Source organism: Bythopirellula polymerisocia (genome assembly GCF_007860015.1).
In the GTDB taxonomy this organism is placed as follows: domain Bacteria; phylum Planctomycetota; class Planctomycetia; order Pirellulales; family Lacipirellulaceae; genus Bythopirellula; species Bythopirellula polymerisocia.
On the sequence record NZ_SJPS01000001.1, the window covers coordinates 692056 to 1550100 of the forward strand.

Genomic DNA, 858045 nt, shown 5'->3' on the forward strand with positions numbered 1-858045 from the left:
CATCCGGAGACAAAAGTATGTAGATTGGATCGCTGTCGTTGATTAGGTCAGGTTGGTTCGGATCGGCTGGGGTCGCAGATAGTCGGAACTGCAAGACGTGAATCTCGTTTGACGGATGGCCGTCAATCGAGTAGTTGACCAAGATATCTGCGATACCAGTTTGTGGAACCGAGGGGCTAATCAACAGGCTGCCGAGTGTGTCGGAGGTGACAGTGGTCCCCGCCTCGATGCGAATTACCTCCCCTGGATCAAGAGGCTGGAGGTTTGGGATGGTTTCTGGAGCAGGCATCAATGGGGGATTGAGCCACTGTTTGACGCTGAGGAGTTCTAGAACAACTTCATGGTCCTTCAACGTGACAAATGCGGTCCCAATTTGAATTTCGAAATCAGGAAGGAAGGAGGTCGCTATATCGCCTAATTCAACAGACGTGTAGTTTTTCCAATGATCGTGGATGGAGTTGGTGTAAGGGCGCGTGGCGGGAGCTCCGTCTGACATGCCCGAATTGATACCCTGGACCTGTAACTTACCATTCACGACTTCAATTAAGAATCGGCGGCCCTCGTGTCCTCGGGCCTGTTGCGTAAAAGCGAACTGCTCCGAGAAAAGGACAACAAGTGCGAGTAAGCTCAGTAACGTGAATTCTCGATTCATATAATCGCTTGTGTTGATCGAATCAAAGTTGCAGGTTGCATGATTAAAGGTGGCTAGCTATTAAATTTGTCGGAAGAGCGTGGGCTCCTTCACCTTTATTATAGCTGGCCGCAAATAATCTGTGCCTCTTTTTGATGATATCTTACATGTGAATTCAAGAATCAGAACCTCTCCAATCACCTGCTCTGATGGCTCTCAAATGCGAACACTTGCAGAGTTCCTGAGGTGCTTGGATAGGCCCTAAGTAAATCATCGTCAGATGTTGCCATCCATTTTTGAAACAAATTTACATCGTTGTTCTTTTTCAGGCCCCAGGCCCAATAGCTGATTCTCTCTAAAGTATCGCTAGTTGTAAGTCACACCGAAAGAGATCAGAATAGAGGTCAAAGTATCTCACCTCTCTGTCCGGGCCGTCTGATCGAATACTATCATTCCCGTCCCTTTTCTTTCAGTTTTTGAGGAATTGCGTCTATGTTTCCTACTCGATCTAGTTTTATCCTACTGTCGTTTCTTTTGCTCTTGTCTGTTTTGATCAATAGTGAACATACATCTGCCGAAGCCAATAACTCTGGACAAGACAGCGAGGGCACCAGTAAGGATACTCTTGAAGAACGAGAATTTTCACCCACCCTCGATGGCAAGTGGATTGGCCAGGGCATTTCCTATGGTCCATATCGTGAAGAGGAGTCGCCGGATGGTCTTCAGCCTACTCGCGAAGAACTGATCGAGGATTTGGCCATGCTTGCTCAGCATTGGAATTTGCTGCGAATGTACGGGGCGGGTGAAGCAGCAGAAGAAGTGCTAAAAATCATTCACGAAAAAAAGCTTCCACTGAAAGTGATGATCGGTGCCTGGATAGTTCCGGAAGTTGAAGCAGCCAATCCGTTATTGGCAGAAGTTTCGAACAAGCGGGAGGTGGCTGAGGCCATTCGTTTGGCAAACGCGTATCCGGATGAGGTTATTGCTGTGAGTATTGGCAATGAAACGCAAGTGTTTTGGTCTGATCACAAGACAAGCCCCGAAGTATTAATCCGCTATCTTCGGGAGGTTCGATCTGCAACAAGCGTGCCAGTAACGACGGCAGACGACTTCAATTTTTGGAATAAACCCGAAAGTAAACAAATTGCCGATGAAGTTGATTTCATCGTCACACACATCCACGCGATGTGGGCAGGGCTGCAATTGCCTCAGGCGATGGAGTGGACTGAGAAGGTCTATGATGAGGTCAAAGAAAACTATCCTCAAAAAATGGTGGTGATTGGTGAGGCAGGTTGGGCAACTCAGGTTCATGATGAAGGTGAGCAAGCAAAGCTTATCAAGGGAAAAGCGGGAGAAGCGGAGCAGCGAGAGTATTACCGTCAGTTCACTGACTGGGCTCGCGATCAAAAGATTTGTACATTCTACTTCGAGGCTTTTGATGAACCCTGGAAGGGTGGACCCCATCCGAACGAAGTAGAGAAACACTGGGGGCTTTATGGTGTTGATCGTGAGCCAAAGAAGGCCATGACTGGTACTGGCAAATAAAACTGTTTGTGTCCGATGGTCCCTCGAAGTCTGTCACTTCTCAAACAACGACACTTAGGAATAAAACGGTGCCCGAAATTTCTACTTCAACTCGCTCGGATTCAGCAATGGGTAAGTTTGTCCAAATCGACGGACAAGACTTTTACCAAATTGAAAACTACGACATGATGCCTCCGTTTCTCATGAGTATAGTGAGCGTTGGCGATCTATGGATGTATGTTTCTTCCGCTGGAGGTCTCACAGCAGGGCGTGTGTCCGCAGAAAACAGTTTGTTTCCCTATCAAACAGTCGACTTGTTGCACGACTGTCAATCTTACACGGGTCCAGTCACCCTCATACGACATCGCGAAGGGGATCGGCACTCTTTCTGGCAGCCGTTTGATAAAAGTCTCACGGATAGCTCCGGGGCAGGGCGTAAGTTGAGCAAGCATGTTGTGGGGGATCAATTGATCTTTCAGGAATCGAACGAACGCTTGGGTCTCACTTTCCGTTCGAGTTGGAGAACTTCCACGCAGTTTGGTTTTGTGCGGACGGCAATACTGGAAAACAATGGCACCGACGAAATAGAGATCGAGCTGGTAGATGGATTGCAGAACTTGAGTCCAAGTGGCGTTCCACTTTCCACTTATCAGCGGGCAAGTTGCCTGGTGGACGCGTATAAGCATAACGAGTTTGAAGAAGCAACCGGCTTAGGAATTTACAGTTTGACGTCGCAGATTCTGGATCGGGCGGAAGCTGCCGAAGTGTTGCGGGCGACTACCGTCTGGTGTCGAGGCCTACCAGAATTCAAGGTATTTCTTTCGCAAAAAGGGCTTCATTCATTTATGGCTGGGGGTAAGCCAGCCCCGGAATCGCTTTGCACTGGCCAGCGCGGAAACTATTTCACGTTTTCAAGCATCAAATTGGCACCTGGTGAGTCGCGCCGCTGGTACCAAGTGGCAGACGTTGGCCGCGACCATCAAAAGGTAGCCGAGATTCGACGACTTCTCCTTGATGAATTGCATCTTGAGGAGGCTTTGGAACGGGCTATCGAGCAAGATCACCAGAATTTGCTACGCAATATTGCCAGCGCGGATGGTTTGCAGGCGACGGGTAGTCAACTCGCCTCGGCTCATCACGTTGCAAATGTATTGTTCAATAACATGCGTGGCGGGGTCTTTGCGGCAAATTACTCGATAGAATCACACGATTTCTTGGAGTTCGTTACGTCGAGAAATCGTCGCACCAGAGATGCTGTACAATCTTTTTTTCGTGCGTTGCCGGAGAAGATTGAGTCTACAGAATTGCTGAAACTCGCGCGTAAGGAACAGAATACGGATCTGGTTCGTCTCACTCTAGAATACTTGCCACTCACGTTTGGTCGACGTCATGGGGACCCCAGTCGCCCTTGGAACATGTTTGAGATCTGCGTGCAGAACGAAGATGGATCCTGCATCTACAACTACCAAGGCAATTGGCGAGACATTTTCCAAAACTGGGAGGCGCTCGCCAGGAGCTTTCCTGCGTTCCTGCCAAACATGATCGCCAAGTTTGTGAACGCATCAACAATCGACGGGTATAACCCCTATCGTATCTCACGTGATGGCATTGATTGGGAAGCGCCGGATCCAGAAGATCCCTGGAGTAACATCGGATACTGGGGCGATCATCAGATCATTTATTTGACGCGATTGTTGGAGGCGTTGGAGCAAGTTTATCCAGGTCAAGTCGGACGGCTTCTTGAGGAACAGATCTTTTGCTATGCCAATGTTCCTTATCGGATTCGATCCTACGAGGATATTGTCGCAAATAGTTGCGACACCATCGACTATGACCGATATACGGCCCAAGAGATCGAGCGGCGAGTAGAAAAAGTAGGTGCAGACGGTAAGTTGGTTCTCGATTCACAAGGTGAGGTTTACTATGTGAACTTGATAGAAAAACTACTGGTTCCCGTGTTAGCGAAGCTCTCAAATTTTGCCGTAGACGGGGGCATATGGCTCAACACGCAGCGACCCGAATGGAACGACGCCAATAATGCACTCGTAGGGAATGGCCTCTCGATGGTGACGGTTTGCTACTTGCGCCGTCATCTGAATTTGCTCATTGAATTGATTCGAGAGATCGGTGACCGGCGACTTTCGATTTCCATAGAACTCGAACAGTGGTTTCGTAGTATCCGAAATCTCCTGCAAGAGAATCGTTCTTTGCTCCATGAATCAACCGTCACCGAGGAGACTCGAGGTCGCATTTTGAGAGAGGCGGGGCAAGCATTCTCAGACTATCGCCTGAAGGTTTACGATGAGGGTTTTTCGGGTAAGCATACGATTGGAAGTACGGAACTTGTGGAATTCTTCCGATTGGCTATTGAGTATTTGGATCACTCGATTCGAGCCAATCGTCGTGCAGATTGCTTGTACCATGCCTACAACTTGCTTGAATTGCGTGCCGGAGATGAGGCGGTTGGGGTGAGCCATCTCTATGAAATGCTCGAAGGTCAGGTGTCGGCTCTGAGCAGTGGCGTGCTCGATGCAGCCCAGGCAGTCGAGCTGATCGATGCGATGTTCGAAAGCAAACTTTTCCGACAAGATCAATCTAGTTTTATGCTCTACCCTTATCGGAACCTGGGAGGATTCTTGCTCCGAAACAGCATTACTGAGCAGCGGGTGAACTCAGTGCCGCTGCTTCAGGAATTAGCAAGTGCAGGAGAAGACTCGATTATCGTCCGCGATGTATTTAACGAGTACCATTTCTCCGCTGCGATCCAGAGGGAAGCCGATTTGACAAATTGTCTTGATAAGCTGGCTCAAGACCCAAGGTGGGCAAACTCGGTATCTCGCGATCGCAAGGAAGTGATGGCGGTGTTTGAAGAGGTGTTTTCCCATAAGACCTACACGGGTCGTTCAGGAACTATGTATGGCTATGAAGGATTAGGTTGCATCTATTGGCACATGGTATCGAAACTCTTGCTCGCTGTTCAAGAAAATGTGTTCACCGCTGTCGACCGTCAGGCATCGAAAATAGTCATTGATGCATTAGCAGATGCCTACTATTTGGTGCGCGCGGGCCTGAGTTCCGACAAGACTCCCAGCCAGTATGGCGCATTCCCTACAGATCCCTACTCGCATACGCCTATGCACAGTGGCGCCCAACAGCCAGGCATGACCGGGCAAGTCAAAGAAGAGGTACTCACCCGTCAGGGGGAATTAGGCATCCGGCTTCTAGATGGTCGGCTCCATTTTGAGCCAGCGCTGCTTCGTCGGCGCGAATTCGCAGAGGAGGCAAAAGAATTTCATTACTTTGATCTCGCCGGGAATGCCCAGAAGTTGGAGGTGGCTCCCCGGACCTTGGCATTCACTGTCTGCCAGGTTCCTGTTGTGTACGCTTTGACCGATGCGGCGTATTCGATGGAGGTGCACTTATCAGATGGCACGAAGGTGTCCTCTCAACAAGAATATTTGAATGCCGAATTGAGCTCGAAGCTGTTTCAGCGGACAGGTGAAATTACGCAGATCGACGTTCAAGTTCCTAAGCAGTTAGTGCTTCGTGCCTGAGAATTGAGCGCTGAAGAAGAATTCGCTTAGACGGAGAGAATATCTTCGCCCGTAAGCTCGTCGGGTTTTCCTCTGCGTCGTTCTAACTCCGCGCGAATCTCGTAGGCCCTTGCTTCGGTGATCTCGTAAGTCGAAATGATCCAAATTGCGATAGCCGAGCTTATCAAGGGAACCCCGACATCGAAAATCCTCAAAAGCAGCAATGTGCCTCCAGATTGAGATTCCTTCAATGCCACATCGAACCCGGATATTTCCAGCATGATCCCCGTCAGGAGTCCCGCCAGGGCCATTCCCACCTTGACCATCCACCAATAGATCGCGCCAAACACACCTTCACGGCGCTGTTTACTTTCGAGTTCGTCATAGTCGCATACGTCAGCTACCATCGAACCCATCAGCGTAAAGAGTGAACCCGTGCCGAAGGCAACAAAGGGGCACGAAGCAAGCAGCCAATAGGGATGTTCAGGGTTGTAGCCGATCCATTTCATGGCGTAGCCAACCAGGGATAGGGAGATCGTAATCAAAAAAGTTTCACGTTTTCCGATCTTGGTTGAGATCCAGGCCGTCAGCGGTATGACGACCAACGTGCTAACAGCAGTAAGGGTTCCAAACCAGCCAAACAAGTTGCCTGCCTGTTCATTGTCTCCAAGAAACACGTAATAAATGATGACATATAAGGAAAACGAAGCCCCTAGCTGGTAGCCATTGAAAACCAGAAAGGTTGCCGAGCAGAGCTTGGCAAAAGGGCGGCACTTGAGTGCTGTGCCAATGCCCTGGAGAAAGTCTTTGGTGTGACCCCAGAATCCTTGGACCTTAAGCAAACCATCATCTATTTTACTTTCCCCAGGTATAGAAACGATTTTCTCTCGACAGAAGATTGCGGGGAAAATTCCCAGCAGGCAAATCGCCCCACCCACCCACAGTGCGAGGACACGGGCTCCATGTACGGTATTGTCGAACAGGTCGCTTGCCATGATTGCATAGAACCACGGAACCCCTAGCCAGGCGAGTTGTCCGACCGTATTGGCAAATGCTTGCAGGCGAGTTCGCTCGTGATAATCGGGCGTCATTTCAAAGCCAAAGGCAACGAATGGAGTTGCGTAGATCGTATAGGCAAGAAAATAAAGAATTGAAGCGGTCAGAAACGTCCAAAAATAGAAGCTCTCCGAATGTCCGGGAGGAAGTTGCCACATTGCAGCGAAGACAATGCCGGCAAGAATAGCCCCAGCGAAAATGTAGGGCCGACGCCTGCCCCAACGAGTCATCGTGTGGTCCGAGATATATCCCATCATCGGATCGGACAAGGCATCAAAGATGCGCGGGGCGAAGCCAATGATGCCGACAAGCACCGGGCTCATACCAAGTCCCAGATTAAGGATCACCACCATGGCCGGTAGAGCGGCAGCCTGCAAATTATTGACAAGCATCCCGATGGAATAGGCAGATTTCTGGACTAGAGAAATCCGATCCGCCTGAGGTGTCTCATGATGTTCTATCTGTCTCAATAGTGACCTCAGCTGTGTCCCCAGTTTGGGACTGAATGAGTCTTGTGATAATCGCCGGGTTGAGTCCTCAGTCTCGAATAACGAGCCATTAGGACAGTTGATTTGACAAAGAGGGGGGTTCGTTTATGATGATAGTGACAAGGAAACAGTTTCAGAATATTTACAGGATAGTACTACAGTGCCCACCATTCGACAAGTTGCCGAGCATGCAAATGTGTCTATTGCGACCGTTTCTAGGGTAATTAACAACAGTCCTGCAGTTACTCGGGAGGTTCGCAACAAGGTATTGGAGTCTGTAAACCGCTGTGGTTACGTCCCTAATGTTTCGCGGCGGAGCACTTCTTTTTTGGGCCTGATCTACACAGGCCCGTTTGCTTTGGGCTCCACTTACGACATGGCACTTGTCGAGGGAATGGGGCAGGCCATGAAAGGGGTTGATCTCGACTTGGTGATCCTCGATCCCACCCGGGATCGAGGGTCAGACGAAACCTATACCCAATACTTTCTGCGCAAGGGTATTCGGGGGGTGATACTCAGATCGACGGTGGAAGGGCGCGATGTGTGCCGCGAAATTGCCGAAGAAAACTTCCCTGCAATTGTTGTTGGCGACCATTTTGACCACCCGAAACTAAATTTCGTCTACGCAGATTCCTACACCACCAGCAAGCAGGCGATTGAGCATCTAGTCTCGCTAGGGCATCAAAGGATCGCGTTGGCATCCAATGAGTTCGACGACGGTGACCACGTCGACAGACATCGAGCCTATGTGGAAGTTTTGGCAGAAAATGGAATTCCCCTAGAAAATAGCCTTGTTTTTCGCATTCCCGCGCATCGGCCCGATGGAGCACAATTGCTCCGAAGCATGATGAGTGTGCCAAACCCACCCACGGCAGTGTACATCACCGATCCTTCGGTAGCCGTTGGTCTTCTGAGTGAAGCACACAGCATGCGAATCGAAATTCCTCGCGAATTATCTGTAGTTGGGTTTGATGACCGGGACATGCGCGACTTTGTTTACCCAAAAATGACCTCGGTCTGTCAGAATGCCAAGCAACTAGGTTCCGAGGCCTTTATCCAACTTGCTAGTATGGTAGAGGCGGGGATGAGCCAGCGATCGGCAAATCGGATCGCCAGTTGTTGGTTTGAGATCAATGGGACCACGGGGCGTGTTCCCCAAGAGTTAACACGAGTGCTACCAGACGGTACAAGGCTCAGGCTCGATTCAGCTTGAAAAGTGCCAAGAATCGACTTTTCCACCAACCAGAAAAAAATTCCAAACTTGCTTGACAGAGGGGTTACAACGATTATACTGAAACTGTACCTGAAACAGTTACAAGAAACGGCTCTTCCCTAGGTTCCCGCAGGCAGCATTCTACTCAGCGCTTTTTCAATAACCGCTGCGTAGAATAGAAGCTAGTAAAGAGGTGTTTGCCGGAGGCTGGGAACAGCTTTCGGTTGGTTTGTGGTTTCCTCAGTGACTGAGGGCCTTATCAATTCTTTTTTTGGAGGGAAGTGCTCATGACTCGATTTAAATTACTCGCCTGTTGCGCCATTGCAGCCGTAGCTGCTTTGGGAACTCAGGCTCAAGCGGCCACAGTGACCGTTAGCAAATCAACTGCGCCTTGGCTCGGCTACATGAATTGGACTGACATAGACAACTCACCTGCTGATGACGGCGGTGGCGGCTGGGGCGTTGCGGATCTGGTAGCCACGTTCGACGATGGCGCGGGCACGCTCACGCTATCACCCAATCAGATCGGCGACCCTAATCCTTACTGGTATCCTGATGGGACCGCCGCACCGGGTGGAAAGATCATGCAAGCTAACCTTTACCAAGAAGTGACCGGAGCCTTGGCTGGCCAGACTGTTACGTTTGAAGGCAATGTTCTCTCCGACACGACGTCTGCTGACTACAGTGCTCGAATTTTTGTGAGTGACTTCGCTCCTGACTACTCATCCCGTGTAGATTCGTTTTTCGACATCACCACGGCCGGTCCCTTCAGCGTTAGCCTAGCCACAATTAATGATGCAGCCCGGCACGTCCAATATGGCTTCCAGTTCATTGGCCAAAACATTTTTCCAGACGCGGGCAATGCTCAGTTGCTTGCCGCTGCTGGTAGTGTGGTGATCGGGACGGTTCCTGAGCCTGCTTCGCTGACGCTTGTTGGTCTTTGTGGTTTGGCGTTGGTTGGTATTCGTCGTCGAAGCCTGTAGTAGATATAGATGCTCGCGTTTGCCCGTCCACGGGCGGGCAAACGCTGCTTAGTTTGCCAGGGATGGCCTGGAAATTAGAACAGATAGTTCACTTAGAACGCAATAACTACGTATTCCGTGCTATGCGTTTTCCCTTGAGAAGGGGCTAGATGGCTGCGAAGTTAGTCACGCTTGGACTGGTTGGGACTCCCAACTTTCTAGGTGAACACCTTGAGTCCTGACATGAGAAGGTTCGACTAAAACGCTGCCTGGGCAGCTAGCCTTTTCACTTGCTTCAATCTGGTCCTGATGTTGCCAGTCAATCAGCATCTCACAGATTCTTCTTTATTCAATTGGGAAAATAACGATGAAATATACTTTGAAAATCTTGATGATCGGTTGTGCCGTTTGGGCCTCGTCACTCCAGGCTAACGCACAAGTCACGGTAGACGTAGACATGGGCAAGAACTGGCTTGGCTACATGAATGTATCGGAGCTGCCAGAAAACGGCGGTGCTTTCGTGTTTGGCAGCCCCTGGGGTACCGATGATTTGGTCGCCAAGTTTTCTACTTCACCTTCCAAACTAACTTTGACCCCCAATACCATCGGCGATCCGAACGAATTTTGGTATCAGAATACGACTGGTACCGCACCGGATCCCTTAAACCCTGGTGGTCCCGGTCAGGCAGGAAACAAGACCATGGAAGCCAATATGTATGTCGAGGAAACCGACACCTACGCCGGTCAAACTGTTACGTTTGAGGGTTCGATTATTTCGAATACTTTATCCTCCGTATTGGGTACATATGGTGACTATTTGACCAAAGTGTTCATCAAAGATTTTGCTCCAGATTATTCCAGTTTTAATGTTTCTGAAGAAATCATCGATGAGGGTACGACTTCCTTCAGCATTAATCTGTTGACCGATTCAGGTCTTGGTCGCCATGTGCAATACGGCTTCGCAACGACGGGTGCAAACGTCTGGGTTACTGACGTCGGGAATTTTGGCACCGTTGAGATCGCTGCTGTGGGTTCAGTAGCTATACCAGGTGACTTCGATGGCGACGGCGACGTGGATGGCCACGACTTTCTGGTATGGCAACGTGACTTGAACGTCGGCACTTTGTCTGAATGGCAAGACAACTACGGCGCGCCTCCGCTCGCGGCGAGTCTCAGTGCAGTGCCTGAGCCTAGTACGTGTGTAATTGGTTTACTTCTGGCTCTTGGCGCTTCCAGCATGGGAAGTCGTCGGCGCACCTGCTCCTAAGCAACTCACTTTCCCGTTTTTTGTCTAAGGATCGAGGATAATGATGGCCTGGAAAACCGCTAGCAACGCAAGCGGATTCACCTTAGTAGAGCTCTTGGTCGTAATCCCCATCGTCGACGAGTTGGTGGCTTTGTCAGATTTTCCGTTATTAAGTGTAATGTCAATTTGACCCTACGCATCCCAGAGTTGGGTACGATCTTCTTGGCTGGAAGCAATGGGGTTGTCTACGGTCGTGGGTGGCCGTCGTAGTTGTAATATTTTCCTGTTTCAAAACGAAAGAGCTTTGCTTTGGCGTTGTGGGGCTCAATATCTTTACTTGAAAGGAAGGGACCCTTAATTCTATTTGGGGCAGATGTATTAGAGATGTGCGTTGCTTGCTTTTTGTATTTGGCAAAAAAGTTTTTGCCGGGGGGACGACGCAACACTTGTGAATATTTTTTTGGAGAGTTTCTAATGACTAGACTAAGAATAAATTTGACCGCTTTGTTGAGCTTGATGCTCATCTCCAACATGGCTTTGGAGAGTTCGGCTCTCGAACTGGCTGTAAACGGAGGATTTGAAACCGGAACTTTTAACGACGGGAGTCCAGAGGCGAGTTGGCAACAGTTTCCGGGTGGTGGAATCCAGTCGATCGTTAGTCCAGGCAACGGCAGCACTTTTGCGGCAAACCTAAATGTCCCCGTCCGCAGTCAAACAGACCCCCCTGTCGACAATTTGATCAAGAATGCCAATCTTGGAATCGGAATCGTCACGCCTGGCCAGGATATTACCATCAAATGGGATATGCGCGGTTCGCTCACTGGCGCCGGTGGCGTTGTGTTTGTTGAGCTATTCTCCGAGTTGGACGGCGGCGGCGTATCCAAACAAGAGATCTATACCAATGCGCCGATATTTCCCACTGCAGATTGGCAATCCTTTATCTGGAACACCACTCTGGGTCCTGATGTCGCCGGTGGCGTGACACTGCAACTGAAGGCCAGTTGCGGACCTGTCGAGGGTTGTGGTGTTGATGCTTACTTCGACAATGTGTCAATCTCGGTTATTCCCGAACCCGCCTCTGTCGCACTGCTTGGATTGGCTGGACTGGCACTGGTGGGGAGTCGTCGCAGACGCAATGGTTGATCCTTGTTCTTCAGCGATCACCGTGATCGTTGAGTGAGGATCGCATGAGAAATTGACTCTCGGGTGCATGGCGGGCCTTTTCCCGCCATGCCCTGGCGAGTCGGAAATTCGTTTTTATTTACGATAATAGCTGATAAGATTGGCACAAAAAGTTTCTGGGGCAGCGATGCTAGTCGAAAAGCCCGAACAAATTGACCTTTCTGAACGTAATACGTCAATGGAATCCTGAATTAGCAGCAATTTTTTGAGTCGGCGGAATTGGAAGTCGTTCCCTTCCCGACTCTAAACGACGGAATTACTAGTCAAGACTTATACGCATTTCTGAAATTGAATATCTAAAGGTGAGGGACATGAGATTAACAAAGCCATTTCTGCCACAATTAACTACTATTGCGCTCTGTTGCTTTGTTGTCGCAGAAACCACCTCGCTGCATGGGCAAGTCCTCTTGCTCGACAATTTTGATGACACAAGTGGCCCAGCCGCTGCTCAAGGCGATGGTATCGTCGATATCTCCAAGTTTCGGGCACCATTCGGTGGGTTTGTTGGTGCCGGCGATTTCGCGGGTCGCACACAGTTCCGTTTTACTCTCCCCTCCGAAAACGTCCCCGCTGGCGTAGCCGGCAGCACAGATGGCAAAGTCGCCGTGCTGAACCTGGACACGTTTGACTCCGTGACATCGACTCCTGGCACTTCTTTCTTAGGTACGGACCTGATTACCAAACAGAATTTTGCCCGTGGAGGAGGTTTGCGTATGACTACGCGCATGCGTGTCGATGCCTCAACCGCGGCTCAAGGGGGGATCGTAGCCGCACCCTTCCTCTATGACGTCTCCCGAGGAGTTTCTCCTAATCTAGTCCGCGACGAGATCGATCACGAGTTGTTGACTAATGAATCAGTGAGTGGTACTCCGAATCGAACCTTCACCAATGTATGGAATGATGGACCTTTTACCGGACCAGGTTCTGGAGGATCTCCCCAGTTCATCAACAACCCTAGCGGATTCGATATCACAAAGTTCCACGACTATCGCACGGATTGGACTCCTAGCAGTGTGAAATACTACATTGATGGAGCACTGGTGCGCACGGAAACGACCGTAATACCAGACGATCCGATGCGAGCACACGTCAATTTCTGGGTGCCCGACTCGGGTTTTGTTCAAGCCTACGATGGCTCTTTCGTGCCGGCTGCGACATCCGGGTCAAACACCAATTTTAAACTGGAACTCGACCGACTCCAAGTTGAGCGGTTCAACACGACAACGAGTGCCAATTTACTGGCAGATGCACGTTTTGAAGATGGTACTTCGATTACTTTTCCACCTCCTGTCGGTATCACACCGGCTAATCATGTGGGTGCTTGGATAAGATTCAACAACGCTTTTGTTGACAGCTCCGACGCACAGGGGGTTCCCAGTATCGACGATGGTTTTGAAGCTGCAAAGGTATACACTCCCGGTGCGAATAATGCCTCCGGCTTCTGGCAGAATGTTGCTGCGTCGCCTGGAGAAGAATTCGAAGCCTCTGTGTTCGCTTACGCTCCTAGTTCCGATCCTATCCTAGGCTCTGATAATTTCACGAACATCACTCTTCAGTTTTTGAATTCGGCTGGGGCAGTGCTTGATTCTGTCAATTTCAGCCCGGGTCGGAACCAACAGGACACTCCCATATACGACGGTCGGGATGCAGACATGATTCAAGATGAATGGGTTCAGTACACCGTAGACGCTCTCGCTCCAGCCGATACGGCATTGGTTCGAATGAACCTGTTGTTTAATTCTACGCTCGGACAGGGAGGTGCAGTTTGGTTTGACAATGCCTCTCTAGTGAAACTTACAAGTAATGCCCCAACCTTGAGTGGAGATTTCGACGGAGACGGTGACGTCGATGGACGTGACTTCCTCGTTTGGCAGCGAAATACTGCCGTGGGCAACCTCGCGGATTGGCAAGCCAATTACGGCACCCCGCTGGTTGCTGCCGTGTCAGCTGTGCCAGAGCCTGGTACCTGTGTATTGGGATTACTCTTGGCTCTAGGTGCTGGTAGCTTGGGGCGTCGTCGGCGAACTTGCTGCTAGCTTTTTAAACGTACTTTCAAACTTGTCCCATGGAGTTTTGTAATGTCCAGGAATCCCGCTGGCCGAGTTCGCGGCTTCACTTTGGTTGAACTGTTGGTGGTGATCGCCATCATTGGCGTGTTAGTGGCCTTGCTACTCCCTGCCGTGCAAGCGGCGCGCGAAGCGGCACGGCGGATGTCTTGTGCGAACAACGTGAAAAATGTGGCTCTGGCGATTCATAATTTTCACGATTCCCAGAAGCATCTGCCTTTCGGCATCAACTACAACACGAATTTCGGTAGAGAGATTTATCGAAATCCGGGTGGCGATGTCCCTGCCGCAGTCTCCAAATACGTGGCCGGCAAGAATACGAACGGCAAGGGGTGGATCGTGGATGTCCTCCCCCAGCTTGAGCAACAAGCCATGTACGATGGCATGAAGCCTGGTTTTGATCCGTCTAATGCCGACAATCGATTTGTCGTCACCGCGACCAACGGTCGCGGCATGGGGCGGCCTGAAATTCGCCAATTCATGGAGCGGCAATTGCCAGTGCTGACTTGTCCCTCAGACCCTTCGGCCGCGCCTCGTGAGGGCAACTTCCATTGGGAGCCTGCTTTGACTGCAGTCACGAGTTATAAAGGAGTAGCTGGTGATACAGCCTTGGGTAATGTGTTTGGTGCAGGCGGTTTGTGGAGCAATCCCCAGTGGGGCAGTATTCCCGATTGTTTCGAGACCTTGGGTTGCAATGGGCTGTTCTGGAAAATGAGTTACTATGATCCGATTGAATTTAAGCGCATCAGCGATGGACTCAGTAACACGCTAATGATTGGCGAGTCGGTTGCGGACCAGGATCTACACTCCGCCGCCTATTTCTCTGATGGCGATTGGGCCGTTTGCAATATGCAGTTAAATTACTTTCAGCCGGGCGATTTGTCAGATATTCGTACCAATTGGTACGACGTCCGCGGATTCCGTAGTCTGCACCCTGGAGGGGTGCATTTTGCGATGGCAGACTCCTCGGTGCAGTTTTTTAACGAAGGAATCGATCACAACGTTTATCGGGCGTTGTCTACTAAGGACGGTGGTGAAGTGGTGTCTCTCGACAATTAGTTGATTTGTCTCATAATGGAGGACATGCCGTTTCACATCGTGAAGCTAGAAGTACGGCACTCATCCTGCGGGCAAATGGGAGAATCACTTGTCATGAATCGATCTTACAGTTGCTGTGAACAAGAACCTGGATTGAGGATTTCCGTCCTAGGGTGGGGGTTGTCTCTCTTGTTTTTGGTTGGTTGTGGCGGCAAACCTGCTAGCGTGTCTGGCATTGTCACGATGGATGGTAAACCGCTCGACAAGGGAATGGTTGGCTTCGCACCGGTGAGTGGCGGGATGCGTGCGGCAGGAAAAATCCAGAGCGACGGGAGTTACACACTAAGTACGAACCGAGACTCTGGGCTTGAAACGGGTGATTACAAAGCGACCGTAGTTTCCCGTGAGCCGGGTGTCGAGCCTCCTCAAGGAGGTCCCCCCATGCCAGGCCCTTACATCACCCCGCGTAAATATGCGATCGACAGTACTTCGGGCCTGCAATTCAATGTTGAAAAGGGTAACAACACAATTGACATCGAACTTTCATCTGAAGGGTTAGATGACGGTGCGGCGAAGCGTCGAAAGCGCTGAGAGAACTCTGCTCAAAGTTCTTATCTCTGCGATTCGATCAAATGATAATCCGAGATGAGGCCTCTGGTGATATTTTCCGCTAGCGTTACTATCGAAGCTTGGCAAACTAATCGATTGAGATTGTCACTTATTGCAGTGCTAACTGCAGTAAGTTTCTCAGCGGTTCATGCTGCCCCTCCTGGTTGGGATCTCACCTGGAGCGACGAATTTGATGGTTCGTCGCTCGACACGACCAAGTGGGATCCGATTTACTGGAACACGCCCCACAACAACGAGCAGCAAGCCTATCGACCTGAGCGGGCCACGGTCTCCGGGGGCAACCTCGTGCTCACGGCCGACCATGCCAACAACGGCGGGAAAGATTACACCTCGGGTAAAGTCGAAAGTAAAATCGCCAACCAGTATGGCCGCTGGGAAATTCGAGCCAAGTTGCCCGGCACCCAAGGAACTTGGCCAGCCATCTGGTTATTGCCTGATACGAATACCTACCCTTGGCCTACCCAAGGGGAAATCGACATCATGGAGAATCGCGGCAACCAGCCGAATCTCACGAGTAGTGCGTTTCATTACGGGCAACAATGGCCGAACAACCAATTCAGGTACGACGAGCAGATCACTTCTCAGCTTGGTCAACTGGACGATTACCACAATGATTTCCACACCTATGCAGTGGAATGGGATAGCAAAAAAATCCGATTTTTTGTGGATGAGGTAAACTATTTCACACTCTATGACCAGGATGTGAATGGGTACATCAGCAATCAAGCTCCGATGGAGGTGAATCTCAATGTAGCCGTCGGGGGCGACTTTTTGGGAGGTGCCCAACCGAACGGTTCGAGTGTTTGGCCGCAGCAGATGCTGGTCGATTATGTGCGGGTTTATGAAAAGAGCCAAACGACTCAGAATATCCTCTTCAAGAATGGCGGATTCGAAGACAATGGCGGCTCCTTAGCTGGCTGGAGCACTTTTGGAAATAACTTGCAGCCCAATCCCAACGTTCAGGTTCACGACGAAGCAGTGGACGAGGGGGTCGCTGCCTTGAAACTGTTTGGGCAGTTCAATAACCAAACGAACTACTCTGGCGTCACCCAGGGAATATCGGTTTCACCCGGAGATTCTCTTTCTGCTATGCTCAGCACCTACATCAGTTCGGCTGATAGTATCGCGGGATCGCAGAATCAGTTGGAAATGAAGTTTGATTACTACAAATCGTTTGATGCAAAGTATGGCAGCGGTGAGTATCTGAGTTCGAAATCGATTGTGATTGCCAACGGTTCCACAGTAAATGATGCCTGGCTGGATCATGTGCTGACGGATACAGTTCCCGCCCAAGCGGTAGAAGCCCGTCTCTCGTTGGTCTTTACCCAGCCCAACAATCAAGGTGGTGCAGTTCACATTGATGACGTGAGTTTCATGAATCTGAGCCTTACTCCCAGCGGCGATTTTGATGGTGACGGCGATGTGGATGGACACGACTTCCTCGTTTGGCAAAGAGATCCCAATGTCGGCAGTTTGTCCAACTGGCAAAACAGCGTCGGCACACCTCTAACCGCCAATTTAGGCGTAGTGCCAGAGCCTAGTACATGTGTGCTTGGATTTCTTCTGGCTTTCGCTGTTTCGAGCATTGGACGCCGGCGAAATACTCGCTGCCAAGCAATCCTTGTCACTTCTTTCTAATGACGAGAGATGGATATGTCCGGAACCCCTACTGACCACATAAGTGGCTTGCCTTAGTGGAGTTGCTGGTTGAGATAGCTACTATCGGAGTGTGGGTGGCTCTGTTTCTGCCTGCGGTTCAGGCAGTCCGTGAAGAGCAGCAACGTGCTCAGTGTTTCAACAATTTGCGACAAATCGGGATGGGCTGACTCAACTTTGAGTCCTCGACAAAAAGCTTTTCCCACTGCAGGTGGTGCTGTAGAATAGTGTCTTAATCAAGCGGAATTGTGAAGACTGGCTTATGGCTACGAAGGCGCAAGTTGGATGCGTCAAATATTGCCGTGCCTCGATCAGCAAAACCTACAAGATCAACGAAGGGCGATGGGGGTGCGAACGCCGGTTTTATTGAATCAGGTGAATTTCCTGGTTGGATTCTCAGACATGCAACGACGTGAGGTTGACGAGGTTGAATACGGCGATCTTTGGGCTGGTATTACATCTCCTCAGCAGCCCAACAGACGTGGCTCTTTTTAACTATAGTACCTCTGACTTCATTTCCTTTTTTGATTGATTAGATCGAGATCTTCGCAATATGAGCAACCTCCTATATTACTCGTCGTTTTATCTGCGCTACCGTAATGTGGGACGGATCATCGTTCTGGTTTTCTGTATTTGTGCCTTAGTCGATTCTTCTGCTATCGGTGTCCCGCCTGGCTGGGAACTCGTTTGGAGCGATGAGTTTGAAGGAACATCTGTCGATACGTCCAAGTGGGACATCATCGATTGGACTACTCCGCACAACAACGAACGACAGGCCTACCATCCTGATCAGGTCACAGTGTCGCAAGGCAATCTGGTGCTGACGGCAACTGACGTCCCCTATGGCAAAAAGGCGTATCGCTCCGGCAAGGTCGAGAGCAAATGGACCAATCAGTATGGACGATGGGAGGTACGCGCCAAATTACCGAGAACAAAAGGCACATGGCCCGCCATTTGGCTGCTGCCAGATCCGCATCAAACCCCTTGGCCGTCCCAAGGAGAGATTGACATCATGGAGCAGCGGGGCGACAAACCCATGATAATAACTAGCGCTTATCATTGGGGGCCAAGCCCTCGCGAACGCAAGTTTTTAACTAAAAAACACGAACTCTCCCCAGCGGATCGACTCGTTGACTTTGCCGATGGGTTTCACACATACGCTGTGGAATGGGACGATCAAGAGCTTCGATTCTTTGTCGACGACGTCCACCACTACTCGATAAGCAATGAAGATACCAACGGATTTCTAAAGAGCCAATCTGCGCCTGCGGAAGTTCTGCTGAATGTTGCGGTGGGCGGCGATTATGTCGGCAAAGCCCAGCCAGACGAAACAAGCGTCTGGCCACAACAGATGCTGGTAGATTTCGTGCGGGTCTATGTGCAATGAGCGAGGACGTGCACACGCGTGTTATATAGTCAATAAGACGTCCAATTAGCATAAAGTCAACGGCTAGCGCATAATATGGAAGCAATCAATTCCAGAGTCGTTGCCGACGGAGATGTGAAGGGTGGCGATTAGTTTTCCTGGGAACATGATTACGAAATGAACGACGCAACGTCCGTTTCCGATAGAGATTTCGACCACGACGGCGTGGTAGGCGCAAACGATCTGGCTATCTGGAATTCCAATTTCGGCGTCCCGGTTGTGGCTGCCGACAAAGTGGTTCCTGAGCCGACCTCGATGGTGCAAATAGTTGTTATCAGTTGGCAATTCATTGCGTCTCGCATGAGATTTTCGATTTCACAATCAAATTGCTGTAGCATTCTAGTAAAGTAACAATCAGAGAACAGAACAGAGATGATCGGCAAAATACGTACTGACCAGAATCGTCGCTTGCAGATGGAAACTCTTGAACCACGCTGCATGCTGGCTGGTGATACCTATCTGGTTAATTTTCAATTTGATGAAGTACTCACTCCAACACGCTATATGCGTGATGTGGGTACCCTCTTTGGTGATCAAGGGAACGGGCAATTCTACGGCTGGTCCAGTGATCACACCGACACGTCGCGGGATCGAGGTATCAATCTCGACCAGCGGCTCGATACGCTGATTCATTTTCATCAGAATCAGAACTGGGAATTCGCGCTCCCCAATGGAAATTACGAAGTTACGGTATCGATTGGTGATCCGGAATTTGCTAGTGATTACACGCTCAATGTTGAGGGGGTGAATTACTGGAATAGCTTGGCTTTAGGTACGAATGATTTCCGCCAACAAAGCCAGCAAATCTCGGTTTCTGACGGCCGACTTACTATCGACCAAGGTGCAGCGGGTGAGAAGGCAACTCGCATCAACTTTGTCCACATTGTCGGACTTCCCAGCGGGCCCAACACGGCTCCTTCGGCCCCAACGATTACCGAGCCCCAGACACCTGGGCAGATCGTCAACTCCGCCGATGTTCACATGGAAGCTATCGCCTTTTTTGATGGAGATGGCGATCTGCACAAATCGTCTGACTGGGAAATATGGCAGACCAATGGCTCGCCGCAGGTCGTTTGGCAAACTCTAGGTATTCAGGGTGTGGAACGGCTCCATACCCACCTTGGAGACGGTGTTTTTGTTAACTCTCATGCAGGAAGAACGGATTTACTTCCCAGCTCAAGCTTCGAACTTCGAGTCCGTTTTCGGGACGATGCCGGGTCGGTGAGCAGCTACGCAACGCGAGCCTTCCAAACCGGGGCGGCGTCGACGACATTTCCTTTGGAGTTGTCGGATGTGGCAGTCTCTCCAGCACCCGTTTGGAAGGATGCCGATTCTCCGGTCAATGTGTTACTTCCGAGCGCCAGTCCCAATCAGTCAGAATTGCGGGTTGAAACGGAATCGGGATCGTTGCTTTTGAAGATCGCTGGCAACAATGGCATCATAAATACAGTTACGAATCCTCCCTCTTTGGGTCAACACTCCAGCGTCCGCGTGGTAGTCGTGGCGGGCTCTAATGGCCTGTCACTTGATAGCACGAATCTTGATATTAGCGATACCAGTGGTCTCTCCCACACTCTCTTCTTGCCACAGATCAGCCTCGCCGCGAATGCCCGCTTAGATCTGTGGGTTTCCAGTGATGGGTCGACTTTCTACGGGACATCTGGCCAGACAGAACCAGATTTTTCCACTCTCGCACGCGCCAGTGAGACTGCCGTCAGTGTACCCTTCACTTCTTTAAGGCCCGGTTATGAAATCGATGAGGTCGCTGGAGGATTGCAACTCCCCACGAACATTGCATTCGTTCCCAATCCAGGACCCAATCCAAGCGATCCTTATTTCTATGTCACGGAGTTGTATGGCACGATTAAGGTCGTGTCGCGCAACTTTGCCGTGAGCGACTACGCGACGAATTTACTGAACTTCAATCCGACTGGTTCGTTTCCAGGCTCCGGCGAACAGGGTCTTACAGGTATTGTCGTTGATCCCATCTCAGGCGATGTATTTGTCACCCGAGTCACTGCCACGAATCCAGCCGATCCCAATGGTGCCCATCATCCCCAGGTGGTGCGATTCACGAGCAACGATGGCGGGCGAACCGCCGCGACTACCACCGTTATCCGCGACATGGTTGGCGAAAGCCAAGGCCAGTCCCATCAAATCTCGAATTTAACGATTGGTCCCGCTGATGGCTTGCTCTATGTGCACAATGGAGATGGATTCGATGCGAGCACCGCATTAAATCTCGATTCATATCGTGGAAAAATCTTGCGGATGAATCTCGATGGTACGGCACCAACCAACAATCCCTTTTACAACGCCGGCAATGGCATCAATGCTCGTGACTATGTGTATGCTTATGGGGTTCGCAATCCGTTCGGAGGTGCCTGGCGGGCTGCCGACGGCGAACATTATGAAGTCGAGAACGGACCTGGCACAGACCGCTTAGCTAGAATTCTTCGTGGCAATAGTTACGGCTGGAATGGCTCCGATGCCTCTATGACGATCAAGGCCATCTATAACTGGTCACCTGCCACTGCCCCGGTGAATATCACCTTTGTCCAAAACGAAACCTTTGGCGGCAGCCAATTTCCCTTGTCAGTGAGAGATCGCGCCTTCGTCAGTGAGTCGGGGCCGACCTATGCCCAGGGACCGCAAAGCAATGGCAAGCGAATTGTCGATTTCGTCATCGATCTCAATGGGGGGCTTGTCCAAGGGCCATCAACGTTTGTCACTTACACCGGCAATGGTCGCGCCACGGTCGTCGGACTCTCTGCCGGACCTGATGGGCTCTACTTCACCGAACTCTACAAAGATCTCGACGCTGCTACGCCGATTGCTGCGGGAGCAAGAGTCTTTCGGGTCCGCTACGTTGACCAGAACCCGGGGGACTATGACTACGACGGAGATACGGACGGACGTGACTTTCTGCAGATGCAGAGGTCGTTTGGTTCAACATCTGACCTCTCCGCCGATGGGAATCGCGACCGCATCGTGGAGGGGGGTGATCTAGCAGTCTGGCAAAGCGGCTATGGCACTATTGCCATGAGCGAGAGCGTAGTGGATACGTCTCTTGCCTCCGTCGTGTCCGAAGATCCAGCCAGTAGTTCAGTTTCGGTAGACACGATGAGTCCAGTGGTAGTGGCGAGCTTGGCCAGTGAGGGGACTCCCGCCGTTGTGACGAGTCTTGGAAAGTCAAGTTACGTTGAGTTTAGCACGGTCTCCGAGCAGGGAGGGGACCAAGCAGTGGCCGTCGATCAAGCCCTCGAGCAACTCTACCCGATTGATGCAGCATTAGACTTTATAGATGAAGGCAGCGTTGCATTCACGTCAGAGAATGGCGATGCCGCGTCCGAACAGGAATGGGATGAGGTTTGGGGCGGCGATCTTGAGACCGATCTCTAGGTTTTTAGAGAATCAGCTTCGGAACGCGTCGATAGCCTTCCTAAATCATCACGTCCTCAGCGAATAAATGTAGCAACTCTTTTCGGCACTGAGATACTTTTAAGTTCGTGGCAGCTGGGGGTCGATGACGGAAGATACGTCGGCAACTATTTTCCCCGCATTCGAAAGTAGTCCCTAATTCCATGCTAGCTCTGCGCCCATTCCTCTTGTTTCTGTTAATCGGGCTGCACCTGGCCTGTCCTGTGCGTGGTCAAGGATTTTTCCGGCTTCCGTTTGCGGATTCGGGGGAGGCAGACTTTGAGGGCGAGATTGAAACCGACCGCGACTCCTTTACCCCAGCCACCACAACTGCCGGCGCTGGGCTCGCGATCCTCGAGGCGGCTTATTCTTTCATCGACAACCGCTCCGTACCCGAGACGCATAGCTATCCCGAACTGCTTGTGCGGCGGGGCGTGGGAGACTGGTTTGAATTGCGATTGGGCTGGAACTATGAAGTGGGTGGGGCTGGAAGCCCTGTTTCCGGCAATGTGCCCAGCGACTTCGGCGAGGAATCAGAGTTGGAACGAGCGTCTCGTGTGCTATATGGCTTCAAGGCTCGCATGACAGAACAGGATGAGTGGATTCCTGAAAGTGCTGTAATTCTACAAGGATTCACTCCCACTAGCGGCGAAGCAAATAACACGGATGTGTCTGCAACCTACGTCTTCGGTTGGACATTGCCTTGTGAAGCGGTTTGGGACTCGGCTGTTCGCTATAGTACCGGCAGTCAGGACGAAGACGATTTCAATGTTTGGGCTCCATCAACTGTGATAAAAATCCCTTTCGGTGAAAGCTGGAAGGCGCATGCCGAGTACTTCGCCGTATTCACCGAAGGTCGCTCGGACGAGAGTTCGCAGCACTTCTTCAGTCCAGGTGCACATTATCTGATCACTTCGAATCTCGAAGTGGGTGTCCGCGTCGGTTGGGGGCTCAATGATCAGGCTCCAAACTTCTTCTCCAACGCCGGCATGGGCTGGCGGTACTAGGAAATGGTTGGGTGAATCGTCTCTGGAAACGGGTCCCAACACTCGGTCAGTCTCTATAGAAAGATTGTGCTTGTATCCTTTCTGATGACTTTTTGGATTCTCGAGATTACCCTGGCACCACCATCCACTCAATCCAATGAGACCGGAGATTGCTCGTCAGTATGAAATTTCGATTATCGCTTCGGAATAGCGCCCTTGGTGTGCGAATCTTCTGTCGTGCTTATTGCTAGCGATGAGAAAAGATAAGCAAGTCCAGGGACACCGATTAGAAAGAACATTGGCAATGAAATGTTCGTCATGAATCCAAGTACCGCCGCGGCTGCCAAGCCAATCAATCCACCTATGGCTTGCCACTTCCACGCAACCAGATAGCCCATGAACATGAGTGCGATACAAGTGAAGCTCAAGCGGTCGTGAAAGCTCAACGGACCAAATTGCCGTTCTGCACCCGGAACCAAGTGCGCAATAAGCATGAATAGAAAGAATCCGAGAAAAAGAAGGCTAAGAATTCTTCCTGCCCACCGAAACCAAATAGCGACACGGGATTGCATAGCAGTACCTCCAAGGCTGATATTTCGCATTTGCAATATGTTGTTCGTCCATTGCCTGAAGATATTTGTTGTAATCACAATAATTCTTACCGACCGCTTTGCACCTCTGCAGGGGGGGGACAAAACCGACTCCAAGTCGGCCCATGGTTGGCGTGCATGTATGCGCATAGTTCACATTAAACCGAAAAGTGAGGTCGACAGTGGCTCAGTCTGGATGCTTACACTGCTATACGTGATGCATTTCCAATTCGACCGGAGGTTGTGCGCACGGCCGCGATTCCGCAACTCCGCAAACTTGGGCTCTAAAGATTTCTCCCGAGTCTCTGTAGAATGTCCCAAAGCAACCACGCACCAATCGGAGCGAGAAGGCGGAGAGTGGTGAGAGAAAGCCGTTACTCCTCGTCTGAACACGTGAGAATCCCATCGGAGAGCCAATCGTGAATCGATTTTATTTAAAGGCACCAATCACCGGCGTACTGCTCTTGATACTCTTTGGCAACGATGTTGCGGCCGCCGAATGGGTTGAAGTGGCCCGACCGCCGAACTTTGTTTCGGCTCAAGAGTGGGGTTCGCAGCCCGATCCCATCCCCGAGGCTCGGAAGCATCAACCCAAGTACGTCACTCTGCATCATGCTGGTGTGCTGTGGACCGTTGACCGCGATCCTGTCGAATTCATTCGCAACATGCAGTTGTGGGGCAAACGACGGCCAGAGATCGAACAGCCGCCGCGGAATACCTATTGGCCTGACTTGCCCTACCATTTTCTGATTGCGCCCGATGGGAGAATCTTTGAGGGCCGGTCGCTCGATTATGAACCTGAGTCGAATACCAACTACGAATTGGCAGGTCATCTAGGCGTCGAGCTGATGGGCAATTTCGAAGAGCAGCGTCCGAGTCTAGAGCAGGTCGAGTCGGCTGTCAGACTGGTCGCCTGGCTCGTGGCAAAGTACGACTTACATTTGGAGGCGATCAGCACCCACAGTCTCGTCGCAAAGGGGCAAACCAGCTGTCCCGGCCGCGACTTCTCTCGCTACTTCGAAGGCTCCCCGTGGCAATTCAAGAGTTGGGTCACCCAAGTGTTGCTGGGTAAAGATCCCCAAATTGATCTAGGACAACCTCTGGAGAATGGCCCAACTGAGCTCATCACGGAAACAAAGCCGAGAGACAAGTGAACTCCAATAGCCGATTCATGCACAGCTCGCTCATAACTACGCAAGGAACTCACTCAAGACTGTCTATCATCGCTCGATAGCAGAAGAATTGCAAAAAATCTCCACTCGTTGGACACGAGGAGAGGGAGTCGAAGCTGTTACAATAGAGGGCCAAACTCGGCCTGAAACGGTTTCAGGCACTTCTCTGTCGGAAACAATAGATTGATTTTTCTTCACTCAAGTGGGGTTCGAATATGTCTGCCTTTCGTGTCTGCCTGGCTACTTCCTTTGTCCTGTTGTTTGCATTCTGTTCGACTGCTTTTGCAGAGACTGTGTTTAACGTCCGTGATCTTGGTGCCGAGGGTAATGGGGTGATGCTGGATACCGATGCCGTACAGAAAGCGTTCGACGCATGCGGCAAGGCCGGCGGTGGCACGGTGCTCCTGCCGGCGGGAACCTACTTGTGCAAGCCACTCACCATTCGCACCAACACAACTCTGCGACTGGAAAAGGGTGCGACGCTCAAGGCCACCGACGATCCGGCTGATTATGCCCGCACGGACAAACCGGGCGAATTCAATCACTTTTTCACTGGCAAGGATTTAGAGAATGTCACGATTGAAGGCGAGGGCACGATCGATGGATCGGGCCAGAAGTGGTGGATCGAGGCCGAAGAGGCTCGCCAGAAGAAATCCGGCTATACGCTCCCCCGACCGAACTTGATTGTGCTCACTCGAGTAAAGAATCTCGCGGTCCGTGGCGTGACGATTCAAAACGCGCCGAAATTTCACTTCGTTCCGACGGAGTGTGAGAATGTAATCGTTGAGGACGCGAAATTCTTTGCACCCGAACGCGCCCCCAACACCGACGCGATCGATCCCAGCATGTGCCGAAATGTAAGGATCCGGCGATGCTACATTGACGTGGGGGATGACAACGTGGCGGTCAAGAGCGGCAAACCTCATCCAGACCGCGAGTTCGCTGCGGACACGTTACTCGTGGAGGACTGCACAATAAAACATGGGCATGGCATTTCGATCGGCAGTGAGATCGTGGGTGGCGTGAAGGATGTCGTCGTGCGGAACTGCACCTTCGAGGGGACCGACAATGGTATCCGGATCAAGACCGACCGCAAGAAGGGGGGGCCAGTAACGAACATGCTCTACGAAAATATTACCATGAAGGATGTCGCGGGGGCGATCACAATCACTTGCTACTACCCTAAGATCCCGCCGATCGAACAACCTAAGCCGGTCACCAAGACGACGCCGGAATACAGCAACATTACGATTCGCAATCTGACGGCCACAAGCACCAAAGACGCCGGGTTCATCGTGGGCCTACCTGAGAGCCCGATCAAGAACGTGCTGCTCGAGAATGTGAAGATCACCTCAGCTCGCGAGGGCCTTGAGATTCGGCACGTCGAGGGCATCGAATTGGTGAACGTCGAGATCATACCCACCAAGGGTGAACCACTGATTGTGAACGACGTGGAGATTGAAGAGTAGTCTCCGATTTGCCATTCGCAGGCTGGTAAATCATGTCACTTATTTTGCTTTTGGAATTATGGTAGCTTAACTCCAGCAATCAGAGGTGAGGTATTCATTCTTTGTCATAATTCTAGCTAAGGTGAACATGCCCGACCCAGTGACATCACAGCTATGTTTAGTGACTGGCGGAACGGGGCTCATTGGTAGTCATCTGGTGCAAAGGCTGCGGGCGGCAGGTAGCCCTGTGCGTGCTCTGGTTCGGTCCGGTGGCAACACAGCCTGGTTGGAGAATCTTGATGTTGAATTGGCTCAAGGTGACCTTTGTGATCCACAAAGTTTGATTCGTGCCGTGAAAGGTGCTTCGACCGTGTTCCATTGTGGCGGGCTCGTATCCGACTGGGGAGCACGTTCGGAATTTCACGCGACGAATGTGATCGGGACAAGAAACATCGCGCGGGCCGCAGCGAAGGAAAAAATTCATTGCTTCGTGCATCTCAGTTCCGCATCCGTGTATGGCTACCCTACCAAGGGTCGGATCTCTGAACACGCACCACTTCGATCGCGGCGGATCCCTTATATTGAGTCGAAAATTTTAGCCGAGCAGGAGGTGTGGGACGCCGTCCGCAGGGACGGATTGAAAGCAACCATGCTCCGCCCCGTGATGGTCTTTGGGCCACGATGTCAAAACTATGTTGGCGAGGTAGTACGTCATTTGGCCGCAGGTTCCATGCTACTTCTGGATGATGGTCGGCACGTAGCCGGGCTGGCCTATGTCGAAAACGTGGTGGATGCCATCCTGCAGGCTGCCGCGACACCTGCCGCTTTGAATCAGGCAATGAACGTCTGCGACGATTTGCCGGTTACCTGGAAGGACTACATCGACGCGTTGGCTGACGGCATAGGTGCCCAGAGAGTACGATTCTCGTTGCCAACTCGGGTTGCGTACCCAGTGTCGATGGCCATGGAAGGGGCTGCTAGGGTATTTTGCCGAAGGCAGCGCCCTTTGCTTACTCGCCTGGCCGTATTGGAATTAGGGCAGCCTCAAGTTTACGATATTGGCCTCGCCCGACAGCTTCTCGGATACACCCCTCGCTTGCCTTACCACGAAGCCATGCAAACAACACTCGAATGGGTCAAGCAAAACCAGTGAGCATTGAAATCCAACTCGTTGAGACGAATCAACAACGGCGAGAATTCGTTAGGCTCGCTCGGCGTATCAATTCCGATCAGTCTCTTTGGGTTCCTAATCTGGAGCGGGAGTGCTTAGCAGAAATCACACCTGGCAAGAATCCATTTTACGAACATGCTGAAGCACAACTCTTTCTGGCCTATCGCCAGGGTCAAGCGGTTGGTCGTATTGCTGCAATCGAGAATCGAAGACATAACGAGCACTGGCAAGACAAGGTAGGATTCTTTGGACACTACGAAGCGATCGACGATCTTGAAGTCAGCAAGTCCCTTTTTTCAGTCGCTGAGCAGTGGTTGCGTGATCACGGACTCGACAACATGCGCGGACCAACCAATCCGTCGATGAATGCAAGCGTCGGCTTTCTCTCCGAGGGTTATGAATACTCGCCTACTATTCCGATGCCGTACACCCCCCCTTACTACTTGCGCCATGCAGAAGCATACGGCCTGAAATCAGCAATTGAAGTCCTAGTCTACGGCTTTAAATTTGAAGAGCATTCCCAGTCTGAAAAAGATCGTACGTGGCAGCGAGTGCAACGATTGAGCCAACGTGTTCAGCAGCGTGCAAAGGTTCAGGTTCGCACCGTACGGATGGACCGGTTGGATGAGGAACTCGACATCGTGCGTTCTCTTTGCAACGTCTCCTTGAGTGACAATTGGGGCTTTGTTCCCATGAGTTCCAGCGAACTACGCGCAGCTCGTGACGAGTTAAAGAATTTTGTCGACCCCAGAATGTTTCTTTTTGCTGAGATTGAGGGCCAGCCACAAGCCGTCTTTATCGGCTGCCCGGACTACAACGAAGTGCTGAAGAAGATGGATGGCCGACTCTTTCCCACGGGCTGGTGGACCTATCTCCGCCATCGCCGTCGAATTCAAAAGCACGTCATCTATGTGTATGCAGCCACCACTAAAGCCTATGCTGTTGGCGCCGGTGTAGTGCTCTACGAGAAGTTCTTTGGTGAATGCCTAAGTCGTGGTATCACACACTTGGAGACAGGCTACGTGCTGGACTCCAACACAAAAATGCGTAACTCGATTGAAAACTTCGGAGCAGAAGTTTGGAAACGCTATCAGTTATATGAGAAGCCGCTCCCTTGATGAATGCGTAGGAGGCCTCTTAGAAGCAAAACGCCAGGAGATAGAATTCCCAGCCGGTCAAGGTGCTGATGAAAAGCTGTAGGCCAAGCAACACGAGCCAGAAAACGTAAGTGGCTCCGAATTCGCAAGGCACGGGGGGTGAAGGAATCTTGCGGAGCGCATTGATCAGCAACACGAGCCACATCGTGGCAGTTATCGTCAGGAATGCGAGGTGGATGGTAAGTGTCATGTAGGTGATGCGAGGTATGGCATCCGCTTCTTCGCCAACAAGCGTCCGCCAGTCGTAGGAAAAGAATTCAAACGCAAATAATCCGACGGCAACTGCAAACATCGCCGTGACCACTAACTGCAACCGTTTGTGAGCTTGATACTCGTGCCCCACTAGCAGCAACGCTAAGCTGTGTATGTAGAGAGGAATGACAAGTAGCTCTAAGAGAAACGCTACGTCGTAGATCAACGAAGCCCGCGATCCGAGGAAGCCGTCAATGCCGTGATATCCCATAGTCCACTCGATACAAGTCCACCAGAACAGTTCAGAAGATCACATCGACCTAACCTAGATTTTGCAACTATAACAAACGGTGGTAGCTTTTACCAGAGTTGCCAATCTTCCAGGTTAATGGAAAAACAGGGTGCGAAGAGCTGTCAGGATGACGATTCGTCATCAAACTCAGGCAAGAAATCAAATATGAATCGGAATTGTCATGGAGGCACTATGCATAGAAACTCCACATCAAGAGAGATGGTTCAAAGATCCAGGTGATTCTCAACATCCGAAAAGAATTGAAGCTAGATTCTGTTCGTATTGCCTCCGACTCTCCTTGTACTCCCACTGATCCTTGGCACTATTACCTTGCAGCCAAGGGGGCACGTGACTCTTTGGACTGTTGCTATTGATCACATAAGAAGCCGAAGAGAAGGCTAGCGTAGGCCTCCAGGGGCACTTAAATTTGCAAAAAGTTGACACAATACAAACGGGTAGATGAGTTAAGATTACCCCGATTCCTGATGTGCTTAAAATGTTACATCTCTTCCGTAAACCAAAACGTCATTGGGTTCGACGGCCGAATGCGGCAATCAGGACGGAGACTGATCGATTCCAGGGTAGATCACCCGGTAAGCAGAGCACTTTCGCGGCGACAAACTAATTGAACTCTATTATTGAATACTCTTCATGCATAATGCGACTCCCATAATCTCTGGAAGTATATTACTACGAGTTCTCGCAATCGGAGCATCGACGTTTTACTTGGTTTCGGCCGGAGCGATCGTAGTAGCGGATGACGGGGCGCTCGAGGGTCGCCGACATCGCATAGTTGTGTCCAGCGATATCGGAGGGACCGATCCGGATGATGTTCAGTCCATGGTTCATCTGCTCATCTACGCGGACAGTCTTGACATTGAAGGCTTGGTCTCTTCGCCATACGGTCAGGGACGCAAGGAGCACATTATGCAAGTCATTGATGCGTACGGACACGATCTTCCGAACCTCAAAACATATTCCGACAAGTATCCCACTCCTGATGCGCTACGTGCCCTCTGCAAACAAGGTGCCATCGATACACCAGGCGATTCCGGTGTCGGCGAGTCTACCGAAGGATCCGATTGGATCATCCAGTGTGCGAAGCGGGAAGATTCACGACCTCTGAATGTGCTAGTCTGGGGAGGCATCGATGACCTGGCACAGGCGCTACGCGACGCGCCGGAAATCCTGCCAAAGCTACGGGTCTATTTCATCGGTGGACCGAATAAAAAGTGGAGTGTCGATGCCTACAACTATATCGAGCAGAACCATCCCTACCTCTGGATCATCGAGGCGAATGCGACCTATCGCGGTTGGTTCGTTGGGGGCAACCAGAAAGGTGAGTGGAACAACAAAGAATTCGTAGCCAAGCACATTGCAGAGCATGGCGCGCTCGGTGATTTTTTTGTAAACGCCAAGGACGACATCAAGATGGGCGACACGCCGTCGGTGGCTCGTTTGCTGCACGGCACACCCGAAGATCCATCTCAACCCGGGTGGGGCGGCAAATACGTGCCGATCTGGGATGGGCGAAAGACAATCTTCGATCGATTAACTACCGAAGCGGACACAGCAGAAGTGTTCGGAGTGACCGAATTCGCACTCCCAAAACCTGATGACTTTTCCGCTCAGAACACTGCCTCGATGATCTTCGACGGCGGCGTGCCGGCTTCCAAAGGAGTGATCGAAGGAGACGTTCTGCGATTCCGTTTTTCACCCCGCGACGCGAAGGTCTGGTCGTATGTGATCAAGAGTGATTTCGCCGGACTTGACGGAAAGTCGGGTAAGTTTGAGGCTGTCTCGCCACCGATCACACGGACAGGCCGACGATCCACAGTCCATCCGAACTGGTGGATTGACGATCCAGATCCTGCGGTGGCCGAGGGAGTTCATCCCGGCGCCAAAAGCGTGAACCGATGGCGAGAGGATTTCCTCCGCGACTTCGCCGGGCGAATGGATCGCTGCCAGTCAGCTCGGAGCGGGGATGTGGCCGCTAGACGATCGCGTCCCATGAGGTGGGGCAGCGACTATCTCAAGCGTTCGCCAGATTGGTATAAGTCTGCCGAGGCGCAAGCCATCGCGGAGAACGTCTTGCTCTATCAATCAACCGAAGGGGCTTGGCCAAAGAACGTTGACATGAATTCTCCTGCCACGCCTGAAGTGCTCGCCCAAGTGGTGGCGGACGGCAAGGCGAACACCATCGACAACGACGGCACGACGGTGCCGATGCGATTCCTGGCATTGATGGCTGATGCGACCAACCAGGAGAAATACAAAAAGTCATTCGTGCGTGGCCTCGATTATCTGTTCGCAGCACAGTACGACAACGGCGGTTGGCCTCAGTTCTTTCCACTGCGTCCTCGTGGTTATTACTCCCATATCACTTACAATGATGATGCGATGATGTCGGTGATGTTCCTACTCCGCGAAGTCGCAGCAGGCCAAGCCCCTTACACATTTGTCGACGAGGGTCGCCGGGACAAAGCTGCTGAAGCCGTGAGACGCGGCATTGACTGTATCCTGAAGACGCAAATTAAGCAGGATGGCAAGCTTACCGTCTGGTGTGCTCAGCATGACGAGGTGACGCTGGCTCCCGCCTGGGCCCGCAACTATGAACCCCCCACTTTGTCCGGTTCGGAAAGCGTCGGCATTGTGCGCTTCCTCATGGATATCGAGGATCCCACGCCGGACGAGGTCGCCGCGATCGAGGGCGCGGTGGCATGGTTTGAGGCTGTGGCTATTCATGGCTTGCGTTACCAACATATTAGGACTGCCGAGGGACTCCCCGACGGCGTCGTGGTGGTCGATCCTTCCGCCGGACCGCTTTGGGCACGCTTTTACGAAATTGGTTCGAATCGCCCCGTATTCACCGGCCGCGATAGGGTCATTCACTACTCGCTGGACGAAATAGAGCGAGAACGGCGCGGCGGCTACGCTTTCTACGGCAACTGGGCTGCCTCCCTACTTGCCAAGGACTACCCGCGCTGGCAAGCCAAGCATAAAACCTCTACGTCACCATAGGCATAGCAAATCGGAAAAACAACTTATAGCTATGTCACGCAAACGTGGAGGCTCTCGACATCGACCAAGCGTCATCGGGAGTCAATCTCCGTCATTCGGTCGCCCAGTGGACGCGGAACCTCTCCTTCAATCCGTCTCCCTCGTATGCGACACAAAGACACTCGGTGGCTGGTGAGAATCGCGCGGCATTTGACCGATAGTCCCAGAAAGTCGCAGTGCATGGGAAACGTCATCAAACGCCGCCAAGGCAATCACACCCCCAATCGCACATTCCAAGCCCAGTACCGGGATCTCCGCTTGATGGCGCTAACGCAGAACGTCATGATCCTGTTATGCTTGGAAGTTTTCTACTGAGCCGCACATAGTCCTTTGTCGCAGTCCCGGTTGTGCTAAGTTGCGAAATACCTTTGCAATTCGTGCGTTGACAATCTCAGCAATCGCATTGCTGGGCGGGCTACTGGCATGGTCGTATGCAACGGACGGGATTGTCCGGGTGCTGCTGAATTCAGGGGCCACTGCGGACGAGAAGGTCGAATCGCTGCGTGCGTTCTTTGATCGTTTTGGCGTAGCCGCACCGCTGGCCTATGTGGGCTTTGTGACGGCAGAAGTAGTGGTCGCGCCCATTCCAGGAACGATGCTGTATGCGCCGGGCGGCGTGATCTTTGGAGGCTTCTGGGGTGGGCTATTGTCGCTGACCGGCAACGTGATTGGGGCTGGCATCGCCTGTCTGTTGATGCGTGCTTTCCTTGGAGAACGCGCCGAGACGTATCTGGCACGCTCATCCCTCGCACCCTACGAGGCTAAAATTACCCAACGAGGCGCATGGGTGATTTTCCTGCTGCGAGTGAACCCGCTCACTTCCTCGGACCTCGTTTCGTACGCGGCCGGTTTAACGCAATTGTCGGTCTGGAAGGTGATGCTGGCCACGCTCGCCGGAATGGCGCCCTTGTGCTTTGCACAGGCCTTTATGGCGGAAGGGCTTCTGACCGCCTTCCCACTCTTGATCTTTCCGCTCCTTTCGGTATGTGCAGTCTACGCACTGGTCGTATTATGGGTGTTGAGCAAATTGATGAAGAAATCAACCGACGATCCGAGCCGCCTCGATTGACAAACTCGGGCCGCTGATATCGACCGGTGCGTTCAATTGGCGGGCAATGTGCACCAATTGTACTTTCCGTAGCCGACCAGGCGCGGGCTTTGGCAGGGCTACCCAACCCGGAGGTTGCCGCTTATCCGTCGCCCCTTTCGGCTACTACCAACGAAACCAGCGTGGTAGCGCCTGGGCAGCGTGCAACTGGCTCAAGTGGGCAAACTGCGTCACAGCCTGCAGCATCGCCTTCCGGGAAGCTGGCGGGCCAGAAACGCCTAAACCCTCGCCGCAGCAAGGGTTTAGGCAATCAAAGTCAAAGTGAGTCGTCAGTTGTCACAGGCGACTTATAGTGGAGGCGGCGGGAATTGAACCCGCGTCCCGACATAGCTCCACGCAAGCTTCTACGTGTGTAGCCGACTGATTTAATTTCACTTGCGGGTCACCCAGTCGACCAGGTTACCTGCTTGCTAGCCAAGAACTTTTTTAACTGCGAACGTACCCGGCAGTGACTCGCAGCGGTTCGGATTTAGTGACGGACGTCCAGGCCAATCCGACTTCAGCCTCTAGTCCGGGCGCCTTTATTTAGGCAGCCAAAGCGTAATTGCCATTGGCAATTGACATTGTGATCAGCTTTTTACGTGGCCCACTGATCAACCACGACACGCGACTTACGCTTCATCTACCCGGTCGAACCCAGTTCGCCCCCGTGCGGTAAAGACGCAAGAACTCATTATAGATCGGATGTCCCCGCAAGGAAAGCGAGTGAATTTGGCCAGATAGGGGGAATCCTAGGTTGGCCGTGTGCTGACTTGTCGGTGCCAGATTAGAATACTCGCATTGAATACTCGGGGTTGAGGTGTTTTACAATGAGCGTATTAATTCTGTGTTTGTTGCTCGGTGTAGTGTCGGGGATGCGGACATTGAGTGGGCCGACGGCGGTGAGCTGGTTTGCTTATCTCGGTTGGCTCGAGGTGGGAGGAACTTGGTTTGAGTTTTTGGCCAAGGCTGCAACTCGTTGGATTTTGAGCGTGTTGGCAATCGGCGAGCTGATTGCTGATCAATTGCCGTCGGCACCGAATCGCACCGACCCTCCTCTGCTTGTGGCGAGACTGATTTCAGGTGGATTCACGGGGGGAGTCGTGGGGGCCAGCAAGGGACTGCTCTGGCAGGGAATCGTAGCGGGGGTGATCGGCGCAATTACGGGGACGTTCGGTGGTCTGCGGTTGAGGTTCCGCCTGGCGAAGTATTTTGGGAAAGATACTCCTGCCGCGTGCCTGGAAGATTTGCTCGTCTACGGCGGAGCGACACTGATAGGTTTTATGTTGCGATAACTCACATAGGTGGAGTCTCTATGCGAGAGCCCGCAACTTGGTCATGTTGGTCAACTTGGCAATTTGGCCGCGTATTTTTTCACGGCCAGGTTGGCACAGTGGGGGTTAATGGTTGGTGGTCGGAAAGGAATGATGAATTGAAGGTAGCCACGAAAAGCACGAGAAGACGCAAAAAAAATTGCAGCCAACTCAATTCCCTCCCTTTTTGTGAATTCTTGTGTTTCTTGTGGCCATTACTTGTTCTGTTGATTCCCACCCTAGCAAATTGGGTGGCACATTTTCTACAAGACAGTTAGGGAAGGAATTTGCCACAGAGAACCCAGCGCGGCACCTAGCCGCAACCAAACATCAAGGAACAGGAGGTAACGAAGCTAACAGAGAGAATGAAAGTAATGAAGAAAGAAACACTTATCTTCACTAAATAGGTTAGCGCTGATTAGCGTAGATCAGCGTTCCTATTTCTACCTTTTCCATTCCCTCCGTTCTCTCTGTAACCTCATGTTCAATAAATTCATGCAAGCTGAGAAGATTTTTATCATTGGTAACACGGAGAGCACGGAGGAGAGGATGGGGGACAGGGGCTGGGTGATTTGTGATTGGTGATTGGTGAGTGGTGATTGGTGATTGGTGAGAGAAGCCGATCATTCGCGCGCAGGCTGAGCGCTGGAGATACTTTTGGTTTTTGTCATTTTTAGAAACGCGTTTATTTATTAAAAAACCCCCTCCCGCGCCGCCGGTCCGAATTGCTTCAACTCGTTGGTGGCTTGCGAGTTACGCGCACCGCGGCAACTCAGATAAAGGGGAGTTTTGCAAAACAAAACTCTCCGTGCGCGCTGTTGGTTCGGTTCAGTAAACACTCTCGGTCGTACTTCGGTATTCATGGAAACGACTCCTTGGGTTGGGGACGGGGAGTCTCCGCAAGGTAGGATGGTGCGCTTGCACCCATCTATTAAACAAGGCGTTTGACCCCCGACTCGCAGTTTACCCAACAGGGTGGCCCAATTTCTACAAAAAAGTTGGGGAAGGAATTTGCCACAGAGGACACGGAGCAAAGGGCGTTGCGGAGACTGTTATTTTTTTTCGAGTCCTAATGGATATTCGGAGTCGCGGGCGTGAGACACTTTGCAGTCCTAATCGTCATCCCATGGATTGATGAGTAGGACGCCAGTTGGCTCAAAATAGGCGACGTTGCGCGTATCGATGAGGGTTCTCAAAGCTCAATCTCTCCGCCGGGAGATGGGTCTCGCTCTAAATTGACACCTTCGAGGCTCGGGCCGTGCAGAATGAGTTCTTTGAGGCTGGGTAGGTTCCCCTTCAGGCGCTGGTACTCGTCGCCATCCAATACAACGTAATGGCGATTGCGGCGGGTGATGATTTGAGCCTGGTGCTGAGCCAAATTGAGCACCTCGCTAAGCTTGCTCTTGGCATCGGCAATGTTCCATTTGGATGCGGGCATGGAGGTCTCCATGACAAGTTAAACTGGTCAACTTATGGCTTTTATCGAGGGAAAAGTAAAAAAGTGTCTGTTTGTAGGCGTGTTGGGTAGGGCCTCGATGCGGTTTTTCAGAGTGGATTCTCACTTGCAATAGCCCCTCTTGGGTACACGACTAATGCGATTCTCTCTCGCAGCCGATTGAGTCTTTTAAGGATTGAAGTTTAATAAATAAGTCATCATTGCCACTCTTAGTGGCAATTTCTTGGCCTTTCCTGATTAAGCTACACTTTTTTAGGCTGTCTAGTTGTCCGAAAGACTCGGTCAAAAGGAGTGCAATTTTTACTTTGTCGGGTGGCGCGCCGGGCAGCTCGATGGCATTTTTATAGTCGGCAATTGCCTGCTGATGGTTTCCTCCTTGAAAGTATGTGATACCTCGGTTGATTAGGGCGTGTGCAACATGTTGTGGCAGAGTGCCTGCAGGTCGATGGCAGTTGTGTAATCAGCAATCTCCTGTTCGAGGTCTCCACTCAGGCCAGAGCAGATGCCGCGGTTTAGAAGTGCTATTCCCACTCTATCAGACGGCGAGCCTGGCAGGTCAATAACTATGGAGTAGTCAGCAATAGCCTTCGCATAGTCTCCGCTGTGTGCATTTACGATGCCTCTATTTACGAGGACTTGTGCCAATAGTTCTGGGGGAACGTCGGGCAGTTTAGTGATGCTGGTGTAGTCATCAAGCTCCTGCTTAGATTCTCCCTTCTCAGAGTAGAGAAGTCCACGGCTAAAGTAGGCTTGCGCAATTAGTGTGGGTGGAGCGACTTTCAAATCAATGAGGTCTGTGAAGTCGGCTATTGCATGTTCTAAGTATCCCCTCTGCATGTATGCGGTACCGCGTTGGAGGAACGATAAAGCCACTTGATCGGACGGCGCGCCTGGCAAATCAATGGCTCTTGTGCAGTCGTTGATCGCCTGGTCAAGGTTCCCGATTAGAAGGTTGTTGATACCTCGTTTGACGAGGGCTGCTGCAACTTGCTTGGTTGGCGCGCCTGGCAGAGTGATAGTACTTTGAAAGTCAGCCATTGCCCTCTCAAGGTCACCTCTTTGTCCGTATGTGGTACCGCGACTGACAAGTGCCTGCGACACTTGGTCAGGCGGCGCGCCTGGCAGCGCGATAGCACTTTCAAAGTCGGCTATTTCCTTCTTATGGTCACCTCTCAGACCGTATGCGAGACCGCGATTAACGAGTGCTTGCGCTATTTGTTCTGGTGTTGCGCCGGGCATTTCGATCACATTGTTGTAGTCGGATATAGCCTGATCATAGTTCCCAATCAGACCGTAAGTGTGACCGCGACTCACAAGGGCTTGTGCCACCTGCTTAGGTGGTCCGTCTGGTAGTTCGATGGCACGTTTGTAATCGGCGATCGCCTTGTCGTAGTGTCCATTCTGTTTGTATAGGGCGCCTCGAATGACGAGGGCTTCTACCAATTTGTCGTGCGGTGCGTTAGGCAGATCGAGGACGCAACTGAAGTCGACTATTGATTTGTCAATCTCCCCTATCTTTCCGTAAGCGATTCCTCGGTTGAAGAATGCTTTAACCAAAGTTTCTACAGGCAAGTTCGGCAAGGTAATGGCACTGGAGTAATCGGAAATCGCTTGGTCATAATTGCTTTTATGTGCGTATGTGCTGCCGCGATTTATGAGAGCTTGTGCCAAATGGTCAGTTTGGGAGTTAGGTAACTCTATGATACTACTGAAGTCCGCTATTGCGAGCCTATGGTCATCCCTTTGTACATATAAGAGCCCGCGATTGAGGAGGGATTGAGCAACATGTTCAAGAGGTGCATTTGGAAGCTCTATGCAACTTGTGTAATCTTTATTAGCCTGATCGAAGTCACCTTTTTGGAAGAATTCCAAACCGCGATTATATAAAGCTGATGCTACTTGCTCAGTTGGCGAGTTTGATAGATTGATGGCTTTTGTGTAGTCAGCAATTGCTTTCATACAGTCTCCCTCTCGAGCGTGTGCGACGCCGCGATAAACGAAAGCTCTTGCTACTTGCTCGGAGGACGCACTTGGCAGGGCGATCACCTTGCCATAGTCGGCGATCTCATTCCTATAGTCTCCTATCTGACCAAAGGTTATACCGCGGTTGACGAGGGCACTGGCCACGTGATAATCCGGCACATTAGTCAATTCGATGGCACTTGTGTAGTCATTGAGGGCCTGACCATAGTTTTCTTGCTGTACATAGGCGGTGCCACGGTTGTCGAAGGCTTGAGCCACTAGTTCGGGTGGAGCGTTGGGCATTTCAATTGCACAGGTGTAATCATCGATTGCGTTCTCATAGTCGCACCTTTGAAAAAACGCTATGCCCCGAGCAATTAGGGCTTGTGTTGCAGCCCTATTCAAAATCGCATCTTTTGGGCATTCCATACGAAATGCATTAACACGGTCGATAAGATTCTGCCCCAATTCATCTAGTCCTGCTTTGACAATTGGATAGACAGCAGAAGCGACTAGGATTGAATATTGAACTGATTGAGCTGCAGCTAGTCTATCCGAGACTAAGTAAGGTACCCCATCATGAAGCGGGAAATCGTTCAGAGCACGGAGGATAAAAAGTTCAGTAGTTGGAAGGGATTCATTCCATGCTGCGATGACGAGCCTGGCAGTTTGTTCGCGAAGGACATCTTGATTTGACGCATTCATGTCTAGGCGTCCGACCAATCTCTCCAGAACCAACCACTCTCCTAGCATGTCTGGAATGAATGGCGATATCTCGTCCTCTTCCCTTGAAGGACCGAACGACGTCATTTGGTGCAACCATTTATCGTTGCGCGCTTCTGTTTCTGGCAGTTGCACCCCTTCAGAAGCTAGCTGTTGAGATTCATACGAAGGGCAGCCACGACGGATCGTAGCATACGCCAGCAGATTGACATGTGTGTCGTCGATACCGACTTTACGCCAGGAGTCGATTTCTCGCTGCACAATTGTCTTAACTAAATCCACAGTCGACCAATTGCGAATGCGTTCAATACTCCCTCCGTGAACAATTGCTTCGCCTGCAACCGCAGCAAGAAGTGGGTTACCATTGGTATCAATATCGCGGTACAATCGAAGCACTGGATCGACGGACTGCATAAGGCCGTAGTCAGAAAAAACTTCACTAAAAATGCGGCCGACTTGCTCTTCCTTGAGACCTGAGCATGCAAAAGGTGGTTGGTAACGGCAATCATTGAGGTCAATAAGATCGCCACTACTTATGGCACTTTGGAATTCTCTGTACCATAGATCAAGTTTTTCATCGGCAGATCGCTCCAACAATAATAACCTCAAGTGGCCACGTATGTTGGCCGGGTGTTGAAACAATTGAAGGATTCCTTCGCGAACAGACGCAGCTCTTTCAGATACGTAATCGATGACCACTAGAGTAGGTTTGTCAATTTTCCACTTGTCCCAGGAATTAAAATCGTCTGCTCTGTCCCAAAATCCAGCCCGATATCCTAGTTGAATTGCCTGTAGGCATAGCTCCAAAGCAAGGCGGCTCTTGCCGATACCCGCGGGACCAGTCCACAACCACCATGAGAGATCGTGTTCAGCCTCATTTTTAGGGCGTAAGAAGGCATGCAAAAGCTCGATTTCTGATTGGCGGCCCAACAGGGATACTCGTCGACTGCCGTGGAACAGACGTCGCGAGGCCGGACCTTCAAGTGTGTACGCACGCAAGGGCAGTGACAAACGTGGATAAAAGAGACTATCACACAAGTCTTTCATAAACTGCCGATGCGAACTTGCGAGTTTCTCGCCTAATTGCTGCAGCAGTTTCTCGTTGTTCTGGTCGACTGAGATTAGCAGTTTACTTAGACCACCTGCGTCACTGAGGAGGGTGGCCGACATTCTTTGGCATAGTAAATCATTGGATGCGACAAGTTGTTCCAATTTCTTCTCAAGCTCAGCAAACCCAAGGTCATGATCTTTGATATCTTGCTGCAGGGCTTTGTATAGCAGTACTAGCGGATTTTCAGCAGCACCGACACCATCGGTGGGGAGTCCTGAGACTCGAATTAACTCTTGTATATCGCCCCGACCCGATAAGCCTCGCAAAGCATTGAGTTTTTCTTCCAACTGCTTCTCGTCGGACCTTTCCGTAGTTCGCTGGAAAAGAAGTGCCAGCAATGCAAGAGCAGCGTAACTTCCATATAGTTGTGGATCGCTAGACAATTGAGCTATAGTTGCCGTTCCACCTATGATGCTGAAAATGTCGGCAAACAATTTTGAGATCAGTTTCTTCATTTCTTACCTGATTGAGAAACTACTAGGCTTCGGTGGCCTCTAATTCTCGTAGGATGTATGGAATTAATTTCTACTCCAAGCGGGGTTTGAATTCCGACATAATAGTACCACCTCGTGCTCTGGCGAGCTACGTATAGACGTTTTCTACTGTAGTGCTAACTCTGTCTGGCAAATTGAAGATCCATTACAAGAACTGGTGCTCCCATGTTGCCTTCGCAAGTTCTGAAGCACTTGATCCTCCGGGTAGTGGTAACTAGCAATTATGGAGACTTTCCAGATGTATCGAGCTCGGGAATCAAGTCTTTTGCATTTTTTGTCCTGATCCTAAGTAAGCGCCACAATCTGCAATTTGGTTATTGCGAACAACGTATTGTGTTGACCTCAATCTTGAATAATTTCTCCGGCAATGTTGTTAAAGGCCTGTTCAACACTTACTCGGCATTCGGCGATCGTCCTGGTTCCAGCGAAGCGTAGTATGGTTGTGATACTCATGTAGAAACAAATCTACTATGACACGGATCAGAAGAGAAATTTGGACGCAGCTCAATTCAGAACTGGTTTGCACTTGTCGTTGCTGGCGCTCTTCTGCGTTTGAACTCGCTCATGTTGATGCCTTGGGATTCTACTGCAGGAGATCGCGAGAAGCTGGTAGCCATTCGACAGATTTCGGGTTGAGTTGGTGCAGAAGATTAGCAGGCACATTCCCTGTGCCGATGGCCGTGTCGTCACTAAGTTTCGGCTCACGGAGTGAGCTTATTACTTTTCATGACGGTGTGGCGGCAGTCGGAGAATTCGTTGCTGAATGACTTTGTCGCAATCGCGGAATGAGTTTTGGCAGAGGGGGCGTTCGATGTGGGGGAGGAGTTGGCACTTGGGTTCGCGGCGCATGTGGGAGACGACAGAAAGGACAGGCATTTTTCGCTTAAGGAATTATTTCAGCGATTTTTCAATATGTTCTCTAGCAAGCTTTTTAGGCAATTGAGACTGTCTCGATTTGGAGAGAACTCGATTCGATGCCGCAAGCTTGATTGCCGTAGAGAATTGTTGGTTACAAGAGCCCTCTCCAAGTACTGGTCTTCTCGCTTAAACGTCGGGTTTGTGTTATTTATCACTGCCGTATGTGAAAAAGTGGTCATCCCTTTACCCAATTCCGGTAAACTTGACCCGGGGTTTCTCCGTGTCGTATGATTGAACAGAGGAGAACACGCTATGAGCATTCATGTAGAAATCCCCGAACCGCTGGCCGAGAAGGTCCAGGACGCTGCCCGATCGCTGGCGACTTCGCCACAGCACTACGTTCTCGACGCCATCACCAAAACGTTGGCTGAGAATGCGGTTGTCCCCAGCAATGAGCAGAACGATCCGCTCCTAGGGTTGTTTTCTGACCAGGCCGACCTCATCGATACGATTGTCGAAGAGGCGATGGACCGCCGTCGTTCCGCTCCCCTAAGAGCCCCTTGTGAATAGATCTCTACTGGATACCGACATCTTTTCGGAAGTCCTTAAAAACAAGGATGCTCGTGTCCGTGATCAGGCCATGCAGTACCGAAAGCTGTTCGGTCGCTACAGCATCTCAGCGCTAACGGTCACTGAAATTATCGCTGGCTTTTCCAAGGCAAACTCCCCAAGAGAACTCGCCGCATTTCGGGCCGCTTTAGGTGGAGTGGAAGTCTTGCCGCTAGGCCGTGACGCAGCGGACCTGGCTGGAGAGATTTTGGGGGCCTTGGCGAGAACGGGGCAACCGATCGGGGCGACCGATCCCCTGATTGCCGCCGTCGCGATTAGCAACAATCTGGTACTTGTCACGGGTAACACAAAACACTTCGAGCGAGTTCAGGCCCTTGGTTTTCAGTTACAACTCGCCAATTGGCGAGTTGAGTAACATTGCAATCCTTCTTGTCTCTCTTGACCGTGGATCAATCCATCGATGGATCTTCGGTTCAGACAGAGCCACCGATTCGGAGAGCACTTGATTTGCTGATGCAGGCTCAATTGCCCGAAAGTCTTTTGGAACCTTTGTCCAAGTGCTTCGACTTCGATTGTGCCAGTTCCATTTGTTTCAATAGTGGATCGTTGGAAACTGATGGTAGTTTCTTCGAGTGCCTGCGTGGATGATTTTCAGAGATAGAGCGACTAGCTAAAACTTCTTGGCTTGGGCCACTACTGAGCAAGTCAACAGTCGCACCCGGCGGGGGGACGCTGGGAAAAGAATATCATTCCAAAGAGCACCAGCATTACCCCTGCTTTCGGTTCGGGAATCAAGCGAAGCGTGATCAGACCCGCGGCAGAGTCTGTACTTTCACCGTCTGGATTTGGGGAGGAGTATATCTCTGCGAAAAGCTGATAACTTCCCGCCGACAGAAACGCACCGTCGATCAAGACTATGGGCAAACTATCAGACACTCGCGTGAGGATAACTCCAACGCTTGGCTCAGGAATATAGAGTCTGGAATCACTGTTCGTACTAAAGCTAATGGCCGCGGAAGCCGAAACACTGGCAGAATAATTCGATCCAGGTCGTGTAAACGCCGTTGCCAGTGTGTCCAGTTGAACTCCCAGCGTGGGGCCCAAGGGACTTTGATAGAAATCGGCAGACACGACGCCTGATGCAAGATAATCTTCCCCAATACCAACACTAAAAGACGCAATAGCGTTGTAAAAACCAAACTCCGTTTCCGAGAACGAGTCCATATCCTCGCCAGCAACCGCCTCACTTTCCAAAAGTACCGAATCGACGGCAACGCCACCGCTGGCAGAGTGAGGCGTTGAAATGGTCAGAACTATCACACTAACGAAGGCAAGCAAGATGCGGCGCAAGATGCGAATCATAGTACTTTCTCCAGTGGCGGACTTCGCTGAGGGACCCCGGGGAACGACGCATCATTATTTTCAGGAGGCTGCTGGGAATCGCCGGACATCATATGAAACCATCTATACGGGCGAGACTCGATTTTAATTGTGTGCTTAGTGGGAAGCAAGGAATTTTTGGGTGGTGCGTGGCCGAAGATGGACGGAAAGGACACGCATTTTTCTCTTAAGGAATTATTTCAGCGAGTTTTCAACATGTTCTCTAGCAAGCTTTTTAGGCAATTGAGATTGTCTCGATTTGGAGAGAACATGATTTAATGGCGCAGCCTCAAATACCGTATAGGCTTATTGGCCAATAAGTGTGAAACATTTGGCCAAGTGCTTCACCTTCAATTGTGCCTGTCCCATTACCCTCGCACGGCCCTGAACGGCCGGGGAGGGGTTTTGGGACTATCGGTATTGGGATAGGTTCTAAGTCAGAAGATGTCCCTAAAAAAGCGCGGAACCTGATTCCGCTGGGGGCGGAACGTCTCCGGTGGCATTTTCGGCGCGCTTGCGTTTCTTCGTTTCTTGATCCTCCTTCTTCACACGGGTGTAGTCGAGGTAGTGCAAATTGGCTTGGATGTTATCCGTATTGCTGTAGACATAGCTCAAGAAAAATTCCGTGATCGTTGCTTTGCGAGCCTTCAGCTCTTCCGCCAAGCGCAGAACCAGTTGCAACTTTTTCGCATTGTCCTCCTCAAATGCCTTCCACCATTTTCGGGCGGAACCCGTTGTGTTGTCCCAGCCGATCGTTTTCCTAACTTCTTCCAGCATGACGCGGATTCGATCCTCACTCCAGTTGCTGACATCCATGAAACCTTTCTCTTCAGTGCCGCCTGAGTTAGCAGCCTGCTTCACCTGTTTAAACTTTGGCATAGGCAACTGCCTACTCCGCAATCGTTCGTGACCCGTGATTGCTCGGGTAGCGCGCAGGAGGGCAGCAATCGGGCGCAGCTCATAGGATTTCTGCAAATAGGCCTGAAATGAGAGCGATCCGAACATCAAAGTGGCCGGTAGACCAAAGAGAGGGTGCGTGTAGTTTGGAGACCGAATCGACGCCGAAGAAAGTAGCGGTCGAGAGCAGAAAGAGGAATTCTCTCCTTCGTAGCAAGGAAGCGAGACCATTTGTTCACCACTCGCATGGGAAAAACAGTCGGCATCGCTAGCAGGGCCACCTGGGAGAACGATCTTGTTGGAAAAATTGTCCATCAGCGCCCGACAACTGGGACCGTACGCAAGTTCCAGCGAAGAGATGGTCTGCACACCCGCTACGATCCCGATTCCGCGGGAACGCATAGTCATCAACCGTTCCGGCGAAAGCAAATATCCCAAGGACGGCATGTCGTCGTAAAAGATCGTAGCTTCCACCTTTCGATTCGCCGATCGCTCGGCCGTGTTGATGAGTTCGTCCGTCACACTGAGCGCCAACATCTGGTACAGCACCCGCTGGGTTTCGAGACTCGTTTCCGGCATTTCGATATGCAGGCAGACGGGCTCCTTGAAGAGTCGATCCAATTTCAAATCGTCTCGCGACATCACCCGCATCGCGCTTTCCGAAAGAAACGAGGTTAGGGCCCCGATGATCGACGCCAACACCGTCTCGGCATTACCGGAACTGCCGGTCAGAAAATTCGCCAGTTGGCGAGAACTTGGATTTCGGTGTCCGCGCAGCTCGATTAGCAATTCGTGGAAGGAAAGTGAAAAAAGATTGAACATCGCGGGAAAAGAACGGTACCCAGCATCCCAGGCCCCTTTGAGCGCCGTCTTAATCCACTGGGTCCAGAACTCGGAATCGCGGGAAAGGGAGTTCTTTACCGAGTCGGCAAAGCGGCTGATCCGTGCGAAGGCCTCGTTTTTATCCTTGGTAGCAAGGGGATTCCAACCCACACTCCGCCAGGAATTGTTGAGATTCACCACCACCAGACGTTTGTTGGTCTGCCGGCACAGCTCCGCGATGGGGCCGTAATCCGATGACTTCAAGGAGAACGTGATCACACTCTGGTGTGGGTCAGAAATCGCGGAATAACGCAACGGATCAATGACCTGCGTATTCTTGCCCGCACCGGTGACACCCAAGACCATCGTATGCGTTGCCCGCTCCTGCGTTTGTAACACGAGGTCTACTCCGTAGATCGGCTCACGGGAGAGGGGGTCACTGGGCTGGGTATTCAGAAGGGGAATCGTCGCAGGGAGCAGAATAGCACCAGGTTCTGCAGGGGACGTATAAGCCGAAATATCGGCCGGCGTAGGGTGCCGGGTCCCCGAATAATATCGGCAATAGTCTTTCGGAGGGACCTCCGACTGTGATTGGGACCGCATCACATTCGGGTCCGTGGGGTCGAAAAATAATTCGTCGTTGGAAATCGCTTGTTCACAATTCGGCTCGTTACTAAACAGTGTCATCGTAGTCTCGGCTTTCCGTAATGAAGACAAATAGTTGAGTGAAAATGCAGCCGTACCACGACTGCGAACTCAATGAAGACAGCTCCGTCCGCCACTGATGCGTGTCATAAAGGGACACCGCCCTGATAAAAATCAGGAAGTGGCCATAGAAAATCTCCCCATCACCTACCATGGAGCGAGGATGAGATTTTTGCAAGCGAATTGTTTTTGGAATCCAAAAGTTTTTTAAATTCAAAAATTGTTGCGAGAAAAACCGAACTGCGGCCGAATTCTGCGGCGGCAATCGAAGTATCCAAAATTTCGATCTTCGCAGCGACAGAATCGGTCCCTTGAATGTTGTCGACTGAGTCGACTCGTGTGGACAACGTGTGTGTGGATTGGTGATTGGTGATTCGTGATTCGTGATTCGTGATTGGTGAGTGGTGAGTGGTGAGAGGTTAGAGGTTAGCGATTGGAGACAACGCGCTCTGCTGCGCTCGTCCCAATTGAATTTCCGCTTATCTCAACTCAATTGTCCCAAGCTTCAAATATCAAATCGGTCAAACCAGTCTCTGATTCCTCCTGCTCTAAGTATCTTGGCTGCACATCATTTGAAGCTGAAGAAAAATTACACGCTGCGGTAGGAAGATAGTCACTACGGGCGAAATAGGCATCTCTGGGAAGCTCAGCGGGAGTCAGTTCGTCGATCAAGTATTCACCATCTTCTGCCGGACTATCGAACATCGCCAGAGTGAGAGCCGCATTCAACGCAGCAGCCATGGAAGTTGGCTTGGCTTCCAATACCTCAAGTGCTGCGGAAAGCGGCGGCAAGACGATGATGCTACCATAACTCACCTGCCAGGCCGCTAAGTCGCTCGCGTCGGCGTCGCCGTCGTAGTCGCTGTCTCCACCACTGGCCGCTGGCCCGACTGCTGCGAAGGACCGTTGCCAACTCAAGAAGTCCCTCCCGTCGACTCGTATGTCGTTATTGAAATCTGCCGAGGGGGGGCCTTGGGCTTCGTAGCTGCCGATGTCAATCCGCGGCATGGAGGGTACGCCGGTAAGAATTCCTATGGCCACACGGGTGAAAGGATTGCCGCGTTGATCAAATTCGTTCGCGTCGAAAAGAATCGATGGGTCACCCGCATCAATCGCCGGACTACCTGGCAACAGGGCGTGTGTTTTTGTGGGACCGCCGTTGTTGGCCAGGGGGCCGAGGAGCGGGTCGTCGACTCCCTCGATGTCGCCTGATCCTCCGATCGTGTCGCCTGAGCCGAGCAGATTGTAATTGCCAGTAAACGAGGAAAAGAATTTTGCGAGATTGCCGGGCGAACCGTCTTGCCAATTACCGGAAACAATTGTGTTGTGGAGCATTAAGTTGTAGAACCTAGCAGCAATGCCACCGCCGTCATCGCCCGCCGAGTTCTCGGTGATCGTGGTGTGGGTGATGTATAGGAGCGGTGCTTGGCTGAAGATACCGCCTCCCTCGCGTGGTGTCGAATTGCCGCTGATGGTGCTATTGATAATCGTATTCTCGGTGAAGAAATCCTGCGAATCTCGAAGCTGTACCCCACCCCCATCGTCACCCGCGACATTTCCACTGATGGTGCTATTCGCTACGTGCAGTTCGCCAAGACTCGAGATGCCACCTCCGTCTCCAATGGGAGGAAGTGCGGAGTTTTGGTGAATCGTGCTTTGAGACACGATCAGCGTACTCCGCTGGCCCAGCGTGTAGTCCGCACCCGCGCCGTTGCTGATCCCGCCTCCGCTACCAAAGGCACTGTTGAAGCTCACGGTGCTAGCCATGAGTTGAAACGTGCCGTAGCGATGCTGAATCCCTCCACCGGTAACCGCAGCGTTGCCCGTGACCACGCTGTTGAGCAGGGTGACGTTTTCGCGGCTGCGGATTCCACCGCCGGTTCCTCCCAGATCGGTTTGGGCCGGATCGCCGCCAGTGATGGTCAGTCCTTCGACCATGACCTCGATGTTGTGGTTCGCATCTCCGTCGTCGATATTCAACACCCGAAAACCGTCGAGCGTCTTGAACGTGTTGTCGGTACCGTTGCCGGCGTCGATCGTGAGCAGTTCCGGGCCATCGCCGGTAATGGTGAGATCAGAGGTAATCAGTAGTTCACCATTTTGAAGCAGAATGCTTTCGGGGCCGTCGTGGCCGAAGTCGAAACGGATCTCGTCGGCGATATCGTTGCTCACAAAGCCGTCGATCGTGGTGCCGGGGTTGTTGGCGATCGCGATTGCTTCGCGCAGACTAAGTTGGCCGTCACCCGCGAGGTTGGCCAGGGTATCGTCAAGATTATTCTGGACCGTCAAGACGGCCAGCATTCGGCGGTCTTCAAGCGGTTCGACGCGCAAGCGGCGTTCGTTTGAAGTGCGACGAGAACTCTTGCATCCTTGTTTCATTTGGAGTTCTCTCAATAGGCTACTGAGTTTGGGATTGGAAAAGTTGATTTTGAGACGCATGCGTCGATTGGGAGTTGCTATTCTGGCTATTTTAATCCAATATCGCGATGAAAATCACGTGAATTTCTCCTAGTCAATTAATTTCCTCCGTTTGGGACGAAAACACGGCAATATTCTCTGAGGCAACTCGCATGAACTGGGAAAAACTCATCCCCTCGGCATTCATCGTTTTCTTTCCCTTGTTCTGGATTGGCATCTGCTTTGCCCTCTCTTGGATGGGGGGCTGGGGCAGGTTGGCTCGGGAGTATCGCGAACATGAGTCTCACGACTCCCAGCCGATTCGCACGGCGTGGATGCGGTCGGGGAGATTTGGCTGGGTGAATTACAACTCGTGTTTGAACATTGGGATTCATGACGCGGGTTTGCGATTGTCGGTGCTTTTTCCTTTTCGTGTGGGGCATCCGCCGTTGTTTATTCCTTGGGGTGCGATGGCGAGTGCTCGTCAGAAACGCATTTTTTTCTTCCGGTTCTTGGAAATCCAAGTAGGCGAGCCAGAGCCGGTGACGGTGTTGTTGCCGGAGTGGGTGGGGGAGTATTTGGAGTTGTGAGTGGTTGGTTGTTAGTTGTTAGTTGTTGGAGACGACGCGCTCTGCTGCGCTGGGGCTCCGGAAGCGCGGCTAACTAGAAGAATATGTCGCGGCGATCAAAACTGTGCTTCGTCGCCGGGGTGCGGAAAAGGGAACACGCATCTCAAGTCCGGTTTGGTAACATTTACCATCGCAATAACTTAAGTCAATTGAGTCGGACGGGAATGTCGTTTAAATTCAAAAATTGAAGTTAGATTTCCTTCGTTGTTAAGCCAACGTGCCATCCCCCCTCCTTCTAAACCACTATTCATCTCGGAAATTACTTATGTGCCGTCAACTGGTTGCAATCATCGTTCACTTATTCTTTGTTGTGTTGTCGTTCGACAGCTTGGCGGCAGCTGCTACTTCCGAGTCGTCTCAACCGAACATCGTCTTGATCGTCGCAGACGATCTTGGTTGGAACTGCGTGGGCTATCACAATCAACAGTATCAGACACCGAATATTGATCGAATTGTCAGCGAGGGTGTTGAGCTCAATCGATTCTATGTCGCTCCCATGTGTTCGCCGACCAGGGCAGGTTTGATGACTGGTCGATACCCTATTCGGTTCGGTTGCGCCAGGTCCGTTATTCCACCGTACCGCGATTTCGGCTTGCCGGTGAGCGAGTTGACTTTGCCGGAGAGGTTGGCCGATCTGGGCTATCAGAACCGTGGCACTTTCGGCAAATGGCACCTTGGTCATCGGCGTGCGAAGTGGCATCCGCTGAACCAGGGATTCACGCACTTCCACGGACATTACAATGGCGCGATTGACTACTTCCAATTGACTCGCGAGGGAGTGCGTGATTGGCATGTGAACGATCAACCCTCGGATCAGCAAGGGTATTCGACTCGCTTGATAGCGGAGGCGGCCTCCGAATGGATTGCCGAGTCGGCCTCTGCCGATTCGCCTTACTTCTGCTACGTCCCGTTCAACGCTCCCCATGGTCCACTTCAGGCTCCAGAAGAAACGATCGCCAATTTCGCTCGGGCGAACCAAGATCGTGTGTCTGCCAAAAGGCGAACAAACAACAAGAAGCTGGCAACCTTGAAAGCCATGATCTTAGAAATGGACGAGGGAATTGGACGTATTCTGCAGACTGTCGAAGAAAGCGGTGAATCGGATAACACCCTCGTGTGGTTCTTGAGCGACAATGGCGGTGTCGGCTCCTTGCCAAAATTGAACAAACCACTCCGGGGTAGCAAGCTGACTGTCTACGAAGGGGGAATTCGTGTACCCGCCTGTGTCCGCTGGCCGAGCAAGTTTCCGGCCGGTGGTCGAAATGATCGCGTTTGCGGCTACATCGACGTGATGCCTACCCTCGTCGACGCGGCTAGCGGCTCGATTACAGTGGTTCCTGGTCGCCCCATCGATGGCATCTCCTTGCTGGCAAGTCTCGAATCGTCGGAAGCCAACAGCACGGCTTCGACGAAAGACGATCGACCATGGTATTCGTACCATGGTCAATCCAGTGAAGATGAGGAATATCTGGCGGTTACCGCCGATGGTTGGAAGTTGACGGTCGTCGGTCCGCGTTTGATCGCAGAGCGACAGCTCCAAGAAGACCACCATCGTATCGAGTTGTTCCAACTCGCCAGCGATCCGTACGAAACTACGAATGTCGCGAGCCAGCATCCGTCCCGAGTGGAAGAACTTGGCCGAATGTTGATTCAGCATCGTGCACTTCAGCCCCTCGACGGTGTACCGACCTATGAAGTTGGACGCGAAGGGTTCATTCCTCCTCCGAACTGGCAGCTTGATTTTTCTCAACCGGATGCTTTGGTCGGATCATATAAGAATGAAAGCGAATGATGGAGATGGGAGGTTGGGGCAGGTTGGCTCCGCAGTTTCGCGATGACGGGGTTCACACTTCCCAGCCGATTCGTTCGGCCTGGATGCGGTCGATCAGATTTGGCTATAGGACTACCGCCCTCGCCCTTCATCCTCGCAAGCTCGGCGGGCTCGTTTGCTTCCACCGTTGTTTATTGTTTGGGGTGCGGTGGCGAGTGCTGTTCTTTCGATTCCTGCAAATCCAACTAAGCGACCCGGCGACGGTGTTGTTGCAGGTGGGGGATATGGGGAGCCTCGCTTAGCGATGCGGCGGCAGTCGGAGACCGCGTTGCTGAAGGGTTTCGTCACATTGGCGGAATAATTCCTGGCAGCTGGCGCGCTCGATGTGGGGTAGTATCAAACACTTGGGCTCGCGGCACATGTGGGCGACCAGTTCGGTGGGGGAGAGGTCCGATGCTTGGGGCCAATAGTGGTTCGCGTCTTCCAAGGTGGAGGCACCGAACACAACCGTATTCACCTCGGCCCAGATGCAGGCGGACATGCACATCGGACACGGCTCGCACGTGCTGTAAAGAATATGGCCCTGGAGCGAAAGTCGGCCGAGCTTGGTGGTGGCCAGGCGAATGGCGTTCATCTCGGCATGATTGGTCGGATCGGAATATTGGATGACGGTGTCGTAGGCCTGGGCCACCAATCGGCCGCTGGTGAGGTCGTAGATCGACGAGCCGAAGGGGGACGGAAACTCGGTTGCCAGCGAGGTCGAGGTGAATTCGACAAGAGCCGCCATGCGTTCACGGTGTTGGAGATCATCCGACGAGGTCATGGAAGGTGTTCTTCGGGTTGGTGGTATTGGTCACTGGTGGTGAGTGGTGGAAGACGACGCGCTCTGCTGCGCTGGGGCTACGCATCGCGGCCAACAAGAAGAATATGTCGCGGGGATCAAAACTGCGCTTCGTTGCCGGAGGGGAGCGTCACGCGGGGGGCGTCGGGGCCGTCGATTTGTTGGAGGTTTTTGAGTGGCTGTTCGCGCAAGCGGAGGAACTTGAAACCCACCAGGCGCGCTTTGCCCGCGGCGTCGTTGGCGGCGTTCTCCTTGGTTGAGCGCGCGATGTACTCTTCGATTGGCTCTTCGCGTACCTGCGGCGGAGTGGAATGGATCAGGTGTACCTCGCCATTTAGGCCGTGGGCGATCAGACCTACATGACCCACGTATGCGCTGCCGCCAGAGACTTCGTTGGGCGGCGCGTCTGGCTTGAAGGTCGCCCGGACTACGTTCACGAAGTCGCCGTCCTGCAGGTCGTTCTTCGCCTCGTCGATCTCGGCATACGGCAAATAGATGTCCTCATGCTTTTCGACGGGTACATCCACCTGCAACTGGTATCGATTCTTGAAAAACCGGGCACGATCGATGGTTTCGCTGAACTTCACGGCTTGGTCACCTGCAAGTTGCGCAGTGATGTCCTCCACGAGCCAGCGATTCGAGATATTCCAATCGGCCTCGGTATAGTGATTGCGGGTGGTGACGCCCAGGTGGCCGTCGCGGTAGCGAATGCGTTGCAGCATCTTCATAAAACTGGGCCAGTTCTGCGACAAGGCCATTGCGTAAGTGTGCTCAGCGAAGACCACGCAGTCGCTCTTTCCCAGACAGTAAATGGGCTGGGGGTCATAGGGTTCGAACGGCATTTCGCCCAGCAAATAAATCTCATACGGCTGCCCGATGTTTTTGCGGGCCAGGCGCAGAATTCGCTGACGAAGGTCCGGTTCGGTGGCGCTCAAAAATCTCAGGTAAGCATCGACCTCTGTCTCGGTGAACTCGTGCAACGGCTTGTCCAGCAGCTGGGCGATTTGTTCCGGCTCAAGGCCTAGTTGCTGGCAGGCTGCGGTTTGCTCATTCGTCAAAGCGGCAGAGGCGCTGCTGAGCGTAGTGCTGAACAGCCCCACGCTCGACACGAACAGAGCCAAGATAAGAAACGGTGCTTTCATGGTTGGCTTCATGGTTTTGTTCTCCGCGTGAGATGGTTGGCAGCTCTTGCATTCCCATCACCATCTGGAGTGCTTATGGTGAACTAAAGAAAATGGTACTCTCCTATTCAGCGTACCGCGATGTGACTTTCAGGGCCAGCTTAACCGTTTTTTTGGGGGCTGAAACGTAGTGACAATTCGAGCTTTTCAAAGCACTTCTCCCCAACTTGGGGCAAGAGTTTACGTTGATCCGGCAGCCACCGTCATTGGCGATGTGACGCTCGGCAATGATGTGAGTGTGTGGCCCGGAGCGGTAATTCGCGGGGACTTGCTGCCGATCAAGGTTGGGCATCGCTCGAATGTGCAGGACAATGCCGTGCTGCACACGACGCATAAGAGCAAGTACAACCTTGATGGTTGGGCACTTACGATTGGGGAGGACGTGGTGATCGGCCATCGAGCAGTGCTGCATGGCTGCAGGGTGGGAGATCGCGTGCTTATTGGGATTGGGTCGATTGTTAATGACGGCGCCGTGGTCGAGGACGAAGTGATCGTCGGAGCAGGGTGCCTGGTGCCGCCGGGGAAGGTGCTGGAAAGTGGCTTCGTTTACGTGGGGAATCCCTGCAGGCAGTTGCGGCCAATCACAGACGCTGAGCGGGAATTCTTTACTTATTCCCCGGCGAATTATGTGCGGCTGAAGGATCAGTATCTGGGGGAAGGTCATATGTCAGCGCGGAGTTGACTCGCTCCGCTGGTGCCTCGTAAGACTCGGCAGGCGCGTCGCGGCTAACGGATCTTGGCTTGCGGTCGACAGATTGTGCAGCGAGGTTCTCTTGCATCGTATCCTCGACGACGCGATCAATAATTTCTTTGCGGCTTTCACCTTTGGTATCTTGCAGTCGCTGGTAGGTGTAGGCGCCAAAGATAATTGTCAGCAGCGAACCTCCGGCGATGAGCAGGTAGGGCGCCCAGGTGGCAAATCGCTCCAGATATTGATGATGTTGTTTCGTTTGGTGCACGCTAATGAGTGCCCGTCCGAGTGCTTCGTGGGCGAGCTGTTCTTTGGCGGCAATTAGTTTCTCCTGCGCTGTGACATGAGCGGTTGGTTGAGAGTGGAGTGTTGAGGGTTGAGTGTTAGGATGCCATTGATTGGTGGGGACAGGTCGCAGTGCTTGGGGGTCTTTGACGAAGCCCAAGTGTTCGACGACGGTCGCACCACGGAGTTCCCATTTGTGGATGAGAGCCTTGAAACCCTTATGGGTTTGGAGGGCCTGATCGAAGGCGTCGGCTTGGAAGGCGATGGCGAGGCTGTTCGTTTTTCGGTCCGAGCCGTAGGCAAAACGTCCCAGGAGGGTGCCGGAGTAGTTTTGCAGTTCCCCCACTTCAGCCGTGGTGGGTTGATTGCCACGCGGAAAGAGTAAATAGCGATATTCGCTCATGGAAGCGTCTCCTGTCTCGGCCAACGGCATCCCCCCCGCAGGCGTGTGCCAGGAACACTTGGTAGTGTACCTGAAATGCGTGGAGGGATGCAATCAAAATGTCGGGACGCTAAGCCGCAATCGGCGGACGGCGAAGTAGGGGGCACATGGTGGCCAGCAGTGCCAGCAGCATGGTGCTAGGTTCGGGGACGGCAGCGAAGAATACTCTGCCTCCGGTTGAAGTACGGGAACCTACCTGTCTCTGCCAAGCGAGGAAGTCGCGTCCATCGAAGTCGCCATCACCATCGGCATCGGCTGCTCCGTCAGTTTTTGCTAGGGGGGCGTTATAGAGTTTTTGCCAGGCCACAAGGTCTTTGCCGTCTACGACGCCGTCTTTGTTGAAGTCGGAGTTGAGGCTTGGATCCAATCCGAATTGGGTCACTCGGAAAGTGACGTGGTCGGGGAAGTACAAGAGCTGCCCCGCAAAGTCGATTCCGTCCGGGGCTTTGAGTACGAGGGAGTCAAAGATGCCGCTGATCGGATCAACGAACGAAAACTTGCCGAGGCCGGTGGCGGTGAGGAAATCGAATTGGGCGCCAAGTGTTGGGACAAACCCAGGCATGAGTTCGATGGCGAGCTTGCCGCCGAGACTGGCGGTCCTGGTGCTGAGTACATCGAAGCCACTTCCTGGGTTCAAGCCGGCGAGTTGGATGTGGAGCGATCCTTCGGCGGATTGTTGAAATTGCCCACTGGGAACTCGCATTATACCGATAGGACTTCCCGGCGAAACGAAGCCTGCATTGATGACTTGAGCCATCGACAAGGAGCCATTGCCGACAATGTTGCCTGTGTTCATGAGCTTGTCACCTCGCACGGTAGAATTGGTAGCGAGATCCAGGGAACCGGCCATAGTCCAAGTATCCGTGGAGGCGAGATCGACATTCAAGGTGGCTCCTGTTTCGAGGACAATGCGTCCGCGATATTCTTGTGGATTGCCGCCGCGTACGATACTGTTGGGAGTCAGATCAAGCCGTTTTCCAGCGCGGACGGTCGTGCCATGGTTGGGACTATCAACTCCCCAGAGATAGGAATTGGGATTGATCGTGCTATTGCCGTCCACCACCAAGTCACCCACTTGATTAATTGTCGCAGTACCAGTGAGTTGGCCTCCAGACATTGTGGTCTGCTTGGGGAGGTAAAGGCTGGAGACTGATGCGGTGACGACTCCACCGGTGCGAACCTGGAGGGGAACATTAAGTGCGAAAGTGGTATGGTTGAAAACAATCGCATTGGTGGTCTGTGTGCCGAGGGTCGCGTCGAGAAAGCTGGTCTGGCTGGCAACATTGGTGTCGTTGAAGTTGAAAGACATGGCCAGTTTGCCATCGAACACTGGAGGAAGGTCTCCTACAACCGGGTTGGGCATGGCGACGTTGGTTGCACCGGCAATGGCGAGCGTGCCGAGACCGGTGAAGTTGCCTCCGCGAAGTGTGGTGGGACCGGCAAGAATCAGCGTGTCTTGTACGGTAGGAAGATTTACGGATGCGGGGCTGTTGAGAATCAGCGGTGCGGAGATCAGGGACTTGCCCGTGACATCGACATTGCCGCCGACGATGACCTCGGCCCCAGTGAGAGTGGCTAAGCGATTTTCATCGTCTCCACCCCGCAGGGAGAGATTGCCCATCATTTTCCAGGGTTGGTTGAACGACATCGTGCGAGTCTCGGCCACAGCAGCCCTACCGTTGAAATCATCGGTGAGTTTGCCAATGACCGATAGATTTCCCAGATTGGCGGTGATCTGCCCTTGTTCCGAACCGTTGCCGTCGAGATCAAGTCGGGCTCCGCCGAGCGTGAGCGTGCCACCGAAGCCGAAGAGCAGGAAGGTACCACCATTGATTTGACCATTATTCACGAGTGTCCCACCGACGAGGGTTGTGCCGGCACCCATGAGCGTGCCTTGACTTTCGATCGTGAGATCACGATCAACGTTCACTAGGCCCGCCGAATTGTAAATATTGACGACACCTTGGTTGATCAACAGATTGTTGGTTTGGAACGAAGACACATTGCCGTTGAGGTTTCCGACGTTCAAATCACCTCGTGTGCCATTCTGGCCAATATTGGTATCTCTAAAAACTTGAAGCTTTTGGCCTTTGACATGCAAAGATGAGGCATCGTTGATCGTTAGTGTTCTTGCTGTGGACTGTCCCGTCTCTTGCACAACGAGTCCGCCGTAGCGGATAAAGACTTCGTTATCGTAATCGGGGATGGCTCCGCCGATCCAGTTGAGGGTGCTATGCCAACTATTGGACTGGGCACCGAGAAAATCGACACGAGGAACATCAAAAGACTGAAAGTGCCGTGTTGTAAATCCGCCGTGACCATCGGGAACGACGACTATCGATTCGTCCCAAGTTCCCAGAATATCTGTTGCCGACGGGAGTCGGCGAATGCTCGTGTTGATCGAGCCGAACATGAGCGACTGCGAAACGCCGGCGTGGTAACCGTCGGATTCATTGACAGACAGATTTAAGCCACCAATCGTAGCTGGGGAAAAGTCGTAATCATCATCGAATCCACTGAAATTATAGCCTAGCATGTGCCCCATTTCGTGGAGCACGACCGAAAGGAGATCGTGCTTGCCGAGGGAGGCGGGCGAGGTAGCCACCCCACTGAAACCAGCTTCCAAAAGAGCCGGCGGGCTACCACCGTAAGCCCTGTCGGCAGCAAGAGGACTTAAATCACGTACCAGCGTCGATTGCATATCGAACTCACTATTGTCAAACGGCGTCGGATCAAAGAACCAGTCGCGCCAATTACCATTGGAGTCCTTGGTGTCAAAGACTAGATCGCGGCTGTCGAGCAACCAACCCGGCTGATGTTGTCCGAGCGTGCCGCCATCGATGTCTTCCCAGCGAAGATCGAACGAGTAATTTTGATCGTCCAGTATGTAGTCACCCCAAATGGCCCCCGCCGCGGCGACGATCGCTTTGAGCTTGGAGCCATCCGGATCAAAGGGTGGCGGGCTCCCTCCCCCGTAATTCATGGAGATAGTAATAGCTTGGGCATTAGGTGTCGAGAACGCCAAGCAAGTCAGGGTGATGACCACTGCCAAGCGGTACCAAGACACGTTGCTCAGGCTGGCAATATGGCGCGAAAACTGGCGGGTGGCAAGTTGGAGGGTAGGGCGGAACATGGGATTTCTCCTGGCACAGGGGGGGGGAAGGGCATAGCTCTCCCCAATTAAGCGGAGAAAGCCTGGAGAGTGTTACAAATGTTTCGTTTCCGCCGAATTGGCCTTGGCTGATGAACATGTTAGATTGGGAATACGGCCAAATCTAATCTCATAGCACTCTCTAAGGATTGCGTCCGATGCGAACTACTACTCGTCGATATTTCTTGCAACAAGGGGCTTTGGTTGGCGGGGCGCTCGCGCTTGGTTCTCGGGCGTTAGGCGCGACAAGCGCCAACGAGCAAGTTAATCTGGGGATTGTCGGGCTGGGATGGCGCGGTGGTCAGCTTATTGATGCCTTCGGCCAAGTCCCTGGCGTAAAGATCGCAGCCATTTGTGATCCAGATAGTGCGCTGGTGGATGAGTGGTCTGCGAAGGTACCCGATGCCCAAACGTTTTCGGATCTTCGCGGCCTGCTTGATCTGGCTGAGCTTGACGCCGTAGCGATTGCGACTTGCAACCACTGGCACTGTCTGGCGGCGTTGTGGGCAATGGAAGCCGGCAAGCATGTGTATGTCGAGAAGCCACTCTGCAATGCCCATTGGGAAGGAGTGCAGGTCGTCAACGCGACGGACAAATATCAGAAGATCTGCCAGATCGGCACGCAACAACGCTCCGCGCCGATGCAGGCTGAGATCAAGCAAATTCTCCATGAAGACAAACTACTAGGACCAATCGAGTGGGTTCGAGTGAATCGCTACGGAGTTCGGGCATCCATTGGCAAGCGAGATACGCCGCTTGCGCCTCCAGCGACGCTCGACTACAACGTGTGGCTCGGTCCTGCGGCGGATCAGCCAATCTATCGCGACAATTGGCATTACGACTGGCACTGGGATTGGAACACCGGGGCCGGCGAGATGGGCAACTGGGGCGTGCACCTTTTAGATGATGTACGGAACAATGTATTCCGAGATTCTGTTGCGTTCCCTCAACGCGTGGTTGCAGCAGGAGGTCGGTTCGGCTGGCATGATGCAGGGAACACTCCCAACGTTCACTTTGCGCTGCTGGATACAGGCACGATCCCCGTGGTGATTGCCTTGACTAACCTTCCCGAGAAAGCCGGGAGTGAATCGTCGCCAAAATGCCCCGGCCCGGGGAGTGGCTACATCGCCTACTGCGAGGGAGGACGTTTGGAAGGTCAGCGGGGAAGTGCCAAGGTGTTTGATGCCGAGGGGAAACTCATCAAAGACATCGAGAGTCCCGATGGCATGGTTTTGCATCAGAAGAATTTTATTGATGCCGTTCGCAACCATTCGCCGGGCTCGCTCAACGCGCCGGTCAAAGAGGGTCACCACTCAACCGCCTGGTGCAACATGGCAAACTATGCCTACCGAGCTGCCCAGGAATCTGCAGCTAGTGGCCCGACCAATCCCACAAAAGCTATCGAACGACTTGGTGCGGGAGCTGGGCTTACTGCCTCGGCCGCGACGATTTTGGAACAGCTCAGTCGTGTGGCGGCCAATAACGAACCGGGTACAAGCGTCGAGGAATTCTCTCTGGGTCCTGTGTTAACCTTCGACGGCGAGAGCGAGCAGTTCACAGGTGCTCATGCAGAGACGGCCAATCAATACTTACGAACGATGGGTCGCGGGGAGTTTATGGTGAAGGAAGTTTGAGATTGAGCATCCAATTAGTAGGTGCAACCTAGTTTCCTAAGTTCAACTTTCGCAGTAATTCGTAACAAAATTGCCAGCATCCGGCGATCTTTGAGCGCCTCAATTCGCAAACACCGAGCGTAAGGGGAACTGATCCAAGACGAGCGGCCATTCTGAGCCCTTTGCCAATAGACCTGAAGTTGAGCGAACCATCTGCGGCGACTCGACCGAGACATCCCTTCTCTCCCGGGGCGTGGGTTGACGAGTTTGCTCGCAGTATGATCGCAAGGAGAAGAGAATGCTAAAAGAATGGGCTGTCGAAGGCGAGATCCGCTCCGCCTCATGAATCTCGGCCGCCGCAACGTACCAAAGGAAATCTACACGCCACAGCTTACTGTCTTGGTTAGATGATTCCCGCCACCAGCGAGACATTTTGCCCGCCGAAGCCAAAGCTGTTCGAGGCACTGACATCGCACTTCGCTTCTCGTGCCACGTTGGGGATGTAGTCCAGATCGCACTCGGGGTCGGGCGTTTCGTAGTTGATTGTTGGCGGCAAGACCTTGTGCTTCATCGCCATTAGACAGATGATCAACTCCGTCGCCCCGGCGGCGGCGATCAAATGGCCCGTCATGCTTTTGGTACTTGAGACGGGGAGCTTGTCGGCATGCTCGCCGAACACCTGGCGAATGGCCAGAGATTCCACGCGGTCGTTTACCGCCGTACTAGTGCCGTGGGCGTTGATGTAGTCGACGTCGGTTGGATCCTTGCCCGCATCTTTGAGCGCCATCTTTAGGCAACTGATCCCCCCGCGTCCTTCCGGGTGGGTATCGGTGATGCGAAACGCGTCGGCCGTCGTGCCGTAACCTAGCAGTTCGCCGTAGATCGGTGCACCGCGCTTGCGGGCATGTTCGTATTCTTCGAGCACGACCATCGCCCCCCCTTCGCCGAGCACAAAGCCATCGCGGTTTTTATCGAAGGGACGCGATGCCCGCTCGGGCTCGTCGTTCCGCTCGCTCAGCGCGGTGAGCAAGTTGAAACCTGTCACGCCAAAGGGATGAATCATGCTATGGGCTCCGCCCGAAAGCATCACGTCCGCCTCGCCACTTCGAATAATCTCGGTCGCTTCACCGATGGCCTGACTGCTGGCAGCACAGGCGGTGAGACAATTCACGTTGGGTCCCTGAGCGTCGAACATCCCTGCCAGGTAGCCAACGGGCATGTTGGGTTCCTGCTCCAGTTCGGCCTGCGGGTCGAGAATCTTCAGTCCCTCGGTGACAAAGGCATGCATATCGAGATCGCCGCCCTGCACGGCGGCGGTCATCATCTGCGAAAAATTGAAGAAGTCCTGGCTCCCCTCGCCGGCACCCAGGTAGACGCCAAACCGCGTCGGTTCGACCGTTCCCAGTACGCCCGACTCCGCCATGGCCTGCTGGGCAGCACCAGCCGCAAAACATGTATGCCGACTGCGGTCAGCCCATTCAGCAGCATCGAGCCCGACGTCCGCCACTGACCAATCCTTCACCTCGGCAGAGATCTTCGTGGGGAAACTGCTCGCATCAAAGATCGTGGTGCGACCCACACCACTCTTGCCAGCCATCAGATTCGCCCACAGCGAGTCGACCGTGGTTCCCAAAGGTGTAACACAACCAACCCCAGTGATAACAACGCGACGACGCATGATGAATGTCTCCAAGGAGATGCTTTCAATGTCATTCCCGCGCAGGCAGGGATCTAGTTCTTCCGGAGGCCAAATGGATTCCCGCCTGCGCGGGAATGACGAATCTTGTCAACTCAACACCAGCTAAACCACGGCCGATGTTTCCACCAGCGGATATTCTGCTTCGCGGATTCGCGTGCCATCTTGACGGACGCCAACTTCAAACACGCCTACCAACTGAAGCCAATGCCGGAGATCGCGCGGGCGGAACAGTGGAACCCCGCCAGTGACGTCGTTCGATTCATCCAGTCGGGCGAAAAACAATTGCGCCTCGGCGTGCAACCGCTCTCCGACGCGGGCTGTTGCGGAGACTACTGCCCCATCCCGACGCAGGCTGTCGACGGTCACGCGGTAGGTAAGTGTCTCGCCATTGCGCACATACGAATGAAAGCTCACCTTCGCCAGCTTGGCCAGCACGACCAGTTCCGAGAAACCGTAGTGCTCGCTCACGAGCAACCCACCCGCCTGAGCAATTCCCTCAGTCACCAGCGAATTGGGCATGATCGGATATCCGACAATGTGCTCGTGCATATGAGGCTCGGCTAGCGACACCCCCTTTACCGCCACGGCATGGGAGTCGCAGACGAACTCGGTGAATCGATCTATCCAAAACCAACGCATAGTGTTGTTCCAAAAGGGATGGACTGTCCAGGGTCGGGACGACCCGGCTCGCTACGCGGCCAATTTGTGCTCCACAAAATTGCACATGTCTTGCACAGTAAGCTCTTGGGCCAAGTTCTGCACGATCGGATTCGACTCAAACTTCGATAGATCGGCAAACGGCATCCGCTCTTTCAGCTTAGCGACTCCCTCGGCATTGACCTTGCCGTCCTGCACGTAGTCGACATTCGTGAGAATGTCCTCGGGAAACAACTCGCCCCGCTCGATCTTGATATCAAAAGCTTTTTCCAGCCGAAACACGATATCCAAAAAGTCGATCGACTCCGCATCCAAGTCTCCTTGAAGCGTCGCTTGGGGCGTAACTTCGTCATCATCGACCCCCAAGGCATCGACCAACGCTTCTCGCACTTTGTCAAAAATTTCTTCGCTACTTGGCATGGCTAAACAATCCTCCGCAAAAATGGTTGGTATATGTGGTCCGTTGTCAGTGGTCGGTTGCAACTGACAACCGAAAACTCTCTTTCCTATTATGTTGGTATTACCGTTGTGTTCAAACTTCGGGTTAGCAGCTTCTCGGTCCCTCGTTGATATTCGATCAGACGGGCATCGAAATCAGCCTGTTCAGGGTCGGTGTCGGCAAGATTAAACCGCTCGATGACAAGTCGACCGCTCACCGAGGATTTGCCCTCCACTTCCCCCTTGAACTTAAAGCTGGCAAAACGCTCGTCCTTTTTCGTCTGTTGGACTCGAATCGTGAGGGTGTGGCCGGGGGCAACAAAGTCGGCATATTTCACCGCGCTCGCCTCATGGAGCACGATGATGCTGTGCGCATAGTTCTCACTCAGCCTGAGAAACCACACACAAGCCTGCGTGGCCGCCTCGAGCATAAACACGCCCGGCAACACAGGAAACTCAGGAAAATGATCTGCGAGATACTCTTCCGAGAGCGTCACATTTTTCACTGCCGTCAATTCAGCATCGGGCTCAAAGGAGGTGATCCGATCGAGTAGCCAAAAACGCATAGGCTGGTGCCCCGCAGACGGACAATGAGTCTGGTAGATGTGTTGATTTGGGTTAATTGGGAAAACAGCGAACTGGCGATTATAGCTGGACTTCTCCACGCCGACAACGCCCCAGCGCACCCCCTTCAAGTCCCCCTTTTCAAGCTACTTCGGCAGTTCGCACCACGTAGGCAAACTCTACCGTCTAGCACTAACTTCTAACCTTCAGCCTCTCTACTTCACTCACGCGTCAGATTCTGGATCAGTCCCCGCGCCTGATCCACCAGGGGCTGTAATTCCCGGTTGTCCTTATATGAGGAGACGATGCCGTCTAGAACACGTCGGGCCTGAAACAGATCGCCCGCCTGGATTAGTGACTTGGACAATGCCAACTGATCTCGCACGAAGTCAACTTGGCTCTTACCGCTTACAGGGTCCGATTTCAGATTCGTGATCCGCTGACGGGCCAATCCCGCAAATGCCCGGTCGTAGTCATCGTCGCTGTTCTTGAACATCGACACGAGCGCGTCGTACCGCTGCCAGGCTGTGATCCGATCTCCTTGCTTCTCAAATCCCCATGCCTCTGTGTAAAGCCTCTCGGCTTCGCTTTCGGCAGGCCGACCCAGTCGGTCATTATTCTTCGCGCGGGTCTGCGCTCGATACATCAAGTAGCGGTCTTCAAAGGCCTCGATTTCGTCGGCATACTTCGTGCCCGGATACTGCTCCAAGAGGGGCTTGAGATACTGCTCTTCGGCCCGCTTCCAGTCGACCGGGCTCTCGGACTCCATAAAAGGTTTTGCCCCTGCAAACAAAGCGTCTTCATCCGCAGGCATCAGCGACCACACCGCCCCCGCCAACAACAGCAACAAACATATCCCCAGGAACCAGGCACGCTCATAAAAGGGACTTGTGTCCCGCTTCTTACGACGAAAGCCTTTCGACAGTCGTCGCAATTCCTGCCGGTCGCCGCCAACTTGCAATACACCCGACTTGCCCGCGAGCGCATCCTGTGTAGCCCCCACACCGGCAGCCACTTTCTGCATGGCAGAAACTATCGCACGATGCGCTTCGTCCGCCGACGAGAGACGATCAGCCCGTTTTACTTCCAGCAATTTAGCGACCAACGCATCCAACCAGACCGGGCAATCGAGCACCTTGGAAGCGATCCGCGGTGCAGGACTATTTCGTCGAGCCTGGATTAATTCAGAGGGAGTATTCGCTGCCCAGGGTAATTCTCCCGACAGACATTCATAGAGGATCACGCCAACACTAAACAAATCGCACGGAGGGAGCGTCGCGGATTGCTTCCCGCGGAATACTTCGGGTGCCAGATAAGGGGCCACCTCCATCGGGCAGCGCAGTCCCAGCACTTCATCCCGATCCACCCACACACAATCAAAACCAGCCAACTTCACCCCACCACCCTCCGGTAGCAAGACGCGACTGGGCGTGAGCCGTTGATGAACAAATCCATGCTGATGGGCATGCCTGAGGCCCTCTAAAATCCCGTCGGCATGCTCGACCGCGAGTTCCCAGGGCAACTTGCCGCGCCGTTCCAATAGATCTCGTAGCGATTCACCGGAGACCAACTCGAGCGCTAGATAGGGCTGGCCTTCTTCGATCGCGCCCCCCAGATAGCGGATGATCCCCGGATGCACAAGCTTCTGCAGTCGTTTCACATCGGAGGCAAACATGTTGCCCCCCATCAACTTCCCTACAAGGTTGGCGGAAAGTAACTTGACCGCCATCGAGGTCTTCCGCTCCAGATGCAATCCGCGCAGAACATTGGCCTCACCTCGCGGGTCGAGGGTTTCTTCCAACACAAAAGGACCAATTCGCGAGCGCTGCATCGGCTACAGGGTTTGAGGGAGGAATTGTCGTGGTAACCCCCTCCATTGTAATTGAACGGATGGTCCACAGCGAGGTGGATTCACTACCCCTCCTAGCCGTCGCCGCAAGCAGGCGGTTGAACCAAGTAAACTCTAATTACACTCTGCTTGAAGCAGGCTACAAATCCATCGGCATGACACGCACGTTGCGAAACGCCACGGCACCGTGATCCAGTTGTAGCATGAGCTCTGCTTTGGCAACTTCGGGCAAGGGCGTGGATGCGTTGCCGGTGGGCGAGTCGACTTCGACATTCTGATGAATTGTCTGACCGTTGAGTATCACGGAGATGAACTCGGCGTTCTTGATTTTCTTGCCAGCACTATCAAAACGAGGTGCCTGGAACACGATCTCCAAGGTCTGCCACTCGCCAGCAGGTTTGGCCGCGTTTTCCCGTGGCGGCACACCCTCGTCGATATAATTCAAACCTTTGCCATCCTCTCGAAACAACCAGTGCGGATAAATGCCACCACACTCTTTGGCCGTCGGTTTTTCCTTGTCGTGACTATCGTAAAGCTGAATTTCGTAACGCCCCTGCAGCTTGACGCCCGAGTTACTTCCATTGCCAATCAAGAATTCTAGCTGGACCTTGCAATCGCCGAATTTCTGCTTGCTGAGCAAGTTGTTCCCTTCACCAAATGGGGATTTCGAGAGAGCCGCGAGCACTCCCTCACCAGGAAGGGCCGTTAGCTTCTGTGAATTCGGTATCAACTGCACATCACCACACGAAGTCACGTTCTCACCGATTGCGGCAATCCCTTTTGGACCTTTGTCGCCAACGAGTTCGATCCATTGTCCGGCTTCCTCTGATTTCACTGGATACGCTGGAATGACAGAAAGTATTAGCAGACTCAAAACAAAACAGTTTCTAGGCTTCATATGATGATATCTCTTTTTGAATAGCAAGGAGTCAGTAATTCTTTAGTCAATCGTTTTGCCCTAAGCACACTTCGCGGCATCCTTTTCATTGTAATCTTCCCGCTGCACTTACGGCGAGGCGGACAATACTGAGATTATTGAAGCTGTTCTCGCCAGGTACCAATTTAAGATCCCCAACTCTCAATCCCTGCCATACTTCGGTTTTTCGCTGTTTGCACCAATTCGAAATGCGGTAGAAATCAGATTTTCACTCAGCTGGCTGAAACCCTGTTACGATAAGGATCACGGATCCGTAAAACCATTCGTAGCTTGAGTCAGTTTCAGGCTCGACTCGTATGTTGCAGATCCTATAGAAAAGTACTGATTCTGAAGAGCTAATTCTCTTATTCCCTTCTCGATTAAGTCCTGGAAATCAAATTGTGAGAGTGATGTGAGTTCGACCCGATAGGGACCAAAATTTACCGCGGTCGGCAAGGTGCTGGAGTAGTACGGCGCCGCTCTTCGCTATGTGGCTCATAGCCAAGACTGGCGACTTGAGTTCACCGGCATGGTATGTCATGATCGTCGCTATCGTGTCGCTTCTATTCTATTCACACTCCCGTTACACCCACGGGTCAGCAGTCACTAATTATGACGGCTGATCCCTGAATACTCGATTCGAACATTAGGCATCGCTGTCCGAATATAGATGCCTGCGATTGGTTGTTGCAACCGTCACCGTGAGTTATGTACCATGCCGAGAGCAGTTTTTGTGTTTTCTTTACGTTCCATTTGAGGATCCACAGAAAAACTTGTAATGAACACGCCCTACACACTCCAGCTCGATCAGATCGACCGCAGCAAAGTTGCAATCTGCGGTGGGAAGGGGTCATCGTTGGGCGAGTTGGTCCGCGTGGGGGTGCGCGTGCCGACTGGTTTCGTCGTGACTCGCTCGGCATTTGATTCGTTCATGACTGCTGCCGATCCAGATCGACGCGTTCCTCGCTGGTTGGCCGAAGTCGACTCTGGAGGAACATCAGTAGCAGTCGCGGCAGAGGCGATTGCCGAACTACTCGGCGAAGCGGAAATTCCTGAAGAAATCCTCGCTGCTATCGAGAGCGGTGCCAAGAATCTCAATATCGAGAGTGTTTCTGTACGCTCGAGCGCAACCTGCGAAGACGGGACTTCCAACGCCTGGGCTGGTCAACTCGATACGTTCCTGGACGTTGCGCCCGAAGACATCGCGTCACAAGTGCAGGCCTGTTGGATGTCGATCTTTCGTGCGCCGGCGTTGGCATACGGAGCAGCTCATGGCTACGGTGCCGGCGAATTCGGCGTGGCGGTTGTTGTTCAAGAAATGATTTCGAGCGAAGTCTCTGGCATAGGTTTCTCGGTCCATCCTGTCACTCAAGAACCCGACGTGCGGCTCATTGAGGCCTGCTTCGGACTGGGTGAAGCGATTGTTTCGGGCAAGATCGTACCTGACCAGTACGTAGTGAAACGCGGTGCACAGGAAATCATGGAGAGTTCTCAAGGTGGACAGCGCCAGGGCCTCTTTCTGAATCATGGCGAACCTGAACCACAGTGGCGCGAGTTGGGATCCCGCGGTTCCGAGCCTAAATTGACCGATGCGCAGGTTCTTGAATACGCACGACTCTTGGATCGAATCGAGGATCACTATGGTTTTCCCGTCGATACCGAGTGGGCCTTGACGGGGGACGAGTTTCATTTATTGCAGGCCCGTCCCATCACGACACTCGCCCAGGAATACCGCGAAGAAATCGTCGACCATGCGGAACCTTGGATGTCCATTGTGCGGCGGCCGCTTCCACTGCTTGAGGCGTCGATCATTGGCTATTGGCTCGACAGTCGGCATGCGGGGCACGATTTCGGATTTCACTGCGACCGATTTCTTGCGATTCAAGATAGTGCCGACTTGACCACAATGTTTCCGCCAAAGAAGAGCTTCGAGGCGGCACTCGAGCATATCCGCCATCTCGATCGCACGGATCGAGGCAAGTTAGTCGCCTTCTTGGAACGCGGACGAAAAATCTACCAGCGTGGCTTTGAGCAAATCGAGCAAGGAGAAACCTTCAGGGATCTAGACGACGCGATCGAACACTTTATCGAAGTGGGACGCTACACAACAAGTCTTCCTTCAGCTACGTTGATCGCCTTGGAACAAGGCCATATTGACGACCCACAAGTCCGCGAGATCGCTGAGGAACTTCGCTCGCATTCGCTGTATCCTCGGTACTTGAGCAAGCTGATCGAACCAATCGTCCAGGAATTGATGCTCCGCCTCGGTTTTAGCGAGCCTGACCGCGCCCCCGAATTAGTAACCTGGCGCGAGTTACATCAAAAAAGCATCAATCGAGAGACCCTGGAAGATCGCCTTGAGAAAGTTCGTGCTGGTCAGAGATTCGTCCATCAAATTTTGGGCGACGAGGAGCGGCTCAACTTTGTCACTGAAACCGGATACTTACTCATGCGCGAGATGGGCCACCGGCAGATCTTTCCGCCGGACGACCCCAATCAAATCTCTGGTCAGACTGCTTGGCCTGGTATCCATCGTGGCCGTGCGCGGGTCGTGCTAACCTCCGAGCCAGAAGGGATCGAACTCAATGACGGCGAGGTACTCGTCTCGATCCAATCAAACCCCAACCTCATGCCACTACTGCGCCACGCAGGCGCAATCGTCACCGACGACGGTGGTGTTGCCTGCCACGCGGGGATCATCTGCCGAGAACTCAAGATTCCAACCATAATCGGCACCGGCCGGGCAACGTCAACGATTTGCGAGGGAGACCTAGTCGAGGTAGATGCAATTAACCAAGTTGTTCGGATCATTGAACGCGCGGAAAACAAATAGCTTTAAGTCAGCTCGCGGAGCTCAGGTTGTTCAGTATCTACGAAAGGATTCAATAAGATTATCTGTCTCAACTATTCCAACGTAATCAATAGATCCCCCGCCTCGACCTGGCTGCCCGTACCAACATGTACGGAGGCAATCTTGCCAGCGGTTTCGGCGGCGATTGTGGTTTCCATTTTCATCGCTTCTAGCGTCATCAGTTTTTGACCCTGCGTGATTTCATCCCCCGAGTCAACCGCCACTAATACCACCATGCCCGGCATGGCCGAGCCGATCTGTTTGGCATTATTGGGATCGGCTTTGGGTGTGGTCTCGCCCTTTGATTCCAGCGAATGATCCTTCACCGTCACGTCGCGCGGATGGCCATTGAGCTCAAAGAATACGCTGCGGGTGCCGTCGGCATGGGGATCGCCGATCGTGAGAAACTTGATAATCAGTGTCTTGCCCGGCTCGATCTCGACTGTGATCTCTTCTCCCGCCTCCATGCCGTGTAGGAACACAGGAGTCGGCAACAAACTTGTGTCGGAGTATTGATCCCCATGCTGGGCAAACTGCTCGAATACTTGCGGATACATTAGATAAGCGACAATCTCTTGTCGCGATGGCTCGTGGCCGAGCATTTTAGCGACTTTTTCTTGCGTATCTTTCATATCAGCAGGAGGCAGGCTCTCGCCGGGGCGACCTTCCAAAGGTTTTTCGTCTCGCAAAATGCGGTCCCGCACCTTCGTAGGAAATCCACCCTCCACTTGCCCCATCCGTCCGCTCAAGAGATCGAGCACGGAACGAGGGAATGCCAACTCACGGTCGCTCTCCATCAACTCCGCACAGCTCATATCGTGAGCAACTAGAAACAGCGCCATGTCACCCACTGCTTTCGAGGTGGGGGTCACCTTAACGATGTCGCCAAAAAGTCTGTTCACATCGGCATATACTTTGCAGATTTTCGACCACTGAGAAGCGAGCCCCAGCGCATGGGCCTGCTGAAAAAGATTCGTGTACTGCCCGCCAGGCATTTCATGTTGATAGAGGTCGGCACCGGCGGCTAGCGTGGGACTTTCAAACACCGAGTAGAATTCGCGTGTTTCACGCCAGTATTCTGAGATCGCATCCAGTGCAGCCGAGTTGAGCTTTGATGCTCGCGGCGTGAATCGCAACCCCTCGACCATCGTGTTGAGATTGGGCTGCGATGTGCCACCCGACATCGCTGCAAGCGCCCCGTCAGCAATGTCGAGTCCCACTTCGGCCGCATTGAGAATCGACGAAGCCTGCATCCCCCCAGTGTCGTGCGTGTGAAAATGTATCGGGAGATCGACCTCATCCCGCAGCGCCTTTACCAGCACCTTAGCCGCATGCGGTTTGCAAAGTCCGGCCATGTCTTTGATGGCCAGAATGTGCGCCCCCATTTTTTCCAATTCTTTGGCAAGCTTAACATAATACTTGAGGTCGTGCTTCGCGCGGTCTGGGTCGAGGATGTCTCCTGTATAGCAGATCGCCGCCTCGCAAATCGCGTCAGTCTTCTGCACCGCTTCCATGGCGACACGCATGTTGGGGGTCCAATTGAGCGCGTCGAAAATTCGAAACACGTCGATTCCCGCATCCGCTGCCTCGCGAACACACAACTCAACGACATTATCTGGGTAATTCGCATACCCCATCGCACTTGAAGCCCTTAGCAACATCTGAAACAGGATGTTCGGAATCTTCTCGCGCAGCAACTCAAGCCGTTTCCAAGGGGATTCCTTCAGAAATCGCATCGAAGTGTCGAAGGTCGCCCCACCCCACATTTCGATCGAAAATAACTCGGGCAAAAGCCGCGCGTATGCCTCGGCAATCTGACACAGGTCGTAAGTGCGAAACCGCGTAGCCAGCAAAGATTGGTGGGCATCCCGCATGGTCGTGTCGGTCCACAACAAGGGTTGCTCGTCCTTCACCCAGCGGGTAAATCCAGTGACGCCTAGTTTCTTGAGTCGATCGCGTGTTCCCGTCGGAATTTGTCCCTCGGCCAACTCGGGTAAGACCACTGGCGCTCGCCGTACCGTTGCCGGTTTGCGAGCAACCGTTGAGTTGCCGTTGACGACTACTTCGCCAATGTATTGCAAGAGCCGCGTCGCCCGATCTCGTCGCTGCACAAAATCAAATAACCCCGGCGTGTCATCAATAAATCGCGTGGTGCACTCGCCCGCTAAAAAATTAGGGTCGGTCACCAGGCGAATCAAAAACGGGATATTCGTCTTCACTCCCCGCACGCGAAATTCCTGCAAGCTCCGCTCCGACCGCCTTGCAGCGTCCACAAACGTCCTTCCCCAGGTAGATACCTTTACCAACAACGAATCGTAAAACGGATACACCACCGCCCCGGAAAATGCCGTCCCCGCATCCAGTCGAACCCCCATCCCACCTGCCGAGCGATAGTGAGTGAGCCTTCCATAATCTGGCATAAACCGATTCGACGGATTCTCGGTCGTCACGCGACATTGCACGGCAAATCCCGTCGTCTTGATGTCCTGCTGAGAAGGAAGACCGACCGCCTCGGAATCTAGCCTTTCACCTTGTGCGATGAGGATCTGCGACCGCACCACGTCGATGCCAGTCACCTCTTCGGTGACAGTGTGCTCGACTTGAATCCGCGGATTCACCTCGATGAAATACAGTTCGTGCGTGTCGGCATCGACCAGAAACTCGACCGTCCCTGCGTTGTCATATTTCACGGCCCGACCAATCTCCAGTGCTGCCTCACACAGTGCGTTGCGAACCTTGGTCGGCAGATTCGGCGCGGGGGCAATCTCTACCACCTTCTGATGCCGCCGCTGTACCGAGCAATCCCGTTCAAAGAGATGCACCAAGTTACCATGCCGATCCCCCAGCAGTTGCACCTCGATGTGCCGGGCACGCTGGATGTACTTTTCGACGAAAATCTCTGGACTGCCAAACGCCGTGAGGCTCTCGCGGCGGGCCGCCTCGAATGAACTCTCAAACTCCTTGGGATCAGTCACCACCCGCATCCCTCGGCCACCACCACCATGGGCTGCTTTCAAGATTATGGGGAATCCCAGCTTGGTTGCAGTCGCTAAACCATCCGCCGCCTCGACGATCGGCTCGGCACTTCCACCCAACACCGGCACACCCACCTTGGTCGCCAACTTACGCGCCTCTAGCTTGTCTCCCAGATTCTCCAGCAGATCAACCCGCGGACCAACAAATGTGATGTCCGCATCGGCACACGCCCGAGCGAAATCAGGATTCTCTGAGAGAAAGCCATATCCCGGATGAACCGCGTCAATATCATGCGATTTGGCCAGTTCAATGACCCCCGGGATATTCAGATATGCCTGGAGCGGCTTCCCCTCTTCACCGATCAGATAGGCCTCATCGGCCTTGAATCGGTGCAGCGCATAGCGATCTTCATGCGAGTACATCGCTACCGTGCGGATACCCAACTCGTGGGCACTGCGAAAAACGCGAATGGCAATCTCGCTGCGATTAGCAGCCAGCAGACGGCGGATGGGTTTCATATGTTTCTCAAAACTGTCGGTTAACTCTTGCTACAGGGCCAAGTGAGTAGCCTGGATTTTGTTCCATCGCTGTGATCTGTGCTTGCCGACTATTGCGCCCAGGTACCACAACCGAAAGCGCTGTCCCCGGGGTCCCTTGGTTGGGATACAACACAACTTCCCACAAGCTAAACATTCCCGCCGTGTAAGCCTGCAATTGAAGTTGCAGCTTCTGAAATTGAGCTGTTTGCTCAGCGCTCTGCTGAAAAGCCTGCGCTTGCGACTGGAGGTATAAAGCCGACTCTTGTTGGTCTTCATACTTCTGGGCGGAAGCGGCCCAGCGATCCCAGCCCGGCTTCAGCGCTAACAATGCCTTCTCACTAAACAGAAAAAACGGTACCGCATAATGATTCCCATTGGACAGCTCCATGAGAACTCCCTCAGTGGTAAAAGTCTGTGGCGCGCCACGGACTCGTCTGAGCCAGTCAAATAATCCAGCCCTATCGGTAATATCACGCTCGGTAAAATGTGCTGCCACTAGGGGTGCAATCTTTTGATAGACCTCGGGAAGATTTTCGAACTTGACGTCGTTAACAAAGATCGTACCCCGGGCCATGCGAAACGTGACATCACGCCGCATGTAATCGACTACCTTACCGATGACCTTCAGGCCATTCCGCATTTCCCAGACTTGATCTCCCTTGCCCGCTTTCTCCAGAGCAATCTTGGCCTCTTCCGACTTGGCATACTCTTGATCCTTTTCGGAAAGCTGCTCCATATCGACACCAACCAGTGTCTTGTCAGTTTTCTGTATCACCACGTCCGCACCATCGAAGGCAACCAGATCCCCTTCCAGGGAGTAGTTTCCCGACTTGTCGGTCCACACCCGCGCATCCGCGTTCAGCCCAAACCATGTCGCAGCGAGTACCATTGAAATCATGAACCGAAGCATCGTAAACTCCCAAGCAAAAACTTGTGCCGACCAAACAACCCCCGACAGTCTTGCCAGTATAGCGGACCGACTCCCGAGTTCCACTGCCAGCAACGCCCTGGGATTGCAATCCCAGGGCGTTGGCAATTGTTCGTGAAAATGCTTATCCTTATGTTAGAACCCTCCAAGGCAAACTTTCCCATGAAATCCCCCGTCATTGTCGATTGCTGCCGCACCCCTATTGGCCGCTCCCACGCGGAGAAAGGGGTCTTTCGTCAGGTCCGTTCCGACGATCTCGCCGTCGCCGTCGTCCAAGCAATTGTCGAACGTACCGGAATAGACCCCGCCGAGATCGAAGACCTCGTCCTTGGCAATACCCAGCAGCAGCGTGAACAAGGCTTCAACATCGGCCGGATCGTCGGACTCATTGCTGGCCTGCCGAGCAGCGTCCCTGGGGCCACGATTAATCGCCTTTGCGGCAGCAGCCTGCAAGCAATCAACCAAGCCTCCCATTCGATCATCGCCGGGGGGGAAGACGTGCAAATCGTCGGCGGACTCGAACACATGCAGCATATTCCCATGGACGCAGGCGTCGATTTCAATCCCAAGCTCTTCCACGCCACGAGCAAGGGCGCTCTGCACATGGGCTACACGGCCGAGTTTCTTGCCCAGTCACAATCCATAAGCCGCGAGTCCCAGGATGAATTCGCTCTGGCAAGTCACAAAAAAGCAGCCGCCGCCACTGAGGCCGGTGAGTTTGCGAGCGAAATCATCCCCGTCTGGGGACTCGACGAAGCCGGCAACCGCGAGCTAGTTACCGCCGATCAGTGCATTCGCCCCGACACGAGTCTTGAGGCACTCGCCGCCTTGAAACCTGCCTTCATGCCCGGCATCGGCACCGTCACCGCCGGTAACAGTTCCCCACTCAATGACGGCGCCGCGGCACTGTTGATAATGAGCGAAGAGAAAGCCAAGTCACTCGGTCTGAAACCTTTGGTGCGAGTCCTTTCCACCGCCGTCGCCGGTGTCGATCCCGCCGTGATGGGTACTGGCCCTGTCCCTGCAACCAAGAAAGCCTTAAAGCGTGCCGGCCTCAAGCTCAATGACATCGACCTAGTGGAACTCAACGAAGCTTTCGCCGCCCAAGCGCTCGCTTGCATGCAGATGCTCGAATTCGACGCGGCAAAAGTGAATGTGCGTGGCGGTGCCATTGCCATTGGCCATCCCTTAGGCGCCAGCGGCGCCCGCATCTCCACCACGCTTATCCACACCATGATTGATCGAGGAGCCACCCTCGGGCTCGCCACCATGTGCATCGGCATCGGCCAAGGCATCGCGACGGTGTTTGAACGTGTGTAGTGAAACGTGACTTACACTCGCACTCAAAGCCCAGGGATTGTAAACCCTGGGCGTTGAGTTGTCTCACATTTCAGAATCTCAGTGATCCGAGTAAACCCGTGTGCTCTCTTCCTTCGTGATTGGGTCGCGAATTTCGTCCGTCGTTACCTGCACGCGTAGCCGCTGATCCCCAGCTTGCACGCCCTGTGCTGTGATCCTGAATGTCGCCTCCGCTTTCGGTCCTAGCGACGGAATCGGCGCGAACACCACGCGGTCACCTTGTACGCTCGTTTGCGTATTGCCGTTTCCAGAAATCGCTCGCAAGCCCGCGGGCATGATCGCTATCACTTGCACATTGGCCGCCGCCTTGGATCCCTGGTTCATGACGCGAATTTCATAGTTCGCCTCACCACCGACCTCAATCGGGTCATCACGATCGATCACTTCAAACATAAGTGCCGCGATTCCCTCGACCGTCACTTCTTTCACGGTCTGATCCGTCAACCCATCGCGGGCTTTCGTGCTGATCTGCAGCGTGTGCTGCCCAGGTTCGACCGGAAGCGCCACCAACTCAACCATCCCGCGCTCATTCGCCGGCAACTCCGCTAGGCTCCAGAACACGCTGTGCTGTGCCGCGTCATACTCACCCAGATTGTTCGCACTCACAAACTGCAAACCCTTTGGCAAGTGGGTCACCAACTGAATCTCTTTCGCAGGGGCGGTCCCCGGATTGTCGATACTCACCTGATACGTCGCCGGACGCTCCAGGAATCTCCGTTCCGGCCCTTCGACCGTGAGTCGCAACTCGGGGGCAATCACCTCGAAATCGCAACTCGCCTCAACCGATAAACCCGCTTCTGCCCGGGCCGTCATCGTGTTTGTTATCCTTCCCGCCTGCTCAGCTGTTAGCACCAACTCCAACCGCCGCGACTCGCCAGGAGCCAGGATTCCCATTTCAAATTCCAACGCCGGCCCTGCCTCGTGGCTCACTCCGGCAGGCACCGTTTCGAGCAGCATTACCCCACTCGCCGCACCACTGCCAGGATTACTCACTTCAATCTGTACCAGGTGCTTTTCACCCACATGTACCTGCGGCGGCGAGGTGAGTCGCAGTGCCAATTCCGGTTTTGTGCAACGTGCCTTGGCCGATGCCTGGGCGGCTAGCGTCACCGTGGCGACACTTCCTAACTCACCCTCCTCAGCAGGAATCAATTCCATCTCGACCGTCCGTTGTTCGCCAACAGACAACGTCCCCAAGTCCCACACGACCTTAGATCCCGAGACTGAAGCTCGAGGTGCCGTGCCGACCAGTTCCGTACCGAGCGGAACCTCATCATGGATCTGTACATTCTGCGCCGTCCGCTGTCCGGTGTTCTGCACCCGAATTGCAAACGTGCAGCGTTTACCAACTTGAATCTCCGGCGGGGCAAGTTTCTGAATCGTTAGCGAAGGACTCTGAGTTCCTTCGAGTAGTTTCTCGCCAGGTCGACCTGTCCCTGGTTGTGTCGCTAACCCCGGCGTCGGCGTCATCCCCGTTGTCGAGAGATCGACGCTGCTCTTTTGCGGAGCAGCCGGTGTCGGATACTCCGATTCATTTTCCATAATCTCAAACCCGGGAGTTGGCCCACGCGGAGGAGCATCGGCCGTCCGCATGTCTACCGCCGGCGGTAGACTCGGCATCGGCTGAGCCGCCTCATACCGACCCGCGCTCACTGGTGTGGCTTGTGTCTGAGCAGCGGCCGCAAACGGGTTATTCCCCTGCGGCAATCCCACCGGAGCACTTTGCACAGCAGCAGGCGTTGGTTCTAAAGGACGCGCCTGTTCCAGCGCTGCCGAGAGCGGATTCTGCTGTGCCTGAGCCGGTGCACCCGCGTCAAACGCGGCCTGTGCATCGACTTCTTCAAAGGCAGCCACGGTGGCAACTTCCTGACTAGCCCTCAGCGGATTCGAATCAGGCCCCTGTCCGCGCGTCACATCCTCTGCGACTGGTTCCGGCTCAAGCGGCGGCAATTGTGGCTCGCTAGAATAGCTCGCATATCGATCCCCCAACTCACTGGCTTGGGGAGTTGCAATCTGAAACTTTTCTGTAGGATGCGATTCTTCACTTGGGGTTCCGGTAGGAATATCCGCCGAACCAAAAAGCTGCTGAGCCTGTTGATTCAATTGCGGTGGCTCGGGCTTCTCTGCCGCAAAAAGATTCTTTAGTTCATCCGTAGCCGTCGGCGCACTTCGCGTTGTCACTCGTTCCGCCGCATCAGTTGAGGACCAATACCAAAATCCTCCACCACAACCGGCGGCAACCACCAGAACTGCCGTGGCAGGCAGCCAAAGGCGACGAATCAAAGAACGGCGAACAACAGTTGTTTCCATGGGAGAACCCCGAATTGAAGCAGGCGTGATTCAAAAAGATTGCGGAGGAATGCCGAGCCAGCGCACACCGCCAGACTCGCGCGGCAAAGATGTAGCAAAACCAAGCCCCAACGCAAACCCCAATGCGCAATTTTGCTAGCAAACAATCGCTTCAATCAGGCCAGCCGGATCTAACGAGGCAGAGTGGAGCGAGTTCCCCTCGCTGTAAACACCGCCGCACATCCCACCACCTCAACCGACACCTCTGCAAACCGCTCGGTGAGCTCTTTCTCCAGCCACTCCAGAGTGTCTTGTGTATTCGAAAAGATCCCCTGGCTGTTGTACGACTTCATGAACCGCTTCGCCAGAAAATTCCGCGGCACATCGCCCTGCAGTAGCGTCGCACCAAACAAGACAGCATTCGGGTTCATCACCGCTAGCAGATTGTCGAAGACGACTGCTTTCGATTCCATCGTCCCCGGCAGGCAATGCAACAAGTAGTTGATGCCGACTGAATCAAACTTAGTTATTTCGGCAACGATCTCCGTGGGGGGATGTTCTAACACATTGTATCTGTATACTTCGGGCCGATACCGGGAGATCCTCTGCGAAGCATACGCCAAGGCATCTGCATTGAGATCCAACAGAGCGATCCGCGGTTCACTTTCCGTAAACCGACAGCGATCAAGAAAGTAGCCTGTCCCGACGCCAACATCCAGATGATTGCCCGTGACATACCGATCGTAGTGCTCCAGCAACCGCCACGTCGGACACCGCCAGACAAATCGATTCGACACCCCTAGCACGAACCAGTCATACAACGCGAGCGTCCGCCGAGTATAGACAGCCTGCCCCGCTTCAACTTGCTCCTGACTAACGCCCATTCAGATATATTAATCTCGATGCCAGGCTACCGCCATAATTACTTTAGGTGCCTCTCATGCTTCGGCCGTTGAACCTTCAATGACTTGCGTTGCAAAACTCTCATAGGCCCCACCAATTTGTTTCGCCATCGAGTCAGGAAACGCGTGAAATTTGTCTGTCGCCAAAGCATCGATAATTGCATCCGCGACGAGCGAGGGTGGCTCTGCGACCTCGTCGAGGCCTGCATTGCTTGCCATATCCGTTGCGATCGGACCCGGATGAACGCTGACGACTTGGATCCCATCATCGCTCAACATCGTCTTGAGGGCCTGAGTGATCGAATAGGCAGCGGCTTTTGAAGCCGCATAAGTTGCGAAATCTGGAAAGCTCCTCAGAGACGCAACCGAATTCAGTTGCACGAAGCCTCCGCCACCATTTTTCTTCAGAACCGGCGCAAATGCCTGGGCTACGCGTATCAACCCGTAAACGTTCACATTCATTTCGAATTTCAGTGCGTCCACAGCATCCTCAGCGAGTGGTGATGCTACGCGCAGCACGCCGGCATTGTTGACCACCAGCGTCACGTCACTGGCAGCTTTGGCCGCGGCTTCGATAGATTCGGGCTTCTCCAGATCAAACTCGATCGGCACAACTCGACCTCCGTATTCACTGACTAATTCATCCGCAGAGGAAGGCTTGCGCACCGCGGCATAAACTTTCGCTGCCCCGCGATCCAGCAATCCCTCGACGATCGCTTTGCCAATCCCGCGATTAGCACCGGTAACCAGGGCGACGCTGTCTTTAATTTGGTAGCTCATATTTAATCCTTTGAGTATTTCTTGTTCAGGAGTGGGTCGATGACCTCGGATCTCCAAAGCCTAGCTGGTCTCTAATATGAATTCTTACCAAATCACTGTGAAAAGAAAGTAGTGACTGACTTTTGAAAAATTCGACCACTTTGATGGTTCTGGCCATCCGTTTTAGTCTCTCAAGAACCAATCGGACAATGTTGTGTCTAATTGGTAAATAAGGCCGAAATCTGCTGATTGACAGCTGAAACCTCTCGCTTCTGACTTACTATCGGAGAGTTGACCGAGTGAGTAGAGAGAAGGTACATTCTCTATCGTTCCGAATAGCAAACGGCAACACATTCGGAGCGAATTCCAAGGCTCAGCGGTCGTTTATCCTGTGCTCGTTGCACGTCGTTGAGCGCAGACTGTGTTCGCAGCTGACGGCTACGCAATTACCGTAGGAACAAAGGAATGGAATTCGCAGTACACAGAATCGAGGGTCAGTTCTGCTGATTTGCGTTCGTTCTGCGCAGTTGCGCTACAGAATTGAGCGATTTCTGCGCGCATATCGGGCAGCTGAGCCGCTTTTTTCACTTCAAAAGAACGTCATTCCATGTCAATGTCATTGGATATCAGAAACTCGTTGGGCATAACTTCTAAGTCGGATGTGAACGATATCGCATCAATTCGCCCACAGCTGCTTCAGTATATTAATCTGCAACTCATCGCCAGCGGGCTACCCGATGCCGCGGATTCGAGTGACATCCGATTTGTCGAGATGGCACATGGGCTCCTCGACAAGCATCGGGCGCAAAGACGCTTGTTGTCCGATCATCGCTGCCCTGTAGACACACGCATTGAGTCTTTCCTTGAAAAGTATCTGGCCGACCTAAGTCTGCTTGAACCGATTCGTTTGCCTCATCACACGTTGATCGTAGATCGACACGGAATGGCTCGCGAATTAGCCTTGCCAGCTGATTGCGACGAATACCATTCGGATATTATTCAGTCGTTTCGGGTACGAAACGGAGTCCTGCATAATCCAAGGCATGACAAGAGAACCACCCAGGGTACCTTTCACGTCGCAGAAGGTGGATTGCCAATTCCTTATGAAAAGCGGGCTGTTCCCAAACACGTATTTGCGGAGTTGCTACGACGCGCCTTTCAACCCCCTGACGAATTGCTCCGCCTTCCGTTCACATCTCAGCAAGAAAACCAAGCGAGTTGCTTCGTATCGCTGTTGCTACGACCAATCGTTTGTCCCGAAGTCGTAGGAGTCACACCCGCCAAGTCGATGGAAGTCCGATTCTTTGCTCCAGGCTCGCTGGTCAGCAATCTTGATTTTGTCGAGTCCATCTTCGGAAATGCTGGTGATCCGTATGTTCCAGAGAACGACGCCGGATTGGATGTCCAACATTGGACCGGCCACACCGGTGCGGTGATTCTCGCGCCGCATCTTGAGACGCTTACGAAGCAGGAAGTCGGCCTACCTCACGTCGACGATGCGACCGATCGACAGCGCCGGGACGACATGTGTTGGCGCGATAAAAATGAACTTTACAACGGTGGTCAACCGTTTAAGCTGACTTGCCGCGATGCGTCAGGAGTTATCGTCACGCTGATCTCGGACAACTATTTTGGCTACTGCAAAAAAGAGGTGAAAACTCAGATAAGCTATGCGGCCAATCTTGCGGGCAACTACGAAGAAGAACATGCTGGCGGTGCGATCGCGTTTGCCAGCTACAATTTGGGTGACGAGTTTCAATTCAACAGCATTCGTTACAACGGTCGAACGTTTGCCGATGTAGTCAAAGACTATGGTTCACGGATCGAGGTACACAAGGAAGGTTTTGCTGAAGATCGAGAATACCCAGATCTAATCTATGTTCGCGAAGACGCTCGCGCCGACATCCTTCGTCAGCAAATCATCTGGGAGCACAAGGGCGCCGAGCATTCGATTCCCCTGCTGCCTGGCAAAGTGTATATGGGACCCTCCGGGTATCGGCTGCGAATGGAAAAGCATCCGGCGGCGCCGAGTTGGCGACTCATCGGCACCATAGGTGAGGGGGTTTTGTGCCACAAGCCTTGCACCGTCAGCGGTGGCGGAAAGAGCGAGATCAGCAAATCGATCCGCGACTACATGCACTTTGGCCCGTTCTTCGTTGCCGACATCGACGAAGATGCCAAGCTGGTCAACGACATCTTTGCTCGCAACTATCAAAACCGCTGGAAAGTCCCGCGCGACTATACACAAGTCCCGACTCGTGGCGTACTGGATCCGAAACGTTCGGTTGGCAGTGTTATCAAACTGTTGACCCCTTCACCCGATTACACCGAGGAGTACAACAACTGGCTCAAGTCTATCCCGGCTCATGTCTACGCGATGGTCTTCATCATAAAGCGTTTCTATCGGGCAGAATGGGGCGACCAATGGCAGGATCACTTTGGCGTGGACGTGATCAATGGAGAGAGTGGTCATGAGCTGAAATACCACGGCCGCAGTCTCGTCGCATCGTACTTGAAGGTTGGACTCATTGAGCCGCAAGCCTGGCGAACCTTCAAACTGCGACAGGATTTCATCGCTTCGGAGAAGATGCAAGCCGAAGATGACATTACCGCTTCGGTGGTTGTTCCCGCCGATCGACTCCGATATCTTGCTGCAGGCAGTGAAGCGGAAAGCTACAAGTTCGTCGCCAACTGTGAATATCGTTTCTTTCAACGCCCCGACGATGCAATCCATCGTGGACTCGACAAGCAAGCCGAATTCGATCTCTCACAGCCGGGAAATTTCATTTCAAACTTCGAACCGCTCACTCTCAACCAAGTCTCCGAGATGGCGAAATACGTCGTCGATTTCGACGCTTTCAGCCAGCCGATGCAAGACCTTCTGACCGGTATGCAGCAGCAGAAAGACGGTTATGTGGTTTGCTCGGCGAACCCGCGACAAGTGGATGGCAAGCCGACCCGCAATCCACGCTACTTACAAATCCGACCCGACTTGGTGCATCCTATCGACGGCTACGTAGCCAAGATGGGGACGCGACTTTACCGGGCCGTACCCGACAATGAACCCGTCTATATGCCCGTTGGAGCGGTCTTGATGGGGCGTCGCAATAATCCGCCCGATCGTGCCCAGGGAATTCGGGGGCTGGCCGTCTATAATCCGATCCATTACCAGGAACTACCCGAATTGTTCATGGACTTGATCACGTCGCTGACGGGTCGCAGTCCTTCGACGACCGGATTCGGCAGCGAGGGCGCGCTCACCAAAGGACCATTCAACTCGCTGCGCATGACTTCCGATCTCAACGCGGCCCTCGTGAGCTTTATCCTGACGGGACTGGGCGGATTTTCGACCGCTGCTGGGCACATCGGCCCGAACGTACGCGTCGACCACGATATTAGTCTGCTGATCCCCGAAGTGTGGTGTCGAATGACTGCCGAGGAACGCACCCCCGAGTACTTGATCAATAAGAGGCTTCTCGAACCCGTAGAAGATTTCCAGCACAACGGCCAAACGATACCCGCCGGAAGGTTGGGTTATCGCATTACCGATCGATTCGTCCGCTGGTTCTTCGCCCGCGTGTTTGATAATCCCAACAAGCTGTTTGATGAATCCATATTGCGTCCCGAGCTGCAAGACCTCGATGCTTTTGCCGACGGAGTGCTTTACATCACCGATGCCCAGCAGCAAGTGGCCCAGCAGTATCTCGACGACGGCTCGATCGAAGACGCATGCCCCCCCTTGCGAGCCTTGTTGTTAATCATGGCCCAAGGTTCGTTCGAAGGCAAAACCGAACGCGACCCTGAAATCCGCGAGATGTTCACGCTCAAATCGCTCCTGGAGAGCGACTGGTATCAGAAGCGATTGGAGGCACGCCAACACCGTGATATCAAGCTTTGGTCCAGGCATGTCGACTACCTGAGAAACTTCAATGCGAATCCGCACAACATCGAAGTCGTGAATCGCATGGACCTCACGTCTCGAGAATCAATTGCAAAGGCAGAGCTCGAAAAAGTAAAGGCATCCACCTACGTCACTTCGCTAATCGGTGCAATCGGCGCGGATTCGTTTGGTTCAGCGAGTTGACGTCTTGAAATCACAAGCTGTGACCTCAAGTCCGACCCGTATCACCAAAGGTTAGAGATCACAATCTGTGATCTCCAATACCCCAACGGGGTTTCACACCGTAGCCCAGGGTTGCACCATAGTGAGTTCCACGTACCTTGCTGATACCCTGGGTAGCGATCACAAACAAAAAATTCGTCCGAGAAGTCGGCTTCGTGTCCCGCGAAACCATTGCCGAGGACGAAACTGGCCATGGTATTTCGCCAAAATTGTGCACTATCCTCCGAGATTCTGTGTACCCAGCCACAAAGCGGCGATCGTCAATAGCCGGGCGGCGTAAGCCCATGGAACGCATTTCCCCAATCATACCCAGCACTGAAAGCGCGGCAGTTGGCACAGCTAGGTTGCCACTGGTAGCTTGCCCCTTCCTTCAAGTCTTGCCAAGATTAAGCATGCTCTTTTGGCTGCGCGTCATCATTTCTAGTTTCAGCTTGGCACTGTGCATCTTGTTCTCAGTGTTGTGGGTGCGTAGCTATTTTTATAGCGACTTTGCCAACAGGCAAACGGCCTATACTATTTTGAGACTTACCAGTTCCCGGGGTGTGATTCGCGGCGAATTCTATGGATGTAAGTCACGCATCTACACAGGTACGTCCACGGTTTATCAGTTCCGAACTCGTAAAGCATCACACGCTGGAGGTGGACCAACCAAGGGATTCCTCGGCATTTTATGGAAGCCCGGCGATAAAAGTGCGTGGGGAGGTAACGAGTACATCGAGTTCAGTTTCCCTCCTTGGGCCTTCGCGTTAGCAACGGGCCTCTCGGCATTCCTTGTTCACCCGAAGCCACCTATGCAGTACAGTCTACGAGATCTTATGCTGCTCGTAACATTTCTAGGGCTCATGCTCGGAGCAATAACCAGCCTGATCAATGCAAGCGGCTTGGCCACTTATTAGAGGAATGACGAAAAATGACTTCGGCATTCCAGTCTTGCCCGCTGCTGGCTACTACTGCTGGGCAAGCCAGAAGTAACAGGCGTGGAAGAAATGTAGCTATTGAGCCTCTTCTCCCTTATGCCTGTCTTATCAGCTCCTTCGTGCATTGATGCCCATATTATCGACCGATCCTATTCTTGACGGATACGTTTATGTATTATCGTCGAATATCACATGATGCCTATTCAGGGTAACTATTGAGCGTCGTAGAAATCTTTCGAGGTGCGGCATGGCAGTTTTCAAGACTTGGGTTAAAAACATCTTTCGAGAAATAGCGGATCCTGATAGGGATGTTGAAATAACTGAATTGGCTCAGTTGATACAAGGAGGCCTTGCCAAGCACAAACGATCATTTGTGTTAACTGAGGTGTTGGGTGATCGATCTTTCAAGCAGAGTCATTTGGATGAGGCAAGACTATCTGTCTATGAGAAATATCTTGCGCGAGCTTGGGCAGATGGTCGCATGGAAGCTTCGGAAAAGGAAATCTTAAACTGGGTGGCTAAGTGTCTGGAGTTGCCCAAATCTATGCTTAAGAAGGCTAACCTAGAAGCTGCCCGTCCCAGGTTTGCGGAAGCATTAGCAATCGCAATGGATGATTGCGTTATTTCAAGCGAAGAAGAATCGCATTTGCATTGGATTGCAAAAACTGCAGGATACTCTTTGCACGAGTTTATGATGGAGTTCTTTCGGACAGAGGGCGAACAGTTTCTTAATGGTGTGTTTGCGGCTTCAATCGAAGCAGAACAATCGGCTATCGATTCATTGGACGAGTTGATTGCCACTGCTGCAAAGCTTGGACTCCCACAGGAGATTGTATTGAAAACTATTCAGCCTCAAGCTGTACGATACATTGAACATACACTTGCTGATGCAAAGCAGGATGAAATACTAGGGCTCGAAGAAGAGCAATTGTTGAATCAGTTGTTAAAAAGATTTGTTCTTCCTAAAGAAGTGAAGTCGTATATTTCTAGCGAGCTCCAAGAGTTCCATCTCTTGTCGGAGTTGAAGCGAGGCAAGCTTCCTTCACTGAAGCAACCTTCTGGGGTAAGCTTAAAAGCTGGCGAGCTCGTACATTTTCATGATGGTGCGACATGGGAACGATTGCGGCTGTTGAAGAGTGGGCCTTCAACTGACGTCCACAAAGGATTCCTAACAATTTCTGATTCAAGAATGCTATTCAGTTCCTCGACTCGTTCTGAATCTTTCTCATATGGGAGCATTGTAAGCTATGACTTGCCTGGGTCGGTCATCAAGCTTCAATTGCGGGGAAGGCCTATGCAACGCTTTGTAATTCAAAACGGCAGTAAATCGCCTTCAGCAATATTTGAATGTGCATTACGCATGGCAAATCAATTACTTACGAATCAGGATGAAAAAAGGCGTACTCGCCATATTCCTAGGGATATTCGGCAGCGAGTTTGGCAGCGCTATAGTGGGCACTGTGCAGAATGCAATGCAACTGAATATTTGGAATTTGACCATGTCGTTCCTGTGGCCAAAGGGGGCAGTAACTCTGACGCGAACGTTCAACTACTTTGCCGTAATTGCAATTTGAAGAAATCGGATTTGATTTGAATATGGATTGACGATGGTCAGAAAACTTGGGTGGCGGTAAATTCGATCGGCGGCATCCAGCTATCAGCCTGCTCAAATGTAAAGAAATCTATTGGACTAAACATGACCGAACCCCAACCCCCCGCCATCAAACTCACTTCCGCCGCCATGGACGAACTCCGTGAGGCGAAGGACATCCTCGAACATCAAGGGCTCGCCGAACGGCTTACTGAGCTGGTGGGGGCACCGATCACGGCGTCGATGAAGTTGCTGCCTGATTCGGCCGAGCGGCTCATCTACAGTGCTGTGGAAAAATCGCTGCAGAAGGGGCTCGATCTGGCCGTCACCTCGTTGGGCAAAGACGACAACCTAGCCACGAAACCGCGTCTGTTATCGCACAAGGTTTTGGCGGGACTCAGCGGTGCGGCCGGTGGATCGCTGGGTGGTCTGACCATGGGGGCGGAACTACCCGTCTCTACTCTGCTGATTCTCCGCAGCGTGGCCGACATTGCCCGCAGCCAAGGGGAAGACTTGAGTCAACTTGAGCCCCGCCTGGCCTGTCTGGAGGTGCTCGCACTGGCTCCTGGCCCAGCAGTTAAGACAAGCGAAGAGACTGCCGCGGAGGACGACAACACCGACATTGGATACCTGGCCGTGCGGATCGCGATGGGCAAGCAGATCTCCGACGCCACGAAGTACGTTGCCCAACACGGGTTGGCCAACCGTGCCGCTCCGCCCTTGGTGCAACTGTTGAACATGATCGGCAAGCGGTTTGGCCTGATAGTGAGCGAGAAGATGGCCGCCCAAGCGATCCCCGTGATCGGAGCCGTGGGCGGGGCATTGATCAACACCTACTTCATCGGCCACTTCCAAGACATCGCGCGGGCCCATTTTACTATTCGCCGCCTGGAGCGCACCTACGGTTCATCGGCAGTCACCGAGGCCTATCGCCGGCTGGTGTGATGATTATACATAAGCCAGCCACTGCCATACCTGAATTACCTGGATAGCCCGCAGAAGGCATTGGAATTGCGGGTTCTGGAAACCAGTGTGCTACAAATTGGTCAGTGCGGAGGCACTCGCTTCGGCAGGATTTCTGCGACGAGATGGAGCTTGCCGCCGCTCACGCCAATCAGGCTCACTGACTTCGATGGGATGCGACTCCCTTTCGGATAACTCATGGTGCCTGTCACTCCATCAAATTGCCGGATGTCAGCCAAAGCTCGGCGAACCTCTTCAGGATCGGCGCTCTTCGCCCGCTCGATTGATTCCATCAGGAGACGCGCGGCATCATACCCCAGAGCCGCAAACGCATCCGGAACTGAGTCGGGATACGCTTCGACATACTGCCTGCGAAAAGCGATTACCCGAGGATTCTGGTTGTCCTCGCCGAGATACGCATGAGTCGTGAAATAGACTTCGTCAACATCGGAACTTTTGTTCCACAGGCCTTCCGAGTCGAACGAGTCGCCTCCGATGATGGGGCAAGTCAAACCCGCGTCGCGAATCATGCTTATGGCCGTGCGAATATCATGGGGAGACTCCGCGGCGAGGAAGACGACATCCGCGTCGGGCAGATCGTCAAGGGACTGCTTCAAATCAGTGGAGGTGAAACTCCGCTGCGCAACGACCTCTCCTCCCAGCTGTTTGAATCGTGCCTGAAAGTATCCTTGCAGCAGTCGTGTATACGTCTGCGACGAATCGAACAGAACCAGCGCACTGCGGGCAGATCGATCCTTATGGGCCCATTCTGCTGCTGCACTGGCTTGAACGTTGTCTCCAAAGCAGGCTAGAAACAGGTATTCGGGTACTTGTGCGGGTAACTGCGGGGACGTGGCACCCGAGGTCAGAAAGACCCGCTTGCTACGGGCTGCCAATGGCGCTGCAGCCAACACAAGGTCCGTGTCCGAGAGACCGAACAATGCGACTGGCTCAGGAGTCGCATCAAGTAATTCGGACGTCTTGACTTTGACGACCTCTGCCTTGCTTTGACCGTCTCTAATCTCTAGCACGACGGGTCGACCGAGCACGCCGCCATTTCGATTGGCCTGTTCAACAGCGAGCCGAGCACCTTGAGACGAAGGAATGTCCAAGCCAGCTTGTGTCCCGCTGCTGTTGTATAAAGCTCCCAGGACAAGCGACTCATCCGCATAACAATGTGAATTGAATGGGACCGCCACACCGATCACTCCGCTCAAGAACAACGCTGGAAGCAAACCTAAAGAAAGTCGAAAAAACATGTGTTATCTCTCCGTTGGATACTCTTTGATTCCCCGTCACTGGGACCAATCAGCCTGCACCGCAACAATCACTACCAACTAGCGACTGGTTTTCTGTACCCGTCGTCGACTTACAAGTACCAACGCTCCAACTAACATTGAGATCTCGCTGCTTGGCTCCGGCACACTCGTCAAAGCATCGGTAAGCGGGACACTAGCCCCGTGCTGGATCTGCCAGATCAGAAAATCGTGGCCGTCGCTGTCACCATCATCATCGGCATCCGCCGATGCATCAGACCCATACGCCATTTGCCAATCTATCAGATCCTCCCCATCGACATCGCCGTCGTCGTCGAAATCCGCGGCCAAACTACCTGCTGGGATCTCTGCGACAGCCGAGACCAATAACTCGTAGTCTCCAGCCACGTCAGTTCCCTCCGGTTTCATGGCCGGTCGAATTTCAATGAAGTATTCGCCCGAGTAAGGCAAAACCACGTCAAACAGAATACTGTCTGTGCTCTCGAATTGGTCGTCGTTCAAGGCAGCCATCCCCACCACCGAGGCCGCAGGATAAGGCAGCGGTGCGAGGGTCGAGTCGAGTAGCTCAAGGTGAGGATCCACCGGATCGGTAAATCGACCATCCCCCAGCGAAAGTATCTCCGAAATAACTTCCACGGTCACCTTCGCCCCCGCCGGTCCAAAGAAGGAGTAATAGTCAACGTCGACAGTTTCCATGGCCGACTTGTCTTCCAGTCTTCCGACGACGACGCCAGCAAAGCCTGGAAACATCTCGGGACCGTTGGCCGGATCATATGGCGATGCTGGATTGATCCCAAAGGGATCGGGGGGGCGAGTTGTATTGGGTAGTGACAACGGCATTATTGGAATAGCAGGTGTTCCAGCACTGGGTCCGTCTGGTACATCTCCGCCAGGATAATCCGCCTCAAACGACAGTAGGGGATTATCCCCGATTTCATCCTCGATTTTGTTGATCATCAGTTTGACAGCCGAGCGAGGACTGATCCACGACGGTGTGATCAAGTTCTCCGCGCTGAGTGCCACTGCCGAATTGAGCCCCATGATGTGAAACGAGGCTGCCGTTCCCGTCCCGCCCAGATAAGTCGGTACATACTTGTCCCCCGATACACCAATCCCACTGCCAATCGGTGTGAACGAATCGTGATGTCTCAACCCGAAGGAGTGCCCCAATTCATGGGCGGCTAGATTAGCAGTCGCCATCGCGATGTTGGGGCTGGTGAGTAGTTCTACCTCAGTCCAAGCACCCCCACCGAATTCTGGAGCGCGGGGCAGTCCGACAAACGACTTGAGCAACTTCACCGGATGAATCGTGACATCGTCGTCATCGTCCAGATTGCGGAAGTCAATCTTCTCAGCATGCCCCAGCCCTGCATTCACTTTGACCAACGTCGAGGTAAACGGTGGGGGAGCCGTATCCAAGAAATCGATCCCAAAAGCGCCTCCCAGGGGATCAGCTGGAGAGGTGCGAAATATCTCGTGCAAAATCCCCAGGACCATACCGCGCTCAGCGGGGCTGTATTCGTAGTCATCTTCTTCGCCAGGAATCTCCGGGGTAGTGAAGGTGTCGAAGTCGACCCAGACGGTTTGCAATCCCTGAACATGCCCCACGGCAAGAAACAGAGACAGACTAAAAAAAGAAACGCTTCTGGATAAGAGTGTCCGCATGACAATTCACCTCCCATGCTTCGCAGTTCGAGCAGAATGAACCCAGGTCGCCCCTCCCCTTCTTGGCCAAGTCAATCGCCGTTCCGCAGCAATCGCCAATGGTGCGATTGCAGATTCTTCCCTCACACTAATATACCCGGATAGCTCGCAGCTCAAGTGTTTACTTGCAATCTTTCGCCAATTGTGCGAAAAAACGCTGTTCGGTAAAGACAATCCGCGGCAGGTTTCCTCTAGTAGATTCGCCCTCAGTATGATTTGGTCGACGGAAGTTCACCAATGCAGAACATGGTGCCTGCATTTAACGCGCGTATCCACTTCGGGGTAGGTAGTGTGCGGCAAGTTAAACTAGGGCGCCCCGAAACTGCGGACTGTGGAATCAAACACGTACCGCGGAAAGATCGACGATTCCACTTGTCATCGCGACGGAATGACGCCGGCAGTAGTTCGCGTGGGCCGTTTGCCAGCCGAAAGTACCATACCACCAAGCACCAACAGCAGCGCAGTCTGTGGCTCGGGGAATGGATTCGTAGCTGCTCCGAGTGAGGCACTGCCATAGTTCTCTTGCCAATCCCCCAGATTCCCCACGTTTGGGTTGCGTTGCCAGGCGAGAAAATCACGGCCATCGACATCGCCGTCGTAGTCAAAGTCTCCAGCGGGCGAAACCGCCGCGAGGATCGAAGCGTGCATCAGAGCTGAGAGATGTTCCACATTGGCAAACTGCGATCGGTCAGTGGCAAACGTGAAGACCAAGCCATGGCTTTGATCAATCCAGCTGTGGAAGCCCCTCGCGCCAGCAGCGAGGGCGTCCACTGGTTGGCCGGTTTCGGCCAGTTGATCGAGCCACACTCCAATTCCATAGCGGTTGTTGTCGGAAGGACTGTTGATGATCGGTTGATCGTCGGTTGTCTGGCGGGTGAGCATTTCGTCGACCGATTCCTGCGCGAGGATGCGGATGCCCGACTGACGATCGACGCCATCATTGAGCAGCATATCCATGAACGTGGAGAAATCGGAAGCCGTTGATCGGGCTCCCCCTGCTATACGCGGGTTCAGATCGCTTGCGATATAGAACGAGGTATTCGACATGTTCAGCGGTGTCGCAATTCGCTCCGCAAACAAGTCGATCCACCTCCCTCCCGCGGCAACTTCCGCAGCCGCACCCGCGGCTTGCATCGACAAGCCTCCGTAGGAAAAAGCCGAACCAGGAGGGCCGTAGGCCAGGGGATTTCTGGCGATAAGTCGAGCGCTATGACGGAGCGTAATCAGAGGATTGCTCAAAATGCCAGGAGAGCTTTCGTCGCCAGCGATACCTGAAGCATGGCTGAACGCTTGCCGGATAGTAATGTCAGAAAGATCTCCTTCGTTGTACTCAGAGAGAAACATACCAAGGTGACTGTCGAGCGAAAAACCATATTGGGTATTTTCTGCTAGTGCCATGATGAGCGCACCGCTCAAAGTCTTTGTACTGCTGTCGACGGCCGCCACACGATTGAGGGACCAGTCCCCAAAGGACTGGTGGTAGATTAGTTCCCCGTGCTGCAACAGGCGAATGTCGAATCCACTCACGGGCGCGGCAACGTTTTCTCCAAGAAGTGCCCCACTGGCCAAAGAAGTCAGTTCTGCAAAATCGTACGCACAGACAAAGGGACACATCGCCAGTGTCAGAACAACATGAGAGAGGACGTATTTCATACGAAGCAACACAGCACTTGACCAATGCAAGGAAAGAAAGCCAATAGCCACTGTAGGAAACCCCGGCTTTGCCTGAAAGTTCTGCATATTACTATCAGAGAATGTAAGGTGACGAAGTTGCATGCCTAGAGCAGCGTGGAGCTAGCACTTAGGTTTAACTGCTTGTGCCGAATGCGCGCGACCTAAGCCATAAATCTCAAACACTCTATCAGGAGCTACCGCGCTTGGCTGCCTCATCCCCATCGTAGCGATCATCACGGAGCACGTGCGAAAGGTTCAATTGGACAACGAATTGAAACGCGACTTGGTTACCCAGGGGAGGACACCGGAAGAGATCCTGGAGATGACTTCGGAGCGAGGGCCCTGGTGGGCGAGGCGGGCGAATTAGTCGCTACTGCTTTGTCAGCCTTGTGAATTGGGGGTTCTGAGATCAAACCATCATACCCGTGCCAATCTGCTGTACTTGGTCAGGGCTGCGGTCGGCGGAAGTGCCCTCCGGCAGTAAGCGAAGGTGCGGTCGAGTCATGTTCGCTTTTGAACGGTATCAAGCAATGCAGAATACTTGTTCTATCATCAATCTCCAGAATCACTGGGTTCATCCCATAACATCAGCTGCGATGCGAACGATTCTATGACAGCACCGCCGTCTTCAGCTGGTTCCAACTCAAAGCCCGCCTCGGCTAAATAAGATTTCTGCTCTTCGTCGATCTGGCCATTGTCAGCAACAGCTCGCCACCATTGCAAATGCGGCCAGTCACGACGAACCGTCTTCAGTGATGTGGCGACTGTTCGACCATTAGTACCAGGTGCGAATCCAGCGCGATTGGCAATAGATGTTAAGGTTGCAAGCTTTTCCGCTTTCTTGAGTTCCCAAAGGATTTCGGCGATAGCTTGAGCACGAGTCGACGCAACTGACATGAATCACTTCTGACGGTTAATGGTAAAAGCTCTTTATTTTGGGAACCTGTTGTTTCCTGTCTACAATGGCTTCCGATTGCAAGGGTCTTGTAGAAAACGGATGATTCAATTTCATGTGTATGTTTGGACGGAAACGGCACATGGCACCTTCCTCCTGCTAGTATAACTCTACACTATCTAGCCTTCACTGCGTTCTTCGATTTGAGCACGCTTATCTAACGAGGTTGATGTGACCTCAAGCATTTAGGCTGCAACCCAAAACAGCACATCACGATGCGCTTTGTCGGGTAGCTCTCTTCCGTTTCGCATCGCGGGTGTACACCTTGCCTACAGATAGCTAAGACTATCTGGCTGCCAAAGGGGCTCCCGCAGCCCTGCTAGAGCTTGGACTTGTCAATCAGGTGCACCGCTTGGCGGTTTCGCAGACTGCCGTAACATCTCCAAGCAATGGCAACTCCAGAAACACGGAGAGCCGACGATAACCCGCCGGCTCCCTGGTCTTCGGACATATTCCACTAGGTGTATTGCTACTTGATACGTTTAACTACCTTAGGAAACGGTCACGTTCTCGGCACAAGGACCTTTAGGGCCTCTACCTTCGTTAAAGGTAACTTGTTGTCCTTCGCGGAGTTGGTCGTAGCTAGTTCCCTCGACACTATTCGAGTGAAAAAACAAATCCTTGTCGCTACCGACGTCAATAAAACCGAATCCTTTGTCCGTCAATTTCTTGATAGTTCCTTCAGCCATTAAAATGAATCCCAAAAAAAGTGATGCTTTTAGTCTTCTCACATAACACGAGACAAGACCTTCGTTAGCATAATATTGTATCGTCTTAAGCCATTTCAGATATGTTTAAATGTAAAATGTCCGCATTAAAAGAAAAATAGTTCCTGCTCAGGGGGTTTTTCGCAGGCAAAATCGCAGATTTTCTACAAACACTCAACGAGCGGCGGGAAATCTGCCCGCCTCTAGATAGGGCAGACGGTTTTTTTGGGAGAAACCGAGCCGTAGCGAGGTACTATGCCGCATTCCTTTGCGTGGATACTGCGACAGCCATAGGAATCGGTACTCTAGCCAGGCAATATGGCGTTGTGGTAGACCTCCTGCACGTCATCGCAGTCGTTAAGAAGGTTGAGAAATTTCTCGAACATCGGGAGATCATCCGCGGTGATTTCGATGCGAGTGAGTGGCAAGAAGGTTATTTCTGAGACTTCCAGTTCGATTGCTGGCAGCGCCTCTTGCAGCGCTTGCCTGGCCTTGTCGAATTCAGTGGGTGGGGCGAAGAGAGTCACTTTGCCCTCCTCGCACTCCACATCGCTGACATCGACATCGGCAGTCAACATAGCTTCCAGGATTGAATCGCCATCGTCTCCCGCGAAGGAGAACACGGCAAGGTTTTCAAACGCGTGGGCGACGGAGCCCGGCGTGCCGATCTTGGCGCCGGCTTTGGTAAAGCAGTTGCGAACGTCGGTGATTGTGCGATTGTTGTTATCGGTCAAACAGTCCACGATGACTGAACAGCCACCGGGTCCAAATCCTTCGTAGCGGGCTGATGAAAAGTCCTCGCCGCCGACGCCATTGGCTTTTTCGATTGCCTTTTCGATGACGTGGGCCGGCACCTGATCGCGTTTGGCTTTGTCGATGAGGCTGCGTAAAGCGAGGTTGCTCGCCGGATCGCCGCCGCCATTTTTAGCTACGACGTAGATTTGCTTGCCATACTTGGAATAGATTTTTGTCTTTTGGCCAGCCGTCTTGGCCATCGACACTTTGCGAACTTCAAAACTTCTACCCATGGAATGTGTCTCGTTATGGATTTCGCGTTGAGTGGTCTATAGGTTTTGGTTGCCGAGCTGGACTCTTGTTGAAGTCCTCCCCGGCAGAGAAGACCTACAGCGATTGGGTATTCTTTAATTTACTTCCAAACTTCCAGAAATCTCCAGCCATTCTTCCTCGAGTTGGGCCAACTCGTTGGTGATGGTGGAAAGCTGGTCGTGGGTTTTTTGGGCTTCGGCGGCGTCGGTGATCTTCATCAGGCGAGCGTTTAGTTCCTTCTTCTCCTCGTCCAGCTTGGCGATTTTTCTTTCGACGCTGCGGAGTTGTTTTTGGAGTTCGCGTTCTTCTTTGCCGCCCACTGGGCGCGGCCCTGTTGTTGCACCCGCAGGGGGTTTGCCGCGGACGACGTGCTCTGCCCTTAAGCCGGCATCGAGTTCCTTCTGAACCCGGTAGACGTAGTCTTCGAAACTCGCGGGGTAGCTGGCCACGCGGCCGTCGCGGACTTCAATCACGGCAGTGGCGACGCGCTGCATGAAATAGCGATCGTGACTGGTGAAGATTACGGTGCCCCGATAGCGGCAGAGGGCGTCGGCCAAGGCTTCGACGGTTTCCACATCGAGGTGATTGCCCGGTTCGTCGAGCACCAGCACATTGTGTTGCTGGAGGAGCAAACCGGCTAGGACCAGGCGAGCCCGTTCGCCTCCGCTGAGAACGTTGATTTTCTTTTCGATCATATCGCCGCTGAAAAGAAAGCTGCCAGCGACGTCTTTGATCTGCTGCATCACCGTGCCGGGGGCCGCCTGGTTGTAAAGGTAGTCTTCGACGGTCTGATTCTTTGGTAGCGTGGTGTAGACATGCTGGGCATAAACGCCGACTTGGCATCCGTAACCCCATTTGAGCGAACCGGCAAGCGGCTTTAGCGACCCGCAAACGGTGCGGAGAAACGTGGTCTTCCCTTGGCCATTGTCACCCACGACGCCGACGCGCGTGCCGTGTTCGACTTCGAGTTGCACCTCAGTGGCAACCTCGTTGTCGGGGTACCCGATCGCAAGTTGCTCGGTTCGCAGGGCGGTTCCTTGGCGAACTTCCGATTCGGGGAAGCTGAACCGCACGGTCGCTTCCTGGCCTTGGACTTCGACGAGTTCGAGCCGCTCGAGCTGCTTAGCTTTGCTGCGGGCCTGACTGGCCGTGTTGGCGTTGGCACGGTTTTTGTTGATGAAGGTTTCGAGTTGCTTGCGTTTCGTGAGTGTGGCGGCATTCACGCGCAGATCGTGCTCGCGACGCTCGGCGAGGTTTTCCAAGTAGGAATCGACATCGCCGGGAAACATGGTGAGTTTCCCGCGGGAAAGTTCCAGCGTCTGGGTGCAGGTCCGCTTGAGGAATGACCGATCGTGAGACACGACCAGGCACCCAGCAGGAAAGCTCCGCAGGAAACCTTCCAGCAACAATTGAGTACGGAGATCAAGGAAGTTGGTCGGTTCGTCGAGAATCAGGAGATTGGGATCGTGAAGCAGTAGGGCGGCGAGTTTCACGCGGGTTTGCCAACCGCCGGAAAGCTGCCTCACGGGCTGGTCGAGCATCGAGTCGGGGATCTGAAACTGCCAGGCGATTTCACCGCAGCGCCACTCGGGTTGGCCGCTGTCGCGCTGGAGGAAGCCAATAACCGTTTCACCGTCGAGAAATGGATCGTGTTGCCGTAGGTAGCCGAGCCGAAGTTTGCGACCGCGGACCAGTTCACCCGAATCGAGTTCCTCCTCTCCCAGCAAGACGCGGCAGAGGGTGCTCTTGCCAGCGCCGTTGCGACCGATGAGGCCGACCTTCTCATCGTCGGGAAGTGCGCAGCTAGTCCCGTCGAGCAATTCTTGATGCCCGTACCGTTTGAAGGCGTTTTGAAGTTGAAGAACGACGGGCATGGGAGAGGGGCTGGGAGTTGGAGGCTGGGATTCGAGGGCTGGGGACTGGCAGGTGGGCAATTAACCGCGACGCGATGCATCGCGTGGATTCGAGCCACGATCCATGAACCAATTCCATGCCGCGACCACTGCTAAAACTACACAGCATACCATACAGAGCGCCGCAAACCAGTCGCCTTGGGAAGCATAGAAGCTCGGATAGACTGGAAGCGAAGTGCTATCTTGAGGGATGTCCAGATCCACCAGTAGGAATTCTGGTTTTTGCCGCAGGCTGAGGGCGACGATGTGGCCGAAGTCATCGACGTGCGCTGAGAGGCCACCATTGGCGGTGATCAACACGGGGGTTCGCATTTCCACGGCTCGAAAAACGCTGCACGCCAGATGCATATCGAGCTCACTGGAGCCCCAATACCAGGCATCGTTAGTCAGGTTGATTAAGATGTCAGGACGCACATATTCGACCTCCATGAGGTGTTCAAATTGCTGACGAATCAAATGTGGTACGACCGTCTCGTAGCAAATGTTGGGGGAGTAGACTACCTCGCCGACGGTCATCGCCACTGGACGCTTGCCAGATTCGGCTCCGCCCGACAGGGGGGTCAGTTGATACAGCACCGGGAACCAGTCGGCAAATGGGATGAACTCACCAAACGGGACCAAGTGCATCTTGTCGTAGATGGCGAGGGTCTCGCCGAACTTGTCGACGAGCACCGACGAATTGAAGCCGCGATAGGAGAGCGTCTCTTCATCGCCTGGGGCAACTTCGACACGGTCGATCCCCACCAGCACGGCGCAGCCGAGTTGCTTGGTGAGTTCGGTCAGGATTTCCTGCGCGGCGGTAAAATGCGATTCATGGACTAATTCGCTCTGTGGTTGATTCCCCTCCTCGGCCATCCAAAGTGTTTGGCGAAATGCCGTCTCTGGCCAGACGACCAGATCGACTGCGCGACCATCCCGCTCACGCGAGGTCTTAACAGCATCGAGCGAGAGCTTCCAATACTCGTCCATGATGGATTGCTGCTTGGCTGGATCACTCTTCCAATCGGCGAGCGTATTCCCCTGGATCAGGGCGATACGCTGTTGAACCACCGGAGACTTGGTTTGAAGTGCAAGATCAAGTTGCTTCTGATGGCCATAGACAATGGTCCCGGCTAGCAGGGCAAGAGCAGAGCTTCCATAAATCAACTTTTCTTTTCGAGAGCTGGAGATGATCTCCGTCACACATGCAGCGATGAAGATAATCAAAAATGTAACGCCATACTCGCCCACGAGATCGGCGATCTGAATTACCCGGGGCGATTGATACTGGGTATGGGCGAGCGACCCCATGAGGAAACCGGTCAAGAAGTGCGCCCGGATGTAATCGAGCCCAGTCCATACAACGGGAGCGATGATCGCCAGGGGGATTTTTAACTGATGCAATCCGATACGAGACAAGGCTACAAACAGCGAGAGGTAAATGCCCAGATAACCAGCCAGGGCAAGTAAAGCAAGATGGTTGAGCGGGTGTGGTAGGCGAATCCAATGTACTGCCAGCAGCCAAAAGACCATTCCAGAGAGCCACAACTTCCAATAAGGCCGCCGGCCAGGAAGCGTCTCGGTGCGAACCAGCAGCAACCAGGGGACGGGTGCGATCCACGCCAGCCAACTCCAACTCACTGGCGGAAAGGCCAACCAGCAGAGCACACTGCCGGCAATGCCCAACCCTAGTGTTGATAGACGATCCGTGAGTCGCGCGGGTAGGTGGGCCGAGTTGATGGAAGCAGAATTCATGCTTTCCAAACTACGAATCGCGGCCACTTTTGAACAGAGCAGGCCAACGGGTTCGCAGGTGAGCTACGAAGAACCCACGGGCAGGGCTATAATACTGACATGACATTTGCCAGCCAGAATGAACCATGTTCTTCGCATTATTCACCGCGTTATCGGCTCGGCTGGTTGGGATGCGTCGTTCTGGCATGTAGTGGCTGCTGGGAGGAGATTCACTACATCCCGAGCAAATCGCCAATTGCTCAATCAGCAGAAACTGAATCCGAGGCAGCTGCAGAGCAAGATCACCCAACCGTTCCAGCACCCACGAGCGACGAGCTTTTTGGCGATAACTCAGAACCGGAAACTCTCTCCGAAGAGCCCAGGGAATCATTACAGGATGCGATTGATACTGAGAGCGTACCGTCGGCTGAAACTCCGCTTGATGAGCCGCAATTGGCAGAATCTCACCCTGAACAGCCAACTGATGAGCCCGCAAGTGACTTGTTTGGTGAAGAGGAAGCCTCAACCTCTGCGGACCCCGTAGATAAGTTGGACTCTGAAGAATCAGAACCAACTGAACTTGAGTGGGGGGAAGTCTTGCGTCCTTCTCGCACAGCCTTGGCTGCTTGGAAGATGTGCAGTCACTGGAGCTACGCCGCGGCTATCTATGCCAAAGGATTGGGAGTGGAACAGTACGGAGACTCGCTTCAGCACGCCAACAACGCGGCTGAGATACTTGAGATGGAGCTTCCGGAGTTTCCCCATTCTGAGAAGGACGACCTGCAAGCGGCGGTGATCGACTACCTCATCCATGCGGGTCGTATGCAATTGGCCGACCAACTAGCAGATACTCGCTCGCCCGAGTATGCAGCCTTGGCAGAATTGGCGATCAAGTCGCATGTGCTGCTTTTGGTTTACACTCCCAAGAGCCAGCACTTAGAGCCGATTGTGTTAGCAATTCGGCGAGCTGCCGAGGATTCGACGCTGCCACCCTCACTTTGGGAAGAATTCGTCAAACTCCTAGAACAGAGAGCTCCCTACTCGGCTGTCAAAGCTGCCGTCCTGAAGCTTCATCAACAGGTGGGCGACTACTTAGGCGGTTCCCTCGAATAGGATCGGATTCTATTTGCCGTAGCAATTGTGACGGTTAGCGAAACCCTCTGATGCCAATCCGGCACAAGTTTACTTCCTCTTTGCTACTTCTTCGCTTTGCGCGCCCTTACCGTAACCTAAATTTGATCAGCATTGGTTGCGTCTGAATGAACCTTCTATTTCGAGGTGTAAAAGAAACATGTCAGAACCAAATCGCAAAAAGACTTTTGTAGATCCTCAGGTGCAAGGTGCGCTGGTTCGTCGGCTTATAATGCACTGGATAGGATTCTTTGTTCTCGCGTCGCTTGTTGCTTTTGTCTTGCAAGTTTTGAGTGACCCGTTTCAACCAATCTCAGACCATTTGCAGCAAGTATGGTGGACACAAGGCCCTTTCTTGTTGGCGGCTTTGTTTCTCTTGCCGGTCTTTGTACTTGACACCATTAAACTTAGCCATCGCTTTGTGGGCCCCATCAATCGCCTGCAGTGCACGATTCGCAGTATTGCTGATGGGAATATGCCTACCAAATTGAAGTTTCGCGACTTTGATTTTTGGCAAAGTCTGGCAGATGACTTTAATCAAATGATCGATCGGCTTCGTTCCGATGGCAATTCTTGTGAGGAAGCTGCCGACGAAGATGAGCCAGCCGCTGTTTGATCGACTTTCTAGAATAATAATTGTCGTTGGAGAACGATCTGATGCGAAGTTTTCGAAGGAACCACAGTCAGTCATTGCGATCGGGCGTGGCAGCGGCAGAATTCGCTGTCTGTTTTCCCGTGGTTGTGTTGATTGTCTTGGCAACAATTGAAGCCTGTACGATGGTGTTCTTGAAACAATCGCTCACAGTGGCCGCCTACGAAGGTGCGAGGACCGCGATTTCACTCAATGCGACTACTGCCCAGGCGGAGCAGAGTGCGCAACAGATACTCACGGAGAGGCGAGTCCGAGGAGGAACTGTCTCGATGACGCCATCGAACCTAGCAGGAGTCAACGCAGGAGAATATATAGAGGTCGAGGTGTCTGCCCCAGCCACGCTCAATTCCGTTGTGCCAATTACCTTCTATCGTGGTCGCAATCTTAAAGCGTCGGCCACGATGATGAGGGAGTTTTAGTTTCTAGCTTTTCAAGGAAAATAAACCATGCGAATCTCAAATTCTAGCCGCAGAATGCAGCGTTCTGCAGGTCGCGCCGGTGCCATGTTAGTGCTGATTGCCGTGACGCTTCCAATTATAGTTATTATGGCTGCATTTGCCCTGAATGTTGCCTGGATGCAATTGGTACGTACTGAACTGCGAACTGCAACGGACGCATCGTCGCGGGCAGCGGCAAAGACCCTTTCTTTGCAGCAAGACGTTACTGCTGCCCGAGCGGAGGCAAAGGTTGCAGCCCGACGTAACCAGGTTGCTAATGCGCCCTTGCGAGTACGGAACCGCGAAATTGAATTTGGCATGTCCCGTCAGCCATCACCTGGCTCTCGTTTCGTGTTCACACCAGGTGGTGCAGCCTTGAATTCGGTTCGTGTAACTGGGAATCGCACGGCGACTTCACGTGGAGGACCCGTCGATCTATTCCTTGGTGGCGTGTTGGGTGTGAATACGTTTGAACCCATTATCACTGCCACTTCTACTCAGCTGGATCGCGATATTTGCCTGGTTGTGGACCGGTCGGGTTCGATGATGCGGAATGTCGTTGGCGGAGGTACGCCAGGACCCAACTGCGGTCCCCCCAATCCGTTGTTGAGCCGTTTTGGTGGTCTCAACACGGCTGTCGCAGGTTTTGTAGACGAGCTCGAGCAAACTCCACAGGAAGAGCAATGTGCCCTGGTCAGCTATTCCAGCAACGGAAGCGAATGCGGCATCACGTTCACGACCTCGGACATCAATTCAGATTTGGTCTACAATTATCAGCCCATAAGGGATGAGATGAATCGGCTGAGCAGCCGACCGGTCAAAGGGTTTACGAACATCTCGGCGGGAATCGACAACGGAGTCCGTGTGCTGACCGGCGCGCGTGCGCGGCCTTTCGCATTACGCTCGATCGTATTGCTCACCGACGGCATCCAAAATCGGGGTCGAGAAGCTGTACTTGCTGCCAACGATGCAGCAGCACAGAACATCGTGATCAATACAGTCACTTTCAGTGACGAGGCTGATTTCGCCCGAATGCGAGCCGTGGCGAATGCCACTGGAGGCAAGCACTACCACGCCCCCGACGCTGCAGCGCTGGAAGCCATCTTCCGCGAGATCGCATCAACCCTCCCCGTGCTGATTACGGATTGATACATCGAGAAAGACATTTATGAATAAAACCACGTTCCGCCTAAACGCTCGCCAACGACGTTCATCAAACCGCTGCGGTGCGGCTTCGGTTGAATTTGCCATCGTTGCATCTGTATTCTTTGTAGTACTCTCGGCGTCGTTTGAATTCGTGCGGCTCAATGTGATTCGCCACACGGCAGACAATGCCGCTTATGAAGCAGCACGCGATGCAATGGTACCTGGGGCTACCGCGGCAGAAGCGATCGCGAAGGCCAACTCGATTCTCAACGTTGTTGGCACTCGCGGGGCAAGGGTAACGATCACGCCCCCCGTCTTGAATCCTGACATCCCTGATGTCAAAGTAAGGATCGATATCCCTTTGAGCATAAACGGCTGGATAACGCCTAATTTCACGAGCGGTAAGACTCTCACAGTGCAATCGACACTCAAGAAAGAGCGTGTTCCTCAGTAGCTTTTCTGAGAGCGTGGTCGCTTGGTCTGCATCAGTTCCTCAATTGTTCCTTTTTGGGTCTCGAATCTCGTTTAGCTTCTTGGGCCTACGACAAAATTGCGGGTTAGCAGGTTGTCGTATCTGACAGAGGATTTGTAAGCCGATACGACTAGCCATCTACTTTATTTAACGGCGGTCGTTTTCACCTCCGCACTTCGGCAACGGTCTAAATTGGAGGCGGGTGGTCCAGCCGCTGCAAGTTGTAGAGGCCCCAAATTGACGGCGGTGGCGAGACCGCTGCGTCAACGAACTTCGACTTCTACCCTCAGGTCTGCATACCATCACTAGTCAAAAAATGGCGATTTGCCTTCAGTGAGATCACTTGAGAGCCGCATTTTCTGGCTTGGCATATGCGGCTTTTCTGAGATTTCAGTACCTCCTCAAGCTAAATCCACCGTGCCGATTGCGAGCCCCAGCTGATTTCCTATCATCGCACTGCAAAGGTGGGTGCCGGGTCTTGGGGACTCTGGTATATTAGGTAGTTTTCAGATAACGGCGGCGTGTCCATTGCCCGCATTACGCAAGCTGAGACCAAACCTAGAAGAACCACCTCATGGCCCGAACCGCAACGCTTAGTCTGCTCCTGTTTTTGGTTTTCGCCACGCCCGCCTATCCCCAGGCTTCGAAGCTCAACCGGGCGGTGCGAACCGCTGAGAACCTTGAGCCATCGATTCCTCTGTTGGAGCAAGCACGCGAGACCGAAAGGAAACTCGCTGAGCTTCGGCGAACGACCGGCAAACGGCCCAACATCGTGTGGATTATTGTTGACGACATGGGGTACGGAGACCCGGGCTGCTATGGAGGAGGCAATGCGGTTGGGGCCGACACGCCGGTCATGGATCGCCTCGCTCGCGAAGGCTTGCGTCTGACCTCCTGCTACTCGCAGCACACTTGCACTCCAACTCGCTCCGCCATCCTTACCGGAAGGCTACCAGTTCGGACCGGGCTTATCCGTCCGATTCTCGCCGGTGATACGCTGACTGTGAATCCGTGGGATGGCGAGACTAGCGTCGCCAAAATTCTTGGTGAGGCGGGTTACTACAGCCTGCTTACCGGCAAATGGCATATTGGCGAGGGGGAAGGGATGCGGCCGCACGAGGTCGGCTTCGACGAGTATTACGGCTATCTGCCGGCACAGAAGGAGATAACACAAGCTTTAGACACTCGTCGCTATCCCGACCTCACTCTCGATGCGGACAAACTTGAACGCTACGAGTCCATCGGAGCGGAGCACGCCCTCATTCACGGCTTCAGCATGGGCGATACAAAGACAGTCTCGACCGTTAAGTCCCTCGAAGAGATGGGCGCCGCGGACGAGCAACTCGTTGATTTCTCTGTAGAAAGAATCATGGAGTTTGCAAAGGGAGAAAAACCGTTCTTCCTTGAGCACTGCTTCATGAAAGTGCACACGGACAACTTCGCCAATCCTAAGTACAAGGGTCTCAGTGCAAGTAAGTACGCATACAAGGACAGTCTGTGTGAAGTCGACCTACTGATTGGCCGACTCGTGAAAGCTTTGGACGATGCTGGGGTGCTTGAGAATACCTTTGTGTTTGTCACATCCGACAACGGCCCGCAGATGGATGCCTGGCCAGATGCCGGTTATACCCCGTTTCGTGGAGCGAAAGGGACTACGTGGGAAGGTGGAGTCCGCGTCCCAGGTATCGCCTACTGGAAGGGCATGATATCGCCGGGTCGGGTAAGCGATGGCGTCTTTGACCTGATGGACCTGTTCAACACGGCGGTCCACCTCGCTGGGGCAGACGCTGAGTTGCCGCGTGAAGTGTATATCGACGGCATCGACCAAACGGCTTTCCTGTTGCACGACGAAGGGGAGTCTAACCGCGAATGTGTCTTCTTCTGGTGGAAGAGCGAGCTGACAGCCTTGCGGATGCGTGAATACAAGTGGCACCAAAAGGTATTGCTGCCACAGTCGACCTTTATGCATATCGACATGGCGGTGTTACAGGACGTTGGCACCGCTCCGTGGCTCTTCAACTTGTACATCGACCCGAAGGAAGAGTTGCCCGTTGGACATCGTCGCAACGCGTGGCTGGCGTCACTCGGGGCAGAGGCGAAAGCCCACCTCATGACCTTCAAGAAGTATCCGCCGAAAAAAGTTGGACTCTAACGAAGAATAGACCTCGCAATGAAACTGCATCGCCATCGATTTATTGTGCTCTCCGCCTACCTGGGACTACTTGCTATTCTGTCGCCTGCTCATGGGCAGCCTCAATACAGTACGGTATTGCCGTTCCCGCCAGCGCCTACTGCCAGCGAGGCAGGTGAGACCATCCTCGACTCGACGATGGAATGGCGTGAACAACCGCAGCGGCTTGGTCCCGATGCCCCCAACATCCTCATTGTGCTGATAGACGACGTCGGCTTCGCTCAGAACGATACCTTTGGTGGAGAGATTCACACGCCGACCCTATCCCGACTATTGAACGAAGGAATTTGCTACAACCGATTTCATACCACTTCTATTTGCTCCCCGACTCGGGCAGCTCTGTTGACTGGCCGCAACCATCATCGTGTCGGAAATGGCACGATTGCTGAGCGAGCATCAGACTTCGACGGCTACACGGGCGTTATCCCCAAGACTTCGGCTACCATCGCCGAAGTACTGCATCATTACGGCTACCGGTCAGCAGCCTTCGGCAAGTGGCACAACACGCCTGCAAACCAGACGACCGCGATGGGGCCATTCGACCGCTGGCCGACCGGTCATGGATTCGATTATTTCTATGGCTTCCTGGCTGGCGAAACGTCGCAGTACGAACCGCGGCTCTACGAAAACCTGAACCCCGTGGAGCCGCCGCACGACGAAGAGTATCACCTCACCGAGGACATGGCCGACAAGGCTATCGCTTGGCTGAAGCAACATCAGGCGTTCTCGCCCGATAAGCCGTTCTTCATGTACTGGGCACCTGGTGCCGCCCACGGTCCGCATCATGTGTTCGCGGAGTGGGCCGACAAATACAAAGGAAAATTCGACGACGGTTGGGACGCCTATCGCAAGCGGGTCTTCAAGCGGCAGAAAGAGTTGGGCTGGATTCCAGCCGACACGAAGCTGACGCCTCGGCCAGACTCCCTCGCGTCATGGGAGAGCATTCCTGAGTCGCAACGAGCCTTTCAGCGACGATTGATGGAAGTGTTCGCAGGATTTGTTGAGCACACGGATGCCCAAGTCGGCAAGCTGATAGACGGACTCGAAGAGCTTGGGGTACGCGATAACACCATTGTGCTTTACATCTGGGGAGACAACGGGGCAAGTGCCGAGGGACAGCAAGGCAGTATCAGCGAGCTGCTGGCACAGAACAACATCCCAAACACGGTCGAGCAGCAGATGGAGGCACTCGAACAACTCGGTGGCCTTGAAGCGCTCGGCTCAGCGAAGACCGACAACATGTATCACGCTGGTTGGGCGTGGGCAGGTGATACGCCACTGCGTTCGACGAAGTTGGTCGCCGCACACTTCGGCGGGACACGGAATCCGCTTGTCATTTCTTGGCCAAAGGGCATCCAACCGGACGAGACGCCTCGCTCGCAGTTCCACCACGTCAACGATGTCGTGCCAACTCTCTACGATATCATCGGCATCAAGCAGCCCACACAGGTGAACGGCTTTGAACAAGACCCCATCGACGGCGTGAGCATGGCGTACACGTTCGCCAATGCCCACCCGAAAGGTCAAAAGAAGACGCAGTACTTCGAGAATAACGCTAGCCGAGGTATATACCACGACGGCTGGTTCGCCTGCACTTTCGGACCGTTCCTGCCGTGGGACACGCCCAGCACGGGCGAGCGGCTCGCAGCGTGGAACCCGTCGCAAGAGGTCTGGGAGCTGTACGACCTGACCGAGGACTTCTCACAGGCTACTGACCTAGCAGACGAGGAACCGCAGCGGCTTGCTGAGATGAAGAAGTTGTTCCTGGCCGAGGCTAAGGCGAACAAGGCACTGCCTATCGGCGGTGGACTTTGGACACGGTTTCATCCCGAGGACGTGATCTCCACTCCTTACAGGTCGTGGCGATTCGACGCGACCACCCGGCGCATGCCCGAGTTTACCGCTCCGGGACTTGGCAAGAAGAGCAACGTAGTCACCGTCAAAGTTGAAGTCGACGAGAATGCCTCGGGCGTACTCTACGCACTTGGCGGCGGCTCGGGTGGTCTGACGCTCTACATGGACCAGGGGAAGCTGGTCTACGAATACAACATGCTCCTCATCGAACGTTATCGAGCCGAAGCTGCAAAGCCGCTACCGGCAGGCGAACACTCGATTGAGGTCATTACGGCCCTGGTCCGACCCGGTGCTCCCGCCACCGTCGTCATCAACGTCGACGGTGAGGAGGTGGCTCGTACTAACGTCAAAAGGACTGTTCCGGCTGCCTTCACCGCCAGCGAGACATTCGACGTGGGCGTTGACCTTGGCTCCCCGGTCTCACGCGATTACGCGAAGCGGAGGCCTTTTGAGTTCAATGGTGTCATCAAGGAAGTAACCGTTGCGCTAGAATGACCCGTAAGCAATAAATCGTGCGCTACGGACACCCGAAGGTTCCCTGCGGCTGTCACACCACCGCTTGCAGTTGCGCGGTCAGCTAATTTGCCGCGGATGCATCACCCGCTGTAGGAAAGGGTCGAATGCTAACTTACATAGGTGTACATAGAATCTGTTAGAAACGACGGTACAGTTAACCCCCTCGGATTAATACCCAGACTAAGTTTTCGTCGCGATTGCCGATTCACTCTACCTCTACCTCTGACTGAGGACTCCCATCAGTCAATCTCGCAATCTTGGCCAGGGCTCTTCGCCTGCAACAATCGCTCAACTTCTTCGACGCTCATCCCGCGATCGATCATCTCGCGCTTAAAGTCCAGCTCTTGGCGGTAACATGCGAACTTGCGGATCTGATTGAATAGGCTCGTAATGATCCCTGTGCCGAAGACAATTACCAACATGAGAAGGACAAAATTGAACGGGACGGGCAGCAGATGGACGAACTCTTGGATTGTATTCATGGCAGTTGCTAGATATCTCGATCTGGCGAAAAGGAGAGGTGGGCCAATTCCTGTGATTTATCCGCACATGGGGCGATTCGTCGTAATGTAGCCGATCTTGGCCAAAAATCTTCAAAATCGACAAAACTACTCAGCCCGTAATTCCCTTAAATCACTGCTCAATTCTTGGGCGTTCCCTGCCCGCGGTTGATTGACTCGCCACCCTAAACCATTTACTGTAAAGGTGTTGGCGAGCGTTTTCTGTTTGCTTGTGTCTTCACCTGTTGGAAGACATAGGGGCAAATCCCGCCCGACGTAGTCGCCTCAGTATCTGGAGTGCATTTTGTCAGCGAAACCCTGGGGTGGTGTATTTGATGGGGCAACCGATCCCCGCGTTGAGAAGTTCACCGAAAGCGTGAGCTTCGACCACCGATTGTACGCCCAAGATGTCCGCGGTTCGATCGCTCATGCCAACATGTTGGCAGCTGTCGGCGTACTCACCCCTGTAGAAGCCAAGCAGATATCGGTCGGCCTGGAAGAGATCGGCGGGGAAATCGCCGCCGGCACCTTCGCCTTTCGCCAGGATCTCGAAGATGTCCACATGAACATCGAACGAGCTCTCATTGACCGCATAGGCGATGTAGGCCGCAAGCTCCACACGGGCAGGAGCCGCAACGATCAGGTGTCGACCGATTTTCGGCTCTGGATTCGTGACACGATTGACCAGATCGATGCACTGCTAACGGACTTGCAACGCGCTTTCGTCCAACGATGTGGCCGTGACGAAGGGGTGATCCTGCCAGGTTACACTCATCTGCAGCGGGCCCAGCCGGTGCTGGCAAACCACTATTGGCTTGCCTATTGCGAAAAGCTGCAACGAGACCGCAGCCGACTTGCAGACTGCCGAGGCCGAGTTAACCAACTTCCGCTGGGAACGGCTGCTTTGGCGGGGACCACAATTGCTATTGATCGGCAGATGGTCGCTGACTCACTCGGTTTCGAGGGAGTCGTCGCCAACAGCCTCGACAGCTCCAGTGACCGAGATTTTGCGATCGAGTTCGCCTTTGTCCTCACCATGATCGCCGAGCATTTAAGTACTTGGGCCGAGGAGTGGATTCTTTGGTCGACGTGCGAGTTCAACTTTCTGCAGCTTCCTCAGGCATACTGCACCGGCTCATCGATCATGCCCCAAAAAATAAATCCCGATGTACTGGAACTTACCCGCGGCAAGACTGCTCGCGTGGTGGGCAACTTGCAGGCACTGTTGGTGCTGGTGAAGGGCTTGCCGCTGGCCTACAACCGCGACCTGCAAGAAGACAAAGAACGGGTATTCGACTCCGCAGACACGGTAAGTGCTTGCCTGGAGCTGGCGGCAGCTGTCGTCGCGGGTGCCGAACTGAATCGAGAGGCGATTTCCTCGCGGCTTGAACATGGTTACCTCGATGCAACTACACTCATGGAATACCTGATTGGTCATGGGGTTCCTCAGCGTTCAGCCCATGAAATCATCGGTCGTTTGGTGGCTAGTGCCATGAAGCAGCGTATGCCATTGGCCGAGTTGCCACTGGCTGAGTTTCAACAGGCTCATAGTGCTTTGGATGAAAAGGTCTTCAATGTGTTGGGTGTCGAGCATGCCATCGCCGCGTTCCAAAGCGTAGGATCAACCGCCCCACCGAAGGTCGCCGAACAAGTTGCTTCATGGAGAAACCACTTAGGATGTTGAATCAGGAGACTGCACATTGCGTTGAAGCAATGGGACGCGGAGGAGCGCAGATTCGAAAGGATTCGTTTAGGAATGCTTTTTGATGCACAACCGTGAAATTGAACTGGATACCGTAGTATGAATCCTTACTGCATAATTCGTGACCTTCTTCCCAATCCGCGTTTACGTGCGGCCTCGTTGCTGCTCTGCGCACTCATGTCCCTACCAGCATCTGGCCAGGAACAGAGTGCGATACTCACCGAAGCGGCCAGCCGCAGCCCTGCGGTGGCTGCCATACTCGATATCCCACGCGAGAAGCCGGCCGATGCCATGTCGGTAGTTCTCACTTTGATCGATCTGGGTGAGTCTAGCGCCGCTGCTGAAGTCTTCAAGCCGCTCGCAGCGGAGAAACTTACTCCCGAAGAGATGGCCGAGATTGCCAACCAACTTGGAACTGCTCGACTGCTGTCCTTGGCTACTAAGGCTGAAGACAAGCAGATCCCCGGGGCACGAGTATTTGCACAGAAATGTATGGATGCGGCGGCAAAGGAAGCTCGAAAGCCTGAGAATCTCGATCGCTTGATTGGTGATTTGGGCAGCGATAGTGCCGAAACTCGGCAAGCCGCTCGCCACGACCTGGCAGTGATTGGCTTCCCCGCTGCCGAGGCTAGCATGCATGCCCTGGCAACTTCGACCGACAAAGAAACGCGAACCCAGTTGCTGCTGGCACTCGCTGAAATGCGGCCATTGGTGAATCCTCTTATTGTGGCAGCGCTGGCGGAAGGGGAAGGACAATTCCGACGCGACGTTGCCGAACTTGCCGGCCATTTGCAGCTATTAGAGGCGATTCCCTGGCTGGCGACGTTGGCCGCCGGAGGAGATCAGAACTCCGAAGTAGTCGCTACCGCTCAAGCTGCATTAGTGAAAATGGGCTTATCGCTCCCCGATCAAAACGACGCGGTAGCCGTCGTGAGACGAGGGGTAGAACGACTGGAGGCGGGAATCCCTGCCGATGAGATCTCTGTCGATTCGGACCTGTGGTGGTCGTATGACCCTGAAAAGCAACGCATATCGAGTCGACAACTTTCCCCAGCTTTGCTCCGTTCTCTGGCACTTGTTCGGATCAGTCAAAACTTCCTGGCACTTGCTACTGCATCGGTGGAAGATCGCCAGTTAGCGATTGTCTCAGCGATTGAAGCGTCAGGCCTCCTTGGTGAAGCGCCTCCCGAGGAAGTCATGGAACTGGTAAAGGGGCTCACCACTGAAGAACTTAACTCGATCCTGGCCCTGGCGCTGAAGTCAGATCGAGGTGCGGCGGCCATCACCATCTGTTCTCAATTGGGTGACCGGGGCGATCTTGCAGCCCTGACATCTTTCGATGGGCTCCCCACTCCCTTGGCCCGGGCGGTGAACGATCCGAACCTTGAAGTTCAATTCGCCGCCCTGGCTGCGATCATGAAGATCAATCCGCGGCAATCGTTTGCCGGAGCCAGTGCAGTGCCAGCGGCACTTTGGCGATTCGTATCGAGCTCGGGCACGCCCCAGGCCGTGGTAGGGGCTCCGACTGCCGCTCATGCAGATGACTGGGCCGGTGCATTGCGTGGTATGGGCTACGACGCGACGCCGGTATTCACAGGGATTGAGGTCGTTAAGCAGGCTTTGGCATCCCCCCGCCTGGAACTACTGTTGGTGGATAGTGATATCGGCAAGCCGCTCTTGCGGGAAGTGCTTTACCAAATTCGTACCCACTCGCGACTGGCACACGTCCCCGTTGCAGTACTCGCAGGCAATGAAGACCTGGCACTAGCAGCTGAAATAGCTGAGAAGGACAAGTACCTGCTAGCCGTATCTCGTCCGCATGGGGCAGATGCTATGAAATCGCTCGTTAATCGCCTCACCGTGTTGGGCGATCATCAATTCACTGCTGAGGCACGGACCCAGCAATCCACGCAGGCCCTCGAATGGCTCGCGATGCTCATGAAGGACAACGCTCCTTACGATGAGCTACTCCGATACGCAGATAGCTTGGAGAACTCTGTCTATCGTGCAGAACTTGCAGCGCCATCGCTGGAAGCACTCGCCGTCGCGGGTACTGCCGGTAGCCAGCAAACCCTCGCAGCTTTTGCCAGCCAACCCACCCAACCGATTGAGCTGCGTCGCCAGGCAGCAAAGGCCTTTTCAGAGAGTTTCGAGCGATTCGGCTGCCTGCTGACCGCCGAGCAAATCGCGGCGCAATACGACCGCTATAACGCTAGCGAAACCGCCGATCCCGACACACAACAAGTGCTCGGCGAAATACTTGACACGATCGAGAAGAAGAAACGAGGTGAGTAAGCGCATTGGTGAGTGATCCCAATTGCAACTGACCACTGACTACTGACACCCCCCCCCATGAATCCCCCCCCAACCAGTCTCGATCTCAACGCCAACCCGGGCCCCCTCCGGGGCATCATCGGCTCGGGGTCCGCCATGGCCGAGGTGTTCCGGGTGACTCGGCAAGTGGCCCAGTCGCAGGCTTCGGTGCTGCTTTTGGGTGAAACTGGTACGGGCAAGGAGCTGATTGCCCATGCGCTTCATGAGCTCAGCAAGCGGCGCGAGCGCTCGTTTGTCCGTGTCAATTGCGGTGCATTAAGCGAAAACCTGCTCGAAAGCGAGTTATTTGGGCATGTCCGGGGCGCATTCACCGGGGCGATTGACAATCGGACTGGCCGATTCGAAGCAGCCCACAAAGGAACGATTTTCCTGGATGAGATCAATTCCACCACGCCCCACTTGCAGGTCAAACTGCTTCGCGTCTTGCAAGAACGCGAATTCGAACGGGTCGGCGACACGAAGACCTTACAAGTGGATTGCCGTGTGATTGCAGCCAGCAATCGTGACCTGCTCTCGCTGGCAGAGGAGGGCCTGTTCCGCGAGGATTTGTACTACCGCCTAAATGTCGTGCCGGTCTATCTCCCACCTCTGCGGGAGCGTCCCGAGGATATCCCCGAACTCGTCACGCACTTTCTCAATATCTATAATGAACAAAACGACCGCTACGTGGTCCACATCGACCCCCGAGCTATGGAGGCCATGCAAAAATACACTTGGCCCGGTAACGTACGAGAATTGCAAAACTACGTAGAACGTGCGGTCGTGATGGCCGAGGGAGACGAGTTGACCATCGACCTGTTGCCATCGATTGTTGTGACCGGAAGGGCTCCTCGCACTTTGGGGAATCGACCACTGGATTTCCAATCCCTGACAGAGGAATTGGTACAGGTGGGAGTCAACGGTGCCAGCGACACGGCGGAAGACCTACACAGTCGGATCGTAGATCACGTCGAGCGAGAGGTCATCGCCCAAGTGATGACTATTTGCGATAACGTGCAAATCAAGGCGGCAGCCCGTTTGGGGATCAACCGCAACACGCTGCATAAGAAACTCAAACAATATGGCTTAGAAGTGGAGGGGTAAGTGATGGAAGGTATCCAATAAGCTGAGAGCTAAGAGTCTAGAGCCAGAATTAGAAATATTATGCTCTGGCTCTTGACTCTAGCCTTTCCGCTCTCGACTACATCCCACCCTCATGGACTCTGGCATCAACATCATCTGTTTCTCGGCAAGCTATGCCGTAGCGCTTGCGCTGGAAATTGCGCGGCTATGGGTCAAGATCCCTTACAGTCGAGCACTAGAAATATTTTCCGTCAGTGCCGGAATCGTCGCTCAAACTTGGTATCTGGGGCACCGCGTTGCTAGACAACCCTCTGCGCCACTTTCTAGCCAACAGGATTGGTTTTTGCTAGCCGCGTGGGTATTGGCAGTGGTGTATCTGGCAGCAAAGTTTTACTACCCAGAAAAATCGCTGGGGCTTTTTCAATTGCCTGGTATCTTGGCTTTGATTGGTGCCTCAGTTCTGGCATCCACGCGACCACTGGCTCCAGAAGAAGCCCCCCGCGTATGGGGCCTCGCACATGGCGTGTTTCTCCTCTTAGGAACGGTTGCCGTGATCGTAGGTTTTTTTGCCGGAATCATGTATTTGCTGCACAGCCACCGATTGAAACGCAAATTGCCGCCGACGGCCGGATTTCGTCTCCCCAGTTTGGAATGGCTCGAGCGGGCTAACGGTCGTTCGCTAGGAATCGCCACCTTGATGATGTGCGGCGGGCTACTGACCGGAGTGGTCGCCCGACTTGCTCAGCAAGGATCGACTCGCAATTTCTCCTGGAGTGATCCCGTGGTGGCGAGCCTCACGGCCATGACGGTTTGGTTGGTAGCCTGCGAGGCATTTCGCATACTTTACCCGGCCGCTCGCCGTGGCCGAAAAGTGGCCTACCTGACCGTAGCCGCGTTCGTTTTCCTGGTATTCGTATTGGCCGCCGTGGTCTGGGGAGATCGTTTCCATACTCAGTCAGCAATTACCTCTCAGAGCGACAGCCTGGCCGCCAGATGCATGACTTCCCCACCGCCTGGAGGTGTGGCATGAAACTCCGCATGGTGGGCTGCAGTCATAACCAAGCCTCGATTGAGATCCGGCAACGTTTAGCTTTTGACTCCAAGCAAGCGGCAGAGGCCTTAGTTCAATGGCGCAAGGATCTCCCCGAGACTGAGTTTGTCCTACTCTCAACCTGCAATCGGGTAGAACTCTACGCTGCAGGGTCTCAGGAGACACCTCGAACCGAGGAACTCGTCACCGCGTTAGCTCAGTTTCATCGGCTCGCTCCGGGCGAACTCAACGAGCGGATTATTTCGCTCACCGACCAACAGGTGGCAGGCCATTTGCTGCGAGTCGCGGCCAGTCTCGACAGTATGGTAGTAGGCGAACCGCAGATCCTCTCGCAAGTCAAGGAGGCCTACCGAATCGCGCAAACCAATCAGGTCGCGGGACCGCGACTTCATGATCTCTTTCAGGCAGCCCTCCGCACAGCAAAACGAGTTACTGGAGAGACAGCCCTGCATCGCCATCGAGTGAGCATTCCGAGTGTGGCAATTGCCGAGCTAGCCAACTGCGTGTTCGAGTCGTTCGACGACAAGCAGGTCCTAATTGCAGGGGCAGGGGATATGGCCGAGGAAACGCTCCGCTATCTGCGGGAAGTTGGCAACCCCCATATCCACGTAGTCAATCGCAGTCCGGAGCGAGGCCGAGAACTGGCCGCGAAATGGAAGGGAACTTTTCACCCCTGGGAGGAATTGTTCAAACAGCTCGCATTGGCAGACTTGGCGATCAGCACAACCAGCGCTACTGAGCCGATTATGTCGGCTGCCGAGTTCTCTGAACAAATAGCTCCCCTCCGCCACCAAAGGCCACTGGTTATTCTCGACCTTGCAGTCCCTCGCGATTTCGACTCTGCCATTGGGAGCGAATTGGGCGTGTATCTCTACTGTATTGACGATCTGGAGCGAGCCTGCCAGCGCAATCGCGCGGCTCGCGCGGCGGAACTCCCTGCCGCCGAACGAATCGTACGTGAAGAGACCGCTCGATTTATAGCTGACTCTCACCTGCGCGCCACAGCCCCGGTAATCTCTGGCTTGCGAGAAGGGCTTCATCGCCCCAAAGAAGCTGAACTGGAGCGTCTTTTTAACAAACTGCCAGAGCTTGACGGCCGATCTCGTGAGGAAATACGCCAGTTTGCGGATCGTCTAGTTAACAAGCTCCTACATCCACCACTCGAGTCCTTACGCGACGCTTCTAGAAACGGCACTCATCACGGGCTATTGGATGCGCTGCGCCGCCTGTTCAAGCTGGAAGACTGAATCTAGCCATCGATAGACCCAGCGCGGCCAAAGGCCGAAACCAGAATATGGAACAGGAGGAAACGAAGGTTACAGAGAAAAGAGGGAACCTATTGAGTGGAACAATAACCTTCGCTGATCTTCACTAATCTGATTAGTGCAGATTGCAGATTAGTGACGATTTGTTTTGCACTCTACTTTTTAAAAATCTTCGTTCTCTGGGTAATCTCCTGCTCAATTAATTCGCGCACACTGAGAAGATTTGAATCGTTAGTAGCACGGATGAAACAAAGATATTGCGAAAGATGGATTCTTATCCGTGTTAATCCGTGGCTAATTAAATTGCATGTGCGAGTGAGGAATCTTTATTCCTCCTCTTCATCCTCGTACTCGTATTCGAATTCTTCATCAGATTCGAGATCGTCGTCCTCGTATTCTTCTTCGTCGTCTTCTTCCTCGTCGGCGTCCTCATCGACTTCTTCCCACTCGTCTTCGTCATATTCTTCGTCGACTTCCTCTTCGCCATCTTCTTCGGCGTCCTCCTCGTCAGCGTCTTCGTACTCGTATTCATACTCGTACTCTTCGTCGTCGGCGTCCTCGTCATCGGCATCTTCGTCCTCGTATTCCTCGTCGGAATTCGAGATCGGATTCAAATAACGATCGACCAGATCAAAGTGGTCTTCCTCGACTAGAACTGAGACACTCGCTGCCTCGGCGAACACGCTTGATTTTGAGGAATCAATAAGCTGCACGATTTTGCTCCTTCAACTTCTCATGATTCTGAAGATTTAAAATGCTTCGGTAGGTTTGTAACGCAATAAGAATCGGGTCCAAGTTTAGCGATGCCAACCGCAACCGGTCAACAAAGAAACGTCTAGGTTTGATATCGCAAAAGGACAGAAAACGAGGTTATGGCGAGTGGCGGCCAATTCCGCAAGATTAGCCTTCCGCCCCGATGCCTTGCATTTGATCGATTGGTGGGAGTTGTTCCAAGCGTCGAAGCCCAAAAACGCGTAAAAAATTCTTTGTTGTTCCATACAGGAAGGGCCGCCCGAGGTCCTCCGAACGCCCGACAATACGCAATAAATCGCGTTCCATCAATACTTTCAGGATTTCTCCGCATTGGACACCCCGAATAGCCTCGACTTCCGCTCGAACCACCGGCTGGCGATAGGCCACGACCGCCAAAGTCTCCAAAGCAGGTGGAGAAAGCCTCATTTCCTCGCCCTCACCGTGCAGCCGCCGGAGCCAATCCGCCACGGCAGGCCTGGTAAGCAATTGAACCCCACCCGCCAGCTCTACGACCTGGATGGCACTGGTTCGTTCTTCGTAACTGCGTGCCAGGATCTTCAGCAGGGTACGTGCTTCCGTACCATCGGCAAGTCGGGCCAAAATCGCCAGTTTTCTTGTCGAGACGGGCTCGCGAGAGATAAACAGAACCGCTTCCAGACGGGCTATCTTGGCAAAGTCGTCGTCGGGAGAACCCCCTTCACTTGCGTTCCCAGGTCGTCTGAAGTCGCGCAAGACACCGAAAAGTGGCGTTGTATGGTGCACTCTTCCGATGAGGTCCGGGCGATATCGCGTTGCCGTGCTTCGTAGCAACCTCCCCAACGGTCTTGAAGGAGTTCTCATGGCCGACAGTTTCCTCGGATTTTAGGCCGGGCTCAACGCCATTGAGTGGAAGAGTGGGCGGCATCGAGTTGGACGTTTTGCCAGGAAGTCACTTCGCCGACAACCTGTCGGACTGCAGCCACGGGATCAGCCTCAATGGCATCGAATTCGCGAGACATGAGGCCTTCTGATCCAAAGGGAATCGAGCAATGGAATCGATAGAGGTTTCCCTCGGATCCCCAATGTGCCAACGCATAGTCAGCGGCTCCCAATTTGCGGAGCAGCGAAAAATGGGGTTCCAATTGCCCTGCCAAATCATCTGTCGCAGCCATTTTGGGCTGCGCCACAGGGAGAGTTGCCGACACTAGAGAAATAGGGGAGGAAGGTGGGGCGGAAACGTTCACTTGCGGGGTTTCGTGCTGCCCGCGGATCGATTCGTCGCTCTGCTGTCGGAAAGGTGCTTCTTCAAAACGGGGGGCTGCTTTGTCTTGATCCCAGGCCTGTTTGACCGGCAACTGATGTTGCCATCCCATCGCCTCGCGGGCAACATCCACAAAGCGATCGACCACCTTTTGGGCTCCCGTAGGAAGTGGCCCGTAATAGATCCAGGCCGCCGGCAGACCTACCAGTGTAACGAGCATCACTGTCGCCCTAAATAATGCCGTCATGACAACACTTCCTTAAGTTCAATTCATTTTGATGGAGGGCCGTGAATCCATTCTTTGGTCCTCCTCTGCCAATCGTAGCTCTTAAGGAAAACTAGCAGCAATGGCAATCGGGAACGGCCCACGCTAGCAAGACGATTGAACAGGAGGTCACGGAGATAACCGGGTGAGGGAAAGGATTGTTGACCGCTAAGGTTCGCGAATAAGCGCTGCTGGGGTGTGAGAATTGAGCGGCGAGCCAAACCTGGCTTCCTCCGTCATTTCTGTGACTGGATCGTGTTTGATGTTGTCCCGGCCCGTCGTTAGCGTAAATTAGCGCCTATCAGCGGTTAAACCAAAAATTGCTAGCAGCTTAGAGACTTTCCCAAGTGAGCAAACCTAACCACCCTCAGCGAACCCTACTTGCCCTGGCAATGTTGGCAGTCCGCGTGGCCCTGGCGGCTGGGTTTCTTTCGGCGGTGGCAGATCGATTTGGGTACTGGGGACCACCGGGCGCGGAAGGGATCGCCTGGGGGAATATTGAAAACTACGAAAGCTATGTTGGGCTACTCAATTGGTTCTTGCCTCCGGCGCTGATTTCCCCCGTCGGCTGGATGGCAACCATTGCAGAAATCGTGATCGCCTGCGGCTTCTTGTTTGGCTGGCAGTTACGCTGGTTCGCCTTGGCGGCGGCTCTGCTGTTGACCATCTTTGCCACGGCCATGTGTGCCGCGCTGGGCCCCAAGCCATCGCTGGACTACTCGGTGCTCTCGGCAGCGAGCGCAGCGTTTCTGTTGTTCGCAGTAACGAGAGGAGAGTTTGTGGCGTCTCGGGGAGCGTGAATAAAAAGCCACTCGGGTGCCACTGACTTGGCCAGTGTGTTTTGTTGCCTACATCTTGCAGTTGGCTTTTAGGGAAAATTATCCCAACTTCAAACCGGCTAGTTTTGACGAAAACTTACAATAAGAGCTTTTGTTTTGGCCTCTCAGGTTAAGAAACGTCTGTTCCAGTTCAAAAAGCAAGGAACTGGCGGAAGAGAAGAGCACTGGCGAAGCCAGTGGCGCCCCGCGATATCAGTTGATCAAGTCCAGGCCAGCCAAATACTGCACCAGTGTGAGCATATGGTACTTGGTTTAGTCAGTTTTCTCTGGCCGATCTTGATTCAACGAAACCTGCAGAAGTGAATCCTCTTTGGCAGCCGTAACAAATTCCTGTTCAGTAACCTCCTGGCCGCTGACAAAGTATCTCGGATATCCAGCTTGCATCTTTCCCTTGAGATCTAACATGCGAGATACCCCATGCAACTTATCTTCATGTAAGTAGGCCGATGACCGCAGGGTTTTGTTCGACCAGTACTGGATTGCCCATCCTTCTCTCAAGCCTTTTGTATAGTTCGTAATTGATCGCCCAGCAGCGTCTTCAGCATCACCACTGAAAATCGCCATTGTTACCTCTGGGCCATCTACTTTCCCGTCTATAAATGGGATCTTTCTATTTCTCGAATGGAATTCTGGAAGTTCATATTCTTGCAAGACTCCATTGCCTTGCTTAATAACCGACTGGCCCAGTAGCTTTCCCTTGTCATTCCAGAACTTAAACGTTCCATCGGGTACTCCCATACGATAGGGTCTCTCAGAGAACAACGTTCCATTTTCGTGGTATTGGCGCCACACACCGTGCAATACTCCTTTACGATATAACTTTTCCTCTGCAACTTTCCCGTTCTGATAGAAACGCCTTTCACCAATCTTCCTCTCATCCTGCTCCTGGTAGCCTCCCATCGAAATACCAACATAGCTTCCGCTAGTCAATTCATAAGGAGGAAGGGTTGGTTCGGGAGGTTTTTCAAAATAGTACAGGCGCCGTTCGGTAATTTCTCCATCCGGAGGCATAGGGACCGCCTGCTCGTACGCATTGTTTGAAAGAGAGATTTTATAAAGATCACTCTGCTGAGCATCAATGCCCCGTGCTTCAAATGAATGACATAACACTAGAAGCGGTATAACCAACCAACGCATGCAATCGTTCCTTAAGTTATTGCAAAGAACAAAAAGAAAAAGAGGAGAAAAGGGTCAGAACTGCTCTGTAGAAAACCTTTCTTCTGAGAATCTTCAGATTGTGCTTAACCACTCTCAGCATGATTTCTCGATGCTGCGACCAGTATCTTCGCGCACGAAGTGCTGAGTCAAGCATTTGTTTAATCATGCTGTTTACGGTTTCTACTTGCCATCGTTGTCCATATTTCTGTTTGTCAAAGCGGGTTGCCATGACGCGTCGCCAATAGCCTTTTGGCTTCTTGGTTGTCGAGCGGCCCCGTTTGGGTGGAATCAACGGAGGAGAAAAAGGGGCCGAACTATTTATGAAAAATTGTTCTGCCCCTTTTTCCTTTCAAGCCATTATAGCAGTTACTCGGAGGGAAAGCTTTCAGCTAATCAGTTTCAGTTTTCTCAGCCCTTTCAAGTACCGCAATGAAGAAGACTACCGCCCCCTTGGGGCTGGTTGGTAAAGAGTTAGGCCCCAGGGATTGACATCCCTGGCTATTAACTGGCACCACTTCGTGGTTGGGAGACAAGCGATGTATCCTCGAGAGAACAACACCGGGATTTTAGTGTAGTTACGGGTTCTAGCAGTCGAAAAGTTTGGACCGTGGCTGGAAGCCTCCCTCGAGCAGGCGGAAATCCGTCTCGGCGAGGGCGCCACGGCTCGCTTCCAACAGACGAGCTAACTTGCAACTCGTTCAGTGGCGACAAACTGGAGCTGCACACCTAATGCTGCCAGTACATCCGAGAGGCTCTCAAGGGTTGGGTTGCCATCTTCTGACATGAGCTTGTAGAGCGTGTCTCTAGTAAGTTGAGTTTCGGCGGCGAGCTTGCTCATACCTCCTCTAGCTTTTGCCACGTCGCGAAGCCCAAGCAAAAACACTTCTGGCCCTTCCTCAACGCAGGCAGTGAGATAGGCGGCAGCCTCTGTCGGATCAGTGAGGTCTTCGCGTAGTGACTCTTCGTAGTCTCGTGATCTAGGCATCTGAATCCTCTTCTCTGCGGGCCTGGTAGTCAGCCCAATAATGTTTCGCTGTTTCTATTTCTGAATCTTGTTTGCGTTTGTCGCCCCCCAGAAGCAGGACGACCACTTCATCGCCATCCCTGCCATAATAGAGGCGATACCCAGGACCGTAATCGATAAGAACTTCACAGACTCCGTTTCCAACCGACTTGAAGTCGCCGAAATTACCAAGTCGAATACGCGCGATTCGGGTCCGGACCTTCTGCCGTGCCCGGGGGTCGCGAAGCTTGCGAAGCCAACTTTCAAAAGGGCGTTTACCGTCAGTGGTTTCGAAAACCCGCACATGCTGTGGTTTAGCCTCCATCCTCTCAAGTGTATATCATAATATACACTGCGTCAAATCTCTGGACAAACTATGCACTCCAACGCTGATGGACTAGGGGAGGCACTCTTTTACCGCCCCCAAAACGTCTACAATTGCAGGGATGACCGACTCCATCTATCTCGACCACAATGCTTCCGCGCCGATGCTGCCGCAGGTTGCTGACGCGATTCGTGAGGCCTCGCTTCGGTTTGGTGCCAATCCGGCGAGCCAGCACCGTGCCGGCCAAGATGCCCGTCGAGCCCTTGAAAATGCCCGAGAGCGGATTGCCGAGCTGCTTGGCGGCAAAACAACGGGCATGGACGCGGATCGCTTGATCTTCACCAGCGGCGGTACCGAGGCAAACAATCTGGTCCTCGCTGGAATGCTCGCTAGCCTGGCCCCCGGCCACCTGATTACCTCTGCGATCGAGCATCCTGCCATTCTGGAACCCGTCTCTCAACTGGAAAGCCGGGGGTGGCGAGTGACTCGCATCGGGGTCGACGGCGATGGAGTGGTGCGGGTCGACGAACTCCGCGAGGCCTTGTGCCCTGAGACGCGGCTGGTGAGCATCATGGCTGCCAACAATGAAACGGGCGTGTTACAGCCACTCTCACAGATTGCCGAAGCATGCCTGGAGCATGCCGTAGCTCTGCATACGGATGCCGCACAATTGGCGGGAAAACTTCCGGCGGAATTTTCTCAGCGTAGTCTCACGGCCCTGAGTTGTGCAGCGCACAAGTTCCACGGTCCCGTGGGGATCGGGGCGTTGTTGGTGCGGCACGATGTGCAGGTTGCCCCTCAAATGTGGGGAGGACATCAGCAAGCGGGGGTGCGGCCAGGAACGGAAATGGTTGCGCTGGCCGTGGGGATGCAAGTTGCGATGGAGGCTTGGCACCAGGATGCCGAAGGACGACTTGAGCGGATGAAGAAATTTCAAATGCACTTCGAAGAACAAATCGTAGCGGTCATTGAGTCCGCAACGGTGATCGGCAAGCTGGCTCGGCGACTTCCTAATACTTCCAACATTGCCTTTCCTGACATAGACCGACAACCATTCTTTCTTGCTCTCGATCAGGCCGGAGTTGCTTGTTCAACCGGCTCAGCCTGCGCCAGTGGCTCTAGTGAAGCGTCCCCGGTACTTGAGGCAATGGGACTAAAAAAGGAGCTCGTCGAGTCTGCTTTGCGATTCAGTTGGGGGGCCACGACAGTAGCTGCTGAAATAGACGAGGCGTGTCGCCGTATCATCAAGGCACACAAACACTTACAACGCTGAACAAACTGGCATAAAATCGCCTGTGGTACTCCCGGGTGAGAGGTAATTCGGATAGAATCAGGGCTTGTTATTTAGAGCCCTGAAATCGATGGCAGGGGAGCTAATTTCCTTGCCCGTCGGTATCCCCAAAACCGCCTATCCGGACGGAGCCATGCAGGTCGACGAAGTATTGCGAATCGATTTGCCTCCAGTTGAAACTGGGGCGGGAATCACTCTGGGCGAATCCTTTGCGGGTGATACTCTCGGCCAAGGAAACTGCTTTGTAGCTGGCCCCGAGAATCGCTTGCCAATCCTCGCACTTGAACATTTGCTTACTGGCGAGACGGACTTTGATTCCAATAATTGGGCATCCCCTCTAGTGCTTGTTGGCCCTGCCGGGAGTGGCAAGAGCTTGCTCGTGCGAGGCATCGTTCGCCGTTGGCAACCCTTGTTAGGCGAGGACTGTCTCGCTTACCTATCAGCCATTGATTTCGCACGCACTCTGCAAACTGCTCGCAGCGAAGGGGACCTTGCCAGTTTTAGAATTCGCCTGCGGACTCTTAAGCTCCTGGTCTTGGAAGATATTCACAAACTTCCCCCAGCAATCGCGATCCAACATGAGCTGCGTGATTTACTTGATATTTACGACGAGAGCGGCGCTACCATTCTCTGCACTTCTCGTGTCCCTCCGACAGCCCAGCAACAGCTCGAATCAGGACTCCGCGATCGGCTCGCCGGCTCATTGGTACTCTGGCTCAACCATCCGGGGACCGAGGCACGATTGGAACTTTTGAAGTTAGTTGCTGTGGAGAGAGAAACCACGATCAACGAGCGTCAACTTCGTACCTTAGCTGAGTCGGTCACTGGGCCTGCGGACCATTTGCTTCGCTCCCTACGGGAATGGGAAGTTGCCCCTCAGGTTGGTGCAAATCCCGCCAATTGCCGGACACCTCCCTCAGCCAAAGAAGTCGTTGCCGTCGTTGCCCGGTATTTCAATCTGACCCAAGCTGCTTTAAAAGGCCCGGCTCGGCGAAAAACCTTGGTTTTTGCCCGTGCTATTGTGGTCTACCTGCTACGGACGCTCACACCCATAAGCTATGTCGACATTGGCCGAGCACTCGGTAACCGTGACCATACGACGATTATGCATGCGATGACCTCGATTCAAAAGTCGCTAGCCCGTGATTCTCAAACGCAAACGATCTTGGAGGACTTACGCCGTATCCTGCTCGCTGTGTGAATTGTCACCAAAGTTGAATCGCGATGTTCAAACCACGCTGCAAGTGACCGACGGTGGATAACTTGGCTATTTCATGTCAACAACATTATGGTTTTAATCTCAGTTTCAAACGCGTCCCTACGAAACTGCCAGCGTACTTAGTTTACTAACAATTACTAGACAATTACCCAACAACATAGCAACCAGTTTTCCACTATAAGGCTTATTTGATTTTATCCCTGTTTTTCTATGTTTAGGCGCTCTTTGCTACGTGTTGTTGACATCAATCCCGCATACATTACTACTGCTACTTATATTTAACTTAATAGTAAGAGAATCACACTCAGGAGGTTTGCGGTGAGTACGGTAATAGAAAACTCGTCCCAAGTTGAGGCTCCGCGCTCAAGCGGAAATGGTGGTAATTCAATGAAGATTTCATGTGATCGCGAACAACTATTGCATGCGTTTCAAACCGTGGCATCGGTCGCGCCAAGCAGAAGTCCCAAACCGATCCTTCAGAACGTCAAGTTGGAAGTCACGGCTGAAAAGGTGACGCTCTTGGCTACTGATTTGGAGGTTGGTATTCGCCATGATGTAGAGGGAGTGGATATTCAGCTGCCCGGTGCTGCCGTATTGTCGGTTGCAAGGTTTGGATCAATTCTCCGAGAAAGTACCGACCAGACTTTGCATCTGGAGTGTGACAATACAGGGATCATTATTCGAGGTGAACGCAGTCAGTTTCGCCTCCCAGCTGAGAATCCCGCAGAATTCCCGCAGGTCACCAAGTTCGAAGAGGAGAATTTCTATGAAGTCCCTGCGAGACTGTTGCGAGAATTGATTCGGCGCACGGTGTTTGCCACAGACAGTGAGAGCAGTCGTTATGCCTTGGGTGGAGTGAAATTGGAATTTGAGGAAGCGGCGGTAACGGCCATTGGTACCGACGGCCGAAGGCTTGCCAAGATGACAGGGCCAGTCGTCAAAACTGGTCAGCCTCATGATGCCGATCAAACCACGATCGTTCCGACTCGAGCAATGAATCTCATTGAGCGAGCAGTGGCCCCCAGTGATGCCGAAGTGAAGATAGCCTTAAAAGGAAACGAGTTTCTAATTCACAGCCCGCGGGCGACGATTTCAGCCCGTCTTTTGGAAGGTCGGTTTCCCGATTGGAGAAAGGTGTTTCCTGATGGAGGTGGACAAGGTCTGTCCATCGAACTAGCCGTCGGAGGGACACTCTCTGCCGTACGACAAGCAGCAATTGTCACCAGTGAGGAGAGCCGGGGAGTCGATTTCACTTTTGGGGATGGAATGCTCGTACTTTCCGGTCGCGCTGCTGAGGTTGGTCAGTCCCGAATCGAGCTTCCTATTGGCTACGATGGCGAGGAAATGACGGTGACTCTCGATCCGAGATTCGTAACTGATTTTCTCAAGGTGCTCGATGCCGATAAGACCTTTTCATTTGAAGTCAAGGATGCAGAAAGTGCCGCCGTGTGCAAGACCGACGATGGCTATGGTTATGTGATCATGCCTCTCTCTCGGGACCGTTAAGCCCAGGCCGAAAAGAAGAAGTCGGAATCATACGCAATGACAATCAAAGCGGAGGAAATCTCGGCACAACAAGATGCCTGGAAGGATTTTGAGACGCATCGAGTTGCCGAGCAAAAACGATTATCATTTCAGCGACCCAGGAAGGTAGGGAATGTCCTTGCTCAGTTGGTGAGTCTCCGTGGTTATGCACAGATTCGCATCTCAGCTGAGCAGGAAGTGGCTTGGCAGGCAGTAGTCGGTCCTGAACTCTCAAGCATAACGCAGTTTTCGAAGTTGCGTGGCGGAACAATGAATGTCACCGTGGCCAACTCGCTATTGATGCAGGAACTCATATTTCGCAAAGAGGAACTCCTGACACGATTGCAAGCAGAACTTCCCGCCGCAGGGATCCGGCACCTACGGTTTAAAGTGGGAAAGATCATCAGTCCCCAAAGCGAAACAAAAAAGATGGATGGCTCTACTTGAATCCGTGAGTAACCACCAATTTGGAAAGAGAGTGTATTGGCCGGTAGGCAACGTTTATCAAATTCAAGTTTTCTCCCGCGACTCCAATCTCCTTTCTCAACGACGTTCTCAACCGAAATAACAAACCAGATGTCAAACGAAGAATCCAGTCAAAAGAAAAAGGCCAACGCCGAATACGGCCAATCCGACCTCGAACATTTAAGCGACTTGGAGCATGTTCGAGAGCGGCCCAGCATGTACATCGGCGATACGTCTAATCGCGGCCTACACCACTTGGTGTACGAGGTTGTCGACAATTCAATCGACGAAGCGATGGCCAACTATGCCACCGAAGTTCGAGTGTTTATCAATCCCGATGGCTCCGTCACGGTAGAGGATGATGGACGCGGAATACCGGTCGAAAAACACAATCAACTTTCCGAGCAAATGGATCGCGACGTGTCGACCCTCGAAGGGGTGATGACCGTGCTCAAGTTTGGCGGAAAATTCAGCAAGGGTGCCTATCAGACGTCGGGTGGACTGCATGGCGTGGGTGTCACGGTGGTCAATTTTCTCTCGGAGTGGTGCGAGGTCGAAGTCTGCCGCGACGGACATGTTTACCATCAGGAGTACGAGCGGGGGATTCCGAAAGGAGATGTTCGGCGCGTTGGCACGAGCGACCGGCGGGGCACCAAATCAACCTTCAAACCGGATCCGCAGATTTTTTCCGTCACGAAGTTTGTGTACTCCACTCTGGCGAAACGCCTGCAAGAGTTGGCGTTCCTGAACCGGGGCGTGAAGATTTCTATCACCGACATGCGCACCGACGAAGCCGATACTTTTCAGTATGAACAGGGTATTCAGGAGTTTGTCGTCTGGCTCAATCGAGCCAGCGAAGCGGTTCATCAGGAGGTACTGTACGTCGAAGGCGAAAGCGAAGGGGTCACGGTCGAAATCGCTTTGCAATACTCCGGCGAGTACACCGAGAACGTGCATTCCTATGTGAACAATATCACCACGACTGAAGGGGGGACGCATCTCTCCGGTTTCCGCACGGCACTGACTCGTTCCCTCAATGCCTACGGCAAGAAGCAGAATCTGTTCAAGGACCTGGTCCCCTCGGGTGACGATGTGCGCGAAGGTCTCACGGCGGTGATTAGCGTTCGCGTACCTCACCCGCAGTTTGAGGGCCAGACCAAAACCAAACTGGGTAACAGTGAGGTCGAAGGAATAGTCAATTCGTTATTTGGCGACTACCTGAGCAAGTTCCTCGAAGAGAATCCCAAGACCGCCAAGCAAATGATCCTCAAAGTCATTTTGGCCGCTGAGGCCCGGGAAAGTGCCCGAAAGGCGCGGCAACTGATCCGCGAACGGAAAGGGGCACTCGCTGGTGGCGGACTCCCAGGTAAACTACGCGACTGCTCAAGCAAGGATGTTGATAAATGCGAACTGTACCTCGTGGAAGGTGATTCGGCAGGTGGTAGCGCCGAGGGTGGCCGCCTACGAGAGTATCAGGCGATCCTGCCTCTGCGAGGCAAGATTATCAACGCCTATAAAAGCCGCGAAGACAAGGTGCTTGCCAACGAAGAGGTCCGCAGCATGATCTCTGCCGTAGGCATCGGCATTGGCGAAGATCAAGATCTCAGCAAGCGTCGCTACGGCCGCATCGTGATCATGACTGATGCCGACGTGGATGGATCCCACATCCGCACATTGCTACTGACGTTTTTCTATCGGCAAATGTACGAACTGATAGCCCAAGGGCACGTCTATGTCGCTCAACCCCCTCTCTTCCGTGTCCGTAAGGGCAAGGAAGTGAACTATGTGCAGACTGACGAAGAAATGAAGACACAACTATTGGAACTCGGCCTTAGTGACTGTGTCTTCGATGCGGGTAACGGGGAGTTGGTTGAAGGCGAGCGCATGGAGAAGCTTTGCCGCACTCTCGCGGCGATGGAAGAATCGATCGTGGCCCTGGAGCGGCGCGGGATCAGCCTTAAGGCCCATGCAGTTCGCCAAGACCCTGCTACGCTGGAACTGCCGATCTTTCACGTGTTTCTCGGGATTAATGAACATTGGTTCAACAACCGTGCCGCACTGGAAGCATTTGTCGAAGAACAGGAGAAAGCGACAGGCAAAGAGGTGCAACTCGATGGAGGAACGACTCCCCCCGAGGAAGTTGCGGAGACCAATGGTCACATCGCTCCGAGGTTGCGAATCGTCGAACTCCACGAGGTTCGCACAATTAATACGCTTCTCAAGGACCTCTCGCAGCTTGGTTTCGAGATTGATTCGCTAATTCCTGAGGATCGAACAGGCCTGGAGGGTTCTCGCTACATGCTTCGCCGTGGCGAAAACGAAACCGGTTTGGACGATCTCCGCGGCTTGCCAGCAGCCATTCGGGCAGCGGGGGAGAAAGGTTTGCAAATCACTCGTTTTAAGGGCTTGGGCGAAATGAACGCCGAGGAACTCCGCGAGACAACGCTCGACCCCGTTAACCGCACGCTCTTGCAAGTAAGAATGGAAGATGCCGGCAGCGCTGACGAGTTGTTCCGCGTACTCATGGGCGACAACGTCGAGCCTCGCCGCGAATTCATTCAGAAGCATGCCCTGGATGTGAAGAATCTGGATGTTTGATCAAGGTCCCAAAGATAAAGCCCCGACCAAGGGGGATGGTCGGGGCTGGGTCGGAAATCTAGTGTGGGAGGTGTTTAGATTTCCAACGCGATCTTCTCTTCTTGGGCGGCTATGCGTAGCTTGCTCAAAGCCCGGGCTTCGATCTGGCGGATACGTTCCTTGGTGACACCCAACTCTTCGCCAACTTGCTTCAGGGTTTGGGGTTCCTTGGTGTGGTCCAATCCAAACCGACCGACGATTATCTGGCGCTCTCGTTCGTCGAGTCGATTGAGGACCCGTTGGATCTTCGAGACGCGATCCTGTTGAAGCGTCTCCTCGATCATGGGATTCGCCCGCTTTTCCTGCGTTACGTCGAACAGTTCGTCGTAGCTGGTGCGGAAACGGTCGCGTTGACGATACTCGCCGGGGATCGTGCGGGCGAAGTTCTTCATGATCGCCCAGCTGGCATAGGTGCTGAACTTATTGCCACGAGCAAAGTCAAATTTCTCCACCGCTCGCAACAGCGACAAGTTGCCATCGCTCACGAGTTCGAAGAAATTCTGATCAGGCTTTACATGCCGCTTGGCGATGGAAACGACGAGCCGCAAATTGCAGCGGGCGATCTGATTCTTCAGGTCGACGATTTGCTCGTGTAGTTCTTCGATATCGTCCATCAAGGAGGACTTGGGTCGCTCGAAATCAAGGCTGTCGCGGAGCTTGTTTGCCTTGTACTTCAGGTAGTTGTACTTGCGGAACAAGTGCTGCTCCTGTTCGCGGGTTAGGAGTTGCATTTCGTACAGGCTGGCCAAGTAAGGAGGCAAGCCCGACGGACGCCGTGCTTTTCGCACGGCGGTTTCAGCTTCTGGCATCGGTCCCAAGCAAGCGTTATCGGCACCCTTGCGAGCGAAGCGCGGGTTATCAATGAAGTCCAGTGGCAACTCTTTGATTCGTTCGGCCCGCATATCGTTGATGACCCGATAGACGGTGGTCTTCGTCCGATTGTAGTCGCGGCAAAGCTTTTCGACGGAAACGCCACGGCGATAAGCGCGAAAGATGTTTTTCTTCTGCACATCGGTGAGTGGGCCGCTGCCGGCGGGGAAAATGGCATCATCAGGATTGTCGGTATCGAAATTCCGCAGGGCAGCGCGGATCGTTTCCACGCTACGTCCGGTTCGCTCAGCCAATTGGCGAGAGATTTCTCCCTGGCCTTGCCCGGATTGGGCCATTTCGCGTGCTCGCTGAATGAATTCCTCGCGCTGGTCGTCGGAGAGTTGGCTAAAACGCGCTCCCCGTTCGACCCGTTCAGCGTTGTTCTTGACGAAACGGTCGACGCTGCTGCGCAGGAAACCGACCCGTTTGCGACCATCGAACACTAAGCGGCGACTCACCAAACCCAGGGCCCGCCAGCGCGAGATCGTTTTGGTCGAGACGTTAAATTGCTTGGCGAGTTCTTCAACGGTGAAGACTTGTTCGCCAACGGCGTCGGCTGCAAGTTCGACCATGTCGGAGATGTCTTCCACCAAAAAGCGGAGATCGTTGAGCAGGTCTGAGCCCGAAATCTTGCGATTGCCAGCCTCAGGTATTGGACGACCGTCGATTTGCGACAGGACTTCTGCCGCAGGATAAGATGACTCAGCTTCGATGCTGGCAATGAGTTTTTCGGCAGTTTCTATACGCGTAAGTAGATCGCCGCGCGACGCCTGCTGTTGGCTGTCGCGATACCAGCGAATTACGGGACTTTTGTAATCAGTATGCATGGGTCCACCTCTTCTCGGAGCGGGAGCGCGTGCGTGATGCACTTTGATGTGGTGTTCCGTGCGAATCTTTCGCCCACAACGTCTCAAATGGGCTGTTTTCAGCCCCCTCTGTTTCTCTTCTTCTAGAATCTCGACCAGTCGCTAGCAATGTTGACGGTCGCCAAGATATTGCTAACCCTTTCTGGCCTACAGGTTGTACGCATATTAGTGGTTTTGGGTCGATAGAAAGTTCATCTACCGATAGATAAAAACCTCCCTTAGGGAGCCAATCGAGCAATGTAAGTGTCTGGAACTAAAGTACTTGCGGAAAAATTGGAAATTCTACAAATTCGTCTAACTCGGGAGTCGGAAGGTAAATTTCTGGCAGTTGCCAACCACTCTGGAGCATTTACGGGCATGGGACGGACTAGCAACTGTCCAGACAGCAGTCAGCAACAGGCTCCAGAACCCGAAAATGTTCTGTTCTTAGCCTGGAATCACCGATACACTCCGCTCTTCTTACCCCGTTCTGGTTGTCGAAGATTAACGAGGTCGCTCCTATGCACGCTGCTTTTTCCCTACTTGTAACGATGTCAATCGCCATCCAGGCGATATCCTTAAAGGCCGAGGAGTCGGCTACCTATCTTCTCAAATCCGAGATCCCAGCGGACAGTACGGCCGAGGTAACTGTCAAACTGGAGGTTGGAGGCGACATGCTCGTCACCGGCGAGACGGAAGTGAAAGAACTACCCCTGAAAGTGCTGGGGCACTTTACTTATCGCGAGAAGATCGTGGCCTGGACGGGAGATCCGCTGCAGCCTGCCCGATCAGTGCGGCAATATGACCGCGCGGAGGCCCACATTGAGGTGGACGATCGATCGAGCGACCGGAAATTGCCCGACGAGTTGCTGCTAGCGGAGATTCGTGGCGGGGAAATCACGCTCGCCGGTACGGCGAATGTCCTTACTCGCGAGCAGTACGATCTGGTGAACATTGTCGCCAATTCGCTCGCTATTGACCGCTTGCTGCCTGGCAAGGAGATGGCGGAGGGAGAAAGCTGGGAGCACGACAAAGAGACCATGCAGACGCTATTGGCGATGGACCACCTGGCCGTCTGCGATGTTTCGAGCGTGGCAACCAAACTTACCAATCGCGAAGTGCAGATTCGGATGGCGGGGACAGTGGATGGAACGGTGGATGGCGCGCCGACAGAGATGGAATTGCGAGGAGCGTACCTGTTTCACCTGGATAAGAAGAGGATCACGGGTTTCAATCTGGCAATCAAGGAATCCCGCAAGACTACCGAAATTGTCCCGGGACTGGACGTAGTGGCGAAGGTCTTTGTCACCGTGAATCCGCGGGCCAAGTCGTTTAGCGTGCCTAAGGATCTCGCGGCAATTGCCAGCCGAACCGATCGCCCCTTGGAGCGGAAGCTGGTTTATCAGTCGCCGACGAGCGGGTTTAGCTTCGAATATGACCCCGCTTGGTATGTGACGGCAGAGGAGCGGGACCTGTTCTCCTTTCGCTATTTGCACGACCATCAGTTGGCTGCGCATTGCAATGTAAATGTCCTACCGCCGCGGAGTGAAGGACGGCAGACGAAACTCGATGAGTTTGAACGAGACGTCCGCGAGGCGCTGGGCGATAAGCTTGAAACGGTCTCGGCGTCCACTGAGTGGGAGACTCCGCTCGGGTATCACTGCCTGGGGGTGATCGCCAACGGGACGGTAAAGGACGTGCCGATCGAGTGGCGACATTATCTGGTAGCGGCGAACGATTGCCCGCGGCTCTCTCTGGGGGTGACGTTGGAGCAGTCACAGGGCGCAAAATTTGCCGACGCGGAACGGCAGATGATCGACTCGCTCAAGCTGGAACCGACAGACAAGAGCACCGCCACGGAGACGGCAACCAAAGCGGGGACCAAGTCTCGCTAGTGTTGTTTTCTCGATTTGCGCAGCCTGGAGAACTCTCAACCCCAAAATTGTGCCGACTTTGTTTTGAAAAACACGCGGCCAAATCGACCAATATGACCAAGTTCAGATACGGGTAGGAACTATTGGTAAGGAGAAAAGCGATTCTGGCTAATAGCTTTTTCCTAACCAGCCAAACGATCGATACGATTGGTTACCATCGATTCGACAAACTCGTTTGACGCGCAGTGATACTGCATCACGTAGGCATCTTCGGGAGAGTCTTCGTAATAAGAACGCAGGACATTGGTGGCTTTAAAGCCGACCTGCTTGAAGAACAGCTGTGCCGTGAGGTTGGTCTCACGGACTTCGAGTGTGATTCTGGTGCGGCGCTGACTCGAAAGTTTACCTTCGAGTTTCTCTGCCATCTGCCTACCGATGCCACGCATGCGCATGCCACCTGCCACTGCGAAGTTGAGAATGTGGAGCCGAGTCTTGTGCAGCTCATAAATCATGAAGCCGACAACCCGTTCCCCTTGCTCGGCGACCATGCCGATGCAATTGCGTTGCCGCAAGCAACGGATAAAGTCTTCCTCGAACCAGGGAAACTCAAAGCTTTCACGTTCGATGGATAGTACCTCGGGCATATCGCGGCGAATCATCCAGCGGATATGAACACGAAGCTGCTGTTTTTGATCTTGGCTCATCGCGGCTTCCTTCCCTGTCAGCCTGTCGGAACTCAGATTTTGCTGATTGAGTTGTGTGCTGGCACCATCATGCGGCACCGTTTCCAGGGCTTTCAAGTACGCGATCCAACCACAGAACCTGCCCAGCCAACCTTCGGAAGGCTTCCCTTCCTGGGGTGTCGAAACATCGCTCCTGGTATCGCGACCATCCTGCCGCATAATTCCACCGCCGCATCGTGCTTCAAGATTAGGACTTCTCGACGAGTGGAAAAGGAAATTACCAAAAGCCCACGAATCTGCCAAGCGCGAATCTGAAGGGTTGACCCACTCTGCTATAGAAACCGCTAGCGAAGTGGACAAATTCGCTTTTTGGTGTCTCCACAGGATTGCCAGGCACCACCGGTTGTAAGGGTTGGCCCGATGGGAGTAGCTAGTCCAAAAAAGAACTACCCGAAGACTCGTGTGTGTGTGTCAACTGGCGTCTTAGACTCGAACGATGGGGTAAAGTTTGTCGAGGACTTGCGCCCACAAAGCCTTGGACAGTCGGGTTCGCCAAACATGCTGGGCCTGTCTTCGCATCCTTCCATATCTTCCCATTTTGCCCCCTAGCTAGATCCCCTATTTTGTCGCCATGACCACGCCCCTGGAATCTGCCACCGAGCCAACAAGCCAGAGCAATTCCGACGAGATTGCCCGGCGTGAATTTCGACTCTTCAAATGGGGTACCCTCCTAGCCTTGGCACTGGGATGCGCTTGGCCACTGACGCTCAATTTGGTGGATCCCGATCTCTGGGGACACGTGCAATATGCCCAGGACTGGCTCGCTGAGGGCCAATTGCCACGCACCGCTTCTCACACCTTCACGGCCGAGGGCTATCGGTGGATCAATCACGAAAACCTTGCCGAACTCGCCCTGGCTTTTGGACATGAACATCTGGGTGGAACGGGCATGTTGGTCGCCAAGTGCCTGGTGGGCATGGCAGTAGTACTGTCGATGGTTTGGATCGCCGTTTGCCGAGGTACAAATCCGTACATGGCATGGGTTTGGATGCTGGTGGTGACAACGAACTTGCAACCATTCTTTCTGCTTCGCCCGCAGCTGCTGAGCTTCGTGTACTGTGCACTCGTGCTAGTAATCCTGGACCGCGCATTTTGCCACTGGCATGAGCAGCGTACCGTTCGCTGGCCGGTGGTGTGGATGCTTCCTGTTGTGGTGGCCCTCTGGGTGAACTCGCACGGTGGCTTCCTGGCCGGGGTGGCAATCATCGGCGCATATCTGGGTGGAAGGATTTTAGAATTAATCATCAATCGTAAAAATGTCGCATGGTCGAAGGCGGGTCACCTCGCATTGGTGGGAGTGGCATGCCTCGCAGCAACCTTGGTGAATCCCTATGGCCTGGAGTTGCACCGTTGGCTGGCGACATCGCTCACCCAGCCTCGACCTGAAATCACCGAGTGGCTTGCCCCCCATCCAAGTGACCCCGTGTTCTGGCCGTGGCTAGCGATGCTTGGAATCGCGGGTGGAAGTCTCCTGGCAACCTCCAAGCGCCGTGATTGGGTCGAAGTGGTCATCCTGCTATTGGTTGTTTGGCAGTCGGCTATGCACCTGCGACATGTCGCATTTGTCTCACTGCTGTGTGGCTATTGGATTGCACCCCATTTTCAATCTGCCATGGGTTGCCTATTGCCAAGCGAGAGTACCAACGGCGGAAAGTTTGCACTCAGTCCCTGGATGAGGCGCAGCGCAGTGATTGCACTCTTGGTAGTGATCGCACTGCAAAGTTTCGCACTCGACGAACGGCTCAAACGTTTCCCTGTTGACCGTGGACTTTATCCAGTTGATGCGATTCAATTCATGGCCGACCGGCACTTGGATGGCAAGCTGGTAGCGTCTTTCAATTGGGCCCAATATGCGATTGCCGCCCTCGCTCCAGACGTGACGCTCGCCTTTGATGGTCGCTACGATACCTGCTATCCGACCGAAGTGGTCGACATGCATTTCGATTTCTTGCTGGGAGAGGCGAACGGCAAACGCTGGCGAGGACCTGATTCGGGACCGATCGATGGCAGGCGAGTACTCAAGTACGGCGAGCCCGAATTAGTGCTCATCGATCGACTTTACGAACATCCGCGCTCCATCATGCGGGCCGAGGGAGAGAAGGAGAATCCCGATTGGGTGCTCCTCTACCGCGACCGCGTTGCAGAAATCTGGGGCCGTAGTTATCGCTTCGATGACCCCACGAGCCCTGACTACATGCCTCTGAGTCAGAGGGTGCAAGACCCCAGCCCCCGCGAAGGCGAAGTTCCCTGGCCCGCGCTGCCGATTCGTAGTGAAAGCAATCAACTCGCCAGTGAGAACCCGCAAGCCGTCCAATCCGACGTCCAACTTTAAGTAGAATTGCCATGGCCAACATGCTAGAAACACTCACGCCGATCTCAACGGAACAACAAAGTATTGTTGAATCCACCCCGCAGTTACCCACGAGCGACACCGAGTATCTGGAGCGGATGGAAGCCACCCTGGCAGAGGCAGAAGACTCCTTGGCTTCAGCGGAGTGCGTTCCACTACCTCCTGCAAGTAACACACGGAAAAACACCTCGCTGGCTGTCTCGGTGGTGATTCCTGTCTACAACGAACGCGATACGATTATCGAGATCGTCCGCCGAGTGCAAGCCACCCAGATGCACTCTGAGATCATCATCGTCGACGACTATAGTCTCGATGGTACGCGGACTTTACTGTTAGAACTTGCCCAGGAACCCGGTATCCAAGTCTTGTTTCAAGGTTACAATCGAGGCAAAGGTGCCGCTTTACGGACCGCTTTTGCAGCGGCAAGTGGAGATGTGATTCTCATCCAGGATGCCGATCTGGAATACGATCCGAGTGACTATGCGAAACTCCTCAAGCCCTTAGAACTTGGCACCGCAAACGTGGTCTATGGTTCGCGTTTTTTGGCCAACGCCGAGCAAGACCCCTCGCGTCTGCATCGCTGGGGAAACTGGCTACTAACAGCACTCTCAAATCGGCTCACCGGCCAGAAGCTCACCGATATGGAGACTTGCTACAAGGTCTTCCGCAGAGAGTTGCTCGAGCGCATCTCTCTTGAGCAAAACCGCTTTGGCTTCGAACCAGAATTCACCGCCAAGCTCTCCAAAGCCGGCGAGCAGATCATGGAAGTCCCCATCCGCTACGACTCGCGCAGCTACGACTCCGGAAAAAAGATCGGCCTCCGCGACGGGATCAGCGCTCTGTGGTGTATTGTGCGGTATGGGTGGTAGGCGCGTAGGCCGGAACAAGCCCTGCGCAGTTCCGGCACTGCGATGCGTGTTGTGGCACGATGCCGGAACTCATCTTACTTAGTCCGGCCTCTATCAATCCGCACTTATTCAACGGTAAGTGGAACACTTAAATCGACTTGAGTCGGTGCCAAACATTGCCGCTCGTTGCAGGCTTGGTAGTGGACTGCGCAGTCAATGGATTGCTCTCCCTTGGCAGCCTTTTGGGTGATCTCAATCATGCGTGTGAAAAGTGCCCTGTCCGCGAATACAGCATGGCCATCGGGCGAAACCGAGCGGGCAGTTTTGGGCACTTGCCAATCACCAACAGCCTCGATGCCTTCAGGCAGTTGCAGTTCAAGCCGCGTGGCAATCTCACGCGGCTTGGCATCCAGTGAGCGAATTTCCCACAGGGGAGCGATATCGAGTTCGACCATGACTTCTGTTCTCTTCCCAACTTCGGCGTGCTCACTCTTCATCCTAAGGGTCGCAGATACATGCTTGTCCTCAGTGTGACGGGTGCGTGGCACACTGGCAGTCTTAGTCGTCTTGCTTTCGGGTTCGTCTTTGCGGAGAAACACCCAGACATGGCCATGTGAAATCGCGAGATCGAAGGCACTGTCCTCCTCGCCTCGTGTTCTTGCCAGGTAGTGACGCATCTGTTTCGCCCATTCAGCTTCGTCTGCCTCCATCGCTTTATATTCCTGGCTTTCCTTCAGCTCCGTGTAGGCCTTCGACCACGCCTCGTCCGCTTCTTCGGAGTAAATCTCGTCGCCCGCATAGCGCTCCTGAAAATCTTCACGAAGTGTTTTCATTTTGTCCGCGAAGACCTGAGCAATCTCCGCTCGCTCGGAAACTAGTTGCTGGACTTCGTCCTTTTCGCTGTCGGAAAGATCTTTTCTCAAGTCGTAAGCAGAATAGAAATCGCCCACCAACAGATCAAGTTTCCCATCGGCATTGAAGTCGGCTACTTCAACTTGCGATCGAATACCCGGCACAATGTCGTCCTCGCTCCAAAGCAAGTTGTCATACCCCTCACCACGACATTTTTCGACTAGGAGTTCACCCGCGGCAAACTCGGGGGCTTCCTTTGTGCCAATGTTGCGGAACCAGGTGACACTCCCATCGTCGCTCCCCGCCACGATATCCCACACTCCATCCCCATCCCAATCGGCTACTACGGGACAGCAATGGGCCTCCACCTTCAAGGGTTCGTCACCGACCTGGATAGTTTCGTTCTCCGCCGCAAAGCTAAACTCAGTGGGAGTCCCTTCATTCCTGCGGAGCTTGAGATGCCCGTCGAAGCAGCCGATCAGCAGATCAAAGTCTCCGTCCGCATCCCAATCAACCGGTGTGAAAAAACTACCGAAAGATTGGTAATTCTGCTGCTGCTCCGGCGAACTCCGGACCGGTACGCCTGCCTTGTCAAGCAATTCCTCGCGGGCAGCCAACTTGTGTTCCGGCAAACCCCGAAAGAGATAGCAATGCCCCGGGTCATAGGAGTTGCTGATCATATCGCGGATGCCATCGCCATCGAGATCAGCAAAGCGGGCCTGGCAACCGATGCAACAATAGATGCGTACATTCGCATCTTCATCCCCCGCCTGAATGAGTCCCGCGTCCGTATACTCGGGGTTTGAAGCGGTTCCCACATTTTTGTAGAGGTGAAACTTGCCACTAAAGTCGCCGACGATGAGGTCCTGTAAACCATCGCCGTCCACATCCTCGACGCAAGGGCTGCTGTGGCCCCATGCCTCACCGGTGTCGATCACTTTGCCATCGGCTGAAAGCCGTACCGGCTGTTCAAGCTCGCCAGCCAGCAAAGCAAAACTGCTGCTCAAGAAGACCACTAGAAGAAACACACCTCGACGAATAACCATGCTACAGTCCTCCACGGCAGAGTAGTTTTCGCATACCGGTTGCCCTCCACAACGGGACGGATCGACTTCAATGTTGCGATAATCGGTTTTGGGCAGAGCAGTATCTTCCTGTTTCGAGACGAGATTCGCTCAGGAAGTTCCATTATCCTTGCGAAATGTGGATAAAGCCAATGCCGGTGTTTCAAAACCCCCTTGCGAATATCGCAGAGCTGCTGCAGTTATTATCGGCAGCACTTCTTGTACTTCTTCCCACTCCCACACGGGCAAGGATCGTTGCGGCCAATCCTTTCGCCCCGGGAAACGGTTGTCTCAGGCGCTGACACGTTGTTAGATGGCAACGAGCTATTATTGTACGCCTCCACAAATTCAGCCATCTCTGTTTCCGATGTCATGTCGTAACCGGCATCCATTCCAGACATGAAAAACGATTTGGCCATTCCAAAATTCTTGGGGTCAGACAATTCTGATTTTAGCCTTCCCACGACTCCTTCCGTATTCAGCCATTCGATGATCGATTTCGCGTCTGGAACCTCAAACGCGCGATCCAGGTATTCCCAAAACTTCGTGAGTTCAAAGACAATTGAATCTGCCGCCTCCGGTTCGGTTGAGACTTTGCGAGGAACATACTCAAAAACGAACTCGGTGAGACTGGCAACCGTCATCATGTCGATGGTTTCGCCGAGGTAGTTGAGTCCGAATTCAAGCAGCAATCGAAACCATCCCAGCTCGCCATCACTATCGATTACCTGTTGAGCCTCGTTTGAATTGGAAAAGAGGTCCCACGCGCGCTCGTAGTAGGCTTGCTCGGCATCCTCATCTATTTCGCCAAACATAAAGATTGGTTGAGTAGAAAAAATGCCGATTCCCACTTCCTTGGTAAGATCCTCCAGTGAGTTGTAAGGGTCTCTGGGCATCTCCAGCCCAAGGCTTTCTACTCCCAGCGCTTGCCGGACATCCTCCCATTTTCCCATCATGCCAATGTCGAGAAAGTCATTGGCGAAAGCTCGCTCAATAGCTTCGGCAGCGTCAACGGCTCGTAGATCAACTAATTCAACAAGCACCGTCGTATTGAATTGAATACTATCCTCGGTGGAGTCCGCCATCATCTCGGTCAAGTAAGCAGTAATTTGATTCCGAGCTTCCTCATGATACTTGGCCACGCAACGCAACCCTCTTACCGCGATCGAGCGAACGAACTCCTGCGTGCCTGCATCTTGGGCAACGAGAACCAACGGTTCGATGGCAGGTTCTCCGATCTTTCCAAAGACATGTGGCAATTCTTCCGATACCCAGTCGTCGAATTCGTCGTCCAATTCACACAGCATGTCGATCAGCGGTTGAACAGCTGCAGCGGACTTTAAGTCGGCTAATGTTCTCCATGCGGTGACGGGCAGCAAATCGATGCCATCCAAGTCACGATCAAGTCCACTTTCGCTGCTTAGCCACTCCGGATCACTCCATTTACGGACGATGTCAATCAGCTGAGGAATATCCTCGCCGGAAGCACGACACGCAGTGATGTAGTATCCTTCCTGTTCTTCCCAGTCGAAATAATTGCGGGGACTTCTCGCATTGCACAAACGTTCTACGATCGACGTTTCTTGTTGGCTGGTCATAGGACAATTCACCTCCTGGGCAACCCTTTTTCCACCCTCGTTCTAATCAGTTCCAGCGTCTTGAACAACCAGAATTTTGGCTTCGAACCAGAATTCACCGCCAAGCTCTCCAAAGCCGGCGAGCACATCATGGAAGTCCCCATCCGCCACGACTCGGGCAAAAAAATCGGTCTTCGCGACGGCCTCAGCGCGCTGTGGTGCATCGCGCGGTATGGGTGGTAAGCGCGTAGGCCGGAACAAGCCGTGCGCAGTTCCGGCACTGCACTCGAACCACTAACCCCCAACAACCCACCACCCGCCACGCACCACTAGCCACCTCCATCAATCATAAATCATAAATCTACCCGTCTCCCCAACCCCCCGTTCCCAGCCCCAACTCCATCTGACTCGCGCCTAGCGCCTAACAACTAGCCTCTAATTTGTCCCGTCTTTCCCGCGCAGGCGGGAAACCTCTGCAATTCTTTGATTTGCGAAGAGGGGGTATTAATACTCACTAACGAACCTCCCACAACATCTCAGATTGCCGATATTTCCCAGATAAAGATTTCTGGGAGATTAAAACATCATACCTGTGTCGGGCTGAGGCGGGCTAACGTTGACAGCCACATAGACTTTCTGCCTAGCCTAGTTGCCTACGCGTCGAGGGTGTTATGAGATATAATAATAAGTCATGATCACGGACGACCCTACGCCAACATATCGAGGCTACCGGCGGCAGGCACTATACGCCTTGTTTCGCTTGTTCGATGATGGTCTACCCGAAGGGTCTGTGATTCAGCCCGAGGGGAACGAAGATCTCGCAGTTTTCGACGCTGCCGGGTCGCTCGTCGAGATCGTTCAGGTGAAGGACCACAGCGACAACCTCGCTGCGTCGAGCTTCAAGCCGTCATTCTATGAGCGGATCGCCCCACACTGTGCCGCTGGTTCGTCGACGATCGTTCGCATTGCATCTTTCGGGCCGATTGGTCCCGACCTTCAGAACGCCGTCTCTGGAGACGCCACCGCGCAGGCACGGGTCTTGAAGACGTTAACCAAAACTCGGACACGCGAGCAAAAGCTGGCCGATGGGAAGACAAAGACGCATACCATTCCAGGGCTACCGCAAGCTGACGCCAAGAACATAATCGACCACGTCGAGCTTACTCCGGTCGCCGAAGATGTGTTAACGGGCGCAGTTGTCAGTGCGCTGACAAAGACCATCACAGGAGTCGATGCCCAACACGCATTCGACTTCTTAATGTGGTGGTTACTCACTTCTTCTGAATCGCAGTTGAGAATTGACAGAAGCAGAGCCATAGCCAAGGTTGGACGTATCGGCAAGTTTTTGTCGCAGCGTGCCGCTTACCACGATGAGTGGTACACATCTATCGTTCCAATCGGTCCCTCAGATAACGCTGGTGGCGACAAACGCGTTCTTGCTGAGGAGTACTATCGGGGTGGACGCGTTCGATTTGACCACATTCATTCGGACCTCGACGTCCCACGCGACCGCTTCTTAAGGGAGATTCACACTGCCTTCACTCGTCAAAACGTCGTCGTTGTCCACAGCGCATCCGGGCAAGGAAAGACAACGCTCGCCTACCGGTATGTAAAGGAATTCGCCCCCTCAGACTTTCGTCTAGAGGTTCTGACTTCATCGAACCTGAAACACGCACGGCGGCTCGCTCTGGCACTAATAGGCCATGCCGAAACAGTTGAAGTCCCCACCTTGGTTTATCTCGATGTGAGGCCTGGCGACAGCTACTGGTCCGAGGTCGTTCGTGAACTTGCGTCTGTCGTCGGAATTCGAGTTCTAGTCACAATCCGCGAGGAAGATTGGACCCGTGCACGAATTAGTCCTGCCGACTTTTCGTTTGCCGAGGTCCCACTGTCTTTTGAGAAAGAAGAAGCCGAGCCGATTTACCGTCGATTGGAAGCACTCGCAGACCCATCACGTCACCTTGATTTCGACGACGCTTGGAATCAGTTTGGCGTGAGGAAGACACTATTTGAGTTTGCCTACTACATCACACAGGAAGAGTCGCTCGCAGACCGGATATCGTCACAAATCGAAGCACTGCAAGACGCGGTAATCCGTGGCGAAAGAGGTGAGAGCGAACTGGAATTGCTACGGCTTGTGGCTGTCGCCTCGGCCTATGAGGCCCGGCTGGACCTTGCGAAACTTCTCGATTGCTGCGAACTCGTTGCTCCGCAACGCACGATTGAACGCTTTAACGACGAGTACTTGATTCGCGTCTCAGAGGAAGGTAGTCATGTCGAGGGGTTTCATTCGATTCGTAGCGAGATTATCGCAAACAAGCTGACCGACCCCGCTGCATGCCCTTGGGCCGAAGCGGCTTCTCGGGCTTTGCCGCTGATCGTCGAAGACGACTTGGAGAGCTTTCTGCTCTGCGCCTTCTCCCGCAATCCCGATTCGTCCAAAGTCCTGACTGCTGCCTTGGATGAGTTTCGACCCAAGACGTGGATAGGCGTTCATGGAGTAGCAGCATCGCTCATGTGGAACGGGATCAAGGAATACAGTGAGCAAAACATTGAGCTTCTCGATGAAGTTGTCCAGAAAGTGAGTTCCGGCTGGTATGCCATCCTCGACTGGGATTTGGGGCAGGTGCTGGGAAAGGAGGGGTTTCGGCTGTTCGAGAGCCTTGAGCACATTTCGGACGAAGCTGCCAAGGCGGCTGACTATGCACGCTCCGTGAAGGTAAGGCAGTCCGACAAGGGCAATGTATTCTTGGGCCTGCGTAACTGGCTGAGCAGTTTTACCAAGCCGCCGTCACCTCCCGAAGATATGCAAAACCTCATCGCAATGGGGGAACTTGTGTTTTGGCTTGGGCATTTGCAGATCGAATCTTCACTCTGCGAAGCGATCACCGGAGATGTCATCGACACGGCGCTCAACGAACTTCACGTGTACTTGCTTGGAGAGTTCATTCGTGGCATCCGAACGTGCGACCCTGAAACGTATTGCGAGTGGCTCAAGTCACATCGCGAGGACTTGGTCACCCACTTACGGAGTGAAGCGGCCATCGCCGAGTTGGATGAAACCGACGATGCTGTGGTAGCTCACTACGCAATTGACATCGATCGACAGTCGACGGTACTTCGCACGCGTGGGAATCGGTCTAGGGCCTCCGAAGCAACCATTCACGATTTGACAATTGAGCGAGTGGAGTTGCTAAGCAACCTATTTGCAGGAAAGAAGCGATACGGTGCAGTTGGTTACGGACACCGTATGTCGCTTGTTACACAGTCTTCAGACGAAGCAGAAAAACCAGGAGTATTAGCCAAGAATCTGCACGCGACATGGCCACCGCGATTCAATGCCTTAGCACGCGGCCATGTAGAACGCAGGTTTCGGCCTAATAGCTGGGCAGATTACTTCCAATCACTTCAAAAAATGCGAGAGAGTGTATTGGCTGCGATAGTGGACTTGCGACAAGCGATCCCATCATTGGCGAAGCCGCCGCCAGCGGGCGGCGGCGTTGCGCTTCAAAACCCCACCAAATGGGACAAATGCCGAAAGGAACTCAATGGGCAGTTTTTGCTCCCAAAAGTGGCTGTCGATGAATGGGGGTTCGTGACCGAAACCTCATCAGGGGACGCCACCGATTCTCGAAGTGAGCGATACTCTGGATCACAACGATTTTCACCGGTACGGAAAGCAGTAAGCGAATACACACGAACAGTTGGAAACTTCATGTCCCAGGTGCTGGACTGCATGGTCCTCGTGCCGTATTTGAGAAATGCCGAATCACAATCGGCCAAGAACAATCTACTGGCGAAGGCGTCGACACTAGGAATCAACGAACACTCGATTCGTCTCTCAGTGATCAATGGCGTCGACGCATGCGCCGCCGTGGACCAGCTACAAAGAGCAACACGAACGGTCTTTGGAGATGCCAAACTCCCCGGTGCAGATTCGGTATTCTGTGAGCGTGAACGCAGGGCGATCATGACAACAATCACCGCATGGTGCATCTTCATCGACGGTATTCCGGCAGAAAACGGCGGGAAATCAAATAAGAGATCACGCCCAAGGAAGATCAAACCCCGGAAACCCACCGGCGTTGGCGACTTGCTCGTGCAAACGAGAAACCGATTAAAGAATTCGCTTCAAGCACTCCGCAAAGAAGGTATTGAGGCACGCATCTTGTCCGAAACCGTACCGTGGAATGGCATGCCTACTCTATGGATTTCTTATAACACAAACCATCCGCTTGCAACGCTGAACGCCGTGGAGAGGATGTGGCATCAACTGGTCGGCGCATTTCGGCCAGATCGAGAGAAGATTGTGAGAGTGAAAGCATTCGACTTGCTCTGGTCAGCGATTATTCTAGTTCCTCTTGTGGGGGGAAAGAGCTTGGAACGTCAGGTGCTACCACATTTCAAGGCGGTGACTTACTCGGAGCCACCTGACCTTCAAGAGAGTCCATGGCGGCTGCAACCAGAGAACACTCCAGAAGACGTTTGGCCTCGGCTGGGACTAGAGCACTGGGATGCGCAACCAAGTTGGGCACAGTTTGATCATTTCGCGGCGGCCTACGGGCTGTTGTTTCATCATGTTGATCACATGGCGGATTTTAACCGGCTGCCGGACGATCTCGACGAATTGGGCTTGTCGATACTCCAGTCATTTCTCGACCACGAAACAACCCGTGCCCAGCCGGTATTGCAAGAAGTGTTCGACACTTGCGCCGAAGTTCTGAACGCCTTCCCCGAAATCGACGATGTGGTTATCGAAGTCAGACCGAATATCCACCTGTGCATGCAGCTGATTGTGGACATGAAGGACGCGATCATGCCGACAGCGGACTTCCACGAACAAGCCAAGCTGTCCATCGAAGAAGTCGTCGATTGGCGGGACAGGCTATTTGCGGGCATGCAGCAATTTGGGGTTGCACGGTACCTGTGGATCAGCGATTCGCTAGGATTCGGAGCGTGGAACGGTTAGTTGCAGGAGACTCAATATTCCAACACCGCTTGTCTTAATGATCCGAATCGGTCACCAAGGAAACAACAGCGAAATCGGATATTTCCAAACTGCGATCAAGTGGACCACCCGCTTGCGATTGATAATGCGGCCAATTGCATGAAGTGAAAAAGTCTTCAGCAGCTGTAAGGTACCTCAGCCGTAAACTCCAAAGCCAGCTAAGTCTCTCTTTCGACCAAAAGTTCTTTGACACACTGATTAATCTTGTGGCGGAAGTCGTTGGAATACGACATTCCAACGACTTGGCCATTTTCTTCGTTGAATTCAAGCCAGTCACTCTTGTGCCCCATTAACGTTATGGTTTTCCATTTGCCATCCGGCAGAATTACTTGGACAAAGTTACAGGTCCATTCTGTCTTTAATGGTGGACGGGGACACGTACTTTCCTCTTCAGCCGTGAGGAATCGATAAACTGGGGGTACCTTAAAAATGGACTCCTGCGGAATCGGCTTGTCCGCTGGTTCTTGCATAGCGATTGTCCGAATCACTAAGAGGTCATCGAAATACTCATATCGAAATAGAAGGAAAGGGTAGTCATATAAACTGAAGTTTTTGTGATCGTCACTGACCCATCCTCGCCAAAATACATAAAGGACATTTAGCTTGATGAACTCACCGTGCGAAGCTACTGCCAATTCATATCCACCACCGAACGCCTCGTCTAAACTCTCTCGGGCAAACTGCTCCATCGTCAGAAAATCCCCGATCGTCGACGTCCCATGCAGCACTGCTTGTACCGCCAAGTTTGGATCGGACTCTATGTTCGGCGGATCTTGATAGACCTGTTTCAGGTAATCAATCAGCAATTCTCGGCCTGATCCAATAACGAACGCTTTTCCGATGGTTGGCGTGAGTATCTGATCAGAAGCAAGCCCAAATGAATCTGCCATAATTGACGCTGAGGATTCTCCCAAAGACAAGTCTTCCGCATAGGAGACAAAGCCAGCAAACCGAATCTCGCTCCAAGTGGACGCGGACTGCATATTAATGTATTCCCTAAGACGCTGTGCATCGAAATAATCATGCTCACAACGCAGCCGTAGCTCGCCAACAAAATCCATTGCCGTAGTGCGCTTACCTGCCCATCCAATGACCAAATTGTCCGCAACAATCGCAATTTTCTGACATAGTCCTATTGGGCCCTGATAACCCGACGGCGCATTCCTGAACGCAACCTCTACCGAAGGCAGGGTTGTCACCCTATCAGGCTCAACTGGTCCCGATAGCAATAGGTCAGCCAGTATAAGCGGATGACCGGCAATTCGGAGCGCTGCGACGGCAGTCATGACATTGCGCTTGCAATATGTCGTTTAAAAATTGTAATTGTCTTAATCTTGATGAAAATCGCAAGGTCAGCCGCAACCTGGTGGCTATGATTTGACAGGCTACCAATCCCTACAAGAAACCTTCAGCGGACACTTCGAGCCTCGCAGATACGATTGATTCGCCAATCTGTCCAGGCCGCAAACGCCGACCCTGATTCTGGCGATGCACCACCCCATTTTGGACACATCGCAGTATCTCTACTTTCTCACGTGAGAGAAAAATAGCTAATCTGTGGAGGATCGTTTATAGCAGTTAGTGGTTGGAGAGTGTGGGGCTAGGATTCGGGGGAATGGGGGGACGGGTAGATTTATGATTTATGAATGATGATTGATGGAGGAAGCTAGCGGTGCGTGGCGAGTGGCCATTTATCACTCATCAATAACTTTCCCTGTCCCCTTTCCTCCGCGTACTCCGCGACTCAGCGGTGATCAATCTTCCTTCCTATCCCTCTGACTGGCGGCTAGCAACCAGCGACTCGCGCCGTGCCGCTCAGAAGAAAGCGGTTAGTCATTAGTCGTTAGCAATTAGCCAGACCCCAGTCCCCAGATCCCCGTCCCTTCTTCTCTGACTAGCGCCTAGTAACTAGCGCCTCGCGCCTTCCTTGCCGTGGCCCAAAAATCGTTGTGGAATTCCACTTCCTGATCGCGATAATGGGACTTGCCACATAACAGGGGTCGATCATTGACAATCGGTTCTTTTCGAATCGCTCGCGCAGCGATGAGGTGAGAAATCCGTCTTTGCAGAAGAGAGAGTTTTGTAACGAGGAGCCGGAGTTTTGTTTTACAAAACTCACAAAACTCTCAAGCGTCGGTTGCGACGTAAGTCTTGATCTGCAAAGGATTTGAAGCGAACGACGCCACTAAAAAAAGAAGGGGTTTTGTTTTGTAAAAAAAGTTTTTTACTAAATGGCCGCGACAAAACCCCCGTTACGGTGCGCAGGATCGAACAAGGAGGATGGCGCTGCGCAACCATAGTAGGCGTGGAAATGGAGTGGGGTAATGAAGGAATGGAAGGAATTGGGGAATAGAGAGGAAGAGCTGAAAACCAATGACTATTGACTAATTGCTAATGACTCAAAGTGAAAACAGTTGCTGACCCAGTAGCTTGAATCCGCGGTGTTTGCTGCTTCAGGCTTATTAGCTATTAGCTATTAGCTGTTGGCATTTAGCCAGAAAAAAGGCGAAACTGCGGCGATCTCTGGCTAATAGCTAACGGCTAACAGCTTTCACTCTGAGTAATGACTAACAGCTAATAGCCCCTCTCAGATGTACCACATCGGGTCGGCCTCAACGGCGGCGCGGTCCAACAGATCAGCGAGCGTGATCGCTTCGAGCCGTTCACGCTGAACGGCAGTCAGTTCGGCACAGACTTCCAAGAGCACGGGGGCCAACGGAGAGGCATTTGCTGCCGAAGTGGTCGAATCGGTCGAACCTTCGACGACATCCAAGAGTTCTGCCAGCGTCACCTCTTGCGGAGGCTGAGTGAGTTGGTAGCCGCCACAAGCGCCGCGCGTGCTATTGACTAATCCGGCGCGCTTAAGTTGATGGAGAATTTGCACCAAAAACTGCGCGGGGATGCCATGCCGCTCGGCAATCAACCGATGCTGCACCGGCTCACCGGTGGCATAGTGCTGGGCCAATTCGAGCATGGCCAGGCAAGCGTATTCTGTTTTGGCGTTGAGGTTCATGGCAAGTTACGAGTTACGAGTTACGAGTTGCGAGTACTCAGAACTCGTAACTCAAAGCTCGAAACTCATTTAGATTCCACTACCGTCGGATTCTTGAATCGTGTGCAGGCCGCATTCGGTTTTGCCGGTGCCACTCCAGCGACCAGCCCGATCATCGGTTTCTCCTTGGCCGATGGCGCGGGTGCAGGGCCAGCAACCAATGCTGGGGTAGCCCTGGTCGTGCAGCGGATTGTAGAGCACGTCTTCCGCCAGGATGCGATTCCAGATGTCGCTCTTAGACCAATTGGCCAGCGGGCTGACCTTCACGAGGTTGAATTTCTTGTCCCAACCCACAATTGCAGCTTGTGCCCGGTCGGCACTCTGGTCGCGGCGGATGCCACTCATCCAAGCGTGTTTGCCTTCTGAGGCTTGTCGCAATACTTTGATCTTGCGATCGAAGCAGCACTGGTTCGGATCGGTCTTGTAGAGAGGCCCTCCGTGCAATGCCTCGTATTCTGGAACTGACAATTCGGGCTGGAGCATGTCGACTTCGATGCCGTACTTCTCCGCAATGCGGTCACGCAAGTCGAGTGTCTGTTGGAACTGGTAGCCTGTGTCGAGATTGAAAACATATGTCTCGGGCGCCACCTTGGCGAGCATCGACAAGATCACGCACCCTTCCGGGCCGAATGCGGTGGCCATGGTAAGGTAGGGGGCGAACCGTTCGTGGGCCCAAGTGATGATCTCTTCAGGGGTTGCCGACTCCAGACTCGCACTGGCGGCGGACAACTCGGCCAGCAACTCGGGAGTCGGTTCCAATTGCTGCGGCGCCCGGGGAACTGAGATTCTCTGTCGCGAGTCTCGTGGGGAGGAAGTCATCGTGGGCATGGCGCGGGGTTCCTTGGCAGGCCAGCGGAATGGTGGGGAAATCGCTCGAACGCTGTAATCATAACTAAGTTGGTCAACTAAGTCAAGTATACGACTCTTTGCCTCTATTTCGGCGATTTATGAACGTGGGAACCAGCCAATCTGCTGAGAAGCCATCGGTAGGAGTGCTAGCACTGACTTCTTGGAGACTAGGTTAGACAACAGTCCAGTGTGAAAATATGCCGATTGTATGAGTTATAGGGCTCGCCATGCCTCAAGGTTTGGCGGCCTGATTTGCCACTCAACTTGCGAGGAGAGACTGCATGTACCGCTATCCAAATACTCTTGCACAACTTACTTATTGCACGATGGTGGGAATTCTGTGTGCAGGCCTAAATGTTCATCTGGCAACAAATTCGCAAGCCCAAGTGAATCAGGCATCTTATCAAACGCCTGCCGCAGCCTATTTCAGTTCCGGGCAGGGCTACTATCGTCAAGCAACAGTGCCTCAGCAAGCAGTGGCAACCCAAGTGGTTCAGTTGAATGGCAACAAGCCGTTTCAGAATATCCAGCGAGGACCCACCGTGAGTCCCTACCTGTCACTCGACATGCCAGAAACAAGCACAAGCCTGCCCAATTACTATGCCTACGTGAGGCCGCAACTTCAGCAACGGGAAACGAACGAAGTGCAGGCCGAAGAGATTCGCCGCCTGAGACAACAGGTTCGCATGAGTGGTGGGCGTGGGAGCATCTCCAAAAACACCAATGAAGGAATGCCAACGACAGGGAGCAGCTCACAATTCTTGAATCTCGGCAGCTATTTTCCTGGGCAGTAAGCGACCTACGAAACCAATTGCAATGAAGCCCCGGCAAGACTGTCGGGGCTTTTTTTGCGCGCTTTTTGCTTGTTCGCGAATTGTGGTAGAATCTAGTCACACTTCAGCACAAGACTCTCATTCACGAAGGAACTCCTTGCCATGTTACGTTCCACGAACCTCGTTTGCTTTATAGTCTTCCTGTGCTGTAGTCTGCCGACCTCTGCCGACGAACCCGCCGTGAAAGACTCGCAGGCAGAGAGGGAATCTGATCTAGCAAGTTCACTCTCTGGCGCCACCCTGGTCGGCAACTTCACAATCACCGGCCAGGAGCAACTTGCTCTGAAACCAGAGCGTTATGAACTGACAAGTGTCAAACACCTGGAGGGCGACAACTGGCTCTTCGTCGCCCGAATTCAATACGGGGACCACGATGTGACCCTGCCGATTGCGCTTCCCATCCTTTGGGCCGGAGACACGCCGGTAATTACTGTCGACAACATCGGCTTCCCCGGCCTGGGTACCTACTCTGCCCGAGTAATGATCTACGACGACCACTACGCCGGTTTCTGGAGTGGTGCCGATCACGGCGGACACTTGTTCGGGGTGGTGGAGCGGGGGGATGCTACGCCGCCAGCGGCGGAGTAGGTCAATTCTATTCGCTCCCTGGGTGATAACTTCTCACGGCGGCTTTTCGGACTTGCTGTTTGGTAAATAGCTCGGGTTTCATCTGTTGCGTGGAGAGTAGCTTCGCCTGATCAAAGTAGTGCAGTGAAGCGGGGTCGCCGCTGGTACCAAAGGGGACGAGGCTTGTGCCTTTGACACCTTCGGGCGAAAAGTCCCAGGCTGCCAGGTACGATGTTCCGACGATTCCGTAGCGTTTGCGTTGAGAGATGACCCAGGGGATCTCCAGGCTGGGGGTGTAGTACTGCGTAAAAATAACTCCCATCGGCCCGTGGCCTCCGAGCGAAGTGAGGCTCGGCGCTGAATCGGTGAAACGAACGTCGGTGAGGTCGCCGATTCGTGGAGGGCGTTGGCTGCGATAGAGATCACCGTAGGGTACTTGCCAAGTTCCGTGCAGACTCTGCAAGCGGTCGGCTGCGCGGACCAGTGCTTCGAGTTGTTTCTCGGGCTTGCCAACGTAGATCCTGCGGAGTTCTTCGCCGGGATAGGTGAAGCCATAGAGTTGTTCGTACCACTCATGGCAGAGCGTGGCGGCAGTCGAGTCCGCCGTGATCCGTGCATCCCAAGCCAAGAGGTTTTCGAGATAGGGCCGAATTCGTTTCGCAAGCTGCGGGTTCTCATGGGCCAAATCTTCCAGTTGCAATGCGTACTTAGGAAGTTCATGGCGAGCCCAGTAGACCTCGGTATCAAACGCGGCCTGCTGCCAATCTTCGAACGTGACGTCGCTCATGCCTCGCAGAAGTTCCAGTGAACGCAGCGACCTGAGGGTGCGGCGGTCGGCATCGCCAACCATGTAGGCGGGAATGCTCTCGCGGTCTGGATTCTGGCCGTCGGTGACTTCGAAAGGGGTCGAGTTGCAGTTCTGCAAGAACCCGGCTCCCGGATTGAGCACCTGGGGCAATTCATCCAGGCCGTGGTTGCCGAGCCATTCGGTGGCCGGGTTGCTTCCCTCCACTGGCTGCGACCAGTCGAAGCGTGGATTGCGACGTGGCACTCGGCCCGTGTAGACAAACCAGGTATTGCCATCGCAGTCGGCATAGAGCACGTTCATATACAGCACCTGCAACGACCCCAAAGCACTACGGAAATCAGCCAGATTGCGAGACTTAATCATGCGTAGCGACTGCCGCAGGGGGACGACTTCAAACAGCCCTGCAATCTGAGCGGAGAGCATTGTTTTCCCTCCATTGGGGAGTTCTTCCTCCTCTGTCACAATCGGCCCGTGATGCGTCTTGCGAAACGTAAACTGTCGCGATTCCCAGCCGTGCGATTTGCGCACACGGATCGTGTCTTGCCATTCTTCGGCCTGTCGCCAGCCGCCGTCGTATTCGTAGGCGAGAGGGTTCTCGGGATCGGAGAAACGTATCCGCCAGGTGTCGGCGATATCGGGTTGATTGGTGACCAGTGTCCAGCCGAGCCGATCATTGTGACCCATCGCCAATACAGGACTCCCATAGAAGCCGGCACCGGTAAAATTCCAAGGCTCTCCGCCTCCCGTTCCATCACACATGAGATGGGCTTCGAGCATCTGGGCGAAACCGAACCACGGCATGTGGGGATTGGCCAACAGCAGAGGGTTTCCCGACTTCGTGCGACTGCCGCTCAAGACCCAGCCATTCGAGCCTGTCGCCGCCCAGATCTGCGGATTGCGGCGAGGCATGTAGTCGTCGTTCAAGCCGGTGAAGCGGAAGGTCAACTCCAGTGCGATGTGCCGATAGTAGGCTAACACGTGCCAGGGTTCGAAATGCCGAATCAGTCGTGGCTGCACTTCGGGGTGCTGGGCAAGATAGTGATTGATCCCCGCGACGAAGGCTGCATACAACCGTTGCGAAAGCGCATCGAGTGCTGCGAAGTCCCGCTGGCTGGAACGGACGATCTCGAAGCCGCGATTCAACAGATCCGAATTGATACCCTTCGGACCGACGACCTCGGAGTAACGACCGAGGGCGAGAATGTAGGAGTCTTCAAGCTGCCAAAAGTAGTCTTCTGCTTGGGCATAGCCGTAACCGAAGATGACGCTTTCATCCGTTGCACCGATTATATGCGGAACGCCAAACTGGTCGCGGTGGATGGTGACCTCAGCGGCAAGTGCGTCGGGATCGAGGTTTAGTGAGGCAGTTTCCTTTGCTCTCGCTGTAACTATTAGAGTGAACCACAGTCCCACGAGTAAGACTCGGCTGAGTCGACAAAGGAGAAATGTAGCGGTTGATTGCGGCATAGGTGGGGAACCATTCATAGCTGAGCTGAGGTTCCATCTTACCCACAGTCATAACTGATTGCTAACTGCCCGCGAGTGCCTCAAGCTCATTGCCGACGATGCGGTAGCGAATCCACTCACCCTGCGGTTTCGCTCCAAGGGAATCGTAGAACTCGATTGCAGGCGTGTTCCAATCGAGCACCGACCACTCGAACCGGCCCCCGCCACGCTGGACTGTGATGCGGGCAACTTCAGCGAGCAATTGTTTGCCAACTCCCCGACCTCGGAAGGCAGGTCGCACATAAACGTCTTCCAGATAAATCCCCTCCTTTGCGAGGAAGGTAGAATATGTGGTGAAAAACAAGGCAAAGCCAACAGGCTGATCGTCCAATTCAGCAATCAAGACTTCACTCGCCGAATTGGGAGAGAATATCGATTCCCGCAACGAGTCCGGCGTCGCCACCACTTCATGGGAAAGTTTCTCATACTCCGCCAATTCGGAGATCAGCGTGTAGATAAGTTCGGCATCCCCTGCGACGCCGGGGCGGATGTGGAGTTTGTGCATGCTCGGATCAATCACTTATTGTAACTTGTTAGAAGCGGCCCGCGACTCACACGAATGGACGCGAAGATAAATTCATTCGTAGCTCAACTTGGTCATGTTGGTCAACTTGGTGGGTAGGGAAAAGCTGTTAGCGGTTAGCCGTTAGTGGTTAGCCGGAATTATTTTAGCTGAATCCCGAAGTCTGTCTGGTAACCAACCGAATGTGGGCGTCCGCCTCTCTGGGTTTTTGTCTTTTTATCAGCCACCTTTCGCAAAAACTCCTGGCTGATTTTCTCATTGGCAGGGAAAAACTCGGTGAATCTGATCCCGGGCGGGGGAGTTTTTTCTCCAATCCGGATTTTTTATTAAATAACTACCCTCATTTTGCGCGACTCGTCTGCAGAATTGATCGAGAATTACAGTGCCAAACCGTGACCGGCTCGCGCACAATGAAGGTAATTAACGTAAACAAAATACTCAGAGTGAAATCTGAGTCCGCCAAGCATGCTGAAAACTTCCGTATTTTCAGGTGCTTGGATAACAGCCTGCACTCTGAGTAGTTTGAAAATTTGTTTTGCGTGCGATTCCAAATTATCAATGAGCTGGCATGGTCTGCCGTGGAGAATTGCAAAGTCGAAAACTTAGCCAATCTAAAAAAATGGCCACAGAGAACCCAGCGAAGCTACAAGCCGCAACCACAATTATTCTGAACATGAGGAAACGGAGGCAACAGAGATAAATAATAGGCATGAATAAAGGAACAATCATCCTCGCTTATCTTCGCCTTTATAATTCGCGTCAGTTGGGGAAAATTATTAGGCCAACCTTTTTTTTGCTCTCCGTTTTCTTTGTGACCTCTTGTTCAATTAATTTGCGTAAGTTACGAAGATTTGTATCGTTAGTAGCACAGAGCACAGAAAACAAGGAATTCTCTGTGCTTTCGGTGTCCTCTGTGGCTATGCTATCTTTGGGTTTTCTGGCTTTGCGGTTTTCAGACAGGGTCTGCCGTGGAACCATTATCGCGAATCGGGTGGCACATTTTCTACAAGAAAGTTGGGGGGAGTTGCGAGCCGTGAGAAATGGGTGATTGATGATTGGCTCGCGTGCGCTACGCTGCCGAATCGTTACAAACCACTAACCACTTCTTCCCACTTCTTCGCAGATCCTCGGCGACACCGTGTCTGTGAGAGAAGAACATGGACCTTCCGGAGCAGGCGACCGTCGAGGGACTGCGAGTTGCGCAGAACCCATCAATCCTCGCTCGCTTCTGCGAATCGTAGCGGGGGTTTTGTCGCAGTCATTTCGTAGAAAACTTTTTTTCCCAAAACAAAACCCCCTCCATTTCTGCGAGCCCGAGTCGCTTCAACTCATTGGCAGGCAACGTCTTACCTAGCAGTCGGTTGTTGATGTTATTAGGAGTTTTGTAAAACAAAACTCGACTCTCCCGCGACAAAAATCCCTGTGCTTCGCGTCCTCGAAGTGCTGACGACAACCGACGGATCCGTAGCCGCGTCGCTGGTCTTGGGGCAACAATAATTCCATTTGATTTTCAAGGAACTTGCCTAGCGGTGGGCAAGATCCATTGTATTAAACAGGGTGGCACAATTTCTAGTAAAAAGGGGTGAGTGGCGAGAGGGGGGAAGCTGCAAGTCGGAACGAGTAACCTAGCGCGGCACCTTGCCGCAATCAAAATCCATGGAACAGGAGGTAACCAAGCTAACAGTGAGAATGAAAGCAATGAAGAAAGGAACACCTTATCTTCGCCAATCTTCACTAATTTGGATTAGCGCTGATTAGTGTAGATTATTGTTCCACGCTACTTTCTTATACCTCCGTTTTCTCTGCAATCTCATGTTCAATATATTTATGCAAGCTGAGAAGATTTGTATCGTTTGGAATACGCGTTCCGGCAATTCATGACGGAATGGAAGACTCTCGCAGAGACGCAAAGGCGGAGGAAATGGGGCTGGGAGTCGGGGCTGGGATTCGGGGGCTGGGAGTCAGGGAAAAGCTACGTGCCCCGACGCGATGGAAGAGTACGATAGGGCACGTCTTCTCCCTGGGTGTCGGTCCCCATCGCCTGAGTTGATTCAAGAGGTTGCATAGCATTGTTCCATCAAGAGTTTGCGTGGTCTTACGGGCATGGTTGCCAATACTACAGCCTGCCACCCAACGGTCAAGAATAAGACTTTCGACTACTTAGAATTCTTTCGGCAAGGCTCCTGTAAGTAGCGGCGGGCGATAAAACCGTTCCTGTAAGAGTCTGTCAAGTTAGAAAAGAAAAAGCGGTTTCCTTCCAGGTTGCTGCGTACAACTAGTGGTTTGCATATCTTGAACCTAGCGGCACGCGGTGTTCGCAGCCCGGCGGGCTGGCCCACCGGCCCCTTGAGCGCAAGGAACGGGGCCTATCACGCAGGAAATGGCTTGAAAATAGAGCAACCAGCCGATAAGGTCATACGGTTACGACGATGGACCGTCTAAGCGTTAGACCGCACATTTGCCCGCCCTTCGCAGGTGATAAACGGAAACTTCTTTAACTAGGCTAGGAGTCGATAACTTAGCTTTTCGAAAGTGGGCCGACTATGTACCGAATCCATTTCGCGTCGTTCGTTTTTATTCTTGGCAGCGTGTTTATAGCTTCGCCGTTAGAGGCCTGTTCCCGCGTGCTGTGGAATGACAACGGTCATGCCGTGCTGGTTGGCAGGAACATGGATTGGTTCGAAGACATCCAGAGCAACATTTGGTTTCTCCCTCGGGGCATGGAGCGCAGCGGGCTGACGGCGATCAACCCGCTTACATGGATCAGCAAGTACGGGAGCGTCGTGATCACCGCGTACGACGCAGGCACCGCAGACGGGATCAACGAGAAGGGCCTGGCGGTGCACATGCTTTACCTGCCCGAGACATCGGTTGGCGAACGCGACGAGAGCGTGCCGGGCCTGAGTATCACCATGTGGCCGCAGTATTATCTAGACAACTTCGCCACTGTGAAGGAAGCGGTCGAGGAGATGGAGAATGAGCCTTTCCAGTTGCGGATGGCAAGCCACGAGGGCAGCGGCAAGGCCGCGACGATCCATCTGGCAATGGATGATCCGTCCGGCGACTCGGTAGTCTTTGAATGCATCAACGGTGAGATCAAGGTGTACCACAGCCGCGAGCACACGGTGATGACCAACCAGCCGACATTCGACAAACAATTGGAGAACCTGCGGCAGTACCGAGGATTTGGCGGAGATCAAAAGTTGCCCGGCACTCACGAACCGGGTGACCGCTTTGCCCGCGGGGCCTACTACGTGCAGCACTTGCCGAAGCCGAAATCGGATCGGGAGGCGGTGGCCGCATTGATGAGCGTGATGCGCAACGTGTCGGCCCCGTTCGGCATCGCCGACCCTGAGCGTCCGAACGTCTCGACCACGATCTGGCGTACGGTGACGGACCTGTCCAACCGCGTCCTCTATTACGATTCGGTATTTAGTGGGCAGGTGTTCTGGATCGACGTGAAGAAGATCAATTTCGACGAGGATCAACCGGTCCGCAAACTCACGGTCATTGACAACTTCGACTTGATGGGCGAGGTGTCGGATGAGGGGGAAGAGGCCGAGATGTTTGAGTTTATTGGGCCGCAAGAATAAGAGGCGGCCTAACAACCGGAAGCAGTTGAACGGCGACTCCCATGGAAAGAAAAAGAGTTCAGAACTATTTTCCGTGTTTTGTCACTTTCTTCGGCCTACCGCGCATTCGAATTGACAAATCGAGGTCCAGTTTCTTGGCCAGCCTCTTGACACAAGCTTCGTTCCCTTTAGGAAGTCCCGTCCTATTCGAGGAACTATTTGATTGGGTAGTGCCTTCTCAAGAGGTGCCCTGAGTTGCTCGGCCCACTTCCACTGGCGAGTCTTTCCGTAAGGCGACAATTCTTCATGGGTGATCAACCGGTCCACTAACGGATCTTATTGCCCGAGGCCATGCACAAGATAACTCTACCAAGGATACTCACCCACTTGGGAAACCAATTTCGCTCTCAGGACCGACATGCTCTTTGGCCTCTGGTAAATTCACCTGGTCCAAGTGCCGTTGACGATCTCGTGCATCGCCAAGAAGCAACTCTCCCCTGAAGGAGAACTCTGGATGGCTGTCGGAGTCCTTACGCGGCAACAAAATAGAATGCGGCACAAAAAGCAATCCTGTTTCAAATGCCGATGGCAACGTGTTGACGGCAAAGCTTGGAAAAAACTTAGCCTCCAATGTCTTTCCATACAATCGCAAATAGCTATTTGCAACCCTGGCTAATGCCTGAAGGACTTTAGAAATAGTAAGCGTCCCTGGACCGGAACAACCGATCCAGGGACGCCGAAGCCATTCACCACAGCGAGATGCTGTGTGCCGCTAGTGGTTGAACTTTCTTGGATTAGTCTTCTCTAGCAAGTAGGCAGGGGTTGGTGAAGACTGGTTAGAACGATACCTCATCCTTGGTGCCGAGTAGCTATTACTGCTATTCATCTGTGGCTCGTAAGAATAGCTTCGGTTGGACTGCTTGGAATTCTGTGCAGTGGCCGGCTCATCGGACTTTGTTGGGTTGCAACCGCAAGGACTTTGCACGTCTTTTTCCTGCGCGGGATCGTAGGAGTAGCTGCGCGACTCGCTCGGTGTTTGGGCTACTTCCGCTGGTGTCGATTCCGACTGGACAACCACTGGCGCGGAAGCTCGGTAGGAACGAGACCGCATCACCATTTGACTCGAGCTCTTCGACGGCTGATTCCAGGCCTTGTAGTTGTAGTCCGCAAAATCAGCCCTCAAGCTAGCACTGGAAATCAGTCCAATAAATAAAGCTAAAAACATCTGTGACTTAAACGAATTACTCATCGTATTCCGCCTTTCAAAAAAAGTGACAGTAAATGGCAACCCTGAGAGCGTTGCCGGAAAACATTCTTTTAAGAACAGTTGCTTAAGATCTCCGACAAAACAAAGTGTCGAAAGATCGAACAGACTACCACCAGAGAGCACTCCACACTTGTGGTGTGACTAATGCTCAGCAGTCACCCGGCTACCATGAATTCCGAATTATGGGGAATTCAAAATTGACCGAGCAGTCCGCGTCAATTTGGCGCAGCGTGCAAGAAGTGCGCTGCGCTGGAGAGATTCAGATGACCAAGCGTCGAAAAACAATGACGCAGTCCACAGGTTGAGGACCCGAATCGAGATCGGCAAAGTGAGTTGTCTTCTTCCAAGGTACCGAACTCGGCGTAAGAAAAGATAACCAAGCAGTTGCAGCTTCGATTTCCTCTTCTTCTAGCTGGGAATCGCTTGAAATAGCAGGCACCATGACAACAGCAATCGTGTTAGTGCAGCTATGGGAATCCATATCTTCTTGATTCCCTGGGTGGGTGCTATTTCCCAAGGCATTGCGAAAGCTTGTCTCTGTTGTCTTGCAGCAAAAGGACGCCAAATGCTTGCTTTTGCTACAGCTACTTTTGCAGGTACATGCTGCTTTACTTAAGTCCCGCGAGTTGCAGCATTGACATTGGCAAACCGCTTCAAAGTTCACAGTGCAGCCACAGCCAACAACATAATTGCAATTGAGCAGTGCAAGCGGCATCATTGCCCAGACGACAAGTGTCGGAAAACGACTACGAACAACTCGCGATATCCTGCGAACATTCATGAAACATCAACCAGATATGAAACGGAGGCGAACAACCTGATAGAATTATAGGATGCAATACCATCCCATCCGTTCTGCAACTACGAATTTGTATGTTATTCGTTCGTCTGGGAGGAGCCCTATAAGTGAATTAGACCAATGATTTCGCCTAAGACAATCCCAGTTAGCAGCCTGTTGTAAGCTTTAAGCGATATTTCCGATTAAATTCTCGCGCGCCAGCTAAAGACAACCCGATCGGGGGGGTTCAAGATTGGACCGTTACTAAAAGCTGTTGTTGGAGAACAGCTAAAAAGCGTTTCAGCCACCTGTGCTAGGATCAAGACGATCACGTTTTAGAGACGACCGCCATTGACGATCTAATTCCCCAGTGTTCGCGATCTCATAGCACTGCTGTAAGGCAGAATCATAGCCGCGGTTACTGGCCTCTTCCATAAACTCTAAAAATCGATGGGGACCATTCTTTTTGACAAGATATTCTGCCAAAGATACGCTTTGTCCATAAAATACCCCGAAGCGATCTGGTGGGGGATAAGCTTCCATCGTCATGATGGCAATTGCCGGAAATGTAGTGCTATTGTCAATCGCTGCGTAGAGATCCTGCCGGTGACGACATAATTTGGTAGCAGAGTCAGCAAGAGTAGCTACTCCCTCGTCGGCCCAGCGCGGCAAGGATTTAGCTTTGAACCGTTCTTTCAGCACGATATGCGTTAGTTCATGGGGTAAAGCCGCAGACAGAAACTCCGTGTTCGCGTCTAATAAATCAATCCGCCGAGAAGTTATTACGTTGCCTTCGACGTTGACAAGCGATGAGCCCACCGTTCGCTCACTTCCCAGCCCAACCGCGGCTACGTAACTTCGCTGAGTCTCATGGAGAACAATTAGGCACCGGGGATTCCAAGGCTGGGATTCAACCCTAGCAAGCCACTTCTTACTAAGGGCATTCTTTAACGCTTCTGCATGCCGAGCAAGATGCTGAGCCCTCTTCTGCGAGTGATCGCAACAAATCCTAAAGTTGGTCGTCTCGACGAAGAAGAACCTCCCGTGAGAATAACTTCGCTCCACGACCGGAAGATTTGGGCAGTTGCACTCCCTGCCACAAGTACTCTGCGCCTGGACCAATGAATTCCCCGCAGAGAGAACGAGGATTGCAAAGAGAATCCTGAGAATTAGACCGACTTTCGGCTGCATTATTAATTTCCGCCTGGAACACGATTGCAAGGAGTTGAGAATCGCTCTTTGCAAGCTGCGTGCCGTGCGGATGGCAGCCTATCGGTTTCGTCTCCGTGATCAAGCCTTAAGCCTATACTTCAATAGGAGTTACAAATTACAGAGATACTTGCTCGCATTCCAACTTTTGGTCGTTGGTAGATGCCATTTGCCCGGCTTGCAGGCAATGGATGCCCTTGCCGTCAGCAGTGATATTAAGAGCAAGGAGTAGTTATTACTTCCCAAATCTTCCCCTACTCTCTAAAGAATTGAAAATGATCGAAACTGCTACGAATTTTGCGTAGCTCCTCCTCGCTCAGCGTTTCGTATATCGCTGATTCCAATTGGGAAGAGCCGGAATCGAACGAAATGAAGGCGGTCTCGAAAGCAGTTCGGGAAAACGATACCGGCGATACAACGAACCGTTGTACAGATTCACTGTGATGCGATCCAGATATACACAGTGGCTTATGTTCTTTTATTCAGAACCCAAACTGAAAGAAAAAGAGGTCCGTGAAGCGGTTCCACTCATGGCCCGGGACACTCCCTCCTTAAACAGCTAAAGGTTCTCGGCTCAGCTGCTAGCCGCCCGTGGAAGCAGGCTCTCAACCGGCAGGTCTAATGTCCATCGCGGGCGCTGCCGGTCAACCGCAGCCGGTGGCTTGGCGATTGCCTCTTCAGGCCGGTTTGATGTTGTGGTTCATGCGGAAAAGATTCGATGGATCGTATTTCTTCTTGATCTCCACCAGCCGGTTGTAGGTGGACCCGTAGGCAGACGCGATGCGGTCGGTTTCATCCTCGGTAAGGAAGTTGATGTACGCACCGTTGCCGGCAAACGGCTTAGTCTTTGCAAAGAATTCCTGCGCCCAGGCGATGCAACGTTCGTCGTCAGCGGCGGATTCCCAACGGCCATGCACGTTGAGCACGTACTTGGCGTCCCGGCTCGAATACGCCATCGCCTCTGGCGCGATGCGGTTTGTCTGACCACCAATCGCGGCAATGAAGATCTCGCAATGCGGCGACGGCATCGTGCCGGCGTACTCGATCAGGGCATCGATCGCGCCCTCGCTCAGTTGGTCGAAGTTGTGCGACTTCCAGTAATTGCGCGACCCCGGCGTGAGGAGCGGGTCGAAGGCTTGCTGCCACGCGGCAAAAGGCATCACGCCAATGTGTTCGCCAAGTGGTGTGGCGAATTTGCGGATCGGTGAAATGAGTTCCTCGCCCACGGCGGGGTCGCCCAAATAGCAAAGCGGCAGCACGACGACCTGTTCTCCGTGAACGTTTTCCGGGAGGAATGGCAGCGGCGGCGCCTTTCGAGTAACCATCCAGACGCTGAGTTCCTCAGGTGCTGTTTCGGTGAAACGAGCAAACTGAGTGATCACGGATTTAGCCTGATCAAAAGGAAAGACAAACATGCCGCTCAGCAGTTCCGGTCCCACCGGATGGAGTTGGAATTCGAACCGGGTGACTACGCCGAAATTCCCTCCTCCACCACGCAACCCCCAGAAAAGATCCGCGTTTTCCGTTTCACTTGCACGCACTTCCCGACCATCTGCCAGGACGACGTCCGCCGCTGTTAGGTTGTCCACCGTCATACCGAGTTTTCGGCTCAGCCAGCCGAAGCCGCCGCCGAGCGTCAGGCCCGCCACGCCCGTGGTCGAATTAATGCCCAGCGGCGTAGCGAGGCCATGTGCCAGCGCCGGACCATCAAACTCAGCAAGGGTGCAGCCGGGCTCAACCGTCGCCCGGCGGTTCTCCGTGTCAATCTCGACACTCTTCATCAGCGATAGATCGATCATCATCCCGCCATCGCAGATCGCATTGCCCGCGATATTGTGACCGCCCCCACGAACGGAGACGAGCTGGTCTTGATCGCGCGCGAAATTGACAGCCTGAACAATGTCTTGCGGAGTCGAACAGCGGGCAATCAGCGACGGCTGGCGATCGATCATCGCATTCCAGATCTGACGCACCTCGTGGTAGTCCGCGTGGTCGGGAAGGACCAACTGACCATGGAAGTGAGCTTTGAACTCGTCTATATCGACTCTTTGCAGTTGCTTCATGGCTTACTCCATTTCTGATCGCCTCTGAATCGTTCGGATAGCGGGTTGACCCTCCCAGATCAAGCTTTCAACCCGGGGACGCTATTTTCCATAACGAGCATCGCCGGTCAATCGTAGCCGCTGGTTACCCCCGCTGCCGAAGCCACCGCAAAGTCGCTTCCCAGAGTGTTGGTGCGTATGCCGAGACCGGTTCACCGGCCAGCCAGCGTTCGATATCCTCCGCCAACGCGGCCGCAGATGGATATCGGCCTCCGCGATCGGGAGACATTGCCTTGATGCAAATCGCTTCTAGCGGCGCTGGAAGCCAAGGGCAATGCTCCCGCGGTCTGGCAAAAGATTGCTCCTTGATTTTTTGGATCACGCCGCTCACGGAGTTTTCTTCGTGAGGTAGTCGACCTGTCAGCACTTGATAGAGCGTCACTCCCAGGCTATAGATGTCCGTTTGTGGGCTAAGGTCATCCGTCTGGCCGGCGGCCTGCTCGGGGCTCATGTAAGCTGGGGTGCCAATTGGGGTACCCTTCAAGGTGGGAGATAATCCCTCGCAGGCAGAAGCGATTTCCTGATACACGACCTGTTCGCCACCACCGAGCACCTTGGCCAACCCCCAATCGACCACCAACGTCTCGCCATATTTGCCGAGCATGATGTTCCCTGGCTTGAGATCTCGGTGCAGAATGCCGCGACTATGGGCGTAGTCCATCGTGTGACAAACATCGACGATGCGACCCACGAGTTTCCTCAATTCCAAGATACGTTGACCACGAGTAGAATCTTGCACAGAAAACTTATCATGGAAACGCCTCACGACTTCTTGCAGACTTTCCCCTTCAATAAAACGCATCGCGTAGTAGGGCCGACCCGAAGCATCAAAGCCCAAAGCGTACACGGGCACAATCCCAGGATGCTCCAGCCGCCCCGTGACCTGGGCCTCGAGCAGGAACCGAGACCGAGCGGCAACATCGTCGGCATAGCGGGTCTTGATCTGTTTCAAAGCGACCATGCGACCGAGTTGTTGATCTTGGGCAATAGAGACTTCGCCCAATCCTCCTTCGGCGTAAGAGCTGACAACATTAAAACGTTCGTCGTTTTTGCCACCGACGATAGGGGCTGGGAGGGCTGAAGTACGATCGAGCTCACTGTCAGTGTCGGAGTACTCACTACTATCTTCAGTAGAAGCTCCGTGTGGGTTGAGCAAACTTCCTCTGAACGGGGGTGGTACGGTTTGCCACATTGAAGCGGTTTCTAGTCCACAAGCGGCTAGCCGCGCGGCAACCTGTTCGGCAAGTTCACGATGCTGGGCCTCGGTGAGAATCCCGTGCTCCCGCAACAGCGGCATGAGAGATGTGGTCGGGGTCTCGATCCAGTCCTGCAATACGTCAATGAGTGAATGAAGACCGACCAACTTGCTTTCCATGGCTATCAGGCAAACAACCAGATCGTGCTGTCGGTCGGACATGGACATAGACAAGCTTGGATCGAGCATTATTCAGAAGTCCGTTGAGACGCTCCGCAACTATTCCAGAATAACCGCTTTCGGCATTAAATGGTAGCTGGAGAGTTGGGTTGCGGCCTTCGGTGGGTTGCGAGGAAGGGCTTCGCAGCCTAAGATGTGATCTTATTCACTGCTGCTACTTGGGAGCCTCCGCACAATGATCACCGTCGGAATGAACTATCACGTTATTGAAGGAAAGCAGGCAGATTTTGAAGAAAAATTTGCTGGCGTCATTGGTGCCCTTAATGCAGCCGAAGGACATACTCAGTCGACACTTTGGAAGGACGTCAGCGACCAGGCATCGTATCTAATCACCAGTGAGTGGTCAGATGAAAAGGCATTTCAGACTTTTATTCAGAGTGACGCTTTCCGATCCGTTACGAATTGGGGGAAAGAACAAATCCTCTCGGGCAGGCCGCAACATAAAATCTACAAGAACTAAACATCTCGCTGTTCTTCGCGGTTAACCACCTTGTTGCAGCAACAGACTGCTAGCATCTTGCACCAAAGATTCTGAGCTATTCTAGGTGGAGCAATCCCGGTAAAATTGCACTTCTGACTGCCAGGCACCAAGGAATGGATCTCCTTTTCAGCTGTTCAAGAAGAACTGCCGCCGGGCGTTGGTGGATTAGCGAGTGGACGGGGTAAGGTGCCTTCGTCGACAGTCGTGTCGCAATGTGAACGCGATGCGCGCTGCATAGTGTCGTGCCCGCTGCGCTCAAGTTTCTAGATAAGGAGATCCGGTTATGCTTGTATTGTCACGAGGACCCCAAGACAAAATTGTTTTTCCCAACCTCGGCATCACGGTCGAGATCCTGCGTGTCGATGGCCATCGCGTGCGGGTGGGCGTGGATGCACCCAAAGACATTCGCATTTTGCGTCATGAATTGACCGACACTCTCAATGGCGAATTGCAGAGCGAAGCCAAGCTCAAAGCGGATTCGGCAAGAATCCACGATTTTCGAAATCGGCTCAATAGTGCACAACTTTCGCTGAGCTTGATGGAGAAGCAACTTGATCGAGGAATGCATGAAGATGCGTTAGCTTCGCTGCACACAGCAATCCACGAAATCGACTTACTCGACGGCAACGCTGCCGTATCCTGCAAGAATGGTTCTGCTGAAGAAGCCGAAGCGCGGGCAAACCCTGTACCCCGTGCATTGCTAGTAGAAGACGATTCCAATGAGTGCGAGCTGCTGGCAGGTTATCTGCGAATGAGTGGCTACGAAGTTGAAACCGCTCAGGACGGATTGCAGGCTATGGTGCAACTTGCCAGGCGAGATCGGCCCGATGTGGTTCTTCTAGACATGCACATGCCCCGCATGGATGGACCAAAAACGGTCAAATCGATCCGTTTGAATCCTGACTATCGTGGGGTTAAGGTGTTCGCTGTAACAGGCTCCCAACCGGAAGAAATGGATGTGGAGATAGGCCCTCGCGGAGTGGATCGCTGGTTCCTCAAACCGATCCGGCCACAAGAATTGGTCGATTCGCTGAACGATGAACTTCTTTGTGCAGCAAAAGTCCATTGACAATTGCTGTGTAGACTTGTTTTTCTCATCACAGGTTTGTGGATTCCTTCGCCTAACCTGATTTTGAATCGTTCATAGCAACATGGGGGGCAATTATGGAAAGTCGGTGCCGTGTGTGTCTGACAAGATACGGTTTCGCCGTACTGGCAACGTTAGCGGCAACATGGGCCCGCGAATCGTTAGACTATCTGCTGGATGATCGGATGCCATTTGGCCTCTATTTTCTCTCGGTGATGCTCACTGTCTGGGTAGCAGGTGTTGGTCCCGCAATCCTTTCACTCTTCTTTGGCGTCTTCGCGGCCGCGAAGTGGGTCATCGATCCACCTTATAGCTTTCTTGTTACGAACCACGCGGATCAACTGGCACTGGTCATCTATGCGGTTGTAGGAAGTGCTGCAATCGCGATTTATTGGCGTTCCGACAGCCGCCAAATCGCCGTCAATCTACAGTCTGCAGCCAATGCCGAGTTAACTGAGCGACTCCGGGCAGCAGACCGCAAAAAAGATAATTGGCTGGCACTCTTGGCCCACGAATTGCGAAATCCCCTGGCCCCAATTCGCTCTGGGATCGATCTCTTGGATCGTGAAACGCTGAAGTCCGAACAAGTGCGCGAAATTCGCCTGACGATGCGTCGCCAAACCGAGCAGCTCTTGCGGATTGTAGAAGATTTGCTCGATGTCTCTCGATACTCACGAGGTCAACTTCGCCTGGAATGCAAGCCGGTCGATCTGCGTGACATTGTCAAACAAGCGATCGAGATGGTTGCACCCTCGATCGATGAACAAAAGCATGATCTGAAATTTGTACGTTGCTGCCAACCCTTGGTTGTCAATGGAGACTCGACTCGACTGATCCAAGTCGTTTCGAATTTACTTTCCAACGCAGCCAAATACACACCGCGCGGTGGTCGGATTCAAATCCTTTTGGATGGCGATTCTGAATCCGCAAAGGTGTGCATCATCGACAATGGGATTGGGATCGCCAAGGAAATGCAAGAAAGTGTTTTTGATCTTTTTGCCCAAGCAGAATCTCCACGAAACCGCGACCGCCAGGGCCTGGGGATTGGTCTAGCGCTAGTAAAGTCACTCGTCAAAATGCATGATGGTCTCGTAACTCTGGCTAGCGATGGCCCGGGAAAAGGGAGTCAATTCTGCGTCTCTCTACCCAGGCAACCTGCTGAGACATTAATCGAAGTCGAACCTGCTCAGCTCACACACCAATTATCCGATTCTGATTCTTTGGAAGGTTCGACTATATTGCTCATCGATGACAATCAAGAGGCGGTCCATACCCTGGAAGCCCTGCTGTCGCTGGATGGTTGCCGGACCTATGCCGCTTACGATGGACCAGCGGGACTGGAAGCGATGACAGTCGTGCAACCCGATTTCATATTGCTCGACATCGGCATGCCTGGGATGGATGGTTACGAAGTCGTGCGGAGAATTCGCAAGGAAGCCTCCTTGCCGCGACCCATCGTTGTTGCCATTTCGGGATGGGGAAGCGATGAAGATCGCCAGCGCGCATTGGAAGCAGGCTTCGATGACCATTTAGCCAAACCCGTCGACTATGCAGAACTCATGGCGCTACTGCTAGATAAAGCTCGTACGCGAGATGAAGCGAAAGCAGCTCCTGAAAGACGCAAGCCGATTCCAATAATTGCGGGGTCGGGAAGAACCAAGGCGAAGTAAATTACAAGCTGTCGCTGGATTACGCGGGTAGGAAATTTGTGATGAGACGAAGGGATTCTATTCACCCCGCAACTGGAGCGGTGGTGATGCTGATAGCTTGGATCACTCTTACCCCTTGCTTCGGCCAGTCGGTCGTACTAGAGTCCGCCCAATTGGGTACCACGGGTCGCATCGGTGGGACGACCATCACTAGCAGCCAATTCGTCGGCTGGCGATTTGAAACAAGTGTTCCCGTGGCTGTCGAGCAAGTGGGGGGGCACATGCTGGTGATTCCAGATCTACAGGGAGATATTTTCGCGTCGCTGGTAAGGCTATCATCTATCGACACTTTTCCCGCAGGATCGCCTTTTAATGGGGTGGAAGTCATGGCAACTACGACCTTCCGCCCAAACTTTCCCAGCGATGAATTCCTAACACCGCTGATAGCAACATTGATTCCCGGCAGTTATGCGTTGGTGTTTGGGTCGGGAATGTTTGGGGCAACGGGAGGAGCAGCCTTGCACAATGGGCCCGACCAAGTCGATATTCCCCCGACGAATTCTTCCTCCTATATATTTTGGGGCGTTGCGTCCCCCGGACAACCACCTCTATGGAGGACGAATTTAGCCTCAAACATGCGTTTTGTAGTCACGGGCCAAGAGACGGCATTCACCGCCGATTTTGAAGGAGATGGAGACGTGGACGGCGCTGATCGCGCGATCTGGCAAGGGGCTTATGGTATGAATAACCTAGGCGATGCCGACGGAGATGGCGACTCCGATGGCGCAGACTTTCTTGCCTGGCAACGGCAATTCACGGGCTCTGGTGCTGCTATGGGTTCACAATTGCCCCACCTTCGAGAGACCCCAGTCAGTACCGTCTTGCCCGAACCGGGGGCATTCACACTGTTTGCCACGTTCGCAATTGCTTTCGCAGCAAGACGTTGCGCAAAGTGTAGCGTTCTTCTGAGTAGCCAGATATAATCGCAGTTGCCTGCTCAAGCTTCCCTTACCGCATTCGCGACTGTATTCCGCAGCAGTCTGGGAAACTTTCATCACTAGTTTGTTGGGAGGGGAGTCGCGATGGGTGTTTCTTTTCGGGGCGTTCTGCGCCAAACATTGCTCTCGGTTTCTTTGTTGTTTTCTATTCAGGTATTTACGCACGCAGCTACTCGAACTTGGATCGGTGGCAATGTCGACTGGGTTGACAACGGCAGTACAGCCAACTGGAACCCAGCCGACGAACCTGACTCGGACGACGAAGCGATCTTTAACACGGCAAACTCTGTTAACCTCGGCTCGAACAACTCCATATTGGCACTCACGATGTCGGGCGGCATCGATCTCTTCACCAACGGTAATGACCTGACCGTCGATGGTCTGGTGCAGCTAACAGGCGGCGGGACAAACTTGTTTATCGGCGATAGCAGCTCCGAACTAAACGCCGATGATGTAACCATTAACTCCGGTGGCACCGTGGAACTTACGGGAGGAACGCTCATACTTGATGAAGAGTCCGGTACGTCACTCTTAGACATTAATACGGGAGGTACTCTCTCGGGTCATGGCACGATTACTTTTGCAGATACACCTATCCTCGCAACTACTCTCTTGACGAACGACGGTACTTTGACAGCCCTCTCTCGCGGACTTTTCATTTTCGATCCCCCCCCAGTTGGCACCTTACAAATCAACGACTCCAGCCTAGGAGGACGCATTGACCTCGACGGCTCTGGAACGGCAGGCATTGTAAACGTAAATCGCAATCAGACACTCGATCTCAATGTGCCACTGTCAGACACCTTCAGCGGTACTATGAACCTGTTCCAGAATTCAACGTTCGATTCGGTGGCCGCGTGGACGCTCGATGCAGGGGCGCTCAACGCGAACAACGGCGCCACTGGCGGCATACCAGCCGTACCGGCCGGCAAGTCGACCATCGCCGGCGGCAACTTCACACAGACCGGTGGCACCCTCAACGTCGTCGATGATGATGGGGTTTTGCAGTTCGACAGCGTCTATAGTATGAGCGGTGGAACCCTCGTCAACAATGGCCTGTTGATCTTCAATAACACTGCCACGATCTCCGCGCTAGCCAACATCACGATGCCCACCACGTCCTCGAGTATTTCGGTGGAGGCAGGTCGCACGGTGACCATCTCCAATAACAACTTCGACCTCGATGGAAGTAATGCGTTGACCAATGCAATCACGGTTAACGACGGCGCATTGCTGCAAATTGGGACTACCGATTACGACCCCGACGCCGTGACCAATCGCTACGACGGCACAATCAACCTCAACGGTGGCGACTTGCTACTCAGCATCACAGACCCCGAATTCGTGATGGACGGCATCCTCAACATGAGTCGCGTCAATTCCGAAATTCCCAGCTATAGCGGTGTCGCGATCGACATTGGCAACGATGTCGGCATACTGGACGCCGAACTCAACATCAGCGGCATCGGCATATCGCAGATTGGGGCCCAGATTGACTTCAATTCCGATGCCAAAGTGAATGTCGCATTTGGCGCAGTCTTGCAGTTTGTCACCAGTACGACCGTGAATTTCGATACTGTTAACGGTGTCAACAACGCCAGTTTCTCCGGCGCAGGCACGATGCAATTTAACGGCACCGTCAATGTAAACGAGGCGGTCACACTTAACATGGTCGGCGGCGAGGTCGACCTCGACGGTAACGATCTGACTGGTGAAGTCATCAACATCGATGCACCATTGGTCATCAATGTGGCAACGTTTGGAAACTTCGGACGTCTCAACAGCGGCGGGGGAATTAACACGCTTGATATCAACGCCCGTACCGCGGGCACAACGGGAAAGCTGACTGTCAACCTCGACAATCCTGCAAACAAGTGGGCACTCAATTCTCAAGGTGTGATGAATCTCTCAGCACCTAATGGCGGTGCGACAATGCTTGACGGCAGCGAAGTTGACCTCAACGGGACAGTGAATGCGCTAGGCGGTGCAGGTGTCAGCGCCCGAGTCAATATTGAGGGCACAATTAACATCGCCGCGGCAAGTTCTTTTACCCTACAAGGAGGGAATTTTGCCAATGTGAATCGACTCTCGGGGGGAACAATCAACGGTCCCGGCTCGCTCAGCGCGTCGTCCGGCCATGAGCTGCAGGGTTTTGGCGTCATCAATGCGAAAATCGAATTCAGCGGCGCGGCCAGCCTCCGCGCAGACGATGGCACGCTAATGATCAATGGCACGATCTTAGACGTCGATACGCTTGGCACAGTCGACGCCGACGGTATCCTCAATGTCGCCAACCCCTGGTTTTCAAACGTCGCCGACCATGTCGTCCTCAAGGACGGCGAACTTAAAGGGGGAACAATAACCAATAATAACAGCTTTGGCATCACAGGCCACGGACTCCTTTCGTCCCGAGTGATCAACAGATCAAAGATCGTCGCGACCGACGGGACGCTCGTCGTCGAGACCGCTGCGAACGACAATGACTGGGACGGGGATTTCAATTCGGGCGACCTGGCCGCTACCGGCGGCAGCACTTTGGAGGTGCGCGATAATATGACGTTCGACTTCACGGGCAATGTAACTGCAACGGGCGGTAGCCGCGTCTTCTCCAACGGTTTCGCCCTGGACTTCAATTCTGGCTCGACGCTCCAGCTTCAAGGCTCGAGTTACGAATCGACGAACTCGACCGACATCGGCGGAATACTAACGACGCTGGTCGGCGGCACCGAATCTAAACTTAAGGTAGCGGTGAACAACTTTCTCACGTTCCAACCGACTAGCGTCACAACCTTGGGGCAGAACCTGCGTCTCGAAAACAACAACATCCGCATCAATGCCGGCGCCACTTTCAGCGGTGCCGGAGCGATCATCATCACGGACAGTAGCCATTTGATTCCCGACAATTCCGCGAACATCAACGCCTTGCTTGTCAACGAAGGTACGATTCGTGTCGCGGGATTCGATGTGGTCGGGGCCGCCACGGTGAAAGACTACCAACAAATGCAGTCCGGTGAATTGTTCGTTGAACTCACGGGCACACTACTCAACCAGTTCGACCGCTTGGCTGTCACGGGTCAGGCGCTGCTCGATGGCTATCTCAACATCGATATCGACGGACCCTTCGTACCCGCGCTGGGTAACACCTTCAACATTCTAACTGCCTCGTCGGGAGTGTTTGGCACATTCAACCAAGTCGACATCTCGGGCATGCCTGCCGGGCTCACCTTTCATCTCAACTATCTTGCAAACGCGGTACAGTTGCAGGTGGTAAGCACGCCCTTCTTCTCGGCTGACTTTGATCACGACGGTGACGTGGATGCCACCGACCTCACCATCTGGAAAGGGGCCTACGGTCTCAACCAACTCGGCGATGCCGATGGAGATAATGACTCCGATGGACACGACTTCCTCTTGTGGCAACGACAATTCGGCAGTGCTCCCCTCGTGGCGGCGGCGACGGCCGTCCCGGAACCGGGGGCGATTCTATTGATGCTTGCGGGAGTGTTGCTTGCAGGTGTTCGCAGATTCTAGCCAATCCAAGGCATTCTTCGAAAGTAATTGGCTCGTGGAGTAAAATTATTGACACCCCTCATTGGCCGCTGGATAATGAGGCCGCTCATGGCCTCCTTCGCCTGCGTGAGCGACACGTGAATCGCTTGCGGAAGGACTGGGTGAGTGAGAGGGCGATTTTCTTTGTTGTCCTAGTAATCTGAAATGTTACGGCTCTCTGCCGCAGCAAGTTACTCTCTAAACCCTTGGGCGAACATTACCAGAAGCACTGAGCTTGTTAGAACTCTACTCCACACACATCATCTTGTGAACTATAGAAAGAGAACCACCATGTGGCCGAAACTATTGCTTCTATCGATATCGATTACGGCGGTCTTGGCATTCAATTCTGAACCGGCAGCGTCGGTTGATAAATTGTGGATCAATCCTGGAACAGACTTTTGGTTCCTGCCCGGCAACTGGTCTCCCGGCGGCGTCCCCCCCGATATTGATAAAACTGTGGCTATCAACAACGGAGGCACTGCAGTTGAACATGGCCCACAAAGTTATGCGAAAAGCGCTACTTTGGGTCAGAATTTGGGAGATTCAGGTTTCATTTCGGTAATCAATGGCGGCTTTCCTGGAGAACTGTATCCCGGTGTTTTAGAAGTTGGATTGCTCGGGACAGGTGGAGTAACGGTCACGCAAGACGGCTTGATCGAAGCCTCCACGACCACACTCGGCGTTGGAGCAACTGGCGTTGGCACGATGGTCGTTGAGGGCTTTGGCCGTTTTCAAACGCCTAGTGGCGCTAATTTTTTTCCGTTAGTCATTGGCCAAGAGGGAATGGGCTTATTTGAAGTCAAAGATTTTGCGACAGCCCAAACGGGGTCAGTTACACTGGGGAAACTTGCCGGGAGCGATGGCACGGCGACGTTAGGAGGAGCGATTGCGACTTCCTGGACCATCGAAGGCCCGCTGGTCATTGGCGAAGCTGGAACTGGAGATTTTCGCTATACTTCCGGCCAACTAACGGTTGCCAAGGTTTTCAACCTCCCTCAACCCATACCTCAACCCATCACAATTGGTGCCCAAGGAGTTTTGCGGATGGGACTTGGCGCGGGCTTCAATGGTAGTGGTCTTTTAACCTCGGGCATCGACAACTATGGAACCCTTGAGTTCAACTACAATAGCCCCAGCACCTACACTCTCAACGCTCCTCTCACAGGAAGCGGCGACATCCTGAAAGATGGCACTGGAGTCACGATCCTATCAAATTATGCGTCTGGATTCACTGGGCCTATGACAGTCAACGCAGGAATTCTGCGACTAAAGGACACAAGCGTCAATCTCGGCGGCAACAGTATCCGCGCAAACTCAGGTGCGTACATGGACTACGAAAATGCAACCGTAAGAAACGCCGTCATGCGCGGCACGGGAGTCCATTACATCGTTCCCGGAGCTACTAGTCGCCTTTTTTCTGTCAGCACGCTTCCTAGTTCATTTATTTACCAAGATGGCATCGCTGAATTTGACAATGTCACACTCGGCGGATTTCTGCAGAGCAATAATGTCGCCAGCCTCGACGGTGGTTGGAATACATCCAGCGGGCAAATTGAGATCAATAGCGATATGAATATACAAGATTTTACCTCAGACGGCGTCATCCTAGTCAACAATGGAGCCACTCTGAACAACACTGTGAGCAATCTTACTGCCGGAGGTGGTAGCCGCACGACGATTGCTTCCGGAGGGACGCTGAACATACTTGGCGCCACCGCGATGGAACTCAACGGGGCATTGCTGGTAAACAATGGCGACATCACCGGCACCGTAAACGTGAACTACGGCTCGCTTGCCAAGGGCTCCGGGAACTACGACATCGTGAACGTCAATACCGGAGGCATCTACTCCCCGGGAAACAGTCCGGGAACGGTGACAGCAGCGTCACTTTCCTTCGACAACACGAGCTCCGTGGGCAGTTCTAGGTTGCTGATTGAGTTGGGTGGTGTTGCTCAAGGAACTCAGTATGATCACGTCAATGTAACAGGTTTGCTGTCGCTGGGTGGAGAACTCGATATATCACTGTTGCCGGGATTCAGTCCCAGCGCCGGCAGCTCGTTTGACATTCTCGATTGGGGCACTCTCAATGGCACCTTCAGCATACTCACCCTTCCCTCTCTCGGCGCGGGGTTGAGTTGGAACACGTCTCAACTCTACTCCACCGGTGTCCTCTCCGTAGCATCAGCTCTCTCCGCTGACTTCGATCACGACGGCGACGTCGATGGCCACGATTTTCTCGTGTGGCAGCGGGGAGGGTCACCTAACGGAATCAACAGCGGCGACTTGGCTCTCTGGCAGGGACAATATGACACTCCCCTCACAGCACCAGCGACGGCCGTGCCGGAGCCTGCGTGCGTTAGTCTATTAGCATTCGTTGCAATATATGTCTGCCGTCGCTTTCGATAGTTTGCTTCTGTTTAGTACGTGTCTATAATGCCGCTGGTACAGGTTGTGCCGAAGCGACGGCTTTCACTCCAGGGTACTTATGCGGATCCCATTATTCTTCGCACTTCCAGCACTTGTATTCCCATTGTTGCTGGCAGCACTCTTTGCCAGCGTCTCTACTTCACTTGCAGAGACCGCAGAGCAGAAAATCACCGAAGAAACTACTGGGGTGGCCGTTGTCGAATTGTTTACCTCTCAGGGTTGCAGTAGCTGTCCCCCCGCCGATCAGTTGCTGACTGCACTCTCTTCACTCAATACGGAACATCAGATGCCGGTGTACTGTCTGTCGTTTCACGTTGACTATTGGAACTCACTCGGCTGGAGTGATCCCTACAGTTCTAAGCAGTCCTCGAAACGCCAGCACCGTTATGCCACCGTTCTTGAAACCAATCGGACTTACACGCCGCAGATGATTGTCAACGGAGCAGAAGAGTTTGTTGGGTCAAATGCCGAGCGGGCCAAGGCGGCGCTCAAATCGGCATTGAGCAAACAGGCGACAGCCACGATCAATCTCCGCACACACTCTCAATCAGATGAACCGCAATTGACGGTCGAATTTGCAGTCACGGGCGACGAAGAGCAAGAAATACTAAACATCGCCCTGGTTCAAGCTGCTGCTCAGAATGAAGTTCCCCAAGGAGAGAATTCAGGGAAGACCTTGTCGCATGTCAACGTGGTTCGTGGTTTTCAAACTCTGGATTTGGACACGCAGCAAGGAAAAGCCTTTTTCGCGTTGCCGGTCAACACAGGATCGTCAGAATACCTCATCATTGCTTATGTTCAGAATCGCGATACGGGCCAGATCACTGGTGCCAATTCTACAGCCGTAGATCTTCAATAGAATCTTCACCGCAATCGGATCTGTCCGAAGAGATTCTCATTGGTTATCCCCACAAATTAGCTTGTAGCCGGGAAGGCTGTGGAATCTATATTGCTTCGCTAGTGATAGCGTGTGATAATTGAGGTCAGGCTGAAGTATTGGGGGACTGCGCTTGATTTTCAAGAAAGCTCATCACTTATCTTCTCAGGGTTGATAAAGTAATCCCTGAGATAGTCACTGGCTAGAAAGTGCGCAGAGTATTGCAAACCTTTACTCAGATCATTGGGAGTTGTCCATGAAACATCCGGAACTTGCCCGCGACATTATGGTCAGCCGCTTGGTGACGCTGCGTCCCGAGTTGCACGTCTTCAAAGGGATAGCCCACCTGCTGAAACGCAATATCACTGGCGCGCCGGTCGTCGATCCCCAAGGAAGTTATCTCGGAGTCTTCTCCGAAAAATGTTGTATGAGCGTGTTAACTTTGACCGCCCGGCTAGCATGTGAAGATGAGAAAAATATTGCTCGCAATCTCCACGCGAAAGACATCATGGTCACTCAACTGATCACGCTGTCACCCGAAATGGATGTCTTCGATGCCATAGGGATGTTACTGAAGAATCACATCTCGGGAGCCCCGGTCATTGATCGCGACCAAAACTTCCTCGGCATCTTCTCAGAAAAGACCAGCATGCAGGTGCTGATTTCCTCGGGTTACGAACAATTGCCCACGACGCGTGTGGACGCTTTCATGAACGAAGAATCACAACGCGTGATCGACGAGGATATGGATCTCCTTTCCATTGCCCAGATTTTTCTGGACACGCCTTACCGTCGCCTCGAGGTTGTACGCGACGGGCGCCTTTTGGGCCAGATCAGCCGTCGAGATGTGTTGCAAGCCCAACATCATCTTTCGATGTTTGTTGGCGATCCCGACGACAACCTCACGAAGAACAACTGGATGATTCACCGGAGCGATGACGGATCGGCGGCCTCCGAGGAATCGATACCTTCTCCTGAGGTGGGTTCCTTCATGGACCAAAAGGCGCGCACCATCAGCGAAGAGACTGATTTCTTGCAAATTGCTCGCATCTTTCTGGACACCCCGTATCGACGACTCCCCGTCTTGCGCGATCGAGAACTGGTCGGCCAGATCAGTCGGCGTGATATCTTAAACGCTGCCCACGACCTGCTGGCTATTCCACGTCCCAAGCAGGAAACGACGCTGCTATATCTCAGCTCAATCATCGAGCGAAATGATGCTCCTATAGATTGAGCGGGGTCATCGGGGTCCTTATTCAGGCACCTATAATCTTATTCTCTCAATTCTGAGTACAGATTGTTGACTCCGGTTCGGCCGGAGTAGACCATAGAACTATCGTGTCTCACTGGCACGTTGTGTCTGCGGGTTACGTTTTATCACTGTTGAGGTGCATCCATGTGGTCAATTTGTTTCGGCAGGTTTGGATTTGTTTGGCAAAGAGTTACTGCTCTTAGTATTGCTGTCCTGCTGTTAAGCGCTCCACTACATGCCTCGGTCGCCACAGTTGGTAACGTTACGCCGGTGCCACCAGTTGGCGGCGGCGCCGTCGCTGGACCATTTACGATCGGCAATACAAGTTTGGGTTCCGTGATCGTTAATGGAGGTACTGCAATCACGAATACAAGTGCTGCAATACTAGGTGATGGTGCGAATGGAATTGGTGGCGTTACGCTCGATGGATTTGGATCGAATTGGTCGCTTGTTTCTGGTGGTGCCGATCTCACCATTGCAGACGCGGGGATTGGTTCGCTTTTTGTTACGAATAATGCCGTACTCAATGTCAATGACGATACCTTCCTCGGCGTAAGTGCCAACAGCATGGGCCGGGGACGCGTGACCGATCTTGGTTCGGTATGGAACAACGGCGACGACATGACGATTGGCGGAAGTGGCTTGGGCATCATGGAAGTCCTCAATGGCGGGCAACTCATATCGGACGCTGCCAACGTGGGGGCGAATGCCACTGGCGAAGGTCGAGTGACTGTTGCAGGGGATCTCTCCCGTTGGCAGCTCGCTGGATCTACGATCGGTTCCTCTGGATTCGGAAGTGTTACGGTCTCTGACGCTGGACGCATTTTCAGTAGCTCGTCAGTGACGTTGGCAAATTCTGCCTCTAGTCGTGCTGAGGTTCTCGTGGATGGAACTAGCTCGCAATGGAATATCTCTGGATCAATGTCATCTAATTCGGGAGACGCCCAGGTAACGATTTCCAACGGAGGGAGAATCACGACATCGAACCCGTCGACGATCTCGACCACTGGTCGCGTCAAGCTTGAAGGTGGTCGGTGGGATTACTCTTCAAACGACACGAATGCAATCTCCTTGTTTGGTCTTCTTGAAGGGAGCGGCACGCTCGACATGCCCGGCGTATCAATGGGACTTTCCGGCGGGGTTCGCGGCCGACTCCACACCTCAACGGGTGATCATTTGCTCCTGACCGGACTTCTCGCTAACACGGGGGTCGTAGATCTCGACGGGGGTGAACTAGAAATTCGCGGTACGATGGCGAACAATTTCAGCACCACTGCCCGCAATGGGGCAGTACTCCGCGTTGGTAGCACAGGCCTTACCAACAATGGCAACGCTCAGATATCGATCACCGGCGGCACGGTCGATGTGTTCGGAACAGTCAACAATCTGGTCAATGCCGAGATCGCAGTGGTCGGCGGCGCGACCGGCGTCTTCCACGATGCCGTGACCAACAACGGCACGATCTTCGTTTCCCCTGGGAGCGAAATTGTCATGCTTCAAGATCTGAACTTCTCGGCAAGTTCAGCACTGAACATTACCCTAGCAGATGCGGCGGAAACCCAGCCGACCGACGGCTTCGGACAAGCAACTACGCCGGGTGCCGCAACACTGGCCGGCACACTAAACGTCTCGTTGGCCGCAGGCTATGCCCCGTCACTAGGTGATTCATTCCAAATCCTCTCCGCAGGGAGCGGTCGCTCTGGAATGTTTACCACGGAAAATCTCCCCACGCTCACCACAGGACTCAATTGGGACACCGAGTATAGCTCCAACGCCCTCACGCTCCAGGTCATTGCCGCCAGTCTCCCCGGCGATTTTGATTTCGACGGGGACGTCGATGGCCGGGACTTTCTTGTGTGGCAACGAAACACGAGCGTCGGCAATTTGAGCGACTGGCAAGCCAACTACGGCACACCACTCACGGCTGCTGCCACGGCCGTTCCGGAGCCGAATGTGCTCGTATTGCTCCTTTGTTCCATAGTGTTTCTTCCCGCAGTCAGGCGATCGAGGGCTGGCGTAAGCAGAATTTAGTAGGAATTTGGCTGCGGTCATGTTAACATCGGGCCAATCCAGTGCTGCTGCCGACTACATCGGAGTCGCCAGTTCTCATGCCATGCTTTTGATAGTTCAAAGGAGTTCTCACAGCGAAAAGGCCGTGCTGGGTTCATCAACTAATCCATTGCTCGTTGGCCGCAAAGTGCGTTTCGCGCTACTCCATTGATTTTCACCAAGAAACTGAAGAAAGGTCGCGCCATGAACCGCTGTCGCACGTTCATCGTCAATTCTCGTTACTACTTGTTCCTGCTTTCAATTATTGCAACGCTTTGCGTTGTGATCCTCTCGTGGTCCGCTCCGGCTCGAGGCCAGTCGGCCTACTTCTCGCTGGAGGGCGACATTAATGTGCCGCTTGACGAGTACGATGCGTTGTTCGATCTGACGCGCACTGTTGGCAGCGGCGAGGACCTGCGGTTCCGCGCTTATACGCAGGTGGGCGGAGTGAACAGCGCGGGTGATGTGATCCCCAGTTCGGGCTTCGACGCGCAACTATCTTTGTTCGATAGTGCCAACGCGCTCCGCGGACAGGATCTTACGTCTGCTGGTCCAGACGCACTGCTGTCTTGGCCAGGCATCACGGTCTTCGGGACCCCACTGAACCCCAACCCGCTCCCGGCGGACAATTACCGTCTCAACCTTCTTGCCGGCCCATCCGGACCACCGGCGGGCCCGTTTGCGGTGGATCTGATCGGCCCGGCGGACGCGATTGTTTTCACAGGCGGCACGCCCGTCAATAACGCAACGCTTACTTCGCTGAAATTCGGCAGCACGGGAGGCGGAACGGCGACTTACCGGCTCACGGCAGACGTGAACAACACGGGTACCCTCGAATCACAAGCCGGTGGAGTGATCGAGGGGAACGGCGCCAACGGGTTGGGATTCAGTACTGGAGCCCGAGGGCGCACAATCACTTCATCTAGTGAACTCCTGTCAAGTGTTGGTTCTCTTTGGAATCTGAGAGGCGGCACGGGAGCGCAATTTGCTAATGGTGGAAGCGGCGGGGCAATCGTCGTGGAGGGTGGGATTGCCGTACTCGCGGGCGATGGGGACCTGCGAGGTGGAACACAAGGTCCCGGATCTTCTAGCTCGGCAGGAGGAGTGGGGGGGTCGATCAGTCTATCAAACAGCGACGTTACCATCTCGGGCGCATTTGACCTCAGTGGGAGCCGTTTCAGCGCGGGAGGATCCGTTTCGGTCGCCACCGGCACGGCCGTTTTGTCGGGCGACTTTGTTCAGGTCGGTGGTGTCGGAACTCAGCAAAGAGTGGCCGGCGTGGGCGGATCGCTGACGGTCTCTGGTGGAACCGTCGATCTGTCCGGCACGTTCGACTTGACGGGTGGCCGGGGTGGGAATGCCGGAGCTACCGGAGGGGATGCGGCCCAGGGGGGAAATGTCTCTATCTCTGGAGGGCTCGCCACCCTTACCGGGTCCGTCACTCTCGATGGGGGTGTGGGTGGCAATGCGAACACTTCCGGAGGCGATGGCGGGCAAGGCGGAACCGTGTCGGTCTCTGCCGGTGAGTTCCTATTGCATGGAGGAAACGTCTCCCTGGCTGGTGGTGTTGGCGGCAGCGCATTTTTTCCCGGCACTACCGGCGCCAACGGCAGCGTCAATGTCACCGGCGGTACGTTCTCGCTTAATAGTGGGGAAATACTGGGTCGAACCGGAGCTGCCTCGGCCGATCCACTCACGCTTAGCAACGCCTCGCTGAATGTTTCGGATACGGGCTTAGTCCAGGTCCTGAATGACTTGACGATGAGCAACGGCGCAGCGCTCAACGTGACAGCGGGCGGTCTCGTCGACGCTACGCCGGCACAGTCTGCGGCCGGCGTGGCCGGGACCAGCGGCAAAACGCTGAAATCTAACGGCCAGATCACCAACACCGACGGTTCGATCCGCTACGACGGTGCCGACGGCGGACTCATCCCCCCCGGCCTTTTCAGCTCCGGTGGGATTGGCGGCGACGGCGGGATGCTTACTGCGACCGGCGGCGGCATCACACTCGGCGGGATCGGCTCGATGAGCTTCGACGGCGGTGACGGCGGCGGCCTGGGCGCCTGCTGCGACAACTACGGCGGCACCGGCGGCGCAGGTGGCACCCTCAACCTCAGCAGTACCACCGTGATCCTTGACGCTCAGAGCAGCCTAAAGGCCAATGGCGGCGACGGCGGCGGCGGTGACACTTTCGGCGACGGCATCGGCGGCTTGGGTGGCACGATCCAGCTCAACAGCGGGTCGATCACCCAGAACGGCTCGTCCGTGGTGCTGCTCAATGGCGGCAACGCCGGCCTGGGCTCCGGCTCACCCGGCAATGTCGGCGGCGATGGCGGCACGTTGAATGTGCTTGGCGGCAGCTACACAATTGCCGATACCGCCACGCTCGACCTGCGGGGCGGGCTGGGTACCGGCGGCAACGCCGATGGCGCTCACGGCCTGATCGACGTCACGAGTGGGACGTTCGCCATGAACGGCGGGGAGGTTTTTACCGGCACGATCCAGCACCCCGGCACGGGCAATTTCAATTTCAATGGCGGACAACTCACCGTGGAAACGTTTAATGGCGTGCTTGTTCAGGATGGTGGCACGCTCTTGATCGGTGGCTCGCCAGGAACAATGACCGTCTCGCAGGACTACATGATCAACGCCGGTTCCCTTGAGATCGAACTCTTTGCCGGTGGAGTTACACCCACGGCGGGTGTCGACTTCGATCAACTCACGGCAGACACCGCCTCCCTGGGCGGTACTTTGGAACTTGTGATCGATAGTGGCTACACGCCAAGTCTCGGGCACACGTTTCCCATTCTCACCACGACCGGTGGAGTGACGGGTACCTTTGCCAATGTCAATGGCGCTTATTTGGGCGCCGGACTCGGATTCGACGTGCAGTACAACGCTAACGATGTGACGCTTGAAGTCATCAACGTTCTCCTTGGCGACTTCGACGTCGACGGCGATGTCGATGGCCACGACTTCCTTGTCTGGCAGCGGAATCCCTCGGTGGGGAATTTGTCTGATTGGCAAACGAACTATGGTGTAGCACTATCTCTCGCAGCAGCAAGCACCGCCGTGCCAGAGCCGACGTCTATGGCTTTGCTCACCGCAATGGCTTGCTTACTCGGGTGGCGAGGCAGAGATTATTCGTCGCTGAGAGAGGAACCGTCACCGTGAAGTCCACGGTGAAAGCGGAGCCACCGGGCCAGGAGCTCTGCTCGGCTGCTAACCATGTAGTGGCGATAGATCTGCTTGACGTATTGATGCACCGTTTCCGGACTGATGCCCAGCCGACTGGCGACCTGTCTTTCGCTGTCCCCCTCAAGTAGACAATGGAGTGTTTGTTGTACGCGCCGTGGCAGTAGAGCTTCTTGAGGTTCGTCCGGCCCGGCAAGGGCCTTGCCGACCAACCGTCCGATTTCACCCTGAGTGAACTCCAATAGTTTGCGTTCACGCTCGCCAAATTGTTGTTCGCCGATCGGACGATGGATTGTTACAGCGGACGCAATGTTCCACGGTTGAGGACGATAGAACGATGCCAACGAAGCATCCACGCCAGCAAGTCGCATGTAGTTTTGGTACTCGGGTGAATGGTACCACTCGCGGTCGGTAGCAACTTCTTGCCGAGTGCAGGTGATCAGCTTGCCTGGACGAGATGCAAAACTACGAAACGAAGCGGCAGAAATCATCCCCTCGGTCATGAAGGAGCGCCACATCAGGTGCTGATGTTCGCTGGCGAAGCCTAGCTCAAGATTGTCATGCAACTGCGGCGGACCGTCTGCACTGACCATCCGCCAGGTACCACCGACAATCACAGGAGCACCCACGATCTTGCGCAGCGCCTGCAAATAGTGTCGCCGCCACGCAATCGGGTCCGGGCCAAGTTCACGACACTCGCCGATGAGACGAGAGATAGCGCGGATCTCGGATAGTCGCAGTCTCTCAGATCGGGCCATGGCCTCACTCTGAAAAAGTGTTTAATTGAGGCGGAATTCGACACTCACAAATCAGGGGTTTTTCCTCAGAACTCCTCTCAGTCTATCACGATCCGTTCAGTGAAAACAGCTTTTTTTCAGGATTGCGCTGGTCCGAATCCCCGATTCCGGGGATTTGCAATTTGAAGCTAGATAATTCACACTGATAGGGTGAAATAGAACACTCATCGCTTCGACAAGGAGCCATGCCCGCCAGGGGTCTCAATGACCATCTACATCTGGGCCTAATCAGGGGGAGACTACCGATGTATCGTAATCACATTCTCTTGACCATTTATTCCTACATACTAGGGGGATCTAGTCATGACTCGTCGGTCTAACGAGTTTCAAGCTGCGCTGTACTACGTCACAATATTTCTTTGCTCTTCAGACATCGGCTTGCAAAATTTACGAGCTGATACCTTTGAATGGACAAACCCGGCTAGCGGTACTTTTACAACGGCAGGAAATTGGTCCAACATCACCGGAGTTGATCCTCCCCCACCCAATGTGGGCGACACCGCGCTATTTAACGAAGCTGGTACGTACACAGTCTTGCTCAATTCCGACGCAGCGATCGACCTGCTCGACATCGACGCTGGCACTATTAAGTTCGTCTCCAACGGTGGGACACACACTTATAACATGTTGACCGGAGACGCAGACGTCATAATCAATGGTGCAGACATCACACTGGACGCCACAAATTTCAACGTCGGCGATGATTTGTCCGTTCTCAAAACGTCAGCGCCTATGATGGTGCAAGGGGGAAGTGATATCACGGTGGGCGATGTAACAAGTATTGCCACAGCCGCAGGAGATGCCCAAGTGGTATTCGACGCATCAACTTTCGACTTTGGCGGACTGGTCCGGATGGGACTCTCCGGCTTTGACGCAACGCTGACTCTCCAAAACAGTTCCGTGGGAAACATTGGGGGTGACCTCGATTTTGCCCGCTCGGGCACGCTTGGATCTGGTGGCTTTCTGAACGTCAATTCGGGATCAACGCTCACGACCAATGGCCGAGTCCTTTTAGGCGACATTACTGCTAACGGAACCCCTAATTACAACACCTTTATCACAGTCGACGGGATGGAATCGACTTTTACGATGAACGGTGCGAACCTTCTGCGAGTTGGCGATTCGCAGTTCGACAATGTGAATGCTGAACTCAGAGTGCGCAATAACGGTACTTTTACCACCGGCACCGACAGCACGATTGTGCAGCGAACGGGGTTGTTAACCATAGAATCAGGTGGCACGTTCAACGCTGAGGGATCACTCTCTGCGACACAAGGCGCCACCATCACCATCAACGACGGCGTTCTAAACGCAAGCGCTGGGCTAGACATCTCCGATGGATTGCTCGATTTTCAATCGGGGACGATTACCCTCGATGGGCCGAGCGCGTCGTTTAACAGTGGCTTTATCGCTGATCTAGTTATTGGAGAAACTGGCGCCGGCGTTCTTGAACTGCTCAATGGCGCTGCGGGGAGCGCGCAGCGCGCCAATCTTGTCATCGGACGTACCCCTCAAGGTGGCCGTCTCACGCTCGATGGGGGATCGACTTTTACTACGGATGACGGTTTTGGGGCGACCGGGATCATCCTCATCGGAGACAGTAGCCCCTTTCAAAGTGGTACTCTCGAAGTACTTGGAGGCAGCAGTTTCCTGCCAGTAGGTTTTCGCGCATCTGGCAATAGTCAAATCACGATTGACGACACTGGGAGCAACATGACTGCAACCTCGTTTATTTTGGAACAATCCGTCGATGTAATGGTCAGCAACGGAGGAGTTCTCGGCTTGGACATCTTTGGCTCCGCTTCCATCGAAGACACGGCAACACTGATCGCTACTGGCGGCGCAACAATTGAGGGCGCTGCAACGGTCCAGGTCTTAGGTACTTCAACAACCAACCCAGCGCGCGTACACATCTTAGATGGGTCAAAATGGACACCGCTACCGATCGGGCCGGATACTGATTTTTCTCTTTTTCTAGGTGATAACAGCAACACGGCAGGAGAACTACTAGTCGATGGTGCTGGCTCAATTGTTGATACGGGGACGGTGGGGACACTGGCCATTGCGCAATCCTCGAATTCAACTGCGAAAGCTACGATCTCTAGCGGGGCAGTGGCCATGACCAATTCCCTCGCTGTTGGTTCTGCTGCCGGAGCCGTGGGAACGCTAATCATCGACGCTGGTACACTTACTGTGGCTGACGCTGCAGAATTCGGTGTGACTCTTTCACAGCAAGAGGGCGTGGTGGAGCGTGGTACTTCGGTGGTTACCATCACCAATGGGGGATCGTTACGCGTCCAAGGAGGCTTTGGCGTAGGGAGCGGCTCAACATTCAACCTCATCGGAGGCGAGATTCGAGTCAATAATCTCGACGACATCGAAGGCAATCTCGGTACGGTCAACTGGACCAGCGGCACACTTCGATCCGACAGCTCAACGACGCTCACTCCGCTGATCATGCAAATGTTTCTGCCTGATGCGCGTTTGAAGTTTGGACAGACGCTGCGGGTCGACAACTCGCTGACATTGATGTCTCCACTGGAGCTAGATGGTGGCACGCTGGTTATGGACGGGCTCAATAATGGGTCGCTGCTGCAACTCACTTCGGGCACATTCCATTGGACCGACAGCGAATTGGTGATCGGCAATGGGGAATCGCTCGGCGACACTCTTAATCTTGGCTCCGATCTCACTGTAGAGGTTGATGGGGACCTCACCGTCTTTGGGTTCGTGAGCGGAGATGGAACCATCGACGCAAGTTTAGCAGTGGTCTCCGGTGGAGAAGTCGCTGTTGCCAGCGGAGACACGCTAGCGGTACTCGGTAGCACGAATTCCAATCGCGGTCAAATCACCCTCTCAGGAGGCCAACTCAATATTGCAGGCACGCTTTCCAACATCGCCGGACTAGGATTGGTGATCGGCAACGGCACACTGCGCGCCGATGGAGGGATCTCAAATTCTTCCACGATGGCCTTCAGCTCCACGGCCAATATCATTGGCGACGTCATGAACAATGCTTCCGGTAGCATCATATCCTCCGGCGGCACGACTACGTTTTTCGACGACGTGACGAACAACGGCACCATCCGCACTAATCAGAATAGTTTTACCGTCTATTACGGCAGCTATTCAGGTGCTGGCGACACGGGCACCGGCACGGTCATCATGGAAGGAGATCTCAAGCCGGGCAGTAGCCCGGGAATCATGGACTTCGGCGGGAATCTGTCGTTTGGCCCCGCTGCGGGACTGGAAATCGAAATCGGCGGGATGATCGCAGGGAGCCAGTTCGATCAGGTAACTATTACCGATATCGCGTCACTGGGCGGCACGCTCGATGTATCGCTAATTAACAGCTTCATGCCTAGCATCGGAGACACGTTTGAAATCATCACTGCTTCAAGTGTGCTCGACACATTCTCTATCGAGAATCTCCCCGCGATTGGTGGGCTCTTATGGAACGTCAACTACGGCGCAACCAACGTCGTGCTGGAAGTCCTCTCCCCCTTCACCGCCGACTTCGATCAAGACGGCGACGTCGATGGCCGCGACTTTTTTGTGTGGCAACGAGGCGGATCACCCAATGGAACGAGTAGTGGCGATCTCGCATTATGGCAGTCGCAGTATGGGAGTGTATTGCCTCTAGTAGCTGCGGCTAACGTTGTACCTGAACCTAGTTCAGTACTCTTGTTAACCTTCTTCACATTAATTCCTTGCATGCGACGTGCAACGGGGCGATACTTGGATGTGGAACAGGTTGAGACGAGCAACCATTTATTCCTATCATACTAGGGAGATCTAGTCATGACGCGTCAATGTGAGTTGTTACACGTTCGTGCTTTCTCTTACTCAGTCCTCTGTGCACTGAGTTTCTCGCTGCTGACGAACTCGGCATCTGGACAAGGCGTCTCACGTAGTTGGATCGGCGGCGGGGCGACCGACAACTGGTTCGACTCGGCAAACTGGAGCCCGGGAGCGGTGCCCGATCCCGCCGATTTCTTGGTCATTTCCTTTATGGATGTTGCCGGGCTCAACACCAATAACGTGGACATCGCCAACGGTGGGCGAATTGAAGTCAGTACCGCTTCGGTCGTGACAATTAACTTTCTTAATATCGGCCTGGATGGCGAGGGAACTCTCGACATGTCGGCCGGCACGCTGACAACGGATACCACTGCCATCGCAGGCGACGGCAACTCCTTCGGCACGGCAAATATCACAGGCAGCGCTTCGTTGTGGAACATTACCGACAGCACTTCCAGCGACCTAGTTGTCGGATCAGTCGGTGAGGGGCGTCTGAATCTCACGAATGGCGCAGTAGTGAATGTTGCAGATGATGGCACTATTGGCAGCAGCGCGTCAGGCACGGGTATAGTCGATGTTTCGGGCACCGCCACGTCTCTCAGCTTCACGGGGTCAAGCAGCAATTTGATCGTCGGTAGTAGCGGTCGCGGCACGCTCAATATTTTTAACGGTGCCACCGTTTCGAACGTCAGCTCCACGATTGCTAGTATTTCGAATTCCTTAGCCACGGTGACGGTCGATTCGGCTGGCACCTGGACGAATACGAGTAGCATGACCGTCGGTAATTTAGGCACCGGCACGCTGGCAATCCGGGGCGGTGGCGTGGTGACCTCCACGAGTATCGGGACTATCGGCAACTCATCCACTGGAGTCGGCCGCGTGTGGGTCGAAGGCACCGACTCCCTTTGGGATCTCACTTCGACGCTCGAAGTTGGTAACTTTGGCCGCGGGGAAATGGAGATAAACGGTGGTGGTCGTGTCGAAAACACGAATGGCACAATTGCCGATGAAGTTGGCAGTATCGGCAGCGTGAGCGTTCGTGGAAACGGCTCGATCTGGACCAACAGCGGCACACTACAAGTGGGAGACTTGGGTGATGCTACACTCTTGATCACCGATGGCGGGACAGTTGAGAATACGTCCGGCGATATTGGAGACCGAGCCGGCTCCATCGGAATCGTTAATGTGGAAGGCTTCGGTTCGACGTGGACCAACTCCTCAGCTGCGAACATTGGATATTCTGGTGACGGCACGCTGAATATCGCGGGTGGCGCGACGGTAACCAACACCGCCGCCAATCTCGGGTTCGCCAGCGGCAGCAGCGGAACTGTCAATGTCTCGGGAGGTGGTAGCCACTGGAATAGCACCAGTTCTGTGCGAGTGGGCGTGAGTGGCTCCGGAACATTGAACATCTCAGGGGGCGCCACCGTATCCAGTACGCTAGTTGGAATCGGCGTCGTGGGCGGAGGCGACGTATCCATTGATGGCGCTGGATCCCGATGGATTGCCACCAGCAACGGTACTTCTACTGTTGGTGAGGATGGCAACGCTTCCTTGCAGATTACGTCTGGTGGGTCTTTTGAAACCCCTGGTGATCTGATCGTTGCGAAAAATGATGCGTCGACGAGCAATTTGACGGTCACCGGCAACGGTTCGCGCCTGGATTTGGGATTCGTCTTCTCGCTGGGCAATGTTGGTGGGACGGCTACCGGTTCTGCTACGATCGGCACTGGAGCCGAAGCCAACATCGGGCTAGTAACGGTCATCCAGAATACAAATAGCTCGCTCACCATTGACGGTGGTTCGCTCACGACCCCTTCGCTGATTAACAACAACGGTGGTACGTTTACCTTCAAGAGTGGCACGGTCACCATCGACGGTGGGGCGTACAGCCCTGGCGCACTCACGCTGAATGGCGTTGCCGGCACCGCGACCCTCAACCTGCAAGGGAGTGGTTCTGCGACGATCGGCGAACCAATCTACATCGGCACCACCGGTGATGCTGTTCTCAACATTACCGACGGATATAGCCTATCGACCGGCGACGCGGTGACCATCGGCGCCTTTGGTGAAATAAAACTCGACGGCGGCACGCTCTCGGCCGATGACTTTGACAACACCAGCGGCGGCACGTTCAATTTCACAAGTGGTACACTTGTGGCCACTGGATTCGTGACAGTAAGTAGTGGCCTTACCATCCCCTCCGATGGCACGCTCACCGGCAGCCCGAATGTTAACACGAAAGTCAATGGCTTAACTGGTTCGACCATTACCGCCACAGGTAACATGTTGCTCGGCGATGGAGCTAGCTTTCTCGGCTTCGTTCATCAAGGCACACTGAATGTGGGCAACAGAGCCGTTAATCTACGTTCCGCGGGCTTCGCACAACTCGGTGCGCTGACGACACTTTCTGGTGGATCGATCACCGCGGCCAATGGAATCACACTCGGCGGTGGTGACGTCCTCACGGGAGATGGCACCCTCAATGCGAAGATTGCGGCCGGGATCGGCTCGATCATCTATGCCCCTGGCGGCGATCTCACCCTGGGCGACCCCAATGCCTTCGACGGTTTCGTATCGGCTGGCAACATGACGGTCGATGCCGACAGCATCATCTTGCTCGACCGCAACCAGGCCCAACTCGGCGCGCTAACTACTGTTATCGGCGGTGGCAAAGTTGTAGCGGCCAACGGTGTAGTACTCGACTTTGCAAGTGCCATCACCGGCGATGGTGAAATCGAAACGCCCAATGATCCGCTTCGTCCGACGATTATCAACGGCACGGTCGAAGGCACTAGTTCCAACCTGAACATTGGCTTCAACGGCTATGTGAAAGGAGTTGGCATGTTGAATAATGTGTATTTCACCGGCACCCATGCCCCCGGCCTGAGCCCCACGGAGCTATCTGTCGGTAATCTGACTTACGCCAACTCCGCCACCTTGGAGATTGAACTAGGAGGTCTCGTGGCTGGCAGCGGCCACGACCAGATCAATAGCGACGGCACCGTCACACTCAATGGCACGCTCGACGTGTCTCTCCTCAACAATTTCATGCCTTCTATCGGTGATACGTTTGAGATTATCACCGCGACGATCGTGGTTGATATGTTCTCGGTCGAATCTCTCCCCGCGATTGGTGGGCTCTTATGGAATGTCAACTACAGCGCGACCAATGTCGTGCTCGAAGTACTCTCCCCGTTTACCGCCGACTTTGATCAAGACGGCGACGTTGATGGGCACGATTTTCTCGTCTGGCAGCGCGACCCAAATGTCGGAAGTTTGACTGATTGGCAAGCGCAATATGGTGGTGCCCTGCCTCTAACTGCTAGCGCGACTTCCGTGCCAGAACCGGGGACTTTGACGAGCTTGCTGTGGGGATTACTAGCGTTGAGTAGTTATTGCTCTCAATTTACGAGGCGAAGACGGGTTCATGGATAAAGAATTTCTCTCGATGCTTCCCACTCATCGAAATAGAGATTGTGCCCATCGATTTCAATCTCGCCACGCTGAAAGTCGTTCGGCTCACTACGGAAGCTTTGTTTGGGTGGCTCGAGTGGGCCTGCATAGTCGAGGTTAACGATCATGCGATAGGGGTCCATGTGGCCGCAGAAGAAGTCCTGCACTCTTGGGTCCTCATGCTGCTTCACTCCGTAGGAGGCATCGGCGGGGAGCCAACCCCAGGGTTCGAGATAGAATTCTGACCAGTCGTGGATGTTCGAGTCGTTGGGTTTGGTTTGCCAACCAGACTGCCAACGGGCGGGGATTCCGGCAGCGCGACACAAGGTGATGAACGTCATCCCTTGGACACCGCAGTCACCGCGACGGGCCCCAAGGCCTTTTGCCGATAGATTGGGGATCGTGCTGTATTCTATTTCAGCACACCAAGGGATGTTTGCCGACACCCAGCGGAAGATTCGGCGAGTCTGTTCAAGTGGGTTGGTCTCGTCGCCAATGATTTCCTTGGCGAGCGCCGCCACTTCTGGTGTGATGACAATATGCGGCGGGCGCTGGGAGGTGTACTCGCGGTAGAGTGTACCCGTGGTGTCGTAGGGCTCGACGTCCTTGGGATCTAACGTGGGAACATATGCATTGGTGACGAATTCGAACTCCTCCCAAAAAGTGAGTGTCGCCTCAGAATCATCGACAACATGTTCCAAATAAACAGTGCGGTGTGCCTTGCCGTTGGGAGAGATCTGCCCCTCGCCCGGGCCACAATCTAGTAGTTTTACGTCACGCTGTTGACGATACTCTTGAGGGAACGGCAGCCAGCACGATACTTTCGCGCCTCTGCGTAAGCGTGGATGTCCCGCAGGCACCGTTAGTTCATACCGAATGCGATGTTTGACAGGATGAATCTCGGGGTCTTCTGCTTGGTTCGCTTCTTCCACAAGCTCAGCAACATGCTCGACGATCGGGAACTTCTGTGGTGATTCCGGCTGCGAAACTCTGCGATCGCGGGCTTCTGTGTTGATGCGGAATAAATTGGAGATCGCTCGGCTGAAATACCTCACTTCGCCATCGATCAGGCGATGATCCAGGTCCCCTGCGTCACGCCACCGCGCGAGGTCGGCGGGAGAGATATCGGGAATTGTCTCTCGAAGTTCTTCAAGGATTTCGTCCTCTTCGAGATTGAAATCGATAGGTATCCTCCGCAAGATCTCCGCTTGAATTGCTGGCTCATCGGAAACGGGTTCATCCGGGGCGGCAATTGTTGATCGCAATTTCTTTTGAGCTTCCCCAAGTGCTCCCTCTGCAACCAAACCATCTATCTCTTCTCGCTGAGCAGTGGCCGCGAGTGGGTGGAGCTCAGGGGCATTGAAGATCATTTCGCCATCGACAATCGTCGCCAGCACGCGAGCTGCCCGTAACGCAGTCGGTGGTATGCTAGTAACATCACGATCGACTATCACAAAGTCGGCAAGCTTCCCCGGCTCTAGTGATCCGAGCTGCGATTCTTGGAAACCTGCATAAGCCGCATCAAGCGTGTAAGCCCGCAACGCTTCTTTGACAGTGATCGTTTCTCCGGGAGTCCAGCCGTCGGGGTGCTTGCCGTCGAGCGTACTCCTTGTTACGGCCGCGTAGATGCCTTCAATTGGAGTTGGTGGGGCGACAAACCAATCGCTGCCAAAGGCCAGGCGAGCGCCGCTTTTCAAGAATGACCGACAAGGATAAGTCGTCTCGCTCCGGATCGTCCCAATCACACTGTCGGCCCAGCGTCCATCATCGATAATGTGATAGGGCTGCATACTTGCGATCACCTCTTGCTCGCCAAACCATCGTACGTCGGTGTGGGCAATATGCTGAGCGTGCTCGATGCGAAACCGACGGTCGCGCGGGCCATTCTCTGCAGCAACTTGCTTGTACACGTCGAGTTGAATCCTATTCGCACGGTCACCGATGGCATGCACCATCACCTGTAGTCCCGCTTTGTCAGCAGCACGTGTCCATTTGAGTAAGTCCGATTGCGAATTGACTAGCAGACCGCGTGACTTTGGTGTATCGGAATAGGGTTCGAGAAAGGCCGCCGTGTGGGAACCTAGCGAACCATCGACGTAACCTTTCAAACCACCTATCTTGAGTCGATCGTCACCACGGCCAATCTTGGCAATGCGATTGGCCAGTTCCTGCCACTCACTCAAAGGGGTGCAAGCATAAACTCGAACTTTGAGTTGACCCTGTTGGTGGGCGATTTGGAATGCTTCAACATCTTCCCATGTGCCCATGTGATGAACCGAAGTAACGCCTTGTGCCGCAAGGTGAGCGACCGCCGCCTGGATAGCTTGAAGTTGCTGTTTGGCAGTCGGAGCAGGTATCTCGCGACTGATAACGTCCATCGAGTTGTCTTTGAAGATGCCCGTGAGGCGACCTTGGTCATCTCGCACTGCTTCGCCGCCAGCCACATCAGCGAATGAGTCATCAATGCCCGCCTCACGCAGTGCAGCAGAATTAGCCAGCGCCATGTGTCCGTCGAGTCGCGGAAGCCACACGGGATGGTTTGGCGTAACGGCGTCGATCCACGCTCGATCGGGCAAAGCACGATCGGCTGAAGATTCGCCCCACAAAGTATGGTCCCAGTCGCCACCAGTAATCCAAGTCCCCCGCGGAACGGTCCGAGCGAATGCAGCAATCCGTTCCACAAATTCTTCGCGGGTTCTTGCATCGCGAAGTTGGACCGATGTCAGATGGAATCCTGCATCAATGAGGTGGATATGCGAGTCGATCCAACCCGGTGTAATCAAAGCAGGCCGCACGTCGAATGATCGAGCGTCTGGACCAGTGACTTGCTGTACCTCAGAGAGTGAGCCCACTGCGACGATTTGATTCCCTTTTACCGCTATGGCTTCGGCCCAAGGTTGTTTCTGATTCGCAGTCCACACATGGCCCTGCCAGATAGTCAGGGGATCTTGCTCTGTCGACCGTGCATGGCCAGCAAAGCTGATCGCCGTGATAAAAGCAATGATCGTTTGCAGGAGTCTACGAGAAATAACGAGCATAATCGCCGGTGCGCCTCGCTGAGGTTTCACAGGAAAGGAGATGGTAATCCTACAACACTCGTGGCCAAAAAAACCAGTGCTAGGCCTGGGGCTAGTCAGCCATTCACTTTCCATTCTTGCAATTCTTCCTATCATACATGATATCGAGTAGCCCAAAGACTTAGCTGAGATTAAGCATGCAATTCCGGATAATAAAGTTTAGTGCCTGTCTGATATTGGTAAGTTTGGGTGTCGCCACTCCCCTAATGCTTCATGCTCAAGCACCCCCCAATCCTAATTATGTTCGTCAGCAACTTTATCCTTCCTATCAGGATTTCAAGAACGATCTGTTGGCGAAGGTAGGCATTGCAGATCCCACCCAGCGGACTGCCGAGCTAAATAGTCTGTGGAGTAACTTAAAGACCGCAGGCCAGGTGCCTTATGCCCAGGACGGCAAGGTAGCGTTTCTCTATCGTGGAAATTCGAGCACCGTTGCCTGGCCCGGTGACTTCAATAGTTGGAATCCTTCGGCGAGCTGGCAGGGGACTCAATTCGCCGGAACCGACATGTGGATCTTGGAAAAGACATTTCCCAATGATGCGCGGCTGGATTACAAAGTGGTGCTCAATGGTTCAAACTGGATTCTTGATCCCGCGAACCCACTGCAAATGTGGAGTGGTTTTGGACCGAACAATGAACTACGCATGCCGGAATACATTTTCCCGCAGGAAACGGTCCGCGTAGCAGGTGTGCCGCAGGGCACGCTCACCAACAACATCACCACATTCAGCACAAAACTCGGGTACAGCGTCAACCATCGCGTCTACACCCCAGCAGGCTACGCGAGCCAATCGTTGAGCGACTTGCCAGTGGTGTATGTCACGGATGGACACGAATACCTGGCCGACCACATGGGGAGCATGGTTGTGGTGCTCGACAATTTGATTGCTTCCGGCGCCTTGCAGCCGACCATGGCCGTGTTTATTGATCCCCGTGATCCCACGAGTGGACAGAACCGCCGTGCCGAACAATACACTGGTAATGCAAGTTTCGCCGGCTTCGTTGCGGATGAGCTGGTACCGATGATAGACGCAGCCTATCGAACGCAAGCTCAACCTGCAGGACGTACCATCCTGGGCACCTCCTTGGGTGGTGTCAATTCAGCTTACTTCGGCGCAACCCGCTCTGACGTCTTCCAGCATATAGCCATCCAATCGCCAGCTAGTTTTTCGAATATTTTTAACCTTTACGCCACTCAATCGCTCCAGGACAAAGTCGATCTCTTTATCACAGCAGGGACCATCGGCGATGGGAGTGGTGGAACTACATTCACGAATCTACTTAAGACCCACAGCTACGACTATTCGTTTCTCCAAACGAGCGAAGGCCATTCATGGGGCAACTGGCGAGGTCTGTTGGATGATATCCTTATTGATTTGGTGGGCCCCACTGCAAGTGGAGATTTTGATCACGATGGCGACGTGGACGGCCGTGACTTTCTGGAGTGGCAACGCAAACTGAGCGCAGGCAGCTTAAGTGACTGGCAGACTCAGTATGGCAGTAATTTACCACTTACTGCAGTTGGCATTGCCATTCCAGAGCCAACAACAGCTGTTCTCAGCTTGATTGCAACAGCAAGCCATTTCCTGAGTCGGCGAAACAATCGACACTGATTGTTCGAACACTGCTTACTCTTCCAGATGAGGATCGCCGATTGCCTTAAGGTACTCGGCCAGTTGCGATTGCAGGTCCAAGAATTCCTGCCACTGATCTAGGGAGAGAATCACGTTTTGATTCTTGTCTTCCACCGTGGCTCCTCGAACGATACCTCGTGCGCGAAGGTGTAAGTATTCCAGAAGTTCAGAAAGTTGTGCAGCCTGGCCAGCAGTCAAGGAATCAGGCAGGTCGGGTGGCTCGGGGATATGCAGTGTCCCCTGCATTTCCTCTGAAGCGCCGAGTCGCAGTTCAAAGCTTAGCGATTCGGAACTCGATGCGGCAACCAAGTCACTGGTGGGAAATTTCTCTTTGCTACACAAGCCGTCGCTGCGAAGCTCGCTAAGCCGCCCGGCAATCTCGTCGCGCGTTCCATAGAGCAAAACCGAGCGACCGACAGCAATTACGTCACCATAACGGAGAATCCTCAAGTGGGTATCCTCACCGTTCACTCGCGTCCCGTTGGTGCTTTCGAGATCTGTCAGCACCAATTTGCTTTGATCTTCCTGGATCTTGATGTGGAACCGGCTGATCCGCTCATCATTGAGCTGGACCGAGTTGCCCTCCTCACGACCAATCGTGATGGGTGGCTCCAGGTTTCCATAAACCTGGCCACGGTCGGCACCGTCTAGAACTCTCAATGTCACGGTTGCCATGACCGATTTTTCGCCTCTTTCATTCTGTCGAATAGCTAAGAAACACTCCAAAAAGAACGTGTTTCTTCAGTTTTCCTTATAACACGCCACCGGTCAGGGAGCAAGTATTTTCCTATTCCACGCAGAATGCCTGCACAAATATGCAAGCTTCTGACTATTCATCTTTCCCGCACAGGCGGGAATTACGGTCGGGAGGGAGCTTTGCCGACATTTAGTCTGCTCTCTAGAATGGACTCTTCATAAACTCGAACTTTGGGGACACCTGCTCATGCGGATTGCGTATCTTGATTGTGCCAGTGGGATCAGCGGCGACATGATGCTTGGGGCGCTGGTGGATGCTGGCGTAGACCTGGCCAAGGTGCAAGCCGGGATTGACTCCCTGGGGCTCCCCAGTTGCAAACTGGTCGTTGAGGAAGTAAAAAAATGCGGCTTTCGTGCTTTGCAACTCCGGGTCGAACACGAGCCTGAGCATGCTCATCGACACCTGCATCACATCGAGGCCATGATTGAGCAGAGCACGCTATCTGAATCTCAGCGATCACTTGCCCAAAAGATTTTCATGCGGTTGGCCGAGGCTGAAGCGAAGGTTCACGGCACGACGATCCAAAAAGTGCACTTTCACGAAGTGGGCGCAGTGGACTCGATTGCCGACATCGTTGGCTCTGCCATCGCCTGGGACCTGCTAGGGGTGGAAAAGATTGTGAGTTCGCCGATTCCCACGGGAACAGGTTTTGTTGAGATTGCCCATGGGAGGTGTGCAATTCCTGCCCCAGCCACGGGTGAATTGCTCCGCGGCATTCCGCTCGCTGCAAGTACAGTCGATGGGGAACTTACAACACCAACGGGCGCAGCGATTGTCGCCGCCATGGTCCAACAGTTTGGCCCCTTGCCAGCTATGACCGTGCAATCGATTGGCTATGGCGCCGGCCAAAAAGATTTTCAACATCCCAATCTACTACGGTTGATCGTCGGCGAAACGATATCGTCCGACGCATCACTTCCCACGGATACCATCGTTTTACTCGAAACCAATTTGGACGACATTACCGGTGAGGCACTCGGGCACTGCAGTGAACTGTTGTGGCAAGCCGGTGCTTTGGACGTGGCGCTGATAGCCATTCAAATGAAGAAAGGCCGGCCAGGGGTTCTATTACAGGTACAATGCCGAGAAACGGACGCGGAGAAACTCGCCGTGATCGTGTTCCGCGAAACCACGACGCTTGGCCTGCGGCGATCAAAGATCGAGCGGCTCACATTACCCCGCGAGTCAGTGCAGGTGCAGACCACGTGGGGCGCAGTCGCCGGAATTGTGGCCATATTACCCGATGGATCGAGACGTTTTTCACCCGAGTACGGATCATGCCACCAAATTGCCGATAAGAATAAGGTAGCTCTGTCTGCCGTGGACGAAGCTGCTCGGCGGGCCTTTGCCGCAACGCAAGATAACTAATCCTGCTGGGAATGACTAAGTCGGATATTCCAATGTCATTTTTTTTCGCCAGTACACCGATCGCAGTCTTCATGTTCCTGGTGGGGTGTGCACTTCTGGTGGCGGTTTTGCTCAAAAGGTCTTACCGTTACTTCGGCAAATCTAAACGCTCGACGGTTATTACTGGGCTAGAACATCTTCCGCGACCCAAGTCAACCTGGGATGGAACCTACCGCGATGCGGGGGCAGCCGTCGATCGCCAGGAAGTCGAGATGGCCGAGATGGCCCGCGACCTCTCCGGGCAGCTCACCACCAAGATGATCGTCCTAGAGCAATTAATCTCCGATAGCCAGAAGCAGATCGACCGCATGGAAGAACTACTTAAAGAGATGGAATCGGCAGGAGAGAAGCAGCGAACCTGATTCTGTCAGCATCCCTGGTTTTTTCTTACATGCTCTACCGATTTGGTGAGCAGTTGCTTGAGTATTTTGCGATCGACATCGTCTAGCCGATTGACATAAAGACAACACTTACCAGTCTTATGCTTTCCTAGTTTCTTTAGAATGGAAGCCACGGGTTCAAACCCCGACATCATATAGATCGACAAACTGTGTTTCCGGGGTGAGAATCCGACGAGAAACCAATCTCCTTCTCGTCCGCTCGCGTACTTGTAGTGGTAAGTGCCAAAACCGACGATCGCATCGCCCCACATTTTGGACTTCTCCCCTGTGACCTCTTTCATTAGGTCGATTAGTTCATTGCAGTCGGCACGTTGCTGCTCGTCGGCAATTGCCTTTACAAATCGGGGGACACTCGCGTTGTTTTGCTTCGTTTTGAGTTCAGACATGACTGACGCTCGGTAGGGGTACTACTCGTATGGCCGATACACCGCGGATTTTTACCGGCCTACAGTTTCACGACTCAATCAATCCGTATCCTCGGCATCCTTCAGAATCTTGGTCGCCTTTTCGACATCCTCTTCCAAGACCTGCAGTTGTACGCCTCCTGAAGTCATCAGCGGGAGGCCGGCGTAGTCGTCTGCATTGATGAGGGCATTGATTCCGTAGGTCTCCAGCAGAGACTTGAGGAATTCGGCTTCTTCTTGCGTAGCACAGGACTTGATAGAGACTGATTCGGACATGATGCCCCTCTAGAATGGTTTACTCGGTTCTTAGAAGTCGATGGACTGTGCACCACTTTCCTCAGGCGTGGATTTCGGATTACTCTGGTCGTTGTTATCCGCGATGTTCTGCCGTTCGCGCCAGGGCTGTTTCTTTTGATAGCTTGCTAGTTCTTTTGCAAGCTGCTCGTCGTTTTCGGGGTCGTGCATGTTGACTGCCTTTTGCGACCACTCGACGGCCGTATCAAAATTGCCGGATTCGGCAAAAGCAGCGGCCAAGGTACTGAGGATATGTGGCATTTGATACTCAGTTAGTTCACACGCCTTGGTGGCCAACTCCACCGCTCGATCGCCGTTGCGGACTTCCGCTTCTGGCGAGGTGGCCAACACCCATGCAAGATTATTCAAGAGGGCTGCGTCCTCGGGGTCGACCTTCAAGGCCTTCTCAAAATCCTCTATAGCCTCGGCGTGATTCCCAATATTCAAATTGGCGTCCCCGCGGCTCCGCAGCGCCAGAGCGTTTTCGGGGTCCATCAACAAAACGTCGTCGTAGGCCGAGATCGCCTTCTGCGGCTGCTTAGCAACGAGGTAATACAGAGCCAATTGCATTTTCAGCTCGGGTTGATTGGGAACAGTGCGTGAGAGTTGTTCGATCTCCTCGATCGCTTCGTCGAGTCGATTGAGTTGGGCCAGGGCCTCGCCGCGGAGACGGTGAGCGGCCACTCGGTGGATGGGCTCAACCTGCTCACTTGCCAACACCGCATCGGCGTCCGCCAACGCTTCTTCCAACTGGCCGTTGTTGAGATACGCCTCTGCACGATGCACCAAGGGCATTACGATTCCCGGTTGGAGCTCAAGCACCTTAGTAAATTCATCGATCGCCTTGGCGTAATCCTTCTGCTCGCGGTAAATCTCGCCTCGATTTTGATAGGGGCCAGGAGATTGGGGAGCAATTTTGGTCGCTTCGTCAAAGCTTTCGATTGCCTGGTCGGGCTTGTCCAACTGACGAAAAAGTTCTCCCTGCAATATGAGGGCATTGGCGTGCTCGGGGGTGTCCTCGAGAATCTCATTGACTGCTGCCAGTGCTTCGTCAAACTTCTGACGATTGCGCAAGAACACGATCCGCAGCAAACCGTAGTTTTCGTTCTCTGGATCGAGCTTAATGGCCTCGTCGAAGTCTGCCAACGCCTTTTCTTCGTCCGTCTGAACCTGTCCCCGCAAAAAATACGCCTCGGCCCGTTGGGCATCATTGATGTCCGCAGTTTCTAGATACTTTCCCAATAGCCGACGCGATTCGTGGGGATCTCCACCAGGCAGCGCCATCAAGCGGCCCAACATCAAGTTGGCTTCTGGGGGGGGATTGTCGTAGGCCAGAACACGCCGCAAGTCGGAGATGATCAGCCGCAAGATTTGCTTGATGCGGTCATCGCCGATCGAGTTCGAATTGACCACCTGCATCAGAGCCGAGGCACGCTCCATCAGAGCGTCCGAAATCATCTGCTCGGCCAACTCCGCTTCCTCGACCTCCAGCCCTTTGTCGAGCGAGAGTTGTAGTCGATCGATGACTTGACTCAAATCGGGGAGACCTTCGACCGTGACCCGCATGCGCAAGGCCTCATCGAGATCCGCCTGCCCGGCACTTTCAGCCCAGGCATTCGGCGATACGGAAACGCTGCCCAGGGCAATCAAACAAGAGACCATCACCGCAAACCAAGGCATTAGCCGAAGTTTCATCATATCAACCTTTAAAACTTATATTTGTCACAAGGGAACGAGGGATTCCTCAAGAAACCGCCTTCGCCCCTTAATTATTACGTGTGGCGGCATTTCTGGCCACGTGGGATGTTGAGAAGCTCAGAAATCTGCGAAACCCTGCCTGTTTCCTGGCGCCAGTCCCTCTTGCACCCGGTATGCCTGTTGTGCGGGGGCATTCTGGACTAAAATCCGTCCCTTTAACCTCAAACTCATTGGCAACCGCCAAGCCCCATAATCCTTCGAGATAACTTGCCATGGAAGCTGGAATCGTCGGTCTGCCGAACGTCGGGAAATCGACCTTATTCAATGCGTTAACTGCTGCGGGAATTGCTAGCGAAAACTATCCCTTCTGCACGATCGAACCCAATGTGGGGGCTGTCGCTGTGCCCGATGCGAGGCTGGCCCGCATCGAGAAGCATATCCCCACCCAGAAAATTGTGCCGGCCGTGCTCAAACTGGTGGACATTGCAGGTATCGTCCGGGGTGCATCTGAAGGAGAGGGACTAGGCAATCAGTTTCTCTCTCACATCCGCGCCGTCGACGCAATTCTGCATGTGGTTCGCTGTTTTGAAGAGTCCGACGTGATTCACGTCGAGGGCAGCGTCGACCCAATCCGCGATGTGGAAACCATCGACACGGAACTAATGCTGGCTGACTTGCAGTCGGTCGAGTCGATGACCGAGCGGGCCACACGTACGGCACGCACAGGCGACAAAGACGCCAAGCTGCGGCTGGAAGTGCTAGCTGAATGTCAGAAGCTCTTGGCCGAAGGAAAACCCGCACGCGGTCTTGTCTATGAAGAGGCGAACCTTGCTAAAGCCTTCAAAGAATTGCAACTCTTGACTGCCAAGCAGGTTCTCTACGTAGCTAACGTCGATGAGGAAGATCTATTGGGAACCGGAAAACATGTTATGGCACTTCGCGAACGGGCTACTGCTGAAGGGGGAGCCGTCGTTCCGGTTTGTGCACGATTGGAAGCAGAGCTCAGCGAACTCGACTCGGCCGAACGGGCCGAAATGCTCGAAAGCCTCGGCCTGAGCGAGCCGGCTTTGGCATCTCTGGCTCGTGCAGCCTACCAACTTTTGGGCCTGCAGAGTTTCTTCACCGCCGGCGAAAAAGAAATCCGCGCTTGGACGATCCCTGCGGGTGCCACAGCCCCGCAAGCCGCGGGGGTTATTCACACCGATTTCGAGCGAGGATTTATTCGCTGCGAAACCTACTCAGTCGACGACCTCGATCAATACGGCAGCGAAAAAGCAATCCGCGACGCCGGCAAAATGCGTATCGAAGGAAAGGGGTACATCATGCGCGACAGCGATGTATGTCATTTCTTGTTTAATGTGTGAAAACCCAGTTGGGCTGGTCGCTTAAGTGACCAGTCCGAGTGACTCAGACTCAATCAATTGGTATCATGTTTTCAAGAGGGAAAGTATGTCATTGGAATACAAAGTGTTTATTCGGAGTTTAGTTTTTGTCGCGATCGTCTGCTTCGCCTCCCTTATTTGGTCCCAAGAATCTCAGCCCCTCATCTACCCTAAGCTTCTAAAGCCCGGGGACACGATCATGTTTGTCGCTCCTGCGGGGGAGCTTGATCGAGAACGAATGACGCTCGCCAAGAAGCGACTTGAAGAGCGGGGCTATCTTGTCAAAATGCGCGAAGATCTGTTTGCCAAGGATGGCTATTTGGCTGGGAGTGATGAGCGACGTGCCGAAGAATTAATGCAAGCTTTTCGCGATCCCGAAGTCGATGCCATATTTCCGGGGACAGGCGGCTATGGAGTCATGCGAATACTTGCACAACTTGATTACGACGTGATTCGTCAGAACCCAAAGCTGTTGATTGGTTTTAGTGACATCACTGGTCTACACGCGGCGTTGAATCGTCAGTCTGGATTGGTAACTTACCACAGTCCCAATCCGATGTGGGGGCTGGGCAGCCAAGACAATTTGCAACCTTTTTCCTCCAAGTATTTCTTTCGAGCGGTTGAGGAGGGTCCTGAAAGTCAGCAGGATTACACCATTGAAATTCCTGCAGATGTTCCTCAACCTATTTCATTGGGGACGGGAACAGCCCGCGGACGACTCACTGGAGGCAATCTATCTTTGATCGCCGCTTTGGAAGGAACTCCTTATGCCGTTGATACGCAGGATGCCATTTTATTGATTGAAGATGTGAGCGAAGCTCCCTACCGAATCGACCGCATGCTGCGGCAATTGCAGCTTGCTGGAAAATTGCAGCCGCTTCGCGGTGCTATTCTAGGGCAGTTCACAAAGACCGAAGAACGCGAGAAAAATGAGGTCAAGAACCCTCGCTATTCTGCTGAGGGTGTTCTCAGACAGTATTTCGAGCCACTGGGTATTCCCGTGTTGATGAATTTCCCCATCGGACACCACGAAATGAATTGCACATTACCCTTGGGGGGTGAAGTCGAGATCAATGCGGACAAGGGTACGTTGCGTGTGATCGGTAGCAATCAACACCTCGAAACTCCGAACGGTTAACCAAACAATTCGGTGATCACTTCCCCTCCATCGACTAACTTGATGGGGCGGCCCACACGGCTAATATTTTCCTCATCGGGGTCGATGTTGAGCGTGTGATAAATCGAACGAAAGAAGTCCGTGATCAGCACAGGACGCTCGGTCACCTTCGTGCCGGCATCGTTGGTCGCTCCGATGACTTGCCCGCCGCGAACGCCTCCTCCAGCAAGTACAGCATTGAATGCCCGTGGGAAATGATCCCTCCCTGCACGAGGATTGATCTTGGGGGTGCGGCCAAATTCGCCGAGCCACACGACCAGTGTCTTATCCAACATGCCTCGCTGCTTGAGATCACCGATGAGCGCAGCCATCGGCTGATCGATCTGGCCTGTCAACTCGCGGGTGCGATTGAAGCCGTCGAGGTGTGTGTCCCAACCGTTGGAAACCACCTCAACAAACGTCACTCCTTGTTCCACCAGCCGCCGGGCCATCATGCAACCCGCGGCGAACTCGCCCTGACCATAGCTTTCGCGAAGTGAAGCCGGTTCCTTCTCCAGGTCAAACGCATCCATTCCGGGACTCATGATCATGTCTGAAGCACTCTCGACCAGCTTTCGATGGTCGGCAACTATCTCCGAGCCACCGCTCACGGCAAAAGTGTTCTCCAAGGAATCAAGGAGCCTGAGGCGTCGGTGGTACCGCCCGCTGTCGGAGAGTGGCTTAGTGTTGTCTGGTGGACGATTGGCGGATCGCAACACGAGCGGATCATAATCAACCCCTAGGAAACCGCCACCGCCGGAGTTGGCAAGTCGACCGCCGATGCGCACGAAATTCGGGAGTTGGTTGGCAGCGTTGCCAATCTGATGGGCCACATTCGATCCCAGTGAGGGGAAGTTCACCCCTCCCATAGGCAAATAACCATGATGCAATAAGTACGTTGCCCGTTGATGATTTCCCTCTTTGCTCGTCATCGAGCGAACAATCGCCAAGTCGTCCATCACCCGTGCACAATACGGCAAGTTTTCGGCGATCTGAATCCCCGAAACACTGGTGCCGATGGCCTTGGTTTCACCGCCATTGTCATGGTTCGGTTTGGGGCTGAAGGTTTCGAATTGTGACGGGCCCCCCTGCATCCAAAGCAAGATGCACGCCATACCCTGCGAACGCATTTGATCGGCAGAAGCAGCGATTGCGTCGGTCCAACTCCAGGAACCTGCAGCCAAGCTTGCCGCAGCGATGTTGCGTAGAAAATCACGTCGCCGAATTACACGTCCCTGCCGAGTAGCAACGTTAGTCAAGTGCTGTAGTGAGGTTGTGTTCATGGCGATTGCTCTCTATCTCCGGTGCTGAAACTCAGCAGAATTCACCAGCGACCAGGCCAAGTCTTCAAATGCCACCTCGCGTTTCATTCCCTCTTGGCGAAGTGCCTTCACAATTTCGAGTTCCTCAGAAGTGGGCACCCTGCCTAGGCAACGTAGAAATAACTCCGTGGTAAGTTCTTCGTCCTGCTTAATCTCACGAATCAACTCTGGCAAGACACTCCCCTTCTTACCGCGGAACAGGAGATTCACATCCATTGAATTCATCAGTGCCAAGACTTGGGGAATCGACGACACCGCTTCCTCCCGGTTGATACTCGGGTCATAGGCAAAGGCCTCTGCGAATCGACCCCGTGGAGCCGCCTGCGGACGCTGGGGTCTCCGACCTCGAGGAGGATTCTCCTCTGGTGCGTTAAATGCTGAAAGCAGGGCATTATAGAGTTGATCGCTCCGCAAACGTTGGGGCACGTTCGCAACGAACGGCGTGCCGTCCGTCTCGCGCCGTGGTCGCGATTCTCTCTGATAAGCCTCAGTTTGGCAGATCGTCTTCATGAGCCACTTCAGATCGTAGCCACTCTCCTTGAACTTGCGACTCAGCAGCTTCACCGCAGTAGGAGCGACAGTCGTGCGGTCGGGACCAATATCGTCCACGCTCGGATAGAAGCCTTCTCCCACCAACTCCGCCCACATCCTATTCACCAGTGCCGTCGCAAACCATTCGTTCTCAGTCAACCACTGGGCCAACTGCAATCGACGGGCGGAGTCGCTAGTCCCCCAAGGGACCTTCGCGCTGGTTAGGAAAAATTTCGGCTCCATCTGGGTACCCGGTGCTTGCGGGTCTTCAAGATCGGGCATTTTATGTTCGGCGGTTGGGAATCGCTCATTCTTGGGCGGTTTGCGACCAAAGCGATCAGTGCCAATCACTTCAAAACTTCGACTCGTGAGGTCGCGTACCGGCCGAACCGCAATTCGCGGAAAAAAGGCCGCCAGTTCGTGGAACTGCTCGCGCTTCCAGCGATCATAGGGATGGTCGTGGCACTGGGCGCATTGAATTTGGATGCCCAAGAAAATCCGTGAGACCTCGGCAGTCGTCTCCTCCGTCATGCCATCTTGAGCCATCATGATGGCTGTTCCGCCATTCTCGCGCACATCACCGTGCGCGGTAATGAATTCAGTAGCAATCTCGCTCCAAGGGCGGCCCTCGTTCAGCCATTCCGTAAGATCGGTCTCCATAGTCCCGGCAGCAATTTCAGCGCGTTCATCGACCGCGCGAAAAAAAACGACGTCTCGCCAATAGCGGGCCCAATTTTGTCCAAAATGTGGATCGGCCAACAGGCGTGCTACCAATGTCTCGCGCTTATCTTCGGCTGGATCGAGTACGAAGGACGTCACTTCCTCTGGTGAGGGAATGTCTCCCACCACATCGAGCCAAGCCCGACGCACGAACGTATAGTCGTCGGTTCGAGGAGCCAACTCCGTCTCCTCATCAAAGACATCGTTCTGAATCGCTTGATCAATCCGCTTCGCGAGTCGCCCCGGAGATTCTGCCTTTGCGAGGGGAGCCCAAAGCAAAAGCAGCAACATGAATAGATCGACACGCAACATGAGAAAACCTAGAGAGCTGGTAGGAATCGCTACTTCCAATACTAACCCCGTTCACAGGATTGGGTATCGCAGTCAGGCAGGAAAGGCTGAAATTCTGCCGAATTCATAGAAAAAGCCAGTCCCACACAAGTGAGACTGGCTGGCTGATTTTCTGAAGTCTTTACAGATTTACCGTTTCGAGAACTGGGTTCCACGACGAGCACCGTGCAGACCAGGCTTTTTGCGCTCCTTCATACGGGAATCGCGAGACAGGAAGTTCCTCTCTCGTAACTTTGGCTCTAGGTCGCTGTCGTGCTTCATCAGGGCACGAGCTATCCCCTGCATGCAGGCTCCCGCTTGGCCAGTCGTACCACCCCCGTGGACGCGGATAGTCACATCCACACCGTCGCGAACCTCGCAATGATCCAAAGGTGCGAGGACCGCGTTACGATCCTGCGGCACACGAAAGAATTCGTCCAACTCGCGACTGTTGATGGTGATCTTGCCGCTACCTGCGCGAACTCGAACCCGAGCAACCGAGGTCTTGCGACGTCCAGTACCCAGGGCTTCTTCGACAACTGCTGCCATAAATGATTTCCTTGAATTCGATGAAACGTTCCGCGATTAGTGGACCGTTATGCTTTGATTGCCAATTCAGTTGGTTCGGGTTGCTGAGCCGTGTGGGGATGTTCGGTGCCAGCATAAACCTTCAGCTTGCTTAGCATGTTGCGAGCAAGCTTATTCTTGGGGAGCATCCGGCGGACAGCTTCTTCAAGAATCAGTGCTGGATTCTTTTCGAGCCGAACACCCGCGCTCACGGTCCGCTGCCGGGTGTAGCCCGTGTACCAAGCGTACTTCTTGTTTTCCCACTTCTTACCGGTGAAGGCAATTTTCTCCGCATTCACCACTACGACGTAATCGCCCGTGTCAACATGCGGAGTATAGGTGGGCCGATGTTTCCCCATGAGAATCATGGCGATCTCAGAAGCCAGCCGTCCAACAATCTTGTCGGTTGCATCCACCAGCAACCACTTTTGCTCGACCTCGCCGGTTTTGGCCATGTAAGTTTTTGTCTGCACTTGAATTCTCGCCACTTAGTTTTTCGTAAGTCGTTGTATTTCGTAGATCGTACCAGTCGGCTTGCCTGAGCAAAACCTCCTGCGGTTTAGAACCCACTAATTTACAGCGGAATCGATATGCAGACAAGGGTGAGAAACGATATCTAGACGCATCAGCAAGAGTAACCAACCAAAGGCACAAGAAGGCCTATTAGGCTATTTTTTCCGCATTCTCCCCCGCCCCATCCACAGGGCCAAGGCCCATAGGCCGAGGAATCCCCCGGTGGTGGCGGCCACGACCCATAATTTGCGGCGGTCGTGGCCAGGGTTTCCTCCCGCTGGGGCCTGGTAAGCTCCCCATGCCAGCAACAAGCCCCAGACTGCCAACGCGCCGGCTATAAGAATCAGTGGCAACCAGCGGTAATTGGGTTTCTCGGCCATCTGACTTTCAGGCTTCTGTGGGTTTAGCGCAAAGTTATCACTGTCTTGCGCGGTCTGCTAGGCACAATAAAGCGAACCGCGTATCGTAGGAGAAATTAAACAAGTCCCCCGTCATTCTCACGCACGAACTCCCTTTCGGCCAGGAGTAATTTCCCATGATCATCGGCGTCCCCAAGGAAATCAAACTAGACGAGTATCGCGTAGCGATGCTCCCCGTAGGTGTGGAAGAACTTACCCGTCGTGGCCATAAGGTGCTCATCGAGCAAGGTGCCGGGCTTGGGTCAGGTCTTGCCGATCATGATTACCTGGAAAACGGTTGCGAGATGGTAGACGAAGCCGCGGAAATCTTTGCGCGTGCCGACATGATCGTGAAGGTCAAAGAACCGATGCCAGCGGAATGGTCCCTGATTCGCCCGGGACAGATTGTCTTCACTTATTTCCACTTCGCCGCCGATCGGGAATTGACCGAGGCTATCCTGGCAACCAATTGCACGGCCGTGGCCTACGAAACGCTTGCCGACGACCAGGGACGGCTCCCACTGTTAACCCCCATGAGCGAAGTTGCGGGGCGCATGAGCATCCAGGAAGGGGCCAAGTATCTCGAACGCCCGCAGATGGGCCGTGGCATCTTGCTAGGCGGTGTCCCCGGCGTGGCGCCAGCTTGGATCACTGTGCTTGGAGGTGGCGTCGTCGGCGCGAACGCCGCGAAGATTGCTGCAGGCTTTCATGCCAATGTTTCCATTCTCGACATCAACATGGACCGCCTCCGCTACCTCGACGATGTGATGCCCCCCAATGTGGATGTCCTTTTCAGCGACCGCCACACGATTCGAAAACAACTGGAGCGTGCCGACTTGGTTGTCGGTGCCGTACTTATCCCCGGCGCCAAGGCGCCACGGCTCGTCGAACGCGAAGACCTCAAACGGATGCAACCCGGAAGCGTGATCATCGATGTCGCGATTGACCAGGGAGGATGCATCGAAACCTCCAAACCCACGTCCCACAGCAATCCCACCTACATCGTCGACGACGTACTCCATTACTGTGTGACCAACATGCCGGGGGCGGTCGGTCGCACTAGCACCTATGCCCTCTGCAATGTAACACTCCCCTACGTGATCCAAATCGCTCAACAAGGAATTGACACTGCCGCTCAGGCCTCCAAGCCAATCGCTCGAGCCATCAACATGCAGGCAGGGAAGGTTACCAACCAAGCCGTCGCCGAGACATTTGAACTCCCCTGTGCAGACTTGTTTGCGAAGAAATAATTAGAATCCGAGTTATTTCGTTTCTGTCATCCCAATAGAATGCATCTGCGTAGATCCGCCCAATCAGCGTTCATCAGCGTCTAATTTCTTCTCATCAAACATGACCCAACCAATCCCCACGCTCCACTGGCAAGGCGACATCGAAGGAACGCTTGTCCTGCTGGATCAAAAACTTCTCCCCACCAAAACCGAGCTGGTCGTTTGCACAAACGTGGATGAAGTCTGGATTGCGATCCAGGAACTGAGCGTGCGCGGTGCCCCGGCAATCGGCATTGCGGCAGCCTACGGCGTTTGCCTCGGTGCACAAGTTGCCCTCGACACTGAATTGCAACCCATGCAGTCTCGCATTCGCCAGGTCTGCGACTACCTCGCCGAAAGTCGCCCCACAGCAGTCAATCTCACCTGGGCACTCGCGAGGATGCGCACTGTCGCTGAGCAAGCCAGTGACTGCAATCCGCGCGAGCTGGCGGAAGCACTGTTAGCCGAGGCCCGCGCGATCCATGCCGAAGACGCCCAGATGTGCGCCGACATCGGGCGACACGGTGCCGACCTGCTAGCGGAATTACCGGTCGGAGCGGGCATTCTCACTCACTGCAACGCCGGCGCCTTGGCGACCGGAGGCCAGGGAACTGCTCTCTCGGTCATTTTCGAACTCGCCAATCGCGACAAACATCCCCGTGTGTGGGTCGACGAAACCCGTCCGCTCCTGCAAGGAGCACGCCTCACCACATGGGAATTGATGCAGCGCGACATCGAGTGTACCCTCATTTGCGATTCCGCGGCCGCCCATGTAATGGCTGCCGGGCAGGTTCAGTTGGTCATCACCGGCGCCGACCGCATCGCGGCCAACGGCGATGCCGCCAACAAGATCGGCACCTATGGAGTGGCCGTCCACGCAAGGTCGCATGGTATCCCTTTTTACATCGCAGCCCCGACCAGCACATTCGATCTATCGATCGCCAACGGCAGTCAGATCCCCATCGAACAACGAAGTGGCCAAGAAGTGGTCCAAGGTTTTGGCACCGCAACCGCCCCGACAGGCGTAGCCGTCTACAATCCCGCTTTTGACATGACCCCCGCCGAACTGATCTCGGGTATTATTACGGAACTGGGAGTCATTCTGTCCCCCACTCAAGAACGCATAGCTCCAATAGTTCATCCAGGAGGAAAGAAATAGAACACAGATGAACGCTTGAATTGCGGATTCACGCGGATCGATGCGTAGAATTTCAATGCCATCCGCGCTGATCCGCTAAATCCGCGTTTCTCCGCGTCTAATTTCTTACTGAACCATGAGCAAAACTAATCTGACCTCTTCCGAAAACCCTTCCATCGGCGAATATCTCATCCGCCGTTTGCAAGACTACGGCGTCGCCGACGTCTTCGGCATCCCCGGCGACTACATCCTCTCGTTCTACACTATGCTCGAAGAGGGACCACTGAACACCATTGGTTGCACCCGCGAGGACTGCGCAGGTTTTGCTGCCGATGCCTATGCCCGCGTACACGGCATGGGTGCCTTGTGCGTCACCTACTGCGTCGGCGGCCTCAGTGTTTGCAACTCGATCGCGGGGGCCTATGCCGAGAAATCCCCCGTCGTGATGATCACTGGCTCCCCCGGCATGCGGGAGCGGATTCACAACCCGCTGCTGCACCATATGGTCCGCAACTTCCGTACGCAATACGACGTGTTTGAGAAACTCTGCGTTGCCGGCACCGAACTCAACGATCCGCTCACCGCCTTCCGCGAGATCGATCGCGTGCTGGCCGCCTGCGATCGTTTCAAGCGGCCGGTCTACATCGAGATCCCCCGAGACATGGTGCATGTCCGCCCCGAAGCGCAGTTGTCGCTGGAGGTGAAACCACCCCAGAGTGATAGCCGTGCGCTGGCCGAGGCTGTCGAAGAAGCCGCCCGGAGAATCGAAACGGCCCGGCAACCAGTGTTCCTGCTGGGTGTGGAAATCCATCGCTTCGGCCTCCAAGCCGAGGTGCTACAACTGGCCGAGGCTTCGGGCATCCCTATGACAGCTACGATGCTAGGCAAAGGAGTCGTCGCCGAAACGCATCCCCTCTACATGGGTCTCTACGAAGGTGCCCTCGGTCGTGAGGAAGTCACCAAGTACGTCGAATCGAGCGATTGCGTTGTCATGCTCGGCACGTTCATGACCGATATCAATCTGGGAATCTACACCGCCGAGTTGAGCATCTCCGACTGCATCTACGCCACCAGCGAGCAACTCCGCATTCGCCACCACCACTATCACGACGTCCGCCTGCAAGATTTCTTGCATGAATTGGCGGAGCGAGGTCTCCAAGTAAAACAGCCGCTCCCACCCGCACCAACCGACTGGAACAAAGACCCCTTCGTACTCTCTGCCGAAGCACCCGTCACCATAACTCGGCTGATCGACCGGCTTGACGAACAACTCGACGACAAGACAATCGTCGTAGCCGACATCGGCGACGCCCTATTTGCATCGACTGAACTCACAACCCACGGCCACACGGAATTCCTCAGCCCCGCCTACTACACTTCGATGGGATTCGCAGTTCCCGCCTCCCTCGGTGCTCAAGTCGCGCGGCCGGAAGCCCGCGTGATAGCCATCGTCGGTGACGGCGCATTCCAAATGACCGGCATGGAGTTTTCCAGTCTTGTAAGCCGGCACATGCCGGTAATCGTGATCGTGCTGAACAACGGCGGCTACGGCACCGAACGCCTTCTTCACCCCGGCCAGTACGAATTCAACAACATCCCCTCTTGGCAATACGACCAACTCCCCGCGCTGTTAGGGGGCGGCACGGGCTACCAAGTCCACACCGAAGCGGATTTCGATCAGGCCCTCAACGCGGCTTGGAAAGACAAATCCGGCCCAAGCATCTTCAACGTGCATCTGGACCCCAACGATTGCAGCCAGGCCCTCACGAGACTTGCGGAGCGTATGAGCCAGACCGTGGTGCAAAAATAGGTCTACTCACTCAAATTTATTGAGTAGCCGCGATCTCCCGCATCGCCGGAAGATTCAGGATGGTGGATGTTCATCTTGGCCGAAATTTAATCACCACGACTGTCAATACACCTCTTTCGCCGCACCACAGTGCTCACAGGCTGGCAAAAGCCCGTGCCGGATCGCTCCACAGTTTTCACACTTCTCATAAAGTGTGGTTGCACAAGCAGGGCAGGTATACGGCTCGTCGGCCACATTGGCAATCGGTTGCGACCGCTTGCGGAGACTTCTCGGCGACCACGACATGAACTTGAGTGGTCCACGGCGAATCGGAAACTGGCACACGGGGCAAAAAAAGGATTCGTAGGCTTCGCGCGACTGTTTGAGTCGCGCATCTCGACTGGGCTCCGCCACCATTTTTAACAACCGTGCGAGCAGAAAACCAATCACTACCAGCGACGACAAGATGAGCACATACTTGAAATACTCAGCAGGGAAGTATTCGTGCATCACCAGGAACACTTTCGCCAGCAAGGCCAGGTCCAGCGCGCAGATCATCGCCACGTACTTGTCATTGCGATACTTGGCGAACAGGATCCCACCCAGAATTAACAGCGGCGTCAACACACCTATCTTGATCGCCGCCAGCCGCCAGTCGTGCTTCCGCTGGAGTTGTGAAAACTCTTCTCTGATGGGCTTCCAAGCAGTATCGAGTCGCTGGCGATAAAGTCGTTGCTGCTCTTCGAGATCCGCTAACTTCTCCTGCAATGAGGAGTGTGATTCATTGAAGGCTTGATCCTGCTTTTGATTCTCCAGAAACAACTGCTGGCTCTCAGCTAACGCATTCTGTTGTTCCTCAGGGAGAGTGGTCTTCTGCTCGATGCTGATCCGCAGCAATTCAAGCAACTGACTTAAGGTCTTTTGCGAACTGGCCGTGCTATCCCGAAGCAATCTCTGGCGGCGCTCAACATTGGCGATCTGACGCTTAACTTCCGTGATCGACGATTCGATTTCTTCCCCGCTGGAACGCAAACCTTGATCGAGGCGTGCCGCTTCGAATTCGTTCCAATCAGGCCCAGGCAGGCGGCCAATATCTCGCAGCACAAAACCTAACAGCCAGTAGATCAACAGCGTTAGCAAAACAGTGAATGCCCCAATCAGCACTCGCTGCCACCAGGTCCCTCGCCGCTCGATCTGTTTGGTATTCGTTTGTGCCATGGAAACCTTGCTTTCATGAGAAGCCGGCCGCAACCGCATCGCCCGCAATCTGCGCCGAGCAGAGAAAAAAGTCCACTATCCAGAGCCCACTACGTGGTCGGTTAACGGCAATCTGCTTTCAGCAGGTTCGCCCATCTGCCCTGCAATTGACGCTCCAGCTTGGGGCGTGAGAACGCCCTCTTACCCAAGAAGACCCTCAAGTCGCTCAACCCGGCGTCAGCACAATCCGATACCGAGCCTTCCCTGCTTCCAAGTGCTCCATCGCAGCGTTGAGTTCGCTCATGGGGAACGTTTCGATCAGGGGTTTTATCGTGTGGCGGGCGCAGAAGTCAATCATTTCTTTCGCCCGCACGATGCCGCCTGTCGGTGAACCGCCGATTGATCGCTGGCCCAGGATCAGGGGGAACACGGTTGCGGTGATTTTTTCCGCTGCACCTACCAGGTGCAGTTTGCCTCCCGGTCGGAGCGTGTTGATGTAGGCGTCCCAGTCGAGCGGGGCGTTGACTGTCACCAGTACCATGTCAAAACTCCCCGCGGCTGCGGCGAGGGCTTCCGAATCGCGCGAGTTCAGAAAGTGGTGGGCACCCATCTGGCGGGCTTCCTCTTCTTTGTCCGGCGAGGTCGAGAGTGCAGTCACCTCGCAACCCCACGCACGGGCGAATTTCAGCGCCATGTGGCCGAGTCCACCGATGCCGACCACCGCGACGCGTGCCGTGGGAAGAATGTTGTTTTCGACGAACGGATCGAAGACCGTGAGTCCACCGCAAAAAAGCGGGCCGCAGTCGACCGAGTCGAGTCCCTCAGGAATGGGAATCGTCCAGGCAGCTTGGGCTCTAACACGATCAGCAAACCCGCCATGCCGACCGACGATGGTGCCTTGCGCTTGGAGACAGCGATTCTGGTAGCCGGAGAGACATTGATCGCAATGCAAACAGGAGGCCGATGTCCAACCGACGCCAACCCGTTGGCCAACTTCGAGACCTTCGACTCCTTCTCCCAATGCCACAATCCGCCCGGCAACTTCATGGCCACCGACGAATGGGTAGGAAGTCATCCCCCACTCGTTCTTCTTCATGCTGAGGTCGCTGTGACAGATGCCACAATACTCGACCTCCACCTCCACCTCGTCGTACCCCAACGGACCGGGATCAAATTCAAAAGCTTCCCAGTCAGCCTCCGGCGAACTCGCAGCAAATCCATGAAACATGGCAGAACTCCTCTTGAGTGGTAGGCGGGACAATCATTGAGCAATGCGGAACGTAGATTTTCGCGAATAAGCTACCACTAGGCAAGTCCCGCTCGCACCATGGGTGAAGAACTGCATGGGAGCTGAAGCCGTGCGAATATGACCAACGTAGATTCTCAATAACCAACTTGGGCAGGGAACCGAAGCCAATAGATCATTGGTCATTGCTCATTGGACCTTGGTCATTTACCAAATGTTCCTTCTTGAAGCCTGCCTCACACCGGCTTCACCGCATACACTTTGACACTTGCTGCGTAGTCATTGACGTTGTACTTGGTCAGAAGTTCTCCAAGCCGCTGGTGTAAATCAGTGGTGCAACAAGAAACCACGGGCAGGCCGTCACCCATCGCCGGAGAGCAACACGCCGCTTGATTTTCGACTTTGGCGTAAGCGTTCAAGTCGCTTCCAGTGTCGATAACCTGTACAGCATCGAATCCGGCAGCAGCCAACCCTCCCTTGTAATCCTCAATAGGAATCGCCCCGGCGATGCAACCGACGTAGGCCATAATGTCGTTTCCAAGTTCCGGCGGTAGGTCCGCCTTGAGAGCAATATCGCTCACGGCCAACCTGCCACCCGGTTTCAGCACCCGAGCAATCTCCCGAAAGACCGTTGGCTTGTCGGGTGCCAGATTAATCACACAATTGCTGATCACACAATCAACCGAACTATCAGGAAGCGGCAGGTTGTCGATCGTCGCTTGGTGAAACTCAACGTTTCGTACGTCGGACTTCTCCGCGTTCCGGCGGGCCAATTCTAGCATTTCCGGAGTCATGTCGATTCCAATCGCCTTACCGGTTGGCCCCACTTTCTTCGCGGCAAGGAAAACGTCCAATCCACCGCCACAACCTAAATCGACAACCGTTTCCCCCAGCCGTAGTGTGGCAAACGCAGTGGGGTTACCACACGAGAGACCCATGTTGGCTTCGGCTGGGATTGATCCTAATTCATCAGGCGAGTAGCCGAAGGCCTCGGCGACGGCCCTGACCCCGTCATGGTCGGTGGAAAGTCCGCTTTGAGCGACGCTGCCATATTTTGTTCGGACGGTGTCTTGTACGTTCATTCTGTTTCCTTCAGCCAATCGATCATACGCGTTTCAATTTTGTCCCGCACCGTGCGAAACTTCTCTGCGGTACACTTGCAACACTTCGATAATTTTACTATTATAGAAATATGGAAGTCAAGACCGCAGTTACCGCTTTGACCGCTTTGGCCCAAGAATCTCGCCTACGAGTTTTTCGTTTGCTAGTGCGGGCTGGCTCCGATGGCCAGCCGGCTGGAGAAATTGCCGACAGCTTGGACATTCCGCCCGCTACACTGACGTTCCACCTCAAAGAACTCAGCCACGCCGGCTTGATCGACTCAACACGCGAAGGACGGTCGATTCGATACTCGATTCGAGAGCAAGGCGTCTGCGAGCTACTAACCTACCTCTTGCAAGATTGCTGCAACGGCCAGCCAGAACTCTGCGGTTCCAAACGCAAAAAGTGACCTGTGCTTCTAGCGGATTATTTTTTTTCGGAGTACGCAAAATAGTGCCACGCATCCTCGCAACGCGTCCCGTACCCGCGAGCGGCTGTGTAGCAAAGAATCGTTCGTCGCCGTATTTGAAGAGTGTGACTTTAACGATTGGCTGATCCGGATGCTCCGCGACTACCGCTGTCATAAGGTGATCCGCATCCAACCGGAAGAGCGAAAAAGCAGAGGACCGAACGGCGAGACGCAGCAGCACTGCGCGAACTGCTCTGGGTCAACCTGCAGCGCCTGTTGGCAGGCAAGCCCGTCCGCGGCCTCCGGCAGGTGGATAGCTAAACCTCACTTGCAGTGTTTTGCAGAAGTGCGTCCCTTGCTCCCCCCTTCAAGCTGCTCGAACTCTTTCAACGCGTCCCGACTGTGGGCCCGAGCAAAGTGAATGCCGGCAAATAGAAGTGCCGCGCCCGAAAGCACGATCGTGGAATCCATTTGCTGCTGGCGGTCCGTAGCCAGTGGGGCTTCGATTGCCGAGGGTCCCTGCCGCCACTTCTCTTCTTCCCACTCGGCAAATACTACATCGCGGGCGGCTTCGTGATCCTCCTGCGTAATGTTGGAACTCTTCTCGTGATCAACACGCACAGTTGCCGCCAGTTTTTCAGCGGGGATCTGCCTCGAAGGAATATCCGCGCGGTGAGTTGGCTGGGTGGCATTCCGCTCAGTTGGAACATTCGCAGCCCCGTGAGACTCGTTTGCGTTGGTGGACTTCGCAGGATCTGACGCCCGCTCGGCATCCGACTCACCTAACATTCCCAGTTCGTCGAATTGAGAAACATGCCCGGCGCTCCTGGAGGCGAGTGGGCTCGTAGAAGCAACCTCGAAAGCCATCTCGCGTCCCTGGGCCGGGGCATAATCATGGATCGCGGCCTTCGTTTCTCCTCGAAGTGGTTCTGTAGGATTTGTAGCCAGGATCTCCTGCGACTCACGGCCCGGCAACTGCTCGAAAGAGGGGTCAAAGAGGCGTGCTATTTGGATGTGTCCTCCGTCAGGCTGATTGGATGGATTCAACTCCAGTGGTGCAATTGGGATCACCTGCTGCAATCCGCCGCCAAGCACACTCTCGTTGCGAGAAGTGCCGGAAAGGAGATTTGCTCCTTTCTGTTCTGAAGCATCGACCTCGGTTTTTTGGAAGTTCTGATTGTTCAAAACCAGCCCCGTACCATTCGTCACCGCATTGTCGGGAAGACTTAAACCTTCATTATCGATAACCCCCCGAGATACGTCATAATATCCCTGCCCAGCATTCAGCGTAATCAACCCTCCTTCCAGAGGAGTAATACTTTCGAATGAAAATACAGGCCTGGATGTAGAAAGAGTGAGCCGCTCTTCCATCCGCTCAAACAAAAGGGCACGGCGAGATGCTGGTCGAGGTAAATTCGGACCATGACCTCGGTCAAAGAATCGCATTATTCGTTGAGGAAAACTCATAGCTGCTCCTCCTGGGAAGCAGAAATAGATTCAGGCAGGGGGTGTTGACGGCGAAGCCGTTCGATGTCGGCGCCCGCAAGCTGAGCCGCCTCGAAGGTTTTCAACGCCTCGGACATGACCCGTGCTTGTTCTCCAGGCTCATCTCCAAGTTGCTCTGCCGCCTCGGCCAACTCACAAGCGATATGGTAGAGGTGTTCCCCCTCGGCGGGCCACAAGTTCCGCCGCTGCAGAGCTGCTGAAGCAGCCTCTGCCGGACGGCCTGCAGTTCGGAGAGTTCTTCCATAATTGAAATAATGTTTGCTCAGGAATTCGCGAAACTCGCGCTGTGCGGGATTCTCTTCCAATGCAATCCGCTGCTCGGCAATCGCTGCTTCGTAATTGGCAAGCGCACTGGGCAAATCCCCCGCAAGTTCGGCCACCATCGCTCTGTTGTTCAACACCCCAGCGAGCGAACTGCGGTAGCGAACATCATGCGGAAAATCGCCCACCAACTCGGCGAGAATCTCCTGGGCATGATCGTATGCGGCGACTGCCATGGCAGTCTCCTCACGGCGGGCACACGATTGCCCTAGATTGTTCCAAGTGAGAGCCAAATCGTTACGATATTGCACGACACCAGCAAACTGCCTCACAAGTTGTTCCTGAATCTCGATGGCCTGGCGATATTTTTTAACGGCTGTCGTGTCTTCGCCCAAGTGCCCCAGAATGGCCCCCAGATTGTTGTAGCACAGTGCCAAATCGCTTCGCCAACTGGCGTGTGACGTAGGATTCGTTTCAGTTTGATCGACAAGTTCTTCGAGCAATACCTGTGCCTGCTCACAAGATGTGCGCGAGGCCTTCCAATCCGTCTCTTGTTCGACGAAGCTGCGATTATTCAAGGCGAGCGCCAGATCATGTTTGGCATTCGTATCCTCAGGCGATTGGGTAGCGATACTATCCAATTTCTCAATCGCCGCCGTGAAGGAACGCCGAGCAGAGGGCAAATCCCCCCGCAGCCGCTCGAGAAACCCTTGATTGGTGAGCATCTCAGCCAGCAATCGCCTGCTTGCCCGATCACTCGGCTCGGCCGACAAGATACTGTTCTGCAACCCGATTGCCGCGGTGTAATGCTCACGTGCCAATTCGAGGTCTCCTCGTGCAGACGTGAGCAAGGCCAGGTTGTTCAAACAGGTTGCCCGCTCTTGTTGAAACTCCTGCAGACTGGGACTTGCTTCGCTCAATCCTGAAAACAGTTCGTGCGCAGTACGAAACGACTCTTCGGCACGCAGCCGATCACCCAGTCGACTCGCAATCGTGCCGACCTGAAAATGTGTCGCCGCCAGTTGTTGCTTCAGCGCAGGATCATCGGTCGCACGAGCGATGAATTTTTCATAATAAGCCAGTGTATCACCCAGCACCGCCTGCCGCAGCGGCTCACTCCCGGGCAGCAAGGCCAGTTCTCGTGAAAACTGATTGCCAAATCGGTCCACCACTTGCCGCGCCTGCTGGAGATTTTCTTCGGCAGACTGCAAGGCCGCCTGCGTGCGACCCTGTTCGCGCACCAACAATAATGCGGAGGTCGTCGATACCGCAGCAAGTACGACCAGAAAAATGGCAGCCAGCGAAACCAACACTCGATGTCGGCGAATCCACTTCGCCGAGCGATCTCTCAGAGTGGGCCGCCGCGCCAGCGTCGGCTTACCTTCCAAAAATCGCGACAAATCTTCGGCAAGTTTTTCTGCCGACGCGTATCGATCTTCGCGTGATTTGGTCATCGCCCCCAAGACGATCGTTTCCAAATCATGGGGTATCCCAGCATTGATTACCCGCGGAGGAATCGGCTCCTTTTCAGAAATCGCTCGCAATACCTCTTGGCGATCCTCGCCAGGACACGCAGGCTGCAACGTGAGCAGTTCATACAACGTCGCGCCGAGCGAATAGATATCCGTCCGCGCATCGACAACCAGTTGTATCCCGCCTGCCTGCTCGGGACTCATATAACGCAGCGTGCCGACTACGTCGCCGGTCATCGTTACGCCGGGATTGTTAGCAATTCGGGCCAGCCCAAAATCGGTGATCCACAGTTTCTGTTGATCGTCCAGCAGCAAATTCGAGGGCTTGATATCGCGGTGAATCACTCCACATTGATGAGCATGGTGCAACGCCGTAGCCGCTTGTATCCCTAGCCGCGCAATTGCCTCGCAATACTCTGTATGGCTCCCCGTGTGTCGAGAGGAAAGCAAGGGGTGGGCCGATGGTTCGGTCGTTTGGGCCACGAGCGTGGATACGGCATGGCCCGCTCGCTCTGAGCTGGAAGACTCCTCTTCATAACGCAAAGCACGGACTACCTGATCGAGCGACCGCCCCGCAATGAATTGCATCGCGTAGAAATGAACTCCCCGCTCCTCGCCGACTGCAAACACGGGCACGATGTTCGGATGATGCAACTGGGCCGCCGCCTGGGCCTCGTTCTGAAAACGAGCAAGTTGTTTGTGATCCCACATCGCCGCGAAGGGCAACACCTTGAGGGCGACTTTCCGATGCAGAGAAATTTGCATCGCCTCATACACAATCCCCATCCCGCCACGGCCGATCTCCGCGCCAAGTTCGAAATCACCAAGCCGCTTCGCCCCAACCGGGGACGGTTCGCCTGCAAAAGGGGCCGTCGAATTTGCGCCAACTTTTTTGGCCGGCTTGGCAGCACGCACACCTTGAGTGGCTTCGTGTAGCATCTCCACACTGGCAGCAAACGCACGAATGTCATCCGCCAGTCGGGGATGCTCCGCCGCTAATATCCCCACATCCAAAGGTGCGCCTTCTTCGAGCGATGCCAAATAGCGATCCAACACGTCGGCAAGTTCCCGATCGTCGAGGACGCATGGATTCAAAGTTTGAGAGGGTTCACTAATCATTGGTAGCTGTTGGCTATTGGCAAAGAACTGATAGCTAACGACTAATTGCTTCTTTACTCGTTCATTTTTTCTCGCAGGCAACGAATCGCTCTCACCCACAACATTCGTGTGGCTCCGGTCTTCCGCTGCATCCGCCGGGCTACTTCGTCAAATGGTAGCGCCTCGATGTGGCGTAACACGATCACTTCTCGGTAGTCAGGTGGCAACGCGGCAATCTGGTTGGCCAGGTCCAACTCTTGTTCCTGGCGCTGGTAGTTCATGCTGGGGGAACTCCCGGGATCGGACAGTATCGCATCGAGCCGCGCGGTCGACTGCTCCAGTGAACTGGCCAGCACCTCCAGCGACACCTCACGGCGCACGGTCCGTTTGGCGGTGAGCACATGCTGCTCGACTACCCGATGGAGATTGTTGACCAGAATCATGCGGAGCCACGCACAGAATTCTCCGATCGACTGACCACGAAACTGGTCAAAATCGCGATTCGCCTCCAAGAAAGTCTCCTGCACCACATCCGAAGGACTCACGCGTTGCTGCAAGCACCGCTCCAACTGGGCTACGACCAGCAACTTCAAGTAGTTGCGATACACCGAGAGCAACTCCCCAAAGCAGTCACGCTCACCCGCAAGTGCTTGCGACAACAAGAGTTGTGGATTGGTGCTAGAGCAATCAGTCATATAAATCCCCTCAGTGGCCCGCATTGGAGCTAACCTCCCTAATGTAGGCAGAAACCGGGGAGAAGTGTCACGGGGAAAATGATAAATTTTTTGAAAGCCCCCGCTCTCACCTCAGAAAGGCAGTCGCCGGATCTTATTTTCGCCAAACCTCTTGCTAGCATAGGAACAGCTCAATAATAACTTCGGCATTTTTCGGTACATCCTGGGTTCGTTTTGAACAGTAGGAAAGGGAGACAACAGAGGGCAATTACTCCGTTTCCTCTGTCTTCTCACTCACTCTAAGTTAGCTCTGGGGAGGATCAACCTCGACAGACCATCGGTTAGCTTCCTAGCCGATTAATCGGCAGAATCGCAGGAATTTCCCCGGAAAGGGCGAGGCATGCCAAGCCCCATTTCTAGCGGCGGTTTGGCACACCGCCGCGTGGTGGAGATCACTATATTTACCGCAATGTCATCAACCTCGCCGGGGCTGGCTGCGTCCCCTAGATGCGTTTTTACAAGTTCGTTTAGAATCCCTGTAGCGGAATTAGTAAATCTGTAAACGTCATGACTAGCTCAAACGCGCATCAAAAAGGGAGGGGCGAATAAGCTATCCGTCCCTCCCGGACTATTTACAAAATAACCAGGAGAACTACTCTCTAGCTGTGACGACGGCGAAAGAGCAGGCCGCAAGTACTCATCCCCAGCAAGGCAATTGTGGCCGGCTCGGGAATCCGTGTGATGCTGGCGTTGTCAACCCAGTAAAAGCCGGGCTGCGTATTGTTACGCGTCACATCGCGCCCACCAATATTGAAAGCGACGATCATGAAGTCGCCGGTGGCAGTGAAAATTCCGTCGGCAGGACCCGATGACGGTGCAGTAAGAATGCTTGTCCAATCAAATGGATGCGAATAAACATCATTGCCTCCGTCAGTTGCGACTTTGTATTGAATGTTGGTATCAATGGGTTCGGTTAAAACGCCGGTGTTGTTGAACTCAACTGCGACTTCAGCCCAATTGCGACCGGAACCACCGTTTAACAGGTCTCCCTTCCAGTCGGCATCCAGCTTGTACTGAGCACCATTCGAAACAGGAACAGCCTGCCAAAGATAGTTTCCATTGGAGCTATTCGTTGAGTCGACTCGATCCAGCTTCGCTGAGCCAGATGGAATACCCTCTGACCCGTCGTAAGCGATCGTTGTCGGGGCGCTAGGTGTAGCGGTCCAACTCGACAAGTCAGTGGCGAAATCACCGTTGGTCAAGAGGTTGGCCTGGGCGCTACTAGCCGCAACCAACAGACTGACGCCTGAAAAAAGAATTGTTTTAAAACACAACTTCATGAGTCTACCTCCAAAATCTGAGCGAAAAGAAACGAGACGAGCAAAACCTGCAAGACAGACCCCACTCCCAACATCTGTGAAACATGGTTAATATGGCCAAAACGCTGCTCAGAAGTCAAAGCTTTTGCCGAGTTATGCGGAAATTATAGCTGCAAGTGCGTTATACGAGAACTTTTAATAGAAGTTGCCCCGATTGCGCCACTGCAGCCAGTCGTAGATGAATTAAATCAGCCCTCCACTTTTGATTAGACAGCTACTTGATCTTGAGATAGACCACGACTCCAGATGGAAGTCGTATCGCCCCCTGAGGCTACTTCTTTTTGCTGTTAATGCCCCGATGGACTTAACGCTTTCTAAGCATAACAAATCCCAATCCTGCGATACCCAGCAATAGGAGGGTGCTTGGTTCAGGGATTTGTACAGCGGTTAGGGCCAACTCGAATAAATCCTTAGATGCGGTGGTGTGAGCACACGCCAGCCTGCACGTTGCGGTGAATGGAGTGGCCCTTACGGCGAGGAATTCGCACTAGATAACTAGGCATCTACCACAACCAGGTAGAGTCGCTCACGGTGAACGTGAGCGGTAACTTGCGAAGGAATGTGTTGGGAGCAATCGCCATTGAAAAGAACGATCGCAACTTCCCGTAGCGGCAACGATGACCAAGCCAGATCAAATTCAGTAAATTTGCACAAGACCATCAACGAATTAACAAAACAGGCGAGTACGCAAACCACTACTTGTACGCAGCAACCTGGAAGGAAACCACTTTTTTCTTTTCTAACTTGACAGACTCTTACAGGAAAGGCTTTATCGTCCGACGACAGTTAACTTGTGTTAGCGGTTCATTCCGATGTTGTTTGTGAAACGACGAATCCCTGTGATATCAGCTCAAGTCGTATGAACAGTTAGTGCATGTCGGCGGCGGCCTTGAATTGGAAAAACAAGTGCAGATAAAGTTAAGTAGACTATCAGCACTAGCCCAGACGGCTCCGGCACAACGTACGTGAACTTTGTAGCTGGAAAATTGTAGTAACCAACTGATCCCTGCACGGCGTTAAATCCCGACCGACCAACGCTATTGCCTCTTCCGTTGGAAACCCTGTCGGCATCCACCGTAATCTCGCCCTGACTAAATTCGTGGCTTGTATGCCTTAGCGTCACAAGCAGGTCGCCCCCAGTGTATTTGTAGAAAGTGGTAAACGGAATATCAAAGAACGCGTTCGGTCCAGGAAAAGTGGTTATGGGTAAGCTGCCGGCTTGAATTTCGAGGGGGCCAGAACGTACGGTTACAACATCTAAACCAATGTTACTCGCAAATGTTGTGCTCAACGTGGAAATGGTGCGCGGTGAACTGCTTAGTTGTAGGTTCCATTTAGCAATTGAAACCGTATTAGTCGGTGGAGTCAAATTGAAATGCTGGGGCCGAAATCCAATACTTGTAAGCTCGCTGCCAACCGGAACGTCTGCGAAATCAGATTTTGGTAATAGCCACTGAAAAGTCAAATCACCACTAGATATACCTTGACTTCCGTGGAATGGTCCCGCTGAACCGACCGGGCCTTGAGAAATTAGAAAATCGTTGGGAGAAACGACTGACTGAGATAAAGCTAAAGCAGCAGAGCCAAAAAAAAACGTCGAAACCGTCAGGAAGCTGTAGATTTTCATTAGCTACCTGCCTTTCAAAGACTGTTAGAACACCAAAACGGCTGTGAGTGTTACGGTAGTATTATAACCAGCATTTTTCGAGCTTCAAGCATGTGCTCAGCCGGCTCCAGTCTAGAATCGAGAACAGGAAAACTCCATCTTCCCAACAATGGATGCATCTTCGTGGATGGCACTCCGGCAGAGTCCTGAAACTGCGTCGGCTTTATCGACCGCCGCTACCAACGGCACTTCTCAGAATCAGGCAATCTGTGCCACAGCTCTCGGTGGGAATATGTGTACGTTAGGTCGACTCGATTTTCGGAAAGTGCTCGCATTCTGTACTTCACTAATCTCCCGTTTGAAACCCAGTGGGTGGCAAACGCCAAGACTTCTCCGTCCCAAGTAACGTCATAGACCTCGGCCTCCTCGTTATCGCTTGGGTCCACGACTTTAACCGCAACTAGCACTTCCTCCCACGTAACAGCAATGACAACGTCGGTACCATGTTCATCCGCATTGTGCCAGCTTCCGGCGAGCATACGGCGTAAGTCATCAGGTGCGGGTGAATCGGATTCTGACATGAGGTTTACTCAGACAATAGAGTTGCAGACGTCGTGAGTGAGAAGTAAACATTTTCTTCCGCTCGGTTTGATTCTAGCTTTGCTGTCATGAGTTGGCAAAAGCAGTTCATTTCCAGCTACTAAACCAGCGTCGTTACTTTGCCCCGACACTGGAATCGGTAATTCCGAAAACGCGTCGGGAAATTCAAAAGGGTCGGGAGTCTTTTTGGGAGAGTTCGAAGGGGCCGGGAGTCTTATCCTTGAACGTTGGGTGGCAGGCTGTTGTATTGGCAACCATGCCCGGAAGACCACGCTAAATCTTGCCGGAACAATGCTTTGCAACCTCTTGAATCAACTCAGGCGATGGGGACCGACACCCGAGGAGAAGACGTGCCCTTTTGTTCTCTTCTAACGCGTCGGGGCACGTAGCGCCCCCCCAACTCCCAGCCCCCGACTCCCAGCCCCATTTCCTCCGCCTTTGCGTCTCTGCGAGAGTCTTCCATTCCGTCATGAATTGCCGGAACGCGTATTCCAAACGATACAACTCTTCTCAGCTTGCATAAATTTATTGAACATGAGATTGCAGAGAAAACGGAGGTATAAGAAAGTAGCGTGGAACACTAATCTTCGCTAATCGGCGCTAATCCAAATTAGTGAAGATTAGCGAAGATAAGTGTTTCTTTCTTCATTACTTTCATTCGCTCTGTTAGCTTCGTTGCCTCCTGTTCCATGAATTTTGGTTGCGGCAAGGTGCCGCGCTAGGTTACTAGTTCCGACTGCCAGCTTTCCCCCTCTCGCCACCCACCACTTTTTACTAGAAATTGTGCCACCCTGTTTAATAGAATGGATCTTGCCCACCTCTAGGCAAGTTCCTTGAAAATCAAATGGAATTATTGTTGCCCCAAGACCGGCGACGCGGCTAGGGATCCGTCGGTTGCCGTCAGCACTTCGAGGAGGCGAAGCACAGGGAGTTTTGTGGCGGGGGAGTCGAGTTTTGTTTTACAAAACTCCCAAAAACATCAACAGCCGACTGCTACGTAAAACGTTGTCTGCCAATGAGTTGAAGCGACTCGGGCTCGCAGAAAAGGAGGGGGTTTAGTTTTGGAAAAAAAGTTTTCTACGAAATGACCGCGAAAAAACCCCGCTATGATGCGCAGAAGCGAGCAACGATTGATGGGTTCTGCGCAACTTGGGCCCGCAGGGGGAACACCTTAGGTGGATGGAAAGAAGTTCCAGCTCGGCAAGCTGGACCTACAGAGAGGAGTTCACTCGCCTAGGTACCATTTTTGTTGCCGCGTGAGGGCTTCGACGGCCATCCAGAGTTCTCCTTCGGGGGAGAGTTGCTTCTTGGCGCTGCACGAGATCGTCAGCGGCACGTGGATCAGGTGATTGTGCCAGAGGCCGATGAGCATGTCGGTCTTGCCTGACATGCCGGCGTGTGCGGCGGAGCGGGCTAGCTTTTCGCAGAGCAGGCTGTCTGCCGCGTCGGCAGGGACGCTCCGGATGTGGTAACTGGGGTCGAAGTACTTCACACTCACCGGACTGCTGACTTCGGTGCTGTGAGACTTGATCGCTTCGGCCAGGAACGGCCCGATGTCTCTTAACCGTAAGTTGCCCGAAGCGTCGAACTCGGCGGGGCATTCGTCAAGCCAGTGCTGCCCTGCCCCTTCGGCAACGACAACGACGGCATGTTCACGAGCCTTGAGACGGCGCTGGAGAGCGGCCAGGAAACCGTGCTCACCGTAGAGTGCCATCGGAACTTCGGGGATCAGGGCGAAATCTGCAACGCCGCTGGCCAAGGTCGCCGAAGCCGCGATAAAGCCCGCATGACGGCCCATTAGTTTTACTAATCCCACGCCATTGAGTACGGACCTGGCCTCGACATGGGCGCGGTCGATCACCTTTTCTGCCTCGGAAACAGCCGTTGCATAGCCGAAAGTGCGATAGCAGTACTTGATGTCGTTGTCGATAGTCTTGGGTATGCCGACCACGGAGATCGAGAGTTTGCGGCGAGCGATCTCGAGAGCGATCTGATGTGCCCCGCGTTGCGTGCCGTCGCCTCCTACACAGAACAAGATATTGATGCCGCGGCTGACTAGAAAGTCGACCGTCTCCTTGGCCTCTTGATGACCTCGCGAAGTGCCGAGGATCGTGCCACCTTTGTGGTGGATATCATCGACCAGCTCTGCGGTAAGCTCGATCGGGGGACGTCCCACGGTTGGATTCAGACCGTGATAACCGTAACGAATCCCCAACACGTTCTGGATACCGTAGTTGAGGAGCAGTTCCATGACCAAACTACGGATGACGTTGTTGATGCCGGGACAGAGTCCGCCACAGGTGACTATCGCTGCTGTCGTATCCGCGGGATGGAAAAAAATCTCGCGCCGCGCACCGGCCATCTCAAAGGAAAGATCGCAGTGTTTCTCGCCGAATTTGAACCGAGGTTCGTAAAACAGATGCGTATCGTCTTCCACGAAATCACCGATGTCGTCCCCTGGTACGGTGGAGAGGGGCAAGGGAGATATCTGGGACGGTTCACCAAGTGAGGTGATGCTCAGTTGTTGTTGAGTAAGATCGGGTGTTTCGGGCATGTTGAAAGTAGATAAGTGGTTAGTGGTTAGGGATACTAGGTAAACAACTGACTCCGGACAACAGTCAACGAACATACATTAGCTTTTTAGCCAACCTTGCTCGCGGTACCAGGCGGCGGTTTCGTTGAAACGTTGTTCAAGGGGAGCAGCGGGAGCATATCCCACGTCGTGGCGCAGTTTTTCGTCGGTGCATTCCCAGCCACTCGCGACGGCTTCGTGGACTTTGTCCCAATTGAAAATGCTTGGCCTGCGCCGCACTTGGCCAATTCCTTCCATCACTCCTCCGACGATCCAGAACATCGTCTTGGGGAGGGGGAGCACAATCACTCGCTTGTCTAATCCAGCTGCGGCGAGTCGGCCGAATTCGCTGTAGGTGATCGTGCGACCAGAGGTGATGCAGTACACACCCGTCGAATGATCAGCAGTAGGCTGCATTCGCGTTCCACTCTCGGACAGTTGAACCAAGGCTGTACACAGATCGGCCACATGCACGATCGACATCGGCATTGAACGCAGGCCGGGGACCGCATGGAGTCGAGTCATGCAGATGCTCTGAAATAGTTTAAGACTATTGCGATCTCCTGGTCCAAAGACCACCGGAGGTCGAATAATGGTCAGCGGGACGCGGTCGGATAGTTTGCTGGCTTCGTGCTCGGCTGCGAGTTTGCTCTCGCCATAGGCCGAGACCGGGACGTCCGGATCTGTTTCGCACCTAGGAGTGCCTGGCGTACTTGGGCCACCTGCCGCGAGAGAGCTGACCATCACGACAGTGGGTGGACTTGCTTGTTCGGCACAGGCTTCCATCACGGTGCGTGTGCCGACGACATTGTCCTCGTAGAATTCTTGCCGGTTGAGTGCGGCCACGCGCCCAGCAACATGAAAGACGACATCGACCCCGGAGACTGCTTCAACGAGTGTTTCGAGAACCTGGAGCGATCCGGTCACAATTTCGGCGTCCCGTTCTACGAGGTGGACGGCGCGAGTCGGATCACGCACCAAAGTCCGCACCGACCAACCGAGTTTGCGCAGCGCGAACACCAGATTTGAGCCGACAAATCCCGTTGCTCCGGTGACCAGCGCTTTGTTCATGCTGCATCCGCTTCATAGTAGTTCAGGCCAATTCGTCCAGTCAGGTCAACATAGCAAAATTGCGATAGATTGTGCGGGCGTCAAGGTCAACTTGGGGATTCTCAGCACTACAAACGATTCGGGTTTGCCAATTCTGCGCAATTTTTGGGAAGAGGTGCGAACTGAGGGTCGAGAACAAGGTTTCCCTAGTCGAAAAGTATCTATTGATATGTCTGCCATGAAGTACATAAAAAGGGGAAATCAGATTGGCGAGTAGCCTCATTTTTTCGCATATTTTTGTGTTCTTTGTGGCAATCATCAATATCCATTGTTCTCAGCGTGCCCTCCTGTTCATTACTTTCGAGAGAGTCAGAGGCTGCAAGCACAATTCTTTCCTTGACCAGTTCACAGCGTCGCGATTACAGTGGCAGTTCTTCCCGATCCTTCTTGCTACACCCTCACCCGTTTCCCCAATACGGCCATGCCACACCTGGAAGTGATTCCTGTTTCCAACCGGCACGAACGGAAGCTGTTTTTCAATTTCCCGTGGGATTTGTATCGGGACGACCCCCATTGGGTTCCTCCACTGCGGCTTGTGCAGAAGGAACTGCTCAATTACAAGTATCATCCCTTCTACGATACGGCTGAGATCCAGACCTTTGTTGCCCTCCGGGACGGCGTGCCGTGTGGGCGGATCGCCGCTTTCGTGAATCACGCGCACAATCGTTGGTACGACGAACAGCGAGGCTTTTTCGGATTCTTTGAAACGGTTGAGGATGAAGAGGTTGTCGGTCGGCTGTTCGACGCGGGTCGGGCCTGGTTTGCCAAACGCGGCATCGAAGCGATTCGCGGGCCGATGAATCCGTCGCTCAACTACGAATGCGGGTTGTTGATTGACGGTTTCAACGAAGGGCCGTGGTTCATGATGACCTACAACAAGCCGTATTATGGTCGTCTGATCGAGAACTATGGTTTTCGCAAGGCTCAGGATTCCTACGCTTTTTGGGGCCATGTCGACATGCTCGAAGAAGTCTCTAAGCGTCTGTATTCGTTGAGCCACATCTTGCTTGATCGTTTTGAACTTAAGTGCCGACGGATGGATACGCGGCGATTTAGCGAAGACGTGAATACGTTCTTGGATATCTATAACCGGTCGCTTGTTTCGACCTGGGGTTTTGTGCCCATGTCTAAAGGGGAAGTAAAAAAACAGGCTGCCGGACTCAAGCAAATGATTGTCCCCGAACTTACGACAATCGCCGAGATTGATGGCAAGCCGGTCGGCACGATGTTTGGCTTGTTGGATTACAACCCACGAGTCAAAGAGATCGATGGTAAATTGTTCCCCTTCGGTTTCTTGAAGTTGTTGCGAAAACGCAAAGAACTGACTCGCGTACGGCTCATCAGTACGAATGTACTCCCCGAGTACCAAAGCTGGGGCATCGGCATCGCCCTGGTCGCCCGCCTCGTCCCCGACGCCCTGGCCTGGGGCATCAAAGAAGCGGAGTTCTCTTGGGTGTTGGAGAGCAACGACCTCTCCTACAAGACGCTCAAAAAAGGAGGGGCGAAAGTCACCAAGCAATACCGCTTCTACGACTATGGGCCCAAAGATACGACGCGTAACGCGAAGTTTATGGTGCAGGAGTGAGTTAGCCGCGCCGCGATGGCGAGTCTTGCTCGGCGGAGCGAAGCGAGTCAGAATCGATGCTGCGGACGCGCTCCTCTACGTTGTCGTTCCGAGTCGCGGCTAAACGTTAGTTCCTAGGTGGGAGCAGGTCTTCGACGGCGCTAGTGAGGGTTGTTACTCCGGTGCGGAGGCTGGGGTTGATAGTGGGGTAGTACTTGGCTGAATGGAGCGAGGGTACGCTTCCGTTTGCTTTGTACTCGTCGAGACGTTCTTGATCGACGGTGCCAAGGCTCATCATTTGGATGGGTACGCCGGCACGGCCGTAGCGACCAAAGTCTTCGCCACCCATGGTCGGCTCCATGACTTCAACGTTGTCTTCGCCCAACGAGTCGTGGAGAACTGGTCGGAGCCGAGCGGTCAAATCGGGGTCGTTGAAGAGCGCTGGCGTTCCTTCGGATTGTTCGACGATCGGCTCGGGTGCGCCGGCACTTTCGGCAGCAGCTAGTGCCTTCCGGCGGATTGAATCCGCGACTTGAGCACGGGTCTCGTCGGAATAGGTTCGGACGGTAAGCTGCAGTTTACACTCGTCGGGGATGATGTTGTGCTTCGTCCCGCCGTGGATAGAGCCGACGGTAATGACGACGGGTTCAGTCGGTTTGATCTCGCGGCTGACGATGGTTTGCAGGTCGAGCACCAACTTGGCCGCGATTACTACGGGGTCGATGGTTTGATGGGGCCAGGCACCGTGACCACCGCGGCCGCGGATCGTGATGTCGACGCTGTCAACGTTAGCTTGGGTATAGCCACTGCCGATGCCGAGCTTGCCGGCGGGCCGTTCAGCGGCAACGTGCAGAGCCAGCGCGAATTCGGGGCGGGGGAACTTCGTCAGCAGCCCATCGGCGATCATGGCTTTGGCCCCGGCACCACGTTCCTCGGCAGGTTGAAAGATGGCAACTAGAGTGCCTTGCCACAAGTCGCGGTGGGTGGCCAGATAGTCGAGTGTCGCGAGCAGCACAGTCAAATGCATGTCGTGACCGCAAGCATGCATTACGCCGACCGTCACGCCGCGCTGGTCTGTGGTGCGAACCTGTGAAGCGTAAGGCAGGCCGGTTTCTTCAGCCACCGGCAGGGCATCCATGTCGGCCCGTAAGAGGAGTGTTGGGCCATTGCCATTCTTGAGTACCGCGACGACCCCGTGTCCGCCGATGTGCTCAGTAACTTCAAACCCAAAACCGCGAACGGTCGCCGCCATCTTGGCTGCGGTCTTTTCTTCCTCGAAAGACAACTCTGGTGTGGCATGCAATTCTTTGTATAACGCAGAATAGTCTGCAAGGTTTTCATCCAACCACTCGCCAATCGCCGGCGTTGTATTTGCTGAGACCGGCAAGCAGATAGACTGTCCCACGATCAGCACGATTAGAAATAAGAGGGGAAATTTTTTGACATTCATAGGTTGCATTCTCTTTCACTCCGCATTTTCTAGTATCCGGGTTGCGATGGATTCAGATTGTGCAGGGCAAGCCCCTCGGGTACTCCAACCTTTTCTAACTCGGTGCGCAATATCCGCAGGCCCTCTTTGAAGCGGTGGACTTCAAAGACCAGCAGGTGTTCGGTGGTCGTTGCTTGGGGATCGACTTGCCTGAGATGATTGGAATAGATCCCGGCCTTGGCGAGACGCAGCGCGGAGCGCAAGGGATTGATGTATTTTGCGCGGACCTCCTCTGCAGAGAGAGTCGAGCAGAATGATATGCCGACTTTGTCCATAGTGGAGTAGAGGTTAGTGGCTAAAGGGCAGAGGTTAGTGGCCATTAGGGCTTCTCGAACTTACAATAGGTCAGTATATCGGGTTGTCCCTACTCCAGGCAGGCTGTTTTTTCAAAGGTAAAGTCATCATGCTCCGCTCGTTGGCAGTTGCGTTCGTAGTTTTCGGATACACATTTAATTTGGTTCAGGCGCAGGTCGCGCAAGAAGTGCCTGCTGCCACGAAGGATTCGGCCACGCAACTGGAGAAATGCGAGTTGGGTCACGCCACACCGGTCCATCGATTTGGAAAGGTGTATCTCGCCGGTCAGCCGACCGAGGAGGATTTGCTGGAGCTCAAAGCGGATGGCATGCGGACGATCATCAATCTCCGCCCTGATAAGGAACTCCCTTGGAATGAAGGGGCAGCGGTTAAGCGGGCTGGTATGAAATATGTCCATGTGCCTTTCCGCGGCGAAGAGCAACTTACGAGCACGGTGTTCGACCAAGTGCTCGGCGCTCTGCGAGACGAGGAGAGTGGGACGACTCTGCTGCATTGTGGCTCGGCCAATCGTGTGGGTGCAATCTGGTATGCCCATCGGGTGCTCGATGACGAACTTGATCCCGTCACAGCCGAGCTTGAAGCAAAGCAAGTGGGATTGCGCGACGCGGCTTATCTTGAGAAGGCCAAGGAGTATGTCGAGACGCAGAACAGGAAGAAACAACCTGCCGTTGTGAATGAGTGACGAACTTTTGTTACTCAAACAATTGGATAAGTGGAGCGTTAGCCGGCAACATGTCGTTCGACATGTAGTCGCAAGCCGCCACGCGGGCGGATGGCGGTGTGGGGCTCAACTTCGACTGGACCTTGATCGGCGGAGAGGGTCATGCCAAAGTTGCGCAATACTGTGGCAACGATGAGCGTCATCTCCAAGAGCGCGAGGCGCTCGCCGATGCAGCGATGGGGTCCCAGGCCAAAAGGGTAGTAAGCGTGCTGCGGAATTTCGGCGATCCGACCTGAAGTGAATCGCTCTGGGTCAAACTTTAGCGGGTCGGCAAACCAGCGAGCGCTGCGGTGGGTGACCCAGGGGGCGAGGTAAATCCAACTCTTGCGAGGTACATGGTAGCCCATGAGTTGTGTATCAATGGTCGCCTCGCGAAGCATCAACAACCACGCTGGGGGATACAAACGCAGCGATTCCTGGATCACACGGCGGATCAAAGTGAGCTGTTCGAAATCTTCGTAGCAAGCCGAGCGACTGCTTAGCACGTACTGTGCTTCGGCAGTGGCTTGTTCGGCAATCTCTGGATTCTGAGCCAGCAGATACCAAGTCCAGGCTAGACCTGAGGCGGTCGTGTCGTACCCGGCGACAAAGAGGGTCGTGATTTCGTCGCAGACCTGTTGGTCAGTCATTTGACCGCCGTCCCCTTCGGTATCGACAGCTGTGAGCAACATCGAGAGCATATCACCACGATCTATGCTGCCCGACTGGCGGCGAATTTCCACCACGCGGCGGATCATGCCGTGCAAAGCTCGCAGAGCATGGCGCTTTTTGCGTTTTGAGGGGAGTGGAAACCAATCGGGCAACTGCAACGGGCTGCCGAGTTCTACCACGAGACGCTCCGACAGATATTCCACCTGCTCGGCCAATTCACGCGAGTCGGCGGCCATGTCGACCTCAAACATCGTCTCGGCGATAGTTTCGAGCGTGAGACAGGTCATCTCGTCGCAGATTTCAAGATCACCCGAGTCAGGCCAGCGGGCGATCATCTGATCAGTTCGCCGCGAGGTCACCTCTGCATAGCGGGCCATGCGATCCGCGCTAAATCCCTTTTGCACAAGTCGTCGCTGCCGCAGCCAGAAATCCCCTTCGGTGGTGATGATCCCTTCGCCGTCGATCTTGCGGACAGCATTGCGGGTGCGCGGTTCCTTGCGAAAGGTGCGGCTCCCCGCGACTAGCACTTCGTGAATCGCATCGGGCCCCGCAGCGATAAAGGCATGTTGCGGTCCAAACTGTAGATGCACAAGCGGACCGTACTCACGGACCATCTCGGTGGTAAAGGCGAGCGGATCGCGCGAGAATCGCCGAGCGAGTTTTAACCCTAAGAGTCCAGCGGGGGGGCCAGGGGCGTGGAGTTGGGTAGTCATTACGATCAATCACCAAGATCCAGTGAAACAGCAACTTCGCAGGAAAAGGGCAGAATAGACTTATTTGGCTGACAACGCCAATGGGGCCAAAAAGTGAAGAATTCAATACTTAATTGACTTGACAGAAATCTACTTGTTAGAATCGCGTCAGTCCGCTTGGCGTGACAGATGCTTTGACTTCCGGCCAACTAGATTCAGGGGCATTTTTTCGGTCTCACAACTCAGGAGTAGTCTAATGAAACGATCTCACTTTGTGTTTGCCGCGCTGTTAAGTATGGGCCTCTTGTCGAGTAGCTCTTCCGCCGGCAATGCTTGGTTCAGTTTGAACCTGGAATTCAACAACTCCGCCGATTTTAATTCAGGTGGTACTTGGACCGCGGTGGCAAAAGCAGATGAGCGGGGCTTTTCTGCTATCGTGCTCAATTTTGTCTCTAGCTCTCTCAACTTCGATCCATTAACAGGCTTTCTGACTCCGGCAGGCTTTGAAGTGGAACAGTCCGCCATATTTGGTGGAACTCGGCTCGAAATTGTAGAGGGAGATGACCTTATTGATCCCACGTTAGATGTCGGCGTAATTGGAGGAAGTTTTCCCTCCTCGTACGTGGATGATCCGGGGCTGATAGTATTCGGCTCAAATGCGGATTTGGGTACTTTCACTGGTGGAGTCCAGTTGGCGACCGGCAGCTTTGAACCTGGTGATATTCCTACCTGGATTGCTCCTGGAACCAACCTTGGGAATGATACGAATGCACTGCTCTTTACGGGGCAATCTCCACCTAATCATGTGATTGAACCTGCAGTTTTCGTCACCGTCCGTTACGTCGTCCCCGAACCCGGTACATTGCTGCTTGTCGGTTTGAGCTTGATCGGCCTCGTAGTGCGACGCAAGTAGACACGAATCAAGAATATCTTGTGGGCAAGCTGCGATTTCGACATAGCAACGAGCAAGAGCTGTGTTGGGTTTAATGATCCATATTAGTCGCTGGTCAACCGAGAGGAATTCCCAATGGTTGGCCCGGATCATATCCTACGACATAGAAAGTTTACCATTGTTGGCAAGCAATTCCAGGATTTCATTGACGCACTGTTCTGACGACAACTTATCGGTCCTCAATACCAACGTGGCGTCCTGTGGCAAATCGTAAGTAGAAGTTACTCCCGGGAAATTGCTGATTTCACCACGATCCGCAGAGACGTACCGACCGGAACTATCACGTTGGCGGCAAATTTCTACGGGTGCATCTAGGTGGATGTGCACTAAGCGATCCGGGCCAATCAATTGTTTCGCGCGAGTGCGAACATCTTGATGCGGAGCAACGAACGCGGCAATACAGATCAAGCCTGAATCGTTCAGGATTTTGGCTATTTCGGCAGCACGGCGTAGGTTTTCGGAACGCTCTTCGGCCGAGAACCCGAGGTCTCGGCTGATACCGAAACGCATATTCTGCCCATCGAGTACAACACAAGTCTTGCCTGATGAGAATAGCAGTCGCTCCAATTCTAGTGCGATCGTCGATTTGCCTGAACCACTCAAACCCGTCAGCAATATGGTGATTGGTTGTTGGTTGTAGCGAACCGCCCGTTGGGTTTCAGGGACATGGCTAATCGCTCGTTGAAGATGGATCCCCTGGGGCTTGTCATCCCAGTGTTCGGCGGGACTGCTTTCACCCTCGGTATCAAAAAAGAGCCCCGCTGCCACGGTCTCATTTGTGATTCGATCGACAAGAATGAAGGCTCCTGTCTGACGATTGTGCCGATAGTCGTCGACCATGATCGGATCGTGAAGTGTAAGCTGGCAACGTCCGATCTCGTTGAGTCGCAAGGAGAGACTGGCAGAGCGATGGAGCGTATTGACATCGATCTGGTAACGAACTTCATGAACTTCCGCAGATGTCTTGCGTGTAGTGTGCTTCATGAAATATGACTTGCCCGTGGCGAGCGGTTGCTCCGACATCCAGACCAAAAGCGCCTCAATCTCGCGGCGGACTTGAGGCCGATTGCCCGGGCGGACGATCATGTCGCCCCGAGCAACATCGATTTCATCTTCTAAAGTGATCGTCACTGAAAGAGGCGCCTCCGCCTCCTTCAGATCCCCATTGTGCGTGACGATGCGTTTTATGCGACTTGTCTTTTGAGAGGGCAGAACTACGACTTCATCGCCAACTCGTATTCTTCCCGAAGCGATCGAACCACTGAACCCGCGAAAAGTCGCATCCGGTCGATTGACCCATTGAACGGGAAACCGCAGGTCTCGTGTATTGGAGTCCGAACCGATGTAAATATTTTCCAAGAGGTGCAGCAACGAACCATCTTCGTACCAGAGGGTGTTCGCACTCGGCTGAACAACATTGTCTCCTTTCAGAGCCGACAAGGGGACAAAACGAATGTCGGGGACATCAAGGCTAGAGGCAAACTCTTTGAAGTCTTCGCAGATAGACTCGAAGACCGAGCGATCGAAATCGACCAGATCCATCTTGTTAACGGCCAGAACGACATGGCGGATGCCCAATAGCGAGACAATGAAGGCATGTCTCTTGGTCTGGGTAAGGATCCCTTTGCTTGCGTCAACCAGAATGAGGGCAAGATCAGCAGTGGAGGCCCCAGTTGCCATGTTGCGTGTAAACTGTTCGTGCCCTGGTGTGTCGGCGATGATGAACTTACGCTTGGCGGTCGTGAAATACCGATAAGCGACATCAATGGTAATACCTTGCTGACGCTCGTCTTCGAGTCCATCTAAGAGCAGAGCCGTATCGAACTCGTCATCCGTCGTGCCATGCTTGTTTGTATCGCGGCGAAGTGCGTCAAGTTGGTCGTCGTGGAGCGCCCCTGCTTCAAGTAAGAGCCGCCCGATCAACGTACTCTTGCCATCGTCCACACTACCGCATGTGATAAACCGAAGCATCTCCTTATCGGTTAAAGCAGCCAATAAATCGGGAGTTTCGGATTTAGGTTGGGGCATAGCATCAGTTGCAGACATCACGATTTCCTGGTCGGGCAGAGTGGCTTAGGCGGTAAATTGTTTGATTTGAAGGGACTGAGATAGGATTAGAAGTAACCATCTCGCTTCTTGCGCTCCATGGCCGCCGCTTCGTCGCGGTCGATGGCTCGGCCCTGACGTTCAGACCAGCGCGTGGTCAACACTTCATGGACAACGTCCTCGATAGAAGTGGCCTCAGATTCGACGGCACCAGTGACTGGATAGCAGCCTAGTGTGCGAAATCGCACCTGTTTCATCTCGGGGGATTCCCCCTCTTGGAGCATCATGCGGTCGTCGTCAACGACAATCAAATCACCGTTCCGCTCGACGACAGGCCGTGGCTTTGCCAAGTAAAGGGGAACTATCGGAATCTTTTCCTGCCAGATGTATTGCCAAACATCGAGTTCAGTCCAGTTTGACAGGGGAAACACCCGCAAACACTCGTCAGATTTTTTCCAAGTGTTATACAAGTTCCACAACTCAGGACGTTGATTTCGTGGATCCCAGCGATGTTGGCGATCTCGAAATGAAAAAACTCTTTCCTTCGCTCGAGAGCGCTCTTCGTCGCGTCTCCCGCCGCCGATTGCAGCGTCAAACCGGTATTTGGTCAGAGCTTCCTTCAAAGGCTGTGTCCGCATCACGTCGGTGTAAACTTTACTTCCATGATCGAAAGGATTGATTCCCGCTTCCACACCAGCCTGATTGATATAGGCAATCACGTTTAGGCCAAGTTTCTGCCGAGCGTACTGCTCCCGGAATTCGATCATCTCCCGAAACTCCCATGTTGAATCGATATGCAACAAGGGAAAAGGAGGTTTACTAGGGTAAAATGCTTTGAGGGCTAGTTGCAGGATTACCGAAGAATCCTTACCGATCGAGTAGAGTATCGCGGGATTGTCAAACTCGGCTGCCACTTCGCGGAGGATATGAATACTTTCCGCTTCTAACTTCTCTAGGTTCGAGCCGCTACGGAGACTTGGTAATTGGTCCTCCTCTTGCTCTATTGCGGTAGGAATTGGGGTAGAGTACGACATGAAAATCCCATCGAAAATTTGAGTATCCGAGTGCAACTTGTACGCTAGTTCAGGAGTGGCTGAAATTGATCTAGAGCGGGATCATAGGCGAGAAACAATCCACTTTCGGCTCTGTAGAACAGTCCTGAAATCGCCAATTCTTCGCAATTGACCCTGGAGGCAATCACCGGGATTTCTGCTAGCTGTTGAAACTGAGATACGAAACGCTTTTGAGATTCCTGGGACTGGGATTGAAAGTGCTTGACTCCTGAGATAACGGAACTGAAATCTCCATTCCCTCCTGTGCTAGAAGAAACACCTTTTCTGCATGCCCATCTAGACATTGAGTGACCAACAAATACTATTGAACTTAGGTCCAGCTTATGCAAAGCCCTTTCAATCTCTTGAGCAAGAGATTGCCCATCCTGATTCAGGGAATCCTCAGATATCGGCAACAGGGCTGCCGATTCATTGGAGAGAGATTCCCGCAGGCATCGAATCAGGTAGGGATCGTCGAGTGCAATGACCAAGGTTTCAATTGATGCGGAGCTGTTATCCAGTATCTCGAAACGCGAGTCAACGAAAATGCTCTCAGGCGCATGGGCTCTTGTAGTGATCATGGCTAGATATCCGTTTGTTAAGTGAATAATATTGTTGCTAAATTTACAAAGTCTTGTCGAAAACCAAGTCTTGCCATTAGGCGACTAGAAATGCCTCGTTGTTGACAGGCAATGCGACCCACTCTTGCTTTTCGGTGCAGCGAAAATGGGTGTTGTCTTCGATGGCTACCAGTTGCAGCCAGCCATTGACTACCAAATTCTGCAATAGTTCATGTTTGGCAAGGATGGCTTCGATGGCTGAACGAGGCGCAGCCAAGATGGCCAGTAAACGGAGCGGGTGGTGCTGGTAGGACTTGCCATCGTGAACGGATTGCCAAGGCAACCCGGTCATCAGGTCACCCCCGTTACCCGAGAATATGCCGAATTGCCCGACCACATTGTGAATGGCTTTGCTACCGCTACCGAAGTGACGGGGATCGACGGTGGATGCGTAGTATTGCATGTTGATCCAGTGCGCGACGACTAAGGGCGCCGTCATGATCTGCTCTAGCACCTTGCACTCGGGGTCGTATTGAGAATCGTAACTATGGAGAAAGGAACGGCCCTCGAGTGATGCGGCTTGGGTGTACGCTCGGGGTGCTGCGATAAAGGCGGCATTACCAGCCAGGCCCCATTCGGGTCGGATTTCCGACCAATCACGGGCTCGTTGAAGCAAGTTACTTTCGGTTGAGCCAGCCAAACGGGGGATTCGTTCCCGTCGCGTTTGCAGGGTAGCCAGTTTGGCATTCTCCAAGAGTGTCTCAAGATCAGCCTGGTGAGTCGAGGGAACGTCCTGCACTTCAAAGAATTGCAGGTCATCCGTGGTGGTATTGTGTAGGGCAGCCATGAAGTGAACGTCGCTGGGAATATCGATACCCCGTTCGGTAAGCGACTGTCGAATGTAATTCTGATTGAGCAACATGGCAGCAAATCTCGCATTCGCTTCACCCGAGTGGCCACCACATGCACCGCAGTCGAGTCCGGCCTGGAGGGGATTGTTTTCTGTTCGACTACCGTGGCCACAGAACACGACGAGTTTGGCAAAGTTTTCCACCAAACCTAAACCTCGCAAAATTCCCTCTGCTAAATCGGTCTGTACGGAAGTTGTGATTCCTTGTTGGTTCAGACCTCGGAGAGTGGGTCGAAGCAGGTGTTTATCGCATGCCTCCACCCCGTCGTTGCGGCCGCTCGGGGTTGGATTCGTACCCATCAAGTGGCGAAAGAGTTTGGCTACGTAGAACAGTCCCGTGGTCTCTACAAAAGCGAAACAGCTTACTGCCGAGGATTGAAATTCCTTCCAAGCTTTTCGCAAAGACCGGATGGACATTTTCTTTGCCATTGCTTGATTGACGGCATCATCTCCTACGCACAATTCCTCGTGCAATTGGAATTTAGGGGAGATCAAGGCTGGGACCTGTCCGGTGCCCTTTTGTTCTCCAAATGGGACGAATTCGATTGGCAACCCAAAGAATCCTGCAAAGCCGAAGGTCTCCAGGTTCTCGCCAGCAATTTCCAAGTTTCGCCGATAACATTCTGATCGCACATCAATGCAAAATACCAATTGAGCCAGCTTGCTACTCTGTTCAGGCACTGAGGGAAGTGAGGATTGTTCCAACAAGGAATTCTCCCCCTTGCAAGCAAGTTTGCCCAAAAGATCTCGTCGATACGCGATTTCAGTACCTCGCAGCAGCAAGAATCTCATCAGTGCGTGCCGTGAGATGCATCGATCGTTGTTCTTCGATAGTACATTGGTTGTTGAGGAGGCATTCCAGTCTATTTCAACATCGCACTTTTCAAAGATTGCGTACTCATACGTTAAGCGGATTGCGAGGAGCCCCGCAAAATCTTCACAGGTTGTTCCATTGTTGGACGCTTCTCGTGCCTTAAAGCTTGTCCAGGAACTCCAACCAAGTATCGAGTAACACTGACTCAATAGGTACTTTTCATAAAGCTCCGAAGGGATCTGAAGGCGGTTAAGCAACCAGGCGATCGCTAATTCAGGGGACTTGGGGAGCTTCCGCACGAGCGATCGGAATCCGCCGATTCCAAGGATTTCAATAGACCGATCATGGCTGGCAATTGAACGCCAAGCGTCATACAGAGGAAGGTCTTTCCAAGGGCTCGGCCAGAGAGACTGCCCCTGATCGTAGTGGGACGCGCAGTGTTTCGAGATCTCCTCATTCGTTAAGCTTGCCCAATTAGAACCAGTCGAGCTGTCTAGGATCGACGTAATCGTTCCAAGGAAAGACGAAGTCACATCCGATTCAAGGTCAGAAGAGTTCTTTAGAACACCTTGGGGACTTTTTCCATGCAAGAGCGCTAACACTTCCTGCATAGTGAGTGACTCAGAGCCAGCAATTCCGTCGGCCACCAGTTCGTCGATAGCGGCTTCGAGATCCTCGTGGGTTAGGTGTCCGTCCTCAAATTGTTGCCGGTAGTACGTGACGTCCATCAACAACTCAGCTTCAGAAAAGCTCTTCAATGCTTGTCTGGCAGTTAAGAACTTTTGGTCCGCATAGCCCTGATAAGGATTGACAGCCACATAATCTTTGAGCGGCCAGACTGGGGCAATCTTCCCCTGAACACTGTCAAGAATATGCTTCAAGGAGCAAGGTAACTCGATTGCTGGGCTAGTAGAACTTGCCCCTACTTTACTCTTGGTTTGGAGGACTTGCGATGTCGGAAGGGGTGTTGATAGAGCAGTCATAGTTATGTCATCTCATCAATGTTAATCGAAATTGTTTGGAAGCTTTTCAAAAGTCGATCAGGAATTTCACTATAAATTATTGGTTCTTGTTGTCGCGAGGCGGCGCGTGAGGGTGTCTAGATAAAAGCCATTGGAAGCATGCACGTAAAGCGGGGCAAACCATACTTGTCCACGACCACTAACAAGTAGCCAGTGCACTCCGAAGAGCAAGCAGAACCCGGCGGCAATAGTTGGTCCAACGAACGACCAAGGCCCAGGCGTAAGCACCTCTGGCAAGCTGCTTGCGATCATTTTGTCTACCGCGAGGTAACTTAAGACATAGAACATGCTCAAGCCAGCGATTCCGAGGATTGCAATGCCAGTGGTGCGTAGGGATCTTGCAGATAGGACTCGCCAGCCCCAAGTGGTCAGGGCAAGGCAGAGAATAAGAGCCAACACAGGCCCCCCAGGCTTCTCAGTGATATTCAACCCTATTGCCATCGTAATTGCTGCCAAGCTGCCTACAGTCGTTAGCGTAGCAATGACCAGCAAGACAACTCCCCAAATCAGACCAGGCACTTTTTGATTCACGCCACGCGTAGCCTGAGATTGCTGTAAAACGCTCCCGCTACTCAAGAACGCATGGGCCTTGTAGAGCGAATGGGCGAGAATGTGAAGCATTGCTGCGGAGAACGCACCCAAACCACACTGCAACATCATGAATCCCATCTGGGCGATCGTGGAAAACGCAAGTGCTCGTTTCACACTCGGTTGAGTCAACATAACGATACTTCCCAGGCATGCTGTAGTGGCTCCGATCACAGCCAAAGTGCTCATCGCACTCGATGAGTGCGAAATCAAAGGGCTCATCCGAATCACCAGGTATCCACCTGCATTGACGATACCAGCATGCATCAACGCTGAGACCGGGGTGGGGGTTTCCATAGTTTGTGGCAGCCAGGTATGAAAAGGGAATTGTGCAGACTTGGTCACAGCTCCCAGACAAAGCAGCCAGGCGATAGCCACCAGTGCAGTAGATGATTCTTCAGAAACTGCGCTCGGAGCCCTCAAAACTGAAAATATTTCTGACAATTCAAAAGTACCGAAAGTCGCAAAGACCAGGTACAAGGCAGAAATTAAGAACACATCTCCAAGGCGGCTTATCGCAAATTTGGTCCAAGCGGCTCGTTGCGCTGCGGCTCTTTCCGGATAATGCAACAACAAATGATGAAGGCCGGTACTTGTCAAAACCCAAGCAACGACAAACAGCAAGAGATTTCCTGAGACAACCATCATGGAAACAGCCCCAAGTGTGAGCGCGAACCAGCGAAAGTAGCTTCCTTGGTTCACTTCTCCATCGAGATAGCGTACCGAATATTGGCAGACCACTAATCCAATAAAGCTAACCATTAAGTACATCAGTGCACTGATCCCGTCGAAGTGCAAGCTGAGCATAAAATGCTTGCCTCCACCTCCATCAATGAGAGTCCAGCTCCAAGAACCTTGGATTGCCCACCATGCAGTCGAGGCAACCGCCGAAAGGAATAGTAGTCCAGCGAGCAGGAGTACGATTTGACGAAAACGAGCGACCTGTTGGTTCGCGAATTGCGAAGGGACCAGACCGCTCAATAAGAGCAGCGATAGGGGGGCGAAAATCAGTAGGGCGTAGGTAGGTATCACAGCGAAATCTCCTGAAAACGACATGTATAACACGAATATTAATACCTGACATTTGTATCGTCAATTGCAAGTCGTTAATTTAATGAGGTTTTTTTGGCAAATTGCCACAAAGACTGAAAAACTCGGTAAATCTAGGTCATTTATTTCGCGAATTATTTTTCCTGCTCGTTGTGGTATGCTATTGGTTTGTGAGTTGACGTTGCCTCCCCGGCCGTCAAATCCCTTGTGAGGCATCAAACATGGCTAAGACCAAAGCGAAAAAGCCCGATAGACATCTGACCAGCAAGACACCCTCGAATACTCCGCAAGCGCATCACGAGGGAGAAACGTCGCATGGCTGGACTTTTCTGACAAATCATTCACACGTGCTGATTTTGCTGGATACCAATTCCGAATTGGTTCTTCGAGAAGTAGCCGCGCGAGTTGGGATCACTGAGAGGGCCGTTCAGCGTATTGTGCATGATTTGGAGGAGGGAGGATTCATAGAGATCGAACGAGTGGGCCGCAAGAATCGCTACGTTGTCCATAAAGATCAACCACTGCGCCACTCGATTGAGGCACACCGCAAGATTGGTGATTTGCTCAAATTAGTATCCGGCAAGTAAATCTGTGTGCCAGGAGACTTAGGCAAGATTGCTCCAATTTGATCTTATCTGGACGTGGAAAGCATTCCCAGAAACGCTGGGACCACGATCGTGCGTACGACGAAGGTGTCGAGCAGGATTCCTAGCGTGAGGGCGAACCCCAGTTCGATCATGCCATTGAGCTCACTGGTAGTCATGGAGACGAACGTGCCTGCCATGATGATGCCACAACTTGTGATAATTCCTCCGGTTTGGATCACTGCTCGCCGCAATCCCGCGCGAAGCTCCCCCCCGCGCTGCTCTTCGATGACGCGGCTTACCAGATAGATATTGTAATCCTGACCCACGGCAACCAAGAGTACAAACAAAAACAAGGGTACCTTCCAGTCGAGTCCGACATAGCCCTCCCCACGCAACATGGTGAACAGCAGATCGATAATGCCAATCGTAACTAAGTAACTCATGACAACGGTCACGATAAGAAACACGCAAACCATTGGTTTGCGAAGCAGGAGGATGATCACAACCAGAACTGCAAAGGTGACCAATAGTTGAATTCGAGTTCGGTCCGCGAGCGTGACCTGCTCGAGATCACGAATTCCTACCGTTGGGCCAGCCAATGCAAATCTAGCATCATGCCATGGTGATTGATTATCGCTAGCGATCTCTTGCAGTTTCCGTTCCACTGCGCTGCAACTGGCCACAGCCTCAGGTGAAAAAGGTTGCGCATCCAAAATAAGAAATAACCGCGTAACACGGCCAGCCAGCCCGGGTGCCTGAGAGACGAATACTGCCTGGGTGAGGGGGCTGCCCTTTGCCGCCAGCGCCAGCAAACCTTCGCTAGAAAACAGGCTCACTGACCCCGGCGGATCTCCCAGCGGCTGATAGAGGCTGCGCACTTTTTCGACGCCCGGTAGATCGTAGAGCGGTTTGGCAAGCTCAGCGATAGTCAATTGGCCATCCACCGAGTCCAGATTTCCAGATGGCAACTCAGCGAGTACCACCAGGGGACCGATTTCACCCGGGGGGAAGTACCGTTTCAACATATCAGTTCCATGGCGAGAGGTGCGTTCTGCTGGAAGTTCTCCGAGCAAGTCGTAGGTTACGTTCACATTCCAGCCAATCCAGGCAAATGGTATGGCTAATAGCAGGCTGACGGCGAGAACCGTCCGAGGCCGGGAAAGCACTGCATCGGCTAAGCGACCCCAAAAGATTTGCCAATAGTTATCCGGGTCCGATTCACTGCCTCGTTCGATGCCACTCCCCAATCGCGTCGCCAAGAGTCCCGGAACGAAGGTCAAGCAGGCCAATAGAGTGACCGCCAGGCAAATTGCAATCGTGGGTCCGCTGTAAGAAAACTTGCCAAACTCTGCGAATCCCATCATCGCCAAACCAACGATTGTGGTTAGGGCACTGGCCACCAATGCAGTGCCAACGTGTTGCATGGCACCAGTCAGAGAGTCTCGCAAAGAAAGTCCCGCAGAGCGGTGTTCGCGGAAGCGGGCTGTTAGAAACAAACAGTAGTCGGTGCCCGATCCAAACAGAATGACGATGACAAAAATCTTGGTAGTTGTAAAAACGTGAACTTCAGGCCATGCGTTTGGATGGTGTTGACTCCAAGCGGCCAAGATAGCCAAGAGATCAATTGAAACGGTAGTCGCAACTCCAATCGCCAACATGGGAACAAGTACCAACCTTGGAGAGCGGTAAATCAACAGGAGCGCGGCTGCCACCAATGCAATGGTTGTAGTATGAATGTTTTGAACGCTTTCCGCGGCCGCACTCAACATGTCCCCACCTATCGCTGCCGATCCAGTGATGCCGATCTCCAGGCCTGTAGGAGTAATGTTCGAGGCATCTTCCACGATCTGCTTTGTTCGACGAAGCAACTCAATATTTTGGGTCGCCATGAATTCGTTGGTAAGCCGTACGACGACCCTCACTGCCTGATCCGATTTACTTCGCAAGGATGAGCCAATAGCAGGTGTTTTCTCGTTCCAAACATCGACGAAATTCTCCCCCAAGGCCTCGCCAATTTTATTTCCCAACAATATGGCAAATTCTCGGTCATCATGCGTCAACTCTCCATCATGCCTAGCGACAACCAGGACAAATTGGCTCTTGGAAACGTCCGATGGGAACGCAGCTGAATTGAGTTTCTCGCCTTGTGCGATGGCCGTGTTGGAGGGCAATTGCTCCAGATCACCGTCGCGGGCTACCGACGACCATTCAGGAGAAAACACACGCAACAGACAGACTGCCAGAATCCAGGCGGCAATGACCCACCAGTGATGGTCGTAGATACCTCGCCCTAGAGCTGCGAATCGCTGCTGCAAATCCATTTTTTGTGCCCAGAGGTTTCCGATCGGATGCCAGATTCTGTTTATGCTCTAAAGTTCGCTTTCGCAGAGCATAACATATGCTTATGCAAGTCTACAGCAAGTCATTCAGCCTGCGCGGCACCGTTATCCGGCATCTTCGCGGTGAGGGGGAGGGAAACAAAAAAAGCGGCGTCGAACCCATTCATAGGTTCGACGCCGCTCTGGGTCTTTCTAAGAAATCCGCCGGAATATCAGTTTTCTGTTGCGGCAGGCAAACGCTTGGCTTTACTCGGTCCGCTCTGAATCCGAGTTATGCGGCGATCTGCCTTGAATGGCATGCCATTGACCACGCAACCAATAAGCCGGATACCCAGGCTCTTGAGTAGCTCGGATGCCTGATAAATACTTTTCACTCCGCTATGGTCTCGCAGCACAGTGAGAATCGCACCATCGATGTATTGGCCGATCGACAAAGAATCAGAGAGTCCTAGGACAGGGGCACCATCAATAATCACGAAATCGAATTCACTGCGTAGTTTCTCAAAGATCGGTTGCAATTGACCGGCCGCTAAGGCATGGATGGAATCCATATCGCATTGTCCAGCCGTCATCATCCAGAGCCCTTCCGTACTCGTGGGGCGAATGGCGTCAGTGATTTCAATCTCAGATCGTAGGAGTTCACTCACACCATCATCCAATGGCATGCCAAATAATTTGTGCAGTGATGGATCACGGAGGTCACCGTCGATTAACAGAGTTCGCCGTCCGGCTCGAGTCAGACTCAGAGCCAGATGACTGGCCACTGTGGTTGAACCCTCCATGGAAGAGGGACTGGCCACCAACACGATTTGTCGTGGACGTGAGGTCGAATCGTGCATCAGGGTAGCACGTACATTGTCAATCGACTCAGAAAGCTGAGCTGCCGTGGTGCTACCCGGTGACATCGATTTGCGCGATGCGACGGACGGTAGAACACCTAACACGCGAATTCCCAGTCCTTCGTCGACATCCTCTGGGGAATTCAATTTGCGTCTGCGGAATTCCAAGAGTGCAACTCCGTAACAGGTCAGAAAAAACGCGCCCAGTCCGCCGATTCCGACAATTGCATAGCGCTGGTAGACGTTGATTTTTTCCGATGCAAAGGCTTTCTGCATCACCTTGATCCGCTCGCCAGAAGTATCGTCGCCAATCCTCCAGCCACGCAGCCGCCAATCCATCTGTTGTTCAATTTCCTTAAGCTGCTCGACTTCGGCCTGCAGCATGGCGAGTTCACCATTTTCTTGCCCCAGGGCCTCGATCTCCTCCTTCTTGAGGTCTAGCTCGTTCTGCAGTTCAGCTAGCGACTGTTCGAGGGCCTTTCGACGCATCAGATATTCCGTCATCACCAACTGCATCGCATCATTGGGGGCGTTTTTATATTGCTTTATGAGCTCGCTTTCCATCTCTGAGCGATATTGTTGTTCCGCAGCTGATACACTCTGAATACTTTGCTGCAATCGCCTGATTTCAGGGGAGGTTGGCCCTTTGGTCATCGATTGTAATTGGCGAATTTGCTGCGAAAGGGCGTATTTCTCTTGTTGGTAGCCCAACAATGTAGGGTCTTTGTCCAATTCCTCAGCGACTGCCTGCTTCATCGCTGCGGGACTCTGGATCGAGCGAGTTTGCAGTTCACGGTTGACTTCCAGATTGACCAACTCCTCCTTTGCATCGAACATTCTCTGCTGGATAGTTCCAATATCACGAATGAGCATGTTCAATTCCGCTGGAGCATTGGGCGAACTTACACCTTTAAATTCCTGCTGGAGCGTCTGCATTTTGTCAATTTTCTCTCGCAGTTCTTCCCGAAGTTGCTTGTGCAATTTCTCCATGGCAGTGTGTGCCTCTGTTTTACTAATGCGCTCCGCAGTAACCACCTCATCTTGATAGGCATCGACGACCGCATCGATGATCAGCTTCATTTCCTCGGGGTCTTCCTCCCCTTCATAGCTGATCATAAGAATCTTACTTTCACCAGGAAATGAAGCTTTCAATTCATCGTTCAACCAAACCAGCTCATCTGGGCGATTTGATACGACGGCGTTGGTCTCCGCGACGTCTCGACGGGTAAGGGCAGCTGTCAAGACATACTGGCTTTTTAGCAATGTGAGCTGAGTTTGCTGGAAGATTTCAAACTCTTTCGGATTCATCGGGCGAGGCTTGTCGTCCAGGATGTTCTCCGCTTCCTGATCCTCCAGCTGCAGGTAGGAAACCACTTGCGATGAAAGGGGGAAAAGCCACATCAACAACAATCCGGCCAGAATCGCTCCCAAGGTTCCTAGCAACAGAGCTGCTAGCCAGCGCCGTCTTAGACAGTTAAGGATCCAGGTTTGATTGAGCGGACCGCTGAGAATCTCTGGCCCGCGGGGCTGCATTCCTGGAAATGCTCCAGCACCGGGGACCGCATAAGGAGCACCGGCGGGCACCATAGAATGTGTCGGCTCATGATCGACGGTCATTGGAGGATACATAACCTCAGAACCATTAAATCCAGAATCTTGTTTCATCGAAAACCTCTTTGAAAATGCTCGATTCACGCGAAGGCCGTCCACTACGACTTATTCGCAAAATCTTGAGAACGCTAATTTAATCGGGCCAGTCTTAGCTGAGAAAAGGGGAAGGCATTTCAGCGACTGGTGTTCCCTTCTCCGACATCACCTCTGCCTTGAGGAAATGAGGGATTTCCGTTGTGACTCTTGCTCGCAACTACCGGGCCAAATCCTGGGCCTGGAATGATTTACCTGGGGAAACGCAAATAACTGGCTTTCAATCCAACTGCCACGTTTACTATTTTCACCGCCATAAGGCCTCAGGGCAACATGCAGCCCTCTGTGCCAGGGCTATCCAGCGATCAAGCATCAGCCATGTGCCGCACTAAAACTCGCATAATCGTCGGATTCCATAGGAATGGTCAATTTGGAAAGTAGCGTCAATTCGATCCACAAAAAGCCTAGCGCAATTGGCATCATGGCCAATCCAGCCCAATTGTGGATGTAATGGTGTACTGCATCATTATCCGGAAAAGCAAGATAGAGCAGAGCCGTCAGAGTGATGCGGATCACATTCGTTGCCAGGGCAACTGGGATCGCAAATACGAGGATCGTCAACCGATCCCACCATGGACGATCGATAATCATCGCCAGAGCCACGGACAATGCCCCGAAAATCGTTCCCATCCGCAAACCGCTGCACGCATCCGCTACCTCCAAAGGAAGCTTTTCGATGATGATATGACTTCCTTCACGAAGTGCAGGGACCCCCAGCAACTGCAACGTCCAGGTGCTGAACATCGCTGCCAGATTTTGCAGTTTGAGTAGCACAGTGTTTTCAAGAGCAGAGGGCAACGGAAACATGAAGATCAAAAAGGCCAGTGGAGGACCGGCCCACCGCAACATGTCATATCCGCCTACGATCAAAGTGATCGCCAGTAGGGCGCCTATGAAGCTCATCCGATCAAGCGGATTCATGTCGTAATAGGATGCATAGAGACGCATCAACAGGCAAACTAGCAGAACCCCCACTCCAATCCATCGTTCCATGCTTGGAACCGCAGTAAGAGGCTTGCGGCGATACCAGAACAAGCCAGCTGCAATCAAAGGGATGATGTATCCATGGGAATACAACCCATCTGACCAGGAGTGCGCTGTGAACGACAGCATGTTGCCGTACCCCAGCGTCAGCAGCAACACCAGGACACCGAAACAGACCCAAGCAGCTTGCTCCTGGGAATGACTCAGATGCTCTGAATGTTCAGAATTCTCAAAAGTAGAAAACGGGTGAGTCTGGCTGGCCATAAAATAATGATTCCGCGATTAACAAGAGATCACTGAAGATCTTTGAACTCAGTACATTCAAACAAGGGAGAACTTCTCATCCGCGCAACTTCTTTGCAAACAATCATACGCAACGGCAAAAAGTTGGCTCCGGGAGCGACCTGTTTCGTGAGATTCGTTCAAACCCAACCGTCATCTTGCGGGATGCAACCTGTCAATTAGGTCAGAACAGTGGCCCGTGCCATGAACCCCGAACATAGGTGCCTAGACATTGAGGATAAGCGCGAACCAAAAAACTGTCAAACGAATAGCCCCTCCACCTTGCTTCAGAACCTATTAATAGCCAATGACTTAGGTCGGTGATAGCAGTTCTGAGGAACGTAACGATTGCTGGAAGATTGAGGAAATCCTCCCGATATTTCGCGTAGGGACGAACTCCCCCACCGCTCCGCGGTCCTGCTCCCATTCTCTTTCGCATTCCCTCCCCTGCCGTCATTCCCACTCAGGCGGAAACCCATGTCCTCCACTCCGCATTTCCCATATTCAGCAATCCGCATACTCTATTGCGAATATTTCCTTTCCTCGCCCCAACGGGGCATTGCGTAAGTGGCCAAGCGGCATTAGCTCAATTGCACTCACGCGAGGTATTTTTCTAGTACATTTGGGTACGTCTGGGCACGGGAATTGTTCAGTGACATGAACCTAGTTGGCCTGGTTACAGAAATTTCGCCAGCACTTCTTCAGGGGCGCGGCTGTAGGTACTCGGTTCCATAGAGCAACTTGCGCGACCCTGGCTAAGACTTCGCATTGCGCTGGAATAGCCGAAGAGTCTTTCGAGTGGGGCCTCAGCGTGAATGACGGTTCGGCCGGAGCGGGCTTCTTGATCATGGATGATTGCACGGCGTTGTTGGAGATCGCCAATGAGGTCCCCCACGTGATCGTCAGGAGTGGAAACCTCTATTCGCATGATTGGCTCCAAGAGGACGATCCCTGCCTCGCGGAGTGCTGCGTCGAAAGCAAGACTGGCTGCGGTGCGGAAAGCGATTTCGCTGCTGGCGGTCTCGTGGACTTCGCCTCCGAGGAGAGTTGCTTTCACTCGCATCAGGGGGAAGCCCAGCAATCCACCCCCTTGGGCAGCATTCTCCAACTCTTCGAGTACGACAGTGAGGAACTCCGACGGCAGGCCATGATCGAGCGAGTTGGTAACGACCGGAGTACCTGTTGGCGAATTGAACGGTTCTACTCGCAGCCGCACACCAGCGATGTGCTGCACGCCGTTCATCAACCGATTGCACTCGCCCAGCACTTCGGCCTTGTGATCAATTGTCTCCCGGTAACTCACACGGGGATTATGGACTTTTACATTGAGTTTGAAATCTCGTTGCAAACGGTGTTGAATCACCTCCAGATGCAATTCGCCCATGCCGCTGATAAGGGTTTGGCCTGTTTCGTCGTTCTCGTTTGCGGCAAAAGTCGGATCCTGCTTGCGGAGCATAACGAGGGCGTCGGAGAGCTTTTTCTTGTCGGCGGTGCTTTCGGGCTCGATCGCCATCGAGATAACCGTCTCGGGAAACTCGATAGATTCAAGAATGATTGGTGCGCGTGTATCACACAACGTATCCCCCGTGACCGAGTCGCGAAGGCCAATGACTCCCACGATGTCGCCTGCCTGAGTGGATTCGAGTTGTTCTTCTTTCTTACTGGCATGGATTCGCCAGAGTTGGGAGACATTTTCTTTTTTGTCTCGTGTAGCATTGAGTACTCGGCTATTTCCCTTGAGGACACCTGAGTAGACCCGCACCCAGGAGAGGTCGCCCGTCTTAAAAGGAAGCACCTTGAACACCAGCCCACAGAACGGTTCGTCAGGGTCTGGTTTGCGACTCACCTTGATAGGCGGGGCTTCGCTCTTGGTTTGCGACTTGCGGTGGTGTTCCGAGTTACCCGAGGGATCGATGCCCTCCACCGGCGGAACTTCGGCCGGATTGGGCAGGTAAGCGGCCACCGCATCCAGGAGCGGCTGTACGCCGATGCCATGCAGGGCTGATCCACATAGCACTGGCTGAATCTGCAAATGAACCGTCGCATCTCGGAGCACCTTGCGGAGCAGATCCACCGGGACCGGCTCTTCCGCCAGGGCAAGCTCCATGAGTTGATCGCTAAAGTTGGAAAGCTCGCTCAGCAAATCTTCGCGCCACATGGATGCTGTATCTGCTACTTCCTCGGGGATTTCGTCTACAACGATCTGACGGCCTTCTTTCCCTTCTGGAAAAGAGAGCATCTTCATCGTCACCAAGTCGATGATCCCGCGAAAGGGATCGGATACATGGGCAGGGCCCAAACCGACGGGAATTTGAATCGCCACGGGCCGGGCATGAAGCCGTTGACGGATATCATTGAATACAGCCTCGAAGTCGGCCCCTTCACGGTCGAGCTTATTAATGAACGCCAGTCGCGCGACCTTGTATTTGTCGGCCTGCCGCCAAACGGTTTCACTTTGGGCCTCGACCCCTTCGCGGGCACTGAAGACAATGACCGCCCCGTCGAGCACGCGCAGGCTCCGCTCAACTTCCGCTGTGAAATCGACGTGACCAGGGGTGTCGATAAGATTGACCAGCACGTCGTTCCAAGGAAACGCAACGCAGGCCGAATAGATCGTGATTCCCCGCTCTGCCTCCTCGGCATCGTCGTCGGTGGTCGTCGTGCCGCGATCGACTTCCCCAGCGCGATGTTTTGCCCCACTGCAAAACAACATCCGCTCGGTGACGGTCGTCTTCCCGGCATCGATATGGGCGATGATCCCAATGTTGCGAATTTTTGAGAGAGGGGTGGTCATAAGCTTCAGAATCATCCGCGCACAAAAAAGGCCAGGGGACTGGGAACAGATTCCACAGAATCCGATCCCGGGCCTCTGACCCCGGCAAGCTCAAAATCACCAACCGAAATGGGCAAAAGCTTTGTTGGCATCGGCCATGCGGTGAACATTCTCTCGTTTCGTCATGGCGGCGCCTTCACGATTGTAGGCAGCTACCAATTCATCGGCCAACTTTTGTGCCGCAGGGCGGCCCTTCTTGTCGCGCACGGCTGACAAAATCCAGCGAAATGACAACGATTGTTGCCGTGTACGACCCACCTGCATAGGGACCTGATAGGCGGCACCACCGACTCGCTTCGAGCGAACTTCGATGGCAGGCTTTACGTTTTCCACTGCCTGGGTGAACACATCGATGGGTTCCTCACCAGGAACTCGCTCGCGAATAATCTCAAGGGCATCATAGAACACGCCTTGGGCAACACTCCGTTTGCCATCGTGCATAATGCTATTGATGAACTTTCCTGCAAGAAGCGAACCGTACAATGGATCGGGCTTCAGTTGTTTGCGGCTGGCAGTAATTCGGGGCATGTCGGGTTAGCTGACAACTATCGGCTGTCAGCTCTCAGCTTATTTTTTTTTGATAAACCAGCAAACAGCTATGAGCTGAGAGCTGACGGCTAACTTAACTCTTCTTCGCACCATAAAGGCTGCGAGATTGCTTGCGACCAACGACGCCCAGGGTATCCAAGGCACCGCGCACCACGTGGTAACGGACACCAGGCAAATCACGAACCCGTCCACCTCGCACCAGAACGATACTATGCTCTTGCAAACTGTGGCCTTCGCCGGGGATGTAAACCGTGACTTCCTTGCCGTTGGAAAGACGCACGCGGGTGATCTTCCGCAGGGCGGAATTCGGCTTCTTCGGTGTCATCGTACGCACTTGCAAACAAACGCCACGCTTCTGCGGGCACTGCTGCAAAACCGGCGACTTACTGAACTTGCGTTTTTGCTTGCGGCTTTTGCGAACGAGTTGGTTAATTGTGGGCATCGACAAGCCTTCTAAAGGGGCTGACTAAAATATGTAGTGAACCAATCAATCTAACGTACCTGCTCTAACTGTCAACCGTCCGTGGCGTAAGCTTCCGCTCTAGCAGCCAGGATGGCTGCCCCACGAATTCCAGGCCTATTCTTCCTCCTGAATCTCGGTCGGTTTCGGTTCACCGTAGCCGGCCATCGGATCATCGTCATCCAGCGGACCGGTGTAGGGTGTGCCAGTTGTCGGCACATTGGAACTAGGAGCTGGTTCTTCCTGGGTGCCCAGCAATGCATCGAGTCCTGAAGGAGCCTCGGTCTGGTAGACAGGTTCGCTCGGAATGGCTTCCCGATTCTCGCCGTTGGCTGGGGTTGTACCGCCTCCTCGAGATTGCAGGGCAGACTCCAAGAGGGGGAAGGAACGCTCAAGTACGCGCTCTTTCTCGGCAGCCAATGCTTCGAGAGCCTCTGGATGAATTCGCACTTCAGATTCCTGGACCGTATGAAAACCAGTTCCGGCAGGGATCAGGTGGCCCAGAATGACATTCTCCTTGAGACCGACCAAGTAATCTGTCCGACCAGCCAACGCTGCCTCGGTAAGCACCTTGGTCGTCTCTTGGAAACTCGCTGCAGAAATGAAACTGCTGCTCTGCACCGACGCCTTGGTGATACCCAATAGCTGAGTGCTGGCCGTGGCCATTTTTGGTTTGACACCCTTGGCCAAATCACCCCCTAAGGCCTCGATCTGGGCGTTCGCCTGTTCAAGGACATCCTTCGGTACGATCGCACCTTCAGAGTATTCGCTGTCACCCTGATGAGAAATCCGCAGGCACTTCGAAATCGCATCGTTGGCCTGGCGGAAATCGAACTTGTCGATCACGCTGCCGGGCAGTAAATCCGTATCGCCGGGAGATTCCACTCGCACTTTGCGAAGCATTTGCGAGACAATAATCTCAATGTGCTTATCATTGATCTCTACACGCTGGCTACGATAAACATTCTGAATTTCACGAGTAAGATATTGATGTACGGCTTCTTCACCGGAAATCCGTAGAATATCGTGCGGCACTAAAGGTCCATCGACCAATGCTTCACCAGCACGAACCTGGTCACCAGCATGAACTCGCAAATGCTTGCTATGAGTGACTAAGTGCTCACGCTCGATGCCAGTTTCGCTGCGTACGATGATTGATCGCTTACCACGTTTTTTCTCGCCAAGTATTTCGACCGTGCCATCGATTTCGGCGATGACCGCCGGATCGCGTGGCTTGCGGGCTTCGAAAATCTCGGTCACGCGAGGCAGACCACCCGTGATATCCTGCGTACCCGACGCTTCACGTGGAGTTTTGGCCACCAGGGTTCCAGGAGAGATGACCTGACCTTCGTCGACTTCCAAGTGAGCCCGCTCTGGCATGTAGTAAAAGTCGAGAATTTTTCCATCTGTAGGATCTTCGACTACTACTTGCGGGTGCAGGTCGCCCTTATGTTCCATGATAACGAAGCGTTTTTTACCGCTCGGATCAAGCTCGCCGCGGATAGTTTCCCCTTCGACTAGATCCTCAAAACGGATTTTACCACCTGTCTCCGCCAAAATCGGGATACTGTGTGGGTCCCATTCGCAAAGTGTTGCGCCTGCCTCGACTGTGTCGTTTTCCTTAATGCGGATCACTGCACCAGCAGGGATCTCATATTTCTCGACCTCGCGGCCTCGTTCGTCGACCAGCGCAATTTCGCCATTGCGGGCAAGTACTACCAAATTACCCGCGTCATTGGTCACAGCCTTAAGTCTGGCAAACTTGGCGATACCACCCTTCTTCACTTTGATATCACTATCTTCAACATCACGCTGACCCACACCACCGATGTGGAAGGTACGCATCGTGAGTTGAGTACCCGGTTCACCAATGCTCTGCGCGGCGATGATACCCACCGCCATTCCCTCTTCGACCATCGAACCGGTCGACAGGTCCATGCCGTAGCACAATCGACAGACACCCAGATTGGCGTCGCAAGTCATCGGGCTGCGAACCTGAATCTTCTCCAGACCTAGCTGCTCGATCTTACGTGCGATGTCCGAAGTGATCATTTCGCTTTCCGCTACGATCACTTCGTCGGTAATCGGGTTGACGATATTCGATCGACTAACACGACCCTTAATCGAATCGGCCAGACTCACTTCCACTTTCTCGCCGCGATAGAGGATTCCCTTGGTGATACCCTGGGTCGTACTGCAATCGTGGCAAGTGACTACCACATTCTGAGCCACGTCGGCCAGTTTACGGGTTAAGTAACCACTGTCGGCTGTCTTGAGGGCCGTATCGGCCAGACCCTTACGTGCACCATGCGTGCTACTGAAGTATTCGAGCACCGTGAGGCCTTCGCGGAAGTTGGCTTTGATAGGAGTTTCGATGATCTTGCCGGAGGGCTTAGCCATCAAACCACGCATACCACCCAATTGCCGCATCTGCTCGACACCACCACGGGCACCAGAGTGAGCCATCAAGAAGATCGGATTGACGTATCCGTCTGTGCGGAAGTCACTCTCCAAGCCGGCCATCATTTCCGCCGTGATTTGCTCACGAGCATGAGTCCACGCATCAAGCACCTGGTTGTACCGCTCGACCTCGGTGATTACACCGCGCTGGAAGAGCTTATTGAACTTGAGCACCGATTTTTCGGCATCGGCGATGATCCGTCCCTTGGAATCCGGCGTAATTAAATCGTCAGTGCCGAAGGAGAGTCCGCTTAGAGTCGCCTGACGGAACCCAAGTTGATTCATGTCGTCCAGTAATTCGATCGTGGCTCGGCGACCGACGAACTCATAGCAGTCGGAAATTACCTTGGCTAATTCGCTCGACCGCATGGAAACGTTGTAGTATGGCATGCCTCGCGGGAGGATCATGTTAAAAATCACACGACCAACCGTCGTATCAATCCGGGCACCATAGGCGTTTTCATTGCCACGCTCCTCGCGCAAGCAACGATACTGTGGCAACCGGACTTTAATCGCGGCGTGTGTCCCAACCTTACCCGATGAATAGGCGGTTTCCACTTCCTCCAATGAACTGAAAATCATGCCATCGCCTTTGCAGTCAGGCACGGACATCGTGAGATAATAGCTTCCCATCACCACGTCCTGAGACGGGCTAATAATCGGCGCACCATTCGACGGGCTGAAGATGTTGTGAGTACTCATCATCAGTGTGTGGGCTTCCACTTGCGCCTCGATCGAGAGTGGCAAATGGACCGCCATTTGATCCCCGTCGAAGTCGGCATTGAACCCCTTACATACCAACGGATGTAACGTGATAGCGTTCCCTTCAACCAAGGTCGGCTCAAAAGCCTGAATCCCCATGCGGTGAAGCGTGGGAGCACGATTCAAGAGAACCGGGTGATTTGTGATCACCTCTTCGAGAATATCCCATACCTCGTCGTCTTTGCGCTCGAGCATTTTCTTCGCCGACTTGATTGTGTCGGCATGCCCCAACTCTTTTAGGCGACGTATAATGAATGGCTGGAAAAGTTCCAGAGCGATCTTCTTGGGAAGTCCACATTGATGCAACTTGAGCCGTGGACCTACTACAATCACACTGCGGGCTGAATAATCGACCCGCTTGCCCAGCAGGTTCTCGCGGAAGCGACCCTGCTTTCCTTTAATCATGTCCGTGAGCGACTTGAGCGGACGATTGCTTGAACCCAGCACAGGTCGCTTGCAGCGGTTGTTGTCGAAGAGGGAGTCGACCGATTGTTGGAGCATTCGTTTTTCGTTACGAATGATTACTTCGGGGGCATTGAGGTCCACCAGTTTCTTCAACCGATTGTTGCGGTTAATGATGCGCCGATAGAGATCATTTAGATCACTCGTCGCAAAATTGCCACTGTCCAGCAGCACCAACGGGCGCAGGTCGGGAGGGATCACTGGAATCACGTCCAATACCATCCACTCCGGCTTGTTATCGCTATCGCGAATCGCTTCGACGGTCTTCAGGCGATTAATCAGGTCCTTGGCTTTTTGCTTAGAGCCCGTTTCCTTTAAATCAATACGCAATTGAGCTGATAGCTTTACCAGATCAAGAGCGCCTAGCAATTTGCGAATCGCTTCGGCGCCCATATCGGCATCAAAAGTTTCGCCATACTGCTCTCGAGCTGTCCGATATTCTTCCTCGGTAAGCAACTGCTGCGGTTTGAGCGGTGTATCACCAGGATCGACCACCACGTAATCCTGAAAGTAGACTACTTTTTCCAGACTGGAGGTCTTCATTGCCAGTAAGCTGCCTAGGCGACTGGGCATGGCTTTGAAGAACCAGATATGCACGATTGGAGCGGCCAACTCGATGTGGCCCATTCGCTTACGACGTACACGACTATGAGTGACTTTAACGCCACAGCGGTCACAGATCATGCCTTTGTATTTCATGCCGCGGTACTTGCCGCAGGCGCATTCCCAGTCCTTTTCGGGACCAAAAATCCGTTCACAGAACAAGCCATCCTTCTCAGGACGATAAGTACGATAGTTGATCGTCTCCGGCTTCTTCACCTCGCCAAACGACCAACTGCGAATATCGTGGGGGCGAGCCAGGCTGATCTTCACGGAACCGTAATCATTAACACGGTCGTAATTCGAGCTCTCTAAAACACTCATATTTATCCTCTGGCATTAACCGTCTTGTAGGAACTTAAAACGGGTCTGAGTGGAATCTTCTAGTAATCGCAAGTTGAACAAATGCCTACGGCACCTGATCCTAATGCAACTCTTTCCTACAACTGCTGACGTTTTTCCAATTGCATATTGAGACCAAGTCCTCGGATCTCGTTGGTTAACACATCAAAACTCGCCGGGGTGCCGGCTTGCAAGGTGTTTTCACCTTTGACCATCGATTCGTAAATCTTCGTTCGGCCTTCGACGTCGTCGCTCTTGACGGTGAGCAGTTCCTGCAGGATGTAAGCCGCTCCATAGGCCTCAAGAGCCCACACTTCCATTTCGCCGAATCGCTGTCCACCGAAGCGAGCCTTACCACCCAGCGGCTGCTGTGTGATGAGCGAGTAGGGTCCTGTGCTACGGGCATGCACCTTGTCGTCCACCAAGTGATGGAGCTTGAGCATGTAGATATAACCGACAGTGGTCTCTTGCTCGAATCGTTCACCCGAGCGACCATCAAACAGCTTGGTCTTGCCGTGGCGTGGCAGGCCAGCTTCCTGAAGACAATCGTTAATCTGCTCTTCGGTCGCTCCATCGAACACAGGAGTAACAGCGCGGAAGCCTAATTTAGCCCCCGCCCAACCGAGATGTGTCTCCAAAATCTGGCCCACATTCATACGGCTCGGCACACCCAACGGGTTTAACATGATCTGAATCGGTGTACCGTCTTCCAGGAAGGGCATATCTTCGATCGGCAGAATCTTTGAGATCACACCCTTGTTCCCATGGCGACCGGCCATCTTATCACCGACGGAGATCACCCGTTTCGTGGCGATGTATACCTTCACCATTTGCAGCACACCGCTTCGGAGTTCATCACCTCGCTTCATCGAGTTGAGTTTGCGATCACGCTCATCAATGGCTTCCTCGACTGCAGGCCACATGGTCTTGTAAACCTTCTCGACATCCTTAAGCCGCTGCGGACTGCGAATCTCTATCGCATCCAGCCGGAAGCGGTTGGCCAGATCAGCAATGAATTGCGGCTCTTGATTGTGAATCTGCTCGTTGCCTTCCTCATCGGTGAGCTTCTTTTGCAGGATCTTCTCGATCTCCTCTACCATCTCGATGAACTTGGCGGCGATCGCCTCATTCCCTTCCTTTTCGGCAGACTTGAGCGATTTCTCAAACAACTTGCGTTCTTCCTCAGCGAGACTCATTCTGCGAGAAAACTTCTGAGTATCGATTACGATTCCTTCAATGCCGGATGAGACCTCCAGCGAATCGTTCTTCACATCTTCACCAGCTCGACCGAAGATTGCGTGTAGGAGTTTTTCCTCAGGAGTCAGCTCAGTCTTGGACTTCGGCGATACCTTACCAACAAGAATATCGCCAGGTTCTACATAGGTACCGATTTGCACGATGCCGTTCTCGTCGAGATTGCGGAGTGCTTTCTCACTGACATTCGGAATATCACGAGTAAACTCTTCGCGGCCGAGCTTTGTTTCGCGAATTTCAACATCGAACTCCTCGATATGAATCGAAGTATAAGTATCGTTGCGAACCAGTTCTTCGCTGATGATGATCGCGTCTTCGAAGTTGTAGCCTTCGTAAGACATGAAGGCGACAAGTACGTTTCGACCCAGAGCCAACTCGCCCTTAAACGTCGCGGCACCATCAGCAATGACGTCACCTTTTTCCACTTTATCGCCAACAAGAACTAAAGGCTTCTGGTTTTGACACGTCCGCTCATTGAGCCCAACGAATTTACGCATGTGATGAACTTCAGGGCCAATCTCGATGCGATCGGCATCGACATAGGTGACCGAGCCCTTGTGTCCCGCTCGCACAAGCATACCAGAGTGGCGAGCCACATCGTTCTCCAAGCCGGTGCCGACGATCGGCGGATCAGCTAGCAAGAGCGGCACAGCTTGGCGCTGCATGTTGGAACCCATCAACGCACGGTTGGCGTCATCGTGTTCCAGGAAGGGAATCAAACCAGCCGAGACACCAATCATTTGGCTTGGAGCCACGTCCGTGTATTCGATCTTATCGATGGGCACGAGAACAAAGTCGGATTTGTACCGAGCCACCACCGTGTCACCCTGAATCATGCCGTCTTTGACAGGTACGTCAGCCGAGGCCACATAGGCGTCAGATTCCTGATCTGCTCTGAGCCAGACGACTTCATCCGTGAGCTTGCCACTCTTTACTTTTCGGTAGGGAGTAATCAAGAACCCGTACTCGTCTACCGAGGCATACATCGCCAGACTGGAAATCAAACCAATGTTAGTACCTTCCGGTGTTTCAATCGGACAAATACGGCCATAGTGAGAAATATGTACGTCGCGCACTTCGAAACCGGCACGTTTGCGATTCAAACCACCTGGACCTAACGCCGAAAGGCGTCGCTCGTGAGTCAGCATCGAAAGCGGATTAGTCTGGTCGACTACCTGCGAGAGTTCTCCGCGTCCGAAGAAATAATCGATTGCCGCTGAGATGCTCTTGGGATTAATCAGGCTCCGCGGTGTGATGTCATCGGCGTCTTTGAGGCTCATCCGCTCTTGCACAGTGCGACGTAGCTTAAGAAACCCTTTGCGGATTTCGTCGCAAGCGAGTTCGTCAATGGTCCGTAGACGTCGATTGCCCAGGTGGTCAATATCGTCGATCTCGGCCGATTTATCCCCACCCGTCAGACCCAACAAGTATTGGATCGCCGCCAATAAGTCTTCAGGACGAAGCACCATATCGCTCTCGGGAACGTTGATTCCAAGCTTCCGATTCATGCGGAATCGGCCCACGCGACCCAAGCGATAGCGATTGGAATCAAAGAACTTCTCAGTAAATAGTTGGCGAGCCTTTTCTAGTTGCGGCGGATTGCCTGGTCGCAAGCGTTGATAGATTCTTAAGAGGGCTTCCTCGTGGCTGGACGTATTATCGTCAGCCATCGCATTCAAGAGATGCGGGGAGCTCGGCAGTGCCATCACCTCGACGCTCTTCACGCCCGAAGTGCAAATCACCTCCGCAATATTCTTGGTGATCCGCTGGCAGCCTTCGATGATGATTTCGCCAGCTCGTTCACTTCCCACAGGGTAAATAATGTCACCTACGGCAATCTGACCTTCAATCTTGGCAGCACTACGACCATCTACAATCTTTTGCTTGGTGGTCTCATAAAACTTCTTCAGGATTTCAGCATCAAGACTGAGCTCTGGGCTCATGGCACGCAGAAGCGTCACGGCCGAGAACTTCCCGCTCTGGTCGATCCGCACCGTGATACTGTCTTTCTTGGTGGTATTAAGCTCAATCCAGCTACCACGCTCAGGAATCACTCTGCAACTATGAAGACGGCGATCACCTGCATCTAATTCCGAGACGAAATCAATACCAGGGCTGCGATGCAACTGGCTCACTACGACCCGTTCAGCCCCATTGATGATAAATTCACCTCCGCCGAGCATGATGGGTAAGTCGCCCAAATAAACTTCTTCTTCGACGGGCTGATCTTTCACCAAACGGAGCCAGATTCGGAACGGACGCCCATAGGTTAGGCGCAATTGCCGACACTCGGCAGGTTCGTAGCGAGGCTTGCCGAGATCGTAGCGGAGATACTCCAGACGAATTGTCTTGTCGTAACTCTCGATCGGAAAGATTTCGCGCAGCACACTTTCCAGGCCATCGTCTTTGCGCACAATCGTAGAAGTTCCGTCGTATTGCAGGAACCGCGCGTAAGATTCTGTCTGAATTTTGGTGAGGTCAGGGATGTCGTAGCCGATGCGGGCACTGCCAAAGGCGCGGACGGAATCGGTCTGCAAGCGTCGTTGGGCCGGGACTGCCATAGGGCGGGCTGCTCCGATATCACGAGTGACTATGAAACCAGCGTCAATTACCCACCACACCACCGACGAGCGGTAGGTGGGTCAAATGACGCCGAGCAAAACCAAGGGAACCGCATTGCGGCGCTTTTAGGCAGAAGCAGTAACGGACAACTTTATGTGTCATTGCTACCAGTTCATCCTTTGGTACCAGGAATTCTTTATGGGGAATTCGCGCAGAACGAACTGCCCAAGGTTCACCCGCTAGGAGATAAGCCTGGGCAATTCTCAATGCGAACGAATTATTTGATCGCAACGGTTGCGCCAGCGCCTTCCAACTCGGTCTTGACCTTCTCGGCATCTTCCTTGGAAACGCCTTCTTTGACCTTGCTGGGTGCGGCTTCGACCAGATCCTTGGCCTCCTTGAGGCCTAGCCCGGTCGCACTGCGCACTACTTTGATAACGGCAATCTTGTTGCCGCCAACAGCTTCGAGAACGACGTCGAATTCGGTCTTCTCTTCGGCTGCGGCCGCACCGCCACCACCATCACCAGCGGCTGCCATAACCACGCCACCACCGGAAGCGGGCTCAATGCCATAGGTGTCCTTCAAGTAGTCGCTCAATTCCTTGGCTTCTTTTAGGGTTAGTGCGACAATCTTGTCGCCCATTTCTTTGGTCGCTGCAGAAAATTCTGCTACTGCTGCATCACTCATTTCAATCTATCCTTTCTCGCTATAGGGGGCCCGTCGGCCCAAAAAATTCGCTGACTTGTTGTGAACGGTAAAAACTGTCGGGGAGATTGGGATCGCGTCAAACGCTCGACGAAACCTACTCCTCACTCTTCTGCTTGATCTGACTGGCTAGCTTCGCACCTGGACTGAGAAGCTGGGCGGATAGTGTTGCACCTGGACTCAGGATTTGACCCATCAAAATACTGAGCTGTTCCTCGCGACTTGGCCATTTACTGACGCTTTTTACGTCGTCGGCGGTCAACTTCGCTCCATCCATCACACCCCCCTTGGGGGCAAATGGCTTGAATTTGGCATCCTCTGCCAGGCGCGTAACTTCCTTGGCCAGAGAGACGACATCTTCGCCCCCCCAAACCATCGCCAATGTCCCTTCGGAACCCTCAAAGGCCGGAGCCAACGAGGTACCTTCCGTGGCCCGGCGGGCAAGGCTGTTTTTGACTACGAGCAAATGCATATTCTTCTGCCGAAGTTGCTTCCGTAGTTCAACATTGCTATTCGCTTCCATGCCCACGACGTCAACCAACAATGCATCCGTGACGCCGTCGAAACGGCTCTTCAATTCGTCGGTGATTAAGTTCTTTACATACTTGCTCATGGCACTTCGACTTATCTTTTATCTTGGAAAGGCTATATGGCGGGGGAGCGGTGAACGGGATTGAACCTAAACTGCTATTGGCACGCTGGGGCTCATCGTACCGCTAATGTGCGCGGACCTTACATAGGTCCCTTTTGACGATGAGGGCTTCAGATTTAGTATCGTATTGACGAAGGCTTGAATATTGTCGACTAGTTTCTCTGCCTCGAAGTCCAGCTTACCAACGATAGCTTGGACGTTGCCGCCCTTGTCGTTGCGAAACTCGACCTTACCCGCTTTGTACTCACCAATCGTTTTGGCAACATCAGGGGTCACCGTTCCGGCACGCGGCGAAGGCATCAAACCTCTCGGACCTAAAACCCGCCCTAGGGGACCAACGACTTTCATCATGTCAGGCGTAGCGATGCAGACATCGAAGTCCGTCCAGCCACCAAGGATCTTTTTGGCCAACTCATCGTCACCCACTTCGTCAGCTCCGGCCTCACGAGCTGCATCCGCTGCTGGGCCCTTGGCAAAGACGATGACTCGCTGAACCTTGCCAATACCGTGAGGCAAGACGATCGAACCCCGAACGATCTGATCGGCCTGGGTATGATCGACTCCTAACCGCATGGCGATCTCTACGGATTGCACGAACTTGGTGCCATCGAATTTCTTCAGGGCATCCACAGCTTCTGCGATGGGCAACGCCGTCTGAGGACGTTTTTCGATTAGGCTTTTCATTCGTTTTGCTAGTTTTGGCATAATTAATTTCGCTTAAATTGGTTTGGAACCGCCCGCTTAAGCGGGCTGGGCCGGTTAACCTTCTACTTCAAGACCCATACTGCGGGCTGTGCCGGCAATCATCTGGACGGCACTATCCAAGTCGCTAGCGTTCAGGTCATTCATTTTTGTGTTAGCAATCTCTTCCATCTGGGCACGAGTCACTTTGCCCACCTTGATCTTGTGAGGCACACCCGACCCCTTGGCCAATCCAACAGCCTTCTTGAGCAAAACCGCAGCTGGCGGACTTTTGGTAATAAAATCAAAGGAGCGGTCGTTGTAGACATTGACCACCACTGGAATCATCATTCCACCGGCTTCTCTGGTCTTGTCATTGAATGCCTGGACGAACTGGCCCAAATTCACGCCATACTTACCCAAAGAAGTACCAACCGGGGGAGCAGGGGTCGCCTGACCACCAGGAATTTGAAATTTGGCGGTGCCTACTAATTGTTTTGCCATGATTTACTCGTTTAGGTTCTTACTGCTCGCTGAAGCGATCAGTCCGCTATATGTTTTCTACTTGCCAGTATTCCAGTTCGACAGGAGTACTGCGGCCGAAAATGTTGATCATCACGTTGATTCGACCGTTCTGTTCGTCGATGGTATTTACATCTCCCTCGAAACTCTCGAACGTTCCATCTTTGATCTTTACCCGATCGCCAATCTTGAAGTTGATGTTCAGTTTTGGAGACTCTTCGACTTCTTCCTCATCCTTGGTGATGATACGGGCCACTTCGTGAGGCAGCATGGGAGATGGCTTCCCGGCTGAACCAGTGAAATCGCCAATCCCAGCGGTCTCGCGAACTGCAAACCAAGTGTCATCATTGATGCACATATGCACAACGATGTAGCCCGGATAGAGCTTCCGCTCGACAACCTTTTTCTTACCCCCTTTAAACTCCGTGACTTTCTCGGTGGGAACCACTACTTCGCCGAAGTAGCGATCCAATCCCTCGATGGCTATCTTCCGCTGAAGTGCTTCGGCAATAGAACGCTCTCGATTGCTTTGCACCTTGAGAATATACCAATCCATAACGACTGGACCCGTGTCAGGCTTCTTCGGCAGCAAGGCCCGCTTTATCGGGTCGAGTTCTTCTTCGGGCTCCTTCTTAGGTGGGCTCTTGATAACAGCGGGCTCTTCAACTTCGTCAACTTCTGGCTCATCAACTTCAGTCTGCTCCGAGGAGGCGTCTTCTATCTCTTGCTCTTCGTCATCTGTGGCCGTAGCCGTATCCTGGGCTTCGAGGGTCTCTTCCTCGGCTAGCTGAGAGTCAGTGAGTTTTTCGTTTTCATCGCTCACGCGAATTCCCCTGAAGCTGTATAGAACTACGACCGCCATGGTCGATTCATGCAGTTAAAAAATCAAACCAGCGATGGTTCTCAAAATCGCGTCGTACATAAATAAGAGCCCCGCCAAAAAGAAGATCACCGCGATTACCACCATCGAAGCCCGCCACAACTCGCTGCGGCCAGGCCACGACACCTTATTCATTTCCGCTTCTACGGAGATCAAAAAATCTGCAAATTTCGGCAGATTGACAATTCGAAAGCTGATCCACGAACCAACAGCCAAGACCACCAACGGGATCACGTATCGACCCATGTTGTCGATGGATGCCGAGTTGAGCTTCCAAGCCGCGGCGGCAAACGCCAGCGCAATGGCCGCAAAAGTGACCTGCCGGGCGATCCTGCCCTGGCTCCGCTTGTAACGCGAAGCGTTGAACATTCCTGAGATTAACTCTGCCACTTTAGATTTCCCAACGAGCTGCGAGCCTTACGAACCACGAGCCATTACAAATACGACCCACGACTAGTTAAACTCGAAACTTACGACTTCCTGTATGCAGGGGCGGCGGGAATCGAACTCGCAACCCCCGGTTTTGGAGACCGGTGCTCTGCCAATTGAGCTACACCCCTATGCGGGAGAGTGGGTAGGTGAGTATGTGAGTAAGTAGCAATATCGTTAGGATATCATCAAGCTACCTAGTCACCTACTCACCTACTCACTTACTCACCTATTCTAAAATTTTTGTTACCACGCCGGAGCCTACCGTCTTGCCACCTTCACGGATGGCGAAACGCACTCCGTCGTCCATGGCGATCGGCTTGCCCAACTCGACACTGATTCGCACATTGTCGCCCGGCATACACATCTCAACATCACCGACCAAGTTGGCTGCCCCGGTGACATCCGTCGTCCGGAAGTAGAACTGTGGTCGGTAACCGCTGAAGAACGGCGTGTGACGACCCCCTTCTTCTTTGCTCAAGACATAAACTTCAGCCTCGAACTTAGTGTGAGGAGTAATACTTCCTGGCTTGGCCAACACCTGACCACGCTGGATGTCTTCTCGCTTCACACCACGAAGCAGGCAGCCGACATTGTCGCCAGCCATCCCGTGATCCATCGTCTTGTTGAATGCCTCGACGCCGGTGCAGGTCGTCTTCGTGGGAGCAGCGGTCAAACCGATGATCTCGACTTCTTCACCAACCTTGACCATCCCACGCTCGATACGACCCGTAGCAACCGTTCCACGACCTTCGATCGAGAATACGTCTTCGATGGCCATCAGGAATGGCTTGTCGGTTTCACGAACTGGCTCGGGAATATAAGCATCAATTGCTTCCATCAACTCCGTGATGCACTTGGATGCCTCAGGGTCGGCTGGATTGTCATAGGCAGCCTTTGCGGCACCCTTGACTACAGGGACCTCGTCGCCAGGGAAACCGTACATCGTCAGCAATTCGCGGACTTCCAATTCAACCAACTCAAGCAATTCCTCGTCGTCGACAAGATCGCACTTGTTGAGGAACACCACAATCCGTGGCACGCCCACCTGACGAGCCAACAGAATGTGCTCACGAGTTTGAGGCATCGGGCCGTCGGCGGCCGACACGACCAGGATCGCACCGTCCATCTGGGCGGCACCAGTGATCATATTCTTAATAAAGTCAGCATGGCCCGGACAATCGATGTGGGCATAGTGACGATTCGGAGTTTCATATTCGACGTGCGAAACGGCAATTGTCACCGTTTTTGTTTCGTCGCGGACAGTACCCCCCTTGGCGATATCGGCATAGGACTTCGTCTTAGCGAGCCCCTTGGCCGCCTGAACTGCCAGGATGGCTCCTGTCGTGGTTGTCTTGCCGTGATCGATGTGACCGATCGTACCAACGTTCACATGGGGCTTGGTACGTGCAAATGTATCCTTAGCCATTTTTCTCCCTAACTAAAATACTAGGTCGTTTGTTTCTAGGACAAAAAAGGTGTTGCTAACCAACCCTTACGCAAAAAATTACTTACACAAAGCTGCTGATGAGACTCGAACTCATGACCTCTTCCTTACCAAGGAAGTGCTCTACCAACTGAGCTACAGCAGCGGTTTTGAGCTATTGGCTATTAGCCGTTAGCTATTAGCCATTTGCCGTTAGCTCAGTTGAACCTTCGTTTCTAGGTCTCCAAATTTATTTTTATCCAAAATCTAATCACCAACAGCTAATAGCTCTATTTCAAAGCGGGTGAAGGGAATCGAACCCTCGTCATCAGCTTGGAAGGCTGTTGCTCTACCATTGAGCTACACCCGCCCAAGGCAAATCCCAATGCTCGAATGACCAATGACCAACAAACTTTCGGTTTATCATTTGGTCATTGGTCATTGGGGCCTTGGTCATTTCCTTCAAAATGGGGAGTGCAGGATTCGAACCTGCGAAGGCAGAGCCAGCAGATTTACAGTCTGCCCCGTTTGACCGCTTCGGTAACTCCCCCGATCTGCCAACTACTAGCCCACCAACTGCACCTATCTACTACTGAAACTTTGCCACATCGCCTGAACAACGCAGTTCAAACCGGAGACTCGTCACCCCGCTTCTAACCACCCACAAACCACAATCCCACACGCCAACCAACTGTACGAGCTAGCGGAGGGAATTGAACCCACAACCTGCTGATTACAAATCAGCTGCTCTGCCAATTGAGCTACGCTAGCCTGGCTTGGTGAAACTTTCGCGAATCAACTAATATAGCCGGGCTGAAATGCCTGACAAGCCGACAAGGGCGAATTTCGCGCCAAAAGTCCCCTCTCGGGACATCTCCCCCCTAGTTCCAGGGAATTAGACACCTAAGAGCCCCGGCAAGGTTCCCCCAAATTGACATTTTCCGGGAAATTGGTTAGCGACGTCGGCCGACCAAGAGGCACGTTCCGGTGAAAAGACCGAAGCAAAGCCCCATTGAGACAGGCTCAGGAACAGCTGAAGCCGCAGCAGTCAGCGGCGCGCCATAGTTTGCCTGCCAGTCTGTCAGGTCTCCCGCACTCAACGGGGCCGGTGATCCTCCGCGCTGCCAAATCAAGAAGTCGCGGCCATCGACGTCGCCATCGAAATCGAAATCGCCTGGGAGGGCAGCCGCGATGCGGAGTACCGCGCTGGTTACGTTGTAATCCACGACCGCAGTCAGCCCCGCGCCCAAGCCCGTAATATCGATTAGGTCGAACGTGCCCGAGATATTCAGGCCAGTCATAAACGCGAATGTGTTGCCCAAAGCGGGCGCGAAGCCGAAATCGACGTCGAGCACGCCGTCGATTAGGGCCGTACCATTGACGCTGAGCCGGTCGAACTCGTTGAGACCCGTGCCGTTGACGTCGAGATTGTAAGTAGAAGAATTGCGGAGGTCGAGGTCCTGCACGGTGGCGGTGCCGTCACTGCTGGCGACGCCTATGTTGATCTGCCCTTCGTTGATAACTACAGTTGAGACGACCGCACCATCGTTGAGCTGTAAATTATTATTGCCCGCGGAATTTGTGAGCGAGCCGGGCCCGGAAATCGAGGCCCCATTGGTTACGATGACATCTCCGGTAGTCTCCAGGTCAGCATTGAGAATAGTCTGCGAAGCCGTGTCAAAGGCCCAGACGGCGGCCCCCGTCATCACAACCTGACTATCGGCGTTCACAGTGAGATCGCCGTCGAAGGTGTGAGTAAAGTTGGACTGGAAGGTACCGCCGTTAAGGTTTAGATCGCCGGTGTTCTCAAAGACAAGTTCGCGACCGACGACTTCAAAAGTACGGCCAGCGTCAACATTGGCATCGCCGCCGAAAGGGTCGGCGGTGTTGAAGTTTTGAAGCCGCAGGTTGCCGGTTTGCGCCTGAAGAATGCCGGCCTCTGCGCCCGTGCCGTCAAGATCGGTCAGGGCGTTGTTGATGTTAAGCGTACCACCCTGGGCAAGAATGCTATTGTCGTTTGTGACGCGGCTGGTGACGGTGCCGTTGCCGCGCAGGTTGCGAACGTCGAGAGTGATCAGGCCGGTCCCCTGGAGTGTACCGTTGTCGAGACTAATGCCGTTGGAGGTCACGGAGCTAGCCAGGCTGGTGTCGAGCTGAAGCGTGCCGCTGTTGGCGCGGAGGGTACCCATATCGGTGATGGAACCGTTGACTTCGAGGGTGCCGCCATTGGCGATGAGTTCGGCACTGCCGCCGAACGTGATATCCGTGTTGATAATACCATTACCACGCAATGCGATGTCGTTATCGGCACGGAGTACACCGTTGGCGTTACCGCTAATAGTGCCGCCACTGATTGTGTTTGGGTCGCCAATCGTACCGCCACTGAGGCGGAGTCCTTCATCAGCGCCGCCGCCCGTGAGGTTCACCGTGCCGCCGATGTCCAGGCGGGCATCCACACGGCCGTCACCCACGACGTTCAGCGTCCCGTTCATGTTTAAGTCGGACCCGGTCAGGAAAGTGTTGACCGAGAAGTTGCCGTTGTAGTTGATGATGCCGGTAGGGATGACTGTCCATTCTGCGTTTGCGTTATCAAGGTTTATAGCAAGAGTCGCGGTGTCGGAAATGTTCAGTTCGCTAGTCGATGCCGGTAAGACCGTAGTGAACCCATAATCCTCGACCGTCGCGGCATTGATTGTCAGATTTGCATTGATGTCATTGTCGCCAGCAGTGAGCAATACGAGACCACCGTTACCGGACAACGCACCGTCCAGAGCGACAGTACCGCCAGTCATATTGAGGGTGGTAGCCTCCGCGAAGTCGGCCCCGACGATGCGCAAAGTACCCTGCCCGGTGAACTCGGCGTTGTTACCGCCAGCATTGGAGAGGAAGAGGGTGTTTGCGTTGGTGATATTGAGGGTAGCGCCGGCAGCGACATTGACGTCCGCATCTGAGTTGAACGTGACAGGAGCGCCGATATTCAGTGTGCCGGAATTGATGTTGACGTCGGCATTGAGCGTTTCGAGATCGTCGCCAATGAGAACACGGTCACCGAAGAGGTTGCCGCCACCGTTGGAGTTGATTGCGCCATCCATGAACCATTCGTTGGCTGCGTTGTTAACATTAATAGTACCGCCAGTAAAGTTCATCGCTAGGTCGAAAACTTCGGCACCAGCGGTTTCAATAGTCGTGACGTTGAGGTCCAGGCTACCGCCGGGGGCGAGAGTGACATTGCCACCGTCGAGGTCGATAGTAGTTACATTAATCGCCGAAGTTCCGGTGACGGTCAGTCCAGAGTGTAACAGGTCGCTGCCTGCGACACCGGAAACGTCGCCACCATTGAGGGTGAGCAGGGTGTTGACGTCGGCAACTCCATTGACGGTATTGATATTTAGCACCGCACCTTCGTTGAGAGTGGTGGCAGTGTTAATGTCGCCCATAGCACCGGTGATGTTGATGATGCCGCCGCTGTCGACGACCAACGCGGAGCCGGAAAGCAGAGCGGGCGTACCCGCGGCTGCCGTGTCGTTGAGTGTGAGGACGCCTGCAGCTCCCAGGTTCCATGTGCCGTCGGCGACGGTGACCTGAAGTGTGCCGGCATCGTTGACAGTTATGGGGTTGTTGTTGAAAGTGTCGTTGCCAACGTCGATGTTGGTGACGTTGAGTGTGAGCGAGCCAGTGGTATTGATTACGGTGTTGCCCTGATCCCAGTCGTAGGTGGCGACAGAAATTACAGTGTCGCCGGTGACAGTAGAGTTGCCATTCTGAGTGATGCGCCCAGTGCCAAGGACGCTCGCGGGGCCTATCCAAGTAGTCGCGCCGTTGAGAGTGAGTGTGCCGTTGACCGTGACGTTGGTGTTATTGAGGAACGTCTGAGTGCCATCGAGTTGAGCAGTTGCCCCGGCGTCAACAACGAGATTGGCACCCGCGACAAACTCGGTGTCGGCGTTGGCGTCGAAGGTGCCGGCATTGACGTTGAGCGTGCCATTGAGTTGCATCCGCGAGCCGTTGAGGGTCGAGGTCCCTGGGCCGTTAACATCGAAGCTATCACCGCTGCCGAAGGTCCATTCGCCGTCGGCTACAGTAACATCCAACTCGCCTCCGTTCATGGCGATCCCCCCGTCGTAGGAGTCGTTGCCGTCAAAGCTAGTGAGGTCCAGGTCTAGATTGCCGAGAGAGTTGATGGTGGTGAGGTTGGTCGCGCCTCCGCCGCCATCCCAGTTAAAGTCGGCATCGTCGATATTGACGATCGAGTTGACGATCAATTCGGTGTTGGTATTGCCGATCTGGAAGTCGACGCCGGCTCCGATAGTGGTCGTCGAATCGAACTGAATTTTTCCCTGGGTGAGATTGATGATTCCCCCAGTGGCAGTGAAGGCGGCCGTGTCAATGATGAGGTGATCGGCTGTGTTGTCGAGATTAATGTCGCCGCCGGACATTGTGATGAGCTGGCCAGTGAGGGTGGCGGGGCCAGCGGTCTGGCCGACGAGGAACCCGGCTTGAGTATTGACATTCATCGTGCCGGCGAACTCCCAGGCCAAGGACGAGTCGAACGTCGACTTACGACTGAGGTTGATCGTGTCGTTGAAAGTGTCGGCCATCATCACATCGAGGTCGAGCGTACCGGCAGGAAGCAGGTTGACGATATTGGGCGTGCCGTTGTCGAAATCCACCCGAGCGTCGGTGTCGGCCGCAGTGATCTGAAGAGTTGCGGCTTGATCAGTGAGAAGACCTATGCCGTCGAAGGTATAGCCCGCATTGAGGATGCCCGTTCCGGACATGTTTAGTAGTGTCGTGTTCGCACCGACGGACTGATCGAGTTGGATGTTGCCATAGCCGGTAAGTGTGCCGGCGAGGTCAAATACACCGTTGTCGACCTGGAGCCTTCCGCCGAGCATTAGCACCGTGGCGCCTGCATTGAGGTCAAGCGTGTTCGTATCAAAAGAGATGAAGGTCTGGGTCGCACGGGGTTTGATCAGCAGGGTCGAGCCCGCGCCTGTGATTGTGGTAGCGGTGGAGACAAAAGTATTAAACTCGCCCGTATCCAGATCGTTGCCGTTGATGATTGTCAGCGAGTTCATCGAGTCGTTGACATCCATCGTGGTGCGCGTCCCCTCGGTGCCGATGATGTTGCCTAGAGTTACGTCGTCGCCAACCAGCGGCACGCCCGGAGGGGTCCAGTTATTGGCAGTGTTCCAGGTGCTGTTGCTGGCGGAGTTCCACGATTTGGCAACCGCGTGGACGGATTTCTCATCTTCGACACACACGCCTAGAATGACAATTGCGGCCAAGAACAAGCGGACTGGATTTAAGCGAGACATTTCAAAAGTCCTCCAAGTGGGCGTCTCCGTGCAGGCCAAGGAGACGCAAGTTTCGTATCAATTGAGAAGAACTGGTGCAAATAGTTTTTTAGTTCCAAGTCGCCTTCCTAGAGACGTTCGCAGCAGCAATTCTTAAAAGCAAAGCAATAACGAGAGGCATAGTCTTTCAAGATAAATGCGTGGATAGTTTCAAGCGCAGAAAACTCGGATCTATTACCCGGAAAAATGAGATCGTAAGCCAGCAGTAAGAAAACGGCCTGAAAAAGGGCCACCAATATAATGGCTTGGAACATGAACTCTCCCCCCGGTCGGTTCACTTTACTGCCGAGAACAAAATAACAAGGTCGCAATCGATGGCGAATCCTTGTCCAACGTGTTAAGCGGCGTGCTCTAAAGTTGAAAAATGAGCAGGCGGTTCCGAATGTAACCCGGATCTAACACAATGCAAGAAAAAAACTTATCGTTTTGAGATGCGTATGCTGGGGAGAATAGGAAATAAGAAGAGTTCTTGATTTCAATCGCTGCTATTATTAAAGTCACTTATGCAGTGTGGTTTTAAAACACTATATGCATTGATCGCAATTAACTGCGAAACGATTGTATCTTAAGGCGTTGAAATGCCCTGCGTTTAGGTGATAATCTCATGCGCACAAAAGATACAACAGAGATCATCAGGAGCGCGCAAGTGCTGGGTTCCGGCACGGCAGCCTGCGCAGCTACCAATGGCACACCACTGCCATACTGCCGCTGCCAGATAAGAAAATCACGACCATCGACGTCGCTGTCGTCGTCGGCGTCGCCTTGCATATGGGTGCTACCTGTGGCGTAATTCGCTTGCCAGCGATTGAGATCATCGCCATCCACGTCCCCATCCTCTTCGAAGTCGCCGGCGAGCGGGGCGATGAATTGATAGGCGATTGTCTGCGGAGTAGAAATATCGAGCCAATTAAATCCTGAAGGGAGAGGGGGCAGATTAATCTGGGAAAAATTCCCGGTGATCGTGCCGGCGGTGTCTACGAGTGTGAAAACATCTCCATTCGTGGGAAAGTAGCCGGGAAGGAATGAGACGTTCAATTTTGTACTTCCAGGGGTGATCATGAACACATTGGCAGGATCGGTAGAAAACAATTGATCGTACTCCAGGCCGGGGGTCGTGCCGCAGAGTTCCAAATTCAATTGACCGAAAAAGCTGATCTCATAGGTCCCCTCCAGCGGAACTTGAGCAGTCCCGCCTGGATCGCCAGGCGAATGGATATTCGTAATGTTGACATTCTTCATTGTTCCGGAGCCACCCACAGGACCATTGAAATTCATGCGCACACTCACAGAGGCACCCTCGACTCGCCCGTTGTTGATAAAGGTGCCCGGTCCATTCACGCGGGAGGAACTGACGTTGCCGGCCGCTGTGCGGCGGAGAACATGGCCAGAACCAAGCGTCGCAGTAAAGCCAGCGGCGATGTTGAAGTCCGCGCCTAGAAGCGAGTCGAGGACAATTTCTCCAGTGCCGCTGATTTCCACGTTGTCATCCACACCCAAGCGACTGGAGACCGTGATCGTATTATTATTGACCAAGAATGTGCCGCCTAGGTTGAGCAGATTATTGCCGGTCAAAACCTCAATAGGAGCGTTGCTGATAACATCTTCTAGGCGTGCGGCGTTCCCGCTAGCAACTAACTTTCCGCCGCTGGCGGCTTCCAATCGTCCACCATGAATAACCGAACTTCCCTGGAGATGAATCACACCACCGTTGGCCAGAAGAACGCCATTCGTATCGTTTTGAGTAATTGTCGAGCCGAGGACGCCAATCGTGGCACCAGCGTCGGCACGGATCGTGCTATTGTTGGTTTTCGCGTAACCATTCATGAGCAACTCAGTGCCGCCGCTGAGAGGCTCAGCAATGATGAGACCATCATTGACGATTGCGCCTTGAATTTGCCCAACGCCGCGGATCGTTTGATTCGGTCCAAAAGTACCGACTGTACTTGCATGTGAGGTGATCGTCGCTCCAAGCCCTGGAGAATTCATAATGACTTCGCCTGTCCCATCAAGCGTGCCCGTTTCTTCGAACTTCAATTGCAAGCCACTCACATTGTCCCGGTTGATCAGTATCGTGCCATTGTTGGTAAATCCACCTCCTTTGACGAGCAGATTGCCAGTCGCTCAGCTGCCAGAGATGAGATTGAATTGTCCATCAAGCTCCTCGACGCTATCGAAAGTCAGCGCATTTCCGGTCGTCTGAAAGGCGCCGCCATTCACTGATTTCAGCGTGCCCCCCGTAATCGTGATGTTGTTCACAATAACCGTGCTGGTATCGGCAATAAGCTGCCCAGTACTTCCCTGGGTGATGTTCACTCCAAGTCTCAGTGTAGCCGTGGGCGAGGACTGAATGACGCCATGATTGGTCTTCGCGCCGTCCCTGATCAGCAGCTCGGCAGTCGAATCGCCGTTGGCCTCCGAAGCGGTAATCGTGCCAAAGTTAATCAGGCTCATGGGGATTTGACCCTCTCCACGAATGGTGTGGCCGGCCATTTGCGTAACAGGATTGCTTTTATTGATGTTGTTCAGACGTGCGTCATCGGAGATTGCACCCAGTACGATCTCGCCGCTGCCATCGATGGTGCCCCCTGCGGTGCCGAAGGTAAGCGTTGCCAGGTCGGTGGAGTTGTCGCTGTTGACGGTAATGATGCCGTTATTTGTGAGCGTAGTGCCATTGATCGTGAGAGTGTTGCCGCCAGGGATTTCGATTTCGCCGCCAGCAAGTACTTCTAAAGTCAGCGCATTGGCCGAGATCACATCGACGATCGTCGGAGCCGGTGCCCCTACAATTGCATCCGTTGAGCTAATGGGAATACCGTTGGACCAATTCTCCGCAACGTTCCAACCTTGGGGTTTGACAATATCATCTCCCTGCCAGGTTGTTTGACCCTTGGCTAGCGCGGGCAATAGTGAGATGAGACAATAGAATGAGATCGTTATTACAAGGTATTGCTGGCGCTTCATAGATAAAGCCCTCCAGATGTAAGCGAACAATTGGCGCGAAAAAGTCTTCCAAATGATTTAGTAATGTGAGGGCATTCTTTGCAAGAAAAACTTGCGCAATCCCTTCTCGGCGATGAAAAAAACAGCATCAGGCAGAAGAAAAGGACTACTCTTGAAGTTGGTTCTGGCACAACACTTGAAACTGCAAGCGAAGATACCCCTAAACCCAACTGCCGCTGCCAGCGGAGGAAGTCGCGGCCATCAACGTCGCCGTCGTCATCCGCATCGCCTTGCATGTGAGTGTTACCGGTGCCATAGCCCGCTTGCCAGTTGGTGAGGTCTTCGCCATCAACCTTACCATCTTCATTGAAATCGGCGTCGAAGAATTTTACGGAATTTAGTTCCAGCACGACTTTCAGTGGATCACTATAGTCAACCGGCTTCCAAGTCAGCGTTCGCCCGAAACCTAGAGAGGGGAATATCGAATTAAAAAACGTCCCCGTGATGGCACTAGTCGATTGGATGATCGTAAAACGGTCACCAGCGGTTGGCACATAAGCATTACCCAAGTCTACTGCGCTCACATCCAGCACCCCTCCCAAAGCAACCGTCCCCGTCGAATCAAGCAGGTCGTGCTCCGTACCGGCGGAGAGGCCGCCGATTTCGATTTCCAGCCGGGCCTGATTGTTGCCGTTGATTGTGTAGCTTCCTTCGAGAGGCACAGTTCCGACGCCGTTGCCAGGGGCATGGACACCGATGTCAAACGTGCCGCGATCGATGAGAACATTCTCAAGTACGCCGGTCCCTTCCAATCGAGTACGAATCCTTACCGGCTCCGCAGGTGAAGTTCCTTCGATGCGGCCGTTATTGACGAACTTACCTGAACCCAAGAGTTGACCGGCACCGCTTACCGTATGGCCGGCCGCTTGGGTGATGGTGTTTCCGTTGGGACGAATCACCGCCGGAAAGTTCGAGTTCTGCTCGTTGAGCACGACTTGGCCAGTGCCTCCCAGGTTCAGGTTGCTGTCGACTTGCAAGGTTGACGTGGAGACGAGGGCGTTGCTATTGAGCGTGACTGTGCCGTTGTTGGTGATGCTGCTGCCAGCTACGCGCAGCGTCCTTCCGGCGGAAACATTGACGGCGCTCCCCGCGGCGATCGTCAGATCACTGAGGGTCGGGGCATTGGTATCGACTGCAATCACCCCACTGCCGAGAGTTTGTAATGTTCCTCCTGTGATCGACTGGGAATCCAGCTCGACCCTGCCGCCATCGGCAGCCGAGATCACGCCACTCGCCGATTGGGTCGTATTGGAAGTGTTCGCCTGAAACCGTAATGTTGCGCCCGACGCGGCTTCCATCAAACCCTGGTTGGTCTGCGATGCATTAATCGTTAAGATATTTCCGTTTTGCACCTCGGCTTGGATCGTGCCTTGGTTGATGATTGGTGAACCGATAACCCCAGATCCGCGAATGGTATGATCGGCCCCATGAGTAAATTCTGCGGGAAAACCGGGAAACACCCCAATTAGAGTGTTCGCATTGCCCCCCACGAGAATAATTTCACCCGCTCCATCTAGAGTACCCGGAGAATTGAATCCGAATTGGGCCACGCCACTTCCCTGACCATCGAGCGTGATGCTGGAATTGTTGGTGACTCCTGCACTATTGCTGCGGAGGACACCACTGCCAACTGTATGGATAATGTTAATTGGTGCATTGATGGTCACGCCCGCGAGTGTTACGGCATTGTTGCCGTCGACGAGTTCGAAGGAGCCTCCTCCTACCGTTTCAAGGGAGCCCCCCGAAATCGAAGTTGCACTGAGCGTGATATTATCCGTATCGGCAAAAAGCTTGCCGCCGATTCCTTGAGAATATGTCACGCTGGTAAGCGCGATGGATGCGCCACTCGACGAGCGGAGATCACCGTTATTAATGAACGTTGAGTTGGTTATCCGAAGCACCCCAGAAGAATTTCCACTGGTTTCATCTGCTTGCACGAGACCGTTATTGATCCACCCTAGCGACAGCGATCCCTCGCCGCGAATGGTGTGACCGGCGGCGTTGGTCACGGCCACTGCAGGCGTGCTACCACCGATGAGTGTGGCATTCGACCCAGGTAAGTTGTCGCTATTTTTTAGCACCACCTCGCCGCTACCTGAAAGTGTGGTGGAGCTGCCGAGATTGAAACTTGATACAATCGATGATCCATCGCCAACGTTGATCGTGCCTGTGTTGTCGACGTCGCCTTGGGGTTGCAGTGTGCCGGTGGTGATGTCAATCATGCCGGTGTTGGTCAACTTGTTGAATATCTCTACGTCAGTAACTTCAGGATTTCCACCGACTATGGCGTCATCGGCAGGCTGCGGTTGCATGCTGGGGTTCCAGTTATTGTCCACATTCCAGAGGCCGCTCCCTCCAACCCAAGTCCTCGTAATCGCAATACTGCAGCTTGCGAAGCTTCCCATCCAAACGACGATAACAAGAATAATGAACCTACGGCGCAGCAACATCACAGGTGTCTTCCCAAAAAGAGCATAATGCCAGAAACACGCACCCCCCCATTGTGGGAATCCTGCATCTGCGATGCAAGAATTATTTCGCGCAATGAGCCAATTCACCCTAATACCCCTCCAGAGAGGTAGGGGGGAGCTTTTTCCCAGATTAACTTTCCGGGATCAGGAGAGTCGGAAATGTAAGAGACTGGAGGTACTAGATTCGCCGACGCTGAGTGCGCGTAAGAATCGCGGCAGCCATCAGCAGTAAAATAGAACCACTCGGCTCGGGTACTGCCGTGGCAGCGGACAAACTGCCGCCTGCACCATAGTTATTCCGCCAATCCGCCAGATTGCCGATACTGGGGTTTCTCTGCCACGCAAGAAAATCGTGACCGTCGACGTCGCCATCTCCGTCGAAATCGCCCGAAGTTCCTAAACCCAAGACCTTCAACACAACGCTATCGGCCAGATAATCTACTCCCCACTGGAAGCCCGCTGGGAGCATGAGATTGGAGAACTCGCCATTAACGCCATCCGCTCCTGTCGTGAGAAATGTAAACATGTTGCCGACCACAGGCGCAAATCCGTTAAGCGAGACTTGTAATGTGCCGTTGAGGAAGGCAAAGCGATCCACGTCTAACACGTCAAACTGCCCCGCGCCTGTGCCACCGAGTTCAATTGCCAATGTCCCGTCCACTAGGTTGGAAAAATCACCTATGATCTCCATTTTGCCAACGCCATTACCTGGCTCGACGCGACCGGAGAGATTCCGCACGACACCAGTAATTGGACCCGAACCAACAAACACACTGCCATTTCCACGGAGCGTGCCACCCTCAATGTTGACGAACTGGGCATCGAGTCTCGTACCACTCCCATTGAGAGAGATCGTGCCACCTTGCTCGATGAGCGTCTCGCCGAAAGAGGTTAGTTTTCCCGAGCCGCTAAGTTGAAAACTCATCTGCTTACCAGGCCCGGCAGCGACGATGAATTGATTCACCGTAGAACTCGTGGTGAGGATCACCTGCTGACTGGGAATAGCCGAATTACGCAAGTCGGCTACCCACATCTGATTCGGCACTCCATTGGCTGTCCAGTTGGCAGCGGTCACAAAGCTCGTCGAAGCCAGGGTGCTAGTCCAGTTGTGCGTCTCGGTGACGGGATTGCTAATGTAAAGGCTCGGCCCAACGCCCCCCTGGCCAATCGAGGGGTTGATGTCGATCACTAGATCACGGCCTGTGAACAGATGCATGCCAAGAATGCCATCGATGATGTTGCCCGGATCATTGGGATTGGTGACGTCCAAGACTGCAATCGGAACGTGGTGCATTGTAAACGTTCCACCCACAGTATCGATGTTCAATTCGTCGAGATAAAAGCCGGGAATACCAGCAGAAACACCCCCCGAACCTTCCACCTCAAGCACGAAATCGGGCGTGTCCAGAATCGGGTCGAATCCGAGGCGTGCCGCTGTGATTTCGCTCACGACGGTTAAGTCCGCCCCCGTGTCGAACAGGAACTCTTTGTCTTGAATGGATTTGGCACCTCGGAACAGATCCACGTCGATATACAAGCCGCCGTTCTCGACAATGGTTGGTGACAGGGGATTTTCATGAAAATCAAAATTACCGCCAAAAATGTCGAGATTCTGAATGTACAGCGGCCCCGCGATGAACGACGAGCCCGGCCGCAATTTCAACGGGGCGCGTCGGGTGATGTTGCCTCCACCGATCCCCAAGTCGCTGAACTCCACTTCAGGCGTACGAACCGTACGGTCCCCCAGATGAAATATCTGCGGCTCACTGTTCTTGATCGTGATGGCATGTTGAGCTGCCATCGGTAGACCCAGAATGTTTGGTAACTTCCACTCCGTCGGCGCACTCAAGGTGGCAACACTCGACTGCCCGCGTAAGTTTGCAGCAGGTTTCTTAGTTATTGTTGAGCCTGAGGCAGTGAAGTCCTTAAGTCCTCCCGCAAAGATCGCCAGCGGATCATTAATCTCAAGATCGATCAGTCCTGTAGCCCCGCCAATCTGTTGGATGTTAGTGCCATCGAAGCCATTGCCATCAATGTCGAACCCACTAGGTCCAGCAGCCTTGGAAGTAAGGATGTGAGTCGCCGCACCGGTATCGAGTAGTGCAAGATCGTAATAGGGCACACCAGTACCGACGGGAGGCGTTCCAAAGAGGGGGTCGCCGACAATCGAATTCTCACTATCGGCCAAAAAGAAGGTGCCGGTAAGATCCGTACTGGCGTTCTTGAATTCGTCGGTGAGACCAATGCCCACGAACGGGATAAACCCCCCTAGAGGAACCGCGGCAGTAACTGCCTGCTGAGCCAACAGAACAAGGATGGCCAATGTACTTGGGAGGTGGCGAAGTGTCATCGCAAGGATCCTTTGCCGAATCATTCCGAGTCGGCATTTCGAGGTTGAGCCGCACGAATACAAGGTGCGGGGGAAGTCCGGCGAGAGGCACATTTGACGCGCAACGAGTCTCCCCGCGTAACCAACAACAGAATGCTGGCCGCTTGCCTTGCGGTGGATTTCGCACAATTCCGTGCGATTAGATTCTCTGCTCCCGTCCCTTCAGGCTAAACGGACGTGTCCTCCCGGTCAAGCAGACGGTATCGAACAGGCCGGCATCCGGTTCCAAAATCAGCCAAAATCAGCCACGAAACCGCTCTCCAGCCAAACCTTTCACATGCCCCGTTAGTCGCGACGCGGCTTCCGAGTCTCACGAGGCGGAGCGGAGCGCGTACCCCAGAAGAAGTCGGACGTTATCGATCGAGAGCGTCTCCCTCTAACCCCTCCTGCGTTTGGGAAACCGAACTGCGACTACTAGGATTGACAACAAACTCATTGCAGCTGCGGTTGGTTCGGGGATGTTGGTAAAAGCCATGCCGGCGGGGCGAGTGAGCGAGGGGCCGACATTCGTAAGATTGCCATTCGTGAGGTTGATCTTGTAGAGGCTGTAGCCAAACCCCAAGCCGTGCATAATGCCCGTCGCGGGATCGACAGCGATATCCTCCATCCGGGTAAGATTCAGAGTCGCGACAAAGTTGGCGGCACCACTGAGCGTGCTGACCGACATCAAATCTTTGTCATTGGCAATTCCAAAAAGATTGCCTTGCGAATCAAAACCAAGTGCTCTCTCAACCGAGATGGTTGTGGGCCCCACGAGTTTTAGTACACCGGTGGTCTTGTTGATGACATACAGATCGGTCGAGGTCGCTCCATAAAACGATCCCGTGAGGGGATCGATTGCCAATGCCCTCACGGGAGAATTAGATAGGAGAGGAATATTTGAGACCAGTTGACTCGTAAATGGATTAATCGAGACAAGCTGAGTGGTCGTGAAACTTGTTGTAACAGCCCAGACTAAATTGGGTTCTCTAAGAGGATCCGAAGCCATGTCATCGGCGCCGGCCGTTTGCGGAGTTACGAGTGTGCTTCCCGCTGAGACGGCTCCGGTAGCCAAATCGATTGGTACCAATGTCAACGTCGAACGGCTCCCCGAGTCGACTCCCCAAAGTTGCGAGGCCTTCAACAGAGAATTTGAAGATATTATCCACGAAAGACAGATCGACAGCTCCAAGCAACGACTCATGAAAAGGTCTCCTTCAAGGAAAAGCACTAAGAGCGCGTCGAGATATTGAACTGTTGCCCCCATGCTATCAGACGCCTTGACTAATGTCGATTCGATGAGAAAAAGGGGAGCATCGACAACGTGGTGGGCGGTTTAGACAAGCACCATTATGTATTCTTCTCCCTTCTCACCATCTACGCCCGAATACTCGCCGTCGCAAGCATTGATAAACCCACATTTTTTCAAGACGCGGATCGAGGCGGCGTTGTGCTTTGCTACATGGGCATGGAGTGGACGTTTTGGGACCTTTGTCAGGAACAATTATAATGCTGCACTGGCAATGCCCTTTCCCCAATACTCCTTACCCAACCAATAGCCGACGTTGCATTCGTCTGATTGCTCCCAACTGACAATGTTGCCCGCCACGTCTCCATTGAAAACGATGGTCTGGAGGTTAGTTGTTTCCTCGCCCATCCCTTTCTCCCAATGTGACATGAAAGCTTGGTAGTTGCGAGCTGGAATAGCCGCCATGTGAGTTGCTTCCTCATCAAGCTGTTGCTGGTAGAAAATGCTGAGGTCGCTTTCATAAACATTGCGTATCGAGACGTTGTATTCCATTGTGCTTATCGGCTTGCTTAATCATGTGATACTTAACGATTCTGTGTGGGTAGCCTTTACGTTCGTACTCAACTTGGTAGCCCCGCGATTGATACAGTTCTGGCGTTTGGAAGCTAAATGTCTCTAGACAAAAGTATGTGCAGCCGTGGCGTTTTGCGTGTTCCTCAAACGCCATCAAGAGCTGACTACCAATACCTTGCCTGCGGTGGGAAGGTGCAACCCAAAGCTGTTGCAACTCACAACACGCTCCCCAACGGCGCCCTATCGCCCCACCTACCACGGAACCTGAGCCAGACCTGGCGAAACACGAGATAGGCTGAACCTCGTGCAGCGGCGCAGCCGCATCGTTAGCTTCGCCAATACCACTGTCGATGATCGCAGAGACTTCCTGAGGACAACCGTCATGCGTACTGAGAGAGATCATGTTCGCAATATCCCCTGAGAGTTGGATTCGCTATTAGGTACAACACTATGTTGATAAGTCAACTAGTCTTTGTGGTCAATGAATTCTCACCATCTCAGATCAGATTCATGGACTGATACACTTTGTGCTTCTAGGATCGCTCCCCCCCACTCCCAATCGTAGGGTGGGTGGTTCTGTCGGCACAGGAAGCGAACAATTCCTACCAGCATTGCCGCCGACAGGTTCACCCACATTCTGCGTTAAACTAAAAAAGTGGGTAAACCTGCTGGCAAGAACATACGTCACCGAGCCAAACTTCCTCGCGCCAGCAGAACTACCCACCCTACTAGAAAACGTCTCGTCCCCCGTCCAACAGCCACCTATCTCCCAACCATATATTCCCGTTATAATCCCGGTCCTACCCAAAAAACACTTCCCTCCTACCGATCTCGCCTACCTTGGACTACTTGGTTTCACACTTCAACGAGCAGCCGATCCTTGCGCTGGCGGCTCTGATTGCCGTCGGCACTCTGCTGGGACGTTTCCAATGTTGGGGCATCTCACTGGGTGCCTCGGGCGTACTCTTTGTCGCCATGGCCATGGGACACTGGGGCGTTCGCTTACCAGAGGTCTTCACCGATTTGGGAGTCGTGCTATTCACCTACACCATCGGCCTGCAGGCAGGACCCCATTTCCTGCGCACGGTGCGACGCTACGGCCTGTCGTATTTGATCCTCGCTTTGTTCACCTTGGGAGTCGCATGGCTGGCCGCCTTTGCCTCGGCCAAACTACTGGGCATCGATCCGTCGCTGGCCACCGGTATCTACGCCGGCGCGCTCACCTCCACTCCTGGCTTGGCAGCTTCCCTACAAACCCTGAAGGATCCAACCATCTCGGTCGGCTACGGCGTGGCCTATCCGTTGGGAGTCATCGGCGTAGTGTTGTTCGTCCAGGTAGCACCCCGACTACTGAAAATCAATTGGCAAGAAGAGATCCAACGCTCGGATGCAGGCAACGGCCAGCCAGACATCGAGTTGGCATGGCTGCGGATCACCAATCCCCAGATTGAAGGCAAAACGATCGGCCAAGTCGAGGCGACCTCGATGTCGGGAGCCGTCATTTCGCGCGTGATCGATACCTATTTGGCCATGCCTCCCCAAGCGAGCACCCGTTTGTGCCTCGACCAACATGTGCGAGTCGTCGGCACGGAAGAGGAAATCAAGAAGCTGGAATTGCTCCTGGGTCCTCGTGAGGACGCGTTCCAAGAACCTCGTTCCGTAATTTCGTCTGCCACCTTGATCGTGACCGAAGAGAACATTTGCGGCAAAAGTCTCGAACAACTCCAGTTTCGCGAGCGCTACGGCTTAACGATCTCGCGCATCTGGCGCGACGACTTTGAGTTTGTGCCCCGGGCCCACGCGACGCTTGAATTTGGCGACGAAGTGCGGCTGGTGGGCGATGAGGCAGACCTGACACGGATCGAACCGGTTCTCGGGCACAAGGCCCAGCGACTCAACGAAACCCAGTTTCTGCCTTTCGCCATCGGGCTGCTGGCCGGTGTGGTGCTGGGTAACCTTCCCATCAGCCTGTCGCCGACAATCTCCTTTCAACTCGGTATGGCCGGCGGCCCATTGACTGCCGGTTTGTTGGTAGGGCATTTCGGCAGAATCTCGAAAATGAATTTCCGCATGCCGGTCGCCGCCCGGCGGTTCGTCAATGACTTGGGCCTGATCTTGTTCCTGGGTGGTGCAGGCTCCGAGGCAGGCGCAAGCTTCTGGCAGGTGGTGCAAAGTCAGGGGGGAAGTCTTCTGCTGGCCTCCGCCATCGTGACCATAGCACCCTTGGCCGCCGCCTGGGGATTGGCACGGCACGTGTTCGGTTGGGATGCCCTCAATTGCCTCGGCGCCGTTTGCGGCGCAATGACCAGCACTCCGGGCCTGGGGGCCGTCACCCGCGTCGCCGATTCCTCCGCACCCTCCACCGCCTATGTCGCCGTCTACCCAGTGGCCCTGCTGGCTGTTACCTTCCTGGCACCCTTGCTGGGAACTTTGCTGTAGCTGCATCGTGCCTCGTATGCTCAAGCGTTTGCGCACAGCTCCCGACCTCTAAAAAAGCGAGAGCAGTCACCGACGCGGCTCGGCAAGATGCCGTTCTTTCACTAGGACGATGTGAACTCAGACACGGCAGCTAGGCCATTGTCAGCCGACTTGTTAGCTACGTGGGCAGCCAATTGGACACGAAAAAACACTACTGCATATGCTTGATACGAAAAGTCATCCACGAAAAGAATGCTACTAAGCACACAAGGATCATCAGCAATTTAATTGTATCACCATAGAGCTTTTGCCAATCGATTGTTGAGCTGGTTTCGCTAACCACTTCCTGTGCCGCATATGGGAATGGTGCGGTGGGCTGCTGAACCTTAATATGAGTATCTGTTTTGATGTAGGTTCTATTGACATATGCCCAGGAGACTAGACAAGTGGCGGTCATGACGACGAGAACTGACACGAGCCGAAAACGAAACCAAGGAACTTTTGAGCCTATCATTGCGATTGCCTCAAAGTAAACCGCTTTTGCTAACTTGACAGACTCTTACAGGAATGACTTTATCAACCGCCGCCAGAAAAAAAGTTTCGCAACTCCCCTCGGAAAATGTAATGCGATTTAGTGTCCTCGACTCTCACACGAGCAACTCGCGCACTACCTGCCCGTGAACGTCTGTAAGCCGGAAATCTCGTCCCGCGTAACGGTAGGTCAGTCGCTCGTGGTCGAAGCCCAGGCAGTGGAGCATTGTGGCGTGCAGGTCGTGAACGTGCATCGGTTTCTCTTCCACCTTGAAACCAAACTCATCGGTCGAGCCATGCACGTAACCACCGCGAATACCACCGCCGGCCATCCACACCGTAAACCCATGGTGGTTGTGATCGCGACCATTCATCTTTCCTGCATTGGCACCCTCTTTGGGAAGTTCCACTACCGGTGTCCGGCCAAACTCGCCCCCCCACAAAACGAGCGTTTCGTCCAATAGCCCGCGCTGTTTGAGATCTGCCAACAGGGCGCCAATCGCCTGATCGCACTCACCCGCCAACTTGCGATGCAGAATCGCAATGTCATCATGATTGTCCCAAGGTTGGCCGTGACCGTGCCAGATCTGAACAAATCTCACGCCTCGCTCAACCAGGCGACGGGCAATCAACATTTGCCGACCTTGAACCCCCGGGCCATACATATCTCGAATGTGTTGTGACTCGCGGGTGACATCAAACGCATCCGTGGCTTCCATCTGCATGCGATACGCCAACTCGAATGAATTAATCTGCGCTTCCAGCTGCGAGTCGTGCTGCCGATGTGCAGCATGGCGCTCATTGAGTTCAAAGAGCAGATCGAGTTGCCGCCGTTGGTCCGACGGGGCGGTCCTTTTGTTTTCGATATTTTCTATCAGCCGATCAATCGTCACATGTTGTGTATCGATGTGTGTCGCCTGATAAACACCTGGCAAGAATCCGGCTTGCCAGTTTTGCGATTCTTGAATTGGGTATCCCCCCGGGCAGAGTGACACGAATGCAGGCAAGTTCTGATTCGCGCTCCCCAGGCCATACGTCACCCAAGACCCAACGCTAGGCCGGATCAAGCGTCCGTCGCCACAATTCATCAGCATCAACGACGGCTCATGATTAGGCACATCGGCATACATCGAACGCACCACCGAGATGTCGTCGATGCACTGGGAAACTTGCGGAAATAACTCGCTCACCTCGATGCCGCTTTGGCCATATCGGTTGAAACGAAAAGGCGAGGGCAACACGCCCCCTGTCGGCCGCTCTGTTCCGAGATTTTTGTACGGCAACGGCTTGCCAGCAAACTTATCGAGAATCGGCTTCGGGTCAAATGTGTCCAGATGCGAGGGCCCGCCATTCATAAACAAATGGATGACATGCTTAGCTTTCCCGGGGAAGTGCGGCGTTCGGGTCGCCAACTGATCCGCTGCCGCAAGAGCAGAATCACTCTGCAGCCCACTGAGCATCAACCCCCCCATGCCCATTCCGCACTTTGCGAAAAAGTCACGGCGAGATACGACAGGCAGCGAACGCATTGTCATGACAACCTCAGTCGATAAACAGGAATTCGTTCGAAACCAACAACACTTGGGCCAATTGCATCCAGAGATCGAGCGGCTCAGGTCGCGGACCCCGAAAATCTTGCTGCGACGACCACTTTTGCCAGCCAGTAGAGGACTCCAATGCCAGCGACACTTTCCATTGAAATGAATCCCAGCCCGCGTTCCCGCGGCAACCCACCACAAAATCGATCGTCTCACCGCTCTCAACCACAGGCAACTCGACCTCGGTCAGTTGTGCACCCTGCTCGACAATCCAACTGGCAATTACTCCCTGCCGAGAAGAAACGATCGAAGCCTCGATGCCATCTCCATTTTCACTCGGGCGCGCCAGCTCGCCTGTGATCACCATCTTACCCGCCTCAGGCGCAGTCCACCGCCGAATCGAACAGCAATCCGTTCTATTGCCAGGGTGCCCCCCCTCCGGTGTCACCGACAGGTGCCCGAACCCCTTCTCGGGATACTCGATTTGCGCCTGCCAGCGATTCTCGACGAAGTAATTGAGCGGCTCGATTTTCACCGTTGCTCGCTCATTGGAAAAGCTAATTTGCCCGTAGCCAAAACTCCATTCGTCCTTCGGCAACGGATTGGGGCTGCCCCGCTTGAGGAATTCGCGCGCCTGCTCCAATTCCTTGGCACTAGGTTCCCGAGCAAATACCCGGCGATAAAGCTCCGCTACTCGATCATCTGATCCTTCTGTAGCGAGCAGCGCCACCAAATCCCGTGCGACCACTTGAATCATAGGGTTGTTTAGTAAAAACAGTGCCTGCTGCGGCACCAGCGTATGCGGTCGCTCCGGAGAATGCGCATCGGGGCTGGCAAAGTCGAATGATCGAAAAACCCCAGGAAGATTCTGCCGATCAATATGGGCATAAAGGGTCCGACGCGTCCCTCCTTCTTCGGTATCGATCCGCTCCGATTCACCACCAATCCGCTTGTCCAGTCGACCCGACACGGCGAGCAACCCATCGCGAAGTGCTTCGAAGTCACGTCTGCGCCGATTCATCCGACCCCACAAGAGATTCTCCGGGTCGGCTACGAGAAGTTCTGGTGTGGCCTGCGATGACTGGCGATAGGTACTCGAAGTCACCAACTCACGTACCAGCCACTTGAGCGACCAGCCGCTCTCCACAAAATCCACGGCTAACAAATCCAGCACTGCTTGCTGCCGAGGTGCTTCGCTGCGGAGTCCAAAATCGCTCGGCGTGCGGACAAGCTGTTCACCAAACAGATGCCCCCACACCCGATTCACGAACACCCGTGCAGTCAGCGGATTCTCTGGACTGACGATCGCTCGCGCGAGTTCTAATCGCCCACTGCCAGCTTTCACAGTTTGCGCTGAAACCGTGAAAAACTTGGGAAATCCCCGCGGTACGGGTTTGCTACGATTCTGCGCGTTCCCGCGGATGAACACACCCACGTTTTGCGGCGCCGCTTTGTCCGCAAGTCGTAAGGGCAGATCTTCGTCTTGGACTTCCTCCGAGCTCTCAAACATGCCGTACAAGGCATAGTAATCCTCGTCGGTGATCGGATCGAACTTGTGGTCGTGGCACCTTGCACAGGCGACCGTCATTCCCATCATCCCCCGGAACACCACATCGATCCTGTCCGCGACGATGTCATGCGGGTTGTTGATAAACCTTCTCCCAAGGGTAACGAATCCCTGCGCCGCCAGGTGATGTCGGTCTTCATCCCCTTGGATCATCGAATCGGCCGCGATCTGATACATCAGAAACTTATCAATTGGCATGTTGTCGTTGAACGCACCAACCACCCAGTCACGATACTTATAGGCGTGAGGAAATATTCGATCTTCCTTGAATACGTACCCCTTCGTGTCGGCAAACCGCGCCACGTCCAACCAATGCCGCGCCCAGCGCTCGCCAAACTGCGGCGACTCGAGCAGCTTGTCGACCAACTTGCGATCTGCCTCCTGCGATTTGTCTTCCTCAAACGCCTGCACCTCTTCCCAACTCGGCGGCAAACCTACCAGATCAAAATACAACCGGCGAATAAACTCCCCCCGCGTGGCTTGCGGCGCAGGCGATAATCCAGCCGAGTTCAACTCTGCCAGGATGAGCTTGTCGATCGCATTGGTCGCCCACTTATCTGCATCACTCTCAGTCACATCAGGTCGAACCGGCGGCTTAAACGCCCAATGCGACGCCGCGCGTGAAGAAATCGTCTCCAGCGAAGCCGCACTCCCCTCCCGCGGATCAGGTGCGCCCAACTCAATCCACCGCCTAAAGTCGGCTATCACCTCCTCAGGCAACTTCCCCCCAGGCGGCATCTGCAATTCAGGATCGTCATATTGCAATGCGCGCAGCAAACGACTCCCCGCAGGATCACTCGGCACAATCACCGCCCCCGATCGTCCCCCGCGCAGAACCGCCGCGCGATTATCCAGCGTGAGCTCTCCCTCGATCTCGTCAGCCTCCACCGAGTGGCACTCGTAACACGACTCGACAAGCACTGGCCGAATCCGAGTCTCAAACAACTCAATGCCGTCGGAAGACTCCTCGCCGTTTGCCCAGAGCCGCGTGAATAGCGCTAGAGAAAGAACAAACAGAATTCGTGCATTCACCCGAAACATTCAAAGTTCGCCCACGAGGAAGATAGAACCTGCGTCGCTCCAATTCTAAACCAATCCCCACACTCCTGCAAACTTGCTCTTACTGGCTTCGGCAGCGGGGGTAGCCGTACTGCAACTCGAAACACGTTCATCGCCTTCTTTGTCAATGGTCTGAGATGCTCTCTCTTATTGCGAAGATCGGCTGGGATTCTTTGACCATTCACCAAACCGAACTAATCAGTAACCGCCATGCTCAACTCCTCAACCGTGTGGACGATCACGAAGATATTCAAGACGTGATTCTGAAGAGCAGTGATCTTGCCAGTTGTGAACTGTCACATGACTAGGGCTAGACGTCGGCTGTAAATCCCTCCTTCTCTTCCTCTTCAATTTCGTCAAAAACTTTCTCAATGAACTCCAGGTCTTCGTCCGACATCGTGAGACTTTGCCTATACTGTAGAGCCTCAGGGTCTACAACATATTCGAAATCTCCGTGATGTTCCTTCACTACTTCCACGATAGATGCGACATCTGTCCGAAAAAACTCTTTCCTTGGATTCGTTTTGTTGACCTGTTGTTTAACAAAACTATGATGTAAGGCATTTTCCAATGAAGGTGCGTTGTTGCAAGATATCATCATGTGAATGTCATAGGGAAATGGCACAGAAGCATCGCCAAGTTCCTTAACGCGATCCTGGGGTGTCAGTCTTCGAGTCATTCCAATTTTAAAGACACCTTCGCCAAACGAACCAATATTCGAGATTACATAGACATATCCGGACTTAAGACAATGTCCATACTTTCAATACTGGGAACCTCTTTTTTATCTTGATACCTGCTCATGAATTGCAGCATGCCATCGACGTGATCCCAAGCTCGGATAGCAGTGGCGACGGCATCTTGGTAGTTGCCAAGTTTCGCTTCCTTGCGTGCCTGTTTCACCAGCGCAACATGCTTGCTGTAGTCGGCTTCTAGTTCAGCTTTTTTTGCCATCTCACAACTGCAATAGAACGTTTTGAAAAAGCTTCGATATCTTGCATCTTGCAAAAACCCCAGTATAGATAGGAAAAGTGAGCCATGCCATAAGAGAAGGAGTTTAGGGAGTAAAGTTTAAAGGGCATGAATTCAATGCTGTACGGTCGATTCCAACATTTGCACCCTGAAGAATTTCGTCAGAAAGTGTGCTCAAGATAAGACGAGAACTTCTGAATTCGTTACCTTCTACGGAATCAGTAATGATGCCCAGAGAAAATTCGTTGGATGCTGTACTCCTGACGTTTCATGTGAGTCGTGCTGCCCTTATTTGAGCCAAGTAGAAAGGGCAGTTAGGCTCGTGTCCTAGTAGTGTGCCGGTTTGGCACTTTCGGGGTACAGGCTTCCAGCCTGTAATGGCAGCTCCACGATTTTTGTTCAAACTGACCCATATCTCGCATACTTCCGGCCCTTGAACCTTCCCCCCACTTCGGGCTACGATAGAGCGATTTTACACAGGTTTTTGAATCCATGCCGTGCGATGAATTGCATCGCGGCTAAAGCTTTCAACCACGATAGAGCCGTGCCACGAAGAGACGATATCCACCGTATTTTGATTATTGGTTCAGGGCCGATTGTGATTGGTCAGGCTTGCGAGTTTGACTATTCAGGGACTCAGGCCTGCAAGGCCCTTCGTGAGGAAGGGTATGAGGTGATCCTGGTCAACTCAAACCCTGCCACGATCATGACCGATCCTTCCACGGCCGACCGCACTTACATTGAACCGCTCACCTGGGAGATGGTCGCTAAGGTGATCGAGGCCGAGCGGCCCGATGCGCTGTTGCCAACACTCGGTGGACAGACAGCGCTCAACTTGGCAATAGCACTCGAGAAGCATGGCGTGCTGGAAAAGCACGGAGTCGAAATGATCGGCGCCAATGCTGACGTAATCGACAAGGCTGAAAGTCGTGAACGGTTTAAGCAGGCGATGGCCAAGATCGGTCTGGAGGTATGTCGCGGCAAGACGATTCAAAACATTGACGATGCCCGCGAGTGGGTGAAGGACATCGGCCTGCCGGCTGTCGTTCGGCCCAGCTTCACGATGGGAGGGAGCGGGTCAGCCATCGCGTACAATCGACAGGAATATGACGAACTCGTTCGCCGCGGACTCGATCAATCTCCCACCAATGAAGTGCTGATAGAACAGTCGATCATCGGTTGGAAGGAATTCGAGATGGAGGTAATGCGAGACGTAGATGACAACGTCGTGATCATCTGTGCGATCGAAAACTTTGATCCGATGGGGGTTCATACGGGGGATTCGATCACAGTAGCACCCGCGCAAACTCTTTCGGATAAGGAATACCAGCGGATGCGGGACGCCAGTTTGGCCGTAATCCGTGAGATCGGTGTTGAGACGGGGGGTTCGAACATCCAGTTTGCCATTCATCCTCAGACCGGGCAGATGATCGTCATCGAGATGAATCCTCGGGTGAGCCGATCCAGTGCTTTGGCATCCAAGGCAACTGGTTTTCCGATCGCAAAGATTGCCGCGAAACTGGCTGTTGGATATCTGCTTCATGAACTGCCAAACGACATCACCCGCAAGACGACCGCCTGCTTTGAACCAACGATCGACTATGTGGTAACGAAGATTCCACGATTTGCCTTCGAAAAATTCCCCGAGGCAGACGACACACTCACCACGCAGATGAAGAGCGTGGGCGAGACGATGGCCATCGGCAGCACATTTAAGGAATCGTTCCAGAAAGCACTGCGTGGGCTGGAAGTTGGCAGTTTCGGTTTCGGATGTGATGGCACGGACCTGTGGGGCACCGACCGGCAGCCAACCGAGGAAGAGATCAAAGAAAAACTATCCCGTCCTGGTCCGCAGCGGGTGTGGTATCTTCGCTACGCGCTAAAGAGTGGCATGACCCCTGCGCGGATCTACGAACTGACAAATATCGATCCCTGGTTTCTCGATAACCTGGCTGAAATCGTTGAGACCGAAGAGCGAATCCGCAGCGTCGGAGGCTGGGACGATCTCTCGCCGGACCTACTGCGAACCGCCAAGCGGCAAGGATTTTCGGATCGGCAATTGGCAATCATGCTCAGCAGTACCCAGATCGAGGTCAGGCAGCGCAGGATTGATTTGGGGATCGTCGCCACTTTCAAGTCAGTCGATACGTGCGCCGCCGAGTTTGAGGCCTACACTCCTTATTACTATTCGACGTATGAGACAGAAGACGAGATTCCCTCCAAGCAGATAAGAGCTGAGAGTCGAGAATCGAGGGCCAGAATTTTGGATCCATTGCCTGGCTCTCCGCTATCGAAACCCGAATCTCGTCCATTGACGGTCATGATCCTCGGTGGCGGTCCGAACCGCATAGGCCAGGGGATCGAGTTTGACTATTGCTGCTGCCATGCCAGCTTTGCTATGCGTGAATTGGGCATCGAATCGGTGATGGTCAACTCGAACCCGGAAACTGTCAGCACAGACTATGATACGAGCGATCTGCTGTTCTTTGAACCGCTCACCGTTGAGGATGTGCTCAACATCTGTGATCGCGTCGAGCCGGATGGGGTCATTGTGCAATTCGGTGGGCAGACGCCTTTGAATCTGGCCCGTGCTTTGAAGTCCGCTGGAGTGCCGATCATTGGCACTAGCGTCGAGGCGATCGAGGCTGCAGAGGATCGTGAAAAGTTCCAGCAACTCTTGGAACGGCTCGATCTCAAGCAACCTGCCAACGGGATCGCTCGTACGATGGATCAGGCCCGCCGAGTCGCGACAAAGATTGGCTATCCACTGTTGGTACGCCCAAGTTTCGTGCTTGGCGGCCGGGCGATGGAAATCTGCTACGACCAGCAGCAACTCGAAAAGTTCACTGCCGAGGCGTTCGTTGTTGCCCAGGGCCAGCCAGTTTTGTTGGACCGATTTTTGGAAGGGGCGACTGAAGTGGATGTCGACGCGATCTGCGATGGTCGCGACGTGATTGTCCCCGGGATCATGGAACACATCGAAGAGGCAGGCATCCATTCCGGCGACTCGGCTTGCGCGATTCCGCCGTACAGTTTGCCAGGACCTGTGGTGAAAGAAATCCGCGAAGCAACCGCTGCTCTTGCCCGTGAGCTAAAGGTCGTCGGCTTGATGAACGTGCAGTTCGCAGTGAGGTGGGAGGAAAGTGACGAGTTGCTAGGCGCGAGTATCGAGGCGAGGGAATCCGAGATTAACTCGAATCTCGAATCTCGAATCTCGCGCCCCGTTCTTTACGTGATCGAAGTCAATCCCCGCGCGAGTCGCACGGTGCCTTTTGTCGCTAAGGCGACGGGAATGCCAGTTGCCAAGATTGCCGCCAAAGTAATGGCAGGCGTCTCGCTGGCTGAGCAAGGGATCACCGAAGACCCTGTGCCCAGCCATGTCTCGGTGAAAGAGAGTGTGTTGCCATTTATCAAGTTCGCCGGCGTAGACATTGTGCTCGGCCCCGAAATGCGCTCCACCGGCGAGGTAATGGGAATTAGCCCGCGGTTCAGCATGGCGTTTGCCAAGAGCCAGCTCGCGGCCGGTACGGTGCTTCCTATTGAAGGGAATGTATTTGTGAGTGTCGCCGATCGCGGAAAACCCCAGGCGATCGATCTCGCTCGCCGACTACATGAGATGGGGTATTCGCTGCTGGCAACTGAAGGAACTGCCCGGGTGCTGAGCGACGCAGGTATTCCCTCGCAACCGGTTAAAAAAATACGCGAAGGGCATCCCAACTTACTTGATTATCTGGCCAACGATGACGTAGCCCTTGTGATGAACACCCCTCGTGGTAAAGGCGCCCGCACCGACGAGGGCAAAATTCGCGCCGCCGCGGTCCAGGCTGGCGTCCCCTGTCTCACCACTATTGAAGCCGCCACAGCCGCAATCGCCGCACTCGAAGCACTACGCGAAGAAGAAATGCAAGTCGAGGCGCTGCAGGATCGATTCGAGACTGTGAGTCGGTAGTAGGTTCGATAAAGTCATTTTCCGCGAAGTTACTGTAGCTCATGTTACTTGCCAGGGCCAACCACTTTTCCACAGTAGGAATGTTGCGGCGCGAGGGGAGAAGAAACGGTGGCTAGCACCATTCCGCTCATGAGGGAGAAGGCGCTAGACTCTGGTTGTTAGGCGCGAGTCAGTGGAGAAGGGACTGGGATCTGGCTGATCTCCAATTCCTGGCGGCAGTTGTCAATGAAAACCAGGATACTGAAATTCGCGAGCTAGTGAGTGGAGAACAACTCGCTGGGATTATTGCGTTAGTACTTCGGATAGTCCTGGCGTCGCGGCGGCGACTTCCCTCAAGCGGGTTATCGCGCGGACGTACCGAATACTGGCAGCTTTGGGTTCGATTCCCAGAACTTCTGCAACTTCGTTGTTGGTCAGTTCTTCGAAGTGTCGTAACTCGAGTACTTCTTGATCGCTTGGTTTCAAGGACTCGATGGCTGCATGGAGCATGCTATTTCTTTCCGAGCGGAGGACCGCGTGGCTCGGGGAGGTTCTTCTTTGGCGTGCTGAGGCCAAGTGAAAACTTGCGAGAGAAACAGCGTAGTCTTGTTTCACTGTTTCACGTCTTGCATCTCGTTGTTGAGCTCCCACATGTCGGCGATGAACGTCGATTAGCGTTTGTCCTACGATCATTCGCAGCCAGACGAATGGGGAGAAATGTCTTTGCTCGGAATAATGAACAAGCCGCAGGGAAGCAGCGATGTAGGCTTCCTGGAGAATATCATCAGGATCAACTCGGCCAGCCATGCAGGGATCGAGCCGCAAATGGACGATTCTCCAGAGTCGCTGACGATGCAAGGCAAGTAGTTTCGCCAAGGCTTCGCGATCTCCGTTCAGTAATTGCTCGCTGAAATCGCGCAGATTGTCTACGTCGGGAGTCATGCTGCTGCTAACTGGTATAAGTGTTTTGCGAGGCCAGCAATTCTTCCCGGGCCGCAACTATTTGAGATTATAGCCGGACCAATCGCCGTCGGCGAATTGGGAAAAAATATTTGCCGGTGACCTGTAGATTGTTCCGCAGGCAATCCGTTTAAGAACATGAACGACGAATCTATTCCGGGGCAGGAAGGAGGGTTCATGATTATTTAACACTGTTGAAGTGTGCTGTGGCTGACGTACGGGAGAGGCACCGTGCGATTGGCTTGGATTACTAGCTTTTCTTTTCAACACCGGAACTAGAGGAGAGTAGCGATGAAAACCGAGAAAAATTGGAATATTGAGCGACTTGAGGAGAGAAATCTTATGGCGGCCGACATCGGGTTTGATCGAGGCCATCTGCTTCCTCCACCCCCACGCACCGAGTTCGGGCCGCCAGCAATCGTCGGTCAGGCGAGCCCCCAGATAATCGCACGAGACACTTCGCAAACTGAAACTAACCGAAGGGAATCACGCGAAAGCAATGGGAGCGAGCTTATCATTCCATCTTCGCCTGCCGAATCTCGATCTATCGACGGGGCGGGGAACAATTTGGAAAACCCTGAACTGGGAATCGCTGGCAGCCAGCTCCTGCGTGTAGCGGGATCCGATTATGCCGATGGTATTTCGGAACTTGCAGGTGAAGACCGACCAAGTGCCCGCGAGGTCAGTAATGCACTTGCTAAGCAAGATCCCGATGCATCTGGCAATGAACGTCAATTGTCGGCGTTTGTGTATGTGTGGGGCCAATTCCTGGATCACGACATTGATCTGAGCTTGTCGGGCGATTCCGAATCCGCCTTTGTCGAAGTCCCCACGGACGATCCCTACTTTGATCCCGATGGAACGGGGAGCCAGTTTATCCCATTTATGCGATCACTGTTCGACACTTCGACAGGTGACAGTGTGGACAATCCGCGCGAGCAAATAAATGCAATTACTGCGTATGTCGACGGTTCTCAAGTGTATGGTTCGGACCAGGCAACCGCCGATAGTTTGCGAACGTTCGTAGGAGGGAAGCTGCTGACCAGCGAGGGTGATTTGCTGCCAATGGATGAGTATGGGAACTTTTTGGCGGGCGACATTCGCGCGAGTGAGAATATCGAACTTACCTCGATGCAAACGCTCTTTGTGCGCGAGCACAACTGGTGGGCCGAGCAGATTGCTCTGCAGAACCCTAGTCTCTCGGACGAGGAGATTTATCAGCAAGCGCGAGCAATTGTCATCGCTGAAATTCAAGTCATTACCTACGAGGAATTCCTGCCGGCGCTTTTAGGAGAAAACGCCATTCCGGACTATGAAGGTTACGACCCGAGCGTGAATCCGGGAATTGCGAATGAATTCTCCACCGCCGCGTACCGACTTGGCCACAGCTTACTAAACGACGACATCGAGTTCTTTGGCAACGATGGCCGGGCCGTCCGTGACGAGATAGAACTTGCCGAAGCGTTCTTCAATCCAGGCCTGCTACAGGAGACGGGCATCGACGCGATCCTGAAGTACTCTGCCTCGTCGCAGTCTCAGGAAATCGACAATCAGATTGTCGACAGTGTCCGTAACTTTCTGTTCGGTGAGCCAGGGGAAGGGGGATTGGACCTGGCGTCGCTCAACATTCAGCGCGGCAGAGACCACGGCCTGGCAGACTACAATTCGGTCCGCGAAGCTTATGGCCTCGACCGAGTGAGCAGCTTTTTGGAGATTACGTCGGACGTTGAGTTGCAGCAAACTCTTGCTGATCTTTACATGACCGTGGACGATATTGACCTGTGGGTCGGTGCGCTGGCCGAAGATCACGTGGAAGGTAGCAGTGTCGGAGAACTAACCCGGGCGATTGTGGTGGATCAGTTTACACGACTACGCGATGGCGATCGATTCTGGTACGAAAACAGTTTCAGCACAGGGGACGTCAGTCAATTGAAGCTCACGACACTGTCCGATGTTATCCAGAGAAACACGACCGTCACGAATTTGCAGGACAATGTGTTCTTCATGTCTGCCACCGTGAGTGGGACTGTGTTTGCCGATGGCAACAGGGCCGGTTCGCAACGAACTGGTGAGCAAGGTCTGGCTGGAGTTGCTGTTGAGCTATTGGACGACGAAGGCTCTGTGGTAGATTCGACGACTACAGACTCGCGGGGACACTACTCCTTTGGCAACTTCCTGGAAACAGGTGATTATCAGGTTCGCGTTCTGCGACCAACCGCCAGTGGAACGGTAGCTGAGACGACCGATGTGTTGATCTCTGTTGGAGGTCAGGTTGCAAAGAACCTAGATTTTGGTGTCGACGGCAGGATGCAGGGCAAAGTTGGACATCTGCGACACGAGAGGCAATCTCGACCAGGCCCACGCGAATTGGCGTTCGAGAGGCCTTCTGGAAACGAGTTGGATAGTGTGATCGAGGAACTAGCAAGAGACTCGATCAAACAAGCTCGAAGAAAACCCAGATAATTAAAAAAAGAGTTGCGTATTCGCACACTGTGAATGAGGACGCAACCTGCATGAAAAGGAGCTAGTGATGCGAATACGCAATCTCTGTTTGTCTGCGAGCTTTCTGGCCGTGAACCTGCTCGCGATGTTTGCATTTGCTCAGTGAAATCATTTCGGACCCCCGCCGTTGAGAGAACATACAATCACTCAGGCAGGCAAACTGCACTTGGTGCCGGCGACCGTGCAATCGCCAGGCACCAATGAGGTATCAATCGAGATCGCAGGAGATTATCGTGTGATCCGGGCCAATGGCATTCCCGATCATCAAACCGGACGTTTCCCCAATCGGGGAAACCCCAATCGAATAGCTGAGCAATCGTACTCCTATCGGGTCCCTGCAAAACCGGAAATCGCCCAGCGCGTGACGCCGGCTGCTGGTCAGAGTTTCGGTATTGCCGTCAATGGAATTCCGTTCGATCCGGGCGCGGCCGAGGTGTATCGGGGCAATCCTCGGGGAGGTTGGCATTATGAGCCACTCTCCGGCGCGGTTCCACTAGGCATCGACGCCAATCATGCCCACGTCCAGCCGACTGGTGCTTATCACTATCACGGCTTGCCAGTAGACTTGCTGAAAGTGCTTAAGGTTGACGGTTCGTCGCATTCTTCAATCGTCGGTTGGGCGGCAGATGGGTTTCCGATCTATGCAATCTACGGTTTCGCCAATCCCGATGACAACAAGTCCCAGGTGAAGGGGCTCAAGTCCAGTTATCGCCTCAAAGAAGGAACGAGGCCTGGTGGCAACCTGCCCGACGGCAAGTACGACGGCACCTTCGTCGCGGACTATGTTTTCGAAGAAGGACTTGGTGATCTTGACGAGTGTAACGGTCGTGTTTGCATCACGCCCGAGTACCCCGAGGGAACCTATGCCTACTTCTTAACAGAAGATTGGCCGGTGATTCCGCGCAATTACCGAGGGACTCCGTCTCCGGATTTTCGCAGAGGAGGTCGTCCTCCACGGCACAGTCCTCCACGTTGAGGGTTGCATGTGAGTGCGTGAGGAACCTGCCGGCTGATAGCGTCGCATCATTTAATGTAATTGCGATCCCTTTTCTTGTTTTGAGCGTAAAGGGGTTCTATCGACTCGGGTTGCCAGCCATGCCGGACGGGATTAGGTTTACGGGTCGACCTTGTCACTGGTAAAAGGAGTTTTTCATGCGATTCCCTTTTCTTCTGTTGGGGTACTTTCTTCTATTCACAGCGACGCTCTTCGCACAGTCCAAAGACAGTGAGCCCCTCGGTGCTCAATCGCTCGAAGAATTGATTGCCCAGGAATATGAACGAATCTTGGAATCTTACCAGGATCTGACGTTTGAGCAGCTACAAGAACGCTTGGAGCTCATAGCCAGCGGTGATAATCCTCTCTCCTTCGATCCAGGGGAAGCAAAATATTACGATGTTATCCGTCAGGGACTCAAGATGACGGAAGAAGAGCAGACACGATTTAAAGATAACGGCTTGGTGGTTGTCGACCCCCTACAGCGGCACAGTTTCGGGTCGGCTTACTACCAGATCTACGCATCGGACTTGCCAGTCTTGGTGACAACCGATTCGGTTCTGCACGCCTGGCATCGATCCTATGACAATTTGCTGCAGAGGATTGAATACAGTTTCTTGATGCCAACGATTGCGGACCTGCTCAAAGATTGTCACGAGCAATTAGCCACACAGGTGCAAGATGGCAAAGAAATAACGGCGAGTTACCAAGACGTCGATCTCTACCTGACAGTCGCTCGCAATCTATTGGCAGGTGCAGTAAGTCAGGAGTGGGGAGTCAAGTTAGTTGTGCCGACCAAATTCGAACAGGATGGAGAAGCTCTTTCTAGGTTGGAAGACATCGATTCGTTAAGACTGCAGGTCCAGACCGAGCCATACTTCACAGAGATCTATGGAGGAAAGCGCTACGTCGACTATTCGCAGTTTCAGCCACGTGGTCACTACTCAGAATCGGCTCCGTTGGGCTCTCAGCTGTCTCACTATTTTCGCTGCATGATGTGGTTAGGACGAGCCGATTGTGGATTCAACGTGTTGCCCGTAGATCCGGTAGCCGGCATTGAAGTTGATTGGCGGCGCGAACTGCTGGATGCCGCTCTGCTTAGCGAACTGGTACGCGACTCAGGCAACGTCGAACGCCTGAATTCTATTTGTCGTTTCATTGAGTTGCTGACAGGAGAAAGCGACAACCTGACCGTGTCCCAGATGCTGGCTTTGCTAGAGAGCGAGAAAAACACGACGGCCGACACGTTGTTAGGAGAAGATGGACGGCAATTGGAGCAGTTTGCTGCGGCACTTGAGGGTTCTGGTCAGGCTCGCCAGCGAATCCGGTCTCAGTCGATCGTTTCAAATCCGAACGACACGCACAAGGTTCTCCCTCCATCGCTGTTTCAGGTGTTCGGTCAGACGTTTGCAGTTGACTCGATGTTGCTTTCGCACTCGGTTTTCGACTCAATTATTTTTAAAGGAGAAAAACAAGAAAGGATGATGCCAACTAGCTAGGACGTGGCTGCTGCGCTCGGAAACAACCATGCCCTGTGGCTGCTCGAACCCGAACTGCGAAAGTGGAAGTATAGTGCGAACTTGATGGCCTCGCGTGGCTTCGTTGATCAGTTGGCTCCAAGTTTTTGGAAAGGGAATGTTTATCACCGTTGGCTGGACACTTTGCGAACGCTGGATGATCTACCAGAGAAGGGATTCCTTCCTGAAGTGATGCAGGGATCCGTTTGGCGCGACAAACAACTGCAAACGCAGCTTGCTTCGTGGTCTGAATTGCGTCATGACAACGTGCTCTATACTAAGCAGTCGTACACAGGTGTTCCCATGTGTGAATACCCTGATGGATTTGTCGAACCTTACCCCGCGATTTACCGGAAGTTGGGCGAAATGGCGAGCACGACTGCGGATCGAATCGAAGCATTGGAGATGCAGCATGAAATTGCCAACCAGCGGGAAAGTTATCAGCGTACTAAGCAGCAGCAAGTCCGTTTTTTGGCACGCTTTGCTGGGGTCATGAATCAACTCGAGGCGATCTCGATTCAAGAGCTTGCTGGTGAGCCGATGACAGACGCGCAGCGGCTATTCATTGAAACGACCATCGATCGACGCGGCACACTCCCGTACGGTTCTGGGGGCAAGCCCCATTACGACGGCTGGTATTGCGAATTACTCTATGACGAGAAGGATCCCTCCTTGTGGGACCCAATCATCGCCGACGTGCATACCAATCCGAGGGATCACAAGGCGATCCAAGTGGGGGTGGGGGATGTCAATTTTGCCGTTCTTGCCGTGGACAATGAGAGCGATGTGGCGGCGTATGTGGGCCCCGTCTACTCATTCTATGAATTCAATCAACCTGCTGAAGAGCGGATGACCGACAAACAATGGCAACTTCAAATCTCAACTGGTCAAGTACCACCACGACCCGACTGGACGAATTCCTTCGCGGCCTCGCCGACCAAACGCGACTACGGCGGGTTTTTTGTGCGCAGCGAAGGGGATTATTGGGTGGTGTCGGACTCCTTGAGCGCGAGCCAGCTCCAAGGACCGCCCAACAGCGACGATCACGTTGCCGTAGTATTCCGCGGTAGTCCTCCAGACTCACGCCTTGAGGTAAAGGCTTCTGATGAAGGACTACAAGAGCTTTTGAGCAAGTTGGACGAACATGGCTCACCAGCGCGATTTGGAATTACACTCGGTTCTGTGACTTTGAAAGGGCTCAAATCATTGGTCGACGTGAAATCACTGGCCTGGATCGATGCCACCGGCAGCGAAATTGCGGAAGTAGACATTGAGAATTTCCGTAGGCTTCGCCCGGATGTTGATGTGCTGCGTCGGGAATTGGAGTTGGAAACGATTGCCGTCTGCCGAGAGATCAAGGGATTGCAGCAATTCGAGGAAGACACTTCCGGCAAGCTTAAGCCGGGTCAGCCGCTGTTGCTCTACTTGGAACCAAAGAATTTGACCAGGAGTTCCAGGAGATTCGATATGGTGATGGAATTGAAGGTCACATTATGGCTAGTCAACGAACCCAACTCCCTCGTGGCCCATCAGATTACTGAACCACTCGAGCTACAAAACTTCCAACCAGGAGATCTCAAATATGCCACTTTGAGTCTCGTTATCCCGGAATCGCTAAAAAGAGGAACCTACAAGTTGGTTGTGGAGATTGAGGACGTGGCTGCCCGGCCCTCGTGCATAGCTTCGGAAGAAATCGTGCTAGAGTATTGATCCGGCAGACATTTTTTTACGACAGGTTCGCCGCATTATGCTGTTGGCGGAAAGCTATGATGAGCTTTCGCGATTTGGGCCGAGCAAATTCTTTTTCTCTACGGAGTTGTCTGACTCAAGTAGCTCACACGGTGAATTGATGCCAGCAGCATGTCGAGCCATCTCGCTAGGTCGTTTATCCATTGTGAAAAAGTGAAAGGCCCTGCTGGTTAGGCCAGGTTAAAAGAAAACACGGGCCAGAACTATTTTCCGTGTTTTGTCACTTTCTTCGGCCTCCTGTGCGGTGGAATCGCCAGGTCGAGATCCAGTTTCTTGGCCATTCGTTTGACCCAAGCTTCGTTCCCGTAAGGAAGTCCTGTCCTATTCGAGCGACGTATTTGATTGAGTAGCGCCTCCTCAAGAGGTGCCTGGACCTGCTTGGAGAATTCAATACAGTCGGGAGTCGCTGTTTGACTCCGGTGAAAAGTTCCAGACTACGATGACAAACTTGAGCTACAGACCCTGGAGGTTCATCTGGCCAAGCATTTATGAGTGTAGAAAGATGGTGAGAACTTCCAGTTCAGAATCCAAATGGATTGTCGTCGTTTGGTTCGGCAGAGAAGGGACTCTCTTCTGCGTCGTCCGCGGCGGGCTGGTCCATCGGGGGTTGATCGTCTGCGGGGGCCTCTTCGGCAAATGGGCTTGTACCCTCTTCTTGTGTTTCGTCTCCTCCCGCTTCGGCCGCGGTTTCGCGATGCATTGTCGGTTCGACCGCGCCGATTTCCCGCAGACACTGCACGAGGCCCCGGCTATCCACTAGATAGATGCGGTCTGATTGCTCGTTGAACACCGCCTGGAATCTCCCTGGACCGGGCAGGGTGCCAACGTATTGACCCGTCTCTTTGTTGATTACCACTAGTCGTCCCCTTCCGTCGAGTCCATAAACGTTCTTCGTCCCTTGAGCCGCGAAATGGGTGACATCGGGGATACTCCACAGCTCCTTCCCACTCACTGCATCGAGGGCATGCAGCATCGGTTCGCTCGACGCGACATAAAGTCGCTCACCTACTACGCCCGGCCGACCCGTGCCGGGGAAGCCCATCGAATAACGCCATTTCTCCTGGCCGTTGAGCAACTTGAAACAATGAACATTGCCATCTTCGACAGCTACATACAACAAATTAAAACCTTCGGTCGGTGGGGCGACGGCAATGGAATTCGTCTGTATGCGATAGAGCACATGGGGTGACGTCGACTGCCCCACGTATAAATAGCCACGCGAAGTTGGCCAAGAGACGAGATCACCACTAACGGTTGGAGCATGGAAAATTCGTCCGACGGATTGGAAATACCACGTCGGCTTTTTGGGATCGTCGAGTTGATAGCTTTCAATGCGACCGCTCAAAAAAGGAACATAAGCATCCGTGTCGCTCAGCGCGGGTGCCGCGGCTGGGGCACTCCCCAGGGGCTGGCTCCATAACAGTCGTCCGTTCGCGCGATCCAGTGCGTACAGCGAGGCCCCGCTCACCAGCGCGACGTAGTTCTGACTGGCCGCCGGACCAAACGCTGGCTGATCGAGTGGGCCGGCTTGAGTCGCCCACAAGGTTTCGCCCGTCTCAGCATTGAAAGACTGAACCAGTCCCCCGTTGCTGGCTGCCAGCAAATTATCCTGGTACAAAACCCAATTCGTCACGCGATGCCGTGAAACATCAACCCGCGCTTGCGCAAACCATACTCGCTCAAGTCCCAGTGGAGCCGCCTCGGCATAACTCACCAACGAACTGGCCCGGGACTCCTGTGGAGCGCAGAAAAGGGCGATTCCGACTATCCAACTTCCTAGGAGCACAATACTCAGGAGGGAGGAGTTGGGGAAATCTTGGTGCCGTCTCGTCAATGCATGCATTACAAAAGCTACTTTCATCACAATTGTGCCGGTGTAGCCGAAAGTTCGCGGCAGGCGAAGGGGACCGTTCGGCAACGATTCCATTCTAATCACACCTGTAGCCAATGCCAAAATATTTAGAACTTCGAATTTGGCTGATTTCGTCGTTAATCTGGGGGTTTTGGCGCCTAGACCACGGCCCGGGGGGTCCCTTACCATAGAGGCGCGACTGGGAGCCCGGATTAGAGCCTGTACTTTCTTTTTCCAAGGATTGTCACAGATCGCACACGAATTTTAGTGAAATAGTATCGTGACAAAATCGGTTCGCGCCTCCAGGAATTGGGAACAACAAGCGAGTACTTACACCTCTCCGTCCCTTTTCCGCCGCACCTTAATATCGCTCTTATTTTCCTGTAATAATCGGTCACCTCACCCTTGATTGTCCCCCACTGTGAAGCCAACTTCCCCTCAATCCGAAGCCCAATCCCTCTCCTTGCTGGAGGAAATGGTCGGCTATCTCAATTTCTCCTCGGGAACTAGTGATCCAAAGTTTCTCAAGAATCTCAACGCATATTTTCGCTCCCAGGCCTGCGAGTCCGGATCCTGTGATCCGTTGGAAAAGCTCAATAATGACCTGAAGCAAACCATGGGCCGACTTCGCGCCTCGGGGGGAGCCTTCGCCGATACGGCCCAGGCAGAAGCTGTCGTCACTATCCTCTCGGACCACTTTCTCCCAGCCTACAGACAGTTCCATCAAGACCTGCTGTTTCATCAAGAACCGAGTGAATTGTGTCAACCTTTTTTCCTTGGTCGCGCCTATGAGGCCATCTTGAGCCAAGGTACTCCTTGGAACGAAGTCGACCGGATAGTCGCCGGCGCTTTGCAGCAAATCAACGATTTTGTCGGATATCGCCCAGTGGCAACCCTTGAGTCGGGATGCCCCTCTGAACCCTATCCCCATGAGTTCTTCAGGCCGATTCCCCTCTATATCCGTGGTGCCGGAGTAGCAGTTGGCAAATACGAAAGAATCATAGAACACGCATTAAATATCTTGGCCAACACCGACGAGGACCTACTCGCGCGAGCTTGGTTTGATTTGGATCGATTGGAAGAAATCGCCCTCGACTCGCGGGCCTATGATTTCGACCACCCCGTGAACCGACGTCCCAACTACCACTTCGGTCAGTGGGACCCACACCACATTACGAGCGCAGGATACTACAGTCGTTTTGTGTTGCAGCAGGTGACGTTGGACGGACTGCTCTCACGCTGCGAAAACCATCTTTACTCGAACGATTGCTCTCAAGAGGAATGCGAACTCGAAGCCGCTTCGGTCCTGGCCGGCACCATGTTGATGGCCGCCGGCACGAGCGGTGATGGACCAAGTCGCCATGATTCGACCGTCACCCTCTCGACCCTCTTGCCGCACATCGCCGCCTACCGAGATGCATTTTACGAAAAGCTTGTCTCACAGATCGAGGGTCACCACGGTGAGCGATTGCGTGCTGAATCTCAGTATTTTCACCAACCCTTTGGCGCCGCTCGGCAGTATTTGAACCAAGAATTGGCTCGTCGCCGTGCATTGCAAATGCAGCGGGTCCACCTCGCCTACTTGTATGCCCGACTGGGTTACCCCGATGCGGCTCAGCGTCAGGCGGACTCGGTTCGAGTTCCGGCTGCCCGCATGTTGAGCGAAATCTACTGCCGTCTGACCGCTGGCCACGATGCGATCGACAACGGAGAGCTTGCCCGCACCGCTGAAAACTTACATGAAATAGTCGCGATCACCCATCGCGCAATCGAGTGCGGAGCCTTGGTGGATCCGTGGAATGTAGTGGGATTTGCAGGTAACTTCAGCTTGTTCCCTGCCTTGGAGAATAGCGTTCACGATTGGCGTGTCGATGAACTCATCGAGCTGGTGGAACAAGTACTCGACCTCACGGCGCGAGCGTGGAGTGAGTCGGCCGCCATCGACGACTCGGAGATGGAGAAGACTTTCTCTTCAATGCTAGCGAGTCTTACAGAATGGTGGGACCAGTTTGCGACCTACTCGGTGGAAGGAGTCAATCGCCTGGTGGCTAAGGAAATCGAGGTCTCAGCCAATTTGGTGGCTGGTGCGCTCAACGCCTGGCACAAAGCCGGTGCTGCTGCGGGAGACATCGGTTTCTGGCGGATGTTCGTCGATCAGTTCGATAATTCCAAAGCATTCGAGCTGGTAATCGAAGCACTCCTCGATCACGGTGACACCGTCGCAGCGATGGCGTTGATGATGCAATGGGTCAGCCAGAAAGATCGCACACCGCTCGAAGAGGGCGAAAGTTCGTTCCGCAGACTTGCCTTCCGTTGGCTCGCCACCGTTGAAGAAGTGCAAAGTGAATCAGGGGAGGATCGCTGGCCGGAAGTTGCCCGCTTCTTCGCCTATCTCGAAGCCAACGCCGAGGAGTATTGGAACGTTCCTTCGTTGCTGCTCGATGGAGATTTGGGTGACCTCTTTGATGACCTCAATGACGTGGACTACTTTGAAGACGAAGACGACGAGCTTGATGATGACGAGGAAGAAGACGAAGAGGAGCAACTCTTCGGTGCTGCCTACGAAGAGATGGTCTACCGAGATACAACCGACGATGGCAACGAAGGCGAAATCTACGACGAGGCCATCGACTACGAAGAATCCGAGTGGGAATACGAGGTCCAGCGACTCGATCAACGACTCTACTTCCTTTCGACGGTCGCCAATCTCTGGAAGCACGCCACTATCGTCTGGGGCCGCTCGGTAAACGATCAACCCGATGCCAATGGAACCGCTCCCTCCCAAATCTTCCAGCAATGGCTCACTCAGGGGGGGACCAACTACAGCAAGCTGATCGAACTGCTGGAGACTGTCCACCGCTTCCAATTTGCCCTCCCCACAGGATCACACGATTCGTTGATGGAATACGATCGGCTCCGCACCACCAAGGAATCCTTGATTCAGCAAATCATCACCACCTCCGTCGAGTTAGCGGATGCGGCCCGCTTGTTGGCAGCGACAGTCGGGGTCTCCGCTCTCAATTCAGTCGAATCGCTTGCTGAACCTATCGATCTTCCATCGGTCCAAGTACTGCAGTCGGTCCTCGCTGGCGATCCTGCAGGTGTCCGCGCCGAATGGGATGTTTTTGCCGCCGCGCTGGCGAGCCAACCACTTTTGTATGTACCTCATTCCCGCGGGGGCGAACCACGGCAAATCGTCAACACCCGCTGCCTGCAACACCTGCTTAACGATCTTCTGGGTTGGTTGCCCCAATTGGGCTTGATCCGTGAAACCTGTCAGTTGCTCCAGATTGCTCAAGACATGGAAAGCAACCACCCCGTCGGACAGGGAGCCGTCACTGAATTTGATCGGCTCTTTGAAAATGGCTATCAAGCCATCGTCCGCTCGATGATTGCATCTGCCGAAGTCTGGGACGACGCGTCGGCCGACGAAGAATCACAACACGCCGACCATCTGCTCATCGACGCTATGCAACTGTTGACCGAACAGCAATTGGACCGCTGGCTCCAACACAGCCGCACACTTCGTTTGAGTGTAGTCGAAAAGCTCGCCGAAAAGCCCGACTGGGAGCGGTTTGTCGCCTTTATCAAGCGGTTTGGCCGTGACCTATTTGATATGAGCCTGATGAGCAGTCTCGGCAACCTGCGTGGCATTCTGCACCAGGGAGTCGACACTTGGCTCGAATGTCTGGAAGAGAACCCCGATGCAGAAGACGAGATTCGTCTCCTCAGGGAAATCGACGACTCCTATCCCCGCAACGAGGCTGTCGAATTTCTCACCATCGCGCTCGAGGCCGTCGTAGAGAATTACCGTGTCTACCGAGACTATAACACCACGACCACTCAGTCCGATCACGGTGAACAGCTCTACATGCTCGTGGATTTCTTGCGCCTTCGCGCCACCTACGACCGCGTCGCCTGGAACCTGAAGCCGGTCATCTGGGCCCACGAGATTCTGATTCGCAATCGTCGTCTGCTCGCCGCCGAGATTTGGTGCCAGGCATTTGCCGAACGCACCACCGAGGCCGCCGATGCCCACATCGCCCGCTTGGAGCAACTAAGCCAAGAGTATGGGATGCGACTAGCCACAATCGCCGACCGCATCGCCGAGCGATTTGTCCGGCCGTTGCTGATAGACCGCGTGAAAGCCCTCGTCGAACCCGCCCTCACCGCCGAAGGCTCTGAACGCCAGGAAGCCTTCGACGCGCTGGAACGCGAGATCGCTAGCCTCGCCGAGGAACCCAGCGGCGCCGGACTCGATCTCCCCGATTGGCTCTCCGCCATGGAGGACGAAGTCACCGCCGCCCGCTCTCAGTACAACCACCAATCCCTCTCCGAGCGCCTCAACAACCGCATCGGCCAAGTCTGTCTCACTTGGGACGAACTGCTTCAGCAATTGGGCGAAGAGGGGCAAGAGCAAGAAGCATAGCCATTTCACTCGTCCGTGGTGCAAGCTTCCAGCCTGTAATGACTGCCAAGATGGCTGCCCCCGTTGCCACGCGGATCGAAAATTGCCATACTGACCACTAGTAGACGGGTGTTCATACTCTGTACCCCCAAAACTTCTCGCAGGAATACGCACGGAGGATTCCAGTCATGGCAAATACACTCGATCAGATGGAAGCCAACCTCGCCAACGGCGATTTGCCGTTCCAGCTCACTTTAGAGTTGACGGTTTCCGACCCAGATACGATTCGCGAACTGGCAAAGTACGACGAAGGGGAACCCCGCGACGAATTCGCACTCGAAGCCCTCAAGATCGGCGTGCTAACCCTCCGCCGGGCCTCGGCCTCGATCGACAGCGAATTCATCAAACACGAAACCAATCGCCTGCTCGAAAACCTGCAAAAACAATTCCAGTCCCACGCAGAATCCTCCAAGCAACGGATCGAAGACTCACTCGGCAAATACTTCAATCCGCAGGATGGCCACTTTACTCAGCGCGTGAAACAACTCGCATCGGCAGATGGAGAAGTGGGACGTATGATTCGTTCGCTCGTCGACGGTAACGACTCCCATTTGGCCAAGACAATGTTAACCCACATCGGCGAGACCAGTCCGCTGATGAAACATCTCAGCCCCGATCAATCGCAAGGGTTGCTCGCGGTCCTACACACAAAAGTTGAGTCGCAACTTGCCTCGCAACGTGAGAAAATCTTGAAAGAATTCTCGCTCGATAACCCCGAGGGAGCTCTCTGCCGACTGGTGAGCGAAGTCACCGGCAAGCATGGCGATTTCACGCGGGACATGAAAGGCAAGATCGACGAAGTCGTCAAGGAATTCTCGCTCAACGACGAGAATTCATCTCTGAGCCGGCTGGTAAAAAAAGTCAACACAGCTCAAGAAACGATTACCCAGGAATTCTCGCTGGACAATGATCAGTCCTCGCTGAGAAAAATGCAAACACACCTGGAGACGATTCTAGGCGCCCACATCAAATCCGCTGCCGATTTCCAAGAAGAGGTGAAAGTCGCACTTGGCAAGTTGATCACCAAACGTGAGACCGAAGCCCGGTCGACGTTGCATGGCGGTACCTTTGAAGATGCTGTGCTGGAATTCGTGTCCAGAGATGGTCACCCGCGCGGAGAAACCGTCGAAGGGACGGGCTCTTGCGTCGGGAGGATCAAGAACTGCAAGGTCGGCGATGTGGTTGTAGAACTTGGCTGCGACAGTGCCGCAGCGGGAGCAAAGATTGTAATCGAGGCCAAAGAGGACGCCAGTTACACCATCGCCAAATCCCGAGAAGAAATCGAACAAGCTCGCAAAAATCGGGACGCGCAGCTCGGCATATTCATCTTTTCGCAGCGAACCGCCCCAGCCCACTGTGATTCATTTCGACGGTATGGAAGCGATTTGCTAGTCGTCTGGGACGCAGAAGATCCTACGACCGACGCCAACTTGAAGGCCGCCCTCGAAGTCGCCCGGGCCCTCTGCATTCGTGCCCGTCAAGCAACGGAGAAGAAAGTCGATTTCACCACCATCGACAAGGCGATTCTCGATATCGAAAAGCGTGTGCAGAACCTCGACGAGATTCGCAAGTCTACGGAAACTATTCGCAATGCCAATGAAAAAATCTTCGACCGAGTGCGAATTGATGGGGAAGCACTCGACAAACAACTCGGCATACTGAAGGAATGCCTCGGCGACCTCAAGGAAAACCTGGGATCGGAAATTCCGAGCAAACCACTCCTCACACCCGGGAAGTAAGCGACGCATGCACCTCGGCAACCGTCGCCTTATTGATCGTTTCTGCTTCGCCCTTAGCCACCAGCGCAAAATCGGCTAACCGATTCACTTGCCGAGGCACGCCTCCCGAGAGCCGGTGAATCTCCGCGAGGGCCGCTTCATCAAACACTGGCTGCTCGGCACCAGCCTCCACTAGAGCCAGTTGTAGGTATCCAACCGTATCCGCCTCTTCCCACGGTTCGAGATCGATGCGCAGATCGACCAGTTCCATCAAGCGTTTGCCAAGTCGATGTCGCTCGTCGGTATTTGCCGAGAGCACGATCGTCAGATTGCCCACTTGCTCGGGTGGGAGTTGCACCAATCGCACTAACTGCGTGAACATGTCCGCTCCCGCCTGATCGACATCATCTAATAGCAGCACTACTCGCTCGTCCTGCAGCCGGTTTTGTCTGAGTCGCTCCTGCCAACGCCGTTCGAGTCGCAGCGGTTCGTCTCCCGCTCGAGGGCAGGCCCGCAGTCCCAAGGCCAGCTGCCAATGAAACTCGCGCACCGACATCCCAAGCAGATTCAACCGCGCCACCGACCAGTTTTCACTTTGGCGTTCTTGGTCAAATAGCTCCAAGAGCATCGATTTCCCACCACCCGACTGCCCCAGCACCAGGCCCAGCCGTAGGCCGTTGTGAACCAGAAAACGCATCCTCGCCAGTGCTTCCTGCTGCGGCAATCCCGCGAAAAACACCGTCTCAGCATGCCCGGTCGAAAAGGGCAATTTCTCCAGTCTCCAGGCTTGCATCAATAGGTGTCCCTTGAGAGATATAATGATAGTCGCCTTTCACTCCGTGAAAGTAGCGCTACTTTCGCAGAGCGAAAGGCGACTATAATGCCGACTCACTCATGTTCCATCGGTTCATTCCAGTAACGATCTTTCGCTTGCATCGCCGCCAAACCTCAACTGCTAGCACCGCTGGCATATCCCCATGAAAGATCGCTACTTTTCTGACACCCCGATCACCGGCACTTCGGTCACTCTCCAGGGGAATGAGGCCCATCATCTGCTGCACGTGATGCGAGCGAAACCGGGCACTGAGCTTACCGTGTTCGACGGGCAGGGGGGCGAATGGTCCGCAGTAGTCGTGCGACTGGGTCGCACCGAGGTTGAACTCGCGTTGGGTGAACACGACCCGATCGAACGCGAAACGGCCTTCGAGATCACGCTCGCCGTACCCCTCCCCAAAGGGGACCGCCAGCGCTGGCTCATCGAAAAAGCTGTCGAATTAGGTGTCGCGCGGCTGCTGCCCCTCACCACCGAGCGCAGCACCAAGAGCGCCGCCGAAGCACCCGCCAAACTAACTCGCTACGTCATCGAAGCCAGCAAACAATGCGGCCGCAATTGCCTCATGCAAATCGAGCAACCGCAATCTTGGCCAGAACTGGCCGCTAGCGTCATAGCGCCATCACGCATCCTGGCCCATCCTGGAAGCAAGCCGCTCTCAGAAATTAAAAGTACTGGTCCCGTGCTGATAGCCATCGGCCCTGAAGGGGGTTTTACCGACGGCGAAGAAGCTGAGGCCGTGGAGAATGGCTGGCAAGTGGTGGGCTTGGGAGAGCGCATCCTAAGAATAGAAACCGCCGCTTTGGCACTGGTTTCGCTTTGGGGGATACGATAGAGGTTGGGTATTCTCCAAAAAAGTCAATCGACCCCAGTTTCTCAAGACTCAGCGAATTAACACAAGGAGGTGTGCCCTCAAATGGCGTTTGATTGCGCCCAAATCATTCTGCAGATCACCCGTTCAATAAAAATCCCAGTTATTCGCATACCATCTTTCGCCAGGGTACCGCGAAGCCAGCTCAGTCTTGTAAAGTTGCAAGAACTCATCGAACTTATTCCGTCCAGCCGGATGCTTCTTCAAGTGCTTTGAATTCTCGATGCCTAATTCCCTAGCTAGACGCTCGGCATACAAATCGGTTCCTACTGGATCGCGATCAGGAGCCCGTTTGTCATCTCGAATAGGTGGGAAATACTCGATATTGTTGAAGAAGTTGATTGCCATCGCTGAGGCAACAGCAAGCTGCTCATCACCATTGGCTACTATTTCAGTTAAGGTTTTCTCCGTATCCTTGGCAGCAGTAGTCTCTTCCAAGACGCTCAAGGCTCGTATCGCAGCAAGTTGCTTCTCTGGCGGCGAAGTTTCTGTTAGTTTTTTCTTCAGCTCTGCTATGACTTGAGGGGCATTTGCTTCGGAAGTGGCATGCAAAGCCCGGCGGGCAGCTATTCTAACGGATTCTTGATCGTGAAAAAGCAGCGGGACTAACTCGGGTGTCTCTGGAAGAGCCTCTCCCAAAATTGGACGAGGATACAGCGACTTCAAGGCAATGAGTGCTGTATGAATTACGTCGATATTGGAATCTGTGAGTGCTTCACGAAGGGCAGGAAAGGTTCGTGGATCTTTGCTAGATGCCAGACTTAATGGCAACGTTGCTAAGGCGACACTGCGAAAGTCGCTGTTGATGTCTCGAGTCATTGCAAACAAGATGTCGGCGGCACCGTTGTACTGGCTCAACAAACGCCTTGCCAACCTACGATACACTTTAGGAGTGGTCCGCAATCGATCTTTGAGTATCGGCAGCCAAAAGTCGGCATTGATCGCGCGATGTTGAGATACTAAGCATTCGCTAACCGCTTCAAATAATGCGCTTTCCGGCGTGTCATCTCCATACGAACGCGCATTGTATTGACCGATCATATCCAAGATTTCTTCAGCGGCCTCCTGAGCTTTTCCAGTTCGGCCAAAGGCAGCCATTGCTTTGACGCTTTCTATTCGCTTCTCCGTGCTAAGTTCCGTTCTCCATGCTGTTCTCCACTCCTCAAACGTCTTGCCGTCGTAGAGGAGGGTATTATCTGCAGGTACGGCCTCTTTGGATTCGCTTGATGAGACTTGTTTTTTCTTTGGACCTTTGGTTTGCTCTATGGAGTCGAGTTGCAAACGCAAACGATCCGTTGCCACTCTATCTTCTCCATAGGTGGCTGGTTCTCCGTTTACATCGCGTGTTTTTACGATTGGTCGAACCACATAAAACTTTATTGGTGTGAGCTGATCAATGTCATCTCTCTTAAGAATCTCATTCACTTGATAAAGCGACTCGGTCGGCCAAGCGTGGAGTCCAACTAGAATATCGCCCTGTACTGGGAATAGACCCGGGAATCCTTGCCCCATTGTTTGAGATGAAACCCGCAACCCCCCTTGATACCCCAGGGCTTTCACACGCTTCAATTCTTCCTCGCTGAGTTTCTCCAATTCAATTCCCAATATCTTGTAAGCCACATCCGCGGCGCGCTGTTCTTCGAGCGTGGGAAACAGCGGATTCGATTTCTCCTCCGTGCCCTCGGTGTCCTCTGTGGTTAATTCTTCTGAATCGGAGTCGGGGACGACCAGGCTCGCCTCGGTGGTTGCGCCGGGGGCGACGAGGCCCACGGCGAGCACCAGGGACAAGATGCCCGTGGCGACGGCGACGAGTGTTTTGCGTGAGACCAACATCGGTTCGTCCTCCAGTTTGAGAATGCGGCGGATTCGGCCCGCGAGGGGGTGCTCAGACATGGCGACTGAAGTCGCCAAGCCGCCATGTGGATTAGTAGATGCGAGTGCCAATAAGAGTTCTGCATATGCTTGCGGTTTCGCGGTATAGGCGACCACCACGGCATCGCAGCAATCCTCCCGATCGCGGCGAACCCAGCGGCTCGCGATCCACACTGCCGGGTGAAAAAACAAGAGCGACTCGACAGTGCGCTGCGTAAGATTCACCAGGTTGTCCCAGCGGCGCACGTGGGCCAGTTCATGCAACAGCACCATTTCGAGTTCGGCCTGCGACCAGCCGACTAGTGCCGCCGGTGGCAGCAAAATCAGTGGCCGCACGATCCCCACCAACAGCGGCGTGGCGACTCGATCGCAGACTGCCACTCCCACCCGGCGACCGACGGAGAGTGCTTGCCGTAGTGTTTCGCACGTTTTCAGTACGGATTCGCTTTCGAGCGGCTGGCTCGACTTGCGCAATCGCTCGGCTCCTACTAATCCACTGGCGAGCAGCAAGAACGTGAGCGGGGTCCCTGCGATCCAGATCCAGGGAAGATACTCCACCGCTCCCGTTAGCAGCGATGCGACCCCGCCGCGACCTGGAGCGTAGGGAAAAGGATTCGACTCTGTAAAAGAGTTCGGGTTGACTTCGGGGAGCAGAGCTTGTTTTTCGGCGATGGTCGGCGCAGAGGTGAGTTCGATGTGTGCGGCGAGTGGAGTGCGACTTTGGTCGGGGGCCGACCACTGCTGCGCAGCGGTGCTCGCGACCCGGCTAGCTGTCCATGCTCCGATTGCTAGGGGCATCAGCGCCAGAACCGCGAAGACGGCAAGCGAGGTGGTGTAGCGAAGCGTGGGGCTTGCCGCACGTAATGCGAATCGCAGCGCAACGCCCACCAGCACGACTGCTGTCCCCGCCGCTAGAAAATAAATCATGGTCCAACCGACGACGTGCCATCCTTGCTGCCATAAGAGCGTGTTCATGATGAGACCTTTCGTTTGGGTTGGGCGTCGATGAGAGTGCGTAACTCAGCCAGTTGCTTGGCGGACAATTGCCCCCCCTCGACCAGATGTGCCGCCAATCGCTCTGCCGAGCCATCGAATACCCCGTGCACCAGTTTGCGAACCATGCCGCGGGCCGTAGTTTGCTGGCTGACCGCCGCCGACCAAAGCGCACCCCGTGCAGCCCCGGTCCGCTTGACGAGCTTCTTGTCGAGCATGACGCGGAGCATCGTGGCGACGGTGGTGGTCGCCACCTCGCGCTCGGTACGGAGTTGTTCGCACAGATTGCTGAGTGATGAAGGTCCTTCGGCCCAAAGAATTCGCAAGATTTCGAGTTCACCATCGGTCGGATGAGGTGATGCGGGGCGTGGCATGAGAGTGCTCTGTTCTTTGATTGTTGCCGTGCGTCGCGGCTGCTGCGACTAATTCTAAAGAATTAGAATAATGTGTCAAGCATATTTTTAAGAAACTTGCCAGGCGAGCCGCGAGCGTCAGCGACCGGAGTCCATCGCGTCGATAAGAAATAGAACACAGATGAACGCTGATTTAGCGGATTTCCGCAGATCAAAAAGAATCGTTCTTACCAAAGCGATCCGTTTAGATCCGCTAAATCAGCGTTCATCCGCGGCCTATTTCTTCAAGTCACACATGATTCTTTACGGCGGAATAGAAAGGATCACCCCGCTCAGCATGTTCTAACAGAAGGGCGGTCGGTTCAAACCTGGCACCCAGGTGCTGAAACGCCGCGAGCTTCTCGACAATCGCTACGGCACCGAGCGTGTCGGCCCAGAAGAACAGGCCTCCCTTGAACGGAGGGAACCCGATGCCGTAGATCAGCCCCAAGTCCACATCGCGGACATCCGCCACGATGTCATCCTCGACCACGCGCGTTGCTTCAAGGAGCATCGGCAGGAATAGGCAGTCCGTGAGATCGTCCTCGCACTTCCCCGAGGAAAACTTCCCGATGATCTCCTCAGCCTCCGCGCTGGGCTGCGGCTTCGTGCGTCCCTTGCCGTCGGTGGTGTAATCAAAAAATCCCTTGCCGGCTTTTTTGCCGATTCGGCCAGCTTCGACCATCGCGGGGAGAATCTTTGATGGCACGACCCGATCGGGAAACGCCTGCTGCATCACCTTCCCCGCGTGCAGAGCGATATCTAGTCCCACGGTGTCGTACAACTCAATCGGCCCCATCGGCATGCCGAACGACTTGGCCGCTCTGTCGACGGCCTTGATCGATGCGCCTGACTCTAATAGCAACAGCGCCTCGTTCATGTAGGGTAGCAACACCCGGTTCACCAAGAAGCCCGGGCCATCCTGCACCACGATCGGCGACTTGCCAATGACCTTGGCATACGCCACGGCCGTAGCAATCGTGTCGCCGGAGGTTTGCTTGCCGCTGATGACCTCCACCAGCGGCATTTGCCTCACGGGATTGAAGAAATGCAACCCGCAAAACCGCTCGGGATGTTCTAGCCCGTGGGCCAGTTCAGTGATCGGAATCGTCGAGGTATTGGAACAGAGAATCGCCTCAGGGCCAAGTTGCGGTTCGAGCTTGAAGTAAAGCTTGCGTTTGGCTTCGGCATTTTCGTAGATCGCCTCGATGACAATGTCAGCCGTCGCAATCTCCGCATCGCTTTCCGTGCCGTTGAGCAAGGGCAAGAATTCGATTGCACGCTTGGCATCGGACTCGCGAGTCTCTTTGTTGTAGCTCACTTCCGTGATGACGCCTTGCACACCGCGCGTGACTGCCTCGGTGGAAGTGTCTCCCAATGCAACGGGAATCCTCCTTTTGATATTGGCCGCGGCAATCCCCTGACCCATCACTCCAGCACCGACCACAGCAGCAGATTGAATCTCGCGTGGCTCGGAACCCGGCGGCCCACTCACCTTTTTGTTGTGATCCTGCAGGAAAAACACGTTGAGCAGCGCCCGATTTTCCGGTGAGCCAAACAATTCTGCGAACCCCTGGGCTTCCATCTGGCAAGCAGTCTCCAGATCGACCCCCGCCCCGCCGAGCATCACTTCCAGCGCCGCCATTGGTGCGGGATAGTGCCCCTTGGTCTTCCCCTGGATGTACGCGCTCGCCGTGGCACCGAGAAAAGCCAACTCGGTATCGCTGATTGAAATAGGTGCCGACCAAAGTTCGCGATCTCGCAGATACTCTTTTGATTCCTGTTCACTCCGCACGAGTGCGATGGCCGATTCCAACAGCCGATCCGCCGGCGCTGAAATCGCCAGCCCCATCGCTTCGGCCGCGGCGGTGTTGACGTTCTCTCCGCTGGTGACCAATTCCACGGCGTTCGAGAGACCAACGATGCGTGGTGTGCGAGCCGTCCCTCCCCAACCGGGAAAGAGCCCCAATTTCACTTCGGGAAACCCAAAGCTCGCTTTTGGGTCGCGGGCCATGACTCGGCGGTCGCACCAAACGGCCAACTCCGAACCACCTCCCAAGCAGAGGCCATTGATCGCAGCCACCGTCACGAATGGGCACCGCGTTAAACGACCGAACAGTGTATGCCCTTCGCGGGAAAGTTTGACGGTGTTCTCATCAGGCTCGTCGATGTTGGCAACGAATTCATGGAGATTGGCTCCGGCGATAAAATTACCAGGCTTGGTGGATTGAATTACCAGCCCAGCGAGACCGCCGCGTGCCTCCAACTCATCAAGCAACAACGAAAAATTAGCTAATACCCCCTGTGCCAAGATATTAACCTTCTTGGTAGGATCATTGATCGTGATCACCGCCACGTCATCGGCGGGGAAGTCAAGCGAGAGAATCGATTGCTCAGACATCGGGCTATCTCAGAATGGATTACGTAATGGGGAGGATTTTTTAGCCACAAAAAGCACTAAAAGACACAAAAAGGGAGATGCTTAGTTTGCCGAAGTCACGCAATTCCTGTTGTGCATTTTTGTGCTTTTTGTGGCAACATAGATGCCCCTCTGTGGCTCGGCGCTCACTGCTTTGAATCCGATCTGCGAAACTGCGGATGATCTGCGATTCTATCGATTCAAGTTTTTGCAGGGTGCGCAAATCTTTTTCAGCATGAATCAAAGAGGGGAAATTAGACGCGGACAAACGCAGATTTAGCGGATGAAGCGCGGATTATAAACAGACCCCTGCTTCGGGAATCCGTGTAAATCCGTCCAATCAGCGTTTGTCCGCGTCTAAATTCTTCCTTTTTCCAATATTCGTTGAGCTGATTGACTCCTGCTCCGTGGACTCAGTTTACTCATGTTCAAAAATTGGCTGCGGCTACGGGCCGCGCTGGGTTCATCCGCGGCCTATTTCGAATTCCATTCTACCCTTTTCTGCTAGGGATTGGCATCCATATCTATGGCCGTTTTCTCAGGTGGCTCGGGCTTGCCATTGATGATTTTCGCAGGGTCGATCGCGGCCTCGATCTCCCTCAGAATTACTTGCATGGCGGGGCGATTGTAATAGTAGTCGTCCAAGCGGATTTTTCCCTTGCCCCCTTCCCCTTGATAAGTGACAAACGCAATTCCCTTCGCTTGCCATTTTTTTTTGTCGAGCGACGTGATCTGACTGAACTTGGCCTGCTGTCCTCCCTTGGTCCGCAGTTGCTTGCCGTCACTTTCCACCCAGCGACCAAGCATGAAAACGAGCCGACTTAAGAATCCCAGTCCGATCAGCCCTGCACCACCGGCGTAGAAAAACTGTTCGTTGATGTCGACGACCGCCAGGGGTTTGCCCGTCTCGGGATTGAGCGGGTTATCGGTCGGCCAGCCCTTCTCAGCCGCCCGTTTCTTCCAGGATTCGCTCAATTGCAGCTCACCGAGTTTATTTCCTTTGTCGTCCAGGTCGTCCTTATGTTCCTCAAAGAATTCGATGCGATCCAATCCGCGCTCCCGCTTCGCTGGGTAGCCGACCAGCCCGTCATAGAGAAACCACAGACCGCCAAACACGCAAACCACCCCGACGATGCCGAGACGAACAAGATAGTTGGGGCTGACATTTGCACGCGTTGCCATGGGTCCACTCTCCGCAGAATAAGCTGTTAGCCAGTAGCCGTTAGTCGTTAGCCAGAGAAGGAGGCTCTGGCTCAACACTGATTTGGAAGCTGAAAACTGCATTGTAACTTCGCAGCCCCAGAACCATAGCACCGAAAGCCCTTGCGAAACTTGTGGAAGCTCGGTTCATGTACCGATTGTAGCGGCAGGGAGGAATTTCCCTCGTGCCGCCAATCCCCTGCAGGGCTGCAAAATGACTTACCGGCTGCCCCGCAGGCGGATCAAACCGGCGAGTATTGTGCCGGTCACCCACAACGCAATTGTCGGCTCGGGGACTGCTGCGATTGCACCCAGCGAGCTGGTTCCGTACTGCGAGCGCCAATTGCCCAAGCCACTCTCACTCAAGGGAGGAATCGAATCGCCGCGTTGCCATACCTAGAAGTCCCGGCCATCCACGTCGCCGTCGTTATCAAAGTCGGCTGAGGGCGACGGTCCATAGAGAAACTGCACGCCAGCCACGTCGTCGGGGTCGGGAATGCGATTGACAGGGGCCTTGCCGTCATGGTCCGGATCGTAATAACTGCAGAGACTGCCATCGAATCCGGAGTCGACGTATCCGCACATCAATCCGTTGGGCAGGTCCGAGTGAGCCAACCCCAGCGCGTGCCCCAATTCGTGGGCCACTAGCCCCTCAAAATCGTTGCGGTAAAATCCGCCACCGGCGGGATACAAGTCGTACAACTCCCCTTCGGCCTCGGGTGCCACGTAGAAAGAAATATCGGGCTTGTTGTTGAAGATTACATCCGCTTCGAGCGTCGTGTCACCATTGGGGGGAGGAGCAAATCCTACCGCCGCCGAAAACCCATCGATTTCAAATGCGCCGATGCGGATGTCGCCCAGTACCTGTCCCGTCGCGTAGGGTGCCGAGAAAGGTGTGCCATCGTCGACCCCCACGTAGACGAACTCGATGTCAGCGACCGATGACCAATGGTCAAACGCGGACTGGATCATCGCCAAGGCTGCTGCTTCTCCCCCCACCTGATTAAATACGGCCGTGAGGTCCGACGTCCCTTGTATGTACGACGGAGCGGATGCGTCGAGACCGGTACCAGTCGGCATCAGACTCCAGGTGATGGTACCTCCAGGAGATCCTGGTGTGAAAATATCACCCCATTTTTGATAGTAATCCGTTTCATCGTCCCAGGGATAGGGACCATACAAGTTGTAAGCGTAAACTGAAGAATGACACGCCGCGAGAAGCACGCCAGACAAAATGAACGCAGATAAAAACCGCATGATGTTGCTACCCACAAATACTCGAACCTAACCGTCCAATAGTGAGCAATAGGCCAAACGACCGGCATTATAGCTGGAAACTGGCGACAAGCCAAATTCTCTGTCTACTTCTCCCAATATCTACTAAGATCGATCGAATACTGAATTAGCACCCTTCAACTTCCAATTGCACCCCCACTATGCACCACGAACCCGCCGACTCCTCTTCGAAAAAGTTCTGGTGGTTTGCCGGGTTCGCTCTCTGCCTGCCATTGGCGTGGTTTCTGTACCAACTGTTCGGCCCCAACGACGAGATCATCGTCTCGCCCGAGACCACGGTCATCACCGAGCCACTCCGCCGGGACGGGCTCCCCGACTATGCCCGCTACTTTTATGAACTGGGCCACGAGGGCGTCACGCCCGAGAACAATGGAGCCGTTGAATTCTGGCAAGCGATGTGGCCCGGCGACTTGGATCCTAACGATTGGCAGGCAATGTGTGATGCGCTGGGAATGGAAATTCCTGCGGAAGATAGTGGGCTTGAGCCACCCTATTCTCGCAAGTTGCAAAAAGAGATTGCTGTTCAACTGACAGAGCATTACAAAAAAACGTTAGAAAGCCCTGCCCTCGAGGATCTCACGAGAGACGAAACGCAAAGCTTTATCCAACAGACGTTGGCTGACGAGGCCATTGGTGAGGCCATGGAACATCCGTGGCGAACCGAACAACTGCCGGCTATGGGAGAATGGATACAGCGCTATGAAAAGCAACTTGATCTGTTGGTGGAAGCATCGAACAAGCCCAAGTATTGGTCCCCATCGCCATCACTCTTGGGAAATAACTTTTCGGGGCTGATCACAGTGTTGCTGCCTGGCATTCAGAACATGCGAAATGCCGCAAGAGGTCTCAACGCCAGGGCCATGTGGAACCTGGGCGAAGGACGTAACGAAGCGGCCTGGGCCGACCTGCTGGCCTGCCATCGCCTGGCCCGCTTTCTCTCTCAAGACCCGACACTTGTCGGACAACTGGTCGCAATTGCCATCGACGGCATTACATGCCCTAAAACGGTCATACTCCTGCATGCCAGCAACACCGATGCACAATCGGCCCGGCAGATCCTTCGCGAGCTGACTGAGATGGGTCCCGCGAGCAACATTGTCAGGAGTTTAGACACTGGCGAACGCCTCATGTTTACTGACCTTATAATAGGATTGGCCACCCAGCGGGACACTCTCTCTTCATTAACGGGGGCTGGCCCCGGGCAGGTCAGTTTTGACCCCCTGACGCTCGTGAGTATCGATTGGAACTATGTACTGCGAGAAGGCAATCGCTGGTACGATCAGTTGGTCGCTGCCGCACGCAAGCCGACACGAGCTGAACGGAAAGCAGCCTTCGACCAATTCGATGCAGATGTAAATCAAACTGCTACCAGATCCAGTAACCCTTTTCGTCTCCTCGGCGGAGTGGTTAGCACCAAGGGTCGTAGCCAAATTCTTGCCGACACCATGGCGGGTTTGATGCTTCCCGCCCTTGATGCAGCCTATCAGGCCGAAGTGCGAGGACTGGTTCTGTTGGAACTCACCCGCGTCGCAGCGGCATTGGCAGTCTACCGCGCCGAGCACGGCGAATATCCCGAGCAACTCGCCGCGTTGGTCCCTGATGTTTTGCCTGAAATGCCTCTCGACCTCTATTCCGACGAACCCTTCAAGTACGAACGCAAACCCGATGGTGGGTATCTACTTTACAGCGTCTTTACAAATGGAAAAGACGACGGAGGACTCAGTTACGACGGAGAAATCGTCGCCGGCGAATGGGTGTCGAAACAAGCAGACCTCGATTACCTCAACAGCGACGTCGTTTTTCGCGTCCCCGTCCCCGACTTCAAGCTCCCGGACTTTCCTGTCGAAGAGGATACCGTAGCGAATCCAGTTGAGTAGCGACGCAGTTAGCGAGTTGACAGAGTGTCGTTTATAACCTACACTTAAACTGAATGGGTGTGAAGGAGCAACGAATCCGAGTTTATCGTACGCGAGTTGGCAAGCGCCCGTTTTCGCTGTGGCTCGAAAAACTCCGTGACCGTAGAGCTCAGCAGCGTATCGATGCTAGGCTTGCTCGAATTGCATTGGGTAATTTTGGGGATTGTAAATCCGTAGGTGATGGTGTTCTAGAACTACGCATCGACTACGGTCCTGGGTACCGATTCTACTTAGGCAGAGATGGAGACGAGGTAGTGATCTTGTTGATCGGTGGTGATAAACAGAGCCAGACAAAAGATATCTCTCTGGCAAAAGACTATTGGGCTGACTACAAAGTTCGCAAACAGGAAGAAACAAATGGCGCTAACCAGTGATTACCATGAGGAGCTATTAGAGCGGCTCAGTGATCCTGACTATGCCGCAGGTTATCTCTCGGCGTGTGCTGCAGGAGGTCAGGAGGAATTTCTTCTCGGGCTTCGCAACGTTACTGAGGCACTTGGCGGTGTAGGACAACTAGCTTCGACGACTGATCTCAATCGGCAGGGACTATACGACATGCTCTCTGAAGAGGGGAATCCGAGGCTTTCAAGTCTCTTCTCAGTCCTCAATGCTTTCGGGATGCAGTTGAGTTGCGTTCCAACACACGAATCCAACTAGTGCCTTTTTACACAGGACGACAATCCCCTTTTGCTCCGCGAAAGTGGCGCAACTTTTGCGGAGCAAAAGGGGACAAATCACAATAGCCCTTCCAGGTGAATAGCCACGCACTCGGCAAGTACGGGTGGGTTGTAACCTCCTTCGAGGGTACTCACTATCCGCCCCGCGGCGTAAGAGTCGGCAATCGCCATCGCTGCGGCGGTTAGCCACGCAAAATCCTCGACTTCCAGTCCCAGCGAACCGATGGGGTCGCTGCGATGTGCATCAAAGCCCGCACTCACAAGCACCAACTGTGGACGCATGCGGGCTGCGAAATCCTCTAACTCTCGCATGACCGCCTCGCGATAAGCACGTTGCGAAATGCCAAACTCCAACGGTACATTGCGCGTCGTGCCCAGTCCTGCGCCGGTGCCCGTCTCATCCGAGTCACCGGTCCCCGGATAAAATGGCCAGCGATGGACCGAGAAAAAACCGACACGCGGTTCGTCATAGAATATTGCCTGCGTGCCGTTGCCGTGGTGTACGTCCCAATCGACGATGAGCACCCGCTCGATCCCCTGATTGAGTGCCGACTGTGCTGCGAGGGCGATGTTATTGAAAAGGCAAAAACCCATCGCCGTCTCGCGCAGGGCATGGTGCCCTGGTGGCCGCACCAGGCAAAGCGCTCGTCGATCTTCCCCGCTCAGCACTCGTGTGGTCGCATCACATACCGCCCCAACGGCAAGCCGTGCCACGTCAAACGACTCCGGTCCCACTACCGTATCCGCGTCGGCACGACCGCCCCCCGTTTTTGCTAGTTGCTCCAGAGAGCGAATCATCGTCTCCTGGTGCACCGACTCAAGCACTTCGTCTTCCGCCGGGAGCCACTGAGGCAATGTGCAGCGTTCCGTCAGGCCATCTGCCCCCAAGTGCCCAAGGATATGTTCCAAGCGTTCGGCACACTCGGGATGGTTTCCCGTATGGTGCTGCAAGAACCGCGGTGAAGTATAAAGTAGGACCATCGTGTCTCATCCCGTTAGCCGGCAGTGTCCCACTGCCGAATACTGTGTTTTCTACGAGGCACTTGGCAGCGGGACGCTGCCGGCTAACGCCAGCTTGACATTTCTGATTCACTCTGTGTAGTGTGGAAATAGCTAAAGCCTTTTCAGACAAGACGTTGGGACGATTCAACTGGTCTTAAATCAGGACCTAGTTTGGCGAACCGCTGGTGGGACTCTACAATGGAAGTACAGGGACTCACGGCTTGCAAGCCGAGGCTTATCAGAGGCATTTTCATATAAGGAACAGGGCCATGTGCGCTGTCTGCGGTAGGGGCGTTTCCCAAAAATTACGTTGGTGTCTGTTGGGGCTGATTGCACTGGCGGTTCTGGCTCGGTACTTCTCCGGTTCATCCCTGTATGCGCAGGAAGCCGTCGAGGGTCGATACGACACCCTACCGGCCAAGCTCAGCGCCCGCGAGGCCAGTCGAATCTATCCGGCTGTCAATCAAGGTCTTCGCAAATCCGCAGGATTCGGTGCAGATCAACAAGCGGTCGACGACTATCTGGCCAAGTACTATCTGCCGAAGATGACCAGTGATCTTCCCGAAGACTTAGCTGAACTGGCCAAGAATCGTGAGAAGTTTTTCAAGAACTTTATAGGAATGGCCTCGAACTCAAATTCGAAGCAGCACCTGGTCGATCTCGGGTTCAAGTTTTCGCGATATGCTGCGCGAGGGAATATGCATCCTGCTGTCCGTTACAACGCAGTCCTCATGCTGGGAGATCTCGATCAGCAACCGCCTACCAATACCACGCCCCCGGTTCCGCTAGCAACTGCGACTGTCGAGCTGTTGGAGTTGGTTGAACAAGCCGAGTTCAACGACGTGCCAGTGCCGGAATCGGTGAAGCTGGGAGCGCTCATCGGCTTAGAGCGTCATGCACGTTACGGGATCGACCCCAAACAGAAGGATCGTTTGACCAAGGCGATGCTCGCGATACTGGCCAATCGCGAGCCACCCGAAGACGTCGAGAAGGATGTGCATGGCTGGGTTCTCACGCTTGCGGCTCAGGTCTTGGCCAACCAGTATGCGCAGGATCCTACCCAAGAAGTTCAGGATGCCCTCACGAGTCTCATCTCCGACGAAGAAATGGGGCTCGATGATCGCTGCAAAGTCGCCGCCCTGTTGAAGAGAGTTGACTACAGCAAAGCGGCAGGAGTTGATTCAGCAGCCACTGTGCCGGCCCTAGGTCAACTGTCGCTCGATGTGGTCTCGTCAGGTGCGAAAAAGGCGCGCAAGTATCAGAAGGAACTCCTCGGTGGAGGCGGCTTTGCACAACCCGGCGGCTTCGGTGGTGGTTATGGAGGAGGCGGTCGTGGTGGATACGGTGGTGAAGGTGGCTATGGCGGGGGCGGTGGTTATGGCGGGGAATTCGGCGGCGGCCGTGGCGGTTTCGGCGGTGGCACCTTAGAAGATACTGGACCCAAATTCGAGCGCCGGCAGCTCATGGCCCGCTTAGTAGACATACGCTCCGGCAGCGGTTCCATTTACAAGGGACTTCAAGACGCTGAGAAGGTCCAGATGGAATCACTCATCGACGAGATGAAGCCAACCTTCGCCGTATTCGAGGACAAGGATGCCGTAGAAGTCAAAGTCACTCAAGCCGTGATCGATCTCGAAACCCGACTCAAAACGCTGCTAGCCACTTGGAAACTGCCTGCCAACGACGAACCCGCCAAAGAAGCAAGCGATGACGACTTTGCAGGATGATGTGCGCCGAAATTATGACGAATCGCTGCACAGGGCTACTTCGTGACTATTGAGTCCAGCCATTCTGATTAATGAGGATTCCTAAACCCTCAAGCCTGCACGCGCACTCTTTGGGGCACTCGCGCGCTGGCGATCATCAAACAGGCCACTAGCACGACCAAATAGAAGACATCGCCGGCAAGCATCGATCTGTAAAACGGCAACGCCGCGATGTAGCAAGCAGTGAGTCCGGCAATCGACTTCTCATACATCCCGGTCGAGGCCCAATGGACGAAGTTAGTCACGACAAAAAATGCTGTGGCGGGTAACACACCACCAAGCACGCCGAGACCTACGCGCTGCCAGCCATCGGCATGGCGAGCCATTCGACCCAAGAAGAGCGGCACGAGCATCATCATGTGCACTGACACTTGAACGGCGACACTCTCATGTGCCGGCAGAATAATGTCGGAGACTGCCAAGATACCCACCGGCAACAAGATCGCTGCCAATAATGAACGAAAGTAGTACCCACCAATAACAGTCACTGCCGCCAGCGGGGTAAAATTCCAGTCTGGCTGCGCCCAACGACCGGCCACTCCAATAGCCAACAAGAGTCCAAAGACACTCAACTCACGAAGGGTTTCTCGATTATTCATGGGGATTGAATCCTCTTAACGCAGCGATCAGCCATATGCAATCTTGGGAACTGAGGAAACTGAGTGCTTGAAAGGTCTTTTTTGCGACCTTTTTCCGTTCTCTCCGTTTCCTTCCGTTCAAACAATTCGTATGACTTCTGATGGGGAATGGTAAAACTATTTAACCGCATTCTACTTCTCTTCCGCCGCATCCGTAAACCGCCAACGGACTAACTCACCTTGTGCGACCTTTTGCACGCAAAAACTTGCGGTTGCAGGCACGCCAGCGACCTCGTAGAGCCAATTCCTGGCGTTTACCCCTTCGTTCTTTAGGCCGTCGATTTCGGTAAGCAACCCGCTCTCCCCCGTGCCAATCTGGGAAAAATGGATGCCCGGGCGATAATTGCTGGCCTCCCGCATCACATCGGCCACGGTCATTTCTGCTTGCCAGGGCAGGGCCTCGAATCGCCGTTTCGAACCGTTGCCGAAATCGATCTCCAGCCGAACCGTTTCGCCCGTCGGTTGCACGGAGGGAGTCCAAGCAACCGCCATCGAACCAGCATCGCCGTTTGAAGCCGTGAGCCCAAACCGATTCGAGAGAACAACTCCCGCCAGAACCAGGAGCAACAGGAGCGGAAATATCCACGGTATGCTGGTACTGCAGCAGGACGAGTCGTCGGGACCTTGAGGCGATGTTTCCATGCCCTGCACGATACCCGCTCCACAGATTGTCGTCGACCGTGCTCCGAAACCCCCTCCCAGGTAGTCCAGGGAAGGGGTCTGAAGAGATTCTTCGATTCGAACTAATTGCGTAAGACATCGAGCGCCGGGGCGCCCAATTTTTTATCTCATGCAGAAATGCAAGTAGCCACAAGAAACACGAAAAGTCACCAAGAAGAACTAAAATAACCCAGCTGCTTGCCTTGTGCTTTCTTGTGTTTATCGTGGCCATCAACTCCCCTTGAGCTTTTAGCGCAGATCAATGTCGGAAGTGGCGAGTCCCGGTGAAGATCATCGGCAGACCATACTCATTGCAGGCGGCAATGACCTCGGCATCTCGGCGGGAACCGCCGGGCTGGATGATGGCGGCGATCCCAGCGTTGGCCGCCTCTTGGATAGAATCCTCGAAGGGGAAAAAGGCATCGGAGGCCAGCACGCTCCCCTGGCAACGCTTTCCCGCCTTGCGGATCGCGATTTCTACCGAGTCGACGCGACTCATCTGACCCGCTCCTACGCCCAAGAGCGATTTGTCTTTGGTTAGCACGATGGCATTAGACTTCACAAACCGGCACACGGCCCAGGCAAACTCCAGGTCTGCCTGCAACTCAGCGGAGGGTTTGGCCTCCGTCAAAACCTGCCAGGCGGAAGTCTCGTCAGGCAAGTCGTCGGCAGTTTGACAAAGCATGCCGCCATCAATCTGGCGAAAAACCTGGGCTCCCATTCCTGGAAGGAAGGTGCCCGTCTTGAGCAGCCGCACGTTTGCCTTCCACTTGGGTTTGGTGGTGAGTACCTCCAAGGCTTCAGGCGTGAAATCCGGGGCGACAATCGCCTCGACAAATCGGCCTGGTTCGGCGAGGAACTCCGCCATGGGCCCGTCCACGGGCACATTCACTCCCAGGACAGATCCGAAAGCGCTCAAGGGATCCCCGTCCCAGGCTTTGCTCGCAGCTTCGGCAAGGGTTTCAGCCGTGGCCGCCCCGCAAGGATTGTTATGCTTCAATACGGCTACCCCGGGTTGGGGCAGCGAACGGGCGATTGCCAGGGCGGCATCCAGGTCGAGCAGATTGTTGTAAGACAGTTCCTTTCCGTTGAGTTGCTCGGCGTTGACCAGACTCTCTGTCGGGGCAGACGGGAAAGCATAAAGCGCCGCCGACTGATGGGGGTTCTCGCCGTAGCGAAGAGTGTCGCGCCGCTGCAGTTCCAGACGGACCTGCGGTGGATAGTCATCGACTCCGGCAGCCACTGAATTGAGTTTCACGAAATAGCCTGCAATGGCTGTGTCGTACTCGGCAGTTCGAGCAAAGGCCGCACCCGCAAGTTGGCGACGTGTTTCCAGGGTCGTAGTTCCTTGATCGCGAATCTCGGCAAGGATCGCGCCGTATTGTTCCGGGTTGGTGGCCAACGTGACAAACGCATGGTTCTTGGCCGCGGAGCGCACCATGGAGGGGCCGCCGATGTCGATCTGCTCAATCGCTTCGGAAGGGGTGACTCCGGGGCGGGCGATAGTTTCTTCAAACGGATAGAGATTCACCACCACCAGCTCAAATGTGGCGATGCCGTGTTCGGCGAGGGAAGCCATATCCGAAGGGTTGTCATGGCGACACAGCAGACCCCCATGCACCTTGGGATGCAGGGTCTTTACCCGACCGTCCATCATTTCCGGAAAGCCAGTGTAGTCGGCTACGTCGCGCACCTGGATGCCTGCCGATTCAAGATGCTTGCGCGTCCCCCCCGTGCTAAAGATTTCGATATCCAGAGCGACTAATTCGCGGATAAACTCGCTGAGTCCTTGCTTGTCGCTAACACTGACCAGGGCACGTTTGATGGGGGGAGAAATGGGCATAATGAAACCGAAATTAATGGCTATTTGATTCGAGAATTGGCATATTTAGCCAAATAAGTCTCTCTCCGATTTGTCTGGGGGGACGCCACGATAGCACTTCCGGGCAGGCCTTTCAATGAACCACCAGCCCACGTCTCACGTATTAGGGTTCAGTAGTTGCCGGTTGCTGGATAAGCCGGCGAGTTCTTGGCAGGATGCTCTTTTCCATTGCGAAGTGAAGTGCTGAAAGTCTTCCCCTACAAGCGGTAGGGTCGGTTGATTCGCTACCTTGCGATCAAACGCCATTGCCGTACTCACAGTTCCAATCGGAGACCTAGTGGTACTGCCGGACGGACTGTGAGGGTTGCAGGGGGAAGTACTCGAAAAGTGTTAAGAAACACCGCAACGAGTTTTTGACTAGCGCTATTCAGTGGCCTATATTCCCTTAGGCGGCAATTTTTGACCGAATCTGCTGCCGGTGCGCATCCACTCCATCCCCCCAGGATAGGTGGATCAGACAGGGACCGCTGAGCACACGTTTCAGTACGGACGACGCGACTCCCCCCAGACAGATTACGAGCATCACATGCAGATTCGCCACAATCTTGAGCTTCAAAATCTCGAGATTCATCCCTCGAAGGAATCCACTGAAAGTCGCGGCAACTGGTCGCGACGGATGGCCGCCACATTGGTCGCCGTATTCTTCTTTGCGGGTTCTTTGCTGGTTAGCCCGGCAACTGCCCAGGTTTCCCGTGGCGGCGAACCCGTCACGATCGTACCTAAGGCCCTGCCCGCCAATTCGATCAGTTCAGTTCTCGACCGTGGTAGGCAATTGGAGACAAATCGTCGCTGGGGCGAGGCCTTGAGCCACTATGAAGATGCCTTGCGAGAGCACCGGGACAACGAAACCCTTCAGCAGCACCATGACTTGGCCAAGCTGCATTACAGTGTCGAGCGTCGGTACCACGACCATAGCTTCCTGCAATCGATATCGACCCTCAATCGGGATCAAGCCCTCTCGCTCTATGCAGAGCTGCTGCAGAAAACCAATAGCCACTACGTTGCCAATCCTCCTTGGCGCAAACTCAGTGTCCGGGGAGCTTCTGCCATCGATCTGGCTCTGACCGACCCAGGCTTTCTCGCAGCCAATAACGTACAACTTTCCAGCGACCAACTCGCCCAGCTTCGTAAAGAGATTTATCAGTTACTTGGCCAACGTTCTCTCCAGAGTTCCCGAGACTTGATCACTTTTGCGACCGAAGTGTCGCGTCTTGCCGAGGTGCGGGCTGGACTGACTCCCACGGCGACAGTGCTTGAGTTTGTCACAGCTGCGGCTGAGGGACTCGATGACTATTCCTCGTTCCTGACTGCTGACCAGTTGCGTGAAACGTACTCGCAAATCGAAGGCAACTTTGTCGGTCTGGGTGTTGAACTAAAGGCCGAAAATGGGGCTCTGCTCATTGTGCGTGTCATCCCCGGCAGCCCAGCTGAGCGTGCAGGCATTCTCGATCAGGACCGCATCGTTGCAGTTGATGGCAAGTCGACTGCCGAACTCTCCACGGATGAGGCCGCCTCGATGCTCACTGGCGTCGAGGGATCCTTTGTGCGTGTGACGGTCTACTCGCCCAGCAAAGAACCTCGCGTGTTAAACATCCGTCGTGAACACGTCAATGTGCCCAGTCTAGAGAATCCCAAGATCGTCGATACCGACTTTGGCATCGCATACGTTCGCGTTCCAGCGTTCCAAAAGACGACCAGCCGCGACCTGGAAACTGCCCTCTGGGATCTGCATCGACAAGGAATGCGGTCACTCATTCTCGACTTGCGTGGAAACCCTGGCGGGCTTCTCACGGCCTCGGTCGAATTGGCAGACAAATTCCTTACGGAAGGCAACATCGTTTCCACTCGTGGTCGTAGCCCTCAAGAGGATTTCAACTACACGGCTCACTATGGCGGGACCTGGAGAGTTCCGCTGGTGGTGTTGATCGATGGCGACAGCGCTAGTGCGAGCGAGATCTTTGCAGCAGCAATCAAAGACAACAACCGGGGAACTATCGTCGGCAGTACCTCATTCGGCAAGGGATCTGTACAGGGCATATTCCCGTTGGGATTTGCCGGAGCGGGCATTCGGCTCACCACCGCGAAGTTCTATTCCCCCAACGGCACTCCCATCAGCTATCGTGGCGTCGAACCTCATGAGAAGGTTCAGGTCGTGGCCAAGCCGGTACTGGAACGCATCGATCTGGCAAACCAGGAAAAGAGCGATTTAGTACTCCAGGCAGGGATTCAGGCGGCACGAAGCCGTCTCGCAACCCCCGTTGCCCGGCCATCGACCGTCCGTTAGCCGTTGACGATTCAGGTCAATTGGCAAATACTGACGGTTTCCTTCCGCGCAGAATGGCTCAACCGCTGCTTGTAATCGACCAGATGCGCTTCCTCCATGGCACTTGTTGCAATCTCATGCCCTATAAAAAAGAAGAAGACGACGATCTATTTGAAGATGACTTTGAATTCGTGGACGAGGAGGATTCCGATGTTGAAGATGAGGAAGACTCGGATATCGAAGAAAAGTCAGACCTAGAAGATGCAAAGCCTGCTAAGAAAGGTCGCCCAAAAGGCCGAAAGCAAACTGCTCCTAAGGCTGAAAAGGCACCCCGCAAACGCGCCAAGAAATCTGAGGCGGTCGCCGAAGAAACCCCCGTGGAAGCGGAAGTGGACGAAGCAGTCGAGGAAGAGGTTGCCGAGGTCCCCGCTGGTCCCCCAGCAGATCACGTTGTCCATGTCTATGAATTCCGCAAGTTCAAGCGAACGATCCAGCGCGACTTTACCAGCGACGAGGCGGATGGTTTTGCCAAAGAGTACAACCGCACTTCATCCAACCATAGCCGCTGGGCCGTGTCGAGCAACAAAGATTCCAAGCCGACACCCACCATCTAAAGGCTTAATAATGGCCAGCGATTGGGGATCTGCGTAGAATTCCTGCGAACAAGCGCCTTTTGACTGCCGTAATGAGACTTGTCGTTGCAGCCGGTATGGCCGCATCAATCGGAACTGTGCCATCGATAAAAAGGTGGAGACTGTTCTTGTTTCTACCCTACATGCGCACAGGTCGCGTGGTACGTTAATGTGGGTCGCTATTTTGAGGTATTGAGTGCGGACTGTAGGCCTGCGCTCCCTCGGGAAAGACCGAAACGAACTTCTAAGAATCGAGGTAGGATCGCATGAGTGCTTTGAAATACAGCTTGAGAATGGTTGTCGTTGTGGCGCTGGTCACCTTATTTGCCCCCGCGGTCAGGTCCCAAGAAATCGGCGCTCGCAATCCCGATGCCATGGCTGCCTATGAAGAGGGCATGAAATTACTTGAAGCTGAAAACTGGGACGATGCAATCGCAGCATTTACCACAGCCATTGGCATCGACAACACTTTTGCCGAAGCCTTCTTTGGTCGGGGTGAAGCACTTCGAAACTTGGAAGATTATCAGGCAGCTTTGGATAACTACAAGCAGGCTACCAATATCGATCCCAAGTCAGCCAAGGCCTACAACGGCCAGGCCATCTGCGAAAAAGAATTAGGTCTGATCGACTTAGCATTCAACGATTTCAACAATGCCATCGAACTCGATCGGCGGGACCCCGAGATCGCCGCCAATCTGGGTGAGTTGTTGGTCAATAGAGACCCAGCCAGTGCACTACGGGTACTCGACAAGGCAGCGGAACTCGACCCTGAGAACGCAGAAGTCTTCCGCAATCGGGGCCTCGCCCACGCTCAATTGCGTCAGTTCGATGAAGCGAACGCCGACCTGGCAAAAGCGATCGAACTGAAAGATGACGACTTCGAAACGTATGCGATGCAGGCCAACATCTTTCTCTTCCAGGACGAGAAGGAGTTAATCCCGAAAGCGATCGATGCCTTGACAAATGCAATCAAGTATTACGAGCCCGAAGAAAGCTCCGATCCCAAGTCGTACGTCCAAGGCTATCTACTGCGAAGCGATGCTCGACTGAAGATGGCATCCGATGAGGATACCCCGGAAGACAAACGCGAAGAACTTTACCAGCAAGTAATTGATGATGCCGATGCGGTGCTCTCGGAAATGCCGGACACCTTCCCCTCCTCAGGACAAGCCCTTTATCGCAAAGGGGTAGCACTCCGCATGCAGGGATTATATGGGGAAGCGATCAAGGCCTTTACGGATGCGCTGCAACAGATCCCGCCAGGCGAGTCGGCCCCCTATATCACGAATGCCTATCTGAAGCGCGGCATGTGTTGGTTTTCTCAAGGGGAGAATCGCCTTGCCCGGGGTGACTTCTTGCTAGCCGCTGCATCCGACTATACGGATCCATTGCCTCACTTGTGGACCGGCTATACCTTCGCCGAAGAGGGAGATTATCGCTCTGCGATCGAAAGCTACGGAGAAGCCATCAACAAGAACCCCACCTTTTCACTCCCTTATGTCAACCGTGGTTTGGCCTATGTAGCTTTGGACGAATACCAACGCGCTGCCGACAATTTCAACGAAGCCATTCGAGTCGAGCCCACAACCTCCGATCATTTTGCCAAACGAGGTTACGCCTACATGTTGATGGAGGAGTACGATAAGGCATTTGACTCGTTTAATCTTTCTTCCTTGTATGATGAAAACAACCCTGAAGCATTTGAAGCTGCTGCTCAAACCCTTCGGTCTTTAGGACGTAACGCTCTGGCTGAGAAGTATGAGCAGCGTGCTCAAGAATTGAAAGAGAAGCCTGCCCAGCAGTTACAAGATAAAACAAACTAACACGGCCGTTAATCAGCATACTGCAGGCCGGTGAACGCAGTCCCGTTCGCCGGCCTGTTTCGTTTGCGGAGTGATTGGGACGGACATCACCCTCAAGAATAAATGTGTTTGGATCGAATTGATGTTGGCAGGCTAGATCACACTCAACAGCCGAAACCCTATGGAATTACTTTTACCTGTCATTTCATTGCCAGTCGTTTTGGCCTTCTCGTTGATCATTATCCGAGTGGGGACGATGGCGCTCATGCTAACGGGCCTGTCTCATGAATCGGCCCGATTTCAGTCTCATTCTGCATTTACTGGAGTTGGCTTCACCACCAGTGAGGCAGAGTCAATCACTATGCATCCGGTACGTCGCCATATTGTGATGGCGCTCATGATTGCAGGAAACGTGGGCATTGCCACGGCCATCAGCTTCTTCATGCTCTTCTTGCTCAGCGCCAAACAGACAGGTTATCAGAATATTGGAACAGGTCTGGTTTTGTTGTTCGTGAGCCTGGCAGCTTTGTGGTTGTTGGCTAGCAGCCGGTGGGTAGAGAACAAGCTAAATCGAGTCATTGCATTGGCAATCACCAATCTTTCCCATCTCGATATCAAGGACTATGTATCGCTTCTAGAGTTGTCGAAGGGCTTCTCGGTCACCGAACTCACTATAGAGTCAGGGGACTGGGTAGCGGGCAAGACTCTCGCCAGCCTGGGTCTCGCACGTGAAGGCATCCTGGTCCTAGGAATCAAGCGGGAGAATGGCTCTTACGTAGGCGCACCATCCGGCGATAGCCACATTCACCCAAACGATACCATTGTCGCCTATGGGCCCCTCAAGCGGCTTCAGGAGCTTGCTACACGCCGTGCAGACGAAGCTGGCAACGCAGCCCACACCTTGGCCGCACAGGCCTATGACGAGTACCTTGCGAAGCTGAAAATCGAGGATCCGAACGTATGATCCTTGGCCCCTACATATCGTAGTACAAACAGAATTCGTAAGGATGCGGACGCAAAGCCAGGGCCTCGACTTCGTTCTTCTGTTTGTAGGTGATCCAAGTGTTTATCACATCCTGAGTAAACACGTCGCCTCGCAGGAGGAACTCATGATCTCGCGACAACGCGGCCAACGCTTCGCCTAAGGATCCGGGGGTGCTAGGCACCTTGGCCAGTTCCTCAGGTTCCAAGTCGTAAATGTCTTTGTCCAGCGGTTCACCTGGATGGATCTTGTTCTGAATCCCGTCAATCACAGCCATCATCAAGGCGGAGAATGCCAGATAGGGATTGGAACTCGGATCGGGGCAGCGGAACTCGATCCGCTTCGCCTTGGGGCTGGGGCTGTACATCGGGATTCGACAGGCTGCCGAGCGATTACGCTGAGAATAAGCCAAGTTGACAGGTGCCTCATAGCCGGGCACCAAGCGTTTGTAGCTGTTGGTAGTGGGATTGGTGAAGGCCAAGATGGCAGGGGCATGGGTCAATATTCCGCCAATCGCATAGATCGCCTCGTCACTTAAGCCCGCGTAGCCACCACCGGCAAAGAGAGGTTGTCCACCCTTCCATAGCGAGATGTGGGTATGCATACCCGACCCATTGTCGCCGTAGAGGGGCTTGGGCATGAAAGTGACGGACTTATTGTGCTTCCATGCGACATTCTTAATGATGTACTTGAAGAGGCACATGTCGTCGGCCATTTGCACCAAGTCGTTGTATTTGAGATCGATTTCCGATTGCCCAGCGGTGGCCACTTCATGATGCTGGGCTTCCACGTCCAAGCCACACTCGATCATCGTCATCATCATTTCATTGCGGAGATTCATCAGTTGATCCGCCGGCGGCACCGGAAAGTAGCCTTCCTTGTGGCGCAATTTGTAGCCCAGGTTGGGGCCATCCCCGGCGCGCTTCATGTCCGTGCCCCGATTCCATTGCGCCTCGTTGCTATCGATAAAGAAATAGCTATGCTGCGGCGCCTGATCGAAGCGGATGTCGTCAAACACGAAGAATTCGGCCTCGGGGCCGATGTAGCAAGTATCGGCGATGCCGGTGCTCTTGAGGTAGTTCACCGCCTTGCGAGCTACGTTGCGGGGATCGCGGGTGTAGTCCTCGCGGGTGATGGGGTCCTGGATATTGCAGATCATGCAGAGGGTCGTGATCTCAGTAAATGGATCGATGAACGCCGTCTCGGCCTGTGGCACAAGCAGCATGTCGCTTTCGTTGATCGCTTGCCAACCCCGGATGCTCGAGCCATCGAATCCCAAGCCGTCCTCAAATATTTCTTCTTCGAGCTTCTCGACAGGAATCGTAAAATGCTGCCACAGGCCCGGAAAATCCATGAACCGCAGATCGACTGCACGTACCCCACGTTCGCGGCAGAGAGCCAAGACATCTTGAGGCGTTAACATGCGTGTCCCCTTTACTGAAAGAGAAGAATTGATTCGGCTCCTACCACTTGAGTGACACGATACAATAGAAAACCCCTCCTGGCCAGCGGTGGCCAAAAGGGGTCTTCAAGAGCTTAGCGGCCATCAACGGGCCGACGGTTAGGAACGTAGAGTCGCCAGAATCTCACGAACCACCTTATAGGGATCGGCATTGGAAGCTGGACGGCGATCTTCCAAGTAACCCTTCCAGCCATTCTGCACGGTGCCGATTGGAATTCGGATCGATGAACCTCGATCGCTAACTCCGTAGGAGAATTTCTCTATCGACTGCGTTTCGTGCAAACCGGTCAGGCGCTGATCGTTGTCCGACCCGTAAGAAGCGATGTGCTGCTTATGACGTGCGCTGAACTTTTCGCAGATTCCTTTGATTAGTTCCTCGCCACCCTTATCACGAATCGGAGTGGTGGAGAAATTGGTGTGCATACCGCTGCCGTTCCAGTCCCCTTTGATCGGCTTGGGATGAAGTTCGATATTTACATGGTGCTTTTCACCAGCACGATGCAACAGGAAGCGGCTCAACCACAGGTCATCGCAGGCCTGCTTGGCACCCTTACCAAAGAGTTGGTATTCCCACTGGCCTTTCATCACTTCGGCATTGATCCCCGTGACAGACAGACCCGCTTCGAGACAGGCATCCAGATGCTCCTCAACAATATCGCGGCCGACACAGTTCATGATACCAACCGAACAGTAGTAAGGTCCCTGGGGACCAGGATATCCATCGACGGGGAAGCCTAGTGGCTTGCCATTCTTCATGATGGTGTATTCCTGCTCAAAGCCAAGCCACAGATCAGGATCGTCCTCGAAAGTGCCACGCCCATTGGAAGGATGAACCGAACCATCCGCATTGAGCACTTCGCACATCACCAAGGAGGCATTCTTGCGGCTCGGATCTTTGATCATCCGGACTGGCTTGAGCAAGCAATCTGAGCTGTGCCCCTCGGCCTGTTGGGTGCTACTGCCGTCGAACGACCAACCTGGGCAGTCCTCAGGTTTCTTTGGTTCGCTATCGACGATCTTGGTCTTGCTACGAATGTTGGGCTCGGGCTTGTAGCCGTCGAGCCAGATGTACTCTAACTTGTAACTCATCTTTAATAACGCTCCTCAAATGGTTTGGATGCAAACTTGTGATGCGCTTCCTTGCAGAAGTGTGTTGTCGCTCCTTGGTCGCCCCTCGCTATGCTGTGCCACGTGCCCGTAGCCGCTTAGCCGACAACAACTTGATATCGCCTCGACAGACAGTGAATTTCTCCACTGCCGCCGTCAAATGGGAAATGCCGGTTCCAGACCGTGTCCGCAATCCATCGACAAGCCCATATCCTAGAAAGATTGGTGCCTGACCGCTAGACGCCGACAACGGGTTTGAAACCGAACTGGAACCACGCTGCAGCTCTGCACCCCTGGGAAAGGAGTGCGTGCCAAAAAAGCAAGAAATCCGCCTTTGTTCTACCACCCTCTCCCGGATTTCTGCGAACGAGACAGGGCACTCAGAGGGAGAGCAATCTGGGTGCCAATCTCATCAAAAAGTGGTGGTATTTTCTCTAAGCAGTTATATGGCATATACTTAAACCTCCATGCCTGATTCCCAAGTATTTTTCGCGAGCCCATTTGTTGCACGACCAGGATGCATCGAATGCCTGATCGCTGGGCACTACGAACTGTTTAGTTTGCGGTGTATAGTCCTGGCTGCCCTCAATTGTCGCCCATAATCCCATCGTCATCTCATCCGCACCTATCCTATCATAGCAAGATGACCGAACTGCCGACCCCTCCTCAACGCAAACTGAATTTCTTGCCGACTTCGGCCAACTTCAAGCTGCTGGAACCCTTGGGGGTCGGCACCGTGGGAGTGGTTTATCGTGCCGAGAGCCCTGACATAAGCGAGCCCGTGGCGGTCAAGCTCCTCCACCCGACGATTGCGCATGATGAGAATATCGTGGATCGCTTCCAACGAGAAATCGTCATTATGGAACGGCTCAACCATCCGCACATTGTCCGCAACTACGGTGGTGGCATGATGGATGGTCAATATTTCTATGCCATGCAACTCTTGGAAAGTGGCACGCTGAAAGACCGCATCAAGAAGTTTGGCCCGCTCCCTTGGCCACAAGCAGCGGCTTTCGCTGCACAAATCGCTTCGGCCTTACAGCATGCCCACAACCACGGCATCATTCACCGCGATCTCAAAACCAGCAATCTCTTCTTCAACAAGGAAGGAAAGCTGCTGCTAGGAGATTTCGGTATTGCCCGCGATACCCACGATGCCGACATTACCGGCGTAGGAATCACAGTCGGCACATACGCCTACATGTCACCCGAACAAATCTGTGGTGACAAGGAAATCACTGGCAAGGCTGACCTCTATTCCCTGGGTTGTGTCATGATGGAGATGCTAACTGGCCAGCCCCCCTTCATGGGAGCCAATTTTGCCCAAGTCTGGGGCCAGCATCTCAACGATAAACCTCCAGGAATCCGAGAGCGTGGTATCGAGTGCCCGGAATGGCTGGAGAAAATCGTCCTCCAACTTCTAGAAAAAGACCCCGAGCGCCGCCCCTTTAATGCCCGGGCTGTGCAAGGCAATTTGAAGGATCACCTGATCGAAGAATTTGGTCCGGACCTATCGCATCTCACACGGGACTTACCGCCACTGGAAGATGTTCAATCACCCGAAAGTCCCTCCAGTAGCCGCATCGTTTTCGTGATATTGCTCTTGGCCGCCTTAGTCGCCGCCGCCGTAGTCCTCGGCAAGTAAATTCGTTAGCCGCGATGGGCCTGCCGATTTTAGCGAGGTGGAGCGGAGCGAGTAATATCCGCTACCTTGAGGGGTAGTAGGAGTGAACCGCCATGAGTAGCTCTCCTGAGGATCTGTAACCAATGCCGTTTTCAGTCAGGGCCATTGTTACTGGGCCCTTCAGCGTCGCCTCTATCGTACGGGACGTGGCAATCTCGATCGCCACACTGCCCGTGGCTACCACATGCAGTGGTGCTTCCGAATTCCCAGCGGTTGCGATCCTCGCTGTAAACACAGCACACTCCCTGCCATCCGCGGTTCGCAATTCGTCAAGCCGGAGTTCAAATTTTCTAACGTCTCCCATCTTGCTGAAACCCATCATATCGGCGGCTATCTCGAGAGGGACATTCAGGGTATCACCGATTTGAATTTGCCGAGCAAGCAAGAACTCGGCCAGTGGATTCGGCTTACCAAAATTCTCCATACTTTTGAGGACGACTTCGAATTCCTCCCGAGTTGGAATCGCCCCTGCGGAATCCGTGATAATCAATTGGTCCTGGTCTCGGACAATCATATAACTCTTGCCTTCGACCACTTGAGCACTCTCTTGGTCGGGCTGAGGGTTTTCGGGCGACATCTGCCGAGCAAGCGGGTAGAAGACCTTCGCTCGGAGCGCCTGGCCACCGGTGACTTCGAGTACTTCGATTTCCCGTTCTTGGCGACTCCGCATCGCCGTTTTGCTGTCGCTGGCAACCTGACCTGCTTGTTCGATCACTGTGCGAAGCTCAAGTTCCATTCCAACTCGCTGCACTACCCGATCACCTACTCGAGTCGGTTGCTGGGAGAACGTGATATGCTTGCTGAGTGCTGTGTCCTTAGTCGTTGAAATTTTTTCTGTGTGCGTCGCTTGCTGAACCGATGGCTCGGCGGAAGACATGCCGTGTGATGAAAGCGCCAACGCAAGCGACGAGAGATAAAGATGCAGTGTGTATCGCATAGCACGTGTCCTGATGAGTCGTAACCCGCGTAACTTAGGCGAGTCTTTCCGAAACTGGAATGGCGACCGCGTCGCTCAGGTTTTCGAGTCTCGGAGAGACTCAATTTCAGTGCGAAGAGTCTTGCAACTCTCCATGGAGGTCAACATCGATTCGTCAGCTAGCATTGGCCGGAATCAGGGCATCGAGCGCCCGCCAGGCGATTTGCCAAGAAGAGGTTCCTTGGTCGTAGGTTTCCCACCACTGGAGCAGCATCTTGGCCAGTTCGCTCTGATTGTCCCGCTCCAAACACCAGCACTCTAATGCCCGCTGGACAGTAGTAACGTCACAAGTCGCCCATTCCACGCCCTCAGCCGCAGCAAGAACCGCTGGGATCGTCGCCAACTGTGCCAGCCGATCCAGTCGATCTCCGGCGACCGCATCGGCATAGATCGGCGCGTCGACTTGGAGCTGCGCCAGTAGCCACCCCAGTCTCAGAGCTTCAGGTAAATCTAGATGAGGGTTAGTTAACACCCCTTCAATGACCACTCGATTGAAGCGAGGATACGCACAACCATATCCTCCTACAAACGGGGCCACGAGCACCACTTCAGCCGTCTCGGCGACGAAGGATTCTTCGGTCGATCGAGCCAGCTGCCTCAGCAAACCCGGTCCACGGGCCTCCCACTGCTCGTGCAAGGGGCGTGCTCGCAGGGCTAACTCGTCGACCAACTCTGGCCGCTCGGCAAGGGCGCGCGTTTCCAGGCCACTAATGGCCGCAGACAGGACGCTGAGTCGCTGTTCAGTCGCTGCAGTTTGGCCGTATATGCGAGAGAGGACGATTTCTGATAATTGGCGATTGTTCTCGTACTCCGGAGCCAGGCAAACCAGCATTTCGAGGATTTTGGTCACTTCCAGGCCACAATCCTTGATGCTTTCCACAAGGCAATCGCCCGGTTCTTGCAGAATCTCTGCAAGCGAATTGTTGACGGCAGGCAGTCCCTTCACGGCGGACAGTACGGCGTACAAAGAACTGGCTGAAAGATCGGCCTTCCAACGGAGATTCGTGTTGGTCATGGGCCAATAGTGCGCGCAGTGCTTTCATCACGTCAAGAGTGTTTTGCTTCACATTGTGGAGAGCATAGATCTCGCCGCCAGACGGGGTGGAGCAAATTTCTCACATCTATCCTCTAACCAATATCTACTACTCAATTTCGCCCTGGTGAGCTTGTGGAACCGTTGCTATGATCCCCGCCCCGTTGCCGACTCGTCGGTGCTCCGATAGCAGACCTCTGTGGAAACTCGCTCCGCACCTGCCCAAAAAGAGACCATCCTTATGCAACTTTCGATGAGACTTTTGACCCTCACTTTGTTGATTTGCTCCGTGCCTACGGTCAGCGGCCAGACGCAACTGCCGAGCACTGCAGCTACCGTACCGCAGCAGTTCCCTGCAGAGCAACCGACTGCTTTGGGAGGTTTGCAACAACCGAGCCAGTTGCCAACCACTACCCTTGAGCAAACGCAGGCGGTTGGCGCACCACTAGCACAAGTTACTTCAGTCCCCGCCCAGCAACCTCCGGGTGCCATAGCCCCCACGGAGCAAGCAGCGTTTGGCCCACCTTTCCAACTCGATGCGGTCGAACAGCAATTCGTCGACCAGATACTGCAGATGTGGGAAAATGCGGGGGCGAATATCAAGACCTACGATTGCCGGTTCGAACGCTGGGAGTACGATCCAGTCTTCGGTCCATCAAACGACCCCATGATCAAGTGTACGGGACAACTCACTTATGCAAAGCCTGACAAGGGGAGCTTCAAGATCGAAGATATCCAACGGTACGTGCAAAAGGACCCCGAAAAGCCGGGGGAGTACGTCCTACAGAAAGAGGAAGTGGGCGAACATTGGGTCTGCGATGGCAAGGCGATCTACGAATACAAACACGACAAGAAGCAGCTCGTCGTGCAACCGCTGCCTGAGGAAATGCGGGGCAAATCGATCGTCGATGGTCCGCTTCCCTTTCTATTCGGCGCCGAGGCTGCCAAGCTGAAGGCTCGCTACTGGATCCGCAGTCGCCAGGGCAACGCAGCAGAAATCTGGCTCGAAGCCTACCCTCGCACCCAAGCCGATGCCGCAAACTATCACCATGTCGACGTCATGCTCGAACGCAAAACGATGATGCCTAAGGCGATTCAAGTCCACATGCCCAATGGCAGTAGTCGAGCCGTATACATGTTTGAAAAACCCTCAGTCAACGGCGCGCTGAATCAACTGTTCGGAGCACTGTTCAACTCGCCTCGGACCCCGCTCGGCTGGACCCGAGTTGTAGAAGAATTACCCACGGCTCCGCAGGCAGCCCAATCTTCAGACACTCAGTTGAAGTGATACGAGAATCTTTAGCCCAGTATCTCGCGATACACCTGTGCAACACTCCCCGCCATCGCGCTGGCTGAGAAATTAGCACTGTGTTGACTGCGAGCATGTCGGCATAGCGATTCGTAATCGAATGGACTGTCATCTCGGACGATTTCGCCAATCGCGGCGGCGAGTCCTGTAGCATTGCCGGGCTCCACGAGCAATCCGTCCACTCCCTGCCGCACCGCGCTGGGTATGCCTTCAACCGCACTCGCCACTACAGGCACTCCGGCTGCTAAGGCCTCCAGCACCACCATCGGCAGGCCCTCACCAAACAAGCTGGGCAGTACGAAGAGATCGACTTTGCGGAGCTCTGCGTGGATATCGCTCACAAAGCCGGTCCAGGTAATCAGACCAGTGATGCCAAGTTTTTCTGCTATTCCCATGACTTCACACTGGTAGCCATGTGTTTCGAAGGGGCCGATGGCTCGGAGGCGTACGTCATGGCCGTCGGCTCGCAGCAAGTCGAGGGCTTCGAGCAGGACTTCAATTCCTTTGCGCGGCCGAAAGAGGGCTGCCATCCCGAGTGTCCACTGACCGGTGGGTCGAGTGCGGCTGAATTCCTCCACTCCAGGTACCCCGTTTGGGACATAAGAGATTTTTTGCGGAGCGAAGCCTTGCGAGATCATCAACTCTTGGAGGCTCGGTGATACGGTTATGAGGCGCGATGCACGTCTTAGCAGCCAATGTTCCAACTTGGCGTTAACCACGTTCTGCAGCCATCTTGTTGAATCTTTACCAGTGGGACTGTGGACATGATAGACCAGTGGCACATCGGCCAGTCGGGCTGCAATAGCTCCGGCGAGCAGAGACCGTGGTGTGTGGGCGTGGACGAGGGCGTAGTCTTCCTGGCGAATCAGCTCGGCAAGCTTGCGACCGCATTGCCAGTCAAATCTGCTCCGCATGGGGGTCCGATAGAGCTGTGTGGTCCGCGACATGCGCACCTCAGGAAACCGATCCGGCTTCACACATGCAAATGTTACGTCGTAGCCAAACTGAGGAAGCTCTTGGGCGAGCAAGTCCTGCACCCTCTCGGCCCCCGAATAGTGCTCGCCATTAATGACGTGCAGTACGCGCTGGGTAGAGACGGCCGGTGCAAACGGCTCATCAGGGGGTGCAAATAGAGTTTCCGTCATACGGAAAGTCTAGGTCACATGCACCAGGTGCGATTATGCCGATTCTAGGGAGCAGATACGTCAAACGCCCAGGGGGTTGCAACCCCCTGGGCGTTGGCGGTGTTTACAAATCTTCCATGTGGTTTTACGCCGGTTGCAGTTCGCGTTTGCGATCGGCGATGATATCCGTCTGGATGTTTCCGGGTACAGGAGAATACTTGCACAGTTCCATGGTGAACGTGCCTTGACCCTGGGTTTGACTTCGCAGGTCTGTCGAGTACCCAAACGTTTCAGCTAGGGGTATCTCGGCGATGATCTTGCAGATGCCGTTCTGCGTATCTGTCGAGACCACCATCCCGCGCTTGCTGGAAATCTGTCCCACCACAGGGCCTTGGAAGGACTCGGGGCACTCGATTTCTGTTAGCATGATCGGCTCGAGCAGCACAGGCTTCATTCGCTGGAAATTCTCGCGGAAACATTCCTGTGCGGTGAGCATGAAGGCCATGTCGGAGGAGTCAACATCATGGTAGGAGCCTTCGACCAACTCGATTTTGATCCCCACAACCGGATAGCCAGCCAACGGCCCCTTATCCGTCATGTTGCGGAAACCTTTTTCGATTGCCGGGATAAAGTTTTTGGGGATCTTGCCACCGGTAACTTTATCGACGAAGAGAAATTCCTTCCCTTCTGCGGCTTCCCGATCTTCGTCGGTCATGGGGCTGATCGTTCCCACGATGTGACCGTATTGACCGGAACCACCTGTCTGTTTCTTCCGTTTGTGGTCGTAAGCGAAGGGGACTGTGCCGCTCTCACGGTAGCTCACCTTGGGGGCACCAACTTCGACATCCACGCCGTATTCGCGGCGGATGCGTTCAACATAAATCTCCAAGTGCAATTCGCCCATGCCCGCGATACACGTCTCACCGGTTTCTTCATCTGTTGCAACTTGGAAGGTTGGGTCTTCTTTACGGAACCGTTGAAGGGCTTTTCCAAGTTTATCGGCGTTATCACGCGATAGGGGATTGATCGACATCTTGATCACAGGTGCAGCGACGAACATGCTTTCCAATGTGCAATAATTCGGCTGCGAGCAGTAGGTATCACCACTCGCGCAGTCAATTCCCATGATCGCCACGATATCGCCCGCCTCGGCCTTGTCGATTTCCTCGCGCTTGTCACTGTGCATTTTCACGATGCGACTGAAGCGTTCTTTCTTGCCTGTACGCTGATTGTAGTACTGCTCACCTTTTGCCACGGTGCCTTGATAAACGCGGGTATAAGTAAGTTGGCCATATTCGTCGTCGACGATCTTGAAGGCCATGCCCACGAACGGATCCTTGGGGTCGCTGGTCAGAGGGATTTTCTTGCCTTCCTCGGTTGGATCCAGGGCCACGAACTGGCGATCGAGCGGTGAGGGGAGATATCGATTGACCGCGTCAAGCAGCGGCTGGACGGATTTGTTCTTGAAGGCAGAGCCCATGTAGACCGGCGTGAAGCCTTGGTTGATCGTCGCGTCACGGATAATCTTGTGAATCAGCTCTTGGGGAACTTCTTCTTCCGAGAGCAACAGTTCCATCAGCTCGTCGCTATACATCGAGAGCGACTCAAGGAGATGATGCCGACCCGCTTCGGCAGCTTCTTGCAGTTCCGCGGGGATCGGCTCTTCTCGCACGATTTCGCCATTGGCCCCGTCGTTGTAGACGGCCTTCATGGTGATGAAATCGACAACACCCTTGAAATTATCTTCTTTGCCAATTGGCAGTTGCATAGCCACCGCGTCGGCGCCGAGTTTATTGCGAACCTGCTTAACGACAGAATCCGGATTGGCTCCCGTGCGGTCCATCTTGTTGATGAAGGCCAGTCGAGGGACGGAGTAACGCTTCATCTGGCGATCGACAGTCATCGATTGCGACTGGACGCCACCCACCGAGCAAAGCACAAGTACGGCGCCGTCGAGCACGCGAAGGCTTCGTTCCACTTCGACCGTAAAATCGACGTGGCCTGGCGTATCGATCAGGTTGATGTCGACCCCTTGCCACTTTACCGAGGTTGCAGCACTGGTGATGGTAATGCCGCGCTCCTTCTCGAGCTCCATGTGATCCATGGTCGCACCATCCCCACCTCCGCGCACGTCCTCAATTTTGTGGATGCGGCCAGCATAGAACAGAATGCGCTCGCTGAGGGTAGTCTTACCCGAGTCAATGTGCGCTGAAATACCGATGTTTCTTACTTTGCGAAGGTCCATAAACTTGCCTCAACCAAACGATCAACGATCCCATCAAACAACAAATAGTGCGCCTTTACCACTTGGTACAACCAAGCAGCAAGATACGGAGGAACGACCCGGAAGGCGACAGCCCTCCAGGCTAACACTCAGAATTCCAACAAGGGCGGATTTACGTCACCCTGTCGCTAGGCGGGGTAAACTGCTATTTTGCCGTTATTGTTCTCTGATAGCTAGTGCAAATGCGTTTTTTACGGGTAATAGTTGCCGTCCTCCGCTGGACAGTTGTACGCCCCGTTAGCGCATAAGATTAGGCATCGCGGGCAATCGAGAAAATACCGATTTTCGATTCTCGCCAAATCCTGTCCTTTTCTGGCACGAGGGGACACGAACAACTTGGTCAAAATGTCCTTCACACATCCTTAATCACAGCGTTAAGTGCTTTGCTTGCCGTCAGATACGCATCAGGGTCGAATCGAACTAAAGTCAAAGGGATGCTGGCATGGCAACGGACAATCCTGAACCCGCGAAGCAAGTGGCGGCTCCGCTTCCTCCTGGCTGGCTCTCCCGTTGGCCAGCAGTTACTTTTCTGTTCCCGTTTGCTGTTTTCATGCTGATAGGGAGCCTGGAACCGACCCCGCCCAAACCTATCAGCAACAATGGTCTAATCGAGGAGACCTCCGTCGAGAATCCGTTGGACCAAGTGCTGGAAGCCCCAGAGGCCGACGAATACTCTTCGAACGAAGTCGGCTTGATCCCCAAAATCCCGTACACATATTACCCGTGGGTCTACTCGCTAAAGATTGCCCTGACAGCAGTTGCGATGGTGCTCGTCTGGCCAGGTTACCGCACATTTCCCTGGCAAGTGACTTGGCTGAGCGTCGCCGTGGGAGTCGTCGGAGTCGTGCTATGGGTCCTGCTGTGCCACTTGCGACTCGAACCCAGCATCATCGGCCCGCTGGACCGTTTCCTGGGTGGTTTCATTCCAGGCCGAGAGCCGGGTGACACACCCACGATTGGCCTGCTTGGTATTCTGGGAACTGGTGAGCGGAGTGCTTTCAATCCACTGGAACAGATGGCCAACCAACCTGCTGCTGCCTGGGCCTTCCTATTAGTCCGCTTTATTGGTTTGGCTTTAATCGTGCCAGTGATAGAAGAATTCTTCCTCCGCGGCTTCTTGATGCGATTCGTCATGCACCAACAGTGGTGGCAAGTCCCATTCGGTGAGGTCGATGGTACAGCGTTGTTGGTCGGCACACTGGTCCCAATGATGATGCATCCTGGCGAATTGCTGGCCGCGGCAGTTTGGTTCAGCATGGTCACATGGCTCATGCTTCGCACACGCAACATCTGGGACTGCGTGGTCGCGCACGGTGTGACGAACCTGCTGCTGGGAATCTACGTCGTGCTTTTCGACCAGTGGCAATTGATGTAGAGAGAGTGAGTAATTTGGAGACTACTTGCACACCCAATTTTCGCTATAATCTGTGTTCGATGTTGCTAAAAATATTCCCTCAAAACTAGTATGTCCACTACTAACACCTCCGATTCGTCGCTCATTCCGCCGCGGTTTCTGTTTCGCTTTACGGTTGAAGTGCATCACTGCGAACCTTTGTGGAGTACTGCAGGAGTTGTGCTCAATGAGAAGTATTCGCTTCCCGTGCTTGCTCAGCTCGACGGCCAGCGGCAGTTGGCCGAAATGCGCATGGCTTGGAGTTCGCAGGGTCTAGCCTGGTGGGTCCGCGTGGAAGGTAAGAGTCAACTCCCCTGGTGTCGAGATTCACGCTTAGAGGACAGCGATGGATTGCAAGTCTGGGTTGACACCCGCGCGACTATGAACGTGCATCGAGCAAGCCGGTTTTGCCATCGTTACGTCTTTCTGCCACGCGGGGGAGGCCACTCCGCCGAAGAGCCTGTTGCGGACCAGCTACTGATCAACCGGGCCCGCGAGAACGCCCGGCCAATTCGCCCCCGTGAATTGCAGGTAAAAGCGAAGGTTACCAAAACGGGTTACGAGATGTCGGCTTTTGCTCCTCTGGTTGCATTGTACGGTTTCGATCCCGTCGGTTCGCCCCGTTTGGGATTTACCTACGCGTTGCTTGATCGCGAACAAGGACTGCAAACCTTCGCGGCCGGCACCGAGTTTCCCTATGAGGAAGACCCAAGCTGTTGGGCTGAAGTGCTGTTGGTGGAATAAATCTAGCTGAGAACACGATCTAGTTTTATTATCCGACTTTCCTAACGCGACAATATGTCGCGTCGCTGCTTGCTTCGCTATTAAGCATTATTGTCGGCACTCTTAATACGGCAAACCACAGCCTGAGATGCCTCTCTAGATGCTCATCTTTCTATATTTTCACATCTGCCTTCTCAGTTAGTTCGTAGCTACTGCTGGATATGCGTACTGATGTGCGCTCAACTTGCATGGTAGCAACTTGTATTTTCATCTTTGTTGGATTTAGAAAGTAGAGAGGTTCTAATGATGAGGTTATTCCGATTTTCACTCGCAACTCTAGGCATCGTGTTGATGGCGATGGGGTCGGCTCAAGCCAGCCATACGCTCGGATATTTGTTTGATGATGCCCCTGGTTCGTCGACGGCCGTCGCAGACGGAGGATCAGCTGGTTCTGCACCGGCGCTAAATATCGTCGGTCCTGCCGTCATAGGTGCGGATGGATCCGGCGTCTCCGGCAAACCGGGAGACAGGGCGCTCGACAATCGGGCAGCTAATGGCATGGGTGGGACCACCAATAGTTCAGGCGGACGTGGCACTCATGCCGCCGATTTCGAAGCCATTGACGGGCTATTGAAGTTTACCATCGCTGGCTGGTTCAAGACCGATGGCGCCGCTCCATTGGGTGGCAATGCTGTGTTGTATGCGAATCGCTCAGGAGTCGCAGGGGTAAGTCTTCATGGCGACCCCAACACACCCGGCAATCTGGTTCTGGCAGTCGACAATGGCAGCAATAGCTCAACAGGTTTCGGTGCAACGCAAGATTGGGTGAATTTCGCTGTGACATACGACGGAACTGTTTTGCAACCTGGCCCGAATGTATTCTTCTACGCGGGTAGCAAAACAACGCCTCTTGCTTTGGTAGGCTCCGGAACCAACACCAACGGCTCAGGGAACGACCCGGCTTCCAACGAAACCGCGCCCTTAAGTCTTGGCTCACGAGTGTTGTTTGGCGCAGTTGACGCCGACCCCTTTGATGGATTGCTGGATAATTTCCGCGTGTGGGATGAGGTCGTCCCGCTCAGCGCGCTCGAAGGCATTCGCGTGAATGATGCTGGCGTGCCAGAGCCCTCAACCCTCATGTTGGTTGCGATGAGCGTTGTACCAATGCTGGCTAGGCGCCGATGCAGGATCTGATTTAAAGCGAAAAATTCTAGCCCGGGTTGTCGACCACTTGAACCAATACTACTTGCCACAGTAGTCGATGATCCGGGCGATTTCGCTTTTGAGATCGGCCCGCTGAACGATGCGGTCGATGTAGCCGTGTTCTAAGAGAAATTCGCTGGTCTGGAATCCCTTAGGCAGCTCGATGCGGATAGTGGCCTTAATGGTGCGTGGTCCGGCGAAACCGATGAGCGCCTTGGGCTCGGCGAAGATGATGTCTCCCAGCGAGGCGAAACTCGCAGCAACGCCACCCATCGTGGGATTGGTGAGCACGGAGATAAACAACCCCTGGGCTTCATCGTATCGGGCCAGTGCGGCAGAAACTTTTGCCATCTGCATGAGAGAAAAAATACCCTCGTGCATCCGTGCTCCCCCGCCCGAGCCACTAATGATGATCAAGGGCAAACGCTCGGAGGTCGCTCGTTCGACAAGGCGCGTGAGCTTCTCTCCCACGACTGATCCCATGCTTCCCATGATGAACGCCGAGTCGGTAACCCCAAAAGCAACCCGCCGAGCACGAACCATACCGCTGCCGGTGAGTGCAGCATCACGTAGCCCCGTCCGTTTTTGCTCGGCGACGATCCGCTCGCTATATTTCTTTTTATCCGTGAAACCCAGTGGATCCGTGGGGGAGAGATCGGCATCCCATTCTTCGAAAGTTCCGGCGTCGAGCACCGTATTGATCCGGTCACGTGCTCCGAGATACATGTGAAAGCCACACTCGGGACAGACGTTCATCAGTCGCTCGCATTCTTTGCGGAAGATCATCGCTCCACAATCTTCGCAACTGAGCCACAAACCGCTCGGTACGCCACGTTTCTCCCGCGCCGGCTTTGCCTGTTCTTTCGACATTTTAGTTTCGCCGGTTGCCATACTGGCAGGTTCTCGGTCAATGCCAGGGGAAAAATTCGGACCATGACCCAGTCAAAATATACAATGCGATGCTATCATGCTGGGTGCTAGTGGCCAGTATACCAACGGTGGCTACGTCCAGCCATGCCGCCGGGTCGGGGAATGCCTATTCTTCAATCGGAGTGCTGTTGGCTATGGCTAGGGGTTGGGAACCAGGTATCAATTCCCAAGCGGGACAGGATTGGCAGCAACACTGCCACAGGTTGCCGAAGTCCGCGTCCCTCAGCAGATGAACGAGTACGCTCGCCAGAGGCTCTGGCAATACAAGTGCGATGGTTCCTTCCTTGTGCTTCTTTGACAATTTGGCTAGCACATCTTGCAGCCTTTCTTTGGCAGCTTGCAGAGTTTCGCCCTCGGGGGGACAAACTGACTCTGGGTTCTCCAACCATTTGCGGTATACCTTCGGTTGTTTGCTTTTCACGTCGGCTACAAGCATTCCTTGCCACAAGCCTAGGTTGAGATTCTTGAGATTCTTATTCGACTTCACTTTCTGATGCAAAAACTCCGCGACCAATTCGGCTGTTTCCTGAGTAGCTGTGCCTGGCCCCGCATAGATCGCCGCCACAGCATGCTGGCCCAATTGCTCGGAGAGGGAGGCAACCTGAAGCTTCCCTTCCTCATTAAGAGGAAGATCGATGGTTCCTTGGATCCGACCTTGGGTGTCGTAATCCGTCTGACCAGCGCGAATAAGTAGGATGTCTAACATAGTTAATACACGATTCAATGTAAGTGGAATCCAGATTCTCTCTACGGTTTGACTTGAGCCAATCGCTGCAATTCCTTCAAGCTCGCCGCGTAATCGGACGTGCGAAAAATGGCCGAGCCTGCGACAAACATCTCGGCCCCGGCAGCAGCACAAGTGGCAATCGTCCCGGGGCCAACGCCTCCATCTACTTCTACGAGCACCTCAGGAGGAAGCATTGCACGCAAATCTCGAACTTTGCTCAGCACGCTTTCATCAAATTCTTGACCACCGTAACCCGGCATCACCGTCATGGCGAGCACATAATCACAGGCGTCGAGAAATGGGGCGATTGCAGATATAGGCGTAGGAGGATTCAGAACCAGGCCTGCTGCCGCCCCCAAAGAACGGATCTCGTCGAGCACAGGTCGCGGATCTTCTACCGCTTCGATGTGAATCGATATTAGGCTTGCTCCGGACGCAACGAACTGCTGAATGTATTGCCCGGGGTTCGAAATCATTAAATGCACATCCAACGGCAACTCAGTGACGCGACGTACCGCTTCGACGATCGTGAATCCGTAAGTGATGTTGGGAACAAAATGTCCGTCCATGATGTCCAGATGTAAGGCTCGCGCACCGGCATTTTCCACCGCTCTAATCTCGCGTTCCAAGTTGCCAAAATCGCAAAGCAGCATCGACGGCAGAATCACCGGTCGTGTAGCGCGCAACTGGGCAAACGTTTGTCCGTTACTCATAGGGTTTAGCGATAGAGTGAGTCGGCGGGATCAGACTTCGTGCAAATCGGATAGGTTTACAATTTGGCCGACAGTGGGGGGGACGCTCTGACAGGGGCCAGATTCTATCAATCTACGCTGGCGTTCTCTACAGGGATAGTTGGGAAGGGATTGGGCTGATTCTCATTAACTGTTTGCCCACAACGACTTACGACAAATTCTGCCGACCAAGAAATCCACAGCTTGGGGCTTGGCTACCCCCCATTTCAGTTGTCATCCAGGTCTTCGCTCTGTGGCAGTTCCGCAGGCGAACGGATATTCAGCAACTGATTGAATCGCTCTGTTGTGCGATACACAGGGTTTGAACTGGTCTCAGCGGGGCGTTCCAACTTCAGCAGTCCCCGGCGAATCAATTGATTCAAAAGGACCGTGCTGCGCGAACCCCGCACCTTCGCAACATCTTCGGCGCTCACCGGCTGGCGGTAGGCAACGATCGATAGCACTTCAATCGTCTGAGGCGACAATCTCACTTGCTTGGTATTGCCGCTCATCCGCTGCCGAACGGTCTCGAACTCCGCACGGAGCTGCATGCGATAGCCGGCACCTTCACTCACGATTTTGTAGCTACAGCCAGAATTCGCATAGATTTCATTGAGTTCCTGAATCAGTGAATCCACTTCCTGAGGAGAGACGTCCCGGATATGTGCCGCCATCGATCGGTTGCTCATGGGGCTGCCATCCTCCTGCCCAACGAACAGCATTCCTTCAACAATCATCCGCGGCGAGAGGACCTGCTTTTCGCGAGCGTCGGCCGATTCTGATTGGTGCACCTCATCGAGCGACTGAGCTAACTCGCGATTGGCGACCTCTGGGTCCGCCGGTTCGCCGGAGTCCGGAGCAGTCAATCGGGCAAACGCGGCAGAGAGTCGCTGGAGCGAAAACCGGCCCGCGGCATCTTCTGCATCCGTCACTTTGCCAGCAACGTTCTTACCTGAATCAGTCTTTGAGGATTTGGTCATCACTGGAAATGATAGAAGTCTCTGAGTTCGAGCGACAATAGCGTTCTGGCGTCTACTGCTAGCAGTCGAGTCTGGCCTCGACACGCGGAAACGGCCTGGGTTAAAAAACCGATGTTTTTCCAGGCAATTTCCCCCGCAAAGTTTGAAACTCGTATGAATCTTTTCTTACTCGCCCAGGTTGCCCCCGCCGCCGCAAGTGAACCCGTCAAGAAGCTGAACGCAACGGAAAAAGCGCTTCAGCAATTCTGGTTGGATTTCTGGAGCATGGACTGGAAGCTCATCGACGCAAGCGAGTGGCTTTTCGTTGCCAAGTATTACGGTCTCCGCGCGATGTTTGTCGTGGTGCTGATGATTCTGGCATGGACTCTCTCGGGTTGGCTCTCTAGTGGAGTGCGACGTGGGCTCACTCGCGTCAGATTTGATGAGACACTTACCAAGTTCATCTCCAAACTAGTTCGGTGGGGGGTCTTGCTGCTCACGGGCCTGACCTGCTTAAGTTACTTCGGAGTGGAAACCACCAGCTTTGCTGCCCTGATCGGAGCCGCAGGTCTGGCTATTGGCCTCGCGTTTCAGGGGACCCTCTCCAATTTTGCTGCGGGAGCGATGCTGCTGATTTTTCGTCCCTACAAAGTGAGTGACACGGTGAATATTGCTGGTCACTTGGGAAAAGTTAACGAAATCGCCTTATTCACGACTGAGATCGATACTTTCGACGGCCGACGTGTCATCATTCCCAATAGCTCGATCTTCGGTGCCGTCATCGAGAACATCACCTACCACCGCTCGCGTCGAGTCGATATTGAGGTCGGTACCGAGTATTCTGCCGACATCGACCAGACCCGCCAGGCCTTGGAGCGTGCCGTGGCGGTCGTTCCTCAGGGACTAAAAGACCCCCCACCAGCTGCGGTCCTTCTGGGACTGGGCGCTTCAAGCGTCAATTGGTCCGTACGCGTCTGGGCCAATCGCGAAGACTTCGGCGACGCGAAACAGGCCCTCATTCGAGCAATAAAAATGGAGCTCGACCGCTCGCAGATTGGCATCCCCTTTCCACAGATGGATGTCCATATCCAATCGGCCAATGGCAGTGAACAGGCGGCCTGACTTGAAGCTGAGACATTTGGGAGTTAGCTTAACGGCTGGCCAAGTCGATACGTCTTCAGCCCGTGCCGTGAGTTTTTCATGGATGTTCGCAATCTGAATTCCGTGCCCGCATTTTCCACCAAGGATGGTTCGGAGATCCGTGAGCTACTGGCCCATCGCAATTCGTGCATCGTGAACCAAAGCCTGGCCGAAGCGAGGCTTCCGGTTGGCGGCAGCACGGACCCGCATTACCACCCCTTGTGCGAGGAAATCTACTTTCTGCTAGAAGGAACGGCCAAAATGCAAGTAGAGGATAACGTGCAAGACGTAGGCCCCGGGGACGCGATTGCTATCCCGCCCGGGGAACGCCACCAAATCACCAACACGGGAAGCGGCACACTACGTTTTCTTTGCTGTTGCGCCCCCGCCTACGAACACGAAGACACGATCATGGTCGACGATTGGCCCAAGTAGTACGCAACACCTCCAGGCGCTTACCGACGACTAACCACCAACCACTAGCCACCAACCACCCAATCACGATGCCAAACTTCCGCACTGAACGAGACACAATGGGCGAGATGCAAGTTCCCGCCGAGGCCTTGTATGGCGCTTCCACTGCCCGCGCTGTCGATAATTTCCCAATCTCTTTCGAACCGGTTCCGGCAGCGATGATTCATGCTTTCGGGCATCTCAAGGCCGCTTGTGCTGAGGCTAATCGCCAACTCGGCAAGCTTGATGCCAAGCGGGCCGACGCGATCATCGCTGCGTCTGACGAGGTAGCCGAGGGAAAGTACGACCAACAATTCCCGGTCGATATCTACCAGACCGGCTCCGGCACTTCGACCAACATGAACGCCAACGAAGTGATCGCCAACCTGGCCAACGAAAAGCTGGGTTTCGGCGTCGGCGCCAAGGGGACCGAAGGGGCCGTCCATCCCAACGATCATGTGAACATGGGCCAATCCTCGAACGACACTTTTCCTACCGCGATGCACATCGCTGCCGCCAGTGCGATCAAAAAAAACTTGATCCCTAACCTGGAGCGTCTCCAGTTGGCCCTCGCCGAGAAGGCTTCCAAGTGGGACACAATCGTGAAGATTGGTCGCACCCATTTGATGGATGCCACCCCGATCCGCGTCGGCCAGGTCTTTGGCGGCTACGCGGCTCAGGCTGAGTATGCCGTCGTCCGTGCCAAGCAGGCCTTGAATCTCCGCACCAACCTCGAGATCGGCGGCACCGCCGTCGGCACGGGCATCAACACTCATCCGGAGTTTGCCGCCAAGGTGTGCGCGGCACTGGGAAAACGACTCGGCATCGATTTCGAAGAGGCGGCCAACCATCCCGAGGCTCAAGCCGCTAAGGATGCCTTTGTCAGCGCCCACGGCGAACTCAAAACGATCGCCGTCTCGCTGACCAAAATTGCCAACGACATTCGTCTCTTGGGTTCCGGCCCGCGTTGCAGCATCTTTGAGTTGTCGCTCCCTGCCACGCAACCAGGTTCATCGATCATGCCGGGCAAGGTGAATCCTGTCATTTGCGAAGCGGTAATCCAGGTCGCCTGCCGCGTGATTGGCAACGATGCCACGGTGACCACCGCCGGATTGGGGGGCGTGGGATCGCTGTTTGAGCTGAATGTCGCCATGCCGGTGATGATCGACGCCTTCCTGGAATCGACCAAGCTGCTAGCCAACTCGGCAGGCGTGTTCGTGGACAAGCTCGTGAAGGACCTGGAAGTGAACGAAGAACGTTGCCGCGAGTTGATCGACCAATCGCTGATGATGGTCACGTCGCTCGCGCCGGTGGTGGGCTACGAACAAGCGGCCACCCTGGCCAAGGACGCCTTCAAACTCAATACCACCATCCGCCAGTTGTGCCTCGACCGCAAGATTCTCCCCGCGGCAGAACTCGACAAGGCGCTCGACCCCGACAGCATGACCCGACCGTCGGTGTGAGTAGTGAGCAATCGGCCTGATGTACATTCGCGGGGCAACCGCGAGTTGCGTAAACCCAACAATCGTTGCTCGCTTCTGCGCATCGTAGCGGGGTTTTTGTCGCGGTCATTTCGTAGAAAACTTTTTTTACAAAACAAAACCCCCTCCATTTCTGCGAGCCCGATTCGCTTCAACTCATTGGCAGGCAACGTCTTACGTAGCAGTCGGCTGTTGATGTTTTTGGGAGTTTTGTAAAACAAAACTCGACTCTCCCGCGACAAAACTCCCTGTGCTTCGCGTCCTCGAAGTGCTGACGACAACCGACGAATCTCTAGCCGCGTCGCCGGTCTGGGGGCAACAATAATTCCATTTGATTTTCAAGGAACTTGCCTAGTGGTGGGCAAGACCCATTGTATTAAACAGGGTGGCACAATTTCTAGTAAAAAGTGGTGAGTGGCGAGAGGGGGGAAGCTGCAAGTCGGAACGAGAAACCTAACGCGGCACCTTGCCGCAATCATAATTCATGGAACAGGAGGCAACGAAGCTAACAGAGCGAATGAAAGTAATGAAGAAAGAAACACTTATCTTCGCTAATCTTCACTAATTTGGATTAGCGCTGATTAGCGTAGATTAGTGTTCCACGCTACTTTCTTATACCTCCGTTTTCTCGGTTATCTCCTGTCCAATATATTTGCGCACGTCGAGAAGACTTGAATCGTAAGTAGCACGACTGGACATGGATAAGATTATCCGAACTTGTCGCCTTTCGCTCCGCGAAAGTAGCGCTTCTTTCGCGGAGCGAAAGGCGACTAGGTTCCGTTCCCTCCGTTTTCACTGCAACCTCAGGTTCAATAAATTGATGCAAGCTGAGAAGATTTGTATCGTTTGGAATACGCGTTCCGGCAATTCATGACGGAATGGAAGACTCTCGCAAAGGGGCAAAGGAGGAGGAAATGGGGCTGGGATTCGGGGGCTGGGAGTTGGGGGGGCGCTACGTGCCCCGACGCGTTAGAAGAGAACAAAAGGGCAAGTCTTCTCCTCGGGTGTCGGTCCCCATCGCCTGAGTTGATTCAAGACGATGCATAGCATTGTTCCAGCAAGATTTTGCTTGGTCTTCCGAGCATAGTTGCCAAAACAACAGCCTGCCACCCACCGGTCAGGAATAAGACTCCCGATTACTTAGAATTCTCTCAACAAGGCTCTGTAAGTAGCGGCGGACGATAAAACCTCCGCCGAACTTGGGCAGGTGTAGCGAAAATGCACAAGTCGATGAAGCTGACGCGTCGAACGGAATAGGTTGTTCTTGCTACATCCATGACTGGGGATATAATCCAGTTCCGTCGCTCTTTACACATCTCATTAACATCAATTCTACATGTTCAGGTATGTATTTACGATTCGAGCCTGAGACTGTGGACCCGAATTCGAATTACATCTGGTCAGTCTTCGGTGCTTTGGGGCACCTACTAGAGACAGGCACATTGACAGACTATGAATTCTCTCGACTGCAAGAGTTAGACGACTGGTTCACTACGAACTTACAAGAGCCAACGAGGTTGGCACGTTCACGGAAAAACGATGCAGAAAAAAAAGCTGTCTGTTGGTTCAAGGCTGACGCATCGGAATGCATAGCTAATTTGCGTGAAATTGTTTCGGTACTAAACAATCACGACCTTACGATTCGTATGTTGAAAAGCACAAATCCAGGCTATGTCGTATACGAAGACAAGTATCAAATCGCAGCCATACCATTTCACAAGACGTAGAACGCCGTGCGAAACGGCCTTCCACCAATGGCTTCGAAGTGAACCACCCAAGTAGCGGCGGTCGATAAAGCCGCGGAACTTAGGTAGGTGGTGCGAAACTGCTCAAGTCGATGAAGCCGAGGCAGATTCGGAATCTGCCTTTGTGGAGGTGAATTGACAGCTCGCCTACATAGGCAATCAATACCTTCAATGACGATTCTCGGTACAATGGGAGCAGCCCCACGATTGGCAAAGGATGGGGCACAGCCCCCATCGCATTGTCGCTCATCACTTCGAAAGGTAAATTTTCATTATCCTAAAGGGAATTAGCATGTCAGCAAAAAATCGATTTCTGACAATCGCACTGGCTAGCCTGGTATTCGGATTTTGTTCAACCAATACTTGCCGAGCGATTGAAACTAACAGCAAAAGGCTCGAAGAAGTACGTGAAGGTTCGAATATCGCTGCCCCGAATCAAACACCGACTCAAAAGGGTCTATCTTCCCAGCAGATTCTCAAAAGGGTTGGCCATACATATTCAGAGTGCAAGGAATATCAGGACTCGGGAAAATCGATAACCGAATTTACAAGGGAAGACGGCTCAAGATGGAGCCACAACACAGTGTTTCGCACTGCAATGCGTAGAGGCAACGATACACTAGAGTATAGATTCGCGTATCGGAAAAACTACTTTGGGAAGAACTTCTCAGATGAAACAATCCTTTGGCATGATGGCCACTGCACGATGGTCAGCGACGAAGAACCAGCAAACTTTAAAAAAGAAGAGTCCTTGGGTAGGGCGACGGCTGGTCTCACAGGAATATCTTCAGGCACGGCACACTACATCCCGGTTCTCCTTATGCCACAATTAATTAGAGGACGGAAGTTGACCGAATTTTCAGCACATCGACCTCCAAAACAAGAGAAACTTGGAAAGAATATTTGCTATCGACTAGATGGTCTTTATGCAAACGATAAGATTTCACTTTGGATTGAGAAAGATACCTTTCTAATCTTGAAAATTGTCACGGGCAATGGCGAGCCTACCATACAGACTATCACGTACATTCCAAAAATAGATGAGAAGATACCCGACAGATTCTTTGGTAAACATGTCAAGGGTGAATGGGAAGAAATCGAACCCATTGCCCCTAAGGAAAAGCCGGTCGCTAAGATGCGTATTATCGACACCCGACCGGAATCTATTTTGGCAGACGACATCAGAGAAGACGTTGACTACGCCTATCTCTGTGACAAATACGTCTGCAAGATTTCAGCACCTCCCCATAAAAGTGACATTAGTCGTAGGGAGTTAGTAATCTCGAATGTTAAATCCGACGCACATAATCTGGCAGCAACCTATCCCGATAAAAGAATGCTTACCATCTTGGAAATACTCTCAGAGATTTCCGAGAGTTTTGCACATAAAGCCGAAATCAACCCCAATAAAATCGATGTCAACAAGAGCATCGAACTCCCACCGTTGAAGTTGAGCGGTATCTACGCAGCCGAAGTCCTGGTTACAATGGAGTTTGTTTTCGACATCGAGCTGAGCAAGTCAGAGTTTAAAAACCATTCCAAGAATGCAACTCCGACTCAGCTTTTTGAATTGGTGGAAAAGCACATTCAATAACCGACCAACTTAGGAAATTGGCTTTACACAACTAGAGTCAGAGTAAAGCACCGAAGTCGCGGCAGAGTGCCAAACCCCGGAACTTAGCCGCAACGCCACCCCCCAAATGGGGCTTTGGTAGCGGCGGACGATAAAAACCGAAGCAGTTTTGGCAAGTTGCCTTGGCTAAGCCAATAATTTCCTTGTAGATGCGATTTGCCAACGAACGTTTCATTGTCGACGCAGAAAGCTAAACAATCCACCAGCCGTTGAACCCTTATTTGAACCACGATTCTTCTCATGCAAATCCTTCTGGCGTTGATACTCATGAGTGTCGAGAACCAAGTATGAACTTACCTCGTCCCAGGCCACAGCAGAATGTGCACCTCGTGCCCAGGAAACTGATGATGTAGCAGCTTCACCAACAACAAATAGCCTTCCTGCTTGCATTTCAAAGCAAGGAGAGGTAATTGAGCCTAAAACGTTTGCTGATTGCCAACTTCTAGAATAAAACGTAACCGTCTTTCCGACGAAGCTTGGCAGGACCTCAGGAATTGGTTCCATGTAGTTGATTTGGGTTCGAGTTGACTATGATTTGAATTCTGTCCGACGCACTGCGGCAAAACGTTTGGACACGCGGAAAAGACCGCTCATTTGCTGCCTAGACAGATTGTATCCTGTCCGCCTTGTATTGGCAAAAATGCCCGTTTTCTCCCCCAACACCCACCTAGCGGCGGCGTGCCAATCCTCCGCCAGTGACTGCTCTGGTGCTTGACAGTAAATAAGCACTCTCGTCGATGGTCTTAATCTTACCTCGTCGCCCAGAGACTCAAGCCCTTGACTTGCATGGCGACATTCATCGTGCCGGGGACTTCCCAGCCGAAATTCATGCTGCCCAGGTGGTAGTCCTGCATGTCGCGGGAGTCGGTCAAGTAGCCTAGCTCCCAGGCCTTGGTGAGGGCCTCTTTCATGAGCGGGAGCAGATCCACGTCGATGGTGATCCATCGGCCATCCTGGGCTGATTGATCGGTGAAATGGTTGCTGTCTGGCCTGAATATGAACTTGCCAGTCCCTTTCTTGTGCTTCGTGCTGAAGTCTATTGCCGCGCGTTGCGGATTGTGACGATAGCGCGTGTCGTAGATCGGCACGCCAAACCAGAGGAAATCGCGAAACCCGGCCGATTGGGGGTTTTGGTTCTGCACGGTGATGTAGAACACGAATTGAGCCGTGTGGCGCTCGGCGTCCCAACCCTCCGGGCGGTGCCATTCCTCTTGAATAAGTCGGTAGGAAAAACGAAACGGCACGCTGGCAATCTCTGTCAAGGACGGATGGGCCAGCAATTGTCGCTCTACGAGCAGGTGTGGCCAAGCGGCACCCCGCTCTGGTGCCTTGCCGTCGTACTCGGTCATCCCCTCCAATCCGAGGGTGATCGTCCCCCCCGCGGGGTCGCTGAAGTCGAACTCCACGGACTTCGCCTCATGGGCGTACCGCATCAACCCTGGAGAGATATTGGATTGAGCCAAATCGAAACGGCTGTGCCACTGCGCGAGTCCCCAGACGGGTTCTCCCTGATTGGCAAGCGGAGCCAACTTGCCCGTCTCTCGCTTCATGCCGGGCTTAGGTGACCAAACGACAAACCCGCGCTGGAAGTCGTTGTCGTCAATCAGGGCGATCTCGACTTCGTCCTCGGCATTGGCAAGTTGGCATGAAAACCCAAACGAAAACGAAACACTAACCAAAGCTGTTAGCAGTAAGTGCGGCATAACATTGTTCAAGCGCAATTTTGTAGTAGAAGCCAAAAAGCGAAGGAATTAGGCGCGGACAAGCGCAGATTAAGCGGATTGACGCGGATCATTCAAGACATCTATTTCTTCTGAAATCCGCGCACATCCGCGTTTATCTGTGGTCTATTTCTTCTGTCTGCTGCGGATCCGTTGCCCCCATGGATTTCTCCTTCTTTTGCCAATACTCGAGAAACTCTGCGACAGGCATTCCCACCGGCGTTGCTCCCTCGCGGTGCTCCGCAATTGAGCGTCCAAAATAGTGGCTGATCCAACCTTCGACTCGATCATCCGTCTGCTGGATAAAACGGTCCAGCTCTTCCAACGAGCAACTCAAGGGAAAGGTTTCTTCCACGACCAAAGGCTTGCCAATGTCGTAGACGGCCAGGGCTTCTACCGTTTTTTCAACTTCGCCTGTCTTGGGATAAAAATGCACGCTCACAAAATCGAGATGGCGGGCAACTTCGGGCGAGTAAAAGACCGGCTTGGCTCCCGGAAATACTTGTGCCCAGGGGATAACTCCGACAGTGATTAAATGCTCGGTGTCGTGTTTTCGAATCGCGCTGACCATCTGCTTGACCCAAGCCTCGGCAATGGCTCTCGGTTCTCGCTCCCCCAGATCGTTGCTGATCCGCTGCACAAAATACATCCCTTCCAGTTCGCCCAACAACCAGGGGTGCTCCCCCTCTTTTGCATTACCGACGACGGGCTCGTTGATGAGGTCGTAACAGAACACCGCCGGATGACCAGCACATGTCTTGGCGATGGCCTCCCAAAAAGTCGCTTGAACCTGCCAGCGGTCTTTCTCCGATAAGTCATCGTACCAAGGAGGCACTTCCGCTAGGTGATAACAGCTTAGTCCGGTCAGATCGAGATACAGACCAACTTCTTGGGCAAGATCCAAGGTGCGTCTGAGTCGCTCTAATTCTGCAGCATCCACTTGCTGCGGAGTCTTCATGTAGGTGCCCAGTTGAAGATGCAGCCGAACGACATTTGCGCCTAGCTTGCGCATTTCACGAAAATCCTTTTCCACGCGCGGCCAATCGTCTTCCCAGTACTCTTCGACGATCCTCCCGAAATCGCCGACGTAGTTAAACCCCCAGGGGGAAAATCGCTTGCCCGATTCTCCGAATACAAATTGCCCGTCGACAATGCGAATTGGCACCAGGGAGGCCGATTTCTCGGCTGCTGATTCTGCGAACCCTGGCTGAATAGTGCTCAAGGCAATTGCGAACAGATAGGTTGATCTCAGACCCAGTTCCCTCGTAGCTCGCATCGCATTTCTCCTTCTGCCGACCATGGGCAGACGCAAAACAGACTCCCGAGACTGTCGCCCAATTTCTCGTTGTAGATTCATCCCTTCCATGCTAGCACCGATCTGACATTCAGTTAACTAGAAGATGGGCTATCTACTCGGACATTTCCGATTCTTTTGAGTGTTTCGATTGCAGTGACTTTGATGCGGCAGTCGATACCAATGACCGAGGCGCTGTAGGTTCAGTCGCTCCGTTAGATCATTGGCTCTGCAAAGTCCTCCAACTTGCGGTTCGGAAATCATGAAAATTTCACTTCTCTCTTGTCTCAATCATACATTTTGCGGAATTGCATGCCTCGTCGGTGCTGCCACTGCTGGCGCTGACGACAATTCTTTCAAGTTTGTAGGAGATGATACGGCTGCCGTTGTTGAATCGTCGGCCCACACTGCCGACAAAGGGGAAGCCTTCGTCTTCGTGGAAGAAGCTGCCGCAACGCCGATCTCGGTTTCGCCGCCTATTCAAGACAACTCATGGACGATTGCTTCGTCGGAAAAACCGGCCAACAAAACAGCTCCAAGTTCTCGTGGGGATATTAAGCTCGTCAGTGATGAATCGTATCGACCGGCCCTATTTAATAGCGAAGCTGATCCGGAAGTGACTCGCTCTGGAATGCCAAAACAGGCGATTCCGAGGACCGCCATGAGAACCGTCGCGAGGCCTCGGACTGCTATAAAGCTCCAGGTTTCGAAGCCAACTCCACTCGATACAGTGGGGCAACTGCTCGTCAATGCTCATGCGGCATCCCAGATAGCAGCCACCACGACCGACTTTTCAGAAGTCATCGATATTGGCGTAGAAGCGATTCGCCTGGGTGCCAAGGGTGAAAACAAGCAGTATGCAAACCAGCTCATTTCGTGGGCCTTGAATCGGCGCGGACAACTCTATTCTGGTGATGGCAAGAGCGATTTGGCGGATGCCGATTTCCAGGAAGCACTTAAGTTCGATCGCAAGAACTGGCGTGCTCTGCACAATCGTGGCGTCTCCTATGCCGAGTCGGGCCAGTTTGCCGAGGCCTTTGATGATTTCAATCTTGTGCTTGAGTTAAATCCCTTGTTTGCCAAGGCATACACTAATCGGGCCACGTTGTTTGTGCAGGCCGGCGACCTTAACAGCGCCGAGCAAGACTACAAGCAAGCCTGCCGCCTGGATAGCAAACTTTCGTCGGCTCGCTTGGGTCTCGCACGGGTGTGTCACATCGGTGGCCGCTGGGAAGAAGCTTACACCCATTTCACAGCCGCAGCGAAGCTTGATCCCGAGAATGCAGGTATCCTCTGCAGTCGGGGAGATCTTCTCGCCGACATGGGCCATTACGCCGAAGCGCTGGCCGACTATGCCGAGGCAATCGAGATCAAACCCAGCTTTGCCCATGCTTATCGCAACGGAGCGTGGCTACTAGCCACCTGTCCTGATGAGAACTTCCGCGATCCAGAAAACGCTGTGCTAGGCGCGCGTCAAGCTTTGGAATTTGAATACGGCGACAAACATGTCGCACTGGACACCCTTGCCGCAGCGCTGGCCAACGCTGGTGACTACGACGAAGCAATTAAAACTCTCGAAGCGGCCGTTGAAACAGCTCCTTCAGCGCTCCGCAACGATTACGTGACGCGGATCAAAATGTACGAGTCTCGCACTCCCTATCGCACGCAGCCGGTGGCGATCGTTTCGCAGGCCTTCTACGAAGACGAGTGAGCGGCGCTTATTCCGGACCAAAGTGTTGGTCCGGCTAAGGTGATAGCGGAGCCGACAAACTCTTCTCAAACAGCAGCCGCTGTTGGGGCTGTTCATGTTCGACGAACCATTCTACGGGCGGCAGGTCGAGTTCTTCTGCTGCCAGGGCTTGGGCGATGCGGCCGTACACATGGCATGGCCAGCGGACTAGACGTGTGTGGACCAACAGCGGGGGCACAGCAAATTGCTCAGCCAAGCGATTGCGAACCGCGCATGCGGCCGTTTCGGTGTCGACCCAGCCTTGTTGTTGGACCACTTCCCGATATGCGGCCGATGCGGCTGAGAGTACTGGAGCGGCGGGGAGTAACATTGAAAGGGAAAACCGCTCGCAATCTCGCAGAAGTTGGGGCCAATCCTCGGTCTGTTGCAGACTCAAGAACCAATCAGATGGAAGGGGTTGGTCCGGTTCGATCCACAAGGCCCGTGGAGCGACACAGCGAGCCAGCAATTCTCGGTAAGAGGCGAGCGGTCGCGAATCGGCCACGATGCGATCCACGAGTAGCGTGGTTTCACCTGATCCCATCACCACACATGCCTGAACGCTAAAATTAGGAATCAAACCCGGGACGATTTCCAATCGTACACTCATCTGATTTTCAAATACTGCCTCGACATCAACCGGTGCGACAACGAATTGCGACTCGCGCCGTCCAAGCAATTTGCGCACTCGCCATTCAGCCGCAAGTTCCGTGAGCGCAGGATAGCGAGAAAGTTCACGGGCAGCCGAGGCAGTGTCATTGGCATTGCAATCATCGGAGGAGGAATCTCTTGCTCCGATGAATTCAGCTAGCTCCCGAATCGCAGCGTGGTCGAGCGCAGAAGCGCGGTCAGTGGTCCACCACCAACTCAGCACACCAGGAGTGGATTGAGTAGCACTACCTTTGGTCGAAAAAGAGTTCCTCGCGGATAGAAAAAACTCTTCGCAGAAAGGCGAACTCGCTACCAATCCTAAAACGTCGGCAACCGCGGAAAGCGTTACTTGGCGGTGCCAGGGAGTTCGCATGCCATGTTCGATGGCACTGACTGTCGAGGCGCGTTCATCCACAAGCTCCGCGAATGTTCGCAGGCCCAAGCCAGCACGACGGCGCAATTGACCAAGGAGTTGTCCGAACGGAGTCATCTTGAAGTCGTATTCCTTATCAGGATGCCACGATCGCAATCCTTTGGCGATGAGCGAAGGTTGAAAGTCCTTCCATGATACCGATTTTGGCCCCCGATGGCAGCCTCCCAACCCTCGGGAGTGTTAGTTGGAGTCTGTCAATTATGCTGACTAGACACACGAGCGGCACTGAGGGTGTTGATCAGCAGCATGACTCGCGTTAGAGGTCCCACACCGCCGGGAACAGGCGTAATGTGCCCTGCCACCTTGCTGACCGCATCGAAGTCAACATCGCCGACTAACCCTGCATCGGTGCGGTTAATACCCACATCAACGACGACAGCCCCGGGACGCACCATGTCGGCCGTAATGAAGTTCGGCTTGCCGATGGCGACGACCAGGATATCGGCTAACCGAGTCACCTCCGGCAAATTCTGAGTACGACTATGACAGAGTGTAACCGTCGCATCGGCCCCCTTTTGAGCAAGCATGATCGATAGTGGTTTGCCGACGATGTCGCTCCGACCAACAACGACGACATGCTTGCCGGCAATTGGGATATTATTGCGCTTTAGCAATTCAACTACGCCGTGAGGCGTACAGGGGAGAAACACCGGGCGACCCTGTACCAGTCTGCCAACGTTCTCCGGGTGAAATGCATCAACATCTTTAGTCGGGGCTATCGCCTCGAGCACTTGCTCGGTGTTGATGTGCTTCGGCAGAGGCAATTGCACAAGGATACCATGTACTTGTGAGTCGATATTGAGCTTGGCGATAAGCGAGAGTAGTTCCGACTGGGAAGTTTCCGCAGGCAATCGATGAAGTATGCTCTCAATCCCGACCTCAGCACAATCTCGCCGCTTGTTGCGAACGTACACGTCACTGGCCGGATCATCTCCCACCAACACGGCGGCTAGTGTGGGAGTGACTTTCGTTTCGGCAGCGAATCTAGTCACTTGCTCGGCCAACTCAGTGCGGATTTGCTTGGCAAGCTTCTTGCCGTCAAGGATTTGTGCGGTCATGGCAAAGGGGGGGAGTAACGGGGCATGGGGGTGAAGCTCGCCTATTCTAACCCGCCGCGGCAGCTGTGATGAGCCCCCAACCCATTCTGCTGTCTAGCCATGCCAGACTCCATAAAACTGCGCAGGCGTAAATTGCGGCTACCACGTCATCCGCCATGATTCCCCATCCTGCGGGACAGGATTCCACTTGCCTAGCTGGTGGGGGTTTGCTGATATCGAACAGCCGAAATAAGAACCATCCCGCTAGTAGAACTCGCCAGTTGCCAATCCCCGTGCCCAGGAAAACAATGGGCAATGCAGCGATTTCGTCTAGAACGATTTCCGGGGGATCTTTTCTGCCGAGTAGCCCAGCGGCGTGATTGCAGATCACCACGGAGACCCCGAGAATTACCAGAATGGCTGCGCATTGCCAGCCAGTTGAGGGCAGATGGGCTAGCGCCCAGGCCAGTGGGATGCCCCACAGTCCCCCCATGGTTCCTGGAGCAGGGCTAGCGCAGCCCACACCCAAACCCGTGGCTACCCAAACTGAGACGCGATTTTGGAGCGAGAATTCACTTCTATTTGTTTGACTCATGTCGGGCATCCTAGACCTAGTTTCTTGCCGATTCAACTCCCTCGACAGACCGGGTCACCGAGTGTCAATATGGTCGAAACCCATTCGAGCGAGTATCATGTAATCTTCTGGGGCTTTGACTGAAATGGGCAAACTGTACCAAGCAGGCGAACGAATATCCTGATGAGTGACGAAAAGAGCAATAAACCGGGTGCTGGCAGCAAGAAACTTGGTGCCGTCGGCGAGAAATTAAGCGCTGTCGAGCATATCAAGCAGGCGAGCAATTACCTTCTTGAGCCGATTCCCCAGGAACTGGTCGATGGCACGGACCATTTCGGCAAAGAGAGCCTGCAACTTCTCAAGCACCACGGCACCTATCAGCAAGACAATCGCGACGACCGCTCCAAAGAAGGTAAGACTTACAGCTTCATGGTTCGTACGGCCGTGCCAGGTGGCATCCTCTCCAGCGAACAACTGCTGGCCGAGATTGACCTGGGTGACGATGTGGGCAATAGCACACTCCGCATCACAACTCGCCAGGGGTTGCAGCTGCATGGGGTGCTCAAGAAGGATTTGAAGCAAACGATTCGCCGCATCAACGAATCGAAACTCACGACCATTGCGGCCTGCGGCGACGTGAAGCGAAACGTGATGTGCTCGCCTTGCCCCTACAAGGGAGACCCCGTTTACGACCAGATGCAGGATTTGGCCGAGCGGCTGGCGATTCATCTCACTCCGCGAACTACTGCCTACTACGAACTATGGCTCACTGACGAATCTACGGGAGAGAAACGTCTTGCGGGTGGCTCGAACGGCCAGGAAATAGAGCCGATCTATGGCCCCACTTATTTGCCGCGTAAATTCAAGTTCGGCATTGCACTCCCTGGAGATAACAGTGCCGATATTTATTCGCAAGACGTAGGCTTAATGGCAATCTGCGAGCATTGGCGGATCGTTGGTTACAACGTGCTGGTGGGAGGCGGCTTTGGCGTCACACCCAGCGCCAAAAAAACTTTCCCTGCGGTTGCTCAGGCAATGTGCTTCGTCAGCCCGACACAGGCGATCGACGTCGCCACGGCTATTGTCAAAGTGCAACGTGATTTCGGCAATCGGGCAGATCGCAAGGTCGCCCGCATGAAATACTTGATCCACAATTGGGGTCTCGACCGTTTTAGGCAAAAGGTCGAGGAATACTACGGCGCAAAACTGCAGGATCCGCGACCGATCGAAGTGCACGGCTTCAATGATGGGATGGGATGGCAGGCCCAAGGGGACGGGCAGTGGTTTTATGGGCTCAACGTTGAGAATGGGCGAATCAAGGACGAGGGGAGTTTCCGCCTCAAGTCTGCATTGCGTGAAATCTGCAGCACCATGGCGCCGCCATTGCGACTCACTCCCCACCAGAGCATAATCTTTTGCGATCTGACTGAGAAAGATCGGCCCAAACTCTTTGAAATCCTCCGCCGGCATGGCGTCCCACTGAGCGAAGAAATCTCCAATGCTCGGCGCTGGTCGATGGCTTGCCCGGCGCTGCCCACTTGTGGCTTAGCGATCACTGAGAGCGAACGGGTCCTCCCTGGCATCATCGACCAGTTAGAAGCCGAATTGGCCAAATTGGACCTGAAGGATGAAGTCTTCACCTTCCGCATGACTGGGTGCCCCAATGGCTGCGCGCGGCCTTACAACTCCGACATCGGCCTGGTAGGCAAGACCGCCGGCAAGTACACGATCTTTCTGGGAGGACGTGTCTGCGGAGATCGGCTTAATTTCATCTATAAGGATTTGGTCCCCGAAGAAGATGTGATCCCCGACCTGGTCAATGTTTTCCGCCACTTCAAAGAGGCCCGCGAGCCCGATGAGTCATTTGGCGACTTCTGTCATCGGCAGGGTGCCGAAAAACTCTTGGCCGCTTGCGACAGCGTGGCAAACTAATTAAGTTTACGAGGCATTCTTCCCCGTCTCAATACAACCTAGCCGCGATGCAACACATCGCCGGTCCCTACTTCAAAAGGTGAACTATGGAATGGCTCTTTGAACGCATGATCGAAGCTGCCGCTTGGGTGGCTTTCATCCTGGGACTCGTGTTTCTTTGCGAAGCAGTCTGGATGCTTGTCCAATGGTTTATCAATCGGGCCGGTGAAGACAGCACCTCCTTTCTGGTGAACAGCGGTCAGGCTGCTGCCGCGTTTGTCGCTTCCGCTCTGGCTTTGGGTGCCCTCGCCTGCATCGATCGCTACGTATTCGACATCGACGATCCAAAGTAGCTTTATGTCGAAACGACAGCCCACCAGTACGGCACCAGCAGAAAATGAGTGCCACTTACTGACGCTGACGCTCACTTCACTTATTGCTGGCGCAGGGGCAGGATTCATCGGAGCACTCTTTCGCCTGTCTCTGGTGCAAGCCGAGCTTTTTCGGGACTGGGCCATTACCTACTTTCAGGGGTTTGGACCAAGTGGGTTACTGCTCATTGTCGCCGCTTGTGCCGCGGCAACCGCCTTTGCGGCGTGGCTCGTGCGACGGTTTTCTCCAGAAGCTTCGGGTAGCGGCATCCCCCATGTGGAAGCCGTATTAAATGAAGGAATATCCCCGGCGGGGGCAAAGCTCATTCCAGTCAAGTTCATCGGCGGGCTACTGGCGATTGGCTCTGGCCTAGCGCTGGGCCGCGAGGGACCAACTGTGCAAATGGGGGCCACCATCTCTCACCTGCTGGGTAGAAAGTTGGGACTCAGTTCATCCGACAACCGAGCATTGCTCGCCGCAGGTGCAGGTGCGGGACTGGCCACGGCATTCAACGCTCCCATTGCCGGCGCAGTGTTCGTATTAGAAGAGTTAGTTCGCAGGTTTGATACCAGAATTACGATTGCGACCTTCGGTGCATCGGCGGGAGCCATCACCGTAGCGCGATTGCTGATTGGGGACCGCCCTGATTTTGAGGTAGAAATATTACCCTTTCCGACAACACTTGCGGTTGCCGCTTCCGTGGTGCTGGGCGCTGTTTTAGGAGTTGTCGGCGTCGCGTACAATCGAGCAATACTGGGAGCAATTGCGGTGAGCGAACGGTTTGAGAAATGGCCCGTCGTGCTGCAGTCTTTACTTATCGGTGCTGCGGTAGGCCTGATTGCCTGGTACGCGCCTCATCTCGTGGGTGGCGGTGATCCGATCACCCAAAACGCGCTGACCCTGAAAACCGTGGCTGTCATGCTGCCTGTGGCGTTTCTCTTCCGTTTTGGCCTCGGAGCCATATCCTATGCTGCTGCAACGCCAGGTGGTTTATTTGCGCCAATGCTGGTGCTCGGCGCTCAGGCAGGACTGATGTTCGGCAATGCGTGCCAAGTGTGGCTTCCAGCAGTCGGGTCGAATCCTACTACATTTGCCGTGACCGCAATGGCAGCATTTTTCACAGCCGTGGTGCGTGCCCCCCTAACAGGAATCATCCTGGTGATCGAACTGACAGGGAGCTACACCCAGCTGTTGCCCATGCTCGCGGCCTGTCTGGCGGCAATGGTGGTCCCCACACTTTGGCATGACCCGCCAATCTACGATTCGCTGAAATCTAGCTCTGAATAGCGACAAGAACTATCGTAGCAAGTGGTCATTTTCATTGATATCTCACGGGTCCCTCGACCAGTCGGCGGATTTCTGCCCGCCGCGCCAGTCTTCGCCTATGGTGGCCCATCGCCAGATAGCAGGCCTGTGCTCGGCGACCCTTCCTCCAAGCAGCCTTCGTGCGGCGGTTGAGTTGCGACCCGTCTGCCAGCAACTTTATCTTTGCAATCGATTCCTGCAATAAGTCTTGCACGAAGCTGACGAATTCTTCTTTCCAACCTGGGAGATATTTATCCATGTATACAAGTGTTCCTCTGACAAATACGAATCTTCTCCAAACCGTTTTGGAACATGAATTGTAGACTGCCACGTAGAAAGGGCAAACTTCGCTACTTTTGCGAATCCGGCAGAATTGCGGTAACCTGTCGAGTGGAATCACCAACCTCCAACGGTTAAATAAGGCTCTCCCATGGTTAAACCAATCACCCCTGAAAACACCCGTCTCGGCTGGATTGGCACCGGCGTGATGGGGCAGAGCATGTGTAGCCATCTTCTGAGAGCTGGCTACAAGGTGACGGTGTTCAATCGCACCCGCGCCAAGGTAGACCCACTCTTGAAACTCGGTGCCACATGGGCAGAGTCGCCCCGAGCAGTTGCTCAAACGAGTGACATTGTGTTTTCGATCGTGGGTTTTCCTTCAGATGTCGAAGAAGTGCTGCTTGGTGAGCATGGCGCACTGGCCGGTAGTTCGCCTGGATCCGTTCTGGTGGACATGACTACCAGTCGCCCCAGCTTGGCGATTGAGATCGCTGAGCAAGCTGAGCGCCGCGAAGTCTTCAGCATAGATGCTCCCATTTCTGGTGGAGATGTCGGGGCACGCAACGGCACATTGTCGATCATGATCGGTGGTGACCGTCCAACCGTTGAAGCTTTGACGCCTTGCTGGGAGATTCTGGGTTCGACCTGGGTCTGGCAAGGAGGCCCCGGCGCGGGCCAACACACCAAGATGGTCAACCAAATTCTAATCGGCGGCAACATGGTAGGAGTTTGCGAAGCACTGCTCTATGCCTACCGAGCAGGCCTCGACCTGGAGAGCGTCATGCAGTCGGTCGCCTCGGGGGCCGCAGGGAGTTGGTCACTATCGAATTTGGGACCACGAATCATCGCCGGCAATTTCGACCCCGGATTCTTCGTCGAGCATTTTGTGAAAGACATGGGCATCGCGCTGGCGGAGGCCGAAAGAATGGGTTTGAAGCTACCAGGACTCTCGCTCGCGAATGAGCTCTATGGCAAGCTCATCGAGCAAGGCCACGCTCGCAGTGGAACCCACGCCCTGATGCTTGCGCTCGCCGAAATGAGCGGCGTTGATTGGTCGCAACGAAATGAGTGAACCAAAATTTGCACTGCAGGGGAATTTTATCGCGGTTATTTTGACGAAAGCTAACCAGGAGTGAGTAGCAATCACCAACCTTTTGACGAAGTGGTTCAATTCGTTGTATACTGAATACCAATGGAGAACCAGCAATGAAACAGATTGAAATCTCTGATGAAGCGTACCAGACCCTGACGAAATATCATGGTGACGTGAAGGCATATGTAGAGAACCTGGCCGTCGAAGCCCGCGAAGTCGAGTTTGTGCAAGAAGGAATTGACGCCTATAACGCGGGTGATTGTAGGCCGCTCACAGAATTTGGCGGGGAACTTCAAGAACGCTTTGGCATTAACACTCCCAAGGCATGAATAGCCGCGTCATCATCACTGGCCCGGCCGAAAACGATATCCTTTCCAATCACCTTTGGTGGGCTGACAACCATTAGCCAGAGCAAGCCCTTCGATGGCTAGAGGGAATGTATGCGGCGATGTTCAAGTTGGCCTCCACGGCCGAGACGCATCCCCTGGCAACCGAAAAAGCGTTACGTAAGGCAGGCATTCAGCAAGTAAGTTATGGTCTCGGTCGCAGGCCAACTCATCGGATCATTTACGCCGTCGATCGCGGCAATGTGGTCATCTACCGCATCCGGGCGTTCAAGCAGGATAAAATCGATTTGGGCGATCTAGATTAGATTGGCTTTATGCGTTCGAAAAAGACCATCGGTGAAAGACAGGGTAGGACTATTTTCCCGTAAATCGTTCTGACCCCGTTTGCCGCTAGCCAGCGAGCTCTACGGCAAACTCTTCGAGCAAGACCACGCTCGCAGTGGAACCCACGCCCTGATGCTCGCGCTCGCCGAAATGGCCAGCGTCGATTGGGTACATCGAAATGAGAACTAGCCTTCGACCGAAGCTGATGGTCCTCAAGCCCTTGCTAGCAATCCTTGTCTCTTGACTCAGCCGCCGAGCCTTCCTACAGTCCACACGCCAATTACTGTTCCAAACACACTTGAGCTGGCTCTTATGCCTGCAACCGCCGCAAAACCTGAAGCTGCCTCTCAATGCGGTGCTTTGAAAGGCACGCTCCCGCCAAGGATGAAGGTACTTCATGTCACCTCTCGCCACCGCAATGGTGACTGGTTGGCAGAGGCCTTTGCTGCCGATAGTGCAACGCAAATCATGCTTGAAGAAGTGGTTGGAGCCACGGCCGCCCTTATCAGACTCCGCGATGAAGTTTTTGATGCCGTGATTGTAAGTCACGAACCACCAGTCCTGGATGCCTTGGACCTGGTCGAGGGATTGCGGGGTGGTGGTCACGAGGAGCCGATGATCTTACTTGGTTCGCAGCCACCGCAGGAACTCGACGCACTCTGCTACGAGGTCGGGGCTGACGACTACTGCTGTGTCGCTGAGACCACCGTCCGCGGTCTGTTGTGGAAGTTCGCCCGTGCGATCCAGCGACATCAACTCCAACGAGAAAACAGACGCTTGGTTCAGGCCGACCGCCAACGACTCAAACAAGAACACCTCGAAGCGCAGCGACTTCTCGAACAACAGCGACTCTTAATCACCGACCTGGAAGTTCTAAAGAACCCCACAAGCTCCTCTACTCCGGCGGACGAGCTACCTGAGATCGACGACTGCCTTGCCAAGGCGGCCAGTTCTAAAATTAAAGCTCCGCTGGACTTGTCAGAATCGCTGGTTACACATTACCGCGAATTGCTACGGACCTACGTTATCATGGGTGTAGGCAACCTAGCCAGCGAGATGGCCGAACTGTGTGAATTACTCGCCACCTCGGAGGTTTCTGCTCAGAGGGCGTTGCATTTGCACGTTACCGTACTGGAAGAATTGGTGCAGGGTCTCGGTGCCCGCAGTGCCCGCCATGTGATGAATCGGGCCGATCTTTTGGTGTTAGAGGTGATGGGCTATCTCGCCGACGGCTATCGACAGCGCTATTTCGAGCGTCGCAATCCTCCCCGTCAACAGACCCTCCCCGGCTTTCAGGCAGCCGCATGATTGAGCAGATTTGCCAATATGCGTGAGTTTGCTATTCTGTCATCCCGATGGGAGCCGCACTATCCTGCAGGGAAAAATCGGCGACCAGTGGCGTCTGACTAGCGACTTCAACACGAATTGAGAGCGTGTGATGATAAATCCCAGATTCCTCAAGTCGTGCGTCTCCTTTAGGAATGACAAGTACTTCACACTCCAGCGAAACTTCTGAATAGACCCCATCCCCATGAACGACTCACAAACCACGATTGCCGATCTTCGCGAACTCGTTCGCCAGTTTGTTGACGAACGCGATTGGCAGCAATTTCACTCCCCCAAGAATCTGGCAATGGCTTTGGCAATCGAGGCTGCCGAACTGATGGAGCATTTCCAGTGGATAGATCTTTCCACATCTCGTGAAGTCTCCGCTGATGAAGATAAACTCACTGCCGTCGGCGAAGAGTTAGCTGATGTTTTGAGTTACACACTTGCCTTGGCGAACTCGTTGGGAATTGACATTGCAACCGCTCACCGGCGCAAAATGCTCATGAACGCGGAAAAATATCCTGCCGATGAATTCCGCGGCAGATTCGGCGACAAGAAATCATTGGCGGATTGAGAGCCCCGATGACGACTCGCCCTACGATTGCCGTCGTTGGTGCCAGCGCTCGCGCGGCAGCGTTTTCACTATTGCGAGCTGGATTTCAGGCAGTTACGGCGGATCTGTTTGCCGATGCTGATCTCAGGCGGGCCTGTCCAGCCGAGCGCGTGACAAACTATCCGCACGACTTAGCTGATTACCTGGCACGGACCGAGTGTGATGGTTGGATTTACACGGGAGCCCTAGAAAACTATCCGGACCTGGTTGATCAAATGGCAGCCATGCGACCGCTCCGAGGGAATTCTGGTTCGGTTCTGCGTGCCATTCGCAACCTTCTTCTTTTGCAAGCAACTCTTAAGGATGTCGGGCTTGATTTCCCTGAAACTTTCGCTTGCAGTGGCCAATCACCTGGAGCAGGCGATTGGCTCCACAAGACAGGCCTGGGTGCTAGTGGCAGCGGCGTATGCGAATTCGATTCCCTCAACTTGCCAACAGAAGGTTATTGGCAAAGGCGCATTTCAGGTGTTTCATGTTCCGCAATATACTTGGCTTCATCACAAACCTGCAAACTGCTCGGCATCACGCGCCAACTCGTCGGCGAGCAGTGGACTGGCGCGCGTCAGTTCCAATACTGCGGCACCATTGCCCCCTGGGAGCTTCCCAGTCAGGCAGTTGCTCAACTTCATCGCATTGGGGATGTTGTCTCGAAAGAATTCGAACTCCGCGATTTATTTGGAGTCGATTTCGTATTTGACGGTAAAGTAGTGTGGCCCGTGGAGGTAAATCCCCGCACAACCGCCGCAGTGGAAGCGGTCGAGCGCGCGACAGAATCACAACTACTCTGCGGCAAAGCCATCCTCTATGCCAAGTACCCTCTAGCGATTTCGCCAACCAGCAGTGACCGACTTCTTCACCGCTGCGGTACCCTTGAACATCCTCGCCTAGCCGACATCCCCAATGCTCACGCAGAGGTTGCACCCGGCGAACCAATGCTTACAGTACTCGTGGATGGTGTTTCAGTAGCCGATGTTGAGTCGAAGTTGCGCCAGCAGGTTGCCAAGCTCGAAATTGAACTTTATGGTTGCATGACACAATAAGGAAATTTTCCCATGCGAATTGGCGTTGTTAGCGATACTCACGCTCATGTGGCTAACACACAGGCCGCAATCAATCTGCTTGAAAGCTTAGCAGTCGAGCGAGTTCTCCACTGCGGTGATGTTTGCTCGACGGTGGTCGCGAAGCTCTTTATCAGTTGGCCAACCGACTTTGTCTTCGGCAATTGCGACTACGATCGCGAGGAGTTAGCCGACGCTATTTCCAGCGTAGGCCAAACTTGTCACGCAGTGTTTGGTGACCTTGAAATCGCCGGACGCCGAATTGCCCTGCTACACAGTGACGACCATCGCAAGTTTTTGGAGGTTACACAAGGCGGCATCTACGATCTGGTCTGCTACGGACACACACACGTCGCCAAGATTGAGCAGATCGGTCCCACGTTGGTACTGAATCCTGGAGCCCTCTACCGGGCAAATCCTCACTCCCTGGCAGTGGTGGACCTGGAGACGATGGTCGCAGAGATTATAAATCTGTAGTTCTTCGAAGCCGACGATGCATGTCTTTAGCCGCGACGCGCCCAACGAGTTCTGCTCGGCAGAGCGGAGCGTTTGAGTTTAGTTCCCCCATAAAAAGACCCGGGCGACGCAGGGGGGTGCGCCGACCGGGTGGTCGCAGGAGACTATCATCATCCCTAGTCATGCCAGGGTAAGGTGCTTAATAGCAGAACTCGAAACCGCTCTGCAATCCATGCAGGAAGAGCGAGCCATTACAGTTGATGTAGCCAATCTGTCCAAGGCTAGTGAAGGCCCCAGGAACCTGATTGGCTGTCAGAGCAACACCGGTGACACCCAACGCACGGTAACCTGCATAGAACCGACAGTTGCACGAACATTGGTAGCTGGCACCTAGGCGAAGTTCGCCCAAGAAGGCGACCTCATCCGTGTCCGAGGAAGAAACGAAAGGTTCTCCAGTTGGATTAACAATTGGAGTACTTCCACCAATCGGGAAATTCATCCATTGATTCACTTCAATGTGATTGGCGTAGATACCAGCATTTGTACCGCACTGCAAGGCAAACCGACCACTGCAACCCATGTAGTACAGGCCATTGGAGCCGATTTGGAAACCGATCAAGTTGTTGTCAGCCTCGACGTTGTAACCTAAGTAGCCAAAGGTGCCGTCCGTCATCCATTCAAAGTCGCTACGGTAATAGAGATCCTCATCGAACCGCATGTAACGGAAACCAATCATTGAGGTCAGTTGACAGCGAGGCCCACAAAAGTTGCCTCCACAGCCGCCGCAGCCGGCACTACAGGCCCCACCACCGCAAGAATCATTCAGCCCACAGCTCATGCATCCCCCACCCATCAATGGCAACCGGAGTAGATTCAACTCCAGATTCTGGGCTGAGAAGCTATTGCTGGCCGTTAATTGGCGAATTTCGATGTCTTGAGGGGTCGTATTGTCAGTCGTCGGTGGACCATAGTCAAAATAATCATTTACGGGGCGGCCGTTGTAGACCAGACCTCGGAAATCCATCATGCCGTAAGTTCGGGAGCCATCACCAGAAACATCAGTAATCGTGGCCGTTTCAGTTTCCTCAGCCAGACCCCAGTAGGCCGCTTCCCAAGCGAGTGGGCCACAGCTGCAACCGCAATCACCACAGCCACCGTACCCACCACAGCCACCACAGGCACTACAGGTCGCACCGAAGCGGAATTCAGCACCCCCTTGAATGTTAGTGTCGAGATCAGCCGAAGTCATCACGATTTCTGTATCGGTAGGATAGTAGCCAACACCGGGCGTCGTGGTCACGAAAGCAAGTGGCGAATTGCTGCAGTTCACACGATCCATGAGCAATCCATAAACGCCGCCGAACCAATGACAGCGAGGTCCACAAGGATTGCAGCATCCGTATGAAACGTCGCCCGCGCAATTGTAGGGACTACAGCCGCCATTAAGGGTGTCGTAATTAACGCCACAGTTTCCCGTTGCGCATCCAGCGGTGTAGCTCTCATAGCTAGGATTCGCTTCAGGTTGGGGTTGAGGAGCAGCCTGGGCGCTGGCTACCCGATAGCCGGGCTGCATCGGTGCCGACTGGGCAGCAGGCTGCGGAGCCCGCTGCATTGGACCAGGAGGAACTGATTCCATGTAGGAAGGCGTCTTAGCACCACTTGGCTGAGGAACCATCGCTGTGTATTGCGGAACATTAGTCTGTTGGGATGGTTGTGAGGAATAGCCGTAAGGCGCGTACTGCTGTGCTACAGCGCTTCCAGTTGAGACGGCCAGGACCGCAGCCAACACGGCCAGCCCTTTCAAATTGATAGCCGAGAGTTTCATTCGCTTGTCTCCTTTGCGATTTATCGAATCCCAAATCCGTTTGGGCCCAAGTCCTTTTGGGGGAACGTGCAGAGCGGCTTGCCGTTAATTGATGACGGCAAGCTTCGACTGGACAGTCGGCGGACAAGTAGTCTCCGCCCTACATTCCAATCGACCGATACAGGCGGAAAAGTTCGAAATTGAAATGGGCTGCACAAAGGAATTTTTGTGCACAAGAGGTGCGACCGGCGCAATCGTTAAACTCTAACAGGTAGACTTTCCCAAGCCGGCAAAGTTTACCTAATCGGCATCAGGAAACCAGTGAGCCGGGGCGTCCCGACCTCGGTCCTGCCACAGAGAGGTCATAAGCGACATCTGTAAGAAAGCCTGGGAATTGTAATCCCAAGGCGTTGCCGATTCACTTAAGCCGCTCGCTGCAGATTCAGGAGCGTTGACCTCTGCCCGGCTGATAGAGCTAGCATCTCATCTGCCAATGCAAGGTAATCCGCGGCGCCTGCCGACTGAGGGGAGTATTTAAAGATCGATTGGCCGAAACTTGGGGCCTCCGCCAAGCGAATATTGCGGCGAATGCGGGTCTCAAATAGATGCACTTCTTGCCAGATGCCCGGCTTACTGCGGGCATCTTGAAAGAATGCTTCTACATCTGCGGATACTTCGGCAGCAAGACGCGTACCTGAGTCGAAGAGGCAAAAGAGAACCCCGGCAAGCCGCAGTCGATCGTTGAGTCGCTGTGCAACCAGGTTGATCGTTTGGAGCAATTTGCTCAAACCGTGCAATGCCAGAAAATGTGGCTGCAAGGGAAGAAACACGTCATCGACGGCCGAAAGCGCGTTGATCGTCAAGATACCCAATGAAGGGGGGCAATCGATAAGCACATAATCAAATTCCTCGCAGGTGTCGGCCAGTTTGTCGCGCAGAATCAACTCGCGGCCAACCACTCCCGCCAGCTCCACTTCGGCGGCTGCTAAATCGATGTGTGAAGAAGCTACGCTCAGATTCGCACCAGCCTCTTGCCAAATGTCTTTAAGCTTCACGTCGCTCGTGAGCAAATCATAAACGGTCTGACGATCTGGTTCTGGCGCGAGTCCTAGATGCAGAGAAGCATGGGCCTGAGGATCCATGTCGATCAACCCGACGCGCAGGCCTCGATCAGCCAGCGCAGCACTCAGATTGACTGCTGTGGTGGTTTTGCCAACGCCCCCTTTTTGGTTGATGATCGCTATCGATCTCATGGCATGCATCCTCAAATGAACTTGCTCAAAATTGGAGGCGGAGTATAGAAGCTCGCCAACTGTGCTTACAGATCATTCTGACTGGCTGCTAGCATCGAACAATTTTGCGCTCGCGAAGTATTTGTGCAACGTTTCTGCCATGGGACGGCAATTTACCGCTCGGGGATGACTATCTTCCAGGAGCCCAACCACGGAGAAGTCTTCAGATAAGAGCAAGCGGGCCTGTTGTCCCTCATTGCTGAATAGCAGACACCAGCCCCAGTTGGGCGACTCAACCTCAGTGGTCCAGTCGAAATTGCTATCTGTCAGCATTGAGTTCCTAAGATGGACCATACCCGGCACATCGGTGACATCGTGGATGTTGACCAGTGCAACTCGCTCGTTGCCGACGTCCAGCGACTCGGTAGGAGCGCCTGCGCCCTCCTCGGGCTTCGTTGCCAATGTCATCGCAGTAACCTGTGAGGGCCGGGCGATCAGTTCGGCTGCTGTGGGTCCCCAAAACTCCGTGCTGCGGTGGGCCGACTCAAAGCGATACCACCAGGAAGCGACCCCCAATGCCAGGGCCACCACGGCGAGCAAAGAGACGAGTTTCGTTCCAGAAGTCATGGCTGAACTCATATAATCCCCAGATTTTCCTGAATCGAGTCGGCCACTTTCAACAAGACTTTCCCGCGCCGCAAGGGTCAGTATACTAACACCATTGTAATAAATGTGTTGCGCTTTTGCACACGAGTCCGACCCCCGGAAGGAAACCCATAGTCCATGGCTGACAAGTTCGATCCCTATCGCGAAGCATTGGTGGTAGAAACCTCCACGATCTGGCCGGAAAACAACGAGATTGATCCCGAGCGTCAATATCATCTCTCGGCCGCGTTGCATGCGCACCCTGAAGAGGCCAGCAATCTGGAATACGTCCGCGTCCACTCCGGTTTTTGTCGCACGATTCATGTTACCGAAGAAGACATCGAACGGGCGTCGGCGTTGGTCGGTTAAGATTCTGCGCTGAGGCGTACTGAGATGTTAGGACTACTAAATCATTTCCGCGAATCTTAGCGCCTCCACGTAGTCTGCGTTTAACAACCAAAGGATCTATCGTGACCCAGCCCCTTCTGATCACCCGCGTCAATCTTGACCAACGGAGCTACGACATCCAGATTGGCAGCGGCAACCTTGCAGCCCTTTCGCCCTTCCTGCGAGATCGCTGCCAAGGCTCCCATGTCGTGATTATCACCGATGATCAAGTTGATCCATTGTATGCCGACAAACTAGGTGATCAACTTGCCGAGGACGAATGGGAAGTCCATGTGCTGGTCATCGATGCTGGCGAGCAATCGAAGAGCGTCGAAAACGCTCAAGAGTTGTGGGAGACGATGCTCGAAGAAGGAACCGACCGCAAGAGCATCGTGCTAGCCATCGGAGGAGGAGTCGTGGGCGATCTGGCAGGCTTCGCGGCGGCTTCGTTTGCCCGCGGCTTACAGTTCTTCCAAGTGCCGACCACACTTTTGGCCCAAGTCGACAGCTCCGTGGGGGGGAAGGTAGGGATCAATCTTCCAGGCGCGAAAAACATGGTGGGTGCTTTTTGGCAACCGCGCGGGGTACTCATCGATGTCGATGTGCTTAGCACGCTACCTGACCGCGAATACCGTGCAGGTTTGGCAGAAGTAGTAAAGTACGGAGTCATTCTCGATGCTGAATTTTTCGCATATCTCGAGCAGAACATAGCCCCCATCAATGCCCGCGATGCTGCCGTACTCACCCGAGTGATCGAACGCTGCTGTCGCCTGAAGGCCGACGTCGTCGAACAGGACGAGTGCGAAATCACCGGCCTGCGGGCCATTCTGAACTACGGCCACACCTTTGCCCATGCCTTCGAGGCGGCTGGCGAATATGGCTTGCTACTTCACGGAGAAGCGGTCGCGATCGGTATGGAATGCGCTGCCCGACTGGCCCACAGCATGGGCCGCATCGACGAAGAGTTCTTGCGTCGCCAAACTGCACTACTCACGGCACTCTATCTACCCACCGCGGTCCCCGATTTCGACTGTGACGAACTAGTAAGAATCATGCGCCGTGACAAAAAAGTCGAAGAAGGTCGCTTACGCTTCGTGCTGCCAACCAAGTTAGGCCACGTGGAACTGGTCAAAGATGTGCGAGTAGACGACGTTTTGAAAGCACTGAAGGATTAAGATGTGAACGAATCGAGTAACTTGAGTTTCAGCGAGGAGTGTGTGATGTGAAGCCATGCCAAAAGTGCGCACGGCGAAAGTCATCGATTCGTCAGAGAACAGTCTCAATTTGCAGAAGATGTAACACAGGCTGTTTCTCATCCACATGCTAGAAATCTAGCTCGCACCTACTGCGGCGTAAACCTTACCATTCTTCAGCAACCAATCCATTTCTTGTCGTTCCGCACGTTCCTTGACTTCTTTCAAAAATGAGACCGTTTCTGACTCGTAGCAGGGTTCACTGCGATCCTCTGATGGAACTACCATTTCAACTTCGACAGCGACAACCAGTTTGTCGGTCTGAATGAGACGGGTCCGTTTTATTCGCTCACCGCTAATTCTCATAGCTAATCCAGCTCGAAGAAATGTATCGTCACAAGTTTTGCAACACTCGCTTCTCTCAGGTGGGACCAAACCGCCTTGAATTCAGTGCCATCCGGGAGAGTCTCACGAACTTCAACAGCAGGATTCGGTTTCCTGCTGGGTTGTTCAGTAATTAATTCTCCGTCCTGGAGTCCTGCGACTGCCTGCCACTCCATTATACCACGTTCCTCTAATCTTTCTGCGGCATGTTGTCCGACCAAATAATGATCTTCAGAAACAAGTCGCCGAATCTCATCAAAAAGAAGGCCCATTTCTAGGTCCCGCCCTTCGCTCGCTGTCGCTCCTTCCACCATCCTTCGCTGATTTTGATTAACGCAGTGCAGTCTTCTAAATTCGGGCGAAAGATCGTGAGCAGCAATAGCGGCAAGAACCAGGCGATGAAGACGCCACCGTCGTAGGCATGCCAGAATTGGGCGCCAACCATGATAGCCGCTGAGCAAGAAAGCAGCGTAGCCAGACTCTTATGAAAAGGCCAGATCGTAAAACTGAATGAGAGCGCCACGAATGCGGCTAGCACCGGATAGCGGAACACGGGATTCCAAAACCGCCAGATTCCTTGCAAGTTGGCCGTGGTCGGGAGTCGCAGGCCGAACATCTGCAAGAGGTGATCAAGAAATCGTTGCGTGTCGGTCGCCGTAAACGCCAGCGTCAGTACCAAGATGCCAATCATCAGCACCACTCCGGTGACAAATCGCTTAATTCCGCGGTTCCAATAAAAACTGCACCACAGCGGAATTAGAAAAGCTGGATAGTAGATCGTGCCTGATGCCAGGCCGATCATCATCCCTGCTATGAGCGGCCGACGATAAAGCACGACCGCCCAAACCAACAGTGCTGCCGGCATGGCGTGTTCAACACTTCCTGTCCACAGCGCTGTGTAGGGGAGCAACAAATAGGTTGTCGCTGCTGAGATACCCATGGTTATGTTTTCAAAATGCAAATAACCAATGAGCACCATCCCGACGACAATCAACACATGAGAAAGAATCGCCATGAAGCGGGCCGTGGCTTCCTGGATGATCCGCTCGCGACGATCAAGCTCTTTCGTCGTTGGAAGTTCGGCTTGAGGTGTGGCACCGATAAGCGTCTGAGTTGAAATCCGCGGCAAGCGATAGAGCAGAAAAAATCCTGGCCCATCGGTAGCGAAACTATCTTGTTCTTCACCGGTAGTTTCCTCGATGCGAACCTCCTCCGTTTGTCGCGCCGGAAGCAAGTCTTCCATGTTCGGTTCGCCGGTGACCACATTGGCCATTAGAAAGAACAATAATGAGCTCCCCATAAAGAGCAGTCCGGCAGCGTTGAGGTTGGGATCCAACAGTGGCCTTCGGACCATCGCATTGTCGATGAGAAGTCTCGTGAGTAGCAACAGTTCCACTGTCAACAGCCACAGGAACCCAAGGTACTCTATTTGGAATGCGTTCTCGGCAACGCCTTTGTTTTCCCAAGACCACTGAACCAACAGCAATCCTGGAGCCAGCAAGATCAACAGAAACAAATCAAGATTTCGCACGCTGAAAACGCGATTGAACTTAAAGTAAAGTGCCAACATCAGGAGCGACGAGAGATAGGCCCAACTTGTGGGATTGACGCGCTCGTAGTGGAAAAGAATTTCTGGCATGCGGTTTATGTAGACAGGTGCCGAAGGCCTCAGGCAATGACCTCACGGGCGAGGAATCTACCTAGTTTAACAGGAACAGCTCAAGCAGGGAATGACCGTTCAAGCCACAGAATCGGTAGAAGCTAACACACCAATCATTCCACGACACGGATACCCAGCCGCACTCGAGCAGTTTCGGCCCAAGGACTTTCGGGAGACAATTCTAGAAATCTCCGCCAATGTTGCTCCGCGGTGGTTGATTCATCGATCCGGTCAAGCACCCCCGCCAGATGGTAATGTACGTCGGCATAATCAGGATGAAAGCTCAGTGCACCCTGCAAAGCAGCCACCGCCAACTCAAGTTCGTTGTTCTCTGACAAGACACAACCGAGCATCGCCCGGGCTTCGACAAACTCTTCGTCCAACTCTACGGCCATGTAAAACCGTTCCCGAGCTGCCCCCAAATCTCGCATTTGATAGAGCACATCGGCCAATGCAAAATTCACGTCCGCTGAAGGACCGTCGACCACCAGCATCATTCGGTAAGTTTCTACCGCCTGCGCAAGTTCACCCTGTTCCTCCCAAGCCAGCGCGGCACGCTGTAATTCGGTCAAGTGTAGGTCGCTAGCAGCGGCTTTTTGCGAAATAGTTTCGGCTGCATCCTCAGTCGAATTCCGTCCCAGAGAAAGTACATTCGGCTCGCCAAGGGCCTCTGTGTTGTTCGCTACTGGCTGTGCGTCGAAATCAATAAGCAACTGCCCGCCGGGCTCGCTCAGGTCGTCTCCACGTCGCAAGATCAGCTTGCGACCCGCCACAACCAACGCCGGGTTAGCCAGAGGGCGTTCGTCCCCAGGCAGGTATCGCTGCAACTCATGAAGCTGGCGATCGATGGATCTAAGCGAACAACCGGCATGCAGGAGAGCCGCCAGTAGCCGGGCGATCGTGACCTCGGTGAAATCAAAGTAAGCTAACCGACGTACCGAGTGACACTCCACAAGGATCCCCTGACGCTGCCAGCGACGAATCGTAGCAACCGGCACGCTTACCAGCTCAGCAAGCATCGCTGAAGTGTACCAACGAGCCACACTAGTCGACGTGTCCGCTTCTGCGCCAGCGAGCGATAAGTGGGGTGAGTGAGCCATCCGGGGAGAACCTACATACACAGGTCAAAAGGTCTGTCCAATCGATCTGCAGTTTCTGGCTCTGAGACACATCTGTCAACACTTGCTCACGATTCCCGCTCAGGCGGGAGAACAAGGACACGCCTAAAATCTAGGCCTCTACCTGTGTGGGAATGAAGCAAAGACCAATGTCATAGTTCCATCATTCCTCATGAGATTCACTCGTCGTTTGCCACAACCAACTGCAATTCGGTTGATTCTTCGACGACGGCGGTAGCGTCCGTTTCTGGTTGAGGCTCGAGTGGAGCAGGGGATGGTGCCGGCGTGGTTGGCTCGACAATGCTGCCGCCACAGGGAACCTTGACCATGATCGTACGAGGAACTCGAATGGTGTAAGTCACGGGAACTTTCTTGCAGACGGTTCGAGGAACCTGCACGGTTTCCTGCTGCTCAACCATTCGGCATACACGCACCTGGAAGGGTTCGACACGTTCTTCTTGCACGAAGCGACAAACCGTCACAGGTACCTGGCGGACACGCTCTTCCTGCACGAATTTACATACTTGAATAGGAACTTGCTTTTCGACCCGCTCCACTACCTGGCGACACGTGGTCACCGGCACCATGCGCACCTGCTCTTCTTGGACGGTCCGGCAAACCTGAACGGGCACCTTGCGAACAACTTCCTCAGGAACCTGGCGACAAACCTGGACGGGTACCCTTTCGACTACTTCTTCGGGACACATCGTGGTCACGGGTACTTGCTGGGCAACGACGTTCGGTTTCCAGACTCGATTGACGACTTGCTGTGGAGGGGTCTGGATGTTGGCCCAGACTAGACCAGGACGTTGCACTTGGATCTGGCCCGTTACTGGATTAGCCACTTGCGTGGCAGGCATCCAGGTAAGGCCGCGCCGCACGAGTTGACCGGGTACGGTGGACACCTGATCCACAAAGCAGCCCTGGTCGGCAAAGCGTGTTTCCATCCGCGTCACAGGTCGCATCACAGTAACGCGGCGTTCTTGCTCAACGGTTTCCGTCACGGGTCGCATCACCGTAAATCGTTCTTCACGCTCGGCAGTCTCCCATACCTGGCGCTGAACGGTAAATCGTTCTTCACGCTGACTGGTTTCGGTAACATTGCGGACCTGATTGTAGCTGGCGTCCCGCATCTGCGTCTCATAGACGGGGCGTGAAACCATGTAACGCTCTTCGCGAATGTTTGTCTCCGTCACGGGACGCGTCACCGTGTAGCGGCGCTCGCGCTGCTGGGTTTCCCAGACAGGAATCTTGCGCACTACTTGCCGTTCTTCGAAAAGCGTCGCTGTCTCAAGCCGAAACGCAGTCACCTGTTTTTCTTCAAACACGGTCTGACACTGCAAGGTGAATGCCGGCTGACAGCACATGTCGCACTGCGCAGATGCGGAGTTCGCCTGACAACAGATTGAAGTAACAACAGACAGCGCTAAACAAATGTGGCGATTCATGCCAAGTATCCTGATTCAATTTGTGGAAAAGAAACGATTTCCGAAGCCGCGTGCGCTTCTAGACTAACAAGACCCTCTAATACAGTGTTGCGGACAAACTGCGCCGAGGCAAATAATTCTTCTCAAGTATTGACTTGCTAGCACCGACAATGTTGCAAAAAAACAACATGCAGAGAAGCTAGCGAGCATTTGCCCTTTCATTAAATGTGTCCAGGAATCTTGCCACCAGCAATGGGTGAAATGACCAGAAGCACGAAAAGCGAAAACCGAACATTTCGCAGTCGCTACAACCGGCAAAGTTTGAAGCGCGACTGAGCTACTTGGCCGCGCCGTGGCAGGTCCAACATCAAACGAGACAGCTACTCGAAGGATCGGAGCACGTTCGACTTGCCCCACCCTATTACCTCAGCGCACTACGCGGATTGTGAAACATGAGCCGCGACACTTCTTCATTAGTGAGACCGATCTCACGCCGCAGGTTGGATTCCAGTTGAGGCATCGTCGCCGACGAGCCTGCCAAGTGAGAACGATCCGCTGACCAAGTGGCACCTTGCTCGTCGACAACGACTGACTGATCGCCTAGTTGATACTTACCAGGACCTAAACCTGCAGCACTGATGGCGTCGGTGACGACAATAGCGCGCTTCAGACCTGTTACTTTGAGGTAGTTTCCCAGGGCAGGCCAAGGGACATGCACACCATCAGCGATGAAGCTAATCCAGAGTTGGTCAGCACGACTCAGAACACGTTGAATGATGTTGTCGTGCCGCGGCAATTCCAACGGGCAGCCGTTGCCCAGGTGCGTAAACATAGTGAGTCCCGCGTCAATCGCGGCATCAAGCTCATCGAGTGACGGATTGCAATGCCCTGCCGCGACGCATATTCCCTGCGCTGCCAACATGCGGGTGACAGCCATGTCTGCATCTTGTTCTGGGGCTAGTGTGACGATTCGCACGAGCCCCTCGGCAGCGTCTAACAGGCGCTGCATGGCATCGACATTTGCTGGACGTACTGCCGAGGCAGGATGGGTTCCAACATAACCAGGCTCTGGAAGAATAAACGGCCCCTCAACATGAAATCCCCAAATGACACTCTGAGAGAACGGATCGGCTGCCCGCAGAGTCGCCAGGCGACTCAGGCGGCTAGCCATTCGCTCGATGTCGTCGGTGATGATCGTTGCCAGTATTCCTGCGATGCCATCCGCCGCTAGATGTTCACAAGCTTGATGCAGCGACTCGGCAGTAAGCTGGTCACTATTGAAGTCGACCCCCTGATAGCCATTGACTTGCAAGTCGATATAACGACCTTGTCGATCGCTCATCAGAGGAGCCGTCATGACCGATTCTCTAGCAAACTAGCTGAGGGGGGATCCAGGTACAGCCTGGCGTTGCTGTGCTCTTGAAGAATGGAAGCAGGCACCTGATTCGTAACGGGTCCTTCGACGACATCGCGCACCGCCTGGGCTTTGCGCTCATCGGGAACACTGCAGATGATATGCCGCGACTTCATGATCTGCCGAATTGACATGCTGATCGCCTCGCGCGGCACTGCGTCGAGTGAGTCGAACCAGCCTTCGCCCAATTGTTGGCGACGACAATCTTCGTCCAGCTCAACGATCAAGTACGGTTCTTCCGTCTCGAAGTCTGCAGGGGGATCGTTAAACGCCAAATGCCCATTCTCGCCGATGCCCACGAAAGCAACGTCGATGGGCTGGGCACGAATGAGTTTGCTGAGTCGCTCACACTCCGCTGGCACATCGCCCGACCCGTCAAGTCCTTCTCCATTCACATAGTGAAAATCTTTGATCGGTACTTGATCGACGAATCGCTCCTTCAGATAGCCACGGAACGATGCTGGATGAGTCATTGGCAATCCGAGGTATTCATCCAAATGAAATCCAGTGACCCGTGTCCAGTCAATGTCTGGCTGGGCCACCAGGGCTGCGAGAGTATCAAATTGTGAAGCCCCCGTAGCGACAATGATCGACGCCTGCCCTTGTTCAGCCAGAACCTGCCGGAGAATCGTAGCGCCCTCCTCGGCAGACTGACGACCAAGCTCCTCTTTACTGGAACAGATAATGATTTTCATTTGGTCTTTCTCATTGCGGCAATGGTCACAAAGTGTCTTAACGAATCAGTTCGAAAGTATCCCCAGTACCTCTTGGGCACGATCCACCAATTGTGGAGGGACTTGCTCAGATTGCTCGGCTGCTTCATCGATCAAATTTTGCACCGCAGAACTTAACTGGGACAAGTCCGCAGCGGGATTCTTGTCGTGTATCACGACCGCTGCGTCCAACGCGTTCTTGATAATCGTATTGCGTTTGCGAAGCTGCGCTTGGGGGAGGGAGTCTTTCGTCGTCACAGCGAGCGATTTCAGGTCGACCATTTCTGCCACTGCTGCCACGGCCAACACATTCCCGTGACGTGCCAGCGCGAGGGCAGCATTGTAGCGGGCATCGGCGTGCAGGTCATCGACGAGAGTTTCTAGTTCCGTATCGAGCCGAGGATCAGAATCATTGGACAAGGTGATAACTCCCAGTGCATAGGCCGTCTGGGAACGAATCGCGTCGTTCTGGTCGTTACTCAGCTCAACAAACGTATCGACAAATTGTTTGTCTTGAATCTCGCGGGGAGGATCCTGCATGCGAAAATCTTCCGCCAGGATCGCCAGCGAATTGATCGCCGACCCGCGGACATAGGTATCAGGATCCTCACGGGCCGCCCGTAAGAGTACCTCGACACCGTCGTCTACATGGAATTCTCCCAAGGCCGAGCAGAGAAAGCTGCGGAGTTTAACCGAGCCATCGTCGGCGTTGCCTGATGTGATTTCCTCGTCGAGCAACTGTGCCAGTTGGCTTGCCAAATCAGAATTGTTCTTGAGCTCGGGATTCTGCTGCTCGTTACGCAGGGCGTTGGCCAATTCAAAGGCTTCCTGCCAACGGTTTTGGCTTGAGCTCCGCAAGGTAGCGACAATTTTTGCCGGATCTCGCTCTCCCGTATTGGCCAGTGAGGTCACAAGCATCCCCAACAGGACGACCGCCAGTACAATCACAGCCGGGATGACAAACAACTGCAGAATGAAGCCGGCACTGGGAGGCTCGACGGGAGGAAGCAGTTCGTCGGCGTTGAGAGGTCCCAAGGGGGTAGGTCCGGGAGGGTCGGGCGAATTCGCGAAGGAAGATTGAGGTGGGTTGGAAGACATGACAAACCATGGGATGATGACGCGCTAGTAATCCACGTAGAATATCCCATCTCAGCACATTGCCGCAACCAACAACTCCTTTCTTTGACTATCCGCCATGCAGAAACTGGAACTCACCCTGCCGACTGCCGCGGAAAATCTGGCCCTCGACGAGGCTCTGCTCGCCGCCTGCGAAGCGGGTGAGATCACAGACGGGGTATTACGTCTGTGGGAGCCGGCCCGGCATTTTGTCGTACTAGGCCGATCTAGCGATCCGGAGGTAGAGGTCAATTTGGCAGCGTGTTGTCAGAAAAGAATACCGGTGCTCCGGCGGGCGAGTGGTGGAGGGACCATTGTCGCCGGGCCAGGCTGTCTTATGGTGGCCGTCGTGCTGAGTTACGCAAAATATCCTGAATTGAGGTCTATTGACTGCGCGCACTGTTTTGTGTTGCAACGCATCAGGGATTGCCTCACGTTACTTGTGCCGGGGATCCAAGTCGTTGGCACGAGCGATCTGGCAGTCGGGACTTCAGAATCTCAACTGCAAAAGTTCTCGGGCAACGCCCTGCGCGCCAAGCGGACCCATCTGCTCTATCATGGTACGTTGCTGTACGATTTCGATCTCGATCAATTAACTCAGCTTCTAGCGGCTCCGACTCGCGAGCCCGACTACCGTGCTTGCAGACATCATCGCGAATTCGTAACAAATCTCCCACTGAGTTGTGCTCAACTTGTTGCCGCCCTGACGACAGGCTGGCAGGCGACAGAATCTCTCGCCAACTGGCCTGAAGAACGCACCCAAAAAATCCGCCAAGAAAAATATGCAAATGATCCGAAGTGGGTCATAACAAATTGACTGAAGCACAAAGTACAATTCCATGCATCGCCGACCACTTTTGGAACTCCTGGACCGTTACACGGCTCGCTATCCCGACGAGACCGAAGTTGTCGCGCGGATTCGCCACTTCGTGGAAAGCTCTCCAGACTGTTTTGAGCGAACCTGCCGACCAGGGCACATCACCGGTTCCGCATGGATCTTGTCGCACGACGGCCAGAAGTGTTTGCTGGTCCATCACGCCAAGCTCGATCGCTGGCTGCAACCGGGAGGGCATTCAGATGGCGAGACTGCCGTTGAAGACGTGGCACTGCGAGAAGCCTGTGAGGAGACTGGACTGAACAGTCTCGTATTGCCGCACACAAAAGGCGAACTCGTACCACTGGATCTAGACGTACACCTGATTCCGGCCCGATATGATGCCGCGGGCAACCTGATCGAAGATGCCCACGAACACCACGACGTACGGTTTCTTCTTCTGGCAGAAGCCAATCAGCAGATCACCGTCAGCGAAGAATCCCACGACGTGGGTTGGTTTACTCATGGCGAAGTCTCGCAACTGACCGAGGAGGAAAGCGTCCTACGGATGCTCCGCAAGGCGGGGCCTTTTGATTGACTCTTTCACTGCTTTTCAGCCAGCCTCAGAACTGTTAGTTTACTCTTTTTACATTACATACGGCGGAAACAGGAATCACTGCCATGTCTACCGGTTACGGACTTACCCAGATCCCCCGCGACGAACTCCCAGAAGGAAAGGTCCTCTGCGAGTACTGCACGGCCAAGTGCTGCCGTTATTTTGCCCTGCCGATCGAGACACCTGAGAGTTTCAAGGATCTTGAATACATCCGCTGGTACCTGCTCCACGAACGGGCAAGTGTCTTCAAAGAGGACGATGATTGGTATCTGTTGGTGCATACCGTCTGCAAGCATCTGCAAGAGAACAATATGTGCGGCATCTACGAAACCCGTCCACAGATTTGTCGCGATTACACGACCAAGAATTGCGAATACGAAAGCGATTGGACCTATGAGTTCTACCTCGAGACGGCCGAGCAGGTGTTCGATTACACCGAGGCAGTGATCCAAAAGAAGGGCCAAAGTATCCGCAGCCGAAAACCCGAACTATTGGCAGTCTTGTAGAAGAAATCAGCCATGGACATCCGCCCAATCAGCGTTCATCCGTGTTCTAATTCTATGATTGCCGTCCATGCCTGATAAAATTCAACCACGCACACTAAAAGGGTTTCGGGATTATTTGCCCGCGGCGATGATTCCGCGCGAGTGGCTCGTAGACACAGCCCGGAGGGTGTATCGCTCTTACGGGTTCAGTCCCATTGATACACCGGCACTGGAGTATCTGGAGATTCTAACTGGCAAGGGGAGTGACGAGACCGACAAGCAGCTTTATCGGTTTGCTGATCACGGTGGGCGGGATGTTGGTTTGCGATTTGACCTCACGGTCCCCCTAGCCCGTTTCGCTGCCCAGCACATTCAGGAATTAGGGACTCCCTTCAAACGCTATCACATCGCCAACGTCTGGCGGGGTGAAAATACCCAGCGAGGACGCTACCGGGAATTCATGCAGTGCGATTTCGACACGATCGGCACCGAGTCGATCTCTGCCGACATTGAAATGGTGCTGGTGGTTCATGATCTTTTCTCTGCGATCGGGATCGAGCAATTCACGATTCACGGGAACAACCGCCGGGTGCTCAATGGACTATTAGAAAAGCTGGGGCTCGTCGAACAATCGACCTCCGTCCTACGGGCCCTGGATAAATTGGCCAAAGCGGGGGCAGAAGTGGTTGCACAGGAGTTGGCAACTACAGCGGGTGCTAGTGACTCTCAGGTCCGCGACATCATGAAATTGGCTTCGCTCTCAGGAGATAACAATCAAATTCTCGCACAGCTTGAGCCGCTACTCTCCGGCAGCGAAACAGGAGAGCGGGGCCTTACAGAACTTTCCGAGATAAGCAATGCAATCGCGGCTGTCGGCGTCCCCAGCGAGCGATTTCGTATCGATGTCGGTATTGCTCGCGGACTTGACTACTACACCGGTACCGTGCTGGAAACTTTTCTTGATGATCTGCCGGGAATCGGGAGTGTCTGCAGCGGCGGGCGCTACGACAATCTCGCGGAAGTCTACACGAAAGAACATCTCCCTGGGGTGGGGGCCTCCCTGGGTCTCGACCGACTGTTGTCCGCTTTGGAAGAGCTAGGAACTCTCGAAAAAACATCGACCCCCGCACCGGTGTTCCTGCCCTTCTTCGATGCCGACCGCCGCAACGAGTATCTTCGACTCGCAGCCCAATTGCGCGCAGCCGGCATCGGCGTAGAATTTTTCCCCGAGCCCAAGAAACTCGGCAAGCAACTCCAATTTGCCGACCGACGCGGATTTCGTGTGGCGCTGATCATGGGAGCTGACGAGTTCGCCGCCGGCCAATGCCAAGTCAAAGACCTTTCTTCGGGGGGAAGTACTACGGCGTCGACATCAGACGATGCTGCCGCGGTGATTGCAGAAATACTGCAAATTCTCAAAGCATAGTCTCCTTCTTATTGGGGGCTTATTGGGGGATTTGTGTATCAACACAAACTCGTGGAAAACGTAGAATAGATTGAGACGCAGATATCGCGGAGGCGCAGAGGAATTACGGAGAATGTTGCGATTCAATTCTTTTCTGAGAGGTTCTGCGCCTCAGCGACCCCTGCGTTTAATCTTTCATTAATTCATCACAAGCTGTACTTCAATCCCATGGCCAAGCGCAACAACCACTACGAACTTGCTTTTGAGGGGTACCTGCGCGAGCAGCGGGTGGCCTATGTGGCGGTCGACGAACAGCGGCGGAGTCTCATTGCCCAGGGGTCACTCAAGAATCTCGATTATATCGTCTCACCATCGGATAATGTCTCTCTGCTTGTCGATATTAAGGGACGTCAATTCCCCTCCGGGCAAAAACACAAACAATATTGGCGCAATTGGTCTACGTGGGATGATCTGGTGAGCATGGCCCGCTGGCAAGAAAAGCTGGGAACAGCCAGCCTGGCACTCTTAGTATTCGCTTACGAAATCGTTGGGAGCCGCTCACCCCTCGATCCCGAAAAGCTGTTCCATTTTCGCCAGCGAAGCTATGCCTTCCTGGGTGTGCGGGTGGCCGACTACATCCACTTTTCCCGGCAATTATCCGCCAAATGGCAAACCGTGAGCATGTCGACACCCCTATTTCGTCAGGCGGCATTTCCCTTGGATACGATCCTGGGGTCTGCAACCAGCGAGACTTTAGTTGAGCCTGTTGGCGTCGCTGGTGCGAGTGGTTAAGATAGAGATTGATTCAACGCGGACCGTTCTCTGCAACTCTCAAGAAAGAAAACATATGGCCTGGGCGATCGTACTCTTGTGCTTTGTACTCGGTTCATTCAGTGCCCTGCGTCCCAGCGGTCGAACTCTGGATTTCCGCCGCGTGAAGAGCGAAGATTAACTCCCCGCACAATACCAGGGATGGGATTTGTCCGGTGGAACCCATTGTGATTGCAGAGTGCGCCGAGACGCAGAATTTCGCAGTGAATATCGCAATTGCTCGCTACAGATATCTTCTCTGAGCCTCCGCGAACTCTGAGTTGAAAAACTCTAAGCCGCACATTGCTCGGTTGTAGCAGCTGAAATCCCAAAGAATCCGGCCAGTGCCGTGATGACCTGATTCTGTTCTTCAAGTGTTAGTTCGCCATAGATGGGCAGACTAAGCACTTCCAGACAGGCCTGCTCGGTCACCGGCAAGCTGCCTTGTTTGTAGCCGAGGAAGGAAAAGCATTCTTGCAAGTGCAATGGGATCGGATAGTACACGGCTGAGCCGATTTGTTGTGCCGCGAGATGCTGTTGCACCGCGTCGCGCTGACCGTTCCGAATCCGCACAGTGAATTGATTCCACACCGAAGTGCAGGCCGGGGCTACTGTTGGGAGTGCCACGCAGGCATTGAGCCCGGACTGGAGGAACTCACTCTCGTATCGCTCCGCATTGCGTCTACGGCCATTTGTCCAGTCGTCAAGACGCTTGAGTTTTACGTTGAGTGCGGCTGCTTGCAGCGAGTCGAGGCGACTATTGAGTCCCACCTGTGCATGGTGGTAGCGCGGATGCTGGCCGTGATCGCGGAGTATTCGCAGCTGACTAGCCAGAAGTTCATCATTGGTAGTAATCATCCCACCATCGCCAATGCCGCCAAGATTTTTGGTCGGATAGAACGAGAAGCAACCCATGGTTCCCATCGAACCCGCCCGGCGTCCATCAAACTCCGCTCCAATTGCCTGGGCTGCATCTTCGATCACAGGGAGATTCCCTGCGTCGATTGCTATTTCCTGGAGGGCCTTCATGTCGGCGCATTGACCAAACAGATGCACCGGCAAGATTGCTTTGGTACGTGACGATATCTTGCGTGCTACGTCGCCTGGATCAATATTGAATGTGGAGGGGAGTATGTCTGCAAACACGGGTGTCGCACCGAGTCGTGTGACAGCGCTGGCCGTGGCAAAGAAGGTGAAACTCGGAAGGACTACTTCGTCCCCCGGGCCGATTCCCAGCGTCATTAGTGCCAGTAGCAGCGCATCACTTCCTGACGCACAGCCGACTGCATGACTTACACCGCAATAGTGTGCCATGGCGTCCTCGAACTGTTGGCAGGCCGGCCCATGGACAAACGACCCACTGGCACACACTTGAGCCAATGCGGCCTGAATTTCCACCTGAAGGGGAGCATTCTGTCGATTCACATCGAGCAGCGGGACTGGGATGCAAGGAACAGGTTGGGATGCCATAGGTTCTCCTCAACAGCAGGGCGATATCCGAACGGAATCGAATAAATCAGTCGCGAGAGAATAGGTAGAAAACTGCGGCCGAGCAAGCTCAGTTGGCGGCCGCACGGCCGAGTTTCTTCGAGAATCGGATTCATTGAACTAGGCAGCGTTGCCTAACGCCCTTGCAGCATCGCCACGCGGAGGTCGGCATCAGCCGGATTGTCTGAGAGCCAAATCCCAAATACGGCCTGCTTGAATTCCAGACCGGGGATCTCCCCCTTCAGCTGACCGTTCTTGACAACGATTACGCCACGACCAGGAAGATAGGCGATTTCAAACACGTCCCCCTTGGCAATCTGATCCGCAAAGCATTGGCGAAACGCGTTAATTTGAGATTCAATGGCTGCCGTGCGGCCACCGGTTGAGTTCTGAAATCCTTCATTGATTGAGACAACCAGTTTTTCCTGACTCACCAGGCCCGACGTGATCTGCAAGCGAATCGCCATCGGTTGATCCGCCGCTTGGATGGCAGCTGCATTGCGATTGGGCTCAGTTAGATAAAGTCCCCCCACATACAACTGCATCAGGTATTTGGTGCGAGCACCACCGCCATTGAGCATCAACGGCGTTCCACCGACGTCAATGCGGTCGGGTAGCGGCGCGGCAGAGGCAAGATTGCATAGCAGCGAGCAGAAGAGACCGACGACCATCCAAATGCTTTTTCTGTTCATGACAATGTTCCTGACGAAGTTGACCCCAAACGGACCAAAGGATTTCTAGCGAAGAATCGGCAGTGATTCAGACTGCCGGCATAAGTGCAGCGTGCCGAATGCTAGAGACAAGTCTGCCGCTGGCCAAGCCCGATGCCGCGCAGACAGCATGAGCAATTGCTAGCATGGAAGCGAATAGAAACGATTTGCGTTTCAAGTACGGATAACTAGCCAATCGTGAGATTGTCAATCAAGCGAGTAGTGCCCAAACGGGCAGCCAGGGCCACCACCGTAGGGCCGGTGATTTTTTTGACGGGGGTAACCGTCCCGGCCGCGACGAAGGCAATGTAGTCCACCTTCGTAATGTCGGCCTCGGCAAGGGACAATCGCATGTGGCCGGTGAGGGTGGCCACGTCACATTCTCCCGCTTGATAAAGTGACTCTGCCAATTGAAGCGATTTGTAGAGCCCGGCTGCCTGCTGTCGCTCAATAGGCGTGAGATACGCATTGCGAGAACTCATTGCTAAGCCATCTAGCTCGCGGACAGTGGGACAGTCTATAACAGCAATTGCGAGATCGAAATCCTTCACCATCTGCTGGACTACCAACACCTGCTGATAGTCTTTGCGCCCGAAATAGGCCCGGTTAGCAGGTATGATGTTGAATAGCTTCAGCACGACAGTGGCAACGCCGCGGAAGTGGCCTGGGCGGATGGTGCCCTCTAATGACTCGGCAAGCGAGCCGACTTCAACGTAGGTTTCGTGTCCGGGTCGGTAGATCGCTGAGGCACTCGGGGCAAACACCATCGGACATCCTCGCTCGGCCAAAAGTGAGCAGTCTCTGTCCAAAGTACGAGGATAGCGATCTTCGTCTTCACCGGGGCCAAATTGAGTTGGATTCACAAAAATACTCACGACCGTACGATCACACTCTGCCAGGGAAGCGTCGACGAGTCGCAAGTGGCCTTCATGCAGCGCACCCATTGTCGGCACCAGTCCCACCGTCTCACCGGCCGCTTGGGCAGACAGCACGGTGCTACGTGCATCGGCAATGTTCGTCACCACTTCGACTTTGGAGGTTTTCATTTCTAACCCAAACCGAAAATCCTGGATAAGGTAGCCCGCAAAACACGAAAGAAGACTTCGTTCATCTCCGAATCCAACTATTCTATTCAAGGATCAATTTGAAGAAACAATCCTAGAAAACAGTCTTTCTCGCGAACATTCGCGTGTTTAGCAGACAAATCTCTTTTCACATTGAGAATCAAACAATTTTGTCTTCCTCGAATTCAATCCGACAAGGCCGCTTGAATTGCTGCCACGGCCTCGTCGACGACAATTTCGGGATTGGCAGCAGTGATTTTAGCAAGGGGCCCCAAACTCGGGCGATGTATTAACTCGTGAAACTCTTGACATTCGATTTGTGCCTTCCCCCCCCCAATACGTTCATTGAATGACTCACTCGGTGTTGGATCGACGGCGATTACTAATGCAGGCTGGACGCAAGCCATCAGATGCCTCGACTGCTCAGCAGGATGCCAGAATCCGCTAATCACCGGAGTCAATGACATTTTCGTCTCACGATCTGATGTTTTCAAACGCGTAAGCAATTCCAAGTGTTTCTGCCATTCTACCGCTGACACGAGTCGCGAGTTATCCTTCTGACAAGCGATTGGGAAAAAATCTTCCAGTCGTAAGGCGTTGAGTCGCTGGCACAATTGACCGGCCAACCGATCAGCATGTTGATGATCAGCAGCTGCAAGTGCCACATAGCGGGGTGCTGTACGGAGGTGATCTAGGAGAGCCGCAATGGTCCAACCTGAACCGGTTACTACCATGTGGCCGGCGATTTCGGCAGCAGGGGCTAGGACAAAGCGACGAAACGTCATTCGTGGATGCGGAATCACGAGTTGGGGTGTGTCGATGGACACTCGGCCATAGAGCAATAGGTCGATGTCTAGCGAGCGTGCTGCCCAGCGAATCTTGCGCTCTCGGCCATGTTGTGCTTCGATCGCCTGAAAATGGTCGGCCAATTCCTGGGCTTCCAAGCCTGTGTCGAGTACCACGGCCCCGTTGAGAAAACTTTGCTGATCGGCAGGGCCTCCCACGGGGGAAGTATCGTGCCAGTTGCTCCGCGTAATCAAACGCGTGCGTGGCAATTCGGCAAGTCCGCCGAGGGCCTCTTGCAATGTGCCTTCGCGATTTCCCAGATTGGCGCCTAAAGCCAGCAAACATCGAGGCATAGGAGTTCCCCTCGAGGAATTGAATGCAGATCGCTCGAAATCTGCATCTTACATCGACAGCAGTGCCGCTCGCATCCGATTCTCACGAATCGCCAATTAACTTGCTAAATGTACAATTCAGTTGATATAGCTCTCATTAAAGAACAAGGGCCTCGGACAATCTGTCCCAGGCCCTTGTTCTCGCATCCGTGCAACCAAAAAAATCGGGGGGGACCTCCGAATCACGAACTGCGTTCGTCGACTGTCGCTCCAGTCGATCGCCGCCCCCCGGATTTATCAACTCAATATTTCAACTCGCTAGCGCATCGACTCCGAACAATCCAACAGTATTCTGTGAGTAATCGAAACTCGATTAACCACTGCGCGGATTAACACACACGCCGCCTGAAGATAACTGCCCTTCAAACCACGCCATGACAAATCACATGCGTGATTGAGTTCCCCACTCAAAACTAAAATAGACAAACAGACTTTCGCTAAGGCTGTTCAATTGAATACAAACTTCACAAACCTTTCTTAACCGAAAGCTAATGTTGCGAACTTCAGTGAAATTGTCAAGCAACTTAATTGCATCAGATAATTTTTCTTCCTTTCCACTATTTTTGCAAGTACCACAAGTTGATTGCGTAGCACTTGACAACCTTGAATCGTATCGTTCCGCCAACATGGAATTGCTCGCAGAACTTCTAACCACCCGCAAGAACTGCTACACTCGAAATGCAGAAAAAACACCCTCTTGGCGTCGCATTATTCATCCCATGCAATCCATATAATAGGTCCATGAAACTCGGAGTGTTTAAAGTTCTGCCAAGCCTGACCGAAGTTTGGCATCCTACATCTTGTTGTGCGGATTCCTTCCTCCCCATGAAATGTTGATCCTATGCCAAGCGCGACAATAACAGATTTTGCCCAACTACGAATCGCTGCGTTAGAGAGCCGCCGCTGTACGGAAATGGCGCAACTTATCAAGAAACACAATGGGATTCCGCTTGTCAGCCCTTCACTGAGAGAAGTTGCCGTAGCAGAGCAACGCCCCGTCATCGAGTTTGCCAATCATCTCATTACGGGACAAATCGATGCGGTCTTGTTTCTCACTGGTGTGGGCATTCGGCAGATGCTCGATCACATTGAACGGCACGTGGATCGGCAGCGAGTTCTCGATGCGCTCTGCGATGTAAAGACCATAGTCCGCGGACCAAAGCCGTTGGCTGTACTTCGCGAGCTGGGAATCACACCCTCGTTGCAAGTTCCAGAGCCAAACACTTGGCGGGAAGTTTTGGCCACTCTTGACGCACATCTGCCGGTTGCCAACCTTGTCGTTGCCGTTCAAGAGTATGGTGTACCAAATGTAAGTTTGATCGCCGGGCTTGAAGCACGCGGTGCGCGAGTTGTGCCGGTGCAAGTCTATCGCTGGGCTCTGCCTGAGGATGTAGGACCGCTTGAAGAGAATGTTCGACGCATTGCATCAGCTGAAGTGGATGCATGTCTGTTTACTTCCGCACAGCAAGCGATTCATCTTTTCGAGGTTGCCGAAGGCTTGCAGCTCGCAAGCGAACTACACCAAGGTCTGCGGCGCACGGTTGTTGCTTCGATTGGCCCGACTACCAGCGAGATGCTTCGCAAGCTTTCGATTGCAGTGGACTTCGAGCCCTCACATGGAAAGATGGGACAACTCGTGAGCGAATTGGCGACGGTCGCCAACTCACTCGTCATGCGCAAGCGCACCGTCCATGACAAGATCGTAGCCCTTTCGACCCCTCCTGCAATTGATGGAAAAACGCCTGCCTGGTACGAAAGTCCCTTTATGAAGGCCTGTCGACGCGAACCGGTCCCTCATACACCGATCTGGCTGATGCGACAAGCAGGCCGCTACATGGAAGAATATCGTGCAGTGCGAGCGAAGATGAGCTTTCTCGAATTGTGCAAGAACCCGGCACTCTGCAGCGAAGTGATGTGTACGGCAGTCGAGCGATTGGGGGTGGATGCCGCGATTATTTTTTCAGATCTGCTCCCGATCCTGGAACCGATGGGGATGGAACTGGAGTTCACGGCCGGTGATGGTCCAAAGATCGACAATCCCTTGCGAGAGGCGACCGACGTAGACCGTGTGATAGAACTCGAGAATGTCGACTCGCTGGGGTTCGTGATGGAAACCGTCGCATGCACTCGGCGCGACTTGCCCGAGGAAATTCCTGTGATTGGTTTTGCAGGGGCACCGTTTACCTTGGCCAGCTATGCCATCGAAGGAGGAGGCAGCCGCAGTTTTCTGCATACCAAGACACTCATGTACCGTGAGAGCGCGGCCTGGCACGAACTGATGCAACGATTGAGTCGCTCGATTGTGTTATATCTCAATGCCCAGATTTCCGCAGGAGCACAGGCAGTGCAGTTATTTGATAGTTGGGTCGGATGCTTGTCCCCTGCCGACTATCGCACTTATGTGCTGCCACATGTGCGGTCGATCGTCGAAGGACTCGCACCAACTGCGCCCCTCATCCACTTTGCCACCGGCAACCCGGCGCTCTTGCCCTTGATGGCGGAAGCAGGAGGTGACGTGATCGGAGTCGATTGGCGGATCGATCTCGCCGATGCGTGGCAGACCGTGGGCTACGATCGTGCCTTACAAGGGAATCTCGATCCGCTGGTATTGATGGCCGACCGCGACACGATTCGTTCACGCGCACAAGAAGTCCTGCAAGCCGCCGGAACGCGACCCGGGCACATCTTCAATCTGGGGCATGGCGTGATGCCACAGACACCAGTGGACAATGTGAAATACTTGGTGGACTTCGTCCACGAAGCAACTAGCACATGAGGTGGGCAGTAACCACACTACTCCGCTACACCGACAATGTTCCTGAAAAGGGGATCGTTCCGTAGAGGATCAAAGTCCGTTTCGGCAGCTATAAAGTCTCGGAAATTGCCATCGATGTTCAGTGCACGGGTCAAGCACCGGAGCGACTGGCGACGATCGCGCGCAAGGCTCCAGTAGCAGGCGAGATTGTAGTGCAGGATCGCTTCACCGGGTTCGATCTCAACCGCTTGTTCCAAGGCATCGATCGCCCTGGGGACATCGCCGATCCGTTTGTAGCACCAGCCCAATGCCATCCACACATGGATATCGTCGGGAATCAACTCCAAAGATCGCTTCAGAGGAAAGATGGCCTCGCGGTACTGGCGCAATTCTCGCAACGATTCCCCGAGCAGGTAGCATCCGCGGGCATCGGCGTGAACGATCTTGCCTCGGCGCTGCAGCGAATGGAGCGCGTGCTCCGGCAGACCAAGTTCCAGGTAACCCTCCGCCTCCCGGCGGGTGCGCAATAAACGTTCTCGAAGCAAATAGGTAGTCATGGGGAGAATGACTCGGTCCAAAGATCAGTTGATAAGAAAAAAAAGAGTAGTTATTAGATTTTACCCTCAAAAACGCGCGACGCAAAATAAATTTTGAAAATTGCGTCGCAACTGATTGATTCAAGAAAGAGCAACGCAGCTTTCGTGAGTTAACGGACGTTAACGATTGGATGGAGGGGGTAAAGGGCGCGGGGGGGGTGATCGTTGTGGAATGCCCTTTGCAAAAGCGGAGTACTGGGGGACTTCTGCCGTTCGTGAATTAACAGAAATTTGGTGGGCAGGTCGAACGTTCTCTGTTATAATAGATCAATCAAGTAGACGAGCTGCACTTAGCACCTGTAACAAGCAGAGAACTTAGCCGTAACAACACCAACATCGGCCAATCGATGTACTTCTCCGCTCGTTGATAACGCTTGGCAAATCGAGCGTCTGGCGCGTATTCAGCAACGTACTGAATTTGAAAGCCGGCACGCAGAGCTGCCATCACAAGACTGCTTATGGAATGGGCGATGCTTCCTGGTTGGACAATCTCGCCGGAAGAAGGATCGGTAAAACGGGCCTGGCTACCCCTCAGGAACATCGCCGGGTGCATTGCCGATACGACAGCGCGTCCATCCGGTTTCAAGATCCGCTTTGCCTCTGCGAAGAACGCTTCGAGATCGCGGAGGTGTTCGAGCACCAAACCGCTTGCTACAAGATCGAATGTTGCCGATTCAAATGGCAATGCTAAATGCAAGTCATGGCGGAGGAATTCTACCCTGTCCGCGAATGGTTTCTGCCTTGCCTCGGCGAGCATTCCCTCGGAGAAATCCACTGCAGTAACCAGGGCACCATTTTCTGCCAGCCACAGCGCATGTCGACCGGTGCCACAACCCAAGTCCAGAACTGCCAATCCACTCACGTCACCCACAGCCCGGCGAAAGATAGGTTCCTCAAGTGCCTGAAGTGGGTTGGCATCGTGGTCGTAAACCTCAGCCCAACGATCATAACCCGCGCTTACATGGCTGAGGTCATCGTACACGGCTAGGCAACCTTTTTAATCGCGTCGCCGGTGCGGATGGTGCCCGCTTTGATTATGCGGGCATTGATACCCCGTAAGTGAAGACGCTTTCCCTCGGGAGAGTTCACGAACTTGGTCGCAGCGGGGCCGTAGCGTTGGGCGAATTTCTTGCAGCCGGTGTGTGGTTCGGAGGTGACTTCCAGCACGGCCGAGCCGATGGCTAGCTGCGAACCTACGGGGAGGTTCTCGTCGCTCAGATCGAAGTCGACGTAAAGTTGATCCCCAGCGAGTTGCCAACGTTCACGGTCCTGCGCCAAAAGCGAGATCACATGGCTATTCATGATGTTGATCTGCGTGTCGGGATGGGCTGGGCCGCCCTTGTAATCGCCGCGCGCGAGCCAGCTATCGCCGAGCAAACCCCGTGCGGGGTCGACTTCCGCTTCGAACAGCATTTGTCGCTGGTCGACATCGGGTCGGCATACGATCATCTCCAACACTCCATCGTCGTCGGGGGACTGGCGGATGAAATCGAGTTGGGACTCCATTTCGTCGAGGGTGAGGTGTAATGTTTGGTGCATGTTAAGAATCTCCTGATCATGAACGGGGTCCGACCAACGCTGCGCGTCGGTGCCCGCGACCTGGCTAGCTAAGATATAGGACATCGTTGGCAACTTTGGGTTCACCTTTTGAAGTTCTTTCCCATCAAACGACGGAGCAGGGCGATTTGGCCGGCGTGGACTAGCTCATGCTGAGGGCTGTATTCAATTGCCCCCAGGCGAGTTTCAAAAGCAGGGTGGGGAGATTCGAGGGGAATGTTCAACTCCTCATCGGTCTTGTCGGCGATCTCGCTCAGGACCTGAGCGTGGACTGCGTCGAAGATACGCTGAATTGAGTCCAGAGGTGGATTGTTTTCTATGCCGGCCTGGGGTGCCGAGCCAATGCGGTAATTTTCGAAAAAGTCCTGCGGGATGATCGCGTCGTCGGACTCTTTGCGACCTCGAACTCGCAATAGGCAGAGACTGTATTGCGAACTGGCGAGATGGGCCACTTGCCAAGCGATGTGAGTGACGAAGCCGGGCGGGGTCCAGAACCACTCTTCATCCGTGAGCTCAGTGAGGAATTGCTTGGTGTAGTTTCGAGAAAACTGGATTCGCTCGATAGCTGTTTCGAGTCGATTGCGGGACATGGGCATACTCCTGACTGGGCTATTTTACTATCAGAGGCGAATCCCATTATCCATTTTGATTAGAACACTGCAATCAGCGCAGACCACTATGTTCAGCGCAAAGGGGCAGCCCGCTGCGTAGACGCAACGGGCTGCTGTAGTAGTTTTCGGTTCCGGTCTGGTTCTTACGCGCCTGGCCGACGAAAGTATTGGTAGGCGGAGAGCACTTCGTACAAGTCACGTGAGATCGTGATGTCGTCGACTTCAAAATCGCTGAGCCAGGTGCGCTCGCTCATCACGGCGTCGACAATTAAGGGCAAGACTTCACCGAACGAGACAGTGACGCTGTCATCTCCGGCTTCATTCTTGGTTGCCACAGGAATGTCGTTCTCGACAGGACCACGGTAAATCTTCAGATGGGTATTCATAAACGAGGGTTCCTTCCCAGCGCATGAGGACAGATTGGTGGGCGCAGGCATCCTGCCGCGCACATTCTCAGTGGCGCCCCCCGGTCCGTACACCGAGTATCGACGGCGCGGCTGGATGAACTTGGACCCATTTTGAAGAAAACAACGATTTTTCCGACAGTGACTGCTAGCAGGCCTGCGGAAAGATTGCCGTGGGGTAGCCATCTTGGCTGCTAACGTAGAAATACGCATGACAGCATGTAAGGCTGCCCCACAAAGGGGTTGCCAGGAGTGCGATTCGGGGGGAAGATCGGCAATTCACGTAAGCGATAATCTCGCCAGCATAGCTAGCATTGTCCCAGCAAAGAGAATCATGGACTTCAAAGAACGACTTCAAAAAGCGACCGAGCGGGGTCAGCAAGCTCGCGATGAAAAAGCACGGGCCGAAGCGGCCAAGGCAATGAGCGAGGAAGAGTGTCGCCGTATTCACAGCGGCTATCGCTTGGAATTGACGGACCACATCGAGAGTTGCCTCAAGCAATTGGCAGACCAATTCCCTGGTTTTAGCTTTTCGCCGGTGGCCGACGACAAGGGTTGGGGGGCAGCGCTAAGTCGGGATGATTTGTCGCTCAGCGGGGGAAAACGAGACAACCTTTTTAGTCGGATCACGATCACTGTCGCTCCGCACAATCAGTACCATGTGCTCTCGATCGAAGCCCGCGGCGCGATCCGCAATAAGGAGAGCTTTACCCGCAGCCATTATCAACTGCTCAAAGACGTCGATCTGGACCACTTCCGGCAACTCATCGAGCACTGGGTTCTGGAGTACGCCGAACAGTATGCGGGGGAATAACGGATATTAGTCTTTCCCAGTGTGAAACCCGAAGTACGAAACTTAGCAACACCCCTAGGTCATGAAAGGAGCTTAAGAGAATGTGTCGTAAATACGATCCCGCAGTTATCTTTGTCATTGCCTGTCTGGTTGCTTCTTCAGTCTTTGCCCAGCAACCGGAGTTTCCCACTCCTCAGCCGGAACATGGCTGGCTCAAGCAGTTCACAGGCCATTGGACGACCTCGTCCAAGACCGTTGCCGCGCCAGAGATGCCCGCGATGGAGTGCTCGGGGTCAATGGAATCACGAGAGATCGGAGGCTTCTGGGTCGCCAACGAATTGGAAGGTGACATCGACGAGATCAATTTTACTAGCGTGCAGATACTTGGGTACGATCCAGCGAAAAAAAAATACATCGGCACGTGGACGGATTCTATGACCGACCATCTCTGGATTTATGAAGGAACTGTCGATGCGTCTGGCAAGAAGCTCTCTCTAATTGCCGAAGGTCCGGACATGATGCAATCTGGAAAACTGGCGAAATACCGCGACAGCTATGAATTCAAATCTCCGGATGTCATTGTTGCTACGTCGGAGGTGATGAACGACAAAGGAGAGTGGATCACGTTCATGAGCGGCGAAATGAAGCGGAAATAAGCACCTGCTGTAGATTCAATTCCGGGCGAGATCAACTTATGCTTCGGCTAGGGCGAGTTCCCGTAGCGCGTCGAGACATTCACAAACGATCTCGGGAGTGGTGTCGCGCCAGCCCTCGCGGCGCTGGGCGATGATCGCCAGCTTGAATTGCTCGAACGCGTCGGCTAAGTCGTCGGGCAAGAGTTCGACGTCAACATTGAGGCGAGTACGTTTCGCCTGTGGTTTCGCAGGAGCGGGCTCGATGTCTTTGGCTGGTATGGAGTCTTCTTCGGTTTGATTGTTGTGGGTGGGTTCTTCGGTGGCGAGTGATTTAACGCTGGTAGATTTTGGGGAGGCTGTTGGCGCGTCGGTGCTGGCCACTTCTTGCAGGCCCGCTGAAGCGGGGGCCGTCGTCGGGGATTCGAACTCGGAGTTTTCTTCTAGTTCCTGGCGCTGTTCGGTTTCGGGGGTCCCTAGGGTTTCCCAGCGCTTGCCGCGCATCTGTGAGACAGACCACTCGTTTTGAATTGCACCTTCGAGCCACATGGGGGCATCGTCCCAATCGAGGGCGGCCTGAAAATGGCTCCAAAAGAGTCCTGGGTATTGGTCCCATTCTTCGCCGAAACGCTGGGAGACCCGTCGCAGGCGACCGACGTGTTGACTCGTGACGCCACCCACGAGTTGGGCCCAGGCCTCGTCGGAATAGTCGGTCACGGCGGCACCCTCGGTCATGAGGGCTTCGCGCCAGTCGCAAATGATGCGTCCCTTTTCCCAGTTGGTAGTACTGACCAGCCGATTCCACTGGCCGACAAACTGCTCGGCAAGCGGACTGTTTTCGGTAGCGATCGTTTCGTCTGAGGTGTTATCTTGCTTTGTAGCCATCGGCCGAGATTCCTTTCGAGAATTGGTTCGCAGAGAGAGTGTTTGCTATCTCCGGGGGGCGGATTCTAGCATGGTCACTCCCTCCCTCACCAGCATTGAGAAGCGATTCTCAAGCAAGTTTTTTGCATTGAGGAATCTGTTTGGCCAGAAAATCGTTACGGCTCGCAGAATTTAACTTGGAGCGTACCAAGAAGAGATCAGTACTACTGCCAATCGACGGGCCAGCGATGGGGAAAACCTGTCGGCAAGGTTTTAAACAGTCGGCGGGTGTTCGTCAGAGACGAAATCGCAATTCTTGTGGGCACCGTCGCAGAAGGGTTTGTTCTCCGAGTGGCCGCAACGACAGAGGGCAATCGACGGTTTCTCAGGGTTGAGCGTGAAGGCATTTCCCTGGGAATCGAACAGCTCAAAAGGACCTTCGACGAGAAATGGACCATTGGGACGCATACGAATCTTAACTTCAGCCATAGGACTCTCAACCTTTCGAGACACGAGGAACAACGGGGAGGATTCAAGATACTCGAAAAACGCCCAACGGAGAAGTTCCTACTTCTTAGCCTCGCTCGGATGAAGCAGAAATAGCATGCGGACCTGCTGTGGGAGGTCGGCGTCTTTTTTCGCAAGTTTGCGATTTTGATCGGCTATTTGATCTCGCATCGCAAAATTATAGGCCTGGTTGCGGCGGGTTTGGACTTCGTTTTCGAGTTGTTTCAATTCTGTGGGGGCCTGATCAGCACGGAGGCGGGTGGCCCAGGCTTGTTGTTGCGGGCCCTCTGAAGCCGTGCCCGTCGGAGACTGCTCTGGGGTGGAGTCAAGTGAATTGAGTGCGGCGATCACGCCTTGCTGTGCGGGAGTGACAACATAGATTTGCCCCGATGCTTTGCTGCGAGCTGGTTTTTCATATTGCCGAAATCGATCGAGTTGCTGAGTGGGTTGTTCTCCGCCGGTTGGTGCAGTTGGTTCGTCAATGGTGACCGACTCAATGGACTCGTTATCCTGATTGCAGGCAAGAAGAATCTGGGCGATCTGCTCAGGATGGGCCTCGACGAGTACCATTTCGGCATCGGTTGATTGGCGGTCGCTCTCAGCAGCATTGCCGCCATATCCACCGCTCTGCGACTCAGCGAACAAGCTAGAATCCTGAAAAGTTGCTTTACCTTCTTTCCTAGCTGCAAGGCCATCAGTGGACTCTTCTACGAGTTGAACGCCGTTAGAAATGAGGAGACGATCAAAGTATTCAGCCCCTGATTTCACGTCTGGACATGTGAGATGCACGAGTCCAACATTCGAATCCACAGACGCTAAGCTGCCGGCAACGCGCCCAGGGCTTGCTGGTTCAGATTGTGCAGCCGCGTCCAATGCAAGGTCGGACTTTATATCCAATGACTCACCGCTCGACGAAGCGTCAAACTTTTCAGATGCCGCCTCATCCTGGGGAGAGGTCTCAGCCAGCAAGCCTATTGAACCGGGTTTGTCAGCTTCGCGCATCGCTTCAATTGTCCCTACCGCTGGGACTGATCTCTGACTTGCCTCGCGCTTCCCTTTCGCCAAGTGGTCTTCAATCTTGGGATTCTGAACCTGGGCGACTTCCAACTGATCTTCTTTCACCTCGGTCTGGTAGATCATGAGCATCACTAAGGCCGCCGTGGCGAGCAGGGGCCAAAGCAGCCGGCGTGGCATACTTAAATCGCTAGGGGGCAATGTGGACGTTGGTCTGTCGAGTTGATCGAGGACGTCGGCACGCAAGTCTCCGTCCACCTTGGCACGAGGCAAGGATCGAACCTTGGCGGAGACTTCCTTCAACTCGGCGACCAACTGCCGAGCCTGCGGATTCTCGGCCAAGCGGGCTTCGACCAGAGCGCGCTCTTCGGCAGTAAGCTCGCCATCGACGTAGGCGCTCAGCAGGGAGTCGTCGAATTCAGGTTGGTTTTTAGGTTCTGACATAATTAATTAGCCACAGAGGGCACAGAGATCACAGAGAGATTCGTTTTACTCCATCGGTTAATCGTTTCTCATCGAAGTTGATAAGTAGACCTCGTTTCAGTCCCGTTGCCCTCAAGTAAGATAGTATTTGTGCCATGGCGACTTCGGGTAGTTGGCTCAGTGACTTGATTTCCAAAATGACCTCATTCTCCACAAGTAAATCCAAGCGTTGCCCTTTGATAGCGATGCCTTTATATAAAACTTCGACAGCTATTTGTCTTTCACAGTTCAAACCTTGTAAATGTAGTTCATGACACAAAGCTTCTTCATAGATTGATTCTAAAAAGTCCTGGCCCTAATACTCGATGAACCTCAATCGCAGCTCCAATGATCTTCTCAGTCAACAAGTCCGACATTATCTTCTCATCATCTCTGTGCCCTCTGTGATCTCTGTGGCTCCTATCCCTTTTGCTTGGATTCGCTAATCAATACAACTTCGAGAAGTTCTTTCATTTGCATACGGGCACGGAACAGGCGGCTGCGGACGGTGCCAACAGGTAATTCTAAGATCTCGGCAATCGTCTCGTAGGAGAAGTCGTCCATCTCGCGGAGGACCAAGATCTGGCGATGCTCGTCGCTGAGTTCCACCAAAGCCGCCTGCACCAATTCGGCTTGCTCGGCACGGAGCATGTCTTGCTCTGGCGACTCGCCATGGTCGACCGGTTCTTCTCCGACGTTGGTTTTCATGGTATCGATCGAAACTTCCTCGCGGTGGCGTTTCGTTCGCCGCTTGTATGAGCAGGCCAGATTCAGTGCCACGCGGTACATCCAAGTATAAAACTGAGACGACCCGCGAAACGTATCGATCTTGGTGTACGCCTGGATAAAGGCATCCTGGAGTACCTCGCGGGCGTCGTCGGAGCTCCCCAGCACACGTAGCAACGTATTGAACAACCGCTCCTGATGCCGCTCGACCAGCGTGCCGAAGGCCTGACGGTCGCCCCCCTGGGTGGCCGCTACCAACTCGGCATCGCTTGGCGCCTCCTCAACACGGACTTGATCAACGCTAGGTTGTCTCTGAGTCACACTCTCGCCTAAAGGTTTGACGCCTGGTGGAGGCTAATAGTTCCCGAACGAGCAAATCTGCTACTATTGAAGCATGGAACCGCTCGACTGGATAGATGAAGAGCTTGGCAGGCGGCAGCAAGCAGGGCTGCTGCGCACGCTACCCCCTCCTTTGAGTACGGCAGGGGCGTTGGTTGAGGTCGCCGGAAAATCGATCATCAATTTTGCCTCGAACGACTATCTGGGGCTCGCTGCCGATGCGCGACTCTCCCAGGCGGCGATGGATAGTTTCTCGGAGCAGGGAGTCGGGCGGGGGGCCAGCCCGCTGGTGAGTGGCCGTTCGGTGGTTCACGAGGCCCTGGAGAAACGACTGGCAGAATTTTTCGCCACCGAGTCGGCCTTGTTGTTTCCCACCAGCTTTGCCGCCAATGCGGGAATCATCCCGGCATTGGTCGATGAAGGAGATGCGATCTACGGCGATGCAAAGAATCACGCCAGTATCATCGACGGCTGTCGACTCTCCCGGGCCGAACGGCACATCTATCCCCATGTCGACGTAGATGCATTGGCAGCCCTTCTGGCGAAGGGAAAGAAATATCGGCGTCGACTTATAGTGACCGACACCCTGTTCAGCATGGACGGCGACTTGGCACCGTTGCCGCAGATCGCCGAGTTGGCCCATAAACACGACGCGATGCTGATGGTGGACGAAGCCCATGCCGTGGGCGTGTTCGGTGCAAATGGTCGCGGGGTAGTCGAGCATTTTTCGGAGACGCATCCAGAATTGCTGGCGCGTGTGCACGTCCGCGTCGGTTCGTTTGGCAAGGCGCTGGGAGCAGCGGGAGGATTTGTTTGTGGCTCAGCGGCGCTTGTGCAGTGGCTGGCCAATGTCGCGAGGACGTATGTGTTCTCGACAGCTCATCCGGCCGCGGTGAGCGCTGCCGCGTTGCTGGCGCTCGATTTGGTGGACCGCGAACCAGCAAGGCGCCAGGGACTGCTCTACAGGGCAGCTCAATTGCGAAAACGACTCAACGCGGCTGGATGGGATACAGGCCGCAGCGACAGTCAGATCATCCCGGTGATTCTCGGTTCGGCTGAGCGGACGATGCAGATTTCCACACAACTGCGAGAACGGGGCATCTGGGCACCGGGGATTCGCCCCCCATCAGTCCCGGCGGGACAATCGCTACTGCGGCTGGGTTTCACCGCGGGGCATACCGAGGAAATGGTGGAGCGGCTGATACAGGGTTTGGGCGACATTGGGATGGAATCCGGGTCGGTTGTTCCGGATATGCCGAAATGACGTAAGTTCCCCCTCAGTAAAAACTTGACGGTGGCCAATCGGGTACTTAGGATCGAGATAAGGGGACTTTTTGTACTTTTAGCGTCCCCCCCAGGAACATAGAACCGCTCGATCAATCGGATCGACGAGGAGACTCACTTGGCACTCGTACTACAAATCTTATTAGCGATCGTCCTGATCCTGGGATTGGTGTCGGTGTTCTTAAGTGCGAAGAATTGGCATTGGAGCCAATTCGTACTGATCTTGTTTATCATGCTCACCTCAGTGGGCTTCTTGTTTCTCGCTGCCGAGACGATGCGGATCCATCGTGGCTTGCGGGCAAAGCTCCCGGGGATGGAAGAACAACTGGCCCGGCTTGAACAACAAAACGCAGCCTTGCTGCGAGGGATTGAAGACGATGCTGGCATAATTCAGTTGGAACATCGGCTGCAAATGATCACCCGCGAACGGGGACGTGCCTGGCGACAAGTAGCGCCGACAGGTGGATTGGACCAACAAGGAAGAATCGAAGTCGCAATTCCCAATCCCAAACCCCATGGTTTGGATGCCGTTACGATTGTCTATCTCTTTGAATCAGGAAATGCCAATCCGGGCAGTCCCAGTGATGGTCGCCAGTATCTGGGTGAATTCAAAGTCGTCGAGTCACGCGATACGGGGGTTGTCTTGGAACCAATGCAACTTCTGGATCAACGCACGGGAGAACGACTCGCACGAAGCGAAGGGCCATGGAGTCTGTATGAGGCCATGCCATCCGATCAGTACAAGACGTTTGCCGGCATGGACGAAGCCGAATTACGCAAGCGGCTTCCGGCGTCCATCGTCGAAGAGTACTTGCGGCATCGTACACCAGCCACCCCGGACGATGATCCCCGCGATGTCATTGGTTTCGATGAGAACGACGTGCGGCTAGGTCCCAATGAAATGGGCAAGGCCGTGAAGAAACTCTACAACAGACCATTGCAGGATTACTCCTATCTTTTTTCTGAGCTGTCGCGTCAAAAGGCAGTAATGTTGGCCAAACGTGATGCACTCATCGAAGACAATGCAAAATGGACCGCCGCGTTGGCTAGTGCCGAGAAACTTACTGAGTTTCGTGAGAATGAAATTAAGCTCCTCCAGGAAGATCTGGCGGGAATGAAACGCGACCGTGAGGCGATTCAGAAGCATCTCAAGGATGTGAACCTCTCTCTAAAGAACGCTCGCGATTTGATCGCTAGCCTGCTGGCTGAGAACAGCTCGCTGGCCATTCAACTTGGTACCAGGGTCCAAGAGTTGCAGGATATCATCAATGGCACAGTGCCTGCGGCTGCTGCGATTGCCGTACCTTAGTTCGCTAGCAGAATTCAGAATCTCGGACTTGTGGACTTAACCGTCATCCCCGCGCAGGCGGGGGATCCAGTAGGCGGCATATCCTGTCGGGGTTCCCGCCTGCGCGGGAATGACTTCAACTTTCTTGCCGTAGTCTCGAAGCCCTCCGTAAGCTACGATAACTGCATGGGACTCTACGACCGAGACTATGCTCACGAACCTCAGCAGGGAGTGCAACTTCGCCTCCCAAGTTCGATTACCAATAGGATCATTCTGATCACGATTGGCTGTTATCTATTGCAGCTATTTCTTGGCCCCAAGTTTACCGACACTTTTGAATTGGGCCCGCGCTGGTTCGAGAGGCCTTGGAACGCTTACCGTCTGCTGACCTATGGTTTTCTCCACGATCCCAATTCGCTCTGGCATATTGGGTTCAACATGTTTGCCCTATGGAGTTTTGGTAATCAGGTTGAGCGAGTCTATGGCAGAGAGCGGTTTGTGTGGCTCTACTTGACGGCGATTGTGGTTGCGGGCCTGATCTGGTCGCTCACCGAGGCCAGCATGGGTAGGGTCCAAGGGAGAGTCATGGGGGCTTCGGGGGGCGTGGTGGCCGTCGTGATTCTGTTTGCATTTAAGTTTCCGCATGCCAAGGGAATGGTGTTTCCGATCCCCATTCCGATTCCAATGTGGGTGCTGGCGATTGGGTTGGTGCTGCTCGACCTGCAGGGTGCCATGTCGCGCGGGGGGGATATCGCCTTCACCGCCCACTTAGGTGGTGCCCTGTACGGTTGGTTTTTCTTCCTGACTGAGTGGACGCCTGCATCCCTGTTCGGTCGTCTGTTTGGTAGCTTGCCAAAGATGAAGCGACCCCCTCTGCGGGTTCACGAACCGGACGAAGAGAATGCTACCGACATCGAAGTGGATCGAATCCTGCAAAAGATACAAGCTTCGGGTCGTGAAAGTCTCAACTGGCGCGAGCGTCGAATTCTGGAAAAGGCTAGCCGCGAATATCAGAACCGCCGCAATTTGTGAGCAGGTTTTTCGCGCGAAAGGAATCGCACCGTCATGGCTCGACAGCACAAGAAAATGCTTTGGCTCCTAGCAGCCCTTCTCCCGCTGCCACTGGCTTACACTTTTCATACTGTTGAGCGCGAGCCGACTTCCCGGTCCAATGCTGCTGCAAAGAACGGGGTGCGCAAACAAAGTGAGAGCGGCATGGCGCTGCTGCCCGAGGGTGTGTTTTTGATGGGCTCGCCTCGGCCTGGACCAGCCGACCAGCGTCCCGTGCATCGAGTCGGATTGAAATCCTTTAGGCTCGACATCACCCTCGTGACGAATCGCGAGTTCGAAAATTTTATCGACGAAACCGGCTATTTGACCACTGCTGAGAAACGAGGCTGGTCGCTCTTGTTTGATCGCAAAAGCGGTAGGTGGGATGAAGCAGCAGGAGTTTGCTGGCGACATCCTACCGGTGCCAATAGTTCGCTGGTAGGTAAAGATGATTACCCTGTGGTGCATGTGAGTTGGTTTGATGCGATGGCTTACGCCACCTGGGCAGGCAAGCGACTCTCTAGCGAAGCGGAATATGAATACGCTGCACGCGGCGGGCTCAGTGATGCACCATTCCCTTGGGGGCGTGAACTAACCCCGGAAAATCAAATGCAGGCCAACTACTGGCAGGGCAAATTCCCGCTGACCAACCTCGGGCAGGATGGTTTCCTAGGCGTGGCACCAGTCAAATCCTTTCCAGCCAACCGCTTTGGCCTGTTCGACATCGCAGGTAATGTCGCATGTTGGTGTGCGGACTGGTATGGGGCTGACTCCTACGGGAGCGGTGGGGCGAGATCCGGTAGCGGTCCCGATACGGGGACTGAGCGCGTCCTGCGAGGGGGGAGTTGGATCTCTCAAAGCGAGAAGGGGGGAGGACTCCAAGTCAGCGATCGGGATCATGCCCCTCCCACGGCCACCAACGATTATGTCGGTTTTCGATGTGCCAGAGATGGGAAACCACTGGTTAAGTAATCCTGCTCCATACGGTTCTACTCGGTACGGTTATAATGGTGCCTAAACATTTGTTTGCGCTTTGAATCTCGATCTCCTCAGTAGGAATAGGAAAATGCCAGAACCTCAAACGATTCTTATCACAGGTGCCTCCGGGCTGATCGGCTCGGCGTTGACCAAAGCTTTTGAAGCCGATGGTCACAAAGTAGTACGCGCGGTCCGAGAGCAAGTTCAGAATCCTGAACAAGAGATTCACTGGTCTCCGGTTCTGGGCGAGATCGATCAACAGGCTCTGGAGGGTGTCGATGCGGTGGTGCATCTGGCCGGTGCGAACATCGCGGGAAAGCGATGGACTGCTGACTACAAGCGAAGGATCCTAGAAAGTCGCACCCAAGGAACGCACCTAATTAGTGACACGATTGCTAAGTTGGAATGCAAACCCCGAGTGTTTCTGTGTGCCTCGGCGATCGGTTACTACGGTGACCGAGGTTCGGCAGAGTTGGACGAATCGAGCGCTCCAGGCGACGATTTTCTTTCCGAGGTTTGTTTACAGTGGGAACGTGCTTCCCAACCGGCTAAGGATGCCGGCATCCGCACGGTGAATACGCGAATCGGCGTAGTGCTGAGTCCCGATGGCGGAGCGTTAAAGTCAATGTTGTTTCCTTTCAAGATGGGTGCCGGTGGAGTAATCGGCGATGGCAAGCAAACCATGAGCTGGATCGCGCTGGACGACGTGGTGGCCGCAATGCAGTTTTTGCTCACACAGGATTCGATTTCAGGCCCTGTGAACCTTGTTTCACCACAGCCAGCCACCAATCGCGAGTTCACCAAGACTCTCGGGAAGGTACTGGGCCGACCAACTATTCTACCAATGCCGGCTTTCGCCGCCCGTCTGGCTTTTGGCGAAATGGCCGACGCGCTTCTGCTCTCTAGCACTCGCGTTGTCCCCGAACGGCTGCTTGCGGGGGGATTTTCCTTCAAGTATCCCCAACTAGACAAGGCACTAGAGCACTTGTTGAATTGAGCATCCTAAGATGTTTATCCTGGGCTGTAATGCCACAGTGCTTGTAAAGCTGTTGCAGGCAAGTTACCATTCAGATGCGTGGTGCTAACTGAGCCTCTTCTGCCACAACGCTGGTGCTTGAGGAGCCATACTGCGCCGCTCGATCTTCTTTTCACCTCTCGTTCTCACTTTTCCAGGGGGAGCATGGCAATGTCTACTGACGAATTCATGAAGCATCAATATCTCACATTGCGAGCCGAAATTAGCGAATCCAAATCGCGAATTTTTTGGTTGGTCATCATTGGAGTAGCACTCGTGCTTGTGTCAGGCTATCTGGCTGCTGAGCATCCCTCGGCATTCGCAAATGCTGCGATTCCCTTCTTGTTGCTGGGTCTCATGATGTCCTTCATCGCCGAGGACAATAACATCAGCCGGGCAGGGCGGTATATTCGCGAACATGTCGAGCCCCATATCAAAGACTTGACCTGTTGGGAGCATTGGCTCGAGCGACATCCCGAGTTCCGCGAAGTGGATCATTCGTTTGTCATTGGGTTCAGTATGTTGTTTTTCTGTTTCTTTGCGATTTCAACGTCGTTGACTTTGGTGTATTTGGACCGACAGATGTACTCGATGTTGAAGGTAGGAAGTGCAGGCGTTGCCTATCTGTTGGCCGCTTTATGTGTGTTGGTGGTTTTTGTTCGTCATTTGCGAGCGGGAAATCCCAAGCAGAATCCATCGACCGAGCAATCTCCCTCGTCGGAGGATTATGCGGGCTGATCGGGGGTGCATCAGCGCTTTCCGCAGTCCCTCACTCTTGAAGTCACATGAACGCCCCTGGGTTGCAACCCGGGGGCGTTCATGTCATTGGTAGCCGGATTTCATGCCAGCAATGCCAGCGGATATCTCCATTTCGGCAGACTTTTTTCTTTATTCGCAACAAATGTTGCAGGCGGAATTATCCGCAAGGTCGATAAGGGAGGAAGCGGAGCTGCGCGATAGGCGTAGACGCAATGGTCTTAGACCAAATCCGACCAACTAGAAATTAGATTGGGCAGAACGAAACGCCTTCGTGGCACAATGGTGCTGGCGAAGGGTTACACGCTGAGGAGGAGCGTTCTATGCGAGGGGGCTATTCGATGAAGAGATTTACCAACAAAGCCACGCGACTAGCGGAGCTGTCGCTCCCGATGTTGTTGCTGGCGGGTTCTGCATATGCTGAGCCGAATCTCCCGGATTACGAGCAACTTGCCGAAAGGCCTGCTGTCGAGAAGTCCATTCTAGTTGCCAAAGGGAAGTTCACCGAAGAGGAGTCTGCCCCCAAGCCTGCGAAGACGCGCAAGCGGAGGCGGCTTGAGCCCATTGCCAATGTCTCCGAATACGAACCAGAACTAGCAGAGCCTCGCGACGACGACGAATTTGAATCGGATTTCACTTCTGAGCGAATCTCTCAGCCTGAAAAATTGCGGAACACTATCACTGCCGATTCGATTGATGCCAATACGGATGAGCTTGCCGTCGAAGAGCCTGATGAGGAAATTGCCGTTGAAGAATTGGTGGGCCTTGAGGCGGTTACGTTCCACGGCATTACTCCGGGTGTTTCTCTCCGCAGTGAAGTGCTTGCCGATTGGGGAGATCCCGCGTCCGGCGACACGGAGGCCGCGACGCTCCACTATCAATTCGAAGGACTTCACTCGGTCGATGCTACCTTCGCCAAGGACCGCTTAAAGTCTATTGCCATCGGCCTGGACAAGCCCTTACCGACGAGCGAGATGATCGCGAGCTTGCAGCTCGAAGGGTGCCGTCCGGTCACCGTGAGTGACGCCAAGAAGTCGGTATTTGCGCAGGTATATCCTGAACGAGGAGTGGTGCTTACTTTGTCGAGCGGTGCTGGAATGGTCGTCGCATCGGATGAAGGGACAGAAACACTCGAGGAGCAAGTCAGCGACGTGCTACTCGAAACAATCAACCCAGCAGCCTTCTTGCTGCGTGCTAAAGAAACTGCCCGCGGGAATCTATCTCAGAGCATTGCCGACTTGGAACAGGTGGCGCTGATGGATCGTGGTTCTGCCGAAGCCAGACGACGGTTGTCGGACTACTATCTATCGGTGGGCAAAGCGATAACGGCTGAGCGTTATGCTGCCGAGGCCGTGGACCTAGAACCCAACAATCATCCTAACCGACTGCAATGGGTAAAATGCCTGAGCCAGTTAGCTCGCTACGATCAGGCCGTGGATCAAGCCAAGAAGGTTCTTGAGTCCTCGGATGTCAAGCCGATGGATAAGGCGCGTGCTTTTGAAGAAATGGCGCAGTTGGCCTCACTCGGTTCGAGTGACGTTTCCCAGCGTGCGATTCCGCTGCACACGAAAGCGATCGAAATCGCCGACAAGCTGGCCAATAGCGACAACACAGATTTGCGCCACGCAGCACAGTGTTTGTTGATCGATGCCCATCTGGCGATTGCTACACAGATTGCCCAAGGCAATTTCCAAGACAAGAACCGTGCCGTTCCTCAATGGATCGAAAGGGCATCGGGTTTGACTGAGGCCTTGATCGACGAAGATTCTGCTTATCTTCCGCGACGGTTGCAAGTCTCTGTGAGTGCCCTGGCTGCTGCCACGAATTTAGACAAACCGATCAATCCCAACTTGTGGATTGAGGAAGCGGAACAGACTGTAACGTTACTCGAAACAGAGATATCGGATCGCCTCACTTGCAGCCAATTCGATTGGCAATTGGGGTTGGCCTACCTGCATGCTGCCGACATCGAACATGTCCGTAGCCAGGCTGCATCAGCCAAGCGATTTGGCAAAATGGCTGAGGAAAAGCTGAGCGAACTGTCCCGGCAACGCGACGAATTGCCAGATACGGGTTACACCATGGGCCGACTCTATTTCCAAATCGGCGCTGTCTATGCAATTCACGAAGACGACCATGAAGCCGCATGCCAATGGTACAACCAGGCAGCTGAATTGCTACTTAACCCCGTACCTGTTACGACGCTTGCCGTGCCACAGCAGCATGGTGACGCTTTGGTGAGTATGGGTGTGTCTTACTGGCGCACCAATGAACAAGATCGGGCCGTGGAACTGACGCTTGCCGGAGTGGACTTAATCGAACAGGCAGTTGATAGCGGGCTCCTAAGTTCAGTTTCGCTTGCCATACCCTACGAAAACCTCTCGGCTATGTACCAAGCCTTGGGCAAGGAAGAACCCGCGAGCCGATATCAGCAATTGGCTCGCAAGATCAGTAGCGGCCGGAACTTGGATAGTTCGCCCAAGTAGAAACTTTCAGCGAGATCGGCTAGGATGATGTTTCGGTGAGAGTCATCCATTGATCTGCGGGAGTTTTATCTGATATGTCTAACTTCGATCCCGCGAAGTATGGCCAGGCGTTTGCGGACGTGATCTCAGGCGCGGGTTTGATGCCACTCGATCATGGCATTGCGAATCGTGAAGTCCGCCCCTTGCTTTCTGCCCTCACCGCTGAGAAGGCATTTGCTCATTCCTCAGTCTCTGATGCCGAAATGGCTCGCTGTTGTTTGTCGGGTATTTGGCTTCTGTACAATTATCTTGACGAGTCCCATACGATTAGTCAGGGGATAAATACCCCTTCGGGGAGTTATTGGCATGGGATCATGCATCGCCGAGAAGGGGATTATTCCAATGCCAAGTATTGGATGCGGCGGGCAGGTGACCATCCGGTCTTCTCCGAGATGGCGGCAAATGATCAGGCCGCGGGTTGGGATCCATTTCTGTTTGTCGATGAGTGTGAACAGGCCGTTCGCGGTGGTCGACCAGAGGAGGTTGCTACCCTGTGTGCCCAGCAGCAACTGGAATGGCAATTCTTGTTCGATTTCTGCTACGGGCGAGCAGTAGGTAATTAGCCAGTTTCCCAGCCATTTGGTTCCAGGCCCTTGAAACCAGCCCTCAAAAGTCGATACTGGGGAGAGGCAATTACTGAATTTCACCACCCCCATATTTACATACGAAGGGCCTCACCATGTCACGCACTGGAGCAGTTACGTTCAAAGGCAATCCCCTTACCTTGGCCGGTAAAGAAGTCGAAGTTGGCAAAGCAGCACCCGAATTCAAGCTGCATTACTTTGAAGGAGGCATGAAGGAGATTACTTTGGCCGATGTCAAAGGAAAGCCTACTATTCTCAGTGTCGTTCCCTCGCTCGATACGCCCGTCTGCCAAACACAAACCAAGAAGTTTAACGAAACTCTGGGCGAGCTGGGCGATCGAATCAATGCCCTAACGGTGAGTCTAGACTTGCCCTTTGCAATGAATCGTTTCTGTGGTGCCGAGAGTATCACGAATATCCGTCCCGCCAGCGATTATCAAGATCGCAATTTCGGTAACAACTTCGGGACGCTGATCGAGGAACTGAAGATCATGAGCCGAGCGATCTTTGTACTCGATGCCGATGGCACGGTAGTGTACGCCGAGTATGTCCCCGAGGTTGCCAGCGAGCCAAACTATGATGCCGCCATGGAAGCCCTTCAGAGTCAATTGCAAGCGGCTTAGTTCTGCACTCGCCTTACGTAGCCGGAGGCATGCCTGCCTCTGGGAATACGCGGAATTCTACCCGGAGGGCGTGGCCCTCCGGCTAAGATGGTTTCGTAGTTTAGGATTGCGATGGGAACTTCAAAATGTTTGGTAGCCGAGGCGATAGGCACATTTTTTCTGTGCTTTGCCGGGATTGCGACGATCCTCTCCACCCAGGAACCACTCAATAGTGGGGCGGGGCTCGTGGGGATCGCGCTGGCGCATGGGCTGGCTTTGTCAATCGGTGTGAGCGCCTTTGGGGGAATCAGCGGGGGGCATCTAAATCCAGCAGTGACGATTGGTTTGTTGGTCACTGGGCGCATTACGCCTCCCCTAGCTGTGCAGTACATCCTCGCGCAACTCGCGGGAGCTGTCGTTGCAGCTTGGGCTTGTCTTGCGTTCTTCCCTGCCGCGGCAGTTGAATCGGCCAAACTGGGAATTCCGCTTCCCGGCGTGATGCCCGGCCCCGATGTGGCTTGGCCGACGGTTGGCATTATTCTCGGAGTGGAATTCGTGCTTACGTTCCTCCTGATGACGGCCGTCTTCGGCACGGCGGTGGATGAGCGTGGCCAGGTGGTTAATATCGGCGGCTTTGCCATCGGGCTGACGGTAACGTTTGATATTCTCGCCGCAGGCGCCATCACGGGAGCCTCAATGAATCCGGCCCGTTCATTTGGCCCGGCATTTATCTACAAGATAATGGGTGGCGAGGGTGGTGCTGACGCATTTGCATTGCATTGGTGTTACTGGTTGGCTCCTGTTGCGGGTGCTGTAGTAGCAGCTTTGGTTTACGACAAACTTTTATTGGGAAATGAGAAAAATGGGTAGGTTTCTGGCAATCGTGATTGCACTCGTCGTGGTCGCGCTATTGATTAACAATTGGCAATCGGAACGGAAACCGACGACGAAATCTGAGGAAGACGCCCCTGTAGTTGCACCTGCAGCAAAGGCTCCTGCTACCGTTGCTCCCAAGAAGCTTGCCGAACTCAATGAAAAAGTGGCAGAGGCCGCGAGCGGGGCAGCACCAAAGAAACTCGCCGCGCTGAAAGAAACCGTCAAGGAATCTGTAGAAGCGAAAGTGCAGCCGACGGCGGAGGCCGCTTCAGCAGCCAAGGTTTCAAAGCCTGAGCCGAATCCCCAGTCCGCTACGAAGCCAGAACCCAAAGCAGAGTCAAAACCTAAGCCCCAGCCCAGCACGAATCCTGAAACCGTGAAACTCGGCGATGGCGCTCTCCTAGGCGGTATCCCCGGCGAAGGGGATCTGACTGTCGAACAGATCGAAACCTGGATTGCCGATCCTAAGAACAGCGTGGTGGTGGAGCCTGAACTCCCTCTGGGTCTTGCCGCCGGTGCCGCGGGAATTGTAGGACTCGAAGAGAATCCTCTTACTCGCGCGAAGATCGAGTTGGGTCGACAGTTGTATTTTGATACCCGACTTTCCGTTGACGATTCGATAAGTTGTGCCAGCTGCCACGATCCAGAACTTGGTTACGCTAAAAACACTCGTTTTGGAGTGGGTGTAAGAAAACAAGAGGGTAACCGAAACTCTCCAGTGGCTTACAATCGCATCCTTAGCGGGGCGCAATTCTGGGATGGTCGCGCTGCTTCGCTGGAAGATCAGGCGATTGGACCAATGGCCAATCCCATCGAAATGGGTAGTACCCATGAAGTTGTGATCCAGACTATCTCCAAGATCCCTGGCTATAAAAAACAGTTCGAGGTTATTTTTGAAGACGGCGCGACGATTGAAAACGCTGGCAAAGCGATTGCCAGTTTTGAGCGTACCCTGGTGACGGGGCCCGCACCGTGGGACTACTACCAGGAGCTACAGAATTTCGAACGGGCCTATGCAGCCGACATCGAAGATCTCGACGCCCTTCAGGAAGAGGACGAAGAACTCTACGACGAATACATGGAGCTAAAGAAGGCGAGTGAGGCCAATCCCATTAGTGAGTCAGCCATTCGTGGCGGCGAACTTTTCTTCAGCGACAAGTCTGGCTGCACCGCCTGCCATGTGGGGGCCAATTTCACCGATGAGAAGTATCACAATCTCGGCGTGGGAATGGATGCCGACGAGCCGGACTTGGGGCGATATGAGGTGACGAAAGAAGATGTCGATCGCGGGGCATTCAAGACGCCGACCGTTCGCAATATCGCGTTCTCTGGCCCCTACATGCACGATGGTTCACAGGAGACACTCGAAGAAGTCGTCGAATGGTACGCCAAGGGGGGGCACCCGAATCCTTACTTAAGCGAGAAAGTCAAAAAGCTTGATCTCACAGACCAGGATAAGGCCGACTTAGTGGCGTTTATGAAGGAAGGGCTGACTGGGTCTTTCCCACCTGTCGAGCAAGGTCGCCTGCCGAAGTGAGAAATGGGGGGAATCTGGGAATAGGGGAATGGAAGGAAGTGGGGAATGGGAGGAATGTGAATTTCCCTCATTCCCCAATTCCTTACATTCCTCCTATTTCTTTACTTCCCTTTCTTCCACAACGTGGGAATCGATCACTTTTGCATCGACCACGGTTGAATTGCCGCGCACAGTATCTTCACCGGTGCCATCCCACATGTTGACCGATTGCACGCGGACATTTTTCGCGATCCAGTGGCGGACCCCCTTCATCACCAGGGAGCGGAAAGGCGGAATCAAAAGCGCCAATCCAAAACAGTCAGTGAGAATGCCCGGGGTGATCAAGAGCAGCCCGGCGACCAGGATCAATGCCCCATCGCCCAAAGCCTTAGCGGGCAGCATCCCCTGTTGCATCTCGCTCTGCAAACGATTGAGCGCTTGAAAGCCTTGCCAACGGGCCAATGCCGCTCCGGCAATTCCCGTAGCCAAGACGACGGCAATCGTGGTCCAGAAACCGAAGACACCGCTCAATTGGACCAGGAGCCAAAGCTCGGTCAGGGGGAGCAGCGTGAATAGTAGTACGAGTTGGAGCATGATGTCTTTATGGTAGAGGGTAGGGGGGGAGAATAGTAGTGCTTGCGAAAATGTCAGCCTGAGGGAGCCTTGGCTTCCGATGAATCTAGTTTTTCATATGTGCGATCCAGATCCCTCGGTCGCCAAGGCTCCCTCGGGATGACATACTCACCTTGACTTCCATGGCATGTGCGCATGTATACTATACGGCATGGCGCACGAACCACACCAATCACCCAAGATTCGCGGACGCGGGGCGGGGATTCAACCGGCCAATCCTTATCTCTCGGTTTCGCAGGAGACCGACTGGGAGCATGTTGCCGAGGATGAAGACTATCTGGCTGAGTTGGGGCGGCCGCGGACCGTTTGTTTGCCGGATGAGTCGCAGTCGATCATCAGCGAAAATGATAGCCCGGATATTCCCTTTCGTTTCAGCGTGAATCCCTATCGCGGCTGTGCCCATGGGTGCAGCTATTGCTACGCAAGACCTACGCACGAGTATCTAGGCTTCTCGGCTGGAGTCGACTTTGAAACGAAGGTCATGGTCAAGTATCGCGCTGCGGAACTCCTGCGAAATTGGCTCGCGCGACCTGCCTGGCGACCTGAGCCGATTATGTTTTCGGGAGTCACCGATTGCTATCAGCCCGTCGAGCGAGAGTTTCGTCTGACGCGATCCTGCCTGGAGGTAGTGCTCGAAGCGAACCAGCCCGTGAATCTCATCACGAAGAATGCACTCGTGCTGCGGGACTTGGATCTCTTGAGCGAACTCGCGGCGAGGAATTTGGTTCGGGTGGCGGTGAGCATCACCAGCCTCGACCAAGGACTCACCCGGGTGATGGAGCCCCGCACTAGCAGCCCGGCGGCTCGATTGGCAGCCGTCGAAAAGCTCTCGGCGGCGGGCATCTCGACATTCGTCATGGCAGCGCCGATTATTCCCGGCCTCAACGACAGCGAACTTCCCACTATTCTGAAATCAGCCAGCGAAGCTGGTGCCCGGGGGGCGTCGTTTGTCCTGCTCAGGCTCCCAACAACAGTCCGACCCGTGTTCTTCGAGTGGTTAGAGCGCGAGCTTCCCGATCAGGCGGAAAAAATTAAGAATCGAATTCGTTCGACTCGCAATGGTCGCACCAACAGTGCCCACTTTGGCGAGCGAATGCGAGGGACCGGGGAGATTGCCGATCAGATCGCGCAGACATTCCGTGTCTTCGCGGCCAAGTACGGGTTGGCGGGTAGACTGCCACCGCTCGATTGTAGCCAATTCCGTCCTCCGCGCACTGAAAATGGACAGATGTCGTTGTTCTAGGCAGGGGCACCCGTCATGTTTCCCATTTGGGATTGAAGGCGTAAAATACATGCATGAATGAAAAGCAATCACGCGCTGGATTTCCCGCTTGGGCCGCACCGGGTATTGGCTTGGTGGTCGGTACGTTCCTGGCCTACACCACCCTACTTCAGAATGAGCCACTCTCACCTTTGCCACCACTGACCACGCTGGCGCTTGGGGCGGGGATTGGCTGTGCGGCTGGCGGGCTAGTCGGCCTCGGCGAATGTCTGCGACGTTAATGCTGCGGAAAGCACCGCGCTGACGAAGGCACCGATGTCAGGTTCCTGAGATGCGCGCGGGCCGGCAACATTTAATCGCTCGACTTGGTGCTCGAGAATGAATTCTGCGATTCGCTCTCCCGCTTCGCTGACCGACGGGGTCTCTTCCTGAGCGATGTGTAGGCACGGTTTCCCTTCGCGATCGGCAACCGCGAGGGTAAGTGCCGACCCGCCGGTGGCTTGTGCTTGAGCAGTGATTACCAAAGTGGCATCCGAGTCGCGGACATTCCAGCGGGTCCGCTGGTCGTATTTTGGACTGGACGTTTCTTGCAGATCGTATTGCAAGTCGAGGGGACCATCCTCGGCGCGTCTGCCGCGCGGGCACCAACCAGCGTGGTCTAATCCCAACCGGATGGCGAAATCGAGCGCTGCACGGTCGGCTCCCGTTTGTCCGCCCGAGACGATGGTGAGAGGCAATTCCATGTTATTGTCGCAACCCATCGGGGACACCATCGGGGAAGTATTTCTTAATGGCTGCATCGATGTAGGCGACACGATTGGCAGGTTTAGGGTGCGTGCTTAAGAACTCTGGCGGGCTTGCGCCACCAGCCGCCTCATCGAGAATACGCATGACCCCTTCCATGGCACGAGGATCGTAGCCAGCCTGATAGGTGAGCTTCACTCCCCAGTCGTCAGACTCTAGTTCCGCCTCGCGCCCATATTTCATGAAGATCGCCGAGGAGACCATCTGGGCCATTTGTGCGCTCTGCTGATTTCCACCCAGCACTCCGATCGCTCCTGCCAAGCCTTGAAACAAACCCTGCCGGGCCATCTGCTTGTTTCCATGTCGCGAGATGACATGGCCGATCTCATGCCCCAAAACACCCGCGAGCTGACCTTCGGTTTCCAGGGCACGATAGAGGGCCTCGGTAATGAAGACCTGACCACCGGGAAGTGCAAAGGCGTTGACTGTTTTGGGATCGGCGAGCAATGTGAATTGAAATGCCTTTTCATAAGGATTGTGGCGATTCGCATCGGGATGTGCTTTGTTGTATTCGTCGAGTTGACGATCAAGCCCTTCCAACAGCCGCCAACCGACTTGTTGCACTTGTTGCTGGGCGGCGACATTGCGAGAGGGGCCGCCATGCATGCTGACCATTTCCGGTTTGGCCTGAAGTCCCAATTGGATTTCGTCCCCTTCGTCTGCCATTGCAACTTTTTCGACCTCACCGGTGACTTCGTTCAGGTCTCCCGGTTTAGTGACGTAGCTGATGAAAGCAAACGCCGCGATGGCCAGGGCGATTAATAAGCGGATCTTGAATGAGCTGCCGGATCCCCCTCTTCCCCTTGAACCCCCAAACATCGGTCGTCGATCCTGACCATAGTTGGCAGCTCGGCGTTGCTGCTGGGGAAAGGGAAAACGCATGGACGTAGTTCGAGACATGGTTTCAACTCGCACAAGAAATGGGTGGTTAACGAGCGTTCACTATAGCAAAAAAGGATCGTCTGAAAACCCAATGCCCTGGGATTAGCAACGCCCAGGAATTGCCATCCCTGGCCGTTATTTACGGCAGACAATTTATCAGTGCCACCACCGCTAGCGCGGTGGCCAAGAGGGGCTCGTCTTCCTTCATCAGCGGGCTAACGGTGTTCATGAAACTGCCGTCTTCGCGCTGGTGTTTCAAAACGGTGGCAGCAAGGGCTGCGCGATCTTCGGCAGGAAAACTGAGTGATCGATACACTTCGGCCCGCGCGGCGTAATGGTAGAACTCGATCGCTTCTCCCCAGGGTTCGGGGTGGTCGGTTGGCACCCCTTGAGGGTAGTCGATATTTGTATGTTTTTTGAGCCATTCGACCGCGGCGGTCACACGCTCGTCATCCTTCGGCACTCCCGCCGCAAGCAGGGCAAGGATGCCATCGCAGGTGGCAGTGGCGTAGCTCCGCCAACAGTTGGCATTGTCGTCAAAGCGGCCCTTGTTGGCAGCCAGCACCACGGGGGAAAAATAAAATCCACCGTCGAAAGGGATTTCTGTGGGCCGCGTCACACCCTCTGGAACTGGTTGCAAAGAGAAGGTTTCAGGGTGCTTTTGCATGACTGCCAGAAATCGGCATGCCTTATCACCACGCGCAGAACTCCCGTCGTTGGTGTAGGGCAATCCCAGTGACCGAAATACTGCGTCAATCGCACGGCGTGTATGTGCCAAGTCCATGTGACCAGGCTCACCTGCTTGCTTTGCCTTATCAAAACCCCACCCACCGTAAGTCGGCATCCCAACATGAAATCCGCTCGCCTCGTCGAACTGAGCGTTGCGAAGAAACTGGCCCATCTTGATGAGATGGCGGTTTAATTCAGCTTTTTCTTCAGTACTCGCTTCGTAGCCAAGGCGTTGCATGCGAGCAATCGCCATCACCGCATAAGCCGTACTGTAGACCGGGTATTCGAGAATGTCTGGATCGCTCCGGCCGAGTGCCCCTTCGTCGTCGAGATGGGAGACAATAAGCCGCACCGCCCGCAGCGCCTTTTCGGCTTCATCGCTGGAAAGCGAGTCGCTGCTCTCCAGTAGCGTGTGCAGGACAAACGGCGTGAGGGCCTGTCCAGAGCGCAACACTGCATACTGCTCACTCCGCCAGGAACCATCTGCGTGTTGTTGGCTCCAGAGATAATCAACCGCACTGGAAAGGGCTTGTTGCGGCACTTTTTTTTCTGCAGCTTCAAGCAAACTCGGTGTCATCAACACTAAGAGAATGAGCAGTGTGCGAATCATGCTTGCAACTCGGAGTGAAAAGTGAACGCCCAGGGATTCCAATCCCTGGGCGTTGGGCTTGGTAAAAAGAAACACTACTTCCCCGCGTCGGCCATATGGTGGCTGTTGGTGCGGCGGGCCATGTCGCTCAGGAACTCGGCATCATTCTCGGTCGTGAGGCATTGCACTACGGCTGCCGTGCAGAACACAGGGCTGGTGATGCAGTGGTGGCCACTCCAGGAGCCATCGCCGTTTTGCACTTTTTCCAGTCGCGTGGCCATCTTGCCGTTCCAGGCTTGGAACTTTTCCTTGGCGGCGATCACTAGCGACTCGCTGGTCATCAAGTAACTGAGATATTCCTCGCCGCCGTTGTTACCAAACCCGCTCAGCAGTTTTTCGTCACCGAGACGATCAATCTGGGCCGCGTTCTGTTCGGCAGCTTCAGCCAATTTACGAGCAGCACCTCCAGTAACACCGGCGATTCGCAAGGAACTTTCATCCACAGGAGCACTGGCAGCCAGTTTGCCCTCGGCTTTCGCTTTGTAGACACGCGACTGGGCTTCCTGGGCATCGGCGGCATTGGCACGAAGCGAACCGTTGAAGGCATACAATTCGACACCAGCCGCAGCGGAAGCGTCGGCCTTGCCACTCTTCGAGTCGAAGTTTCCCTTTTGATAGTTGCGGGCCTTTTCCAGCACGTCTTTGTCAATCTCCTTACCATTGGCCGCGGCGATTTCCAGTGCCGAGCAAGACAGTGACGATTGCAACACGGGCGCCCAACCGCCACCCTGGCCCCAACTGCCGTCGGCTTGCTGCGACACCTGCAGTTTGGCGAGGCACTTGTCGATGGCAGAATCAACTCGCTTGTGCATCGCTTCGTCCTGTTCGACCAACGGCAACATGCGAGAGAGATACTGCGACGTCATGGCCGTATCAACGTAACGGCCCAGCTTGATCTGCGGCTGGGTTCCTTCGATGTCGGTGATCAACGGGCCTTCGATTTTTGATTTTTCGACGGCCGTTAGTAGATACTCCAGGCCGCGCTTAGCTTGCGATTGGTAGAGTCCCTCTACGGGCGTATGACCAGCCCGCATTAAGGAGAGCAAAGTGAAAGCAGTCGTGGCAGGATCGGTCTGGACAACGTGCGGATCGATGATGCTCTGCTGAGCATGCGAACCACCCCCCCAGCCGCCGTCGTTGTGTTGGGCTGCGATCAGCCAAGCAATTCCCTTTTGCAGGAAATCAGGGAGATTGCCGGGAGTCATCGGTTGGGGCTCTGGCTTGGGTTCGTTCTCAGCGACAATCTGATCGACGACTTGACTGGTGGCCGCTGCAGCTGGGTCTTCAGCGGCAGGCTTGGCAAAAAGCAAACACGTTGAATTTGCTGCTAGAACAACCAGCGCAGCAGCACATGTTCGGGAAAAATTCATGACGGGGCTCCTCTCATTTTGGGAACTACGGGACGGAAAAGTGTGCCGACGCGGGTCGGTTACAGCTTTCGACGCAGCCCATGGGGAAAGAGTTCCCCAAATTTTTTCACGATGCAGCTAGAGACTGGATAGCTCAAGAAAACTGCGTAGAACGATGAATCCGACGCGTTCTCGGAATTTCAGTTTTTGACGGCGGATTGGCGTGCCGCCTCTAACAACACAGTTTCGCTGCGAACTCGCAGATTTTGTCGAAAGAGAGCAGAAAAGGTACAATACGCGATGCTGATTGATTGCCTTTGAACAATTTTTGTTTGCAAAGAAACTTGCCAAATGAGTCGGCTGGCTACCCTTGTCAGTATATCAAGTAGCACTAGGTTACTTATGCAACTAATTTCACGTTTGAAACAAATCAACAGGCGTGACATGTTCCTGAAAGCTCTCTTCGCGATTGCAATCGCCGAAGGTATCGGTCTAGCTTACCTACTAATCTGGTACGCCAGGCTTATGGGTTGGTTAGTGCCGATGGCCATGGTCTTCGGGTTAATATTGCCTCTTCTGGCCGAATGGAAAGTACGGTCATTAGCATTGCGTTTTGCTCAATGTCGATTCCGATTTGGTTTACGGAGCCTACTAACGACCTTTGCGATTGCAAGCGTTTTTTTGTGGTTCACTACTTTCGCTATTCACGGACTAAAATATCGCGAAAGACGTGCCGTGCGAAATCTGGAGGCAGCTGGTGCAGAAATTGACTTTGTGGGAATGACTTCCTCATGGAGTGAATCAATCTGGATGGCTTTGATGTTAGGGTCAGACTCCAAAGTACGGCAGTTTCATGTCCGATATAGAGATGTTGCTCCTGGTACTCTTCAACTTCTACTCCAATTGCCAGAAGTCGTCGATTTGCGTGTCGGGGGTTCACGATTGAGCGACTCAGACCTGCGTATCATAAGTCAGTTACAAAACCTACGGCGTCTGAGTGTCGGAAATTGGAATAGCACGCAGATCTCCGACAATGGCGTCAAATGGCTTAGCAGTCTATCGAATCTTCATCACCTGCACCTTAACGCACCGGGAATTACTGACGCTGGAATAGAACACCTCTCAGGTCTAAGCAATCTCCAATCACTTAGTCTTACGAATACTGGTGTCACGGATGCTGCCCTACCGCAAATCTGTCGTCTTAGGTCGCTCCGTACTTTGGGATTGATGGCACCGGGCATCACGAACACCAGTATGTCAAAATTACAATCTCTACCTGAACTTCTGGCCTTGGACATCCGAGGTGCAAGCATTTCTGATGCGGGTCTAGATGATATAGCGAAATGCGAGCACATAAACACGCTCTACATTTCCAAGTCTCAAGTATCCAAATCCGGGCCTATAACTCCAAAAGGCGTGCAAGAGTTGCGGAGACGGCTGCCCGATTTACGTATACGAAATTGAACTATCGCCAACATAGGTGGGTATAAGCCGTACCTCATCACCGAGGCGATGTTTAGGCTAACATGGGCAAGCGGTTTTTCATCGACCCGTGTTTTATACGGACCTTTTGCAACTAGCATCAGTGAAACAACAACGCACCTTCGCCCTTAGCGAACAATCCTGTTCCTATGGTCTTCAGACCCCACTTTGGGTGTGGGGTATTGTTGTTGCGATCGCCGTTTTCGCCCGCGCGGAGCGAACATCGCCTGCACGGCGGCGATTCCTTCCAGCAGCCGATCCACTTCCTCGGGTCGGTTGTAGAGATAGAAACTCGCCCGGGTGCTGGCTGAGAGGCCCAGCAGTCTGTGTAGCGGCTGGGTGCAATGATGACCGGCTCGCACGGCGACGCCAAAACGGTCGTTGAGCACTTGGGCGAATTCATGGGCGTGGATTTTCTCGAAAGCAAAACTCACTAAGCTGGTGCGAAACTCGGGTGCAGGACCGAGGATCCGCAGTCCCTCGATCTGGCTCAATTGCTCATATGCGTAATCGACTAATGCCTGCTCGTGGCGATGTATAGCGTCGAGCCCTACGGCTTGCAAATAATCGATGGCTGCCGACATGGCGATGGCGGGGACGATGGGGGGCGTGCCTGCTTCGAACTTGGCCGGCAACTCGGCAGGGGTAAACCCGTCGAGCCGCACTTCGTTGATCATACTTCCGCCACCCAAGAACGGTGGCATCGCATCGAGCAATGCTTCCTTGCCATAAAGGATGCCGACTCCCGAGGGGCCGAGCATCTTGTGTCCGCTGAATGCCAGGAAGTCACAGTCCCAGGCGGCGACATCGGTAACCATATGTGGTACGCTCTGCGCGGCATCGACCAACACCAGAGCCCCCACGGCGTGGGCCTGGGCGATGATTTCAGCAATGGGGTTCACGGTCCCTAGTGTGTTCGAGACGCTGGTGACGGCCACGAGTTTCGTACGATCGCTCAAAAGTTTTGCGAACGCATCCATGTCGAGTCGACCATCTTCGGTGATTGGCACATGTTTAAGCGTAGCACCCGTCTTGGCTGCGACCTGCTGCCAGGGAACCAAATTTGAGTGGTGCTCCATGACGGTGGTCAGGATTTCGTCACCGGGACGGAGATTGGTCTCACCCCAACTGCGGGCGACCAGATTGATTGAGCCGGTAGTTCCTTGCGTGAAAATAACTTCATGTGAGTTGGCAGCCCCGATGAAGCGAGCCACCTTTTCACGGGCTTCTTCGTATTGCTCGGTGCTGCGTTCGCTGAGTGTATGAATGCCTCGGTGGACATTCGCATAGTCATGTTCGTAGACCCGGGCGATCATGTCGATCACCTGTCGGGGACGTTGTGTGCTGGCGGCATTATCGAGAAACACCAGAGGATGTCCGTCTAGCACATCGTCATTGAGAATAGGAAAATCTGCGCGGAGCGATTCGGGCAGCAGGGCCGACGCGTCGATGGAAGCCAGTGCACTCATGTTTTGTCAGACCTTTCGACGGGGGCATGCACCGCCGATTGCAGTACCTTCCACGAAAGCAGGCAGCACTTCTGCCGATTGGGAGTGAGCCGTGGTCCGTAGAGTTCCAGCATGTCCGCTGCAGAGAACTGTTTGATATCGTCGACCGTTTTCCCCTGGAGTTTCTCGAGGAGCATCGAGGCCGAGGCTTGGCTGATGACACAACCTTCGCCGTTGAAATAGGCATCGACGATTTTTCCCGCTTCATCCAGTTGCAACTCGATCCGCACCACGTCCCCGCACAAAGGATTCTTGTCCTCGTGAGCATGTGTGGCAGCGGGGAGCGTGCCGCGATGAAACGGGTCCTCGTAGTGATCGAGGATATGGTCCTGATAGAGTTCTTCTTCGGAGGGCATGGGGGGGAATGTTAGATTTATGATGTCTGATTGCTGATGGGAAGTTGCTCTACCATCTACCTTCCCACATCTAACATTGAACTTCTAGTGCTACCACGGTTTATCCCGCAGGATTTCGGTGGCGGCATTGCGGCCGCAGGCGCCCATGACGCCTCCTCCGGGATGGCTGGCGGCACCGCAGAGATACAGGCCAGGGACGGGCGTGCGGTGGTCGGCCCAGCCTGCGACGGGGCGGAAGCAGTAGAGCTGGTGCATTGGCATGGCGCCCTGCATGATGTTGCCGCCGGTGATGCCGAAAGTGCGTTCTAAATCGAGGGGCGTGAGAATCTGGCGGTGTTCAATTGCGCTGGGAATGTTGGGGGCGTACTGGGCGAGTGTCTCGACGCAACGGTCGCCGAAGGATTCTTTGATATCGTCCCAATTCCCATCGACAAGTTTGTAGGGAGCAAACTGCACGAACATCGAGAGGATATGCTTTCCCGGCGGGGCAATCGAAGAATCGACGCTGGTGGCCATCGTGCATTCGAGAATTGGGTGCTCACTGGGCCGACCGTACTTGGCATCGTCATAGGCGCGTTCCAAGTAATCGAGCGACGGGCCGATGTGCATCGTGCCGTGATGATGGGGCCCTACGCCGTCGCCGGGGATGCAGGTGAATCGGGGAGGCTCGCTGAGTGCGAGGTTTACTTTGGCTGAGGCCGAAGAATAATCGATCCGTGCGACCGCCTCGCGAAATTCCTCGGGCAACACGTCGGGAGCCAACAGTCGCTCGAAGGTGAGATGGGCGTCGACACTCGAAGCCACCACTCTTGCGGAAAGCTGCGAACCGTCTTCGAGTCCCACGCCGCATGTACCATGTTTATCTGTGTGGATGGCATGAACGGGTGCCTCGCGACGGATTTCGGCTCCAAGATCGACACACGCAGCAGCGATGGCATCGGACAGGGCTCCCATCCCACCCTGCACATAGCCCCAGACACCCCGCGCGCCGCCGGCCTCACCCATCACATGGTGCAATAGGACGTAGGCACTGCCAGGCGAACTGATGGAAGTAAACGCCCCAATGATCGCATCTGTGGCCAGGGTAGCGCGCAATACATCGGATTCGAACCAGCGTTCGAGGATCGGCCGCGCTGCTCCCGTGAGCAACTCTACCGCCTCTGGCAGGTCGGCACCAAGCGACTTGATGGCGTTGTGCATGTCGAGCACCTTCTTGCCATCGCGGAGGCGTTTGCCGATGCCGATCTTGCGCCAGGACTTGGGCAGTGGCAAAGGATCGGGGGCTGCCTCGCCGAGCACCGGTTCCAAAGTTGCGGCAACACGCTCCAGCAATGCCTCGTAACGCGGATAGGCTGCCGCGTCGCGCATGCTGAACTTGCCGATTTCGCGTTGGTTGAGTGCGGCGTCAGGTCCCATCAACAAACTGCGCCCATCGGGTAACGGCGTGAACGAAGAAGGGCTCCGCGGCAAGATATTAAGCCCGTATTCCTTGAGCCGCAATTCACGCAAGATTTGCGTTTGAAACAGGCTGATCACATAGGCGGCAGTCGAAACCTTGTAACCGGGCCAGAGTTCTTCGGTCGAAGCGCAACCACCAAGCACATGGCGGCGCTCTAGGACACACACCTTGCGGCCTGCTTTAGCGAGATAAGCCGCCGTAACCAATCCATTGTGCCCCCCGCCGATGATGATGCAGTCATACGATCCGTGTTTGGCCATCGTGTACCTTCCATGCCGATGAATGAATTCGTCGAATCCGAATTGTACAGAAGCTGAGAGCCTAGAGTCGAGAGCCAACGAGCCAGATGATTGGCTCTCGACTCTAGACTTTCAGCTTTAGATTAGACTCCCAATACTTTGGCGGTGGCGAGCCACATGAGTTCTCCCGCACCGGGGACAATCCCTTCGTCCATACGGACGGAAGCGACGGAGCCCTTGGCAAACCGCAGGCTGGCGCCCGAGTCACCTACCAGGGCAGCGGTGAGCCAACCAACATCGGGGGCGTGACCGACCCAACAGACCGATTCACATTCGGAGTCTCGAGACCATTTCAGCAGGGCTTCGAAACTGCTGCCGGGCTCCAAGGCATCCAATGGCACCACGTCCGGCTTCTGGGAAGTGTATTCGGCAATAATCTCGGCCGTCTGCGCGCAGCGAGTATAGGGGCTGGTTGCCACAAGCTCAGGTGCGAATCCTCGTTCGGCGAGCGTCTGCACGACCTGCATGTAGCGTTCGGCCCCCTCGGGTTCCAGTTCGCGCTGCGAATCATCGGGCCAACGGGGGTCGCCGAATTCATAGGCCCAGGCGTGTCGTGCGATGAAGATGTTCATGGGTGGTGAGTAGGTGAGTGTGTGAGTGAGTGCTATCGTTCGCGCCAGAGGTCGGTGTCTTTGATGTCTAGCTGGTTTTGTCGATCTGCGATGGCAGCCTTGAATCGCTTGGCATCCAGCGGGTAACCAGCCGTCGGTTTCAGGCCGGGGACTTGTCGACACCAGTAATCATTAAATGCCCGCATGGCGAGTTCACGGTGGTATTTGGCAGTCATCGAAGCGAGTGCCACGGGGAGTTCAGCTTCTCCTTTGGTGCGGAAACGAATCTCGGTCCGCGATTCGTTCGGCCCCCAGGCATAGTGACTCACCGGTCCACTCTCGGCAAGTGTGTCGATCCACTGGTCGGGAAAATAATGTTGCAATAGGGCAAGGTAGCGATTGCGGCTGCCGTGCTTATCGCAAGTGATGAAGAGGGATCTGGGAGCTTGGGGCGGGGGGGTGGGGAGAGAGTCGACAACTTCGCGCACCAAGCCGATCGATACGTGTGACAATGCGGCGCCTTTGGTGCCGAAGTGGGTGATGAGCTCGTTGAACTCGCGGGGGAAGACCATGCGAGTTTGAAGGGTGTGGAGGCGTGCACCCGCGAACCCGCAAGCGGAGGTGAAGCGTGTGGACAGTTCGCTGATTTCGTCTGCGCTCGTATCGATTGGCAGCAGACAATCGTAATCCGCGTACCACGGAACCTCCGGTGTGTACCGTCCAACGAGCGCCACCCAGTTAGCCGACACGGTTCCACTGCCGTTCAAAGCGACTAACACGCCGCGTTCTAGTTGTCGGAGTCCCGAGCCGGGTTTGTAGAGCTGCTTGGAGTCGGCGATGGCGAGATGGGTGGTAGAATGAGAGGGCGAGACGATCTCTGCTAGGCGCGAGTAGAGGTCAAATTCAGTCGCACTCCGCTTACGCACGACGGCTAAAACGTTGCCAGTTTTCTGCTCTCGCCACTCGAAACTCGAAACTCGGAACTCGTCCTCCACCCACCATGCGGACGCAGCCACGACAAGGGGTCCCAGGTTCGGTCCGTATCCCGCTTCGTCGATGCCGATGAGCCAAGTCATGGGGGTGAGTATAGCGGGTGGCGAGCGTTGTTAGAAGTTGCCCAGCGATGCTACGCATCGCTAGTAATCACTTGAATCTTAATAATCCATAATTCGTCGGGTCAGGCTCGCCAACCAAGGGACGCGCGAGGCTTTGCGTTTTTTTCCCCGGCACGAACCGCTCGATCCCAATCGCCCAGGTGTCTCCAATCTCCGGCGGAGTGGCCGTGAGTTCGCTCCAGGGGATGGCGACTTCAATCGTCCATGTCTTTTCATCACCTCCCGCTGCCACGAACCACTGCGGGTTCCAAGAGTGGTCCTGCCAGCAGGCATCGTTCGTCCAGCCGCGATGGTCGATTGTCAGATCAAAATACGTGGTGTAGTCGCGATCCATGTCCAGCAGAATGCTGACCCGATCGTGCGAGGTAAGGTCGGTGTCGTAAGTGCGGGGCCGATCGTCAGTAGAGTAACTGAGAGCAGGGTCTTTTTCGCATCGTACAGCGAAGTAGAAATACTCTTCATCGCGTGTGAAGAGGAATTCAGAACTCGGAGTCTCGAACTTGACGAACTCTTGCTGCCACATTGGCTCATCAAACGTTCCGTCGAGGTGTGGCTTTTCTGCACTAAAGCGGCAGTCGGCCAAAGGTACGGGCGGCTTCGGGCGCCCTGGCTCGGTGAGCCAACGTTCGATGCTGCCGCAGAGTTGCCACGCTTCACCAGGAGCACGAAGAGAAAGCGACTCAAGATATTTTTCCGCAACCGCGGGGATTGAACGCTTGCGTTCGGCAATCGCCCAGGGAACCCGAACCTGAGGCTCGCTATGCAGAAGAGGGCGCGTTTGGGCAATGTGCTGAGTTATTTGCACCGCGCGCGTAAATCGCTGAAAGTCGAGGCTTTTCTCATAGCTGGTTGCTGTGGCCGGCTCGACGGAGCTGTCGGTCTGAGGGGACACTTCGCTGGGGACTTCCACCGCAATAGCTTGCGCGACTGCCGGTGTGATTTGATGATAAGCATGGGCAGCTTCTCCACTGGCATAGTACTGTACGAGCCAGACTAGCGCTGCATCCACGAGTGGATCGCTCGGATAGCGACGGGCCATGAGTTCCAACGTGGCAGCCTTCAGATCAAGTTGCCCTGCCTTCTGAAAGTGAGTCGCCAGTTCGTAGAGCAATGCGGCAGCCGCTGTGGGATCCATGTCGGTAAGCATTTGTCCCACCTGGCCCAGTAGTGCCGGATTGCCTCCGCTGGCACGGAAGATGTTTCGCAGGTTACGGCGTTTTTCAATGAGCCGTTGTTGGGATTGTGCAGCAAGCGATATGTCCTGTGAAGATAGTGCTCGACGGCTGGCGGAGCCGGGAGTCGCGCCAAGTCCTGCCACGAGGTCGTCAATTTGTGCCGTGGGTTCTCCCGCGAGACTCGCCAAGAGGCGAAACTCGTCGGCGATTTCCGGCGGAGAGAATTCTCGGGAGAGCAAACTCCTGGCGGCAATGCTGGAGTCGGCTAGCGAAGTTCCAGCTATGGTTTCTTCGGACTGCACACGATGAGTGCCGCGCATGTCGGGAGGAAGCAGGGCGTAAATGCGGCTTACTTGCCAAGGAGTGAGGGCCAACTGCTCGCTGAGTGAAAGGAAGTGGTTTTCATCGGCGGCTTGTGTTACTGCTATTTCTGCCGCTGCGGCAATCCGTTTGCCAAGCCCTGTGCTTGCTTCATGTGCGTCGGGAACGATGAGGACCAGCGGTTGCCAAGTGCGAAGCAGTCGGACAATTTCAGCTGCGAGACGGGTGTCGAGATCTTCGTGTTCATTGCTCGGGAACTGCCAGGCATGCGTGACGGCATTGCCACCGAGAAAAGTGATCGCTTCGTCAATGCGCGCAGTGGCGGAGAGTTGATCGAATCGAAAATCATCCCGGGGGGGAGTGAGCAGGTGGACTATCGTGCGATAGCCATCACACTTGGCGAGTTTGGCCAAGGCGGCCAGAGGCAGCTCGCGCTCGTTTTCCAAAATCATCAACACAGCGGATCGCTCAGCCTCACCACGCTGAGTCTGCCAGGTTTGGCCGCCGTCAGAGGTGTGTAAAATGGCACCGAAATCTCCGACAGCCCAGCCGTGCGATTCATCCGCAAACGTCAGCTGGTTGAGCGGCGTGCAGCTTCCCGTGGCATATCCTTGCCATGAGTCCCCCGCATCAGGGGAATGCAACACGACGCTTCCCGGGGAGCCAGCGATCCAGACGTTCTCTCCCATGGTCGCTACGCTGCGCCACTGGATGTGATTTGCAATCTCCTCGGGAAGAATACTTATTGCTTCCCAATTGGCCCCGCGATCGGTGGTGTGCTCGATCATTCCTGCCTCGCCGACCATCCAGCCAATCCCATCGGCCGAGAGTCTTACTGCATGGGCATTGCGGGTTGTTTGCTGATCGAGGGTGATCGGCACCGCATCGCCTGCGACGAGACGGGCCATTTGGCCGCCAGGTCCCACGATGATTCCTTGTCTCTGGTCGACGAAATCGCCGCCCCACCAAACCGAAGGTACTCCGACACCCAGGGGACGCCAGTTGCGTCCGCCGTCATCCGAGGCAAACAAACCTAGCGGTTCTCCTCCCGAGCCGTGCCCCCAAGCCACGCCGTGCTGGGGGTCGAAGAACTTCACTCGTTCCAACGCAGGGACAAACGCCAACAGCTTTTTCCAAGTTTTCCCTCCATCGGTCGTGCGGAGAACAATTCCCTGGGTTGTCCAGAGATACGGCTGGGTGGCCCCTCCTACGGCCCAGCCGAGTTGGCGGTCGAGAAACCACACGCCGCTCAAGCGCACATCGACATGCGACGATTGCTGGTGCCAATGCGCTCCGCCGTCGGTGGTGTGCCAAATGCAACCATGTGCTCCGACTGCCCAGCCGTACTGGGCATCAACGAAGTGAGTATCGAACAGCGATGCATCTTCAACCAACGGCGCGGACACCGCATCCATTGCTCCAGGCGTTATCTCTGGAGGCAACGCTTCTTGTGCCGCCAAGTCGGAAGCACACGTTAGCGATAGCCATGTGCATAGCAATAGTAGGATGGCGCGAATCATGGGCTTCCTGTGCCGCGTGATAAGTCTGGTGGGGAGTTTATTATTAACGAAATCTTTGTGGAGGCCTAGCGCAACGTTTTTTGGCTGATCTTGTCGATTTGCCGCATGGTGCGGGATATGCCGCCGCCCCCCTCACGGGGGCCTTTTTTGACCTATATTTTCGATATCGAGTCAGAGCACAGATTACCTGCGCGAATGCTCCAACTTCTTATGCAAGCAGTCTCCTGTTGGACACCATGCACATGCCCCAATGCATTTCAAGCCTGCCGCCTAGTGAGCCGGATACGGCAACGATGGAGCGATTCGTCCTGCATGCGAAATCGTTGTACAGCCTTCCTGTCGTTGCGGCGGAGGTACTCGAACTCACTGCCAGTTCAGAAGTAGATACCGTAGCCCTCAATGCATGTATCGAGCGAGATCCCGCACTCACTGTACGCCTCCTGCGCGTGGTCAATAGTTCGCTCTTTGGATTGAGTCATCCGGTGAGCGATCTGAACCAAGCGATTACGATGCTGGGGATCAAACCACTCAAGCTGCTAGTACTTGGCTTCAGCCTTCCCGAAAGCCTGTTTGCGAATCTTGCGAGAGAGCAACTCGAGTCGTATTGGTCGACGACCTTGATTAGGGCGGTATCTGCGCGGGAAATCAGTGAGCATTGGTTTCAGCGCTCTGGGGACGAGGCCTTCTTGGCTGGCTTACTGCAAGACATTGGCATCTTAGCGCTCATCGGGCAGTTTCGTGACAAGTACACTCACCTGATGTCGCGCGCGATTGAAAAGCAAGTTGATCTCACGCAGATCGAAACCGAGACTTTGGGTTTCGATCACCTCGCCTTGAGTGCCGCTTTGCTCGATCATTGGAACATGCCTACCCAGCTGGGGAGGTCCATTACAAATATTCGCAAGGGGCAGATTCACGCAAGTGGGGAGACCTCGACAGATCATCTAACCCGCGTCCTGCAACTGGCCAGCTTGCTGGGAGAATTGGTGGGGCGCCATCGCTTGAGTGTTTTGCCCGAATTGCTGGAGTTAGGGGGAGCCTACTGTGAACTTGATAAGTCGCAATTGACAAAACTAGTCGCCGAATTGCAGCCCAAGGTGGAACTTCTTGCAGAAGTTCTCTCTCTCGAATTGCCCGAAAGTCGTGAGTATACGGAGATTCTGGTCGCTGCCCATGGTCAGATTTCGGCGCTTGTCGATGAGGACGAGGAGTCTTTGAATGAATTCGCGCTCTGTGAGAATGACGTCAACTCCCAAGTGCGCAAGGAAGCCAACCGATTAAAAATCGCTGTAAATGCATTTCTACGTAGCGCTCCTGCGAAGGTATCCTCACTCGTGCTCAAGGTTGAAGTAGAATCGCCGGAAGAATCGGAAAACCATTCTACAGGAGAGTTGCCGTTCGAGCTGTTTTCCTTTGACAGAACCTTTGAACAGCGACTGGTGGTTGCACTGGGAAAATGTCGCTCGCAACGGCAGGCTTTGAGCGTCGTCATGCTGGAAGTCTCTACAGACAATCAAGAGGGTGAATCGAACGAATCGCTCCTGAGCAGACTAATGGATACGGCCTGTCGAGTGGAATTCTGCTCCCCTCTAGAAGTAGAAGTGAGTTCTCCGACTCGGCGAGTTTTAGTTTTGGGAGAATGCGATCGCCAGGAGGCCGTTCACATGGCGAGAGGTGCGATCCAATCTATCGAGGCGACCTTCCAGCGGCACAAAGACCGTAGGGAAGAGACTCGAATTCGCGTCAGCGGGGGAGTTGCCAGTGTTTTCATGCCGTCGAAGAATTTTGAGCCATCGCGCCTGTTGCAAACGGCGGATCGTTGCTTGGCTGGGGCACGCACCTGCGGCACAAGTTCCGTCAAAAGTCTCGAAATCTACTGATTTCTCTGTACGTTGCAATTCAAAAGGGCTTTGCCTCAGTACTGCCAAGGGTGTAAGATTCCCCGATGAAGAGTGAGGCCCCCGAATCCCCCCCGTCCCAGCAGCCTGCACCAGCCCAGTCGCCCGAGTCTCCCCAGACGGTAACTCAGAGCACTGGACCGCGTGGCGATCCGGCTAAGACTGGGATGGCGCCGGCTGAAGATCCGTTTCATGATCCGGCGGTCGCCCATCTGCCAGAGCTAACGGTCTCGGACCTGCATTTTCGTCCCCAACGCCGCACGCTGTTGCCGCTCTTGTTGTTCTTAGCGACTTGCGCTTCGACCTTTTGGGTCGGCGTTACTCATTGGGAACCACTTGAACCACGCTATATCGGCACTTATGCCGCCATGGCCCGGATCATCCAGACCAACTGGGTGACGGGGGTTCAATATATGGTCTCCGTGTTGGCGATCCTGCTCACCCACGAGATGGGGCATTTTCTGCAAACGGTCAAGAATCGCATCCCGGCAAGCTATCCCCTCTGTATTCCCATCCCCTTCAACGCTATTGGCACGATGGGAGCCGTGATTGGCATGGATGGGATGCGCGCCGATCGACGGCAGATTTTCGATATCGGCATCGCCGGTCCACTGGCGGGATTGGTGGTAGCGATCCCCGTCTTATGGTGGGGAATCACCGACTTGGATCTCACGCGGATTCCCCAGCACGGCGAGTTTCAACTCTACCTCCCCTGGATAGCACAGTGGATGCTTGAGCGAGCACATCCCCAGTGGGCAGGCCGCGAGTGGGTAGCACTTTCGCAGCTTAATCCTTACTTCATGGCCGGCTGGGTCGGCATGCTGATTACCGGGTTGAACATGATGCCAATCAGCCAACTCGACGGCGGTCACACGATCTATGCACTTTTTCTTGAAAAAGCACACACCCTGGCCAAGTGGTTCGTCTCACTGGCGATTTTCTACGTGGTCACCAATCTCAATCACGCCGTGATGTGGACCCCAATGCTGGTTCTCGTAATCTTCATGGGCATTCAACACCCGCCTACGGCCAACGACAAAGTCCCCCTGGGCCGCGTCCGCTGGGCCATTGGCATTGCCTCCCTGGCGATCCCGCTTATCTGTTTTCCGCTTCAGGGGTTTCGACAATAATCTGTGGCAATGTTGCAGCAGGGACCTCGTAGGACCAAACCTGAAAAGAACGAATCTGATTCTCGCCGAAAGTGGTCGTAAGCGCCACGTCTGCGGCGTCACGCCCTCGGGCCATTAATATCCGCCCAATACGCGGCGTATTGTTGCGAGCATCGAAGGCATGCCACTGCCCTCCAAGATACACCTCGAACCAGGCACTGAAATCCATCGGACTAGGCTGTGAAGGCACGCCCAAGTCTCCCAAATAGCCTGTACAGTAACGCGCAGGAATGTTTAGACAGCGGCAAAACGTGATCGCTAAGTGCATGTAGTCGCGGCATACTCCAACCTGCTCGCGATACGCTTCCAACGCAGTACGATTCGCACGAGCTTGCAGGTAATCGAATCGAATGTGATTGTGTACGTAGTCGCACACCGCTTGCACGAGTGACCAACCGGCCGGCAAATGTCCGAACAGTGACCATGCAGTATCGCGGAGCTCGCTATCGACCTCACAATATCGGCTGGCAAGCAGAAACAGAAGCACGTCGTTTGGTAACTCTTGCACGCTATGCTGCAAAGCCTGGGGAACTTGGAAGTCGGGTTGCCCGTCATCCTCAATCAAGGCATCGGTGCGAAAGGACACATAGCCGGCAGTTACAACCGTTCTACCGCACAGGTTCCCATGCAGATCGAAATACTCGCATATATCTGCCTTTGGCATGACTCTCAAAGATTCGAGCCTGCGAATAGTGGAGGTTCGCGACGGATGGACGTACCCCATCAACACGACAGCGGTCGGCTTGGCAAACTCAAAAGCGGCTTCAAAACCGGCGCGAATAATCATGATCTTGCAATGTCATTTCTCCGCCAGAGAGAACGGGATCTAGCCCGCAGGAACAATTCAGCCTCGAGGACGAGGGACGAAATCGATGCATTGTTAAACGCCCATTCTCTTTGTTCTGAGAAGCCTTGGCAATCGTCAATGGCTGTGAAGCAGTCCCGAACCAGACAAAACTTTCATTGAAGAGCGCCGCACCCCAAAATAAATGTAAAATAGACTTGACATTCACTGTGTCAAGTCTATCATACATTCATTGGCGAACTTTCAATCCTATTCTCGCTTGGTCGGAGGTTGTTATGAATGCTATGGAAAAGGTGGCGTGGACCGAGTTGACGGTCTCGTTGGCGGCGCTTGTTGTGGTAGCGTGTCTCTATCCTTGGTTGGGCAACGGTGCTACCGGAGCATTTGGGCTCTTGGGGATTCTTGGGTTTAGTGTCATTTTCTTGCGACGACGCGGACAAACAGTCATTGTCGATGAGCGTGACCGTGACATTGCACAGCGAGCGACTATGCTTGGCTTACATGGTGCTTGGATGACACTCATGATGACCTTAGTAATCCTCGTGTTATGGAATAGTTATAACGACAGAGATGCTGTTTCGATCAGCCTACTGAACTGGCTGATCTGGATCCAATTCGCGATATGCTTTGCGGTTAAGGGTTTGGTTGCCGTCACAGCGTATCGAAGGCAGCAGCATGCCTCGTAAGTCGGAACCTCAACTAACGAACTCCGTGCGCGAGTTGCGTACCGAGTCAGCAATGACTCAGCAAGATCTGGCAGATCAGGTGGGCGTGACTAGGCAGACTATTGTGGCCTTGGAAGGGGGGGCCTACACACCCTCGCTGACTTTGGCTTTGCGAATCGCCCGCACCTTTGGCAAGAGGGTGGAGCAAGTGTTCCAGCTTGACGAGTAGTCAAGAGGGTCGGGAAGACATCGTCGCTAGAAGTTCGCCCGAAGTACTCCTGTAGTTTGTGGATCGAACTCCAGTTCGACGATTTTCTTCCCGGGAGGGGCGAAGCGGACGCGGAACTGCTTGGTCGCATAGTCTCGGCCGTTCGCACACTTTTTGAAGGAGTAAGCCATTGTGATTTCTCCTTTCGCCTCGATCTGCGACTCAATTCGCGCTGACAGCATACCGTAAGCAGTAGGGAGGTTGTTTAGCTCGATGTGTTTCCCTTGCTCGAACCAGGCACTGGGAACGGTTGGCAGAATGACGAGCCCGCCATCGGGGAGGCCGCCGTCGGTGCGAGTTTCAGTCACCAGAGCATCTCGAATCAGCCACAATGCCTGGCCCGCGCCGGCACCCAGGGGTTCCGTGAAGGAGATGTGCCCCTCGAGATATCGTTGGGCATCGTACATGCCAAAACTCCACGGGGACTCGCGGACGAGTCGTTCATAAGCGGCTCGGTCGAGACGATCGGGGAACAGCCCCGCCACTTCTGGGATGGTATAGCCGTTGCGACTGGCGGCGTGGAGGAAATACGCCTCCAGAGCAGCCAACGCCTGCGGCCGATAACTCGGGTCGAGAGCCGAGGCATTGAGAAGATAGCCGATGATCCCCCCTGCGTAGGCCACGTCCAGGCCGTTGTAAAATCGAGGCAGGCTTGCCCAGAGTCCACCGTGGTGCTGCATGTACTCAAACACGTCACGATCGGGAGACGCCATGGGATCAGCACCGCACATCTGCAACTGAAGCAACGATGGGGCAAAGAGATTCCAATAGTTTCCTAGTCGTGTGTCGGTGAGAGCCTCATAGGGGCCTTCATGCTTTCCGTTCAGGGAAGGCAATTCGAGTGCCAAGGGGAGGAACACATCCTTAGCGTCTTCTAGAGCTACCTCGCCCATGACCTCGTCGATTCTGTTGCGGAGATCTTTTGCTTCTTGACGCAGCTTGTTCGCAACTTCGCGATAGGAATCGCCGCCAAGATGCGCTAATACGTCCGCCGTCTCGACGATGCCTTTCCAGCAGATGGCTGTGGCATAGAGACTTGTCGCTGGGTCACGGATGTCGCCCCCGTAGATGTGCGGTGGTAGCAATCCGCAAGTCAGCGGAGATCGCTCTTCCTGATCTTCACGTCGAACTCTGCTGGTCCACTCCGCGCACTCGATCATTGCCGGCGCGACCCGGGTGAGCCACTCGGGGTCATTGGTCAGTCGAGCCACGACCGCGGCAGCCCAAGGTGCGGCTCCATTGCGAGACTGGTGGTGGACATTTGATTTATCGAGATTCTGTGGCTGTAACATGATTTCGGCTTGGCGTTGGGCTTCCCTGCCACGGCCCCATTGGGCAAGAGCCACGACCGGCCAAGCCTCTTCGATGCCAAAGTAGTATTGATAGAAATAGGCACCGTAACTGAGTCGGTCACGTCCCTGGTAGTTCACGCGTGTGATCGATTCGATCTGAGCTTGCCAAGCATCGACGCGATCTTGCCATTGACTTGAAGGGAGCTTAACTTGCGCACCTTGAGCAAGGATTTGTTCCCACTGGCGCTGAAACTCGGCTTCAGCGCTCGCGTAATCAGAAAGGGGAGTGGAGTTTACATCAAATGGCATCCCGACTTGGGGAGTCGCTAGTTCAACGCGACCCTGCTTGTCAGGAGTGAAGACCAGCAACATCTCCAGTGGTCCGCACTTTTCAAGCGTGAAATCTTGTCGCGATTCGAGCACGACTCGATCCCATGCATCAATTAGCTGCCGTCCTTGCTGGCGATAGCTGGGTTCCAAGGAAAAAAAGGGGATGGGCGTGCGTTCGCGATTCTTGTTGTCCCAGAAGTGGGCATTCGGTCGGCGTCCTACTCCTAGGGCAAGACGAGTTTCAGGAGGTGCATTCTCAATTTGAAATTGCACAAAGAGAATCGGTTTTGTGCCGCTCGCTAGATTGTAGGAAAACATCGCCTGACGAACGGTCGCCCCTTCGTGTGACCATGCCAGATTCCACTCTGGCAGCAGGCGACCAGAGGCAGACTTCGAGAAACTAGTAGCTGCAGACAGCGGCGCGGGACGAATCAATCGATCGCCCTGTTTTATCACTGGGGCAAACCAGTGATCTTCCTTGCCACCCTCGTCAAGATCTCGCCTCGTCCAGGTGGTCAACCATTGGCCATTCTGATAGGCGAAGGCAGGACTTGCATCGTGCGGCGAGGCGAGCAGTACCTTCTGAAAGTCGAGCGGCAAACCGGCGGAGGCAAGTTGGTCCCAAGTCAATTCTTGAGCGAGTCCGTCAGGAATAATCGGATCGCTGAGGCTGGCTTGCTGAGTGGCAATTTCAGTTTCGCTGAGCGAGAGGTCGTTTACATCTGGCGGCAAGCACGCAAAGAAGTCACCTGTTTCTTCGACTTCCACCTTCGGAGTTTCTCGAAGGAGGGATTCCTCGACAACCAGGATTTGATCCCCAAAGGCATCACGACTCATGTCGGTAGAAAGATTCACGATCTTGCCGCGATACGGCGCAGGCAGTTGCCAGGGTATCGCTCGCAACTCCTGAAATGGTGCGATAGCGATTTCAGTTCCCTTTGTGACGGCGATATCGGAACTGTTGTCATCCTTAACACTATCCGGTTCATATGAGTGATCACCGAATCTGAGAAAATGTATTAACCCATCAGCGGGAACTTCCAAAGTAGCCGTGCCATTTTCAAGTGGCAATCGTGTGATCTCCTCAGCAAATGTAGTAGCTTCAACTGCTATAAACAGCAGGGACCAAATAAAAATTCGCAGTGACATGGATAGTAGCCCCTCTGCAAGTCATCAGCCAATAGACAAAATCACCGTTTCAGACAACCATCGTATTGGCTTTCAACTTCCTGACCTAGACCCTAAAATGACTCCCTTTCTTATCACGGCGATCGATTGCTGCTAACTTAAGGACGCTCCATATTGATTCAGACACTAAGTGCGATCGGGATACTCGTTTCGCTTGTCACGTGTGCGATGGGCCAGGGACTGGATGATCACTACAAGCTTGGCCCCGATTCTCTGCCTCAAGAAGGTGTGCCGCAGGGGGAAATCAACGGTCCGCATGCGATTCCGAGCAAAGCCTTTCCTGGCACTCAGCATACCTATTGGGTCTACGTGCCTGCTCAATATAAGGACGATGTGCCGGCGAGCCTTATGGTATTCCAGGATGGGCAGGCATTTATCAATGATGAGGGTCAGCTTCGCGCTCGTCACGTGCTTGATAACCTGATCCATCGCCGAGAGATTCCGGTCATGATTGCCGTGTTTATCAATCCGGGTCGGACCACTGAACAACCCGAGCCAAATCCGAAAGAGTGGGGAGATAAAACTACCAACCGCCCTGAGGAATACAACTCGCTCGATGACCGTTATGCCCGTGTGATCATCGATGAACTCATGCCTGAGCTTGCGAAGTCGTACAACATCGCTCCCGAGGCCGAACGGCACGGTATTGGCGGCGTGAGCTCCGGAGCCATCGCCGCGTTCACGGTCGCTTGGGAAAGACCCGACGAATTCAGCAAGGTGCTCAGCATCGTCGGGAGTTTTACCAATATCCGGGGCGGGCACGTTTATCCAGAGAAGGTCCGCGAGAGCGACAAGAAACCTATCCGCGTATTCTTTCAAGATGGCCGCAATGACAACCGCGGAACACGTCATGGGACAGTCGATTACGATCCCACCTGGGACTGGTTCCTACAAAATGTGCGGCTAGTTGAAGCGATGACGGAAAAGGGTTACGACATCAATTACTCGTGGGGCATCGGCCTACACGGTTCGGCTCAAGGTGGGGCGATGCTCCCCGAAATGATGCGCTGGCTCTGGCGAGATCATGGCGTGTCGACCGACCCCAACGATACCATTGAGCGAAGCTTCAATAAACCATAGCGAACTCCGCTTCTTGACTATAGCGAAACCGCAATCTTGGCTCCGCGATAAAGAATCTCTGATGAGGATTTGGGTTTTACGGTGAGCTGAGGAGGCTGCTCTCCACGAGCAAGAACAACCAGTGCATCACCTGCTTCCAGCATGCAGTCGAGCGCTGGATCGACCTCAACTTCTCCCTCCTGGCGTTGGACTGCCACAATGAGGAACTTGTGGTCCACGGTCGAAGTGATATCCCCGACGGGATGGCCAGCCAGCAGATTGCTCACCGCTACTTCATGGATTTGCAAACCGATCTGCGATAATTCGTGTTGCAGTTGCTCGTTTTTCTCAGGATCGGCCAACAATTCTTCCCGGCTGGGATGGGTTATGAGTTGAGCCATCCGCCTCCCCCCAATCACAGCAGGAGATACCACATGGGTGGCACCACTGCGGAGCAGCTTTTTCTCTGTGGCTGGGTGTTCTGCACGAGCGATGATTTCGACTTCGGGATTGAGGACCCTCGCGGTGAGGGTGATAAACACATTGGCGGCATCGTCCGGCAGTACGGTGGCCAGCACAGAGGCGTGCTGCACCCCAGCACTCAGTAAAACATCATCTTCGGTAGCGTTCCCTTGCAACACGAGACAATGCATTTGTTCCGCAGCAGTGAGCTTCTCATCATCTTGATCGATCACTACAAACGGCTTTCCTGCAGCCTGCAAATTCTTCACCAGGATGCTGCCAGCCCTGCCAAATCCACAGACAATGGCGTGATCGCGTAATTCTTCGATACCTTTGGTCATGCGACGATTGTTGAGTGCGCGATTAATTTCACCTTCCATTAACATTTGTACCAATCCTCCGCCCGTATATATTGCCGAACCGTAGCCGAACACGATGAGCAAAATGGTCATTAACCGCAATTGCGGTGTCTCGATGGGATGGACTTCACCATAACCCACGCCGAAGATCGTGATGGTTACCATGTAAATGGCATCCATCACGTTCCAGCCGACAATCACATAGCCAATGGTCGCAAACAGGCACGTCAACAAAAAAAACGTGATGCCTTCAGCAAGTCGACGAATGGATGGGGACACTGCGCAGCACCGTTCGTAATGAACCGCCTCAAAGGTCGGGATCTTAGGCTACTTGATGAACAGCATCTCCTGGTAGGTCGGCAGCGGCCAGAGGTCGTCGGCTACCCAGCCTTCCAGCAAATCGGCATATTTTCGCACCGTGGCCATGGCTGGAAGCACATCACCAGCAAAATACTTGGCATGGTCCAAAGTGCTTTGCTCGTCGGGGTCCGTCAGGCTTTTCTCCAAGACGGCAACACTATCTTGCAAACCTTTGACCAGTTCAGTGATTTTCTCCAGCGTATCGGTATCAAACTCAATACCCACCGCTGCCAGATTTGCACAGGTCGACGCAAGTTGGCTTTGGTACCTTACAGCTGCTGGGAAGATCAGCGTCTTGGCCATTTCAACTGTGAGCTTGGCCTCGACGGAGATCGTCAAACAATACTGCTCGAGATAGGTTTCAAGACGGCTTTCAAGTTCACGCTCACTGAGAACGCCGTACTTGGTAAAGATCTCTTTAACCCCAGGGCCTTCGAGTTCGGGAAGAGCGTCGACAGTCGTTTTCAGATTCAGCAGACCTCGCTTCTCCGCTTCGGCGTGCCAGGCGTCAGAGTAGCCGTCGCCATTGAAGATGATCGGCTCGCACTCGGTGATCAATTCGGTGAGCAGCGATTGCAATGCACCGTGCAACTTACTGGGATCATCGCCGATCGCTTTTTCGAGCTTGGTAGCACAATAATCGAGGGACTCGGCAATGATTGTGTTCATCACGACCAAAGGACCCGCGATCGACTGGTTGGAGCCTACCGCGCGGAACTCGAAGCGGTTGCCCGTGAAAGCGAAGGGACTGGTGCGGTTGCGATCACCGGCATCCTTGGGCAGCGGAGGCAGCACGTCGACTCCAACGCTCAAGGTTCCTTTGGCGATCGAGGAATTTGCCCCGCCCCCTTTGATCTGCTCGAAGACATCGGTGAGCTGATCGCCAAGGAAAATCGAAATAATCGCTGGCGGGGCTTCATTCGCACCCAAGCGATGGTCGTTTCCTGCGGTTGCCACCGAAGCCCGAAGCAAACCTTGATTCAGATAGACGGCCCGAATGACGGCCGCGCAGAATACCAGGAACTGGGCGTTTTCATGGGGAGTCTCGCCAGGATCCAAAAGGTTTCCTTGTGAAGAACTACCGAGCGACCAGTTCACATGTTTGCCGGAACCATTTACCCCGGCGAAAGGCTTTTCGTGAGTCAAACAAGCCATGCCGTATTTCTCGGCGACCCGCTTTAAGGTGGTCATCAACAATTGCTGATGATCCGTTGCGAGGTTAGCCGACTCGAACATGGGTGCAATTTCAAACTGGCCCGGGGCCACTTCGTTGTGCCGCGTCTTGATTGGAATGCCTAACTTCAAGAGCTCACGCTCCGAATCAAGCATGAAGGCCAGCACGCGCTCAGGAATCGCCCCAAAGTAGTGATCGTCAAATTCCTGTCCCTTGGGGGGAGTCGCTCCAAAAAGCGAACGCCCCGCCGTGAACAAATCAGGTCGAGCAAAATAGAAATGACGATCTACCAGGAAGTATTCCTGCTCCGGTCCGGCAGTCGAAGCGACAAATGAATCGTCAGCGTGACCAAAAAGCTTCAGAATTCGCTGGGCCTGCGCATTCAGCGCTTGCATGGAACGCAATACGGGCGTTTTCTTGTCAAGCGCTTCACCCGTCCAAGAAACGAAAGCCGTGGGAATGCAGAGCGTCGTTCCGTTGGGATTCTCCAAAATGTATGCAGGACTGGTTACATCCCAAATCGTGTAACCACGAGCCTCGAAGGTTTGCCGAATACCTCCCGTGGGGAAACTCGACCCATCGGGTTCTCCCTGAATAAGTTGCTTGCCCGAGAACTCGGTTACCGCGCCGCCATTACCATCCGGCGAGAGAAAGCTATCGTGCTTTTCAGCCGTTGCTCCGGTAAGTGGATAGAACACATGAGCGTAGTGCGTGGCACCTTTTTCGATCGCCCAATCCTTCATCGCCGAGGCAACAACATCGGCAATCGCAGGGTCGAGCTTCTCGCCAGCTTCGATGGTTTTGATCAAGGACTTATAGATCGGCTTCGGCAGTCGATCTTTCATCACCGACTTGCTAAAGACGTTTTGGCCAAAGAGTACGTGAGCCGGCGTGTTGGTAAAATCAAGCGGGGGTGAAAGTGGTTGATAGTTTGTTACCGCAGCGATGGCGGCCATGCGAGGCGACCTGCCGCCCGTGGACTCTCCCCCGCCGCCACCGACAGCTCCAAAACTTTTTCGATCTTCAGACGCAACGGACGGGTCTGCATAGCTCAACGTACTCATGGCACCACCTTTCCTTACCATTGGGACCCGCGAGTGCTGGCCCACAAGTTTCTATGTGCAGTAATGACTGGGAACCTCTGCCCACAAGGCAGAGGTTCTCCCAGTCTATTAGTGCCGCTCCGTGGCAAGTCGGGGACGAGCGAGATCCGTGCTCATCGGTTTTTTCCAATTCCCTTATCATCCGTTAGGACGACTGACAAACAGCTTTACGCAACGAAATCTTGAAGTGATGCCACATTGCAATGCAACGGCTGCACACAATGTGATCACCGCAATTGGCGATCAAACACCTTTTGTGCATCAATTTCATTCCAAATGCACAAACGTCGGTGGAGAGCAAAACTCATGCCAGGATGAATTTTTGCAATTGCAAATCGTGGCATGCGAACGGCTTTACTCCAGTATTGACTGGAGATTTTGCATCGAAATACTCGGAAACGAACGTGGCAATGAGACTATGATTTCGCTCGTCGACCCTGAGCGACTTGCGTAATTAAGATAGGACTGGTTCCGCGAGCTCCCCTATTTTCACGGCCTCATTTTGAGTGGCTCATGAAAGAGCTTCCCAAGCCACCCATTTGGCCGTAGCTTTGCCTATTCACCTAAACTCCCCACCGAGATTGGATCTCATGCGAAGTACTTCCACTGTGATCTTGATTGGCGTTGCCTTCATGGCGACCGCAGCAACCGTCTATGCCGCTGGAATCAGTACCGTCGCTGTAGCAGACGATGCAGGCGACCCGTCTCGACATTTGGTACTCATGATCGTCTACGCGACAGTGGCCTTGTTCTTTTCTTCGCTCTGTTCGGTTGCCGAGGCGGTACTATTGAGTGTGACTCCTTCTTACATCGCGAATCTCAAAACGACCTCTCCTACCATCGCAGCGCGGCTCGGCAAAGTGAAGCGAAACATCGACCGTTCGCTCGCCGCGATTCTCACGCTGAACACCATTGCCCATACCGTCGGGGCAGGGGGAGCTGGTGCTGAGGCGGCGGCTTACTTCGGCGCTAAGTACGTCGGCGTGGCGATGGCAGTGCTCACATTGCTGATCCTGTTTGTCTCAGAGATCATTCCCAAAACCATTGGCGCTCTTTATTGGCGTAATCTAGCCTCAGTGACAGCGCGGTTCGTGCAACAGTTGACTTGGATTCTGTACCCACTTCTCTTGATCTCCGATTTGCTTACGAGGCTCATCACTCGCGGGAAAGCGGTCCATGCGATCAGTCGCGACGAAATCGCCGCCATGGCCGAGTTGGGCATGGCAGCCGGGCAACTCGACGAAAACGAGTCGCGCATCCTCAAAAACGTGTTCCGCTTGCCGGGCCTCCAGGTCTCCGACATTATGACCCCTCGGACAGTCTTATTCGCCCTGCAGCAGGACCTCACATCTCGTGAAGTAATCACAGCTCACCCGAGCATGGCTTTTTCACGAATACCGATCTTTGCCGCCCATCGAGATGAGGTGACCGGCTTTGTTCTCAAAAGCGATCTCTATGCCAACATAGTCAACAACAGTGGGGAAGCAAAACTCCGTGACCTTAAACGCGGAATTAGTAGTGTGCCCGATCAAATGCCACTCAACGTTGCGCTAGAGAAAATGCTCACCAGCCGAGAACATATCTTACTGGTCGTTGACGAGCATGGAGGCTTGGACGGAATCGTTACACTTGAAGACTTGGTTGAGACGCTCATCGGAATTGAGATCGTCGACGAAGGGGATCAGATCGACGACATGCGCCGACTGGCCCGACAGAAATGGCGCGAACGTATGGAGCGACTAGGAATCGATCTTGCCAGTTTTGATGCGAAGTCTGATGAGTAGCCGGCAATCGCAGAGTGCGATTGGATCAGATTGCGAAAATCTTCCAGTCACGCGACCAACGAGGTGCCAATTCAAACTGGAATAGGCGAGCACACTACTCCTGCAGATCATAACAATAATCCGATTAGACTAGCTAAGCCTCCCACTGGCGCAAGGGCCGATCACGGAGGCGATTCGCTTCGCTATCATTTGGGAACGATTCCGACTGTGGATCGAATTTGAGCTTGCGCTGAAGCACCCAAGCGATCGCGGCAGCGTGCGACGCTACGTGCGAATGACGCATGATCCGGCTACTGGCATTCGGTTCCTTGCGAGACCGCATGCAGTCAAGGAAATTGCGAGTGTGTAGTGTCGCATCGATGCCTCGCATTCGTTTCTTTGTCGGGGGCAGTTCCGCTTCCAACGCTTCGGTCGAGGCGACGATTTCTCCCTCGTCTCCGGTTTCAACTGAGCCCCGCTCCCCTTCGAAACGTACCGGGCAAGTCCCCAGCCGCGTGATAAAGTGTGGCTCGCGTTTTCCGAACGGTTTCGCCAGAAAGTCGAGCGACGCTTCCACGCCATTGGTATAGCGGCAAATGATTTTGTCCTTCATCGGTTCATATTCGATGGGGTTCGTATCGTCGCTGTCGTTGGCCCATTGGCACAGGTCCAACGTGTGAGCGGCCCAATCGAGTAAGGCGCCGCCCGAATCAAAATCCCACTCCTTCCGCCACTTACCTTCGATATAAGAGGAGTTATACGGTCGCCACGGCGCGGGACCCAGCCAGAGATTCCAATCCAGCACCTCGGGATCAATTTTTTCTTGGGAGAGCCAACAGTTTTGCAGAGATGGTTCGTAGACCGATGCGTGCAGCGTATGCAGCTTGCCAAGTTTTCCGCTGCGAGCAAGTTCCACGGCGGTTTGAAAGTTCGGCACGCTACGGCGCTGTGTGCCCGCTTGGAAAACCCGCCCAGTCGCGCGGATTGTATCGTCGAGCTGTTGGCACAAGGCAATCGTCAGACCACATGGCTTTTCACAATAGATATCCTTGCCTGCCTCGGCAGCGAGCATCGATGCAGTGGCGTGCCAGCGATCGCCGGTGGCGATGAGTACCGCGTCGATATCTTGACGATCTAGCATCTCACGAAAGTCGCGATAGGTCTGACATTCGGTATTGCCGTAGTGCTTATCGACCGCTTGCTTGCCTTCATCACGATGTTTCTTCCACACGTCGGTCACGGCGACACACTGCGCATCATCGTGGCTGAGCATCGAGGAGAGCACGTAGGTACAGCGAGGGCCGTAGCCGATCACGCCGTAGCGGATGCGATCGTTGGCCCCAATCGGCGGTTTACTTCCCGCAGTCTGGGCCACCGCCATTCCTGCTGCTAACGAAGTCGCCGCGACAGTGGTGGCTGTATTCAGAATAAATTCACGCCGCGTTTTGTGTGTGAGTTTCTTCATTGAGTGTTCCTTGGAAATTAATAGACAAGTTGAACAAAGGACATTCTGGTTGTTACTCCCTTAGATCATCAGAAAAGGTGAAGTGAGACATCAAATCTCTTGCTATGGAAGGAGATGAACCATTCTACCAAAAGAGTCTGGCCAAGCCAGTCTTGCCTGGCAAGGTTACTCGCCACACACAAACTCGATTCGTCCCTTATCTTCTGGCCAAGTAGCTAGGCTTCACTCTTCGATGACTTGTCCGAATGCAATATCGTGACCATCGAGATCTTGGATGCCGAATTCTTTGACCCCATAGGGTTTCAGGTGGAGGGTGTAATCGATTTGTGCCCCACTTTTTTGGTACTGGGCGTAGAGCGTTTCGACATTGTCGACCCAGAAATATGCGTCCCACATTTTGTCGACAACCTGCCAATTGGGAACAAGCTTTGTGCCGGGATCAACTTGACTCAACATCACTGTCAAGTTGTCCCGCCGCACCATGCAGAAATTCGCCGGCTCGCCCCAAAACCGATCATAGGAAAAGCCCAGCTTCTCACGGTAATAGTTTGCGGCCGCAACCACATCGCACACAAGCAACACCGGTGCGACGCTTAACAAGTTTGCCATGGGTTGTTCTCCGAGTGAAGTCGCTGATGTGATTTCGTAGGATGGGTGCATGCACCCATCCTACCTCAGAACACTACAGCGGGAAAGAAGAGCGGGAATAGAGGTTGTAAGTTAGAAAAACGGTTCACCTCGACGTCAGCACTTCAAGCATCCCGCGGCAGAATTCCGGCAGGTCGTCGGGTTTGCGGCTGGAGACGAAGTGGCGATCGACCACCACTGCGTCGTCTTCCCAAATCGCGTCGGCGTTGACCAGGTCGTCTTTGATGCCGAGCGAGCCGGTGACGCGCACTCCCTGGTACACGCCGGCCGAGATTGGAATCCAACCGCCATGGCAGATGGCGGCGATCAGTTTGCACGCTGCGTCGAATTGGCGCACCAAGTCGAGCACCTTCGCATCGCGACGGAGCTTGTCGGGCATGAATCCACCCGGCACCAACAGACCATCGAACCGGTCTGCTTGCATGTCGGCGATCGCGGCATCGGAAGTGCATGGATAGCCGTTCTTCCCTCGGTAAAGAGTTTCGGCCTCCGGTCCCGCCACCACTACCTCGGCACCTGCTTCAATCAGGCGTAGCTTGGGATACCACAGTTCTAGGTCTTCGTAGATGTCTCCTACGAATGCCAGGATACGTGTTCCAGAGAGTGGTCGGTCCATGAAATGCTCTCCTGTTGAGTCGTCGCAGACGCTGCAATGTTATAGAAAACTGACTCAGAAATGGCTTGGACTTAGCCTTTGAGATTTCGGGAATGAGCGCCGAATCGAACAAGCAATTCCTAACACGACTATTATCAAGAGAAGGCTGCCAGGTTCGGGCACGGCAGCTAGTAAAGTTGTAGCGGTCGGTTGGTAGGTTCGTTGCCAAGCGAGAAAATCTGCACCGTCAACGTCGCCATCGCCGTCTGCGTCACCCCGGTCAAACGATGCTCCGGAAGCAGTGCCGAAATGAGCCTGCCATTGGTGCATATCCTCTTCATCGACGTCGCCATCGTAGTCGAAATCTCCGAGAGCAGCCAACAAGCTACCATCGGGATTGTGTGCCACGCCATCCAAGTAAACCTGTGCATTACCGGCCCCAGCAAATTGGATGGAATCAATCGTGACCGTGGCGCCGTCTAGCATGCCGTTGGCACCGCCGGCCCAGGCGTCCCATTGGTTATCGTCGGACAAGTCCCATTCATACAAGTGCCAAGTGCCGTCGGCGATAACATCTTGGCCCAAGCCGCGTTCGATCGTTGAAGTCAGGTCGTCTAGGGCCAGGTAGACGGTCACACCGGAATCATTGGTCATGAGCCATAATCCAACATAGCCATCGGATACGAAGGGAAGGTTGGTTGCAGGATTGGCGGCGGGAGAACCGTTGCCCGAGACATGCCGCAGGAACCAACCGTTAGGATCGCCGACGACATCGATTTCCTGTGACGCAAAGCCTTCATGGGCATGAGTAGTCACCCGCTGGGCATCAGTGCCGGGGAGCAGGCCAAAATTTGATCCTGAAAAATTCGTTCCCCATTTGAAGAATCCCTCGCCGTTCTCAAATTCCTCGATATGGGTGACACGTCCAAAGGGTCCTTCAGAACCTGGGGCTAAAGTGATCCGCAATTGTTCGAGTTGGGCTTGAGTTCCTTCAAACACGTCGCCGTCGACGTTGCCCGTGACTCCCGGAACGCTCCAAGAGTCGGTCCATTGCCAGAAAAGCCAGTCGCCGAACAGGGGGGTATCGCTCGCAACCGGCGGATTACTCGTGCCGGTTCCTTTCCACCAAGCCTCCCACAATTCGTGCTGAGCTGCAACGCTGGAAGTGTAGCGCGTGTTAGCACCTGACTTGCTCGTGTAAATGATTGGTCGTGAGCCAAGTGTCGCATTGATTGTATCGGAGAAGATTTGCACCCAGTTCGAAATAAAAGTCTTCTCGAGTGCGCTGCTGCTGAAGTCAGGCAAGTTTTCCACGTCGGCAACCGGTGGTAAGTAACTTCCCGTTTGATAGTAGGGCACGATGGCGTCCAAGAAGTCATTCGCCTCACTTACCGCATCGAGGTAAGGGGTCGTGCCTGGCAAGAAGGGACTGCCGACGTAGCTCGTGAATGGGTCTCCGTCGTAGCTTGCAACACGGCAGAAATGATAGGGACCTATGATCACACCGGCTGCGGCGGCACCTTGCATATTCTCTGTATAGCGGGGATCCACATAATTGACGCCGTCAGTAGCCTTGATGAAGGCAAATTCGACGCCGGCATTCTAGACAGAGTTCCAGTTAATCGAACCTTGCCATCTCGAAACGTCGATCCCCGAGATAAAGGGTTTCGCGAACAGAGTCGTGGTTGTTAGTGCCGTCAATAAGAACCCGATAAACCCAGTAGACATATTCCGCATTTTGTGATCCCTAGTCGGAGGCCGGGCTGCCGAAGCATGACAGCGCGTGAGTTTTCATTCTGAATCAGAATCTCAGATATTGCAAACCAATCGAGACTTTCCCGGGAAAGTCTGCGCTGGGGCGTGAAACTTTCCCGCAGCAGGGAGAAATCTTGCGATAATTGAGCAATTGAAGGAGGAGAATCCATGACTAGAGTCCTTTTGAGATACTCTTGCTTTTAGACTCAAAACCTGTTCTGACACCAAGTCTGATGACGATGAAACTGGAGGCGATTGCAGTTGAACTTTCGTGCTAGCACGCCAATCTATTGAGAGTTGCAAGTTGGAGGGAGGTAGAATGTTTTGCTCAGAGTGTGGCGCGCGAGCCATGGGGAAGTTTTGTTCGGCGTGTGGAGTGAAGTTGTCGAAGACCGAGTCGACAGTGGAGGAAACGGTCGAGCTACCAATCGACTGGTCTGATGTGATTGATTACGAAACTCTCCTAGAAATTCCTGAAATTCGATCTCGTATCGCTCGCAACGCATCCCAATCAAAGAAGTCACTCTCTGGCGAAGATTTTCTCGACATGTATGGTAATGCTCTGGGGAAGCTTGCCGGACTGCCCATCAAGCTGCCGATGGCGAGTCTTGCTCATTTCGCCCAATCGACCTACGCAAAGTTGGGGGTGAAGACGGGCAAAGCAAGATCCCAGTTTGTGGCCCAACCGACGGGCATAGTGTTGGTCACAATTCTCTGTTACTTGGCGCGCACCGGCCGGACACTTCGCGGAGTGCATCAGCTCGCTGACGGCTGCGTAATTGTCGCCGCTCTCCCTTCGGACATGTTAGCACTCGAAGGAGATTTGATTCTCACTGTGGGCCGCAGCCAGGGAGGCACGCAAGTCGAAGCCAAGACCGAGATCCCCGGCCAGATGTTCGACTGGGGAAAAAGCACTCGCTGTTTGGAATCTCTTTTCAGCGAGTTAGTGTCCGCCGCCGCGTGATGGCAAGAGCGAACGAATTGCCATTCCTATTCATACTCTGCGGAAATATTTGTCAGAAGTTCCGTAATATCGCTGGAAAGTCCGGGCGATTGAGATCAAATCGTCGATCCACGAGATATTGAGCCAGATTGGCGTAGTTTCAGAGCAACCATCGAGGCGACTTGGATATCGACGTAGACGTTGGTGGAGCGAAGTTTCTCACGATCCAACGTACCAACTCCGCGCTCATCCCGCTTTCCTGGTAATTCCTTGCTTGCGGCAAGCAACCGTGGCATAATGGCGATCAGCTTGCCTGCTCGTGTCTTCTAGTTTCTTCACTCACTACGGAGCGACCATGCGCTTGCCATGTCTCCGCGCCCTCTTGTTTCCAGTCTTCGTCTTACTGGGTGAACCGCTTCCCTTGCTCCTTCCCACTGCGTCTGCGGACACGTTTGAATGGACCAATGCCACGGGGGGCAAGTTCGGTTTGGCTTCCAATTGGAGCAATCCCGCGCCGCTGGTCTTTGGCCCGCCAGGTGTTGGTGACAACGCCGAGTTTAATCTTGCTGATAGTTACGATGTCACGTTCACACAGAACGAGGCCAGTGACGAGCTATTCGTCACGGACGGATTCGTACGTTTCCTGAGCGACTCGACATCATCACATGTTTATTAACTCAGCAGCGACGGCGGCAACACCGACGCGGACATCGACATCCGCGGCGGCGGCAGCTTGCAGATCGGCAACGCCGGCAATCCGATTGCGATCACTTCCAGCGACGCGATCCTGTTTGTGGGTGTCAGCAGCGCCGGGATGCTCACGGTCGTGGGCGCGAACTCCTCGGTCGTTGCCGCGGGGAGTAGTCGCACGCATCCGATTGGCGCCGTCGGCGGCACCGGCACGCTCATTGTCAGCGACGATGCGTCGGTGCGTTTCGGCAGCCTCATCGAATCGCAGGCCACGCTCGACGTGGGTGTTTCCAACTCCAATGGCTCCCACGGCACGGTGCTGGTCGAGTCAGACAGTCTGCTACGCACCGGCAATTTGAGCATCGGCACACGCACCTCGACGGCTACCGGACTGGTCATAATTGATGGCACTGATTCGAGTATCATCGCACACGCCACCACCACCATCGGCAGCACCTCCGGCGGCACGGGTACGCTCAACGTCAATCCCGGCGCTGTGCTGCAGACCGACACGCTTGACTTACGCAGCACCGGCACGCTCAACGTCGACAACGCCACGGTTGAATTGCTGGGCGCGATGACGATGGCCGCCGGCAGCACGTTTCTCCTGGACGATGGCGTGGTGAATGTCCGTGGCGGGCTGGATAATTCCGGTGGCGGCACGATCGACTTTCGCGATGGTTCACTCACCATCACCGATGGGGCGTTCGTGCCAGGCGCTGGTCCATCGCCGAATTTCATTCTCAACGCGGCGGGCGGGTTCATGCTGCCGACGCTCACACTCGGCACCGGCGTTACCTCGGAAATTGGGCAATTGACCATCGGTCAGACTAATTCTGCTTATCTGAAAATCATCGACGGTGCGACGGTAACCAGCCAGATATCCACGTTGGGTTTCAACTCGGGTTTTGGCCAAGTTGATTTGGTGGGCACTGACTCGAGTTGGTCCGCAACGGACTCATTGACCATCGGCAACATGAGCAGTCAAGGCATCGTCAATGTCACCGACGGCGCGACACTCTCCACCGTTGACAGCGACTTGGGACTTTTCGGCGACAGCGGGGGAACGGTCAACATCACTGGCGCAAATTCATCGTGGACCGACACCGGAGAGATGCGCGTCGGCGTGTTGGGAGAGGGAGCGCTCAACATCACCGGCGGCATCGTCAATAGCGACCGCACGTTGGTCGGCCGTAGCACGGGCGGCATAGGAACCGTCGAGATCGCCGGTAGCGGTGCCCAATTTAACAGCGGGACAAGTCTTTCGGTCGGCCATTTCGGCAACGGCACTCTGGAGGTCCGCGCCTCCGGCGAAGTCAACACGCCGCTGCTACATGTCGGCGAGCGAACGGGTTCGACCGGCGTGGTCGATGTTTCGGGATTTGGCACTGACTTAAACGTGACTGGCAACCTCAATGTCGGCGGAGACAATTCGTCAGCCGGCGCGATGGGAACGCTCGACATCCACCAAGGGGGTGATGTCAGCGTCGGCGACACTCTCACCGTATGGCCCAGCGGCACCGTCAACCTTGCGGATTCCGGCAGCGAACTCATCGCCGACGGGATCGATCACACCCACGGCGGTGCATTCAATTTCAACTCGGGAACGCTTGCGGTCGGCCAGTTCACGGGTGAGCTTACCAACTCCGCGGGGCTCATGACCGTCGGCAACACTCCTGGCGCTGTCGGAACAACAGTCGTCACCGGCGAATACAAGCAACTGGCGGGTGCCACACTCCGGTTCGAGGTAGGCAACCTTGCTACGCTTGATCACGATCAACTGCAAGTGACCGACTCGATCGATTTGGATGGTGTGATCGACATCGTAGCCATCGCAGGATTTCAGCCGCGCGCCGGCGACGAGTACGTGCTAATTATCTCGGGCGGACTGATTTTCAATTTTCCGACGGTCAACAGTCCTGATTTGCCGGGTGACCTGTTCTCGTCGACTGTATTAACCGGAGGCGCAAGTAACGATCTTATTTATACAATCTACACTCCCTACACCGCCGACTTCGACGGCGACGGCGATGTCGACGCCGATGATTTAATGGACCCCATCAAAGGCTGGCAAGCACGCTATGGCGCTGATTTGGACGGCCGTAATTTCCTCGACTGGCAACGCCAATTCGGCAGCGGTGTGGGAGCCGTGTCGTCGAGTCTTTTCGCAGATTCCGCGGCCGCGGCGATCCCCGAACCTTCAACCACACTTCTAGCATGCGTGTTACTCCTTGGAGTCACGCCGCCGAATCGAAGTGTTCTTTCACTCTTGAGACCAACATCATGAAAGCACGACTCTTACTCACCACATGGATAGCACTCTCCGCCACAACTTCTCAGGCAGATGTTTTTGAGTGGGCAATCCCAGGCACCAAAGCTTATAACAACTCCGCTAGTTGGACCGACGTCACCCCGCCGACCACGCTCGGCACGCCTGGCGTCGGCGATGTGGCAGTGCACAACGTGGGCGGCACATACGCCGTGGTATTCAACCAGGATGAATTCAGCGACGAGGTGTTCGTCGAAGCGGGTAGCGTTTCGTTCATTAGCAATAACTCAACGGCAAGGACCTACTCGATCTCCACCGACGGCGGCAGCAGCGATGTGGACATCGACATTAGTGGTGGCGATTTGCAGATCGGTGCCGTGGGCACACCGGTGCATGTGTTCGGGCTGGATGCGATCGTGTTCGTCGGCGTCGGCGCGGGCTTGGACGATACGCTTTCAATCGTCGGCAGTGGCTCGGTGCTCACAGCTGGCGGGACCAGCCGCACGCATCCGATTGGCGCCACCGGCGGCGATGGCACCTTAGAAATTTCCAACCAAGGCGTTGCTGACTTCGGCGGAACGCTGGACATCGGTGTTTCCAATAGCGGCGCCAGCGATGGTGTGATGAACGTCGAGAGCGGCGGCCTCGTCTTCGCGGGAAATCTATCCATCGGCACACGTACTTCCACTGCGACGGGCGTGGTGACCGTCAATGGCAGTACGTCGGAAATCTCGGTCACGGATGTAACAACAATCGGCAGCAGCAGCGGCGGCATCGGCACGCTAAACATCCAGAGCAACGGTACATTTTCCACCGGCACGGGCACCACGACCATCAACGCCACCGGGACGCTCAACCTCAACGCCGGCACGTTCGACGCGCAGGGCGATGTCGATGTCGACGGCGGCACGATTGCCGCGACCACGGATACGTTATTCGTCGCCAGCGGCAAGACACTGACCGCCACTAACAACGCCACGCTTAACCTTTCCGGGAACTACGACATCAACGGAGGCGCGACTTGGAGGGTCGAGAGCGGTAGCACACTCGATGCCAACCGTCTCGATGTCGGCGTTTTAGGAAGCGACGGTACGTTGGTCGTGGACAACGCGACCGTAGCTGCAACAGCAGGCTCTGCCTTATGGGGCTTCAACGGCAGCACAGCCATTGTGACGCTAAGCAACGCGGCGCAAGGAACCTTCGGCTCGGTGTTTCTGGCGGATTCGACTAGTGATGATTCAGAGGCCCAGGTTGCGATCGAGACCGGCGCCGATTTCCAAGCGGGGGACATTAGGATGGCTAGCGTAGACAGCGGCGCGGCCGGCACGCTCACCGTCGACGGCAACGGTTCAACCGTCACGCAGACCGGCGCGTCTACGCTCACCGTCGGTAGCACCTTGGGTACCGGTTCGGCGACGATCAACCTCGACAACAACGGGCTGTTCATCACCGGCACGGGCACGACCACCATCAACGCCACCGGTACGCTCAACCTCGACGGCGGTACATTCGATGCCCGGGGCAATGTCAATATCGATGGCGGCATGATCGACGTGACCACGGGCACATTGACCGTCGCTAGCGGCAAGACGCTGACCGCCACGAACAACGCCACGCTTACCCTTTCCGGGAACTACATCATCAACGGAGACGCGACTTGGAGAGTCGAGAGCGGAAGCACTCTGGATGCTTTCGCTATCGACATCGGCAGTTTCGGAGGTGACGGCACGTTGGTCGTGGACAACGCGACCGTAGCTGCAACAGGAGGCGCATTCTGGGGCTTCTTCGACAATACGGCCAATGTGACGCTACGCAACGCGGCGCAGGGAACATTCGGCCAGCTGCGACTGGCCGATACGAACTCAGATTTCTCAGTGGCCCAGGTGACGATCGAAACCGGCGCCGATCTCCAAGCAGCGGATATCATCATGGCCGGCGCAAACAGTGGTGCGACCGGCACGCTCACCATCGACGGCAGTGGCTCGACCCTCACACAGACCGGCGCGTCGACGCTGATCTTGGGAAGCCCGACGGGAACCGGTTCGGCAACGGTGAATGTGCAGAACGGCGGCACACTCACCACCGGCTCGGGTACGACCACACTCGACGCCACCGGCACGATCAACCTCAGCGGCGGCACCCTCAGCGCGACAACCATCGACCACACCAACGGTGGCGATTTTAATTTCACCGGCGGCACGCTCAGCGTCGAAACTTTTCAAGGCGATTTACTGAACCAAGGCGGCATGCTCGCCCCCGGCGCGTCGGCCGGATCGACGACCATCGTCGGCGACTACACGCAGCAAACCGGCGCCACGCTCGCAATAGAAATCGGCGGCACCGCGGCCGTCACGGAGTTCGACTTCGTCAGCGTCAGCGGCGACGTGCTACTCGACGGATTGCTGGAACTCTCACTCATCGACGGCTTTGTGCCTGTTGCGGCCAACACATTTACCGTGCTCACCGCCGGCACACTCACCGGCTTTTTCGACAACGCCACGCCCGGCGCACGGCTCGACACGGCGGGCGGCGAGGGTTCATTCCTGGTGAACATCGATTTCGGCGCCGACCAAATCGTACTCAGCAATTTCCTCTCTTCACTCACCGGCGATTTCGACAACGACAGCGATGTCGATGGCCGCGACTTTCTCGTCTGGCAGCGGGGTGGATCTCCCAATGGCACGAGCAGCGGCGACTTGGCTTTATGGCATGGGCAGTATGGCTCGTCGACACTTTCCGCTTCTGCCACGGCTGTGCCTGAGCCGGGCACTCTCCCATTTTGGCTCATAATCGGATGTTTGCTGTTTAGTAGAAACTTGCTAATCCATTAGATGTTCTTTGGCAGGCTATGCAGCAGGTCTTTTCGTGGACCTAGTTTGTGTTTGCTCCCTTGGAAATGGTCGGCTACAATCTAGTCTGATTCTTCTTTTTTAGGGACAACTTGCCCATGAAGTCTTCTCTGTGCAGCGCGCTGGTAAGCGCATTTGTTGCTGTTACCCTTCTTTCGTCAAGCAGCCTTGCCGTAGAGGCTGAATGGATTGGGAGTCCGACTGGCAATTGGAGCGATCCCGCAAATTGGTCAGCCGGGGTCGTACCGAACACGAATACGACTGATACGCTCATTGACGCGGATTCGCAACAGGACAGCGTCGTGGCGCTGGATCAGAATGCGACCATTCGTAATCTGATTGTCAATGCTGGCGATGCACTTAATCTGGACTCAAGCCGCGTGTTGACGGCGAACTCGGTGACCGTCGTTGGAGAACTCAATCTTGCCACGACATCGCAATTGAGAGTTAGCCAAACTGTTCTTATTGAACCCACGGCAACACTAACTCTCGCTGATGTTGGAGCCCAAATCTCTCGGCTAGGTAGCGCACCATTTGTGCAGATTTGGAATCAAGGACGCTTCGAGGGAGCAGGCGGATTTCTGGCCAATGAATTTCGATACGCCTGGATCAATGACGGGTCAGTGGCAGCTAATGTGCCTGGAAAGGATTTGCAGATTAAGCTGCTCGGCACCAACAGCAGGGGAGTGCATTTCAATCAAGGGGAGTTGCTCGCGGAGAACGGCGGTACTTTGAGAGTCACTGGATCTGGCAATCCTTTTTTTACACCTCTGGAGAATAACAACGGCGTGGTGGAAGCACGCGGCGATTCCACTGTTCGTATCGGTACTATTCGCCTCGTGGGAGGACGTGTGTTCACGTCTAGTGTGGGAGGTACCAATGAGGGATTGGTCAGCATGAGTAGTACCATACTGGAGAATGTCACTATAGAAGGCAACATTGAACTCGGTTCCGTTACCTTCAGTGACCGGGTGACAAATAACACCCATGTCCATTCAGGCGGAGGGGGATACTTTGTGGAAGGCTATGCCACGATTTCTGGTAATGGATCACTCGACCTAAATGGTGGCGCATTTAACATTCCTGGCACGAATTTCGGTGGCATATTTGTCGGCACCCCGGGGTTTGTGAACGACGTAAACCATACAATTCGCGGTCCCGGCAAGATCAATTTACCTGGTATCTCCACCCGACTCGCCTTCGATAATCGGGGATTGCTGGAGACTGCTGAAGGTACCTTACAGATTAATTTACTCACTACCAACTCTTCTGCCGTCACGGGATCGTCAATCAATTCCGGCCAGATGAGGGCTCATTCTGGAGGAACGATTGAGATTTTAGGGGCGAACCTCAAAGACACTCTCATGAACTCAAGTGGATCGCTACTGGGTCAGGTTGAAGCAGGTGTAGATTCGACGGTTGAACTCGGAAATATGACGTTGCGCGGGGGCATTCTTCGTAGTGTTGCTCCCACAATGGGTGGTCTCGGACAACCTGGCAAGGTCATCACCAGCGGTACTCTCAGTGCAACATTGGAAGACGTTCGTTTGGAAGGAAAGATTGGGGACACTCCCACCAATAGCAATTGGTATCTCGCTAGCGCGATCGAAAACACCGGCATTTTGACCGGCAGAATCACGATTACCAAGCCAACGATTCTCAAGGGAGCCGGCGAAATCAAGCTCGATCCATCTGGTTGGATAGGTGGTTTACAGACGTCCTCTGGCTTCTATGATCCATTGATTAACGAGGACAATTTGATTAATGGTGAGGGCAGCCTGGGAAACCTGGCGTTCGTGAACAGGGGGATCGTGCAAGCCGACGTTGCAAACCGTACTCTTGAAATTTCTGAAAACGCTGCCCCCTCTTCATTTCCTCCACAGCCGGTCTATAACAGTGGCGAGATGAAAGCCGTCAATGGTGGGAAGCTATCTCTCGGAGCAGAAATAGTGAATTATGAAGGCAGCAATCTAGGCACAATTCACGCGGGGGATGGCTCAGAGGTAACAATTGCCCAAGTGAATGGAGGAATACTCAGTACTGCAGGGTCGGGAAGAATTGTCTTAACGCCAGATTCTTTTACGACACAGTTTCTTAACAGCGTTCACAATCAGGGGTTGATTCAGATAAGCACGCCGTTCCTTGTTCGTGGATGGGTCGTGAATGACGGTACCATAGTTCAAAGTGTGGGCACTGCATATTTTGGTGAACCTTTCTTGGAACTCACTGGGAACGGAGTTTGGCAAACAGGAAGTACTTCTCCTTCAATTCAAATAGGGCAATCCCCAGCGTCATTCGCGACAACTGTCTTCACCAACAGTGCTAGTCATACGATTCAGGGCGGTGGAAGAATTAATGTGGGTCCCGGCAGCCGTTTCATCAACCGGGGCATACTGATCGCAAATGGCAACTCAACGCTCACATTATCAATCAGCCAGGGCGCGGTAATGCAGCAACTAGGTTCCTTGATCGTTGAAAACGCACAAACGATAGAAGTTCAGGTCAATGACGACCGCTTTGTGAATCAGGGGATCATGGACGTGGCTGGAACTTTTCGACTCAAGCGGATGGATCTCGATGCGATAGAATTTAGAAATACCGCGGGGGCGGAATTGCATCTAAATTCTATATTCGAAGTCTCTCAACAGTGGTCCAACTCCGGCAGCATCAATATTTGGAATCAGGCAGGCGCACTCATCGAAGGTCATGGAAACATGAACCTCTATCGCCCCAATACAACCCAGGTAACTCTGTTTCGCAATTCGGGTACCTTGCGGCCACGCGGAGACGAGAATCAAACTGGCAAGCTCACAATTGCAGGCAACTTCCAACAAGATTCAACAGGAGTGTTGGAAATCGAATTGGGTGGAGCACTAGATAGCAATGATTTCAGTGCTTTGCAAGTTACCAATGGACAAGCCGTTCTGGGGGGAAGTTTGGACATCGCCCTGGTAAACGGGTTTGACCCGATGGTCGGCGACAGCTTTGAACTATTCACCAACGTTGGCGGCAATGTTCTAGGGAGTTTCGACATATTGCACGTACCGGCACTTCCCGGCCGCTGGTGGTCCCTCGACTATCTCACCGACAAGGTTTTGCTCAACGTCAACGCCATCACGGCCGATTTTAACCTCGACGGTTACGTCGACGGCCGCGATCTCTCCGAATGGCAAACTGCTTATCAGGCAGGTACCTCAGCAGCCGATGCCGATGCAGACGGCGACAGCGATGGGCGAGATTTTCTCGCCTGGCAGCAGCAGTTCGGCAGCGGAATCCCTCCTACGAATGCTCTGGCAGTACCGGAGCCGGGGAGTGGGTTGCTTCTGGTGGGTCTGTTGGTGTGTTGTCCTTGGTACGGTCACCGATGTCGGAAATCTCGTTGACAGGCAAGCATAATTCGTCGCGTATCGTTGTGTCGGAACAGAGGAATGTAGCACGTTGCGTGTTTTCCTGACGCAAAGCCCCCTGATAAGCTCTCGATTGTTTACATTGGCTACTCTGCATTTTATCATTGAATCCATGCGGCAAAGACTTTGGCAGATCGGTATCAGGGGGACCCGTTTGGGGCTCATGCGTGTTTGCAGTTGGAGTTTGCTCTGGGGGTTGCTGTACTCGAACTTGGCGGTCGCAGATATTGCGATCACGCTTTCTCCTTATGATTTCGAATACTCCTCGTATAGTGGCTACAGGCTCGACGTCCCCTGGTTTTTGCCCAAGGCCCAGGACATCACAATCAGGTTTGTCGGAGGGGCATTCTTGCGCACGACGGCAGAATCACATTTTGATTTTGACATCTCGAATTTTGGTCGCAATGAAAAGGCAGACCGCACGTTTGGGATCCTTGATGCCGACGGGAACGTGCTCATGTCGGATTCCGTCTATGACAATACGATTGCCTCCTATTCCGAAGGGCACACCTTGACGGTTCCCGCAGGCACGGACGTCTTTGGTTTGTTTTTCTCGGTGGATCCCGATCTGCAAATCGGACGTAGCGATACCGAAGTGCAGTTCCGCATACCACCCAGCGCACTCTTGATTCCTGCTCTGGCTGGCGACTTCAACTTCGATGGGCGGGTGGACGACATCGATCTGGAGTGGTGGCTTAACGCCAATCCTCTCTACTGGGATGGGGATGCCGACGGGGATCGAGACACGGATGGCCGCGACTTTCTTATCTGGCAGCGGCAGAACGGTCAGGGAACGGCGCCCACTAATTCGATTGCCGTACCGGAGCCGGGCAGTACTGTGCTACTGTCACTCTTGTTGGTCTGCATCAGTAGACGAATCGTTGGGAATCTTGCTGGATAATCTTTTTATCAGTTTCTCGGTGCCGCGACCCAGTTGCTCGCAGACTTCAACCGCCTCGCCGAAGTTGGCTGGGAGTGGCTCGACTTGGTCGGCAGCGAAAATCGCAACTTTGCCTGCCCAGGGATCGGGGGAACCGGGCAGGTAAACCGTGGCAACTCCAAGATCGTCGCTCCGCTCAGTCTCGAACGCGATTCGTTTCACGTTTTCATAGTGTACCAGGACCGGTTTCATCTTCGCCCTGGCATGATCGCCACCGATGCTGTCGGCCATCTGATCCTTGAGGATCGCGTATTTGGGAAATAGGAATAACACCTTCTTTTCAAATGCCTCGGATAGCCTGCGACTCAGCGAGATCCGGGCAAGCACCCCCGCACCAAAGCAAAGCAAGAGCAACACGCAAACCGCCAAGAATATCAGCAGCGCAATTCCACCGGCACTCTTCAATGCGTCGGGAAGGATTGTGCCGAGGGATTCCGCGATCGACATCACAATCGGCACGACTTGGCCAATGAGCGCGCCGACGAAGACCAGTGGCAATAAGAAGAGCAATCCACCAATGGCGGTCGTTCGAAGAACACGCAGGATCCCGTTTGACTTGTTTAGGAGCGGCTTTGTTTCCATATCGAATCAGTTTCTACGTTGGAGTGCACGCTTTGGCGCGTGTACTGGCAAGCTAAAGCTTGAACGCGATCAACACCTTCAAGGCAGTTTGCTCAGGTTACATAAGTATGGCCTCACTCTCGGGCACAGGAAAAGGGCAGAATGGTTTTGCCACGGTGAAGTTCAGTAGGAGACTTGGGGCCAGTGCTTTGTCAAACTTGAAAATGCGGGTCGTTCATGTGGGCCGCTGGCGCTAGCCACGGGATTTTCAGAAGCAACCCGACGCTAGCGCATTCGGCTCACCCCAAAAATCAAGTCTGACAAAGCGCTAGCCTCCTTGGTACGATGTTAGTATCTTAGAAGTATTGGTTCGGCGTTGGCGAGTAATAACTCTTTCCCCGAAACAATTGCTTTGTCATCGTTCTTTATGCCATGAAAGGGGAAGCATGACAGAACTCGATCGACGACACTTTCTTGCAGCATCCGCAGGTGCGGCCACGTTGGCAACCACGATGGCACCTCAGGTGGCCCGAGCTGCCGATGCCATTCCCCCGCCACCGCAGATGCCGATCGGGAAAACGGGCATCGTCATGTCTCGCGTTGGTTAGGGAACCGGTATGCATGGTGGAAATCGACAGTCGGATCATACTCGAAAAGGATTTGAGAATTTTGTAGCTCTCATGAACCACGCCTACGATCGTGGGGTGACGTTTTTCGACCTAGCAGATTTGTATGGTTCGCATGTCTATTTCCGCGAAGCATTGAAAACGATCCCTCGTGACAAAGTTTCGATCCTCACGAAGATCTGGACACGCTACGATGGGGGCTGCACACCCGACGCGCCTGACTTTTGCAAGCAGATCGCAAAGACAACGCTCGATCGCTTCTGCCATGAAATTGCGACCGATCATTTGGATATTGTCCTCTTGCATTGCATGATGACTCCGAACTGGACGGAGCAGTTGTCGCCCTACATGGAGGCGCTCGACGACGCGAAAAAGCAAGGTCAAGTTCGAGCGGTTGGTGTCTCGTGTCATGATCTCGAAGCAGTGGTCACGGCTGCCAGTTCTCCCTGGGTCGACGTGATTTTGGCGAGAATCAATCCGTTTGGAGCCAAGATGGATGGCAAGCTGGAGGAGGTCGTTCCAGTGTTAACAATGGCTCGTCAGAATGGCAAAGCGATCCTGGGTATGAAGATCTACGGCGAAGGCACTCTAGTGGACAAGAAGGAACAATGCATCCAGTTCGCACAGGAAAACGGTTTGCTCGACGCGATGACCGTAGGCGCCGAGACCCCTGCGCAGATGGATGAAACTCTGCAACTAATCGCGAAGTACCCAGCGACGAAACTCATAGGCTGAAAGTTGATTTGGCTGATTCTAGAGCTCATTCTTCTTTCCTAATATCGGTCTTTCATATTGAGGAGTAAGCCCCACTCTGTTTTTATTACTTCCAGGATTGCGAAGAGAAAGTCCGATCTGACCTCGACAATGGAGGTTCGACGTCGAGTTCCCAGATACCCTTACAAAAAATCAACCATAGTTAAACGGAGTTTTCTTGCCATGCAACACTTTCGCCGCGGCTCGATTCTATTTTGCATCGTTGTTGTCGTTTCCAGCATCGTTCGTGGCGATAATACGGCCCCGCCGCAAGAGTCCTCTGAAACCGTGGTGAGTATGGCTTTCGGTTGGCCCTTTCTCGACCCCGCTTCGATGGAGACACGTGGCGGCACGACGCAGGGGAGTAAGGTCACGTTAGACGAGGCGCCGAGCGAGGCCTGGCAGGAACTACAGCAACCTACTCTTGCGAAGCGAGAACGAGACCGCCAGGCCATTCTGGCGATGGCGGGATCCTACCGAGTCAGTTTTCAGTTCATCGAATCGATGGGCTTTGCTGAGGATTACTCTCCGAGTCGCCCCTACTTTTCCTGGGCAACCGAGCATGTGCGCGTGCTCGAGGAGACCCCAACTTTTGTCAGTCTGCAACATACGCTGGTCATGTATTTCGCAGACGAAGAAATGGGCGGGCCAATGGTTACAAAGCACTGGCGGCAGGATTGGACTTATGAGGACCGTGACCTCCATGTCTATCGAGGCAATTCGATTTGGGAGCGGTTGCAACTCGACGAGGAAGAAGCCGCCGGAGCCTGGTCGCAAGCCGTGTTTCAAGTTGACGATTCGCCTCGGTACGAAGCTTTTGGTCGCTGGGAGCACGAGGATGGTTTTTCGCGCTGGACGAGCAACGACGCCTGGCGACCGCTGCCGCGTCGTGAGTTCTCAGTGCGTAACGATTACAATGTGTTGGGTGGGACGCATGCGATCACCATCACGCCGACAGGCTGGGTGCATCTCCAGGAAAATTGTAAGCTACAAGTTGGCGACGAATCTGAGCCACCACGATGTCTCGCCTGCGAGCTAGGGATCAATCGCTATGAGCGGATCGCTGAACCCAAAGTGCAAGAACCGGCAGACGCGTATTGGGCAAAGACTGGAGACTACTGGAAAGAAGTGCGTAGCGCTTGGGAAGAAGTCTTTCGCAAACGCGATCGATTCCAACTCAAGAAAGCAGCGAACGGCAAGAAACTCTACGAAGAGCACTTTGGATACGCAGCAGAGATCGAAGAATCGGGCGAATACGATACCCAGAGTGGTCAGACCCATGCTCAGGAAACGATCGAGAATTTTCTAGTGACGCCGTGAACGATGCCATTAGTGCAAAGGGTAGACAGGATCGAGTTCTACGAGTTCCGGCATTTGCGGCAAGAGTCGAGAGCTGAGAGTCGAGTGCCAGAATGATGGCTCTGGACTCTCGACTCATTGTTCTCGACTAAGGCGTTGTCGGAAATCGTTTTCCTCACTCCGGCCTACGAAAAGCAATCGAACATCGCGTGCTCTAGGGCGCTAACAACAACCGCCCCGGATTGGCGAGATAGCGTTTCACGTCGTTCAAGAATCGAGCTGCAGCTGCGCCATCCACTACGCGATGGTCGTAGGTAATAGAGAGGGGCATGATCAGTCGCGGTTCGAGCTGCTCTTTGACATACATGGGCAGTGTGCGACTGCGGCCGACTAACAAAATCGCGACCTCGGGGGGATTGATAATCGGCGTTGAGTAGGTGCCGCCGACGGCGCCCAGGTTGCTGATCGTAAAGGTACCCCCGCGTAAATCCTCGATAGCAAACGTCCCTTCGCGGGCTGCCGTTGCCATCGCGGCCATCTCTCGCGCGATCTGAGGGATACTCTTGCGATCGGCGTCACGAAGGACGGGTACAATCAGACCTTTCTCGGTATCGACAGCGATCCCGATATTCACGTATTCCTTGTAGATGATTTCGTCGCCCGACTCACTCACCGAGGCATTGACTATCGGGTGTTGGCGGAGAGCTGTCGCTATCGCCTTCACTAGAAACGGCATCGACGTGAGTTTGACCCCTTGCGAGGCGTAGTCATCCTTGCTGTCTTTGCGGATTCGCTCCAGTTCGGTCACATCGACATCGTCAAAGTTCGTGAGCTGAGGGATCGTCGAATAGGATGCGAACATGTTGCGGGCGATTGTCTGCCGCAGCCGCGACATTTTCTCCCGTCGCACGGCGCCGTGGCTGTCGCTGTCCGGTGTGCCGGGGGGGGTCACTCCCTGCGACACACTCGACGCTGCCTGGGCATTGCTTGCGCGGACATGGACGCGGACATCCTCCTCGGTGATGCGGCTTCCGCTCGCCGGTCGCACGCGTCGCAAATCGACACCCAACTCGCGGGCTAAGCGGCGCACTGCTGGTCCCGCTGCAGAGGGAGCGTGGCCATCACCTGCCGTGGCAGGGATTTCCTTGGTGGGTGAGGGTTTGACGACTGCCTTTGGTGTTGGCTCGGGTTCGACAATGGCTGGAACATCGTCTGTCGGTGCGGGAGGAATGGCTGCTTCTGAAGTCTCTGGTTGGGATTTCGCTTCCGCTCTTGGCTTCGGCTTTTCCTCTGCAGGCTTCTCAGCGGGTTCTGGTGAAGGCTTTCCGTTGGAAGCACCCTCTGCGGCTTCAATCTCCAGGATTGGCGCACCAACCTCGATCGTATCTCCCTCCGAAACCAGGAGTTTGATGACCTTGCCCGCTTCAGGGCTGGGGATCGGCATGGTCGCCTTGTCGGTCTCCACCTCGATGAGGTCTTGATCAACCGTGACCGTGTCACCGGCTGCCACCAGGATCGAAAGCACATCGCCGGATTCAATTTTCTCGCCCAAATGGGGCAGTTTTATTTGTGTTGCCATTGAGTTAGTCGTTGGGCGTTAGTTGTTAGTAGTTTGTCATAGGACATTTTTACTTGCTCATTCGTTCTCTCTACGCATACAGTGCCGAGGGTTTCTCGGGATCGATCTTCAAGTCTTTGATAACTCCTGCCAGCTTTTTCTTGTCGAACTTGTCTCGCTCGCTCAGTTGCGTGAGGGCAGCGAGGGTGATGCACTCGGCGTCGACTTCAAAGTGGCGCCGCAAGGCCTCACGGGATTCGCTGCGACCCATGCCGTCGGTCCCTAAGGCGAAGAGGCCGCCGGGAATCCACGGGTTCAGCTGCTCGGCCAAAATCCGCATATAATCGCTGGCAGCGATCACGGGGCCTTCGACCTCGGCGATTTGCTGCTCCAGATAGGAGACTCGCGGTTTCTTGCCTGGGTTGAGCATGTTCCAGCGCTGACATTCCTGCGCGTCACGGCGCAGCTGGGTATAACTGGTCACACTCCACACATCACTGGAGACACCATACTTCTCGGCCAGGATGCCGGCAGCCCGCAGCGTTTCATTGAGTATCGGGCCGCTGCCGAATAGTTGGACCTTTGCTTTGGCTTTCCCTTCCGTTTCATTACTCGCACAACGGTACATGCCACGAATGATCCCTTCCTCGCACCCTGCGGGCATCTCGGGCATCAGATAGTTTTCGTTCTCGAGCGTGATGTAATAAATGGCCTGCTCATTATCCTCGTACATACGTTTGAGGCCATCGAAGATGATGACCGCCGTCTCGTAGGCGTATGCAGGGTCGTAGGCCCGCACCGTTGGGAAGGCCATCGCGTTCACCAGGCTGTGACCATCCTGATGCTGGAGGCCTTCACCGTTGAGGGTCGTGCGGCCTGCTGTGCCTCCGAGCATGAAACCCTTGGCCCGCATGTCGGCGGCGGCCCAGACGAGGTCACCGATCCGCTGGAATCCGAACATTGAATAATAGATGAACATGGGAATCATGTTCACCCCGTGCGAGGCGTAAGCTGTACCTGCCGCGTTGAACGAGGACATGCTCCCCGCTTCGGTGATCCCTTCTTCGAGTAGTTGCCCGTCCTTAGCTTCTTTGTAGTAAGCCACCTGATCGGAATCGACAGGATCGTAGAGCTGACCCAGATGGGAATAGATTCCCACTTGGCGAAACAAACCTTCCATGCCGAACGTGCGAGATTCATCGGGGACGATCGGCACGATGTTCTTACCTATCTCTTTATCTCGGAGCAAATCTCCAAGCAAGCGAACGAAGCCCATCGTGGTGGACATCTCTTTGCCAGGGCCCTTGCTTACGAGCTTGGCCATCGTCTTTTCGTAGCCGGACAGGCGGGGGACCTTCAAGGTGATTGGCTCAGTACTACGACTCGGAACGAAGCCTCCCAATTCTTCCCGGCGGGCACGCAGATATCTCATCTCGGGGCTGTCCGCCGGAGGTTTGTAGAAAGGCGCCTCGGCAACCCGCTCGTCAGAAATGGGTATTCCAAATCGCGTGCGGAATTCGCGGAGTTCTTCTTCGTTGAGCTTCTTTTGATTATGGGTGATGTTGCGGCCTTCGCCCCCTTCGCCCAGACCGTACCCCTTGATGGTCTTGGCGATCACTACGGTTGGCTTGCCATTTCGCTGACAGGCTAGTTGGTAAGCGGCAAACACTTTCTCAGGATCATGCCCGCCACGGCGCATCTTGCTGAGTTTCTCGTCGGAATAATTCTTCACCATTTCCAGCAGTTCAGGATACTTGCCGAAGAAATCCTTCCGGATGAAATCACCTGGCGAGACGACGTACTTCTGGTATTGGCCATCGACTACTTCCATCATCCGTTGGGCGAGCAGACCGGTTTCGTCATCCTCCAAGAGAGGATCCCAGTCGTTGCCCCAAATGACCTTGATGACGTTCCAACCTGCACCGCGGAAAGCCCCTTCAAGCTCTTGGATGATCTTGCCGTTGCCGCGCACTGGTCCATCGAGCCGTTGCAGATTGCAGTTGATGACGAAGACGAGTCCATCCAGGTGTTCACGGGCAGCAAGTGTGATTGCGCCCAACGATTCCGGCTCATCGCATTCGCCATCTCCAAGAAACGCCCAAACACGCTTTTGAGAGCAATCCTTGATCCCGCGATCGGTCAGGTATTCGTTGAAGCGTGCCTGATAGATTGCCATGATCGGCCCGAGGCCCATCGAGACGGTGGGGAACTCCCAGAAGTTGGGCATCAGCCACGGGTGGGGATAGGAAGAGAGTCCACCACCTTCACCCAACTCACGACGGAAGTTAACGAGGTTCTGTTCAGTAATACGACCTTCCATGAATGCGCGGGCATACATGCCAGGTGCCGCATGACCTTGGAAATAAACCTGATCGCCCCCGAATCCATCTTCGCCACGACCGCGGATGAAGTGATTCAGGGCGACCTCGTAGAGGGTTGCCGACGAAGCGTAAGTCGAAATATGACCACCAGGCGAAGCGGGATCGCGATTCGCACGTGTGACCATTGCCATTGCGTTCCAGCGAATAAAGCTTTTGATACGCCGCTCCATTTCGCGGTTACCTGGGTAAGGAGGCTGCTTCTCACGCGAAATGGTGTTGTAGTAGGGAGTCGTGGCGGTGAAGGGTAAATCGACCCCGTTGCGGTGGGCCGTCTGCTCCAAGGCGGCGAGTAATTGCTGAAGCCGTTCCGGTCCTTTGCTTTCCAGCACATAGTCCAGCGACTCGAGCCATTCTGCGGTCTCGGCCGGGTCGATGTCATTAGGAATTGGCGACTTGATCAGTTCAGCTTTAGTATTGGCCATTAAACGGGTTCCTAACGGATTAGTTTGCCTCGCGTCTGAAATTAAGAAATTAGACGCGGATTGACGCGGATCGACTGGATTTCCGCGGATTAATTCTATTGAATATTCGTGATTTGTTTTGACTCAATCCAACCAATTGTATCACTACCTGCTCTCAAGGAAATTTTCATCTGCGTCCATCCGCCGAATCCGCGTTTATCAGCGTTCTATTTCTTCATGAATCTTCGGTTTTCTTTCGTTTAGGTCGATAGACTTCCGTGGCGGTGCCCAAGTAGACTTCTCCGGCGAATGCAACGGTTTCACTCAATGTCGGGTGAGGATGGATCGATTCGGCCACGTCGCGCATGGTGCAACCCATCTCGATGGCCACGACCGCCTCGGCGATCAACTCGCCAGCACCGGTGCCCACGATACCGCAGCCAAGTACCCGGTCGGTCTCTGGGTCAACGAGCCACTTGGTCAGTCCATCGGTCTTGCCAATGGCAATGGCTCGGCCACTTGCTTGCCAGGGGTATTGTGCGATTTCTACTTTGATGCCGTCGCGCTTGGCTTCGTCGGCAGTCAGACCCGCCCAAGCAATTTCTGGCTCGGTGAACACAACCGCGGGGATCGCTGCTTTGTCAAAGGCAGCCGGTTCGCCGGCAAGTACCTCGGCTGCGACCTTACCTTCGTGAGAAGCCTTGTGGGCGAGCATCGGATCGCCCGCCACATCGCCAATGGCGAGGATGTGGGGGTCGGAAGTTTCCTGGCGGTCGTTCACTTCGACAAAACCGCGCTTGTTGATTGTTACCTTAGTATTCTCCAGCCCCAGGCCCGTCGACACGGGTCGGCGACCGACTGATACCAGCACGCGGTCGAAGGTGAGTGTCTCTTTCCCGTCGGCGCCTTCTACCTGCACTTCGACTTGTTTGCCAGTGTCTTCAAGGCCCAGCACCTTGGTCTCCAGGTAGATCTTGGCAAACAGTTTTTCGAGACGCTTGTGGAGTGGTTTGACCAGATCGCGATCTGCACCAGGGAGCAAACCATCCAAAAGCTCCACCACGGTTACCTTACTCCCTAACTCGGCGTAGACGGTGCCCATCTCCAGGCCAATATATCCGCCACCAATCACTAGCAGTGACTTGGGAACCTCTTCCAATTTGAGAGCGCCGGTCGAGTCCATCACTCGCGGCGAACCGATGCTGAACATCTTGGGCATTGCAGGAACCGAGCCGGTCGCCAAGATGCAATGGTCGAAGGTGATTCGTTGACTCTCGTAAGTTTCGGGGTTCCCACCTTCGAGTTGGAGGGTTTGTGAATCGACGAAGATACCACGGGCATTGACGACTCGCACGTTCCGCCGCTTGGCCAGTTGGGCAAGTCCGCCAGTAAGAGTGTCGATGACCTTTTCTTTGCGGGCCCGCATCGTGTCGACATCGAGCTTCATCTTGCCGAAGCTGACGCCCCACTCGCCCATGTCGCGGGCCTCGCTGATCACCTTGGCCACATGCAGCAGTGCCTTGGAAGGGATACACCCGCGTAGCAGACAAGTTCCCCCCAGTCGAGAATCAGCCTCGACAATCGTGACCTGCATACCCAGGTCGGCGGCCATGAAGGCCGCAGCATATCCCCCAGGACCACCCCCTAATACGACAACTTGCGAGTGCATCAAACCGTTTTCCAATGAACCAATTAGGACTTGCCAATGCGAGGCAGAGAAACCCCCAGTTTACCCGAACAAACCGTTCTCACAATGCCTAAGCAAGAGGCTGCGGACACTGTGAAACACGTGAAATCTCGACCTTGCGCTGCTGCACATGAGTTAAGGAGAAAGCTTTTCAACGGTTCCACACATGAAAGAGGTTCTAGGATTTAATGCTATGCCGCATGCCGTCGAACTTAAGAAGTATATCATTGCTGGTGGCAGCGGTTTTCTGGGTGTCTCACTGGCGCATCATCTTGCCAAATACGGCGCTTCGGTCACGATCCTCTCTCGAAGTGAGCCCAAAGTTGCCGGTCCTTGGCAGCACGTCACGTGGGACGCCAGAACACAAGGGTCATGGCAAAACCAGTTGAACGAAGCCGACGGCTTAATCAACCTTACGGGTCGCAACGTCAACTGTATCAAGACACCAGACCACCAGGACGAGATTCTGCGTTCTCGAGTGGAAGCAACACGGATCTTAGGCGTGGCGCTGCGGACCGTCGATACACCTCCTCCTGTGTGGGTGCAAATGAGCACGGCACACATTTACGGAGATCCGCCGCGGGCAATGTGCACGGAAGATTCCCCCTGTGGATACGGACTAGCACCATTTGTAGGGAAGGCGTGGGAAGAAGCATTTCACGCGAGCCTCTTGCCCTCGCAGCGAGGCGTCCTCCTGAGAACCAGTTTCGTGCTGGGCCGCAATCGCGGAGCAGGTGGCGGCGCTCTCGCGACGCTTGGTATGCTCGCTCGACTAGGCCTGGGAGGCAAAGTCGGTAGTGGGTCGCAAGGAATGAGTTGGATTCATGAAGCAGACATGAATCAACTTTTCGAACGTGCTCTGACTGACGGCAACATGCAGGGAACCTACATCGCTTCGTCGCCACACCCAGTTTCACAAATAGAATTCATGCGAGAGCTGCGTCGCGATGTTCGGATGCCCATCGGACTGCCTGCCTTTGAGTGGATGGTGCGAATAGGTGCGCGATGGCTGCTACGCACCGACCCAGAACTTGCGCTCTACGGGCGATTTGTGATTTCCAAACGCCTTGCAGAGGAAGGGTTCGAGTTTCAGTACGCAAGGCTTCGGGAATCGCTTGATGATCTGCTCGGGAATAGAAAGAAATGAGCGGCACTCTCGGCTCTACTAACAAGACCGGTCTTCACGTCGTTTGAAATTGATTGAAACCGCTAAGCAAGCGGGGGCGCGATGAAACAATCTATTGCGATTTCTTGGCAAGCATCTGCGCCCCACCGCACTGTGTGTTGAACTTTTTTGGCTCTCCGGAACTGTGAGGGATAAGTTTTCGCGAAAACGTTAGTGCTGTAAATAAAAGCGGGAAATATAGCGAAATGAAAGCGAATTTCTAATTTAGTTAGACAAAAATGACTGCAAAGCTCATCAATAGCCAAGGGAACGAATAGAATCACTTCCATAAGGAGCACGCCTCATGTCGCGGCGACTTACCTGGCTATTGACCGCCATCAGTTGGTTTTCTCTTTGCATGGACGCAGTGCGAGCGAAGGATGAGAATCCTTCAGGAATTGCCGAGCAGCGTTTAGTCACCTTGCCGGTGCAATGTGTCAATGAGACGGGCTAACCCGTACCTGGTGTCGAATTAAGTCCTTGGGCGTTGAGAAGCTCGCAAGGGCACGGAATGTGGAACGTTGAGCGGACAGGCTACGAACTGCCTGCCAAGGGGGTGTCCGATGCCAATGGCATGGTCGAGGTCCAATACCCGTATTGTGCCAACACCAAGGAGCATGTCCTCACGACCCAGTTGACTCTGTCAGTGGACCATCCTGACTATGTGTTCGAGAGCTACCACGATGTCAATGTGCCATATGAAGCAGATGAGCCACATCAGATAGAGCTCAAGCCAGGAGTCACCTTCGAGATCGAGCCGATTGAGAATGGCAAACCTGCCGGCTTGGAGGATCTTCATTGTATCTGGTCGGATGGGCGAAGCTGGCTGTCAGATTTGAAACCAACGTTATCTCCGAATGGGACCCTGATAATCCCGCCGCTTCCCGAAGGGAAAAACCAAGTGATGGTGGTTCGTCTTGAGGGCGAGCATGCGACCCATTTCAGCCGGATCGAGACGGTGGAGGGAAAAGCCGGCGAGACAGTTAAGTGTCGCCTGGAGTTGTTGCCAGCCGTGCGCGTCACTGGCCGATTGAGTGACGACGTCCGTCGGCCGATTCACCATGGACGGGTCTGTGTCTCATCGCTGCCTGCGAACCATCATATTCATAGTGTCGAGTGGGGAACTTGGGCCGCGATTTCTGAAGATGGAACCTTTGTGATTGAACGCTGGCCAAGAACTGAAGCCATGCAGGTGATCGCATTGGCGGACGGCTACGTTGCCCGATCCGGCAGCCCTCCAGCAGGGATTGAGCCGCGGGACCCTGATTTCTACGATCGCCCCCAAGTCTTCCTGGGCGAGCAGTTGTCGCAGGAGTTGCTTGTCGAAATGGAGCCGATGGTAAAGTGTGAAATTGATGTTGTAGATCATCGAGAACAGTCTGTACTCGGTGCCATAATAAATTCCTATCCCAATGTCGGCTGGTGGAATTCCGGTTCACAGATTTATTGTGCTACTCTAGCCCGCAGTGAGCGAATGATTTTAACAAAAGATTTCTTTTCATTTTTGGAGAAGAATGGTCCCGAGCCATTTGAAGCCGTGACTGACTCAAAAGGACACGCCACGATGTTTCTCCCCGAAGGCAAAGAAGACCTTCGAGTGAGTCACGAGCATTTCGAATTACCTGTCAACCGAGGCAGTCGAGAGCAGGAGGTGACTCTGAAGCAGGGCGAGACGACCCATGCGCGACTCGAATTGCAACCCAAAGGGCAAGAGTTTCTCGGCGAATGGGACAAACTCGCTGGAGTGCTCTTTGGCTGCACCGGGGAAGAATGCCGTCGTCTGCTTGCCGACGACGGTTTTCGCAATCGCATCGAAAAGGTCCGTGAGCAATATTCTGAAAGTGACGACCCCACCGACCCGGCCTTGCTGACAAACGCCTACTCGATGATCTCCGACGCCTTTCAAGAACTGGGCGACAAGGAAGAGGCCCGTCTTTGGCAACGCAAAGCCAAAGAACAGGCCAAGAAGATCGAAGGGGAATGACCAGCAAGTGTCCCTTTGCTCATTACTCAACTTATCGCGTGGAGATCAACCAAGAGGTTTGGACAGAAACAGTGCACCGCCAGCGTCGGCAACATGAACCGTTTGGGCGAACCCGAATTTGTCGTAGATCGCACGAGCCTTGGAGTTGTTTTCCTGAACTTCGAGCGTCAGCTTGCAGCAACCGGTTTTTCGTGCTTCGCGTTCTACTGCATCGAGCAGCGCTCGGCCGACACCCTGGCCGCGTACTTCTGCGTCGACATAGAAGTCGTGTACGTTAATGAGTGGCCTAGCAGCAAATGTCGAGAATCCGCGAAAGCAAACCGCAATCCCACAGGGCCGAGAGCCTCGTGTCGCTAGAAAAATCAATGTGGTCGGGTGCCCCGCCAACCCGCTGACTAGATTGGATCGAGCATAATCCGAGAGGGGCTTTCCATTACCCATGGGATCGGCGGAGTAGGCGTCCAACATTGCTACTACCGCTCGCTGGTGCTCATCGTTGGTCAAGTCAGCTTTGAAGATTTCGAATTCGGTCATGTGAGAGGGAGTTTTCTGGAGAAGTCCTTTGTGGGTACAACTCTTTCGGTATCGCGTTGACCAGGTGGACATCGAGTCCGTCATTTTCGCCGTTTGAGCTGTTTAACTTCCTTTCGCAAACGCCGAATTTCTTGCTCTTGTAATTCTTGAATCATCTCTGTTTGTTCTTTGATGACCTCATTTTGTCGAGCTATTGTCTTCATAGCGCTCTTCATTCCCAGGGGATCAAATCCTGTGGACATCGCGGCGAAGTTCTCGCTGATGGAAACCAATTCATTGCCAAAGCTAGATAAGATTCTCTGCAGCGTTTCACCGGATCGCTCCAAAGCAACGCTCCCCTTATGGAAATCATTGGCTGCGCGAACCATTTCTCCGCCAATCAATGTCGTCAAAGGACTTTCTTGGGGATCCTGCGAGTTGTTTTCTAATGAAGTTGATTCGCTGTAAGTTGACTGACAAAACATCGTAACAATTGCGAGGGCGAAGAAAAGCATACGAGGAGGCATGGCTAGGTGCTCGTTCATTTACGAGGTAAATAATCGATGAGAATTGAGGGAGAAACCGAGTGGGTAGACGTTGCTCCTGCAGTCAAGTTTAATCACTCGCCAAAGATTAGCAAATGACTGTTTTGCACGGATGTGCTTTCACATGTACAACATGTCCGCTGGTTACACCAATGGATCGACGCAGCAGCCGAGTAGTGATAGGCTGATAAAAAATTCGCCACTATGCGATTAAAACTTTTCACAGTGCTGAGGGCCTATCCATGCCGCGCAATATCGTACTCGCCGCATCGTTTCCGACCACGGCGGACCGGCTTTTTGACATGTATCTCGATCCAGCAGAGCACGCCGCGTTCACGGGCTCGCCGGTTGTCATCGGGCACACCCCCGGCAGTGCGTTCAGTGCTTTTGAGGGGATGCTTTCGGGCAAGCTGCTCCACGTTGAACCGAAACATCTCCTGGTGCAAACCTGGCGCTCTTGTAATTGGCCTGCCAATGCAATCGACTCCGTTCTCACCATATCGTTCTGGCCACAGGGGGACGGTGCGCGGATCGAGTTGGTCCACGTCAACGTGCCTGACGAAGACTTCGCCGGGGCCAGCCAAGGCTGGGAGAAGTATTACTGGACTCCCTGGCGAGAGTATCTCGGTGCGTCGTGATAAAATCCCGGACTATACCCCTAGGAATCTTGACTTTGCATTCGATCTGCGGCCCGCTGCCTTGAGTTAGTCAATCCCTTCCGATCCAAGTTTGAAACTTCAGCATGGCGAATGCCCTCACCACCCTCCACCCATGCCAATACGATTGGTTGCCGGAGAAGATATGTCATCAAGGATCGGCGTTGCCGGTCGAACCGGTACTGCAAAATTGATTATCAATTGGCTCTGATCATTGAGTGATGTGAAAACATTGTCGGCCTCGGAATGAGTGCATTCTAGACACAGGAAATCAGTCGTGGAATTTCTGCGCTCAGTTTGCGTCAGGAAACCAGGTGAGTACTCTAACGCGTTTTCAGTTCCTAGCTTGAATCCTACGAAGTTCAGCCAGGGGGTATGAAGCACCTCCATAAGAAGTTGTGTTTTGGAGAAGTCGTTTTCGACAGTCTTCGTCTCAGGAATAAATTCCTTAGCCATCGAAGGCGTGACAAATAAAATAAAAGTCGCAAACAGCAGGAATATCAATCGGGCCAAATTATTTGTTAGGGAGAACATGGTTTTAGATCCTCAAGATACGGCGCCTATTTATGTTTTGATTGATTGAAGTGCTTCATCATTTCAGCGAAGCCATAATTTTGGATGACCTGATCATTTATGCATGCGCTGCAATCCATTCCTGCAGATCGTGTGGGGTATCGTCTGCCCGCAGCACGGGTGCAGGGAAAATCTCATCGATATCTCGCATGCGATCGGCTAGCTCTGCGACCGAATCCAATACCATGCCGGGGCAGTAGGCGTAATTCTTGAGATCGCTCCGGCGCGTGCCTCCTGAGAGTACTAGCACTGTGCGGTACCCCATTTGTACAGCTCCCAGGATGTCCGTCTCCATCGTGTCACCGATCATGATTGTCTGCGACGTCGTGAGTCCTAACTCCTTGCGGGCGATCCGCAGCATCACGGGACTTGGCTTCCCCAGAGTAAATGCTTTCTTGCCAGTAGCGGTCTCAAGATAAGCGAGCGTCGCACCACAACCGGGCCGAGTGCCAGACTGCGTGGGGCAATTCGGATCGAGATTTGTGCCGATCAGCTTCGCCCCGCCGAGGATTAGATCGACGGCGTGTTCAAGCATCTCCAACGTGATGGTTCTCGCTTCGCCAACCACCACATAATCGGGCGACCGGTCGACCACTGCAAAGCCATTTTCATGCAAGGCCTGCAGGAGCCCCCCTTCGCCGATCACATAGGCCGTGCCATGTGGCTTCTGTCGGGCAAGAAAGCGGGCCGTCGCCATGGCACAGGTAAAGACGTGGTGTTCGTCGATATCGATGCCCATCCGCACCAGCTTGATTGCCACATCGCGGCGGGTTCGTTGGCTGTTGTTTGTGAGAAAAAGGAAAGGGATGTGTTCTTCAAGCAGTCGCTCGATAAACTCTTTCGCACCGGGTATCAGTTCCGATCCTCGATAGATCACGCCATCCATGTCTACGAGAAAACCAAGCGAGGGACGCATATTACTATCCTTATGAAGAGGTCATTTTTTTGAAGCCGACTCGCAGCAACGTATCCGACACTCTAACTAGGAATCTGGCATTGGAGGTGGGTAGTTCCGTGGTGGGACCAAAGCTAGAAAGCAAATGGTATGCCACCTCTCCCGCTGAGATCAGAGCCACCACAGATGCAGCGACGATTCAGATGAAATCTAATGAAAAGCAACGTAAGTTACTTCCGATTTTTCGCAGAGGAACTGCTATCAGAACGCAAAAAGTGGGCAGGGAGTGAATGGTATTTAGGCAGAAATCTTCCACCAGCTTACGCAACCCGGCTCGCCTTGGGCTTCCTGGCAGACCACTCGCTCAGACTTCGAAACACGACAAAGAACGTCGGCACAAACAAGAGCGAGAAGAACGTCGCCGCAATCATGCCGCCGACGACGGCGTTACCCACGGCCTGGCGGCTGGCTGCACCGGCACCACTAGAGACCAACAGAGGTAGGAAACCTAAGATCGACGAAAACGCTGTCATCAAGATTGCGCGGAAGCGTAGGCGGGCAGCTTGAGTGGCCGCCTCGCTGATATCCTGTCCTTTTTTGCGGAGTTCGCTGGCAAATTCCACGATCAAGATCGCGTTCTTGCTGGCCAACGCGACCAACAATACTACCCCGATCTGCGTATAGACGTTGTTGTCGGCGTGCCGCATGAAGAGCACGATCACCACCCCTAAGGCGGCCAAAGGGACCACAGAGATGACTGCCGCAGGGCTGGTCCAGCTTTCGTACTGCGCCGCCAATACTAAGAATACAAACACAACCGCCAGCGCGAAAATAAAATACTGTTCGTTGCCGACTTGCTTTTCCTGGTAAGACATGCCGGTCCATTCATAACCCATCGAAGGAGGCAGCGTCTTGTCAGCCATCTGCTCGACCAATTGCAGTGCCTGGCCCGAGCTGAACCCCGGGGCAGCTTCACCATTGATCTGGGCGCTGGGATAGAGATTGTATCGCTGAATCACCTGCGGGCCGAGTGTGTCCTCAACCTTTACGAAAGTCCCCAGAGGAAGCATGTCGCCATTTTGATTGCGAACATCAAGCTTCTTGATCGCGTTGGCATCCAAGCGAAATTGGTGATCTGCCTGTAAGCGGACTTGATAGGTCCGCCCAAACTGATTGAAATCGTTCACGTAGGTCGAACCAAGATATGCCTGCAACGTGTTGAACACCGACGTGAGTGGTACACCGAGTGTTTTGACTTTCGTGCGGTCGATGTCGACAAATAACTGCGGCACCGATGCGCGGAAGGTCGTGTTCACTGCCTGGAGACCCGTCTGGCCGTTACCGGCCTCCACCAATTCTCGAGCCACAGTCTGCAACTGTTCAAGCCCCGCATTCCCACGATCCTGCAACTGCAACTGGAAACCACCGGCGTTGCCCAAGCCATCGATTGCCGGCGGAACGAAGGCGATCACAAATGCGTCGCGAATCCTGCGAAACTCCCCACGCAGGCGATTCACAATGGCATCCTGGCTCAGCTCTGGTGTGGTCCGCTCGTCCCAGGGTTCGTAGACCACAGCCACCATGCCATTGTTCGATCCATTCGTATTACTCAGAATCGAGAACCCTGTGATCATCACCCAGTCTGCGACCCCCGGAGTCTCTTTGAGAATCGTGTTAATGTGATCCATCACCTCTTGGGTACGACCGATGGCCGCCGCGTCGGGCAACTGCACATTCACAAAGGCGTAGCCCTGATCTTCGGTAGGGAGAAATCCCGTCGGCAGACGGCTAAAGCCCCAACCGGTGAGTGCTACTAGTCCGCCAAAAACCATCAACGACACAGCTAAGCGGCGGACAATGCTTACACCCACTGCGCCATACACACTGGCGATGCGTTCGAACACATTATTAAAAGCGCGGAATAAGAAGTTTCGCTTTTCCGGTGCAGGTCGCATGAGAATCGCACACAGTGCGGGGCTCATCGTCAAAGCGTTGATCGAACTGATGACCACAGCCGCTGAGATCGTGAGCGAAAATTGCCGATAAAGCTGCCCCGTAATGCCCCCCATGAAAGCGGTAGGTACAAACACTGCCAGCAACACGAGTGTGGTAGCGATCACCGGCCCAGTGATTTCTTCCATCGCTGCCAGGGCAGCCTCTTTGGAAGTCATCCCCTTATCAATATTCGCGGCGGTGCTTTCTACCACCACAATCGCGTCGTCGACCACAATGCCGATGGCCAGGACGATGCCGAATAGTGTAAGCATGTTGATAGAAAAACCCATCGCCGCCATGAAGGCAAACGCCCCGATCAGCGAGACTGGAATCGCAGCACAAGGAATCAGCGTAGCCCGCCAATCTTGGAGGAAGATGTAAATCACCAGAACCACTAATACCACGGCGATAAAGAGAGTCTCATAAACTTCGGCGATCGAGGCATGCACAAAACGGGTCGTGTCGAATGGCACGGCATATTTCATCCCCGCCGGGAAACTTTTGCTCAACCGGTCTAGGGTCGCTTCAATCTTTGCAGCCACCTCAAGCCCATTGGCCCCTGGTAATTGGTAAACGGCAATCGTCGCGCAGGGATCACCATTGAAGCTGGACTGCCAGTTGTAGCTCTTGGCACCCCGTTCTACGCGGGCCACATCGCGGACTCGAATAATCCGCCCCCCAGGGGATGCCTTAACGATCAAATCCTCAAACTCACTGACTTCCGATAGCCGTCCCTTGGTGTTAACCACCAACTGAAAAGCAATATCATCCGGCGTGGGAGGTTCGCCTATGCGACCGGCAGCAACTTGTACATTTTGTTCTTGAATTGCCTTGACGACGTCTTCGGTAGTCAATTGTCGGGCCTTGAGTCGCTCGGGGTCGAGCCATACACGCATACTGTATTCTTCAGCCCCAAAAACCTTAATCGATCCCACCCCAGGGATGCGACTCAATTCATCATTGATGTTGATCTTCACATAGTTGCTCAGGTACAAAGCATCAATTCGAGGATCGGTCGACGAAAAGGCGATAAACTGCAAAATACTCGTGGATTGCTTCTTGGTCGTGACTCCTTGTCGACGCACTTCTTCGGGAAGCTTTGGCGTAGCAATCGCCACCCGGTTCTGCACAAGCACGGTCGCCATGTCGATGTCTGTGCCGATATTAAACGTCACGTTCAGCGCATAAGATCCGTCATCCGCCGAAGTAGACGACATATAGATCATCCCCTCAACACCGTTGACTTCCTGTTCAATTGGGGCCGCGACGGTCTCGGCCAATACCTGGGCATTAGCGCCCGGATAGAAACAGGTCACCTGTACCGTAGGGGGGGCAATCTCAGGAAATTTTGCAACGGGTAGCCCAAGCTGCGCAACCGCGCCTGCGATCATGATCACGATCGAGATCACACTGGCAAAAATTGGTCGATTTATAAAGAATCGCGAAATCATGGGCTGGTGGCAGTCCCTTCTTCCGCAGGACTCGTGGGCTTGGATTGCTCGACCGGTGTTACCACCGCTCCAGGTCGTGACATTTGGATCCCTTCGACGACGACCCGATCCTTTGGCGTCAATTCACCACCGCTCACGATTTGCATTTTATTGTGTTTTCCGCCCAAGCTGACGCGTTTCATCTCTACTTCGTTCTTATCATTGATCACTAAGAGATAAGCACCACCTTGATCACGGCCCACAGCAGTTTCGCTCACTAGCAAAGCAGGCTTCTTCTGCATAGGGATACTAATCCGCACGAACGCACCAGGAGAGATTAATTCGTCGGGGTTGTCGAATCGTGCACGCACAAGAAACGTCCCCGTACTTTCGTCGAGCGCCAAGTCCGCAAAATCGATTATTCCTTTATGCGGATAGCCCTCCTCATCTCCGAGGCCTAGCATCACGGATCGCGCCTCCCCACCAGAATTGGTGCTTGACATACTGCGATCCTGAGCGATCCGTTCGCGATTGAAACGGAGAAAATCTTGCTCGCTCACCGTGAAATATGCGTATATCGGATCGGTCCGCACGACCGTAGTCAGTAGCTTGGTGCTAGGGGTACCTACTAGACTCCCCACGTCGAAGTTCTTTTGTCCCACGCGCCCGGCAATCGGTGAATGGATTTCAGTGTAGCTTAAGTTCAATTCTGCCTTGGTGACCTCGGCCTCGGCGGCGGCGATTTCCGCTTCAGAGGAGGCTATGGCTGCCTGGGCCGATTCAACGGCCGCATCAGCGGTCATCACGGCCGTGCGCCGCATATCGATCTCTGCTTCGGTGACCGCCCCGGGAGAGCGGGATTGTGCATCCTCGACGCGGCGGAGCTGGGTCTTCATGTTCGCTAGTTCGGCGTCGGCTCGAGATAACTCGGCCTGGGAACTTTTTCGACGAGCCTGAGCCAATGACAGACTCGCCTTGGCTTGGGCTAGGACCGCAGCAAAAGGTTTCGGATCAATCCGCGCAAGCAATTGATCCTGCTTAACATCTGCGCCATCTTCAAATTCAATTGCATCTAAAAAACCTTCGACACGGGCCAGGATTTCGACCGATTCGAAAGCCTTGGTCGTGCCGGTGTAGTCGCGGGTTTCGACGATCTCTTCCGCGACAGGATGTGCAACGGTCACCTTCGGCGGTGGTGGAGGAACATAGGTATTATTGCTGCTGCTGCAACCGCCAGCTATCAACAACGTCAAGCAATTGCCCCAGATGGAGAGGGATCTGCTTGACGAAACCTGATACCAACTTGGAAAAAGCATCTTTCTACTCCCCTCAGGACCCACTTTTTGGCGGGGACGCGGCTGGATGGATTAAGACGATTGGATGGACCACAGGCGCAGTCCACTCGCAATAGTATAGTGCGCAGTAGCACTAGGTCCCGTCAATCTGGCAGTGAAATCCCATAAATAACCTGGCGCAGCCATCCTTGTGCCACACCATTCGTATCTTCACCAAGGTGGCATTTCAACATGAACTCTGTTAGGTTACTAGCTCGTCGCGGGCCATCACTTGAGGGAGGTGTAACATGCGTCCTAAGACTTATCTCGCCAATCTGCTGGCAACACTGAATTTCGTCTCATTCTGTCTTCAACCGGGATTTGCCGATCCGCCCGACTTGCTCCGCTCTTATCGGTTCGTACCTCGCTTGAGCACTTTACATCAAACGGGAGGATTCGCAGGATTCGATTTTCGTTTGCCGATTTTCGGAGACTACGATTTCATCACCGGTTATCGAGGGGGAGAGGGTCCCATTCCTTCGCTTGATCCTTATGCTCAGTTTGCCAACGTTGCAGCCCAGGCAGGCCATCCTGCCTCGGCCTCGATCTTTCCGGCAGTGGATATTGATCAGGCGTTGAATCTCTCAGGTTTGGACGGGAAACCAATTTTTCACGGACCGGATGGCCTGACTGTGTACCACTTTAGTGGCGACGACGGCAGCGGCGACTTTCCCGCAAAAGTCAACTTGCACGTCGCCACGCTCGGGCGCTGGATGTTCATGCGAGGTGGTACAACGCCCCCCTGTTGCGATTTCTTTCAGTACGACATCAAAGCGATATCGAGACAGAATCCCTATGGCGACTTCGACGGTGATGGGGACGTCGGTGCCGCCGATCTCGCCACGTGGCAAACAGGACTCGACGAGGCTGGCAAATCGCTCAGCGGTCGCGACTTCCTCACTTGGCAGCGATCCTATGGCGAGATAGCGCCCTCGATAGGAGATTTCGATGCCATGCTCGATGCGGCTTTGGTTGCGAGCAGCAGTTCAGTACTGTCCTCAATTCCCGAGCCAGCAAGTCTGGTATTGCTCGTAGGTTTCGCAGTTTGTCTTGGCACGGGCCGGCGGTTCTCTTAGAAGCGTACCCAGATTTATCGGGGTTTTTTGCGCAGCCGGTAATAGGTCTGGACATTTATGTCGGATGACCTTCGAGTTTCATGCACTTCTGGTGCTCCGATGGTAAGATAAGGAGTTGAGATCCATCACCAGACAATCCGCCTCCTGATAAGCTTGACCAATGTCCGACGAAGCGAAACCCCCCCTAGAGTCACTCCAGACCAACGATGACCGTTATGCTGCGACGCTGCTATTCGAGCCGGATGAATGTATCTCGCGGCAAGAGCAGGATATCGCGCTCGCCGCAGAGCTCTTGAATTCTGGCATCGTCAACGATCGTGAAATCACCGCCGCGGTTTCAGATTGGTCCATGCACGGCAGCCTCTCACTGGAGAAGCATCTTGAAAATCGAGGCCTTCTGAAAGCCGAGCAACTCGGAACTCTGAAAGAAAGAGCTGCCAAACGAGTGGATCGTGCCCGCCAGAGTATCGCGGGTGGATCGGAGATGCCCGCGGCAGGCCAGAGTCTGCTGTTAGCCACCCTCGAGCGGCTCGACGGTTCGGGCCGGGTAGCAAAACTCTTGGGCGTGACGGTTGCCGCCCGCGCCGGTGATCATGATGCCCGAGCGATGCAGGGTCGCTATGAAATCATCCGCAAGCTTGGTCAAGGAGGACTCGGCCGTGTTTGGCTCGCCCGGGATGTGAATCTCAATCGCCATGTAGCTCTCAAGGAAATCAGTCACGCGGCGGGAGCGTCTGAGAAAGTCGTCGAACGATTTAAGCACGAGGCCGAGATCACGGGCCGACTGGACCATCCGAGCATCGTGCCGATCTATCAACTCGGCGAAGACCTGGAGACGGGACGCGCGTTCTACACGATGCGTTTTCTCGGCCGAACGACCCTGCAGGATTCGATCAGCGAGTATCATGAGCGGCGCGAAGAAGGTGATGAGGATCCGATGCTGCTCCGACGACTATTGAGCGCATTCGTGAACGTTTGCCACGCCATCGGCCACGCGCATTCTCGAAAGGTAATCCACCGAGACCTGAAACCCGAAAACGTTGTCATCGACAGCTTTGGGCAGGTGATCGTCATTGACTGGGGATTAGCCAAGGTGATTGACGATGCCTCGGTCGAAAGTGTTATGGATTCTGTAACTGTCGGGAGTGCCGATCGCACGAGCGAAGGACAAGTTCTCGGCACGCCTCTGTACATGGCTCCGGAGCAAGCGGCTGGTCGACTTGATGAACTAGATCACCGCACCGATATTTATGGTCTGGGTTCGATACTGTTTTCGATCGTCACTGGCTACGCCCCGCACGAGAGGACGCAGAAAGCCTCGATCGATTCGGGGGTTGGCGCGCGGGGGATGATTAGTGTTATTGCCAGCGGAGTGACCCCTTCCGCCCGAGAGGCCCACCCTAATGCCGACCCCGCGCTGGATGCCATTTGCCGCAAAGCGATGGCCCGCCGCAGGTATGCCCGCTATCAAAATGCGACAGACCTAGCCGAAGATGTTCAGCGCTGGATGGCCGGCGAGCCGGTGACCGCTTACCAAGAAACTTCCTGGCAACGGGTGAACCGATGGGTTTCTCAGCATCAACGTCTGACGCAGTCACTCGTGGCGGCGGCCATGGTTGTCTTGGTCGCACTTACGACACTTGCCATGGCAGCACGCCAGAATCATTTGTCAGAGTTGCACAACCGGTTTTCCGAAATGGAGGGGGATGTTCGCGAAGTCTCGCTGCAATTGCAGTCTATAGCTCAGGAAATGTCGGAAGACACTCGCTTCCTTGCTTCTTTGCCGCCGATTCAGGGCATCGTCAATGCAACCAGTGGCGTGGAAGGAGAGGACGAAGAAGTTTGGCGCGGTCGGTTGGAAACGATTTTTGTCGGTATGCTTGGCTCAAGTCCAGATTACCTGGCGCTCACCTTTGAGCAGAAGCAAGGGGAAGGTACCTCGGATATCGTTCGCGTCGAACGCAGTCCAGCCGATCCCACGCTGATTCGCATTCTGCCGGAGAGCCGACGTCAAACCGTCGAGAATGATGATCTTATGACTGCAGTCGCAAACCTTGAACCGGGGGATGTGAAATTTACTCTTGAAGATCGCGCTCGCCATGCTAATGTCGCGGCCAACCTGGACCGCTTCTCCGCCGCCACGCCCGTGTATGGTGACGTTTCAGGTGAGTGCTTCGGCATGACGGTAATTGAGACAAACATCTCGAAAAGAATTAAAGAAGTGTTACTCGGCCTGGGCGCCGTTGACTGTGAAATGTTCATAGCAGATGGTTCCGGCGAACTCTGGGCATCAGTTAATCCCGGGCGGGGAGTACATATGGCACATCCTGGACAGAGGATCCCCAATTTGCCTCCGCAGGTTGCAGAGCATTTGGCCGTGAAAGGGGAGCCGTTCGACGTGCAGAGCGAAGACGAATACGTCGCCGAACGGTTCTACGTCGATCCAACCGGGAGAGGCGTCACGATTTTTGCCAGGCTGCCGGAGGATGAGTAGGCATCTCTCGGCTCTCAATGCTCGAACATCTTAAGACCCACGATCCCCGCTGCGATCAGGCCCACGCTCACCATTCGGGCCGCAGTGGCAGGTTCCGAGAACGCGGCGATGCCGACCGCGAAGGTGCCGATGGCGCCGATTCCCGTCCAGACTGCGTAGGCGGTTCCCATCGGAATACTTCGCTGGGCGATGAGCAGAAATAAACCGCTCAGCGCCATGCAGGCGATTGCCAACGTGAGCGGCAATGGGCGGACACCTTGCTCGTTCCAGCCCAGCTTCAGGCCTAGTGGCCAGCCTATCTCGAACACCCCCGCTACGATCAGACAGAGCCACGCCATTGGGTTACCTTTGATTTGTTGTCTTCAGCTACCATTTCAGCAGTTTGAAAAGTCGGTTAGCGTGACATTCTACTCCAGACAACCTCAGGCGCCAGTGAGGAAGCATTTTTTGCGGGTTCTTTGGTCTGCCAACCGTGCCGCTTGACCTCAACAGCCTAATAGTGTACATATGTGTATTATTGTCAAGGGGCGGTTTGTACACACTTTCTGGTAGGCCCGGTTATGTACTCGACACAACCCGAAACTCAATTGCTGGGGCTGCGGCAATTGCCAGGAAAACTGTTGCCGGGGGCGAATATCCGGCGGCTGATGGTTCGGCTCGATATGACACTACAAGATGTGGTGGCGGCCACGGGGCTTGATGAGCGGACCCTGCGAAGCATGTTGCAGGGGTCCACGCGACCCCATGCCCGTACTCTTCACAAATTGGCCCATGGCCTGGGGGTCGCCACCGATGAACTGTTTCAAGATCCATTCGGAAACGGACACGCTGCCTTCGACCGCGCCACCAACCCTCTCGTCGCGGAGGTAATCGACAACCACCCCGAGATGTTCGACGACTGGCACAGCGCCGACTATGAAGAATTGTTCAGCCGGATGGCGGTCGGTGGTGAACTGACCGAGGAAGGAACGTTGGCCGCGGCCATCGCGATGAATGCTCGTCGTGAGTTGCAATACCAGGTATCGGTCATCCTGGAAACCCGCGAGGCCGACTTGCTGCGAGAGTTTGTGGGAATGTTGTTTCGGCGGGTAACGGTTGAGTCTTGAGTTGCGAGGCGAGAGTTTCGAGTGAAGAGAAAACTCGCAACTCATAACTCTTCTCTCAGGTCATCCCTTCCGAACGAACTTCAAACGGCTCGTACCCGTTCAACTTCTCGTCGCACCAATCGACCGTTTGCTCTAGCCGACTCACCAACTCCGCCCAGGTGACATCTTCGCTGCCGAATTGGTAGCCCGCACTGGGATCGGTGTGCATGTCCGCCAGTTGCGCTAGTGTCAACGTGCGAATGGTTCGAATCTGTTCAACGTCGCTCGGCATAGTGGAGACTCCAATAATATCCCTCTCGCCAGTGCACTGGCGACAGGGGACCTGAGAAGGAAATTAGACACGGATGTAAGCTGATTCGGCGGATCAACGCGGATTTCAAGACCTGTAGTATTGATCAGCGAAAATCCGCACGATCAGCGTTCATCCGTGTTCCATTCTTTTCATGCCTACCCCGTACACTTCACCACGAAGCGAGGGTTCAACACGGCCGCCGCACCGCGTTCGCTTGCTTTGAAACGTAGTACGATGTCGTTGTTGAAATCCGCCTCGCTGTTGACCGGGGCCTGGGTGACGGTAATCGGCCAGTTCTCCATGTAGGCAAACGCCTTCGCCAGATCGCCGATGAACCAAACCTTCCTCGCGTCGGCAGCAGCCTCCCCGGAGGCGATCAGCCGACGATACGCCAGGCGACTTTCCTCGACCCGGTATTTGCCCAGGGGGTTGCTGGCCCGCGTGGTCGTTGCTGAACCGCTGGCGGTGTACTCGATCTCCGCCGCTTTGAACACACGATGGGCCGCGTGTCGATACGCCGGCATCACCAGCACGGTGGAGCCCCGCACGAGGACCGGCTCGCCGGTATTCGGATCGAGGATCTCCGCGAACAACTGCTCGGCCGCGTCGACGTTGGTCCAATCTTCCAGTTCGTTGCTCGCCAAGGTGTTTACCCACGGACTACTCGTCTGATAGGTGTTGTAACTCGTGCCATTGGACTTGTAGTTGTTGGTCGCGCCGATCACGAGATCCAGCAGTCGCTTCTCCTTGTTGAGGCCAAGAATCTCGCCGACCTCTGCCGCCCGACTGAGTACCAAGTGCGTGCGGTCGAAGAAGATCGCCTCCTTGGTCACCGGCACGATGAATCCTCGTTTGGCGGTTGCCGGTGTCTCGATGTATTCCTCGCCGAAACCGAGATTCGGATACGGCATGCCAGGTCCGACTTCGTCGATGTTGTCGGCAACCCGTGCGATGCCAGGGATCTTTTCTCCGTCGAGTCTCGTGGGGATCGTCTGCACCAACTTCGACACCACGAATGCTTCCTGTGTGTAGGCATCGAGGATTTTTGAATACACGACTTGGCCGGTGATGTTCAGAAACGCCGTGACATCTACGCCATCGGATGCTTCCATCACGCTCACGTTTCCGCTCGAACGCGGATCGAGCATCCGCAACCATTGCCGACCGTCGGGCACCAACGCCTCGGCCAGATCGCGAAGCGAAAAGTCCTCGGCCGTGAGATGCCGATCCCGCAGGGCCTCGGACAAGTGGTTCACCGTGCGCGTCGCACCGTCCAATTCATATCGTCGTTTGAGTTCTCGATAGTTGAGTGACACGATTCATGTCTCCTGTTTATTGTTGGTTATTAAATGTTTCTATTGGCGAGCTGGGGCGTTCTCGCCCCCGGTCTACGCCGCCACTTGCGGGCCGCCCTTGGTCAGGGTGCTCACCACATCGACCAGCACTTTGGTCGCGGCGGGGGAAACCCGTTTCATGCAGCGGCCGATCGCCAGGTTGGCACTCGCCACGCCGTCGACGACTTGGGCATCGAGGGTTCCTGACCCTGCGTCATTGCCGCCGACAAGGTCTCCCACATCGAAGGTTGCCGACGCACAGTCGAACTCGAACACGCCCGAGGTGGCGATCCGAATCGCATCGGTTGCACCGACGGGCGAACATTGCATCGCAATGCCGAGGAACTCATCGTGAAAGGCCTCCTGAGTGGCGGCGGTGGTTCCCTGGTTGGATAGAGAGGTGACTGGCAACACTTCGCCACCACTGAGCATCAACAGATCGCCAATTTCGACCGAGACTGCCGTCCCGACAGGCAACATGATTGGATTCGTATCCCCATAACGCCAACGCATCGTATTCGCCATTTTGAAAGTCTCCTTTGAGTAAGTTTGCTTTTCATGGAAAGCCGTGAGGTTGCAATCCCACGGCGTTGCTTCTCTCAGTTCTGGTTAGTTTTCAGTGACCGTGCAAAATCTTTTGGGTTTGCTTCTTTCATGCGACCCGACTCGACGAGTGCCAACTGGTCTCGAGATCGGGGCCCAGTTGCCACGTCGAGGCGCTGTTCCAGCAGGGCGATTCGCGCGGCAAGTTGCTCATGCAGCGTCCGTGCTTCTGCGACGGTAGGTTCCTCGATCTCGGCCAAGAGATCGGGCCGATGCAGCCGCAGTGTTTCGAGCGTCAGTGCATCCCACTGGAACTTGGCCGGCGTTCCTTCGGAGTCGGCTTCCTGCTGTTCAAACAAGCCCTCGGTCGTTGCCGGGTCGGCCACCAAATCGACACTCTGCACACGCGTTATTTCTTCGACGACGAGTCCGCCATCGGTCCGGGTGACGCGGGCTTGCACATTGTGCGAGAAGCCGACGTTGCGCGGATTGTGCTCAGCATCCCACACCAGTTGCTCGGCCAAAGCATGCCGTGGATTGAAATGCAGATTGCCGAACAACCCTTCGCCGGCGCGAAACTCGACGCCGCGAATGATGCCGATGCGATCTTGATAGTCTCTCGGTGCAAGTGGCCCTTCCTTCGGGTGATTCACATTCACCCGCGCCTCTTCATACAGCGACACCGCCTGCGAGAGTGCCAATTCACGATATTGCCGCCCGTTGCGGGAGCTGAGCCCGATGAGCTTCACCCCCGTAAGCACTCCCACCGTGGGATCCACTCGCAAGGCGATTCCCCGCGAATCGCTGTATTCCTGCAAGTTTTCGACATGATTGTCAGTTGTTGGCTCGATCGTCGTCATGATTGGTCTCCGTGATTGCACAAAAAAAGCCCCGAGCGAAACACGATGTGTGTCTCGATCGGGGCTGGAACACGATACCACCGTGAAAGGTAGCCCTGTTAGATACCCGGAATAGGCGCTAGGCGCTCGTTGCTAGGAGCTAGTCCGAGGTGAATTGAGCGAGTCGATTCTCTCTGGCTAGCGCCTATCGCCTCGCAATTAGCGCCTCACTTCACCATCCTCTCCACCGTGACCCGTGCGTATTGGATATGTCCATCCTGCACGGTGATCGTCACGCTGGCCGAGCCATGAAACCCGGCAACACAGGCATTAGAGATCAACTTCTCAAACTCAGCCTGAGCCTGTTGTCGTCGGTCGTTGCTCTGGGAGGTGCATTTTGTTCTCGTCATGCGTGTGAATCTAGCAGATTCGCAGGACGTTTTCAGCAACGAATTTTGTGCCAATTGTGAGAAGGCGCGAGTTATGAGTTTCGAGGCGCGAGAAGCATGTAGGATGGGTGCTTGCACCCATCTTCTCCTTACCACAAATCTATGGGTGCGAGCACCCATCCTACAAATCTGGAAGGGCATCAAAATACAAAGCAACACCATCGCCGACGGCACCGCAGTTGAAACTGCCGAAAGTGGAACTGTACAGGAGTTTGACCGCCATCTGCGTTTGCTGTCCCGCCTGAATATCCCTTGTACAAATGGATTACCCTCAGATTGACCAGGAACAAATCCCTCTGGTTGCAATTATTGCATCAGCCGGTTAGACCCGGCTATAATAGTCTTAAGACTTTTAGTCGTAAGTTCTATTTGAGTGCTTCCTATCTCTTTAACCATTTGATGAGAACTAGGGAATTGGAGAGCAACCATGCAACGCAGTCTATTGATTTGTGCTGTCATCATGTTGGCTGTGTCTTGCACAGTCCCTTTGCAAGCGGACGATTTGCAACTCACTCTAGACATGCGAAATGCCTCTCGTCCCAACGCCTTCGCCGGTGGCACGTGGGAGCTATACGCGCGTGTAATTGACACTGGCGTTGGCGTTGACGGCAGCACCGGCATTGCCGGGCTGCGGGCGCTTTTGGACAACATTGATCCCGCGGGGATCACTTTCAATCCTGGTATAAATCCCAATGGCGCGGCGACTGTCCAGGTCCTTAGTGGCGACCCGCAAGGAACCGTGGAAATTGTGTACCGTCAGGATCTGTCTCAAACTACGCTGGCCAGTGTGGGAGTTCCTCCAGTCTTCGCCCCCAATAGAGACGTCCTGATAGCTTCTGGCTCCTGGCCCGCGGGTCTTCGTCCTGTTTTTGGCAACGATGGATCTGATTTAAGCAGTGGTGATGTTTTGGGTGGAGACGGAAATTCTGCGGTGGCAGCAGACAATGTTTTTACTTCAGTCGTTACGCTAGGCGACTTAAATAGATCTGGCTCCATTTCGGGTGCAGACATCGGCCTTTTCGTAGAGCAGTTACCCGGTATGCCGTTTCCACCTTCCTATAACCCTGCCGCCGACATTAATCAGACGGGGACAGTTTCCAATTCGGACATCGGTGGATTTGTTGGCATCCTTGCCGGTCCTCTCACAGCAGCTTCAACTGGAGTTCCCGAGCCAGACACAATAGGCCTGTTGTTGATCAGTGGCTTGGGCTTACTGCTGCGACGTAAGGTAAGAACTGACTAAAAAGTGAGGGGTGAAGTACCGGTGAAGGTTCAGGAGTGAGCAAACGCATCTCATCGAAATAATCAATTACTTTGCTTTGTGTCCTCCGTTGCCTCCTGTCCAATACGAACTCTTTCGCCCGGAGGCAGGTGTGCCTCCGGTTAAGGCAATTTGAGATCGAACCAATAAGTACCATCCCTACGCCATGTCCGGCAAGCCGAATGGTGCTCGGTAGGTCTTAGTCAACAGGCTATTCGCTTCATCGCTATCAACGAATCGCTCGGTCGTGGGATCGAAATCTAGTCGGCCAGCTACTTGTTCTGCAATATCACCCAGGTGTACCAGTGCGCAACTCCGATGGGCAACCTCGGGTGGAGCCTGCGTCGGTGTGCGGTTGCGCACGGCGTTGAGGAAGTTGGCCATGTGTTCGGCGTAACCCCGTTGTCCGCGCAGTTCTTTTCCTTCGGTTGGCCCCGGCACTTGTTTCTTACCGAGAAACACACTGAATGCTCCCCGGCGTGAAAACACCATGTAGCCTTCTGTGCCATAGAAGACGTTGCCGTTGTCAAAACCATACAGTCCGTACTCCGTAAACGGATAGCATTCGTAGAGGAGCAATCGTCCGTCGGGATACTCGAACGCTACGTTCATGTTGTCGGGATACTCGCTGTAGTGACCTTGCAAGGTCCGTCTGCCGCGCGCGGTGATCTGCCGGGGGAGCGTGTCGATGCCGAGCCCCCAGGTGGCCATGTCGAGGTCGTGGATCCCATCGTCACCAATTTCGCCATTCGCATAGTCGCGGAATCTCCGCCAGGTGCCATGAAACCGCAGCGGATTGAACGGGCGACTGGGTGCTGGACCCAACCAACGGTCGTAGTCGACGCCCGATGGTGGATCGGAATCGGGCACGGGTTTTTCGATTGAACGCTTTTCAGCCGTCCAAGCCCGTGCAACTTTCACGTCGCCTAGGATTCCCTCTTGGAGAAGCCGTCCCGCTTTTTCCGTGACGGGGCTGCTCCGCATTTGACTTCCCTGCTGAACCACGCGGCCATACTTGTTCGCCGCGGCGATGATCCGTGGGCCTTCGTCATAGACGTGTGAGATTGGCTTTTCAATGTAGACATCTTTCCCGGCTTGCATTGCACGGAGCGCAATCGGTGCGTGCCAGTGGTGCGGCGTGGCAATGATACAAGCGTCCACTTGGTCATCTTCGAGAACATCTTCATACCGACTCGTTTGCTTAATCGCTGTCGATTGAAACCCGGAAACCGCCCGGGCCGCTGCGTCGATCTGCTGCGGATCGACATCACACAGCCATTCGAGCAAAACATTTTCACGGCGCTCAGCGAGCCCCTGCAGATGGAGGAGCATAATATTGCCGCAGCCGATGATACCTAGCCGCACTTTCGATGATTGCTCCCCAGCGAAGACATGCACCCCTCCGAGTGCCGAGGCCGCTGCTAAGACAACCCCAGCCTCGGCAGATTGTTTGAGAAAATCACGGCGGGGTGTTTGTTTGCTCATCACTGGGATCCTCTTAAAGATAAGTCAGCACGAAATCAGCAACACCTTGTTTGTCCCATTGATTCTATGCGATGCGAGAGGAGTTTAGCGCCTTCAACAATGTGGCTGCCATGACTCACCTGAAAGCTTGTGTCACAAGACTCAAAGATTCACGCCCCAGAGGCAGGTATGCCTCCGGCATCGCTGTCGCCGCAGCAGAGATCGGGGATCGCAACTCCCCCCCCAATTATGCTTGTTTAGCACAAGGCTGTCCAACCAAATTCGCCCTCATTTGGTGCGGGGACAATACGGAGCAAAAGGCGACCGTTTTGGACATCGCTTGTGAGCGGCACGGCGCTAGCCGCCGGTAGTGTTGAATAACCGGTGGATAGCGCCATGCCGCTCACGGTATTTACCCATTTGTTGGGTTTGGCAAAGCGTCAGCGGCTAACAACTAACGCCTCAAATCTCGCGACTTCTTCCAAAACTTTCTTGTAGAAATTGTGCCACCCACTCTGCTACGCTGCGGGTGTTGATGAGGTATCGAACGTAAGCCCGACCAGGGTATTTCACGAGCCCGTCGCTGGAAACCAGTTTTCCGGTGGCGGGCTTTTTTCGTTAGCAATTTTTTACCACAGAGGGCACAGAGATCACGGAGGGGGGAATTATCGCATTACTCTGTGCTCTCTGTGTCCTCTGTGACTCAAATCTATTTGGGATATCGATGGTGAAACTTCAAAAGCAAAAACTGGTGCGGCTCAGTGAAACAGCGTCGCAGATTTGGAACGGCGATCTACTCTTGTTTCGCGGAAGCGGCTTGATCGCGCGGCTGATTGGCACGGCGGGGCGGAGTCCTTATACCCATGCGGCGCGGGCCATCTGGTGGGGGGATACGCTCTTTTGCTGTGAGGTGCGGGAACTCAAGGGGGGTCGGGCGGTGACGCTCGCGAGCCAGGTTCGCAAGTTCCCCGGGCGGATCGATGTGTTCGCCACCAACCCCGACAACCGCTGGGCCGAGTACGACCGCCACGGGGCAATTCAACACATGCTGCAACTCACGGGGTGTGACTACGGCTACGCGGGTCTGCTCGAGGCGGCCCTGTTGCATGTTCCACTGTGGCGAATCCTTGTGCGACCGGCGACGGATGATGCCGAGGTCACGCGACGGCCGCCGTTTTGCTCGGAGGCGTGCGCAATGGCGGACCGCATTGGGGGCCGCGTCGATCCCGTGCCGCATCTGGCTGACCGCATCACCGAGCCGGCCGACCTGGCCCGTAGTTCGTTCTATCGTTACCGCTTTACTCTGGAGGGAGTTTGAGATGTATCTCCTGCTCGCAGTGTTGATAACGCTATGCAGTCAATGTCATGCCGAGTCGGTTCCCCAAGAAGCCCTCTGCCGCGTGACGAACAAGCTCGGCAGGTTTACCAACGTCGGCAGTGGCACGCTGATCGACACCAGCGGCGCGCAAGGGTTGGTGCTTACGTGTGCCCATCTGTTTGCCGAAGGTGCGGGCGAAATCGTTGTCGAGTTTCCTGGGGTGAAATCGCATGGGGCTCGATTGGTAGACCTGGACCGAGATGCTGATCTGGCAGCGGTGGTGATTGCTAATCCGGCGAACACGAGTGCCGCTGTCGAATTCGAATTGAACGAGAGTGACCAATTGAGCGCCTGCGGTTTCGGACCACGGGGCGAATATCGCTGTGGGACCGGCCCGATGGTGGGAGAAGCCAACTCCGCCGGGCAGCAGAGCATTCTCATTGGCGATGCGATCCGCTCGGGCGACTCCGGCGGCGGTGTGTTCGATAGCCAGGGGCGACTGGTTGCCGTCGTCTGGGGCGAAGCGGCGGGGATCACCTACGCCAGTTCGGGGCCGCCGTTGCGTCGGTTTCTCGATCGCGTACTGGGACGGCGAACAGCAACAGTTTATGCGTGCCCGAATGGGATTTGTCCGCGGTCGGTGCCGCAAAGTCCCGCGCAGGATCCGCGACCACCTGAGCCCCGGCAACCGCAATTGCCAGACGTTGAGAAGGATCAGTTTGATTCGCTGGTGGAGCGGGTTGACCGGTTGGAATCAGAAAACAATTCGCGGCATGAGTCGCTTGTGGAACGAGTCGCGGAACTCGCCAAAGCAAGTGGCACCGGTCGCGCTGCCGAGGCTGTGACAAGTCTGCTCGGCATCAGCGGAACAACCGGCTGGGGAGTAATCGCAGCTGGCACCGTCGGTGGCTGGCTCATTGGGCGACTTTGGAAACGACGCGGCGCGGGAGGTCGCCGCGATGAACCCTTTCGCAACAAGTGAGCCATCTGGGAAGGAGAACACCGCCGCAGCGGACGACATGTTTCGCGCGGAGTACCAACCGATCGAACGCGATGAGCGTGAGACTCAAGAACTTTTACAACTTTCACGACTCGAGGGACGTGACCCGCTACAAGATGCAGTTGCAGGACGCCTTGCACTCGACCGGCTCGACGCGGCTGCCGACAGTGACGCTGACCCGGCCCGCGCCAAGTGGGCCGACGAGCTAAGACGAGAACTCCGCGAACGATTCAACGACATCGCGCCAACGAAGTTTGAACTGGGGAAATAGTATCGAGTCACGTGTTTCGAGTTGCGAGTTAGAAAAATGCGATAACACTTTTCTCGCAACTCGAAACCCGTAACTCGTAACTTACTCCCAGATGTCAGACCATTTTCACTGACAATTTATCCAACCAAAAAGGAGAATTCTTATGCCTGCTGGAGACCCTGGAAAAGAACAATTCCGTCGTGCGATTTCCGAGTTTCGAAACCTGCACATCGTGGCGGCACTCGGACCACTGTTCGACTTTCGTAGCGAGGTCGTCTCGAACGATGAGTTCGGCGTCCGAGGAGGTTTGGATGAAACGACCAAGAATCACTATGTCGAGCACCTGCTGGCCAGTGATCGAATGCGGCGGCGAGTGACTTACAATCCCGACAAAAAACCGCTTGGCGAGTTGATCGAGAATGCAACCGACACCAAGCTCACCTTGCTGGGGTCAACCAGCCCCTTCGGCGGCGATGAAGTGCAGGAGGCCCCCGGTGGCTTAATCGCGCTTCCCTGGGCGCTCGATGGATCGGACCCAAACATCCCGCTGGCGAGCCAGCTCAACTTCCGCAGTCAGAATGCGCTCATTCTGCTCGGAGCCGTGGATCGTGCAATTGTGAATTGGAGCCGCTTGGAGAGTCGTTTCCGCAGCACGTTTATCTACGTGAAGGATTCGATGCGGATGTATGGCAGCTACGTGCAGATCTTGGAATACCTCAACGCGTTTGCCGGTGATGCCAACCGCGTCGACATGGCTGCCGGGGTGCGACCCACCGAAGAACCGCTCGGCCCGACCGATTCGCCAAACCTGAGAAGTGAATCGACGGGTGTTGATTCGCGGACATAAAAGTGCGGAGGAAATTAGACGCGGATGAACGCAGATAAAGCAGATTGTCGCGGATTCGACATCGCAATGATCCGCGAACATCCACACGATCAGCGTTCATCCGCGTTCCATTCTTCCATAACAAGTGAAATCTGTTGAATGAGATCTGTGCCATGAACGATGTCGCACGCAAACAACTCGGTTGGCCGGCCGCAGCGACGTTGATCGCGGCGTTGGTGTCGGCATCGTTGGCATTGGCCCTCGCGCAAGCGCAGCAAGAACCAACCGCCGAAAGTCAGTTCGCCTCGGCCCGGGAGATTGGCGAAGTGAAAGCTGGCCTCAAGGCATTGGAACGCACCACCGAGCAATTGCGTACCGACATCCGCGAACTCCGCGAGTTGGTTGGCCGCTTAATCAACGAACGTTAGCCGCGACGCGCCCGCCGAGTAGTGCTCGGCAGAGCGGAGCGCGTGATTGAGGGACCCCATTATGCAAATCCGTGACCGTATCAAAGAACTCCGTCGCGTGCGGGCAAGCGAGCTCGTGCCGAACCCGTGGAACTGGCGGACCCATCCCGTGCCACAACGAAATGCCATGCGCGGCATCCTTGCAGAAGTCGGTTTTGCCGACGCGCTGCTCGCACGTGAACTCCCCGACGGGCGGCTGGAAATTATCGACGGCCACCTGCGGGCCGAGACGACGCCCGATGCCCTGGTGCCGGTGTTAGTACTCGACGTCGATGAGGACGAGGCCAGAAAGATTTTGCTCACGCACGATCCACTTACGTCACTCGCAGAGTTCGATGACGAGCAACTCCACGATTTGATCGAGGCCTGCCAATTCAAGAATCCGCAGTTAACGGCGATGGTTGCTCAGCTTGAAGCAGAAATAGAACAGGCGACGCAAGACTTAGCCGCGCCAACAGAGCGGCCCGAACCGCCGATCCCCACCGCTTACCAAGTCGTGGTGGAATGCGACAGCGAAACACAACAACAAGAAGTCTATGAGCAGATGCACGGGCAAGGATTCCGTTGCCGGGTGGTGACACTGTGAGGTAGTCGCTAGTTGTTGGGCACTAGGCGCTAGTATGAATTTGGTTGACTAGCGCCTAGCGTCTAGTAGCTAGCCCCTCAGTGAGGACTAAAACTAATGAGTAAACGCGAAATCCAAGTTTCCTGCCCCGTTCCTTCCTCTTTCCGTGTGCAGCAGGTGGCAGGGATGTTTGATGTGCCGCTGGGGGAGAAATGCACCGAGCGGTTTTCGGTGCAACTGCCGGGGCGGGAAGAGGACTGGGACGTGGGTCTCATCGTCGGCCCCTCAGGGAGCGGCAAGAGCACCGTCGCGCGGGAATGTTTTGGTGACGTACTCGCCGGCGCTGCCGACTGGCAAGCGGACAAAGCCGTCGTCGATTGCTTTGGCGAGTTGCCCATGCGGCAAGTTGTCGAGCTATTCACTGCCGTGGGATTCAGTTCGCCTCCGTCCTGGGTGAAGCCGTATCAGGTGCTTAGCACAGGGCAACGATTTCGGTGTGATCTGGCGAGGGCGTTGGGGAGAAGTTTCGAGGCGCGAGTTCCGAGTTGCGAGAACAAGGAATCTTCATCACTCGCAACTCATAACTCGAAGCACGCGCCTATCCTCGCCTTCGACGAATTTACCAGTGTTGTTGATCGTACGGTGGCTAAGGCTTGTTCGATGGCGATTGCCAAGGGGATTCGACGCGGGAACATTCCGTGCCGGTTCGTGGCGGTGACTTGCCACTACGATGTGGCTGAGTGGCTCGAGGCGGATTGGGTGTTGGACATGGCCACGGGTCGGCTAGAACGGAGGCGGCTTCGGCGGCCATCTATCCAACTGGAAATCTATCGCTGCCAGTTGGCTGCTTGGCAACTGTTTGCGCGACATCACTATCTGAGCGGCAAACTCGCACGGAGCGCCCGTTGTTATCTGGCCCTCTGGAATGGCGAGCCGGTTACTTTTTGTGCAACGTTGCCGATCATTGCCCAGAAAAACCATCGCCGCTTCACGCGGATAGTGACGCTCCCCGATTTTCAAGGGATGGGCATCGGCATGCGGGTCGTTGCGGCGGTTGCAGAGTTGCATCGGCAAGCAGGATTGCGAATCAATGTCACGAGCAGCCACCCGGCTTTGATTCGGCATTGCAAATACTCGCCGCAGTGGAAAACAGTGAGTGTCCGCAAAGCCGGCGCGCGGAGGCGACAATCGGCGCGGTTCCAGGATTATCGCAGTGCCATCGGCCGCGCAGTGGTGTCGTTCGAGTTTGTGGGGGAAAGCAATGAGTAGGCCGGAACAAGCCGTGCGCAGTTCCGGCATGGCGTAGTGAATCCGGCATGAATTGCCGGAACTCGTGTTACTCGTTCCGGCCTACAAGGTGAAACCATGGACGACACCCAGATCAACGACAGCGACAAGCGGGCCTTGCGGACGATGCTTTTCGTGGGGTGCGATCGTGAGATGGCGGCCAAGGTGTTGGGGTGGACCGCTGAGAAATTGCGCAAGGCGTTGGAGAGTGATACCGAGTTCGCCAACGAGCTGCTGCAAGCCGAGGGGCAGGCCGAGTTCCACCACATGCGGGTTCTGCACAACGCAGCCAAAGACGAGAAGCATTGGCGGGTGGCAGCCTGGTGGCTGGAACGCCGGGCAAAACGACGCTACGGCCGCCGCTCGCAACGAGACCTGACCGACACTCAATTGGAGGATTTCATTGAGAATCTCGCCCGGATCATCCAGTCAGAAGTCACGCAGGACGAAGATCGCCAGCGGTTATTAGAAAAGATGGCGGAGTTTTTGCGTGGCGAGAGCCAAGAAATCACCGAGCCGAGCCCATGACCGATCCCGAGGAAAATCTGAAAACCGAGTTGAAAAGTAACTCGGCGAAGTCTCTTCGAGCGTTGTTTGCAGACTTGTATCGAGCCATCACGCGAGGTAGTCGGCGAGAACTGCATTTATCAAAGATGTCCACGCTCGCCTGGGGACGCACCTTTCTCGTCAGTCACTTTTCGTGTGCTCCCTCGAAGATGCACTGCTGGTTGGGTGAGCATCTCGACACGCTGCACGAGGAGCGGGGATTTAAGATCAATGTGATCGGCCCTCGCGGCGGGGCCAAGTCGACGATCGCCACGTTGGCCTACGTGTTGCGGGCAGCGCTGGAAGGATGGGAGCCTTATATCTGGGTCGTGTCCGACACCCGCTCCCAGGCGTATGGCCACCTGGACAACATCAAGCAGGAACTGCTCACGAACCCACACCTTGCCGACGAATATCCAGAGGCGATCGCCGGCGGGTGCAACTACAAGACCGAGAAGATCAGGCTGAAGCATGGCGCCGTGATCGAGGCCTACGGCACGGGGCAACGACTGCGCGGTCGCCGAGTCGGCGCGAATCGTCCCTCGCTGATTGTATGCGACGATTTGCAGAACGATGGGCACATGCAGTCGGCTTACCTGCGCGAGACGAGCAGCTCCTGGTTCCATGGCTCGCTCTTGAAGGCAGGAGACAAACACACGAACATTCTCAACCTCGCAACGGCACTGCATCGCGATGCCCTGGCGATGCAACTTGATCGCACACCGGGTTGGCTCTCCGCCAAGTTTCGCGCGATCGAGCGCTGGCCGGACAACATGGAATTGTGGGCCAGTTGGGAACGCATCTATGCGGACGTTTCCCGACCTGATGCGGGGCGTGCCGCCTGGAATTTCTTTCAGAAGAATCGCCGAGCGCTCGAAGCCGGCGCGGAACTCCTGTGGCCAGCGCGGGAGGATCTCTACACGCTGATGAAAATGCGAGTCCAGGAGGGGCACGCCACTTTCGAGCGCGAAAAGCAGAGTTCCCCCATCGATCCCGCGCGGTGTGAATGGCCGGCGGAGTATTTTGGGGACCACATTTGGTGCCGCGACTGGCCTGCCGACTTGCAGTTCAAGACGATCGCTCTCGACCCGAGCAAAGGCCGCGACTCGCGGCACGGCGATTACTCGGCTTTGGTCGTGCTGGGGATCGACCGCTGGGGCGTGCTGTATGTCGAGGCCGATCTCGCCCGGCGACCGACTCCTGAGATCGTGGCCAGCGGCGTGGCGCTCTGTCGGCGGCATCAAGCCGATGCCTTCGGAGTCGAAGCGAATCAGTTTCAGGAACTCTTGTGCGATGAGTTCGTCGCAGAGTTTGCGCGGCAGGGAATCCATTGGTGCGTTCCCGCGGCAATTCATAACCATGTGAACAAACAGGTACGCATTCGCCGCTTGGGGCCGTATCTCGCGCAGCGGAAAGTGCGGTTCCTGCAAGGCAGTCCCAGTACGCAGTTGTTGGTGGATCAGTTACGCGATTTTCCCCTCGGCACCCACGACGACGGCCCGGATGCATTGGAGATGGCGCTGCGCCTGGCGGAAGAGTGGCACGGTGGAGAACGGCGCAACGACGGTTTGGGGAGCCGGCTGCGCGTCGACATGTAGGATGGGTGCTTGCACCCATGAATTTGGAGATGGAGAAGATGGGTGCAAGCACCCATCCTACGAAACATTGAACAACACAACTTCACAACCTTAAAGGAGAAAACCCATGTCAAACACCACCCGCTTGGAACGTCGCCTTACCGAAGCCTGCGACGCTCTGTGGGATCTGTTTGTCGATCCGCGCGACGCCTATCTCGACGACACCGGCCAATGGTGGGACAGTGTCGCCACCAACGGCCACGCAGGCCCCGGTGTCAGCGTGCCGTTTGCGACTGAAGCACAACTGGCCGACATTCGCAATCAGGTCCGCCATCTCGCTGCGACGAACGAGTTCGCCATCAATGGCATCGAAAACCGAGTGAGCTATCTCGTCGGCACGGGCCACGTCTATCGGGCGTGCGTTCGCAAAGGATCGCACGCCAGTGGCGAATTGGAAACCGACGTTCAGGCCGTCATCGACGAATTTCTCGAAGTGAACCATTGGCAATCACGGCAACAAGAGATTGTGCGGCGATTAGACCGGGATGGCGAGGCTTTCCTGCGATACTTCGTCGATTCGCACGGCATAACCCGTGTGCGGTTTGTCGAGCCCGCTCAAGTGGCGACGCCGCGTGAACTGCAGAATGTCCCCGAGGCAAGCTTTGGCATTCACACTGAGCCGCACGACGTGGAGTCGGTGCTGGGTTACTACCTTGATGGCCAGCCGATCGACGCGGCGATGATTCAGCATCGCAAGGCGAATGTCGATGCCAATGTGAAACGGGGTCTGCCGCTCTATTACCCCGTACGCAAGAATCTGCGGCGAATCGACAAACTGCTCCGCAACATGAGCGTGGTGGCCGAGATCCAGTCGGCCATCGCCCTGATTCGCAAGCATCGAGGTGCGTCGCGCAGCGGCGTGGAGCAGTTCGTCGCCGATCAGAGTCAGACAACTTCCGCCGGCAGTCGCACGCGGCAACTGTCGCACTACGCCCCGGGAACGATCCTCGATGCGCCGGCGGGCTTGGAGTACGATTTCCCCGCCGCAGGGATTGACGCGAGCAATTTTGTCGCCGTGTTGCAGGCCGAACTCCGCGCGGTCGCCGCCCGGCTGGTAATGCCAGAGTTCATGTTCACCTCCGACGCGTCGAACTCGAACTACGCTTCGACGCTGGTGGCCGAAGGCCCCGCAGTAAAGATGTTCCAGCGTCTGCAAGCCGGCCTAGAAACCGACGACCGCGACGTGATGTGGCGGGCTGTTGAAAACGCTGCCTTGGCAGGACGATTACCGAACGACATTCGCCGTCTGGTCGACATCCAGATCACCCCTCCATCTTTGGAAGTTCGCAACCATTTGCAGCATTGCCAAGTCGAAAAGATCGCTTTCGAGAAAGGCATCCTTTCGCCGCAAACTTGGAGCCTGAAGCTGGGGCTTGATTACGACCAGGAGCAAAAGAACTTGGCGATGCATCAGGAAGAAATTGTAGGCTGGAACGAGCGGTAGTGCTGTTCCGGCAGACCATATGGGTTGATCGTTCATGCCGGAACTGCGCACGGCTTGTTCCGGCCTACGGGGAGGTTGTCCCGGTCCAACCCCCCGCAGTCAGCCGCTGAAGATTAATCACCCACTCGGGAGTGTCTCGCAGGTACGCCGTGAGGTATTTGCGGCGGCTGAAATAGTAGTAGGCATTCGCGCCTTGATAGATGATGCTCAGCACGATGACGCTGCCATACACGCCGACCACCACGAGCTTGTAGACCCCTTCCAACTCAGCTCCCGAACCCAACACCTCGCGGAGTTCGGGGTTGGCTTGCAACTCTGCCGCGAAGGAACTCGGACCCGTGAGGCCAGTCACAAGCATCCACACGCAGTAGACTATTATCAAGGCCAAGAACCCAAGCTGGTTCCAGCCGAGTAGCGTTGGCCCACGGGGATCGAACTTTAATAGCAGTCGCCGTCCGCGAAACTCGTTATACGCGACGATCGCCAAGCCGATCGCGACGAACAAACCCGAAAGGCTCCCGAAGGCAAAGGGAATCGAACACGCTCCCAGAATGCCAGTCGACCAGGCATTGAACTTGGCCACGCCCGCCGCACTGCGAATCTTTCGCGCTCGCTGACTAGCGTTGGCGACTTCCTGCTGCTGCGAATTGCTCAGCGGCTGACCTTGGCCGACGGTGGCTTCTGCAATGCTCATGAATCGTTCCTGGTGTGAGAGGGGCGCGATGACACGGATTTGCACGCCCTGTCTAATTATAGAGCGCATTCACAGGCCAGAACGAGCCGTAGTCCGCCGCGACGGATTCCGGCATGATTTGTTTGACACCATGGCCACAGCACGGCACTGGCCGCAACCAAAATAGCAAACAGGTGAATGGGTGACTGCTCAGATGTTTATGGAAGAAATAGAACACGGATAAACGCGGATTGGGCAGATTTGCGCGGATCAGATTGCTTGCCTTGGTAGGAATCAGCGAGAATCTGCCTAATCGGCGTTTATCCGCGTCTAATTTCCTCCCTCTGTGATTCATCCCCTTTTTTGAAAATTGGATGCGTGCCGGAACTACGCACGGCTTGTTCCGGCCTACGGGTTGATGGGCCTTGATTGCACTTTATGGGCGGGTTGATTCTAATAGGGTTCCTCATCCAAGAGACTCCTGCGAAAGTGGTGTTCAATGCACTCCCGAATCTTTGTCTTGATAGCTTGTGTGGCGATTCTTTCAATAACCTACAGAATTCATGCCGAACCGCTTCCCACGGCTGCGCCGGAAGACGTCGGCATGTCGAGCGAAAAGCTTGCCAAGATTGGTGAGGTCATGCGTTTGCGTGTTACCTATGGTCAACTCGTCGGCGGGTCGGTGCTGGTATCGCGGCGGGGCAAGGTGGTCTACTTCGAACCGTTTGGCTTGATGGATGCCGAAGCTGACAAACCCTGGCAAGCGGATACGATTGCGCGGATCTATTCCATGACCAAGGGCATCACGACGGCTGCCGCGCTGATGCTCGTTGATGAAGGAAAGCTCGCACTCGATGATCCTGTGGAGAAGTATCTACCCGAGTTGGCGGATCGCACCGTGTACGATCCCACGGGGAACCGTCCTGCGAAATCGCCTATGACAATTCGGCAGTTGATGACGCACACCTCGGGGTTGGTCTATGGCAATGCGGAAGGGACGCCTGTCGAACGGCTGTTCGCTGAGACGAATCCCTTGGACTACGAAGGGACGCTGCAGGATTTGATCGACAAGCTGGCCGGTCTGCCGCTCGCCTTTGATCCCGGCACGGATTGGCACTATGGCCTGTCGACCGACGTCTTGGGTGCAGTCGTGGAACGCGTGTCGGGAAAGACACTCGCAGAGTTTTTCCAGGAGCGAATCTTTGAGCCGCTCCAGATGGTCGACACCGGGTTCCAAGTGCCCCAGGAGAAGCTAGACCGATTTGCCGTGTGTTATGAGCAGAAAGATGGCAAGTGGATCGTGGAAGATGATCCTGCGACGAGCCGCTACTCGCGCCCTGCCACGTTTTTGTCTGGCGGGGGAGGTCTCGTCTCAACGGCTGCGGACTACTGGCGGTTCTTCAACATGATTGCTGTCGGCGGTGAGGCCGAGGGAAAGCGAGTTCTCAAACCTGAAACTGTAGCGCTGATGAGCCACAATCAACTCGATGACAAGAGCGGTTGGGTCGCAGATCCCGGTTCAGGTTTCGGGCTGGGCTTTCGCGTGGTTTGTGAACCGATCCCCGCTGATGATCGGCAGCTCTTAGGCGAATATGGCTGGGGTGGCCGCGCGAGTACGCAGTATTGGTCAAACCCGCGCGAAGAATTTACCGTGGTCACCCTCGAACAGACCTTGCCATATAGGGACAGCACCTTCGTCGTAGTAAACCCGCTGGTGTATGAGGCGATAGTCGATGCGGAATAACCCAGCGCGGCCAGTGGACGCAACCAACACGATTGAAGTAGAAATAGAACGCGGATGAACGCGGATTAGACGGATAGACGCAGATCAAAGCGATTCAGCACACATGCACCAAAGACAATTGGCTGTGTTCTCGCAAGGATTAGGAATGACAGAAAATGCAAAATTCGTGAATTGGCTGCTGGGGTTAGTAGGAGGGGTCATTGGCGGAGTCTTGGGCTACTTTGCTTTCTTTCTCATGGTTCGGCAGGGTCTGTACGCCATGGTATTGCCAGGGGCACTCCTGGGGCTCGGCTGCGGATTGCTGTCAGGGTTTCACTCCAACACATTGGGGGTCCTCTGCGGTGTCGTGGCGGTATTGTTTGGATTCTTTATCGAGTGGCAGTTTGCCCCTTTTAGTAGCGACGACAGTTTTGCCTACTTCATCACGCATGTGCACTCGCTTAAGCCAATGACACTCGTCATGATTGCCATAGGTGGGCTCTTCGGTTTTTGGTTTGGCAAGGGCCGCGCTGGAGGCGTTTGGTTGCGGCGCGGCAAAAAGTGATTCAGATGAGAAGTAGGATGGAAATGTTTGTTGCAAGATACTCATGGTGAAAAAGCGAACCACTCCCGATAAGAAAAAAAGTTCGCCGCGATCCACCGCTGGCACTGAACGGTACACGATCCATCTGATTTCCGGCTCGACGGGCGATCTGCTTTTTCGACTCGCCTCGGTGGCGGAGACGCAGTTTTCAGGGATCGAGTTTGAGATCCTCTCGCACCCCCTGGCAGACACACACGAAAAATTGGAACGGGTACTGCAAGGAATCGCCGGTCCCCGCGCGATCGTGATTCATGGACTTCCCGATGCGAGCTCCAAGCAATTTGTACGGTCGTATTGTGTACGCCAGCTCCTGCCCCACTTTGATGCGACCGGGCCATTGTTTGATTTCATGGCAGATTGTGTCGGTCAGCTGGCGGACAACGATCTTTCGCAATTGCACAAAGTGGATGCCGCATATCGGCGTCGAATCGAGGCGATGGAGTTCGCCATGGAGCACGACGACGGTCTAGGTGGAGCGACGCTCAAGGAAGCCGACATTGTGATCGTGGGGCTAAGTCGCGTGAGCAAGAGTCCTACGACGCTCTATCTCGGTTCACGAGGCTACAAGGTGGCGAATGTGTCGATCTCACCAGAAACAGGTTTCCCCTCAGAACTTGCACGGGTTGGTAAGAAGAAGATTATCGCCTTCACAATGCAGCCCAAACGGCTGCACGAGATTCGCGTCGAGAGGATGAAACATGCCGGCGCCGGTGGCACTGACTACGACGACCTGCAGAGTGTGATTCGGGAAGTGCTGGAATGTGAACAGGAGTGCCGCCGGCGCGGTTATCCGATTATCGACGTGACGAATTTGACCATTGAACAGACGGCGGTGCAAGTAATGAAAGCACTCGGGGTTACTGCAACTTAAGTACAGTGATAGCATCGCGACACAGGCCGAGAACCCTCTGTATTCACTATTCTCGCTGCACTTGACTGTGATTGGAGTGCTGGTACGATCTTCTCGTTTGAATTTCCCTGAATTCGAAAGAAGAGGGTCTAAAGCGAGTTAATTCATTGTCCCTTTTTCAGTCTTAGAAACTTAAGAACAGTAATGTTGTTCTTAATCACGGGATTAGGAGGATTGGTCTCTTGGTCTTGATGCCTTATCGCGAGCCGTGAACTAACCAAAGGGTGCGAGATGCATCGCTGGCAGATTGCTCCCATTCTTCTAACTGCGATGACCTCATTGATGGGGTATCCGACCATTGCGGCCCAGACTGCCATTGCTAGTGATGCAACTGTCAGTTTCGAATTGTCTTCCAGCATCGATCTCGAATCTGCGGCTGAGATTTCGCCAGTGCTGGCAGAATCTGCAGAAAGCAGACCGGGCCCACCCGGTGGGGATCGCTCGCCTGTGAGTAGCCGGGCGTATTGGTTTCCTGTACAGAATCTGCGGAGCCAGCCCGGCGATTGGTCGCAAGCGGGGACCGAACTCAACTTGGCTGCACCGCTCTCGCTAAAGCCGGGCAATATCTGGTTGGCCACCGGCAATGTCGAATACATGTCGATCAACACAATGGCCGTGCTGCCCGACTCGCAATTGCCGGTGCCGGGTGAGCTATGGAATATCGGTTTGGGCGTGATGAACTTTCGCGAACTGGACAATGGCTGGGATTCCGGCACGATTATCTCGATCGGTTCGGCCAGCGATCGGCCCTTTGCTGCCTTGCGGGATATGACTGCCACAGCGATCGCCTTTGTGGAGATTCCACATGGAGAGAGAGACGCTTGGAATCTAAGTCTGTTCTACTCGCCTACGTCTCAGTTGCCTTATCCGCTGCCAGGGGTGGCCTATGTTTGGCGCCCCAGCGAGACTTTCACTGCGAACATCGGCGTGCCGTTCTCGCTCAATTATCAGCCGACCAAGACCTTCACCCTCACGGCGAGCTATTTTCCCCTTACCAATTTTGATGTCCTAGCGAAGTGGCAACTGAATGACTACTGGAGCCTCTACAGCAGTTATCGAGTGGTCAACGAGACCTACTGGCTTGATGAGCGGCTCGACAAGAACCAGCGGTTCTACCTCTTCGATCAACGCGTTTCACTGGGCGCGCGGCGGAAACTCTTTGCGGGGCTGAGTTTAGATGTCTGGGGCGGATATGTTTTCGATCGTGAAGTGTTTCAGTCGGAATCATTCTCAGACAATCGCCAAGACGAGATCAGCATCGATCCTGGTTTCTTGGGCGTGGTGCAGTTGAGCTGGTCCCGCTGATAGCAGGCCCACTTTGTACCGAGTCGGAAGTCGGGTAAGATAGGGCTATGAAACCCTTGCAACGCTGCCTGCTGTTCGCCATTTTATTGGGATCGTTTGTCTCGTCCGCGACAGCCCTGACCAATCAGGTCGTTTTTTTCAATGGCTTCCTAGCCGATACGAGTCCCGGTACAGGGCTGGGGATTCTCAATACAACACTTTCCGGACTCGGCATCCCTGGCTATCAGGGCAAGCTCTTCGAGTGGACCCAACGGCAACAGGCATTTGATTGGGTGCAGCAATTCGCAAGCGACCGTTCTACTTTGGTGCTTGTCGGCCATAGCTTTGGCGGTAACAGCACGTTCCAATTAGCGAATGATTTCCTGAAACCGGCGGGGATCACCGTCGATCTCACCATTCAAATCGACCCAGTGAAGAACTTCGATCCCGGTGCGAATAATGTGTTGCCCACCAATGTCGACGTCGGCTTTAATTATTACCAGATCTCCACAGGATTCTTTGAACCGCAGGGAGAAGACTTTGTGCAAGGCGCGACGAATTTCAATACTGAAGTGCTTTTCAACGATACTTCGGTTACGCATACCTCGATCGACAACGACCCGCGCCTGCACGCACTGATTGGGCAGAACATTCTCGACAACCTCAACGAGCCGAGTGCGGATTTCGACCAGGACGGCGACGTCGATGGAGCCGATTTCCTCGTCTGGCAACGGAATCCGAGCGTCGGTAATTTGGCCGACTGGCAAACTCAATACGGCGGCGCGCCAGTGCTGTCTGTGGTGCCGGAGCCTAGTAGCGTCATCCTGCTGCTGGGATTCCTGTGGCCAGCCTTGTGGCGACGATCAAGGCAGCAAGGACGCCACAGTTTCATCGTGGGTCGTACGCCAAACGACCCGCCGCCGACGGCTAGGACTGACTAGCGCCTAGCGCCTTCCAATCGCCGATTCGCTACGCGACCTGCGTAGTCGCGTTCGTAGACGCTGAACTCGGCCCACACTGGAAAATGGTCGGAGATTTCCAGTGCCTGTTGCTCGGTGAGGTTATAGTTGCGCATCACGTCGAACACTCCCGAGCGACCGGTGTATTCGGTGGTCGAAGGTTGGTGGAGAATGAGATTGTCGTATTGTTTGTCTTGCCGTGTGTTGGTCCACACGCCGGCAATGGTCGGAAAGATGCCAGGCATTTGGCCCAGGCGCGAGAGGTGACGGTCGTCGGAGTGGAAGTCGCCCACCAGGATCACATCGTCCTCCTGACGGGCAGAACGCCGCACCACTCGATACACCTCTGCCAAGGCGTCGAGTTCGTCGTTCACGCGGACGGGATCGGTGCGATTGTTCACCACTGTGAAAGTAAACGCTTCGTCTGGATTCACGCCCCGCGTGCTGAAGGTTGCTACCAGTGGTTCGGAAAACAACATGTCGTCGGGATCGCTGATCGTGTAGACACTTTGCTGATCGACCTCGATCCGCTCGGTATCGAACAGGAATAAGAATTGTTCCTGATTGGTGGTGCGGCCCACGCGCTGGCCGATGACATAGTCGAACCGTCGCTGGGGAAAGTTGCCGCCAGGGTTGTTGACAAGTTGTACGAAGTCGGGGACTAGATAGTCGTTCGTCGAGCGAATTTCCTGGATGGCAACCAGATCGAACTTCCGCACGATGTCGGCCAGCCGAACCATAACATACTGCTTGGCCGCTTTGGCATTGCCTAAGGATTGGACATTGAACGAGGCGATCCGAATCACAGGACCGCTGTTGGGCTGCCCCGGTGGTTGAATCGAGTTATTGCCGGTCGAGGTGGATTGATATGGTGAACTAGCCGGCGCATTCCAATTGCCAGGACTTCGATATTGAGTGCTGGAGGGTTGCTGAGAGCTCGGTTGATTTGCACCAGGACCCACGGCGATCTGCTGAAGGCCGCCTCCCTGGAGAAACGTCCAGGCAAGCCAACCAATGGCGGCGAGTGTCCCTAATGAAAGTATCCGTTGCACGACCCCCTCCTTGGGTGACGAACAAAATGGAAAAGTGCGCGCACGCCCACGAGTGGCGCAGCAACGAGCCCGGCAAAAAGTGGACGAAGGGTAGCGAATTGCTGCTATCGAGGCCAGAGAGGTTTTACCTTCGGGAAAGGGGATAGGCACCGTGCCGCATTCTTCTCTGGCGATTTCTACTCTTCGCTAGCACGGAGCAAGTCCCCATTCCTGCTAGCGTCGCGCGTGCTTCACCAGATGGCCTAACTCGGGGAGGATCAATTTGTCCATCGCCAGCCGAACCGCAGCCGACGAGCCAGGCATCGTTAGCACGAGCGTCCCCTCGATCAATCCGCCGCAGGCACGACTCAGCATCGCCGCAGCGCCAATTTCCTGGTAGCTGAGTGCGCGTAAGAGTTCGCCGTAGCCGGGGAGTTCCTTGGTCAAGAGTGGCCCGATTGCCTCGGGCGTCTGATCGCGCTCGGCGATGCCTGTGCCTCCTGTCACCAGCACCGCCTCGATGTCGTCGCGCGCAGCGAGTTTCGCCACGCACTCGGCGATGGCAGTTGGTTCATCGGGTAAAAGCACACGTTCGATCACTTGATGTCCAGCCCCTTGCAGACCCTCACCAATAAGTTGCCCGCTGGTATCATTGGCCAAAGTACGGGTGTCGCTCACGGTGAGCACGGCACAGCGGACTGCCGAGGGTGCCGATTGACGATGTTCTGCGGCAGAGGGACTGCAATAGCGCTCGGTCATAGGAAGTGCCTCAAATCGTCGCAACTACAGGAATAGAGGATGGGTTATTCCGGGAATAAGCATTCGCTCCCCCTTCAGGCTGGACTATAATTAAGCATAGCCACTTGCATATTGGCCTGTCACCCATTCGCCTTCAAATCTTGCCATGTCCGATTGTCGATTGATTTTGTCCCTGCTCTCAGTGACCTTGGTGTCGTCTGGCAATCACTCCTGCGCCGATGTGTTTCATCTGGCAGAGGGTGGGCAAGTGGTCGGGCAACTTGTCGAGAGCGGGGAGGACGGCCAATATGTTGTGAAATCTAAGCTGGGTGGCATCGTCACTCTCACCAAAGAGCAAGTGGAAGATGTCGAAAAGCAAAGCGAGCATCAGCAAAACTATGAGGCCCGGAGCCGCGCCCTTCCCGACACGGTCGCCGCCCATCGCTCGCTGGCTGATTGGTGCAAGCAGAATTCGCTTTCCGATCTGGCTGATCACCACTTGCAGAGAATTCTGGAGTTGGATCCCGACGACCCGCAAGCACGGGCTAGCTTAGGCTACCAGCTTCATAAAGGTAAATGGCTCACTCGCGACGAAATCATGGCCGTGCGTGGCATGCACTTCTACGAAGGCAAGTATCGCACAGCTCAGGACATCGCCCTGCGTGAACGGGCCAAGGTTCGCGAGACAAGCTCGGCTGAATGGTTTCAACAGCTTCGCCTTTGGCGAGACTGGCTCGATTCCAAACGTGGTACTCGCGCCGACGAAGCCTTGACCAACTTGCGTGCCGTGACCGACCCTGCGGCGGCCACCTCGCTGGTGAAGCTTCTCAATAGCGAAAGGGATCTGGATGTCCGCGATCTGTGGATGGAAATCCTGGCCCAAGTCGATCATCCCGCCGCAGTCGGAAAGTTGGTTGACCTCTCGCTCGACGAGCCGGATCGCGAGACGCGGCTGCAGTGTCTCGACTATTTGCTGCGAACCCGGCGGACCATCGATATCACACCATACATTAAGGCCCTTAAGAGTCGTGACAACGTGACAGTAAACATTGCTGCCGAATGTCTCGGCATGATCGGCAATAAGGAAGCCATCAGTCCGCTGATCGATGCCTTGGTGACTACCCACAAATTCGCTAATCCCAACGCCCAGCAGGGAGACATGCAAGCCTCGTTCTCACCCGACGGAAGTGGCGGAGCTGGTTTCAGTGCCGGTGGGGGACCAAAGATTATTAAGCAAGACCTGCAAAACGTGGAAGTCCGCCGTGCGCTAGTGCAACTCTCCGGCTCGCAGGATCACGGCTTCAACCCGATGGCGTGGCGGCGGTGGTTTGTGAATCAACAGAGTAGCACGACCTTTATTGATCCGCGACGCGATCAATAAGAAATTGAACGCGGACAAACGCGGATTTGTCGAATTCGCGCGGATTATGAAACATGAATATCTTCACTCCATGAGTATCCGTCCAATTAGCGCTCATCAGTGTTCTATTCCTTCGCTTTCGATCTGCATATCAGAGGAGACCATCATTTTAGCCAGTTGTTCGAAACTTATCGTTGGTTTCCAACCCAATTCACGGTGGGCCTTGCTCGAGTCACCTAGTAGGTGATCCACTTCCGCCGGACGGAAGTATCGCGGATCGACGCGCACCAGCACACGGCCATCGGGGCCAATACCCGTTTCATTCAATCCTTCCCCTTCCCATTTCAGGGGCAGGCCGACTTCTGCAAAACAGATCTCGCAAAACTCTCGCACCGAATGGGCCTCGCCCGTTGAAATGACATAGTCAGTCGGCTCCGGTTGCTGCAGCATGAGCCACATGGCCTCGACATAATCGCCGGCAAACCCCCAATCACGCGCAGCCGCCAAATTACCTAGAAACAAACAATCCTGTGTACCAATGGCGATTCGCGCAGCAGCGCGACTTATTTTCCTAGTGACGAATGTCTCGCCACGACGTGGAGACTCGTGATTGAATAAGATTCCGTTTACGGCAAACATCCCGTATGATTTGCGATAAATGGAAGTTGCAAAATAGGCCAGTACCTTTGCCACGGCATAGGGGCTCTGAGGGGCAAAGGGAGTCGTTTCTGACTGCGGAGACTCCTTAGCAATGCCGAATTGTTCCGAGGAGGAAGCCTGATAAAATTTTGCCCGAATCCCTTCTTCCCGCATGGCCTCCAGCAAGCGAATCACGCCGATGCCAGTCACATCGGTCGTGTATTCAGGAACTTCAAACGAGACCTTCACATGAGATTGGGCCCCCAGATTGTAAATCTCGTCAGGTTCGACCGTGCGAAGGACATGGTTGATGCTCGATGCATCGTTCAAATCACCGTGGCAGAGACGCAAGCGGACGTCTGGTTCATGCGGGTCCTGATAGATATGGTCGATGCGTTTGGTATTAAAGCATGAACTCCGGCGAATCATACCCCAAACGTCATACCCTTTACTGATCAGCAATTCAGCCAAATAAGATCCATCTTGGCCAGTGATGCCAGTGATCAAGGCGCGCTTGTTGTTGCGGGGAGGGAACTGAGTCATATGTCAAAAGAGATAAAGTGGAAATGTGACTATGGACTTAGCAAAAAACTGAGGATTGCAGATGGATTCTAATCGGTTTGCCGAGAATTGCTATGCTGCAAGTACCAAGCGTAGGTCTCGGCTATTCCGGTTTGCAACTCGCGTTGCGGCTGCCAACCCAACTTTTGCAAGCGGCTTACATCAAGCAATTTGCGGGGAGTCCCATCGGGTTTTGTGGAATCGAACACCAACTGGGCCTCGGGATAGACGATGGCACGGATGATAGCAGCTAACTCGGCAATCGAAACTTCCCTGCCTGTGCCGACGTTAATTGGCTCTTCCTCGTCGTAGTTTTGCAAAAGAAACCAACAGGCATCGGCCAAATCGGCTATATGCAGAAACTCACGCCGAGAAGTGCCTGAGCCCCAGATGCTGACCTCCAGCGCGCCATCAAGTTTGGCTTGATGAAACTTGAGAATCAGCGACGGTATCACATGGGAGGATTGCGGATCAAATTTGTCACCCGGACCGTATAGATTCGTTGGCAAGGTGGCAATGAAATTACAACCATACTGGCGACGATAGTATTGACACGACTTGAGCCCCGTGATTTTGGCCAGGGCGTACCCTTCGTTCGTTGTTTCCAGTGGGCCAGAGAGTAAGTATTCCTCGCGCATTGGTTGAGGGCAATCACGGGGATACACACAAGAGCTAGCCAGGTAGAGCAGCTTCTTGACCCCGCTCTGCCAGGCAGCACGTAGCACGGTAGCTTGCATGAGCAAATTGTCATAGCAGAAATCGACGGGTTCGGCGATGTTGGCACCGATGCCCCCCACTTTGCCAGCTGCATGAATCACATAGTCGGGCTTCGCTTTGGCAAACCAGCGATCAACGGCATGACCATCCCGCAGATCAAGTTCTTTTCGGGTCGCAGTCAAGACTTTTGTCAGTCCAGCGGACTGTAATCGCAAGAGCATTTGTGATCCCACCAATCCCCGATGCCCAGTGACAAAGATTCCGTCTTGAGGATTGATGACCTGAGGCATGGAGTTGGACTCAGAGGAGACAGGGATTTGGATCCGGGAGGGTGTCGATAAGGTTTACTATAAGTCCTATCCGAACCATTGGAAATCCACCTTCAGAACCATGGCAACCGGCTAGCAGCTGCGGCTGCCTACTGCCGGAAATGCCTGCACATGTGGACTGGAGGCGTAGGGAAAGTGGGGGCTGTAGGGATTGGGAGACAGACGCTGGTTTGGCCATCGTTGACAGGTAAATTCTCGGGTATACGATGAATGCTGAATTGCTCTCTTGGTACGAAAAAGCGGTGTTGGACAGCTTCTACTTTAGATTCTCCCCAGAACAGTCCAACGTGTTTCTTTCGAGCCTGGCACTGGGCTGGAATTCTCTTAGCCGAAAAAACAAAGGTTTGGTTGTAATCCAATATGCAAAGGTATCGCGTTAATTATCGTCTGTTAACGAGTCTCTTCGTCGGCAGCCTTGTTGTAGTAGTGGCATTGTTTTTCTTGCAGAGATGGCAAGTGAATCGCAACGCTTCGTGGTATCGCGAAGACGCGCGCGCTGCCATGGACGAAGGAGAGACCGAAGAAGCCTTCAACAAGTTACTCAACTATGTCAGGTTGCGACCGGATGAAGAAGAACCACTCATCGAACTGGCCAACATTGGTTTGACGATCATTGAAGAACAGGAGGCTTCAAGTGAAACGATCTCAGGGGCGTTCGCGACCTTGAATGAGACGGTCGCGCGTACGGGCGACCCAGATCTGCGCCTGAAACTTACCAAATTGATCATTGGCCATCGTCCCCAAGATGCCTTGAACCATCTCAATGAATTACTACAGCTACCCGAGAAATCCGGCGACTCGGAGTTGGAGTCTATGTACGCGCAAGCCCTTTACAAGGTAAAGGGGAGCAAGCCAGCGCTGGACTATTGTCTGCGTTTGGTCGGCTATGACAAAGCATCCGATTCTTTTGACTCAGCGAAAGCAACAGCCAAGGAACGTCCTGAAGTCTACTCTTTGCTCGCGGCACTCATAATTGATCGAGATCAAGACAAAGAATTCGCTCAACGTGTGATGGACCAGATGATAGCAGAGAACCCTGAGTCCGCTGACGCGTTTCTCAAGCAATCAATCTTCTTGAGATCTTTGGGAGAAGTGGATGAATCTTTAGTCGCACTTGAGAAAGCCTATGAACTGGAGCCAGATAGCGTCGCAGTGGCTCGCCAAAAGGGTGCCGTCGCATTTGAGGACAAAGAGTACGAGACAGCCGAGAAGATTTTTGCAGCTGCGTTGGAGAAGCACCCGGATGACTTGATTCTTTATGACCTGCTCTCCCGAACGCTGGTGCAAGAAAACAAACTTGATGAGGCTATGGCGATATTGAATCAAGGTGCCGCCAAACTCGGTGAGAAACAAGCACTTGGATTCTCACAGTTGAAACTGAATATTTTGTTCCAGCAATCAGATTATGAGGGAATCGATAAAGAGATTTTAGAACTTGAGCGAGCCCGAAACCCGAAATTGACGCCATTCATCGACTTCACAAAAGCACGCGTTGATTGGCAAAAACAAAAGTGGACCTCAGCGGCCAAGAAACTAAAGAACGTTTGGCCAAGGTTAATCGACTTCCCGCAGGAACAGGCTATGGCGGGAGCCCTGCTGGCTAGCTCTTATGAGCGCCAGAATAAGCTAGATCTCGCCTTGCAGGTTTATACGGAAGTGGCCGACAAATTCCCCCAGTACGAAGCTGCTCAAAAGGGTAAGGTTTCTGTGCAGAACAGGATAAAACCACAGTCCACTTCAGAGACGATGGATTTTGATCGGGCCGTCAATGAGATGGCTGCCAAACCGGCGGAGTTGCAAGATTGGTCGCAGATCGATGCCATGCTGGAGAAACTTGGCGAAGAACATAACCTTACTGAAGCCGGAATCAATTTGCTTCAATCTCAGGTTTTGATGAAGCGCGGCAACTACGACGAGGCCAAAGAGTTGATTCGCCAAGCTGCTCTGTTGGCTCCCGACGATGTCCGAGTGCGATACGCTGCGATCAGCTTACTCCTGGAAGATCCCGATTCGGGACCCAGTAAGGCCATGAGCCTCCTGGACAAACTTGAGGAAAAGTTCGGTGATTCTCCCCAAGTCCGCTCAACAAGGGCATCAATTCTGAGGGCGCTAAACGAGCCGAACGTTGATGAACAACTCGATGAGCTTGCGATCGGTGCTGATCAGTGGTCAATAGCGGAGCATGCACAAATAGAAGCAAGTATCGCTCTTCAATTCGAGGCACTCAAGAAATTTGATAAAGCAATCGAGCATTGGAATCGCGCAATTGAGATTACACCCGACAGTCTGCCGATGCGACTCCACATGTTTGAGTTGGCTTTTCAACAACGCGACATTCCCGGAATGCTCGCTGCCGAGGATTTGATTCTCGATTTGGTCAATGATAAGAACGACGGCAACTATGTTCTCACCCAAGTTCGTCGCCAGCTAGTGGAGTATGCTTTGGGAGAAGCCACGCGAGAGGACCTTGTTGCAAGCCGGAAGAGGATGGAGCAGGCACTCACGCGGCGCGCTGAATGGCATGAACTGCACATTCTTTACGCCCAGCTTCTGTTGACCTTGCAGGAAGACTTAGACCTGGCATTGCAGCACTTGAATGATGCCCTCAAATATGGTCCTCCAAATATGTCTGCGGTTTCATTGCAAGCGAAATTGCTGCGCCAACGCGGCAACTTTGCCGAAGCACGGAAGAAAATGGAACTAATCAACCCGGAATCCCGCATGCAGTTGCTGGGACGGGTTGAAGCAGAAATTCTCTTGCAAACGGGTGAGTCGGAAGCGGCATTCGAAGCCGCCCAAAAACTAGCGGAAGCGGAACCAAATAATGCCTCTACCCAAGTATGGTTTGCCAACATCGCCCAACAATCTGCTAATGCCTTGGAGGACGCCGCACTAGAAAGCAATCGCAATGAAGTTGCCCAAAAAGTCAAAAGCCGCTTGGATGACGCCGCTCGGGCACTCACTAAGGCGACCGAACTGACACCTTCCGATGCTGATGTATGGATGCAACTTATCTCCATTTACGCTCAGCAAAAGAATAATAATAAAATTGAAGAGAAACTGCGGGAAGCTCAGCTTGCTATCGATGTCGACCTCCTGCCGTTGCTGATTGCCAAGAAGCTTGAGTTGATGGGAGATTGGGCAGCCGCAGAGAAAATCTATCTTGCCAACTTTTCATCTCGTATGGATGAATTGCCTATCTTGCAACGCTTGGCGGAATTCTACTTTCTTTGGTCCAAGCAAGGAAAAGTTCCTGCGCAGAGAGGATTTCCCTTCGTCAATCAAATTCTGCGACTTGCTAACGAAGGTAAGGTGGAACCCGACAACACTTATGTAGTGTGGGCTCGCGATCGAGCGGCACGTATCTTAGCAGGTTCAGGCGAATACCAGAAATCCCTTCTGGCGCGAAAGCTGCTCAATCCAACGGGCGATCTGGACGAGCTTTCTCCATCCGACAAGGTACTCTTCGCCGAAATACTGACTACCCGCGCCGAACCAGAAGCCCAGCTCAAAGCTATGGAGCTCCTTTCAGATATGGATCGCCAGGGGACTATCAGCAAACAAGGGGTCGTGGCTCTCGCAAGACTGTTAGGCAAGGCCGGGGACTGGGAGCGGGGTCGGCAGCTGATGCTCAATACTCTGAAAAAATATGGTGACGACGAACAAGTGTCCGCAACATTTGTTGATCTCCTAATCGATAACGACGAATTCGCTATGGCGAGCAATCGACTCGACAAACTGAAAGACATCAATTCCAAGAACTCTTCGATTATGCCACTGAGTATCAAATTGGCTGCCAAGAGTGGCGACGAGACCAAATTGCAACGCCTCTTGCAGAACATGCTTCCTAAAAGCTTGTCGGGTGCCCTCTCTTCCGAAGAACTTAACAATATCGTGACCGTAGCCCGCATGGCTGCCGAAAACGATCAGATTGAGCTTGCTGCAAAGCTTTATCCTGTCTATGTCCAGCGTGTTGGTACTGCTCAGGCAGCTCTGGAGTATGCTTCTTTTCTCACAAAACATGGCGACCCTGGACAAGCCATGGAGATCATCAAGCAAATATTTCCCAAGCAGATGGATGCGGCAGCACAAATTGCCGTTTCGATGTTGCGTCAGCGCCGGAGCGAGGTTGGCGATCAATTCGATGCAGAGATCGACGACATGTTAGCTGCAGCCCTGCGAGATGACCCCGATTCCGCATCACGCTTATTACTAAAAGCGGAAGCACTTGAAGTGCAAGGAAAGCAAGACGAGAGTATCGCATTTTACGAGAAGATTTTGAAACGCGATGATCTTCCCAGTTTGTTAAGGGCTGCGGCGAAAAACAACTTGGGCTTTCTTCTCGCTTCGACCGACCAACGCCTCGACGAGGCTCAAGAAATGATCAATCAAGCCATGGAGGTTTACGGGCCGTCAGAAGATATTCTTGATACCCGAGCGGTCGTTAGAATTGCTGGTAAGAACTACGATGGAGCGGTCGAAGATATGGAGTTGGCAACATCGCTTTCTCGCGACCCCCTTAAATTTTATCATAGTGCCCTGGCCAATCTGTTGGCGGGGAACGATCAAGTTGCACTGAAGTCCTGGGATCGTGCGAAGAAGCTTGGCATTACGAAAGACAAGCTGCCTCTTTCTGAGCAACCAGATTTCGAACGAATCAAGGGCCAAATTGAGGGATTGCGGACCCAGAATGCCAAGCTCTAGCAGGCCCGGGATTGGGGCAAGTTTCTTGGTGCAGGAATATTCATTTATCGTCTCTCATTTCCCTACTAATTCTTGTTATCCCAGGAAATCGTGCCTAATATAGTGGAACTGACCAAACCGCTCTTGAAATGCAGGAAGTGATCGCAGCTGGAACGCTTTGAAATTCAGGGCATGAACAGCTTGCCTGGAGTTGGTGAATAGACTTAACCAAAACTCTGATTCTCATCTTTGTGGGAGAAACTTCATATGAATCTGCAATTTCGTTGCTCAATGTTCAGCGGTTCCTTTCTGAGGACGCTCTTCTGTGCCGCCGTGGCGACTATTTTTTCAGGCAGTGCCGATTCGCTCTTCGGCCAGGGGTCCCCCGAACTGACGAGCCTCTATGGCCGAGGCGTTCATGCGTTTTTTATGTGCGACACGACCCGCGCCGATGAGTTATTTTCCGAAGTGATTATGTCTGGGTCCCAAGATCCGCGAGTCTACTACTTCCGAGGCATAACGCGTTTACAGCAAGGAAGGGAATATGAAGCCGAACAAGATTTTCGCATGGGAGCGGCTCTCGAAGCTCAAGATCCCGGGCGTCGCTATGCCATCGGCACGGCTCTTCAGAGAATCCAAGGACCCGAGCGCCAAACACTAGAACGTTTTCGTCGTGAAGGACGATTAGAAAAATATCAAGAGCGGCGCGGTCAAAATCAGATGCGTTATGAGCAACTCCGCAACCGTGAGTCAGAAGTATTGCACGAAGATGCCCCGGTCCCTATGGAAGACTTGGTCATCCCCTCGGTAAAACGACCAAGGCTCCCCGCCTCTGGAAGTAGTCAGCCTGCTCCTGCCGCGAGCAAGCCGGCGGAAGCACCAAAGCCACTCGAAAAACCAACCGCCCCTCCGGCCGTTCCTGTCCTGACACCCGATGACGATCCCTTTGGAAGTGCCCCTGTGGTCAAGCCTTCAGCCGCGGACGAGGACCCATTCGGCGCGCCTGCAAAACCCGAATCAGCACCAGCTCCTGCTGCCGAACCAGAAAGTGACGACCCGTTTGGTTCCTCCTCAGAGCCTCCGGCCAGTGAGCCAGCGGCTCCTGCCGCTGATCCAGAGAGTGACGATCCTTTCGGATCCACCGCTGAGCCTTCGGCCATTGAGCCATCCACACCTGCTGCGGAAGAGCCTGCCAAAGAAGATGATTTGTTCGGCAGCCCTGCTCCCGCCCCAGCGGAACCTGCAGCGCCCCCTGTACAACCTGGATCAGCTCTTAAAGAGTCGACCACTGCGGATGACTTACTTGGCCAAGATACGGATTCCAAGCCAGCGGCGACGGAACCAGCCGACGATGATCCGTTCGGTTTACCTGCGGATACTTCTAGTGAGACAGAAGCGAAGCCCGCTGAAGACTCAGCACCGAGTGAAGAGGCGCCCGCACCTGCGCCTGCGTCGGACGACCCCTTTGGATCGAACGAAACAGCTGCCGAAGAAAGTTTTTCCGATGATCCGTTCCCTACTCCGGATGTAGCTACGAGTGAGCCTGATGATGGAGCGGCATCTGCCTATGAGGAAACGGCCGACGAGGATATTGCTCACCTCGACGATGCCGAAGCCACCGAAGACATGGAAGCCGCCGATGCGGCTGTTGTAACGGGCTCCTTGGAAGGGGAACCAGCCGACAGCGATCCGTTTGCCCTGCCGGAAGAAGCATCCACTGAGGAAGACCCCGCTATGGATGAATCTGCTGCGGAGGAGTCGATGGAAGGGGAGTCGACCGATAGTGCCGACACCAGCAGCGAAGCTCCGACAGAAGAAGCGTCCGAAGAGGGTGCTGCGGATGACAGCGAGATGACCGATGAAGAGCCCAAGGATCTTGCACCAGAAGATGATCCTTTCGGTGAGTTCTAGGACCTTACAATAAAGGAGTACCGGTACAGATTCCGGTCGCCGAGCTTGAATATTTCTCTCCCCCAAACAGTAGCGGCGGTACGGATGTCGACCTCTATGAGTTTTGCTGCGCGATTTATTTGGTTACTACTAGTCGTGGCTATATTGGTCGGGTGCGGCAGGGATGCAATGCCCAGACCGCCCGTCGAGCGTTCCGACATCCCTGCCGAGGCTGATTTCGAGTGGGCCATGGAGCGCCTACGACACGCGATCGAAATGTTTCTCCCCCCCAGCAGCCTGGGGATTCGAGTAAAACGAGAAATGGACTACGAATTAAATCCTCCGGATAAGGATAACAGCAACTACACTGCAGACGTCACTATAACTACTAGAACAATCTATAGTGCTGGGCGACTCACTTCCCCCCGTGAACAGCAGAAGAAAGAGCAAGAGCGCAAAGAGAAGCAAGCCGCCATAGAAAAGGCGAAGCGTGATGTCTTCGCCTTGCCCGGCGAAGAACCGATCACCGGCACAACCACGAGTGACGATGACCTGAATAAGATCGAACAGGATACAGCCGAAGTCCCTAATCCGGTCGTTCCTCAGCCAGAACTAGACTACAAGGATGAAATCAAGTTGGAATACGTCAATGATAAGTGGAAACAACTAAATCGTGCTAAAGAAGAACACGTTCAATTGTGGTTCGACTATGCTCTTCAACAGGGTGAGTACGATCATGATTGAAAAACAGATAGTATTCTAAAGCTCGCTGTTTTCATTTCTTACTCCGCCCCATTCTTCGTCCAGCGTTCAAGATTCCCCTGTCGGAAGGCTTCGGCCATGGCCAATGGTACTTCTGCTTGGGCGAGCACCACGGAGGCGCGATTTTCTGCCACGCGGGCTTTCATTTCCTGCTCACGTGCGATTGCATCGGCGCGACGTTGTTCTGCCAGGGCTTGGGCCTTGCGGGTATCTGCCTCCGCTTGATCAGCCTGCAGGCGAGCACCAATGTTTTCGCCCACGTCGATGTCCGCAATGTCGATCGATACGATTTCGAATGCTGTGTGGGCATCCAACCCGCGTTTCAGTACCGCCTTGGAGATTCGGTCAGGATTTTCCATTACTTCCAGATGATCGGCCGCCGAGCCGATCGAGGTAATGATTCCTTCACCGACTCGTGCAATGATCGTCTCCTCGGTGGCCCCGCCGATGAGTTGGGAAAGATTGGTTCTTACCGTGACCAGCGCACGGATCCTCAGTTCGACACCGTTCTTAGCTACAGCGCTCAAGGTCTGCTTCGGTGATTTTTCCGGGTCCGGACAATCGATCACCTTGGGGTGCACGCTGGTCCGCACAGCATCAAGTACATCACGGCCTGCTAAGTCGATGGCTGCCGCGCGATCAAAATCCAGGTCAATGTCGGCACGCTGCGCCGCAATGATGGCGTTGATCACCCGTGGCACGTCGCCCCCCGCAAGATAATGGGCTTCGAGTCGACGCGTGGTGATGCCGGTCGTCGGGTCGGTACCCACGCCCGCCTGCATCGCCATGATCTTGCCGTCGACAATCACCCGCGTGTTGACCTGCCTGAGTCCCATGCCGATGAGACTCCAGAGACTCACTTTCGCATTCGACATGTATGCCTGAAGCCAGATCTTAAAGTACTTGATAGTGGCAAATACCACGATGATGCCAATAAGCACCAGGACAGCAATCCCGGCCACGAGAAGCATTTGTTGGGGAGTCATTGTGTTCGCAACTCAATTGAGGTGGAGGAAAGTAAGACAAACCTGGCACTGGCATGATAGCGTAAGGGAGGCCTAAAATGAAGCGATTCCTGCGAGATTCCAGCGAAGCATGGAGAAGAACCGGTTGCCTGACCCCATTCGCACGGGAATAATAGCTCGATCCACCACATCCTAACTAGGAGGCCCCTCGCCATGAATAAGATCGCTCTCCATGCCGTAACCCTGCTGGGTTTAGCATTCTTTAGCCTGCCGGTTGCCCATTCCGCTGACAATTTCACCCTGGAACCCTCCCACACCTCAGTCATCTTCGGTGTAAGTCATCTTGGCTTTAGCTACACCTATGGCCGATTCAACGAGGTGGCCGGGAGCTACGCACTCGACAAAGAGAACCCTGCTGCGAGTCAGTTTCAGTTCTCGATCAATGCCAGTAGTATCGACACCAATGATGCCAAGCGGGACGAGCATTTACGGGGTCCCGACTTTTTCAACGTAAAACAGTTTCCTGCAATTACGTTTCAAAGCACGGAGGTCGCCACCCAACAGAATGAGGCAGGAGAGACGGTTTATGAAGTCACTGGCGATCTTACGATCCACGGCGTCACGCGAAAAGTGATCTTACCGCTGCGACTACTGAAAGAAGGCCAAGGGATGCAAGGGGATACGCGCACAGGATTCCTCTGCGAAAAGCACATCATGCGGACCGAGTTTGGCATGACGAACATGGTCCCCGCAATTGGCGACGAAGTCGCAGTGACGATCAGCTTCGAAGGGGTAAAACAATAGGGGAAGTGAGTAGGTGAGTAGGTGCTGTCAGTATTCCGGCTTGAATTGTCATGATTACACTCTACGACTTGCTGCTCGGGGGTGTGCTTCCCGGCGTGATGGCGATGCTCACCCTCTCGGGTGTGTGGAAGCTCACCCATAACGGAGCCAGCAGTTGGCGGACTGCTGTCGTGGTGGGTTTCCTGGTGGGGATGTGGGCACTTGATGCCCAAGCGATAGGTGTGCTCTCGGCGATTGCCAAGAGCTTGCGGATCCAGGAAGCCAAGGACTTTCTTGCGCTCGTGGTGATTCTGGGCGTCTTTCCGGACGCGATAGCGGTCTACGGCAAACAGGGCAGGGTGACCGCCTGGCTCCTGCGAGTCGCACTTTGTGTTTTCTTGCCGTGGCGCCTACTGACAGGGAGCGTCTATCTACCTAACGCGACGGCCGTACCCAATCCATTTGATACGGGCGCCTGGTCCACGTTTAAAGCAATCTGCTGGCTGGGTGGCATCGCAGCGATGCTCACCAGTTTGTGGGGGCTTTTTCTCGCGGCACGAGATCACGCCCCAAGAGTCCGCTCAATCCTCACCGCTATGGTCGCACTCGCGGCAGCAATCACACTGGCCCTCTCTGGTTCAATCACCTACGGCCAACTCATGGGCGTGCTGGTGGCTACTCTCACAGGATGCGCAATCGCCTCCATCTACTGGAAACTCGAGCGCGGCCCCGATGCCGCGGCAGGACCAATTCTCATGGCTTTCGGCGGAGTATTGATACTCGCCCATTTTTTCGCCGAGTTGAAAATGCTCTACGCGTTGCCGTTGGTTCTAGCTTTCACCCTAGCGGGGGGTTGGTTCTTCCCCGGCAAGCGGTGGAGTAACCCGCTGCGTTGTGCAGTCTGTCTGATTCTGATCGCTGTGGTGGTGATTCTCGCAGGAATAGATTTTGCCGAAGCGCAGAATAATCCTTACGCGGGATACTCTGGAATGTGAGCGCATTGACAATGACTGAAGAGATTCATTTCTTCATCTCCCTGGCCGCTGCCTTAATCATCCGTCGGTTCGCTTCCGTCATAGGGACGTCTTCCAAGACCTGCGTCTCCGCAGACGTCAACGATTGAACAACCAACTTGACCGAGTCCTGTGGCGGATGACCCATCCTCGAAAGCAACTCAACGAGGTCTTCTTCGAATCGCATTTGCCACTTGATTGCATAAGTCTCTCGGCTAAAAGCCAGGATGTCCGAAACAGGAAGCTCATTGAGCGTCACAAGCTTAAACCACTCGTCTCCAACTTTGACCTCCGGTCCCGAATCTTGCCAGCGCACCGCGGCGAATGGAGATTTCTTGGAAAAACCTGTCCCGTGAGGGGGTTCGGCTCTCGCATAGCTCTGATTCACGCTGGCTCTCACGACTTCCAACGCGGCTGCTTGGGCATTCTCGAAATCACCGTCGTTTGATGTGACCGCGATCACCATGTTTTTCTCGGGGATGAACACGACCATCGCGTACCACATCGTGTTCGAACCGTTGTGCCAGAACTGCGCGTAGGGGTATTCGTTGTTTGGTTCTTTTCTGATCCAGCCGTAGGCATAATAGCTAAGCTCAGGTGTGTGCAACTGTTTGTAAGTCTCCGTGGAGAGCAGTTTGCCCTCGCCAAGCTCGCCGTGCATGTGGTCCGATGCGTAAGTGCAAAGGTCGCTCAGTGTCATGTGAACGATGCCAGAGGGGCCCATAATGGTGGTATTATCTGCCTCGTCATTGACCGAGACTTTCCCGCCGAGAACTGCTCGATGACCGCGGGGCTGGGGAAGCGCCGCGTCCGGGCTTTTCGGCGGGCCGAACCCCGCGCTCGTGAGACCCAGTGGCTCATAAACTTCTCGAATGACGAGATCTTTCCAGGAGACGCCGGTCACCTTCTCGGCCATCGCACTCGCAATCGTGCAGCCAACATTCGAGTAGACATACTGTTCACCCGGGGGGTATTCGGGTTTACTAACGATCACCTCCAGCACCGCTTTACGACGTGGTAGGGTGCATTCGGGGCCGAGCGGAGGTCGTATGCGACGGACTTCCAAGGGAAAATTCGCTGGCGCGCCCGCTGTGTCTGTTAACAGTTGCTTGAGCGTGACCGTCTTCCAAACCTCGTGCATGGATGCGTCAGGAAAGCACTCACCAAGAGTATCGGACCAATTCATTTGTCCCGATTCGACCAGTCGCGCGATCATCGTAGCCGTGATCGATTTGGCGACCCCTCCCAGATGCCAGCTGTCGCCGATCTCAACCGGCACGCCGCTCCCTTTCATCCGTTCCCCGTTGGCCGCAGCAGCCTCAACTTCTCCATCGACAACTACCATCGCAGCAAGACCGACGAGATTCTTCTCTTTGCGGAGATCAGTGATAAAACTTGCCAGCGACACACCTTCCGGGCCGAAGCTTTGGGGAGGACCGTCATAGCTGGAATCGAAGAACCCACTTGCCATGGCAATCACCACGAGTGTCACAATTGCCGAAACAGCCGCGAGGAGCCATCGCCCAAGATTACTTGAACCTTTATCGTTCATTGCACGAAAAGTTGTGGCTAGTTCACGTGTCGGCTTATCCTCTAGTTCATCACCGAGACTGGCAAGCAACGAGAGCAATTCTTCGCGTCGTGGTTCCAACTCCACACGCACGGCACGTTGATTGATGAAATAGAGAAAATAGAAACCCGCCAGGAAAAAGACAAAGATAAAAATATTCACGTCGCTAAATGTGTCCAGCGAGTTTTTGGACTTTAGCCATGCAAGATGGGCAGTGAACGCCAATATGGGAATAGCAGGTGGCAGGAGATACCACCAGAAAACATTGCGCAGCAACCAAATTTGATCCTCAACCTCGGTCAATGATCGCTTCACGCAAGAAAGCAGGGGTGCATCCGGCTTAATGGGATCCGGCCGATGACGCATCCGATAGATCAGTATGAACCCGGCAATCCAAACGAGAGCCGGCACGGTCAGATACCACGTCCAAGGCGACGCCATCGCGATGCCCATGTAGATCCACACGGGTATCAACAGCAATGAGATTCCAATCTCTGCCGAATCTCGACGATTGATGGTCGCTCGGAAATCGCGCTGATTGCGCTGCACTTCTTGGAGCAGCAAGTCACCATCGATCGTCACTCGCGTCTGAGACGACTGCGCATGCCAAGCCTGTTGTAGGTCGTCACGTTCCATGGGACTATCAGGGTACATGGGACGGTCCTTTCATTAGCTCACTCAGAGCCTTTTTCGCACGATTCAGCTTCACACCCACATTGCTCTCGGAGATGCCCAGCACTTCGGACATCTCCCGATAACTCAGTTCGTCCAGATACAACAGCACCAACGCCGCGTCCGTTTTCGGCAGCTGGTGGATTGCCTTGTAGAGCTGTTCAACAATATCGCGCTGCTGAACCTGCTCGGCACTGTCGAAACCTTCAGTGGCAACGGCTTCGACTTCCACGAGAGATTGTTGTCTAGATCGGCGAGGTTTGTCCTTCCGATGCCAATTCATCGCCGTGTGCAGTGCCACTCGATAAAACCACGTCGCTGGAGCTGCTTTGCCCTCGAAGTTCGGCAGGGACCGCCAAGCCTGGAGTAGAATCTCCTGTGCAAGGTCTTGAGACTCCTCACTGTTGAGGGTATAGGCGCGCGCTACCTTCATGACTGACGAGCCATGCTCACCAAGCCAGGTCATAAAAAGCGACTTTTGATTCTCGTCTAGCAACGAAAAACCTCATTCCAGAAGTATTAGTAACACGAAGTAGCGGTTACTTACAAATTAGCAGAAAATGATTTTCCGATGAAATGAGGATTGCCTTGTAAGATCGGCTTGTCTGAAGTTACCAATGACTGTGTGTGGGATGAAATTAGGTAGTTCTGGGAGGTTTCGTATATGAATGGTCCATGCTTTACTTTGCCACTGCTTTGCCTTGTCTTAAACTGTTCTGTCGGAGTGCCGCTCGCATTATCGCAGACAGTTTCGCCGCAACAATTGACTGAAGAATGGGTCGAGAAAGTGGCTGCGCCGCTGGTTGAAAATCAAGTCGCCGATGGCCTGTCGATCGGCTACATCGAAGGCGAACACTGGGGAATCGTCCACCTGGGGACCTCGAACCGAGCCAAGATAAAAGCCGATAACCTGACCGTTTATGAGATAGGCTCGGTAAGCAAAGTTTTTACGGGGCTACTGCTGGCCGATGCGGTAGTGCAGGGCGAAATTGACTTAAACGCAGCCGTGGAGGTTGCCAATCCGGCTGGGATTCAGTTGCCGTCGCGTAATGGTCGGTCGATCCAGTGGATTGATCTGAGTACTCACCGGTCGGGGCTGCCGCGACTGGCCGATAATTTGCCACTGACCAATTTGACGAATCCCTATCGTGACTACGATTCCAACAAGGCAGCGGAGTTTCTGAACCAGTACGAACTGCCCCGCCAGCCTGGCGAGTCGCAGGAATACTCCAACCTCGGCGGGTCGGTGCTCGGATATTTGGTCGCGCAGAAGGCTGGTAAGTCCTATGAAACGTTGCTGCGAGAGAGAATCGCCGAGCCACTGCGAATGACCGATTGCACCATTGCACTGAGCAGCGATCAGAGGAAACGGCTCGCAACGCCGCATGATAAATTCGGCTCTCCTACAGCGCTCTGGACATTTGCCGACCTGCCGGGCGCCGGTGGAATTCACGCCACGATGCGTGACATGATGCGTTTCGCCAAGGCGCAATTGACCCCGCCAGCTGGCCACCTCGGAGAAGCAATCGAAATGGCTTGGACGCAACAATGTGATGCCGACGCATCGGGTCCCGCGATGGGGCTTGGTTGGATGATTGCGGGCGATGGTCAAACCCGTTGGCACAACGGTCAGACCGGTGGGTCGCATTCGGCACTCTTCATTAATCGCGAGTTGGAGTGCGCAGTCGTTGTGCTATGCAACACAGCCTTAGCCAACGAAGTCGATCAACTGGCGATCCAGATGATAAAGAAAGCAGCAGGGCAGGACGTTGCCCCAGAACCAAGCAAGGCCCCTCAAGAGGCATCGAGTGATCTAGCCATCGATGCGAAGTTACGCGGCCGGTTGGTGGGTCGATATCAGCTGGCGCCAGATTTTATTTTCGATGTTCAAGATCGTGACGGGCACTTGATGGTGGGAATTACCAATCAACCCACCCAAGAGGTCTACCCTGATTCCCCCAGTCGCTGGTCCTACCGCGGAGTCGACGCCACCCTTGAATTCAATCTGACGAAATCTGGTCCCGCCCAGAGCTTGGTTCTTCATCAAAATGGTGCTGAGCAGATTGCTCGCCGAGTTAGCAAAGCGTCAGATGATGCAAAGGGAGATCTCGCCATTGATGCGAAGCTTCGTTCTCGCCTGGTCGGTCGCTATCAACTCGCACCCAACTTCATCTTCAATGTACAGGATCGCGACGGGCGCCTGATGGTGGGAATTACCAATCAACCGACCCAAGAGGTGTTTCCAGATTCTCCCACTCGTTGGTCCTACCGCGGGGTCGATGCCACGCTTGAGTTCAAACTGACGAAGACCGGTCCCGCCAAGAGCCTGGTACTGCATCAGAATGGTTTAGAGCAGACTGCTCGTCGGATCAAGTGAGCTGCATCCGTGTAACTTTCATGCAGGTCTTCCTAGCTACCTGTGAACTAACAGCTTCGTTACCAGAAACATTACAAATCCTGTGAGTATTCCTGCTAATGCACTGGCAAGGAAAGAGACTAACCAACCACTACATCGCACCTGAATCATGAGGCGAAGCCAGGGAGGAAATAGTCCCACATCTTTCGCAAACCCAGAATCTAGCGGCACTCCTACTTTGTCCGGCACATATCCATGACGCCCATCTAACATCGTCGGAAAAAAGATAATCAAGATAAAAGTGATAATGGCGAAAACGACGCAAAAATCGGCATACGTTGAGATAGGGATAAACTTACAAGGGCGAGCTAGCCAAGTGCGATCTTTCGGTTGCTCGCTATTGTTTGATTCCTGAGGCATTAGAAATATCTTATTGTGATGAACGTGGGAACCATGACATCCTAAACGTTCACCGCCCTCAACCTTAGCGCATTCCCGATCACCGAGACGCTGCTGAGACTCATGGCGGCGGCGGCGATCATGGGGCTTAGGAGCCAGCCGAAGGCGGGGTAAAGTACCCCGGCAGCGATGGGGATGCCGATGGCGTTATAGCCGAAGGCGAAGAACAGGTTCTGCCGAATGTTGGTCATGGTCGCGCGACTGAGGGCGGCAGCTTTGACGACGCCGCGCAAATCGCCGCCGACGAGGGTCACGCCAGCGGACTCGATGGCCACGTCGCTGCCGGTCCCCATCGCGATCCCCACATCTGCGGCGGCCAGCGCCGGGGCATCGTTGATCCCGTCGCCGGCCATCGCAACGATGCGCCCTTGCTTGCGCAGGTCTTGGACGTAGTTGTGTTTGTCTTCCGGCGAAACCCCAGCGGTGAAATCGTCGATGCCAAGCTCGCTGGCGACCGCTTGAGCAGTGGCCTGGGCGTCGCCGGTGAGCATAACGAGCTTCAAGCCCAATTCGTGCAATCGCGCAATCGTGGCTGGCGTCGTTTGCTTGATGGGGTCAGCGATCGCGATCATACCGAGCAGATTTTCTTCTGCTGCGACAAATACCACCGTGCGACCCTCTGATTGCATAGCCCGACTCTTTTTTGCAATCTCCTCAGGAACCTGTACGCCGTTATTCGCCATAAAATCCTGCTTGCCGACTCGGATGTGGCGACCGTCGACTTGCGCTTCAATGCCGCCACCCGTGGTGCTCTGAAAGTCGGTGGCTTTGGTCACACTTAACTCTCGCTCCTTAGCAGCATCGACAATTGCCCGCGCCAATGGGTGTTCGCTTACACTTTCCGCAGCGGCGGCTTGAGCAAGTAAATCTTCCTCACTGCTACCTTCCACAGCGACGACATCCACCACGCGTGGGCGGCCTTCGGTGAGCGTGCCCGTCTTGTCGACGACAATCGTGTCGACTTTTTCCATGGTTTCGAGCACCTGAGCATCCTTGATCAACACCCCTTCGCGAGCACCCCGACCTATGCCAACCATGATCGACATCGGCGTTGCTAGCCCCAGCGCACAAGGGCACGCGATGATCAGCACCGACACCGCAGCCAACAAGGCATGCGCAAGCCGTGGCTCAGGGCCGATCGTTGCCCAGACGCCAAAGGCAATCAGCGCCGCGACAATGACCGCGGGCACAAACCATGCCGCCACCACGTCGACCAACCGCTGAATCGGCGCGCGACTCCGCTGGGCCGCCGCGACCATGTCGACGATCCGACCGAGGACCGTCTCGGCCCCCACCTGTTGGGCTTCGATAAGCAGCGATCCAGATTGATTCAGTGTCCCCGCCGAAACTTTATCTCTGGGATGCTTTTCTACTGGCAGCGGCTCACCCGTGAGCATCGCCTCGTCGACCGTACTTTCCCCTTCGCGAACGATCCCATCGACGGGCATCTTTTCCCCGGGACGGACGCGTAGTTGATCGCCCGTTTGGATATCGTCGAGCGGCACATCTTGCTCGCCACTATCGGAGACACGATGGGCCGTCTTGGGAGCAAGTTGCAAGAGTTCACGAATCGCCCCGCTGGTTCTTTTTCGCGCACCCAGTTCCAGTACCTGCCCCAGCAGGACCAGGGTGATAATGACTGCTGCCGCCTCGAAGTACAACGGCGGTCGGCCATGCTCGTAGAATGCAGCGGGGATCAACGCCGGAAAAAGCACAGCCACCACACTAAAGGCAAACGCCGTGAGCGTGCCGATCGCAATCAGCGTGAACATGTTGGGGCTGCGATGTACGACCGACTGCCAGCCACGCATCAACAACGGCCAACCACACCACAAGACAACTGGAGAGGCAAGCAGAAATTGGAGCCAACCGGCGCTCGTAGCGGATAGCCAATGATCCACGTCCAATCCCACCATCGGCCCCATCGTCAAAACAAGCAGCGGCACACTCAGTGCCACGCCGACCCAGAATCGCCGCGACATGTCGGCTGCCGTGCCGTCGTCCTCTTCATCAAGCGAAACCGTTTTTGGCTCCAGATCCATCCCACACTTGGGGCAACTTCCCGGTCCAACTTGCTCAACCTCGGGGTGCATGGGGCAAGTATAGAGTCGGCCATCGTTCTTCTTGCTAGTACCGGTTCGCTGCTGAGCAGGCTTGTCATGACAACAAGAGTGTCCTTCGGCTGGCTTCTCAGCGGAGACGGGCTGTTGCTTCGCAAACTTATCTCGACACCCAGCACCACAGAAAAAATGGGTCGTGCCATCCAGCGTGAGCGAGAGGGCCGTCTCAGTATCGACCTGCATGCCGCAAATAGGGTCGGTTGCCTGGGCCATCGGATTGCTACTCCTGAAGATAGGATTCGTGTGACTCCAACCTCAAGCGTAACCAGTCCTAGTCCGTTTTGAAATAAGGCAGCAAAGAAGTAGCCTCTCACTGCTAGAGCACAATTTCTTCGTGCTCAAGCTGTTCAGGGGGTTGCCCCATCCAGAGCGGTGTAGCGATGAACCACACCACGGAGGCAATCAGCATGGCCAGTTTCGTCTGCGTGAGGTCGAGCGAGCCGGTCAGAAACATAATCGAAGGCAAGATCGTGGCGATCAAAGCGATTGCTGAAACGAGTTGCAGGAGTATTCGCATGGGTATTCCTCTATTGGTTCTGGACCGCGTGGCCGGCCGGCTAAGTTTGTTTGTTAGGTTTTGCTTTGTTGGTAGGCCTTACTGAGACCGATGTAGAGTGCGGTTGCGATGAACCAGCCGGGGAGTGCTACGAACCAGATTTGGAAAGGCTGGAATCCGTTGATTTCGATGCCAGACTTCACTAGGACGAGGCAAATGCCAAGGGTAATGAACCAGGTGAGGCCTGCGGCCCAGTTGAACGACAGCTTGCTGTGCTCCGCGTAGTAAGGTTGCAACCCAAAATGTTTGAGCAACCAGAAATCGGCAAACACCACTGCCCCCATGGGCATAAGCAGCAGTCCATACAATGCAACAAACCCCAGAAGCTGCATCGCAATAGCCGGGAACATGCCGGCAATAGTTGCGAGGGCGCCTGTGAACAGTGTGACGGCAAAACGCGATTTGTTTGGCACAATGGCTTGAAAGGCGAGACCCGCGCGATAGATCGTCGGGTTGGCCGTGGTCCATCCCGCGATAATCACGCAAATCAGTCCTGCGATGCCGCAAGCCTTGTAGGCCAGCGGACCTGGCAGAACATCCGTGTTGGCTGGATCGTTGTGAAGCTGCAACGCGTACAACACCGAGGCTGAAAGCCAAGCCATGAAGTGGCCGACATACATGCCTGCGGCGGTGGCAATGCCATACCAGGAATGTCTGGCAAAACGGAAAACCGACAAATCGCTCATGCCGATGTGCATGGCCATGTTACAGAACCAAGCAAAGAAGGTCACGTGCCAGAAGGTAAATTTGACCTGCCCTGCGAGTGGTTCGCCTCCTTTCCATATGGATGTTTGCGCCAAGTGCCAGAGGTCGCCGAGCGAATGAATTTGCGAGTCGGTGGCTGTAATAAACTCTCTGAGCCCGACGATACCAAATGCCAGGAATACCAACACCATCCACGGCGCAGCAATGTTGGCGATCCGCGAGACCATTTCGTAACCATAGGCGGCAACCACGGAAATGGCCGCACCGACTGCGAGCACTGCCAAAACCCAGCCGATACTATTGGGATAAACATCGTTGAGTCCCGGCATGGGAAAGTTAAACCACACACCCAAGGCAGTTGCTGAGACGGTGATCATCGACCCGGCCAGGAAACAAAACATCACACCGTTGGCCAGATTGTAGAGCGTGACGAGATTGCGTCCGCAGATTTTTTCGAGCTGGTAGTACAAAGTTAGCCGCGCCCGTACGGCGATGGGGGCCGTGAGCAGCATCCAGCTCAGCACTGCCAGAGCATTACCCAGGATAAGTCCCACCACCACGTCAAAAGCACTCACCCCCGCTGCTACGAAGAGTGGGCCAATCATCAGCTCCGTTCCAGCGCAATGTTCGCCGGCATACATGCCGATGAAACTTTTGAATCCCAATAGCGACTTTTGGGGCACCGGCTCACGCTCGAATTCGCCAGTAGGTTGCGACTGATTTTCTGACATGGAGTCTCCGCCTGAATATTCAAGAGCTAAGAGTCGAGAGTCCAGAGCCAGAATAAATTCTCCGGCTATGGACTCTAATCTCTCGTCTCTCCATCATTTTCATCGTTTACTGAGGACTTGCTTCTCATAAGTTTGAACTTCGTCAAGCCATGCGCGCCCAACGGGTACTTCGCTGGTTTGACAAAAATAATCCCACACGGCGCTCGCTGGCAAATTTTTGATTTCTTCGAGCATTGCCAGCCGTGCTGTGAGATCTCCGTCCGCTTCAAGCTTCCGCAGTAACTCGGTGGGTTCCAAGAGGGCCTGCAATAGTGCTCGGCTTGTGGCCCGTGTACCGATTACCCATGCTGCAACGCGGTTGATGCTCGCGTCGAAGAAATCCAACCCAATATGCACACGGTCAATAAACTCGCCGCGCACGATTTCTTGCATGATGGCCTGTAACTCGTCTGTAAAGGTCACGACGTGGTCACTGTCCCAGCGGACCCCTCGGCTCACATGCAGCAACAACTCACCGACCCACTGGAGTATGGAGGAGATCTTGTCGGAGATGGATTCGGTCGGGTGAAAGTGACCCGCGTCGAGACACAAAATTTTGTTGTTTCGTACCGCATAGCCAAGATAAAACTCGTGAGAGCCGACAACGTAGCTTTCCGAGCCAATTCCAAATAACTTGCATTCGACGGCGTCTTGATTGAGTTTCGGGTCGATGGAATCGGCGAAAATGGAGTCTAGCGAATCAGCCAACCTCTCGCGGGGTCCCTTGCGGTCGATCGGGGTGTCCTTATATCCGTCGGGAATCCAGAAGTTAGTAATGCAGGGATTTTCCAATGCCTTTCCCATGGCCGCAGCGATGTGTCGACAGCAAATGCCATGCTCGATCCAGAATTGGCGGATTCCTCTGTCCTGGTGCGAAAGCGTAAATCCGTCTGCCGACTTCGGATGAGAGAAATAGGTCGGATTGAAGTCGAGACCGATTCCTTTCCCCTTGGCCCAATCGATCCAACCTTGAAAATGCTCGGGCTGCAGTTCGTTCCGCTCGACGCCTTGGCTGTTTGAGTCGGCATAGCTCGCATGCAGATTCAACCGATGCTTGCCGGGGATGAGTGCCATGGCCTGATCGAGGTCAGCTCGCAATTGATCTGGCGTGCGCGCTTTTCCTGGATAGTTGCCCGTGACCGCGATGCCGCCGGTCAATGCACCGTCGGGGTTCTCGAACCCACTGACGTCGTCTCCTTGCCAGCACTGAACGGAAATCGGAATGCGCGCGGCTTGCTTGAGAACATCGTCGGTGTTCACCCCAACCTCGGCGTACTGCTGGCGAGCCAGTTTGTAAGCTTGTTCGATCTTCGACATAGTCCGATTGTCCTAAGTTTTATTTGGTGATAAGCTCGGCGAACTTGCCGCGAGAGTCTGCCCAATGATCGGCCGCATCAGGTTTCACGACATTACGCGGGAACGAGTTGGCAACGATTTCCCTCAATTCGGGGAGCCCCGAGAGTTCGCCACTACCCATTGCTTGTACCAGCAGGTTGCCGATGGCAGTGGCCTCAACCGGACCGGTGATGACCGAGCGTCCGACCGCCGCGGTGGCAAACTCATTGAGCAGGTCATTCTGGATGCCGCCACCCACGATATGTAGCACGCCTATTGATTTGCCGAGCACCGATTCTAATTGCTGGAGGGTGTGATCGTAGCAGAGAGCCAGGCTTTCCAAAGCACAGCGGACTAACTGCCCAATCGTTTCCGGTTCGGGCTGCCGGGTTTTCTTGGCAAACTGACGTATCTTTTCCGACATGTTTCCGGGCGATGCAAATTCGGCATAGTTGGGGTCGATGATCGTCCGTCCCGGTTCCGCCCGCCGGGCTTCCTCGACCATCTGGGCGAAGTCTTGGGACTCGCCTGCTTGTTGCAATTCGCGCCGCAATTCCTGTACAAGCCAGAGGCCGGCGATGTTTTTAAGTAGACGGATCGTGCCATCCACGCCCCGCTCGTTGGTGAGTGGTATGCTGAGTGCAACTTCTGAAGTAATCGGCTTGGCCAACTCCACCCCGAGCAGCGACCAAGTTCCGCTAGAGAGATACGCCCAGTTGGTCTCAACCGTAGCGGGGACCGCTGCAACTGCAGACCCGGTATCGTGTGCTGCCGGTGCGATCACTTGTATCTTGGCCGAGGCATTTGTCGTTTGAGCGATCTCTGCTCGTAGCGTTCCCAGTACTGTTCCAGGTTCCACGATTGAGCCAAGAATGTCCGTCGGCAAGCCAAGTTTCTCCAGCAACTCGGTGTCCCACTCGCCGGTCTCGACATCCAGCATGCTGCTGGTCGAAGCGATAGTTCGCTCGGTCTGAAGTTCACCAGAGAGCCAGTTATGAAACAGGTCGGGGAGGAACACCAGTCGCTCTGCGGCATCGAACAACTTTGGTTCCGTGTGATAACGGGCCGCAACTTGAAAGAGCGTATTGAACGGCATCAACTGGATGCCGGTGCGCTCATAGAGTTTCTCAAATCCGCCCATTTGTTCGAGCACCCTCTGGCAGGCTGCTTCGTTCTGTGGATCGCGGTAGCAGTGGGGCAGACCGAGCACCTCGCCACTCTTTCCCAACAGGGCCCAATCAACCCCCCACGTATCGACGCCCACGCTCTTAAGCTCTGCCCCATTCTCCCGGCACCACTTAGCCGCCGCACCCAGGCCTGTGAGAATCTCAAGCCAAATTCCGGTAAGGTCCCATACGGGGCCAACTGGGGTAGGGCAGGGGAGATGTTCGAAGCGATGGACTTCCTCGAGCCGAAGTTTCAACGGACTCCCATCCAATAGTCCCACGATCGCACGGCCAGAACTGGCCCCGAGGTCAATAGCTAAGTGAGCAAAAGACATGTATTGAAAAGTCTCTTAGCGCTGAAAAGCTTCGTGCAAACCACCGTCAACGTTGATGATCTGACCCGTAGTTTTACTGGATTTACTAGAGAGCAGAAAGTATGCCGCCTCCGCCTGATCAGCCGGAGTAATCGGCCGCTTGGTGAGCGTACGTTGGGCATAAAACTGCGCAAGCTTGCTGCACAACGCTTCATCAGACTCAGATTCAGCAAATGGAATCTCATACTTGGTGAGAGACGCGATCACGCGATCTCGGGGGAACATGGTAGAGCCTTCGATCACCGTTGCCGGGGCAATGGCGTTGACCCGCACCAAAGGGGACATCTCGATTGCTAGTTCTCTTACCAAGTGATTCGCCGCGGCTTTGGAGGTATCGTAAGCGAGCGACCCCTTTTTGCCGACCACGCCGTTGACACTTGTGGTGAGAACGATGGAACCTTCCAGGCCTTGCTCTTCGAAGATGCGTCGAGCTTCGTCAACGAGATTGTAACTTCCTCGGACATTCACATCGAATGTGAGTTGCCAAGCCTTGTCGGAGAGTTTGCCATCGCGGCTTGGAGGCAGAAACACGCCGGCAGTCACCACGATGTTGTCCAAGCCTCCGTAAGCCAAGAGTGTTTGTTGCAAGGCGGCTTGAATCGACTCGCGATTCGTAATATCCACACCTACACCGATTGCCGGGCCACATCCCGAGATGCCAGTCCCCGCCACGCCGATCCCTTGGCCATAGATTTTGGTAAGTTCATTGGCAGTCGCCTCCGCCATCTCGGCGTTCAAGTCGGCACAAACCACATGCGCCCCTTCTTTGGCCAGTCGATGGGCGACCTGCTTACCGATCCCGGCACCAGCACCGACGACCAACACAATGCTCCGCTCCAATTCTTTTTCCGGTGGCATCCGCTTGAGCTTTGCCTCTTCCAGAAGCCAATACTCAATATCAAACGCCTCTTGCTGCGGCAATGCAATGTACTCGTCCATCGCCTCGGCACCACGCATCACCTCGACGGCACAGTTGTAGAACTCGGCCGTCACGCGGGACTCGCTCTTATTCTTGCCCCAGGCGATCATGCCGATTCCCGGTATCAGCACCACCGTTGGATTGGGGTCGCGCATCGCAGGGGAGTTCTCGTGCTTGCAGGCTTCGTAGTAAGCCTTGTAATCCTGGCGATACTGAGCGAGGCCAGCGGAAAGCTTTTCCTTCAGAGCTTCGGTCGTCTCTTCCTGTGGATTCCAATCGACGTACAACGGCTTGATCTTGGTACGGAGGAAATGATCCGGACAACTGGTGCCCAATTCCGCTAACCGAACGGCATCGTGCGAATTGACGAATCGCAAAATTCGGGGATCGCTCTGTAATGTGCCGATAAAGCGTTTTTGTTGACAAACCTGGCCACGTAGCCAAGGCAACAGCTCTACGAGAATCGCATCACGCGCATCGTCGTCCAGTGTTTCGTATTTCTGACCACCAAACGTGGCTTCTCCCTTGTCTTTCGAGTCAATGAACTGGGCGGCCTTGTCAATTAATGACAATGTCAACTCATAGCACTCGCGGTCGTCATCTGCCCAGTTAATGAGACCGTGTTGCCCCATAACTAACCCTTGGAGCGAGGGATGCTCTTGGACTTTGCGCTGCATCAACAGCCCCAATTCAAACCCGGGACGTAACCAGGGGACCCAACCGATTCTGTCACCAAAGATTTCCTGTGTTAGTTCCTCACTCCGACGACTCGCGGCGATAGCGATCGCGGAGTTGGGGTGCATGTGGTCAATGTGTTTGGCAGGTAAGAATGCGTGTAGAGGTGTGTCGATGGAACTCGCGCGGGGATTCAGATTGAACGTACAATGGGGAAAGTAGCCGACCATCGCGTCTTCGGCAGCAGTCTTCGGTCCACGTTCTGGTTGCTTGTCATAGATCTCTTGCAACGCAAGCAGCTTGGAGTAGTAGAGCGAAGAGAAGTTCTCTTGCTTACTCGTGCGTAGATCACCCCCAGAGCCTTTGACCCACATGACATCGATCTCTTCGCCCGTCAGCGGATCAATCTCACTCAGTTTCGAGGAAGTGTTTCCTCCTCCAGTATTGGTAATTCGTTGATCGGCACCTAAGCAATTTGACCGATAAACGAGTCGTTCGACCCCTGTCATTCCCTTGACGATAGAATCGTCCCAGAGGTTTTTGACATTAGATTCATTGATAGCTGTGGCAGACATGATTGGCTTTTTGTTGGTTAGAAGGCGAAAAGTGGTTGATAAACCACAGATTCTCACATATAATGAAGGGTGTCAAGCACTTTTTAGGAATTAATTAGCCGGAGTTGTGGGTTTTTATGTCTAAAAACAACATATTACCACTCCCTCGGGAACGACGGTTGGAAATCCTCGCTGAGCTGCAGCAGGAAGGTGCTGTCCGCGTGACAGCACTTGCGGAGCGGTTTCGTGTTGCCGAGGAGACAATCCGCCGCGATCTCGACAAACTCAGCGAAGAAGGTCATCTGGCTCGGACACATGGAGGAGCCCTGAGTGTCCGTAGTGAGCGATTCGATCTGCCTGCTGCGGTAAGGAAAAGCAGTCAAGCCGCCGAGAAACGGCGGATCGCCCAGCAAGCACTCATACACATCGAACCCCACGATGTAGTTGCTTTGGATGCCTCAACCACCGTGCTCGAAATGGTCTGTCTGATGCCAGACATGCCACTCACTGTCATTACCTACAGCCTCGACGTAGTTCGGCTCTTGGTCGACCGTCCCCAAATTAAAGTCATCTCCACCGGCGGCGAACTCGATCCCACCTCCGTGTGCCTGGTAGGCCCCATAGCGGAGGAAACGATCCGTCGTTTTTCCATCAATAAGTTGTTCTGCTCCGCAAAAGGAATCGACCTGGAGCGGGGATACAGCGAGGCCTCTACTGCGCATGCATCGATCAAGAAACTACTCATGCAGCAGGCAGATCAGGTCTATTTGCTGGCGGACCACAGTAAGTTTGGAGTTCGTTCGATGACCTACTCCGGCAAACTGGATTGCGCCAATGTCGTCGTCACCGACGATGCGACCGACACCCGATATCTCGATGCCCTAACCAAGGCGGGAGTTGAAACGGAAGTCGTATCGGTGCGGGATCGTAGCCACTGATTCTCGCGGATCAAATACGGATAAGAACATTTCCGTGCTACTAACATTCAGAATTGTTGATTCCAGACAAACTTGTTGCGTTCAAAAATATCCGCACTCATTATCTGGAAAGAAGACAATCTCTCGCAGAGACGCGGAGACAGCAGAGCATTAAAACAACCTCTCTGTGTTTCTGTGACTCTGCGAGAAAAAGATTCTTGGTTGCAGCCACTAGCCGCGATTTAGGTTTCATCCGTTTTACTACCGATTCAATTCTTGGCACCTAACGCAAATTCATGGAGCAGAAGGTCATTGAGAGAACGGGGAGGGGATAAAGAAGAGATTGGAACACGGATCTTCACTTATAGACGCTAATGAGATTAGTGAAGATTAGCGAGAAATAGTGTTCCTTCATTCAACTCCGCTTCTTTCTCGGTTGCCGCAGTTATCTCCTGTTCCCTTTTGGTTGCGGCCTGTAACCGAGCTGGGTTACTAGGGCGTGGCCCAGATTGCTGTAAAAAAATTCGCTAAGGAAGTTCCAAAAGCTAAAAACCCGCCCATATTCGGGACTCGCTAAGCTGCGTTGAAGGATGAATTCGAGGGGAGTTTGTGAATTGCCGTTTCAGCTTCGGCTGTTTTTTCCGACGCGACATATGAAAGACTCATTTCTGGCAAGTGGCGATGTGAACTTACGCAGTTAACGAATTCAATAGTATGCTGCGTAAGGCTACAATATGACGTAGCGTTCACTGATTTCATACATTTTCGTGCGTTCAGTGACGTTGACCGAATGAGAATCGAGTACAACTCCTAGGCTTAGCCAATTGACAACTAAATGAATCGAGACACCGACAAACTTCTTGATGATGCAAACTCAAAGCGAGGGGAATTGCACAAGGAACCGTCGAGCCGTCGTTTCCGCTGGCGGCTAATTCCTGTTGCAACTTTTGGTTTGATTGGATGCCTAGCTCTTGGCGCAGGGCTCTTTGCGGGAGTTATTATGGCGTACATAGCCATCACTGGGCAGCCATTGTACGAGCCTGGGCCAACGAAGGTTGACATTCGGGGGCTAGCCACAATGTTTGGAAGCGTCGCAATTGGTTTAGTGTTCATTTATTCGGCAATACAGTGGTGGCGAGGGTACTGGATGAGGGCGGTTCTAGTAGTACTTGTGTGTGTCGGAGTTGGCAAAGTCATAGAACTCGTGGCTAACGCTTTCAATTCAACTGCTCAGCATGTTGAACATATTCCGGCAGATCGTGGCTTAAGCAGATCAGTACAATTCTATGTGCCGGAAACCAACTTGACGGTGAAACTGCCACATGTGCCTACTTCTGAGCATCTAGAACCAGATACGGAGCTTGGCGTCGTTAACATCGAGTTGTATCAAGCTGAACAAACAATTCCAGGAAGCGAATTAATGGTTTTCTATTCAGTGGGTATTATTCGATATACTGATGAATTCATTGATGGCATCGCTTCCGCGTATGACGGCGATTTTCTTCAGGGATTGGCTCTAGGTGGGATTCGGAAACGCCCTGGCAGCAAAGTAGTTGCTCGCGAAGAAACCGTACTTAATGGTCTGCCTGGACTAGTAGAACGTATAGTGATGCCGGGGGGGCGAACTGAAGAGCTTAGAGATGACATGCCAGTGGTCGTCTATCGCCACTATTATCAAGAAAAGGAGCGGGTATATCTTTTTCAGATATTAACGCTAGAAACTTTATACGAAACCGCTCCTAACGATTTCAATCGGATAGCCGAAGAGTTCTTTAGTTCAATTGGCAAACAAACTCTCAGTGAAGCACCCTAGCATAAGGAATACAGCAGTGCCTGCGTATCATTAACTGCACCGGCCAAGATGTCCGACGCATTATTGGGTTTTGGCTTGCTCCATTCGAGTGAAACTTCAAATCCGCTTCGCGTGCCTTCTTACACCAATCTGGGCGGTACCCGTATCTCCGCGACTCGGCGTCTCTCTACTTTAGATTGACTTTACTCCAGCCGTGGGTCTGACAGCTTGGTGTCGCGATTGGCACTTCAGATATCGTTGCTAGCAGACACTCCTGCCCCTCAAAGTCGGAACAATCCTCAATCTCGAGGGTGCTTGCGACCGATCAAAAGGAGAAGGGAATCGCGATATTCCCGAAAAACCTTTTCTCTCTCGCGCGAGCAAGACAACCATGTTGGTCATCATCAGCGATTTGCACCTGACGGATGGCACGAGTGGCACGACCATCTCGGCGGGGGCGTTTCGGTTGCTTGCGGAACGGCTTTCCGATCTGGCTTTGAGCGCCTCGCATCGCCGCGATGGTCATTATGAACCCGTGCAGCAAATCGATCTGGTTCTGCTTGGGGACGTGTTGGATGTGATCCGCTCGACGCAGTGGCTCGATCGACCAGCACGCCCCTGGGATGATTCAAAATCGCCCCAATTATTCGATATGGTCGCCAAAATCACCGGCGATATCTTGCGGCACAACGCGGACTCGCTGAGCATCTTTCGCCAATTGGCAGAAGAAGGAGTGCAAATACCTGATTCGCTGGCCAATGGTCGGCCCGCTGCAGGGGAGTCGCAGCAGGTACCTGTGCGAATTCATTATATGGTCGGCAACCATGACTGGCCGTTCCATCTTTCGGGACAGAACTACAACCAACTTCGCCGAGCGATTGTCGCCCACTTAGGTTTGGCCACTTACGCCGAGGCACCTTTCCCTCACGAAATCTGGGAGAGCAACGAATTAGTGCAAGTCATGCGTCGGCACAAAGTATTTGCCCGGCACGGCGATGTCTACGATCCATTCAACTTCGAAGGGGACCGCGATACGAGCAGCTTGGGAGACGTGATCGTCCTTGAACTCTTGAATCGGTTCGGCAAGCAGGTCGAGCAACATCTTGGAAATGATTTGCCGGAGTCCGCACTCCTGGGACTGCGAGAGATCGACAACATCCGCCCACTGCTTTTGGTTCCGGTTTGGATCGACGGGCTGTTGGAACGAAGCTGCCCGCAACCAGCCTACCGAAACGAAGTAAAAAGAATCTGGGACGAATTGGCCGACGAATTTCTGGAAAACCCATTCGTCCGCCAGCGTGACAGTTGGAGCCCCGTCGACATCGTCGACAAGTTGGAAAAGGCGCTCAAATTCAGTCGTCGGCTCTCGATGAGTTGGGCCAGTTGGATTGCCCAGGTCGTGGCCGAAATGAGCGGGTCAAGCTCAGCCTCCTATTATCAGCATGCACTTGCGGAGCAGGATTTCCGCAATCGTCGGGCTCGGCACATCGTCTACGGCCACACGCATGCGGCGGAAGTCGTGCCGTTGGACGCGAGCTTTGCCGACGGCTATGTGTTGCACCAAACTTATTTCAACGCCGGTACCTGGCGACGAGTATACAGCCAAACACAATTCGCCCCGCGCGAACACGAATTCATGGCTGCCGACACGATGAGCTATCTGGCGTTCTTCCAGGACGACGAACGGAGTGGTCGGCCCTACGAAACCTGGACCGGTTCGTTGGGAATTCATCCCCAGGCACCGAGCACATTGCGCTTCGATCCGGGCCCCGAGCCAATTGCCTCTAGTGAACCGATTTCAACCCCTCGGGTACCCATCCGCGCTCCACATTTCGCGGTGCCCCTCGTGCCAAGTACAATGACACGCATGCGCGAAGTAGGATAGAAAAGCAGACTGGAACAAGCGGTAGCGCAGTTCCAGCTTGCGTCGCTGCACAGAGCGCCTGGCCGAAACTCGTGTTACCTGCCCTGGTCAACAATCAGCCCGCGACTGCCAAGCCAGTTTTCCAGTAAGTGCGGCCACTCGCCGACGGGCTTTTCTTTCTGGCGCATCCCAAAGCCGTGGCCTCCTTCGTCGAAGACGTGCAATTCTGCTGGAACCTTATGATCGACCAAGGCGCGATAAAATCTTAGGCTGTTTTCCACAGGTACGGCGCCGTCGTCAGTGGCATGGACGAGAAACGTGGGTGGGGTGTCGTCGGTCACTTGCAGTTCATTCGACATGAGTTCAACGACTTTATCGGCGGGCTGATCGCCGAGCAGGTTGTTCCGCGAACCGCCGTGGGTGATCTCGGAATCCATCGAAATCACCGGATAGATGAGAATCAGAAAATCGGGACGGCACGACTTGCGATCGATCGTGTCCTCGGCAGATTCGTCTCCGCTATCGAAATGGGTGCCGATCGATGAGGCAAGATGTCCACCGGCGGAGAAACCCATCACTCCGATGCGATCGGGTTGGTAGCCCAAGACGTTCGCACTGCTGCGGACGATTCGCATAGCACGTTGAACATCGCTTAAAGGAACCGGGTGCTGGTGCGGCCCACCGCCGTGGCGATACTTCAAGACGAATGCCGTAACACCTCGATCGGCAAACCACTGGGCGACTTCGTTACCCTCTTTGTCGAAGGCGAGCCCGCCGTATCCTCCGCCGGGGCAAACGATGACCGCTGTTTTCGAATTCTTCTCGCTGCTGGCAGGAAACAGGGTAAGCGTGGGCTGCTTCACTTGGGTGACCCAACTGTTAGGCACTCCTGGTTCGCCACGTTCTTCACTCGTCTCGATGTCGGTAAAATCTTCCGATCCAGGAGCATCGCCGTTCCATAAATCAATCACCTGCTGCGAAGCGACTTGCTGGCTATGTGCGACTTGTGTTGACATTAAGAATAGGAGGACGGGAATGAGGCAGATTGATCGAAAAAATAATTGTTTCATGATAGTTTCTTCCGCTGAGTTTCGAACATTACTTCCGCCAGATGCCGACAACGGCCGGCGGATACGACCGCACGAGCCAACAATTTTCTTCGCGAGTGTCGGCCACCCCGCCGCGAAGTAAGTTGAAGTCGAACGAGGTGTCCGCTTCAACTACCAAGATACTCTCCGCTGGGGCTCGGTCGAGTACCTGCTCGATGAGGTCCAGCATTTCTTGCTGCCGCTCGGAATAGAAAGAGTAGGGGGGGCTGCAGAAGACTAGCCAAGGTAAAGGGATTGAGGGGTTGGGGACTGCGGGCTGGGAGCTAGGAGAGTCCGCATTCGGCAAGTCTCGTTTGGCCCAGAGGAATGCGCTCGTGACCAGGAGTTGCGAGCGGTCTGTGAGTCCAAGCATTGCGATATTTTCTTCGATGACCCGGGCTGTGGGGACATGCCTTTCAATGAAAGTCGCGCTCAACGACCCGCGGCTGAGTGCCTCTAGTCCGAGTGCGCCGGTACCGGCAAAGAGATCGATCACATGCTTGCCGGCGGACTCGATGCTAATGAGATTGAAAATTGCCTCGCGGACCCGATGCTTCATCGGCCGCGTGACGGGGTCGCCACCTTGCTGGAAGTGTTCATAGCGGAGTTTGCTCCCACGCAAGTTCCCGCCAATGATCCGCAGCTCGGTGCTATCAGCCGGTTCCGCCTTCTTTTTCTTGCGATGGTGTTTTGTCGGTTTGGCCACAGAGTGAGTCGTATTGAGTTGCGGGTGCCATGGGAGGACAGAGTTTGGTATTCTGGTCGATTCGTATTTCCTACCTGCACTATTGTGCATTGATTTGCTAGAGGTACTATCCCATGCGACGATTCTCGTGGATTTTTTGTTTGTTTATGCTCTCGATCCCCAGGGTGGCGAGTTCTCAGGAGCCGGCTGCGCATAATTCGCTGGATGCACTGGTTTCCAGCTTTGAGCAGGCTCGCAATGAATGGGTTGCCATTTATGGCAAGATAAAGGCAAAGCAGCAAGAGCGTGCCGGCAAGTCGGGTGATCAGCTCAAGCAGATTGATACCGAGATCAACCAGCTCAAAGACCAAGCCGCCGCGCAACTCAACCTACTTGTCGAGTCAGGCCTAGCTGTCTACAAGGCTGATCCCAAAAGGTTGCCAGAGGCGAAGGATACCTTGGTGTCGATGGCGACCTTTCATGTCCTGGGTGATGCCAGCGGCAACGGTGGAGACCAATATGAGCGTGCTTTGCCCCTAGTCAAGAGTTTACTCGACGCTGGCGCTGGGGCCGGCGCGCCGCAGTTGTGGTTGCTCGGGGCCGTGAGTGCGGTCAATCTGAATGACTTTTCATTGGCAAAAAAGTATTTCGCTCAAGCCGAAGCCGCTGGTGTGCTTAGTGCGCCACCCCAAACTCCCAGTCAAGGGCGGCTGTTGCAATTGGCACAGAGCCTGCAAGGTGGCTTACCACAACTAGAAAAGAACTGGCAGCTCGAACAAAGGATTCGCGAAGCGGAAGCACTTGCTGATGACTTGCCCCGGGTGCAGTTCACCACTGCTCAGGGCGACATTGTGATCGAGCTATTTGAGAACGAGGCCCCGCAGGCGGTGGCAAACTTCCTCACGCTCGTCAAGAAAGGCTACTACGACGGGGTGCCCTTTCACCGTGTGTTGCCGGGCTTCATGGCTCAGGGAGGTGACCCCACCGGATCAGGAAGCGGCGGACCGGGTTACTCGATTCGCTGTGAGTGCCACGGCAAAGACTACCGTAAACACTTTCGCGGCAGCCTGAGCATGGCACACGCCGGGCGGAATACCGGGGGTTCACAGTTCTTTCTCACTTTCGTTCCCACCAGCTACCTCGACGGTCGGCACACGGTGTTCGGCCGTGTAATTGAGGGCATGGACGTGGCTGCGTCGATCAAGCGTCGCGATCCCGACAACCCTGGCGGGGCGAAGGCTGACAAGATCGTAAAAGCCAAAGTCCTCCGCGACCGTGGTCACGAGTACAAATTTGAAAAGCTGCCAGGGAGGTAGTATCGCTATCCGGGAACTCCTTTTTCCCCCAACGACTTGTTCACCTTGAGCGAACCACACGACACTCCCCGTCAATTGACCATACGGGCTGCGGCTACCGGGGCAGTACTGGGTGCCCTTCTCGTACCGTGCAATGTCTACTCGGGGTTGAAGATCGGCTGGTCTTTCAACATGTCCATCGCCGCGGCATTACTTAGCTGTGGTTTCTGGGGGATAGCCCGTCGCGGGCTCGGTGAACGGAGAGTCGTGCCTTGGGGGCTTCTGGAAAACAACGTTAATCAAACATGTGCCTCGTCGGCAGCCTCGATTATTTCGGCTGGACTGGTGGCTCCGATTCCTGCTTTGACAATTCTCACAGGCCAGACGCTAAGCTGGCCAGTGATGGCGATTTGGTTGTTCACGGTTAGTTGCATCGGTGTGCTAGTTGGTCTCGCACTTCGTAAACAGATGCTGATTATTCAAGAGTTGCCATTTCCCTCGGGAATTGCCACTGCCGAAACGGTTCGGGAGATTTACGCCGAAGGTCGCGAGGCAACAAGTCGAGTGCGCTATTTGCTCGGCGGAGGGCTACTGTCTGCCTCAACGAAATTATTTGCCGACTTCATCTATCAGCTGCCTCAAGTTGGCCCGGCCATGGGACTGGGAGCACTTCGGCTGCCGACGATCACCACGCGCAGCCTCGGCTTTGTGCTAGATCCATCTTTCCTAATGATCGGCTTTGGCGCGATCGTGGGTCTGAAGGTGGGTTTGTCGCTTTTGCTCGGAGCTGGTGTAGCCTGGGGATTCCTTGCTCCATGGTTGTTTGCCACGGGACGAGTCCCTCTGCCTATCGACGGCCAAACTGTTTACGGTACCGCCGTCGAGTTTCTGCTCTGGCCCGGAGTGGCTATGATGGTTACCTCGGCTTTGGTGTCATTCTCTTTCACGCTTCCTGGTGTCTTCCGCAGCGTGCTAGGCAGCCAGGCCTCGAGTACGAATGTCGATGAGTGCGAATTAAATAGTGGTGTCTCCAAACGGTTGCTAGCCATTGGTTTCGTTCTGGCAACTTTAGCAACGACCATCGCACAGGTAAGTATCTTTGGAATCGAACCCCACATGGGCCTGCTGGCGGTCATGCTCACTTTCGTGCTCGCGGTTGTGGCAGCTCGGGTTTCTGGTGAAACAGGAATTCCACCGATCGGAGCACTTGGTAAGGTCACTCAGCTGACCTTCGGATTCGTCAATCCGACGAACGTCACCGAGAATCTCATGACAGCAAATGTCACGGGTGGTGCGGCCGGACAATGCTCGGACTTGCTTCATGACTTGAAGGCTGGCTTACTGCTCGGAGCCTCAGTGCGAGCACAGGCAGCGGCACAGTTCTTAGGGGTGCTCGTCGGCTCGTTAGCAGGTAGTGCTGCCTACCTCGTGTTGATTCCCGATCCAGCCACGATGCTTCTTACCAAGGAATGGCCCGCCCCGGCTGTGGCTACCTGGAAGGCAGTCGCAGAATTGTTTCGCGATGGAATCGATGCTGCTCCATCTGGTGCGCTGACCGCTTCGATCATTGGTGCGATAGTTGGGGCAGCGCTGGCGATCGTTCAGAAACTGCTCCCAGATAAAAGGGCCGATTGGTGTCCCAGCGCAGTGAGCCTAGGTCTCGCTTTCGTGATCCCTGCATTTAACAGTATTTCACTGTGTCTCGGTGCAGCTTTGGCGGCAATTGCGACGCGACTGGCCCCGGAGTGGTCACGCCGATTCGTCTTGCCGATAGCCGCAGGATTGGTAGCCGGTGAAAGTCTGGCGGGAGTGGCGAGTGCGCTCACGACTCTGCTATTTAGTAGTTGACATTCGATCCTCCTGGTTGCTGATTACACAGCGGATCAACGATTTCGCATACTGTTGGCGGGTTGTAATGCACGTGAAATATGCGAAAATAAGCATCTTAACATTCAAATTATTTCTGATAGGCGGGAAAAGACAACGAGCTGATGCGGACGATCCGGCAGCCAGATGACGCTTATGTTTACACTCTCAGCGCTGTTCATCCGCCTATTGCCAGCGTCGCGTGCAACGAAACCGTTGTGATCGAGACCATCGACGCCTTCGAAGGCAAGTTGCGATCTTCGTCCGATTTGTACTCTCAGAAATGTCCAGGTCCTCCTCGAGCCAATCCTCAGACAGGACCAATTTCTGTCGAAGGTGCAAAACCAGGCGACACACTCGTGGTGCACATCCACAATATTGAGCCTGCGGAGTCATTCGCCGTTACGGCCTTGATTCCCGAATTTGGTGGACTTACTGGAACAAGCCTAACCGCCACGCTGGACAGACCACTTCCGGAAAGCACACGGATTCTGCCAATTGAGGACGGAGCACTTCGGTTCAACGACACGACAATGCTTCCACTCGAACCGTTTCTGGGGACGTTAGGTACGGCTCCCGATCTAGAGGCGATTTCAAGCCTTGTGCCCGGATATTGGGGAGGCAACATGGATTGTATCGAAACCTGCTCGGGAAGCAGTGTTTGGTTGCCGGTCCACAACGAAGGTGCGATTTTCTTTGTAGGGGACGCACATGCCCGCCAGGGCGATGGGGAATTGACGGGGGTTGCCGCCGAGATGTCTGCACGCGTCACTATTAGTTTTGCGGTGCTCAAGGGCCGCACCATTCGTTGGCCTCGCATCGAGACAGCAGATTATCTGATGGCAATCGGCAGTGCCCGACCGCTGGAAGATGCGGCTAGGATTGCTTGGAAAGAACTGATCACCTGGCTCGCTGAGGACTTTGCATTCGATACGCTTGAAGCCTACCAGTTGCTGGGACTAGCTGGACAGATGCGACTCGGCAACATGGTTGATCCCAATTATTCGATGGTGGCTAAGATATCCAAGCGATGGTTACCCTCTCAGGCAACAGACCGAGACTAGCTAGATTGGAGTTTGCATTCAGTGTGTGGCATTTGTGGTGAAATTCGCTTTGACGAAGAAAAAGCTGATGTGGGCGCCGTTGCGCGGATGGCAGACTCTATGGTCCGGCGGGGACCTGATGCAGATGGCATCGTTTCCCATGGGCGCGTGGCATTCGGACATCGGCGTCTCAAGATCATCGATCTCTCCGAAAGCTCGCAACAACCGATGGTTGATTCCGAACTCGGCCTTACGATCGCATTTAATGGAGCCATCTATAACTACCCCGAAATCCGCAAGGAACTTGAGCAGAAAGGCTATCGGTTCTTCAGCCAGGGCGATACGGAAGTAATCCTAAAAGCCTTCCATGCGTGGGGCATTGATTGCGTTGATCGCTTCAACGGGATGTTTGCCTTTGCGATTCATCAACGCGATACAGGAAGGGTCGTGCTTGCGCGCGACCGCCTCGGCATTAAACCGCTCTATTACGCAGAGACACCCGGGCGACTGCGGTTTGCTTCGTCGCTTCCTGCACTGCTGGCCGCTGGAGAGGTCGATACAACGATCGATCCCATAGCGCTAAACTTTTACATGTCGTTCCATTCTGTGGTTCCCCCGCCGCGGACGATTCTTTCGGGCATCAAGAAGCTTCCCCCCGCAACAGTTGCCGTGGTCGAAGCAAACGGCTCGATGAAAACTCGTCAGTATTGGGATTTGGAGTTCGGGCAGCGGGCCGATCAGGCACGTTATAGCTTCGAAGATTGGTGCGATGAAACTTTGGAAGTGATGCGACGGGCGGTGAAACGCCGGATGGTGGCGGACGTGCCGGTTGGCGTGTTGCTGTCAGGGGGGCTCGATTCGAGCCTGGTTGTTGGCCTGCTTTGCGAAAACGACGGAGCGAATCTCGAAACATTTTCCATCGGCTTCGATTCGGTCGGCGGCGAAGAAGGGAACGAGTTTAAGTACTCTGACCTTATTGTCGAGCGGTTTCAGACCAAGCATCATAAAATGTTCATCGATGCCAGCCGCACTTTGCCGGCATTGCGAGAATGCATAGGACAGATGTCTGAGCCGATGGTCAGCCACGACAACGTCGGATTCTACTTACTTTCCCAAGAGGTCGCGAAATCATTGAAGGTAGTACAAAGTGGTCAGGGTGCTGACGAAATATTTGCAGGATACCACTGGTATCCTCCAATGCTCGAGACGGACGACGCGCTGGCAACCTATCAAAAATACTTCTTTGACCTCGATTTCGAAAAATACAGAGAAGTCGTTCAGGAACAGTATCTTAGCGAAGATGCCGCAAGACTGTTCGCCGCTGAACACTTCAACAAACCGGGCGCCGAGCTTCCTATCGACAAAGCCTTGCGACTCGATACGCAGGTGATGTTGATCGATGATCCGGTCAAGCGCGTTGATAATCACACAATGTCAGCCGGTCTGGAAGCCCGTGTGCCTTTTTTGGATCATGAAGTCGTCGAGTTCGCCGCAACAGTACCTGCCGACTTGAAGGTAAGAGATGGGGGAAAATACATTCTTAAGGAAGCGGCCCGTCGCGTCATTCCGGCGGAAGTGATCGATCGACCGAAAGGCTATTTTCCAGTGCCGGCGCTCAAATACTTGCGAGGGCAGTTTTTGGAAATGACGCGCGACGCCCTGTCGGCTCCCGCTGCTCGCCAGCGAGGCCTTTTTAAGCAAGACTATGTTGACCTCCTACTTGCCGACCCCGAAGCCCATATCACCCCACTGCGTGGTTCCAAACTCTGGCAGCTTGGGCTGTTGGAACTTTGGCTACAGGAGCACCTGCCGACGGGATGAATGAAAGGTCGCAGCAAGACGATTCTCTTCTTACAAACACCGTTGCTGGACGTATCGCCATGAACAAATCGCAAGAAACTGTTGGTTCGTTTGTCGATGTTGGGTGGGGACGACTCATTTTCGCACACACTTTTCCCGATCCTCACTCGGTGGCGGAGATACTGTTGCAGGAGAAGCTAAATCGACGAGACATTGCGTTTTATGTGAACGACCCCCAGTTGGTGCTGAGAGTGGCCCCACAAGATTTGTTTCTCGATCCCTCGACCACCTATCGCTTGGACTTGAAAAAGTGGAAACGTCAGGGCCAAATTGAATCGCATGTGCGAGTTACGGGTGTCGAAAACAAGGACGACATCAACGAGATGAATCGAATTTACAGTTCAAACGGGATGGTTCCCGTAGATCCTGAAACGGTTTGGCGAGACCGAGAAGAGGAACGCTTTAAGTATTTTGTTGCACGCCCTCAGGATTCTGAGCAGATCATTGGAGTTTCCCTGGGAGTCGATCACATGTTCTGCTTTGACGACATGTTCAACAGCAGTAGCTTGTGGGCCTTGGCGGTCGACCCTCAAACCAAGTATCCCGGTGTAGGAACCGAGTTGGTAAGCCATCTTGCAGACAGTTTTGCCCAACGCGGTCGGGACTTCATGGATCTTTCTGTGTTGGAGGAGAGCGAAGCAGCCGTTCGATTGTATGAAGGATTAGGATTCGAGCGAGTCCCAGTTTTTACGGTCAAGCGTCGTAATCACATTAATGAGCCGCTATTTATCGCTCAGGATGTCCAGGAGGGTTTCAATCCCTATGCGACGATCATCATAGACGAGGCATTGCGACGTGGAATCAGTGTTGAGGCCATTGATCCACAGCGTGGATATTTCCGTCTAGGGCACGGCAATCGACGCATAACCTGTCGCGAGTCTCTGTGTGAACTCACTTCGTCGATTTCTATGTGTCGGTGTGCGGATAAGCAACTCACGGCAGAGTTGTTCTCCGAAGCCGGTCTAACCGTCCCCGATCAGGTAGCCTATTCCAACGATGACAAGGTAGCCGAGTTTTTGGAGAAGCACCCTCGCGTGGTAGTCAAACCTGCTCAAGGTGAGCAGGGAATCGGGGTCGCAGTTGATCTTCAAAACCTGGAAGAGGTCTTGGCGGCAATCAAAACAGCGAGTTTTCATGCCGATACTGTTCTCCTAGAACAGTTTGTCGAAGGCATCGATCTACGAATTGTTGTGATCAACATGGAAGTTGTAGCCGCGGCAGTTCGCAAGCCCGCCGAGATTCTGGGGACGGGGCGGCACACAATTCAACAACTTCTGGAAAAGGTCAGCCGCCGCCGGAAAGCCGCTACGGGAGGCGAGAGTCAGATTCCAATAGATGATGAAACATTGCGTTGTATTCGATCCGAAGGTTTTGAGCTTGAGGATGTTCTGCCTGAAGGAAAGCATTTGCAAGTCCGCCGAACTGCCAATCTCCATACGGGCGGTACCATCCACGATGTCACTCCTCAATTGAGCGAGACCTTGCGCGAGGCTGCCGTGCGCGCAGCCATGACCTTGGAAATTCCTGTTGTAGGGCTTGATTTCCTTGTCCCCTCGGTGGAGGGTGAGCAATACTATATTATTGAAGCCAATGAACGTCCCGGTTTGGCAAATCACGAACCTCAGCCAACGGCCGAACGATTCATCGATTTGCTGTTTCCTTACACCATTAATGATCCCAACTAATTTTTTCTACGAATTGAACCCGTCACTATGAAGCAAATCCCACTCGACAGTGAATACCTGCTCTCCAGTTTGTTGGTACTACTAGGAATTCATAGTCCCACGGGATACACGGATCCAATCGTTCGCAGTGTCTGCCAGATGCTCAAGGAACTCGATATTGAGTTCGAGCTGACCCGACGCGGAGCAATTCGTGCCACACTCAGGGGAAAACAAGGCAGTCCTGACCGTGCCGTGGTCACGCATCTCGACACAATTGGAGCTATGGTGAGAGAACTGAAGGACAACGGTCGGTTGGGCTTGGTCCCAGTTGGCACTTGGTCCTCTCGGTTCGCCGAAGGAGGGCGAGTCTCCATCTTTACCGACGACCTGATCTATCGTGGTCAGGTCCTGCCACTCAAGGCATCCGGTCATACTTTTGATCGCGATGTCGATACCCAGCCAGTAGGCTGGGATCATGTCGAACTTCGCGTAGACGAGAGGGCATGCAACAAGCAGCAATTGCTAGATCTCGGAATCAATGTCGGTGATTTCGTGGGCTTCGATAGTTGCACGGAGGAATTCCCGAACGGTTATATTTGCGCCCGACACCTCGACAACAAGGCCGGAGTCGCGGCGGTTCTCACTGCAGCCAAGTACCTCATCGACAACGAGATCGAACTCCCCGTCGATTTGCACTTACTCTTCACAATTTCCGAAGAGGTCGGCTCTGGGGCGTCCGCGGTTCTGCATGGTGACGTTGCAGAGATGATCACCGTTGACAACGGTACGACAGCCCCTGGGCAAAGTGCTAGCGAATTTGGCGTAACGATCGCGATGGCAGACTCGTCGGGACCGTTCGACTATCATTTGACGCACCATCTAATCCATCTTTGTCAGGAGAATAAACTACCTTTCAGAAGGGACATCCTACGCTATTACCGTTGCGACAGTGCATCAGCCTTAGAGGCTGGTAACGATATTCGCACCGCACTCATAACCTTTGGCGTTGATGGTTCCCATGGATACGAAAGAACCAATGTCGATTCTCTAAAAAGTATCGCACAATTGATCGTAGCCTACTCGACCCAGCGTCCGCTCCATGCTTCACAACGGGATCCGCTCTCGACTCTGGAAGATTTTCCCGAGACGCGCGACACCGATGTGGAAGGTGTGAAATTCATTCCCCCGAATCCTATTCAACAAGTCGCTGAAAAACTCACAGAAGAGGTTATAGACAAATGAGATTCGCGACATGCGGGCATGGGGACAAGTTTGAGAAACGGCCAGGGAGCTAATACCTTTCCGGCCTCTCAAGCCTTCGAGCCCCTCGAGTTGTGCCATTTGCTAAATGGAGGATGGCTGCAACAATTGTCCGAACTTCGGTTGGCCTTCGAGCCCACCGGCCGATTAGCTGATGGTATCGACGTTGTTCCCCAGGTTGGTGTAGTCCACCTTTTCCCGGGGGTTTGTGCCGTTGAGGTATTCCTCGATGTTCGTATAGCCGTCGCCGTCAGAATCGATGCTGCTGTCTGCCGGAGAGTTTGCATCTAGGTTGTATTTCGTTTCCCAGGCATCGGGCATCCCGTCCTCATCCGTGTCTGTAGGAACTTCGTCGGGCGAGAAAGAATAGTCAGGATAGCCGCCGACTTGGTCCGGATTGAGCAGGATCCCTTTGTCTGTGATCACCTCGCCAGTCTGAACCATTTTTGTTACGCGATCATCCACTCGGTCACGCCGAGGCAGCGTCGCGCCGGCCTTGGCCAGCACTTCTTCAAAAGCTTCTCTGGCAGTCTGCTGATTAACCGGCCAAGCCTCGAACGGTGTATTGACCCTCGCTAGATCCGGAGTTCCGTTGCTTCCTAAGAGATGCATCCCTTTCCAATTGTCAGCAGTCACCTCTGGATAGCCTTCGACGATGTTGCCGGCGACGTACCACTTGCCTGGTCGCTTTTCCGACTGAGGATACCAATTACCCTCCTGGAACCTCCTCCCAGGCAAGTACATGTCGCGTTGTTCGATCCGTGCGATGGTGCTGAGCATGTTGTCATTGGTTGCCGGCCCGGGTTTGTAGTAGTTGTTGATCACATTGATCAATGACGTCTCGTCGCCGCCGTCCATTGTCCGGTGACCCCAGTTGAAGATGACGTTGTTGCGATAGTCAAACTCTCCGCTCATGCCTATCGAGGGGTTGCGCCCCGTATTACAGGCGAAGAGGTTGTGGTGGAACGTTGAATCTCGGCCGCCCCAGGTTCCGCCAAACTCATGACCAGGACCCAATGCCTCGCTCGAAATGCAGTATTGAATTGTCAGGTTACTGACGGGATGTTTGACCTGCTGAATCCCACCGTTGACCGACGGCAGGTCTGGCCGATCTTCCATATAACGGTAGAGGGAGAGATTCTCGTCCCGACCCCAACTTGCTGTGCAATGGTCGACGATTACTTGCCCTTCAGGATTCCCTCCAATGTTGTCCGAGCCTTGTCCCCCCACAGGGTCCCCTCGGCGCACCCTTAGATGTCGCAAGATAACATTTTGCGTGTTGATATTCAGCGAGTGATTGGCGATGCAGATCCCATCGCCCGGAGCTGTTTGCCCTGCGATCGTGATATCAGGATTGTCGATGTCCAAGTTGGATTCGAGCGGGATGATGCCCGCCACGCGGAACACGACGATGCGCGGACCCTCTGCGTCGATCGCTCCTCGCAGGCTTCCCGGCCCGCTGTCGCTCAAATTGGTGACGGCGATGACTTTGCCTCCGCGCCCACCGGTCGTAAACATCCCGCCACCCCAGGCGCCCGGAAATGCAGGCACTCCAAAAGGCATCTCGAATGGCAGGGGCGGTGCCATGGCGGGCTCGGGTTCTTGAATTTTCGACGCGGCCTCGTCATCCGTATCCAGGGCAACCGCCCGAGACTGAACCTGGCCAGCGGACAGCCCGGCGATTATGAATATGGCACACATTAGTCGTTTTATTGTCGTCACGATTCACACCTCTAACTTGCTTTTGCACTTCAATGAATTTTTCGAGTACGACCGTGAATTGGTCGTAGGATTAGACGCACGGCTAATTCATGGTATCACTAAATCCCCATCTTGTTACCACGGAGCCTCAGGTTTTCTTGGCGAAGATTTCCTCGGACAATGTTAGACTTGCCATGTCGATGCAAAAGATGGTGGTTTCTCCGCAAAGGGTGTGAGAGAGACCACGCGACGGTAGGTTGAATTTGTTTATTATCGACATGTGTTCATTGAATCAGTCTCGTTCCCATCAGCCCATTTCTTACCGATTGAATATGTACCATGAATTACTTCTTTAGGATCAGTAGTTTTGTATTTTTCATGGCCTTGTCCTTGTCAACCTTACAAGCTGAGACTGCAGCTGTTGTTGCCGCTAGAACCCAGGCCGCCGTTGACCGTGATGACCCGCCGAAGTGGTGGACCCCCGACCTGCCCGAAGCAATCCAGCGCGACGTGGACAGCAAGGGAAAACGATTGGCCGGACAACTGGTACTCAGTGATGAGTCCAAGACTCAGAAAACCGCAGAGCTTATGACTGAGCACTATGGCAGGGTCTGGGCTTGGCACCAACAAGCCGATGGAAAACTCGACGCAGCATGGGCAGCTTGGGATGCTGCGCGCGGCGGCCAGAAAGATGAGCTAAAAGCGCTGGCAATCATGGCTGAGCAGATCGATCCGATTTACGCAGAGTTCACTCCCCAGATCCAAGGCCTGCTGGTCGCTCTGCGCGAACAGATCGGTGGAGAAAAAACCATCGAGCTGTTGGATCGAATCACGAGATCGCCCGGAGCCGAACGCACTTACAATGCTTATGTAGCTATGGTGCCGGAGATGACGGACGAAGAAAAGGCAATTCTTTGGAATCGTATGGCGCAGGCCCGCGAAGATTCTTTAGCGGCCTGGACCGACGGGCGGATCATAAAAATCTTCAAGAAGTACAAAATCCGCAACGAGTTTTCAATTGACTATTTCGGTTACGGCTATCGCAATCGGTACGAAGCGTGGGCCAAGAGCCAGCGCTGAGCTGCAACTAAACTTTTCACTGCTGCCGTAGAAACGCTAAGAGGACACGCATGATTTGGCCTCCAAGTCATTCGAGGTCTTTTTCAAATAGGCATACAGCCCCGCGTCTCCCTGAGTCAGAGACTACGCCATTGAAACCTTGTGGTGAACAGCTAAGCACATTAGAGTCAGCCTAACGCGTCGAAATCTATGGGAAGCTTATTGAGGCCGCGCAGATTGAAATTTTCTCGAAAGACAAGTTTATCGCCCGAGAGCCGTAGACCTGACAGGCGGCGCAGAATCGTTGTGAATGCAATCTGAGCTTCCAGGCGGGCCAGCGGTGCGCCAAGGCAGAAGTGATGACCCTTGCCGAACGCCAGGTGCTGGTGAATCGTACGAGTCACGTCCAGTCTGTTAGGATCCGGAAAATGGTCGGGGTCGCGGTTGGCCGCAGCAAGAAACGAGAACACAAATTGCCCCCGCCGAATTGTCTTGCCTCCCAGAGGGACATCTTCCAGGGCGATGCGGTGAGTGAACTGCACTGGGTTGCCGTAGCGGAGCATCTCCTCGACTGCGCCATGAATCAACGTTGGATCGGCCCGCAACCTTTCCAACTCCTCCCGATGCTGTAACAGAGCGAGCATGCCGTTGCCGATAAGATTCGTGGTCGTCTCGTGCCCTGCGACCAGCAGCAGATTGGCGTTGGCAAACAATTCCTCTTCGCTCAGTTTGTCCCCTTGCATCTCGGCGACTTCCATCGTGTGCAATAGGCAGGGCCGATCACTCATACGGATGCGAGGCAGCGCGGTACGGAAATAGTCGACCATCGCGTTCATGCTCTGCTGCGCACGGCGATATTGATCGAGCGAGATGTTCGCCGGGTGATTGCTGAAGAAGACGATAAAGTCGTCGGACCAGCGTTTCAAACGTTCACGGTCCTCCGGGTCGACCCCGAGCATCTCCATGATGACCGTAGCGGGCAGAGGGAACGCCAGATCGTGGATCACATCCATGTGTCCCGTTTGCTCGACCGCATCGATGTAACCGTCGACTAGCTGCTGGATGTGCGGGCGCATCGTTTGAATGGTGTGCGGAGTAAAGGCTTTGCTCACCAGCCCTCGAAGCCGTTTATGCTTCGGCGGGTCGGCGAGTACCATTCGGTTTCCTAAGAAGGTGAAGAACTCTTTGAGTTCGGCACTGTGAGCCATGTCCTCGAACAACGCAGAACGGTCCGACGAAAGTGTCAAGTTCTCGAGCCCAGCAGCGACGTCCTCGAAGCGCGTCACAAACCAGGCGTTGTACTTTTCGCTCCAGTGGACCGGATCCTCGACCTGCAGACGTCGATACAAAGGGTACGGATCAGCCAACATCTCGCTTCCGAACATCGGAATCGCATCTGGCGCAGGTATCGTCATGGATTACCTTCTTTAGGTCGTCATTACTCCCTCTGGGGGCACTCTATCACATTCGCAATGCTCTGCCAAAATCCCCCCCGTCCGGTAGCAAACCCACTGCATACCCACTGCATATAGTGACCTTCAGCTGGCGAAAATATGTCCCGTCCCAGACAATCTATTTATCAAGACCCACACCCCCCCCAGCATGAAGGCAACGATAGTCGTGATGACGAATAGTTCACGAAGGCTATATCGCAATCGTGGCTTCGGTTTCAAGAGTATTGCGAGCATCGCAGTTGCTAAACATAAAAACCAATATGGAATCGATCCCTTCCAAACCAACTTGCGGAGTTGGCCATTGAATCCGAAATAAAACTTCGGAGGGTCTAGAAGTAACGGTATTCGCCCAAAGACAAATCGCGTGTGATCTGTGTGAGTCTTGGCAGGCACAAAGCCCCCTTCTAAAAAACCCACACGATTGGAAATAATATCTACACTTTGAGAAACAACGCCGGGGCTAGGGATAATATTCCATCCAACCAATATTCGACCTTCCCAGGAAGAAAGTACCCATTGTCTAGACGGGGAAAATCGACCATACAATGCGCCGTAGTAGTCATAGCTCCTCACCCCAACCACTCCGAGAAATGCGCACAGACCTAGCGAAAAACAAGCCGCACCCAGACGGAGTTGCTGCCACATAAAGTACTTACCCATCAGAAAAGGCTCGAACCACTGCGCTCAGTATACCAGATGGATAGGGAAAAATGCTCGAAGCAGGAAAACCGGAGCCCTTTATTGCCGACGATCCAATTGCCAGCGAAAGGGAAGCATTTTCTGATTATCTGTGCTTCCGACACGGCAGCGTCGTGCCAGAAAAAAACCCGTTGCCACCGAGTCTCCTACTGGTGGCAACGAGCCGAAAGAATGGAGGCGGCATGTTGGTTCCGCCGTCAGTATTGTCGGTAGCAGGCTGAAAAGGGCAAGGGGACATATGAGGTTGCCTTCATTCCCTGCACACCGGCAATCGGGCGAACAAGATTGGACTGGATAGCCACGCCAATTCCGGCCGACTGTCGGCGTTACCCAGGAACTCCTCCCGATACCGTACACCTGCCATTTATCCACCCCCAACCCCGGTTTTTCGCCTTCTTGACGGCGCGAACCTGGGGGGATAATCTAGTATCTTGATTTTAGATTCTGGATGGCTCGGGTATTTGTAACTCTGATAATTAAAGGGTTCGACCAGTTGCTGTTCCGGTCTGGGATTTTTGAAACAACTGAGCGCCATCGGCCGCAAGTCATTTAGCTACAATCAGTTTCACGCTGTGACGATAATTTCTTGCGCGAATTGAAGAAGCAATAGGACATTGCTGCCGCTTTGTATGAGTAGACGGAACTTCTCGCGGTCCAGTCGTAGTTCAAGCGTTGCGAAACTCGCTTTTTGACACCTCTCCGACGGGTGCTAGCGGCCCCCTTCGGGTGTCGCATCGATCCCGTTGGAAAAGATAGGCATTACTTGGCTCAAATCATGCACATCAAGTCCTTAAAAATATACTGTGATATTGTCGAGCGGCGGAGCTTTTCGCGGGCTGCCGACGACAATGGGATCTCGCAATCAAATGCTAGCCAGGTGGTACATCAACTCGAGGAGCGGTTGGGGGCAAAGCTGCTCGACCGCTCCAAGCGCCCTTTCGTGCTAACTCCCGAGGGGGAACGCTACTTCGAGGGCTGCCGCCAAATCGTGCGCTCTTACGATGAGTTGGAAAACGAAGTTCGCACTCTTCGTGACGCCTCGGCAGGCCGCTTATTAGTGGCATCGATCTATTCGGTGGGGCTGGCTCACATGAGTCTCTTCATCCGGCACTTCTCGGCCAAGTATCCCAACGCCCAAGTCCGGCTGGAATATTTGCATCCTGACCGCGTCTTGGAGGTGGTTGAGCAAGGAGAAGTGGACTTGGGGCTAGTAAGCTACCCCGAAGAAACTCGCACGATGGCGGCGATTCCCTGGCGCAACGAGTCACTCGTCCTGGTGTGCCACCCTAAGCATCGATTGGCAAAAGAACAATCGGTTAACTATGCCGATCTCTCTGGCGAACCCTTGGTGGCCTTCGAAGCGGGGCTGCGGATTCGCGCAGAGATCGATCGTTTGCTGATGATCCACGATGTTGAGCCGCATATTGCGTTCGAATTCGACAATATCGAAACCATGAAGCGGGCGATCGAAATCAACGAGGGGATCAGCCTGCTTCCAGAACCCACGGTCGCCAAAGAAATCGCTTCCGGCTCACTGGTCATGGTGACTCTGGAAGGCGAGCAACAGTCCCGTCCCTTGGGGATCATGCATCGACGGGATCGCCCGTTGCGGGAATTGGCAAACAACTTTATCGAACTTTTGCAATCCGATCCCGAGTTTTCAGATCCGCCCAACTTTTCAGAAGCTCTTCAGGCGGTATCAGCCAACAATGGGGTCACTCACTGGCAATAGCCGTTGAGAGCCTGACATATTTTTATGAGGATGTTCACGATGGAACACGCACAACATTATTCTCCTTTTCCGGCTAAGCAGGGATTGTATGATCCGGCCCATGAACACGATTCATGCGGTGTGGGCTTTGTTGCCCATATAAAAGGGGAACGGAGCCACCAGATTCTGCTTGATGCCGAGCAGGTATTGCGCAACATGGATCACCGCGGCGCATGCGGTTGTGAGGCTAATACGGGCGACGGTGCGGGGATACTGACGGCTTTGCCCTTCGATTTTCTCAATAAGGTGGTCAAGAACGAACTGAACGTAGATCTTCCTGCCCCTGGAAGCTTTGCCGCCGGCAATGTGTTTCTGCCGAAAGATTCTCAGGAGCGGGCCAAATGCAAAGCGGTCGTCGAAGAGCTCATCAAGGTCCACGGCCAGCAGTTGGTCGGTTGGCGCGAAGTACCCACGGATGTCAAAAAAGCAGATATCGGCCCATCGGCATTGGCTGGCGAACCTGCTATTGAGCAGTTGATTATTGCGGCTGGAAAAAAGTTCACTGGAGACGCCTTCGAGCGGCAGCTCTACCTGATTCGCAAACAAGCCAGCAATCGACTGCGGTCCGACAGTTCTCTCTCGCAAGCAAAAATGTTCTACATCTGCTCGCTCTCGAGCAAGGTGATCATCTACAAGGGGATGCTCACGACCGAGCAATTGTTCCAATACTATCCTGACCTTAGCGACAAAGACTTCACGAGCCATCTGGCGATGGTGCATTCGCGGTTTTCGACCAACACGTTCCCCTCTTGGGACCGTGCTCAGCCCCTCCGGTTCATGAGCCACAATGGAGAGATCAACACTCTGCGCGGCAACAAGAACTGGATGCGAGCCCGGGAAGGGGTCATCGAGAGCAAACTGTTCGGCAAAGATTTGGAAAAGCTGTTTCCCGTTGCCGAGCCCGATTGCAGCGACTCGGGCACTTTTGATAACGTGTTGGAATTCCTCTTGATGAATGGCCGCTCCCTCCAAGAGTCGGTCATGATGATGGTCCCCGAGGCCTGGCAAAATCACCAGACTATGTCCGAGGAAAAGCGGGCGTTCTACGAATTTAATTCCGCACTGATGGAACCTTGGGACGGCCCGGCCTCGATCGTCTTTTCGGACGGCAAGGTGATCGGAGCCGTGCTCGACCGCAACGGGCTCAGGCCATCGCGTTACTATCTGACCCACGACGACCGCGTCATCATGGCGAGCGAAGTGGGAGTACTGCGGTCCATCGAACCAAAAAACGTTAAAGCCAAGGGCCGCCTTCAGCCGGGACGCATGTTTCTCATCGATTTCGAAGAAGGTCGTTTGATTCCAGACGAGGAGCTCAAGAGCGATTTCGCTTCTCGGCTTCCTTACAAGACTTGGCTGAACAATCAGCGGATTGACTTGAACGAACTTGAACCCAACAAGGAGCCTCATGGATTCGACAGCACCACGCTCATGGAGCGGATGCAGGCGTTTGGTTTTACGATCGAATCGATGAGCTTCATGCTGTTGCCATTGATCACGGCGGAAAAGGACCCCATAGGCTCGATGGGGAACGATTCCTGTTTGGCATGTCTCTCGGACAAGCCCCGGCTGATTTATGATTACTTCAAGCAACTCTTTGCACAGGTTACCAACCCAGCGATTGATTCCATCCGCGAGGAAGTGATCATGTCGTTGGAGTGCTACATTGGTCCAGAGCAGAACTTGCTCGAAACCACCAAGGAACACGCCCACCGGCTGCGCTTGCCGCACCCGATTCTCTCCAATGAGCAGATGGCTTCGCTCAAACACATCGATCATCGTGGCTGGAAAGCCAAGGTGATCGACATCACTTGGCCTAAGAGCGAGGGCAAGGCTGGCATGGTGGCCGCGCTGGAACGCATTTGTGCCAAAGCCGAAGCGGCTGTCGATAAAGGTTACTCTCTCGTAGTGCTTTCCGATCGTCAAATATCTGCCGACCGTGTGCCGCTGAGTTCCCTGCTTGCTACCGGAGCTGTACATCACCATCTGGTAAAGCAGACCAAGCGTACCCAGATTGGTTTGGTCGTTGAGACGGGGGAAGCCCGCGAAGTACACCACCATTGCCTGCTGATTGGCTACGGAGCCGACGCGATCAATCCCTATCTGGCATTCGAGGCACTTTGGCAGGCACGGCGCGACGGCCTTTTGGAATCGGGCGAACCGACCGTTAGCGATGAGGAAGCGGGTGAAGGCTATGCCAGTCCTGCAATCTCTGCTACCGCCAACGGCGAATTGTACGACCCGGTCACCAAAGAAGACCACGATCTGGTAAAGAAGTATCGCACGGGTGTCGCCAAAGGGATGCTCAAGGTGATGGCCAAGATTGGCATCTCGACGTTGCAAAGTTATAAGGGAGCACAAATATTTGAAGCCGTCGGACTCAAGAGTGACGTCATCGATCGGTGCTTTGTCGGGACTGCCAGTCGAATTCAAGGTGTTGACTTCGACATCCTGGCCGAAGAGGCCATGCGCCGGCACACGCTTGGTTATCCCGAGATGAAATCCTCGCGGCTGCCGCTACTTCCCAATCCGGGCGAGTTTCATTGGCGCGCCGAAGGAGAGCGACATATGTGGGACCCGCAAGCGATTGCGGATATCCAGATAGCCGCTCGCGCCGGGGATCAAGATTCCTATCGACGGTTTGCCGAGCACATCAACCACGACGCCGCGACCCGTTGTCAGCTCAGAGGATTGTTGAAATTCAAAGAGAGTGCCAAGCCAATCCCTCTCGACGAAGTGATGTCTACCAAAGAGATCGTCAAACGCTTTTGTACAGGAGCGATGTCATTTGGCTCGATCTCCGCTGAAGCCCACGAGAGTCTGGCCATCGCGATGAATCGATTGGGCGGTAAGAGCAACACGGGCGAAGGTGGAGAAGATCCCGTTCGCTTTCAACCACTTCCCGACGGTGATTCCAAGCGATCCGCAATCAAGCAGGTCGCTTCGGGTCGGTTTGGGGTGACGATCAACTATCTCACCAACGCCGATGAGTTGCAGATCAAGATCTCTCAGGGTGCAAAACCGGGTGAAGGGGGTGAGCTACCAGGTCGCAAAGTGGACGCCACGATCGCGCGGATTCGCTATTCCACGCCAGGTGTAGGCTTGATCAGTCCCCCACCGCATCACGACATTTACTCGATCGAAGACCTCAAGCAATTGATTCACGATCTTAAAAATGCGAACCGCGCCGCGCGGGTGAGCGTGAAGCTGGTCTCCGAGGTGGGAGTCGGTACGATTGCCGCCGGGGTGGCGAAGGGCTTCGCCGACCATATCCTGATTTCCGGTGACGGCGGCGGCACTGGCGCTTCGCCTCTCACGAGCATCAAGCATGCGGGGTTGCCTTGGGAACTGGGAATCGCTGAAACGCACCAGACCCTGGTGCTCAACGACTTGCGCAGCCGCGTTGTCTTGCAGACCGACGGTGGACTAAAGACGGGGCGAGACGTCGTGATTGCGGCGATGTTGGGGGCCGAGGAATTTGGTTTCTCGACTGCGCCACTAATCACCTTAGGTTGCATTATGATGCGAAAGTGTCATTTGAACACCTGTCCGGTCGGCATTGCTACGCAGGACCCGGAATTACGCGCCAAGTTTGCCGGCAAGCCCGAGCACGTGGTGAACTATCTGTTCATGGTCGCGGAGGATGCCCGCCAAATCATGGCCGAACTCGGTTTCCGCACGATCAATGAAATGGTCGGCCGAGTGGACTGCCTGGAGACCGACGCTGCGATTAAGCATTGGAAAGCGGACGGGCTGGACCTCACGTCGCTGCTCTCCCCGGTCAAAAAACCACGCCCCGATGTCGGCACCTACTGGACCCAGCCGCAAAATCATGGACTGGAGCACTCGCTCGACATGACGAAACTCCTGGACTTGGCTAAGCCGGCCCTGGAGCGTGGCGACAAGGTCCGTGAAGAACTAGCAATTGTCAACACCGACCGCACGGTTGGCACGATCCTCTCCAACGAGATCTGCAAGAAGTGGGGCGCTGAATGTCTGCCGGACGATACGATTCACTTTAAATTCCACGGCTCGGCGGGACAAAGCTTCGGCGCGTTTTTGGCCAGGGGTGTCACGCTAGAGCTCGAAGGAGACGCCAACGACTATGTCGGCAAGGGCCTCTCTGGTGGACGCATTGTAATTTATCCTTCCAAGGAAGCGACCTTTGCCGCCGAGGACAATATTTTAGTTGGCAATGTCTGCCTGTATGGTGCCACGGGAGGCTTGGCGTTCTTCCGAGGCCGTGCTGCCGAGCGATTTGCTGTGCGAAACAGCGGAGCCCACACGGTAATTGAAGGCGTGGGCGATCACGGCTGTGAGTACATGACCGGTGGTCGTGTGGTGATACTCGGTCCGACAGGCCGCAATTTCGCCGCGGGCATGAGTGGTGGCATCGCCTACATCTGGGACCCCAACGACAACTTGCTCGCCAACTGCAACCTCGGCATGGTTGCCCTGGAGAAAGTTGATGATGAAGATGACGTAGATGAACTCAAGCAGCTGATTGAGATGCACCAGAATTACACGGGTTCCGCTGTAGCCGCAGATATCCTCGACCGCTGGGATGAGCGTCTGCTGCAATTCGTCAAGGTTATGCCCATCGATTACAAACGAGTCCTGCAGGAGCAGAAACAATTCAAGGAAACCGCGACGGTTTGATGCATAAATTCAAGACTCTCGCAAAGGCGCTAAGGCGCCAAGGGAGTCTGACTGGCAGCGTATTCGTCTTGTTTAAGTATTTTGGGAACTGTTAGCTAGTAGAAAGATGCATGAAAACCCCATTTCTAAGGAGATCGTAGACGCTGCATTCAAGGTTCATACAACCCTTGGTCCCGGTCTACTCGAATCAGTCTACGAGAGTGTTTTGGCTTATGAATTGAACAAGCGAGGGCTCACAGTTGAGCGACAATTGCCTGTCTTAGTCATGTATGATGGCGTATTGTTTGAGGACGGATATCGATTGGATTTGTTGGTGGAGGGGAAGATAATTGTCGAAGTCAAATCGATCGAGCAACTAGCGAACATCCACAAAAAGCAACTACTTACTTACCTTCGTCTGACGAATATGAAGTTGGGTTTGCTCATAAACTTTAACGAAGAAGTTATCCGGAACGGAATCACGCGGATCGTGAATGGTCTCGATCTGGACTAATAGAAAAACTCTCTCCACTTTGCGCCTTTGCGCCTTTGCGAGAGACAACTTAAACAGAATTTAGATGGCGTAACATGGGAAAACCTACCGGATTTAAAGAGTTTCAGCGCGAAGTAGTCCCCTATCGCGACCCTCTCAAGCGGGCGGCAGATTTCTTGGAGATCTACACCGAGCCGATCGTGGATCAATTGCGTACCCAGGGTGCGCGCTGTATGGACTGCGGGGTGCCGTTCTGCCAGTCGAATCATGGTTGTCCGATCGACAATCTGATTCCCGAATGGAATGACTTGGTCTATCAAAATCGCTGGCGCGACGCGCTAGACCGCTTGCATAAGACGAACAACTTCCCCGAGTTTACGGGCCGCGCTTGTCCTGCCCCTTGCGAGGGTGCATGCGTGCTGGGGATCACCAATCCCCCGGTGACGATCAAGAACATCGAAAACGCGATTATCGACCGCGGGTTTGCCGAGGGTTGGGTCGTGGCCCAACCCCCCAGCGAGCGTACCGGCCTGCGGGTCGCCATTGTCGGCAGTGGTCCCGCAGGATTGGCTGCCGCCGCGCAGCTCAACAAGGCCGGCCATGCCGTAACTGTCTACGAGCGGGCCGATCGCATCGGTGGGCTGTTGATGTACGGCATCCCGAACATGAAGCTCGACAAGGGAGTCGTCGAGCGCCGTGTGAATCTTCTGCGCGAAGAAGGGGTCGAGTTCGTCACTTGTGCCCACGTTGGCAGAAAAGAAGATTTTCCTGCGGGGCACATGACTCAGATCATGCAAGAGCGTGGTTGCGAGATGCAATTCATCGATCCGCAGGAACTCATTGAGGAGTACGATGCGGTACTCATGGCCACGGGGGCTACTAAGTCCTTCGACCCCACGGGTCGTTGCCCAGGTCGCGACTTGAAAGGGATCCATCTGGCGATGGATTTTCTCACCCGCAACACCAAGAGTCTATTGGACTCAGAACTTGCTGACAAAAAATATCTCTCTGCCAAGGACAAGCATGTGATCGTCATCGGTGGTGGTGACACGGGAGCAGACTGCATCGGTACCTCACTCCGCCACGGAGCAAAGAGCATCGTCAATTTTGAACTGTTGGATACGCCTCCCGCCGAGCGAGCTCCAAATAATCCATGGCCGCAGTGGCCGCGTGTCTATCGTGTCGACTACTCCCACGCCGAGACGAAGGCCCGCCTAGGTGAAGATCCCCGCCAGTTCAATGTGTTGACCAAAGAGTTTGTCGATGATGGCCAAGGTCATATCAGCGGAGTTAAAACCGTAACCGTGGACTGGTCCAAACCAGGCGAGAAGGCCCCGTTCAGCGAAGTCCCGGGGAGCGAAAAAGTCTGGCCCGCCGATTTGGTATTCCTGGCTACCGGATTCGTCGGTCCCGAACTCGAAGTCGGCGAAATGCTGGGCATCGAAACGCAGAACCCGCGCGGCAATTGGCAGACATTTGCCGCCGAGCATGGCTCGTTTACCACAAACATGGAAAAGGTCTTCGCCGCTGGCGACTGCCGACGTGGCCAAAGTCTCGTTGTCTGGGCAATCAACGAAGGTCGTGGTGCAGCGCGTGCGATCGACGAATTCCTCACAGGGAATACCGTGCTATCTGCTCCAGGGCTGAACCTGCCCCAGCAGGTAGTCTAGGCGATACATAGTTTTAGTGTCTCCCGGTTTCCAACTGAGTCATAACTTGTCTGATATCACTAATTTATGCATTCGCTGAATGGACAACGAACTATGGAAGTATTGTTCCTCTCACTGCCGCCAATATTGCATTGCAACAAGTACCGGAACCAGCCAATGTATGCCTGATGCTCTTGAGAGATGTTGCTTTTGTAAATGCCCGACAGATTAAGCTCAATGGCTAAGATTGTGTGGCATACTTTCGAGAATTGGCATCGCGAATTTATGGAACTGGGGAGGGTGTCTAGGAGTTCCAGATTGTATTTCATTGCTTCAATTCGATCTGCCGCGAGACCTCTCGTTGGGCTACTCCTTTGCATTTCCGCTACGACCGCACAGGCGATACCCGATCCTCAAGATGTTGTGATGTACGAGGTTAACCTCCGAGCATTCAGCCAGGCAGGTGACTTGGCTGGGGTCACAGCCAGACTCGAAGAGATTCAATCGCTCGGCGCTAACACTCTTTGGCTCATGCCGATTCATCCGATTGGTCAACTAAACAGCGTAGGCCAACTCGGTTCGCCCTATTCGGTCATGGACTACGGCGTGGTGAGTAGTGAGTATGGTGCGCTATCCGACTTGAGTACGCTCGTCACTGATGCCCACAATCGAGGTATGTTTGTACTCATGGATTGGGTTGCCAATCACACGGCTTGGGATCACCAGTGGATAAATGCACATCCTGATTGGTATTCGCAGAACGCTCAGGGTCAGATCATCCATCCTCCGGGTACCAATTGGATGGATGTCGCCGACCTCAACTACAACAGCGCTGCCATGCGTTCGGCAATGATCAGTGAAATGCAGTACTGGGTTGCTGACGTAGGGATCGACGGGTTCCGGGCCGACGCGGCAGACTTTGTGCCTTTCGATTTCTGGCAGCAAGCGATTACTGCCGTTCGTAGCGCAACCCAACGTCCCTTGCTCATGTTAGCCGAGGGTGCTCGTACCGACCATTATGATGCCGGTTTCGATCTGACTTGGAGCTTTGGATTCTTTGGCGAGCTTGATAAGGTGTTCAATTCGTCTGGTTCAGCGAGATTACTTGGCCTCAAACACAACCAAGAGTTTTCGCAGATTCCTGCTGGCAAGAGCATCCTGCGATATACCACCAATCACGACGAGAGCGCATGGAATGCCACTCCTCCGGTACTTTTCGGAGGATTGAATGCCTCTCTGGCTGCTTATGCAGCAGTCATTGCCTATGACGGAACTCCCTTGGTCTATAACGGCCAAGAGATCGGCTGGTCAAACAACGTGCCCATTTTCTCGAAATCTCCGCTCGATTGGTCAACGGGGCAAAGTACCTCCGAGTGGTATAGCGATCTGTTAGATATCCGCGAGTCACACGAGGCTCTACGTGGAGGCGCCCTGACCGATCGCAGTAACACCGAAGTGGCGATGGTTCTTCGCGAAAACCAAGATGACCGGGTCCTGGTTTTGATCAATACCAGAAACTTTTCTGCCTCGATCTCGGTTCCATCTGACTGGCAAGGGGAGTGGATTGATCAATTCACGGGAAATTCTGAAACGCTGACTGCTTCCTATTCACTTGATGCCTATGAAGTCTTGTTCCTCTCTCCACCTACCGCTCAACCAGGAGATTTCGATCTGGATGGCGATGTTGATGGGGCCGACTTTTTTGCCTGGCAGCGAGGAGTACTAACGGATCCACCGAATGCTCTTGATCTATTGGAGTGGCAGACCAACTATGGAAATCCTGTACCGCAGGGAGCAACGGCCACGCCAGTTCCTGAGCCTGCTTCGGTTGGATTGCTATTTTTCACTTGCACAGTTTTAGTTGGGATATCTAGGCGCTCACATTCCTGGAGATAGCTTGAGGTGTTTCTGACTCCAACTGGCACTAGCAAATGACGTGCCATTTCCTTAGGCTTTGCCTAGAACGTTTTCCCGGCTTGCTATCACCGGTTGGAGGAAGAAAAGATAGCAAGTCCCCAAATTTTTTTGGGAGCTCCGAACATTCCTCTTGGCTGCCGCGTAGTGGGTTGAGATAATCAATAATCGAAGGTTATCCATGGTTCCATATTGTAAAACAATTGCTTTGGCAGCGACTCTGTCCCTACTGGTGGGCTTTGTTCCAGCCTACGCTGTAGGCATTCAGCTCGATGCGCCGCTACTTTTGTCCGCGGCTTCACTTGATACTGTTGGAATACATGCAGTAACACCGGCCCATCACAAAGTTCCACTCGCAGTCCGGAATGGGCAGCCTGCAGATGAGGTTCTCGATACTTTTGATCTCGAACTGGCACAGATTCAGTTGCAGTTCAATCTCAACCATTCCGCGGTCCAGTCTCCTGATCGCGGTTTTTGCTCTTTAGAGAATCCATTCGATCTTTCTTTGGTCAGTCAGCACGTGCGATTGCAGATTTAGGATTCCCGCCTGATCTGTAAATTCGTGTTTGATTTCTAAACCGACTGGCACCACGTGGTCCAAAATGGTGTTTATCACTCTGCGTGCCAATTAACACAAGGATTCATTTTATGTCCACTAAATCTTCAATTGTAACAATGTTGGTATCTACGATCGTACTGGCGAGTGTATCTGGATTTGCTTTGGCAAGTTCGACTGCGAAAGAGGCGAAGAAGAAGGAAAACAAGAAGCCTGACGTCACATGGAATGCTTTCTCTGCCACACAAAAATCCTTCGAGAAGAAGAAAGAGGAAGACAAGAAGAAATTGGCGGAAGCGTTGACGTACCCTTTGTTTTCGCAACCAAGTTCTTCACTCGATGCTCTGGCCTATCAGCCGACGCACTGGAAGCCAACCTCTTATATGGGTAGTTCACGGCGACACTGCCCGCAGCAGAGTCGCGCCTATCAGAGATCTGCTCCAGCGATGATCGGCTAATGTTGGCCCGTTTTGGTTTTCTCGTTAGGTGACAGCGACCACCCTGGCAACGTCATTGTTGCCAGGGTACGTCGTAAATCTATTTTTCGGCTTCTCCTAGTAGTCTCTTTTATTGACGATTCGAAACTTCTTTAACGAGAGCAAGATATGAGTTCCCCTCTTGATTTTAAAGTTCCATCAGTTCAATCCTCGTTGGAAGATACCAGCGAAGTCACAGATCAACTAGAATATCTCGACGATATTATTTTTCCCGCCATTGCTGGCGACGAAACGGCTCTCGACGAAGCAGGCACGGCATGGAAGACTGCGCTCGCATCACTCGGGTCAGAGGCTGTTCAAGAAACTCGTTGGGAATACCTTCGACACGCCAGGAGTACTTGGGATTTCTTGTGCCGTCAGTCGATTTACCAGCCAGAGCGGATTCTCGCTGTTGCAAAGATTATCCTGCTCCTTACTTCCGACGATGGAGGTTAATGAAACTGGAAGTGGCTCGCAGGCCACTTTCGTGATTCTGACATTTGGCCAGATTTCAAGTACGGGTTTACACGGAAATGCCAGCAAGTTCCAATGTGGCATCGTGTCGCACCAGACTGCGCGACCATCCCCCCCATTTCTCAGAAAGCAATCCCGTGTCTCGATCTGCCGTGATCTTTGATGTCGATGGCGTACTCATCGATTCTTACCAGGCCCACTACGATAGCTGGCTCAAGATGTTTGCTGAGAAGGGAGTCTCCTTCACAGAGCAGGAATTTCGCGCCACGTTCGGTCGCACCAGCCACGACATCATCGGTGCTCTCTATGGGGATAATCTCTCGGATGCGGAGATCCGCGAATGGGACGATCGCAAGGAAGCCCTTTATCGCGACATCATCCGCGAGTCCTTTCCCGCCATCGACGGAGCAGTCGAACTCTTGGATGCCCTCTCCGCTGAGGGATTTCGCTTGGCGGTCGGCTCGTCCGGCCCGCCGGAGAATATCTCGCTCACGCTCGACTGCCTGGGCCGATCCGAGTTGTTCGCAGCCAAAGTGACCCGCGTCGACGTAACGCGAGGCAAGCCTGATCCTCAGGTATTTCAGATTGCCGCAGAGCGACTCGGAGCGGAACCGAGTGAGTGTGTGGTAGTCGAAGATGCCCCAGCTGGCATCGAGGCCGCCAACCGCGCCGGCATGGCCAGCGTAGCGCTGACCGGCACAGCGACCCGCGAAGAAATGTCCCACGCCATGCTCGTGGTGGATAGTCTGCGAGAACTTACTCCCGCGAAGTTGCGATCGCTCTAGATCCCCCTTGAGGTCCTTTTGCTTGCGGTTTAGCGATTACAACCTTGTAACCGCTGACCTCCGTCGTCTTCCAGTAGTGATCACTCCAGCGGCGCAGGCTAGCAGCACCATCCCACTTGGTTCGGGAACGACCGTAAATCCCATGTCCCGCAGCGACTGGACGGTCGTCATACTGAGGAAAGGCTCTCCATAGTCGGGATCCAGCGCTCCGGTCATGAGTTCCATGGCGAAGTCACGGCCCTGGGCATCGGTGATGCCCGTCAGAGGAGACAAACTCCATGGATCGCTGGGATTGCCTTCTTGGGCGCTACTCCGCATGAGTTGGTTCCAGTGATTGTCGGGTGTGCCGGTACCACCAGCTTGCTCCACAGGCACGAACGTAGCCAAGGGATCGAACTCCATCTGGTAGGCCTGCACTCCATACGTGCCGGTATATTGGCCAGTACCCCCCATTGAGACACCGTTGTCATCCCAGAGTGTTCCAATTCCAAGTGCATGGCCGATTTCGTGGCCCAGGATGTCGTCGAGATAATTGAGCCCCAAGTAGGCAGGATTCGGATTGGTAGGACCTACGCCGTTCCAGCTTGCGTAAGCGTCGATCACTGCCGGGTTAACAAACAGCGTTCCAGTGGTCGACAAGTAAAAGCCACCTTGTGAGACGATCGACCCTGGCGCGGCAGCTGCGAAAGCCGACCCGGCTACGGTCGTGATAGAAACACCTGTGATACTGATCCCAGGTTGATAGCCTGTGATCACATTCTCCCAGCGTGCCTCTGCCAGATCGAGCGACGCCTGCAAAGAAGTAAGTTGGGAAGCGTTAAACCCACTCGAGTTGATGGATATCGACATGTCGAAAGCTGCTCGAGCAGGTTGACTGCCGACTAGACAAGTTACGAGACAGAGCAAACATAGAATTCTATTTAGCATCATAATTCCAGGAATTGTTTCAGCGAACCGTCCAATTGAGAAATCGTGCGCTAGGTAATAACACAAACTGATTGCTCAGCAGTAAGAACCAGAGCGAGGAGAGCGCAAGAAAGATCGGCGAGAAATACTCAGTTGATCAACGGCGCGATGAATACACGAGCAACAACCTGCAAAAAGCGGGTAGTAATGGGAGAAAAATGGACTTCCGGAGACTTGTCCTCGGCAATCTATATTGTAACCTCCAGGGTGTGGAAGGCAATGAATTGGTTGTTTCCACGAGAAAACGGCGATTCTTGCCTATTTGAACACACCATCCAACAAGAGAAGTCATTGGGGCGCGGCCAGCCGCGGAGCTGGACACGGCACATGTTTACCTCGCACGGCACTCGGCCGCGCCCCCGTTGAAACCCAATCTAATGACTACTCCTCTTTTTCTAATCCTTCCTCAGCCTGCTCCAGACGACCCTTGAACTCATTCTGGTCAGGATACCATTCGATCAACTTGCGATAGCACTTGGCCGCTTTGTCGAACTCCTTTTGCTCTAGATAATAGTCCGCCAGATTGATCGTCGCGTCATTAGGACCCTTACTGTTCTCGGCAATCCGCTCCCAGATCGCGACGGCCTCATCCAGCTTCCCTTCTTCTCTCATGATTACGGCCATACCCGTTAGGGCCCCCCAATGGTTCTCTTCAATGGTAATAGATTTTTCCAGCCAGGGCTTTGCTTCCTCATACTTCTTTTGATTCAACAGTGACCAACCAAGGCCATTCATAGCATGCGGATTCTCAGGTGTCTTTTCTAAGACGCTCCGAAACATCTCTTCTGAATTCTCGTAATCCCGGCTGAAAAAAACTTGCCAGGCCTCCTGGAAGGTGTTGTCTTGGTCGATTGCGTTGTGAACCAATTTCGGTTTCTCTTCGACCAGGTCCCCAACGATGACGGTCAGCCTACCTATTTGGTGCTCACCGGGTTCTAGATCCGATTCCTCCAGGTAGACGGTCCCAGCGCCGTCGATTCTTTCTAGGGCAGATGCCAACGTCTTGCCCCCCAGATAGACTTTAGCCCGCTTCGCAAGCTTGATCTCGCCATCAAAACCTCCCAGGATGCGAAGCGTCCCTGAGGACTCTTGCTCGTATTTCCCCGTGAACTTGCCAAAAATTACCCAATGCCCGTACGAGGCATTTCTCAGCCGGCCACTGACATTTCCACGAATCACCGTTGTGCTATAGCTTTGAGAATTGATAATCCCCTCGACGTCGCCGTGGCAATAGACGAGTGCATAGCTGTCTATCAATACGGAACCCGATTTACCAATTCCGTCCAAGAAGAGCAATGTCTGGTAATTATCGACGCGGACAGGCGCTGACAACGGCTCTGTGAACTCAAAAGTTCCTGGTTGATCATCGCTATAGCCCTTTGCATCCGCGTCCAACTTGAGCTTTTTTCCACCCGGCTGGCTTCGTACCAGGTTTGCCATCAAACCATCGGGCCATGACGATTTCGTAGGAAATAGTTCCAACCGATCCTCGTCATACTTGGAGAGAGAGTCGGACAATACTTGATCGAAGGACAGATCGTAACAAATGATCGTTCGACGTAAATCTTCCAGGGCCGCATCGGCCTCAGTGGATGGTTCGGTTTTCTCCTCTTCGACTTCTTCGGTAACTTCCGGTTTGCCCGCCGGTTGGAGCATGATCTTCAAGTCTTCCGGCAACTTCTCATTTTTCACCGCTTCCAGCATCCGCTGCGCTTCGACGTTGTTGGGATCTTGCGCTAGGCGCTCGACCCATGGCTTCGCCTTCTTGAAATCCCCCTGAATCAAATACAGTCGGGCCAACCCATACCAGGCAGCCGGAGCATTGGGCGCGGCCTTCTTGAGATACTTCTCTGCCTGAGGAAGCTCTCCCCACATGAGATAGATCTGACCCAGTCCGTTCAGGCCCGCCGGGTGTTTCGGCTTAAGCTTCACACATTGCTCAAATGCCTTAATCGCTTCAGTGCTTCTACCACCGTTGAATTGCGTCCAGCCCAGCCCATTCCAGGCGTCGGCATCCTTGGGGTTCAATTCGACCGACTTGGCAAACTTCTCTTCGGCATCGGCAAACTGCTGTTTCTGCCAAAGCTGCCAACCCTCCTTACTCAATTGCTGAGCTTCATTGACGTCTGCCCGCGACACGGTCGCCGCCGTCAGACCAGTCATAATGAACCAAAGTACTGTCGTCATGGCTACTCCTCCAACTAGAATTACAGACAACCAAAGTATCCGCTTGCGGCGGCGTTGTTGGTCGTCGTGAAGTGACCGGACCAACAATTGATCCGATTCCAGGAGTGCCGAGTCCAGGATTTCTTGTTCGTCACGAGGCAACGTGGTTTTATCGTTGCTCTCGGAAGTTGATTGACTGTGTGCCATAGTAGTAGCCGTTAGCTGTTAGTCCTTAGCAATTGGTCATTGGTTATTGGACATTCTCTATATCGCCTTGATCAGTTGGGCCGCGGTCTCTGCAGAGAGCTTTCCGGCGCTCACCGCGTCGAGAATCGAACCTTTCGTCTTCTGTGTACGACCTATCTCCTCGCGAAGGGCCGCGATCACCTTGTCAAGTCGCGATCGCACGGTCGGATAACTGACCCCCGTCTGTTCGGCGATTTCCTTGAGACTCCCGCTGGCTAGTACGAATATTTCTATGAACCTCTGGTGCTCCACGGGCAAGTTTGCCAACCGTGCGGTAGGAAAAGTCGCCTCGACCGCAATTTGGCAGGCGTGACACGTCATGCGACTGACGGTCATCGCCTGCTGGCAATAAGGGCATTCAGCGTTGGGGGTCTTAGGTTCCATGTTTCACTTTATGTATTGATTTCTCTCCGAATATGAATAAAATGTAGTTCCATGTCAATAAGTTTTCATTAAATGTATTTCTGATTTCAGCCAGGTTACTTGATTTGAGTTCGCCGCAGTTCCGCAGTCGACTGGCTCCCTCGCCCACGGGTGCCTTGCACTTGGGGAACGCGCGGACCTTTCTAGTGAACTGGGCTCTCGCTCGGCAACGTGGCTGGCAAATCATGTTGCGAATCGAAGACCTGGATGGACCGCGCGTGAAACCCGGTGCGGCTGAAGAGTCGATTGAAATTCTCCAATGGCTGGGGCTCGACTGGGACGAAGGTCCCACTTATCAACTTGCTGACTTAACTCCCTACCAGGCAGCACTCTATCAACTTGCCTCACAGGGAGACATCTACTCCTGCACATGCACGCGGAAAGAAATTGAAGCGGCCAGCCTCTCCGCACCGCATGGCGACGAGCACGAGCTGCGGTACCCTGGCACTTGCCGTCCTTCCCAGCCAGTGCCACTTGCCGCCGAGCAATTGCTCAACAAGGGTACCGCGCTGCGGCTGCGCGTCCCGCAGGGAGTCGTGAAATTTGTCGATCAATTCGCTGGAGAGCAATCGCTCGATGTCGACGAATCAGTCGGCGATTTCCTTGTCGCTACCAAGTTGGGGCTCCCCGGTTATCAACTGGCAGTGGTCGTGGACGACGCGCGGCAAGCTATCGACCAAGTGGTGAGGAGCGATGACCTCTTGAGTTCCACACCGCGCCAAATGATCCTCTACGAGAAGTTGGGCCTGGGTCCGCTGCCGCAGTACACACACTTGCCACTGGTCGTCGGCGAAGATGGCCGCCGCTTAGCCAAGCGCCACGGCGACAGTCGGCTTTCATATTTCCGGGAACTGGGCGTACCGCCCGATCGCATCATCGGACTGCTGGCCGAGTGGTGTGGACTGAGTGACCGACAACCTATGACAGCCAAAGGATTTCTCCAACTGTTCGAATTGCAGTGCCTACCGTTTGAGCAGGTTGTGTACACGTCAAGCGACGAAGCGTGGTTACTAGGAAATGATTAGTAAGCTTGGATTCACGCTCTCTGGAGAGTCTCGCAAGAACGTTCGCCGAAGACTAAAAAGTATTCTGAGGCAAATCTACCTAGATGACCCACGCCGCTGGCGGTTGCCAGTGATTTCACCGAGGTCGCTTCTCGTGATTCTATCAAGAGATTACGGCGAATCTGATTCAATCTTGCCACTGCAATGAGTTGCCTGGGGGACAAATCGTAGACTTCTTTGCAGATCCGCTGGAGCTAGCGCTCCTGTAGTCCCGTCTTATCCATCAAATGACTGATTCGAAAAGGTCCTGTTTGCTGTGCATCGAGTAATGTTTCAATCCGATCGACCAAGTAGCGCTGGCGAAGAACCCTTTTCTCCTTACGAACTTTATACAAAGATGCCTCAGAAAGAGCAGCCAATAGCTTTTCCAATATGCGAAATTCGACCAACTGAGCTGGCACCGACAAATTGGGTGAAAAATCTTGCTGACTTAAAACGATGATTGCATCCAACTCAGTTTTTAGCTCTGCTGCTTTCTCTCTCGGAATCGTCCTGTTGATACAATCGCGCAAAGGTATTTCGACTTCCTGCCCCGAGAGGGAAATTGCCAGCGACTGAAAGAATTCTCGCCGCATCTGCAGGGAATACCAGGGAGCTGAAGGCATTGTACGGTAATCGATTGCCGTCCCCTCTGCGTAGAAATGAATCTGGTCGGAGCTGACATCGTGACCATTCACCCAGGCAGTCTCGCGCGAACTCGAAGTCATGCCGATTAAAATCCAACCTTCTGGCACCGCCCCTCGTGCGAAGCATGGAAGAGCGTAGCACCTTCGATCGAGACGGCAGTTGGGTAAATTCAACCGATCGAGCTGTCCGACAAAGTTTCCCCCACTAAGGAGTCTGTCTTCAAACCCCGCATCGGCAACCGCACCGAAGAGGAGATCGGGTTCAAAGGATGCGACAAATTGTCCATGACATTGGAAAGTTACCAGGAATTTCCTGACGGAAAGCGGATATTACTTGCTTCGCGACTCTCATTTAATATAACGTAAGCGACTAGGGGTGAAACAGACTTTTCCGCTTGTTTGCTTTGCAATCCCAGCCCTAGCAAAGGACATTTCGGTTCCGGACGAAACTGATGGCCCCTACGCGCAAAGTTTCGCCATAACTCTCGTCGAGGAGTACACTCTCATGTTGACCAGACTTTTACCAAAGCTTGGGTTGATATCTTCGTCGGAGGATTGCAGTTCAGGGAGTACGAACAAGCGACTACTTTCTTTAGGATTTTGCATTGCGCTTGCAATAGCTTACGAAAGCGCCGTTCAGGCGGAGACCAGTCGTTCGGACCTGCCTTTACCTTTGTCCAAGTTCGAAGGCAAAATCGGCAAGACCTACAAAGAATCCGAGCCCGATTGGCAGGAACCGGTTGAGGCGCCTGAAGGCGCGCCCAACATTGTGGTCATCCTGCTCGATGATGTCGGCTTCGGCCAGACTTCGACTTTTGGCGGCCTGATTCCCACCCCCCATCTCGACAAGCTCGCTTCCGAAGGCCTCCGCTATAACCGCTTTCATACCACGGCCATCTGCGGTCCCTCGCGCGCAGCGCTCCTCACCGGCCGCAACCATCACGACACCGGCAACGGCTTCCTCATGGAATGGGCCACCGGCTTCCCGAACTATTCAACCATGATCCAGCGCGACACCGCGACCATTGGCGAGATCCTTAAGGACAACGGCTACGCAACATGGTGGTACGGCAAGAACCACAATACCCCGGACTGGGAGACGACTGTTGCCGGTCCCTTCGACCGCTGGCCCACCGGTATGGGCTTCGACTATTTTTACGGTTTCAACGCCGGAGAAACTCACCAGTTCTATCCGGTTCTCTTCGAGAACACGGTACCGGTCGAGCCGGAGACTTCCCCCGCTGAAGGGTATCACTTCATGACCGATATGACGGATCGCGCCATCGCCCGGATGAAGTTCTCGAAATCGGTTGCGCCGAACAAACCGTTCTTCATGTATTTCGCCCCCGGTGCCATGCACGCTCCGCACCACGTCACCGCCGAGTGGCGTGACAAGTTCAAAGGCAAGTTTGATATGGGTTGGGAAAAATACCGCGAGATTGTTTTCAAGCAGCAGCAAGAGATGGGCATCATACCTCCCGGCACGAAACTCACTCCCCGGCCTGAATGGGTTCCTGCCTGGGACACCCTCAACGAGGACCAAAAGACTGTCTACACCGCTCTGTTCGAAAACTTTGCCGGCTACTTCGCTTTCACCGATCACGAAGTCGGACGCCTGCTCGACGCCGTGAAGGAATTGCCTGACGCCGACAACACGCTCGTGATCTACATCGTCGGCGACAATGGAGCCTCCTCCGAAGGGGGCCCCGATGGCACTCTCAACGAGATCAAAGGTCTCAACGGCATTAATACCTCCATCGAAGAAATCATTGAAAACCTCGACAAACTCGGCGGACCGGAATCCGAACCGCACTACCCAGTCGGTTGGGCCTGGGCTGGCAACACCCCATTCCAATGGGTCAAGCAGGTCGCTTCTCACTTGGGAGGCAGCCGCAACCCGATGGTCGTCAGTTGGCCCGCCAAGATCAAACACGACGACAACCCCCGCGATGCCTTCCTGCACCTGGTCGATGTCGTCCCCACGATCCTTGAAGCCGCCCACATCCCGATGCCTCAAACCGTCAACGGCATCGAGCAGAAGCCGCTGGCAGGGAAGTCCTTCTTAGCCAGTTTCACCGATCCAGGGTTCAAAGGCCGCAACGAGCAATACTTCGAGATTTTGAGCAACCGCTCGATTTATCAAGACGGCTGGAAAGCCAATGCCCAGCACACTCTGCCGTGGCGTCAGGATCTTGCTCCAGGAAATTGGGACCAAGACAACTGGGAACTCTATCGCCTGGAGGAAGACTTCTCCGAAGCCAATGATCTCGCCGACTCCATGCCCGATAAGCTCGCCGCCATGAAGGCCCGCTTCGACGAGGTAGCTGAGCAATACCATGTCTATCCGTTGGACGATCGCGGCTCAGCACGCCTTGCCGTGGCGAAACCTCCTGTACCTGGTGCTGACCCCGATTCCAGCACCTACACTTACAGCGACGGCGCGGTCCGTATTGCTGAGCCGGCCGCCCCACCTATGAAGAATCGTTCCTGGACCCTCACCGCCGATCTCGATACCCAGGGTGAGAAAACCAACGGCGTCATCATGGGCTTCGGTGGCGTCGCCGCCGGCATCGTGCTCTACGTTGAAGATGGCATCCCGGTCTTTGACTACAACTACTTCGAACATCACACCGTGCTGAAGGGCAACAAACCACTCCCGGCTGGAAAGGCCACAGTGGAGGTTGATTTCGACTTCCAAGGCGACAAGCCCGGCGGCCCCGCCGACCTCACGCTCAAGGTTGACGGCGAGCAGATCGCCGAGGGCAAGATGGAAGCAACCGTCGGTGGCCGCTTCGGCATCGACACCTTCGGCATCGGCGAAGACACCGGCCAACCGGTGACCACCGGCTACAAGCCCCCCTTCAAGTTCACCGGGGAGATCGAAAAAGTCTCCGTTGATATTAAGTAATTGAATTCCATCAGACTTTAATCTAGTGATGAGGTTATCATGAAAACTTCAAAAACGATTTTGATAGGTTTGGTTATGTACCTGACAATCTTGCCATGTGCATGGACTCACGAGTCCTCGACGGAGTCTTCCGTCGTGCTGCCTCGGCCGGAAGCGCCCTTCGCCGGAAAGATTGGCCTGACCTACAAGGATTCGGAAGCCGTCAAGCCGAAACTAAAGATTCCGCAAAATTTCGGAATTGAAGACGCCCCGAATATCTTGATCGTGTTGATTGACGATTGCGGCTTTGGACAAATGGGAACCTTCGGCGGAGCCATTCATACGCCTACGCTCGATCGTGTGGCGGACAATGGCCTTCGCTATACTCGTTTTCATACCACAGCGCTCTGTTCGCCGACGCGGGCAGCTTTGTTATGCGGTCGAAATCACCATTCCGTGGCGAGCGGCGTCATCGGCGAGGCCGGTACGGGCTTTCCAGGTTACTCTGGCATTATTCCTGCCTCAGCCGCCACGTTTGCTGAGGTATTGCGCGAATATGGTTATATGAATGCCTGGTTCGGCAAGAATCACAACGTCCCCGACTGGGAAACAAGTATTGTCGGTCCCTTTGATCGCTGGTCGAGTGGCCTCGGGTTCGACTACTTCTACGGCTTCGTCGGCGGCGACACCGACCAATTCCACCCAGCATTGGTTGAGAACAAGAAACGGATCGAACCACCCGAGACAAACGAGGATGGATCGCCGTATCACTTCACGACCGACATTGCCGATCACGCTATCCGCATGATGCGCTCCAGCAAGGCGGTTGCTCCGCAGCGGCCCTTCTTTGTCTATTTTGCGACCGGGGCGACGCATGCACCGCACCAAGTCCCCGAATCTTGGATTGACAAATTCAAAGGGCAATTCGATGACGGCTGGGACAAGTATCGTGAAAAAACGTTTGCTCGGCAGAAGAAACTAGGCGTTGTGCCAGAAGATGCAAAGCTGACACCGCGGCCTGAGTCACTTCCTGCTTGGGATTCGCTCCCCGAAGAAGAACGAAAAGTGTACGCCCGAATGATGGAAGTCTTTGCTGCGTTCACGGCGCACACCGACCATGAGGCGGGCCGCATCATCGATGCAATCGAGGAGATGGGGGAACTGGATAACACTCTGATCTTTTATATTGCCGGCGACAACGGTTCTAGCGCTGAAGGGGGCCTCAATGGCCTCTTGAATGAAATGACCTTCTTCAACGCGATTCCCGAGCCGCTTGAAATGAAACTTGCTTCGCTAAAGACGTTGGGTAGCGACAAACACTACAATCACTTTCCAGCCGCCTGGGCATGGGCCATGGACACGCCATTCCAGTGGACCAAACAGATTGCTAGCCACTTCGGTGGGACCCGCAATGGCATGGCCATCTCCTGGCCAAAGCGCATCAAGGCCCACGGCGAGATCCGTGACCAGTTTCATCACGTGATCGACATCGCGCCGACGATTCTCGAGGCAGTGGGTGTCGAAATGCCTGCACAGTTCAATGGCGTTGCCCAGAAACCAATCGAGGGTGTCAGTATGATGTACACCTTCGACGATGCCGACGCGAAGGACCGCCGCACTTTGCAATACTTTGAGATGCTAGGCAACCAGGGGATCTACCACGATGGCTGGATGGCCAGCGCGATTCGGGGAATCCCGTGGTACAGCGAACCTGAGCCCGGCGATCTCTTGAACATGCCCTGGGAACTCTACCACATCGACGAGGACTTTACCCAGGCTAACGACCTCGCGAAGGAAAATCCTGAGAAACTCGCTGAGTTGGTCAAGTTCTTCTTTGCCGAGGCGGCCAGGTACAACGTGTTGCCGCTCGATGATCGCAAAACCGAGAGACTCAACGTCGCCAATCGGCCAAGCCTGACTGCAGGACGCAAGACGTTTACTTATCCCAACCTTCTCCGTCTACCAGAAGGCGCCGCGCCGGATCTCAAGCACCGCAGTCACACTATCACTGCCAAAGTGATCGTCCCAGAGGGAGGAGCAAACGGAATGCTTATTACTCAGGGAGGCCGGTTTGCCGGTTACGGTCTTTATGTTCTCAATGGAAAACTGGTCTACGACTACAACCTTGTCGGCGTGGATCAGTACACCGTCAAGTCGACTGAAACAATTCCCACCGGAGAGGTAACACTTAAGGCGGTCTACAAAACAGACGCCGACAAACCGTTCGCTGGTGCAGATGTGTCGCTGTTCATCGACGACAAGCAGGTTGGCAGGGGCCGTGTCGAAAAGAGTATTCCCAACCGCGTTACACTCGACGAGACTCTCGACATCGGTTTCGACACGGGCACCCCCGTGGCCGAAGGCTACAAAATGCCATTCCGCTTCGCCGGCAAGCTAAGCGGGGTCACGATCGAACTCGACTAGAGCCCCCTGGTCCGTGACGTCGGCCAACACTTGTCGGTCTGAGGCCTTTGTTACGGTTCTGGGATAGGACCGGAATCATGATGACACTTTCGCAAGGCGTAAATTGCCATTGCCGTTCCATACTGTTGGTGATAATTGTAGAACGGATAGTCCCACCAAGTGCCATCTTTTTCTTGGAGAGGCAGCAGAATGCTTGCCAGATGGTTGTGGTAATAGGCTTGCTCCTCAGCGGGCAACAGGTCGATGCACATCGCCGCGTAATAGTGCCCGTAGTAATAGAAATAACCTGCCACCATGAAGTAGCTCTCGTGGGGGACTGGCTTTTTGCGCCCGAAGCCGAGCCAGTCATTGCGTGCATAGAGCCGATTGAGCCAAGTGCTGATTACCTCGTCTGTGACCCGTTCATCCCCGTACAACCTTAATGCCAGGTTACACGACTGACTTCTGCCGAGACTCCCTGCGGGACGGTTGATTTCCATCCGTGGCATCATCCTCAGATATTCGCCGTAGGCGTAACTGAAGTCGGGATTCCGCTGGCGTTGGATCGATTTGACGGCCTTCTCTACCAGCTTCTCCGGAAAAGTGACGCCAATCTCCGCCGCATCGTGAAGCGCTACCAAACCGGTCGCCGTGGTAAAACTAGTAGGACTGCTGGCCGGGACTTTTGTGCCTTGATCAAAGTCGTAGTATCCCCACCCTCCATTGAGATACGCATAGCGTTCAAGCATGCCTGCCTGAAACTGAGCAGCGGCGAGCAATTGTGCCGCTAACTTGTTTTCGCCTCTCGTCTTGGCTCGGCGATAGAGAGTCACGAGCCCTTGGAGTCCGTAGGCGTGGCCCCAATTATTGTAGAGGGACATCGGTTCTGCCCGGCGGACTTGCTCGTGATTCGCCAATACCCACTCGGTCCCTCGGTCGATCGCCTCATTCACTTTTTCCGCTCGGTCGGAATCAAGCGTCGGTTCGCATTCCACCAGCGAAGAAAGTACCAACCCCGCTACCGCCAATTTGAATCCTTGGTGCGCACCTGGCACGGGGGCATAGATATTCAGTCCCTTGGTTTGCTCCGCGCTTCCCCACCCCCCATCGGGTCGTTGATCCTGCAAGAGAAAATCCACGCCACGATCGATAGCCAATTGCAGAGCAGCCGCCGAGGGTGGCTCAACTTCACTTGGCAGGGGGCCCGTTGTGGCCAAGGGAGAATTCTCGACTTCAGCAGGGGGTTTTGCTGTCTCTACTTCCGCGCGGGCAACTTCAACCGAGCCGACACAAGCGATAGTCATCACCATCAAAATACAACGAAGAGGAATTGGCATCGGTTTGAAACTTTGTCTTGAGAAAAAGGCGTTGGAACATGCAAAGTAACGCCGTCCGGTTGTACAGTTAGTCCTCTTCATCTTCGAGGGAGACCACATCTCCCGCCGCGAGGCCAGAAGTGATTTCGATGTTTTTCCCCTTGGAGCGGCCAGTTTCAACCCAAGTTTTCTTCACCTTTTCATCTTGGACGACCCGCACGTACTCTCTATCCGTGGCGTCATCCTCGTGAACTGCTTCCTTCGGCACCAGCAAGGCATCCTGTTTTTCATAGGTGACGACTTCCACTTTGCATGACATTCCCGGAACGAGCCATTCGGGAGAATCACCGGTGAGATCGACTTTGAGTTCAAACTTGCCATCGGTGACCGGTGTCGATGAGATCGATGCCACCTTAGCTTCCAAAGGATCGGAGCCCTCGGCTACAGGTTGCACTTTGACGCTCTGTCCCGACTTGATCCCGATTCGCAGCTTTTCATCCAAGAGGGCCAACACTTCCAATTCAGAAACATCAAGCACAGTGAGAAGTACCGACTGCTTGTCCGCCGCCTTGCCCGGAATGAGTTTCTGTCGCAAGTCAGCTATTTTACTCCACTTGCCGTCAGTAGATTGCCCGTAATAAACAACCCCAGCGATGGGCGACTTGATGGCCATCAGGCCACGATCGGAGAGCAGTTTGATATGTTTGTCCAAAGCTTCCTTGCGCTGTGAACGTTGCTTTTCGAGTTCGTATCGGGCAACATTAGTATCAATTTGGCTGGCAATTTGAGCGTCTTCCACTAATTCCTCAACCTTCTCGAGCGACTTTTCCATGTCGTGGTCGCGGCGGGGAATGTTCACATTGAGCATCTGATCGTGATAATATTTGGACATCTCATAGTTGAACGTTCCATACTCAACCATGAACTTTTGCCGGCGCAGAACAATCTCTTCGGTTTCTTCGGTAAGATCATCAGCCTCATACATTTTTTGCAATTGTTCTAGTTCATCCTTGTAATAATCCAGGTTAAATTTTGCCATCTTCAGGCTCATGTTTGCAGAATCGATAGACTGTTCACGCTCGGTCTCCCGGTAGCGCTCGTAGTCCTCCTTGATGCGTTTCAAAGCTTCCTCTGCGTTGGCCAACTGGCGTTCCAGAGATCGCTCTTTTCGCGGGATTTCCTGCTCCGCTCGATTGATTCTCAGTTCGCCTAGGTTCAGATCCAGTTCTAAGTCGGCGATGGCTTTGTTGAGGTGTTTGTCGTCAAACTGCAGGAGCGTTTCCCCTTTTTGGACGTGGGCGCCGTGGGGTACTACTTCCTTAATCTTGAAGTCGGACCAAGACTCAGGCCACACAGAAATCTCAGCCATTTCGGTTGCGACCAAATGCCCTTCCACGGACTCCTCGATTCTCAAAGGCCGAGGACTGACCGTGTAGGTCTTACGACTCACGTCTTTCTGCTTCGACCCTGGTAGCGTACTTGCCGACTTAGTTCCCTTTTGAGAGTCGGCCGAGTCGCCTTCCACGGCTTGGAGATTCTGTATCGCGCCGAGACTGACAATTCCAAAAGCGAGGAGGAAAAGGAACAGAGAGCGAGTCATAGGGAGCCTCAGTCAATCGATGGTTAATTTTTAGTTAGATTATTGCGAGTGGTTGATGCAAGGACGAAAAAAAGGGATGCCGAAGCACCCCCTCGAAAGTTCGCGCACGGATCGAAAGCCTTTTAGGCGACCCCTCGGCGTCGGCTCGCGGTCATTGCCAAAATGCCTGCGATGCCCAATAGCAAGGTGTGTGGTTCAGGGATGTCCGTATTCACATCGATTTCAAAGGACTTCTTGTCGATGAAAGCCCGAGTCGCTTGTGCATTTGTCGTGGCCAAAAGGTTGTTATCGATAGTTAGATTGACCTTGGTAGTGTTTAGAGGCAAACCAACCAGTGCAGAGGACTGCCACGCCGAGGCATAGGAGCTACCACCAATCGTGGAGAGCTGATACTGGCCATTGAGGGGAGAAGAATTCAGAAAAATGTTGAAGGCAGGAATATTGACAGGGACGCCCGCTATTTCAGCCACCTTGACCACCCCAAATGCATTCACCGAAGCGAATGCGTCGCCTCCGAAGGGAGCATCGAGGAGCACCAAGCCGCTCTCGTTAATTGAAAAACTATTGATCGTCGAGCCAGGCTTCGCAACGATCATCAGGCTCAACTTACCATCGGTCTGGTCGGAAGGACCTCCGTCGAGCGAGGAGGCCGAGAAATTCCCAGTCGTGGGAAAGATGAGTTCATTGCCATTCGCGGCCGGTTGGCCATAGAGAGGTGTGGGATCACCTGAAGGGGAGCTTTCATCAATGTTGCGAAACCAAACGTTCGCTCCCATCACATCTGGATGCATGAGGCCGGCCTGAGCCAGCGGAGCCAGGCAGATTGCAATTGCGACAACCAGTAGGATTCTTTGTGTGCGTACCATTAGTTCTTCTCCAAGAAAATTCCATCAAAGTTGAAATTGAAAGTGTTAGGTTTGGCCGTTTGTAGTTCTGCTTTGGTGGTGCAAAACGTGGGTTCATAAAAAAACGATCCACAAAAACTTCCCAAGCGGACCACCCGGAGTTGCCGAGTGAGCGAAGGGGAGATTTTGTGAATCGTTTAAGGAATTAGCGTTATCCGGTGGTTCTGATTACTGGTTGTCGGCCACAAGTCGCTGGCAGTGGCCAATGCCATCTATCAACGAAAAAAGCGACACCCGAATGCCTCTAGCTCACCATCCAAACGGTTTGGCTGATGAAAGAAGTATTGGGGAGTCGCTCGTAGAATTAGCGGTATCCTGGGGAAAATCTAGGTGATTAAACTGTCTGCAGAATTAGGTCGAACTCAAATTCTCGGTGTAAAATGCCGGGGGATTTCCCCTCGCTCAGCCTCCAGATTACCCCCACTTTCCCAGCTTGTCAATAAATTACCAGGAATTTTTCTGATATTAGCAGGCCAAGGCCGCTCGGCAGCAAGGCACCATTGTTTTGCCTCATTGCAGCTGGTTAGGTAGAAAGACTTATGTTTATCCGTTGGTCCCAGCGAGAAACCCCATCAATAGAGGGGTCTCCGGGGAACTGCGGCCATTTCGAAGTCGCTAGTCTTGCGAGTAAATATGTCGCCAGGAACCTCCGAAAATGCTTCGGCCGCCGACCAGCAGCGACGCCTTCAACTCGTCCGGCAGTTTGGCACCTTTACTCAGGCCTATTCCACGGCCGTGCAGCCAGAGCTTGAGTACTTCTGGCATGGCGAAGCCTATCTAGCTTTCCGTCGGAAATGGGGCATTACCTGTGTGCTGGCCGACCCAGTGGGTAAGGCCGAGCTTCATGGCCCCTTGCTTGCAGCATTCACAAAGAAATTTCCGAAGAACTGCTTCTGGCAGATCTCTCGTGAGACGGCCACTCTGCTTCAAGAGCAAGGTTTCTGGATCAATGAGATGGGATGCGACACGCGGTTGGAACTGGCCAACTATGACTTTGCGGGTAAGCAAAAGGAACGGCTTCGTCACGCCACCAATTGGCTCGCTAAACACAACTATAAAGTTCGTGAGGGGGCCTTTGCCCAGGACGTTTCGCAGAGCGAGATTCGACGGCTTTCAGAACAATGGCAAGCCGAGAGACGCACGACTCGCGATGTCTATTTTTTCAATCGTCCCATAGTGTATGCCGACGAAGTCGATGTGCGGAAGTTTTTTCTGTTTTCGCCCTCTGGCCAACCCGTGGCTTTTATTTTCTTTGATCCGATCTATCGAGATGGCAATGTGGTGGGCTACTCACCTGCAATTAAAAGACGACTTTCCGACGCGCCATTACGAGCCGAAGAGGGAATCATGAAAGTCGCCATCGAGCAGTTTCAACGCGAGGAAATTGAGCGCGTCATGCTCGGTCTCTCACCCATGGCGGGGATCACCGACCGCGAGTTTCGGGCCAACCCGTTGATCCACTTCAGTTGGAGTCGCGCACTCAATGCTTGGTGGATCAACCGCTACTTCTACAACCTCGCCGGACACGCCGACTTCAAACGCCGCTTTGATGGGCTCGAAGAGCAAACCTACTACGCGTCGAAATGTCTCTTCAATGATGTGCGCGTGGTTGCCTCATTGAAGTTGGCCGGGGCGCTGTGAACCATGCCTCGGATCATTTGGGCAGCAGTCCACCAATGAGATCCCCAGCCAAATAAGCGAGTGCCGCGGCAGTTCCACCCACGGCCAAGGTGATGAGTCCTTCGCGGTACCAGGGTCGCTCAATGAACCATGATTTGCCGGCACCTACGCCGAAGAAGGCAGCGCTCGTGAGCAGCGTACTCCACAGATAGGGATTCTCCAGCGTATCCGGCAATAACCACTGCCAGACAAAAGCCATGAGCGGAATAAATCCGACGATGATAAAAGCCACAAAGGTCATCGCCGCAGCCAGTCGCGGGTCCGGACCATCGAGTGCCAGGCCATGCTCGTCCGTAACCATCGTGTCGATCCATTGATTTACGTCGGAGGTGATAATCTCGACGGCACGATCCAAGTCGTCGCCAGCGAATCCCTTTTGACGAAAAATCTCTCGAATCTCGGCCCGCTCCCCTTCGGGGTGCCACTCGATGTGCTGCCGCTCGCTACGGCGAATTCGTAATTGCAACTCGCGCTCGGCACGAATGCCCAAATAATTGCTGGCAGCCATGCTGAATCCGTCGCCGATCAGATTTGCAATTCCCAGGATGATAACAACGCTGGAGCTAAGCCCCGCCCCCGCCACACCGGAGACCACGGCAAAGGTCGTCACTGCCCCGTCGATCGCCCCATAGATAAAATCACGGAGGTAGCTGGGTCGCGCGCGCTCGTTAAGCCGCCGACGAATTGCTGCCGGAAGATGGGCCTCGACATGTTGCTGCGAGGGAGAATGCCTAAGATTTGTCATTCTGAAGGAGCCTCGGCGACCGAGGGATCTGGTTTCAAGCCGAGGCCCAACTTTCCGGCTCCTGGATCTTGTCTTTCAGCTTTCTATTATCTGCGACGAAATCCCGACCGGCCCGAGCGATACTGGTAATTCGACCGACCGCGGTGTGAGCTTTCCCATTGCATCGACCCGTAGTTGATCCCGCTGATGTTATAGCTGCGAAACGGATTGCGCGAACTAATGACACGTGCCGAAGCAGGACTCGCGGTCATACAATGCAGGACCACCAACACTGCTGCCATAACGATCAATTTGCGAATCATGAGATACCACCTTTCTCTCAAAGCAACATGCAGGCAACTAGACTAAGCATACCATGCGGATCGCTCCGGCGATAGAACTTGGTTTTTTCTGCTTCCTAAACTCTCCCCCGACTGCCCTCGATTGATTCCCCCCCCGCCACTAGAATTCCTCAAGTAGCCAACCTTCCGGCTTCGTAATTCATTGGTCCTTGGACATTGGTCATTCTATCCCCTCATGTGCTCCGAACTCTTTCGCATTCCGATTGAAATCTCCGGCGTGCCGCTCTTAGGCATCGGCGTGTTATTAGCGCTGTGGCTCATCGGCGGCATCATCGCCATGTTTGTCTATGCTAGCAAATCGGGCCAACACAACTGGAAAGAATTCCTCCCCGGGTGGTTGATCGGCGCGCTGGCGATCGCGCTCCTGCCACGCTTCTTCCCCGAGGGCTTGCCTCTTCGCGGCTACGGACTGATGGTCCTCTGCGGTTCAATCTCGGGCATCTTGATGGCCATTCATCGTGGCAAGCAGATGGGGATTTCTGCTGACACATTGCTCTCGCTGGCGTTTGGCATGTTCATCTGTGGCATCCTGGGTGCTCGATTGTTCTATGTGATCGAGTATTGGGATACGCGTTTTCAATTCGGCGACTGGCCGACCAGACTGCTGGCAATCGTGAAATTCACCGAAGGGGGGCTCGTAGTCTACGGTGCACTGATTGGTGCCACGCTGGCATTCTTGGTATTCACCTACCGACACAAGTTGCCGACGCTCGCGCTGGCCGACTTGATCGCACCGAGCTTGTTGATCGGACTGGCCTTCGGGCGGATCGGCTGCCTGCTGAATGGCTGTTGCTACGGTGGTGAGACAGACTTGCCCTGGGGGGTGACATTCCCCCGCGACAGTTTACCGTACATGGAACAGTTCGAGAGTGGCAAGCTCGTGGGTGAAAATCCGCCGCTTGATGCCTCGACGGGGCTACCAGCAAATCTGCCGCCGCGGAGTCTGCCGGTCCATCCCACTCAGATCTACAGCTCGATCGACGCGGCCCTCTTGTGCTGGTTTCTCTGGAGCTACTATCCTTTCCGCCGTCGTGATGGCGAGGTGACGGCCCTGATGCTCACGATCCATCCGATCTCGCGGTTTCTGCTGGAGGTGATCCGCATCGACGAATCGGCTGTTTTCGGCACCGGGCTGAGTATTTCGCAAAATATCAGCATCATTCTGCTCGCGGCCACGGCTATCGGCTGGGTTTTTCTCCTGCGACAGACCCCTCGTCGAGCTTCTTTCGTATAAAGAAATGGGCCGCGGAAAACCGCGGATTGGGCGGATCTGCGCGGATCATTTTGAGGACGATCGAAGTTTGTCCGCGTAAATCTGCTAAATCAGCGTTCGTCCGCGTTCTATTTTTCTGCCTGCCAAATAATCCTTCAATTTTTTCCGCAAGATAATCCCGCCAGCGGTAACTATCTTTCCAGGAGCGAGATTCGCTCGATGAACGAACCCGTTGATTGGCCGCGTGTACTCGTCGAACATCGTCGCTGGTTGGCGATTGTGCTCCGGGCTCGTGGTATAGAGGCGGGTGCCGTCGAGGAGGTATTGCAAGAGGTTCACGCCGAGGCACTCCGCTCGGCAGATCGCCTTCGCGACCCGGCAAAGGTTGCCCCTTGGTTGTATCGCATCGCGGTGACGTGTGCGTTGCTATATCGGCGACGCTTGGGTCGCCGCCGTCGGCACGAGGAGCGTTACGCAGCCGAGCTCAGCGAGCCGTCGAGTTCAGCAGAACCCGACCCGCTCGATTGGCTCCTGGCTGAAGAGCAGCAGAGGATCGTACGCGAAGCGCTGACCAAGTTGACTTCCCGTGACGCTGAATTGTTGTTGTTGAAATACACCGAAGATTGGAGTTATCGCCAACTGGCCGAACATTTGGGAGTGACCACCAGCGCCGTCGAAGCCCGTCTTCACCGTGCTCGTGAAAAATTACGACGCTCCCTGGCCCAGATGGCCCCAGAAATTGTTCCACGGTAGTAAGGTTGCCCACCTCTCCGAGTCGGGCAACGAGCAGTCTAGTTTGTTTTGTACGCCATGAATTCATCATCTGACGACAATTCGATTTTCGATCGCCTCGCAGATGGCGAATTACCCGCCGACGAGCGGCGCGAATTGCTCTCCTCGCTCGACGAGCGGACGGATGGCTGGCGGCGTTGTGCCTTGGCTTTGCTGGAAGCACAGACCTGGCGCAAGGAATTCAACTCATTGGTGCGCACGGAGGCCCCTCCCACGGCCGTGCAGGTTGCAGTTGCAATGCCCTCGCAGCTCCCTGCACGGCCAGTGAGGGTTCTGGTCCTGGCCGCAAGCACGCTCCTCGCCTTTGGGTTGGGCTGGAGCCTTCATACCCAGAGTGATCTCCAAGACATCTCGAGTTACACTGTGAAAACAGAAGTGCCTGCCGTCGATCAGTTGAATCGAAAGGCGGATTTGCCAGCTGAAAAGATCCACGAATCGCGAGACGCCGTCACTCTCGTGGTGCGCGATGTGGAAGGCCGCCATCAACGGGTTCAACTTCCACTGATGAAGGCCTCAGCACTCGGTGACCAGTGGACCCAGGGCCCTTCGGCCGTGCCGGCAGACTTGCGTGCCGGCTTACAGAATCGGGGCCTCGATGTTCGCCGCGAACGACGCTACGCGCCATTGTTCTTTGAGCAGGGTAAAGGTCTGGTCCCCATGGTCATTCCGGTGGATGATACCTACGTGGTGCCGGTGAATCGACCAGTGTATTGAGCAGGGAAGTAAGTAGGTGAGTAGGTGAGTAGGTTGCGGCTGGATTTAGAAAGAACCTACTCACATGAACTTTGCATTTCGAACGGTATTAAGTTGTCTTGAAAAATGACTATAGTAACTTCACTCTTTTAAAGGAGATTCAAAAAATGAAACGAAAGAATTGGATTTGGGAAGCTGGTTTTCTCGTCGTGGCGACGGTAATCGCCGGGCTGGTCTTGCAATCTTTAGCGCATGCTCAAGTAGACCAACTCGAAGGCCCCATCGTGCAGATTGCCCCGGAAAATGTTGATGCATCCGACCTGCCAGCCGTCCCCAGTGACGAAGCCCCGCAAGAAGTGAGCTATTGGATTGGACTGCGTGGTCGCAATGTCGATGACCCCGTGCTCCGCACGCAATTGCAGCTTGCTGAGGATATGGGCGTGGTGATCGAAGATGTTGTCCCCGACAGCCCAGCCGAGAAGGCGGGCCTTCGCAAGCACGACATCGTGCTGCGGGCCAACGGCGAGGTAGTCGACTCGATGCTCGTCCTCCAGGATCAGGTCGCCAAGAACCAGGACAAAGCACTCGAACTGTTGCTGCTTCGCCTGGGCAAAGAGCTGACCGTCTCGGTTACTCCCGAAGTGCGTCCAGACCATGTCGATCAGCTCTCAAGTGGTGCTGACATGAACACTCCGCTCGGCAGCCCAGACCAGGCACTGCAGCGACTGTTAGAGCAATTCAACGCGGGTGGCGGCCTACCTGGCGGCATCGGCGGCCTCCGCAGAATCGGCCCTGGACTCGCCTTCAACAACAATCGGCTCGATCTCAACGCAATGCCCAATGGGATGTCCGTCTCGATCATGCGCGAGAACGAGGGACCAGCTCAGATCACCGTCAAGAAGGGTGACCAGACCTGGAATTTCTCCAGCGACGACGCGAACTCCCTCGCCGAGCTTCCTAACGAGGTCCGCCAATACGTCGAAGGAATGCTCCAAGGCCAAGGCGGCGGGTTTGATATTCAGAAAGAGCTGGGCAATCTTGATTGGAAAGCCGAATTGCAACACATGCTCCCCGGCAACCTGGGTGGCCAACTCGGCATCCAAGAGCACGAGGACGAAGTGCTCCAGCGGATGCAGAAGATGGAAGAGCAACTAAAAAAGTTGCAACAGCAACTCGACGAAGAGTCTAACTGATTAGCACTACAGATAAGAGGTCTCCCTCCGATAGCCGGTTGAGTCGCAGGCACGTAGCTGCGACTCGACCGGCTTATTTTTGCACCTCAAAGAATTTAGAACGCAGATTAGGCAGATTTCCATGCAAAGAAAAGGATATACTTTTCCGAGCCGCAATCATCTGCAAAACCAGCGTTCATCCGTGGCTCATTTCTTACGACAACTCCACCAACTGCGACCGCCGCTATTGCCCACACGCCGCATCGATCTTGTCCTCCTTGCGATTGCGAAACCGCACCCGCACCCCTGCATCCTCTAGGATGCGGCGAAACTGTTGTTGTCTTTCGACCCGTCCAGGAACCAAACCTCCACAATTCTTGAAACCCGCGATATTTCGCATTCCGTACAATCAAAAAGCCATGTTGATTGTTTCTACTTGACTGAGTACCGTGGCACTGACCGGGTCACTGCTACCCGCCGTTTTCTTCGACCCCGCACGGCCCGCAATCGGAGACCTGTTCATGGCGCCGTCTAAGCCTCGGTCCAAAGAATGGCTCAGCCGCTTTAATGCCATTCCGCTGTATGTCCGCATTCTATTGGCAATGGTTCTAGGGCTCGTCACAGGTCTCTTGCTCGGCGAACATTCGCTCTTCTTCGAGATGCCCAGCAAGGTGATCCTCCAATTGTTGGGCGCCTTGGCACCACCCCTGATCCTTATCGCCGTCGTCCATGTGCTCATGACAACCGAGATTTCCGGCAGAACAGCCGGACGGTTGGCAGGGTTGCTATTGCTCAACACATCCGTTGCGATAGCCATCGGTCTCTCGGTCGCGAATTTGATGCAACCAGGAACCTGGTCGGAATTCAAGAAACCCGAACCCGCAGCGTCGCGCGAAGCGACAACCGCCTCTCCTGTCGACCTGCTCATCCAAAACGTGCCAAAAAGCATCTTGGGGCCCCTTGGCGACAAACAGAATATCATCGGCGTGATTCTCATTGCTGTGGCGTTTGGAGTCGCATTGCGTAGTGTCAAGTCGAAACCAATCAACGATGTGCAAAACTTCGTCGAGATTGCCTACGAAGTCATTCTCACTGTGCTACATTGGATCATTCAACTTGTGCCCATTGGGGTGTTCGCCATCGTCGCTAAGGTTGTCGGCACGGAAGGTTTCGCCCCATTTAAAGCCATGGGGGCGTTTGTCCTGGCGGTCTTGCTTGCGTTGGCCTTGCAAACGGGTTGGTACCTGCTGCGAATCCATTTCTTCTCGTGGGTGAGTCCCATGCAAGCATTACGCGGCACACGAGACGCGCTCGCGATGGCTTTCTCGACGGATAGTTCTACCGCCACGATGCCGGTCACTTACGCCTGCCTCACCGAAAATGTCGGCATCCGGGAAGAATCTGCCAGTATGGGTGCGCTGGTCGGGGCAAACTTCAACAACGATGGCACCGCGCTCTACGAAGCGATGGCAGCCCTATTCGTGGCCCAACTGCTCGGAATGCAACTCACCTTCTCTCAGCAATTGATTGTGGTGGTGACTTCCATCCTCGCTTCAGTCGGCGCCGCCGGTATCCCCGAAGCAGGCTTGGTGACGATGACCCTCGTCTTCACCGCCGTCGGCCTCCCCGTGGAATACATCGCCCTGCTGCTAACGGTCGACTGGTTCCTGGACCGCTGCCGTACCACCATCAACGTCCTGGGCGACGTCAATGTCAGTTGTCTGTTGGATGGAAAATTAAGGCCTGCGGTGATAGGTGTAGGCCGGAACGAGTAATGCGAGTTCCGGCAACCTACCAGCTCCGCTTTTCCGAGCAGAACCACCTGGCAACGAACGCTCCACAAATTGCAAACAGAAAAGCAATACCCAACGGTATGCAAAGCCACCACCCATCACGCCACGATAATGGACCGAAGCCGAAGCTTTTGTGCAAAAGGCCCTCACACACTGCATAAGTGAGAGCGGCTACATAAGCACCGTATAAAGCCAGAATTACACCTAGTGCCCACGCTCCCGAGTGGCGATTGCGAAAGCTCGCTATAAAAGCCCCTATGGTCACGATCAGCACGAATGCCCCACCAACCCAACTGTACATCTTAACGATCGTTAAAGAGAGGCTGGCGTATAACACGAGTCCTAGCAGATCTCTGAGCGAAAACTTCAAACCTGGGCTGTGCACTCTCGGAGTAGGCTGCCGACGATAGAATCGTCTTTTGTTCCACACCCACACTCCGAGCGGAACCATCACTACGGGAAACCCAAAAAAGAATGGCCACGGCGAAGAATAGTTGTCAAGCCTACCGGTCGCCAAGTCAAAGGCTAGCTTGTCGCGTTGATTTGTATGCACAATGAATTCAGTTGAACCGTCATCAATAAAGGAGTCCTGATCGACTGGTAGCTCCAATCCAAAGCTCAGCCTCATTAATAGCCTCATGAACATGCAAGGCACGAATTCAATTTCAGATTTATAGGAAAATACTTTGCTTCCGGATTTGTAAAAACTCAATTGGCGAGTTCCAGAGCATGAGCTGTCCCAAGGCGAGTACATAACTACCATATGAATTCCATCGTTAGCAACATATACATTTTGACAAGTTGAGAAATAGGGAACCGTCCAGATCGGATCTGTTGAACCGTCATTTGTGTATAGCCCACTGTCAGAATACTCAGCTTCGATGACCTGTTCTTTCTTGAAGTCTTCTATCCATTCTTGCTTCTCTTCTTCACTTAGGTAGTCGTAGACATCGTCGATGTGCTTGGTTAAGTCACTCAACTGCCATCTTTCTGCCTTGGGTGTCAATAGAACCAAAACGTACTGCCCATTCTTGGACTCAATCTTACGAGATTGGTAGTCGGGTAGGCCGGCGTCAGCATCTATAGCCGAGAAGGCAAGAGTTGCCAACAAAATAGGATGACGCAGTGACAAGTTACGCATTGCAATTACTGCTAAATTCTCACGATTCTGTACACAAGTCCTACCGCAACTCCACCAACTGCGACCGCCGCAGCTGCCCACACGCGGCGTCGATCTTGTCCCGTTTGCGATGGCGGAAACGCACCCGAACTCCCGCCGCTTCCAGGATCTGGCGAAACTGTTGTCGCCGTTTGGCAGTAGGAATCTATACAGCGACGCCAAACAGCATACCAATACCTGCAGTTGCCGCCATCGCAAGCGCGCCCCAGAAAGTTACGCGAGTCACCGCCTTCACGATTGGAGCACCGCCGACGTAGGCGGATACGCCCCCGAGCAATGCCAAGAACACAAGAGATAAAACTGAGACTACGATTTCGAGCCTATTGACCGGTGTGAGGAAGGCAGCCAACAGTGGCAATGCAGCTCCGATCGCAAATGTGCCTGCAGATGCAAACGCCGCCTGAACAGGACGTGCGGACATGGTTTCTGATATCCCTAGTTCATCACGAGCATGTGCGGCGAGGGCATCATGTTGTGTCAGTTGGTCAGCAACCTGCTGTGCAAGCGATTCTTCTAATCCACGTGCGACGTAGATTCCAGTGAGTTCTGCGAGCTCCGATTCACCATCGGTTGCAAGTTCTTTGCGTTCACGGCAGAGGTCGGCCTTTTCAGTATCGGCTTGGGAACTAACGGAGACATACTCACCCGCCGCCATTGACATTGCACCGGCAACCAATCCGGCGACACCCGCGACCATGATATTGCCATGGGTGGCGTCGGCTGCAGCAACGCCAACAACCAAGCTCGCAGTTGATACGATGCCGTCGTTCGCACCCAAAACGGCGGCACGAAGCCAGCCAATTCTTTCCGTACGATGTTGTTCCTTATGTCGCATATCTTTCCATTTTCGGGTCTAAGCTACACGTTTGGCGTGCAAACATAAGTAGGAAATAGTATCTCGGACTTCACTCAAACTTGGAGTATCTTCAATAGACTCGGGTCGAGGAGATTCCAAAAACGTGGCTCGTTCCCATGGAATAAAGATGACGCCAAACTAGCTAAGCGAGTTTCACGTAGTCTTAAAAACTTCTGGAACTAGTGATCATCATGGTAACCACTTCCATGGCTTAGGATTAGTCACCTTCGCCGAGCTGAATATTTGTGCCAATCAAGGGGAGCTCAACTCGCTGAGTTTGTCGGTCATACCCACGAAATACCATTGTAGCCCAGCCAATTACAAACAAAAGGAACATGAATCCAATGACTGGCTTGGGAGATGGGATTGTATCTTTTTCCTCGCCTTCCTTCGTACCGCTAAACATGCTGAAAATGATGTTCTCTTTATGCCTGACGACGTGCAATATTACGCCGCAAACATGAACCGCGACCACAGTGAGCATAACATAGGCAAGTACTCCATGGGCTTCTTCAAAGAATTCTCCCTGCCCCATCAGCAGGCCCGATGCCACGATACTCAGGGCTAAAACGATCATGGCTATAGCAGCGTAGCTCGCTGCGGGGTTGTGGCCGAGATAGCGACGTCCTTTCAATGTGATAATGCTTATCAGATAATCGGACACTTCTTTCGGTCGATAGACGAACGATTGAAAGCGGGCATGTTTTGTGCCGATGAAGCCCCACAGAATGCGAAGAATTACCATTGGGGCAAGGATGAGGCCGACAAGCATGTGCAGGTCAAATAGTTGACTATGCTCCGGGGCAAATTCCGCGAGTCCAATGGCGGAGAAAAAGCATGCCACAAATGCCCAATGGAAAATGCGGACAGGGTAATCCCAAGCAGTAATTCGTGCCATTTCAAGTACCTTCTTGCGATAAACTTATAATTTGTTTCCCCGACGACTCCGCTCTCGCGTTTTCTGTCATCGTGGGTGCTCCCCTGCATGTGCCTCGACCCACCGGAACCGGGTCAATATAGCATTGGAAGGGGCGTGAAGGCCTATTAGTCTCTCATGGACGAACAAGGCAAGCATCCCAAGAAGTAACAAGAACATTGCAGATGGTTCTGGTACGGCCGCAATCCTAGCCACGAGTAGTGGCGATCCGTAGTTGCTCTGCCAATCGGCTACATTTCCTACACCCGGATTTCGTTGCCATGCCAAGAAGTCATTGCCATCGACGTCGCCATCAAGGTCAAAGTCACCTGGCAAGCCGACAGCATTGCCTGCTAATACAAGTGCAGTGAATGCAAAATCTACGTAGAGATTGACTATGTAGGAATCAAAATTCTTCAGAAGGGCCGTGCTCCCTAAATAGTTCGGCGATGTGTCATAGGAGAAAGATTGGCCGTAGTAGCCCGTAGCATTGAAGTAGAGAGGATCATTGAAGGCGTCCTCTCCGCTGAGCAACGGCATGATTTCGATACTACCCCCGGCACCTGCAGTATTGGCGAGCAGCTTGGCGGTGAATGACGTCAGGTCGAACACGTGGCCGTCAACTCGCTCGATAAAAATTTGTGCTTTTTGGCTGTTACTTCCTGGGGGTGGAGTCGTCACGCCTTGTGCTTCGATGCCTTCCGGCCAAGGCACTCGAACCGTGCGCCCAATAGGATCAGGCCCTATGCCGCCAGTAAATAATTTGTCACGGGTGTAGGTGAAAAGGAAGCCGTTGCTGCTGATGGTATCCGAGGTCACACCGGATGCGACATTCGTTGCGATCTGTGAACTGTCGAAAAAGACAACGGTTGACGCGCTTGTTGTCGCATAACAGAGGCAGCAAAAAGGTATTACCAAGGTCAATGGTGCGGGCCGGAGCATAGAATTACCGATCAATCATATTAGGGACTACAAATGGTTAGTGCTTCTTAGGTCGCTGCTATTCCCGAGGGTTTTGCGGACTCTTGACGCAACACGTGTCATCAGCGATCTGCCGAAGCAGATTTCCTTGCTGAATGCTGTCGGCTGATAAATCTCATGGCTCGACTGCCGACATTGGTACAAAAATCGAGAAAACCACAAACATTCAGCTTCTTTCACACCGAAGCGAAAGTGCCACCAACCAGTCTAATGATGTCCTTCTCAAAGATGGTGGTTGATGACACTTTGTCACCTCGCTTATGTTACTCTCCTTTATCTACAACATTTGAAGAGCAACACTCTCCCACACTCGCCCGCCAAGAAAGTGGGTCGCCGGTTTGGGGGACGGCGGCACTTGCACTCGAGGCACTGCCAACAGTTGGCTGAACTTTGCTTTCGAGCGATCCTCGCTATCTTTGCTGACGCTTAGCAACCGTACCTATCAGGCCAAATGCAAAAAGCAGCAGAACACAAGTCTGTGGCTCAGGCACGATTAGTCCTAGGTTGACCGCTGCATTCTGCGAACCCAAGTACATACCGACATCATTTGGGCCTGGATGTGAATCACCAAATCCGAACTCAAACTGGGCTTCATGGGTCTCGGGATCATACACACCATTGAATTCGTAGAATTCATAGCGACGAAGGATCGACGCTGCATTCGGACCGACAGGAACTCCATAGCCACTTTCCAATTTTCCAGAGTCTGGGTTATTAAACTCTTTCTGCAATAGCTGCCACTCAGTTTCAGTTTCTGCTTGTTGGACATGTGCATTGTCGCCCACGAGATCTTCCAACTCGGTCGGATCTTCCAACTCCGTAGTGAATACTTTTACCCAGAGTGCTTCCCCGAATTCAAAGCCCTGTGGTGGATCAGGAGCCTCGACTTGTGCCACCACCTGAGGAGGTGCAGGAGGAGCCCCGGGGGCAGGAGGAATAACAACCCAAGCTGGTGCAGGAAGCTGGACGACGCCGTTGGCATTGGTCAATACACCTGGCGAAGACTCAAGTAGCCAACTGTACGTAGTTTGGGTGGGATTCCCATTCGTGCCGACACCAAAATGATCACAAGACGTGTCGGCGCTATAGCCTATGCCCCCACCGGACCAACAATTGTCCCCAGGCGTCACAACGTTGCCACTGGGAGTGTTATAGTCCCAGCTGGTGCCATCCCAGAGGGCACTATAAGTCACTCTCGTGCCGAAGTTTGTCCCATTGGTATATTCAGAAATCGAGGGAGACCCATAACGCTCTACGCTTGTCGCAGGATCAAACCCGCGACCGGTTGGAAAGCCGCGACCAGGGCCACCAAAGACATCCGTAATATCTGAACTATGGAGGCCCTCTAACTCGATTTCAAAGCCATATGCAGTCTGACCTGTATCATTGATCACGTCAAAGTTTCCTAGAAACCCAATGACAGTTGCATTGGCAAAGCTCGGAGTGAGTGTCAAGGCCAGCGCAGCGACGGCCGTCATGGCCACTAGACGCGAATTAAGTCCCCAGCACTTCAGAATCCTGGTGGGTGCTCCTAAACTGTTCTTTACTTTCAGGCATCGCAGTGAAGTTTTCATTAGAAACTCTCCTTTGGGTAATTGCACCACAAATAACATTCGCTGGCGTGACGGCCGAATAGCACATCCGCTGTACGTTCTCCAAGTTAATGCGGAGGCTCAATTGTGTGGTTATCAATCGACCCACACTTTACTTTACTTCTGGGTTAATGATCCTCATATTAAGTAGAGCATGATTGACTCTCATGGTCCGCCACGATTGTTATGCGCGAGCCAATGCCGTTATTTAATGTAAAAACCTTAATTAGAAACACTTCTTAACAACCGAAGTCTAACTCGGCTGTCGAACACTGCGCAGCGGGGAACACGGCAATTTGTTTGCGAGATATGGGGAGAATCCTGGCAATGAGCCAGGAATGCGAGGGAAACCCTGGCATGTGAATAAAGAGCAGCCTCTGGCTCCTAGAGAAGGGGCTCACTCGGCCCACGATTCAGCAAACATTGCTCGATGGCAAAACGCGTCAGATCGGCGCGGTTTTTCAATCCTAGTTTGTCTCTCAACCGACTACGGTACGATTCGACCGTTTTGACACCTACTTCAAGTTGATCGGCAACCGCTTGATTGGTGTGTCCTTGAGCGATTAAAACCAGCACCTCCCGTTCTCGCTTGCTGAGCTTATCAATAATCGAATCTTTAGGAGTCTCGCCACAGAACGGAACTGAGCCTGCCAATGATGTTGTACTACTGGCATCGACAAACATGCGTCCTTGGTGGACTGCACGAATTGCGCTAAGTAGTTCTGTGTCAGCGGCACTCTTCACGACATATCCAAATGCTCCCATGGCCAACGCTGTTCTCAAAAAGGCGGGATCATCATGCATGGTGAGCACGATCACTCGACAAGTGGGAGCTATTTCGCGAACTTTTTCAATAGCGCCTAATCCCAGACCTCCCGGCATCGACAGGTCAAGCGTGATAACGTCCGGCTGAAGAGTCGGTAAGTTCGACAAGACGTGCGAGAAATCGCCAGCCTCTCCGACAACCGCCATATCCTCTTGACTCTCCATCAAAAGTCGTAATCCACTTCGCAACACTGCGTGATCATCAGCGATAAATATACGAATCTTACACATTTCCTACCCCATGGTGTGTACAGTCACTTGGATCAACACCCCTCCCTGCGTAGCGGTATCGATGAGACACTCGCCGTGAAGCATTTCTGCGCGTTCTCGGATACTATCCAGCCCTTGCTTACGCCGTTCATTAGATAACTGTGCATCAGCACTGCCCTTCATGCCTCGGCCATCGTCGGCAATAGACAATGTTACCAAATTGCCTTTACGAGTAAGAGCGACATCCACGGAGCTTGCCTGGGCATGTCTCGCCACATTTGTTAGCGATTCTTGAAGAATCCGATACAAAGAGGCTTCGACCGCCAAAGAGTGTTTTCCAAAATCTGTCTCAGGAACCTTGAGTTGCACGACAACTCCATGGAGTTTTTGAAAGTCTTCACAAAGTCTTTCAATGGCCGCTACCAAACCCAACTCCTCCAAGACTCCGGGTCGCAGGCCACTCGCCAGTCGCCTAACTTCATCATGCGCAGTAGCGCCTACTTTGCGGAGGTTCTGTGCCAGTTTCTGCGCAGAGCAAAGATCTCTAGCTGACTCTATCGTGGCAAGCCCCACCAACATGGCCGTGAGTTGTTGACCGATTTCGTCGTGCAAATCCCTAGCGATTCGCGATCGCTCTTGCTCTTGTGCCCGGAAAAGCGAGTGCAACAACTGTGCGCGAGACTCCAACAGGCGACGTAGTGGTTTCACCACGAGCCACCAAATCGCTGGGGCCATGACGAGCGTCAATATCGAGGCATCGAGTAGTCCTTGAAGGAGAGCTGTTTTTGACCATGCCGGCAAGTAAGGCAGAAGCAGCATGATGGCCACTTCCCCGGCAAATGTACTCACGAGTACCAGCGAGAAAATCCAAAGTGACGAAATCGGCCTCCGTGCAATAATTGGCAGTTTGTGCATTTCATCTCAATGAGCGCGATTCACTCAATTGTTTGCAACTCACCGGTGAGATGAGATACTTCCGCTCCCCTTTGGGTTCAACCTAGCACCCTTTTATGCTAGTCATCGTCGCCATTGTACAGCACGTTCGAGCAATTGTCTGAAGCTGAATGGTTCTTTGTAAAAAAATTGCGAGTTGTTAAGAACTAGAGCCCTGTTAATAAAGAGATGAGTTGTCCAGTTTGCCAATCAGCATGTGTCGTATTCAAGGTCGCTTGTAATCTCCCAACACGGGTCTGATAATCGACAGAACGGATTTCGGCAATCGTCGGATTAAGGAAATCAATCTCCGTAAGACTGATTGCCGTATAAATCTCATTCCACTTTAGGTCCAAACAAATAGAATCGGAAGTAGACCCTTCAAACGTCGAATCTGGAGCATCTCGGTGCCGATGGCTACTATAGAGTTTGCAACTTATCCCAACTCCACCAATTGCGACCGCCGCAATTGCCCACAAGCCGCATCGATCTTGTCCCCTTTGCGATGGCGGAATCGCACCCGCACTCCGGCATCCTCCAGAATGCGGCGGAACTGTTGCTGCCTATCTGCAGAAGGAGTGCGATAAGGCAAATCCGCCACAGGATTGTAAGGAATCACGTTCAATAGTGCTTCGCGCCCGGCGAGTAGCTCGCCCAACTCGCGCGCATGCTCTGGGGCATCGTTCAAATCGGCCAGTAGCACGTACTCGAAGGTAAGCCTTCGCCCTGAGACGGCAAAGAAACTATCCGCCGCCGCCATGATTGCCGTCAGGCCGATCTTGTCGTTTACAGGCACGAGTTGATTGCGCAAGGGATCATTCGGAGCATGTAGCGAAATCGCCAGGCGGTAGGTCGCCTTTTCGCCGGCCAATCGTTCAATTTGTTGGGGAAGACCGACCGTGGAAATCGTGATCCGCCGGGCGCTGATGTCGAAACCCTCAGCCCGGTGGGCCTCGGCCAAGGCGGGGAGCAATCCGTCGAGATTGGCTAGGGGCTCGCCCATTCCCATCACCACGATGTGGCTGAGCCGTTCCTCAGGGCCGAGCAACAGTTGCAGGCGAAGCATTTGCTCCAGGATTTCACCCGTGGTCAGATTTCGTTCCACGCCATCTAGCCCACTCGCGCAAAACACACAGCCCATGCCGCAGCCCACTTGGGTGCTAATACAAATCGTGCGGCGGATCTTATCACGCAAGAGCACACACTCGATCTGTCCCCCTTCAGGCAGTCTCAGCAGCAGTTTCTCGGTGCCATCCTCGGCTTGGGTATGCCGCAGAATCTCGCTTTGCCACAACTGCCAGTCGGTAGCTAATTGACTTCTCAACGACTTGGGCAGGTCGGTCATCTCGTCCCAGTCGCTTACCCGTCGCTTGAAGAGCCAGTTTTTAATTTGCGCAGCGCGGAATCGTGGCAAGCTGTTTTCCTTGAGCCAAGCATCTAAGGGCTCGCCAAGTGCGTTTAACAAGTGCGGCGGATTTGGAGTCATGCTTTAAAATTCTACTTAGGAAGAAATGGAACGCGGATTAACGCTGATTCGGCTGATTTCCGCAGATTGAAGTGAGTGATTTCTAAAACTTTCTCATTTCAAAAAAATCTGCGTCGATCTGCTCAATCCGCGTTCATCCGCGTCCCATTCTTTTTTCACTGCCTGCTAATCACCGAGCCGCATTCTCTAGTAACGCAGGAAACCAATTCCACAGGTAATACGCGCGTGGGGCCGACAGATCTAAGAGAGCTGGCAAATTTCCTAGCGCTGTCTGCGGGGGATTCGCTTTCACGCTAAGCAGCGCATCCAGAGGTGAGGTGGGCTCTTGATACTTGATGCAGCGCAGATCGTCGGGGCTCTGCTTGGCCAGCTCGGCGGCCCGTACGATCGCTTCTTCCACAAAGCCGATCTGGTCCACTAAGCCCAGTTCGAGGGCTTGCGAAGCGGTGAAGATTTGTCCGGTCGTTACTTTGTCAAAAGCCGCTTGGTCTTGCTGATACTTCGGTCGACCGCCGAGCACGATCTCTTTGAATCGCCCGAAGCTGCTATCCACCAAATCTTGAAACAACTTACGTTCCTCGGCCCGCTCTTCATCGTTGAGCTGCCGAGTCGGGCTCCCCATAAGTTTGTACTTGTCGCTGGCGATCGAGTCGTCTTTCACATGGAAACTGGCCAGCATCCCCGACAGATCGTAGTGGGGAATCACCACGCCGATGGAACCAGTCCAGGTGGTTGGCTCGGCAAAGACCACATTCTCTTCTTCGCCGACGGCCATCGCGATGTAATACCCGCCGCTGGCACAGATGCTTCCCATGCTCACCACCAAAGGAAGTTTCCGCTCTTCGGCAAGTTCCTTGACATGGTGATAGAGATAGTCGCTGGCAGTGACCGTACCCCCCGGCGAATCGATCCGCAGCACCAAGGCAACCACGTCGTCATCTTTCTTGACACGGTCGAGTTGATGTTTCACAAAGCCGTCCGTATCCATAATCGTGCCCGAGATATCAACGATGGCGATTTTCTTGTCGGCCGTTTTGCTGAGCGAGTGATATTTTTCCTGAGGCTCGCCGGGCTGGCTGAAATAGCTTTGGTAGCTAGCGGTCAGGCCGATGAGACTCATTACGGCCAGCCCCAGCAGGACAAGCAGGAACTTGCCGTAGCGACCGAAAGCCGAGGGGGGCTGTTGCACAATAATCTGCGGCGGAGGTGGAGGAGGAGGGCCATAATTCGGGGCAGGGGGGGGCGTGTCTGGCATGGCATGATCTCAGTTGGGTCGAAGGGTAAATCAGGATCAGAATCCGCTCGCAATCACACCATCCCATTTGGTGAGCTAGCGGTTTACCCATTCTACTGCTACTGCCCGCTGGGACAACGAGGCAGGGGAAATGTCCAATTATTAATGACCGACGACCAGTTTAGTGCTGCGAATTGACTTCATTGGTCATTGGACCTTGGACATTGTGCATTCATACCCTCCGTCGTGCTGTTGCCAGTTGCCCCCGCTTGCCGTTAAAGTACCGTTACCAACAACAGTAATTGTCCAGCAATACCCCCCCGAACAAGGAGTCAGCGGCCTTGATAGTCTGTGCTGCAGCGGAGTGTTTCCCCGAAATTCCTCAGGAGGATGTCCTCCCCCTGTTGGTTGATCTCGAGTTTTCGTCTGTTGAACTTCCCCTTCACGAAGAAGGCCTCACCTGGGGAAAGCCTTCCGTCGTGCTAGCTGAGTTCGATAAGTCCGTCGAGGTTTGCCGCGACACGAGCCGCCTGGCAATCGCTGCCTTCTCGGTCGACCCCGGTCCCTGGGGGGGCGACTACTACGCCCGCTTCGATGCGTGTTGCAAGCTGGCCAAGTCACAGCAGGTTGTGCCAATGGTGGTCCCCGCGGCAGAATTGGGCACCCCCTTCAATGAAGAGATTGAACGACTCCGTGAACTGGTGCGCATTGCATCGCTCGAAGGATGCCTGGTCGCGTTGAAAACCGAAATCGGCACGATGACCGAAGACCCCGATACGGCAGTCGTGTTGTGTGACAACGTCAAAGGTCTGGGGTTGGCACTCGACCCTTCGCACTACACCGCCGGCCCACGGCAAGGTCGCGATTACTCCAAGGTGATGCCCTACGTCTATCATATGCATCTCCGCGATTCAACGAAGAGCCAATTGCACGTCCGCGTCGGCCAGGGCGAGATCGACTACGGGAAGCTCATCTCACAACTCCAGCAATTCGGTTACGACCGGGCACTCTCTATCCATATGCCCCCGATCGAAGACCAAGACCACCGCGCCGAAATGCGCAAGATGCGGCTGCTGTTGGATAGTTTGCTGTAGGTGGCTTTAGATGGTGATTAGTAATACTCAAGTTGACCTTGAAACTCGTCGGACTCGAGAACCTCCGCCAAGAGCTTGAGATAGCGGATAATCTCGCCGAGTGTACGTTTGCCTTGTTTGGAATAGACAATTCCAGCGTGCTTCTCGCCCTTGCTGTGAATTCTCAGAAAGTCGTCGTCTTGCGTGAACACAACGTAGCCTTCAGTGACAGCGTACTCCACGATTAGCTCATCATCTACCGATAGAAGTTCGACATCGGAGGCTGTGACTACCTCGACACCTCGTTGCCGAAGCCCATGAGCGATAGCGTGTGGAACGTTTTCGTCAAGAAGATAGCGAATCACTGCTTGCATCCATGCTGGCAAGCTTTCTTGCCAGTGGCCCTGGACCGGTCATCTGTTTTAGTTGTTCAACGTACTCGTCCGCCTTTTTCATCTGCTGGTCGATTGCCTGTCGGTTGTCCCAATAGTAGGCAAGAGCAGCGTGAACATCCGCTAAGCTGATTGAAGGATACTGCGCCGTAATCTGGTCGGGACTCTCTCCTCGAATCTCACTAGCAACATAGATATCCCAGACGCGGATCCGTGTCCCCTTGATACATGGCTTGCCGCCGCATTTTTCAGGCAGGGATTCAATATGTTGCATTGCTACTGGTTCCATATCTTGAGATTACCACAAATAGCTTCTAAAGGCCAAGAGAAAACGACCCCACTACGACCGATAAGAAAGTATTCTTGCCAACGGACTCAGAGCAAGCGACAATTTGCCTATCTAGTCCACTTGAAGCAGTTTTAGGAAAAGCTCTGATGATTGTCCGCGAAGCTCGAAACGGACTCGCTGCACTGATTCGCCGTTACCTTAATGAGCAACTCACTGCATTTGAGTTTGACGACGCTTTGGACGAGTTTCACGAGTCTAGTGACGATGCGGTGCGGTTTGTCGCCGATTCGGTCTGGTATCACTACGATGACTGCGATGATCATCTCGTCGTGCTGAATAAATGACAATGGAACTACTTCCAGCGGCTCTGGTTGTTGCTGGAATCAAACTCCGCGGTATCGTTCACGCGTACTCGACGTTGGAGTTATTCTCAAGTTATTCCCATCGTTTTGCTCTGTTGTTGTGGGTACACCGCATCCCAGACGGGACTCGGGAAACACCTGCTCATCATTGTCATGCCTCTAGGCATCGGCTCGATCATGCTTTCATTTCTCCGTCGTCCTGCAGAGGACTCTAGCCCGTACGCTGCGATCGCTTCCCCCTTCAAGTCCATTCACGATTTACGAGCAGCGTACGAAAACACGGCGTTTCGAAAGATTCAGTATCCGAGTCAACTCACCAAACGATCCATACGCTCCCCGTTGATGAGTTGGTTCTGGCTAGTTCACAGCTATGAGAGTTGGTCGATGTTTGCTCCGCTTCCGCTGCTGATACAATGCTTTCCTGTCACTAGCACCGAAGTATTTTAGATCCGGCGTAGAAATTCTTCTCAGCACACAGCCTCGGAACCCGCCATTTGGTAAGATCGATGTCGTTGACCGCAGTGGGTCTAAGTTGATGTTTATCTCCCTCGAACTTCATGCGTGAAACCTCCTTCATGGACATCGCAAAGTACAATCAGTTTGCTTGGGACCAGCAAGTACGCAAGGGAAATCGCTGGACAGTTCCCGTGTCAGAGGAAACCATCGCGGCTGCACGGGCTAGACTGTGGCAGGTAGTCCTTACTCCGCAGAAGCCGATGCCGAAATCATGGTTTCCACCCATGGACTGCCTCGAAGTGCTTTGCCTCGCTTCGGGGGGGAGGTCAGCAGGCGCCCATCCTCTCAGCCGCGGGTGCCCGGGTCACAGTGCTTGATAATTCGCCACTTCAGCTCGAACAAGATCAGCTTGTCGCTCAGAGAGACGGCCTTTCAATTAAGTCCGTTTTGGGAGATATGCGAGATCTCTCCGTGTTCGAATCGGAGTCATTCGATCTTGTTTTCAATCCTTGTTCCTTATCGTTTGTTCCTAACGTCCAGTCAGTCTTTGCTGAAGCCTACCGTGTACTGCGATCAGAGGGATTGCTCTTATGCGGATTCGTCAATCCAGCGAGGTTTATTTTCGACGAAAAGCAATTGGAGGAGGGACGTCTTCATGCGAGGCACCCGTTGCCCTATTCGGACGAAACCCACCTGACAAGCATAGAAAAGAATCAATTAAAATCGGACGGCGAGCCTTTCACGTTCAGTCACTCTCTCGAAGGCCTGATCACTGGTCAACTCAAGGCCGGATTCGTTCTGCGAGATCTGTTCGAGGACATCTCAGCAGAAGACCCGGTGTCTGACTTCTTTCCCGCTTACTTTGCAACTCTAGCAATGAAGCCCGGGATGAAAACAAATTGACCCTCGAAAAACCCACGAGTCATAGTCGCGGAATTCAGTTTTCCGGCGTGCAGTATGAAATGACAAAGTGCCTATAAAACGGGTATTACTCAGCCTCCGACTTTTCTGCTTGACAATCGACTACAAGTGTAGTCCAATGCGAACGGAATAGTGTCGATAAGCCTTTTCCTGAAGTGCTGGCGTGGCCAAGCAAGAAGTCTCGACCACTCTCTCCCCTGCCGAGTGGGAAATCATGAAGGTCCTCTGGGATCAGGGGTCACTGGCGGCCCGCGATGTCTTCGCTGCCCTTCCTCATGAGAATGAATGGGCCTACAAGACGGTCAAGACGCTCTTGGCTCGCTTAGTTGCCAAGGGGGCCCTCGACTATGAGCAGATCGGCAATTCGTATCTCTACCATGCGGCAGTCCAACGCGAGACGATGACTCGCCAAGAGGTGCGGAGCTTGTTTCAGCGGGTTCGAGGAATGACGCTTTCTCCCGTGTTGGCCAAGTTCATTGAGGAAGTGCCACTTTCTGAGCAGGAGATCCAGCACCTACGCCAACTGCTCGAGGAGAAGCGCAAACAGAATTCTCAGGGCCACAAGATAAGCAAGAAGAAAGGCACGAAGCGAGGCAAGTAGTCATGAGTGCGCAACTGCAATGGTTCGTCGAGCAATGGCAATCGTGGATTGGGGCAATCTCGTGGCAAATAGTGATCTGGATCGCTCTCATCTCCGTCGTGGCCTGGCTAGCGAGAGGGGCTTCACCGCGACTGCGCTATCTGTTGTGGCTCTTGGTTCTGGTGAAGGTCTTTCTCCCACCGAGCTTGGCGTTGCCTTGGGGAGTTGGCACCTGGGGTATCGATCCCGTCTGGAAACAACTTCAAGAAAGAAACCTTCTCTTGTCGAATCAAGAGGCTGTCGCTCCTCTTGCCACTGCGGATGATGCCAATCAGCGAGCGAATGATTCTCTCCAGACTTCGATTGTTCAATCTGTGTCTCCGCTGTTTCTCATCTGGCTCGCTGGTTGCTGCGGATTCTGGTTCATGGCAGTCTGGCAATATACTCGGTTACTGCGTTCAACTCGCGATATGGAACTCTTGGAGGAGGGGCCATTGCGGATTGAACTCGAACGGCTGGCTCTCCAGCTTGGAGAAAAACGGGTTCCTGAACTGTATCTCTCGAAGACGGCTGCCAGTCCTTACCTATTTGGCATCCTACAACCAAGAATAGTGATCCCCCAACAACTCATCGATAGTGTGAGTGCGAGTGATCAGCGGAGCGTTCTGGCTCACGAACTCGTTCATTGGGGCCGGTGCGATCTGTGGATTGGTTTCCTACAGGCGATCGCTCAAGGTTTGTTGTGGTTCCATCCCTTCATGTGGTGGGCCAATGCCCGCCTGCGGCAGGAACGAGAATGCGCTTGTGATGAGTGCGTACTTCGCACAACTGATTGCGACCCGTCGACCTATGGCGAGACACTGCTCAGAGTTCTTTCAGCAGTACGGGGTAAGGCTCTCTTTCAAGGAAATCTAGTAGGCGTATTTGAACCTGGGGCAAATATTCAACAACGAATGGAGGAAATAATGAATTACCGACCTGAAAATTCACGAGTAAAACTGTGGTGGTATGCGGCATTGGCAGGTTTGTCGTTGGTATTCTTGCCGATGGCAAGTATTACGAGCGCAATCAATGTTCCCGCTCAACCGGCCGAACTTCCCGCCTGGGTCGAGGCTTCAAGTCCTAGTATTGGCGCGACGGGCGTCGATCCGCAAACTGCCGAGATCAGGATCACCTTCGACCGAGATATGGAGGGAGGCATGAGTTGGACCGGAGATCAGCCGCTATTCCCTGAAGCTCCCCAGGGAGCCAAAGCACAATGGCGCGACAAACGCACTTGCGTCTTGCCAGTAAAGCTCAAGGCTGGTGAATACTATCGCGTGGGAATCAACTCCACGAGCTTTCAGAACTTCCGCAGCGTCGCAGGTGAGCCAGCCCCTTGCACGGCTATCTATTTCACGACGAAGGGTGCCAGTAAATCAGTAGAGAGCAGAGTGCGAGTGCCGCACATAGCAGAGATGGTTCCCGAGAATGGGGCAACAGATGTCGATCCTGATACCAAGGTACTGCGAGTGACTTTCAATGTTTCCATGGGAAAAGGCATGAGCTGGACCGGCGGAGGAGCCAGTTTCCCCGAATCACCTGAGGGGCAAACCGCAAAATGGTCTGCCGACGGCAAAACGTGCCTGCTGCCCGTAAGCCTCAAACCGAACCACGAGTACCAACTGGGAATCAACAGCCGCTCACACATCAATTTCCAATCCAAGTGGGGCGTGCCTGTGGCGCCGGTGGTTTATAGTTTTGAAACGATTGGGGAGTGATGCCAAGAAGATCAAAGATTGCAATTTGACGAAAAAGGCGTCGATCCTATGTGTGGCGGACCACTGCTCTAAAAGCTATAATTGTGAGTTGAGGCTAAACAATGATTGAGCAGATCAATGCAATTTATGAAAATGGTGGCTTTCGGCCTGTTAATCTGACAGAAGTGCCGTTGTCCGATGGTGCGCTTGTTCGCTTGACCGTAGAGCCTATTCCTCAAGACACTGGCCAAAGTATTTTAGAATTGGCTGCTCAAGTATATGCGGGTCTTTCTGAGGAGGACGTTTCCGAGGTGGAAAATATTGCTCTCGACCGAACCGGTTTTTTTACTCCGTAATTCGGGTCTCTGTTGATGAACAAAGCAGTTCTCGATACCGACACGCTATCGGCCATTATGCGGCAAGACACGAGTGCGGTAGAGAATGTGAGGATTTATCTCACGTTCCACTCTCGGTTGACAATCTCTATCTTCACTCGGTATGAGATTTTGAGAGGCTTAGCCGCAAAAAACGCTACTTCGCAACATGCTAAGTTCAATGATATGTGCCAGTCTTTGGATATCTTGCCGATGACAGATGATGTTATCATTCGTGCGGCTAGCATTTACGGCGAACTCCACAAAAGAGGGCAATTGATCGGTGATGCGGATATTCTGATAGCCGCGACTTGCCTGGAACAAGGATATGAAATAGTGACGAATAATACGAGTCACTTTGTACGCATAGAAGGATTGACTGTACACAACTGGCTTACCTCTTAAAGACTGGTATTTACCCCGAAATGGTGGACAGAATTCTGCCCTTCGGATCAGTCCTTCGGCAGTTTCAAGCCCGCGAAACCTTCGCTTCCTTCCGGGGTTCCATCTGAAGCGAGCGAGCGAAGTGGGAATAAAAGGGCGACCTGCAGGATTCCTCCCATTTCCCGCTCGCTACGACTACAATAACGGCAAACCCCGACGACACACTCGCGGAGCCGCACCTTGGCCATCAGTGAAACCACTGCAGCACGCTATACCGCGCAAGATCCTGACGTGCGGCTGATGCTGCGCGTGCAACAGGATGATGCGGATGCGTTTGAGGAGTTGATGCTGAGGTATCAGGATCGAGTGGTCTCACTGATGACCCATCTGGTGGGGAAACGTGATCTGGCAGAGGATCTCGCCCAGGAGATTTTTATGCGGGTCTATCGTTCAAGGAAGCGGTATGTGCCGGGATCAAAATTTTCCACTTGGCTTTACACCATTGCCAACAATGTGGCCTCGAACTCACGGCGAAGCTTGGCGCGCCGACACGAAGTAAACCTCGTGGCGCAGGAATCGGGAGAGTTCACTGGCAACCCACTCGATCAGGCCGCCGTGGCTGCCAGTGGGTTGATGCCGACCCGTCTTCTGGACAAGGCGGAGTTGAGCCAGGTCGTGCAGCTCGCGGTCGCTGCCCTGAACGACCGGCAACGACTCGCGGTGCTACTGAACAAGTTCGAACACCTGGGTTACGAAGAAATCGCCGAGGTGATGGAACTGACCCCCGCCGCAGTGAAGTCTTTGCTTTCACGCGCACGGGCAAATCTTCGCCAGGTATTGGAGCCATACCTTGAACAAGGAACTAAGGTGAACGCTGGAGAAGCAGATAAATAGCGATGCCCGGTAACTCCAGGAGTTAACGCTTCTGGCTCGCCAAAGTTTTTTGTAGAGCAATTATGAACAATTCATCCACCAACAACGACCCACAACGTTTGGAGCAGATCGTCGCTTATCTCGACGGTGAGCTTTCACCGGTGGACGAAGCGCTTATCCAGCGGCAGCTTGCCGAGGACGAGTCCTTTCGGCGTGAGGTGCAGAGTATGGAGCAGGCTTGGTCGATCCTCGATGCCCTGCCGGGGGTGACGGTGGACGACAAGTTTTCTCAGACCACGATGCAAATGGTGGTGGGTGCCGCCAAACAAGATTTGACAGCCCAAACTGTCGCCTTGCCAATTCAACACCGGAATCAATGGCTAGCAAAGATGCTCTTGTTCGCGGCAACCGCAGCGCTAGGTTGGCTAGTGGTCCAGTTGGTGCGAGAGAACCCGAATCGCACGTTGCTGGCCAACCTGCCTGAGATTGAGTACATCGATATCTATTCGCAATTTCAGGACGTAGCTTTTTTGCGCGCCCTGCACGTTGAACTGGGCGACACGCCGTGGGCGACCGAACTTACTGACGCCGACTTGGCTGACCGAGTGCTGGAATATCATGCAATCGCTACCCCCACCGACCGTGAGCAGTGGCTTACGGAATTGGAAGTCGAGGAACGTGTTGCCTTGCGGAGTCGGTACAATCATTTTCTGGCGGTTTCGTCTGCTGAACAATCTCACTTGCGAGACCTGCACGCATCCATCACGAATGACAATGACAGCGAACAACTCATTGAGACTTTGCTCGCGTATCAGGCGTGGCTCAATACGCTACCAGCCAGCCAACAATTTGAATTGCGAGAAATGCCAGCTGATGAGCGGGTGCGCGAGATCGTCAATGTCCAACGTCGCGAAGCCGCAAACAATTGGATAGATCTTTCTGCGGAGGAAGTGCAGCAACTCCGACGGGTTCTTCTAGAACTGCGCAAGCAATTCATGGACAGCATGTCCTCACAGCAAAGGGACCGATTTGAGGCTGCTGGTGTGGGGGGCAGATGGATCGCCATGACGCGCCAGTTTCCTGAGTTGCGCGGGCGGTGGCGGACCTCAGCGGGCGAAGTTCTCTCAGCAGATAAGCTCTCCGAGTTCGAGGCACTCACTGTCGATGAACAAGAGAAGCAACTCCTCCACTGGATGCGAGATGTCACGATGCGAGATCCGCGCGAACGAGGCCCCGGCAAGCGGCCACGATTCGACCAAGTCTCTCAAGAGGAACTCGAGCGCTTTTTTGCCGAGGAACTCGACGCGACGACCCGAGAGCGTCTGCTAGCTCAGCCGCGTGATCGAATGGAGCAGCAACTCAAATATCTCTATCTGCGCGGTGAATGGCCAAACTACGGCGAGAATTTTTCCGAACGCGATCGCCTTGGTCCTCCAGGGCGCGAACGCTTGGGGCCAGGACCTCCGCGCAGAGGCGAGCCAGGGGGATTCGGTCCACCACGGCGGGGAGGTCCTCCCGAGGATCGGCCTGGATTCGGTCGGCCACCGCGCCGTGAAGGGGGGCCCAGACCCGATGGCCCGCCCCCTCGCCCCGACGATGATTTCTGATCGAGCCCTGGTCGCAGGGATCTACAATTTGGCCACGGGATCACGGCCATCGACCCAAGGGCCTTCCAGACGCTGATATTCAGGATCGACCAGCGTGCTTCCCTTGTCACCGGCATTCCAACCCGCGATGTGATGGGGCTTGCCCCGCTCGTGCGAAATCTTTTCCCACTTGTTAGCCCAGTCAGAATTGCCATCGCTGACTGTGTTAGTTTCAGGATCAAAGTGGAACACTTTGCCTTCGCGATAACTGCGGGCTCCCAAGGAGACCGTCACAATCGCCGCAGCGCCCAAATCAGGAGGGCAATTCACTTTGTCCGGCGTACCAGCCAGGCAGCAATCTACGAAGTTTTTCTGATGATTGTAGGTTGAGTCCGCTACTTTACCTACTTCGTAATGCTTGTTCTTGATGCTACTGTCGTGCGTTACCTGTGGTCGCTCAGCTTCGAAATCGAAGCCCGTGAATTCTTCTCCCGTGCCAAACACGATCGAACCGAAGTGACCTCGAATCAGTTGCTTGATGGGAGTATCAGCACACGACATGGTAGCCGTGATTAAGCCCTGTACGCCTTCTTCGTAGTCGGCTACTACCGTGGCGACATCTGGCACGTCGCGTCCATCGTATTCTAAGTAGATGCCACCGGCACCGACCACTCGTCGCGGCATCCGCAGTCCAGTTGCCTTAAGCATCGAAGTCGTCCGATGAACAAACAAGTCAGTGTACATGCCTGAACCAAAGGGCCAGAAACGTCGCCACTGAGCATAGATTGCCCGATCAAATGGCATGTCAGGGGCCAAGCCCTCTTCGGTACCCAGCCAGGACTTCCAGTTAATCGTTTGGGGTGTCATCTCCTTAAACAGCGGATAGTACCGCCACTGCCCCATGTCGGAATTGCGGAAGAATTCCGTCTGAAACATGAGTACCTTGCCAAGCTCGCCACTCGTGAGTAACTCGTTGGCCTTTCCCCACACCGGGAGTGAAGTCGATTGCACACCTACCTGCATCACCTTGCCGGTGTCTTTCCATGTTTTTACGACATCCATCGCTTCGTCGATGGAGTGGGTCATTGGCTTTTCGCAGTAGACATGCTTGCCCGCCTTCAAGGCATCGATGGTCTGCTTGGCATGCCAGTGGTCGGGTGTGCCGATGCAGACGGCATCGATGTCTTTGTCGGCCAACAGCTCGCGGTAATCGTCGTAGCGCTTTGGCGCAGTCCCCGTTTGTTCCTTGATTGTACTCGCGACTTTCTCAGATTGATGGATGTACACATCATTGACGGCGACCAAGTCGATAGCTGCCCCGTCTTTGCGCAGTTTGCACAGAGGGTTGACATGGCCAGACAAACCACGTCCGCCAGGACCGATGAACCCGATTCGCAACCGCTCGTTGGCACCGGCTACTTGAGCCGAAGCCTTGGATGCAAAAGTACCAGCAGCAGCACTGAGGGCTGCGGCACTTGTTGCGCTCTTGTGGATAAAATCACGACGAGTAACTTGGCTCAGTTTTTCCATGGGGGGAGATTCTCTCGCTATGGTTAGTGGAAGGTAAATATCTCGCTACGAAAGCTGATGATTTACATGCCGAGATAGATGGTCGGGGGGAGCAGAGCCACAATTTTGCCGGGGAGCAAAAAGACGATGGCTTCCCAAGATTCTACGCGGCGGCCCGAGAGAATTAAAGCCAGCCTAGAAAAAAACTCGAGATTTTCACTATCTTTGGCTCTTCAGCCTGGAAATGTTACTCATTCTTGGACAAACGGATAGTGATGCCACAAATGCCCAGTAACTTCAAAACTCAGTAGTTTGAGAAGGTAAAACTATAGAACCCTACAGACTTTACGGGGTCCCCCTCGACCAATTCATTGACTGCTTCGGTAATGCTGGTCCGGAGAGACTCCAGCGAGGGGTCCGCGATTTCGGTCATTCTCATCTGGCGTACTGCCAGCAGCAACCGATGCCGCAGATCGGGGTCAATCTGCTCGAGCTTCTTCTTTGCTTTGGAAAGGTCCTTATGCGCAACTTGCCCGAAGACATGAAAACTGATTTCGGCCCGCTCCAACTCGGTAAAAGGTTTCGGCAACGTGATCCGATATTCCCCCAGGTCCACTTCTACCAACCGCGCCCGGACGGCAACCGCCCGACGGGCATCCACTAGGGCCTTGGCGTCGTAGCATCCTGGCAGTGTGCAGCATACACACAAGCAAGCCAGGATTGCTCCGTGTAGGGAGTTTCCAGCGGACTCGGTTGTTCGGGTGGTCACCTTGGCTGTCTCACTCATGCGAATGCACTGCCTGCAATTCAATACCGGAACGGATGTCACGAACGCTAGAACCGTCAGAATCGGTCCCATCCGGATCTGAGACCCTTTTGCAATTATAGGTCGCAAACCGGGGTGCTGTGTGTATGGCCTATGTTTGGGTAGCGAGAATCCTTGTGTTCTCCCAGTCAATCGTCACGTTACTTTCAACTGCGCATTCACTGCACAATGTCTAACCCAACATCGAGAAATCCAGAGTGCTTCCGCAAGTCGGGTTTCACTGCCGCTGTGGTGTTGATGTGTCTGCTCTTTGCCGGTTGTGGGGGCAGGAAGAAAACGCAGCTTGACGTGTATCTCGATGAGCTGGAGGTTGAGCGGACGCTCGAATCGGTCCAGGAAGTCCCCGTGGGGACCTACGGAATTGCCAGCGCAATCCCACTGCACGGCACGTCGCGCGAGGAGGACAACACCTTATGGATCCATCTGCGCTTCCAACTGGTAGTCATTTGTGATCCGTCGGACGAAAAGGCTGTCCTGGCTGCCGCCAAGCGGCATCGAGGGATGCTCGACGACACGATCATCACCGTTTGTCGCAAAGCAACCAAAGAAGAATTGGAAGACAACCGCTGGGCAACACTCAAGTCCCGCATAATCGACGCCATCCGACCTATCCTGGGCGACGACCGAGTTCGACAACTCGCGTTCGTCGACTTCAGTTGGGAAGCGATCTAGGCCCTCCGAAACCCCCGGAAAAACCGAAACCTGCTATGAACACTTCTTTGATGATCAACGACAAGCGAATTCGCTTCTCAAAGCTGCTGTTGTGCCTGCTCTCAATAGCCTTGGGCACCTCCACCGCGATGGGGCAAGAAGCTCCGGCGGAAGATCAGGGCGCAAGCGCGTCCCAGGAAGCCACAACTGAAAACGTGGTGCAGCCCAAACTGGACCTGGGCATTATTGAGATCAAGAACCTTGAGCCAACCCGCAATCAAACGTCCAAAGTGACGTTCGAAATGCATCTGACACTACCTGCTGACACCGATCCCGCGTTGGTGGCCGCCCTCGGTCATTGGCAACATCGCCTACGGGAGCAAGTCATCGTAGCAATCCGCGTTGCAGAACTGGGAGACTATCTCGATCCTGAGTTAGTGCGGTTGCGAAAGCAGATCCTCTATCGAGTCAACCGCCTCCTCAAAGGAACCCAAGCTGAGAACGTCCTCCTGGCAGATTTCACGTTTTCGACAGAGTAGCTGTCGGGCCCCCCCTTGGTCCCCCGTTCCTGCAAACGCGTAATATTGCTCTGATCTCATGATTTTCAATTTCCTCAAACGTTGCTTTTTGGCTTGCGTTCTGGCAACGATGTTCGTGTTTGGAACGGTGGCCGTTTGCTGTGTGCTGGCCTGCTCGGCACCTGACTTTTACGCATCGGCCATCACGGAGCCCGTGGATGAGGCCGATAACGAAGCCGCGATTAAGGAATTGGAGCAGATTGTCAGTTCAATGGATCTGTTCCTCAAACTGAACGCATCTGACTTTCAGAAGTTGCAAGCTTTGCCCGAAAATGCGTTTGCCACGTTGGCAGAAGATCAACAGCACGCGAAGCGCCGTGTGCCATTTGAATTAAAGAGGTTACTCCACTCGCCGAATGTGACACAAGATACTTTTGCGGTTTCATTGACAGAACGGCACATCAACGCGCTGCTGAGTAAGGAGCTGGGCAAGGATGATGGAGAATTGCGTAGACCGCACGTTTCGCTGGAAGGGGACATGATCCGATTTGCGGTCACCTTGGTTACGCCTGTGGCCGAAGTTGTGTTGTCTTGTGACTTTGAGCTTGCGAAGACGAACCTGACTGATCTGACATTCGACCTACACGCCGCTCGTGTCGGCAAGCTACCCCTACCCATCGCGACAGTGCTGAAGCAATACATGCGGACCAATCCAGTTCTGCCACAAGGCATCAAGCTGAATATCGACGGTGAGCGACCAACGCTCTCGATCGACGTATTGCCTGACAGTGGCGATCTCCAGCTGGAGGAACTCCACGTAGCAGACGGCAAAATCCACTTCCTGTTCCGCCGCACGATCGACAAAGTTGTTGTGGCAAAGTAAGGCAATCTATCGCACATTGAGACTTATAGGGGACGATAACTGCATCGAACTATTTTCAGCTGCTTTTTCAACTGGTTTGTTTTTCGCTCGCCAAGAACAAGCAGTTTTGCCAACCAGAAGTAGAAAAGGTACAATCCTCATAGGCAGTAACTCATTGGCTATTTCCTACACTTCCTAATATCGACAAACTAGGCGGCAGTGTTTGCCTAGATAATAATTCGTCGGCGATAACTGACAATGATTCGCACATCCACTTTCGCGATTCTGGCCGTAGTTACCGCACTGGAACTAGGTCTTTTTATTGCCTCTCCTGGCGGCAACCCAAGCGTGATGCATTATGCTTGTCTGCTTGTTGCGAGGTTGGGGATTTTTGCTGTGTGTGACCGGGGTCGGTTCGCAAACTACTTGGGGAATGTTGACGAGGAAGCCAAACAGATTGCCTGGCCCAATGATCTTCAGGTGAGGCACAATGCTAAGATCGTCGTGTTCCTGATGATGGTATTGGTCATAGCATCCTGTTGCATTAACACCCTAATCAATTATCTCCTGGATATCAGCCGCTAACAACGCACAGCCATAGTTTCCGGTATGCCAAATCGACTTGATATCTTAAAGGGTTTCGACTGTCAGATGCACAATAGACTCTCGCCCCCCTTTGGAACAGTCAAAATTGGAAGCCGCGATGGTATTTGGCAGAGATTCAGGAAACCTATTCGGTTATTCGATATCGGGCTGACGAGAAAGTCCCTGCGTGGGTCCTCGAACAGAAAGACATCTGTTCTATCACGCGAACCGAGGACGAACTTTCGGTTCTTTGTCTGACCGAAGTCATACAAGGAGAGCCCAGCAATCGAGAAGACAACTGGAAGTGCTTGAAAGGGAAGGGTCAACTTGATTTACCGCTGTCAGAATCGTACCTGTGGTTTGATTCATTGGATTGGAACTCGGCGCCAGCTTGCAAGAACCATTGCCGAGCTCGGAGCCACTCCGATGCAGTTGATTTGGCGTGCGACCAACCGATAGAAACGGGCTGCTAACTGAAAAAGTTTTGGACTGCTAACAAGTTCTGTGGCCTAACGTAAACATGGTGGATACCCAATGATCGGAACTCAGGTGTTTTCCATAACAGATAATGTGTGGTGTGTTCGGCGCCCTTCCTACCTGACCTGTTCCTACCTCGTTCGCACTCCACGCGGAACTGTGCTCGTCGACGCGGGAATGGACTCGACTGGCGCAGACATACATCAAGGATTGGAGAAAATGAAAGCCAAGCCTTCGTCCATAACGTCGGTACTTCTCACACACTGGCACAACGATCATGCTGCGGGGGCTCGTGCGATTCAGGATGAGACGAATGTTCCAGCATACTGCCATCGCGAAGACGTTCCGCAATTGACACGTGAGGCGGCAAGGTTAGGTTTGGTTGGCAGAGTCAGTGACATGATTCCAGAATGGGGCCTGTTTGTTCTATTCAAGGGTCTGCTTGGCGAGGCAACACCACGCGCTGTGCTTGAACCGCAAACGGTCGAAGACGGGAATATCATTGACGAATACTTCGAGGTTGTCGAAACGCCTGGACATACACCAGGTCATCTCAGCTTCTACTATAAACCTGAAAAAATCTTGTTCGCTGGTGACGCACTCGCCGTCGTAGAGAACGAAGTCCACTTTATGGCCCGCGCTGTCACGCCCAACGTTGAACGCGCACGCAAATCTATGAGGCGATGCCTGACAATGGACATTGATGTACTTTGCCCTGGACACCGAACTCCCTTGAAGGACAACGTTCGTCGCAAGTGTGACCGGATGCTAGACCACATCGACAATGGAGGACGGTGGCCTCTCCTTGGATGAACGTAAATTCGCGCCAATAGCCTCAGAACTAATAGATGCAGTGGAGCAGCAAAGAGATAGTTTGTTTTGCTTGTAAGTACTCTCATCGCTCACTGGTCGCAGACGATAAGTAGAATCGCCAACTTGCTGCGGCATCATCGGCCTCAGGCTCGAACTACATTTGGCCAACTAACCCAGGAGTGACTCTCAATAACCACTCAACAAGCAAAACCACACGAATGGAAGCGGTACTCCGAACAGCCGCTTGCGGGTTTATCGATTCTCGTTCCCAGGTCGCTTGGCCAGACTCGTATCGCTCGCGGCTTCCAGATACGCGAACAACTGGCCCACCTGCTCCAGGGTCAGTTGATTGAGCAGCCCACTGGGCATCGCGGATGTGGGGCTTTCGCGGATTTCGTCGATGTCGGCCTGGGCAATGTCCACCTTCTCGCCATCAGACAAGAGTACTGTTACTCCTTCCGTGCCGCGCGGGACGACCAATCCCGCGAAGGTACGCCCCTGCGAGAGGACGATCCGGCTGGCGTATTGGTCGGAGATGTTGTGCGAGGGATAGACAATCGCTTCCAGGATTTCACGGCGTTGGAATCGGCGTGATACATTCGTGAGGTCGGGCCCCAATGTCTCGCCCACGGCGTTGCATCGATGGCATTTCACGCATTGGGCCGATTCAAATGCCACGCGTCCTTCGGTTGCATCCGCCGAACGAGCCGAATCGCTTTCCAAATAGTTGAGCAACTCGGCATAGCTCCACTTATCGCTGGTCGAGTCGACAGGTAGCTCGGCCGAGGGGGCGGCAGGGAAACTGGTGCTGTACCACTGTTGCCACCCGGCAAGCTGTGTGTTCCACTCGGGGTAACTCGATGCTACTGGATTGCCGGCCCAGTGATCCAGCAGGGCCAGCGCCAGTGATGCCCCTTCTTCGCCTAAACGCAAACCTTGCAGGATGACTTGGCGATAGGGTTCGGGTTCTTGCGGACGCTGCGGCACCGTGGTCAGCGAGCGCAAGACTTCCTGTGCGACACGACCATCGACCGTTTTCAGCGAATCGACCAGGTAGGGCCAATTCTCTCCCACGGGGTGTTGTGTAAGGGCCATCGCCACGGTGTGGCGGTCGTCAGGGGAGTTGCTGTAGACAGAGCGCAAATAAGCGGCACTCGCAGGCTCACCACTCTGGCCTAGCACAGCAAAGATACCCACGCGGAGACGGCGGAAGGCATCGCTCTCTGCACACTTGGGCTGCACCTTGCCGTCGAGCGCCCGCAGTTCCGCTAACAACTCTGCAGGCGGTTCAGCGGGAAGCTTGGCCAAAACGGAAAGTGACGACGTCGGCCAACGCTCACCTGCAGCGAGTACCTGTTGCCGTTCGGCCAGCGAAAACTTGGTGAAGAAATCTCGTGAAAAATTTTCCACGTAGGCACTCACACTGTACCCTCCTTCGACAGCGCGAATCTCTTCGAAGAACTTCATCAACGCCAACTTGGTGTTAATCGACCAGCCAGACTCCAGACGACTTGCACAAGCGGCGATGTGCAGTTTGTCCTCTTGATTACCATTGCTGGCGATCTGGGCAGCAAACTTGTCTGCCGCACCGGGGACTTGCAAATAAACCAGCAGGCGCACCAGCTCGCGATCCACGGCGATATTTCCCGAGGGATACTCGCCCAGCAACATTCCGCCCAAGCCGGAACCCTGTTCCGGCGAAAGCTTGCCCAGTGAAAGTGCCAATTGCGAAACACGCAAGACATCCACCAATTGCTCAGCCGTTAACGAATTCGCGGATTGCAATGTAGTCTGGCAACGACCCAGGACCGCCTCGGCGACCGCCGGTTCGCGATTCTCAGAGAGCAGGGCCACCGCACCGCGGCAGAATACTTCCACACTTCCGCTCTCTACGACCTGTCGAGCCCATCCCGCCTGTGGCTGTTGTTGGAGCGCGCGTTGTGCCGCGAACGCCACAAAATGGTCGGCATCCCCGAGTAGTTGGACGAATTTTTCAGGACGGATGTTGGCGCTCTCTTTCGTGAGTGATTCGCAAGCCAGCCGGCGCACCAAGGGGTCGCTGTCTGAGAGCATGGCTTCCAGGCGTTCGGCACATGCCGGAGAACTGCCGGCATGCATCAGGCGGGCCGCCTGAGCGCGAATCTCTCCGGAGGTATCCGACGAAAGTTTCAGGAGCAACTCTTCGGTAGGTCGCGGTCCGAAATACACCATCAAGTTGACCGCACGTTGCCGTTCGGCGATCGGACGGCTGCTGTCGAGGGCTACCCGTGCGAGATCAGCTGCCCAGCGGTCACCTAATGTCGCCTTGGTCGTAGCGATCGTTGCTCTTGCCCAGTCGGCATCGAGTTGGGGCTGCACCAGGGCGGCCGCAATGGAATTGGGCGCTGGATCACTAGAGAGCGGAGTCGCACCAGTCCAGCGGACCCGATAAATGCCACCGTCTGTACCACGCCCCCCGGTGCAGAAATAGAGTGCCCCGTCGCGTCCGACGGCCAGGTCAGTGGCATTGAGCGGTCTTCCGGCAAGGAAGACTTCGCTCGTGGCTCGATAGGTTGATCCGCTCTGCTTGAGCTGGATCGAGTGGATGAGGCCTTTCGCCCAGTCGCAGGCAAACATCGCCCCATGATATTTTTCCGGGAAGATGTTGTGGTCGTAGAATTCGACACCGGTTGGCGACCCGGCCCCCAATTCCAGCGCAGGGGGAAGACTGTCGAGATAATAACTGGGCCACTTCGCCCAGCCGCTCCGCCAACCAAGTTCCGCCCCGGCGGTGATGTGATTCACGCGGGTCGGCCGATACCAAGGCGCGCCCATGTCCCATTCCATGTCAGCATCGTAAGTGAACAATTCCCCGTCGGGGCTGAACCCAAAGTCATACGAATTGCGCATTCCGCCGGCAACGAGTTCCACGAACGAGCCCTCTGCATCGGTGCGAAAAATCGTCCCACCGGGAGCAGGGATCCCGACCGCATGGCCGCGAGGATCCTCAAACCGTGGTTGAATCAAATCTCCTTCGTAGGCGCTGCGGTAAGGACTATGGGGGCCCGGCTTCGCACCGACACGGGCATGGTTCCCCACGACCACATAAATCAAACCATCGGGACCAAGCCGCACGGCATGGGCTCCATGTTCACCACGCGAACCTCGAATCGGCACAAGCGATTCAATCTCTTCCGCCGACCCATCGCGATCGGCATCCCGCAAGCGATAAAGGGCTACCCCCTCGGGCCCATCTCCGATGGCAAACACGCGGGTGCCTAGCGGCAAAATGCCTTGCACGTTCTTGATCTTGTCGCAGAATATCTCTACGGAGTCCGGCGTGCCGTTGTCGTCGCTGTCGGTCAAGAGGAGCAGATTGCCCCCCTCGCGAGAGGCCAAGATGTTTCCTTGCGAGTCAAATGCCATGGCGATCAGCGAACCGACTTCCTCGTCGCGCATCAAGCGTTCGATGACGAAATCCTTGGCGATGTTGAATCGCGCACCGACCCCAGCGATCACGACTTCATCGCCCCAGGGGAGCGCATTTCCCAAGGCACCGTAGCTGGTTGCCTTGATCCATTCATTATCGTTGAACCTGGTTGCCGACCAGTCGGCATACTCGCGTACACTTGTGCGCCAGGAATCGTTCGTTGGTAGATTGGTATAGGTTCCACCCGTTTCCTTCACGAGCACGCGGCCGACTAGTCCCGCCGACCCGCCGTCAGTATTGGTCACACGTACCGCCACACTATTGCGGCCAGGGACTAGCAGTTTGGTAATTTCAAACACCTTCAGTTGTCGCCAGTCGTTGCCGACGCCAACCTGTTGGCCATTAACGAACACCTCGAACCCATTGTCGGCAGTGATTTGCACCTCGCCGAATTCTGGATCACCCAGCATGAAGGACTTGCGGAAATAGCAGACCCCTTTGGGGACTTCATTGCGAGTATGTGCCGGAGACCAAATCCACTCGGCACTGCCAAGTTCATTGGTAACATTCTCAGCTAGGTCCGCTGCAATGGAAAAACTAGTCAGCAAAGTGGCAGCAAAGAGCCAAGCTAGAAACAGACCAGAGGCAATTGATTTCTTGGTCACCTTGTTCATGGCGATCTCTCAATCCTTTGAGGTAGAAAATCTTTGTCAAACGTTCGTTGGTGCAGAGGCGACCTTGCCTCATTGCGCACCCAGGCGTGAAGAAAAACTTAACCTCAAACGCCACCCCCAGGCAACACGAGCTTGTCCCGTGTGCTAGCATGTGGGGAATGGTGTCATTTCGATGAGAGCTCCGCGACACATGTCATCCCGAGAGAGTGTAACGAACGAGGGATCTGGGTGGCGAAACCAACATTCCTGCAACATGGGTATGGTGAGCCCTTGTACGCCTTCCCTTCACAATTGCCAATTCTCAGCCAAGTCCTCCCATCGTGGATTCTGTTCCTCAATGAGGGTCACTTTCTTTGACCGTCGCCAGCCCTTGATCTTCTTTTCGCATTCGATGGCCTGGTTGATGTCGCTGAAGCTGTCATACCAAGCAAGCATGGTCAGGTTGTAGCTGCTTGTGAATCCTTTGATGAGTTTGCTCTTGTGTTCCAGTACTCTTCGTTCCAAGTCGTTGGTAACTCCTATGTAGAGTGTACGAGATTGGTTTGACATGATGTATACGAAGTATTCATTCATGGGGACCATTCTAACGCAAGCCTTGACGACGAAAATTAGCGAGTCATGATTTATCCAGATCCCTCGTTCGTTACACTCTCTCGGGATGACAGTCCATGCCACTTACCCTCGAAGTCGACAATCTCCGCACTTACTTTCACACCGAGGACGGCATCGTCCGCGCGGTAGATGGAGTCTCCTTTCAAGTTCCCGTGGGTCACACGCTGGGCATCGTCGGCGAGAGCGGTTCTGGCAAGAGCGTCACTTCGCTTTCGATCATGCGGCTACTGACCTCATCGGCGAGGATCGAATCCGGCAAGATCGTCCTCTTAGGCAAAGACCTGGTACGGCTGCCCGAGCCCGCGATGCGATCGATTCGCGGCAAGGAAGTCAGCATGATCTTTCAAGAGCCGATGACTTCGCTCAACCCGGTCTACACGGTGGGGAGTCAAGTGGCCGAGGCGATTATCGTGCACCAACGAGTTTCGCGGAAAGAGGCACGCGAGCGAACGATCGCCCTCTTTCGCGAGGTGGGCATCCCGAATCCCGAACAGCGAGTTGATTCGTATCCCCATCAAATGTCGGGCGGACAAAAACAGCGCGTGATGATCGCGATGGCCTTGTCGTGCAATCCACAACTCTTGATCGCCGACGAGCCGACGACTGCGCTCGACGTGACAGTGCAGGCGCAGATTCTACAAATCTTACGGCAACTCCGTGACCAGCGGGGCATGTCGATTCTCTTCATCACCCATGACCTGGGGGTGATCGCGGAGATCGCCGACGAAGTCCTCGTCATGTATCGCGGCGAGATGGTCGAGCAGGGCCCCGTGCTTGAAATCTTTGCCAATCCGCAGCACCCCTATACCAAAGGGCTGCTGGCCTGTCGGCCCCGGCTCGATACCAAATATCGCCGCTTGCCGACCGTCGATGATTTCATGGAAGTGAAAACCGTCGATGGTCGAATCGAGATTCTCGAAAAGCCAATGACCGACGTGCGGTACCGTGAACTGACCGCCGAAGGGCGCGGCGCGGTGTTGCATCCCAAGTCAGAGCTTGCCACGATGGGACACCCCTGGGAAGAAACGCCCCGCGCTCGAGACACAGTTGCTGTCGAAGAAGAATCGAGACCTTTACTGGAAGTCGTGGACCTCGCCGTGCATTTCCCTGTAAAGAAAGGTCTCTTCTCGCGCGCGCACGAGCCTATCCGTGCTGTTGATGGCGTGAGTTTCCGCATCTATCGCGGACAGACGCTCGGCTTGGTGGGAGAAAGTGGCTGCGGCAAAACAACCACTGGTCGGGCTATTCTGCGGCTCGTCGAACCGACCGCCGGCAAGATCATGCTCGATGGCACCGAGGTCCGTTCCCTCAATAGTCGAGAACTCAGGAGAATCCGCAGCCGAATGCAGATCGTTTTTCAAGACCCCTATGGTTCGCTTGATCCCCGCATGACCATCGAGTCGGCAATCACCGAGCCGATGGTGATCCAGGGGCTCTACGGCACTCGCCGTGAGCGCCGCGACCGAGCCGCGTCGTTGCTCGCGGAGGTCGGCATGTCGGCAGATCACCTGCGGCGTTATCCCCATGAATTCTCCGGCGGCCAGCGCCAGCGTATCTGCATCGCCCGTGCCTTAGCTGTCGAGCCAGAACTCTTAATCTGCGATGAATCGGTCTCGGCCCTCGACGTGTCGGTGCAGGCCCAGGTACTCAACCTGCTCAACGACTTGCAACACAGCCGAGGACTCACGTACCTCTTCATCAGTCACGACCTGAGCGTCGTAAAATTCATGGCCGACATGATGGCCGTGATGAACGAAGGCAAGATCGTCGAATTCGGCCCGTCGCAAGCCATCTACGCCGCCCCGCGTGAAGAGTACACCCGCCGCCTGATCGACGCGACTCCACAGGATGATCTAGAGCATATTCGTCAGTTAGTTGCGGAGCGGGAGCGAAGCAGGAGCGGTTGATGTGGACAATGGCTTTTGAGGAAGTCAATTAATCCTTGGCAAATGCTTCGGTCATTCTTGGATTGACTTCCGGATTGTCCCGCCAATATTGCTTCCACTGACGTTCCTCAGCAGTATCCTCTTTTTCTTCAAAGATGCCATTCAACAGACCCCTTGCTACAAACGAAGTAGTAGCCACCGTGGCAGTTTGAATCGCACCACCTACTCGTTGTATCGGTGTGCAACCTATCGCACTCATGGCAACAATTGTCAGCAAGATTATATTTCGAAGCATACTTGATCGCATGATAGCTGAGGTTGCTAGAACGAAATCATGGCGAGACAATACCAAGAGGTTTCCTATCAAGTCAACACCAGTAATGTTCGGCCGCCAAAAGTAATGGGTCTATTGATAGTAGGTTGTCTAGATAATTCGAATATGTTTCGCACCCGACAGATAGCTAGGATTTCTCCATGCCCCCACAGACGCAACAAGACCGCGTGAGAAAGCCGGGAGGAAGGGCTCTCTCACACAGTCAAGTGCTTGAAGAGGAGGTACCGGGATGAATAAGCACATGCCGGGCCAATCGCAGAAACCGCGATAATTCGCGGTGTTTCTGCGGTAAGCGAAGCAAAATGACAACGGACCGTTGTCTTCTTTCAACTTGCCGATCGCCGGCACCTGCGAAAACCCTCGCAACGAAAAAAGCCCAGGTGGATAGAATTCACCCAGGCTTATCAGTTGAATCGGTACTTAGGCTCAGATGGTTCTCAGCCCACTCTTCGTCGAGCGGTACTAAATAGTCCTATCAGACAAACAAGAGCCAAGCTGGATGGCTCAGGAACATTGTCCGGGATCAGGTCGCCGACAGGAACAAGCTTGAAATCCTTCTTGGCAATTGCCGCCTGGTTACCAGGGGTGGTCGCCGAACTTAATTGATTGTTGATCGCCACTTCGACTTTCGTTGCCCCGAAGTCGAACGGAAAAGGAATCGCTGCGCCAAGATCGACAAATGTCACCAATGACCAGGGAAGCAATCCTGTTGAAGGCGCTCCGCCTGTAGTCGGATAGTCTGTCACAAAAATGTCCGAAGCAAAAACTGGGATGGGATTTGGCAAAGTAATGCTATCCACTGCAAGGATGCTCACCGTAGCACCAGCAGAAGCCGACACAAATGTGCCCGGAGAAGGATTAACCCCGGAGAAGCTGAAGTCTCCACTTTCGACGATGGAAAAGCCGGTTAGACCAGCGCCTGGCAAAGCCATGATCGTATAATTGAGTTGACCATCGATCAAACCTGAAGCTCCACCTGAAGAGGAAACCCCAAACCCCGTCGGATCAAAATCCAACACATTGCCGGTGATTGAAGGAGGTCCATAAAGGGGTGGAGGTACCGGTTTGGAAAATGAACTCTCAGTTACATCCAGATACATGACCGCCCCAGGAGGGGTGTCGCTGAAGTCGCCATACATAATCGCTGCTTGGGCAAGAGTTGCTGTGCAGCATAGAGCAGAAAATAAAGTAGCTGAAGCCAGTGTTTTGCAGAGAAAGCAAGTCAGTGCATTAGTAAGCACTTTGTTTGACCGACACATTAGCGTCTCCCCAGATGTTTTAAAACTTAGTTGCGAAAGCCAATTAAGAACGATGCCAGGAGTTCAGAAGAAATATTGATCTCTTCAACCCTTTTGCGATGGAAATCCTAGTAGATACGGTAAAATTACTACTAAACCAGAATCGGCAATATCCCCAATCCATGGAAAAGATACAAGGCTGATCTAGTGCTATTTTATCAAGGCACTCTTTACTAAGTCCACTAAATAATTGGGGTTTTCCAGTCCCACCACTCCATCTCAGGAGTTTTTGTCGATCAACTGGATAGCTTGGGATCAAAGAGGCACATCCGCTAAAGGTTTGTAGGCAAAGAACTTACCAATTATCGAGCCGTTTTACTGCAACGCGGAAAAGTTCTATGACAATTGGTCAGCAGGCCCATCAGAAGTAATAAGCCCAAACGCAGCAAGACCGCGTGAGAAAGCCTGGAGGGAGGGCTCTCTCACACGGTCAGGTGCTTGAAGAGGAGGTACCGGAATCAATAAGCACATGCCGGGCCAAACACAGAAACTGCTATAATCCAGCGTTTTTCTGATTGAACAGGTAGCGAAATGGCAACCGCAAGTTGCGTGCAATCAACACGGCTACTTCGTACTGACGTCCACAACCGGGGTGGCCTCGCTAGGGGCCAGGACGATGTCCGTAGCTCGACAGCCAGCAGCGGGCTGACCGTCGTCGTTCAGATACCAGTGATCTTGCTGAGACTTGGCCTGGTAGCACCGAATAAAACGGCAACTTAAATCCTGAAAGAGCACATACTGCCCACAGCCGCCATGGTTGGTACTTTGATATCCGGCTCCGGCCATGCTCGGTGCATCGGAAAGTAGTGGGAGATGCGAACTTCCCTCGAATTGAATCTGCTGGATCTGGCCCGACGGCGTGCGGTAGCCGAGATTGTAGGCATAATCACCTGCCATGAGCTTGCGAAGCACATTGCCGGCAGCCCCATCGATTGCCAGATACTCCTCGCGATTGGGGATGTAGATGCGGATATGACCGCTGGCTACTTGATCCGCTAGAATCGTAGCAGGACAGACCACCAATTCAGCGAGTTCTTCTCGCGTGAGAATGCCATTCTCATAAAGTTCGACGACAAAATAGCCCGCATTCTGATCAGGCTTGATCTGCGGGAGCCGCCGAAAACGCTCGTTGAATTGCGTGAGAGCCGTACCCACTCGAAATTGATTTGCCTGACACTGGAGTAGTCGCGCCTCATCGCGGTTCTCCCGCAGAGCGGGCATCACCAAGGCTCCCAATGCCAAGAGCACACAGATTGCCGCACCTAAGTCGGCATACGTCCACCTGCGGCGAGAAGTGCACCCATCCCGCGACTCGCTCAGCGATGCAACGTGAGGCGCTGAGATGCAAAAGGACCTTGATCGCTTGATTGCATGCTCGACAAAGGAACAAGTCCGCGAGGCAAGTTTCGTCGGCGGAGTCGCTGCGGGTTCCGCTTCTTTACTGCTGGTCTCGAGACAGCTACGCAGATGATCCAGCTCTTCGACCAAAGCGGGGTCGTCTGCCAGTGCGTCTTCTACGGACTGGCGTTCCGCAGGGTCCAAGTCGTTCAGCAAGTAAGCCAGTAGTTGCTCTCTCATCGGACAGACGCTTTCGCACTCACATAACAAAAAACGAGCCCAGGGTGGTAGACCCTAGGCTCGTGTGAAAGATTTCTTAAACAGGCAAGGCACACTGCCGAGAGCGCGGCAATGCTCTTCACAATCTGTGCAGACCAACGAAGTCGACCCTTATTGGTGATTGGCGACTTGCAGATCGCGCCACGATTCGCCAAGGCGTTTGATCGCAGCGTGGAGTCGGCTCTTAACCGTTCCCACCGGTATCGACATAAGCTTGGCAGCATCACGGTATTTCATCCCCCGGAAATAGACCAGTTGGACGGCGTTTTGCAGCGGTTCGGGCAAGCCGGCCACTTCGTTGCGGACCCACTCAGCCTGTTCGCCACTCTCGACGGTGTCGTAAGGGTTGGCAGCGCTAGTTGCCACAACTTCCATCAGCGTACCAACTTCCTCTCCTCCAGCACTGTGGGATCGATCCAGGCTCAAGCGACGATGCCGCCGATTACGGCGTTGGGCGTCGATCGCCTGGTTCGTAGCGATCGTGTAAAGCCAGGGGCGAAATGCACGACCCAACTCAAACCGATCACACTTCATGTGCACTTGGAGGAAAGTGGTTTGAAACACATCCTCAGCCATCGAGGCATCGCCAAGATAGCGCTTCAGGTAATTGTACAACTCACGTTCATAGCGAGAGACCAACTCAGCAAATACTGAGGAATCTTCCGCCGCTTGGTACGAGGCGATTAGCTGCTCATCACTGAGACTAGCTACATCGCTTGTCGCACTTGTTTTCTTTAACTTTTCCTTAGGTTGCCTAACCATCTTTACGAACTCCTCATACCGAGAGTTCGACGCTAATCAGGAGAAAATCCTTTCTCCCTGCCGTCCAAAATAGGAATCCGCGTACCCTCGCAGCATACATGTGCGATTCCATGGGTGGCGGAACACCGGACTCTGCCGGCGGCAACTTTCGAACTCAGGTTTCCATTGTAGCCGCTTATTCCTTCTTAGGGGGTTGAAGCGGCATACGATTGGGGGATAGACCTTTGCTCAGCAGTTGCGTAGTGAATAGTTGCAACTCCTATGCCGAGAGGCCATATTATCGGTATTATGATACCGCTATCAGTTCCCGAAACCCTATGTGGCTAATCTGTTACGTAAATTGTGACTCTTGGGTTCGATGCTAGGAATTCACCCCCAGTCTGCCAATCTTGCAGATTTTGCCAGGATTTTGGCAGATTCTACTCTCAAATGTCCCGGGCAAAAGTGTCTGATTTTGCAACACTGGTCAAAAATCATGCACCTTGCTGGACAATTGAGTGGAAGCAGCCCAATTAGCGAGGATCACATAATATTTCCTGTTTTCCCGAAGGGTGGGTGGTCTGACGGCTTAATGGGGAAAGTAGCTCCACCGACTTTGCTTCCCACGGGTTCACCCACCTTTTTAATTTCGGCTACCTGACTCCTTCAAAACTTAGTGGCAATAGTATTCAAGTGAAAGGTTCAAAAACCCTAATACAAATCTACCATGCCGAGACTCACGTTACTCGTTGAGGCCTACAAAGTAGCTACAACCTTACCACCCGATTGCCGCTCACCTTGCGCACCAGCCCGCGCATCTCCAACACACTCACTGTCGCAAGCACCCTTTGTACAGGAATCTGAGTGTGAACGGTGATTTCGTCGATCAGTGAGCCTCCTTTTTCAATCGCCTGCAACACCTGCGTTTCGATTTCGTTCAGCGACAATTCCGCTGGATCGCGGATCGTAGTGCCATCGTCGCGGCGGGTCTCTTGTGACAGTGGGCCTAGCTCCTCAAGTACGTCGTCGATCGAGGTGACCAGCCGCGCGCCGTCGCGGATTAACCGGTTTGTGCCAGTCGCGAGTCGATTGTCCACTTGCCCCGGCACGGCAAACACTTGGCGATTCTGCTCCCCTGCATGGCGGGCCGTGATGAGAGCCCCCGACCGATCCGCGGCCTCCACCACGATGGTCCCCAGGGTGAGTCCGCTGATGATTCGATTTCGCTGCGGGAACATCCCGCTCAGCGGCGGCATCGTCGGTGCCGCTTCGCTCATGACGCAACCCTGAGCGGCGATCTCTTCCGAGAGTTGTTTGTTCTCAGGAGGGTAGGGGGCCAAAACTCCACTAGCAAGCACGGCAATCGTGCGTCCACCCGCCTTAAGCGCCCCGCGATGGGCAGCCGTATCAATTCCCCGAGCCATGCCACTGACCACCGTGAATCCCGCGTTGGCCAAGCTGGCCCCCAAGGTCTCAGCCTGTTTCAATCCATAGCGACTTGCATGGCGCGTGCCCACTATCGCTACCGCGAGACCATCGATTTCCTTGAGATCTCCCTTTACGAAAAGCACCGCCGGCGGGTCGGGGATCTCTTTCAAGAGTGCTGGATAGTTGGAACATCCCGGAGTGAGAATCGAGATGCTGTTTTCATCAGCAATGCGAAGTTGCTCGTCCACATCGATCTCAGCCCGAGCCGCAGCAATTCGTTTCGCAATTGTCGGCCCAATCCCGGGGACGCAAGTTAGCTCTCCCACCGAAGCCGAAAGCACTCGCCCAGCAGAACTAAAATGCGTGAGCAACCGCTGGATACCAAGTGGCCCCACCCCCGATACCATCGAGAGGCAGAGTTGATCACGAACTTGGGGGTCGGTATTTTCCACCAACCCATCTTACACACTGCGAATCCAAGTTTGGAGGGCTTTCATTGGTAAGACCTCGACATTCCAAAGGGACGGGCACCGACCCTCAGCGTCGGTCGGCGAGGCTGCGGGAATCGAATGAGAATACCGCAGCGGCAGAGTAGGTGATTCACTCTCTCCCGTGTCCACATCTCGGCCACGTACGGGGGGCGACATCAATCGTCATCTGGTGGCACTGTCACAGACGGAAGACCGCCCGCCAGCGATCGATTTTATCGCCGAGCGATGGCCTCTTCTTCAGCCACACATTCGCGAAGCAATCATCGCGCTGATTGATTGTGCCCCCACTTCGGACACATCCGATGGGGGTGCAACGTGAATCGTTCTACCGGGCCAACACACCCTCCTCCAGTTGTGACAGAACTCGACGAGCTTATCCGTCGAGGGCTCCGGTACCCAACATGGTCAGCTTCATCGACTGTCACCCTCAAGCATTCTCGGGCGATCGCTTGGTGACTCTTAGCCATCACCTATCAACGCAATCACTCATGAACCTTGAGTTGTGAATGGCGAATGGATAGAAGAAGATTTTGACCTGCTAATACCGGCGTTTCTGGCCATCGCTCTTGAAGTTGTCGTTTTCACGGTAGATCCCGTCCCAGACTTCGCCGTAGACAGTCCTATCCAGCGTAAAGGAATAAGATTTACGACGACCTGTTCTCCCCTTGGACAACTTAGCATAGGTCTCTTCGGCCAATGGGTGACCCGCTGCCGCAAGCTTCCCAAAGAGTTCTACGGCTTCATTTCGCTGCTTAAATGTGCCTTCTCCGTTGTATAAGCAGAACGCATATTGAAGACCACAATCGCTGCTTCCAAGGAAATAGCCCTTCATCCACGTCGAATATGCCGCCTCTTCCCACCCCAACATTTCGCAATTAAATAGTCGATACGTTGGATCATCTCGACCATCCTCTAAGGTTTTTTGTCTCTCCTCGAACGCTTCTATTTCTGCGATTATTTTCGACAGATGCTTGTGCTCGTAAAGTCGACATCCGTAGTGAAATGCTGCTTCGGGATGACCTGCTTTCGATGCCAGGGCGAACAACCAAGTTGCCTCTTCATGGTCCTCGGGAACTCCTTCTCCATTTTCATAGGCCATTGCCATGGCGAACTGAGCCATCGCGTCGTTCCCATCTGACGCTTGCCGGAGATACTTCATGCCAAGATCTAAGTCCTTTCGGACTCCTCGACCAGTGAGATAGCACTTTGCTAAGCTCCCGGTAGCGTGTGAGTAATTATTATCCGATGCTTGTTTAAACAATTTCCACGCCTCATTTTTATCTTTCGCAACTCCAAGGCCGCCATCGTAACAAAGCCCAAGGAGCCAGATGCTCCGCGGATAGCCCTTAAAGGCTCCAATTTTAAAATGCTTGAAGCCAGCTTCCATTGCTTCCTTGCATCCATCACCCCATACAAGATACATACCCCAAAGAATTCGACCGTACTTCTCGTCTTCGTCCGCTCTTTTCTTACACGATGTATGCAGCACATTCTGAAGTCTCTTTTTCGTTTGAAGAGGCGTTTCAATCGCGAATTTGTTCAAGTAGTGGTCGCACTGGCGTTCGTATGCGAGGGCTTCAAAAATTGCCTCTTGCCGTAAATCCTCCCCAATAATCCAAACGCCCGTGAGTTCGGTTAGCTCTTTGTCTGTGAGCTTTTCAAAATTCAAACGCTCCGATAAAGCGTCTTGTCCTTCGGATTCTTGTAGCAGCGTACATAATAGGAGCCCGACTAGACCAAGCATCGCTAGTGCACGCAAACGATAGAGTGAAGTTCTGATCATAGTTTGACTCCAGTACTGAGGGGAAAGGAAGGATCAACGTAAATGTGTTGCAGCAACATATGTCACCGCACATGTCGATGCGTACGACCAATCGCATGGCCCTGCGAGCAAACGAAACCGTAAACGGCAATAGCAAGAATGATCGCGACCAAAATCAGACCATTGGTGGCATAAAACGCATCGAGGTTTGTTGTGATTACGCCTACGACCAAATGCATCACTGTCGCTGCGGCGATCGCAGCTAAGAGACCGCAGTAGACGAGAATCCAAATCTGTAAGGCCATACTTGCCAGGGGGGCGATGATTGCTATCGACACTCCTTGTTGACTGATCACAAAAGCGGAGAGGGCGAAAAGTGCAAAAGGAGCGATTTTCTTGGTACGAGTGACAATCGTGAACACCACAAGCAGCACGACCAGCCCGAAAGTCCAGAGCATTTCCCGTGTGTGGACCGCAACGACAAATCCTAAGAGCGAGCGCACATTACCCATCGTTGCTTCAGGGTCAGTCGGGATTCTACCGAGCCACCAGCCGTTGGCCCGTTCTAGGATCGCGAATCCTATGCCGAACGAGACTCCGACGAGCAAATCACGACCAACTCGGGGGTCTGTGAATGAACCTCGAAGCAGTCGCGTCCAGGAGATTAGCAGACTGGGCCAATAACGTCGGGCAAGCGGCTCAATGCCCATATACACAACCCACGCGATGACCGCAGCGCCGCTACCTACCGCCCCCGCAAACAACAGCAATCCCATTTCAAACGGTGGTTGTACATGGGTCGCCAGCATGAGATTGGCAATAAAGGTCACGCAGCCGATGTAGATCGCAAAATAGCGAGCGCCGCGTCGATCACCTCGGCCACGCCGATAGTGATACCAGGCCAACAGAAATGGAACCAAATCAACGACCACGTAAATCCATCCCATGATGACGTGATCCTTGCTCGCCTTGCCGCTGATGGACGTATTCGTCGACATCACTTCAAAGAACACAGGCTTCCCTCGATAGGAGGCTACCTGAACTTTGAGCGGGACGTCTGAATTGGGCCAGTTACCTTCCCACGCTTGATATTGGTCAAATGCATCGGGCGGCCGGCCCTGCCAGGTTGCGGGTTGCAAAGAACTCAGATCAATTCCCGTAATCGACTCATCGAACCACTCCAACCATTCAGGCGGGCTTTCTAATTCAGCTTCAGCGATCTCAGCCGCTGGGATCGCACGAAACCACCGTAATTGTCCGGTCGGCGTGAGATGCACGCCGTTCATTTCAGGTACGGTCCAGGGTGGCGACCATTCGTTTGCGCGATTCCAACTAAGCCACATTTCCCTCCAGAACTCGTTCACGAAGAAATCCTCAGGACTCTCGCGATACCAGTACGTCAACCCGTGCAGTGGCCCAGTCTGTATGAGATCCGTGCGACTTGACGATGGTGACTCCTCCGCTTGGGATTCAACGGTGCGGAGTTCGCGTTTTCGGTTAGCGAAGCCATCGACGCTATTGCGTTGTTCCTCAATGCCCAGATGCCGCAAGATTTCCCGAGCTTGATGGCGTAACACCGGTGCAGGCCAGTCGTCGGCTCCAATCGCCTGAATGTGCGAAGTTCTAGGTATCACAATGAATGCGAGCACGAGCAGAGTGAGTATTCCGATTAGGTAGCTCGTCGCTACTGTGGGCGAAAGTATGCCAGTGCCCCCCGATGCTGCGACCAACTCTGGCAATGGAGTTTCTCCAGCGGCAATCGCTGCATCTAAAGGTTGGCCACCTGGCAGAGCTGCAGCAATGGCACTGACTGATTTAGGGCGATTGACTGGATCGGGGTCCAAACAGCGTGAGATGATTCGGTCGACGGACGGATCAATATCTTCGACGATATCTTTGGCGTCGCGTGGCGCGGACGAGTCTTCGTGAAGTTGCTGTAACTCCGCAAGGGAAGATGCTTGATGAGTCGTTTTTCCGGTAAAGAGTTCAAAGAGGACAAGGCCCAGCGAGTAAATGTCGCTCCCAGCACTCGACTGGCCACGCAGCAACTGTTCGGGAGCCATGTAAGCCGGGGTTCCCGACATTCCCGCAACGTTCTCGCCGTCAGTTGTTACTGTTGCCAGTCCAAAGTCTGTAATCCTAACCTGACCCTGCCCATCGATCATGATGTTGGCCGGTTTCAAGTCTCGATGCAGTACACCCTGGGCATGCGCAGCAGCCAAACCGGCGCACAACTGTTGGGCGATCTGAATCCCCTTATCGTTGGGGAGACGACCAATGCGATGCAACAATGCCTTAAGATCTTCACCGTCAATGTATTCCATCGAGATGAAGAACTGCCCATCGACTTCGCCGATGTCGTACACCCGACAGACGTTGGGGTGAGATACTTGCCGAGCTAGCTTGACTTCTTTGTGAAAATAGTCCAATCGCTTTTGGTCTTTGGCGAGTTCCGAAGGCAGAAATTTCAGGGCGACGGGTTGCCCCAGTCGCAAATCGTCAGCCCGATACACATCGCCCATGCCACCGCTGCCAAGCAGCGACACGATGCGAAATCGGTCAGCTATCTTTGTCCCCGGCAGAAATCGTCCGTGGTAGGACGACGAGTCGGACAGGCCGGGCCCCGTCGCGTTCCCTGCGAAGGTTGCTGTCACGTCAAACCGGGCTGCGGGTCGATCCAAGTAGCTCTCTGGATCGTCATGGGCCGCCAAGAGTGCAGCGACACGGCGACGCAGGTTGTGGTCTGCTTGGCAAGCCTGATTCAAAAACGCTTGACGATCCTCCGAAGACTGGATGTCGATCGCCTGCAAGAAGATGTCTCTGGCTCTATTTGATTGATTTGTCATAACGCATTTCCAAGGCTGACTCGCTGACTTGCTTCGAATTGCTGATCGCCACGACTATAGAGGGGCTCTCCAAATCTGGAGTTTCGAGGACTTGGGTGGAGGCGCGAGACCTTGTCCGATCAAGGTAGATCCATCTGGCGAAAACTGCATAGAGCCCACATCAACTTTCGGATACAGCGTTGCCAGTTCTCTCCCTGTTGCAACATGCCAAAGCTTAACCATCCTATCGTCCGCATAACTTACTAGCGTCTTCCCGTCGGGCGAGAAATCAATGCTGTGAACTCCCCGTCGGTGACCGCGTAGTGTGAACACCAGTGACTTGCTTGCGACATTCCAAACCTTGATCGTCGCGTCAAAGCTGGCGGTCGCAACGTACCTTTCGTCAGGCGAACACGCTACGCCAACGATCTGCCGAATGTGTTCGCAGTCAAACTCAGCGAGCAGCCTGCCGGAAAGGTCCCACACTCTTGCGACACCTGAATTAGAGTCAAGTGCGCTTCCAGCGCCGACTACGATGCCACCAGAGCCAACCGCGAGTGGCAACAGTGGAACGTTCGACTGACGCTTGAGGCCATGCTTCCAAGATGCGACAACTTGATGCGTGGTGAGATCGATCAAGCTCATTTGTGATTCATTGGCGATAGCCGCGGTCGTTCCGTTAGCCGCCGCACCGATCTTGGTGTCGTCGGGCAGGCTAATCGTCTTGGCTGGTTGCCAGGTATTTGTGTTCCAAAAAGTGAATTCGTGCCCAAGACTTGGCCCCTTAAGAGACCAACTGATTTTCGCCGTAATCAATTCGGACTGATCTGGCAATTCGTGAACCGCAACCCCCTTTATGCTGGAGACAACCTCAAATGTCTCTGGATTCCTAATCGTGGTCGTGAAGAATGGAGTCGGTGTTGCCATCCATTTGCTGCTCTTCGAATAGACAATCGGCGCAGGCCCCAAGCCCTGATTGATCGTCGTACTGTTAGTGCTGCGATTCGCACTCCAGATGAGAATCGACTTGTCTTGGCTTCCCGACGCCAAATGCTGCCCGTCTGCCGTTATGGCAACCGAAAATACTTCATCGCCGTGACCATACAGCCTCGCAATTGGTTCAAATTCCGGCACGGACCACATGGAAACGTCGTGGTTGTAGCTTCCGGTGACCAAGAAATCTCCATCCCGCGACATCATCATTTGATTTGTTCCAACCGCATCTTTTGGAAATGGGCGTTCCCAGTCCGCATTCTTAGCTCGGTACACTACGGGAGGAATCCCACGCGCCCGAACGACAAGCCCTTTGCCTCCTGCAAACAGCGCCGCAAGGGCCCGAGGGCTCCTAAAGAGGCCAAAGGTTGACCTTACTTCGGCCGGCAAGTCGACCGTTGTCTGTATCGTTGCATCGGCGACGTTCCACACTCTGACGACATCGCCCTGAATCCATCCAAACGCCTCGCCATCTGGTGAAAAGACGACATCGGCTGGCCGTTTGAGTTGATAGAACTCGTGCGCCTCGCTCGTCGCGTGGTTCCAACGAACAAGCTTTCCGTCAGTCAAGACGAGAATCGAATAGTTCTCCCGAGGTGAGAAAGCAAAGTGCTGGACGCCCTCCTGAACACCCCCGGTCGGCTCAAATGTTTCTGGATCCAACAGCTCCAGCCTTGCATCGTCATTCAATAATCCGATGAATCCATCGTAGGAAAAGCCGATGTCCTTGACGTTTTCCCATTGCCGCAGCATCGTCTTGTTTCGCCAGTCCCACAGAATGGTTTCGTTGTAACCTCTTGACAGTAATAGTCGACCGCTCGGCGAGAACGCGAGCCGATTGATGATGCTGGTATGCCCGACCAGCTTAAACAGGTGGTCGCCCTTTGCTTTTTGGTTAAAATACCTCCATTCCCAGCCGCGCAAGTCCGACTCGCCTGGTCTTGGCATTTGGTATTGAAGCAGTGCCCGAGCAGCCCCGAGACTGCCGTCTGCCAGATAGTTGTTCACAGCCTTCATATCAGCCGCGTATAGATTAAGCCGTGCCTTCTCCCTCTCCTCGCTGACTCGCTGCCGTTCGGTCTCGGCCAATTGACGTTGGCGTTTCTCCTCATCGCGAGCTTGTTCAGCCGAGGCGGTTGCGAATTCGGCCTGCGTGAGGGCCGACTGCGCATCCCGCTTGGACCGAGTCGCCTGCACTGCCATCACCGAGCAAATCACAGCAGTTGCCAACAGCAAGACGACGATACCGCTGGCTGCTGCAATGAAGCTGCGGTGTTTGGACGCGAACTTTTGCAGCAGATACCATGTGCTCGGCGCGACGGCGCTGACCGGTTCATTCCGAAGATGCCGTTGTACGTCCGCGCGAAGGGCATCGGCCGTATCGTATCGACGCGAGCGGTCCTTTTCGAGGGACTTCATCACGATCCAATCCAGTTCACCTCGTACCAATCGGCCGATCTGGTGCTCACTCGTGCTCCGCTGCTGACAGACGAGCGGTAGGCGATCGCCAAGTGTGCTCAGCCGGGTACTGGGCTTGGGTGACTCCTGTTCCTGAATGATCCGCAGCATCTCAGCGTAACCAGCCATCCGTAACGCTTCGGCCTCGATCGGGGTCGTCCCTGTGAGCAATTCATACAGCAATACACCGAGTGAATAAATGTCGCAGCGAGTATCGACATCCAGACCGCTCATCTCCGCTTGCTCGGGGCTCATGTACTGCGGAGTTCCTACCATTTGCCCATAGCGCGTGAATAAAGTTTTTTCGGTGAGCCGCTGCGAGATCGCTTTCGAGATACCAAAGTCGATGACCTTCGGGATCGGTATGCCGTCGTGCAGGGTCACCATGACGTTCGAGGGTTTCAAATCACGGTGGATTACACCCTTATGGTGCGCGTGCTGCACTGCGGAGCAGACAGTCACAAACAACTCCAACCGTTGCCGAGTAGTGAGTCGATTTCCATCGCAGAACTCCGTAATCGAAACACCCTTGACCAGTTCCATGACAAAGTAAGGTCGACCACTCGAAGTGGCGCCGGCGTCGAGCACTTTGGCAATGTTGGGATGATCCATCAATGCCAGCGCTTGACGCTCCGCCTCAAATCGCGCAATCACCTCCCGCGTATCCATACCAGGCTTGATGATCTTCAACGCCACTTGTCGGCGCACTGGCTCCTGCTGCTCCGCCATGTAAACCATGCCAAAGCCGCCTTGACCTATTTCCTGCAGCAGCTTGTAGGTGGCAATGAGCGTACCGGGCTTCTCGGACGAATCAACAACTCTTGCTGCCGGCGTGAGGTGGTCCTCTGTCTCCACGGGGTCGAATTTCACCGCTGGTCGGTCGAGGTAGCTTTCCGGTTCGTCGTTGGCTGCGAGCAGAGCTTCCACGCGGCGACGGAGATTGGTATCTGCCTCGCAAGAGTCATCTAAGAAAGCTTGACGATCTGTGGCAGACTCGATATCGATCGCCTGCCAGAAAATATCTTTCGCATTGTGGGCTTGGTCAGACATGATGAATATCCAAGTATGATTTGTTGAGAACTTTGTATTTTCTGATCGACACTCGTCTAGGGCGACAGCAACGGTATCGGTGTCTGCAAGTTACTCTGGCTTTTTATCGTCCGACAATTCGCACTGCAACCACGCGCGGGCAAAAGACCAGTGCCGATAGGAATTGGCGCGTGAAAGATCCAAAGCGTTGCCTGCTTCTTCAACGGACAAGCCAGCGAAGTAGCGTAGTTTTACGATTTCACCTGCCAATTGGTCTTCTTCGGAAAGCCGGTCAAGCGCTTCGCTAATCGCCAGCACTTCATGGGGCCGAGCGCTCATCGCGATATCACAGTTCTCCAAATCTACGCGATCTCGCTCGCCACCATGCTTATGTCGAGACTTGCGACGCGCATTCTCGACCAGAATACGCCGCATCGATTCGGCTGCAGCGGCGAAAAAGTGGCCGCGATTGTCCCAATGGGGGCCGCTGTTGGCTCCTACCAAGCGTAAGTATGCCTCGTGAACTAACGCCGTCGCATCGAGTGTCTGCCCTGGTTTTTCGCGGGCCATTTTCTGCTTAGCGAGACGTCGCAGCTCGTCATATACCAGCGGCAACAATTGCTGTGATGCACCAGAGTCACCCTTAGCTGCAGCGGACAGGATGTTCGTGATATCGTTCATGCAATTTGGTGTGAGTGAAAGTTCGATGGGAATCGGCGAGAATCTATTAAACTCCGTAGGACATGGCTTGCAAGTAGTCGCCTTCAGCAAGAATATCCGATTGAGGCGGTGTCTAAGGGATGGCGCTGAGCAAGCGAAACAATTCAAACGGGCTCAAGTCTGCAATCGTTTCGAAGGAAGTCCTGAGACGTTCTCCTGCAGAAACGAGTTGGCCCCACGACAGGAACAAGACTCCAGCAGCTGCTGCAAGAGCGGTTATCGCAGAAATGGCATCAGATGCCGTACTCGTGACTACGGCCAGCTTGATGGAAGACAGCTCTGCTTCAGCAGCAACTTGTTCCGGTGTGAATCGGAGCAAATCATCGAGTTTCAGAATGTCGTGAACTACGAGGTCTACCGTCGCCGGATCCTCCAAGTTTTCCCTGATAGCGAAATCGGCAGTGGGCGAGGCTTGTGCTAGGGTCGCGAGCATTATGTAATCCCTGAAGGCTGATATTGCAGGATATTAGCGAATACACAGGTCAATGCGACTTCCGAGATCGGTTTGTCTCAAAAAACTTGATTCTTGCTCGCTAAAACTCAGATCTGGAAATCCCTGCACCAGCTTTCGTCTCGATACGTGCCTAAGGAGGACTCCTTCGGCTGTCTTCTTGCGGAGAAGTTGATCACCCATTGGTCACCGTGACCAAGCAACTCGTTAGTCGTGACGGTGATGTTCGAAGTGTACGCTTGGTGGCGTCGTGTGGCAGACCGTACATTTTGAGATTGTTCCCGAGTAGCCCTGCAATTCGATCGCTTGCAAATTGTCTTGCGGTGTGACCGCTGGACCTATTGCATGCGGGCTGCCGTGGCAGGCGGCACAATGGACGCCGCCATGCCCATGGGAATCTTTGAACAATTTGCCGGGTTCCTCGAAATCAAACTCCGGTTGACGCGATTTGTGGCAACTACCACAGGTTGGCTCATCTACCCAAGGGATACGATTGAGATCGGCTACCGCTGTCATGTTGCCATGGCATGACGTACAGTAAATGCCCTTGGCAAAATGGACATCCCGTTGGCAGTTCGTTTGGAAGCCGGGGTGACAAGCATAGCACTCATTTGTCAGTCCCATGGCAAAGACCGGTTGCATACGGGACGCGTGCGATCCGTGCATTGCCTCTGACAGCGATTTCACACCAGGAATACCAATCGTTCCCAAAGCGGGGTCGAAATGGCATGAGGCACACAGCACCGCACCGCCGCCAAACAATTGGGTGTTGTGTTTTTGGTCGTGCTTCATGAGAATGTCAGCGTCTACCATGGGCCCGGGTAATCCTGGAGCGTGGCAGATATTGCAGCTTATTTCCCATGAAACGGGAACCACTGCGTGGGTGAGGGCCAACACCTTCCCTTCGGACTCTACCGAGATTTCGCCAAGTGGATACGGGTTGAGTACCCCGTTGTCGGTGATCGGAGTGAGCGGAATGCCCGTGGCCGCCCAATCGTTCGCCCCGGTGGGGGCCATCTTGCCCTGTAGACTATTTCCTGTGAGTCCCACGTCGGGCGTTAAGTTCACTCCGAAGAGCTGAGGAGCGTACTGCCAAAAGTTTGTCTTCGGAGCCGATGTTGTGTTGTTGGTAATCCGATACTTGACCTCGACGCCGCTGCGAACAATCGTGGGTTCGCGTCCTCTGCGAATCACCTGGGCATGGAGATTGTTGTAGGGCGGCAGGATGCAAAGTTGCGAAAAGTCCTGATTCATGCAATGCATTCCAAGATCGTTGTAGCCAATTACCACATAGCTGCCATTTTGAGGGAACCTTGGTCGCCGGGAGGGTCGGTAGGGGGGGCGGTAGGACGGTCGATTGCTTTGAACAGTAACTCTTTGATCATCCTCAGGTGATTGACCAAACAAGAGAGCAGAAGTCGTAAGAAGACCGAAGTAACATCCAAGAAGGGAAATGACTAATTGGCGCCAACGCACTTTGCCAGTTCGGTCCAGGCCAAAGACTGATCTTCGCTTTTTGTACAACTTGTCTTCTCCCGAAAGTCTTGATTCGAACATTTTTACGAGATCTGCAACCATCCGGCCAAAACTGGGTGCTATCGAATCTGCATTGGACGAAAAGATTGCTAGAGGTGAGCTGTAGCACATGGTTGCGAACGCTTATGGGGAAAAGGGCAGCCCTCTGCTTGGGAGGCAGCTCTTCATTAATGTGTAGCCGAAAGTGAAATCCGCCTCCGCCACATTTTTCTAGGATTTTTTGAATCCGTTAAAGTGATCGAGCAGTTGATGCCTCAATTCTTCCTAAATCAGGAGAACCTAGTTTCTTTGCGCGGCATTGATTTCTTGAGCCCACGCGTTAATCAACAGCACTGCCAACTCAAAAAGACCACGCCTACGGTAGTTATTCGCAAGAAACCGCGCCGAAATCAGCCATTTCGGGGTGCCAGAACGCGAGGTGCAGAGACACCAATTGAGTAGACTCAAATTGTAACCCGCGTCCCTGGAAGCCTTTAGTCGTTGATGCATGACGACTTACAGAAATAGAGAGTCGAGGCGGCGGGAATTGGCCTCGCCGCAGGTGTCGATGCAACCTCGGGGAGATTTATTGTCGGAAATCGCGAACTGCGTGTTGCGCCCCAGAGTTTCGAAAGTAGGCGTTTAGACTTACGCTAGCTATTAGTCGTCAGTTGTTAGCCAGTCCTCGAATCCTCGTCCCCAGCCAAGTATATTCTAGATGCTATTGATTAGAGTGAAGTGGTCGGTGGACAGTAACATGTTGGCAGGGCAACGCCCGCGAGGCACTCATCACTCTCCCCTCTATCTTCCTGCAGTCAGTGCCGTTCGCGGCTTTTCAATCTTCGCTACGGTCTTTCGTAGGATGGCGTGCTTGCACCCATCTTTTGATTCGTAAGCTAATGCAGATGAGTGTACCTGCTGGCCGAAATATTTCCGAAGCGTTGAGCATCCTTTAGCCAGCAGAACCACCCATCTTACCCTCAGCGACTCTGCGGTGAAAATCTTCCCCCAGTCCTCAGATCTTAGTCCCCCCCACAATTAGCCCAGCGATCCAGGGCTCACGCCCAAATCGACAATGCTGCATGCCACAATCGGATTGAGACCTAACTCTCGTGCAGTCTCAACCAACTCGTCACTTTCGCTACCTGGGTTGAGCCACAACTCATCGCAACCCTTGGCGGCGATCTCGGGAAGCAGTTTCAAGCCAACCGCAGGGGGAACATACAGGCTGATCCGGTCAAGTCGCTCGGCGGGGACCTCGGCGAGCGATTGATAAGTAGTCAATCCCTCAATTTCGCCACCTTTGGGATTGATTGGAAACACCTCATATCCTTGGGCCAGGTGTGCCCGCACGGACTTGTTGCCGAATTTGCTGCGGTCGGCACTGGCACCGATGATGGCGACGGTAGGGCGAGACATGGGGTGACCTTCGATATTGGAGGAATGGGATTGGGAAAGAAGCCGCCATTCTAGTTTGAAGGGGATCCAAGGAGTAGGTATCCTCATCGTTGACCGACTCTCCGAGTCGGAAATATCCAACAAGGAGAGTCGGGCAACATTGGCCGGTATTTCCGCGCAAACCGTCAGCAACCGACTAACCGCCGATTCCCGCTAAAATCCCGCAAAAAGTTGCTGCCTGATGGCGCGGCAATTATACTTGTGGTAGGCCTTTTTGTTCCCAACCGTCTACGACGAACAGAGAATCTATGTTTGGCGCCTCTACGAATATTCGTTTGTTTTCTGGCTCGCGCTATGTGGCGTTTGCTACGTGCTTGATCGCACAACTGGCCCTGTGCAATTTCCTCGCTGCGCAAGAGTCAGTCGACGTTGCTGCCGCTGGACCTCAGTTTGCCCCCGGTGTGTTGACGACGATCGCACCTGACCTGGAGCCTGCTGACACGCTCAATGTGCATGACATGGTAGAAGTGCGGGCCATTAAAGATCTCAAACGTACACCGAACATACTTTCAGAGAGTCGCACGCTGTATGAGATGACCCGAGACGCGGAGTTTCGCCAAAGCGTTTGGTGTCTAGAATTTTCGTTCAAACCACTACGGATGATGTGGGTAGATGTCCCTCAGCCATCCCTGAAAATGCAACGCAAACTGATTTGGTACATGGTTTACCGCGTCCGCAATACGGGAGCGGGCCTCGTCCCCCAGCTGGACAAAGACGGTACCTTCACGACGGTCGAAAAGTCACTAGGACCACAGCGGTTCATCCCACAGTTTTTTCTCACCAGTCTGGATCGCGATTCCACAGGCGAGCCTGTCCGCAAATCCTATATGGATCGGATTCTCCCTTCGGCAGTTGAGGCCATCGCCCGCCGCGAACTTCCGCAGGGGCAGCTCCTTAATAACGTGGAGATCTCCGAGCAGCTTTTGGAGCCTGAACAGGGCCGCTCCGTGGGTGGCTTGTGGGGCGTGGCGACTTGGGAAGATGTGGACCCCGAGATCGATTTTCTAGCGATTTATGTGCGAGGCCTTACCAATGCCTATCGCTGGGAGGATCAGCCAGATTTCCCCGTCGGAGCCGCCCCCGGTGAGGGCAGAATCTTCGAGCGCAAGGTCTTGCAGTTGAATTTCTGGCGTCCCGGCGACTCCTACGCCGAGAATGAGACCGAAATCCGGTTCGGATCGGCCCCTGGATTTGCAGGGTATTATGGCACACCGGAAGGCGTTGCCTATCAGTGGATTTACCGGTAGAATCGACGGGCTACAGGTCATCAATTGGGCAGCATACAGTCTTGCTGCTGCGAGACCCCGAACCCCTCAATTCAACAATCGTGGTTTGCCATGGCTCATAAAAAAGGACAAGGTTCCAGTCGCAACGGTCGTGATTCCAACGGTCAGCGTCGTGGAGTAAAGCGTTTCGGCGGCGAAAAGGTTATTGCCGGTAACATTCTCGTGCGTCAATTGGGCAACAAGTTTCACCCCGGCAAGGGTGTTGGCCAGGGGAAAGATTACACTCTCTTTGCCATCGTCGATGGCGAGGTCATGTTCGACCGCGAAGGTCGTCGAATCAACGTCCTCCCCGTCGCCTCCTGACTCTTGCAAGCCCCGCCCTGAACGAGCTAAGCGGGACTTGCCAACAATCGCGACAACCATACTGCAAGGGATGCGCCTCGGTGTGCATCCCTTTTTCGTTGTAGATTGAGGTAATATGGAGCCTCTGCATATCCATCACGACGTCATTCCCGCGCAGGTGGGAACCCAGATCGCAGCGGTGAGAGACTAGATTCCCGCCTACGCGGGAAAGACGGAACTGGAATTCATGTTTGTCGATCGAGTCACTGTTGAAGTAGAAGCTGGCAAGGGAGGTGACGGCTGCGTCAGCTTCCGACGCGAGAAATATATCCCCCGTGGAGGTCCCGATGGGGGAGACGGTGGTCGGGGGGGCAGTATCATCGTTGTCGCCGAACCAGGAGTCGATAGCCTGCAGATGCTGGTGCATCGCAAGCACTGGCGCGCCCGCAGCGGTACTCCCGGCGGTGGCAAAAAATGCCACGGGGCCAATGCCGAAGATCTCACGATCCTTGTTCCCCCGGGGACAGTGGTAATCGATGCCGACCACGATTTCGTGCTCAAAGATTTGGAAGCCGCCGGCGACCAGGTGATCGCCGCGCGTGGTGGAAATGGTGGAAAGGGAAACACGCGGTTCAAGTCTGCCACCAATCAGGTTCCTCGGGAGCACACTCGCGGCGGAGCGGGAGAGAATCGCCGCGTCACCTTTGAACTTAAAGTTATCGCCGATGTGGGATTGCTGGGGAAACCCAACGCCGGCAAGAGCACCCTCCTGAGTCGGGTGTCGCGTGCCCGGCCCGAGATCGCCGACTATCCGTTCACTACTAAGATTCCCAACCTGGGAATTGTGCAAGTCGATATCGACCACGCTCTAGTGATGGCCGACATTCCGGGGTTGATCGAGGGCGCCCACTCCGGCGCTGGCCTGGGCCACGAGTTTCTTCGCCATGTAGAACGCACGCGGGTGCTGATCCATTTGATCGAGCCAGAACCAATGGATGGAACCAACCCCATCGAGAACTACCACGCCATCCGTGCGGAGGTAGAGAAATACGACATCGATCTAGGCAACCGCCCGGAGATAGTCGCCGTCAGCAAGGCCGAGCTACCCGGCGCAGAAGAAGTCCGCACCGAGTTGGAACAAGCAATCGGAAAACCCGTCTTGCTCTTCTCCTCCGTCACCGGCCAGGGCCTGAATGAACTAACTCGAAAAGCCTATTCCCTGTTGAGCGAGCAGCGGCAACCGACATGAGCGAAGTGCTTGACTTGTTGGCGGTGGATGTTGGCACGAGCCGGGTGAAGTTCGGTTGGTTTCCCGGCGAGGTTATCTGTGCGACAGAACCTCCCGAGAGTCTCTTGCCGATTGCTGCTCCAAAACTCGCCGAACCCGCCGAGACCTTTTCCTGCCAACATCGGGGCGTTCCTGTTGGAGAATTCAATGCCCAGATCACAGAGTGGCTCTCTCAGTGCGAAGATCGGCGACCCCAAGTCGCGCTCGCCTCGGTAAACCCCGCTGCGGCTGGAGTCGTAGAAAAACTGTTTTCACAACTCAGTTATCCTGCCGTGCGAGTCTTGACCGGCAGCGACTTGCCGATTGTCTTACAGGTCAAAGAACCGCAGCGAGTGGGGATTGACCGGCTGCTCAATGCCGTGGCTGTTAACCGAATTCGCAAGACCGAGCAACCTGCCATCGTGATGGATCTCGGGACCGCCGTGACGGTGGATCTCATTGGCAGCAACGGCGATTTTCTGGGGGGAGCAATCCTGCCCGGCTGGTCACTCTCGGCATCCGCCCTGCACGGGGCCGCCAGTTCGCTTCCCCTATTGTCGCCTGACAACTTGCAGCTACCCGAGCATGGATTGGGGAAATGCACTACCGAAGCCATGGCTGCGGGACTCACTTGGGGCCTCGTGGGTGCGCTGGAAAAACTCATCGCCATGTACTCCGAATTCTCCCACAGCAAGCCACAGCTTTTTCTCACCGGTGGCAATGCCCCGCTTCTGCTTGAATCGCTCAACGAAAGCGTGGGACCTGTTCGACATGTGTCCCATCTGGTTCTCGCTGGAATCGCGCTTGCATGTGAGGGAAGTCGGTGACTCGCTCCAATGGTGACGACCAGACCAGTGTCTGTGTATTGACTCCCACTGGGCGGGGAGCCGTTGCTGTGGTCGCCGTGGCCGGTCGCGACGCGGTGAAGTTCGTCGACGGATGCTTTCTGGCGAGCAATGGCCGCTCACTCGATCGACAACCCTTGAGTCGTATCGTCTACGGTCACTGGGGAACAGTCGAAGGGGAAGACTTGGTTGTCTGTCGCCGCGACGAACATGAGGTCGAAGTCCATTGCCACGGCGGTGTGCAATCAGTCGCGGCCGTCGTCAGCCAGCTTGTGGCCGCCGGTTGTGACGAAATTCCCTGGCAAGAATGGATCTCGCGTCAGCACGAATGCCCGCTTGAAGCGGAGGCCCGTATCGCCTTGGCAGAGGCCACGACTTCTCGTACCGCCTTGATTCTGTTGGACCAATTGCAAGGGGCATTGCGGCGCGAAGTCGAGGCGATTCTCGCAGAGATTCAATCAGGCGAGATTGCTGCAGCCGAAGCCCGCGTAGATTGCCTTCTGGCAAATTTCTCCCTCGGCTTGCATTTGACCAGCCCTTGGCAAGTCGTCATCGCTGGCAGACCGAACGTCGGCAAGAGCAGCCTCATCAATGCGTTGGTTGGCTACCAACGAGCGATAGTCTTCGACCAGCCAGGTACCACGCGCGATGTTGTCACGACACATACGGTCATAGACGGTTGGCCCATCGAACTGAGCGACACCGCAGGCCTCCACGCAACAACCGACTCTTTAGAAGTCGCGGGCATCGAACTAGCCCATGCTCAATTGGCCCGCGCCGATCTGGTTCTCTGGGTCGAGGATGCCACGGCTTCGGACTCGATGGAGTTACTCAAACAACAAGCTTCAGATTTAGGCCTCGAATTACCTAGCAGGCAAGTCCTGGTTCTCAACAAGATCGATCTTGCTGACCAACCGATTCCCGCCAATGCAATCGCCACCAGTGCACTCACAGGCCAGGGGATCGAGCACCTCCTGGCGGCAATCGTCCAGCAGTTAGTCCCTGACGCGCCTGAGCCTGGTTCTGCGGTCCCCTTTAACATGCGGCAGGCAAGTCTGTTGTTGGCCGCCAAGGAAGCATGTGAGCAAGGCCATCAAGCGAACGCCTCAGCTGCACTCGACGAGTTGCTTGTACGCGGGGAATGAACTCAGTCGTTACACTCCCGGTCGGCCCACGCTGTAGTACGTAAATCCCCGCGACTGCATTCGTTCGGGCTCGTAGAGATTGCGGCCATCGAAGATTACGGGAGCTCGAAGCAAGCTCGCCATCTCATCCCAGTCGGGCCGCTTGTAGTCGTTCCACTCGGTCATGATGCAGAGCGCATCGGCTCCGGCGAGTGCCTCCATCTCCAAGTCGCAAAGCGTAATCTTGTTGCCGTAGATCTTTCGCACATTGTCCATCGCTTCGGGGTCATGGACCTGTACTTTGGCACCCTCCTCCAGGAGATGATCGATCAACACGAGTGCCGGCGCTTCGCGGATATCGTCGGTCCGGGGCTTGAACGCTAGTCCCCAGATGGCAATTGTCTTGCCGGAGAGCTTGCCACCGAAATGCTTGTCAAGCTTCTCGATCATGACCTGCTTTTGGCAAGTGTTGACCTCATCGACGGCCAGCAGAATCCGCGGCTCGACTCCCAAGTCAGTCGCCATCGCCGAGAGCGCCCGCACGTCCTTGGGAAAACAGCTTCCCCCATAGCCAACACCAGGGAAGAGAAATGCAAACCCAATGCGGCTGTCGTGGCCAATGCCGCGCCGCACGTCATTGATATCGCCACCCATCCGCTCGCACAGGTTGGCCATCTCGTTGATGAAGCTAATCTTGGTGGCCAGCAGAGCGTTGGCCACGTACTTGGTCATCTCCGCGCTCTCGGGAGTCATCACCAGAAAGGGATGCTCCGTCCGGAGGAATGGTTCATAAAGTTGCCGCAGCACATCGGCTGCCCGATCGCTGCGAACCCCCACCACCACGCGATCGGGTTTCACAAAATCGTCAATCGCCGCACCCTCTTTGAGAAACTCCGGATTGCTGGCAACTTCGCAATCCCGACCAGTGAGTTCCTTGAGCATCCCGTAAATGCGCGCGTTGGTTCCCACGGGCACGGTACTCTTAGTTACCAGAACAGCATCCTTTTGAAGGTGCGGAGCAATCTGTTCGACCACTTTCCATAGTGCAGACAAGTCGGCCGACCCATCGTCTCCCTGGGGAGTCCCCACGGCCAGATAGACCACCTCCGCAGGTTCCACAGCCGAGGCGAGGTCGGTCGTAAACATCAACCTGTGGACAGACAGGTTGTGTTTGACCATCTCTTCGAGCCCAGGTTCATAGATGGGAACTTCCCCGCGACAGAGTGCCTCTACTTTGGCTGCGTCGATATCAACGCACGTCACTCGATTGCCGCTGTCAGCAAAACAAGCCCCCGAAACAAGCCCCACATATCCCGTACCGATAACCGCTATTTCCATGGATAATATCTACGCCTTTTCTTTTGATGCTCTGACCGTAAACCTAACAAAGCTGGTATCTTCCCAGCATAATTGCGCAATTAGAATAAGAAAACCTACCTCATCAGGCGAGCCGGGCCGTCCTCGGCCCCGACTATCTTAACGCCCGAATTCAAGGGCAACTCGTGCCATAGAAAGCCGCCGTTGGCAATCCAACTCGTTCCTGCACCAGCTGGGCGATAGCGTCCACGTCTGTATCCGCTAGCGGGGCGACGAAATCCTCCGCCGGTCGTCGGGCAACCGTGTAGACCTGCACAAGACGAATCTCCCCTCCAGCCGCGACGATCTCCCCAAGCCGGTCACAATAGGCTACCAACTCTCTCTGCGAGGGTCCTTCCCCCGCCACCCGCATGAACAGCGATTGAATCACCAGCGGTCTCACGCGGGCCGCGGCCGTGATGTTCTTGAGGATCCGCTCAAATGGAATCGAGGTCCGTTCGATCTTGTGATAATACTCCGACGTGCCGGCATCCAGCTTGGCCCAGATCTCCCCTTGATTGGCATCGAGGATCGCCAGACCCCGCTCGACGTGTGGCCGATGAAACATACTCGCATTGGTGATCAGAACCATCTTCACGTCGTCGAGTCCCAGTTCGCGTTTCAGATCCGCGCAAGTCGAGATGATCGTGTCAAAGTTACGGTAGGTCGTCGGCTCGCCGTCGCCAGAGAAAGCGATGTCGTTAAATCGCCGCAACTCGGCAGGTGTCTCGCGGAACTTGCTCGATTCGTAAATCTCGCCCGACTTCACAAAGGCAAGCACTTCCCGCAACTCGGCAACCAGGGCATCCAGTTCCACAAACTGGGTTTCACTCTGCGAAGTGCGATCCACCTGGCAGTAAATGCAATCAAAATTGCAAACCTTGTCCGGGTTGAGATTCACCCCCACCGATATCCCCCGCGACCGCCGACTCAGCACGGGATAGACAAACCGGTAGTCCTCAAACGACCGTTCATGTAGCGTGTGGAGTTGGTGCGTAGTCATAACAGCATGATACGCCATCGAAGGCCGTTTGACTAATTCGAGCGACTTAGTCAAAGGCTGGGCGACATAGTAAAAGCGTGCCTGAATCAAAGCTGATGGGGTATCAGAAGACCGAGATTCTACTCCTACCTTGGTCGACCCTATTCCTGGCAGATCATTGCAGAGGTATGGCCTACCCGCCGTATTTTGCGCATGGACAACTCGTTTTTGCGAAATCCAAGCGAAAATGGCGTTTATTTTCAACCATCAAAGTGGTTAAAAAGTCTCCGGCTTCTATAATGAAAGACTGGAACAACATCGGGGAGAATACTCTCTCAATTCCTTTTCCAAACAAACTTTGCAAAAAAATCGACTTCTTTACTCTCATGAGGCTTGGTTTGGTGTTTGATTTGACTCGCAACAACAGGCATTTCTTCAACGGTATTGCATTTATAGCAACCGTGTTTGTCCAACTCTCATTTTCGAACCTACTGGCGACTGCCCAGGTGCGTTCACTGGGCCTGGATGTCTCGGCCTGGCAAGGCAACTTGTCGACGAACACATGGAATGCACTCCATAACACGAACGATAGAGACTTCGTGTTCATTCGTTCCAGCCGCGGGGGCACAACGGGTTTCTACAACCAAAGTGATCCCAATAACAACAACAATCAAAACACTCTCTCTCAGCGGTATGACGACCCTTACTTCGTGCAAAATATCACTCGGGCCACAGCCGCGGGAATGTTTGCGGGTCCCTATCACTTCGCTCGCCCCGATATTATCTCCAGCACGCAGAATTCGGGCGGCATTGCCAACACCGGGACTGACGAGGCCAATCACTTTCTTCAAATGGCAGGTGCCTGGATGCGTCCTGGATATTTGCTACCGGTATTTGATCTTGAAGCGGGCCAATCGCAACGCACGGCTTCGCAGCTCACTCAGTTTTCCATCGATTTTTCGAACCGTATTCAAGAAGTAACGGGCGTTCGTCCTCAGATGTACATCAATGGCAACTACGCAAGTTACGTCCAATCTTCGATTGTCAATGCGTTTCCTGACCTTTGGATTGCTCGTTGGCCGAATCAGAGCAATCCCAATTCCATTCCGGTGCAAACAGCCAATCCAAACGATTCTCTCTCTTGGCTCTACGGCCCGTGGGATAATTTCGGCGATCCACAGCCCTGGGCATTCTGGCAGTACGCCAGCACTGCGAGGCTAAGTGGATTTAACAATGGCAATAGCAACCTGGATGTTAACGTTGCCAACGGGGGCATTGAGTTCGTAAAGGACAAATTAGTGCCGGCGCTCTGGACGAATGACTCCGACGGCCAATGGACCTCGCTCACCAACTGGAATAGCGGCCAGACTCCGGTTGCTCCTGTGCAAGGCCCCGGGCAAGTGGCCCGTGTGGGGGCGTTGACGCTCCCCTCCGTGCGCTTGCCTGGAGCGAATGACACGGTCATTCTCGACCGACCAAACGCCAGCATCGATGTCACCCTCAGTTCGGGGACCCACAACATCCGCAAATTGTTTGTCCGGGAATCACTCAACATGACGGGAGGATCACTGAACGTGGGCTATGTGCCTAGTTCCGATTCCACTCCAGTATCCGCTCAGTTTTCCGCTCCGGTATCAATCACTGGCAACGCCAGTTTGAGTGCCCATACCCTCCTGATTGACCCGTTTCAAACGCTCACGCTGGCTGGGGCCTCCCTTTCGTTCGAGAGGATGGAACTCATGCCGCATGGCACTGCTCCCGCCATGATTGCCGTGCTGGGTGATGTGAGTTTCAATCCGTTGACCAGCGGCGGCGGCACCATTGCCAACGTCGCAACCCCGGGGCTTTCGAGTCAGATCGATTTGGGGGGAGAGAATCGCGTCTTCAATATTGCTGATGGCGCTGCTAACGTAGATCTGAGTATCGAAGTGCCGATCTCCAATGGCTCACTCACGAAAACGGGCCTCGGCACACTCTCTCTCTCCGGCATCAATAGTTTCAGTGGAGATGCAGTCGTTCAGCAGGGGGTATTGAGCATCAACATTCCATCCCTCGCCGATGACGCAAATGTGTCCCTTTCTACAGGGGGAATACTCGACCTCAATTTTTCCGGCCCTCCCGACATGGTGAGTAAGTTGTCCATCGACGGGACGACCCTACCCATCGGCACCTGGGGAAGCGTTGGTTCAGGTGCTCAATTCACAACCCCACTTATCACGGGCACCGGACTCTTGGAGGTGACCAGCACAGTTTCCCCCGGAGATTTCGACGGCGACGGCGATGTCGATGGCAACGACCTCACTGAATGGCAAGCCGCCTACGGCAACACCGCCGGTGCAGATGCCGATCAGGACGGCGACAGTGACGGCCAAGACTTTCTCACCTGGCAACGCAATTACACGGGCTCGAACCTACTGACGACTGCCACAGCCGTTCCTGAACCCAGTGCAATCTGCTTAATCGGGTTTGCGTTGGCATTGATGGCTGGCTTTCGCCGGTCCTAATCATTCCAGGGGCTCACGCCACCTAGCTATTAACTGCCGCCACTTCGTGGCTAAATCGCCACACCTAAACTCTTCGCTGCAGAACCGCCTATCCCCAACCACGGAGTGGTGATCGTCAATAGCCAGGGGTGCAAACCCCTGGAAATCTGAACCCTCAACAATTCAGCCCCAAAGGGGCGAATGTCCCTCACTCACGGGACAAACAAAAACCACCCCGAGTTGGCAACTCGGAGCGGTTTGAAGGTTCGAGACTAGTTCAAGCTAACCGTTAGCTGCGAGTTCGCACACAACCAAGTCCGACGCAAGCAAGACCCATCAGCAACAGGCTGGCAGGTTCAGGAATCTGTCTGATCGAGATGTTATCGAAATTCCCGCCGCTGGGAGATGACAAATCCGATGGTCCGCCTAAGCGTGCTACGTTATAAGGTTTGGCGTTTGCAGTCGTGGCGATGTTTCGAATCGCATCTACAGTACCGTCATCGCCCAAGTCCAGCTCGAAATTGATAAACGTCTCGCCGACCGTTGCTTTGAAGTGGTGCCAACCCTGCTGTATTGCCGGATTACCAACAAATGTGACCCAATTGCCTGGCGTGCCTCCAACAAACACAGTGCGAATGCCATAGCCAACGAGTGTGACACCACCAGTTTCCGGATCAGCTAGATCATTGTAGCGACCCATTTCGAGTAAGGCACCCAACGGTGCAGCAGCGCCGTTGTCGCGCAGGCCACCGGTCAAACGCTTGCCTCCAGTATCACCATCGTCGTACAGGTCAAACTCCCAGATAATGGGCGCACTATCCGATGGTGTTGTGGCGGCGAAAACCCTCTTTTGCGAAGATCCACCCCCATGGGCCAGAGATTGGCCAGGATTGCCGAACGCTGTGTCTAGCGTGCCGACACCAGCCGGCGCTTCATTCCAGACTGCGTTGAGAGCCGCAGTGTCAACGTAACTTTCAAAGTCGTCGGACAAGAGGGTGGCTGCCTGAACCTGTCCAATGCCAGCCAAGGCTACGGCAGCACACACTGCTGCCAATATATTACTTCTCTTCATTATACTAACTCCCCTCGTCGCAATTGATGCGACAAAAAACAAATCCAAAGGTGCAGAGAAAAGTGATCGTTCAGTTGGCGTAAGGCCACAAAGCCTCTCAACTTCACAGTAGTCAAAATTGGCCAAAATCGCAAGAATTTCTGCGCAGAAATATGTCTTGTTTGCGCAGGTTAGGCGTTGGAGCATGAACTGTCCAAATGTCACCCAACCGTTCTGTCGGTTCGCCCGAGGAAGGTCTTTGTGAAGCGTTCCAACGGTTCGCTATAGACTATCAATAAAAAAAACCGCTCCAATCCCAAGGGTTCGGAGCGGTTGAATATTTAAGAGCTAAGTTAAAAAACCACTAGCTGCGAATTCGCGCGAAACCCAGCCCAACGCAAGCGAGACCCATCAGCAACATGCTGGCGGGTTCGGGGACAACGCTGAGGTTAACATTGTCGAAATTGGCACCACCCCCAGCCGAACTTAGACCGACACCCAAGCGAACGGTGTCAATGGGACTGGCACCAATGAATGCAGCAGCGAGGACTTCTGTTCCGTTGATGTTACCATCCCCATTAAGATCGATCGTGAAGGTGGCACTCGCTCCATCCAAGACCATCTTATATGTGTGCCACCCTGCCACTGGAGCATTTTGGATTGGTTGATTTGAGTCATCAACCATATTGGAAAAGGCAACCCAACTGGGGCCCGGCAACACTGCGCGGACAGCGTAGTGATTTGGGGAATTATACATACCCATTTCAAAGAGGTTGGCAACTGCGGAGCTACGCAGGCCAGCTGTCATTCGTTTGTTGGCGCTAGTTCCGTCGTCATAGATGTCTACGGTGTAGACAACAGGATTAGCAGCCGTGGGAACCAGCCCTGCAATAGTTTGTTGGTTTTGGACGCCACCGTTATTGCGATAAGACTGTCCAGGATTACCAAATGCGGTATCGAGAGTGCCGACGCCAGCCGCACCCCACACGGCCTGCATTGCCGTCGTATCTGCATACGATTCAAAATCATCACTGATAATTGTCGTGCCTAGAGCCACTGACCCTAAGCTACTGGTGAGAAAGGCGGCAACAAGTGTTGCCAAAAAAACTTGTAATTTCATTAGGACACTCCCCTCGTCGCCGATGAAGGCGACAAAAAACTAGAAAACAACAGACAGAGAAAGAACATTTAAAAACTGCTTACGGACAAATCGCCCGGCTATCTCCAGAGTAATCAGAAATTACCAAATCAGCAAGAAAATCTGCGCAATATTTTGTCTGATTTGCGAAGGTTTCTAGATTTTTTGAGCCTAAAAACCATGCTTTGAGATTCCTCCTACCAGATGATCGCGGCCTTTTTATTCATCGACGATATCACTACCATTGCGCGATCCCAATGCCAGATAAACTCTCGGGGCCAGCGATTCCTGCAGAAAGCTGACGCTCCCATCCCCTCGGGCAAAATTGACTCCCCCTGGGTGGCGACTTCCGAAAGGAAGATCGTTAACGGAAATGACCTTTGGCGTGGTCGCTGGCACCTTAGGTCGGTCGCCTAAGTCATTGTTATGCAACTGGTAACATCCGTTGAAAGGATCGTGGTTGAGTGCATATAGCTCCGTAAGATTCTTGGTGGCAAAAAGTGCAGTTGATGGTTGGGGCCCTTCGGGTGCGGGTCTAGCCTGACCACGGGTGGCAGGGATGAACGGGGGGACGGTCGAACCCGTCCAATAAGCACCAATCATCCAAGCCCGGATTTGATAGGTCCGCTCACCCATCAAAAGTGTGTTACTCGTCCCATCGGTAACTTCCCGCAACTCAACAGGCCAGTCCTGGATTAAGAGTCCGTCGTAATTATTCGGACCAAACAATCCCGTGGCACTGGAGGTTATACAAAAGTCTTCTCCACCACGATCACTTGGGCATCTCCCAGTACGGGCATAGTAAGTTCCGGCCACACCCGCGTAGCTCATGCCTTTACGATCGCTATTGCCAAACTTTTCTTCCTGCTGGGCGAGTTCTGGATCGCTGGGACAGAGATACATAGGAAGCAGAAGTTTATTTAAATCATCCATGGCTGAGCCATAGGCATCATCAGCATTCGTCTTGGTGGGGTCCGTGTATTTAGCAATAGCGTCTTGGCTCACAGCAGCCTGCTCAACATAAGGTAGGATCAACACGGGCCAGCCAAGTCCGCTTTGTGTGTCCTTGGATGAATTCAGCGTTGCTGGGGGTAAAGAGTCTTTAGCCGATTCATAGTTCAGGCACGAGAGCGCGATGTTCTTAAGGTTGTTCGTGCAACTCATCCGCCGCGCCGATTCACGTGCCGCCTGAATTGCCGGTAACAGAAGTGCTACCAGCACTCCGATGATCGCAATAACGACCAATAGCTCTACAAGGGTAAAACCAGATTGCGGACCTCGAAGGGATCGTCGAGTTAAGGAAAAGTTGCTTCCGGACATGATTGAATCCTCGCAAATAAAGGTTTCAGGCGGCGTGTCGACTCTCCTACCTATTCTAATTCAAAATCAACGGTCTGCGTTTCATCTTGCAGACTGATCGTCGCAGAAAGTCCCGACGTCTGCTGGCGACTGTATTTGGCGGGCAGAGCATTGGGGTCGTGAGAAGGTAGCGGATCTCCCTCTTTGAAACCAGCGGGTAACTTCGGGGGAGCATTAACGATCACCTGATATTGACCGGGGGGAAGTTCGATCTCATAACTCCCCTCGGGTGTGATAGCTGCTCCGATCGGTCTACCTCCAGCAGGGAAGAAACTGACCATGCCATGGTCAAGGGCCTTGGCTTGATAACTGATTTTCCCTGTTACTTGCTGCGTAGGCTCCGACTTAGCACAACCAATAGCTATGGCAAGAATGGCCTGAATAAACAGCAAATGAGTTCGTGTCATCTGGCAACTCCGTTGGGAAAGAGTCACGCCATCACGGTTGATCGGCAACTTCACCTCCATTGCGAGATCCCATCGAGACCCACGTGATAGGATCAATACTGTCGGCGATAAAATGGACACTCCCATCCGCGTAGACGAAGTTGAGACCCCCCGAATGAAAACTACCCCAGTAGAGGTCGTTCAGCCCGACGATTTCTTGACCTCCGGGTGGCAATGGAGGATCGTTACCGTATTGAACATGACTGACATAGTATCCTGCAGAAAATGCGCCGTTGGGAGGGTATTTTGCGTCGATGTTCTTAGAAGAATACAACAAATGGCTCGTGTCAGTACTCGCACGACCTCCTGTCAGCCATGACCGACATTGATACCAGCGCTCTCCTCCCAGAAACGTATTACTAGTTCCGTCGGTCACATCTTTGAACTTCACCTTGCTATCGAAGTACAAGCAACCATCCGTGTTTACCGCTCCGGTAAAACCCGAATAGCTTAGAACCTGATCTTGATCGTTGCGGGCATAAGCCGAGCCGGCGACCCCTGCATAGTTCGTCGCTTCCCACTGTTCTCCCCGAGCGTTCAAAATGAGATCGTCATACCGAACGCCATCACTAGGACATTTATAGACATTCAATTGCAATTTGCTAAACTCAAGTTCCCCAGGTTGGCGATTCGGGGCATTATCCAACTCATAGACGTCAGGAGCTTCCAATCGCGGGGCACCTCGCCCGCCGGAAACCATCTTGGTATTTTCCTTGAGTCGATCAGTCATTTCCGTCCCAAGCGACGTGAATTCCGCGTAGGGTAAAATTTCAACTAGCCAAGAAAAACCATTACGATCTTTGGGAGTGTTTGGAATTATTCCCGGGGGAAGAACTTTACTCGAAGATTCATAGTTTAATATTGATAAGCCGATTTGCTTGAGATTATTGGTACAACTCATCCGTCGCGCAGATTCACGCGCAGCTTGGATGGCCGGCAACAACAGCGCCACCAAAACCCCAATGATGGCTATCACGACCAGCAGTTCGACCAGCGTAAAACCGCGTCTTTGACGGCAACGAGTGATTTCAGAAGTAATGCCTAAAGACATTCTTTGATCCTTAAGTCGAATTAGCAGGGGCTAGAAGTCGCGCAGATAACAACAAGGAGAATTTTGCAAGACCTTTTCATTATACGCAGTTTTGCAGAAAAGCCAAAGAGAATCCAGCGCATTAATTTATCGCACTTGCGCACGAAAACTCGCCTGGGTCTCCCGTAGGCCGGGCCGAGCAACGCGAGTTCCGGCACAGCAGCGTCTCCCGCGCCGCCAACCCCGTTAGCCGCGCCGCGCCAGGCGAGTCTAACGAGTCAGAGCGAAGCGAGTCTCCCGCCCCGCAACGCCAACCCAGCAACATTGCCAGAACTTCCGGCTTACTTCCCAAAAAAACCGCGCCGTGGACTGCCCCAGTACCACGACGCGGCCTAATAAATCAATGAGACCCAAATTAGACGGCCAGTCTACGACTCCTGCCAGCCAATCCTGCCATGGCCAAAATCAAGAGCGCTGCCGAAGCGGGCTCAGGCACAGCAGCCAAAGTTGGACTGAGCGGCGTGCCATACTGCGACTGCCAAACGCCCAGGTCGATTCCATCGACATTTTGATCGCCGTTGGCATCCCCATCCGCCAAGGTTGCCCCACCCATCAGATTCGCGTTCCGCTGCCAAGTAAGGAAATCTTTGCCGTCCACGTCCCCGTCGCCATCGAAGTCGGCATCGCCCATTGGTGCAACGACGTCGACCAAGCGGAGGGAGATGTTGTCATAGGCGGCAAACGCGGCTTCTAAGACTGTTCCGCCAGACGAAGGGAGAGCTGAAGGGGGACCGAAGCGGAGATTAGTATAACCTAGTGCGGAAGTTGTGATAGCGACCGTGTCCATGGCATCTACGCCAGGAGTACCGTTGCCTGGCCCTGGAGTGAGCGGATCATTAGTGAGGCCATCTCCATAAAGATCCAGACTAAAGACGATCTGATTGACACTGATGACGGCCTTAAAAGTATGGAAACCAGCACCTACCTCTGACTGTGTATTTAACAAATCATTCAAAGGAACATCCATATTTACAGTGTCGCCAAAATTGACCCAGTTAGGGTTGGGTTCATCGCCCGCCACCGAGGGAAAGAGAATGGCGCGATAGTTGAACCCAGGAGCTGGATCATTATACAAACCCATCTCGATAATGTTTTCGGTGGTACCCCCTGAAACTCCACGCAGACCAACAGTCAATCTCTTGTTGGCTGAAAGTGCATCATCACCAAAATCGAATGATAAAACAACATTCTGAGTGGCTGACGGAGTAATCGTACCGAAAGTCATTTGATTGACCGTACCTCCCCCTGCAACACCTGAAGAGCCGGCCAGATCGCAGTTGCCTTGACCGGTCGCGTCATTCGCCGAGCCACAGAATTGAGCAAAGTTCGTGAGATTGGTCCCGCCATAAAATGGCACAGTGTCTCCCATCACCAGAGTGGTGGCGTTATCAGGTCTAGCAGGAACACTAGAAGGCCACGCCGCCAAGAGTTGGGCTGATGTGGTGTAAGATTCAAAATCTTCCACAATGATGTCAGTATCAGCAATCGTCACGTTCGTCATCATCGCACAGAGAAAAGCCGTCAAAGCAAATCTTTGAAACATCTAAAAGTCCTCACATAAAAGTAGTCTTGGTGGTCTTTGTCAAAGCGATCGAGGACCCTACCTGGGTACTATCCGAAGGAGCATAGCCGCCCAGCGGGAAAAGTTGTTCGCCCCTACAGTCGATCATAATGTAAGAGTGTTAAAAAACGAAACATTTTGTGCGCAATTATTTCTCTCCGAAGCGCAAGTTATGTCCCAAAGTCCAGGAATTAGCGACGATCTTTGAGCTATGGCACTCTGACTTATTTGGTCATTAGTCCTTGGATTTGGTCAAATACGCCAGTTTGCTACCACGGATGGGGTTCCCGGAGGCCGGACCGAACCACGCGAGTTCCGATACAGTGGCGTCTCCACAACCGCGAAACCCGTTTGCCGCGCCGCGCCCGACGAGTCTAACGAGTCAGACCGAAGCGAGACTCAAACGCCGCCAGCCCAACGCAGATACACCCCCGGTACTCGCTCCACGCGTTCGCGGCCTACGACCCAGGCCAAGAATTCTTGTAGAAATTGGACACCCGATGTCAGACAATAGGCCTCGCCAACCTCTAGGCGAATTCTTCGACCGTAGGAATTATTCGCCTACATATCATGGCGGTCAATAAGCTTCGTCATTCAGACTCCTTTGGTCATTGGACATTGCTTTTCCATTGTCTCTCTTTGCTCATGTTCAACCAACCCCCGGCGAATTATTCAGAAAGTTTTTCCAGAAAGAGATTATGTGGGAGCCGAGAGTATTGTGTTGCAAAACTCCTCTACGCGTGTGGCCTCGCAATCCACATAAGTCTTGCCTCGCCAATAAGTTGAAGCGTGGCGGGCCGACGCAATGAGAGGGGGTTTATTTATTAAAAAAAAGAACTCGGCAAAAAAGGGCAAGGCAACCAATGGAGATGGGGCTCCTCACATCGGTCTGGCCCAAATTTCATTGTAGCATTTGGCCACCAGATTTCAGAGAATAGTCGTCGCCAACCGTGAGGCGGATTCTTTGACAACATGAATATTGTCCCAGCCGCTTGCGGCTTAGGAACGACTCATAAATCACTTCCCTATTTCGCAAGAATTATTCGCCTAGTTTCGGTATCAATGGGAGCTTTATGAGCCTTGAATGAACAGAAGGAAACAGAGACATGAACACTCCGTTTCCTTTGTCTTCGCTGCTGGAAAGTCCTCCACAATGCACCCCTTGTTTTCGCAAGCCTCTGAAACAACTCATGACGTGATCGGTGCGGCGATTGAGGTACACAAGGACAAGGGACCGGGATTATTGGAATCGATATACGAGTGGTGCTTGACTCGAGAACTCGAACTGCGAGGCCATTTGGTCCAAAGTCAAGACAAAGTAATTATTCGATATAAGCATTTTGAACGCGAAGATCCGCTGAAATTCGACTTACTCATTGATAAGTGCTTGTTTGTTGAGGTCAAAGCCGTTGAAACCGTTCACCCAATCCATAAAGCACAGTTGCTCAGCTACATGAAACTTCTTGATATCCCTTTAGGTTTTGATCATCAACTTCAACGTACCCAAGCTAACCGATGGTCTGTCGAGGTTGATCCTCCCAGGAGCTAACTTGGAGTGAGTGAGAAGAGTAGACAGAGGAAACAGAGGAATTGGCCTCTGTTGTCTCCCTTTCCTCCTGTTCAAACAATTCCAGGATGTACCGAAATAGGTCAAAGTTATTATGGAGCAGTTCCTTTACGCTGCAATTGCTAACTAGTATTGCGCACCGATTCTGCATGGCCCGACGCTTCTGAAAAATCTGGCCAGATCCCTCGGGGTACCTCGGGATGACACGAACTCTCAAGCACTTGCCCGAATGTCGAGGTGTGCCAACCGACAGAAGAGTTCACACCGCAGGGCGAGTTCGTCGAACGTTCCCACGTCGACGATACGACCCGCGTCCATCACCACGATGCGGTCGGCCAGTGTGAGGGTGTTGGGTCGATGGGTAATCATAAAGGCCGTGCGGCCTTGTATGAATCGTTCGAGCACTTCGTGAATGAGCCGTTCGCTCTCGACATCGATCTGGCTGGTGGCCTCGTCGAGGATCAGAATCTCCGGATTTCGCAGAATCGCCCGCGCGAGGGCCAGTCGCTGTCGCTGTCCGCCGGAGAGTCGATTGCCGCTCGGCCCGCAGAGGGTTTGATACCCCTCGGCCAGCGTGCTGGTGACAAACCGATGGGCGTGGGCCTGCTGGGCAGCTTCGATGATCTGGTCCATCGTTGCCCCGGGGGAACCGTAGCGGATGTTATTCGCCACCGTATCGTCGAACAGCAGCGTTTCCTGGGTGACCACGCCGATCCGCTCGCGCAGGTCGGGCAGGCGCATGTCTCGCAGGTCGATGCCACCGATGGTGACGTTACCCTCGTTGGGGTCGTAGAACCTTGGCAGAAGATTCATGAGCGTCGATTTTCCGCACCCGTTGGGGCCCACGATCGCGATGGTTTCACCCGAGTCAACACTCAGGCTCACATTGTCGAGGACCAACTCGCTTGGTTGATAGGAGAAGGCGACTTCATTGAAATGAATCGGTCCCAAGCGGGCAGGGAGTTTCTTTGGTTGCAGGGGGAGTTGCAGTTTCGTCTCGCGGTCCATGAGTTCGTAGATGCGATCGCTGGACGCAGAGGCCCGTTGCAAATAATTGAACACGCTCGAGAGGCGACGACTCGGTTCGATGATTCCAGCCAGCATGGCATAGAACGCGGTAAGCATTCCATGCGAAAGGGGATGGGAGCTGATGCGAATTCCATACAGGTGGGTCTGTTGATTGAGCACCAGATAGCCTCCTGCTGCGACCACGCCGACGATGATCATCAGCCCGATCAATTCCGTCGTCGGGCTTACCAGCGAATCGTAGAACGCGATCCGCATCGAGCGCCGATAGTATTGCCGCGAGATGCGGTGGAACCGACTCCGCTCGTGGGATTCCATCGTGAAAGCCTTGATCACCTTGATGCCGTCAAAGGTCTCTTCGAGGTGTTCGTAGACACTCGAGAGTTCCTGCATTGCCCGGCGATTAGCCCGTTTGAGCGACTTGGCCAGCCAGTGAATAGCGTAGATCGCCGGGGGGGCACAGATCGCGGTGATCAACAATAGTTGCCAGCTAATCATGGCCGCACCGATCAAGCATGCGATCATCTTGAGTGGTTCACGAATCGCCATCCCGTACAGGGCTTGGGTCCCCAGGCAGATCCATTCCATGTCCGAAGTGAATCGGGTCATCAAGTCGCCATTGGAGGTTTGGCGAAGTGTTCCCAGATCAAGCCGCATGGTTCGTCGATAGAACTGCTTGCGGAGTTCCAGCAGCGTGAGGTGCCCGAGCTTCGAGACGAGCAGACTATTGATTACCCGCAGCCAACCCTTGAGAATGGTGCTGATGACTATCATGAGGCAGATCCCCATGAGTGTGCCAAACGGCGTCGAGGGAAGCCGCTTTTTCGCAACCGGCAAGGCCCATTGATAGGAAGCGAGCCATTGTTCGTTCGACTTTTTGTCCTGCAGCAAGCCAGCTAGCTGGGCACGGGTGGCTGGGGAATCGGCGGCCGCAAGATGCTCCTTGCAAGCAGCGATTTCCCTATCTAATTCCGCTAGCTGGGCATTGGTGTCATCAATCCAGCTGGAGATCAGCCCCGGAATAGCCTTGCCATGCATCACCCCATCGACGACCGGCATAAGCGCCGAAAAATTGGCAGCCCACAGCACGGCAATCCCCAGCGAGCAGAAGATCGACGCGATAACTGTCAGTCGATAACGCAGGGCGATGTGGGCCACACGCGCAAAATTGTTCATGGATCGTCCTTGACCACGGGGAGTCGCCGCCGAGCGAGAATTGCGGCAGGCCGATTTTTACCAGATTCGCCCTGGGTAACCAAGATCGCTCATTGCTAGCACTGGAAGGCAACTCTATCGATTTGTTGGATTCTACCGATTCTTCCGTCGATACCAATTTTACGAGATTGCTCTCTCCCGGCACGCCCCGTAGCGCGTCGGTGCGTAGCGGTGCGAAGGATTGGATTCGCCCTGCATTTTAACAAAATTCGAGCAACTCCGTTCTTGCAATCAGGGGGGATTCTGATGAAACAATTCTTGGTCTGCGTTGCCATTCTTGCGATGGTGACCACCGGCTGTGCCGGAAATCGTATGCTCGGTGGTGGTTGTGGCGGGCAAGCGTGCGGGGTAACGACCTCTCAAAGGGCTCCTCGGCCCGCACTTCGCAGCAATCAATTCTGCGGGACGCAGCAGTGTTCTTATGACGGCTGCTGCGATGCCGGTTGCGGTTGCGATACCTGCAGTGATGCTTGCTGCGGTTGCGATGCGTCGTGTGGATGCGATGCCTCATGTGGATGCGACATCTGTTGTGAGCCTTCTTGCGGTGGCTGTGCCTCGTGCACTGACGGCTGCTGCGACCCGTATGGCAATGGCTGCTCAGGTGGCTGCCAAATGGGTGGTGGCCGCTGCGGAATGGGCAATGGTGGCATGTGCGGCAATGGCGGCATAGGCAATGGTGGCCGCACTATGTGCGGAGCCTGTGGTGGCCGCGGCTGCGGAGCCTGTGGCGGATGTGGGTTCGTAGGAGCCATCGCTAGTGGATTCTGCCCGCATGCGGGTGGTTATCCCGAGAGCTACAACTTCACCCCAGGACCACCCGTAGGACAAACCGCCTATCCGTACTACACGGTCCGCGGCCCACGCGACTTCCTGCAGAACAACCCGCCCTCGATCGGGCCCTATTGAGATCGCGTTGACGAATCAGAGCGTGGAGGGAAACACGCACTCTAGCCAGTCGCCTGTGCAGGGATGCACGATTAAGGCGACTGGCTTTTTTGATGCGCGGAGGCATTTGGTGCCATTTCTTTTGGGTCGCGGCTGATCGGTTCTACTATCTGACTTGCAACGCTGGACTGAGCAGTTTGTCGATGCGCACGAATTCGTAGCCGCGTTGTTGGAGCACTTCTACCAATTCACCTAGCTTGTCGTACATCTTGTCTTTGCGAGTCGTTCCCAGGTGGAGTAACAGTAGGTGGCCATTGAGACCGGTTGTTTCGCTGTTTTCGTAAGCGAGAATCTCTTGCAGGAGTTGGTCTGAAGTGCGGTAGGCCTGGTGTTCTTCGGGGGCAAAGTCGCGATGCGAACCGCTACCGAGGGTAAAATTGATCATCTGGCATCCCAGTTCTTTGGCCCAGAGGGTGTGCTGGGCGTTGTGCCACTCAAACGGAGGCACAAAGTAGATTGGCTCACTCCGGTCGGCCCCCAGTTCGCCGAGTTCGGCCAGGTTACGATAAAGGTCAGCCTGAAAGCGTTCTTTAGAAACGAGAGATTTCTGGCGCTCCTCCCACGGAGCGTAGAGCAGGTGTCCATCCGAATGGGGTCCGACATAGTGGCCGGCTTCTAAGGCACTCCGTGTCCAATCTCGCATCGACGGTGCATCGAGCGCTTTGCCGGTCAAAAAGAACGCGGCTGGGATGTTGTGTTCGGCCAAGGTATTGAAAACCGATTCTGCACCGTCGACATGTTCGTCGGCCGTAAACAAGAGAGCCAACTTCTTGTCTGTGGGAGACGCTCTTCGGATCGCACCTGCATCGAGCTGAAAATCGGCTGCAGGGCTTAGCACTCGACGCGCGACAGCCTGCCTCGCTTCGTTCGGAGCGATGCCGAAGTGTGCCATCATGAAGATTGCATCCGCAGTACCATCCATCGTGGGTTCGTTGGTTGAGTAGTCGCCGATGTCATCATGATAGACGACATGGGTGTTCTGAAATTCGGCGAATTCATCCTCGTTTTCGAGGTGCAGTCCTAGGAGGCTCTCGTAGACCTTTGCGTAAACAGGGCCATCCACCAGGCCTCCAGGTACTGCGCGGCGTGTGAGTTTCCAGATCGCGGTGTGAACGTCCTCTGGGGACTCGCCGTCGTGAGGGATTCCAGTGAACATGGCAGTACCCCACGGGTTGCGGCCAAAGAGCCAGTCACGTTGGGCCAGCATGTGGTGATGGTATTTCAGGTCGCCGGTCATCCGCTCGTAGAGCAAGATCTGAGTGATGAGCGCCGTGGTCAAATTGTTGGAACACCAAATAAAAGGTACTCCCACGCCGAACGCATTCTTGTTGGCTCGGGCAATCGTAGCTTCGATGCCTGAGCGATAGTAATCAGCTAACTTAGCCTGCTGCTCGGTGTCGGCATGGGGGTACAACGCAAAGTGGCCGACGTTCAGGAAGGGATAGTACTGATAATGGCCCGCAGTTTCGAGCGGCATCCAAGAGGTGTCAGCGGCCAGGTGTGCATAGTGGATCGCTGCCTCGAGAAATGCCTCTTCGCCTGTGGCGGTATAGAGTTCGGCGGCAGCCCATTCCATGTCATCTGCCCAAGTCGTCTCACTGTAGCGATAGGGGGCACCATAAGAATTGCCTTGTTGGACTCCTTCTTTCGCCTTTCCCATCGCATAGAATTCTCGTGCGGCTTGGAGGCAACGGGCAGCGAATACGGGGTCATGTAAGTCCTCCTTCCAAATTTGGTGAGCCAGTGCCATGGCGACTGCACAACGGCCCGCGATGTTTGCCAAACCAGTTGATTCGCTTTTGAACTCGCGCAAACCCTGAGGCTTACCGTCCGCGCCGTAGACAACGCGGTAACTATTCGGACCCCAACCATAATCTGACGTATCCTGATCGGGCATTTTCCATCCGTTGTGGTCTCGGTCGTCGGCGACTTGATGGTAGAGTTCGTCGGCGCTTGGATGCAGTTTGAAAAGCCAATCCAATCCCCAGCGGGCTTCATCGAGGACGTCAGGGATCTGGTTGGGGAGAGGATGCCCCAATCGATCGGTACGATCATCGAATTTGGTAGGTTCAAGACGATAGGCCAGCAGCATTCGTGCAGTGGCATTGCTGCCCGTAAGTAGATATTTGAGTTGGTCACCCGCGTCGTGCCATCCTCCGCTGGAGTCGACAAACGTGCCTGCAGGGAGTGGGCCAAATGCGGTTCTGCCATCCCGCTGGTGGCAGACCAGATCAAGCACCGGGTTGTAGCCACAGCGCTGTTGCCGCATAAATCGCAGCAGTGATTCGACGTTATTCCCATAGGCATCTTCGCCGATGGTAAATGGGCGCGATACTTCTCCCGAGTTGTCGATCTTGAGCCGATAGCGACCCGGTGCGGAAAACTTACTGAAATCGAGTTGATAGTGATGGTCAAAAGTTCCCCAACCTGGTGCGGGTGAGGGAGCGATGGTTTCTGAGAAGACGACTTTGCCTGATGGTACCTCCAGGAGAGCAAACTCTCCCTCAACGGGATTATGGGAGAAGGCTATCGCGACTTTGACATCCTCGGGTTGATAGCCTACCTGATTGACCCTCAGATGTACGGAGTCGCCAGCAGAGAGATAGCCGATATTGCTTGTCAGCGAGAGTAGACCCACGAGAGATATCGACACTAGGTGTTGGAAGGAGGGCTGAGATTTCATCTCTTTGGTTCTTCTAGACAATTTTATTGGCTGTTTGAAATAGATTAGAGTCTAAGCGTGTACGAATCACTTGCACAATGCTTGCAGCTTTTTTGGGCTGATCAGGGTGCGCTCTCGCACAAGTTTTTTCGGGTCGCGGCTCAATGGTAGCAGGAGTGCCGGGTCGACAAGGTCAACTGATTGACCCTGCTTTGGTGCGGGAGTAGGATCGATGCGTTGATCCGTTTTAAACAATAACGCTCAGTCGACTAAGGAGGAATCTGATATGAAGCGAATGGTTTGGGGAATAGTGGCCGTCCTCTTCGCGGTGTGTGGGTCTGAGGCGGCTATTGCGGCTGATGGTGCGGCGGACAAGGCAGCGATCGAAAAATCGGTTGCATCGTATGTGGCCGCGTTCAATGCGCATGATTCTGCTGCGTTGGCTGCGCATTGGTCGCCGGAGGCGGTATATACCAATCCGCGAACGGGAGACCAATTGTTCGGCCAAGAGGCGATTAAGCAGGAGTTCGACGCTCTTCTTGCTGAGGCGAAGGACGCCAAACTAGATGTCGCCGTGACTTCGATCGACTTTGTGTCACCCCAGGTCGCAGTCGAGAATGGTGTGGCGACCGTGACGGGGTCGAAAGGTGAGGCGGAAGTCACAAGCTATCAGGCAGTGCATATCAAACAGGGGGGCAAGTGGTTGTTGGATCGGGTGAGTGAAGAAGAAGTCGTCGCAACTTCCTCGCACTACGATCAGCTCAAAGACCTTGAGTGGATGATCGGTACTTGGTTGGACGCTGATGGTGAGAATCAAATCGAGACGACTTGTCAGTGGACACGCAACAACAATTTCATGCTGCGAGCTTTCAAAGTAAGCGTCGAAGACCAAATCGATACGTCGGGACTGCAGTTAATCGGCTGGGATCCGGCGCAAGGCAAAATTCGCTCCTGGGCCTTCGATTCCAATGGTGGCTTTGCCGAGGGGACCTGGACCAGGAAGAAAGACCGTTGGCTCATAGATTCCAATGCTACCTTGCCTGATGGCCAGATGGCCTCTTCGATGAACATCATGACCAAGATTGATGAGAACACATTTGGGTGGCAAATGACGGGCCGAGAGGTGGATGGCAAGATCTTGCCAAATATCAACGAGGTGAAAGTGTCGCGAGTTACTGTGCCGGAGTAGACAGGCCATTGAGCCACGGATTGGCACGGATGAAACAGGAGAGGATACGTCTCCGTCAGTGTTATGACTTACGCTTACTCAATTTGATACTCAGTGAAGAATGGATAGATCGATGAACAAAACCTTAAAAATATTGATCGTTGGTTGGGCCATGGTTGCTTTGCCGCTTAACGATGCCCTCGCTCGTGGTGGTCGCGGAGGAGGGGGCGGCGGACGTGGTGGCGGTGGTGGTGGAAGATCGTTTTCTGGAGGAGGAATGGGTGGCGGCATGTCTCGGCCTACTCCCTCTCCTAGTCGATCTCCGACTATGAGTCCGCAATCAAGACCGAGTACTAGTGGATCCAGGTCGCCCGGTGCAGGACGACCAACCACCGGAGCCGTAGGTCAAGGAGGTCGAGTTGGCACAGGGGCTGGTCAAGCTGGTCGGGGTGGCCAATTTGGCGTTGGCGGTCAAGCTGGTGCGGGTGGTCGTGCTTCCGGTGGCTTTGGACAGGGGGGCCATGCGACGCAGTCCCAGTTGCAAAGTTTCTTGAATCTCCCTGGTGGTGGAGCACAGGCGGGCAATCGCGCGGGGGCAGCAGGAGAACGATTTGGTGCCTCGGCGGCAACTCGCCCGGCAGGTGCGAATTCGGCGGTGGCAGACTTCCTGTCAGGCTCTGGAGCTGGCGCCACATCAAGAGGGACAATTGCCGGTGACCGGGCAGACAACATTGGTCAACGGACCGACGCACGCTCAGATTTTCGAGATAGTCGTGGTGAAAATCGTGATTTCGCTTCTGACAATCGCCAAGATCGCGTTTCCGATCGCGGAGATCGCCAATCGGTTCGTGTTGATAATCGTGGGGATCTGCGCTCCAGCATGGCAGACAATCGGGGAGATCGACGGACCGTAAGGCAGCAGCAGCTTGGCGAACATGCCGACCACATTCGCGATGAATTGAATGACCATTATCACGACCACTTATTCGATGATTTTTGGGCAAACAATCCTCGTGCCCATTATCGATTCCATCAAAACCCTGTCTTCTGGAGTTGGGCAACCTATGCCACGCTCTCGGCGTTTATGCCGTGGAACTGGGGATCTGCTGCGACCTACGACTATGGGTCAGGCGGCAACGTCTACTATGAGGGAGATACAGTCTACGCCAACGGCGAACAGATTCCCGCCCAGGAATATGCCCAACAGGCCGAACAGATTGCAACGTCTGCTCCAGAAGTTGCGAATCCAGACGACATGGAGTGGCTTCCCTTGGGTGTGTTTGCAATTACGAAAGACAAGGATTCGAACGCTGTCCCCAATATGTTCTTGCAACTCGCCGTGAGCAAGGAAGGTATCATTGCCGGTACCTACCAGAACAAGACAACCGATCAAACGCAGTCGGTGGATGGTATGGTCGATAAAGACAGCCAGCGTGCAGCCTGGGTTATTGGGGATCAGAAGACGCCGATCTTTGAAACGGGGATCGCAAACCTCACGCAAAATGAAACGACGATGCTCGTCCACTTTGAGGACGGCAGTACACAACAGTGGCTGATGGTGAGGATTGACAACCCCGATGCGGCGAAGGGGGCAACCGGGACGCAGTGAAAAAGGGGGGAGTCAAGTTGGATCTATCGACTATTCACAAACCGGTAAGCAATCTGTTTAACAACCAGGGGACTCAGATGCCTCTAAAGTTGAATGACCAGCAGTTGGCCGATTTTCAGCGAGATGGATTTATCACAAACGTGCCGTTACTGAGCGGCGCTCAATGTGATGCGCTCTGTGAGGAACTTGAAGAATTCTTTCAGCCGGGGCACGAGGGCTCGGAGTTGTGGTACGAATACCACTCGAACGAGTCCACAACCCCCGAGACGGCCTTGTTTCACGCTTTGGGCGCCTGGCGACTGCGGCCGGGATTTCACGATTTATTGTGGAACCTGGCTTTCGTAGAATCGTCGCGGCAACTTCTCAACGCTGCGCCTCGGTTCTGGCACGACCAACTTTTCTGCAAACCGGCCCATCACGGAGGAGTCGTTGCCTGGCACCAGGACTATTCTTACTGGACCCGCACGGAGCCGATGCAGCACCTCACGTGCTGGATTCCACTGGACGACTGCGACAAGGATAATGGATCGATTCAATATGTGGCCGGTAGTCATCGCTGGAAGCTGCTACCGAGAACCGAGTTGGCTGGCGACATGGAAGGGATTCGCGAAGTGCTAGATGATGAGCAATGGGAAGCACTCTCCAACCCCACTGTGGTCACTGCAAAACGGGGTCATGCGACGTTTCACCATCCGCTGATGGTGCATGGCTCGCAGGGCAACAGCAGCGCGCGGCCTCGGCGAGTGACCGTGGTCAATCTGGTCGCGGATGGTGTCTGTAGTGTTAGCGACGAACCGCTCTTGGAGGGGGTGCCGGCGATTCCGCTCGGGGAGCCACTCGATGGGCAGTTTTTCCCGTTGTTGGGGTGACTCTAGATTGAGCGGGGCGACAGTTATCCGCGCTCTGTTCCGTCGAGCAGGAATCGACAGACGCGTCGCGGCTAACTTAATGACAAAAATCGGGGGAAAACTCCGGTCAACTACGTTCCCGGCTCGCCTGGGGTTATCGGCTCGTTCCACTCGGAGAGAAGCTGTGTTCCCATGGACTCCCAGGGGGAGACGAGTGAATCAATTTGTTGTTTCAGATGGGATTGTGTACGCACTGAGATATCGGCGAGCAAGTTGGCTTCGGGTAGCCGAAGTTGTGTGAGCGGATTGTAACGCGGCAATTCGACTTGCGAACGATTCACGGCGAGCGTGAGCATCATTGCCATTTCCTCAGGGACAACGGTTAGTTGCTCTGACAAGAACCGAGCATGCTCGGCGTTGGCGTGACGTTCAGTGGTGCGCAGCGTGAAGACGGCAATAGCGACCGTGGCCGCAAGTGCGGCGGCGGAGAGCCAGCCGACCTGGGTTCGGGAAACTTTGGGGTCTGGCAAGGTCGCCAAATTGTGGTGCGACCGCTGCAGTGATTGATCAGCCTCAGGGAAAAGTGCTTCACGTTCAGCAAGGGCACCCGCGCGGAGTTGGTGGTCGATTTGTCGAGTGTCGTCGGCGAATTGGCGCAGACGCTGGTCAAGTCGCAAGGCCAACTTCAGCCAGCCTGGTAGGGAAGGGGAGTTGTCGTACGCCCGTTGTAACTGATATTCCAAGAAGGTGCGGATCATGAGTTTGCCTCCACAAGGGCTGAAAAAGTGTCAGGAACCATTTCTGATAAAGGTTCCTGGCACTTTTTCTCTTGAAGGTGAGGGAGCAGCGCTTTGCGGGCGCGGAAGAGAAGGACTTTGATGGCGGTTTTGGTTTTGCCGAGGGTTTGGGCGACTTCGGCGATCGAAAGCTCTTCGCCGTAATGAAGCCAGAGGGCTGTCCATTGTTCGGGTTTCAACACGCGGCCGGCCAGCGACCAGAGACGATCTCGTTCTTCGCGGTCATCGAGTCGCTTCTCCGGAGGAGTCGATTCGTCAGCAATTTCCAGGGGAGCAGCAGATTCGGGCGAGCTTGGGAGTTGCTTCCGACGACCGTGCTCGACGGAGAGCCGCATGGCAATGGTGAACACCCAAGGGCTGAGTCGTTGATTGGTATCGAAAAGGTGAATTTTCTGGAACACGCGGAGCATAGTTTTTTGGACGACATCCTCGGCATCTTCACGGCGAGGGAGTCGTTTGGTGAGTACGAAGAGGAGCCTTCGGCGGAAACGGCGATCCAACTCGGCGAAACTCGATTCGCACCCAGCCTGCAAACGACGCGCGAGTTCGGCGTCGCCGCAGGAGGAAAGCGGTTCGTAGTTCCAGGGTTGTTGACTCATCGGAATCGGTAAGTTTTATGCTAAATCCAAAGAATTGTTCTCGCAGAGATTCAGGATATATGTAGAGGACTTATCTAATTGTCCCAGTCACTTTGTGTCTCTGTGAGAGATCTGCTGCGAATGATAATCAATTCTGCATTTCGTTCTTCAGCGCCACTAAGGCATCATAATCTATCTTGAAATTCGCCGTGAGAGTGGAACTGCCGGTTTGGTGGTCCACGGTGAGATTGTTCAGTAGTTCGGCGGCTTTCTTGGCACCTTCGTGGTCTCGTTGCTTATTTGCATCAGCATAAGGGGTGTGGTTTGAATCGCGATTGCCCTCTTGCATGGCAGCGAGTTGGACCATCGCTTTCAATCCATTCAGGAGTTGCTGGAGTTGCTGAGCTCGGGCGGGGCTGTCGGCGGTGAGTTCGCCTTGGGCGATCAGGGTGTCGGCTTCGGCTGAAGCTCGCAGATTGACCGAGCGAATGGTTTTTACAATCGCTGCACCAGGATCTTTGCTGTCGATTTTCATTGGTGCTTGCGATAAATCACTTACCACGAGCGAAAGGAATGTGCCCTCACTTCTAGGTGAACTTAACCATCCGCTCCCTTGCTGATCGATCTTCTTGCTTAGGCTCACGGTCTGATCACGATTGAATGTGGCGATGAGGGTGTAACTCTTTTCAGCTTGGTTGTAAGGAATCGCACACCACAGGCGTGGGTTGTTCTTCTTCTTTTCGACGATGAAGGAATGGAGGATCGTGTTTTTGTCAAGGTCCTCGGACTGGTAGCCCGGAGCGGCGAGGAACCAGCCCTCAAGATTTCCGCTGGTCGCACCGAGTCGGGCGATCACATTGGCAGAGTTATCATCGAACTTTTCGCCGTAGAGCAGGACTTCTTGCACGTCGGTAAATGGATTGAATCCCAAGGCATCAGAAAATCCATCTAGCTTTTCCAAAGCGTCAGGATGTTCGGCAGAGACCATGTCTTCGATGACGCGGCCGAAGTTACTGGAAAAGAGCCTCGCGGGACTGATCTGGATTCGCCAAACTGCACTGCCTGCAACTGAATCGACGGTGGGGTTCGAGTCGCTTTGGGCCAGTGCTGGCGAAATCATGGAGGCAAGTAGCAGGCTGAGTGTGCAGAGGTAAGGTTTCATCGGATTGTTCCTGTTCGAGTGAGGATGCAGGGAAAAAAGACCGTGGCGTAGGCTTCCTGTGGGTTGGAATGACAGCCAGGATGGCTGCCCCACTTGTATATACGCTCTGGTGGCGGAGGGGATTACAGGGGATCTGGAAGGAACTTAGCCGGAGCGTAACACATTTGGGGATTTCCGGAGTAAGGTGTGCCTCCGACTGAGGGGGCGTCTCAATCCAGCCAATCCTGTTCGGCTAGCCGTTCAGGTACGTAGACTTCGGTGACGTAGCTGATGTCCTTGGAGATGAGCGATTCGACTTCAAGTTTGAAATCGTTTTTTAGCATGCGCTGAATTTCTGATTGCCAACGGCGTTTTTTCTCGAACCAAGGGTACTTGGCGATCTGCTTGGCCCGTTTGCGATCGTTCTCGTTGAGTGAGATTTTCACGCTATCGGAAAGCTGACAGCGGTCGAAATCAATGCTTCTCAGGCCGAGATACTTGGCATCTGGGATGGCCATGCGTTGGGATTCGAAGGCCAGATTGATCGAGCCTTGCTTGATGACGCTGTAGATGTAATAACCCCAGGGATCGTTGTCGAGTACGCAATAGATGGGGAGCTTGAGTTCATTGTGCAAGCGGTGGAGCATCCGGCGCACACCGCGCGGAGGTTGACCACTGCCGTGGGTGAGGATGCAATTGTGTTTTTCCCAAAATTTATCCTCGTTGAACCGTTGCCATACGGTTCCTTTTTCGACATGGAGGATAAATTTAGCACCGCACTTTTTAGGGTCAAGTTCGATCACTTCAGGTTCGACGATCGAGGGAATTGCGTAGCCGCCCGATCCCATACGGGCGCAGTCGATGGTGTCTCCCTTGTCAGTGAGGACGATGTTGCCGACCATGGCCCCGCGGTTCTCGGCATAGAGATGCAGTTCCTCGCGGATGGAATTTAGCAGAACCTCGACGTCCTCGATGATTGTGTCGCACTCGTTCTGGTCGTCGAACGTGTTTTCCTTGGCCCCTTCGATAGTGTGTTTGAGCATATAGAACAGACCTCGAAGGCTAGTAGACTTGCCCTGGTCGAGGAGTCGCTTGCAGCCACTAGCCACCAGCATGGTCCGCATGTAGGCCTTGGCTTGCGAGAGGTCAAACAACTGGCGACGGTTCTTGCTATTGCCCATTTCCAGGATCCCCTTGCGAGGACTGAAACGGACATTCGACAACGTGCGCGAAGGGATGTCGACGTAGGGGTCCTTACGGGTCTTGGCAGCGCTCACCACCCGATCGGCCAGGTCAGTGATGCTCGATAGGGTTTTCTTGTCGCGCGGCGTGAGTTTCACGGCGGCGTGACGGGTGACGGGCGTTTTTTTAATGGGGCGTTTCTTGGCCATGGTAGAATTGCGGCATCTGAACGATGACGGCTAAGTGACGTGCGGTGTTAGGGCAATGGCAGATGAGTTACTCTTCGTAAGCCTCTTCGGGTTCCTCTTCGATCTCGACGCGGTTGATCGCAGCTTCATGTTGGGTGGGATCGACGATCAACACATTCTCGCCCAGGTCGAGTTGCGTGGGGTCTTCCTGGATCTTCTTGCCGCGCTCGTCGAGCTTCATGTCGGCGTCAGCGGTGCGGCGTTTGGCAACGCTTAGGAGTTGCTCGTATAGTTCGGGTTGTTTGACGCCGTTGATCTCGCTCACCGCGGTCGAGACTTCTTTCAGATACCGCAGAAAGATTTCGCGGCGGTCAGATTGCTGCTTGACCCGCAGACGCCGACGGAGAAACATTCCCAGCTTACGACCCACGGCTTGCAGTCCCAGGCGGATCTCTTTTTGAATCTCGGGGTAGTTGGCGATCGCTTCTTTCGACTCGCTGGTGAAGGGGACCCACACGCTGGCGATATGAACCATCAGACTCACGGGACCCTTTGGCAAGCCACCGCGGGACTGGCTTAGCCCGTAGCTACGCCAGTTGGTATTCAAGATGGTTTGCGTGATTGCACACGCCGATTGTTGGAATTGCAACGGCACCCGGTTGGCGTAGCGGAGCACTTCCATCGATTGGCCTTCGGCGATATTAACGTTTTTCATTGCCGTGAACAGGGCCTCGATTTCCTTCGGCTTAAGCTTGCTCGGAGTCTGGCGGGTGCCGATGCTGGCAGTCTTGATGATCTTGTCGGCCCCCTCGCCGCCGAGTCCGTTGAATGTGTGAACCAGGAATTGTCGCACGGTGCGGGCGTCGGTCTCTTCGAGCAGGTCTAGAAGCAGGTCCTTACTGATGTTTTGTGTAGGAGCTGAGCCGCCGTAGGTAAGGCCGACTTCGATCTGAAAAGGGTTACCGCGGTAGACTGCGGGGGGGCGAGTAGCCGCAGCGTAGAATTCACCAGGTACAACTTTGTGCATCCCCTTGAGGATGAGATCCTCGCCGATCGGGCAGATGCAATCGGTCGCCGGGGGGGAAATCTTAGTTTTCTGGATCGCATGGAACAGAAGTTCTGCCTCTTTGCGGCCCACTTTGTGAGTGTTTGTGCGAGTACCCACTCCGGCGGTTTGGCAGATACGACGGGCAAGCGGCGAAGTCACACGAGAAAATCGCGAAGTAAGAAACTCCGAGAGCGTCGAGCCCTGAGTTTCTTCTAGCATCGCGGCCAAACGACCCAACTCCACACCATAGGGGTGCGGCTTGATTTCCTTCGGCTCGGGGGGAAGCACTTTGGTGGAACGCTCGTAGGTGTAGACGAAATCGTCGGGGTCTTCGTAATTAAGAGTGATGTGCGGATTGGCGATGGCCGTCTGCTCGAGATATTCGCCGACACTGCCCCGACCACGGACAAACTTGGCCTCCAGCTCAATTGTGACACGGGTGCCGTGCGGCTGTTCGACCCACTCAATGCCATGCTTTTCAATGTACGCCTTCCCGCTTTCCCCGGGGGGAATATCGACCCCTTCTCCTTTGCCGTTAAGAATACGAGGTTCGTTTTTCTTAGTGTCAATTTGGATCTCGTAGTAGTGGGCAGGTTTCCTGGCTCCGACTTTCGAGATAATTTTCACCGGTTTGCCGGTGGTCTGCACGCCGTACATGCCGGCGGCGCTGATGCCGATCCCCTGCTGCCCGCGACTTTGACGGAGGCGGTGGAATTTGGAACCATAGAGTAATTTGCCGAAGATCAGTGGGATCTGTTTCTTGAGGATCCCGGGGCCATTATCCTGGATGCCGACCTTGTAGCGGTCGTTGGCAGTCTGCTGGATGTGGACCCAGATCTCGGGCAGGATGCCGGCTTCTTCGCAGGCGTCGAGCGAGTTGTCTACGGCTTCCTTGACAGTAGTGAGTAAGGCCTTGCGGGGGTTGTCGAACCCCAAAAGGTGTCGGTTCTTCGCGAAAAACTCGCTGACAGAGATGTCCCGCTGAGTGGCAGCCATCGCTTTCGCGGTACTGCGACGCTTGGGGGCCACTCCGTTACTCGCGGCTGGAGAATGCTGCATCTCAGCATCGGCTGATGCCGACGGAGTCTTTTTTCGGACTTTTTTCTTGACCTTCTTTTTCTTAACCGAGCGCGTAGCCGGTTTTGCCGCACGCACTTTCTTCTTTACGGTTTTCTTTTTCGCCGTTGCCAAAGCGACATCTCCCACGATCAAAGATTCCCGGAGGCAAGCGTGCCCCCAGCTGAGGTAAGGTGTTAAAATCTGCGGGTTTTGGGGATTATAGCGATAATATGCGCCTCGACCCAGGGCAGGTCCTACCTCATTTTGTGATTCATTAGATTTGCCCCTACTTGCGGCAGATAAATTCTCATCGTTAAGACCCGAACTGGCCGAAACATTTGCTAGGACGACTTGTTCCCATGGTCCCCAGATCGTGAGTGAGCCGTCCCCACCCCAACGGTCCCGTCATCGGTCGGCAAAGACCACCAACCTCGACGGGGCTCCCCAGAACCCCATCAGACTCTCGCCGGAAGCCCATTAGTCGATTCCCGGAACCCCCCCAGAGGAACCGCGAAACTGCCCCAAGTTTTCTGTGCTTGAGCCTGTGATCGCAGGGAGGCGATTCATCATGGCTACTCGTATCATTGCCGTCGGCACCTTGGTGTGTCTTGTCGGTGTGCTGTTTGAAAGTGCCACTGCCTCGGCAGAAGTCGAAGGCCGATTCAAGAGGCACATCAGTTACCAGGATAAGAACGACCTGTTCTATAACTTCTACGAAGGTCCTCAGCCCAGCGGCACGGCTGCACAGATGTATGTGTCACCGCTGCCGGTTCCGGCACATGTAGGACACACCTACACGACCTATCAGCCACTGATGCCGCACGAAATGATGTATCATCACAGCCGATCACACTATGCCCACACCCCAGGTGCAGGTTGGTCGCGGGCGAAAATTCGCTACCACTCGTTTGGGTTGCGCATTCAAGACATCTGCCACACTTGGAGCAACAAGTATTGAAACTTGTTCGCTTACATCTTGGCATTACGAATCATTACATTCAGTCACGAGGATCAGAAGCGTGTCACAAAATACTCTCTTTAAGTATGCTTTAGTACTGTTGTTGTCTTCAGTGCTGGCTCCGACGGCCCAGGCTGAGGCGCCCTATCTGAAACCACTTCGTAGGGCTGAGCAGACCAACTGGCATGCCAACTATGCTCACTCGGCGTATGGCTATCCGGTGGCCATGGTCGTTCCCCCGACGGCCCAGTTGCAAACCAACTGGAGCTGGGGTGCCCCGAGCATGAGCATCTCACGAATTGACCACCAATTTGGCCGCAACTACCCAGGTCCAGGCCCCTTCGGAGCAGGCTTCCGAAACACCCCAGTTTGGCCCAGTAGCACGCACCAATTTGGCGTGTATCACGTGCGAGCCCCCTGGTATCCAACTCAGCGCTGAGCGTCCGTCGACATCGAGGCGATCTCGGTTTCAGGGACCTGTTATTGTGAGAGCAAATCGGGCAGAATAACGACTTGTTCGCTGTTTTCTGGCCGATTTGTACTCGCATTGGATATTTCCCTTTTGAAACTCGAAGTCATTCATTATCCGCATCCCACACTGCGGCACGTCTCGAAACCGCTCAAGAAAGTTGACCGCGAGCTGCGCGAGCTGATAGCCGAGATGTTTGAACTGATGTACAAACATGAAGGGGTTGGGCTGGCCGCCAATCAGGTCGATCTTCCTTATCGCCTGTTTATCGCTAATCCCACGGGCGACCCAAAAGAGACCAACTCTGAGCACGTCTTCATCAATCCCGTGCTCCGCGGCGGGAAAGGTCAAGAAGAAGGCGAAGAGGGATGCTTGAGCATTCCCGACGTGAAGGGGAATGTGGTCCGCAAGGAGCGGATCACCGTCGAGGCCTACAATCTAGCGGGTGAACAATTCAATGGAGAACTCGACGGGCTGTTCGCACGAATCGCCCAGCATGAGGTCGATCACCTCGATGGAGTGCTGTTTATCGATCGCCTCTCACCGGCTCAAAAAGTGGATATCAGTGGCGAGATCGAAGAATTCGAGATCGACTTTCAAAGTAAGCGCGATCACGGCGAGATGCCTAGCGACGAACATATCGCGGCGCGGCTGGCAGAACTCGAACGCTTGCGGGCATAGAAAAATCAATGAGAGGAATGCAGGAATTTAAGGAAAGGGGGAATCGAAGAAGGTACTAATTTTTCCCCCCATTTCTTATTTCCTCCTGTTCCTTAAATTCCCCCATTTCTTTAGCGGAGCTTTTCATGCGGATCCTTATGTTGGGAACGGGCCCGTTTGCTGTCCCTTCGCTGCGGGCACTTCACGCCTCGAAGCATGAAGTGCTGCTGGCGGTGAGTCGGCCACCACGGGGACGTAAACCACTTCCGGCCCCAGTACAGTTGGCTGCAGAATCGCTGGGAATTCCTGATTGGCAACCGGAGACAGTCAATTCGGATGAGTCCCGTCAGAAGTTCGTCGAATTGCAGCCAGATCTCTTGGTGGTCTGCGACTACGGTGAAATCCTCAAGTCGGAGACCCTCGCCGTAGCTCGGCTAGGGGGAATCAATCTGCACGGCTCTTTGCTTCCAGAATATCGGGGGGCAGCTCCCGTCCAATGGGCCGTGCTCAACGGTGACAGCGAGACGGGAAATACTGTAATTCGGATGACCCCAGGGCTTGATGCTGGGCCTGCAGTTGGAGTAGACCGCGTGGCAATTGATCCCGACGAGACGGCAGGAGAATTGGAGTTTCGCCTGGCAGAACGTGGTGCTGATCTGGTCATGAAAGTCGTCGAACAATTGGCCACAGGCACAGAGATTGTCGTTGAACAAGACAAGAGCCAAGCCACCAAGGCTCCTCGACTTACCAAAGAACATGGGCAGATCGATTGGACTCGCTCCGCGTTGGAAATCAAGAACCAGGTCCGAGCCCTGCAGCCCTGGCCGCGGGCCTTTACGGACTGGCAACGTAGCTCGGGCGGACCACTGCGACTGATCGTGCATCGAGTTGCCCTCTGTGGTGATTCTGCTTCCAATACAGCACCGGGGGTAGTCGTTGCGACGGGAGGGGAACTGGTCATTGCCTCCGGCAAAGGGAACTTGAGTCTGTTGGAAATTCAGCCTACCGGGAAGCGTGCAATGCGAGTGGAAGAGTTCTTGCGGGGAAATTCGGTGCAAGTGGGAGACCGGTTTAGCTAGTTTCCTGCTATCAATCGCGATTTTCGCCTCGCACGTCCCCCAACATGCCGTGTATTATGGGGAGCTGTGGATTTCCCTCAATTTGGAGGAACTGGCATGGATCGCTGGGACGTTCTGATACTGGCCGTCGCCGGATATGTGGCGGTGATGACACTCACTCGGCTGATGACCCGCCGGCGTAATGAACTCGTCGAACAGTCGCGTGAACAGATCGCATCACAGATGAAGAAGAAAAAGAAACAAAAGAAGTCGGATCGCAATGCTGCTTAGAAAATTTGAGTGCTTAGAGTTGATTGTAGAGTGATGGTCAAGAAGCTTTATATCGAAACCGTTGGCTGCCAGATGAATGTGCTCGATAGCGAGCTCGTGGTGGCCAGTTTGCGCAAGCAAGGTTTTGAGCTAACAGACAATTCGCTTGATGCTGACACAATTCTGTTCAATACCTGTAGCGTACGACAGCATGCCGAAGACAAGATTTACAGCGCCCTGGGACGGCTAAAGAATGCCAAACAGACCCATCCCCACAAGGTGATTGGGGTGCTAGGCTGCATGGCCCAGAAAGACCAGCGGCTGATTTTCGAGCGGGCGCCGTATGTCGATCTGATTGTCGGGCCGGGTCAGTTGCATCAGGTTCCCGACTTGATCGCGGGGATTGAAGCGGGGAGTGGCCCCCGGATGGAAGTGAGCCTCGGCCGCAAGGATGGCAGTCGCCAACAGATCGAGCGAAGTCACGAGAGTTTTGATCCTCTGCGCGACGCGGCGATGCGACCCACGCCCTATCAGGCGTATGTACGGATCATGATCGGCTGCGACAAGTTTTGCACCTACTGCATAGTGCCGAGTGTGCGTGGTCCTGAACAGAGTCGTCCGCCGTGTGAAATCCTTGCAGAGGCCCGGCAACTGGCTGACGAGGGTTGCAAGGAGATTATTCTCTTGGGACAAACTGTCAACAGCTACCGCTACAAGCAAGGGGATAGCACTACTCGCATGAGTGATCTCTTGGTTTCACTAAGCGCGATCGATGGATTGGAGAGATTAAAATTCGTCACCAACTATCCCAAAGACATGACCGACGATTTACTTACCGCAGTTCGCGACCTTCCCAAGTGTGCGAAGTATCTGCATGTTCCGGCACAAAGTGGTTCGAATCCCGTGTTGGAACGGATGAAGCGCGGATACACGATCGAAGACTACCGCGAGATGATGGAGCGAATTCGCCAGATCGTCCCAGATGTGGCTGTGACGAGCGATTTTATCGTCGGCTTTTGTGGAGAGACCGAGGAAGATTTCCAACTTACTTGCAATCTGGTCCACGAGCAGCGCTTCAAGAACAGTTTTATCTTCAAGTACAGCGAACGGCCCGGCACCAGGGGGGCTGATTTGTACCCAGACGATGTGCCCGAGGAAGTCAAGAAACGTCGCAATAATGAGCTCCTCGCGATGCAGAACATCATCAGCGAAGTGGATAATCAGCCTTTTATTGGCCGGCAGGTGAACGTACTCATCGAGGGGCCGAGCAAGGCGAGCGAAAGGCAAGGAACAGCTGACTCGGAACAATTGCAGCTGACAGGTCGGACGATGTGCGACCGGATCGTGGTCTTCGACGGCAATCGTCGGCAGATCGGCCAGACGCTTCCAATCACTGTTTATGATGCCAATGCACATACGCTTTTTGGCGCGGTGGTCACGCAGCATGTGGGACCGGAATTGTTTTCTTTAGGCGCTTAGGCGGGTGCCGTTGATATATGGCTGTAAGGGAGTGAGAATGGAGTCGGCATCGAATAGGTGTCGGCTAACTTATCCTCCTGCAGAGAAGAGACTTGCCTGGTGACTAAAGTCGCGATTGATCTCGATCAGCTTCGTCGTGCCGTCAATGATCGTGATGAAGCAGGGCCACTGTTGATTACGTTGGGCGTTGCCAACCTACGCTCGGCACACGCAAATCTTGTCAAACTTGCAGCCGACATTCCCCTTGAGCTCTTGAGCATTCTTCTCGAGCAATTCGCGGAAATCGCCCCGCAGTTGGCTGACCCAGATATGGCACTGAACAATCTGGAGCGGTTTTTTCAGACCGCGCGCAGTCCGCTGGCGATGGCTGCCCTCTTTGAACGTGATCGTACAACACTGCCAAATCTGCTGTTGATTCTCAACACCAGCCAGCATCTAAGCGATCAACTCTGTGGCGATCCCGAGAGCTATGATTTGCTGCGAATGACCGAAGGGCGCCCGGTTGCCAGAGAGGTGTTAGTTGATGAGCTCGTAGGCGAAGTTCGCACGATGGACAGTGAATCAGAGGTTCTCTCAGCGTTACGCCGATTCAAGCGGCGCGAGACCCTGCGCATTGCCTATGGAGACATTGTGCTTGGAGTTCCGGTGGCCCAAATCACGAGGCAGATATCGTACGTGGCTGACGCTGCGGTCGAAGCAGCACTTGATTTTGCAATTCGCAAAGTTGGCAAACGCAAACAGCACGGCAATGGTCGAGAGTACTCTCCCCCGAGGATCGTGGCGCTGGCCCTGGGGAAATTGGGTGGCCTGGAATTGAACTACTCGAGCGATATCGATTTGGTGTTTTTGTTTCAAGCTGCCGAAACAGGCGATGCCAGTCAGGCCCTGGCGACGGCAGTTGCCCAGGAAACGATTAATTTGCTTTCCGAAACGACTGAGCTGGGATTTGCCTACCGGGTGGACATGCGACTCAGGCCCGAGGGACGGCAAGGTCCACTGTGTGTGAGTGTGGAGCAGGCACTGACTTACTACGACATGCGGGGACGAACCTGGGAGCGTCAGGCATATGTGAAGGCCCGTCCAATGGCGGGCGACTTGGAACTTGGTTACGAATACCTGGAACGTTTAGAGCCTTGGGTGTATCGCCGCTATTTGAGCCTGACCGACATCACGGGTATCAAAGCCCTGAAGCGGCGGATTGAAGTTCGTAGCACCAATGGAGAGTTTGCAGCCACCGATGTGAAAGCTGGGCTAGGAGGAATTCGCGATATCGAGTTTGTGATTCAGTTTCTACAACTTTTGAATGGCGGGGCACTCGAAGAAGTGCGCACCGGCAATACGCTCGAAGCAATTGCGAGGCTCAACAAGGCTGGCGCTCTCACACATCAAGAAAGTGCGATGCTTGAGGAAAACTATGGCTATCTCCGCAAGTTGGAGCATCGCTTGCAGATTATGTACGACCTGCAAACTCATCAATTACCTAAGTCGGAAGCAGATTTGGGGAAGATTGCTCGGCGGATGGGTTACACCGACAAAGTGAATCGCTCGGCACTGGAAGCTTTTCGCAACGATTTCAAACAACGAACCGAAGTGGATCGCAAAATCCTTGACCACCTACTGCACGATGCGTTTAGCGACAATGCAGAGAGCGAGCCAGAAGTCGATCTGGTAAATGATCCCGATCCTACGCCGGAAACCATTGCCAAGGTGATGGGCAAGTATCCGTTCGCCGACCCACAGGCCGCCTACTCAAACTTGATGTCGCTTGCCGAGGAACGAATTCCTTTCCTCTCGACTCGGCGTTGCCGCATGTTTTTAGCTTCGATTTCTCCCCGTCTGCTCGCTGCCATTGCCCTTACGCCTGATCCCGACGGTACGCTGGTGAATCTGAGCCGAGTGAGTGATTCGCTCGGTAGCAAGGCTGCTCTATGGGAATTATTCAGTAGCAACCGACCGACCTTGAACTTGTATGTGACTTTATGCGCAGCTTGTCCGTACCTGGCTGGAATTCTCACCAGTAATCCTGGTATGATCGACGAATTACTGGATAGCTTGCTGCTTGCTAAACTCCCTGATTTAGCAGCCCTTGAAGCGTCGCTGGCCGAGTTGACTCGAGGTGCCGAGGATAAGGAACCGATCCTTCACAGCTTTAAGGTATCACAGCACCTACGGGTTGGTGTCCGCGATATACTTGGCAAGGATGACATCCAGGCGACGCACGGAGAGCTTTCCAATATTGCCGAAGTTTGTCTGCGACAGGTCGTGGAAATGGAGTATGACAAGCTCCTCGAGAAACGGGGCGAACCTCGCATTGAACCGCCTGCGGAGACGGGCAGCGTTGGGCAGTTTGCCGAATGGCAACCAAGTCCTAATCGCTTTGGCCAACGTTGCGATTTTATCGTACTGGCACTCGGCAAACTTGGTGGACGCGAGCCGAATTATCACAGTGATCTGGACCTCGTGTTTCTCTATGAGGCCGAGGGACGCACGGTGTTGGATATTCGGGGATCTGGCGAAGCAACGACGAACAATCATTTCTTCAGTGAACTCGCTCAGCGGATCATCAAGCGGATGTCTGAGTTTGGCCCCTATGGCCGACTATTCGAGGTAGACGCCCGGCTGCGGCCGACGGGTCGTGGTGGGGCACTGGCAGTTTCACTCGAAGAATTTGTCCGCTATTTTCTCGAAGGAGCAGGGCAGCTTTGGGAGCGTCAAGCATTGTGCAAGGCCCGCGTGGTTGTCGGCAGTAGAGTGGCTGCAAATCGCACTATGGAAGCAGTGTGGGCGGCGACCTACTGCAAGCCGTGGCAAGCGGACGATGCCGCCACAATCCGTGAGATGCGAATGAAACTCGAAGAGTCGGCCTCCGAGCGAAATCTCAAACGGGGCCCAGGCGGCACCATGGATGTCGAGTTCATTGTCCAAATGCTCCAGCTCAAACATGGTCTAAACAATTCAGCAGTCCGCGAAACGAACACCCTCAACGCATTGGTCTCCCTGGAAGAGGCGGGTTTCTTGGCGGCAGAGGAAGCCCTTTTCTTAAAGGATGCCTACAACCTGCTACGTAGCGTAGAAGCACGTATCCGGCTCATGGACGCAACAGGGCGTCACGAGTTTCCAGATGAAGACCGCGAACGCTCAAAGCTGGCGTATCTAATGGCTAGGGCCGATCCGGATCAGCTTGCTGAAGAAGTCTTCGAAACTTGCCGCCGACTTCGGGAGACGTTTCTGCGCATTTTCGCGGAGGCGGAAGGGTAGTGTAAAAAATCCAATAAGGTTGTCGCGGCTCAAAACTCTAACTGATACTGACCCTTTTTGAACGAGAGTTCTATATCATCACCCTCAATGGTGCATTGGGGACACGCCGCGCTTTCGTCGCGAAGGTCTTCGCTTACGAAGAGATGATCCAGGTTGAGCGTGTTCTGAATAAACATCCAGCGCTGCGAGCCGTAGCGATGGCGTATGCGCTCGACGACGGTCTCGTCATCGGCGAGAGTGGCGGGGATTTTGGCCCGCTCCATGTCACCGGTGGTGTAGACGTTGATGAAGGTCTTATGCTCATCGATTGCGTCGCGGAGTCGCCGAGTGATGAAGTCTGCCAGACCAACGCCGATAGCATTTCCTTTGGAAGCGGTAGCAAGTGACATGGCGGCAATGATTTTGATATTGGGACTGTCGAGATCCTCATAACCTTTTACGCCGCGGTAGCCGATGACGTTGGTATCCATCCCCGTGCCGCTGAAGGTTTTGCCAATCTCGTTGACGATCAGCACGTTGAGCTCGTCAATGGGTATACGCGGGAAATATTCGCGGCAGCGATTGAGTAATGTCGGTTCGCGCTCAAGGATCTTATCGGCCGGAAGGGCGTGAATTTCGGCCGTCTGATCGAAGCCATCTTCCAAAATCGCCAGACCTGCCCAGAATTTTCCGGAGTCAACCAGCACCTGGCCCATTTCCAGCAGCATGTCCTTCATTTGTGGTGTGGGACTCGAATGAAAGGTCTCGGCAGATTGGATTTTGCCCATGCCGACTACCATCATTTTCACCAAGCCGCTTTGAACTGGACCGGAGAAACAGGTGTGGAGTTTCACACGATTGACGACCAGGATACCGTCGGCTTCGTAAGAATGACGGTCGAGCCATACGTCGCCAGTTTTCACGGAGGCAATTTTGACGCACTCCATGCTTGAGAGAATCGGCATCTGCATCGCCTTTTCAGTCATGCCGAGCGATTCGATCATCTGTTGTTGCCCCTCGGCCGTAGCTCCGTTGTGGGAACCCATGGCAGGGACCATAAAAGGCTCGGCCCCATGTTCGCGGAGCCAATCCCCCGTGGCGCGGACGATGGTCGGAATCTGAGAAATACCGCGACTACCGACCGGAATTGCCACACGACCCTGCGGAGGTTCCATACCAAGGCGATCGAGCTGCAGGTGGACTTCGCGAGCCACGTCCGAGAGCGGATTTGAGACAAGGTTCTGTCGTACCGAGAGTAACTTCATCGGGGCTTCATCTTTAGCCATGGTCGGTCATCTCATTTCTAAACAGAAAAGGCTCACTCACACTTTTGCAAGTGTCTCCGGGGTCTCCGCAGCAAGAACCAGGATCTTGCCATCCCCCATGCGACCGGTGCGGGCAACTTCGACGAGCTTGCGGACGACTTCCTCGCAGCGGGCGTCTTCGACCCAGGCGGTGATTTCTACTTTGGGGAGAAACGCCTCGGAGTATTCGCTCTCAGTGTATTGGTCGAGGTAGCTTTTCTGCCGCCCCATCCCTTTCACTTCACGCACATGCACAGCCTCCAAAGGAGCGAGCCGCAGGCCTTCGAGGATCTTTTCGGCAAGGTATGGCTTAACGATGGCAATGACTTGGCGCATAGGGGAAGCTCTCGGCTTGTAGCTCTCGGCCATCAGCTAGTTTTTTCTGATAGCTGAAGGCTGACCTCAGACAGCTTCTATTCTAACTGAAAAAGTTCTCGCCGAAGAGGTCCAGCTCAGGCCCGGTTTCCACTTCCATGTCACCTTGGATAGTCACTTGGCAGGAAAGCCGCATGGTCTCTTCATTGCCGAGATACGCCATCGCAGGGATAGGATCGAGCCCACCAGGAGTGACAGGGGTTGGAATTGGCCATTTGAGTCGCGTTTTTTCCACTAACCCCATCTTGCTGGCATTCTCCATACCCTTGATGATGTTCACGCGACAAGTGCCGCATTGGCCTAGACCGTGACAATTGACGAACTTGTTCAGCGAGGCCCCGAAACCGTTGAGGCCCTGATGCGGATTCACACCGGCCTTCATGGCCTCTTTGCGGAGATTAGCCCCCTCAGGAACTTCGATTTCTTTCTTCTCTTTGATAAACTTCACAACCGGCATCGGCGACCAACCCTTTGAAACTTGAGGGAACTCGAATCGAGAGGATCGGCTACCGTTGCTGCCGACCAGTGGGTAGGATAATCTACCGCGCCGCAGGGAGTCGGAAAAGTGGAAACGTCTATGGTTTCCGCATAAATTTGGCTCGATTCGCTGGCAATGTTGCGCGGCCATAATACCCGTTTCACACGATAACCCTATAGAATTGAGCGATGGGCAAAGATTATTCCAAACATCAACAGAAGATCATCAAGAACTATTACGATAACAAAGACGCGATTTCTCTTCAGAGACTTAGCGAATTGGTAACAGATCTCTATCTGGCCGAAGGCAAGAGCCGCGTAACTAAATGGAATCAAGTGGTCGCAGTCTTGGAAAAACTCGGCATCAGCGCCAATCGGATAGAGCAGCTTCGCAAGAAGGATGATCCGGCGATGTTGGTCAAGGTGGTGGAAGAACTAATGGCGAAAGAATGAAGCAATATCTCGCGCTACTTCAACACATTCTCGACCAAGGCGTCGCCAAGAGCGATCGCACGGGGACCGGTACGCGGAGTGTGTTTGGATATCAGATGCGGTTTGATCTCGCTGAGGGGTTTCCTCTAGTGACCACCAAGAAGCTCCATCTGCGGTCCATTATTCACGAATTGCTTTGGTTTCTGCGCGGAGAGACAAACGTCCGCTATCTGAATGAAAATCGTGTGACGATTTGGGATGAATGGGCCGACGACGAAGGGGAACTAGGGCCCGTTTACGGCAAGCAATGGCGGTCTTGGAAGGCTCCTGACGGACGCAGCATTGATCAGATCACCGAAGTGGTTGAAGCAATTCGTACCAATCCCGATTCACGCCGTCTGATCGTAAGTGCCTGGAATGTGGCCGACGTAGATCAGATGGCCCTGCCGCCATGCCATCTGCTCTTTCAGTTCTACGTGGCCGAAGGAAAACTCTCCTGCCAGCTCTATCAGCGCAGCGCCGACGTGTTTCTGGGTGTTCCCTTTAATATTGCTTCCTATGCGTTGCTGACAATGATGATGGCCCAGATAACCGGGCTGGAAGCGGGTGATTTTGTTCATACTCTTGGTGATGCCCACTTGTACGACAACCATTTGGAACAAGCCTCGCTGCAACTTTCGCGCACACCGAGACCTTTCCCACAGATGAAGATTAATCCGGCTGTCGACGATATCTTCACCTTCCAAATCTCGGATTTTGACCTCACGAACTACGATCCCCATCCCCACATTTCCGCACCGGTGGCTGTATGAAAATTGCAATTCTAGTAGCTGTGTCGGAGAATGGCATTATTGGCCGCGAGGGGAAACTCCCCTGGCACATGTCTGCCGACTTACGGCGATTTAGGCGGATCACGATGGAACATGCGATCCTCATGGGGCGCAAAACATGGGAATCCATCGGACGTCCCCTGCATGGCCGAACTTCTATAGTCATTTCTCATAACAAGGACTATGACACGGGTCATTCCGAAGTGAAGGTCGCTGGCGATCTTGACGAGGCGCTAGCCATCGCTCGCCAAGCCGATTGCGATCAAGACCAGGCATTTGTCATCGGTGGTGCGGCGATTTACGAACTGGCTTTGCCGCAAGCAGATCGACTCTATTTCACGCGAGTTCTTGCTGATGTTGAAGGAGACGTCAGTTTTCCCGAGGTTAACTGGTCTGAATGGGAAGTGAAGGAAGAGTCGCACCATACGGCCGACGAGTTTGACGAGTACGACCACACATTCTCGGTTTATCAGCGAGTGTAGGAGTGAAGGGGGAAGTAAGGGAAACGTGCGATTGGCAGTACGCTGGCCGCGGGGAATTGGTGCCTTATCATGACGAGGAATGGGGCGTTCCAGTCCACGACGATCGCAAGCAGTTTGAATTTCTTACGCTCGAAAGCGCTCAGGCAGGTTTGAGTTGGATCACCATCTACCGCAAACGCGAGGCCTACCGTAAGGCATTCGCCGAGTTCGATCCGGAGAAGGTCGCCCGGTTCACTGAGAAGCGAATCGAGAAGCTGCTCCTAAATCCGGGTATCGTCCGCAATCGACTCAAAGTAACCGCTGCGGTAACCAATGCCCGTGCGTTTCTTAAAGTGCAGGAAGAGTTTGGCACCTTCGACAAATACATCTGGGGCTTCGTCGGCGGCACGCCCAAGGTCAATAAATGGAAGCGAATGAGTCAGCTTCCCGCCACCAGCAAAGAATCCGACGCCTTAAGCGGCGACCTCAAACAGCGCGGTTTCAGATTCGTCGGCAGCACGATCGTCTACGCCCACATGCAAGCCGCTGGGCTGGTGAACGACCATCTTGTGCATTGCTTTCGGTATCGGGAATGTGCAGAGATAAAGTGATCGACCTTCAATTGTTCTCTTCCGAAAAAGCCATCACTTCGCCAATCTTCTCCGCCCCAATAGCGAGCACAGCCAAGCGATCGAAACCGAGGGCGCAGCCAGATGAGTTTGGTAATCCCAGCTGCATTGCCGCTAGGAGTGACTCAGGCATCGGGAGGGCATGGCGGCCAGCTAATTCTCGCTGCTGATTGACTACAGTGAGTCGTTCGCGTAATTCAGCCGCGTCGGTGAGTTCATGATATCCGTTGGCTAGTTCGACACCCTTCCAGTAGAGTTCAAAACGTTCGGCAACTTCGATTCCGTCGTCACGGATCGCCAGTTTGGCGAGTGCCGACTGGCTGGCGGGGTAGTCGTAGAGTAAGTCGGGAGCGGTCAATCCAAGCTGCGGTTCGATACGCGCGGTCAGCAGCAGATTGAGCCACTCATTGCGATCGGTAGTGGGCATGTTCTCAGGAATCGCGATAGCGTTCCTTTTGGCACAAGTAGCCAGCTGTTCGCAGGTTGCGGTATGAGGGCAAATCTCCAGCAGCTCTTGAAACGCTTCGCCATATCTAATCCGACGGGCTGGGGGAGTGCCCAACAGCGTCTGACAGAGTTCGTCTAGCAGGTTCATGCCGGCTTGCATGTCATCGCCTTCGCGGTACCACTCCACTAGTGTGAATTCGGGATTGTGCAGTCGACCTAACTCATCAGCCCGGAATGACCGAGTGACCTGAAAGATAGCAGGCATTCCTTCGGCCAAGAGGCGCTTCATGTGCAATTCGGGAGAGGCTTGGAGGAAAGCCGTGCGACGCGTTGCGTCACTACTCACAGCGATTGGTTCGATATGAAGCTCGGGGATCACCTCACTGGAGAGCAGCGGGGTTTCGACCTCGATAAAGTTGCGATCGTAGAAGAAGCTACGGAGCCGGTTGAGAAGTTCGCTGCGCCGTTGCAGATTTTGAATTCGGTTGAACATGGCGAGCACTATTTAGGCTGACGCCCGTGCTGGGATCGGTTGCCCTGGTAGTAGCGGGGGCATAGGACAATCGAGCATGTCGCAAATGCCGCGGAAGAGTTCGGCTTCCTTAATTGACACATCTCGATCGTAGCAGATCAGATCCGCAGCGGCTTCGATTATCTGATGGCGAAGTTTGGGTGTTACCGCGCGGAGGGTTTCCAATGCTTTCTGCAATGCCGGAAGGGTACACTCCGCGGCAGGTAGCAGCGAAACGTTGACTCCTGGGACCATTTGAGCAGCATGACGAAACGATCGTTCAACTCGCTCTCCCGTATTGTCAAGGTTTGCGAGGGTTGAGAGCAGCGTGCCGACCTCATGTCCTAGGCGTTCGAGACTGTAGTAAGCGACGCGAGGCGGACGCGTTGGCTCGAATTGCGGACGCAAGTGCCGCAGTAAAACACTGTGAAGCATCCACTCAAATGGCGCGATGCGGCGATCCGCTTCGACCAGTTTGGCAAAGGCTTGTGAGAATCGGTGATACTGGTCCTTGGTCATCGTCCGCAGAGCAGGCAAGGCCAGGTCCACCAAGGGAAGTCGGGCACGAGGATCGACGCTCTTTACCTTCGGCTCAAGTTTCCGGGTTAGCTCCACCACGTCAGGCGCAATCGAGTTTGTCAGAGCAGCGTACTGTTGTTGGCGAATCTCATCGTCCGCATCCAAGAGCAGGCCAAACATCACCGCCCGCGCGCCATAGGGTTCTCGCACAGTTTCGAGTATCTCTGACGGAAGGCTTTCGATCAGCTCGGCGGCATATTCACGATGCCGTTCGGTTGGGCTACCGACTTGCTCCGGCGAATCTTGTACAATTTCGATTGGAACTTCGTCAGCCCCTGCAGAGAGTCCTACCAGTCCTGCGGCAGTTCCCAGTTCAGCCAACCCCAATTCACTCATCGCAGCGGGTATCTTGGGAAGAGCTGGGAATTTGCGGTCCCATTGAGGGTCAAGCTGGATTATCCGCTTTGCTAGAGGGGGGTGCGTGGCCATCAAGCCTGTAAACCCTTCCCAGACGCCTTGGCTAAAATACATGTGGCTCAACTCGGCGGCACGAGGGCTTTTGAGTCGAGAGCCGGAGACGAAGGCTCCGATGCGTTTAAGCGCACCAGCGATTCCCTCGGGATTACGAGTAAACTGCACAGCAGAGGCATCCGCCAGGTATTCACGCTGCCGAGAGACGGCTGCTTTTATCAGGTTGCCTAAAAACGTCCCCAAAAAACCGATGAGCATGAGCCCTAGGCCTAGGATCACGAAGTAGATCGTTGAGTCTCCCTTGCCTGAACGTCGATTTCCTCCGCTACGGGCCGCTATTTGAAACAGCATGCGGCCAATGAGTCCCATCAGCAGAATGCCGTGCAATACGCCAATCAGGCGAATGTTGAGTCGCATGTCTCCGTTGAGGATGTGGCTGAATTCGTGGGCGACGACTCCCTGCAATTGTTCGCGGGTGAGATGTTCGACTGTGCCACGAGTGACGGCCACAACGGCGTCACTGGGAGAATACCCAGCGGCGAACGCATTGATAGCCGGCTCGTCCTTGAGCAAATACACCGGTGGCACCGGCACACCAGAGGCGAGTGCCATCTCCTCGACAACATTTACCAAGCGTCGTTCGACAGGATCGGTAGTATTCTGCGGCACGCGCTGGGCACCAAGGTTCTCCGCCACAGTGGTTCCGCCACCACGAAGTTGAGCAACCTTGAACAAGCTACCTCCAGCGATAAGCGCCAGCGAACAGGCACTTGCACCCAATGGCACATTCCAAGGATCCAAGGTATCGCCGGCGACACCACGAGTCAGTTGTTCCTGTTCGTTGGCCATCATTGCCAGCCCGAGTGTGGCGAAGAAAACAGTCGCCACGATCGCAATTACTGCCAAAGTGAATACGACTACCAACCACTTCGTAGTGCGGCGTGCATCAGTCTGACGTTGATAGAAGTTAGTGGACATGGGGAGGGTTGAGAGTGGAGTGTTGAGTGTTGAGGGAAAGCAGAGAGTATCTATGGACACTCAACCCTAACCCCTAATCTCTCAACACTAGAACGACACTTTCGGTGCTTCGGCAATGGCTTCGCTGTCGGCGAACTCTAGCAATTCGGCGTCGCGGCTGTGGCCGAACATGTTGGCGAAAATCACGGGAGGAAAGGTCTGGCGATAGGTGTTGTAAGTCATCACCGCATCGTTGTAGGCCTGCCGTGCAAAGGCCACTCGATTCTCGGTCGAAGTAAGTTCCTCGGTGAGTTGGGCCATGTTTTGGTTGGCCTTGAGGTCGGGATACGCCTCAGAGAGGGCAAACAATCGGCCCAGTGTGCCACCTAGTGCCGTCTCGGCCGCGGCCAATTCATGCATCGCCTTGGGATCGCCGGGCGACGCTGCAGCTTGTTGCAAACCGCCAACAGCACGATTGCGAGCGTTGATAACTGCTTCGAGCGTGTTTTTCTCATGGCCCATGTAGCCTTTGACCGTTTCCACCAGATTGGGGATCAGGTCATAGCGCCGCTTGAGCTGCACTTCGATCTGTGCAAAGGCATTTTGGAAGCGATTACGGAGTGCAACCAAATGATTGAAAATGCCCACGCCATAGAGCAGCAGGAGGAAACCGACACCGACGATGATGGCCAGAATTATCCAGGGTGACATATAAGTCTCCATTTGTTGACAGATGGGGGGCGGATTGTAATTCTCTTCTTATTCGCTTTTGAGCGAGCAATATTGTCAGGAAGTCGTTAAATTTCCTGCATTATTTTTAACGTCGGCTAGGGGGGGATGTCAGCCTTCGTTGGGGTCCTTGGATCGTTCGATGTAGCTTTGGGTTCGGGTGTCGACGCGGAGCCAGTCACCGATATTGATAAATGCTGGGGCAAGTACCTCAGCTCCTGTTTCTAGAGTGACCGGTTTAGAGACGTTAGTGGCCGTATTGCCTTTGACCGCCGGTTCGCAGTATTGCACTTGCAGGATAACATGGTTGGGGAGCGTCACGCCAATGGGATTGTCGTTGAACACCAACAGCGAACATTCCATTCCTTCTTTGAGGAATTTCGCGTCATCGCCGAGTTGGTCGGGAGTCAACTCATACTGCTCATAGTCGTCGGACTTCATGAAGACAAAGTCTTCCCCCTGCTTGTACAAAAACGAAGCTGTGAATTCCGACACATCGGCTGCCTCGACCGTCTGTCCGGCGCGGTAGGTCTTGTCAGTCACGGTGCCACGGACGAGATTCTTGAGCTTGCACTCGTAGAGAGCATTTCCCTTGCCGGGCTTGCGGAAATTCATTTCGATCATCTGAAAAGGAATGCCATCAATCTGGATCTTGAGTCCTTTGCGGAATTCGTTCGTACTGTACGTGGGCACGGTGTATCTTCCTGTTTCGCTTCGGGTTATGTTGGTTAGGTGAATGGGTGAGTAAGTGAGTTGGTGAGTAAGTGAATATCAAAATGGCCATTCTAGCGAGTAAAGATCGATCTGTCCGCCCCGTCCCGAAACCAGCGGCGGAGGCCACCTGGCAGGCAGAAATCCGTGAAGCGGTGCGGGATGGAGCCGAGTTGTGCCGCCGGTTGGGTCTCCCTCCGGAATTGGCTAGCCAGGCAGCGGCGGCCCAGTTTCCCGTCTTTGTGCCCCCAAGCTACCTGACGCGTATCAAACCGGGGGACGCAACCGATCCCCTCTTGCGACAGGTCATGCCGTTGGCCGAGGAAGAAGTGGTGGTTGCCAGTTTCACGACTGACCCCGTAGGAGATCAAGCTGCAACCCTGCATCCAGGGGTGCTGCAAAAGTACGAGGGCCGCGCACTATCGGTTGCCACGGGGAGCTGCGCGGTGCATTGTCGTTACTGTTTCCGCAGACACTTTCCTTATGAAGAAGCACCTCACAGCGAGGCGGCCTGGGATTCGGCACTGAGAGCTATTGCAGAGGATCCTTCGATAACGGAGGTCATTCTCAGCGGGGGCGATCCGCTCATGCTCGTAGATTCGCGGGTGGCGATGTTGGTGGGCAAAATCGCGGACCTGCCGCACATTGCGAGGTTGCGAATTCACACACGGCTACCGATCATGATTCCGCGTCGAGTCACCGACGCACTTCTTGAGACGCTGGCCGGGACGAAACTGACCAGCGTCATGGTGATTCACACCAACCATGCCCGCGAGTTGGCCAGCGACGTGGCAGTGGCTCTCGAAAGACTCGGGAGTGCCGGAATCATGCTCTTGAATCAAGCAGTCTTGCTGCGGGGTGTGAACGATTCAATTGTCGCTCAGCGCGAGTTGAGTGAAAGGCTCGTCGCGGTTGGGGTGTTGCCTTATTACTTGCATCAGCTTGACCGTGTGGCGGGGGCGGCCCACTTCGAAGTCCCAATTCCGGAAGGCAAACAGATTATCAACGACCTGCGACAGCAGCTTCCCGGGTATATGGTCCCGCGCTACGTGCAAGAAATCGCGGGTGAGGCAAACAAAACGGTCCTTGCATGACACGAGTCAGTATTTTCGACACGCCTGGATTAGAACAATTGCAGCGTGACTTGCGAATCGATCCCCATTGTGTGCGCAAGCTACGAACCTCGATGTTCAAGCATTTTAAATCGGACGAGTTTGCACTCGCAGAGTTTCCGATAAGCGAGCAACTTGCGTTGCATCCACTAACGCTCGATTCGCGGCATGATTCGCAAGTTGACGGGGCAAGCAAACTGCTATTTCGCACAGCGACAGGCATGCTGATCGAGTCGGTGATTCTCCGCATCACCACGGGTCGCACGACGTTGTGCGTATCGAGTCAGGTAGGATGCGCAGCGGCTTGCGAGTTTTGTGCCACGGGCAAGATGGGAATTGCACGCGATCTGACCGCCGAAGAAATCTGCGACCAGGTGTTGCAGGCAGGACAGTTGCTGGCCAAGGAAGGTCGCACCCTGAGAAACATTGTCTTCATGGGGATGGGCGAACCGTTTCATAATGAGGAGCAACTCTACGCGGCACTAGATATTCTCACGGCACCTCAGACATTCCATTTCTCTCCAACCAAGATACTCGTGTCGACAGTAGGAGTTCCCGAGGCGATGCTCCGCTGCGTACGCCGGTTCCCACAGGTGAATCTTGCGTTGAGTTTGCACAGTGTTTCGCAAGAGACACGCGAGCAGTTGATTCCCCTGGCAAAAAGATTTCCACTCGACCAATTGCAATCCACGCTCAGGCAAGCAAATTCGTTGCAGCGCAAGCCCGTCATGATCGAGTATCTGATGCTTGCCGGTGTGAATGATTCGGTGGTAGCAGCCCAAGAATTGGTCGACTGGCTCGCAGGCCTCAACGTCCACGTCAATCTGATCCCCTACAACTCAATCGAGGATGCCCCGCACCTGACGGGAACTGACCGCCCAGGCCGTGATGCCTTTGCGAGTCTTCTCAAGCAAGCTGGCGTGCCGACGACGATTCGCTATTCACTAGGTGCCGATATTGCCGCCGCCTGTGGACAATTGGTGAGAAAAGAAAACCGCGCCCAAGCGCTGGCTCAATCGAGCTGACTATAACGGGCGAATTCAGTATCGCAAGATTTGAGAGTCGCTCTACGCGAACTGGCCAGCGCAGCAAGGTGAGCGTCAGTGATCAGGTTTCCACCCCTGACAGCCTCATGGAAGCAGTTTTTGGAAAGCGTCGCGCCGAGCAATTGGCCAAAGCGTTCGACGTTCATCCGCAGGAGAACTGCCAAGTCCCACTCGTGACAAGTCCATAATTTATCTCTCGCAAAGGCGCGAAGGCACAAAGTTGTAGACTGACATCACTTACATTCTTTGCGCCTTAGCGCCTTTGCGAGAGGCAATTCCTTGCAAAACCACTTGACATGAACCGCCGGGTGACTTATTATTTTTAATAATGTGGATCATCAAAGAACACGCCAGCATAAAGAAGGCATGTGCGAAAGCCCCCCGAGGTGTGGTCAAGAAATACGAGCTTTGGAAAAGCCTGGTCTTCCGGCATGGTCCAGCGAAGCTCAAGGAGTTTCAGGGGTTTCATGACGAAGAACTCAAAGGAGAGCGGGCGGGACAGCGATCCTCGCGATTGAGTTTACAGTATCGAGTCATTTATGAGGTTGATCGTAAACAAGTGACTGTGTTCGTTCTAGATATTACACCGCACAACTACTAGGGTTCACCATGAGCAGTAATTCGCGAAATTTTACCACTGCCAGATCCCACGTCCCGCTGTCGACGGGTGAAGTGATTCGGATGCTGCGCGATCTGAAGGGATGGACGCAGCAGGAGTTGGCCGAGCGATCGGGTATCAATGCCTCGAACATCAGCTTGCTGGAAAACGAGCGGGTCGAGATTGGCAAGCGTCGCGCCGAGCAATTAGCGAAAGCATTCGACGTTCATCCGGCAATTATTATGTTTCCGGAATACGAAGCAGACGCGATTGGTAGCGCGGCGTAACACTGCACGCGGCGAGGCTGTCGGGAGGAGGAAATAAGGAGAGGCTAGAAACCACCACTTGCTCCCGGGATGATCGCTGTAAACCTCAAAGAGGACGCAATGCAAGAATCCACCGATTTCTAGCTGCTCTACCAATGGTCGCAACAAGCAGAGCCTTTTCCTGACGTAGCGGCGGATTGGCACGCTCATCATACTACACAACTCTTACTTTCATTGCTGGGCTAGCTCCTCGCGGCAGCACCGGCTAAGTTCCTAGGTTTGGCACGCCGCCGCGGCTAGCATCAAGCTTCACCACTAGCGTCGTGGTTTCACTCCTATGTGAGCTTGTCGTGCTCAGAATATCCAATTGAGGAACACGATAAACAGCACAACAAAGATGAAGAACGAGACGATATGCCAGAGGCACCCTAGGCCGTCTGGGCTGCTGCTTCCGCCGCCTGGGTCGCCAGGGCTGTCAAAGATATCAAAGTCGCCGAACACGGTTGCTGACTCATTCTTCGAGTTTAAGCGAAAATGTCCGATGGTGCTTGGGTATTAGCCGCGCATTGGATTGCCGTCGGTAAAGAGACTATTCGCCGGAGCGATATGATCCTTGACCGAAGAAAGTAAACTATACCAAGGATCCCACAATTTTCCGAATCTAAGTCTGTCTTACCGACCGCCGCTAGAAACAGCAAATCCCGCTAAGTTCCGGGGTTTGGCACGCCGCCGCTGGAAACGGCTAGCTCCGCAACTTGCCTCAGTGTTTCACGCCGAAGCAGGATACGTGTGCACCGAAAGCCGGAGTTTTTGCCGCCACTTCACTGAAAAGGTACAATTTGATACTGGCGATGTATTTGTCTAACTTTTAGGCTAGGCATCTTTGCAATTAAGGCTAACTTCCTCGGACCGGCAGAAATTTGCGCAATTGGGTCTCAGTGCCGTCGATGGTGGGCAATGCTCGCAAGCGATCTGCCAAGCGTGTCTAATTAAGGTTTCAGACACCTTGCGTCACAACAGTCGCGATGCTTGCGGACGGTTATTGCTTGTGACCCGTTTGGCCTTCAAGTACAACGACAGTAAAGAACTGTAAAAAAAATGAATCAAAACCAATCCCCAAAGTTCCAGCCACAATCCGCCACGATTCGTCGTGTCAGGGTTCTCTTATGGTTCGTGCTTTTGTTGACATTCTTAGGCGTCTTTTTCCCCATGGTGGTTTTCGCTGTGTATCAACCAGTAGGATCACCAATAATTTGGGGAATTGCCGGTAGCAGTATGGCAATTGCCGTTGTCTGTTTGCTTGTGAGCCTTGCCGGGCTTAGTTCGCCGTTCTTCGCCCAAATCTATGGTCTGGGTATTGCTGGCGCGTTTATTGTCGTTAGCCGCTTGGTCGCACTGTCAGCGACGGCCCAATTCTCTACGGGACGATCGGAAGGTTGGAACTGGGGGGACCCTCTTGCGTGTTTCGCTTTGACGATTGGTTTGGCATCGGGATATGTTCTCTTCAAGCAAAAAAGAGCGACGGAATGTGCGAAGCAGGATTTGTCCTAAATTGGCAGCTCCACAAGATGTTAAGTTGGCTTTCACGTGCGGAAAGCACATCTACCTTTCAGCATCACAATATGTGGACACTTCTGATTCGCTCTATGGGATGTCTGACGATAACCTTGTCGTCTTCGAAGAGGCAGTTGCAAAGAAGTACCGCGTCGTTCCGCACGCCAGCGACGCCTAACAATCGTGGCGTGAGTAAGTGCGTAGGGCATAACCTCCTGTCTCGCGAACCTGCGGCAGCTTCATCGTCCTGATAAGTACTGCGGATTTATCGTCCGCCGCTACCAAACCCCCATTTGGGGGGGTGCTGGGGTGGCGTTGCGGCCAAGTTCCGGGGTTTGGCACGCCGACGCTAGAAACGGCTTGCTCCGCAACCTGCCTCTGAGTTTGACGCTTCGGCAGTATCACTTCTTTTCGTTTGCGGTAGCAACACGAGTACGATTAGTCCAAGAATACCCAATACCCCCAACAAGCCTATCGATTTTGAATATCCCTTGCCTCGTGCGTAATTTATCGTACCCCAAACGAAGACAGCTAGCCCGGACACTATAAGTGCGAGACCTATTTCGAGAGGGAATCCGTTGAATTCGGGAAAGAAGAACCCGGCAATTTGTAGTACGAATCCCAACCCAACGCCAACGTTTGCATTTTTTTGCAGTTGCCAGGGCATCGATGAAGTTGTGTTTCTTACCGAGAAAAGAAACAGTAAGCTACCGACAAGTGTGCAAACAAATCCGGTCAATGCGAATAGCTGTATATTTCGGTCATCAGCGACATTGATTGAGAAGCGAGCAGGATTACTTAGGATGGCAAGCACCAGCCCCAACACGGCTAAAGCTAAACCATTGAATGCCACAATTACGTTCTGCTTATTTGACACGGTTATCCCTGAGTTGCTCGCAGTTGCTTCAGATTGTCGGTGACAATCACCAGCATAACTCAGCCCCATCGAGCACAACTAGTAGCTGCTGCAAATCTGCCTCAGATTCATCGACTTGGGCAGTTCCGAGCCACTCGCCTAAGTTCATCAGCTTGATCGTCCGCCGCTACAAAATCCCCATTTGGGGGGGTGACGTTGCGGCCAAGTTCCGGGGTTTGGCACGCCGCCGCTGGATAAGAGTTAGTGTGTGCCTCACGCTATTGCAGTTGTGAAGACAGGAGTACAATCAGCTCTTGTATCAAATCTACCTTGAAATATTTTAGGTTATTATTGCCAACATGTCTTGCGAAAAAGATATATTGGAACCCTCTTGCCAGAGCAACAACACCGACGTTATTTCGCAGAGTGGAAAAGTAATATTGTACGACGGGACAACAAACCACACTCGAATATGGTTGCTGGTCGTCATACACCTACTTTTTGGCATCGCCCCTCTAGCAGAATTTTTGTTTGACGGAACGATCTGGTTTTCCCCTGCAGATTTCGCTCTTGGTTCTCTCAGTATAGCCCAAATTATGCTTTTATCTTTTTGGGTAGGGATGGGTGGTTCTAAGTGGATCGTTCGAGTGTTGGGAGCGATCGTCGGGACAGCGTACGTTACTCTCTGGCCTGTCCTATCTCCATATATGTCTTTCCCCGTCGAAGAATACGAATCGTCTTTCTCGCAATCGTTTGTCAGTCTTTTTGCTTCCTATAGTGCGATAATTCTTCTACTCACGAGCGTGTTTGCGCTGATCCGTCGAAGAGGCACAAAGCTAATTCACCTATCCCAGCTGAATGTTGATATTTTACCTGCTCGCGTCCGGTACTCAACCTTTCACCTATTGATACTTATGTCGATATGTTCATTCGTACTTAGCCTGGCAAAACTGGCACAGCCACCAGAAGAGCCGACTACAGGATTTAGTACCTTCAGAATTGTTGCCCTCTTTCTCCTGATGTTGGTCGTTTTCCTTATCAATAACCTATGTGCTGCTTGGGCGACATTGAGCCTCAATTCGCCCTGGACACGAATTGCACTCGTCCTTGGCAATGCATTACTGCTTGGAATTTCATTTGCGATTGCCACTGGAAACTATTCTTTCTCGTGGCAGATGTTCATCGGTGTTTCTTTGATTCCGGTGCTGTCGACAGCAATTGTTATAGTATCACTATTGGTAATCCGCTCATGCCACTATCGGATCGTCCCAAGCGGATTGCTGCAGGCAGCCTCTTAATGTGTTAGAAGCGGCACCTGCGGCTATGTACAGCGGATTTATCGACCGCCGCTAGTTAATGATGCCTCTTTGACCCCCCAAAATCGCTCTGTGAGCGGTTCCATAGCGGCCCTGGGTGAATTTCCCTGCCGTTGACGTGGAGGCCTCTCTTGAACCTACCTTTCATCCCCTCTGTTATCTCCCTTTGCTCCTGTTCAATCGAGTCCAGAATATGTCGAATTGAACATGGAAGAGTGCCGGATCGGGTTGTGGTTGCTCCAAAAACTTGGGCATGCCTGGCGTCTGCGGCTTTTTTATCTGTTCCTCTACTTTGTCGGAACTTCGCGCAAGCTTTTGGCCGCGCAATTTGCTAGAATCACCCCTTGCACAGGTTGCCGTGGCCCACGTTGCTGCTGCGCTGTGATAACTGGACCCTTTCGACCATTTGGCGAGCGGGGGACGTCAGTCCCCTGCTGGCACAAGGGCAGGTGTCTACCCCCAGGCCGCCCGTGGGGTTTTGTCACGCAGAGAAATAGTTTTGTTTTACAAAACTCACATTAACCTAGAGAGTCGGTTGCAACACAAGTCCTGACCTGCCAATGAGTTGAAGCGAGCATGACTACTAGAAAAAGAGGGAGTTTTGTTTTGTAAAAAAAGTTATCTACGAAATGACCGTGACAAAACCCCCGCCCCGGTGCGCAGATTCGAGCAAAGATCGTTGGCCATGCGCAACCTCTCTGCGCCCGGCGGACACTTTATCCGGATGATCCTGAAGAAGAATAAGAGCCACCATGAAAAGCTTGTCGCACTTACTTTGCTTTGTCGTTTGCCTTCTGCTCACAACCCTTTCACGTGCGAGCGACCAGCTCTGGGTTGCCTATCCTGGCGGTGACGGTGCAGGGAAGGGCAAGCATCTTGTGTTCCTCTCCGGCGATGAGGAATACCGCTCCGAAGAGGCGTTGCCGATGCTGGCTAAGATTCTCAGTGAGCGGCATGGGTTCAAGTGTACCGTGCTGTTTGCCGTGGATCCGCAGACTGGCGAGATTGATCCCAATAACAACACATCACTCCCCGGCTGTGAAGAGATTGACTCGGCCGATGCTCTTATCACGGCACTCCGATTTCGCGCCTGGCCTGCTGAGGCTATCGAGCGCTTTGCGAAGGCAGTTGACGCAGGTAAGCCGATCATCGGGCTGCGAACGAGTACGCATGCGTTCAAGTATGCTGAGGGGAGCCCATATCACAAGTTCAACCTGTTTGGTGAAGAAGTGTTTGGCGAGGAATGGATCAACCACTGGGGACGCCACAAGCAAGAAGCAACTCGCGGGGTCATCGACCCCTCAGCCAAGGAAGATCCGATTCTCCATGGGGTAACCAACATTTTTGGGGACACCGACGTCTACGAGGCCTATCCCCCCGAGGATGCAATGATTCTCATTCGCGGCCAAGTCCTCTCGGGTATGCAGCCTGATTCTCAGCCTGCGAGCTATTCCAAAAAGCGGAGTAGCGACGGTCAGTCACAAGATGTCAATGACCCTATGATGCCCATCGCCTGGACCCGCGAAGTGCAGAACGATGCCGGCACTACCAATCGCGTCTTCTGCACCACGATGGGGGCCGCTACCGATCTGGTGTGTGAAGACCTGCGGCTGCTCATTGTGAACGCAGTCTACTGGGGACTCGATATGAAGGTCCCTGAGAAAGCTGACGTAGCAATTGTCGGCGAGTATAAGCCGAGCGATTACGGCTTTGATGGTTACCAGCGGGGTGTGAAGCCGCGGGATCACGCACTTGGCGCGAAGCCCAAAACTAGTGCCTTGCCGCTGAGATTCAACAAGCGTGAACGGATCGCGCTGGTTGGTAATTCGCTCGCCGAGCGGATGAGTTTGTTCGGAAACTTTGAGGCGTTGCTGTATAGCCGCTTTCCGCAGCAGGAATTTGTGATCCGCAACTTTGCGCGACCAGCGGATGCAGTCGACAATCTTCAACGGCCTGGCAATTACACCGTCATTGACGATCCCCTCGAGGTTTTTAGCCCAGACACTTATCTCTGTTTCTTTGGCTTCAACGAATCTTTCGCCGGCCCCGAGGGCGAGTCTGCGTTTCGCACTGCCTACGAAAAATATCTTGACGAGATAGCCGAGAAATATCCTCGTCGTCCGTTGGGAGAAGCTCCACGTTTCGTGCTCATTTCACCTATTGCCTGGGAACCGACTGGTAATCCTCTCTGGCCCCAAGCCGGAGAGCGTAACGCGCAACTCCGGCGTTACGCTGAAGTCGTGAAGGAAGTTGCCACGGCCCGCGGACTTGCATATGTGGATCTATTCACTCCGACCGAGACTCTGTTTGCTGCCGATCCCGGGATGCAATACACGATCAACGGCTGCCATCTGAATGAAGCAGGCGATCGTGAAGTGGGACTACTTCTGGACCGAGCTCTGTTCGGTGATTCGAACTCGGCCCACATCGATTCGGAGTCATTCAGCCAGTTACGCGATGCAATCAACGACAAGTCCTGGGTCCACCAGCAAGACTACCGTATGCTCAACGGCTGGTACGTCTATGGCGGCCGACGGACATGGGATAAGGAGACGTTTCCTCGCGAGTATGCCAAGATACGCGCGATGGCTGCCGTACGCGATCAGCGGATTTGGGACATCGCCCAGGGCCAATCGCCTGGCCCTCCCGACGATAGTGCCACCGGCGAGCTCTACGTGCCTGACACACGGTTTGGGAACCCGAGACAAGATTACTCTGAGCCGGAAGAATTAAAGTATCTAACTCCCGACGAGTGCATCGCGACGATGAGCGTGCCAGAGGGATTCGAAGTAAAGGCATTCGCTAGCGAGAGAGATTTCCCAGAACTTACGAAGCCGGTTCAACTTAACTTCGATAGCCGGGGTCGTTTGTGGGTTTCGTGTATGCCGACCTATCCCCAGTGGAAGCCGGGCAATCCCAAGCCCAGTGACCGATTGCTTATCTTGGAAGACACGGACAACGATGGTCGCGCCGACAAGTGTACGACTTTCTACGACAAGCTTCATTGTCCCACCGGGTTTGAGTTTTGGAACGGTGGCGTTCTCGTGACCGACCAGCCTCGGCTGCTCTGGCTCAAGGACACCGACGGTGACGATCAGGCCGATGTCGTTGTCCACTTGCTTGACGGTTGGGCGAGTGACGACACGCATCATGCCATCGGTGCGTACGAATGGTCCAACGGTGGTTTGCTGCACATGCTGGAAGGGGTGTCGATGAGTACGGCAGTCGAGACCCCTTGGGGACCCTATCGGCATCGCGACACCTCAGGGTCTTATGTTCTCGACCCCACGACTTTGAGAATTCGCCACTTCCAAACTCCTGGTTACGGCAACCCGTGGTGCTTTGTCTTCGATCCTTGGGGACAAGGGGTTGTGGGCGATGGAACCGGCGCGAATCAAACCTGGGCTACTCTCCTTTCGGGGGCGCAATTTCCTGGGCGCCGAGGGGTCGATCCTGTATTTAATAACCAGGGCATGCGCCCTGCGGTCGGCAATGAGTTTCTTTACTCTCGTCACCTGCCTGACGATGTGCAGGGGCAATTTATCTACGCCTGTGTGATCAACATGAATGGCATGCCGCGGTTTGTGATTCAAGACGACGGCGCGGGTTTCAAGGGCGAGCGACTAATGAAATCTTCGCATCCTGAAGACTTACTCATCAGCAGCGACAAAAACTTTCGGCCGACTGACCCCCAGATTGGGCCTGACGGTGCCTTATGGTTCGGCGATTGGTGCAATGCCCTGATCGGCCATATGCAGTATTCGCAGCGTGATCCGAGCCGCGACCACATTCACGGGCGTATCTATCGGCTCGTGGCGAAGGATCGTCCCCTTTTAGAACCCTTCACGCAGGCCGACAAGAGTGAGTCTGAGTTACTAGATCAGTTGCGTGTCTATGAGCCTCGCACCCGTTACCGGGCACGTCGAGAGTTGCGAGATCGAACTAAGGCAGACGTGACTGCCGCCGTGAATCAATGGGTTTCGCAACTCGATCCTCAGGATCCTGAGTACGATCGGTTGCAGTGTGAAGCACTGTGGGTCTTGCAGGGACATCACGCAGTCGATGAGAGGTTATTGCGCAGCGTACTTGCGGCTAAGTCATACCAAGCACGTGCCGCGGCAACGCATCTAGTTGCTGATGAACGCGAGTTTCTACCTGATGCGTTCTCGCTCCTTGAAAACCAGGTTCACGACGAGCATCCTCGAGTGAGGCTTGAAGCAGTTCGTGGCCTGAGCTTCTTTCCCACAACCGAATCCGTCGAAGCAGTGCTCGCCGTACTAGAACAGCCACAAGACTCTTACCTGAAGTACACCCTTCAGCAGTCGATCGGTGCCCTCGAACCAGTTTGGACCGACGCGTTCCAGGCAGGGACTTTCGCTCCAGGGAATCTGCAGGCACAGGAATATTTGGGCGAATACCTCGCCCGTCAGCGGCCTGGCTTGGCTGCTATCAAGCCGCTTAAGGCTGCGCTAGATCCTGACAATTCAGAAGATGTCCGCAACCACTCGTACGCAATGCTCGAGAAGCTTGCGGGCAATGCCGACAGTGGCCAAGCTGTTTTTGGCCGCGTGTGCGCCAACTGTCACAAGGTCGGAGACAGAGGCTACGAATTTGGTCCTAACCTCAGCGATGTAGGTAAGCGGCTCAAGCGTCGCGAACTAATCGAATCGATCGTCGAGCCAAGCAAGAAAGTAGATCCCAAGTACGTCACCACTACCGTGCTCACGGCAGACGGACTGCCGATGACTGGATTTGTAATCAACAAGGATGAGGACTCAATCACGCTCGCTCTTCCCGAGGGCGTCAAGAAAACCTTCACCAACGGCGATATCGACGAGGTTTTCGAAACCAAGCAGAGCAGCATGCCCGAGAATCTTGGCAGCACAATAGCGCCGGCCGAGTTTCTCGACGTGATCGAATATCTGTCAACGTTAAAATAGCTGCACTAACACGCAAAGTCCCTCGAATCAGAAGCGTTTTCGGGACAAACAGCATATTTTTCGCAAGCTGACCAATTGACGCAACTCTTGTCCGACAAATGCTTTGCATCATTTTTCCGGATAAGCGAATAATGGTTTCTGATCGCGATTTGTAACATTGCCAGATTCGCAACGCATAATTGCATTGGGGTTGTTGCCCCGCACAATTCCTGCACGGACGGCATAGGAAATCATTCTCGCGCTAGTTCCGGAGGGAAACTTGTGAAATCTGCCAAGCCCTTGCTGCTAATTGCAATCGCTTCGAGTTGTGTGATCTTGTTGCATCGCTATGTGTCTAGCAACACGATTGCCGAGAGCATCTCCCCCACGGAGTTTGCTCTGAACATCGTTACCTTGGGTGATAAGTCGGTCCGACTCATCGGACCGGTGGCCCCTGTTGCAGAGACAGGCAGCGGATTGGTGTTCAAGGCTCGTGTGGATACGGGCGCGAGTCGCTGTTCGTTGCATGTCGAAGAATGGGAAATCGACGATGCGGATACCGTGATGAGTGCTAACGTCGGCAAGACGATTCGCTTTCGCTTGGTAAATCGACGAGGCGAGAGTCAATGGCTCACTCGGCAAATAGCCGAGGTGGATCTGGTCCGAACTTCTGAAGATGAAGAGATGCGTTATCTGGTGCCTCTGTCGCTTTCCCATCAGGGAGTGGAACGCGAAGTACTCGTGTCGCTCAATGACCGCTCGAAGATGAGTTACGCAATGCTGTTAGGGCGCAACTATCTCGCAGGTGAATTTGTGGTCGATGTATCACGTGACAATGTCGACGGAAATTTATTCGCGGGCAATCCGTGAAAGCCGAGCCAGACGGCACTGTGACGGTGCCGGCTAAATGCTTGGTATCGGGTTAGCCTGCATCGTTCCGATCCCGGTTAGCAACGAGAATCAATCGCCGAGCAGCGACTTCTGACGATTGCTAGCTGCCGACCGCTTTACGCGAGACTCAAGCGTCGTGCCGTTCTTGGTGCTCGGAGCACTGGCAACAGGGTCGGCAGGGCCATCAAGGGGGTCGCCGTTCTCAATCTTTTTCAGCCGTTCAGTCGCGTATTTCACGTAATCGGTGGAGAGTTCGCAACCGAGGAACTCTCGGCCCAATTTTTTCGCGACAGCCAAGGTGGTGCCGCTCCCCGTAAACGGGTCGAGCACCAAGTCTCCTTCATTGGAACTGGAGCGGATGATGCGTCCTAAGAGTTGCTCTGGCATCTGGCAGCCGTGAAAACCTTGGCGTTCTTTGAACGTGCCAGCGACTCGCGAAAAGAACCAGGTATCTTGCTCTGGTGTGAATCCGTAAGCATCACTTTGAAAATCCTGGGGACGAAGGATCCAGGTATCGTCAGGGAGTCGTCCGGCAGGGTTGGCACGTTTGTCGCCGTAGACCAATGCACGAGCTGAAGGGACACGAATGGCCGGATCGTCGGCATTGAACGTGAATTGCGTTTCGTCTTTCACAAATTGAAAAAGATGCGCGTGAGAACGACTGAATTTATTCTTGCAGTTTACGCCGAAGGTGTAGTACCAGATAACCCAACTGCGGGTCGTGAAACCGATCTCACGCTGAGATGCCACTTTTAGCTCTGCCGCATACTCGTCGCCTATGGCCAGCCAAAAGGTACCATTCGGCTTTAACACACGATGAACTTCGCCGATCCAACTACGGCACCAGTCAAGATACTTCTCGTCATCCTGACGGTCGTCGTACTGGTCGTACTCATAGCCAATATTGAATGGAGGGTCGGCGAATACCAGATCGACCGAGCCTGAATTCATTTTTTGCATCGACTCGATGCAATCACCTTCGTGAATCTTCCCTGATTTGAGTGACATGGCATTCTTGCACGTGGAGTAGAAAGGAACATGGATGATGGGCGCATCTTACCTGACTATGTTAGAATTCTCAATCAGCGGAAACTAAACTAGAGCCCTTTCAACTACACCATCATGAAATACGCATTTTGCAACGAGATGTTTGGCGACGAGCCTTTTGAGAAAGTGTGGCCTGACGTGCGGAAGCTGGGCTATACGGGAGTCGAGATCGCGCCGTTTACGCTCTTCGCCGGGGGAGAGCCCGTCGATGTGCGCGAAATCTCAGCCAACAGACGCACTGAGGTGAAGCAACAGGCAGCGGATGCCGGACTGGAGGTCATCGGGCTACACTGGTTGCTAGCCAAGACTTCGGGCTTCTATCTGACAAGTCCTGAGAAAGCTGTCCAGCGGGCAACGGCCGAGTATTTCAAGGCACTTGCCCAATTGTGTGCTGACTTGGGTGGCAAAGTGATGGTGCTCGGCTCGCCACCGCATCGCAACTTGCTGCCAGGTGTTGGATATGACGAGGCGGAAAGCTACGCCGCGGAGGTACTGCGTGCTGCGATGCCGACCTGCGAGGATTTGGGGGTGACCATTGCTCTGGAGCCACTCGGGCCTGCCGAGGGTGACTTCATGCTCACCGCTGAAACTGCCATCGACCTCGCGAAGTTGGTCGACTCACCAAGTTGCCAACTTCATCTCGATGTGAAAGCCATGTCGACAGAGCCGAACTCTCCAGACGTCATCATCCGCGAGAGCAGCGATTGGCTGGTCCATTTCCATGCCAACGATCCGAACCTGCTAGGACCAGGCATGGGGGATGTTGAGTACGGACCTATTTTTGAGGCCCTACGGGACATCAACTATGCAGGCTGGGTCAGCCTGGAGGCGTTTAAGTACGAGCCGAGTCCCCAGGAGATAGCCAAGCAGAGCATTGAGTATATGCAGGAGATAACAAAGGCAATTGAATACGCTGAGGACCATCCAACCAATTGACAGATCGCCATTTTTTCAAGCTTCTATTCTTGAGATGGAACTCGCGGGCGAATCTGCTCTGCCGTGAATGCCGGGGTCCTATCTCGATGGGCACTTTCTAATCGCCGCTTTACTTCTGCCACTTCCTCCTTGGTGAAAACCTGGGTTTCATCCGTTGCGAAATCAGTAAGCGATAGAGTTCCAAGGATGCGACCTTGTGGGTCAAAGACCTCGATGGGGCTGATGGCGGAGGCGAGTTGACTGGATTGTTCAGCTGTCAAAAAGAGCCGGTTCATGGCGATACTCCTCGCCTAACGATGCGGAAAGAGGAAGTGCGACAACGCTTGCGATTCTACGATTTGGTGCGGAGGTGAGAAGAGAAAAAGCAGCAACAAATGACGCTTTAGTTCGCTGCCCGCAGTTCAGCAAGATTCTGTGCCGTGCCTACCAGCCGATCCCAGTTGTCGTGAATGTACTGAGGGGGGCCGCCGACCTGGGCCATCACTTGGGCTGCCAGTTCTGTCGGTACCATTTCGATGGCATCCCAAGGGCAAACCTTCAATTCGTAGGGATTCGACTTTTTGCCGGGGATGTGGACACAAACCTCGCAGCCAACGCAACGCTCGAGGTCGATCTCACACCATTGCTGATTCCCTTTGAGGACTCCTGCCTCAATAGTGCGCATTTCGATGCAATCCACGGGACAAACTTCCAGGCACGATTCGCAGCCTGTGCAGTTGTCGGCGTTGATGATCGCCAACTCTTTGGGGACTTTTTTGCGGGGACCTTGTTTGGCCATGGCTAAGCGAGGGGTGCAAAGGATGGCATCTCCGCGACGTGCCGCAGAGTGCTACATTGTGAAATCTGTCACAATCTTACCCTACTATCGGCGTCTAGCCAAGCGGGCCTCTGGTTTTTCAGGTTCAATTCTCACGGGATGGGCCACTTTAACGAGACAGGACGACCGAAAGCGAGAAGCAGGTAGTTTGAGACAAATGTTTCTCCTTAATGGGTTACCTCACTGACTTATTCCGCTTGTATAGGGGGACTTGCGACCCAGTGTTTTCTTGACAGAATGCTACCAATCTACGTTTTGGCAGGTACTTGTGAGTGCTGGCAAAGCCGATCGTCATTTCTTGCCTTGTAGGAGTTTATTGATGCCTGGAAAGCCAAATTACCTCATCCGCTCTGACGCGATCCATTTCATTCTGGCGTTAATCTTGTTCCCACAAATTGTTGTCGCTGCCCAGGCAGCGACGCTCTCTGCGACAGCAACTATTCAAGGCGATCAAGAGCAGGGAACTATCAGCAAGCACATTTACGGGCATTTCATGGAGCACCTGGGCCGATGCATCTACGATGGCCTCTGGGTGGGCGAAGATTCGTCAATTCCCAATACGCGCGGGATTCGCAATGACGTGATCGCCGCCCTCAAGGAGCTGAATTGCCCGAATCTCCGTTGGCCCGGTGGATGCTTTGCCGACGACTACCACTGGCGCGACGGCATTGGACCGCGTAAGGAGCGACCCAAGCGGATCAACATCCATTGGGGACAGGTGATTGAAACGAACGCATTTGGCACGCATGAGTTTCTTGACCTTTGCGAAATCGTCGGCGCTGAACCCTACGTTGCTGGCAATGTAGGGAGTGGCAGTCCGCAAGAGATGCGCGATTGGATCGAGTACATGACGTTCGATGGCGATAGTGAATTGGCCAACCTGCGGCGGGCCAATGGTCGAGAGAAGCCGTGGAAGATTCCCTTTTTCGGCGTCGGCAATGAAAACTGGGGCTGTGGCGGAAATATGACCCCTGAGTTCTACGCCGATCTTTATAAGCGGTTTGCCACGTTCTGCCGCGACTTGAGTGGCAACCACCTCATGCGGGTTGCCTGTGGACCTAATGGTGGCAACGATCACTGGACGAGTGTGGTTTTTCCACGTGTTAGTGGCCAGGCTGAGGCGTTGTCGCTGCATTATTACACACTCTCCGCACCTTGGCATGATAAATTGCGTGCCACCGGCTTTAGCGAAGTCCAATGGTTTGGAATTCTCAACAGTACTCTACGTATGGGAGATATTCTCGATAGCACCGAGGCTATTATGAATGCCACAGATCCTGAAAAATACAGACATTTGTTTGTCGATGAGTGGGGGACTTGGTATCGCGAAGAAGAGGGAACTAATCCTAGCGTTCTCTTCCAGCAAAATTCTCTTCGTGATGCCCTAGTGGCGGGACTTAACTTTCATATCTTTCAGCAGCACCATGAGCGCGTGAAGCTGTGCAACATCGCCCAAACGGTGAACGTATTACAGGCGATGATTCTGACTGAGGGTCCGAAAATGTTGCTCACTCCCACCTATCATGCATTTGAGATGTGCAAGGTGCATCAGGATACCAAGTATCTGCCTGTGAAATTGGAGTCACCTAGATACTCGTTGGGAAGCGAGTCGATCCCTGCCGTGAGTGTTTCTGCGTCTCGTGCGACCGATGGCACGGTCTATATCTCCCTCGTGAACACGCATGCACTTGAATCGGTCGATTTGAAATGCCAATTGGCCGATATCGATGCCAGTCAAGTCGCTGGCCGAGTGCTTACTGCGGATGCCCTCGATGCTCACAACACCTTTGACCAGCCAAATCGCGTTGAGCCAAGCGAGTTCTCTGATTGTTCGATCAGCGCAACTACCTTGAACACGACCCTGCCGCCCCATTCGCTAGTGGTACTCACCCTATCCAAATAATTGGAATTGCCACCAAAGCAGTGATAAAAATACTTCAGCGCAAGAATTGGCCCCTGTGGGCAGTGGGCATCACGCTCGCTTTGATGGTAGTTCAGCTACGCGCCCAACGACGAGAGTGGTTTTGCGCATGCGGCAATCTGCGTTTGTGGATCAGCGATCCGGCGAGTTCGCATACCTCACAACATCTGGCTGATCCCTTCACGTTCACCCATTTCCAACACGGTTTGGTGCTGTGCTTTTTGGTGGGCTGGCTGGCCAAAAGCTGGAAGTGGCCCTGGCAGGTGTGGCTGGCGTTGGCGATCGAAGCGGGCTGGGAGATCATTGAGAATTCTCAATTCGTGATCGACCGCTATCGCAGTGCGACTGCTGCCCTGGGCTACACGGGCGATTCCATCGTTAATAGCTTGGGGGATGTTCTGGCCTGCTGGCTGGGACTGGTGGTCGCGAAAAAAATCGGTTGGAATGCTACCTGGGTTTTGTTCTTCGCCATCGAAGTCGTGCTGCTAATCACAATCCGCGATAGTTTGCTCTTGAATGTGCTGATGTTGTTTTATCCCATAGAGGTGATTAAACAGTGGCAGTTGAGGTGAGGGGAAGTTGTTAGTTATTAGCAGTTAGCAATTAGTCATTAGCTGTTAGTCTTCAACTTCGGCGTTTGGCCAGAGGCCTTCGATCATCGTAGTCTGGGGTAAGCGCAGTGCCACCCCAGGTACCGATCTATAGCCAACTGTTCGGCCGAAGGTCATGTTCGCCTCTGTCCTAAAGTGAAGTTTTGCCGCGTCGATTTAGCCGAAAACTTTTTTTTCAAAAACAAAACCCCCTCGATTTCAGTGGGGAAGAATTACTGCAAAGTGTTGTTGTATTGAAGTTTACGTCGTCGCCGGAGGTGCTGATTTTTGTGAGTTTTGTAAAACAAAACTCATTGATGATGGGCCATTGTTGGGGGTGGAAGAGGCCTCTCGCCAAGGCGCGAAGGCGCAAAAATGTGCGTTGAGATGATTGCGCACACTTTGCGCCTCAGCACCCGGGCGAGGGTCTGATTAACGCAATTGGAAGGACCGTTGGGGACACGCTATTTCTAAGCTAGCGGGTCTGTGGTTGGTCCAGGATTCAATTGTCAAAGATCACGCCTATCGGTTAGCGAGGCCTATTATCTGGAATTTGACGGCCAATTTCTACAGAGAACTTTGGGCCAGAGTGGGAAAAGGTCTTTGCAAAAGACCTCTCGCAAATAGGGACCGAGTGCAATAGGACAGGCATAATTCGGAGAGCGTAGATTCCAGCACTCCTGCTAAGTCAATCGTCTATAAGTATTCTTATGCCCGGGAACGATTGGGATCCCAATTGAATAGCGGTTCGAATCTCACTCCAATTTGAGCTCAACCATCAAGTCAGCGGCGACTTCCTCTAACGCGCCGCGCAGAGATTCTGTATTGAGCCCCTCAGGCAAGCGTAGCTTGGCAGTGGCGTGGAAGAGGCTTTGGCCGGTGTTGGGTGCCGCGATACACTCGGTAGCCAGCTGCTCTACGTTGACGCCACGCGCGGCGAGTACCTGACTCACCTTGCGGACGATACCTTGTTGGTCGACACCCATGAGATCGAGATCGACGAGGTTGCCTCCCTCGGCCGTAGCGGAGCTGGGATCAGCAGAGACTATCGAGTCTAGACCGCTAGATGTGAGTTGCTTGATAGCCGCGGTGAGGGCTTCGGCCTGTTGAGGTTCCACTTCCACGCGCAAGATACCGGCAAATTGTCCGGCCAGATGGGCCATGCGGCTCTCGACCCAGTTGCCTCCATGCTCGGACACAATCGCGGCGAGCGAATCGACAAGTCCTGGGTGGTCTTGGCCAAGGACAGTCAGCACGAGTGAAGTTTTCTGCATATTGGTCCCCAAAAATGATTCGATGGTATGGCGGATTATAGCAAAAAGGGCACCGACTACTGTAGTAGTCGATGCCCTTATGGTTTTCGACGGCCTGTCCTGCTGAGGCCAACTCTCCAGGACTTACAACTAGCGAGGGGCCCCGGCAGCTTGCATTTGCTGGGCTTTGGCGGCTACGCCGATGGCTCGCATGACTCCTTCTTCGATCTCGAAGCGCGAGCGGACTCCATTGTCGATCGGTTGGGCAACGATGCGAACATGATCACGGCCGGAGGTCTCATTCTCCAAAGCGGCGGAGACCATCTGCAAGGTTTCATCATCAGGCTCGAAGGTTGCGACTGTCTTGAGAATCTGGCCAATCGAGAGGCTCATTTCCATGGGGGCGACCGCCTTGCCAGGGTTGGCGGCTGACTCTTCGATGATCTTCTTCGCAGTCGCAATGCAATCGCGGCCTAGAGAAAAGTAAACCGACTGTTTGCCAATCCCAACAGCCATCTCGACAGTTTCTCCGAAGAGCTGACGGGGTTCTTCTTCATCCGGAGTAGGTACACTGAGCGTGTGAAAATTCACTCCGTCGTGGCTTGCAGCATTCCATTTGATCGCGGGCATTTTGGGATCATCCTTGCCCAATTCGGCAAGTTTCTTGAGTCCGCTCTCCACTTTGGCAGGATCGCCTATGAAGCCACCAGCCACGAAAGAAAGCGATTCAGGCGTTAGATTGAGAACGGCTCCGCCATCCATTGTGCCGGCAGTCAAGGTTGCCAGCATGGCATCCATGAAGTCATTGGCAGCGCTCTTTGCGGTTTCTTTGGCTTCGTCGGAGGGAAGATCCGATTGCTTGTCGATCGCTGTTTCAACTTGTTTCCGGAACGCGCCAAACATCTGCTGCATTTGAGCAATGTCGCTCTCTTGCATCTTCGACGCGAGCATCAACATGCCAGCTGCATTAGGCTGAAAGAAACCGGCAAAGTTTGTTTTCGTATCAGCCATTTCAGCGAGTTGCTGAGAAAGTTTCGAACCCGCCACGGCCGTGTAGGCGATGTCTAGAAACGTACGCTGTTGTTTATTGTCCACCGAGAGTCCAACGGTGACCTCATCGATTTCCTTAATCATGCGCTCTATTTGCTCAACCTGGGCCGTGGCCATCGCTTTGCGAGTCTCGAATTGTTCGTCGCTTTCGTCTTGCATGGGCCTCATGCCTGCATCCATGCCCGCCTTGACATTCTGAATCAACATCTGGCGATACGCTTCAGGGATGTTTTGAATGTTGGCCCGCACGCCCAAGTCATACTCCTCCGACAAGTTGGAGAAGATTTTGGCGGGATCCGCCGGCAAGTTTTCCAGCATCTGGGGCATCATCGAGAGGAAGGCCCAGCCATTGCCTTGCTTGCCAAACAGAGTCTGGCCATTGGCAGAAATTTGGGTGATACCTTCTCCGGCGTCAGAGGAATCGATCCCGAATGCTTTAAGATTCTTCAAAAAGGTGGCGAAGTCTGCAATTGGGAGGCAAATGGCACCGGCAAAATTCATACCGTCTGTTTGTAGTACAACACCAAGAGGTTGAGTCTTATTGAGTCCCTGCACGAATCCCATGATGAAAGGTTCAAACTGCGCCGCCAATTGAGGTTGGCCAGCCAGGCTTCCAAGAAAGTTGATGTCCTCCTTGAGTTCGTCGTAGCCAGAAATGGTCAACAGCGCCATGGGTTTCATTTCCCCGGCACCATCAACGGTTGCTGGTGTTTGGGCCTGACCATAAGTCACGCCGCAAAAGGCAAGTAAGAGGGCCAACGACCCGATCAGTCGGTTCATTTGATAATTCACAGTGATACTCCGTAGGTTTAGGTTAGGAACCGCGAAAAGGTTCCCTGCAATACGCGGTAGAGCGCGATGGGGTTCCCGCGTAACGCTAGTCATTTAAGCATACTGGGAGACAGTTATACTGTTATACGAGCAGCACGACGAGGATATTGCCGAAATTTGAGAGAAATTCCCGCAAAGAAGCGGAGGCTTCCAGCCGCCGTCCTAAATCGACGGGGGCTGGAAACCACCGCCAGAGATGCACTTGCCAGAGAGAAATATGTCATCCAACAAGCTAGCAGCGAGATCAATTATCTCTCGCGGAAGGTGATGCGGCCTTTGGTAAGATCGTAGGGGGAGAGTTCGACCCGGACTTTGTCGCCAGGGACGATGCGGATAAAGTGCTTACGCATTTTGCCAGCAACATGGGCAGTCACGACGTGCCCTCCCTCGATTTCGACACGAAATCGGGTGTTCGCTAAGGCTTGAGTCACTACCCCTTCAACTTCCAGGGCTTCTTCCTTCTGCTTCGTCATAAATTCTCCGAGTGAGACAATAATTGAGATACTAGCCTGATGCCCACCCCGGAAGGGTTGTAGCAACAGGCTCCTACAATATTACCATTATTAATACCAGATACCAAGCCGGTAGTCCGTAAATCGGCTCGGAATTGCGATCCCCCTTGTGTCCGGTTGGTCTAGGCCGGCGTCTCGCGATGCCGGATTTAAGGGTATTTACGAGGCTGGCAACGATCGTCCGGTCGTGTTGGCCCTGAAAAGTACCCGGCCAGTTTGACGTAACTCTATTGGGCCAGAGAATATAGAATTAGACTGGGGATGCCAGTGCAGTAGCGGTATTAGTCATCGTTTGCTATCAGCTGATATCCAGGTGAATTCCCGGTAAGCTTTCAATTTTCACGGATTACTGTGTCGACATCTTCCTCTTCTTCCTCCGATCCTTCCCAAGCCTCTGCGGGTCAAGGTGCTAGCGCGTCGATGGATGACGAGGCTATTCAACGCGCGAAGTATGAGATTCAGAGCCTTGTTCAGGAGGTAGTCCAGCTCAGCAAGTCCGACATCGAGCCGGCCGATTTTTTCTCGGCGACGATGGACAAGACCGTGTCGGCCCTCGCAGCGGTAGGGGGAGTGGTCTGGATGCTCGACGAGGGTGGGCCTCTCAAGCTGGAGTATCAGGTCAATCTTCGCGAGACAGGACTCGCTGAGAGCGAGGAGGCCCAAATTCAGCACGGTCGGCTGCTCACGCAAGTGATCGCCAAAGGGGAGCCGACGATCATACCTCCCTACTCTGGAGGCGATGCAGAGAACGAAGAGGCTGCCGCGAATCCGACAGAGTTTCTCCTGATACTCGCACCAATCACTAGCGATCGGGGCGTCGAAGGGGTGATGGAAGTTTTCCAACGCACCGGGGGTCGGCCCACCACTCAACGCGGCTACTTGCGATTCCTGGTGCAGATCAGCGACTTGGCGGGAGAGTATGTCAAGAATCGCCGTCTGTTGCACTTTGCTACCAAGCAAACCTTGTGGGAGCAACTCGAAGCTTTTACTACGTTGGTTCACAAGGCACTCGACTCACGGGAAACAGCTTACACGATCGCTAACGAAGGACGCCGGCTGATCGGTTGCGACCGTGTCACGGTAGTACTGCGTAAGGGGACCAAATACCAGGTCTCTGCCATTAGCGGTCAGGATACATTCGATAAGCGCTCGAACGTGGTTCGACTGCTGAGAAATCTGGCGACCACCGTTTCGCGTACGGGAGAAGATCTGTGGTTCACCGGAGACACAACGGATCTCGCTCCACAGGTAGAAAAGGCGGTTAATGCCTATGTTGATGAGTCTCATACCAAGCAATTGGCCGTGTTGCCATTGCGGGAGTCGGACAAGGATCTCGAGGAAAACACAGAAGAGAATCAAGACAAGCGTCGCGAAAACATCTTGGGCGCGATCGTCATTGAGCAACTTGTCGACAGTCGACCTCCTGAAGGGATGCTCCAGCGGATCGATGTGGTCCGCCGACACAGCGTGACATCACTAGGCAACGCTCAGGAGTTTGAAGGCCTTTTTCTTTTGCCCTTGTGGCGAACTTTGGGCAAGACCAAGGTACTACTGACCGCAAGAAACCTGCCAAAGACTTTGCTGGCTGCGATAGCCATCGCGGGGGCAATTTTTGCCCTTTGTACAATTCCTTACGACTTCACTATGGTGGCCGATGGAAAACTGCTTCCCGAGCTGCGCCGCAATATCTTCCCCGGAATCGATGGCGAGGTGATCAAAGTGCCCGTCAGCCATGGAGAAGCAGTCAGAAAAGGAGACGTGCTTGCTCTCATGCAGAGTCTCGAACTCGAGGCGCAGTTTACCGAGCTGCAAGGAGAGATAGCGAGCAACCTGGAAGAAACAATTACCACGGACCGCCAACGGCAGATGCTCGGCGATAATCCGCAGAAGGATCCCGCCGAGGTCGAACAGCTGACAGGTCGGCTCGCGCAGCTGGAGGCGACACGGCTTAGTCTGGAGAAACAGTACGAGCTCTTGGAGCAGAAGAAAGAGCGGCTCACCGTTACGAGTCCGATCGATGGAAAGGTGGTTACCTTTCGGGTAAGAGAGTTGTTGGAAAATCGCCCCGTCAGCCGCGGCAATCGGTTGATGGAGATCGCCGACCCGTCCAGCGACTGGGAGCTGGAGATCTATGTTCCCGAAGCCAAGATGGGGCACGTCATCGAGTATCAGCAGAAGCTCCGGGAAAAAGACCCTGACGCCAAATTGCAGGTCTCCTTTATCTTGGCCACGCACTCCGCCGATCATCTCACCGGCACAGTAGAAGAGATTGACACCAGCGCCGAGGTTATGGGCGAAGAGGGCAACACGGTCCGCATTCGAGTATCGTTTCCGCAAGAAGATTTGAAGCGACTGGTGGACGACCCGGCCAATCAACTCAAGGTAGGAGCTGACGCCAAAGCAAAAATCATGTGCGGCAAACAACCCGTGGGTTATGTACTGCTGCACGATCTATTTGAGTTTGTGCAGTCGAGAATATTGTTCCGACTGTAGCGAAGGGGTTGAGTGTGGAGAGTTGAGGGTTGAGAGCCAGAGAGAGTTTGGCGAGTGTAAGCTTGAATACATCGAAAGTCCCGAAGGGACGGCGCTATAGTAGCCATGGGCAAGGACCAACGAGCCTTAGCGGGTTGGGGCGCCGCCCAGGGTTAGACGAAAATTACCGGATATCGGTCGAGCGGTTGACGTTCCATTCGTTGACACATTGCCGAGGCCGAAACAGTTCGAGGTACAGCGCGAACTCTTTTCGGCCTCGGCAATGCGAGTCATGATTGCAAGCGTCTTGCTCGGCCGAGGAGCAAATTCAATACATTACCCATGGCGTCACGAAAACTCGCTGAGGCTCGCTTGCGTTTGCCCTGGGCTTTCATAGAACCGCCCCTTTGGGGCTTTCTGAAAGCTGGAATATCGAAAAGTCAGGAACAGATTTATGAGAACGTATTTACCCATTCTTTTAGCTGCCCTAGTTGCGACCTCTTCACGCGCGGAGCAGACGACGAGCGACCCCGTATTTGAGCGATGCATCGTCAAAGTGAAGGACGAAGTCGAGATCCCTGCCCAGAAGGACGGTGTTCTCATGGAGTTACCCGTTATTGAAGGCTCGCAAGTCAAGGCCAAGGAAAAGCTCGCAGTCGTCGACGACCGCGAAGCAAAGGCGGCCGTAAGAGCTGCGCAGGCTGGCTTAAGGGCGGCAGAGGAACGGGTCAAGGACGACATTGAAGAACAATATGCCGTAGCGGCAAGGGATGTCGCCAAGATTGATTTGAAAAAAAGCCAAGAAGCAAATCAACGTACTCCCGGATCGGTGCCAGACATCGAGGTTATTCAGAAAGAGCTAGTCGTTCAGAAGTCAGACCTCCAGATCGAGAAGGCACAAAAGGATCGGGTGATGGCCAGTCTTGAAGCCGACACCAAGCGAGCGGAGCTCGAAGCGGCACAAGTTGGCTTGGTAAAGCGTGTGATCCTGGCTCCCTTTGACGGGGAAGTTGTCAAGCTCTACCGCGAAAAATCGGAATGGGTCAATCCGGGCGATCCTATTCTGACACTGATGCGTTTCGACGTGTTGCATGTCGAGGCTCAAGTTCCCGCTAGGCTTTATGATCGCAATGAACTCCAGGGTCGCGAGGTAACGGTGGCGATCCCCCGTGCCCGAGGCCGTGAGATTGCATTGCCCGGCAAGGTGGTCCATGTGGGTCAATTGATCGAAAGCGGAGGCAATTACCTCGTGCGAGCCGAAGTCGAAAACGCCAAAGAGGGAGGCTTCTGGGTCGTGCAACCAGGTATGGGTCAACGCGCGAAAATGACAATTCATTTGAGATAAAGGATAGATGTCAGATGCTAGAGGTTAGATGGGGGAAACTATGGGAACCGAGATTCGTACCCATCATGACCTGAAGGTGTGGCAACTTGGAATGGATATTGCTGAACAGATTTATGCTTTTACTCGGCCCTTCCCGCGCGAAGAATTGTATGGCTTAACAAGTCAATTGCGACGCGCGGCAAGTTCAATCCCAGCGAATATTGCAGAGGGGGAATGGAAGGAACTCGACAAAAGAATATCTCCATCATCTTTCGATAGCAGTAGGATCGCTATGCGAAGTCGAAACATTCTTACAACTTTGCTTGCGATTGAAGTATGGAGAGCCTGAGAAATTTCAAGAACTGTTACTAATACTTTCGGAAGAAGGTCGAATGCTGAGCGGTTTACAAAAATCATTGCGATCGAAACTAACCTCTAACCCCTAACCTCTTCCCTACATGGCCACCCTCGCTCAAAGCATTGTTTCGAGTTCGTCGCGGAAGCTGGCGATCCGGGTACGGCCTGATCTGAAGGCTCGGAAGCAACGCTACCAGGGGCGGGTCTACTGGGTGGTGAAGGATCCTGTCGGGCTACAATACTTTCGGTTCGAGGAAGAAGAGTTCGCCATCTTGCAGATGCTCGATGGTGAATCGAGTCTCGAAGAAATCGCTGAACGTTTTGAAAAGGAATTCCCCCCACAAACCATCCGAGTCGAAGAGCTACAGAACTTCATCGGCATGTTGCACCGTAGCGGGCTGGTGCTGTCCGACTCGGCGGGGCAGGGGGTCCAGCTCAAAAAGCGGCGGGATGAAAAGCGTAAGCAGGAGCTCATCCAAAACTTCAGCAATATTCTGTCGTTTCGCATGCGAGGAATCGACCCAGAAGGGATACTTAACGCGATCTATCCCTGGGTCCGCTGGTTCTTTTCCGTGCCGGCCACGATTTGTGCATGCATCTTGGCCTTTTGTGCCCTCTCGTTGGTCATCGTCCAGTTCGACGTCTTTCAATCCAAACTTCCATCCTTCCATTCCTTTTTCGCGGCCCAAAATTGGCTCGTGATTGCCGGTGTGTTGGCGATCACCAAGATCATCCACGAGTTTGGTCATGGCCTTTCCTGCAAACATTTTGGTGGCGAATGTCATGAGATGGGGATCATGCTCTTGGTGCTTACGCCGTGTCTCTATTGCAACGTGTCCGACTCCTGGATGCTCCCCAATCGATGGCATCGGGCGGCAATCGGCGCGGCGGGGATGTATGTCGAAGTAGTCATCGCTTCGATTGCCACGTTTATCTGGTGGTTCAGTGAGCCAGGATTCTTGAATTATCTCTGTTTAAACATCATGTTTGTCAGTTCTGTGAGTACCATCGTGTTTAATGCGAATCCGCTGCTGCGCTATGATGGATATTACATTCTCAGTGATCTGATGGAGATCCCCAATCTGCGGCAGAAGGCGAGCACCATTCTCAATCGCAAACTCGGCTGGTGGTGCCTGGGACTCGAAGAGCCAGACGACCCGTTCTTGCCGCATAGGCATCAGGGGTGGTTCGCGCTCTACACGGTCGCGTCATTTTTCTATCGCTGGTTCGTTCTGCTCTCGATTCTGTATTTTCTCAACAAAGTGTTTGAGCCATATGGCCTTAAGATCCTAGGGCAGGCGATTGCCTTAGCTTCGTTGTATGGCATGATCGTGATGCCGTTTTGGAAAGTGTTCAAGTTTTTCCGCATCCCGGGGAGGGTGAGCAAAGTGAAAAAGGTCCGCATGTTTGCGTCGCTGGCATTGTTGTCAGCCGTAGTCGGAGGAATCCTCTTCATCCCGTTTCCGTCGAGTGTGACCTGCGAATTCGAACTCCAGCCGCGCGGAGCGGAGTCGGTCTACATTGATGTGCCGGGGACGCTTGAGGAAGTGATGATCGAGCCGGGCCAGCATGTGGAGAAAGACCAACTGCTTGCCCAATTAAGTAACATTGACCTGGAGCTAGAGGTCGAGCGATTGCAGGGTCAGCGTGAGGCAAACCAGGCCCAACTCGATAGCCTCTACCAATTGCAGTTTCACGATCAAAATGCAGGCTTGCAGATCGACGTGGTCCGCAAACGCCTGTCATCACTCGACGAGCAGCTTGCCCAGAAACAGCGAGATCTGGATCGACTCCAACTGATTGCTCCACGTGCTGGCACAGTGATTCCACCTCCGTATCGCCCTGAGGCGCGTTCCAACCCGGAGGTCGAGCTAGCCAGCTGGTCTGGTTGGCCCATGGAGGAAAAAAATCTCGGTGCCACATTCTCACCCGACGGATCAGAGAATTTGTTCTGCCACATCGGCGACCCCAATGAGTGGGACGCCGTGCTGGTGATCAATCAGCGCGACCTCGATCTGCTGCGAGAAGGGCAGGAAGTGCGGCTCATGTTCAATGAGTCGGCCTACCATGTTTTTGTCAGCACACTCGAATCAATGGCCGATGACGAAATGAAAAACATCAGCCCTCGGCTGGCTAGCACCTCGGGCGGCGCGGTCCCCGCGCAGCACGACCCTGGTGGCGAAGTCAAACCACTCACCACTTCCTATCAGGCCGAGGTAAAGTTAGACAATTCGCTAGGAATGTTCCGCAACGGCCTCACGGGCACTGCCCGCATCAAGACGGAGCCCCGCACCCTGGCCAGTCGACTGTTCCGCTACGTGAAGCGGACGTTTAATTTCGATTTGTAAGAATGATGCAGTTGATATGTTAGCCGGCACCGTCCCAGTGCTGTAGTCCGCACGTTGCATGCTTTAAACGGCACCGAGACGGTGCCGGCTAACGTGCTAGCACTCCCCCAGCACGACTCGCTCTAGGCTCGATTCTCAAGTGGGCCTAAAATGGGACGTACAAATGGAACTGTGCGCAGTAGGGGCCGCGCAACTTCTCAGCGATGGATACCGCTATGGCTCGGCGACGGAAAACAGAGGAACGGCAACCGCGTCGCAAGAATCGGTTCAAGCAGCGACTGATTGTCTTCTTGCTGCTAGTCGTGGGTACCGTTGGGGCCCTGCCAACCATCATTTCTCACTCACCTTTGCGTGATACGCTGCTGAATTGGCAAATGCCGCCGGGTGGGTGGTGCGTGCAGAGTGAACAAGGTGCATTCTCTTGGACTGGCGCGCAATCACTATCGAACGTGGCCATCATTGCCCCCGACGGAAACCCATTGCTGACAGCCGAGTCGCTCACCATCGAGCGCTCTCTCGCGGCGCTTGCGCTGCAATCGCGAATTCTCGGCACGACGCGCGTAGTGCGACCGGTAGCGTTTGTGACGACCCGCTCCGATGGTAGCAACGTGGAAGATTTTCTCTCGGCAGTCCGCAAACGAAAGGAGTCGCTCCCGGGAGAGACAGTTGACTCAACCAAATCAATCGCAGCGAAGATCACGCTCCAAGCGGAGATCGAAGACGGCCGTGTGCAAGGCTACGATGCGGTATCCGAGACCAAATGGCAGGTCGAAGAGGCCAATCTCTCTGCCGCCCTCTCCGCAGAGCGGGGACTCACCGCGGCGGAGGGTTCGGCCAATGTGCGGTATGCCGACGATCGAACTGGGCGGGTCAAATTTCGTGTCCAGGATGCCGACGACAACCAACAGCAGTTGGACCTGCTGGCCGAGGGATTGTTGCTCTCCCCCTTGAAACCCTTCTTGACGCGCACCGTAGGCGAGTGCCAATTGGCAGGCACCGCTGCGCTTGATGCGCATGCCCTGTGGAATCCAAAGAGTGAGGGTCCACTTTCGCTCACTACTTGGGGACGGGCAGAGTGCGACGGACTCGCCTTCTCCGGCGAAGTACTCCAGGGAGATCGACTCGAATGCAATCGGCTTGAAATTCCCTGGAAAGGAAGCTTCGCCCACGGTGAGCTTGGCATCAACGAATTGAAACTCAAATGCGATTGGGCCGATGTCGCCGCCCAAGGTTCGCTGGCCCTCGAGGAACTCAAGGCGCTGAGTCTCACAAATCTGCCGCACCGCGAGATGAAATTCTCTGGTAAGGTTTCGCTCGCGCGGCTAGCTCAAATGCTTCCCCATGCAATGCAAGTACGCGAAGGGGTTCGCATTGACGCAGGGGAGGTTGAGTTCAATGCCAATAGCGGCCTCCGTGAAGGCGCGTTTTCGTGGTCCACGGAAGTGTCCCTCGCGAATCTTGCGGGCCAGGATAGCAGCCGCCCGATTCGCTGGGAGGATCCTGTGCAGATTGCAGCCCAATGGAAGGATTCGCCCGCCGGACCTCGCCTGGATCGCTTCACACTCACGGCCCCGTCTACGGCTGCTACGGTCGTATCGACCGATGACCGCATGCATGGTGATTTTCAGATCGACTTGGAACAGCTGGTCGAGAAACTCGGGCAGTTCGTTGACCTGCAAGGCCTGGAGTGCCGTGGTTATGCGCGAGGTAACTTTCAATACACGACCACTTCCGATACGCAGTTCGAGGCTCTCGCAGACGTGAAATTGAGCGAACTCGTGGTCACTCGTGGTGAACGACTGTTGTGGGAGGAGCCACAGTTGGTAGTCGACTTGCGGGCTGCAGGTCGCGCAGAACACATGCTGCCAAAATCGCTCTCAACCAGTTCGATGAGCCTGCATGGAGATCGCGATGAATTGGCAGTGACACTGCTTGAAGCAGTTGATCTCAAGTCCGTAGCGAATTGGCAGGTGAAGATTGAGGGAAACGGACCCGTCGATTCCTGGGCAGGTCGATTGCGACCTTGGATGCAGGGAATCCCCGACGAGATTTCCGGACAGGCCAAGCTGCAAGCCAAGCTTACCGTTGCTGAGAAGGAAATGGCCCTCAGCGAAATGGTGGGAAGTATCGAAGGCTTACACATCCGCAAAGGCGAGATGGCGGTGGACGATCCCCAGGTGAATTTCTCGGGCGACTGCCTTTGGAACGCTGAGGCCCATCGATTGCATTCGCGAGAGTTCCAATTGGCAGGGAGCATCGTGGCGTTCCGCTCGCGAGACGTGCGAGTTGATCTGGAGGAAAGCCAATCAACTTCACAAAAACCATTGCCAGTTGTGACCGGCGAGATTGCCTATCGAACCGATCTGGAACGGTTGGCATCGGCCGCAGGGTTAGTTGGGGGTCGCGAAGCCACTTGGCCGCGCGGCACGGCTGCCGGCGTATTGCGGCTGGCCACCAACTCTGAACAAATTCTTGCGGACTTTTCTCTGGACGGCGAAGCAATTGCGTTAGTCAAATCGGCATCCAGTAGGAGTACGACAAAACAGCAGCCAATCATTGTGTGGTCCGAGCCTAAATTACGTACCACAGGCAAAGCAGTTTACAACATCGCCCGTGAGCAGATCGCGCTGGAGAAATTCAGCATCGATGGCCAGACAGTGCAAGTCACTGGCAAGGCTACCTGGGACAAGCCGACAGAGGGTGGAGAGATTGTGGTTCAGGGCAGTACACAATATGACCCCGCCTCGCTCGACCAGTTGATCGTAAATTACGCAGGACCTGCGGTGCGCGTTCAAGGGGATCGCGTCGTGCGATTTGAGGCCCGAGGACGATTGCCCTCGCAAAGTGAGTCGGATCATTGGTCGCAATTGTGGCAGGCGACCGCCGAAGGGGGTTGGTCCAGCGCCTCGGTCTTCGGATTGCCCATCGGAACCGGCAAGCTGCAGGGCTCACTCGGAGCAGGGCAGCTTGTAATCGCTCCGTTTGATCTTGCGATGGGCGAGGGGAGGTTCATGGCGAGTCCTCGCGTGGTACTCGATCCGACGCCGCAGCAAATGTTCCTCCCGGCGGGTCCAATGTTCACGAATGTGCAGATTTCGCCTGCGGTCAGCGAGCAAATGCTCAAGTACGTTGCACCGATTCTCGCGGGGGCAACGCGGGTTGATGGCAAGTTCTCGGTGGATCTTGCCGAGACCAAAATCCCGCTTGATGATCCAAAACTAACGCACACCGCAGGAAAACTGGCTGTACATGAACTGACCGTCCTCCCCGGACCGATGGTTGCCGACCTGACCACTACGATTCAACAATTGCAAGCACTAAAAAAGGGCAAGGACCTGCTGCAAGGTGGCATCGCCCCGAAACCTGCCCGCTTGCTCTCGATGCATGATCAGCAGATCGAGTTTCAGGTCGTCGAAGGCCGCGTCTATCATCGGAATCTGGTATTCACCATCGACGACGTGCCGGTTCGCTCACAAGGTTCGGTAGGTTTCGATCAGAGCCTGGCACTGGTGATCGACATCCCCATCCAAGACCGTTGGATCGACGGTGAAGACGCCCTCAAGGGTCTTGCAGGTCAAAGTTTGCAGGTCCCAATCTACGGCACATTCGAAAAACCACGAGTCGACCAACAGGCCATGGCGAATCTCACCAAGCAACTGCTGCGCGACACCGCCCGTCAGGCCATTGGTGGTGAAATCAACCGGCAGCTTGAGAAGCTGTTCAAGCAGCGGTAAGAAAAGTCATAGCGTCATTTTTCAGCGAACCGACCTTTGCCTTGTTGGTGCAGAATTCTCCGGAATGATGAGATCTCCGTGTTCGTCATATTCGAGTTTAAGCGGGCCCGCTACAAGTTCACCTGTTTCATCGAAGGAGCCCTCCTTTCCTTCCAAGAGGTTGAGGAGGCTTTGGCCGTGCCGATCAATTAAGTTGGCTATCTTGCGCAGAGAAGTGGAGGCAAGCTCAGGGGTAACGCCTCGGCGGACGGTTAACCACAAGATGGCATCGCCTCCCATGGGGACCATCTCAAAATGCACGTGATCCCCGTCGGCGTCAATTTCCGGATAGATGATATTACCCTGGCCATCACGTGAATCAGGTATGCGGTCGATTTCTAGTTGAGACGGTCGCTGGAGGGAGAATTCCAGGCCAAGCTTCTTGGGATTTTCTTCCGAGTGCATTGAATTAGTGCCTCCTCTCCAAATTTTTAGAGAATAGACGACAAAGAAAAAGTAGGGTGGTGAGAGAATTAATATACCTATTCCCCTACCTTCCAGGATTATCAATCAGGAATCCACTAGTCAATACAATTCCTGTCTGCAGTCTTACTTTAGGATCTGTGGCAGTTGGGGGAGAAGACAAAATACGGATAAGGTAACATTAAGTAATGCCTCTCATAAACATGCTACTACTTACGGTCTTGTCAGTTTCAACCATTGCTGCCTCTGCCCAAACTCCCAGCGATTGGCCCGCACCCCGCGTTGTCGATTTGGCCCGCGCCGCGTCTGTCGGTATTCGCGAAATCACCGGCCAACATCTAAAGCTTTGGACAGATGTTCCCGCCAGCACCGCCGTTGATGAGCTTCCCCAAGTGTTCGATGCCGCCATCAGGCAGTGGGCCGAGTATTTTGGCATACCCGAAAAGCAGATTGCTAATTGGCAGGTGCAGGGGTTCTTGATTCGCGAGCGGGCCAAGTTCGCAGCGCTGGGCTTACTGCCCGAGGGGCATCATGAATATCTCAATGGTTACGCAGTGGGGAATGAACTGTGGCTCGATGAGCAGGATAGCGATTACTACCGCCGACACCTACTGCTGCATGAGGGGACGCATAGTTTTATGCTGGCGTTTCTGGGTAGCGCTGGACCAGGGTGGTACATGGAAGGGACGGCGGAACTCTTGGGAACCCATCGCTGGCAAGAGAAGCAATTGAACCTGAACGTGTTTCCGTCCAATCGGGAAGAAGTACCTCTCTGGGGTCGCATTAAGTTGATCCTCGAAGCTCACGCGAATGGATCCGCCTTGTCGCTAGGTCAAGTGCTTGCGATTGACAATCGTCAGGCGCTCACCACCGAGGCTTACGCTTGGAGCTGGGCGCTATGCAAGTTTCTCGATTCGCATCCAGACTACGGCAAGAAATTTCGTAAACTCCCGCGATTGGTTCAGCAGCCGGATTTCAACTCGCGATTTCGCAAGTTGTTTCACCAGGAGTGGGCCGATATGAACGTCGCATGGGAGGCGTTCGTCGCAGAGATGGACTATGGATACGACACCGAGCAAATGGCCATGCAGCACCGTGCGGCGAAAGCGGTTGATGAGTCTGCCATGACATCGGTCGAAGTAGATCGCGGATGGCAGTCGACAGGGTGGTTGCTTCGTGGAGGTTTGGAGTACCAGGTGACGGCATCAGGAAGTTACGAAATAGCCAACGACGGCGAGCCCTGGCCTTGCGAGCCGGGAGGTGTCACGATCCGTTATCTAGACGGCAAACCGCTGGGGATGTTGCTAGGTGTCTTGCGGAGTGTGAAATCGCAACGAGATTCACCGGCCAATGAGAAGTCCGACTTTGCCCATCCGCTGGCGATTGGAATGGGAGCGACGATCAAACCCGCCGCCGATACAGTCCTCTACTTGCGAGTGAACGATTCTCCGGCTGAGTTGTCTGATAACCAGGGGGCTCTAGAAGTGAGGATTGAACCCTCAAAGTCGACCAATTGACACTTCTGGGGGGTGCCTCAACAATAGGACAGGACCAACGATTTGATAAATCGCGGCTACCATTTATTCTTTGACTCGCGCCTAGCGCCTAACAACTAGCGCCTATTAACTATATGACTAACTTTCTTGCTGAGAATGATCCCGATGTATGGGCGGCCGTTGCCGACGAAATGACCCGTCAAGAAGACGGCCTGGAATTAATCGCCAGCGAGAATTATACCAGCCCCGCGGTGATGCAGGCCGCCGGGAGTGTCCTCACGAACAAATACGCTGAAGGATATCCTGGGCGCCGTTACTATGGTGGCTGCGAGCATGTCGATGTAGTCGAGAGCCTCGCGATCGACCGCGCCAAGGAACTGTTCGGCGCTGAGTACGCCAACGTGCAACCGCATTCAGGTTCGCAGGCCAACATGGCGATCTATTTAGCCGCCCTGGAACCAGGTGACACAGTGCTGGGCCTTGATCTGGCCCACGGCGGGCATCTCACTCACGGAATGAAACTGAATATCTCGGGGATGCTTTACAACTTCGTCAACTACGGCGTTCGCAAGGAAGATCACCGCATCGACTTTGATCAGGTCGCTGAATTGGCCAAGGAACACAAACCCAAGTTAATCGTCGCGGGGGCAAGTGCTTATCCGCGCGAGATTCCCCATGACAAGTTTGCAGAGATCGCCCAAAGCTCGGGAGCAAAATTAATGGTCGACATGGCCCACTACGCGGGCTTGGTTGCGGCTGGTTTGCACAACAGCCCCGTTCCGCTGGCCGACTTCGTCACTTCTACCACACACAAGACCTTGCGTGGCCCGCGCGGTGGGCTCTGTCTGGCCAAGGAAGAATACGCCAAGACGATTAACTCCCGTGTGTTCCCGGGTATTCAGGGTGGTCCGTTGATGCATGTCATCGCTGGCAAGGCGGTCTGCTTCGGCGAGGCTCTCAAGGGAGATTTCAAGATTTACATGCAGCGAGTGGTCGACAATGCCAAGGCACTGGCTGAGACTCTGGCCGCTGGTGGTTTGCGGCTCGTGAGTGGCGGCACCGACAACCACCTCATGCTGGTCGATGTGACTCCGATGGAAATTGGTGGCAAGCTCGCCGAGTCGGCGCTCGATGCCTGTGGTATCACGGTCAATAAAAACATGATCCCCTTCGATGAGCGTAAGCCGATGGACCCCTCGGGTATCCGCTTGGGAACGCCGGCACTGTCCTCGCGGGGCATGGGTACCGATGAAATGCGATCTGTGGGTCGATGGATCCTGGAGGCACTTCGCTCTCCGGAAGATTCAGCTACTCACGAGCGAATTCGCGGCGAAGTGCGTGGCCTGTGTGAGCAGTTCCCCGTCCCCGCAGCGGCGCTATGTGAAGAGCTGGTTGCAGGCGTTAACTAAATCAATTGAAGGCAACAAGAATGAGTGAATCTAAACATCGCGTACTGATTGCCGACGACAACGATGCCAACGTCGAACTCTTGGAGGCATACCTCGCCGGGCTAGACGTGGAGACTGCTGTCGCCGTCGATGGGCAGGATACGCTTGACAAAGTTGCCTCGTTCAATCCCGATCTGATCCTGCTGGACATCATGATGCCCAAGTTGAGTGGGTTTGAGGTTTGCCAGCGACTCAAGGCCGATCCAGCATCCAGTGGCATCATGATTTTGATGGTCACGGCTCTGAACGAATTGGGTGACATCGAACGTGCCGTCGAGGCGGGCACCGATGATTTTCTTTCCAAGCCGGTGAACAAACTCGAACTGGTCAAACGCGTCGAACTGATGCTTAAGCATCGCAGTATGAAAGACGAACTAGAACGCCTGCGGCGCTACATCGAAGAGATGGAAGAAGGTCGCTAGTTGCCACCAATGCCCAAGGATTATGATCCCTGGGCGTTGACATCCATTCAGCCATGGTTCGTGCCGACCCAAATGGGTATGATGAGGGGGAGAGTCTGCCCAGTGTTTCCTTTACTTCGTTGCCAGCAATACCATGCGAGTCTGTGCCTCAACCTGGACCCTCGTCCTTTGCAGTAGCTTGCTCCTGTCTGCAGCATCGTCTGCATCTCGAGATGAGACCTTCAAGACTCGCCCCGAATCTTCGACTGTTGTCGGGAATGGCGACGCCGAAATATTGAGGATAAAACAGCTCATTGCCCAATTGGGGAGTGACGATTTTCTTCTCCGCCGTGAGGCTGAATCGCAATTGATTAGCATCGGTGCTTTGGCATTCGACCACTTGCAGGAGGCACAGACCAATGCAGACTTGGAGATTGCTACCCAAGCGGAGTATCTGCTCCATCGTATCACGGTTGACTATTTGGTGAGGGTAGACGATCCCGACGAAGTGCGAGAACTGATGTCGGCCTACCCCAAAGCTTCGCAGACACAGCAGCGCGAAATTATCTTGCATTTGGCCGCACTCGAAGAGGCAATTGGAGTTGGCGCTTTGAGTCGGATCGCTCATTTCGAGCTCTCCCCTCTGCTTGCAAAATACGCCGCCCTGGCGGTGCTGGATGCCCAGGAAAAACACAACAAATTGGCAGACAAGGTCGCGCTTAGCATCCGACAGGAAATCGGCGAAAGCCCGCGGGACGCTGCCCGGTGGCTGCGAACCTATGCCGATCAGCTACAGAATCCTAAAGTTATTTCCGCTGAGTGGTTGTCATTCATCGATGCCGAAAATTCCTTGATCTCTGACGAGCCCGAGACGACTAGCCTGGACATTGTACTGCAACTTATGCAGTTTCACATTCAGTTGTGTGCAGATGAACAACATCCTACTGAGCTATTTGAATCGCTCCGCCGTCGCATCGATCTCATGGTCGAACAAGGAGAGAAGCTTGGAGAGGAGCGGGAAAACCGACTGCGAGATATCCTGGCAAAGACATTGATCTGGACCATGAACCAGAAAGAGTGGGATGCCCTCGACGCGACGGAAGTTCATTACAGCGAGAAAATTAAACAGGATCGGTTCCTCTTGTATTTGGTGGCCATCGCTCGGTCTGAAAAGGGCCAGGATGCCGATGCTTCGGAGATTGCCGTGCGGGCCTACGAGCTAGTCGATGGTGATATCACCGAGCGGTCGAACATCGCCGATTTGATAGCGGAATATGGGCACCACGATTGGGCGGAGAAGGAATGGCAGCTTGTTATTGAACAAGCAGAGGTTGCCAGCAAGGAGTCGATGGACGCCCGACGGTCGTTCGCCAGCTGGTGCCTGCACGATCGGGGTGAAGACCAAGCGGCGGCTAACCTCATGGCTGAGGTAGTTGATAAGGTCGATGCCGACCCCCAGCTTAAGCAATCAATCCTACAAGATAATGAGTTGCGATATCTCATCAGCGACCTACGAAAGAGTCGCGAGTATTTCACGGCCTGCGATCTAAGTAAAAAAGGAGATCATGCTGGCGAGCGGAAGCACTTAGATTTAGCCTATGCCTATCAGACCGACATGCAAGACCCTGATATTCTGATCGCCATGTATCGACTGCCTGGTCAGGATGAGGCCTACCACGCCAAGGTGCAAGAGCGTATTCGTCAGGCGGCAGATGACGTCGATCAATTGATCGAGAAATATCCCAACGAGGCAGTGTGGTACAACCATTGGGCATGGTTGGTGAGTAACACCGAAGGGGACTTCGGCAAAGCGGTTCGATATTCGCAGCGGTCATTGGAGCTATCTCCTGATAGCCCGAGCTACCTGGACACATTGGGACGCTGTTACTTTGCTGCCGGCGATCTTGAGAACGCGATCAAATATCAGCGCCAAGCCGTCGAAAAACATCCACAGGTGCAAGTGATGCGAAGACAATTAGCAATGTTTGAGAAGGCGCTGGCTGAAGGCCACGCAAAGGATAAGGAAAAACCGTGATAAAGTCCGTCCAACTCGATACGATCCAACTGACCTACTCCGACTCTGGGAGCGGACAGCCTGTGGTGTTGTTGCACGGGTTTCCGCTGGACCACGCGATGTGGACTCCGCAAATCGTCGCGCTGAGCGACCATGCGCGGGTTATCGCACCCGACCTGCGTGGTTTCGGGCAATCGACGCTCGGCCCTCAGGATGCCGAGCAGGGCGTCGAGATGCACCAGTATGCCGCAGACATTCTGGGGCTGTTGGATAAGATCGGCGTGAAGGAACCTGTTATTTTGTGCGGATTTTCAATGGGCGGCTACATTTTGTGGCAGTTCGCACTCCGTTATCCCGAGCGAGTCAAAGCAATCGTGCTTTGTGATACCCGTGCGGTAGCCGATACGGCCGAGGCCCGGGAGGGAAGAATCAAAACGGCAGACGAAGTACTTCGGCTAGGAACGGATTCACTCGTCGCGGGAATGCTCCCCAAGATGCTGAGCAAAGCGACGCTTAGCCAACGGCCAGAAGTCGTTAGGCAGGTCACCCAGATCATGCGGTCATGCCAACCGGCAGCGGTAGCAGCGGCTTTGCGAGGGATGGCAGAGCGAGAAGACGTGACCGCGAAACTCGCCAAGATCTCGCAACCGGCGCTAATTATCGTGGGGACTGAGGATGCGATAAGCCCTCCTGCAGAAATGCGGAGTATTTCCGAATCACTATCGCATGTGCAGTTTGTGGAGATTCCCGAAGCGGGACACATGACAACCATGGAAAACGCGGGCGCTGTCAGCGAATCACTCCAACGATTCGTCACAGAAATGACTGGCGGGTAAGAGTAATTTACTTGGCCGGAGGCACACCTGCCTCCGGGTTCCAGCCGAGCGAGCCAGACTACGGCAGTTGAAACTTCGACTGGATACGAACGACTGCGGCATCGTCAGGAAAGGTATGAAACGCCTGAACTCGGAAGAGTTTGTCACGGGCCTCGACGTTGATGTAGCTGAGTGCTCCGGCCTCAAAGCGACCACTCGCGTCAAATCGCTGCAAGATCCCTTGGCGAATGGCTTGAAGTGAGAGTTCATTCTGATAGTGACGCATCTTCTCGGTGCTCGTGGCTTCGAGCGAGAATGATAAATCGTAGCGAATGCCGCCATTGCACTGCAAGTAATCCTCGCGAGAGGCGCGAATGCGGTTTGACATAAGTCGCCGCTTTTGCGGGAGTTCCGCGTGGGCGGAGGTTGTTACTTCCGTCAGCAGTAGGTCGCCAACTTGCCAGGTGACAAGATGCCCGGTGCTGGTGATTCTCACCGATGCCCGATATTGTCCGCGCTCGTAGCACTGTGTTTGATGGATGTCGAATAATTCAGGGTGCAACGATCTGCCGTATAGTTGGCAGACAAGCTCGGCAACTCTCGGTCGAACGGATAACACGGTTTGGCTCACTTTGATAATGGAAGACAATGATAATGGGATGAATGATTGCAATTGATACCTCGATTATAGTTATCGTTGGCAACCACCTCAAAGGGAAAATTTTTATGGGTCAAGTTACCTCGAATTCAGTATTGACAAACAAGTAGTGAGTAAGTCTCAAAAGAGACTTACTCGACTCAAAATGCTAGCTGTTGCAGTCTTTCTTTGTGTGGATAATCTTCAGACTATGCTCCCGATTGCTCAACAGATTTATCGCCGACTTTTCGAAGCTTGGGGTCCTCAGAAGTGGTGGCCTGCTGATTCACCATTTGAGGTGATGATCGGTGCCATTCTGGTTCAAAATACGAATTGGAGGAATGTCGAACGAGCCATCGAAAATCTCAAGTCCGCCGAAGCTCTTTCGCCACTCCAATTGCTAGCGATAGAGCTTGAAAACTTGCAGGAATTGATTCGTCCCGCGGGATATTTTCGCATCAAGGCCCAGCGACTGAGGTCTCTCGTGCAGTTTTTCGTCGACGAATTCGGCGGAGAGATCACCGCGATGCAGGCGATTCCCATGCCACAACTCCGCGAGAAATTGCTCGCAGTCCATGGCATCGGTCCCGAGACAGCCGACTCGATCTTGCTCTATGCGGTAGGCCAGTCGGCAATGGTCGTAGACGCTTATACGCTTCGAGTCTTTGCCCGACACGGCTGGGTGCCGCATGGCACGTCGTATCATGCCCTCCAGGCGCACATCGCCCAGGAATTGCCAGAGGATGCAACCATCTACAACGATTTTCACGCATTGATAGTTGAAGTCGGGAAAAAACATTGCCGTAAGACACCTCAGTGTGAGGGGTGTCCACTGCAGGAGTTATTGCCGGTACATGGATTGGTCAAGGAGAAATAGGCAGTGCTAGCACGCTCTTCGCATGCATTTTCGCGGACTCAATAGTAGCGCAAGACTGATATAGCCGGGGCAACTTAGTTTGCCTATCATTCTCACGCCTTCTGATCTGGCTTGCTGAAAAGAATAGTCTTTTCTGTCAGCTGCGCTTCAGTTGAACGCTTACTATCCCTACCGCTTGTTATGGAGAACAAGCCGTGAATTCGCTACGCCCTCTTATCACTATTGGTTTCTTGGCCATCGTTGGTCTCTTCCTATATATGAAGATCAACGAAACCGAACCCGTCATTCCCGAAGCTGCCCTCGAGTGGAATCTCTCTGAGGATATCGAAATCGGTGGTATGGATGGCGGTGGCCTGGCTCAATTCGCGCCACAGATAGTCGATCAGAATACTACTGCGCCGGTAGCTTCTTCAGCCGCACCCGCATTTGGTGCGGCACCGAGTTTCGAATCAGCACCTCCATATGACGCAAACTCTAGGAGTGAGGCACCTCCCGCATTCAATCCCAACGCGCCTCTCCCCGAATATGATGCACCTTCTGTGGTTGAACAGGCCCCACCAAAGACCGATACGAAATCGACCACCGCCAGCGCAACACCCCCCTTACCACCACTGCCGGCGCTCCCGCCAGCCGCCAATCGTTATGAATCGGGTGCTCAAAGCTCCTCGACAAATCTGAGCACTCAACCCGCAACATCGCAGCCCCCACAACAGGCTACGTCGGGTTCAAAATCTCTTGCCCCATCGAAAACCGCTGCCGCGACGACAGCCCCTGACTTTACTCCAGAGCCTCCCATCACTCCCACCGATACGTTCCCTCCTGCAGGTTCCACCGAGGCCTCTCAAGCATCGCTCTTTTCAACGGCCCGCCTGACTGTGCAGGCAGCCCTTGATCGCGGCGAACTTTCCCAGGCCTTGCTGATGCTCTCGGATTGGTATGGCGATCCGTCTCTCTCGGAGAGCGAAGCTGCCGAGGTGCAAAACCTGCTAAGTCAGCTTGCTGGCAGTGTTATTTACTCTACCGAGCATCGTCTAGAATCTCCCTACCTCGTGCAAGCGGGAGAGCGGCTCGAAGATATCGCCCAGAAGTATGAGATTCCCTGGCAATTACTGGCGAAAATCAACGGTATCTCTGATCCCAATCAACTCCAGCCTGGGCAGCGGCTAAAGGTGATTCGAGGGCCTTTCACAGCGCGAATCGATCTAAGCAATCATTCACTAGTCTTGATGCTGGACCGTCGTTATGCAGGAAAATTTCAATTGGACTTTGCTCCAACGACATCTATCGAAGACGGTTACTGGGTCGTGGATCAAAAGCTACTGACTCCTGGTAACGTGGGACCTGCCGATGCCGCGACAGAAGAGAAAAGCATTCTGCTCAAGAGCTCCGAACCGGGGGTGAATCAGGTGACTATCCTGCGTGGGGCGAGTTCAACTTCAAATGTATCCGATTCGGCAGGCAGAGTCATCCAGCTCAAGAGTGCTGATGTTCAGGATGTCTATGATATCCTCTCGCTTGGTTCGCAAGTGATTATCCGCCGATAGGGTGCGCTAGCATCGTGCCACGTTGATTTGGCATAATGCGGTCTGTTTCACTCAACAGAACCACCCGGAATATTGCATGTACGACAGACAAGCACTCGTCGAACTCATTCGACAGCAGGCACTCAAGTTTGGCGACTTCACTCTCGCTTCAGGTAAACAGGCCAGCTATTACCTCGATTGTCGTCAAGTGACCCTCGATTCGCAGGGTGCTAAACTCATCGGCGCTGGCATGCTCGAACTGCTTGAAGGCAACATGCCGCAGCTTGTGGGAGGTATGGCCATCGGGGCTGATCCCATCACCGCGGCGATTCTCACATTGGCTGGGATGCGAGACATTCCCTTGCGCGGCGTGATGGTCCGCAAGGAACCCAAAGGGCATGGTCTCGGTAAGCATGTCGAGGGTCCGTACGAGTCGGGTGAGAGTTTGGTGATCGTTGAGGATGTCGTCACCACTGGCGGCTCGTCCCTTAAGGCGATCGAACATTGCGAAGCGGTCGGGCTGAAAGTCGAGCGAGTGTTAGCCATTATCGACCGCCTCGAAGGAGGCCGCGAGGCATTTGCCGAACGCGGCTACGAGTTGACGACGCTGTTTTCGATTAAAGACTTTGGTATTTGACATAGATCGCTTCAAGTTAAACGCAGAGGCCACGGAGGCGCAGAGATTCGCAGAGGGGAATTTCGATACCATATATTCTCTGCGTTGAATCTTTCAGTTTTTCATGGAAACGTCCCTACATCGCCAGTTGAAGGAGCATTATGCAGGGGACGCCAGCCTGCAGGAGGTCGCGTGTGCGGGATATCGCATCGACGCAATTCGCCGAGGTCGGTTATTCGAGATTCAGCATGGTTCGCTGGCAGCGATCCGAGACAAGATTACGGCGCTGTTGGTCGAGCACAAGGTGACCGTAGTCAAGCCGATCATTGCCACCAAGCAACTCATCAACCATGCCAAGAAAAACGGCCCCGAGATAAGTCGCCGCCTGAGTCCCAAACGCGGCAAGTTGCTTGATCTGTTCGATGAGCTGGTTTACTTCACTCGGGTTTTTCCACACAAGCGTCTCACTTTGGAGGTTGCCTTAGTTGAAGTCGAGGAGCTGCGCTACCCAGGACACGGTCGTCGTCGACGACGGCGGGAGCGCGATTTCCAGATTGCCGACCAGCGACTGCTCGGCATTGTCGAGACGCACAAGTTTCGCACCTTAGCCGACCTTCGTCGCCTATTGCCGTCGAGCCTGCCGACGACTTTCCACACGGGCCATCTGTCCAAGGCAATGCAAATTTCCCGCTCCGATGCCCAGCGAATTGCGTATTGCCTGCGAGAAACCGGCGGCATCCGCATGGTTGGCAAGGAAGGTAACGCAATCCTTTACCGCCATTCACGTCGGGCCGCGTGAAAAGCCGGCCTGACGGCACTGTATGCAACGGCCAAATCTGATACGATTTACCTTTTCCAAATCTGTCCAAGATCGACTTCGTTGGAGTTTCGCCAGTTGATCCAGATAAGGCTGCCTTGATGAGCGATCCTGTAACCCGGCTGCGAAAAACACCCCTGAGCAAACTCATGGGCGTGCAGATCGTGGGGACCGGCAGTTTTGTGCCCGACAATGTCGTGACCAACGAGGATCTCAGTTCGCTCGGTTGCGATGCGGACTGGATTCTTCAACGCACAGGCATCCGAGAGCGGCGGCACGTCCCTGCTGGAATGTCCACCGGCGACATGGCCATCGAAGCCGCTAAGCGATGTCTCGAATCAGCACAGGTCAACACTTCCGACGTCGATCTTTTACTATTGGCTACATTCACGCCCGACCGCCTGTTTCCTGCGACGGCACCAATGGTGCAAGACTCCTTGGGTTTGAGTTGCGGAGCAATGGACCTGGCTGCGGCTTGCACTGGTTTTGTGTATGCACTGGCCACTGGAATGCAATTTATCGCCACCGGTTGCTGCAAGAGAGTGCTAATAGTTGGCGCCGACGCCAACTCTCGCGTCCTCGATACCACGGACAAGAAAACTTACCCTCTCTTTGGCGACGGTGCAGGTGCGGTTCTTTTAGCACCCGGCTCGCCTGAACAGGGCGCCCTATGCTATACGCTTGGCTCAGATGGCGCGGGTGCTGACCTCTTGTGCCGCAATGCGGGTGGTGCCGCTAAACCTTTTGATCCGGCCCGTGTCGACCAGCGGGATTGGTTTGTCACGATGGACGGTCGACCCATATTCAAGTGGGCCGTGAGACTCGTTGACGAAAGCTCGCGGCAAATCATCGAGACGGCCGGTCTAGAGCTTGGCGATATTGACTGGTGGCTATTTCATCAGGCCAATGTCCGAATCCTCGATGCCGCTTCCGAGGCTCTGGAAATCGATCGCGAGCGAGTCGTCATGCATCTTGACCGCTATGGCAATACAAGCGCCGGCAGCATCCCTATTGCCCTCGATGAAACGAACCGCGCCGGCAAGATCCGCCGTGGGCAAAATCTCCTCATGTGCGGCTTCGGCGGCGGCCTCACCTGGGGCACCATGGCCCTCCGCTGGTAGCAAGACCCGCGACCTCTGCGTAAAAAAATAGAATGGATTCCAAAATGCCGCCCACTAAGAAAAAGCCCAAGACTTCCACTCTCCTTCCTCGAAGCAAAGTCAAGCTGACCGACACCTGGGATCTGGCGTCACTGTTCGCAAACGATGCGGCCTGGGAAAAAGATTTTCTCGCCTGGGAGAAGCAGATCAAACGCTACGCGGACTTCGAAGGAACTTTGGTTGAAAGTGCACAGCAACTCGCCAAGTGTCTGGAGTTCGATACCAAGTTCGATCGCCGAGCCGAGCGGATCGGAACCTATGCCTTTCTCAAGACGACCGAAGACACCGCCAACAGTGAATATCAACGGATGATCGGTCGCTATCAGCACGCCGCCAGCGCAGCCGGCCAGGCGGCAAGTTTCATCCGTCCTGAGATTCTGGCTATTCCCGCGAAGAAGTTCGCCCAGTTCCTGCAAGAAAAACCGCTTGCTCCTTTTCGGTTGATGCTCGAACGAATTGTCCGCTATCGGCCACACACCCTCTCGAACGCCGAAGAAAAACTGCTGGCGATGCAGAGCAAGATGTCCGACACGGCCAACCACGCTTTTCGCCAGTTGACCGATGCTGACTTCAAGTTTGGCATGATTAAGGATGAAAAGGGCGAAACAATTGAGTTATCGCAGTCCTCGTTCTCAGCCCTCCTGCACTCTCCGAAGCGGACTGTCCGATCGACTGCGTTCCATCAATTCTACGAAGTGTTTGCGGGCCACGAAAATGTATTGGCCGCCACTTTGAACGGCTCGGTCGAACGCGATGTCTACTATGCCCAGGCTCGCGGTTATAAGAGTGCGATCGAGTCAGCCCTGTTCCACGACAATGTGCCGATTTCGGTGTACAACAATCTGATTGCGGCAGTGAGAAGTAAACTCCCTGCGCTCTATCGCTACTACGACCTTCGCCGCCGCAAGATGAAGCTTAAGGACATCCATCACTACGACACTTATGTGCCTATCCTCAGTGATCTTGATCAGCGGCGGACCTGGCAGCAGGCCGTGAAGACGGTGATCGGTTCGCTTGAACCCTTGGGGAGCGAGTATGTTGGTGTCCTGGAACGTGGTTTGACAACCGATCGCTGGTGCGACCGCTATCCCAATCGCGGCAAACAGAGCGGTGCCTTCAGTTGTGGCACGTTCGATAGTTCACCGTATATCATGATGAACTACCAACCCTCGGTACTCGATCATGTCTTTACGCTCACGCACGAGGCGGGCCACTCGATGCACAGCTATTACTCTTCCAGTAATCAGCCGTTCCAGTATTACAACTACGTGATCTTCGTCGCCGAGGTGGCCAGCACATTTAACGAGCAACTCCTCAGCCGCCACTTGATGGCACAAGCCGGCACGACCGAAGAGCGGGCCTACCTCATCAACCGCGACATCGACGCCATCCGCGGTACGATCATCCGCCAGACGATGTTTGCCGAGTTCGAGAAGATCATTCACGCCTTGTCAGAAAGCGGTGAACCCCTCACGATCGATCGCCTCAAGAGCGAGTACTACAAACTCCTAGAAGTCTACTTTGGCCCCGAGTTCACAATCGACCCGCAACTGAAACTCGAATGCCTGCGAATCCCCCATTTCTATCGAGCATTTTATGTTTACAAATACGCGACGGGCTTGTCCGCAGCCATCGCCTTGAGCGAGCGCGTCCTCAATGGAGGACAGCAAGAACTCACCGATTACCTCTCATTCCTAAAAGGAGGCTGCTCGAAGTTTCCCCTCGATCTCTTACGTGACGCGGGTGTTGACATGGAGAAGCCAGCTCCCGTCAACACCGCCCTAGAGCGATTTGAATCGCTGGTGGACGAGTTGGATACGATTCTCTAGGCGAGTCCACTGAGCCAACATGTGTTCGTCGATGATGCAAACTTAACCGGCCAAGTCTTGCCTGAGCCAGCAGAAAATGCCCCAGCAAAGCAAGCCTCGCTGGGGCATTTGTGCTCGAAACACAAAGGCGGTAAGGAGTTCATCGGCGCCGTAAACACTCTGCTCGACGGGAGGAGGCGCCGATCAGCATAATTCCAATCGTGACGGTCGCGGCACACGGCTCTGGGACATTTTCCGCCCGCAAGGTAGCGTCGGCGGCAGCGGTGAGGAATGCCCCGTCCGCGACAGTCAGGTTGAGCGAGCTAAGGAGCTGACGATCAGTGAGGTCAAGATCGCTAGTATTGTAGTCGCCGTATATCGTGCCGTAGATCACCAGCGCGGCAAGCAAGGTTCCCCGATTCTGGGCGTGCCACAAATCGCCCGCATGCAGGTTATCAAAGTCGGCTTCCTTCCAGGCGTCGCCAACGGGTGCCAGCAGTGTCACATCTCCACCAGCAGCGTCATCAAGCGCTACTTGCAACATGTCGTAGCCGGCACGGATCTCTGTCTGCATTTCATCAGGGCCGGTAAAGAGCGGGTTTGCCCCGGAGTAGAAAGCGTGTCCTGGACCACGAGCCCAAGTTTCGTACAGTACGGGCTTCACACCAGGGCTGTGCTGTTTGGCGATGTTGTGCAATTGCACGGCGGTAGTTTTAGACTCATCAATGCTCGCCGGGAAAGCGGGCTGACCGTCGTACGCCCGAGTGAGCTTGGTTGAGTGCTCCTGCATGACGATGAAATCCCAGTTATTCCCCGGAGCTATCGAAGTGGTGATCCGGTTCGTGTTGTTCGCTACATGCCATTCCAAATCTTGTCCGGAGACCGCCGCGCTGATCGTGAAGGGGCGATCGTGCCCGGCGATGGTGGCGAGATCCCTCACGAGGGAGTCCACTGGCCGAGAGCTGCCAGCCCCAAAGGTGAAGCTGTTGCCGTAAAAGATGATGTTGAGTGGCTGAGCCTTTGCCGACCCCGCAATGAGGACGAGCACGACGAGCGCACCCCGACATAGGTTAAGATTCATCGAGCCGCTCCCTTTCCAGATTGAACTGCAACAGGTGTGGAGACACTTGGTTTGAAAGATCTCGCACCCCAGGTGCTCTGGGGTGCGAGAACTCTTTCTTAACGACGTCGACGACCGAACGCCGCGAAACCACCTGCCAGGGCGAGCAGTAAGCCGGTTGTCGGTTCGGGAATAGCGGTGCTGACTTGCATCAAGTTGATGTAGTAGAAGCCATTGCCGTTGTCGTTATTCGGTCCAGCCATGACCGCGATTGAGATTTCACTGTTGCCGTCGGGCGTGATGCCATTGAGCGAGAGAACTTCAGAATCGTTATTTGAGGTCGCGATTACGCCGCTGCCGACGTTTGCTCCCGTTACGCTGAAGGCGGTCTCGCGGTTATCGTTGACACCAGTCCGCGAAGAGAAGAAGGTAAAGTCGTAAGCGAGGTTTTGATCTAACCCCGTTAGTTTGAAGCCGCCGGTTGGATTGTCGTCGCCCCCGCCGAAAGCTCCGGTGTGACCGAAGTAATAGTCGTCCGTCGCGTCGACGGGAAAACCAGCCGCGGCGCCCGAGGGGCTTTCGGAGCCACCTTGCGAGGGTTGACCCACGATATAGAACGGATCGGTCTCCACGAGAGTTACGCCAGGCACCGCATTTCCGTTCTCGTCAACCACGACAAAAAGCGTATCCGTCGGAGAACCGCTGGCGTGGAAAACATCGTTCCAGCCGGACAAGTTTGTTAGCCGGGCGTTGTTGCCGAAGTCAAACGACATCGTGACCGCGGACGCAGGGGTCGCTGTGGCCAATGCACACAGCAGGGCAAGTTGCCATCTCATGAGACACTCCTTCAATTCAAAAACTGTGAAAAAAGAAACCAGAACAGAAATTCAAGCTACAGAAAAGGTGGGCAGGAGCTCGAATCCCGCTCTATAAGGCCATAATACTAAGCCTAACAACGCGTATTAGAAAATGCAAACGGTTTCATCTCGAATTTGCGTATTGAAATCTTCAATTCGCGATTTCATTCGCACATTAGTACCGCAGTTTGCACATGACTGCTCCCCACAGCGGGGTGTAAAGGTACTCCAGGCCATTTGAATTGCCCTTGAGGGCCATGATAAGAAACTTTTTGGAGTTCCTCGTAGCCAAGCTCTGTGAGCAAGTCTTCTAACTCATCGCAGCAGCCGTGCACGTCGCCAATGAAATCGAACGGGCCGTATTCGTCGTCTCGCTTGTCGTTCCAGAGCGGAGTCCGCTCAATCGTGACGGAGTCGACCTCTTCGGGAGACTCCAAGACGAAAATATGTCGAAATCCTTCCCGCTTGAGTGCCTTGATGGACCGCCGTAACTGAGAGCGTTGCTGGCGAATGACGTGTGGGCCAAAGTCTCTGTCAGCCCGATTGCGGTTCCGATCCTGACATACGTTCTCGGGAAGATTGAAGACGATGGCAACCGGCAGTGTATGGTACTTCTTTGCCAAAGCAACCAACGGCTGCCGGGCTTCTCGCTGGACATTGGTCGCGTCGACGACGGTTAATCGTCCGGCCGCCACCCGTTTGGCGGCGATGTAATGCAGCACGTCAAATGCGTCGGTCGTCGCAGCCTGGCTGTTCTCGTCGTCGCTCACTAACCCACGGCAATAGTCGCTCGACAGCACTTCCGTCGGCAGGAAGTGATTGCGTGCGAACGTACTCTTACCGGACCCGCTAGGGCCAATGAGTACGACTAGGGATAAGTTGGGGATGGATACGTACAATGTCTTAGCTACCTTTGATTTCCTTGATATGGTGAAGCCCATCTGCCCTGAATCTAATTTGCCTAAAGTCAACAAGCGGTGCGCTCCGCAATCTCTCAATGAAGCCAAGGGTTGGCTTTTCATGAGCATTACGCATCAATAACAGAAGGCCTCCAACACCAGTCCTTACTTTGTTCAGATATAGGTGGATATCACGAAGTGAATACGCTCCAATTGGTTCGACTGCGTGCGTAACCTCATTTCGCTTCGTTCGAAGTTCTTGAAAATGGCACCATTCTTTGGACTTGAAGAATTTCTGAGGATTCTTGCTGCTGCAAACAGCAAACCAAAGTCTTATGCGGTCTTCTGTTTTGGTCGCCGATTTCAATTCTTCAAACTCAGGAGTTGAAAATCCCTCATATTCCGCAAGTAGAATATGCCGATTTATAAAGGCATCAACTATAGACAAGCAAGCGAACAAATATGCTCGATAGTATCGACATGTAGGTTGAAAGTCGTAGTGGCAACTCAATTCGCAAGCCTTGATCCGATAGTAAAGAATGTCTTCGACAAGATCTCGCTCAGAGAATGCCGAGCGACATGGCCCTTGAACTTCGTGTTCTCGTCCCGCAAAGCTGCTTTTTTGTTTCAATTGAAAGTTAGGAGTCGAAGAATATGATATGCCATGACCAAATACAGAGTCGATTTTGTCCAAATGATCCTGGATTCTGGGAATAGTACCATTCAATCGAGCTTCTTGGACTAACTCTTCAAACGATTGAACTATTGTGTCTGTATCCTTCCAATTTACTTGCACACTCTTCCATCCGCTACTAGGTTCAGTATTTCCAGTCGCCGTGAGCAGTCGGATCACTTCTTTTCGCGCATTGAATTTCGACAAATGGTATTTGTTAAGTGTAAGAAAGGGAGGATTCCAAGGCGTTCCTGAACGATACTTGGATAGCCGCACCAACAAGTCATTCAACGCGTCCTTGCCGCTTGCCTGTTCCGGCAGTGTCGATTCCGCCATCACAGTTTCTAGCTCTGCGACCAGCCGCTCGAATTCCCGTTGGTAAAATTCCACATCCGCAGAGTCCAACCACCCCTTTTCCGGTCCAGCTAGCTTCCGCTCGACCAGCTCATCGATGTACGGCAGCTTCGCAGTCTCGTTGAGCGTCAGCAGATTGGCTTCAACTTCGCCGGTTCGCATGAGGTGGATACCGGTCAGCAGCACGCGGTAGACGTACAGCAGTGGCTTGACCCTTGGCGGGTCCTCTTTACGGAAGAGCTGCCACTGCCTCGCGGCGAAGCCCAGATAGTGGTGGGCGTGGTGGCGGGTGATGCAGTCCTTGGCAATCGCCTTTAGCTCATCGTGCTCCGGCGTTGTGTGCACGACCAGCGGCGAAAGCAGTTGCTCTAGCACGTAGCCGTTCTTCTTCAGCATCAGACCGAAGAACTTCTTCGCGTCGTGTGTCACGAGGTCCATCTCAATGCCATCGTGAATTCCTTCCTTCTCGACAGTCTCTTCGCCTCCACCATCAGGCCCGTCGAGGCCGACCACCTGTTCCAGCGGCAAGAGGTGGACTCCACGCAAGTCGAAGTCGGAATCGGCCGACGGAAACCCATACAGGTGAGCCCCGCTAATCGTCGCGAAGAGGAGCGGGTATGGATGGGCATCGACCTGCTTTCGCAGTTTGTCGTAATCGATAATCTGGGCGTTCATGGAAGCTCCTCCGCTACGGCCAGGCGGCGGGCCTTTACAAGGAAATCGTTTGCCCGTTCGTAATCAGGTCGTTCCGGCAATTTGGTCTCGGAAAGCGCTCGGTCAAACACCTTGTGTAGTTCCTTTCGCCACACCTCGATGTCATCCCACGGCATCGTTTCATTCTTGATGGCGAAGAGCCGCTCGCGATACTCGCCGACGTCAACCGGCACAAAACCCTCGCGGAGCACGTGGATACCCGACAGCAGCAGGCGGATAAGGTGCATCACATGCTTCGGCTTCACCTTGCCCTGGTTGCGAAGATCGGCCTGCATCCGCTTGAACTGCGACATCACGTAGCCGTTGTACGTCTGGTAGACTAGCCGCGAGAGGAAGGCGTCTCGCATGGCGAGTAGCTCCTTGGCGAGTGGCGTCGCGTGCTCGACGAGTGGCGTGTAGAGGCACTCCAGGATGTTCGGATTTCCCTTGAGGGCCATGACGAGGAACTTTTGCAGTTCCCAGTAGCACTCCTCGGAGTCGTCGTTCTCCAACTGATCGGGCACCCCGTACAGCGACCAGTGCAGATCGGCGGGTGGCAGGTAGATGCCACGCCGGTCGGTGTCCGACTCCCCCGTGTCGAGACCAAATGCCCGCGAGCCCACGACGCAGCGATAGATGACACGGTCGAACAAACCATGCGTTGATAGTACCTGATCCGAATCGTTGATCGCTCCCTGCTTATACTTTGCGAGCAGCATGAGGTTGTCATGATGCAGAGCGGCCTCAAAACCATCGACGAAGCGAATACGGTACGAATGCTGTCGGTCACCAGGTGAACGCACCACAACCCCCACAGCACCCGCTGGGTGCACAGCTTCCCCGTTGGATCCTTGCACTTGTTTGAGTGCAACGACCTGCGTTCCCACCGAGTAGATGAGATTCGGGCTATTGTGGACGCGCGATTTCATTTTCTCTCAAATATACCCATCTGCGAAGGTGCACCAACTTCCGCAACTTCTGGGCCTACTGGCAGGAATCGAACTGAGTAGGGTGAGGAGCATAAATCACTCGAAAAGTATTTACAAGACAAACGACTACTCTAACAAACGAGGACTTCCGCCCGATGATGGAAATCCTCTGTTTGCATTTACTCATTTTTCCCTAAAAGTAGTCGTCCCGGTTCACCCCGTCAAAAGCGGCCTGATTTTAGGCAGCAGCGTTTGAAACGCATTCCACTTCCGCAGGGGCAGTGGTCGTTGCGGCCGAGTTTTTCTTCCAGGAGTTTTCCACCGTGAACGATGCGCACGCCGGCTTTGACCCGCGTCTCAGAGGGATAGCCGTGGCGGCGCTTGCTCATAGATTCGAAAGGAGTGGTCTTCGTTGATGCTGTGGCACATGGGTCACCTCCTGCGGTGATTCAGAAAAAAAGATTCGTTGGAAGCATAGAGGAAGGGGACAAATCATTGCCAGTGAAGGTTCGCGTCGTGAAACACGTCTTTTTCCCACTAGGAGTTTCTTACCTTGCAGGTGATAATGGATGCCGGTGGCGAACTCGCTTTTCTTCAGTTGAAATCTTGTGTGAGGGTCGCAATGGAAGAGGTCTTTTTCCTGATGCTTGGCCTTGCGGCTTTGGCCGTGGTGTTTCTCGTGCCTATCGGTACCTACATCGTCGTGAAACGGCTGGAGCGGGAGCAGACTGACAGTTTTCGCTCGCTCCGTAACGAACTCAATAAGCTACGCAGCCAAGTAACGGATCTTCGCGGAGGTATAGCGCCTTCTACTACTGAACCGGCTACGCCGACACCACCCCCACCACCTCCGCCCGAGCCGACCCGATCAGAAGTGCCGGAGTCTCCTGGGCCGCTTGAGCCAGCGATGTGGGCATTCGAAAAGAAAGAAGTTGCAAAAGAAGAAGACCTCCCAGAAAAATCTACGCCTCAAGTACCGTATACAGAACTCGTGCGGGAACCGGTTCTGCCTCGAGAGCCAAGTCGTTTCGAGGTCGCGGCCAAGGAAACGTTGCACAAGATTTGGAACTGGATCATCGTCGGCGAAGAGCACGTACCGGCAGGAGTGTCGATGGAGTACGCCGTTGCGAGCCAATGGCTGTTGCGAGTCGGTGTGTTAGTGTTGGTCGTGGGAATCGGGTTTTTCCTCAAGTATTCCATCGAGCGCGGGTTACTCGGTCCCCAGGCGCGGGTTGCCCTCTCGGTGATCACGGGACTCGTGCTGCTTATCGTTGGTACGCGCATCCTTGGGAAAAAATATCATGTGCTCGGGCAGGGCCTGTTGGGAGCCGGGCTGGCCACACTTTATTTCAGTGTGTTCGCTGCCTCGAATCTTTTTCATCTGGTAGCCGCTACTCCGGCATTTGCGTTGATGGGAATGGTGACCGTGCTTGCCGGAGGGATCGCGGTTCGCTTTGACTCGATGCTGGTCGCGGTACTAGGTATCATCGGTGGCTATCTCACACCGGTTATGCTTTCGACTGGCGTAGTGAACTTCCCAGGCTTGTTCGGCTATGTGCTCATCTTGGGAATCGGCGTGTTAGGCATCTGCTATTGGAAGAACTGGCCGCTGGTCAACTATCTGAGTTTCTTCGCGACGTACATCTTGTTCTTTGCCTCGATGCTGAAATACGATAAATCCCACTTCTGGGAAGTGTTTCCCTTCATGATCGCTTTCTTCGTGCTCTTTTCTGCGATGACGGTGCTGTACAAGATCGTGCGGCATACCAAGTCGAATTTGCTTGACTTGATCGCCATGTTTATCAACGCGGGTGTATTCTTTGCCGTGGGATACAGGTTGATCGACGAAATGTACGGCCGCAAGTGGATAGCGGCACTCTCGCTGGGCCTCACGGCGTTTTACACGATTCACATTTACTACTTCCTCCGCCGCAAGCTGGTCGACCGCGAACTCTTAGTCTCTATGATCGGCCTGGCGACGTTTTTTTTGGCGATCACTATGCCACTCGTGCTTTCGCGCGAGTGGATCACCGCCAGTTGGGCGATCCAGGCGGTGGTATTGATGTGGGTGGCACAAAAGCTCGGCAGTAATTTCGTTCGTCAAGTGTCGCTCATCTTATTTGGCATCGTGTTGGCGAGGTTCTGTTTCTACGACCTGGGTAGGCAGTTCTCTGGCGGCGTTACCTCGACGGCCGACCTGCCACTCTCTGATTATCTCCGCGCGCTGGTCGAGCGGGTGATCGCGTTCGGAATTCCCATCGCTTCATTCGGCCTGGCCTACCGCATGTTGGAAAAACAACCTCCGCCATCGTCGGAGGCGTCTGTCATCACCTCCGCGAACGATATTGAACCTTGGCTCGGTGGTTCGGCAACACTCCGCATGTTGGTATTTGCAGCGTTCACGATGGCGTTTCTCTATCTGCATTTAGAACTCAACCGTACAATGGGGCATTTTTACGCTCCTGCGCGACTGCCGATTCTCACGATCCTTTGGATCGGGTTGTGTGGTTTCTTCTTGTTCGAGTACTCGCGCCGTGCAAACAATTTGCTTCTCGGGCTGCTGGGCATTGCCGTAGTAGGGGTCCTCTCAAAACTGTTCCTTTACGATCTACCTTCTTGGGGCGTGAACGATCGAATGCTCTACACGCATCCCTACTCCTTCCGCGACGCTTTAATGCGGTTGATCGATTTTGGGGCGATCATCGGTTTTCTTGGAGGAGCGTATGCGCTGATGGCCAAGCGTGGCTCGGGCGAACAGATTCGTAGCATCTTGGGATTTGCAAGCCTAGCGATGCTATTCATCTATCTCACCCTCGAGGTGAACAGCTACCTGTACCATCAATACGAAGGACTTCAGGCTGGCGGGGTTTCGATTCTCTGGGCGGTATTTGCCCTGGCACTCATCCTCCGCGGCATCGGCAAGAATCTTGTTGCGTTGCGCTATCTCGGCCTCGCACTGTTTACGATCGTGTCGTTCAAGGTTTTCTTTGTTGATATGGCACGACTCGATCAATTCTGGCGGATTGTGGCGTTTGGTGTTCTCGGAGTTTTGCTGATGGCCGGCTCGTTCGTGTATCTCAAGTACCGCGAGAATTTTGCAGTTGGCGATTCCACTGAAGAAAAGTCGGTCGACGATGAGAAGGAGGAAGTATGAGGAAGCGATGGCTTGCAGCGATGTTGGGTAGTTTACTGCTGGTAACTCCCGCAAGCGCCGAGAATCAACTCCGTTTCACAAAGCCAATTGAATTTGCTCCCTTGGAGACCGAAGAGTTGGTTGCCGCGCAGTTGGATAGCGACATCTATGCAGCCACCCGCGCCGGTTATCCCGATTTGCGAGTTCTAAAAGGTTCAGAGGAGGAAGCGGCATTTCTCGTGCGCAAGACAACGACCAAAGTAGGGCGTAAAGTAAAGCAGGTGTGGACAGCTGAAGACATTTCGCTGCATCCGCTCGATGATGGCGGGCTTGAGATCACGTTCCGCATTGATCTGGAGAAACATCCCGAGCAACCACAAGGGATTCGACTGATCACACCTCTGCGAAACTTTGAGCATCGTGTGCGGATCGAATCATCTGCCGATGGCAAGATCTGGCAGCCGCTCGTCGAGGACGGGCTCATTTTTGATTACTCCCAGTTCATGGACGTGCGAAATCTCTCGATCGAGCTTCCTACGTCTCAGGGCAAAGAGCGATCTTGGATCCGCATCACCATTGAGAATGTTACCCAAGAGCAGCAGTCACAGTTACTTGAGCTGTCGCGCAATCTGAGCGGCGACGAGGAAACTAGTCGCACCGAGCGGCAGACCATCAAGCGCCAGCCATTTCGCATCGATCGTATCGAACTTTGGCACGATGAAATGCGGCTCGACACAGTGCGAAACAAACGGGTGGTATACCCCCTCACAGTCGAGCGGATCGAGCAAGATTCCGAAGCACATGAGACGCTTGTTTATTTGAAGTCGCGTCGTGAGCCGCTTACTCGCTTGACCTTGGATACAGCGGACCGCAACTTCAGCCGCTCAGCGCGGGTAGAAGTGCGACGAGATATTAGTGAAAAAGAGTCGTGGCAAGCAATCGGCACAGCCAATCTCACGCATCTAGATTTTCGCAGCCTCAAGCGGAAGTCGCTCTCCATCAATTTTCCAGAGCATCGCGAAACCGAGTATCGCCTGGTAATCGAAAACCGCGACAGTCCTCCCTTAGGGGTGAAAAACGTCACTGCGCGGGGCAATGCGTATGAGGTGGTTTTCCTCGCGGCTCCGAAAGTTGATTATCGCCTGGCTTATGATAGCAAGACGCTAGACCCGCCGAACTTCGACACCGTGGCACTGAGCGCCTCGCTCAAGGAGGGTTTTGCTCCAGTGGATGCAACACTAGGTGAGGCAGTCGAGTCGGACGTCGCGCCTGAACCGGGCGAGCCACTGCTCAAGCGAATCTTGAACGACGGACCCGTGCTCACGGCGATCATCGCGGTGCTAGTGGTGTTGCTGGCAGTGGGATTGTACCGGGCGACTCGGAATCTGGATGGAGTAGGGGAGCCATAAGTATGAATACGCTAATCGCATTTACTTACAGCTCAGGCACCGGCTCTTCGGGCTCGATGTTCGTTCCTTCCCACTCGATTTCCCCATTTTCGTATTTGAGAATTCGATCTCGACTCCCAGGGGCATGCGGCGCGCTCTTTTTCGGTAACCACCGCTGAAGATCTGCCTTGATAGAATCGTACTCGGAGCGGTTTGCCAGATTCGTCCATTCGTTAGGATCTTTTTGCATGTTATACAGTTCTTCCGAGCCGTCGGCATAGATAATGTACCGCCATTTCTCTGAACGTACGCCGTGGTTGCCGGGGTTGTGGGTGGTGATGGCGGGGCGATCGCGCTTTGCGCTGGCATTCTTTAATTGAGGGACGAGGCTGACTCCTTCAAGCCCTTGCCTAGGTGGTAGACCGCAGAGTTCAACAAGGGTCGGATAGATGTCGAGCAATTCCACAGGCCGATTGCAAACGGCGTGGGGAGTAATCCCCGGTCCGGCGAAGATGAGCGGCACGCGTGTTGAACGATCCCAGAGCGAATTCTTGCCCGTGATAAGTTTTTCACCGAGGTGGAAGCCGTGGTCGGACCAAAGGACCACGATGGTATTCTCTGCAAAGGGACTTTCCTCCAGCGCCGTCAGCACCCGACCCACCTGGCTATCGACAAAGCTAGTGCAGGCTAGATAGGATCGGACTAAGTTTTTCCATTGGTCGTTTTCTTTCAGGAAACGCAATCGCGGCTCGGGCAAGCGCCAGTGCATGTACCAAGAGAAACGGGGCGTGTCTTTGCGGTCGTCGAGACGGACTTCTGGCAATTGGAGGGTTTCATCGGGATAGAGGTCAAACCATTTTTCGGTTGCATAGCAGGGTACATGCGGCAACGAAAAACCCACCGCCAGGAAGAAAGGTTGATCGTGCTTTACGTGTAACTGCTCAACACCCCAGCTGGCGACTTGCCAGTCTCCCTTGTCTTCGTCGCGGTGCGGGAACAGTCCCCAATCGACCAAGCGGTTAGGGGAGGGGGTGCTGACCAACTTCTCAGGTGGGAATGGGGCCAAGGAAGGAGGAGGTCTGATCTCATCGAACTCCAAACCGGGGGTACGTCCGTGGTTTCCATGATAAATCTTGCCTGCGGAATAGGTGCGATAACCGTGCTGCCGAAAATAACGCGGCAGGCTGACAATTTCAGCAAGCGAGGGGACGTCGCGATACCAGGGGGCGAGTCCATAGACACCGGTGGTTGAAGGGCGCAATCCCAGCAGCAAGCTCGTCCGAGAGGGATTGCAGAGTGGTGATTGGCAGTGAGCAGAAGTGAACAGCGTTCCGCGCGCCGCGAGTGCGTCCATATTCGGAGTCTTCACCTGCGGGTGCCCTTCGAGACAGCCAATCCAATCGTTGAGGTCGTCGATGGCGATGAACAGGACATTTGGCTTCATGTCGGCGAAGCTGGACAGTGTGGTAAACCAGGCAGCTGCAAGAATGGTGAACAACTGAAGGGGACGAATTTGTTCGGCAATATGAATCGACATCGAACTGCTGGGAGACGCAAGAAAAGGAAGGAATCGGAAAAGGACAATCCCAGCATTGTAGCGTGTTCGATGAGTTCTTGCTGCTTACTCTCACAAAGATAAGCTTAAACAGCAAAACGCCCACATCGTTTCCGATGTGGGCGTTGTCCAGGCATGGAGGCCTGTAATGATTGAGACAATCTTTCAGTTATGGCAGGATCACGGCGTCGATGACGTGAATAACGCCATTGGAGCACTCGATGTCGGTCTTCACGACATTTGCACCATCTATCATCACTTTGCCGCCATCAACTTTAATATCAACATCAGATCCTTGAACAGTCTTAGCATTCTGAAGTTTGACTACATCTGCGGCCATTACCTTACCGGGAACCACATGGTAAGTCAGGATACCAGTAAGCTTTTCTTTGCTCTCAGGTTTCAGTAGAGATTCGACGGTTCCGGCAGGCAATTTACTGAAAGCTTCATCAGTTGGAGCGAAGACGGTAAATGGACCGTCACCTTGCAGAGTCTCAACTAAACCGGCTGCTTGCAGTGCAGCGGCCAGCTTTGTGAACGATCCGGCATTCACAGCAGTGTCGACGATATCCATTTTAGCTTCTTTCGTATAAGCAACAGTCTGTACGTGGGTTGCTTGGGCAGTACTCTTAGAGCACTGCTCACCAGCGTTTACCAGTGATGGCGCAACCAATAGGGAGCAGGCAATAGTCGAGATAAGCGACTTTTTTAGGGAATACAACATGACACGTTCCTTTTAAAATATGGGTCTAGGGTTTACTTCAGTCTTTGATTGGACGATTGATGCGAATTATTCGCCCTGGTGGCCACCATCCGGATGGGCATTGTGGGTTTAAGCAGTCTGAGGTTCTCATCAAGAGCAACCAAACTTGCCAAGCCCGCAGTAAATTCGGTCAAATCGTTCTCTTGGATTTATACCGGAATGCTTTGGTCACGTCAACAGGCAATCGGCCAAACCGCCCAAAAATTCTTGCTTTTCCTGGGGAAATAACTTGTAGTTGTGCTTTTAAGTACGGGGTTTTCTTTGTGATGTTAAACTGGACAAGGTCCAGCCACCGTTCTATATTTCATCCTAATCGTTCATTTTGTCCGGCTTCTAGCCGTTGTCCAAGGAGTGTTTCGTTGACAAAACTTGTTACTCCAAAGCAAGTGGCGCAGGCCATCGGTGTAAGTGAATCATCTCTCAAGCGATGGTGCGACAAAGGCTTATTGGCGACGATTCGCACGGCTGGCGGTCATCGTCGTCTGGCTTTGGACGAGGTGTTTCAATTTCTGCGGCGATCGGAACAAGAACTTGTGCGGCCTGAACTGTTAGGGCTTCCTTCGAACACTGGGCGGGGAGAAATTGTCCTTACCAGAGCCCGCGAGCAAATCCGAGACGCCCTGGTCGCTGGAGACGAAGACAAGTGCCGGCGAATTGTTTTAGACCTTTATTTGGCAGGGCAGACGGTCTGCGAGATCTGTGATCGTGTGCTGGCTGAGGCGTTTCATGAAATAGGCGACCATTGGGAGTGCGGTGAAGTGTCCGTTTATCGCGAACGACGTGCTTGCGAGATTGGCTCAAGATTGTTGCACGAACTTCGTAGCTCAATGCCCAGCCCCTCCGCCGACGCACCTCAAGCTATAGGGGGGACCATGCATTCAGACCCGTATCGATTGCCGACCGCCATGATTGAAGTTGTTCTGCGCGAATTGGGCTGGCAAGCTACATCGCTGGGAGCAGAGTTACCGACCTCTACTTTTGTGGAGGCCCTCAACGACACGAAGCCTAAACTATTGTGGCTCACAGTTTCGTCAATCGAAACGCCTGCTAAGTTTGTGGAAGAGTATGCCGAGATTCATCGCGTTGCCGACGAAGTTGGCGCAGTGGTCGTAGTAGGTGGACGTGCCCTAAACTCAGAAATCAGGCAACAGATGGTGTACTCTGCTTTCTGCGATAATTTGCGTCACTTGGCTACTTTTGTTGACACATTGCAAGCTGGTGTCGGTCAGCAAAAAAATTGATAAAAGGGATACAGTGCTCATGCAATGCACAACAAGCAAGGATCACGCCATAGAGGTCTTCTACGACGGAGGATGTCCGTTGTGTCTTCGCGAAATTTCTATGTTGCAGCGTTGGGACAAGCGAAGCAAGATTCGATTTACTGATATCGATGCACCAACGTTCAAAGTGGATGAAGCTGGGAAAACCTACGAAGAACTTATGGCTAAAATGCATGCTAGGCTGCCCGACGGCACATGGCTGGAAGGGGTCGAGGTCTTTCGGCGACTGTATGAAGCGGTCGGTTTTAAGCGTCTCACTGCCCTGAGCCGTTTACCACTGGTGACTCAAGTCTTGGATCTTGGCTATTCGATCTTTGCACGGAATCGGCTCCGACTTACGGGCCGGTGCTCAACGCAAACATGCTCTGCAAAGCATTCAACTCCAACCTCTCTGTGATCGAGGGGAGTCTTCTTGTGAGCGAGCAGATTCTGATTTACCTCCATTTCGTTTCTACCCTCATCATGATTGGTATTATCTGGTTTGTTCAGGTTGTGCATTACCCGCTGATGGCCTACGTTGGAATCGGTCTTTTTTCGACTTACTCAAGACTGCATCAGAAACTTACTACTCTGGTTGTGGCTATTCCGATGCTTGCCGAACTATTTACTGCAGTCCTACTGCTTGTTTCGTTTCCTACAGTCAGAAGTTCCGCGGTTTTCTGGTCTGCGACAATCCTGCTGGGAATCATTTGGGTATCGACTATTTTCCGCCAGATGCCAATTCATCATTCGCTCTTGGCGGGTTATGACGAACAGCAAATACAACGCTTAGTCCGCACAAATTGGCTCCGTACCTTTGCTTGGAGCATTCGCGGTATTCTGGTCGGTGAACTTTGCTGGTCAATGACGGTTCAAGTCATGTAGAGTTTCCGTGACTCATAGATCGATTATTCACTCTCCCCCGTTTGCTCTTACTATGTCAACCATCGCGATACTCGGCGCCACAGGAACGATAGGCTCGGCACTGTCCAGACATTTGGTCGCCACTACGAATCAAGTCCTTTTGCTTGGAAGAGATCCTGACAAGCTAGCGGCACTCTCGGCAGAATTGGATCAGCCCTTTGCTGTGGTCGACTTCTCGGTATCGCAGAGCCTGGAACATGCCCTGGTAGAACACTCCGAGCATTGTGGGGGCTACCAAGGTCTAGTGAATTGCATCGGTTCTATGCTACTTAAACCGGCTCACTCCACCTCCGATGCGGAGTTCCGGGAAACGCTCGAAACTAACTTGTTTACAGCTTTTTCGACGATTCGCACGGGAGGCAAGTTGCTCCGCAAGAGTGGTGGGTCGATTGTCTTGTTTGCCTCGGCAGCGGCCGAGATTGGTATTCCCAACCACGAAGCAATTGCCGCCGCCAAGGGGGGAGTGATCGGCATGGCCCGCTCCGCCGCTGCAACCTATGCTTCTCATAAGATTCGGGTCAATGTCATTAGTCCCGGATTAGTGCAAACGCGGCTATCGAGGCAAATATGGGACACCCCTACGGCTGCCGCAGCTTCAACCGAAATGCACGCACTGGGCAGGCTCGGAGAAACACAAGATGTGGTGTCGCTCGCGGCGTGGCTTCTTGATCCACAGAATAGTTGGATCACGGGTCAAGTCATCGGCCTTGATGGGGGATTGTCAAGTCTACTGCCGAGACGTAGGCAGTCTACTTGATAATAACATTTATCTACGCATGTTGGGGCGGTGATTAGCAGAGCGTTCTTGGGAATCAAATTTTTTCTCGTGCGACAGTGGTGGATCAAGTGGAAAACCAACTAATTCTGCTAACTGGCGCAACCGGATACATTGGCGGCCGACTGCTGCCGCTCTTGGAACAACGAGGCTATCGAGTCCGCTGTCTCACGCGCCGACCTGAAACGCTCAAGGGGAGCGTGGCACCATCGACAGAAGTCGTTGCGGGAGATGTGCTTGATCCTGCGTCGCTTGTTGAGGCGTTGACGGGCGTCGACACGGCTCTCTATTTTATCCACTCGATGGGTGCCGATCGCGATTTTGAAACTCAAGATCGAATCGCAGCAGAGAACTTTGCACAGGCTGCGACAGCCGCTGGGGTTCGTCGGATCATCTATCTAGGAGGACTTGGTAGCTCTGATCACAACCTTTCAAAGCATCTGCGAAGTCGTCAGGAAACCGGCGATGTGTTACGCGCACACCATCGTCACGTCGTGGAGTTTCGCGCCTCAATAGTGATTGGCTCCGGCAGCTTGTCTTTCGAGATGATTCGCGCATTGGTAGAAAGGTTGCCTGTGATGATCTGTCCCCGCTGGGTTCAGGTGAAGGCGCAACCAATCGCCATAGAAGATCTATTGGAATATCTCTTGGCTTCGATTGCCGCTCCGTCGGGTTCACCTAAAATTTACGAGATCGGTGGTCCCAATCAAGTCTCTTACGGGCAACTCATGCAAGAGTATGCACGCCAGCGAGGACTGAAGCGTTGGATGATTCCCGTGCCCCTGCTGACGCCTTACTTGTCGAGTCTGTGGTTGGGATTGGTCACTCCGATATACGCCCGAGTCGGCCGCAAACTCGTCGAAAGCCTCCGGAATCCGACACTCATTTCGAACAACCTGGCGGAAACCACATTCTCCATTCGCCCCCGCACCGTCCGTGAGGCTATCGCTCGGGCATTGGTCAATGAAGATCGCGAATTTGCCGAAACAAGGTGGTCCGACGCCTACTCATCTGCCGGCGCTCCTCGTGTGTGGGGAGGAGAGCGCTTTGGTTCCAGGCTGGTCGATTCGCGAACGATCGTAGTAAGAGCTTCACCCAACCAAGCGTTTGCCCCGATTCGCCGCATTGGTGGTAGAACAGGTTGGTACTATGGCGATTGGTTGTGGTCGGTGCGAGGTTTTCTCGACCTACTGGTTGGAGGAGTCGGAGTGCGCCGCGGGCGCCGTGATCCGGAAAACATGCGGGTCGGCGATGCTCTCGATTTCTGGCGCGTAGAACTCTATGAGCCGCCTCATCGACTACGGCTGTGCGCTGAAATGAAACTCCCCGGCCGCGCTTGGCTGGAATTTGAAGTCACCCCTTGCGAGCGAGGGAGCCAAATTCGCCAAACGGCGATTTTCGATCCCCTGGGGATCCTGGGCCTAGCTTACTGGTACGGAATCTACCCGCTGCATCAAATCGTGTTTGCCGGGATGCTAAGGAACATCGGTCATGCGGCGGAACAGGTCGATACGAAGCCAGATCTACGAGAAGAATTGAGCCAAACAAGCGAGGCTCTATTCTCGAAATAATCTCCGGCCAAGTTTTCTTCGACCGAGGCTGGCAATTCTCTTGCATGGATCGTTGTCATGATTCTGCTGGGTCAATAGAATTGGATCTCAAAAAGTTGAACAGAAAACTTGGGAGATAATCTTCATGGACAACGCGATTATCGTCGTATCTGGTCTCCCGCGCTCCGGTACTTCGTTGCTGATGCAGATGCTAGATCGGGGTGGGGTCGGTCTGGTTACCGACGAACAACGGCTTGCCGACGAAGACAATCCCAAGGGCTATTGTGAGTACGAGCCCGTCAAACGTCTGCAACAGGATTCCAGTTGGCTCTCAGATTGTCAGGGCAAAGCGGTTAAAGTCATTTCTCAATTGCTTTTCTCACTTCCTGCGACGGAGAATTATGCAATTATCTTGATGCAGCGAGATCTGGAAGAAGTATTGGATTCGCAAGACAAGATGCTCGCGCGGCAAGGTCGTGCCGGAGCCGCACGTGAGATTCTTCGGAAAGCTTTTGCATCGCATTTACAAAAGCTTGAGCAATGGCTACCTGCGCAGAAAAATCTCAAGGTTCTCCGTCTGGACTACGCAGAATTGGTAACCGATCCACTCTCTGCCGCGATGGAGCTCAACGAGTTTCTCGGCGGCCACCTAGACGCTACCGCCATGTCTGCGGCAGTGGATCCCCAGCTCTATCGCAACCGACGCGACTCCTCTTGATCGGCGACATATCGGGAACAGGTTCTCACTTCCCTACTCAAGGTGCCGTTTGCGATTGTTCCGCATCGTTTGCTGATTGATCTGTCCCTCGACTCAGGCGAGCCTCGGGACAGTGAGGTTCCCTCTTACGAGTTTAACTATTTCACAGGATTTCGCGTCGCAAGCAGGATCCCCGAGCCAAGCTCGATGCTATTCGGTGCTTGTGTCAGTTTAGGCTTACTTCTGTTGAGGAGCTAGACACTCCATCCGACCCCATAGTAGGTAACCAATACTTAAGTTAGTATTGAGCTGGGCAAAATGTAGAGTAGCTAGAGGTTACGGCTCTGTTTCAGAAACAATTTAGTCCACCTCGTGGTCGCCCACTTGCAAAAAGAATCGGTACGACACCGCTGTGCTGTCTATTGTGTTTGCGAACTCTGCGATTCGGTTGAGGGCGGTAAGCTCTTCTTCAATCCTACTACGGTCTGCGATCAAGCCCTCTGCTACAACAACATTGCGACGAGTTGCTGCAATCTCGTTTTCGGTTCTCGTAATGGCCATAGCTTTTTGCGCCACCTTCACGGAATCTGGCACTTTGACTCCATTTAGTATGCTAGTTGTTTCAGTTCGGCGAATCTGTGCTAGCTGAGAAGTAAGTTGCGAAAGGTACGACTTCAATTGTACGATGGAGTTGGCTGCGTTTTCTGCCGCATTAGCAAGTCTCTCGATTTCTCTGCGAAGCTTCTTCCCCCTAGCTACAGACAGTATTTCTTCATCGCCAGAAGGGAGTGCAAATCCATGCGTAACGTCAATGGCGGCTGTCTTTCCCCTCTTTAGCATGACAAATTTGGTTGCTATAGGATCTTGAGTGCTGTACCACAGCAAAGCTTCTTCCCTTGGAGCTAGCACGTATGTTTCCGCGCCTTTAGTTCTGTCTATCGGTAATCTCCCGAAGCTCAGCAACTCAAATCGCACGAACTCAATCGGCGGTGGCGGTTCCAGATTGCATGCGATTCGTTGCACAGTATCTGTAAGGTCAAACCTGAGCGGCTCAACAGAGATCGGCGCACGCAAAGCAACCGCCCTGCTAGATTCGCTGGCTGTTATTTCCAAGAGAGAATTGGTGAGTGCAGTCACTGCGTCTTCTGGTGGTGATTCAGACCAACTAAGCTTGAGTGATTCATTTCCCACTTCCAGCTGTGCAATCGCCTCAGGTGCAGCGTCATCGTCTGTCTGCCACAATATCGAACTGTCGACTAGGGTTAGCGCCGGATCATTCGTTACCAACTCAATAGATGCATGTTCTGGTACAGAAAACATAGCCGAGGGAGTCGATAAAGATACATCGGGCAGGTCTACGAAATCTGGCAGTTCGGAGAATGGATTGATCGCTTTTTTGGGCGGCGGCGGCTCAGGCTCTCTTACAAAAGGCTGTGCCGGTGTTGGTGTTGGTGTTGGAGTTTCCCTGCGAGGTGTTTTGCTTCGCGACTCTTGTTTGACCGGCGGCTGTTCTCGGACGGCCACTCTCTTTTCGACTCGCTGCTGTGGTTTAGGGGCAAGAAGACCGCCTCTTGTGAGTAACACATACCCAAGGAAAAAGGGACCTGCGATGACAGCTAGTTGCAGACAAATCTTCATCAGCATCGCTGGCCAAGGAACTTTGCTTCGTTTTCTGACATGATCAGTTGCACTAAAACGATCAACTACCAGGGGGACACTAAGCTCTTCCACTGCGTCGGGTGTTGTAAAAATTTGCTTGCATGCAGGGCAGCGAATTTGCCTCCCTGAGGATTCGTTGAGAACCCGAAGGCCGCGTTTACAATGTGGGCAAGCAAGCTCAAAAGACATTCAGACCTCCCCAGATCGAGCTGATATTCCTGTACTTGAATGATGTAGTCTAATCAAACAAATTGGCGAACGCAAAAGGCGACGCGTTCCGTGGTTTGAGCCACAGGCAGTGCTGTCCCTTCACCTTGGTAGGGAGGCCCGTGTGATAGCTCTCGCCATATTTTCGCTGATTTCTATTCGTAATGGTCGTATAACCTTTCAGACAAAAAACATTGGACGGAGTGCATGGAGCTTCATTTAGCTCTCTATTCCATATTCCCCAAACACCACCCTATTGAAAAACAATAGGCCCACCCCCATTTACCAGGCTCCTAACTATGCGATTTGATGCGTGATGCTTAACGACAAATAGCCCTAGAAAGCCCTAGGATGACCTCTTGCCTTACCAATCTCTACGAATTCATTCCGTACTGTCTTCAATCGGAGTGGTCCAAAACTCTCAACAGCGGTATCCCCGTAGAGCCTTCGTAAGGGTTTCATGGCTTGTCGATAGGAATCTAACTCTTTTGTAGTATTACCATCCAACTCTAGATAATATCTTTCAGCGTGTTGCCAAAAAGCAGCTAGAAGATCGTCAATCGTATTGGACACTTCTTCAGTTGCTGGCAATCTACGTCCATTGGTGAGCCATTCAGCAGTGAGGCGGTCATATTCGACATTGCTAACCTTGCTACCGTAAGGGCCTAGGTAGAAGTCTTTCCCACAGAGAGTGACGATTGCCTGTCCAGAAGCCTTATGGCGACGATATTTAGGCAAAGAATTAACAAGCTTAGGCACGATGCATCTCCTTTCTTTAGGATCAAAACGGTATGTACCGTTTATTTCCAAGGATTAAGAGCTGCACTGCCAACGTAGGCAGGTAACGTAAAAGCTTGTTTCAGCAGAGTTTAAGGCGAGGGTGGCTGATGGGATTCGAACCCACGACCTTCGGAATCACAATCCGACGTTCTAACCAACTGAACTACAGCCACCGTAAGCAGAATCTAAAGATCCTACTGCGGAACTTACGGGTGGTCAACCAATTAATGAGAACCAGCTATGAATGTCCAATTTCCAACGTCCAATGCCCAAATCTATTGATACCATGATTCAATGGGCATTGGTCATTGAGAATTGCTGATTCTATCTCGAACGGGCGTACCGCACAGCCAGGGTCAACAGGCTGCCGGCGAGCATTCCACAGACAAAAAGTAGTAGGCCGGTGGGCATTTCCTGGGGGGTTACATGAGCGAGCAGCGACAACATAAAGAGTTCTCCTGAGAATAATTGGTTCAGTTAGTTTGAAGAATTAAAACCCTTGTAGGGGATCGTTTCTTGATTGCCACAAAAAACACAAAAATGCACAAAAAGGTCTATGAAATTCCGGATCGAGATTAGGTCTTTCTTTGTGGCTATTGGATTTAGATGTAAGCGAACTTTGTGTTCTCTACTATTCTTTTCTATCCTCGCCGGACAGGCTCATGAGGTATTCATGATACTGCTTGTCCAGCTCGGCGAAACTTTGGCCGGTGACTTCCTGGAGCGTAGTCGGTTTGTCGCGGCCTGCATAGACGAGCTGAAGATATTTGAGCAGTGGTTCACGGTAAATTCCGTCCTGGTAGTGCATGAAAAAGGTGGCCAGACCGGCCGACTGACTGTAGAGCTGGGCAATGTCCGTGCGGCGCTGCAGGTCGGTGGTACCCAGCTTACACAGCTCTGCTAGCGGGACGTAGTACTCGTCGATGATCGCTCGCTGATAGGCGGCGGGGAGTCTACCCGCCTGGGGCGTGCCAATGGTGTAGGCATGCTTCCCCTCGGCGAGGCGCACGGGGCTTAGTGATTCAAAGTAGCAGGCGATTCCCTCGACGATCCAGGCGTTTGAAAGACCGCCGACATTGCGGGCCGCCGGGGCCGATTCTTGAAAGAACTGATGCACGGCCTCGTGGGTGATCGTGCCAGGATCTTGATCTTCTCCGGCGAAAAAATGCGTCGCGCGACTCGTATCAAAATAGATACCGAGGGTCATTCCGATTCGTGGTTGCTGGCGCAGCAAGGTATCGTTGTATTCGCCACGGGTGCGATAGTAGACGACCTGGAACGGCTTGCTCCGGTAACTACGCGACGACTTGCCTTCAAAACGTTTCTTGAGATCGGCCGCGTCGATAAAAAATCCGCCGCAGAGTTGCAGCCAGACCTGGTAGGTTTCTTCGAGCCGAGTGGCTAGTGCGACTGCAGACTCGGGGCTATCGTTGGTAGTCACTTGAAAATGGTCGGTGCGAATCCGCCAACCGTCGTCGATCTTTGCATGGCGGAGGGCATCTGCTTCGGCACTGATCCACTTTTGGCCGAGTGGGCGATCACCAGCTTCGTAACGGGATAGATCATCAGCCTCGACCCAGCCGAACTCGTGATTCCAAATCTTGCCCGCTTCCAACTGCCGCAGGGCAAATGCCCCTGCCCAAGTGTCGTTGTAGCGTTCGTAGCCAAGTACCCGACGAGCGTCGGCATGATTGGGGGCGAACATCAACGTGCGAGCAGTCCACCGCAGGGCCGCCCCGACATCTCCCTCATCGCAAAACTTATGAGCCCGAGCAAAGCTGGTAGTCGCACTGCGGCGGTCGTCAGCGGTGACATTTCCAGGCGAGCCATTCGCTGAGTAAAGGTCAGGCACCGAGAAGAGCACCTCCCCCGTGGCGAGAGATGGCATGTCGGCGAGGGCCGATTCAGCGTATGCATCTGCCGCAATGAATATGCAGAGCACAACAACGGCAAATTGGTCAAACAGTTTCAGCACGGCGTTTCGTCAGGAAGCTGGGTAATATGGAAGTACCTCCTATTATACCATCCAGAGAGTCGTATCGATGACATGTTGGTCAGCTTGGTCATATTGGTCAACTTGGCCGCGCATTTTTCTCGACCAAGTTGGCCCCTTTTTGGAGTAGGCACTTCTCCAAATTGACTTTGTCAGGGCAACGTCAGAACTGCACACGGTTTGTTCCGGTCTACAGTTCTTTGCTCAGCTAGTCCGCAATGGCGGCATCAAACGCCACATTGGATGGGGCAAAGTCAAGTCGCTTAACAAACTCGCAAGCTTCCCGGGCGCCATGCTCGCGGTTTATGCGGGCGACTTCCCATTCGACTCTCAAGGGGCCTTCATAGTGGATGTCGTTCAAGGCGAGGAGGGTTTCTTCGCGATTGCTAGGAAGGGCTGAGAATTGCTCCAGACGCAATGAAGACGAATTTGTGTGACCCCGTAGGACTAGCTCGTACTTCCCACGAGTGCATGGTCCGGCACGATTGACGATTCGGTGGATCGGATTTCAGGTGAGTGTTCTTTCCACCAAGTGGCAGAGTCAGTCGAAGTCCACTGATTCTGGATATCGCTTGAGGTGAGGGCGTCAGAGAGACTTTGCGTGTCGGGAAAACGATCTTCGGGGCGCTTCTCAAGTGCGCGCATCACGGTGGCTGCCAGCTCTGATGGAACTTGGTGGTTGAGTTCGACAAGAGGTCGAGGGGTTTCATAGAGGTGGGCAGCCAAGACTTGCACCTGCGTCCGCTCGCCAAAGGGAGGGCTGCCTGTGAGTGCGAAGTATGCTACTGCGCCTAGACTATAGACATCGCTACGGGCATCGAGTTCCTTATGGCCACTTGCCTGCTCGGGGGACATGTAAGCGGGAGTGCCTGCGATCATGCCTTCGATCGTAAGCGACTCCCCGTCTCCTGAATCGATATCGCGGACTAAGCCAAAGTCCAGTACCTTGACAACATCCGATACGCCACCCCGTTGGCAAACAATGAGGTTTGCAGGTTTGATGTCACGGTGGATCAGTCCAATCGCATGCGCTTCTGAGAGGGCCGCGCAGGCTTGGCGAAGTAGGTGACTTGCCCGAGCCGGTGGCAACGGACCAAAGGATCGCACCATATCTTCCAAATTCCATCCAGGCAAGTATTCCATGGCATAGTAGAACGTACCATCGGCGGCGATACCGTAGTCGTAAATTGATACGGTATTCCAATGTTTGAGTCTGGCAGTGGATTGTACCTCACGTTTGAAACGGCGGAGAGCGGCAGGGTCGCCGGCCCGCTCGGGGCGAATGATTTTCACCGCGCAGGGCTGTTTGAGTAGCACATGTTCGGCGAGATAAACCTCGCCCATGCCCCCCGAGCCAAGACGCTCACGGAGCCGATATTGGCCAAGTCGTCTGGCGATAAAAGCCTCCCGTTGCAGCACATTGATACGGTGACACCCGTATGTGGCACACGCAATACCGACTCCCATCCACATGGAGACCCAGACGAATCCCTGAAGGTAGGCGATACGGTGCAACAACCATACATCGGGTGACAACGGCAGACCGAGAACCAGCAACACAAGGGGGACCATTCCGATGGCAAGAGTGACAATGAAGCAACGTCTTCCAGTATTCGGGATTAGAATTCCATATCCTGTGATCGACGGAAAATAAAATAAGACCATTGTGTGAAAGAAGTAGGCGGAATCATGGTCCGGCGTCGCTAGACTTCGCAAGAGATCTCCCTGCAACCACGTTAGATCAAAAAGGACGAAAGTTGTTTGCAAGATGGGACATAGAAATAAAATCGCTTCAATGGTGCGTAGCAGAGGAACTGGGAGCAACTTGCGATGAAAGAGAAGAAATAGGGCAATACTTGCGACAATTGCCAAGACCGCCCAGACACTTGCCATATGAATCGGATAGTAAGGCCAACGCCCCATATGCCAAACCGTGCGAAGTTGAGTGCCAGCCATCAGGTACATGAGAGTCAGTAATATGCTCAAGAACCTCAAGCGTTTCTGAAGCATCGTGTGGAGCTCTACTGTGCCCCGAAAGCTGTTGCTGGCAACTAGGCGCTGAACAACTTTCATATCAGAAGTAGCGCGCGCATTACGTTCATCCCGTGGCGAATCCCTTTCTACTCTTTCAGTCGAATAGCTTTGAGGATTAGTAAGTGAACTGGGGTCGTTCTTGATCGAGGTTAAATCAACAGATAGGAATTGCCCGTCCGCTTCCAAATCTTCATCAACCTCAAATAACAACCCTAGTGATCCTGATAACTCAGGAAATCGCGCTAAGTATTCATCGCGAGTTGGGAAATCGCCTCGCTCGCGGCGTAGAAGCACTTCGTTGTAAAGCAGGTCGAGTACGGCCTCAGAATCGCCTCGAAGATCGTAGCAGCGAACAAGATACTCTTCTACAGGCTCTTGCGATCCATTGCGCCATCGCATCCGCTGCTCGGCCAGAGTGGATTCTAGGAGACGCTTTCGGCTATTCAACGCATCACTATTAAGAAACGATCCGGGCTCACCGTTCACAGCTCGTCCTCAATGCCAAGTTCCTGAGCCACACGATCGATCGCCCGCGTCAACTTCATTCGCAACGCATCAGGCGATCCGCCAATTTCGTTCGCAACGCTTGCCCAGTCGTGTCCTTGCTGGCGCATGTCCACGAGCACTCGTTCCTCAGGCGATAAACCTCGGTGAACATTTTCGAGAATCTCACGGGCAGCGACTTCTCGACTCGGTGTTACGCCGGACCCCACAAGTTGCCGGTCGTCAGGAATCAGACTGGTTCTGCGTCGATCACGTCGTTGAGCTTGTTCACGGCGAAACTGGCCTGCCAATTTGCTGCGGGCCATTGTGGCCAGCAACTTTACCAGTTGCTCGGGAGTGTCGAGCGAATACTGACCCAAATTCATCCGTACAAAAAAACTTGCCAGCACCGACTGACAGATGTCGGTGGACTCAAGCAATGCCGTGAGCGGTGCGTTGGCAAGCCGGAGCCGCACAATCCGACGGATTGTTGGTTCGTAGATGTGGACCAACTGGGCGGCAGCATCCTGGTCACCGGAGCGCACGCGCACTAGCAATTCGCCAAAGGCAAGCGGTGAATCCATGGAACTCCACAAGCGTCGGAGGCTGGGCCAAATGGGTAAGAACCCTCAGTCTACCTAGGGCCATGAAGGGTGCCTACGTAGGCGAGAAGATGACGGTCGCAAAAAATCTAGAATTTCTGTTCGGTTTCTCCGCCAACCGCAGTCTGTAGGTGAGCAGTCACCTGGGGTTGGCATCCAATTTTGCTTCATCGAATTGCCGCCTCCTGCTGTGACGCTTCACTAACCCCTTTACTTTCAACAGGTTACCTCTATTCAAGACAGAAGAAAACCAAAAGGAAACAAGCAATGTCCCCCCCAGTCTTCCTCCAGACACCAAATCCCACCTCCACCCAGCCTAATTTCGCTTTAGTACTTTTGACGCTGACGCTGGCCATTTCGCATTGCCACCAAATGACAGAAGCTACTACTTTCTATCGAACTACTGGCGGAGGACCTTTTCGCCAAGCCTCCTTGTGGAGTCCCTATTTTCCACCGACGTTTTTTGGGCCCGGCAATGCCGCCGACGTCGTACGGTTCAATCTCGGCACGAATCCGAATACTCCCTATGTAATGACGAATGTGACGGGTGAGAACAACCGCTTGCTGGTGGGCAATGATTCTTTAGTCCTCGAGATCGACCAGTATAAGTTAACCAATAGCGCGGGCGAGATTAGCCTAAACATGGGTCTTGCCGCGACTGATATTTCCCTTGTCTCACTTGAGGGAACGACAGATTCTCAAATGACAACAAGATCCACAGTGATTGCTGATGTATCCGGTAGCAGTGCGACGTTGGATGTTCATGATATTCAATTCAATAGCGGCCTCACCATTGTGGGGTATCGAGGGAATGGTACGCTGGCAATTAACGACGGTGCGCACGTCACTACGAGCCAAACTTACATTGCTGATTTACCCAATGCCGTCGGTTCGCTTTTCGTCGATGGGAATGGTTCCCACTTAACCTCGGGCGAACTCGAGGTTGGAGTTGCTGGAACAGGCTATTTCAACTTGTACAACGGTGGCCAAGCAATATCATCGAGTGCCTCGATCGGGAAATACGCCGATTCACTAGGGGTCGCAAGTTCCACGGACATCGGCACAGAGTGGATAATTTCAAATCTACTGGAGGTCGGTTCCCACGGCAAAGGCAACTTGAACGTCTACAATGGTGGTCATGTCACCGCCGCACGGAGTGCCGTTGGAATCTACCCAGATGGAATGGGTACTGTTTCGGTGAGCAAACCGGACTCCCTCTGGACGATTGCCGGGACGCTCTCAATCGGGGGAGACTCCTACTATGGACATACGCAGGGGCACGGCAAAGTGAACATAACCAACCAAGGCAAGATCGATGTTGGCGGAACGACGACGATTTACGCAGGTGGCGAACTCAATCTTTACAGCGGTTTGTTCACCGCACCAGCGATTGCTTTGCAAGGTGGTATATTTAATTGGACCGGTGGCACACTCACCGTTGAAATGATCAACGGAAATGTGACCAATACGAACGGTATCTTGGCTCCAGGCAATGTGACCGGCAGTACAACTATTGCCGGAAGTTATACACAATCAGCCGGTGGTAAAATGGCGATCGACCTCGGCGGAATTTCAGCGGGTTCCAGCTACGATTCCATCGGTGTTGCTGGTTCGGCAATTCTCGGTGGGACACTCGAGCTCAATCTAGCCAATGGATTCAGGCCTGAAGCCACCAATACCTTTTCCGTTTTCAACGCCGTGGGTGGACTTATCGGTGTCTTCAATAACATCGGCAGTGGCCAGCGACTGACACTTGGGAATGGTGCCGGCTCGTTCTTAGTAAATTATGGCGTTACCAGCACTTTTGATCCCAATCAGGTTGTGCTTTCGAATTTCCTTCCTACCTATTCGGCCGACTTCGACCTGGACGGAGACGTGGACTCCGCAGACTTGCTGATCTGGCAGAATTCGTTCGGAGTCAATGCCCTGGCCGATGCCGATGGAGACGGCGATAGTGATGGACGAGACTTCCTAGCGTGGCAGCGGCAAATCAGTAGCGGCGTTAGTGCCTCGATCATTGCGTCCGGATCGATTAGCAGCGCTATCCCCGAGCCCAGCACTTTGCTACTCTTTGCCTTTGCGGCGATGGGAGTCGTCCACCGCCGTGATAGTATCCTCAAAAAGGTACTACTCTGATGAATATCGAGATTATCGGTGGGGGAATCGGTGGGCTTACGCTAGCCGCAACGCTAGAAAGGGTTGGCCTTGAGTATTCACTATTCGAGCAAAGCCCCAATTTGCGAACCACAGGATTCGCTATCACAATCCACTCAAATGCGCTCCATGCGTTGAGATCCATCGGGTTGGAAGAAGCGATACGAAACAAGGGCAACGCGATCTCGTGCTTGAGAATTGCGACGCCGAGAGGTCGCGTGCTCTCAGAAATGCATTCCGACATGATCGCGCTGCACCGTGCTGACCTGCAGGCGACGCTTGCTTCTGCTGTGCCAGCGACGCGATTGCATTTTGATGCGCGGATCGTAGAGTCGGAGAAAATGACTTGGATCGCTGCAGCCGAGGGAGTTCATTCTCTGTTCCGGCAGGCCGTCGTGGGAGATGAACTTCCGCCTCGTAGTGCGGGCTACACGGCGTGGCGAGGGATGAGCTCCCCCGGCGCAATAGAAATCCCAGTATCAATGCAAACAACGGCCGTCGAGTTCTGGGGAACAGGGATGCGATTTGGAATTGTCCCACTTTTGAATCGACAAGTCTATTGGTTTGCCGTTCTACAAGAGGATGTCGCATCGCAAGCCTGCGCGACGGATAGTAAAAGCTTTCTCTCCACCCAATTCAGCGATTGGCAGTCGCCGATTTTAGACCTTATTGATACCACCTCAGACGACACCATCTTAAAAACACCGATTTACGACCGACTACCGATTAAGAGCTGGTACAGAGAGCGCATCCTGTTGTTAGGAGACGCTGCCCATCCGATGACACCAAACCTGGGTCAGGGAGGATGCCAAGCGATCGAAGACGCGGTCGTGTTGGGTTATCTCTTCGGTGCCTGTCGCGATGGACGACTTACCGAATCATCCCTAGGAAGTTGCTATGAATCACTTCGAAAACCGCGCGTTGATCGCATCGTCAAGCAATCCTATCGAGTCGGCATGTTGGGCAATCTTAACAACCCTTTGCTAACAAGAATAAGGAACTTGGCTATGATTCTCACACCGGAGACACTCCATCAACGGAGTATGCGTGAGTTGCTGACATTCACAGAGCCATTCGTCTGTTATTAAATTCAAGTGGTGCGATACGGATGTTGTTGTAGAAGAATATTCAGAGAATCAAATGAGCAGTGAAATCGATTCCACATCAATTAAATGGGCTGCACAACTTCAGCATGTGAAAGAAGTAAGCTTGTTGGGCACCGCAGATTACGCCTTCTGGAAAGAATATTTAAAAGAGGAGAATCTGCAACCTGCCGAACACGACGGGAAGGCTCACGTTATGATTATCGCTGCCGATGCGAAATACATGAACATTCGCTTCCGAGAAGTAAGTTTCTCTGTTGAAGTCTTACCGCCGAAAGGGTGCGAAACACAGGACGCAGCTTACCTTGTGCATGCTTATAACTCGAACCGATTCTTTTCATTTTGCGAGCGAACGTTTTTCTCGACTCCCTACGACCACGCAAATGTTGATCTATCGGTAGCCAATGCCGTAGAGATTCAGGTAGCTAAGGAGGGAATTGTCGCTTTTGCAGCCAAGATGAACCAAGACGACCCAGCATTTCGACGAAACCCTAGGTCTTCGGAGGAGGCTGGCTGGAAAGGTTCGATCTACCTGCCCAGTAGAGGGGGAGTGAATCACGGCCCAGGTAAGTTTTTCTATGCTCGGCTGAACGGATACACCAAGACTTATCCATTCCTTCCCGACAAAGATATTGTGACGATGAAACACTTGTCGAATAACAAAACCTTATCGGCACTTTCAGAATCGCACTTTGTTGGCTTGGAGTGGTGTGTCCGCGAGGATGCTCAGCATGAAAAATCCAAGACCTATCGCAGGTGCTTAACATTCTGACTTGGACTAGTAGTCGCAAACATTTCAGAGGTAGTTTGCAAACCCGTTGACACGAGACCAGTTAAACTCAGGATGCACTAGTATTGGCGACCCTTGGATAGGGGCTGCCGGAAACAAAAAATCTAGTCCGCAAACGCGGCATCAAACGCCACATTCGATGGGGCAAAGTCAAGTCGCTTAACAAACTCGCAAGCTTCCCGGGCGCCGTGTTCGCGGTCCATGCGGGCGTCTTCCCATTCGACGCTCAAAGGGCCAGCGTAGTTGACGTCGTTCAGAGCACGGATGATCTCCTCAAAGTTGACGCCGCCACGTCCTGGTGAACGGAAGTCCCAGCCGCGGCGAGAGTCGCCGAAATTTAGATGGCTGGCGAGGATACCACTCTTTCCATTGAGTGTGACGATGGCGTCCTTGATATGGACATGATAGATGCGATCGGGAAATGCGCGGATGAACTCGACGGGATCGACGCCTTGCCAGATGAGATGGCTGGGGTCGAAATTGAAACCGAATTCATCACGGTGGCCAACGGCTTCGAGGGCTCGCTCGGCAGTGTAGATGTCGAAGGCGATCTCGGTGGGATGGACCTCGAGCGCGAATCGCACGCCACATTCGCCGAACACATCAAGGATGGGATTCCACCGCTCGGCAAATTGGGCGAAGCCGGCTTCGATCATCGACTCGGGAACCGGAGGGAACGAATATAAGAATGGCCAGATGCTTGAGCCGGTAAATCCATTGACCACCTCGATGCCAAAGCGTTGGGCAGCGCGGGCAGTGTTCTTGATCTCCTCAGCGGCGCGCTCGTTCACACCAGCGGGTTTGCCGTCGCCCCAGACATGCTCGGGGAGAACCGACTTGTGTCGAGCGTCGATGGTGTCGCATACAGCCTGGCCTACCAAGTGGCAACTGATCGCGTGGCACTGGAGATCGTGCCGGTCGAGTTGCTCGCGCTTGGCGTCGGCGTAGCCGTCGTCGGCGATTGCTTGGGCCACGTCAAAGTGATCGCCCCAACAGGCCAGCTCCAGGCCATCGTAGCCAAACTCACGTGATTTGCGAGCCATGTCGTCGAGTGGCAAATCGGCCCATTGGCCGGTGAAAAGTGTGACGGGGCGCGACATGAAACGAGTCTCCTGTGGAATTGTGAACGGAATAAGCCGAATAGCACGTTAGGCTTCGCCATTTTCGCAAATTTTCGCGGCTTGGCAACCGAGGGGGGCTCAGCCGGGCGTCCGGGGCAGAGAAAGCTATAATTCTGAGAGAGTTTGCTGATTGGGATAAACATCCCTGAACTCCAACCGAATAAAAACGTCGCTAGCCGCGGAGGTTAACAAAAATTGAAAGCCAATTAGGTAAGAAATGGGTCGCGGAAAAACGCGGATTGAACAGATTCGCGCGGATAGAACAAGAAATCAATTTTTCTGATCCGCGTACATCCGCCCCATCTGCGTTCATCCGTGTTCCATTTCTTTCTTGAATTTGCTCTGTTTCATTCTACATGTCTTTGATCACGGTGACACAAAGCCAAATCAATCAAGCATCATGCAATTTACCATCACTATTCTTCGTTACTTTTCTGTGTGTTTCACAGCTTTGACGCTTTTGCTTGCCAATCGAGCGTGTGCAGAAGTTGCGATTGATGTCGAAGTTGCTATGCAAAAGGGTGTGCCGATTACTGCACCGCAGGAATGGGCCAAGCGGTTGGGGAAACTAGGGCTCGCGCGGGTGCAGATTCGCTCCGCCGAGGGCCAGGAACAACCGGAGGCGACACTCAACGAGACCGGGACGCGCGTCTCGGTGTTGGCGGTACTCACCTCGCGTGACGAGCTGATTGTTCCGCAGCACAAGTTTCGCGCCGGCGACGTGGCCAAGCTGCGGGCCTACTTCGAGGGTCTGCCTCACGAGTTGGCAGAAGCTGGAATCGATCGGGGTCCTTTTCGTTTGACTGAACCGGAATTTGGGACGGTGTTTGCCGACCTGGAGAAACCGCTCTCGATTTCGACCAAGGGGAAAGATGCGGCCGCAGTTTTGGCGCACTGTGAGCGCGGGTTTCATCTGCCCGTCAGCCATGATCCCAAAGCGGGGCCGCTGTTGGCCACAGCCCCACAACTTACGATGGAACTTGAAGGGATCTCGACCGGGACAGCGCTGGTGATTGCCCTGCGGAGTGCGGGACTGACGATTCGCCCGGTGAATGAGCCGCCCGGCGACTTACACTTAGTAGTCGCGCCTTACACGCGAAATGCGGAAGTGTGGCCGATAGGGTGGAAGCCGGAGGGGAGTCCGCGCGCATTGTCGCCACAGATGTTTGACGCGCTCAGCATTGAGATTGAGGGCTATACGCTTGCCACAGCTCTGACTGCTTTGGGGCCACGAATGCAAATTCCAGTGGTCATGGATGAATGGATTTTGGATCGTTTGGAAATTCGCCCCACTGAAATTCCAGTGAAATTGGCCAAGAAGAAGACCACGCTCATGAGTGCCGTGGACCGCATGCTGAGTCAGGCTCGACTGGCTGGCGAGATTCGCACCGACGATTCAGGCGCACCTTTTCTGTGGGTTACTCAGTATGGCCCGGATAGTCGGCCCGCGAAGCAGTAGGGGTGCGGAGCGGTCTCTGGCGTGACGTTTCAATCTCCGGACGCTTACGCTTCTGGCCCGCCTTTGCTACGATGTGGGGCTACTTGCCGCTTAACTTAATCACTCCTACCCCACAAAAATCCCTGCCATGGAAAAGACGGTTCCTTTCGATTCCTCAACTCTCGATGGGCTCTTGCAAGAATATCCCACGCCGTTCTATCTCTACGATGAATCCGGAATCCGACAGCGGATGCGTGACTTGGTGCAAGCGTTTAGTTGGAACGAGGGATTTCGCCAGTATTTCGCAGTGAAGGCGACACCGAATCCACGGATTGTTTCCATGCTCCGCGACGAAGGGAGCGGGGCTGACTGTTCCAGCATGGCAGAACTGGTGATCTGTGACCGCATCGGGTTGTCGGGCGAGTCGATCATGTTCACCTCGAATAATACGACTTCCGACGAGTATGCCTATGCACTCCAGATGGGTGCAATCATCAATCTCGATCATCCCAATTTGATCGACACACTGTTGGCCGCAGGCGGGATGCCTGAGACGATTGCTTTTCGCTACAACCCTGGTCCCGAGCGAACCGGCAACGTCATCATTGGCAATCCGCAAGAGGCAAAGTTTGGCTGCACTCGCCAACAACTACTTGCCGGGTACAAGCGCTGTAAGGAACTAGGGGCGACCCATTTTGGCCTGCACACAATGGTGGTCTCCAACGAGCTGGGAGTGCAGTCGCTAGTCGAAACGGCCGAGATGCTGTTCGAGTTGGCGATTCTTATAAAGCATGAACTAGGAATCGAGTTAGAGTTCATCAACCTCGGCGGCGGGATTGGGGTCGGCTATCGGCCCGAGGACACGGAGGTCAATCTGGAAGACTTCGGGGCGCGAGTTCACCATCTTTATGATAACAAGCTCCTCCCAGCGGGCCTCAAGCCGCGTATCTTTATGGAAAATGGCCGCACGATCACGGGGCCGTTTGGATTCCTGATTACTCGAGTGATCAATTGTAAGGAAACTTACAAGAAATACGTGGGAGTCGATGCTTGCATGTCGAACCTCATGCGTCCCGGCATGTACGGCGCCTACCACCACATCACGGTCATGGGCAAAGAGGACCAGGCCCTCACCGAAACGGTCGATGTGGTCGGATCTCTCTGCGAGAACAACGACAAACTGGCGGTCGACCGGGCACTTCCGAAAGTAGAAGTGGGGGACGTGTTGGTGATCCACGACGCTGGAGCACATGGCCACGCGATGGGATTTCAATACAACGGCCGACTGCGTTGTGCGGAACTGCTACTGAAGCCGGATGGTGAAGTCGAACAGATCCGCCGTGCCGAAACACTGGACGACTACTTTGCGACGGTTAAGTTTTAGCTGGGTAACTTTTGGTATTCCTTTTAAAACTTGGTTCGGCCTGTGGCCGGGCCAAGCCTCTGCGAGAAGAATCTCTTCGTTGCGGCGTGTATCTCGACTCTGCGAGAGAATCAACGCTGAAATTGAATCTTCAGAGCTCACGATGAGGAAGGAGTTTTTTCACTTGTCGCGTCTTGGTGAGGAGAAACTACTTGAGTCAATTCAGCACCCAGGAACAAGACGCACATGGCGTAGTAGGCCCAAAGCATGATCGCCAGAAAGGCCCCCAGCACACCGTAAGCACTGTATTTTTTCCCGACAACTATTGCAGATAGGACCAAGCGGCCGACCTCCCACACTAGGGCCGCACACAATCCTCCAGCAATCGCTCCGCGCCAGGTGACTTTCGCTTTGGGCAAAAACCGATAGATACTTGTAAAGACGGCGAAATTCAGTGAGACCGAGACGCCAAGTTGTATGGCCCAGCGAAACCACTCGCTCACCTCTGAATCACCAGCGATACTCAGCATCGTTGACGTAACCATACCGCTCAAGAATACCGCGAGTACGATAATGCCTAGCGCCATCAACATCACGAATGCCCGGGCTCGTTTGAGGAGTATATACTTAGCCGATTGCCAAATGCTTCGTTTCTCGCTATTTACCTTCCAAATGTGATCGAATGCCGTTTCGATTTGTGCAAAGAGGACGATGGCGGTGGCCAAGAGTGTCGCTAGTCCAATGGGTCCCCCGATCGACGCCTTGTCTCGAACTTGTGAGAAGACAGTTTTAACTTGACTGCTCAAACTCGGCGACAATTGCTCCTCGATGGTTGTGAGCAACTCCGCTTCGGCGTCTTGGCCCGACTGGGTCCATTGAAAGAAAAATCCTAGGCCAGACAACAGCACGAGTAGTAATGGGAAAAAGGCGAGTGCCAAGTAATAGGACATCGCTGCAGCCAGCAGTGAGCAGTTGTCGCTAGACCATCCCTTCAAGGCTTTCCGCAGCGTTTCAATCATGACTGTCCTTCTTCTCCGCATGTAGGTTCTCTCACTCTAATCGAACCGAGCTTGCTCATGCTATCAGTGAATTCTTCGATACTGATAAGTCCCTCATGAGCCATGGATACCTACTTTCTTGACTTTTAGGCTTTATTTGGAGGGGGGAATCTCATTTGACTGGCGAAATAGACAGGGCAATTGACCACAAGAAATCCGAAACTAATTGAAATACCATCATTTTCGGTCCAGTTCAGACGCCGGGGGGGCGATGCTAGCTGTACATCCTGGCAATGTGACTGCGCGCCTCATGCGGCGCCCAAATTCTAGCGAGGTCGTGGGAATCTTGCTTTTCTGGATTCTCAGTGCGCTGTTCATCACGCGCTACGAACGGTCTGTATTCGACGGACTTCCACTCCTGCTCTCAGCCATGAATCTCAGCGGATTCGATTCGCTGCTGGTTTCCTGGTCATTGCTTTGTCGCACTTTGTTACTCACATTGCCGCTAGTAACTTGGAACTGCTTCAGTCTGCTTGCCAATGGTCGCAAGTGGCTGCGAGTAGTAGTCTCGGCAGTTCACTTCTGCGTACTTGCCTGGTTGGTGATCAGCGTGAAAACGCTGCGCATCACCGGGGCTAATATTTCGTACTATTTAGACAAAGCTTTACTGCCCAGCAATTGGCAGTGGTGCGACAATTATTCCGCTATCGCCGGTCCGATTGTCCGCGTGCTATTGACGAACATGATCTGCGTGATCGGATTGCACCTTGGGTGTCAGAGGCTACAGCAACTTTACCAAGCCAAATCGCACCGCCCCTTGGATAGAAAGCTACTCACAGGGATTATTGGATTAGCTGGCCTTTTGATTCTAGGAGTCTTTCCAATTCGTGGCTATGTCACCCAGCCTCTATGCTTAGAACAACTCTATGCGTCCATGACTTTGCCCTTGGGGTTGTTTAATCCCGACGATGTCATGCTGCCTACTTCGCTCGCGTTCGGTGGAGGTAAAGACGACGGATTCCTGTCTGCTGGCGAGACTCTACTTGAACTGAGCCAGGTTTCATGTGTGGCAAGTAACACGTCGCTTCCTATTCCGGCCTCACGACCCCATGTCGTCATGATCATTACCGAGAGCTTGCAATTCAATTCTCTCAGTCGCCCCGACCGTCTCCCATTGCTGGGAGCTTGGGCAGAGCAAGGAATCCAGTCTGAGGAGCATTATTGCAATTCCAATTGTTCCCAATTGGGAACCTTTGCCTTGCTCTATGGTCGGTTGCCGTTGGCTTATGAAGCAACTCTCAATGCCCAGGTCGCTCCCACAGCGACATCCCTGTTCAAGTCAATGGGCTATCAGACAAATTTGATTGCCAGTTGCTCGTTTGAGTATGGTCGGATGAATGAGTTCTTTCGTTCGCCCCCCTACGAGCATGTCTCCTTGCATGTCGACGAAGACATGCCCTGGTACTCTCGAGATCAGAAATCGCTTGAGGAGGTGGCAAAACTTCTCAAGACCGCGAAGCAGCCCCAGTTTGTCACGGTCTACTTGATGTCAACGCATTACGGTTATCAATACCCGCCGGAGTACGACGTGCATCCCCCGGCCAACATTCCCGCTCAGGCGGCCTCAAGCAAGACCAAGGAGATCCTCGAGAACCGCTATGCAAAAGCGACTGCGTTTCTGGATCGCGAATTCCAAAGATTCACAGCCAGCCTTGATCTGTCCGATACGATCGTTGTTATCACTGGGGATCATGGCGAATCAATCTACGACGATGGCTTTCTGAGCCATGGGACTAGACTCTCGCAGTATCAAAGTGGCACTCCGCTGGTAATCCGGGGAGCAGGTATCCCGCGATTATGTCTCACAGCTCCTACCGGGCACGTCGATGTACTCCCCACTTTGCTCCATGCGATTCATGGATCCGAGGTCTCTCTACCATCTCTGCATGGTAGAAGTTTGCTCAACGGCAATCGAACTGGTGGTCAATTCCTGGTCCAATCTCACCCAACGAATTGGAAAGTCCAGTACGTCGACAGGGCAGGGCGACTGGGGCTGAAGATTCCCCGGGGCCTGGGCGACTCACAGTTGTTGGGATTCTATAACGCGGAAGGGCAGTTGGATCATACGAATCAGCGACCCTCGGCAGATGCCCCTCTGTGGCGAAACAAGCTTGCTGGTCGCCTGCAGGAATTAAGTCCTCAACATATCGCGCAGCGGATCTTGTTGCACGACCCTACGCAGGGAACTTTGGTTCGGTGAAGTCGAATTAGACCTATGCATCCGCCACAGCTTAGACCATCGGAGTCAAGGTAATGACAGTTACTTGATTGGGCAAAGAACAGTGCGAATCATCTCTGTCCTCGATGCGGAAGTAAGCCTAAGACAACTCCCAGCAAGAGTATTGTGCAAGATGGCTCTGGAACGGCATTCTGTGCCACTGCAAGCGGCGTACCATAGTTAGATTGCCAAAGTCCGAGATCTCCCGAGGGTATCCCATTCGGCGAATTTCCACGCTGCCAAATAAGGAAATCATTTCCGTCGACATCATCATCGAAATCAAAATCGCCATCGCGTGTTGACCCATTTGCTGAAATATTGTCGATCCCTAGTAGTGCGTCAATGATTTCTCCCCTGAATTCCAAGAGGGGATTACTAATAATGCGAGCATGGCTCACTGTGCTGAAGACATCCTCATACGAGTCGGGTCCGCTGAAGACGGTTACTCCCGTTGATGAAAGGTCAAAAGTGATATCCTGCCAACCACTGCCACTTGGCAGGGCAATAGGATCAGAAGTCACATAGTAAGTAAAACTGGTGCCGCCACCCAACACGAACCGCAGATTCAGGTCTGTTTGTCCCAGATTATTTACTGATGCGGCGATGCTTGTTACGCCAGCGGATAGGTAGTCGCCTATCCATTGTGACTCGTTGAACGCGACCAGCCTACTACCGGCACCACCGACACCATTTGACTTCACCTGGAGATAGTTGTCCCCCACCCCACCAGGACCACCATCCGCAATATTGCTAGGGGGATCAGGGCTTGCATTCCCATGTATCCAGCCTTGTGTCGTGCCGTCCTGAAAGTCATCGATCTGTCCTAAGGTAACAGCCCTTGCATTACCAAGAATGAACAGGACAGAAACAGTGCTTAACAAAAAACTTTTGCTGCTGATCATAGTTGCGATAGTCTGATAGAAATTGATTTGCCTTGATCTCCATTATTACTCAAAAGTGGAGATTTGGCGAATCAGAATCAACGGGCGAGAAAACAGCCCTCTGTGACCGCAAAAGCAACCATGCTAGCGCGTTTTCGGACCCATGAGTACAAGCTGGGAGTGCAGCTGAAAAAGTTCCGATTGAAGCGGGTTCAATGCTCGTTGAGTACAAAAGTGGCTCAGCTGAATGTTCAACGAATGCTACATTCCCGCTTTCAATGCTTGTAGATGACGTTCAAAGTGTTCCGCTAGAATTTCTGTGTAGGTGTCGGGATGAGCGGACAAAATTTCACGGAGCTGTTTTCCCATTTCTGGGTGAGTTAGCACCGATCCGAAGGTGCAGTGCAGAATTTGCCGACCGGGAGCGGTGAAGCCTTTCCCTTTGGGAACATCGGACCAGCGCTCTAGATAGGCTTGTTCTAGAGCAATATCGTTTGACAGGTCACAGGCAGGAGCAGCAGACTCCAGAGTTGCCGAGACATGATACGTCGCCTTGTCGGTATCATATCGGTCACGACAGAAATCGACGATTTGCCTGAACAAAGCTTCGTCGTGCCGCAAGACCACCCGCAAGGCTTCCAAGTAGCTGGTGCCGGCGGTTTTTACGTGGAATTGCCCGTTGGTGGCCCGTGCTAAAGGCGCATAGATAGACAGTTTGTCAGAACCCGAGTGAAGACTAAGCTTGTAGGGGCCCAATTGCTCAGCAATCGCAGCATGATCTTTGAGTGACCTCTCTAATGCCGAAATGTCTCCTTTGTAATCCACTCCTTTTTCGAAATCGCCGATGAACCGGGGTGCCAGGCTCACCAGCTTCATGCCATTCTTGAGACACTGGTCGGCCACAATGTAGTGCTCAGGCAAGGTTGTAGGTTGATCCGTCTCATCAACGCTGAGTTCGATTTCGTATTCTCGGCTGGCTGATTCCTGCACCTGACGGATATGATTGGCAAGTCCCACCGCATGGTTGATCGCCGCTCCGTACTTCACAGCACAGCGCAGGCAAGCTAGCTCGTCTAATGTGATTTTCGTGCCAGTGGAGAGGGTCGCTTCTTGATTCAGATAAGTGTCCCACCAGTCTATCGAAGTGCGGACTGAGGCAAATTTCTCCCGGAGCGTGACTTCGTCATAATTGTCGGCCTGTTGGTCAACGTGCTCGGAGGGATCGATGGTGAAAAAAGTAAATCCGGCCGCAGCGGTAACATCAACATCGGCGGTCGTCTTCAAGTGGTCGGCATCCGCGCCGGTAGGTCCAGTCCAACCAGCTTGCTGCATCCCCGTCAGGGCATCGGACATGACTCCTTCGGCAGTGCGACTAGTGCGGGCCATTTCGCGAATCGATTGCTGAGGGAAGATCGGCAAGATTCCCGATCCCGCACGGTTCATTGCTTCCACATGCCCGGGAGTGGCCAAGCCAATTCGATCGCCAAATCCAAAACTGGCAGCGGTTCCCAAGGTCTTACATTTGTGAGTTGTTGTGGCCATGGTTTTCCTTCTATTCTGTAGTATGTTTCAATGAATCGGATTTCGTGCGGGTTAGTTTACGCCGAGCGCCTGAGGCAGTGCCATTGAGAGCGGTGCCCAATAGGTAGTCAGTAGCAAGGCGAAGAGCATGGCTGCAAAAAACGGCAACATGGGTCGCGTTACTTCCGCAATAGTTGTCTTGCCAACTCCACAGCCCACGAACAAACAGGTTCCCACTGGTGGTGTACACAGGCCTATGCACAGATTAACGATCATCATCACGCCAAAATGCACGGGGTGCATCCCCAGTTTGGTAACTACGGGAAGGAAGATCGGCGTGAAGATTAACACGGCAGGGGTCATGTCCATCACTGTGCCAACCAATAGCAGTAAAATATTGATCAGCAATAAGATGACGTAGGGATTATCGGAAAGTGACAACATCGCAGTGCTGACCGCTTGGGGGATATTTTCGTAGGCAAGCACCCAACTGAGCGCCTGGCTCGTGCCGATCAAGAGAAAAATTACTGCCGTGGTGATGCCCGTCTGGAGGCAGATGCGAGGCAAATCGGTCAACTTGATCTCTTGGTAGAATAGGACTCCCAGGACGAAAGCGTATAGCACGGCAATCGCGGCAGCCTCGGTGGGCGAAAAAGCTCCTCCTAAGATGCCCGCCAACACGATCACGATCAACGCCATGCTAGGGAGCGCACCAATTGCGGTGCGGAAGATTTCTCGCCATGTCGCGGCCTCTTCAGCGAGACCCGGCTTATTGCGGCTCACTAGCAGGCAAACCAGCATGATAGCCAATCCCATAGTGATGCCTGGCAGCACCCCGGCGAGAAACATGGCCACCACGGAGACATTCCCACCGGTGACCACGGCGTATACGATCATGATGTTGCTTGGCGGGATGACCAGCCCAGTGGTGGCAGAGGTTGTGGTCACTGCGACGCTGAACCGGCGGTCGTAGCCCTTGCGGGTCATCTCAGGAATCAGCATCCCTCCGACCGACGAGACGGCTGCCGTCGCAGAGCCACTAATTGCGCCAAACATCATGCAGGTCAGCGTGCTGACATAGGATAGTCCACCCCGATATTGGCCTACCAAGGATGAGGCGAAATCAATAAGCCGCCGAGCCATGCCTCCTTCGCCCATGAGGATACCGGCCAGGATAAAAAACGGAATTGCCAGCAAAGGAAAACTTGCAATCCCTGTGCTCAGCCGCTGCGCGATTATGGTGCAAGCGGGCACGGTTCCCAGAGAGACTATAGTTAGCAAGGTGCAAACACCAATCGCAATGGCGACTGGTACATTAATAAGTACCAAGACTACAAAACTGGCTATCAGAATGGCGACCTGAATTTCCATAAAGCGATTCTTGATGCTCAACGGTTAATCGACAGCCGGATCTGTGTCGAGTTTAAGACTCACTCCGTCGTCAATTGCCGTTTCCAGGAACTGCTCAACGCCGTAGATCGACATGAAGAGACCGCTTACGGGCAAGGCCAAGTATACGTATCCCATCTTTAAGTGGAGTGCTGGGGTCACCTGGTTGGCGGCGAGCGTTTCGCTCACCAAGATGAATCCTCCATAGACCATGACAAGTAGCGCGAAAGCGACAACGATGCACTGGGAGACAAGGGCCAACAATTTCTTGACAGCTGGATCGAGTTGCGCCACGAGATAGTCAAAACCCAGGTGCTCACTGCGGCCATACGCCACTGCAGCTCCCAAAAGGGCTACCCACATCAAGAGTAGACGTGCGATTTCTTCAGTCAATTGACTGGGGGAATTAAGTATGAACCGTGTAAAAACACCCCATAAAACGTCGACGACCATCAGCATTACGACAAGGATCACCAGCCATTCCAATAACGTATCCAGAACTCGTTTGAAGCTTAGTAACGTTTGCTTCATGGCAGCTCCCGGATGCGATTCACCAGATCACCCACAGGTGTGCCTTTAAGTTTGTCCACCATCGGCTTGACCTGCTCGGCAAACAAGGATTTATCAGGGTGATCAATTGTTACCCCTTCTTTCTGGACGTCCTCCAGAACTTCCGCAGTCTTCTCCTCCCAAAGTTCGCGTTGGAACTCTGCCGCCTCGTCAGCGGCTTCCTGTACCCATTGCTGCACATGGGGTGGCAGATTCTTCCAAACCGATTCGCTGATGAGCAGAATATCGGGGACGCGGGCATGTTCGTCGAGAGAGAGGTGCTTACACACCTCGAAATGGCGGTTCGAGTAGAAGCTGGGGGGATTATTTTCGGCCCCGTCCACCATGCCTTGCTGTAAGCCCGTATAAAGCTCGCCAAAACTCATCGGAGTGGGCGAGCCTCCCAGAGCTTCGACCAATTCCATCGCGGTTTGGCTTTCTTGGACACGAATCTTTAAACCCTTCAAGTCGTCTGGCTTGAGGATAGGCTTGTTTACTGTGTAGAAGCTGCGTGCCCCTGCATCAAGATAACAGAGTCCACGCAGTCCGACTTCGCTCCCTTTCTGCAGCAGTTCCTTGCCGATCTCACCGGTATAGACTCGCCAGGCGTGTTCGTCATCACGAAAGAGATAGGGGACGCCAAAGATGGAGAACTCAGGCAGGAAACTTTCTAGCGGGGCCGTGGAAGTCTTGGTCATGGCGAGAGCACCTCGTTGGAGTTGCTCGATGCACTCTGTCTCGGAACCTAGTTGGCCATTGGGAAAGATTTGCAGTTCGACGGTCCCCGCCGATTTCTGCTGGAGTCGCTCCGCCATATGTTCTAGCGCAAGGTGGACCGGGTGCTGCTGATCAAGAGAGTGGCCCAACTTGAGGACTAGACCAGAACCGCCATTCTGGGGGTCTGAATTGAAGTGGCGTACGCACAGGGCGAATACTCCAGTCGATAACAGTACTCCCAGCAAGAATCCAGCCAAGAGATATGATTTGTTCTTACCCAGCACGCGAGCTACTTCCGAATTGTGAATACTTTTATCGCTCAATCATCGACTAAACCAAGTTATTTAGAATATCCGCTCTGTGCGAGGAATCAAGGTCCGGCGGCGATACAAGTTGATTAGGCACCTTGGTAGTGTGGCCAGCAACTAAACACAAAAATAGGGCCTCGATGAACAGCCCCGTTCACCGAGACCCCATGGGAAGTGATCCTTACGGTTCACTTCGGAGGGAGACAACAATCTAAATCAATCGCTTACCCCTGGGTCGAGCGACGTCGCAAACCGATCAGCGACAACGCTGCAGCACTCATTAGTAGTAGCGAACCAGGTTCTGGCACTGCTCCAACATTGGCCGTGAGCGGCGGCATACCGTAATTGTTTTGCCATTCCGTCAAACTGCCGACACCTGGATTGCGCTGCCAGACGAGGAAGTCGTGACCATCTACGTCGCCATCCATGTCGAAATCGCCGGCCAAGCCGACGGCCTCTGAGCCGAGGCCGATGAGTACAACGTCCGTTCCGTTACCAGCTCCGAGAATAGTACCCACATCGCTGATGTCGGCGTCATTCCACGAGATATCCCCCGTATAGCTGATGGTCCAGTCATAGCGGATTCCTCCAAAGCTGGCTGAAACCGTATCTCCCTCGAAATAATTAGTGGAAGCATCAGCGCTAGAAAAGACTTGGTCGTTCAATGTATCCCCGTTCAGATCACCAGTGCCCTGGATTGATCCAGAGAAGATTCCTCCGAAGTCGACGTCGAACAGCCCTATGTCATTGGGTACACATGCTGCCCCTGTGCAAGCCGCTTCGCTGAGAACCAATTCCAATCGCGAGGAACGTGTTCCACCAGTAGCAGCATCGAATCCATTGTTGATGGACAGATTATGGGGAACTTGGAAAGGTCGAGTTTGTCCATTCTCGTAGTGAAACTCGAAGATACCGACTCCCCGAGTTACTCCATCAGGATCTCGAATAGTGGTACCTCCGTCGGTCGCGACAGCGACACCAGCATAGGAAGCAACTGCTACATCAAATGACCGAACATATCCACCTGAATTGGGATTATGAACAATAAAGCGTGCTATACCACTCGCACCCGTCGCCTCACCCGTGGTGCCGTTAGTCGAGTTACTACCATGAGACATGCGTAAACCGGGTCCGCCCGTTGCACCAATATCTAAAGTCCCCCCCCGATAGTCGTAGGTGCCGTTGCCAATTCCTGCATTAGAGGTATCCGCACCGGCCAGATCAAATTCGTCGTTGGGGATTGAGAAAACCCCACTCAACTGATTGATTCGACCAGTCGTAGCTACACCGTCTACACCACTCGAACGACCGATAACTATACCGTCAATGAAGTTGATATCTCCTTTGATCGTCAGCAAATTTGAGAATGTCGTATTTCGCGAGATATACATATTATCGAAAATTTGTGGACCGTAGCCACCACTGGGGTAAGTCATCCCCTGCGCTGCCGCAAAAAAGGGATCGTTCGCGGGATCGTAGACAACTCCTTCGCCAAGGTCACCGGTAAAAGTGCCTATATTGATTTGGAGGTCCCCAACAGCATTCGCTGCGTCATTGTTCGGCGGGAGCACTTCTTTAGACCAATTTACGGGATCGAACCACCACTGACTACTTCCTCCCGCGTCCCAGGTGTTCGCAGCCTGAGTTGGAGACGCAATTAACCACAGTCCGCAAAGCGTTGCACCAAGCACCGCTCCGAGTGCCACGATGTGACGACTTTGAACCAAAAAGTTCCGCGATAAGAATTGTAACGATTTCATCAAAAATACTCCCAGGGTGATTGTTCACTTTCTCGAAAGGGCGCTAACAGGTGTGTCCTTCAAGAAAGCGATCGACTGTGTTTTACATCTTGTTGTAAAAAAGTTGGAAACAAAAAAAGAAGATAAGCCAGAACTCCTACTTGGGGATGTTAATCCTCGATCATGGTGGGTCGGTTGTGATATCAAAAACTTTGCTCTCTCCCGCAACTACGTCAATAGACAACCCGGATGTATTCGGGTCAGTATATTTCTTCGCAATTGTGCGTTTCATTTTCCCTTCTTCTACGCCACGGTCTTCGATGAGATAAACAGAGTAGGTTCCAGGTGGAATTCCTCTTGCTTCACTCCCCAACGTAATCTCGTAAGATCCATCCGTATCAGTGGATGCATAGGCGGTCTTGTCGCCATCCGAAGAGACCGCGATTACTCTCGCAAGTGCTAAAGGTGATCCATCGGCTCGAATGACGTGTCCGGTAACAACACTACGATCAGAAGAACCACATCCTCCACAAGAAGCAGTAAGAATGGCCGCTACCATGCCAACAATACAATGTAATAAGTGGCTTCTGGAACTAAACATTCTTTACAATAACTCTCAAACAAATAACGAAAAGCAGCTCTTATGAAATAGGACTATCGAAGGCCAACGATATTTAGAATCCAATGTTACAATCCGATGCAGAACCATTGATATCGACAACCTCACCGCCATCGCGTGTGGCCATTCGATCCAACATGTTTAAATCGGTGTCTCGCGAGATCGATTGTACACTGGCGTCACACATGCCAAATACGACAACGCCAGGGTGATTACTGCCGAATCCACTGTCACCCCCTTCGTCTCGATTGCGATCACAACGCTGGCAAAAAGGCGCCCGATTTCCGATAGGTGAGTAAGAGGAATGATCTCCATTGAAGGCATGTACAGTTTCCGAGCGATTCTTCCCTACCTCACCTGCGAGCAAGGTGTTGCTTGTGCCGTCGGTGATGTTTTTCAACCCGGTTGCCCCCCGCCATCCCAACACTCTGTCGCCTGATTTAATCAGACCCGTATTTCTGTTGATCTGTGGTACCGGGCCATCGACTAAGTGCGCCGTGCCGGAATCAAAGCCGTTAAAGCTATCCCACGTCCTCCGATTCCCAGCATCATCATACAAAGGACAAGTGGACCCCGAGACAGGTTGGTAGTCGGAAATCGAACCGTAGTACCCCACGGGAGTGCCAGGGACTTCGGGATCACTTCGAGGATGACTTCCCCCATCACCAGGGAGCAGAGGAACGACTATTACACGTGCTTCATGCGACTGAGAAGGGCAATAGAATGCGTCGATAGTAGCGGTGCGGGCAGCATACGACTGATCATAAAAACAACCGTGGTTTCCCCTTTGCTTGTCCCAAAGCCCTCGGACTTGGGACTGTTCCATAAAGTCCAAGATCAAAGCCATGAATGTCAGATTGCCATCGGCCACTCGCATGGGAGGAAGTTCATTGCGTGTGTTGTGATAATTCTGAACTGCAAGGCCCACCTGCTTCATGTTGTTCACGCACTGGGTACGACGTGCGGCTTCGCGGGCCGCTTGGACTGCGGGCAGTAACAAAGCGACCAACACGCCTATGATCGCTATCACCACCAACAATTCCACCAACGTAAAACCAGTCGATCTCTTATCTTTGGTTTGCATGATTATCGAAACATCCTTTTCTGAATAAAAACTTTGTGTTGAAAGTGAATCTGGCAGATGTGCGCTTATCTCGAAAACGAATGGTTGAATACATTAAAGAGCAAATTAGTTGTCCAAGCATTCTTGAAGGCGCTTGTGAATTCCAATTTCGCCCGATCCCAACGATTGAACTAGTTGTCCGTGTTTGATACGCGCCTCAACACTCAAAGAAAAAAAACAAAAAAACGAGTGTCGCGATGATTTGAAAAGTAACGCCAACCGAGGGCGACAGGTATATCTCTTCAGCCGGCCATTGCAACACCCCTCGCTCACCTACATTCATTATAGAAGCGAGTTGCTCTGCCCATAGTCAGTCTTTTTGCAAATTGTAATCCAGGGACTGCATCTCTAGCAAAGCGAGATGCCAGTTGCCGAATTGCGTTTAGCTACTCACTCAACGGCAAGTGGTTAGACTCTCAGAGTGCAGTTTTGATCAGCATGGCATGGAGTTCATTATTACAGCAAATGGGGAAACCATTTGGCCTGCTGTAGAAACGATCAAATAAAATCCTGATTTTATTAAAATAGGCCGTAACACTGGCTAAAATCAGGCTTATATACTGTGGGTGGAGTGCCCACACGGCACTGTGTGTGCTGGATGCCAGGCTAGTCTCGAACAGGAATTCTTCGTGAGCAATAGCGACGCAAACACGGAAAGATTTGTGGAATTGCTGGGCGCGCATGAGAGGGAATTAATTGCGTATGTATATGCCTTGACCATGAATTGGAACGATGCCCAGGAGATCATGCAGCGTGTGCGCATCCGATTGTGGCAGCAGTTCGATTCTTATGACGAAGCGAAGCCATTTGGTGCGTGGGCAAGGGCAGTGAGCTATTACCTTGTCCTGGCGTTTCGCAAAGAGAAATCTCGGCAAAGAGAATACTTTGCTGAGGCGGTCTTGGAGCTTGTAAGTGAGACATACGAACGAGGGGTTGATCAAGCTGTGCAACGCCGTGAGGCTCTGATGAAGTGCCTGGACAAGCTGTCGGCTGAACAGCGGGGTGTAGTCGACAGGTGTTATGCCAATAATGAAAAGATTGTGGATGTAGCTCAGCAAATGGGGATAACTTCGGGCGCTTTGCGGCAGTCACTTTTTCGGATTCGGAAGTCCTTGCAAGATTGTGTGCAAAGATTCGCCCGCAGTAGTTGATCAATTCTGAGAGGGAATAGAGGACATGATAGACAATTCTTCTAATCAAATTGCTTTGAAAGAAGCCCTGCAGGTAGTTCGCATGCTCAAGTCTCGCTCTGCAGTCGATTTCGTTTGGGAGCAAGTCGAAAAGGTCCTGCTTTCTGAAGAAGTCTCAAGCAAATCAGTGGCAGCGGCCGAATCGCGTTCGCAAGAGAGTTTCGATGGACCTCGTCGAGATTCTTGCTGCTGCTCTCACAGTGAATCTTTGGATGGACATTCGTTGGTCCGCTATGACGATGATCGACTTCAGAAGGCCTTGTGTTTTATCCACCAACATTTGGATGAATCCATTGGTGTTCAAGAGATTACCAGGGAAATATGTGTATCTCGGCGGTGGTTAGAATATGCTTTCCGTGCCGCGTTTGGTATTACGCCATTTCAGTATGTGCGTTGTGTCCGGCTGGAGTTGGCGCGACTGCAGTTGATAAGTGAGCCGCAATACAAGGTTCATCAGATCGCGTTGAACTTGGGCTTCACCTCCGCGAGGCAGTTTGCGATGACTTTTCGGCAGCATTTTGGGTATAGTCCCAGTGTCTGGCGGAACCAAAATGCGGATGATTGCGCTGCGTCATTTGGGTCGCTTGCTGAAGCATGTTGAGCAACAATTCGGAGTTGAAATTCCAAGTTTGGGCTACTTGAGTCATTTGGGCAGAAAAGAATGGCGATATCGACGATCGATAGTTCGCTTGGCAGTTGATAGATAGGATATCAAGTGGAAGACATGACGGAAAATGAATTGTCAATTGAGATTCTCTCCTTGAGCTTGCGATGCCAGCAGGGCGTTGCGAGCGAGGAAGACCGCGCGCGGCTTGAGTATCTGTTGCGTGAATCGGAAGAGGCGAGATTGGTTTATTCAGGGGTTGCTTTGGATACGGTCACGCTTGCCGAAGTCGCTAATAAGAACTCGCTTGTACTTCCGAATGAGAACCCGACGGATGATGAAATTGGAACGCTCGCTCCTGCTGGCATGGAAACAGAATTGCGGCCGGTGCGAAAAGGTTCCTGGCAATTCTTGTTAGCCTTGGCCGCATTGGTACTTATCGCGAGCTGGTCTGTGGCGATGTTTCAAACGAAAGAGACTGTCACTGTGGCTGATCGGCAGGCACGCCCGCTCGCGCGAATCGTCCACCTGGAAGACGTGCAGTGGAACTCGGGTGCAGTCGAGTTCGCCGAATGGTCGGCAGTGAATTCAGGAGACTCTTTGCAAATTGAATCGGGAATGTTGGAGCTCGTGGTGGATGATGTTATTCAGGTCGTTATCCAAGGCCCTGCGAATTTTGAACTAGTTTCGGCAGAGAAAGCGTTAGCCCATTCGGGGAAACTTGTGGCTCGAATTGGGGAAGAGGGGATTGGATTTGAAATCGAAACACCCCATGCCCATGTCGTTGATCAGGGGACTGCCTTTAGCATTTCGGTTTCGCCCGAAGCACAGACGGATGTCGTCGTCTACGAAGGAATCGTGGATTTGTCGGCTCGTGACGATAGCCTACCTGACTCTAGCCAGCCACCCATCTTTCGTAGACTGCAATCTGGTGAGGGAATGCGAGTCGATTCCCAGGGTGAACTCAATCGTATCACCTCGGTCGGACCCCGTGATTTCCTGCCACCCTTGCGATTAGGGAGAGAAGCCGTTCGGCCCTCGCGATTGATCGCGTCTGTCACCGATAATGTTTCCTCTCTGGAAACATCGAAATACTATCGCATCGTGGGCGAAGGTTTTGCTGAAGATTGCGTAAGCTACGTCGACCGCTTGCATCAATGGAACGGTATCGATGGTCGCGGCATACCAGGTTTTCTCCACGGAGCTGATTATGTGATGACTTTCAATGATGACAAGGTGCTCGACGATCTACAGATAGCCATCGAGGTGACTCAGCCAGTAGCAATGTACGTACTCTGGGATGATCGAATTGAAGTTCCAGAGTGGCTTAGCAAGGACTTTCTCGATACAGGCTGGGACATCGGCCTGGATGAAGGTTACAACGATCGGGTCCCTGATGTGTCGCGGAAAACGGAGCTCGGCGCGGGCAAAAGTGTTGATTTTGTATTTTCTATATGGAAACAAGAGGTTCGGCATGCTTCGACGGTCCTGCTAGGTTCCGTGCAACAAGCTCGGATTGACGAGGCACCTCGTGAAGTATCGCAGAGCATGTACAGCATAGTTGTAGCTCCTCTGCGAGGTTTTAGAGGCAACAAGGCTAATTAGCGTTGGAGAGCTCGGCAACTCCAGGTGAGTGTTGCGTTATTGAGGCTGGTTTTGCAAGAAATATAACTATCTGGCCTTGTAGTTGCTGATTACTGTGAAGTTAGGAACATTGATAGACTTTTCAATTTTTCGTGTTTAACAGTTCTTGTTTTTTTATTGTGGGTGCTTGTTTAGGTAACTCATCTATTGTTTTGCTACTTTTGCAATTGGAGGAAGTTCTAATGAGGTTTGAGAGAAGTCTGAAGAAATTAGCCGAGCGTCTCTTCGCTGGCTCTTTGGTTTGCTGTGTTGCTAGTATGGCTACAGCAGGAATCGTTGTAAACGACACATGGCGGGACGGCACTGACAGTGACCCAGCCGTTCCAACTTATTCCGAGAACGGAGTCGACAGCGATCTCGATGGTGATATCGAATCAATGTGGTTCGATGGTGGAACTACCGTCCTGGATCCCACTGGCCCAGGCGGACCTTTGAGAGGGACCGTGAGTACATCCAGTGCCAGTTGGACTTCCTATTTCACTCCGGAAGGAAGTGAAGTCGAGCTTGCCAATCCAGGCGACTCGTTGAAATTGACATGGGCCTTTTCTATGGACGCCATTAACGCCTCGAATACAAGTCAAAACTTAAGAGTTGCGTTGGTCGATAGCCCAGCTAGTGCACGACTGGTCGCTAGTGGTGCGCCCGGTTCTGACGCCTACTCGGGTTATGGAATGTTCATCAACATGGGACAGACACTTGGCCGTGACTCTGCTTTTCGTCTTATGGAAAGATCAGGGGCAAGTGGCAATATTTTGAGCTCTTCAGGCGACTGGGCGACAGTTGCTGATGCACCTGGCATTTCGACTGGAAACGCCGGATATACTGATGGAACAACTTACACCCTTGAAATGATGATTACACGAACAGCAGCTGGCCTGCTTGATGTTACATCCACAATGACGGGTGCCGGACTGAACGGAACTGGTAGTGTCTCAGTCAGCGCCGCTGGACTCGCGCCAAACAATGGTAGTTTTAAGTTTGACACGTTCAGCCTGAGGCCTTCGAATGCGGTTACGACCGCGGCTGTTTTCGACACTAGCCTTTTCAAGGTGGAACACTGTTCTATTCCAGAACCTGCGTCACTAGTTCTGTTAGGGCTGAGTGCAATGGCGATGGGCTGCCGTCGGCAACGCTAATCTTTAATCCTTGTAAGAATTGAAAACCCGGCGGTGCTCCTCATTGACAAAGGGGCACCGCCTTTTATTTAGCTCGAAATATTTGACCAACAATCACAATGCCATTTCTTAGAAACCACAATTGTCTGCATAGCCGATCTCTCTCAGGCAGTTCTTAGCGGCAGGCATTGGTACTGAGTGGAAAGTCATTCACGTAATTGGAATAGTATTTCTCACATATGCGTAAATTACAGCAATGAGCAACTGAATCGCCCCTATTTACGGAACAATGAGGCAGGATGAGAAAGAGAATAACTAGTAGTGCAATGGCGATTTTCTGCGCCATTGCTTTGGACATTGCTTTCGCAGGCGCGGCGGAGTTCTTCATCGCTCCAGGGGGGAGTAACGGCAATCCCGGATCATTGGGAAACCCCTGGGGTACTTTCGACTATGCGATCGACAACATTAATCCAGGTGATACGCTATTCGTTCGTGGCGGCACGTACAATCTAAATTCACGAATACAAATCCGTAGCGATGAAGGGGGCACCCTAGCTAGTCCCATTAACATATGGTCTTATCCGGGTGAATCTCCAATCTTGGATTTTGATTCGATGTCTAATGGTTTGTGGGGCCAATCAAGTGGCCGGGGAATTCAACTTGACGATGGAGCTGACTATGTCAGCCTGAAAGGGCTCACGATTCAGAACGCACGGGATAATGGCATTTGGAGTGGCGCCAATTATGGAACATTCGAACAAATAGTCACTCGCTGGAACGGCGACTCCGGCATGCAACTTAGCGGATTCGCTGCCCATAATCAGATTATTAATACGGACTCTTATGAGAACTATGACCCGTCGGCCAACGGCGAGAACGCTGATGGTTTTGCCATCAAATTCAACGACTTGGGACCTGGTAACACAGTGCGAGGTAGCCGGGCCTGGGGCAATTCCGACGATGGCTGGGACATGTGGGGAAGCAACGGCGGAGCCCTGGTCGAAGACTCTTGGTCGTTTGACAACGGAAAATTGTTGCCACAGTTCTTTGCTAAGGATGCACTCGAAGCAAACAATCTTACAGCAGGCAATTTCGCCGGAGACGCAACCGGCTTTAAGCTCGGACAGGATGGTGGTGCCCATGTTCTGAACCGTGTTCTAGCATGGGAGAACAACAATGGCATCGACATCAACGGCAACGGCACAGGTGTGATCGTCAATAATTCGGTTGGATTCAATAACAATCGAAATTGGTATTTCGACGAGACCTCCGCCGAAACGCAAAACCTACACGTTTTAAAAAACAACATCTCCTATGATGGCAACAGCAGCGATGTTTTTCTTTCAGGAGTGATCCACTCATTTAATACGTGGAACGGTATCTCCGTGAACGCTGCAGATTTTTTGTCGCTCGACGACACGCTAGCTCGCGGACCGCGCAATCCAGATGGGAGCTTGCCGATTAGCGATTTCCTGAGACTCGTCTCCACCAGCAACCTAATTGATGCGGGGACCGACGTTGGCCTGGCATTTAACGGTTTGGCGCCCGATTTAGGAGCATTTGAAACAGCACCAATTACTTATGCCGCGGGGGATTTCAACGAAGATAGCAGCGTTGATGTCGATGACCTTATTAGTTGGCAAGCCGGCTATGGCACGCTAAGTGGGGCTACTCACCTGCAAGGTGACGCCGACGAAGATGGCGATGTCGATGGCATTGATTTTCTTGCGTGGCAACGTGGGTATTCTCCCGCAATGCCTCTTTTATCAACTACGATCGAAGTACCAGAGCCTCACACAGTTTTACTATTATTCTTGACGACGTTCGCATTAGGCTTCCAACGTCCCCTTGGTTTAACATTTCACAGCGGAGAGGCAAGGTAGGCCGTTCACCGCCACGAAACTTATTCATTTATTTGAGGGTATACTTTGATGCTTAATCACTTTAAAGCAATGACAAACATTCGCTATTTGTTGGTGGTTGTTGCTTTGTCGGTAGGCTGTGCGTCGGTAGGCTGGGCACAATTGCCTTTTTTTCCAGGTGCCGAGGGCTTTGGTGGCAATTTCACTGGAACTGCGCCGGCTAGTGGCTGGTTTTCAAACGGAACCGTCTACCACGTTACCAATCTCAACGACTCCGGGGCTGGGTCCCTCCGCGGTGCTTTCCAAGAGAATAGCTCTAATAAGATCATCGTGTTCGATGTGGCAGGAACTATCCAACTCACCAGCGATAGTCTCGACATGAAGAACATAAACAATTACTACATTGCAGGTCAGACTGCTCCAAGTCCGGTCACGATCTATGGCGATACTACGCAAGTCACTCATAGCAACAACAAACAGCAGGCCAATGTCATCCTGCGCTATATGGCTTTTCGCAAAGGGTCAGGAAATGGCGCTGATGCCATCACCTTTGCCGGTGGCGGCACTGCTGGCATAGCCACCAATATGATCTTTGATCACGTGTCTGGCTCCTGGGCCGAGGACGAGATTCTGTCCGTGACGAATTACAATACGAATGTCACGGTCCAATATTCCATGATTAATGACGCTTTGGTAAGCGGCCATGCATATGGTTCGCTGATCCGTCCTAAGACTGATTCCAACGTTTCGTTCCATCACAATCTGTATGCAAACAATGCCAGTCGCCAAGCTCGCTTCGGATCATACGATGCTGAGACGCTTACGGCAGACTTTCGCAACAACGTCGTCTACAACTATCGTGATCGAGCCAGCTATACCGGGGGCAGCAGCGAGCCCGAACAGGAATTTACGGATATTAACTACGTCGGAAACTATATTGTTTCTGGCCCAGGGACACTGAGCAATTCGACTATTGCTTTTAGTGTGGACAAGAATGTCACTTCGCGCGTGTATCAGTCGGGCAACTTTATCGACCCCGATGACGCTCCGGGTGGAGCGCCAGCCGATGGAGTACTCGATGGGACCAACACTGGCACGGCCATGTTTGTCATTAATAATCAGACCGACCAGACGCTGGAGTTCATGCCGTCCCCCTTTGCAACGCCACCCGTGACTACCCAAACAGCAACCGACGCCTACAACCAGATTGTAGATTACGTCGGCAATTTTTGGTGGGCTCGTGATGCGATAGATTCGCGTGTGATTAGCAATGTCACGAACTTTACGGGTGTTCCCCTCGCTGCTTCTGCCCCCATTGCCAGCGAATTGACTTACGTCACTTCCGCACCGCAGACTTCGCACCCAGTCGGTTACGACGTCGACAACGATGGCATGGCCGATGCATGGGAGACGCTCCATGGTGGCAATTTGGTCTGGAACGCCGACTTTGACAACGATGGGTACATAAATCTTATTGAGTTCATCAACGAGAAAGGTGAGTTTCCCGCCCCGGCACCGATTGTATTCAATGGGTCCACAAACACCCGTTACGCTCAGATCACCAACTGGAAAACTGACGATGGTGGAATTACTGCCGGTTCGAATTGGCAACCCTCTAAGTATGACCTTGCTGTAATCGCAAATGGCAGCGTTGTGGTGGATGCAGTCGGCCAACATGCAGGCATCTTACTGATCGCTCCTAACTCTGGAAACAGTGCCACGCTGAGCATCAACAGTGGTTGGCTCAACGCAGCCGAGGGTGTCGAAGTTGGCTCTGCCACGGGCGACGGTACTCTGGTGATGGGTACCACTGGAACCTTGTTTGCTCCAATCGTGACGGTGGGAGCTATGGGCGAACTCAGTGGCGACGGAGAAATCGTCGGGAATGTCCTCAATGAAGGCTTGGTCTTGCCCGGCGCTTCGCCTGGCACAATGAACATCTCTGGCAATTATGCCCAAAACTCCGGTGGCACACTTAGAATGGAAATTGCTTCAACATCTAGTTTCGACAAACTAATAGTCGGTGGATCGCTGATGGCAGGAGGGACTTTGGATATCGACCTGCTGAGTTTTGATCCTCAGGCAGGCGATTCTTTTGATCTGTTCGATTTCTCGACTTCCGAGGGATCTTTCACTCTTGACCTTCCAGGTTTGAGCACTGGTTTGGCTTGGGATGATTCCAATCTTCTTACGACCGGTCAACTTTCAGTTGTGGCATCCGTAATCGCGAACGCGGACTTCGACGGCGACGGCGATGTCGATGGCCGTGATTTTCTTGCCTGGCAACGTGGTTATGGTAGTGCCGGAACACTGAGCACTGGGGATGCCAATAATGATGGCTTCGTTAACGAAGTCGATCTCGGTATTTGGCAAACCCAATACAACAACGCTGGGCTACTGGCCACATCTCAGGTGGTCCCTGAACCAGCTGGGCTGACGCTGCTACTAGGCATTATGGGATTTTTTTGCCGAGCGAGGCATGTCAGGTTTTAGAACGGTTTCTCTCCTTCTCCTCCCCGTGCCATGTGTTGCACACTCGCCGGACAGGGTTTTTTTCAGGGCTGATTAGGATCTTTCAGGCATACATGTATCCTAATTTGGATCTTTTTTCTTCCGACCAGATAGGCACCCAGAATGCGAAATTGTTGCTTGCTAGCTCTTATTCTAACTCTGTGTTCTCAGCCTACTTTGCAGGCCCAGCTGGCCGCATTTCCAGGTGCAGAAGGAGTGGCCAAGAACATCACCGGTGGACGTGGCGGGGATGTATACAAGGTTACGAATCTCAACGATTCTGGCGCAGGGAGTTTGCGTTTTGGAATTCAGAATGCGCCCACCTCGGGGCGGACGATTGTGTTCGACGTTGCAGGGACGATCAACCTGGCAAGCAGTCTCGATTTCAACGGCAAGGACAACATCACGGTCGCCGGTCAAACTGCTCCCGGGGGTGGCATCACGCTCTCGGGATATCGGTTACGGATCAATCCGTTGTTCAATGGCAATAACATCGTTGACCCCATTAGCAATGTGGTGGTGCAATTCCTTCGGGTGAGACCGGGTGAGGCCTCCGTCAACGCCGATGGAGTTTGGGTGCAGACTGCCAACGGTGTGATTGTCGATCACGTAACCACTTCCTGGTCTGTCGATGAGAGCATATCCGTAACACACGATTCAGATAATGTGACCGTTCAGTGGTCGACCATGACACAGGGGTTGCTCAGTCACAGCTATGGTTCACCTCTCAACGGTGGCACGTATACATATGCGCACAACCTTTACGCCCACAACAGAAGTCGAAATCCACGCCTGCAACAAAGCCAGGACATGATCATGGAGCTGGATTTCGTCAATAATGTTATCTACAACCCTGGCGACCGATTCGCGTACGGCGGCAATGAATACTCCGTCAACTGGGTGGGTAACTACGGCATACGCGGTCCCGAGACAGGGGATACAAATCACGCTTTTGCAAGAGACACCGACACGGAGTCGAGCTTCTATGTCGAAGGCAACCTGATGGACAATAATACGGACGGGCTGATCAATGGAGTTGTGCCAGTGCTGGAAGGAGATAGTCATGAGGCGGCCATGTTTCGGGTAGGTGCCTCCTACACTCTGTTGGGATCTCGCATTCCCATACCGGAAGCCAGCGTGACGACTGCCCAGCAGGCTTATGTGCAGGTGCTCAGCCGCGTTGGCGCGACGAACTTCCGCGACGCGCACGATCGCGACATGATTCGCGACGTCATTAATCAACAGCCAGGGCATATCAGTTCTGAGAGCGAGTGGGGATCGTTGCCGTCGCTGCCAACAGGTACTCCGGCGGCCGACTCAAACAACGACGGCGTCCCTGACACCTGGGCATTGGCCACCTATGGTGATGCGTCAACGCCACTAAACACCACCTATGCCACGTCCGGCTACACTTACCTGGAGGAGTACATCCATTCGCTCACTCCAAATGCCTATATGCCTACGAACACACAATCTCACACAGTTTTGACAGGCTACGGATTGGGAGGCGACGCGCAGGTGAACGAGAATGGTGGTACGAGCGCTACAAGCAGTGGTGACGGTACGGGGAGTACACTGAACGCACTCTGGGACGGCGCTAGTGGCACGAAGAATCAGGCGATTGTACTGAAGTTTGATCTCTCGGAAATCGTCCCCGGTTCTGTCAACGAAGCAGTGCTGGAATTGACTGCCGCAGAAGCCATAACCGGCACTCACACTTTCAAAGTGTACGGACTGGAGCACGATGGCAACGACTGGGACTGGGATGAATCGTTAGTAGAGTTTGCCGACGCGCCTGGTCTGGTGTTCGACGGCAACAGCCGCACTCTCGGTATCGATCCTCGGTATACGGCCGATGGTGAACCTGCGGAAAAAGACAACTTCCCGTTAGACACGCCGGGGCTCTTCTCGCTGGGTGAATTCTCGATTAGTTCTATGGTTGCTGGGGAAACTGCGTCGTTCGACGGCTTGAACTTGGCGGTGATGTTGAACTTAGCCGCCTATTTTGAGGATACTCCGCAAGCGGGCTTGGTTACGCTAATACTGGAGCAGACGAACGCCACGGGAACTAACGACGCCACGTTCTTTTCGCACGAAGGCGATAGCCTGCTGGCTCCTCGGCTGGTCGTGGATGCAACTCTAGCTTCCCCGCCCGCGACAGCAAACGCTGACTTTGATGGGGATGGTGAAGTTGACGGTCGTGATTTCCTCATCTGGCAGCGAGGGTTCGGCAATGCCGGTTCGCTGGCCACAGGGGATGCCAATAACGATGGCACTGTCGATGGTGTCGATCTCGGGATTTGGCAAACCCAGTACAATAACGCTGGGCTACTGGCCACAGCGGAAGCGGTACCCGAGCCTGCGGGGCTAGTTCTACTGCTCGGCACGCTTGTGATGTTTTGCCGACCCTCGTCCCAACTCAATGAAATAAAGGAACCAGTGAGAGACAGGCTATAACTGCCAAAAAGGAATTCGTCGAATCATGTAACTGGCTCATGTGTGAAGAAAAGATCATAAAGACAGACAAACCCGGGTAGTCGCCTGTCGCAAGGCAATGCGACTATCAGTCAAGATAGTTCAGATATATTCACAAATATCGAGGTCGAGAGAGAATGCTGATGGTGGCCAGTCCGAGCAATGCCACAACGCTAGAGGGCTCAGGCACATGAGTTGAGGCTGAGAGCGGTGACGAGAGATCACCTGTGAACTCTCTTTGCCAAGTGAGAAAATCGAAACCATCGGTGTCGAAGTCTCCGTCGGAGTCACCGTTGACAGTCGAGTCGTAGGAAGATTGCCATCTGGCGAGATCAAACTCATCGACATCCCCATCACCGTCGAAGTCAGCAGTGAATGGCGTGGAGACGTCCAACAGAACGCGATTTGTGCCGCTCTCGTAGCTGATACCCCACTGAAGCAGTCCACTAAGTGCCGGCCAGGAGATGCCCTCGCTAAATGTCCCTGCGATGCCGTTGCTGGCTGAGAGGATCTCGAAGATTTCGCCAGCCCTCGGCTGATAATCATCTGCGAGTACAACGTCGAGCATGCCTCCCAACGAGGCTAAGCCATTGACAGTAAGCTTGTTGTAAGAATCGGCACTGCCGATCTCAATGGCCATTTTGGCGCCAGAAGACTGCGTGTAGTTGCCATCCACGGTGAGTGTGCTCCCAAGGAGAAAACCTGTTGAGCCGTTGAGGGCAGTATCCAGCTGAAAAGAGTCGAGATTTGCAGTGGTCAGCACAAAGCCGTCGAGAATTGTGCCGACTTCGCGCCCGCCGATGGCAAACGATTTCTGACCGACGGAAAGATTGTAGTCGATGCCAGCATTAAGCGCGGTCCACACACCAGCAAGTGCAGGCAACGAGGGGGATAGCTTTACCCATTTGGCTGCGTCGGCGGCATTGTCGGGTGATTGGACTTCTTCATAAAAAGAAGTTGTCGTTTGGAGGATCGTGGAATGCCCCGACACCCACAAGCTATTGTTGCCGCCCGCTGAGGTTGAGGTGTCGCCAGGTATGACTGACAAACTGGGCTCTGCGATGCGTGCGAACAGATACCAGGCACCAGCCTGGGGAATATCAACTGTAGTTGAAATCAGTCCGCTCGCGAGGGGAGCGCTAAGGCTTTCGTTATTCACCATTACGATGCCGCCACCGAAGAGACCGCTGCCGTTGTAGGAACCACCGTTGCCAGTGCCGTGGACGGCGTTGTCGAATACTGCCCAATCGCTGCTGAGGTTGAGGTCCTCAGCCTGGATGCCGATCGTATGGACCGAACCAGTCTTTTCTCCATAGGGGCGAACTAACGAGCCGGCAGTTGCCGTGAGATTGCCGGTAATGGTCCCCTTACCTGCGATCGTCTGCGAATTGCCCAGAATCAGCCCGCCTGACACGGCGGAGGCGTCTAGCGTGGTGCCGGCTTCCAACTCAACTGAGGAAACGTTCGAGATCGACGCCGTAGGGCCTAATTTCACTGATCCTTCTTGAATGAGAACTGGCCCACTGAATGTGTTAACTCCCGAAAGCGTCAGACTGCCCGCCCCGCGCTTGGTAAAGCCGCCGGTGCCTGAGATGTTTCCAGAGATTTCACCACTATAGCCGTTGGTGTCGATCGTACCGCCAACGGCGCCGAGGGTTGTGGCAACCTTGATGTCGGGTACGCCGGTCGCTCGAAACATGCCTCCATTGAAGATGAGCGTGGCAGTACCACCGGCGGAGGCAATGGTTCCTGTCTGGAGCATGCCCCCAGTCCCGATGGTGATTGCCCCAGCCTGGCTCGGAGTAGCGACCAGCGTCCGTCCTGACGTGACCTGGCCGTCGCTGATTGTGAGCGAGTGACTCAACGTCGCCGTGTCGAAGACGTCAAGTGTGCCGCCCGTAACGTTCATCGAGCCATCAACGTTAAGTCGTCGAGCGAACGCGTGCCCGCCTGTCAGGCTGAGATTACCGGTCGCGATCGCGTCGTCAGCAAGCGTCGGTACGCCGCTGATCCAAGATGAAGCATTCGCCCATGAACCACCGGCAGAGGTCACAACGGTTCCGTCGCCACCAAGTTCGTTGAGGTATTCTTCGAGCCGGATATAGCCGGCGCCGTTGAGTCCCTTCCAATCGATCGCATTGGCTGGGTTCAGCCCGCGGGAGAGTTCCCAGTTGTCGGCGATGCCGTCTTTGTCAGCATCAACAAGTCGGGCACGGGGGTTTAAGTAAATGGGATTGGTACCGTAGCCGGGGAACAAGTCGCTTTCCCGGACGATCACGCCTCCGAGAGTACCGTAGCTGGTGACCTCTTGCATCAGTCGGGTGTCGACCGCGTCGCGGATAATCGAGACCCCAGCGTTCTCAACAACGTGTGCCACTGCCTGCTGGGCGGTCATCGCTGTGTTAGTGGGAAAGGCATGGCGAGTTGCTACGACGTCCGCACCTGGATAGCTCGTATTGAGAGTGCCGTTAAGAATGCCGTCGCGATTCGAGTCGACCCAATTGTCATTTGCGTAGATGTGGAAAGTGGGCGTGCCATCTTTGAACGGTGCGCTGCCATCGATTGGCCCCTCGATGAAGTAGTTGCCCTCGACGTTGGCGTGCGACGTGCCGGCGGTATCGCCCATGATATAGCCGGCCGATTCCCAGCCGTAAACGACGTTGTTGATGAACTCGTTCTCGCCGCGGACCTTGGGGTTCCTGGTCACGTTGTCAGTAAACAAGCTCTTGATGATACTAAAGCGGCTGCCATCGCCGGGCTGCATCAGGCCACCGGTGCTATGTCCGACGACGTCGAGGCCTTGGCCGATGATCGAGTTCTGGATCGTAAGATTGTCGATGATCTGGCCGGTGTCGGGGTTGATGTCGAACGTGCCGTCGACGCCCCAAGTGATCGACATGTGGTCGAACATCATGTTCGTGCCCCGGACGATCGAGGCGGCGTCGACGCGGCCCTGGCTCGTGCCGAGCCGCACGGCCCAGTGGCGGCTGATTAGATTGTTGGCGCCGTGAAAGGCGGCCCGGTTGCCGTACACTGAGAAGCCGCCGGGCGCGGTCTGGCCGGCGATTGTGAGATTGCTGGCGAACGTCAGGGGGCTGCTCGGCTCAAGGATCCCGCCGACGTCGAAGACGACGAAGCGATTCGACTGGCTAACAGCGTCGCGGAACGAGCCGGTACCTGAATCGTTGAGGTTGGTGACGTGATAGACGCTGGCTGAACCGAGGTTGGTGCGCGCGCCCGTAGCAAACTGTCCAAAACCTTCCGCCTCTGGGAATGCCTTAACTTGAGCTTCAGCGAGCTCTGATGTATTGCAAACACACAGAAGTGTGAGTACTCCGATAAGTACGAGATATCGCATTTGCCTGTTTCTGTATAGGTGTTCCGCAACTTCTACGCCCAACTTCTATTGTACATAAACACTACAAACAGACATTTTGGTGGGGGCGTTCAACCGACTTAAATCTTGCAAATCTCAGACGAGATTGCGCAACCTATCGAATTTATCCGAAAGGTTTAGAGTTTTAATGAGTAACTTTTGTAGGGCGAGTAGTTTTGTCGGCGCAGGGAGGCACTTATCTTTTTCAGTCCACCTCAGGCAATTCAACAACTTCTCACTCCGCCCCAATAGGTTGGTAAACCTACTGGCGAATAATTCGCATTCCATTGCGACGATTCACCTGCCAACAGAACTACCCTTTCGACAAAGGAAACAACGGAGAAACAGCTTACGGCGAATGCCATACTACTTCGATTCCTGCAGACGCTCTCGGAGGCGTTTCCTGAAATCTTCGACGTCTGCTTGGCGGATTGGCTGGCAATTGACGTTGATCGCTCCGCCTCCCACGATTGGTAATTCACGCGACTTGCCATTGTGAAGCTGTGTCAGCATCCGTACTGCCTCGTAGCCGTACTTATAAGGGTCTTGTGCGACAGTAGCGTAGATATTGCCCGCTTCAATGCCATCGAGAGTGTCATCGAGTTCGTCGAATACGACGAGCTTGATCTTGCCAAGCTTCCCCGCTTTCTCGAGGGCTTCCAAGAGCAGTGGACCTTGGTAGGCATTCATGCCCACCATGCAGGCGAGATCCTCATGGTCTTCCATGGCTTTGGCAATATTCTCTTGGGATTTGGCTCGATCTCCATCGTCCGTTAAGTATGCGACAGTTTGCCAGTTGAGTGCCGAATCGTCTTGTCCTGGATTCTTTGATTGTTCTTGCTCACCTTCCTCAAAACCGGATTTGCGTTCCAGCATGTTGTTCTTGGTCATGTTGGAAAGAAATACGGCAATCTTGCCTCCCTCTGGAATCGCTTCTCGCACCAATTCGTGAGCCGTCTTGCCTGCAAGGTAATTGCTGGTTCCAATGTAGTATTGGCGTTCAGAGAGAGGGGCATCAGAATCGTAGGTAACAACGTTCATCTTGCCGGCCAGTCGGTTGATCAGCAACGTCTGACCTTGGGCGTCCAGAGGGCTCACGGCACAACCATCAATCTCATCCGCATTCAGGCCGAGGAGAATCTGCGTTTGCTCTTCCAAGCCCCCATCCAGGGAAGGCATCTCTATCTTCAACTTCGCATTGTGCTCTTGTGCCGCGGCTTCAGCACCTTTGGCCGTGAGTTGCCAATAATCGTTGTCCCCTCCCGTAACAAAAACTACTCGCGTCGTCTGAGGTGGAAGAGAATCTGTTTCTGGCAGGATTTGACTGCGGTACCAAAATGCGGCCCCAACTGCTGCAAGCAACAAAACCCATAACCAGATTCGATTTTCCGACATCAGATACCTCGCAATGACAGCTTTGCACGAAATAGTTGAAGAGATTGAATAGCAGAGCCTATTATCTATTGGGATGCGTTAATGAAGCAAGTCGTCTTGGAACGAGTTGAACAGATTTGCAAATTCTTGCTCCCTATATTTTTCTCAGTGGGTCTCGTATTATTGGAGAATTCGCTGGACTCATATCTTTTCCCGTGCGCCCCCTCTGGTACTACACCATGCATTTTCGTTGTTTTGTTGCGGGTTGCTTTCTTCCAGGCATATTTGGATTCATGGGCATGTGCTTGATTTCCGTTGCGACGGCGGGTACTCCTGAAACTCATGTTCCTGATATGGTCGTAGCCTCTGATGGGAGCGGCGATTTCACGTCTTTGCAAGCCGCCATCGAAACGATTCCGGTCAGCAACACACACCGCATCACGATCTTTCTCCGCGACGGAGTTTACGAAGAAAAAGTGCTGCTTCGTCAAAGCCGCGTCTCCATTGTTGGGGAAAGTCGCGGAGGAGTGCGACTCCAGTTCAACGCCCCTCGGAGCGAATATGACCGCCGCTACGACCCGATTGGTGCAGGCGTGGTTAACGTGTACGGCACGGACAATGTGATTCGCAACTTGACTATTGAGAACACTCAGCAAACTCCCGAGCATGCATTCGCGCTATACGGACAGCCACAAAGATTCATTCTTGATGACTGCGACGTGGTGGGCGTAGGAGGTGACACCGTATCACTGTGGAACACTTCTTTCGGGATGTATTATCACCGCAATTGCAGGTTCAAAGGTGGAGTCGATTTCGTTTGCCCGCGGGGATGGTGCTTTGTGCGTGATTGCCAGTTCGAGTCTGCAAGCCGCAGTGCCGCCCTGTGGCACGATGGACACATGGACCTCGACATGAAGTTTGTGTTGCGAGACTGTAGCTTTGATGGTCCGCCTGATTTTTGGCTTGGTCGAAATCATTATCCGTCTCAATTTTATCTGCTTGATTGCCGATTTGCTGAAAACCTTTTAGACAAACCCATTGGCGTTGTTAAGGACCTTAGTGGTATTGCAGACCCTGAAGTTTACAAGAGGAAATACTTTTTCGATTGCCACCGAGAGGAAGGTGACTATTCTTGGTTTGCAGACAATCTTGAAACCGCTGTCGGCAGCCCTTCGGTTGAAGAAATCACGCCCGCGTGGACCTTTGCTGGGCGATGGGACCCAGAATCCACAAGTGCACCGAGCATTATTGAACTTGAGATTAAAGACAATGAAGTACACGTTCACTTTAGTGAATGTGTTGTTGGTGCCGATCAAGTTGAAGTTCTTCGAGAAGATGGGTCCATCGCCAAGTTCAGTGAAGGTGATGGTAGTGATTGGCTCATTTTTCAAGGGGGGACAATTGAATCCACTCCGATTCGCTTAGAAACCAAGGGGGATTCAATACTGGGGACTATTGCGACTCTTTCGCCAAGGCAAGTCGAATCGCAATCCCTGCCAGAGTCTTCACCATGCAAAGAAATCAAGATTGTACTGGCGGGAGACTCGACGGTGGCTACCTACGAAGGGGGCCACGCATACCAAGGTTGGGGTTGGGCGCTTGGGCAGTTGTTTGACAAGCGGGTGACTGTAATCAACGAAGCTCAGGGAGGTCGGAGTTCCAAGAGCTATCGAGAGGAAGGACACTGGAATCGTGCAATCGGCCAGGAGGCCGACTACGTGCTGATCCAATTTGGGCACAACGACAATCCAGGTAAAGGCCCTGAACGCGAGACTGATCCCTCGCCAGACGGCGACTTCCGCAAGAATATTGCCCGCTATGTCGAAGAGGCACGCGATAGCGGTGCGAAAGTGGTCCTGATAACTCCTACGACTCGGCGGATTTTTGTGGAAGGTGATCGTATCGATCCCACTGAGGGCAACCTGACTTACGCTGAAGCGGTACTTGCCGTAGGCGAGGATCTCGGCTGCCCGGTCGTTGATATGAATCGACTTACACGCGAGCTATTCGAGCGACTCGGGCCACAGTCAAGCGACTGGATTCAGCCTCTCGGCGACACAACGCACTTTACCCCTGCGGGTGCGAAGCGAATTGCAGTCACGTTGGCAAGCAAATTGGTCGAGGTTGAACCATCACTCAACCTCTACTTGCTGCCCGATTCGCTGTTCTCTCATTGATCACTTGGAATCACTGCAGCTGATGTAGAATTCGGCCTAGCGAGGCTGACTCACATCCAGAAAAAACATGTGCTTAACATTTTCGATGACGCTCGGTTCCGATGCGTTATAGAATCTGCAATTCTTCAAGTAAACATGGTCGATCGGCTGTTCCGGCAGGCCGACTAGATACAGAGGGTATTGGCATTTCTGAGAGGTAACATTCTCAAGGAATATGTTGCGAACGGCCGGAAAGAATTCTCCGCTTTCGTCCCAGTACTGTAGATTAATGCTCAAGACAGCTTCGCTGACTTCGCCCACTTCAATATTGCGGACAAATAGATTTTCCAGAAAACCGCCTCGCAGGGAATTGGATTTTAGGCGTATGGCCCGTTCCAGCTGGGGGCTACTCATTTGGCAATCCTCGACGAAAATATTTCGAATTCCGCCGCTCATTTCACTTCCCAACACCACCCCGCCATGCCCGTCTTTCATAGTGCAGCCGCGGATAATGATATTCTCGCTCGGAACGTTAATGCGTCTGCCGTCAACATTGCGGCCCGATTTGATGGCGATGCAGTCGTCGCCAGTATTGAATAAGCAATTCTCGATCAAAACATTACGACATGATTCAGGATCGCAGCCGTCATTATTGGGGCCGTGACTGTCAACGGTTACATTCCGAATAGTCAGATTTGAGGAAAGCACTGGGTTAATCACCCACATAGGTGAATTCATAAACTTCACCCCTTCAATCAGGACGTTCTTCGACCGATAGGGTTGAATAAAACTTGAGCGAAGAAAGTGACCCTTCCCAAAGATCCTCTCTCCGGGAGGGACACCTGCGTCAGCAAGCAGAACAAGCTTTTCCACATCTTTAATCTGGTCAGGGTCTCCACGATGCCAGCCCGTCTCATCGGCTCCACCCCAGTGACCTTTCCAGTTCCACCACCGATTCGGCCCCGCCTGCCCGTCGAGTACTCCTTCGCCGGTAATGGCAATATTCTCTTGTTCGAAGGCATAGATCAGGGGTGAGTAGTTCATCACCTCGGTGCCCTCGAACCTTGTTAGTACCATTGGCAAATAGTCTTCTGGCGTCGTACTAAAAGTAATTGTTGCATCTTTTTCGAGATGCAGATTCACTTTGCTTAGCAGGTGAATAGGACCCTTGACGAACCATCGGCCAGCAGGTGCAACGACTCGCCCGCCACCAGAATTTGCACATTCGGTGATGGCTGCTTGAAAAGCGGCATGGCAATCGAAGTTACCGTCCCCGATTGCGCCAAAATCCGTCACGAGAAAATCCCGATCGGGAAATTCCGGTGATTTAATCTGAGCAAGTATACTGGGAACGGAATCCCAGTCGCTATGCTTCAACTCCGCCACCACTGCCGAGGTTGAATTCGAATAGACGGCAATAGATGTGATGGTGGTAAAGAGTAGCCATATGAGATGTTTCAAGAAAAAGATTCCTTGCGAATTGAGAATGGAGGGAGGCTTAACCTCAATTCTAACAGTCGGACAATGCACAATTAGTGAGGATTTTTGCAAAAAGTGTATAGATTGAATTGCTGCGGTTCAATCTGCAATGAGATAAATAGAGCGATTTGGACCGAATTTGCCCGCGTCGCCCGGAGTGCAACGGGGAAGCCCAAATACCCAAGTCAGCGAGTCTGCCGAAGATGGCAGGTCAAAGACTACTCGTCAATCTCCGCGTCCTTCACAATCACGGGTTCGCCCTTTGCAGGGGTAATCTCGACGTGCCGAATCCCAAGGCCCGCCCGATCTGAGGTGATCTTCACATTCATGAGCAGCATGTCCTTGATTGGGCTCTCAGGTAGGTCCAAGATGAAACCGGCATCTCTGGTGCTGGTGGCCGTCAGATTGCGAATCGTAATGTTGCCGTACTCCGGCGTCGTCTTGTTAACCAGTTTAGGCTGTTTGATCGCTGGGATCTTTGGGTAGTAGCACGTGATCGTGATCGCCCCCGCAACATCCTTCATGGCGATGTTTTCGTTGAGCATGTTCGATACGGGCCCGCCATTCTTACGGTCGGTCTTGATCCGGAGAGGTGAGCAAGAATTGCGAACGGCCTGTAGGGCTAGTAATCCTGTGGAGTAAGGCGCATACTGGTGGTTTAGTACAGCGGCAATTAAGCGTTTTCCGCTGCGAACTAGATGTTTTATGCGGTCGACTAAATTAAGAGCATCCCGGTTGAAATGGGAGGCTTGTTTACGAGTAAGCCGCCGTGGTGGAGTACCCGATAATGGTACTCCACCACGGCGGCTTTTTTTATTTTCTAACATCCGACAAGTCAGCGGGGACTATGAAATACGTATGGAATCGGTTGATCGTAACAATTCGCAGCAAACCGTAGCCCAAAAAAACGAGGCAGCGGTCGATCGTCGCAAAGATGAGTTCATCGCCTTACTCGCCCATGAGTTGCGCAACCCCCTTTCAGCCGTTTCAGGTGCCCTACAGCTGCTGGATCGGAGTGAACGCATTCCTCCCTCAGCCAAAGAGTTGTATGGAGTGATCAAACGACAAACTCTGCTCATGAAGACGCTCATTGACGAGCTGTTGGACAACTCACGAATCGCCAGCGGAAAGATATTCTTGCGGAAAAAGCGACTCAATTTCGCGACCCTGGCACGACACACCGTTGCGGACTACCGTCACTGCTTCGAAGCGAACCAACTGACGCTAGAGACGATGATCTCACCTGAAGCACTTTGGGTAAAAGGCGACGCTGTGCGCCTCTCTCAGGTGATGACCAATCTGTTACATAACGCCACGAAGTTTACCGATCCTGAAGGCACCATAATGGTGCGGGTCGAAGGCCATGGTACTTATGCAGAGTTTAGCGTTTGTGATTCTGGCATTGGCATTGAGCCGAGGGAGGTCGCAGCAATGTTCGAACCCTACCGGCAGTCGGATTCTTCCCGAGTTCGTTGCAAAGGGGGACTTGGCCTTGGGCTTTCGCTCTCCAAGCGATTGATAGAAATGCATGAGGGCATGATTAATGCCTCGAGCGAAGGACTGGGCTGCGGCTCGACGTTTACCATTCGATTGCCGCTAGCATTGGCAGCTCCGAGCGAGTTCCGCTCTCCCGTTTCCAAGTCGACTGTCGCAATACCCTCCCATCGCATCCTGATTGTCGACGATCGCAGAGACGCAAGATTCGTCTTGTCGGAGTTACTGAAAAAGTTGGGCCAAGAGGTTCATGAAGCAGAATCTGGCATGTCCGCCCTGGGTGTTGTGGAAACTTTTCGGCCCGAAATCATTTTTTGCGACATCGACCTTGGTGATATGGACGGCTATGCCGTGGCTACTGCCATTCGATCGAACCCATCTCTTGCAGGAGTTCAGCTCGTGGCTCTCACCGGCTCTAGTGGTGCGGAGTATACAGCACGAGCACTGGAAGCCGGCTTTGATCGACTCCTGACTAAGCCGATCAGCTACCAAAAGATTAGGGATCTGTTACTCGACGGTTGCGTAAGTTCCCTAAAGCATGACGAGCTTAAATTGACCTAGTTATTCTGTGGTACGGAAGGAGCTTGAGCGGTTCAAGGCCGGAGTTCCTGAGTGCGACCTGATGGCAATGTGTCGGTTGGGCTGGCCTAATCGGAATGGCGCACTACGCCCAAATCCACGCTGCTAAATCCACTTGTCCCAGCGATCACTTTTTTGTTTCACGGCACTGTGGAGCCTCGGCAAGAGTAAACACAACTATTTCCTCACCCGTGAGCGTACTGATGTCGTGGTGTAAGCTGATTGGTTTGATGCCAGTGATACCTTGTATCACTGCCTCCAAGGCAGACCGAGCCGTTTCGATGAGTTGAATCCGAACCTGTTTGAGCAGGTCTCTCCCCTTTTCAGGGGGCAGCGTTTTCACCAGATGCTGCTCCGCGGCAGTCAAAACTCCCGTGAGGCGCACGACAAGTAGATCGCCAAGCAAATGGGCTCGGATGTCTTTTGGGCCGCGTCCCATGTACTCCTGCTCGAAATGGGAAACCCCATCACATACGGCAGCTTCGATCTCGCCACGTGTCTTCATTGAATTACCGATTTTCAAAATAAGTTTTAAAGGCAACGACCAGCCCCACGAGGCACCAAATCGTGGGCATTCAAGAGCAAGCAGCCTTTTAGTCTATATTACTATAGTCCGTAGGCGGGGCGAAGGGGATTGCTCTTCAATAGGAATGTCGTAAGATGCGATAAGGGGAACATTAGATTGCTGCCAGCGGGACGATTCCCTTGGGCGGCAAACAAGTTTCCAAGAGTAATTTTCGGATGACTAAATAAAGAGCAACCCGGCTCGGGGGGCTCGATAACGAGTAAGCCGACGTGGCGGAATACCTTCGGGTGTTCCGCCACGTCGGCTTTTTTTTGTGTTTATGTGCAGGGTGATAAGCTCCGTGTGAACACCTAATCGCTAGTTGAGTGAGAGATACACGAACACCTGCAAGGACAAATCGCATGAATGAATCCGAAACCGTGATGGCACAAAAGATTGCCCAGGTGGCACTCGCGTTCCAGACGGAAAGAACGGGCCATGCACCTGCTTCGGTCAACGTGGTCCTAAAAGAGGATACCCTCGTGATCACACTGCAAGACGCGTTGTCGCCTGCTGAGAAGGCGCTCTCGCTGTCTCAAGCCGGCGCAGCGAAAGTCCAGGAATTTCATCGTCAACTGTTCCTCACCTCCGCTGACGCGCTGCGGAAAGAAATCAAGAGAATAACTGGCCGCGATGTACGCGAGTCGACCGCCGAAGTCGAGCCGGCAACCGGGACCGTCGTGCATGCCTTTACTACCGGAAACGTTGTCCAAGTATTCTTACTTACCAAGAACAGTGGCTCTGCAATAGGTGTTGAGAGTTAACCATGAACATCCCAATTTTAACGACTGCGGTTCTCCTTGGGCTTCTCGCAGGCGGATTAGCTTACCGCCAAGGTTGGTTCCGGAAGGTGCGTCCCCAACCTAGGAAGGTAAGTAACAAGGCCGGGAACAGCGGCAAGATTCAAAAATCAGATGAATCAAGGTGATACAAGAGGTTGGAATAACGCTCGTCGGATGATCCCGTGCAATTGCGATTAGCAACGAAGATGAAGCATTAAGATTGTCGCGGGGTCATCCGCAGCGGACTCTGATTCGATTTGGCAACGGCCACACGTCTCAAGAAATGTACGAAAGAGGTGAGGCATGAAGAAAATTGGTACAGCCCTCCTGGTGCTAGTGGTGCTTGGGATCGCCCTGGGCTTCTACCGAGGCTGGTTCGTCTTGACGAAGCCAGCCGCCGAGGTGGGAAGCGACAAGGTGAACATCAACCTTGCAACAGACTCGGGCTTGATTGAACGGGATGTCCAAACGGCAAAGGACAAGGCTACCGAACTGACCGGCGGGGTCACGGAAGACGGCAAGGTGGACGGTCAGGCTGACGACAATGTGAAGTCAAATGATCTTTAGGGAACACAAAAAACGGTTGCCAATCGCGAGTCACTGAAGACCACTTTTTGCATTCGACACTTATTAGTTTAGGTAGGAGTATTGAAATGTTAGGTACTATCTTGATTGTGCTCTTGGTCTTGATGCTGCTCGGAGCGCTGCCCACTTGGGGCCACAGCAAAAACTGGGGCTACGGTCCAAGCGGTGGGCTGGGGTTGGTGGTAGCAGTCGTAGTCGTCCTCCTGCTTGTGGGCCGCATTTAGCAGTATCACAACCACTCCCTGAGATCGATAGAACATCCGATTTTGAAAGGTACGGCTTGCTTCACGGTGTAGCAGCCACATGAGAGTTCCCCCAATTGATAGGATCAAAAATGAGACACTATTTATCTTCGTTACTGCTGCTGAGCATGTTTGTACTGGTGACGATCGGCTGTGCCGAGAAGTCGTCAACCACCAAGGAGACGACGGTCTCTACGCCCGGTGGAACGACGACAGTCACCACCAAGAAAGATGTCGAGAAAACGGGCGACAATCCGCCGGCGGAACAACCCTAAACCTTGAAGTCCGCGACTGGCGAGAAAATGTGCCAATCTGATCTGCTCGTTACAACAGCCTTTCCAGTTTGGCAAGCAACTGGCGGCTGGACGTTTCGCGCTAGGGATTGCCGGACTTGTCTTGGTCACGTTGCTGGCAGCAGCCCCCCTCATAACACCTGCTCAGACGGCGCCCCGCTCAGAACTTCTAAAGGGTCCGAGCGGTGGCCAACAGACTGAACTCGGGAGTACAAATGGGGAAATCGAGTCAAGTGATGACGAATCTATCCGCGGCTTCATGACTCTGGAAGAAGTGGCAAATCAGACCGGCGTTCCCATTTCGGATATTCTTGAGCGTCTTGATCTACCGTTGAACACGGCCCCGTCAAAGCAGGTCGGTCGCCTGTTGAGAGCCCATGGAATGGAAATGTCGAACTTAAGACAAGTCGTCGGACAAGATGAGTCTGGTCAATAGCAGACGACCTCGCTGCAGGGGGCCGAGAGCCTCTTTATTTGCTCGGCGGTAACGCACTTTCAGGGAAGCATGGTAGTCGAAATCACTGAACGACAGCCGCTTCCACGATCAAGCAAATCGCACGACGAACTTCCAATGACAAACTCAGCTAAGAACTGGTGACCAACTGGAGATCCTCGGTCGAGTCGCATATGTCTTTCGTCGACGGACATTGACTCGTGATGTCGCTCGCGCGATGCCCAGGCGCTACCACCGCTTGTTGCACCTGCTACAAGTCATTGCTACATAATGCGATAGGATTGCAGTCCTCTGCGTTCGATTCCCATGTGCACCTGGGTCGTGGAGCAGTGTAGAGCTGTGTCAGAAACTGCTGTAGATGAAATAGTGATTTCCGCCCGATGATACTTCGTTAAAACGATTTGCATCGATGAGTACTGTGAAACCAAATGTAGACAAACGAATTCTGAGGACTTCTTCTACCTATTTCCCGGTGCTTCACAAGCCTCCAGCCGGATTGTGTTCGGCCGATTATGCCCTATAATAGTGGTAGAGGAAAATTTGGATTGCAGCTCTCGTCGATCTTCCGCGGGCGGCAATAATGAAAAGAACTGTACCGAAGATTTCGGATGACTATATAAAGAGCAACCCGGCTAGGCTGGGAGGCTTGTTAACGTGTAAGCCGGCGCGGTGGAACACCTTCGGGTGTGCTGCCACGTCGGCTTTTTTTGTTGAGAATCATCCCAGACGATAAAGGACATGCACGACCAGATGATGGTAACGTCCGCAAGTAGTAGGCAAAGTAAAATCCTATCATGCCCAATAATAATCAGTTGAGAGATTCAGCACGCTCAGGGGAATTAGCCTCGCACGTCAAAACCATGGAGGCAAACGGCGAGTCGTTTAATTTTCTCGTGATAAACGGCGGCTCTTCGAGCATCCGGTTCGCGCTGTACGATCACCTCGAACCGACGCAGCGGTTGCTGCATGGAAAAGTGGATCGAATCGGTCTGAGCGGCACGAATTTGACGTTTAGGGAATTTATCGGTCAACCAAAGCAAAGTTGCGCCATTGATCCCGGCGATCGTGGTTCGGCGACCACTTTTCTATTGGATTGGCTCGAATCGCAGCAGATCTTTGCTTCGGTCAAAGCCGTGGGACACCGGGTGGTGCATGGGATGGCGCATAGTGAACCGGAGCGGGTCACGCCCGAATTGCTCGATGAGCTGCACCGCATTATGCCGTACGATCCGGAGCATCTGCCCATTGAGATCGAACTGATCGAGGCATTTCGCGAACGCTACCCTACTTTGCCTCAGGTGGCGTTCTTTGACACCGCGTTTCACCGCACCATGCCACGAGTCGCCAGTCTGTTAGCAATTCCTCGTCGCTACGAGGCGGCAGGCGTTCGCCGTTATGGCTTCCACGGTTTGTCGTATCAATTCCTCATGGAAGAGCTGGCGCGCCTTGGCGACCCCGCGGCCACGAAGGGACGGGTGGTCCTAGCTCACCTTGGCAACGGCGCGAGCCTGGCCGCCGTGCGCGACGGCAAGAGCATCGACACCAGCATGGGCTTCACGCCGACGTCGGGATTAGTGATGAGCAGCCGCTCGGGAGACCTGGATCCGGGACTGTTCTCCTACTTGGCGCGCACAGAGCAAATGAACGCGACGCAATTTCAGGAAATGGTTAATCACGAGTCCGGACTACTCGGCGTTTCGGAGATCAGTTCCGACATGCGTGATTTGCTCGCGAGGGAAGCCAGTGACGTGCGGGCAGCGGAAGCTGTGGCGCTTTTTTGTTATCAGGCAAAAAAGTGGATCGGCTCCTTTGCCGCGGCGCTAGGCGGACTTGACACGCTCGTGTTCGCAGGTGGCATTGGAGAGAACTCACCCGCAGTCCGCGACCGGATTTGCCAGGGACTGGAGTTTCTTGGAATCGAACTCGAAGGTCCGCAAAATGCGACGAATGCGGCTGTGATTTCCTCGGCCACCCTCGGAGTCACGGTCCGCGTGATCCGCACCGACGAAGAATTGATGATCGCGCGTTCAGTGTACCGTCTACTTGGACTTGGCGACTCTAGTGAAAAGAGTACTTCCGGGTCTGCCACGAACCCTTAACCATGAAAGCAAACCGATGCTGATCAAAGTCCCGACTGACAAAACCGTGAGTGAAGCCTCGGCTGCCTTGCAGGCCGCCGTTCAGGCCAATCACTTTGGCGTCATGCAAGTGCATAACCTCAAAGAGACCATGACGAAGAAAGGCGTGGAGTTTGCCCCTGAATGTCTCATCTTCGAGGTCTGCCAACCGCAACAAGCGAAGAAGGTGCTCGAAGCGGACATGAGCGTCTCGACCGCATTGCCCTGCCGTATCTCCATTTACGACGAGGATGGGAAAACGATTCTGGCAACATTGAAGCCAACGACGCTGCTGGCGATGTTCAACGTCCCACAACTGAAAGAGGTGGCGCAGGAGGTGGAAGACACAATTGTCAAGATCATGAAAGAGGCGGCCTCAAACTGACCGCGTAGCTTCTAATGGAAACCGTAACTATGGCCGAAGAACATGCTGATGTCATGACGATGGATGCAATGCCTCCCAACAGTTCAGAGACGCGGACGCCGCCCAAGTCGAGCTCAGATCGACCGTCGGGCCTCTGGCGCCGGAAGTCGACGCTCATCGCGGCATTTTCCTTCGTGGCGATCCTTGTGCATCTGGTGCTGCGTTTCGGTTTCCAAACCGTTCCCAGCACCAATCAGATTCCTTTGCAGGCCACGTTGGTCCTCGGTGGGCTGCCACTGCTTTACGACTTGTTGCGGAAGCTCCTGCAGCGGGAATTCGGCTCCGATCTCCTGGGTGGGATTTCCATCATTACTTCAGTGCTGCTGGGTGAATACCTCGCCGGCTCGATCATAGTCCTGATGCTCTCCGGAGGTGAGGCGCTGGAAAGTTATGCGTTGCGTAGTGCCTCATCGGTTCTCGCTGCACTCGCCAAACGCATGCCTTCGGTTGCCCACCAGAAACGGGAATCTGGGATTGTCGATGTCGAACTGCAAGAGGTTGCCATTGACGACACGCTGGTCATCTTTCCGCACGACATCTGCCCCGTGGATGGCGTCGTGATCGAAGGCCGCGGTGGCATGGACGAGTCCTATCTGACCGGCGAGCCTTTTCAGCTCATCAAGACCTCCGGCTCGACCGTAATCTCGGGCGCAATTAATGGCGATTCAGCGCTCACAATCCGCGCGACGAAGCGCGCTGCGGATTCACGCTATGCCAAGATCATGGAAGTCATGCGTGAATCCGAATCCAAACGTCCACAGTTGCAGCGTTTAGGAGATCGGCTGGGCGCGATCTATACGCCGGTGGCCGTGTCCGTTGCTCTCATCGCCTGGGTCGCTAGTGGTGAAGCAACTCGCTTTTTGTCGGTGCTAGTGATCGCGACGCCCTGCCCGCTGCTGATCGGGATTCCGGTTGCCATCATTGGTTCGATTTCTCTATGTGCTCGACGCGCGATCATTGTCAAAAGTCCCATTGTGCTGGAACAGATCGCCCAATGTCGCACTGCGATCTTCGATAAGACAGGCACGCTGACATATGGCGAGCCGACTCTCACTGAAAACTTGAATGCTCCAGGCTTTGACCAGACGGAAGTGTTGACGCTTGTCGCCAGCCTGGAACAGTTCTCAAAACATCCCTTGGCGAGCGCTATTCTAGCTGCTGCGAGTAAAGCTGGAATCGCGCTACCCGAAGCTACCGAGGTTAGCGAGCAACCGGGAAAAGGATTGATTGGGACCGTTTCCGGTCATTCGCTACAAATTACCAGTCGCAACAAACTTGCTGAGCAGAACATCCCTGGCGTTGATCAAATTCCTCCTGTCGCCGGAGGCTTGGAGTGCGTGGTGGCAATCGACGAGCGTTATGCTGCAACTTTGCGATTCCGCGATGCGCCCCGTTCCGATAGTCATTCCTTCGTGAATCATCTCGCTCCACGTCATCAATTCAATCGCGTGATGCTTCTGTCGGGCGATCGTGAAACAGAGGTCCGCTACCTGGCTGACCAGGTCGGAATCACCCAGATTTTTGCTGAGCAGAGTCCTGAAGAAAAACTGGCTATTGTTCGGAAAGAAACGGCCAAAGCGAAAACATTATACGTGGGTGACGGTATCAATGACGCACCCGCCATGATGGCCGCGACGGTCGGCATGGCGATCGGACAAAACAGTGATGTCACCGCCGAAGCCGCCGGCGTTGTCATCATGGACAACTCGCTCACGAAGGTCGACGAGTTCATGCACATCAGTCGCCGAATGCGAACGATCGCATTGCAAAGTGCCGTCGGTGGCATGGCGTTGAGTTTGATCGGTATGGGGTTCGCAGCATCTGGATACTTAACGCCGGTCGCCGGTGCCATCCTCCAGGAAGTCATTGACGTCGCCGCAGTATTGAACGCTTTGCGAGCCGCCTTTCCTCCCAAGGTGATGCATGACATGTAGCAGCCACGCCTAACAATTCATAGCTCTACCAACGACAGGAACCAAAATGTCCGTAACAACCACTCCACAATTGCACCACGACACAGAACTGCTCCACAAGATGGATGCGTACTGGCGGGCGGCTAATTATTTGTCGGTCGGGCAGATTTATTTGTACGACAACCCGTTGCTGAGGGAACCATTACAGCTAGCGCATGTCAAGCCGACACTGCTCGGCCATTGGGGTACGACGCCGGGACAGAATTTCATCTATGTGCATTTAAATCGTGTGATTCAGTCGTACGATCTGAACATGTTTTACGTCGCCGGCCCCGGACATGGTGGACCTGCGATCGTTGGCAATACATATCTGGAAGGGACTTACAGCGAAGTCTACCCAGAGATCACACAGGATGAGGCTGGCCTAAAAAAGCTGTTCAAACAGTTCTCGTTTCCCGGCGGCATCCCCAGCCACGTGTCACCCGAATGTCCAGGTTCGATTCACGAAGGTGGTGAACTGGGATACTCGCTCAGTCATGCTTTCGGAGCGGTGTTTGACAATCCGGATTTGATCGCGGCTTGCGTGATTGGCGATGGTGAGGCGGAAACGGGACCGCTTGCCACCGCGTGGCACTCCAACAAATTCTTGAATCCGATCACCGATGGAGCAGTTCTGCCAATTTTGCATTTGAATGGATACAAAATCGCCAACCCGACGATCTTCGCACGCATCACCCACAAGGAGCTGAAGCAGTATCTCGAAGGCTGCGGATGGACGCCGTACTTTGTCGAAGGCGACGAACCCGAATCGATGCACAAGCGGATGGCGCATGTCATGGATCAGGTGATTGAAGAGATTCGCGACATTCAATCCAATGCACGCGAGAAGAACGATGCGACGAGACCACATTGGCCGATGATTGTGCTCAATTCGCCCAAAGGTTGGACGGGTCCGAAATTCGTCGATGGTCTCCAGATCGAAGGCACATTCCGTGCGCATCAAGTTCCACTGCAAATCGACGACGAACACCCCGGACATCTTGAACAGCTCGAAGATTGGATGAGAAGCTACCGGCCCGAGGAACTGTTCGATGAGCGCGGGCGACTGCTTGAAGAGCTTGCTGAACTGGCGCCTGTCGGTGTGAGGCGGATGGGAGCGAATCCCCATGCCAATGGTGGTTTGCTACTCAAAGACCTAATCATGCCGGACTTCAGAAAGCACGCGATTGATGTGCCGGCTCCCGGTTCTGTGGAAGCGGCGGACACACACGTCCTAGGCGAGTTCTTTCGCGACATTGCCAAGCGGAATCGCAAGCAACGCAACTTTCGCATCTTCGGGCCGGATGAAACGCTGTCGAATCGCCTGAACGCCGTTTTTGAAGTCACAGATCGGCAATGGGACGCTCGCACGCAAGACAATGACGAGTTTCTTGACAGTGACGGCCAGGTCATGGAAATGCTCAGCGAGCACCAGTGCGAAGGCTGGTTGGAGGGTTATCTGCTCACTGGAAGGCACGGGCTTTTCAATTGCTACGAAGCCTTCATTCACATCGTCGATTCGATGTTCAACCAACATGCCAAGTGGCTGAAAGTCACGGCTGATATTCCATGGCGCAAAAAGATCGCGTCGCTGAACTATCTACTTGCATCGCACGTCTGGCAACAGGCGCACAATGGTTTTACGCATCAAGACCCGGGCTTCATCGACCACGTCGCAAACAAGAAGGCGTCGATTGTTCGCGTCTACCTACCGCCTGACGCGAATTGTCTGCTGTCGGTTTGGGGTCATTGCCTGCGCAGCCGACACTATGTGAATGTCGTCATCGCCGGCAAGTACCAGGCCCCGCAGTGGCTAACGATGGACGAAGCGATCGAGCACTGCACGGCGGGCATCGGCAAGTGGCATTGGGCGAGCAACGATGGCGAAACCGAACCTGACGTCGTCATGGCCTGCTGCGGTGACGTGCCGACGCTTGAAACTCTGGCCGCAGTTTCTATCCTGCGCGAACATTTGCCGGAACTGAAAGTGCGCGTCGTTAATGTCGTTGACCTGATGAAGTTGCAACCGGCATCAGAACATCCACACGGGCTGAGCGATGAAGCGTTCGACGCTTTGTTCACTCGCGACAAGCCGATCATCTTCGCGTTTCACGGTTACCCTTCGTTGGTTCATCAACTGACTTACCGGCGAACCAATCACGACAACTTGCATGTACGCGGCTACAAGGAAGAGGGCACGATCACCACGACCTTTGACATGACTGTGCTGAATGATCTCGATCGTTTTCATCTCGTGATGGACACGATCGACCGCGTGCCAAAGACCGGCGACACGGGGGCTCGCTTGAAACAGGAACTGATGGACAAACTGCAAGAACACTTCGTCTATATTCGCGAGCATGGACTCGACATGCCAGAAGTCCGCAACTGGAGGTGGGAGCCGACCCATGAATAGATTCAGACAAATCTGGAGCAATCTGCGGTCGAGTTTCTGGTTTATGCCCTCGATGATTGTCGTGGCCAGCATCGCCCTCGCGGCGGTTTTGATCGAGGCAGACTCCGCCGTGAGCAACCAATGGCTGGCTCAGTGGCCGCGACTGTTTGGGGCCGGGGCGGAAGGTGCTCGAGGAATGATGTCCACCATTGCCGGATCCATGATGACCGTGGTGGGCGTGACATTCTCGATGGTCTTGATGGTACTGGCGATGGCTTCGAGCCAATACACCTCACGCATCCTACGAAATTTCATTCGCAGCCGTGTCACTCAGGTCGTCCTTGGGATTTTCGCCGGCATTTTCACTTATTGCCTGATCGTATTGCGCACGATTCGCAGTGGCGATGAAGGCACATTCGTTCCCAACCTGGCAGTCTCCTTCGGCTTCGTCCTCGCACTCGGTGGTGTCGGCGCTCTGATCTTCTTCATTCATCACATCGCCTCTTCGATCCAGGCTTCCAGTATCATTGCTTTGGTCGCAGAGGAAACGATCTCTGCCGTCGACCGATTGTTTCCGGTCAATCTCGGACAAGTAGTGGGCAACGAAGATGACGAGCAATCAGCCCGACCGCCATCCGATTGGAAGTGGCAACCGGTCAAGGCCAGCGAGAGTGGCTATATCCAAAGTGTGGATAACGACGAGCTCGTTCACCTCGCACGCGACAGGAATACGATCGTATGGATGGATAACGGCATTGGCGATTTTGTTGTTGAGAATACCACATTGGCCTCACTTGCTCTGGAAGTTCCTCCCGATCAAGCGACGATCGACGACCTCCAGGCGACATTCAACATAAGCCGCCACCGCACTGTGGATCAGGATGCAGCCTTCGGCATCAGGCAGATCGTCGATATCGCGCTGAAAGCACTCTCTCCCAGCGTCAACGACACAACGACCGCCATCATGTGCGTCGATTATTTAACTGTGATTCTGGCGAGGTTAACGCAGAGACAAATTCCCTCGTCGCATCGCTACGATGAAGGTCAACTGCGAGTAATCGCAAAAGGCCCGACCTTTGAAAGCTTGCTGGCCGAATCGTTCGACCAAATTCGAAGCAACGCCAACGGCAACGTCGCCATCATGTCGCGGATGCTCGGTGCCCTCCAAACCCTTACCCGTTTGACGGCCAGTCCAAGCCGTCGGAGCATGCTTGGCGAACAAGTTCAATGGATTGCCGAGCTGGCCGAATGTTCCCTCGAGTCCGCGCACGACCGCACGAGGATAGATGCACGGCTGACGCGCGTGCGCGAAGTGCTCGATGCTGGTCCGGCCTTATGCATTGGTGAGGGGCAAGGCAATTAATACGGTCACGACATGGCGAACAACCACAACTCGAAATGGAACACTTCATGAATCTTTCTCAACAAACAAACCGCCGTATCGTGTTGAATTCACGTCCGCATGGCGCCCCGGTGCCGGAGAATTTTCGGCTGGAGAAGACCGAGATACCCACAGTGAACGCCGGCGAAATACTGCTGCGAACAGTTTATCTGTCGCTAGACCCGTACATGCGTGGCCGCATGAACGACTCGCCGTCGTATGCACCTCCGATCGCGATCGGCGATGTGATGGTGGGAGGTACCGTCTGTCGGGTCATGGAATCACAGCATTCCGGTTTCGCCAAGGATGATTGGGTGCTGGCGAACAGTGGCTGGCAGGACTATAGCGTGTCCGATGGCACTGGGCTGATGCTATTGGACAAGCATCTCGAGCATCCATCTTGGGCACTCGGAGTGCTCGGAATGCCGGGATTTACCGCCTATATGGGACTGCTAGACATCGGCCAGCCGCGGGAGGGCGAAACCGTCGTCATGGCGGCGGCAACAGGTGCTGTTGGTTCGGTGGTTGGGCAGATCGCCAAGTTGAAAGGTTGCAATGTCGTGGGGATCGCCGGCGGTCCCGAAAAATGTCGGGTGGGGGTCGAAACGTTCGGCTTTGATGCGTGCATCGATCACTACACCGATGACTTTCCCAACCAACTTGCACGCGCCTGCCCACAAGGGATTGACGTTTACTTCGAGAGCGTTGGCGGAAAGGTATTTGATGCGGTGCTGCCACTCTTGAACGTGAAAGCTCGCGTACCTGTTTGTGGATTGATCGCCCATTACAACGACACGGAACTGCCACCTGGACCGGATCGGTTGGGTTTACTCATGCAAACTCTACTGATCCGGCGCATCAAGGCGCAGGGGTTCATCATCTTCGAAGACTATGGCTCTCGTTATGGCGAGTTTGCCACTGCCATGGGGCCATGGGTCAAGGAAGGCAAAATCAAGTTTCTGGAAGATATCGTTGATGGACTCGAAAACGCCCCCGAAGCGTTAATTGGTCTGCTTACTGGAGGAAACTTTGGCAAGCTCGTAATTCGTGCCGGCAACCACTAATAATAAATGGATTACATGAAGGTCATTCACCCAACTACAACCGACGGAAGTTCAAGCCATTTGCATCGGTCCTGATCTAACAATTGCACCGCCATTCAATCTTCAGCCAGAATGCACAAACACATGACATTTCCACGAACATTTTCTCACATCGGCATTTCCGTGACCCACTTAGATCAAGCCGTAGACTTCTACACGAAAACGTTGGGATGGTACGTCATCATGCCGCCCACCGAAGTTGTGTCGGATAACTCCGCTATTGGAATGATGTGCAATGACGTATTCGGGGAAGGCTGGGGTCGATTTCGAATTGCGCACTTGTCCACCGGCGATCGAGTTGGCGTCGAACTCTTTGAGTTTGAAAATGCCCAGAAGCCCGAGAACAATTTCGAGTACTGGAAAACAGGAGTGTTTCACTTCTGCGTTCAGGACCCTGACGTGGAGGGTCTCGCAAAGAGAATCGTTGATAACGGAGGAAAGCAACGAATGCCCGTTCGCGAGTACTATCCCGGAGAAAAACCTTACCGGATGGTTTACTGTGAGGACCCTTTTGGAAACTTAATCGAAATCTATTCTCACAGCTATGAACTTACTTATTCAGCAGGCGCATACCAAGGCGGTTCCGAATGAAAGGTGGTCTCGCAAGCTTGGGAAAAAAATCGGCAAACTCGTGGTTCGCTTAGGTCTCGAAGAGCCAGAAACTCAAAACTAAAGGATCAATTCATGCTAAAACAGACTTTACTTTCCAACGAAGGGATTCTCATTCTCGAACCTTCAGGTGCACTAGAATCTGCCGACTTTGACGCCGGGGCCCATGAGATTGATCCCTATCTTGCGGAGCATGACACCCTGGCCGGCGTGATGATCGTCGCCAGGGCATTTCCAGGCTGGTTGAACCTCGAAGCCGCTATTGCTCACTTGCGGCTTATCGAGAGCTATCACCAAAAAATCAAAAAACTGGCAGTGGTCAGCGACAATGGTTTGCTGGCGGAGTTGCCAAAGATCGTAGCTCAGCTTGTGCATCCGGATGTCAAGCATTTTTCGGAATCCGAGTATGAAGATGCGCTGAGCTGGCTTCGGGAAGTGGCGGTCCCGGTTGGCCAATAACAACCAAAGCGGTTTTTTGAATGACAGCATCCACAAACGAGAATCACCTTTACAGGAGTAACAGACAATGCCCATCCAACTCAATGAAGAAGACGGCGGCAAACTGCTTAACGTGCATGTCAGCGGCAAGCTGACAAGTGCGGACTACGAGCACTTCGTGCCGGAATTCGAGCGGCTTGTCGCCGAGAACGGCAAGCTGCGAGTCCTGTTCGATATGACGGAATTCCACGGCTGGGATGCCGGCGCGCTTTGGGCAGACACCAAGTTTGCCATCAAACACTTCGCCGACATCGCGCGAATCGCCATGGTCGGGGAAACGAAATGGCAGCACAGGATGGCGACGTTCTGCAAGCCGTTCACGAAAGCAACAATTCAATATTTCGATCATGCCCATTCGACCGAGGCGCGGGCGTGGCTGGACAAGGCGTAATGGATTTGCCGCGGACAACACAAAGAGCTTTTCCCTCGTTCGTGCTAGCGAGCACTTCGCTGTGCGGTCGGTGGGGAGCTGACGAGGACTAGAAGACAAATGGTTTCACATGAGCTAATCGACACAGCGAACGCGCTGGTCGCCGACGACAAGGGTCTGCTGGCGATGGATGAAAGCAACCCAACCTGCAACAAACGATTTGCCCGGTTGGGCATTCCCCAGACCGAGGAGGCCCGGCGCGCCTATCGGGAGTTGATCGTGACCACGCCAGGACTCGGCGAGTGCATCTCGGGAGCGATCCTGTACGACGAGACGATTCGCCAGCAGACCAAAGATGGCACGCCCTTTGTCAGAGTTCTCATTGATGCGGGAATCATTCCCGGAATCAAGGTGGACACTGGCGCCAAGGACATGGCAGCTCATCCGGGTGAGAAGATCACGGAAGGTCTCGATGGCTTGCGAGAGCGATTGGCTGAGTACTCCCAAATGGGCGCTCGATTTGCCAAGTGGCGGGCAGTCATCGCTATTGACGATCAGCTTCCGAGTCGAAGTTGCATCGCAGCCAACGCTCACGCGCTGGCGCGCTACGCCGCATTGTGCCAGGAAGTCGGACTGGTCCCCATTGTCGAGCCGGAGGTGCTCATGGACGGCGAGCATACCCTGCAACGATGCCGTGAGGTGACGGAACTCGTCTTACACACGGTGTTCGGCCAGCTTTTCGCGCAACGGGTAACGCTGGAGGGAATGCTTCTTAAGCCCAACATGGTGCTTCCCGGGTTGGCATGTCCCGAGCAGGCAAGCGTGGACGAGGTCGTCGACGCCACAGTGAGTTGTCTCCTGCGCACCGTCCCTGCTGCAGTGCCGGGGATTGCGTTCCTATCGGGCGGCCAATCCGCTGAACTTGCCTCGGCCCGATTGAATGCCATGAATGTTCAATTCCATTCGCGAGCGCCTTGGGCGTTGGCCTTTTCGTTTGCCCGCGCCATCCAGCAACCGGCATTGGAGATCTGGCAAGGCAAGGAGCCCAATGTGAAAGCGGCGCAGCAGGCACTGATTCATCGAGCCAAATGCAACCGGGCAGCGCGCCGTGGCGAATACGATGTCGCGATGGAAAGGGGGGCATCATGACACGCTGCTTAACACTCCAACAGTGCCTTGACCTCGAACCCACAAAGGCGGTGGGCATCGCCTCCGACCACGGCGGCTATGAGCTGAAGAAGTATCTGGCAATGATGCTACGCGAAGCCGGTGCGGAGGTGATTGATTTTGGCGACCGGGAACTCGTGCCGGAGGATGACTACCCGGATTTTGTCGTGCCGCTGGCTCGTGCCGTCGCCGCTGGACAGGTGGAACGTGGCGTGGCAATCTGCGGCAGTGGCGTCGGCGCATGCGTCGTCGCCAACAAAGTGCGCGGCGTTCGTGCTTGTCTCATCCATGATCCGTTTTCCGCGCACCAGGGAGTCGAGGACGATGATCTCAACCTAATCTGCCTTGGCGGTCTCGTTGTCGGCCATGCTCTCGCTTGGGAACTGGTGCGTACCTTTCTCATCGCACGATTTTCCGGTGAGGAACGCCATCGCCGCCGCATTGACAAGGTGACAGCTCTCGAAAACCAACCCATTTCCAAGGTCATCCGTTACACGAACATTAAAGGCGGCGCTCCCACTGAACCGACCGGCGGCCACTCCCGTTCACTCAAGCTTTATCTCATTCGCCACGGCGAGACAGAGTGGTCGCGCTCTGGCCAATACACGGGCCGCACGGATATTCCCCTGACCTCCCATGGCGAGGAGGAAGCGCGCGCGGTAGGACAGCGGCTACGGAACCTCTCTTTCCGCCATGTGATGACCAGTCCGCTAAAACGTGCGAAACAAACTAGCATGCTGGCAAAATTAGGACCAGTGCCTGAAATCTAGCCTGATCTGGCAGAGTGGGACAATGGCGATGACGAAGGTCGGACCTCTGACGAGATCCTCTCATCGCGGCCGGGGTGGAACCTCTTTCGCGACGGCTCACCAGACGGGGAGAGCCCCGCGCAGATTTCCGACCGCGCGGATCGGTTTATCGCCCTCGTTCGCAAACTCGATGACAATGTGGCCATCTTCTCCCACAGCCACTTTTGCCGCGTCCTAGCCGCCCGGTGGATTGGTCTGACCGTCGCGCAGGCAGAGCCATTTCTGCTCAACACTGCATCCATCAGCATCCTCAGCTACGCACATGATTGCTCGGAACAGCCAGCCATCGCGTTATGGAACTCTGTCGCCTACGAAGCCCTCGAAGGGGAGACAAACCAGCGCGTTGGCGACACGAGGCCGATGAAGCAGCGCGCGATTGAACGCTGGGAAAACGAAGGCGGAGAAGTCCGACAGGGTCGGCTAAACTGCATAGGCGACGTCGAAGGAAGGCAGCCCTGATGAAAAAGCTCATCGTTTTCGATCTGGATGGCACGCTCGCCGAAAGCAAATCAGCTTTAGATACCGAGATGGCTACACTGCTTAGTACACTCTTACGCATTGTGAAGGTGGCAGTTATCTCCGGTGGCAACTGGCAGCAGTTCCAAGAGCAATTGCTCTCAAATCTGCCGCATGACGAACACCTGAAGAATCTGTCGATGCTGCCGACATGTGGCACAAAGTTCTACCAATACAAGTCAGGATGGGAACAGCTGTACGCGGAAAACTTCAGCGAAAAAGAAAACCAGAAGATCGTTCGGTCCTTGAAGGAAGTGATCGACTCTTTGGCCTTCGAAGCCCACGAGACTTGGGGAGAAGTCATAGAAGATCGCGGAAGTCAGATTACGTTTTCCGCGTTAGGGCAGCAAGCGCCGCTCGAAGAAAAAGAAAAGTGGGATCCGGATTTCACCAAGCGTAAGAAAATGAAAGAGGCGCTCGACCGCCTGATCCCCGAGTTCTCCGTGCGTTTAGGCGGGACCACCTCTATCGACATAACCAAGTTGGGCATCGACAAAGCCTACGGCATTCGAAAACTTCGCGAAATTCTTGGCATCGCCATTACGGAGATGATTTTCGTCGGGGACGCCTTGTTCCCTGGTGGAAACGACTATCCCGCCAAAGAAGCCGGAGTCGTGTCAATCCAAGTCCGAGACTCGAATGAATCGAAGCGGGTGGTCGAAGCGATCATCGCATGCCTAAGTGACTCGCAAACATCCACATGAGAAAGAACCTAATGAGCGGTTTTCAATTGAAGCGTCTCGATCTCCTAATGGAGTTGGAGCCCGACAATCCGTACGAAGTGGGAGGAGTTTTGAACCCAGCTGCAGCGCGCGGGCCGGATGGAGAACTGTATCTGTTTCCACGTTTGGTCGGGAAGAACAACTTCTCGCGCATCGGCATAGCCCGCGTGCAATTCAATGACGTCGGCGATCCATGCGGCATCGAGCGACTTGGTATTGCGCTGGAACCAGAGGCGGATTACGAGTTGCGAGCGAACGGGCTCGGTGGATGTGAGGACGCTCGTGTGACCTTTGTCGAGCGTTTTGGGAGCTACGTGATGACTTACACAGCGCTCTCCCGAGCCGGTCCAAGGATCGCACTCGCCGTATCAAAGGACTTATTTCATTGGAGAAGGTTGGGACTGGCTACGTTTGAACCGTATCGTGGGATTGACTTCGTCCATGTCGACAATAAGGACGCGAGTTTATTCCCCATCGCCATACCGAATCACCGCGGAAAGATGCAGCTCGCGATGATCCATCGGCCGCTATTCGCAGGCTCGAGACCGGAAGAAATCGATTGCGATGAATGCTGGCGGCTTGTCGATCTCGATCACGAAAGTATTTGGATTTCCTATTGCCCTATGGCGCTCGAAGGTCTGGAACCGGATCGCCTCGCACTTTTTAACTCACACCATCGCCTGGCCACGCCCGTCGCGCCGTGGGAAGCGTTGAAGATCGGCGGGGGCACTCCGCCCGTGATGACGCGGCACGGATGGATGATTCTGTATCACGGGGTGCATGCGACAGACACAGTAGGCGGAACAGGAAAACACCTATGTTACTCCGCCGGTGTCATGATTCTATCGAAGGAACATCCACGGACAATCTTATATCGCTCGCCGGAACCGTTGTTGACTCCCATTCTTCCGCACGAACGTGATGGCGTCGTAGAAAACGTGGTGTTTCCCACGGGCATCGACTGCCGCAATGACATTGGCCAACCGGATCGGTTCGACATCTATTACGGCATGGCCGACAGCCGAATCGGGGTGGCGAGCATGACAGTTCCTCGGCGGCTTCCAACAACACCATTGCCCAAAGTCGATGCTCCGAACGCTATTGTACCGGTCGTGCCGCAGCCAGCGGAGACAACACTATGACAACTAAGAATCCCACAAGGGTGAACTGCGGTGTGGTCGTCTCGGTGCGCGGCGGTGTCGTAGACATACGGTTCGATGCGAATTTGCCGCCCATCTATTCGCTGCTGCACGCGCAGGAGGGCAAAATTGTCATCGAGGTCTTAGCTCAGCTCGACGAGCATCGCGTGCGTGGAATCGCGCTGACCCCCACCCAAGGCCTTGCTCGAGGCAACGCCGTGGAGGACACGGGCGGGCCCTTGAAGGCGCCAGTCGGCAAGGAAATTCTTTCACGAATGTTCGACGTGTTTGGTAACGCCATTGACCGTCAAGCGGCATTATCTGGTGTCGAGTGGCGTTCGGTGCATCGGGCTCCGCCCCCACTGGCACGACGTTCAACCAAATCTGAAATCTTTGAAACCGGCATCAAGGTCATCGATGTGCTCGCCCCGCTGGAGCGCGGCGGCAAGGCGGGACTCTTTGGCGGGGCGGGTGTGGGAAAGACGGTGCTACTCACCGAAATGATCCACAACATGATCGGACATCAGGAGGGCGTGAGCATCTTCTGCGGCATCGGCGAACGGTGCCGTGAAGGCGAGGAGTTACACCGCGAAATGAAGAACGCCGGCGTGCTGAAAAACATGGTCATGATTTTCGGACAGATGAACGAGCCGCCGGGCAGCCGGTTTCGCGTGGGACATGCGGCATTGACGATGGCCGAGTATTTCCGAGATGATCAACACCGCGACGTGCTGTTACTGATTGACAATATCTTCCGCTTCATCCAGGCCGGCATGGAGGTGTCCGGCTTGATGGGTCAAATGCCGTCGCGTCTGGGATACCAGCCCACAATGGGCACCGAGTTGTCGCAGTTGGAGGAGCGGATCGCAAACACCGATGCCGGCGCCATCACCTCCATCCAGGCGGTGTATGTGCCGGCGGATGATTTCACTGATCCGGCGGCAGTGCATACTTTCTCGCATCTCTCTGCTTCGATCGTACTCTCGCGCAAACGAGCAAGCGAAGGCCTCTACCCCGCCATTGATCCGCTCCAGTCGGGTTCAAAGATGGCCACGCCGGGCATCGTCGGACAGCGGCATTACACATTGGCACAGAAAATCAGGCGGACGCTTGCGCAATACTCAGAACTCAAGGACATCATTGCGATGCTCGGCCTGGAACAGCTTTCGCCGGACGACCGCGACGTGGTTGCCCGCGCCCGCCGGTTGGAGCGTTTTCTCACCCAGCCCTTTTTCACGACCGAGCAGTTTACCGGCCTTAAGGGGAAGCTCGTTAGCCTCGAGGACGCTCTGGACGGCTGCGAGCGAATCCTACTCGATGAATTTAAAGACTATCCGGAGAGAGCACTCTACATGATCGGAACCATTGACGAAGCGAAGAAAAAAGCGAAGCCCGGCACGAAAAATCCTCCAAAGGTCGAACATGCCAACGATTCACATGAAACTTAAAGTTCTCTTGCCCTTTCAAATTTTCGCCGAAAAAACCGATGTGTCGCGCATCGTCGCGGAGACGCAGGAGGGTTCGTTCGGACTCTTGCCGCACCGGCTCGATTGCGTAGCGGCGCTCTCTCCCGGAATTCTGATCTACGAAACCGCATCGGAGGGCGAGTTGTACTTGGCCATCGATGAAGGAGTGTTGGTCAAGACTGGCTTGGACGTGCTCGTTTCCGTGCGCAACGCCATTGGCGGAAAGGACCTTGGCCAGTTGCGTGAGGCGGTCGAGCGAGAGTTTCTCACATTGGACAATCACGAGCAGAGCGTGCGCTCCGTGATGGCGAAAATGGAGAGCGGCTTCATCAGTCGCTTGGCGGAGTTTCATCATGAGTGACATTTCGGAAAACAAGAGTGGAAATGATCAGACGGTGTTCAGTCGGGAGGTCGGCGCGAAGGCGGACCGCAAGCTTCATGCGCGGCGTAACCCCACGCCGGGAGTTTGGTATGGCCTGGGCATGATCGGGCTAGTCGGATGGTCGGTGGTGGTTCCGACGCTGCTCGGTGCAGCACTGGGAAACTGGTTGGACAAACAGTACTACGGCAATCATTCCTGGACACTGTCGATGCTAGTCGTCGGTTTGGTAATTGGCTGTTTAAACGCTTGGCATTGGGTGGTCAAGGAAGACAGAGAAATGCGAGAGGAACAGGAAAATAATGATGAATGAAACATTGGCTTTGGTGCTGGCTTTGTTAGCTGGTTTATTGCTCGGTGCGATATTCTTCGGCGGCCTTTGGTGGACGATTCAGAAGAGTGTTTCGTCGAAACGGTTAGCCCTATTGTTTCTCGGCAGCCTGTTGCTGCGAATAAGCGTTGCGCTGTTCGGTTTCTATATTGTCGCGCGCGGTCACTGGCAGAGGCTGCTGGTGTGCCTCTTGGGATTTATCATCGCGCGCGTCGTTGTGAATTGGTTGATCCGGCCATCAAGAGAAAACCAGAGCCGCCCGGCAGCGGAGGTCAGCCATGCGCCTTAGTCCCGATGAGATGATCTTCTGGCAACACGGATTTCTAAAAATCAACGCCACCATCGTTTTCACGTGGGGACTGATGCTCACCCTAGCAGTCGGTTCGCTACTCATCACGCGCAAACTTTCCAAGGAACTGGAACGTTCGCGCTGGCAGAACCTTTTGGAAATCGTCGTCACTGGCATGGAGAAACAAATCGGGGACGTCGGCCTCCGCCACCCCGAGAAGTATCTCGATTTTCTGGGCACTCTCTTCCTGTTCATTGCCTCGGCCAGCCTCTGCACAATTATTCCCGGCTACGAGCCGCCGACGGGCTCGCTCTCGACCACCGTGGCGCTTGCGCTGTGCGTGTTTGCAGCGGTCCCGCTGTTTGGTATTGAGGCTCAAGGGATCGGTGGCTACCTCCAGTCCTACGTCAAACCGACCGTCATCATGTTGCCGTTCAACATCATAAGCGAACTATCTCGCACGCTGGCTCTGGCTGTCCGCCTTTTCGGCAACATGATGAGTGGGGCAATGATTATCGCTATTCTGCTCACCATCACGCCATTCATCTTTCCCGTCGTTATGACGGCCCTCGGCCTGCTAACCGGCATGGTACAGGCCTACATTTTCAGCATCCTGGCCGCGGTTTACATCGCGGCTGCAACGCGCACTCGCGAAGGTAAACTTGAACCCGAAGCAATCCACTAAAATGTGAATTGCAGATACCAAAGGAGATATTATGGATAACACGACTATGATCGCGGTGGCATCAATTGTCATCGCAGGCCTCACCACCAGTTTTGGGTGCTTGGGACCAGCGCTGGCCGAAGGGAAGGCGGTCGCGACGGCCCTGACTTCGCTGGCGCAGCAACCCGACGCTTCCGCCACGATCACCCGGACCTTGTTTGTCGGTCTAGCGATGATTGAGTCCACGGCAATCTACTGCTTCGTCGTCTCGATGATTCTCATTTTTGCTAATCCGTTCTGGAATCACGTCATCGACCTAACCGCAGGAAAGTAATCCATGCTCATTGATTGGTTCACCGTCGGTGCGCAGGCGCTCAACTTTCTCATCCTCGTGTGGTTGTTGAGGCGTTTTCTCTACAAGCCTATCCTCAGCGCCATCGATGCGCGCGAGAAGCGGATTGAAACGGAACTCGCGGACGCCGATGCGAAAAAGGCCGAGGCCCAAAAGGAGCGAGAAGAGTTCCATCACAAGAACGAGGAGTTCGACCAGCAGCGTACTGCATTACTAAGCCAGGCGACAGACGAGGCGCAGGCCGAACGTGGACGGCTCCTCGACGAAGCGCGGAAGGCTGCCGAGGCTCTGAGTTCAAAACGGCAGGAAACACTGAGAAACGAAGCCCATAACCTATATCAAGCAATCAGCCGCCGGACACAGCAGGAGGTATTCGCCACCGCACGAAAGACGCTGGCAGATCTTGCCGGGATGAGTTTGGAAGAGCGAATTGTAGAAGTCTTTGTTCGCCGCTTGCACGAGTTAAACGGAGAAAAAAAGAAGCAGCTCGTGTCGGCGCTCAAGGCGTCGCCCAACCCCGTGGTTGTTCGTACTGCATTTGACGTTACACCCGCACAGCGCTCCTCAACTGAAGGTGCGATCAAAGAAACCCTTGGCATGGAGACTCAGATTCAGTTTGAAATCGCGCCAGACTTGATCGGCGGCATTGAACTCATCACGAACGGGCAGAAGGTAGGGTGGAGTATCGCGGATTATCTGGCGTCGCTGGAAAAGAACGTGAACGAACTTCTGAAAGACACGGACAAGCCTGAAGTCAAAGCTGAGTCGAAATCTGAAAAACCTAAATCCGAAGCAAAGCAATGACGAACATGGAACAGGGAAGCCTCCAGAATGTTTTCGATCGCACGTTTGCTGGAATGAGTCAAGCGCGAGAAGAGTTCACGCCGCAACTGACGGCGCAGGAGGTGGGCACGATCACCAACGTGTCCACCGGCATCGTCAAGGTCTCTGGTCTCCCTGGCGTGGGCTATGATGAATTGGTAACGTTTCCCGGCGATGTGCTTGGCATCGCGTTCAACGTGGACGCCGACGAGATTGGCGTCGTACTGCTAGGTGAATACTGGCGTCTTCACGCGGGGGACGAAGTCCGGCGCACGGGCCGTGTCATGGACGTGGCCGTCGGAGAAAGATTGTTGGGGCGCGTCATCGACCCGCTCGGTCGGCCACTCGACGGAAACGGATCGGTGGCCTCCAGCAAGCGTCTGCCCATCGAACGCCCCGCCGCGCCCATTATGGACCGCGCGCCCGTCACGGTGCCCCTCCAGACTGGACTCAAAGTCATCGATGCGCTTATACCCGTCGGGCGCGGGCAGCGGGAGTTGATTCTCGGTGATCGGCAGACGGGCAAGACCGCCATTGCCATCGACACCATCCTCAATCAACGGAACCAGAACGTGGTTTGCGTCTATTGTGCGATTGGCCAGCGTGCGTCCTCAGTCGCGAAGACAGTTGCATCCTTACGGCAAAAGGGCGCGATGGAATACTCAATTATTGTTGTGACTGAGGGCAACGACCCGCCGGGTCTTGCTTATATCGCTCCTTACGCCGCGACCAGTATCGCGGAGTCTTTCATGGAAGCCGGACGAGATGTTCTGATTGTTTACGACGACCTCACACACCACGCACGCGCCTACCGCGAACTTTCCCTCTTGCTGCGTCGCCCGCCCGGTCGCGAAGCCTTTCCCGGCGATATCTTCTACATCCACTCGCGGCTGCTGGAACGTGCGACCCACTTGCGCAAGGAACTCGGTGGTGGATCCCTCACTGCGCTGCCCATCATCGAAACTGAAGCACAGGACATTTCCGCCTATATTCCGACTAATTTGATATCCATCACGGATGGGCAAATCTATCTCTCGCCTTCGCTTTTCGAATTGGGCGTGCTACCTGCGGTCAATGTCGGAAAATCCGTTTCCCGGGTTGGCGGTAAAGCACAACGCGCAGCGTATCGTGCGGTGGCTGGCGATCTCAAGCTCGCATACGCCCAATTTGAGGAGCTTGAAACCTTTTCCCGCTTCGGTGCAAGTTTGGATGAAAACACCCGCAAGGTCATCGAGCACGGAAGGCGAATTCGCGCCTGTCTGAAACAGCCGGAATTCACTCCTGTATCCGTACCCGCGCAAATTACCGTGCTGCTGGCTCTGACCGCAGGTCTGTTTGACGATGTCCAGCTTGACCAAATGACGGACGCCGAGCTGGGCGTACGCAAGGCGGCGGCGGATCTCCCGGCATCACTGCGCGATAGATTGGATTCAACCCAAGAATTGAGCGACGAAGATCGTGAAACAATGGTCCAAATCGCCCGAAAAGCGCTCGCTCGCTTCCAGACCAAGCCTCCACCCCAGGAGAAGACATGAGCGACACCTTGGCCAACCTGCGCCGAAAAATCGGCGGAGCCGGCGACCTCCAATCCGTCGTCCGCACGATGAAGGCCGCGGCCGCCTCGAACGTCGGACAATACGAGAAATCGGTGCAGGCTTTGGCTGATTACTATCGCATCGTGGAGTTGGGGTTGGGAGCGTGCTTCCGCGAAATTGGCTCAGCGCCCTTGATTGCAGAAAGGAAAAAGCCCGGGGCTGCGGGTGCGATAGTTGCGATCGTGTTCGGTACTGACCAGGGATTGGTGGGGCAATTCAATGAAGTGGTGACGGATTATGCGGTCAAAACGCTGGCTACTCTATCGGCCAAACCCGAGGTCTGGGCCTTTGGTGAGCGCGTTCGCGCGCGCCTGGTGGACACAGCCCTGCCGATTGTCGGACTCTTTTCTGTGCCGAACTCGGTTAAGGCCATCACCCCGCTCGTCGGACAGATTCTTCTGGAGAGCGAGGCCCACCACACTCAGGGTCAGGTCACCGAACTCTACCTATTCTACAATCGTCTCACTTCGGGCGCGGTTTATGCGCCAGTCACACAGCGCCTCTTACCGTTAGACGAAGACTGGCGACAAAAGCTGACCGAACGTCCTTGGCCAACGAGCAACTTGCCCGAGATCATGGGTGGCGATACGGCGACATTGCAAGCACTTATTCGCGAATACCTCTTTGTCTCGCTTTTCCGCGCATGCGCCGAATCCCTCGCGAGCGAGAACGCGAGCCGCCTGGCAGCGATGCAGCGCGCCGACAAAAATATCGACGAATTGCTGGAGGACCTGAACCGGTCATTCCATCGTTTGCGCCAAAGTGGCATCGACGAGGAATTGTTCGATGTCGTCGCCGGTTTTGAAACCCTGTCGAGCGAGCAGCGCGAGTCAACGATCTAGCAGAGACTAAAAACTGACTGAGGTGGTGGCGACCGACGCTAGGTTCTCAGTCTGCTTTGTGCTCGCGGTTGCATCAGCCTCAGTGCCTTCGCGAAAACGCAATTTCGCAGACTTCGCAAGATTTCGCGTCAATTTCTTGAGAACTGTGCGACTTCAGCCAGCTATTCACACCTCAATAATGCGTAAAAGTGCGGTTCCCGAGTAGGATTCAATGTGCCGTTCTTCGCTAGATTGAGTCGTGACCCTGTGGGACGGCTTCGAAAAATTTTACGGGTCGCTTTTCTTTGCTGGCGGAGTAGAATGCGTTAGGTGCAGTCAACCGAATTCAGGCAGTAAAGATGAGCAAGCAAAAGATAAAGACCCCACTGACGCAGTCAGAAATTGGAAAATATTGGACATTGAATGCCGTTGCGCAGAAGCACGGAGTGCCACCGACGAACATCGCCCGCGCGGCGAAGGGCGTGCCGGGCATACCAAAGATTCGCAGCCTCAAGATGTGCGGTGGAACGGGCATCCAAGTCTACTACGAGCCAGACGTGAAGGCTTACGCGAAGGTCTATAAACCCAGCAAGAAACGAGTTCGATCAAAAGTCTGTGAACTACGAACTTTGGTTCGCATGGGGAAGGCGGTGCATTGGGTGCCAGTGAAGTCGGAGGACGGCGGCGCGGTCTGCGGAAGGCTCGGCGATTGGGGTCCACCATTGAAATCAGCGGGCAAGCGGGTTTGTGGACGTTGTAAGACTCTGAGTGGACCTTATCAACTGAAGAAGCGATAGTCGACATGGGCTTGACCGTAGATTGCGAATAGGAGAGCGATGGTAAGCAACCAGCGCCCGGCGAGTTTAGCAGAGTGGGGTGCTAATGTTGGCGCTCGCAACGGAGGTTGATACTCCTCAGGTGCCTCACGTTCGGTGAACCGCGTCACTGAGGTGTGAATTCAAAGTCGAGACCTATGCGAGTTCGCGTCGAGCGCAACTCCAATCGGGTGGTCCATCTTCGGTCAGTTTGGAAATCGGCGAACTGCGGCGGTCGAGGCGACCGAAGCAGATTTCGCTCGCGACCAAAGTCGGCCTGTGTGTGTCCACTCTTCGAACGTCACGTTCCCGAACCGGAACCCGGAAAACGGTGGTTTGTTGAGGCTTCTCGATCGCTGACGCCTTGGGTCGAGTAGCCCCGCTAGTAGGAATCAAAGCACTTCTTGGTGCCCAACTTGCTTGCCTGGATCACATGTTGCCTATCTTTATGATAGAATCCCCAGGTGTTTTGCGTGAAACAAGCTAACTTTCTAAGAACCAACAATGCCCGTGGCAGCCCCCGAGATGCATCTTCCTAAGCGAGTCGCGGTCATTGGCGCTGGAATCGCTGGCTTGACGGTCGCACATGAATTGGCGCGGCGAGGTTACCTGGTATCGATCTACGAGGCCAATGCCGAGGCCGGTGACTTTTTCCGTAGTACGCGACGAGCGGCGTCTCGGTGAAGAAGTGGTAGCTAGTAAATGAGCAAAACCGGCGATGGCAAAATTGGGTTCTGGGGAGTGGTTGCCATCGGCGTCGGCGGGATGGTCGGCGGCGGGATTTTTGCAGTGCTCGGATTGGCGGTGCAATTGGCTCACGGCGGCACGCCTGTGGCCTTTGCGGTGGCGGGAGCGGTGGCGCTGCTAACGACATACTCCTACGCGAAGCTGTCGGTTGCTTATCCGAGTCGCGGTGGAACGGTGGCATTCCTTGACCGCGCGTTCGGTGCCGGCATGATCACCGGCAGTTTGAACGTGTTGTTGTGGCTGAGTTACGTGGTCATGCTGTCGCTGTATGCTCTGGCGTTTGGCAGTTACGGTGCAACGTTCTTGCCGGAGACGTGGCAGGGGGTCGGCAAACACGTGCTGATCAGTCTCAGCGTCATCTTGATTGCGGGCCTGAACCTACTGAGTGCCGAGTTGATCGGCAAGGCTGAAAACTGGATCGTGGGATTAAAAGTAGCGATCCTGTTGTTGTTCGTCGGCGTCGGCTTGACCGGCATCAAGACGGCGCAAATCGTGCCCGGTTCGTGGTCGCCACCGCTTCAGTTAGTGGCGGGCGGGATGATCATCTTTCTGGCCTACGAAGGGTTCGAGTTGATCGCCAACACTGCTCACGACGTGCGGGATGTGGCTCGGACATTGCCGCGTGCCTATTACACCGCGGTTGGGTTTGTAATCGCCTTGTACGTGCTGGTCGCGCTCGTCACCGTCGGCAATCTCACTGTGGACAAGATTGTCGCGGCCGAGGACTACGCCTTGGCGGAAGCGGCTCGACCCTTTCTCGGGAAGCCCGGCTTTACGCTGATCGCGGTGGCGGCGATGTTGTCCACGGCCTCCGCGATCAATGCCACGCTCTACGGCGCGGCGCGGTTGAGTTACTGCATCGCGCGCGACGGCGAATTGCCGGCCATGCTGGAGCGAAAAGTCTGGGGTGAGCCGCTGGAAGGACTCTTGATCACCGCCGTACTAACGCTATTTGTGGCCAACGTCTTTGACCTGACCAGCATCTCTACACTGGGCAGCGCCGGGTTTCTGTTGATCTTCGCGGCAGTGAACACCGCCAACGCACAACACGCACAACGAACGAGCAGCCAAGGCTGGATTTCGGTAGCGGGAGCCGTCGCATGTCTGGCCGCCTTGGGCGCATTGGTTTGGCACACAACGAGGACCGCGCCCACAAAGTTGTGGGTGCTGGCCGCCATGGTCGCCTTGGCGGTGACGATCGAAGGCGGTTACCGGCTGGCGAAACGGGAGATCCGTTTGCACGAGGCGTCGGACTTCGGCGAAGCTCCTTGAATCGCAACATTGCCTGTCATTCCTGCGCCGCAAAAGCCGATTTCGCTACCTGCAAGCGGTGCTGACACCGCCCGCACTTCTCCGCTACTCAAACTCGCGCTGGATGCATCAGTTTCAGCGAGTTCGCCCCATTTCTTGGACGCAGATTCCTTGCGGAATTGGGGATAAAATGGGAGAAGTGTGAAGCTAAGCGGCTGCCTGACTTTTCCTAAAAGTGACAGGAGATTCAGCAGGAAGCCGCTTGAGGCCATCGGCTGGCGTAACCGTGAAGGGAAGCATGTGCCGACGGCATGGTGCCGTCGCGGTAGAGTTTCACAGCGACCACGATTCTGAGTCATCTCGTTACTGCAACAGCCCTCGCTTGCGAAGCGACGACTTGAGGTGAGTCAGGGTCGGATGTTTCTTCGCAAGGTGAGCAGCATGCCTGCAAGTGATCTGGGCTCCTTCGTCACCACCGACGGCGTCGCGAAGGTCCGCCAGAATCTCGGCGGCCGCTTTGTAGTTCTGGGTGCCGCGCGCGTCGACGAGTTTGTCCGCCTCGCGAAGCCATTTCTGGGGCGCATTGACCATCTGCTTCATTCGGTCTTGTCGCTCGCGTTCCTGCTTCAAGGCTTTGCGCCGCGCGGCCGCTTCACGTTTCTCTCGTTCCTTCGCCTCTTGCTCAGCGCGCAGGACGACGGTCCGTTCGAGCAATTCACCGATCGTGCGCCCCAAGGTAACGTTGGGCCAACCCGAATTCGGCGCAAAAACACGGATCGCGGCAAGCATTTCTGATTTGACGACAGCGGCATCCTCGGCAAGTAATTTGCGCAACAGCCGTTTAGATTCAGGCTGGCTGAGTGCGTCAATCCACGCATCACAACATTGCTGGTGATCCTCCTGCACTGGCGAAGGCGGCGCACCCTCAGCGGCCGCAAGCAGAATCACGGGATCAAGACCGAAGAACTCCATCACCGGACCGAAAGGTCCCAAGCACTCAGCAAGACCTCCAGGCACCGGTGGCTCAATGATGTCGGGCGAAGTGGATTGGTTGTCCAGCACTGCACAAAGCCAGAGAAGATACAACGCACGCGTGTCACCGGCGAGCAATCGGGTCCGAATTTCAACGACCTCGTCCAAATACTCACCCGGCGACCACACTTCTTCAAGCTCTCCCGATTCGTGAATCGGTTCGAGGGTCAAAATTCCGCCCTTGCCCTTGGACTCCTGCTTCCAGGTCAATTCTCCGGCGATGTAGTGTGACCAAACCGCCTTTGGGAACGGCAAGCCAGCCGGCAAGTGGATCGCAATCTTGCGAACGCCGAAGTTGGCGTAGTGCAAATGGACGTCGTAACCGTGTCGCAGCAAGCCGTTCGCATCGCCGTGAAAGTCACCGAAGTAATATTCGTTCTCGAAATACCATCGCGTGATTTCTGCTCGTGACGACTGCTTCCGGGCGTAGGCCAAGTCACGATCCGTCAAGGGACGATCGCCGCTCGAAACACGAGGAATTGGTACTCACTCAAGCTTGCAGCCTCCTGTCAGGGCCCGTTTTAGTATCGATCCGTTGGACAGGTCATCGCGGAAGCGATGATCAACCGATGATCATCTTAACAAATCTCCTCGCTGGAGAAGCCCAGATGGCAATTCAATTCATCATCATGCATTCTGGCGTGGCCCGTCAACTGCATGAGGTGTAATCTCTGTTGGAAGACCTCTGCAGCTAGGTCTGTGAGCCAACTCGCGGAGAATTCTCCAAATTTCATGCAATTAGGCCATTTTCAAACTGACATCGGAGTGTTCCTCGCCTCCGCAGTAGCGTTGCGAGTGTTGACGCCGCCGCGGGCTGGGTATATATTTCGATATATGGCGAAATATAATATTGGTGAGACCGGGATGCGAGACCTGTTGGCGATCACAAAAGCTCTGGCGGACGAGAACCGCCTGCGGGCCATTGCCCTTCTTCGCGGGCGGGAGCTGTGCCTGTGCCAGATCATCGAGGTGCTCGGGCTGGCCCCGTCGACCGTGTCGAAGCACATGTCGATTCTGCACCAAGCGAGGCTTGTCGAGTCACGCAAGGAAGGACGCTGGGCATACTTCCGGCTCGCTGAAGACGACGCTCCGTCCGAAGCGTTGCAGGCTCTCGAATTGGTGCTCGCCAGCCTGAAGCAAGATAAGCAAGGCAAGGCCGACCAGCAACAGCTCAAGGCCGTGCTCAAGATTGAACCCGAAGAACTTTGTCGAATGCAGGCCAACTGCAGATGCTAAAAGTCCTATTTCTATGCACTGGTAACTCCTGCCGCAGCCAGATGGCCGAGGGCTGGGCTCGTCATCTAAAGGGTGATGTCATCGACGCCTACTCGGCGGGCGTGGCGACGCACGGGATGAATCCGAATGCGGTTGCCGTCATGGGCGAAGCGGGCGTGGACATTACGTCCCAGCACTCGAAGCACGTCGATGAACTGGCCGAAGTCGCGTTCGACTACGTGGTAACCGTGTGCGACAACGCGGCCGAGTCCTGCCCTGTCTTTCGCGGCAACGCAAAAATAGTTCATCAACCCTTCGACGACCCGCCGCGGCTTGCCCGAGATGCTGCCAATGAAGAAGAGGGCCTTGCTCATTACCGACGTGTCCGCGATGAAATCTGCGATTATGTGGCATCGCTCCCTAACATCTTGGAGAGTACAAATCATGGATGAAGCCACGCCTACCGAAAGTGAGTCGCTTGGTTGCCCGAATGGCAGGCTAGGATTTCTTGACCGATTTCTTACGCTCTGGATATTTCTGGCAATGGCTGTCGGTGTCGCGGCTGGTTACTTTCTGCCTGGTATCGAGGGAATTATCAACCAGTTTCAGGTCGGCACGACGAACATCCCAATCGCCATCGGGTTGATTCTGATGATGTACCCGCCCTTGGCAAAGGTGAAGTATGAAGAATTGGGCGACGTCTTTCGTAACTGGAAAATACTCGGGTTGTCTCTGGTCCAAAACTGGTTGATCGGCCCAGTGCTCATGTTTGCACTAGCTGTCGTCTTTCTGCGGGACTACCCAGAGTACATGACGGGGCTCATTCTCATCGGCCTAGCTCGCTGCATCGCCATGGTTATCGTTTGGAATGATCTAGCCAAGGGCGACACCGAATATGCCGCTGGCTTGGTCGCCTTAAACAGCGTCTTTCAAGTTTTGTTCTATAGCGTCTATGCCTGGGTGTTTATTACCTGGCTGCCCCCGCTACTGGGTCTCGAAGGAAGCGTCGTCCAGGTTAGCATGGGGCAGATCGCCGAGAGTGTATTCATCTACCTCGGCATTCCTTTCTTGGCAGGGATGGTCACGCGTTTCGTACTTCTCAAGAAGAAGGGCCGTGAGTGGTACGAGCAGGTATTCATTCCAAAGATTAGTCCACTGACGCTAGTGGCGCTATTGTTCACGATCCTTGTAATGTTCAGCCTCAAGGGAGACCAGATTGTCCGCATCCCTTACGACGTACTACTGATCGCTGTGCCACTGCTGATTTACTTTGTAGTAATGTTCTTGGTGAGCTTCTTCATGGGCCGGCAGATTGGGGCGGACTACTCCAAGACGACGACACTGGCCTTCACGGCCGCGAGCAATAATTTTGAATTGGCGATAGCGGTGGCCATCGCAGTATTCGGCATCAATTCTGGCGCAGCGTTTGCCGCTGTTATTGGTCCGTTGGTCGAGGTGCCGGTGATGATTGGCTTGGTAAATGTGGCCCTGCGATTTCAACGGAAGCTATTCGGCAGTAGCCCATCGGCATCTTCTGTGAGTTCAAGTGAATCGTAAGGTGTTCGTACCGTCGATTAGACATTTCCTTACCTCTATTTCAAAGGAGACGAAACATGGAAGCTCAAGAACACAAAGAGTGCTATGGGACGATGTTTCCCGACGCATTGCACTTCCACGACAACAAGCCTAGCAAGGGAAAGGTGTTCACGTTTGAACTTGATAGCACAGTTGGGATGGGCGCAGTTCGCACAGCCCGCAAGTTTTCGGCGAACATCGAAGAATGGGACGACTGCCTGAAATGCCCCGAGTTTGAGCATTGCTACAAACTCTGCATGGGCAAAATGGCCCTGGAGTCAGTCATTGTTTTTGAATAGCCGATTGGTAGCGATGCACCGTGGGTTAGCCAAATCGCGCGGGCACCTTACTTGACTTCTCTGACTTATTTGGCTACAGTCGAAAATAACCAAATTTCGATGAGAGAACAATGAACCGAGCCGAAAAAGCGAAATACGAAACACGAGCCAAGGTGCTCAAGGCGCTAGCTCACCCGGCAAGGCTCAAGCTAGTCGATGTGCTCTCTGAGCACGATGAGGTGTGCGTTTGTGACTTAACTGAGTCGATAGGGAGCGATATGTCGACCGTTTCACGCCACTTGGCACAACTCAAGAATGCTGGCATCGTCGAGAGCGAGAAGCATGGTCAAATGGTCTTTTATCGCCTGCGGGTGAAGTGTCTCACGAGCCTGTTCGGCTGCATTGAGTCGGTAGTGAAGTGCCAGGCTGACGACCAGTTAAAGGTGCTTTCGTAGCAACAAAGAGAGAAGAGTTTTATTTGGCCCAATAGTTGCATGTTTGACCAAATAAACAAAGGTAAGGTGGCAAAATGATCCGCGAGTGGAAGATCTTTGCAGCGTTTTTGGCGATATTTCTGTTCGCCTATTTCGTCCCCCTGGCTACGCCCCAGTTCTCGGCCGACGCCAATCCTAACGCTGCTAAGGTGACAGGCGCCATTGTGGAGGCGTTTGTGCTACTGCAATGGTACGCCCGCAACCACACGCTGGCGTGCGTCGTACCTGCCCTGTTCATTGCTGGTGCGATAACCACATTCCTCTCCAAGGAGTCGGTCCTCAAGCATCTTGGCCCTAAAGCGAGTAAGACCGAGGCGTATTCTGTGGCTTCGGTCTCTGGAACCGTGCTGGCCGTTTGCTCGTGTAGCGTGCTGCCGATGTTCGCTGGCATCTACCGAATTGGGGCGGGCTTAGGCCCAGCGGCTTGCTTTCTGTATGCCGGGCCGGCAATCAACGTGCTAGCGATCTTTCTGACAGCCCGTGTGCTTGGTTTTGAACTTGGAGTAGCTCGGGTCATTGGTGCCATGGTTTTCGGGGTGATCATCGGGCTGCTGATGGCCCTTCTGTTCCGCCGTAGCGAAGACGACCGTAACCAGGCGACTCTCGCCCTGCCTGACCCGCCAGCCACAAAGCGTCCTCTTTGGCAGAGTGCCACGTTGCTTGCTGCCATGCTGGCCTTCCTGATTTTTAGCGATTGGTTCAATCCGGGCGACAAGCAGGTGCAGCTCGCGGACGGCACAAAATTCCCGGCAACTCTGCAATACGAAACAGAAACAAGCTACGACCTTCGGCTCCAAGAGGCCGTCCTGGGGCACGAGGCCTCCGAAGTCATACGACTAGGGAAGTCAGAAATTACTCAGATCGAAGACGTTGACACTTGGGTGACCCGCATTCACCACGTCCGCTGGTATCTGGCCGGTGCGATGGGAGTGCTGGTGGCGGTCATGAGTCTAGTGTGGCTCGACCGTGCGGAATTCGGTGAGTGGATGGGAAACACCTGGGAATTTTCCAAGCTGCTAGTGCCGCTCTTGTTTGGTGGCGTCTTCGTGGTCGGTTTCCTCGGTGCGCTGGTCCCTGAAAAGCAGGTTGCTGCTCTGATGGGTGACAACAGTCTGACGTCGAATCTGATTGCTTCGGTGGTCGGCTGCCTGTTTTACTTTGCAACTCTCACAGAGGTTCCAATTCTTGAAGCCCTAATGAAGGCCGGTATGGCGAGTGGGCCAGCCCTCGCGCTGTTATTGGCTGGACCTGCCCTATCGCTGCCGAGCATTCTAGTCATCCGCAAGGTCATCGGAGACGGCAAGACTGCCGTTTTCGTCGGACTTGTCGTCGTCATGGCGACCATCGCCGGCATGGGCTACGGGGCGATGTATCCCGTTCACACCACCACCACACCGATAGCCGTGGTCGTCAATGCTCCCTAATGAACCAACGGAGAAAGGACCGAACTATGACCAGCATTAAAATACTCGGAACCGGCTGCAAGAAATGCATAAGACTTAAGGAAAACGTCGAGGCAGCCTTGAAAGAAATGCGCGTCGAGGCGGACGTACAGAAAGTCGAAGACATTAACGAAATTGTTCAGTTCGGTGTGATGAGCACACCGGCACTGGTCATCGATGGCGAAGTAAAAATCGTAGGCAAAGTCGCCTCGCCCGAAGAAATCATGGCAGTTCTGCCCCATTGAACACTTTTGGGTGTAGTGGGCACGAACAGCAGTGTAAGCCAATCCAAGCTTGCCCTGTTGATGGACAGAAGTTGGCCGCAGCCCTTTGTTGAAAGGAACTGAAATCATGACAGCCAAGAATTTGCTCGCGATCACCTTGCTACTCTTTGTGATCGGGGCCATCGCGACGATCGTATTGAAAGAAGCCGACAAGAGCTCTTCGGCTAGTATGGCAACGAATACAACTGGAGATGCTCCGCCACCTGCCAACGGTATTGTGGTGTATTACTTTCATGGCGAAACTCGCTGCCCTACCTGCCGCAATATCGAAGCCTATGCCCATGAAGCAATTCAGTCCGGCTTCTCTAAGGAATTGGATTCGGAGTCAATCAGCTGGCAGGTAGTGAACTACGAGATGCCCGACAATACTCACTTCGCTACAGATTATGAGGTCGTCTCGTCAACGGTGGTCTTGGTGAGGTTCTCGCAGGGCAAGCAGACAGACTGGCGCAACCTCATGCGGGTCTGGGAGCTTGTCGGCGACAAGGAGGCTTTTGTGGGCTACGTTCAAAGCCAGACACAAGAGATGCTAGACGATACTGAAGGTTGACTTTTTTTGCTGCAACAAAATGGAGAATAATGAAATGACAGGATTCTTAAGCATACTCACGGTCGCTGCGACGTTGGCAACAGCCATAGTGGAAACGAAGCCGGCTATTGAGAAAGAGGTCGAGCCGCCCGCACACCAGGTGATTGCCATATATTTTCACCGCACCCAAAGATGTCCTACCTGCAAACGCATCGGCGCGCTAGCCGAGGAAGCGATTCGCAGAGGCTTTCCCAAGGAAATCAAGACGAGAGTCGTCGAATACCGACTGGTCGATTTCCAGGACAAGAAGAATACAAAGCTAGTCAAACAGTACGGGATCAATACACCGACCCTCGTGCTTTCAAACGTCTTTGACGGCGAGGTTGTACGAGCTACTTCGATGCCAACAATCTGGCAGCTGGTGGGCAAACCTGAAGAATTTCAGGCGTACGTTCAGGACGGCGTGACAAAATACTTGAAGCAAACTAGAAAAGCAGCGGAGTCGAAGGAATGACTGAATATTCTATGGCAGCCATGTCGGCACTTTGGCTGGGAGTGCTCACTTCGATCAGCCCATGCCCGCTGGCGACGAACATCGCGGCGATCAGCTACATCAGTCGTCGTGTCGAAAGTACGCCTCATGTGCTCCTCGCCGGCCTCCTCTATACAGTAGGGCGCATGGCAGTCTATCTAGGATTGGCATTTATTTTGGTCGGTACCGCGTTGTCAGTGCCGCAAGTGTCTCTGTTTCTCCAAAAATACATGCACTTGCTGCTAGGACCGATGTTAGTGTTGGTTGGCATGTTCCTGGTGGGGCTGATCAAGATAGATATTGGGGGACGAGGCGTCTCTGAAGGGCTCAAGCAACGCATTGACGCTATGGGCATCTGGGGCTCGCTGCTGCTGGGAGCCTTGTTCGCTCTTGCCTTCTGCCCCACATCGGCCGCATTGTTCTTCGGAAACGTCATGGCTTCTGTCAACGCCGGTTCGACCGTCACTCTACCACTTCTCTACGGAGTGGGGACTGCGCTGCCAGTTTTTGTCTTCGCAGCACTGATCGCGATGGGATCGCAGGTACTTGGCAAAGCGTTCAACATAGTGGGCAAGGTTGAGTGGTGGGCTCGCAATGCGACAGGGTGGGTGATCTTATTGGTAGGATTGTGGCTAACAGTCCAATCACTGTTTCAAGGCACTGCATGACGGGTTGGTGCCATGTGGACCGAGAAAGAAGTCTCGACCTTTGAGATTCACGACCGCTTGCCCGCTTGAAGGATGTTTACGGTACTCGGGGAGATGATTGTTCGACCAGGGCTTGATGCGGTTCTCCTTTGCAAAATCCAAAAACGGTATTTACCGTTTTGGAAGCTTGGGAAACGCCGCACTGTCGAACGTCGACAGGTAACAGAAACTCTTATTTCGGGGGTAGTTAGGTCAAATATCCCCGAGTGGATTCGAACCACTAACCTTCGGCTTCGGAGGCCGACACTCTATCCAGTTGAGCTACGGGGACGGATTGCATTTGGCCCCATAATAATAGCGTATTCGGCGATCTTTGGTAATGGCTTGGAGCGGCTGAGCTGTCGGCTCGGAGCCGACTCTCGGTCTACCAAATCGTCCCCAGATCACAGGTTTTAGACGATTTCGGCTGGTTATCGTAATACATTTGCACCGCATCTTGCTCGACATATCCGGAAGCGATTGGGGTCGAAGGGGTTTTCCCCGTTTGCGAGAAGCGGCGGTGGGTGATGCCTGCTCTTGGGACGCAGGTGTGCGGTTGACTGCGTATTCTCGAAAATATGCGTGCTCCTGGTACGGCCACGGGGTCTCTAATCCAAGTCAATTATCCGCCGCTTTCCTATATCTTGACCGGTTCCCAAGGTGGAATCAATCGTTCCAGAGCACCTAGAGGGTTGTGCCAAGTGAGTGCTTCTTCGGGGGTCGCAGAGTTTCAGTCGCTATCCAAAAACCTCGTTCATGAAGATTATCTTTGAATTTAGCGCTAGGCAGTTTCCCAGACCATGGCAGCCGCCCAAAAATCGTCATTTGTAGACTCCGCAGCAAGCGTCTGTAATTTCGAGACGGCTCTGCTTTCGAGTTGTCTGACTCGCTCCTTTGATACGCCTAACTTGTCGGCCAAGTATTGAAATGTTCGTACCTTGCGATGAGAACCTAGCGCATACCGACTGCGGATGATAAATCGTTCGCGACGGTCGAGTTGGTCAAGCAGGGTGGTCATCAACACACGGAGATTGCTCCAGACCTGTTCACTCATAGAAGAGCCCGATTGTGTCTTACCAGCTTCGAAAGCCCACTCTTCGGCATCCCTCGTGAAGGTAGCTTCTTCCATTTGTGCGAGACTCACTGTGCGATAGACGTGTCGCATGATGGAGCGATACGCGTAGGTACTGAAGCGAAATCCACGGTCGAAGTCAAACTTCTCCACGGCCTTCATCAGTGTGACAACACCCTCGCTAAGCAAATCGTCGAATGAATGTTGTGGGGTCACGAATTTCTTCACAATTGACATCACCAGACGCATGTTTGCCTTGATGAGGTGATCGCGAATCTGCTGAGACTGAGCTAAGAGCGATTCGAGCTTATCCAGAACGGTCGCTTCGACTTGTTCCGGATCGATGCGGCAGAGTAGCAAGTGGGCGCGATATTTCAAGAGATTCATCTCACGAAACAGGGCTCGCTCTTGATCAGGAGTGAGCAAATCGCAATTACACATCCGCCTAAGGTGGGCTGGTAAGTCGACACCTACTTGACTGGGGCCACTATCTGTATCCAGCGCAGATGTCACTAGTTCATCACAAAACGTATCCTCAGCATGAAATTCACGGTTGGGAATAAAATCGATTTCTAACCGCAAAAGATCAATCGCGCGAAGCCGATCAGATTCGCGGTGGTCCCGCTGCCTAGGAATGGGTGATTTTTGCTTTGCGATGACGGTCAGAGCGGCCATGAATCAACTCCGTAGATAAAATCGTTCAAAACGGTCATTGAGTTATATCGCTTGCGATCAGCGGAGGCAATACATAAATCGTTCAAATCGTTCAGGAAAGGGAGATCCGGCGCAAACTCTTTGGTGGTAGGAAGTTACGCAATTTATCTGTTAAAAAACGACATGATTCTAAGATTGTTGTACTTGGGATCGATACTAATCCCTGATAAAATTCATTCTTAACGTTCATTCTTGCCTGTTTCTTGAGAGAACTACTCACTTCAATAAAGGTTGCCAGAGTCTTCGACGTCCTCAAGTCTTCAGTCAAGCGTTGGTGCGACAAAGGAGTCATTTCGTCGCAATAGACGGCTGGAGGGGAGGGCACCGGCCAATCACGTTGTCGAGGATGATCGAGTATCTGCGAGACGGCAAATACCGGCTTGCTCCCCTAGAAGCAATGGGGCTGCCGCCAATTAGTGGACAGACCATAAGAGATGTTGAGCTGTCCCGTCACCTATTGTTTGCCGCAGTGCTAAACGGTGACAAACCTTGCTGTTGCCGGATTGCGATCGATCTAGACTTGGCCGAGCACTGCAATAGAGAAACTTGCGACGAGGTTTTTGCAGCTGTCTTTCGTGAGTTAAATGGGTTGTCTCAGAAGTCGCTGACTTCAATTAACGATTGAAATTTATCGCCCTAGGGTTGTCAGCTGGCCTTTCGCTTCTTTAATACCAGAGAAGTTTTGATCAGTCTTGGCCAAGCGTCGAAACTCGCTGAATTATCGTGACTTCAGTCCACTAACTACCTTTCCCTGAATAGGAAAAAAGAAAATGGGTAAGTATTCAAGAACAAGCGTTTTGTGCGTTGGCTTGGCCTTCGCGTTCGCCGCAACCAGTGCCCGTGCTGTTACAACCGACGCCGCCACGCAAGATATTGTCGACACGGCGGTCGGAGCTGGCTCTTTCAAAACGCTAGCCGCAGCCTTGCAGGCTGCTGACCTAGTCGGGGCGTTAAAAGGCAAAGGACCTTACACAGTCTTCGCACCGACCGATGAAGCATTTGCCAAGTTGCCCAAAGGCACGGTGGAATCACTGCTGAAACCAGAGAATAAGCAACAACTGATCGACGTGCTGACTTATCACGTCGTCAAAGGCAAAGTAGGTGCGTCCGACGTGGTGAAGCTCAGCGGAGCCCAAACTCTTAATGGCCAACAAGTCGATATTCTGGTAGCTGACGGAAAAGTTAGCGTTGACAATGCTACAGTCCTGAAGACCGACATTGATTGTACAAACGGCGTTATTCACGTCATCGATCAGGTTATTTTACCTGCAGTCGACAATATTCCGGCAACGGCCGCCAAAGCAGGCAGCTTCAAAACTTTGCTGGCCGCAGCCGAAGCGGCAGACCTAGTGGAAGTTCTGTCCGGCAAGGGCCCATTTACAGTATTCGCCCCGACTGACGAAGCATTCGCCAAACTTCCAGCCGGGACCATTGAGACCTTACTCAATCCAGAAAACAAAGCCAAGTTAGCCTCTATACTCAAGTATCACGTAGTAGCTGGACGCGTATACTCAACAGATGCACTAGCCGCTGGAGAGGCTAAGACACTACAAGGTCAGTCTGTTAGTATTGCTGTCCAAAGTGGAGCGGCAATGGTCAACAATGCTAAGCTCTTAGCTACTGATTTAGATGCCAGTAACGGCGTGATCCACGTGATCGACACGGTCCTCATGCCTTCAGATACTAAGCAAGCTGCCTTAATGCCGCATCAAATGATTGAGACTGCCATTCGAGAAGGAGCTCCGCTGTTTAATGCTGGCCATGCAGACGAGTGTGCCAAGGTCTATATGACCACCGCTAAGAGTCTGTTATCGATGGAAGATCATGGCATGAGCACTTCGGTGTCTCGCACTCTGCAAACAGCTGTAAACAAAGCAGAGCATTGCAGTTGCAGCAACACCCAGGCTTGGACCTTACGGCACGCCCTAGACTCCGCCTACAATAGCATGCAGGCATCGACTCGCTAATTTGCACTACTGATTTAGCCAGAGAAGCCGCTTTCTTGGTCGCATTTCGATCGGGAATCGGCTTCTGGCTTTTTCCGTTCCGATGTTTTAGGCAAGCACTTAGAAGTTCGAAAGAGTCCTAATCTAACTCATGGTTGCAGACTTTGACACGATCGTTATCGGTGGCGGACTTGCCGGACTGACTTGCGCCCAAAGTGCCATCAATAGCGGCTTATCTTGTCAATTGTTAGAAGCAAGCGACGATGTAGGCGGGCGAGTGAGGACCGATAAAGTCGATGGATATTTGCTAGACCGAGGGTTTCAAGTTTTCCTGACTGCCTATCCCGCCGCTCAATCAGTGCTCGACTTTGATGAACTGCAATTGTGCAGATTTGAAGCCGGTGCTCTGGTACGATTTAGTAATCGATTCCACCGTTTCGCTGATCCTTGGCGAGAACCCAAGCACTTGCTTGCGACCGCGATGTCGCCCGTGGCAACATTTGCCGACAAGCTGCGTGTTGCAAAATTCCGCATTGATACCACTCGTGATGAACTGCAAGACATCTACGTCCGATCAGAACAATCGACTATCGATTTGCTGCGTAGCCGAGGTTTCTCAGACAAGATCGTTGAGCGGTTTTTCCGACCTTTTTTGGGCGGAGTAATGCTCGATCGCAATCTGGAGACATCCAGCCGGATGTGCGAATTCGTATTTAGGATGTTCTCGCTTGGTGACACGACCCTACCTGCTCAAGGCATGGGCGAGATACCGCGGCAATTGGCGAATCGTCTGCCAAGCGAGGTAATCCAGCTCAACAGCCCAGTCAATTCGATCGGAGGTAAATCCGTCATCCTTGCCTCGGGCGAACAGCTGACTGCACGCAGCATTGTCGTCGCTACTGGGGCGCCCGCTGCTCGCAAGCTACTTGGCGATCCTAGCCCAGCAGTCGGCCGTCAGGTAACTAACCTTTACTTCGCCGCTGATGAGCCACCGATCCATGATCCCGTTTTGGTACTCAACGGCACGGGTGACGGACCGATTAACAATCTTTGTGTCCCCAGTCAGGTAGCGCAGACTTACGCACCGACGGGAAAATCGCTAGTTTCTGTCACGGTGCTCGAAGAGCATGAAGATCAAGACCATTTGCTAAGGCTAGTAAAACGTCAGCTCGCAACTTGGTTCGGCTCCCAAGTAAGCTCCTGGTGTCACATACGGAATTACGTAATTCCGTATGCGCTGCCGAGACAATTCCCAACGGATCTCGAGCCAGTCGCCAAGCCTAGTCGTGTTGGAGAGCACGTATTTGTTTGCGGCGATCACTGCGATACTGCCTCGATTAACGGTGCCATGGCGTCCGGGCTTCGAGCTGCAGAAGGCGTCGTGGCTCTGTTGAGAGAGCGATAATCGATGGCCAAGAAGCTGCACGCAAAAAAATGTCGCCATCTGGTTCTCGTGTTGGGGGATCAGCTCAATGCTGCCTCTAGTGCGTTCGATGATTTTGATCGCGAACACGACTTAGTATGGATGGCGGAAGTCGCCGAGGAGGCGACGCATGTGTGGACGCATAAAGCGCGGATTGTCATGTTTTTGGCGAGCATGCGTCACTTTCGAGATCAACTTCTGAAGAAGCATTTTCAGGTCGACTACCGTGAACTAGAAGACAGCAGCAATCAGGGTACTCTAGCTCGTGAACTGGCTGCGGCAGTTAAGCGTGTAAGACCCAAGCGGCTAATCTTGGTCGAGCCAGGCGAATGGCGCGTGCGAAACGACCTCGTTCAAGCTGCCCGAAAGATGAACATCGAGCTTGAGTTACGCCCCGACAATCATTTCCTCAGCACGCCAGAAGAATTTGCCCAACACGCCCAGGGACGCAAGCAATTACGACTCGAGTATTTCTATCGCGAACTGCGCCGCAAGCATGATATACTCATGGACGGCAATACACCGGAGGGCGGCAAATGGAATTACGACGCAGAGAACCGCGCCTCGTTCGGCAAGGCGGGCCCCAAGAAGCTACCCAAAACGAAGCATTTTCGCCCCGATGCCACCACCACAGCGGTCATGGAATTAGTCGAACGCGAATTTCCAGACCATCCCGGTGATCTGGAGCACTTCGATTGGCCAGTCACCCCGAAGCAAGCTCGCCAAGCGCTCGACGACTTTGTGGAACATCGCTTGGCTGACTTCGGTCAATACCAAGATGCTATGTGGAGTGACGAACCCTACCTTTATCACTCCCGGCTATCTGCATCACTCAATCTCAAATTGATCAGCCCACGCGAAGTGATTGATGAGGCTGTCATCGCCTATCGAAGCGGCAAAGCGCCGCTCAACAGCGTCGAAGGCTTTGTGCGGCAGATCCTCGGCTGGCGTGAGTACGTACGAGGTATCTATTGGCTGTTCATGCCAGAGTATCTTGATCGCAACGAGCTGAACGCCTCACAGCCAATGCCTGCTTTTTACTGGTCCGGCGAGACCGACATGCACTGCCTGAGTCAGACGATTAGCCAGACGCTAGACTTCGGTTATGCTCATCACATCCAGCGATTGATGGTGACTGGCTTATTCGCTCTTTTGCTCGGCGTTACTCCCAAGCAGGTACACGAATGGTATCTGGCAGTTTATGTTGACGCCGTAGAGTGGGTGGAACTGCCGAACTCTCTGGGGATGTCGCAGTTTGCCGATGGCGGCGTCATGGCTAGCAAGCCGTATGTGGCTACCGGAAAATACATTCAGCGGATGAGCAATTACTGTCAAAGTTGCCAGTTCAATCCGGCAGAAGCGACTGGTGAAACCGCCTGCCCGTTCACCACGCTGTACTGGGAATTTTTGTCGCGGCACAAGAAACGACTGCAAGGTAACAACCGCATGTCGATGCAACTCAAGAATCTTGAGCGAAAGCCAAAGGCGGAGCTAAATGCGATCCGTAAACGGGCTCAGGCGCTAAGGAATACTTTCGGTGCAGATCGCAAGTGAGTTATCAAAACGACTGATCGAAGACACGACCGGTAATTCTAATGATACAGTGTTGTACGCAATCCAAGCCGTCGCTTTTTAGCTAAACAGAGCCAAATGGAACAAAAGACTGGCGACCGTCGACGGTTCCGAAGGTTGGATCCTTAATCCAACCTACGCCCGCAATTCCGTCTAGCGTAGTTGGCATTTGGGGCAAGAAAAAACTTTTCGAGCACCCAGCACCCAGCTCTCGATTTCGGCATCACAGCGACTGCAAGCGGCTCGTTTGTAAACCAGTAGTCTTTCCTCGCGATTCATCCGGCTGCGCGGTTTGCCGATATCTTTCGGCTCGGCGATGATGATGCGATTGTACTTTACTCCGATTTTCAGCAGTGTTGTCAGCTTGGACCAGAGCGATTCGACTTGCTCACGAGACAACGCCAGGCCAGGTGTTTCTGGATGAATGCCGAGCAAGTGCAAGACTTCGCTGCGGTAAATATTCCCGACTCCCGCGATGACAGACTGATTGAGTAACAAGCTACCAATGGCCGCGCGGCTGCGACTAATTCTCATCCAAACCCGCTCTAGATCAGCTTCCTCTCGCAAGGGATCTGGCCCTAAGCGATCCTGAATTGCTATCCATTCCTGACTCGTAATAGTCTGGCAGGTGTAAGGGCCATTGAGGTCAAATGCTCTTTCTTTTCCGATCACTCGCAGACGCACTTGCCCGCGAGGTTCTGGGGTTGGCAAGCCGTGGAGGCGGAACTTTCCATAGAGACCCAAGTGGACGTGCAATAGTCTTCCGCCGGACCAGTGATAACAAAGATGCTTGCCGTGCGCTTCGACCGATTTGAGCGTTTTGCCGTCGAGAAGTTGGGCACCTTCCTCAAAGCGACCTTGCGGAGAGGATACCTTCAATCGCTGCCCTGCGAACAGTTTTGAGTGGTCGAGTGCAAGACGATGCACAGTATGGCCTTCTGGCATCCTTGCGGCCTTTCTCTATTCGATGTTGGTTTTGTCAGTCGCACCTTGAAAATAGCGAAGAGGTGCTAACAAGTTGTCGCGCCAGGGAACGGATGTTTTCGTTACCTGCCAGAGTAAGACCGTCGAGTCGTCAATGGCGAGATTGTCTGGATGTTCTTGCTTGAGCTCTTCCGTCAACGCGGCAACCAGCTCTCCTGGTCGCCTCGGATCGAGATGCCGAACACGTTCCTCCAGACCTTGCATACCGATGATTCTTCCGTCTTTGCTAAAGCATTCGGTAAGTGCATTACTAAAGCTGAGAAGCATATCTCCAACATCGAGTTGCGTTTCAAAACATTGGTATTCCTCAAAGTCGCTGACCATAAACGACTTGTGGATTTCGGTCGTGTTCTGCGGAACTTGCTTCAAGACTGACCACTCTTGATGCGCGGCGCGGTACAAAAGTGGCGGGGGATTGCCGGTATTGCATAAAACAAGTTTGCGAGTTGGCGCAAAATAAGTGCCGATCAGCGCTGTCGCGATACAACCGTGCCTGGAACTCTCTACCAAGCGCCGACTGATTTCACGCACGACTCGCGTCTGCCGAATGGTGTTGATGTTTCGTTTCATCAACTCCCGGATTTCCTCCGCTAACTCGGCGAAATGGGAGCCCTGGCTACAGACGTCCGCCACCATCATTCGCGTGATACGCCCTGAAGAGCATGAAGACAGCAGATAGAGATCACTACCGCCAGCAGCGGATGAACTGACAGCCTGGCTATGAATCCAAACATCCAAGCCAGGCCGAACGAAATGGTTCTTTCGGCTGCCATTGCCGCCCCACACCTCCATGCACTCTAGGCTTGATTCGTTTTCGTTAGTTAAGGTCACAGTAGTCATATCAGATCTCTATTTCAAAGTAGAATTAAGAAAGAACTGTTACTTAGACAGCGACTCAGTATCGGCAGTTTTGGAATTAGCAAAATAACGACTATCGGTCACCCAATCTTCTCGCGTATAGCTTACAACAGAGGTATCGGTTTCGCGTACTTCTAAACAGCTTAAGCGAAATCCCATGTCGGTAATTTCGGTGAAAAGTTGATGGGCCAAATTTTCGACCGTCGTCGGTTGAGAAAACCGCTTCAGCTTGAGTTTTTCGCCCGTTCGCAGCACGTGGTTCATGAGCGTCTCATAAAGCGTATCGTTGATATTGACCATCATGCCGTGGTCATATTCTGATTTAAGAAACGGCTCGATCTTGCGATCGAAGTCACCGAAAAGGGTTGATAGCGAACCTGTACGTTCTACTTCGAAAAAACAGGTGATTCCATAGCGATGTCCGTGAAGGTTGCGGCACTTATCTTCGAGTTCTTCGTTGCGATGAGCGGCGTAAAACTTGTACTGCTTTTGAATAATCATGGTTGAATGCTTTTGGTGGTGGGGATTTAACCGCGGGATCGCGTGTCAATCATTGACAGAAACTCATTGCGGCTCGAGAGGCTCGTTTTTAGCGTTCCTCGAAACGCGCTCGTGATGGTCGAGCTGCCGAGCTTTTTAATGCCGCGAATGGACATACACGAGTGTTCCGCTTGAATAATGACTCCCACGCCGGTAGTTTGCAGCTCAGTTTCAATCAACTCGGCAATCTTGTGGGTCATCCGTTCCTGCACTTGCGGACGGCGAGCTATTTCTTCGACCACGCGGGCCAGCTTGCTCAAACCGGTGACGTGACCTTGAGGGATGTAACCGACGTGGGCTACTCCAGTAAATGGCAACAGGTGATGTTCACACATGCTAGTGAACGGGATATCCCGAACCATAACGAGTTCGTCATATTCCTCTGCGAACGAAACTTGCAGATGGCGAGCGGGGTCAAGGTGCAAGCCCTCAAATATTTCCGCATACATCTTGGCAACGCGACGAGGGGTTTCCTTCAAACCGTCACGGTCCGGATCTTCACCAACCGCCTTCAAGATAGTCCGCACGGCAGCTTTAATTGACTCCAGATCGACTTCGCCCGGTTGGGCACTTGGGGATTGCTGATTTACCTTGTCTTCTTCGGATTGCAGCACGGGCAAGCTGGCAGGTCTTTGTGAGTGCCAAGGGGAGGAAGCAGACAGTTCCAAAACAGTATGCATGGTGATTTGACTCGCTAGCAGTGAGAGATTGGTAGCAGATATTCAGACTCTAGGCGGTATGTCGGTGATGACAACTTAGAATTCTGTATTTTCTAGCGAAAAAACTTTCCAACTTGATATCTGCTGAGGAGATTCTCGTGGAAAAAGCTGCGAAGTCTCGTACCGGACATGGAATGATAGGTTTTATGAGCTTGTCATGTTGAGCCCCAGCGATCATCAACGGTCACTGTTTCACTCCGCGGAAGTTCCAGCGTTTGCCATGATTGGATCGCAATTCTGGAGGCCAAAGATCTCGACGTCGACTCCGGAATAGTAGTGAGCGAATGTGGGTAGCCGGCTGCAATCCGTAAACCCAGCTGCCGACAACATTCCATCATCAGGGCTTGCCAAGCGTCTAATGTGATAGGATAAAGGCAAGTGATAAGTTCAGTCACGTCTATGGAAAGCAAGCAAAGTGTCGATGGCGAAGAAAACTATGGCTTTGTGGCTGGCGGCATCGCTATGTGTAATCTTGGTCGGCATTCGATTGGCGAACTCCTATACGCATCCATTGCATACGCTTGGGATGGTCAACGGTCGCCTTGCAGAGTGCCCCAACTACCCGAACTGTGTTTCCACGCAGGACAAAAATTCCGAACATTGTATGGATCCAATACCTTACACTCTCTCGGCCAAGGAGACCCAACGCCAGCTGGAATCAATCATTCAAGCGATGCCGCGGAGCCAAATAGTCTCTTCTCAAACCGGTTACGTCCACGCCGAATTCAGCAGCCTGCTGCTTGGATTCGTGGATGACGTCGAACTGGCAATCGACGCAAAGGAAAACCTTATTCACTTTCGCTCGGCTGCACGCTTAGGGCGTTCTGATTTTGGGGTCAATCGAAGGCGGATGGAACAAATCCGACAGCAATTTCAGCAGCATTAGTTGAATCTAAGCTTTTAATTGATGGTTGAACTTGGCATCTTTTCGATGTACCGCGTCGTAGCACTTAAAGTTTGGGAAGATTCATGTGCGAGGTCGGCAAGGGTCAATGCGATCGAGCCAATAATCGGTAGAAAGTTTAGGCTATTCTGGTGTGATCAGAGGTACGGCGCAGGAAACGAAGCGGGGCTAAGAGGTTGTTCTTCATCGACGGTCCACCGCCCGTTGCTTGACCTAGTAGAAATGTCGCATCATCTTGGCGGAGGTTGCTGTCTCGTAACCCTCTGATTCTCTCGACTAGTGCGGGAATGATTTTCTCAGAGTCCTCCGTTCCCAGTTCACGTACTAGCCGCAGGACACCTGCTACTCCAAGTTGCCGGCCGTCTCCGTCTTCCGACTCCGTAACGGCATCGCTGAAGCTGAGCACCATATCACCGGCTTCAAGTCTCACATCGAGTTGGCCATAAGACGCTTCATCAACGACTCCCAGTGGTGTGTCAGATATCGGCCTCGAACTGCTAGCTTCATTCTTGAGCTCTGTCCATTGGGACGTCCCCCGACGAAAAACAAGCGGAACAGGGTGCCCAGCATTGCATAGAGAGTAGGTCATCGTTGTCGCAAAAAAAGTACTTACTAGGGCTGTGGCAAACCCTCCTTGCTCACCGAGATCAGCAAACTGCCGATTCATTGCTCGCACGAAGCGAGTTTGCTTGATGTAATTGACGTTGCGTCGCATCAAGTCACGCAATCCAACCGCCGTCTGCGATACTAACTCTCCATGTCCACTGACATCCGCCAACAACATTCGTGTAATGCGTCCGGACGCACACGAGGAGAGGTAATAGACGTCTCCCCCTCCAGGTGCCTGACCGTAGGGCTGACTATCGACATAGATCTTTAGCCCCGGAGTTATAAAACTGCGCTGCACAGCCTGATTGCCACCCCATACCTCCATGCATTCCATGCGCTCTGGGTCAGTTTTTTCCATTGGTTGATACCGTCTCTGCTGAGAATCTATGAAAGTAATTAGCAAAATCGCAACTCAGCGAGTGTCATTCCTCAGAGTGATCCGTTGCAATCAAAGCACAGAAAGCAGCGGCAATGGTAGCTCCGAATACCGATAAGCCAAACACAAATATGCCAATGTTATGCATGAGATTTTCCGCTCAACACGAGGGCTCCAAAGCTGAGGATTGAAGGAACCCATATTCCGACGAACAGGCCCTCTTCTCTACTCCCTGTAAACCAGAGGTAGACAGAAAAGAGGAACGACGCAGCGGCGGCGATAACAAAACCGATTTTTGCCATATTAATTCTTCTCATCGTTTTCCCTATCATTTTAAAATTTGGTTACTATTGTCTCGGTCCAAGTCGTATCCAGGACCCTATCAAACGCTGACTGTTGGGAAGTGCATTCGCGATTCAGGGTTCATCTGGCTTCATGACGGTGTCGACCGAACACTCTGAAACAGGTAATGGGTCACAAACCACTCATTCCCACTCCGGTAGCGAAGCAGTTCTACGCAGGCCATGAAAAACATTCTCCAACGTTGCGAATGTTTCTTCGCCTCATGCGTGCCAAGATCTTGGCGCAAACCCCTCAGGATCGCCTCTCGGTTTTGATCGAGATTTTTCAACCAGGCTTCGCAGGTATGCCAATAATGCAGACCATTCACTTTTCATTTGCAACTACTCCCAGCATCGAGTTATGGCAATTGAATTTGTAGTCCGGAGCCGAAATGCAAACGAATCAAAGGTGCACGATCTTGCAGATTTAAGCCGTCTGTTACTTGCAGATGGCAAGTGCCATGGCCTGTGGCTGAGAACCCAAGTCGGTTTCAGCTTCCCACGCTCGTGCAGTTGGTGCCAACTCGTCGCGTAGTATTAACACCTGCTCAGGTGCTTCTATGCCAACACTGACGGAGTTTCCCTTGATCCGCAAGATGGTAACGCGGATATCGTTACCAATCTGAATGGTCTGCTCTTCTTTCCTGCCGAGAACTAACATCGCTCATCCTTTCAAGAACGCATTGCAAAGTGTCAACTTTTCTGACTATGGAACACTAGTTGGACAATCAGCTTTGCCAAGCAGCAACACCGTCTTTTTTTTACTTGTTTGCCCGTTGAATGCAGGCACCGCCAGCAATTGCCTTCGTGAGAAGCTACTAGGAACTTTGAAATACTGCTTCTGTAGGGTAGCGATTCATGTTCCTCCGCTGAAAAAGCACCCGCTCAGAGTACGCCTGCGTGCAATTAGTGACTGTATTCGATCGCTTTTACGCCAAGAAAGTGGACTCTCACTAGCGCATCAAACCAAAAAATGAAGAAAACAGATATCAGTGCGTTGTCATTTCGCACGACGCTCCTAGAGTCTTAGAGATGCAGTTTATCTCGAATAATAAGGAAACTCAGCGTGGCCGATAACAAAGAACAGGTAATTTCATTGCTCTCCACAGCCTATAGTATGGAGATCGAAACGGTGCTCAACTATCTTGCCAACAGCGTCAATCTCGATGGTGTGCGGGCAGAAGAGATTAAGAAATCGTTAGCGGCTGACATCACGGAAGAAATCATGCATGCCCAGCAGTTGGGACGGCGAATCAAGCAACTCGGCGGCCTGGTCCCCGGTGCTGCGGCCCTCACGCTCGGTAATCAGATCCAGCCCAACGATAAAACAACCGACGTGGTCGGTGTGATTAAAGCGGTCATTGATGCCGAGGAGCAAGCTTGCGCGCACTACAACAAAGTCATCAAAGCGACCGACGGGGAGGATTATGTTAGCCAAGACCTATGCATCCGATTGCTCGCAGACGAAGAGGAGCACCTTATTCTGTTTCGCGGATTCTTGAAAGAGTACGAGTCTGCTTGATCACAAATCGCTTGATTGCTCTATATGACGAAACTGCCAATTAGACCGCCCCGTGAATCGATGCCATCATTGGCGGTGATTGGCGCCGGGATTTCTGGTCTGATCTGTGCCCGGACTTTGCAAGATTATGGTTTGTCGGTCACAGTGTTCGAAAAAAGCCGTGGAGTTGGCGGTCGCATGTCGACGCGGCGGACGGACGAAGCGCTACACTTTGACCACGGCGCCCAATACTTCACCGCCCGTGACGCTCGATTTCGCGGCTACGTGAATGCGTGGCAACATGACGGTGTTGTCGCTGCTTGGCTCGGGAGGATTATGGTCCTTCAAAACGGAGTTGTGATAGATCAAAAAGAGGGTACCGATCGCTTCGTCGCTGTGCCGGGGATGAATGCCATCTGTCAGCACATGGCGACCGACTTACAAATCGAGTATCAAACCAAAGTAGCGCCGCCTCGTCGTCTACGCGGCCGGTGGTTGCTAGCCAGCGAGGATGGGACCGATTGGGGCGCCTACGATATGGTAATCATCTCTGCCCCAGCACCTCAGACGGCGCAGCTGCTCAGGAATGTTCCCGAGCTGGCCGGACAAGCGGATCGCGTGGAGATGAGTGGTTGCTGGGCGGTGATGCTCGCTTTGGAAGAATCCTTGGCTCTTCCGTTCGATGCCGCATTTATTCACCAGTCGCCTCTTTCCTGGATCGCCCGGAACAACAGCAAACCGAATCGCTCTCCCGAACCAGAGACATGGATAATGCACGCTAGTCCCGAGTGGTCAGAGACCAACTTGGAACGATCAGCAGAACAGGTAGAGGCTGATCTGTTGGCTGAATTCTGGCGATCCATTGGCACCCAGCCTCAGGCAATCAAGTATATCAAAGCACATCGTTGGCGATTCGCTCTACCGACCTCGCCACTGGAGTCGCGATGTTTATTTGATACCAGCTTGCTAATCGGAGCCTGCGGCGACTGGTGTGGCGGACCTCGAGTCGAAGGTGCCTTTTTGAGCGGTGCAGCCGCGGCCAGTCGCGTGTTGAATTTGCTGCGTCCAACACGGGTTGATGATAGTAGCGCAACTTAAAATCAGTGGCAATTGCTTTAGAGGCCCCGATTCGGCTGGCTTCGAAGCGTGGCAAAATGATACGGGAGAAACCGATGCGATTCAGTGAGGAGGAAATCAACTCAGCTCGCCGATTACGCGAAGCTGGACTCGCCTGGGAGCCGCGTGCAGGCCACTATGTTTACGACCAAACGGGGTTCTGCAAGCAGACGTCTCCGTTTCAAGAAAAGGTCTACTTTATCCTCAACTACGATTACTTCATGAAATCGGTTGGCGGTGTTGACCGTTTCAAGCAGATCATGCTTTGGCTGCCAACTTGGTACGATGCCCGTCAATTACTCGAAACTCTGGGAGTCCCAGCCGAGCAGATCGTCGACAAGCTGCAACAACAACGAGCCATCGAACAAGGTAGGGAACGTTTCGTGCTTTATGAATGGATTGAATCTTCGCTAGTGACGTAATCACCGCTGAGCTATTGAAATGTCTTCGGAGGTCGACACTCTATCAAGCTGAGCTACGAGGACGTGTCTGCGATTGGGCCTACCATACTCGCGTATTTGGCGTCTCTTGATAATGCCTTGGGTGAATTGAGGCAGTCGCTCAAAACGCACAATTCTCATATACTTGAATCCTGACGATTTCGACAAGGTTCTTGTTTTAGCATCGGAGCTATCTCATGAGATTTTGGCAGGTGTTTGTCGTACTAATAGTTCTCTCTCTAAGTTCGGCAGCAGTCCTTGGCCAGCAGCCCTCATTCCGCATGCCCGAGTATGCCGAGGGAGATATTCCCCCTCTTCGCTCTCAGGCGGAGGTCGAGCGGCTGTTGGCTGGCGCGAACCCTTTGGCGGAAGACAAACCATTGCGAGTGGTTCTGGTGGCCGGCCCCAAAGACCACGACATCGGCGAGCACGACTACCCGAATTGGCAGAAGGTTTGGTCTCGCTTGTTGGCCAGCGACGAGCAGACCGAGGTCGATACTGCCTGGGAGTTTCCCGACGAACGGCAGATCGAAGCGGCGGACGTGCTGGTTTTTTACCAACGAGGACGTTGGAACGACGAACGAGCCGCAGCAATTGACCCCTTTCTGGCGCGCGGGGGTGGCGCCGTCTACATCCATTGGGCCGTGGATGGACAGGGGGGAGAGAAGGAGATGGCCAAACGGATCGGGTTGGCCTCGCTGGGTGGTTCAATCGGCTACCGCCACGGTCCTTTGCATGTCGACTTCAGCCATAACCCACAACATCCGATCGCGCGGAATCTCACCCAGGTTGATTGGGTTGATGAAAGTTATTGGCGTCTCCGTGGGGATCCTTCACGAATCTCTCTCCTGGGGACAGGCGTAGAAGAGGGCGAGCCCCGTCCCTTATATTGGACCGTTGAGAACGGCCGCGGGCGCGTGTTCGTTTCGATCCCGGGGCACTACATGTGGACCTTCGACGATCCAATTTTCCGGGCAATTCTCCTCCGTGGCATCGCCTGGGCAGGGCACCGCAGTGTTGACCGATTCAACAAACTCGTCACCCTCGACGCGCGGGTTGATTGAGTCCTCTTCCGATAGAGAGTTGAGAGTTGGTAGAAACAGGTTCAATATTCATCACTCCCTCTCACCCCGGCGGCCACTGGAGCGACCGACCTCCCAGAATGTGAAAATGCAAGTGGTCGACGGTTTGGCCGCCATCTTCGCCGCAATTCACAACCACGCGGTAACCACCCTCCGCGATTCCTTCCTGACGGGCCACGTCGCGGATGACCAGCCACAGATGGCCCAGCAAGGCCGCGTTTTCCGCGGCGAGCTTGTCGAGAGACGGAATCGGCTCGCGAGGGATCACCAACACATGCGTCGGAGCCTGTGGATTTACATCGCGGAAGGCGACACATTGATTGTCCTCGTAGACGATCTCTGCAGGAATCTCCTTGTCGGCGATTTTTTTAAAAAGCGTTTTTTCCATACTTACCTAACTTAGCTGCGTGACGTCAATTGCTTCATCGTACAGCATCACTGGGATGCCTGAGACGATGGGATACAACAAGTCGCCGGCAGCCCGCAACATTCCTCCGTCGATTGGCTCTTTCACCGGTTGGCCGCTGATGTTCGTCAGCTTGCCAGTAAGAATCTGCTGATTTACTTTCTCGACCAAAGTCGCGTCTGCGAACGTAAGTGACGAACGATCCTGCGGACAGCGGAGGATTTCAAGCAATTGGGGATCAATCAAGGAAGTACCTCTTGCTTTGCAATGTGTAAGCTCAACGACTAGTTAAGAAATAGGCCGCAGACGAGCGCGAATTTAGCAGATGATCCCGGATTAAGTTTCTTCAGTTCAATATGTTCTGATCTGCGAAAATCCGCCCAATCAGCGTTCATCAGTGTTCCATTCTTAGTCCGTTTCCGGTGGAGTGCGTCCGAAAAGCGATTATTAGTGTCTTGGTTCATCGTGAACTGGAATATCCAGCGTGATCCGTTAGCGGGATAAAAGTTAGTTTTAGACGGCTACCGCCGCATTCTCATTGCGTTCACGCAGACCGGGGGCTCATTGCCGCCCCCTGG

Annotated in this window: 690 protein-coding genes, 7 tRNA genes, 1 other RNA gene and 5 pseudogenes (1 of these 703 only partly in view); 365 read left to right on the plus strand and 338 right to left on the minus strand. The window is 53.8% G+C overall.

Features of this window, described 5'->3' with window-relative positions; genetic code table 11:
• A protein-coding gene (locus tag Pla144_RS02785; RefSeq protein ID WP_146447784.1) for a hypothetical protein crosses the window boundary here: on the minus strand, positions 1 to 652 show its 5' portion. Its footprint begins 146 nt before the window's first position; 652 of the gene's 798 nt are visible here — the first part of the coding sequence; the start codon lies at positions 650 to 652; its stop codon lies off the left edge, out of view.
• A gap of 471 nt (positions 653 to 1123) precedes the next feature.
• On the opposite strand from Pla144_RS02785, the gene Pla144_RS02790 reads away from it, so the two are divergent.
• Both Pla144_RS02790 and Pla144_RS02795 read left to right on the plus strand, forming a co-directional pair.
• Positions 1124 to 2176, plus strand: coding sequence for a glycosyl hydrolase family 17 (locus Pla144_RS02790; RefSeq protein ID WP_146447785.1), 1053 nt, complete (start codon positions 1124 to 1126; stop codon positions 2174 to 2176).
• 68 nt (positions 2177 to 2244) lie between these two features.
• A complete protein-coding gene (locus Pla144_RS02795) occupies positions 2245 to 5709 on the plus strand; it encodes a hypothetical protein (protein ID WP_197530342.1) in 3465 nt (1154 codons plus the stop codon).
• A 26-nt stretch (positions 5710 to 5735) separates the two neighbouring features.
• Here the strand turns inward: Pla144_RS02795 and Pla144_RS02800 are convergent, their stop codons facing one another.
• Positions 5736 to 7214, minus strand: a complete 1479-nt coding sequence (locus Pla144_RS02800) for an MFS transporter (RefSeq protein ID WP_146447787.1) — start codon at positions 7212 to 7214, stop codon at positions 5736 to 5738.
• A gap of 178 nt (positions 7215 to 7392) precedes the next feature.
• Between Pla144_RS02800 and Pla144_RS02805 the strand changes: the two genes are divergently transcribed.
• From Pla144_RS02805 to Pla144_RS02870, 13 genes are all read left to right on the plus strand, one after another.
• Positions 7393 to 8445, plus strand: coding sequence for a LacI family DNA-binding transcriptional regulator (locus Pla144_RS02805; protein ID WP_146447788.1), 1053 nt, complete (start codon positions 7393 to 7395; stop codon positions 8443 to 8445).
• A 287-nt stretch (positions 8446 to 8732) separates the two neighbouring features.
• Entirely contained in the window at positions 8733 to 9428 is a 696-nt protein-coding gene (locus Pla144_RS02810; protein WP_146447789.1) for a PEP-CTERM sorting domain-containing protein, read from the plus strand.
• A gap of 346 nt (positions 9429 to 9774) precedes the next feature.
• Entirely contained in the window at positions 9775 to 10674 is a 900-nt protein-coding gene (locus Pla144_RS02815; protein WP_146447790.1) for a hypothetical protein, read from the plus strand.
• Between the two features lie 43 nt (positions 10675 to 10717).
• Positions 10718 to 10843 carry a prepilin-type N-terminal cleavage/methylation domain-containing protein gene (locus Pla144_RS25420; RefSeq protein WP_391580957.1) on the plus strand — a complete coding sequence of 42 codons (126 nt, stop codon included), beginning with the start codon at positions 10718 to 10720 and terminating at the stop codon, positions 10841 to 10843.
• A 284-nt stretch (positions 10844 to 11127) separates the two neighbouring features.
• On the plus strand, positions 11128 to 11796 hold the full coding sequence (locus tag Pla144_RS02825; protein WP_197530343.1) for a PEP-CTERM sorting domain-containing protein: 669 nt from the start codon (positions 11128 to 11130) through the stop codon (positions 11794 to 11796).
• A gap of 350 nt (positions 11797 to 12146) precedes the next feature.
• Positions 12147 to 13871 (plus strand): glycoside hydrolase family 16 protein, encoded by a 1725-nt coding sequence (locus Pla144_RS02830; RefSeq protein ID WP_146447793.1) that lies wholly within the window; start codon positions 12147 to 12149, stop codon positions 13869 to 13871.
• A gap of 42 nt (positions 13872 to 13913) precedes the next feature.
• Positions 13914 to 14960 (plus strand): DUF1559 domain-containing protein, encoded by a 1047-nt coding sequence (locus Pla144_RS02835; protein WP_146447794.1) that lies wholly within the window; start codon positions 13914 to 13916, stop codon positions 14958 to 14960.
• Positions 14961 to 15053: 93 nt separating this feature from the next.
• Positions 15054 to 15530: a hypothetical protein gene (locus Pla144_RS02840; protein ID WP_146447795.1), complete on the plus strand. Its 477-nt coding sequence runs from the start codon at positions 15054 to 15056 to the stop codon at positions 15528 to 15530.
• A gap of 66 nt (positions 15531 to 15596) precedes the next feature.
• On the plus strand, positions 15597 to 17207 hold the full coding sequence (locus Pla144_RS02845; protein ID WP_197530344.1) for a glycoside hydrolase family 16 protein: 1611 nt from the start codon (positions 15597 to 15599) through the stop codon (positions 17205 to 17207).
• 571 nt (positions 17208 to 17778) lie between these two features.
• Entirely contained in the window at positions 17779 to 18612 is an 834-nt protein-coding gene (locus Pla144_RS02855) for a glycoside hydrolase family 16 protein (RefSeq protein WP_146447797.1), read from the plus strand.
• A gap of 156 nt (positions 18613 to 18768) precedes the next feature.
• On the plus strand, positions 18769 to 19002 hold the full coding sequence (locus Pla144_RS02860; RefSeq protein ID WP_146447798.1) for a hypothetical protein: 234 nt from the start codon (positions 18769 to 18771) through the stop codon (positions 19000 to 19002).
• A gap of 21 nt (positions 19003 to 19023) precedes the next feature.
• On the plus strand, positions 19024 to 22053 hold the full coding sequence (locus tag Pla144_RS02865) for a PQQ-dependent sugar dehydrogenase (RefSeq protein WP_146447799.1): 3030 nt from the start codon (positions 19024 to 19026) through the stop codon (positions 22051 to 22053).
• 182 nt (positions 22054 to 22235) lie between these two features.
• Positions 22236 to 23078 (plus strand): transporter, encoded by an 843-nt coding sequence (locus tag Pla144_RS02870; protein ID WP_146447800.1) that lies wholly within the window; start codon positions 22236 to 22238, stop codon positions 23076 to 23078.
• Positions 23079 to 23251: 173 nt separating this feature from the next.
• Here Pla144_RS02870 and Pla144_RS25645 read toward each other — a convergent pair whose 3' ends face one another.
• A complete protein-coding gene (locus Pla144_RS25645) occupies positions 23252 to 23797 on the minus strand; it encodes a DUF7670 domain-containing protein (RefSeq protein WP_449240206.1) in 546 nt (181 codons plus the stop codon).
• Positions 23798 to 24066: 269 nt separating this feature from the next.
• Here Pla144_RS25645 and Pla144_RS02880 point away from each other — a divergent pair, with 269 nt between their 5' ends.
• The 4 genes from Pla144_RS02880 (at position 24067) to Pla144_RS02895 (ending at position 28556) form a co-directional block, all read left to right on the plus strand.
• Positions 24067 to 24801: a peptidoglycan recognition protein family protein gene (locus Pla144_RS02880; RefSeq protein WP_197530345.1), complete on the plus strand. Its 735-nt coding sequence runs from the start codon at positions 24067 to 24069 to the stop codon at positions 24799 to 24801.
• 233 nt (positions 24802 to 25034) lie between these two features.
• Positions 25035 to 26288, plus strand: coding sequence for a glycoside hydrolase family 28 protein (locus Pla144_RS02885; protein WP_146447803.1), 1254 nt, complete (start codon positions 25035 to 25037; stop codon positions 26286 to 26288).
• A 127-nt stretch (positions 26289 to 26415) separates the two neighbouring features.
• Positions 26416 to 27420, plus strand: coding sequence for an NAD-dependent epimerase/dehydratase family protein (locus Pla144_RS02890; protein WP_146447804.1), 1005 nt, complete (start codon positions 26416 to 26418; stop codon positions 27418 to 27420).
• Positions 27417 to 28556 carry a hypothetical protein gene (locus Pla144_RS02895; RefSeq protein WP_146447805.1) on the plus strand — a complete coding sequence of 380 codons (1140 nt, stop codon included), beginning with the start codon at positions 27417 to 27419 and terminating at the stop codon, positions 28554 to 28556. Before Pla144_RS02890 ends, Pla144_RS02895 begins: the two co-directional genes overlap by 4 nt.
• Before the next feature lie 19 nt (positions 28557 to 28575).
• Here the strand turns inward: Pla144_RS02895 and Pla144_RS02900 are convergent, their stop codons facing one another.
• Positions 28576 to 29058, minus strand: a complete 483-nt coding sequence (locus Pla144_RS02900; RefSeq protein ID WP_146447806.1) for a hypothetical protein — start codon at positions 29056 to 29058, stop codon at positions 28576 to 28578.
• Positions 29059 to 29730: 672 nt separating this feature from the next.
• Here Pla144_RS02900 and pelA point away from each other — a divergent pair.
• The 3 genes from pelA (at position 29731) to Pla144_RS02910 (ending at position 33208) form a co-directional block, all read left to right on the plus strand.
• Positions 29731 to 32100: a pectate lyase gene (pelA, locus tag Pla144_RS24415; protein ID WP_197530346.1), complete on the plus strand. Its 2370-nt coding sequence runs from the start codon at positions 29731 to 29733 to the stop codon at positions 32098 to 32100.
• Positions 32101 to 32319: 219 nt separating this feature from the next.
• A complete protein-coding gene (locus Pla144_RS25275; protein ID WP_261342308.1) occupies positions 32320 to 32454 on the plus strand; it encodes a hypothetical protein in 135 nt (44 codons plus the stop codon).
• Between the two features lie 40 nt (positions 32455 to 32494).
• On the plus strand, positions 32495 to 33208 hold the full coding sequence (locus tag Pla144_RS02910) for a TVP38/TMEM64 family protein (RefSeq protein ID WP_146447807.1): 714 nt from the start codon (positions 32495 to 32497) through the stop codon (positions 33206 to 33208).
• A gap of 329 nt (positions 33209 to 33537) precedes the next feature.
• On the opposite strand, the gene ssrA is transcribed toward Pla144_RS02910, so the two are convergent.
• Positions 33538 to 33896, minus strand: a transfer-messenger RNA (tmRNA) gene (gene ssrA / locus Pla144_RS02915).
• Positions 33897 to 34056: 160 nt separating this feature from the next.
• Here ssrA and Pla144_RS02920 point away from each other — a divergent pair.
• Complete coding sequence (locus tag Pla144_RS02920) at positions 34057 to 34521, plus strand: DUF4126 domain-containing protein (RefSeq protein WP_146447808.1); 465 nt, start codon at positions 34057 to 34059, stop codon at positions 34519 to 34521.
• Between the two features lie 1210 nt (positions 34522 to 35731).
• Here the strand turns inward: Pla144_RS02920 and Pla144_RS02930 are convergent.
• From Pla144_RS02930 to Pla144_RS02940, 3 genes are all read right to left on the minus strand, one after another.
• Positions 35732 to 35977 carry a type II toxin-antitoxin system Phd/YefM family antitoxin gene (locus Pla144_RS02930; RefSeq protein ID WP_197530347.1) on the minus strand — a complete coding sequence of 82 codons (246 nt, stop codon included), beginning with the start codon at positions 35975 to 35977 and terminating at the stop codon, positions 35732 to 35734.
• A 151-nt stretch (positions 35978 to 36128) separates the two neighbouring features.
• Positions 36129 to 36425: a tetratricopeptide repeat protein gene (locus Pla144_RS25425; RefSeq protein WP_146449001.1), complete on the minus strand. Its 297-nt coding sequence runs from the start codon at positions 36423 to 36425 to the stop codon at positions 36129 to 36131.
• Positions 36398 to 39379, minus strand: coding sequence for a tetratricopeptide repeat protein (locus Pla144_RS02940; protein ID WP_197530348.1), 2982 nt, complete (start codon positions 39377 to 39379; stop codon positions 36398 to 36400). The genes Pla144_RS25425 and Pla144_RS02940 overlap by 28 nt, the downstream gene beginning before the upstream one ends.
• A 2076-nt stretch (positions 39380 to 41455) precedes the next feature.
• Between Pla144_RS02940 and Pla144_RS02945 the strand changes: the two genes are divergently transcribed.
• Both Pla144_RS02945 and Pla144_RS02950 read left to right on the plus strand, forming a co-directional pair.
• The gene (locus tag Pla144_RS02945; RefSeq protein WP_146447812.1) at positions 41456 to 41713 is read left to right on the plus strand and encodes a hypothetical protein; all 258 of its coding nucleotides are present in this window, start codon (positions 41456 to 41458) and stop codon (positions 41711 to 41713) included.
• Complete coding sequence (locus Pla144_RS02950) at positions 41706 to 42128, plus strand: PIN domain-containing protein (protein ID WP_146447813.1); 423 nt, start codon at positions 41706 to 41708, stop codon at positions 42126 to 42128. Before Pla144_RS02945 ends, Pla144_RS02950 begins: the two co-directional genes overlap by 8 nt.
• Positions 42129 to 42418: 290 nt before the next feature.
• Here Pla144_RS02950 and Pla144_RS02955 read toward each other — a convergent pair whose 3' ends face one another.
• The 3 genes from Pla144_RS02955 to Pla144_RS02965 form a co-directional block, all read right to left on the minus strand.
• Positions 42419 to 43075 carry a hypothetical protein gene (locus tag Pla144_RS02955; protein WP_146447814.1) on the minus strand — a complete coding sequence of 219 codons (657 nt, stop codon included), beginning with the start codon at positions 43073 to 43075 and terminating at the stop codon, positions 42419 to 42421.
• A gap of 468 nt (positions 43076 to 43543) precedes the next feature.
• Entirely contained in the window at positions 43544 to 45499 is a 1956-nt protein-coding gene (locus tag Pla144_RS02960) for a type IV secretory system conjugative DNA transfer family protein (protein WP_146447815.1), read from the minus strand.
• A gap of 507 nt (positions 45500 to 46006) precedes the next feature.
• Positions 46007 to 47896, minus strand: coding sequence for a choice-of-anchor Q domain-containing protein (locus Pla144_RS02965; RefSeq protein WP_197530349.1), 1890 nt, complete (start codon positions 47894 to 47896; stop codon positions 46007 to 46009).
• A 191-nt stretch (positions 47897 to 48087) separates the two neighbouring features.
• Between Pla144_RS02965 and Pla144_RS02970 the strand changes: the two genes are divergently transcribed.
• The 3 genes from Pla144_RS02970 (at position 48088) to Pla144_RS02980 (ending at position 50616) form a co-directional block, all read left to right on the plus strand.
• Positions 48088 to 48504, plus strand: coding sequence for a hypothetical protein (locus Pla144_RS02970; protein WP_146447817.1), 417 nt, complete (start codon positions 48088 to 48090; stop codon positions 48502 to 48504).
• A 304-nt stretch (positions 48505 to 48808) separates the two neighbouring features.
• Positions 48809 to 50335, plus strand: coding sequence for a sulfatase-like hydrolase/transferase (locus Pla144_RS02975; protein WP_146447818.1), 1527 nt, complete (start codon positions 48809 to 48811; stop codon positions 50333 to 50335).
• Positions 50332 to 50616 carry a hypothetical protein gene (locus Pla144_RS02980; protein WP_146447819.1) on the plus strand — a complete coding sequence of 95 codons (285 nt, stop codon included), beginning with the start codon at positions 50332 to 50334 and terminating at the stop codon, positions 50614 to 50616. The genes Pla144_RS02975 and Pla144_RS02980 overlap by 4 nt, the downstream gene beginning before the upstream one ends.
• Here Pla144_RS02980 and Pla144_RS02985 read toward each other — a convergent pair.
• Positions 50613 to 51137 carry a nucleoside deaminase gene (locus tag Pla144_RS02985; protein WP_146447820.1) on the minus strand — a complete coding sequence of 175 codons (525 nt, stop codon included), beginning with the start codon at positions 51135 to 51137 and terminating at the stop codon, positions 50613 to 50615. The two genes, Pla144_RS02980 and Pla144_RS02985, sit on opposite strands and share 4 nt — an antisense overlap.
• Before the next feature lie 116 nt (positions 51138 to 51253).
• Positions 51254 to 52309 (minus strand): N-acetylmuramoyl-L-alanine amidase-like domain-containing protein, encoded by a 1056-nt coding sequence (locus Pla144_RS02990; RefSeq protein ID WP_146447821.1) that lies wholly within the window; start codon positions 52307 to 52309, stop codon positions 51254 to 51256.
• Positions 52310 to 52466: 157 nt separating this feature from the next.
• On the opposite strand from Pla144_RS02990, the gene Pla144_RS02995 reads away from it, so the two are divergent.
• Positions 52467 to 53018, plus strand: a complete 552-nt coding sequence (locus Pla144_RS02995; RefSeq protein WP_146447822.1) for a gamma carbonic anhydrase family protein — start codon at positions 52467 to 52469, stop codon at positions 53016 to 53018.
• On the opposite strand, the gene Pla144_RS03000 is transcribed toward Pla144_RS02995, so the two are convergent.
• Together Pla144_RS03000 and Pla144_RS03005 are read right to left on the minus strand one after the other, a co-directional pair.
• On the minus strand, positions 52942 to 53715 hold the full coding sequence (locus tag Pla144_RS03000; RefSeq protein WP_146447823.1) for a hypothetical protein: 774 nt from the start codon (positions 53713 to 53715) through the stop codon (positions 52942 to 52944). The two genes, Pla144_RS02995 and Pla144_RS03000, sit on opposite strands and share 77 nt — an antisense overlap.
• A gap of 109 nt (positions 53716 to 53824) precedes the next feature.
• Complete coding sequence (locus tag Pla144_RS03005; protein WP_146447824.1) at positions 53825 to 56887, minus strand: dockerin type I domain-containing protein; 3063 nt, start codon at positions 56885 to 56887, stop codon at positions 53825 to 53827.
• 176 nt (positions 56888 to 57063) lie between these two features.
• Between Pla144_RS03005 and Pla144_RS03010 the strand changes: the two genes are divergently transcribed.
• Positions 57064 to 58539, plus strand: coding sequence for a Gfo/Idh/MocA family protein (locus Pla144_RS03010; protein WP_146447825.1), 1476 nt, complete (start codon positions 57064 to 57066; stop codon positions 58537 to 58539).
• A 382-nt stretch (positions 58540 to 58921) separates the two neighbouring features.
• On the opposite strand, the gene Pla144_RS03015 is transcribed toward Pla144_RS03010, so the two are convergent.
• From Pla144_RS03015 to Pla144_RS03040, 6 genes are all read right to left on the minus strand, one after another.
• Entirely contained in the window at positions 58922 to 60196 is a 1275-nt protein-coding gene (locus Pla144_RS03015; protein WP_146447826.1) for a beta-ketoacyl-[acyl-carrier-protein] synthase family protein, read from the minus strand.
• A 123-nt stretch (positions 60197 to 60319) separates the two neighbouring features.
• Positions 60320 to 60856, minus strand: a complete 537-nt coding sequence (locus Pla144_RS03020; protein ID WP_146447827.1) for a 3-hydroxyacyl-ACP dehydratase FabZ family protein — start codon at positions 60854 to 60856, stop codon at positions 60320 to 60322.
• Between the two features lie 51 nt (positions 60857 to 60907).
• Entirely contained in the window at positions 60908 to 61294 is a 387-nt protein-coding gene (locus tag Pla144_RS03025; protein WP_146447828.1) for an acyl carrier protein, read from the minus strand.
• Positions 61295 to 61383: 89 nt separating this feature from the next.
• On the minus strand, positions 61384 to 61878 hold the full coding sequence (locus Pla144_RS03030) for a 3-hydroxyacyl-ACP dehydratase FabZ family protein (RefSeq protein WP_146447829.1): 495 nt from the start codon (positions 61876 to 61878) through the stop codon (positions 61384 to 61386).
• Positions 61879 to 62096: 218 nt separating this feature from the next.
• A complete protein-coding gene (locus Pla144_RS03035; protein ID WP_146447830.1) occupies positions 62097 to 63707 on the minus strand; it encodes a serine/threonine protein kinase in 1611 nt (536 codons plus the stop codon).
• Positions 63708 to 63864: 157 nt separating this feature from the next.
• The gene (locus Pla144_RS03040; protein WP_146447831.1) at positions 63865 to 64623 is read right to left on the minus strand and encodes a 3-keto-disaccharide hydrolase; all 759 of its coding nucleotides are present in this window, start codon (positions 64621 to 64623) and stop codon (positions 63865 to 63867) included.
• A 796-nt stretch (positions 64624 to 65419) separates the two neighbouring features.
• On the opposite strand from Pla144_RS03040, the gene Pla144_RS03045 reads away from it, so the two are divergent.
• Positions 65420 to 67474, plus strand: coding sequence for a PEP/pyruvate-binding domain-containing protein (locus Pla144_RS03045; protein ID WP_146447832.1), 2055 nt, complete (start codon positions 65420 to 65422; stop codon positions 67472 to 67474).
• Positions 67475 to 67545: 71 nt separating this feature from the next.
• Here the strand turns inward: Pla144_RS03045 and Pla144_RS03050 are convergent, their stop codons facing one another.
• Positions 67546 to 70986, minus strand: a complete 3441-nt coding sequence (locus tag Pla144_RS03050) for a pyruvate carboxylase (RefSeq protein ID WP_146447833.1) — start codon at positions 70984 to 70986, stop codon at positions 67546 to 67548.
• Between the two features lie 7 nt (positions 70987 to 70993).
• Positions 70994 to 71917 carry an SHD1 domain-containing protein gene (locus Pla144_RS03055; RefSeq protein ID WP_146447834.1) on the minus strand — a complete coding sequence of 308 codons (924 nt, stop codon included), beginning with the start codon at positions 71915 to 71917 and terminating at the stop codon, positions 70994 to 70996.
• 180 nt (positions 71918 to 72097) lie between these two features.
• On the opposite strand from Pla144_RS03055, the gene fadA reads away from it, so the two are divergent.
• Positions 72098 to 73255 (plus strand): acetyl-CoA C-acyltransferase FadA, encoded by a 1158-nt coding sequence (fadA, locus tag Pla144_RS03060; protein ID WP_146447835.1) that lies wholly within the window; start codon positions 72098 to 72100, stop codon positions 73253 to 73255.
• A gap of 78 nt (positions 73256 to 73333) precedes the next feature.
• On the opposite strand, the gene Pla144_RS03065 is transcribed toward fadA, so the two are convergent.
• The 3 genes from Pla144_RS03065 to Pla144_RS03075 all read right to left on the minus strand — a co-directional run bounded on the left by Pla144_RS03065 (position 73334) and on the right by Pla144_RS03075 (position 77265).
• Entirely contained in the window at positions 73334 to 75604 is a 2271-nt protein-coding gene (locus Pla144_RS03065) for a DUF11 domain-containing protein (RefSeq protein WP_146447836.1), read from the minus strand.
• A 170-nt stretch (positions 75605 to 75774) separates the two neighbouring features.
• A complete protein-coding gene (locus Pla144_RS03070) occupies positions 75775 to 76467 on the minus strand; it encodes a class I SAM-dependent methyltransferase (protein WP_146447837.1) in 693 nt (230 codons plus the stop codon).
• Positions 76468 to 76521: 54 nt separating this feature from the next.
• Positions 76522 to 77265 (minus strand): SDR family oxidoreductase, encoded by a 744-nt coding sequence (locus Pla144_RS03075; RefSeq protein ID WP_146447838.1) that lies wholly within the window; start codon positions 77263 to 77265, stop codon positions 76522 to 76524.
• 586 nt (positions 77266 to 77851) lie between these two features.
• Between Pla144_RS03075 and Pla144_RS03080 the strand changes: the two genes are divergently transcribed.
• The 4 genes from Pla144_RS03080 to Pla144_RS03095 all read left to right on the plus strand — a co-directional run bounded on the left by Pla144_RS03080 (position 77852) and on the right by Pla144_RS03095 (position 84820).
• Positions 77852 to 81328 carry a hypothetical protein gene (locus Pla144_RS03080; protein WP_231936135.1) on the plus strand — a complete coding sequence of 1159 codons (3477 nt, stop codon included), beginning with the start codon at positions 77852 to 77854 and terminating at the stop codon, positions 81326 to 81328.
• A 323-nt stretch (positions 81329 to 81651) separates the two neighbouring features.
• Entirely contained in the window at positions 81652 to 82263 is a 612-nt protein-coding gene (locus Pla144_RS03085) for a hypothetical protein (RefSeq protein ID WP_197530350.1), read from the plus strand.
• A gap of 268 nt (positions 82264 to 82531) precedes the next feature.
• Entirely contained in the window at positions 82532 to 83878 is a 1347-nt protein-coding gene (locus tag Pla144_RS03090) for an HNH endonuclease (RefSeq protein ID WP_146447840.1), read from the plus strand.
• A gap of 102 nt (positions 83879 to 83980) precedes the next feature.
• Positions 83981 to 84820: an EcsC family protein gene (locus tag Pla144_RS03095; RefSeq protein ID WP_146447841.1), complete on the plus strand. Its 840-nt coding sequence runs from the start codon at positions 83981 to 83983 to the stop codon at positions 84818 to 84820.
• A 101-nt stretch (positions 84821 to 84921) separates the two neighbouring features.
• On the opposite strand, the gene Pla144_RS03100 is transcribed toward Pla144_RS03095, so the two are convergent.
• The 8 genes from Pla144_RS03100 to lnt form a co-directional block, all read right to left on the minus strand.
• Positions 84922 to 86097, minus strand: a complete 1176-nt coding sequence (locus tag Pla144_RS03100; RefSeq protein WP_146447842.1) for an ABC transporter substrate-binding protein — start codon at positions 86095 to 86097, stop codon at positions 84922 to 84924.
• A 78-nt stretch (positions 86098 to 86175) separates the two neighbouring features.
• Complete coding sequence (locus Pla144_RS03105; protein ID WP_146447843.1) at positions 86176 to 87780, minus strand: PEP-CTERM sorting domain-containing protein; 1605 nt, start codon at positions 87778 to 87780, stop codon at positions 86176 to 86178.
• Between the two features lie 414 nt (positions 87781 to 88194).
• Positions 88195 to 89472, minus strand: coding sequence for a serine hydrolase domain-containing protein (locus Pla144_RS03110; protein ID WP_197530351.1), 1278 nt, complete (start codon positions 89470 to 89472; stop codon positions 88195 to 88197).
• Between the two features lie 573 nt (positions 89473 to 90045).
• Positions 90046 to 90390, minus strand: coding sequence for a hypothetical protein (locus Pla144_RS03115; RefSeq protein WP_146447845.1), 345 nt, complete (start codon positions 90388 to 90390; stop codon positions 90046 to 90048).
• 549 nt (positions 90391 to 90939) lie between these two features.
• Positions 90940 to 91137, minus strand: a complete 198-nt coding sequence (locus Pla144_RS03120; protein WP_146447846.1) for a cold-shock protein — start codon at positions 91135 to 91137, stop codon at positions 90940 to 90942.
• A 323-nt stretch (positions 91138 to 91460) separates the two neighbouring features.
• Positions 91461 to 92183 (minus strand): YebC/PmpR family DNA-binding transcriptional regulator, encoded by a 723-nt coding sequence (locus Pla144_RS03125; protein WP_146447847.1) that lies wholly within the window; start codon positions 92181 to 92183, stop codon positions 91461 to 91463.
• A 114-nt stretch (positions 92184 to 92297) separates the two neighbouring features.
• Positions 92298 to 94076 (minus strand): ABC-F family ATP-binding cassette domain-containing protein, encoded by a 1779-nt coding sequence (locus Pla144_RS03130; RefSeq protein ID WP_146447848.1) that lies wholly within the window; start codon positions 94074 to 94076, stop codon positions 92298 to 92300.
• Between the two features lie 60 nt (positions 94077 to 94136).
• A complete protein-coding gene (gene lnt / locus Pla144_RS03135; RefSeq protein WP_146447849.1) occupies positions 94137 to 95849 on the minus strand; it encodes an apolipoprotein N-acyltransferase in 1713 nt (570 codons plus the stop codon).
• A 99-nt stretch (positions 95850 to 95948) separates the two neighbouring features.
• Between lnt and Pla144_RS03140 the strand changes: the two genes are divergently transcribed.
• The 7 genes from Pla144_RS03140 to Pla144_RS03170 all read left to right on the plus strand — a co-directional run bounded on the left by Pla144_RS03140 (position 95949) and on the right by Pla144_RS03170 (position 104206).
• The gene (locus Pla144_RS03140; RefSeq protein ID WP_146447850.1) at positions 95949 to 96941 is read left to right on the plus strand and encodes a hypothetical protein; all 993 of its coding nucleotides are present in this window, start codon (positions 95949 to 95951) and stop codon (positions 96939 to 96941) included.
• A 178-nt stretch (positions 96942 to 97119) separates the two neighbouring features.
• A complete protein-coding gene (locus tag Pla144_RS03145; protein ID WP_146447851.1) occupies positions 97120 to 97575 on the plus strand; it encodes a hypothetical protein in 456 nt (151 codons plus the stop codon).
• A 41-nt stretch (positions 97576 to 97616) separates the two neighbouring features.
• Complete coding sequence (locus Pla144_RS03150; RefSeq protein ID WP_146447852.1) at positions 97617 to 98030, plus strand: TadE/TadG family type IV pilus assembly protein; 414 nt, start codon at positions 97617 to 97619, stop codon at positions 98028 to 98030.
• Between the two features lie 27 nt (positions 98031 to 98057).
• Positions 98058 to 99197, plus strand: a complete 1140-nt coding sequence (locus Pla144_RS03155; protein WP_146447853.1) for a vWA domain-containing protein — start codon at positions 98058 to 98060, stop codon at positions 99195 to 99197.
• 19 nt (positions 99198 to 99216) lie between these two features.
• On the plus strand, positions 99217 to 99648 hold the full coding sequence (locus tag Pla144_RS03160; RefSeq protein WP_146447854.1) for a TadE/TadG family type IV pilus assembly protein: 432 nt from the start codon (positions 99217 to 99219) through the stop codon (positions 99646 to 99648).
• Between the two features lie 592 nt (positions 99649 to 100240).
• Positions 100241 to 101818 carry an arylsulfatase gene (locus Pla144_RS03165; protein ID WP_146447855.1) on the plus strand — a complete coding sequence of 526 codons (1578 nt, stop codon included), beginning with the start codon at positions 100241 to 100243 and terminating at the stop codon, positions 101816 to 101818.
• Between the two features lie 18 nt (positions 101819 to 101836).
• The gene (locus Pla144_RS03170) at positions 101837 to 104206 is read left to right on the plus strand and encodes an arylsulfatase (protein WP_146447856.1); all 2370 of its coding nucleotides are present in this window, start codon (positions 101837 to 101839) and stop codon (positions 104204 to 104206) included.
• 260 nt (positions 104207 to 104466) lie between these two features.
• Here Pla144_RS03170 and Pla144_RS03175 read toward each other — a convergent pair whose 3' ends face one another.
• Entirely contained in the window at positions 104467 to 104709 is a 243-nt protein-coding gene (locus Pla144_RS03175) for a hypothetical protein (protein ID WP_146447857.1), read from the minus strand.
• A gap of 322 nt (positions 104710 to 105031) precedes the next feature.
• Here Pla144_RS03175 and argH point away from each other — a divergent pair, with 322 nt between their 5' ends.
• The 5 genes from argH (at position 105032) to hemA (ending at position 112123) form a co-directional block, all read left to right on the plus strand.
• A complete protein-coding gene (argH, locus tag Pla144_RS03180) occupies positions 105032 to 106411 on the plus strand; it encodes an argininosuccinate lyase (protein WP_146447858.1) in 1380 nt (459 codons plus the stop codon).
• 117 nt (positions 106412 to 106528) lie between these two features.
• On the plus strand, positions 106529 to 108724 hold the full coding sequence (locus tag Pla144_RS03185; RefSeq protein ID WP_146447859.1) for a HEAT repeat domain-containing protein: 2196 nt from the start codon (positions 106529 to 106531) through the stop codon (positions 108722 to 108724).
• Positions 108725 to 108859: 135 nt separating this feature from the next.
• Positions 108860 to 109846 (plus strand): sigma-54 interaction domain-containing protein, encoded by a 987-nt coding sequence (locus Pla144_RS03190; protein WP_231936207.1) that lies wholly within the window; start codon positions 108860 to 108862, stop codon positions 109844 to 109846.
• A 112-nt stretch (positions 109847 to 109958) separates the two neighbouring features.
• Positions 109959 to 110855 carry a cytochrome c biogenesis protein CcsA gene (ccsA, locus tag Pla144_RS03195; protein ID WP_146447861.1) on the plus strand — a complete coding sequence of 299 codons (897 nt, stop codon included), beginning with the start codon at positions 109959 to 109961 and terminating at the stop codon, positions 110853 to 110855.
• On the plus strand, positions 110852 to 112123 hold the full coding sequence (gene hemA / locus Pla144_RS03200) for a glutamyl-tRNA reductase (RefSeq protein WP_146447862.1): 1272 nt from the start codon (positions 110852 to 110854) through the stop codon (positions 112121 to 112123). The genes ccsA and hemA overlap by 4 nt, the downstream gene beginning before the upstream one ends.
• Positions 112124 to 112467: 344 nt before the next feature.
• On the opposite strand, the gene Pla144_RS24420 is transcribed toward hemA, so the two are convergent.
• The 3 genes from Pla144_RS24420 to Pla144_RS03215 all read right to left on the minus strand — a co-directional run bounded on the left by Pla144_RS24420 (position 112468) and on the right by Pla144_RS03215 (position 114381).
• Positions 112468 to 112854 carry a hypothetical protein gene (locus tag Pla144_RS24420; RefSeq protein WP_197530352.1) on the minus strand — a complete coding sequence of 129 codons (387 nt, stop codon included), beginning with the start codon at positions 112852 to 112854 and terminating at the stop codon, positions 112468 to 112470.
• Positions 112855 to 113041: 187 nt separating this feature from the next.
• On the minus strand, positions 113042 to 113734 hold the full coding sequence (gene scpB, locus Pla144_RS03210; RefSeq protein ID WP_231936137.1) for an SMC-Scp complex subunit ScpB: 693 nt from the start codon (positions 113732 to 113734) through the stop codon (positions 113042 to 113044).
• Between the two features lie 32 nt (positions 113735 to 113766).
• Positions 113767 to 114381, minus strand: coding sequence for a hypothetical protein (locus Pla144_RS03215; protein WP_146447863.1), 615 nt, complete (start codon positions 114379 to 114381; stop codon positions 113767 to 113769).
• A gap of 365 nt (positions 114382 to 114746) precedes the next feature.
• Between Pla144_RS03215 and Pla144_RS03220 the strand changes: the two genes are divergently transcribed.
• Entirely contained in the window at positions 114747 to 115199 is a 453-nt protein-coding gene (locus tag Pla144_RS03220) for a DoxX family protein (RefSeq protein WP_197530353.1), read from the plus strand.
• Between the two features lie 291 nt (positions 115200 to 115490).
• Here the strand turns inward: Pla144_RS03220 and Pla144_RS03225 are convergent, their stop codons facing one another.
• From Pla144_RS03225 to Pla144_RS03240, 4 genes are all read right to left on the minus strand, one after another.
• Positions 115491 to 116375, minus strand: coding sequence for a toxin-antitoxin system YwqK family antitoxin (locus Pla144_RS03225; protein ID WP_146447864.1), 885 nt, complete (start codon positions 116373 to 116375; stop codon positions 115491 to 115493).
• Positions 116376 to 116391: 16 nt separating this feature from the next.
• Entirely contained in the window at positions 116392 to 116688 is a 297-nt protein-coding gene (locus Pla144_RS25430) for a transposase (RefSeq protein ID WP_391580951.1), read from the minus strand.
• A 390-nt stretch (positions 116689 to 117078) separates the two neighbouring features.
• Complete coding sequence (locus Pla144_RS03235; protein ID WP_146447866.1) at positions 117079 to 117381, minus strand: addiction module antidote protein; 303 nt, start codon at positions 117379 to 117381, stop codon at positions 117079 to 117081.
• The gene (locus tag Pla144_RS03240) at positions 117374 to 117724 is read right to left on the minus strand and encodes a type II toxin-antitoxin system RelE/ParE family toxin (protein ID WP_146447867.1); all 351 of its coding nucleotides are present in this window, start codon (positions 117722 to 117724) and stop codon (positions 117374 to 117376) included. The genes Pla144_RS03235 and Pla144_RS03240 overlap by 8 nt, the downstream gene beginning before the upstream one ends.
• A 121-nt stretch (positions 117725 to 117845) precedes the next feature.
• On the opposite strand from Pla144_RS03240, the gene Pla144_RS03245 reads away from it, so the two are divergent.
• The 5 genes from Pla144_RS03245 (at position 117846) to Pla144_RS03265 (ending at position 124821) form a co-directional block, all read left to right on the plus strand.
• On the plus strand, positions 117846 to 118997 hold the full coding sequence (locus tag Pla144_RS03245) for a cysteine desulfurase family protein (protein WP_146447868.1): 1152 nt from the start codon (positions 117846 to 117848) through the stop codon (positions 118995 to 118997).
• A 64-nt stretch (positions 118998 to 119061) separates the two neighbouring features.
• Positions 119062 to 120216 carry a DnaA/Hda family protein gene (locus Pla144_RS03250; RefSeq protein ID WP_146447869.1) on the plus strand — a complete coding sequence of 385 codons (1155 nt, stop codon included), beginning with the start codon at positions 119062 to 119064 and terminating at the stop codon, positions 120214 to 120216.
• A gap of 405 nt (positions 120217 to 120621) precedes the next feature.
• Positions 120622 to 121740: a DNA polymerase III subunit beta gene (dnaN, locus tag Pla144_RS03255; protein WP_146447870.1), complete on the plus strand. Its 1119-nt coding sequence runs from the start codon at positions 120622 to 120624 to the stop codon at positions 121738 to 121740.
• Positions 121741 to 121776: 36 nt separating this feature from the next.
• A complete protein-coding gene (locus tag Pla144_RS03260) occupies positions 121777 to 122205 on the plus strand; it encodes a DUF721 domain-containing protein (protein WP_146447871.1) in 429 nt (142 codons plus the stop codon).
• Positions 122206 to 122334: 129 nt separating this feature from the next.
• Positions 122335 to 124821, plus strand: a complete 2487-nt coding sequence (locus Pla144_RS03265) for a DNA gyrase subunit B (protein WP_146447872.1) — start codon at positions 122335 to 122337, stop codon at positions 124819 to 124821.
• A 74-nt stretch (positions 124822 to 124895) separates the two neighbouring features.
• Here Pla144_RS03265 and Pla144_RS03270 read toward each other — a convergent pair whose 3' ends face one another.
• A complete protein-coding gene (locus tag Pla144_RS03270) occupies positions 124896 to 126557 on the minus strand; it encodes a sigma-70 family RNA polymerase sigma factor (RefSeq protein ID WP_146447873.1) in 1662 nt (553 codons plus the stop codon).
• A gap of 539 nt (positions 126558 to 127096) precedes the next feature.
• Between Pla144_RS03270 and Pla144_RS03275 the strand changes: the two genes are divergently transcribed.
• Complete coding sequence (locus tag Pla144_RS03275; protein ID WP_146447874.1) at positions 127097 to 128470, plus strand: hypothetical protein; 1374 nt, start codon at positions 127097 to 127099, stop codon at positions 128468 to 128470.
• Between the two features lie 161 nt (positions 128471 to 128631).
• On the opposite strand, the gene rimI is transcribed toward Pla144_RS03275, so the two are convergent.
• Positions 128632 to 129351 carry a ribosomal protein S18-alanine N-acetyltransferase gene (rimI, locus tag Pla144_RS03280; RefSeq protein ID WP_231936139.1) on the minus strand — a complete coding sequence of 240 codons (720 nt, stop codon included), beginning with the start codon at positions 129349 to 129351 and terminating at the stop codon, positions 128632 to 128634.
• Between the two features lie 412 nt (positions 129352 to 129763).
• Between rimI and Pla144_RS03285 the strand changes: the two genes are divergently transcribed.
• Together Pla144_RS03285 and Pla144_RS03290 are read left to right on the plus strand one after the other, a co-directional pair.
• Positions 129764 to 131524 carry a hypothetical protein gene (locus tag Pla144_RS03285; RefSeq protein ID WP_146447875.1) on the plus strand — a complete coding sequence of 587 codons (1761 nt, stop codon included), beginning with the start codon at positions 129764 to 129766 and terminating at the stop codon, positions 131522 to 131524.
• An 11-nt stretch (positions 131525 to 131535) separates the two neighbouring features.
• On the plus strand, positions 131536 to 132411 hold the full coding sequence (locus Pla144_RS03290) for a glycosyltransferase family 2 protein (protein WP_231936141.1): 876 nt from the start codon (positions 131536 to 131538) through the stop codon (positions 132409 to 132411).
• A gap of 104 nt (positions 132412 to 132515) precedes the next feature.
• On the opposite strand, the gene Pla144_RS03295 is transcribed toward Pla144_RS03290, so the two are convergent.
• Together Pla144_RS03295 and Pla144_RS24425 are read right to left on the minus strand one after the other, a co-directional pair.
• On the minus strand, positions 132516 to 134288 hold the full coding sequence (locus Pla144_RS03295; RefSeq protein ID WP_146447876.1) for an FG-GAP repeat domain-containing protein: 1773 nt from the start codon (positions 134286 to 134288) through the stop codon (positions 132516 to 132518).
• Positions 134289 to 134509: 221 nt separating this feature from the next.
• Positions 134510 to 135904: a DUF1186 domain-containing protein gene (locus Pla144_RS24425; protein ID WP_197530354.1), complete on the minus strand. Its 1395-nt coding sequence runs from the start codon at positions 135902 to 135904 to the stop codon at positions 134510 to 134512.
• A gap of 60 nt (positions 135905 to 135964) precedes the next feature.
• On the opposite strand from Pla144_RS24425, the gene Pla144_RS24430 reads away from it, so the two are divergent.
• Positions 135965 to 136126, plus strand: a complete 162-nt coding sequence (locus Pla144_RS24430) for a hypothetical protein (protein ID WP_197530355.1) — start codon at positions 135965 to 135967, stop codon at positions 136124 to 136126.
• 448 nt (positions 136127 to 136574) lie between these two features.
• Positions 136575 to 140852: a hypothetical protein gene (locus Pla144_RS03305; RefSeq protein ID WP_146447877.1), complete on the plus strand. Its 4278-nt coding sequence runs from the start codon at positions 136575 to 136577 to the stop codon at positions 140850 to 140852.
• 197 nt (positions 140853 to 141049) lie between these two features.
• Here the strand turns inward: Pla144_RS03305 and Pla144_RS03310 are convergent, their stop codons facing one another.
• From Pla144_RS03310 to Pla144_RS03320, 3 genes are all read right to left on the minus strand, one after another.
• Positions 141050 to 141874, minus strand: coding sequence for a hypothetical protein (locus tag Pla144_RS03310; RefSeq protein WP_146447878.1), 825 nt, complete (start codon positions 141872 to 141874; stop codon positions 141050 to 141052).
• 1604 nt (positions 141875 to 143478) lie between these two features.
• Positions 143479 to 143904, minus strand: a complete 426-nt coding sequence (locus Pla144_RS03315) for an RrF2 family transcriptional regulator (protein ID WP_146447879.1) — start codon at positions 143902 to 143904, stop codon at positions 143479 to 143481.
• A 69-nt stretch (positions 143905 to 143973) separates the two neighbouring features.
• Complete coding sequence (locus tag Pla144_RS03320; protein ID WP_146447880.1) at positions 143974 to 144771, minus strand: phosphoadenylyl-sulfate reductase; 798 nt, start codon at positions 144769 to 144771, stop codon at positions 143974 to 143976.
• A 302-nt stretch (positions 144772 to 145073) separates the two neighbouring features.
• On the opposite strand from Pla144_RS03320, the gene Pla144_RS03325 reads away from it, so the two are divergent.
• The gene (locus Pla144_RS03325) at positions 145074 to 145586 is read left to right on the plus strand and encodes a hypothetical protein (protein ID WP_146447881.1); all 513 of its coding nucleotides are present in this window, start codon (positions 145074 to 145076) and stop codon (positions 145584 to 145586) included.
• A 141-nt stretch (positions 145587 to 145727) separates the two neighbouring features.
• Positions 145728 to 146213, plus strand: coding sequence for a hypothetical protein (locus tag Pla144_RS03330; protein WP_231936143.1), 486 nt, complete (start codon positions 145728 to 145730; stop codon positions 146211 to 146213).
• A 7-nt stretch (positions 146214 to 146220) separates the two neighbouring features.
• Here the strand turns inward: Pla144_RS03330 and Pla144_RS03335 are convergent, their stop codons facing one another.
• Both Pla144_RS03335 and Pla144_RS03340 read right to left on the minus strand, forming a co-directional pair.
• Positions 146221 to 148467: a penicillin acylase family protein gene (locus Pla144_RS03335; RefSeq protein WP_197530356.1), complete on the minus strand. Its 2247-nt coding sequence runs from the start codon at positions 148465 to 148467 to the stop codon at positions 146221 to 146223.
• Between the two features lie 61 nt (positions 148468 to 148528).
• On the minus strand, positions 148529 to 149011 hold the full coding sequence (locus Pla144_RS03340) for a GNAT family N-acetyltransferase (protein ID WP_146447883.1): 483 nt from the start codon (positions 149009 to 149011) through the stop codon (positions 148529 to 148531).
• A gap of 2561 nt (positions 149012 to 151572) precedes the next feature.
• Here Pla144_RS03340 and Pla144_RS03345 point away from each other — a divergent pair.
• On the plus strand, positions 151573 to 152622 hold the full coding sequence (locus tag Pla144_RS03345) for a linear amide C-N hydrolase (protein WP_146447884.1): 1050 nt from the start codon (positions 151573 to 151575) through the stop codon (positions 152620 to 152622).
• A 358-nt stretch (positions 152623 to 152980) separates the two neighbouring features.
• Here Pla144_RS03345 and Pla144_RS03350 read toward each other — a convergent pair whose 3' ends face one another.
• The 5 genes from Pla144_RS03350 to Pla144_RS03370 all read right to left on the minus strand — a co-directional run bounded on the left by Pla144_RS03350 (position 152981) and on the right by Pla144_RS03370 (position 159401).
• Entirely contained in the window at positions 152981 to 153247 is a 267-nt protein-coding gene (locus Pla144_RS03350; RefSeq protein WP_197530357.1) for a hypothetical protein, read from the minus strand.
• A gap of 880 nt (positions 153248 to 154127) precedes the next feature.
• Positions 154128 to 154349, minus strand: coding sequence for a hypothetical protein (locus Pla144_RS03355; RefSeq protein ID WP_146447886.1), 222 nt, complete (start codon positions 154347 to 154349; stop codon positions 154128 to 154130).
• Between the two features lie 597 nt (positions 154350 to 154946).
• A complete protein-coding gene (locus Pla144_RS03360; RefSeq protein ID WP_146447887.1) occupies positions 154947 to 155465 on the minus strand; it encodes a peptidase MA family metallohydrolase in 519 nt (172 codons plus the stop codon).
• Between the two features lie 1067 nt (positions 155466 to 156532).
• Positions 156533 to 157918: an FAD-binding oxidoreductase gene (locus Pla144_RS03365; protein WP_146447888.1), complete on the minus strand. Its 1386-nt coding sequence runs from the start codon at positions 157916 to 157918 to the stop codon at positions 156533 to 156535.
• A 124-nt stretch (positions 157919 to 158042) separates the two neighbouring features.
• Positions 158043 to 159401: a serine/threonine-protein kinase gene (locus Pla144_RS03370; RefSeq protein WP_146447889.1), complete on the minus strand. Its 1359-nt coding sequence runs from the start codon at positions 159399 to 159401 to the stop codon at positions 158043 to 158045.
• A 166-nt stretch (positions 159402 to 159567) separates the two neighbouring features.
• Here Pla144_RS03370 and Pla144_RS03375 point away from each other — a divergent pair, with 166 nt between their 5' ends.
• The 10 genes from Pla144_RS03375 (at position 159568) to Pla144_RS03420 (ending at position 176938) form a co-directional block, all read left to right on the plus strand.
• Positions 159568 to 159852, plus strand: a complete 285-nt coding sequence (locus Pla144_RS03375; protein ID WP_146447890.1) for an antibiotic biosynthesis monooxygenase family protein — start codon at positions 159568 to 159570, stop codon at positions 159850 to 159852.
• 304 nt (positions 159853 to 160156) lie between these two features.
• Entirely contained in the window at positions 160157 to 160942 is a 786-nt protein-coding gene (locus tag Pla144_RS03380) for a response regulator (protein WP_146447891.1), read from the plus strand.
• A gap of 95 nt (positions 160943 to 161037) precedes the next feature.
• Positions 161038 to 162630, plus strand: a complete 1593-nt coding sequence (locus Pla144_RS03385) for an ATP-binding response regulator (protein ID WP_146447892.1) — start codon at positions 161038 to 161040, stop codon at positions 162628 to 162630.
• A 41-nt stretch (positions 162631 to 162671) separates the two neighbouring features.
• On the plus strand, positions 162672 to 163592 hold the full coding sequence (locus Pla144_RS03390) for a hypothetical protein (RefSeq protein ID WP_146447893.1): 921 nt from the start codon (positions 162672 to 162674) through the stop codon (positions 163590 to 163592).
• A 99-nt stretch (positions 163593 to 163691) separates the two neighbouring features.
• Positions 163692 to 167138 carry a beta strand repeat-containing protein gene (locus tag Pla144_RS03395; RefSeq protein ID WP_146447894.1) on the plus strand — a complete coding sequence of 1149 codons (3447 nt, stop codon included), beginning with the start codon at positions 163692 to 163694 and terminating at the stop codon, positions 167136 to 167138.
• Positions 167139 to 167447: 309 nt separating this feature from the next.
• A complete protein-coding gene (locus Pla144_RS03400) occupies positions 167448 to 169565 on the plus strand; it encodes a hypothetical protein (protein ID WP_146447895.1) in 2118 nt (705 codons plus the stop codon).
• 79 nt (positions 169566 to 169644) lie between these two features.
• Positions 169645 to 170445 carry a DUF1223 domain-containing protein gene (locus tag Pla144_RS03405; protein ID WP_146447896.1) on the plus strand — a complete coding sequence of 267 codons (801 nt, stop codon included), beginning with the start codon at positions 169645 to 169647 and terminating at the stop codon, positions 170443 to 170445.
• A gap of 274 nt (positions 170446 to 170719) precedes the next feature.
• On the plus strand, positions 170720 to 171697 hold the full coding sequence (locus Pla144_RS03410) for a CBS domain-containing protein (RefSeq protein ID WP_146447897.1): 978 nt from the start codon (positions 170720 to 170722) through the stop codon (positions 171695 to 171697).
• Positions 171698 to 171859: 162 nt separating this feature from the next.
• Positions 171860 to 173746 carry a hypothetical protein gene (locus Pla144_RS03415; protein ID WP_146447898.1) on the plus strand — a complete coding sequence of 629 codons (1887 nt, stop codon included), beginning with the start codon at positions 171860 to 171862 and terminating at the stop codon, positions 173744 to 173746.
• 222 nt (positions 173747 to 173968) lie between these two features.
• Complete coding sequence (locus tag Pla144_RS03420; RefSeq protein ID WP_146447899.1) at positions 173969 to 176938, plus strand: beta strand repeat-containing protein; 2970 nt, start codon at positions 173969 to 173971, stop codon at positions 176936 to 176938.
• Here the strand turns inward: Pla144_RS03420 and Pla144_RS03425 are convergent.
• A complete protein-coding gene (locus Pla144_RS03425) occupies positions 176905 to 177717 on the minus strand; it encodes a response regulator transcription factor (protein ID WP_146447900.1) in 813 nt (270 codons plus the stop codon). The two genes, Pla144_RS03420 and Pla144_RS03425, sit on opposite strands and share 34 nt — an antisense overlap.
• A gap of 342 nt (positions 177718 to 178059) precedes the next feature.
• On the opposite strand from Pla144_RS03425, the gene Pla144_RS03430 reads away from it, so the two are divergent.
• Positions 178060 to 181545, plus strand: coding sequence for a beta strand repeat-containing protein (locus tag Pla144_RS03430; RefSeq protein WP_146447901.1), 3486 nt, complete (start codon positions 178060 to 178062; stop codon positions 181543 to 181545).
• 12 nt (positions 181546 to 181557) lie between these two features.
• Complete coding sequence (locus tag Pla144_RS03435; RefSeq protein WP_146447902.1) at positions 181558 to 184995, plus strand: beta strand repeat-containing protein; 3438 nt, start codon at positions 181558 to 181560, stop codon at positions 184993 to 184995.
• On the opposite strand, the gene Pla144_RS03440 is transcribed toward Pla144_RS03435, so the two are convergent.
• Positions 184986 to 188051, minus strand: a complete 3066-nt coding sequence (locus tag Pla144_RS03440; protein WP_197530358.1) for an amidohydrolase family protein — start codon at positions 188049 to 188051, stop codon at positions 184986 to 184988. The two genes, Pla144_RS03435 and Pla144_RS03440, sit on opposite strands and share 10 nt — an antisense overlap.
• A gap of 176 nt (positions 188052 to 188227) precedes the next feature.
• Between Pla144_RS03440 and Pla144_RS03445 the strand changes: the two genes are divergently transcribed.
• A complete protein-coding gene (locus Pla144_RS03445; RefSeq protein WP_146447904.1) occupies positions 188228 to 189703 on the plus strand; it encodes an alpha/beta hydrolase in 1476 nt (491 codons plus the stop codon).
• Between the two features lie 15 nt (positions 189704 to 189718).
• Here the strand turns inward: Pla144_RS03445 and Pla144_RS03450 are convergent, their stop codons facing one another.
• Positions 189719 to 190399 carry an FHA domain-containing protein gene (locus tag Pla144_RS03450; protein WP_146447905.1) on the minus strand — a complete coding sequence of 227 codons (681 nt, stop codon included), beginning with the start codon at positions 190397 to 190399 and terminating at the stop codon, positions 189719 to 189721.
• A 268-nt stretch (positions 190400 to 190667) separates the two neighbouring features.
• Between Pla144_RS03450 and larC the strand changes: the two genes are divergently transcribed.
• Together larC and Pla144_RS03460 are read left to right on the plus strand one after the other, a co-directional pair.
• A complete protein-coding gene (larC, locus tag Pla144_RS03455) occupies positions 190668 to 191849 on the plus strand; it encodes a nickel pincer cofactor biosynthesis protein LarC (protein WP_146447906.1) in 1182 nt (393 codons plus the stop codon).
• A 32-nt stretch (positions 191850 to 191881) separates the two neighbouring features.
• Positions 191882 to 192250 (plus strand): hypothetical protein, encoded by a 369-nt coding sequence (locus Pla144_RS03460; RefSeq protein ID WP_146447907.1) that lies wholly within the window; start codon positions 191882 to 191884, stop codon positions 192248 to 192250.
• Positions 192251 to 192255: 5 nt separating this feature from the next.
• Here the strand turns inward: Pla144_RS03460 and Pla144_RS03465 are convergent, their stop codons facing one another.
• From Pla144_RS03465 to Pla144_RS03475, 3 genes are all read right to left on the minus strand, one after another.
• Positions 192256 to 192675, minus strand: coding sequence for a DUF1801 domain-containing protein (locus Pla144_RS03465; protein WP_146447908.1), 420 nt, complete (start codon positions 192673 to 192675; stop codon positions 192256 to 192258).
• A gap of 78 nt (positions 192676 to 192753) precedes the next feature.
• Positions 192754 to 192969, minus strand: coding sequence for a putative signal transducing protein (locus tag Pla144_RS03470; RefSeq protein ID WP_146447909.1), 216 nt, complete (start codon positions 192967 to 192969; stop codon positions 192754 to 192756).
• Between the two features lie 30 nt (positions 192970 to 192999).
• The gene (locus tag Pla144_RS03475) at positions 193000 to 194667 is read right to left on the minus strand and encodes a tetratricopeptide repeat protein (RefSeq protein WP_197530359.1); all 1668 of its coding nucleotides are present in this window, start codon (positions 194665 to 194667) and stop codon (positions 193000 to 193002) included.
• A 290-nt stretch (positions 194668 to 194957) separates the two neighbouring features.
• Here Pla144_RS03475 and ychF point away from each other — a divergent pair, with 290 nt between their 5' ends.
• A complete protein-coding gene (gene ychF / locus Pla144_RS03480) occupies positions 194958 to 196049 on the plus strand; it encodes a redox-regulated ATPase YchF (protein ID WP_146447911.1) in 1092 nt (363 codons plus the stop codon).
• Positions 196050 to 196134: 85 nt separating this feature from the next.
• Positions 196135 to 197205, plus strand: coding sequence for a S66 peptidase family protein (locus Pla144_RS03485; RefSeq protein WP_146447912.1), 1071 nt, complete (start codon positions 196135 to 196137; stop codon positions 197203 to 197205).
• On the opposite strand, the gene Pla144_RS03490 is transcribed toward Pla144_RS03485, so the two are convergent.
• From Pla144_RS03490 to Pla144_RS03510, 5 genes are all read right to left on the minus strand, one after another.
• Complete coding sequence (locus tag Pla144_RS03490; RefSeq protein WP_146447913.1) at positions 197202 to 198506, minus strand: DUF1501 domain-containing protein; 1305 nt, start codon at positions 198504 to 198506, stop codon at positions 197202 to 197204. The two genes, Pla144_RS03485 and Pla144_RS03490, sit on opposite strands and share 4 nt — an antisense overlap.
• Positions 198507 to 198518: 12 nt before the next feature.
• Positions 198519 to 200108, minus strand: a complete 1590-nt coding sequence (locus Pla144_RS03495; protein WP_146447914.1) for a DUF1549 domain-containing protein — start codon at positions 200106 to 200108, stop codon at positions 198519 to 198521.
• 168 nt (positions 200109 to 200276) lie between these two features.
• Positions 200277 to 200675, minus strand: coding sequence for a 30S ribosomal protein S9 (gene rpsI, locus Pla144_RS03500; protein ID WP_146447915.1), 399 nt, complete (start codon positions 200673 to 200675; stop codon positions 200277 to 200279).
• A 47-nt stretch (positions 200676 to 200722) separates the two neighbouring features.
• Positions 200723 to 201148 (minus strand): 50S ribosomal protein L13, encoded by a 426-nt coding sequence (rplM, locus tag Pla144_RS03505; protein ID WP_146449020.1) that lies wholly within the window; start codon positions 201146 to 201148, stop codon positions 200723 to 200725.
• A gap of 213 nt (positions 201149 to 201361) precedes the next feature.
• Complete coding sequence (locus tag Pla144_RS03510) at positions 201362 to 201586, minus strand: hypothetical protein (protein WP_146447916.1); 225 nt, start codon at positions 201584 to 201586, stop codon at positions 201362 to 201364.
• A 155-nt stretch (positions 201587 to 201741) separates the two neighbouring features.
• Between Pla144_RS03510 and ald the strand changes: the two genes are divergently transcribed.
• The 3 genes from ald (at position 201742) to Pla144_RS03525 (ending at position 205820) form a co-directional block, all read left to right on the plus strand.
• Positions 201742 to 202854, plus strand: a complete 1113-nt coding sequence (ald, locus tag Pla144_RS03515; RefSeq protein ID WP_146447917.1) for an alanine dehydrogenase — start codon at positions 201742 to 201744, stop codon at positions 202852 to 202854.
• 100 nt (positions 202855 to 202954) lie between these two features.
• Complete coding sequence (gene mtnA, locus Pla144_RS03520; RefSeq protein WP_146447918.1) at positions 202955 to 204031, plus strand: S-methyl-5-thioribose-1-phosphate isomerase; 1077 nt, start codon at positions 202955 to 202957, stop codon at positions 204029 to 204031.
• A gap of 115 nt (positions 204032 to 204146) precedes the next feature.
• Complete coding sequence (locus Pla144_RS03525) at positions 204147 to 205820, plus strand: alpha-keto acid decarboxylase family protein (protein WP_146447919.1); 1674 nt, start codon at positions 204147 to 204149, stop codon at positions 205818 to 205820.
• 102 nt (positions 205821 to 205922) lie between these two features.
• Here the strand turns inward: Pla144_RS03525 and Pla144_RS03530 are convergent, their stop codons facing one another.
• The 3 genes from Pla144_RS03530 to arsM form a co-directional block, all read right to left on the minus strand.
• Entirely contained in the window at positions 205923 to 207017 is a 1095-nt protein-coding gene (locus Pla144_RS03530) for a hypothetical protein (RefSeq protein WP_146447920.1), read from the minus strand.
• A gap of 205 nt (positions 207018 to 207222) precedes the next feature.
• Positions 207223 to 208224, minus strand: coding sequence for an NADPH-dependent aldehyde reductase Ahr (ahr, locus tag Pla144_RS03535; protein WP_146447921.1), 1002 nt, complete (start codon positions 208222 to 208224; stop codon positions 207223 to 207225).
• A 254-nt stretch (positions 208225 to 208478) separates the two neighbouring features.
• Complete coding sequence (arsM, locus tag Pla144_RS03540; protein ID WP_146447922.1) at positions 208479 to 209324, minus strand: arsenite methyltransferase; 846 nt, start codon at positions 209322 to 209324, stop codon at positions 208479 to 208481.
• Between the two features lie 110 nt (positions 209325 to 209434).
• On the opposite strand from arsM, the gene Pla144_RS03545 reads away from it, so the two are divergent.
• Complete coding sequence (locus Pla144_RS03545) at positions 209435 to 209752, plus strand: ArsR/SmtB family transcription factor (protein ID WP_146447923.1); 318 nt, start codon at positions 209435 to 209437, stop codon at positions 209750 to 209752.
• A 324-nt stretch (positions 209753 to 210076) separates the two neighbouring features.
• On the opposite strand, the gene Pla144_RS03550 is transcribed toward Pla144_RS03545, so the two are convergent.
• The 9 genes from Pla144_RS03550 to Pla144_RS03590 form a co-directional block, all read right to left on the minus strand.
• Positions 210077 to 211219 carry a hypothetical protein gene (locus Pla144_RS03550; protein ID WP_146447924.1) on the minus strand — a complete coding sequence of 381 codons (1143 nt, stop codon included), beginning with the start codon at positions 211217 to 211219 and terminating at the stop codon, positions 210077 to 210079.
• On the minus strand, positions 211216 to 214191 hold the full coding sequence (locus Pla144_RS03555) for a serine/threonine-protein kinase (protein WP_146447925.1): 2976 nt from the start codon (positions 214189 to 214191) through the stop codon (positions 211216 to 211218). The genes Pla144_RS03550 and Pla144_RS03555 overlap by 4 nt, the downstream gene beginning before the upstream one ends.
• Complete coding sequence (locus tag Pla144_RS03560) at positions 214164 to 214784, minus strand: sigma-70 family RNA polymerase sigma factor (RefSeq protein WP_146447926.1); 621 nt, start codon at positions 214782 to 214784, stop codon at positions 214164 to 214166. Before Pla144_RS03560 ends, Pla144_RS03555 begins: the two co-directional genes overlap by 28 nt.
• 638 nt (positions 214785 to 215422) lie before the next feature.
• On the minus strand, positions 215423 to 216103 hold the full coding sequence (locus Pla144_RS03565) for a PEP-CTERM sorting domain-containing protein (RefSeq protein ID WP_146447927.1): 681 nt from the start codon (positions 216101 to 216103) through the stop codon (positions 215423 to 215425).
• 343 nt (positions 216104 to 216446) lie between these two features.
• Positions 216447 to 216539, minus strand: coding sequence for a PEP-CTERM sorting domain-containing protein (locus Pla144_RS25435; protein ID WP_197530360.1), 93 nt, complete (start codon positions 216537 to 216539; stop codon positions 216447 to 216449).
• A gap of 453 nt (positions 216540 to 216992) precedes the next feature.
• Positions 216993 to 217769: a hypothetical protein gene (locus Pla144_RS03575; RefSeq protein WP_146447928.1), complete on the minus strand. Its 777-nt coding sequence runs from the start codon at positions 217767 to 217769 to the stop codon at positions 216993 to 216995.
• Between the two features lie 215 nt (positions 217770 to 217984).
• The gene (locus tag Pla144_RS03580) at positions 217985 to 218329 is read right to left on the minus strand and encodes a hypothetical protein (protein ID WP_146447929.1); all 345 of its coding nucleotides are present in this window, start codon (positions 218327 to 218329) and stop codon (positions 217985 to 217987) included.
• Between the two features lie 1244 nt (positions 218330 to 219573).
• Positions 219574 to 220902: an ATP-dependent 6-phosphofructokinase gene (locus Pla144_RS03585; protein ID WP_146447930.1), complete on the minus strand. Its 1329-nt coding sequence runs from the start codon at positions 220900 to 220902 to the stop codon at positions 219574 to 219576.
• 78 nt (positions 220903 to 220980) lie between these two features.
• Positions 220981 to 221991 (minus strand): NAD-dependent epimerase/dehydratase family protein, encoded by a 1011-nt coding sequence (locus Pla144_RS03590; RefSeq protein ID WP_146447931.1) that lies wholly within the window; start codon positions 221989 to 221991, stop codon positions 220981 to 220983.
• Positions 221992 to 222394: 403 nt separating this feature from the next.
• Between Pla144_RS03590 and Pla144_RS03595 the strand changes: the two genes are divergently transcribed.
• A complete protein-coding gene (locus Pla144_RS03595) occupies positions 222395 to 223615 on the plus strand; it encodes a GNAT family N-acetyltransferase (protein ID WP_315851782.1) in 1221 nt (406 codons plus the stop codon).
• A gap of 106 nt (positions 223616 to 223721) precedes the next feature.
• Here the strand turns inward: Pla144_RS03595 and Pla144_RS03600 are convergent, their stop codons facing one another.
• The gene (locus Pla144_RS03600; RefSeq protein ID WP_146447932.1) at positions 223722 to 225044 is read right to left on the minus strand and encodes an amidohydrolase; all 1323 of its coding nucleotides are present in this window, start codon (positions 225042 to 225044) and stop codon (positions 223722 to 223724) included.
• 29 nt (positions 225045 to 225073) lie between these two features.
• A complete protein-coding gene (locus Pla144_RS03605) occupies positions 225074 to 225403 on the minus strand; it encodes a hypothetical protein (protein ID WP_146447933.1) in 330 nt (109 codons plus the stop codon).
• Positions 225404 to 225486: 83 nt separating this feature from the next.
• Here Pla144_RS03605 and Pla144_RS03610 point away from each other — a divergent pair, with 83 nt between their 5' ends.
• Entirely contained in the window at positions 225487 to 226080 is a 594-nt protein-coding gene (locus tag Pla144_RS03610; RefSeq protein ID WP_146447934.1) for a beta-lactamase hydrolase domain-containing protein, read from the plus strand.
• 38 nt (positions 226081 to 226118) lie between these two features.
• Here the strand turns inward: Pla144_RS03610 and Pla144_RS03615 are convergent, their stop codons facing one another.
• Positions 226119 to 227483 carry a cytochrome P450 gene (locus tag Pla144_RS03615; RefSeq protein WP_146447935.1) on the minus strand — a complete coding sequence of 455 codons (1365 nt, stop codon included), beginning with the start codon at positions 227481 to 227483 and terminating at the stop codon, positions 226119 to 226121.
• A gap of 235 nt (positions 227484 to 227718) precedes the next feature.
• On the opposite strand from Pla144_RS03615, the gene Pla144_RS03620 reads away from it, so the two are divergent.
• The gene (locus Pla144_RS03620) at positions 227719 to 228375 is read left to right on the plus strand and encodes a PEP-CTERM sorting domain-containing protein (RefSeq protein WP_146447936.1); all 657 of its coding nucleotides are present in this window, start codon (positions 227719 to 227721) and stop codon (positions 228373 to 228375) included.
• A 135-nt stretch (positions 228376 to 228510) separates the two neighbouring features.
• Here the strand turns inward: Pla144_RS03620 and cysN are convergent, their stop codons facing one another.
• From cysN to Pla144_RS03645, 5 genes are all read right to left on the minus strand, one after another.
• Entirely contained in the window at positions 228511 to 230460 is a 1950-nt protein-coding gene (gene cysN, locus Pla144_RS03625) for a sulfate adenylyltransferase subunit CysN (protein ID WP_231936145.1), read from the minus strand.
• A gap of 68 nt (positions 230461 to 230528) precedes the next feature.
• Complete coding sequence (gene cysD, locus Pla144_RS03630; protein WP_146447937.1) at positions 230529 to 231494, minus strand: sulfate adenylyltransferase subunit CysD; 966 nt, start codon at positions 231492 to 231494, stop codon at positions 230529 to 230531.
• A 44-nt stretch (positions 231495 to 231538) separates the two neighbouring features.
• On the minus strand, positions 231539 to 232093 hold the full coding sequence (locus Pla144_RS03635; protein ID WP_146447938.1) for a hypothetical protein: 555 nt from the start codon (positions 232091 to 232093) through the stop codon (positions 231539 to 231541).
• Between the two features lie 76 nt (positions 232094 to 232169).
• The gene (locus Pla144_RS03640; protein WP_146447939.1) at positions 232170 to 234779 is read right to left on the minus strand and encodes a YbcC family protein; all 2610 of its coding nucleotides are present in this window, start codon (positions 234777 to 234779) and stop codon (positions 232170 to 232172) included.
• A gap of 69 nt (positions 234780 to 234848) precedes the next feature.
• Positions 234849 to 236438, minus strand: coding sequence for a proton-conducting transporter transmembrane domain-containing protein (locus Pla144_RS03645; protein WP_197530362.1), 1590 nt, complete (start codon positions 236436 to 236438; stop codon positions 234849 to 234851).
• 239 nt (positions 236439 to 236677) lie between these two features.
• On the opposite strand from Pla144_RS03645, the gene Pla144_RS03650 reads away from it, so the two are divergent.
• Entirely contained in the window at positions 236678 to 237043 is a 366-nt protein-coding gene (locus tag Pla144_RS03650; protein WP_146447941.1) for a helix-turn-helix transcriptional regulator, read from the plus strand.
• Positions 237044 to 237087: 44 nt separating this feature from the next.
• Here the strand turns inward: Pla144_RS03650 and Pla144_RS03655 are convergent, their stop codons facing one another.
• The 28 genes from Pla144_RS03655 to Pla144_RS03790 form a co-directional block, all read right to left on the minus strand.
• Positions 237088 to 239364 (minus strand): MMPL family transporter, encoded by a 2277-nt coding sequence (locus tag Pla144_RS03655; protein WP_146447942.1) that lies wholly within the window; start codon positions 239362 to 239364, stop codon positions 237088 to 237090.
• 230 nt (positions 239365 to 239594) lie between these two features.
• A complete protein-coding gene (locus Pla144_RS03660; RefSeq protein ID WP_146447943.1) occupies positions 239595 to 241886 on the minus strand; it encodes a polysaccharide biosynthesis tyrosine autokinase in 2292 nt (763 codons plus the stop codon).
• Positions 241887 to 242237: 351 nt separating this feature from the next.
• Positions 242238 to 243173, minus strand: a complete 936-nt coding sequence (locus Pla144_RS03665; protein ID WP_146447944.1) for an exosortase/archaeosortase family protein — start codon at positions 243171 to 243173, stop codon at positions 242238 to 242240.
• Positions 243174 to 243867: 694 nt separating this feature from the next.
• The gene (gene fusA, locus Pla144_RS03670) at positions 243868 to 245985 is read right to left on the minus strand and encodes an elongation factor G (RefSeq protein WP_146447945.1); all 2118 of its coding nucleotides are present in this window, start codon (positions 245983 to 245985) and stop codon (positions 243868 to 243870) included.
• A gap of 96 nt (positions 245986 to 246081) precedes the next feature.
• Positions 246082 to 246552 carry a 30S ribosomal protein S7 gene (gene rpsG, locus Pla144_RS03675; protein ID WP_146447946.1) on the minus strand — a complete coding sequence of 157 codons (471 nt, stop codon included), beginning with the start codon at positions 246550 to 246552 and terminating at the stop codon, positions 246082 to 246084.
• A 94-nt stretch (positions 246553 to 246646) separates the two neighbouring features.
• Positions 246647 to 247015, minus strand: coding sequence for a 30S ribosomal protein S12 (rpsL, locus tag Pla144_RS03680; protein WP_146447947.1), 369 nt, complete (start codon positions 247013 to 247015; stop codon positions 246647 to 246649).
• 135 nt (positions 247016 to 247150) lie between these two features.
• Positions 247151 to 251641: a DNA-directed RNA polymerase subunit beta' gene (gene rpoC, locus Pla144_RS03685; RefSeq protein ID WP_146447948.1), complete on the minus strand. Its 4491-nt coding sequence runs from the start codon at positions 251639 to 251641 to the stop codon at positions 247151 to 247153.
• A 116-nt stretch (positions 251642 to 251757) separates the two neighbouring features.
• Positions 251758 to 255474, minus strand: coding sequence for a DNA-directed RNA polymerase subunit beta (rpoB, locus tag Pla144_RS03690; RefSeq protein ID WP_146447949.1), 3717 nt, complete (start codon positions 255472 to 255474; stop codon positions 251758 to 251760).
• Positions 255475 to 255752: 278 nt separating this feature from the next.
• Positions 255753 to 256163, minus strand: coding sequence for a 50S ribosomal protein L7/L12 (rplL, locus tag Pla144_RS03695; protein WP_146447950.1), 411 nt, complete (start codon positions 256161 to 256163; stop codon positions 255753 to 255755).
• Between the two features lie 115 nt (positions 256164 to 256278).
• A complete protein-coding gene (rplJ, locus tag Pla144_RS03700) occupies positions 256279 to 256794 on the minus strand; it encodes a 50S ribosomal protein L10 (protein ID WP_146447951.1) in 516 nt (171 codons plus the stop codon).
• Between the two features lie 66 nt (positions 256795 to 256860).
• Positions 256861 to 257538: a 50S ribosomal protein L1 gene (rplA, locus tag Pla144_RS03705; RefSeq protein ID WP_146447952.1), complete on the minus strand. Its 678-nt coding sequence runs from the start codon at positions 257536 to 257538 to the stop codon at positions 256861 to 256863.
• A gap of 54 nt (positions 257539 to 257592) precedes the next feature.
• Positions 257593 to 258018, minus strand: a complete 426-nt coding sequence (gene rplK / locus Pla144_RS03710) for a 50S ribosomal protein L11 (RefSeq protein ID WP_146447953.1) — start codon at positions 258016 to 258018, stop codon at positions 257593 to 257595.
• 46 nt (positions 258019 to 258064) lie between these two features.
• The gene (gene nusG, locus Pla144_RS03715; protein ID WP_231936147.1) at positions 258065 to 258859 is read right to left on the minus strand and encodes a transcription termination/antitermination protein NusG; all 795 of its coding nucleotides are present in this window, start codon (positions 258857 to 258859) and stop codon (positions 258065 to 258067) included.
• 54 nt (positions 258860 to 258913) lie between these two features.
• Positions 258914 to 259306 (minus strand): preprotein translocase subunit SecE, encoded by a 393-nt coding sequence (gene secE / locus Pla144_RS03720; RefSeq protein ID WP_231936149.1) that lies wholly within the window; start codon positions 259304 to 259306, stop codon positions 258914 to 258916.
• A 97-nt stretch (positions 259307 to 259403) separates the two neighbouring features.
• A tRNA-Trp gene (locus Pla144_RS03725) sits at positions 259404 to 259476 on the minus strand.
• Between the two features lie 98 nt (positions 259477 to 259574).
• On the minus strand, positions 259575 to 260774 hold the full coding sequence (gene tuf / locus Pla144_RS03730; protein ID WP_146447954.1) for an elongation factor Tu: 1200 nt from the start codon (positions 260772 to 260774) through the stop codon (positions 259575 to 259577).
• A gap of 90 nt (positions 260775 to 260864) precedes the next feature.
• Positions 260865 to 260937: transfer RNA gene (locus tag Pla144_RS03735), tRNA-Thr, on the minus strand.
• Positions 260938 to 261070: 133 nt separating this feature from the next.
• A tRNA-Gly gene (locus tag Pla144_RS03740) sits at positions 261071 to 261141 on the minus strand.
• A gap of 98 nt (positions 261142 to 261239) precedes the next feature.
• Positions 261240 to 261321 (minus strand) — tRNA-Tyr (locus Pla144_RS03745).
• 148 nt (positions 261322 to 261469) lie between these two features.
• A tRNA-Thr gene (locus tag Pla144_RS03750) sits at positions 261470 to 261542 on the minus strand.
• Between the two features lie 182 nt (positions 261543 to 261724).
• A complete protein-coding gene (locus tag Pla144_RS03755; protein ID WP_146447955.1) occupies positions 261725 to 266089 on the minus strand; it encodes a beta strand repeat-containing protein in 4365 nt (1454 codons plus the stop codon).
• A 582-nt stretch (positions 266090 to 266671) separates the two neighbouring features.
• Positions 266672 to 268162, minus strand: coding sequence for a hypothetical protein (locus tag Pla144_RS03760; protein WP_146447956.1), 1491 nt, complete (start codon positions 268160 to 268162; stop codon positions 266672 to 266674).
• A gap of 87 nt (positions 268163 to 268249) precedes the next feature.
• Entirely contained in the window at positions 268250 to 269089 is an 840-nt protein-coding gene (locus Pla144_RS03765; RefSeq protein WP_146447957.1) for a hypothetical protein, read from the minus strand.
• Positions 269086 to 271440: a hypothetical protein gene (locus tag Pla144_RS03770; protein WP_146447958.1), complete on the minus strand. Its 2355-nt coding sequence runs from the start codon at positions 271438 to 271440 to the stop codon at positions 269086 to 269088. Before Pla144_RS03770 ends, Pla144_RS03765 begins: the two co-directional genes overlap by 4 nt.
• A 337-nt stretch (positions 271441 to 271777) precedes the next feature.
• A complete protein-coding gene (locus tag Pla144_RS03775; protein ID WP_197530363.1) occupies positions 271778 to 273949 on the minus strand; it encodes a retropepsin-like aspartic protease in 2172 nt (723 codons plus the stop codon).
• A gap of 415 nt (positions 273950 to 274364) precedes the next feature.
• Positions 274365 to 275171, minus strand: a complete 807-nt coding sequence (locus Pla144_RS03780) for a hypothetical protein (protein ID WP_146447960.1) — start codon at positions 275169 to 275171, stop codon at positions 274365 to 274367.
• Between the two features lie 300 nt (positions 275172 to 275471).
• Positions 275472 to 275768 carry a GNAT family N-acetyltransferase gene (locus tag Pla144_RS03785; protein WP_146447961.1) on the minus strand — a complete coding sequence of 99 codons (297 nt, stop codon included), beginning with the start codon at positions 275766 to 275768 and terminating at the stop codon, positions 275472 to 275474.
• Entirely contained in the window at positions 275734 to 276192 is a 459-nt protein-coding gene (locus Pla144_RS03790; protein WP_146447962.1) for a GNAT family N-acetyltransferase, read from the minus strand. Before Pla144_RS03790 ends, Pla144_RS03785 begins: the two co-directional genes overlap by 35 nt.
• A gap of 437 nt (positions 276193 to 276629) precedes the next feature.
• Here Pla144_RS03790 and Pla144_RS03795 point away from each other — a divergent pair, with 437 nt between their 5' ends.
• Complete coding sequence (locus Pla144_RS03795; protein ID WP_146447963.1) at positions 276630 to 278228, plus strand: aspartate:alanine exchanger family transporter; 1599 nt, start codon at positions 276630 to 276632, stop codon at positions 278226 to 278228.
• A gap of 626 nt (positions 278229 to 278854) precedes the next feature.
• Here Pla144_RS03795 and Pla144_RS03800 read toward each other — a convergent pair.
• Both Pla144_RS03800 and Pla144_RS03805 read right to left on the minus strand, forming a co-directional pair.
• Entirely contained in the window at positions 278855 to 280273 is a 1419-nt protein-coding gene (locus Pla144_RS03800) for a DUF1501 domain-containing protein (RefSeq protein WP_146447964.1), read from the minus strand.
• A 7-nt stretch (positions 280274 to 280280) separates the two neighbouring features.
• On the minus strand, positions 280281 to 282875 hold the full coding sequence (locus Pla144_RS03805; protein WP_197530364.1) for a PSD1 and planctomycete cytochrome C domain-containing protein: 2595 nt from the start codon (positions 282873 to 282875) through the stop codon (positions 280281 to 280283).
• 164 nt (positions 282876 to 283039) lie between these two features.
• Between Pla144_RS03805 and Pla144_RS24435 the strand changes: the two genes are divergently transcribed.
• Positions 283040 to 283210, plus strand: a complete 171-nt coding sequence (locus tag Pla144_RS24435) for a hypothetical protein (protein WP_197530365.1) — start codon at positions 283040 to 283042, stop codon at positions 283208 to 283210.
• Positions 283211 to 283212: 2 nt separating this feature from the next.
• Here the strand turns inward: Pla144_RS24435 and Pla144_RS03810 are convergent, their stop codons facing one another.
• Both Pla144_RS03810 and Pla144_RS03815 read right to left on the minus strand, forming a co-directional pair.
• Entirely contained in the window at positions 283213 to 283581 is a 369-nt protein-coding gene (locus tag Pla144_RS03810; protein ID WP_231936152.1) for a GIY-YIG nuclease family protein, read from the minus strand.
• A 44-nt stretch (positions 283582 to 283625) separates the two neighbouring features.
• Complete coding sequence (locus tag Pla144_RS03815) at positions 283626 to 283856, minus strand: hypothetical protein (protein WP_146447967.1); 231 nt, start codon at positions 283854 to 283856, stop codon at positions 283626 to 283628.
• A 562-nt stretch (positions 283857 to 284418) separates the two neighbouring features.
• Between Pla144_RS03815 and carB the strand changes: the two genes are divergently transcribed.
• The gene (gene carB, locus Pla144_RS03820; protein WP_146447968.1) at positions 284419 to 287823 is read left to right on the plus strand and encodes a carbamoyl-phosphate synthase large subunit; all 3405 of its coding nucleotides are present in this window, start codon (positions 284419 to 284421) and stop codon (positions 287821 to 287823) included.
• Between the two features lie 282 nt (positions 287824 to 288105).
• On the opposite strand, the gene Pla144_RS03825 is transcribed toward carB, so the two are convergent.
• Complete coding sequence (locus tag Pla144_RS03825) at positions 288106 to 288744, minus strand: sigma-70 family RNA polymerase sigma factor (protein WP_146447969.1); 639 nt, start codon at positions 288742 to 288744, stop codon at positions 288106 to 288108.
• 309 nt (positions 288745 to 289053) lie between these two features.
• On the opposite strand from Pla144_RS03825, the gene Pla144_RS03830 reads away from it, so the two are divergent.
• From Pla144_RS03830 to Pla144_RS25010, 3 genes and pseudogenes are all read left to right on the plus strand, one after another.
• Positions 289054 to 291225 (plus strand): peroxidase family protein, encoded by a 2172-nt coding sequence (locus tag Pla144_RS03830; protein ID WP_146447970.1) that lies wholly within the window; start codon positions 289054 to 289056, stop codon positions 291223 to 291225.
• 166 nt (positions 291226 to 291391) lie between these two features.
• Positions 291392 to 292240, plus strand: coding sequence for a YHYH protein (locus Pla144_RS03835; protein ID WP_146447971.1), 849 nt, complete (start codon positions 291392 to 291394; stop codon positions 292238 to 292240).
• Between the two features lie 440 nt (positions 292241 to 292680).
• Positions 292681 to 295485: pseudogene (locus tag Pla144_RS25010) on the plus strand (DUF3160 domain-containing protein).
• 559 nt (positions 295486 to 296044) lie between these two features.
• Here the strand turns inward: Pla144_RS25010 and Pla144_RS03850 are convergent.
• The gene (locus Pla144_RS03850; RefSeq protein ID WP_197530366.1) at positions 296045 to 297451 is read right to left on the minus strand and encodes an outer membrane protein assembly factor BamB family protein; all 1407 of its coding nucleotides are present in this window, start codon (positions 297449 to 297451) and stop codon (positions 296045 to 296047) included.
• A gap of 346 nt (positions 297452 to 297797) precedes the next feature.
• Here Pla144_RS03850 and Pla144_RS24440 point away from each other — a divergent pair, with 346 nt between their 5' ends.
• Together Pla144_RS24440 and Pla144_RS03860 are read left to right on the plus strand one after the other, a co-directional pair.
• Positions 297798 to 301805 carry a hypothetical protein gene (locus tag Pla144_RS24440; protein ID WP_197530367.1) on the plus strand — a complete coding sequence of 1336 codons (4008 nt, stop codon included), beginning with the start codon at positions 297798 to 297800 and terminating at the stop codon, positions 301803 to 301805.
• 167 nt (positions 301806 to 301972) lie between these two features.
• On the plus strand, positions 301973 to 303583 hold the full coding sequence (locus tag Pla144_RS03860; RefSeq protein WP_146447975.1) for a hypothetical protein: 1611 nt from the start codon (positions 301973 to 301975) through the stop codon (positions 303581 to 303583).
• Here Pla144_RS03860 and Pla144_RS03865 read toward each other — a convergent pair.
• A complete protein-coding gene (locus Pla144_RS03865) occupies positions 303567 to 304355 on the minus strand; it encodes an ExeA family protein (protein WP_146447976.1) in 789 nt (262 codons plus the stop codon). The genes Pla144_RS03860 and Pla144_RS03865 overlap by 17 nt on opposite strands.
• Positions 304356 to 304539: 184 nt before the next feature.
• Between Pla144_RS03865 and Pla144_RS03870 the strand changes: the two genes are divergently transcribed.
• Entirely contained in the window at positions 304540 to 305229 is a 690-nt protein-coding gene (locus tag Pla144_RS03870) for an RsmE family RNA methyltransferase (RefSeq protein ID WP_146447977.1), read from the plus strand.
• A gap of 123 nt (positions 305230 to 305352) precedes the next feature.
• On the opposite strand, the gene Pla144_RS03875 is transcribed toward Pla144_RS03870, so the two are convergent.
• The 4 genes from Pla144_RS03875 to Pla144_RS03890 form a co-directional block, all read right to left on the minus strand.
• Positions 305353 to 308112: a M56 family metallopeptidase gene (locus Pla144_RS03875; RefSeq protein WP_146447978.1), complete on the minus strand. Its 2760-nt coding sequence runs from the start codon at positions 308110 to 308112 to the stop codon at positions 305353 to 305355.
• Positions 308109 to 308504 carry a BlaI/MecI/CopY family transcriptional regulator gene (locus Pla144_RS03880; RefSeq protein ID WP_146447979.1) on the minus strand — a complete coding sequence of 132 codons (396 nt, stop codon included), beginning with the start codon at positions 308502 to 308504 and terminating at the stop codon, positions 308109 to 308111. Before Pla144_RS03880 ends, Pla144_RS03875 begins: the two co-directional genes overlap by 4 nt.
• Before the next feature lie 268 nt (positions 308505 to 308772).
• Positions 308773 to 310923 (minus strand): 3-hydroxyacyl-CoA dehydrogenase NAD-binding domain-containing protein, encoded by a 2151-nt coding sequence (locus tag Pla144_RS03885; protein WP_146447980.1) that lies wholly within the window; start codon positions 310921 to 310923, stop codon positions 308773 to 308775.
• Positions 310924 to 311445: 522 nt separating this feature from the next.
• Complete coding sequence (locus Pla144_RS03890; RefSeq protein WP_146447981.1) at positions 311446 to 312123, minus strand: hypothetical protein; 678 nt, start codon at positions 312121 to 312123, stop codon at positions 311446 to 311448.
• Positions 312124 to 312355: 232 nt separating this feature from the next.
• Here Pla144_RS03890 and Pla144_RS03895 point away from each other — a divergent pair, with 232 nt between their 5' ends.
• The gene (locus Pla144_RS03895) at positions 312356 to 312541 is read left to right on the plus strand and encodes a hypothetical protein (RefSeq protein ID WP_146447982.1); all 186 of its coding nucleotides are present in this window, start codon (positions 312356 to 312358) and stop codon (positions 312539 to 312541) included.
• On the opposite strand, the gene Pla144_RS03900 is transcribed toward Pla144_RS03895, so the two are convergent.
• On the minus strand, positions 312538 to 313398 hold the full coding sequence (locus Pla144_RS03900) for a matrixin family metalloprotease (RefSeq protein WP_146447983.1): 861 nt from the start codon (positions 313396 to 313398) through the stop codon (positions 312538 to 312540). The two genes, Pla144_RS03895 and Pla144_RS03900, sit on opposite strands and share 4 nt — an antisense overlap.
• A gap of 179 nt (positions 313399 to 313577) precedes the next feature.
• Here Pla144_RS03900 and Pla144_RS03905 point away from each other — a divergent pair, with 179 nt between their 5' ends.
• The 3 genes from Pla144_RS03905 to Pla144_RS03915 are packed head-to-tail and all read left to right on the plus strand — an operon-like array spanning position 313578 to position 316010.
• A complete protein-coding gene (locus Pla144_RS03905; protein WP_146447984.1) occupies positions 313578 to 315314 on the plus strand; it encodes a hypothetical protein in 1737 nt (578 codons plus the stop codon).
• A gap of 59 nt (positions 315315 to 315373) precedes the next feature.
• On the plus strand, positions 315374 to 315727 hold the full coding sequence (locus Pla144_RS03910) for a type II toxin-antitoxin system RelE/ParE family toxin (protein ID WP_231936153.1): 354 nt from the start codon (positions 315374 to 315376) through the stop codon (positions 315725 to 315727).
• Positions 315711 to 316010, plus strand: coding sequence for a helix-turn-helix domain-containing transcriptional regulator (locus Pla144_RS03915; protein WP_146447986.1), 300 nt, complete (start codon positions 315711 to 315713; stop codon positions 316008 to 316010). Before Pla144_RS03910 ends, Pla144_RS03915 begins: the two co-directional genes overlap by 17 nt.
• A 77-nt stretch (positions 316011 to 316087) precedes the next feature.
• On the opposite strand, the gene Pla144_RS03920 is transcribed toward Pla144_RS03915, so the two are convergent.
• Positions 316088 to 317011, minus strand: a complete 924-nt coding sequence (locus Pla144_RS03920) for a histone deacetylase family protein (RefSeq protein WP_146447987.1) — start codon at positions 317009 to 317011, stop codon at positions 316088 to 316090.
• 290 nt (positions 317012 to 317301) lie between these two features.
• On the opposite strand from Pla144_RS03920, the gene Pla144_RS24445 reads away from it, so the two are divergent.
• Positions 317302 to 318759, plus strand: a complete 1458-nt coding sequence (locus Pla144_RS24445) for a hypothetical protein (protein ID WP_197530368.1) — start codon at positions 317302 to 317304, stop codon at positions 318757 to 318759.
• Positions 318760 to 318848: 89 nt separating this feature from the next.
• Here Pla144_RS24445 and Pla144_RS03930 read toward each other — a convergent pair whose 3' ends face one another.
• The 3 genes from Pla144_RS03930 to purH all read right to left on the minus strand — a co-directional run bounded on the left by Pla144_RS03930 (position 318849) and on the right by purH (position 321939).
• Positions 318849 to 319397 carry a DUF6580 family putative transport protein gene (locus tag Pla144_RS03930; protein ID WP_146447988.1) on the minus strand — a complete coding sequence of 183 codons (549 nt, stop codon included), beginning with the start codon at positions 319395 to 319397 and terminating at the stop codon, positions 318849 to 318851.
• Positions 319398 to 319568: 171 nt separating this feature from the next.
• Positions 319569 to 320078 (minus strand): DUF4430 domain-containing protein, encoded by a 510-nt coding sequence (locus Pla144_RS03935; RefSeq protein WP_146447989.1) that lies wholly within the window; start codon positions 320076 to 320078, stop codon positions 319569 to 319571.
• 277 nt (positions 320079 to 320355) lie between these two features.
• Positions 320356 to 321939, minus strand: a complete 1584-nt coding sequence (purH, locus tag Pla144_RS03940; protein WP_146447990.1) for a bifunctional phosphoribosylaminoimidazolecarboxamide formyltransferase/IMP cyclohydrolase — start codon at positions 321937 to 321939, stop codon at positions 320356 to 320358.
• 487 nt (positions 321940 to 322426) lie between these two features.
• Between purH and Pla144_RS03945 the strand changes: the two genes are divergently transcribed.
• From Pla144_RS03945 to Pla144_RS03960, 4 genes are all read left to right on the plus strand, one after another.
• The gene (locus Pla144_RS03945; RefSeq protein WP_146447991.1) at positions 322427 to 324262 is read left to right on the plus strand and encodes a S41 family peptidase; all 1836 of its coding nucleotides are present in this window, start codon (positions 322427 to 322429) and stop codon (positions 324260 to 324262) included.
• Positions 324263 to 324378: 116 nt separating this feature from the next.
• Positions 324379 to 324855, plus strand: coding sequence for a hypothetical protein (locus Pla144_RS03950; protein WP_146447992.1), 477 nt, complete (start codon positions 324379 to 324381; stop codon positions 324853 to 324855).
• A 284-nt stretch (positions 324856 to 325139) separates the two neighbouring features.
• Positions 325140 to 326696, plus strand: coding sequence for a tetratricopeptide repeat protein (locus Pla144_RS03955; protein ID WP_146447993.1), 1557 nt, complete (start codon positions 325140 to 325142; stop codon positions 326694 to 326696).
• 160 nt (positions 326697 to 326856) lie between these two features.
• Positions 326857 to 327639 (plus strand): TrkA C-terminal domain-containing protein, encoded by a 783-nt coding sequence (locus Pla144_RS03960; RefSeq protein ID WP_146447994.1) that lies wholly within the window; start codon positions 326857 to 326859, stop codon positions 327637 to 327639.
• Between the two features lie 10 nt (positions 327640 to 327649).
• On the opposite strand, the gene glnA is transcribed toward Pla144_RS03960, so the two are convergent.
• Entirely contained in the window at positions 327650 to 329080 is a 1431-nt protein-coding gene (gene glnA / locus Pla144_RS03965; protein ID WP_146447995.1) for a type I glutamate--ammonia ligase, read from the minus strand.
• 138 nt (positions 329081 to 329218) lie between these two features.
• On the minus strand, positions 329219 to 330208 hold the full coding sequence (locus Pla144_RS03970; protein WP_146447996.1) for a glutamine synthetase beta-grasp domain-containing protein: 990 nt from the start codon (positions 330206 to 330208) through the stop codon (positions 329219 to 329221).
• 38 nt (positions 330209 to 330246) lie between these two features.
• Between Pla144_RS03970 and Pla144_RS03975 the strand changes: the two genes are divergently transcribed.
• On the plus strand, positions 330247 to 330459 hold the full coding sequence (locus tag Pla144_RS03975) for a hypothetical protein (protein ID WP_146447997.1): 213 nt from the start codon (positions 330247 to 330249) through the stop codon (positions 330457 to 330459).
• A gap of 410 nt (positions 330460 to 330869) precedes the next feature.
• Positions 330870 to 331871, plus strand: coding sequence for a serine/threonine protein kinase (locus Pla144_RS03980; protein WP_146447998.1), 1002 nt, complete (start codon positions 330870 to 330872; stop codon positions 331869 to 331871).
• Positions 331872 to 331932: 61 nt separating this feature from the next.
• Here the strand turns inward: Pla144_RS03980 and Pla144_RS03985 are convergent, their stop codons facing one another.
• Together Pla144_RS03985 and Pla144_RS03990 are read right to left on the minus strand one after the other, a co-directional pair.
• Positions 331933 to 332847: a hypothetical protein gene (locus Pla144_RS03985; protein ID WP_146447999.1), complete on the minus strand. Its 915-nt coding sequence runs from the start codon at positions 332845 to 332847 to the stop codon at positions 331933 to 331935.
• A gap of 154 nt (positions 332848 to 333001) precedes the next feature.
• On the minus strand, positions 333002 to 333901 hold the full coding sequence (locus Pla144_RS03990) for a hypothetical protein (protein ID WP_146448000.1): 900 nt from the start codon (positions 333899 to 333901) through the stop codon (positions 333002 to 333004).
• A gap of 217 nt (positions 333902 to 334118) precedes the next feature.
• Between Pla144_RS03990 and Pla144_RS03995 the strand changes: the two genes are divergently transcribed.
• On the plus strand, positions 334119 to 335207 hold the full coding sequence (locus tag Pla144_RS03995) for a TIGR03009 domain-containing protein (protein WP_197530369.1): 1089 nt from the start codon (positions 334119 to 334121) through the stop codon (positions 335205 to 335207).
• Positions 335208 to 335218: 11 nt separating this feature from the next.
• Here Pla144_RS03995 and Pla144_RS04000 read toward each other — a convergent pair whose 3' ends face one another.
• On the minus strand, positions 335219 to 336373 hold the full coding sequence (locus Pla144_RS04000) for a glycosyltransferase (RefSeq protein ID WP_146448002.1): 1155 nt from the start codon (positions 336371 to 336373) through the stop codon (positions 335219 to 335221).
• Positions 336374 to 336497: 124 nt separating this feature from the next.
• Positions 336498 to 338597: an elongation factor G gene (gene fusA, locus Pla144_RS04005; protein ID WP_146448003.1), complete on the minus strand. Its 2100-nt coding sequence runs from the start codon at positions 338595 to 338597 to the stop codon at positions 336498 to 336500.
• A 481-nt stretch (positions 338598 to 339078) separates the two neighbouring features.
• On the opposite strand from fusA (Pla144_RS04005), the gene Pla144_RS04010 reads away from it, so the two are divergent.
• The 3 genes from Pla144_RS04010 (at position 339079) to Pla144_RS04020 (ending at position 341946) form a co-directional block, all read left to right on the plus strand.
• Positions 339079 to 340011 carry a CAAX prenyl protease-related protein gene (locus tag Pla144_RS04010; RefSeq protein WP_146448004.1) on the plus strand — a complete coding sequence of 311 codons (933 nt, stop codon included), beginning with the start codon at positions 339079 to 339081 and terminating at the stop codon, positions 340009 to 340011.
• A 90-nt stretch (positions 340012 to 340101) separates the two neighbouring features.
• The gene (locus tag Pla144_RS04015) at positions 340102 to 340773 is read left to right on the plus strand and encodes a hypothetical protein (protein ID WP_146448005.1); all 672 of its coding nucleotides are present in this window, start codon (positions 340102 to 340104) and stop codon (positions 340771 to 340773) included.
• A gap of 282 nt (positions 340774 to 341055) precedes the next feature.
• On the plus strand, positions 341056 to 341946 hold the full coding sequence (locus Pla144_RS04020) for a LamG domain-containing protein (protein ID WP_146448006.1): 891 nt from the start codon (positions 341056 to 341058) through the stop codon (positions 341944 to 341946).
• A gap of 48 nt (positions 341947 to 341994) precedes the next feature.
• On the opposite strand, the gene accD is transcribed toward Pla144_RS04020, so the two are convergent.
• The 4 genes from accD to scpB (Pla144_RS04040) form a co-directional block, all read right to left on the minus strand.
• Positions 341995 to 342825, minus strand: a complete 831-nt coding sequence (gene accD, locus Pla144_RS04025; RefSeq protein ID WP_231936155.1) for an acetyl-CoA carboxylase, carboxyltransferase subunit beta — start codon at positions 342823 to 342825, stop codon at positions 341995 to 341997.
• A 166-nt stretch (positions 342826 to 342991) separates the two neighbouring features.
• Positions 342992 to 343591 carry a histidine phosphatase family protein gene (locus tag Pla144_RS04030; protein WP_146448008.1) on the minus strand — a complete coding sequence of 200 codons (600 nt, stop codon included), beginning with the start codon at positions 343589 to 343591 and terminating at the stop codon, positions 342992 to 342994.
• 41 nt (positions 343592 to 343632) lie between these two features.
• Complete coding sequence (gene rpe / locus Pla144_RS04035) at positions 343633 to 344325, minus strand: ribulose-phosphate 3-epimerase (RefSeq protein WP_146448009.1); 693 nt, start codon at positions 344323 to 344325, stop codon at positions 343633 to 343635.
• A gap of 245 nt (positions 344326 to 344570) precedes the next feature.
• Positions 344571 to 345323: an SMC-Scp complex subunit ScpB gene (gene scpB, locus Pla144_RS04040; protein ID WP_146448010.1), complete on the minus strand. Its 753-nt coding sequence runs from the start codon at positions 345321 to 345323 to the stop codon at positions 344571 to 344573.
• A gap of 153 nt (positions 345324 to 345476) precedes the next feature.
• Here scpB (Pla144_RS04040) and Pla144_RS04045 point away from each other — a divergent pair, with 153 nt between their 5' ends.
• From Pla144_RS04045 to Pla144_RS04060, 4 genes are all read left to right on the plus strand, one after another.
• A complete protein-coding gene (locus Pla144_RS04045; RefSeq protein WP_197530370.1) occupies positions 345477 to 346424 on the plus strand; it encodes a mechanosensitive ion channel family protein in 948 nt (315 codons plus the stop codon).
• Positions 346425 to 346502: 78 nt separating this feature from the next.
• The gene (locus Pla144_RS04050) at positions 346503 to 346877 is read left to right on the plus strand and encodes a cupin domain-containing protein (protein WP_146448012.1); all 375 of its coding nucleotides are present in this window, start codon (positions 346503 to 346505) and stop codon (positions 346875 to 346877) included.
• A gap of 68 nt (positions 346878 to 346945) precedes the next feature.
• The gene (locus Pla144_RS04055; RefSeq protein ID WP_146448013.1) at positions 346946 to 348358 is read left to right on the plus strand and encodes a class II fumarate hydratase; all 1413 of its coding nucleotides are present in this window, start codon (positions 346946 to 346948) and stop codon (positions 348356 to 348358) included.
• A 2055-nt stretch (positions 348359 to 350413) separates the two neighbouring features.
• Entirely contained in the window at positions 350414 to 351715 is a 1302-nt protein-coding gene (locus tag Pla144_RS04060) for a hypothetical protein (protein ID WP_146448014.1), read from the plus strand.
• A 788-nt stretch (positions 351716 to 352503) separates the two neighbouring features.
• Here the strand turns inward: Pla144_RS04060 and Pla144_RS04065 are convergent.
• Both Pla144_RS04065 and Pla144_RS04070 read right to left on the minus strand, forming a co-directional pair.
• Entirely contained in the window at positions 352504 to 353457 is a 954-nt protein-coding gene (locus Pla144_RS04065; protein WP_146448015.1) for a hypothetical protein, read from the minus strand.
• 133 nt (positions 353458 to 353590) lie between these two features.
• Positions 353591 to 354751 (minus strand): cellulase family glycosylhydrolase, encoded by a 1161-nt coding sequence (locus Pla144_RS04070; RefSeq protein ID WP_197530371.1) that lies wholly within the window; start codon positions 354749 to 354751, stop codon positions 353591 to 353593.
• A 280-nt stretch (positions 354752 to 355031) separates the two neighbouring features.
• On the opposite strand from Pla144_RS04070, the gene Pla144_RS04075 reads away from it, so the two are divergent.
• Positions 355032 to 356480 (plus strand): tetratricopeptide repeat protein, encoded by a 1449-nt coding sequence (locus tag Pla144_RS04075; protein ID WP_146448017.1) that lies wholly within the window; start codon positions 355032 to 355034, stop codon positions 356478 to 356480.
• A gap of 34 nt (positions 356481 to 356514) precedes the next feature.
• On the opposite strand, the gene Pla144_RS04080 is transcribed toward Pla144_RS04075, so the two are convergent.
• From Pla144_RS04080 to Pla144_RS04090, 3 genes are all read right to left on the minus strand, one after another.
• Positions 356515 to 357639 carry a helix-turn-helix domain-containing protein gene (locus tag Pla144_RS04080; RefSeq protein WP_146448018.1) on the minus strand — a complete coding sequence of 375 codons (1125 nt, stop codon included), beginning with the start codon at positions 357637 to 357639 and terminating at the stop codon, positions 356515 to 356517.
• A 137-nt stretch (positions 357640 to 357776) separates the two neighbouring features.
• Complete coding sequence (gene folD / locus Pla144_RS04085; protein WP_146448019.1) at positions 357777 to 358640, minus strand: bifunctional methylenetetrahydrofolate dehydrogenase/methenyltetrahydrofolate cyclohydrolase FolD; 864 nt, start codon at positions 358638 to 358640, stop codon at positions 357777 to 357779.
• A gap of 46 nt (positions 358641 to 358686) precedes the next feature.
• Entirely contained in the window at positions 358687 to 359214 is a 528-nt protein-coding gene (locus Pla144_RS04090; protein WP_197530372.1) for a phosphatidylglycerophosphatase A family protein, read from the minus strand.
• A 162-nt stretch (positions 359215 to 359376) separates the two neighbouring features.
• On the opposite strand from Pla144_RS04090, the gene Pla144_RS04095 reads away from it, so the two are divergent.
• The 3 genes from Pla144_RS04095 (at position 359377) to clcA (ending at position 362763) form a co-directional block, all read left to right on the plus strand.
• Entirely contained in the window at positions 359377 to 361125 is a 1749-nt protein-coding gene (locus Pla144_RS04095; protein ID WP_146448021.1) for an NADPH-dependent assimilatory sulfite reductase hemoprotein subunit, read from the plus strand.
• Positions 361126 to 361211: 86 nt separating this feature from the next.
• Positions 361212 to 361457 carry a hypothetical protein gene (locus Pla144_RS04100; RefSeq protein WP_146448022.1) on the plus strand — a complete coding sequence of 82 codons (246 nt, stop codon included), beginning with the start codon at positions 361212 to 361214 and terminating at the stop codon, positions 361455 to 361457.
• A 4-nt stretch (positions 361458 to 361461) separates the two neighbouring features.
• Positions 361462 to 362763, plus strand: a complete 1302-nt coding sequence (clcA, locus tag Pla144_RS04105) for a H(+)/Cl(-) exchange transporter ClcA (RefSeq protein ID WP_146448023.1) — start codon at positions 361462 to 361464, stop codon at positions 362761 to 362763.
• 31 nt (positions 362764 to 362794) lie between these two features.
• Here clcA and Pla144_RS04110 read toward each other — a convergent pair whose 3' ends face one another.
• Positions 362795 to 363040: a hypothetical protein gene (locus Pla144_RS04110; protein WP_146448024.1), complete on the minus strand. Its 246-nt coding sequence runs from the start codon at positions 363038 to 363040 to the stop codon at positions 362795 to 362797.
• A 171-nt stretch (positions 363041 to 363211) separates the two neighbouring features.
• Here Pla144_RS04110 and Pla144_RS04115 point away from each other — a divergent pair, with 171 nt between their 5' ends.
• The 7 genes from Pla144_RS04115 to Pla144_RS04145 all read left to right on the plus strand — a co-directional run bounded on the left by Pla144_RS04115 (position 363212) and on the right by Pla144_RS04145 (position 368301).
• Positions 363212 to 364132 (plus strand): NAD(P)-dependent oxidoreductase, encoded by a 921-nt coding sequence (locus tag Pla144_RS04115; protein WP_146448025.1) that lies wholly within the window; start codon positions 363212 to 363214, stop codon positions 364130 to 364132.
• Positions 364133 to 364266: 134 nt separating this feature from the next.
• On the plus strand, positions 364267 to 364482 hold the full coding sequence (locus tag Pla144_RS04120) for a hypothetical protein (RefSeq protein WP_146448026.1): 216 nt from the start codon (positions 364267 to 364269) through the stop codon (positions 364480 to 364482).
• A 119-nt stretch (positions 364483 to 364601) separates the two neighbouring features.
• Positions 364602 to 364805, plus strand: a complete 204-nt coding sequence (locus Pla144_RS04125; protein ID WP_146448027.1) for a hypothetical protein — start codon at positions 364602 to 364604, stop codon at positions 364803 to 364805.
• A gap of 331 nt (positions 364806 to 365136) precedes the next feature.
• Positions 365137 to 366132 carry a response regulator transcription factor gene (locus Pla144_RS04130; RefSeq protein ID WP_146448028.1) on the plus strand — a complete coding sequence of 332 codons (996 nt, stop codon included), beginning with the start codon at positions 365137 to 365139 and terminating at the stop codon, positions 366130 to 366132.
• 223 nt (positions 366133 to 366355) lie between these two features.
• Positions 366356 to 366727 carry a nucleotide pyrophosphohydrolase gene (locus Pla144_RS04135; protein WP_146448029.1) on the plus strand — a complete coding sequence of 124 codons (372 nt, stop codon included), beginning with the start codon at positions 366356 to 366358 and terminating at the stop codon, positions 366725 to 366727.
• 8 nt (positions 366728 to 366735) lie between these two features.
• Positions 366736 to 367806 carry an ATP-grasp domain-containing protein gene (locus Pla144_RS04140; RefSeq protein ID WP_146448030.1) on the plus strand — a complete coding sequence of 357 codons (1071 nt, stop codon included), beginning with the start codon at positions 366736 to 366738 and terminating at the stop codon, positions 367804 to 367806.
• 12 nt (positions 367807 to 367818) lie between these two features.
• Positions 367819 to 368301: a YfcE family phosphodiesterase gene (locus Pla144_RS04145; protein WP_146448031.1), complete on the plus strand. Its 483-nt coding sequence runs from the start codon at positions 367819 to 367821 to the stop codon at positions 368299 to 368301.
• A 178-nt stretch (positions 368302 to 368479) separates the two neighbouring features.
• On the opposite strand, the gene Pla144_RS04150 is transcribed toward Pla144_RS04145, so the two are convergent.
• The 3 genes from Pla144_RS04150 to Pla144_RS04160 all read right to left on the minus strand — a co-directional run bounded on the left by Pla144_RS04150 (position 368480) and on the right by Pla144_RS04160 (position 371943).
• Complete coding sequence (locus Pla144_RS04150; RefSeq protein WP_146448032.1) at positions 368480 to 370105, minus strand: hypothetical protein; 1626 nt, start codon at positions 370103 to 370105, stop codon at positions 368480 to 368482.
• Positions 370106 to 370506: 401 nt separating this feature from the next.
• Positions 370507 to 371337 carry a ParA family protein gene (locus Pla144_RS04155; RefSeq protein ID WP_146448033.1) on the minus strand — a complete coding sequence of 277 codons (831 nt, stop codon included), beginning with the start codon at positions 371335 to 371337 and terminating at the stop codon, positions 370507 to 370509.
• 72 nt (positions 371338 to 371409) lie between these two features.
• Complete coding sequence (locus tag Pla144_RS04160) at positions 371410 to 371943, minus strand: hypothetical protein (protein WP_146448034.1); 534 nt, start codon at positions 371941 to 371943, stop codon at positions 371410 to 371412.
• A 156-nt stretch (positions 371944 to 372099) separates the two neighbouring features.
• Between Pla144_RS04160 and Pla144_RS04165 the strand changes: the two genes are divergently transcribed.
• Together Pla144_RS04165 and aroB are read left to right on the plus strand one after the other, a co-directional pair.
• Positions 372100 to 372330, plus strand: a complete 231-nt coding sequence (locus tag Pla144_RS04165; protein WP_146448035.1) for a hypothetical protein — start codon at positions 372100 to 372102, stop codon at positions 372328 to 372330.
• 101 nt (positions 372331 to 372431) lie between these two features.
• Positions 372432 to 373523 (plus strand): 3-dehydroquinate synthase, encoded by a 1092-nt coding sequence (aroB, locus tag Pla144_RS04170; RefSeq protein ID WP_146448036.1) that lies wholly within the window; start codon positions 372432 to 372434, stop codon positions 373521 to 373523.
• Between the two features lie 156 nt (positions 373524 to 373679).
• On the opposite strand, the gene Pla144_RS04175 is transcribed toward aroB, so the two are convergent.
• The 8 genes from Pla144_RS04175 to Pla144_RS04210 all read right to left on the minus strand — a co-directional run bounded on the left by Pla144_RS04175 (position 373680) and on the right by Pla144_RS04210 (position 381355).
• Complete coding sequence (locus Pla144_RS04175; RefSeq protein WP_146448037.1) at positions 373680 to 373907, minus strand: hypothetical protein; 228 nt, start codon at positions 373905 to 373907, stop codon at positions 373680 to 373682.
• A 2-nt stretch (positions 373908 to 373909) separates the two neighbouring features.
• On the minus strand, positions 373910 to 374197 hold the full coding sequence (locus tag Pla144_RS04180; RefSeq protein WP_146448038.1) for a DUF4258 domain-containing protein: 288 nt from the start codon (positions 374195 to 374197) through the stop codon (positions 373910 to 373912).
• A gap of 2 nt (positions 374198 to 374199) precedes the next feature.
• Positions 374200 to 375564 carry a hypothetical protein gene (locus tag Pla144_RS04185; protein WP_146448039.1) on the minus strand — a complete coding sequence of 455 codons (1365 nt, stop codon included), beginning with the start codon at positions 375562 to 375564 and terminating at the stop codon, positions 374200 to 374202.
• Between the two features lie 134 nt (positions 375565 to 375698).
• Positions 375699 to 376685, minus strand: coding sequence for a MerR family transcriptional regulator (locus Pla144_RS04190; RefSeq protein WP_146448040.1), 987 nt, complete (start codon positions 376683 to 376685; stop codon positions 375699 to 375701).
• Between the two features lie 197 nt (positions 376686 to 376882).
• Positions 376883 to 378151: a hypothetical protein gene (locus tag Pla144_RS04195; protein ID WP_146448041.1), complete on the minus strand. Its 1269-nt coding sequence runs from the start codon at positions 378149 to 378151 to the stop codon at positions 376883 to 376885.
• Between the two features lie 400 nt (positions 378152 to 378551).
• Entirely contained in the window at positions 378552 to 379487 is a 936-nt protein-coding gene (locus tag Pla144_RS04200; protein WP_197530373.1) for an N-acetylglucosamine-6-phosphate deacetylase, read from the minus strand.
• Entirely contained in the window at positions 379484 to 380239 is a 756-nt protein-coding gene (locus Pla144_RS04205; protein ID WP_146448042.1) for a glucosamine-6-phosphate deaminase, read from the minus strand. The genes Pla144_RS04200 and Pla144_RS04205 overlap by 4 nt, the downstream gene beginning before the upstream one ends.
• A 45-nt stretch (positions 380240 to 380284) precedes the next feature.
• Complete coding sequence (locus Pla144_RS04210) at positions 380285 to 381355, minus strand: HEAT repeat domain-containing protein (RefSeq protein WP_146448043.1); 1071 nt, start codon at positions 381353 to 381355, stop codon at positions 380285 to 380287.
• A 97-nt stretch (positions 381356 to 381452) separates the two neighbouring features.
• On the opposite strand from Pla144_RS04210, the gene Pla144_RS04215 reads away from it, so the two are divergent.
• The 5 genes from Pla144_RS04215 (at position 381453) to Pla144_RS04235 (ending at position 385485) form a co-directional block, all read left to right on the plus strand.
• Entirely contained in the window at positions 381453 to 382190 is a 738-nt protein-coding gene (locus Pla144_RS04215) for a lipoate--protein ligase family protein (protein WP_146448044.1), read from the plus strand.
• A gap of 22 nt (positions 382191 to 382212) precedes the next feature.
• Positions 382213 to 382785: an NUDIX hydrolase gene (locus tag Pla144_RS04220; RefSeq protein WP_146448045.1), complete on the plus strand. Its 573-nt coding sequence runs from the start codon at positions 382213 to 382215 to the stop codon at positions 382783 to 382785.
• 83 nt (positions 382786 to 382868) lie between these two features.
• The gene (locus Pla144_RS04225; RefSeq protein ID WP_146448046.1) at positions 382869 to 383309 is read left to right on the plus strand and encodes a YkgJ family cysteine cluster protein; all 441 of its coding nucleotides are present in this window, start codon (positions 382869 to 382871) and stop codon (positions 383307 to 383309) included.
• A 67-nt stretch (positions 383310 to 383376) separates the two neighbouring features.
• Positions 383377 to 384714: a histidine--tRNA ligase gene (gene hisS / locus Pla144_RS04230; protein WP_146448047.1), complete on the plus strand. Its 1338-nt coding sequence runs from the start codon at positions 383377 to 383379 to the stop codon at positions 384712 to 384714.
• Positions 384715 to 384921: 207 nt separating this feature from the next.
• Entirely contained in the window at positions 384922 to 385485 is a 564-nt protein-coding gene (locus Pla144_RS04235) for an HYExAFE family protein (RefSeq protein WP_146448048.1), read from the plus strand.
• 309 nt (positions 385486 to 385794) lie between these two features.
• Here the strand turns inward: Pla144_RS04235 and Pla144_RS04240 are convergent, their stop codons facing one another.
• From Pla144_RS04240 to folK, 4 genes are all read right to left on the minus strand, one after another.
• The gene (locus Pla144_RS04240) at positions 385795 to 386973 is read right to left on the minus strand and encodes a DegT/DnrJ/EryC1/StrS family aminotransferase (RefSeq protein ID WP_146448049.1); all 1179 of its coding nucleotides are present in this window, start codon (positions 386971 to 386973) and stop codon (positions 385795 to 385797) included.
• A gap of 152 nt (positions 386974 to 387125) precedes the next feature.
• Positions 387126 to 387683: a chalcone isomerase family protein gene (locus tag Pla144_RS04245; RefSeq protein ID WP_146448050.1), complete on the minus strand. Its 558-nt coding sequence runs from the start codon at positions 387681 to 387683 to the stop codon at positions 387126 to 387128.
• 206 nt (positions 387684 to 387889) lie between these two features.
• Positions 387890 to 388747, minus strand: coding sequence for a pantoate--beta-alanine ligase (gene panC, locus Pla144_RS04250; RefSeq protein WP_146448051.1), 858 nt, complete (start codon positions 388745 to 388747; stop codon positions 387890 to 387892).
• Positions 388748 to 388950: 203 nt separating this feature from the next.
• Complete coding sequence (gene folK / locus Pla144_RS04255; RefSeq protein ID WP_146448052.1) at positions 388951 to 389904, minus strand: 2-amino-4-hydroxy-6-hydroxymethyldihydropteridine diphosphokinase; 954 nt, start codon at positions 389902 to 389904, stop codon at positions 388951 to 388953.
• 880 nt (positions 389905 to 390784) lie between these two features.
• Between folK and hemE the strand changes: the two genes are divergently transcribed.
• A complete protein-coding gene (hemE, locus tag Pla144_RS04260; RefSeq protein ID WP_146448053.1) occupies positions 390785 to 392719 on the plus strand; it encodes a uroporphyrinogen decarboxylase in 1935 nt (644 codons plus the stop codon).
• A gap of 17 nt (positions 392720 to 392736) precedes the next feature.
• Here the strand turns inward: hemE and Pla144_RS04265 are convergent, their stop codons facing one another.
• The 5 genes from Pla144_RS04265 to Pla144_RS04285 all read right to left on the minus strand — a co-directional run bounded on the left by Pla144_RS04265 (position 392737) and on the right by Pla144_RS04285 (position 395848).
• Positions 392737 to 393255 carry a TPR end-of-group domain-containing protein gene (locus Pla144_RS04265; protein ID WP_146448054.1) on the minus strand — a complete coding sequence of 173 codons (519 nt, stop codon included), beginning with the start codon at positions 393253 to 393255 and terminating at the stop codon, positions 392737 to 392739.
• A 310-nt stretch (positions 393256 to 393565) separates the two neighbouring features.
• Complete coding sequence (locus tag Pla144_RS04270) at positions 393566 to 394276, minus strand: class I SAM-dependent methyltransferase (RefSeq protein ID WP_146448055.1); 711 nt, start codon at positions 394274 to 394276, stop codon at positions 393566 to 393568.
• Between the two features lie 2 nt (positions 394277 to 394278).
• The gene (locus Pla144_RS04275; RefSeq protein WP_146448056.1) at positions 394279 to 394833 is read right to left on the minus strand and encodes an MOSC domain-containing protein; all 555 of its coding nucleotides are present in this window, start codon (positions 394831 to 394833) and stop codon (positions 394279 to 394281) included.
• 101 nt (positions 394834 to 394934) lie between these two features.
• Complete coding sequence (locus tag Pla144_RS04280; RefSeq protein ID WP_197530374.1) at positions 394935 to 395441, minus strand: DinB family protein; 507 nt, start codon at positions 395439 to 395441, stop codon at positions 394935 to 394937.
• A 164-nt stretch (positions 395442 to 395605) separates the two neighbouring features.
• Positions 395606 to 395848, minus strand: a complete 243-nt coding sequence (locus Pla144_RS04285; RefSeq protein ID WP_146448060.1) for a hypothetical protein — start codon at positions 395846 to 395848, stop codon at positions 395606 to 395608.
• Positions 395849 to 396200: 352 nt separating this feature from the next.
• On the opposite strand from Pla144_RS04285, the gene Pla144_RS04290 reads away from it, so the two are divergent.
• Together Pla144_RS04290 and Pla144_RS04295 are read left to right on the plus strand one after the other, a co-directional pair.
• Positions 396201 to 396680, plus strand: coding sequence for a hypothetical protein (locus Pla144_RS04290; protein WP_146448062.1), 480 nt, complete (start codon positions 396201 to 396203; stop codon positions 396678 to 396680).
• 80 nt (positions 396681 to 396760) lie between these two features.
• Complete coding sequence (locus Pla144_RS04295; protein ID WP_146448064.1) at positions 396761 to 397315, plus strand: DUF1579 domain-containing protein; 555 nt, start codon at positions 396761 to 396763, stop codon at positions 397313 to 397315.
• 36 nt (positions 397316 to 397351) lie between these two features.
• Here the strand turns inward: Pla144_RS04295 and Pla144_RS04300 are convergent, their stop codons facing one another.
• The 5 genes from Pla144_RS04300 to Pla144_RS04320 form a co-directional block, all read right to left on the minus strand.
• A complete protein-coding gene (locus Pla144_RS04300; RefSeq protein ID WP_146448066.1) occupies positions 397352 to 398176 on the minus strand; it encodes a hypothetical protein in 825 nt (274 codons plus the stop codon).
• Positions 398177 to 398428: 252 nt separating this feature from the next.
• Positions 398429 to 398644: a CDGSH iron-sulfur domain-containing protein gene (locus Pla144_RS04305; RefSeq protein ID WP_146448068.1), complete on the minus strand. Its 216-nt coding sequence runs from the start codon at positions 398642 to 398644 to the stop codon at positions 398429 to 398431.
• Positions 398645 to 398722: 78 nt separating this feature from the next.
• Positions 398723 to 400120, minus strand: a complete 1398-nt coding sequence (locus Pla144_RS04310) for an anti-sigma factor family protein (protein WP_146448070.1) — start codon at positions 400118 to 400120, stop codon at positions 398723 to 398725.
• A gap of 28 nt (positions 400121 to 400148) precedes the next feature.
• Positions 400149 to 400418, minus strand: coding sequence for a GxxExxY protein (locus Pla144_RS04315; RefSeq protein WP_315851783.1), 270 nt, complete (start codon positions 400416 to 400418; stop codon positions 400149 to 400151).
• Positions 400419 to 400558: 140 nt separating this feature from the next.
• The gene (locus tag Pla144_RS04320) at positions 400559 to 401185 is read right to left on the minus strand and encodes an RNA polymerase sigma factor (RefSeq protein ID WP_146448072.1); all 627 of its coding nucleotides are present in this window, start codon (positions 401183 to 401185) and stop codon (positions 400559 to 400561) included.
• 73 nt (positions 401186 to 401258) lie between these two features.
• Here Pla144_RS04320 and Pla144_RS04325 point away from each other — a divergent pair, with 73 nt between their 5' ends.
• From Pla144_RS04325 to Pla144_RS04375, 11 genes are all read left to right on the plus strand, one after another.
• Positions 401259 to 402467, plus strand: coding sequence for an aminotransferase class I/II-fold pyridoxal phosphate-dependent enzyme (locus Pla144_RS04325; RefSeq protein WP_146448074.1), 1209 nt, complete (start codon positions 401259 to 401261; stop codon positions 402465 to 402467).
• A 138-nt stretch (positions 402468 to 402605) separates the two neighbouring features.
• Positions 402606 to 403796: a hypothetical protein gene (locus tag Pla144_RS04330; protein ID WP_146448076.1), complete on the plus strand. Its 1191-nt coding sequence runs from the start codon at positions 402606 to 402608 to the stop codon at positions 403794 to 403796.
• Between the two features lie 30 nt (positions 403797 to 403826).
• Positions 403827 to 404807 (plus strand): rhomboid family intramembrane serine protease, encoded by a 981-nt coding sequence (locus Pla144_RS04335; protein ID WP_146448078.1) that lies wholly within the window; start codon positions 403827 to 403829, stop codon positions 404805 to 404807.
• 33 nt (positions 404808 to 404840) lie between these two features.
• Complete coding sequence (locus tag Pla144_RS04340; RefSeq protein ID WP_146448081.1) at positions 404841 to 405797, plus strand: formylglycine-generating enzyme family protein; 957 nt, start codon at positions 404841 to 404843, stop codon at positions 405795 to 405797.
• Between the two features lie 94 nt (positions 405798 to 405891).
• Complete coding sequence (locus Pla144_RS04345; RefSeq protein ID WP_146448083.1) at positions 405892 to 406800, plus strand: TIGR01777 family oxidoreductase; 909 nt, start codon at positions 405892 to 405894, stop codon at positions 406798 to 406800.
• 189 nt (positions 406801 to 406989) lie between these two features.
• Positions 406990 to 407556 (plus strand): MFS transporter, encoded by a 567-nt coding sequence (locus tag Pla144_RS04350; RefSeq protein WP_146448085.1) that lies wholly within the window; start codon positions 406990 to 406992, stop codon positions 407554 to 407556.
• Positions 407557 to 407915: 359 nt separating this feature from the next.
• On the plus strand, positions 407916 to 410060 hold the full coding sequence (locus Pla144_RS04355) for a tetratricopeptide repeat protein (protein ID WP_146448087.1): 2145 nt from the start codon (positions 407916 to 407918) through the stop codon (positions 410058 to 410060).
• A 74-nt stretch (positions 410061 to 410134) separates the two neighbouring features.
• Complete coding sequence (locus Pla144_RS04360) at positions 410135 to 410662, plus strand: hypothetical protein (RefSeq protein ID WP_146448089.1); 528 nt, start codon at positions 410135 to 410137, stop codon at positions 410660 to 410662.
• Between the two features lie 116 nt (positions 410663 to 410778).
• Positions 410779 to 411306: a thiol peroxidase gene (tpx, locus tag Pla144_RS04365; RefSeq protein WP_146448091.1), complete on the plus strand. Its 528-nt coding sequence runs from the start codon at positions 410779 to 410781 to the stop codon at positions 411304 to 411306.
• Positions 411307 to 411417: 111 nt separating this feature from the next.
• Positions 411418 to 412155: an MIP/aquaporin family protein gene (locus Pla144_RS04370; RefSeq protein WP_146448093.1), complete on the plus strand. Its 738-nt coding sequence runs from the start codon at positions 411418 to 411420 to the stop codon at positions 412153 to 412155.
• The gene (locus Pla144_RS04375) at positions 412148 to 413698 is read left to right on the plus strand and encodes a cytochrome c peroxidase (RefSeq protein WP_146448095.1); all 1551 of its coding nucleotides are present in this window, start codon (positions 412148 to 412150) and stop codon (positions 413696 to 413698) included. The genes Pla144_RS04370 and Pla144_RS04375 overlap by 8 nt, the downstream gene beginning before the upstream one ends.
• A gap of 93 nt (positions 413699 to 413791) precedes the next feature.
• On the opposite strand, the gene Pla144_RS04380 is transcribed toward Pla144_RS04375, so the two are convergent.
• Entirely contained in the window at positions 413792 to 414271 is a 480-nt protein-coding gene (locus tag Pla144_RS04380; protein ID WP_146448097.1) for an FxsA family protein, read from the minus strand.
• A 190-nt stretch (positions 414272 to 414461) separates the two neighbouring features.
• On the opposite strand from Pla144_RS04380, the gene Pla144_RS04385 reads away from it, so the two are divergent.
• Positions 414462 to 415553, plus strand: coding sequence for a PA0069 family radical SAM protein (locus Pla144_RS04385; RefSeq protein WP_146448099.1), 1092 nt, complete (start codon positions 414462 to 414464; stop codon positions 415551 to 415553).
• Between the two features lie 53 nt (positions 415554 to 415606).
• A complete protein-coding gene (locus Pla144_RS04390) occupies positions 415607 to 415813 on the plus strand; it encodes a hypothetical protein (RefSeq protein ID WP_146448101.1) in 207 nt (68 codons plus the stop codon).
• Here Pla144_RS04390 and Pla144_RS04395 read toward each other — a convergent pair.
• The 10 genes from Pla144_RS04395 to Pla144_RS04440 form a co-directional block, all read right to left on the minus strand.
• Positions 415781 to 416293 (minus strand): putative molybdenum carrier protein, encoded by a 513-nt coding sequence (locus tag Pla144_RS04395; RefSeq protein WP_146448103.1) that lies wholly within the window; start codon positions 416291 to 416293, stop codon positions 415781 to 415783. The genes Pla144_RS04390 and Pla144_RS04395 overlap by 33 nt on opposite strands.
• Complete coding sequence (locus tag Pla144_RS04400) at positions 416277 to 417236, minus strand: M48 family metallopeptidase (RefSeq protein WP_231936157.1); 960 nt, start codon at positions 417234 to 417236, stop codon at positions 416277 to 416279. Before Pla144_RS04400 ends, Pla144_RS04395 begins: the two co-directional genes overlap by 17 nt.
• 121 nt (positions 417237 to 417357) lie before the next feature.
• The gene (locus tag Pla144_RS04405) at positions 417358 to 418557 is read right to left on the minus strand and encodes a prenyltransferase/squalene oxidase repeat-containing protein (protein ID WP_146448105.1); all 1200 of its coding nucleotides are present in this window, start codon (positions 418555 to 418557) and stop codon (positions 417358 to 417360) included.
• Positions 418558 to 418631: 74 nt separating this feature from the next.
• Positions 418632 to 419966, minus strand: a complete 1335-nt coding sequence (locus Pla144_RS04410) for a prenyltransferase/squalene oxidase repeat-containing protein (RefSeq protein ID WP_146448107.1) — start codon at positions 419964 to 419966, stop codon at positions 418632 to 418634.
• 1589 nt (positions 419967 to 421555) lie between these two features.
• Entirely contained in the window at positions 421556 to 422896 is a 1341-nt protein-coding gene (locus tag Pla144_RS04415) for an aminotransferase class V-fold PLP-dependent enzyme (RefSeq protein ID WP_146448109.1), read from the minus strand.
• A complete protein-coding gene (gene sufU / locus Pla144_RS04420; protein WP_146448111.1) occupies positions 422893 to 423291 on the minus strand; it encodes a Fe-S cluster assembly sulfur transfer protein SufU in 399 nt (132 codons plus the stop codon). Before sufU ends, Pla144_RS04415 begins: the two co-directional genes overlap by 4 nt.
• Before the next feature lie 90 nt (positions 423292 to 423381).
• Entirely contained in the window at positions 423382 to 425010 is a 1629-nt protein-coding gene (locus Pla144_RS04425) for a phytoene desaturase family protein (protein ID WP_146448113.1), read from the minus strand.
• A 122-nt stretch (positions 425011 to 425132) separates the two neighbouring features.
• On the minus strand, positions 425133 to 425621 hold the full coding sequence (locus tag Pla144_RS04430) for a SixA phosphatase family protein (RefSeq protein ID WP_146448115.1): 489 nt from the start codon (positions 425619 to 425621) through the stop codon (positions 425133 to 425135).
• Between the two features lie 32 nt (positions 425622 to 425653).
• Entirely contained in the window at positions 425654 to 426676 is a 1023-nt protein-coding gene (locus Pla144_RS04435; RefSeq protein WP_146448118.1) for a hypothetical protein, read from the minus strand.
• A 67-nt stretch (positions 426677 to 426743) separates the two neighbouring features.
• Positions 426744 to 429731: a YCF48-related protein gene (locus Pla144_RS04440; RefSeq protein WP_146448120.1), complete on the minus strand. Its 2988-nt coding sequence runs from the start codon at positions 429729 to 429731 to the stop codon at positions 426744 to 426746.
• A 242-nt stretch (positions 429732 to 429973) separates the two neighbouring features.
• On the opposite strand from Pla144_RS04440, the gene Pla144_RS04445 reads away from it, so the two are divergent.
• Together Pla144_RS04445 and Pla144_RS04450 are read left to right on the plus strand one after the other, a co-directional pair.
• Complete coding sequence (locus Pla144_RS04445) at positions 429974 to 431611, plus strand: HDOD domain-containing protein (RefSeq protein ID WP_197530376.1); 1638 nt, start codon at positions 429974 to 429976, stop codon at positions 431609 to 431611.
• A 65-nt stretch (positions 431612 to 431676) separates the two neighbouring features.
• Complete coding sequence (locus Pla144_RS04450) at positions 431677 to 432759, plus strand: site-2 protease family protein (RefSeq protein ID WP_146448124.1); 1083 nt, start codon at positions 431677 to 431679, stop codon at positions 432757 to 432759.
• Here Pla144_RS04450 and Pla144_RS04455 read toward each other — a convergent pair.
• Positions 432725 to 433585, minus strand: a complete 861-nt coding sequence (locus Pla144_RS04455) for a transglutaminase-like domain-containing protein (protein ID WP_146448126.1) — start codon at positions 433583 to 433585, stop codon at positions 432725 to 432727. The two genes, Pla144_RS04450 and Pla144_RS04455, sit on opposite strands and share 35 nt — an antisense overlap.
• Positions 433586 to 433878: 293 nt before the next feature.
• Between Pla144_RS04455 and Pla144_RS04460 the strand changes: the two genes are divergently transcribed.
• Positions 433879 to 434289, plus strand: coding sequence for a DUF2178 domain-containing protein (locus tag Pla144_RS04460; protein ID WP_146448129.1), 411 nt, complete (start codon positions 433879 to 433881; stop codon positions 434287 to 434289).
• Entirely contained in the window at positions 434279 to 434497 is a 219-nt protein-coding gene (locus tag Pla144_RS04465; protein ID WP_146448131.1) for a helix-turn-helix transcriptional regulator, read from the plus strand. The genes Pla144_RS04460 and Pla144_RS04465 overlap by 11 nt, the downstream gene beginning before the upstream one ends.
• A 26-nt stretch (positions 434498 to 434523) precedes the next feature.
• Here the strand turns inward: Pla144_RS04465 and Pla144_RS04470 are convergent, their stop codons facing one another.
• Positions 434524 to 437307: a hypothetical protein gene (locus Pla144_RS04470; RefSeq protein ID WP_146448133.1), complete on the minus strand. Its 2784-nt coding sequence runs from the start codon at positions 437305 to 437307 to the stop codon at positions 434524 to 434526.
• Between the two features lie 153 nt (positions 437308 to 437460).
• On the opposite strand from Pla144_RS04470, the gene Pla144_RS04475 reads away from it, so the two are divergent.
• Complete coding sequence (locus Pla144_RS04475; RefSeq protein WP_231936159.1) at positions 437461 to 438426, plus strand: alpha/beta hydrolase; 966 nt, start codon at positions 437461 to 437463, stop codon at positions 438424 to 438426.
• A gap of 17 nt (positions 438427 to 438443) precedes the next feature.
• Here the strand turns inward: Pla144_RS04475 and Pla144_RS04480 are convergent, their stop codons facing one another.
• Positions 438444 to 439505, minus strand: coding sequence for a potassium channel family protein (locus tag Pla144_RS04480; protein WP_146448135.1), 1062 nt, complete (start codon positions 439503 to 439505; stop codon positions 438444 to 438446).
• A 48-nt stretch (positions 439506 to 439553) separates the two neighbouring features.
• Positions 439554 to 441824 carry a glutamine synthetase III family protein gene (locus tag Pla144_RS04485; protein WP_146448137.1) on the minus strand — a complete coding sequence of 757 codons (2271 nt, stop codon included), beginning with the start codon at positions 441822 to 441824 and terminating at the stop codon, positions 439554 to 439556.
• A gap of 229 nt (positions 441825 to 442053) precedes the next feature.
• Between Pla144_RS04485 and Pla144_RS04490 the strand changes: the two genes are divergently transcribed.
• Positions 442054 to 442317, plus strand: coding sequence for a hypothetical protein (locus Pla144_RS04490; RefSeq protein ID WP_231936162.1), 264 nt, complete (start codon positions 442054 to 442056; stop codon positions 442315 to 442317).
• 136 nt (positions 442318 to 442453) lie between these two features.
• Positions 442454 to 443647 (plus strand): CNNM domain-containing protein, encoded by a 1194-nt coding sequence (locus Pla144_RS04495; RefSeq protein WP_197530377.1) that lies wholly within the window; start codon positions 442454 to 442456, stop codon positions 443645 to 443647.
• Between the two features lie 133 nt (positions 443648 to 443780).
• Here Pla144_RS04495 and Pla144_RS04500 read toward each other — a convergent pair whose 3' ends face one another.
• The 4 genes and pseudogenes from Pla144_RS04500 to Pla144_RS04515 form a co-directional block, all read right to left on the minus strand.
• Positions 443781 to 445091, minus strand: a complete 1311-nt coding sequence (locus Pla144_RS04500) for a Gfo/Idh/MocA family protein (RefSeq protein WP_146448141.1) — start codon at positions 445089 to 445091, stop codon at positions 443781 to 443783.
• A 222-nt stretch (positions 445092 to 445313) separates the two neighbouring features.
• Positions 445314 to 445700 (minus strand): VOC family protein, encoded by a 387-nt coding sequence (locus tag Pla144_RS04505; protein ID WP_146448143.1) that lies wholly within the window; start codon positions 445698 to 445700, stop codon positions 445314 to 445316.
• Positions 445701 to 445824: 124 nt separating this feature from the next.
• The gene (locus Pla144_RS04510) at positions 445825 to 446355 is read right to left on the minus strand and encodes a type 1 glutamine amidotransferase domain-containing protein (protein ID WP_146448145.1); all 531 of its coding nucleotides are present in this window, start codon (positions 446353 to 446355) and stop codon (positions 445825 to 445827) included.
• 54 nt (positions 446356 to 446409) lie between these two features.
• Positions 446410 to 447921 (minus strand): annotated as a pseudogene (locus Pla144_RS04515) (glycoside hydrolase family 25 protein); the annotation flags it as partial.
• Between the two features lie 487 nt (positions 447922 to 448408).
• On the opposite strand from Pla144_RS04515, the gene Pla144_RS04520 reads away from it, so the two are divergent.
• Complete coding sequence (locus tag Pla144_RS04520; RefSeq protein ID WP_146448149.1) at positions 448409 to 449053, plus strand: hypothetical protein; 645 nt, start codon at positions 448409 to 448411, stop codon at positions 449051 to 449053.
• A 95-nt stretch (positions 449054 to 449148) separates the two neighbouring features.
• Here the strand turns inward: Pla144_RS04520 and Pla144_RS04525 are convergent, their stop codons facing one another.
• Positions 449149 to 449328 (minus strand): hypothetical protein, encoded by a 180-nt coding sequence (locus tag Pla144_RS04525; protein WP_146448151.1) that lies wholly within the window; start codon positions 449326 to 449328, stop codon positions 449149 to 449151.
• 59 nt (positions 449329 to 449387) lie between these two features.
• Between Pla144_RS04525 and Pla144_RS04530 the strand changes: the two genes are divergently transcribed.
• The 5 genes from Pla144_RS04530 to Pla144_RS04550 all read left to right on the plus strand — a co-directional run bounded on the left by Pla144_RS04530 (position 449388) and on the right by Pla144_RS04550 (position 459148).
• Entirely contained in the window at positions 449388 to 449708 is a 321-nt protein-coding gene (locus tag Pla144_RS04530) for a hypothetical protein (protein WP_146448154.1), read from the plus strand.
• A gap of 57 nt (positions 449709 to 449765) precedes the next feature.
• Complete coding sequence (locus tag Pla144_RS04535; protein WP_146448156.1) at positions 449766 to 452009, plus strand: beta strand repeat-containing protein; 2244 nt, start codon at positions 449766 to 449768, stop codon at positions 452007 to 452009.
• On the plus strand, positions 452006 to 454822 hold the full coding sequence (locus tag Pla144_RS04540) for a beta strand repeat-containing protein (RefSeq protein ID WP_197530378.1): 2817 nt from the start codon (positions 452006 to 452008) through the stop codon (positions 454820 to 454822). The genes Pla144_RS04535 and Pla144_RS04540 overlap by 4 nt, the downstream gene beginning before the upstream one ends.
• 116 nt (positions 454823 to 454938) lie before the next feature.
• Positions 454939 to 458223 carry a hypothetical protein gene (locus Pla144_RS04545; RefSeq protein WP_146448160.1) on the plus strand — a complete coding sequence of 1095 codons (3285 nt, stop codon included), beginning with the start codon at positions 454939 to 454941 and terminating at the stop codon, positions 458221 to 458223.
• Positions 458224 to 458359: 136 nt separating this feature from the next.
• The gene (locus Pla144_RS04550; protein WP_146448162.1) at positions 458360 to 459148 is read left to right on the plus strand and encodes a hypothetical protein; all 789 of its coding nucleotides are present in this window, start codon (positions 458360 to 458362) and stop codon (positions 459146 to 459148) included.
• On the opposite strand, the gene Pla144_RS04555 is transcribed toward Pla144_RS04550, so the two are convergent.
• A complete protein-coding gene (locus Pla144_RS04555; protein WP_146448164.1) occupies positions 459095 to 459769 on the minus strand; it encodes a DUF502 domain-containing protein in 675 nt (224 codons plus the stop codon). The two genes, Pla144_RS04550 and Pla144_RS04555, sit on opposite strands and share 54 nt — an antisense overlap.
• Before the next feature lie 425 nt (positions 459770 to 460194).
• On the opposite strand from Pla144_RS04555, the gene Pla144_RS04560 reads away from it, so the two are divergent.
• From Pla144_RS04560 to Pla144_RS04570, 3 genes are all read left to right on the plus strand, one after another.
• Positions 460195 to 460356, plus strand: a complete 162-nt coding sequence (locus Pla144_RS04560) for a twin-arginine translocation signal domain-containing protein (RefSeq protein WP_146448166.1) — start codon at positions 460195 to 460197, stop codon at positions 460354 to 460356.
• A gap of 9 nt (positions 460357 to 460365) precedes the next feature.
• The gene (locus Pla144_RS04565) at positions 460366 to 461109 is read left to right on the plus strand and encodes an aldo/keto reductase (RefSeq protein ID WP_146448168.1); all 744 of its coding nucleotides are present in this window, start codon (positions 460366 to 460368) and stop codon (positions 461107 to 461109) included.
• A 201-nt stretch (positions 461110 to 461310) separates the two neighbouring features.
• Positions 461311 to 462447 carry a DUF6607 family protein gene (locus Pla144_RS04570; protein ID WP_146448169.1) on the plus strand — a complete coding sequence of 379 codons (1137 nt, stop codon included), beginning with the start codon at positions 461311 to 461313 and terminating at the stop codon, positions 462445 to 462447.
• 193 nt (positions 462448 to 462640) lie between these two features.
• On the opposite strand, the gene Pla144_RS04575 is transcribed toward Pla144_RS04570, so the two are convergent.
• From Pla144_RS04575 to lpdA, 3 genes are all read right to left on the minus strand, one after another.
• Positions 462641 to 464005, minus strand: a complete 1365-nt coding sequence (locus Pla144_RS04575; RefSeq protein WP_146448171.1) for a 2-oxo acid dehydrogenase subunit E2 — start codon at positions 464003 to 464005, stop codon at positions 462641 to 462643.
• A gap of 70 nt (positions 464006 to 464075) precedes the next feature.
• Positions 464076 to 466787, minus strand: a complete 2712-nt coding sequence (aceE, locus tag Pla144_RS04580; RefSeq protein WP_146448174.1) for a pyruvate dehydrogenase (acetyl-transferring), homodimeric type — start codon at positions 466785 to 466787, stop codon at positions 464076 to 464078.
• A 214-nt stretch (positions 466788 to 467001) separates the two neighbouring features.
• A complete protein-coding gene (lpdA, locus tag Pla144_RS04585; RefSeq protein ID WP_146448176.1) occupies positions 467002 to 468435 on the minus strand; it encodes a dihydrolipoyl dehydrogenase in 1434 nt (477 codons plus the stop codon).
• Positions 468436 to 468646: 211 nt separating this feature from the next.
• On the opposite strand from lpdA, the gene Pla144_RS04590 reads away from it, so the two are divergent.
• From Pla144_RS04590 to Pla144_RS04595, 3 genes are all read left to right on the plus strand, one after another.
• The gene (locus Pla144_RS04590) at positions 468647 to 469600 is read left to right on the plus strand and encodes an epimerase (protein WP_146448177.1); all 954 of its coding nucleotides are present in this window, start codon (positions 468647 to 468649) and stop codon (positions 469598 to 469600) included.
• A gap of 322 nt (positions 469601 to 469922) precedes the next feature.
• Positions 469923 to 470072, plus strand: a complete 150-nt coding sequence (locus tag Pla144_RS24450; protein WP_197530380.1) for a hypothetical protein — start codon at positions 469923 to 469925, stop codon at positions 470070 to 470072.
• 57 nt (positions 470073 to 470129) lie between these two features.
• Positions 470130 to 471602 (plus strand): hypothetical protein, encoded by a 1473-nt coding sequence (locus Pla144_RS04595; protein ID WP_146448180.1) that lies wholly within the window; start codon positions 470130 to 470132, stop codon positions 471600 to 471602.
• Positions 471603 to 471647: 45 nt separating this feature from the next.
• Here the strand turns inward: Pla144_RS04595 and Pla144_RS04600 are convergent, their stop codons facing one another.
• Together Pla144_RS04600 and Pla144_RS04605 are read right to left on the minus strand one after the other, a co-directional pair.
• Positions 471648 to 472136 (minus strand): GNAT family N-acetyltransferase, encoded by a 489-nt coding sequence (locus Pla144_RS04600; RefSeq protein WP_146448182.1) that lies wholly within the window; start codon positions 472134 to 472136, stop codon positions 471648 to 471650.
• Between the two features lie 80 nt (positions 472137 to 472216).
• A complete protein-coding gene (locus tag Pla144_RS04605; protein ID WP_146448184.1) occupies positions 472217 to 472642 on the minus strand; it encodes a hypothetical protein in 426 nt (141 codons plus the stop codon).
• A 260-nt stretch (positions 472643 to 472902) separates the two neighbouring features.
• Between Pla144_RS04605 and Pla144_RS04610 the strand changes: the two genes are divergently transcribed.
• Positions 472903 to 473298, plus strand: coding sequence for an SRPBCC domain-containing protein (locus tag Pla144_RS04610; RefSeq protein WP_146448186.1), 396 nt, complete (start codon positions 472903 to 472905; stop codon positions 473296 to 473298).
• A gap of 117 nt (positions 473299 to 473415) precedes the next feature.
• Here Pla144_RS04610 and Pla144_RS04615 read toward each other — a convergent pair whose 3' ends face one another.
• From Pla144_RS04615 to Pla144_RS04630, 4 genes are all read right to left on the minus strand, one after another.
• Complete coding sequence (locus tag Pla144_RS04615; RefSeq protein WP_146448188.1) at positions 473416 to 473850, minus strand: hypothetical protein; 435 nt, start codon at positions 473848 to 473850, stop codon at positions 473416 to 473418.
• 97 nt (positions 473851 to 473947) lie between these two features.
• Complete coding sequence (locus Pla144_RS04620) at positions 473948 to 474805, minus strand: HAD-IIA family hydrolase (RefSeq protein ID WP_146448190.1); 858 nt, start codon at positions 474803 to 474805, stop codon at positions 473948 to 473950.
• Positions 474806 to 475104: 299 nt separating this feature from the next.
• Positions 475105 to 478230 carry an efflux RND transporter permease subunit gene (locus Pla144_RS04625; RefSeq protein ID WP_146448192.1) on the minus strand — a complete coding sequence of 1042 codons (3126 nt, stop codon included), beginning with the start codon at positions 478228 to 478230 and terminating at the stop codon, positions 475105 to 475107.
• A complete protein-coding gene (locus tag Pla144_RS04630) occupies positions 478227 to 479525 on the minus strand; it encodes an efflux RND transporter periplasmic adaptor subunit (protein ID WP_146448195.1) in 1299 nt (432 codons plus the stop codon). Before Pla144_RS04630 ends, Pla144_RS04625 begins: the two co-directional genes overlap by 4 nt.
• Positions 479526 to 479791: 266 nt before the next feature.
• Here Pla144_RS04630 and Pla144_RS04635 point away from each other — a divergent pair, with 266 nt between their 5' ends.
• Positions 479792 to 480619, plus strand: a complete 828-nt coding sequence (locus tag Pla144_RS04635) for a hypothetical protein (RefSeq protein WP_146448198.1) — start codon at positions 479792 to 479794, stop codon at positions 480617 to 480619.
• A 160-nt stretch (positions 480620 to 480779) separates the two neighbouring features.
• On the plus strand, positions 480780 to 483113 hold the full coding sequence (locus Pla144_RS04640) for a serine/threonine-protein kinase (RefSeq protein WP_146448200.1): 2334 nt from the start codon (positions 480780 to 480782) through the stop codon (positions 483111 to 483113).
• Positions 483114 to 483127: 14 nt separating this feature from the next.
• Here the strand turns inward: Pla144_RS04640 and Pla144_RS04645 are convergent, their stop codons facing one another.
• Positions 483128 to 483451, minus strand: coding sequence for a DMT family transporter (locus Pla144_RS04645; protein ID WP_146448203.1), 324 nt, complete (start codon positions 483449 to 483451; stop codon positions 483128 to 483130).
• Between the two features lie 222 nt (positions 483452 to 483673).
• Between Pla144_RS04645 and Pla144_RS04650 the strand changes: the two genes are divergently transcribed.
• Positions 483674 to 484219, plus strand: a complete 546-nt coding sequence (locus tag Pla144_RS04650; RefSeq protein WP_146448205.1) for a helix-turn-helix domain-containing protein — start codon at positions 483674 to 483676, stop codon at positions 484217 to 484219.
• A gap of 55 nt (positions 484220 to 484274) precedes the next feature.
• Here the strand turns inward: Pla144_RS04650 and Pla144_RS04655 are convergent, their stop codons facing one another.
• From Pla144_RS04655 to Pla144_RS04675, 5 genes are all read right to left on the minus strand, one after another.
• Positions 484275 to 484490, minus strand: a complete 216-nt coding sequence (locus tag Pla144_RS04655; protein ID WP_146448208.1) for a hypothetical protein — start codon at positions 484488 to 484490, stop codon at positions 484275 to 484277.
• A 176-nt stretch (positions 484491 to 484666) separates the two neighbouring features.
• Entirely contained in the window at positions 484667 to 485827 is a 1161-nt protein-coding gene (locus Pla144_RS04660) for a phage major capsid protein (RefSeq protein WP_146448210.1), read from the minus strand.
• Between the two features lie 72 nt (positions 485828 to 485899).
• Positions 485900 to 486370, minus strand: coding sequence for a capsid cement protein (locus tag Pla144_RS04665; RefSeq protein ID WP_146448212.1), 471 nt, complete (start codon positions 486368 to 486370; stop codon positions 485900 to 485902).
• Positions 486371 to 486444: 74 nt separating this feature from the next.
• Positions 486445 to 487248 carry a hypothetical protein gene (locus Pla144_RS04670; protein WP_146448214.1) on the minus strand — a complete coding sequence of 268 codons (804 nt, stop codon included), beginning with the start codon at positions 487246 to 487248 and terminating at the stop codon, positions 486445 to 486447.
• Between the two features lie 206 nt (positions 487249 to 487454).
• A complete protein-coding gene (locus Pla144_RS04675; RefSeq protein WP_146448216.1) occupies positions 487455 to 487637 on the minus strand; it encodes a hypothetical protein in 183 nt (60 codons plus the stop codon).
• A 466-nt stretch (positions 487638 to 488103) separates the two neighbouring features.
• On the opposite strand from Pla144_RS04675, the gene Pla144_RS04680 reads away from it, so the two are divergent.
• Positions 488104 to 488919, plus strand: a complete 816-nt coding sequence (locus Pla144_RS04680) for a PEP-CTERM sorting domain-containing protein (protein ID WP_146448218.1) — start codon at positions 488104 to 488106, stop codon at positions 488917 to 488919.
• Positions 488920 to 489096: 177 nt separating this feature from the next.
• On the opposite strand, the gene Pla144_RS04685 is transcribed toward Pla144_RS04680, so the two are convergent.
• A complete protein-coding gene (locus tag Pla144_RS04685; RefSeq protein WP_146448220.1) occupies positions 489097 to 490422 on the minus strand; it encodes a Gfo/Idh/MocA family protein in 1326 nt (441 codons plus the stop codon).
• A gap of 703 nt (positions 490423 to 491125) precedes the next feature.
• Here Pla144_RS04685 and Pla144_RS24455 point away from each other — a divergent pair.
• The 10 genes from Pla144_RS24455 to Pla144_RS04730 all read left to right on the plus strand — a co-directional run bounded on the left by Pla144_RS24455 (position 491126) and on the right by Pla144_RS04730 (position 499741).
• Positions 491126 to 491719 (plus strand): hypothetical protein, encoded by a 594-nt coding sequence (locus tag Pla144_RS24455; RefSeq protein ID WP_197530381.1) that lies wholly within the window; start codon positions 491126 to 491128, stop codon positions 491717 to 491719.
• A 1-nt stretch (position 491720) separates the two neighbouring features.
• Positions 491721 to 492701: a S1 family peptidase gene (locus Pla144_RS04690; RefSeq protein WP_197530382.1), complete on the plus strand. Its 981-nt coding sequence runs from the start codon at positions 491721 to 491723 to the stop codon at positions 492699 to 492701.
• Positions 492679 to 492990: a hypothetical protein gene (locus tag Pla144_RS04695; protein WP_146448225.1), complete on the plus strand. Its 312-nt coding sequence runs from the start codon at positions 492679 to 492681 to the stop codon at positions 492988 to 492990. Before Pla144_RS04690 ends, Pla144_RS04695 begins: the two co-directional genes overlap by 23 nt.
• A 142-nt stretch (positions 492991 to 493132) precedes the next feature.
• Entirely contained in the window at positions 493133 to 493816 is a 684-nt protein-coding gene (locus Pla144_RS04700; protein WP_146448227.1) for a hypothetical protein, read from the plus strand.
• Between the two features lie 152 nt (positions 493817 to 493968).
• Complete coding sequence (locus Pla144_RS04705) at positions 493969 to 494223, plus strand: hypothetical protein (RefSeq protein ID WP_146448229.1); 255 nt, start codon at positions 493969 to 493971, stop codon at positions 494221 to 494223.
• A 61-nt stretch (positions 494224 to 494284) separates the two neighbouring features.
• Positions 494285 to 494848 carry a ParB N-terminal domain-containing protein gene (locus Pla144_RS04710; RefSeq protein ID WP_146448231.1) on the plus strand — a complete coding sequence of 188 codons (564 nt, stop codon included), beginning with the start codon at positions 494285 to 494287 and terminating at the stop codon, positions 494846 to 494848.
• Between the two features lie 96 nt (positions 494849 to 494944).
• Positions 494945 to 496096 carry a GNAT family N-acetyltransferase gene (locus Pla144_RS04715; protein WP_146448234.1) on the plus strand — a complete coding sequence of 384 codons (1152 nt, stop codon included), beginning with the start codon at positions 494945 to 494947 and terminating at the stop codon, positions 496094 to 496096.
• A 96-nt stretch (positions 496097 to 496192) separates the two neighbouring features.
• Positions 496193 to 496642: a hypothetical protein gene (locus Pla144_RS04720; RefSeq protein WP_146448237.1), complete on the plus strand. Its 450-nt coding sequence runs from the start codon at positions 496193 to 496195 to the stop codon at positions 496640 to 496642.
• Positions 496639 to 498258: a phage terminase large subunit gene (gene terL, locus Pla144_RS04725; protein WP_146448240.1), complete on the plus strand. Its 1620-nt coding sequence runs from the start codon at positions 496639 to 496641 to the stop codon at positions 498256 to 498258. Before Pla144_RS04720 ends, terL begins: the two co-directional genes overlap by 4 nt.
• A 106-nt stretch (positions 498259 to 498364) precedes the next feature.
• Positions 498365 to 499741 carry a phage portal protein gene (locus tag Pla144_RS04730; protein WP_146448242.1) on the plus strand — a complete coding sequence of 459 codons (1377 nt, stop codon included), beginning with the start codon at positions 498365 to 498367 and terminating at the stop codon, positions 499739 to 499741.
• Between the two features lie 64 nt (positions 499742 to 499805).
• On the opposite strand, the gene Pla144_RS04735 is transcribed toward Pla144_RS04730, so the two are convergent.
• Entirely contained in the window at positions 499806 to 500435 is a 630-nt protein-coding gene (locus tag Pla144_RS04735; protein ID WP_146448245.1) for a hypothetical protein, read from the minus strand.
• A gap of 478 nt (positions 500436 to 500913) precedes the next feature.
• Here Pla144_RS04735 and Pla144_RS04740 point away from each other — a divergent pair, with 478 nt between their 5' ends.
• From Pla144_RS04740 to Pla144_RS04760, 5 genes are all read left to right on the plus strand, one after another.
• Positions 500914 to 502158: a serine hydrolase domain-containing protein gene (locus Pla144_RS04740; RefSeq protein WP_146448248.1), complete on the plus strand. Its 1245-nt coding sequence runs from the start codon at positions 500914 to 500916 to the stop codon at positions 502156 to 502158.
• Between the two features lie 145 nt (positions 502159 to 502303).
• On the plus strand, positions 502304 to 502702 hold the full coding sequence (locus tag Pla144_RS04745; protein WP_146448251.1) for a hypothetical protein: 399 nt from the start codon (positions 502304 to 502306) through the stop codon (positions 502700 to 502702).
• A gap of 43 nt (positions 502703 to 502745) precedes the next feature.
• Complete coding sequence (gene ppsR, locus Pla144_RS04750; protein ID WP_146448253.1) at positions 502746 to 503612, plus strand: pyruvate, phosphate dikinase/phosphoenolpyruvate synthase regulator; 867 nt, start codon at positions 502746 to 502748, stop codon at positions 503610 to 503612.
• Between the two features lie 270 nt (positions 503613 to 503882).
• Positions 503883 to 504956, plus strand: a complete 1074-nt coding sequence (locus Pla144_RS04755) for a DUF6268 family outer membrane beta-barrel protein (RefSeq protein WP_146448256.1) — start codon at positions 503883 to 503885, stop codon at positions 504954 to 504956.
• A gap of 47 nt (positions 504957 to 505003) precedes the next feature.
• The gene (locus tag Pla144_RS04760) at positions 505004 to 505876 is read left to right on the plus strand and encodes an alpha/beta hydrolase (protein ID WP_146448259.1); all 873 of its coding nucleotides are present in this window, start codon (positions 505004 to 505006) and stop codon (positions 505874 to 505876) included.
• Here the strand turns inward: Pla144_RS04760 and Pla144_RS04765 are convergent.
• Positions 505873 to 506946, minus strand: coding sequence for an endonuclease/exonuclease/phosphatase family protein (locus tag Pla144_RS04765; protein WP_146448262.1), 1074 nt, complete (start codon positions 506944 to 506946; stop codon positions 505873 to 505875). The two genes, Pla144_RS04760 and Pla144_RS04765, sit on opposite strands and share 4 nt — an antisense overlap.
• A gap of 213 nt (positions 506947 to 507159) precedes the next feature.
• Entirely contained in the window at positions 507160 to 507684 is a 525-nt protein-coding gene (locus Pla144_RS04770; RefSeq protein WP_146448264.1) for a MogA/MoaB family molybdenum cofactor biosynthesis protein, read from the minus strand.
• A 145-nt stretch (positions 507685 to 507829) separates the two neighbouring features.
• Here Pla144_RS04770 and Pla144_RS04775 point away from each other — a divergent pair, with 145 nt between their 5' ends.
• A complete protein-coding gene (locus Pla144_RS04775) occupies positions 507830 to 509044 on the plus strand; it encodes a hypothetical protein (protein ID WP_146448267.1) in 1215 nt (404 codons plus the stop codon).
• Between the two features lie 96 nt (positions 509045 to 509140).
• On the opposite strand, the gene gmd is transcribed toward Pla144_RS04775, so the two are convergent.
• The gene (gene gmd, locus Pla144_RS04780; RefSeq protein WP_146448270.1) at positions 509141 to 510205 is read right to left on the minus strand and encodes a GDP-mannose 4,6-dehydratase; all 1065 of its coding nucleotides are present in this window, start codon (positions 510203 to 510205) and stop codon (positions 509141 to 509143) included.
• Between the two features lie 68 nt (positions 510206 to 510273).
• Positions 510274 to 511230 (minus strand): GDP-L-fucose synthase family protein, encoded by a 957-nt coding sequence (locus Pla144_RS04785; RefSeq protein WP_146448272.1) that lies wholly within the window; start codon positions 511228 to 511230, stop codon positions 510274 to 510276.
• Between the two features lie 495 nt (positions 511231 to 511725).
• Here Pla144_RS04785 and Pla144_RS04790 point away from each other — a divergent pair, with 495 nt between their 5' ends.
• From Pla144_RS04790 to Pla144_RS04800, 3 genes are all read left to right on the plus strand, one after another.
• Entirely contained in the window at positions 511726 to 515973 is a 4248-nt protein-coding gene (locus tag Pla144_RS04790) for a tetratricopeptide repeat protein (RefSeq protein WP_197530383.1), read from the plus strand.
• Positions 515974 to 516219: 246 nt separating this feature from the next.
• Positions 516220 to 517863: a hypothetical protein gene (locus tag Pla144_RS04795; RefSeq protein WP_146448277.1), complete on the plus strand. Its 1644-nt coding sequence runs from the start codon at positions 516220 to 516222 to the stop codon at positions 517861 to 517863.
• A 168-nt stretch (positions 517864 to 518031) separates the two neighbouring features.
• Positions 518032 to 518586, plus strand: coding sequence for a hypothetical protein (locus tag Pla144_RS04800; protein WP_146448280.1), 555 nt, complete (start codon positions 518032 to 518034; stop codon positions 518584 to 518586).
• Between the two features lie 38 nt (positions 518587 to 518624).
• Here Pla144_RS04800 and floA read toward each other — a convergent pair whose 3' ends face one another.
• The gene (gene floA, locus Pla144_RS04805; RefSeq protein WP_146448282.1) at positions 518625 to 519590 is read right to left on the minus strand and encodes a flotillin-like protein FloA; all 966 of its coding nucleotides are present in this window, start codon (positions 519588 to 519590) and stop codon (positions 518625 to 518627) included.
• A 192-nt stretch (positions 519591 to 519782) separates the two neighbouring features.
• On the opposite strand from floA, the gene Pla144_RS04810 reads away from it, so the two are divergent.
• Entirely contained in the window at positions 519783 to 520373 is a 591-nt protein-coding gene (locus Pla144_RS04810; protein WP_146448285.1) for a YceI family protein, read from the plus strand.
• 50 nt (positions 520374 to 520423) lie between these two features.
• A complete protein-coding gene (locus Pla144_RS04815) occupies positions 520424 to 521347 on the plus strand; it encodes a hypothetical protein (RefSeq protein ID WP_146448288.1) in 924 nt (307 codons plus the stop codon).
• Positions 521348 to 521372: 25 nt separating this feature from the next.
• Here Pla144_RS04815 and Pla144_RS04820 read toward each other — a convergent pair whose 3' ends face one another.
• Positions 521373 to 523589: a serine hydrolase domain-containing protein gene (locus Pla144_RS04820; RefSeq protein ID WP_146448290.1), complete on the minus strand. Its 2217-nt coding sequence runs from the start codon at positions 523587 to 523589 to the stop codon at positions 521373 to 521375.
• Positions 523579 to 524073, minus strand: coding sequence for an RNA polymerase sigma factor (locus Pla144_RS04825; protein ID WP_231936164.1), 495 nt, complete (start codon positions 524071 to 524073; stop codon positions 523579 to 523581). The genes Pla144_RS04820 and Pla144_RS04825 overlap by 11 nt, the downstream gene beginning before the upstream one ends.
• 198 nt (positions 524074 to 524271) lie before the next feature.
• Between Pla144_RS04825 and Pla144_RS04830 the strand changes: the two genes are divergently transcribed.
• Positions 524272 to 525984: a serine hydrolase gene (locus Pla144_RS04830; protein WP_146448295.1), complete on the plus strand. Its 1713-nt coding sequence runs from the start codon at positions 524272 to 524274 to the stop codon at positions 525982 to 525984.
• Between the two features lie 440 nt (positions 525985 to 526424).
• Here the strand turns inward: Pla144_RS04830 and Pla144_RS04835 are convergent, their stop codons facing one another.
• The 6 genes from Pla144_RS04835 to Pla144_RS04860 form a co-directional block, all read right to left on the minus strand.
• Positions 526425 to 528755 carry a heavy metal translocating P-type ATPase gene (locus Pla144_RS04835; RefSeq protein ID WP_146448298.1) on the minus strand — a complete coding sequence of 777 codons (2331 nt, stop codon included), beginning with the start codon at positions 528753 to 528755 and terminating at the stop codon, positions 526425 to 526427.
• A 103-nt stretch (positions 528756 to 528858) separates the two neighbouring features.
• Positions 528859 to 529059, minus strand: a complete 201-nt coding sequence (locus Pla144_RS04840; RefSeq protein ID WP_146448300.1) for a hypothetical protein — start codon at positions 529057 to 529059, stop codon at positions 528859 to 528861.
• Between the two features lie 53 nt (positions 529060 to 529112).
• Positions 529113 to 530534: a purine-cytosine permease family protein gene (locus tag Pla144_RS04845; protein ID WP_146448302.1), complete on the minus strand. Its 1422-nt coding sequence runs from the start codon at positions 530532 to 530534 to the stop codon at positions 529113 to 529115.
• A 99-nt stretch (positions 530535 to 530633) separates the two neighbouring features.
• Positions 530634 to 531890: an L-rhamnose isomerase gene (locus tag Pla144_RS04850; RefSeq protein WP_146448304.1), complete on the minus strand. Its 1257-nt coding sequence runs from the start codon at positions 531888 to 531890 to the stop codon at positions 530634 to 530636.
• Between the two features lie 19 nt (positions 531891 to 531909).
• Positions 531910 to 533409: a rhamnulokinase gene (locus Pla144_RS04855; protein WP_146448306.1), complete on the minus strand. Its 1500-nt coding sequence runs from the start codon at positions 533407 to 533409 to the stop codon at positions 531910 to 531912.
• A 15-nt stretch (positions 533410 to 533424) separates the two neighbouring features.
• Positions 533425 to 535617, minus strand: coding sequence for a bifunctional rhamnulose-1-phosphate aldolase/short-chain dehydrogenase (locus Pla144_RS04860; RefSeq protein ID WP_146448308.1), 2193 nt, complete (start codon positions 535615 to 535617; stop codon positions 533425 to 533427).
• A gap of 116 nt (positions 535618 to 535733) precedes the next feature.
• Here Pla144_RS04860 and Pla144_RS04865 point away from each other — a divergent pair, with 116 nt between their 5' ends.
• From Pla144_RS04865 to Pla144_RS04875, 3 genes are all read left to right on the plus strand, one after another.
• Positions 535734 to 536534 carry a DeoR/GlpR family DNA-binding transcription regulator gene (locus Pla144_RS04865; protein WP_146448311.1) on the plus strand — a complete coding sequence of 267 codons (801 nt, stop codon included), beginning with the start codon at positions 535734 to 535736 and terminating at the stop codon, positions 536532 to 536534.
• A gap of 1183 nt (positions 536535 to 537717) precedes the next feature.
• Positions 537718 to 538326, plus strand: coding sequence for a hypothetical protein (locus tag Pla144_RS04870; RefSeq protein ID WP_146448314.1), 609 nt, complete (start codon positions 537718 to 537720; stop codon positions 538324 to 538326).
• A gap of 370 nt (positions 538327 to 538696) precedes the next feature.
• On the plus strand, positions 538697 to 540190 hold the full coding sequence (locus Pla144_RS04875) for a hypothetical protein (protein ID WP_146448316.1): 1494 nt from the start codon (positions 538697 to 538699) through the stop codon (positions 540188 to 540190).
• A 74-nt stretch (positions 540191 to 540264) separates the two neighbouring features.
• Here the strand turns inward: Pla144_RS04875 and Pla144_RS04880 are convergent, their stop codons facing one another.
• Together Pla144_RS04880 and Pla144_RS04885 are read right to left on the minus strand one after the other, a co-directional pair.
• The gene (locus Pla144_RS04880) at positions 540265 to 541239 is read right to left on the minus strand and encodes an alpha/beta hydrolase (protein ID WP_146448319.1); all 975 of its coding nucleotides are present in this window, start codon (positions 541237 to 541239) and stop codon (positions 540265 to 540267) included.
• A gap of 28 nt (positions 541240 to 541267) precedes the next feature.
• Positions 541268 to 541963: an RsmD family RNA methyltransferase gene (locus Pla144_RS04885; RefSeq protein WP_197530384.1), complete on the minus strand. Its 696-nt coding sequence runs from the start codon at positions 541961 to 541963 to the stop codon at positions 541268 to 541270.
• A 113-nt stretch (positions 541964 to 542076) separates the two neighbouring features.
• Here Pla144_RS04885 and Pla144_RS04890 point away from each other — a divergent pair, with 113 nt between their 5' ends.
• The 6 genes from Pla144_RS04890 (at position 542077) to Pla144_RS04915 (ending at position 550912) form a co-directional block, all read left to right on the plus strand.
• Complete coding sequence (locus Pla144_RS04890; RefSeq protein WP_231936165.1) at positions 542077 to 543258, plus strand: peptidylprolyl isomerase; 1182 nt, start codon at positions 542077 to 542079, stop codon at positions 543256 to 543258.
• Between the two features lie 45 nt (positions 543259 to 543303).
• A complete protein-coding gene (locus Pla144_RS04895) occupies positions 543304 to 545085 on the plus strand; it encodes an OPT family oligopeptide transporter (protein ID WP_197530385.1) in 1782 nt (593 codons plus the stop codon).
• A 143-nt stretch (positions 545086 to 545228) separates the two neighbouring features.
• Positions 545229 to 546167: an acetamidase/formamidase family protein gene (locus tag Pla144_RS04900; protein ID WP_146448327.1), complete on the plus strand. Its 939-nt coding sequence runs from the start codon at positions 545229 to 545231 to the stop codon at positions 546165 to 546167.
• Between the two features lie 21 nt (positions 546168 to 546188).
• A complete protein-coding gene (locus Pla144_RS04905) occupies positions 546189 to 547967 on the plus strand; it encodes an N-acetylglutaminylglutamine amidotransferase (protein WP_146448330.1) in 1779 nt (592 codons plus the stop codon).
• 59 nt (positions 547968 to 548026) lie between these two features.
• The gene (gene ngg / locus Pla144_RS04910; RefSeq protein WP_146448333.1) at positions 548027 to 549691 is read left to right on the plus strand and encodes an N-acetylglutaminylglutamine synthetase; all 1665 of its coding nucleotides are present in this window, start codon (positions 548027 to 548029) and stop codon (positions 549689 to 549691) included.
• Between the two features lie 27 nt (positions 549692 to 549718).
• Positions 549719 to 550912, plus strand: a complete 1194-nt coding sequence (locus Pla144_RS04915) for an osmoprotectant NAGGN system M42 family peptidase (protein WP_146448335.1) — start codon at positions 549719 to 549721, stop codon at positions 550910 to 550912.
• Between the two features lie 165 nt (positions 550913 to 551077).
• Here Pla144_RS04915 and Pla144_RS04920 read toward each other — a convergent pair whose 3' ends face one another.
• The gene (locus Pla144_RS04920; protein ID WP_146448337.1) at positions 551078 to 552652 is read right to left on the minus strand and encodes a pectate lyase family protein; all 1575 of its coding nucleotides are present in this window, start codon (positions 552650 to 552652) and stop codon (positions 551078 to 551080) included.
• 318 nt (positions 552653 to 552970) lie between these two features.
• Here Pla144_RS04920 and Pla144_RS04925 point away from each other — a divergent pair, with 318 nt between their 5' ends.
• Positions 552971 to 553711, plus strand: a complete 741-nt coding sequence (locus Pla144_RS04925) for a DUF3826 domain-containing protein (RefSeq protein WP_146448339.1) — start codon at positions 552971 to 552973, stop codon at positions 553709 to 553711.
• Positions 553712 to 553878: 167 nt separating this feature from the next.
• Here the strand turns inward: Pla144_RS04925 and Pla144_RS04930 are convergent, their stop codons facing one another.
• On the minus strand, positions 553879 to 555105 hold the full coding sequence (locus tag Pla144_RS04930) for a cytochrome P450 (protein ID WP_197530386.1): 1227 nt from the start codon (positions 555103 to 555105) through the stop codon (positions 553879 to 553881).
• A gap of 749 nt (positions 555106 to 555854) precedes the next feature.
• Between Pla144_RS04930 and Pla144_RS04940 the strand changes: the two genes are divergently transcribed.
• The 10 genes from Pla144_RS04940 to Pla144_RS04985 all read left to right on the plus strand — a co-directional run bounded on the left by Pla144_RS04940 (position 555855) and on the right by Pla144_RS04985 (position 568599).
• A complete protein-coding gene (locus tag Pla144_RS04940) occupies positions 555855 to 556064 on the plus strand; it encodes a hypothetical protein (RefSeq protein WP_146448343.1) in 210 nt (69 codons plus the stop codon).
• Positions 556065 to 556618: 554 nt separating this feature from the next.
• Positions 556619 to 557575, plus strand: coding sequence for a LysR family transcriptional regulator (locus Pla144_RS04945; protein WP_146448345.1), 957 nt, complete (start codon positions 556619 to 556621; stop codon positions 557573 to 557575).
• A gap of 39 nt (positions 557576 to 557614) precedes the next feature.
• Entirely contained in the window at positions 557615 to 562273 is a 4659-nt protein-coding gene (locus Pla144_RS04950; protein ID WP_146448348.1) for a glutamate synthase-related protein, read from the plus strand.
• A 106-nt stretch (positions 562274 to 562379) separates the two neighbouring features.
• Positions 562380 to 562766 carry a GxxExxY protein gene (locus Pla144_RS04955; RefSeq protein WP_146448349.1) on the plus strand — a complete coding sequence of 129 codons (387 nt, stop codon included), beginning with the start codon at positions 562380 to 562382 and terminating at the stop codon, positions 562764 to 562766.
• 74 nt (positions 562767 to 562840) lie between these two features.
• Positions 562841 to 564415 (plus strand): glutamate synthase subunit beta, encoded by a 1575-nt coding sequence (locus tag Pla144_RS04960; protein ID WP_146448352.1) that lies wholly within the window; start codon positions 562841 to 562843, stop codon positions 564413 to 564415.
• Positions 564416 to 564820: 405 nt separating this feature from the next.
• A complete protein-coding gene (locus tag Pla144_RS04965) occupies positions 564821 to 566290 on the plus strand; it encodes an alpha-amylase family glycosyl hydrolase (RefSeq protein ID WP_197530387.1) in 1470 nt (489 codons plus the stop codon).
• A gap of 199 nt (positions 566291 to 566489) precedes the next feature.
• Positions 566490 to 566846, plus strand: a complete 357-nt coding sequence (locus Pla144_RS04970) for a hypothetical protein (RefSeq protein WP_146448356.1) — start codon at positions 566490 to 566492, stop codon at positions 566844 to 566846.
• A 110-nt stretch (positions 566847 to 566956) separates the two neighbouring features.
• Positions 566957 to 567322, plus strand: coding sequence for a hypothetical protein (locus tag Pla144_RS04975; protein WP_146448359.1), 366 nt, complete (start codon positions 566957 to 566959; stop codon positions 567320 to 567322).
• A gap of 147 nt (positions 567323 to 567469) precedes the next feature.
• A complete protein-coding gene (locus tag Pla144_RS04980) occupies positions 567470 to 567796 on the plus strand; it encodes a hypothetical protein (RefSeq protein ID WP_146448362.1) in 327 nt (108 codons plus the stop codon).
• Positions 567797 to 567951: 155 nt separating this feature from the next.
• Positions 567952 to 568599, plus strand: a complete 648-nt coding sequence (locus Pla144_RS04985; RefSeq protein ID WP_197530388.1) for an HAD family hydrolase — start codon at positions 567952 to 567954, stop codon at positions 568597 to 568599.
• Between the two features lie 36 nt (positions 568600 to 568635).
• On the opposite strand, the gene Pla144_RS04990 is transcribed toward Pla144_RS04985, so the two are convergent.
• The 3 genes from Pla144_RS04990 to Pla144_RS05000 form a co-directional block, all read right to left on the minus strand.
• On the minus strand, positions 568636 to 569448 hold the full coding sequence (locus Pla144_RS04990; RefSeq protein WP_146448366.1) for a PEP-CTERM sorting domain-containing protein: 813 nt from the start codon (positions 569446 to 569448) through the stop codon (positions 568636 to 568638).
• A 498-nt stretch (positions 569449 to 569946) separates the two neighbouring features.
• Positions 569947 to 571938 carry a tetratricopeptide repeat protein gene (locus Pla144_RS04995; RefSeq protein ID WP_146448369.1) on the minus strand — a complete coding sequence of 664 codons (1992 nt, stop codon included), beginning with the start codon at positions 571936 to 571938 and terminating at the stop codon, positions 569947 to 569949.
• 57 nt (positions 571939 to 571995) lie between these two features.
• A complete protein-coding gene (locus tag Pla144_RS05000; RefSeq protein ID WP_146448372.1) occupies positions 571996 to 572361 on the minus strand; it encodes a DUF2089 domain-containing protein in 366 nt (121 codons plus the stop codon).
• Positions 572362 to 572465: 104 nt separating this feature from the next.
• Between Pla144_RS05000 and gluQRS the strand changes: the two genes are divergently transcribed.
• A complete protein-coding gene (gene gluQRS, locus Pla144_RS05005; RefSeq protein WP_146448374.1) occupies positions 572466 to 573425 on the plus strand; it encodes a tRNA glutamyl-Q(34) synthetase GluQRS in 960 nt (319 codons plus the stop codon).
• 11 nt (positions 573426 to 573436) lie between these two features.
• On the opposite strand, the gene Pla144_RS25440 is transcribed toward gluQRS, so the two are convergent.
• Positions 573437 to 573649: a helix-turn-helix domain-containing protein gene (locus tag Pla144_RS25440; RefSeq protein WP_146449049.1), complete on the minus strand. Its 213-nt coding sequence runs from the start codon at positions 573647 to 573649 to the stop codon at positions 573437 to 573439.
• A 9-nt stretch (positions 573650 to 573658) separates the two neighbouring features.
• Positions 573659 to 574171, minus strand: coding sequence for a hypothetical protein (locus Pla144_RS05015; RefSeq protein WP_146448376.1), 513 nt, complete (start codon positions 574169 to 574171; stop codon positions 573659 to 573661).
• Positions 574172 to 574763: 592 nt separating this feature from the next.
• Here Pla144_RS05015 and Pla144_RS05020 point away from each other — a divergent pair.
• Positions 574764 to 576998: an arylsulfatase gene (locus Pla144_RS05020; RefSeq protein WP_231936167.1), complete on the plus strand. Its 2235-nt coding sequence runs from the start codon at positions 574764 to 574766 to the stop codon at positions 576996 to 576998.
• A gap of 39 nt (positions 576999 to 577037) precedes the next feature.
• Complete coding sequence (locus tag Pla144_RS05025) at positions 577038 to 579401, plus strand: arylsulfatase (protein ID WP_146448381.1); 2364 nt, start codon at positions 577038 to 577040, stop codon at positions 579399 to 579401.
• Positions 579402 to 579451: 50 nt separating this feature from the next.
• Here Pla144_RS05025 and Pla144_RS05030 read toward each other — a convergent pair whose 3' ends face one another.
• From Pla144_RS05030 to Pla144_RS05040, 3 genes are all read right to left on the minus strand, one after another.
• Entirely contained in the window at positions 579452 to 580717 is a 1266-nt protein-coding gene (locus tag Pla144_RS05030) for a hypothetical protein (RefSeq protein WP_146448383.1), read from the minus strand.
• A gap of 67 nt (positions 580718 to 580784) precedes the next feature.
• Complete coding sequence (locus Pla144_RS05035; protein ID WP_146448385.1) at positions 580785 to 582296, minus strand: efflux RND transporter periplasmic adaptor subunit; 1512 nt, start codon at positions 582294 to 582296, stop codon at positions 580785 to 580787.
• Between the two features lie 122 nt (positions 582297 to 582418).
• Positions 582419 to 583162, minus strand: coding sequence for a hypothetical protein (locus tag Pla144_RS05040; RefSeq protein WP_146448387.1), 744 nt, complete (start codon positions 583160 to 583162; stop codon positions 582419 to 582421).
• A gap of 672 nt (positions 583163 to 583834) precedes the next feature.
• On the opposite strand from Pla144_RS05040, the gene Pla144_RS05045 reads away from it, so the two are divergent.
• On the plus strand, positions 583835 to 584842 hold the full coding sequence (locus Pla144_RS05045; protein WP_146448389.1) for a phosphatidylglycerol lysyltransferase domain-containing protein: 1008 nt from the start codon (positions 583835 to 583837) through the stop codon (positions 584840 to 584842).
• Between the two features lie 13 nt (positions 584843 to 584855).
• Here the strand turns inward: Pla144_RS05045 and Pla144_RS05050 are convergent, their stop codons facing one another.
• Both Pla144_RS05050 and Pla144_RS05055 read right to left on the minus strand, forming a co-directional pair.
• Positions 584856 to 585626: a VIT1/CCC1 transporter family protein gene (locus tag Pla144_RS05050; protein WP_146448391.1), complete on the minus strand. Its 771-nt coding sequence runs from the start codon at positions 585624 to 585626 to the stop codon at positions 584856 to 584858.
• A gap of 86 nt (positions 585627 to 585712) precedes the next feature.
• The gene (locus tag Pla144_RS05055; protein ID WP_146448393.1) at positions 585713 to 585928 is read right to left on the minus strand and encodes a hypothetical protein; all 216 of its coding nucleotides are present in this window, start codon (positions 585926 to 585928) and stop codon (positions 585713 to 585715) included.
• 214 nt (positions 585929 to 586142) lie between these two features.
• Between Pla144_RS05055 and lgt the strand changes: the two genes are divergently transcribed.
• The 4 genes from lgt to Pla144_RS05075 all read left to right on the plus strand — a co-directional run bounded on the left by lgt (position 586143) and on the right by Pla144_RS05075 (position 589858).
• Entirely contained in the window at positions 586143 to 587201 is a 1059-nt protein-coding gene (lgt, locus tag Pla144_RS05060) for a prolipoprotein diacylglyceryl transferase (RefSeq protein ID WP_146448395.1), read from the plus strand.
• Between the two features lie 198 nt (positions 587202 to 587399).
• Positions 587400 to 587933, plus strand: coding sequence for an RNA polymerase sigma factor (locus Pla144_RS05065; protein WP_146448397.1), 534 nt, complete (start codon positions 587400 to 587402; stop codon positions 587931 to 587933).
• Between the two features lie 57 nt (positions 587934 to 587990).
• Positions 587991 to 588686 carry a hypothetical protein gene (locus Pla144_RS05070; RefSeq protein ID WP_146448400.1) on the plus strand — a complete coding sequence of 232 codons (696 nt, stop codon included), beginning with the start codon at positions 587991 to 587993 and terminating at the stop codon, positions 588684 to 588686.
• 146 nt (positions 588687 to 588832) lie between these two features.
• Positions 588833 to 589858 (plus strand): PDZ domain-containing protein, encoded by a 1026-nt coding sequence (locus Pla144_RS05075; RefSeq protein ID WP_146448402.1) that lies wholly within the window; start codon positions 588833 to 588835, stop codon positions 589856 to 589858.
• Positions 589859 to 590081: 223 nt separating this feature from the next.
• On the opposite strand, the gene Pla144_RS24460 is transcribed toward Pla144_RS05075, so the two are convergent.
• Positions 590082 to 590237 (minus strand): hypothetical protein, encoded by a 156-nt coding sequence (locus Pla144_RS24460; RefSeq protein ID WP_197530390.1) that lies wholly within the window; start codon positions 590235 to 590237, stop codon positions 590082 to 590084.
• 121 nt (positions 590238 to 590358) lie between these two features.
• Between Pla144_RS24460 and Pla144_RS05080 the strand changes: the two genes are divergently transcribed.
• Positions 590359 to 591612, plus strand: coding sequence for a dicarboxylate/amino acid:cation symporter (locus tag Pla144_RS05080; protein ID WP_146448404.1), 1254 nt, complete (start codon positions 590359 to 590361; stop codon positions 591610 to 591612).
• Between the two features lie 16 nt (positions 591613 to 591628).
• On the opposite strand, the gene Pla144_RS05085 is transcribed toward Pla144_RS05080, so the two are convergent.
• The 9 genes from Pla144_RS05085 to sppA form a co-directional block, all read right to left on the minus strand.
• Positions 591629 to 592771 carry a hypothetical protein gene (locus Pla144_RS05085; RefSeq protein WP_146448407.1) on the minus strand — a complete coding sequence of 381 codons (1143 nt, stop codon included), beginning with the start codon at positions 592769 to 592771 and terminating at the stop codon, positions 591629 to 591631.
• 184 nt (positions 592772 to 592955) lie between these two features.
• On the minus strand, positions 592956 to 593645 hold the full coding sequence (locus Pla144_RS05090; protein ID WP_146448409.1) for a VIT1/CCC1 transporter family protein: 690 nt from the start codon (positions 593643 to 593645) through the stop codon (positions 592956 to 592958).
• A gap of 238 nt (positions 593646 to 593883) precedes the next feature.
• Positions 593884 to 594564: a cytochrome b/b6 domain-containing protein gene (locus Pla144_RS05095; RefSeq protein ID WP_146448410.1), complete on the minus strand. Its 681-nt coding sequence runs from the start codon at positions 594562 to 594564 to the stop codon at positions 593884 to 593886.
• 66 nt (positions 594565 to 594630) lie between these two features.
• Positions 594631 to 595524, minus strand: a complete 894-nt coding sequence (locus Pla144_RS05100; protein ID WP_146448413.1) for a PEP-CTERM sorting domain-containing protein — start codon at positions 595522 to 595524, stop codon at positions 594631 to 594633.
• Positions 595525 to 595973: 449 nt separating this feature from the next.
• On the minus strand, positions 595974 to 597137 hold the full coding sequence (locus tag Pla144_RS05105; RefSeq protein WP_197530391.1) for a PEP-CTERM sorting domain-containing protein: 1164 nt from the start codon (positions 597135 to 597137) through the stop codon (positions 595974 to 595976).
• Between the two features lie 402 nt (positions 597138 to 597539).
• Entirely contained in the window at positions 597540 to 598211 is a 672-nt protein-coding gene (locus Pla144_RS05110) for a response regulator transcription factor (RefSeq protein WP_146448415.1), read from the minus strand.
• A gap of 3 nt (positions 598212 to 598214) precedes the next feature.
• Positions 598215 to 599105 carry a sensor histidine kinase gene (locus tag Pla144_RS05115; protein ID WP_146448417.1) on the minus strand — a complete coding sequence of 297 codons (891 nt, stop codon included), beginning with the start codon at positions 599103 to 599105 and terminating at the stop codon, positions 598215 to 598217.
• A 454-nt stretch (positions 599106 to 599559) separates the two neighbouring features.
• Positions 599560 to 600609 carry a 23S rRNA (adenine(2503)-C(2))-methyltransferase RlmN gene (gene rlmN, locus Pla144_RS05120; RefSeq protein WP_146448419.1) on the minus strand — a complete coding sequence of 350 codons (1050 nt, stop codon included), beginning with the start codon at positions 600607 to 600609 and terminating at the stop codon, positions 599560 to 599562.
• Positions 600610 to 600778: 169 nt separating this feature from the next.
• Positions 600779 to 601864 carry a signal peptide peptidase SppA gene (gene sppA / locus Pla144_RS05125; protein WP_146448421.1) on the minus strand — a complete coding sequence of 362 codons (1086 nt, stop codon included), beginning with the start codon at positions 601862 to 601864 and terminating at the stop codon, positions 600779 to 600781.
• Between the two features lie 320 nt (positions 601865 to 602184).
• Here sppA and Pla144_RS05130 point away from each other — a divergent pair, with 320 nt between their 5' ends.
• Positions 602185 to 602937, plus strand: coding sequence for a sugar phosphate isomerase/epimerase family protein (locus Pla144_RS05130; RefSeq protein WP_231936169.1), 753 nt, complete (start codon positions 602185 to 602187; stop codon positions 602935 to 602937).
• Between the two features lie 17 nt (positions 602938 to 602954).
• Here the strand turns inward: Pla144_RS05130 and Pla144_RS05135 are convergent, their stop codons facing one another.
• Complete coding sequence (locus Pla144_RS05135; protein ID WP_197530392.1) at positions 602955 to 603281, minus strand: DUF5615 family PIN-like protein; 327 nt, start codon at positions 603279 to 603281, stop codon at positions 602955 to 602957.
• A complete protein-coding gene (locus tag Pla144_RS05140) occupies positions 603262 to 603582 on the minus strand; it encodes a DUF433 domain-containing protein (protein ID WP_197530393.1) in 321 nt (106 codons plus the stop codon). The genes Pla144_RS05135 and Pla144_RS05140 overlap by 20 nt, the downstream gene beginning before the upstream one ends.
• Before the next feature lie 161 nt (positions 603583 to 603743).
• Between Pla144_RS05140 and Pla144_RS05145 the strand changes: the two genes are divergently transcribed.
• From Pla144_RS05145 to Pla144_RS05180, 8 genes are all read left to right on the plus strand, one after another.
• Positions 603744 to 603941 (plus strand): hypothetical protein, encoded by a 198-nt coding sequence (locus Pla144_RS05145; protein WP_146448427.1) that lies wholly within the window; start codon positions 603744 to 603746, stop codon positions 603939 to 603941.
• An 843-nt stretch (positions 603942 to 604784) separates the two neighbouring features.
• Positions 604785 to 605318: a class I SAM-dependent methyltransferase gene (locus Pla144_RS05150; RefSeq protein ID WP_231936170.1), complete on the plus strand. Its 534-nt coding sequence runs from the start codon at positions 604785 to 604787 to the stop codon at positions 605316 to 605318.
• Between the two features lie 181 nt (positions 605319 to 605499).
• Entirely contained in the window at positions 605500 to 605937 is a 438-nt protein-coding gene (locus tag Pla144_RS05155; protein WP_146448429.1) for a BlaI/MecI/CopY family transcriptional regulator, read from the plus strand.
• Between the two features lie 2 nt (positions 605938 to 605939).
• Positions 605940 to 607676 carry a M56 family metallopeptidase gene (locus Pla144_RS05160; protein ID WP_146448432.1) on the plus strand — a complete coding sequence of 579 codons (1737 nt, stop codon included), beginning with the start codon at positions 605940 to 605942 and terminating at the stop codon, positions 607674 to 607676.
• Between the two features lie 101 nt (positions 607677 to 607777).
• Positions 607778 to 608011 (plus strand): antitoxin family protein, encoded by a 234-nt coding sequence (locus Pla144_RS05165; protein ID WP_197530394.1) that lies wholly within the window; start codon positions 607778 to 607780, stop codon positions 608009 to 608011.
• Between the two features lie 15 nt (positions 608012 to 608026).
• Positions 608027 to 608434, plus strand: a complete 408-nt coding sequence (locus Pla144_RS05170; RefSeq protein ID WP_146448434.1) for a type II toxin-antitoxin system VapC family toxin — start codon at positions 608027 to 608029, stop codon at positions 608432 to 608434.
• 219 nt (positions 608435 to 608653) lie between these two features.
• On the plus strand, positions 608654 to 609307 hold the full coding sequence (locus tag Pla144_RS05175; RefSeq protein WP_146448436.1) for an RNA polymerase sigma factor: 654 nt from the start codon (positions 608654 to 608656) through the stop codon (positions 609305 to 609307).
• A gap of 62 nt (positions 609308 to 609369) precedes the next feature.
• Positions 609370 to 610893, plus strand: a complete 1524-nt coding sequence (locus tag Pla144_RS05180; RefSeq protein ID WP_146448438.1) for an anti-sigma factor family protein — start codon at positions 609370 to 609372, stop codon at positions 610891 to 610893.
• A gap of 21 nt (positions 610894 to 610914) precedes the next feature.
• On the opposite strand, the gene Pla144_RS05185 is transcribed toward Pla144_RS05180, so the two are convergent.
• The gene (locus Pla144_RS05185; RefSeq protein WP_146448440.1) at positions 610915 to 612402 is read right to left on the minus strand and encodes a Gfo/Idh/MocA family protein; all 1488 of its coding nucleotides are present in this window, start codon (positions 612400 to 612402) and stop codon (positions 610915 to 610917) included.
• Positions 612403 to 612685: 283 nt separating this feature from the next.
• Positions 612686 to 613168 (minus strand): flagellar basal body-associated FliL family protein, encoded by a 483-nt coding sequence (locus Pla144_RS05190; RefSeq protein ID WP_197530395.1) that lies wholly within the window; start codon positions 613166 to 613168, stop codon positions 612686 to 612688.
• Positions 613169 to 613375: 207 nt separating this feature from the next.
• Between Pla144_RS05190 and Pla144_RS05195 the strand changes: the two genes are divergently transcribed.
• From Pla144_RS05195 to Pla144_RS05215, 6 genes are all read left to right on the plus strand, one after another.
• Positions 613376 to 613879 carry a flagellar basal body-associated FliL family protein gene (locus Pla144_RS05195; RefSeq protein ID WP_146448444.1) on the plus strand — a complete coding sequence of 168 codons (504 nt, stop codon included), beginning with the start codon at positions 613376 to 613378 and terminating at the stop codon, positions 613877 to 613879.
• Positions 613880 to 613914: 35 nt separating this feature from the next.
• Positions 613915 to 614397 carry a hypothetical protein gene (locus Pla144_RS05200; RefSeq protein WP_146448446.1) on the plus strand — a complete coding sequence of 161 codons (483 nt, stop codon included), beginning with the start codon at positions 613915 to 613917 and terminating at the stop codon, positions 614395 to 614397.
• Positions 614398 to 614455: 58 nt separating this feature from the next.
• On the plus strand, positions 614456 to 615259 hold the full coding sequence (locus tag Pla144_RS05205) for a hypothetical protein (protein ID WP_146448448.1): 804 nt from the start codon (positions 614456 to 614458) through the stop codon (positions 615257 to 615259).
• Positions 615260 to 615496: 237 nt separating this feature from the next.
• Complete coding sequence (gene secE / locus Pla144_RS05210) at positions 615497 to 615823, plus strand: preprotein translocase subunit SecE (RefSeq protein ID WP_146448450.1); 327 nt, start codon at positions 615497 to 615499, stop codon at positions 615821 to 615823.
• Between the two features lie 125 nt (positions 615824 to 615948).
• Positions 615949 to 616296 carry a hypothetical protein gene (locus Pla144_RS25445; protein WP_391580952.1) on the plus strand — a complete coding sequence of 116 codons (348 nt, stop codon included), beginning with the start codon at positions 615949 to 615951 and terminating at the stop codon, positions 616294 to 616296.
• A 61-nt stretch (positions 616297 to 616357) separates the two neighbouring features.
• Positions 616358 to 617113: an MBL fold metallo-hydrolase gene (locus Pla144_RS05215; protein WP_146448452.1), complete on the plus strand. Its 756-nt coding sequence runs from the start codon at positions 616358 to 616360 to the stop codon at positions 617111 to 617113.
• Positions 617114 to 617365: 252 nt separating this feature from the next.
• Here the strand turns inward: Pla144_RS05215 and Pla144_RS05220 are convergent, their stop codons facing one another.
• Complete coding sequence (locus tag Pla144_RS05220; protein ID WP_146448454.1) at positions 617366 to 621196, minus strand: DUF7133 domain-containing protein; 3831 nt, start codon at positions 621194 to 621196, stop codon at positions 617366 to 617368.
• Between the two features lie 285 nt (positions 621197 to 621481).
• Positions 621482 to 621769, minus strand: coding sequence for a GIY-YIG nuclease family protein (locus Pla144_RS05225; RefSeq protein ID WP_146448457.1), 288 nt, complete (start codon positions 621767 to 621769; stop codon positions 621482 to 621484).
• A gap of 95 nt (positions 621770 to 621864) precedes the next feature.
• Here Pla144_RS05225 and Pla144_RS05230 point away from each other — a divergent pair, with 95 nt between their 5' ends.
• Positions 621865 to 623715: an ABC transporter ATP-binding protein gene (locus tag Pla144_RS05230; protein ID WP_146448459.1), complete on the plus strand. Its 1851-nt coding sequence runs from the start codon at positions 621865 to 621867 to the stop codon at positions 623713 to 623715.
• Between the two features lie 28 nt (positions 623716 to 623743).
• Here the strand turns inward: Pla144_RS05230 and Pla144_RS05235 are convergent, their stop codons facing one another.
• The 5 genes from Pla144_RS05235 to dprA form a co-directional block, all read right to left on the minus strand.
• Positions 623744 to 623989: a hypothetical protein gene (locus Pla144_RS05235; RefSeq protein ID WP_146448461.1), complete on the minus strand. Its 246-nt coding sequence runs from the start codon at positions 623987 to 623989 to the stop codon at positions 623744 to 623746.
• A gap of 476 nt (positions 623990 to 624465) precedes the next feature.
• Entirely contained in the window at positions 624466 to 625287 is an 822-nt protein-coding gene (locus tag Pla144_RS05240; protein ID WP_146448464.1) for a PEP-CTERM sorting domain-containing protein, read from the minus strand.
• Positions 625288 to 625890: 603 nt separating this feature from the next.
• Positions 625891 to 626904, minus strand: coding sequence for a hypothetical protein (locus tag Pla144_RS05245; protein ID WP_146448466.1), 1014 nt, complete (start codon positions 626902 to 626904; stop codon positions 625891 to 625893).
• A 150-nt stretch (positions 626905 to 627054) separates the two neighbouring features.
• Positions 627055 to 627705 carry an RNA polymerase sigma factor gene (locus tag Pla144_RS05250; protein ID WP_146448468.1) on the minus strand — a complete coding sequence of 217 codons (651 nt, stop codon included), beginning with the start codon at positions 627703 to 627705 and terminating at the stop codon, positions 627055 to 627057.
• Positions 627706 to 628451: 746 nt separating this feature from the next.
• Positions 628452 to 629564, minus strand: a complete 1113-nt coding sequence (gene dprA / locus Pla144_RS05255) for a DNA-processing protein DprA (RefSeq protein WP_197530396.1) — start codon at positions 629562 to 629564, stop codon at positions 628452 to 628454.
• Positions 629565 to 629724: 160 nt separating this feature from the next.
• Between dprA and Pla144_RS05260 the strand changes: the two genes are divergently transcribed.
• The gene (locus Pla144_RS05260) at positions 629725 to 629922 is read left to right on the plus strand and encodes a hypothetical protein (protein ID WP_146448470.1); all 198 of its coding nucleotides are present in this window, start codon (positions 629725 to 629727) and stop codon (positions 629920 to 629922) included.
• Between the two features lie 219 nt (positions 629923 to 630141).
• Here the strand turns inward: Pla144_RS05260 and Pla144_RS05265 are convergent, their stop codons facing one another.
• The 8 genes and pseudogenes from Pla144_RS05265 to Pla144_RS05295 form a co-directional block, all read right to left on the minus strand.
• The gene (locus Pla144_RS05265; RefSeq protein WP_146448472.1) at positions 630142 to 631386 is read right to left on the minus strand and encodes a tetratricopeptide repeat protein; all 1245 of its coding nucleotides are present in this window, start codon (positions 631384 to 631386) and stop codon (positions 630142 to 630144) included.
• A gap of 62 nt (positions 631387 to 631448) precedes the next feature.
• Entirely contained in the window at positions 631449 to 634211 is a 2763-nt protein-coding gene (locus tag Pla144_RS05270; RefSeq protein WP_146448474.1) for a serine/threonine-protein kinase, read from the minus strand.
• A gap of 54 nt (positions 634212 to 634265) precedes the next feature.
• On the minus strand, positions 634266 to 635393 hold the full coding sequence (locus tag Pla144_RS25450; RefSeq protein WP_391580959.1) for a WD40 repeat domain-containing protein: 1128 nt from the start codon (positions 635391 to 635393) through the stop codon (positions 634266 to 634268).
• Positions 635394 to 635972: 579 nt separating this feature from the next.
• Positions 635973 to 637691 (minus strand): annotated as a pseudogene (locus tag Pla144_RS25455) (protein kinase domain-containing protein); the annotation flags it as partial.
• Positions 637692 to 637781: 90 nt separating this feature from the next.
• On the minus strand, positions 637782 to 638351 hold the full coding sequence (locus tag Pla144_RS05280) for an ECF-type sigma factor (RefSeq protein ID WP_146448479.1): 570 nt from the start codon (positions 638349 to 638351) through the stop codon (positions 637782 to 637784).
• 112 nt (positions 638352 to 638463) lie between these two features.
• Positions 638464 to 638823 (minus strand): hypothetical protein, encoded by a 360-nt coding sequence (locus tag Pla144_RS05285; protein ID WP_146448481.1) that lies wholly within the window; start codon positions 638821 to 638823, stop codon positions 638464 to 638466.
• A 225-nt stretch (positions 638824 to 639048) separates the two neighbouring features.
• A complete protein-coding gene (locus tag Pla144_RS05290) occupies positions 639049 to 640095 on the minus strand; it encodes a hypothetical protein (RefSeq protein WP_146448483.1) in 1047 nt (348 codons plus the stop codon).
• A 1299-nt stretch (positions 640096 to 641394) separates the two neighbouring features.
• Positions 641395 to 641775: a CoA-binding protein gene (locus Pla144_RS05295; RefSeq protein WP_146448485.1), complete on the minus strand. Its 381-nt coding sequence runs from the start codon at positions 641773 to 641775 to the stop codon at positions 641395 to 641397.
• A 287-nt stretch (positions 641776 to 642062) separates the two neighbouring features.
• On the opposite strand from Pla144_RS05295, the gene Pla144_RS05300 reads away from it, so the two are divergent.
• From Pla144_RS05300 to Pla144_RS05320, 5 genes are all read left to right on the plus strand, one after another.
• Positions 642063 to 643061 carry a hypothetical protein gene (locus Pla144_RS05300; protein ID WP_146448487.1) on the plus strand — a complete coding sequence of 333 codons (999 nt, stop codon included), beginning with the start codon at positions 642063 to 642065 and terminating at the stop codon, positions 643059 to 643061.
• Between the two features lie 90 nt (positions 643062 to 643151).
• Positions 643152 to 643403, plus strand: a complete 252-nt coding sequence (gene rpmA, locus Pla144_RS05305) for a 50S ribosomal protein L27 (RefSeq protein ID WP_146448489.1) — start codon at positions 643152 to 643154, stop codon at positions 643401 to 643403.
• A 226-nt stretch (positions 643404 to 643629) separates the two neighbouring features.
• Positions 643630 to 644631 carry a GTPase ObgE gene (gene obgE, locus Pla144_RS05310; RefSeq protein ID WP_146448491.1) on the plus strand — a complete coding sequence of 334 codons (1002 nt, stop codon included), beginning with the start codon at positions 643630 to 643632 and terminating at the stop codon, positions 644629 to 644631.
• Positions 644628 to 645476 carry a type III pantothenate kinase gene (locus Pla144_RS05315; RefSeq protein ID WP_146448494.1) on the plus strand — a complete coding sequence of 283 codons (849 nt, stop codon included), beginning with the start codon at positions 644628 to 644630 and terminating at the stop codon, positions 645474 to 645476. Before obgE ends, Pla144_RS05315 begins: the two co-directional genes overlap by 4 nt.
• Positions 645473 to 646639, plus strand: coding sequence for a GTPase (locus tag Pla144_RS05320; protein ID WP_146448496.1), 1167 nt, complete (start codon positions 645473 to 645475; stop codon positions 646637 to 646639). Before Pla144_RS05315 ends, Pla144_RS05320 begins: the two co-directional genes overlap by 4 nt.
• A gap of 9 nt (positions 646640 to 646648) precedes the next feature.
• Here the strand turns inward: Pla144_RS05320 and Pla144_RS05325 are convergent, their stop codons facing one another.
• A complete protein-coding gene (locus Pla144_RS05325) occupies positions 646649 to 647956 on the minus strand; it encodes a UDP-glucose dehydrogenase family protein (protein WP_146448498.1) in 1308 nt (435 codons plus the stop codon).
• Positions 647957 to 648107: 151 nt separating this feature from the next.
• Positions 648108 to 648977, minus strand: coding sequence for a radical SAM protein (locus tag Pla144_RS05330; protein WP_146448500.1), 870 nt, complete (start codon positions 648975 to 648977; stop codon positions 648108 to 648110).
• A gap of 380 nt (positions 648978 to 649357) precedes the next feature.
• On the opposite strand from Pla144_RS05330, the gene Pla144_RS05335 reads away from it, so the two are divergent.
• Positions 649358 to 651460 (plus strand): GH25 family lysozyme, encoded by a 2103-nt coding sequence (locus Pla144_RS05335; RefSeq protein WP_197530397.1) that lies wholly within the window; start codon positions 649358 to 649360, stop codon positions 651458 to 651460.
• 268 nt (positions 651461 to 651728) lie between these two features.
• On the opposite strand, the gene Pla144_RS05340 is transcribed toward Pla144_RS05335, so the two are convergent.
• The 6 genes from Pla144_RS05340 to Pla144_RS05365 all read right to left on the minus strand — a co-directional run bounded on the left by Pla144_RS05340 (position 651729) and on the right by Pla144_RS05365 (position 658066).
• A complete protein-coding gene (locus Pla144_RS05340) occupies positions 651729 to 652511 on the minus strand; it encodes a PEP-CTERM sorting domain-containing protein (protein WP_197530398.1) in 783 nt (260 codons plus the stop codon).
• A 343-nt stretch (positions 652512 to 652854) separates the two neighbouring features.
• Positions 652855 to 653610 (minus strand): PEP-CTERM sorting domain-containing protein, encoded by a 756-nt coding sequence (locus Pla144_RS05345; protein WP_146448507.1) that lies wholly within the window; start codon positions 653608 to 653610, stop codon positions 652855 to 652857.
• 237 nt (positions 653611 to 653847) lie between these two features.
• Entirely contained in the window at positions 653848 to 654948 is a 1101-nt protein-coding gene (locus Pla144_RS05350; protein ID WP_146448509.1) for a DUF1559 domain-containing protein, read from the minus strand.
• 50 nt (positions 654949 to 654998) lie between these two features.
• The gene (locus Pla144_RS05355; RefSeq protein WP_146448512.1) at positions 654999 to 655394 is read right to left on the minus strand and encodes a hypothetical protein; all 396 of its coding nucleotides are present in this window, start codon (positions 655392 to 655394) and stop codon (positions 654999 to 655001) included.
• A gap of 31 nt (positions 655395 to 655425) precedes the next feature.
• Positions 655426 to 656484: a DUF1559 domain-containing protein gene (locus Pla144_RS05360; protein ID WP_146448514.1), complete on the minus strand. Its 1059-nt coding sequence runs from the start codon at positions 656482 to 656484 to the stop codon at positions 655426 to 655428.
• A 394-nt stretch (positions 656485 to 656878) separates the two neighbouring features.
• A complete protein-coding gene (locus Pla144_RS05365) occupies positions 656879 to 658066 on the minus strand; it encodes a PEP-CTERM sorting domain-containing protein (protein ID WP_146448517.1) in 1188 nt (395 codons plus the stop codon).
• Positions 658067 to 659237: 1171 nt separating this feature from the next.
• Here Pla144_RS05365 and Pla144_RS05370 point away from each other — a divergent pair.
• A complete protein-coding gene (locus Pla144_RS05370) occupies positions 659238 to 659633 on the plus strand; it encodes a GxxExxY protein (protein WP_197530399.1) in 396 nt (131 codons plus the stop codon).
• Between the two features lie 231 nt (positions 659634 to 659864).
• Here the strand turns inward: Pla144_RS05370 and Pla144_RS05375 are convergent, their stop codons facing one another.
• Positions 659865 to 661853 (minus strand): ABC transporter ATP-binding protein, encoded by a 1989-nt coding sequence (locus tag Pla144_RS05375; RefSeq protein WP_146448519.1) that lies wholly within the window; start codon positions 661851 to 661853, stop codon positions 659865 to 659867.
• A gap of 460 nt (positions 661854 to 662313) precedes the next feature.
• Here Pla144_RS05375 and Pla144_RS05380 point away from each other — a divergent pair, with 460 nt between their 5' ends.
• The gene (locus Pla144_RS05380; RefSeq protein ID WP_146448522.1) at positions 662314 to 662562 is read left to right on the plus strand and encodes a hypothetical protein; all 249 of its coding nucleotides are present in this window, start codon (positions 662314 to 662316) and stop codon (positions 662560 to 662562) included.
• Positions 662505 to 662798 carry a hypothetical protein gene (locus Pla144_RS05385; RefSeq protein ID WP_146448525.1) on the plus strand — a complete coding sequence of 98 codons (294 nt, stop codon included), beginning with the start codon at positions 662505 to 662507 and terminating at the stop codon, positions 662796 to 662798. The genes Pla144_RS05380 and Pla144_RS05385 overlap by 58 nt, the downstream gene beginning before the upstream one ends.
• A 145-nt stretch (positions 662799 to 662943) precedes the next feature.
• Here the strand turns inward: Pla144_RS05385 and Pla144_RS05390 are convergent, their stop codons facing one another.
• On the minus strand, positions 662944 to 665520 hold the full coding sequence (locus tag Pla144_RS05390) for a glycoside hydrolase family 9 protein (RefSeq protein ID WP_146448527.1): 2577 nt from the start codon (positions 665518 to 665520) through the stop codon (positions 662944 to 662946).
• A gap of 265 nt (positions 665521 to 665785) precedes the next feature.
• On the opposite strand from Pla144_RS05390, the gene Pla144_RS05395 reads away from it, so the two are divergent.
• From Pla144_RS05395 to Pla144_RS05410, 3 genes are all read left to right on the plus strand, one after another.
• Positions 665786 to 666688: a YybH family protein gene (locus Pla144_RS05395; RefSeq protein ID WP_231936173.1), complete on the plus strand. Its 903-nt coding sequence runs from the start codon at positions 665786 to 665788 to the stop codon at positions 666686 to 666688.
• 112 nt (positions 666689 to 666800) lie between these two features.
• On the plus strand, positions 666801 to 668276 hold the full coding sequence (locus Pla144_RS05405; RefSeq protein WP_197530400.1) for a hypothetical protein: 1476 nt from the start codon (positions 666801 to 666803) through the stop codon (positions 668274 to 668276).
• A 77-nt stretch (positions 668277 to 668353) separates the two neighbouring features.
• Complete coding sequence (locus Pla144_RS05410; RefSeq protein ID WP_146448532.1) at positions 668354 to 669145, plus strand: phytanoyl-CoA dioxygenase family protein; 792 nt, start codon at positions 668354 to 668356, stop codon at positions 669143 to 669145.
• Positions 669146 to 669255: 110 nt separating this feature from the next.
• Here the strand turns inward: Pla144_RS05410 and Pla144_RS05415 are convergent, their stop codons facing one another.
• From Pla144_RS05415 to Pla144_RS05435, 5 genes are all read right to left on the minus strand, one after another.
• Entirely contained in the window at positions 669256 to 669882 is a 627-nt protein-coding gene (locus Pla144_RS05415; protein WP_146448535.1) for a hypothetical protein, read from the minus strand.
• Positions 669879 to 670520, minus strand: a complete 642-nt coding sequence (locus Pla144_RS05420; RefSeq protein ID WP_146448537.1) for an RNA polymerase sigma factor — start codon at positions 670518 to 670520, stop codon at positions 669879 to 669881. The genes Pla144_RS05415 and Pla144_RS05420 overlap by 4 nt, the downstream gene beginning before the upstream one ends.
• Positions 670521 to 670647: 127 nt before the next feature.
• Complete coding sequence (locus Pla144_RS05425; RefSeq protein ID WP_146448539.1) at positions 670648 to 671661, minus strand: hypothetical protein; 1014 nt, start codon at positions 671659 to 671661, stop codon at positions 670648 to 670650.
• Positions 671662 to 671870: 209 nt separating this feature from the next.
• Complete coding sequence (locus tag Pla144_RS05430; protein WP_146448541.1) at positions 671871 to 673031, minus strand: DNA topoisomerase IV subunit A; 1161 nt, start codon at positions 673029 to 673031, stop codon at positions 671871 to 671873.
• A 67-nt stretch (positions 673032 to 673098) separates the two neighbouring features.
• Complete coding sequence (locus Pla144_RS05435; protein WP_231936175.1) at positions 673099 to 675249, minus strand: DNA topoisomerase VI subunit B; 2151 nt, start codon at positions 675247 to 675249, stop codon at positions 673099 to 673101.
• 436 nt (positions 675250 to 675685) lie between these two features.
• Between Pla144_RS05435 and Pla144_RS05440 the strand changes: the two genes are divergently transcribed.
• The 7 genes from Pla144_RS05440 (at position 675686) to glnE (ending at position 683269) form a co-directional block, all read left to right on the plus strand.
• A complete protein-coding gene (locus Pla144_RS05440; protein WP_146448543.1) occupies positions 675686 to 676075 on the plus strand; it encodes a hypothetical protein in 390 nt (129 codons plus the stop codon).
• Between the two features lie 61 nt (positions 676076 to 676136).
• A complete protein-coding gene (locus Pla144_RS05445) occupies positions 676137 to 676514 on the plus strand; it encodes a hypothetical protein (RefSeq protein ID WP_231936177.1) in 378 nt (125 codons plus the stop codon).
• A 123-nt stretch (positions 676515 to 676637) separates the two neighbouring features.
• Complete coding sequence (def, locus tag Pla144_RS05450; RefSeq protein WP_146448546.1) at positions 676638 to 677225, plus strand: peptide deformylase; 588 nt, start codon at positions 676638 to 676640, stop codon at positions 677223 to 677225.
• 125 nt (positions 677226 to 677350) lie between these two features.
• On the plus strand, positions 677351 to 678283 hold the full coding sequence (fmt, locus tag Pla144_RS05455; RefSeq protein WP_146448548.1) for a methionyl-tRNA formyltransferase: 933 nt from the start codon (positions 677351 to 677353) through the stop codon (positions 678281 to 678283).
• 96 nt (positions 678284 to 678379) lie between these two features.
• Positions 678380 to 678553 (plus strand): hypothetical protein, encoded by a 174-nt coding sequence (locus tag Pla144_RS24465; RefSeq protein WP_197530401.1) that lies wholly within the window; start codon positions 678380 to 678382, stop codon positions 678551 to 678553.
• Positions 678554 to 678586: 33 nt separating this feature from the next.
• On the plus strand, positions 678587 to 680011 hold the full coding sequence (gene miaB / locus Pla144_RS05460; protein WP_146448550.1) for a tRNA (N6-isopentenyl adenosine(37)-C2)-methylthiotransferase MiaB: 1425 nt from the start codon (positions 678587 to 678589) through the stop codon (positions 680009 to 680011).
• A gap of 99 nt (positions 680012 to 680110) precedes the next feature.
• Complete coding sequence (gene glnE, locus Pla144_RS05465) at positions 680111 to 683269, plus strand: bifunctional [glutamate--ammonia ligase]-adenylyl-L-tyrosine phosphorylase/[glutamate--ammonia-ligase] adenylyltransferase (RefSeq protein WP_146448552.1); 3159 nt, start codon at positions 680111 to 680113, stop codon at positions 683267 to 683269.
• Between the two features lie 29 nt (positions 683270 to 683298).
• On the opposite strand, the gene Pla144_RS05470 is transcribed toward glnE, so the two are convergent.
• From Pla144_RS05470 to Pla144_RS05480, 3 genes are all read right to left on the minus strand, one after another.
• Positions 683299 to 684534: a DUF362 domain-containing protein gene (locus tag Pla144_RS05470; protein WP_146448554.1), complete on the minus strand. Its 1236-nt coding sequence runs from the start codon at positions 684532 to 684534 to the stop codon at positions 683299 to 683301.
• Between the two features lie 36 nt (positions 684535 to 684570).
• Positions 684571 to 684888 carry a P-II family nitrogen regulator gene (locus Pla144_RS05475; protein ID WP_146448556.1) on the minus strand — a complete coding sequence of 106 codons (318 nt, stop codon included), beginning with the start codon at positions 684886 to 684888 and terminating at the stop codon, positions 684571 to 684573.
• Between the two features lie 82 nt (positions 684889 to 684970).
• Positions 684971 to 685384 carry a 2Fe-2S iron-sulfur cluster-binding protein gene (locus Pla144_RS05480; protein ID WP_146448558.1) on the minus strand — a complete coding sequence of 138 codons (414 nt, stop codon included), beginning with the start codon at positions 685382 to 685384 and terminating at the stop codon, positions 684971 to 684973.
• Positions 685385 to 685593: 209 nt separating this feature from the next.
• On the opposite strand from Pla144_RS05480, the gene Pla144_RS05485 reads away from it, so the two are divergent.
• The 4 genes from Pla144_RS05485 to Pla144_RS05500 are packed head-to-tail and all read left to right on the plus strand — an operon-like array spanning position 685594 to position 687738.
• Positions 685594 to 685857, plus strand: coding sequence for a hypothetical protein (locus Pla144_RS05485; RefSeq protein WP_146448560.1), 264 nt, complete (start codon positions 685594 to 685596; stop codon positions 685855 to 685857).
• Positions 685854 to 686648, plus strand: a complete 795-nt coding sequence (locus Pla144_RS05490; protein ID WP_146448562.1) for a thymidylate synthase — start codon at positions 685854 to 685856, stop codon at positions 686646 to 686648. The genes Pla144_RS05485 and Pla144_RS05490 overlap by 4 nt, the downstream gene beginning before the upstream one ends.
• Positions 686645 to 687148, plus strand: a complete 504-nt coding sequence (locus Pla144_RS05495; protein ID WP_146448565.1) for a dihydrofolate reductase — start codon at positions 686645 to 686647, stop codon at positions 687146 to 687148. The genes Pla144_RS05490 and Pla144_RS05495 overlap by 4 nt, the downstream gene beginning before the upstream one ends.
• Before the next feature lie 2 nt (positions 687149 to 687150).
• The gene (locus Pla144_RS05500) at positions 687151 to 687738 is read left to right on the plus strand and encodes a DNA-3-methyladenine glycosylase I (protein ID WP_146448567.1); all 588 of its coding nucleotides are present in this window, start codon (positions 687151 to 687153) and stop codon (positions 687736 to 687738) included.
• A 7-nt stretch (positions 687739 to 687745) separates the two neighbouring features.
• On the opposite strand, the gene epmA is transcribed toward Pla144_RS05500, so the two are convergent.
• From epmA to efp, 4 genes are all read right to left on the minus strand, one after another.
• Positions 687746 to 688696 carry an EF-P lysine aminoacylase EpmA gene (epmA, locus tag Pla144_RS05505; RefSeq protein ID WP_146448569.1) on the minus strand — a complete coding sequence of 317 codons (951 nt, stop codon included), beginning with the start codon at positions 688694 to 688696 and terminating at the stop codon, positions 687746 to 687748.
• Between the two features lie 12 nt (positions 688697 to 688708).
• Positions 688709 to 690682 carry a M48 family metallopeptidase gene (locus tag Pla144_RS05510; protein ID WP_146448571.1) on the minus strand — a complete coding sequence of 658 codons (1974 nt, stop codon included), beginning with the start codon at positions 690680 to 690682 and terminating at the stop codon, positions 688709 to 688711.
• Positions 690683 to 690769: 87 nt separating this feature from the next.
• Positions 690770 to 691372 (minus strand): LemA family protein, encoded by a 603-nt coding sequence (locus tag Pla144_RS05515; RefSeq protein WP_146448573.1) that lies wholly within the window; start codon positions 691370 to 691372, stop codon positions 690770 to 690772.
• A 129-nt stretch (positions 691373 to 691501) separates the two neighbouring features.
• Complete coding sequence (gene efp, locus Pla144_RS05520; RefSeq protein ID WP_146448575.1) at positions 691502 to 692083, minus strand: elongation factor P; 582 nt, start codon at positions 692081 to 692083, stop codon at positions 691502 to 691504.
• Between the two features lie 83 nt (positions 692084 to 692166).
• Here efp and epmB point away from each other — a divergent pair, with 83 nt between their 5' ends.
• The 9 genes from epmB (at position 692167) to Pla144_RS05570 (ending at position 704638) form a co-directional block, all read left to right on the plus strand.
• Positions 692167 to 693195 (plus strand): EF-P beta-lysylation protein EpmB, encoded by a 1029-nt coding sequence (epmB, locus tag Pla144_RS05525; protein WP_197530402.1) that lies wholly within the window; start codon positions 692167 to 692169, stop codon positions 693193 to 693195.
• Positions 693192 to 694238, plus strand: a complete 1047-nt coding sequence (rlmN, locus tag Pla144_RS05530) for a 23S rRNA (adenine(2503)-C(2))-methyltransferase RlmN (protein WP_146448578.1) — start codon at positions 693192 to 693194, stop codon at positions 694236 to 694238. Before epmB ends, rlmN (Pla144_RS05530) begins: the two co-directional genes overlap by 4 nt.
• Before the next feature lie 349 nt (positions 694239 to 694587).
• Positions 694588 to 694860 carry a type II toxin-antitoxin system RelE family toxin gene (locus tag Pla144_RS05535; RefSeq protein ID WP_146448581.1) on the plus strand — a complete coding sequence of 91 codons (273 nt, stop codon included), beginning with the start codon at positions 694588 to 694590 and terminating at the stop codon, positions 694858 to 694860.
• Positions 694861 to 694868: 8 nt separating this feature from the next.
• The gene (locus Pla144_RS05540; RefSeq protein ID WP_146448583.1) at positions 694869 to 695144 is read left to right on the plus strand and encodes a helix-turn-helix domain-containing protein; all 276 of its coding nucleotides are present in this window, start codon (positions 694869 to 694871) and stop codon (positions 695142 to 695144) included.
• Positions 695145 to 696221: 1077 nt separating this feature from the next.
• Complete coding sequence (locus tag Pla144_RS05545) at positions 696222 to 696674, plus strand: hypothetical protein (RefSeq protein ID WP_146448586.1); 453 nt, start codon at positions 696222 to 696224, stop codon at positions 696672 to 696674.
• A gap of 1 nt (position 696675) precedes the next feature.
• Positions 696676 to 696855 carry a hypothetical protein gene (locus Pla144_RS05550; protein ID WP_146448588.1) on the plus strand — a complete coding sequence of 60 codons (180 nt, stop codon included), beginning with the start codon at positions 696676 to 696678 and terminating at the stop codon, positions 696853 to 696855.
• A 1118-nt stretch (positions 696856 to 697973) separates the two neighbouring features.
• Positions 697974 to 698831 (plus strand): hypothetical protein, encoded by an 858-nt coding sequence (locus Pla144_RS05560; protein WP_146448592.1) that lies wholly within the window; start codon positions 697974 to 697976, stop codon positions 698829 to 698831.
• Between the two features lie 770 nt (positions 698832 to 699601).
• Positions 699602 to 703789, plus strand: a complete 4188-nt coding sequence (locus tag Pla144_RS05565) for a PVC-type heme-binding CxxCH protein (protein WP_146448594.1) — start codon at positions 699602 to 699604, stop codon at positions 703787 to 703789.
• A 261-nt stretch (positions 703790 to 704050) separates the two neighbouring features.
• On the plus strand, positions 704051 to 704638 hold the full coding sequence (locus tag Pla144_RS05570; protein ID WP_197530403.1) for a putative ATP-dependent zinc protease: 588 nt from the start codon (positions 704051 to 704053) through the stop codon (positions 704636 to 704638).
• Positions 704639 to 704728: 90 nt separating this feature from the next.
• On the opposite strand, the gene Pla144_RS05575 is transcribed toward Pla144_RS05570, so the two are convergent.
• A complete protein-coding gene (locus tag Pla144_RS05575) occupies positions 704729 to 705667 on the minus strand; it encodes a DNA-methyltransferase (protein WP_231936179.1) in 939 nt (312 codons plus the stop codon).
• Positions 705668 to 705781: 114 nt separating this feature from the next.
• Here Pla144_RS05575 and Pla144_RS05580 point away from each other — a divergent pair, with 114 nt between their 5' ends.
• Complete coding sequence (locus Pla144_RS05580; protein ID WP_146448599.1) at positions 705782 to 706642, plus strand: sugar phosphate isomerase/epimerase family protein; 861 nt, start codon at positions 705782 to 705784, stop codon at positions 706640 to 706642.
• A 23-nt stretch (positions 706643 to 706665) separates the two neighbouring features.
• Here the strand turns inward: Pla144_RS05580 and Pla144_RS05585 are convergent, their stop codons facing one another.
• A complete protein-coding gene (locus tag Pla144_RS05585) occupies positions 706666 to 706917 on the minus strand; it encodes a hypothetical protein (protein WP_146448601.1) in 252 nt (83 codons plus the stop codon).
• Between the two features lie 107 nt (positions 706918 to 707024).
• Positions 707025 to 707420: a 4Fe-4S dicluster domain-containing protein gene (locus Pla144_RS05590; RefSeq protein WP_146448604.1), complete on the minus strand. Its 396-nt coding sequence runs from the start codon at positions 707418 to 707420 to the stop codon at positions 707025 to 707027.
• A 358-nt stretch (positions 707421 to 707778) separates the two neighbouring features.
• On the opposite strand from Pla144_RS05590, the gene Pla144_RS05595 reads away from it, so the two are divergent.
• A complete protein-coding gene (locus Pla144_RS05595; protein WP_146448606.1) occupies positions 707779 to 709362 on the plus strand; it encodes an alpha-N-arabinofuranosidase in 1584 nt (527 codons plus the stop codon).
• A gap of 20 nt (positions 709363 to 709382) precedes the next feature.
• Entirely contained in the window at positions 709383 to 709952 is a 570-nt protein-coding gene (locus Pla144_RS05600) for a DUF2585 family protein (protein ID WP_146448608.1), read from the plus strand.
• Between the two features lie 773 nt (positions 709953 to 710725).
• On the opposite strand, the gene Pla144_RS05605 is transcribed toward Pla144_RS05600, so the two are convergent.
• The 3 genes from Pla144_RS05605 to infA form a co-directional block, all read right to left on the minus strand.
• Entirely contained in the window at positions 710726 to 711244 is a 519-nt protein-coding gene (locus tag Pla144_RS05605; protein WP_146448611.1) for a glycine cleavage system protein R, read from the minus strand.
• Positions 711245 to 711373: 129 nt separating this feature from the next.
• Positions 711374 to 713053, minus strand: coding sequence for a hypothetical protein (locus Pla144_RS05610; RefSeq protein ID WP_146448614.1), 1680 nt, complete (start codon positions 713051 to 713053; stop codon positions 711374 to 711376).
• 299 nt (positions 713054 to 713352) lie between these two features.
• Positions 713353 to 713577, minus strand: a complete 225-nt coding sequence (gene infA / locus Pla144_RS05615; RefSeq protein WP_146448616.1) for a translation initiation factor IF-1 — start codon at positions 713575 to 713577, stop codon at positions 713353 to 713355.
• A gap of 390 nt (positions 713578 to 713967) precedes the next feature.
• On the opposite strand from infA, the gene Pla144_RS05620 reads away from it, so the two are divergent.
• The 6 genes from Pla144_RS05620 (at position 713968) to Pla144_RS05640 (ending at position 723851) form a co-directional block, all read left to right on the plus strand.
• A complete protein-coding gene (locus Pla144_RS05620; protein WP_146448618.1) occupies positions 713968 to 716109 on the plus strand; it encodes an efflux RND transporter periplasmic adaptor subunit in 2142 nt (713 codons plus the stop codon).
• Positions 716110 to 716542: 433 nt separating this feature from the next.
• A complete protein-coding gene (locus Pla144_RS05625) occupies positions 716543 to 717433 on the plus strand; it encodes an efflux RND transporter periplasmic adaptor subunit (protein WP_146448621.1) in 891 nt (296 codons plus the stop codon).
• Between the two features lie 91 nt (positions 717434 to 717524).
• Positions 717525 to 717761, plus strand: coding sequence for a four helix bundle protein (locus Pla144_RS05630; RefSeq protein WP_261342315.1), 237 nt, complete (start codon positions 717525 to 717527; stop codon positions 717759 to 717761).
• Positions 717688 to 717858, plus strand: a complete 171-nt coding sequence (locus Pla144_RS25280) for a four helix bundle protein (RefSeq protein WP_261342316.1) — start codon at positions 717688 to 717690, stop codon at positions 717856 to 717858. The genes Pla144_RS05630 and Pla144_RS25280 overlap by 74 nt, the downstream gene beginning before the upstream one ends.
• Before the next feature lie 12 nt (positions 717859 to 717870).
• Positions 717871 to 720117: a biotin/lipoyl-binding protein gene (locus Pla144_RS05635; RefSeq protein WP_146448624.1), complete on the plus strand. Its 2247-nt coding sequence runs from the start codon at positions 717871 to 717873 to the stop codon at positions 720115 to 720117.
• 215 nt (positions 720118 to 720332) lie between these two features.
• Positions 720333 to 723851: a hypothetical protein gene (locus Pla144_RS05640; protein WP_146448626.1), complete on the plus strand. Its 3519-nt coding sequence runs from the start codon at positions 720333 to 720335 to the stop codon at positions 723849 to 723851.
• A gap of 21 nt (positions 723852 to 723872) precedes the next feature.
• On the opposite strand, the gene Pla144_RS05645 is transcribed toward Pla144_RS05640, so the two are convergent.
• Positions 723873 to 724295, minus strand: coding sequence for a hypothetical protein (locus tag Pla144_RS05645; protein ID WP_146448628.1), 423 nt, complete (start codon positions 724293 to 724295; stop codon positions 723873 to 723875).
• A gap of 206 nt (positions 724296 to 724501) precedes the next feature.
• Here Pla144_RS05645 and Pla144_RS05650 point away from each other — a divergent pair, with 206 nt between their 5' ends.
• The 5 genes from Pla144_RS05650 (at position 724502) to Pla144_RS05670 (ending at position 730508) form a co-directional block, all read left to right on the plus strand.
• Positions 724502 to 725830 carry a hypothetical protein gene (locus tag Pla144_RS05650; protein WP_146448631.1) on the plus strand — a complete coding sequence of 443 codons (1329 nt, stop codon included), beginning with the start codon at positions 724502 to 724504 and terminating at the stop codon, positions 725828 to 725830.
• A 113-nt stretch (positions 725831 to 725943) separates the two neighbouring features.
• Entirely contained in the window at positions 725944 to 727218 is a 1275-nt protein-coding gene (locus tag Pla144_RS05655) for a serine hydroxymethyltransferase (protein ID WP_146448633.1), read from the plus strand.
• Between the two features lie 20 nt (positions 727219 to 727238).
• Positions 727239 to 727679, plus strand: a complete 441-nt coding sequence (locus tag Pla144_RS05660) for a response regulator (RefSeq protein ID WP_146448635.1) — start codon at positions 727239 to 727241, stop codon at positions 727677 to 727679.
• Between the two features lie 133 nt (positions 727680 to 727812).
• Positions 727813 to 729693 carry a hypothetical protein gene (locus Pla144_RS05665; RefSeq protein WP_146448638.1) on the plus strand — a complete coding sequence of 627 codons (1881 nt, stop codon included), beginning with the start codon at positions 727813 to 727815 and terminating at the stop codon, positions 729691 to 729693.
• The gene (locus tag Pla144_RS05670) at positions 729690 to 730508 is read left to right on the plus strand and encodes an alpha/beta fold hydrolase (protein WP_146448640.1); all 819 of its coding nucleotides are present in this window, start codon (positions 729690 to 729692) and stop codon (positions 730506 to 730508) included. Before Pla144_RS05665 ends, Pla144_RS05670 begins: the two co-directional genes overlap by 4 nt.
• Before the next feature lie 58 nt (positions 730509 to 730566).
• On the opposite strand, the gene Pla144_RS05675 is transcribed toward Pla144_RS05670, so the two are convergent.
• On the minus strand, positions 730567 to 731106 hold the full coding sequence (locus tag Pla144_RS05675; RefSeq protein ID WP_146448642.1) for a DUF2617 family protein: 540 nt from the start codon (positions 731104 to 731106) through the stop codon (positions 730567 to 730569).
• Positions 731107 to 731335: 229 nt separating this feature from the next.
• On the opposite strand from Pla144_RS05675, the gene Pla144_RS05680 reads away from it, so the two are divergent.
• The 6 genes from Pla144_RS05680 (at position 731336) to pepF (ending at position 737946) form a co-directional block, all read left to right on the plus strand.
• Positions 731336 to 732001 (plus strand): endonuclease III domain-containing protein, encoded by a 666-nt coding sequence (locus Pla144_RS05680; RefSeq protein WP_146449069.1) that lies wholly within the window; start codon positions 731336 to 731338, stop codon positions 731999 to 732001.
• A gap of 194 nt (positions 732002 to 732195) precedes the next feature.
• Positions 732196 to 733545, plus strand: a complete 1350-nt coding sequence (locus Pla144_RS05685) for a LysM peptidoglycan-binding domain-containing protein (RefSeq protein ID WP_146448644.1) — start codon at positions 732196 to 732198, stop codon at positions 733543 to 733545.
• 76 nt (positions 733546 to 733621) lie between these two features.
• Positions 733622 to 734161, plus strand: a complete 540-nt coding sequence (gene pyrE, locus Pla144_RS05690) for an orotate phosphoribosyltransferase (RefSeq protein ID WP_146448647.1) — start codon at positions 733622 to 733624, stop codon at positions 734159 to 734161.
• A 103-nt stretch (positions 734162 to 734264) separates the two neighbouring features.
• Positions 734265 to 734939, plus strand: a complete 675-nt coding sequence (locus Pla144_RS05695) for a hypothetical protein (protein WP_146448649.1) — start codon at positions 734265 to 734267, stop codon at positions 734937 to 734939.
• A 119-nt stretch (positions 734940 to 735058) separates the two neighbouring features.
• Positions 735059 to 736078, plus strand: a complete 1020-nt coding sequence (locus Pla144_RS05700) for a beta-ketoacyl-ACP synthase III (protein WP_231936181.1) — start codon at positions 735059 to 735061, stop codon at positions 736076 to 736078.
• A gap of 44 nt (positions 736079 to 736122) precedes the next feature.
• On the plus strand, positions 736123 to 737946 hold the full coding sequence (gene pepF / locus Pla144_RS05705) for an oligoendopeptidase F (protein WP_146448651.1): 1824 nt from the start codon (positions 736123 to 736125) through the stop codon (positions 737944 to 737946).
• Positions 737947 to 738085: 139 nt separating this feature from the next.
• Here the strand turns inward: pepF and Pla144_RS05710 are convergent, their stop codons facing one another.
• The 6 genes and pseudogenes from Pla144_RS05710 to Pla144_RS25460 all read right to left on the minus strand — a co-directional run bounded on the left by Pla144_RS05710 (position 738086) and on the right by Pla144_RS25460 (position 743779).
• Positions 738086 to 739006 (minus strand): hypothetical protein, encoded by a 921-nt coding sequence (locus Pla144_RS05710; protein ID WP_146448654.1) that lies wholly within the window; start codon positions 739004 to 739006, stop codon positions 738086 to 738088.
• Between the two features lie 98 nt (positions 739007 to 739104).
• Positions 739105 to 739821, minus strand: coding sequence for a PEP-CTERM sorting domain-containing protein (locus Pla144_RS05715; RefSeq protein ID WP_146448656.1), 717 nt, complete (start codon positions 739819 to 739821; stop codon positions 739105 to 739107).
• Positions 739822 to 740006: 185 nt separating this feature from the next.
• Complete coding sequence (locus Pla144_RS05720; protein WP_146448659.1) at positions 740007 to 740741, minus strand: AAA family ATPase; 735 nt, start codon at positions 740739 to 740741, stop codon at positions 740007 to 740009.
• A gap of 940 nt (positions 740742 to 741681) precedes the next feature.
• Positions 741682 to 742443 (minus strand): annotated as a pseudogene (locus Pla144_RS25015) (nucleotidyltransferase domain-containing protein); the annotation flags it as partial.
• Positions 742440 to 743390: a nucleotidyltransferase domain-containing protein gene (locus Pla144_RS05730; protein ID WP_146448664.1), complete on the minus strand. Its 951-nt coding sequence runs from the start codon at positions 743388 to 743390 to the stop codon at positions 742440 to 742442. The pseudogene Pla144_RS25015 and the gene Pla144_RS05730, both read right to left, overlap by 4 nt.
• Before the next feature lie 221 nt (positions 743391 to 743611).
• Complete coding sequence (locus Pla144_RS25460; RefSeq protein ID WP_146448666.1) at positions 743612 to 743779, minus strand: SEC-C metal-binding domain-containing protein; 168 nt, start codon at positions 743777 to 743779, stop codon at positions 743612 to 743614.
• 233 nt (positions 743780 to 744012) lie between these two features.
• Here Pla144_RS25460 and Pla144_RS05740 point away from each other — a divergent pair, with 233 nt between their 5' ends.
• Both Pla144_RS05740 and Pla144_RS05745 read left to right on the plus strand, forming a co-directional pair.
• Positions 744013 to 746544 (plus strand): DUF2339 domain-containing protein, encoded by a 2532-nt coding sequence (locus Pla144_RS05740; RefSeq protein ID WP_197530404.1) that lies wholly within the window; start codon positions 744013 to 744015, stop codon positions 746542 to 746544.
• Entirely contained in the window at positions 746541 to 747932 is a 1392-nt protein-coding gene (locus Pla144_RS05745) for a DUF3999 family protein (RefSeq protein ID WP_146448670.1), read from the plus strand. The genes Pla144_RS05740 and Pla144_RS05745 overlap by 4 nt, the downstream gene beginning before the upstream one ends.
• 25 nt (positions 747933 to 747957) lie before the next feature.
• On the opposite strand, the gene Pla144_RS05750 is transcribed toward Pla144_RS05745, so the two are convergent.
• Positions 747958 to 749448 (minus strand): sulfatase, encoded by a 1491-nt coding sequence (locus tag Pla144_RS05750; protein WP_231936183.1) that lies wholly within the window; start codon positions 749446 to 749448, stop codon positions 747958 to 747960.
• Between the two features lie 187 nt (positions 749449 to 749635).
• Positions 749636 to 750190 carry a fasciclin domain-containing protein gene (locus Pla144_RS05755; RefSeq protein ID WP_146448673.1) on the minus strand — a complete coding sequence of 185 codons (555 nt, stop codon included), beginning with the start codon at positions 750188 to 750190 and terminating at the stop codon, positions 749636 to 749638.
• Between the two features lie 398 nt (positions 750191 to 750588).
• Between Pla144_RS05755 and Pla144_RS05760 the strand changes: the two genes are divergently transcribed.
• The 6 genes from Pla144_RS05760 (at position 750589) to Pla144_RS05785 (ending at position 755455) form a co-directional block, all read left to right on the plus strand.
• On the plus strand, positions 750589 to 751470 hold the full coding sequence (locus Pla144_RS05760; RefSeq protein WP_146448675.1) for a MerR family transcriptional regulator: 882 nt from the start codon (positions 750589 to 750591) through the stop codon (positions 751468 to 751470).
• A gap of 19 nt (positions 751471 to 751489) precedes the next feature.
• On the plus strand, positions 751490 to 751906 hold the full coding sequence (locus tag Pla144_RS05765) for a thiol-disulfide oxidoreductase DCC family protein (RefSeq protein WP_146448677.1): 417 nt from the start codon (positions 751490 to 751492) through the stop codon (positions 751904 to 751906).
• Between the two features lie 17 nt (positions 751907 to 751923).
• Positions 751924 to 752373, plus strand: a complete 450-nt coding sequence (locus tag Pla144_RS05770; RefSeq protein ID WP_146448679.1) for a hypothetical protein — start codon at positions 751924 to 751926, stop codon at positions 752371 to 752373.
• 7 nt (positions 752374 to 752380) lie between these two features.
• On the plus strand, positions 752381 to 753169 hold the full coding sequence (locus tag Pla144_RS05775) for an SDR family NAD(P)-dependent oxidoreductase (protein WP_231936185.1): 789 nt from the start codon (positions 752381 to 752383) through the stop codon (positions 753167 to 753169).
• Between the two features lie 89 nt (positions 753170 to 753258).
• The gene (locus Pla144_RS05780) at positions 753259 to 754758 is read left to right on the plus strand and encodes an SDR family oxidoreductase (protein WP_146448684.1); all 1500 of its coding nucleotides are present in this window, start codon (positions 753259 to 753261) and stop codon (positions 754756 to 754758) included.
• Between the two features lie 124 nt (positions 754759 to 754882).
• Positions 754883 to 755455: a sulfotransferase domain-containing protein gene (locus Pla144_RS05785; RefSeq protein ID WP_197530405.1), complete on the plus strand. Its 573-nt coding sequence runs from the start codon at positions 754883 to 754885 to the stop codon at positions 755453 to 755455.
• A 339-nt stretch (positions 755456 to 755794) separates the two neighbouring features.
• Here Pla144_RS05785 and Pla144_RS05790 read toward each other — a convergent pair whose 3' ends face one another.
• The 8 genes from Pla144_RS05790 to Pla144_RS05820 form a co-directional block, all read right to left on the minus strand.
• Positions 755795 to 757072 (minus strand): hypothetical protein, encoded by a 1278-nt coding sequence (locus Pla144_RS05790; protein WP_146448689.1) that lies wholly within the window; start codon positions 757070 to 757072, stop codon positions 755795 to 755797.
• Between the two features lie 564 nt (positions 757073 to 757636).
• Positions 757637 to 758059, minus strand: a complete 423-nt coding sequence (locus Pla144_RS05795; protein WP_146448691.1) for a hypothetical protein — start codon at positions 758057 to 758059, stop codon at positions 757637 to 757639.
• Positions 758060 to 758179: 120 nt separating this feature from the next.
• Positions 758180 to 758253 (minus strand) — tRNA-His (locus Pla144_RS05800).
• A gap of 151 nt (positions 758254 to 758404) precedes the next feature.
• Positions 758405 to 758527 carry a hypothetical protein gene (locus Pla144_RS25285; protein ID WP_261342310.1) on the minus strand — a complete coding sequence of 41 codons (123 nt, stop codon included), beginning with the start codon at positions 758525 to 758527 and terminating at the stop codon, positions 758405 to 758407.
• Between the two features lie 184 nt (positions 758528 to 758711).
• Positions 758712 to 760055 (minus strand): DUF1570 domain-containing protein, encoded by a 1344-nt coding sequence (locus Pla144_RS05805; protein WP_146448694.1) that lies wholly within the window; start codon positions 760053 to 760055, stop codon positions 758712 to 758714.
• A 226-nt stretch (positions 760056 to 760281) separates the two neighbouring features.
• Positions 760282 to 760434, minus strand: a complete 153-nt coding sequence (locus tag Pla144_RS25020) for a hypothetical protein (protein WP_231936187.1) — start codon at positions 760432 to 760434, stop codon at positions 760282 to 760284.
• 86 nt (positions 760435 to 760520) lie between these two features.
• Positions 760521 to 762593: a serine/threonine protein kinase gene (locus tag Pla144_RS05815; protein ID WP_146448699.1), complete on the minus strand. Its 2073-nt coding sequence runs from the start codon at positions 762591 to 762593 to the stop codon at positions 760521 to 760523.
• Entirely contained in the window at positions 762590 to 763174 is a 585-nt protein-coding gene (locus Pla144_RS05820; protein ID WP_146448701.1) for an RNA polymerase sigma factor, read from the minus strand. The genes Pla144_RS05815 and Pla144_RS05820 overlap by 4 nt, the downstream gene beginning before the upstream one ends.
• A 285-nt stretch (positions 763175 to 763459) precedes the next feature.
• Here Pla144_RS05820 and Pla144_RS05825 point away from each other — a divergent pair, with 285 nt between their 5' ends.
• Genes Pla144_RS05825 through Pla144_RS05835 form a run of 3 tightly spaced genes read left to right on the plus strand, consistent with a single transcriptional unit; the run spans position 763460 to position 767221 of the window.
• Positions 763460 to 765328, plus strand: coding sequence for a PEP-CTERM sorting domain-containing protein (locus Pla144_RS05825; RefSeq protein WP_146448704.1), 1869 nt, complete (start codon positions 763460 to 763462; stop codon positions 765326 to 765328).
• On the plus strand, positions 765328 to 766434 hold the full coding sequence (locus tag Pla144_RS05830; protein ID WP_146448706.1) for an FAD-dependent monooxygenase: 1107 nt from the start codon (positions 765328 to 765330) through the stop codon (positions 766432 to 766434). The genes Pla144_RS05825 and Pla144_RS05830 overlap by 1 nt, the downstream gene beginning before the upstream one ends.
• 52 nt (positions 766435 to 766486) lie before the next feature.
• Positions 766487 to 767221, plus strand: coding sequence for a hypothetical protein (locus tag Pla144_RS05835; RefSeq protein WP_146448708.1), 735 nt, complete (start codon positions 766487 to 766489; stop codon positions 767219 to 767221).
• A gap of 122 nt (positions 767222 to 767343) precedes the next feature.
• Here Pla144_RS05835 and Pla144_RS05840 read toward each other — a convergent pair whose 3' ends face one another.
• Positions 767344 to 768339 carry a sugar phosphate isomerase/epimerase family protein gene (locus Pla144_RS05840; RefSeq protein ID WP_146448710.1) on the minus strand — a complete coding sequence of 332 codons (996 nt, stop codon included), beginning with the start codon at positions 768337 to 768339 and terminating at the stop codon, positions 767344 to 767346.
• A gap of 421 nt (positions 768340 to 768760) precedes the next feature.
• On the opposite strand from Pla144_RS05840, the gene Pla144_RS05845 reads away from it, so the two are divergent.
• Together Pla144_RS05845 and lysA are read left to right on the plus strand one after the other, a co-directional pair.
• Positions 768761 to 769819: a hypothetical protein gene (locus Pla144_RS05845; RefSeq protein WP_146448712.1), complete on the plus strand. Its 1059-nt coding sequence runs from the start codon at positions 768761 to 768763 to the stop codon at positions 769817 to 769819.
• Positions 769820 to 769946: 127 nt separating this feature from the next.
• Positions 769947 to 771182: a diaminopimelate decarboxylase gene (lysA, locus tag Pla144_RS05850; protein WP_146448714.1), complete on the plus strand. Its 1236-nt coding sequence runs from the start codon at positions 769947 to 769949 to the stop codon at positions 771180 to 771182.
• A 137-nt stretch (positions 771183 to 771319) separates the two neighbouring features.
• On the opposite strand, the gene Pla144_RS05855 is transcribed toward lysA, so the two are convergent.
• Positions 771320 to 772180: a YihY/virulence factor BrkB family protein gene (locus Pla144_RS05855; protein WP_197530406.1), complete on the minus strand. Its 861-nt coding sequence runs from the start codon at positions 772178 to 772180 to the stop codon at positions 771320 to 771322.
• Positions 772181 to 772469: 289 nt separating this feature from the next.
• Here Pla144_RS05855 and Pla144_RS05860 point away from each other — a divergent pair, with 289 nt between their 5' ends.
• Positions 772470 to 774419, plus strand: a complete 1950-nt coding sequence (locus Pla144_RS05860; protein ID WP_197530407.1) for a sulfatase-like hydrolase/transferase — start codon at positions 772470 to 772472, stop codon at positions 774417 to 774419.
• Between the two features lie 89 nt (positions 774420 to 774508).
• Here the strand turns inward: Pla144_RS05860 and Pla144_RS05865 are convergent, their stop codons facing one another.
• From Pla144_RS05865 to Pla144_RS05900, 8 genes are all read right to left on the minus strand, one after another.
• Positions 774509 to 775318 carry a hypothetical protein gene (locus Pla144_RS05865; protein ID WP_146448720.1) on the minus strand — a complete coding sequence of 270 codons (810 nt, stop codon included), beginning with the start codon at positions 775316 to 775318 and terminating at the stop codon, positions 774509 to 774511.
• A gap of 261 nt (positions 775319 to 775579) precedes the next feature.
• Entirely contained in the window at positions 775580 to 776860 is a 1281-nt protein-coding gene (locus Pla144_RS05870) for a tagaturonate epimerase family protein (RefSeq protein ID WP_146448723.1), read from the minus strand.
• Positions 776861 to 776911: 51 nt separating this feature from the next.
• Positions 776912 to 778210, minus strand: a complete 1299-nt coding sequence (locus Pla144_RS05875) for a TRAP transporter large permease (protein ID WP_146448738.1) — start codon at positions 778208 to 778210, stop codon at positions 776912 to 776914.
• Between the two features lie 24 nt (positions 778211 to 778234).
• Positions 778235 to 778759, minus strand: a complete 525-nt coding sequence (locus Pla144_RS05880; protein WP_146448740.1) for a TRAP transporter small permease — start codon at positions 778757 to 778759, stop codon at positions 778235 to 778237.
• Positions 778756 to 779817 (minus strand): TRAP transporter substrate-binding protein, encoded by a 1062-nt coding sequence (locus Pla144_RS05885; RefSeq protein ID WP_231936189.1) that lies wholly within the window; start codon positions 779815 to 779817, stop codon positions 778756 to 778758. The genes Pla144_RS05880 and Pla144_RS05885 overlap by 4 nt, the downstream gene beginning before the upstream one ends.
• Before the next feature lie 209 nt (positions 779818 to 780026).
• Positions 780027 to 781562, minus strand: a complete 1536-nt coding sequence (locus tag Pla144_RS05890) for a PEP-CTERM sorting domain-containing protein (protein WP_146448742.1) — start codon at positions 781560 to 781562, stop codon at positions 780027 to 780029.
• A gap of 160 nt (positions 781563 to 781722) precedes the next feature.
• On the minus strand, positions 781723 to 782100 hold the full coding sequence (locus Pla144_RS05895; protein ID WP_197530408.1) for a carboxypeptidase-like regulatory domain-containing protein: 378 nt from the start codon (positions 782098 to 782100) through the stop codon (positions 781723 to 781725).
• Between the two features lie 115 nt (positions 782101 to 782215).
• Complete coding sequence (locus Pla144_RS05900; RefSeq protein ID WP_146448746.1) at positions 782216 to 783244, minus strand: DUF1559 domain-containing protein; 1029 nt, start codon at positions 783242 to 783244, stop codon at positions 782216 to 782218.
• Between the two features lie 668 nt (positions 783245 to 783912).
• On the opposite strand from Pla144_RS05900, the gene Pla144_RS05905 reads away from it, so the two are divergent.
• The 7 genes from Pla144_RS05905 (at position 783913) to Pla144_RS05935 (ending at position 794666) form a co-directional block, all read left to right on the plus strand.
• Positions 783913 to 784434 carry a sigma-70 family RNA polymerase sigma factor gene (locus Pla144_RS05905; RefSeq protein ID WP_197530409.1) on the plus strand — a complete coding sequence of 174 codons (522 nt, stop codon included), beginning with the start codon at positions 783913 to 783915 and terminating at the stop codon, positions 784432 to 784434.
• Between the two features lie 25 nt (positions 784435 to 784459).
• Positions 784460 to 785074, plus strand: coding sequence for a helix-turn-helix domain-containing protein (locus Pla144_RS05910; protein ID WP_146448750.1), 615 nt, complete (start codon positions 784460 to 784462; stop codon positions 785072 to 785074).
• Between the two features lie 114 nt (positions 785075 to 785188).
• Positions 785189 to 786682 carry a hypothetical protein gene (locus Pla144_RS05915; RefSeq protein WP_146448752.1) on the plus strand — a complete coding sequence of 498 codons (1494 nt, stop codon included), beginning with the start codon at positions 785189 to 785191 and terminating at the stop codon, positions 786680 to 786682.
• 221 nt (positions 786683 to 786903) lie between these two features.
• The gene (locus Pla144_RS05920) at positions 786904 to 787857 is read left to right on the plus strand and encodes a PEP-CTERM sorting domain-containing protein (protein WP_146448754.1); all 954 of its coding nucleotides are present in this window, start codon (positions 786904 to 786906) and stop codon (positions 787855 to 787857) included.
• 278 nt (positions 787858 to 788135) lie between these two features.
• Positions 788136 to 789719 carry a right-handed parallel beta-helix repeat-containing protein gene (locus Pla144_RS05925; RefSeq protein ID WP_146448756.1) on the plus strand — a complete coding sequence of 528 codons (1584 nt, stop codon included), beginning with the start codon at positions 788136 to 788138 and terminating at the stop codon, positions 789717 to 789719.
• Between the two features lie 48 nt (positions 789720 to 789767).
• Entirely contained in the window at positions 789768 to 792191 is a 2424-nt protein-coding gene (locus Pla144_RS05930) for a hypothetical protein (RefSeq protein ID WP_146448758.1), read from the plus strand.
• A 141-nt stretch (positions 792192 to 792332) separates the two neighbouring features.
• Positions 792333 to 794666: a hypothetical protein gene (locus tag Pla144_RS05935; RefSeq protein WP_146448761.1), complete on the plus strand. Its 2334-nt coding sequence runs from the start codon at positions 792333 to 792335 to the stop codon at positions 794664 to 794666.
• A gap of 130 nt (positions 794667 to 794796) precedes the next feature.
• Here Pla144_RS05935 and Pla144_RS05940 read toward each other — a convergent pair whose 3' ends face one another.
• Positions 794797 to 798042 carry an autotransporter-associated beta strand repeat-containing protein gene (locus tag Pla144_RS05940; RefSeq protein ID WP_146448763.1) on the minus strand — a complete coding sequence of 1082 codons (3246 nt, stop codon included), beginning with the start codon at positions 798040 to 798042 and terminating at the stop codon, positions 794797 to 794799.
• A gap of 384 nt (positions 798043 to 798426) precedes the next feature.
• Entirely contained in the window at positions 798427 to 799455 is a 1029-nt protein-coding gene (locus Pla144_RS05945) for a substrate-binding domain-containing protein (RefSeq protein WP_146448765.1), read from the minus strand.
• 278 nt (positions 799456 to 799733) lie between these two features.
• On the opposite strand from Pla144_RS05945, the gene Pla144_RS05950 reads away from it, so the two are divergent.
• The gene (locus Pla144_RS05950) at positions 799734 to 801611 is read left to right on the plus strand and encodes a pectinesterase family protein (protein ID WP_197530410.1); all 1878 of its coding nucleotides are present in this window, start codon (positions 799734 to 799736) and stop codon (positions 801609 to 801611) included.
• A 36-nt stretch (positions 801612 to 801647) separates the two neighbouring features.
• Here Pla144_RS05950 and Pla144_RS05955 read toward each other — a convergent pair whose 3' ends face one another.
• A complete protein-coding gene (locus tag Pla144_RS05955) occupies positions 801648 to 803051 on the minus strand; it encodes a glycoside hydrolase family 28 protein (protein WP_197530411.1) in 1404 nt (467 codons plus the stop codon).
• A gap of 236 nt (positions 803052 to 803287) precedes the next feature.
• Positions 803288 to 803896 carry a glycosyl hydrolase family 28 protein gene (locus Pla144_RS05960; protein WP_146448769.1) on the minus strand — a complete coding sequence of 203 codons (609 nt, stop codon included), beginning with the start codon at positions 803894 to 803896 and terminating at the stop codon, positions 803288 to 803290.
• Positions 803897 to 803927: 31 nt separating this feature from the next.
• On the opposite strand from Pla144_RS05960, the gene Pla144_RS05965 reads away from it, so the two are divergent.
• The gene (locus tag Pla144_RS05965) at positions 803928 to 805124 is read left to right on the plus strand and encodes a hybrid sensor histidine kinase/response regulator (RefSeq protein ID WP_197530412.1); all 1197 of its coding nucleotides are present in this window, start codon (positions 803928 to 803930) and stop codon (positions 805122 to 805124) included.
• Positions 805125 to 805269: 145 nt separating this feature from the next.
• Here Pla144_RS05965 and Pla144_RS05970 read toward each other — a convergent pair whose 3' ends face one another.
• Positions 805270 to 805647: a DUF2294 domain-containing protein gene (locus Pla144_RS05970; protein ID WP_146448773.1), complete on the minus strand. Its 378-nt coding sequence runs from the start codon at positions 805645 to 805647 to the stop codon at positions 805270 to 805272.
• 422 nt (positions 805648 to 806069) lie between these two features.
• On the opposite strand from Pla144_RS05970, the gene Pla144_RS05975 reads away from it, so the two are divergent.
• The 30 genes and pseudogenes from Pla144_RS05975 (at position 806070) to Pla144_RS06125 (ending at position 832818) form a co-directional block, all read left to right on the plus strand.
• The gene (locus Pla144_RS05975; RefSeq protein ID WP_146448775.1) at positions 806070 to 806471 is read left to right on the plus strand and encodes a DUF2294 domain-containing protein; all 402 of its coding nucleotides are present in this window, start codon (positions 806070 to 806072) and stop codon (positions 806469 to 806471) included.
• 321 nt (positions 806472 to 806792) lie between these two features.
• Entirely contained in the window at positions 806793 to 807056 is a 264-nt protein-coding gene (locus tag Pla144_RS05980; RefSeq protein WP_146448777.1) for a hypothetical protein, read from the plus strand.
• A gap of 86 nt (positions 807057 to 807142) precedes the next feature.
• The gene (locus tag Pla144_RS05985; RefSeq protein ID WP_146448779.1) at positions 807143 to 807298 is read left to right on the plus strand and encodes a DUF3309 family protein; all 156 of its coding nucleotides are present in this window, start codon (positions 807143 to 807145) and stop codon (positions 807296 to 807298) included.
• A gap of 110 nt (positions 807299 to 807408) precedes the next feature.
• A complete protein-coding gene (locus tag Pla144_RS05990) occupies positions 807409 to 807591 on the plus strand; it encodes a hypothetical protein (protein WP_146448782.1) in 183 nt (60 codons plus the stop codon).
• Between the two features lie 121 nt (positions 807592 to 807712).
• Positions 807713 to 808045, plus strand: a complete 333-nt coding sequence (locus Pla144_RS05995) for a hypothetical protein (RefSeq protein ID WP_146448785.1) — start codon at positions 807713 to 807715, stop codon at positions 808043 to 808045.
• Between the two features lie 812 nt (positions 808046 to 808857).
• Positions 808858 to 810162, plus strand: coding sequence for an acetate/propionate family kinase (locus Pla144_RS06000; protein WP_231936191.1), 1305 nt, complete (start codon positions 808858 to 808860; stop codon positions 810160 to 810162).
• A gap of 16 nt (positions 810163 to 810178) precedes the next feature.
• The gene (locus Pla144_RS06005) at positions 810179 to 810565 is read left to right on the plus strand and encodes a DUF302 domain-containing protein (RefSeq protein ID WP_146448787.1); all 387 of its coding nucleotides are present in this window, start codon (positions 810179 to 810181) and stop codon (positions 810563 to 810565) included.
• Between the two features lie 29 nt (positions 810566 to 810594).
• On the plus strand, positions 810595 to 812538 hold the full coding sequence (locus Pla144_RS06010; protein WP_231936192.1) for a heavy metal translocating P-type ATPase: 1944 nt from the start codon (positions 810595 to 810597) through the stop codon (positions 812536 to 812538).
• A gap of 46 nt (positions 812539 to 812584) precedes the next feature.
• Positions 812585 to 814972, plus strand: a complete 2388-nt coding sequence (locus tag Pla144_RS06015; RefSeq protein WP_146448790.1) for a phosphoketolase family protein — start codon at positions 812585 to 812587, stop codon at positions 814970 to 814972.
• A complete protein-coding gene (locus Pla144_RS06020) occupies positions 814965 to 816314 on the plus strand; it encodes a DUF2254 domain-containing protein (RefSeq protein ID WP_146448793.1) in 1350 nt (449 codons plus the stop codon). The genes Pla144_RS06015 and Pla144_RS06020 overlap by 8 nt, the downstream gene beginning before the upstream one ends.
• A gap of 47 nt (positions 816315 to 816361) precedes the next feature.
• On the plus strand, positions 816362 to 817396 hold the full coding sequence (locus Pla144_RS06025; RefSeq protein WP_146448797.1) for an NADP-dependent oxidoreductase: 1035 nt from the start codon (positions 816362 to 816364) through the stop codon (positions 817394 to 817396).
• Positions 817397 to 817519: 123 nt separating this feature from the next.
• A complete protein-coding gene (locus Pla144_RS06030; RefSeq protein WP_146448799.1) occupies positions 817520 to 818026 on the plus strand; it encodes a lactoylglutathione lyase family protein in 507 nt (168 codons plus the stop codon).
• A 93-nt stretch (positions 818027 to 818119) separates the two neighbouring features.
• The gene (locus Pla144_RS06035) at positions 818120 to 818503 is read left to right on the plus strand and encodes a SpoIIAA family protein (protein ID WP_146448801.1); all 384 of its coding nucleotides are present in this window, start codon (positions 818120 to 818122) and stop codon (positions 818501 to 818503) included.
• A gap of 67 nt (positions 818504 to 818570) precedes the next feature.
• The gene (locus tag Pla144_RS06040; protein WP_146448804.1) at positions 818571 to 818933 is read left to right on the plus strand and encodes a SpoIIAA family protein; all 363 of its coding nucleotides are present in this window, start codon (positions 818571 to 818573) and stop codon (positions 818931 to 818933) included.
• Positions 818934 to 819032: 99 nt separating this feature from the next.
• Entirely contained in the window at positions 819033 to 820061 is a 1029-nt protein-coding gene (locus Pla144_RS06045) for a class I fructose-bisphosphate aldolase (protein WP_146448807.1), read from the plus strand.
• Positions 820058 to 821347, plus strand: a pseudogene (locus Pla144_RS25025) (RpiB/LacA/LacB family sugar-phosphate isomerase). Before Pla144_RS06045 ends, Pla144_RS25025 begins: the two are co-directional and overlap by 4 nt.
• Positions 821347 to 822108, plus strand: coding sequence for an HAD-IIB family hydrolase (locus tag Pla144_RS06060; RefSeq protein ID WP_146448809.1), 762 nt, complete (start codon positions 821347 to 821349; stop codon positions 822106 to 822108). Before Pla144_RS25025 ends, Pla144_RS06060 begins: the two are co-directional and overlap by 1 nt.
• The gene (locus Pla144_RS06065) at positions 822105 to 823268 is read left to right on the plus strand and encodes a glycoside hydrolase family 130 protein (protein ID WP_231936194.1); all 1164 of its coding nucleotides are present in this window, start codon (positions 822105 to 822107) and stop codon (positions 823266 to 823268) included. Before Pla144_RS06060 ends, Pla144_RS06065 begins: the two co-directional genes overlap by 4 nt.
• Entirely contained in the window at positions 823265 to 824713 is a 1449-nt protein-coding gene (gene atpD / locus Pla144_RS06070) for a F0F1 ATP synthase subunit beta (RefSeq protein ID WP_146448811.1), read from the plus strand. Before Pla144_RS06065 ends, atpD begins: the two co-directional genes overlap by 4 nt.
• The gene (locus tag Pla144_RS06075) at positions 824703 to 825092 is read left to right on the plus strand and encodes a F0F1 ATP synthase subunit epsilon (protein ID WP_146448814.1); all 390 of its coding nucleotides are present in this window, start codon (positions 824703 to 824705) and stop codon (positions 825090 to 825092) included. The genes atpD and Pla144_RS06075 overlap by 11 nt, the downstream gene beginning before the upstream one ends.
• Entirely contained in the window at positions 825085 to 825423 is a 339-nt protein-coding gene (locus Pla144_RS06080) for an AtpZ/AtpI family protein (protein WP_146448816.1), read from the plus strand. Before Pla144_RS06075 ends, Pla144_RS06080 begins: the two co-directional genes overlap by 8 nt.
• Entirely contained in the window at positions 825413 to 825730 is a 318-nt protein-coding gene (locus Pla144_RS06085; protein WP_231936196.1) for an ATP synthase subunit I, read from the plus strand. Before Pla144_RS06080 ends, Pla144_RS06085 begins: the two co-directional genes overlap by 11 nt.
• The gene (locus tag Pla144_RS06090; protein ID WP_146448818.1) at positions 825720 to 826415 is read left to right on the plus strand and encodes a F0F1 ATP synthase subunit A; all 696 of its coding nucleotides are present in this window, start codon (positions 825720 to 825722) and stop codon (positions 826413 to 826415) included. The genes Pla144_RS06085 and Pla144_RS06090 overlap by 11 nt, the downstream gene beginning before the upstream one ends.
• Before the next feature lie 31 nt (positions 826416 to 826446).
• Positions 826447 to 826728, plus strand: coding sequence for a F0F1 ATP synthase subunit C (locus tag Pla144_RS06095; protein ID WP_146448820.1), 282 nt, complete (start codon positions 826447 to 826449; stop codon positions 826726 to 826728).
• 3 nt (positions 826729 to 826731) lie between these two features.
• Entirely contained in the window at positions 826732 to 827550 is an 819-nt protein-coding gene (locus tag Pla144_RS06100; protein ID WP_146448822.1) for a F0F1 ATP synthase subunit delta, read from the plus strand.
• Between the two features lie 5 nt (positions 827551 to 827555).
• Complete coding sequence (locus tag Pla144_RS06105) at positions 827556 to 829103, plus strand: alternate F1F0 ATPase, F1 subunit alpha (protein ID WP_146449090.1); 1548 nt, start codon at positions 827556 to 827558, stop codon at positions 829101 to 829103.
• Positions 829100 to 830005: a F0F1 ATP synthase subunit gamma gene (locus Pla144_RS06110; protein ID WP_146448824.1), complete on the plus strand. Its 906-nt coding sequence runs from the start codon at positions 829100 to 829102 to the stop codon at positions 830003 to 830005. The genes Pla144_RS06105 and Pla144_RS06110 overlap by 4 nt, the downstream gene beginning before the upstream one ends.
• Positions 830006 to 830343: 338 nt before the next feature.
• Complete coding sequence (locus tag Pla144_RS06115; RefSeq protein ID WP_146448826.1) at positions 830344 to 830781, plus strand: hypothetical protein; 438 nt, start codon at positions 830344 to 830346, stop codon at positions 830779 to 830781.
• A 522-nt stretch (positions 830782 to 831303) separates the two neighbouring features.
• Positions 831304 to 831483, plus strand: a complete 180-nt coding sequence (locus Pla144_RS06120; RefSeq protein WP_146448828.1) for an FAD-dependent oxidoreductase — start codon at positions 831304 to 831306, stop codon at positions 831481 to 831483.
• A gap of 18 nt (positions 831484 to 831501) precedes the next feature.
• The gene (locus Pla144_RS06125) at positions 831502 to 832818 is read left to right on the plus strand and encodes an APC family permease (protein WP_146448830.1); all 1317 of its coding nucleotides are present in this window, start codon (positions 831502 to 831504) and stop codon (positions 832816 to 832818) included.
• Between the two features lie 342 nt (positions 832819 to 833160).
• Here the strand turns inward: Pla144_RS06125 and Pla144_RS06130 are convergent, their stop codons facing one another.
• On the minus strand, positions 833161 to 834279 hold the full coding sequence (locus Pla144_RS06130) for a hypothetical protein (RefSeq protein WP_146448832.1): 1119 nt from the start codon (positions 834277 to 834279) through the stop codon (positions 833161 to 833163).
• Between the two features lie 249 nt (positions 834280 to 834528).
• On the opposite strand from Pla144_RS06130, the gene Pla144_RS06135 reads away from it, so the two are divergent.
• The 10 genes from Pla144_RS06135 to Pla144_RS06180 all read left to right on the plus strand — a co-directional run bounded on the left by Pla144_RS06135 (position 834529) and on the right by Pla144_RS06180 (position 840846).
• Positions 834529 to 835065, plus strand: coding sequence for an ArsR/SmtB family transcription factor (locus Pla144_RS06135; RefSeq protein WP_197530413.1), 537 nt, complete (start codon positions 834529 to 834531; stop codon positions 835063 to 835065).
• A complete protein-coding gene (locus Pla144_RS06140) occupies positions 835059 to 835496 on the plus strand; it encodes an arsenate reductase ArsC (RefSeq protein ID WP_146448834.1) in 438 nt (145 codons plus the stop codon). The genes Pla144_RS06135 and Pla144_RS06140 overlap by 7 nt, the downstream gene beginning before the upstream one ends.
• The gene (gene arsB, locus Pla144_RS06145; RefSeq protein WP_146448836.1) at positions 835489 to 836601 is read left to right on the plus strand and encodes an ACR3 family arsenite efflux transporter; all 1113 of its coding nucleotides are present in this window, start codon (positions 835489 to 835491) and stop codon (positions 836599 to 836601) included. The genes Pla144_RS06140 and arsB overlap by 8 nt, the downstream gene beginning before the upstream one ends.
• A 56-nt stretch (positions 836602 to 836657) precedes the next feature.
• Positions 836658 to 836918, plus strand: a complete 261-nt coding sequence (locus tag Pla144_RS06150; RefSeq protein ID WP_146448838.1) for a hypothetical protein — start codon at positions 836658 to 836660, stop codon at positions 836916 to 836918.
• Positions 836919 to 837028: 110 nt separating this feature from the next.
• Entirely contained in the window at positions 837029 to 837352 is a 324-nt protein-coding gene (locus Pla144_RS06155; protein ID WP_146448840.1) for an ArsR/SmtB family transcription factor, read from the plus strand.
• A 74-nt stretch (positions 837353 to 837426) separates the two neighbouring features.
• Positions 837427 to 838815, plus strand: coding sequence for a permease (locus Pla144_RS06160; RefSeq protein WP_146448842.1), 1389 nt, complete (start codon positions 837427 to 837429; stop codon positions 838813 to 838815).
• Positions 838816 to 838841: 26 nt separating this feature from the next.
• Positions 838842 to 839078 carry a thioredoxin family protein gene (locus Pla144_RS06165; protein WP_146448844.1) on the plus strand — a complete coding sequence of 79 codons (237 nt, stop codon included), beginning with the start codon at positions 838842 to 838844 and terminating at the stop codon, positions 839076 to 839078.
• A 106-nt stretch (positions 839079 to 839184) separates the two neighbouring features.
• Complete coding sequence (locus tag Pla144_RS06170; protein ID WP_146448846.1) at positions 839185 to 839667, plus strand: nitrophenyl compound nitroreductase subunit ArsF family protein; 483 nt, start codon at positions 839185 to 839187, stop codon at positions 839665 to 839667.
• Positions 839668 to 839701: 34 nt separating this feature from the next.
• A complete protein-coding gene (locus tag Pla144_RS06175; RefSeq protein ID WP_146448848.1) occupies positions 839702 to 840160 on the plus strand; it encodes a nitrophenyl compound nitroreductase subunit ArsF family protein in 459 nt (152 codons plus the stop codon).
• Positions 840157 to 840846: an aromatic aminobenezylarsenical efflux permease ArsG family transporter gene (locus Pla144_RS06180; RefSeq protein WP_146448850.1), complete on the plus strand. Its 690-nt coding sequence runs from the start codon at positions 840157 to 840159 to the stop codon at positions 840844 to 840846. Before Pla144_RS06175 ends, Pla144_RS06180 begins: the two co-directional genes overlap by 4 nt.
• 236 nt (positions 840847 to 841082) lie before the next feature.
• On the opposite strand, the gene Pla144_RS06185 is transcribed toward Pla144_RS06180, so the two are convergent.
• Positions 841083 to 841156: transfer RNA gene (locus tag Pla144_RS06185), tRNA-Arg, on the minus strand.
• A 489-nt stretch (positions 841157 to 841645) separates the two neighbouring features.
• On the minus strand, positions 841646 to 842611 hold the full coding sequence (locus Pla144_RS06190) for a sigma-70 family RNA polymerase sigma factor (protein ID WP_146448852.1): 966 nt from the start codon (positions 842609 to 842611) through the stop codon (positions 841646 to 841648).
• Positions 842612 to 843420: 809 nt separating this feature from the next.
• Between Pla144_RS06190 and Pla144_RS25650 the strand changes: the two genes are divergently transcribed.
• The 3 genes from Pla144_RS25650 to Pla144_RS06205 all read left to right on the plus strand — a co-directional run bounded on the left by Pla144_RS25650 (position 843421) and on the right by Pla144_RS06205 (position 847573).
• Complete coding sequence (locus Pla144_RS25650; protein ID WP_146448854.1) at positions 843421 to 844617, plus strand: fasciclin domain-containing protein; 1197 nt, start codon at positions 843421 to 843423, stop codon at positions 844615 to 844617.
• A gap of 130 nt (positions 844618 to 844747) precedes the next feature.
• Positions 844748 to 846001 carry an NAD(P)/FAD-dependent oxidoreductase gene (locus Pla144_RS06200; protein WP_146448856.1) on the plus strand — a complete coding sequence of 418 codons (1254 nt, stop codon included), beginning with the start codon at positions 844748 to 844750 and terminating at the stop codon, positions 845999 to 846001.
• 3 nt (positions 846002 to 846004) lie between these two features.
• Positions 846005 to 847573, plus strand: a complete 1569-nt coding sequence (locus Pla144_RS06205) for a cryptochrome/photolyase family protein (protein ID WP_146448858.1) — start codon at positions 846005 to 846007, stop codon at positions 847571 to 847573.
• Positions 847574 to 847744: 171 nt separating this feature from the next.
• Here the strand turns inward: Pla144_RS06205 and Pla144_RS06210 are convergent, their stop codons facing one another.
• Genes Pla144_RS06210 through folE form a run of 4 tightly spaced genes read right to left on the minus strand, consistent with a single transcriptional unit; the run spans position 847745 to position 850653 of the window.
• Entirely contained in the window at positions 847745 to 848536 is a 792-nt protein-coding gene (locus Pla144_RS06210; RefSeq protein ID WP_146448860.1) for an Fpg/Nei family DNA glycosylase, read from the minus strand.
• Between the two features lie 15 nt (positions 848537 to 848551).
• Positions 848552 to 849415 (minus strand): PP2C family protein-serine/threonine phosphatase, encoded by an 864-nt coding sequence (locus Pla144_RS06215; RefSeq protein WP_146448863.1) that lies wholly within the window; start codon positions 849413 to 849415, stop codon positions 848552 to 848554.
• A 39-nt stretch (positions 849416 to 849454) separates the two neighbouring features.
• Positions 849455 to 849934 carry a 6-pyruvoyl trahydropterin synthase family protein gene (locus Pla144_RS06220; RefSeq protein ID WP_146448865.1) on the minus strand — a complete coding sequence of 160 codons (480 nt, stop codon included), beginning with the start codon at positions 849932 to 849934 and terminating at the stop codon, positions 849455 to 849457.
• Positions 849935 to 849960: 26 nt separating this feature from the next.
• On the minus strand, positions 849961 to 850653 hold the full coding sequence (gene folE, locus Pla144_RS06225) for a GTP cyclohydrolase I FolE (RefSeq protein ID WP_146448867.1): 693 nt from the start codon (positions 850651 to 850653) through the stop codon (positions 849961 to 849963).
• Between the two features lie 460 nt (positions 850654 to 851113).
• On the opposite strand from folE, the gene Pla144_RS06230 reads away from it, so the two are divergent.
• The gene (locus tag Pla144_RS06230) at positions 851114 to 851578 is read left to right on the plus strand and encodes a DUF1499 domain-containing protein (RefSeq protein WP_197530414.1); all 465 of its coding nucleotides are present in this window, start codon (positions 851114 to 851116) and stop codon (positions 851576 to 851578) included.
• Between the two features lie 136 nt (positions 851579 to 851714).
• Here Pla144_RS06230 and Pla144_RS06235 read toward each other — a convergent pair whose 3' ends face one another.
• Positions 851715 to 852563 (minus strand): PP2C family protein-serine/threonine phosphatase, encoded by an 849-nt coding sequence (locus tag Pla144_RS06235; protein ID WP_146448869.1) that lies wholly within the window; start codon positions 852561 to 852563, stop codon positions 851715 to 851717.
• 487 nt (positions 852564 to 853050) lie between these two features.
• Here Pla144_RS06235 and Pla144_RS25030 point away from each other — a divergent pair, with 487 nt between their 5' ends.
• Positions 853051 to 853302: a hypothetical protein gene (locus Pla144_RS25030; RefSeq protein WP_231936198.1), complete on the plus strand. Its 252-nt coding sequence runs from the start codon at positions 853051 to 853053 to the stop codon at positions 853300 to 853302.
• 59 nt (positions 853303 to 853361) lie between these two features.
• Here the strand turns inward: Pla144_RS25030 and Pla144_RS06240 are convergent, their stop codons facing one another.
• A complete protein-coding gene (locus Pla144_RS06240; protein WP_146448871.1) occupies positions 853362 to 853583 on the minus strand; it encodes a carbon storage regulator in 222 nt (73 codons plus the stop codon).
• A 405-nt stretch (positions 853584 to 853988) separates the two neighbouring features.
• Between Pla144_RS06240 and Pla144_RS06245 the strand changes: the two genes are divergently transcribed.
• From Pla144_RS06245 to Pla144_RS06260, 4 genes are all read left to right on the plus strand, one after another.
• Positions 853989 to 854444: a ferritin-like domain-containing protein gene (locus Pla144_RS06245; protein WP_197530415.1), complete on the plus strand. Its 456-nt coding sequence runs from the start codon at positions 853989 to 853991 to the stop codon at positions 854442 to 854444.
• A 24-nt stretch (positions 854445 to 854468) separates the two neighbouring features.
• Entirely contained in the window at positions 854469 to 855521 is a 1053-nt protein-coding gene (locus Pla144_RS06250; protein ID WP_146448873.1) for an NAD(P)/FAD-dependent oxidoreductase, read from the plus strand.
• Between the two features lie 74 nt (positions 855522 to 855595).
• Positions 855596 to 855961: a hypothetical protein gene (locus Pla144_RS06255; protein ID WP_146448875.1), complete on the plus strand. Its 366-nt coding sequence runs from the start codon at positions 855596 to 855598 to the stop codon at positions 855959 to 855961.
• 215 nt (positions 855962 to 856176) lie between these two features.
• Positions 856177 to 857043: a ThuA domain-containing protein gene (locus Pla144_RS06260; protein ID WP_146448877.1), complete on the plus strand. Its 867-nt coding sequence runs from the start codon at positions 856177 to 856179 to the stop codon at positions 857041 to 857043.
• Positions 857044 to 857104: 61 nt separating this feature from the next.
• Here the strand turns inward: Pla144_RS06260 and Pla144_RS06265 are convergent, their stop codons facing one another.
• Together Pla144_RS06265 and Pla144_RS06270 are read right to left on the minus strand one after the other, a co-directional pair.
• Positions 857105 to 857449, minus strand: a complete 345-nt coding sequence (locus Pla144_RS06265) for a histidine triad nucleotide-binding protein (RefSeq protein WP_146448880.1) — start codon at positions 857447 to 857449, stop codon at positions 857105 to 857107.
• Between the two features lie 6 nt (positions 857450 to 857455).
• On the minus strand, positions 857456 to 857713 hold the full coding sequence (locus tag Pla144_RS06270) for a Trm112 family protein (RefSeq protein ID WP_146448882.1): 258 nt from the start codon (positions 857711 to 857713) through the stop codon (positions 857456 to 857458).
• Between the last annotated feature and the right edge of the window lie 332 nt (positions 857714 to 858045).

Bases quoted from the DNA above. Each gene is read 5' to 3' on its own strand.
- Pla144_RS02790 (WP_146447785.1), top strand. From the start codon at position 1,124: ATGTTTCCTACTCGATCTAGTTTTATCCTACTGTCGTTTCTTTTGCTC.
- Pla144_RS02810 (WP_146447789.1), top strand. From the start codon at position 8,733: ATGACTCGATTTAAATTACTCGCCTGTTGCGCCATTGCAGCCGTAGCT.
- Pla144_RS02815 (WP_146447790.1), top strand. From the start codon at position 9,775: ATGAAATATACTTTGAAAATCTTGATGATCGGTTGTGCCGTTTGGGCC.
- Pla144_RS25420 (WP_391580957.1), top strand. From the start codon at position 10,718: ATGGCCTGGAAAACCGCTAGCAACGCAAGCGGATTCACCTTAGTAGAG.
- Pla144_RS02825 (WP_197530343.1), top strand. From the start codon at position 11,128: ATGACTAGACTAAGAATAAATTTGACCGCTTTGTTGAGCTTGATGCTC.
- Pla144_RS02830 (WP_146447793.1), top strand. From the start codon at position 12,147: ATGAGATTAACAAAGCCATTTCTGCCACAATTAACTACTATTGCGCTC.
- Pla144_RS02835 (WP_146447794.1), top strand. From the start codon at position 13,914: ATGTCCAGGAATCCCGCTGGCCGAGTTCGCGGCTTCACTTTGGTTGAA.
- Pla144_RS02840 (WP_146447795.1), top strand. From the start codon at position 15,054: ATGAATCGATCTTACAGTTGCTGTGAACAAGAACCTGGATTGAGGATT.
- Pla144_RS02855 (WP_146447797.1), top strand. From the start codon at position 17,779: ATGAGCAACCTCCTATATTACTCGTCGTTTTATCTGCGCTACCGTAAT.
- Pla144_RS02860 (WP_146447798.1), top strand. From the start codon at position 18,769: ATGAACGACGCAACGTCCGTTTCCGATAGAGATTTCGACCACGACGGC.
- Pla144_RS02865 (WP_146447799.1), top strand. From the start codon at position 19,024: ATGATCGGCAAAATACGTACTGACCAGAATCGTCGCTTGCAGATGGAA.
- Pla144_RS02870 (WP_146447800.1), top strand. From the start codon at position 22,236: ATGCTAGCTCTGCGCCCATTCCTCTTGTTTCTGTTAATCGGGCTGCAC.
- Pla144_RS25645 (WP_449240206.1), bottom strand. From the start codon at position 23,797: ATGCGCATACATGCACGCCAACCATGGGCCGACTTGGAGTCGGTTTTG.
- Pla144_RS02885 (WP_146447803.1), top strand. From the start codon at position 25,035: ATGTCTGCCTTTCGTGTCTGCCTGGCTACTTCCTTTGTCCTGTTGTTT.
- Pla144_RS02890 (WP_146447804.1), top strand. From the start codon at position 26,416: ATGCCCGACCCAGTGACATCACAGCTATGTTTAGTGACTGGCGGAACG.
- Pla144_RS02900 (WP_146447806.1), bottom strand. From the start codon at position 29,058: ATGGGATATCACGGCATTGACGGCTTCCTCGGATCGCGGGCTTCGTTG.
- pelA (WP_197530346.1), top strand. From the start codon at position 29,731: ATGCATAATGCGACTCCCATAATCTCTGGAAGTATATTACTACGAGTT.
- Pla144_RS25275 (WP_261342308.1), top strand. From the start codon at position 32,320: ATGGGAAACGTCATCAAACGCCGCCAAGGCAATCACACCCCCAATCGC.
- Pla144_RS02920 (WP_146447808.1), top strand. From the start codon at position 34,057: ATGAGCGTATTAATTCTGTGTTTGTTGCTCGGTGTAGTGTCGGGGATG.
- Pla144_RS02930 (WP_197530347.1), bottom strand. From the start codon at position 35,977: ATGCCCGCATCCAAATGGAACATTGCCGATGCCAAGAGCAAGCTTAGC.
- Pla144_RS02945 (WP_146447812.1), top strand. From the start codon at position 41,456: ATGAGCATTCATGTAGAAATCCCCGAACCGCTGGCCGAGAAGGTCCAG.
- Pla144_RS02955 (WP_146447814.1), bottom strand. From the start codon at position 43,075: ATGATTCGCATCTTGCGCCGCATCTTGCTTGCCTTCGTTAGTGTGATA.
- Pla144_RS02960 (WP_146447815.1), bottom strand. From the start codon at position 45,499: ATGACACTGTTTAGTAACGAGCCGAATTGTGAACAAGCGATTTCCAAC.
- Pla144_RS02965 (WP_197530349.1), bottom strand. From the start codon at position 47,896: ATGAAACAAGGATGCAAGAGTTCTCGTCGCACTTCAAACGAACGCCGC.
- Pla144_RS02970 (WP_146447817.1), top strand. From the start codon at position 48,088: ATGAACTGGGAAAAACTCATCCCCTCGGCATTCATCGTTTTCTTTCCC.
- Pla144_RS02975 (WP_146447818.1), top strand. From the start codon at position 48,809: ATGTGCCGTCAACTGGTTGCAATCATCGTTCACTTATTCTTTGTTGTG.
- Pla144_RS02980 (WP_146447819.1), top strand. From the start codon at position 50,332: ATGATGGAGATGGGAGGTTGGGGCAGGTTGGCTCCGCAGTTTCGCGAT.
- Pla144_RS02985 (WP_146447820.1), bottom strand. From the start codon at position 51,137: ATGACCTCGTCGGATGATCTCCAACACCGTGAACGCATGGCGGCTCTT.
- Pla144_RS02990 (WP_146447821.1), bottom strand. From the start codon at position 52,309: ATGAAGCCAACCATGAAAGCACCGTTTCTTATCTTGGCTCTGTTCGTG.
- Pla144_RS03000 (WP_146447823.1), bottom strand. From the start codon at position 53,715: ATGAGCGAATATCGCTATTTACTCTTTCCGCGTGGCAATCAACCCACC.
- Pla144_RS03005 (WP_146447824.1), bottom strand. From the start codon at position 56,887: ATGTTCCGCCCTACCCTCCAACTTGCCACCCGCCAGTTTTCGCGCCAT.
- Pla144_RS03010 (WP_146447825.1), top strand. From the start codon at position 57,064: ATGCGAACTACTACTCGTCGATATTTCTTGCAACAAGGGGCTTTGGTT.
- Pla144_RS03015 (WP_146447826.1), bottom strand. From the start codon at position 60,196: ATGCGTCGTCGCGTTGTTATCACTGGGGTTGGTTGTGTTACACCTTTG.
- Pla144_RS03020 (WP_146447827.1), bottom strand. From the start codon at position 60,856: ATGCGTTGGTTTTGGATAGATCGATTCACCGAGTTCGTCTGCGACTCC.
- Pla144_RS03025 (WP_146447828.1), bottom strand. From the start codon at position 61,294: ATGCCAAGTAGCGAAGAAATTTTTGACAAAGTGCGAGAAGCGTTGGTC.
- Pla144_RS03030 (WP_146447829.1), bottom strand. From the start codon at position 61,878: ATGCGTTTTTGGCTACTCGATCGGATCACCTCCTTTGAGCCCGATGCT.
- Pla144_RS03035 (WP_146447830.1), bottom strand. From the start codon at position 63,707: ATGCAGCGCTCGCGAATTGGTCCTTTTGTGTTGGAAGAAACCCTCGAC.
- Pla144_RS03040 (WP_146447831.1), bottom strand. From the start codon at position 64,623: ATGAAGCCTAGAAACTGTTTTGTTTTGAGTCTGCTAATACTTTCTGTC.
- Pla144_RS03045 (WP_146447832.1), top strand. From the start codon at position 65,420: ATGAACACGCCCTACACACTCCAGCTCGATCAGATCGACCGCAGCAAA.
- Pla144_RS03050 (WP_146447833.1), bottom strand. From the start codon at position 70,986: ATGAAACCCATCCGCCGTCTGCTGGCTGCTAATCGCAGCGAGATTGCC.
- Pla144_RS03055 (WP_146447834.1), bottom strand. From the start codon at position 71,917: ATGCTTCGGTTCATGATTTCAATGGTACTCGCTGCGACATGGTTTGGG.
- fadA (WP_146447835.1), top strand. From the start codon at position 72,098: ATGAAATCCCCCGTCATTGTCGATTGCTGCCGCACCCCTATTGGCCGC.
- Pla144_RS03065 (WP_146447836.1), bottom strand. From the start codon at position 75,604: ATGGAAACAACTGTTGTTCGCCGTTCTTTGATTCGTCGCCTTTGGCTG.
- Pla144_RS03070 (WP_146447837.1), bottom strand. From the start codon at position 76,467: ATGGGCGTTAGTCAGGAGCAAGTTGAAGCGGGGCAGGCTGTCTATACT.
- Pla144_RS03075 (WP_146447838.1), bottom strand. From the start codon at position 77,265: ATGAGCTACCAAATTAAAGACAGCGTCGCCCTGGTTACCGGTGCTAAT.
- Pla144_RS03080 (WP_231936135.1), top strand. From the start codon at position 77,852: ATGTCAATGTCATTGGATATCAGAAACTCGTTGGGCATAACTTCTAAG.
- Pla144_RS03085 (WP_197530350.1), top strand. From the start codon at position 81,652: ATGGAACGCATTTCCCCAATCATACCCAGCACTGAAAGCGCGGCAGTT.
- Pla144_RS03090 (WP_146447840.1), top strand. From the start codon at position 82,532: ATGGCAGTTTTCAAGACTTGGGTTAAAAACATCTTTCGAGAAATAGCG.
- Pla144_RS03095 (WP_146447841.1), top strand. From the start codon at position 83,981: ATGACCGAACCCCAACCCCCCGCCATCAAACTCACTTCCGCCGCCATG.
- Pla144_RS03100 (WP_146447842.1), bottom strand. From the start codon at position 86,097: ATGTTTTTTCGACTTTCTTTAGGTTTGCTTCCAGCGTTGTTCTTGAGC.
- Pla144_RS03105 (WP_146447843.1), bottom strand. From the start codon at position 87,780: ATGCGGACACTCTTATCCAGAAGCGTTTCTTTTTTTAGTCTGTCTCTG.
- Pla144_RS03110 (WP_197530351.1), bottom strand. From the start codon at position 89,472: ATGAAATACGTCCTCTCTCATGTTGTTCTGACACTGGCGATGTGTCCC.
- Pla144_RS03115 (WP_146447845.1), bottom strand. From the start codon at position 90,390: ATGTCAGTTGCGTCGACTCGTGCTCAAGCTATCGCCGAAATCCTTTGG.
- Pla144_RS03120 (WP_146447846.1), bottom strand. From the start codon at position 91,137: ATGGCTGAAGGAACTATCAAGAAATTGACGGACAAAGGATTCGGTTTT.
- Pla144_RS03125 (WP_146447847.1), bottom strand. From the start codon at position 92,183: ATGGGTAGAAGTTTTGAAGTTCGCAAAGTGTCGATGGCCAAGACGGCT.
- Pla144_RS03130 (WP_146447848.1), bottom strand. From the start codon at position 94,076: ATGCCCGTCGTTCTTCAACTTCAAAACGCCTTCAAACGGTACGGGCAT.
- lnt (WP_146447849.1), bottom strand. From the start codon at position 95,849: ATGAATTCTGCTTCCATCAACTCGGCCCACCTACCCGCGCGACTCACG.
- Pla144_RS03140 (WP_146447850.1), top strand. From the start codon at position 95,949: ATGACATTTGCCAGCCAGAATGAACCATGTTCTTCGCATTATTCACCG.
- Pla144_RS03145 (WP_146447851.1), top strand. From the start codon at position 97,120: ATGTCAGAACCAAATCGCAAAAAGACTTTTGTAGATCCTCAGGTGCAA.
- Pla144_RS03150 (WP_146447852.1), top strand. From the start codon at position 97,617: ATGCGAAGTTTTCGAAGGAACCACAGTCAGTCATTGCGATCGGGCGTG.
- Pla144_RS03155 (WP_146447853.1), top strand. From the start codon at position 98,058: ATGCGAATCTCAAATTCTAGCCGCAGAATGCAGCGTTCTGCAGGTCGC.
- Pla144_RS03160 (WP_146447854.1), top strand. From the start codon at position 99,217: ATGAATAAAACCACGTTCCGCCTAAACGCTCGCCAACGACGTTCATCA.
- Pla144_RS03165 (WP_146447855.1), top strand. From the start codon at position 100,241: ATGGCCCGAACCGCAACGCTTAGTCTGCTCCTGTTTTTGGTTTTCGCC.
- Pla144_RS03170 (WP_146447856.1), top strand. From the start codon at position 101,837: ATGAAACTGCATCGCCATCGATTTATTGTGCTCTCCGCCTACCTGGGA.
- Pla144_RS03175 (WP_146447857.1), bottom strand. From the start codon at position 104,709: ATGAATACAATCCAAGAGTTCGTCCATCTGCTGCCCGTCCCGTTCAAT.
- Pla144_RS03185 (WP_146447859.1), top strand. From the start codon at position 106,529: ATGAATCCTTACTGCATAATTCGTGACCTTCTTCCCAATCCGCGTTTA.
- Pla144_RS03190 (WP_231936207.1), top strand. From the start codon at position 108,860: ATGGCCGAGGTGTTCCGGGTGACTCGGCAAGTGGCCCAGTCGCAGGCT.
- ccsA (WP_146447861.1), top strand. From the start codon at position 109,959: ATGGACTCTGGCATCAACATCATCTGTTTCTCGGCAAGCTATGCCGTA.
- hemA (WP_146447862.1), top strand. From the start codon at position 110,852: ATGAAACTCCGCATGGTGGGCTGCAGTCATAACCAAGCCTCGATTGAG.
- scpB (WP_231936137.1), bottom strand. From the start codon at position 113,734: ATGAGAACTCCTTCAAGACCGTTGGGGAGGTTGCTACGAAGCACGGCA.
- Pla144_RS03215 (WP_146447863.1), bottom strand. From the start codon at position 114,381: ATGACGGCATTATTTAGGGCGACAGTGATGCTCGTTACACTGGTAGGT.
- Pla144_RS03225 (WP_146447864.1), bottom strand. From the start codon at position 116,375: ATGCGTTGGTTGGTTATACCGCTTCTAGTGTTATGTCATTCATTTGAA.
- Pla144_RS03235 (WP_146447866.1), bottom strand. From the start codon at position 117,381: ATGCCTAGATCACGAGACTACGAAGAGTCACTACGCGAAGACCTCACT.
- Pla144_RS03240 (WP_146447867.1), bottom strand. From the start codon at position 117,724: ATGGAGGCTAAACCACAGCATGTGCGGGTTTTCGAAACCACTGACGGT.
- Pla144_RS03245 (WP_146447868.1), top strand. From the start codon at position 117,846: ATGACCGACTCCATCTATCTCGACCACAATGCTTCCGCGCCGATGCTG.
- dnaN (WP_146447870.1), top strand. From the start codon at position 120,622: ATGAAGATTTCATGTGATCGCGAACAACTATTGCATGCGTTTCAAACC.
- Pla144_RS03260 (WP_146447871.1), top strand. From the start codon at position 121,777: ATGACAATCAAAGCGGAGGAAATCTCGGCACAACAAGATGCCTGGAAG.
- Pla144_RS03265 (WP_146447872.1), top strand. From the start codon at position 122,335: ATGTCAAACGAAGAATCCAGTCAAAAGAAAAAGGCCAACGCCGAATAC.
- Pla144_RS03270 (WP_146447873.1), bottom strand. From the start codon at position 126,557: ATGCATACTGATTACAAAAGTCCCGTAATTCGCTGGTATCGCGACAGC.
- Pla144_RS03275 (WP_146447874.1), top strand. From the start codon at position 127,097: ATGCACGCTGCTTTTTCCCTACTTGTAACGATGTCAATCGCCATCCAG.
- rimI (WP_231936139.1), bottom strand. From the start codon at position 129,351: ATGCGGCAGGATGGTCGCGATACCAGGAGCGATGTTTCGACACCCCAG.
- Pla144_RS03285 (WP_146447875.1), top strand. From the start codon at position 129,764: ATGACCACGCCCCTGGAATCTGCCACCGAGCCAACAAGCCAGAGCAAT.
- Pla144_RS03290 (WP_231936141.1), top strand. From the start codon at position 131,536: ATGGCCAACATGCTAGAAACACTCACGCCGATCTCAACGGAACAACAA.
- Pla144_RS03295 (WP_146447876.1), bottom strand. From the start codon at position 134,288: ATGGTTATTCGTCGAGGTGTGTTTCTTCTAGTGGTCTTCTTGAGCAGC.
- Pla144_RS24425 (WP_197530354.1), bottom strand. From the start codon at position 135,904: ATGACCAGCCAACAAGAAACGTCGATCGTAGAACGTTTGTGCAATGCG.
- Pla144_RS03305 (WP_146447877.1), top strand. From the start codon at position 136,575: ATGATCACGGACGACCCTACGCCAACATATCGAGGCTACCGGCGGCAG.
- Pla144_RS03310 (WP_146447878.1), bottom strand. From the start codon at position 141,874: ATGCAGTCCGCGTCCACTTGGAGCGAGATTCGGTTTGCTGGCTTTGTC.
- Pla144_RS03315 (WP_146447879.1), bottom strand. From the start codon at position 143,904: ATGAACCTCAACGCCAAAACAGAATACGCTTGCCTGGCCATGCTCGAA.
- Pla144_RS03320 (WP_146447880.1), bottom strand. From the start codon at position 144,771: ATGCCCACGATGACTTCCTCCCCACGAGACTCGCGACAGAGAATCTCA.
- Pla144_RS03325 (WP_146447881.1), top strand. From the start codon at position 145,074: ATGTACCGCTATCCAAATACTCTTGCACAACTTACTTATTGCACGATG.
- Pla144_RS03330 (WP_231936143.1), top strand. From the start codon at position 145,728: ATGTTACGTTCCACGAACCTCGTTTGCTTTATAGTCTTCCTGTGCTGT.
- Pla144_RS03335 (WP_197530356.1), bottom strand. From the start codon at position 148,467: ATGCCGCAATCAACCGCTACATTTCTCCTTTGTCGACTCAGCCGAGTC.
- Pla144_RS03340 (WP_146447883.1), bottom strand. From the start codon at position 149,011: ATGCACAAACTCCACATCCGCCCCGGCGTCGCAGGGGATGCCGAACTT.
- Pla144_RS03345 (WP_146447884.1), top strand. From the start codon at position 151,573: ATGTACCGAATCCATTTCGCGTCGTTCGTTTTTATTCTTGGCAGCGTG.
- Pla144_RS03355 (WP_146447886.1), bottom strand. From the start codon at position 154,349: ATGGATTCCCATAGCTGCACTAACACGATTGCTGTTGTCATGGTGCCT.
- Pla144_RS03365 (WP_146447888.1), bottom strand. From the start codon at position 157,918: ATGAAGCAACTGCAAAGAGTCGATATAGACGAGTTCAAAGCTCACTTC.
- Pla144_RS03370 (WP_146447889.1), bottom strand. From the start codon at position 159,401: ATGCTCGATCCAAGCTTGTCTATGTCCATGTCCGACCGACAGCACGAT.
- Pla144_RS03375 (WP_146447890.1), top strand. From the start codon at position 159,568: ATGATCACCGTCGGAATGAACTATCACGTTATTGAAGGAAAGCAGGCA.
- Pla144_RS03380 (WP_146447891.1), top strand. From the start codon at position 160,157: ATGCTTGTATTGTCACGAGGACCCCAAGACAAAATTGTTTTTCCCAAC.
- Pla144_RS03385 (WP_146447892.1), top strand. From the start codon at position 161,038: ATGGAAAGTCGGTGCCGTGTGTGTCTGACAAGATACGGTTTCGCCGTA.
- Pla144_RS03390 (WP_146447893.1), top strand. From the start codon at position 162,672: ATGAGACGAAGGGATTCTATTCACCCCGCAACTGGAGCGGTGGTGATG.
- Pla144_RS03395 (WP_146447894.1), top strand. From the start codon at position 163,692: ATGGGTGTTTCTTTTCGGGGCGTTCTGCGCCAAACATTGCTCTCGGTT.
- Pla144_RS03400 (WP_146447895.1), top strand. From the start codon at position 167,448: ATGTGGCCGAAACTATTGCTTCTATCGATATCGATTACGGCGGTCTTG.
- Pla144_RS03405 (WP_146447896.1), top strand. From the start codon at position 169,645: ATGCGGATCCCATTATTCTTCGCACTTCCAGCACTTGTATTCCCATTG.
- Pla144_RS03410 (WP_146447897.1), top strand. From the start codon at position 170,720: ATGAAACATCCGGAACTTGCCCGCGACATTATGGTCAGCCGCTTGGTG.
- Pla144_RS03415 (WP_146447898.1), top strand. From the start codon at position 171,860: ATGTGGTCAATTTGTTTCGGCAGGTTTGGATTTGTTTGGCAAAGAGTT.
- Pla144_RS03420 (WP_146447899.1), top strand. From the start codon at position 173,969: ATGAACCGCTGTCGCACGTTCATCGTCAATTCTCGTTACTACTTGTTC.
- Pla144_RS03425 (WP_146447900.1), bottom strand. From the start codon at position 177,717: ATGGCCCGATCTGAGAGACTGCGACTATCCGAGATCCGCGCTATCTCT.
- Pla144_RS03430 (WP_146447901.1), top strand. From the start codon at position 178,060: ATGACTCGTCGGTCTAACGAGTTTCAAGCTGCGCTGTACTACGTCACA.
- Pla144_RS03435 (WP_146447902.1), top strand. From the start codon at position 181,558: ATGACGCGTCAATGTGAGTTGTTACACGTTCGTGCTTTCTCTTACTCA.
- Pla144_RS03440 (WP_197530358.1), bottom strand. From the start codon at position 188,051: ATGCTCGTTATTTCTCGTAGACTCCTGCAAACGATCATTGCTTTTATC.
- Pla144_RS03445 (WP_146447904.1), top strand. From the start codon at position 188,228: ATGCAATTCCGGATAATAAAGTTTAGTGCCTGTCTGATATTGGTAAGT.
- Pla144_RS03450 (WP_146447905.1), bottom strand. From the start codon at position 190,399: ATGGCAACCGTGACATTGAGAGTTCTAGACGGTGCCGACCGTGGCCAG.
- larC (WP_146447906.1), top strand. From the start codon at position 190,668: ATGCGGATTGCGTATCTTGATTGTGCCAGTGGGATCAGCGGCGACATG.
- Pla144_RS03460 (WP_146447907.1), top strand. From the start codon at position 191,882: ATGTCATTTTTTTTCGCCAGTACACCGATCGCAGTCTTCATGTTCCTG.
- Pla144_RS03465 (WP_146447908.1), bottom strand. From the start codon at position 192,675: ATGTCTGAACTCAAAACGAAGCAAAACAACGCGAGTGTCCCCCGATTT.
- Pla144_RS03470 (WP_146447909.1), bottom strand. From the start codon at position 192,969: ATGTCCGAATCAGTCTCTATCAAGTCCTGTGCTACGCAAGAAGAAGCC.
- Pla144_RS03475 (WP_197530359.1), bottom strand. From the start codon at position 194,667: ATGCCTTGGTTTGCGGTGATGGTCTCTTGTTTGATTGCCCTGGGCAGC.
- ychF (WP_146447911.1), top strand. From the start codon at position 194,958: ATGGAAGCTGGAATCGTCGGTCTGCCGAACGTCGGGAAATCGACCTTA.
- Pla144_RS03485 (WP_146447912.1), top strand. From the start codon at position 196,135: ATGTCATTGGAATACAAAGTGTTTATTCGGAGTTTAGTTTTTGTCGCG.
- Pla144_RS03490 (WP_146447913.1), bottom strand. From the start codon at position 198,506: ATGAACACAACCTCACTACAGCACTTGACTAACGTTGCTACTCGGCAG.
- Pla144_RS03495 (WP_146447914.1), bottom strand. From the start codon at position 200,108: ATGTTGCGTGTCGATCTATTCATGTTGCTGCTTTTGCTTTGGGCTCCC.
- rpsI (WP_146447915.1), bottom strand. From the start codon at position 200,675: ATGGCAGCAGTTGTCGAAGAAGCCCTGGGTACTGGACGTCGCAAGACC.
- rplM (WP_146449020.1), bottom strand. From the start codon at position 201,148: ATGGCCAAAACCGGCGAGGTCGAGCAAAAGTGGTTGCTGGTGGATGCA.
- Pla144_RS03510 (WP_146447916.1), bottom strand. From the start codon at position 201,586: ATGGCCGAGAAACCCAATTACCGCTGGTTGCCACTGATTCTTATAGCC.
- ald (WP_146447917.1), top strand. From the start codon at position 201,742: ATGATCATCGGCGTCCCCAAGGAAATCAAACTAGACGAGTATCGCGTA.
- mtnA (WP_146447918.1), top strand. From the start codon at position 202,955: ATGACCCAACCAATCCCCACGCTCCACTGGCAAGGCGACATCGAAGGA.
- Pla144_RS03525 (WP_146447919.1), top strand. From the start codon at position 204,147: ATGAGCAAAACTAATCTGACCTCTTCCGAAAACCCTTCCATCGGCGAA.
- Pla144_RS03530 (WP_146447920.1), bottom strand. From the start codon at position 207,017: ATGGCACAAACGAATACCAAACAGATCGAGCGGCGAGGGACCTGGTGG.
- ahr (WP_146447921.1), bottom strand. From the start codon at position 208,224: ATGTTTCATGGATTTGCTGCGAGTTCGCCGGAGGCTGACTGGGAAGCT.
- arsM (WP_146447922.1), bottom strand. From the start codon at position 209,324: ATGAACGTACAAGACACCGTCCGAACAAAATATGGCAGCGTCGCTCAA.
- Pla144_RS03545 (WP_146447923.1), top strand. From the start codon at position 209,435: ATGGAAGTCAAGACCGCAGTTACCGCTTTGACCGCTTTGGCCCAAGAA.
- Pla144_RS03550 (WP_146447924.1), bottom strand. From the start codon at position 211,219: ATGAGTTTTCCTCAACGAATAATGCGATTCTTTGACCGAGGTCATGGT.
- Pla144_RS03560 (WP_146447926.1), bottom strand. From the start codon at position 214,784: ATGACTGATTGCTCTAGCACCAATCCACAACTCTTGTTGTCGCAAGCA.
- Pla144_RS03565 (WP_146447927.1), bottom strand. From the start codon at position 216,103: ATGAAGTTGTGTTTTAAAACAATTCTTTTTTCAGGCGTCAGTCTGTTG.
- Pla144_RS03575 (WP_146447928.1), bottom strand. From the start codon at position 217,769: ATGAAAATCTACAGCTTCCTGACGGTTTCGACGTTTTTTTTTGGCTCT.
- Pla144_RS03580 (WP_146447929.1), bottom strand. From the start codon at position 218,329: ATGTCAGAATCCGATTCACCCGCACCTGATGACTTACGCCGTATGCTC.
- Pla144_RS03585 (WP_146447930.1), bottom strand. From the start codon at position 220,902: ATGCCCGAAACACCCGATCTTACTCAACAACAACTGAGCATCACCTCA.
- Pla144_RS03590 (WP_146447931.1), bottom strand. From the start codon at position 221,991: ATGAACAAAGCGCTGGTCACCGGAGCAACGGGATTTGTCGGCTCAAAT.
- Pla144_RS03600 (WP_146447932.1), bottom strand. From the start codon at position 225,044: ATGAATGTCAAAAAATTTCCCCTCTTATTTCTAATCGTGCTGATCGTG.
- Pla144_RS03605 (WP_146447933.1), bottom strand. From the start codon at position 225,403: ATGGCCACTAACCTCTGCCCTTTAGCCACTAACCTCTACTCCACTATG.
- Pla144_RS03610 (WP_146447934.1), top strand. From the start codon at position 225,487: ATGCTCCGCTCGTTGGCAGTTGCGTTCGTAGTTTTCGGATACACATTT.
- Pla144_RS03615 (WP_146447935.1), bottom strand. From the start codon at position 227,483: ATGACTACCCAACTCCACGCCCCTGGCCCCCCCGCTGGACTCTTAGGG.
- Pla144_RS03620 (WP_146447936.1), top strand. From the start codon at position 227,719: ATGAAACGATCTCACTTTGTGTTTGCCGCGCTGTTAAGTATGGGCCTC.
- cysN (WP_231936145.1), bottom strand. From the start codon at position 230,460: ATGTCTGCAACTGATGCTATGCCCCAACCTAAATCCGAAACTCCCGAT.
- cysD (WP_146447937.1), bottom strand. From the start codon at position 231,494: ATGTCGTACTCTACCCCAATTCCTACCGCAATAGAGCAAGAGGAGGAC.
- Pla144_RS03635 (WP_146447938.1), bottom strand. From the start codon at position 232,093: ATGATCACTACAAGAGCCCATGCGCCTGAGAGCATTTTCGTTGACTCG.
- Pla144_RS03640 (WP_146447939.1), bottom strand. From the start codon at position 234,779: ATGACTGCTCTATCAACACCCCTTCCGACATCGCAAGTCCTCCAAACC.
- Pla144_RS03650 (WP_146447941.1), top strand. From the start codon at position 236,678: ATGGCTAAGACCAAAGCGAAAAAGCCCGATAGACATCTGACCAGCAAG.
- Pla144_RS03655 (WP_146447942.1), bottom strand. From the start codon at position 239,364: ATGGATTTGCAGCAGCGATTCGCAGCTCTAGGGCGAGGTATCTACGAC.
- Pla144_RS03660 (WP_146447943.1), bottom strand. From the start codon at position 241,886: ATGAAACAAGATTCTGGATTTAATGGTTCTGAGGTTATGTATCCTCCA.
- Pla144_RS03665 (WP_146447944.1), bottom strand. From the start codon at position 243,173: ATGGCCAGCCAGACTCACCCGTTTTCTACTTTTGAGAATTCTGAACAT.
- fusA (WP_146447945.1), bottom strand. From the start codon at position 245,985: ATGACCACCCCTCTCTCAAAAATTCGCAACATTGGGATCATCGCCCAT.
- rpsG (WP_146447946.1), bottom strand. From the start codon at position 246,552: ATGCCCCGAATTACTGCCAGCCGCAAACAACTGAAGCCCGATCCATTG.
- rpsL (WP_146447947.1), bottom strand. From the start codon at position 247,015: ATGCCCACAATTAACCAACTCGTTCGCAAAAGCCGCAAGCAAAAACGC.
- rpoC (WP_146447948.1), bottom strand. From the start codon at position 251,641: ATGAGTGTTTTAGAGAGCTCGAATTACGACCGTGTTAATGATTACGGT.
- rpoB (WP_146447949.1), bottom strand. From the start codon at position 255,474: ATGGCAGTCCCGGCCCAACGACGCTTGCAGACCGATTCCGTCCGCGCC.
- rplL (WP_146447950.1), bottom strand. From the start codon at position 256,163: ATGAGTGATGCAGCAGTAGCAGAATTTTCTGCAGCGACCAAAGAAATG.
- rplJ (WP_146447951.1), bottom strand. From the start codon at position 256,794: ATGAGCAAGTATGTAAAGAACTTAATCACCGACGAATTGAAGAGCCGT.
- rplA (WP_146447952.1), bottom strand. From the start codon at position 257,538: ATGCCAAAACTAGCAAAACGAATGAAAAGCCTAATCGAAAAACGTCCT.
- rplK (WP_146447953.1), bottom strand. From the start codon at position 258,018: ATGGCAAAACAATTAGTAGGCACCGCCAAATTTCAAATTCCTGGTGGT.
- tuf (WP_146447954.1), bottom strand. From the start codon at position 260,774: ATGGCTAAGGATACATTTGCACGTACCAAGCCCCATGTGAACGTTGGT.
- Pla144_RS03755 (WP_146447955.1), bottom strand. From the start codon at position 266,089: ATGTCTCGCTTAAATCCAGTCCGCTTGTTCTTGGCCGCAATTGTCATT.
- Pla144_RS03765 (WP_146447957.1), bottom strand. From the start codon at position 269,089: ATGAAGCGCCAGCAATACCTTGTAATAACGATCTCATTCTATTGTCTC.
- Pla144_RS03770 (WP_146447958.1), bottom strand. From the start codon at position 271,440: ATGCAACCGCAGCCTGCCGATGACGCCATAGTCGGTGGAAATCCTGAA.
- Pla144_RS03775 (WP_197530363.1), bottom strand. From the start codon at position 273,949: ATGACACTTCGCCACCTCCCAAGTACATTGGCCATCCTTGTTCTGTTG.
- Pla144_RS03780 (WP_146447960.1), bottom strand. From the start codon at position 275,171: ATGAGTCGTTGCTTGGAGCTGTCGATCTGTCTTTCGTGGATAATATCT.
- Pla144_RS03785 (WP_146447961.1), bottom strand. From the start codon at position 275,768: ATGGAATACAACGTCTCGATACGCAATGTTTATGAAAGCGACCTCAGC.
- Pla144_RS03790 (WP_146447962.1), bottom strand. From the start codon at position 276,192: ATGATCTCTCTCAGTACGCATGACGGTTGTCCTCAGGAAGTCTCTGCG.
- Pla144_RS03800 (WP_146447964.1), bottom strand. From the start codon at position 280,273: ATGACAATGCGTTCGCTGCCTGTCGTATCTCGCCGTGACTTTTTCGCA.
- Pla144_RS24435 (WP_197530365.1), top strand. From the start codon at position 283,040: ATGCTCTCTCTTATTGCGAAGATCGGCTGGGATTCTTTGACCATTCAC.
- Pla144_RS03810 (WP_231936152.1), bottom strand. From the start codon at position 283,581: ATGACTCGAAGACTGACACCCCAGGATCGCGTTAAGGAACTTGGCGAT.
- Pla144_RS03815 (WP_146447967.1), bottom strand. From the start codon at position 283,856: ATGGCAAAAAAAGCTGAACTAGAAGCCGACTACAGCAAGCATGTTGCG.
- Pla144_RS03825 (WP_146447969.1), bottom strand. From the start codon at position 288,744: ATGACTCCCGACGTAGACAATCTGCGCGATTTCAGCGAGCAATTACTG.
- Pla144_RS03830 (WP_146447970.1), top strand. From the start codon at position 289,054: ATGAAAACCGAGAAAAATTGGAATATTGAGCGACTTGAGGAGAGAAAT.
- Pla144_RS03850 (WP_197530366.1), bottom strand. From the start codon at position 297,451: ATGGAATCGTTGCCGAACGGTCCCCTTCGCCTGCCGCGAACTTTCGGC.
- Pla144_RS03860 (WP_146447975.1), top strand. From the start codon at position 301,973: ATGGCAAATACACTCGATCAGATGGAAGCCAACCTCGCCAACGGCGAT.
- Pla144_RS03865 (WP_146447976.1), bottom strand. From the start codon at position 304,355: ATGCAAGCCTGGAGACTGGAGAAATTGCCCTTTTCGACCGGGCATGCT.
- Pla144_RS03870 (WP_146447977.1), top strand. From the start codon at position 304,540: ATGAAAGATCGCTACTTTTCTGACACCCCGATCACCGGCACTTCGGTC.
- Pla144_RS03875 (WP_146447978.1), bottom strand. From the start codon at position 308,112: ATGAACACGCTCTTATGGCAGCAAGGATGGCACGTCGTCGGTTGGACC.
- Pla144_RS03880 (WP_146447979.1), bottom strand. From the start codon at position 308,504: ATGCCACGCCCCGCATCACCTCATCCGACCGATGGTGAACTCGAAATC.
- Pla144_RS03885 (WP_146447980.1), bottom strand. From the start codon at position 310,923: ATGTCTGAGCAATCGATTCTCTCGCTTGACTTCCCCGCCGATGACGTG.
- Pla144_RS03890 (WP_146447981.1), bottom strand. From the start codon at position 312,123: ATGGCAACGCGTGCAAATGTCAGCCCCAACTATCTTGTTCGTCTCGGC.
- Pla144_RS03895 (WP_146447982.1), top strand. From the start codon at position 312,356: ATGACTTACCGGCTGCCCCGCAGGCGGATCAAACCGGCGAGTATTGTG.
- Pla144_RS03900 (WP_146447983.1), bottom strand. From the start codon at position 313,398: ATGCGGTTTTTATCTGCGTTCATTTTGTCTGGCGTGCTTCTCGCGGCG.
- Pla144_RS03905 (WP_146447984.1), top strand. From the start codon at position 313,578: ATGCACCACGAACCCGCCGACTCCTCTTCGAAAAAGTTCTGGTGGTTT.
- Pla144_RS03915 (WP_146447986.1), top strand. From the start codon at position 315,711: ATGGCGCTAACCAGTGATTACCATGAGGAGCTATTAGAGCGGCTCAGT.
- Pla144_RS03920 (WP_146447987.1), bottom strand. From the start codon at position 317,011: ATGGTCCTACTTTATACTTCACCGCGGTTCTTGCAGCACCATACGGGA.
- Pla144_RS24445 (WP_197530368.1), top strand. From the start codon at position 317,302: ATGTGCGCTGTCTGCGGTAGGGGCGTTTCCCAAAAATTACGTTGGTGT.
- Pla144_RS03930 (WP_146447988.1), bottom strand. From the start codon at position 319,397: ATGAATAATCGAGAAACCCTTCGTGAGTTGAGTGTCTTTGGACTCTTG.
- Pla144_RS03935 (WP_146447989.1), bottom strand. From the start codon at position 320,078: ATGGAAACATCGCCTCAAGGTCCCGACGACTCGTCCTGCTGCAGTACC.
- purH (WP_146447990.1), bottom strand. From the start codon at position 321,939: ATGCCCATTTCTCCCCCCATCAAACGTGCCCTGGTCAGTGTTAGCGAC.
- Pla144_RS03950 (WP_146447992.1), top strand. From the start codon at position 324,379: ATGCCCTATAAAAAAGAAGAAGACGACGATCTATTTGAAGATGACTTT.
- Pla144_RS03955 (WP_146447993.1), top strand. From the start codon at position 325,140: ATGAGTGCTTTGAAATACAGCTTGAGAATGGTTGTCGTTGTGGCGCTG.
- Pla144_RS03960 (WP_146447994.1), top strand. From the start codon at position 326,857: ATGGAATTACTTTTACCTGTCATTTCATTGCCAGTCGTTTTGGCCTTC.
- glnA (WP_146447995.1), bottom strand. From the start codon at position 329,080: ATGTTAACGCCTCAAGATGTCTTGGCTCTCTGCCGCGAACGTGGGGTA.
- Pla144_RS03970 (WP_146447996.1), bottom strand. From the start codon at position 330,208: ATGAGTTACAAGTTAGAGTACATCTGGCTCGACGGCTACAAGCCCGAG.
- Pla144_RS03980 (WP_146447998.1), top strand. From the start codon at position 330,870: ATGACCGAACTGCCGACCCCTCCTCAACGCAAACTGAATTTCTTGCCG.
- Pla144_RS03985 (WP_146447999.1), bottom strand. From the start codon at position 332,847: ATGCGATACACACTGCATCTTTATCTCTCGTCGCTTGCGTTGGCGCTT.
- Pla144_RS03990 (WP_146448000.1), bottom strand. From the start codon at position 333,901: ATGACCAACACGAATCTCCGTTGGAAGGCCGATCTTTCAGCCAGTTCT.
- Pla144_RS04000 (WP_146448002.1), bottom strand. From the start codon at position 336,373: ATGACGGAAACTCTATTTGCACCCCCTGATGAGCCGTTTGCACCGGCC.
- fusA (WP_146448003.1), bottom strand. From the start codon at position 338,597: ATGGACCTTCGCAAAGTAAGAAACATCGGTATTTCAGCGCACATTGAC.
- Pla144_RS04010 (WP_146448004.1), top strand. From the start codon at position 339,079: ATGGCAACGGACAATCCTGAACCCGCGAAGCAAGTGGCGGCTCCGCTT.
- Pla144_RS04015 (WP_146448005.1), top strand. From the start codon at position 340,102: ATGTCCACTACTAACACCTCCGATTCGTCGCTCATTCCGCCGCGGTTT.
- Pla144_RS04020 (WP_146448006.1), top strand. From the start codon at position 341,056: ATGATGAGGTTATTCCGATTTTCACTCGCAACTCTAGGCATCGTGTTG.
- accD (WP_231936155.1), bottom strand. From the start codon at position 342,825: ATGTCGAAAGAACAGGCAAAGCCGGCGCGGGAGAAACGTGGCGTACCG.
- Pla144_RS04030 (WP_146448008.1), bottom strand. From the start codon at position 343,591: ATGTTAGACATCCTACTTATTCGCGCTGGTCAGACGGATTACGACACC.
- rpe (WP_146448009.1), bottom strand. From the start codon at position 344,325: ATGAGTAACGGACAAACGTTTGCCCAGTTGCGCGCTACACGACCGGTG.
- scpB (WP_146448010.1), bottom strand. From the start codon at position 345,323: ATGACCAAATCCTCAAAGACTGATTCAGGTAAGAACGTTGCTGGCAAA.
- Pla144_RS04045 (WP_197530370.1), top strand. From the start codon at position 345,477: ATGAATCTTTTCTTACTCGCCCAGGTTGCCCCCGCCGCCGCAAGTGAA.
- Pla144_RS04050 (WP_146448012.1), top strand. From the start codon at position 346,503: ATGGATGTTCGCAATCTGAATTCCGTGCCCGCATTTTCCACCAAGGAT.
- Pla144_RS04055 (WP_146448013.1), top strand. From the start codon at position 346,946: ATGCCAAACTTCCGCACTGAACGAGACACAATGGGCGAGATGCAAGTT.
- Pla144_RS04060 (WP_146448014.1), top strand. From the start codon at position 350,414: ATGTCAGCAAAAAATCGATTTCTGACAATCGCACTGGCTAGCCTGGTA.
- Pla144_RS04065 (WP_146448015.1), bottom strand. From the start codon at position 353,457: ATGCCGCACTTACTGCTAACAGCTTTGGTTAGTGTTTCGTTTTCGTTT.
- Pla144_RS04070 (WP_197530371.1), bottom strand. From the start codon at position 354,751: ATGCGAGCTACGAGGGAACTGGGTCTGAGATCAACCTATCTGTTCGCA.
- Pla144_RS04075 (WP_146448017.1), top strand. From the start codon at position 355,032: ATGAAAATTTCACTTCTCTCTTGTCTCAATCATACATTTTGCGGAATT.
- Pla144_RS04080 (WP_146448018.1), bottom strand. From the start codon at position 357,639: ATGACTCCGTTCGGACAACTCCTTGGTCAATTGCGCCGTCGTGCTGGC.
- folD (WP_146448019.1), bottom strand. From the start codon at position 358,640: ATGACCGCACAAATCCTTGACGGCAAGAAGCTTGCCAAGCAAATCCGC.
- Pla144_RS04090 (WP_197530372.1), bottom strand. From the start codon at position 359,214: ATGAGTCAAACAAATAGAAGTGAATTCTCGCTCCAAAATCGCGTCTCA.
- Pla144_RS04095 (WP_146448021.1), top strand. From the start codon at position 359,377: ATGAGTGACGAAAAGAGCAATAAACCGGGTGCTGGCAGCAAGAAACTT.
- Pla144_RS04100 (WP_146448022.1), top strand. From the start codon at position 361,212: ATGGAATGGCTCTTTGAACGCATGATCGAAGCTGCCGCTTGGGTGGCT.
- clcA (WP_146448023.1), top strand. From the start codon at position 361,462: ATGTCGAAACGACAGCCCACCAGTACGGCACCAGCAGAAAATGAGTGC.
- Pla144_RS04110 (WP_146448024.1), bottom strand. From the start codon at position 363,040: ATGGATAAATATCTCCCAGGTTGGAAAGAAGAATTCGTCAGCTTCGTG.
- Pla144_RS04115 (WP_146448025.1), top strand. From the start codon at position 363,212: ATGGTTAAACCAATCACCCCTGAAAACACCCGTCTCGGCTGGATTGGC.
- Pla144_RS04120 (WP_146448026.1), top strand. From the start codon at position 364,267: ATGAAACAGATTGAAATCTCTGATGAAGCGTACCAGACCCTGACGAAA.
- Pla144_RS04125 (WP_146448027.1), top strand. From the start codon at position 364,602: ATGTTCAAGTTGGCCTCCACGGCCGAGACGCATCCCCTGGCAACCGAA.
- Pla144_RS04130 (WP_146448028.1), top strand. From the start codon at position 365,137: ATGCCTGCAACCGCCGCAAAACCTGAAGCTGCCTCTCAATGCGGTGCT.
- Pla144_RS04135 (WP_146448029.1), top strand. From the start codon at position 366,356: ATGAACGACTCACAAACCACGATTGCCGATCTTCGCGAACTCGTTCGC.
- Pla144_RS04140 (WP_146448030.1), top strand. From the start codon at position 366,736: ATGACGACTCGCCCTACGATTGCCGTCGTTGGTGCCAGCGCTCGCGCG.
- Pla144_RS04145 (WP_146448031.1), top strand. From the start codon at position 367,819: ATGCGAATTGGCGTTGTTAGCGATACTCACGCTCATGTGGCTAACACA.
- Pla144_RS04150 (WP_146448032.1), bottom strand. From the start codon at position 370,105: ATGAAACTCTCGGCTATCAATTTGAAAGGGCTGGCCGTGTTGGCTGCG.
- Pla144_RS04155 (WP_146448033.1), bottom strand. From the start codon at position 371,337: ATGAGATCGATAGCGATCATCAACCAAAAAGGGGGCGTTGGCAAAACC.
- Pla144_RS04160 (WP_146448034.1), bottom strand. From the start codon at position 371,943: ATGACTTCTGGAACGAAACTCGTCTCTTTGCTCGCCGTGGTGGCCCTG.
- Pla144_RS04165 (WP_146448035.1), top strand. From the start codon at position 372,100: ATGGCTGACAAGTTCGATCCCTATCGCGAAGCATTGGTGGTAGAAACC.
- Pla144_RS04175 (WP_146448037.1), bottom strand. From the start codon at position 373,907: ATGAGAATTAGCGGTGAGCGAATAAAACGGACCCGTCTCATTCAGACC.
- Pla144_RS04180 (WP_146448038.1), bottom strand. From the start codon at position 374,197: ATGGGCCTTCTTTTTGATGAGATTCGGCGACTTGTTTCTGAAGATCAT.
- Pla144_RS04185 (WP_146448039.1), bottom strand. From the start codon at position 375,564: ATGCCAGAAATTCTTTTCCACTACGAGCGCGTCAATCCCACAAGTTGG.
- Pla144_RS04190 (WP_146448040.1), bottom strand. From the start codon at position 376,685: ATGGCTCACTCACCCCACTTATCGCTCGCTGGCGCAGAAGCGGACACG.
- Pla144_RS04195 (WP_146448041.1), bottom strand. From the start codon at position 378,151: ATGAATCGCCACATTTGTTTAGCGCTGTCTGTTGTTACTTCAATCTGT.
- Pla144_RS04200 (WP_197530373.1), bottom strand. From the start codon at position 379,487: ATGACGGCTCCTCTGATGAGCGATCGACAAGGTCGTTATATCGACTTG.
- Pla144_RS04205 (WP_146448042.1), bottom strand. From the start codon at position 380,239: ATGAAAATCATTATCTGTTCCAGTAAAGAGGAGCTTGGTCGTCAGTCT.
- Pla144_RS04210 (WP_146448043.1), bottom strand. From the start codon at position 381,355: ATGTCTTCCAACCCACCTCAATCTTCCTTCGCGAATTCGCCCGACCCT.
- Pla144_RS04215 (WP_146448044.1), top strand. From the start codon at position 381,453: ATGCAGAAACTGGAACTCACCCTGCCGACTGCCGCGGAAAATCTGGCC.
- Pla144_RS04220 (WP_146448045.1), top strand. From the start codon at position 382,213: ATGCATCGCCGACCACTTTTGGAACTCCTGGACCGTTACACGGCTCGC.
- Pla144_RS04225 (WP_146448046.1), top strand. From the start codon at position 382,869: ATGTCTACCGGTTACGGACTTACCCAGATCCCCCGCGACGAACTCCCA.
- hisS (WP_146448047.1), top strand. From the start codon at position 383,377: ATGCCTGATAAAATTCAACCACGCACACTAAAAGGGTTTCGGGATTAT.
- Pla144_RS04235 (WP_146448048.1), top strand. From the start codon at position 384,922: ATGGCCAAGCGCAACAACCACTACGAACTTGCTTTTGAGGGGTACCTG.
- Pla144_RS04240 (WP_146448049.1), bottom strand. From the start codon at position 386,973: ATGGCATCCCAACCTGTTCCTTGCATCCCAGTCCCGCTGCTCGATGTG.
- Pla144_RS04245 (WP_146448050.1), bottom strand. From the start codon at position 387,683: ATGAACAGAAAAAGCATTTGGATGGTCGTCGGTCTCTTCTGCTCGCTG.
- panC (WP_146448051.1), bottom strand. From the start codon at position 388,747: ATGAAAACCTCCAAAGTCGAAGTGGTGACGAACATTGCCGATGCACGT.
- folK (WP_146448052.1), bottom strand. From the start codon at position 389,904: ATGCCTCGATGTTTGCTGGCTTTAGGCGCCAATCTGGGAAATCGCGAA.
- hemE (WP_146448053.1), top strand. From the start codon at position 390,785: ATGCCAAGCGCGACAATAACAGATTTTGCCCAACTACGAATCGCTGCG.
- Pla144_RS04265 (WP_146448054.1), bottom strand. From the start codon at position 393,255: ATGACTACCTATTTGCTTCGAGAACGTTTATTGCGCACCCGCCGGGAG.
- Pla144_RS04275 (WP_146448056.1), bottom strand. From the start codon at position 394,833: ATGCACCAAACATTACACCTCACCCTCGACGAAATGGAGTCCCAACTC.
- Pla144_RS04280 (WP_197530374.1), bottom strand. From the start codon at position 395,441: ATGTCCCGCAATCGACTCGAAACAGCTATCGAGCGAATCCAGTTTTCT.
- Pla144_RS04285 (WP_146448060.1), bottom strand. From the start codon at position 395,848: ATGAATACCCATCTGAAGATTTACCGTGGTCCTGTCGAGAACGACATT.
- Pla144_RS04290 (WP_146448062.1), top strand. From the start codon at position 396,201: ATGGACTTCAAAGAACGACTTCAAAAAGCGACCGAGCGGGGTCAGCAA.
- Pla144_RS04295 (WP_146448064.1), top strand. From the start codon at position 396,761: ATGTGTCGTAAATACGATCCCGCAGTTATCTTTGTCATTGCCTGTCTG.
- Pla144_RS04300 (WP_146448066.1), bottom strand. From the start codon at position 398,176: ATGGCTACAAAGCAAGATAACACCTCAGACGAAACGATCGCTACCGAA.
- Pla144_RS04305 (WP_146448068.1), bottom strand. From the start codon at position 398,644: ATGGCTGAAGTTAAGATTCGTATGCGTCCCAATGGTCCATTTCTCGTC.
- Pla144_RS04310 (WP_146448070.1), bottom strand. From the start codon at position 400,120: ATGTCAGAACCTAAAAACCAACCTGAATTCGACGACTCCCTGCTGAGC.
- Pla144_RS04325 (WP_146448074.1), top strand. From the start codon at position 401,259: ATGGAACCGCTCGACTGGATAGATGAAGAGCTTGGCAGGCGGCAGCAA.
- Pla144_RS04340 (WP_146448081.1), top strand. From the start codon at position 404,841: ATGGCTCGACAGCACAAGAAAATGCTTTGGCTCCTAGCAGCCCTTCTC.
- Pla144_RS04345 (WP_146448083.1), top strand. From the start codon at position 405,892: ATGCCAGAACCTCAAACGATTCTTATCACAGGTGCCTCCGGGCTGATC.
- Pla144_RS04350 (WP_146448085.1), top strand. From the start codon at position 406,990: ATGTCTACTGACGAATTCATGAAGCATCAATATCTCACATTGCGAGCC.
- Pla144_RS04355 (WP_146448087.1), top strand. From the start codon at position 407,916: ATGAAGAGATTTACCAACAAAGCCACGCGACTAGCGGAGCTGTCGCTC.
- Pla144_RS04360 (WP_146448089.1), top strand. From the start codon at position 410,135: ATGTCTAACTTCGATCCCGCGAAGTATGGCCAGGCGTTTGCGGACGTG.
- tpx (WP_146448091.1), top strand. From the start codon at position 410,779: ATGTCACGCACTGGAGCAGTTACGTTCAAAGGCAATCCCCTTACCTTG.
- Pla144_RS04370 (WP_146448093.1), top strand. From the start codon at position 411,418: ATGGGAACTTCAAAATGTTTGGTAGCCGAGGCGATAGGCACATTTTTT.
- Pla144_RS04375 (WP_146448095.1), top strand. From the start codon at position 412,148: ATGGGTAGGTTTCTGGCAATCGTGATTGCACTCGTCGTGGTCGCGCTA.
- Pla144_RS04380 (WP_146448097.1), bottom strand. From the start codon at position 414,271: ATGCTCCAACTCGTACTACTATTCACGCTGCTCCCCCTGACCGAGCTT.
- Pla144_RS04385 (WP_146448099.1), top strand. From the start codon at position 414,462: ATGGCGCACGAACCACACCAATCACCCAAGATTCGCGGACGCGGGGCG.
- Pla144_RS04390 (WP_146448101.1), top strand. From the start codon at position 415,607: ATGAATGAAAAGCAATCACGCGCTGGATTTCCCGCTTGGGCCGCACCG.
- Pla144_RS04395 (WP_146448103.1), bottom strand. From the start codon at position 416,293: ATGGGTTGCGACAATAACATGGAATTGCCTCTCACCATCGTCTCGGGC.
- Pla144_RS04400 (WP_231936157.1), bottom strand. From the start codon at position 417,236: ATGTCTCGAACTACGTCCATGCGTTTTCCCTTTCCCCAGCAGCAACGC.
- Pla144_RS04405 (WP_146448105.1), bottom strand. From the start codon at position 418,557: ATGATTCGCACACTGCTCATTCTCTTAGTGTTGATGACACCGAGTTTG.
- Pla144_RS04410 (WP_146448107.1), bottom strand. From the start codon at position 419,966: ATGAATTTTTCCCGAACATGTGCTGCTGCGCTGGTTGTTCTAGCAGCA.
- Pla144_RS04415 (WP_146448109.1), bottom strand. From the start codon at position 422,896: ATGAGTGCACTGGCTTCCATCGACGCGTCGGCCCTGCTGCCCGAATCG.
- sufU (WP_146448111.1), bottom strand. From the start codon at position 423,291: ATGCCCTCCGAAGAAGAACTCTATCAGGACCATATCCTCGATCACTAC.
- Pla144_RS04425 (WP_146448113.1), bottom strand. From the start codon at position 425,010: ATGGCCAAACACGGATCGTATGACTGCATCATCATCGGCGGGGGGCAC.
- Pla144_RS04430 (WP_146448115.1), bottom strand. From the start codon at position 425,621: ATGAACATCTTCATCGCACGACACGCCTGGGCCTATGAATTCGGCGAC.
- Pla144_RS04435 (WP_146448118.1), bottom strand. From the start codon at position 426,676: ATGACTTGGCTCATCGGCATCGACGAAGCGGGATACGGACCGAACCTG.
- Pla144_RS04440 (WP_146448120.1), bottom strand. From the start codon at position 429,731: ATGATTCGCGCCATCCTACTATTGCTATGCACATGGCTATCGCTAACG.
- Pla144_RS04445 (WP_197530376.1), top strand. From the start codon at position 429,974: ATGCCCCAATGCATTTCAAGCCTGCCGCCTAGTGAGCCGGATACGGCA.
- Pla144_RS04450 (WP_146448124.1), top strand. From the start codon at position 431,677: ATGAAGAGTGAGGCCCCCGAATCCCCCCCGTCCCAGCAGCCTGCACCA.
- Pla144_RS04455 (WP_146448126.1), bottom strand. From the start codon at position 433,585: ATGATTATTCGCGCCGGTTTTGAAGCCGCTTTTGAGTTTGCCAAGCCG.
- Pla144_RS04460 (WP_146448129.1), top strand. From the start codon at position 433,879: ATGAATGCTATGGAAAAGGTGGCGTGGACCGAGTTGACGGTCTCGTTG.
- Pla144_RS04465 (WP_146448131.1), top strand. From the start codon at position 434,279: ATGCCTCGTAAGTCGGAACCTCAACTAACGAACTCCGTGCGCGAGTTG.
- Pla144_RS04470 (WP_146448133.1), bottom strand. From the start codon at position 437,307: ATGTCACTGCGAATTTTTATTTGGTCCCTGCTGTTTATAGCAGTTGAA.
- Pla144_RS04485 (WP_146448137.1), bottom strand. From the start codon at position 441,824: ATGAGTACGTTGAGCTATGCAGACCCGTCCGTTGCGTCTGAAGATCGA.
- Pla144_RS04490 (WP_231936162.1), top strand. From the start codon at position 442,054: ATGCCACATTGCAATGCAACGGCTGCACACAATGTGATCACCGCAATT.
- Pla144_RS04495 (WP_197530377.1), top strand. From the start codon at position 442,454: ATGCGAAGTACTTCCACTGTGATCTTGATTGGCGTTGCCTTCATGGCG.
- Pla144_RS04500 (WP_146448141.1), bottom strand. From the start codon at position 445,091: ATGAAGAAACTCACACACAAAACGCGGCGTGAATTTATTCTGAATACA.
- Pla144_RS04505 (WP_146448143.1), bottom strand. From the start codon at position 445,700: ATGGCAAACTTGTTAAGCGTCGCACCGGTGTTGCTTGTGTGCGATGTG.
- Pla144_RS04510 (WP_146448145.1), bottom strand. From the start codon at position 446,355: ATGGACCGACCACTCTCTGGAACACGTATCCTGGCATTCGTAGGAGAC.
- Pla144_RS04520 (WP_146448149.1), top strand. From the start codon at position 448,409: ATGTTTTGCTCAGAGTGTGGCGCGCGAGCCATGGGGAAGTTTTGTTCG.
- Pla144_RS04525 (WP_146448151.1), bottom strand. From the start codon at position 449,328: ATGCCACGGTTGCTTGCCGCAAGCAAGGAATTACCAGGAAAGCGGGAT.
- Pla144_RS04530 (WP_146448154.1), top strand. From the start codon at position 449,388: ATGCGCTTGCCATGTCTCCGCGCCCTCTTGTTTCCAGTCTTCGTCTTA.
- Pla144_RS04540 (WP_197530378.1), top strand. From the start codon at position 452,006: ATGAAAGCACGACTCTTACTCACCACATGGATAGCACTCTCCGCCACA.
- Pla144_RS04545 (WP_146448160.1), top strand. From the start codon at position 454,939: ATGAAGTCTTCTCTGTGCAGCGCGCTGGTAAGCGCATTTGTTGCTGTT.
- Pla144_RS04550 (WP_146448162.1), top strand. From the start codon at position 458,360: ATGCGGCAAAGACTTTGGCAGATCGGTATCAGGGGGACCCGTTTGGGG.
- Pla144_RS04555 (WP_146448164.1), bottom strand. From the start codon at position 459,769: ATGGAAACAAAGCCGCTCCTAAACAAGTCAAACGGGATCCTGCGTGTT.
- Pla144_RS04560 (WP_146448166.1), top strand. From the start codon at position 460,195: ATGACAGAACTCGATCGACGACACTTTCTTGCAGCATCCGCAGGTGCG.
- Pla144_RS04565 (WP_146448168.1), top strand. From the start codon at position 460,366: ATGCATGGTGGAAATCGACAGTCGGATCATACTCGAAAAGGATTTGAG.
- Pla144_RS04570 (WP_146448169.1), top strand. From the start codon at position 461,311: ATGCAACACTTTCGCCGCGGCTCGATTCTATTTTGCATCGTTGTTGTC.
- Pla144_RS04575 (WP_146448171.1), bottom strand. From the start codon at position 464,005: ATGGCAACACAAATAAAACTGCCCCATTTGGGCGAGAAAATTGAATCC.
- aceE (WP_146448174.1), bottom strand. From the start codon at position 466,787: ATGGCCAATACTAAAGCTGAACTGATCAAGTCGCCAATTCCTAATGAC.
- lpdA (WP_146448176.1), bottom strand. From the start codon at position 468,435: ATGCACTCGCAAGTTGTCGTATTAGGGGGTGGTCCTGGGGGATATGCT.
- Pla144_RS04590 (WP_146448177.1), top strand. From the start codon at position 468,647: ATGCCGCATGCCGTCGAACTTAAGAAGTATATCATTGCTGGTGGCAGC.
- Pla144_RS24450 (WP_197530380.1), top strand. From the start codon at position 469,923: ATGTCGCGGCGACTTACCTGGCTATTGACCGCCATCAGTTGGTTTTCT.
- Pla144_RS04595 (WP_146448180.1), top strand. From the start codon at position 470,130: ATGTGGAACGTTGAGCGGACAGGCTACGAACTGCCTGCCAAGGGGGTG.
- Pla144_RS04600 (WP_146448182.1), bottom strand. From the start codon at position 472,136: ATGACCGAATTCGAAATCTTCAAAGCTGACTTGACCAACGATGAGCAC.
- Pla144_RS04605 (WP_146448184.1), bottom strand. From the start codon at position 472,642: ATGCCTCCTCGTATGCTTTTCTTCGCCCTCGCAATTGTTACGATGTTT.
- Pla144_RS04610 (WP_146448186.1), top strand. From the start codon at position 472,903: ATGCCGCGCAATATCGTACTCGCCGCATCGTTTCCGACCACGGCGGAC.
- Pla144_RS04615 (WP_146448188.1), bottom strand. From the start codon at position 473,850: ATGTTCTCCCTAACAAATAATTTGGCCCGATTGATATTCCTGCTGTTT.
- Pla144_RS04620 (WP_146448190.1), bottom strand. From the start codon at position 474,805: ATGCGTCCCTCGCTTGGTTTTCTCGTAGACATGGATGGCGTGATCTAT.
- Pla144_RS04625 (WP_146448192.1), bottom strand. From the start codon at position 478,230: ATGATTTCGCGATTCTTTATAAATCGACCAATTTTTGCCAGTGTGATC.
- Pla144_RS04630 (WP_146448195.1), bottom strand. From the start codon at position 479,525: ATGCTTTTTCCAAGTTGGTATCAGGTTTCGTCAAGCAGATCCCTCTCC.
- Pla144_RS04635 (WP_146448198.1), top strand. From the start codon at position 479,792: ATGCGTCCTAAGACTTATCTCGCCAATCTGCTGGCAACACTGAATTTC.
- Pla144_RS04640 (WP_146448200.1), top strand. From the start codon at position 480,780: ATGTCCGACGAAGCGAAACCCCCCCTAGAGTCACTCCAGACCAACGAT.
- Pla144_RS04645 (WP_146448203.1), bottom strand. From the start codon at position 483,451: ATGGCGTGGCTCTGTCTGATCGTAGCGGGGGTGTTCGAGATAGGCTGG.
- Pla144_RS04650 (WP_146448205.1), top strand. From the start codon at position 483,674: ATGTACTCGACACAACCCGAAACTCAATTGCTGGGGCTGCGGCAATTG.
- Pla144_RS04655 (WP_146448208.1), bottom strand. From the start codon at position 484,490: ATGCCGAGCGACGTTGAACAGATTCGAACCATTCGCACGTTGACACTA.
- Pla144_RS04665 (WP_146448212.1), bottom strand. From the start codon at position 486,370: ATGGCGAATACGATGCGTTGGCGTTATGGGGATACGAATCCAATCATG.
- Pla144_RS04670 (WP_146448214.1), bottom strand. From the start codon at position 487,248: ATGACGACGATCGAGCCAACAACTGACAATCATGTCGAAAACTTGCAG.
- Pla144_RS04675 (WP_146448216.1), bottom strand. From the start codon at position 487,637: ATGACGAGAACAAAATGCACCTCCCAGAGCAACGACCGACGACAACAG.
- Pla144_RS04680 (WP_146448218.1), top strand. From the start codon at position 488,104: ATGCAACGCAGTCTATTGATTTGTGCTGTCATCATGTTGGCTGTGTCT.
- Pla144_RS04685 (WP_146448220.1), bottom strand. From the start codon at position 490,422: ATGAGCAAACAAACACCCCGCCGTGATTTTCTCAAACAATCTGCCGAG.
- Pla144_RS24455 (WP_197530381.1), top strand. From the start codon at position 491,126: ATGGTGAAACTTCAAAAGCAAAAACTGGTGCGGCTCAGTGAAACAGCG.
- Pla144_RS04690 (WP_197530382.1), top strand. From the start codon at position 491,721: ATGTATCTCCTGCTCGCAGTGTTGATAACGCTATGCAGTCAATGTCAT.
- Pla144_RS04695 (WP_146448225.1), top strand. From the start codon at position 492,679: ATGAACCCTTTCGCAACAAGTGAGCCATCTGGGAAGGAGAACACCGCC.
- Pla144_RS04700 (WP_146448227.1), top strand. From the start codon at position 493,133: ATGCCTGCTGGAGACCCTGGAAAAGAACAATTCCGTCGTGCGATTTCC.
- Pla144_RS04705 (WP_146448229.1), top strand. From the start codon at position 493,969: ATGAACGATGTCGCACGCAAACAACTCGGTTGGCCGGCCGCAGCGACG.
- Pla144_RS04710 (WP_146448231.1), top strand. From the start codon at position 494,285: ATGCAAATCCGTGACCGTATCAAAGAACTCCGTCGCGTGCGGGCAAGC.
- Pla144_RS04715 (WP_146448234.1), top strand. From the start codon at position 494,945: ATGAGTAAACGCGAAATCCAAGTTTCCTGCCCCGTTCCTTCCTCTTTC.
- Pla144_RS04720 (WP_146448237.1), top strand. From the start codon at position 496,193: ATGGACGACACCCAGATCAACGACAGCGACAAGCGGGCCTTGCGGACG.
- terL (WP_146448240.1), top strand. From the start codon at position 496,639: ATGACCGATCCCGAGGAAAATCTGAAAACCGAGTTGAAAAGTAACTCG.
- Pla144_RS04730 (WP_146448242.1), top strand. From the start codon at position 498,365: ATGTCAAACACCACCCGCTTGGAACGTCGCCTTACCGAAGCCTGCGAC.
- Pla144_RS04735 (WP_146448245.1), bottom strand. From the start codon at position 500,435: ATGAGCATTGCAGAAGCCACCGTCGGCCAAGGTCAGCCGCTGAGCAAT.
- Pla144_RS04740 (WP_146448248.1), top strand. From the start codon at position 500,914: ATGCACTCCCGAATCTTTGTCTTGATAGCTTGTGTGGCGATTCTTTCA.
- Pla144_RS04745 (WP_146448251.1), top strand. From the start codon at position 502,304: ATGACAGAAAATGCAAAATTCGTGAATTGGCTGCTGGGGTTAGTAGGA.
- ppsR (WP_146448253.1), top strand. From the start codon at position 502,746: ATGGTGAAAAAGCGAACCACTCCCGATAAGAAAAAAAGTTCGCCGCGA.
- Pla144_RS04755 (WP_146448256.1), top strand. From the start codon at position 503,883: ATGCATCGCTGGCAGATTGCTCCCATTCTTCTAACTGCGATGACCTCA.
- Pla144_RS04760 (WP_146448259.1), top strand. From the start codon at position 505,004: ATGAAACCCTTGCAACGCTGCCTGCTGTTCGCCATTTTATTGGGATCG.
- Pla144_RS04770 (WP_146448264.1), bottom strand. From the start codon at position 507,684: ATGACCGAGCGCTATTGCAGTCCCTCTGCCGCAGAACATCGTCAATCG.
- Pla144_RS04775 (WP_146448267.1), top strand. From the start codon at position 507,830: ATGTCCGATTGTCGATTGATTTTGTCCCTGCTCTCAGTGACCTTGGTG.
- gmd (WP_146448270.1), bottom strand. From the start codon at position 510,205: ATGACTCAGTTCCCTCCCCGCAACAACAAGCGCGCCTTGATCACTGGC.
- Pla144_RS04785 (WP_146448272.1), bottom strand. From the start codon at position 511,230: ATGCCTCAGGTCATCAATCCTCAAGACGGAATCTTTGTCACTGGGCAT.
- Pla144_RS04795 (WP_146448277.1), top strand. From the start codon at position 516,220: ATGAATCTGCAATTTCGTTGCTCAATGTTCAGCGGTTCCTTTCTGAGG.
- Pla144_RS04800 (WP_146448280.1), top strand. From the start codon at position 518,032: ATGCCCAGACCGCCCGTCGAGCGTTCCGACATCCCTGCCGAGGCTGAT.
- floA (WP_146448282.1), bottom strand. From the start codon at position 519,590: ATGACTCCCCAACAAATGCTTCTCGTGGCCGGGATTGCTGTCCTGGTG.
- Pla144_RS04810 (WP_146448285.1), top strand. From the start codon at position 519,783: ATGAATAAGATCGCTCTCCATGCCGTAACCCTGCTGGGTTTAGCATTC.
- Pla144_RS04815 (WP_146448288.1), top strand. From the start codon at position 520,424: ATGATTACACTCTACGACTTGCTGCTCGGGGGTGTGCTTCCCGGCGTG.
- Pla144_RS04820 (WP_146448290.1), bottom strand. From the start codon at position 523,589: ATGTACCCTGATAGTCCCATGGAACGTGACGACCTACAACAGGCTTGG.
- Pla144_RS04825 (WP_231936164.1), bottom strand. From the start codon at position 524,073: ATGACCTGGCTTGGTGAGCATGGCTCGTCAGTCATGAAGGTAGCGCGC.
- Pla144_RS04830 (WP_146448295.1), top strand. From the start codon at position 524,272: ATGAATGGTCCATGCTTTACTTTGCCACTGCTTTGCCTTGTCTTAAAC.
- Pla144_RS04835 (WP_146448298.1), bottom strand. From the start codon at position 528,755: ATGGCCCAGGCAACCGACCCTATTTGCGGCATGCAGGTCGATACTGAG.
- Pla144_RS04840 (WP_146448300.1), bottom strand. From the start codon at position 529,059: ATGCGAATACTCCTGCAACTCGTTTCAGCAATCGCTTTGATCGCCACG.
- Pla144_RS04845 (WP_146448302.1), bottom strand. From the start codon at position 530,534: ATGTCAGAAAATCAGTCGCAACCTACTGGCGAATTCGAGCGTGAGCCG.
- Pla144_RS04850 (WP_146448304.1), bottom strand. From the start codon at position 531,890: ATGTCGAAGATCGAACAAGCTTACAAACTGGCTCGCCAGCAGTACGCC.
- Pla144_RS04855 (WP_146448306.1), bottom strand. From the start codon at position 533,409: ATGTCTTTTGCTCACTTAGCTATTGACCTCGGGGCCAGTTCTGGCCGT.
- Pla144_RS04860 (WP_146448308.1), bottom strand. From the start codon at position 535,617: ATGTCTGCCACAGCTATCAATGAATCTAATGTCAAAAACCTCTGGGAC.
- Pla144_RS04865 (WP_146448311.1), top strand. From the start codon at position 535,734: ATGTCTAAAAACAACATATTACCACTCCCTCGGGAACGACGGTTGGAA.
- Pla144_RS04875 (WP_146448316.1), top strand. From the start codon at position 538,697: ATGTTGGTCATCATCAGCGATTTGCACCTGACGGATGGCACGAGTGGC.
- Pla144_RS04880 (WP_146448319.1), bottom strand. From the start codon at position 541,239: ATGAAACAATTATTTTTTCGATCAATCTGCCTCATTCCCGTCCTCCTA.
- Pla144_RS04890 (WP_231936165.1), top strand. From the start codon at position 542,077: ATGCGACGATTCTCGTGGATTTTTTGTTTGTTTATGCTCTCGATCCCC.
- Pla144_RS04900 (WP_146448327.1), top strand. From the start codon at position 545,229: ATGCGGACGATCCGGCAGCCAGATGACGCTTATGTTTACACTCTCAGC.
- ngg (WP_146448333.1), top strand. From the start codon at position 548,027: ATGAACAAATCGCAAGAAACTGTTGGTTCGTTTGTCGATGTTGGGTGG.
- Pla144_RS04915 (WP_146448335.1), top strand. From the start codon at position 549,719: ATGAAGCAAATCCCACTCGACAGTGAATACCTGCTCTCCAGTTTGTTG.
- Pla144_RS04925 (WP_146448339.1), top strand. From the start codon at position 552,971: ATGAATTACTTCTTTAGGATCAGTAGTTTTGTATTTTTCATGGCCTTG.
- Pla144_RS04930 (WP_197530386.1), bottom strand. From the start codon at position 555,105: ATGACGATACCTGCGCCAGATGCGATTCCGATGTTCGGAAGCGAGATG.
- Pla144_RS04940 (WP_146448343.1), top strand. From the start codon at position 555,855: ATGCTCGAAGCAGGAAAACCGGAGCCCTTTATTGCCGACGATCCAATT.
- Pla144_RS04945 (WP_146448345.1), top strand. From the start codon at position 556,619: ATGCACATCAAGTCCTTAAAAATATACTGTGATATTGTCGAGCGGCGG.
- Pla144_RS04950 (WP_146448348.1), top strand. From the start codon at position 557,615: ATGGAACACGCACAACATTATTCTCCTTTTCCGGCTAAGCAGGGATTG.
- Pla144_RS04955 (WP_146448349.1), top strand. From the start codon at position 562,380: ATGCATGAAAACCCCATTTCTAAGGAGATCGTAGACGCTGCATTCAAG.
- Pla144_RS04960 (WP_146448352.1), top strand. From the start codon at position 562,841: ATGGGAAAACCTACCGGATTTAAAGAGTTTCAGCGCGAAGTAGTCCCC.
- Pla144_RS04965 (WP_197530387.1), top strand. From the start codon at position 564,821: ATGTACGAGGTTAACCTCCGAGCATTCAGCCAGGCAGGTGACTTGGCT.
- Pla144_RS04970 (WP_146448356.1), top strand. From the start codon at position 566,490: ATGGTTCCATATTGTAAAACAATTGCTTTGGCAGCGACTCTGTCCCTA.
- Pla144_RS04975 (WP_146448359.1), top strand. From the start codon at position 566,957: ATGTCCACTAAATCTTCAATTGTAACAATGTTGGTATCTACGATCGTA.
- Pla144_RS04980 (WP_146448362.1), top strand. From the start codon at position 567,470: ATGAGTTCCCCTCTTGATTTTAAAGTTCCATCAGTTCAATCCTCGTTG.
- Pla144_RS04990 (WP_146448366.1), bottom strand. From the start codon at position 569,448: ATGTCGATATCCATCAACTCGAGTGGGTTTAACGCTTCCCAACTTACT.
- Pla144_RS04995 (WP_146448369.1), bottom strand. From the start codon at position 571,938: ATGGCACACAGTCAATCAACTTCCGAGAGCAACGATAAAACCACGTTG.
- Pla144_RS05000 (WP_146448372.1), bottom strand. From the start codon at position 572,361: ATGGAACCTAAGACCCCCAACGCTGAATGCCCTTATTGCCAGCAGGCG.
- Pla144_RS05015 (WP_146448376.1), bottom strand. From the start codon at position 574,171: ATGACTTCGAGTTCGCGCGAGACTGCCTGGGTGAATGGTCACGATGTC.
- Pla144_RS05025 (WP_146448381.1), top strand. From the start codon at position 577,038: ATGAAAACTTCAAAAACGATTTTGATAGGTTTGGTTATGTACCTGACA.
- Pla144_RS05030 (WP_146448383.1), bottom strand. From the start codon at position 580,717: ATGCCAATTCCTCTTCGTTGTATTTTGATGGTGATGACTATCGCTTGT.
- Pla144_RS05035 (WP_146448385.1), bottom strand. From the start codon at position 582,296: ATGACTCGCTCTCTGTTCCTTTTCCTCCTCGCTTTTGGAATTGTCAGT.
- Pla144_RS05040 (WP_146448387.1), bottom strand. From the start codon at position 583,162: ATGGTACGCACACAAAGAATCCTACTGGTTGTCGCAATTGCAATCTGC.
- Pla144_RS05045 (WP_146448389.1), top strand. From the start codon at position 583,835: ATGTCGCCAGGAACCTCCGAAAATGCTTCGGCCGCCGACCAGCAGCGA.
- Pla144_RS05050 (WP_146448391.1), bottom strand. From the start codon at position 585,626: ATGACAAATCTTAGGCATTCTCCCTCGCAGCAACATGTCGAGGCCCAT.
- Pla144_RS05055 (WP_146448393.1), bottom strand. From the start codon at position 585,928: ATGATTCGCAAATTGATCGTTATGGCAGCAGTGTTGGTGGTCCTGCAT.
- lgt (WP_146448395.1), top strand. From the start codon at position 586,143: ATGTGCTCCGAACTCTTTCGCATTCCGATTGAAATCTCCGGCGTGCCG.
- Pla144_RS05065 (WP_146448397.1), top strand. From the start codon at position 587,400: ATGAACGAACCCGTTGATTGGCCGCGTGTACTCGTCGAACATCGTCGC.
- Pla144_RS05070 (WP_146448400.1), top strand. From the start codon at position 587,991: ATGAATTCATCATCTGACGACAATTCGATTTTCGATCGCCTCGCAGAT.
- Pla144_RS05075 (WP_146448402.1), top strand. From the start codon at position 588,833: ATGAAACGAAAGAATTGGATTTGGGAAGCTGGTTTTCTCGTCGTGGCG.
- Pla144_RS24460 (WP_197530390.1), bottom strand. From the start codon at position 590,237: ATGCGAAATATCGCGGGTTTCAAGAATTGTGGAGGTTTGGTTCCTGGA.
- Pla144_RS05080 (WP_146448404.1), top strand. From the start codon at position 590,359: ATGGCGCCGTCTAAGCCTCGGTCCAAAGAATGGCTCAGCCGCTTTAAT.
- Pla144_RS05085 (WP_146448407.1), bottom strand. From the start codon at position 592,771: ATGCGTAACTTGTCACTGCGTCATCCTATTTTGTTGGCAACTCTTGCC.
- Pla144_RS05090 (WP_146448409.1), bottom strand. From the start codon at position 593,645: ATGCGACATAAGGAACAACATCGTACGGAAAGAATTGGCTGGCTTCGT.
- Pla144_RS05095 (WP_146448410.1), bottom strand. From the start codon at position 594,564: ATGGCACGAATTACTGCTTGGGATTACCCTGTCCGCATTTTCCATTGG.
- Pla144_RS05100 (WP_146448413.1), bottom strand. From the start codon at position 595,524: ATGCTCCGGCCCGCACCATTGACCTTGGTAATACCTTTTTGCTGCCTC.
- Pla144_RS05105 (WP_197530391.1), bottom strand. From the start codon at position 597,137: ATGAAAACTTCACTGCGATGCCTGAAAGTAAAGAACAGTTTAGGAGCA.
- Pla144_RS05110 (WP_146448415.1), bottom strand. From the start codon at position 598,211: ATGTGTAAGATTCGTATATTTATCGCTGATGATCACGCAGTGTTGCGA.
- Pla144_RS05115 (WP_146448417.1), bottom strand. From the start codon at position 599,105: ATGCACAAACTGCCAATTATTGCACGGAGGCCGATTTCGTCACTTTGG.
- rlmN (WP_146448419.1), bottom strand. From the start codon at position 600,609: ATGACTCCAAATCCGCCGCACTTGTTAAACGCACTTGGCGAGCCCTTA.
- sppA (WP_146448421.1), bottom strand. From the start codon at position 601,864: ATGCCAGACACGCCCCCCCCTGCCCCGAATTATGGCCCTCCTCCTCCA.
- Pla144_RS05140 (WP_197530393.1), bottom strand. From the start codon at position 603,582: ATGCAACATATTGAATCCCTGCCTGAAAAATGCGGCGGCAAGCCATGT.
- Pla144_RS05145 (WP_146448427.1), top strand. From the start codon at position 603,744: ATGATTGTCCGCGAAGCTCGAAACGGACTCGCTGCACTGATTCGCCGT.
- Pla144_RS05160 (WP_146448432.1), top strand. From the start codon at position 605,940: ATGAGTGCGCAACTGCAATGGTTCGTCGAGCAATGGCAATCGTGGATT.
- Pla144_RS05165 (WP_197530394.1), top strand. From the start codon at position 607,778: ATGATTGAGCAGATCAATGCAATTTATGAAAATGGTGGCTTTCGGCCT.
- Pla144_RS05170 (WP_146448434.1), top strand. From the start codon at position 608,027: ATGAACAAAGCAGTTCTCGATACCGACACGCTATCGGCCATTATGCGG.
- Pla144_RS05180 (WP_146448438.1), top strand. From the start codon at position 609,370: ATGAACAATTCATCCACCAACAACGACCCACAACGTTTGGAGCAGATC.
- Pla144_RS05185 (WP_146448440.1), bottom strand. From the start codon at position 612,402: ATGGAAAAACTGAGCCAAGTTACTCGTCGTGATTTTATCCACAAGAGC.
- Pla144_RS05190 (WP_197530395.1), bottom strand. From the start codon at position 613,168: ATGAGTGAGACAGCCAAGGTGACCACCCGAACAACCGAGTCCGCTGGA.
- Pla144_RS05195 (WP_146448444.1), top strand. From the start codon at position 613,376: ATGTCTAACCCAACATCGAGAAATCCAGAGTGCTTCCGCAAGTCGGGT.
- Pla144_RS05200 (WP_146448446.1), top strand. From the start codon at position 613,915: ATGAACACTTCTTTGATGATCAACGACAAGCGAATTCGCTTCTCAAAG.
- Pla144_RS05205 (WP_146448448.1), top strand. From the start codon at position 614,456: ATGATTTTCAATTTCCTCAAACGTTGCTTTTTGGCTTGCGTTCTGGCA.
- secE (WP_146448450.1), top strand. From the start codon at position 615,497: ATGATTCGCACATCCACTTTCGCGATTCTGGCCGTAGTTACCGCACTG.
- Pla144_RS05215 (WP_146448452.1), top strand. From the start codon at position 616,358: ATGATCGGAACTCAGGTGTTTTCCATAACAGATAATGTGTGGTGTGTT.
- Pla144_RS05220 (WP_146448454.1), bottom strand. From the start codon at position 621,196: ATGAACAAGGTGACCAAGAAATCAATTGCCTCTGGTCTGTTTCTAGCT.
- Pla144_RS05225 (WP_146448457.1), bottom strand. From the start codon at position 621,769: ATGAATGAATACTTCGTATACATCATGTCAAACCAATCTCGTACACTC.
- Pla144_RS05230 (WP_146448459.1), top strand. From the start codon at position 621,865: ATGCCACTTACCCTCGAAGTCGACAATCTCCGCACTTACTTTCACACC.
- Pla144_RS05235 (WP_146448461.1), bottom strand. From the start codon at position 623,989: ATGCTTCGAAATATAATCTTGCTGACAATTGTTGCCATGAGTGCGATA.
- Pla144_RS05240 (WP_146448464.1), bottom strand. From the start codon at position 625,287: ATGTGTCGGTCAAACAAAGTGCTTACTAATGCACTGACTTGCTTTCTC.
- Pla144_RS05245 (WP_146448466.1), bottom strand. From the start codon at position 626,904: ATGAGAGAGCAACTACTGGCTTACTTGCTGAACGACTTGGACCCTGCG.
- Pla144_RS05250 (WP_146448468.1), bottom strand. From the start codon at position 627,705: ATGGTTAGGCAACCTAAGGAAAAGTTAAAGAAAACAAGTGCGACAAGC.
- Pla144_RS05265 (WP_146448472.1), bottom strand. From the start codon at position 631,386: ATGATCAGAACTTCACTCTATCGTTTGCGTGCACTAGCGATGCTTGGT.
- Pla144_RS05270 (WP_146448474.1), bottom strand. From the start codon at position 634,211: ATGACAAATCAATCAAATAGAGCCAGAGACATCTTCTTGCAGGCGATC.
- Pla144_RS25450 (WP_391580959.1), bottom strand. From the start codon at position 635,393: ATGATGATGTCGCGGGATGGAGATTTCTTGGTCACCGGAAGCTACAAC.
- Pla144_RS05280 (WP_146448479.1), bottom strand. From the start codon at position 638,351: ATGAACGATATCACGAACATCCTGTCCGCTGCAGCTAAGGGTGACTCT.
- Pla144_RS05285 (WP_146448481.1), bottom strand. From the start codon at position 638,823: ATGCTCGCGACCCTAGCACAAGCCTCGCCCACTGCCGATTTCGCTATC.
- Pla144_RS05290 (WP_146448483.1), bottom strand. From the start codon at position 640,095: ATGAATCAGGACTTTTCGCAACTTTGCATCCTGCCGCCCTACAACAAT.
- Pla144_RS05295 (WP_146448485.1), bottom strand. From the start codon at position 641,775: ATGTCTCGCCCTACCGTCGCCATCATCGGTGCCAGTGCCGACCGCAGC.
- Pla144_RS05300 (WP_146448487.1), top strand. From the start codon at position 642,063: ATGTTTGGCGCCTCTACGAATATTCGTTTGTTTTCTGGCTCGCGCTAT.
- rpmA (WP_146448489.1), top strand. From the start codon at position 643,152: ATGGCTCATAAAAAAGGACAAGGTTCCAGTCGCAACGGTCGTGATTCC.
- obgE (WP_146448491.1), top strand. From the start codon at position 643,630: ATGTTTGTCGATCGAGTCACTGTTGAAGTAGAAGCTGGCAAGGGAGGT.
- Pla144_RS05315 (WP_146448494.1), top strand. From the start codon at position 644,628: ATGAGCGAAGTGCTTGACTTGTTGGCGGTGGATGTTGGCACGAGCCGG.
- Pla144_RS05325 (WP_146448498.1), bottom strand. From the start codon at position 647,956: ATGGAAATAGCGGTTATCGGTACGGGATATGTGGGGCTTGTTTCGGGG.
- Pla144_RS05330 (WP_146448500.1), bottom strand. From the start codon at position 648,977: ATGACTACGCACCAACTCCACACGCTACATGAACGGTCGTTTGAGGAC.
- Pla144_RS05340 (WP_197530398.1), bottom strand. From the start codon at position 652,511: ATGAAGAGAAGTAATATATTGGCAGCAGTGTGTGCTGCCGTAGCCTTG.
- Pla144_RS05345 (WP_146448507.1), bottom strand. From the start codon at position 653,610: ATGAAATTACAAGTTTTTTTGGCAACACTTGTTGCCGCCTTTCTCACC.
- Pla144_RS05350 (WP_146448509.1), bottom strand. From the start codon at position 654,948: ATGTCCGGAAGCAACTTTTCCTTAACTCGACGATCCCTTCGAGGTCCG.
- Pla144_RS05355 (WP_146448512.1), bottom strand. From the start codon at position 655,394: ATGACACGAACTCATTTGCTGTTTATTCAGGCCATTCTTGCCATAGCT.
- Pla144_RS05360 (WP_146448514.1), bottom strand. From the start codon at position 656,484: ATGTCTTTAGGCATTACTTCTGAAATCACTCGTTGCCGTCAAAGACGC.
- Pla144_RS05365 (WP_146448517.1), bottom strand. From the start codon at position 658,066: ATGTTTCAAAGATTTGCTTTGACGGCTTTTCTCTGTGCGATGATGACG.
- Pla144_RS05370 (WP_197530399.1), top strand. From the start codon at position 659,238: ATGCACCCCTTGTTTTCGCAAGCCTCTGAAACAACTCATGACGTGATC.
- Pla144_RS05375 (WP_146448519.1), bottom strand. From the start codon at position 661,853: ATGAACAATTTTGCGCGTGTGGCCCACATCGCCCTGCGTTATCGACTG.
- Pla144_RS05380 (WP_146448522.1), top strand. From the start codon at position 662,314: ATGACGGCTGCTGCGATGCCGGTTGCGGTTGCGATACCTGCAGTGATG.
- Pla144_RS05385 (WP_146448525.1), top strand. From the start codon at position 662,505: ATGGGTGGTGGCCGCTGCGGAATGGGCAATGGTGGCATGTGCGGCAAT.
- Pla144_RS05390 (WP_146448527.1), bottom strand. From the start codon at position 665,520: ATGAAATCTCAGCCCTCCTTCCAACACCTAGTGTCGATATCTCTCGTG.
- Pla144_RS05395 (WP_231936173.1), top strand. From the start codon at position 665,786: ATGAAGCGAATGGTTTGGGGAATAGTGGCCGTCCTCTTCGCGGTGTGT.
- Pla144_RS05405 (WP_197530400.1), top strand. From the start codon at position 666,801: ATGAACAAAACCTTAAAAATATTGATCGTTGGTTGGGCCATGGTTGCT.
- Pla144_RS05410 (WP_146448532.1), top strand. From the start codon at position 668,354: ATGCCTCTAAAGTTGAATGACCAGCAGTTGGCCGATTTTCAGCGAGAT.
- Pla144_RS05415 (WP_146448535.1), bottom strand. From the start codon at position 669,882: ATGATCCGCACCTTCTTGGAATATCAGTTACAACGGGCGTACGACAAC.
- Pla144_RS05420 (WP_146448537.1), bottom strand. From the start codon at position 670,520: ATGAGTCAACAACCCTGGAACTACGAACCGCTTTCCTCCTGCGGCGAC.
- Pla144_RS05425 (WP_146448539.1), bottom strand. From the start codon at position 671,661: ATGAAACCTTACCTCTGCACACTCAGCCTGCTACTTGCCTCCATGATT.
- Pla144_RS05430 (WP_146448541.1), bottom strand. From the start codon at position 673,031: ATGGCCAAGAAACGCCCCATTAAAAAAACGCCCGTCACCCGTCACGCC.
- Pla144_RS05440 (WP_146448543.1), top strand. From the start codon at position 675,686: ATGGCTACTCGTATCATTGCCGTCGGCACCTTGGTGTGTCTTGTCGGT.
- fmt (WP_146448548.1), top strand. From the start codon at position 677,351: ATGCGGATCCTTATGTTGGGAACGGGCCCGTTTGCTGTCCCTTCGCTG.
- Pla144_RS24465 (WP_197530401.1), top strand. From the start codon at position 678,380: ATGGATCGCTGGGACGTTCTGATACTGGCCGTCGCCGGATATGTGGCG.
- miaB (WP_146448550.1), top strand. From the start codon at position 678,587: ATGGTCAAGAAGCTTTATATCGAAACCGTTGGCTGCCAGATGAATGTG.
- Pla144_RS05470 (WP_146448554.1), bottom strand. From the start codon at position 684,534: ATGGCTAAAGATGAAGCCCCGATGAAGTTACTCTCGGTACGACAGAAC.
- Pla144_RS05475 (WP_146448556.1), bottom strand. From the start codon at position 684,888: ATGCGCCAAGTCATTGCCATCGTTAAGCCATACCTTGCCGAAAAGATC.
- Pla144_RS05480 (WP_146448558.1), bottom strand. From the start codon at position 685,384: ATGCCGGTTGTGAAGTTTATCAAAGAGAAGAAAGAAATCGAAGTTCCT.
- Pla144_RS05485 (WP_146448560.1), top strand. From the start codon at position 685,594: ATGGGCAAAGATTATTCCAAACATCAACAGAAGATCATCAAGAACTAT.
- Pla144_RS05490 (WP_146448562.1), top strand. From the start codon at position 685,854: ATGAAGCAATATCTCGCGCTACTTCAACACATTCTCGACCAAGGCGTC.
- Pla144_RS05495 (WP_146448565.1), top strand. From the start codon at position 686,645: ATGAAAATTGCAATTCTAGTAGCTGTGTCGGAGAATGGCATTATTGGC.
- epmA (WP_146448569.1), bottom strand. From the start codon at position 688,696: ATGTTCAACCGAATTCAAAATCTGCAACGGCGCAGCGAACTTCTCAAC.
- Pla144_RS05510 (WP_146448571.1), bottom strand. From the start codon at position 690,682: ATGTCCACTAACTTCTATCAACGTCAGACTGATGCACGCCGCACTACG.
- Pla144_RS05515 (WP_146448573.1), bottom strand. From the start codon at position 691,372: ATGTCACCCTGGATAATTCTGGCCATCATCGTCGGTGTCGGTTTCCTC.
- epmB (WP_197530402.1), top strand. From the start codon at position 692,167: ATGGCCATTCTAGCGAGTAAAGATCGATCTGTCCGCCCCGTCCCGAAA.
- rlmN (WP_146448578.1), top strand. From the start codon at position 693,192: ATGACACGAGTCAGTATTTTCGACACGCCTGGATTAGAACAATTGCAG.
- Pla144_RS05535 (WP_146448581.1), top strand. From the start codon at position 694,588: ATGTGGATCATCAAAGAACACGCCAGCATAAAGAAGGCATGTGCGAAA.
- Pla144_RS05540 (WP_146448583.1), top strand. From the start codon at position 694,869: ATGAGCAGTAATTCGCGAAATTTTACCACTGCCAGATCCCACGTCCCG.
- Pla144_RS05545 (WP_146448586.1), top strand. From the start codon at position 696,222: ATGAATCAAAACCAATCCCCAAAGTTCCAGCCACAATCCGCCACGATT.
- Pla144_RS05565 (WP_146448594.1), top strand. From the start codon at position 699,602: ATGAAAAGCTTGTCGCACTTACTTTGCTTTGTCGTTTGCCTTCTGCTC.
- Pla144_RS05575 (WP_231936179.1), bottom strand. From the start codon at position 705,667: ATGTCACTCAAATCAGGGAAGATTCACGAAGGTGATTGCATCGAGTCG.
- Pla144_RS05580 (WP_146448599.1), top strand. From the start codon at position 705,782: ATGAAATACGCATTTTGCAACGAGATGTTTGGCGACGAGCCTTTTGAG.
- Pla144_RS05585 (WP_146448601.1), bottom strand. From the start codon at position 706,917: ATGAACCGGCTCTTTTTGACAGCTGAACAATCCAGTCAACTCGCCTCC.
- Pla144_RS05590 (WP_146448604.1), bottom strand. From the start codon at position 707,420: ATGGCCAAACAAGGTCCCCGCAAAAAAGTCCCCAAAGAGTTGGCGATC.
- Pla144_RS05595 (WP_146448606.1), top strand. From the start codon at position 707,779: ATGCCTGGAAAGCCAAATTACCTCATCCGCTCTGACGCGATCCATTTC.
- Pla144_RS05605 (WP_146448611.1), bottom strand. From the start codon at position 711,244: ATGCAGAAAACTTCACTCGTGCTGACTGTCCTTGGCCAAGACCACCCA.
- Pla144_RS05610 (WP_146448614.1), bottom strand. From the start codon at position 713,053: ATGAACCGACTGATCGGGTCGTTGGCCCTCTTACTTGCCTTTTGCGGC.
- infA (WP_146448616.1), bottom strand. From the start codon at position 713,577: ATGACGAAGCAGAAGGAAGAAGCCCTGGAAGTTGAAGGGGTAGTGACT.
- Pla144_RS05625 (WP_146448621.1), top strand. From the start codon at position 716,543: ATGAGAACGTATTTACCCATTCTTTTAGCTGCCCTAGTTGCGACCTCT.
- Pla144_RS05630 (WP_261342315.1), top strand. From the start codon at position 717,525: ATGGATATTGCTGAACAGATTTATGCTTTTACTCGGCCCTTCCCGCGC.
- Pla144_RS05635 (WP_146448624.1), top strand. From the start codon at position 717,871: ATGGCCACCCTCGCTCAAAGCATTGTTTCGAGTTCGTCGCGGAAGCTG.
- Pla144_RS05640 (WP_146448626.1), top strand. From the start codon at position 720,333: ATGGCTCGGCGACGGAAAACAGAGGAACGGCAACCGCGTCGCAAGAAT.
- Pla144_RS05645 (WP_146448628.1), bottom strand. From the start codon at position 724,295: ATGCACTCGGAAGAAAATCCCAAGAAGCTTGGCCTGGAATTCTCCCTC.
- Pla144_RS05650 (WP_146448631.1), top strand. From the start codon at position 724,502: ATGCCTCTCATAAACATGCTACTACTTACGGTCTTGTCAGTTTCAACC.
- Pla144_RS05655 (WP_146448633.1), top strand. From the start codon at position 725,944: ATGACTAACTTTCTTGCTGAGAATGATCCCGATGTATGGGCGGCCGTT.
- Pla144_RS05660 (WP_146448635.1), top strand. From the start codon at position 727,239: ATGAGTGAATCTAAACATCGCGTACTGATTGCCGACGACAACGATGCC.
- Pla144_RS05665 (WP_146448638.1), top strand. From the start codon at position 727,813: ATGCGAGTCTGTGCCTCAACCTGGACCCTCGTCCTTTGCAGTAGCTTG.
- Pla144_RS05680 (WP_146449069.1), top strand. From the start codon at position 731,336: ATGCTCCCGATTGCTCAACAGATTTATCGCCGACTTTTCGAAGCTTGG.
- pyrE (WP_146448647.1), top strand. From the start codon at position 733,622: ATGTACGACAGACAAGCACTCGTCGAACTCATTCGACAGCAGGCACTC.
- Pla144_RS05695 (WP_146448649.1), top strand. From the start codon at position 734,265: ATGGAAACGTCCCTACATCGCCAGTTGAAGGAGCATTATGCAGGGGAC.
- Pla144_RS05700 (WP_231936181.1), top strand. From the start codon at position 735,059: ATGAGCGATCCTGTAACCCGGCTGCGAAAAACACCCCTGAGCAAACTC.
- pepF (WP_146448651.1), top strand. From the start codon at position 736,123: ATGCCGCCCACTAAGAAAAAGCCCAAGACTTCCACTCTCCTTCCTCGA.
- Pla144_RS05710 (WP_146448654.1), bottom strand. From the start codon at position 739,006: ATGAATCTTAACCTATGTCGGGGTGCGCTCGTCGTGCTCGTCCTCATT.
- Pla144_RS05715 (WP_146448656.1), bottom strand. From the start codon at position 739,821: ATGAGATGGCAACTTGCCCTGCTGTGTGCATTGGCCACAGCGACCCCT.
- Pla144_RS05730 (WP_146448664.1), bottom strand. From the start codon at position 743,390: ATGAAATCGCGCGTCCACAATAGCCCGAATCTCATCTACTCGGTGGGA.
- Pla144_RS25460 (WP_146448666.1), bottom strand. From the start codon at position 743,779: ATGAGCAAGCGCCGCCACGGCTATCCCTCTGAGACGCGGGTCAAAGCC.
- Pla144_RS05740 (WP_197530404.1), top strand. From the start codon at position 744,013: ATGGAAGAGGTCTTTTTCCTGATGCTTGGCCTTGCGGCTTTGGCCGTG.
- Pla144_RS05745 (WP_146448670.1), top strand. From the start codon at position 746,541: ATGAGGAAGCGATGGCTTGCAGCGATGTTGGGTAGTTTACTGCTGGTA.
- Pla144_RS05750 (WP_231936183.1), bottom strand. From the start codon at position 749,448: ATGTCGATTCATATTGCCGAACAAATTCGTCCCCTTCAGTTGTTCACC.
- Pla144_RS05755 (WP_146448673.1), bottom strand. From the start codon at position 750,190: ATGTTGTATTCCCTAAAAAAGTCGCTTATCTCGACTATTGCCTGCTCC.
- Pla144_RS05765 (WP_146448677.1), top strand. From the start codon at position 751,490: ATGCAATGCACAACAAGCAAGGATCACGCCATAGAGGTCTTCTACGAC.
- Pla144_RS05785 (WP_197530405.1), top strand. From the start codon at position 754,883: ATGGACAACGCGATTATCGTCGTATCTGGTCTCCCGCGCTCCGGTACT.
- Pla144_RS05790 (WP_146448689.1), bottom strand. From the start codon at position 757,072: ATGAAGATTTGTCTGCAACTAGCTGTCATCGCAGGTCCCTTTTTCCTT.
- Pla144_RS25285 (WP_261342310.1), bottom strand. From the start codon at position 758,527: ATGTTGTCGCTGCTCGCTCATGTAACCCCCCAGGAAATGCCCACCGGC.
- Pla144_RS05820 (WP_146448701.1), bottom strand. From the start codon at position 763,174: ATGGATTCACCGCTTGCCTTTGGCGAATTGCTAGTGCGCGTGCGCTCC.
- Pla144_RS05825 (WP_146448704.1), top strand. From the start codon at position 763,460: ATGTCCCCCCCAGTCTTCCTCCAGACACCAAATCCCACCTCCACCCAG.
- Pla144_RS05830 (WP_146448706.1), top strand. From the start codon at position 765,328: ATGAATATCGAGATTATCGGTGGGGGAATCGGTGGGCTTACGCTAGCC.
- Pla144_RS05835 (WP_146448708.1), top strand. From the start codon at position 766,487: ATGAGCAGTGAAATCGATTCCACATCAATTAAATGGGCTGCACAACTT.
- Pla144_RS05840 (WP_146448710.1), bottom strand. From the start codon at position 768,339: ATGTCGCGCCCCGTCACACTTTTCACCGGCCAATGGGCCGATTTGCCA.
- Pla144_RS05845 (WP_146448712.1), top strand. From the start codon at position 768,761: ATGCAATTTACCATCACTATTCTTCGTTACTTTTCTGTGTGTTTCACA.
- lysA (WP_146448714.1), top strand. From the start codon at position 769,947: ATGGAAAAGACGGTTCCTTTCGATTCCTCAACTCTCGATGGGCTCTTG.
- Pla144_RS05855 (WP_197530406.1), bottom strand. From the start codon at position 772,180: ATGATTGAAACGCTGCGGAAAGCCTTGAAGGGATGGTCTAGCGACAAC.
- Pla144_RS05860 (WP_197530407.1), top strand. From the start codon at position 772,470: ATGCGGCGCCCAAATTCTAGCGAGGTCGTGGGAATCTTGCTTTTCTGG.
- Pla144_RS05870 (WP_146448723.1), bottom strand. From the start codon at position 776,860: ATGGCCACAACAACTCACAAATGTAAGACCTTGGGAACCGCTGCCAGT.
- Pla144_RS05875 (WP_146448738.1), bottom strand. From the start codon at position 778,210: ATGGAAATTCAGGTCGCCATTCTGATAGCCAGTTTTGTAGTCTTGGTA.
- Pla144_RS05880 (WP_146448740.1), bottom strand. From the start codon at position 778,759: ATGAAGCAAACGTTACTAAGCTTCAAACGAGTTCTGGATACGTTATTG.
- Pla144_RS05890 (WP_146448742.1), bottom strand. From the start codon at position 781,562: ATGAAATCGTTACAATTCTTATCGCGGAACTTTTTGGTTCAAAGTCGT.
- Pla144_RS05895 (WP_197530408.1), bottom strand. From the start codon at position 782,100: ATGGTAGCGGCCATTCTTACTGCTTCTTGTGGAGGATGTGGTTCTTCT.
- Pla144_RS05900 (WP_146448746.1), bottom strand. From the start codon at position 783,244: ATGCAAACCAAAGATAAGAGATCGACTGGTTTTACGTTGGTGGAATTG.
- Pla144_RS05910 (WP_146448750.1), top strand. From the start codon at position 784,460: ATGATAGACAATTCTTCTAATCAAATTGCTTTGAAAGAAGCCCTGCAG.
- Pla144_RS05920 (WP_146448754.1), top strand. From the start codon at position 786,904: ATGAGGTTTGAGAGAAGTCTGAAGAAATTAGCCGAGCGTCTCTTCGCT.
- Pla144_RS05925 (WP_146448756.1), top strand. From the start codon at position 788,136: ATGAGAAAGAGAATAACTAGTAGTGCAATGGCGATTTTCTGCGCCATT.
- Pla144_RS05930 (WP_146448758.1), top strand. From the start codon at position 789,768: ATGCTTAATCACTTTAAAGCAATGACAAACATTCGCTATTTGTTGGTG.
- Pla144_RS05935 (WP_146448761.1), top strand. From the start codon at position 792,333: ATGCGAAATTGTTGCTTGCTAGCTCTTATTCTAACTCTGTGTTCTCAG.
- Pla144_RS05940 (WP_146448763.1), bottom strand. From the start codon at position 798,042: ATGCGATATCTCGTACTTATCGGAGTACTCACACTTCTGTGTGTTTGC.
- Pla144_RS05945 (WP_146448765.1), bottom strand. From the start codon at position 799,455: ATGTCGGAAAATCGAATCTGGTTATGGGTTTTGTTGCTTGCAGCAGTT.
- Pla144_RS05950 (WP_197530410.1), top strand. From the start codon at position 799,734: ATGTGCTTGATTTCCGTTGCGACGGCGGGTACTCCTGAAACTCATGTT.
- Pla144_RS05960 (WP_146448769.1), bottom strand. From the start codon at position 803,896: ATGTTAGAAAATAAAAAAAGCCGCCGTGGTGGAGTACCATTATCGGGT.
- Pla144_RS05965 (WP_197530412.1), top strand. From the start codon at position 803,928: ATGGAATCGGTTGATCGTAACAATTCGCAGCAAACCGTAGCCCAAAAA.
- Pla144_RS05970 (WP_146448773.1), bottom strand. From the start codon at position 805,647: ATGAAGACACGTGGCGAGATCGAAGCTGCCGTATGTGATGGGGTTTCC.
- Pla144_RS05975 (WP_146448775.1), top strand. From the start codon at position 806,070: ATGAATGAATCCGAAACCGTGATGGCACAAAAGATTGCCCAGGTGGCA.
- Pla144_RS05980 (WP_146448777.1), top strand. From the start codon at position 806,793: ATGAAGAAAATTGGTACAGCCCTCCTGGTGCTAGTGGTGCTTGGGATC.
- Pla144_RS05985 (WP_146448779.1), top strand. From the start codon at position 807,143: ATGTTAGGTACTATCTTGATTGTGCTCTTGGTCTTGATGCTGCTCGGA.
- Pla144_RS05990 (WP_146448782.1), top strand. From the start codon at position 807,409: ATGAGACACTATTTATCTTCGTTACTGCTGCTGAGCATGTTTGTACTG.
- Pla144_RS06000 (WP_231936191.1), top strand. From the start codon at position 808,858: ATGCCCAATAATAATCAGTTGAGAGATTCAGCACGCTCAGGGGAATTA.
- Pla144_RS06005 (WP_146448787.1), top strand. From the start codon at position 810,179: ATGCTGATCAAAGTCCCGACTGACAAAACCGTGAGTGAAGCCTCGGCT.
- Pla144_RS06010 (WP_231936192.1), top strand. From the start codon at position 810,595: ATGGCCGAAGAACATGCTGATGTCATGACGATGGATGCAATGCCTCCC.
- Pla144_RS06015 (WP_146448790.1), top strand. From the start codon at position 812,585: ATGTCCGTAACAACCACTCCACAATTGCACCACGACACAGAACTGCTC.
- Pla144_RS06020 (WP_146448793.1), top strand. From the start codon at position 814,965: ATGAATAGATTCAGACAAATCTGGAGCAATCTGCGGTCGAGTTTCTGG.
- Pla144_RS06025 (WP_146448797.1), top strand. From the start codon at position 816,362: ATGAATCTTTCTCAACAAACAAACCGCCGTATCGTGTTGAATTCACGT.
- Pla144_RS06030 (WP_146448799.1), top strand. From the start codon at position 817,520: ATGACATTTCCACGAACATTTTCTCACATCGGCATTTCCGTGACCCAC.
- Pla144_RS06035 (WP_146448801.1), top strand. From the start codon at position 818,120: ATGCTAAAACAGACTTTACTTTCCAACGAAGGGATTCTCATTCTCGAA.
- Pla144_RS06040 (WP_146448804.1), top strand. From the start codon at position 818,571: ATGCCCATCCAACTCAATGAAGAAGACGGCGGCAAACTGCTTAACGTG.
- Pla144_RS06045 (WP_146448807.1), top strand. From the start codon at position 819,033: ATGGTTTCACATGAGCTAATCGACACAGCGAACGCGCTGGTCGCCGAC.
- Pla144_RS06060 (WP_146448809.1), top strand. From the start codon at position 821,347: ATGAAAAAGCTCATCGTTTTCGATCTGGATGGCACGCTCGCCGAAAGC.
- Pla144_RS06065 (WP_231936194.1), top strand. From the start codon at position 822,105: ATGAGAAAGAACCTAATGAGCGGTTTTCAATTGAAGCGTCTCGATCTC.
- atpD (WP_146448811.1), top strand. From the start codon at position 823,265: ATGACAACTAAGAATCCCACAAGGGTGAACTGCGGTGTGGTCGTCTCG.
- Pla144_RS06075 (WP_146448814.1), top strand. From the start codon at position 824,703: ATGAAACTTAAAGTTCTCTTGCCCTTTCAAATTTTCGCCGAAAAAACC.
- Pla144_RS06080 (WP_146448816.1), top strand. From the start codon at position 825,085: ATGAGTGACATTTCGGAAAACAAGAGTGGAAATGATCAGACGGTGTTC.
- Pla144_RS06085 (WP_231936196.1), top strand. From the start codon at position 825,413: ATGATGAATGAAACATTGGCTTTGGTGCTGGCTTTGTTAGCTGGTTTA.
- Pla144_RS06090 (WP_146448818.1), top strand. From the start codon at position 825,720: ATGCGCCTTAGTCCCGATGAGATGATCTTCTGGCAACACGGATTTCTA.
- Pla144_RS06095 (WP_146448820.1), top strand. From the start codon at position 826,447: ATGGATAACACGACTATGATCGCGGTGGCATCAATTGTCATCGCAGGC.
- Pla144_RS06100 (WP_146448822.1), top strand. From the start codon at position 826,732: ATGCTCATTGATTGGTTCACCGTCGGTGCGCAGGCGCTCAACTTTCTC.
- Pla144_RS06105 (WP_146449090.1), top strand. From the start codon at position 827,556: ATGGAACAGGGAAGCCTCCAGAATGTTTTCGATCGCACGTTTGCTGGA.
- Pla144_RS06110 (WP_146448824.1), top strand. From the start codon at position 829,100: ATGAGCGACACCTTGGCCAACCTGCGCCGAAAAATCGGCGGAGCCGGC.
- Pla144_RS06115 (WP_146448826.1), top strand. From the start codon at position 830,344: ATGAGCAAGCAAAAGATAAAGACCCCACTGACGCAGTCAGAAATTGGA.
- Pla144_RS06120 (WP_146448828.1), top strand. From the start codon at position 831,304: ATGCCCGTGGCAGCCCCCGAGATGCATCTTCCTAAGCGAGTCGCGGTC.
- Pla144_RS06125 (WP_146448830.1), top strand. From the start codon at position 831,502: ATGAGCAAAACCGGCGATGGCAAAATTGGGTTCTGGGGAGTGGTTGCC.
- Pla144_RS06140 (WP_146448834.1), top strand. From the start codon at position 835,059: ATGCTAAAAGTCCTATTTCTATGCACTGGTAACTCCTGCCGCAGCCAG.
- arsB (WP_146448836.1), top strand. From the start codon at position 835,489: ATGGATGAAGCCACGCCTACCGAAAGTGAGTCGCTTGGTTGCCCGAAT.
- Pla144_RS06150 (WP_146448838.1), top strand. From the start codon at position 836,658: ATGGAAGCTCAAGAACACAAAGAGTGCTATGGGACGATGTTTCCCGAC.
- Pla144_RS06155 (WP_146448840.1), top strand. From the start codon at position 837,029: ATGAACCGAGCCGAAAAAGCGAAATACGAAACACGAGCCAAGGTGCTC.
- Pla144_RS06160 (WP_146448842.1), top strand. From the start codon at position 837,427: ATGATCCGCGAGTGGAAGATCTTTGCAGCGTTTTTGGCGATATTTCTG.
- Pla144_RS06165 (WP_146448844.1), top strand. From the start codon at position 838,842: ATGACCAGCATTAAAATACTCGGAACCGGCTGCAAGAAATGCATAAGA.
- Pla144_RS06170 (WP_146448846.1), top strand. From the start codon at position 839,185: ATGACAGCCAAGAATTTGCTCGCGATCACCTTGCTACTCTTTGTGATC.
- Pla144_RS06175 (WP_146448848.1), top strand. From the start codon at position 839,702: ATGACAGGATTCTTAAGCATACTCACGGTCGCTGCGACGTTGGCAACA.
- Pla144_RS06180 (WP_146448850.1), top strand. From the start codon at position 840,157: ATGACTGAATATTCTATGGCAGCCATGTCGGCACTTTGGCTGGGAGTG.
- Pla144_RS06190 (WP_146448852.1), bottom strand. From the start codon at position 842,611: ATGGCCGCTCTGACCGTCATCGCAAAGCAAAAATCACCCATTCCTAGG.
- Pla144_RS25650 (WP_146448854.1), top strand. From the start codon at position 843,421: ATGGGTAAGTATTCAAGAACAAGCGTTTTGTGCGTTGGCTTGGCCTTC.
- Pla144_RS06200 (WP_146448856.1), top strand. From the start codon at position 844,748: ATGGTTGCAGACTTTGACACGATCGTTATCGGTGGCGGACTTGCCGGA.
- Pla144_RS06205 (WP_146448858.1), top strand. From the start codon at position 846,005: ATGGCCAAGAAGCTGCACGCAAAAAAATGTCGCCATCTGGTTCTCGTG.
- Pla144_RS06210 (WP_146448860.1), bottom strand. From the start codon at position 848,536: ATGCCAGAAGGCCATACTGTGCATCGTCTTGCACTCGACCACTCAAAA.
- Pla144_RS06215 (WP_146448863.1), bottom strand. From the start codon at position 849,415: ATGACTACTGTGACCTTAACTAACGAAAACGAATCAAGCCTAGAGTGC.
- Pla144_RS06220 (WP_146448865.1), bottom strand. From the start codon at position 849,934: ATGATTATTCAAAAGCAGTACAAGTTTTACGCCGCTCATCGCAACGAA.
- folE (WP_146448867.1), bottom strand. From the start codon at position 850,653: ATGCATACTGTTTTGGAACTGTCTGCTTCCTCCCCTTGGCACTCACAA.
- Pla144_RS06230 (WP_197530414.1), top strand. From the start codon at position 851,114: ATGGCGAAGAAAACTATGGCTTTGTGGCTGGCGGCATCGCTATGTGTA.
- Pla144_RS06235 (WP_146448869.1), bottom strand. From the start codon at position 852,563: ATGGAAAAAACTGACCCAGAGCGCATGGAATGCATGGAGGTATGGGGT.
- Pla144_RS25030 (WP_231936198.1), top strand. From the start codon at position 853,051: ATGGGTCACAAACCACTCATTCCCACTCCGGTAGCGAAGCAGTTCTAC.
- Pla144_RS06240 (WP_146448871.1), bottom strand. From the start codon at position 853,583: ATGTTAGTTCTCGGCAGGAAAGAAGAGCAGACCATTCAGATTGGTAAC.
- Pla144_RS06250 (WP_146448873.1), top strand. From the start codon at position 854,469: ATGACGAAACTGCCAATTAGACCGCCCCGTGAATCGATGCCATCATTG.
- Pla144_RS06255 (WP_146448875.1), top strand. From the start codon at position 855,596: ATGCGATTCAGTGAGGAGGAAATCAACTCAGCTCGCCGATTACGCGAA.
- Pla144_RS06260 (WP_146448877.1), top strand. From the start codon at position 856,177: ATGAGATTTTGGCAGGTGTTTGTCGTACTAATAGTTCTCTCTCTAAGT.
- Pla144_RS06265 (WP_146448880.1), bottom strand. From the start codon at position 857,449: ATGGAAAAAACGCTTTTTAAAAAAATCGCCGACAAGGAGATTCCTGCA.